Annotated in this window: 698 protein-coding genes, 13 tRNA genes, 1 rRNA gene, 3 other RNA genes, 11 pseudogenes, 1 riboswitch and 1 other annotated feature; of the genes and pseudogenes, 407 read left to right on the top strand and 319 right to left on the bottom strand. The window is 55.5% G+C overall.

All coding sequences use genetic code 11. From position 1 onward, the window contains the following. Nucleotides 1–943, top strand: a 943-nt coding sequence (locus tag AC22LX_RS13180; RefSeq protein ID WP_487334013.1) for a sodium ion-translocating decarboxylase subunit beta, incomplete at its 5' end; no start/stop codon positions are given. Between the two features lie 793 nt (nt 944–1,736). Further along, nucleotides 1,737–2,439, top strand: a pseudogene (locus AC22LX_RS13175) (hypothetical protein). A gap of 29 nt (nt 2,440–2,468) precedes the next feature. Here AC22LX_RS13175 and degS read toward each other — a convergent pair. The 3 genes from degS to zapG all read right to left on the bottom strand — a co-directional run bounded on the left by degS (nt 2,469) and on the right by zapG (nt 5,554). Next, nucleotides 2,469–3,527, bottom strand: coding sequence for an outer membrane-stress sensor serine endopeptidase DegS (gene degS / locus AC22LX_RS13170; protein WP_015703614.1), 1,059 nt, complete (start codon nt 3,525–3,527; stop codon nt 2,469–2,471). Nucleotides 3,528–3,614: 87 nt separating this feature from the next. Beyond that, nucleotides 3,615–4,982, bottom strand: coding sequence for a serine endoprotease DegQ (degQ, locus tag AC22LX_RS13165; RefSeq protein WP_487334012.1), 1,368 nt, complete (start codon nt 4,980–4,982; stop codon nt 3,615–3,617). Nucleotides 4,983–5,155: 173 nt separating this feature from the next. Then, complete coding sequence (gene zapG, locus AC22LX_RS13160; RefSeq protein WP_015369480.1) at nt 5,156–5,554, bottom strand: Z-ring associated protein ZapG; 399 nt, start codon at nt 5,552–5,554, stop codon at nt 5,156–5,158. 190 nt (nt 5,555–5,744) lie between these two features. Here zapG and zapE point away from each other — a divergent pair, with 190 nt between their 5' ends. The 6 genes from zapE (at nt 5,745) to AC22LX_RS13130 (ending at nt 10,223) form a co-directional block, all read left to right on the top strand. Continuing rightward, nucleotides 5,745–6,875 (top strand): cell division protein ZapE, encoded by a 1,131-nt coding sequence (zapE, locus tag AC22LX_RS13155; RefSeq protein ID WP_213293013.1) that lies wholly within the window; start codon nt 5,745–5,747, stop codon nt 6,873–6,875. 247 nt (nt 6,876–7,122) lie between these two features. Next, complete coding sequence (rplM, locus tag AC22LX_RS13150) at nt 7,123–7,551, top strand: 50S ribosomal protein L13 (protein ID WP_002918559.1); 429 nt, start codon at nt 7,123–7,125, stop codon at nt 7,549–7,551. Between the two features lie 15 nt (nt 7,552–7,566). Continuing rightward, nucleotides 7,567–7,959, top strand: a complete 393-nt coding sequence (gene rpsI / locus AC22LX_RS13145; protein WP_000829818.1) for a 30S ribosomal protein S9 — start codon at nt 7,567–7,569, stop codon at nt 7,957–7,959. A 309-nt stretch (nt 7,960–8,268) separates the two neighbouring features. Continuing rightward, entirely contained in the window at nt 8,269–8,907 is a 639-nt protein-coding gene (gene sspA / locus AC22LX_RS13140; protein WP_015369483.1) for a stringent starvation protein SspA, read from the top strand. A gap of 3 nt (nt 8,908–8,910) precedes the next feature. Beyond that, nucleotides 8,911–9,408 carry a ClpXP protease specificity-enhancing factor gene (gene sspB / locus AC22LX_RS13135; RefSeq protein WP_045394985.1) on the top strand — a complete coding sequence of 166 codons (498 nt, stop codon included), beginning with the start codon at nt 8,911–8,913 and terminating at the stop codon, nt 9,406–9,408. Between the two features lie 119 nt (nt 9,409–9,527). Beyond that, nucleotides 9,528–10,223: an N-acetylmannosamine-6-phosphate 2-epimerase gene (locus tag AC22LX_RS13130; protein WP_063447633.1), complete on the top strand. Its 696-nt coding sequence runs from the start codon at nt 9,528–9,530 to the stop codon at nt 10,221–10,223. Nucleotides 10,224–10,285: 62 nt separating this feature from the next. Here AC22LX_RS13130 and gltD read toward each other — a convergent pair whose 3' ends face one another. Together gltD and gltB are read right to left on the bottom strand one after the other, a co-directional pair. Further along, nucleotides 10,286–11,704 carry a glutamate synthase subunit GltD gene (gene gltD / locus AC22LX_RS13125; RefSeq protein WP_015369485.1) on the bottom strand — a complete coding sequence of 473 codons (1,419 nt, stop codon included), beginning with the start codon at nt 11,702–11,704 and terminating at the stop codon, nt 10,286–10,288. A gap of 9 nt (nt 11,705–11,713) precedes the next feature. After that, nucleotides 11,714–16,174, bottom strand: a complete 4,461-nt coding sequence (gene gltB / locus AC22LX_RS13120) for a glutamate synthase large subunit (protein WP_072056438.1) — start codon at nt 16,172–16,174, stop codon at nt 11,714–11,716. Nucleotides 16,175–16,859: 685 nt separating this feature from the next. On the opposite strand from gltB, the gene mnmL reads away from it, so the two are divergent. From mnmL to mtgA, 4 genes are all read left to right on the top strand, one after another. After that, a complete protein-coding gene (gene mnmL / locus AC22LX_RS13115) occupies nt 16,860–17,786 on the top strand; it encodes a tRNA modification radical SAM protein MnmL/YtqA (protein ID WP_063447632.1) in 927 nt (308 codons plus the stop codon). 107 nt (nt 17,787–17,893) lie between these two features. Then, entirely contained in the window at nt 17,894–20,230 is a 2,337-nt protein-coding gene (arcB, locus tag AC22LX_RS13110) for an aerobic respiration two-component sensor histidine kinase ArcB (RefSeq protein WP_045394977.1), read from the top strand. A gap of 234 nt (nt 20,231–20,464) precedes the next feature. Next, entirely contained in the window at nt 20,465–21,118 is a 654-nt protein-coding gene (elbB, locus tag AC22LX_RS13105) for an isoprenoid biosynthesis glyoxalase ElbB (RefSeq protein WP_045394975.1), read from the top strand. Continuing rightward, entirely contained in the window at nt 21,115–21,840 is a 726-nt protein-coding gene (gene mtgA / locus AC22LX_RS13100) for a monofunctional biosynthetic peptidoglycan transglycosylase (RefSeq protein WP_045394973.1), read from the top strand. The genes elbB and mtgA overlap by 4 nt, the downstream gene beginning before the upstream one ends. A gap of 22 nt (nt 21,841–21,862) precedes the next feature. Here mtgA and npr read toward each other — a convergent pair whose 3' ends face one another. From npr to AC22LX_RS13045, 11 genes are read right to left on the bottom strand one after another with little or no spacing between them, the layout of a single operon-like run. Next, nucleotides 21,863–22,135, bottom strand: a complete 273-nt coding sequence (gene npr / locus AC22LX_RS13095; protein ID WP_002918431.1) for a PTS phosphocarrier protein NPr — start codon at nt 22,133–22,135, stop codon at nt 21,863–21,865. Next, on the bottom strand, nt 22,132–22,986 hold the full coding sequence (gene rapZ / locus AC22LX_RS13090) for an RNase adapter RapZ (protein WP_015369491.1): 855 nt from the start codon (nt 22,984–22,986) through the stop codon (nt 22,132–22,134). The genes npr and rapZ overlap by 4 nt, the downstream gene beginning before the upstream one ends. Nucleotides 22,987–23,031: 45 nt before the next feature. Then, on the bottom strand, nt 23,032–23,520 hold the full coding sequence (gene ptsN, locus AC22LX_RS13085; protein WP_015369492.1) for a PTS IIA-like nitrogen regulatory protein PtsN: 489 nt from the start codon (nt 23,518–23,520) through the stop codon (nt 23,032–23,034). 58 nt (nt 23,521–23,578) lie between these two features. Then, complete coding sequence (hpf, locus tag AC22LX_RS13080) at nt 23,579–23,866, bottom strand: ribosome hibernation promoting factor (protein ID WP_004125711.1); 288 nt, start codon at nt 23,864–23,866, stop codon at nt 23,579–23,581. A gap of 22 nt (nt 23,867–23,888) precedes the next feature. After that, nucleotides 23,889–25,322, bottom strand: a complete 1,434-nt coding sequence (gene rpoN / locus AC22LX_RS13075; protein WP_047044697.1) for an RNA polymerase factor sigma-54 — start codon at nt 25,320–25,322, stop codon at nt 23,889–23,891. A gap of 47 nt (nt 25,323–25,369) precedes the next feature. Continuing rightward, entirely contained in the window at nt 25,370–26,095 is a 726-nt protein-coding gene (gene lptB / locus AC22LX_RS13070) for an LPS export ABC transporter ATP-binding protein (protein ID WP_004206203.1), read from the bottom strand. A 6-nt stretch (nt 26,096–26,101) separates the two neighbouring features. Further along, nucleotides 26,102–26,647, bottom strand: a complete 546-nt coding sequence (gene lptA / locus AC22LX_RS13065; protein WP_015369494.1) for a lipopolysaccharide ABC transporter substrate-binding protein LptA — start codon at nt 26,645–26,647, stop codon at nt 26,102–26,104. Continuing rightward, complete coding sequence (gene lptC / locus AC22LX_RS13060; RefSeq protein WP_047044700.1) at nt 26,616–27,191, bottom strand: LPS export ABC transporter periplasmic protein LptC; 576 nt, start codon at nt 27,189–27,191, stop codon at nt 26,616–26,618. Before lptC ends, lptA begins: the two co-directional genes overlap by 32 nt. After that, entirely contained in the window at nt 27,188–27,754 is a 567-nt protein-coding gene (kdsC, locus tag AC22LX_RS13055) for a 3-deoxy-manno-octulosonate-8-phosphatase KdsC (RefSeq protein WP_015369496.1), read from the bottom strand. Before kdsC ends, lptC begins: the two co-directional genes overlap by 4 nt. Nucleotides 27,755–27,768: 14 nt before the next feature. After that, nucleotides 27,769–28,755 (bottom strand): arabinose-5-phosphate isomerase KdsD, encoded by a 987-nt coding sequence (kdsD, locus tag AC22LX_RS13050; RefSeq protein WP_015369497.1) that lies wholly within the window; start codon nt 28,753–28,755, stop codon nt 27,769–27,771. Nucleotides 28,756–28,769: 14 nt separating this feature from the next. Further along, entirely contained in the window at nt 28,770–29,747 is a 978-nt protein-coding gene (locus AC22LX_RS13045) for a calcium/sodium antiporter (protein WP_045394967.1), read from the bottom strand. A 206-nt stretch (nt 29,748–29,953) separates the two neighbouring features. On the opposite strand from AC22LX_RS13045, the gene mlaF reads away from it, so the two are divergent. The 7 genes from mlaF to murA all read left to right on the top strand — a co-directional run bounded on the left by mlaF (nt 29,954) and on the right by murA (nt 34,761). Then, entirely contained in the window at nt 29,954–30,766 is an 813-nt protein-coding gene (mlaF, locus tag AC22LX_RS13040) for a phospholipid ABC transporter ATP-binding protein MlaF (protein ID WP_487334011.1), read from the top strand. 7 nt (nt 30,767–30,773) lie between these two features. Continuing rightward, on the top strand, nt 30,774–31,556 hold the full coding sequence (gene mlaE / locus AC22LX_RS13035) for a lipid asymmetry maintenance ABC transporter permease subunit MlaE (protein ID WP_015369500.1): 783 nt from the start codon (nt 30,774–30,776) through the stop codon (nt 31,554–31,556). Nucleotides 31,557–31,560: 4 nt separating this feature from the next. Then, the gene (mlaD, locus tag AC22LX_RS13030) at nt 31,561–32,112 is read left to right on the top strand and encodes an outer membrane lipid asymmetry maintenance protein MlaD (RefSeq protein ID WP_045394997.1); all 552 of its coding nucleotides are present in this window, start codon (nt 31,561–31,563) and stop codon (nt 32,110–32,112) included. An 18-nt stretch (nt 32,113–32,130) separates the two neighbouring features. Continuing rightward, a complete protein-coding gene (gene mlaC, locus AC22LX_RS13025) occupies nt 32,131–32,766 on the top strand; it encodes a phospholipid-binding protein MlaC (RefSeq protein WP_045394964.1) in 636 nt (211 codons plus the stop codon). After that, nucleotides 32,766–33,056 carry a lipid asymmetry maintenance protein MlaB gene (gene mlaB, locus AC22LX_RS13020; RefSeq protein ID WP_045394962.1) on the top strand — a complete coding sequence of 97 codons (291 nt, stop codon included), beginning with the start codon at nt 32,766–32,768 and terminating at the stop codon, nt 33,054–33,056. The genes mlaC and mlaB overlap by 1 nt, the downstream gene beginning before the upstream one ends. Nucleotides 33,057–33,192: 136 nt before the next feature. Continuing rightward, a complete protein-coding gene (gene ibaG, locus AC22LX_RS13015) occupies nt 33,193–33,447 on the top strand; it encodes a BolA family iron metabolism protein IbaG (protein WP_015369504.1) in 255 nt (84 codons plus the stop codon). 54 nt (nt 33,448–33,501) lie between these two features. Beyond that, complete coding sequence (murA, locus tag AC22LX_RS13010) at nt 33,502–34,761, top strand: UDP-N-acetylglucosamine 1-carboxyvinyltransferase (protein ID WP_045394960.1); 1,260 nt, start codon at nt 33,502–33,504, stop codon at nt 34,759–34,761. Between the two features lie 62 nt (nt 34,762–34,823). Here the strand turns inward: murA and sfsB are convergent, their stop codons facing one another. After that, on the bottom strand, nt 34,824–35,096 hold the full coding sequence (sfsB, locus tag AC22LX_RS13005) for a DNA-binding transcriptional regulator SfsB (protein ID WP_015369506.1): 273 nt from the start codon (nt 35,094–35,096) through the stop codon (nt 34,824–34,826). 194 nt (nt 35,097–35,290) lie between these two features. After that, nucleotides 35,291–36,262: an octaprenyl diphosphate synthase gene (gene ispB, locus AC22LX_RS13000; protein WP_045394958.1), complete on the bottom strand. Its 972-nt coding sequence runs from the start codon at nt 36,260–36,262 to the stop codon at nt 35,291–35,293. Between the two features lie 260 nt (nt 36,263–36,522). Here ispB and rplU point away from each other — a divergent pair, with 260 nt between their 5' ends. The 4 genes from rplU to cgtA all read left to right on the top strand — a co-directional run bounded on the left by rplU (nt 36,523) and on the right by cgtA (nt 39,368). Further along, complete coding sequence (gene rplU / locus AC22LX_RS12995; RefSeq protein WP_015703604.1) at nt 36,523–36,834, top strand: 50S ribosomal protein L21; 312 nt, start codon at nt 36,523–36,525, stop codon at nt 36,832–36,834. 21 nt (nt 36,835–36,855) lie between these two features. Beyond that, the gene (gene rpmA, locus AC22LX_RS12990) at nt 36,856–37,113 is read left to right on the top strand and encodes a 50S ribosomal protein L27 (protein ID WP_002434222.1); all 258 of its coding nucleotides are present in this window, start codon (nt 36,856–36,858) and stop codon (nt 37,111–37,113) included. A 98-nt stretch (nt 37,114–37,211) separates the two neighbouring features. Further along, entirely contained in the window at nt 37,212–38,177 is a 966-nt protein-coding gene (locus AC22LX_RS12985) for a DMT family transporter (protein WP_015369509.1), read from the top strand. Between the two features lie 15 nt (nt 38,178–38,192). Then, on the top strand, nt 38,193–39,368 hold the full coding sequence (gene cgtA, locus AC22LX_RS12980; protein WP_045377966.1) for an Obg family GTPase CgtA: 1,176 nt from the start codon (nt 38,193–38,195) through the stop codon (nt 39,366–39,368). 44 nt (nt 39,369–39,412) lie between these two features. Here cgtA and dacB read toward each other — a convergent pair whose 3' ends face one another. Beyond that, the gene (gene dacB, locus AC22LX_RS12975) at nt 39,413–40,846 is read right to left on the bottom strand and encodes a serine-type D-Ala-D-Ala carboxypeptidase (protein WP_045394954.1); all 1,434 of its coding nucleotides are present in this window, start codon (nt 40,844–40,846) and stop codon (nt 39,413–39,415) included. Nucleotides 40,847–41,081: 235 nt separating this feature from the next. On the opposite strand from dacB, the gene greA reads away from it, so the two are divergent. Continuing rightward, a complete protein-coding gene (gene greA, locus AC22LX_RS12970; protein WP_045394952.1) occupies nt 41,082–41,558 on the top strand; it encodes a transcription elongation factor GreA in 477 nt (158 codons plus the stop codon). Between the two features lie 152 nt (nt 41,559–41,710). Here the strand turns inward: greA and yhbY are convergent, their stop codons facing one another. After that, nucleotides 41,711–42,004: a ribosome assembly RNA-binding protein YhbY gene (gene yhbY, locus AC22LX_RS12965; protein ID WP_002918374.1), complete on the bottom strand. Its 294-nt coding sequence runs from the start codon at nt 42,002–42,004 to the stop codon at nt 41,711–41,713. 123 nt (nt 42,005–42,127) lie between these two features. Here yhbY and rlmE point away from each other — a divergent pair, with 123 nt between their 5' ends. The 7 genes from rlmE (at nt 42,128) to AC22LX_RS12930 (ending at nt 48,510) form a co-directional block, all read left to right on the top strand. Further along, nucleotides 42,128–42,757, top strand: coding sequence for a 23S rRNA (uridine(2552)-2'-O)-methyltransferase RlmE (gene rlmE / locus AC22LX_RS12960; protein WP_008806638.1), 630 nt, complete (start codon nt 42,128–42,130; stop codon nt 42,755–42,757). A gap of 99 nt (nt 42,758–42,856) precedes the next feature. Further along, a complete protein-coding gene (ftsH, locus tag AC22LX_RS12955) occupies nt 42,857–44,791 on the top strand; it encodes an ATP-dependent zinc metalloprotease FtsH (RefSeq protein WP_015369514.1) in 1,935 nt (644 codons plus the stop codon). 341 nt (nt 44,792–45,132) lie between these two features. Further along, nucleotides 45,133–45,981 carry a dihydropteroate synthase gene (gene folP / locus AC22LX_RS12950; protein WP_045394950.1) on the top strand — a complete coding sequence of 283 codons (849 nt, stop codon included), beginning with the start codon at nt 45,133–45,135 and terminating at the stop codon, nt 45,979–45,981. Beyond that, a complete protein-coding gene (gene glmM, locus AC22LX_RS12945) occupies nt 45,974–47,311 on the top strand; it encodes a phosphoglucosamine mutase (protein ID WP_015369516.1) in 1,338 nt (445 codons plus the stop codon). Before folP ends, glmM begins: the two co-directional genes overlap by 8 nt. 227 nt (nt 47,312–47,538) lie before the next feature. Continuing rightward, a complete protein-coding gene (secG, locus tag AC22LX_RS12940) occupies nt 47,539–47,868 on the top strand; it encodes a preprotein translocase subunit SecG (RefSeq protein WP_015369517.1) in 330 nt (109 codons plus the stop codon). A 9-nt stretch (nt 47,869–47,877) separates the two neighbouring features. Beyond that, a tRNA-Leu gene (locus tag AC22LX_RS12935) sits at nt 47,878–47,964 on the top strand. 183 nt (nt 47,965–48,147) lie between these two features. Beyond that, nucleotides 48,148–48,510, top strand: coding sequence for a hypothetical protein (locus AC22LX_RS12930; protein ID WP_380379404.1), 363 nt, complete (start codon nt 48,148–48,150; stop codon nt 48,508–48,510). 38 nt (nt 48,511–48,548) lie between these two features. On the opposite strand, the gene AC22LX_RS12925 is transcribed toward AC22LX_RS12930, so the two are convergent. From AC22LX_RS12925 to argG, 3 genes are all read right to left on the bottom strand, one after another. Then, nucleotides 48,549–49,100 carry a YfaZ family outer membrane protein gene (locus AC22LX_RS12925; protein WP_045394946.1) on the bottom strand — a complete coding sequence of 184 codons (552 nt, stop codon included), beginning with the start codon at nt 49,098–49,100 and terminating at the stop codon, nt 48,549–48,551. 171 nt (nt 49,101–49,271) lie between these two features. Further along, nucleotides 49,272–49,901 (bottom strand): winged helix-turn-helix transcriptional regulator, encoded by a 630-nt coding sequence (locus tag AC22LX_RS12920; protein WP_045394944.1) that lies wholly within the window; start codon nt 49,899–49,901, stop codon nt 49,272–49,274. A gap of 170 nt (nt 49,902–50,071) precedes the next feature. Next, complete coding sequence (argG, locus tag AC22LX_RS12915; RefSeq protein ID WP_015369521.1) at nt 50,072–51,415, bottom strand: argininosuccinate synthase; 1,344 nt, start codon at nt 51,413–51,415, stop codon at nt 50,072–50,074. A 306-nt stretch (nt 51,416–51,721) separates the two neighbouring features. Between argG and AC22LX_RS12910 the strand changes: the two genes are divergently transcribed. The 12 genes from AC22LX_RS12910 to mtr all read left to right on the top strand — a co-directional run bounded on the left by AC22LX_RS12910 (nt 51,722) and on the right by mtr (nt 65,425). Further along, a tRNA-Met gene (locus AC22LX_RS12910) sits at nt 51,722–51,798 on the top strand. Between the two features lie 206 nt (nt 51,799–52,004). After that, nucleotides 52,005–52,457, top strand: a complete 453-nt coding sequence (gene rimP, locus AC22LX_RS12905) for a ribosome maturation factor RimP (RefSeq protein ID WP_015703598.1) — start codon at nt 52,005–52,007, stop codon at nt 52,455–52,457. 27 nt (nt 52,458–52,484) lie between these two features. Further along, entirely contained in the window at nt 52,485–53,972 is a 1,488-nt protein-coding gene (gene nusA / locus AC22LX_RS12900; RefSeq protein WP_015369524.1) for a transcription termination factor NusA, read from the top strand. A gap of 24 nt (nt 53,973–53,996) precedes the next feature. After that, nucleotides 53,997–56,687, top strand: a complete 2,691-nt coding sequence (gene infB / locus AC22LX_RS12895) for a translation initiation factor IF-2 (RefSeq protein ID WP_015703597.1) — start codon at nt 53,997–53,999, stop codon at nt 56,685–56,687. Between the two features lie 105 nt (nt 56,688–56,792). Next, nucleotides 56,793–57,194: a 30S ribosome-binding factor RbfA gene (gene rbfA, locus AC22LX_RS12890; protein ID WP_002918248.1), complete on the top strand. Its 402-nt coding sequence runs from the start codon at nt 56,793–56,795 to the stop codon at nt 57,192–57,194. Then, a complete protein-coding gene (truB, locus tag AC22LX_RS12885; RefSeq protein ID WP_045394942.1) occupies nt 57,194–58,138 on the top strand; it encodes a tRNA pseudouridine(55) synthase TruB in 945 nt (314 codons plus the stop codon). The genes rbfA and truB overlap by 1 nt, the downstream gene beginning before the upstream one ends. A gap of 148 nt (nt 58,139–58,286) precedes the next feature. Then, complete coding sequence (gene rpsO, locus AC22LX_RS12880; protein WP_045394940.1) at nt 58,287–58,556, top strand: 30S ribosomal protein S15; 270 nt, start codon at nt 58,287–58,289, stop codon at nt 58,554–58,556. Between the two features lie 241 nt (nt 58,557–58,797). After that, entirely contained in the window at nt 58,798–60,933 is a 2,136-nt protein-coding gene (gene pnp / locus AC22LX_RS12875; RefSeq protein ID WP_045394938.1) for a polyribonucleotide nucleotidyltransferase, read from the top strand. A gap of 107 nt (nt 60,934–61,040) precedes the next feature. Next, nucleotides 61,041–61,925 carry a lipoprotein NlpI gene (gene nlpI / locus AC22LX_RS12870; protein ID WP_020077841.1) on the top strand — a complete coding sequence of 295 codons (885 nt, stop codon included), beginning with the start codon at nt 61,041–61,043 and terminating at the stop codon, nt 61,923–61,925. 103 nt (nt 61,926–62,028) lie between these two features. Further along, entirely contained in the window at nt 62,029–62,109 is an 81-nt protein-coding gene (gene yrbN, locus AC22LX_RS12865) for a protein YrbN (protein WP_086538083.1), read from the top strand. Next, entirely contained in the window at nt 62,102–64,036 is a 1,935-nt protein-coding gene (locus AC22LX_RS12860; RefSeq protein WP_015369531.1) for a DEAD/DEAH family ATP-dependent RNA helicase, read from the top strand. The genes yrbN and AC22LX_RS12860 overlap by 8 nt, the downstream gene beginning before the upstream one ends. Before the next feature lie 144 nt (nt 64,037–64,180). After that, complete coding sequence (gene mtr / locus AC22LX_RS12855) at nt 64,181–65,425, top strand: tryptophan permease (RefSeq protein ID WP_063447629.1); 1,245 nt, start codon at nt 64,181–64,183, stop codon at nt 65,423–65,425. Nucleotides 65,426–65,469: 44 nt separating this feature from the next. On the opposite strand, the gene AC22LX_RS12850 is transcribed toward mtr, so the two are convergent. From AC22LX_RS12850 to ubiU, 3 genes are all read right to left on the bottom strand, one after another. Beyond that, a complete protein-coding gene (locus tag AC22LX_RS12850; protein WP_045394935.1) occupies nt 65,470–66,477 on the bottom strand; it encodes a luciferase-like monooxygenase in 1,008 nt (335 codons plus the stop codon). Nucleotides 66,478–66,565: 88 nt separating this feature from the next. Then, a complete protein-coding gene (locus AC22LX_RS12845; protein WP_047044826.1) occupies nt 66,566–67,444 on the bottom strand; it encodes a U32 family peptidase in 879 nt (292 codons plus the stop codon). A 5-nt stretch (nt 67,445–67,449) separates the two neighbouring features. Continuing rightward, entirely contained in the window at nt 67,450–68,445 is a 996-nt protein-coding gene (gene ubiU / locus AC22LX_RS12840) for a ubiquinone anaerobic biosynthesis protein UbiU (protein ID WP_045377933.1), read from the bottom strand. 221 nt (nt 68,446–68,666) lie between these two features. On the opposite strand from ubiU, the gene ubiT reads away from it, so the two are divergent. Continuing rightward, complete coding sequence (gene ubiT, locus AC22LX_RS12835) at nt 68,667–69,191, top strand: ubiquinone anaerobic biosynthesis accessory factor UbiT (RefSeq protein ID WP_015369536.1); 525 nt, start codon at nt 68,667–68,669, stop codon at nt 69,189–69,191. Further along, nucleotides 69,185–69,688: a GNAT family N-acetyltransferase gene (locus AC22LX_RS12830; protein ID WP_045394934.1), complete on the top strand. Its 504-nt coding sequence runs from the start codon at nt 69,185–69,187 to the stop codon at nt 69,686–69,688. The genes ubiT and AC22LX_RS12830 overlap by 7 nt, the downstream gene beginning before the upstream one ends. Here AC22LX_RS12830 and AC22LX_RS12825 read toward each other — a convergent pair. Continuing rightward, a complete protein-coding gene (locus AC22LX_RS12825) occupies nt 69,675–69,965 on the bottom strand; it encodes a GIY-YIG nuclease family protein (protein ID WP_162184076.1) in 291 nt (96 codons plus the stop codon). The two genes, AC22LX_RS12830 and AC22LX_RS12825, sit on opposite strands and share 14 nt — an antisense overlap. Nucleotides 69,966–70,014: 49 nt before the next feature. Between AC22LX_RS12825 and AC22LX_RS12820 the strand changes: the two genes are divergently transcribed. Continuing rightward, nucleotides 70,015–70,458 carry a YhbP family protein gene (locus AC22LX_RS12820; RefSeq protein ID WP_045394932.1) on the top strand — a complete coding sequence of 148 codons (444 nt, stop codon included), beginning with the start codon at nt 70,015–70,017 and terminating at the stop codon, nt 70,456–70,458. On the opposite strand, the gene AC22LX_RS12815 is transcribed toward AC22LX_RS12820, so the two are convergent. Then, nucleotides 70,438–70,956, bottom strand: a complete 519-nt coding sequence (locus AC22LX_RS12815; protein ID WP_015703592.1) for a type 1 glutamine amidotransferase domain-containing protein — start codon at nt 70,954–70,956, stop codon at nt 70,438–70,440. The genes AC22LX_RS12820 and AC22LX_RS12815 overlap by 21 nt on opposite strands. A 128-nt stretch (nt 70,957–71,084) precedes the next feature. On the opposite strand from AC22LX_RS12815, the gene AC22LX_RS12810 reads away from it, so the two are divergent. Together AC22LX_RS12810 and AC22LX_RS12805 are read left to right on the top strand one after the other, a co-directional pair. Next, nucleotides 71,085–71,732: an NAD(P)H-binding protein gene (locus AC22LX_RS12810; protein ID WP_063447628.1), complete on the top strand. Its 648-nt coding sequence runs from the start codon at nt 71,085–71,087 to the stop codon at nt 71,730–71,732. 72 nt (nt 71,733–71,804) lie between these two features. Next, on the top strand, nt 71,805–72,848 hold the full coding sequence (locus AC22LX_RS12805) for a permease (RefSeq protein WP_045394930.1): 1,044 nt from the start codon (nt 71,805–71,807) through the stop codon (nt 72,846–72,848). A 166-nt stretch (nt 72,849–73,014) separates the two neighbouring features. Here AC22LX_RS12805 and dolP read toward each other — a convergent pair whose 3' ends face one another. Genes dolP through AC22LX_RS12785 form a run of 4 tightly spaced genes read right to left on the bottom strand, consistent with a single transcriptional unit; the run spans nt 73,015 to nt 76,665 of the window. Then, the gene (gene dolP / locus AC22LX_RS12800; protein ID WP_045394929.1) at nt 73,015–73,590 is read right to left on the bottom strand and encodes a division/outer membrane stress-associated lipid-binding lipoprotein; all 576 of its coding nucleotides are present in this window, start codon (nt 73,588–73,590) and stop codon (nt 73,015–73,017) included. A gap of 9 nt (nt 73,591–73,599) precedes the next feature. Then, nucleotides 73,600–74,190 (bottom strand): DnaA initiator-associating protein DiaA, encoded by a 591-nt coding sequence (diaA, locus tag AC22LX_RS12795; protein WP_015369544.1) that lies wholly within the window; start codon nt 74,188–74,190, stop codon nt 73,600–73,602. A 25-nt stretch (nt 74,191–74,215) separates the two neighbouring features. Beyond that, entirely contained in the window at nt 74,216–74,602 is a 387-nt protein-coding gene (locus AC22LX_RS12790; protein WP_045394928.1) for a YraN family protein, read from the bottom strand. Continuing rightward, nucleotides 74,560–76,665: a penicillin-binding protein activator gene (locus AC22LX_RS12785; protein WP_213293022.1), complete on the bottom strand. Its 2,106-nt coding sequence runs from the start codon at nt 76,663–76,665 to the stop codon at nt 74,560–74,562. The genes AC22LX_RS12790 and AC22LX_RS12785 overlap by 43 nt, the downstream gene beginning before the upstream one ends. Before the next feature lie 63 nt (nt 76,666–76,728). Between AC22LX_RS12785 and rsmI the strand changes: the two genes are divergently transcribed. Next, nucleotides 76,729–77,589, top strand: a complete 861-nt coding sequence (rsmI, locus tag AC22LX_RS12780; protein ID WP_045394926.1) for a 16S rRNA (cytidine(1402)-2'-O)-methyltransferase — start codon at nt 76,729–76,731, stop codon at nt 77,587–77,589. 33 nt (nt 77,590–77,622) lie between these two features. On the opposite strand, the gene AC22LX_RS12775 is transcribed toward rsmI, so the two are convergent. The 9 genes and pseudogenes from AC22LX_RS12775 to kbaZ form a co-directional block, all read right to left on the bottom strand. Then, on the bottom strand, nt 77,623–79,512 hold the full coding sequence (locus AC22LX_RS12775; protein WP_049061400.1) for an alpha-galactosidase: 1,890 nt from the start codon (nt 79,510–79,512) through the stop codon (nt 77,623–77,625). 80 nt (nt 79,513–79,592) lie between these two features. Then, a complete protein-coding gene (kbaY, locus tag AC22LX_RS12770; protein ID WP_045394923.1) occupies nt 79,593–80,465 on the bottom strand; it encodes a tagatose-bisphosphate aldolase subunit KbaY in 873 nt (290 codons plus the stop codon). 12 nt (nt 80,466–80,477) lie between these two features. Next, nucleotides 80,478–81,632 carry an SIS domain-containing protein gene (locus AC22LX_RS12765; protein ID WP_045394922.1) on the bottom strand — a complete coding sequence of 385 codons (1,155 nt, stop codon included), beginning with the start codon at nt 81,630–81,632 and terminating at the stop codon, nt 80,478–80,480. Between the two features lie 282 nt (nt 81,633–81,914). Continuing rightward, nucleotides 81,915–83,048: an N-acetylglucosamine-6-phosphate deacetylase gene (gene nagA, locus AC22LX_RS12760; RefSeq protein WP_045394921.1), complete on the bottom strand. Its 1,134-nt coding sequence runs from the start codon at nt 83,046–83,048 to the stop codon at nt 81,915–81,917. Further along, entirely contained in the window at nt 83,045–83,479 is a 435-nt protein-coding gene (gene agaF / locus AC22LX_RS12755) for a PTS galactosamine/N-acetylgalactosamine transporter subunit IIA (RefSeq protein WP_045394920.1), read from the bottom strand. The genes nagA and agaF overlap by 4 nt, the downstream gene beginning before the upstream one ends. A gap of 16 nt (nt 83,480–83,495) precedes the next feature. Next, nucleotides 83,496–84,374, bottom strand: a complete 879-nt coding sequence (agaE, locus tag AC22LX_RS12750; RefSeq protein WP_045394919.1) for a PTS N-acetylgalactosamine transporter subunit IID — start codon at nt 84,372–84,374, stop codon at nt 83,496–83,498. Continuing rightward, the gene (gene agaW, locus AC22LX_RS12745; protein ID WP_045394918.1) at nt 84,364–85,143 is read right to left on the bottom strand and encodes a PTS N-acetylgalactosamine transporter subunit IIC; all 780 of its coding nucleotides are present in this window, start codon (nt 85,141–85,143) and stop codon (nt 84,364–84,366) included. Before agaW ends, agaE begins: the two co-directional genes overlap by 11 nt. A gap of 10 nt (nt 85,144–85,153) precedes the next feature. Next, nucleotides 85,154–85,627, bottom strand: coding sequence for a PTS N-acetylgalactosamine transporter subunit IIB (gene agaV / locus AC22LX_RS12740; RefSeq protein WP_015369555.1), 474 nt, complete (start codon nt 85,625–85,627; stop codon nt 85,154–85,156). Between the two features lie 19 nt (nt 85,628–85,646). Beyond that, nucleotides 85,647–86,942, bottom strand: a pseudogene (kbaZ, locus tag AC22LX_RS12735) (tagatose-bisphosphate aldolase subunit KbaZ). Nucleotides 86,943–87,192: 250 nt separating this feature from the next. On the opposite strand from kbaZ, the gene AC22LX_RS12730 reads away from it, so the two are divergent. Further along, nucleotides 87,193–88,002: a DeoR family transcriptional regulator gene (locus tag AC22LX_RS12730; protein WP_045394916.1), complete on the top strand. Its 810-nt coding sequence runs from the start codon at nt 87,193–87,195 to the stop codon at nt 88,000–88,002. Between the two features lie 60 nt (nt 88,003–88,062). On the opposite strand, the gene garD is transcribed toward AC22LX_RS12730, so the two are convergent. After that, a complete protein-coding gene (gene garD, locus AC22LX_RS12725) occupies nt 88,063–89,634 on the bottom strand; it encodes a galactarate dehydratase (RefSeq protein ID WP_047044783.1) in 1,572 nt (523 codons plus the stop codon). A 485-nt stretch (nt 89,635–90,119) separates the two neighbouring features. Between garD and garL the strand changes: the two genes are divergently transcribed. The 5 genes from garL to AC22LX_RS12700 all read left to right on the top strand — a co-directional run bounded on the left by garL (nt 90,120) and on the right by AC22LX_RS12700 (nt 94,087). Beyond that, a complete protein-coding gene (garL, locus tag AC22LX_RS12720; RefSeq protein ID WP_063447625.1) occupies nt 90,120–90,890 on the top strand; it encodes a 2-dehydro-3-deoxyglucarate aldolase in 771 nt (256 codons plus the stop codon). Between the two features lie 24 nt (nt 90,891–90,914). Next, nucleotides 90,915–91,805, top strand: a complete 891-nt coding sequence (gene garR / locus AC22LX_RS12715; protein WP_045394913.1) for a 2-hydroxy-3-oxopropionate reductase — start codon at nt 90,915–90,917, stop codon at nt 91,803–91,805. Nucleotides 91,806–92,015: 210 nt separating this feature from the next. Next, an RNA gene (rnpB, locus tag AC22LX_RS12710) (RNase P RNA component class A) lies at nt 92,016–92,396 on the top strand. 270 nt (nt 92,397–92,666) lie between these two features. After that, the gene (locus tag AC22LX_RS12705) at nt 92,667–93,527 is read left to right on the top strand and encodes a mechanosensitive ion channel domain-containing protein (protein WP_045394912.1); all 861 of its coding nucleotides are present in this window, start codon (nt 92,667–92,669) and stop codon (nt 93,525–93,527) included. A 149-nt stretch (nt 93,528–93,676) separates the two neighbouring features. Then, complete coding sequence (locus AC22LX_RS12700) at nt 93,677–94,087, top strand: Spy/CpxP family protein refolding chaperone (protein ID WP_045394911.1); 411 nt, start codon at nt 93,677–93,679, stop codon at nt 94,085–94,087. A 31-nt stretch (nt 94,088–94,118) separates the two neighbouring features. Here AC22LX_RS12700 and AC22LX_RS12695 read toward each other — a convergent pair whose 3' ends face one another. Beyond that, nucleotides 94,119–94,280 carry a hypothetical protein gene (locus AC22LX_RS12695; RefSeq protein WP_072251530.1) on the bottom strand — a complete coding sequence of 54 codons (162 nt, stop codon included), beginning with the start codon at nt 94,278–94,280 and terminating at the stop codon, nt 94,119–94,121. Between the two features lie 22 nt (nt 94,281–94,302). Then, entirely contained in the window at nt 94,303–95,004 is a 702-nt protein-coding gene (locus AC22LX_RS12690) for a pirin family protein (protein ID WP_032715877.1), read from the bottom strand. Nucleotides 95,005–95,108: 104 nt separating this feature from the next. Here AC22LX_RS12690 and AC22LX_RS12685 point away from each other — a divergent pair, with 104 nt between their 5' ends. Further along, nucleotides 95,109–96,005 carry a LysR family transcriptional regulator gene (locus tag AC22LX_RS12685; RefSeq protein ID WP_045377888.1) on the top strand — a complete coding sequence of 299 codons (897 nt, stop codon included), beginning with the start codon at nt 95,109–95,111 and terminating at the stop codon, nt 96,003–96,005. A gap of 37 nt (nt 96,006–96,042) precedes the next feature. On the opposite strand, the gene AC22LX_RS12680 is transcribed toward AC22LX_RS12685, so the two are convergent. The 3 genes from AC22LX_RS12680 to AC22LX_RS12670 form a co-directional block, all read right to left on the bottom strand. Further along, entirely contained in the window at nt 96,043–96,411 is a 369-nt protein-coding gene (locus AC22LX_RS12680; protein ID WP_015369567.1) for a DUF805 domain-containing protein, read from the bottom strand. Between the two features lie 125 nt (nt 96,412–96,536). Beyond that, nucleotides 96,537–97,523, bottom strand: a complete 987-nt coding sequence (locus tag AC22LX_RS12675; RefSeq protein ID WP_045394910.1) for a glutathione S-transferase family protein — start codon at nt 97,521–97,523, stop codon at nt 96,537–96,539. Between the two features lie 74 nt (nt 97,524–97,597). Then, nucleotides 97,598–97,990, bottom strand: a complete 393-nt coding sequence (locus AC22LX_RS12670) for a DoxX family protein (protein WP_015703571.1) — start codon at nt 97,988–97,990, stop codon at nt 97,598–97,600. A 324-nt stretch (nt 97,991–98,314) separates the two neighbouring features. Between AC22LX_RS12670 and AC22LX_RS12665 the strand changes: the two genes are divergently transcribed. Next, complete coding sequence (locus AC22LX_RS12665) at nt 98,315–98,518, top strand: hypothetical protein (RefSeq protein ID WP_045394909.1); 204 nt, start codon at nt 98,315–98,317, stop codon at nt 98,516–98,518. Here AC22LX_RS12665 and AC22LX_RS12660 read toward each other — a convergent pair whose 3' ends face one another. From AC22LX_RS12660 to AC22LX_RS12625, 8 genes are all read right to left on the bottom strand, one after another. After that, nucleotides 98,519–98,815, bottom strand: a complete 297-nt coding sequence (locus AC22LX_RS12660) for a YqjK-like family protein (protein ID WP_015703570.1) — start codon at nt 98,813–98,815, stop codon at nt 98,519–98,521. Then, a complete protein-coding gene (locus AC22LX_RS12655) occupies nt 98,812–99,210 on the bottom strand; it encodes a phage holin family protein (RefSeq protein ID WP_015369572.1) in 399 nt (132 codons plus the stop codon). Before AC22LX_RS12655 ends, AC22LX_RS12660 begins: the two co-directional genes overlap by 4 nt. 2 nt (nt 99,211–99,212) lie before the next feature. Then, on the bottom strand, nt 99,213–99,518 hold the full coding sequence (locus AC22LX_RS12650) for an ElaB/YgaM/YqjD family protein (protein WP_015369573.1): 306 nt from the start codon (nt 99,516–99,518) through the stop codon (nt 99,213–99,215). A 25-nt stretch (nt 99,519–99,543) separates the two neighbouring features. Then, the gene (locus AC22LX_RS12645) at nt 99,544–99,912 is read right to left on the bottom strand and encodes a DUF1090 domain-containing protein (protein ID WP_047044796.1); all 369 of its coding nucleotides are present in this window, start codon (nt 99,910–99,912) and stop codon (nt 99,544–99,546) included. Between the two features lie 148 nt (nt 99,913–100,060). Further along, on the bottom strand, nt 100,061–100,438 hold the full coding sequence (gene mzrA, locus AC22LX_RS12640; RefSeq protein ID WP_161801919.1) for an EnvZ/OmpR regulon moderator MzrA: 378 nt from the start codon (nt 100,436–100,438) through the stop codon (nt 100,061–100,063). An 8-nt stretch (nt 100,439–100,446) separates the two neighbouring features. Continuing rightward, nucleotides 100,447–101,109 (bottom strand): DedA family general envelope maintenance protein YqjA, encoded by a 663-nt coding sequence (yqjA, locus tag AC22LX_RS12635; protein ID WP_015369576.1) that lies wholly within the window; start codon nt 101,107–101,109, stop codon nt 100,447–100,449. 350 nt (nt 101,110–101,459) lie between these two features. After that, a complete protein-coding gene (gene exuR / locus AC22LX_RS12630; protein WP_015369577.1) occupies nt 101,460–102,236 on the bottom strand; it encodes a transcriptional regulator ExuR in 777 nt (258 codons plus the stop codon). 128 nt (nt 102,237–102,364) lie between these two features. After that, the gene (locus AC22LX_RS12625) at nt 102,365–103,666 is read right to left on the bottom strand and encodes an MFS transporter (protein ID WP_045394906.1); all 1,302 of its coding nucleotides are present in this window, start codon (nt 103,664–103,666) and stop codon (nt 102,365–102,367) included. Between the two features lie 467 nt (nt 103,667–104,133). Here AC22LX_RS12625 and uxaC point away from each other — a divergent pair, with 467 nt between their 5' ends. Both uxaC and AC22LX_RS12615 read left to right on the top strand, forming a co-directional pair. Further along, nucleotides 104,134–105,546: a glucuronate isomerase gene (uxaC, locus tag AC22LX_RS12620; RefSeq protein WP_045394905.1), complete on the top strand. Its 1,413-nt coding sequence runs from the start codon at nt 104,134–104,136 to the stop codon at nt 105,544–105,546. An 18-nt stretch (nt 105,547–105,564) separates the two neighbouring features. Beyond that, nucleotides 105,565–107,052, top strand: a complete 1,488-nt coding sequence (locus tag AC22LX_RS12615; RefSeq protein ID WP_063447623.1) for a UxaA family hydrolase — start codon at nt 105,565–105,567, stop codon at nt 107,050–107,052. A 749-nt stretch (nt 107,053–107,801) separates the two neighbouring features. Here the strand turns inward: AC22LX_RS12615 and sstT are convergent. From sstT to AC22LX_RS12595, 4 genes are all read right to left on the bottom strand, one after another. Further along, nucleotides 107,802–109,049 carry a serine/threonine transporter SstT gene (sstT, locus tag AC22LX_RS12610; RefSeq protein WP_063447622.1) on the bottom strand — a complete coding sequence of 416 codons (1,248 nt, stop codon included), beginning with the start codon at nt 109,047–109,049 and terminating at the stop codon, nt 107,802–107,804. 267 nt (nt 109,050–109,316) lie between these two features. Further along, the gene (locus AC22LX_RS12605; RefSeq protein WP_045394902.1) at nt 109,317–110,285 is read right to left on the bottom strand and encodes a TerC family protein; all 969 of its coding nucleotides are present in this window, start codon (nt 110,283–110,285) and stop codon (nt 109,317–109,319) included. Nucleotides 110,286–110,553: 268 nt separating this feature from the next. Continuing rightward, complete coding sequence (locus tag AC22LX_RS12600; protein WP_063447621.1) at nt 110,554–111,543, bottom strand: Gfo/Idh/MocA family protein; 990 nt, start codon at nt 111,541–111,543, stop codon at nt 110,554–110,556. A gap of 73 nt (nt 111,544–111,616) precedes the next feature. Continuing rightward, complete coding sequence (locus AC22LX_RS12595) at nt 111,617–112,117, bottom strand: M48 metallopeptidase family protein (RefSeq protein WP_045394898.1); 501 nt, start codon at nt 112,115–112,117, stop codon at nt 111,617–111,619. Nucleotides 112,118–112,187: 70 nt separating this feature from the next. Here AC22LX_RS12595 and rlmG point away from each other — a divergent pair, with 70 nt between their 5' ends. Beyond that, a complete protein-coding gene (rlmG, locus tag AC22LX_RS12590; protein ID WP_047050306.1) occupies nt 112,188–113,318 on the top strand; it encodes a 23S rRNA (guanine(1835)-N(2))-methyltransferase RlmG in 1,131 nt (376 codons plus the stop codon). A gap of 132 nt (nt 113,319–113,450) precedes the next feature. Here the strand turns inward: rlmG and AC22LX_RS12585 are convergent, their stop codons facing one another. From AC22LX_RS12585 to lsrR, 3 genes are all read right to left on the bottom strand, one after another. Continuing rightward, nucleotides 113,451–115,472, bottom strand: coding sequence for an NADPH-dependent 2,4-dienoyl-CoA reductase (locus AC22LX_RS12585; RefSeq protein ID WP_049061637.1), 2,022 nt, complete (start codon nt 115,470–115,472; stop codon nt 113,451–113,453). Nucleotides 115,473–116,161: 689 nt separating this feature from the next. Next, nucleotides 116,162–117,754, bottom strand: a complete 1,593-nt coding sequence (gene lsrK, locus AC22LX_RS12580; RefSeq protein ID WP_045392284.1) for an autoinducer-2 kinase — start codon at nt 117,752–117,754, stop codon at nt 116,162–116,164. A 37-nt stretch (nt 117,755–117,791) separates the two neighbouring features. After that, the gene (lsrR, locus tag AC22LX_RS12575) at nt 117,792–118,763 is read right to left on the bottom strand and encodes a transcriptional regulator LsrR (RefSeq protein WP_045392282.1); all 972 of its coding nucleotides are present in this window, start codon (nt 118,761–118,763) and stop codon (nt 117,792–117,794) included. A gap of 218 nt (nt 118,764–118,981) precedes the next feature. On the opposite strand from lsrR, the gene lsrA reads away from it, so the two are divergent. Genes lsrA through lsrG form a run of 6 tightly spaced genes read left to right on the top strand, consistent with a single transcriptional unit; the run spans nt 118,982 to nt 124,694 of the window. After that, nucleotides 118,982–120,469, top strand: coding sequence for an autoinducer 2 ABC transporter ATP-binding protein LsrA (gene lsrA, locus AC22LX_RS12570; RefSeq protein ID WP_487334010.1), 1,488 nt, complete (start codon nt 118,982–118,984; stop codon nt 120,467–120,469). Further along, entirely contained in the window at nt 120,466–121,500 is a 1,035-nt protein-coding gene (gene lsrC, locus AC22LX_RS12565; RefSeq protein WP_004174225.1) for an autoinducer 2 ABC transporter permease LsrC, read from the top strand. The genes lsrA and lsrC overlap by 4 nt, the downstream gene beginning before the upstream one ends. After that, nucleotides 121,501–122,499 (top strand): autoinducer 2 ABC transporter permease LsrD, encoded by a 999-nt coding sequence (lsrD, locus tag AC22LX_RS12560; RefSeq protein ID WP_032415568.1) that lies wholly within the window; start codon nt 121,501–121,503, stop codon nt 122,497–122,499. A 1-nt stretch (nt 122,500) separates the two neighbouring features. Further along, on the top strand, nt 122,501–123,502 hold the full coding sequence (lsrB, locus tag AC22LX_RS12555; protein ID WP_025710578.1) for an autoinducer 2 ABC transporter substrate-binding protein LsrB: 1,002 nt from the start codon (nt 122,501–122,503) through the stop codon (nt 123,500–123,502). A gap of 11 nt (nt 123,503–123,513) precedes the next feature. Then, nucleotides 123,514–124,401: a 3-hydroxy-5-phosphonooxypentane-2,4-dione thiolase gene (gene lsrF / locus AC22LX_RS12550; protein ID WP_047066085.1), complete on the top strand. Its 888-nt coding sequence runs from the start codon at nt 123,514–123,516 to the stop codon at nt 124,399–124,401. Then, the gene (lsrG, locus tag AC22LX_RS12545; protein ID WP_045392277.1) at nt 124,398–124,694 is read left to right on the top strand and encodes a (4S)-4-hydroxy-5-phosphonooxypentane-2,3-dione isomerase; all 297 of its coding nucleotides are present in this window, start codon (nt 124,398–124,400) and stop codon (nt 124,692–124,694) included. The genes lsrF and lsrG overlap by 4 nt, the downstream gene beginning before the upstream one ends. A 503-nt stretch (nt 124,695–125,197) precedes the next feature. On the opposite strand, the gene ygjK is transcribed toward lsrG, so the two are convergent. The 7 genes from ygjK to ebgR form a co-directional block, all read right to left on the bottom strand. After that, a complete protein-coding gene (gene ygjK, locus AC22LX_RS12540; RefSeq protein ID WP_487334009.1) occupies nt 125,198–127,546 on the bottom strand; it encodes an alpha-glucosidase in 2,349 nt (782 codons plus the stop codon). Nucleotides 127,547–127,563: 17 nt separating this feature from the next. Further along, nucleotides 127,564–128,622 (bottom strand): protein YgjJ, encoded by a 1,059-nt coding sequence (ygjJ, locus tag AC22LX_RS12535; RefSeq protein WP_045392273.1) that lies wholly within the window; start codon nt 128,620–128,622, stop codon nt 127,564–127,566. A gap of 13 nt (nt 128,623–128,635) precedes the next feature. Next, nucleotides 128,636–130,069, bottom strand: coding sequence for an amino acid permease (locus AC22LX_RS12530; protein WP_045392271.1), 1,434 nt, complete (start codon nt 130,067–130,069; stop codon nt 128,636–128,638). A 228-nt stretch (nt 130,070–130,297) separates the two neighbouring features. After that, the gene (locus AC22LX_RS12525; RefSeq protein ID WP_009485171.1) at nt 130,298–131,731 is read right to left on the bottom strand and encodes an amino acid permease; all 1,434 of its coding nucleotides are present in this window, start codon (nt 131,729–131,731) and stop codon (nt 130,298–130,300) included. Nucleotides 131,732–131,825: 94 nt separating this feature from the next. After that, nucleotides 131,826–132,275, bottom strand: coding sequence for a beta-galactosidase subunit beta (locus tag AC22LX_RS12520; protein WP_045392269.1), 450 nt, complete (start codon nt 132,273–132,275; stop codon nt 131,826–131,828). After that, complete coding sequence (gene ebgA, locus AC22LX_RS12515) at nt 132,272–135,364, bottom strand: beta-galactosidase subunit alpha (RefSeq protein WP_487334008.1); 3,093 nt, start codon at nt 135,362–135,364, stop codon at nt 132,272–132,274. Before ebgA ends, AC22LX_RS12520 begins: the two co-directional genes overlap by 4 nt. A 208-nt stretch (nt 135,365–135,572) precedes the next feature. Continuing rightward, nucleotides 135,573–136,556, bottom strand: coding sequence for a transcriptional regulator EbgR (gene ebgR, locus AC22LX_RS12510; protein ID WP_009485173.1), 984 nt, complete (start codon nt 136,554–136,556; stop codon nt 135,573–135,575). A gap of 207 nt (nt 136,557–136,763) precedes the next feature. Here ebgR and AC22LX_RS12505 point away from each other — a divergent pair, with 207 nt between their 5' ends. Then, nucleotides 136,764–137,096, top strand: a complete 333-nt coding sequence (locus AC22LX_RS12505) for a tRNA-binding protein (RefSeq protein ID WP_015369597.1) — start codon at nt 136,764–136,766, stop codon at nt 137,094–137,096. Between the two features lie 42 nt (nt 137,097–137,138). Here AC22LX_RS12505 and ygjG read toward each other — a convergent pair whose 3' ends face one another. Both ygjG and AC22LX_RS12495 read right to left on the bottom strand, forming a co-directional pair. Further along, nucleotides 137,139–138,518, bottom strand: a complete 1,380-nt coding sequence (gene ygjG, locus AC22LX_RS12500) for a putrescine aminotransferase (protein ID WP_047043175.1) — start codon at nt 138,516–138,518, stop codon at nt 137,139–137,141. A gap of 263 nt (nt 138,519–138,781) precedes the next feature. Then, nucleotides 138,782–139,300 carry a PadR family transcriptional regulator gene (locus AC22LX_RS12495; protein WP_015369599.1) on the bottom strand — a complete coding sequence of 173 codons (519 nt, stop codon included), beginning with the start codon at nt 139,298–139,300 and terminating at the stop codon, nt 138,782–138,784. A gap of 228 nt (nt 139,301–139,528) precedes the next feature. Between AC22LX_RS12495 and AC22LX_RS12490 the strand changes: the two genes are divergently transcribed. Next, nucleotides 139,529–140,302, top strand: a complete 774-nt coding sequence (locus AC22LX_RS12490) for a siderophore-interacting protein (protein ID WP_047050789.1) — start codon at nt 139,529–139,531, stop codon at nt 140,300–140,302. 103 nt (nt 140,303–140,405) lie between these two features. Here AC22LX_RS12490 and AC22LX_RS12485 read toward each other — a convergent pair whose 3' ends face one another. From AC22LX_RS12485 to dhaK, 4 genes are all read right to left on the bottom strand, one after another. Further along, complete coding sequence (locus AC22LX_RS12485; RefSeq protein ID WP_049060940.1) at nt 140,406–142,055, bottom strand: glycerone kinase; 1,650 nt, start codon at nt 142,053–142,055, stop codon at nt 140,406–140,408. 74 nt (nt 142,056–142,129) lie between these two features. Continuing rightward, nucleotides 142,130–143,548: a dihydroxyacetone kinase phosphoryl donor subunit DhaM gene (gene dhaM / locus AC22LX_RS12480; RefSeq protein ID WP_045392255.1), complete on the bottom strand. Its 1,419-nt coding sequence runs from the start codon at nt 143,546–143,548 to the stop codon at nt 142,130–142,132. A gap of 10 nt (nt 143,549–143,558) precedes the next feature. Then, nucleotides 143,559–144,191, bottom strand: coding sequence for a dihydroxyacetone kinase subunit DhaL (dhaL, locus tag AC22LX_RS12475; RefSeq protein ID WP_007372179.1), 633 nt, complete (start codon nt 144,189–144,191; stop codon nt 143,559–143,561). A 10-nt stretch (nt 144,192–144,201) separates the two neighbouring features. Continuing rightward, nucleotides 144,202–145,272, bottom strand: coding sequence for a dihydroxyacetone kinase subunit DhaK (gene dhaK, locus AC22LX_RS12470; protein ID WP_020077889.1), 1,071 nt, complete (start codon nt 145,270–145,272; stop codon nt 144,202–144,204). A 555-nt stretch (nt 145,273–145,827) separates the two neighbouring features. Here dhaK and AC22LX_RS12465 point away from each other — a divergent pair. Together AC22LX_RS12465 and dhaR are read left to right on the top strand one after the other, a co-directional pair. Next, on the top strand, nt 145,828–146,925 hold the full coding sequence (locus AC22LX_RS12465) for a glycerol dehydrogenase (RefSeq protein WP_007372182.1): 1,098 nt from the start codon (nt 145,828–145,830) through the stop codon (nt 146,923–146,925). Between the two features lie 116 nt (nt 146,926–147,041). Then, on the top strand, nt 147,042–148,967 hold the full coding sequence (gene dhaR, locus AC22LX_RS12460; RefSeq protein WP_045392252.1) for a dihydroxyacetone kinase operon transcriptional regulator DhaR: 1,926 nt from the start codon (nt 147,042–147,044) through the stop codon (nt 148,965–148,967). Between the two features lie 293 nt (nt 148,968–149,260). Here the strand turns inward: dhaR and AC22LX_RS12455 are convergent, their stop codons facing one another. Beyond that, the gene (locus AC22LX_RS12455; protein WP_223683740.1) at nt 149,261–149,497 is read right to left on the bottom strand and encodes a hypothetical protein; all 237 of its coding nucleotides are present in this window, start codon (nt 149,495–149,497) and stop codon (nt 149,261–149,263) included. Between the two features lie 51 nt (nt 149,498–149,548). Between AC22LX_RS12455 and AC22LX_RS12450 the strand changes: the two genes are divergently transcribed. Together AC22LX_RS12450 and AC22LX_RS12445 are read left to right on the top strand one after the other, a co-directional pair. Next, entirely contained in the window at nt 149,549–149,704 is a 156-nt protein-coding gene (locus AC22LX_RS12450; RefSeq protein ID WP_223683739.1) for a hypothetical protein, read from the top strand. A gap of 228 nt (nt 149,705–149,932) precedes the next feature. Next, complete coding sequence (locus tag AC22LX_RS12445) at nt 149,933–150,229, top strand: hypothetical protein (protein ID WP_487334007.1); 297 nt, start codon at nt 149,933–149,935, stop codon at nt 150,227–150,229. A gap of 154 nt (nt 150,230–150,383) precedes the next feature. Here the strand turns inward: AC22LX_RS12445 and AC22LX_RS12440 are convergent, their stop codons facing one another. Further along, on the bottom strand, nt 150,384–150,656 hold the full coding sequence (locus AC22LX_RS12440) for a hypothetical protein (RefSeq protein WP_072047975.1): 273 nt from the start codon (nt 150,654–150,656) through the stop codon (nt 150,384–150,386). A gap of 680 nt (nt 150,657–151,336) precedes the next feature. On the opposite strand from AC22LX_RS12440, the gene AC22LX_RS12435 reads away from it, so the two are divergent. Next, complete coding sequence (locus tag AC22LX_RS12435) at nt 151,337–152,377, top strand: LacI family DNA-binding transcriptional regulator (protein WP_045392243.1); 1,041 nt, start codon at nt 151,337–151,339, stop codon at nt 152,375–152,377. Nucleotides 152,378–152,403: 26 nt separating this feature from the next. On the opposite strand, the gene AC22LX_RS12430 is transcribed toward AC22LX_RS12435, so the two are convergent. From AC22LX_RS12430 to bglB, 3 genes are read right to left on the bottom strand one after another with little or no spacing between them, the layout of a single operon-like run. Beyond that, nucleotides 152,404–153,750: an MFS transporter gene (locus tag AC22LX_RS12430; protein ID WP_080941171.1), complete on the bottom strand. Its 1,347-nt coding sequence runs from the start codon at nt 153,748–153,750 to the stop codon at nt 152,404–152,406. 36 nt (nt 153,751–153,786) lie between these two features. After that, entirely contained in the window at nt 153,787–156,270 is a 2,484-nt protein-coding gene (locus AC22LX_RS12425) for a PA14 domain-containing protein (RefSeq protein ID WP_487334006.1), read from the bottom strand. Nucleotides 156,271–156,302: 32 nt separating this feature from the next. After that, nucleotides 156,303–157,385 carry a beta-galactosidase BglB gene (gene bglB / locus AC22LX_RS12420; protein ID WP_047050794.1) on the bottom strand — a complete coding sequence of 361 codons (1,083 nt, stop codon included), beginning with the start codon at nt 157,383–157,385 and terminating at the stop codon, nt 156,303–156,305. A 31-nt stretch (nt 157,386–157,416) separates the two neighbouring features. On the opposite strand from bglB, the gene AC22LX_RS12415 reads away from it, so the two are divergent. Beyond that, nucleotides 157,417–157,623, top strand: coding sequence for a hypothetical protein (locus AC22LX_RS12415; RefSeq protein WP_131675848.1), 207 nt, complete (start codon nt 157,417–157,419; stop codon nt 157,621–157,623). Nucleotides 157,624–157,754: 131 nt separating this feature from the next. On the opposite strand, the gene AC22LX_RS12410 is transcribed toward AC22LX_RS12415, so the two are convergent. Continuing rightward, nucleotides 157,755–159,095, bottom strand: a complete 1,341-nt coding sequence (locus AC22LX_RS12410) for a carbohydrate porin (protein WP_045392236.1) — start codon at nt 159,093–159,095, stop codon at nt 157,755–157,757. Between the two features lie 122 nt (nt 159,096–159,217). Beyond that, on the bottom strand, nt 159,218–160,615 hold the full coding sequence (locus AC22LX_RS12405; protein WP_047050795.1) for an MFS transporter: 1,398 nt from the start codon (nt 160,613–160,615) through the stop codon (nt 159,218–159,220). Nucleotides 160,616–161,052: 437 nt separating this feature from the next. Here AC22LX_RS12405 and AC22LX_RS12400 point away from each other — a divergent pair, with 437 nt between their 5' ends. From AC22LX_RS12400 to AC22LX_RS12385, 4 genes are all read left to right on the top strand, one after another. Further along, complete coding sequence (locus AC22LX_RS12400; RefSeq protein WP_047050829.1) at nt 161,053–162,084, top strand: LacI family DNA-binding transcriptional regulator; 1,032 nt, start codon at nt 161,053–161,055, stop codon at nt 162,082–162,084. A gap of 250 nt (nt 162,085–162,334) precedes the next feature. Continuing rightward, the gene (locus tag AC22LX_RS12395) at nt 162,335–163,264 is read left to right on the top strand and encodes a dihydrodipicolinate synthase family protein (RefSeq protein WP_032709182.1); all 930 of its coding nucleotides are present in this window, start codon (nt 162,335–162,337) and stop codon (nt 163,262–163,264) included. 185 nt (nt 163,265–163,449) lie between these two features. Continuing rightward, on the top strand, nt 163,450–164,739 hold the full coding sequence (locus tag AC22LX_RS12390; protein WP_045392230.1) for an anaerobic C4-dicarboxylate transporter family protein: 1,290 nt from the start codon (nt 163,450–163,452) through the stop codon (nt 164,737–164,739). Between the two features lie 361 nt (nt 164,740–165,100). Further along, the gene (locus AC22LX_RS12385; protein ID WP_015369626.1) at nt 165,101–165,400 is read left to right on the top strand and encodes a DUF1889 family protein; all 300 of its coding nucleotides are present in this window, start codon (nt 165,101–165,103) and stop codon (nt 165,398–165,400) included. Nucleotides 165,401–165,721: 321 nt separating this feature from the next. Here the strand turns inward: AC22LX_RS12385 and AC22LX_RS12380 are convergent, their stop codons facing one another. From AC22LX_RS12380 to AC22LX_RS12365, 4 genes are read right to left on the bottom strand one after another with little or no spacing between them, the layout of a single operon-like run. After that, nucleotides 165,722–166,930 carry a phospholipase D-like domain-containing protein gene (locus AC22LX_RS12380; protein WP_200144662.1) on the bottom strand — a complete coding sequence of 403 codons (1,209 nt, stop codon included), beginning with the start codon at nt 166,928–166,930 and terminating at the stop codon, nt 165,722–165,724. Nucleotides 166,931–166,942: 12 nt separating this feature from the next. After that, on the bottom strand, nt 166,943–167,971 hold the full coding sequence (locus AC22LX_RS12375) for a phage integrase (RefSeq protein WP_094818974.1): 1,029 nt from the start codon (nt 167,969–167,971) through the stop codon (nt 166,943–166,945). Between the two features lie 2 nt (nt 167,972–167,973). Continuing rightward, complete coding sequence (locus AC22LX_RS12370; RefSeq protein ID WP_458646137.1) at nt 167,974–168,144, bottom strand: YdcA family protein; 171 nt, start codon at nt 168,142–168,144, stop codon at nt 167,974–167,976. 53 nt (nt 168,145–168,197) lie between these two features. Beyond that, nucleotides 168,198–168,812 carry a phage repressor protein CI gene (locus AC22LX_RS12365; RefSeq protein ID WP_200144663.1) on the bottom strand — a complete coding sequence of 205 codons (615 nt, stop codon included), beginning with the start codon at nt 168,810–168,812 and terminating at the stop codon, nt 168,198–168,200. Between the two features lie 100 nt (nt 168,813–168,912). On the opposite strand from AC22LX_RS12365, the gene AC22LX_RS12360 reads away from it, so the two are divergent. From AC22LX_RS12360 to AC22LX_RS12315, 10 genes are all read left to right on the top strand, one after another. Further along, nucleotides 168,913–169,149 carry a hypothetical protein gene (locus tag AC22LX_RS12360; RefSeq protein ID WP_062856346.1) on the top strand — a complete coding sequence of 79 codons (237 nt, stop codon included), beginning with the start codon at nt 168,913–168,915 and terminating at the stop codon, nt 169,147–169,149. A 34-nt stretch (nt 169,150–169,183) separates the two neighbouring features. After that, complete coding sequence (locus tag AC22LX_RS12355) at nt 169,184–169,693, top strand: phage regulatory CII family protein (protein ID WP_094818976.1); 510 nt, start codon at nt 169,184–169,186, stop codon at nt 169,691–169,693. Nucleotides 169,694–169,700: 7 nt separating this feature from the next. After that, a complete protein-coding gene (locus AC22LX_RS12350; protein ID WP_094819000.1) occupies nt 169,701–169,901 on the top strand; it encodes a phage filamentation protein Fil family protein in 201 nt (66 codons plus the stop codon). Beyond that, on the top strand, nt 169,865–170,206 hold the full coding sequence (locus AC22LX_RS12345; protein ID WP_013098807.1) for a DUF5347 domain-containing protein: 342 nt from the start codon (nt 169,865–169,867) through the stop codon (nt 170,204–170,206). The genes AC22LX_RS12350 and AC22LX_RS12345 overlap by 37 nt, the downstream gene beginning before the upstream one ends. Before the next feature lie 67 nt (nt 170,207–170,273). After that, nucleotides 170,274–170,507 carry a DUF2732 family protein gene (locus AC22LX_RS12340; RefSeq protein WP_049045152.1) on the top strand — a complete coding sequence of 78 codons (234 nt, stop codon included), beginning with the start codon at nt 170,274–170,276 and terminating at the stop codon, nt 170,505–170,507. After that, complete coding sequence (locus tag AC22LX_RS12335) at nt 170,507–170,734, top strand: TraR/DksA family transcriptional regulator (RefSeq protein WP_000785510.1); 228 nt, start codon at nt 170,507–170,509, stop codon at nt 170,732–170,734. The genes AC22LX_RS12340 and AC22LX_RS12335 overlap by 1 nt, the downstream gene beginning before the upstream one ends. Continuing rightward, nucleotides 170,731–171,588, top strand: coding sequence for a DNA adenine methylase (locus tag AC22LX_RS12330; protein WP_213197707.1), 858 nt, complete (start codon nt 170,731–170,733; stop codon nt 171,586–171,588). The genes AC22LX_RS12335 and AC22LX_RS12330 overlap by 4 nt, the downstream gene beginning before the upstream one ends. Further along, complete coding sequence (locus AC22LX_RS12325; RefSeq protein ID WP_487334005.1) at nt 171,582–173,987, top strand: replication endonuclease; 2,406 nt, start codon at nt 171,582–171,584, stop codon at nt 173,985–173,987. The genes AC22LX_RS12330 and AC22LX_RS12325 overlap by 7 nt, the downstream gene beginning before the upstream one ends. Before the next feature lie 398 nt (nt 173,988–174,385). After that, nucleotides 174,386–174,574 carry a hypothetical protein gene (locus AC22LX_RS12320; RefSeq protein WP_487334004.1) on the top strand — a complete coding sequence of 63 codons (189 nt, stop codon included), beginning with the start codon at nt 174,386–174,388 and terminating at the stop codon, nt 174,572–174,574. 422 nt (nt 174,575–174,996) lie between these two features. Beyond that, complete coding sequence (locus AC22LX_RS12315; RefSeq protein WP_487334003.1) at nt 174,997–175,863, top strand: hypothetical protein; 867 nt, start codon at nt 174,997–174,999, stop codon at nt 175,861–175,863. Between the two features lie 42 nt (nt 175,864–175,905). On the opposite strand, the gene AC22LX_RS12310 is transcribed toward AC22LX_RS12315, so the two are convergent. Further along, nucleotides 175,906–176,934 carry a phage portal protein gene (locus AC22LX_RS12310; protein ID WP_487334002.1) on the bottom strand — a complete coding sequence of 343 codons (1,029 nt, stop codon included), beginning with the start codon at nt 176,932–176,934 and terminating at the stop codon, nt 175,906–175,908. Beyond that, complete coding sequence (locus tag AC22LX_RS12305; protein WP_047079049.1) at nt 176,934–178,700, bottom strand: terminase ATPase subunit family protein; 1,767 nt, start codon at nt 178,698–178,700, stop codon at nt 176,934–176,936. Before AC22LX_RS12305 ends, AC22LX_RS12310 begins: the two co-directional genes overlap by 1 nt. Nucleotides 178,701–178,843: 143 nt before the next feature. On the opposite strand from AC22LX_RS12305, the gene AC22LX_RS12300 reads away from it, so the two are divergent. From AC22LX_RS12300 to AC22LX_RS12160, 29 genes and pseudogenes are all read left to right on the top strand, one after another. Further along, nucleotides 178,844–179,677, top strand: coding sequence for a GPO family capsid scaffolding protein (locus tag AC22LX_RS12300; RefSeq protein ID WP_487334001.1), 834 nt, complete (start codon nt 178,844–178,846; stop codon nt 179,675–179,677). A gap of 16 nt (nt 179,678–179,693) precedes the next feature. Continuing rightward, complete coding sequence (locus AC22LX_RS12295) at nt 179,694–180,758, top strand: phage major capsid protein, P2 family (RefSeq protein WP_129243607.1); 1,065 nt, start codon at nt 179,694–179,696, stop codon at nt 180,756–180,758. A gap of 3 nt (nt 180,759–180,761) precedes the next feature. Further along, nucleotides 180,762–181,412, top strand: coding sequence for a phage terminase small subunit (locus AC22LX_RS12290; RefSeq protein WP_129243610.1), 651 nt, complete (start codon nt 180,762–180,764; stop codon nt 181,410–181,412). 93 nt (nt 181,413–181,505) lie between these two features. After that, the gene (locus AC22LX_RS12285; protein WP_129243613.1) at nt 181,506–181,970 is read left to right on the top strand and encodes a head completion/stabilization protein; all 465 of its coding nucleotides are present in this window, start codon (nt 181,506–181,508) and stop codon (nt 181,968–181,970) included. Continuing rightward, nucleotides 181,970–182,173, top strand: a complete 204-nt coding sequence (locus tag AC22LX_RS12280; RefSeq protein ID WP_000868184.1) for a tail protein X — start codon at nt 181,970–181,972, stop codon at nt 182,171–182,173. Before AC22LX_RS12285 ends, AC22LX_RS12280 begins: the two co-directional genes overlap by 1 nt. A 3-nt stretch (nt 182,174–182,176) precedes the next feature. Then, on the top strand, nt 182,177–182,392 hold the full coding sequence (locus AC22LX_RS12275; RefSeq protein ID WP_000171565.1) for an HP1 family phage holin: 216 nt from the start codon (nt 182,177–182,179) through the stop codon (nt 182,390–182,392). Beyond that, a complete protein-coding gene (locus tag AC22LX_RS12270; protein ID WP_487334000.1) occupies nt 182,373–182,882 on the top strand; it encodes a lysozyme in 510 nt (169 codons plus the stop codon). Before AC22LX_RS12275 ends, AC22LX_RS12270 begins: the two co-directional genes overlap by 20 nt. Before the next feature lie 4 nt (nt 182,883–182,886). Beyond that, the gene (locus AC22LX_RS12265) at nt 182,887–183,264 is read left to right on the top strand and encodes a DNZ54_00345 family protein (RefSeq protein ID WP_154105455.1); all 378 of its coding nucleotides are present in this window, start codon (nt 182,887–182,889) and stop codon (nt 183,262–183,264) included. Next, the gene (gene lysB, locus AC22LX_RS12260) at nt 183,261–183,689 is read left to right on the top strand and encodes an Rz-like lysis system protein LysB (RefSeq protein WP_487334015.1); all 429 of its coding nucleotides are present in this window, start codon (nt 183,261–183,263) and stop codon (nt 183,687–183,689) included. The genes AC22LX_RS12265 and lysB overlap by 4 nt, the downstream gene beginning before the upstream one ends. Beyond that, complete coding sequence (lysC, locus tag AC22LX_RS12255) at nt 183,574–183,822, top strand: Rz1-like lysis system protein LysC (RefSeq protein ID WP_227545147.1); 249 nt, start codon at nt 183,574–183,576, stop codon at nt 183,820–183,822. Before lysB ends, lysC begins: the two co-directional genes overlap by 116 nt. Continuing rightward, complete coding sequence (locus tag AC22LX_RS12250) at nt 183,785–184,216, top strand: phage tail protein (protein ID WP_154105458.1); 432 nt, start codon at nt 183,785–183,787, stop codon at nt 184,214–184,216. Before lysC ends, AC22LX_RS12250 begins: the two co-directional genes overlap by 38 nt. Beyond that, nucleotides 184,209–184,655 (top strand): phage virion morphogenesis protein, encoded by a 447-nt coding sequence (locus AC22LX_RS12245; RefSeq protein ID WP_154105459.1) that lies wholly within the window; start codon nt 184,209–184,211, stop codon nt 184,653–184,655. Before AC22LX_RS12250 ends, AC22LX_RS12245 begins: the two co-directional genes overlap by 8 nt. Before the next feature lie 17 nt (nt 184,656–184,672). Next, nucleotides 184,673–185,764: a GmrSD restriction endonuclease domain-containing protein gene (locus AC22LX_RS12240; protein ID WP_487333999.1), complete on the top strand. Its 1,092-nt coding sequence runs from the start codon at nt 184,673–184,675 to the stop codon at nt 185,762–185,764. A gap of 1 nt (nt 185,765) precedes the next feature. Beyond that, nucleotides 185,766–186,410, top strand: coding sequence for an MAE_28990/MAE_18760 family HEPN-like nuclease (locus AC22LX_RS12235; protein ID WP_154105461.1), 645 nt, complete (start codon nt 185,766–185,768; stop codon nt 186,408–186,410). 73 nt (nt 186,411–186,483) lie between these two features. Continuing rightward, complete coding sequence (locus tag AC22LX_RS12230) at nt 186,484–187,062, top strand: phage baseplate assembly protein V (protein ID WP_487333998.1); 579 nt, start codon at nt 186,484–186,486, stop codon at nt 187,060–187,062. Next, nucleotides 187,059–187,418: a GPW/gp25 family protein gene (locus AC22LX_RS12225; RefSeq protein WP_487333997.1), complete on the top strand. Its 360-nt coding sequence runs from the start codon at nt 187,059–187,061 to the stop codon at nt 187,416–187,418. Before AC22LX_RS12230 ends, AC22LX_RS12225 begins: the two co-directional genes overlap by 4 nt. Then, nucleotides 187,405–188,313 (top strand): baseplate assembly protein, encoded by a 909-nt coding sequence (locus AC22LX_RS12220; protein WP_487333996.1) that lies wholly within the window; start codon nt 187,405–187,407, stop codon nt 188,311–188,313. Before AC22LX_RS12225 ends, AC22LX_RS12220 begins: the two co-directional genes overlap by 14 nt. Then, nucleotides 188,306–188,911, top strand: a complete 606-nt coding sequence (locus tag AC22LX_RS12215) for a phage tail protein I (protein ID WP_487333995.1) — start codon at nt 188,306–188,308, stop codon at nt 188,909–188,911. Before AC22LX_RS12220 ends, AC22LX_RS12215 begins: the two co-directional genes overlap by 8 nt. Beyond that, nucleotides 188,908–189,453 (top strand): annotated as a pseudogene (locus AC22LX_RS12210) (phage tail protein); the annotation flags it as partial. The gene AC22LX_RS12215 and the pseudogene AC22LX_RS12210, both read left to right, overlap by 4 nt. 921 nt (nt 189,454–190,374) lie before the next feature. Continuing rightward, nucleotides 190,375–190,830, top strand: a complete 456-nt coding sequence (locus AC22LX_RS12205) for a phage tail protein (RefSeq protein ID WP_047047262.1) — start codon at nt 190,375–190,377, stop codon at nt 190,828–190,830. Continuing rightward, nucleotides 190,830–191,450, top strand: coding sequence for a tail fiber assembly protein (locus AC22LX_RS12200; protein WP_487333994.1), 621 nt, complete (start codon nt 190,830–190,832; stop codon nt 191,448–191,450). The genes AC22LX_RS12205 and AC22LX_RS12200 overlap by 1 nt, the downstream gene beginning before the upstream one ends. Before the next feature lie 133 nt (nt 191,451–191,583). After that, nucleotides 191,584–192,756, top strand: coding sequence for a phage tail sheath protein (locus AC22LX_RS12195; protein ID WP_487333993.1), 1,173 nt, complete (start codon nt 191,584–191,586; stop codon nt 192,754–192,756). 9 nt (nt 192,757–192,765) lie between these two features. After that, a complete protein-coding gene (locus AC22LX_RS12190) occupies nt 192,766–193,281 on the top strand; it encodes a phage major tail tube protein (protein ID WP_063447388.1) in 516 nt (171 codons plus the stop codon). A gap of 54 nt (nt 193,282–193,335) precedes the next feature. Further along, complete coding sequence (locus tag AC22LX_RS12185) at nt 193,336–193,638, top strand: phage tail assembly protein (protein WP_047079026.1); 303 nt, start codon at nt 193,336–193,338, stop codon at nt 193,636–193,638. A 14-nt stretch (nt 193,639–193,652) separates the two neighbouring features. Then, nucleotides 193,653–193,772, top strand: coding sequence for a GpE family phage tail protein (locus AC22LX_RS12180; protein WP_012440340.1), 120 nt, complete (start codon nt 193,653–193,655; stop codon nt 193,770–193,772). After that, on the top strand, nt 193,765–196,839 hold the full coding sequence (locus tag AC22LX_RS12175; protein WP_487333992.1) for a phage tail tape measure protein: 3,075 nt from the start codon (nt 193,765–193,767) through the stop codon (nt 196,837–196,839). Before AC22LX_RS12180 ends, AC22LX_RS12175 begins: the two co-directional genes overlap by 8 nt. After that, nucleotides 196,836–197,321, top strand: coding sequence for a phage tail protein (locus tag AC22LX_RS12170; protein WP_047049588.1), 486 nt, complete (start codon nt 196,836–196,838; stop codon nt 197,319–197,321). Before AC22LX_RS12175 ends, AC22LX_RS12170 begins: the two co-directional genes overlap by 4 nt. After that, nucleotides 197,318–198,418, top strand: a complete 1,101-nt coding sequence (locus tag AC22LX_RS12165; protein WP_200144676.1) for a contractile injection system protein, VgrG/Pvc8 family — start codon at nt 197,318–197,320, stop codon at nt 198,416–198,418. Before AC22LX_RS12170 ends, AC22LX_RS12165 begins: the two co-directional genes overlap by 4 nt. 69 nt (nt 198,419–198,487) lie before the next feature. Beyond that, nucleotides 198,488–198,706: a DNA-binding transcriptional regulator gene (locus AC22LX_RS12160; RefSeq protein ID WP_071993490.1), complete on the top strand. Its 219-nt coding sequence runs from the start codon at nt 198,488–198,490 to the stop codon at nt 198,704–198,706. Nucleotides 198,707–198,842: 136 nt separating this feature from the next. Here the strand turns inward: AC22LX_RS12160 and AC22LX_RS12155 are convergent. Further along, a tRNA-Ile gene (locus tag AC22LX_RS12155) sits at nt 198,843–198,918 on the bottom strand. A gap of 125 nt (nt 198,919–199,043) precedes the next feature. Between AC22LX_RS12155 and mug the strand changes: the two genes are divergently transcribed. Next, entirely contained in the window at nt 199,044–199,550 is a 507-nt protein-coding gene (mug, locus tag AC22LX_RS12150; protein WP_045392228.1) for a G/U mismatch-specific DNA glycosylase, read from the top strand. 70 nt (nt 199,551–199,620) lie between these two features. Here mug and rpoD read toward each other — a convergent pair whose 3' ends face one another. The 3 genes from rpoD to rpsU all read right to left on the bottom strand — a co-directional run bounded on the left by rpoD (nt 199,621) and on the right by rpsU (nt 203,754). Next, a complete protein-coding gene (rpoD, locus tag AC22LX_RS12145; RefSeq protein WP_015369628.1) occupies nt 199,621–201,465 on the bottom strand; it encodes an RNA polymerase sigma factor RpoD in 1,845 nt (614 codons plus the stop codon). A gap of 150 nt (nt 201,466–201,615) precedes the next feature. Continuing rightward, nucleotides 201,616–203,361: a DNA primase gene (dnaG, locus tag AC22LX_RS12140; protein WP_045392225.1), complete on the bottom strand. Its 1,746-nt coding sequence runs from the start codon at nt 203,359–203,361 to the stop codon at nt 201,616–201,618. Nucleotides 203,362–203,538: 177 nt separating this feature from the next. Then, the gene (gene rpsU / locus AC22LX_RS12135; RefSeq protein WP_001144069.1) at nt 203,539–203,754 is read right to left on the bottom strand and encodes a 30S ribosomal protein S21; all 216 of its coding nucleotides are present in this window, start codon (nt 203,752–203,754) and stop codon (nt 203,539–203,541) included. Between the two features lie 238 nt (nt 203,755–203,992). On the opposite strand from rpsU, the gene tsaD reads away from it, so the two are divergent. Then, entirely contained in the window at nt 203,993–205,006 is a 1,014-nt protein-coding gene (tsaD, locus tag AC22LX_RS12130) for a tRNA (adenosine(37)-N6)-threonylcarbamoyltransferase complex transferase subunit TsaD (RefSeq protein ID WP_487333991.1), read from the top strand. Nucleotides 205,007–205,092: 86 nt separating this feature from the next. Here tsaD and AC22LX_RS12125 read toward each other — a convergent pair whose 3' ends face one another. Continuing rightward, nucleotides 205,093–206,562 carry an MFS transporter gene (locus AC22LX_RS12125; RefSeq protein WP_487333990.1) on the bottom strand — a complete coding sequence of 490 codons (1,470 nt, stop codon included), beginning with the start codon at nt 206,560–206,562 and terminating at the stop codon, nt 205,093–205,095. 213 nt (nt 206,563–206,775) lie between these two features. Then, nucleotides 206,776–207,396 (bottom strand): glycerol-3-phosphate 1-O-acyltransferase PlsY, encoded by a 621-nt coding sequence (gene plsY, locus AC22LX_RS12120; protein ID WP_015703522.1) that lies wholly within the window; start codon nt 207,394–207,396, stop codon nt 206,776–206,778. Between the two features lie 233 nt (nt 207,397–207,629). On the opposite strand from plsY, the gene folB reads away from it, so the two are divergent. Together folB and bacA are read left to right on the top strand one after the other, a co-directional pair. Next, nucleotides 207,630–208,013, top strand: a complete 384-nt coding sequence (folB, locus tag AC22LX_RS12115; protein ID WP_045392216.1) for a bifunctional dihydroneopterin aldolase/7,8-dihydroneopterin epimerase — start codon at nt 207,630–207,632, stop codon at nt 208,011–208,013. A gap of 69 nt (nt 208,014–208,082) precedes the next feature. Continuing rightward, complete coding sequence (gene bacA / locus AC22LX_RS12110; protein ID WP_045392213.1) at nt 208,083–208,904, top strand: undecaprenyl-diphosphate phosphatase; 822 nt, start codon at nt 208,083–208,085, stop codon at nt 208,902–208,904. 11 nt (nt 208,905–208,915) lie between these two features. Here bacA and AC22LX_RS12105 read toward each other — a convergent pair whose 3' ends face one another. Continuing rightward, complete coding sequence (locus AC22LX_RS12105) at nt 208,916–210,157, bottom strand: multifunctional CCA addition/repair protein (RefSeq protein WP_047050801.1); 1,242 nt, start codon at nt 210,155–210,157, stop codon at nt 208,916–208,918. Nucleotides 210,158–210,218: 61 nt separating this feature from the next. After that, nucleotides 210,219–210,839 (bottom strand): TIGR04211 family SH3 domain-containing protein, encoded by a 621-nt coding sequence (locus AC22LX_RS12100; protein ID WP_015369636.1) that lies wholly within the window; start codon nt 210,837–210,839, stop codon nt 210,219–210,221. 212 nt (nt 210,840–211,051) lie between these two features. Between AC22LX_RS12100 and AC22LX_RS12095 the strand changes: the two genes are divergently transcribed. From AC22LX_RS12095 to hldE, 3 genes are read left to right on the top strand one after another with little or no spacing between them, the layout of a single operon-like run. Then, entirely contained in the window at nt 211,052–212,347 is a 1,296-nt protein-coding gene (locus AC22LX_RS12095) for a CYTH domain-containing protein (protein ID WP_045392207.1), read from the top strand. A 21-nt stretch (nt 212,348–212,368) separates the two neighbouring features. Next, nucleotides 212,369–215,206, top strand: coding sequence for a bifunctional [glutamate--ammonia ligase]-adenylyl-L-tyrosine phosphorylase/[glutamate--ammonia-ligase] adenylyltransferase (glnE, locus tag AC22LX_RS12090; protein ID WP_163310997.1), 2,838 nt, complete (start codon nt 212,369–212,371; stop codon nt 215,204–215,206). Nucleotides 215,207–215,264: 58 nt separating this feature from the next. Further along, entirely contained in the window at nt 215,265–216,698 is a 1,434-nt protein-coding gene (hldE, locus tag AC22LX_RS12085; protein WP_015369639.1) for a bifunctional D-glycero-beta-D-manno-heptose-7-phosphate kinase/D-glycero-beta-D-manno-heptose 1-phosphate adenylyltransferase HldE, read from the top strand. Between the two features lie 77 nt (nt 216,699–216,775). Here hldE and AC22LX_RS12080 read toward each other — a convergent pair whose 3' ends face one another. Beyond that, complete coding sequence (locus tag AC22LX_RS12080) at nt 216,776–216,925, bottom strand: hypothetical protein (protein ID WP_163310996.1); 150 nt, start codon at nt 216,923–216,925, stop codon at nt 216,776–216,778. Here AC22LX_RS12080 and glgS point away from each other — a divergent pair. Then, nucleotides 216,917–217,114: a cell surface composition regulator GlgS gene (gene glgS / locus AC22LX_RS12075; protein ID WP_045392198.1), complete on the top strand. Its 198-nt coding sequence runs from the start codon at nt 216,917–216,919 to the stop codon at nt 217,112–217,114. The genes AC22LX_RS12080 and glgS overlap by 9 nt on opposite strands. A gap of 194 nt (nt 217,115–217,308) precedes the next feature. Here glgS and ubiK read toward each other — a convergent pair whose 3' ends face one another. Next, entirely contained in the window at nt 217,309–217,578 is a 270-nt protein-coding gene (gene ubiK / locus AC22LX_RS12070) for a ubiquinone biosynthesis accessory factor UbiK (RefSeq protein WP_045392195.1), read from the bottom strand. A gap of 127 nt (nt 217,579–217,705) precedes the next feature. After that, nucleotides 217,706–217,857, top strand: a riboswitch (FMN riboswitch). 105 nt (nt 217,858–217,962) lie between these two features. Here ubiK and ribB point away from each other — a divergent pair. After that, entirely contained in the window at nt 217,963–218,616 is a 654-nt protein-coding gene (ribB, locus tag AC22LX_RS12065) for a 3,4-dihydroxy-2-butanone-4-phosphate synthase (RefSeq protein ID WP_015703517.1), read from the top strand. Nucleotides 218,617–218,822: 206 nt separating this feature from the next. Next, on the top strand, nt 218,823–219,617 hold the full coding sequence (ygiD, locus tag AC22LX_RS12060) for a 4,5-DOPA-extradiol-dioxygenase (protein WP_045392192.1): 795 nt from the start codon (nt 218,823–218,825) through the stop codon (nt 219,615–219,617). Nucleotides 219,618–219,672: 55 nt separating this feature from the next. On the opposite strand, the gene AC22LX_RS12055 is transcribed toward ygiD, so the two are convergent. The 3 genes from AC22LX_RS12055 to tolC all read right to left on the bottom strand — a co-directional run bounded on the left by AC22LX_RS12055 (nt 219,673) and on the right by tolC (nt 223,157). Then, nucleotides 219,673–220,833: a glutathionylspermidine synthase family protein gene (locus AC22LX_RS12055; RefSeq protein WP_487333989.1), complete on the bottom strand. Its 1,161-nt coding sequence runs from the start codon at nt 220,831–220,833 to the stop codon at nt 219,673–219,675. 5 nt (nt 220,834–220,838) lie between these two features. After that, on the bottom strand, nt 220,839–221,510 hold the full coding sequence (locus tag AC22LX_RS12050; protein WP_045392186.1) for a DUF1190 family protein: 672 nt from the start codon (nt 221,508–221,510) through the stop codon (nt 220,839–220,841). A 165-nt stretch (nt 221,511–221,675) separates the two neighbouring features. Continuing rightward, the gene (tolC, locus tag AC22LX_RS12045) at nt 221,676–223,157 is read right to left on the bottom strand and encodes an outer membrane channel protein TolC (protein ID WP_045392183.1); all 1,482 of its coding nucleotides are present in this window, start codon (nt 223,155–223,157) and stop codon (nt 221,676–221,678) included. Nucleotides 223,158–223,352: 195 nt separating this feature from the next. Here tolC and nudF point away from each other — a divergent pair, with 195 nt between their 5' ends. The 5 genes from nudF to parE are packed head-to-tail and all read left to right on the top strand — an operon-like array spanning nt 223,353 to nt 227,759. Beyond that, a complete protein-coding gene (gene nudF, locus AC22LX_RS12040; protein WP_015369649.1) occupies nt 223,353–223,982 on the top strand; it encodes an ADP-ribose diphosphatase in 630 nt (209 codons plus the stop codon). 1 nt (nt 223,983) lies between these two features. Further along, on the top strand, nt 223,984–224,406 hold the full coding sequence (locus tag AC22LX_RS12035) for a DUF1249 family protein (protein WP_045392180.1): 423 nt from the start codon (nt 223,984–223,986) through the stop codon (nt 224,404–224,406). 24 nt (nt 224,407–224,430) lie between these two features. Next, nucleotides 224,431–225,258 carry a 3',5'-cyclic-AMP phosphodiesterase gene (cpdA, locus tag AC22LX_RS12030; protein ID WP_045392177.1) on the top strand — a complete coding sequence of 276 codons (828 nt, stop codon included), beginning with the start codon at nt 224,431–224,433 and terminating at the stop codon, nt 225,256–225,258. After that, nucleotides 225,258–225,833, top strand: coding sequence for an esterase YqiA (gene yqiA / locus AC22LX_RS12025; protein WP_045392174.1), 576 nt, complete (start codon nt 225,258–225,260; stop codon nt 225,831–225,833). Before cpdA ends, yqiA begins: the two co-directional genes overlap by 1 nt. Nucleotides 225,834–225,863: 30 nt before the next feature. Continuing rightward, the gene (parE, locus tag AC22LX_RS12020; RefSeq protein ID WP_015369653.1) at nt 225,864–227,759 is read left to right on the top strand and encodes a DNA topoisomerase IV subunit B; all 1,896 of its coding nucleotides are present in this window, start codon (nt 225,864–225,866) and stop codon (nt 227,757–227,759) included. Nucleotides 227,760–227,823: 64 nt separating this feature from the next. Here the strand turns inward: parE and AC22LX_RS12015 are convergent, their stop codons facing one another. From AC22LX_RS12015 to qseB, 4 genes are all read right to left on the bottom strand, one after another. Further along, a complete protein-coding gene (locus AC22LX_RS12015; protein WP_015369654.1) occupies nt 227,824–228,138 on the bottom strand; it encodes a putative quinol monooxygenase in 315 nt (104 codons plus the stop codon). An 81-nt stretch (nt 228,139–228,219) separates the two neighbouring features. Further along, nucleotides 228,220–228,801 carry an NAD(P)H-dependent oxidoreductase gene (locus tag AC22LX_RS12010; protein WP_020077910.1) on the bottom strand — a complete coding sequence of 194 codons (582 nt, stop codon included), beginning with the start codon at nt 228,799–228,801 and terminating at the stop codon, nt 228,220–228,222. A gap of 106 nt (nt 228,802–228,907) precedes the next feature. Beyond that, the gene (gene qseC / locus AC22LX_RS12005; protein ID WP_047043041.1) at nt 228,908–230,257 is read right to left on the bottom strand and encodes a quorum sensing histidine kinase QseC; all 1,350 of its coding nucleotides are present in this window, start codon (nt 230,255–230,257) and stop codon (nt 228,908–228,910) included. Then, nucleotides 230,254–230,913 carry a quorum sensing response regulator transcription factor QseB gene (gene qseB, locus AC22LX_RS12000; protein WP_032712534.1) on the bottom strand — a complete coding sequence of 220 codons (660 nt, stop codon included), beginning with the start codon at nt 230,911–230,913 and terminating at the stop codon, nt 230,254–230,256. Before qseB ends, qseC begins: the two co-directional genes overlap by 4 nt. Before the next feature lie 150 nt (nt 230,914–231,063). Between qseB and AC22LX_RS11995 the strand changes: the two genes are divergently transcribed. From AC22LX_RS11995 to AC22LX_RS11965, 7 genes and pseudogenes are all read left to right on the top strand, one after another. Continuing rightward, nucleotides 231,064–231,459: a YgiW/YdeI family stress tolerance OB fold protein gene (locus tag AC22LX_RS11995; protein ID WP_045392168.1), complete on the top strand. Its 396-nt coding sequence runs from the start codon at nt 231,064–231,066 to the stop codon at nt 231,457–231,459. A 77-nt stretch (nt 231,460–231,536) separates the two neighbouring features. Further along, nucleotides 231,537–232,406 carry an AraC family transcriptional regulator gene (locus AC22LX_RS11990; RefSeq protein WP_045392165.1) on the top strand — a complete coding sequence of 290 codons (870 nt, stop codon included), beginning with the start codon at nt 231,537–231,539 and terminating at the stop codon, nt 232,404–232,406. Nucleotides 232,407–232,527: 121 nt separating this feature from the next. Then, a complete protein-coding gene (gene parC / locus AC22LX_RS11985; RefSeq protein ID WP_045392162.1) occupies nt 232,528–234,786 on the top strand; it encodes a DNA topoisomerase IV subunit A in 2,259 nt (752 codons plus the stop codon). A gap of 186 nt (nt 234,787–234,972) precedes the next feature. Beyond that, entirely contained in the window at nt 234,973–235,710 is a 738-nt protein-coding gene (gene plsC / locus AC22LX_RS11980) for a 1-acylglycerol-3-phosphate O-acyltransferase (protein WP_045377717.1), read from the top strand. An 83-nt stretch (nt 235,711–235,793) separates the two neighbouring features. Then, entirely contained in the window at nt 235,794–237,206 is a 1,413-nt protein-coding gene (gene ftsP, locus AC22LX_RS11975; protein ID WP_045392156.1) for a cell division protein FtsP, read from the top strand. Nucleotides 237,207–237,239: 33 nt separating this feature from the next. Next, a pseudogene (locus AC22LX_RS11970) lies at nt 237,240–239,544 on the top strand (YgiQ family radical SAM protein); the annotation flags it as partial. A 31-nt stretch (nt 239,545–239,575) separates the two neighbouring features. Further along, a complete protein-coding gene (locus AC22LX_RS11965) occupies nt 239,576–240,103 on the top strand; it encodes a GNAT family N-acetyltransferase (RefSeq protein WP_049059497.1) in 528 nt (175 codons plus the stop codon). A gap of 34 nt (nt 240,104–240,137) precedes the next feature. Here the strand turns inward: AC22LX_RS11965 and dkgA are convergent, their stop codons facing one another. Beyond that, complete coding sequence (dkgA, locus tag AC22LX_RS11960; protein WP_015369664.1) at nt 240,138–240,965, bottom strand: 2,5-didehydrogluconate reductase DkgA; 828 nt, start codon at nt 240,963–240,965, stop codon at nt 240,138–240,140. A gap of 144 nt (nt 240,966–241,109) precedes the next feature. After that, the gene (gene yqhD, locus AC22LX_RS11955; protein ID WP_047043028.1) at nt 241,110–242,273 is read right to left on the bottom strand and encodes an alcohol dehydrogenase; all 1,164 of its coding nucleotides are present in this window, start codon (nt 242,271–242,273) and stop codon (nt 241,110–241,112) included. A 198-nt stretch (nt 242,274–242,471) separates the two neighbouring features. On the opposite strand from yqhD, the gene AC22LX_RS11950 reads away from it, so the two are divergent. Continuing rightward, nucleotides 242,472–243,371 (top strand): AraC family transcriptional regulator, encoded by a 900-nt coding sequence (locus tag AC22LX_RS11950; protein WP_045392143.1) that lies wholly within the window; start codon nt 242,472–242,474, stop codon nt 243,369–243,371. 74 nt (nt 243,372–243,445) lie between these two features. Here AC22LX_RS11950 and yghB read toward each other — a convergent pair whose 3' ends face one another. Then, nucleotides 243,446–244,105 carry a DedA family general envelope maintenance protein YghB gene (gene yghB / locus AC22LX_RS11945; protein ID WP_045392141.1) on the bottom strand — a complete coding sequence of 220 codons (660 nt, stop codon included), beginning with the start codon at nt 244,103–244,105 and terminating at the stop codon, nt 243,446–243,448. 129 nt (nt 244,106–244,234) lie between these two features. After that, nucleotides 244,235–245,422: a cystathionine beta-lyase gene (metC, locus tag AC22LX_RS11940; RefSeq protein ID WP_045392139.1), complete on the bottom strand. Its 1,188-nt coding sequence runs from the start codon at nt 245,420–245,422 to the stop codon at nt 244,235–244,237. A 251-nt stretch (nt 245,423–245,673) separates the two neighbouring features. Here metC and exbB point away from each other — a divergent pair, with 251 nt between their 5' ends. From exbB to AC22LX_RS11925, 3 genes are all read left to right on the top strand, one after another. Further along, nucleotides 245,674–246,405, top strand: a complete 732-nt coding sequence (gene exbB / locus AC22LX_RS11935; RefSeq protein WP_015369670.1) for a tol-pal system-associated acyl-CoA thioesterase — start codon at nt 245,674–245,676, stop codon at nt 246,403–246,405. Nucleotides 246,406–246,411: 6 nt separating this feature from the next. After that, nucleotides 246,412–246,837: a TonB system transport protein ExbD gene (gene exbD / locus AC22LX_RS11930; protein ID WP_015369671.1), complete on the top strand. Its 426-nt coding sequence runs from the start codon at nt 246,412–246,414 to the stop codon at nt 246,835–246,837. Between the two features lie 131 nt (nt 246,838–246,968). Beyond that, nucleotides 246,969–247,463: a TIGR00645 family protein gene (locus tag AC22LX_RS11925; protein ID WP_032712529.1), complete on the top strand. Its 495-nt coding sequence runs from the start codon at nt 246,969–246,971 to the stop codon at nt 247,461–247,463. A 43-nt stretch (nt 247,464–247,506) separates the two neighbouring features. Here AC22LX_RS11925 and yghU read toward each other — a convergent pair whose 3' ends face one another. Beyond that, nucleotides 247,507–248,373 carry a glutathione-dependent disulfide-bond oxidoreductase gene (yghU, locus tag AC22LX_RS11920; RefSeq protein WP_015703499.1) on the bottom strand — a complete coding sequence of 289 codons (867 nt, stop codon included), beginning with the start codon at nt 248,371–248,373 and terminating at the stop codon, nt 247,507–247,509. A gap of 49 nt (nt 248,374–248,422) precedes the next feature. Then, a complete protein-coding gene (locus tag AC22LX_RS11915; protein ID WP_015703498.1) occupies nt 248,423–248,983 on the bottom strand; it encodes a DsbA family protein in 561 nt (186 codons plus the stop codon). A gap of 219 nt (nt 248,984–249,202) precedes the next feature. Between AC22LX_RS11915 and gss the strand changes: the two genes are divergently transcribed. Together gss and AC22LX_RS11905 are read left to right on the top strand one after the other, a co-directional pair. Further along, nucleotides 249,203–251,068: a bifunctional glutathionylspermidine amidase/synthase gene (gene gss, locus AC22LX_RS11910; RefSeq protein ID WP_032712528.1), complete on the top strand. Its 1,866-nt coding sequence runs from the start codon at nt 249,203–249,205 to the stop codon at nt 251,066–251,068. Nucleotides 251,069–251,164: 96 nt separating this feature from the next. Beyond that, on the top strand, nt 251,165–252,346 hold the full coding sequence (locus AC22LX_RS11905) for an aminotransferase-like domain-containing protein (protein WP_045392134.1): 1,182 nt from the start codon (nt 251,165–251,167) through the stop codon (nt 252,344–252,346). 166 nt (nt 252,347–252,512) lie between these two features. On the opposite strand, the gene AC22LX_RS11900 is transcribed toward AC22LX_RS11905, so the two are convergent. The 3 genes from AC22LX_RS11900 to AC22LX_RS11890 all read right to left on the bottom strand — a co-directional run bounded on the left by AC22LX_RS11900 (nt 252,513) and on the right by AC22LX_RS11890 (nt 255,821). Next, a complete protein-coding gene (locus AC22LX_RS11900) occupies nt 252,513–252,701 on the bottom strand; it encodes a hypothetical protein (RefSeq protein ID WP_045392131.1) in 189 nt (62 codons plus the stop codon). A gap of 195 nt (nt 252,702–252,896) precedes the next feature. After that, nucleotides 252,897–254,279, bottom strand: a complete 1,383-nt coding sequence (locus AC22LX_RS11895) for an aspartate aminotransferase family protein (RefSeq protein WP_015369680.1) — start codon at nt 254,277–254,279, stop codon at nt 252,897–252,899. A 48-nt stretch (nt 254,280–254,327) separates the two neighbouring features. Continuing rightward, nucleotides 254,328–255,821 (bottom strand): aldehyde dehydrogenase, encoded by a 1,494-nt coding sequence (locus tag AC22LX_RS11890; protein ID WP_063447603.1) that lies wholly within the window; start codon nt 255,819–255,821, stop codon nt 254,328–254,330. A gap of 630 nt (nt 255,822–256,451) precedes the next feature. Here AC22LX_RS11890 and AC22LX_RS11885 point away from each other — a divergent pair. From AC22LX_RS11885 to argE, 5 genes are all read left to right on the top strand, one after another. Then, nucleotides 256,452–257,381 (top strand): LysR substrate-binding domain-containing protein, encoded by a 930-nt coding sequence (locus AC22LX_RS11885; protein ID WP_015703484.1) that lies wholly within the window; start codon nt 256,452–256,454, stop codon nt 257,379–257,381. A gap of 310 nt (nt 257,382–257,691) precedes the next feature. Next, entirely contained in the window at nt 257,692–258,957 is a 1,266-nt protein-coding gene (locus tag AC22LX_RS11880) for a flavin-containing monooxygenase (protein ID WP_063447601.1), read from the top strand. A gap of 28 nt (nt 258,958–258,985) precedes the next feature. Further along, a complete protein-coding gene (locus AC22LX_RS11875; protein ID WP_047042999.1) occupies nt 258,986–259,408 on the top strand; it encodes a RidA family protein in 423 nt (140 codons plus the stop codon). Nucleotides 259,409–259,417: 9 nt separating this feature from the next. Further along, nucleotides 259,418–260,092 (top strand): DUF1028 domain-containing protein, encoded by a 675-nt coding sequence (locus AC22LX_RS11870; RefSeq protein WP_047065646.1) that lies wholly within the window; start codon nt 259,418–259,420, stop codon nt 260,090–260,092. After that, nucleotides 260,085–261,233, top strand: coding sequence for an acetylornithine deacetylase (argE, locus tag AC22LX_RS11865; RefSeq protein ID WP_049059604.1), 1,149 nt, complete (start codon nt 260,085–260,087; stop codon nt 261,231–261,233). Before AC22LX_RS11870 ends, argE begins: the two co-directional genes overlap by 8 nt. 41 nt (nt 261,234–261,274) lie before the next feature. On the opposite strand, the gene AC22LX_RS11860 is transcribed toward argE, so the two are convergent. Both AC22LX_RS11860 and AC22LX_RS11855 read right to left on the bottom strand, forming a co-directional pair. Continuing rightward, entirely contained in the window at nt 261,275–262,678 is a 1,404-nt protein-coding gene (locus AC22LX_RS11860; RefSeq protein WP_063447600.1) for a purine-cytosine permease family protein, read from the bottom strand. 549 nt (nt 262,679–263,227) lie between these two features. Further along, entirely contained in the window at nt 263,228–263,830 is a 603-nt protein-coding gene (locus tag AC22LX_RS11855) for a short chain dehydrogenase (RefSeq protein ID WP_049061496.1), read from the bottom strand. A 98-nt stretch (nt 263,831–263,928) separates the two neighbouring features. On the opposite strand from AC22LX_RS11855, the gene AC22LX_RS11850 reads away from it, so the two are divergent. The 4 genes from AC22LX_RS11850 (at nt 263,929) to AC22LX_RS11835 (ending at nt 267,523) form a co-directional block, all read left to right on the top strand. After that, a complete protein-coding gene (locus tag AC22LX_RS11850; protein ID WP_213293052.1) occupies nt 263,929–264,825 on the top strand; it encodes a LysR family transcriptional regulator in 897 nt (298 codons plus the stop codon). 54 nt (nt 264,826–264,879) lie between these two features. Then, nucleotides 264,880–265,329 carry a peptidoglycan-binding protein LysM gene (gene lysM / locus AC22LX_RS11845; protein ID WP_015369692.1) on the top strand — a complete coding sequence of 150 codons (450 nt, stop codon included), beginning with the start codon at nt 264,880–264,882 and terminating at the stop codon, nt 265,327–265,329. Between the two features lie 44 nt (nt 265,330–265,373). Then, a complete protein-coding gene (locus AC22LX_RS11840) occupies nt 265,374–265,769 on the top strand; it encodes a YidB family protein (RefSeq protein WP_049060911.1) in 396 nt (131 codons plus the stop codon). Between the two features lie 344 nt (nt 265,770–266,113). Next, nucleotides 266,114–267,523, top strand: a complete 1,410-nt coding sequence (locus AC22LX_RS11835) for a purine-cytosine permease family protein (protein WP_049060910.1) — start codon at nt 266,114–266,116, stop codon at nt 267,521–267,523. Between the two features lies 1 nt (nt 267,524). Here the strand turns inward: AC22LX_RS11835 and AC22LX_RS11830 are convergent, their stop codons facing one another. Continuing rightward, a complete protein-coding gene (locus AC22LX_RS11830) occupies nt 267,525–268,379 on the bottom strand; it encodes an AraC family transcriptional regulator (protein WP_047065659.1) in 855 nt (284 codons plus the stop codon). A gap of 229 nt (nt 268,380–268,608) precedes the next feature. Here AC22LX_RS11830 and AC22LX_RS11825 point away from each other — a divergent pair, with 229 nt between their 5' ends. Genes AC22LX_RS11825 through AC22LX_RS11810 form a run of 4 tightly spaced genes read left to right on the top strand, consistent with a single transcriptional unit; the run spans nt 268,609 to nt 273,511 of the window. Beyond that, a complete protein-coding gene (locus AC22LX_RS11825; RefSeq protein ID WP_487333988.1) occupies nt 268,609–270,447 on the top strand; it encodes a DUF2264 domain-containing protein in 1,839 nt (612 codons plus the stop codon). After that, on the top strand, nt 270,444–271,724 hold the full coding sequence (locus AC22LX_RS11820) for an oligosaccharide MFS transporter (RefSeq protein ID WP_015369698.1): 1,281 nt from the start codon (nt 270,444–270,446) through the stop codon (nt 271,722–271,724). The genes AC22LX_RS11825 and AC22LX_RS11820 overlap by 4 nt, the downstream gene beginning before the upstream one ends. Before the next feature lie 13 nt (nt 271,725–271,737). Next, nucleotides 271,738–272,928 carry a glycoside hydrolase family 88 protein gene (locus tag AC22LX_RS11815; protein WP_487333987.1) on the top strand — a complete coding sequence of 397 codons (1,191 nt, stop codon included), beginning with the start codon at nt 271,738–271,740 and terminating at the stop codon, nt 272,926–272,928. Nucleotides 272,929–272,950: 22 nt separating this feature from the next. Then, on the top strand, nt 272,951–273,511 hold the full coding sequence (locus AC22LX_RS11810) for a DJ-1/PfpI family protein (RefSeq protein ID WP_049061504.1): 561 nt from the start codon (nt 272,951–272,953) through the stop codon (nt 273,509–273,511). Nucleotides 273,512–273,567: 56 nt separating this feature from the next. On the opposite strand, the gene AC22LX_RS11805 is transcribed toward AC22LX_RS11810, so the two are convergent. After that, entirely contained in the window at nt 273,568–274,500 is a 933-nt protein-coding gene (locus AC22LX_RS11805) for an alpha/beta hydrolase (protein WP_049061503.1), read from the bottom strand. Between the two features lie 1,293 nt (nt 274,501–275,793). Here AC22LX_RS11805 and AC22LX_RS11800 point away from each other — a divergent pair. The 5 genes from AC22LX_RS11800 to AC22LX_RS11780 all read left to right on the top strand — a co-directional run bounded on the left by AC22LX_RS11800 (nt 275,794) and on the right by AC22LX_RS11780 (nt 285,735). Further along, nucleotides 275,794–276,252: a phage tail assembly chaperone gene (locus tag AC22LX_RS11800; RefSeq protein ID WP_047078369.1), complete on the top strand. Its 459-nt coding sequence runs from the start codon at nt 275,794–275,796 to the stop codon at nt 276,250–276,252. 137 nt (nt 276,253–276,389) lie between these two features. Continuing rightward, nucleotides 276,390–280,562, top strand: a complete 4,173-nt coding sequence (locus tag AC22LX_RS11795) for a phage tail protein (RefSeq protein WP_487333986.1) — start codon at nt 276,390–276,392, stop codon at nt 280,560–280,562. A 234-nt stretch (nt 280,563–280,796) separates the two neighbouring features. Further along, nucleotides 280,797–282,242, top strand: coding sequence for a TolC family protein (locus AC22LX_RS11790; RefSeq protein ID WP_196798188.1), 1,446 nt, complete (start codon nt 280,797–280,799; stop codon nt 282,240–282,242). Between the two features lie 13 nt (nt 282,243–282,255). Continuing rightward, nucleotides 282,256–284,391 (top strand): type I secretion system permease/ATPase, encoded by a 2,136-nt coding sequence (locus AC22LX_RS11785; protein WP_063447636.1) that lies wholly within the window; start codon nt 282,256–282,258, stop codon nt 284,389–284,391. 63 nt (nt 284,392–284,454) lie between these two features. After that, nucleotides 284,455–285,735 (top strand): beta-barrel domain-containing protein, encoded by a 1,281-nt coding sequence (locus AC22LX_RS11780; RefSeq protein WP_487333985.1) that lies wholly within the window; start codon nt 284,455–284,457, stop codon nt 285,733–285,735. 249 nt (nt 285,736–285,984) lie between these two features. On the opposite strand, the gene AC22LX_RS11775 is transcribed toward AC22LX_RS11780, so the two are convergent. Together AC22LX_RS11775 and AC22LX_RS11770 are read right to left on the bottom strand one after the other, a co-directional pair. Continuing rightward, on the bottom strand, nt 285,985–286,455 hold the full coding sequence (locus AC22LX_RS11775; protein ID WP_080986135.1) for a hypothetical protein: 471 nt from the start codon (nt 286,453–286,455) through the stop codon (nt 285,985–285,987). Continuing rightward, nucleotides 286,452–287,366: a winged helix-turn-helix domain-containing protein gene (locus tag AC22LX_RS11770; protein ID WP_049061651.1), complete on the bottom strand. Its 915-nt coding sequence runs from the start codon at nt 287,364–287,366 to the stop codon at nt 286,452–286,454. Before AC22LX_RS11770 ends, AC22LX_RS11775 begins: the two co-directional genes overlap by 4 nt. Before the next feature lie 232 nt (nt 287,367–287,598). Here AC22LX_RS11770 and AC22LX_RS11765 point away from each other — a divergent pair, with 232 nt between their 5' ends. After that, nucleotides 287,599–288,162 (top strand): hypothetical protein, encoded by a 564-nt coding sequence (locus AC22LX_RS11765; RefSeq protein WP_063447594.1) that lies wholly within the window; start codon nt 287,599–287,601, stop codon nt 288,160–288,162. A 607-nt stretch (nt 288,163–288,769) separates the two neighbouring features. On the opposite strand, the gene AC22LX_RS11760 is transcribed toward AC22LX_RS11765, so the two are convergent. Both AC22LX_RS11760 and AC22LX_RS11755 read right to left on the bottom strand, forming a co-directional pair. Further along, nucleotides 288,770–288,845: transfer RNA gene (locus AC22LX_RS11760), tRNA-Phe, on the bottom strand. Nucleotides 288,846–288,950: 105 nt separating this feature from the next. Continuing rightward, on the bottom strand, nt 288,951–289,664 hold the full coding sequence (locus AC22LX_RS11755) for a DUF554 domain-containing protein (RefSeq protein WP_047078905.1): 714 nt from the start codon (nt 289,662–289,664) through the stop codon (nt 288,951–288,953). 419 nt (nt 289,665–290,083) lie between these two features. Between AC22LX_RS11755 and AC22LX_RS11750 the strand changes: the two genes are divergently transcribed. Beyond that, nucleotides 290,084–292,222, top strand: coding sequence for an ornithine decarboxylase (locus AC22LX_RS11750; protein WP_045392096.1), 2,139 nt, complete (start codon nt 290,084–290,086; stop codon nt 292,220–292,222). A gap of 309 nt (nt 292,223–292,531) precedes the next feature. Here AC22LX_RS11750 and AC22LX_RS11745 read toward each other — a convergent pair whose 3' ends face one another. The 4 genes from AC22LX_RS11745 to mutY all read right to left on the bottom strand — a co-directional run bounded on the left by AC22LX_RS11745 (nt 292,532) and on the right by mutY (nt 296,468). Beyond that, the gene (locus tag AC22LX_RS11745; protein WP_045392094.1) at nt 292,532–293,785 is read right to left on the bottom strand and encodes a nucleoside permease; all 1,254 of its coding nucleotides are present in this window, start codon (nt 293,783–293,785) and stop codon (nt 292,532–292,534) included. Between the two features lie 189 nt (nt 293,786–293,974). Further along, nucleotides 293,975–295,057: a membrane-bound lytic murein transglycosylase MltC gene (mltC, locus tag AC22LX_RS11740; RefSeq protein ID WP_045392092.1), complete on the bottom strand. Its 1,083-nt coding sequence runs from the start codon at nt 295,055–295,057 to the stop codon at nt 293,975–293,977. A 48-nt stretch (nt 295,058–295,105) separates the two neighbouring features. Continuing rightward, nucleotides 295,106–295,381 carry an oxidative damage protection protein gene (locus AC22LX_RS11735; protein ID WP_045392090.1) on the bottom strand — a complete coding sequence of 92 codons (276 nt, stop codon included), beginning with the start codon at nt 295,379–295,381 and terminating at the stop codon, nt 295,106–295,108. 28 nt (nt 295,382–295,409) lie between these two features. Continuing rightward, nucleotides 295,410–296,468: an A/G-specific adenine glycosylase gene (gene mutY / locus AC22LX_RS11730; protein ID WP_045392088.1), complete on the bottom strand. Its 1,059-nt coding sequence runs from the start codon at nt 296,466–296,468 to the stop codon at nt 295,410–295,412. A 136-nt stretch (nt 296,469–296,604) separates the two neighbouring features. Here mutY and trmB point away from each other — a divergent pair, with 136 nt between their 5' ends. From trmB to AC22LX_RS11715, 3 genes are read left to right on the top strand one after another with little or no spacing between them, the layout of a single operon-like run. Beyond that, entirely contained in the window at nt 296,605–297,324 is a 720-nt protein-coding gene (trmB, locus tag AC22LX_RS11725) for a tRNA (guanosine(46)-N7)-methyltransferase TrmB (RefSeq protein ID WP_045392086.1), read from the top strand. Next, on the top strand, nt 297,324–297,650 hold the full coding sequence (locus tag AC22LX_RS11720; RefSeq protein ID WP_015369722.1) for a YggL family protein: 327 nt from the start codon (nt 297,324–297,326) through the stop codon (nt 297,648–297,650). Before trmB ends, AC22LX_RS11720 begins: the two co-directional genes overlap by 1 nt. 53 nt (nt 297,651–297,703) lie before the next feature. Next, nucleotides 297,704–298,420, top strand: a complete 717-nt coding sequence (locus AC22LX_RS11715; RefSeq protein ID WP_015369723.1) for a YggN family protein — start codon at nt 297,704–297,706, stop codon at nt 298,418–298,420. Nucleotides 298,421–298,466: 46 nt separating this feature from the next. Here AC22LX_RS11715 and AC22LX_RS11710 read toward each other — a convergent pair whose 3' ends face one another. From AC22LX_RS11710 to AC22LX_RS11675, 8 genes are all read right to left on the bottom strand, one after another. Continuing rightward, on the bottom strand, nt 298,467–299,714 hold the full coding sequence (locus AC22LX_RS11710; RefSeq protein WP_045392085.1) for a sugar ABC transporter permease: 1,248 nt from the start codon (nt 299,712–299,714) through the stop codon (nt 298,467–298,469). Nucleotides 299,715–299,718: 4 nt separating this feature from the next. Beyond that, nucleotides 299,719–300,528 carry an ATP-binding cassette domain-containing protein gene (locus tag AC22LX_RS11705; protein ID WP_004181271.1) on the bottom strand — a complete coding sequence of 270 codons (810 nt, stop codon included), beginning with the start codon at nt 300,526–300,528 and terminating at the stop codon, nt 299,719–299,721. Nucleotides 300,529–300,587: 59 nt separating this feature from the next. Next, entirely contained in the window at nt 300,588–301,634 is a 1,047-nt protein-coding gene (locus AC22LX_RS11700) for an ABC transporter substrate-binding protein (RefSeq protein ID WP_047065693.1), read from the bottom strand. A gap of 291 nt (nt 301,635–301,925) precedes the next feature. Further along, nucleotides 301,926–303,065, bottom strand: a complete 1,140-nt coding sequence (gene hemW / locus AC22LX_RS11695; protein ID WP_045392083.1) for a radical SAM family heme chaperone HemW — start codon at nt 303,063–303,065, stop codon at nt 301,926–301,928. After that, nucleotides 303,058–303,651, bottom strand: a complete 594-nt coding sequence (locus AC22LX_RS11690) for an XTP/dITP diphosphatase (RefSeq protein ID WP_045392082.1) — start codon at nt 303,649–303,651, stop codon at nt 303,058–303,060. Before AC22LX_RS11690 ends, hemW begins: the two co-directional genes overlap by 8 nt. A 12-nt stretch (nt 303,652–303,663) precedes the next feature. Further along, the gene (gene yggU / locus AC22LX_RS11685) at nt 303,664–303,954 is read right to left on the bottom strand and encodes a DUF167 family protein YggU (protein WP_045392081.1); all 291 of its coding nucleotides are present in this window, start codon (nt 303,952–303,954) and stop codon (nt 303,664–303,666) included. Continuing rightward, entirely contained in the window at nt 303,951–304,517 is a 567-nt protein-coding gene (locus tag AC22LX_RS11680; protein WP_015369729.1) for a YggT family protein, read from the bottom strand. The genes yggU and AC22LX_RS11680 overlap by 4 nt, the downstream gene beginning before the upstream one ends. A gap of 17 nt (nt 304,518–304,534) precedes the next feature. Beyond that, nucleotides 304,535–305,239 carry a YggS family pyridoxal phosphate-dependent enzyme gene (locus AC22LX_RS11675; protein ID WP_047044088.1) on the bottom strand — a complete coding sequence of 235 codons (705 nt, stop codon included), beginning with the start codon at nt 305,237–305,239 and terminating at the stop codon, nt 304,535–304,537. A gap of 16 nt (nt 305,240–305,255) precedes the next feature. Between AC22LX_RS11675 and AC22LX_RS11670 the strand changes: the two genes are divergently transcribed. Together AC22LX_RS11670 and AC22LX_RS11665 are read left to right on the top strand one after the other, a co-directional pair. Further along, nucleotides 305,256–306,245, top strand: a complete 990-nt coding sequence (locus AC22LX_RS11670) for a type IV pilus twitching motility protein PilT (RefSeq protein WP_045392078.1) — start codon at nt 305,256–305,258, stop codon at nt 306,243–306,245. A gap of 341 nt (nt 306,246–306,586) precedes the next feature. After that, on the top strand, nt 306,587–307,240 hold the full coding sequence (locus AC22LX_RS11665) for a LuxR C-terminal-related transcriptional regulator (RefSeq protein WP_045392077.1): 654 nt from the start codon (nt 306,587–306,589) through the stop codon (nt 307,238–307,240). A gap of 246 nt (nt 307,241–307,486) precedes the next feature. Here AC22LX_RS11665 and ruvX read toward each other — a convergent pair whose 3' ends face one another. The 8 genes from ruvX to metK all read right to left on the bottom strand — a co-directional run bounded on the left by ruvX (nt 307,487) and on the right by metK (nt 314,737). After that, nucleotides 307,487–307,903 (bottom strand): Holliday junction resolvase RuvX, encoded by a 417-nt coding sequence (ruvX, locus tag AC22LX_RS11660; protein WP_015369733.1) that lies wholly within the window; start codon nt 307,901–307,903, stop codon nt 307,487–307,489. Continuing rightward, the gene (locus tag AC22LX_RS11655; RefSeq protein ID WP_045392076.1) at nt 307,903–308,466 is read right to left on the bottom strand and encodes a YqgE/AlgH family protein; all 564 of its coding nucleotides are present in this window, start codon (nt 308,464–308,466) and stop codon (nt 307,903–307,905) included. Before AC22LX_RS11655 ends, ruvX begins: the two co-directional genes overlap by 1 nt. A 130-nt stretch (nt 308,467–308,596) precedes the next feature. Further along, nucleotides 308,597–309,547 carry a glutathione synthase gene (gene gshB / locus AC22LX_RS11650; protein WP_045392071.1) on the bottom strand — a complete coding sequence of 317 codons (951 nt, stop codon included), beginning with the start codon at nt 309,545–309,547 and terminating at the stop codon, nt 308,597–308,599. A gap of 48 nt (nt 309,548–309,595) precedes the next feature. Next, nucleotides 309,596–310,327 (bottom strand): 16S rRNA (uracil(1498)-N(3))-methyltransferase, encoded by a 732-nt coding sequence (gene rsmE / locus AC22LX_RS11645; RefSeq protein ID WP_045392068.1) that lies wholly within the window; start codon nt 310,325–310,327, stop codon nt 309,596–309,598. A gap of 88 nt (nt 310,328–310,415) precedes the next feature. Next, a complete protein-coding gene (gene endA, locus AC22LX_RS11640; protein WP_045392065.1) occupies nt 310,416–311,123 on the bottom strand; it encodes a deoxyribonuclease I in 708 nt (235 codons plus the stop codon). Between the two features lie 94 nt (nt 311,124–311,217). Beyond that, nucleotides 311,218–311,718 carry a SprT family zinc-dependent metalloprotease gene (locus AC22LX_RS11635; RefSeq protein ID WP_020077952.1) on the bottom strand — a complete coding sequence of 167 codons (501 nt, stop codon included), beginning with the start codon at nt 311,716–311,718 and terminating at the stop codon, nt 311,218–311,220. 78 nt (nt 311,719–311,796) lie between these two features. Further along, a complete protein-coding gene (locus tag AC22LX_RS11630) occupies nt 311,797–313,191 on the bottom strand; it encodes a sugar porter family MFS transporter (RefSeq protein WP_045379571.1) in 1,395 nt (464 codons plus the stop codon). 391 nt (nt 313,192–313,582) lie between these two features. After that, nucleotides 313,583–314,737 carry a methionine adenosyltransferase gene (metK, locus tag AC22LX_RS11625; RefSeq protein ID WP_004149807.1) on the bottom strand — a complete coding sequence of 385 codons (1,155 nt, stop codon included), beginning with the start codon at nt 314,735–314,737 and terminating at the stop codon, nt 313,583–313,585. Between the two features lie 136 nt (nt 314,738–314,873). Here metK and AC22LX_RS11620 point away from each other — a divergent pair, with 136 nt between their 5' ends. The 6 genes from AC22LX_RS11620 (at nt 314,874) to speB (ending at nt 319,551) form a co-directional block, all read left to right on the top strand. Then, nucleotides 314,874–315,146, top strand: a complete 273-nt coding sequence (locus AC22LX_RS11620; protein WP_152906363.1) for a hypothetical protein — start codon at nt 314,874–314,876, stop codon at nt 315,144–315,146. Nucleotides 315,147–315,316: 170 nt separating this feature from the next. Continuing rightward, nucleotides 315,317–315,466, top strand: coding sequence for a hypothetical protein (locus tag AC22LX_RS11615; RefSeq protein WP_418269008.1), 150 nt, complete (start codon nt 315,317–315,319; stop codon nt 315,464–315,466). Between the two features lie 84 nt (nt 315,467–315,550). Then, nucleotides 315,551–315,667 (top strand): acid stress response protein YqgB, encoded by a 117-nt coding sequence (yqgB, locus tag AC22LX_RS11610; RefSeq protein WP_015369741.1) that lies wholly within the window; start codon nt 315,551–315,553, stop codon nt 315,665–315,667. 8 nt (nt 315,668–315,675) lie between these two features. Further along, nucleotides 315,676–317,652, top strand: coding sequence for a biosynthetic arginine decarboxylase (speA, locus tag AC22LX_RS11605; protein ID WP_020077953.1), 1,977 nt, complete (start codon nt 315,676–315,678; stop codon nt 317,650–317,652). 150 nt (nt 317,653–317,802) lie between these two features. Continuing rightward, entirely contained in the window at nt 317,803–318,477 is a 675-nt protein-coding gene (locus AC22LX_RS11600; protein WP_045392062.1) for a hypothetical protein, read from the top strand. Nucleotides 318,478–318,630: 153 nt separating this feature from the next. Further along, on the top strand, nt 318,631–319,551 hold the full coding sequence (gene speB / locus AC22LX_RS11595; RefSeq protein ID WP_015369744.1) for an agmatinase: 921 nt from the start codon (nt 318,631–318,633) through the stop codon (nt 319,549–319,551). A 3-nt stretch (nt 319,552–319,554) separates the two neighbouring features. On the opposite strand, the gene AC22LX_RS11590 is transcribed toward speB, so the two are convergent. Further along, nucleotides 319,555–320,769: an MFS transporter gene (locus AC22LX_RS11590; protein ID WP_049061579.1), complete on the bottom strand. Its 1,215-nt coding sequence runs from the start codon at nt 320,767–320,769 to the stop codon at nt 319,555–319,557. A 426-nt stretch (nt 320,770–321,195) separates the two neighbouring features. Between AC22LX_RS11590 and AC22LX_RS11585 the strand changes: the two genes are divergently transcribed. From AC22LX_RS11585 to AC22LX_RS11520, 14 genes are all read left to right on the top strand, one after another. Continuing rightward, the gene (locus AC22LX_RS11585) at nt 321,196–321,519 is read left to right on the top strand and encodes a Rieske (2Fe-2S) protein (protein ID WP_004151769.1); all 324 of its coding nucleotides are present in this window, start codon (nt 321,196–321,198) and stop codon (nt 321,517–321,519) included. After that, entirely contained in the window at nt 321,516–321,824 is a 309-nt protein-coding gene (locus tag AC22LX_RS11580; protein WP_004144765.1) for a recombinase-like helix-turn-helix domain-containing protein, read from the top strand. The genes AC22LX_RS11585 and AC22LX_RS11580 overlap by 4 nt, the downstream gene beginning before the upstream one ends. Before the next feature lie 10 nt (nt 321,825–321,834). Next, a complete protein-coding gene (locus AC22LX_RS11575) occupies nt 321,835–322,857 on the top strand; it encodes an aromatic ring-hydroxylating oxygenase subunit alpha (RefSeq protein ID WP_045392056.1) in 1,023 nt (340 codons plus the stop codon). After that, nucleotides 322,857–323,606, top strand: coding sequence for an SDR family oxidoreductase (locus AC22LX_RS11570; protein ID WP_032456612.1), 750 nt, complete (start codon nt 322,857–322,859; stop codon nt 323,604–323,606). The genes AC22LX_RS11575 and AC22LX_RS11570 overlap by 1 nt, the downstream gene beginning before the upstream one ends. 13 nt (nt 323,607–323,619) lie before the next feature. Beyond that, a complete protein-coding gene (locus tag AC22LX_RS11565) occupies nt 323,620–324,408 on the top strand; it encodes an IclR family transcriptional regulator (RefSeq protein WP_045392053.1) in 789 nt (262 codons plus the stop codon). An 88-nt stretch (nt 324,409–324,496) separates the two neighbouring features. Next, nucleotides 324,497–325,423, top strand: coding sequence for a VOC family protein (locus AC22LX_RS11560; protein WP_045379551.1), 927 nt, complete (start codon nt 324,497–324,499; stop codon nt 325,421–325,423). Continuing rightward, entirely contained in the window at nt 325,420–326,616 is a 1,197-nt protein-coding gene (locus tag AC22LX_RS11555; protein ID WP_045392050.1) for an NAD(P)/FAD-dependent oxidoreductase, read from the top strand. The genes AC22LX_RS11560 and AC22LX_RS11555 overlap by 4 nt, the downstream gene beginning before the upstream one ends. A gap of 26 nt (nt 326,617–326,642) precedes the next feature. Continuing rightward, complete coding sequence (locus tag AC22LX_RS11550; protein WP_045392047.1) at nt 326,643–327,899, top strand: MFS transporter; 1,257 nt, start codon at nt 326,643–326,645, stop codon at nt 327,897–327,899. 10 nt (nt 327,900–327,909) lie between these two features. Beyond that, nucleotides 327,910–328,440 carry a cupin domain-containing protein gene (locus tag AC22LX_RS11545; RefSeq protein ID WP_045392044.1) on the top strand — a complete coding sequence of 177 codons (531 nt, stop codon included), beginning with the start codon at nt 327,910–327,912 and terminating at the stop codon, nt 328,438–328,440. A gap of 9 nt (nt 328,441–328,449) precedes the next feature. Continuing rightward, nucleotides 328,450–329,220 carry an alpha/beta fold hydrolase gene (locus AC22LX_RS11540; protein WP_045392041.1) on the top strand — a complete coding sequence of 257 codons (771 nt, stop codon included), beginning with the start codon at nt 328,450–328,452 and terminating at the stop codon, nt 329,218–329,220. Further along, complete coding sequence (locus AC22LX_RS11535; protein ID WP_045392039.1) at nt 329,204–329,998, top strand: SDR family oxidoreductase; 795 nt, start codon at nt 329,204–329,206, stop codon at nt 329,996–329,998. Before AC22LX_RS11540 ends, AC22LX_RS11535 begins: the two co-directional genes overlap by 17 nt. A gap of 9 nt (nt 329,999–330,007) precedes the next feature. Next, the gene (locus AC22LX_RS11530) at nt 330,008–330,772 is read left to right on the top strand and encodes an aspartate dehydrogenase (RefSeq protein ID WP_045392036.1); all 765 of its coding nucleotides are present in this window, start codon (nt 330,008–330,010) and stop codon (nt 330,770–330,772) included. 15 nt (nt 330,773–330,787) lie between these two features. Beyond that, nucleotides 330,788–332,257, top strand: coding sequence for an aldehyde dehydrogenase (locus tag AC22LX_RS11525; protein WP_487333984.1), 1,470 nt, complete (start codon nt 330,788–330,790; stop codon nt 332,255–332,257). 13 nt (nt 332,258–332,270) lie between these two features. Further along, nucleotides 332,271–333,911 (top strand): thiamine pyrophosphate-binding protein, encoded by a 1,641-nt coding sequence (locus AC22LX_RS11520; protein WP_487333983.1) that lies wholly within the window; start codon nt 332,271–332,273, stop codon nt 333,909–333,911. A gap of 136 nt (nt 333,912–334,047) precedes the next feature. Here AC22LX_RS11520 and AC22LX_RS11515 read toward each other — a convergent pair whose 3' ends face one another. Both AC22LX_RS11515 and loiP read right to left on the bottom strand, forming a co-directional pair. Beyond that, complete coding sequence (locus tag AC22LX_RS11515; RefSeq protein WP_213293065.1) at nt 334,048–335,316, bottom strand: OprD family porin; 1,269 nt, start codon at nt 335,314–335,316, stop codon at nt 334,048–334,050. 377 nt (nt 335,317–335,693) lie between these two features. After that, complete coding sequence (gene loiP / locus AC22LX_RS11510) at nt 335,694–336,452, bottom strand: metalloprotease LoiP (protein WP_487333982.1); 759 nt, start codon at nt 336,450–336,452, stop codon at nt 335,694–335,696. Nucleotides 336,453–336,731: 279 nt separating this feature from the next. Here loiP and tkt point away from each other — a divergent pair, with 279 nt between their 5' ends. The 4 genes from tkt (at nt 336,732) to fbaA (ending at nt 342,532) form a co-directional block, all read left to right on the top strand. Continuing rightward, nucleotides 336,732–338,723, top strand: a complete 1,992-nt coding sequence (tkt, locus tag AC22LX_RS11505; protein WP_045392025.1) for a transketolase — start codon at nt 336,732–336,734, stop codon at nt 338,721–338,723. Nucleotides 338,724–339,107: 384 nt separating this feature from the next. Beyond that, nucleotides 339,108–340,127, top strand: coding sequence for an erythrose-4-phosphate dehydrogenase (gene epd, locus AC22LX_RS11500; RefSeq protein WP_049059975.1), 1,020 nt, complete (start codon nt 339,108–339,110; stop codon nt 340,125–340,127). A gap of 51 nt (nt 340,128–340,178) precedes the next feature. Further along, complete coding sequence (pgk, locus tag AC22LX_RS11495) at nt 340,179–341,342, top strand: phosphoglycerate kinase (protein WP_015369762.1); 1,164 nt, start codon at nt 340,179–340,181, stop codon at nt 341,340–341,342. Nucleotides 341,343–341,452: 110 nt separating this feature from the next. After that, complete coding sequence (fbaA, locus tag AC22LX_RS11490; protein ID WP_004144748.1) at nt 341,453–342,532, top strand: class II fructose-bisphosphate aldolase; 1,080 nt, start codon at nt 341,453–341,455, stop codon at nt 342,530–342,532. A gap of 85 nt (nt 342,533–342,617) precedes the next feature. Here the strand turns inward: fbaA and AC22LX_RS11485 are convergent, their stop codons facing one another. Continuing rightward, the gene (locus tag AC22LX_RS11485) at nt 342,618–343,520 is read right to left on the bottom strand and encodes a carbamate kinase (RefSeq protein WP_047044048.1); all 903 of its coding nucleotides are present in this window, start codon (nt 343,518–343,520) and stop codon (nt 342,618–342,620) included. 327 nt (nt 343,521–343,847) lie between these two features. Between AC22LX_RS11485 and AC22LX_RS11480 the strand changes: the two genes are divergently transcribed. From AC22LX_RS11480 to AC22LX_RS11445, 8 genes are all read left to right on the top strand, one after another. Continuing rightward, a complete protein-coding gene (locus AC22LX_RS11480) occupies nt 343,848–345,071 on the top strand; it encodes an MFS transporter (protein WP_032706367.1) in 1,224 nt (407 codons plus the stop codon). Nucleotides 345,072–345,084: 13 nt separating this feature from the next. After that, nucleotides 345,085–346,746: an acyl-CoA synthetase FdrA gene (locus AC22LX_RS11475; protein ID WP_063447218.1), complete on the top strand. Its 1,662-nt coding sequence runs from the start codon at nt 345,085–345,087 to the stop codon at nt 346,744–346,746. A 16-nt stretch (nt 346,747–346,762) separates the two neighbouring features. Next, nucleotides 346,763–348,025 (top strand): YlbE family protein, encoded by a 1,263-nt coding sequence (locus AC22LX_RS11470; RefSeq protein WP_487333981.1) that lies wholly within the window; start codon nt 346,763–346,765, stop codon nt 348,023–348,025. Between the two features lie 40 nt (nt 348,026–348,065). Beyond that, nucleotides 348,066–348,956 (top strand): oxamate carbamoyltransferase subunit AllH family protein, encoded by an 891-nt coding sequence (locus tag AC22LX_RS11465; RefSeq protein WP_049059653.1) that lies wholly within the window; start codon nt 348,066–348,068, stop codon nt 348,954–348,956. After that, nucleotides 348,856–349,788: an HTH-type transcriptional activator AllS gene (allS, locus tag AC22LX_RS11460; RefSeq protein WP_046883085.1), complete on the top strand. Its 933-nt coding sequence runs from the start codon at nt 348,856–348,858 to the stop codon at nt 349,786–349,788. Before AC22LX_RS11465 ends, allS begins: the two co-directional genes overlap by 101 nt. Nucleotides 349,789–349,917: 129 nt before the next feature. After that, a complete protein-coding gene (locus AC22LX_RS11455; protein WP_015369769.1) occupies nt 349,918–350,775 on the top strand; it encodes a small-conductance mechanosensitive channel MscS in 858 nt (285 codons plus the stop codon). A 154-nt stretch (nt 350,776–350,929) separates the two neighbouring features. Then, nucleotides 350,930–351,571, top strand: a complete 642-nt coding sequence (gene argO, locus AC22LX_RS11450; RefSeq protein WP_015703435.1) for an arginine exporter ArgO — start codon at nt 350,930–350,932, stop codon at nt 351,569–351,571. Nucleotides 351,572–351,656: 85 nt separating this feature from the next. Continuing rightward, a complete protein-coding gene (locus tag AC22LX_RS11445) occupies nt 351,657–352,424 on the top strand; it encodes an oxidative stress defense protein (protein ID WP_015369771.1) in 768 nt (255 codons plus the stop codon). A gap of 54 nt (nt 352,425–352,478) precedes the next feature. Here AC22LX_RS11445 and argP read toward each other — a convergent pair whose 3' ends face one another. Next, nucleotides 352,479–353,372 carry a DNA-binding transcriptional regulator ArgP gene (gene argP / locus AC22LX_RS11440; RefSeq protein WP_008806448.1) on the bottom strand — a complete coding sequence of 298 codons (894 nt, stop codon included), beginning with the start codon at nt 353,370–353,372 and terminating at the stop codon, nt 352,479–352,481. A 167-nt stretch (nt 353,373–353,539) separates the two neighbouring features. Between argP and rpiA the strand changes: the two genes are divergently transcribed. Both rpiA and serA read left to right on the top strand, forming a co-directional pair. Next, nucleotides 353,540–354,202 (top strand): ribose-5-phosphate isomerase RpiA, encoded by a 663-nt coding sequence (gene rpiA / locus AC22LX_RS11435; RefSeq protein ID WP_045392023.1) that lies wholly within the window; start codon nt 353,540–353,542, stop codon nt 354,200–354,202. 268 nt (nt 354,203–354,470) lie between these two features. Further along, entirely contained in the window at nt 354,471–355,703 is a 1,233-nt protein-coding gene (serA, locus tag AC22LX_RS11430) for a phosphoglycerate dehydrogenase (RefSeq protein WP_015369774.1), read from the top strand. Between the two features lie 86 nt (nt 355,704–355,789). Here serA and AC22LX_RS11425 read toward each other — a convergent pair whose 3' ends face one another. From AC22LX_RS11425 to zapA, 3 genes are all read right to left on the bottom strand, one after another. After that, nucleotides 355,790–356,386, bottom strand: a complete 597-nt coding sequence (locus AC22LX_RS11425; RefSeq protein WP_045392020.1) for a 5-formyltetrahydrofolate cyclo-ligase — start codon at nt 356,384–356,386, stop codon at nt 355,790–355,792. A gap of 99 nt (nt 356,387–356,485) precedes the next feature. Continuing rightward, nucleotides 356,486–356,669, bottom strand: a non-coding RNA gene (ssrS, locus tag AC22LX_RS11420) — 6S RNA. Nucleotides 356,670–356,710: 41 nt separating this feature from the next. Next, a complete protein-coding gene (gene zapA / locus AC22LX_RS11415) occupies nt 356,711–357,040 on the bottom strand; it encodes a cell division protein ZapA (protein ID WP_004205298.1) in 330 nt (109 codons plus the stop codon). A 166-nt stretch (nt 357,041–357,206) separates the two neighbouring features. Between zapA and AC22LX_RS11410 the strand changes: the two genes are divergently transcribed. From AC22LX_RS11410 to AC22LX_RS11360, 11 genes are all read left to right on the top strand, one after another. Next, complete coding sequence (locus tag AC22LX_RS11410) at nt 357,207–357,785, top strand: YecA/YgfB family protein (protein ID WP_015703432.1); 579 nt, start codon at nt 357,207–357,209, stop codon at nt 357,783–357,785. 25 nt (nt 357,786–357,810) lie between these two features. After that, complete coding sequence (pepP, locus tag AC22LX_RS11405; protein WP_049059813.1) at nt 357,811–359,127, top strand: Xaa-Pro aminopeptidase; 1,317 nt, start codon at nt 357,811–357,813, stop codon at nt 359,125–359,127. Further along, nucleotides 359,124–360,302 carry a 2-octaprenyl-6-methoxyphenyl hydroxylase gene (gene ubiH / locus AC22LX_RS11400; RefSeq protein ID WP_049059814.1) on the top strand — a complete coding sequence of 393 codons (1,179 nt, stop codon included), beginning with the start codon at nt 359,124–359,126 and terminating at the stop codon, nt 360,300–360,302. Before pepP ends, ubiH begins: the two co-directional genes overlap by 4 nt. 10 nt (nt 360,303–360,312) lie before the next feature. Further along, nucleotides 360,313–361,515: an FAD-dependent 2-octaprenylphenol hydroxylase gene (ubiI, locus tag AC22LX_RS11395; protein ID WP_047044035.1), complete on the top strand. Its 1,203-nt coding sequence runs from the start codon at nt 360,313–360,315 to the stop codon at nt 361,513–361,515. A 422-nt stretch (nt 361,516–361,937) separates the two neighbouring features. Then, nucleotides 361,938–363,032 carry a glycine cleavage system aminomethyltransferase GcvT gene (gene gcvT / locus AC22LX_RS11390; protein WP_002916480.1) on the top strand — a complete coding sequence of 365 codons (1,095 nt, stop codon included), beginning with the start codon at nt 361,938–361,940 and terminating at the stop codon, nt 363,030–363,032. Between the two features lie 24 nt (nt 363,033–363,056). Further along, a complete protein-coding gene (gene gcvH / locus AC22LX_RS11385; RefSeq protein WP_023290979.1) occupies nt 363,057–363,446 on the top strand; it encodes a glycine cleavage system protein GcvH in 390 nt (129 codons plus the stop codon). A gap of 125 nt (nt 363,447–363,571) precedes the next feature. Next, nucleotides 363,572–366,445: an aminomethyl-transferring glycine dehydrogenase gene (gcvP, locus tag AC22LX_RS11380; protein WP_213293069.1), complete on the top strand. Its 2,874-nt coding sequence runs from the start codon at nt 363,572–363,574 to the stop codon at nt 366,443–366,445. 60 nt (nt 366,446–366,505) lie between these two features. Then, nucleotides 366,506–367,249: an SDR family oxidoreductase gene (locus AC22LX_RS11375; protein ID WP_063415671.1), complete on the top strand. Its 744-nt coding sequence runs from the start codon at nt 366,506–366,508 to the stop codon at nt 367,247–367,249. A 54-nt stretch (nt 367,250–367,303) separates the two neighbouring features. Then, nucleotides 367,304–367,522, top strand: a complete 219-nt coding sequence (locus AC22LX_RS11370) for a hypothetical protein (protein ID WP_487333980.1) — start codon at nt 367,304–367,306, stop codon at nt 367,520–367,522. Nucleotides 367,523–367,561: 39 nt separating this feature from the next. Continuing rightward, nucleotides 367,562–367,780 (top strand): hypothetical protein, encoded by a 219-nt coding sequence (locus AC22LX_RS11365; protein ID WP_487333980.1) that lies wholly within the window; start codon nt 367,562–367,564, stop codon nt 367,778–367,780. A gap of 39 nt (nt 367,781–367,819) precedes the next feature. Then, complete coding sequence (locus tag AC22LX_RS11360; RefSeq protein ID WP_487333979.1) at nt 367,820–368,122, top strand: hypothetical protein; 303 nt, start codon at nt 367,820–367,822, stop codon at nt 368,120–368,122. Between the two features lie 181 nt (nt 368,123–368,303). Here AC22LX_RS11360 and AC22LX_RS11355 read toward each other — a convergent pair whose 3' ends face one another. From AC22LX_RS11355 to AC22LX_RS11330, 6 genes are all read right to left on the bottom strand, one after another. Beyond that, entirely contained in the window at nt 368,304–368,807 is a 504-nt protein-coding gene (locus tag AC22LX_RS11355) for a protein disulfide oxidoreductase (protein WP_396279422.1), read from the bottom strand. Continuing rightward, complete coding sequence (locus AC22LX_RS11350; protein WP_045392001.1) at nt 368,797–369,408, bottom strand: DsbA family protein; 612 nt, start codon at nt 369,406–369,408, stop codon at nt 368,797–368,799. The genes AC22LX_RS11355 and AC22LX_RS11350 overlap by 11 nt, the downstream gene beginning before the upstream one ends. Before the next feature lies 1 nt (nt 369,409). Continuing rightward, nucleotides 369,410–371,419 carry a protein-disulfide reductase DsbD family protein gene (locus tag AC22LX_RS11345; protein ID WP_063447221.1) on the bottom strand — a complete coding sequence of 670 codons (2,010 nt, stop codon included), beginning with the start codon at nt 371,417–371,419 and terminating at the stop codon, nt 369,410–369,412. A gap of 49 nt (nt 371,420–371,468) precedes the next feature. Next, nucleotides 371,469–371,828, bottom strand: coding sequence for a copper resistance protein (locus tag AC22LX_RS11340; protein WP_015369786.1), 360 nt, complete (start codon nt 371,826–371,828; stop codon nt 371,469–371,471). Nucleotides 371,829–371,952: 124 nt separating this feature from the next. Beyond that, complete coding sequence (gene bglA / locus AC22LX_RS11335) at nt 371,953–373,386, bottom strand: 6-phospho-beta-glucosidase BglA (RefSeq protein ID WP_032712496.1); 1,434 nt, start codon at nt 373,384–373,386, stop codon at nt 371,953–371,955. A gap of 119 nt (nt 373,387–373,505) precedes the next feature. Then, on the bottom strand, nt 373,506–374,234 hold the full coding sequence (locus AC22LX_RS11330; protein WP_045391997.1) for a MurR/RpiR family transcriptional regulator: 729 nt from the start codon (nt 374,232–374,234) through the stop codon (nt 373,506–373,508). A 50-nt stretch (nt 374,235–374,284) separates the two neighbouring features. Between AC22LX_RS11330 and yqfB the strand changes: the two genes are divergently transcribed. The 3 genes from yqfB (at nt 374,285) to AC22LX_RS11315 (ending at nt 375,781) form a co-directional block, all read left to right on the top strand. Further along, complete coding sequence (gene yqfB / locus AC22LX_RS11325; protein WP_045374015.1) at nt 374,285–374,596, top strand: N(4)-acetylcytidine aminohydrolase; 312 nt, start codon at nt 374,285–374,287, stop codon at nt 374,594–374,596. Nucleotides 374,597–374,760: 164 nt separating this feature from the next. After that, nucleotides 374,761–375,420, top strand: coding sequence for a PAQR family membrane homeostasis protein TrhA (gene trhA, locus AC22LX_RS11320; protein ID WP_008806429.1), 660 nt, complete (start codon nt 374,761–374,763; stop codon nt 375,418–375,420). Between the two features lie 25 nt (nt 375,421–375,445). After that, nucleotides 375,446–375,781 carry a hypothetical protein gene (locus AC22LX_RS11315; protein ID WP_155956313.1) on the top strand — a complete coding sequence of 112 codons (336 nt, stop codon included), beginning with the start codon at nt 375,446–375,448 and terminating at the stop codon, nt 375,779–375,781. Here the strand turns inward: AC22LX_RS11315 and ygfZ are convergent. Then, the gene (gene ygfZ, locus AC22LX_RS11310; protein WP_045391991.1) at nt 375,778–376,761 is read right to left on the bottom strand and encodes a tRNA-modifying protein YgfZ; all 984 of its coding nucleotides are present in this window, start codon (nt 376,759–376,761) and stop codon (nt 375,778–375,780) included. The two genes, AC22LX_RS11315 and ygfZ, sit on opposite strands and share 4 nt — an antisense overlap. A 223-nt stretch (nt 376,762–376,984) precedes the next feature. Between ygfZ and sdhE the strand changes: the two genes are divergently transcribed. Next, entirely contained in the window at nt 376,985–377,251 is a 267-nt protein-coding gene (gene sdhE / locus AC22LX_RS11305; RefSeq protein WP_015369791.1) for an FAD assembly factor SdhE, read from the top strand. Next, nucleotides 377,232–377,642 (top strand): protein YgfX, encoded by a 411-nt coding sequence (locus tag AC22LX_RS11300; RefSeq protein ID WP_015369792.1) that lies wholly within the window; start codon nt 377,232–377,234, stop codon nt 377,640–377,642. The genes sdhE and AC22LX_RS11300 overlap by 20 nt, the downstream gene beginning before the upstream one ends. Nucleotides 377,643–377,649: 7 nt before the next feature. Here AC22LX_RS11300 and fldB read toward each other — a convergent pair whose 3' ends face one another. Next, nucleotides 377,650–378,171 (bottom strand): flavodoxin FldB, encoded by a 522-nt coding sequence (fldB, locus tag AC22LX_RS11295; RefSeq protein WP_015369793.1) that lies wholly within the window; start codon nt 378,169–378,171, stop codon nt 377,650–377,652. 100 nt (nt 378,172–378,271) lie between these two features. On the opposite strand from fldB, the gene xerD reads away from it, so the two are divergent. The 5 genes from xerD to lysS all read left to right on the top strand — a co-directional run bounded on the left by xerD (nt 378,272) and on the right by lysS (nt 384,354). After that, a complete protein-coding gene (xerD, locus tag AC22LX_RS11290) occupies nt 378,272–379,168 on the top strand; it encodes a site-specific tyrosine recombinase XerD (RefSeq protein WP_032715787.1) in 897 nt (298 codons plus the stop codon). Nucleotides 379,169–379,190: 22 nt separating this feature from the next. Next, on the top strand, nt 379,191–379,904 hold the full coding sequence (gene dsbC, locus AC22LX_RS11285) for a bifunctional protein-disulfide isomerase/oxidoreductase DsbC (protein WP_045374003.1): 714 nt from the start codon (nt 379,191–379,193) through the stop codon (nt 379,902–379,904). A gap of 5 nt (nt 379,905–379,909) precedes the next feature. Further along, complete coding sequence (gene recJ / locus AC22LX_RS11280; protein ID WP_045391988.1) at nt 379,910–381,643, top strand: single-stranded-DNA-specific exonuclease RecJ; 1,734 nt, start codon at nt 379,910–379,912, stop codon at nt 381,641–381,643. Nucleotides 381,644–381,728: 85 nt separating this feature from the next. Continuing rightward, a protein-coding gene (gene prfB / locus AC22LX_RS11275; protein ID WP_108418699.1) for a peptide chain release factor 2 occupies nt 381,729–382,827 on the top strand; the annotation gives its coding sequence in 2 pieces (ribosomal slippage) (nt 381,729–381,803 and nt 381,805–382,827; 1,098 coding nt in all). A gap of 9 nt (nt 382,828–382,836) precedes the next feature. Continuing rightward, on the top strand, nt 382,837–384,354 hold the full coding sequence (lysS, locus tag AC22LX_RS11270) for a lysine--tRNA ligase (protein WP_015369798.1): 1,518 nt from the start codon (nt 382,837–382,839) through the stop codon (nt 384,352–384,354). Nucleotides 384,355–384,460: 106 nt separating this feature from the next. On the opposite strand, the gene idi is transcribed toward lysS, so the two are convergent. From idi to AC22LX_RS11250, 4 genes are read right to left on the bottom strand one after another with little or no spacing between them, the layout of a single operon-like run. Beyond that, nucleotides 384,461–385,015 carry an isopentenyl-diphosphate Delta-isomerase gene (gene idi / locus AC22LX_RS11265; protein ID WP_015703418.1) on the bottom strand — a complete coding sequence of 185 codons (555 nt, stop codon included), beginning with the start codon at nt 385,013–385,015 and terminating at the stop codon, nt 384,461–384,463. A gap of 53 nt (nt 385,016–385,068) precedes the next feature. Then, a complete protein-coding gene (locus AC22LX_RS11260) occupies nt 385,069–385,785 on the bottom strand; it encodes a DUF554 domain-containing protein (protein ID WP_004144724.1) in 717 nt (238 codons plus the stop codon). A 12-nt stretch (nt 385,786–385,797) separates the two neighbouring features. Then, the gene (locus AC22LX_RS11255) at nt 385,798–386,376 is read right to left on the bottom strand and encodes a UbiX family flavin prenyltransferase (RefSeq protein ID WP_015369800.1); all 579 of its coding nucleotides are present in this window, start codon (nt 386,374–386,376) and stop codon (nt 385,798–385,800) included. A gap of 11 nt (nt 386,377–386,387) precedes the next feature. Beyond that, entirely contained in the window at nt 386,388–387,881 is a 1,494-nt protein-coding gene (locus tag AC22LX_RS11250) for a UbiD family decarboxylase (RefSeq protein WP_045391985.1), read from the bottom strand. 212 nt (nt 387,882–388,093) lie between these two features. On the opposite strand from AC22LX_RS11250, the gene AC22LX_RS11245 reads away from it, so the two are divergent. From AC22LX_RS11245 to AC22LX_RS11225, 5 genes are all read left to right on the top strand, one after another. Next, nucleotides 388,094–389,014, top strand: a complete 921-nt coding sequence (locus AC22LX_RS11245; RefSeq protein WP_045391982.1) for a LysR family transcriptional regulator — start codon at nt 388,094–388,096, stop codon at nt 389,012–389,014. Nucleotides 389,015–389,095: 81 nt separating this feature from the next. Next, nucleotides 389,096–389,815: an amidase activator ActS gene (actS, locus tag AC22LX_RS11240; RefSeq protein ID WP_045391979.1), complete on the top strand. Its 720-nt coding sequence runs from the start codon at nt 389,096–389,098 to the stop codon at nt 389,813–389,815. Between the two features lie 80 nt (nt 389,816–389,895). Further along, nucleotides 389,896–389,969: transfer RNA gene (locus AC22LX_RS11235), tRNA-Gly, on the top strand. 516 nt (nt 389,970–390,485) lie between these two features. Continuing rightward, entirely contained in the window at nt 390,486–391,028 is a 543-nt protein-coding gene (locus AC22LX_RS11230; RefSeq protein WP_045391976.1) for a type IV secretion protein Rhs, read from the top strand. Nucleotides 391,029–391,030: 2 nt separating this feature from the next. Beyond that, entirely contained in the window at nt 391,031–391,387 is a 357-nt protein-coding gene (locus tag AC22LX_RS11225; protein ID WP_045391973.1) for a putative T6SS immunity periplasmic lipoprotein, read from the top strand. Nucleotides 391,388–391,600: 213 nt separating this feature from the next. Here AC22LX_RS11225 and AC22LX_RS11220 read toward each other — a convergent pair whose 3' ends face one another. Continuing rightward, nucleotides 391,601–392,119 (bottom strand): FidL-like protein, encoded by a 519-nt coding sequence (locus tag AC22LX_RS11220; RefSeq protein ID WP_045391971.1) that lies wholly within the window; start codon nt 392,117–392,119, stop codon nt 391,601–391,603. 1 nt (nt 392,120) lies between these two features. Further along, the gene (locus tag AC22LX_RS11215; protein WP_045391968.1) at nt 392,121–392,909 is read right to left on the bottom strand and encodes a winged helix-turn-helix domain-containing protein; all 789 of its coding nucleotides are present in this window, start codon (nt 392,907–392,909) and stop codon (nt 392,121–392,123) included. Between the two features lie 645 nt (nt 392,910–393,554). On the opposite strand from AC22LX_RS11215, the gene AC22LX_RS11210 reads away from it, so the two are divergent. The 8 genes from AC22LX_RS11210 to AC22LX_RS11175 all read left to right on the top strand — a co-directional run bounded on the left by AC22LX_RS11210 (nt 393,555) and on the right by AC22LX_RS11175 (nt 401,932). Further along, nucleotides 393,555–394,103 (top strand): fimbrial protein, encoded by a 549-nt coding sequence (locus AC22LX_RS11210; protein WP_015369827.1) that lies wholly within the window; start codon nt 393,555–393,557, stop codon nt 394,101–394,103. Between the two features lie 69 nt (nt 394,104–394,172). After that, on the top strand, nt 394,173–394,721 hold the full coding sequence (locus AC22LX_RS11205; RefSeq protein ID WP_045391965.1) for a fimbrial protein: 549 nt from the start codon (nt 394,173–394,175) through the stop codon (nt 394,719–394,721). A gap of 40 nt (nt 394,722–394,761) precedes the next feature. After that, nucleotides 394,762–397,233: a fimbria/pilus outer membrane usher protein gene (locus AC22LX_RS11200; RefSeq protein ID WP_045391963.1), complete on the top strand. Its 2,472-nt coding sequence runs from the start codon at nt 394,762–394,764 to the stop codon at nt 397,231–397,233. Nucleotides 397,234–397,259: 26 nt separating this feature from the next. Next, nucleotides 397,260–398,036 carry a fimbrial biogenesis chaperone gene (locus AC22LX_RS11195; protein ID WP_045391961.1) on the top strand — a complete coding sequence of 259 codons (777 nt, stop codon included), beginning with the start codon at nt 397,260–397,262 and terminating at the stop codon, nt 398,034–398,036. 11 nt (nt 398,037–398,047) lie between these two features. Beyond that, nucleotides 398,048–398,653 (top strand): fimbrial protein, encoded by a 606-nt coding sequence (locus tag AC22LX_RS11190; RefSeq protein WP_045391958.1) that lies wholly within the window; start codon nt 398,048–398,050, stop codon nt 398,651–398,653. Continuing rightward, nucleotides 398,650–399,714, top strand: coding sequence for a fimbrial protein (locus tag AC22LX_RS11185; protein WP_045391956.1), 1,065 nt, complete (start codon nt 398,650–398,652; stop codon nt 399,712–399,714). Before AC22LX_RS11190 ends, AC22LX_RS11185 begins: the two co-directional genes overlap by 4 nt. 9 nt (nt 399,715–399,723) lie before the next feature. After that, complete coding sequence (locus tag AC22LX_RS11180) at nt 399,724–400,263, top strand: fimbrial protein (RefSeq protein ID WP_045391954.1); 540 nt, start codon at nt 399,724–399,726, stop codon at nt 400,261–400,263. 1 nt (nt 400,264) lies between these two features. Then, nucleotides 400,265–401,932, top strand: a complete 1,668-nt coding sequence (locus tag AC22LX_RS11175) for an O-antigen ligase family protein (RefSeq protein WP_045391951.1) — start codon at nt 400,265–400,267, stop codon at nt 401,930–401,932. A gap of 32 nt (nt 401,933–401,964) precedes the next feature. Here the strand turns inward: AC22LX_RS11175 and AC22LX_RS11170 are convergent, their stop codons facing one another. From AC22LX_RS11170 to AC22LX_RS11145, 6 genes are all read right to left on the bottom strand, one after another. Then, on the bottom strand, nt 401,965–403,755 hold the full coding sequence (locus AC22LX_RS11170; protein WP_223683769.1) for an ATP phosphoribosyltransferase regulatory subunit: 1,791 nt from the start codon (nt 403,753–403,755) through the stop codon (nt 401,965–401,967). Nucleotides 403,756–403,900: 145 nt separating this feature from the next. After that, a complete protein-coding gene (hisS, locus tag AC22LX_RS11165) occupies nt 403,901–405,169 on the bottom strand; it encodes a histidine--tRNA ligase (RefSeq protein ID WP_045373961.1) in 1,269 nt (422 codons plus the stop codon). A gap of 116 nt (nt 405,170–405,285) precedes the next feature. After that, complete coding sequence (locus AC22LX_RS11160; RefSeq protein ID WP_015369839.1) at nt 405,286–406,422, bottom strand: histidine decarboxylase; 1,137 nt, start codon at nt 406,420–406,422, stop codon at nt 405,286–405,288. 34 nt (nt 406,423–406,456) lie between these two features. Continuing rightward, the gene (gene hdcC, locus AC22LX_RS11155) at nt 406,457–407,803 is read right to left on the bottom strand and encodes a histidine-histamine antiporter (protein WP_045373958.1); all 1,347 of its coding nucleotides are present in this window, start codon (nt 407,801–407,803) and stop codon (nt 406,457–406,459) included. A gap of 331 nt (nt 407,804–408,134) precedes the next feature. Continuing rightward, nucleotides 408,135–408,719 carry a cytochrome b gene (locus AC22LX_RS11150; RefSeq protein ID WP_045391946.1) on the bottom strand — a complete coding sequence of 195 codons (585 nt, stop codon included), beginning with the start codon at nt 408,717–408,719 and terminating at the stop codon, nt 408,135–408,137. Then, complete coding sequence (locus tag AC22LX_RS11145) at nt 408,716–409,789, bottom strand: catalase family peroxidase (protein WP_045391945.1); 1,074 nt, start codon at nt 409,787–409,789, stop codon at nt 408,716–408,718. The genes AC22LX_RS11150 and AC22LX_RS11145 overlap by 4 nt, the downstream gene beginning before the upstream one ends. 503 nt (nt 409,790–410,292) lie before the next feature. Here AC22LX_RS11145 and AC22LX_RS11140 point away from each other — a divergent pair. From AC22LX_RS11140 to AC22LX_RS11115, 6 genes are all read left to right on the top strand, one after another. Further along, nucleotides 410,293–411,249, top strand: coding sequence for a LacI family DNA-binding transcriptional regulator (locus tag AC22LX_RS11140; RefSeq protein WP_161801926.1), 957 nt, complete (start codon nt 410,293–410,295; stop codon nt 411,247–411,249). A gap of 116 nt (nt 411,250–411,365) precedes the next feature. Continuing rightward, on the top strand, nt 411,366–412,175 hold the full coding sequence (locus AC22LX_RS11135) for an inositol monophosphatase family protein (RefSeq protein ID WP_045391941.1): 810 nt from the start codon (nt 411,366–411,368) through the stop codon (nt 412,173–412,175). 110 nt (nt 412,176–412,285) lie between these two features. Further along, nucleotides 412,286–413,644 carry an MFS transporter gene (locus AC22LX_RS11130; RefSeq protein WP_045391939.1) on the top strand — a complete coding sequence of 453 codons (1,359 nt, stop codon included), beginning with the start codon at nt 412,286–412,288 and terminating at the stop codon, nt 413,642–413,644. A gap of 25 nt (nt 413,645–413,669) precedes the next feature. Continuing rightward, complete coding sequence (locus AC22LX_RS11125) at nt 413,670–414,935, top strand: histidine phosphatase family protein (protein ID WP_047050815.1); 1,266 nt, start codon at nt 413,670–413,672, stop codon at nt 414,933–414,935. A gap of 576 nt (nt 414,936–415,511) precedes the next feature. Continuing rightward, nucleotides 415,512–416,027 (top strand): DUF2778 domain-containing protein, encoded by a 516-nt coding sequence (locus tag AC22LX_RS11120; RefSeq protein ID WP_306667987.1) that lies wholly within the window; start codon nt 415,512–415,514, stop codon nt 416,025–416,027. Nucleotides 416,028–416,296: 269 nt separating this feature from the next. Continuing rightward, nucleotides 416,297–416,722: a hypothetical protein gene (locus AC22LX_RS11115; protein WP_045391933.1), complete on the top strand. Its 426-nt coding sequence runs from the start codon at nt 416,297–416,299 to the stop codon at nt 416,720–416,722. 70 nt (nt 416,723–416,792) lie between these two features. Here the strand turns inward: AC22LX_RS11115 and AC22LX_RS11110 are convergent, their stop codons facing one another. Further along, complete coding sequence (locus tag AC22LX_RS11110) at nt 416,793–417,449, bottom strand: epoxyqueuosine reductase QueH (protein WP_045391931.1); 657 nt, start codon at nt 417,447–417,449, stop codon at nt 416,793–416,795. Nucleotides 417,450–417,565: 116 nt separating this feature from the next. Further along, on the bottom strand, nt 417,566–418,672 hold the full coding sequence (locus tag AC22LX_RS11105) for a nickel/cobalt efflux protein RcnA (RefSeq protein ID WP_049060532.1): 1,107 nt from the start codon (nt 418,670–418,672) through the stop codon (nt 417,566–417,568). A gap of 118 nt (nt 418,673–418,790) precedes the next feature. Between AC22LX_RS11105 and rcnR the strand changes: the two genes are divergently transcribed. After that, nucleotides 418,791–419,063 carry a Ni(II)/Co(II)-binding transcriptional repressor RcnR gene (gene rcnR / locus AC22LX_RS11100; RefSeq protein WP_015369853.1) on the top strand — a complete coding sequence of 91 codons (273 nt, stop codon included), beginning with the start codon at nt 418,791–418,793 and terminating at the stop codon, nt 419,061–419,063. 48 nt (nt 419,064–419,111) lie between these two features. Here rcnR and potE read toward each other — a convergent pair whose 3' ends face one another. The 3 genes from potE to speFL all read right to left on the bottom strand — a co-directional run bounded on the left by potE (nt 419,112) and on the right by speFL (nt 422,991). Beyond that, on the bottom strand, nt 419,112–420,428 hold the full coding sequence (potE, locus tag AC22LX_RS11095; RefSeq protein ID WP_045391927.1) for a putrescine-ornithine antiporter: 1,317 nt from the start codon (nt 420,426–420,428) through the stop codon (nt 419,112–419,114). Beyond that, nucleotides 420,425–422,623: an ornithine decarboxylase SpeF gene (gene speF, locus AC22LX_RS11090; protein WP_015369855.1), complete on the bottom strand. Its 2,199-nt coding sequence runs from the start codon at nt 422,621–422,623 to the stop codon at nt 420,425–420,427. The genes potE and speF overlap by 4 nt, the downstream gene beginning before the upstream one ends. A gap of 263 nt (nt 422,624–422,886) precedes the next feature. Further along, entirely contained in the window at nt 422,887–422,991 is a 105-nt protein-coding gene (gene speFL, locus AC22LX_RS11085) for a leader peptide SpeFL (protein ID WP_006819052.1), read from the bottom strand. Between the two features lie 548 nt (nt 422,992–423,539). Here speFL and AC22LX_RS11080 point away from each other — a divergent pair. Next, nucleotides 423,540–425,090 carry a peptide MFS transporter gene (locus AC22LX_RS11080; RefSeq protein ID WP_487333978.1) on the top strand — a complete coding sequence of 517 codons (1,551 nt, stop codon included), beginning with the start codon at nt 423,540–423,542 and terminating at the stop codon, nt 425,088–425,090. A 457-nt stretch (nt 425,091–425,547) separates the two neighbouring features. On the opposite strand, the gene AC22LX_RS11075 is transcribed toward AC22LX_RS11080, so the two are convergent. From AC22LX_RS11075 to AC22LX_RS11060, 4 genes are read right to left on the bottom strand one after another with little or no spacing between them, the layout of a single operon-like run. Next, entirely contained in the window at nt 425,548–427,011 is a 1,464-nt protein-coding gene (locus tag AC22LX_RS11075; RefSeq protein WP_396280088.1) for an MdtP family multidrug efflux transporter outer membrane subunit, read from the bottom strand. 5 nt (nt 427,012–427,016) lie between these two features. Further along, nucleotides 427,017–428,948 carry an FUSC family protein gene (locus AC22LX_RS11070; RefSeq protein ID WP_047078945.1) on the bottom strand — a complete coding sequence of 644 codons (1,932 nt, stop codon included), beginning with the start codon at nt 428,946–428,948 and terminating at the stop codon, nt 427,017–427,019. A gap of 9 nt (nt 428,949–428,957) precedes the next feature. Then, entirely contained in the window at nt 428,958–429,986 is a 1,029-nt protein-coding gene (mdtN, locus tag AC22LX_RS11065) for a multidrug transporter subunit MdtN (protein WP_049061616.1), read from the bottom strand. A 6-nt stretch (nt 429,987–429,992) separates the two neighbouring features. Continuing rightward, nucleotides 429,993–430,265 (bottom strand): YtcA family lipoprotein, encoded by a 273-nt coding sequence (locus tag AC22LX_RS11060; protein WP_015369860.1) that lies wholly within the window; start codon nt 430,263–430,265, stop codon nt 429,993–429,995. A gap of 275 nt (nt 430,266–430,540) precedes the next feature. Here AC22LX_RS11060 and yjdI point away from each other — a divergent pair, with 275 nt between their 5' ends. Further along, entirely contained in the window at nt 430,541–430,771 is a 231-nt protein-coding gene (gene yjdI / locus AC22LX_RS11055) for a 4Fe-4S mono-cluster protein YjdI (protein WP_015369861.1), read from the top strand. Between the two features lie 11 nt (nt 430,772–430,782). After that, on the top strand, nt 430,783–431,055 hold the full coding sequence (locus tag AC22LX_RS11050; protein WP_015369862.1) for a GNAT family N-acetyltransferase: 273 nt from the start codon (nt 430,783–430,785) through the stop codon (nt 431,053–431,055). 37 nt (nt 431,056–431,092) lie between these two features. On the opposite strand, the gene AC22LX_RS11045 is transcribed toward AC22LX_RS11050, so the two are convergent. The 11 genes from AC22LX_RS11045 to AC22LX_RS10995 form a co-directional block, all read right to left on the bottom strand. Further along, nucleotides 431,093–432,571, bottom strand: a complete 1,479-nt coding sequence (locus AC22LX_RS11045) for an EAL domain-containing protein (RefSeq protein WP_047065316.1) — start codon at nt 432,569–432,571, stop codon at nt 431,093–431,095. Further along, entirely contained in the window at nt 432,558–433,463 is a 906-nt protein-coding gene (locus AC22LX_RS11040; RefSeq protein ID WP_047050819.1) for a fimbrial protein, read from the bottom strand. Before AC22LX_RS11040 ends, AC22LX_RS11045 begins: the two co-directional genes overlap by 14 nt. Nucleotides 433,464–433,480: 17 nt before the next feature. Next, entirely contained in the window at nt 433,481–433,984 is a 504-nt protein-coding gene (gene fimG, locus AC22LX_RS11035; RefSeq protein WP_045396563.1) for a type 1 fimbrial minor subunit FimG, read from the bottom strand. Nucleotides 433,985–433,996: 12 nt separating this feature from the next. Then, nucleotides 433,997–434,527, bottom strand: coding sequence for a type 1 fimbrial adaptor subunit FimF (gene fimF / locus AC22LX_RS11030; protein WP_045396567.1), 531 nt, complete (start codon nt 434,525–434,527; stop codon nt 433,997–433,999). A gap of 10 nt (nt 434,528–434,537) precedes the next feature. Then, nucleotides 434,538–437,171, bottom strand: a complete 2,634-nt coding sequence (locus AC22LX_RS11025; RefSeq protein ID WP_047050822.1) for a fimbrial biogenesis usher protein — start codon at nt 437,169–437,171, stop codon at nt 434,538–434,540. Nucleotides 437,172–437,252: 81 nt separating this feature from the next. Further along, nucleotides 437,253–437,939, bottom strand: coding sequence for a fimbria/pilus periplasmic chaperone (locus tag AC22LX_RS11020; RefSeq protein ID WP_045396572.1), 687 nt, complete (start codon nt 437,937–437,939; stop codon nt 437,253–437,255). 73 nt (nt 437,940–438,012) lie between these two features. Beyond that, complete coding sequence (gene fimI, locus AC22LX_RS11015; RefSeq protein WP_045396575.1) at nt 438,013–438,552, bottom strand: type 1 fimbrial minor subunit FimI; 540 nt, start codon at nt 438,550–438,552, stop codon at nt 438,013–438,015. Nucleotides 438,553–438,624: 72 nt separating this feature from the next. After that, on the bottom strand, nt 438,625–439,173 hold the full coding sequence (gene fimA / locus AC22LX_RS11010; protein WP_045373910.1) for a type 1 fimbrial major subunit FimA: 549 nt from the start codon (nt 439,171–439,173) through the stop codon (nt 438,625–438,627). Nucleotides 439,174–439,667: 494 nt separating this feature from the next. Then, nucleotides 439,668–440,264: a type 1 fimbria switch DNA invertase FimE gene (gene fimE, locus AC22LX_RS11005; protein WP_045373908.1), complete on the bottom strand. Its 597-nt coding sequence runs from the start codon at nt 440,262–440,264 to the stop codon at nt 439,668–439,670. Between the two features lie 582 nt (nt 440,265–440,846). After that, nucleotides 440,847–441,452 (bottom strand): tyrosine-type DNA invertase, encoded by a 606-nt coding sequence (locus AC22LX_RS11000; RefSeq protein WP_045396578.1) that lies wholly within the window; start codon nt 441,450–441,452, stop codon nt 440,847–440,849. A gap of 833 nt (nt 441,453–442,285) precedes the next feature. Continuing rightward, entirely contained in the window at nt 442,286–442,897 is a 612-nt protein-coding gene (locus AC22LX_RS10995) for a LysE family translocator (RefSeq protein WP_045396582.1), read from the bottom strand. Nucleotides 442,898–443,035: 138 nt separating this feature from the next. Here AC22LX_RS10995 and AC22LX_RS10990 point away from each other — a divergent pair, with 138 nt between their 5' ends. After that, a complete protein-coding gene (locus AC22LX_RS10990; RefSeq protein ID WP_032706451.1) occupies nt 443,036–443,509 on the top strand; it encodes an Lrp/AsnC family transcriptional regulator in 474 nt (157 codons plus the stop codon). A 36-nt stretch (nt 443,510–443,545) separates the two neighbouring features. On the opposite strand, the gene AC22LX_RS10985 is transcribed toward AC22LX_RS10990, so the two are convergent. Further along, nucleotides 443,546–443,791 carry a hypothetical protein gene (locus AC22LX_RS10985; protein ID WP_045396584.1) on the bottom strand — a complete coding sequence of 82 codons (246 nt, stop codon included), beginning with the start codon at nt 443,789–443,791 and terminating at the stop codon, nt 443,546–443,548. Nucleotides 443,792–444,141: 350 nt separating this feature from the next. On the opposite strand from AC22LX_RS10985, the gene AC22LX_RS10980 reads away from it, so the two are divergent. Genes AC22LX_RS10980 through AC22LX_RS10965 form a run of 4 tightly spaced genes read left to right on the top strand, consistent with a single transcriptional unit; the run spans nt 444,142 to nt 448,957 of the window. After that, nucleotides 444,142–444,708, top strand: a complete 567-nt coding sequence (locus AC22LX_RS10980) for a fimbrial protein (protein ID WP_045396586.1) — start codon at nt 444,142–444,144, stop codon at nt 444,706–444,708. Nucleotides 444,709–444,759: 51 nt separating this feature from the next. After that, complete coding sequence (locus AC22LX_RS10975; protein ID WP_045396589.1) at nt 444,760–445,443, top strand: fimbria/pilus periplasmic chaperone; 684 nt, start codon at nt 444,760–444,762, stop codon at nt 445,441–445,443. Between the two features lie 18 nt (nt 445,444–445,461). Continuing rightward, a complete protein-coding gene (locus tag AC22LX_RS10970) occupies nt 445,462–447,945 on the top strand; it encodes a fimbrial biogenesis outer membrane usher protein (protein ID WP_049061905.1) in 2,484 nt (827 codons plus the stop codon). Between the two features lie 13 nt (nt 447,946–447,958). Further along, nucleotides 447,959–448,957 (top strand): hypothetical protein, encoded by a 999-nt coding sequence (locus AC22LX_RS10965; RefSeq protein WP_045396594.1) that lies wholly within the window; start codon nt 447,959–447,961, stop codon nt 448,955–448,957. A 43-nt stretch (nt 448,958–449,000) separates the two neighbouring features. Here the strand turns inward: AC22LX_RS10965 and AC22LX_RS10960 are convergent, their stop codons facing one another. The 11 genes from AC22LX_RS10960 to AC22LX_RS10910 all read right to left on the bottom strand — a co-directional run bounded on the left by AC22LX_RS10960 (nt 449,001) and on the right by AC22LX_RS10910 (nt 458,833). Next, nucleotides 449,001–450,281 (bottom strand): MFS transporter, encoded by a 1,281-nt coding sequence (locus AC22LX_RS10960; protein ID WP_045396598.1) that lies wholly within the window; start codon nt 450,279–450,281, stop codon nt 449,001–449,003. 131 nt (nt 450,282–450,412) lie between these two features. Beyond that, a complete protein-coding gene (locus AC22LX_RS10955; protein ID WP_045396603.1) occupies nt 450,413–450,907 on the bottom strand; it encodes a flavin reductase in 495 nt (164 codons plus the stop codon). 11 nt (nt 450,908–450,918) lie between these two features. Beyond that, nucleotides 450,919–451,887, bottom strand: a complete 969-nt coding sequence (locus AC22LX_RS10950; RefSeq protein WP_049061909.1) for a PDR/VanB family oxidoreductase — start codon at nt 451,885–451,887, stop codon at nt 450,919–450,921. Nucleotides 451,888–451,911: 24 nt separating this feature from the next. Further along, nucleotides 451,912–452,652: an SDR family NAD(P)-dependent oxidoreductase gene (locus tag AC22LX_RS10945; RefSeq protein WP_045396610.1), complete on the bottom strand. Its 741-nt coding sequence runs from the start codon at nt 452,650–452,652 to the stop codon at nt 451,912–451,914. Between the two features lie 7 nt (nt 452,653–452,659). After that, nucleotides 452,660–453,139: an aromatic-ring-hydroxylating dioxygenase subunit beta gene (locus tag AC22LX_RS10940; RefSeq protein ID WP_045396614.1), complete on the bottom strand. Its 480-nt coding sequence runs from the start codon at nt 453,137–453,139 to the stop codon at nt 452,660–452,662. Further along, the gene (locus tag AC22LX_RS10935) at nt 453,139–454,443 is read right to left on the bottom strand and encodes an aromatic ring-hydroxylating oxygenase subunit alpha (protein WP_487333977.1); all 1,305 of its coding nucleotides are present in this window, start codon (nt 454,441–454,443) and stop codon (nt 453,139–453,141) included. The genes AC22LX_RS10940 and AC22LX_RS10935 overlap by 1 nt, the downstream gene beginning before the upstream one ends. A gap of 22 nt (nt 454,444–454,465) precedes the next feature. After that, nucleotides 454,466–454,978 (bottom strand): nuclear transport factor 2 family protein, encoded by a 513-nt coding sequence (locus AC22LX_RS10930; protein ID WP_045396619.1) that lies wholly within the window; start codon nt 454,976–454,978, stop codon nt 454,466–454,468. 18 nt (nt 454,979–454,996) lie between these two features. Beyond that, on the bottom strand, nt 454,997–456,163 hold the full coding sequence (locus AC22LX_RS10925; protein WP_045396622.1) for an acyl-CoA dehydrogenase family protein: 1,167 nt from the start codon (nt 456,161–456,163) through the stop codon (nt 454,997–454,999). Between the two features lie 39 nt (nt 456,164–456,202). Next, nucleotides 456,203–457,348 (bottom strand): amidase, encoded by a 1,146-nt coding sequence (locus AC22LX_RS10920; protein WP_487333976.1) that lies wholly within the window; start codon nt 457,346–457,348, stop codon nt 456,203–456,205. A 346-nt stretch (nt 457,349–457,694) separates the two neighbouring features. Beyond that, nucleotides 457,695–458,171 (bottom strand): MarR family winged helix-turn-helix transcriptional regulator, encoded by a 477-nt coding sequence (locus AC22LX_RS10915; RefSeq protein WP_045373865.1) that lies wholly within the window; start codon nt 458,169–458,171, stop codon nt 457,695–457,697. A 152-nt stretch (nt 458,172–458,323) separates the two neighbouring features. Continuing rightward, nucleotides 458,324–458,833 carry a MarR family winged helix-turn-helix transcriptional regulator gene (locus tag AC22LX_RS10910; RefSeq protein ID WP_047044177.1) on the bottom strand — a complete coding sequence of 170 codons (510 nt, stop codon included), beginning with the start codon at nt 458,831–458,833 and terminating at the stop codon, nt 458,324–458,326. Between the two features lie 80 nt (nt 458,834–458,913). On the opposite strand from AC22LX_RS10910, the gene AC22LX_RS10905 reads away from it, so the two are divergent. Continuing rightward, a complete protein-coding gene (locus tag AC22LX_RS10905) occupies nt 458,914–459,780 on the top strand; it encodes an EamA family transporter (protein WP_049060019.1) in 867 nt (288 codons plus the stop codon). 112 nt (nt 459,781–459,892) lie between these two features. Here the strand turns inward: AC22LX_RS10905 and AC22LX_RS10900 are convergent, their stop codons facing one another. After that, entirely contained in the window at nt 459,893–460,105 is a 213-nt protein-coding gene (locus AC22LX_RS10900; RefSeq protein WP_015369896.1) for a YdgH/BhsA/McbA-like domain containing protein, read from the bottom strand. A 369-nt stretch (nt 460,106–460,474) separates the two neighbouring features. Here AC22LX_RS10900 and AC22LX_RS10895 point away from each other — a divergent pair, with 369 nt between their 5' ends. After that, on the top strand, nt 460,475–460,792 hold the full coding sequence (locus tag AC22LX_RS10895) for an antibiotic biosynthesis monooxygenase family protein (protein WP_032709056.1): 318 nt from the start codon (nt 460,475–460,477) through the stop codon (nt 460,790–460,792). A gap of 21 nt (nt 460,793–460,813) precedes the next feature. Continuing rightward, nucleotides 460,814–461,515 carry an ArsR/SmtB family transcription factor gene (locus AC22LX_RS10890; protein ID WP_045396637.1) on the top strand — a complete coding sequence of 234 codons (702 nt, stop codon included), beginning with the start codon at nt 460,814–460,816 and terminating at the stop codon, nt 461,513–461,515. A gap of 21 nt (nt 461,516–461,536) precedes the next feature. On the opposite strand, the gene AC22LX_RS10885 is transcribed toward AC22LX_RS10890, so the two are convergent. From AC22LX_RS10885 to AC22LX_RS10865, 5 genes are all read right to left on the bottom strand, one after another. Then, nucleotides 461,537–462,121 (bottom strand): helix-turn-helix transcriptional regulator, encoded by a 585-nt coding sequence (locus tag AC22LX_RS10885; RefSeq protein WP_045396712.1) that lies wholly within the window; start codon nt 462,119–462,121, stop codon nt 461,537–461,539. A gap of 5 nt (nt 462,122–462,126) precedes the next feature. Further along, nucleotides 462,127–462,831, bottom strand: coding sequence for a flagellar brake protein (locus tag AC22LX_RS10880; RefSeq protein ID WP_045396640.1), 705 nt, complete (start codon nt 462,829–462,831; stop codon nt 462,127–462,129). Nucleotides 462,832–463,231: 400 nt separating this feature from the next. Then, nucleotides 463,232–464,098: an aldo/keto reductase family oxidoreductase gene (locus tag AC22LX_RS10875; RefSeq protein WP_047065288.1), complete on the bottom strand. Its 867-nt coding sequence runs from the start codon at nt 464,096–464,098 to the stop codon at nt 463,232–463,234. A 115-nt stretch (nt 464,099–464,213) separates the two neighbouring features. Next, entirely contained in the window at nt 464,214–465,443 is a 1,230-nt protein-coding gene (locus tag AC22LX_RS10870) for an amino acid permease (RefSeq protein ID WP_015369902.1), read from the bottom strand. A gap of 139 nt (nt 465,444–465,582) precedes the next feature. Continuing rightward, nucleotides 465,583–466,044 (bottom strand): multidrug/biocide efflux PACE transporter, encoded by a 462-nt coding sequence (locus AC22LX_RS10865; protein WP_045396647.1) that lies wholly within the window; start codon nt 466,042–466,044, stop codon nt 465,583–465,585. Nucleotides 466,045–466,146: 102 nt separating this feature from the next. Here AC22LX_RS10865 and AC22LX_RS10860 point away from each other — a divergent pair, with 102 nt between their 5' ends. The 4 genes from AC22LX_RS10860 to araE all read left to right on the top strand — a co-directional run bounded on the left by AC22LX_RS10860 (nt 466,147) and on the right by araE (nt 471,154). Beyond that, a complete protein-coding gene (locus AC22LX_RS10860) occupies nt 466,147–467,022 on the top strand; it encodes a LysR family transcriptional regulator (RefSeq protein ID WP_045396649.1) in 876 nt (291 codons plus the stop codon). A 111-nt stretch (nt 467,023–467,133) separates the two neighbouring features. Further along, on the top strand, nt 467,134–468,312 hold the full coding sequence (locus tag AC22LX_RS10855) for an acetyl-CoA C-acetyltransferase (protein WP_045396653.1): 1,179 nt from the start codon (nt 467,134–467,136) through the stop codon (nt 468,310–468,312). 366 nt (nt 468,313–468,678) lie between these two features. Next, complete coding sequence (gene kduD / locus AC22LX_RS10850; RefSeq protein WP_045396657.1) at nt 468,679–469,440, top strand: 2-dehydro-3-deoxy-D-gluconate 5-dehydrogenase KduD; 762 nt, start codon at nt 468,679–468,681, stop codon at nt 469,438–469,440. A 295-nt stretch (nt 469,441–469,735) separates the two neighbouring features. Continuing rightward, nucleotides 469,736–471,154 (top strand): arabinose-proton symporter AraE, encoded by a 1,419-nt coding sequence (gene araE, locus AC22LX_RS10845; protein WP_487333975.1) that lies wholly within the window; start codon nt 469,736–469,738, stop codon nt 471,152–471,154. On the opposite strand, the gene AC22LX_RS10840 is transcribed toward araE, so the two are convergent. Then, nucleotides 471,155–472,150, bottom strand: a complete 996-nt coding sequence (locus AC22LX_RS10840; RefSeq protein ID WP_045396662.1) for a LacI family DNA-binding transcriptional regulator — start codon at nt 472,148–472,150, stop codon at nt 471,155–471,157. A 223-nt stretch (nt 472,151–472,373) separates the two neighbouring features. Between AC22LX_RS10840 and AC22LX_RS10835 the strand changes: the two genes are divergently transcribed. From AC22LX_RS10835 to AC22LX_RS10820, 4 genes are all read left to right on the top strand, one after another. Further along, nucleotides 472,374–473,615 (top strand): MFS transporter, encoded by a 1,242-nt coding sequence (locus AC22LX_RS10835; RefSeq protein WP_045373827.1) that lies wholly within the window; start codon nt 472,374–472,376, stop codon nt 473,613–473,615. A gap of 18 nt (nt 473,616–473,633) precedes the next feature. Next, nucleotides 473,634–475,064 (top strand): glycoside hydrolase family 32 protein, encoded by a 1,431-nt coding sequence (locus AC22LX_RS10830; RefSeq protein ID WP_163311016.1) that lies wholly within the window; start codon nt 473,634–473,636, stop codon nt 475,062–475,064. A 108-nt stretch (nt 475,065–475,172) separates the two neighbouring features. Further along, nucleotides 475,173–476,528: a carbohydrate porin gene (locus AC22LX_RS10825; protein WP_487333974.1), complete on the top strand. Its 1,356-nt coding sequence runs from the start codon at nt 475,173–475,175 to the stop codon at nt 476,526–476,528. A gap of 79 nt (nt 476,529–476,607) precedes the next feature. After that, on the top strand, nt 476,608–477,300 hold the full coding sequence (locus AC22LX_RS10820) for an aspartate/glutamate racemase (protein WP_045396669.1): 693 nt from the start codon (nt 476,608–476,610) through the stop codon (nt 477,298–477,300). Here the strand turns inward: AC22LX_RS10820 and AC22LX_RS10815 are convergent. Further along, a complete protein-coding gene (locus tag AC22LX_RS10815; protein ID WP_045396671.1) occupies nt 477,287–478,213 on the bottom strand; it encodes a LysR family transcriptional regulator in 927 nt (308 codons plus the stop codon). The two genes, AC22LX_RS10820 and AC22LX_RS10815, sit on opposite strands and share 14 nt — an antisense overlap. Before the next feature lie 135 nt (nt 478,214–478,348). Here AC22LX_RS10815 and lysA point away from each other — a divergent pair, with 135 nt between their 5' ends. Further along, the gene (lysA, locus tag AC22LX_RS10810) at nt 478,349–479,611 is read left to right on the top strand and encodes a diaminopimelate decarboxylase (protein WP_045396674.1); all 1,263 of its coding nucleotides are present in this window, start codon (nt 478,349–478,351) and stop codon (nt 479,609–479,611) included. Here lysA and AC22LX_RS10805 read toward each other — a convergent pair. Then, nucleotides 479,604–480,605, bottom strand: coding sequence for a LacI family DNA-binding transcriptional regulator (locus AC22LX_RS10805; RefSeq protein ID WP_162184084.1), 1,002 nt, complete (start codon nt 480,603–480,605; stop codon nt 479,604–479,606). The two genes, lysA and AC22LX_RS10805, sit on opposite strands and share 8 nt — an antisense overlap. Nucleotides 480,606–480,801: 196 nt before the next feature. Here AC22LX_RS10805 and AC22LX_RS10800 point away from each other — a divergent pair, with 196 nt between their 5' ends. Beyond that, on the top strand, nt 480,802–481,281 hold the full coding sequence (locus tag AC22LX_RS10800; protein ID WP_045396678.1) for a GNAT family N-acetyltransferase: 480 nt from the start codon (nt 480,802–480,804) through the stop codon (nt 481,279–481,281). On the opposite strand, the gene galR is transcribed toward AC22LX_RS10800, so the two are convergent. Further along, nucleotides 481,242–482,258, bottom strand: coding sequence for an HTH-type transcriptional regulator GalR (gene galR / locus AC22LX_RS10795; RefSeq protein WP_045396693.1), 1,017 nt, complete (start codon nt 482,256–482,258; stop codon nt 481,242–481,244). The two genes, AC22LX_RS10800 and galR, sit on opposite strands and share 40 nt — an antisense overlap. Nucleotides 482,259–482,879: 621 nt before the next feature. Between galR and aas the strand changes: the two genes are divergently transcribed. Further along, the gene (aas, locus tag AC22LX_RS10790; protein WP_045396698.1) at nt 482,880–485,039 is read left to right on the top strand and encodes a bifunctional acyl-ACP--phospholipid O-acyltransferase/long-chain-fatty-acid--ACP ligase; all 2,160 of its coding nucleotides are present in this window, start codon (nt 482,880–482,882) and stop codon (nt 485,037–485,039) included. Then, nucleotides 485,032–486,225 (top strand): lysophospholipid transporter LplT, encoded by a 1,194-nt coding sequence (gene lplT / locus AC22LX_RS10785; RefSeq protein ID WP_045396702.1) that lies wholly within the window; start codon nt 485,032–485,034, stop codon nt 486,223–486,225. The genes aas and lplT overlap by 8 nt, the downstream gene beginning before the upstream one ends. A gap of 382 nt (nt 486,226–486,607) precedes the next feature. On the opposite strand, the gene AC22LX_RS10780 is transcribed toward lplT, so the two are convergent. The 5 genes from AC22LX_RS10780 to AC22LX_RS10760 form a co-directional block, all read right to left on the bottom strand. After that, nucleotides 486,608–487,648 carry an NADP(H)-dependent aldo-keto reductase gene (locus tag AC22LX_RS10780; RefSeq protein ID WP_045396704.1) on the bottom strand — a complete coding sequence of 347 codons (1,041 nt, stop codon included), beginning with the start codon at nt 487,646–487,648 and terminating at the stop codon, nt 486,608–486,610. Between the two features lie 253 nt (nt 487,649–487,901). Beyond that, nucleotides 487,902–488,120 (bottom strand): YgdI/YgdR family lipoprotein, encoded by a 219-nt coding sequence (locus AC22LX_RS10775; RefSeq protein WP_004867116.1) that lies wholly within the window; start codon nt 488,118–488,120, stop codon nt 487,902–487,904. A 123-nt stretch (nt 488,121–488,243) separates the two neighbouring features. Further along, nucleotides 488,244–488,957 (bottom strand): TerC family protein, encoded by a 714-nt coding sequence (locus tag AC22LX_RS10770; RefSeq protein ID WP_045396707.1) that lies wholly within the window; start codon nt 488,955–488,957, stop codon nt 488,244–488,246. A gap of 63 nt (nt 488,958–489,020) precedes the next feature. Next, nucleotides 489,021–489,716 carry a DNA mismatch repair endonuclease MutH gene (gene mutH, locus AC22LX_RS10765; RefSeq protein ID WP_045396709.1) on the bottom strand — a complete coding sequence of 232 codons (696 nt, stop codon included), beginning with the start codon at nt 489,714–489,716 and terminating at the stop codon, nt 489,021–489,023. Between the two features lie 64 nt (nt 489,717–489,780). After that, on the bottom strand, nt 489,781–489,945 hold the full coding sequence (locus AC22LX_RS10760) for a hypothetical protein (RefSeq protein ID WP_223683768.1): 165 nt from the start codon (nt 489,943–489,945) through the stop codon (nt 489,781–489,783). A gap of 453 nt (nt 489,946–490,398) precedes the next feature. Here AC22LX_RS10760 and rppH point away from each other — a divergent pair, with 453 nt between their 5' ends. From rppH to recD, 12 genes are all read left to right on the top strand, one after another. Then, the gene (gene rppH, locus AC22LX_RS10755; RefSeq protein WP_015703328.1) at nt 490,399–490,929 is read left to right on the top strand and encodes an RNA pyrophosphohydrolase; all 531 of its coding nucleotides are present in this window, start codon (nt 490,399–490,401) and stop codon (nt 490,927–490,929) included. Between the two features lie 12 nt (nt 490,930–490,941). Then, nucleotides 490,942–493,188 carry a phosphoenolpyruvate--protein phosphotransferase gene (gene ptsP / locus AC22LX_RS10750; RefSeq protein ID WP_015369927.1) on the top strand — a complete coding sequence of 749 codons (2,247 nt, stop codon included), beginning with the start codon at nt 490,942–490,944 and terminating at the stop codon, nt 493,186–493,188. A gap of 629 nt (nt 493,189–493,817) precedes the next feature. Further along, entirely contained in the window at nt 493,818–494,693 is an 876-nt protein-coding gene (lgt, locus tag AC22LX_RS10745; protein WP_015369928.1) for a prolipoprotein diacylglyceryl transferase, read from the top strand. A gap of 6 nt (nt 494,694–494,699) precedes the next feature. Continuing rightward, a complete protein-coding gene (gene thyA, locus AC22LX_RS10740; protein WP_045398131.1) occupies nt 494,700–495,494 on the top strand; it encodes a thymidylate synthase in 795 nt (264 codons plus the stop codon). Nucleotides 495,495–495,679: 185 nt separating this feature from the next. Then, entirely contained in the window at nt 495,680–496,144 is a 465-nt protein-coding gene (locus AC22LX_RS10735; RefSeq protein WP_045398128.1) for a prepilin peptidase-dependent protein, read from the top strand. Next, nucleotides 496,135–496,698 carry a prepilin peptidase-dependent protein gene (locus tag AC22LX_RS10730; RefSeq protein WP_045398125.1) on the top strand — a complete coding sequence of 188 codons (564 nt, stop codon included), beginning with the start codon at nt 496,135–496,137 and terminating at the stop codon, nt 496,696–496,698. The genes AC22LX_RS10735 and AC22LX_RS10730 overlap by 10 nt, the downstream gene beginning before the upstream one ends. After that, a complete protein-coding gene (locus AC22LX_RS10725; RefSeq protein WP_045398121.1) occupies nt 496,695–497,102 on the top strand; it encodes a DUF2509 family protein in 408 nt (135 codons plus the stop codon). The genes AC22LX_RS10730 and AC22LX_RS10725 overlap by 4 nt, the downstream gene beginning before the upstream one ends. Next, nucleotides 497,087–497,410, top strand: coding sequence for a prepilin-type N-terminal cleavage/methylation domain-containing protein (locus AC22LX_RS10720; RefSeq protein ID WP_045398118.1), 324 nt, complete (start codon nt 497,087–497,089; stop codon nt 497,408–497,410). The genes AC22LX_RS10725 and AC22LX_RS10720 overlap by 16 nt, the downstream gene beginning before the upstream one ends. 12 nt (nt 497,411–497,422) lie before the next feature. Beyond that, nucleotides 497,423–500,803 carry an exodeoxyribonuclease V subunit gamma gene (recC, locus tag AC22LX_RS10715; protein ID WP_487333973.1) on the top strand — a complete coding sequence of 1,127 codons (3,381 nt, stop codon included), beginning with the start codon at nt 497,423–497,425 and terminating at the stop codon, nt 500,801–500,803. Between the two features lie 164 nt (nt 500,804–500,967). Further along, entirely contained in the window at nt 500,968–503,853 is a 2,886-nt protein-coding gene (gene ptrA, locus AC22LX_RS10710; protein ID WP_045398112.1) for a pitrilysin, read from the top strand. Further along, a complete protein-coding gene (recB, locus tag AC22LX_RS10705) occupies nt 503,850–507,395 on the top strand; it encodes an exodeoxyribonuclease V subunit beta (RefSeq protein WP_045398109.1) in 3,546 nt (1,181 codons plus the stop codon). Before ptrA ends, recB begins: the two co-directional genes overlap by 4 nt. Beyond that, a complete protein-coding gene (gene recD, locus AC22LX_RS10700; RefSeq protein ID WP_045398106.1) occupies nt 507,392–509,230 on the top strand; it encodes an exodeoxyribonuclease V subunit alpha in 1,839 nt (612 codons plus the stop codon). The genes recB and recD overlap by 4 nt, the downstream gene beginning before the upstream one ends. Before the next feature lie 34 nt (nt 509,231–509,264). On the opposite strand, the gene AC22LX_RS10695 is transcribed toward recD, so the two are convergent. Both AC22LX_RS10695 and AC22LX_RS10690 read right to left on the bottom strand, forming a co-directional pair. Beyond that, the gene (locus AC22LX_RS10695; protein WP_045398104.1) at nt 509,265–509,570 is read right to left on the bottom strand and encodes a hypothetical protein; all 306 of its coding nucleotides are present in this window, start codon (nt 509,568–509,570) and stop codon (nt 509,265–509,267) included. 430 nt (nt 509,571–510,000) lie between these two features. Then, nucleotides 510,001–510,321: a hypothetical protein gene (locus tag AC22LX_RS10690; protein ID WP_072048050.1), complete on the bottom strand. Its 321-nt coding sequence runs from the start codon at nt 510,319–510,321 to the stop codon at nt 510,001–510,003. Nucleotides 510,322–511,013: 692 nt separating this feature from the next. Between AC22LX_RS10690 and AC22LX_RS10685 the strand changes: the two genes are divergently transcribed. Then, complete coding sequence (locus AC22LX_RS10685) at nt 511,014–511,148, top strand: hypothetical protein (protein ID WP_263431820.1); 135 nt, start codon at nt 511,014–511,016, stop codon at nt 511,146–511,148. Between the two features lie 124 nt (nt 511,149–511,272). On the opposite strand, the gene argA is transcribed toward AC22LX_RS10685, so the two are convergent. Beyond that, nucleotides 511,273–512,604 carry an amino-acid N-acetyltransferase gene (gene argA, locus AC22LX_RS10680; RefSeq protein WP_015369939.1) on the bottom strand — a complete coding sequence of 444 codons (1,332 nt, stop codon included), beginning with the start codon at nt 512,602–512,604 and terminating at the stop codon, nt 511,273–511,275. A 226-nt stretch (nt 512,605–512,830) separates the two neighbouring features. Between argA and amiC the strand changes: the two genes are divergently transcribed. Continuing rightward, nucleotides 512,831–514,084 (top strand): N-acetylmuramoyl-L-alanine amidase AmiC, encoded by a 1,254-nt coding sequence (amiC, locus tag AC22LX_RS10675; protein ID WP_015703319.1) that lies wholly within the window; start codon nt 512,831–512,833, stop codon nt 514,082–514,084. 86 nt (nt 514,085–514,170) lie between these two features. Here the strand turns inward: amiC and AC22LX_RS10670 are convergent. The 3 genes from AC22LX_RS10670 to AC22LX_RS10660 form a co-directional block, all read right to left on the bottom strand. Beyond that, nucleotides 514,171–514,247 (bottom strand) — tRNA-Met (locus AC22LX_RS10670). A gap of 45 nt (nt 514,248–514,292) precedes the next feature. Beyond that, a tRNA-Met gene (locus AC22LX_RS10665) sits at nt 514,293–514,369 on the bottom strand. A gap of 45 nt (nt 514,370–514,414) precedes the next feature. After that, nucleotides 514,415–514,491, bottom strand: a tRNA-Met gene (locus AC22LX_RS10660). 212 nt (nt 514,492–514,703) lie between these two features. Here AC22LX_RS10660 and mltA point away from each other — a divergent pair. Both mltA and tcdA read left to right on the top strand, forming a co-directional pair. Then, a complete protein-coding gene (gene mltA / locus AC22LX_RS10655) occupies nt 514,704–515,801 on the top strand; it encodes a murein transglycosylase A (RefSeq protein WP_045377497.1) in 1,098 nt (365 codons plus the stop codon). Between the two features lie 79 nt (nt 515,802–515,880). Continuing rightward, entirely contained in the window at nt 515,881–516,690 is an 810-nt protein-coding gene (gene tcdA / locus AC22LX_RS10650; RefSeq protein ID WP_045397631.1) for a tRNA cyclic N6-threonylcarbamoyladenosine(37) synthase TcdA, read from the top strand. A gap of 77 nt (nt 516,691–516,767) precedes the next feature. On the opposite strand, the gene csdE is transcribed toward tcdA, so the two are convergent. Both csdE and csdA read right to left on the bottom strand, forming a co-directional pair. Beyond that, complete coding sequence (gene csdE / locus AC22LX_RS10645; RefSeq protein ID WP_045397627.1) at nt 516,768–517,199, bottom strand: cysteine desulfurase sulfur acceptor subunit CsdE; 432 nt, start codon at nt 517,197–517,199, stop codon at nt 516,768–516,770. Beyond that, a complete protein-coding gene (gene csdA, locus AC22LX_RS10640; protein WP_045397624.1) occupies nt 517,199–518,404 on the bottom strand; it encodes a cysteine desulfurase CsdA in 1,206 nt (401 codons plus the stop codon). The genes csdE and csdA overlap by 1 nt, the downstream gene beginning before the upstream one ends. A gap of 432 nt (nt 518,405–518,836) precedes the next feature. Between csdA and gcvA the strand changes: the two genes are divergently transcribed. Genes gcvA through rlmM form a run of 3 tightly spaced genes read left to right on the top strand, consistent with a single transcriptional unit; the run spans nt 518,837 to nt 521,286 of the window. Then, nucleotides 518,837–519,754, top strand: coding sequence for a glycine cleavage system transcriptional regulator GcvA (gene gcvA, locus AC22LX_RS10635; protein WP_015369945.1), 918 nt, complete (start codon nt 518,837–518,839; stop codon nt 519,752–519,754). 43 nt (nt 519,755–519,797) lie between these two features. Further along, a complete protein-coding gene (locus tag AC22LX_RS10630) occupies nt 519,798–520,193 on the top strand; it encodes a DUF423 domain-containing protein (protein ID WP_015369946.1) in 396 nt (131 codons plus the stop codon). Continuing rightward, nucleotides 520,186–521,286 (top strand): 23S rRNA (cytidine(2498)-2'-O)-methyltransferase RlmM, encoded by a 1,101-nt coding sequence (gene rlmM, locus AC22LX_RS10625; RefSeq protein ID WP_015369947.1) that lies wholly within the window; start codon nt 520,186–520,188, stop codon nt 521,284–521,286. Before AC22LX_RS10630 ends, rlmM begins: the two co-directional genes overlap by 8 nt. A 43-nt stretch (nt 521,287–521,329) precedes the next feature. Here rlmM and xni read toward each other — a convergent pair whose 3' ends face one another. The 5 genes from xni to queF form a co-directional block, all read right to left on the bottom strand. Continuing rightward, nucleotides 521,330–522,088 (bottom strand): flap endonuclease Xni, encoded by a 759-nt coding sequence (xni, locus tag AC22LX_RS10620; RefSeq protein WP_045397621.1) that lies wholly within the window; start codon nt 522,086–522,088, stop codon nt 521,330–521,332. 152 nt (nt 522,089–522,240) lie between these two features. Next, nucleotides 522,241–523,608, bottom strand: a complete 1,368-nt coding sequence (locus AC22LX_RS10615) for an L-serine ammonia-lyase (protein ID WP_045397617.1) — start codon at nt 523,606–523,608, stop codon at nt 522,241–522,243. A 66-nt stretch (nt 523,609–523,674) separates the two neighbouring features. Continuing rightward, the gene (locus AC22LX_RS10610) at nt 523,675–524,964 is read right to left on the bottom strand and encodes an HAAAP family serine/threonine permease (protein ID WP_045377485.1); all 1,290 of its coding nucleotides are present in this window, start codon (nt 524,962–524,964) and stop codon (nt 523,675–523,677) included. 493 nt (nt 524,965–525,457) lie between these two features. Further along, nucleotides 525,458–526,825, bottom strand: coding sequence for a nucleotide 5'-monophosphate nucleosidase PpnN (gene ppnN / locus AC22LX_RS10605; RefSeq protein WP_045397613.1), 1,368 nt, complete (start codon nt 526,823–526,825; stop codon nt 525,458–525,460). A 112-nt stretch (nt 526,826–526,937) separates the two neighbouring features. Then, nucleotides 526,938–527,783, bottom strand: coding sequence for an NADPH-dependent 7-cyano-7-deazaguanine reductase QueF (gene queF, locus AC22LX_RS10600; protein ID WP_045397610.1), 846 nt, complete (start codon nt 527,781–527,783; stop codon nt 526,938–526,940). Between the two features lie 68 nt (nt 527,784–527,851). Between queF and syd the strand changes: the two genes are divergently transcribed. The 8 genes from syd to AC22LX_RS10560 all read left to right on the top strand — a co-directional run bounded on the left by syd (nt 527,852) and on the right by AC22LX_RS10560 (nt 536,334). Next, nucleotides 527,852–528,397: a SecY-interacting protein gene (syd, locus tag AC22LX_RS10595; protein ID WP_045397607.1), complete on the top strand. Its 546-nt coding sequence runs from the start codon at nt 527,852–527,854 to the stop codon at nt 528,395–528,397. A 631-nt stretch (nt 528,398–529,028) separates the two neighbouring features. Continuing rightward, nucleotides 529,029–529,358 carry a YqcC family protein gene (locus tag AC22LX_RS10590; RefSeq protein ID WP_045397605.1) on the top strand — a complete coding sequence of 110 codons (330 nt, stop codon included), beginning with the start codon at nt 529,029–529,031 and terminating at the stop codon, nt 529,356–529,358. Beyond that, a complete protein-coding gene (truC, locus tag AC22LX_RS10585) occupies nt 529,358–530,152 on the top strand; it encodes a tRNA pseudouridine(65) synthase TruC (protein ID WP_045397602.1) in 795 nt (264 codons plus the stop codon). Before AC22LX_RS10590 ends, truC begins: the two co-directional genes overlap by 1 nt. A 5-nt stretch (nt 530,153–530,157) precedes the next feature. Continuing rightward, the gene (locus AC22LX_RS10580; RefSeq protein WP_015369957.1) at nt 530,158–530,601 is read left to right on the top strand and encodes a flavodoxin; all 444 of its coding nucleotides are present in this window, start codon (nt 530,158–530,160) and stop codon (nt 530,599–530,601) included. A 473-nt stretch (nt 530,602–531,074) separates the two neighbouring features. Beyond that, on the top strand, nt 531,075–532,427 hold the full coding sequence (locus tag AC22LX_RS10575; RefSeq protein WP_045397599.1) for an MFS transporter: 1,353 nt from the start codon (nt 531,075–531,077) through the stop codon (nt 532,425–532,427). 2 nt (nt 532,428–532,429) lie between these two features. Then, the gene (locus AC22LX_RS10570) at nt 532,430–533,770 is read left to right on the top strand and encodes an enolase C-terminal domain-like protein (RefSeq protein WP_045397596.1); all 1,341 of its coding nucleotides are present in this window, start codon (nt 532,430–532,432) and stop codon (nt 533,768–533,770) included. A gap of 17 nt (nt 533,771–533,787) precedes the next feature. After that, nucleotides 533,788–535,128 carry a glucarate dehydratase gene (gene gudD, locus AC22LX_RS10565; protein ID WP_045397593.1) on the top strand — a complete coding sequence of 447 codons (1,341 nt, stop codon included), beginning with the start codon at nt 533,788–533,790 and terminating at the stop codon, nt 535,126–535,128. Between the two features lie 66 nt (nt 535,129–535,194). Continuing rightward, nucleotides 535,195–536,334, top strand: a complete 1,140-nt coding sequence (locus AC22LX_RS10560) for a glycerate kinase (protein ID WP_045397589.1) — start codon at nt 535,195–535,197, stop codon at nt 536,332–536,334. A 442-nt stretch (nt 536,335–536,776) separates the two neighbouring features. On the opposite strand, the gene barA is transcribed toward AC22LX_RS10560, so the two are convergent. Then, on the bottom strand, nt 536,777–539,527 hold the full coding sequence (gene barA, locus AC22LX_RS10555; RefSeq protein WP_063447535.1) for a two-component sensor histidine kinase BarA: 2,751 nt from the start codon (nt 539,525–539,527) through the stop codon (nt 536,777–536,779). 110 nt (nt 539,528–539,637) lie between these two features. Here barA and rlmD point away from each other — a divergent pair, with 110 nt between their 5' ends. From rlmD to eno, 5 genes are all read left to right on the top strand, one after another. After that, nucleotides 539,638–540,942, top strand: a complete 1,305-nt coding sequence (gene rlmD / locus AC22LX_RS10550) for a 23S rRNA (uracil(1939)-C(5))-methyltransferase RlmD (RefSeq protein ID WP_045397583.1) — start codon at nt 539,638–539,640, stop codon at nt 540,940–540,942. Between the two features lie 182 nt (nt 540,943–541,124). Further along, nucleotides 541,125–543,362 (top strand): GTP diphosphokinase, encoded by a 2,238-nt coding sequence (gene relA / locus AC22LX_RS10545; RefSeq protein ID WP_045397579.1) that lies wholly within the window; start codon nt 541,125–541,127, stop codon nt 543,360–543,362. Between the two features lie 507 nt (nt 543,363–543,869). Next, entirely contained in the window at nt 543,870–544,661 is a 792-nt protein-coding gene (gene mazG, locus AC22LX_RS10540; RefSeq protein WP_015703306.1) for a nucleoside triphosphate pyrophosphohydrolase, read from the top strand. Between the two features lie 279 nt (nt 544,662–544,940). Beyond that, a complete protein-coding gene (gene pyrG / locus AC22LX_RS10535; protein ID WP_015703305.1) occupies nt 544,941–546,578 on the top strand; it encodes a glutamine hydrolyzing CTP synthase in 1,638 nt (545 codons plus the stop codon). A gap of 80 nt (nt 546,579–546,658) precedes the next feature. Further along, a complete protein-coding gene (eno, locus tag AC22LX_RS10530) occupies nt 546,659–547,957 on the top strand; it encodes a phosphopyruvate hydratase (protein ID WP_015369968.1) in 1,299 nt (432 codons plus the stop codon). A 67-nt stretch (nt 547,958–548,024) separates the two neighbouring features. Here the strand turns inward: eno and AC22LX_RS10525 are convergent, their stop codons facing one another. Beyond that, a complete protein-coding gene (locus tag AC22LX_RS10525; RefSeq protein WP_045395337.1) occupies nt 548,025–549,134 on the bottom strand; it encodes an SDR family oxidoreductase in 1,110 nt (369 codons plus the stop codon). Nucleotides 549,135–549,646: 512 nt separating this feature from the next. Here AC22LX_RS10525 and queE point away from each other — a divergent pair. Both queE and AC22LX_RS10515 read left to right on the top strand, forming a co-directional pair. Then, nucleotides 549,647–550,318 carry a 7-carboxy-7-deazaguanine synthase QueE gene (gene queE, locus AC22LX_RS10520; protein WP_047044321.1) on the top strand — a complete coding sequence of 224 codons (672 nt, stop codon included), beginning with the start codon at nt 549,647–549,649 and terminating at the stop codon, nt 550,316–550,318. Between the two features lie 191 nt (nt 550,319–550,509). After that, a pseudogene (locus AC22LX_RS10515) lies at nt 550,510–551,289 on the top strand (SDR family oxidoreductase); the annotation flags it as partial. 73 nt (nt 551,290–551,362) lie between these two features. Here AC22LX_RS10515 and queD read toward each other — a convergent pair. Next, the gene (gene queD / locus AC22LX_RS10510; protein ID WP_015369973.1) at nt 551,363–551,728 is read right to left on the bottom strand and encodes a 6-carboxytetrahydropterin synthase QueD; all 366 of its coding nucleotides are present in this window, start codon (nt 551,726–551,728) and stop codon (nt 551,363–551,365) included. A gap of 317 nt (nt 551,729–552,045) precedes the next feature. On the opposite strand from queD, the gene cysJ reads away from it, so the two are divergent. The 3 genes from cysJ (at nt 552,046) to cysH (ending at nt 556,393) form a co-directional block, all read left to right on the top strand. Next, nucleotides 552,046–553,845 (top strand): NADPH-dependent assimilatory sulfite reductase flavoprotein subunit, encoded by a 1,800-nt coding sequence (gene cysJ / locus AC22LX_RS10505; RefSeq protein WP_049060494.1) that lies wholly within the window; start codon nt 552,046–552,048, stop codon nt 553,843–553,845. Further along, nucleotides 553,845–555,557, top strand: coding sequence for an assimilatory sulfite reductase (NADPH) hemoprotein subunit (cysI, locus tag AC22LX_RS10500; RefSeq protein WP_015369975.1), 1,713 nt, complete (start codon nt 553,845–553,847; stop codon nt 555,555–555,557). The genes cysJ and cysI overlap by 1 nt, the downstream gene beginning before the upstream one ends. A gap of 101 nt (nt 555,558–555,658) precedes the next feature. Next, nucleotides 555,659–556,393, top strand: a complete 735-nt coding sequence (gene cysH, locus AC22LX_RS10495; RefSeq protein ID WP_015369976.1) for a phosphoadenosine phosphosulfate reductase — start codon at nt 555,659–555,661, stop codon at nt 556,391–556,393. Nucleotides 556,394–556,466: 73 nt separating this feature from the next. Here the strand turns inward: cysH and AC22LX_RS10490 are convergent, their stop codons facing one another. After that, nucleotides 556,467–557,513: an aminopeptidase gene (locus AC22LX_RS10490; RefSeq protein ID WP_049060795.1), complete on the bottom strand. Its 1,047-nt coding sequence runs from the start codon at nt 557,511–557,513 to the stop codon at nt 556,467–556,469. 246 nt (nt 557,514–557,759) lie between these two features. Here AC22LX_RS10490 and cysG point away from each other — a divergent pair, with 246 nt between their 5' ends. From cysG to rpoS, 13 genes are all read left to right on the top strand, one after another. After that, nucleotides 557,760–559,166: a siroheme synthase CysG gene (cysG, locus tag AC22LX_RS10485; RefSeq protein ID WP_161801932.1), complete on the top strand. Its 1,407-nt coding sequence runs from the start codon at nt 557,760–557,762 to the stop codon at nt 559,164–559,166. A gap of 9 nt (nt 559,167–559,175) precedes the next feature. Next, a complete protein-coding gene (gene cysD / locus AC22LX_RS10480; protein ID WP_015369979.1) occupies nt 559,176–560,084 on the top strand; it encodes a sulfate adenylyltransferase subunit CysD in 909 nt (302 codons plus the stop codon). A gap of 9 nt (nt 560,085–560,093) precedes the next feature. Next, a complete protein-coding gene (gene cysN, locus AC22LX_RS10475) occupies nt 560,094–561,521 on the top strand; it encodes a sulfate adenylyltransferase subunit CysN (RefSeq protein ID WP_047044277.1) in 1,428 nt (475 codons plus the stop codon). Further along, nucleotides 561,521–562,126 carry an adenylyl-sulfate kinase gene (cysC, locus tag AC22LX_RS10470; protein WP_047044279.1) on the top strand — a complete coding sequence of 202 codons (606 nt, stop codon included), beginning with the start codon at nt 561,521–561,523 and terminating at the stop codon, nt 562,124–562,126. The genes cysN and cysC overlap by 1 nt, the downstream gene beginning before the upstream one ends. A 50-nt stretch (nt 562,127–562,176) precedes the next feature. Next, nucleotides 562,177–562,503: a DUF3561 family protein gene (locus AC22LX_RS10465; protein WP_047044281.1), complete on the top strand. Its 327-nt coding sequence runs from the start codon at nt 562,177–562,179 to the stop codon at nt 562,501–562,503. A gap of 138 nt (nt 562,504–562,641) precedes the next feature. Continuing rightward, nucleotides 562,642–562,953 (top strand): cell division protein FtsB, encoded by a 312-nt coding sequence (gene ftsB, locus AC22LX_RS10460; RefSeq protein WP_015369983.1) that lies wholly within the window; start codon nt 562,642–562,644, stop codon nt 562,951–562,953. Between the two features lie 19 nt (nt 562,954–562,972). Further along, nucleotides 562,973–563,683: a 2-C-methyl-D-erythritol 4-phosphate cytidylyltransferase gene (ispD, locus tag AC22LX_RS10455; protein ID WP_063447536.1), complete on the top strand. Its 711-nt coding sequence runs from the start codon at nt 562,973–562,975 to the stop codon at nt 563,681–563,683. Next, complete coding sequence (gene ispF / locus AC22LX_RS10450; RefSeq protein ID WP_047044283.1) at nt 563,683–564,162, top strand: 2-C-methyl-D-erythritol 2,4-cyclodiphosphate synthase; 480 nt, start codon at nt 563,683–563,685, stop codon at nt 564,160–564,162. Before ispD ends, ispF begins: the two co-directional genes overlap by 1 nt. Next, on the top strand, nt 564,159–565,208 hold the full coding sequence (truD, locus tag AC22LX_RS10445; protein ID WP_047044285.1) for a tRNA pseudouridine(13) synthase TruD: 1,050 nt from the start codon (nt 564,159–564,161) through the stop codon (nt 565,206–565,208). The genes ispF and truD overlap by 4 nt, the downstream gene beginning before the upstream one ends. Then, nucleotides 565,189–565,950 (top strand): 5'/3'-nucleotidase SurE, encoded by a 762-nt coding sequence (surE, locus tag AC22LX_RS10440; protein ID WP_015369987.1) that lies wholly within the window; start codon nt 565,189–565,191, stop codon nt 565,948–565,950. Before truD ends, surE begins: the two co-directional genes overlap by 20 nt. Then, nucleotides 565,944–566,570, top strand: a complete 627-nt coding sequence (locus tag AC22LX_RS10435; RefSeq protein ID WP_015369988.1) for a protein-L-isoaspartate(D-aspartate) O-methyltransferase — start codon at nt 565,944–565,946, stop codon at nt 566,568–566,570. Before surE ends, AC22LX_RS10435 begins: the two co-directional genes overlap by 7 nt. Nucleotides 566,571–566,694: 124 nt before the next feature. Next, nucleotides 566,695–567,837 carry a murein hydrolase activator NlpD gene (gene nlpD, locus AC22LX_RS10430; RefSeq protein ID WP_047044288.1) on the top strand — a complete coding sequence of 381 codons (1,143 nt, stop codon included), beginning with the start codon at nt 566,695–566,697 and terminating at the stop codon, nt 567,835–567,837. Between the two features lie 157 nt (nt 567,838–567,994). After that, nucleotides 567,995–568,987: an RNA polymerase sigma factor RpoS gene (gene rpoS, locus AC22LX_RS10425; RefSeq protein ID WP_015369990.1), complete on the top strand. Its 993-nt coding sequence runs from the start codon at nt 567,995–567,997 to the stop codon at nt 568,985–568,987. A gap of 52 nt (nt 568,988–569,039) precedes the next feature. On the opposite strand, the gene AC22LX_RS10420 is transcribed toward rpoS, so the two are convergent. Next, nucleotides 569,040–569,417, bottom strand: coding sequence for a DUF4440 domain-containing protein (locus AC22LX_RS10420; protein WP_047044290.1), 378 nt, complete (start codon nt 569,415–569,417; stop codon nt 569,040–569,042). A 123-nt stretch (nt 569,418–569,540) separates the two neighbouring features. Between AC22LX_RS10420 and AC22LX_RS10415 the strand changes: the two genes are divergently transcribed. Beyond that, complete coding sequence (locus AC22LX_RS10415) at nt 569,541–570,428, top strand: LysR family transcriptional regulator (RefSeq protein ID WP_063447537.1); 888 nt, start codon at nt 569,541–569,543, stop codon at nt 570,426–570,428. Here the strand turns inward: AC22LX_RS10415 and AC22LX_RS10410 are convergent. Next, entirely contained in the window at nt 570,425–570,844 is a 420-nt protein-coding gene (locus AC22LX_RS10410; RefSeq protein ID WP_047044293.1) for a MarR family winged helix-turn-helix transcriptional regulator, read from the bottom strand. The two genes, AC22LX_RS10415 and AC22LX_RS10410, sit on opposite strands and share 4 nt — an antisense overlap. A gap of 173 nt (nt 570,845–571,017) precedes the next feature. Here AC22LX_RS10410 and AC22LX_RS10405 point away from each other — a divergent pair, with 173 nt between their 5' ends. The 3 genes from AC22LX_RS10405 to AC22LX_RS10395 are packed head-to-tail and all read left to right on the top strand — an operon-like array spanning nt 571,018 to nt 573,285. Next, complete coding sequence (locus tag AC22LX_RS10405) at nt 571,018–571,608, top strand: non-oxidative hydroxyarylic acid decarboxylases subunit B (protein ID WP_487333972.1); 591 nt, start codon at nt 571,018–571,020, stop codon at nt 571,606–571,608. Between the two features lie 2 nt (nt 571,609–571,610). Next, entirely contained in the window at nt 571,611–573,038 is a 1,428-nt protein-coding gene (locus AC22LX_RS10400) for a non-oxidative hydroxyarylic acid decarboxylases subunit C (protein WP_045361374.1), read from the top strand. Between the two features lie 10 nt (nt 573,039–573,048). Beyond that, on the top strand, nt 573,049–573,285 hold the full coding sequence (locus AC22LX_RS10395; RefSeq protein WP_047067063.1) for a non-oxidative hydroxyarylic acid decarboxylases subunit D: 237 nt from the start codon (nt 573,049–573,051) through the stop codon (nt 573,283–573,285). Nucleotides 573,286–573,365: 80 nt separating this feature from the next. On the opposite strand, the gene mutS is transcribed toward AC22LX_RS10395, so the two are convergent. The 11 genes and pseudogenes from mutS to AC22LX_RS10340 all read right to left on the bottom strand — a co-directional run bounded on the left by mutS (nt 573,366) and on the right by AC22LX_RS10340 (nt 584,572). Beyond that, complete coding sequence (gene mutS / locus AC22LX_RS10390) at nt 573,366–575,927, bottom strand: DNA mismatch repair protein MutS (protein WP_042895300.1); 2,562 nt, start codon at nt 575,925–575,927, stop codon at nt 573,366–573,368. Between the two features lie 180 nt (nt 575,928–576,107). Next, nucleotides 576,108–576,220: pseudogene (gene hmuV / locus AC22LX_RS10385) on the bottom strand (heme ABC transporter ATP-binding protein); the annotation flags it as partial. Between the two features lie 185 nt (nt 576,221–576,405). Further along, a complete protein-coding gene (locus tag AC22LX_RS10380) occupies nt 576,406–576,789 on the bottom strand; it encodes a DUF943 family protein (RefSeq protein ID WP_487334014.1) in 384 nt (127 codons plus the stop codon). 49 nt (nt 576,790–576,838) lie between these two features. Beyond that, a pseudogene (locus tag AC22LX_RS10375) lies at nt 576,839–577,648 on the bottom strand (DUF3289 family protein). Nucleotides 577,649–577,707: 59 nt separating this feature from the next. Next, a pseudogene (locus AC22LX_RS10370) lies at nt 577,708–577,839 on the bottom strand (IS630 family transposase); the annotation flags it as partial. A 276-nt stretch (nt 577,840–578,115) separates the two neighbouring features. Next, nucleotides 578,116–578,508: a hypothetical protein gene (locus AC22LX_RS10365; RefSeq protein ID WP_487333971.1), complete on the bottom strand. Its 393-nt coding sequence runs from the start codon at nt 578,506–578,508 to the stop codon at nt 578,116–578,118. 25 nt (nt 578,509–578,533) lie between these two features. Beyond that, entirely contained in the window at nt 578,534–579,313 is a 780-nt protein-coding gene (locus AC22LX_RS10360; RefSeq protein ID WP_063447783.1) for a heme ABC transporter ATP-binding protein, read from the bottom strand. Next, entirely contained in the window at nt 579,306–580,301 is a 996-nt protein-coding gene (locus AC22LX_RS10355; RefSeq protein ID WP_045395356.1) for a FecCD family ABC transporter permease, read from the bottom strand. The genes AC22LX_RS10360 and AC22LX_RS10355 overlap by 8 nt, the downstream gene beginning before the upstream one ends. Continuing rightward, nucleotides 580,301–581,119, bottom strand: coding sequence for a heme/hemin ABC transporter substrate-binding protein (locus tag AC22LX_RS10350; RefSeq protein WP_045395358.1), 819 nt, complete (start codon nt 581,117–581,119; stop codon nt 580,301–580,303). Before AC22LX_RS10350 ends, AC22LX_RS10355 begins: the two co-directional genes overlap by 1 nt. Next, the gene (locus AC22LX_RS10345) at nt 581,116–582,147 is read right to left on the bottom strand and encodes a hemin-degrading factor (RefSeq protein WP_045395360.1); all 1,032 of its coding nucleotides are present in this window, start codon (nt 582,145–582,147) and stop codon (nt 581,116–581,118) included. The genes AC22LX_RS10350 and AC22LX_RS10345 overlap by 4 nt, the downstream gene beginning before the upstream one ends. Nucleotides 582,148–582,220: 73 nt before the next feature. Further along, nucleotides 582,221–584,572 (bottom strand): TonB-dependent receptor domain-containing protein, encoded by a 2,352-nt coding sequence (locus AC22LX_RS10340; RefSeq protein WP_045395361.1) that lies wholly within the window; start codon nt 584,570–584,572, stop codon nt 582,221–582,223. A 323-nt stretch (nt 584,573–584,895) separates the two neighbouring features. On the opposite strand from AC22LX_RS10340, the gene AC22LX_RS10335 reads away from it, so the two are divergent. Next, nucleotides 584,896–585,189, top strand: a complete 294-nt coding sequence (locus AC22LX_RS10335; RefSeq protein ID WP_045395362.1) for an Rdx family protein — start codon at nt 584,896–584,898, stop codon at nt 585,187–585,189. Between the two features lie 15 nt (nt 585,190–585,204). On the opposite strand, the gene AC22LX_RS10330 is transcribed toward AC22LX_RS10335, so the two are convergent. Beyond that, nucleotides 585,205–586,914: a thiamine pyrophosphate-requiring protein gene (locus AC22LX_RS10330; RefSeq protein WP_045395363.1), complete on the bottom strand. Its 1,710-nt coding sequence runs from the start codon at nt 586,912–586,914 to the stop codon at nt 585,205–585,207. A 35-nt stretch (nt 586,915–586,949) separates the two neighbouring features. Beyond that, complete coding sequence (locus tag AC22LX_RS10325; RefSeq protein WP_045395364.1) at nt 586,950–587,891, bottom strand: AEC family transporter; 942 nt, start codon at nt 587,889–587,891, stop codon at nt 586,950–586,952. A gap of 182 nt (nt 587,892–588,073) precedes the next feature. On the opposite strand from AC22LX_RS10325, the gene AC22LX_RS10320 reads away from it, so the two are divergent. Next, on the top strand, nt 588,074–588,961 hold the full coding sequence (locus AC22LX_RS10320) for a LysR family transcriptional regulator (protein WP_045395366.1): 888 nt from the start codon (nt 588,074–588,076) through the stop codon (nt 588,959–588,961). A gap of 60 nt (nt 588,962–589,021) precedes the next feature. Further along, nucleotides 589,022–589,363, top strand: coding sequence for a nitrous oxide-stimulated promoter family protein (locus AC22LX_RS10315; RefSeq protein WP_063447787.1), 342 nt, complete (start codon nt 589,022–589,024; stop codon nt 589,361–589,363). A gap of 341 nt (nt 589,364–589,704) precedes the next feature. On the opposite strand, the gene AC22LX_RS10310 is transcribed toward AC22LX_RS10315, so the two are convergent. The 10 genes from AC22LX_RS10310 to hypA all read right to left on the bottom strand — a co-directional run bounded on the left by AC22LX_RS10310 (nt 589,705) and on the right by hypA (nt 599,363). Further along, the gene (locus tag AC22LX_RS10310; RefSeq protein WP_045395370.1) at nt 589,705–590,559 is read right to left on the bottom strand and encodes a metal ABC transporter permease; all 855 of its coding nucleotides are present in this window, start codon (nt 590,557–590,559) and stop codon (nt 589,705–589,707) included. Next, nucleotides 590,553–591,401 (bottom strand): iron/manganese ABC transporter permease subunit SitC, encoded by an 849-nt coding sequence (gene sitC / locus AC22LX_RS10305; protein ID WP_015370015.1) that lies wholly within the window; start codon nt 591,399–591,401, stop codon nt 590,553–590,555. Before sitC ends, AC22LX_RS10310 begins: the two co-directional genes overlap by 7 nt. After that, nucleotides 591,398–592,219, bottom strand: coding sequence for a manganese/iron ABC transporter ATP-binding protein (locus AC22LX_RS10300; protein WP_045395371.1), 822 nt, complete (start codon nt 592,217–592,219; stop codon nt 591,398–591,400). Before AC22LX_RS10300 ends, sitC begins: the two co-directional genes overlap by 4 nt. Continuing rightward, nucleotides 592,216–593,133, bottom strand: coding sequence for a metal ABC transporter substrate-binding protein (locus tag AC22LX_RS10295; RefSeq protein ID WP_045395373.1), 918 nt, complete (start codon nt 593,131–593,133; stop codon nt 592,216–592,218). Before AC22LX_RS10295 ends, AC22LX_RS10300 begins: the two co-directional genes overlap by 4 nt. A gap of 407 nt (nt 593,134–593,540) precedes the next feature. Beyond that, nucleotides 593,541–595,613: a formate hydrogenlyase transcriptional activator FlhA gene (gene flhA, locus AC22LX_RS10290; RefSeq protein ID WP_045395375.1), complete on the bottom strand. Its 2,073-nt coding sequence runs from the start codon at nt 595,611–595,613 to the stop codon at nt 593,541–593,543. A 135-nt stretch (nt 595,614–595,748) separates the two neighbouring features. After that, nucleotides 595,749–596,759 carry a hydrogenase expression/formation protein HypE gene (hypE, locus tag AC22LX_RS10285; RefSeq protein ID WP_063447789.1) on the bottom strand — a complete coding sequence of 337 codons (1,011 nt, stop codon included), beginning with the start codon at nt 596,757–596,759 and terminating at the stop codon, nt 595,749–595,751. Continuing rightward, nucleotides 596,756–597,877, bottom strand: coding sequence for a hydrogenase formation protein HypD (gene hypD / locus AC22LX_RS10280; RefSeq protein WP_047044106.1), 1,122 nt, complete (start codon nt 597,875–597,877; stop codon nt 596,756–596,758). The genes hypE and hypD overlap by 4 nt, the downstream gene beginning before the upstream one ends. Further along, entirely contained in the window at nt 597,877–598,149 is a 273-nt protein-coding gene (locus AC22LX_RS10275) for a HypC/HybG/HupF family hydrogenase formation chaperone (protein ID WP_015703264.1), read from the bottom strand. The genes hypD and AC22LX_RS10275 overlap by 1 nt, the downstream gene beginning before the upstream one ends. After that, nucleotides 598,140–599,012 carry a hydrogenase nickel incorporation protein HypB gene (gene hypB, locus AC22LX_RS10270; RefSeq protein ID WP_047044108.1) on the bottom strand — a complete coding sequence of 291 codons (873 nt, stop codon included), beginning with the start codon at nt 599,010–599,012 and terminating at the stop codon, nt 598,140–598,142. The genes AC22LX_RS10275 and hypB overlap by 10 nt, the downstream gene beginning before the upstream one ends. A gap of 6 nt (nt 599,013–599,018) precedes the next feature. After that, complete coding sequence (hypA, locus tag AC22LX_RS10265) at nt 599,019–599,363, bottom strand: hydrogenase maturation nickel metallochaperone HypA (RefSeq protein WP_015370023.1); 345 nt, start codon at nt 599,361–599,363, stop codon at nt 599,019–599,021. Between the two features lie 212 nt (nt 599,364–599,575). On the opposite strand from hypA, the gene hycA reads away from it, so the two are divergent. From hycA to hycI, 9 genes are all read left to right on the top strand, one after another. Further along, nucleotides 599,576–600,025: a formate hydrogenlyase regulator HycA gene (gene hycA / locus AC22LX_RS10260; protein ID WP_015370024.1), complete on the top strand. Its 450-nt coding sequence runs from the start codon at nt 599,576–599,578 to the stop codon at nt 600,023–600,025. An 82-nt stretch (nt 600,026–600,107) separates the two neighbouring features. Beyond that, complete coding sequence (locus tag AC22LX_RS10255) at nt 600,108–600,716, top strand: 4Fe-4S dicluster domain-containing protein (RefSeq protein ID WP_047044110.1); 609 nt, start codon at nt 600,108–600,110, stop codon at nt 600,714–600,716. Beyond that, nucleotides 600,713–602,539, top strand: coding sequence for a formate hydrogenlyase subunit 3 (hycC, locus tag AC22LX_RS10250; RefSeq protein ID WP_063447791.1), 1,827 nt, complete (start codon nt 600,713–600,715; stop codon nt 602,537–602,539). The genes AC22LX_RS10255 and hycC overlap by 4 nt, the downstream gene beginning before the upstream one ends. A gap of 2 nt (nt 602,540–602,541) precedes the next feature. Beyond that, a complete protein-coding gene (locus tag AC22LX_RS10245; protein ID WP_045395381.1) occupies nt 602,542–603,465 on the top strand; it encodes a respiratory chain complex I subunit 1 family protein in 924 nt (307 codons plus the stop codon). Between the two features lie 16 nt (nt 603,466–603,481). Next, a complete protein-coding gene (gene hycE, locus AC22LX_RS10240; protein ID WP_045395383.1) occupies nt 603,482–605,191 on the top strand; it encodes a formate hydrogenlyase subunit HycE in 1,710 nt (569 codons plus the stop codon). Nucleotides 605,192–605,395: 204 nt separating this feature from the next. Beyond that, nucleotides 605,396–605,938, top strand: coding sequence for a formate hydrogenlyase complex iron-sulfur subunit (locus AC22LX_RS10235; RefSeq protein ID WP_032715695.1), 543 nt, complete (start codon nt 605,396–605,398; stop codon nt 605,936–605,938). Continuing rightward, nucleotides 605,938–606,705: an NADH-quinone oxidoreductase subunit B family protein gene (locus AC22LX_RS10230; RefSeq protein ID WP_045395384.1), complete on the top strand. Its 768-nt coding sequence runs from the start codon at nt 605,938–605,940 to the stop codon at nt 606,703–606,705. The genes AC22LX_RS10235 and AC22LX_RS10230 overlap by 1 nt, the downstream gene beginning before the upstream one ends. Continuing rightward, complete coding sequence (locus tag AC22LX_RS10225) at nt 606,702–607,112, top strand: formate hydrogenlyase maturation HycH family protein (RefSeq protein ID WP_045395386.1); 411 nt, start codon at nt 606,702–606,704, stop codon at nt 607,110–607,112. Before AC22LX_RS10230 ends, AC22LX_RS10225 begins: the two co-directional genes overlap by 4 nt. Next, entirely contained in the window at nt 607,105–607,614 is a 510-nt protein-coding gene (gene hycI, locus AC22LX_RS10220) for a hydrogenase maturation peptidase HycI (protein ID WP_045395388.1), read from the top strand. Before AC22LX_RS10225 ends, hycI begins: the two co-directional genes overlap by 8 nt. A gap of 104 nt (nt 607,615–607,718) precedes the next feature. Here the strand turns inward: hycI and AC22LX_RS10215 are convergent, their stop codons facing one another. Then, nucleotides 607,719–609,143, bottom strand: a complete 1,425-nt coding sequence (locus tag AC22LX_RS10215) for a 6-phospho-beta-glucosidase (RefSeq protein WP_047049969.1) — start codon at nt 609,141–609,143, stop codon at nt 607,719–607,721. Nucleotides 609,144–609,169: 26 nt separating this feature from the next. After that, nucleotides 609,170–610,606, bottom strand: a complete 1,437-nt coding sequence (ascF, locus tag AC22LX_RS10210; RefSeq protein ID WP_045395392.1) for a PTS cellobiose/arbutin/salicin transporter subunit IIBC — start codon at nt 610,604–610,606, stop codon at nt 609,170–609,172. A 266-nt stretch (nt 610,607–610,872) separates the two neighbouring features. On the opposite strand from ascF, the gene AC22LX_RS10205 reads away from it, so the two are divergent. From AC22LX_RS10205 to AC22LX_RS10190, 4 genes are all read left to right on the top strand, one after another. Beyond that, the gene (locus AC22LX_RS10205; RefSeq protein ID WP_045395394.1) at nt 610,873–611,886 is read left to right on the top strand and encodes a LacI family DNA-binding transcriptional regulator; all 1,014 of its coding nucleotides are present in this window, start codon (nt 610,873–610,875) and stop codon (nt 611,884–611,886) included. A 134-nt stretch (nt 611,887–612,020) separates the two neighbouring features. Further along, on the top strand, nt 612,021–612,548 hold the full coding sequence (gene hydN / locus AC22LX_RS10200; RefSeq protein WP_015370036.1) for an electron transport protein HydN: 528 nt from the start codon (nt 612,021–612,023) through the stop codon (nt 612,546–612,548). 8 nt (nt 612,549–612,556) lie between these two features. After that, the gene (gene hypF / locus AC22LX_RS10195; protein ID WP_487333970.1) at nt 612,557–614,785 is read left to right on the top strand and encodes a carbamoyltransferase HypF; all 2,229 of its coding nucleotides are present in this window, start codon (nt 612,557–612,559) and stop codon (nt 614,783–614,785) included. 1 nt (nt 614,786) lies between these two features. Further along, the gene (locus AC22LX_RS10190) at nt 614,787–615,800 is read left to right on the top strand and encodes a HoxN/HupN/NixA family nickel/cobalt transporter (RefSeq protein ID WP_316423542.1); all 1,014 of its coding nucleotides are present in this window, start codon (nt 614,787–614,789) and stop codon (nt 615,798–615,800) included. 545 nt (nt 615,801–616,345) lie between these two features. Here the strand turns inward: AC22LX_RS10190 and norW are convergent. Further along, nucleotides 616,346–617,479, bottom strand: coding sequence for an NADH:flavorubredoxin reductase NorW (gene norW, locus AC22LX_RS10185; RefSeq protein WP_045395398.1), 1,134 nt, complete (start codon nt 617,477–617,479; stop codon nt 616,346–616,348). Next, complete coding sequence (gene norV / locus AC22LX_RS10180) at nt 617,476–618,924, bottom strand: anaerobic nitric oxide reductase flavorubredoxin (RefSeq protein WP_045395400.1); 1,449 nt, start codon at nt 618,922–618,924, stop codon at nt 617,476–617,478. Before norV ends, norW begins: the two co-directional genes overlap by 4 nt. A gap of 187 nt (nt 618,925–619,111) precedes the next feature. Here norV and norR point away from each other — a divergent pair, with 187 nt between their 5' ends. Then, nucleotides 619,112–620,662, top strand: a complete 1,551-nt coding sequence (gene norR / locus AC22LX_RS10175) for a nitric oxide reductase transcriptional regulator NorR (RefSeq protein WP_045395403.1) — start codon at nt 619,112–619,114, stop codon at nt 620,660–620,662. Here norR and gutQ read toward each other — a convergent pair. From gutQ to srlA, 7 genes are all read right to left on the bottom strand, one after another. Continuing rightward, nucleotides 620,625–621,590, bottom strand: coding sequence for an arabinose-5-phosphate isomerase GutQ (gutQ, locus tag AC22LX_RS10170; RefSeq protein WP_045395404.1), 966 nt, complete (start codon nt 621,588–621,590; stop codon nt 620,625–620,627). The genes norR and gutQ overlap by 38 nt on opposite strands. Beyond that, nucleotides 621,583–622,356 (bottom strand): glucitol operon DNA-binding transcriptional repressor SrlR, encoded by a 774-nt coding sequence (srlR, locus tag AC22LX_RS10165; RefSeq protein WP_020078110.1) that lies wholly within the window; start codon nt 622,354–622,356, stop codon nt 621,583–621,585. Before srlR ends, gutQ begins: the two co-directional genes overlap by 8 nt. 67 nt (nt 622,357–622,423) lie before the next feature. Further along, a complete protein-coding gene (gene gutM / locus AC22LX_RS10160; RefSeq protein ID WP_045395406.1) occupies nt 622,424–622,783 on the bottom strand; it encodes a transcriptional regulator GutM in 360 nt (119 codons plus the stop codon). Nucleotides 622,784–623,401: 618 nt separating this feature from the next. Next, on the bottom strand, nt 623,402–624,181 hold the full coding sequence (gene srlD, locus AC22LX_RS10155) for a sorbitol-6-phosphate dehydrogenase (RefSeq protein ID WP_487333969.1): 780 nt from the start codon (nt 624,179–624,181) through the stop codon (nt 623,402–623,404). Between the two features lie 12 nt (nt 624,182–624,193). Next, nucleotides 624,194–624,556, bottom strand: coding sequence for a PTS glucitol/sorbitol transporter subunit IIA (srlB, locus tag AC22LX_RS10150; RefSeq protein WP_045395408.1), 363 nt, complete (start codon nt 624,554–624,556; stop codon nt 624,194–624,196). 13 nt (nt 624,557–624,569) lie between these two features. Next, nucleotides 624,570–625,541, bottom strand: a complete 972-nt coding sequence (gene srlE, locus AC22LX_RS10145) for a PTS glucitol/sorbitol transporter subunit IIB (RefSeq protein ID WP_045395410.1) — start codon at nt 625,539–625,541, stop codon at nt 624,570–624,572. Next, complete coding sequence (gene srlA / locus AC22LX_RS10140) at nt 625,538–626,101, bottom strand: PTS glucitol/sorbitol transporter subunit IIC (RefSeq protein WP_015370048.1); 564 nt, start codon at nt 626,099–626,101, stop codon at nt 625,538–625,540. The genes srlE and srlA overlap by 4 nt, the downstream gene beginning before the upstream one ends. A 276-nt stretch (nt 626,102–626,377) precedes the next feature. Between srlA and mltB the strand changes: the two genes are divergently transcribed. The 20 genes from mltB to AC22LX_RS10040 all read left to right on the top strand — a co-directional run bounded on the left by mltB (nt 626,378) and on the right by AC22LX_RS10040 (nt 642,280). Beyond that, a complete protein-coding gene (mltB, locus tag AC22LX_RS10135) occupies nt 626,378–627,457 on the top strand; it encodes a lytic murein transglycosylase B (protein ID WP_045395411.1) in 1,080 nt (359 codons plus the stop codon). Nucleotides 627,458–627,794: 337 nt separating this feature from the next. Beyond that, entirely contained in the window at nt 627,795–628,505 is a 711-nt protein-coding gene (locus tag AC22LX_RS10130; protein WP_162184079.1) for a metal ABC transporter ATP-binding protein, read from the top strand. Next, nucleotides 628,502–629,365 carry a metal ABC transporter permease gene (locus AC22LX_RS10125; RefSeq protein WP_045395415.1) on the top strand — a complete coding sequence of 288 codons (864 nt, stop codon included), beginning with the start codon at nt 628,502–628,504 and terminating at the stop codon, nt 629,363–629,365. The genes AC22LX_RS10130 and AC22LX_RS10125 overlap by 4 nt, the downstream gene beginning before the upstream one ends. Before the next feature lie 7 nt (nt 629,366–629,372). Next, the gene (locus tag AC22LX_RS10120) at nt 629,373–630,251 is read left to right on the top strand and encodes a metal ABC transporter substrate-binding protein (protein ID WP_049060481.1); all 879 of its coding nucleotides are present in this window, start codon (nt 629,373–629,375) and stop codon (nt 630,249–630,251) included. A 138-nt stretch (nt 630,252–630,389) separates the two neighbouring features. Continuing rightward, entirely contained in the window at nt 630,390–630,887 is a 498-nt protein-coding gene (gene pncC / locus AC22LX_RS10115) for a nicotinamide-nucleotide amidase (protein ID WP_020078118.1), read from the top strand. A gap of 89 nt (nt 630,888–630,976) precedes the next feature. Further along, entirely contained in the window at nt 630,977–632,035 is a 1,059-nt protein-coding gene (recA, locus tag AC22LX_RS10110; protein ID WP_015370055.1) for a recombinase RecA, read from the top strand. 70 nt (nt 632,036–632,105) lie between these two features. Continuing rightward, nucleotides 632,106–632,606, top strand: coding sequence for a recombination regulator RecX (gene recX / locus AC22LX_RS10105; protein ID WP_015370056.1), 501 nt, complete (start codon nt 632,106–632,108; stop codon nt 632,604–632,606). A 251-nt stretch (nt 632,607–632,857) separates the two neighbouring features. After that, nucleotides 632,858–635,485, top strand: coding sequence for an alanine--tRNA ligase (gene alaS / locus AC22LX_RS10100; RefSeq protein ID WP_045395419.1), 2,628 nt, complete (start codon nt 632,858–632,860; stop codon nt 635,483–635,485). Between the two features lie 363 nt (nt 635,486–635,848). Further along, nucleotides 635,849–636,034: a carbon storage regulator CsrA gene (csrA, locus tag AC22LX_RS10095; protein ID WP_000906486.1), complete on the top strand. Its 186-nt coding sequence runs from the start codon at nt 635,849–635,851 to the stop codon at nt 636,032–636,034. Nucleotides 636,035–636,371: 337 nt separating this feature from the next. Next, nucleotides 636,372–636,464 (top strand) — tRNA-Ser (locus AC22LX_RS10090). 4 nt (nt 636,465–636,468) lie between these two features. Then, a tRNA-Arg gene (locus AC22LX_RS10085) sits at nt 636,469–636,545 on the top strand. Nucleotides 636,546–636,827: 282 nt separating this feature from the next. Next, nucleotides 636,828–636,904: transfer RNA gene (locus AC22LX_RS10080), tRNA-Arg, on the top strand. A gap of 189 nt (nt 636,905–637,093) precedes the next feature. Further along, a tRNA-Arg gene (locus tag AC22LX_RS10075) sits at nt 637,094–637,170 on the top strand. A 189-nt stretch (nt 637,171–637,359) separates the two neighbouring features. Further along, nucleotides 637,360–637,436: transfer RNA gene (locus tag AC22LX_RS10070), tRNA-Arg, on the top strand. A gap of 294 nt (nt 637,437–637,730) precedes the next feature. Further along, nucleotides 637,731–638,045, top strand: a complete 315-nt coding sequence (locus AC22LX_RS10065; protein WP_015370060.1) for a BON domain-containing protein — start codon at nt 637,731–637,733, stop codon at nt 638,043–638,045. Nucleotides 638,046–638,170: 125 nt separating this feature from the next. Further along, nucleotides 638,171–638,737 (top strand): fructose-1-phosphate/6-phosphogluconate phosphatase, encoded by a 567-nt coding sequence (gene yqaB / locus AC22LX_RS10060; protein ID WP_045395223.1) that lies wholly within the window; start codon nt 638,171–638,173, stop codon nt 638,735–638,737. Next, entirely contained in the window at nt 638,734–639,162 is a 429-nt protein-coding gene (locus tag AC22LX_RS10055) for a YqaA family protein (RefSeq protein WP_045395221.1), read from the top strand. Before yqaB ends, AC22LX_RS10055 begins: the two co-directional genes overlap by 4 nt. 66 nt (nt 639,163–639,228) lie before the next feature. After that, the gene (gene gshA, locus AC22LX_RS10050; protein WP_045395218.1) at nt 639,229–640,785 is read left to right on the top strand and encodes a glutamate--cysteine ligase; all 1,557 of its coding nucleotides are present in this window, start codon (nt 639,229–639,231) and stop codon (nt 640,783–640,785) included. Between the two features lie 163 nt (nt 640,786–640,948). Beyond that, complete coding sequence (gene luxS / locus AC22LX_RS10045) at nt 640,949–641,464, top strand: S-ribosylhomocysteine lyase (RefSeq protein WP_015370064.1); 516 nt, start codon at nt 640,949–640,951, stop codon at nt 641,462–641,464. Between the two features lie 48 nt (nt 641,465–641,512). Beyond that, entirely contained in the window at nt 641,513–642,280 is a 768-nt protein-coding gene (locus tag AC22LX_RS10040) for an AraC family transcriptional regulator (protein ID WP_045395217.1), read from the top strand. Here AC22LX_RS10040 and leuA read toward each other — a convergent pair. The 13 genes and pseudogenes from leuA to AC22LX_RS09975 form a co-directional block, all read right to left on the bottom strand. After that, nucleotides 642,277–643,935: a 2-isopropylmalate synthase gene (gene leuA, locus AC22LX_RS10035; protein WP_487333968.1), complete on the bottom strand. Its 1,659-nt coding sequence runs from the start codon at nt 643,933–643,935 to the stop codon at nt 642,277–642,279. The genes AC22LX_RS10040 and leuA overlap by 4 nt on opposite strands. A 137-nt stretch (nt 643,936–644,072) precedes the next feature. Continuing rightward, a complete protein-coding gene (gene emrB, locus AC22LX_RS10030; protein WP_045395214.1) occupies nt 644,073–645,611 on the bottom strand; it encodes a multidrug efflux MFS transporter permease subunit EmrB in 1,539 nt (512 codons plus the stop codon). 15 nt (nt 645,612–645,626) lie between these two features. Continuing rightward, complete coding sequence (gene emrA / locus AC22LX_RS10025; RefSeq protein ID WP_015370068.1) at nt 645,627–646,799, bottom strand: multidrug efflux MFS transporter periplasmic adaptor subunit EmrA; 1,173 nt, start codon at nt 646,797–646,799, stop codon at nt 645,627–645,629. 131 nt (nt 646,800–646,930) lie between these two features. Beyond that, nucleotides 646,931–647,461 (bottom strand): transcriptional repressor MprA, encoded by a 531-nt coding sequence (gene mprA, locus AC22LX_RS10020; RefSeq protein ID WP_015370069.1) that lies wholly within the window; start codon nt 647,459–647,461, stop codon nt 646,931–646,933. Nucleotides 647,462–647,524: 63 nt separating this feature from the next. Then, nucleotides 647,525–647,680, bottom strand: a pseudogene (locus AC22LX_RS10015) (hypothetical protein); the annotation flags it as partial. Nucleotides 647,681–647,908: 228 nt separating this feature from the next. Then, entirely contained in the window at nt 647,909–648,904 is a 996-nt protein-coding gene (gene proX / locus AC22LX_RS10010) for a glycine betaine/L-proline ABC transporter substrate-binding protein ProX (RefSeq protein ID WP_045395213.1), read from the bottom strand. 14 nt (nt 648,905–648,918) lie between these two features. After that, on the bottom strand, nt 648,919–649,983 hold the full coding sequence (gene proW, locus AC22LX_RS10005; protein WP_045395210.1) for a glycine betaine/L-proline ABC transporter permease ProW: 1,065 nt from the start codon (nt 649,981–649,983) through the stop codon (nt 648,919–648,921). Continuing rightward, the gene (gene proV / locus AC22LX_RS10000; RefSeq protein WP_045395207.1) at nt 649,976–651,178 is read right to left on the bottom strand and encodes a glycine betaine/L-proline ABC transporter ATP-binding protein ProV; all 1,203 of its coding nucleotides are present in this window, start codon (nt 651,176–651,178) and stop codon (nt 649,976–649,978) included. Before proV ends, proW begins: the two co-directional genes overlap by 8 nt. 345 nt (nt 651,179–651,523) lie before the next feature. After that, complete coding sequence (gene nrdF / locus AC22LX_RS09995) at nt 651,524–652,486, bottom strand: class 1b ribonucleoside-diphosphate reductase subunit beta (RefSeq protein WP_015370074.1); 963 nt, start codon at nt 652,484–652,486, stop codon at nt 651,524–651,526. Nucleotides 652,487–652,496: 10 nt separating this feature from the next. Beyond that, on the bottom strand, nt 652,497–654,641 hold the full coding sequence (nrdE, locus tag AC22LX_RS09990) for a class 1b ribonucleoside-diphosphate reductase subunit alpha (protein WP_049061298.1): 2,145 nt from the start codon (nt 654,639–654,641) through the stop codon (nt 652,497–652,499). Beyond that, a complete protein-coding gene (nrdI, locus tag AC22LX_RS09985) occupies nt 654,614–655,024 on the bottom strand; it encodes a class Ib ribonucleoside-diphosphate reductase assembly flavoprotein NrdI (RefSeq protein ID WP_045395202.1) in 411 nt (136 codons plus the stop codon). Before nrdI ends, nrdE begins: the two co-directional genes overlap by 28 nt. Then, the gene (gene nrdH / locus AC22LX_RS09980; protein ID WP_047044340.1) at nt 655,021–655,266 is read right to left on the bottom strand and encodes a glutaredoxin-like protein NrdH; all 246 of its coding nucleotides are present in this window, start codon (nt 655,264–655,266) and stop codon (nt 655,021–655,023) included. Before nrdH ends, nrdI begins: the two co-directional genes overlap by 4 nt. A 183-nt stretch (nt 655,267–655,449) precedes the next feature. After that, a complete protein-coding gene (locus tag AC22LX_RS09975) occupies nt 655,450–655,881 on the bottom strand; it encodes a carboxymuconolactone decarboxylase family protein (RefSeq protein WP_045395198.1) in 432 nt (143 codons plus the stop codon). A 90-nt stretch (nt 655,882–655,971) separates the two neighbouring features. On the opposite strand from AC22LX_RS09975, the gene pdxR reads away from it, so the two are divergent. Further along, entirely contained in the window at nt 655,972–657,330 is a 1,359-nt protein-coding gene (gene pdxR, locus AC22LX_RS09970) for a MocR-like pyridoxine biosynthesis transcription factor PdxR (protein WP_047050250.1), read from the top strand. A gap of 76 nt (nt 657,331–657,406) precedes the next feature. On the opposite strand, the gene AC22LX_RS09965 is transcribed toward pdxR, so the two are convergent. Then, nucleotides 657,407–657,754: a DUF883 family protein gene (locus AC22LX_RS09965; protein WP_015370080.1), complete on the bottom strand. Its 348-nt coding sequence runs from the start codon at nt 657,752–657,754 to the stop codon at nt 657,407–657,409. Between the two features lie 149 nt (nt 657,755–657,903). Here AC22LX_RS09965 and AC22LX_RS09960 point away from each other — a divergent pair, with 149 nt between their 5' ends. Further along, nucleotides 657,904–658,266, top strand: a complete 363-nt coding sequence (locus AC22LX_RS09960) for a DUF2002 family protein (protein WP_015370081.1) — start codon at nt 657,904–657,906, stop codon at nt 658,264–658,266. A 64-nt stretch (nt 658,267–658,330) separates the two neighbouring features. On the opposite strand, the gene alaE is transcribed toward AC22LX_RS09960, so the two are convergent. Then, nucleotides 658,331–658,780: an L-alanine exporter AlaE gene (gene alaE / locus AC22LX_RS09955; RefSeq protein ID WP_015370082.1), complete on the bottom strand. Its 450-nt coding sequence runs from the start codon at nt 658,778–658,780 to the stop codon at nt 658,331–658,333. A gap of 716 nt (nt 658,781–659,496) precedes the next feature. On the opposite strand from alaE, the gene stpA reads away from it, so the two are divergent. Then, nucleotides 659,497–659,898, top strand: coding sequence for a DNA-binding protein StpA (gene stpA / locus AC22LX_RS09950; protein WP_045395232.1), 402 nt, complete (start codon nt 659,497–659,499; stop codon nt 659,896–659,898). A gap of 40 nt (nt 659,899–659,938) precedes the next feature. Here stpA and AC22LX_RS09945 read toward each other — a convergent pair whose 3' ends face one another. Continuing rightward, on the bottom strand, nt 659,939–660,118 hold the full coding sequence (locus tag AC22LX_RS09945; RefSeq protein WP_045395194.1) for a hypothetical protein: 180 nt from the start codon (nt 660,116–660,118) through the stop codon (nt 659,939–659,941). 208 nt (nt 660,119–660,326) lie between these two features. On the opposite strand from AC22LX_RS09945, the gene lpxO reads away from it, so the two are divergent. Further along, nucleotides 660,327–661,229: a lipid A hydroxylase LpxO gene (gene lpxO, locus AC22LX_RS09940; protein ID WP_045395192.1), complete on the top strand. Its 903-nt coding sequence runs from the start codon at nt 660,327–660,329 to the stop codon at nt 661,227–661,229. On the opposite strand, the gene AC22LX_RS09935 is transcribed toward lpxO, so the two are convergent. From AC22LX_RS09935 to AC22LX_RS09925, 3 genes are all read right to left on the bottom strand, one after another. After that, on the bottom strand, nt 661,226–661,747 hold the full coding sequence (locus AC22LX_RS09935) for a rhodanese family protein (protein ID WP_045395190.1): 522 nt from the start codon (nt 661,745–661,747) through the stop codon (nt 661,226–661,228). The genes lpxO and AC22LX_RS09935 overlap by 4 nt on opposite strands. 9 nt (nt 661,748–661,756) lie before the next feature. Further along, nucleotides 661,757–662,056 (bottom strand): ArsR/SmtB family transcription factor, encoded by a 300-nt coding sequence (locus AC22LX_RS09930; RefSeq protein WP_045395188.1) that lies wholly within the window; start codon nt 662,054–662,056, stop codon nt 661,757–661,759. A gap of 78 nt (nt 662,057–662,134) precedes the next feature. Further along, nucleotides 662,135–662,740 (bottom strand): FMN-dependent NADH-azoreductase, encoded by a 606-nt coding sequence (locus AC22LX_RS09925; RefSeq protein ID WP_045395187.1) that lies wholly within the window; start codon nt 662,738–662,740, stop codon nt 662,135–662,137. Nucleotides 662,741–662,842: 102 nt separating this feature from the next. Here AC22LX_RS09925 and AC22LX_RS09920 point away from each other — a divergent pair, with 102 nt between their 5' ends. Together AC22LX_RS09920 and AC22LX_RS09915 are read left to right on the top strand one after the other, a co-directional pair. Next, a complete protein-coding gene (locus tag AC22LX_RS09920) occupies nt 662,843–663,781 on the top strand; it encodes a LysR family transcriptional regulator (protein ID WP_045395185.1) in 939 nt (312 codons plus the stop codon). Between the two features lie 59 nt (nt 663,782–663,840). Then, on the top strand, nt 663,841–664,437 hold the full coding sequence (locus AC22LX_RS09915; protein WP_045395183.1) for an undecaprenyl-diphosphatase: 597 nt from the start codon (nt 663,841–663,843) through the stop codon (nt 664,435–664,437). On the opposite strand, the gene AC22LX_RS09910 is transcribed toward AC22LX_RS09915, so the two are convergent. Continuing rightward, entirely contained in the window at nt 664,438–666,219 is a 1,782-nt protein-coding gene (locus AC22LX_RS09910) for a sigma-54-dependent Fis family transcriptional regulator (protein WP_045395182.1), read from the bottom strand. It abuts the gene before it with no gap. Between the two features lie 265 nt (nt 666,220–666,484). Here AC22LX_RS09910 and exaC point away from each other — a divergent pair, with 265 nt between their 5' ends. After that, complete coding sequence (gene exaC, locus AC22LX_RS09905; protein ID WP_045395180.1) at nt 666,485–668,005, top strand: acetaldehyde dehydrogenase ExaC; 1,521 nt, start codon at nt 666,485–666,487, stop codon at nt 668,003–668,005. 537 nt (nt 668,006–668,542) lie between these two features. On the opposite strand, the gene AC22LX_RS09900 is transcribed toward exaC, so the two are convergent. From AC22LX_RS09900 to AC22LX_RS09870, 7 genes are read right to left on the bottom strand one after another with little or no spacing between them, the layout of a single operon-like run. Next, nucleotides 668,543–669,487 (bottom strand): oligopeptide/dipeptide ABC transporter ATP-binding protein, encoded by a 945-nt coding sequence (locus AC22LX_RS09900; protein ID WP_015370095.1) that lies wholly within the window; start codon nt 669,485–669,487, stop codon nt 668,543–668,545. After that, nucleotides 669,480–670,469 (bottom strand): ABC transporter ATP-binding protein, encoded by a 990-nt coding sequence (locus AC22LX_RS09895; RefSeq protein WP_047050255.1) that lies wholly within the window; start codon nt 670,467–670,469, stop codon nt 669,480–669,482. Before AC22LX_RS09895 ends, AC22LX_RS09900 begins: the two co-directional genes overlap by 8 nt. Further along, on the bottom strand, nt 670,469–671,362 hold the full coding sequence (gene ddpC / locus AC22LX_RS09890) for a D,D-dipeptide ABC transporter permease (RefSeq protein ID WP_049061664.1): 894 nt from the start codon (nt 671,360–671,362) through the stop codon (nt 670,469–670,471). The genes AC22LX_RS09895 and ddpC overlap by 1 nt, the downstream gene beginning before the upstream one ends. Then, complete coding sequence (locus AC22LX_RS09885; protein ID WP_487333967.1) at nt 671,363–672,382, bottom strand: ABC transporter permease; 1,020 nt, start codon at nt 672,380–672,382, stop codon at nt 671,363–671,365. 60 nt (nt 672,383–672,442) lie between these two features. Continuing rightward, the gene (locus AC22LX_RS09880) at nt 672,443–674,005 is read right to left on the bottom strand and encodes an ABC transporter substrate-binding protein (RefSeq protein ID WP_045395172.1); all 1,563 of its coding nucleotides are present in this window, start codon (nt 674,003–674,005) and stop codon (nt 672,443–672,445) included. Then, entirely contained in the window at nt 674,002–674,583 is a 582-nt protein-coding gene (gene ddpX / locus AC22LX_RS09875) for a D-alanyl-D-alanine dipeptidase (protein ID WP_045395170.1), read from the bottom strand. The genes AC22LX_RS09880 and ddpX overlap by 4 nt, the downstream gene beginning before the upstream one ends. A gap of 11 nt (nt 674,584–674,594) precedes the next feature. Beyond that, on the bottom strand, nt 674,595–675,461 hold the full coding sequence (locus AC22LX_RS09870; protein ID WP_045395168.1) for a MurR/RpiR family transcriptional regulator: 867 nt from the start codon (nt 675,459–675,461) through the stop codon (nt 674,595–674,597). 321 nt (nt 675,462–675,782) lie between these two features. Between AC22LX_RS09870 and AC22LX_RS09865 the strand changes: the two genes are divergently transcribed. Continuing rightward, nucleotides 675,783–676,544, top strand: a complete 762-nt coding sequence (locus tag AC22LX_RS09865; RefSeq protein WP_045395166.1) for a transporter substrate-binding domain-containing protein — start codon at nt 675,783–675,785, stop codon at nt 676,542–676,544. 43 nt (nt 676,545–676,587) lie between these two features. On the opposite strand, the gene AC22LX_RS09860 is transcribed toward AC22LX_RS09865, so the two are convergent. Next, nucleotides 676,588–677,208 carry a hypothetical protein gene (locus AC22LX_RS09860; RefSeq protein ID WP_049061666.1) on the bottom strand — a complete coding sequence of 207 codons (621 nt, stop codon included), beginning with the start codon at nt 677,206–677,208 and terminating at the stop codon, nt 676,588–676,590. Between the two features lie 330 nt (nt 677,209–677,538). After that, nucleotides 677,539–678,333 (bottom strand): SDR family NAD(P)-dependent oxidoreductase, encoded by a 795-nt coding sequence (locus AC22LX_RS09855; protein WP_045395163.1) that lies wholly within the window; start codon nt 678,331–678,333, stop codon nt 677,539–677,541. Between the two features lie 326 nt (nt 678,334–678,659). On the opposite strand from AC22LX_RS09855, the gene AC22LX_RS09850 reads away from it, so the two are divergent. The 5 genes from AC22LX_RS09850 (at nt 678,660) to AC22LX_RS09830 (ending at nt 682,644) form a co-directional block, all read left to right on the top strand. Then, on the top strand, nt 678,660–679,442 hold the full coding sequence (locus AC22LX_RS09850) for an alpha/beta fold hydrolase (protein ID WP_045395161.1): 783 nt from the start codon (nt 678,660–678,662) through the stop codon (nt 679,440–679,442). Nucleotides 679,443–679,536: 94 nt separating this feature from the next. Further along, nucleotides 679,537–680,100: a peptidylprolyl isomerase gene (locus AC22LX_RS09845; protein ID WP_045395159.1), complete on the top strand. Its 564-nt coding sequence runs from the start codon at nt 679,537–679,539 to the stop codon at nt 680,098–680,100. A gap of 41 nt (nt 680,101–680,141) precedes the next feature. Continuing rightward, nucleotides 680,142–680,468: a hypothetical protein gene (locus AC22LX_RS09840; protein WP_045395158.1), complete on the top strand. Its 327-nt coding sequence runs from the start codon at nt 680,142–680,144 to the stop codon at nt 680,466–680,468. A 10-nt stretch (nt 680,469–680,478) separates the two neighbouring features. Continuing rightward, complete coding sequence (locus AC22LX_RS09835) at nt 680,479–681,315, top strand: MBL fold metallo-hydrolase (protein WP_045395157.1); 837 nt, start codon at nt 680,479–680,481, stop codon at nt 681,313–681,315. Between the two features lie 114 nt (nt 681,316–681,429). Further along, a complete protein-coding gene (locus AC22LX_RS09830; RefSeq protein ID WP_045395155.1) occupies nt 681,430–682,644 on the top strand; it encodes an acyltransferase family protein in 1,215 nt (404 codons plus the stop codon). A 218-nt stretch (nt 682,645–682,862) separates the two neighbouring features. Here the strand turns inward: AC22LX_RS09830 and AC22LX_RS09825 are convergent, their stop codons facing one another. Further along, nucleotides 682,863–683,750: a LysR family transcriptional regulator gene (locus AC22LX_RS09825; RefSeq protein ID WP_045395153.1), complete on the bottom strand. Its 888-nt coding sequence runs from the start codon at nt 683,748–683,750 to the stop codon at nt 682,863–682,865. Between the two features lie 411 nt (nt 683,751–684,161). Here AC22LX_RS09825 and AC22LX_RS09820 point away from each other — a divergent pair, with 411 nt between their 5' ends. From AC22LX_RS09820 to torA, 15 genes are all read left to right on the top strand, one after another. Beyond that, complete coding sequence (locus AC22LX_RS09820) at nt 684,162–685,589, top strand: bifunctional 2-methylcitrate dehydratase/aconitate hydratase (protein ID WP_045395151.1); 1,428 nt, start codon at nt 684,162–684,164, stop codon at nt 685,587–685,589. 49 nt (nt 685,590–685,638) lie between these two features. Beyond that, complete coding sequence (locus tag AC22LX_RS09815) at nt 685,639–686,781, top strand: hypothetical protein (RefSeq protein ID WP_045395149.1); 1,143 nt, start codon at nt 685,639–685,641, stop codon at nt 686,779–686,781. Further along, nucleotides 686,778–687,758 (top strand): aminoglycoside phosphotransferase family protein, encoded by a 981-nt coding sequence (locus tag AC22LX_RS09810; protein ID WP_045395146.1) that lies wholly within the window; start codon nt 686,778–686,780, stop codon nt 687,756–687,758. The genes AC22LX_RS09815 and AC22LX_RS09810 overlap by 4 nt, the downstream gene beginning before the upstream one ends. Before the next feature lie 27 nt (nt 687,759–687,785). Next, entirely contained in the window at nt 687,786–689,168 is a 1,383-nt protein-coding gene (locus AC22LX_RS09805) for an MFS transporter (protein WP_047050258.1), read from the top strand. A gap of 184 nt (nt 689,169–689,352) precedes the next feature. Then, nucleotides 689,353–689,976, top strand: coding sequence for a cytochrome c biogenesis heme-transporting ATPase CcmA (gene ccmA / locus AC22LX_RS09800; protein WP_045395142.1), 624 nt, complete (start codon nt 689,353–689,355; stop codon nt 689,974–689,976). Next, nucleotides 689,973–690,632, top strand: coding sequence for a heme exporter protein CcmB (gene ccmB, locus AC22LX_RS09795; RefSeq protein WP_045378271.1), 660 nt, complete (start codon nt 689,973–689,975; stop codon nt 690,630–690,632). The genes ccmA and ccmB overlap by 4 nt, the downstream gene beginning before the upstream one ends. A 33-nt stretch (nt 690,633–690,665) precedes the next feature. Further along, a complete protein-coding gene (locus tag AC22LX_RS09790) occupies nt 690,666–691,412 on the top strand; it encodes a heme ABC transporter permease (RefSeq protein WP_045378274.1) in 747 nt (248 codons plus the stop codon). Next, nucleotides 691,409–691,633 carry a heme exporter protein CcmD gene (ccmD, locus tag AC22LX_RS09785; RefSeq protein ID WP_045395139.1) on the top strand — a complete coding sequence of 75 codons (225 nt, stop codon included), beginning with the start codon at nt 691,409–691,411 and terminating at the stop codon, nt 691,631–691,633. Before AC22LX_RS09790 ends, ccmD begins: the two co-directional genes overlap by 4 nt. Then, nucleotides 691,630–692,106 (top strand): cytochrome c maturation protein CcmE, encoded by a 477-nt coding sequence (gene ccmE, locus AC22LX_RS09780; RefSeq protein WP_015703212.1) that lies wholly within the window; start codon nt 691,630–691,632, stop codon nt 692,104–692,106. The genes ccmD and ccmE overlap by 4 nt, the downstream gene beginning before the upstream one ends. Beyond that, complete coding sequence (locus AC22LX_RS09775) at nt 692,103–694,055, top strand: heme lyase CcmF/NrfE family subunit (protein ID WP_045395136.1); 1,953 nt, start codon at nt 692,103–692,105, stop codon at nt 694,053–694,055. Before ccmE ends, AC22LX_RS09775 begins: the two co-directional genes overlap by 4 nt. Then, nucleotides 694,055–694,612 (top strand): DsbE family thiol:disulfide interchange protein, encoded by a 558-nt coding sequence (locus AC22LX_RS09770; protein WP_045395135.1) that lies wholly within the window; start codon nt 694,055–694,057, stop codon nt 694,610–694,612. The genes AC22LX_RS09775 and AC22LX_RS09770 overlap by 1 nt, the downstream gene beginning before the upstream one ends. Next, nucleotides 694,609–695,076, top strand: a complete 468-nt coding sequence (locus tag AC22LX_RS09765) for a cytochrome c-type biogenesis protein (protein ID WP_045395134.1) — start codon at nt 694,609–694,611, stop codon at nt 695,074–695,076. Before AC22LX_RS09770 ends, AC22LX_RS09765 begins: the two co-directional genes overlap by 4 nt. Next, on the top strand, nt 695,073–695,939 hold the full coding sequence (gene ccmI / locus AC22LX_RS09760) for a c-type cytochrome biogenesis protein CcmI (RefSeq protein ID WP_045395133.1): 867 nt from the start codon (nt 695,073–695,075) through the stop codon (nt 695,937–695,939). Before AC22LX_RS09765 ends, ccmI begins: the two co-directional genes overlap by 4 nt. 225 nt (nt 695,940–696,164) lie before the next feature. Beyond that, complete coding sequence (locus tag AC22LX_RS09755; protein ID WP_487333966.1) at nt 696,165–697,328, top strand: NapC/NirT family cytochrome c; 1,164 nt, start codon at nt 696,165–696,167, stop codon at nt 697,326–697,328. Nucleotides 697,329–697,337: 9 nt separating this feature from the next. Next, complete coding sequence (gene torA / locus AC22LX_RS09750; RefSeq protein ID WP_074165804.1) at nt 697,338–699,857, top strand: trimethylamine-N-oxide reductase TorA; 2,520 nt, start codon at nt 697,338–697,340, stop codon at nt 699,855–699,857. 179 nt (nt 699,858–700,036) lie between these two features. On the opposite strand, the gene AC22LX_RS09745 is transcribed toward torA, so the two are convergent. Both AC22LX_RS09745 and AC22LX_RS09740 read right to left on the bottom strand, forming a co-directional pair. Then, the gene (locus AC22LX_RS09745) at nt 700,037–700,423 is read right to left on the bottom strand and encodes a DUF7079 family protein (RefSeq protein WP_047044410.1); all 387 of its coding nucleotides are present in this window, start codon (nt 700,421–700,423) and stop codon (nt 700,037–700,039) included. Nucleotide 700,424: 1 nt separating this feature from the next. Further along, the gene (locus AC22LX_RS09740) at nt 700,425–701,183 is read right to left on the bottom strand and encodes a hypothetical protein (protein WP_063447414.1); all 759 of its coding nucleotides are present in this window, start codon (nt 701,181–701,183) and stop codon (nt 700,425–700,427) included. Nucleotides 701,184–701,633: 450 nt separating this feature from the next. On the opposite strand from AC22LX_RS09740, the gene AC22LX_RS09735 reads away from it, so the two are divergent. Next, nucleotides 701,634–702,434, top strand: coding sequence for a nucleotidyltransferase domain-containing protein (locus AC22LX_RS09735; RefSeq protein ID WP_045366796.1), 801 nt, complete (start codon nt 701,634–701,636; stop codon nt 702,432–702,434). Between the two features lie 158 nt (nt 702,435–702,592). Here AC22LX_RS09735 and AC22LX_RS09730 read toward each other — a convergent pair. The 3 genes and pseudogenes from AC22LX_RS09730 to smpB form a co-directional block, all read right to left on the bottom strand. Continuing rightward, nucleotides 702,593–702,694: pseudogene (locus AC22LX_RS09730) on the bottom strand (integrase arm-type DNA-binding domain-containing protein); the annotation flags it as partial. 204 nt (nt 702,695–702,898) lie between these two features. Beyond that, nucleotides 702,899–703,261, bottom strand: a transfer-messenger RNA (tmRNA) gene (gene ssrA, locus AC22LX_RS09725). 143 nt (nt 703,262–703,404) lie between these two features. Then, nucleotides 703,405–703,887, bottom strand: coding sequence for an SsrA-binding protein SmpB (gene smpB, locus AC22LX_RS09720; protein WP_020078156.1), 483 nt, complete (start codon nt 703,885–703,887; stop codon nt 703,405–703,407). A gap of 153 nt (nt 703,888–704,040) precedes the next feature. Between smpB and AC22LX_RS09715 the strand changes: the two genes are divergently transcribed. Together AC22LX_RS09715 and AC22LX_RS09710 are read left to right on the top strand one after the other, a co-directional pair. After that, nucleotides 704,041–704,478, top strand: coding sequence for a type II toxin-antitoxin system RatA family toxin (locus tag AC22LX_RS09715; RefSeq protein ID WP_015370248.1), 438 nt, complete (start codon nt 704,041–704,043; stop codon nt 704,476–704,478). After that, entirely contained in the window at nt 704,468–704,758 is a 291-nt protein-coding gene (locus AC22LX_RS09710; protein WP_015370249.1) for an RnfH family protein, read from the top strand. Before AC22LX_RS09715 ends, AC22LX_RS09710 begins: the two co-directional genes overlap by 11 nt. 62 nt (nt 704,759–704,820) lie before the next feature. Here the strand turns inward: AC22LX_RS09710 and bamE are convergent, their stop codons facing one another. The 3 genes from bamE to nadK all read right to left on the bottom strand — a co-directional run bounded on the left by bamE (nt 704,821) and on the right by nadK (nt 707,933). Further along, nucleotides 704,821–705,159: an outer membrane protein assembly factor BamE gene (bamE, locus tag AC22LX_RS09705; RefSeq protein ID WP_047044418.1), complete on the bottom strand. Its 339-nt coding sequence runs from the start codon at nt 705,157–705,159 to the stop codon at nt 704,821–704,823. Between the two features lie 147 nt (nt 705,160–705,306). Next, on the bottom strand, nt 705,307–706,968 hold the full coding sequence (gene recN / locus AC22LX_RS09700; protein ID WP_045366812.1) for a DNA repair protein RecN: 1,662 nt from the start codon (nt 706,966–706,968) through the stop codon (nt 705,307–705,309). Nucleotides 706,969–707,054: 86 nt separating this feature from the next. Further along, a complete protein-coding gene (nadK, locus tag AC22LX_RS09695) occupies nt 707,055–707,933 on the bottom strand; it encodes an NAD(+) kinase (RefSeq protein ID WP_015370252.1) in 879 nt (292 codons plus the stop codon). 123 nt (nt 707,934–708,056) lie between these two features. Here nadK and grpE point away from each other — a divergent pair, with 123 nt between their 5' ends. Further along, a complete protein-coding gene (gene grpE / locus AC22LX_RS09690; RefSeq protein ID WP_015370253.1) occupies nt 708,057–708,647 on the top strand; it encodes a nucleotide exchange factor GrpE in 591 nt (196 codons plus the stop codon). Nucleotides 708,648–708,749: 102 nt separating this feature from the next. Here the strand turns inward: grpE and AC22LX_RS09685 are convergent, their stop codons facing one another. Both AC22LX_RS09685 and AC22LX_RS09680 read right to left on the bottom strand, forming a co-directional pair. Then, the gene (locus AC22LX_RS09685) at nt 708,750–710,036 is read right to left on the bottom strand and encodes an HlyC/CorC family transporter (RefSeq protein WP_026612238.1); all 1,287 of its coding nucleotides are present in this window, start codon (nt 710,034–710,036) and stop codon (nt 708,750–708,752) included. A gap of 17 nt (nt 710,037–710,053) precedes the next feature. Beyond that, nucleotides 710,054–710,845: a cytochrome C assembly family protein gene (locus AC22LX_RS09680; RefSeq protein WP_015703199.1), complete on the bottom strand. Its 792-nt coding sequence runs from the start codon at nt 710,843–710,845 to the stop codon at nt 710,054–710,056. A 166-nt stretch (nt 710,846–711,011) separates the two neighbouring features. On the opposite strand from AC22LX_RS09680, the gene ffh reads away from it, so the two are divergent. The 7 genes and pseudogenes from ffh to AC22LX_RS09645 all read left to right on the top strand — a co-directional run bounded on the left by ffh (nt 711,012) and on the right by AC22LX_RS09645 (nt 715,258). Beyond that, on the top strand, nt 711,012–712,376 hold the full coding sequence (ffh, locus tag AC22LX_RS09675; RefSeq protein ID WP_020078159.1) for a signal recognition particle protein: 1,365 nt from the start codon (nt 711,012–711,014) through the stop codon (nt 712,374–712,376). Nucleotides 712,377–712,614: 238 nt separating this feature from the next. Beyond that, nucleotides 712,615–712,863, top strand: coding sequence for a 30S ribosomal protein S16 (gene rpsP / locus AC22LX_RS09670; RefSeq protein WP_015370257.1), 249 nt, complete (start codon nt 712,615–712,617; stop codon nt 712,861–712,863). 18 nt (nt 712,864–712,881) lie between these two features. After that, nucleotides 712,882–713,430, top strand: a complete 549-nt coding sequence (gene rimM, locus AC22LX_RS09665; protein WP_015703198.1) for a ribosome maturation factor RimM — start codon at nt 712,882–712,884, stop codon at nt 713,428–713,430. 31 nt (nt 713,431–713,461) lie between these two features. After that, nucleotides 713,462–714,229, top strand: coding sequence for a tRNA (guanosine(37)-N1)-methyltransferase TrmD (gene trmD, locus AC22LX_RS09660; protein WP_008806092.1), 768 nt, complete (start codon nt 713,462–713,464; stop codon nt 714,227–714,229). A 39-nt stretch (nt 714,230–714,268) separates the two neighbouring features. Then, nucleotides 714,269–714,616, top strand: coding sequence for a 50S ribosomal protein L19 (gene rplS, locus AC22LX_RS09655; protein ID WP_002914145.1), 348 nt, complete (start codon nt 714,269–714,271; stop codon nt 714,614–714,616). A gap of 179 nt (nt 714,617–714,795) precedes the next feature. Then, nucleotides 714,796–715,007 (top strand): annotated as a pseudogene (locus AC22LX_RS09650) (baseplate assembly protein); the annotation flags it as partial. A 62-nt stretch (nt 715,008–715,069) separates the two neighbouring features. Continuing rightward, nucleotides 715,070–715,258 carry a hypothetical protein gene (locus AC22LX_RS09645; RefSeq protein ID WP_063447780.1) on the top strand — a complete coding sequence of 63 codons (189 nt, stop codon included), beginning with the start codon at nt 715,070–715,072 and terminating at the stop codon, nt 715,256–715,258. Here AC22LX_RS09645 and AC22LX_RS09640 read toward each other — a convergent pair. Together AC22LX_RS09640 and AC22LX_RS09635 are read right to left on the bottom strand one after the other, a co-directional pair. Then, nucleotides 715,239–715,667 (bottom strand): hypothetical protein, encoded by a 429-nt coding sequence (locus AC22LX_RS09640; protein ID WP_227508945.1) that lies wholly within the window; start codon nt 715,665–715,667, stop codon nt 715,239–715,241. The two genes, AC22LX_RS09645 and AC22LX_RS09640, sit on opposite strands and share 20 nt — an antisense overlap. A gap of 10 nt (nt 715,668–715,677) precedes the next feature. Further along, nucleotides 715,678–716,208 (bottom strand): hypothetical protein, encoded by a 531-nt coding sequence (locus tag AC22LX_RS09635; protein WP_227509262.1) that lies wholly within the window; start codon nt 716,206–716,208, stop codon nt 715,678–715,680. A gap of 590 nt (nt 716,209–716,798) precedes the next feature. On the opposite strand from AC22LX_RS09635, the gene AC22LX_RS09630 reads away from it, so the two are divergent. Continuing rightward, nucleotides 716,799–717,248, top strand: coding sequence for a DUF2946 domain-containing protein (locus AC22LX_RS09630; RefSeq protein WP_049059308.1), 450 nt, complete (start codon nt 716,799–716,801; stop codon nt 717,246–717,248). 56 nt (nt 717,249–717,304) lie between these two features. Next, nucleotides 717,305–718,675 carry a PepSY-associated TM helix domain-containing protein gene (locus AC22LX_RS09625; RefSeq protein ID WP_063447778.1) on the top strand — a complete coding sequence of 457 codons (1,371 nt, stop codon included), beginning with the start codon at nt 717,305–717,307 and terminating at the stop codon, nt 718,673–718,675. A 5-nt stretch (nt 718,676–718,680) separates the two neighbouring features. On the opposite strand, the gene AC22LX_RS09620 is transcribed toward AC22LX_RS09625, so the two are convergent. Genes AC22LX_RS09620 through yfiR form a run of 3 tightly spaced genes read right to left on the bottom strand, consistent with a single transcriptional unit; the run spans nt 718,681 to nt 720,898 of the window. Next, nucleotides 718,681–719,160 carry an OmpA family protein gene (locus tag AC22LX_RS09620; RefSeq protein ID WP_045395099.1) on the bottom strand — a complete coding sequence of 160 codons (480 nt, stop codon included), beginning with the start codon at nt 719,158–719,160 and terminating at the stop codon, nt 718,681–718,683. 12 nt (nt 719,161–719,172) lie between these two features. After that, entirely contained in the window at nt 719,173–720,396 is a 1,224-nt protein-coding gene (gene dgcN, locus AC22LX_RS09615; protein ID WP_047044434.1) for a diguanylate cyclase DgcN/YfiN, read from the bottom strand. Next, nucleotides 720,389–720,898 carry a regulatory sequestration protein YfiR gene (gene yfiR, locus AC22LX_RS09610; protein WP_026612240.1) on the bottom strand — a complete coding sequence of 170 codons (510 nt, stop codon included), beginning with the start codon at nt 720,896–720,898 and terminating at the stop codon, nt 720,389–720,391. The genes dgcN and yfiR overlap by 8 nt, the downstream gene beginning before the upstream one ends. Nucleotides 720,899–721,241: 343 nt before the next feature. On the opposite strand from yfiR, the gene aroF reads away from it, so the two are divergent. From aroF to AC22LX_RS09595, 3 genes are all read left to right on the top strand, one after another. Further along, nucleotides 721,242–722,312 (top strand): 3-deoxy-7-phosphoheptulonate synthase AroF, encoded by a 1,071-nt coding sequence (gene aroF, locus AC22LX_RS09605; protein ID WP_045395097.1) that lies wholly within the window; start codon nt 721,242–721,244, stop codon nt 722,310–722,312. A 9-nt stretch (nt 722,313–722,321) separates the two neighbouring features. Then, nucleotides 722,322–723,443, top strand: coding sequence for a bifunctional chorismate mutase/prephenate dehydrogenase (gene tyrA, locus AC22LX_RS09600; protein WP_045395096.1), 1,122 nt, complete (start codon nt 722,322–722,324; stop codon nt 723,441–723,443). A 68-nt stretch (nt 723,444–723,511) separates the two neighbouring features. After that, nucleotides 723,512–724,384 carry an SMP-30/gluconolactonase/LRE family protein gene (locus AC22LX_RS09595; protein WP_063447777.1) on the top strand — a complete coding sequence of 291 codons (873 nt, stop codon included), beginning with the start codon at nt 723,512–723,514 and terminating at the stop codon, nt 724,382–724,384. On the opposite strand, the gene pheA is transcribed toward AC22LX_RS09595, so the two are convergent. The 4 genes from pheA to bamD form a co-directional block, all read right to left on the bottom strand. Next, on the bottom strand, nt 724,381–725,541 hold the full coding sequence (gene pheA, locus AC22LX_RS09590; RefSeq protein ID WP_045395094.1) for a bifunctional chorismate mutase/prephenate dehydratase: 1,161 nt from the start codon (nt 725,539–725,541) through the stop codon (nt 724,381–724,383). The genes AC22LX_RS09595 and pheA overlap by 4 nt on opposite strands. Nucleotides 725,542–725,566: 25 nt before the next feature. After that, nucleotides 725,567–725,691: a sequence feature (Phe leader region), on the bottom strand. Then, a complete protein-coding gene (gene pheL / locus AC22LX_RS09585) occupies nt 725,643–725,690 on the bottom strand; it encodes a pheA operon leader peptide PheL (RefSeq protein WP_100279143.1) in 48 nt (15 codons plus the stop codon). It overlaps the preceding feature by 48 nt. 112 nt (nt 725,692–725,803) lie before the next feature. Continuing rightward, nucleotides 725,804–726,139: a ribosome-associated translation inhibitor RaiA gene (gene raiA / locus AC22LX_RS09580; protein WP_002914111.1), complete on the bottom strand. Its 336-nt coding sequence runs from the start codon at nt 726,137–726,139 to the stop codon at nt 725,804–725,806. 272 nt (nt 726,140–726,411) lie between these two features. Then, entirely contained in the window at nt 726,412–727,149 is a 738-nt protein-coding gene (gene bamD / locus AC22LX_RS09575; protein WP_015370268.1) for an outer membrane protein assembly factor BamD, read from the bottom strand. 131 nt (nt 727,150–727,280) lie between these two features. Here bamD and rluD point away from each other — a divergent pair, with 131 nt between their 5' ends. From rluD to AC22LX_RS09555, 4 genes are all read left to right on the top strand, one after another. Then, on the top strand, nt 727,281–728,261 hold the full coding sequence (gene rluD / locus AC22LX_RS09570) for a 23S rRNA pseudouridine(1911/1915/1917) synthase RluD (RefSeq protein WP_015370269.1): 981 nt from the start codon (nt 727,281–727,283) through the stop codon (nt 728,259–728,261). Beyond that, the gene (gene yfiH, locus AC22LX_RS09565; protein WP_015703192.1) at nt 728,258–728,989 is read left to right on the top strand and encodes a purine nucleoside phosphorylase YfiH; all 732 of its coding nucleotides are present in this window, start codon (nt 728,258–728,260) and stop codon (nt 728,987–728,989) included. Before rluD ends, yfiH begins: the two co-directional genes overlap by 4 nt. 129 nt (nt 728,990–729,118) lie before the next feature. Next, nucleotides 729,119–731,692, top strand: coding sequence for an ATP-dependent chaperone ClpB (gene clpB, locus AC22LX_RS09560; protein ID WP_015703191.1), 2,574 nt, complete (start codon nt 729,119–729,121; stop codon nt 731,690–731,692). A gap of 468 nt (nt 731,693–732,160) precedes the next feature. Then, nucleotides 732,161–732,241 (top strand): 16S ribosomal RNA (locus AC22LX_RS09555); the annotation flags it as partial.

The following is a 732,241-nucleotide window of genomic DNA, read 5'->3' as shown; positions in this document are numbered from 1 at the left end:
CGGAGTGCTGGCCATCTTCTATAAGGTGGCGATTGGCTCGGGTATCGCGCCGCTGGTGATCTTTATGGGCGTCGGGGCGATGACCGATTTCGGCCCGCTGCTGGCCAACCCGCGCACCCTGTTGCTGGGGGCGGCGGCGCAGTTCGGGATCTTCGCCACCGTGCTCGGGGCGCTGACGCTGAACTACTTCGGCTTCATCTCCTTCACCCTGCCGCAGGCGGCGGCCATCGGCATCATCGGCGGCGCCGACGGCCCGACGGCCATCTACCTGTCGAGCAAGCTGGCGCCGGAGCTGCTGGGGGCCATCGCGGTGGCCGCCTACTCCTACATGGCGCTGGTGCCGCTGATCCAGCCGCCGATCATGAAGGCGCTGACCAGCGACAAAGAGCGGAAGATCCGCATGGTGCAGCTGCGTACGGTGAGCAAACGCGAGAAGATCCTCTTCCCGGCGGTGCTGTTGCTGCTGGTGGCGCTGCTGCTGCCGGACGCCGCGCCGCTGCTGGGGATGTTCTGCTTCGGCAACCTGATGCGCGAAAGCGGGGTGGTGGATCGTCTGAGCGATACGGTGCAGAACGCGCTGATCAATATCGTCACCATCTTCCTCGGGCTGTCGGTGGGAGCCAAGCTGGTGGCGGACAAGTTCCTGCAGCCGCAGACGCTGGGGATCCTGCTGCTGGGCGTGATCGCCTTCTGCGTGGGCACCGCCGCCGGGGTGATCATGGCGAAGCTGATGAACGTATTCAGTAAGCACAAGATCAACCCGCTGATTGGTTCCGCCGGGGTATCGGCGGTGCCGATGGCGGCGAGGGTGTCCAACAAGGTGGGTCTGGAAGCGGACGGGCAGAACTTCCTGCTGATGCACGCGATGGGCCCGAACGTGGCCGGGGTGATCGGCTCGGCGATCGCCGCCGGGGTGATGCTCAAGTACGTGCTGGCGATGTAGGCCGGCGTCCATCCCGGATAGCGGCTGGCGCCTTATCCGGGCTACCCGTCCGCTCCGGTTTGTAGCCCCGGTAAGCGCAGCGCCACCGGGAGAGGTTCCCGGATGGCGGCTGGCGCCTTATCCGGGCTACCCGTCCGCTCCGGTTTGTAACACCGGTAAGCGCAGCGCCACCGGGGAGAGGTTCCCGGATGGCGGCTGGCGCCTTATCCGGGCGACCGGTCCGCTCCGGTTTGTAGCCCCGGTAAGCGCAGCGCCATCGGGGAGAGGTTCCCGGATGGCGGCTGGTGCCTTATCCGGGCTACCGGTCCGCTCCTGTTTGTAGCCCCGGTAAGCGCAGCGCCACCGGGGAGAGGTTGCCGGATAGCGGCTTACGCCTTATCCGGGCGACCGGTCCGCTCCGGTTTGTAGCCCCGGTAAGCCAGCGCCACCGGGGAGAGGTTCCCGGATGGCGGCTGGCGCCTTAGCCGGGCGACCGGTCCGCTCCGGTTTGTAGCCCCGGTAAGCGCAGCGCCACCGGGGAGAGGTTCCCGGATGGCGGCTGGCGCCTTATCCGGGCGACCGGTCCGCTCCGGTTTGTAGCCCCGGTAAGCGCAGCGCCACCGGGGAGAGGTTGCCGGATAGCGGCTGGCGCCTTATCCGGGCGACCGGTCCGCTCCGGTTTGTAGCCCCGGTAAGCGCAGCGCCACCGGGGAGAGGTTCCCGGAGGGCGGCTGGCACCTTAGCCGGGCGACCGGTGACCCCGTAGCCCGGCCGGGCGCCGCGCGAGCCGGGAATTTTTCCTGAGGAGGCTTTGATGAATGAAACGCTAGTATTACATCCTGCCAGCCGGTCGTCGGCAAAAGAGGGGGTCGTTGATGACGCCCTGGCGTCGCTGGAGGAGCTTGAACAACTGCATCCGGCGCTGAATCTGCTGGCGCACCCGCCGGTCGGCCGTGGCAGCCATGATTTCTTTGTCAGTTGTTATGACGCCGGTATACAGCATGCGCAGAGCGGGGAGGCTGAAACGGTAGCGGCGTTGCTTGATTCGCTGACGCAGGAGCGGCAAAGGAGCGGCCTGCTTTGCGCCGCTGCCGGGCATCTGGATGCGCTGCGTCAGCCGCTGACGCATAATCGTTTATGCGATCTGGCCGGGCAGATGTGCGCCAGCGTGGCGCAGGCTGATAGTGAATCATGCAGCGGTTTCTACACCGTACGCAGTATCTCGCTGCCGGTGTATCGACGATTGCTGCGGGACAACCATGCGCACAGCGTTTGTTTACAGCAGTCGCTGCTGCATTTGCTGGCCTGGAGGAGTGAATCGCCGTGGGCGCGGCAGCAGGCGCAACGGCTGCTGTGGCAGGGCGGGGTTCTCGGCGAGAGAGGGGAGTTCGCGTTACTGACTGACGCTGGATGATGAACTGCGGGAGCGGCAGATCCGCTGGCCATCGTTGTGGTCGTTACTGGCGGTGACCGGGTTTCTGGCCAGATTCCCGGCCGGACCGCTGTTTGCCGATTAATCGCGCTCCCGATAAAGGAGCGCTAAGCGTTAATTTGTCGCCGGGTATTCCTGTACCGCCACGTGCAGGGTGATTTTCTTATCATCGCGCATGATGACCACCGGGATTTCTGAACCCGGGCGAATTTCCGCAACCTGGTCCATGGTTTCCAGCGCCGAAACTGCTGGTTTATCATTCACCGAGATGATCACGTCATTGGCGCGGATCCCAGCCTGCGCCGCCGGGCCATCCGGGGCGACGTCATTCACGACGATCCCCTGGATCTGATCCATGCCGCCGCTCTGCGCATGCATTGGCGCGATCTCGCGGCCGCTGATCCCGATGTAACCGCGGATCACCCGACCGTCGCGGATCAGTTTATCCATGATCTTGGTCGCCAGCTGGAACGGGATGGCAAAGCCAATCCCTTCCGGCGTTTCGCCGTCATTGCTCTTATCAAACGACAGGGTGTTAATACCCATCAATTCACCCAGCGAGTTGACCAGCGCGCCGCCGGAGTTGCCGTGGTTGATAGAGGCATCGGTTTGCAGGAAGTTCTGCCGCCCGGTAGGGTTCAGGCCGATACGACCGGTCGCGCTGATGATGCCCTGGGTGATGGTTTGTCCGAGGTTATACGGGTTGCCTATCGCCAGTACTACATCGCCGATATGCGGAACGCGTTTCGGGTTAATCGGGATGACCGGCAGGCCGCCGCTGGCGTTTATTTTGAGCACCGCCAGGTCGGTCAGGGTATCGGAACCGACTAACAGGGCTTCGAATACCCGTCCATCCTGCAGCGCAATGATTATCTGGTCAGCATCGTTGATGACATGCTTGTTGGTGAGGATATATCCGCGTTGGTCCATGATAACGCCGGAGCCAAGCGTCAGCTGGTTATGGCTGGTGCTGTTCAGCGCGCGGTTATAGACGTTGACCACCGCCGGCGCGGCGCGTCTTACCGCAGCATTATAGCTGGCGGGCGATTCGTCAGCGGTATCGCTCGGCGTCGCCGATGAGAGCTGCCACTGGCGCAGCGAAGGCATCGCCGCCAGCAGAATGCCGCCGACGATTAAACCGATAAGGACTGAACGTAAAAGCTTTCCTGGCATGATGCGAATATCGTTAATTAATGGGCAGGCGCAGCATAGCATGACTTATCCGGACATCGCACGACGCGCGATGTCCGGAAGCAGCCGTCAGCGTAGCAGCAGATAAATGCTTTCGTTACCGCGCAGCACATTCAGCGCGATGACGGCCGGTTTGGTTTCCAGCACTTTACGTAGCTCGGCGATGGAACGCACGCGCTGGCGGTTGAGGCCGATAATCAGATCGTCTTTATGCAAGCCAACCTGCGCCGCCGCGCTGCCTTTATCGACGTTATCGATAGTCACGCCCTTAGTGCCGTCTTTCAGCTGGCCATCGCTTAGCGCCGCTCCCTGCAGGGCCGGGATAATCAGATCGGCGCTGGCGGTGGAAGAAGTGCTCTTATCCAGCGTGACTTCGACGTCCAACGGTTTGCCGTCGCGCAGTAGCCCCAGTTTTACTTTAGTGCCAGGGGCGGTGGTGGCGATACGCGAACGCAGCTCGGCGAAGCTGCTTAGCGGTTTGCCGTTCATGCTGACGATAACGTCGCCGGATTTAATCCCTGCTTTTGCGGAGCCTGAATTGGCCAGGACTTCGCTTACGAAGGCGCCGCGCTGAGCGTTGATATTCATCGCTTTAGCGATATCCGCGCTCATTTCCATGCCTTTAATGCCCAGCAGGCCGCGTTTAATCTCGCCGTATTGAATAAGCTGATCGGCGAGGGTCTTCGCCATGTTGCTCGGGATGGCGAAGCCGATGCCGATGCTGCCGCCGCCCGGCGCCAGAATGGCGGTATTAATGCCGATAAGCTCGCCGTTGAGATTCAGCAGCGCGCCGCCGGAGTTGCCGCGGTTAATTGAGGCATCGGTTTGAATAAAGTTTTCCAGCCCTTCGAGATTAAGGCCGCTACGGCCCAGCGCGGAGATAATGCCGGAAGTGGCGGTTTGGCCGAGGCCGAAGGGGTTGCCGACGGCAACGGCGAAATCGCCGACGCGCAGTTTGTCGGAATCCGCGATGGCGATTTGCGTTAAATTGCTGGGTTTTAAAACCTGCAGTAGAGCGATATCGCTCTGTTCGTCGCTGCCTACCAGTTTGGCATCGAACTCGCGGCCATCGTTCAACTGAATGCTGATTTTCTGCGCCTGGCTTATTACGTGGTTGTTGGTCAGCACGTAGCCTTTGGCGGCGTCGATAATCACCCCTGAACCGAGGCCTTCAAACGGCTGCGCCTGCTCTTGCGGCGCGTTGTCGCCGAAGTATTTTTTCAGCTCTTCCGGCATATTCTGCACCGGCGAGGCGGTGCCTTCTACCTGCACGCTCACCACCGCAGGCAATACTTTTTCCAGCATCGGCGCGAGGCTCGGCAGCGCGCCCTGGCCTGGAACCTGGGTCGGCAGTGATGCCGTCGCCGGAGGCAGGACCGACAACGATAATCCAATGCTTAACGCTAACGCACTCAACAGCAAAGTCTGTTTCTTCATTAGATGCTGGCTCTCGTAACCTGAGGTGTATGGAAAAAACGTCCGAATGATTTGATGTTATTGAATTTTCGACCGGCTAACAATGCGGTCCGTGCTTAAATTGTAGCTGGGATGCAGGGGGAAGACGGGCGCGGAAGGCGCGCCCGGTAAATATTTTTACGCAGACAGCGGGATCAGTCGCGTTTCGCGCCACCGCGCAGCAGGCCGGAGGCGCCTTCAGAGTAGTCGCGCGGCATCTGTACCGGCGCCTGATCGTTGCTGGCTTCGGACTCCGCCAGGCGATTGCGGAACGGATTGGCGTCCGCCATGGCGTCCGGCAGCAGGCTGCTGGAGCTTTTTGCCATGTGCTGATACAGCTGACGGTAGTCATCCGCCATGTTGTCCAGCAGTTCTGCGCTGCGCGCAAAATGGCTGACCAGCTCTTCGCGATACTCTTCAAGCTCTGCTTTATTCTTTTCCAGTTCGAACTGCAGCGCTTGTTGCTGACGCAATTTGCGGTTACCAAAACGCATGGCGACGGCACCGATGATGATACCGACGACTAATCCAATTAGCGCGTATTCCCAGGTCATGAACATCTCCCGTTGTTTTGTGGTTCCGTAGGGTGGCTGTTAGGCTCTCCGCCTGCGCCCGATAGTGCCACTATAACCGCTAATTCCACAGAAGTGGAATCCTGGCGTATCATCGCGTACTGTAGAACCGCCTTTTTTTCGTCAATCGTGCGCTACGGCGCCACGGTTTTCAAGGAATAACAATAAGATCATGCAAAGCCTGTCCCCAACATCGCGTTACCTTTTAGCTCTCAAAGAGGGCAGCCATCAACCAGACGATGTCCAACGAGAAGCGGTCAGCCGACTCGATACCATCTATCGTGAACTGCAGGATAAACCTGTAGCCGCAGCGCCCGCGGGCGGCGGTCTGCGGGCGAAATTCAGCAAACTACTCGGCAAGCGCGAGCCGGCGGCGGAAGCGACCGCCGTACGCGGCCTGTATATGTGGGGCGGCGTGGGGCGCGGCAAAACCTGGCTGATGGATATGTTCTATCAAAGCCTGCCGGGCGAGCGTAAACAGCGCCTGCATTTCCATCGCTTTATGCTGCGCGTGCACGAAGAGTTAACCACCCTGCAGGGGCATAGCGACCCGCTGGAAATCGTTGCCGATCGCTTTAAAGCGCAAACCGATGTGTTGTGCTTCGACGAGTTTTTTGTCTCCGACATCACCGATGCCATGCTGCTCGGCGGCTTAATGAAAGCGCTGTTCTCGCGGGGGATTACGCTGGTCGCTACCTCGAACATCCCGCCGGACGAACTCTACCGCAATGGTCTGCAACGCGCGCGTTTCCTGCCGGCGATAGACGCCATCAAACAGCATTGCGACATTATGAACGTCGATGCGGGGATTGATTACCGCTTGCGCACTTTAACCCAGGCGCATCTGTGGCTGTCGCCGCTCAATGCCGAGACCAACCAGCAAATGGATAAACTCTGGCTGGCGCTGGCGGGGGCCAAACGCGAGCAGATGCCGACGCTGGAAATTAACCACCGGCCGCTGCCGACGCTGGGCGTGGAAAACCAGACCCTGGCGGCGTCGTTCGACACGCTGTGCGTGGATGCGCGCAGCCAGCACGATTACATCGCGTTGTCACGCCTGTTCCATACCGTGATGTTGTTCGATGTGCCGGTGATGACGACGCAGCTCGAGAGCGAAGCGCGGCGCTTTATCGCGCTGGTGGATGAATTCTACGAACGCCACGTGAAGCTGGTAGTCAGCGCGGCGGTACCGCTGTATGAGATCTATCAGGGCGAACGCCTGAAGTTTGAGTTCCAGCGCTGTTTATCGCGCCTGCAGGAAATGCAAAGCGAAGAGTATCTGAAGCAGCCGCACATGCCCTGAATCCAGCCTTCTTCTCAGGTTGAGAAAAACCTGCTGCAAATCACATAAAGGGGTCGATCTTTGGCCCCTACTTCTCTATAATCTTGCGACCCCACGTTACGAGAAGGTTTTTTTTCCCGAAATCTTCTATGTGCTGGCATAGGCTATTCGAAGGGGTAGGTTTGCCGGACTTTGTCGTGTGAACCTCAACTGACTAAACGTTTGGGTGTTCACCAACGTGTAACTTATTTATTTGGGTAAGCTTTTAATGAAAACTTTTACAGCTAAACCAGAAACCGTAAAACGCGACTGGTATGTTGTTGACGCGACCGGTAAAACTCTGGGCCGTCTGGCTACTGAACTGGCTCGTCGCCTGCGCGGTAAGCACAAAGCGGAATACACTCCGCACGTTGATACTGGTGATTACATCATCGTTCTGAACGCAGAAAAAGTTGCTGTAACCGGCAACAAGCGCGAAGACAAAATGTACTACCACCACACCGGCCACATCGGTGGTATCAAAGAAGCGACCTTTGAAGAGATGATTGCCCGCCGTCCTGAGCGTGTGATTGAAATCGCGGTTAAAGGCATGCTGCCAAAAGGCCCGCTGGGTCGTGCTATGTACCGTAAACTGAAAGTTTACGCTGGTAACGAGCACAACCACGCGGCACAGCAACCGCAAGTTCTTGACATCTAATCGGGATTATAGGCAATGGCTGAAAATCAATACTACGGCACTGGTCGCCGCAAAAGTTCCGCAGCTCGCGTTTTCATCAAACCGGGCAACGGCAAAATCGTAATCAACCAGCGTTCGCTGGAACAGTACTTCGGTCGTGAAACTGCCCGCATGGTAGTTCGTCAGCCGCTGGAACTGGTCGACATGGTTGAGAAACTGGATCTGTACATCACTGTTAAAGGTGGTGGTATCTCTGGTCAGGCTGGTGCGATCCGTCACGGTATCACCCGCGCTCTGATGGAGTACGACGAGTCCCTGCGTTCTGAACTGCGTAAAGCTGGCTTCGTTACTCGTGACGCTCGTCAGGTTGAACGTAAGAAAGTCGGTCTGCGTAAAGCACGTCGTCGTCCGCAGTTCTCCAAACGTTAATTGTTTTCTGCTCACGCAGAACAATTTGCGAAAAAACCCGCTCCGGCGGGTTTTTTTATGGATAAAACGGCTGTTATCCACAAAGAAATGGCCTGTTCTTACCACTTTTTCAGCATTTCCAGAATACCCTCACCACAACGTCCGCAAAATCTGGTAAACTATCATCCAATTTTCTGCCCAAATGCTGGTGGTTGTTCATTTTTTAGTTAATCAATGAACATATCGTCGCCGTGCGAATGGGGTTTATACATCTGGCTGGCCATGCGTGGTCGGCAGCAGTAAAAATTCTGAATATACCTGGAGGTTTTCATGGCTGTCGCTGCCAACAAACGTTCGGTAATGACGCTGTTTTCTGGTCCTACTGACATCTATAGCCATCAGGTCCGCATCGTGCTGGCCGAAAAAGGTGTCAGTTTTGAGATAGAGCACGTGGAGAAGGATAACCCGCCTCAGGATCTGATTGACCTCAACCCGAATCAAAGCGTCCCGACGCTGGTGGATCGTGAGCTCACTCTGTGGGAATCCCGCATCATTATGGAATACCTGGATGAGCGTTTCCCGCATCCGCCGCTAATGCCGGTTTACCCGGTGGCGCGTGGTGAAAGCCGTCTGTACATGCAACGTATCGAGAAAGACTGGTATTCGCTGATGAATACCATCCAGACCGGTACCGCGGCCCAGGCTGATGCCGCTCGTAAGCAGCTGCGTGAAGAACTGCAGGCGATTGCGCCGGTCTTTACTCAGAAGCCTTACTTCCTGAGCGATGAGTTCAGCCTGGTCGATTGCTACCTGGCTCCGCTGCTGTGGCGTTTGCCGGTTCTCGGCGTAGAACTGGTGGGTGCTGGCGCGAAAGAGCTTAAGGGCTATATGACTCGCGTCTTCGAACGTGATTCTTTCCTCGCTTCTTTAACTGAAGCCGAGCGTGAAATGCGCCTCGGCCGGGGCTAAATAATGGATGTATCACAGCTGACGCCGCGTCGCCCGTACCTGCTGCGGGCGTTCTATGAGTGGCTGCTGGATAACCAGCTGACTCCGCACCTGGTCGTCGATGTGACGCTGCCAGGCGTTCTCGTGCCGATGGAGTACGCTCGCGACGGCCAAATCGTTCTGAACATTGCGCCGCGTGCGGTGGGCAATCTGGAACTGGCGAATGACGAAGTGCGCTTTAACGCCCGCTTCGGCGGCGTACCGCGCAACGTTTCCGTGCCGCTGGCTGCGGTACTCGCTATCTATGCCCGTGAGAACGGCGCAGGAACGATGTTTGAACCTGAAGCGGCCTATGACGAAGATGTCAGCAGCCTCAACGATGATGACGTCGCGCCTGAGAGCGAAAACGAAACGGTGATGTCGGTGATTGATGGCGATAAGCCGGATAATCACGATGACGATCCTGACGACACGCCACCGCCGCCGCGCGGTGGTCGTCCGGCGCTGCGCGTTGTGAAGTAATGCCTGACAGGCCCTCCGGGGCCTGTTTTTTTGCCTGCCTGCTTTGTTAACCCCGCCACACATCACGCGTCTCGCCACTGGTACTGTTAACGCTACACGTATCCGTTCGGGGAGCAGGAATGTCTTTATTTGCCCAACTAAATTCGCGCATACGCCAGCATGGCGGATTAATTGTCTCCTGCCAGCCGGTACCCGGCAGCCCGCTTGATAACCCGCAGATTGTCGCCGCGATGGCGCTGGCGGCAGAGCAGGCGGGGGCCGTGGCGCTGCGTATTGAAGGTCTGAACAACCTGCAGGCCGTTCGTCCGCTAGTGACGGTGCCCATTATCGGCCTGATAAAGCGCGATCTGCATGAAAGCCCGGTGCGTATCACCCCGTGGGTGGAGGATATCGTCGCGCTGGCGCAGGGCGGGGCGGATATTATTGCCATTGACGGTACGCCGCGTCAGCGTCCGGTACCGGTATCGGGGCTATTGGCGGAAATTCATCATCAGGGAAAAGTGGCGATGGCGGATTGTTCGTCTCAGGCCGATGCCCTGCAGTGCTGGCAGCTGGGCGCAGAAATCGTCGGCACCACTCTTTCAGGCTATACCGCAGAAGAGACGCCGGATGAGCCCGACCTGGCGCTGGTGAAAAGCCTCAGCGCCGCGGGCTGCAGGGTAATCGCCGAGGGACGGTATAATACGCCAGCGCAGGCGGCTGAGGCGATGCGCCACGGCGCGTGGGCCGTCACCGTCGGGTCAGCGATAACCCGCTTAGAGCATATCTGTGGCTGGTATAATACGGCGTTGAAAAAAGCCGTTTCTAATCGATGAAGCATAAAAAAGCCCGGTGGCGTTAACCATCGGGCTTTTATGGGTTGCGACTCAGAATCTAATCAGACTTCAAGATAGTTGAGGATACCGTCTGCCGCTTTGCGGCCTTCGGCAATCGCCGTTACCACCAGGTCCGAACCGCGAACGATATCGCCGCCGGCAAAGATTTTCGGGTTGCTGGTCTGGAACGCGTTGTCGCTGCCTTCCGGGGCGATGATGCGGCCCTGAGAGTCCAGCTCGACGCTATGCTTCGCCAGCCATTCCATGCTGTGCGGACGGAAACCAAACGCCATCACCACCGCGTCTGCCGGCACCACGTGCTCGGAACCGGCGACGATTTCCGCGCGACGGCGGCCTTTCGCATCCGGCTGGCCCATTTCGGTGCGCGCCATTTTCACGCCGCACACTTTGCCGTTGGCATTCACTTCCACGCCCAGCGGCTGGACGTTGAACTGGAATTCGACACCCTCTTCACGCGCGTTTTTCACTTCGCGTTTGGAGCCCGGCATGTTTTCTTCGTCACGGCGATAGGCGCAAATAACGTGCGCCGCCCCCTGACGAACCGAGGTCCGCACGCAGTCCATCGCGGTGTCGCCGCCGCCGAGAACCACCACGCGTTTGCCTTCCATACTGACGAAAGGTTCGTGTGCCGTTTCGCCAAAGCCCATGATCTGTTTGGTGTTGGCGATAAGGAACGGCAGAGCGTCATACACGCCGTTGGCATCTTCGTTTTCCAGCCCGCCGCGCATGGACTGGTAGGTGCCCACGCCCAGAAATACCGCATCGTACTCTTTCAGCAGATCGTCGAGCTGGACGTCACGACCCACTTCGGTATTGAGCCGGAACTCAATCCCCATGCCGGTGAAGATCTCACGGCGGCGGGTCATCACCTCTTTTTCCAGCTTGAACGCCGGGATGCCGAAGGTCAGCAGGCCGCCGATTTCCGGATGACGATCGAAGACGATCGCCTTCACGCCGTTGCGGGTCAGCACATCGGCGCAGGCCAGCCCTGCCGGACCGGCGCCGATGATGGCGACAGTTTTACCGGTTTGCTTCACGCCGGACAAGTCCGGGCGCCAGCCCATCTCAAACGCTTTATCGTTGATATAGCGTTCAATGTTGCCGATGGTCACCGCGCCGAACTCATCGTTCAGGGTGCAGGAACCTTCGCACAGGCGGTCCTGCGGGCAGACACGTCCGCAGACTTCCGGCAGGGTGTTGGTCTGATGCGACAGCTCCGCCGCTTCAAAAATACGCCCCTCGTTGGCCAGCTTCAGCCAGTTCGGGATGTAGTTGTGCACCGGACATTTCCATTCGCAGTAAGGGTTGCCGCAGGAGAGGCAGCGATCCGCCTGCGCCTTGGCCTGGCCTTCTGAAAACGGCTCGTAAATTTCTACAAACTCAATTTTACGGATCTTCAGCGGTTTCTTTGGCGGATCAACACGCTGCAGGTCGATAAATTGGTATACGTTCTGACTCATCTTAACCCCTTACTGCGCCTGCACCCGCAGCTCAGCTGCGGAACGACTACGGTGACCCAACAGTGCTTTAACATCGCTGGACTTCGGTTTAACCAGCGCAAACTTCGCCGCGAAGGCCGGCCAGTTGGCGAGGATCTCTTCGCCGCGCTGCGAACCGGTAAGCTGGACGTGTTCGGTAATTAAGCCGCGCAGGTGTTCCTCATGGATAGCCAGCGTGTCCACGTCCAGAACTTCCACCAGTTCAGGGTTAACGCGTTTACGGAAGTCGCCATCTTCATCCAGGACGTAAGCAAAGCCGCCGGTCATACCTGCGCCGAAGTTCACGCCGGTTTTACCCAGGATACAGACGATACCGCCGGTCATGTATTCACAGCCGTTGTCGCCGATGCCTTCCACCACGGTGATGGCGCCGGAGTTACGTACCGCAAAGCGTTCGCCCGCGCGTCCTGCCGCGTACAGACGACCGCCGGTCGCGCCATACAGACAGGTGTTGCCAATGATGCTTGCTTCATGGCTGCGGAAGGCGGAGCCGACCGGAGGACGAATCGACAGCAGACCGCCCGCCATCCCTTTACCCACGTAGTCGTTGGCGTCGCCGGTCAGGTGCAGCTCAACGCCGCCGGCGTTCCAGACGCCGAAGCTCTGGCCCGCGGTACCGCTAAAGTGGGCGGTAATCGGGTCGGCGGCCAGCCCCTGGTCGCCATGAGTCTGGGCGATATAGCCGGACAATGACGCCCCAACGGAACGGTCGGTGTTACGAATATCGAACCAGAACGTTTTGCTCTGTTTGTTATCCACATACGGCTTCGCCTGCTGCAGCAGCTGCGCGTTGAGCACGCCGTTATCGAACGGCGGGTTGCTCTCGGTGCAGTACAGCGCCTTGCCCGGCAGCGGCTCAGCGGTTTCCAGCAGTTTGCCGAGCTCCAGTTTCTGCTGTTTCGCCGTAAAGCCTTCCAGTTCTTTCAGCAGGTCGGTACGGCCGATCAGGTCCACCAGACGCTTCACGCCCAGCTGCGCCATCAGCTCGCGGGTTTCGCGGGCAATGAATTCAAAGTAGTTGGTCACTTTGAACGGCAGGCCGTGGTAGTGGTTCTTACGCAGTTTGTCGTCCTGGGTCGCTACGCCGGTGGCGCAGTTGTTCAGGTGACAGATACGCAGGTATTTACAGCCCAGCGCGACCATCGGGCCGGTGCCGAAGCCGAAGCTTTCCGCGCCAAGGATCGCCGCTTTGATGATATCGAGGCCGGTTTTCAGGCCGCCGTCTACCTGCAGGCGAATTTTATGACGCAGGCCGTTGGCGACCAGCGCCTGCTGGGTTTCCACCAGGCCAAGTTCCCACGGACAGCCGGCATATTTCACCGATGAGAGCGGGCTCGCCCCGGTACCGCCATCGTAACCGGCGATAGTGATAAGGTCTGCGTAGGCTTTCGCCACGCCGGTGGCGATGGTGCCGACACCCGGTTCGGAAACCAGTTTGACGGAAATCATCGCCTTCGGATTGACCTGCTTGAGGTCGAAAATCAGCTGCGCCAGATCCTCGATAGAGTAAATATCGTGGTGCGGCGGCGGGGAGATCAGCGTCACGCCCGGTACCGAATAACGCAGTTTGGCGATATAAGGCGTCACTTTGTCACCCGGCAACTGTCCGCCTTCACCGGGTTTCGCGCCCTGGGCGACTTTAATCTGGATCACGTCGGCATTCACCAGGTAGGCTGGAGTAACGCCGAAACGACCGGAAGCCACCTGCTTAATACGCGAGACTTTGTTGGTGCCATAGCGTGCCGGGTCTTCGCCGCCTTCACCGGAGTTGGAGAAGCCGCCGATGCTGTTCATCGCTTCCGCCAGTGATTCGTGCGCTTCCGGGCTCAGTGCGCCGATCGACATGGCCGCGGTATCGAAGCGTTTAAACAGCTCTTTCGCTGATTCCACCTCATTGATGCTTACGGCTTCATCGCCTGGGTTGAGCGCCAGCAGATCGCGCAGCGTGGCCGCCGGGCGTTCATTAACCAGCTTCGCGTATTCCTGATAATCACGGTATTCGCCGCTCTGAACCGCCTGCTGCAGGGTGCGAACGACGTCCGGGTTGTAGGCGTGATATTCGCCGCCGTGGACGTATTTCAGCAAGCCGCCCTGAGCCAGCGGTTTACGCGCCAGCCATGCGCGCTTCGACAGATTCAGCAGGTCCTGCTGGAAGTCGTCGAAACCGGCACCGCCGATGCGGCTCACTACGCCCTGGAAGCAGAGGTCGGCCACGTCGCGATGCAGGCCGACCGCTTCGAACAGCTTCGAGCAGCGGTAGGAGGCGATGGTCGAGATCCCCATCTTCGACATGATTTTGTACAGGCCTTTGTTGATGCCGTTACGGTAGTTCAGCATCACCGCACGGTATTCTTTATCGATAGCTTTGCTATCCACCAGCTTCGCCAGGGTTTCGTAAGCCAGATAAGGATAGATAGCCGTCGCGCCAAAGCCCAGCAGCACCGCGAAGTGGTGCGGATCGCGGGCGCTGGCGGTTTCGACGATGATGTTAGCGTCGCAGCGCAGGCTCTTTTCGACGAGGCGCGTCTGGATAGCGCCAACGGCCATCGGCGCCGGCACCGGCAGACGATCTTTCGCGATGTTGCGGTCAGACAGTACCAGCAATACGGTACCGTTACGCACCATCTGTTCCGCTTTATCGCACAGCGCTTTTACCGTCTCGGCCAGCGTGGTTTCGTTGGCATCAAAGGTAATGTCCAGGGTGTCGGCGCGATAGTGCTCCTCCTCCATGGTGGTCAGCTGTTTAAAGTCGGAGTACAGCAGGATCGGCGATTTAAAGCTCAGGCGGTGCGCCTGGCCTTCCGCTTCGCAGAAGACGTTCATTTCGCGACCAATACTGGTAGCCAGCGACATCACGTGCGCTTCACGCAGCGGATCGATAGGCGGGTTTGTCACCTGGGCGAACTGCTGGCGGAAATAATCGTAAATGATACGCGGCTGGCTGGAGAGCACGGCGAATGGGGTATCATCGCCCATCGAACCGACCGCTTCCTGGCCGTTTTCCCCAAGGACGCGCAGGACGGAGTCCAGCTCTTCGGCGCTGTAGTTAAACTGTTTCTGGTAGCTGGCGAGCGTGTCGTCATCCAACTGACGGCTGCCGACTTCTTCTTCCGGCAGGTCTTCGAACGGCACCAGACGGCGGACGTTTTTCTCCATCCACTCTTTATACGGATGGCGGCTTTTCAGATCGTTATCGGTTTCCGCCGAGTGCAGAATGCGCCCGCTGCGGGTATCGATGACCATCAGCTCGCCAGGCCCAACGCGGCCTTTTTCCATCACCTCATCCGGCTGATAGTCCCAGATGCCGACTTCAGACGCGCAGGTGATGAGTTTATCTTTGGTAATGACGTAGCGCGCCGGACGCAGACCGTTACGGTCGAGGTTACAGGCGGCGTAGCGACCGTCGGACATGACGATGCCCGCCGGGCCGTCCCACGGCTCCATATGCATGGAGTTAAAGTCGAAGAACGCGCGCAGCTCCGGATCCATATCCGGGTTATTCTGCCAGGCCGGCGGTACCAGCAGGCGCATCGCGCGGACGATATCCATCCCGCCTGCCAGCAGCAGTTCCAGCATATTATCCATCGAGCTTGAGTCAGAGCCGGTTTCATTGACGAACGGCGCGGCGTCATGCAGATCGGGGATCAGCGGGGTCTGGAATTTATAGGTACGGGCGCGGGCCCACTGGCGGTTACCGGTGATGGTATTGATTTCACCGTTGTGCGCCAGATAGCGGAACGGCTGCGCCAGCGGCCAGCGTGGCACGGTGTTGGTGGAGAAGCGCTGGTGGAACAGACAGATAGCGGATTCCAGGCGCAGGTCCGCGAGGTCCAGGTAGAAGCGCGGCAAATCCGCCGGCATACACAGACCTTTATAGATATTGACCAGGTTTGACAGGCTACAAACGTAGAAATCTTTGTCGTCCTGCAGGCGCTTTTCAATGCGACGGCGCGCGATGAACAGACGGCGTTCCATATCGCGCGGGCGCCAGCCTGCCGGAGCGTTAACAAAAATTTGTTCAATACGAGGCAGCGAGGAGAGGGCGATTTCACCGAGCACGCCTTCGTTAGTCGGCACATCGCGCCAGCCAACGATAGACAATGTTTCGCGTTGCAGCTCTTCTTCAACGATACGGCGCGCAGCGCTTGCCAGCTCGGGGTCTTTATTCAGGAACAGCATCCCGACGGCGTAGTTTTTGGCTAAGCGCCAGCCGCGCTCTTCCGCCACAATCCGGAAGAAACGATCGGGTTTTTGTAACAGCAGGCCGCAACCGTCGCCGGTTTTACCATCGGCAAGGATCGCGCCGCGGTGCTGCATTCGGGCCAGTGCGTGTATAGCGGTGCGCACTACCTTGTGGCTAGGTTCGCCTTCTATGTGGGCGATCAGGCCGAAACCACAGTTATCCCGCTCAAGGGATTTGTCGTACAACATATCAGTGAACCTCCCCAGGCTCTACGGGATGCCCTCTTAATCGATTGCGCGCAAGGCACAGCAAGAGCATGGCGACGGGGTAAGGGCATCTTTGCCTACCTCGCATTCGCCCTCTTTAAATCCTTTTCGCATCGGTACACAAGTTTGAGGACTTGCTATTAAGAGGGAATCTCAATTACTGCATAAATATGATGAGCAGAGCGCTCATCCAGAAAGCTTCCAGCGGATTCCCAACTTATCGAGAATCCACACTTACGTCAAATGGCAATCTTATTTATACAAAAGTGTGCTAAGAGGTGGTTAATTTTATGATTTTAAAGAGTATTATTGTTTTTTTAAAGGCATGTAAACTCTCAGGGATGCGTAATCTAGTGTGATCTGTCTCACTATATCCGCAGCCTAAGATTACCTTTCTGTGCTGAATTGTATTTTTATAGCAGAGTATTTGACTGCTGCTGTTCTTAATGGCAGGAAATAAAACTATTTTTTGCTGTGACAAAGATAATTGAAACTCAGCATTGAAGTATAAGGAAATGTTATTACTGCAGCTGTGAATGAAACAGCGTTTATTTTGATTGAATATGCAATGAGCTAAGCGGCCGCGCTGACGATTGATCCAGGTCATCGCCGTCGGAGGCTAAAAATGGCAGGCTTGGCCCCTTTCTTGAGGCCGGTCTATCAGATTATGCAGTTACAAAAATTAGTCAACATGTTTGGTGGGGATCTTACGCGCCGCTACGGTGAAAAGGTACATAAACTGACGCTGCATGGTGGATTTAGCTGCCCGAATCGTGATGGCACAATTGGCCGCGGCGGCTGCACATTTTGTAATGTCGCCTCCTTCGCCGACGAGGCCCAGCAGTACCGCTCAATTGCCGATCAGCTGGCGCACCAGGCGCAGCTGGTCAACCGCGCGAAACGCTATCTTGCTTATTTCCAGGCCTACACCAGCACCTTTGCCGAAGTTCAGCTCCTGCGTTCGATGTATCAGCAGGCGGTGAGCCAGGCGAATATCGTGGGGCTGTGCGTCGGCACTCGCCCCGACTGCGTTCCCGATGCGGTGCTGGACCTGCTCAGCGAATATCGGGAGCAGGGCTATGAAATCTGGCTGGAGCTGGGATTGCAGACTGCGCATGATAAAACGCTGCATCGTATCAATCGCGGCCATGACTTTGCCTGCTACCAGCGCACCACCCGACTGGCGCGCGAGCGCGGATTAAAGGTCTGTGCGCATCTTATCGTCGGCCTGCCGGGCGAAACCCAGCAGCAGTGCCTGCACACCCTGCAACGGGTAGTTGACACCGGCGTCGATGGCATCAAGCTGCACCCGCTGCACATCGTGACCGGCAGCATCATGGCGAAAGCCTGGCAGGCGGGGCGCCTGAACGGTATTGCGCTGGATGACTATACGGTCACCGCCGGTGAGATGATTCGCCATACCCCGCCGGAGGTGATTTATCACCGTATCTCGGCCAGCGCCCGTCGCCCAACGCTGCTGGCGCCGCTGTGGTGCGAAAACCGCTGGACCGGCATGGTCGAGCTGGACAAATACCTTAATGCCCATGGCGTTCAGGGGTCGGCATTGGGGACACCGTGGATCCTGCCCGCCTGATGCTCCACTTCCTTAACGGCTGATTACCGCCGCATTTTTTGCACAACTTACAGCGTAATGTTCAGAATTGGGTATTATTGTGCGGAGTTGGCGATAAGGAATCCCTCATGAAGCAAATTCGTATGCTGGCGCAGTACTATGTCGATCTGATGATGAAGTTAGGTCTGGTGCGCTTTTCAATGCTGTTAGCTCTGGCGCTGGTGGTGCTGGCTATCGTGGTGCAGATGGCCGTCACGATGGTGCTGCATGGGCAGGTGGAGAGTATTGATGTCATCCGTTCTATCTTCTTCGGGCTGCTGATTACCCCCTGGGCGGTCTATTTTCTGTCGGTGGTGGTCGAACAGCTGGAAGAGTCGCGGCAGCGGCTCTCGCGGCTGGTGGAAAAGCTGGAAGAGATGCGCGAGCGCGACCTTAAGCTTAACGTGCAGCTCAAGGACAATATCGCCCAGTTGAACCAGGAAATTGGCGAGCGTGAGAAAGCGGAAGCGGAACGCGAAACCACGCTGGAACAGCTGAAAATAGAGATGAAAGAGCGCGAAGAGACGCAAATTCAGCTGGAACAACAATCCTCTTTCCTGCGCTCTTTTCTTGATGCCTCACCGGATCTGGTTTTCTATCGTAACGAGGATAAAGAGTTCTCCGGCTGTAACCGGGCGATGGAGCTGTTGACCGGTAAAAGCGAAAAGCAGCTGATTCACCTCAAGCCGCAGGATGTCTATAGCGAAGAAGCCGCGGTGAAAGTGCTGGAGACCGATGAGAAAGTCTTCCGCCATAATGTCTCGCTGACCTACGAACAATGGCTCGATTATCCCGATGGGCGTAAAGCCTGCTTTGAGATCCGCAAGGTCCCCTACTATGACCGCGTGGGCAAGCGCCGTGGCCTGATGGGCTTTGGCCGCGATATTACCGAGCGTAAGCGCTATCAGGACGCGCTGGAGCGCGCCAGCCGGGACAAGACCACCTTTATCTCAACCATCAGCCACGAGCTGCGTACGCCGCTCAACGGCATCGTTGGGCTCAGCCGCATCCTGCTGGATACTGAATTGACCAACGAGCAGGAAAAATATCTGAAAACTATCCATGTTTCAGCGGTGACGCTGGGGAATATCTTCAACGATATTATCGACATGGATAAAATGGAGCGGCGCAAAGTGCAGCTCGATAATCAGGAGGTGGACTTCACCAGCTTCCTTGCCGATCTGGAGAACCTCTCGGGCCTGCAGGCGCAGCAGAAAGGGTTGCGCTTTGTGATGGAGCCAACCCAGCCGCTGCCGCACAAGGTGGTAACCGATGGTACGCGCCTGCGGCAGATCCTGTGGAACCTGATCAGCAATGCGGTGAAGTTTACCCAGCAGGGCAATGTCACCGTGCGCGTCCGCTATGATGAAGGCGATATGCTGCACTTCGAAGTCGAGGACTCCGGTATCGGTATCCCGCAGGCGGAGCAGGACAAAATTTTCGCCATGTATTATCAGGTGAAAGATAGCCATGGCGGTAAACCGGCAACCGGTACCGGCATTGGTCTGGCGGTGTCGCGCCGTCTGGCGCGCAATATGGGCGGCGATATCAGCGTGACCAGCCAGCCGGGGCAGGGGGCGACGTTTACCCTGACCGTACACGCGCAGGCGGTGGCTGATGAAGTCGAAGATACGCTGGCCGAAGACGATATGCCGTTGCCGGCGCTGAACGTGCTGCTGGTGGAAGATATCGAACTGAACGTGATTGTCGCCCGTTCGGTGCTGGAAAAACTGGGCAACAGCGTGGACGTGGCGATGACCGGTAAAGCCGCGCTGGAGATGTTCGAACCCGGCGAATACGACCTGGTGTTGCTGGATATTCAGCTACCGGACATGACCGGCCTCGATATCTCGCGGCAGCTAAAACAGCGCTATGCCGCCGATGAGCTACCGCCGCTGGTGGCGCTGACCGCTAACGTGCTGAAGGACAAAAAAGAGTACCTTGATGCCGGCATGGATGATGTATTGAGTAAGCCGCTGTCGGTACCGGCGTTAACCGCGATCATCAAGAAATTCTGGGATGCGCCGGAAGACGACGGCCATGAACCGCCTGCGGTGGATGTCGCGAAATCGGCATCGGTACTGGACACCGATATGCTGGAGCAATATATCGAGCTGGTGGGACCGAAGCTGATTACCGACGGGCTGGCGGTGTTTGAGAAGATGATGCCAGGCTACATGTCCGTGCTGGAATCGAATCTCACCGCGCGCGACCAGAAAGGTATCGTCGATGAGGGCCATAAAATTAAGGGCGCGGCGGGTTCGATAGGCCTGCGCCATATCCAGCAGTTGGGACAGCAGATCCAAACGCCAGATTTACCCGCGTGGGAAGACAACGTCGGCGAGTGGGTGGAAGAGATGAAATCCGAGTGGCAAAACGATGTTGCGATACTGAAGGCCTGGATTGCGGCGGCGGATAAAAAATGACCCCGGATAAACCGGGGTGCGCGAATACTGCGCCAACACCAGGGAACTGGTTGTTGAGCCAGGATTGTTCGAGTGATTTTTTTACACGGCGCAACCTGAGGATTTGGCTTGCTCGTTCATTAAGATAGCAAACCATAAATAATTTGTTACGTGAATCGGTAAAATATGTGAAGCATAGCGAGTAAATCAAAATTATTTACTTGTTTCATAGAGTTGCGCTAAGGGGTTAGCAAGATGAAGAAGATTGGCGTGGTACTAAGCGGCTGTGGCGTTTACGACGGCGCAGAAATCCATGAAGCGGTCATTACCCTGTTGGCCATTGCGCGTCGCGGCGCGCAGGCCGTCTGCTTTGCGCCGGATAAGGCGCAAACCGACGTGATCAATCATCTGACCGGCGAAACGATGGCGGAAAGCCGCAACGTGCTGATTGAAGCGGCGCGTCTTGCGCGCGGCGCTATTCAGCCTTTGGCCAGCGCCCGTGTGGACGATCTGGATGCGCTGATTGTGCCAGGCGGCTTTGGCGCGGCGAAAAACCTGAGTAATTTCGCCGCCCAGGGGAGTGACTGCGTCGTTGACCGCGATCTGCAGGCGTTAACGCTGGCGATGCACGAGGCGGGTAAGCCGCTGGGCTTTATGTGTATCGCGCCGGCGCTGTTGCCGAAGATTTTCCCGACACCGCTGCGGATAACCATCGGTACCGATCCGGATACTGCCGAGGTGCTGGAAGAGATGGGCGCGGAGCACGTGCCGTGCCCGGTTGACGACATCGTGGTCGATGAAGACAACAAAGTGGTGACCACGCCTGCTTATATGCTGGCGCAGAATATTGCCGAGGCCGCCAGCGGTATTGAGAAACTGGTCGATCGCGTACTGGTTCTCGCTGAATGAGTAAGCGTGTTGCGCCGCTGGCGATGATCAAGCGCCTGCTGTTACGCCTGGCGCTTATCTGCGTGGTTTTCTGGGGCGGCGGTATCGCCGTATTCAGCGTTCTGCCGGTGCCGTTCTCAGCGGTGATGCTCGAGCGCCAGGTTAGCGCCTGGTTCTCCGGTGATTTTCATTATGTCGCCCATTCTGATTGGGTTGGTATGGACGAGATTTCCCCCTGGATGGGGCTGGCGGTGATTGCCGCTGAAGATCAGAAATTCCCCGACCACTGGGGTTTTGACGTGCCGGCAATCGAAAAAGCGCTGGCGCACAACGAACGGAATGAAAATCGAATTCGCGGCGCGTCGACGCTCTCTCAGCAGACGGCGAAAAACCTGTTTTTATGGGATGGCCGTAGCTGGCTACGCAAGGGGCTGGAAGTGGGCCTGACCGTCGGGATCGAAACGGTCTGGAGCAAGAAACGCATTCTCACCGTGTATCTGAATATCGCCGAGTTTGGCGACGGTATTTTCGGTGTTGAAGCGGCGGCCCAGCGCTATTTTCATAAGCCGGCCAGCCGTTTAACCCCTGCAGAGGCCGCGCTGCTGGCGGCGGTATTACCGAATCCGATTCGGTTTCGCGCCGATGCGCCATCAGGTTATGTTCGCAGCCGACAGGCATGGATCCTGCGCCAGATGCGTCAGTTAGGCGGCGAAGGCTTTATGCAGGCCAATAAGCTGCATTAACCGCAATCCCGCCGGGAGATGCTTAGTCTTCATCAAACCCGGCATTGAACAGCGCGATCACCGCCGCCAGCGCTTCGACTTCCTGCGGGCCGCTGGCCTCCACCTCAATTTGACGACCTTTGGCGGAATCGAGCATCAGCAGGGCGATAACGCTATTGGCTTCCGCCTCCGTGCCTTCGTCGTTGCGTAGCAACACTTCCGCATCGAAATTCTGCATTAGCTCGAAAAGCTTCATCGCCGGGCGTGCGTGCATGCCCAGCTTGTTGGTGATTTCAACGGTTTGCTTGACGGTCATGATTTACGTTTTTCCAGCGTCCGGTGACGAGACTGCACGTTCTTACCGCGCGAGCGGAAGTAGTCAGCCAGCTGTTCGGCAATATAGACCGAGCGATGCTTACCGCCGGTACAACCAATGGCCACCGTCAGATAGCTGCGGTTATTGGTTTCCAGCATTGGCAACCAAAGCTCCAGATAGCTTCGGGTCTGATAAATAAAGTTATGCACTTCCGTATGGCGATCGAGGAAGGCGGCAACCGGTTTATCGAGGCCGGTCATGGGGCGTAGCTTCGGATCCCAGTGCGGATTCGGCAGGAAACGGACGTCAAAAACGTAATCGGCATCGATAGGGATACCGTGTTTGAAGCCGAATGATTCAAAGACCATCGTCAATTCACGTTCGCGTTTACCTAGCAGGCGGGTACGCAGCATCTCGGCCAGTTCATGCACCGACATTTCGGAAGTATCGACGATCAGGTCCGCGCGCGAGCGCAGCGGCTCGAGCAGATCGCTCTCTTCGTCGATCGCGCTTTCGAGCGACAAATTCTTGCTGGAGAGCGGATGCAAGCGACGGGTATCGCTGTAGCGGCGGATCAGGGTGTTGCGGTCGGCATCAAGGAACAGCAGCTGCGGGGAGAAGGATTCCGGCAGGTTCTGCATCGCTTGTTCAAAGATTTCCGGTGATTCCGGCATATTGCGCACGTCGATGCTGACGGCCGCGGAGATATCGCGGTCGGCCAGCGTTCGCGCCAGCTCAGGCAACAGCACTACCGGCAGGTTATCCACACAGTAGAAGCCCATATCTTCCAGCGCTCGCAGGGCGACGGATTTCCCCGAGCCAGAGCGGCCGCTGACGATCATCAGTACCATGTACCGTTTCTCCTCAGTACGATAAAGGTTAAGGCGCGACTCACGTTAAGCGTCATCGCTGCTTCCTGCTTCGGTGATGATCTCATACAACTCTTCATCGCTCACCGCAGCGCGCAGGCGACGGCAGATGGTTTTGTCCGCCAGACGTTTGGCGACCAGCGAGAGCGTATGCAGGTGGGTTTTGGTTTGATCGGCCGGCACCAGTAGCGCAAACAGCAGATCGACCGGCTGATTGTCGATCGCATCGAAGGCGATCGGCGTTTCCAACTGCACAAAGACGCCAACGGCGCGCAGGGTATCCTCTTCAAGCTTGCCGTGAGGGATCGCAATGCCGTTGCCGATCCCGGTACTGCCCATTTTTTCACGGGTCAGGATCGCTTCAAAGACCACCTGCGGCGGTAAACCTAGCTGCTTCGCCGCCAGTTCGCTGATGATTTCCAGCGCGCGTTTCTTGCTCTGGCAGTGAACCTGGCTACGGGTACAATCCTGGTTAAGGACATTGCTCAGTTGTAGAGCGGAATCGTTGTTCATCATAATTTCACCTGAGCTGCCCTTATCCGCGGGCTGCGGATAAGGGCGATCGCCCGGACAATTAGTGTTGTTTCAGTTTATCTTTATGTTTTGTTAACTGTCTTGCCAGCTTATCGATAAGACCATCGATAGCGGCATACATATCCTGCCCTTCCGCACTGGCATGGATTTCGCCACCGTTGACATGCAAATTGGCGTCCGCGATTTGCGTCACCTTCTCTACTTTTAACACAATATAGACCTGGTTGATCCTATCGAAAAACTGCTCCAGTTTGCTGAACTTCGTGGTGACGAAGTCGCGCATAGCAGGAGTGATCTCGACGTTGTGTCCTGTAATGTTGAGCTGCATAGTGTCTTCCTTATCGGTTGTGTCAGACCAGTTGTTTGCGCTGGTTTGACGGCGGAATGGATAAAGACTCTCGGTACTTAGCAACAGTGCGCCGTGCCACCATAATACCCTGATCGGAGAGCATGGTGGTGAGCTTGCTGTCGCTCAACGGCTTCGCGGGGTTTTCCGCGGCGATTAACTTCTTCACCAGCGCGCGAATGGCGGTAGACGAGGCTTCGCCGCCGCCTTCGGTATTGACATGGCTGGAGAAGAAATACTTCAACTCAAAAATACCTCGTGGACTGTGCAGATATTTTTGCGTGGTAACGCGTGAAATTGTTGATTCATGCATCTCGACGGCCTGGGCGATATCCGCCAGCACCATCGGTTTCATAAATTCTTCGCCCTGCTCAAAGAAGGCCTGCTGCTGTTCGACGATGCAGCGGCTGACGCGCAGTAGGGTATCGTTACGGCTCTCAAGGCTCTTAATCAGCCAGCGGGCTTCCTGCAGGTTGCTGCGGATAAATTGGCTGTCGGCGTCGTTGCGCGCATTATTGCCCATCGCCGCGTATTGCTGATTAATCTTCAGCCGCGGAATGCTATCGGAATTGAGCTCGACAACCCAGCGGCCGCTAACCTTGCGCACCAGCACATCCGGGATCACGTACTCCGGCTCGCTGGTTTGTATGGACTGCCCCGGCCGCGGATCCAGCGACTGGATCAGGCAAACCGCCTCTTTCAGAACGTCTTCTTTCAAGCGGGTGACGCGCATCAGGCTGCGGAAATCGTGGTTGGCCAGGAGATCAAGATGCTCGCTGATGATCAACCGCGCCTCTTCCAGCCACGGCGTCTCTTTGGCAAATTGTGAAAGCTGGATCAGCAGGCAGTCACGGAGATCCCTGGCGGCGACGCCGACCGGATCGAAACGCTGCACGCGTTTGAGTACCGCTTCCACTTCCTCAATGCCAATTTCATCATCTTCGATACTATCGACAATGTCCTGAATGGGAATAGTAAGGTAGCCGGTATCGTCAACGGCATCGACGATGGAGGTGGCAATCGCGCGGTCGGTATCGGTGAAAGGCGTGAGCTCAACCTGCCACATCAGATAATCCTGCAGGCTCTGGGTGGTTTCACCCTGATAGATCGGCAGTTCATCGTCCTGGTAGTCGACGCCATTACCCGACGGCGTGCCGGCGGTGTAGATTTCATCCCAACTGGCGTCCAGCGGGAGCTCGTCCGGCATCTCTTTTTGTTCGAGCGCGTCGACGGTATCCAGAGACTCGCGGTCCTCGGCTTCTGTGGTTTCAACCTCTTCGTGAAGATCGGTTTGCTCAAGCAACGGGTTACTCTCCAGCGCCTGCTGGAGTTCTTGCTGGAGTTCTAACGTGGACAGCTGCAACAAGCGGATGGCCTGCTGCAGTTGGGGCGTCATGGCAAGCTGTTGGCTTAGCCTTAATTGCAAACCTTGCTTCATGTTCAGGGTCAATATCTCCGGCTAAAACGTCTATAACCTCTACCCTATCAGAGTCTGAAGTCTTCCCCAAGGTACACGCGTTTAACCTGCTCGTCTTCAAGGATTTGCTGCGGGGTGCCGTGGGCGATGAGATGGCCCTGGCTTACGATATAAGCTCGTTCACAGACCGCCAGCGTCTCCCTGACGTTATGGTCAGTAATGAGTACGCCAAGCCCGCTGTCGCGCAGGTGTTCGATGATGCGTTTAATATCGATAACGGAGATGGGGTCGACCCCGGCGAACGGTTCATCCAGCAGGATGAATTTGGGGTTCGCCGCCAGCGCGCGGGCGATTTCGACGCGGCGGCGTTCACCGCCGGAGAGCGCCTGGCCCAGGCTATCGCGCAGGTGTTCGATGTGGAATTCTTCCATCAGCTCTTTAGCGCGATCTTCACGCTGCTCGCTGCTGAGATCGTCGCGAATCTGCAGCACCGCCATCAGGTTATCGTAGACGCTCAGGCGGCGGAAGATAGAGGCTTCCTGCGGCAGGTAACCAATGCCGCGGCGCGCGCGCGCGTGCAGCGGCAGCAGACTGATATCTTCATCGTCAATGATAATGTTGCCGGCATCGCGCGGCACAATGCCCACCACCATATAAAAGGTGGTGGTCTTACCGGCGCCGTTCGGGCCCAGCAGACCGACGATTTCACCGGAGTTGACGGTCAGGCTGACGTCTTCCACCACGCGGCGGCCTTTGTAGGCTTTGGCGAGGTTTTTTGCAGTTAATGTTGCCATAACGGATTACTTACCTTTCTTTTGCTGATCGCCGCTTTTGTCCTGCAACTGCGAAGGCACCAGTACCGTAGTCACGCGACCGCCTTTGTTGCTGAAGGCCTGCATTTTCTGCTCTTTCACCAGATAGGTGATTTTATCGCCCTGAATATTGCTATCCAGCTGTTCCAGATGCGCGTTACCGGTCAGCACCACGAAATCGTTCTGCAGTTCATAATGCATTTTCGACGCGCGGCCTTTCACCGGTTTGCCGTTGTCCTGCATCTGATAGAAGGTGGCCGGATTGCCGAAACCGTCGATCACCTCTTTGCCTTTTTCACCGCCAGGGCGGGTAACCACGACTTTGTCGGCATTGATCTTAATGGTCCCCTGGGTAACGACCACGTTACCGGTGAAGGTCACGACGTTACCCTGCATATCCAGCGACTGCTGATCGGATTCGATGTGAATCGGCTGATCGGTATCGCCGGTTTTTGCCAGAGCCGGCAGGCTGGCGGCCAGAAGCGCGCTTGCGAGCGCAATGTTAAGGCTGAGTTTGTTTGTTCTGAATTTCATAAGAGGTTCTAACCTTTTCAATCAGCTCGGCATTTTTGCTGCGTAGGTTCCCGCGCATTTTCAGGCCGCTGGAATTAAATGTTGTTCCGTATAACGTCACCATATCGTCAGAGGTTACATCCTGGGTCACCAGGTTCACCTGCGCGTTATCGGTGGTAATTTTGCGCAGTTGAGAGTCGGGGCTCAACGCGTCGACCTCAACGTGGCCGTAAAGATACAGCATACGGTCGTTGGTTAACTTGGCTTTATCCGCTCTGATTGACCAGGCCGGAACCTTGTTGGTATCAAAGGTGGTCATTACCGGGTTGGTGAACCACGATACTTCTTGTTCGGAAAAGTATTCGACATGCTCGGCTATCAGACGATAGCTCAGCGCGCCTTCCGGGCTGTACACCACGGTATCGGTATGCTCGCTTTTATACGTCGGATCGTTAGGATTGACCGCGACGGTCGCGGTGTCGTCCGTACTCGCCAGGTTCAGGCCGATCAGGATCAACGCGACCAGCGATAGTAAGATGATAACCCAACGTCTGGTTTTACTCATATTGATTGCCCTTTGGCCTCATCAAGCTTGCCCTGCGCCAATAGTAACAAATCGCAGACTTCGCGTACCGCACCGCGTCCGCCGTTAATTCGCGTGACATAGTTCGCCCGCGGGAGCAGCAGCGGATGCGCATCGGCGACGGCGACGCTTAAACCGACCTCCGCCATTACCGGCCAGTCGATCAGATCGTCGCCAATGTACGCGACTTCATCGGGGCGAACCGCCAGTTTGCTTAATAATTCGCGAAACGCCAATAGCTTATCGGACTGACCTTGATACAGATGCGTAATGCCCAGCGTCTGGCAGCGGTCTTCTACCAGTTTAGCTTTTCGCCCGGTAATAATCGCGACTTCAATACCGGAAGTCAGCGCGCAGCGGATCCCGTAGCCATCGCGGACGTTAAACGCTTTCAGTTCTTCGCCGTTGTTGCCCATATAGATAAGGCCGTCGGAAAGCACGCCGTCGACGTCGAGGATCAGTAAACGGATCTTCGCCGCCCGGTCGATAAATTCCTGGCTTACCGGCCCGTAGCAGGTGTCGACCTGGGCATCAGCATTATTCATTATTTTATCCTTACTTACACTACGCCAGCGCGCAGCAGATCGTGCATATGTACCACACCTAGCAGTCGGTCGCCATCGGCAACCAGCACGCAGGTGATATGGCGGGACTGCATCAGGTTGAGCGCATCTACCGCCAGCATGCCCGGACGAATGCGGATCCCGCCTGGGGTCATGACTTCAGCGATGCTGGCGTTGCGCATATCGACGCCGGTATCAAAGACGCGGCGCAGGTCGCCATCGGTGAAGATGCCGATGATATTCATCTCGTCATCGCAGATGGCCGTCATGCCTAAATTCTTACGGGTGATTTCCAGCAGCGCATCACGCAGGGTGGCCTGCAGGCCGACGTGAGGGATCTCATCGCCGGTATGCATAATATCATTGACCCGCAGCAGCAGCTTACGACCAAGTGCGCCGCCGGGGTGCGACAAGGCGAAATCTTCGGCGGTAAAGCCGCGGGCTTCGAGCAGCGCTACGGCAAGGGCGTCACCCATCACCAGCGCGGCGGTGGTGCTGGAGGTCGGCGCCAGTCCTAGCGGACAGGCCTCTTTCGGCACTTTCACACATAGATGAATATCGGCGGCGCGCGCCATGCTGCTGTCCGGACGGCTGGTGACGCAGATAAGCGGCACCTGCTGGCGTTTAAGCACCGGAATCAACGCCAGAATTTCATTAGATTCACCGGAATTGGATAGCGCGATGACCACATCCTGCGGCGTGACCATCCCCAGATCGCCGTGAGCCGCTTCACCGGGATGGACAAAAAAAGCCGAAGTACCGGTACTGGCGAAAGTCGCCGCCATTTTGCGCCCGATATGACCGGATTTGCCCATGCCCATCACCACGACTTTACCGCCGCAGCGGAAAATCGTTTCACAGGCGCGGGTGAAATCTTCATTAATATACTGATCGAGCTGGGCCAGACCTTCACGTTCAATTTCCAGAACCTGACGTCCTGCCTGTTGAAAGTCAAAATCCGTTGGCAAATCTATTTGCGACATGATGTTATCCCAATTCATTCAACGAAGAACGGCGCAGAACAGAACAGTAGCGCCAACCAAACCATAAAGCCGCCGACCAGCAAGGCGCCCGCTACGCGCCCCGGCTGCCGTTTGCGCCGCCAGCACAGTAGCGCGAAGATAGCGCTGACCAGCAGCATTACGCTGTAGTCGCGCGTAAAAGCTTCGGCAGGGAAGGCGCCAGGGGCGATTAACGCCGGCAGCCCGAGCACCAACACAAGGTTAAGGATATTCGCGCCAATAATATTCCCGATGGCGATATCGTCTTCCCCTTTTCGTGCGCCGGCGATAGCGGTAGCCAGTTCCGGCAGGCTGGTGCCGATAGCAATAACCGTTAAGCCGACCGTCAGCTCGCTAATGGCGAAATAGTTCGCCAGCACCGTGGCGTTATCCACCACCATGCGGGTGGCCATCGGCATGACGATCATCGCCACCCCGAGCCACAGCAGGGCGACGGGCAGCGAACCGCCGCGTGGCAGCTCCGCCAGCTGTTCCCGGGTCAGGCTATCGCTGCCCTGGCGTTCCGCCAGGCGCGCTATCTTTAGGGTAAACACCAGCCACAGTATGGCCAGCGCCAGTAAAAACAGCCCGTCCAGACGCGACAGTTGACCATCGTAAAGTACAAATCCCGCCAGTAAACTGACCAGCAACATTAACGGCAATTCGCGGCGCAGGATATCAGAATGCACGGTAAATGGATGGAGCAGGGCGGCAAGACCGAGAATTAATAGAATATTAGTAATATTGGATCCCAACGCCGTGCCGATCGCCAAATCGGTTTGTCCGTGCAGGGAGGCGGCGACGGAAACGATGATCTCCGGCAGGCTGGTACCGATGCTCACGACAGTCATGCCGATGATGAGCGGCGGGATCCCCATCATGCGGCACAGTATTGAAGCGGCGTATACCAGACGATCGGCGCTGTAAACCACTAGCAGTAAACCAATTATTAACAGAGCCGTTGCTAAGAGCATCTAAAGTCCTTTCTTCAGGTATAATCGTCGCCTCGCTGGCCGTCCGTACGCAGCGTAACGAATTCTTAATTTTGACTTTATGTGTGGCAAAAGTAAAACAAATGCCAGCTTTCGCTAACCCGGGCAGGTAAGATTCTGTAAAAATGTTGGGTTTGTGGTGAAAGAAAGCGCCATGCTTAGCCCGAAGGTTTAGTAAGGATGATTTTATGAGCCAAACTCTGGCGAATTTAGTCGAGGTTCGCGGTATTCGTTTCTCTCGGGGCGACCGCGTCATCTTCGATGATATCTCGCTATCGGTGCCTCGCGGCAAGATTACCGCCATTATGGGGCCATCGGGGATCGGCAAGACGACCCTGCTGCGTTTGATCGGCGGCCAGATCCCGCCGGACAGCGGCGAGATCCTGTTTGACGGCGAAAACGTGCCGCAAATGACGCGCTCGCGGCTGTATACCGTGCGTAAACGTATGAGCATGCTGTTTCAGTCCGGCGCGCTATTCACCGATATGAACGTGTTTGATAACGTAGCTTACCCGCTGCGCGAACATACCGAGTTGCCGGATGCGCTGCTGCATACCACCGTCATGATGAAGCTGGAGGCGGTTGGGCTACGCGGCGCGGCGAAACTGATGCCTTCTGAACTCTCCGGCGGGATGGCGCGGCGCGCGGCGCTGGCGCGGGCGATTGCCCTTGAGCCGGATCTGATCATGTTTGACGAACCCTTCGTCGGACAAGATCCCATCACCATGGGCGTATTGGTTAAACTTATCTCAGAGCTGAATAGCACCCTGGGAGTGACCTGCATTGTGGTATCGCACGACGTACCGGAAGTGCTGAGCATTGCGGATTACGCCTACATCGTGGCGGATAAGAAAATCGTTGCCCACGGCAGCGCGCAATCGCTGCGTGAAAATAGCGATCCGCGCGTGCGCCAGTTCATTGATGGCATCGCTGACGGCCCGGTGCCGTTCCGCTATCCTGCGGGCGATTACCACCATGATTTATTAGGCAAAGGGAGCTAAACGACTCATGCTATTTAATGCGCTGGCAGCGCTCGGACACCGCGGCATCAAAACCACCGCGACCTTCGGGCGCGCCGGATTAATGCTGTTTAATGCCGTGGTGGGCAAGCCGGAATTTCGCAAGCATGCGCCGCTGCTGGTACGCCAGCTGTATAACGTCGGCGTGCTATCGATGCTGATTATTATCGTTTCGGGGCTGTTCATCGGAATGGTACTGGGGCTGCAGGGTTATCTGGTATTAACGACCTATAGCGCTGAGACCAGTCTGGGCATGCTGGTGGCGCTGTCGCTGCTGCGCGAGCTGGGGCCGGTGGTGGCCGCGCTGCTGTTCGCCGGGCGAGCCGGTTCGGCGTTAACCGCCGAGATTGGCCTGATGCGGGCGACCGAGCAGCTCTCCAGCATGGAGATGATGGCGGTGGATCCGCTGCGCCGGGTGATTTCGCCGCGCTTCTGGGCCGGGGTCATCTCGCTACCGCTGTTGACGATCATTTTCGTCGCCGTGGGGGTCTGGGGCGGTTCGCTGGTTGGCGTAAGCTGGAAAGGCATCGACGCAGGGTTCTTCTGGACCGCGATGCAAAATGCCGTCGACTGGCGAATGGATCTGGTTAACTGCCTGATTAAAAGCCTGGTTTTTGCCGTTACGGTAACCTGGATTGCGTTATTCAATGGTTATGACGCTATCCCCACTTCCGCTGGAATTAGCCGGGCAACGACGCGCACCGTGGTGCATTCGTCGCTGGCGGTTCTGGGGCTGGATTTTGTGCTGACTGCGCTGATGTTTGGGAATTAAGTTCATGCAAACGAAAAAAAATGAGATCTGGGTAGGTGTGTTCTTACTGGCGGCGCTGCTGGCGGCGCTGTTTGTCTGTCTGAAGGCGGCGAACGTGACCTCGTTGCGTACCGAACCGACTTACCGTCTTTATGCGACCTTCGATAACATCGGCGGCCTGAAAGCGCGTTCACCGGTGCGTATCGGCGGTGTGGTGGTCGGTCGCGTTGCCGATATTACCCTCGATCCGAAAACCTATCTGCCGCGTGTTGCCATCGATATCGACGAAAGCTACAACCACATTCCGGATACCAGTTCGCTGGCGATTCGTACTTCCGGCCTGCTCGGGGAGCAGTACCTGGCGCTGAACGTCGGTTTCGAAGATCCGGAACTGGGCACCGCTATTCTTAAAGACGGCGGTACGATTCAGGACACCAAGTCCGCGATGGTACTGGAAGATCTGATAGGCCAGTTCCTCTATAACAGCAAGGGCGGCGATAATCAGAATTCTGACAATGATAAGGCGGCGGCTGAGAGTCATACTGACGCTACGCCGCAGGCCGGCATGACGCATTAATTTCAGGAGAGACAAGATATGTTTAAACGCTTACTCATGGTCGCCATGCTGGTGATTGCTCCACTGACCGCCGCGCATGCCGCGGATCAAACTAACCCGTATAAGCTGATGGACGAGGCGGCGCAGAAGACCTTCGATCGTCTGAAGAACGAACAGCCGAAGATCAAAGCGAACCCAAACTATCTGCGTGATATCGTCGATCAGGAACTGCTGCCTTACGTGCAGGTGAAATACGCCGGCGCGCTGGTGCTGGGCCGTTACTACAAAGAGGCGACGCCTGCACAGCGTGAAGCCTACTTTGCCGCCTTCCGCGAATATCTGAAACAGGCTTATGGTCAGGCGCTGGCCATGTATCACGGGCAGACTTATCAAATTGCGCCTGAGCAGCCGCTGGGCAGCGCAACCATCGTTCCGATTCGCGTCACCATCCTCGACCCGAATGGCCGTCCTCCGGTACGCCTGGACTTCCAATGGCGTAAAAATACCCAGACCGGCAACTGGCAGGCTTATGACATGATCGCCGAAGGCGTCAGCATGATCACTACCAAACAAAACGAGTGGAGCGATCTGCTGCGTACGAAAGGCGTTGACGGTCTGACCGCGCAGCTGAAAGCTATTTCTGCCCAGCCTATCACTCTGGAACAGAAAAAATAATGAGCGAGCAACTGAGCTGGAACCGCGACGGTGAACGCCTGGCGTTGCGCGGCGAACTGGATCAGGAATTTATACTGCCGCTGTGGAATGCCCGCGCGCAGGCCACCGACGGCGTATCCACTATCGACCTCAGCGACGTTTCGCGGGTCGATAGCGCCGGAGTGGCGTTGCTGGTTCATTTTGTCGCGCTGGTACGCCGGCAGGGCAAAACGGCGCAAGTGGTAGGAAAAAGCGAAAACCTGCAAACGCTGATGAGTCTTTACAACCTTCCGGCAGACATGATCCCGTAAATTTTTCAGTAGGTTAATGCTGAAGCTATTCTGAAAGCCCCATCAATCTGTTCGATGGGGCTTTTTGCTTGTTTAAGACAGCGCCACTTTCCTCTAAGATGTTGGGCTGTTTTCACACTCAGAAAAATGTGATCCCATGGAAAATCATGAAATTCAGACCGTGCTGATGAACGCACTCTCCCTTCAGGAAGTCCACGTCTCTGGCGATGGCAGCCACTTTCAGGTTATCGCTGTGGGTGAGATGTTTGACGGCATGAGCCGGGTAAAAAAACAGCAGGCTATCTACGCGCCGCTGATGGAATATATTGCCGACAATCGCATTCATGCGCTGTCGATCAAAGCGTTTACCCCGCAAGAATGGGCGCGCGATCGCAAACTTAATGGCTTTTAAGCTGTAGGGATGTTCCCTACAGCGTTGATGAATTTTTAACCGAGAACAGAATCAATGGATAAATTCCGTGTTCAGGGGCCGACTCGCCTGCAGGGCGAGGTCACCATTTCCGGCGCTAAAAACGCTGCCCTGCCAATCCTCTTTGCCGCGCTGTTAGCCGAAGAGCCGATTGAAATCCAGAATGTACCGAAGCTGAAAGATATCGATACCACCATGAAGCTGCTGAGCCAGCTGGGCGCGAAGGTCGAGCGCAATGGTTCCGTATGGATCGATGCCGGTCCGGTAAATGTTTTCTGTGCTCCGTACGATTTAGTGAAAACCATGCGCGCTTCCATCTGGGCGCTGGGGCCGCTGGTGGCGCGTTTCGGTCAGGGTCAGGTTTCTCTGCCGGGCGGCTGCGCTATCGGCGCGCGTCCGGTCGACCTGCATATTACCGGCCTGGAACAGCTGGGCGCGGAAATCAAACTGGAAGAAGGCTATGTGAAGGCATCAGTCAATGGGCGTCTGAAAGGCGCGCATATTGTGATGGATAAGGTGAGCGTAGGGGCGACCGTGACTATCATGAGCGCGGCGACGCTGGCTGAAGGCACCACGGTTATCGAAAACGCCGCGCGCGAGCCGGAAATCGTCGATACCGCCAACTTCCTCAACGCGCTGGGCGCGAAAATCAAAGGCCAGGGCAGCGACCGTATCACCATCGAAGGCGTCGCGCGTCTCGGCGGCGGCGTTTATCGCGTGCTGCCGGACCGTATCGAAACCGGTACCTTCCTGGTTGCCGCGGCGATCTCCGGCGGTAAAATTATGTGCCGCCATGCGCAGCCGGATACCCTGGATGCGGTGCTGGCGAAGCTGCGCGAAGCTGGCGCGGATATTGAAGTCGGTGAAGACTGGATTAGCCTCGATATGCACGGCAACCGTCCGAAAGCGGTCAACGTGCGTACCGCGCCGCACCCGGGTTTCCCAACCGACATGCAGGCGCAGTTCACCTTGCTGAACCTGGTGGCTGAAGGGACTGGCGTTATCACCGAAACCATCTTCGAAAACCGCTTCATGCACATTCCGGAACTGATCCGTATGGGCGCGCACGCGGAAATCGAGAGCAATACCGCGATTTGCCATGGTGTCGCGAAGCTGTCCGGCGCACAGGTCATGGCGACTGACCTGCGTGCATCCGCAAGCCTGGTACTGGCGGGTTGTATTGCGGAAGGGACGACCATCGTCGACCGTATCTATCACATCGATCGCGGCTATGAGCGCATCGAAGATAAACTGCAGGCTCTGGGCGCGAATATCGAACGCGTCAAGGGCGAGTAGTCCCGCTTCGGTAGCAGCCCTCTGACGTCCGTCCGGGGGCTGTTATCGAGCTCTCCCTCACCTTAGGTCTTATTTCTCTTCTGACGCATCATCTGCGTTCTGTCGATGAACTGATGGGTAATGGGATCGTGATAACGCGATGGCCAAATAACCCACGGATCGGTTCCCAGCGCGTTAGCAATAATCAATTCGCCCTTTGGCCACGGACGGGTTAGTGCGTTGGCAAGCGTAGAAGAGCTTAAACCGTGACGTCGCGACTCAGCTGCGAGCGATGTCCCCTTTTTGCGAAGGCCGGCAATGATATCCGCTGAATGCCAGTCGATGAACTTATCCATAAATTCTCCCGGTGATAACTGTCTGCGCGTCAATACGGACGGCTGAAATACTATACCCTGGTTCTTATATGGTTTTAACAAGTTCCATTATAGTTCCTGTATATTCGGAATATATTAAGGTTTCTGGCGTTATTTGAAGGATATTGGATTTTATTGGAACTCTCCCGCGCAATGCGCGCGGGAGAAAGGGGGGATTAGTGGTCGCGCTGAACGGCGATATGGGCAAGGCCGATGAGCGCCTCGCGCCACGGCGTATCCGGCAGAACCTGCAGCGCGGCGATAGCTTTATCGGCTTCTTCTTCCGCACGTTTCTGCGTCCACTCCAGCGAACCGCAGGCCGCCATGGTTTCAAGTACGGCGTCAAGCAGATGGCGTCCGTTACCCTGCTCGATAGCGCCGCGAATCATCGCCGCCTGATCCGGGGTACCGTGATGCATCGCGTGCAGTAGCGGCAGCGTTGGTTTGCCTTCGTTCAGGTCATCACCGACGTTTTTGCCAAGGCGTTCGCCATCGGAACTGTAATCCAGCAGATCGTCAATCAGCTGGAACGCGGTGCCGAGGTAACGACCATAATCCTGCAGCGCCTGTTCTTCTTCCGCGCTGCAGCCAGCCAGGATGCCAGAACACTGCGAAGCGGCTTCAAACAGACGGGCGGTCTTACTGTAGATGACCCGCATATAGTTTTCTTCTGTGATATCCGGGTCGTTGACGTTCATCAACTGCAGGACTTCACCTTCGGCGATAACGTTTACGGCTTCCGACATCACCTCCAGCACCTTCAGCGAACCGAGGCGAGTCATCATCTGGAAGGCGCGAGTGTAGATAAAGTCGCCCACCAGTACGCTGGCGGCGTTACCGAACGCGGCATTGGCCGTCGCCTTGCCGCGGCGCATATCGGACTCGTCGACGACGTCGTCATGCAGCAGGGTCGCGGTATGAATAAATTCGATCAGTGCGGCAATGTTGACGTGCGCATTCCCCTGATAGCCGACCGCACGCGCTGCAAGCACGGCGATCATCGGACGAATACGTTTACCGCCTCCGCTGACGATGTAGTAGCCTAACTGATTGATAAGCTGTACATCTGAGTTGAGCTGCTCGAGGATTGCCGCATTGACACCCGCCATATCCTGCGCGGTTAACTCATTGATTTTTTCTAAATTCATCGCAAAAGCCGGGCCAAATGTCCTGTTACCGCGAATCCAGGTGGGATCACAGAAGGATTAAGATAGAATTAAAAGAAGATATGATTGTACTGAAAAATCAGCGCAGATAAACGTTAGCGTGAAAGTTGTGTTTTTTTTCTGCGTTGATCGATGATCGCTCTTGTCAAAGGGTCGCGTTTTGCGTAATATTCGCGCCCTATTGTGAATATTTATAGCGCACTCTGAATCACACGAAGAGGTGCGCGGAAGCGGAGTTTTATATGTACGCGGTTTTCCAAAGTGGTGGTAAACAACACCGAGTAAGCGAAGGTCAGACCGTTCGCCTGGAAAAGCTGGACATCGCAACTGGCGAAGCTGTTGAGTTCGCTGAAGTTCTGATGATCGCAAACGGTGAAGAAATCAAGATCGGCGTTCCTTTCGTTGAGGGCGGCGTAATCAAAGCTGAAGTTGTTGCTCACGGTCGTGGCGAGAAAGTTAAAATCGTTAAGTTTCGTCGTCGTAAACACTATCGTAAGCAAGCAGGCCACCGTCAGTGGTTCACTGATGTGAAAATCACTGGCATCAGCGCCTAAGACTTGAGGGAGTAGATTTAAATGGCACATAAAAAGGCTGGCGGCTCGACTCGTAACGGTCGCGATTCAGAAGCTAAACGTCTGGGCGTAAAACGTTTCGGCGGTGAAGCAGTTCTGGCAGGTAGCATCATCGTTCGTCAACGTGGTACCAAATTCCACGCTGGCACCAACGTTGGTTGCGGCCGTGACCACACTCTGTTCGCTTTGACTGACGGTAAAGTCAAGTTCGAAGTTAAAGGCCCGAAAAACCGTAAATTCATCAGCATCGTTGCTGAATAAGTTTTTCGCGTCCTGGTGACGGATGAAAGCCCCGCAACACGTTGCGGGGCTTTTTACATTAGAATCCCGGAAAAATTTCTGCAGGGAAAACGGGCATCATGAAGCAGCAGGCCGGCATAGGCATTCTTTTGGCGCTAACCACCGCGATGTGTTGGGGAGCACTGCCAATTGCAATGAAGCAGGTTCTCGAAGTGATGGAGCCGCCAACGGTGGTCTTTTATCGCTTTTTGATGGCCAGTATTGGTCTTGGCGCGATCCTCGCCATCAAAGGCAAGCTGCCGCCGCTGCGTATTTTTCGCAAGCCGCGTTGGTTGGTTTTATTAGCGATTGCTACCGGCGGTCTGTTCGGTAACTTCATTCTGTTCAGCTCTTCCTTGCAATATCTCAGTCCAACGGCCTCCCAGGTCATCGGCCAGTTATCACCGGTCGGTATGATGGTGGCAAGCGTTGTGATTCTGAAAGAGCGCATGCGCGGTACCCAGGTTGTAGGGGCGCTGATGTTGCTCAGCGGGCTGGTGATGTTCTTCAACACCAGCCTGATTGAAATCTTTACCCGTCTCACGGACTACACGTGGGGGGTAATTTTTGGTGTCGCAGCGGCAACGGTGTGGGTAAGCTACGGGGTCGCGCAAAAGGTGTTATTGCGGCGCCTGGCATCACAGCAGATACTATTTTTGCTGTACACTTTGTGTACGATTGCTTTACTGCCACTCGCTAAACCGGGGGTTATCTCCCAACTGAGCGACTGGCAACTGGCTTGCCTGATTTTTTGCGGGCTGAATACCCTGGTCGGCTACGGGGCGCTGGCGGAAGCCATGGCGCGCTGGCAGGCGGCGCAGGTCAGCGCGTTAATTACCTTAACGCCACTGTTTACGCTACTGTTTTCTGATTTATTATCAATGGCCTGGCCCGATGTTTTCGCCAGACCGATGTTAAACCTGATTGGTTATCTCGGTGCGTTTGTCGTGGTTGCGGGCGCGATGTATTCCGCCATTGGCCATCGTCTTTGGGGACGCTGGCGCAAGCGAGAAGCGGTTGTACCGCTGCCCCGCTCAGGCGAATGATTTACGGAGAGTAAAATGAAGTTTGTAGATGAAGCAACGATCCTGGTCGTAGCAGGTGACGGCGGCAATGGTTGCGTTAGCTTCCGCCGCGAAAAATATATTCCGCGAGGCGGCCCGGACGGCGGCGATGGCGGTGACGGCGGCGACGTTTGGCTGGAAGCGGACGAGAACCTCAACACCCTGATCGACTATCGATTCGAAAAATCTTTCCGCGCAGAACGCGGACAGAACGGTCAGAGCCGCGACTGTACCGGTAAACGCGGTAAAGATGTCACGGTGAAAGTGCCTGTAGGGACCCGCGTCATCGACCAGGGAACCGGCGAGACCATGGGCGATATGACCAAGCACGGTCAGCGTTTAATGGTTGCGAAAGGCGGCTGGCATGGTCTGGGCAACACGCGCTTCAAATCATCCGTTAACCGTACCCCGCGTCAGAAAACCATGGGTACGCCGGGCGATAAGCGCGATCTGCAGCTCGAGCTGATGCTGCTGGCCGACGTGGGGATGCTGGGGATGCCGAATGCCGGTAAATCCACCTTCATTCGCGCGGTCTCCGCGGCGAAGCCGAAAGTGGCCGACTATCCATTTACCACCCTGGTACCGAGCCTGGGCGTGGTGCGTATGGACAACGAGAAGAGCTTTGTGGTCGCCGATATTCCGGGGCTGATTGAGGGCGCAGCGGAAGGCGCTGGCCTTGGTATTCGCTTCCTTAAGCACCTCGAGCGCTGCCGCGTGCTGCTGCACCTTATCGACATCGAGCCTATCGACGGTTCCGATCCGGTAGAAAACGCGCGCATTATCATCGGCGAACTGGAGAAATACAGCGAGAAGCTGGCCTCTAAACCGCGCTGGCTGGTCTTCAACAAGATTGACCTGATGGACAAAGCGGAGGCTGAAGCCAAAGCGAAGGCCATCGCCGAAGCGCTGGGTTGGGAAGATAAGTTCTATCTGATCTCCGCGGCCAGCCAGCAGGGCGTTAAAGACCTGTGCTGGGACGTGATGACCTTTATCATCGAAAATCCAATCGTGCAGGCGGAAGAAGAGCAGAAGCCGGAGAAAGTCGAGTTCATGTGGGACGACTATCACCGTCAGCAGCTTGAAGAAGCCGAACTGGAAGAAGATGACGAAGACTGGGATGACGACTGGGACGAAGACGACGAAGAAGGCGTCGAATTCATCTACAAACGTTAATTCTGAGTAAAAAGGGCCGCATCATCTGATGCGGCCCTTTTGTTTTAGTTGTTCTGGTACAAATCTTTATACAGTCGACTTTCGAAGCGCACCAATGGTATGCGGCGGTTGCGCTGGTCGCTCGGCGGCACCGCATAGCCGGAGAGATACTGCACGAAGGCCATCTTTTGCCCGCTGGCGGTGGTAATGAAACCTGCCAGGTTATATACCCCCTGCAGCGAACCGGTCTTCGCCGAAACCTTACCGTCAACGCCCGCCTGATGAAGACCGGCGCGATACTGCAGCGAACCATCGTGCCCGGCAAGCGGCAACATCGAGATAAAGTTGAGCTCGTTATCGTGCTGAGCGATGTACTGCAATACCTGCATCATCGTCGCCGGCGCGATAAGGTTGTGCCGGGACAGGCCTGAGCCATCGGCGATAATCGTGTTACCGAGGTCAATACCCGCCTGCTGGCGCAGAATTTGCCGCACCGCGTCGGAACCGGCGCGCCAGGTTCCCGGCACGCCCATTCGCGCGTGGCCGATAGTACGAAACACCGTATCGGCAATCATGTTGTCGGATTTCTTCAACATGATGCGTAGAAGATCGTGCAATGGCGCCGATTGGGTCGTCGCCAGCACGGTGCCCGGATCGTTAGCCAGGGTCTGGCGCAAGAGAGTGCCGCTGTAGGTGATACCCGCATCGGTGAGCTCAGCTTTCAGGATCGCGCCTGCATAGCCTGCGCCGTCCTGAATGGCGAACGCCAGCGGCAGCGGCTCGCTGCGCTGCGGCAGGCAGCCGGTGAGGGTGTAGCGGTTGAGATCGCCTGGTACGACGTCCAGCTCGCAATACTGCGCCTCTGCGGAGCCGCGGGCGAGCGTCCGCACCTGGCTGAACATGGTGACCGGATAGTAAGAGGCCACGCGGATAAAGGCCAAATCGCCGGGTTTCTGCGCGCTATAGAGTGAGACGGAGAAACAGTTACGATCAACAATCGCTGCCGCTGGCGGGGCGCTGAAGCACTGCGTCATGTCATTCCATGGCCAGCCGGGGGCCTTATCGTGGCTAGCGAAAACCGAGGTATCGATAAGCACATTGCCTTCAATGCGCTGTACGCCGGCTTTTTTCAGCGACGCCACCATGTTGCGGATATCCTGACGCTTTAGCGTCGGATCGCCGCCGAAGCGGGCAATCAGGTCGCCTTTCAGCACACCGCCGTCAAGCGAGCCTTTGGTTTCCAGCGTCGTGGTGAAGCGGAAGTCCGGCCCCAGCTGCAGCAACGCCGCCAGCGCGGTGATCACCTTCTGGGTACTGGCAGGCAGCGCCATCTGTTGGCTGTGGAAGTCTATCTCCGGCGTCGGGGAGCCAACCTTCTGCGCCATGAAGGCAAGGTTCGCGCCAGCAGGAAGCTGACTGATGTACTCGTCAATATTCGCGGCCTGAGCGCTAAGCGCTATACCGGCAGTCAATCCGATGATAAATCTGGGAAATCGCATAATCTCGCGCTAACAACCTGAAACCAAGCCGTCATACTACGGTGCATCACCCTGTAAAGTAAACGATGACCCATAGTGAACTTCAGGGTAAAATGCGTATCAAATTGAAAATTGCTGCTGACCTGGGGAATGTTTCCCGGGTCGGTTTTCTTTTTGCTTCGGCCATGGCTAAGACGTGACCGATGGCGGAACGACTCCGTCCGTTCCATGAAGGAATGATAAAGAGGTATAACAAATGCAAGCTATTCCGATGACCTTACGTGGCGCAGAGAAGCTGCGCGAAGAACTGGATTTCCTGAAGTCCGTACGTCGTCCAGAGATTATTGCTGCTATCGCCGAGGCGCGTGAGCACGGCGATCTGAAAGAGAACGCGGAATACCACGCTGCCCGTGAACAGCAGGGCTTCTGCGAAGGTCGTATCAAGGATATCGAAGCAAAACTGTCGAATGCGCAGGTTATCGATATCACTAAGATGCCGAATAATGGCCGCGTGATTTTCGGCTCCACGGTCAGTGTGCTGAACCTGGATAACGACGAAGAGCAGACTTACCGTATCGTGGGCGATGACGAAGCGGATTTTAAACAGAATCTCATCTCTGTGAATTCACCGATCGCCCGCGGTCTGATTGGCAAAGAGCAGGACGATGTCGTCACTATCCGTACCCCGGGTGGTGAAGTGGAATACGAAATTACCAAGGTTGAGTACCTGTAAGGCGTATTTCCCGCTACGATGTTTATAGATTGTAAAGAAAGGAAAAAGGCCGCATAGCGGCCTTTTATCAACGTCAGGAGCATGGCATTTTGCTCGCCTGGCCACAGAAATCCCTCGTTTTACACAATGTTGTGTCGGGATTCAGGATATTCTTAGCGTGGCAGCGAGATTTTACGCTCTGGCGTTGGGCGGTACAGAACCAGCGTTTTACCGATGACCTGTACGTTACAGGCGCCGGTTTCACGCACGATGGCTTCCACGATCAAGGCTTTAGTTTCGCGATCTTCTGAGGCGATCTTCACCTTGATGAGCTCATGGTGCCCTAACGCTTGTTCGATCTCGGCCAGTACCCCTTCGGTCAAACCATTATTGCCAAGCATAACTACCGGCTTGAGCGGATGTGCCAGACCTTTCAGGTGCTGTTTTTGTTTAGTACTCAGATTCATCGTATTTTTTTGCTTACGTTGGGATTGAAAACGGGTCATTCTACCGCCATCTCCCATATATCGCCAAACTACCGCGTCGATTTTTACGCAGTAAAGTACGATGAACCCGAATGGGAATGTTAAATGACAGGTAAAAAGCGTTCTGCCAGCTCAAGCCGCTGGCTTCAGGAACACTTTAGCGATAAATATGTTCAACAGGCACAGAAAAAGGGGTTACGTTCCCGTGCCTGGTTTAAACTTGATGAAATACAGCAAAGTGACAAGATTTTTAAGCCGGGGATGACGATAGTCGACCTTGGCGCTGCACCCGGTGGCTGGTCGCAATACGCGGTTACGCAGATCGGAAACAGCGGCCGCATCATCGCTTGCGATCTTTTACCAATGGATCCAATCGTCGGTGTGGACTTCCTTCAGGGCGACTTTCGTGATGAATTAGTCCTGAAAGCGTTACTTGAGCGAGTAGGCGACAGTAAAGTACAAGTTGTCATGTCCGATATGGCGCCGAATATGTGCGGAACACCGGCGGTGGATATTCCCCGGGCTATGTATCTGGTAGAACTGGCGCTTGAAATGTCTCGTGATGTATTAGCGCCAGGTGGTAGTTTTGTTGTGAAGGTGTTCCAGGGCGAAGGCTTCGATGAGTATCTTAGAGAAATTCGCTCCCTGTTTACGAAGGTCAAAGTTCGTAAGCCGGACTCTTCCCGCGCTCGTTCGCGTGAAGTGTATATTGTAGCGACCGGGCGTAAACCATAACCGGTAGATTTCAAACGAAAGTTTGAAAGACGCTGGATATAGAGTATCCTGACGCTGTTTTTAACACAGTTGTAATAAGAGGTTAATCCCTTGAGTGACATGGCGAAAAACCTAATACTCTGGCTGGTCATTGCCGTTGTGCTGATGTCAGTATTCCAGAGCTTTGGGCCCAGCGAGTCGAATGGCCGCAAGGTGGATTATTCTACCTTCCTGCAAGAGGTCAATCAGGACCAGGTTCGCGAAGCGCGTATCAACGGACGTGAGATCAACGTTACCAAGAAAGATAGTAACCGTTACACGACTTACATTCCGGTTAACGATCCGAAGCTGCTCGACAACCTGTTGACTAAAAACGTCAAAGTAGTTGGCGAACCGCCGGAAGAACCAAGCCTGCTGGCTTCCATCTTCATTTCCTGGTTCCCGATGCTGCTGCTGATCGGCGTCTGGATATTCTTTATGCGTCAGATGCAGGGCGGCGGCGGAAAGGGCGCGATGTCCTTCGGCAAGAGCAAGGCCCGAATGCTGACCGAAGACCAGATCAAAACCACCTTTGCTGACGTTGCCGGTTGCGACGAAGCGAAAGAGGAAGTAGGCGAGCTGGTTGAATATCTGCGCGAACCGAGCCGTTTCCAGAAGCTGGGGGGTAAAATCCCGAAAGGCGTCCTGATGGTCGGCCCTCCGGGTACCGGTAAAACGCTGCTGGCGAAAGCTATCGCCGGCGAAGCCAAAGTGCCGTTCTTTACTATTTCCGGTTCTGACTTCGTAGAAATGTTTGTGGGTGTCGGCGCGTCTCGCGTACGCGACATGTTCGAACAAGCTAAGAAAGCAGCGCCTTGCATCATCTTCATCGATGAAATCGACGCCGTCGGTCGCCAGCGTGGCGCCGGTCTTGGCGGTGGTCACGATGAGCGTGAGCAGACCCTGAACCAGATGCTGGTTGAGATGGACGGCTTCGAAGGTAACGAAGGTATCATCGTTATCGCCGCGACTAACCGTCCGGACGTTCTGGACCCGGCACTGCTGCGTCCTGGCCGTTTCGACCGTCAGGTTGTCGTTGGTCTGCCGGATGTTCGTGGTCGTGAGCAGATCCTTAAAGTTCACATGCGTCGCGTACCGCTGGCGCCGGATATCGACGCGGCAATTATTGCTCGTGGTACTCCTGGCTTCTCCGGTGCTGACCTCGCGAACCTGGTGAACGAAGCAGCCCTGTTTGCTGCCCGTGGCAACAAACGCGTCGTCTCGATGGTTGAGTTCGAAAAAGCGAAAGACAAAATCATGATGGGTGCGGAACGTCGCTCCATGGTGATGACGGAAGCGCAGAAAGAATCGACCGCATACCACGAAGCGGGCCACGCGATTATCGGCCGTCTGGTACCAGAACACGATCCGGTACACAAAGTGACGATTATCCCGCGCGGCCGTGCGCTGGGTGTGACCTTCTTCCTGCCGGAAGGCGATGCTATCAGCGCCAGCCGTCAGAAACTGGAAAGTCAGATTTCCACCCTGTACGGCGGTCGTCTGGCGGAAGAGATTATCTACGGTGCGGAACATGTTTCTACCGGCGCGTCCAACGATATTAAAGTTGCGACTAACCTGGCGCGTAACATGGTTACCCAGTGGGGCTTCTCTGACAAACTCGGCCCGCTGCTGTATGCCGAAGAAGAGGGCGAAGTGTTCCTCGGCCGTAGCGTCGCGAAAGCGAAGCATATGTCTGATGAAACCGCGCGTATCATCGACCAGGAAGTGAAATCGCTGATTGAGCGTAACTATGGTCGTGCTCGCCAGCTGCTGAACGACAACATGGATATTCTGCACGCGATGAAAGATGCGCTCATGAAATATGAGACCATCGATGCGCCGCAGATTGACGACCTGATGGCTCGTCGCGATGTTCGTCCGCCGGCGGGTTGGGAAGAACCGGGTTCTTCTAATAACTCTGGCAACAACGGCACCCCGACGGCGCCGCGTCCGGTTGATGAACCGCGTACGCCGAATCCGGGTAATACCATGTCGGAACAGCTGGGCGACAAATAAGTCTCCACGCTTTGCCAAAGCGCTCTGACTAATAAGGGCCGCAGCCTAATCCGCTGCGGCCCTTTTGTTTTATGTGCCGGTCTTCAGCGCTCCTCTTTCGGAACATAACTATAGCGATGGCATGCTATCGTCCATCGCGTAAAATGTTTTCGGGATGGAGGCGGCTGCAACACGCGCGGATGCATCGTCTGTCTGATAATATTCATTTTTTGAATATTTAAACGCCGGCGCTTCATTATTCCTTTTGAGGAATTGAATGATGTCACCGTCAGAATCTCTAAGATGGTACGGGCCGAATCCTGTCCGAACGACAACTGTACAAACCATAGCGGAAAGAAAACATGCAATTACACGCCCAGGGGTCAACGCTCGATCTCTCCCATCCGCATGTGATGGGGATCCTTAACGTTACGCCGGATTCCTTCTCCGATGGCGGCAGCCACAATTCACTGATTGAAGCGGTTAAGCATGCCAACCTGATGATTAACGCCGGGGCGACTATTATTGATATCGGCGGTGAATCAACCCGGCCTGGCGCGGCGGAAGTCAGCGTCGAGGAAGAGCTGGCGCGGGTGATCCCGGTGGTTGAGGCAATTGCACAGCGTTTTGAAGTCTGGATCTCGGTTGATACCTCGAAAGCCGAGGTCATCCGCGAATCCGCGCGCGCTGGCGCGCATATCATTAACGATATCCGTTCATTAACCGAGCCTGGCGCCCTGCAGGCCGCCGCGCAAACCGGGCTACCGGTGTGCCTGATGCATATGCAGGGGCAGCCGAAAACGATGCAGGAAGCGCCGAAGTACGAAGATGTTTTTGCCGATGTTGACCGTTTTTTTGCTGAACACATTGTGCGCTGCGAACAGGCGGGGATCGCAAAAGAAAAATTGTTGCTCGACCCGGGATTCGGATTCGGTAAAAATCTTTCCCATAACTATGAACTGCTTGCCCGACTAGGGGAGTTCCATCATTTTGGCCTCCCGCTGCTGGTGGGGATGTCGCGTAAGTCGATGGTGGGTCAGCTGTTGAACGTAGGGCCGTCGGAACGGCTGAGCGGCAGCTTGTCCTGCGCAGTCATTGCTGCAATGCAGGGCGCGCAGATAATTCGCGTCCATGATGTCAAAGAAACGGTAGAAGCGCTGCGCGTGGTGGAAGCCACCCTGGCCGCTAAGGAAAATAAACGTTATGAGTAACCGCAAATATTTTGGCACCGATGGTATTCGTGGCCGCGTTGGCGACGCACCTATTACGCCTGAGTTCGTGCTGAAACTGGGGTGGGCGGCCGGTAAAGTGCTGGCGCGCCATGGTTCACGTAAAATCATTATCGGCAAAGACACGCGAATTTCTGGCTATATGCTGGAATCCGCGCTGGAAGCTGGCCTGGCGGCTGCGGGTTTGTCCGCCTCGTTTACCGGCCCTATGCCGACGCCGGCAATCGCTTATCTGACCCGCGCCTTCCGCGCTGAAGCGGGAATCGTCATCTCTGCCTCTCATAACCCTTTCTACGACAACGGTATTAAATTCTTCTCCATCGAAGGCACTAAGCTTCCGGATGACGTCGAAGAAGCGATTGAAGCAGAGATGGAAAAAGAGCTGACCTGCGTTGATTCCGCTGAGCTTGGGAAAGCCAGCCGTATTGTCGATGCCGCAGGCCGCTATATTGAGTTCTGCAAAGGCACTTTCCCGAATGAGCTGAGCCTCGGTTCGCTGAAGGTAGTGGTGGATTGCGCCCACGGCGCGACTTACCACATTGCGCCGAATGTATTCCGTGAACTGGGCGCACAGGTTATCGCGATGGGCTGTGAGCCTGATGGGCTAAATATTAACGAAGAGGTCGGCGCAACCGACGTCCGCGCGCTGCAGGCACGCGTGCTGGCGGAAAAAGCCGATCTGGGTATTGCCTACGACGGCGATGGCGATCGCGTCATCATGGTTGATCATGAAGGTAATAAAGTCGATGGCGATCAGATCCTCTATATTATCGCCCGTGAAGGTCTGCGTCAGGGCCAGCTGCGCGGTGGCGCAGTCGGCACGCTGATGAGCAACATGGGTCTTGAGCTGGCGCTGAAGCAACTTGGCATTCCGTTTACCCGTGCGAAAGTGGGTGACCGCTACGTGCTGGAAAAACTGCAGGAAAAAGGCTGGCGTATCGGCGCGGAAAACTCCGGCCACGTGATTCTGCTGGACAAAACCACCACCGGCGATGGCATTGTCGCCAGCCTGCAGGTGGTGGCGGCGATGGTGCGTAATCATATGAGCCTGCACGATCTGTGCAGCGGTATGAAAATGTTCCCGCAGATTCTGGTCAACGTACGCTTTACCGAAGGCAGCGGCAACCCGCTGGAACATGACAGCGTAAAAGCGGTCACTGCCGAAGTAGAGGCTGCGCTGGGGAACCGTGGACGCGTGCTGCTGCGTAAATCTGGCACAGAGCCGCTGATTCGCGTGATGGTTGAAGGCGAGCATGAAGCGCAGGTGAAGGAATTTGCCCACCGTATCGCCGATGCGGTCAAAAGCGTATAACTATCGCGTCTAAGTGATTAAAAAGGCGGCTGTTGCTGCCTTTTTAAGCATATAAAAACGCTTTTTGCTGTTTTTTTCCGCAGTTGATACAATACGCCAAAATTGCCCTTGCGAAGGTTATTCGCTTTGGTTAGTATTCACACCCGCTTCAGTGGGAAATATTAAAACGTCCCGCTTTATTGGTGAAGCACTTGGTATGCGGCGAATCCGCAAGGAACAGGTTGATTATGTACGAAGCTCTTTTAGTAATTTTCCTTATTGTAGCGATTGCCCTTGTTGGCCTGATCATGCTGCAGCAAGGTAAAGGCGCTGACATGGGAGCCTCCTTCGGAGCAGGCGCTTCTGGCACGTTGTTTGGTTCTAGCGGTTCTGGTAACTTCATGACCCGTATGACCGGCATCCTGGCCGCGCTGTTCTTCATCATCAGTCTGGCGCTGGGTAATATCAACAGCAACAAGACCAATAAAGGAAGTGAGTGGGATAATCTGAGTGCGCCGAAATCTGAGCAGACTCAGCCAACCGCACCGGCTCAGCCGGCCAGCGATATCCCGCACTAAGTATTCTGTACCGAGGTGGTGGAATTGGTAGACACGCTACCTTGAGGTGGTAGTGCCCTAACGGGCTTGTGGGTTCGAGTCCCATCCTCGGTACCAATATTCCAGAGAAAAGACGCTGAAAAGCGTCTTTTTTTGTTTTTGTCCCTCTCTATTCGTTGTTTATTTATAAACAACACTCCGCTGGTTTTGATCCCCGTGAAATCGCTAAAGTCGCCCTCATCAATTTTGACGAGGTTCAGTGACGCCATGCGTACTTTAAAAGTAGTTATCATTGCCGGTATGTTGGGCCTGGCCGGATGCAGCAGCAATTCTTCGCCAGAAACAGTAGACACGTTGAATACCCTGCAGGTGCCGGTTATAAATAATTCCGTGCCTGCGCCGGAATCATCAACGGTCGTTAACTGTTTTCAGGATAACAACCTGCTCATCAGCAAGTTAAGCCAGTCGCTTAAAAGCAACTATTTACAGGATGTGGATAAACGGGATGTCTTTGATAAGCATAGCGAGGCGTTTCAGGTCTACGGTGCGTTAACCAAACTTGAGCAAATGGCTTCGATGAACGACGTCTACCGTAAAGAGAACAATATTGCGGGCTTGCAGGAAATTAATAAGCTGCTGAAAACCATACCATCTGTCGCATAAAAAAAGGGATTGCCGACAGGCAATCCCTTTTGCCGCACTTAGAAACGGAAATTGAAACCCGCATAGGCGCCATCCGCCAGGACGTTATCGCGGTGGTCATGTTTACCCGCCATATCGATATAGCGATAGCCCGCTTCGATGCTCATGGATTTGATGATATTCACGCGTAAGCCGGCATTGGCTTCAAGGTATTCATCAACGCCGCTGGACATTGAATCCGGGGAATAATAAGCCTCACCGAACAAGGTAAAGAAATCGCCAAGCGGTAGTTGAGCGCCGCCGCCGAGGGCAATCGCATAGCCTTCATCGCCATCGTTCGGATTCAGGTATACCGCTTTACCACCGGCCGTCAGCAGGAACGGACCGAGGTCAAAGTTATAGCCCATGCCCAATCCCACCGTATCGCCATCGTTATCGCTATGCGCCCAGTTACCGTTAAAGGTCATTCCGGGAGCCTGTGGATTAAAGCTGGCTGATAAGTTGGTGAATTCTGAACCGGCCTCACCGTGAAGACTAACGGAAGCGAAGGCGGCGCTGCTGGCGCTCAGGGCGGCGATAAGCAGGATGGATTTCAATCTGAACATGCTCATTATTCGTATTCCTTCGGGTAAAAAAATGCCCGATACGAGCGCTCGGGCAAAATTAACGGGTTTCTGGTTTAATAGTTATGTGCAGAATAAAAGCATTTATCGCCCACCGTTACCGTTTATATGTTTATTTTTAAATAATGGTCGTGAGGCGATAAGTGGGACTGCAGTGTGTTAAAACTTCTCAGGCAGGGAGGTGATACTCTGTAAATAACCACCGCGGGCAAACTCGATATAGCCACCTTTTTTCAATGCGGAAAGCACATTCAGAATGCTGCTGCGCGACAAATGCGTGCGGTCCTGAATATATTCCAGCATGGATACCCGCGAACGAGTCTCTTCAGGAAGCAACAGCATTTCCATTAAGTGATTGCGAATGACCGAATAAGTCCGCTGCTGTAATACTAAATCGTCGCGATACACCAAATAAGAGGTGTGGTAAGCTAGTAGCCGGGTGACCTCTTCCCACATGTTATGCTCACTGAACAGTTGCATGGCTTTGTCGCTGTCAATCCGCAGGATCTCCGTATCGACTTCCGCGCGAAGGCCGTGGCTACGGCTGGGCTGCAGCATCTCGGCTACGCCAAACAGGTGTGGTTCATAGACGGTGACCATGAGTAATCTGTCCGATGAGCGAAAAATGGATAACTCACCTTTCTTAAACAGATAGAGCTGGATTTTGCCTTTATATTCCCAGCTAAGCCTTTTCCTTGCGACCATATTTATTGGCGTGGCATGCGGTTCCAGCATTGCCATCAGACGGTTGATCGCGTCTTGCGGCCGAACGGGAGGTTTAATATTCATTGCGATCCTCTCGGTATAAGAGTACAGGTATTCGATAAATTATAGATGGTGATTATTAAAAATAGTGATGCCATAAACTATAACGATAAAGTAGGGTTGTGATTTAGGATTTATTGCGGAAATAAAAAAGCCGGCGGGTTAGCGCCGGCTGGAGAGTTTGGCTTCGCGGTTTATTTATCGCGATTTTCCAGGTTTTCAACCTGTGGCAGACCGGTGGCGGAAGACGCGCTGAGTAGCCCGGATTGGGCATAGCCGAATAGCTTCTCACGAGTATCGGTAATGTCCAGGTTACGCATGGTCAGCTGGCCGATACGATCTTCAGCGGTAAACATGGAATCGCCTTTTTCCATGGTCAGACGCTCTGCTTTATAGGTCAGGTTGTCTGACACGGTATTCAGGATCGAGTAGTCGTTGCCGCGACGCAGTTCAAGGGTGACTTCGCCAGTGATCTGGCTTGCTACCCAACGTTGCAGCGAATCGCGCAGCATCAGCGCCTGGGAATCGAACCAGCGTCCCTGATACAGCAGACGACCCAACTGGCGGCCATGAGCATGATATTGCTCGATAGTATCTTCGTTATGGATACCGGTCAGCAGGCGCTCGTAGGCGATATGCAATAGCGCCATCCCCGGGGCTTCATAGATGCCGCGGCTTTTCGCTTCAATGATGCGGTTTTCAATCTGATCGCTCATGCCCAGACCGTGGCGACCACCGATGCGGTTAGCTTCCAGCATCAGTTCGACGTCATCGCTGAACGTTTTACCATTCAGCGCAACCGGGTGGCCCTGTTCAAAACGCACGGTCACTTCTTCAGCGGCGATTTTTACGCTTTCATCCCAGAACTTCACACCCATAATCGGGTTGACGATTTTCACGCTGGAATTGAGAAATTCGAGATCTTTCGCTTCGTGCGTCGCACCCAGCATGTTGGAGTCGGTGGAATAGGCTTTTTCGACAGACATTTTGTAGTCGAAGCCGCAGGCTATCATAAACTCAGACATTTCATGACGACCGCCCAGTTCATCAATGAAGTCGCTATCCAGCCACGGTTTGTAAATCTGCAGTTCCGCATTGGTCAGCAGACCGTAGCGATAAAAGCGCTCGATATCGTTGCCTTTATAGGTGCTACCGTCGCCCCAGATGTTGACGCCATCTTCTTTCATCGCGGCAACCAGCATGGTGCCGGTCACGGCGCGGCCCAGCGGCGTGGTATTGAAATAAGTTAAGCCGCCGGTGGTGTTATGGAATGCGCCGCACTGAATTGCCGCTATACCTTCCGCCACCAGTTGTTTGCGGCAATCAATCAGACGAGCGCCTTCAGCGCCATACTCTTTCGCACGACGCGGAATGGCTTCGTAGTCGTCTTCGTCAGGCTGGCCCAGATTCGCGGTATATGCATAAGGAACCGCGCCTTTTTTACGCATCCACAGCAGGGCGGCGCTGGTATCCAGTCCACCAGAGAAAGCAATACCAATACGTTGACCAACCGGGAGATGCTTAAGAATCGTCGTCATAAAATAAAACCCTGCTAGATAGACTGTGGTGAGTTCGACTCAACAACAAATTTGCATTTTTATGCACTAATTGTGAGTTTTCATTTAATCATCTTTTGCTGGCGACAGGAAGAGCCTGATGGTGATTTTGCTAAAAAAGCCTGAAATGCCAGCATAAACGGCAAGCGGGTGGTGTAAAATGGATGTTGACAAAATATATGATTTATCGATACAATTCACCACGATTTTATGTCCCGTCCTCGGTACCAAATCCCAGCAGTATTTGCGTCTTTTGCTCAGAAAGAGTAAAATATGCCACGTTTCAGGCGCGGGGTGGAGCAGCCTGGTAGCTCGTCGGGCTCATAACCCGAAGGTCGTCGGTTCAAATCCGGCCCCCGCAACCACTTTCCCATTAAGTACTTTTTCAAATATACTGTGAGGACTAGGTCCTTCGTAGCCGGATTTGAAAGAATTCTTCTGGAAGGTGTTCCAGATCGCAATTGCGGTCTCAGGGTTCAGTTATCTAAAGCCCCGATTTATCGGGGTTTTTTGTTATCTGACTTCAGAATAACTGGGCTATACGCCCTTTTTTTATGTCTTGGGGGTGGGTTTGTCCACATTAGAGCAAAAATTAACAGAGATGCTCACTGCGCCAGTTGAAGCGCTTGGCTTTGAGCTGGTCGGCATCGAATTTATTCGCGGTCGCACATCCACACTGCGCATCTATATTGATAGTGAAGATGGCATCAATGTTGATGATTGTGCTGATGTGAGCCACCAGGTCAGTGCTGTCATGGATGTCGAAGATCCGATCACCGTCGCTTACAACCTGGAAGTCTCTTCGCCTGGTCTCGACCGTCCGATGTTTACTGCTGAACACTATCAACGCTTCACCGGTGAAGAAGTTTCGCTGGTGCTGCGCATGGCGGTACAGAACCGTCGTAAATGGCAGGGCATTATCAAAGCGGTAGACGGTGAGATGATCACGGTAACCGTCGAAGGCAAAGATGAAGTGTTCGCGCTGAGTAACATCCAGAAGGCGAACCTGGTTCCCCACTTTTAACAGTCTGGATTGAGGTGAAAGGCCCCGATGAACAAAGAAATTTTGGCTGTTGTTGAAGCCGTTTCCAACGAAAAAGCGCTGCCGCGCGAGAAGATTTTCGAAGCGTTGGAAAGCGCTCTGGCAACGGCGACCAAGAAAAAATACGAACAAGAGATCGACGTTCGCGTAGAAATCGACCGTAAAAGCGGCGATTTCGACACCTTCCGTCGCTGGCTGGTGGTTGAAGAGGTGACTCAACCTACCCGCGAGATCACGCTGGAAGCTGCGCGTTACGAAGATGAAAGCATGAACGTCGGCGACTACGTTGAAGATCAGATTGAATCTGTCACCTTCGACCGTATCACTACGCAGACCGCTAAACAGGTTATCGTACAGAAAGTACGTGAAGCTGAGCGCGCGATGGTTGTCGATCAGTTCCGCGAGCACGAAGGTGAGATCATCACCGGCGTGGTGAAAAAAGTGAACCGCGACAACATCACTCTGGATCTGGGCAGCAATGCTGAAGCCGTGATCCTGCGTGAAGATATGCTGCCGCGTGAAAACTTCCGTCCGGGCGACCGTATTCGCGGCGTGCTGTACGCCGTTCGTCCGGAAGCACGCGGCGCGCAGCTGTTCGTGACTCGCTCCAAACCGGAGATGCTGGTCGAACTGTTCCGCATTGAAGTGCCGGAAATTGGCGAAGAAGTGCTGGAAATCAAAGCCGCAGCCCGCGATCCGGGTTCTCGTGCGAAAATCGCCGTGAAAACCAATGACAAGCGTATCGACCCGGTTGGCGCTTGTGTCGGTATGCGCGGCGCGCGCGTTCAGGCGGTTTCTACCGAGCTTGGCGGCGAGCGCATCGATATCGTCCTGTGGGATGATAACCCGGCGCAGTTCGTGATTAACGCTATGGCGCCGGCTGACGTCGCGTCCATCGTGGTGGATGAAGATAAACACACCATGGACATCGCGGTAGAAGCAGGCAACCTGGCGCAGGCGATCGGCCGTAACGGTCAGAACGTCCGCCTGGCATCGCAGCTCAGCGGCTGGGAACTCAACGTCATGACCGTTGATGACCTGCAGGCTAAGCACCAGGCTGAAGCCCATGCCGCTATCGATACCTTCACCAAATATCTCGATATTGATGAAGATTTCGCAACCGTACTGGTTGAAGAGGGCTTCTCCTCGCTGGAAGAACTGGCCTATGTGCCGATGAAAGAACTGCTGGAAATCGACGGCCTTGACGAAGCGACCGTTGAAGCACTTCGTGAGCGTGCGAAAAACGCACTGACTACACTGGCGCTGGCTCAGGAAGAAAGCCTGGGAGACAACAAACCTGCCGACGATTTACTGAATCTGGAAGGTTTGGACCGTGCTCTGGCGTTTAAGCTGGCTGCCCGTGGTGTTTGTACGCTGGAAGATCTCGCCGAACAGGGCGTTGATGACCTGGCTGATATCGAAGGTATGACCGACGAGAAAGCTGGTGAACTCATCATGGCTGCTCGCAACATTTGTTGGTTCGGCGACGAAGCGTAATAAACTGTAGCAGGAAGGAACAGCATGACAGATGTGACTATTAAAGCGCTGGCCTCAGAAATTCAGACCTCTGTGGATCGCCTGATACAGCAATTTGCTGATGCAGGCATTCGCAAATCGGCTGATGATTCTGTGACCGCGCAAGAAAAGCAAACCTTGTTAACGCACCTGAACCGTGAACACGGCTCGGCGCCTGACAAGCTGACGTTGCAGCGTAAAACGCGCAGCACGTTAAATATTCCAGGTACCGGTGGAAAGAGTAAATCGGTACAAATCGAAGTCCGCAAGAAACGCACCTTTGTGAAACGCGATCCGCAAGAGGCTGAACGCCTGGCCGCGGAAGAGCAGGCGCAGCGTGAAGCGGAAGAGCAGGCCCGTCGTGAAGCTGAAGAAGCAGCTAAACGCGAGGCGCAATTAAAAGCTGAACGTGAGGCCGCAGAACAAGCTAAACGTGAAGTCGCTGATAAAGCGAAACGTGAAGCCGCGGAAAAAGACAAAGTGAGCAATCAACATACCGACGAAATGACCAAGACCGCCCAGGCTGAAAAGATCCGCCGTGAGAACGAAGCAGCGGAGCTGAAGCGCAAATCGGAAGAAGAAGCACGCCGCAAACTTGAAGAAGAAGCGCGCCGTGTAGCGGAAGAAGCACGCCGTATGGCTGAAGAAAATGAAAAAAACTGGAGTGAAACTCCGGAAACCCCAGAAGAAACGACCGACTACCACGTAACCACCTCTCAGCATGCGCGTCAGGCTGAAGATGATAACGATCGTGAAGTTGAAGGCGGTCGCGGCCGTGGCCGTAACAGCAAAGCTGCGCGTCCGGCGAAGAAAGGCAACAAACACGCTGAATCTAAAGCTGACCGTGAAGAAGCCCGTGCGGCCGTTCGCGGCGGTAAAGGCGGCAAACATCGTAAAGGTTCTTCTCTGCAGCAGGGCTTCCAGAAGCCGGCTCAGGCCGTTAACCGTGATGTTGTGATCGGCGAAACCATCACCGTTGGCGAGCTGGCCAACAAGATGGCGGTCAAAGGCTCTCAGGTCATCAAAGCGATGATGAAACTGGGCGCGATGGCGACCATCAACCAGGTCATCGACCAGGAAACCGCACAGCTGGTTGCCGAAGAGATGGGCCACAAAGTTATCCTGCGTCGTGAAAACGAGCTGGAAGAAGCAGTAATGAGCGACCGTGACACCGGCGCTGCGGCTGAACCGCGCGCACCGGTAGTGACCATCATGGGTCACGTTGACCACGGTAAAACCTCTCTGCTGGACTACATTCGTTCTACTAAGGTTGCCTCCGGCGAAGCGGGTGGTATTACCCAGCACATCGGCGCGTACCACGTAGAAACCGACAACGGCATGATCACCTTCCTGGATACCCCGGGCCACGCCGCGTTTACCTCTATGCGTGCTCGTGGCGCGCAGGCGACGGATATCGTGGTTCTGGTGGTGGCGGCAGACGACGGCGTGATGCCGCAGACTGTGGAAGCTATCCAGCACGCCAAAGCGGCGCAGGTGCCGGTAGTGGTTGCAGTGAACAAGATCGATAAGCCGGAAGCGGATATGGATCGCGTGAAGAACGAACTCTCCCAGTACGGCGTGATGCCGGAAGAGTGGGGCGGTGAAGCGCAGTTCATCCCAGTATCAGCGAAAGTCGGTACCGGTATCGACGACCTGCTGAACGCAATCCTGCTGCAGGCTGAAGTTCTCGAACTGAAAGCGGTACGTAACGGTATGGCGAGCGGCGCGGTCATCGAATCCTTCCTGGATAAAGGTCGTGGTCCGGTAGCTACCGTTCTGGTTCGCGAAGGTACTCTGCATAAGGGCGATATCGTACTGTGTGGCTTTGAATATGGCCGCGTACGTGCGATGCGTGACGAACTGGGTCGCGAAGTGCTGGAAGCGGGTCCGTCCATTCCGGTGGAAATCCTCGGTCTGTCCGGCGTTCCGGCGGCGGGTGATGAAGTTACCGTTGTTCGTGACGAGAAAAAAGCGCGTGAAGTTGCGCTGTATCGTCAGGGTAAATTCCGTGAAGTTAAACTGGCTCGCCAGCAGAAATCTAAACTGGAAAACATGTTCGCTAACATGACCGAAGGCGAAGTTCACGAAGTGAACATCGTGCTGAAAGCGGACGTGCAGGGCTCTGTCGAAGCGATTTCCGATTCCTTACTGAAACTGTCTACCGACGAAGTTAAAGTGAAGATCATCGGTTCCGGCGTAGGTGGTATCACCGAAACCGACGCGACCCTGGCTGCCGCTTCCAACGCGATTCTGGTTGGCTTCAACGTTCGTGCCGATGCTTCCGCACGTAAAGTTATCGAGTCAGAAAGCCTGGATCTGCGTTACTACTCCGTCATCTATAACCTGATCGACGAAGTGAAAGCAGCGATGAGCGGCATGCTGTCTCCGGAACTGAAACAGCAGATCATCGGTCTGGCTGAAGTGCGTGATGTCTTCAAATCGCCGAAATTCGGCGCCATCGCGGGCTGTATGGTTACCGAAGGTACGATTAAACGTCACAACCCAATCCGCGTCCTGCGCGACAACGTGGTTATTTATGAAGGCGAGCTGGAATCCCTGCGCCGCTTCAAAGATGACGTTAACGAAGTCCGTAACGGCATGGAATGTGGTATCGGCGTGAAGAACTACAACGACGTTCGCGTTGGCGATATGATCGAAGTGTTCGAAATCATCGAAATCCAGCGTAGCATCGATTAATCGTCAGATAGCTATGCGAAGGCCGGGTAAGCGAAGCGCCACCCGGCAATAATTTTAAAAAGGGGCTTTTGGCCCCTTTTTTGTCTTTATTCTGGAGAATTTATTATGGCGAAAGAATTTGGTCGCCCGCAGCGCGTGGCCCAGGAGATGCAAAAAGAAATTGCCATCATCCTGCAGCGTGAAATCAAAGACCCGCGTCTGGGCATGATGACCACCGTTTCCGGCGTGGAAATGTCCCGTGACCTGGCCTATGCCAAAGTGTATGTCACCTTCCTCAACGACAAAGATGAAGCCGCGGTGAAAGCGGGCATCAAAGCGCTGCAGGAAGCCTCTGGCTTTATCCGCTCTCTGCTGGGCAAAGCGATGCGCCTGCGCATCGTGCCGGAACTGACTTTCTTCTACGACAACTCGCTGGTCGAAGGGATGCGCATGTCCAACCTGGTTACCAGCGTGGTGAAACACGACGATGAGCGTCGTGTTAACCCGGACGACAGCAAGGAGGACTAATGAGTCGTCCTCGTCGTCGCGGCCGCGACGTGCACGGCGTATTGCTGCTGGATAAGCCTCAGGGCGCCTCCAGCAACGATGTGCTGCAGAAAGTAAAACGTATTTATAACGCCAACCGCGCTGGGCATACCGGCGCGCTGGATCCGCTGGCGACCGGTATGCTGCCGGTTTGCCTTGGCGAAGCGACTAAGTTTTCCCAGTATCTGCTGGACTCCGATAAGCGTTATCGCGTGATCGCCAAACTTGGCCAGCGTACGGATACCTCCGACGCCGATGGTCAGGTGGTGGAAGAACGCCCGCTAACCTTTAGCGAAGAACAACTGGCGGCGGCGCTGGATAGCTTCCGCGGCGAGACTCAGCAGGTGCCGTCGATGTACTCGGCGCTGAAGTATCAGGGTAAAAAACTGTACGAATACGCTCGTCAGGGCATTGAGGTTCCGCGTGAAGCCCGGCCGATTACGGTCTATGAGCTGCTGTTTATTCGCCATGAAGGCGATGAACTGGAGCTTGAGATCCACTGCTCGAAAGGCACCTACATCCGTACGATTATCGATGATTTGGGTGAGAAACTTGGCTGCGGCGCGCACGTGATTTTCCTGCGTCGCCTGGCGGTGAGCAAATACCCGGTCGAGCGGATGGTGACCCTGGAGCAGCTGCAGGCGCTGGTCGAACAGGCGGCGGCGCAGGATATTCCTGCCGCGCAACTGCTTGATCCGCTGCTGATGCCGATGGACAGCCCGGCTTCGGATTACCCGCTGGTTCATATTCCAGAAACTTCCGCGGTCTACTTTAAGAACGGTAATCCGGTTCGTCAGTCAGGCGCGCCGCTTAACGGGCTGGTGCGGGTGATGGAAAGCGAGTCCGGCAAGTTCCTCGGCATGGGCGAAATCGACGATGAAGGCCGCGTCGCGCCTCGTCGTCTGGTGGTGGAATACCCGCAGTGAGCGCTTTTGTTGCGATAAAAGCCTGCTACGAGTAGAATATTGCCGCTTAACGTCCGCTAAAGTGTTTTAACATTTTCGGGCGTTGCATCAGGGGTTGCTGAATTAGAGATCGGCACCCTTTCTTTACTTATAATTTTGGAGTTTGAAAATGTCTCTAAGCGTTGAAGCTAAAGCACAAATCGTTTCTGAGTTCGGTCGTGGCGCAAACGACAGCGGTTCTACTGAAGTTCAGGTTGCACTGCTGACTGCACAGATCAACCACCTGCAGGGTCACTTTGCAGAGCACAAAAAAGATCACCACAGCCGTCGTGGTCTGCTGCGCATGGTTTCTCAGCGTCGTAAACTGCTCGACTACCTGAAACGTAAAGATGTTGCACGTTACTCCGCGCTGATCGAGCGTCTGGGTCTGCGTCGCTAATTCTGCGAGTTTCAGAAAAAGGGGCCTCACGGCCCCTTTTTTCGACCGGGCGGCAGCAATTCATTAAAAACTCATGTATTGTTGCTATTAATGATCTTCATGCAGAGGTTCGCGCGGCTAATGAGAGGCTTCATCCGCAGGGGCGGGTAAAGGTTGTCATTAGTCGCGAGGATGCAGAGGATCGGGTCATCAGGCGCGATATCGTGGATATGGCGTCATTTTTAGATAAAAGGATAGAATTTTGCTTAATCCGATCGTTCGTAAATTCCAGTACGGCCAACACACCGTAACCCTGGAGACCGGCATGATGGCGCGCCAGGCAACGGCCGCTGTGATGGTTAGCATGGATGACACCGCGGTATTCGTTACCGTTGTGGGTCAGAAAAAAGCGAAACCGGGCCAGGACTTCTTCCCGCTGACTGTTAACTACCAGGAGCGTACTTACGCTGCCGGTAAAATCCCGGGTGGCTTCTTCCGTCGTGAAGGCCGTCCAAGCGAAGGCGAAACCCTGATCGCGCGTCTGATTGACCGCCCGGTTCGTCCGCTGTTCCCGGAAGGCTTCGTTAACGAAGTTCAGGTTATCGCGACCGTTGTTTCCGTTAACCCGCAGGTTAACCCGGATATCGTCGCGATGATCGGCGCATCCGCAGCGCTGTCTCTGTCCGGTATTCCGTTCAATGGCCCAATCGGCGCCGCTCGCGTGGGTTACATCAACGACCAGTACGTACTGAACCCAACCCAGGAAGAGCTGAAATCCAGCAAACTGGATCTGGTGGTTGCCGGTACCGAAGCGGCCGTACTGATGGTTGAATCCGAAGCTGAACTGCTGAGCGAAGACCAGATGCTGGGCGCGGTGGTCTTTGGCCACGAGCAGCAGCAGGTTGTTATTCAGAACATCAACGATCTGGTGAAAGAAGCCGGTAAACCACGTTGGGACTGGCAGCCGGAAGCCGTCAACGAAGCGCTGAACGCGCGCGTTGCTGCGCTGGCTGAATCCCGCCTGAGCGATGCTTACCGTATCACCGACAAACAAGAGCGTTACGCTCAGGTTGACGTCATCAAATCTGAAACCATCGCTACGCTGGTTGCTGAAGATGAAACCCTGGACGCCAACGAACTGGGTGAAATCCTGCACGCCATCGAGAAAAACGTTGTTCGTAGCCGCGTACTGGCAGGCGAGCCGCGTATCGATGGCCGCGAAAAAGACATGATCCGTGGTCTGGACGTTCGTACCGGCGTACTGCCGCGTACTCACGGTTCCGCACTGTTTACCCGCGGCGAAACTCAGGCGCTGGTTACCGCGACTCTGGGTACCGCACGCGACGCGCAGAACATCGACGAACTGATGGGCGAGCGCACGGACTCCTTCCTGTTCCACTACAACTTCCCTCCGTACTCCGTAGGCGAAACTGGCATGGTGGGTTCTCCGAAGCGTCGTGAAATCGGTCACGGTCGTCTGGCTAAGCGCGGCGTTCTGGCCGTAATGCCGACAATCGACGAATTCCCGTACACCGTTCGCGTGGTATCTGAGATCACCGAATCCAACGGTTCTTCTTCCATGGCTTCCGTCTGTGGCGCATCTCTGGCGCTGATGGACGCTGGCGTGCCGGTGAAAGCCGCCGTTGCGGGTATCGCAATGGGTCTGGTGAAAGAAGGCGACAACTTCGTCGTACTGTCCGACATTCTGGGTGACGAAGACCACCTTGGCGATATGGACTTCAAAGTTGCGGGTTCTCGCGACGGTATCTCTGCGCTGCAGATGGATATCAAAATTGAAGGTATCACCAAAGAAATCATGCAGGTTGCTCTGAACCAGGCTAAAGGTGCGCGTCTGCACATCCTGGGCGTGATGGAACAGGCGATTAACGCGCCGCGCGGCGACATCTCCGAATTCGCGCCGCGTATCCACACCATCAAGATCAACCCGGACAAGATCAAAGACGTTATCGGTAAAGGCGGTTCTGTTATCCGTGCTCTGACCGAAGAAACCGGCACCACCATCGAAATCGAAGATGACGGTACCGTGAAGATCGCAGCGACCGACGGCGACAAAGCGCAGCATGCTATCCGCCGTATCGAAGAGATCACCGCTGAGATCGAAGTTGGCCGTATCTACAATGGTAAAGTGACCCGCATCGTTGACTTTGGCGCATTCGTTGCCATCGGCGGCGGTAAAGAAGGTCTGGTTCACATCTCTCAGATCGCTGACAAGCGCGTTGAGAAAGTGACTGATTACCTGCAGATGGGTCAGGAAGTACCGGTTAAGGTTCTGGAAGTTGACCGTCAGGGCCGCGTACGTCTGAGCATTAAAGAAGCAACTGAGCAGACTCAGCCAGCTACCGCGCCGGAAGCTCCGGCCGCAGAGCAGGGCGAGTAAGGTTGCCGATTGCCCTCCGCTTCGGCGGAGGGTCTATTCCGGGCAGGATGCCTTTTTGCAGCCGGGGAACTGGACGTTCATCCAATCGTTGTCTTCGGGAGTGGGAAATGAAGCCTTTTCTGCGCTGGTGTTTCGTGGCGACAGCTCTCACGCTGGCAGGATGCAGCAACTCTGCCTGGCGTAAGGACGCCGTCCTCGCGGTACCATTGCAACCGACTTTGCAGCAAGAAGTGATTCTGGCGCGCATGGAACAAATTCTTGCCAGTCGGGCTTTAACCGATGACGAACGCGCACAGCTTTTATATGAGCGCGGAGTGTTGTATGATAGTCTCGGTCTGAGGGCATTAGCGCGAAATGATTTTTCACAAGCGCTGGCAATCCGACCTGATATGCCTGAAGTATTCAATTACTTAGGCATTTATTTAACGCAGGCAGGCAATTTTGATGCTGCCTATGAAGCGTTTGATTCTGTACTTGAGCTTGATCCAACTTACAACTACGCGCACTTAAACCGCGGCATCGCTCTGTATTACGGTGGCCGTGCTAAGTTAGCGCAAGATGATCTGCTGGCGTTTTATCAAGACGATCCCAATGATCCTTTCCGCAGTCTGTGGTTATACCTCGCCGAGCGTAAGCTTGATGAGAAGCAGGCGCTTGAAGCACTGAAACAGCGCTTCAACAAGTCGGATAAAGAGCAATGGGGATGGAACATTGTCGAGTTCTACCTTGGCGACATTAGCGAAAAAGAGCTGATGACCCGTCTGAAGGCAGACGCAACGGATAACACCTCGCTCGCTGAGCATCTCAGTGAAACCAACTTCTATTTAGGTAAGTACTACCTAAGTCTGGGGGACAAGGACAGCGCTACGGCACTGTTCAAACTGGCGGTCGCTAACAACGTTCATAACTACGTTGAGCACCGATACGCATTGTTGGAATTATCGCTCTTGGGCCAGGAGCAAGATGACCTGGCAGAATCGGACCAGCAATAGCTGACGAACACACATCAGCCCATTTTTTGATTGCCATCACCTTCGCGGGTGAGGGCGTTGTTGTTCGTTAATACACCTACTTTGAGCCGGTTCACACTTTTCAATGAAAATTACTCTAAATTTTCACGATGAGTTATGTAGACTGGCCGCCATTAATTTTGAGGCACACGTACTACATGGCTGAATTCGAAACCACTTTTGCAGATCTGGGCCTGAAGGCTCCTATCCTTGAAGCGCTTAACGATCTGGGTTACGAAAAACCATCTCCGATCCAGGCTGAGTGCATTCCGCATCTGCTGGACGGCCGCGACGTTCTGGGTATGGCCCAGACCGGTAGCGGTAAGACTGCAGCGTTCTCTTTACCGCTGCTGAACAACATCGATCCTGAGCTGAGAGCACCGCAGATTCTGGTGCTGGCGCCGACCCGCGAACTGGCGGTACAGGTTGCTGAAGCAATGACGGAATTCTCTAAACATATGCGCGGCGTAAACGTGGTTGCCCTGTACGGCGGCCAGCGTTATGACGTGCAGCTGCGCGCCCTGCGTCAGGGGCCGCAGATCGTTGTCGGTACCCCGGGTCGTCTGCTGGACCACCTGAAGCGCGGTACGCTGGATCTCTCTAAACTGAGCGGCTTGGTACTGGACGAAGCAGATGAAATGCTGCGCATGGGCTTTATCGAAGACGTAGAAACCATTATGGCGCAGATCCCGGAAGGTCATCAGACCGCTCTGTTCTCCGCCACTATGCCGGAAGCGATTCGTCGCATTACCCGCCGCTTCATGAAAGAGCCGCAGGAAGTGCGCATTCAGTCCAGCGTCACCACGCGCCCGGACATCAGCCAGAGCTACTGGACTGCTTACGGCATGCGTAAAAACGAAGCGCTGGTGCGTTTCCTGGAAGCGGAAGACTTTGATGCGGCGATTATCTTCGTGCGTACCAAAAACGCGACCCTGGAAGTGGCAGAAGCGCTGGAGCGTAGCGGTTATAACAGCGCCGCGCTTAACGGCGATATGAACCAGGCGCTGCGTGAGCAGACCCTGGAGCGCCTGAAAGACGGTCGTCTGGACATCCTGATCGCCACCGACGTTGCGGCCCGCGGCCTGGACGTTGAGCGCATCAGCCTGGTTGTTAACTATGACATCCCGATGGATTCCGAATCTTACGTTCACCGTATCGGTCGTACCGGTCGTGCGGGTCGTGCGGGTCGCGCGCTGCTGTTCGTTGAGAACCGTGAGCGTCGCCTGCTGCGTAACATCGAACGTACGATGAAGCTGACGATCCCTGAAGTAGAACTGCCGAACGCAGAACTGCTGGGCAAACGTCGCCTGGAGAAATTCGCCGCTAAAGTTCAGCAGCAGCTGGAAAGCAGCGATCTGGACCAGTACCGTGCGCTGCTGGCGAAAATCCAGCCGACCGCGGAAGGCGAAGAGCTGGACGTAGAAACGCTGGCCGCTGCGCTGCTGAAAATGGCCCAGGGCGAACGTTCTCTGATCGTTCCGCCGGATGCGCCGATGCGTCCGCGTCGTGAATTCCGCGATCGTGATGACCGTTTCGAACGCCGTGGCGACCGTAATGACCGCGGCCCGCGTGGCGATCGTGAAGATCGTCCGAAGCGTGAGCGTCGTGACGTGGGTGAGATGGAACTGTACCGCATTGAAGTGGGCCGTGATGACGGCGTTGAAGTTCGTCATATCGTTGGCGCGATCGCTAACGAAGGCGACATCAGCAGCCGTTACATCGGTAACATCAAGCTGTTCGGTTCTCACTCCACCATCGAACTGCCGAAAGGTATGCCGGGCGAAGTGCTGCAGCACTTTACTCGTACCCGCATCCTGAACAAGCCGATGAACATGCAGCTGCTGGGCGATGCGCAGCCGCGCACCGAACGTCGTGGCGGCGGCGAGCGTCGTGAAGGCGGTCGTGGCTTCGGCGGCGAGCGTCGTGAAGGCGGTCGTAGCTTCGGTGGCGAACGTCGTGAAGGCGGTCGTGGTGAAGGTCGTCGTTTCAGCGGCGAACGTCGTGAAGGCGGCCGCGCGCCGCGTCGTGACGATGCTTCCGCGCCGCGCCGTGATGATTCCGCGGGTCGTCGTCGTTTCGGTGGCGATGCGTAATAAGCGCAATCCGCTAGCGTAAAGTAAATAATACAGCCCCGATCGTCATGATTGGGGCTTTTTTTATTTCTTTTGTACTCGTGTACTGGTACAGTGCGTCATGCTCAACGTGAGCGAAGTATTTTCGACTGGAGATTTCGGCAAATGGCGACACTAACCACTACGGCCACCCGACCGTCTTTATTTGGCGGCGTGGTGATTATCGGCGGCACAATTATTGGCGCGGGCATGTTCTCGCTGCCGGTGGTTATGTCCGGCGCGTGGTTCTTCTGGTCGCTGGCGGCGCTGGTTTTTACCTGGTTCTGCATGCTGCACTCCGGTTTGATGATTCTGGAAGCCAACCTTAACTACCGGATTGGCTCCAGCTTCGACACCATTACCAAAGACCTGCTCGGCAAAGGCTGGAACCTGGTAAACGGCGTGTCGATCGCCTTTGTGCTGTATATCCTGACCTACGCCTATATTTCGGCGAGCGGTTCGATCCTGCACCACACCTTCAGTGAAATGTCGCTGAACGTACCCGCGCGCGCTGCGGGCTTCGGCTTCGCGCTGCTGGTGGCCTTTATCGTTTGGATGAGCACGAAAGCGGTAAGCCGCATGACGGCTATCGTACTGGGCGCTAAGGTGATTACCTTCTTTCTGACCTTCGGCAGCCTGCTGGGGCACGTCGAGCCGACGACGCTGTTTAACGTCGTGGAGAAGAATGCCTCCTATGCGCCATACCTGCTGATGACGCTGCCGTTCTGTCTGGCCTCGTTTGGCTATCACGGTAACGTGCCGAGCCTGATGAAATATTATGGTAAGGATCCGCGTACCATTACCCGCTGTCTGATTTACGGTACGCTGCTGGCGCTGGGTCTGTATGTGGTCTGGCTGCTGGTGACGATGGGTAATATCCCTCGTCCGCAGTTTATCGGTATCGCCCAGAAGGGCGGCAACATTGATGTGCTGGTGCAGGCGCTGAGCGGCGTGCTGAATAGCCGCGGTCTGGATCTGCTGCTGATGGTGTTCTCCAACTTTGCCGTCGCCAGTTCCTTCCTCGGCGTGACGCTGGGGCTGTTCGATTATCTCGCGGATCTGTTTGGCTTTGACGATAGCGCGATGGGACGCTTTAAAACCGCGCTGTTGACCTTTATCCCGCCGATGATCGGCGGGCTGGTGAAACCAGATGGCTTCCTTTACGCCATCGGCTATGCCGGTCTGGCGGCGACGGTATGGGCGGCGATTGTGCCGGCGCTGCTGGCCCGCGCTTCGCGTAAACGCTTCGGTAGCCCACAGTTCCGCGTTTGGGGCGGAAAACCGATGATTACGCTGATCCTGCTGTTCGGGCTCGGCAACGCGGTGGTGCATTTCCTGTCGAGCTTTAATCTGTTGCCGGTTTATCAATAACCGCATCGCCCGGTGGCGTGACGCGCACCGGGCTTACCGCGTCACTAACCTAACAACTCCTCTTTCACCTGCATCGCTAAATCAAAGGAATGCAGGCGCGCCTGGTGGTCGAAGATCTGGCCGTTAACCATGATTTCGTCCGCTTCCGTTTCGCGAAGAATCGACGCTAACCCGTGGCGAACTTTGGTTTTATCGCCAACCAGCGACATGCTTAATGCCTGCTGCACACCATACTGCTCGGACGCTGACCAGAGCTGATGCATATTTTCCACCGGCGGCGGCAACTGCCCGGTTTCGCCGCGGCGCAGCTTAACGAACGCCTGCTGCATCGAAGTAAAGAGGAACTCCGCGTCGCGATTGCTATCGGCGGCGATAATATTGATGCATACCATCGCGTACGGTTTTTCGAGCCGCGCCGAAGGTTTGAAATTGCTGCGATACAGATGCAGCGCCTGGAATAACATGTCCGGCGCGAAGTGAGAGGCGAAAGCAAACGGCAGACCAAGCTGCGCCGCCAGCTGCGCGCTGTACAGGCTTGAGCCCAGCAGCCACACCGGAATTCGTTCGCCATAGCCGGGAACCGGGCGCACCTGCGGATGAGCATCGCGGGCGTCAAACCAGTCCACCAGCTCCGCCACATCGCGCGGGAAATTATCGACATCGCCGCTCATATGGCGACGCAGCGCGCGCATGGTCGGCTGATCGCTGCCCGGCGCGCGGCCAAGGCCGAGATCGATACGTCCGGGATACAGCGTATTCAGGGTGCCGAACTGTTCGGCGATCACCAGCGGCGAATGGTTAGGCAACATCACGCCTCCGGAGCCCAGATGCAGGGTGGTGGTATTGGCGGCAAGATAGCCAATCAACACCGAAGTCGCCGCGCTGGCAATGCCCACCATATTATGGTGCTCAGCCAGCCAGTAACGGTGGTAGCCGCGGGATTCCGCCAGCCGGGCGAGAGCGAGAGAGTGGGAGAAGGCTTCTTTAGCCGAAGATCCCTGCGGGATCGGCGCCAGATCGAGCACCGAGAACGGAATGGTTTTATCAGTCATAACAGCTCACTTTGTCGACGGTGAATCTTTTAATAGTGCATTAAAAATTAATAACCGTTGTTAACAAAGTGAGCTTTTACACTTCACCTTACGCCTGCAGCTCCAGCCCGGCCAGCCGTTTCCAGTAGCCGTTGCAATCGCTGTTGGCGGTGAGATCCAGCGGCGCAGCGCCATTTTCGTTGGCGCGGAAGGCGTCGAGCATGGCGAAGGTCTCGCTGCCCATCGGCGACAGGCGCACCATATCCACCAGACCGTGCATCGAGGTTAACTCGTTGCCAAGGTTATAGACGTAGCCGCTCATCGTCTGAATGCCGTTAAGCACAAACACCTGCTGGTTCTCCTGCGACAGCATGCTGCGCCCGGTTGGATACTTGATGCAGCAGGTTTCGCATTCGTCTTTTGGCCGGTCTTCCGAGCGGGCGGTAAAGCAGCGTGCGGAATAAGCCAGCGGCAGATGGCCGTAGCTCAGCACTTCGACTTCAAACTGGTTGCGAATGCCCAGTTCTTCGCACTGGGTCAGCAAATTAGCCAGCCAGTCGCGGGAAAGCTCCACTGGCATGCACCAGCGCGTCATGCCCTGCTTCAGCAGGAGGCGCAAAGTGACGGCGTTGTAGCAGTTCAGCGCATGACCGGCGACGAAGGGCAACTTGCGTTCGGCGCAGAGGTTGACCACGCCGAGGTCACTGGCTTCAATCAGGAATTCGCCATTCTCGACATAGCGCTTCAGCTCGCCCAGTTCGGAGGAGGCCTGCACCAGCGCGAGGGTGGAGAGCACCACCTGCTTGCCGCTACCGGCCAGCGCTTTCGCCATTTCGATCCAATCGCCGACTTTAGTGGCGCGGCGCTTGCTGCACACCGCCTCGCCCAGATAAATGGTGTCAGCGCTACTGTTTGCCGCCTGCTGGTAAAAATCTTCCAGCGTCTCTTTTGGCCAGTAGTACAGCACCGGCCCTAATGAATATTTCATGTTTCTCACTGCCATTTACGGTGATAGGCGCCAAGGGTGGTTTGCGTTCCTTCGGACATCGAACCAAGGGTTTCCATCCATGCGGATTGCGGCACGAAATTCTGCGGATCGGCTTTACAGCGGTCGATCGCCTGACGCCAGACTTTCGCTACCTGGGTGACGTATGCCGGGCTGCGCTGACGGCCTTCGATTTTTACTGAGGCGATATTGGCGGCCATCAGTTCTGGCAACAGCTCCAGGGTATTGAGGCTGGTGGGTTCTTCCAGCGCGTGGTAGCGCTCGCCGTCGACCAGGTAGCGGCCTTTGCACAGCGTCGGATAACCGGCATTCTCGCCATCCTGATAGCGATCGATCAGCACTTCGTTAAGGCGTGACTCCAGACCCTGCGGCGTTTGCTGCCAGCGGACGAAGCGCGCGGGCGAACAGGCGCCGACGGTATTTGGCGATTCGCCGGTGAGATACGACGAGAGATAGCAGCGGCCTTCCGCCATGATGCATAAGCTACCGAAGGCGAAGACTTCCAGCGGCACCGGCGTGGCGCGGGCTAACTGTTTCACCTGGTGAATGGATAACACCCGCGGCAGTACGACGCGGGCAACGTCAAAGTTGCGGTGATAAAAACGCACCGCCTCTTCGTTAGTGGCGGACGCCTGCACTGAAACGTGACGTTCAATGTGCGGATAGCGTTCCGCGGCGTACTCCAGCATGGCGATATCGGCGAGGATAAGCGCGTCGGCGCCCAATTGCGCGGCCATATCCACAGCACGCTGCCAGCGGGCATAACCGTCGGGATGGGCGAAGGTGTTAATCGCGATATGTAGCTTACGGCGATGCTGGTGCACAAAGCTGACGGCTTCCTGCAATTTCTTTTCGGTGAAATTAAGGCCGGCAAAGTGGCGGGCATTGGTGTCATCTTTCAGCCCGATATACACGGCATCGGCGCCGTTTTCGATGGCCGCCTTAAGTGCCGGGAGGTTACCGGCGGGGCAGAGCAGCTCCATAATTTTTCCTGAAAAACGCGGCCGGTCAGGGACGCAAAATGGTTAACGAGCTGGGATTTTAGTTAACCTTCTGGTGACAATTTTTGATTTGAGGCAGTTAAAAGCGTATTGGTGGGCTCAATAGCTGGCGACCATCATCGCGATTTTGTTGATTTACGCCGCTATGTCGTTTATTTGATATGGCACAATAGCGAAACTATTGCATGCATGGAGTGAAGCTTGTGTTGGATGAACTGCGTTCCCGGCTGGTCCGTTTTGGCCCGTCTTTAATGAGCGTGCCGGTTAAGCTGGCGCCTTTTGCCCTCAAGCGCCAGGTGCTGGAACAAGTATTGAGCTGGCAATTTCGCCAGGCGCTGGCGGATGGAGAACTGGAGTTTCTCGAAGGTCGCTGGTTAAGTATTAATGTGCGCGATATTGGCCTGCTGTGGTATACCTCGGTAGTCGATGGTCGCCTGGTGGTCAGCCAGCAGGCTGACGCCGACGTCAGCTTTAGCGCCGATGCCAGCGATCTGCTGATGATTGCCGCGCGTAAACAGGATCCGGATACGCTATTCTTCCAGCGTCGTCTGGTGATTGAAGGTGATACTGAGCTGGGTCTATACGTGAAGAACCTGATGGATGCCATCGAGCTGGAGCAGATGCCGAAAGCACTGCGGGTCATGCTGCTGCAGATGGCGGATTTTGTCGAAGCAGGCCTGAAGAGCCCGCAGAAACCTGAACAGACATCGGTAGGTGAGGCATGCTGATTCGAGTGGAAATTGGGATTGATGCGCCGGGTATCGACGCGCTGCTGCGCCGTACGTTCGGCAGCGACGCGGAAGCGAAGCTGGTGCACGATCTGCGTGAAGATGGTTTGATCACGCTGGGCTTAGTCGCCACTGACGATGAAGGCCAGGTGGTGGGCTACGTCGCCTTTAGCCCGGTCACCGTCGAAGGCGAAGAGCTGCAGTGGGTCGGTCTGGGGCCGTTGGCGGTAGATGAAAGCTATCGCGGCCAGGGTATTGGCCGACAGCTGGTCTACGAAGGGCTGGATTCATTAAATGAATTTGGCTACGCCGCGGTGGTTACGCTGGGCGAACCGGCGCTGTATGGCCGTTTAGGCTTTGAACCCGCCGCCGCGTTCGATTTACGCTGCCGCTGGCCGGACACCGCTGAAGCCTTCCAGGTGCACCGTCTGGCGGATGACGCGCTGCAGGGCGTACACGGTCTGGTCGAGTACAGCGATCATTTCAATCGCTTCTGAGCCCCTCCAGCAGGGTCTCGAACGAACCATCCCCGGCAACGAGGCGCTCTTTCTGGCGCTTCGTTAGCTGCTTGATGCGATACTCCAGCCGCAGAGCGAGTGAGTGGTCACCAACTTTCTGACAAAACGCCAGCGCCAGTTCGCCTTTGCCGCGCAGCGCTTTCGCTCCTTTGCCTTCCTGATGCTGAAGAAAGCGGCGCGGAACATCGGTGGTGATGCCGGTATACAGGCGGTTATCAGCGGTTCGAATAAGATAGAGAAACCAGCACACGGTAATAACGTCAGTCTGTTAGGGTGTGTGCACCATAGCATAATGGAGAATAAAGATGGATACGCTTGCCGCGATTAGCCGCTGGCTGGGTAAACAACACGTCATCACCTGGTGCGTCGCACGTGATGACGAGCTGTGGTGCGCCAATGCGTTTTACGTTTACGACCCGGATAACGTCGTTTTTTATCTGCTGAGCGACGAAAAAACCCGTCACGGCCAGATGACCGGCGAACGCGCGAAGGTCGCCGGGACGGTCAACGGCCAGCCAAAGACCGTTGCCTTAATCCGCGGCGTGCAGTTTAAGGGGGAGATCCGCCGCCTTCACGGTGACGAAGAGGCTGAGATGCGAAAACGCTACGTTAAACGCTTTCCTGTCGCCCGCATGTTGTCGGCGCCGGTGTGGGAGATCCGTCCCGACGAGCTTAAATTTACCGACAACACGCTGGGTTTTGGCAAAAAGCTATATTGGCTGCGCGACTCAAGCCCCGAGCAGGCGTAGCGCCTCGCGATTGAACGCCGGAAGATCGTCCGGGGTTCTGCTGGTGACTAACTGATCGTTATCAAGCACCACTTCCTGATCGTAAAACTCACCGCCGGCGTTTTTCACGTCGACCACGATGGGTTTAACCGCCGTGAGCTTACGCCCGCGAATGACGTCTGCGCTGATGAGTAACTGCGGGCCGTGACAAATGGCAAAGACCGGTTTACCGCTATTCACGAAGTCGCGAGTAAAAGTGACGAAGCGCTCATCACCCCGCAACTGGTCCGGTGAATAGCCGCCAGGCAGCAACAGGGCGTCAAACTGCGCCGGCGTCACGTCATCAATCGCTTTGTCGATCGCCACTTCAGCCTCGCCTTGCTTCCCTTTTACCGTTTTTCCCGCCTGTTTCTCAATTGTCACGACCTGATGCCCGGCAAGTTTAAAAGCCTCGGCAGGTGAGGTGAATTCAGAATCTTCGAAGTCGTCGGTGATTAGTACGGCAATCTTTTTACTCATTCTTCCTCCGATCTTTTGGCAGTGAATGAGGCATTTCCATGATGATGGTGGATACTTACCTCGTAAGCTATTAAGCCTGGAACATGTGGGGCAAAGTGCAAGGCAGACAATTCTGCAAAGGAGATTTGATGAGTCAGGTATTATTAACCGGCGCGACTGGCTTAGTTGGTGGGCACTTACTTCGTCTGCTACAGAGTGAGCCGCGTATTAGCGCGATTGCTGCGCCAACGCGCCGTCCGCTTGCTCCGGCGGAGGGGATATTCAATCCACACGATCCGGAGTTGACCGATGCACTGGCGCAGGTGGTTGATCCTGTCGATATCGTATTCTGCTGCCTGGGCACCACGCGACGGGAAGCGGGGAGTAAAGAAGCGTTTGTGCATGCTGACTATACGCTGGTGGTGGATACGGCGCTGGTCGGGAAGCGCCTCGGGGCGCAACATATGCTGGTGGTCAGCGCGATGGGCGCCAATTCGCATTCGCCCTTCTTCTATAACCGCGTGAAAGGAGAAATGGAAGAGGCGCTGATTGCGCAGGAGTGGCCGCGACTGACCATTGCCCGTCCTTCGATGTTACTGGGCGATCGGGAGCATAAACGCGCCAATGAAACGCTCTTTGCACCGCTATTTCGTTTTCTGCCTGGAGACTGGAAAGCCATTCAGGCCCGCGATGTGGCGACGGCTCTGCTGGCCGAGGCGCTGGCGCCGAGCCATGAAGGCGTCCAGATCCTGACCTCGTCTCAGCTACGGGAACGCGCCGCCCGGCAGGCGGATTAATCATTTTCAAATTTGGACGGCAGGCGTAGTATTCACCTCCTTATTTATTATCTCTTCTCCCTGGGGAATGCTATGGCTGGTCAGTCTTCATCTCAGGCGGCATCACCATTTCAATGGTGGAAACCCGCACTGTTCTTTCTCGTCGTTATCGTTGGCCTGTGGTACGTCAAATGGCAGCCGTATTACGGTAAAGCCTTTACGGCCGCGGAAACCCACAGTATCGGTAAATCTATTCTCGCCCAGGCTGATGTAAACCCGCTGCAGGCGGCATGGGATTACGCGATGGTTTACTTCCTCGCGGTCTGGAAAGCGGCGGCGCTCGGCGTGCTGCTCGGTTCGCTTATTCAGGTGCTGATCCCCCGCGACTGGCTGCTGCGCACGCTTGGGCAATCTCGTTTTCAGGGTACGCTGCTGGGAGCAATTTTTTCGCTACCGGGGATGATGTGTACCTGCTGCGCCGCGCCGGTTGCCGCCGGAATGCGTAAACAGCAGGTGTCGATGGGCGGGGCGCTGGCGTTCTGGATGGGCAACCCGCTGCTGAACCCGGCGACGCTGGTTTTTATGGGTTTCGTGCTTGGCTGGCAGTTTGCTCTGATCCGGCTGGTGGCCGGGCTGGCGACGGTGCTGGTGGTGGCGACGCTGGTGCAAAAATGGGTAAAAGAGGCGGCGACGCAGCCGGTAGCGGCAGAAGACGTTAGCCAACTGAAGAATGATGAGGGCAGTTTTATCAACCGCTGGCTGCGCGCGCTGTGGTCGCTGTTCTGGAGTACGATCCCGGTTTACATCCTCGCGGTGCTGGTACTGGGCGCGGCGCGGGTCTGGCTGTTCCCGCATGCCGAGGGCGCGGTCGATAACACGCTGTTCTGGGTGATCGCAATGGCGATAGCCGGTTGCCTGTTCGTTATCCCGACGGCGGCGGAAATTCCGATTGTGCAGACGATGATGCTGGCTGGAATGGGCACCGCGCCGGCGTTGGCGCTGCTGATTACCTTGCCCGCGGTGAGCGTACCGTCGCTGGTTATGTTGCGTAAGGCGTTCCCGGCTAAAGCGCTGTGGCTAACCGGCGGGCTGGTGGCGTTGTGCGGGGCGATCGTCGGCGCGCTGGCGCTGGTGTAATTTATCCGGAGCGGGGCGCCGGATTTTGTGCCGGGTGGCGGCTGCGCCTTACCCGGCCTACGGTCCGTGCGGCCTGCCTTTAATTTATACTGCCGCTTACCGGGGCTACAGCGCAGCGCTATTTGGTAGCCCGGCTTAGCGAAGCGCCAGCCGGGTTAGATAACGTTTATTTAAGATAGGTAAACGCGGTGGTGACGCGGCTCACGCCGCTTACCCGGCTGGCGATATCCGCCGCCGCGCGGCCTTCACGGTCGGTGACCAGGCCCATCAGAAACACTTCGCTGTTTTCGGTCGTCACTTTCACGTTGGAAGACTTCACCTGATCGCTGCCCAGCAGTTGGGAACGAACTTTGGTGGTGATCCAGGTATCCGACGACGCGGTGCCTAAGCCAATCGGCTGGCCTTGACGCACTTCATTGAAGACTTCGGTAGTCCCTTCAACTCCCATCGCGATTTGTTTGGCGCGAGAGGAGAGATCGGCGGTCGGCGACTGGCCGGTCAGCAGGACCTTACCCTGATAAGCGGTGACGTTAATACGCGCTTCTTTCTTAATCTGTTCATCTTTCCCTAAGGCGCTGTTAACGCGTAGCTCCAGGGTGCTGTCATCAACCTGCGTACCCACCGTACGCGGGTCCGTTGCCGCTTTGGTGCCGACGGCTGCCGTACCGACTACCGCTGCGGCGACGCAGCCCTGTAGCAGTAGCGCAGAAAGCAGGATGGCGAGGGGCGAGAGAGCCTTCATGTGTTCTCCTTATTCGTCCTGGTGTGGAAAAAGCGTGTTATCAATCAAATCGCACAGACAATTGACGGTAAGCATGTGCATTTCCTGGATCCGCGCGCTGCGGTGCGAAGGAATGCGGATTTCAACGTCCTGCTGACCTAACAGGCCAGCCAGCTCGCCGCCGTCGTAACCAGTTAACGCCACGATAGTCATATCGCGGGTGACCGCCGCTTCCACGGCTTTCACGATATCCCGGCTATTGCCGCGCGTAGAAATCGCCAACAGTACGTCGCCGGCGTGACCCAGCGCGCGCACCTGTTTAGCGTAGATTTCATCATGCAGGCGATCGTTGGCGATTGCGGTTAAGACCACATTATCGGTATTTAGTGCAATGGCGGGTAAACCAGGGCGCTCTGTTTCGAAACGATTGATCATGCTGGCAGCAAAATGCTGTGCGTTGGCGGCGGAGGTGCCATTACCACAACAGAGGATTTTGTTGCCGTTAAGCAGCGACTGAACGAGCGTCATAGCCGCTCGCGAGATGGCGTCCGGGAGCGCTTCCGCGGCGGCGATTTGGGTTTGAATGCTTTCGGTAAAGCAGGCTTTAATTCTGTCGAGCACGGGATCCCTTAAATCTGATAATACGCTATTCGCCAAAGGCGTTTTTCAGCCATTGGATGTCGTTGCCGGTGAAGGCTACCACATCGAAACGGCAATCCACAGTATCAAAACTCCCATTCTGCCGGGAGAGCCACAGACGAGCAGCCTTGAGAAGACGTTGTTGCTTTTGCGGCGTGACGCTGGCGGCGGCATCGCCGTAGCTGGCGCTGCGCCGGTAGCGCACTTCGACGAACACGATAACCGCGCCGTCGCGCATAATAAGATCGATCTCGCCGCCGCGCTCGCGGGCGTTGGCGGCGATAAAACGCAGTCCATGCCGTTCTAACCACCGACGCGCCTGGCTTTCCCAGGCGTCGCCGGTCTGTTTGCTTAGTTGGCTGCGACGATTTGTCCCTGTTGGTACTTGAGCCATGATAACTTCCTGTTGATCACGCAGTCCGGCGTGGCCGTCAGATCGCCCGTATTGCCGTTCAGCTCGTAACCTGGGCTCTGGCGCATTTGCGCGAAATGATTCGCCAGCGACCAGGCGTCGGCGCCCATCGCATACAGACGCGCCAGCGAGTAGTCGTTACGCACGGCTGAGAGCGCCTGCTGCATCAGCGCCGGGTTACTGCCAGCCAGCATCGGGATTTCACTATATTGCAGGCCTTCCATCTCCAGACGGAAATCCGGGCCGGAGGTGCCCTGGGCGCTGCGGGAGCTGGCGTACAGGGTGACGTTGCTCTGGCTGCCGTTGCGCATGGCGATCAGCGGCTTGATATAGCCAATTTGTTCCGGGGTAGCGACGATATAGGCGGCATCGATGCTGCCGCCGCTGCTGACCGGAACGTCGCCTGGGCTGCCGAGCGAGCTATCCACAGATGACGGCAGCGTCGATACCGGGCTGCCGGTCAGCGAGATGCCGCCACCGTTGACGCCGGATTTCAGCTCCGCCGTCGATCCCAGACGTTGCTGCAGCACCGTACCGCCGCCCAGTTTCAGCCACTCGTCGGCGAATGCGCTGACCACGCGGTCGCCAAGCGCGCCGCGCGGCACCAGCAGTAACGGCGTTTGCTTGCCCTGATCGTGAATATGACGCGCCGCGTCGCGGGCTTCATCTTCCGGGGAGAGCGCGAAGTAGCACAGGTTCGGGCGGTTCTCGACTTTACCCGGCTGGTTAAGGGCGAGCACGTTCAGCGAGGTGTTGCTTCTCATCACCTCTTCGACGTTTTCTTTCAGCAGCGGGCCGACCACGAGGGTGGCGCCGTCCTGCTGCACCTGCGCCAGCAGCTGGCTCATCGGCTGGCTGGTGGTATCGTAAATTTTCAGTTCAGCGGCAGGATTGGCGGTGGTCGCCACCGCGGGCTGCGGCTGCGCGGCTGGCGCGCTCACCGGTTGTGCTACCGGTTGTGCTGCCGGCGTTGCGGTAACCGGGGCGGATAGCGGAGCGGCTGCTGGTTTCGCGGCAGGCGCGGCCTGCGTCTCCGCTGGCGCCTGCACCGGCGCGGCCTGGCTGCCGGTGGCGGTGAGATCGCCGACTTCCGCCTGCGAAGGGCTCACCACATCGTTATTGCCGGCAACATTCGCCGCCTGGGCGACCTGCGCCGGCACTGCGCTACCCTGGACCGCTGGGGCGCCATTCTTCGCCGCTTCAAAACCCTGCTGGATAGTGCGGCCGAAAATCGCCGCCTGGCCGTTCAGAGGCAGCAGCAGGGCGATTTTATTGGTCGAGGCCGGTTTATAGTTTTGCATATTCACCAGCGCAGTGGGCAGCATCTGCGCCCCCGGGTTCTGCGGATAACGGATTTGCCAGTCTTTGACGCCCGCTTTCAGCATTGCCGGATCGTTGCGGTTGTCGAACCACATCCGCTGCAGATCCAGCCAGCCCTGCAGCACGTTTTCGTCGGCATTGATTACCAGCGCGTTGGCCTGCTGTGGGGTCATCGCCGTTAGCGCTTTCCATGTGGCGTCGATGTTTTGTTGTTTTTGCTTCGTCTGGTTTAGCAGGGGCTGCTGGGCAATCAGCGCACGCAGCAATGCCAGAGACGGCTGTCCCTGGCTGGCGTCAATTTGCGCCTGCCAGTAGCGCGGCTGCTGATTTTTCTCAAAACTGAGAGGATCGAGTTTGCTCAGCAATGCCTTCGCGCCCTGGTAATCGCCTTGCGCCAGTTTGACTTCCACCGCCAGCAGCGACTGTTCACGGGCCTGCGTGCTGTTCAGGTTCGACGGCAGTTGGTTGTACAGGTCGATAGCCTGCTGCTTCTTACCTTCCTGCAGCAGTGCACGAATGGCGAGTAATTGCCAGTTGGTCTTGCTATCATTCGTGCTTTGCTGCATCTGCTGTAGGTAGAAACTGGAGTTGGCCTGCGACGTACCCTGCATAAACGCCGTGCTTTGATCCTGCGTGTGGGTGCCGCAGCCAGCAAAAAGAAGAGTAGCCAGCAATACGGGCAGACAGCGCGCGGGCTTAGAACGAAGAAATGTTGACGGTACCATATGTATCCAGTGATATTTTTTTGGCTCAATGCTCAATATTAAATCGGCAATACGGACGAGACAATGAAACAACACGAATCAGCGGATAATTCTCAGGGGCAACTGTACATTGTGCCCACTCCGATAGGGAATCTGTCTGATATCACGCAGCGCGCACTGGAAGTGTTGCAAGCTGTTGATTTAATTGCTGCGGAGGATACCCGCCATACCGGTTTGCTGCTGCAGCATTTTGCGATTAACGCCCGTTTATTTGCCCTTCACGACCATAACGAGCAGCAAAAGGCCGAAACACTTTTAGCGAAATTAAAAGAGGGGCAGAACATCGCGCTGGTGTCCGATGCCGGCACGCCGCTGATTAACGATCCCGGCTACCATCTGGTGCGTACCTGCCGTGAAGCCAATATTCGCGTCGTGCCGCTACCGGGCCCTTGTGCTGCGATTGCCGCTCTGAGCGCCGCCGGTTTGCCGTCCGATCGTTTCTGCTATGAAGGTTTCCTGCCGGCGAAATCGAAAGGCCGCCGCGATACCCTGAAGGCGCTGGAAGAAGAGCCGCGCACTATTATCTTTTATGAGTCAACGCACCGTCTGGTGGAGAGCCTGGAGGATATCTGCGCGGTTCTGGGCGAATCCCGTTACGTAGTGTTGGCACGCGAGCTGACCAAAACCTGGGAGTCTATCCACGGCGCGCCGATTGGCGAGCTGGTGGCGTGGGTGAAGGAAGACGAAAATCGCCGCAAAGGCGAGATGGTGCTGATCGTCGAAGGTTTTAAGGCCCAGGAAGAGGCGTTGCCGGCGGCCGCGCTGCGGACTCTGGCGCTGTTACAGGCGGAACTGCCGTTGAAGAAAGCCGCCGCGCTGGCCGCGGAAATCCACGGCGTGAAGAAGAACGCGCTGTATAAATACGCGCTGGAGCAGCAGGGATAACCACTGCGCCCGGGGTTAACCGGGCGCGGCTGACTATTTTACCGGCGTCGCTTCGAAAACCAGCGTTTGTAAGGGTTGTAGCGTAACAATAACCGCTTGCTGGTAATCAGCTGGGAAGGTCGCGTTACTACCGTAAACGCTTTTTAACGTAAATCGCGATGTCTCTCCCTGCGGTATCTCGAACGCTTTTGCGAGATCCAGGAAATACTGCTGCGGTTTATCTGATGGGTTACGCAGGCCTAATATCGCCTTATCTTTCTTCCATGAAGCCCAGCCGTAAACTTCCAGCGCGGTAGGATCGCCGCCGACCCAATGGGTATCCACCAGCACATCCGCATTTGCCCTCGACCATTTTGCCGCCTGCGCCAGGGTATCCCACTTCGCTTTGTTAAGCATCGATGGTGTGATGTATAGCTCCTGTAATTGCGTACCCGTCGCGAAATAGCTCCAGACCTGATCGGCGAAATCGCCATCGGTTTGCGGTTTTTCCAGCCCGTAATAGGCATTTTCAGCACTGACAATACCATGATACATCAGTGAGTTAAGCGGGAAGAGCGGCCCTTTACGCACAATTGAGCGATAAGTCTCGGCATCCCGATAGGTCATCCATTGCTGTACTGGCGTTCCAGGGCCATAAAGATTGATATCGTCTCCCTGGCGCCAGATAGCGTCAGCATAAAAGAGCCAGGAAGGACTGGCGTTTGTCCCGGTGGTTAAATTAATAAATTGATTAGGATTGGCGCTGCGCATGTTATGCAATAAAGCGATAGATGCATCAAAATCGGAAGCAAACTGACTACCCGCAATATGCGAATTTGCGTTGCCCATACCATCAAGCTTAAAAGAGGTAATATGCTCGTCTTTAATCAGCTTAATAATTTGTTGATTGAAGTTGTTGAAATAGTGCGGTCCGGATAGCGCGAATTTGCCATCGACCGTTTCAAAGCCATACTCTTTGGCGTGGGAGACGCGAATATCTCTGGGCTTGTTATAACCTCCCCAAGGGGAAAGCCACAGCCCTACAGAACTATGCATGCTGGCCGCTTTTTCTCGTACTTTGCTGAATCCCTGGCTGAAGGCGGGGCCAAAGAGCCATCTGCCGGTACGATCGTCCCAACCGTCATCCAGAAGAAAGGCATCTAATGTGACGCCGCGACCGGAAATAAACTCTTTATTCCATTCATCCATCCGGCTTAGCACATCCTGTTCGCTATAGGTGGTAAAGAAACCAATATCCATCCAGCTGTTATAGTGTAGATAGGGTTTATAGGGGCGTGGACGCACGGCATCAATAAAGATATTCACGCTGCGACGAAGTTGATTGGTTTCCGGAAAAGTGCCGAAGTAGGTCGTATAGCTGAGTGGTGCGGCGGGGTCGATGGCTGTTTTTAATTCTACATTCAGATTCGTGGTCGCCTCATATGCCCAGGTATTTACGATAGGTTTATCGGGCAATATAAAAAAGGTATCAGCCACAATCGGTGAACTATTGATTGCGCCATCGACATACGGTGCTTGCGATTGTTTTTTAGTCGGGAAAAAAGTTATTTTTGCCACGTCTCGCGATTGGCCTACCGCCGCGATGGTGTAATCAATACTCGCGTAGTTTCCCTTTATCAGGTTCATCTTTACCGTGACGTTAAAATCGGGGCGGGTATAATCGATAATAATAGAGTCGCTATTTTTCTCGACATTCTTTACTTTAAAATCAGCGGTGTGGATGATGGTTTCATCTGGTAGCGTGAGAAAAAACAGTTCTTGCGGTGAAAGTTGATGGGCCGATTTTTCATCTTTTACCATTGTTGCTGAGTTCGCATCGTTAAATGAAAGCGCCATCGATGCGTTATTTAATGTGTATTCAGCGGCCGCCGCGCTTTGCGAAACCAGTAGGGCCAGTAACGAAACAGTGAGCACTTTTTTCATTAGAAAGATCCTTGCTGTCGTTATATCAGAGGTTAATAACGTTAGCCCTCTCGGGCTAACGTTTTGTCATTGTATGGTGTTCAAGCTTCTGCGGCCTGTAATAGTCGGTTAGCGGAACCGCACACGCTAATTTTACTTTTTACAACTTCTTTCATCGCATCCATGCCGACACGCATGTAATAACGTGGGTCGTTACCTTGCGGATTGTCAGCAAACCATTTTTTCACCGCGGCGGCGAAGGCGATTTTGAGTTCTGTGGCGACATTGACCTTGCAAATTCCCAACGTGATAGCACGACGGACGTAGTCATCCGGTACATCGCTTGCGCCATGCAGCACCAGAGGGATATCGACCACTTCCCTGATTTCCGCCAGCCGTTGGAAATCAATCTTAGGCGTTTTTTGATATAGCCCATGAGCGGTACCGATCGCCACGGCGAGACTGTCGATACCGGTCAATTCGACAAAGCGTTTAGCCTCTTGCGGGTCGGTGAGAAAGGCGCTTTCCGCGTCAACGTTAAGATCGTCCTCCATTCCGCCAAGCCGTCCCAATTCCGCCTCGACGCTACAATCCAGCGCGTGGCAAAAATCGACGACTGATTTCACCAGCTTCACATTCTCATCAAACGGAAAATGGCTGCCATCAATCATTGCGCTGCGGACCCCGGCATTGACCTTACGACGAATATCCGCCAGCGACTCATGATGGTCGAGATGTAGCGCAATTGGCATCGCGTAGGTGGCGGAGTAGGCGTGGCAGAGCGCGTAAATTTCCTCCAGCGCGATATGCTTAAAGGTTCCCGGCGTGCCGGCAAGGATCACCGGCGATCGCATTTCACTGCATGCTTCCAGGATCGCCTGGATCGTCTCGGCGTTATGAATGTTAAATGCAGGAACCGCATAACCTTTACTCTGGGCATCCTGCAGAAGATATTTGGTGGAAATAATGCTCATGGCGCGCTCCTTTTAAGCCTGCCAGGGATGAATAACGACACCTTGTACGACGCGGTTAACGGTACCGCTGGCGGAAGGCGTATCCGGGGTGTTGCCCACGGCGAGAGATTGGTTAAGCGCGAAAATCTGGGCGTACATCAGGAAGCTGAATGCCAGTTCGACATCGTTGAAGTGTCGTGATGGCGGGAGAATGATATGCGGGCCTGCTTCAATAACAGGATCGGAACCTGCGGCGATGGCTACTATCCGCATAGCCTGGCGATCGCGACGCAACTCAGCGAGAAGATCCAGATCGTACTGGCGGGTATAGTGATGGTTGGAGACAAACATCACCACCAGCGTTTCGTTATTCACCAGTGACTTAGGCCCGTGACGGAAGCCGGTAGGCGAGTCATAAAACGCGGCCAGCTTACCTGCCGTGAGCTCAAGCACTTTCAGGGCGGATTCGCGCGCGGCGCCCTGCAACCCGCCGCTACCGAGGTAAACGATCCGTTTCCACGCTCCGTTGCCGAAAACCCCAGCGTTAATATCGCTCAACGAGTTAAGAATCGTCTGGCAGCAGTCAGCGACATCGCTGAATGTCTGGCTATTAATGAGGTTGGGTGCGAACACTGCAAGGCAACTGGCCATCATCGTGGTAATACTACTGGTCATCGCAAAGCCGCGATCGTGGGTTTCTGGCGGCATCAACAGCGGCAGAGCATTGTCGCTATCCAGCGCGGTTTGATACAGGCTGCCTGCTTCGTTGCAGGTAATGGGTAGGTGATAACACTCTGTAACAAACTGGTTCGCTAGTTCCACTGCGGCCACGCTCTCCGGGCTATTGCCTGAACGGGCAAACGAAACCAGCAGTAGTGGATGTGCGGGATCCAGATAATCCATCGGGTTGGTTACAAGGTCGGTGGTTGGAACGGCGCTAAAGTTTTTACCACTATGGCGGGACAGCCAGGGCGCGATTATCTCGCCGATAAATGCAGAAGTGCCGGCGCCGGTCAGGACGATACGGAGATCGTTTTTTCGTAGCAACGGCGTGAGAAAACCATCAATCTCCGATCGCAAACGATCGATATTCTTTAAAGATTGTATCCAACTGCCTGGTTGCTGGCGGATCTCTTCTTCGGTCCAGGTACCAGTGGTTGATGGCGCGGGGGTATATCTTTCTGACATAACGCAATCCTTATGGTGATGATTTCCGCTTTCGGTGTGGGCTAATGCAGTTCTTTCGTTTCGTTTCACTTTGACTTGCTTTTAATGTATTAAAATTTACATGAAAGAAATCGAAAGCTCAATAATATGATTGACAATAAAACGAAAATAGCCGCGCTCTGGGATTATTTTTTACATAACAAATTGAAATAATATGGTTTTTATTTGAACCGATTGCGAATCCAAAAAGAAAGGAAAAGAAAGGTCTGCAGGCAGGCTGCAGACCTGAGGAGAGAAGTGGGCTTAAAGCGAAAACGTTTCACCGCGGATCCAGATATTTTCCAGTCGCAGTTCGTTATCTACTGCAATGATGTCGGCCATTTTTCCCGGTTGTAACGATCCTAATTGTCGATCCAGCCCTAATAGCCGCGCCGGGTGAAGAGAAGCCATATGAATAGCCTGTTCAGCCGTCATACCGGGTAATGAACTGACGGCACGCACGGCGGAATCGAGTGAAAGGGTACTTCCCGCCAGACTTCCATTTAGCGTACGGACGATACCATCACGCATTTCTACTGTTTCGCCACATAGGGTGTAATTGCCGTCAGGCATACCCGCCGCCTGCATCGCGTCGGTTATCAGTATGATGCGATCTCCGGCACAACGGCAACATAGCTGCATTGCCGCGGGATGTACGTGATGGCCGTCGGCAATGAGTTCAAGCCAGGCGCGGTTATCGGTTAATCCGGCGCCGACCATTCCCGGTTCGCGATGATGCAATCCACTCATACCGTTGTAGCAATGTACCAGGCCATCCGCGCCGGCATCAAAGGCGGCACAGGTTTGTTGCCAGGTTGCCGCGCTATGGCCCAACATGACCCGCACGCCTTGCCGTTTAAGATGACGGATTGCCTGTAGCGCCCCCTCTTTTTCCGGGGCAAGGGCGACGACGCGTAGCGTCTCGCGAGAAACCGCAATCAACCGATCGAATTCGGCAAGATCCAGTTCCCTGAACCACTGTTCCGGATGGGCGCCTTTGTGCGGCGGCGTAAAGTAAGGGCCTTCAAGATAGCTGCCAAGAATTTGCGCCCCTGGACCGCCTGCGTGAACGCGCCGCGCAATACGTTCCAGCGCCGCATGGATTGCCGCTAACGGCGCGGTGACGGTGGTCGGCAACCAGCTGGCGACCCCCTCACGCGCTTTGTGTTTCGCCAGCAGATCTAACGTATCCGGCGCGTCATCCATGACATCTACGCCTGCGCCGCCGTGGACATGAATATCGATATAAGCAGGACACAGCAGCTCGGCATCGCGAGTGAGGACACCCGCGGGAATCGGCTCCAGCGCCACGATAACGTCATTTTCAATCCGTAGCTGATGGTCATCAAGCCATCCTTGCTCTGTGAGTAAGCGCCTGGCGCGCAGTATGCGGCTCATATGCCTTCCTCAACAGCATGATCTTCCCGACAGCGTCCCAGTTCGTCGACCAGACACGTTAACCCGCGGTGACCGCATTCCAGCGCCTGAAGACGAAATGCTTCGCTGGTTAATCCTTCGCGTTCCAGCACCATCTCCAACAATAGCTGCAGGTTAGTGCCGGTAATCACTTCCCGGCCGCGTTTTTGCATCGCCAGCGTGGAGGCGATGCGAAACGGCGTGCCGCCGAGTAAGTCAGTCAGAAAAACAATGTCTTCTTCGCCGTCCAGTTCATTGACCGCCTGTTCCAGCTGTGCGGTTAGCAGGGCGGTGGTGGATGATTCAGGGAAATCTATCGCAATGAATTGCGACTGTTCGCCCAGAATCTGTTTCATTGCCTTTTCCATCCCGCTGGCAAACCCGCCATGGCCGGTCAAAATGATTCCTAACATCGAAAACCTCTTAGCGTTACAGGAAGTGACAGAATTTACCTACGATACCCAGCGCGACCGTGATGCCGATAAGACGGAGAGGGCTCCAGCCGCGGCGTACCAGCCAGTACATCGCCAGGGTATAAACCAGCGGTAAAAAGGCGGGCATCAGCTTATCGATGACATCGGTTTGCAGTTTAACCACGGCGTCGCCGGCAGTGATTTCAAGCGTGGTGCTTAGACGAACATAGGTCGCTACCAGCGCGCCAATCACCGTCATCCCGACGATGGAAGCGGCATGACCGACTTTTTTGGTATTGGCTTTGATGAGCGGGATCGCCGCTACCCCCATCCGGTAAGCGTAATGCGCCAGGCCGAAACGCAGGCCGAGATGGACCACATTAAACAGGACGATAAAAACGACGGCCCCGAGAATCGAACCCTGAAGCGCCAGGCTGGCGCCAATGCCGCCGCAAATCGGCAGTAACGTTAGCCAGAACATGGCATCGCCGATACCGCCGAGCGGCGCGCCAACGGCGATTTTGGTGTTCTGGATGCTGTTAACATCCTGCTTCGAGCGCTCCATCGCCAGGATGATGCCGATGACAAAGGTCACGAGGAAAGGATGAGTGTTAAAAAACCCCATATGTCCTTTCATCGCCCGCGCCAGATCGCGCGGATTGGTGTGGATTTTCTTCAATGCCGGCAGCAGTCCATATAACCAGCCGGAAGCTTGCATACGTTCATAGTTAAATGATGCCTGTAAAAGCATCGAGCGCCAGGCCACCCGGTTAATGTCTTTTCGCGTCAGGTCGGCCCCAATGCTTTGATCTTCATAAACGTTTTCGTTGACGCCTGTGAGTAACGTTGTTTCACTTTCTGCCACATTGGGCAGCGTATGTTGATTAGATGCCATCTTCGAATTCCTCTTTAGGCGCCGCAGATTGAGTCGGTTCGGGAGATTTACGTAGCAGGTCGATAAGCGCCATAGCCAGCGCGGCGGCGGCAATGGCTAGCACGGGGAGCTTGAGCCAGGCCGCAGCAACGAACCCGATGATGAAATAGGGGATGTAGACATTTTTCATCATGATTTTGAGCAGTACGGCAAAACCGATTGCTGGCATGATGCCGCCCGCGACGCCCAAACCATCGATCAAGCGCTCAGGGAGTACATCGATCGCGGTTTTGGCGTGCTCTGCGCCAAAGTAGATGGGCAGAAAGGCACAGAGAAAATAAAAAGCGCCTAACGCCAGCAACGCCAGGTAATTCACGCGCTCAATGCCGCGGGTATCGGCATTTGCCGCCATGCGATCGCAGCGCGACATAACACCGGACATTACCGAGAAAAGGAATGTTATCCCCATCTGAACCGCGACGGCGAAGGGAACCGCAACGCCGACGGCGACATCGGGTTTAACGCCGGTGGTAATGGCAAAGGTGGTACCGACGATGGTCCCAATAATCACGTTTGGAGGTTGCGCGCCGGCCAGCGGCGCCAGCCCCATCCACACCAGCTCCAGCGTGCCGCCGGTTAATATACCGGTATGAAGATCGCCGAGGATCAGACCCACCAGAGGGCCAAGCACCACCGGACGATGCATATGGGTTAATCCGTTGAACATATCCAGGCCGGCGATAAAGGCAAGGATACCCAATGCAATGGCTTGAAAAAGCGAAATTTCCATGGCGAGCCCCTTAGAGCAGTTTATAAAGATCCATTGCCGGTTCTGTCGGAACTCCTTGAATGAAGCACTCAACGCCGGCGGATTTCAGACCGTTAAAGGCAGCAATATCATTGCCGTCGACAGAGACGGTTTTGGCAATTTGTCGTTTCCCGTCGGCGTAGTGCATATTGCCGACGTTGATGCGCGATACCGGCACCCCGCCGGAAACCAGCGTCAGAAAATCGGCGGGCGATTTACATACCAGCAATATTTTTTGCCGATCGGCGGCGCGATGAATGTTGTCGATGACTTTCTGCAGCGACCAGAAGCGCACGGCAATTCCCTCTGCCAATACCATTTCCATTAAATTCTGTTGCACAGGGTCTTCAGCCACCTCGTCATTGGCAACCAGAACCAGATTCGCGCCTGCAAACCCGACCCACTGCACGCCAACCTGGCCGTGGATTAAGCGTTCATCAATACGACTTAAAACAATATTTGGCATCGCCGTTTCCTCTTCGTTGTTATCCGTTATGAGATGTCATGCCCTGACAGGCGTCATGGTATTGCTGCAATATGTCCTGGACGTGGCTAATGATGAGTTCATGCGGCGTAGCGCTGAGCGCCCCCTCGCGAACTTTTACATACTGTAAAGGCAGATACTGGCTAATGAGCGGAAGCGGAATGGCCTCATCGGCCAGATTGCGCACCAGATGCGCTAAAGCGGTGTCTATCTGGCTGTCCGGCCAGTAGTAGCGAACGCGATCGGAATAGCTGTAGCCGCGTGCTAACCGCTGCGCGTGGCCATCGCCGTGGTAGTGGCTTTACCAGTATTCCGGGCGATCGAGCATGACGTTTTCCAGTACCTGGCGTAGCCCTGAACAGGCTTTTGCCGGTACGATTTCTTCTTCAATCGCTGCTAAAGCGAACAGCGCTTCACGTAACGCGAAAGTCAACGCCGGGCCGACTTTCAAAATCGCAAAATGATCGACCACCAGTTGGCGTAGCGCATGCGGCGTCTGATAATCCGTGGAATGCGCCTCGAAGAGCAGCGTGGCGTAATCCTCTACCATTGCGCTAAGAGGTTTTGAATTTTTTGATTTATAATCAATAACTTGTTTGTGATCAAATTCAACGCCAGGCTGTACTACGAGTGCAATAATTCGCGGCCAGAGATCTTCAAGCCCTTGTCTGGCAAAGGCTCTTTTGTGTGCGTCGAGAGTCGCTCGTGCGGCATTGGGGGTCGTGACCTGCAATGTGTTTAACGTTTCATGCGCGCCGCCCGGAACCGGAACCTCAGTGCCTATCACGTAGACAAGATCGGAGTCGCCTCCCCGGGCAATGCAGCTTTCTTCCGCGATTTTCGCCAACCTTGCGGCGCGTTCAGCAACGATGTCATCGGTTAAGGGAATAGGATCGTCTTTACAGGACATGCTGCAATCGAGGTGGATTTTTTTAAATCCGGCGGTGACATAGCTTTTGATCAGGTCGTCGGCATGGGCCATGGCTTGTGCTGCCGGTAGATGTTGCCAGCGGTTTGGCCCCAGGTGATCGCCGCCGAGGATGAGATCGTCGCGGGGGAAACCCAGTGAATCGGCAAGATGATAGATAAAGCCGCAGAAATCGGCGGGGGTCATACCGGTATAACCGCCAAACTGATCAACCTGATTGGAAGTCGCTTCAACGAGCAGCGGCGTGTGGTTTGCCTGAGCAAACCGAATGGCGGATTGCAGCACCAGCGGATGCGCGGAGCACACCGCGTAGATCCCGTTAGCCTCACCCTGTTTGTGTCGCACCACCAATTGTGTAAGATGTTTCACTTTCCTCTCCGGGTCAGATGTTGACGATTTTAATCTTTCGTTTTGTTTCGCTTTATAGTGCTTCAGCGTGCTTTAAAAATAAAACGAAAGATAATAGTTTTCCGATCTGTTTCACAAAAGAAACATAATGAAAGCTTTCAACGCGGGGAGAACCTCTGTTTCCTGACCCGATAGCGCTTGCATTCTGCTAAAAGAAAGGCGTTAATAGTCAAAACGAAATGAAACGAAAGATTCAACCAAGGATATAGTTATGAACAGCAGCGAGTCATCTGCCGAAAAGCGCATTTCCGGGACAAGTGAAAGGCGTGAGCAGATCATCCAGCGGTTGCGACAGCAGGGAAGCGTTCAGGTTAATGACCTGGCGGAGGCGTATGGTGTATCGACGGTCACAATACGCAACGATCTGGCGTTTCTGGAAAAGCAGGGTATTGCGGTGCGAGCTTATGGCGGCGCGCTGATTTGCGATAGCCATACACCTGGCATCGAACCGTCAGTGGAAGACAAAAGCGCGCTGAATACAGCCATCAAACGCCAAATCGCCAGCGCCGCCGTTGAAATGATAAAACCGGGGCACCGTATTATTCTCGACTCGGGCACGACTACCTGTGAAATCGCTCGTCAGCTAAGACAACATCAGGATGTCATCGCGATGACCAATGGAATAAATGTCGCCAACGCGTTGTTAGAAGCAGAAGGGGTGGAGTTACTGATGACGGGAGGGCATCTACGCCGCCAGTCGCAGTCTTTTTATGGCGATCAGGCTGAGCAATCCCTGCAGAATTACCACTTTGATATGCTTTTTCTGGGGGTGGATGCGATGGATCTGGAGCGCGGGATCAGCACCCATAATGAGGACGAAGCCCGCCTGAACCGTAAAATGTGCGAGGTCGCAGAGCGCATTATCGTTGTGACGGATTCCAGTAAATTCAATCGCTCCAGTTTGCATAAGATTATCGATACGCAGCGTATTGATACCATTATTGTCGATGATGCGATCCCGCAAGAGAGTCTCGAGGGGCTACGTAAGGGTGGGATTGAAGTTATCCTGGTCAAATCATAACTCTCTTCCCAGCCGGGATATTCTGTATAACCCGGCTGGTGATACGCGCTCTGTTCGGGATCACGTCACCGGCGCCGGGTTGAACACCGCCAGCTGGTTATGCAGACCCCATTGATCGGAGAAGGTTTTCTTACGCCCGCTGGCGACGTCAAGAATGAACTCAAACAGCTTCTGCCCGACTTCCTCAATCGTCTCCTCGCCAGTCGCGATGGTACCGGCATTGATATCCATTAAGTCGTACCAGCGGTTGGCAAGCTCGGTACGGGTCGCCATTTTAATCACCGGCACCGCCATCAGGCCGTAAGGGGTGCCGCGCCCGGTGGTGAACACCTGAACGGTAATGCCGGAAGCCACCTGTTGAGTGCCGCAGACAAAATCGCTGGCCGGCGTCGCGGCATAGATAAGCCCGCGTTTCGTCGGGCGCTGACCCGGCGAGAGAACTTCGACGATGGCGCTTTTGCCAGATTTGGCAATCGAACCCAGCGCTTTTTCCACCACGTTCGCCAGACCGCCTTTCTTATTACCCGGCGACGGATTGGCGCTGCGGTCGGTTTTTCCCAGCTCCAGATAGTTATCGTACCAGGCCATCTCTTCCAGCAGTCGTTTGCCAACTTCTTCGTTGATAGCGCGCGGGGTTAACAGATGGATAGCATCGCGCACTTCGGTGACTTCCGAGAACATCACCGTCGCGCCGCAGCGCACCAGCAGGTCGGACGCATAACCCACCGCCGGGTTGGCGGTCACGCCGGAGAAGGCGTCACTGCCGCCGCACTGCATACCCACCACTAATTCCGAAGCCGGGCAGGTCTCACGCTGGCGGGCGTTCAGCTTCGCCAGGTGGCGCTCGGCAACCTGCAGGATATCATCGACCATCGATTTAAAACCGACATGCTGTTCATCCTGCAAACGCACCACGCTGGCGCTATCGACGGCAATCGGCTGCACGTCTTCGGTTCCCTGCAGCAGACGTTCCGGCTGCAGCTTTTCACAGCCAAGGCCAATCACCATTACCTCGCCGCCAAAGTTAGGGTTCAGCGCGATATTGTGGATGGTGCGAATCGGCACGATGGCCGCCGGGGCGTTAATCGCCACGCCGCAGCCGTAGAGGTGGTTTAATCCCACTACGCCGTCGACGTTGGGATATTTAGGCAGCAGGTCGCGTTCAATGATCTTGACCACATAATCCACCACGCCGGCGACGCAGTGCACACTGGTGCTGATCCCCAGCAAATTTTTGGTGCCCACGCTGCCGTCGGCATTGCGATAGCCTTCAAAGGTGTATCCTTCCAGCGGCGGCAGCGGCGTGGGGACTTTAGTCGCCAGCGGTAAGGTATTGAGAGGCGGCGCGGTTGGCAGTTCGACCAGCGACTCATCAATCCAGCTTCCCTTTGGTATATCGCGAACGGCGAAGCCAATCACTTCGCCGTAGCGGATGATTTCACCATGGGCAGGGATATCGACAAGGGCGACTTTATGGCCTTGCGGGATATGTTCAACGAGGGTCAGGCCATCCGGAAAACGCGTTCCGGCGGTTAAACCGCGATCGTTAACAATAATCGCCACATTATCTGTAGGGTGTACTTTTATATAAAAAGCCGTCGGTGACTGTTGTCGAATTTCAATGTCAGCCATTGTCCAGTGATCTCCAAACCGGTGCTAATAATAAAATAAATCGTTAATTAAATTACTGCTTAGCAAAATAATGAAATAAAGAATGTCAGGAGTTATAGCGTTAGGTTGTGATCTACGTCACTCCTTGCCGCGACGACCGTTGCACATAGGTGGGTAATCCTGAGAAGTGTGGATTAGCGCCCACGTTCTCTGGCATTTGCATAACGAAAATGATTATTGAGGCGCTTATATTGTGATTGTGCATAGTGTCTGGCAACGGTGGGATGATTATACTGAGCCATGTTTTGCGGTGTTCGATATACGAATAAATAGCTCGCTTAAAAAATAATAAAGGACATTCGGTGTCAGAAAAATATCTAAATGATCCTGGATAAGAGAAAATAGGTAGCGGTTCGCTTTTTAATTCTGCTGTTTATATTTGTGATTGACGATATTAAACGGATTGAATGACAGCAGTAAGCAACGATTAACCCAAGGTAAAAATCATGGATAACGCAATTTTCCCGAACAAATTCAAAGCCGCGTTGGCGGCCCACCAGGTACAAATCGGCTGCTGGTGCGCCCTGGCGAATTCGATTAGCACCGAGGTATTAGGGCTGGCTGGTTTCGATTGGCTGGTGCTCGACGCGGAGCATGCGCCCAATGATGTGACCACGCTTATCCCGCAATTAATGGCGCTAAAGGGCAGCCACAGCGCGCCGGTCGTGCGCGTGCCGACCAACGAACCGATTATCATCAAGCGTATGCTGGACATCGGTTTCTACAACTTCCTGGTGCCGTTTGTCGAAACCGCTGAACAGGCGGCTCAGGCGGTGGCATCAACCCGCTATCCGCCGCAAGGGATCCGCGGGGTCTCCGTTTCTCATCGCGGCAATATGTTCGGCACCGTAGCGGAGTACTTCACTCAGTCTAATAACAACATCGCCATTCTGGTGCAGATTGAGAGCCAGACCGGAGTGGACAACGTCGACGCGATCGCTGCGACCGATGGCGTTGATGGCCTGTTCGTCGGTCCGAGCGATCTTGCCGCGGCGTTGGGCCATCTGGGCAATGCCGCCCATCCTGAGGTTCAGCATGCTATCCAGCATATTTTCTCCAGCGCCAGGAAACACGGTAAGCCGAGCGGCATTCTTGCACCGGTAGAAGCCGATGCGCGTCGCTATCTGGAGTGGGGCGCGACCTTCGTCGCCGTCGGTAGCGATTTAGGCGTCTTCCGTTCAGCAACCCAGAAACTTGCTGATTCTTTTAAAAAATAATCACCAGGATTAAGAGAGAAGATTATGACTATCAAAGTGGGTTTTATTGGTCTTGGCATCATGGGCAAGCCGATGAGCAAAAATTTGCTGAAGGCGGGTTATTCGCTGGTGGTATCCGACCGTAACCCTGAAGCCATTGCTGATGTGATTGCCGCGGGTGCAGAAACCGCGAGCACAGCGAAAGCCATTGCTGAGCAGTGCGATGTAATTATCACCATGCTGCCAAACTCTCCGCACGTAAAAGACGTTGCGTTGGGGGAAAACGGCATTATCGAAGGTGCGAAACCGGGCACTGTGGTGATCGATATGAGCTCTATCGCGCCGCTGGCGAGCCGTGAAATTAGCGAAGCGCTGAAGGCCAAAGGCATCGATATGCTGGATGCGCCGGTAAGCGGCGGCGAACCTAAAGCGATCGACGGTACCCTGTCGGTGATGGTTGGCGGTGACAAGGCGATTTTCGATAAATACTACGACCTGATGAAAGCGATGGCGGGATCCGTGGTTCATACCGGCGATATTGGCGCAGGTAACGTCACCAAATTGGCCAACCAGGTGATTGTGGCGCTGAACATCGCGGCCATGTCGGAGGCGTTAACCCTGGCCACCAAAGCCGGCGTTAACCCGGACCTGGTGTATCAGGCGATTCGCGGCGGCCTGGCGGGCAGCACCGTGCTTGATGCTAAAGCGCCGATGGTGATGGATCGCAACTTCAAGCCGGGTTTCCGCATCGATCTGCATATCAAAGATCTGGCCAATGCGCTGGATACATCTCACGGCGTCGGCGCCCAGCTACCGCTGACGGCGGCGGTAATGGAGATGATGCAGGCGCTGCGCGCGGATGGTCTGGGTACCGCGGACCATAGCGCTCTGGCGTGTTACTACGAAAAACTGGCGAAAGTGGAAGTGACTCGCTAACAAGATGGGCGTGTGCCTGCGCCCTGTTATGTTTACTTTTCGCAGCGCCGTCAGGCTACATCACCATGAACATTTTTTCGTCCCTGGCTCTGATAAACAAAGCCTTTCTGCCGGCGAGGGGAGGGTGAAAGCCATGATTGCCGCGACGCTTGCGAGCGGAATGCGCTGTGCGGGGTGACAAAGGCGCGCGAACCCTCTATACTTCGCGCCGAAGCTGACCAGACAGTCGCCGCTTCGTCGTCGTCCTCTAAGGGGGAGACGGGCGGAGGGGAGGAAAGTCCGGGCTCCATAGGGCAAGGTGCCAGGTAACGCCTGGGGGGTGTCACAGCCCACGACCAGTGCAACAGAGAGCAAACCGCCGATGGCCCGCGCAAGCGGGATCAGGTAAGGGTGAAAGGGTGCGGTAAGAGCGCACCGCGCGGCTGGTAACAGTCCGCGGCACGGTAAACTCCACCCGGAGCAAGGCCAAATAGGGGTTCATAAGGTACGGCCCGTACTGAACCCGGGTAGGCTGCTTGAGCCAGTGAGCGATTGCTGGCCTAGATGAATGACTGTCCACGACAGAACCCGGCTTATCGGTCAGTTTCACCTCTTTACGTAAAAACCCCGCTTCGGCGGGGTTTTTACTATCTGGAACTCAATCCCATTTCGTTTTTTTGATTTCAGCCCATTACAAACCTGTATTGCCGGATATCCACTTTTAAACAGCTTTCTGGCTGCATTGCAGGCCGCGCTCATTGATACTGTCACGCTTTGAAAATGTATCTTCTATCCATTAATCTCAATCCCTCATTTGTAGCGGTCATCATTCAGCTTAATGGATAGCAGGTTTAACGTGTTATCCAGACAGGAGCGGCTGACGTGAAAAATGTGGTTTTATTTCCTCAAATTAAAGCGGCGCTCGCCTGGCTTGTCGGCCATGGCGATACAATTATGCAGTTTGCGTGGAATATCGCGGCGGCGCTGATCATTTTGTTTGTTGGTAAGCTGATTTCGAAACTACTCGGCAAAACTCTCGAGAAAATTCTGCTGCGACGCAACGTAGATGCGACAATCGTCCACTTCTTCGCCGCGTTGGTGCGCTATATCACCATGGCTTTTGCGATTATCGCCGCGTTAGGCCGGGTAGGGATTGAAACCTCATCCATTATCGCCGTCCTTGGCGCGGCAGGTCTGGCCATTGGCCTGGCGCTGCAGGGCTCGCTGTCAAATTTTGCCGCAGGCGTATTGCTGGTGACGTTACGTCCCTTCCGTGCGGGTAACTTTGTGCAGGTGGGGGCGGTAGCCGGGCTGGTACAATCGGTACATGTTTTTTCTACGACGTTGCTGACTGTAGATAATAAAGAAGTCATTATCCCGAACGGTAAAATTATAGCCGATAGCATCGTTAACTATTCCCGCCATCCCTATCGCCGCATCGATCTCACGCTTGGGGTAGCATGTCATAGCCAGATATCGCACGTTAAACAGGTGATCCAGACGCTCATCGATGATGAAAAGCGCATCGATCACTCTCGCGGTACCACGGTTCGCCTGATCGAGTTGGCTCCCGGCTCGCTTAATTTTACCATTCGCGTATGGGTGAAAAATGCGGAGTATTGGGATACCTATTTTGATTTTCTGGAAAATATCAAAAATGCGCTCGATGAAAATAACATTATGCTGGCCGCGCCGCGCATGGATATTAATTTAACATCACCGGACTTAGCGCGCATTCAATAATCAATGTGAATTTTATTTTTTATGAAATTCATTTGGTGAATATATTATCTGAATGCTTACACTGGTGAACATGCTTTTTTACACATCGTCATTATTGTTCAGGGAATAATAGGGCGTCTTATCACTACGTACTTATTCAGGATAACAAAATGAACAAACTTTCTCGGATGGTATTAATGACGGCTGCAGCCGCAGGATTCTCCATGGCGGCACAGGCCGCTGAGGTTGCCGCCGCGCCGGCGCCGGCTCAGGATCCTATCGTTCAGCATTTAAAATTGAGCCAGGATCAGGTCGCTAAAATTAAGAGCCTGCATCAGGAAATGGAAAAGAACGTCCAACAGGTTTCGCAGAAAGATATTAAAGATGGCGTGTTATTTGACGTGATCGATTCCGGGAAATGGAATGAAAAAGCGGTGAAAGATCAGCTTGCGGCTTTCAGCAAGGTTGAGCAACAGGTGCGCTATTATCGTGTGAAGTACTATTTCGGTGTTAATCAGGTACTGACGCCGGAACAGCGTACTCAGGTGAAAAAAGATCTCTCTCAGGCGCTGAGCGAGTAATAAAGTCGGCCCCGTTATGGGGCCGATTTCTTCAGGCGGCGTTATCTTCGTCCTGCAACCGCGTTTGCGCATCTTCCACGATGGCTTCCAGTTCACTCAGCATCTCTTCATAGCCAAAGCCGATTGGGCTCATGGCTTCCGGAGTAACTGGCAGGTCTAACGGTTTCGCTTTTTTGCTCTTCTTCTTGCTCACTCACAAACTCCCGGCTTCCTTGTTACACCGGTAAATCTATCAGCAAAGCGCGCAGCGGCGTATCGGCGACGAGGGTAATGTTAGCTTCGTCACGAATAAAAGCGCCATCGCCGCAGGTTAATGCCTGTTTCTCTTCCTTTTTTGCCACGGCATGTACCGTACCGTGAATCGACTGCAGATAGGCGCGCGGGCCGTGCAGTTGAACGTTGATCTCTTCGCCCTTCGCCAGCTGCAGGTGATGGATCCACACCTGCTGGCGCAGCTGTAAGCTGTCGCCGCTGCCGTCCGGAGAGGCTAATAGCTGAATCGGCGAATCGCCAACCGTCATTTTCTGTACCAGCGGGTTTTCGCGCTCAGGGCAGGCATCCAGCCACAGCTGCATGCGCGTCAATGACTGCTCTTTACTGAGATTATGCTCGCTGTAGCTGACCCCCGGTTGAGTGGAGAGCAGCAGAGCTTCGCCAGCCTTTGCCTGTACGTGGTTGCCGTCGCTATCGCGGTATTCCGCTTCACCTTCCAGAATCAGATTCAGGATATCGACCTTTGGGTAGGTACGCGGCTGAAATGACGCGCCCGGCGCCAGCACTTCTTGATTGAGTACGCGCAGCGAGGCGTAACCCAGCAATTTAGGGTCGAAGTAGTGGCCAAAGGAAAAGGTGTAGCGGGCCTGCAGCCAGCCGAAGTCTGCTTGACCGCATTGTTTGGCTGTTCGGGTTGTAATCATTTTCTTGACCTCTCTTTACACTAAATCAATGGTAAAGGTATGGACGCTGTATTGTTAGCCAGATATTCTGCCCGGTATGTTCAAAATTCCTGAATGAGAGCGAAATGGCGAAAGAGAGAGCATTAACGCTGGAAGCGTTACGCGTAATGGATGCGATAGACCGACGCGGGAGCTTTGCCGCTGCGGCTGACGAGCTGGGTCGCGTGCCTTCGGCCCTAAGCTACACCATGCAAAAACTGGAAGAAGAACTGGATGTGGTGCTGTTTGACCGTTCCGGCCATCGCACAAAATTTACGAACGTTGGCCGCATGCTGCTGGAACGCGGGCGCGTGCTGCTGGAAGCGGCGGACAAGCTGACCACCGACGCCGAAGCGCTGTCGCGCGGCTGGGAAACTCACCTGACCATTGTTACCGAAGCCTTGGTTCCGACCACCGATCTGTTTCCGCTGATTGAGAAGCTGGCGACCAAATCTAATACCCAGCTGTCGATTATTACCGAAGTGCTGGCCGGCGCCTGGGAAAGGCTGGAGCAGGGGCGTGCTGATATTGTCGTCGCGCCGGATATGCATTTTCGTTCATCGTCAGAAATTAACTCGCGTAAGCTCTATTCGGTGTTAAGCGTTTACGTTGCCGCGCCGGATCACCCGATTCATCAGGAGCCAGAACCGCTTTCCGAGGTGACTCGAGTGAAATATCGCGGCGTCGCGGTGGCGGATACCGCGCGCGAGCGTCCGGTACTGACGGTGCAACTGCTGGATAAGCAGCCGCGCCTAACCGTCAGCACTATTGAAGATAAACGCCAGGCGCTGCTGGCAGGGCTTGGCGTGGCGACCATGCCGTATCCGTTGGTTGAGAAAGATATTGCTGAAGGGCGCCTGCGGGTTGTGAGTCCTGAATACACCAACGAAATTGATATTATTATGGCCTGGCGCCGCGACAGCATGGGCGAAGCCAAATCCTGGTGTCTTCGGGAGATCCCGAAACTGTTTGCCGGCAGATAACGGGAAGATGCGCTCCTCGGCCCGAGGAGCGCGTAAATCAGTAGGAGTAGGGTTTTGGATTTGGCCCAAAGCGATTATTGCCGGGCGTGCCGTTCTGGCAATTGAAAATCAAAATCACCAGCCAGCCGATGACCGGGATCAGCAGCAGCAGTAGCCACCACGCCGAGCGATCGGTGTCATGCAGGCGACGAAACTGCACCGCCCACCAGGGTAAAAAAACCAGCACGCCGTAAATGGTCGTCAGGATGCCTTCACCTCCTGCACGCTGCCAGCCGAGCATCTTATCGATGATGCTGAGCACTGCGGTGAGAATGATGTTGACCAGAATAAACATCCAGTACTCTTTGCGCCGGGCGCGACCGCCAAAGCCAATATAGTTTCGTAATACTTTTAGATACCAGTCCATTTTCTCACGCCTTAGTTAACCATTAATCACTTGTTTTCAAAGCGATCAAAATAATCATAGGCATGAATATCAAACTGGTAAATATCCGTAATCTGAATAAAAGGCGCCCTTAGGCGCCTTATCGATCAGCGGGAAAAGCGATCCCGCCCGTGCGGCTCGTTGAGATCTTGCTGCGGACCCACGGAGATGATCCCCGTCGGGTTGATGGTTTTGTGGCTGCGATAATAGTGATTGCGGATATGCGGGAAATTCACCGTTTCCGCAATCCCCGGCATCTGGTAGATATCGCGCAGGAAACCGTACAGGTTGAGATAGTCGCTGATGCGGCGCTTATCGCATTTAAAGTGGGTGACATACACGGGGTCGAAACGAACCAGCGTTGTCCACAGGCGGATATCCGCTTCCGTTAACTGGTTCCCGGTCAGGTAGCGGTGCTGACCGAGGATCTGCTCAAGGCGTTCGAGCGAGGTAAACAGCGCGTCGACGGCTTCATCATAGGCCTGCTGGCTGGTGGCGAAACCGGCTTTATACACCCCGTTGTTAACATTGTCGTAGATCCAGCTATTCAGATCATCGATTTTGTCCCGCAACGCCGGCGGATAATAGTCGCCTGCGCGCGCGCCCAGGCCATCAAACGCGGTATTGAACATGCGGATAATTTCAGCCGACTCATTGCTGACGATGGTCTGTTGTTTTTTATCCCACAGCACCGGAACGGTCACCCGGCCGGTGTAATGCGGATCGGCCTGCAGATAAAGTTGATAGAGGAACTGATGATGGTAGAGCTGGTCGCCGGTCGCATCCGGGAAATCGGCGGCGAAGGTCCAGCCGTTTTCCAGCATCAGCGGATGAACAACCGAGACGGATATAAAGGGCTCTAATCCTTTCAGCTTGCGCAAAATCAGGGTGCGATGCGCCCACGGGCAGGCCAGTGAAACGTACAGGTGATAGCGGTCTTTCTCTGCGGCGAAGCCGCCTTCGCCCGCGGGACCCGGCGCGCCATCGGCGGTGAGCCAGTTGCGGAAGGCTGAAACGGAACGCTTGAACCGTCCTCCGGTGGATTTGGTGTCATACCAGGTATCTTGCCAGACGCCGTCGACTAATTGTCCCATTACTTCCTCCTTCAGATAGCAAAAGCGAGGAGATAGCCCCTCGCTTTTTTAGATTTTTACTCAGTATAGTGCGCTTACCACTTTTTATTCAGCACGCGGTCGATGCTGAATGCGCCCGGACCCGTCACGGCCAGCAGCAGATAACCACCAGCGATGGTCAGGTTTTTCATGAACATCAGCGAGTTCACGCCTTCAGCAAAGTTGCTGTGGAACAGGAACGCGGTCAGCAGGGTGAAGCCTGCGGTGAACAGCGCGGTAGTGCGAGTCAGGAAACCGAACAGAATCGCCAGACCGCCGCCAAACTCAAGCAGAATAGTCAGCGGCAGCAGCGCTCCCGGAACACCCATCGCTTCCATATACTGCTGCGTACCTGCATACCCGGTGATTTTTCCCCAACCAGCGGTAATGAACAGAATCGGCATCAGAATACGCGCTACCAGAACACCAACATCTTCTAATTTTTTCATTTCTTACTCCAGAAAACCCAAAGGGCGGCGATTTCGTTTTTTAGTGCAATCCTGCGTGGTTACGCGGGCTTGCTGTCGATGGAGAGGATATTAGCGAGCTTGAGAGGGGATTGTTAGCAAGGAAAACTGTAGTTCTTTTTCAAACTTTCTGAGCAATTGGTGCGATCGGCGAAAATATTTTCCGAGGCGCCTCGCAGCGTGCGTGGCTATTGATTGTTTTATCACCAGAGGCATCTTATCCTTGCCCGTTCCGGCCATTTGACCAGCCCAGGCAGATTTTTTCGTCAACTGGCGCAGGGAATGCCTGAACATAAGGAGCAACTGATGACATTAGCAGAATGGTTTGAAGAGCGAGGGCGCACAAAGGGAAGTAAACAGGGGAGTGAAGAAGGTAGAGAAGAAGGCGAACGTCAGGCGACGTGTAAAATAGCCCTCGCGATGTTTCATAACGGCGTTGATAGCGCGCTGGTCAGTAAAACCACCGGTATGCGAGCAAGAGCTCAGCGCGCTGGCGCACTGAGCGCGTAATTAACGCGATGCTGACTGGCGCAGGATCCCTTTGACCATCCGCCAGGTGCTCCAGATGCCGAGGCCGCGTTTGCCCCAGCGGATTAAAAAGCGCGGATGGCGCACCGACCAGATAGCCATTACCCCGCTGCCGACCATCGCCCATGAACGCAGGTGTTTCAGCGTTTGCCAGCCGCGATCGATAGGTGAGGTGGCTTCCAGCCAGTGACGATGGCTGGCGGCCAAATCCAGCCGCTGTTGCTGGATTTGGCGCAGCAGCAGCGCTTTTCGCTGGTCGCGTTCCTGTTGGCCGCTCATCGACGATCGTCCTCAAGCAGCGCGCGATCGTTCGCCAGCTCGTCGCGGGTATGGCGTAAAAACGTTGAACGGCGAGCTTTCCTGAGGGTCCAGATTCCCCCTATCAGCGAGGCGAGCAGCAGGACGCTGGTGGTCGCGATCATCACATGCAGGCGGTACTGTGGATCGACGGCCCAGATGATCAGCACCAGCAAGCTCATCAGCCCAAAAGCGGCGAATAACAGCGTTAGCCCGAGCATCAGCAACAGCTGGAAGAGGTTCGCTTTCTCCTCTTCCAGCTCCACGACGACCAGGCGCAAGCGCGTTTCCACCATTTCGACCAGCAGCGTGATAATCCGCTGGCCGATGCCGAATACGCTCTGTCCCGGGCCCTGCGTGTGTTGAGAGTTTGCCATAATTAACGGCGCGACAGCAGTACGCCGACAACCAGCCCGACGGCTGCGCCAATGCCCACTCCGGTCCATGGATTTTCGCGAACGTACTCATCGGCGCGAGCGGCGGTTTCACGCGTCTGCTTGACGATGGCATCGCTGGTGTCGCTGAGACGCACACGGCTGTCTTTCAGTACGCTTTCCGCTTTGCTACGCAGTTTGCCGAGCTCTTCTTTCGATTTGTCGGTGGAGGAGTTCAGAACTTCTTCCAGCGTGTCAGCCAGATTTTTCAGCTCAGCGCGTAGATCTTCTGCAACGTTATCTTTAGCCATCTTGTTCTCCTGTAGCGTTTACCAATTAATAATCGCGTGACTCAAGCGCTTTCAGTTCCTGCTGCGCTTCATCCAGTTTACGTTCCCGTTTGCTAATTTTGTCCGCATCGCCTTTCTGCTTCGCCTCGCTCAGATCGCGCTGACGTTCGGCAACTTCGGCCTTCTGTTTGGCGATTTTCTGCTGATGTTCAGCCCTGACCTTGCTGTCGCTGCAGTTAGCGCGAACTTCCTGCAGCGCTTTGTTCAGGCCGTCAATGCGATGCTGATTATGGTGTTTTTCGGCATAGCTGATCTCCCGTTGGATACTTTGTTCTTTTTCCTGACAAGGAGAGGCTGCGAAGGCGCTGGCGCTAAGTGAGGTCAGAGCCAGTAATAGTGCGATGCGGTAATTCATGGATTCTACCTTCCATTGTGTGAGGGTATATCGACGATACACCCAATCCAGTCAACAATACGAGCCAGGCGGTTCCCGCAGTTTTAATAATAGACACGAAAGCGGGACTTCACCAAACCGTGCGAAAAGATTCGGAATTTTTGACGCGTTATCCAAAACGGCGCGGAGCATCGCGCAGGCGGGATAACCAGGCGGTGGCCGAATTTTCTTCATCCACCAGAGCAATAATATAACCGTGAGGCAGAGCTCGGCCCAATACTTCTTTTGCCGCGGCGCCCTGAGCGTTGGAGTCGAATTTGATCAGCAGGCCGTCTTTTTGCGGCGTGATGCTCTTAAAACGGATGCCGTTGGCGTCAAGATGATGCCAGACGGAAAAACCGTCCGGCATGGCGACGCCCTGGCTGACGGGACGGATGGCCAGAGTGGATTCATGCTGACTGACGGTCAGCCACAGCCAGACGATGGCGCAAAGCAGCAGTGAGCCGCCCAGCATCCACCGCATCTGGCGCCAGGAAGGACGTTTGATGACCATGTTTAGCTCCGACTACTGTGTTTTTTCTTCCACAGTACAACCAGGGAGCCGATCAGACCAAAGACCAGCAGCGCAACCGGTAGCAGCATCAGACATGACATCAGCTGATCTTCATACTTCAGGAACACCGGTGTTTTACCCAGCAGATAGCCGAGAGAGGTAAGAATCAGCACCCACAGCAGGCCGCTCATCCAGTTAAAGAACTGGAAACGCGCGTTATTCAGACCGGAGATACCGGCAATTGTTGGCAGCAGCGTACGTACGAAGGCGATAAAGCGGCCAATCAGCAGCGCTGACAACCCATGCTTGTGGAACAGGTGATGGGCTCGCTGGTGATAATGCGAGGGTAAATGCGAGAGCCAGTTTTGCACGATCCGCGTATTGCCCAGCCATCGGCCCTGGATATAGCTTACCCAGCAACCAAGGCTCGCCGCCGCCGTCAGCAGCAGTAAGGTTTCCGGGAAGCCCATCGCCCCTTTGGCGATCAACACCCCAACCAGCACCAGCAGGCTGTCGCCTGGTAAAAACGCCGCCGGCAGTAAACCGTTCTCAAGGAACAAAATCATAAATAAGACAAAATAGAGCATGCCAATCATGGAGGGATTAGCGAGGGTTTCGTAATCCTGGGCCCATAAGGCATTCAGTAATTGGGTTAGTAGTTCCATTCACGATTCCTGGTACATCGGTTAACGGTACGTCTGAACGCGGTGTATTCATTAGCCATCGGGTATAGCGACTAAATTATTATGAGAGTATGGCCGCTGTTAATACGTTCTGATCGAATCCTTGATTAAACAGTAAGTAAACACTTACCTGCAGAACGGTAAAATGCATCTAATTGTAACAAACTAGCTGACTTCACGTCATAGAAATTGCAGTTTGTTGCTGATTGATTTTGCGGGTTGCAGGGGCGAGTAGCGAGAGGATTTACACAGGCTGACACTATATATGCTTTGCTTACCCTGTCGGGTCTGCGGGCAGAAAAAGAGGTTCTGCCCGTGAAAGGGATAATACGTTATTTTGCCCCGTTCGCCGCGGTATCGAGATGAACCACCGGATTTTCGGCAAACAGATAGCGATCGGCATTGAATTCAAAGTCATCGCTGGTTTCGTTAAACAGCATCAGCTTGGTATTTTCCAGATGCTGCCACATTGCCAGCTTCGCCGCGTGAGGGTCTTTACGAATGAGCGCTTTGAGGATTTGGTCATGATCGTCGCACCAGTTGTCGACGGTGCGCAGGTCGATATGATCGTGTAGTTTTTTCCAGTACGGGTTATGTACACGCTGGGTCCACATCTTCTCTACGATGGCGGCAAGCGCGGTGTTCTGGGTGGCCAGCGCGACCTGGACATGGAACTGCAGGTCCCATTCGGAATCGCGGAAGCACTTCTCGTTGCGGGCTTTCTCCTGAATTTCCATTAGCTTCATGATGTCCTGTTTGGTCACCTGAGTCGCGGCGAATTCAGCGATATTGCTCTCAATTAACTGACGGGCCTGGAGTAATTCAAACGGACCATAGTTGGCGAACTCCAGCGATTCATCCACCACCTGTTGGTATTTCGGGTGGTTGGAAATAACGTGGATGCCGGAGCCTTTGCGGACTTCAACATAGCCTTCGACTTCCAGCATGATGATGGCTTCGCGAACCACGGTGCGGCTGACGCTTTTTTCATCGGCGATAAAGCGCTCTGCAGGCAGCTTATCCCCTACAAGGTAGACGCCTTGTTCGATACGCGTCTTTAGCTCAGCGGCAAGCTGCTGATAGAGACGGCGCGGTTCACTGATTTCCATATTCGCTCCCGGAAGATGGCGACAATATTCGATTTGTTATACCACTTTTACGCGCTTTCCACCACTGGAAGGCATAAAAAAAGCCGCCTCAAAAAGGCGGCTTAGTCGGTGCAAAATCATCTGGCAGTCTAGCTTTGCGTCACCGGTTTCGTGGTATTGAGCGGCGTCGAGTCATCGTCGGCCGATTTGTTTTTCAGTACCGTCCAGATAACCAGCGCGCCGAGTAAGTCGAAGACCGCCAGCACCGCGAACAGCGGGCTGAAACCGATGGTATCCGCCAGCGCGCCGACGACCAGCGCGAACATGGTGCTGGCCAGCCACGCCGCCATCCCGGTCAGGCCGTTGGCGGTGGCCACTTCGTTACGACCAAAGACGTCGGAAGAGAGAGTGATCAGCGCGCCGGACAAGGCCTGGTGAGCAAAACCGCCGACGCACAGCAGCGCAATCGCCACATACGGGCTGGTGAACAGGCCAATCATGCCAGGACCAATCATCAGCAGGGCGCCCATCGTCACGACCATTTTACGTGAGACAATAAGATTCACGCCAAACCAGCGCTGGAACAGCGGCGGCAGGTAGCCGCCGACGATGCAGCCGAGGTCGGCGAACAGCATCGGCATCCAGGCGAACATAGCGATCTCTTTCAGGTTAAAGCCGTAAACTTTAAACATGAACAGCGGGATCCAGGCGTTGAAGGTACCCCAGGCTGGTTCTGCGAGGAAGCGCGGCAGCGCAATACCCCAGAACTGACGGTTACGCAGGATCTGCCACGGCGACATTTTCTTCGCGTTATTGGTCTGATGCTGAGATTCCTGGCCGCCGATGATGTAGTCACGTTCTTCATCGGTGAGTTTTTTCTGATCGCGCGGGTGTTTGTAGAAAATCAGCCAGGCCATCGCCCAGGCGAAGCTCAGAACCCCGGAAATAATAAATGCCATCTGCCAGCTATGCATGACAATCGCCCATACCACCAGCGGCGGAGCAATCATCGCGCCGATAGAAGAGCCGACGTTGAAGTAGCCGACAGCGATGGAACGCTCTTTCGCCGGGAACCATTCGGAGCTGGCTTTCAGACCGGCAGGGATCATCGCCGCTTCCGCTGCGCCGACCGCGCCGCGGGCCAGCGCCAGGCCGCCCCAGCTACCTGCCAGCGCCGTTGAACCGCAGAACACCGCCCAGGCGATAGCAAAGAAGGCGTAGCCAATTTTGGTGCCGAGCACATCAAGCACATAGCCGGCAACCGGCTGCATAACGGTATATGCAGCGGAGTAGGCGGCGATGATATAAGAATATTGTTGGGTTGAAATGTGCAACTCTTCCATCAGCGTCGGCGCAGCCGCCGCTACGGTGTTACGAGTCAGGTAACCCAGCACGGTGCCCAGCGTCACCAGTGCGATCATATACCAACGTAACCCTTTAATTTTACGCATGTAAAACCTCATCGTTGTTGTCTCTCCGCAGCGTCTGCGGCCATCTTTCATCCCGCCAGGGGAGGAGGATGGGGAAACGGAGGGTTCAGGACGTGAACTGAACCTTGCCATCAGTGGTTAAAGTGAAACCGGCATCCCTACCGTTTAATCCGATGTCATTCACATCGGTAATGCATTCCGTCGGTTTATATGTTGCGACGGCAGAAAGATAACTTGTCATACAACTTTAAAAGTTGAGTACTGTCACAAAAGTGGGAAAGTTTGTAGGGACATTAATCGCGTCAATTAAAGCCAGGGCTGGCGCGGCTTGCAGCGATGTTTACTCCTTTGGTGGTGCTTTTTTTGTCGACGTTTATTGATCTAACTCACGAAAAATACTTCGGCCTGTAGAAATTGGTGTGATAACTTTGTCAGCATTAGAGTCAATCATCTGATGGGCTCCTTGATGGGGCGAAGAGGACACGACAATGACACCGTTTATGACCGAAGATTTTCTGCTTGATACCGAGTTTGCCCGCCGTCTGTACCACGATTACGCCAAAGATCAGCCGATTTTCGACTACCACTGCCACCTTCCGCCGCAGCAGGTTGCCGAAAATTACCGTTTTAAAAATCTGTATGACATCTGGCTGAAAGGCGACCATTACAAATGGCGCGCGATGCGCACCAACGGCGTGGCGGAGCGCTTGTGTACCGGCGATGCTTCCGATCGCGAGAAATTTGACGCCTGGGCGGCGACCGTACCTCATACCATCGGTAACCCGCTATATCACTGGACGCATTTAGAGCTGCGCCGTCCTTTTGGTATTACAGGTAAGTTGTTGTCGCCAGCCACGGCGGATGAAATCTGGGACCAGTGTAATGAGTTGCTGGCTCAGGAATCCTTCTCAGCCCGTGGAATTATGAAGCAGATGAATGTGAAGATGGTGGGGACGACCGACGATCCGATAGATTCACTGGAGCATCATGCGACGGTCGCCAAAGACAGTACCTTTGATATCAAAGTGTTGCCGAGCTGGCGTCCGGATAAAGCGTTCAACATCGAGCAGGCCACTTTTAACGATTATATGAACAAGCTTGGCGAAGTCTCCGATACCGAGATTCGCCGCTTCGCCGACCTGCAAAGCGCGCTGACTAAGCGTCTGGATCACTTTGCCGCTCACGGCTGTAAAGTTTCCGACCACGCGCTGGACGTGGTGCTGTTCGCTGAAGCTAGCGATAACGAACTGGATAGCATTCTCGCGCGCCGTCTGGCGGGCGAAACGCTCAGCGAGCATGAAGTCGCGCAGTTCAAAACGGCGGTGCTGGTATTCCTCGGCGCGGAATACGCGCGCCGCGGCTGGGTACAGCAGTACCACATCGGCGCGCTGCGTAATAACAACCTGCGTCAGTTCAAACTGTTAGGGCCGGATGTGGGGTTCGATTCCATCAACGACCGTCCGATGGCCGAAGAACTGTCAAAGCTGCTGAGCAAACAGAACGAAGAAAACCTGCTGCCGAAAACTATTCTGTACTGCCTGAACCCACGCGATAACGAAGTGCTGGGCACCATGATCGGTAACTTCCAGGGCGAAGGCATGCCGGGCAAGATGCAGTTCGGTTCCGGTTGGTGGTTCAACGATCAGAAAGACGGCATGGAACGTCAGATGACCCAGCTGGCGCAGCTTGGCCTGCTGAGCCGCTTTGTCGGTATGCTGACCGACAGCCGCAGCTTCCTCTCCTACACTCGCCACGAGTACTTCCGCCGTATCCTGTGCCAGATGATCGGCCGCTGGGTGGCTGCTGGCGAAGCGCCTGCGGATATCGCTCTGCTGGGCGAGATGGTGAAAAACATCTGCTTTAACAATGCGCGTGATTACTTCGCCATTGAATTGAACTAAGGCCTGAGGTCGGTTGATATGCAATACATTAAAATCCATTCGCAGGATAACGTCGCGGTGGCGCTGGCGGATATGGCGTCAGGCAGCGTGGTGACGATTGATAACGATACCGTCACCCTCAGCCAGGATGTTGTCCGCGGTCATAAGTTCGCGCTGCGGGCCATTGCGAAAGGTGAAAACGTCATTAAGTACGGGTTGCCGATTGGTCATGCGCTGGCGGATATCGCGCCGGGCGAGCATGTTCATGCGCATAATACGCGTACCAATCTGAGCGATCTCGACGCGTATCGCTATCAACCTGACCTGGTTGAACAACCGGCGCAGCCTGCGGATCGCGACGTTGAGATTTATCGTCGCGCCAGCGGTGAAGTCGGCGTGCGTAACGAGTTGTGGATCCTGCCGACCGTGGGCTGCGTCAACGGTATCGCCCGGCAGATCCAGAACCGTTTCCTGAAAGAGACCAACGACGCGGAAGGCACCGACGGCGTCTTCCTTTTCAGCCACACCTACGGCTGCTCGCAGTTGGGAGATGACCACATCAACACCCGTACCATGCTGCAAAACATGGTCCGTCACCCGAATGCCGGGGCGGTGCTGGTGATTGGCCTCGGCTGCGAGAACAACCAGGTGGATGCCTTCCGTGAAACGCTGGGGGATTTTGACCCGGAACGCGTACACTTCATGATTTGCCAGCATCAGGAAGATGAAGTGGAAGCGGGAATTGAGCATCTTCACCAGCTCTATGAAGTGATGCGCCATGATAAACGCGAAGCGGGTAAACTGAGCGAACTGAAGTTTGGCCTTGAGTGCGGCGGCTCGGACGGCCTGTCCGGCATTACCGCTAACCCATTGCTGGGGCGTTTTTCTGACTACCTGATTGCGAACGGCGGCACCACGGTGTTGACCGAAGTGCCGGAAATGTTCGGCGCCGAGCAGCTGCTGATGAGCCACTGTCGCGACGAAGAGACCTTCGGCAAACTGGTCACTATGGTCAATGATTTTAAACAGTATTTTATCGCCCACGACCAGCCTATCTACGAGAACCCGTCGCCGGGTAACAAAGCGGGCGGTATCACGACGCTGGAAGATAAGTCGCTTGGCTGCACGCAGAAAGCGGGTTCCAGCCAGGTGGTGGACGTTCTGCGCTACGGTGAACGGTTGAAAGTCCACGGGTTGAATTTGTTGAGCGCGCCGGGTAACGATGCGGTGGCGACCAGCGCGCTGGCGGGCGCCGGCTGCCATATGGTGCTGTTCAGTACCGGTCGCGGCACCCCTTATGGCGGTTTCGTACCGACGGTAAAAATCGCTACCAACAGCGAGCTGGCGGCGAAGAAAAAGCACTGGATTGATTTCGATGCCGGGCAGTTGATTCACGGGAAAGCGATGCCGCAGGTGCTGGAGGAGTTTGTCGATCTGATCGTCGATATCGCCAACGGCAAGCAGACCTGCAACGAACGCAATGATTTCCGCGAACTGGCAATCTTTAAAAGCGGCGTCACGCTGTAACGACAGTGGCTACCGCTGTGTTTGAAAGGTCGGATAAGCGTAGCGTCATCCGACAAAATAATGGCGCGGCCATTGAACGCTCCCCGGTTGCGCTTACGCTTACCGGGGCTACCAACTGAATACCGGACCGTAGGTCGGATAAGCGTAGCGCCATCCGACAAAATAACGACGCCGTCATTGAACGCTCCCCGGTCGCGCTTACGCTTACCGGGGCTACCAACTGAATAGGTCCGTAGATACTGTTATCGATTTGCAACTGTTTTGGTCCGGGAAAAACAGTTGTTTTTTATTATTTCAGAGCAGATTGCGCTCCCGATATTTCTTCTGCGTTATGTCCCTCATGGCGCAGGGAGCGCACAAAGGGCGGCCAGTCGCCGCCGCCCTCTGTACTCCCGGGCTCTGGCCGCCAAAATCGCCACTTCGTGGTGCCTTCGACTTATCCCGGCAGGCTTCGGGTCGGGCCGAGGCAGCGTCCTTGCAAATCACGGCCCTCAGCCCGCATCCATGCGGGCTGCCCCGGCCTTCCGGCAACGTCTCAGCGATTTTGAGGCCACTAACACCTGCAGTTTCAGCCAGCATGGTGAATAAATTAAAGGCAGGCCGCACGGACCGTAGGTCGGATAAGCGTAGCGTCATCCGACAAAATAACGGCGCCGTCATTGAACTCTCCCCGGTTGCGCTTGCGCTTACCGGGGCTACCAACAGAATAGGTCCGTAGGCCTGATAAGCGTAGCGCCATCAGGCAATATTTAACTACGCAGGGCATTCTTCGCCAGCTGTTCGTCTTCAGCTATACAGGCCGCGGCGGTGAAAAGCGCATCGGTGGACGAGTTGAGCGCCGTTTCGCAGGAATCCTGCAGCACGCCGATAATAAAGCCGACGGCGACAACCTGCATGGCAACATCGTTCGGAATACCGAACATATTACAGGCCAGCGGGATCAGCAGCAGCGAACCACCCGCCACTCCGGAAGCGCCGCAGGCGCACAGCGAGGCCACTACGCTCAGCAGCAGCGCCGTCGGCAGATCCACCGGAATATTCAACGTATGCACCGCCGCCAGCGTCAGCACGGTGATAGTAATCGCCGCGCCTGCCATATTGATGGTCGCCCCCAGCGGAATAGATACCGAATAGGTATCGCGATCCAGATTCAGCTTCTCGCACAGCGCCATATTCACCGGAATGTTGGCGGCGGAGCTGCGGGTAAAGAAGGCGTAGACGCCGCTTTCACGCAGGCAGGTCAGCACCAGCGGATACGGGTTACGGCGGATTTTCCAGAATACCAGCAGCGGGTTAATCACCAGCGCCACCAGCAGCATGCAGCCGACCAGCACCAGCAGCAGCTGGGCGTAGCCCCACAGGGTATCGAAACCGGTCGTCGCCAGCGTCGAGGAGACCAGGCCAAAAATACCCAGCGGCGCAAAGCGGATCACCAGCTTGACGATAAAGGTCACCGCGTGCGAGACGTCGTTAATCAGGTTTTTGGTGCTGTCGTTACCGTGGCGCAGCGCGAAGCCCAGTCCCACCGCCCACACCAGAATCCCGATATAGTTGGCGTTCAGCAGCGCGTCGATAGGGTTCGCCACCATGCTCATCAGCAGTCCGCGCAGCACCTCTACAATCCCCGACGGCGGGGTGATGCTGTCCGCCGCGCTGGTCAGATGCAGCGTAGAAGGGAAAACAAAACTAAACAGCACCGCGGTGAGCGCCGCGCTGAAGGTGCCCAGCAGATAAAGAAACAGAATCGGGCGGATACTGGTTTTTTGTCCGTGCTGATGGTTCGCGATCGACGCCATCACCAGCATTAATACCAGCACCGGCGCGACGGCTTTCAGCGCGCCGACGAACAGCGTTCCCAGCAATCCCACGGCGATGGCCGCCGGTTTTGAGACCAGCGCCAGTACCACGCCAAGTACCAGTCCCAACAGGATTTGTTTCACCAGGCTGCCCTGCGCCAGGCGCTGCAGCAGCCCCGACGGGCGGGTTTGTGTTGTCATAAATCATTCCTTCCAGTGATGTAGCAGTCCATCCCGGCGACGTATTATTTGTTACGTTTATGTCCGGATGTAAATGAATGTTTGCATGGTCGAGTATACGGAAAGAACGCGAGGGAGGAAGCGTATTCTACTGTTTCTTGCACGCCGATCTTGTTTTTTAACTATATATTAACGTTTTTGTGACATGCATAGAGATTATGCGCGGGAAACCTAAAGCCGTGCGGCGTATCCCGGCCAGATACGCGATATCTGGCCGGGGGTAGGGGGTTATTGCAGCTGTTTCTTCTTATCGTTCTGTCTGTTCACCCAGGCGTTAATCAGCAGCGTTGCCGCCAGAATACCGCCCACCACGCCGAGGGAAACGGCGATCGGAATGTGGTAGAAATCGACGATCAGCATCTTGATACCGATAAACACCAGGATCACCGACAGACCATATTTCAGCATCGAGAAGCGTTCCGCCACGCCTGCCAGCAGGAAGTACATCGCACGCAGGCCGAGAATCGCAAACAGGTTAGAGGTCAGCACGATGAACGGGTCGGTGGTCACCGCGAAAATCGCCGGGATGCTATCAACGGCGAAAATCACGTCGCTCAGCTCAACCAGGATCAGCACCAGCAGCAGCGGCGTGGCGAACAGCACGCCATTTTTACGGGTGAAGAAGCGCTCGCTCTCGATTTTATCCGTCATGCGCAGATGGCTGCGGATCCAACGCACCAGCGGCTTATCGCCGATCCCGGAATCATCTTCTTTCGCCAGCGCCATTTTCACCCCGGTAAACAGCAGGAAGGCGCCGAACACGTACAGTAGCCATTCGAACTGCGAAATCAGCCAGCTGCCGGTGAAGATCATAATGGTACGCAGGACAATCGCGCCGAGGACGCCATACACCAGAACCCGGCGCTGTAGCGCAGGCGGCACGGCAAAGTAGCTAAAGAGCATTAACCAGACGAAGACGTTATCGACCGCCAGTGATTTTTCGATCAGATAACCGGTGAGGAAGGCTAAAGCCTGCGGATCGGCGACGGCGCGGCCCTGCGTTTGCACCAAATACCACCAGAAAGCGGCATTAAACAGCAGGGAGAGGGTGACCCACAGGATGGACCAACCGGCGGCCTGCTTCATGGTCATGGTATGCGCACCGCGCCTTCCCTGAAGCAGTAAATCGATCGCCAGCATGATGACCACGACTACAGCGAATCCGCCCCATAATAACGGCGTGCCGACACTATTCATTGCGTTATTCCTTACATAAAAACAAAACGGCTGTCGTCGGAAGACGGCAGCCGCTGCGCTTTTATGCATAGACCTCGCCTTCCGGCAAGGTCTCACTTACAACAAGAGCGGACATGGATCCTTGATCTTGTTGCCCGGCGACCGGATGCGGTTTTGCACGCATCGTAATGACGATCGACCGGCCAGGAAGTTACTCCCCTTTGCACGTAACAAAGTATTACAAGTTATAAAGGGCGTCAATGGAGGTCGAGGGCCCATTTACACTCCTTTACTCCACAGGCTGAGTATCCGCCGGGAAGATCACGCCGGTTTGGCGACGGATTTCGCTAAGCAGTTTTGCCGTAATGCGGCTGACTTCAAGCCCTGGATGAGCGACGTCGTTGGTTTCCACCAGCCGCGCGAACGCTTCCGCTTCATACAGCATAGTATTGATGTGCTGAGGCTGGGTGAGATCCTGCGCTTTGCCGCCGCGTGGAATAAAGGCCACCTTCTGGCATTCGGAGATTTTCTCAATCACCAGCGCGCCTTCTTCGCCCTGGATTTCGCTGGGGATAGTGGAGTCGCTGACCTTCGAGTGGTGCAGGGTGACATCGAAATCGCCGTAGCTCAGCACCACCGTGCCCTGACCATCAACGCCGCTCGCCAGCAGGCTGGCGCTGGCATGGACCGCTTGCGGTTCGCCCCACAGCGCGACCGCCGAGGCGAGGCAGTAAAAACCGATATCCATAATCGAGCCATTGGAAAAGGCCGGGTTGAAAGTATTCGGGTTTTCGCCGTCGAGATAGCGCTGGTAGCGCGATGAGTACTGACAGTAGTTGATGAAGGCTTTGCGCAGTCTGCCCACTTTATCGAGCGCTTCGCGCAGCAGCAGGAAGTTTGGCAGGCTGGCGGTTTTGAAGGCTTCAAACAGCACCACGTTGTTTTCTTTAGCCACGGCAATCGCCGCTTCGACCTCTTGCAGGTTCGATGCCAGCGGCTTTTCGCAAATCACGTGTTTTTTATGGCTCAGGAACAGACGGGTTTGCGGGAAGTGCAGCGAGTTCGGACTGGCAATATAGACCGCGTCAACGTCAGGGCTCTGCGCCAGTTCATCGAGCGAAGTAAACAGATGCTCGACCGGGTAGTCATTAGCGAAAGCTTGCGCCTGTTCAAGGCTGCGGGAATAAATCGCGGTGAGTTTAAATTTACCGGTTTCATGGGCGGCATCGACAAACTGCTTAGTAATCCAGTTTGTGCCAACAACTGCGAAACGTATCATAAACGTTGACGAACTCCGTTAAAGGGGACCTTTCGTCACTCTAGCACGCCATGATGACAAAACGAGTGCGCTATCACGCAGAACGGTTTAACGAAAGGTGCGTCAGCCACAGGCGGGTATCAAACTCTAGCTGGTGATACTGCGGCTCCATATGACAGCACAGCTGATAGAAGGCCTTATTGTGATCCTTCTCTTTTAAGTGCGCCAGTTCATGAACCACGATCATGCGCAGAAACGCTTCCGGCGCGTCGCGAAACACCGTCGCTACGCGAATTTCCGCTTTAGCTTTCAGTTTGCCGCCCTGAACGCGGGAAATAGCGGTATGCAGGCCAAGCGCGTTCTTCAGAACGTGGATTTTACTGTCGTACATCACCTTATTGATTGGCGCCGCCCCGCGCAGATAGCGGGCCTTCAGATCCTGGGTGTATTGATATAACGCCTTATCGCTGTTGACATCATGCCCCTGCGGATAGCGCTTTTGCAGCACCTCGCCGAGGCGACCTTGCTCGATTAAGGTCGTCACCTGCGACAGCAGCGATTCGGGGTAGCCCTGAAGGTAAGGTAGCGTGTTCATGGTGAAAAAAGTTTACTTCTCCGGAGAATTGAGCGATAACACGCGCGAATTTTAGCATTTCGGAGGGGCGATGAGCCAGGTAGAGTTAAACGGTGAGTTATTCACATTAGAGCGGTTCCCACCTAACGCTGAAGAAGAAGCGCTTCAGGCATGGGAAGCGGCGGATGAATATCTGCTGCAACAGGTGAATGACGTCGACGGCCTGACGCTCATCTTCAACGACGGCTTCGGCGCGCTCTCCTGCGCGCTGGCGGAGCGCAACCCGGTCAGCATCAACGACTCCTTTATTTCCGAGCTGGCGACCCGCCACAACCTGCGGATGAACGGTATCGATGAAGAGAGCGTGCGCTTTCAGGATAGCCTGAGCCCGCTGCCGGCCTCGCCGGCGCTGGTGCTGATTAAGGTGCCAAAACAGCTGGCGCTGCTGGAACAGCAGCTGCGCGCGCTGCGCGAAGTGGTGACGCCGGAAACCCGCATTATCGCCGCGGCGAAAGCCCGTGACGTACACAACTCGACGCTGGCGCTGTTTGAAAAAATCCTCGGTACCACCACCACCTCGCTGGCGTGGAAAAAAGCGCGTCTGATCCACTGCGTTTTCACCGCCCCTAAGCTTGCCGATGCGCCGCAAACCTACAGCTGGAAGCTGGACGGCACGCCGTGGACCATCCATAACCACGCCAACGTTTTTGCCCGCAGCGGACTGGATATCGGCGCGCGTTTCTTCCTGCAGCATTTACCGTCTGATTTAGAAGGCGAGATCGCCGATCTTGGCTGCGGCAATGGGGTGATTGGCCTGCAGGCGCTGGCGCAAAACCCAAACGCCAGCGTGATGTTCACCGATGAGTCGCACATGGCGGTGGCTTCCAGCCGTTTGAACGTCGAGCGCAACCTGCCGGACGATATCGCACGCTGTGAATTCATGGTCAACAATTCGCTTTCCGGCATAGAGCCCGACCGCTTTACGGCGATTCTGTGTAATCCGCCGTTCCATCAGCAGCACGCCATTACCGACCATATTGCCTGGCAGATGTTTAACGATGCCCGCCGCAGCCTGAAATACGGCGGCGAGCTATACGTCGTCGGCAACCGCCACCTCGATTACTTCCGTAAACTGAAGCGCGCTTTTGGTAATTGCACGACCATTGCGACGAACAATAAGTTTGTCATTTTGAAAGCAACGAAGGTGCGTAAACAGCGCTGATGCATGTCGCTGTTTCCCCCGGCTTGCGGCTTTCGCCTTAGCCGGGCTACTGACTGTCGCCTTAGCCGGGCTACCTTTCGGGATTATCGTGGTAGCCCGGGGAAGGCGCATCGCGCCGCCCCCGGGACACGGCTAAATCGCCAGCGCCAGTTTTGTGCCCTGGGCAATCGCCCGGCGCGCATCCAGCTCCGCCGCCACGTCGCAACCGCCGATTAAATGCACCGTTTTCCCCGCCGCGCGCAGCGGTTCCGCCAGCTCGCGGCGCGGTTCCTGACCGGCGCAGATAACTACCTGATCGACCGCCAACAGCTGGCGCTCGCCGCCGATAGTGACGTGTAACCCTTCATCATCGATCTTTTCATAGCTGACCGCCGGGATCATTTTCACGCCGCGCGCCAGCAGCGTCGCGCGGTGGATCCAACCGGTAGTTTTGCCGAGCCCTTCGCCCGGTTTGCTGGCTTTGCGCTGCAGCATCACAATCTGTCGCGGGCTTTTACTCAACTGCGGGCCTTCAGGACTCAGCCCTCCCGCCGTTTGCAGGCTGGTATCGATACCCCATTCGCGGCAGAACTCGCCGATATCCTGGCTGGTGGCCGCGCCCGACTGGCTTAAATACATCGCGGTATCGAAGCCGATGCCGCCGCAGCCGATAATCGCCACCTTTGCGCCAACCGGCGCTTTATCGCGCAAGACATCCAGATAGCTCAGCACCTTGGGATGATCGATCCCGGCGATCGCCGGCAGGCGCGGGGCGATACCGGTGGCGAGGATCGTCTCATCGAACGTTAGCAGATCGTCTGCCGTGACGCGGGTATTCAGGCGTAGATCGACACCATGAAGATCGAGCATGGTGCGGTAGTAACGCAGCGTCTCGTGAAACTCCTCTTTGCCGGGGATCTGTTTGGCGATATTAAACTGGCCGCCGATCTCCGGGAGCGCATCGAACAGCGTGACCTGATGGCCGCGGGCGGCGGCGTTAACGGCGAAAGCCAGGCCGGCAGGCCCGGCGCCGACCACCGCCAGCCGTTTAGGCGCGTTGGCAGGCAGGACCGGCATCAGGGTTTCATGGCAGGCGCGCGGGTTGACCAGACAGGAGGTGACTTTGCCGACGAAAATCCGATCGAGACACGCCTGGTTGCAACCGATGCAGGTGTTGATCTGATCGGCACGATCGTTCTGCGCTTTCGACATAAATTCGGCGTCGGCGAGGAACGGGCGGGCCATCGATACCATATCGGCATCGCCGCGGGCGAGAATATCCTCCGCGACCTGCGGATCGTTGATGCGGTTGGTGGTAATCAGCGGGATCGACACCGCGCCTTTCAGCTTGCGGGTGACCCAGCTGAAAGCCCCTCGCGGTACCGGCGTGGCGATGGTCGGAATGCGCGCTTCGTGCCAGCCGATGCCGGTATTAATGATTGTCGCCCCTGCCGCTTCGATGGCTTGGGCCAGTTCGGTGACCTCCGCCAGCGTGCTGCCGTCGTTGACCAGATCGAGCATCGACAGACGGTAGATGATAATGAAATCGTGACCGGCGCGCTGGCGCACCGCCTTAACCACTTCAATGGCGAAACGCATGCGCCTGGCATAATCGCCGCCCCATTGGTCGTCGCGCTGGTTGGTGCGCGCGGCGAGAAATTCGTTAATCAGATAGCCCTCAGAGCCCATCACTTCGACGCCGTCATAGCCCGCTTCGCGCGCCAGCTGGGCGCAGTGGGCAAAATCATCGATAAGCGTAAGGATCTCATCGTGGCTCAGTTCATGGGGCGTAAAACGGTTGATCGGCGCCTGTAGCGCCGAGGGGGCGACCAGCGCGGGCTGATAGCTGTAGCGCCCGGTGTGCAGGATCTGCAGAGCGATTTTGCCGCCTTCCTGGTGTACCGCGTCGGTAATATGGCGATGGTGCGCCAGATGGCTGGCATCATTGAGTACCGCGCCGCCGGCCATGGTGACGCCAGAGGGCGCCGGGGCGATGCCGCCGGTGACGATCAGCGCCACGCCGTGGCGGGCGCGCTCGGCGTAAAAGGCCGCCAGCCGCTGCGCGCCATCCGGTAACTCTTCCAGCCCGGTATGCATTGAGCCCATCAACACGCGGTTTTTGAGCGTTGTGAAGCCCAGCTCAAGCGGGGCGAAAAGCGACGGATAGCGGCTCATAGTGGCTTCCAATGTAAAATTATTGTTATGTGGTCGGATGAGTTACTAATTTAGCCGTCGCGGAGAAAAAGGGAAAAGGGGAGTGCGGTGATTGTGATGGGATTCAAAGAACGGAACACGTTGTCCCTCACCCCGACCCTCTCCCAAAGGGAGAGGGAGAAAGGCGGACCGGCACCGATATTCAACGCTAGTGCCGAACGGTTCCCTCACCCAAAGGGCGAGGGGGAAAGGCGGATCGGCATCGGTATTCAAGGCTAGTGCCGAACGGTTCCCTCACCCAAAGGGCGAGGGGGAAAGGCGGACCGGCACCGGTATTCAAGGCCTGCGCCGAACAGTTCCCGCTCAAAGGGCAAGGGGAAAGGCGGACCGGCACCGGTATTCAAGGCCTGCGCCGAACGGTTCCCTCACCCAAAGAGCGAGGGGGAAAGGCGGAGCGGCATCGGTATTCAAGGCCTGCGCCGAACGGTTCCCTCTCCCAAAGGGCGAGGGGGAAAGGCGGATCGGCATCGGTATTCAAGGCCTGCGCCGAACGGTTCCCTCACCCAAAGGGCAAGGGGAAAGGCGGACCGGCACCGGTATTCAAGGCCTGCGCCGAACGGTTCCCTCACCCAAAGGGCGAGGGGGAAAGGCGGACCGGCACCGATATTCAACGCTAGTGCCGAACGGTTCCCTCTCCCACCGGGAGAGGGTTAGGGTGAGGGGGCTACGCGCTGGCGGCGCTCCAGACCCGGCGCTTGCCACATCGACGTTGTCAGCCCGCTATCCACCAGACCCAACTGATCGGCGTACACCGTTTGCCACTTGCTCATCATCTCCTGATACAGCTCGCGATGCTGCGGATTAGGGGTGAACTCGCGATGCCAGCTCACTAACCGCTCTCCGGTACTGGCCATATCGCCATACAGTCCGGCGCCGGTTCCGGCGGCGATGGCGCAGCCCAGAGCGGTGGCTTCGCGGACCACCGGCACCCGCACCGGCAGGCCGGTGACGTCGCTGAGGATCTGGCTCCACAGCGCGCCTTTAGAGCCGCCGCCGGCAAACACCAGGCTCTCGAATGTCACGCCGGAGAACTGCGAAATCTGCGCCAGGTTGCAGGCGGAGACAATCGCCGCGTTCTCCTCCAGCGCGCGGAACAGGGTCGCTTTGTTGCACTTCTCCGGATCGATGGAGAGGTTAATAAACGACGGCGCGGCGTGGTACCACTGCTTAAAGTGCATAGCGTCGGAAAAAATAGGCATCACGCCGTGGGATCCGGCGGGCACGCGGCTGGCCATCTCCTCCAGCAGCGAATAGGCATCAACGCCGAGCCGCTCGGCAATCAGTTTTTCTTCAGCGCAGAAGGCGTCGCGGAACCAGCGCATGGTCAGCCCGGTAAAGAAGCTGATCGATTCCGCCTGCACCATGCCGGGAATGACATGAGGATTAACGCGAATATTCATCTGCGGATCGGTACGCACCTGCGGCAGGTTGACCACCTGCTGCCAGAAGGTGCCGCCGAGTACTGCGGTTTGCCCGGCACGCACCACCCCAAGGCCCAGGCAGCCGAGCTGGACGTCGCCGCCGCCCATCACCACCGGTGTCCCGGCGCGCAGGCCGCTCTGCTGCGCCGCCGCTTCGGTGACGGCGCCCAGCAGGGTACCGGTCTCTTTGACCGGCGACAGCATATCGGCGCGCAGTCCGGCCATATCCAGCAGCGCCGGGCGCCAGTCGCGGCTGAACAGATCGAGCATGCCGGTGGTGCCGGCGTTTGACGGGTCGACCGCCAGCTCGCCGGAAAGCTTCGCCGCCAGCCAGTCGCTGATCATGGTGATGGTCGCCGCTTTGCGGTAGATATCGGGGCGGTGGTGCGCCAGCCACAGCAGGCGCGGCATGGCGCTTAGCGCCAGGGTTTGTCCCGAGACCTCGTACACCTCGGATTCAAAACGATAGTCGTGGATCTCCTTAAGCTCCGCCACTTCGCGGCTGGCGCGGGCATCGACGTTGGCGCAGGCCCAGATGGCCTCGCCGTCGCGGTCATAGAGGACGATCCCTTCGCGCATCGAACAGCAGGCGACGGACTGAATATCGGCGGCAGAGAGTCGGGCGGCGTCGAGCGCCTGGCGAATGCACTGGCAGGCCAGCTGCCAGTTGGTAGTAAGGTCGAACTCCATCGAGCCGGGGACGTTATCAACGCTCAGGTGTTTCCATTCGGCCTGGCCTACCGCCAGCTGGCGGCCATTAAGATCGAAAATGACCGCCCGAATGCTGCCGGTCCCGGCATCTAACGCTAACAGGTAACTCATGACATGCGCCTCGCTGTTGTCGCGCGGCGCCAGGCCGTCAGGAGGCCAGTGCGAGCACCGCGCGTGCTGTTGTCTCTTCCGTTACCAGGCCATTAATGCGCTTGCCAATCAGAGCGGCATGAATCGCCTGCGCTTTTTGTTCTCCCCCGGCGACGCCGACGATGGTGGGCAGCTGCGCCAGCTCATCAAGGGTTACGCCGAGGAGTTCCCGATGGATCTCCAGTCCTTCTACCGGCCGGCCGTCGGCCTGCAGGAAATAACCTAAAATGTCGCCGACCGCGCCTTTGCGCGCGTACATCAGCTGTTCGCCCTCGCTGATATAGCCGGAGCGTAAAATGGTGGCGTCGCGCCGCTGATCGATGGCGCCAATGCCAACCACCGCCGCGTCCGCCGCCATCGCCGCCAGCATCACGTCGCGCACGCTCGACTCGCGGCGCAGGATCTCGGCGACCTCCGCCGAAGAGACCCGCAGCGGCGCCGGAATAATGCTGACGCTGCAGGCGGCATCAAGCTGGCCGATGCCGGTCATATAAGGGCCGACGCCGCCGGAGAGGGTCACCAGCCGCACCTGCTGCGAGCCAATAAATCCGCTGAGATGCTGCAGGCAGCTCATGGTGGCTTCGCCGAACCCGACCGCCAATAATTGCCCCGGTTGCAGAATGCCCATCAGCGACTGCGCCGCGCCGATCCCCAGCCGGGTATTCATCGGCGGGGTATTGAGCGCCGGCAGCACGCGGGCAAGCTTGAGGCCAAAACGCTGCTGGAGTTCGCTTTCCAGCGCCAGGCAGCCCTCATAGCGCGAGTTGATCTGTACACGGATCACTCCGGACTGGCGGCCTTTCTCCAGCAGGCGGGAAATCTTCAGCCGTGGCAGCCCCAAACGCTCGCCGATGTCATTTTGCGTCAGGCCATCGTGGTAGTAACACCACGCCACCCGCGCCACCAGCTCTTCCTCGGCTAACGCCAGCCCGGCGTAGCGGTTCTCTTCCGTAATGCGTTTTTCGCTCATAAATTGAACTCTTATAAAAATTTAGATCATATGTTCGCTATTGCGCGGTCGGAAAGTGTGAGCCGACTGGCAAAACGGATCTTTCATCGCTGGCGCATTTATTCCTGACGATCTAAAGCACCAAAGTGTGATCTTCGCACGGTTGTAAATATAGTTCACCGTCTACGCTTTTGAACATTATTAAATTTAAAAATCATTTGTTCAATCGAGGCGCGATGATGAAGCCACTGTTTGAAGCTCGTCAGATTTGCAAACAGTTCTCCGGCGTTGCGGTGCTGAAGGGCATCGATTTCACGCTATGCGCGGGCCAGGTGCATGCGCTGATGGGCGGCAACGGCGCGGGTAAATCAACGCTGATGAAGATCATCGCTGGCGTTGAAACGCCGGACAGCGGTGAACTGACGCTCGGTGACCGCGCGTTTGCGCGTCTCAATCCGGCGCTGGCGCACCAGCTGGGCATCTATCTGGTGCCGCAGGAGCCGATGCTGTTTCCCAACCTCAGCGTGCGCGAGAACATTCTCTTCCGCCTGTCGAAGCGGGCGGATACCGCCGCGCGGTTGCAGGACAAACTGCAGCAGTTGAGCTGCCAGATCAACCTCGACGCCAGCGCCAGCACGCTCGAGGTAGCCGATCAACAGATGGTCGAGATCCTGCGCGGACTGATGCGCGAGGCCAGGATCCTGATCCTGGATGAACCCACCGCCTCTTTAACGCCGGGTGAAACCGAGAGGCTTTTTAGCCAGATCCGCGCGTTACAGGCGCTGGACGTTGGGATCGTCTTTATCTCACACAAATTGCCCGAAATACGCCAGCTTGCCAGCCATATTTCGGTGATGCGCGATGGCGCGGTGGTGCTGAGCGGCGAGACCGCGGCTTATCGCGATGAGCAACTGATTAACGCTATGACGCCGGCCAGCCGCGACCATGCGCTGAGCGACACGCAAAAGCTGTGGCTGGCGCTACCGGGCAACCGGCGTACTCAACCGCAGGACTTTCCCGTGCTACGGGTGGAGGATCTCACCGGAGAAGGTTTTATCGATCTCAATCTGGAGATCCGCGCCGGAGAGATCGTCGGTCTGGCCGGGCTGGTGGGATCTGGGCGCACCGAATTTGCTGAAACCCTATACGGCCTGCGTCCACCGCGCGCCGGGCGGATCTGGCTGGAGAATCGCGAGATCGGCCGCGATAGTATCCGCGCCAGGCTAGCCAGCGGGCTGGTCTATCTGCCGGAAGACCGCCAGGTCTCGGGGCTGTTTCTCGATGCGCCGGTGCGCTGGAACACGGTGATGTTCAATCAGCCGTCGTGGTGGCAGCAGGGGAAACGGGAGGCGGCGGTGGTTGAGCGCTATCACCGTGCGCTGGGGATCAAGCTGGCCGATGGCGATCAGCCGGTGCGCACTCTCTCTGGCGGTAACCAGCAGAAGGTACTGCTGGCGCGCTGTCTGGAAGCCAATCCGTTACTGCTGATTGTCGATGAGCCGACGCGCGGCGTGGATGTCTCCGCCCGCGCCGATATCTATCAACTGCTAAAAAGCGTTGCCGCGCAAAACGTGGCGGTGTTGATGATCTCCAGCGATCTGGATGAGTTCGTTGGCCTGGCCGACCGGGTGCTGGTGATGCATCAGGGCCGCTACAGTGGCGAATTGGCGCGGCAGGCGGTGACCGTCGATCGCATGATGACCCTGGCCTTCGGAGGGCAGGCATGAAAACGTTACTGAAGAATCGCGAACTGAGCGCCTTCTTTGCCATCGTGGCGCTCTTTGTTGTGCTGGTGGCGCTCAATCCAGCCTATTTCAGCCTGCAGACCCTGGCGATGATTTTCGCCAGCTCGCAGATCCTCTGCCTGCTGGCATTAGGCGCGACGCTGGTGATGCTGACCCGCAATATTGATGTGTCGGTAGGCTCGACCGTTGGGCTGTGCGCCATCGCCGTCGGCGTGGCGCTGAACAACGGTTACGGGCTGGCGACGGCTATCGCCTTCGCGCTGGCGATTGGCGCGCTGGCCGGGGCTTTTAACGGCCTGCTGGTCGTGGGACTGCGCATTCCGGCGATTGTCGCGACGCTCGGTACGCTGGGGTTGTATCGCGGAGTGATGCTGCTGTGGACCGGCGGGAAATGGATCGAGGGCTTGCCCGACAGCCTGAAATCGCTCTCGGAGCCCGCGTTTATTGGCGTGTCGCCGCTGGGCTGGCTGGTGCTGGCGCTGCTGCTGGCGGGCGGCTGGCTGCTGTCGCGCACCGCCTTTGGTCGTGATTTTTACGCCGTTGGCGATAATCTCGCCGCCGCGCGTCAGCTGGGCGTGGCGGTCAACCGCACGCGGATGCTGGCCTTTACCCTCAACGGCATGCTGGCGGCCTGCGCCGGGATCGTCTTCGCCGCGCAAATTGGTTTTGTGCCTAATCAGACCGGCAGCGGGCTGGAGATGAAAGCCATCGCCGCCTGCGTACTGGGCGGGATCTCGTTGCTCGGCGGTACCGGTACGCTGCTCGGCGCGTTTCTCGGCGCCTTTTTCCTCACCCAAATCGACACCGTGCTGGTGCTGTTCCGCCTTCCCGCCTGGTGGAATGACTTTATCGCCGGCCTGGTGCTGCTCGGCGTGCTAGTGCTCGATGGCCGCCTGCGCCAGGCGCTGGCCCGCCATCAGCGGGCGCTAAAGTACAGCCGTTTCCAGCCCGGTAATAAAGGGGGCAAACAGGTTGCCCGCTTTCCCGAACGCAAAAGCAAAGAGGTGGCTTAAATGAAGCTGAAGCTTAACTGGGAAAGCGCGCTGCTGGCGTTGCTGATCGCGGAAATCCTGCTATTCGGCGCGTTGAATCCGCGCATGCTGGATCTCAATATGCTGCTCTTTAGCACCAGCGACTTTATCTGCATCGGCATCGTCGCGCTGCCGCTGACGCTGGTGATCATCAGCGGCGGGATCGATATTTCGCTGGGCTCGACCATCGGCCTGTGCGCTATCGCCCTCGGCGTAATGACCCAGGCGGGCTGGCCGCTGTGGCTGGCGGTATCGCTGACGTTGCTATTGGGGCTGCTGTGCGGGTTATTTAACGCCGCGCTGATTCACTACACCGGCATCAGCCCGCTGGTGATCACCCTCGGGACGCTGTATCTGTACGGTGGCGGCGCGCTGCTGCTTTCCGGGATGGCCGGCGCGACCGGTTACGAGGGGATTGGCGGTTTTCCCGATAGCTTCACCGCCTTCGCCAATTTAACCCTCGCAGGACTGCCGCTGCCGCTGGTGCTGTTCGCGATTATCACCTTTTTCTTCTGGCTGCTGGCCCATCGCGGGCGCTTTGGCCGCCACCTCTTTTTACTCGGGCAAAACCCGCGCGCCGCGCGCTATGCCGCGCTGTCGGTGAACGGCATCCCGTACGTGCTGTATGGCCTGGTTGGCGTCGCATCGGCGGTCGCAGCGCTGGTGATGGTCTCCTATTTCGGCTCGGCGCGTTCGGATTTAGGTCGCGACCTGCTGATGCCGGCGCTGACCGCGGCGGTGCTTGGCGGGGCCAATATTTACGGCGGCTCGGGATCGATACTGGGTACCGCGCTGGCGGCGTTGCTGGTGGGGTATCTGCAACAGGGTTTACAGATGGTCGGCATCCCCAACCAGGTGTCGAGCGCGCTGTCAGGGGCGCTGTTGGTTGTGGTGGTGATGGGGCGTTCGCTGAGCCTGCACCGTGAATGGGTGCGCGCAACCTGGCGGCGTCTTTTCTCGCATAAAACAATCGGAGCATAAAATGAAATTAAAACTGATCGTGCTGGCGCTGACGATGAGCGTGGTTACCGCGCAGGCGGCGGACCGCATCGCCTTTATTCCTAAGCTGGTTGGCGTCGGCTTCTTTACCAGCGGCGGCAACGGCGCGAAAGAGGCAGGGAAAGCGCTGGGCGTTGATGTCACCTATGACGGCCCGACCGAGCCCAGCGTCTCCGGCCAGGTGCAGCTTATCAACAACTTCGTCAACCAGGGCTACAACGCGATTATCGTCTCCGCCGTCTCGCCGGACGGCCTGTGCCCGGCGCTGAAGCGGGCGATGCAGCGTGGGGTGAAAGTCCTGACCTGGGATTCCGATACCAAGCCGGAGTGCCGCAGCATCTATATCAACCAGGGTACGCCGCAGCAGCTCGGCGGCCTGCTGGTGGAGATGGCGGAAAAGCAGGTCAGCAAACCAGCCGCCAAAGTGGCGTTTTTCTACTCCAGCCCGACGGTGACCGACCAGAACCAGTGGGTGAAGGAAGCCAAAGCCAAAATCGAAAAAGAGCATCCGCAGTGGCAAATCGTCACCACCCAGTTTGGCTATAACGATGCCACCAAATCGCTGCAAACCGCCGAGGGGATCTTAAAAGCCTATCCGGATCTCGACGCCATTATCGCGCCGGATGCCAATGCGCTGCCGGCGGCGGCGCAGGCGGCGGAGAACCTCAAGCGTCAGGGCGTGGCGATCGTCGGCTTTAGTACTCCGAACGTGATGCGCCCGTACGTTGAGCGCGGCACGGTGAAAGCTTTCGGCCTGTGGGATGTGGTTCAGCAGGGCAAAATTGCGGTTAACGTCGCCGATCGATTGCTGAAAAAGGGCGATCTTAACGTAGGCGATAGCGTTGAGGTGAAAGATATCGGCTCGTTGAAGGTCGAACCGAATAGCGTGCAGGGCTACCAGTATGAAGCGAAGGGCAACGGTATCGTGCTGCTGCCGGAGCGCGTGGTGTTCAGCAAAGAGAATATCAACAACTACGACTTCTGACGGAGGATGAGATGGCTGATTTAGACGACATCAAAGAGGGTAAGGACTTCGGTATCGACCGCCCGCAGCAGAACACGCTGTATACCCTGAAAGGCTGCGGCTCGCTGGATTGGGGCATGCAGTCGCGGCTGGCGCGCATCTTTAATCCGCACAGCAACCGCACGGTGATGCTGGCCTTCGATCACGGCTACTTCCAGGGTCCAACGACCGGGCTTGAGCGTATCGACCTGTCGATTGCGCCGCTGTTTGCCGACACCGATGTGCTGATGTGCACCCGCGGCGTACTGCGCAGCCAGGTACCGGTGGCCACCAATAAGCCGGTGGTGCTGCGCGCCTCCGGCGGTAATTCGATTTTGAGCGAACTCTCTAACGAATGCGTGGCGGTGGCGATGGAAGACGCGCTGCGTCTCAACGTTTGCGCGGTGGCGGCGCAGGTCTATATCGGCAGCGAATACGAACATCAGTCGATCAATAACATCATCAAACTGGTGGATGCCGGCAATCGCTACGGTATGCCGGTCCTGGCGGTTACCGGCGTCGGCAAAGAGATGGCCCGCGATGCGCGCTATTTCTCGCTGGCCAGCCGGATTGCCGCCGAAATGGGGGCGCAGTTTGTGAAGACCTATTTCGTTGAGGAAGGCTTTGAAAAAGTGACCGCCAGCTGTCCGGTGCCGATCGTCATCGCCGGCGGTAAAAAACTGCCGGAGCATGAGGCGCTGGAGATGTGCTGGCGGGCAATTGACCAGGGGGCGTCCGGGGTGGATATGGGGCGCAATATTTTCCAGTCCAGCGCCCCGCGTGCGATGCTGAAGGCGGTGAAAAAGGTGGTGCATGAGAATCTGAACGCGCGCGAAGCGTATCAGTTCTGGCAGGAAGAAAAACAGGGAGAGCTGAAATGAACGTCACGCTGGTGGAGATCAATATTAAACCCGAGCGGGTGGATGAGTTTCTCGAGGTGTTTCGCGCCAACCACGAAGGCGCGCTGCGGGAACCGGGCAACCTGCGCTTTGATGTCCTGCAGGATCCAGAGGTGAAAACCCGCTTTTTTATCTACGAAGCCTATAAAGACGATGAGGCGGTGCTGGCGCATAAGAAGACGCCGCACTATTTAGCCTGCGTCGAAAAGCTGGAGGAGATGATGTCGCAGCCGCGGCAGAAACGCAGCTTTATCGGCCTATTACCGGCGGTGTGAGACGAGCCCTCACCCCGACCCTCTCCCGAGGGGAGAGGGAGAAAAGCGGGCCGGAGCAGTGAATAAAACGGCATCGAACGGTTCCCTCTCTCCAGTGGGAGAGGGAGAAAAGCGGGCCGGAGCAGTGAATAAAAACGGCATCGAACGGTTCCCTCTCTCCAGTGGGAGAGGGAGAAAAACGGTATCGGACGGTTCCCTCTCTCCCGTGGGAGAGTGAGAAAAGCGGGCCGGAGCATTGAATAAAAATGGCATCGAACGGTTCCCTCTCTCCAGTGGGAGAGTGAGAAAAGCGGGCCGGAGCATTGAATAAAAACGGCATCGAACGGTTCCCTCTCTCCAGTGGGAGAGTGAGAGAAGCGGACCGGAGCAGTGAATAAAAACGGCATCGGACGGTTCCCTCTCTCCAGTGGGAGAGGGAGAAAAGCGGGCCGGAGCAATGAATAAAAACGGCATCGAACGGTTCCCTCTCCCCTGTGGGGAGAGGGTTAGGGTGAGGGGAATTACTACTTACGGAAAAACTCGTTATACAACATATATAAATGCGCCGCGCTCCACGAGAAGTTGGGCGCCCCCTGCTGGGCGCCGGTCAGCGGATTGTAATTCTCCTGAATAGGGCCATCGGCGGTTAAGCCTTTGGCGTGCTGGAAGAAGGCGTCCGCCAGCTTCAGCGCCTCATCGCGATGACCGTAGCGCTCCATTCCCTTTAGGCCGAACCAGAACTGATCCACCCACACTCGTCCGCGCCAGTAAATATCGGCGCCAAAGGCCGGGTTGGTCAGCGCGGCGGTGCCCAGCGGCACAAAGGTGTTGAACTCTTTCGGGTCGAGCATCACCGAAACCACATCGTCAGCATGTTGCTGCGTCGCCGCGCCGTTAAACAGCGGCGACCAGCCTTCCGGCCCTTTGCCGCGCTCGACGATCGGTTTACCGGCGCAGCCGTTGGCCAGCGGTTGTTCCTCGATACGAATGTCGTAATAGAAGCGGGTCTGCGGGTCGAACATGCAGGTATTGATATAATCCGCCAGCTTCGCCGCCAGCGCCTGATAGCGCTTTGCTTCCTCCGCTTTGCCAAGAATGGTCGCCATCTGCGCCAGATAGTGGTTATCGCTGTACATATAGCTGGCCTGATCGACCGACTCCTGGAGCAGCGAATACCCCAGCAGGTTGCCGTCGCGGTCGCGGTTTTCGGCGAATTTCACCGTCCAGTCGCTGCGTTTGCCGCCGTTGGCGACGTATTTATCCAGCTGTTCTTTATCGATAAAACCAAATACCGCCGCATCGTCGCGCCCGGATTCCCACGATGCCGCTACCTGCGCCGGGATTTCGAGGCTGTCGTAATCGCCTTTGGCCGTCACCTGCTCGTAGGCGCTAAGGCCGGAAAGCGTCTGCTCGGTTTGCCCTTTTTTCACCGTGAACAGCATGGCGCCGTCGGCGGTGTTGTGCGCCTTATCGCGGGTCGCGCCATATTCCGGCACGCCGTTACCGTTATGGTCGCGGTTGCGTAGCCACCAGTCGTGATAGGCCACCAGCTTCGGATACATCTCTTCCAGCCATGCTTTATCTTTGGTGACGTTATACACCTCCATCACCGACCAGGCCGCGAGGCTTGGCTTGGTGTTGCGTTCGTTCCAGTTGCCGCCGTCGCCGCCGCGCTCGGGGCTCAGGTTCCAGGCAATCAGATCGGGCACAAATCCGGCATCCTGCGGGCGCACCTTATCATTGGCTTTAATCTGCCAGGAGAAGACGGCGCGGATATTCTCTTTGGCGATATCCGGGTTGAAGTGGGCCATGGCGTAGGCCTGTTTCCAGGTATCCCACGGCCAGGTCTGGTTGCCGGAGAACCAGCGGCCGGTCACGGATGGGGTGACGGTGTGGTAATGCACCGCGCCGCCCGGCGCGCGCCAGTTGCCGTTGAGCGTCTCAATGGCTTTCACCGCCACGCGGGTCTGTTCGGCGGTAGCGTCTGGATTGCTGAGACCTTTTTGCAGATAGCCGTCCCAGCGCTGTTCGGAGGCGGTGAGATAGTAAGCCGGGCGCGCCAGAATATCGCGGATCTGCGCTTTTTCCCGCCGCGCTTGCTCCGCGGTGAGCAGGTGCGAATAAGTGGTGTAGAGGGTGGTGGAGCCGCGGATCTCCGCGCTGCTGGTGAAGCGGTGACCGTCGATACGGGTCTCGGTTGCCAGCGAACGGTGGATCTGATACTGCGATTCGCCGGAAGTCATCAGGTCAGAGGCGGCGCGAACTTTGCCAAAGCTGACCGTCAGGCCGTCGGGCGTGGCGCTCAGACGGCGCTGATAGTCCGGGAAAGCTTCATCAATGGTTTTGCCCGACAGCGCTTTACCCTCTTTGGCGGCCAGTTTTTCCAGTAATTCGCCATCCCACACCAGCTTCAGTGGAGTGTTGCTGGTGATTTTGGTCTCCACTAGCGAAGTGTGGGCGCTGGCGAAGCGCAGCGTCATCTCCACCTTCACGCCGGGCGCGGTCAGCGTTTGTTTCAGCGCGCCGGGCAGGCTCCAGGCCTGCAGGGTGAAATCGACCTTTTTGCCGTTCTGATACACCGTCAGGCGATCGAAGTTGGTGGCCATAAAGTTGATGTACTCTTCGGTCAGCAGCGCCGGGCCGGGGAAACCGCCCATGGTCGCCGGGCCGTCGGGCAGCAGGTGGCCGTGCCACGCCCCGAGGTCGAAAAAGGGGTTGAAGCGCTGGTGGTCATCGGCGTCGAAATCCTGCATATACTGCGGCGCGCCGCTACGATCGATGACGTTTTTAAACGCCTGCGCGGTGACGGCGTGGGCGGAAAAACTCAGCATCAGCGCGCAGGCCAGCGGCGTCAGCGTAGTGGTGAGGTTCATGGTATCTCGGCTCCTTGTTACCAGTAGAAGTATTGCATCAGGAAAATTTTGTCGCTCGGGTCGCCGCTGGCGTTGCTGGTGTAGAAACGGCTGTCGGCGGCGGTGGCGAAACGCCCGCCGCCGTATTCGTACCAGATGCCAAATTGCATAAACGCGGTGGTTTCATCAGCGGCGTGGTCCGGGCGGTGTTTGGCGTAGCTGTATGCGGTGGAGAAGTAGAGCCCGCTTAAGGCTTCATACATGGCGCTGGCCATAAAGCCGGTTTCGCTGCCGGGAACATCCAGCCCTTTGGCGCGGCCGGTATGGTGCCAGGCGCGGAAGGCCAGATTGGGCGACAGAACGCCGGTCAGGAATAGCTGTCCGGTGCCGTCGGTCACTTCAAGGCCGTTCATCCAGGTGACATCTTTGACGATGTCGTACTGCACGTAGCCGTTGACCATTGCCGGATAGGTGTACTTATCGTCATAGCGATCATATTTGCCGAAGTGCAGCCAGGCCTTGCTTTCATCGTGATGACCGGCCGGCGTGGCGGTGACGCTATAGCGGAAATCGCCGCTGCGGTTTTGTACCTTCAGCGCGTACATGATGTCGCGGGTATTGGGGATCACATAACCCAGATCGGGGGTAAAGTCGCCCCACCACTGCAGGTCGTCCAGCGACGAGTCCTGGCGCAGGCTGAGCATGATCTCGGTGTTGTTATCGGTTTTATAGCCGCCATAGAGGCGGTTAAGGCCGCCTTCCACGCCGCCCCAGCTGTGGCCGGGCGTCCAGGCATTGCCCTGGCTATCGGCCTGTACCGTCCAGGCTTCGCCGTAAATCAGCCCGAACCAGTGGCCGTTTTTGACCTCCAGCCCGCCCTCGATATAGGTGCCATCGCTGTATTTATGTTTGTCCTCGCCTTCTAAATCCATGTATCCGCCAACCCCCAATTCGCCGTAAAAGCGATAGGAGGTGGTGGTTAATTCCGGCGTTTTGGTATCGTCGTGCTCGGCCGGATGGACAGTCTCAGCGGCCGCCGCAGGGGCGCAAAAAGCCAGGGCAACGAGTGCCCCGTATAAGTAAGGGTTAGTTTTCATTTTTTTAAGGTATTTAAGAGGTATGGGAAGCCGGAGCCGCTTCTATTTGTTGTTGTTCCTGGGTTAATCCTTTGACGTATCTGCTGTATTTCCACCACGCGAAGCCAAGGAAAATCACGATCCCGCCAACGTTGTAGAAAATAATGGTCAGGATGTTGCCGCCGGTTGGGAAGGTTGAGGCGATGAAGCCGATGGCGAAAATCACAATCAGCATGGATACCACCACGATGCCGGTGGTACGCGAGCCCATGCGGAAATCGCGCGGCAGATGGTCGAGTTTGCGGCGCAGGTTGAGGTAGGCCAGCATGATGAACAGCGGCGGCAGCATGGAAGCGGCGGCGGTCATGTTGATGATGGTGTTCATCAGATCCTGCACGGTGTTGGATCCCAGCGTCGGGATAATCATCAGCGGAATGACGATCAGATACTGGATCCAGGCCGCGCGCGCCGGGACGCCGTTCTCATTGAGCTCGACGGTTTTTTTACCAAAGATGCCGGAGGGAATTTCCGAGAAGAAAATTTTAACCGGGGTGGCGGTCCACATCAGCAGCGAGCCAAACATCGCGGTAAACGAAACGAGGCCGACGAAGCGGTTCATCAGCATTTCCGGCAGGCCAAAGTAAGCCGCCAGGCCGTGGAACACCTGCACCGATCCGCCGGTAAACTTCAGCTCTTTGCTGCTGACGAAGACGTTGATCAGCACGGAGGAGATCGAGTACAGCACGCCGATGAAGATCCCGGCGAGGATGATCACTTTGACGAAGGATTTCGAGCCGCCTTTCACATCGTTGACGTACACCGCCACCGATTCCGCGCCGCCCGCCGCCATAAAGATCCACGTGGTAATACCGAGGAACGCCCAGTTGAAGTTAGGGATCATCGCCTCGACGGTGATCGGATCCGCTGGCTGCACGCCGCCCACCAGCGCGGTACCGGCCAGCAAAATATAGGAGAGCGTCAGCAGCAGCATCAGCGATGAGGTAACGGAGGTGATAGGCCCCAGCATTTTCGCGCCGTTGGTGGAGATCCAGGTGGAGAAAGCGAACAGCGCCATGCTCAACACGGTGGTGGCGAACGGCGTCAGAATGTATTCGTAGCCGAGGAAGGCGTAAGAGGCATAGGCGATCACGCGCGGCAGCAGCGAGGTGAAGAAAAACAGGTTTACGAACCAGTAAGTATAGGCGGTGATAAACGCCCAACGGCCGCCGAGCGAACTCTTCACCCAGGCGTAAACCCCGGCCTCGGAGTTTTTATTCAGTGACACGAACTCGGCGATAATCAGGCAAAACGGAATGAAGTAGAACAGGGTAGCGAGGAAGAACATCGGCGCCGACGCCAGCCCCAGTTCGATATTGTTGTTGATGACGTTATTGAAACTGTAAACGGCGGCAAAGGTCAGCGATAGCAGGCCGAACTTGCCGATGGTATTACGTTTAGTATCAGACATAACACATCTCCACACATTGTCCTTCAGAGGGTCGCTGAAGGGGTTGTGTTGTTTGTAGGGTAGAGGTAGTTAAGAATTAATGTCGATTTTAGTAAAAGTTTTAGTAAATAGAAGTAAAGAAACCGAATAGCTTTAACTCGATCACGAAAAAGGTTGAGTAATACGTAATCAGGAGAGGGTTAAAAAAATCCCGCCAGCCGACCAGGGGCTGACGGGACGACAGGAACGTTATTTACCGGCGGCGGCAGCGTTAACCGGCGCCGCGGCGCGCAGACGTTGCTGCTTTTTTTCAAAGCGGGTGATCCACCACCACGCCAGGCCGGAGAAGACCGCGGTCATAAAGACGTTGATAAAGAAAGCGTTAACCAGATCGACGCCCGGCGGGAAGGCCGAAGCGGTCATGCTAACCACGAAAATCACAATCAGCATCGATACCACGCTCATGCCCACTTTCCTTGAGCCCATACGGAAATCGCGCGGCGTGTCATCGTGTTTCCAGCGGAAGACGAAGTAGGCGGCCATGATGAACAGCGGCGGCAGCATGGCGGTACCGGCGGTGAGATTAATGGCGGTGTTCATCATCTGCTGCACGCTGGCGGAGCCGAAGCCGTTAACAATCAACATCAGGAAGACGAACAGGAACTGCCACCAGGCGGCGCGTACCGGCACGCCGTGGGCGTTCAGCTCGGTGGTTTTCTGGCCGTAGATACCTTTCGGGATTTCCGAGAAGTGGATTTTGACCGGCGCGGCGGTCCACATCATCATGCTGCCGAAGATAGCGATAAACAGGATGATGCCGACGAAGCGGCCCATCAGCGCTTCAGAAATGTGGAAGTAGGCGCCGAGACCGGTAAAGATTTCCACCATTCCGCCGGCGTAGGTCAGGTTTTCACGGGCGACAAAGACGTTAACCAGCAGCGAACCTAAGGCGTACATACCGCCAATCAGCACTCCGGCGGTGATGATGACTTTAATAAAGGATTTCTGCCCGCCCTTGGTGTCGTTGAGGTAGGCGGCAACGGTTTCCGCGCCGCCCGCGGCCTGGAAAATCCAGCACATGATACCGAGCGTCGCCCAGTTGATGGTCGGCTCCATCGCCGCCAGGGTAATCGGCTGCGCCGGGACGTGACCGGAACCCAGCGCGGTCAGCGCGCCGACGACGTAAATCGCGAACAAAGCGAACACGCCGTAGGCTACGCATTCGGAAATTTTACCCAGCCAGGTCGCCCCTTTGGTGGATATATGGGTAGCCATGGCGAACAGCACGATGGAGATAAGCGAGGTCACCATCGGCGAGAAGGGGATCGCGTAACCGGTGATCGCGTATGAGGCGTAGGCCACCACGTTCGGCAACAGCGAGAGGAAAAAGAACAGGTTCACAAACCAGTAGAGGAAGGAACCAAGATAGGCGGCGCGGGTCCCCAGCGGCTGCTTCAGCCATGCGTACATCCCGGATTCGGAGTGTTTGTTGGCCGAGACGAATTCGGCGATGATAAACACGAATGGGATAAAGTAAACGATAGTGGCGAATAAGAAGATAGGCGCGGAACTGAGCCCTAACTCAATGTTGTTATTGACGATATTTCGCACGTTAAAGACGGCGGTAAAGGCCATCGATAGCAGCGCGAACTTGCCGATTTTGGCACGTACAGATTCGGACATACGTCCTCCAATCATTCATCTACCCGCCGCAGCGGGCTGGAACCGAAAGGCCAACGGGCTTACCCGTTGACCTCCCTTGTCGCTTAACGCGGGTTTACTTATTGAGGAAGTATCCGTCTTCAACCGTGACTCGCAGCACCACTTTTTTTACCGGCGCATCGCAGATAAAGCGGTAGGCTTCGTCGATATCGCAAATCACCATCTGCCCTTCGTGAACCTTCACCGTTTCACCGATCCCTTTCAGGTATTCGCGATCGGTTTCGTCGCGGTAGCAGGCGACGGTTTGCAGATTTTCTTTGGCGGCAAACTCGATTTTCTGCTGCCCCTGCAGGTAATAGTGCACCTCAAAGTAGCGGCGGTTGCCGACAAATAGCGCATCGGTCGTACTATCGGATTCCACCCGATAGGAGAGCGAATCGCCAATGGAATGCGCCACACCCGGGCGGATGTTGTCGATGTTATTGATGGCTTCCACGCAGCGCTGCCATTTGCGGCCGCTATGATAAACCTGCTTAAACTGTTCTAAATTATCGAGAATTCTCATTGTTCAGCCTCGCTGTGTGCAACGGGGGAAAAGAAACCGGCGCCGAAGCTATGGTTCGCCAGTACCTGCGAGGTGCCGCATCCGCCCTCCAGCGGCAGCAGCGTAAAGCCATAGTTGAAGGTGTTGAGCCAGACGCGCCACCTATCCAGCACTTCGCTGCCCCAGGAGTTGGAGCCGAGGCCGAGCAGTTGCGCATCGATATTCAGGGTGATGTCATCGCTGCGCTGCAGTTCGTTGCAGTGCTGGGCGGCGTGCAGGTTTTCTGCCGTATAATGCCAGGCGCTGATGTTGAGCGTATTGCGCGGAACGACCAACAGACCGCTGCCGTGGCGGTCGCTGAACGATGCCCAGCGCACGTGCTGACGATTACCGTTGTTCTGCGGGAACGGATAATTGACGAACATATCGTCGACGGTGGTATGCCAGATATCAATGATGTTGCTTTGCTGGCTGTCGGCGTAGTTCTCGCCCGGCCCGCGGCCATAGTAGTTCACCTGGTCGAACTCACCGTTAATGCCCAGCATAAAGCCGATGCACGGGACGATGTGTGGATAGTCGCCGTAGCGCTCGCCGGCCAGCTCAACGTTGATGTGGCCCTGTGGGGTAATCTGCCAGCGATAGGTACAACGCATACCGAAGTCGAACACCGGCGGCGCAATCACGCTGCGGGTGGTGATCACCACCGTTTCGCCCTCTATTTCAGCGCTGAATTCGCGCAGATGCTCCTGCATTATCTGCAGGTGGGCCGGCTGCCACAGTCCTTCGTATTCCTGTTTATGGTTATCAATCATTGGCTTGAAGAAGTTAATCTTCGGCTCGCGGGTTACCTGGTCGACGCCGTTGACCTGCCATTCGCTCAGTTTGCCGCTGACCTTGCTGAACACCACGCGGAAGTTATGGCCGCAGATGGTGTAGCTGAGGCGTTCATCGACAATCTGCAGCGGCGTGGCGCTGGCGTTTAACAGCGGCGTTCGCGCGGCGGTTCGCGCTTTAAGCGGGAACTGATAGACGGCGATATCGTGATTGGCTTCGCTATACGGGGTGCGCGAATCTTTGGTCACCATGATGTTGACGAAAGCTTCACGTTCGTCGAGCTGCGGGAGGGCGATTTGCAGGTCGCGGCCGCTGTTCGGCGCCAGGTCTTTCACTTTCAGCAACTGACTGGAGAGCGTTTCGCCTTCGGCGCGCACTTCAACGCGCAGGGTGTAGTCATCGAGAGTGGAGAACCACAGTTTGTTTTCCACCCGCAGTTCGCCGCGGCAGATATCCCGCGCCTGCACTTTTACCGGGGCGATGACCTGTTTGTATTCGCGCAGGCCCGGCCCCGGCGTCTGGTCGGAGAAAATCAGGCCATCAAGACAGAAGTTGTAGTTGTTCGGGTAGTCACCATAATCGCCGCCGAATTTGTACCACACCGCGCCGTTTTCGTCGCTGGCCTGAATACCGTGGTCGCACCATTCCCACACGTAGTGGCCCTGGATACAGTCGTGCTGGTAAAAAACGTTCTGATATTCAGTTAGTCCGCCGGGACCGTTGCCCATCGCATGGGCGTATTCGCAAATAATGCGTGGTTTTTCATGTGGGTGCTCGCCGAATTCGTTCATCAGCGGTACGCGGGTATACATCGTGGAGATGATATCCACCACCTCGGCGTCGCGATCCTCTTCGTAGTGCACCAGCCGGGTATCATCCAGCGCTTTGGTGGCGTGGTACATGGCGCGGATGTTGCAGCCATAACCGGATTCGTTACCCAGCGACCAGATGACGATCGACGGATGGTTTTTCTGCGCGTGCACGTGGCGCACGATGCGCTCAACGTAGATGTGTTCCCAGGCCGGGTCGTCGGTGATGGCGCTGAGGTTGCCGACGTTGGCGAAACCGTGGGACTCCACGTCGGTTTCCGCCATCACGAACAGTCCGTAGATATCGCACATTTCATAGAAACGCGGGTCGTTCGGGTAGTGGGCGGTGCGCACCGAGTTGATGTTGTGCTGCTTCATCAGCAGCAGATCTTTTTCCACGCGATCCATGCCGACCGCGCGGCCTTTCAGATGATCGTTATCGTGGCGGTTTACGCCGTGCAGCATCACGTAGCGGTTATTGATATAGAACAGGCCGTCGCGCACTTTGATATCGCGGAAACCGACGCGCTGCGGGATGATTTCCAGCACCTCGCCGGCGGCGTTCTTTAACGTCAGCACCAGATGATAAAGATACGGGTTTTCCGCCGACCACTGCTGCGGCGCGCTCACATCAATCGTGAAGCCGGTGTTCAGCTGCTGGCTGACCTGCAGTTGACCGACGTTGCCCGAATAAAGCGCCTTTTCGCCGTCGAACAGGGTATATTCCAGCGTCGCCGCCGCCGTCTGCGGAGCCAGGTTTTCCAGCGTCAGCTGGCAGGAGAGGGTCGCGTCGATGTAGTCATCGTTAAAATCGGTGCGCACGGTGAAATCCTGCACGTGCAGCGGATTTTTCCCCACCAGATAGACGTCGCGGAAAATGCCCGCCGACCACCACATGTCCTGATCTTCAATATAGGTGGAGTCCGCCCACTGCATCACGCGCACGCACAGCAGGTTGTCGCCGGTTTGCACCGCCGCGCTGATATCGAACTCGGCGGTCAGGCGGCTGCCTTTGCTAAAGCCGATGTACTGGCCGTTAACGTAGACTTCGAAATAGGTTTCGACGCCATCGAATTTGATGATGGTTTGTTTGCCCTGCCAGCCGTCGCCGAGGGTGAACAGGCGCTGGTAGGCGCCGGTCGGGTTATCGGTCGGGACATACGGCACGTCGATGGGGAAGGGGAAACCTTCGTCGGTGTACTGCAGCTGACCGTGGCCTTCCATCTGCCACATACCCGGTACGGTAATTGGCCCCCACTCGTTCTGATAGCATGAGGTAAAGCTCTCCGGTACCAGCAGCGGGTTGGTGAAAAAGCGAAAGTTCCACTGCCCGCTGAGGGACAGGAAGCGGCTGCTGGTTTCGCGGGCGAAGGTCCGCGCCTGGGCCAGTGAGTCGTAAGAGAAGAAATACGCCCGCGGCGGCAGCCTGTTTTCATGAGTGAGTTGAAGGTTTTCCCAGCGATTCATATCGCCTCCCTGAACGGCTTAATAAGATAAAACTCATTTTAGTAAAACTTTTACTAAATAAAATCGTCAGGGATGATTTACTTTAACTCGATCACAAAATGAGCCACTTTGTGCCGGATGGCGGCTTCGCCTTACCCGGCCTACAGAATGGCGTTCCGGTCAGGACCGGTAGCCCGGCTAAGCGAAGCGCCGCCGGGATGGGGTTGGATTAACGGGTGGTGCCGCGCAGCTTCAACACGCTGGGAACAAAAACGTTAAGCGGCAGGGCGCGGCCATCGCGGGCCTTCTCGATCAGCAGGTTCACCCCCTGACTACCCATCATTTCGGAGTGGATCCGCACCGTCGACAGCGGCGGGAAGGTAAAGCGCGCGGTGGGGATATCGTTGACGCTAATCAGCGAAATATCTTCCGGGATCGCCAGCCCGCGTTCGTGAATGGCGCGCAGCACGCCGATGGCGATGGAGTCCGAGGCGACAAACAGCGCCCGCGGAAATTCCGCTTGCGCCAGCATCTGCTTCGCCAGCTCATAACCGGACGAGCTTGAAAAACCGCCGCGCCAGATATCATCGGCTGAAACCACGCCCTTCAACTGGCCGTACTCCACAAACGCCACTTCGCGAATATCGGCCTTGCCGGGCTGGTCCTGGCCGCCGATAAATCCAATACGCGACGCGCCCTGCTGGATAAAGAAGTCGACCACCTCTTTAGCGATACGTACCAGGTCGATATCCACCGCATCGTACGGGCTGCCGGCTTCGTGGAAATCAATAAAGCAGATATTGTCGGTCAGCGCGCTGGCGGTTTCGCGCAGCTCGCGCGTCGGCTGGCCGATAATCAATACGCCGGTGACTTTTTTCAGCTCGGGCAGGGTGTTATTGAGATAGCAGTTGGTGAGCTCGATGGCGAGCTTTTCGCACTGGGTTTCAATACCGTGGCGAATGGCGAGATAGTAAGGGTCGTTAATTTCCAGCTCTTGCTGGTAGCTGTACAGCGCCAGGATATGATGGTGGCCGACGGGTAGGACCTGCGTTTTACGCGCGCTGCTGCTTTTATACTCCAGCTTCTCCGCAATCTCGAGAATGCGATGCTTGGTCTCTTCTTTCACGTTCAGGGTGGGATCGTCGTTTAACACCCGGGAAACCGTCGCCAGCGAAACACCCGCTTCGGTCGCAATGTCTTTTAGCGTTGCCATCTTTTTCCTTTATCGGACGTTGCCCATGTTTGCTCATCCATTGTAAAGCAAGCGTCGCGTCCTGCACCTTATTTCAGTAAAAAACGCCTGCGCGCGAGGGCTGTTTTCCCCGGCGATAGCGTGACAGAAGTAGCATTATTCTCAGCATTATGCAGACGAACGGCAAAAACTTGCTATCTTTTAGTAAAAATTTACTGGAGGTGAGAGATGGATACCGTAGCTTACGCTGATTTTGCCAAACTGGAGATGCGCGTCGGCAAGATTGTCGAGGTGAAGCGCCATGACAATGCTGACAAACTGTACATCGCGCGGATTGATGTCGGCGACCGCACGCTGCAGACGGTCACCAGCCTGGTGCCCTACTACAGCGAAGAAGAGCTGCTGGGGAAAACGGTGGTGGTGCTGTGTAATCTGGCGAAAGCCAAAATGCGTGGTGAAACTTCTGAGTGCATGCTGTTATGCGCGGAAACCGAGGATGAAAGCGAAAGCGTGCTGTTGACGCCGGAGCGCGTCATGCCGGCAGGCGTGCGGGTGGTATAACGCGAAAATACCCTCTCCCAGCGGGAGAGGGTCGGGTGTGAATTATGTCTCTTCGACCGAAACGCGCAGTGCCGCCAGCGCCTTGCGCGCCGCCTTCAGCACCTGTTCGCACTGTTCGAGGGTGAGCGTCAGCGGCGGTTCAACGCGGATCGTCTTGGCGTTGTTTAACGTCCCGGCGACCAGCACCCGCTGCCTGAACATCTCGCTGGCAAAGTTATAGCCAATCTCGTTATCGACAAACTCAATGGCCATCAGCATGCCTTTCCCACGGACTTCATTCACCAGATCCGGATATTCGCGCGCCAGTTGACGGAAGCCGTCCAGCAACAGATCGCCTTTTTGCTCCGCCTGCGCCGGCAGGTTCTGCGAGAGCAAGACGTTGATCGTCGCCAGCGCCGCCGCGCAGGCCAGCGGGTTGCCGCCGAAGGTAGTGGTGTGCAGGAATGGGTTATCGAACAGTACCGAGAAGACCTCTTCCGTCGCTACCGTCGCGCCGATCGGCATTACGCCGCCGCCGAGCGCTTTAGCCAGACATAGAATATCCGGCTGCACGTTTTCATGCTCGCAGGCGAACATCTTGCCGGTGCGGCCCATGCCGGTCTGTACTTCGTCGAGGATCAGCAACGCGCCAAACTCGTCGCACAGTTTACGGACCGCCGGTAAGTAACCCGCCGGCGGCAGGATCACGCCGCCTTCGCCCTGGATAGGCTCAAGGATCACCGCCGCGACGTCATCACCGGTTTTCTTGCATTCGCTCAGAATGGAACGCATGGCGTTAATATCGCCGAACGGCACGTGACGGAAGCCCGGCAGCAGCGGCATAAACGGTTTACGGAAGGTCGATTTCGCGGTGGCCGACAGCGCGCCCAGCGATTTACCGTGGAACGCGCCGCTGGTGGCGACGAAGGTAAATTTGCCGCGCGGAGACTGATAGGCTTTTGCCAGCTTCAGCGCCGCTTCCACCGATTCCGTGCCGCTATTGCAGAAGAAACTGTATTTGAGCTTGCCGGGCGTTAAGGCCGCCAGCGTTTTCGCCAGCATGGCCCGCAGCGGGTCCAGCAGCTCCTGGCTGTGAAGCGGTTGTTTCGCGAGTTGATTTTCGACGGCGGATACCACAACTGGATTACGGTGCCCTACATTGAAGATGCCAAACCCACCAAGGCAGTCGATAAACTCCTGTCCCTGGGTGTCGACAAGCGTATTTAACCCTCCCGCTTGCCACTCTACGGCTCCGTAATCCCCGCCGGCTGTGACCGATTTTCTATACTCCAGAAACCCCGGGTTCACATGTTCTTTAAAGTATTCTCTCACCTCCTGGTTCAGTGCTTTCATTTCGTCATGGGAGAGCGATTGCTTCTCGATGAGATTCAGTGCGTGCGCGCTGCAGGCCAGAGCCGATGCGCTGGAAGGTAACCTGTTCAAAATGTGCTCCTGGGGGGGCGTATCACATGATACTGAATTAAGTATTGCAGGGATTACGCCAGCCTGGCAGCGACGATGAAAATCGGGATAAACGCAAAGTTAAGGCGCAAATGTGCAAAATTTAATCTCATAACTTAATTATTGGCACGTTTTATTCCTGAGGCTGCAAGATAAACTGCCGTTGGGGTGTGAAGCGGTATGAATTGGGGTGGTGCAGGCTGCCGCGTGATGGAGCAGCCTGGGAACTATTGTGGTGCGAGAGGTTAATCGAGCTGGGAGATTTCCATCGCCGCGCGGTCAATCACGCCGATGATCTGTTTCAATTGAGCGTCGCTGATGCTCTGCTGGTTGACCTTCAGGTCCAGCACCGCTTTAAAGTTCTCCAGCGCGCGTTTCATCTGCGGATTTTTGCGCAATTCGCAGCCGACCATGCGTTCCTGCAGGCGCGTCTGAATTTGGCTTAACAGCTCGCCGCTTTCGGCGCGCAGGCGGCGCCCCTCTTCAGTGATAGCGATTTTTTTACGCCCATTCTCCTCTTCTACGCTAATCAATCCCTGATCCTGCAGCAGGTCGAGCGTCGGATAGATGACGCCGGGGCTGGGGCTGTAATTGCCCTGCGTCAGCGCCTCAATCTCTTTAATCAGCTCATAGCCGTGGCTGGCGTTGCGCGAAAGGATATCGAGGATCACCAGGCGCAATTCGCCGTGGCCAAAGAAACGCTGGCGGCGTCCGCCGCCGCGACGGCCCTGTTCGCCGTGGCCCTCTTCGTGATGATGTCGCATCGATGTCTCCTGTATTTTTGATATATCTAATTTATATCTAAAAAATAATAAATGACAACGGTTTATTTTTAATTGACTGATATAATTGAATTTGTTTTTGATTTTGGCTTTATTGTGACTTTCTCTCGCTTTATATCAAAAAAAACTTGCCATTTTCACTAATGGCAATCATTATCATTTGCACTGAGTTTAGATATATCTATTTACCCTTCACCAAGGCGACGACGGATGACCACAATTAAACAAGCAAAATATCCGCAGCGCGTGCGTAACGAACTACGTTTTCGCGAATTAACCGTGCTGCGCGTTGAGCGTATCGGCCAGGCGTTCCAGCGGATTGTGCTGGGCGGCGAGGCGCTGGATGGCTTTGTTTCCCAGGGTTTTGACGACCACACTAAACTGTTTTTCCCGCAGGCGGGCAGCGTATTTACGCCGCCGGAAGTGACCGACGAAGGCATTAACTGGGGCGAGGGCGTGCGCCCGGCGACCCGTGACTACACGCCGCTGTACGATGCCGAACGCCACGAGCTGGCTTACGATTTTTATATCCACGATGGCGGTATTGCCAGCCGCTGGGCGCTGGAAGCCAACGTCGGCGATAAGCTGGTGATCGGCGGGCCGCGCGGTTCGCTGGTGGTGCCGGAAGATTACGCCTGGCAGCTTTATGTCTGTGACGAGTCGGGAATGCCGGCGCTGCGCCGCCGCCTGCTGGGATTGCGCCAGCTGCCGGTGACGCCGCAGGTGACGGCCATCGTCTCTATTGCGGATGCTTCGTATAAAGATTATCTGGCGGATCTCGACGGCTTTAATATCGAATGGGTGGTAGGCCACCACCCGGCGTTCGTCGCCGAGCGTCTGGCACAGGTTAAGGTGCCGTCAGAAGATTATTTCATCTGGCTGACCGGAGAAGGCGGCGTGGTGAAATCGCTGCTGGCGCGCTTTGAGGATCCGAGTATCGATCAGCAGCTGGTGCGTTCGCAGGCGTACTGGCATAGCAAATAATAGATAGAGCGGTAAACCCGGATGGCGGCGCGTTGCGCCTTCTCCGGGCTACCTTTCAATGGTGTTATGTCGCCCCGGTAAGCGCAGCGCCACCGGGGGAGGTTTAGCGTTCCGCCAGCGCCTTAAACACCATCGCTACCGCGTGAGCGCCGGGGTCCATATTGCCGAGCAGGCTCTCGCTGTTGAGATAGGAGGCGCGTCCGGCACCGGCTTTGCTCGACTGGCAGGTGCGATCCGCGCCGGCCTGCGCCGCGACGAAAGCGGCCTGCAGATTATCCGGTTCGGCCAGCAGCGCCGCCAGCGCCGGCTGCAGGGCATCAATCATCGTCCGGTCTCCCTCATCGGCGCCGCCGTAAAATTTCATCTGCCCCAGACCGGCATTTAGCGCTTCCGCCATGCTGGCGCCTTGCTCCAGCTTCTGTCCGGCGGCGGTGAAGAAAATCGACATCAAGACGCCGCTGGAGCCGCCCATTACCACCGTCAGGCGTTCGCCAATCAGTGCGAACAGCGTGGGTAAATCATTGAGCGGCAGTTGCTGGCGTTGCAGCAGAGCGGCAATCTCGCGCGCGCCGGCGGCGAAAGTGGAGCCGGTATCGCCGTCGCCCACTTTGGCGTCCAGCGCGTTGAGATGGGCTTCGAGGCCGGAGAGCGTGCTGGTCACCTGCGCCACGTAATCGCCCACCTGCGGGTTGGTCGATGGCGTAAAGGCGACGCGTGCGCTGGCAAGCGCGGACGGCATGATATTAACAGCCCGCGGCTGCACCGGCTTCTGCCAACTGGCGGTTTCGACATCCGACAGCAGCGCCTTTTCAATGCTCTCTTCCAGCACGATAGTGGTCAGCGAGAAGCCTTTCATATCCAGCGCCGTTACCAGCGAAGCGGGGCCAATCAACCAGTCAACGCGCGCATGGAGTGGGGTGTTGGCCAGCTCGCGGGTCAGAATCGCCATCTCGGCCACCGACACGCCGCCGAGATTATTGAGCATCACCGCCAGGCGGCCGGTTTCAGGTAGGGCGGCGGTTAGCTTCTCTACCATAATCTGCATGATTTCCGCGCTGTTATGGGTCGCGATCGTCGAAGCTCCCGGCTCGCCGTGGATGCCCATCCCCAGCTCGGCGTGGCCAGGCTGATGGCGCGGCGCGCTTTCCGCTTCCTGCGGCAGGTGACAGCTGGCCAGCGCCACCCCGATGCTGGCGGTATGGTTGGCGGCGTATTGCGCTTCGCGCAGGACGGTGGCGAGGTTGAAGCCGCGCTCGGCGAAATAGCCCGCCACTTTATGCACCAGAATGGTCCCGGCGATACCGCGCGGCTGTTTGTTATCCGGCAGCGAAATATCGTCGCCGACGATCAGCATCTCCACGTTGTAGCCAAGACGGCGCGCTTTCTCCGCCGCGAGGCCGAAGTTAAGCCGATCGCCGGTGTAGTTTTTAACGATCAGCAGACAGCCCGCCTCGCCGGTCACCGCCTGAATCGCGGTGAGTACCGCATCGACGCTCGGCGAGGCGAACAGATCGCCGGAGACCGCGGCGGTCAGCATGCCTTTACCAATAAAGCCGACGTGCGCTGGTTCATGGCCGGAGCCGCCGCCGGAAATCACCGCCACGTTGTTTTTATTCAGATCGCGGCGCACCACTACGCGGATCGCCGGGTCGCTCTCCAGCCTGGCGAGGTTGTTCCACGGGCTGGCAATAATGGTTCCCTCGATCACGTCGTTAACGAGGCTGGCGCGCTGGTTAAAAAAGAATTGAGACATAGTGGTTCCTGAAGAGTAAGCGAAAACTCACCCTCCGGAGGCGGGCCTCCGGAGTGGTAACGGTCAAAGTGGATTTAGCGACGAATAAGACGTTGCTGACGCATATCGAGCGTGATGGCTTCGCCAGGCTGAATATCATTCAGCGCGTTGCCCTGCTGGCATAACCAGGCGATCCCCGCCGCGCGGGCGATAATCGCGCCGTGGGCCTGTTCGCTGCCGTCGCGCAGGCACAGGCCGGTGACCTTGCTGGCATCCAGTTGGAGTACGGTCGAGGGATAAATATTGTCGGCGATAATAATCGTCGGCTCACTGGCGAATGGCAGCGTCTCCTTAATACCCTGCAGATGGCGTAGCGTGCGCTGCAGAATATCTTCGATATCGATATAGCGCGCCTGCAGGTAGGCGTCATCCAGCTGGCGATACTGTTGGCTGAGCTCCATCAGCACCTGATGCCACGCCCATTCCGCTGAGCACTGTTCGGTGAGCAGACGATCGTTGGCGGCATCAAACAGATCTTCATCGTCGAGTAAAGTGTGATGACCGGCGAAGATCGCCGCGATATCGGCGTTAAATTTGTTTTCCGCCAGCTCGGTGAGCGCATTGAGATCGGCCAGCGTCTGGTCGATCGCCTGGCGCAGGCGTTGCTGCTCGCGAGCAACGTCGGCGGCGGCGGGGAGCGCCGGTTGGATCGGCGCCAGCGGATAAAGCAGCGCCGCGCCTTCAACACGCACAGGTATGGCGGGTTCCGCAGTCGGCTGCACCTCCGGCGACTCGCCGAAGTTATCGGCGGCTAGCGCCTGAAACGCCGCCAGCGCCGCATCGGCGTCCGGACCGCGAGCCAGCAGGCGCAGCTTATCGTGGCGGCGCACCTGCAGCAGAGCGATTTGATTCAGACTGTCCGGGGTGACGCATTTGCCGTTTTTCTCCAGCACCAGGTCGGCGTTAAAACCCGCCAGCGCGGCGACCAGCTTCGATGCCGGACGCACGTGCAGGCCGTTGTGATTGTTAATAATGACTGAAACCGATTTAGCGTCGCCGTCGTCAGCAAGCGTTGGGGCGGCGGCGTCAGGCGTGTGCGAGGGTAAACCCAGCTGAACCCGCTTGGCTTCCAGGGCGTTCATGGCATCGGCGATAACCTTGTCGATCCCGGCGCCGGAGGCGGCGCTGACGGTGGCCGCCAGCGTCCCTTCGACCAGCGGCGCGGCGCACAGCCGCACCTTTGCCGCAATCGCCGGATCGAGCAGATCGAGGGCGGTTTCGGCGCTGAGCAGGGCGCTGCCGATATCCATCATCACCAGTACATGGTCGGTGTCGGCGACGGATTCGATCGCCTCCATGACTTTAATCGGATCGGTGCCGATCGGGCTGTCGGGATCGTCGATCCCGGCGGCGATCGCCAGCTTACAGCCATCGTTCATTAACATCTGCCGGGCCAGTTCTCCGACACCTTCGCCCAGCCGGGCGCTATGAGAAACAATAACCAGGTTTACCATCGCGATTTCCTTACTCTTTGGCGGCGGCAGCCAGCATCTGAACCATAAACAGCACCGAGGTCGCGCCGGGATCCTGATGCCCGATACTGCGCTCGCCGAGATAGCTGGCGCGGCCTTTACGCGCCTGCATGGTGATGGTGGCGTGGGCGGCGCGCTCGGCCACTTCGCAGGCGGCATCCAGCGCGGCAGGGATAGACAGATGCTGCTCGCTGGAATGACGCAGGGATTCCACTACCGGCAGCCAGACGTCGCACATCGTCTTATCGCCCGGCTCCGCTTTACCGCGGTTGACGACGCCGTCCGCGCCTTCGCGGATCATCTGATAAAGTTCGTCGAGGGTCAGGCTCTGATGCGCCTGGGTGACCTGGGCGGCGCGGATAAAAAAGGTGCCGAACAGCGGGCCGCTGGCGCCGCCGACGTTGGAAAGCAGCGTCATCCCGGTATTCTTGAGAATAAAACCGATGTCTTTATCGGCGATCGACGGCAGCTTTTCGACGACTTTGCTGAAGCCGCGATGCATATTGAGGCCGTGGTCGGCGTCGCCGATCTCTTTATCAAGGCCGGTGAGAAAATCGCTCTGTTTGGTGAAAATGTCGCCGCAGCGGTACAGCCAGTCGACGATTTGCGTTCTGTTCAGTGACATGTCGTGCTCCTTATTTTCCCCAGTTCAGCGCCGGGGTATGGACCGGGGCGTCCCATAACGCCAGCGTGTCATCATCCGCTTTCAGCAGGGTGATGGAGAAACCCGCCATATCCAGCGAGGTGCAGTAGCTGCCGATGAGGTTGCGTTCAATCACAATGCCGGACGCTTCGCAGCGCTGGGCGAGGCGGTTGTAAACGCCATACAGTTCGGAAAGCGGCGTGGCGCCGAGGTTATTGACCAGCGCGATAACCCGATCGCCGTTTTGCAGCGCGGTTTTGCTCTGTTTCACTTCCTGCCACGCCCCCTTGACGTTATCCCACTGGCGCAGCGTGCGGCTGTATGCGCCGTTTTCCAGAAGGGTATCGAACATCTCATCGACGGTTTGGTCGAGCGAGCTGAAGCGGCGGCGGTCGATACCCGGCTCGCCATGGATGCCGACGCCGAACTCCATCTCATCATCTTTCAGGGTAAACGAGGGCTGTCCGGCGGCCGGTACGGTGCAGGCGCCCAGCGCGATGCCAATCGAGTGACCAAGGTTATTTAAACGGCGGCCCAGTTCGGCGCAGGCTTCCAGCGAGTCGCCGCGTTCGGCGGCGGCGCCGACCAGTTTTTCAATCAGTACGGTATTGGCGACGCCGCGGCGTCCGGCGGTGTAGAGGCTATCTTTTACCGCCACGTCGTCATCCACCACGACGGTGGTGACCTTAACGCCGCTTTCGTGCAGCAGCTCGGTGGCGGTCTCAAAATTCAGGATGTCGCCGGTATAGTTTTTGATAATCAGCAGGACGCCTTCGCCGCCGTCAATCTGCATCGCGCATTCGAACATTTTGTCCGGCGTCGGCGAGGTGAAAATTTCCCCCGGGCAGGCGCCGGAGAGCATGCCCTGGCCGATGTAGCCGCAGTGCATCGGTTCGTGTCCGCTGCCGCCGCCGGAGAGCAGCGCCACTTTGCCGGCGACCGGCGCATCGGCGCGGGTCACATAGACCGGGTCCTGGTGCAGCGTCAGTTCAGGATGCGCCTTCGCCAGGCCGATAAGCTGTTCACTCAGTACATCTTCCACACGGTTAATCAGTTTTTTCATTGTTTATGCTCCGTAGGGTAGGGGAGGTCGCCTGTCTATAAGGGTAGCCCGGCGATGTAGTGATTCTGGCTGAGCGGGCGCAAAATAAAACGCCGTCAAAATGAGTTCCATAACGGAACGTAGAAAATGATTTTTGTTCCTTTATGGAACGTTATTCGCCGATAAACAGGAAAATTGCGAGCCAGCGCTAATAATGTGGCCGTGTTTTTCTGCTATCAGAGCGGGGCCGATGATGATTTTTTTCGCTATTGCGCCGCATTGAGGCGATTTTCTGCGTTAAAGAGGAGGGACGATAGCGGCTTTTTTGCCAAAATGAGCCGATCGCGATCGCAATCCCATCGCTTTCTCAGTCATGTCGTTTCAATGTGAAACGCATTATTTTTTTATCTGTTTCAGAACAGAACAAAAAAGGGAAAAATTTTTTTCGCTTTTGCTCGCCCTACAGTGGATGCATCGCTCCGGCAGCGTGGCTGTAGGCGCCATTGATACCAGGCGCCGCGGCATGACGGCCAGGGCTCACGTGTCAACATATGCACTTATTTGAGGGTGAAAGGAATGCTAAAAGTTATTCAATCTCCAGCCAAATATCTCCAGGGACCTGATGCCGCCATGCTGTTTGGCGAATACGCTAAAAACCTGGCCGACAGCTTTTTTGTTATCGCCGATGACTTCGTGATGAAGCTGGCGGGCGACAAAGTATTGAACGGCCTGCATAGCCACAATATTAGCTGCCATGCGGAACGGTTTAACGGCGAGTGCAGCCATGCGGAAATCAACCGCCTGATCGCTATTCTTAAGCAGCACGGCTGCCGCGGCGTGGTGGGTATCGGCGGCGGGAAAACCCTCGATACCGCGAAGGCTATCGGCTATTACCAGAAGCTGCCGGTGGTGGTGATCCCGACAATTGCCTCAACCGATGCGCCGACCAGCGCGCTGTCGGTTATCTACACCGAGGCGGGCGAATTTGAAGAGTATCTGATCTACCCGAAAAACCCGGATATGGTGGTGATGGACACGGCGATTATCGCCAAAGCGCCGGTACGCTTGCTGGTGGCCGGGATGGGCGATGCGCTCTCCACCTGGTTTGAAGCCAAGGCCTGTTTCGATGCGCGAGCTACCAGCATGGCGGGCGGGCAGTCCACGGCGGCGGCCTTGAGCCTGGCGCGCCTGTGCTATGATACGCTGCTGGCGGAAGGCGAAAAAGCACGCCTGGCGGCTCAGGCTGGAGTGGTGACCGATGCGCTGGAGCGCATTGTCGAAGCCAACACCTATCTGAGCGGTATTGGCTTTGAGAGCAGCGGCCTGGCCGGCGCGCACGCGATTCACAACGGTTTCACCATTCTTGAAGAGTGCCACCATCTGTATCACGGCGAAAAAGTCGCTTTCGGCACCCTGGCGCAGCTGGTGCTGCAAAACAGCCCGCTGGAAGAGATCGAAACCGTGATGGGCTTCTGTGAAAAAGTCGGCCTGCCGATCACCCTTGCGCAGATGGGCGTGAAAGAGGGTATTGAAAGCAAAATCCACGCGGTCGCGAAAGCCACCTGCGCAGAAGGCGAAACCATCCACAATATGCCGTTCCCGGTCACCGCGGATAGCGTCTACGCCGCCATCCTTACCGCGGACCTGCTTGGGCAGCAGTGGCTGGCGCGTTAATTCGTTTTCGCCTGACCGAGACGCCGCAGCATAATGCGGCATGAACTTTCCCCTCCGGCAGCCGCTGCCGGAGGGTTTTGTCGTTTTAACTGTGTTAACTACAGCGGAAAAGGGATATGACAGCTCAGACTCAGGGCGCGGAAAATGAAGTTTCAGCCGTTATCAGCCAGTCGTGGCATCGCTGCAGCAAATTTATGCAGCGGGAAACCTGGCAGGCGCCGCATCAGGCGCAGGGGCTGACCTTTGAATCGATCTGCCGTCGCAAAACCGCGCTGCTGACCATCGGTCAGGCGGCGCTGGAAGATGCGTGGGAGTTTATGGCCAACCGCCCCTGCGCGCTGTTCATCCTTGATGAGTCGGCCTGTATTCTGAGCCGCTGTGGTAACCCGCAGACACTGGAACAGCTGGCGGAACTGGGATTTCGCGACGGCAGCTACTGCGCGGAGAGCATTATCGGCACCTGCGCGCTGTCGCTGGCTTCGATGCTCGGACAGCCGGTCAACACCGCGGGCGACGAGCACTTTAAGCAGGCGCTGCGCCGCTGGTCGTTTAGTTCGACGCCGGTGTTCGATAACCATGGCCGCCTGTTTGGATCGATTTCGCTATGCTGTCTGCGCGAAGAGTGGGCCCCGGCGGATCTGTCGCTGACCTTGGCCATTGCCCGCGAAGTGGGTAACTCGCTGCTTACCGACAGCCTGCTGGCGGAATCTAACCGTCACCTTAATCAAATGTACGGCCTGCTGGAAAGTATGGACGACGGGGTGATGGCGTGGAACGAGCAGGGAGTGCTGCAGTTTCTCAACGTGCAGGCGGCCACGCTGCTGCATCTCGATACCCAGGCCAGCCAGGGGCGAAATATCAACGAACTGCTGACCCTGCCGGCGTTGCTGCGCCGCGCGATTAAACAGGCCCGCGGCCTTAATCATGTGGAAGTGACCTTCGAGAGCCAGCATCAGTTTATCGACGCGGTGATCACCCTGAAGCCTATCGTGGAGGAGCAGGGCAATAGCTTCATTTTACTGCTCCACCCGGTGGAGCAGATGCGTCAATTAATGACCAGCCAATTGGGCAAAGTGAGCCATACCTTCGAACAGATGTCGGCGGATGACCCGGAAACCCGTAGGCTGATCCACTTTGGCCGCCAGGCGGCGCGCGGCGCTTTTCCGGTGCTGCTGTGCGGCGAGGAAGGGGTGGGTAAAGAATTACTGAGCCAGGCTATCCATAACGAAAGCGAGCGGGCGCCGGGCCCGTATATTTCAGTTAACTGCCAGCTGTACGCCGACAGCGTACTGGGACAGGATTTTATGGGCAGCGCGCCAACCGACGATGAAAATGGCCGCCTCAGCCGACTCGAACTGGCTAACGGCGGCACGCTGTTCCTGGAAAAAATAGAGTATCTGGCCCCCGAGCTGCAGTCGGCGCTGCTGCAGGTGATAAAACAGGGCGTGCTGACGCGTCTTGATGCCCGGCGGCTGATTCCGGTGGATGTGAAAGTGATCGCCACCACCACCGTCGACCTCGCGAACCTGGTGGAGCAGAACCGCTTTAGCCGCCAGCTGTACTATGCGCTACATTCGTTTGAGATAGTCATTCCGCCGCTGCGGGCGCGGCGCGGCAGCATTCCTTCGCTGGTGCATAGCCGTCTGCGTCGGCTGGAGAAACGCTTTTCATCGCGGCTGAAGGTCGATGACGACGCGCTGGCCCAACTGACCGCCTACCCGTGGCCTGGCAATGATTTTGAGCTTAATAGCATTATTGAGAATATCGCGATGAGCAGCGATAACGGGCATATCCGCTTAAGCAATCTCCCCGAACATCTCTTCTCTACCCGGCCTGGTAGCGAAACGGCCTCATCGCTACTGCCGTCTAGCCTGTCTTTCAGCGCCATCGAGAAAGAGGCGATTATCCAGGCGGCGCGCGTGACCAACGGCCGGGTACAGGAGATGTCGCAGTTGCTGAATATTGGCCGTACCACGCTGTGGCGCAAGATGAAGCAGTACGATATCGACGCCGGGCAGTTTAAGCGCCGGGGGCAAAATTAACCGGCGGTTATTTGAATCAAGCGGCAATCGAGGCCGCCGACTCGCTTGCCGATCATTAGCGATGGAGCCATATCCCCTGACTTCTTGCTCAGGAGCGGCTTTACCTTTCATTACGCTTGCATACTGAACTATCTGCGATGGGTCCTCAAAGCCAGAAACGGCGCGGCATGACGGCCAGTACATTTCTCTTAATCTGGCGCAAATCAGTAGATTCTTGCGCTTGAATACGCCGTGATGCGTTTGATTTTGTTTCGCTTCCAAATTAAAATGCAGTCAATTATTCTGTTATAAATTCATCCTGCTAGTGAAATAAACCATTGTTTTTTCGTTTTAAGGGATACGATTTTGCTGAGAAGGGAGGCTTCTTTGTGTTCAATGGTGCAGCGCACTCTGACGTAAACAATTTCGTTAATATAGAAAAGGGGAGGCGCGGTAGAAAGAGTCAACCGTTTATCTCTTTCTCCAAAAACGGGGGGCATGTCAGGATCGCGGCTTTCATCGCTCGTCACGGTGAACATGTTGATATTCAAATAGATTATTCCACAAGAACCATCCGGGTTAAGAAGGTGGAGCACCACGGCGTGCGTATTAACGTCGGCGGCGTCTTTACCCGTAAGGTGCTGGTGAAACAGTTTCTGTTTGGCGAGAAGAAGACTATCCGCGTTGATCTCACCAAACAGGACGATGGCTGGTTTTATGGCGACTTGCCGGTAGAGTTTACGGCCAATTGCGCATAGTGCGTTATTGCCTGAATTAGCCATTATTCAGCTATGTCGATATGGAGATAGCTGAAGATGGCTTTTTTATATCAATGGGATATAAATACGAGTCATTATAGTTTCGTATTAAAAATTTATTTTTAAGTAAATAAGTGCCATTAAACTCTATTAAATAATAGTTATTTCCAATGATATCTTTGCAATAATTAAGGGAAAATAGAGACGCAAAAAAGGAAACGATAATTAATGGAAAATTTACTCAGACACTGTGAACAGGTTGCTGCTGGCCCCTATAGCCGCGACGCCCGCGCGCTGGCGCATGAAGTGATCGATACCATCTCGGCGGGCGTCCCGCCGGAGCAGCTGATTCTCCCGTGGATGTCCGTTAAAGAGGGGCTGCCCGACGCCAATAGCGGGCGCTACGTGTGCGCATATACGCCAGCACAATCTCAGGACCGCCGCTATCAGCTGGTCTCCGCCGCCATGTTCCGCGCCGTTTGTCGGGACGCCACCCACTGGTTTTATATGTGGGAAGAGCTGTGAGTGGGGAAGATAGGATGCTGTTCTACTGGCTATTTTTTAACAATAATGTTGTCGTAAAAATAAAGAGTATGGAGTCAGTATCGGGGCATGGCAAATGGATGTTTTATGCCGCCTAAGGTGTCCCTGAGCGAACACCTAAGGCGAGTATTATTAATTAACAGCGTCCTGCGGCTTTTGATAATGCATCACATGTTTTACTAGTAGAACTTGCTACACCACCAGCGCAAATAGCATCAGAAACCGTACTGCTTCCCCCTATTGATATCAGTCCATAAAGTTTTGGTTCTGCAGCTTTAGTGACATAACAACGGTGTGCTTTCTTACCTATTGTCGCCACAAAATTGGTTTTAACGCCATTTTGCTGAACATCTGAAATTGTCACGTCAGAAGCATTGACATTTAATGTAAACGCTGCGGCATCTCGCATTTCGTTTTCTGTCGCGATCGGTGGTTTTGATACGCATCCGATTAATAAAATGGCGGGAAGTATGCATGTCGTTAATTTAAAAATTTCCATTTTGTTATCCATTATATAATTATGCGAAATGTATATATAGATTACAGGTTGATACATTTCTTTGATTTTGGACATCATTTTATATGTGCAATGAGAGTTGTGTTAATGCCAATGGGTTAATGATAATTTGGAAAAAGAAATTTGAGGTTAGTATTCATTTTGGTGATGTTGTAGATGTTTGATTGAAGGGCTTTATTTAATTAAATCATTGAGTTTGTGAATGCTTTTGTTTTTAAAAATTAACTCCTTCCATTTTTTCATCAAAATAATCATTTATGTCTGTTATATTTATGGCGTAAGGTAAGATAGTTATTAATACATTTAAATAGCAATCTCCCTTTACGCATTCGCCATTTATTCGGGCTCGCCGAATTTAGTGAGACAGCGATGCCGGTGACCGGATAGTGCGACTGACGATCACAAATCCGCGATTCTTAATCGATGCCGGGTAAAAAATGGCTTATCGTGCCGTGGTGCGCGAAGCCGTTTGGGCAGCGTCAATGGCTACACTGAATACTGCATATTATTCGCCAGTCGCGGCGGTTTTCATTTTTACGCCGAGTGGCGCGCGGTGTCATAAAGGATGAGAGATGAGTAAATCAGATAATCAGACAGAGCGCGATGCAGGATATCGCCGCGTGCGGCTGGAGGATATCGCTACCCGTTGTCGTACCTCGCTCAGTACCGTGTCGCGGGCGCTATCGGGCGAAAAAGGGGTCAGCCACGAACTGCGCACGCGTATTCAGGAAGTGGCGCGGGCCATGCGATATACGCCGGCTCAGGAGCTGGGCGGCGCGCGAATTGTGCTGGCTATTTCACAAGTGGCGATGCTGGATTACAACCGCTATCAGTTTAGCTGGTACGTCCTGCAAGGGTTAAAAGAGCGAGCGAAGGTGCTGGGCGTTGATCTCATTACTCATCAGCTCAGCGATAATGACAATGGCGCTCTACAGGCGCTGCTGGAAGAAGCGGACGTAGGCGGCGTGCTGGCGCTGACGGTGGACGACAGCGGTTTTCTGAATACGGTGGCGAACCTGAAAAAACCGGCGGTGTTGGTGAATACTGACGATCCGTTAATGCGCTTGTCCAGCGTGCTGCCCTGTAACCGTTCGGCCACGCGCATGGCCTGTGAATATTTACTCGAGCGCGGCCACCGCGACATTCTTTTTTTAACCCACCCAGGCAGGCGAACCATTGAACAGCGTGAGGATGGTTGGCGGGAAGCGATGCGCGCTCGCCAGCTGTTGTGCGACGATTCGCGGATCCTGACGGTAACCGACTGGCTGCCGGAGCTGGCGGAGCAGGCGGTGATTGCGCGTTTCCGTGATACTCCGCGCGAGTGTACGGCGATACTGTGCGCCAATGATTCGCTGGCGATCGGCGCGATCAACGGCGTGCGGGCCTTAGGACTGCGCGTGCCGGAAGATATCTCGGTAGTCGGTATGAATAACCTGCCGCAGGCGGAGTTTGCCACACCGCCGTTGACTACCGTTCACCTTCCGGTACACGAAATCGGCACGCTGGCGCTGGAGCTACTGCAGGATATGATTGCGGGTAGTGTCGAAATTCCAAGACGGGTTGAGCTGGCGTGCGCCATCGTCGAACGTCAATCGGTGGCCCGTATCGCCTGATACGCGCCACCGGTAAAGAGAGCGGGTTAGTCGAATTTAGCCCGCTCCATCTTCGGCACTAACAGCAGATACATAATCGCCCATGCCAGCAGATAAGCCACAGAGCTGATGGCGAACAGCGCCCAATAGTTACCAGAGGCTTCAAGCACGGCGCCAATCACCGTAGAGAAGATCACGCTGCCGATCATCCCGAAGGTACTGCCAATCCCCACGACAGAACCGACGGCTGCGCTCGGGAACAGATCGGATACCGAGGTCAGAATGTTGGCAGACCACCCCTGGTGCGCCGCCGCAGCTAACCCGACCAGCGCGACGGCGGCCCACAGATTTTCGACCTGGGTGGCGGCGAAAATCGGCAGGACCAGGCAGGCGCAGATCAGCATCGTGAGTTTACGTGCGCTGGCGGTGCTAAATCCTTTACTCATCAATTTGCCGGGTAACCAGCCTGCGCCGAGGCTGCCGACGATGGCGAAGAGATAAATAACGATCAGCGGCAGTCCCAGACCTTCCATGTTGATACCGCGGGATTCGTTGAGCCATTTTGGCAGCCAGAAGAGGAAGAACCACCAGATTGGGTCGGTCAACATTTTGCCTAATGCCACGGCCCACAGTTGGCGATAGCCCAGCAGATGCGTCCATTTAATGGCCGAAACGCTGACGGCTTCTTCTTTATCCTGAGCAATCCACGCCTGCTCTTCGGCGCTGGCCTTCGCTTTCACCGGACCAAAGGCAATGAACCAGGGAATCAGCCACAGTAAGCCAATGGCGCCGAGAATTAAAAACGCGCCGTGCCAGCCGTAATGCACTGCGATAAGCGGGATCAGCGCAGGCGAGATAACTACGCCGATATTGACCGCGACGCCAAGAATGCCGGTCGCCAGCGTGCGTTCCTTTTTAGGATGCCACTCGGCAATCACCTTCATCGCCGCCGGGAAGTTAGCGGACTCGCCTAGCCCAAGCAGGACGCGAACCAGCGCAAACCCCGCCACCGAACCGACGACCGCATGCGCCATCGCCGCGACGCTCCAGACGACCATCGCCGCCGCATAGCTGATTTTGGTCCCCAGTTTGTCGATAATTCGCCCGCATACCAGCGTGCCGACGCCATACGCGACGGTAAACGCATTGACCAGCCAGCTATATTCCATTTGCGTCCAGCCGATATCTTTTTGCAGCATCGGTGCCAGCAAGCCGAGGATCTGGCGATCCATATAGTTAACCGTTGTGGCAAACACCAGCATGGAGCAGATGACCCAGCGATAGTTGCTTTTCGGTTTAGCCATTTCGCGAGCGGGATTGTGCAGCGTATTCGGATTAACATCATCAGAGGCCTGCCCGGAAGGCACAGCCTGTTTGTCGATTTGCGTATCCATTATTATTTTCCTTGCCCGGTCTCTGCCGGGCGTTGGTTACAGAGGAAGTTCACGGCTGCTGCCCACGACGCTCCACTGCTGTGGGTCCAGCGTGCGGTTCTCGGCGCTCACTCGTCCATCGGCAAGGAAGCGCACCGTTCCGTACTGCGGATCGTTCACTTCAATACTGCCGTCGTCGTGCTGCATCATGGTCAGGTCGCTGAAACATGCGCTGAAGGTCTCGAGGGAGCTATCGACTCGATCGTTGATGCGAACCAGCCAGCGGGTTTGTTGCCCGTTAAGGCGTATTTCACAGCCGCGGGTTGGCCCCGTATTCACCGTTTCAAACGGCTGATTACCCACCAGCAGCGCCATACCGTCACCGCTGCGTACCGCCGCGCGCTGGCCGCTAATAACGACCTCATCAAACTGGCTTTGCGGCAGCCAGGCGTGAGTAAAGTCAGGCTGATCGGCGTGCAGATTGAAAGTCAGCACCGCCAGCCCGCGATATTGCTGCACGCGCGGCAGCGTGCCGCAGCCGCCCCAGTAGGAGGGGCGACCGAACCCGCCGTGCAGGGTCTCGCCTGGATGGTTGATCCAGATCTGCGCTTCGGGTTGGTTGCCAAGACGTAAATGGAACGGCGTCTCCTGATAGCCCCACTCTCCCCAGCGATAGCCGGCGATGGACCCCATCGCCGCATGGCGGTTTTTGTAGTGATAGAGTTTGGCGATCCGGTTAGCGCCCTGGGCAAAACACCACTCGATGGCGCTCTCTTTTTGCCAGGCGGCAACTTCTGCTAGTTCCGCCGGAAGGGTGAGCAGGCCATCACGCAGCAGCAGGGCTAATTGCGGCAGCGCATGGAAACGACAGCCATAGTTACCTTTGCCCCACAGCAGACGCGAAATCGCCGCCAGTTCCAGAGAGCGTCCGGCGCGTAGGGTGTGTTCGTAAGAACGTCCCTGCGAGGCGGTCAGAAAACCCTGGTGGGCGGAGCGGGCAATCTGCGCCAGCAAGCGCGTGATTGCCGCGATGGCGCGCTGGCTTATTTGCGCGTCGCCGGACAGCGCCGCCAGCGCGGTGAGACCTTTTAAATCAATGGGGAAGTAGGGCGCTGAGTTCCATTCGGCCATTTCACACTGCTCGAAATGGTCCAGCCAACTGATGACCCGCGCTTTACCCGCCGCCGCCTGCTCGCGCCCGCTGCGTCCTGAACGGGTGAAAGTCGCGTCCGGGAAGAGATTGCCCGCCAGCAGCGCCGCGGTGTGGAATAACAGGGCGTGGTTCTCAGAGAAATACCACTGTACATCGTTACCGGGTTCGTCCATCCAGTAGCGAAAACGCAGTATGGCGTCATCGATGCGCCCGCGAACCGCAGGATCGATCTTGTCGCCCCATACCGTCCGGCACCACAGCAGCGGCACAAGGGTAAAGTCGGCGCAATCGTGACAGTCGAGCACCGACGCCAGGACCCCATCCAGCATCTGCTGGGTTTGCTCATCGTTCAGGCCGCAGGCCAGGCGCGCCAGCGCTTTGACGCTGCTGTATTCACCTTCATGAGCGACCACCTCCAGCGCTTCCGCAATCCGCGCTTCCAGCGTTGTCGGGATTGCCGTCTGGCGGTCGGCGTGGCAGATTTCGACGCCCAGCGTGCGGCTTATCTTGAACCCTTCACGCTGCAGCGTAATGTGGAAATTGCGGAAGTCCGCCGGGATAGCTTCGCTTTCGGCAATGGCGACCAGCGACTCGCCGGCGGAGAGTCGGCTATCGAGCGTGACCGGTTCATCCAGCGAGATAAAATCCCCCAGCACGTTGACGTGCAGGCAGTAGTCCGTCGACGCGGGTTGAGGAAATACGAGGCGAATGGTGCCGCGGTTATATACCGGATGCTCGAAGGAAACGCCGTCCAGTAACTGCTCCATCTCTTTGACCTGCGCGTCGGTCAGCGGCGTTGCCAGCGCAATACGCAGCGGCTCGCCGTCAAGGTAGTCGAGTTGGAAAAAGAAGCGAATATCGCGTTCGGCTAAGTCATCAAACCACAGCTCCAGCTCGTTTTTCCCCGCCTGTAGCGACAGGCTGAATTCACGCTGGTTTTCGAGGTTACGCTGATAATCAGCCATCCAGAGTACTTCTTCGCCGTTAAGCTTCAGCAGCGCGCCGCCGCAGGTGGCGAGGCGAAAACGATACTCGCCCGCCTGTGGGCAATCGAGCAGCGTTCTGGCCCAGGCGCCGACGCGGGTTGGGCGAAACCAAAATCCGGAGAGGTCGACCCTGTCGGAAGCAAAAGGGAACCACCAGCGAAAGTAGTTTGCGCTGGCGAAAGGCTGCGGTTTTTTTTCAGCAAAGTGCTGGCGAAAATCGTCGCGGCACGGGTAGGTATGAGGAATGAAGTTTTTATGTTTACTTAAAAAGAAAAACGGGTCCATTTCGCCAGCCATCGGCGTGTCCGCCGTGTCATAGCGTAAACTGGTAATATCGGATAGCTGCCAGTAGCGCACGGCATTACCCGCCGTTAAATTAAAATTACTATATTCGATAGCCATTATTATTTTCTCCAAAAGAGAAGGGCGGTATTTTATTTTTTATCAGCGAGGCGCAAACCTTCGCTCAGGCATAATATTGCTAATGCCTGTCCATAGCCGGTAGGTTGTAATGGAATATCTTTATAAAATTGCAGGGTGCGCCCCATTCGGGTGCCATAAGAAACATTGTGTACCGTTCCTGCGGCATCAATATTATCCTGAACAATCTCCAGCGCTTTCATACCCGCCTGTAGCCATCGTTCATCGCCAATGCCAATACGCGCGCCTTTTAATAAGCCATAGCCAAAACCGGCGGTGGCGGAAATTTCGATGTAAGAGTCAGGATGGTCGAGCAGGGTGTGCCAGGCGCCATTAGCGGCCTGCAGGTCGATTAACGTATTAACCTGCTTTTTCAGGCACTCTATCAGGTACTCCCGAACGCCCGCGCCTACGTCGGCTAGTTCCAGTAATTCGAGTATACCGACGGTAATCCACGCATTACCGCGCGCCCAGCGGGCTTTAGCGAAGTTGCTGTTCTCGACAAAGCTCCAGCCGTGGTACCACAGCCCGGTTTGCGGATCGTTGAGATAGCGCGCATGCAGCAGGAACTGCCGAACGGCTTCATCTACCAGCTCCTGGCGCCCGGAAACCGTACCGTAGTGCGCGAGGAACAGTACTACCATGAACAGCGTATCGTCCCAGATCTCCATGTCGTTAATGCCGTCGGAAACCACATGCTGGAAGCCTTGTTCCGGCGTACGCGGCAGTTCCGTCATCACGCGATTTGCCCAGTTATCCAGCACCTGCTGGTAGTGCGGCTGCCGGTTATGGGACCAGAAAAGCGAGAGGGGAAGCATCGGCGCGGTAGTATTGACGTTGAGGCCTGGGAGACCTTTTTCGATATTTCCCTGAAACCACTGGTCAATAATTTGATATAGCTCATCAGACTTCGTGTTTTCCCATAAACGTACCAAACCAAATAGCCCTACGCCCTGCGGCCATTCCCAACTGGAAAATGAAATATAATCCCCGGCGCTACCGTCAAGATTGGGTTCATTAAACCGTCCGTTATCTTTTAATTCAGTAAATCCGCGCAGCAGTAAATCAATATTTTTATTCAGTGAATGCTTTTCCATTTTTTATTCTCATTCTCGCTCTAAGGATGATTTGGCTATAAGAATTAAATCACTACGCATTTCGTATGCGCAATACGAAAAAATTTTGCGTTTATATTTTGTGAGCCTTGCCGATATTTTATTGCCCTGCGCGGGCGTCGTTTTTTGCGAAAAAGGGACAGGAACTGTTGATAAAACAAGAGGTTGTTGGAACGCTGTTTCATTTTTGATTTTGGAAGCGCTAAAATTTTTTGCGTAAACAGCAAAATGGCTGGAGACTATCGAACCATCATTACTGATTCCAGAAAAAAGCCACTCTGTGGAGTGGCTTAATTGCATGATTTTGTTACTTATATTTTCTTATCAGTCCACACGGCGAGGCCTGTTTTATTAAAGTTTGATGGTCACCTGGTTTCCGATAACCCATGCATCTTTAATCTCCTCTATTCCTCCCGGATGGGCGAGTAGCTGGAGATTAGGCCGCAAGGTCAGCCATGGCGTAACGTGAAAGCTATAATGCAGCTCTGCGGCATACTCGCTTCTGCGGACCGGGACATACAAGGGATCATCATAATCATCGATCCCTCGCATCTGGTTCTGGAGCTGCGCTCGACGAGCGACTTTGGCGTTGGCATGCATTTTACTTACGCCGAAGCTGATAAAGTCCTGCGGGCGGCTGGCGAAAGGGCCCTTATAAATGATGCCGGCCTGGATCTGATAGTCCATTGTCGCCGTATTTTTATCATTTATGGCCAGATGCCCGAAAATGTTGAGGCCATTTTGTCGCTGGCTGCCCGAGTGGGTCAGCTGCTGGCTGACATAGAGATAACCTCCGTAACGGCCGCCGTGTCGCCGGGCAGCCTGCCGCGTGAGGACATAGGGATCGCCATTGTCGTCATCCAGTACATCATTGGCGTCCGCTGTGTTGTACCAGCCGCCGATTTTCCAGGTGTCCGGCAGGAATGTGGCGCCTGGAGTGGGCCTATGCCCTAGTTCAACAATGTACATGTACCCCAAATGCCCGGTGCCATCGAGCTCGAAACTGCCGTGGCGGGTAGCGTAGTTGGGGTTATATTGAAATCCGCCAGCCTGGATATAAAGCGCCGAACTAAGAGCGTATTTAATGCGGCCACCCCACTGGCCTATGGGAGTGTTATACCAGACGCCGCTACCGTGCCCGGCTAACGAACCGCACAACGACAGGTTTTGAAAAAAACAGCCGCTATTATCAAAGTCCTCTCCTGGCGGCATGAGACCGACCTTGAGATCCCACTTTTTATCCTGCCAGGTTTTTTTGAACCAGAACTGCGTCGCGTGCCATGTTTGTCCCCGACCGTAGTTACTCTGAACACCCGAGCCGATTACCGGAGCACGTGGATCCTGGAGACGATCCTGAGTCAAATCTCTCCCGTTACGATCGTTTAGCGACGCTTTAAATTCTCCGTCGTGAATGCCGAAAATCTTCTCCAGATCCATATCGATGCCGAGAATATACTGATCGCTGTAGCGCAGGGTTTTATCGCGATCGTAACCGCCGGAAATATTCGTGGCGGTCATCGAACTATATTCCAGCGTAAAGTCATAACCACGATGGCGCAGATCCGTGCGCACGCCGCCCCACTCTCCGGTCATGTTTTTTGCTGTGGGAGAAAAAAACGTATCGTTGGCCAACGCCAGGAAAGGGTGTAGTAAAGCCAGCAGCATCGTGCCGCTTTGAATCAGTTTGTTCATATTTTTCACCGCCTGTTGATGATCCAGGTCTAGGAGTTTTCCCGATAAGACGCAGTTGAATCAGCCTGGTGCGTCGTTTTATTGCCAGAGGCGGCCCCGCATCTCCCGGAGCCACGGAGCGTTTATGGAGACAGCTCTTCTAACGATTTCCCTTTGGTTTCAATGGCAAAGAGCCAGGTAATTAAGCCGCCAATCAGCGCAATGACCGCGAAAGTGATGAACACAAAACGGATCCCGAAGCCTCCGACGATAAAACCCACCATCAGTGGGCCAATGGATGACCCTGCGCGCAGCCATGCGCTGGAATACGCGGTGCCAATGGCGCGTAGTCGGGTGGGATATAGTTCTGCCGCGTATAGATAAAGCGAGAAAGCGATGGTTTGCAGAATGGCGTAGGTCAGGCTTCCCAGAATCAGAATTTCCACGGCGGATTTGGCGCCGAGAATCGAAAGCGTAATCAGCGGAACGATGGCCAGTAAAAAAGCCCATGTGTACCAGCGCTTACGCCCGACACGGTCGATCAGCAGGGCGCAAATCACTGAAGCCACGACGCCGCAGGAAGAGGTGATCCAACCGTAGGCCAGACTGGTATCGAGAGAGAGGTTAAACCAGGTTTTATAAAGGGTTGGAAACCAGGTGATCATGCCGTTGTTGACGCTATAAACCGTCAGCCACAGTCCCCACAGCATAAAGGTTCGGGATTTATAGATCCCGCCAAATAGGGCTTTTACGCCTTCCGGAGCCGCTTTTTGCACCGTAGGGGCTTTCATTTCCGGCTCGGGTAATGTCATACCGCGCCTGATGACCTCTGATTCCAGCGTAGATACGATATTATCCGCTTCCTTTAGTCTACCTTTTGCGGCCAACCAGCGGGGTGATTCCGGCATTAACCAGCGCAGAGGGACGGTCAATGCGGAAGGGACTAAGCCAATTAAAAACATGACTTTCCATCCATAGATGGGCACCAGAAAATACCCCACTAACCCGGCAAACATCATGCCGATGGGGAAAATCACCTCATACAACAAAAAGAACCGCCCCCGCCTTTTTGCCCCGACAAATTCATTGATATAGGCGCTGGCAACGGGAACCTCCGCGCCGATTCCCACTCCCTGTAAAAAGCGAATAATCAGAATTGACCAACCGTTCCATGCAAAAAGACAGGCCGCATCCATCAGTACAAACAGAATGATGGTGATACGTAATACGCCGATACGACCTATTTTTTCCGCCAGCGAGCCAAAAAATAGCGCGCCGCATAGTTGGCCCACATAACTGGCCGCAATAATAAGACCGACAAACGTCGGCGTTAAACCCCACTCCTGGGTAAGCTGCGGGAGCGCAAAAGCGATAGCGATAATGGTATAGGCATCGAAAAAGGTCGATAAGCCGACGATAACGCGGATAGCCTTCAGCCGTCGGGTGATAGGGAGGCGTTCCAGCCTTGCCAGCAGCACGTCTGGTGTTGACGTCGTTCCGCTGGCAACGGCGTAATCTGAAGCAATGGCCTGAGTTGACATAGTATTACCCTGTTAAACGTTGTCTGGGGCATACACGTAAGGTTCTGAATAACCACAGGGCAACGAACCCTTATTCATAGACGTGCTGCATATAATGCTGTCTTGATTAGTTTGTGGTAACGTTACTGCAATCGATTTCACTCTCAGCTAATCCTTTGCTGGATTTGGCGCTAAGTCAATTACGCCCGTTGTATAAATGTCGAGCAGTTCACAATCTGAATAAACTCACGAGCAAAAAAGCGAAGTGACGAATACAGGTTAAAACGAATAAGAAATGTGAATTAACGGCCCGTCGAATGAACCCGGCAAAGTTAAGTACCATTCCTTTTGTCCGGGCGAGGTTTGACGTAAGATCCTTTCACCCCACGGTTTGCACGATGGTATCCCTTGCACGGGCAACACGGATTTTTACCCGCATTGATGAGTTGGAGCAGCAGATGGATCAAGAAAGTGAACTGAACGATTTTCCGGAAAAAAAGCTGGTGACAATGCGGGACGTTGCTCGCGCTGCGGGCGTGAGCGTCTCGACCGTTTCGCGCGTACTCGATGAAAGATTACCCACCTCGCGTAGCGCCTCGGCAGATAAAATTCGCCAGGTGGCCCGAGAGCTGGGCTACCGTCGGGACTATGTTGCTTCCAGCCTGCGCCGTGGCGATACCGGAACGCTTGGCGTCCTGGTTCCGAGGCTGACCGATGCCGTCACGGCGATGCTTTTCGAAGAGATAGCCCGGGCTGCGGCGAGGAGAGGGTATTTCGCGATCGTGGCGACCTGCGGAGATAGCAAGGAGCAGGAGAGGAACGCCGTTGAATCGCTGCTGGATCGTCGTGTGGATGGGTTGATTATGTCAACCTGCCGGCTGGACGATCCTTTGCCGCAAGCCCTGCGTGAACGGGATGTGCCCCATGTTCTGGCGTTGCGCACCGATGGGTTTAGTCCTTCATCGGTCGGGGACGATGAGCTTGGCGGCTATCTGGCAACCCGACACCTGATAGATTTAGGCCACCGTGATATTGGCCTGATCGGCGGTCCCGATTTTGCCTCCAATGCGCTTAACCGGCGTAAGGGCTTTGAGCGGGCAATGCAGGAGGCCGGGCTCAGGATCGAAGCGGAATGGTGCTGCCATTCTGATTTTAATATCGCCTCTGGAGAGCAGCAGGGAATGAAAATTCTCAGCCAGCCTCATCGCCCGAGCGCACTGTTTGCCGTCAATGACGAGTTGGCGATTGGCGTGCTCGCGGCCGCGCATCAGCTAGGACTGGTGATTGGCGAGGATCTGTCTCTGGTGGGATACAATGATATTCCTCTGGTGAGTAGGCTGCCCGTAGCCCTGACTTCGGTTAGAACGCCACTGGAGCATATCGCCAGTAATGCGGTAGATATGTTATTGAATCCAGAAGTAAATAATAATATGCGGATTACCACGCCTTCCCTTATTCCTCGTAAGTCTACCTCGTCCCCACGTCACTAATCCGTCGGCGATCCTCCTGGCTTTCCTGGTGAAAGCGGGGAGGATTGAATTTTGTATAACGGATCTCATCCCGGATGCGGAATGCTGTTTAGTTTGTGATCTGCGTTGCATTTTTAACCAATTCGGCGTTGACGGTTTTATTTTTGCGGTTCAATGTCAATTAAGTGAAAACGATTGCAGAAACGATTTCATATCCGTTTCAAACGATCGCTAACCTGCAAATATACGCTTACTCATCAAGGGGATACTTATGATTAACATCGATCTCAGAGGTTTGACTCCGGCTCCGGTTACACCCTTCACTCGCGAGGGGCGCGTAGATTATGATGCCATCCAGCGCCTCGGTAGCTGGCTGGGCAGCATTGACGGCGTAAAAGGTCTGGTGGTTCTGGGACACGCAGGGGAAGGGACTTTTCTAACTCAGGAAGAGCAGGCGAATGTGATCCGCGCATTTGTGAAGTCGGTAGATGGCAAGCTTCCAATTATTGCCGGTATCACCGGAGAAGGGACGGAAGTCGCTGCGCTGGAGGCCAAGCGTGCTGTTGCCGCCGGCGCATCCGCTGGTTTGCTGTATCCTTCTCACGGCTGGTTGCGTTTTGGCTATCAGGACGGCGCGCCTCAGGATCGTTACCGCGTGGTTTATGAAGAAAGCGGCCTGCCGCTGATTCTTTTCCAGTATCCGGATGTCACTAAAGCCACTTACAATCTGCAAACGTTATTGGATATTTCCGCACAGCCTGGCGTATTCGCCATGAAGAATGGCGTGCGTAATATGCGCCGCTGGGATACTGAAATTCCGGTTATTCGCCGCGAGCGTCCGGATCTGCAAATTTTAAGCTGCCACGATGAATATCTGCTGCACACCGCGTTTGATGTCGATGGCTTCCTGGTTGGCTACGGTAATATCGCGCCTGAACCATTAATTGAAATGATTAAGGCGGGTAAAGCGGGTGATTATGTGAAAGCGCGTGAGCTGCACGATCGACTGCTGCCGGTGACCAAAAGCGTATACCACCGCGGTTCTCATATGGAAGGTACCGTGGCGCTGAAACATGCGTTAGTCGCGCGTGGGATCCTTGAGCATGCCACCGTCCGCTCCCCGCTTTTGCCGCTCGAAAAAGGGGCTGAAAAAGAGATCCACGACGCCATGCGCGCTGCTGAGCTGGGCCTCGTTCGTTAATTTATGCTGAGTCTGTTGTTAATCCGCAATGCAGAAAGATCTCTTGCTGTATTGCGGATATCGGCGCGTTCAGCGCGAGCTCTCCGGGAGATGTCATCCTGATCGACACACCCGGCTACCAGAACTAGCAGGTCATTTCATTATGTAAAGGGTTAATGCCGGACAGGGAGCCGTGGAGGCAAATTATGGTATTAGTTCAGTTTCTGGTCGTGCTGTTGTTTCTTTATATCGGCATGCGGGTTGGCGGTATCGGCGTAGGTTTTGCCGGCGGCGCTGGCGTGATTGTCCTCAGCGCGCTTGGCGCCACGCCGGGGGATATGCCGATGCTGGTTATCGTGTTTATCATGGTGGTGATTGTGGCGATTGCGGCCATGCAGGAGGCCGGCGGTATCGAATATCTGGTTGACCTCACCGAGCGCCTGCTGCGCCGCTATCCGCGATTGTTAGTCATCACCGCTCCGCTTTCCACCTGGCTATTAACCATGATGGCCAGCACCGGACAGGTCTCTTTTGCCTGTATGCCGGTGATTGTCGGCGTGGCGAAAGAGAACAATATAAAACCTACCCGGGCGCTCGCTCTCTCCGTCAGCGCCTCTTTGCTTGGCATTGTGGCATCGCCCATTTCCGCGGCGGTGATTTTCTTCTCGGGGATTCTGGAAAAGAGCCATTCTGGCTGGGGCTATATTGAGCTTATTGCGGTATCCATCCCTTCCACCTTTCTTGCGTTACTGGTCACCTCCGTGTTTTACCTGTGCTGGGACAGAATTCGCCGGCAGGATAGGCTCTATGACAATCCGGTGCAGGTGAAGGCTCGGACTGGGCGGGAGATCCCGCCTTATGCCGCTCGTTCGGTGCTGATCTTTATCGTCGGGCTGGTGGTGGTGCTGTGCTATGCGATTGTCACCAGCCCCAAATTAGGGCTGATTACCGATCCGGTCATGAGCAGCGGGCAGGCGCGGGTAGGGGTGATGTTGGGCGTTGCGCTGCTGATTCTGGTGAGTTGCCGGGTTAACGTACAAAAGGTCCCGTCCGGCTCGGTATTTAAAACCGGGATGACCTCCTGTATCTGTATACTCGGCGTCGCCTGGCTGGGGTCAACCTTTATGGACAGCAATCAGCAGTGGTTGCAAAGTACGCTCTCGTCACACTTCCTGGAGTCACCCATTATGCTGGCCATTATTATTATGGCGGCGTCATGTTTCCTGTATTCTCAGGCGGCTTCAACAAAAATTTTATTTCCCGCCGCGCTGAGTATGGGCGTTGCCCCCGGTATTCTGGTGGCCTGCTTCCCGGCTACCGCTTCGCTTTTTATTTTACCAAACTATCCGACGTTACTGGCGGCGGTGGAACTGGATGTTACCGGCTCAACTAAACTGGGGCGGCATATTATCGATCATCCTTTTCTGCTGCCTGGCCTGGCATCGGTGCTGCTTTCTATTCTTTTCGCAGCCGGGCTGGCTTTTTTGATTCAGTGAATGATACGAGCAGTGGCAAAGTGATACAGGCGGACGACTGAGCAAAAAGGAGTTAGATGATTTAACTCCTTTTTTAATTGTCACCCCATCATCACCTTTTGGGGACATGAAAATGGCTGGCTTTGTCGGGTTTATGGCGCTGGCTTACGTAGTAGCCTCAGAAGGGCATCGCCAGCAATGTATATCCAGAATCACGCTTTGCATAATGTTAACTACCGTGCTGATTGCCCGGCAGAAAAATATAGCCATTTGTACATAGCTCACATTTGAACAATTAAATGGATAAACCTTTTGATATTTAAGCAAAATATAGTCCATATTAAAGCCTTGTACCGAACGTGGATATTTTAAGGATAAGAATATGTCAGCAGTAATTGATAAAGCACTGGATTTTATTAATGGCATGAACACGTCATCTTCAGCACCGCACACCATGGATGAAAGTACGGCTAAAGGCATTTTCAAGTATCTTAATGAGTTAGGCGCTCCGGCCAGCGCGGCTGATGTATATGCCCGGGGCACTCAAGAGGGCTGGGATCCCGAATTTACTAAAACGTTAGCTGGATGGGCGGAACGAATTGAGTCCGGCGAGCGTATAGTTATTAAGAATCCTGAGTACTTTTCTTCATACATGCGCGAGGAGCTGCGGGCTCTGGTATAAGATGAACTCTGCTCAACCGTGAGCGGATTGGTTCGCTATATTGCAAGCTTCTAACCCAGCGCGTTTGTACTCCGCAGTAGTTGCCTGCCGTATTCTGTAGGTATCCTGGAAAAGACTAAGGGCTTACGAGTAATCGTAAGCCCTTGATATTTGGTGGCCCCTGTTGGGTTTGAACCAACGACCAAGCGATTATGAGTCCCAAACTTAAATATTATAAAACAATAAGTTACTTCAATTTCAACGTCTTATGGCGTCGAATACTGGGGAATATGAAAGCATAGTGAATTGGTCTGCTGCCATTTTGCTGCCACTTTTGAAGCTTTAACTTTTGATGAGTGCGATGAGTGATGATTTTTCTAGTTGCGAGTGATGATAACCTTCTGATTGATCGAACAGAACATGGCATTTGTTAGAGTTGTTCTTCTCTACAATGCTAAATACATCATCTGCAACTTTACGAGTATCAAACACTTTCAAAAATCTTTCATAAAAAGTATCGTAACTATCATAGCTTTTAAACGTAAGTTGTTCATGTGTTGGGCCTTTTGCAATATTGGCTGAACCGCTTAGGCATTCAACATAATTGTCATTTACGCCACAATAAATCTTTGCATGGAATCGAGTGTTCCTAATAGCATCATCTATTACCTTTGGTGTGAATTTAAATTTGCTCAAAATATTATAATCATGAATAGCTTCAGATACTGCATTTTTATAAGAATTCAATGTTTGAGTTTTGGTTATAATCTTAAGTTTGTTTGAGTCGGATTGTGATATTATTTCTCCCCACAGTTCCAATAGTTCATCACTCTTTGAACGCGTATGCCCGACGTAAGGGAATATCAGGTAAGTCTTTTCAAATAAAAGCTCCCATCTAATCATTAATTTTTTTATCAACTCAATGAAATCTGATTTTGTAATGGTTCCATCGATTCTTTCCTCAAGAGAAATGCAATTACTTATATGTCCAAGCAGGAAATCGTCATCTGAAAAATCGCGATGATCGAAATTTTTGTAAAATAATGCAGAGTGTTTACATTCACAAGTGCAAGAGAAATCGACTTTTATTATTGATTTTTCTGCATCATATCCATATCCAGAAATGTCTTCTGATATATATTGGCAAATTCGCGGCCCCCACTCTTGATAGTCATTGACCATTTTTTCGTGTGCTAATTTCTCTAAGTTGTCATCACAATGTGGGCACTTATAAAGATTGTAAGATTCGAAATCAAATTTTGGATTATTTCTGAATACATCGCCATTATACTTAAATGATACTTTTAACTTATGAAAGGTTGATGGGGATTCACCTTCATAATCCAAATAATCTATTTTTTCAGCACCGCTTACAATATATGATTCAGCGGGGTTTTTGCATTGAATTCCAAACATTTCTTTGCAGTTTTGACATCTTGCGAGAATCTCCCCATTATCATTTGTGACTGGAAATTTTAATTCATGATAATCGATGATATTCTCGCAGTGTGGACATTCGCCCTTAAATTGTTTTTTTGTTTGATTATACATAGTGGCATCCATTCAAATAATTATATTGTTTATTAATGTCAATGGGTTTAGTTTAATTGCTTCAGTGAGATGATCTGGAGCAAGATGAGCATAGCGCATCGTTACTTTAATGTCAGTGTGGCCAAGGATGCGTTGCAGTACGAGAATGTTGCCACCGCGCATCATAAAATGGCTTGCAAACGTATGGCGTAGTACGTGCGATAACTGCCCGTCAGGTAACTCAATCCCCGTGCGCTTAATCGCCCCTCGAAATGCAGAATAGCACCCCGTAAAGACTGGTTTTGATGTTCTTACTTTTGGGAGTAATTCGTAAAGCTCATCACTTATTGGAACGGCGCGGTTTTTCTTGCCCTTGGTTTTGATATAAGTGATTTTGCCGGGGCTTATTTGCTTGCCTGTTAGTGACTCCGCCTCGCCCCATCGTGCGCCGGTTGCAAGGCATATCTTTACTATAGTTACTAAATCTTCCGCCTTGCTTTTCTCGCACTCAGCCAGAAGCTGCTTAACTTCTTCAACTGTCAGCCAGGCTAGCTCTGCCTCATCGATTTTAAATTCCCGGACGTTTTCGAGAGGATTGGGCGCACTCCAGTCATCCAGTCTTTTTAGTTCGTTGAACATGGCGCGGAAATAAGCCAGCTCAAGATTAACGGTACGGGGAGTCACTGCTTTTACCCGATCAGAACGTGTAATTTTCCCGCTTAAACGTTGTTCACGGTAGGTTGCAAAAAGTTTGGCGTTAAATTCAGTGGCGAGAGGGTTTCCCATAGCAAAGCAGGCAAATTCCATTGCACCTTTACGCTTGAGGCCATCAGAGAGTGTAACGCCATGTGCGTTGAACCAGGTTTCAACAAGATCAGTAACTCGCCGCTTATCTGCTTTTTCTCCTAACCAAGGCTTGTCCTGCGCTTGATCCTTAATGTGACGCTCAAAGGCCATGGCTTCGCCCTTGGTGGCGAATTGGCGACGGATGCGCCGCCCATCCCTACCGTTGGGGAAGACCTGAGCCTGCCACTTACCATTGGCTAACTTTGAGACAGCCATAATCAGTTTTTAGAGCAAATTCGTTTTGATTTACTGATAGTGCCGTCATTGCAAACAAATTTGCCATCAGATGTGCAATGTGAGACGCCACCTTTTTTTCCAGAGCATGGGTAATTGCGTGCATATGATGGCTGTGTCGCCAAAAACACTAAACCTAACGTAACGATTGCCATTAATTTTTTCATGCTAGTAGCCTCAACTTATTTCCGTATAAAGTCGAATTCGCTCATTCTGTAAATGCTGTTTTACTGATCACCCTACCGTTAACCTCAATATCCGATGGGGTGCATTCAAAGGATGCGGGTCCATTCTCTACACGTAAGCGTCCGCCAGGAAGGCGATAAACTTGCCTGATGCTCAGAAAACCATCTAATTTAATCAACCAGATTCCATCGTTGATTTCTCCCCTGAACTCATCCACAAGATAGAAAGCCTTTTCAAACTTCACCAAGAACGGATCTGTTGCATTTGGGGGGATAAGGCAGGAGTCATAACGGACCTGTTCAGAAGATGAGTAAATCCCGTTTGAAATTTCTTTTAATTGCAAAAGCAATCCATTGTCATTGATTATTTTTGTGGTGGGGGTGCCCTGTCCTGTAGTTAACCAAAGCATGGATGCACCTGTATCAAGATGGCAGGCAATGAGCCAGTCATGCGGAAAAGTATCGCGCATCCAACGGTTTGCCATAGTGCTCTGGGATACCCCAAGGTGATCGCACAAAGCCTGTCTGGTACTGAATCCATAGGCCTGGAGGATACGAGTTATGGCTTCTTTTCCACCACTTTGAGATGGAAAGTTGTATTCTGAGATCGCTATTGGGGTCTCTTTTGTGTTTGACATATTTAAAATGCGATCCTATTATCGGTTTTGTGGTGTTCGGAATGAATGCGAATAGTTCCGAATAGTGAAGTTTTAAACACAAACTGAGGAATAGTGCATCATGAAAAGCAATTTTTCAATGCGCCCCAGCATTAACCTTGTGGTATCTGAGCCATTCATCACACTGGATGAGTTCTGTCGCCGTACTGGTTACAAGCCTAGTTATGCCCGTCAAATGATCCGGGAAAACCGCCTGCCCATCAGGAAAAAAGCCGGAGTTAACAGCCTTATCGAAATCAACATGTTCGCGTTGACGATGGAAGCGGCCCAAGGCTGCGAAGTCACAATGCAAGCCTGATAGTTCCATTTTGGGATAGAAAAGGATTTACATCATGTTTGATTATCGTGTTTCCAAACATCCGCACTATGACGAAGCCTGCCGGGCTTTTGCGCTGCGTCACAACATGGCGAAGCTGGCAAAACGAGCGGGAATGAACGTCCAGACGCTGCGTAACAAACTGAACCCGGAGCAACCGCATCAGCTCACGCCGTCGGAAATCTGGATGCTTACCGATCTTACTGAGGACTCCACGCTGGTTGACGGATTTCTGGCTCAGATTCACTGCCTGCCATGCGTACCGATGAACGAAGTAGCAAAAGAGAAGCTGCCGCATTACGTCATGAGCGCTACTGCTGAAATCGGACGTGTTGCTGCCGGTGCCGTCTCGGGTGATGTGAAAACCACCGCAGGCCGCCGCGATGTTATCAGCAGCATTAACTCTGTTACTCGTCTGATGGCACTGGCTGCCGTTTCGATGCAGGCGCGTTTACAGGCTAACCCGGCGATGGCAAGCGCGGTGGATACCGTGACGGGCCTTGGCGCTTCGTTCGGTCTGATCTGAGGTGGTTATGCTGTCTAAAGAACCATCCTTCGCGTCACTTCTGCTAAAGCAAAGCCCGGCAATGCACTACGGTCATGGCTGGATCATGGGGAAGGATGGCAAACGCTGGCACCCGTGCCGCTCTCAGGATGAATTGCTGGCTGACCTGTCCACAACCAAACAGGGGAAATCATGGCTATTGAAGGCGCTACGGCGACTGTTCCATTAAGCCCCGGTAAACGCCTGGATGGACTGAACCATATTGCGGAATTGAGGGCTAAAGTGTTTGGTCTGAATATTGAGCCGGAGCTTGAAAGGTTTATTAAAGATATGCGCGACCCACGCGACGTAAATAATAAACAGAATGAGCGGGCACTGGCAGCCATTTTTTATATGGCAAAAATTCCGGCAGAACGTCACGGCGTCAATATTAGTGATCTGACTACTGACGAAAAGCGGGAACTGGTGAAAGCAATGAATCATTTTCGTGCAGTGGTGAGCTTATTTCCCAAACGGCTAACCATGCCGAATTAACCCACAACAGAAATTAATGGCGTTAACCCGCCGGGCTTCTTATTGCCCAAATTCAGGAGAAACAACGATGCGAAATATTGAAATCCGTAACACTAAAACCGGACCAGATGATGCTGGTCTTAACCTGCTGTTGAGTGAAGCACGCAAAGAAGAACGTCGGGGACGTGCAGATGTGATGGCTGCGCGTCTGGATTCTTTAGCTGCTCGTATCGTGTCACGTCAGCTTAACCACACGGAAGCGGCTGAGCTGCTGCGTCAGGAAGCTTTGAAGATTCAGAACGAAGCGCAGGAGATCCACTGATGGCTGATTCAATGGACCTTGTACAGCAGCGCGTTGAAGAAGAACGCCAGCGCCACATCCACACCGCCCGCAATAAAACGCCGGGCGTTTCCCGTGTTCTCTGCATTGATTGCGATGCACCTATCCCGCCAGCACGCCGCCGCGCCATTCCGGGCGTGCAGTGCTGCGTCACCTGTCAGGAAATCGCAGAGCTGAAAGGCAAACACTACAATGGAGGTGCTGTATGAGCACCATCCTGAAATGGGCGGGAAATAAAACCGCCATCATGCCGGAACTGATTAAGCACCTTCCCGCTGGTCCGCGACTGGTTGAACCTTTCGCGGGTTCCTGCGCTGTGATGATGGCGACAGACTATCCTCATTATCTTGTCGCAGATATTAATCCTGACCTGATCAGCCTTTACAGCGTCATTAAAAACAAGTCTGAATTACTAATTACTATTGCGAAAGGGTTATTTGATAAAAATAACACCGCAGAAGATTATTACGGTATACGTAAGGAGTTTAATTGTGATCGCCACTGGCCCGCAGAATGGCGCGCAGCTATGTTTCTTTATCTTAATCGCCATTGTTATCGTGGATTATGCCGTTATAACCAGAAAGGGCAGTTTAACGCTCCATACGGTAACTATAAAAGTCCTTATTTTCCTGAAAGTGAAATACTCGCTTTTGCAGAAAAGGCTCAACGCGCAACGTTTATTTGTGCCAGTTATGATGAAACACTGGCGCTGCTGCAGGCTGGTGATGTTGTTTATTGTGATCCGCCATACGATGGCACATTTAGCGGTTATCACACTGCCGGTTTTACAGAGGACGATCAGTATCATCTGGCGTCTATTCTTGAGCGCCGGTCATCAGAAGGTCATCCGGTTATCGTGTCCAACAGTGACACGTCCCTGACCCGTTCGCTTTATCGTAATTTTACCCGCCATCGCATCACTGCAAAGCGCAGCATGGGTGTGGCTGCCGGTGAGAGTAAATCTGCAACTGAAATCATCGCCATAAAATCAGCAGACTGGTTTGGTGTCGATTTGGCGTCCGGTCCAGATATCTCGGTGGAAACTGAGGTGCGGGCGTGGTAGTGAGTAAATTCACATTACATAATGAACCAACCACCGGCGGCTCGAATGAGGCCGCCGTGGCCTTTTCATGGAATAACCCTAAAAAAGCGGTTAACCCCTATCTGGACCCGGCGGAGGTTGCGCCGGAGTCTGCGCTTTCAAACCTGATCGCTCTTTACGCTGCGGATAACGAGCTGGAGCAGTTGCGCCGTGAGGCGCTGAGCGATGAGGTCTGGGAACGCTATTTCTTCAATGAATCCCGTGATCCTGTCCAGCGCGAAATGGAGCAGGACCGACTGATTAGTCGTGCCAAAATGGCGCGCGAGCAGCAGCGTTTTAATCCCGATCTGGTCATTCTGGCTGACGTTAACGCCATGCCGTCCCATATCAGCAAGCCTCTGCTGGAGCGGATTAAATATTTCCATAGTCTGGGCAGAGCAAAAGCCTATTCCCGCTACCTGCGTGAAACCATCAGGCCCTGTCTTGAGCGGCTGGAGCGCGTGCGTGACAGTCAGGTGTCTGCGTCTTTCCGGTTCATGGCGAGCCACGACGGGCTGGAAGGGCTGCTGGTACTACCTGAAATGAATCAGGATCAGGTCAAGCGCCTTTCAACACTGGTAGCGGCACATATGAGCATGTGTCTTGATACGGCTTGCGGTGATCTGTTTGTCAGCGACGATGTTAAACCAGAAGAAATCCGCCAGGCATGGGAAAGGGTTGCCGCAGAAGTCATGCGCCTTGAGGTCATCCCGCCTGCCTTTGAGCAGCTGCGCCGCAAGAAGCGCCGCCGCAAGCCGGTGCCTTATGAACTGATCCCACCGTCGCTGGCGCGTATGCTGTGCGCGGACTGGTGGTATCGCAAACTGTGGCAGATGCGCTGCGAGTGGCGGGAGCAGCAACTGCGCGCCGTCTGCCTTGTCAACAAAAAAGCGTCCCCGTATGTCAGCTATGAAGCCGTGATCCATAAACGGGAGCAGCGCCGCAAATCTCTGGAGTTCTTCCGCTCGCATGAGCTGGTCAACGAAGACGGCGACACACTGGACATGGAAGACGTGGTGAACGCCAGCAACAGCAACCCGGCACACCGCCGTAATGAAATGATGGCCTGTGTTAAGGGACTGGAGCTGATAGCGGAAATGCGCGGCGACTGTGCGGTGTTCTATACCATCACCTGCCCGTCACGCTTCCACGCAACCCTCAACAACGGCAGACCTAATCCGAAATGGACCAGCGCCACTGTCCGGCAGAGCAGTGATTATCTGGTTGATACCTTCGCCGCTTTCCGCAAGGCAATGCACAAGGCCGGGCTGCGCTGGTATGGTGTCCGGGTGGCAGAGCCGCACCACGACGGCACCGTGCACTGGCATCTGTTGTGCTTCATGCGCAAAAAAGACCGCCGTTCCATCACCGCACTGCTGCGTAAGTTTGCCATCCGTGAAGACCGCGAGGAGCTGGGCACCAATACCGGGCCGCGCTTCAAGTCCGAGCTTATCAACCCGCGTAAGGGGACGCCGACCAGCTATATCGCCAAATACATCAGCAAGAACATCGACGGGCGCGGACTGGCTAAAGAAATCAGCAAAGAAACCGGCAGATCACTGCGTGACAGCGCCGAGCATGTCAGCGCCTGGGCGTCACTGCATCGTGTCCAGCAGTTCCGTTTCTTTGGTATTCCGGGGCGTCAGGCATACCGCGAGCTGCGCTTGCTGGCTGGTCAGGCGGCAAGAGTGCAGGGTGAACGCAAAGCGGGCGCGCCGGTACTGGATAATCCGCGTCTGGATGCGGTACTGGCGGCGGCTGATGCGGGCTGCTTTGCCACCTACATCATGAAGCAGGGCGGTGTGCTGGTTCCCCGCAAACATCACCTTGTCCGCACGGCCTACGAGCTTAACGAAGAACCGAGCGCCTACGGCGATCACGGTATCCGTATCTATGGCATCTGGTCCCCGATTGTAGAGGGCAAGATTTGCACGCACGCGGTGAAGTGGAAAAAGGTTCGTAAGTCCGTTGACGTTCAGGAGGCGACAGCCGACCAGGGCGCTTGCGCCCCTTGGACTCGTGGCAATAACTGTCCCCTAGTGGAAAAAACGAACGATTCAGAAGCAGGTAATGAACCTGCAGAACATGACATAACCACCATGAATCAGCTGGAGCTACAGTATTACCTGTACGGGATGGGTAAAAAAGAACTGCGGGAACTAAACACGCGATTGCGCTTAGTAAAACCGAAACGCCGGAAAGGTTACAAACAGAAAATAGACGTTCAGCAGCGCCTGCAGCTGGAGTATGAACTGCGGTCCAGGGGCTTTGACGGCGGCGACAGGGAGATCGATTTGCTTCTGCGTGGTGGCAGTATTCCATCTAGCGCTGGCCTGCGCCTTTTCTACCGGAACCAACGACTACAGGAAGATGATAAATAGCGGCAATGGTACTAAGCCGCCATAAATTGAAGGATCACAAACCGGCTAGGCTCCTGCCGCGAATGCGGGCAACTTCATACTTGAGTTCAACTGCCTTGGCTTCGCAAAGCCTTAAAGATTTAAGCCATTGTTCAGTTGTAGGCTTACCGAATATGTCTTCCATTACTACAACCACGTAAAGGCAGCGACCAGTGCCTAGTTCGCCTGAAACCAGGCATGCGGCATTAGTCCCCGCCATAAGCTCAATACATGCTTTGCGCATTATCTTGTCCCTCATTTCGTTGTTTCTTTAGAGCATCTCACTTATGCCATATGCTTGAAAGATAGAAAAAACATTTTACATTAAGCGGTTAATTATATACTGTATTTATATACAGTTGTTTTGAGTGGAGGGGAAAATGCAGGACTATTTTTTGGAGTCGTTAAAGCTCCAGCGCATTGATTTTTTTGTGAAGCTTGTAGCTGCTAGTGAGTGCGATGATGAAGAGAAGCGGCTTGCTATCCAGTGGGTATCAGAGTTGACCGATGAACTAATGGCGAAAATCCGTGCTCATGATTACACCCGTTCAATGGATCTCTCCAGTTAGACACAGGAACGTTGCTGGCGTTAGGACTTGATACTGACGCCTGCAAGGTTGAACAACGAGCATGTGAGGCGTTAGTTCCGTTGTGCATATCTATGCTGCATGAAAACGCATGATCGTTCGGAGATCATATTTGCCGAGGCCAGCCAGAATTGGTGGGCCTTTGCTTATGTCATGCAGATGCATGAAAACCACTACATAAAGCGGGCAGGCGTGGCGGGGATACGAGCGCGCGCCCTAGGTAAGATTATCAATCTTTACCCATGAGTTGGCAGAACTTCCTTTTTAACATGCCATATCTGTAGACTTCTCAGATAAAAATTTAGGAAATTTTAAGAGTTTGAAGTTTGAGGTGTTTACTAAGTCTGAAAAGTAAGGTTAACATTCCTACCATCTAATCCAACTGAATAACTGAAAAACTAACTATGTTAAAAGCAAATCTCTGGGACTGGGTTAAAGCGATTATCAGTATAATTGTGGTTTTTTTCCTGTCTCTAAAATTCTACAATGCAACTTTCACAATGAACTTTGATTTTATAGCCTTATTATCAACTGTGCTGGCATTGTTTTCTGTTGGCTTATCTGCAGTTTTTTATTTTAAAGCTACTGAGACAAGTAATGATTTTTATAACAACACTTTTAAATTTACGAAAGATATTGCTGACTTGTTGATAAGAATAGAAAGCGGGTTTGGTGAGAGATTAAAAAGTTTAGATGAAGGCTATAACTCAATGCGTAGCATAATGACATCCCCAAAAAATTCAGGGGTAAGTCAAATGAAAGAAAAAATTGAAGTTGATGAGAATGAGCTAAGTAAGATAAATGCCGAACGAACTGAATTGATAAATAAATTGTTAGAAAAGGCTAATTTAGAACATGAAGAGAAGGAGAAAATAAAGGAAGAGCTTAAAATCAAGGAGGATGAATCGCAAAAATTACAGTTCGAACTAACAAAGTTGAAAAAACGATTATTTGCAAGTCGTATGTCTAGCCGAGAACAACAAGGCGGGGAAGACTTTTCTTTTCATTCGGATATGAAAAAAGAATTAGTGGAAAACTATATTGCTTCGACAATTGTGCCTGATATTATAGAATCTTATGAGATTAATGCTTCAGACGCATTGCTATCATCTCGCGAGATTCAGCATTACTTTAATAATAAATACTGGAAAAACGGTAATACGCAATTTGCAAAAGATATGGTGCACTTAGGATATTGTGTGCATGGTGAGGGTATAACGTTGAGCGGTGCAAGATATATTCGCAGCCTTTTGAGAATGGCATTGAGATAGCTATGATTTTTTCTTGGGAGGCTATGCCTCCCACTTTAAAAATTAAGCTAAGGAGTAATTTTCAAATTGCAGTATATCATCCTTTAACCAGTCGTTTATTTCTTGCATCCTTTTTTGAAGTGGTAATAATTCATTGCGAACAAAAACATTGGAAGCCTTCTCCACATCCCCAAACCCACCAACATTACTCGGCATGATACCCATCATCTGTGGCGGGACACGGTGCGCTGCCATCATGTCATCCCGGCTAACATTCTTGATGTTCAGAAACTCATCCTTTGCCGCTACCTCTGACAGCGGGATGATCTGAATGCCATCTTTCTTGCCGTTGGGTGAGTACATAAACAAGTTGCGAAAGTTGCCTGGCCCTTTGGCGCTTTTCATGGCCTGGCGGATGTTGTTCACGTCCTCTTGGTTCTGCGCCGCGTCGGTCATGTACATGATGAAACCCGCGTGGCTGCCGTTGATGTAGTACTTGCGGCGGAACAGCGTGGCGGACTCGTTCAGCAGGGCGGAAGGGATGGCGGACAAGTATTCAGGCAGACCGTAAATCTCCTGATTTAAGTCCGGTTCCATCAGGTGGAAGATGCTGCCTTTGGTGAACTCATAGGGCTGAGTGGTTATGCCGTATTGTACAAACCAGTAAGTGTCGAGATCGATCCCGCGGCGGGTATATTTCGCCAGCGATGGCTCCAGCGACAAAATACCGCCCAGCCGGTTCGTCCGTTTCTCCAGATAGGCGTTACCAAACACCAGATAGTCCTGCACAAAGCGGCTGAATGCCTGCTGGCTCAATAGCGGGTGCGGGATAAACGTGCTGGTCAGGATGTTGCGCTTAACGGCAATCGGTGAGCTGTGATGCACGGCGGCGCGGTAAGTGCGGGCCAGGCCCTCAAAGCTCACGGGCGGCTCATACCACTTATCCATCTGCACGCATTCCACATAATCTAGCAGTTCACGGCGGTCCAGTACCGGGATCGGGTCGCCAAAGCTGAATGCCTCTGTCGCTGCGCCACCGCTGGCATTTGTGCTGTGATTAGCCGCGGTGCGGCGGTTCTTGCGTTTTCCCATCAGAAAATCTCCACAATATTGCTGGTATTGGCGGCTTCGCCCTGCAGCGGTTCGTTAAACAGTGCGTGCATCGTTGCCCAGGCCAAATCTGCGTGGCTGGCTTCTTCGCTGCGGCTGGCTTCGTAGGTAGGGCGGTTTCCGCTGGCGGTGGTGGCGCGGCGGATAGCCATAAAGGACTGCGCAATGTCGGTGTGCCCGGCGTCAAACTCCAGACGGCGGTGGCTGATAATATCGTATGCCTTGAGCACCAGGGCGTTTTTGACGTTGGGGTTGTAGACAAACTCCCGCACGGCAGGAAAGAACGCTTTCACGTTTTCGTAGACACCGTGACCGACGCCGGTCGAGTCGATGCCGATATAGGTCACGTTGTACTGTTGTGTCAGCTTTTTGATGGCGTCAGCCTGGGCGCGGAAGTCCATCCCACGCCACTGGTGCCGCTCAAGAATGCGGAACTTGCCGCCCGGTACGGTTGGCGGTGCCACCACCACGCACCCGGCGCTGTCACCGTTCTGCGTGCCTTTCGCCGGGTCGTATCCGATCCAGACTTCGCGCCAGCCAAACGGGCGCAGCGCCAGCGCCTGAAAATCGGTCCACACTTCCCAGCTGTCCACCATGCACGCCTGCAGCTCGCTGAGCGGGAACACTGACGCCAGATCGTCAATGAATTCACACATCAACAGGTTCTGGTATTCGTCCGGGCTGTACTCCATGCGCAGCTGGTCGAGGTCGAACAGATTACAGCCGCCGCGCACCGCATCCTCCACTGTGACGATCTGGCGGTACTGTCCGTCCGGGCAGAGCACGCCGCGTGCAAGGTTGCTGTGGGTCAGGTCAATATCCACCTTGTCCGCTTTGGCGCGGCCCCGGTTGAACAGTGCGCCGGACCAGAACGGATAGGCGCTGTGGGTCAGGCTGGACGGCGTGGAAAAGTAGGTTTGTCGCCATTTCTTGTGAATGGCCATACCGGAGGCAACCTTGCGCAGCTCCTGGAATTTCGGTATCCAGAAATATTCATCAAGGTACAGGTTGCCGTGGTAACTCTGCGCCGTGCGGGCGTTGGTGCCGAGGAAGTACAGGCACGCGCCGTTGCTGAGGGTCATCGGGTCGCCTTTCAGCTCAACATCCACCTCTTTTGCAAAGTCGATGATGTATTGCTTAAAAACGTGCGCCTGTGCCTTACTGGCTGAGAGAAAAATCTGGTTGCGCCCCGTGGTGATGGCGTCAATCAGCGCTTCGCGGGCAAAAAAGTATGTTGCCCCGATCTGGCGTGATTTAAGCAGGTTGCGAATGCGGTGTTTTACGCCAGCCTGCCACCAGTGGCGCTGATATTCGAACATGCCGTTGCGGAAGATTTCCTCCAGCTTTTCGGTCTGTTCATCAGTGAAAACATTCTTTTCGGGCTGGCGGCGTGGCCCTTTGTTACGGTTGGCAACTTTCGGGTTTAAGTCTGCTTCGTTCCCGCCATCGTTAAACTTACCGATCCGGGCGTGGCGCTCTGACTGGCGCGCCAGCAGGTCAATTTCCTTGAAGTCTTTCCCTTCTTTCTGCTCCTTCATGATGAGCTGGCAGTAACGGGCGGCGGTGGTGAGCTGCATCTGATCCAGCGGCCCATACTCGCCCCATTTATCGCGCTTCTTCCAGCTATGAACGGTTGCAACTTTTTCGCCCAGCATTTCAGCAATGCGGGCTACGCGGTATCCCTGAAAGTACAGCAGCATGGCCTGCCGACGGGGATCGAGGTCTGCGGGGGTCAGTGTCGTGTTCATGTCCCCCAACATACGGCCTAGCCTGACGGCTTTCCCCGGCTGCGGTTTGTGTGGCTGACCGTACAAGTGCCGCGCGTTGTTTCACTCCCCCCATCACCGCAAACATAAGGCTCCAGTAAGTTTTTTCTAACGGAGTACGGCTCATGACAGTGAAAGCAAAGCGTTTCCGCATCGGGGTGGAAGGTGCCACCACTGACGGACGCGAGATCCAGCGTGAATGGCTGGTACAGATGGCTGCCAGCTACAACCCGACGGTCTATACCGCGCTGATTAACCTTGAGCACATCAAGTCTTATCTGCCGGACAGTACCTTTAACCGCTACGGCAGGGTAACGGGGCTGGTTGCAGAAGAAATCAAGGACGGGCTGCTGGCGGGCAAGATGGCGCTTTATGCCGATATCGAACCCACGGACGCCCTGGTGGAACTGGTGAAAAAGGGCCAGAAGCTTTTCACCTCCATGGAGGTCAGCACGAAGTTTGCCGACACCGGCAAAGCCTACCTTGTGGGGCTGGGTGCGACGGACGATCCGGCGAGTCTGGGCACCGAAATGCTGGCATTCAGCGCCAGCGCCGCGCATAACCCGCTGGCGAACCGTAAGCAGAACCCTGAAAACCTGTTTTCGGAAGCAGTTGAAACGCTGATCGAACTGGAAGAAGCCCAGGACGAAAAGCCGTCCCTCTTTGCCCGCATCACCGCGCTGTTAACCAAAAAAGAGCAGACCGATGAGGCGAGTTTCTCCGACGTGCATAAAGCCGTGGAACTGGTTGCCACCGAGCAGCAGAACCTGAGTGAGCGCACGGATAAATCCCTGACCGGACAGGACAAGCGCCTTTCTGAGTTGGAGACCTCACTGCAGGAGCAGCAGGTCGCCTTTGCCGAGCTTGAGCAGAAGCTGAGCCGTGAAGACAGCCGTAAAGACTACCGCCAGCGCGCGCCGGGCGGTGACGCACCGGCTGGCACCCTGACCAATTGCTGATGGAGCATAAAACCCGATGAAAAAGAAAACCCGCTTTGCCTTTAACGCTTACCTGCAGCAACTGGCGCGCCTGAACGGTGTGGAGATTGAAGAACTCTCCAGCAAGTTCACCGTGGAGCCGTCCGTGCAGCAGACGCTGGAAGACCAGATCCAGCAGTCCGCCGCTTTCCTGACGGTGATTAACATCACGCCGGTCACTGAGCAGTCCGGGCAGTTGCTGGGGCTGGGCGTTGGCAGCACGATTGCCGGGACCACCGATACCACCACCAAAGAGCGCGAGCCTACCGATCCGACGCTGATGGAAGACGTGGAATACAAATGCGAGCAGACCAACTTTGATACGGTGCTGACCTACGCAAAACTGGACATGTGGGCGAAATTCCAGGACTTCCAGGTGCGTATCCGCAACGCCATTGTTAAGCGTCAGGCACTGGACCGCATCATGATCGGCTTTAACGGCGTGAAGCGTGCCAAAACCTCCAATCGTGCTGAAAACCCGCTGCTGCAGGACGTCAATAAAGGCTGGCTGCAGAAAATCCGCGAAGACGCGCCGGATCACGTCATGGGCAGCAAAACCGCAGAAGACGGCACCACTACTGCAGAACCGGTAAAAGTAGGTCCGGGTGGTAAGTATGTAAATCTTGACGCGGTGGTGATGGATACTGTCAACGAGCTGATCGATGTGGAGTATCAGGATGATGACGAGCTGGTTGTTGTCTGTGGTCGTGAACTACTGTCAGACAAGTATTTCCCGCTGGTCAACAAAGAGCAGGACAACAGCGAGAAAATCTCCGCCGATCTGATCATCAGCCAGAAACGAATGGGCGGCCTGCAGGCTGTACGCGCGCCTTTCTTCCCGGCAAAAGCCCTGCTGATCACCCGTCTGGATAACCTGTCCATCTACTGGCAGGAAGACACCCGCCGACGTTCTGTTATCGACAACCCGAAACGTGACCGGATTGAAAACTTTGAATCCGTCAACGAGGCGTATGTGGTCGAGGACTACCGCTGCGCGGCGTTGGTTGAAAACATCGAAATCGGTGATTTCAGCGCGCCTGCCGCACCGGAAGGTGGGGAATAACGCATGAGCCTGAGTCCCGCACGGCAGCACCGCCTGCGCATTCAGGCCGAACAGGCCGCCCGTGAGGGCGGCAGTGTTCGCCATGCGTCGGGCTATGACCTGATGCTGCTGCAACTTGCAGAAGACCGCCGCCGCCTCAAGGGCGTCCAGTCCACGGTGAAAAAGGCGGAAATCAAGGTGGAGCTGCTGCCGAAATATTCCGCCTGGGCGGAGGGCGTGCTGGCTGCCGGAGGTACGCAGCAGGATGACGTGCTGATGTACGTGATGCTGTGGCGTATCGATGCCGGGGATTATGCCGGTGCGCTGGAAATCGGGCGTCATGCGCTGCGCCATGGCTGGGTGATGCCGCTGGGCAACCGTAACGTGCAGACCGTGCTGGCAGAAGAAATGGCAGACGCGGCGCAAAGCGCCCTGCTAGCCGCAGCCGGTTTTGATGCCGATCTGCTTTTGCAGGCGCTGGACCTGACAACCGATCTGGATATGCCGGACCAGTCGCGGGCACGTCTGCATAAAGCCATCGGCGCTGTACTGAGCGAAAGCAACCCGGCATCTGCCCTGAATCACCTTACCCATGCGCTGCAGCTCGATCCCCGCTGTGGCGTTAAAAAAGAAAAGCAGCAGCTGGAGCGCAGACTGCGCAATGACAGCCGCTAAAGAACGTGCCCCGCGCACGGGCGGCACGGGGTGGCGAAAGGCACTGCCACATCAAAATCCCGTCCACCGCCCACTTATTCAGGAGAAAGCCGCATGAAGTTTGTTGCGCCCGAACAGGCACCGGAACAGGCGGAGGTCATCAAAAACACGCCGTTCTGGCCTGATGTGGACCTGTCGGAATTTCGCAGTGTGATGCGTACTGACGGCACGGTGACGCAGCCGCGTTTAAAGCAGGTTGTGCTGACGGCTATTTCTGAGGTTAACGCTGAGCTGTACGACTTCCGCAAGCGTCAGCAGATGCTGGGCTGGCAGTCACTTGCAGACGTTCCTGCAGAAATGCTGGACGGCAAAAGCGAGCGTATCCAGCACTACCACAACGCTGTTTTTTGCTGGGCGCGCGCTGTGCTCAATGAGCGTTATCAGGACTATGACGCCACGGCGTCAGGCGTGAAACGAGGGGAGGAGCTGGCGGAGGCCAGCGGCGATCTGTGGCGTGATGCCCGCTGGGCTATCAGTCGGGTACAGGATACACCGCACTGTACGGTGGAGCTTATCTGATGAAAGTGCGTGCGCATCAGTATGACACGGTGGACGCGCTTTGCTGGCGTCATTACGGGCGCACGCAGGGTGTCACTGAGCAGGTTCTGCAGGCAAATCCGGGGCTGGCTGAGTACGGCCCATTTTTACCGCACGGGCTGCAGGTGGAGTTGCCGGACATTACGGCGTCAACCACGGCGCAGACCGTCCAGCTATGGGACTGAATTATGACGCTTGAACGAATCAGCGCCTTTATCACTTACTGCATCGCCGTGCTGCTGGCATGGCTGGGCGATCTGTCGCTCAAGGATGCGTCAACGGTTGGCGGCGTACTGATTGGTGTGCTGATGCTGGCTATCAACTGGTACTACAAACACCAGTCTTTCAAATTGTTACGTGGCGGCAAGATTTCGCGGGGGGAATATGAATCCTTCAATCGTTAAGCGCTGCCTTGTCGGGGCGGTGCTGGCTATTGCTGCCACGCTGCCCGGTTTTCAGTCGCTTCATACCTCTGTTGAGGGGCTGAAACTGATTGCCGATTACGAGGGGTGCCGCCTGCAGCCTTATCAGTGCAGCGCGGGCATGTGGACTGACGGGATCGGCAATACGTCCGGTGTGGTGCCGGGTAAAACCATCACGGAACGGCAGGCGGCGCAGGGACTTATCACTAACGTGCTGCGCGTGGAGCGGGCACTGGATAAATGTGTGGTGCAGCCGATGCCGCAAAAAGTCTATGACGCGGTGGTGTCGTTTGCTTTCAACGTGGGCACCGGCAACGCCTGCAGCTCCACGCTGGTTAAGTTGCTGAACCAGCGGCGCTGGACAGATGCCTGCCATCAGCTGCCGCGCTGGGTATATGTCAAAGGTGTGTTTAATCAGGGGCTGGACAATCGCCGCGCGCGGGAAATGGCCTGGTGCTTAAAAGGAGCATAACGGAATGAAAAAGAAAGTCATGAGCGTTTTTTTCCAGCTGGCATGGGCTGCGCTGTTGGTTATCAGTCTGCTGTATCCGCGCAGCGGTGCGCCGGTTCTGGTTGGTGCGTCTGTCTGGGTGTCATGCTTCCTCGCCTGGCTACTTGCTGCGCTGTGCGCTGTCGGGTGGTTCGCCGGAGAGCGGGCGCGCGATGAGGTCAGGTCGGCATTAATCAAATTCAGGGCGCACCCCGTAAAACCCGTGCGTACCTGGGTTATCAGGTTGCTTATTGTTCTGTGCCTGGCGTTTTCGGGATGGGTGATCACCCTGGTGTTTTACCTGCTGACGCTGGTTTTTTATCAGATTGCCCGCGCGCAGCTTCATGAGCCGATGGCAGCCTGATGCGTGCGCTGGCGGTAGTGTTGGCGCTGGCGCTTGCGGCGCTGGGCTGGCAGTCGTGGCGGCTTAACAATGCCAGCCACGCCATCGAGACGCTGGGCGCGGCGCTGAAAAGCAAAAAGCAGGAGCTGACGAAGAAAAACAGCCAGCTGATCGGCTTGTCCATTCTGACCGAAACCAACAGCCGGGAGCAGACGAGGCTTTATGCGGCAGCGGAGCAAACTACCGCACTATTGCGCAACCGTCAGCGCCGGATCGAGGAGCTAAAACGTGAAAACGAGGATTTGCGCCGCTGGGCTGACACTCCTTTGCCTGCTGACATTATCCGGTTGCGGGTCCGCCCGGCCCTCGCCGGAGGTGCAGCTTACCGTGAGTGGTTGTCCCAGAGTGACGCAGTGCCGCCTGGACAGGTCAGCGCCGCGCAGTAACGGCGATCTGAATGCGGCGCTGGATGAAACCGAGGCCGCCTGGGCGGCCTGTGCTGACAAAGTGGACACGATTATTGCGTGTCAGGAGCGAGACAGTGAAAAAACCGCAGTCCTTACGCAGCGCCCTGAATAAATCGGTTGCATATGTCCGCGGCAACCCGGACAAGCTGCACCTTTTCGTTGATAACGGCTCACTGGTGGCAACCGGAGCCAGCTCCATGTCATGGGAATACCGCTACACCCTGAACGTGGTAATCGAAGATTTCAGCGGTGACCAGAATCTGCTGATGGCTCCTGTGCTGCTGTGGCTAAATGACAACCAGCCGGACGCTATCAATAATCCTGAGCTGCGCGAAAAACTGTTCACTTTTGAAGTGGATATTCTGCGCAACGATGTGTGCGATATCAGCATGAACCTGCAACTGACGGAACGTGTGCTGGTCAGCACTGACGGCAGCGTGTCGAGTGTTGAAGCGGTGCCGGAGCCGGACGAACCAGAGGAAATGTGGACGGTGAAATGTGGATGAACTGCAGAGGGTGGATGACTGGCTGACGGCGCTGCTGGCAAATCTGGAACCCGCCGCACGCAGCCGTATGATGCGACAACTGGCGCAACAGCTGCGCCGGACGCAGCAGCAGAACATCAGGCAGCAACGCAATCCTGATGGCAGCGGCTATGAGCCGCGCCGGGTGACAGCCCGCAGCAAGAAGGGGCGCATCAAGCGCCAGATGTTCGCCAAATTGCGCACAACTAAATACCTTAAAACCGCCGCAACTGCGGACTCTGCCTGCGTTGAGTTTGCTGAGTGGGTGCAGCGTATTGCCCGTGTACACCACTACGGCCTGCGCGACAGAATTACAAAATTAGGCCCCTTAAAAAAGTATCCTGAACGGAGACTGCTTGGACATACCAACAATACTGTAGAATTAGTAAAAAACATTATGTTAGATTATATGAAACGTTAAAACATAAGGGGTCCAAAATGGGATTGCAGGATGAATTAAATCTAGCAAAGAAAGAAATATCTAAAGATAGCTTTGATATGTCAGTTGGAGAGCTGAGCCGTATTTATGAAAGAAATGAAGTTATAATTAATCCAAGTTATCAAAGATTGTTCAGATGGGATGAATCACAGAAAACTCGCTTTATTGAGTCATTATTGTTAGGCATTCCTATTCCTCCTATATTTGTATTTACCGATGAGAGTGGGAGATGGGAGGTTATTGATGGCTTGCAACGGCTTTCTACTATATTTGAGTTTTCAGGTGTGTTAAAAAAAGACGATGGGACTTGTCATCCTCAGTTCATTCCTTCTGGAACAAGACTGCTACCTTCCCTTGATGGTATGAAGTGGGAAAAAGAATCAGAAGACGATGAAAAAGTTATTCCTTTATCTATTCGTTTGGATTTTGAACGCTCTCGGTTGCGAGTGGAAATACTTAAAAAGGAAAGTGATGAAAAGACAAAGTATGAATTATTTGAAAGGTTAAATACAGGTGGTTCTAGACTCACAGATCAAGAAGTGCGAAATTGCATCATGGTTATGCTTAATCCGGACTTATTCAAAAAACTTAATGAACTAAGTCAGTATGCTAGCTTCAAGGAGGTAACTCTTCAAACTGAGAAATCTATATCGGAACAGAAGCCATTGGATCTTACTTTGCGTTTTCTTGCCTATAGATACTCTACTTTTGATAAAAGTGTAGATATAAATGAATGGTTAAATTCTATTTCTCGAGATATTGCATCGGATAAAACTTATAACATAGATGCTGAGAGTGATTTATTTAAGAGAACGTTCGATGTTTTAGCTAAAACTACAGGCCAGAACTCGTTTAAAAAATATGATGGCAATAACTTCTCAAGAGGTTTTTTAATTTCTGCTTATGAGGTTATTACACAGGGTATTGCTGCGAATATTGATAAATATGAGAAGCAGTCAGCGGGTTATGTCGAAGAGAAAATCAAAGCAATCTGGAATAATCCTGAGTTTACAAACTATGCTCGGGCTGGAGTTAATGCGCCAAGTCGTTTGATTAATACCCTGCCTAAAGCTCCAGTTTGGTTTGACTAAAATGGAAATAAGAACCGCTGAAATGTTGAGTCGAGAGTTGACGAATGAACTCTCTTGGCGAACTAAAGAGATAATACAGTTGCGCATGGAGGCAAAAGCGAAAGAGGGATCTCTAAAGAAAACAATCATCAGGTCTGGTGTTGCGATATCATATTCCCATTGGGAAGGTTTTGTCAAAAATGCGACCGAGTATTTTTTGAATTTTCTTCATTATCAAAAAATACAGATGGAGTCCTTGAAATTGGTTTATGTGACCCATGCTCTTAAAAAAGAGATTCATGGATTTTCTGAAACTAAGGATGTTGATACATGTATAAGATTTTTAACTGCATTGATAGAGAAAAAGACTAATGTAGCAGTGATAAGGCATGAAAACTATGTTGATACCGAGTCTAATTTAAGTTCTAAAGTTTTCGATAACATCGCTAAGTCTATTGGTGTCGACACTCATCAATACAAGGACTTTTATCCTTATATTGATGAGTCAATAGTGAGTGCGAGGAACAATATTGCACATGGGGAGCGCTTGATTGTTGAGCAGGTTAGTTTTGAACAACTAACTGAAAAAGTACTCGCTCTAATGAATATGTACAAAAATGATATTGAAAATATAGTTGTTACAAAGGAATACTTAATATCCATTTAGTTAATTCCTTGTTCCATCCTTCATACAAATCATCCATCTTTTGCGTTCATGATCTCTATTACAAAATAAAGGCATGAACGCACAACTTACCGAAATCATGCGCCTTATCACCAACCTGATCCGCACCGGCACCGTAACCGAAGTGGACCGGGAAAACTGGCTGTGCCGGGTGAGGGTGGGCGAGCTTGAAACCAACTGGATTAACTGGCTGACGCTGCGTGCCGGTGGTGCCCGTACATGGTGGTGCCCGTCGCCGGATGAGCAGGTGGTGGTGCTGAGTATGGGCGGCAATCTGGAAACCGCTTTTGCGTTGCCTGCCATCTACTCCAATCAGTTTGCGCCGCCGTCGGATTCCGTGGATGGCTGCGTGACGGAGTACCCGGACGGAGGCTGGTTTGAGTATGAACCCGCCACCGGGCGGTGGCATGTCCGGGGCATCAAATCCATGGTGATCGAGGCGGCGGACAATATCACCCTCAAAACTGGTGAGTTTGTGGTGGAGGCAGACACCACGCGCATTAACAGCGAGATGGTGATCAATGGCAGCGTCACCCATGGCGGCGGCGCGATGAGTTCTAACGGGATCGTGGTGGATAAACACGCTCACACCGGCGTGAAGTCCGGCGGCGATACATCAGGAGGCCCGGTATGACGCTGTATATCGGCATGAGCCAGGGCAACGGCAAAGCTATTACTGATATGGACCATCTGCGCCAGTCAGTGCGGGATATTCTGCTGACGCCGCAGGGCAGCCGTATTGCCCGCCGGGAATATGGTTCCCTGCTGTCTGCCCTGATTGACCAGCCGCAGAATCCGGCGCTACGCCTGCAGGTCATGTCTGCAGTCTATGTGGCGCTGAGCCGCTGGGAGCCACGTCTTACGCTGGATTCCATCACCATCAGCAGCAATTTTGACGGCTCCATGGTGGTTGAGCTTACCGGGCAGCGCAATAACGGCGCGCCGGTTTCCCTTTCGGTATCAACAGGAGCAGAAAATGGCAGTAATTGACCTTTCCCAACTGCCCGCGCCGCAGATAGTGGACGTGCCGGATTTTGAGACGCTGCTGGCTGAGCGCAAGGCCGCTTTTGTGGCCCTTTATCCGCTGGATGAGAAGGACGCTGTACGGCGCACGCTGGCGCTGGAATCTGAACCCGTCACCAAGCTACTGCAGGAAAGTACCTACCGCGAAATCCTGTTGCGCCAGCGTATTAATGAGGCCGCGCAGGCGGTCATGGTGGCGTATGCCATCGGCGGCGATCTCGATCAGCTGGCAGCCAACTACAACGTGAAACGCCTGACGGTAACGCCTGCCGATAACGACGCAGTGCCGCCGGTTGCTGCCGTCATGGAAAGCGATGAAGCGCTGCGCCTGCGTGTTCCGGCTGCGTTTGAGGGGTTGTCCGTTGCGGGGCCGACGGCGGCCTATGAGTTTCACGCCAGAAGCGCGGACGGGCGTGTGGCAGATGCCAGCGCAACCAGCCCGGCACCGGCGGAGGTGGTACTTACTGTACTGAGCCGTGAAGGTGATGGTGCGGCAGAGGCTGATCTGTTGGCGGTGGTGGAGCAGGCGCTTAACAGCGAGAACGTGCGCCCGGTGGCAGACCGACTGACGGTGCGCAGCGCTGAAATAATTCCGTACAGCGTGGATGCGACGATCTTTCTTTATCCGGGGCCGGAAGCTGAGCCGGTGATGGCGGCGGCAAAAGCCAGCCTGCAGAAGTATATCGCCAGTCAGACGCGGCTGGGCCGTGATATCCGTCGCAGTGCCATTTATGCCGCGCTGCACGTTGAGGGGGTTCAGCGTGTGGAGCTGGCCTCCCCGCTGGATGATGTGGTGCTGGATAAGACGCAGGCGGCATCCTGTACGGAATGGAGCGTAACCAACGGGGGCACGGATGAATAGTATGCTGCCGCCCGGTTCATCGCCGCTTGAGCGTCGGCTGGCGCAGACCTGCAGCGGGATTTCCGATCTGCAGGTGCCGCTGCGCGATTTATGGAACCCGGCAACGTGTCCGGTCAGCTTCCTGCCGTATCTGGCGTGGGCGTTTTCCGTTGACCGCTGGGACGAAAGCTGGACGGAGAGTGTCAAGCGCCGGGTGGTACAGGACGCTTTCTATATTCATCAGCATAAGGGGACAACCAGCGCCGTGCGGCGCGTGGTGGAGCCGTTCGGCTTCCTGATCCGCATCATTGAGTGGTGGCAGACCGGCGAGCAACCGGGCACGTTTCGCCTGGACATCGGTGTGCAGGAGCAGGGGATCACAGAAGAAACTTATCTGGAACTGGAGCGCCTGATTAGTGACGCCAAACCCTGCAGCCGCCACTTGATCGGTATGTCCATTAACCTGCAGAGCAGTGGTCCCTTTTTTGTGGGGGCAGCCACTTACACGGGCGAAGAAATTACAGTTTACCCGTATATCAACGAAACCATTATTTCCGGCGGCACCGCTTACGATGGCGGGGCGGTCCATGTTATTGACACAATGAGAGTGAATCCATGAGCGCAAAATTCTATACCCTGCTGACGGATATCGGCGCGGCGAAACTGGCAAGCGCCGCCGCGCTCGGTGTTCCGTTGAAAATTACCCATATGGCGGTAGGCGATGGTGGCGGTGTGCTGCCCACGCCCAGCGCACAACAGACAAAGCTGGTTGCTGAAAAGCGCCGGGCTTCCCTCAATATGCTGTATATCGATCCGCAGAACAGTAGCCAGATTATTGCTGAGCAGGTGATCCCAGAAACTGAGGGAGGATGGTGGATACGCGAAATTGGTCTGTTCGATGAAACCGGCGCACTGTTCGCCGTGGGCAACTGCCCGGAGAGTTACAAGCCGCAGCTGGCGGAGGGGAGTGGACGCACGCAGACCGTACGCATGGTGTTGATTACCAGTAGCACCGACAATATCACTCTCAAAATTGATCCGGCAGTCGTGCTGGCTACCCGTCAGTATGTGGACGATACCGCGATTGAGGTCAGGCTCTATACGGATGAGGCGATGAAAGCCCACCTGGCGGAGGCTAACCCGCATGCTCAGTATTTGCAGGCAAAAAATAACCTGTCAGAGCTGACCGACAAATCAAAAGCGCGTGGATCGCTGGAGCTGGGAACGGCAGCGACAAAAGACGTCGGAACCGGCGCGGGTCAGGTGATTGGCGTCGGCGGCTTTGGTCTGGGGGCGGATAAAATCAGCACCACTGCGATTGATTTTAAAACACGTATTTTCCGCGCCGGTGAGTCTTTGCTCCTCAAAATGGAGAGTTGTACCAATATCCCTGTCGGTCTGCCAAACGGTAAAGGAGAGTATGTTTACGCGCATTGTTTAGGTGTCAGGGATAACAGCTACGGGTGCACCGTTATTTTTATTTCTCACAACGCAGGGAATATTTCTTTTATCGGTACCCGATATAACAATACGACTAGCGGATGGACATTGATGCGGGTAGGTAATCAGGACGAACTGTCGAAATACCTCTCTTTAGCCGGTGGTGATATTACCGGGCGTCTCGGTGTCGGTGGTGTTCTTCAGGTCGGTAAAACGGGAACGGAATCCCTTATCACTCTCGGTGCGTCAACTGTGATGAGGGATAACGCGAATAATGCGCTGGTTATCAGCAGCGAGTCGGGGGCGGGAACGAAAGCGGGGGTATTTTTACGCCCTATCGCCAGCACTGACAGCACCATGCAAATGCAGGGTAATGCTGATGGCTGGTTTACTGACAAGTTCACTCCAAAAAGTCTCAAAATAACCGGAACAGACGCCATCAATAAAAGCGGCGCGTATTCCTACACCGATGGAAGTCAGAAATTTAATCAGACTGATGGTTTGTTTATGTTGGGCGTAGGTGAGCAGTACGGAAAAATCAGATTCACCGAAATGGTGGGGTAAAGGGCTTTTCTCGGTTTTGAAATCAAGGGAGGGGATACCACTGCCTGGGTCGAGTTCCGGCAGGACGGGAGCTTTGTCATCAACGGTACCGATGTTTCCCCTGTTGGTATTCCCCAGCCGTGGCCTCTGACGAGCGCTCCGCTTGGCTGGCTTATCTGTAATGGTGCGGCCTTTGACAAGGCGATGTATCCCTATCTGGCTGCGGCTTATCCATCAGGCAAATTACCCGACCTGCGCGGTGAGTTTATTCGTGGCTGGGACGCCGGGCGCGGAGTGGACGCAGGGCGAGCCATTTTGGCTGCGCAGGGCGACGCTATCAGAAATATTACTGGTTCAATTAATGCCGTAGGTGGGGAAGGTGGTGCGCTCTATTTTAAATCGACTCCAGCGAATACCTCATGGGTGCATTGGGGAGGCGATAATACTTTCCACGATGTGATGTCATATGGCTTTGACGCTTCTCGTGTCGTCCCCACCGCATCAGAAAACCGACCACGCAACATCGCATTTAACTACATCGTGAGAGCAGCATAATGAGCAAATACAATACTGAATTACCTGTCGCAAAACTGAATAAAAACGGCATTGCTACCGCTGCCGGCTGGCTCACGGTGTACAGCGTAGAGCCTCAACAACGTGAGTTTCAGTCGGTAACAATGGAATATTTAGCCGCGGGTGTGGGCTTGCCTGCTTTCGGTTATGCCGATAAACCAGATTTACCGGGTGACGGCTTTGCACTGGTGCGCAGCGCGGATGAAAAACAGTGGGAAAACATTGCGGATTATCGCGGTTTAACGGCTTACAGCACTGATACCGGGCAACCGGAAATCATCGCTTTTCTTGGTGAGCTGCCGGATACGCTGACGTTACTGGCACCTGTCACGGCGTATGATAAATGGAATGGTAGCCAGTGGGTGACCGACACGGCGGCGCAACATGCTAATGAGATTGCGGTTGCAGAACAGCAAAAGCAGGCTCTGCTTTCTGAGGCGCAGCAGCAAATCACCGGATGGCAAACCGAGCTGCAGCTCGGCATCATCAGTGATGATGATAAGGCCAGACTGATTAGCTGGATGAACTACATCAAAGCCGTGCAGGCAGTGGACACCTCTAAAGCGCCGGATATTAGCTGGCCTGAGCTTCCGGAAGATTAATCCCGTCCCCGCATTCGCGGGGGTTTTTATTCCCCTTTCATTGTGCCATGACCCACACATAGCCCGCAGCGTGCGCCGCGTGCATATCAACCAGAACATAGGCGTACCCCTTGTAAACCGGAGAGACTGCCTTATGGCTCAGGATTACCACCACGGGGTGCGCGTTGTTGAAGTCAACGAGGGCACCCGATGCATTACCACGGTGAGCACCGCCATCGTGGGCATGGTCTGCACCGGCGATGATGCTGATGCGTCCATGTTTCCCCTTAATAAGCCGGTTCTGCTGACCGATGTGCTGACCGCCAGCGGCAAAGCGGGCGAGTCCGGTACGCTGGCCCGCTCGCTGGATGCCATTGCCGACCAGGCTAAACCCGTGACCGTCGTTGTGCGCGTGGCGCAGGGCGAAACCGAAGCGGAAACCACCTCCAACATTATCGGCGGTGTGACCGCTGACGGTAAAAAAACGGGCATGAAAGCACTGCTTTCGGCGCAGTCGCAGCTCGGCGTTAAGCCGCGCATTCTCGGCGTGCCGGGGCACGACACGCAGGCGGTTGCCACTGAGCTGCTGGGCGTGGCGCAGAGCCTGCGCGGGTTTGCTTACCTGTCAGCTTACGGCTGCAAAACGGTGGAAGAAGTGATTGCCTACCGTGACAATTTCAGCCAGCGCGAGGGGATGCTGATCTGGCCTGACTTTATCAACTTTGACACCGTGCTGAATGCCGATGCGACGGCTTATGCCTCCGCCCGTGCGCTCGGGCTGCGTGCCAAAATTGACGAGCAGACCGGCTGGCACAAAACCCTGTCCAACGTGGGCGTGAATGGTGTCACCGGTATTTCCGCTGATGTGTTCTGGGATCTGCAGGACCCGGCAACCGATGCGGGGCTGCTGAACCAGAACGACGTCACCACGCTTATCCGCAATGATGGCTTCCGCTTCTGGGGTTCCCGCTGCCTCAGCGATGATCCGCTGTTTGCTTTTGAGAACTACACCCGCACGGCGCAGGTGCTGGCTGACACCATTGCAGAGGCGCACATGTGGGCGGTGGATGGCGTGCTTAACCCGTCGCTGGCCCGCGACATTATCGAAGGTATCCGCGCCAAACTGCGCAGCCTGAAAACGCAGGGCTACATCATCGGCGCAGACTGCTGGCTGGATGAGGCGGTGAACGATAAAGACTCTCTGAAAGCCGGGAAGCTCACCATTGACTACGACTACACGCCAGTGCCGCCGCTTGAAAACCTGATGCTGCGCCAGCGCATCACCGATCGATACCTGCTGGATTTCTCCAGCCAGGTCAGCGCGTAAGGGGACACCATGGCTTTACCACGTAAGTTAAAACACCTGAACCTGTTCAACGACGGGAACAACTGGCAGGGGATCGTTGAGTCTCTGACCCTGCCGAAATTCACCCGCAAGTTTGAGAAGTATCGCGGCGGCGGTATGCCGGGCGCGGTGGACGTGGACATGGGGCTGGATGACGGCGCACTGGACACGGAATTTTCAATCGGCGGCACCGAACTGCTGTTATTCAAGCAGATGGGCAAGGCCACGGTTGACGGCATCCAGCTGCGTTTCACCGGCTCCATTCAGCGTGACGATACCGGCGAAGTCCAGGCCGTTGAGCTGGTTGTGCGCGGGCGTCATAAAGAAGTGGATTCCGGCGAGTGGAAAACCGGAGAGAGTAGCGCCACCAAAGTCAGCAGCACCAACAGCTACGCGAAGCTGACCATTAACGGTGAGGTGCTCTATGAGGTTGATGTGGTCAACATGATTGAAATCGTTGACGGCGTGGACCTGATGGAAGAACACCGTAATGCCCTCGGCCTCTGATTAACCATAACGGCGCGGGAAGCCGCGCCAGTATTTCATTAACAGGAAACGAATATGAGCGACAAGCTGACTGAAAAGACCGTACCACTGGATACCCCGATCAAGCGCGGTAAAACGGAAATTACTGAAATTGTGCTGCGTAAGCCGCAGTCCGGTGCACTGCGTGGCACCCGTCTGCAGGCCATTATGGATATGGACGTGGGCGCGATGATGACCGTTATTCCGCGCATCTCCACCCCGACGCTGACCGCGCAGGAAATGGCTGAGCTGGACCCTGCCGATCTCACCGCGTTGTCGGTTGAGGTGGTGACTTTTTTGTTGAAGAAGTCGGTGCTTGCCGGTTTACCGACAGCCTGACGGTTGATGATCTGGTGGCAGATATTGCCACCATCTTTCACTGGTCGCCGTCCGTCACTGACGTTATGCCGCTGACTGATGTGCTGGAGTGGCGGCATAAAGCGATTCAAAGAAGTGGGGCCAGCGATGAGTGACAATAACCTGCGCTTGCAGGTGATTCTTAATGCGGTTGACAAGCTCACCCGCCCATTCCGATCCGCGCAGGCCAGCTCAAAAGAGCTGGCTACAGCCATTCAGCAAAGCCGCGCCCGTTTAAAAGAGTTAGATGCCCTGGCGGGCCGTATTGACGGTTTCCGCAAGGCCAGTGCTCAGTTAGCAGTCACCGGCAACAGCCTTAAAGCCGCACGCGAAGAAGCGGCTAAACTTGCCACGCAATTCTCTGCCACCAACCGCCCGACGGCGGCGCAGGCGCGGCTGCTTGAGCAGGCAAAAAACCGTGTTACAGAGTTGCAGAGTAAATATAACGGCTTGCGTCAGTCGGTACAGCGCCAGCGTCTTGCGCTCAATGAAGCCGGGCTGGACACGAAAAAGCTCAGTAGTGCACAACGGGAACTGCGGCAGAATGCCGACGAAACCCGGCAGGCGCTGGACCGGCAGCAGAAATCCCTGAAACGCCTGGGCGAACAGCAGGCGCGAATGAACGCCGTCCGCGATCAGTATTCGCGCCGTCTTGAGGTGCGGGATCGTATCGCCGGGGCAGGGGCAACCACAACAGCAGCGGGGCTGGCAATGGGCGCGCCGGTCATGGCAGCGGTGAAAAGCTACGCCAGCATGGAAGATGCCATGAAAGGCGTGGCAAAGCAGGTAAACGGGCTGCGGGACGATAATGGCAACCGCACAAAACAGTTTTATGACATGCAGGCTGCCATCAAGGCCGCCAGTGAACAGCTGCCGATGGAGAATGGCGCTATAGATTATGCCGCGCTGGTTGAAGGTGGCGCACGCATGGGTGTCATCAATCAGGACGATCCTTACGAAGACCAGAAGCGTGACCTGCTGGCCTTTGCATCCACGGCGGCAAAAGCGGCAACGGCGTTTGAGCTACCCGCTGACGAACTGGCGGAAGGGCTGGGTAAAATTGCGCAGCTGTATAAAGTCCCCACCCGCAATATTGAACAGCTGGGTGATGCGCTGAATTACCTGGACGATAACGCCATGTCAAAGGGTGGGGATATTATCAACGTGCTGCAGCGCATGGGGGGCGTGGCTGACCGCCTCGACTTCCGAAAGGCCGCCGCGCTGGGTTCAACCTTCCTTTCTCTGGGCGCTGCGCCGGAAATTGCCGCGAGTGCCTCGAATGCCATGGTACGTGAACTTTCCATTGCAACCATGCAAAGCAAGCGCTTTTTTGAAGGTATGGACTTGCTTAAACTCAATCCCGCAGAGATTGAGAAACAGATGACCACCGACGCAATGGGCACTATCCAGCGCGTTCTGGAGAAGGTCAACAAGCTACCCAAAGATAAGCGCCTGTCTGCCATGACCATGGTTTTTGGCAAAGAATTTGGTGACGACGCAGCAAAGCTGGCTAACAATCTGCCGGAATTACAACGTCAGCTAAAACTCACCTCAGGCAATGAAGCGAGCGGCTCCATGCAGAAAGAATCTGATATCAATAAAGACTCTTTATCTGCGCAGTGGTTGCTGGTTAAAACAGGTGCGCAGAACGCTTTCAGTAGTCTGGGCGAAACGCTACGCCAGCCACTGATGGATATTATGGATTCTGTAAAACGCATCACCGGCGCACTACGTCGCTGGGTGGAAACCAACCCGCAGCTGGCAGGCACGCTGATGAAAGTTGCAGCGGCGACTGCCGCGATCACCGTTGCGCTCGGTACGCTGGCCGTGGCGGTAGCTGCTGTACTGGGGCCGCTGGCGGTGATCCGGTTGGGCCTGTCTGTGCTGGGTGTAAAAACTTTACCTTCTGTCACTGCGGCTGTGACCCGCACCGGTAGTGCATTGTCATGGCTGGCAGGCGCGCCGCTTTCCCTGTTACGTCGTGGCATGTCCTCATCCGGCGGTAGTGCCAGTCTGCTGAGTGCTCCCTTTCATTCCCTGCGACGTTCTGCCGGACTGGCTGGCAACGCACTGAAAGCGGTAGCAGGTGCACCGCTTACCATGCTACGCGCGGGAATGTCAGGCATACGTAATGTTATTGGTATGGTGGTGAATCCGCTGGCGGCGCTGCGGGGTGGGTTATCTGCCGCTGGCGGCGTGCTGCGCTTTTTGGTTTCCGGCCCGATGGCATTACTTCGCGTTGCGCTGTACGGGATTTCCGGCCTGCTGGGTGCGCTGCTCAGCCCAATAGGGCTGGTTGTAGCTGCGCTGGCTGGTGTGGCGCTGGTTGTGTGGAAATACTGGCAGCCCATCAGGGCATTTTTAGGTGGTGTGGTGGAGGGGTTTAAAGCCGCAGCTGCACCGATCAGTGCTGCCTTTGAGCCATTGCGGCCTGTTTTTCAGTGGATTGGTGACAGGGTGCAGGCTTTGTGGGGATGGTTTACTGATTTGCTCACGCCGGTTAAATCCACTTCCGAAGAACTGAACAGCGCAGCGGCAATGGGGCGCAGGTTTGGTGAGGCGCTGGCTGAAGGTCTGAATATGGTGATGCACCCGCTTGAGTCGCTTAAATCAGGTGTGTCGTGGTTACTTGAAAAACTCGGCATCGTCAGTAAGGAGGCGGCAAAAGCAAAACTCCCCGAACAGGTTACACGGCAACAGCCTGCCACGGTGAACAGTGACGGTAAGGTAGTGCTGCCGCCAGGTGGATTTCCGTCTATGGGGTTTGCAGGTATGTATGACAGCGGAGGCACGATCCCGCGTGGTCAGTTTGGCATCGTTGGGGAGAACGGCCCTGAAATAGTGAACGGTCCCGCAAATGTGACCAGCAGGCGGCGCACTGCCGCGCTGGCTTCCGTCGTTGCAGGTGTCATGGGCGTAGCTGCAGCGCCTGCAGAGGCCGCACCTCTGCATCCGTACAGCCTACCAGCAATGGCATACAAACAAAGTCAACCTGTGAAATCTGCCAGCGTACCGTCAGTGATCCGTTATGAGATTAACGCGCCCATTCATATCACTGCCCAGCCTGGGCAGAGTGCGCAGGATATTGCCCGCGAAGTCGCGCGGCAGCTTGATGAGCGCGAGCGCAAAGCCAGGGCGAAAGCGCGCAGTAATTTCAGCGATCAAGGGGGATATGATTCATGATGATGGTGCTTGGGTTATATGTCTTTATGTTGCGTACCGTGCCCTATCAGGAGCTGCAGTATCAGCGAAGCTGGCGACACGCCGCAAACAGCCGGGTGAACCGCCGACCATCAACGCAGTTTCTTGGACCGGATAACGATTCGCTGACGTTATCTGGTGTACTGCTGCCGGAAGTCACCGGCGGCAGGCTGTCATTGTTGGCACTAGAGCAAATGGCTGAGCTGGGCAAAGCGTGGCCCCTGATTGAGGGGAGCGGGACCATTTACGGCATGTTTGTGATCGAGGGGCTGAGTCAGACAAAAACGGAGTTTTTTGCAAGCGGAATGCCTCGCCGTATTGAGTTTACGCTGACCCTGAAAAGGGTTGATGAGTCGCTGTCTGATATGTTCGGTAATCTCAGCGATCAGCTCAGTAATCTGCAGAACTCTGCAACGTCTGCAATCGGTAATATTAAAAACACGGTTGGAGGGATGCTTCAGTGAATGTTAGTTCTGAACTTTTTGATCCCAACAGCAAAAGCCCGGCTTTCAGTATCACCATTGAAGGTAAGGACGTAACTACCGTACTGGATGCCCGTCTGCTGAGTCTGACGCTGACCGATAACCGGGGTTTTGAAGCAGACCAGCTTGATCTGGAGCTGGACGACGCTGACGGGCAGATTGTTCTGCCGCGACGTGGTGCCGTTATTCATCTGGCGCTGGGATGGAAGGGGCAGCTGCTTTTCCCAAAAGGTGCATTCACTGTGGATGAGATTGAGCATAGCGGTGCCCCTGATCGTCTTACCATCCGGGCGCGGAGTGCAGATTTCCGGGAAACCCTCAATACCCGGCGTGAAAAGTCATGGCACCAGACAACGGTGGGGGAGGTTGTAAAGGAAATTGCCGCCCGGCATAAGCTCAAAATGGCGCTGGGTAAAGACCTGACAGATAAGGCGCTGGATCATATGGACCAGACCAATGAAAGCGATGCCAGTTTTCTGATGAAACTGGCGCGCCAGTTTGGCGCGATTGCTTCCGTTAAGGATGGAAACCTGCTGTTTATCCGGCAGGGGCAGGGAAGAACGGCGAGCGGTAAGCCATTGCCTGTTATCACCATTGAGCGTAAAGCCGGTGACGGTCATCGTTTTACCCTGGCTGATCGTGGTGCTTATACCGGCGTAATTGCCAGTTGGCTGCATACCCGCGAACCTAAGAAAAAAGAAACAACGAAAGTTAAGCGCCGTCGGAAGAAAACCACCACACCTAAAGAGGCGGAAGTAAAACAGGGTGATTATCTGGTGGGAACGGATGAAAACGTGCTGGTACTAAATCGCACCTATGCAAACCGCAGTAATGCTGAGCGTGCGGCAAAAATGCAGTGGGAGCGTTTGCAGCGTGGTGTTGCGTCATTCTCCCTGCAGCTTGCAGAGGGCCGGGCAGATCTCTATACAGAAATGCCAGTAAAGGTGAGCGGTTTTAAGCAGCCTATCGATGAGGCCGAATGGACCATTACAACTTTGACGCATACGGTCAGCCCGGATAATGGCTTTACTACCAGTCTGGAGCTTGAAGTAAAAATTGATGATTTAGAAATGGAATAATTTTGTTCACAAAATGGATGGTTGGTATATCATTATGTGATTGCGAGAAATCGGTGGGGAGAGACAGATATGATGAATTGTCCGAAATGCGGACATGCTGCACATACTCGTAGTAGCTTTCGGGTGTCTGATAACACTAAAGAACGCTACTGCCAGTGCCAGAACATTAATTGTGGCAGCACATTTGTCACCCATGAAACCGTCGTGCGCTACATTGTTACTCCTGGACTTGTGGATCATGCACCGCCACACCCATTAAATAGTGGTCAGGGACACATGAATTTCTAACAAACTAACCCGCTTCGGCGGGTTTTTTGTTGATAGTAGCTGAAATCCTGCTGCCATTTTGCTGCCAATGGATATTCAAGCAACAAAAAAGCCACTCTTTCGAGTGGCTTAATTATATGATTTTAAAGCTAAAATTTGGTGGCCCCTGTTGGGTTTGAACCAACGACCAAGCGATTATGAGTCGCCTGCTCTAACCACTGAGCTAAGGGGCCGTGGCGAGGGATTATAATGTAACTGCACGCGGCAATCCAGCGTAAAGCGCGCGCCTGCTGTTTTTATAAACAATGCATTTTCAATCCTTTATAATCAGCTTTTTAGTCATTCAGCCGGAGAAATTATGATTAGCGATATCCTGGCGCCGGGGCTGAGGGTGGTCTTTTGCGGTATCAATCCGGGGAAGTCCTCCGCGCATACGGGGTTTCATTTTGCCCATCCCGGCAATCGATTCTGGAAGGTTATTCATCAGGCGGGGTTCACCGAGCGGCAGCTGAAGCCGGAAGAGGAGCAGCATCTGTTGGATACCGGCTGCGGTATCACCATGCTGGTTGAGCGGCCGACGGTACAGGCCAGCGAAGTCGCCCTGCTGGAGCTGCGTAATGGCGCGCAGGAGCTAATAAGCAAAATTCAGGACTATCAGCCGCAGGCGCTGGCGGTGCTCGGCAAGCAGGCCTATGAGCAGGCGTTCAGGGTGCGTGGCGCGAAGTGGGGACGCCAGGAGGCGACCATCGGTGAAACTGAAATCTGGGTGCTGCCCAATCCCAGCGGTTTAAACCGGGCGTCGCTGGACAAGCTGGTTGAAGCCTATCGCGAACTGGATGAGGCGCTGGCGGGGCGAGGGCGGTGATGACGCCCGAATAGCTGGCATAAAAAAAGCTCCCCGCGGGGAGCTTTTTACTCTGTTTGCAGCGCGACGATTAATCGTCGAGGAAGCTACGCAGCACTTCAGAACGGCTTGGGTGGCGCAGTTTACGCAGCGCCTTCGCTTCGATCTGACGAATACGTTCGCGGGTAACGTCGAACTGTTTACCCACTTCTTCCAGCGTGTGGTCGGTGTTCATGTCGATACCGAAACGCATACGCAGCACTTTCGCTTCACGAGCGGTGAGGCCCGCCAGCACGTCGTGCGTTGCCGCACGCAGGCTCTCGGTGGTTGCAGAATCCAGCGGCAGTTCGAGGGTGGTATCCTCGATGAAGTCACCCAGATGCGAATCTTCATCGTCGCCGATCGGCGTTTCCATGGAGATAGGCTCTTTGGCGATTTTCAGCACCTTACGGATTTTGTCTTCCGGCATCAGCATGCGCTCAGCCAGTTCTTCCGGCGTCGGCTCGCGACCCATTTCCTGCAGCATCTGGCGGGAGATACGGTTGAGCTTGTTGATAGTCTCAATCATATGCACCGGAATACGGATGGTGCGCGCCTGATCCGCGATGGAACGGGTGATCGCCTGACGGATCCACCAGGTGGCGTAGGTGGAGAACTTGTAACCACGACGGTATTCAAACTTATCTACCGCTTTCATCAGGCCGATGTTGCCTTCCTGAATCAGGTCGAGGAACTGCAGACCGCGGTTGGTGTATTTCTTGGCGATAGAAATAACCAGACGTAAGTTCGCTTCAACCATCTCTTTCTTCGCACGACGGGCTTTCGCTTCGCCGATGGACATGCGACGGTTGATATCTTTAACCTGCTCGATGGTCAGGCCGGTTTCTTCTTCAATCTGCTGCAGTTTCTGCAGGCCGCGCTGAACGTCTTCTTTAACGTCATGCAGCTTCTCGGACCACGGCTTGTTCATCGCCACGGCGGCGTTGAACCAGGTTTCGCTGGTTTCGTTGCCGGTGAACAGGGTGATGAAGTTTTTCTTCGGCATTTTGCACTGTTCAACGCACAGCTTCATGATGATACGTTCTTGAGTACGAACGCGATCCATCATGCTGCGCATGCTGTTGACCAGGTAATCGAACTGTTTCGGCACCAGGCGGAACTGTTTGAAGACCTCGGACAGCTTGAGGATCTCTTCCTGCGCGGCGGCGTGGCTGCGGCCTTTCGCTTTGATGGTGTCGCGAGTCAGCTCGTACTGGGTGCGCAGCTCGGCGAATTTCTCGCGGGCCAGCTCCGGGTCGATGCTGTTATCGTCATCGCTGTTGTCGTCGTCGTCATCTTCTTCTTCATCTTCGTCGTCGTCCATCTCTTCCTGAGACAGCTCGGAACCGACGTGAGTGGCGGTCGGCGCCATATCTTCTTCAGCGTTCGGATCGACGAAGCCGGTGATCAGGTCAGACAGGCGAGCTTCTTCAGCTTCGACGCGGTCGTACTGCTCCAGCAGATAGGTGATGGCTTCCGGATATTCCGCAACGGAGCACTGGACCTGGTTGATCCCGTCTTCGATGCGTTTAGCGATGTCGATTTCGCCTTCACGGGTCAGCAGTTCAACGGTACCCATTTCGCGCATGTACATGCGCACCGGGTCGGTCGTACGGCCAATTTCAGATTCAACGCTCGACAGCACCTGTGCCGCCGCTTCTTCTGCGTCTTCATCGGTATTATTGGAGGTTTCAGCAAGCAGCAGATCATCGGCATCCGGTGCTTCTTCCATCACCTGAATACCCATGTCGTTGATCATTTGGATGATGTCTTCGATCTGATCGGAGTCGACGATATCTTCCGGCAGATGGTCATTGACCTCGGCATAGGTCAGATAGCCTTGCTCCTTACCACGTTGGACAAGAAGCTTCAGCTGTGACTGCGGGTTTTGCTCCATAAGACGGTATCCACACTTAATTCGTTTGATTGGTGCAGGCAGACGAACTGCCAACATTTAAAGCGAGGGCGTACTTATATTATTGCCGCTGCGCCTCAGCGCGGCTGTCGGGGGCTTCCCGATCGATATTCGGCACTTAAGCCGTTAAATTCATTTTTTGGCCAGTTCCTGGCTGATAGTCCAGAGTTCCCGGCGCTCCTCACTGCTTAAACCATGTGTGCGATCGCGAGCTATCAACTCTTCTTGTCGCAGTTCCAGCAGTGAGTCAAACATATGGTTGAGCGAGTCGGTGAAGGTTTGTTCAGCGATATCCTTATCTGCTATATCGTCCCACATCGACAGTTTTTCAAGGGTTGCCGCTTCATTTGTCCCGCGATACTGCTCTAAAAGTTGCCCGGTGGTCAGACCTGGCTGCGCCAGACACGTATTGACCAGTTCGCTGAATAAACCAAGCCCTGGCATCTTCTGCTGATCCAGACCGGCTAAGGGCGGAACCAGCGGCGCCAGATCGGGGTTCTGCACCAGTAACCCTATAAGTATACGCATGGTCGTGCGTTTTAGCTGCGGCGCCGGGCGCGGAGCGCTATTTTCCGCCTGTTTCGGCATTAAACGTTCAAGCTGGGCGTCATCCAGAATGCCCAGTTTGTTGCCCAGCTCCTGACGCAAATAGATGCGCAGCGTTTCGCCCGGCACCTGGGTAATCAGCGGCAGCGCCAGCGTGCTCAGCTGCGCGCGCCCATCCGGGGTGCTCAGGTCGACCTGCGGCATCAGACTATTGAATAAAAACGTGGAGAGCGGCTGTGCCTGCTCCATCCGCGCTTCAAACGCCTCTTTGCCCTCTTTACGCACCAGCGTATCCGGGTCTTCGCCGTCAGGTAAAAACATAAAACGCAGCTGGCGGCCATCGGTCATATACGGCAGCGCCGTTTCCAGCGCGCGCCATGCCGCGTCGCGGCCTGCCCGGTCGCCGTCGTAACAGCAGATGACCTGATTGGTCGCCCGGAACAACAGCTGAATATGGTCGGCGGTCGTCGAGGTGCCCAGCGAGGCCACGGCATAATTAATGCCGTACTGCGCCAGCGCGACGACGTCCATATAGCCTTCGACCACCAGCAGACGCTGAGGTTCGGCGTTATCCTGCTGCGCTTCATACAGGCCGTACAGCTGGCGGCCTTTATGGAAAATATCGGTCTCCGGGGAGTTCAGGTATTTTGGCAACGCATCGCCCAGCACGCGCCCGCCAAAACCAATCACCCGGCCTCGCTTATCGCGAATCGGGAACATCACCCGTTCGCGGAAGCGGTCGTAACTGCGCCCCTGATCGTTGGTGACCAGCATGCCCGCATCAATAAGCGACTGGCGGTTTTCCTGATTGCCGCCAAAACGTTTTAAAACGTTATCCCAGCCTGGGGGAGCGAAGCCTATTGCGAAGCGGGTAATCACCTCGCTGCTTAAGCCGCGTTTTGCCAGATACTGGCGCGCGGGTTCGGCGGCGGGTTGGTTCAGAGACTGTTGGTAAAACGTGTTCAGACCGTCCAGCAGTTGATAAAGATTCTGCCGCTGATGCCGTTCTATCTGGCTCGGTCCATTACCTGCTTCATAGGGCACTTCAAGGTTGTGCATGGCGGCCAGCTCTTCGACGGTTTCGACGAACTCGAGCTTGTCGTAGTTCATCAGGAAGTCGATGGCGTTGCCGTGCGCACCGCAGCCGAAGCAATGGTAAAACTGCTTTTCACCGTTGACGGTGAAGGAGGGGGTTTTTTCGTTATGGAACGGACAACACGCGTGATAATTCTTGCCCTGCTTTTTCAGCTTCACCCGAGCGTCGATCAGATCGATGATGTCGGTGCGCGCCAGCAGGTCATTGATAAATACGCGTGGGATTCGTCCAGCCATATGCCCCGTAATCTATACACTGCATCCTGCAAACGGCCTCGATATGTCGCCTGAAGACAGTTTGAACGATCTCGTGTATCTGCTAATGCATAAACGAAAATAAGCCGCGCATTCCTTTCGGAAGCACGGCCTTACAACTACAACTCGGTCTGAATTGAGAGCTTCGCTCTCAACAGATTAGTACAGACGAGTGCGGCGTGCGTTTTCGCGAGCCAGTTTCTTCGCGTGACGTTTCACTGCAGAAGCTTTAGCGCGCTTACGTTCGGTAGTCGGTTTTTCATAGAACTCACGACGACGAACTTCCGCCAGAACACCTGCTTTTTCGCAGGAACGCTTGAAGCGACGCAGAGCTACGTCGAACGGCTCGTTTTCACGTACTTTAATTACCGGCATGTGCCTCTCACCTTTGATTAATTCGGTTTGCCGCTGGCCGCAATGCCAGCTTATTTCAAAATGGTGCGGAATTTTACTGCAACTACTGCTGCTTTGTAAAGCACCGGCGCCTTTTTTGAAAGGGGACTTTTATAAGGGTGAGGAGTATACACGAAGAGAACACCAGGGGTGAGCAAAGTTTTACATCGCCGGTCATTGGTCCTACACTGCGCGGTATTGAAACGAGGTAAAACAACTCATGCGTGTACTGGGAATTGAAACATCCTGCGATGAAACCGGCATCGCTATTTACGACGATAAACAAGGCCTGTTAGCCAACCAGCTGTATAGTCAGGTGAAATTGCATGCTGACTACGGCGGCGTGGTGCCTGAACTGGCGTCGCGCGACCACGTGCGTAAAACCGTTCCGCTGATCCAGGCGGCGCTCAAAGAAGTGGGCCTGACGGCGAAAGATATTGATGCCGTCGCTTATACGGCAGGCCCTGGCCTGGTGGGCGCGTTGCTGGTCGGCGCGACCGTTGGCCGCTCGCTGGCGTTCGCCTGGAACGTGCCGGCGATCCCGGTACACCATATGGAAGGACACCTGCTGGCGCCGATGCTGGAAGATAATCCGCCGGCGTTCCCGTTCGTCGCTCTGCTGGTTTCCGGCGGTCACACCCAGCTGATTAGCGTCACCGGCATTGGTCAGTATGAACTGCTGGGCGAGTCAATCGACGATGCCGCTGGCGAAGCCTTTGATAAGACAGCGAAACTGTTGGGGCTGGATTATCCCGGCGGGCCGATGCTATCGAAAATGGCGTCTCAGGGCACCGAAGGCCGCTTCGTTTTCCCGCGGCCAATGACCGATCGTCCGGGGCTTGATTTCAGCTTCTCCGGCCTGAAAACCTTCGCCGCCAATACCATTCGTAACAACGGCGACGATGAGCAAACCCGTGCCGATATCGCCCGCGCATTTGAAGACGCGGTTGTCGATACGCTGATGATTAAATGTCGCCGCGCGCTGGAGCAAACCGGCTTTAAGCGTCTGGTGATGGCGGGGGGCGTAAGCGCTAACCGTACGCTGCGCGCGAAGCTGGCGGAAATGATGAGCAAACGCGGCGGCGAAGTGTTTTATGCCCGTCCTGAGTTCTGTACCGATAACGGCGCGATGATCGCTTACGCCGGGATGGTCCGCCTGCAGGGCGGCGCCAATGCCGGACTCGGCGTTACCGTGCGGCCGCGCTGGCCGTTGGCGGAACTGCCGGCCGCCTGATAACCACAAAGAAGGAAAAACCACGCTTTTTCCTTCTTTGTCAGCAGTCTGAAGCCGCCCATTGAGGCGGCTTTTTTACGCGTGGATTAAGGCTGCTGATAATCCTCGGCGTCGATGTCGTAGCCCGACGGCTCCCAGCGTATCGCCAGCAGCGACAACAGCCCAATCAGCGGCGCCGCGGCGATGATCCAGAAAACGCGGGTATCCAGCGCGGCGACCAGCAGCGGGAAGAGGAATAAAGAAAGCGTCGAGCTGCCGCGCATAAGCGTCTGGTTGAGTCCGACGCCAACGCCGCGCAGCGATGTCGGATAGCTTAACGAGGCGAAGGTCATAGTGTGCGCGCCGGGGCCGAATCCCTGGCCGAAAAGGAACAGCGCCAGCATCGCCACGGCAGCGACGCCTTCGCCTGCGCCATCAGGACGGCCAATCAGCGCCAGGCCGAGCAGCGCCGCCAACTGGCAGCCATAACCCGCCAGCGACATCCGCCAGGCCCCGAAGCGCGGTACCAAGCGTACCGCCAGTATCCCTCCCACGAAAGCGAACTGCAAATTCAGCGCCAGCGAAATCAAAATCGTCGTCAGCATCGACTGTACGAAGAAGCTGGAGATGATCACCGGCAGACCAAACGCGACGGCGTTATAGGCAAACGAGGAAACCACCGATAGCAGGGTAGAGAGCGTCGTGCGGCGCAGGTAGACGCCGCGGAACAGGCGCAGATAGTTACTCCATTGAGCGCTACGAACTTTCGGCGCCGGTTTTTCCAGCGCGTCCTGGGCAACGTGTGCATTGATGTTGTACGCCTGGCGTAGAATGGAGGCCGCTTCACGCAGGTTGCCCTGGTTGGCGGCCCACACCGGCGATTCGCTCATGTAGCGGCTGCGGATAGCGATAATCACCAGCGCCGGGATCGCGCCAAAACCAAGAATAATCCGCCATAGCCAGTCGCTGTGGCTCTCCGGTAAGACGGCATAAAAAAAGAGTACCAGCAGATAGGAAATGCTGATCGCCGCGTACCACGTTGGGCACCACATCGCCACGCTGGCCGCCTTGTTGCCGGGGCCTTTGAGCCTCGCGAATTCGCTAAGGAACGCCATCGCCACCGGCAGGTCGATCCCGACGCCGAGGCCCATCACGAAGCGCGCGCCGGTAAGGACGTATTCATTCGGCGCCAGCGCGCAGGCGATTGCCGCTACCACGAAGAACAGCATATCCGCCATAAACACGCGATAGCGGCCAATTTTGTCCGTCAAGTAACCGCCGAGCAGCGCGCCAACGATAGCGCCGAAGGTGATGGCTGAGGCGACCATCCCGGTACCGGCAGGCGTCAGGTTGAATTCCCGGGTGATATCTTTCAGCCCGAAGGCCAGTGAGCCGAGATCGTAGGCATCAAGGAAAATACCGCCGAGGGCGATACCCATGACGATACGCGCGTTATTGCGCCCGCTGCTGCCTTCATTAATGAGGCGCGAGACGTCCGCCGCGCTGCCGATCCATTTTACTTCCCCGCCGGGCGACGCAGAGCTTGCCGCGGGCGTCGCGTTAATTACATCAGTCATGGTGTTGTGCTTTTTTCTCTTATAAAGAGCTTCAGAGTAAACAGCGACGCGGGGACGAAAAAATCACTTTTGGTTATAACTCATAACTAAGTCATTGTAGTGAAAGGATTATCTTTGGTTTTCTCTTTTGCCGCTATGATTGGCTAAAAAAGTGGGAAATAGAATGTGTTTGTGGGGGCAAAGAAGCCCGGCACAGGCGGCCGGGCGCGGAGATTATTTCTGCTCTGGCGTTTTTTTCTTCTTTTTGAATCGTGACCAGATTTTCGTTTCCTGACGGCGCCACAGGCGCTGGATGTTGTCGTGATGGCGCAGCAGGATCAGGCAGGAGAGCATCGAGACCGGAAAGGTGTACTGCGGCTTGAACCACCAGACGTAGAAAGGGGCTACCAGCGCGCTGACGATAGCGCCCAGCGATGAATACCCGCTGAGCAGAATAGTCAGCAGCCAGGTGCCGGCCATCACGCCGGTGAGATCCCAGCCGATGGGAGCGATAGCGCCAAATGCGGTTGCCACGCCTTTGCCGCCGCGGAAATTAAAGAACACCGGCCAGATATGGCCTACGCAGGCGGCGATCGCCACTAGCCCGAGCCAGAACGGCGTGAGACCGAGAGCCCAGGCGCCCCATACCGGCAGCATCCCTTTCAGGACATCAAAAATTAATACCGTTACGGCTGCTCCCTTGCCGCCAATTCGGAGTACGTTCGTCGCCCCTGGGTTGCCGGAACCGCTATCGCGAGGGTCGGGCAAACCAGCAAGACGGCATACCAGAATGGCGCTGGAAATTGAGCCGCAGAGGTAGGCGAGGATAACCAGTCCAGGCGCGATTGCACTCATCAGCTGTTCCATTTTGAAAACGTCGTTAGGACCCCACCCATTTTCGTGTTAACAGCTTGTTGGCTTTCTTTGCGCGATAGGTTACATAGTGATGCTGCTATGTTCCCGAAATCTTGCTGCGTCGCCGCTGTCAGGGCACGTGAATTCTTTAGGGGATGTCTTTGCATCTGTGGATAATACGCATAATTCGCCGGAAGTGGTATCCGGTTTAGCCAAAAAGCAGGCAGGTCGTGATGGATATTGTATTTATAGAGCAACTTTCGGTAATCACCACTATCGGTGTTTACGACTGGGAACAGACCATCGAACAGAAGTTAGTGTTCGATATCGAAATGGCGTGGGATAACCGCAAAGCGGCAGCCAGCGACGATGTCAGCGATTGTCTGAGCTATGCTGATATCAGCGAACTGGTTATTAACCACGTCGAGGGCGGGCGTTTTGCGCTGGTTGAAAGGGTGGCCGAAGAGGTAGCCGAGCTGCTGCTGCAAAAATTCAATTCTCCGTGGGTGCGGATTAAAGTCAGCAAGCCTGGCGCGGTGGCCCGTGCGGCCAACGTCGGCGTAATCATTGAACGTGGCAGTAATCTGAAACAAAACGTTTCTCGTCATAATGTTTAAACAAATTTGTTTTATACCGGTCTTAGTGCCTGGATTTTAATTTTACTTTTTATTTTAAGGGTTTATTGAATGGGCGATTTACACTCGCTGCTGATAGCGGCAATTTTGGGTGTGGTTGAAGGGTTGACGGAGTTTTTACCGGTTTCCAGTACGGGACATATGATTATCGTTGGCCATCTCCTTGGTTTTGAAGGGGATACCGCCAATACTTTTGAAGTCGTGATTCAACTGGGTTCTATTCTCGCCGTCGTCGTGGTGTTCTGGCGTCGACTGTTTGGCCTGATTGGCATTCATTTTGGCCGTCCTCTGCAGCATGAGGGCGTAAGCCAGGGGCGCTTGTCGCTGATTCATATCCTGTTAGGCATGATCCCGGCGGTGGCGCTGGGGCTGGTGTTTCATGACCTGATTAAATCGCTGTTTAACCCGGTTAACGTGATGTACGCGCTGATTGTCGGCGGCTTCCTGCTGATCGCGGCGGAGCTATTTAAACCGAAAGAGCCGCGCGCGTTGGGTCTTGACGACATGACCTATGGTCAGGCGTTTGCCATCGGCTGCTTCCAGTGTCTGGCGCTGTGGCCCGGCTTCTCACGCTCCGGGGCGACCATTTCCGGCGGCATGCTGATGGGCGTTAGCCGCTATGCGGCATCCGAGTTCTCATTCCTGCTGGCGGTACCGATGATGATGGGCGCCACCGTACTGGACGTTTACAAGAGCATCGGCTTTCTCAACTCCAGCGATATCCCGATGTTTGCCGTCGGTTTTATCATGGCGTTCATCGTGGCGCTGATTGCGATTAAAACCTTCCTGCAGCTGATTAAACGTATTTCGTTTATCCCATTTGCAATCTACCGCTTTATCGTCGCGGCAGCCGTCTACGTGGTCTTCTTCTAAGGCCCAGGCCCTCAGCCTTGCGGCTGGGGGCACCGTTGTTCTTTCCACCGCGTCACGGCAATAATTCTGCGCCGCGTCAGCTCTTCGCGAATCTCCGGCCCTTTGAAACCTTCCGCTACCACTTCTTTAGTGGAAACCGACTGCGCCACTTCCCAGGCTTCAAGCAGCAGGCGCCCCTGCGGATAATCGCAGGATTCAAAACCGGTGCGTCCGCGCACGTCTGCCTCGCTGGTGAGGGCGATTTGCTGCACGCGCTGCGGCTTGCGCCAGGCATCGATGCTATCAAATAGCTTCACGATAGTTTTTGGCTGCAGGATCGGCAGGGTGTGGATCAGATCGTGGAATTCGGCGACCAGTCTGGCCAGATCGCGGATATCGTTCGGTACCCGTAGGCGCTGGCAAATCTGTTCCACCAGCTTCACCCCCGCCGGGCCGTGGCCGTGGTGGCGCGGCCAGAACTCTTTGGGCGTTAAGCCTTTGCCAAGATCGTGGCACAGGGTGGCGAAGCGGACGTCGATGGCCGGCGATAGCATCGCCGCCATGGTGAGCGTCATCAGGGTGTGAACACCGGTATCGATTTCCGGATGCCATTTGGCGGGCGCGGGGACGCCATAGAGGGCGTCGATTTCCGGGAACAGAACCTTCAGCGCGTGGCAGTCGCGCAGGGTCTGGAAAAAGACCTGTGGATTACGTGTGCTAAGCGCGTTTTCCGTCTCTTTCCATACCCGCTCCGCGGTCAGATGCGCCAGTTCGCCGGCGTCGGCCATCGTACGCATCAGCGCCATGGTTTCATCGGCAATGCGAAAACCGAGATGGGCATAGCGCGCGGCAAAACGCGCGACGCGCAGTACGCGTAGCGGATCTTCGCTAAAGGCCGGGGAGACGTGGCGCAGCAGGCGCTGGCGCAAATCGGCCAGGCCGCCGTAGGGGTCGTAAATCTGACCGTCAGAGTCCTGAGCCAGCGCGTTGATGGTGAGATCGCGGCGCAGTAGATCTTGCTCAAGGGTGACGTCAGCGGCGGCATAACAGGTGAAACCGGTATAGCCGGAGCCGGATTTACGTTCGGTACGCGCGAGCGCATACTCTTCACGGCTTTGCGGGTGAAGGAACACGGGAAAATCGCGGCCTACCTGCTGGTAGCCCGCGTCGAGCAACTGCTGGGGCGTGGCGCCAACCACCACCCAGTCTCTGTCTTTGACCGGTAGTCCTAATAACGCATCTCGTACTGCACCACCGACCAAATAAATCTTCACGCCTCTTTCTCCCGCATCGACTTTTCGCAAGATGATACGTAAGTCTGGCAGAGAAGACGAATTAGTTCATCCACCGGTCTTTACGTTTGCGGCTCGGTACCAGATGCGGCAGCACCAGACCAAGGATCAGACCGACGCCAAGCACGCCGCCGCCGTACATAAACCACTGCATGATAATGGTGCGCTGTTTATCATCAAGCTGCAGATTCGCCGCGTTCACCTTCTTCTGAGCGACAACCAGCTCGTTTTTCAACTTTTGGTTCTCTTCTTTCAGGGCGTTGATCGCGCCATCGCTACCGGCGACTTTTTTCTGCATGTCGGCGGTACGCTGATTCCAGGTGGCGTCAATGTTGTTCAGCTTGTCGGTCAGGGTTTTGACCTGATTTTCCAGATCCGGCACGCGAATGCGCAGGCTGGGCTCGTTGCTCAGCTCTTTCAGCGGGATCCAGGCGGTACGCCCGTTGCTATCGCGTACCTGTGCGTAATTCGTGCTGTCGTTGGTTTGCAGAACGTCGACGGCCTCGCCGGCGTTAATGGTGCCGACCAGACGATAGTTATCGCCAGGACCGCTGCGAACCCAGGTGCTCAGCTCATCGGAAACGTAGCGCTTTTCTTCTGCGTGAACCGCCGTAGCGGCGCTAAGCGCTAGCAATGTAAAGGTAATAAGGCGTAATTTTGGCATCAGGTCATCGTTTGGTCATAAAAAGTTGAACGATAGTAGTGGCATCGCCAGAGCGACGCAAAGTTTTCCGCCACAATCGGAATCATCCAAATGCAGCTGGCAAATGCGCATTGCATGGCGATTCGCCGCAAAATACTATTTACTGACAAAAAATATCGTCATTAGTTCGCCGCATTTTCCCGGCGACGCTTATCAGGTGGAAGAATTCAGCCATGGCTCAAGAAATCGAACTGAAGTTTATCGTTGCCCACGACGGCGTTGAGGCGCTGCGCCAGCATCTCAATTCGCTGGATGCGCAGCACACGCCGGCAGGCCAACTGCTGAATATTTACTACGAAACCGCCGATAACTGGCTGCGCCGGCACGACATGGGGCTGCGGATCCGCGGCGATCGGGAGCGCTATGAAATGACGCTGAAAATTGCCGGTCGGGTGGTGGGCGGCCTGCATCAGCGTCCGGAATACAATATCCCGCTGGAAAAAGCAGAGTTGGCGCTGGATAAACTGCCGGCTGAAGTCTGGCCGCAGGGGCAGTTGCCGGCAGAACTGGCGCAAAATGTGCAGCCGCTGTTCAGCACTGATTTCCTCCGTGAAAAATGGGTGGTGAAAGAGGGCGACAGCCAGATTGAGATAGCCCTCGACCTTGGCGACGTCAAAGCCGGTGAGCATCAGGAAGCCATTTGCGAACTGGAGCTTGAGCTGTTGAGCGGCGATACCGCGGACATTCTGGCGCTGGCGCATCGTTTACTGGCAACCGGCGTGCTGCGCCAGGGCAGCCTGAGCAAAGCGGCGCGCGGCTATCAGCTGGCGCAGGGCAACGAAGCGCGCCCGGTTAAACCGTTAACGGTCGTGCGCGTGGCGGCGAAAGCCAGCGTCGAGCAGGGGCTGGAAGCGGCGCTGGAAAGCGCGCTGGCGCACTGGCTCTATCATGATGAAGTCTGGAACCGGGGCAACGCGGCCGCTAAAGGTGAAATCCAGCGGGCGATGGCCCGCGTGCGCCATGCGCTGGTGCTGTTTGGCGGCATTGTGCCGCGAAAAGCCACCGTGCAGTTACGTGAATTGCTCACTGAGGCCGAAGCGGCGCTGGACGGAGCGGAAAAAGCCGAAGCGGCGTTATTCAACCGCGCCACGGTTGGCGCCAAACTGCTGCTGACCGAGTGGCTGGTTACCCGCGGTTGGCGTTCGTTCCTCAACGACGCGGGGCAAAAGAAAATCGCCGGTTCGTTCAAACGCTTTGCCGATATCCAGCTGTCGCGAGCGGCGGCAGAGCTGAAAAGCAACTTCCAGCAGACGCAGGACGACTATAGCGATCGGCTCACGCGTCTGGCGCGCGAGATCGACACCATTCAATTGCTATCCAGCGCCTATGCCGAGGTCGCCGAGAGCTGGCTGGAAAACTGGCAAGAGGTGCGCCGCGCTATCGAGAACAATGACCGCAGCGTCATCGAATATTTCCGTCGTCAGGCGCTGGCCGCGGAACCATTCTGGCTGCATAGTGGAAAACGATAATTTCAGGCCAGGGAGACCCCTATAATGGCGCTTTCTTCGCAGTTACAGCAGCACTGGCAGACGGTTGTAAACCGGCTTCCGGCAGATTTTCCCCTGCAAACGTTAAGTTCGCAGGCGCAGTCGGTGATGACATTCAGCGAGTTCGTTGAACAGAGTCTGGTCGCTCAGCCGCAGTGGCTGGCTGAACTGGAAAGCGCGCCGCCGCAGGCCGACGAATGGCGTCATTACGGCGACTGGCTGGCGGAACAGCTACAAGAGGTGACTGACGAGGCCGCGCTGATGCGCGAGCTACGCCAGTTCCGCCGCCGGATAATGGTGCGTATCGCTTGGGCGCAGGCGCTGCTGCTGGTAAGCGAAGAAAGCAGTTTGCAGCAGCTCAGCGTCCTGGCGGAGACCTTAATCGTCGCCGCCCGCGACTGGCTGTACGCCGCCTGCTGCCGGGAGTGGGGGACGCCGTGCAATGCGCAGGGCGAAGCGCAGCCGCTATTGATTCTGGGCATGGGGAAACTGGGCGGCGGCGAGCTTAACTTCTCTTCCGATATCGATCTCATTTTCGCCTGGCCGGAACACGGCGCCACCCAGGGCGGACGCCGCGAGCTGGATAACGGTCAGTTCTTTACCCGTCTGGGCCAGCGGTTAATCAAAGTACTCGATCAGCCGACGCAGGATGGTTTCGTCTATCGCGTGGATATGCGTCTGCGTCCGTTTGGCGACAGCGGCCCGCTGGTGTTGAGCTTTGCGGCGCTGGAAGACTATTACCAGGAGCAGGGGCGCGACTGGGAGCGCTACGCGATGGTGAAAGCGAGGATCATGGGCGATAACGACGGCGTGTACGCCAACGAACTGCGCGCCATGCTGCGCCCGTTCGTCTTCCGCCGCTACATCGATTTCAGCGTCATTCAGTCCCTGCGTAACATGAAAGGGATGATCGCCCGTGAAGTGCGCCGCCGTGGCCTGACAGACAATATCAAGCTTGGCGCGGGCGGCATTCGCGAAATAGAGTTTATCGTTCAGGTTTTCCAGCTGATCCGTGGCGGTCGCGAACCGGCCTTGCAGCAGCGTGCGCTGTTGCCGACGCTGGCGGCGATTGACGAGCTGCATTTGTTGCCGGAAGGCGATGCCGCCCAGCTGCGTGAAGCCTACCTGTTCCTGCGTCGTCTCGAAAACCTGCTGCAGAGCATTAACGACGAGCAAACCCAAACCCTGCCGCAGGATGAGCTCAACCGCGCGCGTCTGGCGTGGGGGATGCGCGTCGCCGACTGGCAGACGCTCAGCGCACAGCTGGAAGAGCAGATGCGCCGCGTGCGTCGCGTCTTTAACGAACTGATTGGCGACGATGAAGCGCAATCGCCGGATGAACAGCTGGAAGAGTACTGGCGCGAACTGTGGCAGGACGCGCTGGAAGAAGACGACACAACGCCGGCGCTGGCGCACCTCGACGACAACGACCGGCGCAGCGTGCTGGCGCTGATCGCCGATTTTCGCAAAGAGCTCGACCGGCGCACCATCGGCCCGCGCGGGCGGCAGGTGCTCGACCAGTTGATGCCGCATTTGCTTAGCGAGGTTTGCTCGCGAGCGGATGCGCCGCTACCGCTGGCGCGGATCACCCCGCTGCTGACCGGTATCGTCACCCGTACCACCTATCTGGAGCTGCTCAGCGAATTCCCCGGCGCGCTAAAACACCTGATTAGCCTGTGCGCCGCTTCGCCGATGGTCGCCAGCCAGCTGGCGCGCCACCCGCTGCTGCTGGACGAACTGCTGGATCCGAACACGCTTTATCAACCGACGGCGACCGATGCGTACCGCGACGAGCTGCGCCAGTATTTGCTGCGCGTGCCGGAAGAAGACGAAGAACAGCAGCTGGAAGCGCTACGCCAGTTTAAACAGGCGCAATTGCTGCACATCGCCGCCGCCGATATTGCCGGTACGCTACCGGTGATGAAAGTGAGCGATCACTTAACCTGGCTGGCGGAGGCGATGATCGACGCGGTGGTACAGCAGGCGTGGCTACAGATGGTCGCCCGCTACGGCCAGCCGACTCATCTACGCGACCGTCAGGGGCGCGGTTTTGCGGTAGTGGGTTACGGTAAACTTGGCGGTTGGGAGCTGGGTTATAGTTCCGATCTCGATCTGGTCTTCCTCCACGACTGTCCGATGGAGGTGATGACCGACGGCGAACGGGAAATCGATGGCCGCCAGTTCTATCTGCGCCTTGCCCAGCGGATCATGCATCTTTTCAGCACCCGCACCTCGTCGGGCATCTTGTATGAAGTGGACGCTCGCTTACGTCCATCCGGCGCGGCGGGCATGCTGGTGACTACCGCCGACGCCTTCGCCGATTATCAGCGCAATGAAGCCTGGACCTGGGAACATCAGGCGCTGGTTCGCGCCCGGGTGGTGTATGGCGACCCGGCGCTGCAGGCGCGCTTCGATGCGATCCGCCGCGATATCCTGACCACTCCGCGTGAAGGCGCGACGCTGCAAACCGAAGTACGTGAGATGCGGGAAAAGATGCGCGCCCATCTCGGCAATAAGCAGCGCGATCGCTTTGATATCAAAGCCGATGCCGGAGGGATCACTGATATTGAATTTATTACCCAATATCTGGTGCTGCGCTACGCGCATGAAAAACCAAAGCTGACGCGCTGGTCCGATAATGTGCGTATTCTGGAACTGCTGGCGCAGAACGACATCATGGATGAAGAAGAGGCGCGGGCGCTTACCCATGCTTACACCACGCTACGCGATGCGTTGCACCACCTGGCGCTGCAGGAGCAGCCGGGCAACGTTGCGCTGGATGCTTTCGACGGCGAACGTCAGCAGGTGAGCGCCAGCTGGCAGAAGTGGTTGATGGCTTAACTAACAAATCGGGTGTGCTATTATCGCGCGCAAAGTTTGCATCTCGCAGGAGAGAGTAATGAAAGTAACGCTGCCAGAGTTTGAACGTGCAGGAGTGTTGGTGGTAGGCGATGTGATGCTGGACCGCTACTGGTATGGCCCTACCAGCCGTATTTCCCCGGAAGCCCCGGTGCCGGTGGTGAAGGTGGAAAATATCGAAGAACGTCCTGGCGGCGCGGCTAACGTGGCGATGAACATTGCTTCGCTCGGCGCGACTTCTCGGCTGGTCGGCCTGACCGGTATCGACGATGCCGCACGCGCGCTGAGCAAAGCGCTGGCTGACGTAAAAGTGAAATGTGATTTCGTGTCGGTACCGACGCATCCGACCATCACCAAGCTGCGCGTACTGTCGCGCAACCAGCAACTGATCCGCCTCGATTTTGAAGAGGGCTTCTCCGGGGTCGATCCGCAGCCGATGCATGAACGTATTCAGCAGGCGCTGGGTTCGATCGGCGCGCTGGTGCTGTCTGACTACGCGAAAGGCGCACTGGCCAGCGTGCAGACCATGATTAAGCTGGCGCGTGATGCTGGTGTTCCGGTGCTGATTGATCCGAAAGGCACTGAATTTGAACGCTATCGCGGGGCGACGCTGCTGACGCCGAACCTCTCTGAATTCGAAGCCGTCGCCGGAAAGTGTAAGGATGAAGCGGAAATCGTCGAACGCGGGATGAAAATCATCGCTGACTTCGAGCTTTCCGCACTGCTGGTGACGCGCTCCGAGCAGGGGATGACGCTGCTGCAGCCGGGTCGTCCGCCGCTGCATATGCCGACCCAGGCGCAGGAAGTGTATGACGTCACCGGCGCAGGCGATACGGTTATTGGCGTGCTGGCGGCGACGCTGGCGGCGGGCAACACGCTGGAAGAGGCCTGCTATTTCGCTAACGCCGCGGCCGGTGTCGTGGTTGGCAAGCTGGGGACGTCCACCGTTTCGCCAATCGAGCTGGAAAACGCGGTGCGCGGGCGTGCCGATACCGGTTTTGGCGTGATGAGCGAAGAAGAGCTGAAACAGGCGGTTGCCGCGGCGCGTAAGCGCGGCGAAAAAGTGGTGATGACCAACGGCGTCTTCGATATTCTGCACGCGGGTCACGTCTCGTATCTGGCTAATGCGCGCAAGCTGGGCGATCGTCTGATCGTCGCCGTCAACAGCGATGCCTCAACCAAACGTCTGAAAGGCGAAACCCGCCCGGTGAACCCGCTGGAACAGCGGATGATCGTGCTGGGCGCGCTGGAAGCTGTCGACTGGGTGGTGTCGTTTGAAGAAGATACTCCGCAGCGGCTGATTGCCGGGATCCTGCCGGATCTGCTGGTGAAAGGCGGCGATTATAAGCCGGAGCAGATCGCCGGCAGCGAAGAGGTATGGGCCAACGGCGGCGAAGTGCTGGTGCTCAACTTTGAAGATGGCTGCTCGACTACCAATATTATCAAGAAAATTCAGAAAGATAGCGATAAGTAATCAATACGCTTTACCGCTCTGAACGGGGTGGTCTACAACGGCCTGCGGGGATACCTTCGCGGGCCGTTTTTATTTAATCATGCGGAAAATGATTTAGCGCAATAAATAACCCGGTTAAGCGCATTTTTCGTACAAAGTACGTTAAGGTAAGCGTAAATACTGAAGTTAGTAAAAGGCATATGACCAATCAGAACACCAACGGCTGAAGGAGTATGCGGATGAACCATAACGATATGTATTCTATGAAGAACTTCGATTTTCTGGCACGTAGTTTCGCCAGGATGCACGCGCAAGGCCATTCAGTCGATCTTCAGGCTATTGTCGGCAATATGGATGAGGAACATCGTGAATGGTTTTGCCAACGCTATGAGCTTTATTGTCGCCAGGTGAATAGCGCGGTCGAGTTAGAGCACTAAAGCAAAATGAAAACGGGCCATCAGGCCCGTCAGACTGCTGACAAGGAAGGAAAAAGCGTGGTTTTTCCTTCCTTGCGGTTATCAGCCGAAAATCAATAAATTGATTTTCCATGTTTTTTACCTGGTGCAATCTGTAAGCGCAAAGGTTGTATGAGCTTTGCCATCAATCTCAAACGGGCCATCAGGCCCGTTTTTTATTGCTGTTCTTCGCTCTTCGGCGTGGCTGAGCGGCTTTCCAGATCGCTAATACGCTGCTCCAGTAAAGCCAGCTTTTCGCGGGTGCGCAGTAAAACCTGAGTTTGCACGTCGAACTCTTCGCGGCTAACCAGATCCAGGCGAGTTAACTGCGATTGCAGCACCTGGCGGATTTTCTTTTCTACGTCATCTCCAAGATCGCGAAGGCCTTTCGGCATCGATTCATGGACCTGGCGGGCGATTTGTTCAATTTTTTTCGGGTCAATCATGGTGGATTCCTGCACTGATCTAGTTACCGTTCATTGTAGTGCGAACGGGAGCGCCTATAAACCACAAATGTAAGATGTATAGCGAGTAGCCATTGATGAAGATAGTTAATGGCGTTATAGTTATCTCGCTTATTCTCAGGGCGGGGCGAAATTCCCCACCGGCGGTAAATCAACCTGCGCGTTGAAAGCCCGCGAGCGCTTCCTGTGAAAACGGGAAGGTCAGCAGATCCGGTGTAATTCCGGGGCCGACGGTTAAAGTCCGGATGGGAGAGAGTAACGGCTCAGTCGGATTACGTTCCGCTTGCGTTGACTTTTGCCGCTAAACCGGCACTCCTAAGACTGCCCTGATTCTGGTAACCATAATTTTAATGAGGTTTTTTTACCATGAATCAGACGCTCCTTTCTTCTTTTGGTACCGCTTTTGAACGTGTGGAACACGCTTTAGACGCACTGCGCGAAGGCCGCGGTGTGATGGTGCTTGATGATGAAGACCGTGAAAACGAAGGCGATATGATTTTCGCCGCCGAAACCATGACCGTTGAGCAAATGGCGCTGACCATTCGTCACGGCAGCGGTATTGTCTGCCTGTGCCTGACCGAAGATCGCCGCAAGCAGCTTGACCTGCCAATGATGGTTGAGAACAACACCAGCGCCTACGGCACCGGCTTTACCGTCACCATTGAAGCGGCAGAAGGCGTGACCACCGGTGTATCCGCCGCTGACCGCATCACGACCGTGCGCGCCGCCATTGCCGATGGCGCGAAACCCTCCGATCTCAATCGTCCGGGCCACGTCTTCCCGCTGCGTGCGCAGCCAGGCGGCGTAATGACCCGCGGCGGCCACACTGAAGCGACCATCGACCTGGTGACCCTTGCGGGCTTCAAACCGGCAGGCGTTCTCTGTGAACTGACTAACGACGATGGCACCATGGCGCGCGCGCCGGAGTGCATCAAGTTCGCTCAGCAGCACAACATGGCCGTGGTTACCATTGAAGATCTGGTGGCTTACCGCCGCGAGCACGATCGCAAAGCCAGCTAAGTTGCCGCTGTTCTGATGATAAGCCCACTTTACGGTGGGCTTTGTTGTTTCTGGGCCGAGTCAATAGGTTTTCTCCGCAGGTAAAAAGGGAGAGAGTTTTCACATTCAAATTTTCTGATGATGATCATCACGCTTATCTGAGTTTATCTGCGGTTAAAAGCGCGTAATGTGAAGGAATCAAATACTCCCTACTGAAGGATACCATCATGTCCCGTACCCGTATGCCAGCGTTGTTTTTAGGCCATGGTAGCCCGATGAACGTGCTGGAAGATAATATCTATACCCGCGCCTGGCGCCATCTCGGTGAAACACTGCCGCGCCCGAAAGCTATCGTGGTTATCTCCGCGCACTGGTTTACTCGCGGCACGGGCGTGACGGCGATGGAAGCGCCGAAAACCATTCATGACTTCGGCGGTTTTCCGCAAGCTTTGTACGATACGCACTACCCGGCGCCGGGATCGCCGGAGCTGGCGCAGCATCTGGTTGAGCTACTGGCGCCGGTGCCCGTCGCCCTCGATAAAGAGGCGTGGGGGTTTGACCACGGTTCGTGGGGGGTGCTGATCAAAATGTATCCTGATGCCGATATTCCCATGGTTCAGTTAAGTATCGATAGCACAAAGCCCGCGGCGTGGCATCTGGAGATGGGGCGTAAGCTGGCGTCGCTGCGTGATGAAGGTATTATGCTGGTGGCGAGCGGCAACGTGGTGCATAACCTGCGTACCGCGCGCTGGCATGGCGAAAGTACGCCGTATCCGTGGGCCGAGTCGTTCAACGACTATGTGAAAGCGAATTTAACCTGGAAAGGGCCGGTCGACGAGCATCCGCTGGTGAACTACCTGAGCCATGAAGGCGGATCGCTCTCTAACCCGACGGCTGAGCACTTCCTGCCGCTGCTCTATATTCTGGGGGCGTGGGATGGCGAAGAGCCGATAACCATCCCGGTCGAAGGGATGGAGATGGGATCGCTGAGTATGCTGTCGGTGGTAGTGGGCGCCGCGTAACGGCAGCTATCGCACATGAAAAAACCCCGGCCACGCAGGTTGCCGGGGTTTGCCGTTATTCGACGAAAATGTGCGGATAGAAACGCGAAAGATCCTGGGTGATCAGCGCCCGATCTTCACGAATGCCGATCCCGGCAGGCTGGTCGTTAATAAGCCAGCTGCCAATCAGCGTATAGCTATCGCCAAATTTCGGCAGCGAATAAAACTCCTGCACGATGGTGCCTTCTTCCCCATATGGGCCTTCCACTGCTTCCACCACTTTGCCATTTTCAACGATTGACACGTTAGCGCCTTCGCGGGAGAAAATCGGCTTAATGACGTACTTCTCAAGCTGCGGATGGTTATCTTCGCTAAAGTAAGCCGCCAACAGGTTAGGGTGGTTGGGGAACATTTCCCACAGCATCGGCAGCAGCGCCTTGTTGGAGATAATGCTTTTCCACGCCGGCTCCAGCCAGCGTACGCCGGCGTCTTCCAGTTTGGTGGAGAACATCTCGCGCAGCATAAACTCCCACGGATAGAGCTTGAACAGATTGCCGATGACCTGGTCCTGCAAATCGGTGAACTGACCTTTTTCGCCAAGACCGATATCTTCGATATACAGGAACTCGGTGGCGACGCCCGCTTCTGCCGCGCAGTCCTGCAGGTACTGCACGGTGCCGCGGTCTTCAACGGTATCGCGGCAGCAGGCCATATGCAGCAGCTGGAAGCCAAACTGTTCACGCAGCTCGCCGAAGCGTTCAATCAGTTTTTCCTGCAGGCTGTTGAACTGATCGCTGTCGGCAGGCAGATTACCGGCGTTAAGCTGATCTTCCAGCCAGATCCACTGAAAGAACGCTGCTTCATATAGTGAGGTTGGCGTATCCGCGTTGTTCTCCAGCAGCTTCGGCTCGCCCACGCCATCCCAGGCCAGATCCAGACGCGAGTACAGCGACGGCTGGTTGGTTTTCCACGACTGACGCACAAAGCCCCAGGTGTGTTTTGGGATGCGGAATTTGGTCATCAGCTCGTCGCTGGCGATCACTTTCTCAACGACCTGCAGGCACATTTGATGCAGCTCGGCGGTGACCGCTTCGAGCTTTTCAACCTGCGCCAGCGTCAGCTTGTAGTAGGCCTCTTCGCTCCAGTACGGCTCGCCGTACATGGTGTGAAAATTGAAGCCATACTCGGTCGCTTTCTCGCGCCAGTCCGGGCGCCCGGTAATGCTGATTCTTTCCATGCCGCTTAACCGCCCATCGAGCGTGAAGAGGAGCTGGAGCCCGCGGCGCTACGCTGCATCGTCGATTGCTTAGCGACGGATTCGCCAAAACCGCCGCGGGTGACAGTCGTGGTGGTTGCCGGTTTCGGCGCCATCGCGGTTTTCGGTACGTTCATGGTACGGCCCGGTTGCGCCGCGCCATAGCTCTTACCGCTGGCATCGGTGTACTGGCCGTAGGCCGGGCTAGCCGGGTTTTTCGAGCTAAACAGCGGCTGCTGCGCGGCCATGCCGCCGCCCATCAGGCGGCCCATCATGTAACCGGCCATCAGCGGCATCCAGAAGCTGCCGCTGCTTTGCGCCTGCGCCTGGTTTTCCGGGGCGACGCCCGCCTGAGCTGGCGCCTGCTGGCATTGGCCTTCGCCGAACTCGGCGACGCAGTCTTCGCGGGTGGCGTATTTCGGCGCGGTGCGCGCGGCTTCTTTCACCGCGTTGTTGTAGGCGGTGGTGCACTCTGCGGCTTTGCTTGGGTTAGCCGCGGAGCAGTCATCGGCGTTCTGATACAGAGAAACCGTCTCGTCAGTTTTTTCGCAACCGGCGAGCATAAAGACGGCGGTGACGGCAAGGGCGACCGGCGTCAGGTGGCGAGCGCTCCAGCTTTTGCGGAACGACGCATGATTAATATTTTTTGTCCGTTTCATATTTGTCTTCCAGGACCCAGTGGTAGTGCGTTTGTCAACGCTCAGGATAGAGTATGAGTGGTGGAAATTGAAGCGAAAGAGGGGAAAAGCGGGGGTCTTTACGTTGTCTTACGTTTTACGCCCGCCTGACCCGAAGGCCAGACGAGGCGTAATCGCATTCAACGATTAGTGACTAAACGGATTGGAACCGCTGGTCTTCGTCGTACGGGCGGCAGCCGGCTGTGCGGAGGCGGTGTTCGCATAACCGTCAGCGGCGGCGTCCTGCTGCGGGTTTTCCGGCGCGACGCTGTCTGGTGAAGTCGGGATCGCTTTACCCAGCGTGTTGTTCAGCGCAATCAGATCCTGCTCGTTTAGCGTGCCGAGAGCGGACTTGATGTTCAGCTCGTTGATCAGGTAGTTATAACGGGCGTTGGAGAGCTGCTGCTTGGCGTTGTACAGCGTGGTGGTCGCATCCAACACGTCAACGATGGTACGTGTACCCACCGAATAACCCGCTTCCATCGCATCCAGGGAGCTCTGCGCAGAGACCACCGCCTGTTTGTAAGCGTTGATGCTGCTGATGGAGGCATTCACGTTGTTAAACGACGAACGCACGGTCTGCACCACGCTACGGTGCGCGCTTTCCAGCTGCTCGCTGGCGCCGACGAAGTTGTACTGCGCCTGTTTCACCTGCGAGTTAACCATCCCGCCCTGATACAGCGGCAGAGAGAAGTTCAGGCCGATTTGGTTCTGGCCGGCATCGTTATCTTTATACTGTTGAATGCTAGTCTGAGAATTAGCATGAGTTTTTGAACCACTATAACTGGTATTCGATACCGAACTTGAAGCGGATAGACTAAGTGTTGGCAAATGACCATCCTGCGCCTGGCGAATCTGCTCACGCGCCAGATCCTGGTTCAAACGCGCCTGCAGCAGCGACAGGTTGCGGTTTTCCGCTTCCTTCAGCAGCGCGTTCACCGCCTGCGGTTTGTTGGTTTTGAAACCGTTAACGTTCAGCGACGCCAGCTCCGGATAGTAGTTGCCGGTGACCTGACGCAGCTCTTCAACGGCGTTGTCGAGGTCGTTACGCGCGGTCACTTCATTTGCCAGCACGGCGTCGTATTGCGAGCGGGCGTTCTGCACGTCGGTGATGGCAACCAGGCCCACGTTAAAACGCTGGGTGGTTTGATCCAACTGGCGGTAGATGGCCTGTTTCTGGGCTTCGGTATAGGAGAGCGTATCGATAGCGGCCAGAACTTTAAAGTAAGCCGTCGCGGTATTCAGAATCAGCGTTTGCTGGTCAGTCTGATAGGTGACATCCTGAATGCCCGCCGCTTTTTCCTGCAGGGTCAGCGCGCGCCATTTCGACATATCGAACAGGGTTTGCGTTAACTGCAGTGAACCACTGGTGACATTGGAATTAAGACCGTTACTGTCACGGAATCCATTGGTATAGGTATAATCCGCGCCCAGACCGAGTTGCGGCAGTAATGGGCTACGCGCTTCGTTGATTTTTTCGAATGCAGCATCGCGATCGGCTGCCGATTTACGCAGATCAGGGTTGCTAATACGCGCCTGCTGATAAACCTGCAACAGGTTCTCTGCCTGGCTCATGGCGCTGAAGCCAGTCAGGCCCAGGCCGATAAGGATGGGAAAAAGTTTCTTCATTTGCATTCCTTGTTGTGAAGCATTTAGCGCTACTCAAATTCTAAAAATAATCGCTGATTGTATCGACTCTGTCGCCGTAAAAAGTTGGCGTTACGTGCCATAGGGCGGTAATTTGCACCAATCTAACATACAGGCTGTAAAACGGTAGCCAAACGGCCTATAAATCCCTACTTTCGGATGAGCAGGACACTGACAATGAGCAAACCCAATCAGCAGGGAATTACCTTCTCTAAAAACGATGTAGAAATTATTGCACGCGAAACGCTTTATCGCGGTTTTTTTTCGCTCGATTTGTATCGTTTTCGCCATCGCCTGTTTAACGGCGGGATGAGCGGCGAGGTGACCCGCGAAATTTTTGAGCGCGGGCACGCCGCGGTCTTGCTACCCTTTGACCCGGTACGCGATGAAGTTGTGCTGGTCGAGCAGATCCGCATTGCCGCCTATGATACCAGCGAGAGCCCGTGGCTGCTGGAAATGGTCGCCGGGATGATAGAAGAAGGCGAAACGGTAGAGGATGTCGCCCGCCGCGAAGCGCTGGAAGAGGCCGGGCTTGAAGTTGGGCGTACCAAACCAATATTAAGCTATCTGGCAAGCCCAGGCGGCACCAGCGAACGGTTATCGATCCTGGTGGGCGAAGTTGATGCATCGACGGCAAAAGGCATTCACGGCCTGGCCGAAGAAAACGAGGATATTCGGGTGCATGTGGTGAGCCGGGAACAGGCTTACCAGTGGGTAGAAGAGGGGAAAATCGACAACGCGGCTTCTGTCATCGCCCTGCAATGGCTGCAGCTGCATTATCATAGCTTACGAAACGAGTGGAAATAATATGAAGCGTTATACACCTGACTTCCCGGAAATGATGCGCCTGTGCGAAACCAATTTCGCCCAGCTGCGCCGCCTGTTGCCTCGCACTGAGGCGGTCGGCGATATGGCGAACTATCAGGTGGGTGCGGCGCAATACCGATTAACGGTGGTCGAATCGACCCGCTACACTACATTGGTGACAATAGAACAGACCCAGCCTGCGGTAAGCTACTGGAGCCTGCCGTCAATGACGGTGCGCCTGTACCACGATGCGATGGTGGCCGAAGTGTGTTCAAGTCAGCAGATTTTTCGCTTCAAAGCGAGATATGATTATCCTAATAAAAAGTTGCATCAACGCGACGAAAAGCATCAAATTAATCAGTTTCTGGCCGACTGGCTGCGTTACTGTTTAGCACATGGAGCGATGGCGATTCCGGTTTGTTAGCGTCGTGAAACCTAAGGACACCATTTGGAAAGCCTGTTAAACCTACCTCTGGCTGGTGAGGCCAGAGTCAGGATATTACAAATTACTGATACTCACCTGTTTGCTGAAAAACATGAAACGCTGTTGGGTATCAATACCTGGGAAAGTTATCAGGCTGTATTGGATGCGATACATGCCTCACAGCGTGAATGCGACCTGATTGTAGCAACAGGCGATCTGGCGCAAGACCACTCCGCCGCGGCCTATCAGCATTTCGCTGAAGGCATCGCGAGCTTTGCCGCACCCTGCGTCTGGCTGCCGGGAAACCATGATTTCCAACCGGCGATGTACAGCACGCTGCACGATGCCGGCATATCCCCCGCCAAACGCGTCCTGTTGGGCGACCATTGGCAAATCCTGCTGCTCGACAGCCAGGTCTTCGGGGTGCCCCACGGCGAGCTGAGCGATTTCCAACTGGAGTGGCTTGAGCATCAATTGAATGCTGAACCTGAGCGCTACACGCTGCTGTTACTCCATCATCATCCGCTGCCGGCGGGTTGCAGCTGGCTCGATCAGCATAGCCTGCGCAACGCCGGGGCGTTAGACCAAATCCTGAGCAACTATCCGCGGGTTAAGCACCTGCTATGCGGCCATATTCACCAGGAGCTGGATCTCGACTGGAACGGGCGGCGGATGATGGCGACGCCATCGACCTGCGTGCAGTTTAAACCGCACTGCGCTAATTTCACCCTCGATACCGTCTCTCCAGGCTGGCGCTGGCTGGAGCTGCATCCCGATGGCGCGTTGACGACTGAAGTCTGTCGTCTCAGCGGCGCCGAGTTTCACCCGGATATCGCTTCAGAAGGATACTGATGTCTACTCTTCTTTATCTGCACGGATTTAACAGCTCGCCGCGCTCGGCAAAAGCGACGGCGCTGAAAACGTGGCTGGCGCAGCACCACCCGGAAATTAACATGGTGGTGCCGGAACTGCCTGCTTTCCCGGCGCAGGCGGCAGAGATGCTGGAAGCTATCGTGCTGGAGCACGGCGGCGAGCCGTTAGGCGTGGTGGGGTCGTCGCTGGGCGGCTACTACGCCACCTGGCTGTCGCAATGTTTTATGCTGCCGGCGGTGGTGGTTAACCCGGCGGTGCGGCCATTTGAACTGCTGAACAATTTTCTTGGCCCCAATGAGAATCCGTACACCGGGCAGCAATATGTGCTAGAGTCTCGCCATATTTACGATCTTAAAGTCATGCATATCGACCCGCTGGAAGCGCCTGACCTCATCTGGTTATTGCAGCAAACGGGCGATGAAGTGCTTGATTACCGCCAGGCTGTTGACTACTTCGCCTCCTGCCGTCAAACGGTCGAGGAGGGCGGTAATCACGCATTTGTTGGCTTTGAAGATCATTTCACCCAGATTATCGATTTTCTGGGCCTGCGCTAAGCGGTTCAGAACGACCTACGAATACACACCATGACGCAATCTTCATATAACGCTGATGCCATTGAGGTACTCACCGGGCTTGAGCCGGTTCGCCGCCGCCCGGGAATGTACACCGACACAACCCGTCCTAACCATCTTGGTCAGGAAGTTATTGATAACAGTGTGGATGAAGCACTGGCCGGTCACGCCAAACGCGTGGAGGTCATCCTTCATGCCGATCAATCGTTGGAAGTCATTGACGACGGACGCGGGATGCCGGTTGATATCCACCCGGAAGAAGGGGTTCCGGCGGTTGAGCTGATCCTTTGTCGGCTGCACGCGGGCGGTAAGTTTTCTAACAAAAACTACCAGTTCTCCGGCGGCCTCCATGGGGTAGGGATCTCGGTCGTCAACGCCTTGTCTAAACGCGTGGAAGTCAACGTGCGCCGCGATGGCCAGGTCTACAGCATCGCCTTTGAGAACGGGGAAAAAGTTGAAGACCTGCGCGTCACCGGCACCTGCGGTAAACGCAACACCGGGACCAGCGTCCATTTCTGGCCGGATGAAAGCTTCTTCGATAGCCCGCGTTTCTCCGTCTCGCGGCTAACTCACCTGCTAAAAGCGAAAGCGGTGCTGTGCCCGGGCGTGGAAATTGTTTTCCGCGACCAGGTGAACAACAGCGAACAGCGCTGGTGTTATGCGGACGGCCTTAATGATTATCTGTGCGAGGCGGTCAACGGCCTGCCGCTGCTGCCGGAAAAACCGTTTGTCGGTAACTTCTCCGGCGAAACGGAAGCGGTGGATTGGGCGCTGCTGTGGCTGCCGGAAGGCGGCGAACTGCTGACTGAAAGCTACGTCAACCTGATCCCGACCATGCAGGGCGGTACCCACGTTAACGGTCTGCGTCAGGGTCTGCTCGACGCGATGCGCGAGTTCTGCGAATACCGCAATATCCTGCCGCGCGGCGTGAAGCTGTCGGCGGAAGATATCTGGGATCGCTGCGCGTACGTACTGTCGGTGAAGATGCAGGATCCGCAGTTCGCCGGGCAGACGAAAGAACGTCTGTCGTCGCGTCAGTGCGCGGCATTCGTCTCCGGGGTGGTTAAAGACGCCTTCAGCCTGTGGCTGAATCAGAACGTACAGGCGGCGGAGCTGCTGGCGGAAATGGCCATTTCCAGCGCCCAGCGCCGCCTGCGCGCCGCCAAGAAAGTTGTGCGCAAAAAGCTCACCAGCGGCCCGGCGCTGCCGGGTAAGCTGGCGGACTGCACCGCGCAGGACCTGAACCGCACCGAACTGTTCCTCGTCGAAGGGGACTCGGCGGGCGGTTCGGCGAAACAGGCGCGCGACCGTGAATATCAGGCGATCATGCCGCTTAAAGGCAAGATCCTGAATACCTGGGAAGTCTCTTCCGATGAAGTTCTCGCTTCGCAAGAGGTGCACGACATTTCGGTGGCGATTGGTATCGACCCGGATAGCGATGATTTAAGCCAGCTGCGTTACGGTAAAATCTGTATTCTCGCCGATGCCGACTCGGATGGTCTGCACATCGCTACCCTGCTGTGCGCGCTGTTCGTGAAGCATTTCCGTACCCTGGTGAAAGAGGGGCACGTGTACGTCGCGCTGCCGCCGCTGTATCGTATCGACCTGGGTAAAGAGGTTTACTACGCGCTGACGGAAGAAGAAAAAGCCGGCGTGCTGGAGCAGTTGAAGCGTAAGAAAGGCAAGCCGAACGTACAGCGCTTTAAAGGGCTGGGCGAGATGAACCCGATGCAGCTACGTGAAACCACGCTCGACCCGAATACCCGCCGCCTGGTGCAGCTCATCATCACCGATGAAGACGAGCAGCAAACGACCGCGGTGATGGATATGCTGTTGGCCAAGAAGCGTTCGGAAGACCGCCGCAACTGGCTGCAGGAAAAAGGCGATATGGCGGATCTCGAAGCCTGAGCCGACGTCAGCCGCCAGATACGAAAAAGGGAGCCCCAGGCTCCCTTTTTTGCTTTTGCCGGGCTTATACGCCAGCCTGCAAAATGCGGATGCTGGTTTCCAGCACGTCGCCTTTTACCGCTTCGGCGTAAGCCTTCATGTGCGGCGTTTGCAGATGCGCTTCGAGATGCGCGACGCTTTCCCACTGCTCGACCATGACGATCGAATCCGGGGCGGAGGTCTGGAAACTCACGCCGGCGGCGTGGTCAACCAGCGGCGCGTAGCCGTGGCAACCCTCTTCCTGCAGTACCACAGGGACAATTTTAGCGAACTGATCCAGTACCGCCTGACGGTGGTGCTGGCCCGGACGGGTACGAATTTCGGCAATCACTGTTAACATGGTTAACTCAACTCCTTCTGTGTGTTAACTCGCCATACTTCAAGGTTAGTGACTTGAATAACAGCGAGTGTAGACATCTAGTTAACCAAAAATCTCGGCCAGATGCTTGCGATATTCTGCGATGACGTGTGGAACGTCAGGCATTTTAATCACGTCGTTGGCGATAAAGGTCGGCATCGCGCTCATGCCAAGGAACTGATTGGCTTTGTGGAACGGCAGGTAAACGCCATCAACGCCGACGCCGTGGAAGAACTGATCTTTATCGGTGAAAGCTTCCATCGGCGCGTTCCAGGTCAACGACAGCATATACTGTTTGCCCTGAATCAACCCGCCGGAGCCATATTTTTTGCTGTCATCGGAGCGGGTACGGCCATCGCTGGCGTACAGAGAACCATGGCCTTCGGTGAAGACGTCATCCATGTACTTTTTCACGGTCCACGGCGCGCCCATCCACCAGCCCGGCATCTGCCAGATAACCACATCGGCCCACAGGAAATTCTGCACTTCTTCTTTTACATCGTACTCGCTTTCCGCGCGGACGATTTTAACATCATGCCCGACGTCGCGCAGATAACCATCCGCGACCTCGGTCAGGGTGTCGTTTAATTGGCCATTAGAGTGAGCGAATTTTTTCGCCCCGTTGATAATCAGGATGTTGCTCATTTTTTGCCCTCAACCTATTAAATTTGTCGGCAATTTTACCCCGCGAAGCGGGGCAGTAAAATGAGCAAAATGTGCAAAGTCTTTTGCATTTTTGGCAATAATGAGGCTACCAGTAAACGCGTGCCTCGAAGCCGCCGTCCGGCGCGTTAGCAAAATCAACCCGCATACCGTGCAGCGAGGCGATGCGGCGAACGATCGATAAGCCTAATCCGCTGCCGGGGGCGTCCTGGCCCGGCGGGCGATAAAAACGCTCGCCAATGCGCGCCAGGGCTTGCGGACTAATGCCTGGACCATTGTCGCGAACCCGGAACTCGCGGGCGGAAAGCGTGATATCCACCCGGCTACCGCGCGGGCTATAGCGCACGGCATTATCCAGCAGATTGCGTACCAGCAGGCTGAGCAGCAGCGGCTGGCCGGTACGGACGATATTGCTGGCATTCAGATGCAGGCGTAGCTCAATGGCGGACTGCTGGGCGTGGTGATACATCTCCATCACCGCCGACTGCAGCAGGTCGTCGATGGCGACCGGCTGCACGTCATCCAGTTGCGCGAGAGAATCCAGACGCGACAGCGTAAGTAATTGATCGACCAGCCGAGTGGCGCGGTCGATGCCCTGATGTAATTGCGCCAACGCTTTATCCCGGCCTTCGGGATCGTCCATCGAAAGCTGGGCGACTTCGGTTTGCACCTTCAGCGCCGCCAGCGGGCTGCGCAACTCGTGGGCGGCATCAGAGGTAAAACGGCGCTCGCGCAGCATGGTTTCGTGGGTACGGCTGAATAGCTGATTCAGGGCATCGACCAGCGGGCGAACTTCCGAAGGGATTTTGTCGTCCGACAGACGTTCCGCCGAGTCCGGCGCGCGCTGGCGCAGGGTTCGAGCCAGTTTCTTCAACGGCGCCAGCTCGCGGCTTAATAGCACAATGAGTAACAGGAACATCAGCGGCAGCGCGACCAGCCACGGCGTGAGCTGCGAGGTGACGATATCCACCGCCATCTCCCGGCGATAATCCCACTCCTGACCGACGGCGATACGATGTCGGCCATCGGCGGTGGTCAACCACAAGAAGCGCCATTCGTCGTCATCGCCGCGCAGATAGCCGTCACTGAAGCCTTCGCGTTGCGATCCCCATTGAATATCTTCGCCGTTTTCACCATCGTTGAGCACCATTTTCCCGTCGCGGGTGAAGATAGCGAAGGCCAGCGCGTCATCATCAAGATGGCCGTGTTTAACTTTTTTCTTTTCGCGGATTTGCGTCGGTCGCGCCTGTAGCTCCTCGACATTCATCGCGCTCAGGCGGCGGGCGAAGAGCAGTTGTTGGGTATCAAACAGCTTATCCAGCTTTTCGCTGGTCTGCTGCCAGGCGATCACGCAGGCGATCCCCCAGGCGGCGCTGGTCAGCAGGACAAACAGCAGCGTCAGTCGCAGGCGCAGGCTTAAACGGGCGAGTCGTTTCATGCGTCACCCAGGGTATAGCCGATGCCGTGCACGGTGCGGATAAAACCGCTGCCGAGTTTGCGGCGCAGATGATGAACGTGTACTTCCACGGCGTTGCTGGAGACCTCGTCGTCCCAGTTATAGAGCTTTTCCTCGATAAGCTTACGCGGCAATACGCGCCCGGCGTTGCGCATAAGCAGTTCCAGCAGGGCGAACTCCTTCGGCTTCAGCGCCAGGCTTTCGCCGTCGAGGCTGGCGGTTAAGCGGTTTGGATCGAGGCTCACCTTGCCGTGGCGTAGCTCGCTGCTGCTCTGGCCGTGAGCGCGGCGGATCAGCGCTTCGAGACGCGCCGCCACCTCAATCAGGGCGAAGGGTTTACACAGATAGTCATCGGCGCCGAGCTGTAGCCCTTCAACCCGCTGGCTCAGCGCGTCGCGGGCGGTGAGGATCAGCACGGGTTCATTACGGCCTTTATCACGCCATTCGCGCAGAATATCGAGGCCGTCAATGCCGGGGAGGGTAAGGTCAAGTATCGCGGCGTCGTAAGGGGCGCTATATAAGGCATTTTTACCCTCCTGGCCTGCGGTAAACCAGTCGATGCTGAAGCCCATTTTGCTCAGCCCGGCTTTGATGCCGTCGCCGATCAGTTTGTCATCTTCTACCAATAATATGCGCATGTTTCCCTCCGCCGATCCCGTTTCTTTGCGCAGTAAACCGCGTTGAAGCAGGGGATGTACAGCATTAAAATTTCTTTTTTCCGCTTAAGAAGTCGTTAAGTTTTGTCAGGCGTAATAGGAGCCATACCAACACAAAAGGGAGAATATAAGATGAAAAAAATTGCTGCGATGACCGCGATTATTGCTTTGGTTTCCATGCCGGTACTGGCCGCCGGGCAGGGTGGCTTCACCGGGCCGTCGACTACCACTACCACGCAGGCCGGCGGCTTCACCGGGCCGAGCGGCGCGGTGACCACCGTGGCGAACGCCAAGTCGCTGCGTGATGACACCTGGGTGACCCTGCGCGGTAAAATCGTCGAGCGCATCTCTGATGACCTGTATAAATTCCAGGATGCCTCCGGCGTGGTGAACGTCGATATCGACCACAAGCGCTGGAACGGCGTCACCGTCGGCCCGCAGGATACGGTAGAAATTCAGGGTGAAGTCGATAAAGACTGGAACTCGGTCGAGATCGACGTGAAGCAGATCCGTAAAATCACGCCATAATGCCCGCGCCAGAGTGCGCAAGATCGGTCAGGAATCGCTATCCTCGCTCTGGCAGAGTGTGTCGCGTGGAGGAGACGATGAACGATATTAAGGCCAGCCCGGCGTACGTCGGGCGTTTTCAGCGAGTCTGTTTGTACATTGAGAACCATCTTGATGAGCCGCTAACGCTGGAGGCGCTGAGCGCGATTGCGTATAGCTCGCCTTACCATTTTCACCGGCAATTTAGCGCGTATACCGGCGTTCCGCTGTACCGGTATATTCAGTGGTTACGCCTGCGGCGCGCCTGTTGGCGCCTGGCTTTCAACCCGCAGGATAAAATCATCGATATTGCCCTTGATGCCGGATTTCAAAATTCGGAGTCGTTCAGTCGCGCCTTCCGTACCGCGTTTGATCAAAGCCCGACTCAGTTCCGTCAGCGACCGGATTGGGGCGAGTGGCATCGGCGCGTACCGAAACATACGCTACAGGAGCAAACTTCGATGGACGTCAACATTATTCAATTTCCAGCCACAAGGATCGCTGTATTGCAACATCGCGGGAGCCCGGACCTGGTCAACGCCACCGCCGCGCGTTTTATCGCATGGCGCAAAACGAGCGGGCTGTCGCCAGTCGCCACCAGCGAAACCTGGGGCATTGCCTGGGACGATCCGCAAACAACGCCAGGCGACGCGTTTCGTTTTGATATCTGCGGCACCGTTGAGCAACCGATTCGCGAAAACGCGTTTGGCGTGATTAACGGCGAGATCCCGGCAGGCCGTTGCGCAGTGGCCCGCCATCACGGTTCGCTGGACACGCTGGCGCAAAGCGTCTGGTTTCTCTATCGCGACTGGCTGCCCGCCTCCGGGGAGACGCTAAGGGATTTTCCGGTGTACTTCCGCTACCTCAATTTTGTGCATGAAGTTGGCGAGCATGAACTCCGCACCGATATTTATTTACCGTTAGCCTGATTGATATCCTCATCCTCTTTAACCGATCTCACTTCCTGTGACTCAGGGCGTGAGATCGGGTATTATCGCGGGTAGTTTTGCCGCCGCAATGGCCGCGTCCCAGATTGAGGATCCACGATTAATGAGCGATATGGCAGAGCGCCTCGCGCTACATGAATTCACGGAAAATGCCTACCTGAACTACTCCATGTACGTCATCATGGACAGGGCATTGCCGTTTATTGGCGATGGCTTAAAGCCGGTTCAGCGCCGCATTGTCTATGCAATGTCCGAGCTGGGCCTGAACGCCAGCGCCAAGTTCAAAAAATCCGCCCGCACCGTCGGCGACGTACTGGGTAAATATCACCCGCACGGCGACAGCGCCTGCTATGAAGCGATGGTGCTGATGGCGCAACCTTTCTCTTACCGCTATCCGCTGGTGGACGGGCAGGGGAACTGGGGGGCGCCGGACGATCCGAAATCCTTCGCGGCGATGCGTTACACCGAATCCCGTCTGTCGAAATACGCCGAGCTGCTGCTCAGTGAGCTCGGCCAGGGCACCGTCGATTGGGTACCGAACTTTGACGGTACGCTGCAGGAGCCGAAAATGCTGCCTGCGCGTCTGCCGAACATTCTGCTGAACGGCACCACCGGCATCGCCGTTGGTATGGCCACCGATATCCCGCCGCACAACCTGCGTGAAGTGGCGCAGGCGGCGATTACGCTGCTGGAAAAACCGAAAACCACCCTCGATGAGCTGCTGGATATCGTGCAGGGGCCGGACTACCCGACCGAAGCGGAAATCATTACCCCGCGCGCGGAAATTCGCAAAATCTACCAGAACGGCCGCGGTTCGGTGCGCATGCGCGCCGTGTGGGCGAAAGAAGACGGCGCGGTGGTGATTAGCGCGCTGCCGCATCAGGTGTCCGGCGCGCGCGTGCTGGAGCAGATCGCCGCGCAGATGCGTAACAAAAAGCTGCCGATGGTTGATGACCTGCGTGATGAGTCGGATCATGAAAACCCGACCCGTCTGGTGATCGTGCCGCGTTCCAACCGCGTGGATATGGAGCAGGTGATGAACCACCTGTTCGCCACCACCGATCTGGAAAAGAGCTACCGCATCAACCTCAACATGATCGGCCTGGACAACCGTCCGGCGGTGAAAAACCTGCTTGAAATCCTGACGGAGTGGTTGACCTTCCGTCGTGATACCGTGCGTAACCGCCTGAACTACCGTCTGGAAAAAGTCCTCAAGCGCCTGCACATCCTCGAAGGTTTGCTGGTCGCTTTCCTCAACATTGATGAAGTGATTGAGATAATCCGCCACGAAGATGAACCGAAGCCGGCGCTGATTGCCCGCTTCGGCATCAGCGAAACCCAGGCGGAAGCGATTCTGGAATTAAAACTGCGTCATCTCGCCAGGCTGGAAGAGATGAAGATCCGCGGCGAGCAGAGCGAGCTGGAAAAAGAGCGCGATCAGCTGCAGGCGATTCTGGCGTCTGAGCGCAAGATGAATAACCTGCTGAAGAAAGAGCTGCAGGCCGATGCCGATACCTTCGGCGACGATCGCCGTTCGCCGCTGCGCGAGCGCGAAGAAGCGAAGGCGATGAGCGAGCACGATATGCTGCCGTCCGAGCCGGTCACTATCGTTCTGTCGCAGATGGGCTGGGTGCGTAGCGCCAAAGGTCACGATATCGATGCGCAGGGGCTGAGCTACAAAGCCGGCGATGGCTGGAAAGCGTCGGTGAAAGGCAAGAGCAACCAGCCGGTGGTATTCATTGATACCACCGGGCGCAGCTATGCCATTGACCCGATTACGCTGCCTTCCGCCCGCGGCCAGGGCGAACCGGTCACCGGTAAAGTGACGCTGCCGCCGGGCGCGAGCGTAGAACATATGCTGATGGAGGCAGACGATCAGAAGCTGCTGATGGCTTCCGATGCCGGCTACGGTTTCGTCTGTACCTTCAACGACCTGGTGGCGCGCAACCGCGCCGGTAAAGCGCTGATTACGCTGCCGGAGAACGCGCATGTCATGCCGCCGCTGGTCATTGAAGACGATGCCGATATGCTGTTGGCGATCACCAACGCCGGGCGCATGCTGATGTTCCCGGTGAGCGACCTGCCGCAGCTGTCGAAAGGCAAAGGCAACAAGATTATCAACATTCCGTCGGCGGAAGCCGCCTCCGGCCAGGATGGGCTGGCGCATCTGTTTGTCCTGCCGCCGCAGAGCACGCTGACTATCCACGTCGGCAAGCGTAAGATCAAACTGCGTCCGGAAGAGCTGCAAAAAGTCACCGGCGAGCGCGGTCGTCGCGGTTCGCTGATGCGCGGCCTGCAAAAAATCGACCGCGTGGAGATCGACTCCCCGCGCCGCGCCTCGGCTGGCGACAGCGAAGAGTAAGACCCGCATCCTTCACCTGGCTGGAGGATGCGAAAATTTGCCGCAAAATCGTTGTTTATTCAGGCATTGCGATTAACATGTCCTCCAGGGGCGGAGATTTTCCGCCCCGCGTTGAGAGGGCTGCGGTGTCCTGAACCTGTTATTCTACAGGGATAACGCTAAGCGGTTTGGGTTTCAGAGGAAGCTATGTTATTTATTTTTCGACTAATTTTTGTTGTCATTTATTGCATCGTGGTGTGCATATTTGGCAGTCTTTACTGCTTGTTCAGCCCGCGCAACCCTAAGCACGTCGCGACGTTTGGTCATCTGTTTGGCCGACTGTCCCCGGTATTCGGCCTGAAAGTCGAGCTGCGTAAGCCTGCGGACGCGGAAAGCTACGGCAATGCGATCTACATCGCTAACCACCAGAACAACTATGATATGGTGACAGCGTCGAACATCGTGCAGCCGCCGACGGTTACCGTGGGTAAAAAAAGCCTGTTGTGGATCCCGTTCTTTGGCCAGCTTTACTGGCTGACGGGCAACCTGCTGATTGATCGCAATAACCGAACCAAAGCGCACGGCACTATTGCTGAAGTGGTGAATGCGTTTAAAAAGCGTAAAATTTCGTTCTGGATGTTCCCGGAAGGAACCCGCAGCCGCGGCCGTGGTCTGCTGCCCTTTAAAACCGGCGCGTTCCACGCGGCTATCGCCGCTGGCGTGCCGATTATTCCAGTATGCGTGTCGAATACATCGAACAAAATTAAACTCAATCGCTGGAACAACGGTCTGGTGATTGTCGAGATGCTGCCGCCGGTCGATACCAGCCAGTTTGGTAAAGATAACGTGCGCGCGCTGGCGACACACTGCCGCGAGCTGATGTCCGCTAAAATCGCCGAGCTGGATAAAGAAGTGGCCGAGCGCGAAGCGGCTGGAAAGAAATAATACAGGAAACGCCGCGAACGCGAGCGTATTGCTGGCGGGAAACGAATTCCCTTTTTGCATTGTCAGTATTTCATGGAGTTAATATGTCACTCAGTCGGCGTCAGTTTATTAAGGCTTCAGGTGTAGCGCTGTGCGCGGGCGCCGCGCCGCTGAAGGCTCATGCCGCCGGCCAGCAGCCGGCGCTCCCCATACCGCCTCTGCTGGAATCCCGTCGCGGTCAGCCGCTGTTTCTGACCCTGCAACGTTCCCACTGGTCATTCACCCAGGGCACGCGCGCGCCGGTATGGGGCATCAATGGCCGCTACCTGGGGCCGACCATTCGCGTCTGGAATGGCGATGACGTCAAACTTATCTACAGTAACCGCCTGACCGAAAACGTCGCCATGACGATTCGCGGCCTGCAGGTGCCGGGGCCGCTGATTGGCGGCGCGGCGCGCATGATGTCGCCGAATGCGGATTGGGCGCCGGTGCTGCCGATCCGCCAGGGCGCGGCCACGCTGTGGTATCAGGCGAATACCCCGAACCGGATGGCGAAACAGGTTTACAACGGTCTGGCGGGAATGTGGCTGGTGGAAGACGAGGTCAGCAAAAACCTGCCGATCCCAAACCACTACGGCGTTGATGACTTCCCGGTGATTATTCAGGATAAGCGGCTGGATAACTTCGGCACCCCGGAATATAGCGAACCGGGCAGCGGCGGCTTCGTTGGCGATACCCTGTTGGTCAACGGCGCGCAGGGGCCGTATGTCGAAGTCTCTCGCGGCTGGGTACGACTGCGTTTGCTGAATGCGTCTAACTCGCGCCGCTATCAGTTGCAGATGAGCGATGGTCGTCTGCTGCACGTTATCTCAGGCGATCAGGGCTTCCTGCCGGCGCCGGTCTCACTTAAGCAATTGTCGCTGGCCCCCGGCGAGCGGCGAGAAATTCTGGTGGATATGACCAACGGCGATGAAGTGTCGATTACCTGCGGCGAAGCGGCGAGCATCGTCGACCGTATCCGCGGTTTCTTCGAGCCGTCGAGCATTTTGATCTCCACGCTGGTGCTGACGCTGCGTCCGACCGGCCTGCTGCCGCTGGTTACCGATAGCCTGCCGGTGCGGCTGCTGCCGACCGAGCTGCTCTCCGGCACGCCGCTGCGCAGCCGCGATATTACGCTCGGCGACGACCCCGGCATCAATGGCCAACTGTGGGATCCGCAGCGTATTGATATCACCGCCCAGCAGGGTACCTGGGAGCGCTGGACCGTGCGCGCCGACCGCCCGCAGTCGTTCCATATTGAAGGCGTGATGTTCCAGATCCGTAACGTTAATGGAACGATGCCGTTCCCGGAAGATCGAGGCTGGAAAGATACCGTATGGATCGACGGGCAGGTGGAACTGCTGGTTTATTATAACCAGCCTTCCTGGCCGCACTTCCCATTCCAGTACCTGAGCCAGACGCTGGAGCTCGCCGACCGCGGCTCGATTGGCCAGATTCTGGTGAATCCGGCGCCATAATATCCGCAACCCTGGCCGCAACACGGTCAGGGTTTGAGAAAATCCTCCTTCATTTCCACTATCATTCCGGCTTATAATCCACGCCCTTTTGGTTATTTTTTTATCATTTTCCCCGGAAGCAATATGAGCGCAATATCCCTGATCCAGCCGGATCGTGACCTATTTTCCTGGCCGCAATACTGGGCTGCCTGTTTTGGCCCTGCGCCATTTTTACCAATGTCGCGTGAAGAGATGGATCAACTTGGCTGGGATAGCTGCGACATTATTCTGGTGACCGGCGACGCCTACGTCGACCATCCAAGCTTCGGCATGGCTATCTGCGGCCGTATGCTGGAAGCGCAGGGCTTCCGCGTAGGGATCATCTCCCAGCCGGACTGGAACAGCAAAGAAGACTTCATGCGCCTGGGTAAGCCGAATCTGTTCTTCGGCGTGACCGCGGGCAATATGGACTCAATGATCAACCGCTATACCGCCGACCGTAAGCTGCGCCATGACGACGCCTATACCGCCGGCAACGTCGCGGGTAAGCGCCCGGACCGCGCGACGCTGGTTTATACCCAGCGCTGTAAAGAGGCATGGAAAGACGTGCCGGTGATCCTCGGCGGTATTGAGGCCAGCCTGCGCCGGACCGCGCACTACGATTATTGGTCCGATACCGTGCGCCGCTCGGTGCTGGTGGATTCGAAAGCCGATATGCTGATGTTCGGCAACGGCGAGCGCCCGCTGGTTGAAGTGGCGCATCGTCTGGCGATGGGCGAGGACATCGGCGATATTCGCGATGTGCGTAATACCGCGATCATGGTAAAAGAGGCGCTGCCGGGCTGGAGCGGCGTTGACTCCACGCGTCTGGATACGCCGGGCAAAATCGACCCGATTCCGCATCCGTACGGTGAAGACCTGCCGTGCGCAGACAACAAACCGGTGGCGCCGAAAAAAGCCGAGGCCAAAGCCGTTGTCGTGCAGCCGCCGCGGCCAAAACCGTGGGAAAAAACCTACGTGTTGCTGCCTTCCTTTGAGAAGGTCAAAGGCGACAAAGTGCTGTACGCTCACGCGTCGCGCATTCTGCACCATGAAACCAACCCAGGCTGCGCCCGCGCGCTGATGCAAAAGCACGGCGAGCGTTATATCTGGGTTAACCCGCCGGCGATCCCGCTGTCGACTGAAGAGATGGATAGCGTCTTTGCGCTGCCGTACAAGCGTGTGCCGCATCCTTCTTATGGCGATGCGCGTATCCCGGCCTACGAGATGATTCGCTTCTCCATCAACATCATGCGCGGTTGTTTCGGCGGCTGTTCTTTCTGCTCGATCACCGAACACGAAGGGCGCATCATCCAGAGCCGCTCTGAGGATTCGATCATTAATGAAATCGAAGCGATTCGCGACACGGTTCCCGGCTTTACCGGCATTATTTCCGATCTTGGCGGCCCAACCGCCAATATGTATATGCTGCGCTGTAAATCGCCGCGCGCCGAGCAGACCTGCCGTCGTCTCTCGTGCGTCTATCCGGATATCTGCCCGCACATGGACACCAACCATGAGCCGACGATCAATCTGTACCGTCGCGCCCGCGACCTGAAAGGCATCAAGAAAATCCTTATCGCATCGGGTGTGCGTTACGACATCGCCGTAGAGGATCCGCGCTATATCAAAGAACTGGCGACCCACCACGTCGGCGGCTACCTGAAGATCGCCCCGGAGCATACCGAAGAGGGGCCGCTGTCGAAGATGATGAAGCCGGGCATGGGCAGCTATGACCGCTTTAAAGAATTGTTTGATACCTATTCGAAGCAGGCGGGTAAAGAACAGTACCTGATCCCGTACTTTATTTCCGCCCACCCCGGGACGCGCGATGAAGATATGGTGAATCTGGCGCTGTGGCTGAAGCGTCATCGCTTCCGTCTCGACCAGGTACAGAACTTCTATCCGTCGCCGCTGGCGAACTCAACCACCATGTATTACACCGGCAAGAACCCGCTGGGTAAAATCGGCTATAAGAGCGAGGACGTGGTGGTGCCGAAGGGCGATAAACAGCGCCGTCTGCATAAAGCGCTGCTGCGCTATCACGATCCGGCAAACTGGCCGCTGATCCGTCAGGCGCTGGAGGCGATGGGTAAAAAGCATCTGATTGGTTCACGCCGTGACTGCCTGGTACCGGCGCCGACGCTGGACGAGATGCGCGAAGCGCGTCGCCAGAACCGTCATACACGCCCGGCGCTGACGAAGCATACGCCGGTTGCGCATCAGCGCCAGACGCCGGCCGCTCCGGGTGCGAAAAAGCGTATTAAGCCGAAGACAGCGTCCCGCTAAGACGCTTCCCCGGCGGTTGCGATCGCGGGGGAAAGCCTTTCATATAAGGAGAGAGAACGATAATGACGCCGGTAATCCTGTCGCGACAGCAATTGGAAATGTTGTGGGAGATAGATCGCAGTGAAATTATCGACACCCTTTATAAGCTCGATAATGGCCGGCTTCAGGCGTACCCGCAATATTATGATGTGCGAGGTTGGGATCCTCACGATCGCCAGATTTATACGCCTATTCACGAGTCCTGCTACGATCGCGGCGGTATTTTTTTCGCCTTTTTCGAGCAGGATAAAATCATTGCCGCGGCGGCGATTGATACCTTGCCACGGGGTGAAAATGGCGATCTACGCCAACTGTTATTCTTTTATGTGGGCGCGGCGCAGCGCGGTCAGGGATGGGGGCCACGTCTGTTTGATTATGCGCTGCAACAGCTTCCTGCCCTTGACGCGTCCGGCCTGTATATTTCGTCCATTCCCAATAAAAGTACCGTTGATTTTTATCTTTCCCAGGGATGTCGTTTAATTGATGAGCCCGACCCGGAGCTGTTTGCGCTGGAGCCTGAGGATATCCATTTAATTTGCGAAAGCCTTTAGCGCCGCGCGGCGCTAAAGGCAAAAGTGAAGGGGATTACCCGCCGAACTGATCCGGGTCGGGGCCGAGACGTTTCCCCTGGTCCAGCTTAGCGATTTCACTGAGTTCGTCTTTGTCGAGACGGAAGTCCCAGACGTCAAAGTTTTCCGCAATACGCGATGGCGTGACGGATTTCGGGATCACCACCAGTCCGCTGTCGAGATGCCAGCGAATGACGATTTGCGCCGGCGTTTTGCCATATTTATCCGCCAGATGGTGAATAATCTTCTGATCGAAAACTCCCTTGCCGCCCTGCGCTAATGGGCTCCAGGATTCGGTCTGGATTTTGTGGGTGGCGTTCCAGGCGTGCAGCTGGCGCTGCTGCATTAACGGGTGCAGCTCAATCTGGTTGATCACCGGAGCGACGCCGGTTTCATCGATCAGCTTTTGCAGATGCGGCACCTGGAAATTACACACCCCGATGCTTTTTGCCAGCCCCTGCTGCTGCAGTTCGATCAGCGCCTGCCAGGCTTCGACGTAATGGCCTATCGCTGGCACCGGCCAGTGGATTAAATAGAGATCCACATAGTCCAGTTTCAGCTTGCTGAGGCTCTCTTTTAGCGCTTCATGCGGCCGTTTTTGATCGTCATTCCACAGTTTGGTGGTGATGAAGAGCTCATCGCGATTGACGCCCGCGCTGCTTAACGCGTTGCCGACGCCAGCCTCATTTTGGTACGCGGCGGCGGTGTCAAAAGAACGATAACCGACTTCCAGCGCCTTATGAATGGCGGAGACGACTTCCTCGTTGCCTGCTTTCCACACGCCGAGACCCAGCTGCGGCATCAGGTTGCCGTCGTGTAGTTTAATAACGGTTGGATGTGTCATGCCTTCCTCCTGTTAATGAACTCAGCGTGAAAAATCCGCCGAGGGGTAGCATTAAGTCTGGACGAAATAGCTAAAAACGGTAGTAAAAACACCTCTCCCGGACGTTTGTTTAACGTAAGGAGAGGTGAATCAGGCGGGGATAACTTAGCGGGCAGCCTCGTAAATACGGCGGCTGACGTCCAGAGTGATATCCTGATTTTCGCCAAGCTTAGTCATGCCGTGTTCTTCCAGTTTCGCCAGCAGCGCCGGGATGGAGCTACCGTCAAGACCGTAATCGGAAAGGCGAGTCGGCACGCCCATCTGCTCGAAGAAACGACGGGTTGCGGCGATAGCGGCATCGATACGTTGTTCTTCGGAACCTTCGGTAATATTCCACACGCGCTCGGCGTACTGCAGCAGCTTAGCGCGCTTGGTATCGCGTTTCTCATTCCACAGCGCCGGCAGCACGATAGCCAGCGTCTGAGCGTGATCCAGGCCGTGCATCGCCGTCAGTTCGTGGCCGAGCATGTGGGTCGCCCAGTCCTGAGGGACGCCTGCGCCGATGAGACCGTTCAATGCCTGCGTCGCCGCCCACATAATGTTGGCGCGCACGTCGTAGTTCTCCGGCTCCTGCAGCGCTTTCGGGCCATCTTCCACCAGCGTCAGCAGAATGCCTTCGGCGAAACGGTCCTGAATTTTGCCGTTTACCGGATAGGTCACGTACTGCTCAACAGTATGGACGAAAGCGTCAACGACGCCGTTAGCGACCTGGCGCGGCGGCAGGGTGTAGGTGTAAACCGGATCGAGGATTGCGAAGACCGGCTGAACGTGTTCGGACATAAACGCGCGTTTATCGCCGGTGGTTTTACGCGAGATAACCGCGCCTTTGTTTGATTCGGAACCGGTCGCCGGCAGGGTCAATACCGAGCCCATCGGAATGGCGCGAGTAATCTTGCTGCCGTAGGTTTCCAGAATTTCCCACGGATCGATATTCGCGTCATAGTGCGCGGCCGCGGCGATAAACTTGGTGCCATCAAGCACCGAACCGCCGCCAACCGCCAGCAGGAAGGTCACTTTCTCTTCGCGGGCGAGTTTTACCGCGTTCATCAGCGTTTCGTAAGACGGGTTTGGCTCAATCCCGCCGAATTCCAGCACGTCAAAGCCAGCCAGCGCGCTCAGTACCTGATCCAGTACGCCGGTTTTCTTCACGCTACCGCCGCCGTAAGTCACCAGCACGCGAGCGCCGGCTGGAATTTGTTCGCGCAGGTCGGCGATGGCGCCTTTGCCGAACAGAATGCGGGTTGGGGTATGTAAATTGAAGTTATTCATGGCTGGTGCCCTCATAAAGATGAAACTCCCGGCAGAAAGGACGACTCTCTGCCCGATGGCGGCTATTGTGTTCCTGCGCCCGTTTCCTCTCAATGCACATTCCTGCCATTGTCTTGCCCATTTCTCCATTTGGCTGGAGAAAAGGAAGGAAACTACGCACAATAAGGACGTAGAAAAATCGTCGGAGAAGCAGCGAAAATGAACCGTGCCGAGATATGCCAGCTATTAACAGACAAGGTTAACAAACTGAAAGATAAGCAAGAAATGCTAAGTGACCTGCTGCCGGATATCCGTCTGCTGTACGGGACACAGCCGGGCACCCGTACGCCGGTGATGTACCAGCCGGGGATCGTTTTTCTCTTTTCCGGCCATAAAATTGGCTATATCAATGAACGAACCTTCCGTTATGACACCAACGAATACTTACTGTTAACCGTCCCGCTACCGTTCGAATGCGAAACCTTCGCGACTCCGGAAGTGCCGCTGGCGGGAATGCGGTTGAATGTCGATATTTTGCAGTTGCAGGAGCTGCTGATGGATATCGGCGAAGATGAGCTTTTTCAGCCGTCGGTCGCTTCCAGCGGGATCAACTCGGCGGTGCTATCAGAAGAGATCCTCTGTGCGGCGGAACGCCTGTTAGACGTGATGGAGCGACCGCTGGACGCGCGCATTCTCGGCAAACAGATTATCCGCGAGATCCTTTATCACGTCCTGATTGGCCCCTGCGGCGGGGCGCTGCTGGCGCTGGTGAGCCGGCAGACGCACTTTAGCCTGATTAGCCGCGTCCTGAAGCGCATTGAAAGCCAGTACACCGAAAACCTCAGCGTCGACCAGCTGGCGGCGGAAGCGAATATGAGCGTCTCGGCGTTTCACCATAACTTTAAATCGGTTACCAGCACCTCGCCGCTGCAGTATTTGAAGACCTATCGCCTTCATAAGGCCAGAATGCTGATGATTCATGACGGCATGAAAGCCAGCGCGGCGGCGATGCGCGTCGGCTATGAAAGCGCCTCGCAGTTTAGCCGTGAGTTTAAACGCTATTTTGGTATTACACCGGGTGAAGATGCCGCGCGTATTCGCACGATGCAGGGGATTTGATAAGGATGCGGCGCCTGTAGCCCCGGTAAGCGCCAGCGCTACCGGGGATTTTGAGACCATCCGGCGCGAGTGAATCAGGCGCTGCAGTATTTCTTCTTGATAACGACGATAACCGTACCAACGAGGCCGGTTACCAGCAGGGCGATCGGTAAAATCATCAGGCAGGTCATGACCTGGTCTTCGTGGTTTTTCACGAATGGGATCATGCTCAGCGCATAGCCGAGACCGGTGACGACGCCAACCCACAGCAGACCGCTGAGCCAGTTAAAGAACTGGAAACGACGGTTCGGCAGGCCGGAAATACCCGCCATGGTTGGCAGCAGGGTGCGGACAAACGCCAGAAAACGTCCGGCCAGCAGCGCCAGCAGGCCGTGTTTATCAAACATGTTGGTGGCGCGCTGATGATATTTGTGCGGCAGATGCGACAGCCAGCCTTTCACCATAGTGGTATTACCCAGCCAGCGCCCCTGTAAATAGCTCAGCCAGCAGCCGAGGCTGGCGGCGGCGGTCAGAATGGCGAGAGTGGGGACAAAATCCATGACGCCTTTGGCGATTAACGCGCCGGCGAGCAGCAACAGGCTATCGCCCGGTAAAAATGAAGCCGGCAGCAGCCCGTTTTCCAGAAACAGGGTCGCGAACATGACCAGATATACAAAACCCACAACGTGAGGGTTTGCCAATGCGGCAAAATCATGTTGCCACAGCGCGGCGACAATCTCTTGAATGACAACCATGGACTTTCCTAAGTGGTACCGTTTTTCGACTAGTGTACTCCTGAAGCGGCCCGAGCACCTTGATCCCGGGCGCAACAAAAGCGGCCGCTTTTCTGAAAGCGTCCGCTTTTGTTGCCACTTCCTGTCACTTTACACGATACGCGCGAAACCTGCCGCTAAATCCGCCAGCAGATCGTCAACATTTTCTAAACCTATGTGCAGTCGAATAAGAGTGCCGCTGAAATCCACTTCCGCCCCGGGGCGGATGGCCGCGATATGTTCCGGCTGGTTGGCGAGGATCAGTGATTCGAACCCGCCCCACGAGTAGGCCATGCTGAACAGGCTGAAGTTGTCCAGATAGGCTGACAGTTCGGCGTCGGTCAGACGTTTATTAAGGACGAAAGAGAACAGACCGCTGCTGCCGCTAAAATCGCGCTTCCAGAACTCGTGGCCCTTGCTGCCCGGCAGCGCCGGATGATTGACTCGCGCCACCTGAGGGTGCTGCGCCAGCCATTCGGCGACGCGCAGACTGCTTTCATGATGCTGACGCAGGCGGACGCCAAGCGTGCGCAAGCCGCGGCTGGTCATGTAGGCGGTGTCGGCATCGACCATCTGGCCCATCAGATAGGCATTTTCACATAATTGCTCCCAGCAGCGGGCGTTGGCCACCGCGGTGCCGATCATCCCGTCGGAGTGGCCAATTAAATATTTCGTTGCCGCCTGAATAGAGATATCGATACCAAAATCGAGCGCTTTAAACAGTACCCCTGCCGCCCAGGTGTTATCGATCATGATAATGGCTTGCGGCGCGACGCGGCGCACGGCGGCGACGATGGCCGGCACATCATGCACTTCCATGGTGATCGAACCGGGGGATTCAAGAAACACGACTTTAGTATTGGGTTGAATCAGGTTGGCGATATCCGCGCCGATGAGCGGATCGAACCAGCCGGTCGTCACCCCGAGCTTCGCAAGGATCTTAGTGCAGAAGTCCTGGCTGGGTTCATAGGCGGTGTTGGTCATTAACACGTGGTCGCCCTGTTCGACGAAGGCCAGAATCGTGTTGGCGACCGCGGCCGCGCCGCAGGGGAAGAGGGCGCAGCCAGCGCCGCCTTCCAGTTCGCACATGGCTTCCTGCAGCGAAAAGTGGGTTAGCGTGCCGCGGCGGCCATAAAACAGCTCGCCTTTGGCGCGGTTACGGGTGGCGTGTTTTTTAGCCTCGACGGTATCAAACACCAGCGATGAGGCGCGTTGGATAACGCTATTCACCGAACCCTGAGTATATTTTTTGCGGCGCCCGGCGTTGACCAGCGCGGTATCAAGATGTTTATCAGCCATGTTATAGAAACCTGTTTTTATACGTCTGGACGTCTAAACTACCATGAATACCGGTTTGTGTACCGGGCCGGAAACGATACAGGCAAAAATTTTCCCGAAACCGGCGTCAGCCGCTTTTTTACTGCGTAAGCGCAAAGAAAATAAACGTGATTTGCTGCACAGTGTAAATACTAATGAGAACCACTATCAATTCGATGTCGTTTTGATATTATTATGCTCAGTTTTTGTGATTGACGTCCTGGAGAAACAGTGTGGGTAATAATTTGATGCAGGCGGATCTCTCCGTTTGGGGTATGTATCATCACGCCGATATTGTCGTTAAGGTTGTGATGATTGGCTTGATTCTGGCTTCGGTAGTCACCTGGGCTATCTTCTTCGGCAAGGGCGCCGAAATGTTGTCCAGCAAGCGTCGCCTCAAGCGTGAGCAGCAGCAGCTCAGCGAAGCGCGTTCTCTCGATCAGGCTAACACTATCGCGAATGGATTCCATGCTAAAAGCCTGACCACTCAGCTGATTAACGAAGCCAATAATGAGCTGGAACTGTCGGCAGGCGTGGATGACAACGAAGGCATTAAAGAACGTACCGGTTTCCGCCTTGAGCGCCGCGTGGCGCAGGTTGGCCGCTATATGGGCCGCGGCAACGGTTATCTGGCGACTATCGGCGCCATCTCTCCGTTCGTCGGCCTGTTCGGTACCGTCTGGGGCATCATGAACAGCTTTATCGGTATCGCGCAAACGCAGACCACTAACCTCGCGGTTGTCGCGCCGGGTATCGCTGAAGCGCTGCTGGCAACGGCGATTGGTCTGTTTGCCGCGATCCCGGCGGTGGTTATCTACAACGTTTTCGCCCGCATGATTGCCAGCTACAAAGCCTCTCTCGGCGATGTGGCCGCGCAGATTATGCTGCTGCAAAGCCGTGACCTTGACCTGAACGCCAGTGGTTCTCAGCCGCTGCGTCCGGCGCAGAAATTACGGGTAGGTTGATCCGCTATGGCGATGCATTTTAACGAAAACCTCGATGATAACGGCGAAATGCACGACATTAACGTGACGCCGTTTATCGACGTCATGTTGGTGCTGTTGATTATCTTCATGGTGGCGGCGCCGCTGGCCACCGTGGACGTCAAAGTCAATCTGCCTGCCTCATCCAGCCAGCCGCAGCCGCGTCCGGAAAAACCGATTTATCTGTCGGTGAAAGCCGACAAATCGATGTTCCTCGGCAACGATCCGGTGACCGAAGAGAGCGTGATTGCCTCGCTGGACGCGCTGACTCAGGGTAAGAAAGACACCACCGTGTTCTTCCGCGCCGACAAAACCGTCGACTACGAGACGATGATGAAAGTGATGGATACGCTGCATCAGGCCGGTTACCTGAAAATTGGTCTGGTGGGCGAAGAGACCGTCAAAGCGAAGTAATTTCCCCCAGGATATCTCCCGAAAGGCCAACACTGCGTTGGCCTTTTTTATTTCCCCGCCGCCTGCACACCGTTTTGATATGGACCAGCTGCGATATAATGGCCGCCATTTTTACAAACTGACAGGACCTTATGGAACGCTTTCTGGAAAACGCTATTTATGCTTCGCGCTGGCTGCTGGCGCCGGTTTATTTCGGCCTCTCGCTGGGGCTTATCGCGCTATCGATAAAATTTTTTCAGGAGATATTCCACATCCTGCCGCATATCTTCAGCGTCGGCGAGTCGGATCTGATTCTGACGCTGCTTTCGCTGGTCGATATGACGCTGGTGGGCGGGCTGCTGGTGATGGTGATGTTTTCCGGTTATGAAAACTTCGTCTCGACGCTGGATATTAACGAAGGTAAAGAGAAGCTCAACTGGCTTGGCAAAATGGATGCGACATCGCTGAAAAACAAGGTGGCGGCGTCGATTGTGGCTATCTCTTCCATTCATCTGCTGCGGGTGTTTATGGATGCGAAGAACGTGCCGGATAACAAGCTGATGTGGTACGTCATTATCCATCTCACATTTGTGCTGTCAGCCTTTGTGATGGGCTATCTCGATCGCCTGACCAAGGTAAAACACTGATGTGACAACTTACCCGGCAGCTCCGCGCCGCCGGGTAAGGGCATCACGCCTGGCGCTTGTCTTCGGTCTGCGTGTCGAAATCGCGGGCGTCGTGGCGCTCGTGCAACTGCTCGTCGAGCGGGCCATTGGTGCGGTTAACCATCCGTCCGCGCTTCACCGCCGGGCGATTGCCCACATCCTGCGCCCAGCGCAGCACGTTAACGTAACTGCCGGCATCGAGGAATTCCGCGGCGTTATAGACGTTGCCCAGCACCACGTTGCCGTACCACGGCCAGATCGCCATATCGGCGATGGTGTACTCTTCCCCCGCCACAAAGCGGCCGCGCGCCAGCTGCTTATCCAGCACGTCGAGCTGACGTTTCGCTTCCATGGTAAAGCGGTCGATGGCGTACTCGATTTTCACCGGCGCATAGTTATAGAAGTGGCCAAAGCCGCCGCCGAGGAACGGCGCTGCGCCCTGTAGCCAGAACAGCCAGTTCAGCGTTTCGGTGCGCCCGGCCGGGTCTTTCGGCAGGAAGAAACCAAATTTTTCCGCCAGATAGAGCAGGATGCTGCCGGATTCAAATACCCGGGTCGGCGGAGTGGTGGAGTGGTCGCTCAGCGCCGGGATCTTCGAGTTTGGGTTCACTTCGACAAAGCCGCTGGAGAACTGATCGCCTTCGCCGATACGAATCAGCCAGGCGTCATACTCAGCGCCAGCCACGCCCAGCGCCAGCAGCTCTTCCAGCATGATAGTCACTTTCTGCCCGTTCGGCGTGCCCAGCGAATAGAGCTGTAGCGGGTGATTGCCAACGGGCAGCACTTTTTCATGCGTCGCGCCGGAAACCGGACGGTTGATATTGGCGAACGCGCCGCCGTTATTCTGTTTCCATTCCCATACTTTCGGTGGTTGGTATTGATTGTCGGACATACTGACCTGCCTCTTTAGTAAGGTGTACAAAAAAGTCTAGCAGCTAATCTCAGGCCATAATCCGCGCGGCCCACACGCTGACGTCATCGCCGCTGCCGAGATCGGGCTGCACCAGGCCGTTGACCATAAACGTCGGCGACACATGGATGCCGTTCTGGCGGGCGTATTTACTGTGCCATTTGATTTCGTTTTGCAGCTCAGGGCGGGCAAATGCCGCCGCCAGCGACACGTGGCTATAGCGCTCAAGGCGCTCGATAATTTGCTGCGGAGTGGTATTCATATTCGGCCCGCTGCAGTGGTCGGTGAATTCAAACTCTTCACGATGATCGGCGACCGCCTGCAGGACTTTGTGCGCCTGCTCTCTGCCGTGCGGCAGGGTGGAGGCGGCCAGCACGCAGCGCACGATTACCCCGGAAAACAGATGCCACGGCTGGGACTGCAGGCGAATCTTAATCGTGACGTTCTCGGCGCCGACTTCATCCAGCAATTCATCAAGCTTGTTGAAGGCGCGAACGGAAAACGGACAGGTTGGTTCGAGGAATACTTCAAAAGTCCGCGGGCCATGTCCCCAGACCAGCGGCTGGGCATTGAGATGCGAAGGTGCGCTCATTGTCGACTCCTGATGTAGTGATGTTTTTTTGTTATGTGTTGGCTAACAATATCACTTTTGCCAATGGACGCCGGGTTATTTTCTATAAGGGCACGTTTAGCTAATCGAATGAGTGGTATCATCATTTCACCTCTGTCTGGTAAGTGCCTGCGGCAGGATAAGAAGAGGGAGTTTTGTTCCGCCAACTGCCCGGGCTGCATTAATTTGAGGTCAGGCTAAATGAGTAAAGGATCGACCAGTATTGACGCCCCTTTCGGCACGCTTTTAGGCTACGCGCCGGGCGGCGTGGCAATTTATTCTTCGAATTACAGTAGCTTAAATCCACAAGATTATCCGGATGACGCCGCTTTCCGCAGCTATATCGGCAATGAGTATATGGGGCATAAATGGCAGTGCGTGGAGTTCGCGCGGCGCTTTTTATTCCTCACCTACGGCTTTGTCTTTACCGACGTCGGTATGGCTTACGAAATCTTCTCGCTGCGCTTTCTGCGCGAAGTGGTCAATGACAACATTCTTCCCCTGCAGGCCTTCGCCAACGGCTCGCGCCGTCCGCCGATCGCCGGTTCGCTGCTGATCTGGCAGAAGGGCGGCGAGTTTAAACATACCGGACACGTGGCGGTGATTACGCAACTGGTAGGGAATAAGGTCCGTATCGCCGAGCAGAACGTCATCCACGCGCCGCTGCCGCAGGGCCAGCAGTGGACCCGCGAGCTAACGCTGGAAGTGAAAGACGGCGTCTATACCATCAAAGATACTTTTGCCGATACCGAAATTTTAGGCTGGATGATCCAGACCGCCGATACCGAGCACAGCCTGCCGCAGCCGGTGCTGCCGGGCGAGGAGATGAAAATCAGCGGCGCGCGGCTGCCGAATAAAGGCCAGTTCCGCGGTAACTGGCTCAATGAGAAAGACGCGCTGCAAAAGGCCTATGTTGAAGCCAACGGTCATTTCATCAATCAGGATCCCTACCAGTACTTCACCATCAGCGAGAGCGCCGAACAGGAACTGATTAAAGCGACCAATGAACTGCATCTGATGTATCTGCACGCCACTGATAAGGTGATGAAGGATGACAACCTGCTGGCGCTGTTCGATATTCCGAAAATTCTCTGGCCTCGTCTGCGCCTCTCGTGGCAGCGCCGCCGTCATCATATGATTACCGGGCGCATGGATTTCTGCATGGATGAGCGCGGGCTGAAGGTGTACGAATACAACGCCGACTCTGCCTCTTGCCATACGGAAGGCGGATTGATCCTCGAACAGTGGCTGAAACAGGGCTATCGCGGTACCGGCCATAATCCGGCGGAAAATCTGCTTGAGGAGCTGGCGGGGGCGTGGAAGCACAGCCGCGCGCGGCCGTTCGTGCACATCATGCAGGATAAGGATCTTGAAGAGAACTACCATGCCCAGTTTATTCAGCGTTCGCTAACCGAGGCGGGCTTTGAGAGCAAAATTCTCTTTGGCCTTGATGAACTGCGCTGGGATGCCGCCGGGCAGCTTATCGATGGCGATGGCCGCTTGGTTAACTGCGTGTGGAAGACCTGGGCATGGGAAACCGCCATCGAGCAGGTGCGTGAAGTCAGCGCCGATGAGTATGCAGCAGTGCCGATTCGTACCGGTCATCCGCAAAATGAGGTGCGCCTGATTGACGTCCTGCTGCGCCCTGAAGTATTGGTATTCGAACCGCTGTGGACGGTTATCCCCGGCAACAAGGCAATTCTGCCGGTGCTGTGGTCGCTGTTCCCACATCATCGTTATCTGCTGGATACCGATTTTGTGGTCAATGACGAGCTGGCGAAAACCGGTTATGCGGTCAAACCGATCTCCGGGCGCTGCGGTAATAACATCGATCTGATAAGCCCGCACGATGAGGTATTGGATCAGACCAGCGGGCAATTTGTCGATCGCAAAAATATTTACCAGCAGCTGTGGTGTCTGCCGAAGGTTGACGGCAAGTACATTCAGGTGTGCACCTTCACGGTGGGCGGTAACTATGGCGGTACCTGCCTGCGCGGCGATGATTCGCTGGTGGTGAAAAAAGAGAGCGATATTGAGCCATTAGTCGTGCTGAAAGACGACGAGTAACGGCCGCAAACCGGGCAGCGGCTAGTATCGCTGCCCGGCACCTGCAAAGCTACAACGAACAACTAACACAACAACAAGATAGAAAAGGAAAAGCATATGCACGATCGGCGCCTCGCCGCCCGCGCGGGTGAACTTAAGCCCTCCGCCGTCCGCGAACTTCTCAAACACAGTAAACTGCCTGGCGTCATTTCGCTTGGCGGCGGTATTCCGGCTCCGGAACTGTTTGATACCGAAGGTCTCAACCTCGCGGTGCAAAAGGTGATGAGTGAACGTTTTAATGATGCGTTCCAGTACGGCCTTACCGAAGGATATCCGCCGCTGCGCCAGGCGGTGAGCGAAATCTGCCAGTCGCGCGGCGTGGCCTGCTCGGCAAGCCAGGTGTATATCACCTCCGGTTCGCAGCAATCGCTGGATATCATTGCCCGCACGCTGCTCGATCCGGGCGATGCGGTCGTCGTTGAACGTCCGACCTACCTTGCCGCGCTGCAGGTATTCCAGCTGGCGCAGGCGAATATCCTGAGCGTCGATACCGACGATAACGGCATGCTGGTTGAACAACTGGCCGATCTGCTGGAAACCACTAAGGTTAAAGCGGTCTATCTGGTGCCGACATTTGGCAACCCCGGCGGTAAAACCCTCAGCGACGATCGCCGCCAGCGGCTGGTGGCGCTAGCGAAGCAACATGATTTTGTGATCATCGAAGACGATCCCTACGGCGAAATCAGCTTCACCGATAAAGTGCGTCGTCCGCTGTATCAACATGCGATCGAACAAGGCTGTGAAGAACGGGTGGTGTACACCTCCACGTTCTCCAAGATCCTTGCGCCGGGAATGCGTATCGGCTGGATCGTGATGCCGGAATGGCTGGCGCATCAGGCGGTGATCGTGAAGCAGGCGGCGGATCTGCATACTAATATGCTCTCTCAGGTTATCACCGCTGAGTATCTGGAAATGAATCGCCTGAACGATCAGATCGCTCTGATCCGCGAAGACTACCGCAAGAAGTGCGTGGCGCTGGCTGATGCGCTGGAAAGTCGTCTTGGCGAGCATCTTGAGTTTAGCCGCCCGGAAGGGGGAATGTTCCTCTGGGCCCGTTTCCGCTATCCGTTCGATACCATGGCGTGGCTGGAGAAGACGCTGGAAAACGGCGTGGTTTACGTACCTGGTGAAGCGTTCTACAACGATAATCCGGATACCCGCACGCTGCGTCTTTCCTATTCGACGGTTTCTGAAGCCGGTCTGCTGACCGCCGTCGAACGTCTGGCGAAATCGCTGTAATCTTTTGTCTCCGCACCGATGACCGGTGCGGAGAGCTTTAAATCGGGGGAGGGTTTACTCCTGCTCGGCGATGCGATCGTCAAGCCAGATGAGCATCAGGGAAGAGAGAAAAGCGACAGCAATAGTGCCAATAAACAACAACATAAAGATTTCCTCAGGGGTTTTATTATTTTTCTAATGTAACCGGTGAGTGGCTATTTTTGTTTGCAAAGGTGATTTTGGTGTCATGCTGCGCTGTTGCAAGGGTGAAAAAATCATCAGCGTCAACATCGAAATTCAGTACTATTTCCCGGTACTTTCTGGCGTTAACTAATTCTTTAGCTTCTTTCATACTACTGGCGATAATAGTAGGCATCAGTTTCATCTCAGTTTGAAAACTAGCAGCAAAATAAAAGCTTGTTCGTATCAGATCAACATTTTTTTGCCGACGCTCTAAAAGCGCATCTCATGACGGTCTGCTGATACCCGGAATCCTGCTAAGTGGAATGCAGGTAAAAACGGAGGCCGAAGGCCTCCGCTAAAAGATAATCAAAAGCAGTAAGTAAATGACTTATAGCAGGCCAATCTCTTTAGCGGTACGGTCAACGGCACGCTTGGTTTTTTCAACCAGTTCATCGAGTTCGCTATGTCCGGCAATCAGCGCCGGCGCCATGATCATGCGCCCCAGCGTTGAGCGGATGATCACGCCTTCTTCAAAGCCGATGGTGCGACAGCGCCAGGCCAGTTCGTTCTCGTTGGCAAAGCGTTTGCGGGTCGCTTTATCTTCGGCAAACTGCAGGGCGGCCACCAGTCCGGCGCCCTGCACCTCGCCAATGAGCGGATGGTTTTCAAACACTTCGCGCAGCGTTTTTTGCAGATAGGGGCCGCTATCGGTGCGAACCCGGGTGACATGATTCTCATCGCGTAAGGCTTTCAGGTTGGCAATCGCCACCGCGGCCGCCACCGGGTGGCCGGAATAGGTCAGACCGTGTGGGAAAACGCCGCCTTTTTCTACCAGCACGTCGGCCATGCGCTTGCTCAGTACCAGCCCGCCCATTGGTACGTAACCAGAAGTCAGCCCCTTGGCAATCGACAGCGTATCCGGTTCAAAGCCGAAGTACTGATGTGCAAACCACTCGCCGGTACGGCCAAAGCCGCCAATCACCTCATCGGCGCACAGCAGCACGTCATATTGCCGGCAGATACGCTGGATCTCCGGCCAGTAGCTTTCCGGCGGGAAGATCATCCCGCCCGCTCCCTGGAACGGTTCGGCGATAAAGCCGGCGACGTTTTCCGCGCCCAGTTCCAGGATCTTCTCTTCCAGTTGGCGGGCGCAGCGCAGGCCGAACTCCTGCGGCGTCAGGTCGCCGCCGTGCATAAACCAGTAGGGTTCATCGATATGAGCCACGTCCGGGATCACGCCGCCCATTTCATGCATGAACTTCATGCCGCCGAGCCCGCTTGCCGCCAGCGTGGAGCCGTGATAGCCGTTCCAGCGGCCAATCATCACCTTTTTCTCCGGCTTGCCGAGGATCTGCCAGTAGCGGCGAACGGTGCGAATCAGCACTTCATTCGATTCCGAACCGGAGTTGGTGTAGATAGCGTGGCTGTAGTGCGGCGGAAGCAGGCTAAACAGCAGCTCGGAAAGCTCGATAACCGCCGGGTGGGTCGTGTGGAAGAACATGTTGTAATAGGGCAGTTTGGCAAACTGCGCCGCGGCGGCGTCCGCCAGATCCTGGCGGCTGTAGCCCAACTGGGTACACCACAGGCCGGACATCCCATCGAGGTATTTATTCCCGTCATTGTCCCACAGGTATAACCCTTCGCCGCGTACCATCACGCGCGCCCCTTCGGCGTTCAGCGCTTTTTGATCCAGGAAGGCGTGAATATGGTGAGCCGCATCTGAATGTTGATAATCGGACGTCGAACGGTTCTGATTGCTTGGATTAGTCATTTCGTCTCTCCTGTCTGCTGAAACTGAAAAAGTGATGCAGGCTGCGGCCTACTCGCGAAATTGAAACCAGGTGGTTTTGAGGCTGGTGAATTTATCAAAGGCATGTAGAGACAGATCGCGGCCAAAGCCCGACTGCTTGTTGCCGCCAAAGGGAACGGTGACGTCCAGCGCATCGACGGTATTTACCGAGATTGTTCCGGCGGTCAGCTGCGCGGCGACGCGATGGGCGCGGTGCAGATTGTCGGTCCACAGCGAGGCGGCCAGCGCATAGATATGGTTATTCGCCAGATGAACCGCCTCCTTCTCGCTATCGAAGGCGCAAACCGCCAGCACCGGACCAAAAATCTCCTCTTTCCACAGCGCCATCTCTTCGTTTACGTCGGCCAGCAGCGTCGGCTGAACGTAGTTGGCGACGCCGTCTATTTCCACCGTACGGCCGCCGGTAAGCAGCGTTGCGCCCTCGTCTTGCGCGCGGCGGATAGCCGCCATCACTTTTTCGGCATGGGCGGCGCTGACCATGGCCCCCATGCGGGTTTGCGGATCGAGCGGATGCGCCGGAGCCCAGGCCTGCATTTTTTCCTGTAGTTTGGCAATGAAGGCCGCGTAAATCGGGCGCTCAACCAACAGGCGGGAGTTTGCGGAGCAGACTTCGCCCTGGTTAAAACAGATGCCGAAGGCTGCTTTTTCAGCGGCCAGGTCGAGATCCTGGCAGTCGGCGAAGATGATATTGGCGCTCTTGCCGCCGCACTCCAGCCATACCTGTTTCAGATTGGACTGGGCCGAATAGGCCATAAAGGCTTTGCCGACGGCGGTTGAGCCGGTGAAGGCGATGACATCGATATCGTGATGCAGTCCCAGCGCGCTCCCGGTTTCGGTGCCCAGCCCGGTCACCACGTTAAGCACGCCTGGCGGAATACCGGCCTCCAGCGCCAGCTCGCCCAGACGCAGGGCGCTAAACGGCGAGTTTTCCGAGGGCTTGAGGATCACGCTATTGCCGGCGGCCAGCGCCGGACCCAACTTCCAGGAGGCGAGGTCGAGCGGGAAGTTCCACGGTACGATGGCGGCAACCACGCCGATGGGCTGGCGGGTGATGGTCGCCAGCGCGCCGGGCCTGGTGGGAGCCACTTCATCGTAGAGTTTATCTACGCTTTCGGCATACCAGCTGAGGATGTGCGCGGCGCCGGGGACATCAATATTCAGCGCATCGTTGACCGGTTTCCCCATGCTGACGCTCTCCAGCAGCGCCAGCTCTTCTCGATGTTGAAGGATCAGCGCCGACAGGCGCAGCAGCGCGCGTTTACGTTCCTGTGGCGCCAGACCTGACCAAACGCCGGAGGTAAAAGCGCGACGCGCGGAGGCGACGGCGATATCGATATCTTCCGTCTGCAGCGAGGTGACTTCCGCCAGCAGCGTATTGCTGGCTGGGTTAATGGCGGGACAGGTTTTACGGCTTTTCGCGACGTACGGTTGACCATCGATAATGGCGTGGCTGATAAAGCGCTGCTCCTGCAGCCTGCGCTGCCAAAAGTTTCTATCAGACATGAACCTTCTCCTTCGCATGTTGCGTAATTGTTATTTATTTGTTTCTTTGAGTTCATGATGCAGGAGGGCAATGCGGCGAGAAAGGACTAAAAATCTAGGCAACCTCTATAAAAATCGTTGTTAGCCAGGATTGGCGATTTTCTGTGATCCAGGGCGGGAGGTCGTGCGCTGTGATGGCGCTCAAATAACGGGGACGTGCGATTTTTCAATAAGCTGTAATTCAAAGAGTTTTTATTTGCGATCAGTTTTCTGCAACCCCGGATCCTGCGTGCTTTTGGCGATATTAAATATTCTCAAATTAAGGTGTTGAGAATATAAATACTAATTAAGGCAAAATGAATAACGATGATACGTTCGACCTCACCAGCGCGTTTTAATGAGCGTAAGCATAATTAATACGTTGTAATATAAGGTAGTTATATGCCTTGTTTTTTCTCATCCTGTTTATACTGGCCGAAGTATTATCCTCCGGCGCTCGCAATTTTCTCGCCAGGTATCTGTTAATTTTCTGTAAAAATCTGATCGCTGTCGGATTGTTGATCTTTTTCACGGCAGAGGGTTGCAGGCCAGGGTGTTCATCGTTTAAAGCTAACCAGCCTGCCTCCTTGATGATAAAAAATAAGGTATCACATGCCCCATTTCACCCTGAAACAGCTCAAATACTTTGTTGCCGTCGTCGAGGCGGAAAGTATTGCTGAAGCCTCACGCCAGCTGCATATCGCGCAGCCGTCGATTTCCATCGCCGTGAAGACGCTGGAAGATATGTTTGAACAGCAGTTTTTTATTCGCCACCACGCCCAGGGGGTATCAATGACCCCGAGCGGACAGCGTTTTTATGAAAAAGCCAAAGAACTGCTGCGGCTCTCTTATCAATTTGAACAAAACTCGAAGGCCGATAATGAGCTGGTCTCCGGGATTATTTCCATCGGCTGTTTCGAGACCGCCGCGCCGCTGTATATGCCGTCGTTGATGGCCGGATTTAAGAAAATTTATCCGGAAATCACCATTAAAATTTACGACGGCGAGCAGCATGAGATTGCACACGGCCTGCACCGCGGGCGTTTTGACCTGGCTTTTCTCTACGACCTCGAACTGGATACCTCGATTTATACCGAGAGCCTCAATGCGCCGCAGAAGCCCTATGCGCTGTTACCGGCGGATCATCCCCTGGCCCAGCGGCACGCCGTGCGGCTGTCCGAGCTGAGCAATCTGCCAATGATCCTGTTGGATGTGGTACCGAGCAAAAACTACTTCATCAGCATTTTCAAAGATAAGGGCTACAACCCGCAGGTGGCCTACAGTTCGCCGTCGATTGAGATGGTGCGCTGCATGGTCGGCCAGGGGCTGGGCTTCTCGGTGCTGGTGACGCGTCCGGTGAACGACATGACCTATGACGGCCAGCAGGTACGCTGTGTGGAGATTCAGGATGAAATGGCGAATTCCGCGCTGGTGATGGCCCATCTGCGCAGTAGCGAACCGACCAAACCGACCAAACTGTTTATGGAGTATTGCCGCAACGCGGTATTAAGCCCGCCGCAGCAAGAAGTGAAAGTCGCCTGAATGAGCAAATTTACCCGCCATTAGCGCGGGTAAATATATTCATGTGGTATTTTCTGCGTTTTATTGCCTATAAAAAAACGAAGCTCTGACGATATTTTTATGAGCCTCGAAAGTCATGGTTGTTTTTCCTTTCAAAATCTCATGCCTGAAAAATAAATACTGCGTATTAGCGTGGCGGAAATGGCCTGGCGGCGGGGCGAATCCGCTGCATCATTATTTTATTCTCAGGTGCTAAATTTATAATAATTTACCTGTGCATAACGGTTTATTAACCTCGGTCATGAGCAGAACATCACCGAAGGACATATTTATGACCGTAGAAAAAATACAAATCGAGACGCTGGTTGTTGGTGGGGGGCAGGCCGGTATCGCCATGAGCGAGCACCTGAGCAAACAGGGTATTTCGCATCTGGTCGTGGAAAAGAATCGCATTGCCGAAGCCTGGCGTACCGGCCGCTGGGATTCGCTGGTGGCGAACGGCCCGGCGTGGCATGACCGTTTTCCGGGCATGGAGTTTAAAGGCGGCGACCCCGATGCCTTTATTGCCAAGGATGATGTTGCGCAATACTTTGTCGATTATGTGCGCGAGTTTAATCTTCCGGTCCGTACCGGCGTGGAAGTCAAAAGTGCGGTGCGTAACCACGGGCGTCCGGGGTTTACCATTGAAACCACCGACGGCGTGATTGAAGCGCTGAATATTGTCGCGGCGACCGGGCCGTTCCAGAAGCCGGTTATCCCGCCGATCGCTCCGCGCGACAGCGCCATCCATCAAATTCATTCGGCGAAATATTACAACCCGCAGCAACTGCCGGAAGGCGCGGTGCTGGTGGTGGGCGCGGGCTCGTCCGGCGTGCAAATCGCCGATGAACTGCAGCGCGCAGGCCGCAAGGTTTATCTGTCGGTCGGCGCCCATGACCGCCCGCCGCGCGCCTATCGTAACCGGGATTTCTGCTGGTGGCTGGGGGTATTAGGCCTGTGGGATGCCCCGGCCAGCGAACCCGGTAAAGAGCACGTCACCATCGCGGTTAGCGGCGCGCACGGCGGCCACACGGTTGATTTCCGCGAGCTGGCGCATCGTGGTATCACGCTGGTTGGTCTCACCGAATCCTTCGCCGGGGGAACCGTCTCCTTTAAAAATAATCTCGTCGAAAACATTCGCCTCGGCGATGAAAACTATCTGGCGCTGCTGGATGCCGCCGATGCTTACATTGCCGCCAATGGCCTGGATTTACCGGAAGAGCCCGCCGCGCGGCAATTCTTAACGGACCCGGACTGCATGACGTCGCCGATCCTCTCGCTCGATCTGGCGCAGGCGGGGATTAACACCATTATCTGGGCTACCGGCTATGCGGTGGACTACAGCTGGCTCAACGTCAACGCTTTCAACGAACAGGGTCGCCCTCAGCATCAGCGCGGCGTCTCCAGCGAGCCGGGCGTCTACTTCCTCGGCCTGCCGTGGTTATCGCGCCGGGGATCAACCTTTATCTGGGGCGTCTGGCACGACGCGAAGCATATCGCCGACCATATCGCCACCCGCCGTAAATACAGCCAGTACAAAGACGCCAGCCAGCGTTAATCATGACTTACTGAACAGGATAACCCTTATGCCTACCCATACTCGTATTCGGATGTTCAATACCAAAGAGACATACCCTAATCAGACGCTGGACAATGACTTATGTCAGGCGGTACGCGCCGGTAATACCGTCTACGTTCGCGGCCAGGTCGGGACGGATTTTGAAGGCAATCTGGTGGGCCTTGGCGACCCGCGGGCGCAGGCGGAACAGGCGATGAAAAACGTCAAACAGCTGCTGGAAGAGGCGGGGAGCGACCTGTCGCATATCGTGAAAACGACCACCTATATTATCGACCCGCGCTATCGCGAACCGGTCTATCAGGAGGTAGGCAAGTGGTTAAAAGGCGTGTTCCCGATCTCCACCGGGCTGGTGATTTCCGCGCTGGCGCAGCCGCAGTGGCTAATGGAAATCGATGTTATCGCCGTCATCCCTGATGACGCGGCGAAATAAGGAGGCAGAATGACATTTTCGATTGCCGCACGCTGCCCGGAAAGCGGGCAGTTTGGTATCGCGATCAGCTCTTCAAGCATTGCCGTCGGCGCCCGCTGTCCGTGGCTGCAGGCGGGGGTAGGGGCGGTATCGAGCCAGAACATTACCTTACCGGCGCTGGGGCAACTCACTCTGGCGCAGATGGAGCAGGGACTGACGGCGGAGAAAGCGATGCGTCGGGCGCTGGCGGAAGACGATTTTAGCCGCTATCGGCAGATTATCGCCATCGACGCCAGCGGCCAGACCGCGTGGTTCAGCGGCGATAAAACGCTGGGGACCTGGCATGTTGTGCAGGGCGATAACTGTATCGCCGGCGGTAATATGCTGGCGTCGGAAGCGGTGATTGCCGCGATGGCGGCAACGTTTTCGCAAACCGAAGGCGAGCTGGCGACGCGGCTGGTTGCCGCGCTACAGGCTGGCGTCGCTCAGGGCGGCGAGGCCGGTCCGGTCCATTCGGCGGCGGTGAAAGTGGTGGATGATTACTCCTGGCCGCTGGTGGATCTGCGCGTTGACTGGAGTGAAACGGACCCGATTGGCGAGCTGGCGGCGCTGTGGCAGGCCTATGAACCGCAAATGCAGGCCTATGTCACGCGTGCCCTCGACCCGCGGGAGGCTCCCAGTTACGGAGTACCCGGTGATGAATAGTCGATTACAGGATATTCTGGCGCGGCTGCTGGCGTTTGACACCACCAGCCGCGAATCGAACCTGGCGATGATCGACGATATTGCCGATTATCTCCACGGCTTCGCAATCGAAACGCAGCGCTTTTATGATGCGCAAGGGAGAAAAGCTAATCTTTATGCACGACTGGGCCCTGCGGGGCCCGGCGGCGTTATGCTCTCCGGCCATACCGATGTGGTGCCGGTTGACGGCCAGCCATGGACGGTTCCCCCTTTTGCCCTCACGCAACGCGATGGCCGCTGCTACGGCCGCGGTAGTGCCGATATGAAAGGCTTTCTCGCCTGCGTACTGGCCGCCATTCCTGATTTTCTCGCCCAACCGTTACGCATGCCGCTGCACCTGGCTTTTTCCTACGATGAAGAGGTGGGATGTCTTGGCGTACGCAGCCTGGTCGCCCATCTGCAGGCGTCGACAGAGAAACCGGCGATGTGCATTATCGGCGAGCCGACGGAGATGCGCCCGGTCTATGGTCACAAGGGGAAGCTGGCGATGCGCTGCGATGTTCACGGCCACGCTTGCCACTCCGCTTACGCGCCCGATGGCGTGAATGCGATTGCCTGGGCTGCAAAGCTGATTGGCCGCCTGGATGAGCTGGGCGAGCAGCTTGCGCTTCGCCAGGATACGCGTTTCGATCCGCCTTTCAGCACCCTGCAGGTGGGGGTAATTAAGGGCGGCGCGGCGTTGAATATTGTACCGCAGCACTGTCAGTTCGATTTTGAAATTCGCCATTTACCGGATGTGTCGGTCGATGATGCGCTGGCCTCGCTGCAGGCGTATGCCGAAGGTGAGCTGTTGCCAAAAATGCGCGCGACGGCGGCGGAATCGGCTATTACCTTTCAACCGCTTAGCCAGTATCCCGGCCTGCTGAGCGACCCGCAGTCGGCGTTCGCCGGCTGGCTGGCGCAGTGGGCCGAATGCGAGGATTTTTCAACGGTCGCTTTTGGCACCGAAGGCGGATTGTTTGATGAGGCCGGCGTGGCCACGCTTGTTTGTGGCCCGGGGAGCATGGAGCAGGGGCATAAGGCGGATGAGTTTGTTAGCGAGGCGCAGTTGGAAAAGTGCGAGCAGATGTTGAAAAATCTCTGCCGCTGGATGTCAGCTTAAACGCCGGCGCGCCGCGAAGGCGGCGCGCTTTCTTGTAGGCCTTAAACCTTCTCTTTTGCAAAAGCCATGCTTTTAACACTCTTCGCTTTCGAGAAATAATAATAGACCGGCGAGACCACCAATAAACCCACAATCCAGGAGAGATCCGCGCCGCCAAAGGAGAGGGCGATTGGCCCGGTATAAATTGAGGTCGACATAAACGGTACTTCGACCAGAATACCGAGGATATAGCAGGATATCGCCGTTGCATTAAAATAACCGTAAATACCGCCATCGCGTTTAAAGAACGATTCAACGTGATATTCGCCGTGGGCCACTAAATAATAATCGACCAGATTAATCGCCGTCCACGGCACCAGCACATACAGCAGCACGGTAATAAAATTGGTGTAGATTAGCAGGAAATTTTCCTGGCCATAGATAGCGAGGAATATCTCCAGCAGCATGGTCAAAATAGCGGTGATAATGCGTGCCCGCGCCATCGGCGACCAGCCGTCGATAAAAGTCTGGCCGAGGGTCAGGGTACAGAGTACGCCGCAGTACAGCATCATCGAGTTGGTGGCGGCGATCCCCAGCGCCAGTACGATAATCACTATCGCCCCCATGCTGCCGGTCAGATCCATAATCCCTTGAATGATATCGTCATTACCGATACAAATCGCCACCAGCACCCCGAGCACCATCGGCAGATAGGAGCCGAGAATGCAGCCAAAATAGCTGGCGTAAAAGACGCTTTTATCGTTGGTGCTGTAGGGCATATAGCGGGAATAGTCAGAGACATACGGCGCATAGGCCAGCTGCCAGAGCGCGGCGATAGAGACGGCGCCGAGAAAGCCGACGATGTTGAAGCCGCCGCGGTCGACAAAGTCGCCCGGCAGGCCATGGATGAAGACTATCCACACGAAGGTTGCCGCCAGTACAATGCCGGAAATCCACGACATGATCCGCGCGTAGGAGTGGATGATCTTATAGCCAAAGATGGTGGCGAACAGGCTTAGCGCGCCGACCACGATAATCCCGATGTCCGAGTTCATCGGCTGATAAATCGCGTGCATCGACTGCCCGCCGAGCACCAGACTGGAGGCGGTAAAGCCGATATACATCAGTACGACGATGGAGACCACCAGTACCGAACCATAGGAGCCAAATTGCCCCTTGGTCTGGACCATTTGCGGTACCCCGAGTTTTGGCCCCTGCGCCGAATGCAGCGCCATAAAGAGCCCGCCGACCAGGCTGCCGATAAATAGCGCAATCACTGACCATAAAAAGGAAAGGTGGAAAATCGTCACCGACATCGCGCCGGTGATGACCGTTAACAGCATAATGTTGGAGCCAAACCAAATGGTAAAAAGATCGCCTGGTTTGCCGTGGCGCATATTTAAGGGGATAGGTCTGATGGTATTACTTTCAAGATTCTCGACATTAACAGATTGATGTTTTGTCATGGTGCTCTCTCATTATTTTGGTCTTCATCAGCGTAAGAGTGATATTTCAATGAGGAGTACAGCTAATCTACTCATCACAACATTTCATTCACCATTTTTACAACTCTGTATCATTTGCGAAATGACAAAAAATATCGGTGCTGGATATAAAAAAAATGCTTTACCCGGCGCTGGAAAAACGCTGCATTTGTGCGTTGCGCTATTTTTGGAGTTTTATGCTTCGTGCTTAATTTTTTACTGGCAAACCCGCTGATGGTTTTTTATCGGGCAGATAAAACTCTGCCATATTGCGAGGGGATTAGAATGATGAACCGTAGAGAGAAATAACAATTCCCTGCTTTTATTATGGTCTAATGAGATAGATGATTGGCCCGATAAAATAATGGAGAAATAAAATAATTAGCTGATACATCATGACATTAGTATTATCGTGTAGTGTATCCTAAAGGCGCACAAATAACAGGGTGAAGTGCGTTATGCGAGGCGCTTCACAATAACCAACAGATATTCAATATAAGGGCAGGAATACGACATCCTGCCCGAAAATAATTAATAACCGACTTTATAAACCCGTCCGCTTTGGATCCCTTCGACGCTGCGGCGATAGGCCTGCGCCACCGCTGCGGCCGGTACGCTGGCGAAACCGGGGAAGAAACCATCATAGGTCTCGACGGATTCACTGAGCACGGTGGGGCTTATCAGGTTAATGCGGATCCCGCGCGGTAATTCGCAGGCGGCGGCGCGAACGAAACCCGCCAGTCCGGCGTTGACGGTGGTGGCATTCACCCCTTGAGCGATCGGTTCATCGGCGACGATGCCGCTGATAAGGGTAATGGAGCCGCCATCGTTGAGATAATGCTGGCCGGTGAGGGCGAGGCGAATCTGCCCCAACAGTTTATCCTGCAGTCCCTGGTCAAAATCGCGGTCGGTCATCGTGCTTAGCGGGCCAAAGTATAAGCTGCCGGCTGCTGAGACAATGGCATCGACCGGGCCAACTTTCTCGAACAGCGCCTGCACGCTGTGCTGCGAGGTGATATCAACCTGCTCGTCGCCGTGGGTGCGGCCAACGCGGATAACTTCATGCTGGCGGCTCAGTTCTTCCGCAACCGCGCGGCCAACGGTACCGCTGGCGCCAATAACGATAATTTTCATCGCAAACTCCTCAGTGAAGTGAGCCTCTATTCTTTAATTAATCGATTGTCGGATAAACTGGCTAAAAGTTAGATGATTACTAACCAGAGGTTTGTAATATGGACAAGCTGCGTGGAATGGAAACGTTTGTCGCGGTGGTAGAGTGCGGCAGTTTTACCGGCGCGGCGACGCGCCTTGAGATGTCGGCGGTGATGGTCGGCAAATATATCACCTTAATTGAAGGCCAGCTCGGCACCCGCCTGCTGGAGCGAAATACCCGTCGGCAAAGCCTGACCGATGCCGGGCGAGTCTATTTTGATGAGGCGCGGCGGGTACTGGAGCAGGTGGCGAATGCCGAGCGTTCGGTTGAACGGTTACGGCTGGCCCCTGCCGGTACGCTACGGGTGAGCGCGCCGGTTTCTTTCGGCGCCAGCATTATCGCGCCGCTGACCGCCTCCTTTCTGCAGGCCTGGCCGGAGGTACGCGTCGAGCTTGATTTGACGAACCGCATGGTGGACCTGGTGGATGAGGGAATCGATCTGGCGATTCGTATCGGCGACATCCAGCGTACCGATCTGGTGGCGAAGTATCTCGCTCCCTATCGTATGGCGATCTGCGCGGCGCCGGATTATCTGGCGCGCCACGGAACCCCGCAAACCCCCGCTGATTTAGCCGGACATCAGTGTCTTTCGCATACGGTGTGGACCGCGCGCAACGAGTGGCGGCTGCCGGGCGCTGCGGAAGAGGTACGCTGGAAGCGCGATGCGGTGCTGCGCTGCAACGATGGCTACGCGCTGCGTATGGCGGCGGTGGCCGGCGCCGGGCTGTTATTGCAGCCGGAAGTGCTGCTGGCGGAAGATTTAGCCAATGGCCGACTGGTGCGTATTTTGCAAAATTACACGCCGGAACCGAGGCCGATACACCTGCTGTGGCGCCAGGATCTGCGCCCCTTACCGAAACTTACCCGCTTCGTCGAGCATTTGTTAAAGGAAGTGAACGGTATTTATAAGCTATGATTATCGTGTCTGATGAAAGCATTCATCGTGAAACAGTAATGGAGGTATGGATAGATGGGATTATTAAGTTTTGTGAAAGAAGCGGGCGAGAAGATCTGGGATGCCGTGTCCGGCTCCAGCAAGGAAGATCAGGCCGACAAGCTGAAAAAACATATTGATAGTCTTAACCTGCCTGGTGCCGAAAAAGTCAATATTGCCGTAGCGGACGATGGTACCGCGACGGTAACAGGCGATGTCGGTTCACAGGAAGATAAGGAAAAAATTCTGGTGGCGGTAGGTAACGTAACCGGGATTGGCCAGGTCAACGATAGCGTTACTGTGACGCAGAGCGGGGCGGAAAGCCGTTACTATACGGTTAAATCCGGTGATACCCTCAGCGCCATCTCAAAAGCGATGTATGGCTCCGCCAATGACTATCAGCGTATTTTTGAAGCCAATAAACCGATGCTGAAGCATCCCGATAAGATCTATCCGGGGCAGGTGCTGATTATCCCGGCGAAGTAAGCCGTGAATCAGGGATTAATAGCAACGTTTTGATGGAGATTGTAATGGGATTATTAGATCAAATCGGCGGCGTGCTTGGCGGGCAGGCTGGCAAAGCTGAACAACTTCAGGCGATCATGACCTGGATTGAACAGCAGGGCGGTATCCAGGGAATCCTGGAAAAATTCCGCAGCGGCGGCTTAGGTGAAATCGTCGAGTCGTGGCTTAGCCAGCAGAGTAATATGTCGGTGAACAGCGATCAGATTACCTCGGTATTCGGCTCGCCTGCCCTGCAGGAACTCGGCGCCAAACTGGGCGTTGATTCGCAAACCGCCTCATCGCTGATTGCGGAATACCTGCCAAAAATCGTCGATGGCCTGTCGCCGCAGGGCGAAGCGCCGGCCCAGGGCGACCTGGTCTCCGCAGGACTTAATCTACTGAAAGGTAAGTTTTTTAGTTAAGCGCTAGCCGTTTGAGTTTTAACTTATCACATAATACGGGCCTGAATAGCGGCCCGTATTTTATTATCCGCCATAAATTCATCTCATCACGATTATTTATTCTGTATTCCTAATTGACAATTTACCGCTGCGTTGAAAATATCATTATTTTATCTTACCGGAACGGTTATGATAAAATTTTATGATATTTATCGGCGTTCTGCCTGGCTAATTAGTTTTTTTATTTTCTGTAGCCATAAACAAAGTAATTTACCCTTTCGCTAAATAATGCGCATTATCTCCAAAACATAAAAACACCTGCACATCACAACCATTATTAATGGTTCCTGACTTTGGAGAATGCTATGCCGACCAAAGAATCATCGCCGCCGCTTATTGAGAAGCACACCATTGGCTATATTCCGCCAGAAGATCGCCACGGTAAAACCCGCGATCTCTTTACCCTGTGGTTTGGCGGCAACATCGCGCCGCTGCCGATCGTTACAGGCGCCCTGGGAGTACAGATCTTTCACCTGAATCTGCTGTGGGGGATCGCTGCGATTTTAGTCGGCCATCTGGTCGGCGGGGCGCTGATGGCGCTGCACTCGGCGCAAGGGCCGCAGATGGGGATCCCGCAGATGATCCAGAGCCGCGCGCAGTTTGGATCTTTTGGTTCGCTGCTGGTGGTGGCGATCGCCGGGGTGATGTACGTTGGTTTCTTTGCCTCGAACATCGTGCTGGCCGGGCAGTCGCTGCACGGCATCGCTCCCGCGGTTCCGCTACCGGTGGGGATTGCGATCGGCGCGGTGGGATCCTGCGTGATTGGCATCATCGGCTACCGATGTATTCACATTCTCAACCGGATCGGCACCTGGGTGCTGGGCATCGGCATTATGGTCGGCTTTGGCTACATCTTCACGCATCTGCATACCGCCGATTTCTTAACTCGCGGCGGTTTTTCCTTCTCGGGCTGGCTGGCCACCGTGTCGCTGGCGGCGCTGTGGCAGATTGCCTTCGCCCCGTATGTTTCTGATTATTCGCGCTACCTGCCGGCGGATGTTCCCGTCGCCGCGACGTTCTGGACCACATACCTTGGCTCGACGCTCGGTTCCAGCCTGTCGTTTATTTTTGGCGCGGTAGCGGTGCTGGCAACGCCGGTGGGGCTGGAAACCATGGATGCGGTAAAGCTGGCGACCGGCGCGATAGGCCCATTGATGCTGGTGCTGTTCCTGCTGAGCGTCATCAGCCATAACGCGCTTAATCTGTATGGCGCGGTGATGTCGGTGATAACCCTGGTGCAAACCTTCCTGTGGCGCTGGATCCCCGGCAGTCGTAGCCGCGCGCTGCTGTCGGTCATCGTGCTTATTTGTTGCGTGGCGGCGGCGATCTTCGCCTCGGCGGACTTTATCAGCCACTTTATCGATCTGGTTCTGGCCCTGCTGGTGGTGCTGGTGCCGTGGACCGCGATTAACCTGATCGACTTCTACGCCATTCACAAGGGCAGCTACGATATTAACTCGATATTTCAGGTGGATGGCGGTATCTATGGCCGTTATAACCCGCACGCACTGCTGGCCTACGCCATTGGCATCCTGGTGCAGATCCCGTTTATGAATACCCCGCTGTACGTTGGCCCGGTCTCGGCGTGGTTTAACGGCGCCGATCTCTCCTGGCTGGTCGGCCTGCTGGTGACCTCGCCGTTGTACTACTGGCTGGCGAGCCGCGATAGCGCCTGGCGTCGCCGTCAGGTTGGCCTCAAGCAGGCGATGGATTAAGTTATAAAGCGGAGCGCCGCTGGCTGGCCTTACGGTACTGCAGCGGCGTCTGGCGCATCATCTTTTTAAAACAGGTAATGAAGTAGGTCACCTCGCCAAATCCCACCGCCACTGCGATGGCATCAACGCTCTCATCGCTATTACGTAGCAGATCGCAACTGCGTTTTATTCGCCGGGTGAGCAAATATTCATGGATATTGCCGCCGGTCTGCTGACGAAAAACCCGCGAGGTGTAGCTGCGCGAAAGTCCGAGGTCGCAAGCCAGCTGGTCAAGGGAAAACTTGCTGGCATAGTGGGCTTCGATCCAGTTCATAATCCGCGAGGCGACGGTCTGCTGGCGCGGCGGGTAGCGTTGCGGCTGCTCGGGTAGAAACGTCATTAGCTGCATCATCAAAAACGCCACCTCGCAGGCGGTGGTCTGCTCGTTATCCTCCAGACGCTGAAACTGTTCAAGGATCCTTTCGATAAATGCCGCGTGCTCGCTGAGGTCGTAAATTTGCGCCGGCAGATTGCTGGCGGCCAGCGCCGCGAACTGGGCCTGATGGCGCGGGAAAGCGCTGAGCGCGCTCTCGACGACCGACTGCTCAATGTGCATGGTGGTGCGGTGATAAGGATTTTTATCGCTATGATCGACCTGCACTTTGTGCAAACGGAAGGGCGGGAAGATAAATAATCGCCCCGGACGGGCGGTGTAGTGCTGGTTATCCACCACCACGATGCCATAGCCGCTGGAAATATAAAGCAATTCAACGCATTGATGCCAGTGGTAGTAAAGCACGCTGGTGGTGTACATGCGATTAAACGAAATGGCCTGCCGATCGAGCGTAATACGTTCCAGCAGTTGCGCTTCGCCCATTTTGCCTCCAGGACAACAGATTTAAATTTTTACGCCATCATTTGCAATTTATCCTCCGCGCGGTCGACAAAATCCAGCAAAAATGAAATGGCGGTTTAATTTTGTGAGTCTGCTCACTCAGCGCCGGGAATAAAAGCGGTTACTCTTCATCCAGACGTCGCACACGTGGCTTGATAAAAGCTTAATAACAATAACTTACCTCTACCCTCGTGTTATACGGGAGGACCCTGTGCAACCTGAAAATATTCATCTGGATAACCCACTGATAAGCCGGGAAGAGGTGCTACGGCTGGTCAATGAAATGCTGAACGCGGTAGCGCCTTATTTTAAAAACGACGCCAGCCGCATTGATTTAGCGAACTTCACCGCTCACTACGGCCAGCAGGTCGCGAGCATGGAAACCTTTTCCCGTCTGCTGTGGGGCGTAACGCCGCTGTTGGCTGGCGGCAGCGAGCCGCAGCATTTCTCCTTCTATTTACAGGCGATAAAAAACGGCACCAATCCGCAGCATGCCGATTATTGGGGCGAAGTCGCGCCTTACGATCAACGCATTGTCGAGATGGCGGCTTACGGACTATTGCTGGCGCTGGCGGGCGAAACCGTACTGGCGCACTTCACTGCTGCGGAAAAAGAGAACTTATGGCGCTGGTTAAAGCAGTGCGAGACCCAGGATATCCCGGATAATAACTGGCACTTCTTTCCGATTCTGGTACAGGTTGGCTTTCATTATTGTGGAATGCCGACCAATCCGCAGGCGCTGGAAGATCATTTTGCCGCCATGGAACGTTATTACCTCGGCGATGGCTGGTATTCGGATGGTCCGGGCCGCCCGCGCGACTATTACATCTCGATGGGCTTCCATTTCTATGGCCTGATTTACGCGAAGCTGATGGCCGATGTCGATCCGCGGCGCTGTGCGGAACTGCGTCAGCGGGCCGCGCGTTTCTCCTCTGACTTCATCCATTTCTTTGCCGATGACGGCGCGGCGATCCCGTTCGGCCGTAGTCTGACCTATCGCTTTGCCGAAGCGGCGTTCTGGAGCGCGGCGGCCTTCGCCGGGCTGGAGGTATTTTCGCCGGGCGTGATTAAAGGCATCGTATTGCGCCACCTGCGCTGGTGGCTGAAGCAGCCGATGTTCGATCGCGACGGCGTACTGAGCGTCGGCTACAGCTACCCGAACCTGGCGATGGCGGAAGATTACAACGCGCCGGGTTCACCGTACTGGGGGCTGAAAACCATGCTGGTGCTGGCGTTAGGCGAGGGCGACGCCTTCTGGCAGGCGGCTGAACTGCCGCTGCCGCCGCTGCCCGCGCAGCACACAATAGCCCATGCGGATCAGGTGCTGGTACATCAGGCCGATCACCTGTGGATGCTGACTTCCGGCCAGCTGGAGCTGAACAACTTCGTTAATACTGAAGCGAAATACTGCAAATTTGCCTACTCCACCCGCTTTGGTTTCACCATTGAACGGGGGCGCTACGGGTTGAACCATGCCGCCCCCGACTCGATGTTGCTGCTGGCCGAAAAGGATAATTACTGGCGCGGCCGCCGCGAATGCCAGCAGGTGGTCACCGCTAACGGCATCATTTACAGTCGCTGGCTGCCGTGGCGCGACGTGGTGATTGATAGCTGGCTACTGGCGCTGGGCGACTGGCAGCTGCGCGTCCATCGCATTACTACCCAGCGCGCTCTGGATTGCGCGGAAGGCGGCTTTAGCCTGGCGAATCGTCCGCTGCCGCAGACGCAAGAGAGTGACGGCGCCTGCTGCTTACGCAACGCCCGCGATATCTCGGCGATTTTCTGTTTACATCCGCACGCCCGCCGCGGCGAGACGGTGCTGACGCCGCCGAACAGCAATCTGTTGTTCGCCGAACGTGCGGCGGTGCCGGTGCTGCGCGGCGAGCTCGATGCGGGGACGCATTGCCTGGTAAGCGCGGTATGGGCGGGGAATGCCGCTGACTTCGAACCGCAACACTGCCCACAGGCCTTCATTAGCGATGACGCGGTACGCTTCGTGACGGCACGACAAGAAACGACGCTCGTTCTGGCCCCGGAGGCATCGCTATGAGCACATCATCATCCGTACGCGCCGCGCAGTACAAAATGAGTACCTTTATTTTTCTCTACTTCTTCACCTGGTCATCCAGCTTTGGCCTGTACGCGCTGTGGCTGAGCCAGAAGGTAGGCCTCGATAGCATTACCATTGGCAGCGTGTTCGCCATTAATGGCGTTTTCGCGGTGGTCCTAAAGCCGGTGTATGGCTATATCATGGACAAAATCGGCATGAGCAAGTGGCTGCTCTATTTTGTCTGCGCCATTTCCGCGCTGATGGCGCCGTTCTTCGCGCTGGTGTACCAGCCGCTGCTGCAAAGCCACGCGACGCTGGGGATTATCATCGGCGCGCTGTATTTGAGCCTCGGCTGGTACGCCGGGGTGGCGGCTTCCGAATCTTACGCCGACCGCTTTAGCCGCCTGTACGGGTTGGAGTTTGGCCGTATCAGAATGTGGGGTTCGCTGGGCTGGGCGATGGCGGCTTCGGTCTCCGGACTGCTGTTTAACTTCACGCCGCTGGCTAACTTTTTGCTCAGCAGCGGCACCTCGGTACTGATGCTGCTGGTGCTGATTAGCCTCAAAATCGGTGATGAACAGCTGCGCAATAACAACGTCATTTCCGCGAATAAGATCGTCTTTGCCGATGTGCTGATGCTACTGAAAAATCGCAAATTCTGGATGTTCAGCCTCTACGTCGCCGGAGTGGCGTGGATGATGTTCATCGCCGAGCAGCAGTTCCCGCGCTATTTCGTCTCGTTCTTTGCCACCAAAGAGCAGGGCAACGCTTGGTACGGCTATCTGAGTACCGTCCAGTCGGGAATGGAATTCGTGATGATGATGTTTATCCCATGGCTGGTGAACCATTATGGCGCCAAGCGCGGCCTGCTGTTCTGCGGCTGCGTGGTGGGGGCGCGGCTGATTGCCTCCGGCCTGACCAACGACCCGATTGTCATCTCCATCATCAAACCGTTTTACGGCGTCGAGATCGCGCTGCTGCTGATTTCAGTTTTCAAATACATCGCCGAACACTTCCATCGTCGGGTTAACGCCACGATGTACCTGCTGGGTTACCAGGCAATGATTTACGTCGGATCGATTGTGGTCGCGCCGCCGGCGGGTTACCTGTACGACAAAATCGGCTTTGAGCATACCTATCTGCTGATGGGCTGCTGCGCCCTGACGTTTACGCTGATTTCCGCTTTTACGCTATCGCGCTGCCAGTCGAAGCGCGATGCCTCACGACCCTTTACTCCGGCTTTAGATACCGCCTCGGTTGAACCGGCCAAACATTAATTCAGGAGTTGTTATGACCAAATCTGTTATCACCGAAGCGCTACGGCCGATAGAACTGCATCAGGTCGACCGCCTGGCGTTGAGCCAGAAGCTGGAAGACGCGCTGGCCCGCGTGACGCGCAAGCTGGACAAAAATATCGTTGCCTTCGGCGATAAGTTCCCCGGCGAAGCCTGTGAAAACGGCATCTGGCCGCGTACCGAGAACGTAGAGTGGACCACCAGTTTTTGGCCGGGCCAGCTGTGGCTGGCGTGGGAGATGACCGGCAAAGCGCACTACCGCGAAGCCGCCGAGCGCTATTTACCGTCGTTCGCCCGGCGTATTGAGCAGCGTATCGACACCGCGACCCACGACCTTGGCTTCCTTTATTCGCTCTCCTGCATCAGCGCCTGGCGGCTCACCGGCAATGAAGCCGCTCGCCAGTCGGCGCTGCTGGCTGCCGAGCGCCTGATGGAGCGTTTTAACCCGACGGCCAAAATTATCCAGGCGTGGGGCGATTTAAACGATCCGGAGCAGCAGGGGCGAATGATCATCGACTGCAATATGAACCTGCCACTGCTGTACTGGGCCAGCGAGCAGACCGGCGACCCGCGCTACGCGCAGGCGGCAACGGCGCACGCCGGGCAGGCGGCAAACTATATCGTGCGTGAAGACGCTTCGACTTATCACACCTACTATATGGATGTGCAGACCGGCGAGCCGCGCTTTGGTAACACTCATCAGGGCTACAGCGATACTTCATGCTGGTCGCGCGGCCAGGCGTGGGGCATTTACGGTTTCCTGCTGAGCTATCAGCACACCGGCGATAAGCAGATGGTTGAGCTGTCGCGCAGCCTGGCGCACTACTTCCTCAACCGCCTGCCGGAAGATGATGTTTGCCATTGGGATCTGGCGCTGCTCGGCACCGATGCCGTGCGCGACAGTTCGGCGGCGGCGATTGCCGCCTGCGGCCTGCTGGAGCTGGTCAAGGCGCTGCCAACGCTCGACGCCAACCGCGCGTATTACGAAGAGATGGTGCTACGCATTGCGCTATCGCTGACCGACAACTACCTGGCCCACGACGATGACCCTACCGAAGGGCTGCTGCAGCACTCGGTTTATCATATGGGCAGCGGAAAGGGCGTCGATCAGTGCTGTAGCTGGGGTGACTATTTCTATCTTGAGCTGCTGGCGCGGCTGCGACAGATTTGGTACCCGTACTGGTAATCCTCAAGGAATGGAGAACGAGATGAAAAACGTAGCCGTGTTATTAGCCCCCGGGTTTGAAGAGGGGGAAGCGATAGTCACTATCGATATCCTGCGCCGTCTGAATATTGCGGTGCAGACGATTGCCTGCGGCGAGAGTCGCGAAGTGGTGAGCTACCACGCTATCCCGATGCTAGCGGATAGCACCCTGAAGGCCAGCTTCGATCAAACCTTTGATGCCGTGGTGTTGCCGGGCGGCCCGGAAGGCAGTGTTAATCTGGCGAAAAGCGCGGAGGTCATTGCCTTCGTTCGCCGCCACGATGAAGCGGGCAAATATATCTGCCCGATTTGCTCCGCCGCCGCCCGCGTGTTGGGCGGTAACGGGCTGCTGAAGGGGCGTCGCTATGTCTGTTCTGGCGATCTTTGGCAGCAGGTGAGCGATGGCGTGTACGTGGATGCCGACGTCGTGGAAGACGGCAATCTGCTCAGCGGCCGGGGGCTGGGCAAGGTGTTTGATTTCGCTTTTACCCTGGCGGCGCGGCTGCAGGGCGATGAAGCGCCGGCGCGCGAACAGGCGGAACATATTTATTATCCGTGGCCCTAGCCGCACGGCATGCTGTTAAAGGTTTCACTGCCCGTGTCATGCGGGCAGTGGCTGGATTAGTGGCAGTCTGGTACGCGTTCAGCTTTTTCACGGCTGATATCTAGCAGCGCGCTGCGGAAAGAGGCATTAAACATCGGTCCATGGCCCAGGCCCGGGAAATCCCAAACAGCGGCATCTACCTCTTTCTCTTTCAGCGTAGTCATCGCGGTATTCACTTTTGTTAGCACGTGATCAGCGTTCGAATCCCGCTTATCGCCCGGCGTCGCTGACCCTTCCATAATGACCAGACTTTTGCCGCAGTACGACGCAGGTTCGGCCGTCGTGATACGGCTAAGTAGCGCAAAGTTATCCCGGCTAAGCGATGGGCTGGCGCTATAGTAAGCGCGGAAGTACGAGGATGACAGCCAGGAGTCGAGCACAAACAGGCCGCCGAAGGAGTGGCCCCACAGGCCGCGGCGCTGCGGATTGATACTCAATCCTTGCTCCGCCTTAACGGCGATATGCGTTTCCAGCAGTTGACGGAAATCATGACTCCCCCCGCTTTTACGATCGGTTGGTGCCTGGCCGTTTCCTTTGACGGCAGGCGTATAATCATAGGACCGGCCCTTCAGATCGAAAGGCAGGTTGGTCTGATAGCCGACCGCGACGATCACCGGCGGCGATTGCGCCGTGAGCTGTTTGAGCAGCTCGTCAGACAGACGGTCCATTACCGCATTGCCGTCAAGCATATATAACACCGGGTAGCCGGTGGGCGGCGCGGCTTTGTTCGGCACTGCCGTCCACACCCGATAGTGGCGTGCGCCGTCGGCGGAGTCGAACTGATGGACGCTGAAGTGGTAAAAGGCCGAACCCTTTTCGGCGATATTGGGCCCCAGCGGCTGCATATCGGGTTTTGCTAAGACAGGAGCGCTGTAACTGAGCGTAAGGCAAGAGAAAATGGCAAAAAGCGTCCTGCGCGGGGGCGTGGAGCGAGACTCGCGGGCATACATCTGATGATTTTTCCTTTTCCGCCGGTGAATTTTAATTTTAGCCTGTACATACCGTTTGGGGGTACCGTGCCAGACAGGGTGTTAACAAAAACAATAATAAGAATAATTACCAATTTCATTTGAGGATTGCAATGATTAATAGGAATCGAATGAAAGCGGAAAGGCGTATAGGGCAAATCTCAGTTGTAGGGAATGGAGGGAATATCAGATCGGAGCAGTAAGCGCTCGGAAAGTAAGGATAAAAAGGAATGAGCGGGGACACGGTAGGTGATAGATATGGACTGATGTCTGCAATCAGTCACGCCATGCGACGTGTTTTGATGTTTATTATTATTAAAGGTTGGTATGTAAATAGAGAGATGTAAACGTTCGTGGTTAATACTGTGGTGGTAGGAATGTTTATTATGATGGTTTTTTATAAAGATGGATTTCTATTTTATCCAAATGGCGGATTTCTTATTTCACCATAATCTCCCGGTACATTGTTCTTGGTAAAGATAGTTGTATGGAGCATTTTTATAAAGTGTATTAACGCGGCAGGGGCCTTGCAAGCGGGAGAGAATATTATAAGGAGGGAAATATTCTCTCCCTTCACCGGAAAGTGAGGGAATGCCATAGGATAATGTGGCCATGGAACGTCCCGCATTTTTCTGGAAAGATGATAAGAAGTGCTTACGCTTTCCATTGATTTCAATTGTTTTTCTTTTTTGCAATCATGGAATTATACACTCGCCATAATGACACTATCAACATTCCAGACGCCGGACGTCGTTCGTCTGAAGGAACACCTCAGCGGCGTCCAGTCGCATTAGAGAATCGCCGTAACCCTTTCATACTACAGGTATAACCGGAGCCACTTCTGGTTATCGTTTTTCTTGCGGCTCTCTCCGGCCAGCGAGCCTGTTGATGGGCAGAGCATCGTCAAAAAAACGCCGTTTTTTTTATATCTTAAGTGCGTGGTAATTTGTTTTTTATCAATAGGTTATTGTGTTTCGCTAAGGTAAGTAAAGATAACTTTAGGGGTTGGGTAGATGTTGATAAGAATAATGAAGCTAACTTCATTTTAAATTAAGCGCAAAGCTTACTATCTTGGCATTTAATTCAATCTATTACTTTCTTTACCCTCAGCAGGAAAGAGGTTGTAGACGCTGGTGGTTTATTCATTGGCGCTGTGATAGCGCGTTTGAGTTGGCCGTAACCATCCCCGGTAATCGGGGGAAGCACATTGATTTTTCGGGGGGAGAGAGGGCGGTCTTCTCCTGAAACACTATTCATCCCGCCAGAGAAAACATTATGGAAACTAAAGAGTTTGTTCTGAACGACAAAAAATTCATGTTGGTAAAATTACAAGCGTGGAATCGCCTGATGTTTGTTGCGGATTTACAGAAAGATATTCTTACGCCGCTTCTGGATAACCTGGGCGAAAAATCTCTGGAAGGTGTTTTTTCAGCTGTATCCGAGCAGGGCGCTAAGCCAGATGTAATGAAGTTATTAAAATCACTGTCTGGTGTAATCGATAGTCGTAATTTAGAGAAATGGGTAAAAAGAGTACTCTCTGAGGGAATGATTGTTTCTATCAAAGAGGATGAACAAAAAGTAAAACTATCTTTCCACGAGCTTACAAAACTATTCTCGGCTCCGCAAGATATTATCATGCTGATGAAAGAAGCCATTGTATTTAATCTCGATGGCATTCTCGACATTATTAAGGGTATGGGAGGGAAAAAGGCTGATACACCGCAAATAAGCTAAAGAGGAGCTCAGGAGAATAGCTCTTCAAACTATAAGAAAATACATTGAATCAGAAATGGAATAGGGATGTTCCTGGGTGGTTTTGAGCTTATCACCGTGTGTTTTCTTTTTTATTAATAAATATGGACTGAATTTATATGAATGGAACAATAGATTTTTTCTCGCCAACAGGCGAAAAACTCGCAAGCACGGCAGAAATGACAGGGGCTGCCCCGGTCGAAAGCGGAGCGATCCGTTTACCTGTATCTGCGAGGGATGTCACGGGCGTACAAAAGGATAAGAACGCCCTTAATATCTTAATGAAAGATAATCAAAAAATCGTCATCGAAGACTTTTTTGGCGACACAAAAAAGAAGCTGGTTTTTGACGATGGTAAGGAGATTTTTGAGGCTGATTATCTCGACAAAGAACAATTCAATGGTCTGCAATTTAAACCATTACAGAGCTTTGAAGAGGTGTTTACCGCGGCTGAACCAGCCGCGAACGATAGCGATGTTTATGTATGGGTCGTGCCATTAATCGCCGCGGTTGCGATCGGTGGTCTCGCCATTGCCGCCGTTAATGATAACGACGACGGCGGTGATAATAGCCAGGATAAGGCCAAAGCCAAACTCAAGGAAGCGAAAGACGGCGCCAATCAGGCGATCGACACTATGGCGTACCTGAGCAGCGAACAGAAAGAAGCCGCTCACCAGGCCGTTGAAAATGCGACCACCGTAGATGAGGTGCAGAAAGCTCTGTCCGACGCCACGGCGAAAAATCTTGAAGAAGCCAAAGCCGATGCCAATCAGGCGATCGACGGCATGACGCATCTGAGCGATGAGCAGAGAGGGGCGGCTCAACAGGCGGTGAACGTTGCGACCGGCGTTGTGGGCGTAGAGGAAGCGCTTGCTGACGCGGTGGCGAAAAACCTTGAGGAAGGCAAAGCCGACGCCAGTGAGGCAATCAACGCCATGGCGTACCTGAGCGACGAACAGAAGGCTGAAGCTCAGAAAGCCGTTGATAATGCGAGCAGCGTCGACGAGGTGCAGAAAGCGCTGGCCGATGCCGTGGCGATAAACCTTGAGGAAGGTAAAGCCGACGCCAATGAAGCGATCGACAATATGGCGTACCTGAGCAACGAGCAGAAGGCCGAGGCACACCAGGCGATCAATGGCGCGACTGACATTGCGCAGGTGGAAAAAACCGAGGCCGATGCCGCGGCGACAAACCTTGAGGCAGGCAAAGCCGACGCCAACAAGGCGATCGACGATATGGCGTACCTGAGCAACGAGCAGAAAGCCGAGGCGCAGCAAGCGGTGAACGACGCGACCGACATTGCGGGCGTGGAAAAAGCGGTGGCCGATACCGCGGCGAAAAACCTTGAGGAAGGTAAAGCCGACGCCTATCAGGCGATCGACGATATGGCCTATCTGAGCGATGAGCAGAAAGAAGCGGCCCGCCAGGCGGTGAAAGACGCGACGGACCCGGCGGGGGTAGAGAAAGCGCTGACTGATGCCGTGGCGACAAACCTTGAGGAAGGTAAAGCCGACGCCAATAAGGCGATCGACGACATGACCTATCTCAGCGACGAGCAGAAAGAAGCGGCTCACCAGGCAGTGAACGACGCCACCGATATTGCGGGCGTGGAGAAAGCAGAGACTGCTGCCGCGGCGACAAACCTTGAGGAAGGCAAAGCCGACGCCAATAAGGCGATCGACGACATGACCTATCTCAGCGACGAGCAGAAAGAAGCGGCTCACCAGGCAGTGAACGACGCCACCGATATTGCGGGCGTGGAGAAAGCCGAAGCCGCCGCTGCCGCGAAAAACCTTGAGGAAGGCAAGGCCGACGCCAATAAGGCGATCGACGACATGGCCTATCTCAGCGACGAGCAGAAAGAAGCGGCTCACCAGGCAGTGAACGACGCCACCGATATTGCGGGCGTGGAGAAAGCAGAGACTGCTGCCGCGGCGACAAACCTTGAGGAAGGCAAAGCCGACGCCAACAAGGCGATCGACGACATGACCTATCTGAGCGACGAGCAGAAAGAAGCGGCTCACCAGGCAGTGAACGACGCGACAGGCGTGGCGGGCCTTGAGCAAGCGCTGGCCGATGCCACCAGCAATAACCTTGATGGCGCGAAAGATAGCGCCAACAAGGCGATCGACGCTATGGATAACCTGAGCAAGGATGAAAAGGACGCAGCGCATCAGGCGGTAAACGACGCCACCGATATCGCGGGGGTGGAGAAAGCTCAATCCGACGCCGCTACCCTCAATGCTGAAAACGAACCGTCATTCCTGGAAGATATTCTCAGCGGCATCTGGAATGCGATTATTGCCATTCCGAAAGGATTGTTAGAAGCACTTAAATCGGTTATTCCGATGTTAAGTGATTACCACTTTTTGCTCGAATCCGCGCCTGCGGCACTGACCGGCGTCGCCCTGGTCGCCTGGGAGGCATTCGTTGAAGTCATTCACGTGCCATTAAGTTTTATTTCCAACATGGTTCAGTGGGTGACAGGATTTATCACCGGTATTCTGGGAGGGATTTGGGGACCATTAGGAACCATTCCGCAAATCTTTAATGGTTTACTGATTCTCGTAGATGGCCTGGGTAACGGCTTTAAAATTATTGTAGAGAGTATCGGTGTTGGTCTTATTAGCCTGCCTGCGATCGTTACCGGCGCCATAGGTTGGGTGATAACCCTGGTTAAAGGATTTACCGCTTTACTAAACGGTGATTCCTCCGCAATGGAAGATTTCGTCGCTGATTTCTCGCAATCGCTATTGCAAAACCCACTGATTCCATTAGTACTGGGCGACTTGTTCGTCGCTATTATGGCTATTCCTAAGCTAGGTGTTGAGGTTATAAGCGTCATTGCCGAATGGGTTTTGGGGATTATTACCGGATTCCTGCAGTTTATTCCGGGATTAATACCGATTGCCAGTGTGGTTTCAGATTTCACGTTGGCCATTGATGGCGTTCTTATTGCTATTCATTATGGCTTAAGTAATGTTGTTAACCTGGTCACGAAACTGGGTATGGCGTTGATTATGGGTCTCCCGATTGCCATGAGTGCTGGGACATCGGCGGTAACCATAGTTGAAGCCTTTATAAAAGGCATGCTGGGTTTAAACTCGGATTCCGATACTCCAGATACGCCAATTAATAATTTTATTGACTCTATTATTGACTTTATTTCTTCGCCGATCGAAGGCCTCAAGAATATTTTTTCTTCTATTTCCAATAGCATTCAGGATTTCTTTAAAGATCCGGCCGCCTTTATTGGGAATGTGATCCAGAGTGCTATTGATGTTATTCTTGCGCCATGCAAGTTTATTATTGATACAGTAGGTTCTATTATTGATTTTATTGCCGCGCCGTTTGAGGCTATCGGCAAAGTTATTGGTAATCTCATAGAATGCATTGGTAACTTCCTCAGCGATCCGTTTGGCGCTATTGGTAACATATTCCAGGATATCATAGATATTATTCTTGCGCCGTGTAAGTTCTTTATTGACACGGCTAGCTCCATCTTTAATTTTATTACTAATCCGATTGATTCGATATTAAAACTGCTCGGCGATCCTCTAACATTGATGGTCAAATTTATTAGCGACCCAGTCGGAACGGTTACAGATATTATTAACTCGGTCATTGATGCCATCTTGAGTCCATTTAAGGGAATCATTGATTTTGTCTCCGAAGTTATTTATGGCATCACTCATCCGCTGGAAACGATCTCTAATATCATTAACGATATTGTCGCGAAAATTTTTGGCGGCTCCTCCAATGACAATGTGGCCGCCAATGCGCTCAATACTTTAGCTGATTCCGTTGAAACTGCTGCCGAGGCGGCGAAACCAGCGGCTGAAACCCTTGATAAACTGCTCGTTAGCGCAGAAAAAACGGTTGATAATCTTCTGGAAAAATCTGTGGGTGAAGGCAGCGAGAAAAGTTTGTCTACTGATGATTTGGCCACCATGACCAATACGCTTAATGAGTTAGCCACTTACTCTGATAGCAACGTAACTTCGCTTAACGAAATGGTTGATTCGCAGACTTCTCAGGCTTCACAGGCTTCTAAGGAAGCAGTAAACGAAGAGTTGACTGATGAACAGCTCGCTTCGCTGACGGAGGAAAATAATGCCAACGATATCAATTTGGATTCTCTGGTAGGTGAAGAAAACAATTCCGTCGTGGCAGAAAACAAAGTTACTGAACAGCAACAAGGTGCTGAAGATTCTGGAGAATATAACTCACTGAATCAAATCGTCAATCAGCTACAGCTAAATGAAGAAAGTTATCAGTATGCTGCTGCTTAATTCTAAGTAATACCTTTCCCGGCTGCTACATCGGTTAGCCGCCGGGATTGGTCAGCCACATAGCTTTACAGTATGTGGTTCTCAACGGTGTCATGAGATGTACCTTCATGCACGATACCAGATATACATCATCATGGAATGATAACGCGTTGTATTTATAATTCAGGGAGCTATCCAGTGGGACTTACTCATAAAGCACGACTCTATTTATCCGTTGCCATAGGAAATCTGTTAATGATTGCTAGTGCTTCCTGTGAGCTTATCACTTTTCCCGTTTCATTTGTTAATGAGGATAAATCATCAACGTCACCAGAAACTCCACAACCAAATAAGCCACTGTCCAATGATGCCCCAGTTGTATATGCTAAACCGGTTGAAAAAACTCAACTTGCAAAACAACTGCCGCCTGCTGCACCTGCAGATACGGTTATAAAAAATATTATTTCTTCAAAAGAAAAATATAATCTGCACAGCGCAATGCTGATGGCCGTTAGCTGGCACCCGGAAATTAAACGGGCAATAGCTGAATCGGAAAGACTAAAGTCGATGATAGATGAGGTTAAATCTGCATATTATCCTAATGTGCAAATGGGCCTTAATTCCGGTATCGCCAAAGATGATTATAGTGATGATAATAATAAAACCAATCAACTCAACTTATCAGTTGAGCAGATGATTTATGATTTTGGTAGCACCAGTGACCGGGTTGAGCTCTCTCAACTGAATGTCGCCAGCGCCAGCTACGAAATAGAAAAAGAGATTAATGATATTCTTTATCAGACGATTGGCGCCTATTTGCAAATAGTCCGCTATCATCAACTCAGCGCTGCGGCAAAGGAACGTATTGACGGTTTTTCTAAGATCAAAGATTTAACGAAAAAACGCGTTGCTTTGGGGGCCAGCGCTGAATCTGATTACTCTCAGGCAAACCTCAGAGTAGCCGAGGCACTCTCAAATTATAATGATTATATTTCGCAATATAAAAAATGGCTGGCTACGCTGGATCATTTATTAAATAAAAAAATATCAGCCAGTATTATCATGGAGTTCCCGGCTGAAATCGAAGAACTCTATAATAATATCTTACGTGATAATCCAGTTAATATTGACTCACCGGCAATCAGGGTTGCCAGAGCTAAAATTGATATAGCCAAAAAACAAATCGATGTTCAGAAGAATGAATATTATCCGACAATAACGTTGGCGCCTTACTATGAACATGATTTGACTGAACAATCGACTAACAATGGCACCACCAAAAACCGCGACCGTTATGGCGCATTTATTAATGTAAAAGTCCCGCTTTATCAGGGCGGATCTGTATCCTCTAAGGTACAGCAAGCACAAGATGCGCTCAATACTGCGCAATTTAACTTAGATGCTGAAAAGAATAATGCCGATCAGAGAATAATGGAATATTCGAGCCAAATGCGAAACACCAAAATTAGCCTCGAAAACAAACGCGAAAGGGAGCAGAGCGCTATAAGAACGCGTAATCTTTATATGTCACAGTACCTGGAGTTGGGGGCTCGTTCGGTTTCCGATTTAACTAGCGCTGAAGCCGAGATCCATCAGACCAAAGCCGACATCATTAATAGTCATTATACTTTGTCGAACCTTGCCATGGAAAGTCTGTACTACGCTGGCAAATTAATTAATTTAATGAAAAATAAAGGATGATATAGTGCAAGATATGGATTTCTTTTCCTCTATGGAAAGTGACAGTGGCGCCAAAGAGTACTATCTGGAGCAGTGGAAAAGCGCGTTAGTGACTATCGCGCACCATTATCGTCTCAATGTTTCAGAACAGAATATCCTGATAACATCTTTATGGCATGATAAAGATTCAAGCAGTAAAGTTGTAGAGATTATGAGTCGCCGGGCAGGGCTTTCTTTTAAGGAAGACGCTGTTGCGGGTTATCGTTTTAATTCGTGGTTGTTTCCGCAAGTGCTGGAAATGAAAGATGGCCGTCTGGCCATTATCAAGAGTATTGATGAAGATAAAAATTTTGTTGTCTCGTTTATTGAAGATAATGAGCTGATCTCACTATTACAAGAAGATGAGGTCCGCGCTGAAGGTCGTAGAATTATCACGCTGCGCCCGGCCAAAAATGTCTCCGATCCTCGCATTGATGATTACATCAAGCCGGCTGAAAAGTACTGGGTCTGGAAAATTATTTTTGCCGACATGAAACCATACTATCTGGTCATACTGGGGTCTCTGTTTGTCAATGTGCTTGGTCTGGCCGGTATTACTTACTCTATGCAGACCTACGACCGCGTCATTCCAGCACAGTCACATCCTACAATGTGGGTGCTTTTCATTGGTGTGATCCTGGCGCTTATTTTTGATTTCACCTTGCGCTTAATTCGCTATAGCGTAACTGATATCCTCGGCAAGCGTGCAGACTTGATTATTTCAGACAGGGTCTTTGGTCGTGCCTTGAGGATTAAAAACCCTTATCGCCCGAAATCAACAGGGTCGTTTATTTCTCAGCTAAAGGAACTGGAACAGGTTCGTGAAATGATGACTTCGTCAACCGTCGTTGCCATCACGGATTTACCGTTCTTCTTTATGTTCCTGGTAATTATCTATTTTTTGGGGGGAATTGTCTTCCTCGTACCTTTAGCTGGGGCCATTCTTATGGTGCTTCCTGGTCTATTAAGTCAAAAGAAACTGTTCAGGTTAGCCAACACGGCTACGCGAGAATCCAGTCTGCGTAACGCCATGCTGGTCGAAACGGTTCAAGGGCTGGACGACATCAAATTTTTGCAAGCCGAGCATCGCTTTCAACAGCAATGGCTGCACTACATTAAGACGACGGCAGAAAACAGTCTGGAATTAAAGCATCTGACGCATACCTTAACAACCTGGTCATATTTCGTCCAGAGTTCGGTGTTTGTATGCCTGGTACTGGTAGGAACTCCCTTTGTTATGTCCGGCGATCTGTCAACCGGGGCATTAGTGGCCTCATCCATTCTGAGCTCAAGAATGATGGCGCCTATTGCGCAAATAGCGAGCATCATAACTCGTTGGCAACAAACCAAAGTCGCGATGACTGGTCTCGACTCGATAATGCAATTACCCATCGATCAACCGGAACATCAACGGTTGATTCACAAGAAATTTATCGAAGGCCAGTATTCGATTACCAACGCGGCTTTTACGCATCAGGTAGACGGTCAGAAAATCGCGGTGAGTATTGATTCGCTGGAGATCAAAGCGGGTGAGCGTATTGCCATTCTTGGGCGCAATGGTTCGGGTAAGTCATCGCTGTTAAACGCGCTTTCAGGGATGATGCATCAGAAGTCCGGCGAAGTAATTCTGGATGGTATCAATATTAATGATATCGATCCCGCCGATCTGCGTCGTGATGTTGGATACCTGAGCCAAAACTCTCGACTATTTTTCGGTTCGCTTCGTGAAAATATTACACTGGGATCCCCCTTGGCCCAGGATGAAGATATTATTGAAGCCATTAAGATAACCGGTGCCATTAATTTCATCAACCAGCTACCATCGGGTTTAGATTATATTATCCAGGAGGGTGGGCACGGTCTTTCTGGCGGACAGCAGCAGACTATTCTGTTGGCTCGACTGGTATTGCGTAATCCTAATATTGTTATTATGGATGAACCCACTTCCTCACTGGATGATGTGACAGAAGATGAGTTCGTCAAAAAAATGAACAACTGGATTTCCGGTAAAACAGTTATTATTGCTACCCATCGTAAGAAAATATTGGATCTTGTTAATCGAACTATCGTGGTGTCTGGCGGTAGGGTGGTGTTAGATAAACGCAAAGATGAAATTATTGATGATATGTAATTAATATATTGCCACTAATTATATCATTATATTTCGCCCAGCTATTTTAAATGATGGTTTTTAATGAAAAATATACCAGGAAAAGTAAAAAAGAATTTTATACTTACAAAGGACTTTTGTAAGAATGTTTTTTTTACAACGGATAAGGATGCGACTCATAGGGTACGAGAGACTGACGAGTTTACGCTTGCCGACACGCATGGCGGCGTTAAGACTAGCCGGGCATTGTATATATTGCTCAGCGTTATCTTTTTTCTCAGCGTATTTTTGCTGTGGGCTTCTATGTTTAGTATTGATGAAGTCTCGAAAGGCGATGGGAGGGTTATCCCCAGCTCGAAAGAGAAGATCATTCAATCTCTTGATGGTGGGATTCTCGATAGAATCAACGTTACTGAAGGACAGATAGTTCAGGTGGGGGATATTATTGCTAATCTGGATACGATAAGAACCCAGGCTGCAGTGATGGAATCTGAATCCAAATATCGGGCGCTATTGGCCAGCAAAGTTAGACTTTTGGCGGAGATTAGCAATCGTCCTTTAGTTTTTCCTGATGAATTACATGATTTTGCAGAAATCACCGATAGAGAAATGGTGCTTTATACTTCGCGGAAAAATAATTATATCGCGTCGATGAAAGATATTCAGGCGTCAAGAGTATTATTGAATAACGAACTCGCGATTAACACTCGACTTATGGCCCAGGGGGCGTCAAGTAAAGTTGATGTTATCAGACTCAGGAAGCAGCTCGTCGATCTGAATATGAAAGAATCAGAGCTAAACTACAACTATCAGGTAAAATCTGGAGAGGAACTATCGAGAATTTCCGGAGAAGTTGATTCGTTATATCAGAAGATCATCGGTCAGCGCGATCTACTGAAAAAATCGACCATCACTTCTCCAGTCAGGGGCATTGTGAAAAATATTGAAGTTAACACTATTGGTGGCGTCATTCCCCCAAATGGAACTATCATGAACATCGTTCCCCTTGATGACCGATTACTTATCGAGGCTAAAATATTGCCACGTGATATCGCTTTTATTCATCCAGGACAGCGTGCGATCGTCAAAATCACCGCCTATGACTACTCAATCTATGGGGGACTGGATGGTGAGGTGGTAACAATTTCACCTGACACGATTTCCGATCCTCAAAAACCGGAAGTTGTTTTTTATCTTGTTTATATCAGAACCACGAAGGACCATTTGCAAACTAAAGATAATAAACAGCACTTTATTTCTCCTGGGATGGTGGCGAGTGTAGATATCAAGACCGGCAAAAAGACAATCCTTCAGTACCTGATTAAACCATTTAACAAGGTTGGTGAAGCGCTTAGGGAAAGATAGCCAGATGGGGCTTATGCTGGCGAATCACCGTATGTCAAAACTAAAACGGGTTTCTGTCACCAGGGGGGCGTCATACCAGATGCGTCCCCCTGGACCGGGAGAGGAAAAGCAACCGGAGGTAATAGAAGGCGTCCGGTTTATTATCATTAATATCCGCGTGGCGTCTCAACGATCTCACGACGACGTCGCGGAATCGACTCCCACAATTGCTGACTGGTGACCAGTAAAATATATCTTGTTGATAATACATTAACCTGATTGATTACAATAAAAAACAGGCATGCGATGCACGAAAATTATCGGGATATTGAAGCCATCCCGCTTGAGTTGTATGGTAAGGTCTTTTCCTGTCTGATAAAAAAATTCGGGGAGATGAATATTTACATTTCCTTTTTCACTGTTATCTCCGTAAAACTTCTCTACTCTTTTACTGTGAAAAGTATAAATATCATCCATTCTTGTATAGGTAAAACTAATCACTCTCCTGATATTTATCCGAATACCATTGTCTACCGCATAACCATACATTGTTAACTCGCCTTTATTACCGCCAAAAATAAAACCATAACTTGCATCTAATTTAAAATCATTGTTAATGAGAGTATGGCGGCTATGGCATGAAATAGCACTGTCGGTATTAAATGGAGAGGGTAAATAAAAATATACCCCTGCAAAAGCGCCTAAACATGCAAGTGAGCATAAAATGGATTTATATCTCATGGTGTTTCCTCTAATTCTCTCGCTATGGTAACGGAGCGACAGTCTTGTTGTTTTTTATTATATGTAGCGCAGTTGATTATGTTTATTTTTGATTGCATCGGAGATACGGTAAAAAAAACGTTCTCTTTATTAAAGCAGGGTAACCCGACACTTTTCATTATGTTTTTAATTTCATTTTCAGAATATTGATCACCTATAGTGTAGATGAAGCAGTTCGTGGATGAGAGTTGGTTATAAGATTTGAATATATTATCATTAGTGAAGCTTATGTACATGAATCCCAATACGGTTATCAGTATTAATAATATAGCTCCGGTGAATAAAACGTAGCGGGTTTTTATTTGTAATCTATTCTTTTTCGCAACCTGAATCGTTGACGTGAGGACCATATCAGAACCAAATTCGGGAGGAAGCGATACAGGTATCTCCTCGGTGAAGTGTTTTTTGCCGATTTCAACGGACGGCACTGGTTCTATATCCTTTTCCGCTGTGCCTTCTGGTGTTTGATTACTCTCATTGAGTTGAAACGCCGGGGGGGTATCCTGCGTAATTAATACACTGACACTATTGTTAAAAATAATACCATGACGTGGGACGGTTTCAATAACATCACATAATTCCAGCTGTGCCAGTTTTCTACGTAGATGTAGTATGCTCTGATAAAAAGTATTAGAACTCACTGTGGACTCTCGCTTCAAGCCCCAGGCGTACAGGATTAGCTCATCCTGAGATACAAGACGTCCTTGGTTTTTTAATAATCTATCCAGACAAAGGCTTGCTGGAACATGAAGTTTAAGTTTTGTTCCAGTATTCATGTCCTCTATTGTTCTGCGAAATGGAATAAATTTAACACGACCATTAATTATAAAGTAATGATTATTTTTTGAGCCGCTTTCTTTTTCTTCGATCATTAAAAAATCCTTTTATATTAATGGTTTATTTCTTCCGCGCTAAGACGAGTAGGATAACTTAATATGAAATAAAATCTCTAAATTAAGGCATAACTAAAGTGAATAAGAATAAGAAATGACTTTTCAGTGTAAACCAATCAGAAAACTATCTATTCTTCACAATAGAAAGCGAAGCGCTTTATTAGTTTGCTTTGTAATAAAAAAAGAATCAACAACAACAATGAATTTCAGAATGATTAAAATTGATGATGATTTATCTGTTATACATTGTGCTTTGACGATGGAATATCATTTTTATGTCAAGAATCAATATGTAAAATTGGGTCTTGATACGATGTATGATGAGCTTAGACTGGGTGAAAAAAGTAAAATATATATACTTGAGGAGCTTGGTTTCCTTAGTGTCTATACTTTATTATATATGATTCATTTGATTTATGAACGCAGGGATGCCTCAATCATCATACTGAGCGATAGAATCGTTCAGGGAGATGCGTCTTTGTTCTTTGTATCAAAACGTTCATCAATAGATGAGTGGCGTAAAATATTACTGGTTGATAATTCAAAACAAATTAAAGTATTAATTTCGTATTACTATTCAATTTGCAATGGGGAAGGGTTAACCCAACAGGCGCATGCTGTTTTACTGATGACCCGGGGAATTAAAACCATTGGCTCTATATGCAATACGTTGAATCTTAACAGGAAACAAGTTTCATATTATCACTCAAAACTCAAAGAGAAACTTGGTTTGCATGACCCGATGTTATTTTATAACTATCTCAACTGGTTATAACAGCGCGCTGGCCCCGAAGGGGTGAGCCGCGTTGCGGCGAATAATCGAACGCAGTTCGATGAAGAGTCCGGTTGCAGAAAAGCAAAAACCCAGCCATAGGCTGGGTTCTCTGAATAAGTGGTGCCCGGACTCGGACTAACGCCGCAGGCGTTGAACAGCACGCTTGTCGCGCTGGCCCCGAAGGGGTGAGCCGCGTTGCGGCGAATAATCGAACGCAGTTCGATGAAGAGTCCGGCCTCAGAAAAGCAAAAACCCGCCTTTTGGGCGGGTTCTTTAAATAGTGGTGCCCGGACTCGGACTAACGCCGCAGGCGTTGAACAGCGCGCTTGTCGCGCTGGCCCCGAAGGGGTGAGCCGCGTTGCGGCGAATAATCGAACGCAGTTCGATGAAGAGTCCGGCCGCAGAAAAGCAAAAACCCGCCTTTTGGGCGGGTTCTTTAAATAGTGGTGCCCGGACTCGGACTAACGCCGCAGGCGTTGAACAGCGCGCTTGTCGCGCTGGCCCCGAAGGGGTGAGCCGCGTTGCGGCGAATAATCGAACGCAGTTCGATGAAGAGTCCGGCCGCAGAAAAGCAAAAACCCGCCTTTTGGGCGGGTTCTTTAAATAGTGGTGCCCGGACTCGGAATCGAACCAAGGACACGGGGATTTTCAATCCCCTGCTCTACCGACTGAGCTATCCGGGCAACGGGGCGCATTAAACCTGATTCACCGCGCCTCGTCAACGAAATTTATAAATTTCGCAGCAGACTGCACAATCTATCACCACTTTGCCGTAAAAGCACGCGTCGTCAGGCAAAAAAGGCCGTCCACGCGACCGAAATCGGCATTGCCAGCAGCAGGGCGGGGAGCATATTGACCACTGCGAACATCTTAATCCCGCAGATACGCAGGCCGGTCGCCACCAGCAGCATACCGCCGACGGCGCTGAAGTCGGCCATCATCATCGGCGTGGTCAGCGGCATGATAAGCGAGGCGCAGGCCGCCAGACTAAGCTGAATCAGCAGCATCGGCACACAGATTGCCGACACCGCCAGCCCCAGGGTGCAGGCGAAAATCGTGGCGGTGAAAAAGTCGAGAAACGCTTTGGCGATAAGGATGCTGGCGTCGCCGGTCATTCCTTCGCGCATGGCGCCAAAAACGCCGGTACCGCTGGCGCAAAACAACACGATGATCGCCACGTAGCTCTGAATATAAGACTCGTGGGCCGAGGCCTTTTTCCTGCCCTTTGGCGACAATAGTTGCTGGAGTTTGCTCACCAGGGTATTGATGCCTTTCTCCATATTACACACTTCGCCGAGTAGCGCGCCGACCAGCGTCGCCAGCACCATCACCGGCAGGTTGGCGCACTTGATGACCAGTAAAATACCAATCCCTAGTGATGCCAGCCCGAAAATCGAGGTCATCGAGGCGCGGATCCGTTCCGGCAATCGTTGGCTCAGCAGCGCGCCCAATACGCCGCCGGCAAGCACCGCGCTGGCGTTAATAAATGGCCCTATAACCAAAGTAAACTCCTGTTAATTATTCCTGATGTCCGCATTATTATGGCCATGTTTTGCCGCGAAGGCTTGCGGATACGTGGGGAGAATGCATATGGATTTCATCTTGCGCCACTTTCGGAAAGGTGCCATGATTGCGCGGATTTTCACCTCTTTACCCTGAGGCCGCCGGGATGACGACATCGCCATTACATCGCCGTTGCCGCTGCGTACTGCTGCGTGGTTTGCCTCATTCCTTACTCCCCCAGTTCACCATGCGGTGAAGGCCACGTATGCTCACTGTAGGACAACAGTAAGATCGGACGCGTCTGCTTTTACTGATGTCCGGCGGTCGGAGCTGAATTCCGTCAGACCCGGACACATCGTTGGGCAAGTCTCCACCTTTGCCTGAGATTTTTACACTCCCGATACGGGCATTTGCGCTTATGAAATCTATGCACATTGCCGCCAGCTGCGAGCTGGTCTCCCGTCTGTCCACCCATCGTCAGGTTGTGGCGCTGGACAGCACTGATTTTACCGATGCGGCAGCGGTCGTCATCACCGCGGCGGATAGCCGCAGCGGTATCCTGGCCCTGCTCAAGCGCAGCGGATTCAATCTGCCGGTCTATCTGTTTAGCGAAACGCAAACGGATAAGCCGGAAGGAGTCGTCGCGGTGATTAGCGGCAAAGAGCAGGAGTGGCTGGAGCTGGAAGCGGCCGCCTGCGGCTATGAAGAGAAACTACTGCCGCCGTTTTTTAATACGCTTAGCCAGTACGTTGAGATGGACAACAGTACTTTCGCCTGTCCCGGCCATCAGCATGGCGCGTTCTTTAAAAAGCATCCGGCGGGCCGCCAGTTCTACGAGTTTTTCGGCGAGAACGTTTTTCGCGCCGACATGTGCAACGCCGACGTCAAGCTCGGCGATCTGCTGATCCATGAAGGTTCGGCGAAGCACGCGCAGAAATTTGCGGCAAAAGTTTTCAATGCCGATAAAACCTACTTCGTGCTTAATGGCACTTCCGCGGCGAACAAGGTCGTGACCAATGCGCTGCTGACCCGCGGCGATCTGGTACTGTTCGATCGCAACAACCATAAATCAAACCACCATGGCGCGCTGATCCAGGCCGGGGCGACGCCGGTCTATCTGGAAGCCGCGCGCAACCCGTTCGGCTTTATCGGCGGCATCGACGACCACTGCTTTGATGAAACCTACCTGCGCGAGCTGATCCGCGAGGCGGCGCCGGAAAAAGCCGACGCGCCGCGCCCGTTCCGCCTGGCGGTGATCCAGCTGGGCACCTATGACGGCACGGTGTATAACGCGCGCCAGGTGGTGGATAAAATCGGCCATCTCTGCGATTACATCCTGTTTGACTCGGCGTGGGTCGGTTACGAGCAGTTTATCCCGATGATGGCTGACTGCTCGCCGCTGCTGTTGGATCTCAATGAAAACGATCCGGGCATTTTTGTGACGCAATCGGTGCATAAGCAGCAGGCCGGTTTTTCGCAGACCTCGCAAATTCACAAGAAAGATAACCATCTGCGCGGCCAGGCGCGTTTCTGCCCGCATAAGCGGCTGAATAACGCCTTTATGTTGCATGCTTCCACCAGTCCGTTTTATCCGCTGTTCGCCTCGCTCGATGTGAATGCCAAAATCCACGAAGGAGAGAGCGGTCGGCGGCTGTGGGCGGAGTGCGTTGAGCTGGGTATTGAAGCGCGTAAAGCGATACTGGCGCAGTGTAAATTATTGCGGCCGTTTGTGCCGCCGCTGGTCGGCGGGAAACCGTGGCAGGAGCATTCGACGGCGACTATCGCCAGCGAACGGCGCTTCTTTAGCTTCGAACCGGGCGCGAGCTGGCACGGCTTTAGCGGGTATGCTGACAATCAATACTTTGTCGATCCGTGTAAGCTGCTGCTGACCACGCCGGGTATCGATGCCGATAGCGGAGACTATACCGAGTTTGGCATCCCGGCGACCATCCTGGCGCACTACCTGCGCGAAAACGGCATCGTGCCGGAGAAGTGCGATCTCAATTCGATTTTGTTCCTGCTGACGCCGGCCGAAAGCGCGGAGAAACTGGCGCGACTGGTGGCGATGCTGGCCCAGTTCGAACAGCATATCGAAGCGGATTCGCCGCTTGCTGAGGTATTGCCGACGATTTACAACAAATACCCGGTTCGCTACCGCGATTACACCATTCGCCAGCTGTGTCAGGAAATGCACGATCTGTACGTCAGTTTTGATGTTAAAGACCTGCAAAAGGCGATGTTCCGCAAGCAGAGTTTCCCGCCGGTGGTGATGAACCCGCAGGACGCCAACCGCGAATTTATCCGCGGCAACGTTGAGCTGGTGCGCCTGTGCGAGGCCGAAGGCCGCATCGCGGCGGAAGGGGCGCTACCGTATCCGCCGGGCGTGCTGTGCGTGGTGCCGGGCGAGATCTGGGGAGGCGCGGTGCTGCGCTACTTCCTTGCGCTGGAAGAGGGAGTCAATATGCTGCCGGGCTTTTCGCCGGAGCTGCAGGGGGTTTATAGCGAAACGGATGCCGATGGTATTAAGCGGTTGTATGGGTATGTGTTGATAGCCTAAGCCGGGACCAGGCATTGTGCGCGTATTTTGCCGGATGACGGCTGGCGCCTTATCCGGCCTACGGTCCGTGCGGCCTGCCTTTAATTTAATCATCGTGCTGGCTGAAACTGCCGGTACCAATGGCCTCAAAACCCCCGGTGGCGCTGCCGCTTACCGGGGCTACAGCGCTGTGCGGTTTGGTAGCCCGGAGAAGACGCAACGCGCCGCCTCCGGGAAAACTCCTGTGCGACAAAACCGTTGCCAACCGATAACAGTATCTACAAATTCTGTAGGCCCGGTAAGGCGTCAGCCGTCACCGGGCAATGACAATCAGGCGTTCTGGCGCGTGGCGGCAGGCTGTCTGACGTGTTGATACTTGAACAGCGCCACGAAAGCGAAGGCCAGCACCAGCGAGTAGGCGGCGAAAATCAGCCACACGCTTTGCCAGTTAGTGATCCCCTCAACGGTAAAGTGCTCGACAACTTTGCCGCTCACCATCCCACCAAGGATGCAGCCGAAGCCGTTGGTCATCATCAGGAACATACCCTGGGCGCTGGCGCGGATTTCCGGACGCACCTCTTTCTCAACGAACACTGAACCGGAGATGTTGAAAAAGTCGAAGGCACAGCCGTAGACGATCATCGACAGAACCAGCAGGACGGTACCGAACGGCGTCGGGTCGCCGAAGGCGAACAGGCCGAAGCGCAGCATCCACGCCACGATACTAATCAGCATCACGTTCTTAATGCCGTAGCGGCTAAGGAAGAACGGGATAGTCAGAATAAACAGCGTTTCGGAGATCTGCGAAATCGACATCAATACTGATGCGTGCTCGACGATAAAGCTACCGGAGAACAGCGGGTCTTTATCGAAGCTGTGCAGGAAGGTGTTGCCAAACATATTGGTGATCTGCAGTTCGGCGCCGAGCATCATGGAGAAGATAAAGAAGATTGCCATACGCTTGTTTTTAAACAGCGCAAAGGCGTTCAGGCCGAGCATCTCGGTCCAGCTCTGGTTGCGCTGGGCGTTGGCGACCGGAATATGCGGCAGCGTCAGGGTGAACAGCGCCAGCAAGACCGACAGCGTCGCGCCGATATAAAGCTGCATATGGCTAAGCTCGAAGCCCGAGAAGCTAACGCCCCACATGGCGAGGATAAAGCCGATGGTGCCCCAGATACGAATTGGCGGGAAATCGGTCACGATATCCAGCCCCGCCGACTGCAGGCGGTAGTAGGAGATGGTGTTGATCAAGCCAAGCGTCGGCATATAGGCCAGCGAGTTAAGCAAGATCACGAGGAACATCTCGCCTGGCGTAGTGACCTGCGCCGCGAGGTACAGCGTTAACGCGCCGACCAGGTGGCAGATGGCATACACCCATTTGGCGCTGATCCATTTATCGGCGACGATCCCGAGCAGCGTTGGCATCAGAACGGCGGCGATACCGAGCGAGCTATACACCGCGCCGATGGCCGCGCCGTCAAACTTCAGGGTGACGAACATGTACGAGCCGAGCGTGGTTAGCCAACTCCCCCAAAGGCAGAACTGCAGGAACGACAGTATTTTTAACTGCAGCTTAAGATTCATGTATTTATCCTCACGAATGTGGGCTTGTTATGTTTTTTAAATAACATAACCACCGTTATTTTGATGCGATTCTATCATTCAGCGATTGCAAGCTTCTGTTAACTGCCGCAGAAAATCGAAAGATATTACCAAGTATGTCATAAAAAAAGAGAGGCCCGGTGCGATGCCCGGGCCTGTGGGGGAGAAGCGTTACTTACGGCGATAGCTTTTTTGCGCGGTGTTAACTTTATACAGATAACGGCGCGATTCCGCCGACGGATGGCGGGTGGTGAGCGTCTGGTAGACGTCGCCTGGCGCCATACTGTTAATGATGTTCGCCGCCTGGACTTTATCGCTGGAGAAGACGCGCAGTACGCTGCCGGCGCCGCCGTTATAGGCGGTGATCACCGCGTAGCGACGCGAGGTGGGGTTATCGATGCCGGCGAGATAAACGTTGTTCAGCATCGCCAGATAGGCGGTACCGGTATCGATGTTATTCGCCGGGTCAAACAGATAGCTGCGGCTCGGCAGGCCGGATTTGCCCTGCGAGCGGAAGACGTCTTTCCCCGCGCTGTGCTGGACGACCTGCATCAGCCCCATGGCATCCGCGTGGCTCACCGCATAGGGGTTAAACGACGACTCTGTCTGCATTATCGCAAGGATCAGCGACTCATCTACGCCGTATTTACGCGAGGCCTGACGCACCATGCCGAGATATTTATGCGCACGTTTATCGAGGTGGTTAGGCACCAGATTAATGGTGATGCTATAAATCATGCGCAGGCCGTTGTTACGGCTCTTCAGGCGGGTTTGCAGCAGATAATCGGCATAGCGCGCGGCGCGCCACTCCCAGCGAATGGATTCGCCGGTGTTATCGACGACCTGGCCGTAGAGGAACGGTTCTTTGGAAATCTGAATATCATCGACGTCGGAATAGAGGTCGATAGAGTTGGGGTCATCGCCCATCAACAGGGTTTTGATAATCGCCTGGCGTAACCTTCCTTGCGGATCGGTTCCGGCGATGGTCTCGACGGTAATCGTACCGGCATCAAAGTTGATGTGGCTACGGGTTTGATATTGATCGGTATATTTTACGTAGTCCTTCGGCCCGGCGAGCAGAACTTCGTTATAACCCCAAATGTTCTCGATGTTATGGGCAAACTGGCCCATCAGGATATCGAATCCGTTAGTGTCCTTGACCCAGGCCTCGTTATATTCGGCGCCTTTTTTATTGGAACTGGAACAGGACACGAGCAGTGGCGCAATCAGCGCGAGCGCTAAGTATTTTTTCATCATTCCGGGAGTGCGTGTTGTGTTTGTTTGGTAAAGGCCGTGAGGCCCTTACTGTTGTTCCGGCGGCGTGTAGCCTTCGATGTGAACGTCTTTCCCTTCAAACAGGAACTGCACCATCTCCTGTTCCAGCAGCTTGCGGTGCTCCGGGTTCATCATGCTGAGTTTTTTCTCGTTGATCAGCATGGTCTGCTTATGCTGCCACTGCGCCCAGGCCTCTTTGGAAATTTCGTTGTAAATGCGCTTACCGAGCTCGCCCGGATACAGCTGGAAATCCTGGCCGTCCGCTTCACGCTGCAGGAAAGTACAAAAAATCGTTCTGCTCATAATCAATCCTCTTTTATAGCCGAAAAAACTAGACCGGCGTTCCGGCTTTCAACTGTTGCAACAAGCGCTCCACGGGGGCCGCCAGTCCGACCGATGGCGGCTGCGCTAAGTTATACCAGAGTGCGTTACCTTCATCCATGCATGCGCCAGATGAGTGCACTGTAAGCCACATCGGCACAATATCCAGGTGGAAATGGCTGAAAGTGTGGCGGAAGGCGGTTAATTGCGTCAGATTATCGGCCTTTATCTGACGCTGCGCTAGCCACTCGCGTAGCCCGGCTTCATCCTCAAACTGCGGAAAACAGAACAATCCGCCCCATAAACCTACCGGCGGACGTTGGGAGAGGTACACCTCGTCGCCGTGCTGCATCAGCAGGAAGTAGCCGGTGCGCTCCGGGATGGTCTGCTTCGGTTTTTTCCCCGGATATTCCGCCCATGAATGGTTAGCGTAGGCCACGCAGCCGTTACTCAGCGGGCACAGTTCGCATTTCGGCTTCGAGCGGGTGCAAACCATCGCGCCGAGATCCATCATCGCCTGGTTGAAGCGCTCTACGCCCTGCGCCGGCGTCACCTCTTCGCTTATTTCCCACAGCCGTTTTTCCACCTCTTTTTTCCCCGGCCAGCCGCTCACAGCATAGCAGCGGGCGAGTACCCGCTTCACGTTGCCGTCGAGAATCGGATAATGCTGACCGAGCGAAAGGGATAAAATCGCCCCCGCCGTCGAGCGCCCGACGCCGGGAAGCGCGGCCACCTCTTCAAAGGTTTGCGGGAACTCGCCGCCGTGCAGCGTGGCGACCTGCTGCGCGGCTTTATGTAAATTGCGCGCTCGCGCGTAGTAGCCAAGGCCGGTCCACAGATGCAGTACTTCATCGAGCGGCGCGTTGGCTAAATCAACAACCGTTGGGAAACGCGCCATAAAGCGTTCAAAATAGGGAATAACCGTGGTGACCTGGGTTTGTTGCAACATCACTTCGGAGAGCCATACTTTGTAAGGCGTCTTGGCGATTTGCCAGGGCAGGGTTTTACGGCCGTATTTGTCGTACCAGTCCAGGACCTGGGCTGAAAATTGCGCGGCGAGAAAAGTCAAAGCTACGGCTCCGGAATCGCGATTACAGGGTGGCAGATTGCAGCACAAGGGCGAGTGGCTGTAAACCCTTGCATCCGCCGGGTAACTTTGGATAATGCCCGTTTTCCGAACACATTCACAAGCAGACTTAACTTTTATGAAAAACGACGTCATTTCTCCGGAATTCGATGAAAACGGTCGCCCGCTGCGCCGTATTCGTAGCTTCGTCCGTCGCCAGGGCCGCCTGACGAAAGGGCAGCAGCATGCGCTGGATAACATTTGGCCGGTGATGGGCGTTGAATTCAACGATGCGCCGCTCGATTTCGCCGCCCTGTTTGGCCGCGAAGCGCCGGTCACCTTAGAAATTGGTTTCGGCATGGGCGCCTCGCTGGTGGCGATGGCGAAAGCTAAACCGGAGCAAAACTTCCTCGGTATTGAAGTGCATTCGCCGGGCGTCGGCGCATGCCTGGCTTCCGCGGAAGAAGAAGGCGTACAAAATCTGCGCGTAATGTGTCACGATGCGGTTGAAGTGCTGCACACGATGATCCCGGATAACTCGCTGAATATGGTGCAGCTGTTTTTCCCTGACCCGTGGCATAAAGCGCGTCATAATAAACGTCGTATCGTGCAGCCGCCTTTCGCCGAGCTGGTAAAAAGCAAGCTGAAGCTGGGCGGCGTCTTCCATATGGCGACCGACTGGGAAGCCTATGCCGAGCATATGCTGGAAGTGATGTCTTCGCTGGAAGGCTATCGTAACCTGTCGGAAAGTAACGATTACGTACCGCGCCCGGAATCGCGCCCGGTAACCAAATTTGAACAACGTGGCCATCGTCTTGGTCACGGCGTATGGGACTTAATGTTCGAGAGGGTGAAATAATGGCCAAGAATCGTAGCCGTCGTCTGCGTAAGAAAATGCATATCGACGAGTTTCAGGAGTTAGGTTTCTCCGTAGCCTGGCGTTTCCCGGAAGGGACCAGCGAAGAGCAGATCGACCAGACGGTCAACGATCTGATCGAAGAGGTCATTGAGCCGAACAAACTGGCCTTTGACGGCAGCGGCTATCTCTCGTGGGAAGGGCTCATCTGCATGCAGGAAATTGGTAAATGCACCGAAGAGCATCAGGCCATCGTTCGTAAGTGGCTGGAAGATCGTAAATTAGCGGATGTGCGCACCAGCGAACTTTTTGACGTCTGGTGGGACTAAGTTTGACAAGGGTCGGCAATTGCCGGCCCGATTTGTCTTAAGGGAGTAAAAAGATGCGCAAAACGCTGCTGGCGGTGGCGCTTTCCGTCACCGCTTTGTCTGCCCACGCGGACTACCAGTGTAGCGTCACGCCGCGTGACGATGTGATCCTCAGCCCGCAGCAGGTGCAGGTGAAGGGGGAAAACGGCGATCTGGTGATTAAGCCGGACGGCAATCTGACTTTTAACGGTAAAGCCTATGCCCTTAGCGCCGCCCAGCGCGAACAGGCGCAAGATTATCAGGCCGGTCTGCGCAGCAGCCTGCCGTGGATTGACGACGGCGCGCGCTCGCGCGTCGAGAAGGGCCGTAAGGCGCTGGATAAAATCATCACCGAGCAGGTCGGCGCCAGCAGCAGTATGCATAGCCGCCTGACCAAGCTGGACGCGCAGCTGAAAGAACAGATGAACCGCATTATCGAACGTCGCAGCGATGGCCTGACTTTCCACTATAAAGCTATCGACCAGGTTCGCGCCGATGGCCAACAGCTGGTGAATCAGGCGATGGGCGGCATTCTGCAGGACAGCATTAACGAGATGGGCGCCAAAGCGGTGCTCAAAGGCGGCGGCAATCCGCTGCAGGGCATTCTCGGCAGTCTTGGCGGCCTGCAAACCGCAATCCAGGATGAGTGGAAAAACCAGGAAGCGGATTTCCAGCAGTTCGGCAAAGATGTCTGCAGCCGGGTGGTCTCGCTGGAAGAGAGCCGCAAAGCGCTGGTTGGCTCGTTAAAATAATCAAGATTTCGCGGCCCGCATTCCTTTGGGCCGCGCTCTTCTCCACTCAGGCCCGGCCGTGCGACACGCGTGAACGGCGAGCCAGAGAATCAATGATGACCGCAATCGCCAGTACCGCGCCGGTAATGATATAGCGCAGCGATGACGGCAGGTTCAACAGCGTCAGCCCATTTGAAATCGACTGAATCACGATGATCCCCAATAGCGCGGACCAGGCGCTGCCGCGTCCGCCGAACAGGCTGGTGCCGCCGATCACCGCCGCGGCGATGGCGTTGAGGTTGACGTCGCCGGTGCCGGCCTGCTGGCTGGCGGAGGCCAGTCGTGACGCCGCGAGAATGCCGCCGAAGGTCGCAAGCGTGGTACACAGGACGAAAGCGCTCACATAAATCGCCCGTACGTTAATCCCCGAACGGCGCGCCGCTTCACGGTTGCCGCCGACCGCGAACATTGAGCGGCCCCATTTTGTCCGTTTCAGCGCGTAGTTGAGGATCATCACGCAGGCGACGAAGAGACCGAAAATCCACGGAATACCGCGCCCCTGATTGAGGTAAAGCACCGCGGCCTCGAAGATAATCGTCAGCGCGATCGCGCGCGCCAGTAACGAGCTGACCCCCTCGGCGGAAAGATTGGCCGCCAGGCGCCGCGAGCGTTTTTTTAGGCCAAAGACAATAATCGCCAGCCCCGGCAGCAGCGCCATCAGGTGTGAGAACCAGCCTGGCATCACCAGCAGTTGGCCAAAGCGTACCAGCGGCGACGTGTAGGGCAGGTTAATGCTGCCGCTCGGCCCGAGGATATACAGCTGCATGCCCAGCAGCGCCAGCAGGCCGGCGAGGGTGGCGACGAAACTCGGCATCCCGACGCGGTTATACAGCAGCGCGTAGACCAGCCCGACGGCCACGCCGCAGACCAGCGCCACGGCGATGGCTCCCGCCAGCGGCCATCCTGCGTTCACCCACAGCACGCCGACGATAGCCGATGCCAGGCCGCTCATGGAGCCGACCGACAGGTCTATCTCGCCAAGCATCAAAACGCAGACGATGCCGAGCGAGATAAACCCGACCGTCGCGCAATCAAACAGCAGGTTCACCAGGTTATTCGGCGCGATATAGACCGGATTGAGGAAGGTGAAGACCAGGGAAATCACAATCAGCCCGGCGATCACCGGCGCGGTGCCGAGATCGCCGGTTTTGATGCGGGTTATCTGCGCGCGCAGGGCGCCGAACAGGCCCTCGTCGTGACGAACGCGCTCATCGCTGCGGTCCAGCGCGGTGTGGGATGCGGTCTTACTGTTCATAAAATTACATCGCTCCGGAAGTCGTGGGCTGTGATTTACGTTCAACCCGGCGTGAGACGGCGTTTTCCGTCGCGCCGGTGATCGCGGCGACCAGATCCTGATTAGAAGCATCGGGCGTGAAGATCCCTTTGTTGCGCCCGAGACGCAGCACCACGATACGGTCGGCGACGGCGCGAACGTCTTCCATGTTGTGACTGATGATGATGACGCCAAGCCCGCGCTCGCGAACGCGCTCAATCAGGTTGAGCACTTCCGCGGTCTGCGCGACGCCCAGCGCCGCGGTAGGCTCATCGAGCATGATGATTTTAGGATTCAGCAGCAGCGAACGGGCGATAGCGACGGTCTGCCGCTGGCCGCCGGAAAGCGATGCCACCGGTTCGCGTACTGATGGAATTCGTGCCGCCAGCTCCTGCAGCAGCGTCCAGGCTTTCACTTCCATCGCTACTTCATCAAGCTGGAACGGCGAAATTTCATGGCCCAGAAACAGGTTTGCCACCACATCAAGGTTTTCGCACAGCGCCAGATCCTGAAACACCGTGGCAATACCGTATTCCAGCGCTTTGCCGGGGCTATCGAGGGTGACAGGGTTGCCGTCAAACTCAATGGTGCCGGAGGTCGGCTGGTGGACGCCGGCGAGGATCTTCACCAGCGTGGATTTGCCCGCGCCGTTGTCGCCGACCAGCGCGACCACCTCGCCGGCGTGGACTTCTAATTCGATATCCGTCAGCGCCGACACCGCGCCAAAATGTTTAGAGACGTTGCGCAGTTGCAGTATTGGCCGCCCGGCGGCGGAGTTGTGTTGTTGTTGCGGCATACAAAACGACCTCAATAATGGCGAAATCACGCCCGCCGCGGCGGGCGCAGGGTCACAGGTTACTTGCTGATGCCTAACTTCTGGCAGGCGGCGGCGTATTCGCCGCTACACACCTGATCCCAAGTCTGGATTTTTTTATCGAAGATTTCCGCTTTGATGTTTTTGGCGGTCACCACTTCCGGGGTAAATAGCTGGGAAGGGGTGTTGTACAGGGTGGTGCTGGCCTGCGGTTTTTTGCCCTGAATAAAATCAACCGCCACTTTGGCCGCCGCTGCGGCGACGATCTCCGATGGCTTGGAGATGGTGTTGTACTGGTCGCCGGCGATGATCAGCTGCAGCGCGGCGATAGTGGCGTCATTGCCGGTGACCGGCGGCAGCGGCTGGACGCCGGCAGCCTTAAAGGCGGCAATCGCCCCGCCGCCGGTACCGTCGTTCGCCGCGACCACGCCCTTAATTTTGTCGCCAAAGCGGGTAACCTGCCCGGCGGTCCACTCCTGGGCTTTCGGCGGCGCCCACTCCGGGGTGTCGAATTCGGCCAGCGTTTTGTAACCGGACTCTTTCAATCCGCGATGGATACCGTCGCGGATCAGCCCTGCGGCGGCATCGGTTGGCGAACCGTTAATTTGCAGCACCCCGGCATCCTGCGGCACGCCGCTCGCTTTCAGATGGTCGGTGAGGGATTTCGCGATGGCGTAGCCAATGCCCTCGTTATCAAACGAAACATAAAAATCGGCCGGTTTGTTTGGCACCGGGCGGTCATAGGCGATGACCTTAACCCCTTGAGCCTGGGCGTTTTCGACCAGCGCGGCGGCGGCGGAAGAGTCAACCGGATCCAGGACGATCACTTTCGCCCCCTGGGCGATTACCGAGTTGAACTGCTGCTGCTGGAGCGACGCGTTGGCGTTGGCATTCTGATAGATGACCTTACATTCCGCGCAAAGCTTGCTCATTTCCGCCTTAAAACCGGGGAAGTCGTGCTGCTCATAGCGGGTAGAGGCCTGATCGGGCATTAAAAAGGCCACGGTGGCGGACTCTGCAGACCAGGCTGAAGCCGTGACGGTGCCGGTTAGTGCGGCGATTGTGATAAAAATATTACGGTAATTCATTGTGTTACCCTCTTTTTTATAGGCTTAAGCCCGCCGGGTTGCGCCGACGTTACAGAGACTTTTTTAATCAGAGTTACCAATAATTCACATGTAGGATACGTCGGTTTTACATTTGCTCAACCGATGAAGCAGGATTACCACTGCGCAAAAAATGAGTCAAGAAAAGGAAAAAAGTCGATCGGATTTTGTGATTCGCAGCAAATAAGCGAACAAAAAAACGCCAGTCGATTTGACCGTAGCGGGAGAGGATGTAGGGGGAAGATACGGGCGACGATGCGCCGCCCGCAGGGATTATTCTTCGCTGAGGAACAGCTCCAGCAGCGAATTTAAAAACAGCTTACCGTGCTCGGTAATCTGCCAGTTTTGCGCATCTTCCAGCAGATAGCCTTCGGCGATGGCGGCATCGATTTGTGGACGGATAACCTGCTCATCAAGTCCGGTATACAAGCTGAACTCCGCGCGCGGCGCGGCCTCCAGCAGGCGGAAGCGGTTCATAAAGAACTCGAACGGTTTATCCGCCGCCTCCACGTCGTGCTGACGCTCCAGGTAACGGCCTTCCATGTAGCCGCGCGGGTGACGGGTTTTTGCCGTACGCAGAATGCGGCCATCAGCGAAGGTCACTTTGCCGTGTGCGCCGCAGCCGATACCGAGGTAGTCGCCAAAGCGCCAGTAGTTGAGATTGTGCTGGCACTGATAGCCTGGTTTGGCGTAAGCGGAGGTCTCGTACTGCTGATAACCTGCGGCGCTCAGCAATTGATGTCCCTGTTCGAAAATATCCCACAGCGCATCGTCATCCGGTAACACCGGCGGGCGCGAACCAAACAGCGTGTTCGGCTCAATAGTCAACTGATACCACGACAGATGCGGCGGATTCAGCGCGATCGCCTGGCGCAAATCATCCAGCGCCTCATCCAGCGACTGGTCCGGTAGGCCATGCATTAAATCGAGGTTAAAGCTACGCAGCCCGAGGCCGCTCGCCAGCCGCGCCGCGCGTTTTGCCTCTTCCGGGCCGTGAATACGTCCCAGACGCTGCAATTTGGGCTCGCTAAAGCTCTGCACGCCGATGGAGATACGGTTGACGCCGGCACGCTGATAGTCAACGAAGCGATCGGCCTCCACGGTCCCCGGATTGGCTTCCATGGTGATCTCCGCATCCGCCGCCAGCGGCAGGCAGGCGCGCACGCCATCAAGCAGGGTTTGCATCGCCGGGCCGGAAAGCAGGCTCGGCGTACCGCCGCCGATAAAAATAGTCTTAATTTCACGTCCCTGTGCGTATGGCGCATCGTGGCGTAGATCGGCAAGCAGGTGCTGGACGTAGTCGTCGTGCGGCACTTCGCCCTTCAACGCATGCGAATTGAAATCGCAGTACGGGCATTTCTGCACGCACCACGGGATATGAATATAAAGACTCAGAGGCGGCAAATTAGCCATTACGTAATGCTTCCAGTAACAGTTTCAGCGCCTGCCCGCGGTGGGAAATGGCGCTTTTCTCTTTACGGCTCAGCTCCGCCGCGGTTTTACCCTCGGACGGAACAAAGAAAATCGGGTCATAGCCAAAGCCGCCGTTACCCGCCGCCTGACGAGTAATCACGCCCGGCCAGCTGCCGTGGCATACCAGCGGCGTCGGGTCTTCGGCATGGCGCAGGTAGACCAGTACGCAGTGGAACTGGGCCTGGCGTTGCTCATCGGGTACATCCTGCAGGGCATCCAGCAGTTTTTCCAGATTCTGCTGGTCGCTGGCGTTTTCGCCCGAGTAGCGAGCGGAGTAAATTCCCGGCGCGCCGCCCAGCGCATCCACCGCCAGGCCCGAATCGTCGGCGATGGCCGGCAGGCCGGTGACCTGCGCGGCGTGACGCGCTTTGAGGATCGCGTTTTCGATAAAGGTCAGGCCGGTTTCTTCGGCGGAATCGACGCCAAGCTCGGTCTGGGCGACGACGTCGAGACCAAAATCTTCCAGCAGCGAGGCCAGCTCGCGAACTTTACCGGCGTTGCCGGTAGCGAGTACAACTTTTTGCATATTCAATCCTGTTTAGTCAGTCAGCGCCGCGACGGCGGGCGGGATCTGCTGCGGGTGAATGATTTTTACCTGTTTATGACGGCCTAGTTCGCCTTTTTCGATAAGCACCTGGCTTTTCGCGACGCGGAACTGTTTAGCGAGATATTTTACCAGATGGGCATTTGCCTGGCCGTCGACGGGTGGGGCGGTGATGGCGACTTTGAGCTCGTCGCCATGCAGACCAACAAAGCTATCGCGGCTGGCCTTTGGCTGAATATACAGCCTGAGCACCAGCCCGTCAGCACAGACTTCAACGGCACTCATAGCGCCATCCACAGCCCCGGAAGCAGGACATTGCCGGTAGCTTGCAGCAGCTCGGCGATCCCCATATTAATCACGTACAGCAGCAGCACCAGCACCATCGGCGAAAAGTCGATGCCGCCCATGGATGGCAGCAGGTTGCGAATCGGACGCAGCAGCGGGTCAGCCAACTGCATCAGCACGTATTCCACCGGGCTGCGGCCCTGGCTTACCCAGCTCATAATAGCCATCAGCAGCAGCACCCAGAAAATCAGCGAACCGATGGTTTTCAGCAGGATCAGCACCGCGGCAATCCAGATAATTGGCTGGAAGGTGACCACCATAAACAGCACGATCGCCTTGATAACGCAGAGCACGAAGGCGACCAGCAGGGAGGCGCTATCCAGCGGCCCCATTGCCGGGATAATCCGGCGCAGCGGCCCGACGATAGGCTGGGTGGCTTTCACCACGAACTGCGAAAACGGATTGTAAAAGTCGCAGCGCGCCCACTGCATCCAGACGCGTAACAACATGACCATTGTGTAGAGTTCAATGACCGTTGAGAGCAGGAAGGTCAACGTCTTCATGGCGTTCCTCAGATTCCTTATTTTTTGCTGTAGTCGCGCGCGCCGAAGATTGCGGTCCCGATGCGCACCATAGTGCTTCCCGCCGCGATAGCGGCTTCCATGTCATCCGACATGCCCAGAGAGAGCGTATCAACCGAAGGGTAGAGCGTTTTCAGTTGCGCGAATGCTACCGCCATTTGTTGGGCGACGGCAAACTGCCTTTCATACTCTGACTCTGGCGCCGGAATGGCCATTAACCCGCGAAGCTGGAGGTTCGGTAAGGCGGCGACACCGGCGGCTAAAGCGTCAAGCTCCGCCAGCGGGATCCCGGATTTACTCTGTTCATCGCTGATGTTGATTTGAATCAGCACGTTCAGCGGCGCTAGATCCGCCGGACGTTGTTCGCTCAGGCGGGTGGCGATTTTCAACCGGTCGACGGTGTGGCACCAGTCAAAATGTTCGGCCACCAGCCGGCTTTTGTTGGACTGCAACGGGCCGATGAAGTGCCATTGCAGACCGCTGACGCCCGCCTGCTGGAAATAGCGGATTTTATCCACCCCTTCCTGGACGTAGTTTTCGCCGAATGCCCGCTGTCCTGCGGCCATTGCTTCTTCGATAGCGCTCGCAGGTTTGGTTTTACTCACTGCAAGCAACGTAACTTCTTCTGGAGCGCGGCCGCAGCGGGCGGCAGCGCCTGAGATTTTATCCCGGACCTGTGCCAGGTTATGCGCAATATCGTTCATATTCCGAGGATCAGTTATGGAGCTGGAAGAAATCGTGGCCCTTAGTGTAAAGCATAACGTCTCCGATCTACACCTGTGCAGCGCGTATCCGCCGCGCTGGCGTCGTTTGGGAAAGCTTGAGCCTGCGCCCTTTACTTCGCCGGATGTTGAGAAAATCCTCACTCGCTGGCTTAACGACCCACAGCTGGCGCAGTGGCGTGCCGATGGTCAGGTTGACTTCGCTTTGGCCCTCCCGAACGGGCCTCGGCTGCGCGCCAGCGCTTTTGCCCACGCGCGCGGCCTGTCGCTTGCTTTGCGTCTGTTGCCGCAGCAATGCCCGCAGTTGGTTGATTTGGGCGCGCCCGCCGCGCTTAGCGAACTGCTAAATGAAGAGAGTGGTTTGATCCTGATTACCGGCGCTACCGGTAGCGGCAAATCGACCACCCTGGCGGCGATGGTGGACTACCTCAATCAACATCGCCATGGTCATATTTTAACCCTTGAGGATCCCGTGGAGTTTATTCACGCCAGCAGAAACTGCCTGATCCAGCAGCGCGAAATCGGCCGCCATTGCTCCTCTTTCGCGGCGGCGCTACGCGTGGCGCTGCGTCAGGACCCGGACGTCATCTTATTAGGCGAGCTGCGCGATAGCGAAACCATTCGTCTGGCGCTGACCGCAGCCGAAACCGGGCACCTGGTGATGGCGACGCTGCATACCCGCAGCGCGGCGCAGGCCATTGAGCGGCTGGTGGATGTCTTTCCAGCGGAAGAAAAAGAGCCGGTACGTAGCCAGCTGGCAGGGAGTTTATGCGCCGTGGCGGCGCAAAAATTGTTGCCAAATGCTTCTGGCGGCCGGGTTGCGCTATACGAACTTTTAGTGAACACGCCGGCGGTGGCAAATTTGATCCGCGAAGGAAAAACGCATCAACTACCCGGCGTGATGCAAACCAGCCAGCAGGCTGGGATGCAAACCTTTGCGCAGAGTTTTCAACAACGTGCAGCGGCAGGTGAGTTACTGCCCTCGTAGTGATGAAACTAAGATGGTATTCATTAAATTGTTAATTCAGTGTTCAATTAATGTTTTGATAAATGTTTTTATAATACAAATAAGTGGTACGACCTAAGCCTAAATAATGAATGTTATGACAGCGGGCTTACATTTACCCCGCTTAACCAGGAAAAAAGTGGGATTACCTTTTGACACTTTTGCGGGGTTCGATTTATGCTGTTTACGGGAATAGGAAGATTCTCATGAAATGATGTTTCAATAACCAAAATGTATTTGAAAATATAAATACATTATTGAACGTTTAATTTTCAGTTAATTTAACCGCTAAGATGGCGGGGTACTGCTAAGGAGAGTTTCAAGTGATTAATTTATCGGAGAATTTACTGCATTCGCGTCAGGTGACTTTCATTACTCATCCGTCCATTCAGAGTAATGCATTTGCGACGTGGTTGACTGAGAAGCTATCCGTAAACGTAACTCTGCATAATATCAACAAACCGCTAACTCAACGCCTGGCAAAAGATTCCGTAATATTGTTTGATATTGCTGTTTCCAATAAGAAATTGAATAGCGTGTGGCGAGATATTATTCGCGTACAGGCAGATAATCCGCGTTTGTTGATTATCAATAGCGCGCAAAAGTATGAGTTGTACGAAATGGCGCAATGGCCTGCGTTATATGGCGTATTCCGTCATGACGATGACCAATCGCGCTTAATTGAGGGCGTCAAAGCCGTATTAAACGGTGAACAGACGGCTGAATTGAGCGTGATGCACCCGGCGCTGTATTCTGCGGATCAGGTTGCGGCGCCGATGGAGAATTCGCCGTTGACCGAACGTGAATGTGAGATCCTCAACGAGCTGCGCTGTGGCGCAACAAATATGGATATCGCACGCGCGCTGTTCATCAGCGAAAACACCGTTCGTACCCATCTGTACAATGTGTTCCGCAAATTGAGCGTCAAGAACCGTACCCAGGCGGTGAGCTGGGCGAATGAACATCTGCGTCACTGATTGCCCGGCGGCGCTACGCTTGCGCGGGCCTACGGGTGATGCCAGCGAGGGGTTGTAGGCCGGGTAAGGCGAAGCCGCCACCCGGCGCGAAAGCGGCTCCGCGTCCGCTGCCATGATTGCCCGGCGGGGCTACGCTTGCGCGGGCCTATGGGTGATGCCAGCGGAAGTTTTGTAGGCCGGGTAAGGCGAAGCCGCCACCCGGCGCAAAAGCGAATCTATGCTTCGCTTTCATCCCAGAGCTACCGATCAGTATCCTTGTTCGAAATAGCTTTCGAGGATAACCACGGCAGAGGCGGAATCAACGCTGCCTTTATTGAGTGCGCGAAAACCACCGTGTTCGAACAGCCCGGCGCGGGCTTCGACGGTGCTTAAACGCTCGTCGTGGAGAGTGATTTTTACGCCGAAGCGGCCATGAATTTTATTGGCGAAGTTACGTGCGCGCGCGGTTAGCGGTTGTTCAGTGCCGTCCATGTTCAGCGGCAGGCCGACAATCACCGCTTCCGGCTGCCACTCTTTCAGCAGCTTTTCGATGATGTTCCAGTCCGGTTTGCCGTCCTGCGCCTTCAGCGCCGGGAGCGGACGCGCCGTGCCGGTAATGCGCTGCCCAACGGCGACGCCGATGCTTTTGGTGCCAAAATCAAAACTCAGAAAGGTACCGCTCATTATGCATGCCCCGCGTCGGCAGGCATCGTCACGATATCGATACCGATAAGTTTGGCCGCTTCGCGCCAGCGATCGGCAATCGGCGTTTTAAACAAAATATTCTGATCGGCCGGCGCGGTAAGCCAGGCGTTATCGAGAATTTCCTGCTCCAGTTGCCCTTTTTCCCACGACGCGTAGCCCAACGCGACCAGCACGTTGCTGGGTTGTTTATCGGTACCGAGAGTTTCCAGCACGTCGCGTGAGGTGGTAATCACCGTGTTGTCGGAGATACGGATGCTGGAGGAAAAATCAGACGGCGGCGTATGCAGGATAAAACCGCGATCCTCCGCCAGCGGGCCGCCGACCATCACCGGTTTATCCAGGCGAATTTCCGGGTTGCGCGCCACCGGCGCGATTTTCAGTTTTTCCAGGATCCCTTCCACCTGCAAATTTTCCAGCGGCTTATTGATGATAATGCCCATGGCGCCATCGTCGTTGTACTCGCAGATATAGACGACGGAGCGACGGAAAAGAGGGTCCTGTAGCGCAGGCATGGCAATCAGAAAGTGATGCTGTAAATTCATTGTCAGAGGTTCTGTTCCTGGTTTAAAAAAACAACACCCAGTATGCGGGTAAAGTAGAAACGTGTCGATGCACTTTATTTTACCGGCGCCGGAAGACGCCTGGCGGGCGGGCGTTTGCCCGCCCCAGTACTTATTTATTGATACGTTTTTCGATAGCGTCCATTAGCATGCCGGTAATCGACACGTCCGGGAAAGCGGCTTCGATTTCGCGCACGCAGGTCGGGCTGGTAACGTTAATTTCGGTCAGGCGATCGCCGATGATATCCAGGCCGACGAAGATAAGGCCTTTGGCTTTTAGCGTCGGGCCGACGCGGCGGGCAATTTCCCAATCGCTTTCGGTCAGCGGACGCGCTTCGCCACGGCCGCCGGCGGCCAGGTTGCCGCGCGTTTCACCGCCCTGCGGGATACGCGCCAGGCAGTATGGCACTGGTTCGCCGTCCACAACCAGCACACGTTTGTCGCCGTCTTTGATGGCAGGCAGGTAATTCTGCGCCATGCAGTAGCGGCTACCCAGTTCGGTCAGGGTTTCGGAAATGACGCCGAGGTTCGGATCGCCCGCTTTCACGCGGAAGATTGAGGCGCCGCCCATACCGTCCAGCGGTTTGAGAATGATATCGCCGTGTTTCTCCCAGAACGCTTTCAACTGGGCTTTATTACGGGTCACCAGCGTTTCCGGGGTGAGTTCGGAGAACCAGGCGGTAAACAGCTTTTCGTTACAGTCGCGCAGGCTCTGCGGCTTGTTGACGATAAGCGTACCTTTTTCTTCGGCGCGCTCGAGAATGTAGGTAGCGTAGATAAACTCGGTATCGAACGGCGGGTCTTTACGCATCAGGATAACGTCGAGATCCGCCAGCGGAAGATCCTGTTCGCCGGTGAACGCGTACCATTTGTCGTAATTCTGCTCGACGCTCAGCGTGCGCGTACGGGCGCGGGATTCGCCGTTGATGAGGTACAGGTCGTTCATCTCCATATAATGGAGTTCATAGCCGCGACGCTGCGCTTCCAGCAACATCGCGAAGCTGGTGTCTTTTTTAATGTTGATGGATGCGATAGGGTCCATCACGATGCCGAGCTTGATCATTGTTCTCTCCATTAGCGCTGTCGTGTTTGCGGATCGTTGCGCCAGATTTTAGCCCAGATCGCCAAAACGCACCTGCAGCGCGGTGATGGCGGTGAGCGCGGTAGTCTCAGTACGCAGAACGCGCGGTCCCAACAGGATATCAGTAAACTGGTAGCGAGCGGTCATCGCTATCTCTTCCGCCGACAGGCCGCCTTCCGGGCCAATCAGCAGGCGAACACGTTCAACCGGCAGCGGCAGCGTATTGATACTGGCGCTGGCGCGCGGGTGCAGGTTGAGCTTGAGGCCGTTTTCTTCCTCGGCGCACCAGGCTTCCAGCTGCATCGCCGGGCGTATTTCCGGCACGATGTTACGGCCGCTCTGTTCGCAGGCGGCAATAGCGATTTTCTGCCATTGCTGAATCTTCTTCTGCAAGCGTTCGGCATCCAGTTTAACGCCGCAGCGCTCGGAAAACAGTGGCGTTATGAGGCTTACGCCAAGTTCGATCGATTTCTGGATGGTGAATTCCATTTTTTCGCCACGTGACATCACCTGGCCGAGATGGATATACAGCGGAGATTCACGATCGTCGATCTGGCCGCGGATAACCTCGACCATGACGTTTTTCTTGCCCGCTTCGGTGATGACCGCGTCGAAAACCTGATTGCTGCCATCAAATAGCTGTATTTCCTGGCCTTTGCTCATGCGCAGGACGCGGCCAACGTGGTTGGCTGCGTCTTCGCTGAGGGCGATGTGGCTGCCAGGGGTAATGCGTTCCGGGTGGTGGATGCGGGGGATGCGCATGCTTGATATTCCGTTCTTCGCGCAGATTGCGCCTTCCCCTCGGCGGGGAAGGCGGCGGCTGCAAATTAACAATTGCCGCTAGTGTAGGTTAGCTCTTTTGCGCCTGGCAAGCCTGCTGGACGTAAGGATTATGGTTGCCCTGAACTTTGGCGATTCGCTCATCGCGCTCGCATTCCCAGGAGGTCACCGGATACTGCTTATCCCAGGCGGTAAATAGCTGGGTTTGCTGGCGGGAAAGATTTAGCTGATAGCGGTCACGCATATAGAAGTAGGTGCGGGCGATCGAGCCGCGGGCGCGTACCGGCGGTTCGGCGACTTTATCTTTGAAATCGACCTTCATGGCGCATTGACCATACTGTCCATCGCCGCCGTTCCACTGGCTGTACATAAAGTTGCCGCGATCGCCATTGACCTCGCCGACCGCAGGCTGCAGGTTATGCATATCGCTTTCCATTTTGCGGTATTCCGGATCTTTGGCGCAGTTTTTACGCCCGCCATCCTGCCAGCACTGGCGCTGGTGGCCGAACTGCCATGCCGGGACCACATGTTCCCATTCGACCCGGCTGGCGCGGTTCTCATTTTTACGCACTTTGTAGCCGCAAGATTCCAGATCGATAACGCCTTTTTTACCCTGCCAGTCGATTTTACAGCCGCAATAAAAGTCGCCGGGGACGTCGGCATTCACTTTTACGCCAGCGGCTTTCGCTTGGGAAAAACTATTAATACCAGCGGCCGCAAGCTGGCCGCTGGCTGCCACGCTGAATAACGCGACGGCGAAAACATACATACGGGACATCGTAAACTCCGTGTCAAAACGAGCCCGCAACGTAGCGAATGAGGGTGTCAGATGCAATCAGTCAGATCAGAAAGTTTCTAATTAATTCCAGTGGTTACTTTTCGGCCACCAGCAGATCGCCGCAGCGAACGCAGCGGTAAGTGGCTTCACCGCGCACCACGCGGTTATGGCGACGGACGGTGAGCTGATGCTGCTGGCATTGGCAGCGATAGGGGAAGGTGTTCTGGCGGACTGAATCGAGCTCAAAGCGATGGGTGCGGCGGGCGGGGACGCCCAGCACGGCCTCCATCATCCATTTCCACTCTTTGCCGTGCGGCGCGACGCGGCCAAAGTGCTTCCACACCAGTAGATGCGCCAGTTCGTGCGGCACCACTTCATCGATAAACGCTTGCTGATTTTCCAGCAATAGCACTGGATTGAGGCGGATCTCGTTTTTCTCCAGCCACGCGGTGCCGGCGGAGGTGCCGCGCTGCTGATAAACCAGCGTCGGTTCCGCATAGCGGCGTTCCAGCTTGAGATTGGCGGTGGCGAGATGCTCCCGTAGGCTACGCATGACGGCCTGCTGGATAGCGATGGGAATTCGGGGTGTTTTCATAGCGCCAGAGGATAGTGCGCCGCGCGGGGGAGAGCAAGAAGAAGCTTCCTCCCGGATGGGGAGGAAGCACAGAGGGGATTAATCGCGGGCGCCGATTTCGCGCAGCGGACGTCCCTGCATCAGGTTGCGTTCGATATGTTCCAACGAGACGTTTTTGGTTTCCGGAATCAGCCAGATAGTCAGCAGGATAAACAGCACGTTCAGACCGCCGTAGACCCAGAAGGTGTTGGCGCTGCCGAGAGAGTTCAGCATGGTCAGGAAGGTGGCGCCGACGATCATATTGGCAATCCAGTTGGTCGCGGTGGAGCAGGTGATGCCGAAATCACGGCCTTTCAACGGCTGGATTTCAGAACACAGTACCCAAATCAGCGGGCCGGCGCTCATCGCGAAGCCGACGATAAACATCAGCAGCATCAGTACCGCGAAGTACTGCGCGGTAGCAGAATGAATACCGATATGCATCATGCTGCCCAGCACGCCCATACCGGCGGCCATCACGATAAAGCCGAGGATCAGCGTCGGTTTACGGCCCCAGCGATCGACCAGGCCGATGGCGATAAAGGTGGCCAGTACGTTGGTCAGGCCGACGATCACCGTGCCCCACATTTGCTCAGTGGTATTGGCATAGCCCGCCAGTTCAAAAATCTTCGGCGCATAGTACATGATGACGTTCATCCCGGTGAACTGTTGCATGATCTGCAGCAGTACGCCGAGGAACACCGCGCGGCGGAAGTTGCTGTTCTCTTTGAACAGCGCCCAGCCGGACTGTTTGACTTTCAGGCTTTCGCGGATTTCATCGAGCTCGCGTTTGGCTTCCGCGCTGGTATCGCGCAGGCGCAGCAGGACGCGCTCGGCATCGACGAAACGGCGTTTAGCGGCAAACCAGCGCGGGCTATCCGGCAGGAAGATTACGCCGATCAGCAGCAGGATTGCCGGGATGATAATCACGCCGAGCATCCAGCGCCACGCGCCGCTGTAGCTGAAGGCGGTGTCAGAGAGGTAGGCGCCGAGGATGCCGATGGTGATCATCAACTGGTACATCGAAATCATACTGCCGCGGATTTTCTCCGGTGCGATTTCCGACAAGTACAGCGGCGCGGTGTAAGAGGCGACGCCAACCGCCAGCCCCAGCAATACGCGGGAAATCAGCAGAATTTCGACGTTCGGCGCGGCGGCGGAAAAGAGTGAACCGGCCACAAACAGGATCGCGCCGATCATCAGGCTTTTTTTACGCCCAAGTTTGAAAGAGAGCCAGCCGCTGCCCACTGCGCCGACGGCGGCGCCGAACATCATGGAGCTGACCACCCACTCCTGGGTGTGTGCGCTGATCTGGAATTCATTAGCAATGAACGGTAAGGCGCCGGCAATAACGCCGATATCAAGGCCGAACAATAAGCCGGCCAGCGCGGCGAGGAAACAGACAAAGAACGTCATCGTCTTGTTTGAACGCCCTTGTTTTTTGTTGTCAGGCATAACGCCCTCCAGTTGAGTGATTGATTCTGTCGCTGCTAAGAGTAGGGCAGTGCCGGACAAAAAAACGTGATTACAATCACGACTGTGTAATCGGTTACACTAAGGTAAAGATATGTAATCAGTAAAAATATATTCAAATCATAGATATAAAAGCCAAGTCTCGCCAATAAGATTGCGCTGAAACGGCAATATTCGACATGTTATGTAACATTGTGAAAAGAGTTCGTGCCTGCTGGCAGCTAAAACAATCCCGCCCTTGCGGCAGATATGTAATCGCTTTCATCACGTGGGGGAGGGAAATGGATCAACGATGGTCAAACGTCGGGGAGAGAGATTCAGGGCAACAAAAAGGCCAGCGCGGGGCTGGCCTTAAGCAGTCAAGCGGGGTGGCTTATTTCAGGCCAGCTGCTTCGCGCAGCAGGGCTGCTTTGTCGGTTTTTTCCCATGGGAAATGTTCGCGACCAAAGTGACCGTAAGCCGCGGTCTCTTTGTAGATCGGATGCAGCAGATCCAGCATCTGAATCAGGCCGTACGGACGCAGGTCGAAGAACTCGCGTACCAGCAGGGTCAGCTGTTCAGAAGGCACTTTTTCGGTGCCGAAGGTTTCGACCATGATTGAAGTCGGTTCAGCGACGCCGATAGCGTAGGAAACCTGAATCTCACAACGGTCAGCAAGGCCTGCGGCAACGATGTTTTTCGCCACATAGCGCGCCGCGTAGGCTGCGGAACGGTCAACTTTAGATGGATCTTTACCGGAGAACGCGCCGCCGCCGTGACGAGCCATGCCGCCGTAGGTATCAACGATGATCTTACGACCGGTCAGACCGCAGTCGCCCATCGGGCCGCCGATGACGAAACGTCCGGTCGGGTTGATGAAGAACTTGGTGGAAGCGTTCAGCCATTCGGTCGGCAGAATCGGCTTGATGATCTCTTCCATCACTGCTTCCTGCAGGGATTTCTGATCGATATCTTCAGCGTGCTGAGTGGAAAGCACAACTGCATCGATGCCGACGATTTTGCCGTCGTCATACTGGAAAGTGACCTGGCTTTTCGCATCCGGACGCAGCCACGGCAGGGTACCGTTTTTGCGAACTTCAGCCTGGCGCTGTACCAGACGGTGCGCGTAAGTCACCGGCGCCGGCATCAGCACGTCAGTTTCGTTAGTGGCATAGCCAAACATCAGGCCCTGGTCGCCCGCGCCCTGTTCCAGCGGGTCGGCACGGTCAACGCCCTGGTTGATATCCGGGGACTGTTTACCAATAGCGCTCAGGACGGCGCAAGAGTTGGCGTCAAAGCCCATATCGGAATGCACGTAGCCAATTTCACGCACCGTGTTACGGGTGATCTCTTCGATATCAACCCATGCGCTGGTGGTGATTTCACCGCCAACCAGAACCATGCCGGTTTTGACATAGGTTTCGCACGCTACGCGCGCTTTCGGATCCTGCTCGAGGATCGCGTCCAGCACGGCATCGGAGATTTGGTCAGCAATTTTGTCTGGATGCCCTTCTGATACAGACTCGGACGTAAAGAGGTGTTTTGCCATGTTTTATTTTACCTGTGAGTATTCGTGTAGCTCATACTGTTGTGTAGAGAGGCTTTGATAGATGACCCTACCAAAGCTTGCAGGTAGTGACACGAGCAGTCTGAGTGTTAATCAGTATAGATGGATTAACTTCTGGATGGCTATTTTAGGTCAGAACTTCATCGCATTTCCACATTTTTTTGACATCGCCCGCATTAATGGAAAAAGCGTGGTGGAAATTTTTCCTGACAACCCCGGCAAGGCGCGTATTTTTATTTTGCATTTTACCCCGCTTCTCGGTATAAAACGCCGCGCGCGGCTCATTAAAAAAGCGCACGAAGCTCCATCTCGTGACGCCACTTCCAGCCGGGTTAAGCACTCTGTTACACAGCGGCGGTTTCGCCGGCTGTACGATATGTATATACCCTAAATAATTTAAGTTGCAGGAAGGCGGCAAGGGCGCGAATTCCCAGGAGCATAGATAACTATGTGACTGGGATGAACGCACGCAGCCAACGCATCTGCAGCTTGAAGTATGACGGGTATAGCTTTGGCTTGTCGCTGGCCTTTTTCGGGGCAGTGTGGAGGTGATACCAGATAATGAACCAACGTTTTTCGCCTGATTCGTCGCGTCGTTCTGTCGCGCAATTCTATCCCGCAATCTGCATCTCTTTCGTGCAAACCTGCCGATGTTCTACCCATCTCGGCGCTTCTCAGGATTCCAGGGCCTCCAGGCTTTTTGAAAACTGAACAAGGGCGCTCTTGCGTGAGCAAGGGTTTTCTCGTGGTTTCTCCGGGCTGTCATACCAGCTTCGGGTACGTGTTTTACTATATATGAATAAGAAACCGGTCGCGCAGCTGCAGTGCCAGCACTATCTGCTGGGATTAAAGGCTGTTCATGGGTTGTTATCGCGTCTGTCGACTGCGATAGTAGTTAATATTACAAGTTGAGGTTCGCTATGTCTGACGACATGTCTTTGGGTTCGCTTTCGTCAGCAGGCGAACACGGTGTACTACGTTCCATGCAGGAGGTTGCGATGAGCTCCCAGGAAGCCAGCAAAATGCTACGTACCTACAATATTGCCTGGTGGGGTAATAACTATTACGACGTTAACGAACTGGGCCATATCAGCGTTTGCCCGGATCCTGACGTCCCGGAAGCGCGCGTCGATCTGGCCGAGCTGGTCAAAGCGCGCGAAGCCCAGGGACAACGCCTACCGGCGCTGTTCTGCTTCCCGCAGATCCTGCAACACCGTCTGCGCTCGATTAACGCCGCCTTCAAGCGCGCGCGTGAATCCTACGGTTACAACGGCGACTATTTCCTTGTCTACCCGATCAAGGTCAACCAGCACCGTCGCGTGATTGAATCCTTGATCCACTCCGGCGAACCGCTGGGGCTGGAGGCCGGTTCGAAGGCTGAACTGATGGCGGTGCTGGCGCACGCGGGCATGACCCGTAGCGTGATCGTCTGCAACGGTTATAAAGATCGCGAATACATCCGTCTGGCGCTGGTGGGCGAGAAGATGGGCCATAAGGTCTATCTGGTCATCGAGAAGATGTCGGAAATCGCCATCGTGTTGGAAGAGGCCGCCCGTCTGAACGTAGTGCCGCGCCTTGGCGTGCGTGCGCGTCTGGCTTCGCAGGGATCCGGTAAATGGCAGTCCTCCGGCGGCGAGAAATCTAAATTTGGTCTCGCGGCGACGCAGGTGCTGCAACTGGTCGAGATTCTGCGCGAGGCGGGCCATCTTGAGAGCCTGCAACTGCTGCACTTCCACCTCGGCTCGCAGATGGCCAACATTCGCGATATCGCCACCGGCGTGCGTGAATCGGCGCGTTTCTACGTCGAGCTGCATAAGCTGGGCGTCAATATTCAGTGCTTCGACGTCGGCGGCGGTCTGGGTGTCGATTACGAAGGGACCCGCTCGCAGTCCGACTGCTCGGTGAACTACGGCCTGAATGAGTACGCCAACAATATCATCTGGGCTATCGGCGATGCCTGTGAAGAGAATGGCCTGCCGCACCCGACGGTGATTACGGAGTCCGGCCGCGCGGTGACCGCGCACCACACCGTACTGGTTTCCAATATCATCGGCGTTGAACGCAACGAATACACCGAGGCGACCCCGCCGGCGGAAGACGCCGCGCGTCCGCTGCAGAGCATGTGGGAAACCTGGCTGGAGATGCACGAAACCGGCAACCGCCGCTCGCTGCGTGAATGGCTGCATGACAGCCAAATGGATCTGCACGATATCCATATCGGCTACTCCTCCGGCACCTTCAATCTGCAGGAGCGCGCGTGGGCGGAACAGCTGTATCTGAACATGTGCCATGAGGTGCAAAAACAGCTCGATCCGAGCAACCGCGCCCATCGCCCGATCATCGATGAGCTGCAGGAACGTATGGCGGATAAAATCTACGTCAACTTCTCGCTGTTCCAGTCGATGCCGGATGCCTGGGGTATCGATCAGCTGTTCCCGGTAATGCCGCTGGAAGGGCTGAACAAGTCTCCGGAACGCCGCGCGGTGCTGCTGGATATTACCTGTGACTCCGATGGGGCCATCGATCATTACGTTGACGGCGACGGGATCGCCACCACCATGCCGATGCCGGAATACGACCCTGAGAACCCGCCGATGCTAGGCTTCTTCATGGTTGGCGCCTATCAGGAGATCCTCGGCAACATGCACAACCTGTTTGGTGATACCGAAGCGGTAGACGTTTTCGTCTTCCCTGATGGTAGCGTTGAGGTTGAGCTCTCCGATGAGGGCGATACGGTGGCTGATATGCTGCAGTACGTCCAGCTGGATCCGAATACGTTGCTGACCCAGTTCCGCGATCAAGTGAAAAATACCGGTCTCGACGCCGAGCTGCAGCAGCAGTTCCTTGAAGAGTTCGAAGCGGGGCTATACGGATATACTTATCTTGAAGATGAGTAATTAAGAGCCCTCTGCGGAAAGGTCGGTTTAGATTCATAAACCGGCCTTTTTTATAAATGAAATCTGAAACATCATATTGCATGCTTTTTAAAACCGTAAAGGCCCGTACACTGCCGCAAGGAAATTACAGCAGTGGGACAGGGATGGTATATGAAAAGCATGCCGTATTACGGTTTTATTATCGGTGTATTACTATTAAGCGGCTGTTCGCGCCCAATAGCAAACAATAGTTGCGCGGCGCGCCCCTCTGTGGCCGCCCCTCATGAAGAGAACGACCTGCGCTCAACGATTAAACACAGGTCCGCGGAACGCATGGGTCGTTACCCTGACGAAATGGTATCGATTGATTATTCCGGCCCGTATCAAACTGGTTTTGATCAACAGTATAATATTCATCCAGGTGACCTGGAATATACGGTACGTGATGCTAATTATAATTTTCTTCCTATCACTCGTAGTTATAATCATGATACGGGCGAATGGCAATATGCCATTGAGGCGTATAATGGTACGCAGTATCAATTATACGTCCGCAATTATAGCCGCAGCATGGATTATGAAATTGTCGCCACGGTAGATGGTCTTGATGTGCTGAGCGGTAAGGCCGCTTCGCTCAATAATAGCGGCTATATTGTGCCGGCTGGCGGCTCGCTGGCGATCAAAGGTTTTCGTAAAAACAGCCGCGTTGAAACGGCATTTGAGTTTTCAAACGTCTCAGCGTCTTACGCTGTCCAATCTGCCCAGGAGATTGGTCGCAACGTCGGGGCAATCGGTTTTGCCGCTTTTGCCTTACGCGGAAAAGCGCCGGCGCCTTGTCAAAAATAAACGTCCCGCTTGCCGCCGGGCGGTTTTCAGGCGATAATTTGTCCTTATAAGCAGTAACCCAATTCAAACCCTTCCTCGTCGGGCCTAACGACGCGGAGGGGTTTTTTTATACTTATTTTTTACGTTCCACGACTGTGAAAAGAGGTCATATCCATGAGCACTTTAGGTCATCAATACGATAACTCCCTGGTATCCAACGCTTTTGGTTTCCTGCGTCTGCCGATGAACTTTATGCCGTATGAAAGCGATGCGGATTGGGTCATCACCGGCGTGCCGTTTGATATGGCGACCTCCGGGCGCGCGGGTGGCCGCCATGGCCCGGCGGCGATCCGTCAGGTGTCAACCAACCTCGCCTGGGAGCACAACCGTTTCCCATGGAACTTCGACATGCGCGAACGCCTGAACGTCGTGGACTGCGGCGATCTGGTCTACGCCTTCGGCGACGCCCGCGAAATGAGCGAGAAACTGCAGGCGCACGCGGAGAAACTGCTGGCGGCCGGTAAACGCATGCTCTCCTTCGGCGGCGACCATTTCGTCACCCTGCCGCTGCTGCGCGCCCACGCCAAGCATTTCGGTAAAATGGCGCTGGTACACTTCGATGCCCACACCGATACCTACGCCAACGGCTGTGAATTCGACCACGGTACCATGTTCTACACCGCGCCGAACGAAGGGCTTATCGATCCGAACCACTCCGTGCAGATCGGTATTCGTACCGAATTCGATAAAGATAACGGTTTCACCGTGCTGGATGCGGGCCAGGTTAACGACCGCAGCGTCGATGACATCATCGCCCAGGTGAAGCAGATCGTCGGTGATATGCCGGTGTACCTGACCTTCGATATCGACTGCCTGGATCCGGCATTTGCGCCAGGTACCGGTACGCCGGTGATCGGTGGACTCACTTCTGACCGCGCGATCAAACTGGTACGTGGCCTGAAGGATCTGAACATCGTCGGAATGGACGTGGTTGAAGTCGCCCCGGCCTATGACCAGTCCGAAATCACCGCCCTGGCGGCGGCGACTCTGGCGCTGGAGATGCTTTATATTCAGGCGGCGAAGAAAGGCGACTAATTTTTAAGCGTTTACTGCTGCTGCTGCGCGACGCATGCGCAGCAGCAGTACGCCGCCGGCGCACAGCGTGATCAGCTGCGAGGCCACCAGAACGGAAAAACCTGAACTGACCGATCCCACCGATTTCATCACCACTCCCATCAGCAGCGGAATAAACGCCGCGCAAATATTGCCAATGCCGTTAATGATCCCATAGGCGCTGCCCACCGCTTCGCGCGGGGCGTGATGCTGAACCACCGCGGGGATCGCTGCCCCCTGTAATCCCCAGAAAACGTTCGCCGCCAGCATAAACAGCGCCAGCATCGCCGGCTGATGGCTGAGCATCAGCGCCAGCACAGAACCGGCGGTGAGTAGGCCGCCGATAATAAACAGCAGCGGCGCCTGCTCCGGGCGCATTTTGTCGAGGAGCACGCCGCCAAGAAACTTTGAGCCCAGGCTTAACAGAAAGGGGACTGCCGCCAGCAGCCCGGTGGCCTGTAGTGAGAAGTGGTGCTCATCGCGCAGCCAGGCGGGCAACCAGGCGCTGCTCCCCCATAGATAGCTGAGCGTGGCGATTTCCACCAGCAGGATCCAGCCAAGTAGCGGCGTACGCCAGGCGAGGGCAAAAGTTTGGCTGAAGCCCGGCTTCGCGCGCTGTGCGGTCACTTGCGGCGCGGGGAGAAACCGCCAGATTAATCCACCGCCGAGCAGCAAATTCAGCAGCGCCAGCGCGTAGAACGTGCCGATCCAGCCAACGTGCGCCATCAGCCAGGTGACCAGCGGGAAGCCTACCGCCAGCCCCAACGATACGCCGAGGGCGGTCACCGCATTCGGTTTACCTATTTCATCGGCGGCGAAGTTGTCGTTGATAAAGCGCGTTTTCAGTGAGAACAGCGGCCCCTCCGCCACGCCAAGCACAATGCGCGCGATTAACATTCCCATTAGTGAACCGAGTAATGGGGAAATGGCGCACACCAGCGCCCATATCGCAATGCTGCTTAACAGTCCCTGACGATAATGCCATCTACTTTCTATAACTGGTGTTAATAATAATGCCGAAAACCCATAACCCAGAAGAAAGCATGTCATTAGCATTCCTTGTAACATTCTGTTTTCATTTAACTGAAAATGGGCAGCGAATTCCGGGTTAAGGATCATCACCGAGATATTTACCCGATCGACGTAGGAAATAATTATTAACAAAAGTAGTGCTATTACCCCTTGCCATCTTGCCGCCATTCGTTATCTCCACGCTTAATTTAATGATTGCCGGTTATTATTTTTTAACGCCAGAAATAGTCACATAAGTAAAATGATTCACCTGTGAAACTCATTGTTTTTTAACGATTAAATAAAGTGTTGTTTCATGGGTGAAACATCATGTTTTCCGCTCTTGCACATTTTTAATGATCGTCTGGAAAAGAAGTCAATAGCCGCATGTGAAATTTAAATCGGCATTTTTATTTATAATGGATCACCTCTTTAAATATCATTATTTCATCTGAATGCAGTTTTTCGTGATCAATTGCACACTTAGCTAATTTAAAAGCCTTTCATTAACAACTTCGTCACATTAACGCTTGACGAAACATTCACCGCTTTTATATTGACCGTATTAAATAAGAAACAGAGTTTCATATATGAAACAAAGCCTGGAGGATTGCGATGAGCTGGATAGGCGTATGTGACGCGGAGCAAGTACAGGAAGATTTTCCCTATAGCGGCAATATCGACGGTAAGGAAATCGGTATTTATCTGATTGATGGCGAATATTACGCGCTGGAAGACGTTTGCCCTCATGCCTATGCGCTCCTGAGCCAGGGCTTTGTCGAAGATGGCAAGGTGGAATGCCCGCTGCATGAGGCGGTATTCGACGTCAAAACCGGCCAGTGCCTGCATGGCCCCGGCGGCCGCAACCTTAATCGTTACCCGGTGCGGGTATACGACAATCAGATCCAGATTACTTTTATCGAGGAGAACGTGGCATGAGCGAATCCCTGGACTTCAACCCGGCGCTACCGGAAAGCCGCCAGTTTACGCCACCGGCGGAAGGCGGAAACGGCAATATCCATAAGCCTGGCGACTATCACAATCTGATTTGGCAAACCCGCAGCCGGGTGCCGGAAAACTGGGAGCTTCAGCTTATCGCGACCCTGGAAACGCTGTTCGAACAGGGCGCGGAAAGCCTCGGTGAGCTGGTGAACGGTCTCAATGGCGTCAGGATGCATGACCAGCAGGGCGAACCGTGGAGTGAAAGCAGCTTCCAGGCATTTTTACAGGTCAACGGCTACTGAGGACACAGTAATGACGACAACGGTACAAAACTATCTTGATAAAGGGTTGCGCGGCCTGTGGTATCCGGTGCTGGCGAGCTGGGAGGTGCAGTCTGCGCCGGTGGGCATTACCCGTCTCGGTGAGCAGATCGTGGTCTGGCGGAATAAAGACGGTCAGGTGCAGGCGCTGGAAGACCGCTGCCCGCATCGCGGCGCGCGTCTGTCAATGGGCTGGAACTTAGGCGATCGTATCGCTTGCTGGTATCACGGCGTGGAAGTCGCCGGTAACGGCGAAGTCAAAGACGTCCCGGCGGTTGACCGCTGCCCGCTGGTCGGCCAGCAGTGCGTGCGCAGCTACAGCGTGCAGGAAGCGCATGGGGCAATCTTCCTGTGGTTCGGTGTCACCGCCGACCAGCAGCCTGATGAACTGAGCTTCCCGGAGGAACTGGCCGACCACGAAACATACAGTAACTTCCTGTGCACCGCGGCGTGGAAATGCAACTACCAGTACGCGCTGGAAAACGTGATGGACCCGATGCACGGTACCTATCTGCACTCGTCATCGCACTCGATGGCGGAAGGCGATCGCAAAGCCGATATGGTGCTGCAGCCGACGAAAACCGGCTTTATCTTCGAGAAAAAAGGGCAGAGCGGCGTCAACTTTGACTGGGTTGAACTGGGCAACAGCGGCGCCTACTGGATGCGCCTGTCTATTCCGTACAAAAAGCGTTTCGGGCCGGGCGGCCACTTCTGGATCGTCGGCATGGTGGTTCCGGAAGATAACGACAACTGCCGCGTCTTCTTCTGGCGCATCCGCGGCGTACAGGGCTGGCAGCGCGATCTGTGGCGCTTTATGTACCGCAACCGTCTGGAAAAACTGCACTGGGAAGTACTGGAACAGGATCGCGTGGTACTGGAGAGCCTGGCGCCGAACGCCCGCGATCATGAATATCTCTATCAACATGATGTCGGTCTGTCCCGACTGCGCCGTATGATGCAGAAAGCGGCGAAGGAGCAGCTAGCGCTCCGCGAAGCGCAGCAGGGTGCCGCCTGATGAACGGCCTGCTGAACGGTAAACGCATTGTCGTCACCGGCGCGGCGCGTGGCCTGGGTTACCACTTTGCCGAAGCCTGCGCCGCGCAGGGCGCGACGGTGGTGATGTGCGACATCCTGCAGGGGGAGCTGGCGGAAAGCGCTCATCGCCTGCAGCAGAAGGGCTATCAGATCGAATCCCACGCCATCGATCTTGCCAGTCAAGCGTCGATCGAGCAGGTCTTCAGCGCCATCGGCGCGCAGGGGCCTATCGATGGCTTAGTCAATAACGCGGCGATGGCCACCGGCGTCGGCGGTAAAAATATGATCGATTACGATCCGGACCTGTGGGATCGCGTGATGACGGTCAATGTCAAAGGCACCTGGCTGGTGACCCGCGAGGCGGTACCGCTGCTGCGCGAAGGGTCGGCGATCGTCAACGTCGCTTCGGATACCGCGCTGTGGGGCGCGCCGCGGCTGATGGCCTATGTCGCCAGTAAGGGCGCGGTGATTGCGATGACCCGCTCCATGGCCCGCGAGTTGGGTGAAAAGCGGATCCGTATCAACGCCATCGCGCCGGGACTGACCCGCGTTGAGGCCACGGAATACGTTCCCGCCGAGCGTCATCAGCTGTATGAGAACGGCCGCGCGCTCAGCGGCGCGCAGCAGCCGGAAGATGTCACCGGCAGCGTGGTCTGGCTGCTGAGCGATCTTTCGCGCTTTATCACCGGCCAACTGATCCCGGTCAACGGCGGTTTTGTCTTTAACTAACAAGTGAGGCGGTATGGCGAACGATCAGGAAGTGAAGTACCTGGTACCGGGTCTGGAGCGCGGTTTACAACTGCTGCTGGCGTTTGGCGAACAGCATCGCGATCTAACCTTTGCCGAGCTGCATCGGCTGGTGGATATGCCGAAAGCGACCGCCTATCGCGTGGTGCAGACGCTGGAATATATGGGCTTTCTCGAGCGCAATGCCCGCACCAATACCTTTTCGCTGGGCATGAACGTACTGCGTCTGGGCTTTGAATATATCGCCTCACTGGATGTCGCTCAGGTGGGTCAGCCGGTCATCGAGCAACTGCGCGATATCAGCCAGTGCAGCAGCCATCTGGCGATCCGCGACGGCCGCGACATTATCTACATCGCCCGCGTCAGCGCCGCCGGTTCGCGTATCAACCAGGTCAGCGTCGGAACGCGGCTACCGGTGCACTGCACCTCGCTTGGCCGCATGCTGCTGACCGATGTTTCCCGCAGCGAGTTTGAGCAATTGTTCCCGGATGAACGTCTGCCGGGCAATACGCCGGGCCAGCTGTACGACCGCGAAGCGCTGTGGCAGATGGTGCAGCAGGATAAAGCCCGCGGCTATGTGATTGGCGAATCGTTCTATCGCCACGGTATCTCATCGATTGTCTATCCGGTCTTTGACCGCAGCGGCCGGGTGGCGGCGGTCGTTAGCATTCTGGTGCCGTCGGACGAGATCCCGCAAAGCGATCGCGAGCGCTTACAGAACGAGGTCAGTATGGCGGCGGACAAAATTTCCGGTTTCCTCGGATATTTGTCACAGGCAAGTTAAATCAACAACTTAACGGCAGGCGCTTGATTGCGTCGGGCATGTTTTACGCCCAAATTCGGGCGACTGAACGGTAAAGAGGCGACGAAGAATGAGTATTACCGGAATTGAAAAGCTGGAATTTGGCGTAGACGACCTGAACCACAGCGCGAAATTCATGCGCGATTTTGGCCTGACCGGCGACGCCAGCGGCCGCGCGTTTACCACCCTCAGCGGCGCGCGGGTCGAACTTAACCCGACCGATAGCGCCGACCTGCCGCCAGCCTTTGAGGCGGGCAACACCCTGCGTCGCATGACCTGGGGCGTGGCGGATCGGGCGGCGCTGGATGCGCTGCGCCCGAAGCTGGAACGTCAGCCCGCTTTCCGTGAAATCGACGGCGCGCTGGAGTGCCGCGACCCTAACGGTATGACGCTGCGGGTGCAGGTAAGCCAGCAAACGGCGGTGGAACTGAACGTCGAGCCGATCAACCAGTGGGGCGATGTACGTCGCATCGACACCCCGAGCCCGGTGTACGACCGCGCGCAGCCGATTAACGTCGGCCACGTGGTGTTCTTCGTGGAAGAACTGGCGGCGGTAGAAAGTTTCTATCGCGAAGTGCTCGGCTTCCAGGTGTCAGACCGCTATATCAATCGCGCGGTGTTCCTGCGCTGCGGCGTGCGCGGCGGCCACCATAACCTCTTCTTATTGCAGTTGCCCAACCGCAAACGTGGACTTAACCACGTCGCATTTACCGTACGTGATATTCACGAAGTGATCGGCGGCGGCATTGCGATGAATAAAAACGCCTGGAGCACGTTTATCGGCCCCGGCCGCCATCCGGTCTCCTCGGCCTACTTCTGGTATGTCAACAGCCCGACCGGCGGCGCTTTTGAGTACTACACCAACGATGACTATCTGACGGAAAACTGGCAGCCGCGCGAGCTGGAGCATTCACTCGTGTCCTTTACCGAATGGGCGGTGGAAGGCGGTATCGATCACGATACCCGTCGCCAGCAGAAAAAACCGGAGGCGGTATGACGGCGCGGATAGTCATTATCGGCGGCGGCCAGGCTGGCGGCTGGGCGGCGAAAACGCTGCGTGATGAAGGGTTTAGCGGCGAGATTTGCGTGGTTGCCGAAGAGCAATGGGATTTTTACGAGCGCCCGCCGCTGTCGAAAGCGGCATTGCTGGAGGCCGAACCGGCGCTGCCGCGAATATTCAGCGCCGAGGCGCAACAGGCGCTGGATCTGCGCTGGTACCGACCGCTGCGCGCGGAATCGATTGACCGGCAAAATAAAACCCTGGCGCTGAGCAACGGCGAAACGCTGGCGTACGACCAACTGCTGATCGCCACCGGCGGCCGCGCGCGCCTGCCGTCCGAGGCCTGGGCGCAGCATCCGCAGGTCTATACCCTGCGCCACTGGCAGGACGCGCAGCGTCTGAAGCAGCGGCTGGCATCGGCAACGCGGCTGGCGATCGTCGGCGGCGGCTGGATTGGCCTCGAAATCGCCGCCTCGGCGCGCAAAAGCGGCGTAGCCGTAACCCTTTATGAACAGCAGCCAGCGCTGTGCATGCGCTCGGTCAGTATGGAGGTCTCGCTGGCGCTGGATGAGTTGCATCGCCGGCAGGGCGTTGATATTCGCCGCGGCTGCGGCGCGCTGGAGCTGGAAGATGATAACGGCCTGCCGACGCTGCACTGCGACGGCCAGCGGGAAACCTTCGATGCGGTGGTGGTGGGGATCGGCGTCGATCTCAATCTGGAACTGGCGCGCGATGCCGGGCTCGCTGTCGAGCGCGGGATTGTCGTCGATGCCCAGGGACGCAGCAGCGATCCGGCGATTTTCGCCGCCGGCGATGTCGCTCAGCATCATCAGTATGGCCTGTGCATTCAGTCGTGGGCCTTTGCGCAAAATCAGGCCATCGCTACGGCGAAAGCGATGCTCGATCCGCAGGCCAGCGGCTACGACGAGGCGCCGTGGCTGTGGTCGGATCAATACGATCGCAATATCCAGATCCTGGGGATCCCGCAGGCGGGCAGCCGCACCATCGTGCGTGACGAGCCGCAGGGCGCGCTCTATTTCTCGCTCAATGCCGATGGACGTTTAACGCAGCTGGTGGCCTTCAATAATGCACGTACCGTGAAGCTGGCGAAGCGCTGGATGGCGGCGGGGAGGGATCTCTCTGACGTCCCGCTCGCTGACCCGACTTTCTCGCTGATGTCATTGCGATAATTAACGCGAACCCTTAAGGGGGAGAAATGACCACATTAGAGACTAACGCCGCGCCTGCTGAGGCGAGCGGCGAGGGCGTCCGCACGCCTGAAAAAGCGGTGCGTTGGGCCATTCCGCTGTCGCTGTTGGCCTGCGTACTGCTGGCGTTTTTCGACAAAATCAGTATCGCCGCGCTGTTTTCCGATAGCCACTTCCAGCAGGCGATGGGGATCGATTTCGATACCACCCGGCTGGGTATTTTGATGAGCGCCTTTCTGCTGAGCTACGGCTTCTCGTCAGTGCTATTAAGCGGCCTTGGCGACCGGATTGCGCCGCTGCGTCTGCTGACCGGGATGATGGCGGTGTGGTGCATCCTGATGGTGATCATGGGCTTCACCCACAACTACGCGCTGATGGTGACGCTGCGCATCCTGTTGGGCATCGCCGAAGGGCCGCTGTTCCCGCTGGCGTTCGCCGTGGTGCGCCACACCTTCCCACAGCGGCTGCAGGCTCGCGCCACCATGCTGTGGCTGCTCGGCACGCCGGTTGGCGCGGCGCTGGGTTTCCCGCTGTCAATTTGGCTACTTAACACCTTCGGCTGGCAGAGCACCTTTTTCGTGATGGCGATGCTGACGGTACCGGTGCTGATTTTTGTGCGTATTGGGCTGCGCGGCGTGCAGCTGGAGGCGAAAGTCGGCAGCGATAAAACGTCGCAGGAAGCGCGACGCAGCGCGCGGCGCGAGCTCTTCGTTAGCCCGCATTTCTGGATGATCTGCATCTTCAATATCGCCTTTCTCGCCTATCTGTGGGGGATCAACGGCTGGCTGCCGGGCTACCTGATTAAAGGCAAAGGCATTCATCTGGAACACGCCGGCTGGCTGTCGTCGATGCCGTTTATCGCCATGCTGCTGGGCGAAATTATCGGCGCCTGGCTGTCCGACCGCGTCGATAAGCGCGCCGCCGCCTGCTTTATTTCCCTGGCGGGCGCCGGAATCGGTTTGGCGGCGGTGATGCATTTTAGCGCGCCATTACCGGTGATTGCGGCGATGAGCTTTAGCACCTTTATGTGGGGCACCGGCGCGCCAAACATTTTCGCGCTGCTGGCTAAAGCGACCCATCCACGGGTCAGCGCCACGGCGGGCGGGATTTTCAACGGGCTGGGAAACTTTGCCGGGGCCTTATCGCCGGCGGTGATGGGCGCGCTTATCGCCTTCACCCATAGCATGGATTCCGGGCTGATTTTTCTGGCGGTGATGGCGGCGGTGGGCTGCGCCCTGTTACTGCCGCTGCTGAGACGTTACTGAGGATAAAACGATGACTGATTCAACCGTAACTGCAAAACAGAGTCTGAAACCTGAACATTTGACGATGGAAGAGTGGGTGGAGTCGCGTATCGCGCGCTTCGAAGGCCGTAAATACGACTGGAATGCGCTGAAATTCCAGGCCGATTTCGATCCGAAATATCGCCGCGCGCAGATGCGCTACATCGGCACCGGCGCCACCGGCGTCGCCAGCGATACCAACACCGTTCCGGCAGAGCACTTCACCTTCTCCACCATGGTGTTGCCGTCCAAATGTGAAGGCCCGCTGCACCTGCATGATGACGTAGAAGAGGTGTTCTTCATGCTCAAAGGGCAGATCACCCTGATGATTCAGGACGGCGACAACTATACCGAAACCGTACTGCGCGAACGCGATCTGATCTCGGTACCGCCCGGAATCTATCGTGGTTTGTTCAACCACGGCGAAGAAGAGGCGCTGATGTGCGTGATGCTCGGCACCCATAAGCCACATATTCCGACCTACCCGGAAGATCATCCGCTGGCAAAAGTAAAACGTAACTAAGGGGCGATGATGACGGGTTTTCGTGAACAAGGAAGCGGCATTCCGCTGACGCTGCTGCACGGCATCAGTTCCGGCGCGTCCTCCTGGCATAAACAGATGGCGTTGCCCGGCTACCGCGTGCTGGCCTGGGATATGCCCGGTTATGGCGAGAGCCCGATGCTGTCGGCAACGCCGGCGGATGCCGGTGATTACGCCGACGCGCTGGCGCGAATGCTGGACCGCGCTGGAGTAGAGCAAACCATACTGGTCGGCCATTCGCTGGGTGCGCTGGTGGCGGCCGCCTTCGCCGCGAAATACCCGCAGCGGGTGCTTTATCTGGTACTCGCCGACGTCGCGCAGGGCTACGGTCAGGCGGAAGCCGTGCAGCGGGAAAAAGTCTGGCAGGGACGTCAACAGCAGATGGCGCTGGGCGGCGAGGCGATGGCGCAGGGGCGGGCGGCAAAACTGCTGCGCCCCGGCGCGCGCGAAGCCGATGTGGCGACGGTGGCGGCAGGCATGCGCAGGCTGCGTAGCGAAGGCTACCTCGCCGCTGCCTGGATGCTGGCGCATGACGACATCCACCGCTGGCTCGCCGACTATCGCGGCCGTCTCACGGTGTGGTGTGGCGAGCAGGATGCCATTACCCAACCGGAGCTGGTGCAGGGAGTGGCGCTGCGTTACGGCGCCCCTTACATCGCCATCCCGCAGGCTGGACATGCCAGCTATCTCGATAACGAAACCTTTTTTAATCAACAGCTTTTACGCATAGGGGAAGAGGTGCGCGATGAATGCACAAATTGAAGGACGCGTCGCGGTAGTCACCGGCGGCTCGTCAGGGATCGGCTTTGAAACGCTGCGCCTGCTGCTGGGCGAAGGGGCGAAGGTCGCCTTTTGCGGCCGCAACCCGGATCGGCTGGCCAGCGCCCATGCGGCGTTGCAAAACGAATATCCAGAAGGCGAGGTGTTCTCCTGGCGCTGCGACGTACTGAACGAAGCGGAAGTGGAAGCGTTCGCCGCCGCGGTCGCCGCACGCTTCGGCGGCGCCGACATGCTGATTAATAACGCCGGGCAGGGCTATGTCGCCCACTTCGCCGATACCCCGCGCGAGGCCTGGCTGCACGAAGCCGAACTGAAACTGTTCGGCGTGATTAACCCGGTAAAGGCCTTCCAGCCGCAGCTTGAACAGTCGGATATCGCCTCGATTACCTGTGTGAACTCGCTGCTGGCTCTGCAGCCGGAAGAGCACATGATTGCCACCTCTGCTGCCCGTGCCGCGCTGCTCAATATGACGCTGACCCTGTCGAAAGAGCTGGTGGAGAAAGGCATCCGCGTGAATTCCATCCTGCTGGGAATGGTCGAATCCGGGCAGTGGCAGCGTCGTTTCGAAAACCGCAGCGATAAGAGCCAGAGCTGGCCGCAGTGGACCGCCGAAATCGCCCGCAAACGCGGGATCCCGATGGCGCGCCTCGGAAAACCGCAGGAACCGGCACAGGCGTTGCTATTCCTCGCTTCGCCGCTGGCCTCCTTTACCACCGGCGCGGCGCTGGACGTTTCCGGCGGTTTCTGCCGCCATCTGTAAGGAAAGATGATGAAAAAGGTCATGTTAATCGGCTATGGCGCGATGGCGCAGGCGGTGATTGAACGCCTGCCGCCGCAGGTGACGTTGGGTTGGATCGTCGCCCGCGAATCGCATCATGCGGCGATCCGCCAGCAGTTCGGCCACGCGGTGACGCCGCTTACCGATCCGCTGCAGTGCGAAGAGACACCGGATCTGGTGCTGGAATGCGCCAGCCAGCAGGCGGTCGCGCAGTACGGCGAAGCGGTGCTGGCGCGCGGCTGGCATCTGGCGGTGATCTCGACCGGCGCGCTGGCGGACAGCGAACTGGAACAGCGTTTACGCCAGGCGGGCGGAAGGCTGACGCTGCTGGCTGGCGCAGTAGCCGGGATTGACGGCCTGGCGGCGGCCAAAGAGGGGGGGCTTGAACGAGTGACCTATCAGTCGCGTAAAAGCCCGGCCAGCTGGCGCGGCAGCTATGCCGAACAGCTTATCGACCTCAGCGCGGTCAATGAAGCGCAAATTTTCTTCGAAGGCAGCGCCCGCGAGGCGGCGCGGCTATTCCCGGCAAATGCCAACGTGGCGGCAACCATCGCGCTGGGCGGTATCGGCCTTGACGCGACCCGAGTACAGCTGATGGTCGATCCGGCGACGCAACGCAACACCCATACGCTACACGCCGAAGGATTGTTCGGCGAGTTTCACCTGGAGCTGAGCGGTCTGCCGCTCGCCAGCAATCCGAAAACATCGACCCTCGCGGCACTGAGCGCGGTACGCGCCTGCCGTGAACTGGCATAACGCAGAGAGGCTGAGATGGACGAATTAGACATTTTTATCGGCGGCCAGTGGCGTCGCGGCGGCGGCAATTTAATGCACAGCCTGTTTCCGGCGGATGGCGCTATTAACGCGGCGCTGCATGCGGCAAGCCTCGATGATTTGCAGGAGGCGATCGACTGCGCCGACCGCGCCTGGCGGGAGCCAACGTGGCGGGCGATGCTGCCGCATCAGCGGGCGAAGATCCTGCATAAGGTTGCCGATCTGATAGAAGCACAGGTTGATGAGCTCACCCAAAAGCAGAGCCGCGATAACGGTAAACCGCTGGCGGAAGCGCGAGGGCTGGTGATGAGCGCCGCCGGTACCGCACGCTATTTTGCCGCCGCCAGCGAGTTGCTGGAGGGCGAGCTGCCGACGCCGCGGCAGGCGGATCTATTGACCCTGAGCCGCTATGAGCCGTTGGGCGTGGTGGCGGCGATCACGCCGTGGAACTCGCCGATCGCCAGTGAAATGCAGAAGGTGGCCCCGGCGATCGCCGCCGGGAACGCGGTGATCCTCAAACCGGCGGAAGCCACGCCGCTCATGGCGCTGGAGCTGGCGAAGATCTTCGAGCAGGCCGGTTTACCCGCCGGACTGCTGAGCGTGCTGCCGGGTAAAGGATCGATTATCGGCGATGCGCTGGCCCGCCATCCTAAGGTACGCAAAATTTCCTTTACCGGCGGCACCAGCACCGGGCGTCACCTGGCGCACGTAGCGGCGGAAAAGCTGATCCCGGCGTCGCTGGAGCTGGGCGGTAAATCGCCGACCATCGTGCTGGAAGATGCCGATATCGAACAGGCGGCGCGGGGCATCTGCTACGGCATTTTCAGCTCCGGCGGCCAGGCCTGCATTGCCGGCTCGCGGCTGTTTGTCCATGAAAAAGTGTATCCGCAATTAATGGCCCGCCTGCTGGAGTTAACCCAAGGACTGCGGGTTGGTCATCCGTTCAGCTCTGGCACCCACGTCGGGCCGCTGATCAACGATAAACACCGCCAGAGCGTGCTGGAGTACGTCGAGCTGGCGAAACGCGAAGGCGGCAGCGTGCTATGCGGCGGCGAGATCCCGGCGGATCCGGCGCTGGCGGCGGGGAGCTACTTCCTGCCGACCATTATTGAAGGGCTGAACAATCAGGCCCGCGTTTGCCAGGAAGAGATCTTCGGGCCGGTGCTGGTGGCGATGCGTTTTCGCGATGAAGCGGCGCTGATCCGCGAGGCCAATGATTCGGTCTTCGGACTGGCGGCGGGGATCTGGACGCGCGATACCGGCCGCGCGCTGCGTCTGAGCGAACAACTGGAAGCCGGTACGGTGTGGATCAACACCTACAAAGTTTTCTCCATTTCGACCCCGTTCGGGGGCTTTAAAGAGAGCGGTCTGGGCCGCGAAAAAGGGATCCAGGGGCTGAAAGCCTGGATGCAACAAAAGAGCATTTATCTGGCGACGGGTAATAGCGTCAACCACTGGTGCGACTGAGAAAGGGTGAGCAATGAGCGAAATGATAACCGTCGGCGATGCCATCGCCAGAACGCTGGAGCAGTATCACGTTGAAGCCATTTATGGCGTCATTTCTATCCATAACCTGCCGATCGCCGACGCCGTTGGCCAGCGGGAAAAAATCCGCTTTGTTCCGGCGCGCGGCGAAGCGGGCTCGGTGACCATGGCCGATGCCCATGGCCGTTTTTCCGGGCTCGGCGTGGCGCTGACCAGCACCGGCGCGGGCGCGGGTAATGCGGTCGGCGCGCTGGTTGAGGCGATGAACGCCGGTACGCCGCTGCTGCACCTGACCGGACAGGTCGAAAAAGCCTGGCTGGACGCCGATACCGGTTTTATTCATGAAACCCGCGATCAGTTGACCTTCCTGAAAGCCAGTTCGAAGCGCGCTTACCGCATTAGCAACGCCAACCAGGCGGTGGCTATCCTGCATAAGGCGATTCAGGAGGCGCAGACGCCGCCGTGCGGCCCGGTCTCGGTGGAGATCCCAATCGACATTCAGAGCGCCAAAATTCCGCTTTCGCTGCTGACCGCGCCGTTGAAACGCGCTCCGGCGATTGAGCCGGAGGCGTCGATGGTCGATGCGCTGTGGGCGCAGCTTAAGCAGGCGAAGCAGCCGCTGCTGTGGCTTGGCGGCGGCGCGTTAGAGAGCGTTGAGGCGGTGAAGACGCTGGCGGATGCCGGAGTGACGGTGATTTCCAGTACCCACGGCCGCGGCATTCTGGCGGATAGCCATCGCGCCAGCCTGCGCGCGTTTCATAATTCTCCCTCGGTTGAAGCGCTGATTTCACAATGTGATTTCACACTTGTGGCCGGTTCCCGGCTGCGCAGCAACGAAACGCGTTCCTGGACGCTGGAGCTGCCCGCGCCGCGGGTGCAGATTGATATCGACCCGGCGGCGGCCAGCCGTAACTACCTGATGGACAACACGCTGGTGGCGGACTGCCGTGCTTTATTAGACGCGCTGGCGAAGCGAGTACAGGGCCGGATGTGGGGCGATGCGCGTTGGGATAGCCAGCTTAAAGCGGCGGTAGAGGCGGCGGAGCAGGGGCTACGCGACCAGTGCGGCGCTTACGCTAAATTGAATGACGCGATTGCGCAGGCGTTGCCCGATGACGGCATTCTGGTGCGCGATATTACCGTTTCCGGCAGCCTGTGGGGCAGCCGTCTGTTCCGCGCTCACGGTCCGCTGATGAATATCCATTCTCTGGCCGGAGCCATCGGTATGGGGCTGCCGATGGCGGTGGGCACCGCGATTGCCAATCCGCAACGGAAAGTGGTCGGCCTGGTCGGCGACGGCGGCCTGAGCCTCAACCTTGGCGAGCTGGCGACCCTGGCGCAGGAGAAGGCCAACGTGACGCTGTTGATTATGAACGACGGCGGCTACGGCGTGATGCGCGGTATTCAGGATAAGTACTTTGGCGGCCGCCAGTATTACAACGAGCTGCACACGCCGGACTTTGCCCTGCTGGCGCAGGCGATTGGCCTGCAGGCGTGGAGCGTGGAACGCGCTGAGGATTTCCAGGCGGTGATGACCGAAGCGCTGGCGATACCGGGGCCATCGGTGGTGGAAGTGAAAATGGGCCAGATTGGCGCGCTGCGCTTTGCCGGCCCGCCGCAGAAGACGCTGTATTAATGATAACCCAGTGACCCCAACCCTCTCCCTTCCGGGGAGAGGGTACCGCACGGCACAGGGGGTTAATCAAGGCGCCGGACGGTTGCTCCTGCGCGCCGGGAGAGGGCCGGCCCGCAGGAGAGGGTTCATTACACGGTTAAAACACGTTGAACGGATATTCGACGTAGAACCGCACTTCATTACCGCTGACGTTATAGTCGCTGGCGTTGCTGGAAACGCGCAACACCGAATAGCGGAGTCTCAATTTCAAATCTTTCGCCATGCCGTTTTGCACCTGGTACTGCACCTGGTTGAACCATTCGTGTTCTTTACCGTTGCTGGTCTCGGCGGTTTTAATGTTATCGCCGCGAACGTAGGCGGTAGTCCAGCTCAGGCCCGGTACGCCCAGTCCGGCAAAATCCAGGCCATAGGAGGCCTGCCAGGAACGCTCATCCTCGCCGTTAAAATCTGACCAGTAGGAGTTAGCCAGCCAGATGGTGTTGCCGCCATCGCCGACGCCGCCCTGATTCTGATACCCGCCGTAGTGGTAGCCGGTGCTGCCGCTGCTTTGCTGGTAAGCGACTTTAAAGGTATGAATATCCCAGATATAGCTGGCGGCCAGGCTCCAGATGCTGTTGCTGCGCCCGGTGTCATTGGCGTCGGCATATTCTTGATCTAAGCGCGAGTTATAGCCGTTGAAGTCAACAATCAGCTGCTGGTCGGCGGCGAACGGCTGTTTGTAGTTCAGGCCGAGATACTGCTTATTCAGCACGTCCTCGACGCGCGAAGCGTAAAGCGCGCCGCTGAGCTGGTCGTTGAATTGATAGCTGGCGCCGCCAAAGGTCAGACTTTTCAGGCCGCTGTTGTGGCTGTCGTCGCTTTTGCGCTGCTGATCGGTAAGATAACCGGCGTTAATTTCCAGACCGTCGATTTCTCTTGAGGTCAGCATGGTACCGGTATAGCTCTCGTACAGCAGCCGCGAGTCATCGGCGTAGACGATAGGCAGCATCGGGCGCTGGCTGCCGTAGCTGAGTACGGTATTCGAGAAGCGCATTTTGGCGGTAGCGCCGAATTTGGCTAAATCGGATTTCGCGCGGCCATCATCATCCTGGGCGAAAAAGTCGATACCGCCCGCGCCGCTGCGGCCGCGGCCGCCGTCGAGGCGCACGGCGTACTGCGCAATGCCGTCAACGCCGAAGCCGACCGGTCCCTGGGTGAAGCCGGATTCGAAGGTAGCGATAATACCCTGACCCCATTCGGCTTTATCCGGCAATCCATCGCGATAATCGCGTTTGATATAAGCGTTACGTAAAAAGAGATCCAGGTGGCTGTCTTCAATAAAGCCCTGACTGGTAGATTGTTGGCTGGCGAAAGCCGGCGCGGCGGCAATAATGCCAAGTGCGATTAATGGTAATTCTTTTTTCACTGAGGGCACTTCTCTGTCTGTCGATATATTCATGGGAATCACTGCCAGTCAGATATTCTCCTGAAATAATGTCGAAAGCAATCATTGTGTGAGCAGTTATTGCAGCCGGAAACAGGCTGTATGGCGCGTGAGCCGTGCGCCAGGCAGTAAGGGGTGGACTATTTATTATTCGGGTAAAGACGATTCTGAAAGCCAGATAATGTGCGACCTTTTTAATTTACCAAATAATATATTTCTGAATCGCCGGGTATAAAATAATTGGCTGTGATGCGCTGTGATAATAATTAACGGTTTGTGCGCTTAAATTATCAATTGATGCGGCTAAATATTTTTACGGGTATATAAAAAAGGGAGGCGATAATGCCTCCCGCTGTCGTTTATTTAATGCCGTCGGCCTTCATGCGATCGCGAATATGCTGCGCGCGGGCTTCCGACGCCGGGTGATCGTCAAACATGGAGCTCTGACGGCCGGCTTCCAGCTTGGCCAGTTTTTCGAAGCTGGTGGCCAGCCCCGATGGACTGATGCCGCGTTTACGCAGCAGGTCGTAAGAGTAGTCGTCCGCTTCCGACTCCTGGCGCTGGGAGAACTGCGAGTTCACCAGTTTTTCGCCGAGATCGCCCAACTGCGACTGCGACAGGCTGCCGACGATGCCGCCAGCGGAGGCCGCCGCCGCGCGCACGGCGTTAGTGCCCAGCGCGACCTGCATGCCTTTCTTCACGTGACCCAACGCAACGTGGCCCATTTCGTGGCCGATAACCGCTTCTACTTCGTTATCGTTCATCAGGTCCATCAGGCCGCTGTAAACGCGGATACAGCCGTTAGCCATCGCGAAGGCGTTGACGTCTTTCGTTTCATAGACCTTGTAGTTGACCGGCTGGCCGTTAATGTTATCGCCCAGCGCGGCGGCAATCTTGCTCAGGCGTTTGCTGTACTCGCTGCTGGCCGGGGAAATAGTGGCTTTGGCGTCCATCTCTTTACACGCCTGGTCGCTTAAGGTTTTTACCTGTTCGTCGCTAAGAGAGTAGGCCTGGAATGCTTCCGCGCCGGAGCTCAGCAGGGCGTTGGAATCCATGTTCTGACATCCGGTTAATGTTGCTGCGATCCCGAAGGCAAGAAGGGTTGAGCGAATTTTCATTTTTATCTTCCACAATCTTATGGTTTTTTATCTGAATAATGGGCGACGACGGACCCGCCTCGTCCTGTGCAAAGTATAAATAGTATCTCATGATCCGGGCGAGTGGATTCCGCGGCAGCACAACGTGTTCCAGAGATTTCTTAATGGGCAAAAGGATGCTCCATGTACATGCTTTGTCGCTTGGGTTACATTGTTCACACTTTTTTCCGGCGTAGCCCAAAACGCGCTCTCGTCAAGTCGTTAAGGGCATGGCCTTATAACATCCGAACTGGAGTCAAAATGTCCTCACGTAAAGAGCTTGCCAACGCTATTCGTGCGCTGAGCATGGACGCTGTACAGAAAGCCAAATCCGGCCACCCTGGCGCCCCGATGGGCATGGCTGACATTGCCGAAGTCCTGTGGCGTGATTTCCTGAACCATAACCCGCAGAACCCGTCCTGGGCCGATCGCGACCGCTTCGTGCTGTCCAACGGTCACGGTTCCATGCTGATTTACAGCCTGCTGCACCTCACCGGTTATGATCTGCCGATTGAAGAACTGAAAAACTTCCGTCAGCTGCACTCTAAGACTCCGGGCCACCCGGAAGTCGGCTACACCGCAGGCGTGGAAACCACCACCGGCCCGCTGGGTCAGGGTATCGCTAACGCAGTCGGTATGGCTATCGCGGAAAAAACGCTGGCGGCGCAGTTTAACCGTCCAGGGCACGACATCGTCGATCACTTCACCTACGCCTTCATGGGCGACGGCTGCATGATGGAAGGCATTTCTCACGAAGTGTGCTCCCTGGCCGGTACCCTGAAACTGGGTAAACTGGTGGCGTTCTATGATGACAACGGCATCTCCATTGATGGTCACGTTGAAGGCTGGTTCACCGACGATACCGCGAAACGCTTTGAAGCCTACGGCTGGCACGTGGTGCGCGGCGTTGACGGTCACGACGCTGACGCCATCAAACGCGCAGTAGAAGAAGCGCGCGCGGTCACCGACAAACCGTCCCTGCTGATGTGCAAAACCATCATCGGCTTCGGTTCGCCGAACAAAGCAGGCACCCATGATTCCCACGGCGCGCCGCTGGGCGACGCTGAAATCGCGCTGACCCGCGAAGCGCTGGGCTGGAAATACGCTCCGTTTGAAATCCCGTCTGACATCTATGCGCAGTGGGATGCGAAAGAAGCCGGCCAGGCGAAAGAAGCCGCGTGGAACGAGAAGTTTGCCGCCTACGCCAAAGCCTTCCCGCAGGAAGCTGCCGAATTCACCCGCCGTATGAAAGGCGAAATGCCGTCTGACTTCGACGCGAAAGCTAACGAGTTCATCGCTAAGCTGCAGGCGAATCCGGCGAAGATCGCCAGCCGTAAAGCATCGCAGAACGCCATCGAAGCGTTTGGCCCGCTGCTGCCGGAATTCCTCGGCGGTTCTGCCGACCTGGCGCCGTCCAACCTGACCCTGTGGTCCGGTTCTAAGCCGATCAACGAAGACACCGCCGGTAACTACATCCATTACGGCGTACGTGAATTCGGTATGACCGCGATTGCCAACGGTATCGCGCTGCACGGCGGTTTCCTGCCGTACACCTCCACCTTCCTGATGTTCGTCGAGTATGCGCGTAACGCGGTACGTATGGCGGCGCTGATGAAACAGCGTCAGGTGATGGTCTACACCCACGACTCCATCGGTCTGGGCGAAGATGGCCCGACTCACCAGCCGGTAGAGCAGGTCGCTTCCCTGCGCGTCACGCCGAACATGTCCACCTGGCGTCCGTGTGACCAGGTTGAATCCGCAATTGCGTGGAAATATGGCGTAGAGCGTCAGGACGGCCCGACCGCGCTGATCCTCTCCCGTCAGAACCTGGCGCAGCAGGAGCGTACCGCAGAGCAGCTGGCAAACGTGGCCCGCGGCGGTTATGTGCTGAAAGATTGCGCCGGCCAGCCGGAACTGATCTTCATCGCTACCGGTTCAGAAGTGGAACTGGCGGTTGCCGCGTGGGACAAACTGACCGCCGAAGGCGTGAAGGCGCGCGTGGTCTCCATGCCGTCCACCGACGCATTCGACAAGCAGGATGCGGCCTATCGTGAATCCGTACTGCCGAAAGCCGTTTCTGCCCGCGTGGCGGTAGAAGCCGGTATCGCGGACTACTGGTTCAAATACGTGGGCCTGAACGGCGCCATCGTTGGCATGACCACCTTCGGTGAGTCTGCGCCGGCTGAGCAGCTGTTCGAAGAGTTTGGCTTCACCGTTGACAACGTTGTCGCTAAAGCGAAAGCGCTGCTGTAATCGCTGGTACGGTGCGGGCTGATGCCCGCACCTCAACCCTCTCCCACAGGAGAGGGTGCGAACACCAAAAACGGTAACCCCTGGGTTACCGTTTTGCTTTTATCTCGCCACCCGGTTTTTTGTAGGCACTATTCCTCGAACATGTAACTACCCTGTAAATTATTCCAAAGAAAATGTGACGCAAGTCATATAGCTGGTTTATTGCTCTGGACAAACATTCCTTTTATTCCGACTTTGGCTTATTCTAGCTGAAGCGTTTCAGTCGTATAAATGTTCGACAATTAATCAATCAGTCGCAGTTTGCGACAGGTAAGGTTCCCCTAAAGGCGTTGCTGGATTACTCTGTCAGCCACCTCAAATCAGGGATAACCTTGCAGGAGACCTATGACCATACGCATCGCGATTAATGGCTTCGGTCGCATAGGACGCAACGTGGTTCGCGCTTTGTATGAATCCGGGCGTCGTGCGGAAATCACCGTGGTGGCGATCAATGAACTGGCGGATGCCGCAGGCATCGCGCATTTATTGAAGTACGACACCAGCCATGGCCGTTTTTCCTGGGATGTTCGCCAGGAGCGGGAACAGCTGTATGTCGGCGATGACGTCATTCGTCTACTGCATGAGCCTTCTATCGCCGTGCTGCCCTGGCAGGAGCTGGCGGTGGATGTGGTGCTGGACTGTACCGGCGTATACGGTAGCCGTGAACATGGCGAAGCCCATCTTCAGGCTGGCGCGAAGAAAGTGCTCTTTTCACATCCTGGCGGCAACGATCTCGACGCAACGGTAGTCTTCGGCGTCAACCATGATGAACTGCGCGCGGAGCACCGCATTGTCTCCAACGCCTCCTGCACTACCAACTGCATTATTCCGGTCATTAAACTGCTAGATGATGCCTACGGCATTGAGTCAGGAACGGTCACGACAATCCACTCCGCGATGCACGACCAGCAGGTGATCGATGCCTATCATCCGGATCTGCGGCGCACCCGTGCGGCCAGCCAGTCAATTATTCCGGTTGATACTAAACTTGCGGCGGGGATCACCCGTATTTTCCCGCAGTTTAACGACCGTTTTGAGGCGATTGCGGTACGCGTACCGACGATTAACGTCACCGCAATAGACCTGAGCGTGACGGTGAAAAAACCGGTAAAGGCCTGTGAAGTCAACCAGTTGCTGCAAAAAGCAGCACAGGGAGCATTTCATGGTATAGTTGACTATACGGAATTACCGTTGGTCTCGACAGATTTTAACCACGACCCGCACAGCGCCATCGTCGATGGCACGCAAACCCGGGTCAGTGGCGCGCATCTGATCAAAACGTTGGTCTGGTGCGATAACGAATGGGGCTTTGCTAACCGAATGCTCGACACGACGTTAGCGATGGCCGCGCAAGGTTTCAGGTAAGGCGCTGCGGCGCTTGCAAAACTTTATCAAGAATCAACGAGAGGATTCACCATGTCTGTAATTAAGATGACCGATTTGGATCTGGCTGGTAAACGCGTTTTCATCCGTGCTGATCTGAACGTACCGGTTAAAGATGGCAAAGTGACCAGCGACGCGCGTATCCGCGCCTCCCTGCCGACCATCGAACTGGCGCTGAAACAGGGTGCTAAAGTAATGGTTACTTCTCACCTGGGTCGTCCGACCGAAGGCGAGTACAACGAAGAATTCTCTCTGTTGCCGGTTGTTAATTACCTGAAAGACAAACTGTCTAACCCGGTTCGTCTGGTTAAAGATTACCTGGATGGCGTTGACGTTGCTGCCGGTGAACTGGTGGTTCTGGAAAACGTTCGCTTCAACAAAGGCGAGAAAAAAGACGACGAAGAACTGTCTAAGAAATATGCTGCGCTGTGCGACGTATTCGTCATGGACGCTTTCGGTACCGCGCACCGCGCGCAGGCTTCCACCCACGGTATCGGTAAATTCGCCGATGTCGCTTGTGCAGGCCCGCTGCTGGCCGCTGAACTCGACGCGCTGGGTAAAGCGCTGAAAGAGCCGGCTCGTCCGATGGTTGCTATCGTTGGCGGTTCTAAAGTTTCCACCAAACTGACCGTTCTCGACTCTCTGTCCAAAATCGCTGACCAGCTGATCGTTGGCGGCGGTATCGCTAACACCTTCGTTGCCGCTCAAGGCCATAACGTCGGTAAATCCCTGTACGAAGCGGACCTGGTTGACGAAGCTAAGCGCCTGCTGAGCACCTGCGATATCCCGGTTCCGACTGACGTTCGCGTCGCTACCGAGTTCTCTGAAACCGCCACCGCGACCCTGAAATCCGTTAACGACATCAAAGATGACGAGCAGATTCTGGACCTCGGCGACGTTTCCGCACAGAAACTGGCTGAAATCCTGAAAAACGCCAAAACCATCCTGTGGAATGGCCCGGTTGGCGTATTCGAATTCCCGAACTTCCGTAAAGGTACTGAAATCGTCGCTAATGCTATCGCAGACAGCGAAGGTTTCTCTATCGCAGGCGGCGGTGACACCCTGGCGGCGATTGACCTGTTCGGCATCGCTGACAAAATCTCCTACATCTCCACTGGCGGCGGCGCATTCCTCGAATTCGTGGAAGGCAAAGTTCTGCCGGCAGTAGCAATGCTCGAAGAGCGCGCTAAGCAGTAATTTAGTTCAGGCGGGGAAACCCGCCTGTTTTTCAGCGCGCTAACGTACAATTTTGTACAGCTCGCGAACCTTCTTCAACGGTCGAAGATACAGATACAGGACTAAGTAACATGTCTAAAATTTTTGATTTCGTAAAACCGGGCGTCATCACTGGCGACGACGTTCAGAAAGTGTTCCAGGTAGCTAAAGAAAACAACTTTGCTCTGCCAGCGGTAAACTGCGTGGGTACTGACTCCATCAACGCCGTTCTGGAAGCTGCTGCGAAAGTTCGTTCTCCGGTTATCGTTCAGTTCTCTAACGGCGGCGCTGCGTTCATCGCGGGCAAAGGCGTGAAAACTGACGTTCCGCAGGGCGCGGCTATCCTCGGCGCTATCTCTGGCGCGCATCACGTTCACCAGATGGCTGAACACTACGGCGTGCCGGTTATCCTGCACACTGACCACTGCGCGAAGAAACTGCTGCCGTGGATCGACGGCCTGCTGGACGCGGGTGAAAAACACTTCGCTGCCACCGGCAAACCGCTGTTCTCTTCCCACATGATCGACCTGTCTGAAGAGTCCCTGCACGAAAACATCGAGATCTGCTCTAAGTACCTGGCTCGCATGGCCAAAATGGGCATGACTCTGGAAATCGAACTGGGTTGCACCGGCGGTGAAGAAGACGGCGTGGACAACAGCCACATGGACGCTTCCGCACTGTACACCCAGCCGGAAGACGTTGATTACGCGTACACCGAGCTGAGCAAAATCAGCCCGCGCTTCACCATCGCTGCTTCCTTCGGTAACGTACACGGCGTTTACAAGCCGGGTAACGTGGTTCTGACTCCGACTATTCTGCGCGACTCTCAGGAATATGTTTCTAAGAAACACAACCTGCCGCACAACAGCCTGAACTTCGTCTTCCACGGCGGTTCCGGTTCTTCCGCTCAGGAAATCAAAGACTCCGTCAGCTATGGCGTTGTGAAAATGAACATCGATACCGATACCCAATGGGCGACCTGGGACGGTATCCTGCAGTACTACAAAGCGAACGAAGCTTACCTGCAGGGCCAGCTGGGCAACCCGAAAGGCGAAGACCAGCCGAACAAGAAATACTACGATCCGCGCGTATGGCTGCGTGCCGCTCAGACCTCTATGGTGACTCGTCTGGAGCAGGCATTCAAAGAGCTGAACGCGATCGACGTTCTGTAATTTCGCTTGCTGCGAGCGTAACGAAGGGAAACGGCGTTTCCTTTCATTACCGGCATAAAAAAGGCTTCCTGCGGGAAGCCTTTTTTTAGCGACTTACGCAGGTGCCTTTTTCCCCGGCTAATATCTGTGGCGCATCCTTTAACGCGCCGATAAAGGCGTTATTTCCGGTCTGTTTGACAAACTGAATAACCGCTTCCGCCTTCGGCCCCATTGCGCCGTCCGGCGCGGCAAACGGCGCGAGCGTAGCAATGGTGGCCTGACGCAACGGGCGAGCCTGCGGCGTCCCCCAATCAACATAGACCGCATCGGCATCCGTCAGTATCAGCAGGTGGTCGGCATGAATGGCGCCGGCAAGCGCTGCCGCCGTCAAATCTTTATCGATAACCGCTTCGACTCCCCGGTAACCGTGCGTATCGGCAACCACCGGGATCCCGCCGCCGCCGCAGCAAATCACCAGATGACCGGCATCCATCAGCGTCTGAATGGCCGCGCTATCAACAATATTTAGCGGCTTGGGGGAAGGGACCACCCGACGGATATAGTCGCCATCCGCTTTCATCTGCCAACCATAGCGTTTTTCCAGCTCCGCCTGCTGCTGCGGCGGATAGACCGGGCCAATATATTTCCCCGGCGCCGCGAAAGCGTCATCATTTGCCGCCACCTCTACGCGCGTCATCAGGGTACTGACCGGCGCACCGGCGTATTGCATCAGTTCCTGAGCGATAGCGAAGCCTATCATCCCCTGACTTTCCGCGACCAGAATATCCAGCGGCCAGGCGGGAGATTCCTGATAGGCGGCGTTTTGCAGCGCCAGCAATCCGACCTGCGGGCCATTACCGTGCACGATCACCAGCTGATAATCACGGGCTAATTCCGCCGCCATCCGGGCAAAAAGTTGAATGCTGCGCTGCTGATTTTCCGCGCTGAGCACTTCTCCGCGCTGCAGCAGTGCATTACCACCCAGCGCAATAACGATTTTCTTTTTCATGATGACCTCATTGAATTATAGAAGTGCGCTAAAAATATCGTTTTAGCGGCCAGGTAATGTGATGAGATCGCCACTTTATCGAGAGTAAAAAATATCTCGCTAATAAATATTATATTCGCTGGTTTTATTTAAATGTTTTTAAAGATGATTATTAGATTTTTTTTAATAATTTCGGCAGCAGTCTTTAGGAATTTAAAACAATAGATTTTGTGTGACTTTGTTCAAATGAAATACATGTTTACCCCGATATGGTTAGCGGAGTTAAAACATCCATCCTTCACGCATCCTCTGGGATGGCCTGAGGTGAATATTGTCGGGAGATAGCTTATGTCAGGAACGTATGAGGTAACCGAGGTGACCAAAAGAAAAGGAATACCCGCCTGGTGGGTCACGGTATTTCTTTTCTGGTTAGGTTGGGTATTTATGTATGCCGATCGCACGGTATTAAATCCGGTGATGGGTGAGCTGGAAAAAGAGTTTGGTTTAAGCGGAACGCAATTAGGAGTGCTCAACTCCGTATTTTATTTTTCTTATGCATTGCTACAGGTGCCGGCGGGGATCCTCGGGGACAAAATCGGTAAGAAAAAAGTGCTGGTACCTGGGTTTATTCTGTTTGGCGTTTTTACCGCGGTCACCGGCTGGGTAAAAAGCTGGTATATGCTGCTATTTGCCCGCGTGGTCACCGGCGCAGGCGAGGGGACATATTATGGCCCGCAGTACGGCTTGTCTTCCGAGCAGATCCCGAAAAAATTCCGCTCGCTGGGCAGCGCGATTATCAATAGCGGAATGGCCTTTGGCATTGCGCTGGGTCTGATGACCTCCAGCTGGCTGGTCTATGACCAGGGTTACTCGTGGCGGATGCCGTTTTATGCCATGGCGATACCTTCGGTGCTGGTAGGGGTTGCTATCTGGCTCTTTGTGAAAGAGAAAAAGCGCACCGCCGACGCCGAGGGCAAGCCGGTACAAAAAGGCAAATTTAGCGATCTGTTGAAGAATCGTAATTTAATTCTGACCTATATCATGGTGTTTTGCAGCCTGTTTGGTTTCTTCGTTATTCTGACCTGGCTTCCTTATTATCTGCAAAACGAGCGCGGTATTGCCGGTAGCGAAACTGGGTTTATTTCGTCGCTGGTCGCGTGGATCTCTATTCCCGGCGCTCTGTTGTTCTCGGGGCTGTCGGATAAATTAGGCCGCCGCAAGCCGTTAATTTTATTCCTCGTGCCGGTGGCGATTGCCAGCATGCTTTCCATTATTTGGATGCCGAGTATGACCGGCGTCATCGTGGCGCTGTGCGTGTACGGCCTGGTTGGCAAACTGGCGCTGGATCCGGTGCTGGTGGCGCTGGTCGCCGATAGCGTCGATGAAACTAATTACAGTACCGCGTTTGGTTTATTTAATTTTATTGGCATGAGCTCATCGATTCTGGCGCCAATTATTGCAGGGGCGGCGCGTGATATTACCGGCAGTCTGGCTTCGAGTTTTTATGTTTCCGCGGCGCTGCTGGTCATTGGTCTGGTCGCCATGCTGTTTTTAAAAGAAAAACGCACATAAAGAGGTAGCGGTAATGATTTACGCTTTTATTAAAAAGGGAAGCTTTCAGGATTCCGTAAGCCTGATGATTATTTCCCGCAAATTAAGTGAACGCCCGGAAGTGGATCAGGTTTCGGTCATGATGGGCACCCCGGCGAATAAATCGATGCTGGAGTCGACCGGATTCTGGCATCCGGATTTCGCCGAGGCGACGCCCAACGATATTTGTGTCGCAGTCCGCACGCACGAAGCGCAGCCGGAAATTCTCGATTTAATCCGTGAACAGTTAGAGAAAGAACTGAGCGCTATCGCTAATGCATCAGGCAGCTCAACGCAGCTGGTCAAGGCGCGGCGCTGGGAGAGCGCCTGCCAGAAATTACCGGACGCGAATCTGTTGCTGGTTTCGGTGGCAGGGGAGTACGCCGCCGGGGTGGCGAAAGAGGGATTGTTAGCCAATAAGAGCGTGATGCTGTTTTCCGATAACGTCCCGCTGGAGCAAGAAGTTGAACTGAAAACGCTGGCTCGCGAGAAGGGGCTCATTGTGATGGGGCCGGATTGCGGAACGGCAATGATTGCCGGTAGTCCGCTGGCCTTTGCCAACGTTTTACCGCAGGGCGGAATTGGCGTCATCGGCGCATCGGGGACCGGGATCCAGGAAATCACCTCGCAGGTGGCGCTGCATCAACAGGGAATTAGTCACGCCATCGGCCTTGGCGGGCGCGATCTCAGCGCCGAAGTCGGCGGTATCAGCGCCCTGACCGCGCTGGAGATGCTGGCGGCCGATAGCGCGACGCAGGTTATCGCTTTTGTCTCCAAACCGCCTTCGCCACAGGTGCGTGCCCGCATTATTGCCGCGATGCAAAAACAGAATAAACCGGTGGTGGCGCTATTCCTTGGTAGTCGTGCCGAGCAGCGCCGCGAGGGCAACGTCTGGCTGGCGAACTCGCTGGCGGACGCCGCGCAGCTGGCGGTACTGCTGATGCGGGTCGCGCAACAGCGGCAGAGCCAGCCGCAGGTTGCAGGCAAGGGGATTTATGGCCTGTACGCTGGCGGTACCCTTGCCGCCGAGGCCGCGATGCTGCTTTCCGCTCATCTGGGAATACCGGTCAGCGACAGCCACGCCGAGGGCGTGATGCTGGAAGCCAGCGGGCATCGCATTGTCGACCTTGGCGACGATAGTTACACCCTCGGCAGACCGCACCCGATGATCGACCCCACCACCCGCAGCATTGAAATTGAGAAGCTGGCGACCATGCCGGAAGTTGGCGTGCTGTTGCTGGATGTGGTGCTGGGCTATGGCGCCTGCGCCGATCCGGCCGGGGCGGTGGTTGAGGCCATCGAGCAGGTCCGCCGTAAACGTGTCGCGCCGTTGGTGGTTATCGCCACCATGACCGGTACCGATGCCGACCCGCAGGGCCGTAGCGAGCAGATAGCCATCCTGCGCGATGCCGGGGTTGCGGTGGTTGAAACCCTCGAAGAGGCGACGCTACTGGCGGTTAGCCTGACGCAGCATCAGCCGCAGAGCGAATCGGCAGCGCATAACCCGCTGCTCGACGGCGTGCAGGTCATTAATGCCGGGTTGCGCAGCTTCGCGCTGGATCTACAAAGCAGCGGTACGCCAGTGGTGCATTATCAGTGGGCGCCTGTTGCCGGTGGTAACGCTCGTCTCGCCAGTTTACTCAAGCAGTTACATTAAGTTCAGAGGTATGGATATGTACTCATCAATTGCACAGGCTAACGAAGCCATTATCGAACGAATTAAAGCCGCGCGCCCGCATTGGGTTGCCGTCCGTCCTGCGAAAGAGGCGGTGGCTGAACTATCTTCTGGACGTAAATTACTGCACGCCGGGCCGCCAATCGCCTGGCAAGAGATGACCGGGCCGATGCGCGGAGCCTGTATCGGCGCATCGTTGTTTGAAGGCTGGGCGACGAGCGAAGAAGAAGCCGTGCGGATGCTGGAGCAGGGAGAGGTGGAATTCATCCCTTGCCACCACGTGGGCGCGGTGGGGCCGATGGGCGGGATCACCTCGGCGAACATGCCGGTGCTGGTGGTGCGCGATGTGGTTCATGGTAACCAATCCTGCTGTAACCTGAATGAAGGGATCGGCAAAGTGATGCGCTTCGGCGCTTACGGCGAGGATGTGCAAACGCGTCTGCGCTGGATGCGCGACACGCTCGCGCCGGTGCTGCAAGAAGCGCTGTCGCGAATGGAAAACGACGTTGACCTGACGGCGATGATGGCGCAGGCGATTACCATGGGCGATGAGTTCCACCAGCGTAATATCGCCGCCTCGTCGCTGCTGCTGCGCACGCTGTCGCCGGTCATTGCTGGCCTGGATCGGCCAAAGGCGGAAATTGTCGCCGTGCTGCAGTTCCTCAGCGTCACCGATCAATTCTTCCTCAACCTGGCGATGGCTTACAGCAAAGCGGTGATGGATGCGGCGGCGGAAATTAAAGCCGGCTCGGTGGTGACCGCCATGACCCGCAACGGCCGCGAGTTCGGCATTCGCGTTAGCGGTACCGGCGATCGCTGGTTTACCGCGCCGGTGAATACGCCGCAGGGGCTGTTCTTCACCGGCTACAGTCAGGCGGATGCCAACCCGGACATCGGCGATAGCGCGATTACCGAAACGCTGGGCATCGGCGGCGCGGCGATGATTGCCGCACCGGGCGTGACGCGCTTCGTCGGCGCTGGCGGAATGGGCGCGGCGCTGGAAACATCGGAAGAGATGTCTGAAATCTATCTTGCCAACAACCCGCTGTTCCAGATCCCATCATGGGACTTCAAAGGCGCCTGCCTGGGGCTGGATGTTCGGCGGGTCGTGGAAACCGGTATCACGCCGCTTATCAATACCGGTATTGCCCATCGCGAAGCGGGGATAGGTCAGGTGGGAGCGGGAACCGTTCGCGCGCCGCTGCTGTGCTTTGAGAAGGCGCTGGAAGCGTTGGCGGAACTGCACCACATCACTGCCTGAGTCGAGAGAGGGGCGGCGCTGCCGCCCCGGAGAGACGCCGATGAAAACCCTCAATGCGCTGGCCTGTACCGGCCTTGAACAGTTAGCCGACGGCGTGTGGCAGCACCATAGTCAATTTTCACAGGCGGTTAATTTCGTCCACGCCGATGGGACTTTACTGACGCTATTTCGCTACGGCAAAGGTATTGGCCCGACGGGTATTCTGCTTAGCAGCACCCAGTTTGCGCAGTTGGCTAATCTTCCGCGGCTGGTTAAGCAGGGGCGCATATTGTGGGGGGCGGGAGTTGTGATTCGCCCGCGTCGGATGCTCAAACTTCGCATTCCCGTCGGCCACTCGTTTCTTCTCGATCTTACGTCTTATTCATGCCAGAGCGGACTATGCGCCGCGCTCAATCAGCCGTTGGCGGATATGTCGTTTTATTCATCTATCATGGGCGAACTTGAGCGCTGGCGACGCGGCGAGTTCCCGGACTGGGGATGGCTGATTGGCAAGGGACCCGGATTAACCCCCAGCGGCGATGATATGCTCGCCGGGATGTTGGCGATGCTGTACGGCGCCGGTTTTTCTGACCGCCTGCACTCGTTTATCCCCCCGGCGGATCAACTTACCTCGCTGACAACTTCGGTAAGCTGTAGCTATCTGAATAGCGCCAGGCGCGGCGAGTTTTCGCTGCCGGTGGTTAAGGTAATGCGCGGGCTGCGGTCGACAGGCGATCCCAGGCGAGCAATTCAGCGTTTGCTGGCGGTAGGTCATACTTCTGGGGCTGATACGCTGCTGGGGATGGCATTCGCGCAGCATTGGTTACAGAGAGTGGATTCAAGGAGAACGCATGCTCGATCAGGAAACCATCCGTACGTTTATACAGGTCGCCGAGACCGGGAGTTTCTCCCGCGCGGCCAGCCTGCTGCACAAAACGCCGGCGGCGATTAGCTATCGTATCAAAACGCTGGAAGAGCAGGTGGCAACGCAGCTCTTTTTACGCACGACTCGCTCGGTAAGCCTGACGCTGGCCGGGCAACATCTGCTTGAGCACTGTCGGCAGTGGCTGAACTGGCTTGACGTGATGCCCGATGAACTCCAGCAGATTAATGCCGGCGTCGAAAGACAGGTTAATATCGTTATCAATAATCTTCTGTATCAGCCGCAAAGCGCCGCGGATCTCCTGACCTGGCTACATCAGCAGTTTCCTTTTACCCGTTTTCAGCTTTCCCGCCAGGTCTATATGGGGGTCTGGGACTCTTTGCTATACGACGATTTCCAGCTGGCGATTGGCGTAACCGGCTCGGAATCCCTGTCCAACAATATCTCTTTATTGCCGCTCGGCGATATTCGCTGGCAGTTTGTGGTGGCGCAGAATCATCCCCTTGCCAGTCACCCCGCGGCGGTACTCTCCGACGACGCGCTACGCCGCTATCCGGCAATTAACATTGAGGATACGTCGCGGACTCTGACGCGTCGTGTCGCCTGGCTGCTCAACGGGCAAAAAGAAATCAAGGTGCCGGATCTCAGCACCAAGCTGGCCTGCCATCTAAGCGGCCTGGGGGTCGGCTTTTTGCCGGAACGAATGTGCCGCGCTTACCTGGAATCCGGCGCGCTGGTGGCCCGTGCGGTCGCCAACCCCCGCCAGCCTTCGCCGCTCTCCGTTGCCTGGAAGAATGCCGGCAGCGGTAAAGTCGTCAGTGAAATCGCCAGGGCGTTCGAGCGCAAAGAGGCATTAGTCAGCGGTTTTTTGCGGATGGTGGATCGTCCTGCGCAAGCGTAATGCGGCGTTAGTTTCATCTGGATCAGATTGAGAAATGGCATCTTCGGTGGTTTTTGTTTACCTTTAAAAGGTCATTTTCGTGAGAATGATCTCATTTGCTTTTTTTTGATATGACCCAAGGATTACTAAATGGAAGATTTGAACGTTGTCGATAGCATCAACCATGCCGGGACCTGGCTGGCGCGCAACCAGGAGTTGCTGCTGAGCTATGCCGTCAACATCGTTGCCGCTATCGTTATCCTGATCATCGGGATGATCGTGGCGCGCATCGTTTCTAACACCGTCAACCGCCTGATGCTGGCGCGTAAGATCGACGCGACTGTCGCCGATTTTCTCTCCGCGCTGGTGCGCTATGCGATTATCGCCTTTACGCTGATTGCCGCCCTGGGCCGCGTTGGCGTGCAGACCGCCTCAGTGATTGCCGTGCTGGGCGCCGCCGGTTTGGCCGTGGGTCTGGCGCTGCAGGGGTCGTTGTCGAACCTTGCCGCAGGCGTGCTGCTGGTGATGTTCCGCCCGTTCCGCGCCGGTGAATATGTCGATCTCGGCGGCATCGCGGGCACGGTGCAGAACGTGCAGATTTTCTCCACTACTCTGCGTACCGTCGATGGCAAAATCGTGGTGGTGCCGAACGGCAAAATCATCGCTGGCAATATCATTAACTTCTCCCGTGAGCCGGCGCGCCGTAATGAGTTTATTATCGGCGTCTCCTACGATGCCGATATCGATAAGGTGAAACAACTGCTGACCGCGATTATCGAATCCGACGACCGCATTCTGCGCGATCGCGAAATGACCGTTCGTCTTAACGAACTGGGCGCCTCTTCGGTAAACTTCGTGGTTCGCGTATGGAGCAAAAGCAGCGACCTGCAAAACGTCTACTGGGACGTGCTGGAGCGCATTAAGCGTGATTTCGACGCCAATGGCATCAGCTTCCCGTATCCGCAGATGGACGTACATATGGTGAATCAGCAGGAAAAAGCGCAGTAATTTTTTCCAGCAATGACACAAGACCGGCATCGCCGGTCTTTTTTTGCCTGTAGCTATTAGCTTCACTTATTAATGATTAAAATTATCAATTTCCGCTAATGTTGACGGCGCGCTATATTCTCCGGCATTAACGATGAAACCGGAAAATTAAACGATGCTATCTTATTACTTTCAAGGGCTTGCGCTGGGCGCGGCGATGATCCTGCCGCTCGGGCCGCAAAACGCTTTCGTGATGAATCAGGGTATCCGCCGCCAGTATCATTTAATGATTGCGCTGTTGTGCGCGCTTAGCGATCTGGCGTTGATCTGCGCCGGTATTTTCGGCGGTAGCGCGCTGCTGATGCAGTCGCCGTGGCTGCTGGCGCTGGTCACCTGGGGCGGCGTCGCTTTCCTGTTATGGTATGGCTTCGGCGCGCTGAAGACGGCGATGAGCAATAATCTCGAGCTGGCCAGCGCCGAGGTCATGAAGCAGGGACGCTGGAAAATCATTGTCACCATGCTGGCGGTGACCTGGCTTAACCCTCATGTGTATCTCGATACCTTTGTGGTGCTCGGAAGCCTCGGCGGACAGCTGGCGGTCGAGCCCAAACGCTGGTTCGCGCTGGGGACGATTAGCGCGTCATTCTTATGGTTCTTCGGCCTGGCGCTGCTGGCCGCGTGGCTGGCGCCGCGTTTACGCACCGCGCGGGCGCAGCGAATCATCAACGTGCTTGTCGGGCTGGTGATGTGGTTTATCGCCCTGCAGTTAGCAAAAGATGGCCTGCAACATATACAGATGCTCATCAACCAGGCTTAGTCCGATGGACTTTCCGCGCGTAAGCGCTAAGCTAGCTGGCATGCGTCCTTAAAATGGGCGACCTAAGCAAGATGGAGAAACGACAGTGAAGTTAAAAGTCTTAGCCCTGGCGGCAGCACTCGGATTCAGTACTATGGCGGCGCAGGCAAGTGAATTGCCGGATGGCCCGCATATTGTGACTTCAGGCACAGCAAGCGTTGCAGCGGTTCCGGATATCGCCACTCTGGCGATTGAAGTTAACGTCGCGGCAAAAGATGCGGCATCGGCAAAAAAACAGGCTGACGATCGCGTTGCGCAATATCTCTCTTTCCTTGAAAAGAGCGGCATTGCCAAAAAGGATATCAGCTCGGCGAACCTGCGTACCCAACCTGATTACGACTATCAGAACGGGAAAAGCATCCTTAAAGGCTATCGCGCGGTGCGTACCGTCGAAGTTACCCTGCGTCAGCTCGATAAGCTGAATGGCCTGCTGGACGGCGCGCTGAAAGCGGGGCTGAACGAAATTCGTTCCGTATCGCTGGGCGTTGCGCAACCGGATGCCTACAAAGATAAAGCGCGTAAAGCGGCTATCGATGATGCGGTGCATCAGGCGCAGGAGCTGGCTGCTGGCTTCCACAGCAAGCTGGGTCCGGTCTATAGCGTGCGTTACCATGTTTCCAACTATCAGCCGAGCCCGATGGTTCGCATGATGAAGGCGGCTGACGCCGCGCCGGTCTCCGCGCAGGAAACCTACGAGCAGGCGACCATCCAGTTTGATGATCAGGTTGACGTGGTCTTCGAACTGCAGCCAGCACAGGCCGCCGCGCCTGCCGCGCCGGCGAAACCAGCGGAAGCGCCGAAACCGGCTCAGTAAGCCGCAGCGACAAAAAAGCCACTTCAGTGAAGTGGCTTTTTTTATGCCCGCCGTTTAATCCTGGCGCAGCACCTTGTGGCCGTAATCAATAAGCGCATCGGTCACCCGGCGCATCATGCGGCTTTCCGGTGCAAAGCGGTGCCAGTAGAGCATCCGGCGCTGGAACAGCCCCGGCGTCAGGTCGATAAGCTCGCCGCTCTTCAGCTCTTTCTCGATCTGCAGATGCGGGATCATACAGCAGGTGGTGCCCTGGCGCGCCAGCTGCACGAAGGCCTCCGACGAGTTGACGATATGGCAGGGCACGCTGCCCGGCGGCAGGTCGAAGTTTTGCTGCAGGAACGCCTGGTGCATATCGTCGAGATGATCGAAGGCGACCACCGGCGCTTTCAGCAGCGCAGAACGCGTTACCCCGTTAGGGAAGTAGCGTTGCGCAAATTCCTTCGAGGCGACGAACAGGTAATCGAGCGCGCCGAGTTGATCGACCAGGCAGCTTGGCAGCGCCTGCGGCTGAATACTCACCGCGCCGACCACTTCCCCACGGCGCAGGCGCTCCTGGGTGCGGGTTTCATCTTCAACCTGCAGATTGAGGCGAATAGGGGAGTCGGATAGCACGTTGGCCAGCGCCGGCAGCAGCCAGGTCGCCAGACTGTCGGCGTTGACCGCCAACGACAGCAGCAGCGGCGTGGAGCCGGTCTGCTCATCGCCAAGCCACTCTTCTTCCAGCAGCTCAACCTGGCGCAGCAGAGCCAACAGTTTTTGCCCCTGCTCGGTCGGGCGCGGCGGTACGGTACGCACCAGCAGCGGTTGGCCAAACATGTTTTCCAGCTGTTTGATACGCTGTGAGACGGCGGACTGTGTAATGCATAGCTTCTGCGCGGCGCGCTCAAACCCACGTTCCCTAATCACCGCATCCAGCGCTTGTAATGTTCTGTAGTCCGGTCGTTTCATTATTCTGGCGTACCCCCATAACTTTTCGTTAACCCGCACTATGACATAAATTTGTTTTTGATAAAGACGAAAATGGTCTGCTTAGATGTGTGATCGCCATCGCAGGGACATTTCATCCGTCGATGTTCTATAATGCGCGGTAAGTATTCACATCTCGGACGATAATCATGACGCAGGATGAACTGAAAAAAGCAGTCGGCTGGGCAGCGCTGCAATATGTACAACCGGGCACCATTGTGGGTGTCGGCACCGGCTCCACGGCGGCGCATTTTATTGATGCGCTGGGAACCATGAAAGGGCAGATTGAAGGCGCGGTATCCAGCTCCGACGCCTCTACCGAGAAGCTAAAAAGCCTCGGTATCCCGGTATTCGACCTTAACTCCGTCGACCGCCTGGGCATCTACGTTGACGGCGCGGATGAAATTAACGGCCACATGCAGATGATCAAAGGCGGCGGTGCGGCGCTGACCCGCGAAAAGATCATCGCCTCGGTTGCCGATAAGTTTATCTGCATCGCCGACGCCTCCAAGCAGGTTGATATCCTCGGCAACTTCCCGCTGCCGGTGGAAGTGATCCCGATGGCGCGCAGCGCCGTCGCGCGTCAGCTGGTGAAGCTGGGCGGCCGCCCGGAATATCGTCAGGGCGTGGTGACGGATAACGGCAACGTGATCCTCGATGTACACGGCCTGGAAATCCTGGACGCTATCGCGCTGGAAAACGCCATTAACGGTATCCCGGGCGTGGTGACCGTCGGCTTGTTCGCCAACCGCGGCGCCGACGTGGCGCTGATCGGTACCGCCGACGGCGTGAAGACCATCGTCAGTAAATAAGACGATCGGGGGGAAGTTTCGCGCTTCCCCCTAAATTTTTTTCTATGGCCTTAATTTGGTGACTTGTGTCACATTTACGTAACCTTTCTGAGTAACAATCTGCCATCTATTCTCTTTCTGGTGTTTTGTCCTGTCTTTTGCTTCAACGTGATATTTCTTCAGGTCGGCGAGGCAAACGTTCATATTGCCGCGATAGTTTTTTTTGATATGTTGCTGGAAGAGTTTTTGTTCAGCACGACATCAGTACCAATAAAAACAGGACGGGGAAATGGCTAAGGTATCACTGGAAAAAGACAAGATTAAATTTCTGCTAGTTGAAGGCGTGCATCAGAAAGCAATCGATAACCTTCGTGCGGCAGGTTACACCAACATCGAATTTCACAAAGGCGCGCTGGATACTGAAGAGCTGAAAGCGTCGATCCGTGATGCCCATTTTATCGGCCTGCGTTCCCGTACTCATCTGACTGAAGAGATCTTCGCCGCGGCGGAAAAACTGGTGGCGGTGGGCTGCTTCTGTATCGGCACCAACCAGGTCGATCTGGATGCGGCGGCGAAGCGCGGTATCCCGGTATTTAACGCCCCGTTCTCGAACACCCGTTCGGTGGCTGAGCTGGTCATCGGCGAGCTGCTGCTGATGCTGCGCGGCGTGCCGGAAGCTAACGCCAAGGCGCATCGCGGCGTGTGGAATAAGCAGGCGGTAGGCAGCTTTGAAGCGCGCGGCAAAAAACTGGGGATTATCGGTTACGGCCATATCGGCACCCAGCTCGGCATTCTGGCGGAATCGCTGGGGATGCACGTCTATTTTTATGATATCGAAAACAAACTGCCGCTGGGCAACGCCACGCAGGTTCAGCACCTCTCCGACCTGCTGAACATGAGCGATGTCGTTAGTCTGCACGTGCCGGAAAACGCCTCCACCAAAAACATGATGGGCCCGGAAGAGCTGGCGCTGATGAAACCGGGCGCGCTGCTGATCAACGCCTCTCGCGGCACGGTGGTGGATATCCCGGCGCTGTGCGATGCGCTGTCGCGTAAGCACCTGGCCGGTGCGGCCATTGACGTCTTCCCGACGGAGCCGGCGACCAACAGCGATCCGTTTAACTCTCCGCTATGCGAATTCGATAACGTGATCCTGACGCCGCATATCGGTGGCTCAACTCAGGAAGCGCAGGAAAACATTGGTCTGGAAGTGGCTGGCAAGCTGGCGAAGTATTCCGATAACGGTTCTACGCTGTCGGCGGTGAACTTCCCGGAGGTTTCTCTGCCGCTGCACGGCGGGCGCCGTCTGCTGCATATTCATGAAAACCGCCCAGGCATCCTGACGGCGCTTAACCAAATTTTCGCCGCGCAGAACATCAACATCGCCGCCCAGTATCTGCAGACCACCCCGCAGATGGGTTACGTGGTGATTGATATCGAAGCCGACGGCGACGTCGCGCAGCAGGCGCTGCTGGCGATGAAAGCGATCCCGGGCACCATCCGCGCCCGTCTGCTGTACTAATTTGTTGTTGCCTCACGGGCAGGTCGCATACCTGCCCGTATTTTTTTAACGCCTTCCTGGCGTAATTCTCGAACCCGCACAACACTCTACCAGCGCCAGGTTTTGCCTGGCGTAATCACCGCCGGCAGCGGGACATCCCACTGTTCGCTCGGCAGGGTATCCACCTGCTGGCAGTCGTGGGCGTAGCCTACCGGCTGCAGGCGATACTGCCGCCAGTTCTGTAAGGTACGATCGTAGAAGCCGCCGCCCATCCCCAGACGTTGACCGCTGGCATCGAAGGCGACCAGCGGGGTAATCAGCACATCGAGCTCGGCAAGCGGCAGGACGTCGCGCACGTCGAGCTTTGGTTCGTAAATCTTCAGGCGATTGAAAATCAGCTGGCTTTGCGGATGGTAATGCAAAAACAGCAGATTACCGGGGCTAAACGGATGCAGTACCGGCAGATAAACCCGCTTGCCCGCCCGCCACAATTGCTCGATCAGCGGTTGGGTGTCCAGCTCGCCGTCGAAGGAGAGGAACAGCGCCACGGTATGAGCGAGAACGACGGGCGGATACGCCATCATTCGCTCAGCGGCCTGCAGGGCGAAGCGCTGCTGCTGTTCGGCGCTAAGCGCGCGTCTACGCTCGCGGATCTGCTGGCGAATTTGCTGTCTGGAGAGCGGGATATCGGGCTGTATAGTCATGCTGGTCTCATTACGAGCAGGCGAAACGATACGGGAAAGTGTAATACAGGGCGGCACAGGCCGAAAACAACGTTGAGGGGATAATGCGAACTTAAGAAGGGAATCTCCGAGATGCCGCCGCAGGCTGTAACCCTTGAACCCTTGGTTCAAGGTGAATGCGTCGTCACAGTTTTAAGGCTTCTCGGGCGAACCGAGCATGCTCACCAACCGTGGAGCGCCACATTCTTGTGGTATGAAATATCGGCTCAGGGGACTGGCCCGCTTGCAAACATCTCAGAGAAATTTTGTTCTTGCGATTACTCTAACACAGTTAACGACAAAGTGTTATTCAAACTTCGACCCCGGTCTTTCGCTTATGCGACCTTGCTCAAGCAATGCCTGTTCGATGGTCTGCTGAAGCATGCGAATGCGCTGTTCCATACTGGAGGCGTAGTCGCGGGTCTTCGCTTTTTCCTGAGTCAACTCATAGCTGATGTTCAACGCGGCGATGAAGACCAGCTGCTCAGTATTTGTGACTCTAGTGCGTTCTTTTAAATCTTGCAACCGCTGATTAAGGTCTTCAGCTGCCTGATTCAGGGCATCCCTTTGTTCAGGCGGGCAATTCACTCGCAGTGAACGGCCAAAAATTTGGAGATCTACGGGTTGTGCAGACATGCCACCTTCCTGCTGATTGACTGCGCTGCCTTCACATCCGAGCCCGGTTCTGCGAAGGGGCGACACTATAGCTACCCTGGTGCGGGGACACAAGCCCTTTTCTGGTTCACCAGGGTCCAAAGTGGTAGCATATCATGAATATTCCTCCCAACGATGACGAATGCGCATGTCTATACAGAACGAAATGCCTGGTTACAACGATGTAGACCAGTTACTGAACCAACAAGGGGTGGGATTAACCCCGGCCGAAATGCACGGTTTGATAAGCGGCATCCTCTGCGGCGGCAACACCGACAGCAGCTGGCAGCCGCTGGTGCATGACCTGACCAACGAAGGCCTTGCCTTTGGTCATGAACTGGCCCAGGCGCTGCGTAGCATGCATTCCGCCACCAGCGACTCGCTGGAAGATGACGGTTTTCTGTTCCAGCTGTATATGCCGGAAGGCGACAACGTCAGCGTTTTCGACCGCGCCGACGCGCTGGCGGGCTGGGTTAACCATTTCCTGCTCGGCCTTGGCGTGACCCAGCCGAAGCTGGATAAAGTGAAGGATGAGACCGGCGAAGCCATCGATGATCTGCGTAACATTGCGCAACTCGGCTACGACGAAGATGAAGACCAGGAAGAGCTGGAGATGTCTCTCGAAGAGATTATCGAGTACGTACGCGTCGCCGCGTTACTGTGCCACGATACCTTCGCGCGCCAGCAGCCAACCGCACCGGAAGTACGCAAGCCAACGTTACACTAAATAAAAACGACATTCAGGGGGCGTCATGACACAGCAGGAGTTTCTTTCTCGTCGCCAGGCATTATTGGCGCAGATGCAGCCGGGCAGCGCGGCGCTGATTTTTGCCGCGCCGGAAGCGGTACGCAGCGCAGATTCGGAATATCCCTACCGGCAGAACAGCGATTTTTGGTACTTCACCGGCTTCAACGAACCGGAAGCGCTGCTGGTGCTGATCAAAAGCGATGAAACGCACAATCATAGCGTGCTGTTTAACCGCGTTCGTGATCTGACGGCGGAAATCTGGTTTGGCCGCCGTCTGGGGCAGGATGCCGCGCCGGGCAAACTCGGCGTCGATCGCGCGCTGGCGTTTAGCGAAATCAACCAGCAGCTGTATCAACTGCTCAACGGCCTGGACGCTATCTATTTTGCCCAAGGCGAATATGCCTATGCCGATGAAATTGTGTTTAACGCCCTCGAAAAACTGCGTAAAGGTTCACGTCAGAACCTGCAGGCACCGAACTCCGTCATCGACTGGCGGCCTGTGGTGCATGAAATGCGCCTGTTTAAATCCGCGGAAGAGCTGGAAGTAATGCGCCGGGCCGGCGAAATTTCCGCCCTTGCCCATACCCGGGCGATGGAAAAATGCCGCCCGGGGATGTTCGAATATCAGCTGGAAGGCGAAATTCTCCACGAATTCAACCGCCACGGCGCGCGTTTCCCGTCTTATAACACCATCGTTGGCGGCGGCGAAAACGCCTGCATCCTGCACTACACCGAAAACGAATCCGAACTGCGTGATGGCGATTTAGTGCTGATTGACGCCGGCTGTGAATACCGCGGCTATGCGGGCGATATCACCCGCACCTTCCCGGTTAACGGTAAATTCACTAAACCGCAGCGTGAAATCTACGACATCGTGCTGGAATCGTTGGAAACCGCGCTGGAGCTGTATCGTCCGGGTACCTCCATTTATGAGGTTAATCAGGAAGTGGTGCGCATTATGATTACCGGCCTGGTGCGGCTGGGGATCCTGACAGGCGAGATTGACGAGCTTATCGCCAACAACGCCCACCGCCCGTACTTTATGCATGGCCTGAGCCACTGGTTGGGTCTGGATGTGCACGATGTCGGCAATTACGATACCGACCGTTCGCGCGTGCTGGAACCGGGAATGGTGCTGACCGTCGAGCCGGGGCTGTATATCGCCACCGACGCCGACGTACCGGCGCAGTATCGCGGCATCGGCATTCGTATTGAAGATGACATCGTGATTACCGAAGATGGCAACGAAAATCTCACCGCCAGCGTGGTGAAGAAGGCGGATGAGATCGAGGCGCTGATGGCGGCGGCGCGCCAGTCATGAGCGTGCTGATTGTCGGCGGCGGGATGACCGGCGCGACGCTCGCGCTGGCCATCTCCCGTATGACCGGCGGTGCGCTGCCGGTCCATCTGATTGAAGCGCAGGATCCGGCGTCGTCACGGCACCCAGGTTTTGACGATCGGGCGATCGCCCTCGCTGCGGGCACCTGCCAGCAGCTGGCGCGCATCGGTATCTGGCAGAACCTTGCTAAACGAGCGACGCCTATCCAGCGGGTACACGTCAGCGACCGCGGCCATGCCGGTTTTGTAAACCTGGCGGCGGCCGATTACGGTCTGTCGGCGCTGGGGCAGGTGGTTGAACTCCACGATGTCGGCCAGCGGCTGTTTAGCCTGCTGCGCGAGGCGCCGGGCGTCACCCTGCACTGTCCGGCGAAAGTGGAAGCGGTCAACCGCAGCCAGGACAGCGTCAGCCTCACCCTTGATAGCGGCGAAACCATCAACGGTAAGCTGCTGGTGGCGGCAGATGGTTCGCGTTCGTCGCTGGGCGTGCGCTGCGGCATTAGCTGGCAGCAGCAGCCCTATGAGCAACTGGCGGTTATCGCCAACGTTAGTACCGCGTTGCCGCATGAAGGCCGCGCCTTCGAGCGCTTTACCGAGCATGGTCCGCTGGCGATGCTGCCGATGTCGCAAGGGCGCTGTTCGCTGGTGTGGTGCCATCCGCAGTCGCGGCGCGACGAGGTGCTGAGCTGGTCTGACGAACGTTTTTGCCAGCAATTGCAGCAGGCGTTCGGCTGGCGGCTGGGGCGCATTACCCATGCCGGTAAGCGTAGCGTCTATCCGCTGGCGTTAACTACCGCTATCCGTTCGGTGTCGCACCGTCTGGCGCTGGTCGGCAACGCGGCGCAGACATTGCACCCGATCGCCGGGCAGGGCTTTAATCTCGGCCTGCGCGACGTGATGAGCCTGGCTGAACTGCTTGCCGACGCCCACGCGGTCGGCGAGGATGTGGGCAATTATTCTCTGCTGTGCCGCTACCAGGCGCGGCGAGCGGATGATAAAGCCGCCACCATCGGCGTGACCGATGGGCTGGTGCATCTCTTTGCCAACCGTTGGGCGCCGCTGGTGGCGGGGCGCAACGTCGGGCTGATGGCGATGGAATTATTTACCCCGGCGCGCGATGCGCTGGCGCAGCGTACCCTCGGTTGGGTTCCCCGTTAAGGAGTAGAACGTGCAAAGTGTTGATGTTGCCATTGTTGGCGGCGGAATGGTGGGACTGGCGGTGGCCTGTGGTTTACAGGGCAGCGGCCTGCGCGTCGCGGTGCTGGAACAAGCGGCGCCGCAGCCTCTTGACGCCGATGCGCCGCCGGCGCTGCGCGTTTCGGCAATCAATGCCGCCAGCGAAAAGCTGCTGACTAAACTGGATGTCTGGAGTGAGATCATCTCCCAGCGCGCCAGTTGCTATCACGGCATGGAAGTGTGGGACAAAGATAGCTTTGGCCGCATTAGCTTCGATGACCAGAGCATGGGCTTTAGCCATCTGGGCCATATTATTGAAAATGCCGTGGTGCATCACGCGCTGTGGCAAAAAGCGCAGCGCTGCGCTGACGTCACCCTGCTGGCGCCCGCGCAGCTGCAGCAGGTGGCGTGGGGCGAAAACGAAGCCTTCCTGAGCCTGCAGGACGGCAGCATGTTGACCGCGCGGCTGGTGGTCGGCGCCGATGGCGCCAATTCGTGGCTGCGCAATAAAGCCGATATTCCGCTGACCTTCTGGGACTATCGCCATCATGCGCTGGTGGCGACGATACGTACCTCCGAGCCGCATCAGGCGGTGGCGCGTCAGGCGTTCCACGGTGAAGGCATTCTGGCCTTCCTGCCGCTTAGCGATCCGCATCTGTGCTCGATCGTCTGGTCGCTGTCGCCGGAAGAGGCGCAGCGGATGCAGCAGGCCGATGCAGCCGCGTTTAATCAGGCGCTGAACATCGCTTTTGATAATCGCCTTGGCCTTTGCCAGCTTGAAAGCGAACGGCAGGTTTTCCCGCTGACCGGACGCTACGCGCGTCAGTTCGCCGCCCATCGTCTGGCGCTGGTTGGCGATGCCGCCCACACTATTCATCCGCTGGCCGGGCAGGGGGTAAACCTTGGCTTTATGGACGCCGCCGAGCTTATCGACGAGCTGAAGCGCCTGCACGCGCAGGGTAAAGATATCGGTCAGCATTTGTACCTGCGCCGCTATGAGCGCAGCCGCAAGCATAGCGCCGCGCTGATGCTGGCGGGTATGCAGGGATTCCGCGAAATGTTCTCCGGCAGCCATCCGGCGAAGAAATTCCTCCGCGACATGGGGCTCAAACTGGCCGATTCGCTGCCTGGCGTAAAACCGCAGCTGATTCGTCAGGCGATGGGCCTCAACGATCTCCCCGCCTGGTTACGTTAACCCCGTCACACTTCTTTTACCCGGCCTGCGCGCCGGGTTTTCTCCCTCATTTGAAATATTCTAATTTCACCTCTTTTTTCGCATTAGTTTTATTAATGCGCTCTTTTTTTTGTTAAAGAAATTAGGCCCATAAAATCGCATAAAACACCATCATCACCTGACTGGTTTGCTCATTATGTTAATTTTATGTGGCATAAATCGCTTTTTTCCAGTCAATAACTCTGTAGGCTTTTCGGCGCGCTTTGGTCATAAGCTAATGTGATGTCCTGATTTACCTTATGGTTTAGCACCGGGTTCGGTGGTAAGTTCAGGCAAAAGAGAACGTTTGCGTCGGCGTCCGTAAGCGGTGCCGTCGCCGGATTTCGTGGCGCAAAATCGCCGACAATATCGTGGCTGGTTCCGTTTTATTCGATGAGGAAAAGATGGCTCAACAGACTCCGTTGTATGAACAACACACGCTGTGCGGCGCTCGCATGGTGGATTTCCATGGCTGGATGATGCCGCTGCATTACGGGTCCCAGATTGATGAGCACCACGCGGTGCGCGGCGATGCAGGGATGTTCGATGTGTCGCATATGACCATCGTCGATTTCCACGGCAGCCGGATCAGAGAGTTCTTGCGCTATTTGCTGGCAAACGATGTGGCGAAGCTTACCACGCCAGGCAAAGCGCTCTACACCGGCATGCTAACCGCTTCCGCTGGCGTCATCGATGACCTGATTGTTTATTTCCTTTCTGAAGATTATTTCCGCCTCGTTGTTAACTCCGCCACTCGTGAAAAAGACCTCGCCTGGATTTCCGAACAAGCCGAACCTTACGGTCTCGAAATTACCGTTCGCGACGATCTGTCGCTGATCGCGGTGCAGGGTCCGCAGGCGAAAGCGAAGGCGGCGACGCTGTTCACCGACGCTCAGCGCCAGGCCGTGGAAGGCATGAAGCCGTTCTTCGGCGTACAGGCCGGCGACCTGTTTATCGCCACCACCGGTTATACCGGCGAAGCGGGTTATGAAATCGCTATGCCGAACGAGCAGGCGGCGGATTTCTGGCGCGGTCTGCTGGACGCCGGCGTTAAGCCGTGTGGTCTTGGCGCGCGCGACACCCTGCGCCTGGAAGCCGGGATGAACCTGTACGGCCAGGAGATGGACGAAGGCGTCTCGCCGCTGGCGGCTAACATGGGCTGGACTATCGCCTGGGAGCCCGCCGATCGTAACTTCATCGGCCGCGAAGCGCTGGAAATGCAGCGCGAAAAAGGCACCGAGCAGTTGGTTGGCCTGGTGATGACCGAGAAAGGCGTCCTGCGAGGCGGCCTGCCGGTACGTTTTACCGATAGCGACGGTAATCAAAAAGAAGGCATTATCACCAGCGGCACCTTCTCGCCGACGCTGGGCTACAGCATCGCGCTGGCTCGCGTGCCGGCCGGGATTGGCGACACCGCGGTGGTGCAAATTCGTAACCGTGAAATGCCGGTAAAAGTGACTAAACCTGGTTTTGTACGCAATGGCAAAGCCATTGTGTGATTTCCCTTTTTTGGAGATGAATTGATGAGCAACGTACCAGCAGAACTGAAATACAGCAAAGAACACGAGTGGCTGCGTAAAGAAGCGGACGGCACCTATACCGTTGGGATCACCGAGCACGCGCAGGAGCTGCTTGGCGACATGGTTTTCGTTGACCTGCCGGAAGTGGGCGCCACCGTTGAAGCGGGCGCCGATTGCGCCGTTGCCGAATCCGTGAAAGCGGCTTCCGATATCTACGCGCCGATTAGCGGTGAAATCGTTGCCGTCAACGAAGAGCTGAACGACTCTCCGGAACTGGTCAACAGCGACCCGTATACCGACGGCTGGATCTTCAAAATCAAAGCCAGCGACGAAGCGCAGGTTGCCGCGCTGCTGGATGCGACCGCCTATGAAGCTCTGTTAGAAGACGAGTAAGCCTTTACCCTCTCCCCTGTGGGGAGAGGGAAGGGTGAGGGGAACCGATAATACCCTCACCCCAGCCCTCTCCCAAAAGGAGAGGGAGAAAACACATTCACCGCACGTTTCAGGAACCATCGCTCATGACTCAGACTTTAAGTCAGCTTGAAAACCGCGACGCCTTTATTGAACGTCATATTGGCTCGGACGCTCAGCAGCAGCAAGAGATGCTGAAGACCGTCGGCGCGGATTCGCTTAACGCCCTGATTGGCCAGATTGTGCCGCAGGATATCCAGCTGGCGACCCCACCGCAGGTGGGAGACGCGACTACCGAATTCGCCGCGCTGGCGGAGCTGAAGGCGATCGCCGGTCGCAACAAGCGCTTCAAGTCTTACATCGGCATGGGTTACACCGCCGTGCAGCTGCCGCCGGTCATTCAGCGCAACATGCTGGAAAACCCGGGTTGGTATACCGCCTACACCCCTTACCAGCCGGAAGTATCCCAGGGCCGTCTGGAATCGCTGCTCAACTTCCAGCAGGTCACTCTGGATCTGACCGGGTTGGATATCGCTTCCGCTTCGCTGCTTGATGAAGCCACCGCCGCCGCCGAAGCAATGGCGATGGCCAAACGCGTCAGTAAACTGAAGAACGCCAACCGTTTCTTCGTTGCCGCCGACGTCCATCCGCAAACCCTGGACGTGGTTCGCACCCGCGCGGAAACTTTCGGCTTCGACGTGATTGTCGATGACGCCGACAAAGTGCTCGATCACCAGGATGTCTTTGGCGTGCTGCTGCAGCAGGTCGGCACCACCGGTGAAATCCACGATTACAGTAAACTTATCGCCGAGCTGAAAGCGCGCAAAGTGATTGTCAGCGTCGCCGCCGACTTTATGGCGCTGGTGCTGCTGACGGCGCCGGGCAAGCAGGGCGCCGATATTGTCTTCGGTTCCGCCCAACGTTTCGGCGTGCCGATGGGCTATGGCGGCCCGCACGCGGCCTTCTTCGCGGCGAAAGATGAATTCAAACGCTCCATGCCGGGCCGTATTATCGGCGTATCGAAAGATGCGGCGGGTAATACCGCGCTGCGCATGGCGATGCAGACTCGCGAGCAGCACATCCGCCGCGAGAAAGCGAACTCCAACATTTGTACCTCGCAGGTCCTGCTGGCCAACATCGCCAGCCTGTACGCGGTTTTCCACGGCCCGGCGGGCCTGAAACGTATCGCTGGCCGCATTCATCGCCTGACCGACATTCTGGCCGACGGCCTGCAGAAGAAAGGGCTGAAGCTGCGCCATGCGCACTACTTCGACACCCTTTGCGTCGAAGTGGCGGATAAAGCCGCGGTGCTGGCGCGTGCCGAAGCGCTGCAGATTAACCTGCGTAGCGATATTCACGGCGCGGTTGGCATTACGCTCGATGAAGCGACCACCCGCGAAGATGTGCTGAATCTGTTCCGCGCCATCGTTGGCGACGATCACGGTCTGGATATCGATACCCTGGATAAAGACGTGGCGCTGGATAGCCGTTCGATCCCGGCGGCGATGCTGCGCGACGATGCGATCCTCACCCATCCGGTGTTCAACCGCTACCATAGCGAAACCGAGATGATGCGCTACATGCACGCGCTGGAGCGTAAAGATCTGGCGCTGAACCAGGCGATGATTCCTCTGGGATCCTGCACCATGAAACTGAACGCCGCGGCGGAAATGATCCCGATCACCTGGCCGGAATTTGCCGAGCTGCACCCGTTCTGCCCGGTCGAGCAGGCGGAAGGTTATCATCAGATGATCGCCCAGCTTTCTGACTGGCTGGTGAAACTGACCGGCTATGACGCCGTCTGTATGCAGCCGAACTCCGGCGCGCAGGGCGAGTATGCTGGCCTGCTGGCGATTCGCCACTATCACGAGAGCCGCAACGAAGGCCATCGCGATATCTGCCTGATCCCAAGCTCCGCGCACGGCACCAACCCGGCTTCCGCGCAGATGGCGGGTATGCAGGTAGTGGTGGTTGCCTGCGATAAAAACGGCAACATCGATCTTGCCGATCTGCGTGAAAAAGCAGAGCAGGCAGGGGCGAATCTCTCCTGCATCATGGTCACCTATCCGTCGACCCACGGCGTGTATGAAGAGACCATCCGTGAAGTATGCGAGATAGTGCACCAGTTCGGCGGCCAGGTTTACCTCGACGGCGCCAACATGAACGCCCAGGTCGGGATCACTTCTCCGGGCTTTATCGGCGCAGACGTTTCGCACCTCAACCTGCATAAAACCTTCTGCATTCCGCACGGCGGCGGCGGCCCGGGTATGGGCCCTATCGGCGTGAAAGCGCACCTGGCGCCGTTTGTACCGGGCCACAGCGTGGTACAGATTGAAGGCATGCTGACCCGTCAGGGCGCGGTTTCCGCCGCGCCGTTCGGCAGCGCTTCCATTCTGCCGATCAGTTGGATGTATATCCGCATGATGGGCGCGGAAGGGCTGAAGCAGGCGAGCCAGAACGCGATTCTCAACGCCAACTATATCGCTACTTGTCTGAAAGATGCTTATCCGGTGCTGTATACCGGCCGCGACGGTCGCGTGGCGCACGAATGTATTCTCGATATTCGTCCGCTGAAAGAAGAGACCGGCATTAGCGAGCTGGATATTGCTAAGCGCCTGATCGACTTTGGTTTCCATGCGCCGACCATGTCCTTCCCGGTTGCCGGGACGCTGATGGTTGAGCCGACGGAATCGGAAAGCAAGGTAGAGCTGGACCGCTTTATTGACGCCATGCTGGCGATTCGCGCGGAAATCGATCGCGTTAAAGCCGGTGAATGGCCGCTGGAAGATAACCCGCTGGTGAACGCGCCGCACACCCAGGGCGAGCTGGTAAGCGAGTGGAACCATCCGTACAGCCGCGAGCTGGCGGTATTCCCGGCTGGGTTGCACAACAAGTACTGGCCAACGGTGAAACGCCTGGATGACGTGTATGGCGACCGTAACCTGTTCTGCTCCTGCGTCCCGATGAGCGAATACCAGTAAGTGGTGAATTAGCTAAACTTTTAAAGGCGCTGCGGCGCCTTTATTTTTTGGAGGGAAGGTATGGCGATAGCTCTGATTAGCGGCGCGAGCCGCGGCATAGGCCGGGCGACGGCGCTGCTGCTGGCGCAGGAAGGGTATACCGTCGCGGTTAATTATCATCACAACATTAAAGCCGCCACCGAAGTGGTCAATACCATTGTTGAATCTGGCGGCAAAGCCACGGCGCTGCGGGCCGATATCAGCGATGAAGCGCAGGTGATGGCGATGTTTGAGGCGGTTGACCGCATGGGCGAACCGCTGGTGGCGTTGGTCAACAATGCCGGGATCCTGTTTACCCAATGTACGGTAGAGAGCCTGAGCGCCGAGCGTATTAACCGCGTGCTGGCCACCAACGTCACCGGATACTTTCTTTGCTGTCGCGAGGCGGTAAAGCGCATGTCGCATCGGCATGGCGGCAAGGGCGGGGCGATAGTTAACGTTTCGTCGGCGGCGTCGCGCCTTGGCGCGCCGGGCGAGTACGTTGACTATGCCGCGTCGAAAGGGGCGGTAGATACCCTGACCACCGGGCTGGCGCTGGAGGTGGCGGCGCAGGGGATTCGGGTAAACGGCGTGCGTCCGGGGCTGATTTATACCGAGATGCACGCCTCCGGCGGCGAACCGGGACGCGTGGACAGGGTGAAAAGTTCGCTACCGATGCAGCGCGGCGGCCAGCCGGAAGAGGTCGCTCAGGCCATTGCCTGGCTGCTGAGCGACAAAGCGTCGTATGTGACGGGCAGTTTCCTCGAACTGGCGGGCGGTAAATAACCCGTAGATGTCTATTGCCCGGCGGTGCTTCGCTTGCCGGGGAAACCTTCCCGGATGGCGGCTACGCCTTATCCGGGCTACCCAACGATGCGTACCCGTAGCCCGGCTGAGCGCAGCGCGAGCCGGGGAAACCTTCCCGGATGGCGGCTACACCTTATCCGTGTTACCCAACGATGCGCATCCGTAGCCCGGCTGAGCGCTGCGCTTGCCTGGGAAACCTTCCCGGATGGCGGCTACGCCTTATCCGGGCTACCCAACGATGCGTACCCGTAGCCCGGCTGAGCGCAGCGCGAGCCGGGGAAACCTTCCCGGATGGCGGCTACGCCTTATCCGGGCTACCCAACGATGCGTACCCGTAGCCCGGCTGAGCGCAGCGCGAGCCGGGGAAACCTTCCCGGATGGCGGCTACACCTTATCCGGGTTACCCAACGATGCGCATCCGTAGCCCGGCTGAGCGCTGCGCTTGCCTGGGAAACCTTCCCGGATGGCGGCTACGCCTTATCCGGGCTACCCAACGATGCGTACCCGTAGCCCGGCTGAGCGCAGCGCGAGCCGTGGAAACCTTCCCGGATGGCGGCTACGCCTTATCCGGGCTACCCAACGATGCGTACCCGTAGCCCGGCGGCGCAGCGCGAGCTGGGGAAACCTTCCCGGATGGCGGCTACACCTTATCCGGGTTACCCAACGATGCGCATCCGTAGCCCGGCTGAGCGCTGCGCTTGCCTGGGAAACCTTCCCGGATGGCGGCTACACCTTATCAGGGCTACCCAACGATGCGTATCCGTAGTCCGACTGAGCGCAGCGCGAGCCGGGGAAACCTTCCCGGATAGCGGCTACACCTTATCAGGGCTACCCAACGATACGTACCCGTAGCCCGATTGAGCGCAGCGCGAGCCGGGGAAACCTTCCCGGATGGCGGCTACGCCTTATCCGGGCTACCCAACGATGCGTACCCGTAGCCCGGCTGAGCGCAGCGCTTGCCGGGGAAACCTTCCCGGATGGCGGCTACGCCTTATCCGGGCTACCCAACGATGCGAGCCGGGAACCCGACGGTCTACCAGGAGGCCAGCCACAGCCGCAGGCGCATTCCCCAACTGCTGGTCCAGCCGGTGGTGACCGACTTCACCTCGCCTTGAGAAATGAACACCAGCGTTGGCGTCACCTGCACGCCCCACTGCCGCGCCAGCTGGCCGCTCGGATCATTCACCGTCGGCAGCGCCATCTTCTTCCTGGTCAGCCACTTCTCCAGCGTGGCGTTATCGCCGGAACGCAGGGCTACCGTCAGCACATTGCCGCCGTCGGCGGCAAGCGAGGCCACCGACGGCGTGGTATAGCGACAAACTCCGCACCAGGTCGCCCAGACGTACAGCAGCAGCGGCTTTTGCTGGCTCATAGCGTTCAGATCCAGCGTCCTGCCGTCGAGTGTCTGCAGCGATGTGGCGCTGAAGTTTTGCGGTAGCGCGGGCTGGCGAAAATAATCCACCGCCAGGCTCACCGCCGCGCCAATCAGCAGCCACACCGCTAGCTCGCGCAGCCAGCGCCTGATTTTACTGGCCACGGGCTTTCGCCAGCTGTTCTTTCACCAGCCCCTCCAGCTCATCAGCAGGGATTGCGCCGGCCACCATCTGATCGCCGATGATGGTCGCCGGGGTGCCCTGAATATTCAGCACCTGCGACAAAATCAGGTTCATTTTCAGCGAATCCATGGTCTTGTCATCAATATTCACGCTATCGGTGGCGGTTTTCTTCTGCGCGGCGGCGATGCTGGCGTCATCGTGATAGCCTTTTTTCGCCATCAGCCGCTGATGCAGCGCCCAGAACTTATCTGGCTGCTGACGCCAGGTGGAGAGCGCGGCTTTAGCGGCATTAACCGAACTCTGCCCTTTAAACGGCAGCAGCTTAACGATGAGCTGGATGTCCGGATTATCGTGGACGATTTTTTCCAGCATCGGATCAAACTGTTTGCAGTAAGGGCAGTTGTAATCGGTAAACGAGACGATCGTGAGCTTCGGCGCTTTCGCGCCGGTGCGCGGGCTGTTCGGATCGTTAAACAGCAGTTGGGCTAACTGGTCATTACCATTTGATTGCGGTTCTTGCTCCGGGGCGGCGAAGCTGAAGGCCGATACGCACAGCAGTAATAAGGCGGTGATAGCTCTCATGTTATTTTCCTTTAGCGGCGGACAGGGTGGCGAGAAGTTGTTCGCGATCTAACAGCGCAGGCAGAATTTGTCCCTGCGGCAATCCCGGTCCGTAAATCTGGTTAAACGGCACCGCGGCGCTGCCGCGAGCGGTTAAAAACTGACTAATGTCGGCGGAGGGGCGGCTCCAGTCGCCGCGTAAGGCGACCACATCTGGCGCTGATAGCGCCTGCTGGATGTCATCGCGCAGCAGCACGTTGTATTTATTGGCTTTACAGGTCACGCACCAGTCGGCGGTGACATCAATAAACACCCGCTTATGCTCCGCAAGGGCGCTGGCGATAGCCTGCTCGCTGAGCGGCTGCCAGTTAACCCGGTCGCGGCGCGGGCCCTGGCCGTCCTGTTGGGCGACAAAGACGACGGCGCCCGCCGCTACGATGGCCAGAGCACCCGCGCGCAGCGCCGTACGCCAGCGGTAGCGCCAGGCGGTGGCCAGGAGCAGGACGATGGCCAGAATCACCAGCAGGGTAAGCACCGGCGTACGGCCGATGTGGATCGTCAGCAGGCTGACCAGCCATAGCGCTGAGCCAAGCATCATCAACCCCAGCACCACCCGCAGATGATTCATCCAGCGGCCCGGGCGCGGTAGACGTTGCGCCAGACCCGGCCAGGCGACGATAAGCAGCCACGGCAGGCTCATGCCGATCCCCATGGCGAAGAAAATACCCCACAGCAGCGGCAGCGGCGCCACCAGCGCCACTGAAACGGCGGTACCGAGGAACGGCGCGGTACAGGGCGTAGCCAGCAGAGTGGCGAAGGCGCCCTGCCAGAAATGGCCCATTAAGCCGTTGCCGCCCCGGGTGGCGAGGAAGGTACTGGCGCTGGAGGAGAGACGGATTTCGAACAGCCCTAATAAACTGGCGCTGAACAGCACCATCACCAGCGCCATCGCGCCGATAAACCACGGGTTCTGGAACTGGATCCCCCAGCCGAGCGCCTGATTACCTAAGCGTAGCGCGGTCATCATCAGCGCCAGCGCCAGGAAGGAGACGACGATCCCGCATACCGAGGCGAGGAACTGCCGCCGCACCGCGCCGCGTTCGCGACGTTCGGTTTGCATCAGCGAGCCGAGTTTCATCGCCAGCACCGGCAGCACGCACGGCATGACGTTGAGGATTAGCCCGCCGGCCAGCGCCATCAGCAGCACCCAGCCTAACGCCAGCCCCGGCGCGGCGCTGCCGGCGGCGATGGCGATATGGCTTTCCTGCGCCTGGCCGCTATCGGCCAGCACCAGCGACAGCGTTTTGCCGCTCAGGTCCGGCGCCGTTTCGCCCCAGCTATCGGTGACCGGTACGGTGGCGGTCAACGTATCGCCGCGGCTGGTAAAACTCGGCTTGCCGAAATCGACATCCTCCATGCTGTCGATAAACAGCGCTGGCTGCTGCCAGCCGGCATCGCGGCGAGCGGTTACCGTCAGCTTACCGCTGACGTAGCTGGCGCTAAGCGCCGAGGTGAGACCGTCGCGCAGGGGCAGCGTGCCCATCGCGCGGGTGAAATCGTAATTAAAACGCTCCCCCGCCGGAGCCGTCATATCCAGCGAAAAGGGGTAGTCAGTGAGAATGCAGACATTGCTGCAGGTAGAGAGCGTCAGTACGCCGCTAAGCGTCGGCGGTATTTTGCCGCGCAGGGTCATCGGGAAGCTGACGTCGCCGTGATACCCCTGAGTGGAAATACCCGCGACGTCGAAGCGTTGTGGCGTCGGCCAACGCCAGTTAACCTCCAGCGGCGTGTGCCAGGCGATAGCCGGCGCGATGCCGCCTTCGCCCGGCGAACGCCAGTAGGTTTTCCAGCCCTTTTCCAGCGCTACGTCTAAAAGCAGGCGGGTGTCGCCATTGCTTTCGCTTTGCGCCCGCAGGCGCACGCTGGCGTGTTGATTGTCGGCGACGCGCAGCCAGCCGCTATCGGCAGCCTGGCTGACGGGCAGCCATAGCCAAAGCAGGCAGACCAGCAGTCGCCTGAATACCATAAACATAAATTTTCTCCGTAAGTAATAAATTAACCTGAGCTGTCAGGAGAATTAATCACTCACGGAAGACGCATAATCGTAGATGCACCCGCAATCGGGGGGGAGAAATGACGCGGGGAGGCCAGATACGCTCGATACGCGGCGGGATGGCCGCCAGCACCGCCAGCAGCAGGGCGATAGCGAGTAGCGCCCCTTCAAACAGCATCGGCGGAACGGCCATCAGCGACTTGGCGCTGAGTTCGCAGGGGGAGACCGGCGCCTCGGCATTATCCGGGCCAGGTTGGGCGGATTGGCTGGCGGCCGTGACGTTCATCACCAACGCATGCATCCCCGCCATTCTCTGGGCGGTGCAGATCAGCACCACCAGGCAGGCAAGGAGTACAAGAAGAATGGCTTTGCGTTGTCGCTTAATCATGGTCGCCTCAAATATTCACGAGGCCTATCTTATCGGGCGAACGCGTTTTAGCAATGGTAAAGCTGTAAAGAAGTGTCTGGCGGATAAGTGATTTGCCCCCTCCCGGCCGGGAGAGGGCGGTCAATTACAGATTCTCGCCGTTACTGGCGATGACTTCTTTGTACCAGTTAAAGCTCTTCTTGCGCGAGCGGGACATATCGCCGGTGCCGTCATCGTGTTTATTGACGTAGATGAAGCCGTAGCGTTTGCTGTACTGGCCGGTAGTGAAGGAGACGCAGTCGATGCAGCCCCAGGGGGTATAGCCCATCAGATCGACGCCGTCATAAGTCACCGCTTTAATCATCTCTTCGACGTGGGCGCGGAGATAATCGATGCGGTAGTCATCGTTGATGCTGCCGTCGGCTTCTACTTTATCGTAGGCGCCAAAGCCGTTTTCCACGATAAACAACGGCTTCTGGTAGCGCTCATACAGTTCGCACAGGGCGTAACGCAGGCCAACCGGGTCAATCTGCCAGCCCCAGTCGGAGGCTTTCACGTGCGGGTTCGGCACGCTGCCTTCGAAGCCGGAAATGGCATCGCCGGTGCCGCCTTCGGCTTTCACCGCGTTGGTCATGTAGTAGCTGAAGCCGAGATAGGCGCAGGTGCCTTCACGCAGGATCTGCGCGTCGCCGTCTTCCATCTTGATGTTGAAGCCGCGGCGCTCCCATTCATTCAACACATAGCTCGGGTAGTAACCGCGTAGCTGGACATCGGTAAAAACATAGCGTTCGCGCATCGATTCCTGGGCGAACATGACATCTTCCGGTTTGCAGGAGTAAGGGTAGAGGGCGACCATCGCCAGCATGCAGCCGACCTGCATTTCCGGGTTGATACGACGCGCCGCTTTCACCGCCAGCGCGCTGGCGACGAACTGGTGATGCAGCACCTGGTACATGGTCTCTTCCGGGTTTTCATGCTCGGTATAGACCACGCCGGAGCAACAGTAGCCGAACAGCGGCGCGCGCCAGTTACGCTGGTTATTGATCTCGTTAAAGGTCATCCAGTATTTCACTTTGTGCTTATAGCGCTCAAAGACCACTTCGGCGAAGCGCACAAAGAAATCGACCACTTTGCGGTTGGTCCAACCGCCGTACTGCTGGACCAGATGCAGCGGCATTTCAAAGTGGGAAAGGGTGATTACCGGCTCGATGTTGTACTTCAGCAGTTCATCAAACATGTCATCGTAGAATTTCAGCCCTTCTTCATTTGGCTGAGTTTCGTCGCCCTGCGGGAAGATGCGGGTCCAGGCAATAGAGGTGCGGAAGCATTTGAAACCCATCTCGGCGAACAGCTTGATGTCTTCTTTGTAGTGGCCGTAAAAATCAACCGCTTCATGGTTAGGGTAGTATTTACCCGCTTCGACCTGTTGGGTGATTTCGCGCGGCACGCCGTGCGCCCCGCCGGTCAACACATCGCAGATGCTGGGGCCTTTGCCGCCTTTATTCCAGCCGCCTTCAACCTGATGCGCGGCGACCGCGCCGCCCCACAAAAAGTCTTTGGGAAGAGTCAATTTTTTCATCTTTGCTAATCTCTATGAATCACTATTGCGATTGAGTCTAGCAAAGCGAAATTGAATGTCACGATATAACAAATCCCGCTAAAGGTAATATGTTACATCAAAAAAACAGGCTGTTACTTTTAGCCGATTTTGCGCGCTAATTTACGCCCCAGTGATTCGAGTATATATATCACCGGTATCTGCGTTGTAATATCGTAAACGCCGCCGATGCGCGTTTGCGGCACGTGCCAGGAGAGATTGAAATCAGCCAGTTTCGCCAGCCGCGAATGCTCATGGCTGGTAATCGACATCACCTTGCAGTGATGCAGGCTGAACTGGCTGGCAAAGCGAAGAATTTCTTCGGTTTCGCCGGAGACGGAAAGCACAATCGCCAGCGCGTTGCGGGCCATATCATTGGTGACCGGGAAATAAGGATCGTCAATATGGTTGCTGAATTTGCCGACGTTGGAAAAGAAACGTGCGCCATATTTCGCTAGCGCGCCGGAAGTACCGGCGCCGACGAAAATAATACGTTCGGAGGAGAGAATAATATCGACGGCCTGTTCGAGCAATTCATCAAATTCGTCATTATTGACGCTTTTAAAAAAGCTCATTATTTCGCTGGCACCGATATTTGCCTGTTGAGGCTCATTCTGCTCAAGATATAATTTAAAGCGTACGCGAAATTCAGAGTAGCCCTCGCACTGCAGTTTGCGGCAGAAGCGCAACACGGTAGTGGTGGAGACCCCGGCGGCCTCGGCCAGTTCGCGAATAGTCATGTACATCACTTTGTCACGATTCTTAATGACGTAGTGGTAGACCATCATCTCAAGATTATTGAGACTGGCGACAGCGGCGTGGGAGAACATACTCACAGTGGCGAACTCACAATTCATAAAGACCAGGACGGAATTATACCATGCAGGCTAATGACATTACCTTTTTTCAGCGTTTTCAGGACGACATCCTCGCCGGGCGCAAAACGATCACCATTCGCGATGCGGCGGAGTCGCACTTTAAGGCCGGTGACGTGCTGCGCGTCGGACGCTATGAAGATGACGGCTACTTCTGCACTATCGCCGTTACCGCGACCTCGACGGTGACGCTCGACACGCTAACTGAACAGCATGCTCAACAAGAGAATATGACCCTCGAACAGCTGCGGCAGGTCATCAGGGAAATCTATCCTGCGGAAGATCGGTTTTATGTTATTGAATTCAAACGCCTTTAAATAAAACCAGCACAGCTGTTAGTTGAAATATTCTTGTAACATTATGATTTTAATGTATTTACAAATATACATCGTTTTATTTTAGCTAACAGGTGTTCACTGGAATCATTCTCAGTTAACCTAAGTGGGCAATGAAAGCGTTCTTGTTTTCACGGAGTCAAAATATGGTTCGCAAACCATTAATCACTCAGGGATATTCTCTGGCAGAGGAAGTTGCCAATAGCATCAGTCACGGGATCGGGCTGGTGTTCGGTATTGTCGGCCTCGTGTTGCTGCTGGTGCAGGCGGTAGACACGAACGCCAGCGCGACGGCGATCACCAGCTACAGCCTGTACGGCGGCAGCATGATTATGCTGTTCCTCGCTTCCACGCTCTATCACGCTATCCCGCATCAGCGGGCGAAACAGTGGCTGAAGAAATTCGACCACTGCGCCATCTACTTGCTGATTGCCGGAACCTACACGCCATTTTTGCTGGTGGGATTGAATTCGCCGCTGGCAAAGGGGCTGATGATTGTCATCTGGAGCCTGGCGTTACTGGGGATCCTGTTTAAACTGACAATCGCGCACCGTTTTAAAATTTTGTCGCTGGTGACCTATCTGACGATGGGCTGGCTGTCGCTTATCGTGGTCTATCAACTGGCGGTGAAGCTAGCGGTGGGCGGGGTAACGCTGCTGGCGGTTGGCGGGGTGGTGTACTCGCTGGGGGTCATCTTCTACGTCTGCAAACGTATTCCTTATAACCATGCTATCTGGCACGGCTTCGTGCTCGGCGGCAGCGTGTGTCACTTCCTGGCGATTTATCTTTACGTCGGCCAGTCCTGATTTAACTTCCACGGTGGCGCTGCGCTTGCCGTGGCTACGATACTCTACGGTCTGGAAATTCCACGGTGGCGCTGCGCTTACCGTGGCGACGATATTCTGCGGCCTGGAAATTCCACGGTGGCGCTGCGCTTGCCGTGGCTACGATACTCTACGGTCTGGAAATTCCACGGTGGCGCTGCGCTTACCGTGGCTACGATATTCTGCGGCCTGGAAATTCCACGGTGGCGCTGCGCTTGCCGCGGTCACGATATTCTACGGCCTGGAAATTCCACGGTGGCGCTGCGCTTACCGTGGCTACGATATTCTGCAGGCTGGTAGCCCGGCTAAGGCGCAAGCGCCGCAAGCCGGGAACTGTTCTTAATCTTCTTCCAGCGAATACGGCAATGGCTTGATGCTCAGGCTGCCGGCATCATCACGCACGCGGAACACGCTGTCCGGTTCCATATCGTTATTCATCACCACCTGGACCATCAGGCTTCCGTCATCCAACTGTACGGCTGCCAGCACCGTACCGGTGCGGCGCCAGTTGTCGCCCATTTTCAGCTCCAGATCTTCCCTGGCTTCCGGCACCCGGCTGGCGGTACCCGCCAGCGTCCACAGCGCGCGTTTATTGGCGCCGCGGAATTTCGCCCGGGCGACCATTTCCTGGCCGGTGTAGCAGCCTTTCTTGAAGCTGATACCGCCCAGCGCCTGCAGGTTGGTCGCCTGCGGAATGAACTGCGCGCTGTTTACGCTGTCGATAACCGGCAGACCGGCCTCGATGTTCAGCGCCAGCCACTGCTGGCTGTTGTTAAGCTGCGCTTCGCCGCGCAGCGCGTCTGTCACCCGGTTGGCGGTGTCGGCATCGGTCACCAGCAGGAAGCGTTCGGCAGGATGTTCAAACCACAGCAGGCTGGTCACGCCTTCGGTGACCACCGGTTTACCAGCGTCCGGCAGCGCGGCGAACAATGGAGCCAGCGCGGCGCGCGCCTGGAAACCGGCAACGCCCAGCAGGACCAGATCGTCGTTTGCGGCGATGGTGACTTTGGAGAAGACGGCATATTTTTTCAGTTCGGTCAGCTGCGCTTCGCGCAGGCTGCGGCGCTCAATCCACGCGAAACCGCCGTCGCGGTGGAAGACGCGCAGGTTGCTCCACATTTTGCCTTTGGCATCACAGTGCGCGGCAAGCAGATGCTGATCGGCGGTTAAATGGCTGACATCGGCGGTGATCTGCCCCTGCAGATACTTCTCGCCATCCGGACCGGTAATCGTCGCCAGCGCCCAATCATCCAGCGTCATCAGCGTTAACGGCAGACGAGCGGAAGAAGAGGGCTGACGCGGAGGAAAAGGTGTAAAAGCCATAGTCATATCCTGAATAGCTTAACGCAGAGTGAATGACTAATGGTAAAAGAGCTATGGTGCAATGCAAGCGCTTTCGGCAAGCCATTTGTGCCCTCAGGACGCGGTGAATACCCGGCCGGATGTTGGGCTTTTATGGAATGCTGCTCGCACAAGGCGATATTACTGTAAAGTAAGTGCCTAAAAAGGGTTAAACTAAGCTATATCTTGATGCTGGAAGGACAACATGGACATTAACAACAAAGCTCGCATCCACTGGGCATGCCGCCGCGGTATGCGCGAACTCGATATCTCCATCATGCCGTTTTTCGAGTATGAGTACGACACGCTCAGCGATGACGACAAGCGCCTGTTCATCCGTTTGCTGGAGAACGATGATCCGGATCTGTTTAACTGGCTGATGAATCACGGCAAGCCGGCTGATGCGCAACTTCAACGGATGATAAATTTAATCCAGACTCGGAATCGGGAACGTGGTCCTGTGGCAATCTGATTTACGTATTTCCTGGCGTTCGCAGTGGTTCTCGCTGCTGCTGCACGGGGTGGTGGCGGCGATAGTGCTGCTCATGCCCTGGCCGTTAAGCTACACCCCGATTTGGCTCCTGTTGCTATCGCTGGTGGTGTTTGACTGCGTGCGCAGCCAGCGGCGGATCCACGCCTGCCAGGGAGAAATTAAGCTGTTAATCGACTCCCGTTTACGGTGGCAAAAAACGGAATGGGATATCGTCGGGACGCCATGGGTCATCAGCAGCGGGATGCTGCTGCGCCTGAAGCATGCGGAAACCGGCCGTAGCCAGCATTTGTGGGTGGCGGCGGATAGCATGGATGCGGGGGAATGGCGGGATTTGCGCCGGCTGGTGCTGCAAAAGCCGGCGCACGACTAACTCAGGATCAGGCGAAGTGCTCCGCCATTTCGCCGAGGATCTGCTCGCACCAGTTCTGGATGCGCTCATCGCTCAGGTCGTATTGATTGGTTTCATCCAGCGCCAGGCCGACGAACAATTGGCCATCGGCGATAACCGGTTTCGGGCTGGTGAACTCATAGCCCTCGGTTGGCCAGTAGCCGACAAACTTCACGCCTTTGGTCGCCAGCTTATCGTGCAGCATCCCCAGCGCGTCAAGGAACCATTCGCCGTAACCAAGCTGATCGCCCATGCCGTACAGCGCGACGATTTTGCCATTCAGATCTAAGGCGTCGAGCTGTTCCCAGACCGCTTCCCAGTCTTCCTGAATTTCGCCGAAATCCCAGGTCGGGATGCCGAGGATCAGCACGTCGTACTGGCTCATCAGCGCGGGGGAGTCATCTTTCAGATTATGCAGCGTCACCAGCTCGGGGCCGATGATATCGCGGATTTTTTCCGCGGCCATTTCGGTGTAGCAGGTACTGGAGCCGTAAAAAAGACCTATATTCATCGCGTAAACGTCTCAATTCTTGCCGTGAATTGCGCCCAGTGTACCAGAAAGGCGGCCTCTTAAGGCATAATGAGGGCGTATAACGAACAAAGAGGCCGATGTGAAACAGGATCTGGCACAAATTGAACAGTTTCTCGATGCCCTTTGGCTGGAGCGTAATCTGGCGGAGAACACGCTCAGCGCCTATCGTCGCGATTTGACGATGCTAGTGGAGTGGCTGCATCATCGCGGACTGACTCTGGCAAGCGTCGGCAGCGACGATTTACAGGCGCTGCTGGCCGAGCGGCAAACCGGCGGCTACAAAGCGACCAGTACCGCACGGCTGCTTAGCGCCGTGCGCCGCTTCTTCCAGCATTTGTACCGGGAGAAAGTCCGCCCGGACGATCCCAGCGCGCTGCTGGCTTCGCCGAAGCTGCCGCAGCGGCTGCCGAAAGATCTCAGCGAGGCGCAGGTTGAGCGTCTGCTGCAGGCGCCGCTGGTGGAACAGCCGCTGGAGTTGCGCGATAAGGCGATGCTGGAAGTGCTGTATGCCACCGGCCTACGCGTATCCGAACTGGTTGGCCTGACGATGAGCGATATCAGCCTGCGACAGGGCGTACTGCGGGTTATTGGTAAAGGCAACAAAGAGCGGCTGGTGCCGCTGGGCGAAGAGGCGGTGTCATGGGTTGAAAATTACCTTGAATACGGCCGCCCGTGGCTGCTGAACGGCGTGGCTTCGGACGTGCTTTTCCCCAGCCAGCGCGCGCAGCAGATGACGCGACAGACCTTCTGGCACCGCATTAAACACTATGCCGTACTGGCGGGGATCGACAGCGCGAAGCTCTCCCCGCACGTGTTGCGTCATGCGTTCGCCACGCATTTGCTCAATCACGGCGCCGATTTACGCGTGGTACAGATGCTGTTAGGACACAGCGATCTTTCCACCACGCAAATCTACACCCACGTGGCGACCGAACGTTTACGACAACTTCATCAACAGCATCACCCGCGGGCGTGAGTGCTGAATAAAAGGACTGAGTATGAAAAAAGGTTTATTGATGTTCACCCTGCTGGCGGCCTCGCTCTCCGGCGCGGCGCATGCCGATAGCGCGGCGATCAAACAGTCGCTGGCGAAACTGGGTGTGCAGAGCACCGATATCCAACCGTCGCCGGTTTCCGGGATGAGCACGGTGCTTACCGACAGCGGCGTGCTGTACGTCACTGACGATGGTAAACACATTATTCAAGGACCGATGTACGACGTCAGCGGCGCGCAGCCGGTTAACGTCACCAACCAGTTGCTGGTCGGCAAGCTGAACGCCTTATCCAAAGAGATGATTGTCTATAAAGCGCCGAAGGAGCAGCATGTCATTACCGTCTTTACCGACATCACCTGCGGCTACTGCCACAAGCTGCACGAGCAGATGAGCGACTATAACGCGCTGGGGATCACCGTGCGCTATCTGGCCTTCCCGCGTCAGGGGCTGCAAAGCCAGGCCGAGCAGGACATGAAAGCGATCTGGTGTGCGAAAGATCGCAACAAAGCGCTGGATGACGCCATGAACGGTAAGGGCGTACAGCCGGCGAGCTGCAATGTGGATATCGCTAAACATTACACGCTTGGCGTACAGATGGGCGTCAACGGTACCCCGGCGATGGTCCTTAGCAATGGTATGGTGCTGCCAGGCTATCAGGGGCCGAAAGAGCTTAAAGCTTTCCTCGACGAGCATCAAAAACAGACAAGCGGTAACTGATTCGCGTGAAACAACAGATACAACTACGCCGCCGCGAGGCGGTTGACGGCGTCGACCTTCCCGCCGACCTGCCGCCGCTGCTGCAGCGGCTGTATGCCAGCCGCGGCGTGCGCAGCGCGCAGGAGCTGGAGCGCGGCGTCAAAGGCATGTTGCCATGGACGCAACTCACCGGCGTTGAAAAAGCCGTTGAAATGCTGCATGACGCTTTCCAGAAAGGGTTACATATTGTGGTGGTCGGCGATTTTGACGCCGATGGCGCCACCAGTACCGCCCTTAGCGTGCTGGCGCTGCGCGCGCTGGGCTACGGCAACGTCTCTTATCTGGTGCCGAACCGTTTTGAAGACGGCTATGGTTTAAGCCCGGAAGTGGTCGATCAGGCGCACGCGCGCGGCGCGCAGATGATCATGACCGTCGATAACGGTATTTCATCGCATAGCGGCGTCGATCATGCCCATGCGCTGGGCATTCCGGTGCTGGTGACCGATCACCACCTTCCGGGCGAGACGTTGCCAGCGGCGGAGGCCATCGTTAACCCTAACCTGCGCGATTGCGACTTCCCGTCAAAATCGCTGGCCGGGGTTGGGGTGGCGTTTTATCTGATGCTGGCGCTGCGCACTTTCCTGCGAGATAACGGCTGGTTCGAGGCCCGCGGTATCGCCGCGCCAAACCTTGCCGAGCTGCTGGATTTAGTGGCGCTGGGCACCGTTGCGGACGTCGTGCCGCTGGATGCCAACAACCGCATCCTGACCTGGCAGGGGTTAAGCCGCATTCGCGCCGGAAAATGTCGGCCAGGCATTAAAGCGCTGCTGGAAATTTCTAACCGCGATCCGCAAAAGCTTGCCGCCAGCGACCTCGGTTTCGCCCTCGGGCCGCGCCTGAACGCTGCGGGGCGGCTGGATGATATGTCCGTCGGCGTCGCGCTGCTGCTGTGCGATAACATCGGCGAAGCGCGGGTGCTGGCCAGTGAGCTCGATGCGCTTAACCAGACGCGCAAAGAGATCGAACAGGGGATGCAGGCCGAAGCGCTGACCCTGTGTCAGCAACTGGAACGCAGTAGCGAAACCCTGCCCGGCGGGCTGGCGATGTACCATCCGCAATGGCATCAGGGGGTGGTCGGCATTCTGGCATCCCGGATTAAAGAGCGCTTCCATCGCCCGGTTATCGCTTTTGCGCCTACCGGCGACGGCACGCTCAAAGGTTCTGGCCGCTCTATTCAGGGGCTGCATATGCGCGATGCGCTGGAGCGCCTTGATACGCTTTATCCTGGGCTAATCCTGAAGTTCGGCGGCCACGCGATGGCGGCGGGCTTATCGCTGGAAGAGGCGCGTTTTGAGGAGTTTCAACAGCGCTTCGGCGAGCTGGTGACCGAGTGGCTGGATCCCGCATTATTGCAGGGCGAGGTGGTTTCCGACGGCCCGCTGGCGGCGGCGGAGATGAGCATGGAAGTGGCGCAGATGCTGCGCGATGCCGGGCCATGGGGGCAGATGTTCCCGGAACCGCTGTTTGATGGCCGTTTCCGCCTGCTGCAGCAGCGGCTGGTGGGCGAGCGTCACCTGAAGGTGATGGTCGAACCGGTTGACGGCGGGCCGCTGCTGGACGGTATTGCCTTCAACATCGATACTTCCATTTGGCCGGATAACGGCGTGCGTGAAGTACAGTTAGCCTACAAGCTCGACATCAATGAGTTCCGCGGCAACCGTAGCCTGCAGCTGATCATCGATCACCTCTGGCCAAATTGACAACAGTGTATTAATAAGGGCGCGAATCCGGTAGAATTCCGCTCTTATCACCGCATTTTGACAAATCCATTAAAAGAAACCGACCATGTTTGAAATAAATCCGGTAAAAAACCGCATTCAGGACCTCACGGAGCGCTCCGACGTTCTTAGGGGGTATCTTTGACTACGATGCGAAGAAAGAGCGTCTCGAAGAAGTAAACGCCGAGCTGGAACAGCCGGACGTCTGGAACGAACCTGAGCGCGCACAGGCGCTGGGTAAAGAACGTTCTTCTCTGGAAGCTATCGTCGAAACGCTGGATCAGATGACCCAGGGTCTGGAAGATGTCGCCGGACTGCTGGAGCTGGCGGTAGAAGCCGAAGACGAAGAGACCTTCAACGAAGCGGTTGCCGAGCTGGACGGGCTGGAAGAGAAGCTGGCGCAGCTTGAGTTCCGCCGCATGTTCTCCGGCGAGTATGACAGCGCCGATTGCTATCTTGATATTCAGGCCGGTTCCGGCGGCACCGAAGCCCAGGACTGGGCCAGCATGCTGATGCGCATGTACCTGCGTTGGGCGGAAGCGCGCGGCTTTAAGACCGAAATCATCGAAGAATCCGAAGGTGAAGTCGCGGGCATTAAATCCGTGACCATCAAAATCATGGGCGATTACGCCTACGGCTGGCTGCGTACTGAAACCGGCGTTCACCGTCTGGTACGTAAGAGCCCGTTCGACTCCGGCGGCCGCCGTCATACCTCCTTTAGCTCGGCGTTCGTTTACCCGGAAGTTGATGACGATATCGATATCGAAATTAACCCAGCCGACCTGCGTATCGACGTATACCGCGCGTCCGGCGCCGGTGGTCAGCACGTTAACCGTACGGAATCCGCGGTGCGTATTACCCACATCCCGACCGGGTTGGTGACGCAGTGTCAGAACGACCGTTCGCAGCACAAGAACAAAGACCAGGCCATGAAGCAGATGAAAGCGAAGCTTTATGAGCTGGAAATGCAGAAGAAAAATGCCGAGAAGCAGGTGATGGAAGATAACAAATCCGACATCGGCTGGGGCAGCCAGATCCGCTCTTACGTGCTGGACGACTCGCGTATTAAAGATCTGCGCACCGGGGTGGAAACCCGCAACACTCAGGCGGTGCTCGATGGCAGCCTGGACCAATTTATCGAAGCAAGTTTGAAAGCAGGGTTATGAGGAACCAACATGTCTGAACAACAAGCACAGGGCGCTGACGCGGCAATTGACCTTAATAATGAACTGAAAACCCGTCGTGAGAAGCTGGCTGCGCTGCGTGAGCAGGGCGTCGCATTCCCGAACGATTTCCGTCGTGACCATACCTCTGACCAACTGCACGCTGACTTCGATGCCAAAGAAAACGAAGAGCTGGAAGCGCTGAATGTCGAAGTGGCCGTTGCTGGCCGCATGATGACCCGTCGTATCATGGGTAAAGCGTCTTTCGTTACCCTGCAGGATGTCGGCGGCCGCATTCAGCTGTACGTCGCGCGCGATGACCTGGCGGAAGGCGTCTACAACGATCAGTTCAAAAAATGGGATCTCGGCGACATCATCGCCGCCCGCGGTAAGCTGTTCAAAACCAAAACCGGCGAGCTGTCCATCCACTGCACCGAGCTGCGTCTGCTGACTAAAGCCCTGCGCCCGCTGCCGGACAAATTCCACGGCCTGCAGGATCAGGAAGCGCGTTACCGTCAGCGTTACCTCGATCTGATCTCCAACGACGAATCCCGTAACACCTTCAAAGTACGTTCGCAGATCCTGGCTGGCATCCGTCAGTTCATGGTTGGCCGCGGCTTTATGGAAGTGGAAACCCCGATGATGCAGGTGATCCCAGGCGGCGCTTCCGCGCGTCCGTTCATCACCCATCATAACGCGCTGGATCTGGACATGTACCTGCGTATCGCGCCGGAACTGTACCTCAAGCGTCTGGTGGTTGGCGGCTTCGAACGCGTCTTCGAAATCAACCGTAACTTCCGTAACGAAGGGATCTCCGTTCGCCACAACCCAGAGTTCACCATGATGGAACTCTATATGGCGTATGCGGATTATAAAGATCTGATTGAGCTGACCGAATCCCTGTTCCGCACCCTGGCGCAGGACATCCTCGGTAATACCGCGGTGCCTTATGGCGATCAGACTTTCGATTTCGGCAAGCCGTTCGAAAAACTGACCATGCGTGAAGCGATTAAGAAATACCGTCCGGAAACCGAGATGGCGGATCTGGATAACTTCGATTCCGCGAAAGCGATCGCTGAGTCTATCGGCATCAAAGTTGAGAAGAGCTGGGGTCTGGGCCGTATCGTGACCGAGATCTTCGAAGAAGTGGCGGAAGCGCATCTGATCCAGCCGACCTTCATCACCGAATACCCGGCAGAAGTTTCTCCGCTGGCCCGTCGTAACGACGTGAACCCGGAAATCACCGACCGCTTTGAATTCTTCATCGGCGGCCGCGAAATCGGTAACGGCTTTAGCGAGCTGAACGACGCCGAAGACCAGGCGCAGCGTTTCCAGGATCAGGTTGACGCGAAGGCCGCCGGCGACGACGAAGCGATGTTCTATGACGAAGACTACGTCACCGCGCTGGAACACGGCCTGCCGCCGACCGCCGGTCTGGGTATCGGTATCGACCGTATGGTGATGCTGTTCACTAACAGCCACACCATCCGCGACGTTATTCTGTTCCCGGCGATGCGTCCGCAAAAATAATCGCTTTTCGCGAAAAGCAAAAAACCCGGCTTGCCGGGTTTTTTTATGTCTGATGTCAAGCTTCGTCTCTGGCGTAGCCTGGGTCTTTAATGCTCGTCACTCGCGGTTACGCGCGTAAACGCGCGACAAAGTCTATCAACGCCTGACGCGCGTTTTTGTTTTTGGCTTCCAGCACCATCCACGGGCTAAAGGCCCACGGGGTAGCAGCCAGCGCGCTTAACATTTCCGGCAGCTCAACCCACTGATAATCCATGACTTCATCATCATTCGGTTGTAGTTCGCTGACCACGCGTGCGGCAAAAACCGGGCACACTTCGTTTTCGACGATGCCATTCGGGGCGACGGCGCGGTAGCGGAAAGCCGGGTGGACGGGGGCAATATCAGCGATCTCGACGCCCAGTTCGAAGCGGCAGCGCCGGGTGACGGCCTGTTCGAAGGTCTCGCCCTGTTGCGGATGTCCGCACACCGAGTTAGTCCACACGCCGGGCCAGGCTTTTTTGCTAAGCGAACGGCGCGTGACCAGGAACTGGCCTTGCTCATTGAACAACCAGCAGGAAAACGCGAGATGCAAAGGGGTATCGAGCGTGTGGGCGGCATACTTCTCCAGCATACCTGTGGGTTTATCTTGCTCATCCAGCAAAATGACGTGTTCCCCGGCCATGACGACTCCTGAAAAAAATAAATGACCCGGCACAAACCCGCCGGGTCATGTACTCAGGCCACTAGGGTAGCCCATAAATGGGAGAAAGGCATTACCAAAACAAGCCCTGGTAGCATGTTGGCGACCGGGAAAAGCTTGATGTTACAGATGCGCAACCCGGTCGCTACCATCAGCAATCCACCGGCGCAGGAGAAATCCGCCATCATTGACGGGGTGATCATCGGCAGAATAAATACCGCCAGCATCGCCAGCGCCACCTGAATAACGATCTGCGGGATAGCGATGGTCATCACCGCGTAGCCCAGCAGGGTTGCGAATATCCCGGCAGTGAACAGATCGAGGATCGTTTTAATGTACAGGATTGACGGATCGCCGCTCATACCTTCGGTCATGGCGCCGAAAATACCGGTACCGCTGGCGCAAAACAGCACCAGGATAGCGACGAATTTTTCGGTGAACTCTTCATGGCCTAACCCCTGAACGGGCGGCAAAACTTTATTAATCAAGCCGCGCGTTGAACCCGCCGCGCTGCCGATGCGTTTTTCCAGATGCAGCAGTTCGCCGAGGAAAGCGCCGAGTACCATCGCCAGCACTACCGCCGGCATATATTTCACCTTCAGCACCAGGGTGATGCCCAGGCCGACGGAACAGAGACCAAAGGTCATCGGTAGCGCGGTTTTGACGCGTTCCGGAAGTTTGCCTCCGGCCATTGCGCCGATCAATCCGCCGATAATCACGGCGGAACCATTTACATATGGACCAATTAACATTGCGAGTTCCTGTTACGCGTAATGCAGCGCGCCTTCACCCCAACGCGGGATGTTATTGACCTCAAGATCAAAGAGGTCGAGCGCGCGGTTCACGCTATGGGTAATAATGTCATCTGCGCTTTGCGGGCGTTGATAGAGCGCCGGAACCGGTGGAAAGATGATGCCGCCCATCTCGGTAACCGCCGCCATATTGCGTATATGGCCGAGATTGAGCGGGGTCTCGCGTGCTAACAACACCAGCCGGCGGCGCTCCTTCAGCACCACGTCCGCCGCGCGGGTGAGCAGATTATCGGTGAGACAGTGGGCGATAGCGCCCAATGACCGCATCGAGCAGGGGGCGACTAACATCCCCAGCGTTTTAAACGATCCGCTGGAGATAGATGCGCCCAGGTGGTTAATCGGGTGTACCACGTCAGCCAGCGCCATCACTTCGTCTAAGCGGTAGTCCGTTTCCAGCTCGCAGGTCTTTTCCGCACCTTTGGAGACCACAAGGTGCACTTCTACCGCCAGCGGCTGCAGAAGCTCCAGCGCTTTGACGCCGTACTGGAATCCGGACGCGCCGCTAATGCCAATGATGATGCGTGGTGTCATGGTCTTTGCCCTTATTCGAAATCCGGCAGGAAACGTTTTACATCAACCGCTTTGAACTTAGAGCGCTCAAAGTTGTGCTTCAGATGGAACGGTACGGTGCAGTCGAAAATGGTTTTACACGACATTCCCTGCTGCAGAATGCTGGGGCTGTATTCCGGCACCTGCGACGGGTCGAGCGGATGGCAGCGTACGCCAGGGATCACCACGGTATCGACATCGCCCTGGTAACGGGTTTGCATCGCCCATAGCACGTCGTCGCTATCGAAAATATCAACATCTTCATCTACCAGAATAACGTGTTTGAGTTCCGGGAAGGCGGAGAATGCCAGTAGCGCAGCCTGGCGCTGGCGGCCTTCATCGGCTGGAGACGATTTTTTGAATTGCAGCACCGCGAGCAGCTTGCCGCCGCCTGCCGAGTGGGCGAAGACGTTGAGCAATTTGCCCGGCATGGCGCGTTCTACCATATCGAGAATACTGGCTTCGGTCGGGATCCCGGCCATGTTGACATGTTCTTCGCCTGGCCCGACGGTGGTGCGCCAGATGGGGTTGATACGATGGGTAACCGCTTTAACTTTAATGACCGGAATCGCCGCTTTGGCTTCGCCGGTATAGCCAGGGAACTCCGGCATGGCGCGGCCGGTATTGGTGTTTTGATCTTCACGCACGCGTACGTTCGGCAGCAGTTCGCCTTCGATAACGATTTCGGCGTGGGCGATGGCTTTTTCATTAATGGTTTTACACTGCGCCATCTCCACCGGATGGCCGCGCAGCGCGCCGGCGATACTTAGCTCATCAAAGCCCAGCGGAGTGGTCGGCGGTTCAAAGCAGGCGGCGATTTCGATAGCCGGGTCCACGCCGATACTAATCGAGATCGGCAACGGCTGTCCCGCCGCTTCCGCCTTCATGCGGAAGGCATCGATATGGCGGCCCGGCGTCAGCCACATTGAGAGCTCATCGCGGCTCTGTACGCACAGACGATGAATGGTGATATCGGATTCACCGGTTTGCGGGTCGGAGGCATAGCACAGGCCCATGGTGATATACGGGCCAGCGTCTTCTTCGGTGTTGGTTGGCGCAGGCAGCAGCTTGCGCAGATCGAAATCATCATCGCTGGCGAGGTGCACCACTTCCTGGCATACCGCCGCGCCCTGCACCATGGTCGGGGCAATGGCATTTTCAACGGAGTCCTTTAACAGGTGGCCCAGTTTCGCCGGTTCACACTGCAGGAACTGGCTGACGCGCTGGCGTGAACCGTTCAGACCGATGGCTACGCTGATGTCGTTGAAGCCCTTGATGTTGTTGAATACCATCACCGGGCCGTTCTTACGCGTCGGACGCTGGCAGGTACCACCGGCGCCCACGTAGCGATAAACGCCGGAGAGTTCGGCGTGGGGATCGACTTCGGTATCGGTTTCAACATATTCGCCCGGTAGCGTTTTTAATAGCGCCAGGGCAGAGCGTAAATCATGCACCGATGACGGCGCTTTTTTATCTGAGTGTGCCATGAGTGTTCCTTTGGGAAAGCAATTTCGCTAACCGCACAATATTTTTGTTCGACTAATTAAACAAATACCGTTTACCGGATGCTCAGTAGATCAAAAAGGTTTAATTTAAAAAGCTGTTAAGAAATGATTAATTAAAATAGAGGAATTTTCCGCGGCTTTTTCTTTGATACCATTAGTGCAATACTGACCTGCAGATAAAGAGGGGTTAGATAATGGATCTGAAACGCTTACGCTATTTTTGCCGGGTGGTCGAACATGGCTCGGTTAGCCAGGCGGCGAAATCGCTCAACATGGCGCAGCCGCCGCTCAGTAAGCGGATACAAGAGCTGGAAGAAGAGCTGCAGGTGTCGCTTTTTGAACGCCGCGGCAACCGTATTGAACCAACGGAAGCAGGCTATTTTCTTTATCGTAAGGGGTGTGAAATATTACGCCAGGTGGAAGATACCGCCAGGGAAACGGCCGATATTGCGCAAAAGACCCGTGCGGAAGTGCGCGTTGGCTTAACGCATCTTTATCAAAACTATTTTCAGCCTTTATTAATGGAGCTCTATCGGCGAAATCCAGAGACGGCAATAAATATCTCGGTGACCGATTCAAGTCATCTGGAAACGTTATTAAATGAAGGCGCTATCGACCTGGCCTTAATACAGCGTCCCTACCGTAGTGAGGGTTTCGATTATGTCTCCTTCGACCCGATAAAATTGGTAGCCGTCATTAATAAAAAATGTTTGCCGCAGTCGCCGTCTAACCCCTTCGATTATAACGCGCTGGCGACGATGCCGTTGGTGCTGCTTCACCGGGCGAAAGATTCCGGCACCTATGAGATGCTGATGGACCTGTTTCGTAAATCCGGCGTCAGCGCGAAAGTGATTATGCATATTACCCAACCAGGGGTGATCCTCGACTGGCTGGAGGGCGGGTTGGAAGCGGCGACATTGTTGCCATCCTCGGAAGTGAATGCTGAAAAACTGCCTCATTGCTATGTGGTTGATGTCTTCCCCTCGCCGCAGATATTTTATCCGGCGCTGGTGAAATTACCGTCGATGTCGTATCTCCCGGCGCTGATGGATATTATTGCCGGAGGCTATCCATTTAGCGCGCCGAAGGGAGTAGAGGTCGTAGAAAAACCGTAGGACATTGGGGATCGTCCCTCGGGCTGGTATGATATTCGTCCATGACGCCGAGATGAGAAACCGTTGAGTGCAGGACGCCTGATGAAAACACGCTTTTATATCGCGATGATGCTGCTTGGTAGCCTGGTGTTAGCCGGCTGTTCCAGCACATCGGATTCTGGTTCCACCTATACCGTGAAGCGCGGCGATACGCTGTATGCGATCTCCCGTAGCACCGGCACCAGCGTACGCGATCTGGCGCGCCTGAATAACATCTCTCCGCCATACACTATTGAAGTCGGGCAGAAACTGAAACTTAATGGCGGTTCGAAAGCAAAAAGCAGCACCGCCGGGAAAAAATCCTCCAGCACCCGCACAGCCGCCGTAACGCCATCATCGGCGGTGCCGCAGTCCTCATGGCCGCCGGTGGGGCAGCGCTGCTGGCGCTGGCCGACCAGCGGTAAGGTGGTGATGCCGTACTCCACCCGCGATGGCGGCAATAAAGGTATTGATATCGCCGGTACCCGCGGCCAGCCGGTTTACGCCGCTGGCGCCGGTAAGGTGGTTTACGTCGGCAACCAGCTGCGCGGCTACGGCAACCTGATCATGATTAAGCATAACGAGGATTACATCACCGCGTATGCGCATAACGATAAGATGATGGTTAACAACGGCCAGAGCGTGAAGATTGGCCAGCAGATTGCGACCATGGGCAGTACGGACGCCGATTCCGTACGGCTGCATTTCCAGATTCGCTATCGCGCCACGGCCATCGACCCGCTGCGTTATCTGCCGCCGCAAGGCAGTAAGCCTAAGTGCTAAAAGGTTATTTTATCAGCAGTTAGCCCAATCCGGGCTTGCCACAGGGTACGTAAGGTCTATAATGCTTTTCGCACCTCTTCGCGGGCGTAGTTCAATGGTAGAACGAGAGCTTCCCAAGCTCTATACGAGGGTTCGATTCCCTTCGCCCGCTCCAGAATTTCTCTTGTAGTCACGCATGTTTTGTAACTTGCTGTTTTTGAAACAGGTTACTGACCCCGTATATATAAGCAATCTCTCGTAGTACCACTCAAAAATACACTGTTAGTTGTCACGTGAAGTTAACGGTTAGATGAAAGTTAAACTTAACGTTGGCGGCAGTTCCAGAGTCATACCGCGATAGTACAACGTGAACAAAAACCTAACTGGGCATTGTCATTTCATCGACAGATTGGTCACACGCATTTAAGCCCAATGTAAAGGCTGCACAGCCTCATAAACAGGTGGATAGATAGCTACAGATTCAACTCTGCCAGCGCTTCGCTCACGCTCCGAAAGGTACACGAGCACCCTGATAAGGTGTGATCTATCAGACAATCTAATGAAGTTGTTACGCTCCGCTTGTTGCTGTATCACCAACGGGGCTTTATGGTTTCTATTGCACAAAATCTGTTAGTTGCGCATTTTATGCCCCCTGGATACCCTGATATAAAACATACAAGGAGGACTGTTTATGAGCGCCCAGGCAGAGGAAGGAACATTACGCCGGATGACGTTAGGCGAGATAGCAATGGCTCGTAGGGTATTCGGTGATTCGATAGTTTATAGCCGTGTCTGGATTCATTGCGACAGCTATTTACCATTTGGACTACAGAAACAAAATTATGCGATGACTCCCAACGGGGAGTTGTGGTACAGAAAGTCGATGTACAGGGAAGACTTTTCTGCAAACTCAGTTTTCATCGAAGATAAATATGTTTTCATCCATGAGCTGGGGCATGTCTGGCAACACCAGCACGGACAATGGGTGAGAATGCGGGGAGCTTTTAGCTGGGCTGCTGAATATACCTACAAGCTGGATAAAGAAAAACTCACCGATTACTCTCTTGAACAGCAAGCCTCTATTTTAGCTGATTACTGGTTACTGCTGGTTTATGGGATAAGTAAGTGGTCCTACTATCAGAGATCGGGGCGCATGGGGATGTACAGGGGCGTAGATATGTTGCAGGATGTCCCTTCGCTTTACCAGAAAATCGTAACAGGGAAGGGGCGTTAAACATGAAGAACAAAATGTTGCTGGGTGTTGTATTTCTCTTAACGGGATGTCCGGGGCCTGGCGATCGAATGGTAGATCGTGAATCTACAACGGCATTAATCAAAGATAATCAAGTTTGTGTGGTGTCACCACTGGAGCCACAGGAACGGATCACTGCTATTCAAATCAATAGCGATAATAGCGACTCTCTTCACAAGATTTTGGATGACAAGCCTGTTTATATACCGAAGGGTGACTGTCTTCCTGTATTCGGATTTAAGTTTACATCTGGAAAGAGGTATAACTTCGCGTATGACGTCCAATCTGATAAATCAGAGTCACATCTAGTCACTGCTGAATTTTCTTATCCCAACGAATAAGGGGGCATTCTGCCCCAGAATAACCCCACGCTGCGCCACTACACGCTCCTTCGGGTACATGGACATCTGATAAACTTCACTGTCTGCTATATCCTGATGAAGTCGCCTGACGGCTTCACATGTTGTCTTACTGTAAGTATCTCGCATAATCGTGCCATTCATATTTAGAGATACATCAGGTCATCCTTAACCCGACGCATATCCAGAAGGTGATTAATCCGCGAAGTGATTCATTACGCAGGCAAAGCGGGGTGAAAAGTTATCGCCAATAAGAACCGTTTCCTCATTCAGCCGCTTTAACATATACAGCTTGTCGGCACGTTCGTAAGCGTCGAAGAAGAGATAATCGACAGCGTCCGTTGCTTCATCATCGGGGGATTTTTCGCGTCCCTCGGGAGTGAGCATGAAAACGCCGGCAGTATGTCCAAGCGGACGAGCATACCGAAAGAACAATTTTCGGTTTACAGCAAACTCGCCGTCATCGCTTTTGAGCTTTCCTTGCACTGATAATGAAAGGTGCCCGGAGTTGTAGCTGGTAATCAGCATGATTCCGTGGAGTTCCTTTTTGGTATTCTGGATGTCGAGTATCGACGTGAATTCCGAGGAGCAGGAAAAACTGATTTCTTGTTTTTTAGCATTCCCAGTGATAATCAAATAAGCGATAGCGGCCAGCCCAATAATGACAATTACGACTGACCAGAGTAAAAAAGAGTGATCGCTTTCCTGCTTCATATCATTCCTCATGATGGCGATACTGGCTGATGCAATGGTAATAGCCGAGGTTGAGGCCGCATTCAGCGGCAAACGACCAATCAACCAGGTTATGGTTGCTCGCCCAGGTATTAAGATACAGGTCTTTAGGGTGCGAGCAGTTGGGGCTAATCCCCACGGACTTGAAAATATCCAGCGCCTTCTTTTCGGTTATCGTGTCTGTGAGGGCATTTCCTAATATATGTACACGGCATTGCTCGTAGTCGATGGTTCGCAAGATAGCCGCGTCCGTCATGGCTATATGATTGGGTATCCATGTTAACCACGCTGTTGCCAGCACGGCGATGCTGGTAATTAACGCTGTGATAGCGACAGGCCACCGGTTTGGTTTCTTTCTCCTCGGCGTCGATGCAACATAGGCAACTCTGGCGGCCGTTTGCGCTTCTTCCATTTGCTGAATATTGATATTGACGTCGCCCATCCGAAATCCAATACGAGGAATGGTAACGATGAGTTCTGCAGGATGACCTGTTGACGTAATGGCTTTGCGCAAAAATGAAATGTGCTGGTTAAGATTCGCATCCGTCGCTCTGGCGCCATTCTGCTGAAAAACATTCAGCAGAATTTCATCGCGCGAAGATATCTCTTTACCATTTTGCAACAAATAGAGCAGTAATTGTGTGGCCACATTATTCAATGTGGCTATTTCACCAGATGCCACGTCTTTTAGGGTATTTTTAAGTGGTCTGAAAACTAAACCATCACCAATAATTACGGATTTAATTTTGTTTATTGGTATATGAGAAATCACTGATGTCTCCTTTAAAGCAGGATATCTCGCATTCGAGTGGGGGAAGCAACAGCATAACATAATTCATTTATAAAAAGAGGTTGTGCCATAGATCGCTTTATTATCATTTACATAACAATATTTTAATATTCTTTATGTAATCATTCATTCTCCTTCCTTTCTTTCACTATCTTATTGTCAGCACTCACTTTTGGTATCCCTTTCAATTTTTAAAAATATTTTATAAATATATTTTGCCAGTTATCTGTTCTAAATTAAAAAATAGTTGATAGTTAAAAGCTCTATAAAAACCATAAATAATAGATATTAAAACTGTTGGGTGCGTGTTTTTTGGCTGATTTTTAGGTAAAAGATCGATCTGCAGACGGGAAAGCAACACGATTTCCTGAGTTTGATTGATTCCGTATTTTGGCATTGTGTCAATTTTTCGTCGACTTAATATAAGCCCCGAAACAGCGTAAACGACTGTGGACGGTATTTCTGATGGAATACCAATGAACTTCAAAATACGGTGCGGTTTAAGATGGATTGTTTGCAAGGATATGCACTGCCGCTACCGCGAGATCGGGTTTTCCCGGGCAGGAATTGTCTGCGGAAATAGATCGTCGGAATAACCAAAAAACAGATATAAGGTTAAGTAGTAATATGAAAATGAAAAACGTGGCTGTGGCCTGTGCGCTGATGGCGGGAATGACTTTTACTGCATCTTCTGCTTTCGCTGCAAAAAATGTTGAACCGACTAACGGTAAAATCCACTTCACCGGCTCTCTCGTTAATTCCGCATGTGGTCTGGCGCCAGAATCCAGCCCGGTGCAGGTGAATTTTGGCGAGATCCCAACTTCTCAGTTAAAAGACAACCAACGTGCTGGCGTTAAACATGCCAAAATTGTTCTGCAGGGTTGCGATACGACTGTCGCAAAAACCGCTACTGTGACTTATACCCCGGCAACGATTGATGCCGACAACAACGCGCTAGCCGCCTTCACCTCTGGTACCGCCAAGGGCGCAGGCATCGGTATGGTTGACAGCGGCAACCAGGATGTTGAGTGGGGTAAAGCTGCCTCTCAGGTCAACATTACCGATGGCGAAACCGACATTGATTTCGTCGCTTACCTGCAGGCAAACAACGCATCTGCAGCGGTAACTCCGGGTGATTTTGAATCTACCGTTAATTTCCAGATCGATTATCAGTAACGATCTGCAGCGGGCGCATTAACGCGCCTGCTTAACCCTTCCTGCGAATAACTGAAAGGAAATGCGGTTATGCCTGGATGGCGTATTTTACTGCTTTTTATCTTTATATCGCCTGCATGGGTTTTGGCTGACACCAACCGTCTTGTCAGTACGCCCGGAAAAATGCGTATGCGGGGAAATATTATTGAAGCTGCTTGTTATGTCGATCCGCGCGACCGGTCGCTACTGGTTGAATTTGATGACCTCTCAGCCAGAGATATTTCCGGAAAACCTGAAAAAGTATCTGCGCATGATTTCAGCATTCATTTGCTGGGATGCTCACTAGGGGATTCTCAACATCCCGGTAATGTGTTTCAACGCGCCAATATTACCTTTTCCGGCGCAGCCGATAGCGACAATCCAGATTATTTGAGCGTGCAATCGGAAACTGAAAATTTAGCGATAGAAATATACGACAGCAAAGGACAGCAAATTCACCTGGGCGAACCATCACCGGACTATGTACTTAACCCAGGAAAAAATACGCTCAAATTTACGGCTTATTTGATCTCCCGCGATGGAAGAATGACATCTGGCGAATTTACTGCGGTCACGCATTTTGTTGTGAATTATCTCTGAGCTGCACTGCAATTCGGGTATCTGAAGGTTGCGAACGAAAATGATCACGCTGAAAACAGATAAAAAACGTCTGGCGCTTTTTGTTGCTCTGGTCTGCGCCGCTTCATGGGCTGAAGCGGATGAGGCCATTGAATTTAATACCGACGTACTGGATGCCAGCGACAGGCACAATGTCGATTTACAGCGTTTTTCCGAAGGCAACTTTGTGGCTCCCGGAGAATATCTGCTGGATGTTCGTATTAACAGCCAGGAGATTCCTCAACAGTCAATCCGTTATATCGCAGATCCGGCCAATTCACATAAATCTATGGCGTGTCTGACGGCGCAACAACTCGAATTACTGGCGCTCAAAGAAGAGGCGCTGACCCATATTCATCCGCTTAACGCAAACTGCTATGACATTTCCCGCCTGCCGGGTGTGGCGCTGAATAATAGCGCAGGCGTACTGGACATTACCGTGCCTCAGGCATGGATGAAATATACCGACCCAGACTGGACGCCGCCGGAGCGCTGGGATAACGGCGTCGCCGGGCTGATTTTTGACTACAGCATCTCAGGGCAGGCCACGCATTACGAACAGGGCGGCGATCATTATCGCTCGCTGTCCGGCTATGGGCAGACAGGTTTTAACCTCGGCGCATGGCGTTTTCGTGGCCAGTATCAGGCCAATTACGCTTCAGATGGTAATCATGGGCGTATCGACTGGGATCAGATCTATGCTTATCGCCCGTTACCGATGCAGGCTGCAAAACTGACGGTCGGCGAAATCTATCTGAATTCTCAGGTTTTTGATTCGGTGCGCTTCACCGGGGTCAACCTTGCCAGCGACGAGCGTATGCTGCCGCCAAATTTACAGGGCTACGCGCCTGAAGTGCACGGCATCGCCCGTAGTAATGCGAAGGTTACCGTCAGTCAGCAGGGCCGTGTTATCTATCAAACCACCGTTCCTGCGGGGCCGTTTAATATTCAGGATCTGCACGGCTCGGTACGCGGTACGTTGGATGTGCGGGTCGAAGAGCAGGATGGCAGCGTACAAACTTTTCAGGTCAATACGGCTGATATTCCTTACCTGACGCGCCCGGGCTATGTTCGCTACAACGCCGCGGTCGGCAAGCCATCGCGTTATAACCACGACGTTCAGGGCCCTGCGTTTTATAGCGGCGATTTTTCCTGGGGGGTGAGCAATGCATGGTCACTGTACGGCGGCGCGTTGCTCACCGGCGAGCGCTACAACGCCTGGTCGATGGGGATTGGACGGGATTTAAGCTGGCTGGGAGCGCTGTCGGCAGATGCGACGCAATCCGTGAGTCGGGTGAAGCATCAGGCTGAACAAAAAGGCATGTCCTTTAAGCTCAGCTATGCCAAAACCTTTGATGAGTACAACAGCGCGATTACCTTTGCCGGGTACCGCTTTTCACAGCGTAACTTCCGCACCTTCTCGCAGTTTCTCGACGAGCAGTATGAAAGTAACAACAGCGCCGGCAACGAAAAAGAGATGTACACCGTTACCGGCAACAAAACATTTTTTGCTGACGATCCGCATTTAGCGACCACGCTCTACCTCACCTATACCCACCAGAACTATTGGGATCGCGGTTCCCAGGATCGTTACGGGTTATCGATGGGACACAGTTTTTCCTTCGCGGGTATCCAGGGGATCAGCGCCAACCTTGCGGCTTATCGCTCTGAGTATCAGGGCAAACGCGACGACAGTCTCTCGCTTTCAATTTCAGTGCCATGGGGCGATGGCCGCTCTATGGATTATGAATTACAGAACAGCGGTAACCAGACCAGCCAAATGGTTTCGTATTCCGATAACCGCGATCGTAACAATCCGTGGCGCTTGCGCGCAGGGGTTTCCGGGGAAGGTCATACGGCATTTGATGGCTATTACCAGCACCGCAGCATGATGGCGGAACTGGAATCCAACGTCAGCTGGCAGCAATCACGCTATTTCTCCGTTGGCGGCACGGTACGCGGCGGCTTTACGGCGACGCGTCACGGCGCGGCGCTACATAACAGCCAGGCGTCAATGAATACCGCCAGAGTGATGGTTGATACCGATGGCGTTGCCAATGTGCCGCTTAACGGCGAACAGGCGCACTCAAATCGCTTCGGTATTGCCGTCGTACCGGATGTCGTCAGCTATCACAGCTTTGATACGCGTATCGATGTGGACGCCATGGACGAGGACATTTCCGCGACCAAAGCGATCGTGACTAACACCCTGACGGAAGGCGCCATTGGCTACCAGCGCTTTGCCGTCGCGCAAGGGCAAAAAATGATGGCGCTGCTGCGCCTGAAGGATGGCTCGATGCCGCCGTTTGGCGCCGAAGTGTTTAACGCCAACGGCGTCAGCGTCGCCATGGTGATGGAAAACGGCATGGCCTGGATTGCTGGGGTGAATCCTTCCGAGCGTCTTTCCGTTGCCTGGGCTGGCCGCGCGCAGTGTCATCTGCAGGTGCCGCAACAAATCAACCCGGAAGGCAACGTACTGTTGCCTTGTGAATAATTTCAATAACCTGAATGAATTTTGTCATGAATAATCAAGCTTTTAATTTCGCCCAGCGTTGGCTTAAACCCGTGGCCTGTGGCCTGTTTTTTATTGCCCAGATCAATGCTTCATGGGCGGGTATTGCGCTCGACCGTACCCGCATGATCATCACCGGCGATGCGCGCTCGGTAAGTGCGAACTTAACCAACACCAGCCCGAGCATTCCCTTTCTGGCTCAGTCGTGGGTAGAAGATGCCCACGGCACAAAAATTACCTCGCCATTAATGGTCTTACCGCCGCTGCAACGGATTAACGGTGGGCAGAAGGGAATCGCCCGCGTGACGAAAACCAGCGGAATTAACGCGTTGCCGCAGGATCGCGAGAGTCTCTTCTATCTGAACGTGCGTGAAATTCCGCCAAAACCGGATAAGCCGAACGTGCTGCAGCTGGCGATGCAGTCGCGAATCAAATTGTTCTATCGGCCGACAGCTATCGTGCCGGAAACGCCGGGAGCGGTGTGGCAAAACCAACTGATCTTTCACAAGCAGGGTCAGCGCTGGACCGTGGATAACCCAACGCCATACTTCGTCACCTTAATCGGCTTAAGCCGCAAACCTGAAGCCCAGGGCGGCGGCAGACTGACTGATTTCCCGGGGATTATGATCTCGCCGAAATCCTCTCTCGATTTCAAGGTATCGGACGCCAGCGTCAGCCAGTTCAGCATGATGTACGTGAACGATTTTGGCGGTCACCCTGAATTGAAATTCAGCTGCACAGGCAATGTGTGTAAAGCATTGCCGATGGAGCAACAGCCCCGGTAAAGGACTCGTAAATGAAAAAGATGCTTTGCGCTCTGCTGATGGCAGGCATGGCCTGCACGGTTCAGGCCACAAGCGGCCGCCATGATATGAGCAACGTTTCCGGCGAGTATGGCAACGTCCGCTTTCATGGCCGGGTTTTCGTTTCGCCGTGCGTGCTGGATATGGCTTCACGCGATCAGACCATCGATCTCGGCGATATTTCCGCCAGCCGCTTTCGCCAGAGCGGCGATCGCAGCGATCCGGTATTGGTGACGCTGCACCTGAATGGCTGCTTAAAAGGCTCCGGGCACACGTTAAAGGACTTCCCTGGGCAGACCAGCGAGCTCCCTGAGCTGTCGCACAGTACGGTGGAGCGTGGCGTTTCAATGACGCTGATGGCCGAAGGCGCGCCGGAAAACAGCGATCTTGGGCGGATTCGCGGCGATGTGCGCGGCGCGGGCATTCGGCTACTGACCGAACGCAACCAGTTGATCCACCTGAATCAACCGCAACGCATGTGGATCCTCAAACCGGGCGATAACGCGATTCACTTTCTTGCCGCGCTGGAATCTTTTGGGCAGGAGGTGACCGCTGGCGAATTTAACGGTCTGGTCAGACTTAAGCTGGAGTATCTATGAGCGTATTGCACAAAGCACTGCTGTGGGTCGCCCTGGCGGGCTGTCCGCTAGCCGGGCAGGCATTTACCCTCGGTGAGGGAGAACCACAGGGCGGTTCGCCGCATCAGTACGATATTGAACTGAGCTCGCTGGATGTCAGCAAAAACCACGAGGGCGGCAGAACGGATCCGTTCACCTGGAATTTGGGCAGTTGGTATGTCGTGGATTTTCATTGTGAGCAGGCCGACATCTCGCGACAGCCGATTTACTACACCACCACGACCACCATGCCGCCTTCTAATCAGGGAGCGAACCGTTTTCGTCTGAATGAGTACCTGGATGTGGAAGTCCAGGTATGGGTCGCCGGGCGGTATAACAACTATGTTCAGGCGCCGTTCACCAACTTTTCGAATCGCTACAACGACCACAGCTGCAAAAAGCGCAAGGGCTACGAGCGAGCCACTAACATTGAAAGTGGCTCTAAAGGAAAAGTGACGTTTATTGTCACTAAACCCATTATTAACGGCATCAATATCACCTCTCAGTCGCTGGTGGAGGTTGCTGGACGTCTGGGTAGCGCTGGCCCTACGCCGACAACGCCAATTTCCCGTGTGGTCATTAAATCCGGGCTCATTACCGTGCCGGATAAATGCACCTTCAATCGCGGGGACAAAATCAGCATTGAATTTGGCGATTTGCCAGGCTCCGCCGCCCGGCTCAACGGCACCAACTACAGCAAGTCGATCCCCATTCATGTGGTCTGCGAGGGGGGAAGCTTCGATCAGGGCGCGTTGAACATTAATCTTGGCGTACAAACTACCACGGCGTCAGGCACGGCGGGGTTTAACGATCATCTCCTCGGCACGCTGAGCGGCGGACAAAAGCGCGACGACCTTGGCATCGTGATTAAAGACGCGAGCGGCGGCACCGTCGTGCCCAATCAATTCTACAACGTGAAGGGGTTTTACCAGAACCAGGGCGACTGGAATCTTACCGCCGCGCCGGTGGCAAAACCGGGTGTGGGTAGTGTGAAAGAAGGTGAGTTTGAAGCCTCTGCCACCGTAGTCGCGCAGTTTCAGTAGGGGGATGCCATGAGATTTACGGCGTTAATCGCGACCAGCGCGCTACTGCTTGGCGGCATGGCGCAGGCCGATACTAAGCTGGTCGGCGGCGATATGTATTTTCACGGCACCGTTCGAGCGCTGGCCTGCAGTCTTGCGCCAGGAGGCGATAAAATCGAGGTCGATTTCGGGCAAATCGCGACGCAGGATCTCTATCTCTCGGGGCGCAGTAAGCCAAAAAAATTCAGCATTGAGTTACGCGACTGCAACCCGGAGGTTTTTCGCGGGATCTCGGTCACTTTCAGCGGCAGTGAAGATGCGGAGCTGGCGGATCATCTGGCGCTGGATAGCAGTGAACAAGGCGCCTCCGGAATCGGCATTGGAATGAGCGAAGAGGATGGTACGGCAATCCGCCTTGATGAAAGCACATCAGTCAAAGAGATTACTGAAGGCTCGATGACGCTGAACTTTTTGGCATGGGTCGCGGCGGAACCGTCGGCGATAAAAAATCAGACTCTCGAATACGGCCCCTTCAGCGCCAGCGGGACCTGGACGCTGAACTACCAGTAGCATGATGAACGCATTGCATCGTATTGCGCCGCTGCCGGCGCAGAAAGTATTGCTCGTTGTCAGTCTGCTGTTCTGGGGCGGGGCAATGCATCTCTACTGGCCGAATAACGGAGGCAGCGGTTTGTCGTTGCCGCTAAATATTACGGCCTGGATTTATGCCGTTGTGCTGGCAGCTAGCGCATCGATGCTGGTACCCCGTCAACGCTGGCGGATAACTATACCCGCCGCGGGGTTTACGATGGGCGCGCTCATTCTGACGCTACTTTGTCTATTGACGCCTGAGGTTTGGCGGTCCGAGGCGCTGCTGGTGGCGGGGGCGTTGTCAGGAGGCGTGCTCGTCTATTTGGCGACGTTGCAAATTCCGCTTACGACAAACACGCTGACACTACTGTTGGCTCTGCTCTGGGGCGCGTGCGTCCTCGAATGTCTGGCGTTTACCTATCAATACTGGCATTGGCCGGGAGTGAATTACTGGGAGTTTGCCTGGCGGCGCGGTACGCGCCCCTACGGTATTTTTCAGCAGGTTAATCTGATGGCCAGCTTCACGGCGTGTGGCGTGCTGCTGTCAGCATTGCTCTATTTACGGCTACGTGGCGGATATCGAATTATCATCGCGATTGCTCTGGTGATAATGGGATTTGTTCTGCATGAGTCTCAGTCGCAAACCGGTTACCTGTCTGTGGCGGTAGGCGAGGCCTTGCTGCTGGCTGTTTTTCCTGCGCAGCGCCGTACGCTGCTGTTACTCCTGCTGCCGCTGGCGATAGGCATGATTGCTGGCGCGCTTGCCCGCCATTTCTTGTCGGTGGTGACGGTTAATCACCTGACGACCTCCCAGGTGCGCTGGACGGTGTTGAAAGCATCGCTGGCATTATTTGCCGAACGTCCGTGGACAGGATGGGGCGTGGGCAGTTTCGCCGCCGTGTTTCTTGAACGCGCGGGGCCGTTGGGGCTGAGCAGCATCTCGCATCCGCATAACGAACTGGCGCTGTGGCTGGTGGAGGGAGGGCTGGTTGGGCTGGTAGGAGCGCTTTGTTTTATGGCAAGTGGTTTATGGCTCTGGCTATACGGCAATCGCTGGCATCGCGCCTGCCTGGTGGCGGCGCTACCCGTGGTTATCCATATGTTGACGGAATACCCCGTCAGGCAGTCAACGCCACACTGGTTACTGCTGATTTTGTTGCTTCGTTGCGCAGACTGCCGGCGAAAAGGGGCCCGGCTGCCGTTCACCCTGGCGTCGCTGTTGCGTGCCGTGGCATCGATCGCGGTTGCTGTCATCACTCCATTGTTGTTTCTCACGCTGCAGACACAACAGCAACTGACGCTGGCGGAGCGACAATCGACGCAGTGGCGTCTGGCCGAACCTCTTCCTGTAGGAGGCTGGCTGCTTGCCACCCGCTACCGGTTTGATGTCCAGATGGGGTATCTACAACGATATCAACATACCCGCGATGAGCGTTGGCTGGCAGCCGTTCGCCGCTGGGCGCCTGACTATGTGCGTGTTCAACCGGACCCGAATGTCTCCTTCACGCAGATCTTGCTGGCGTTGCAGCAGAGGGACCTGGCCGAGGCGCATCGTCTGGCGACGCGCTTTTGTCTGTTATACCCGAACGATAGGCGTATTCCATGGCTGCAGGATGCACGACGTCCTTTTAATCAAATAATGGAGTGAGATAAGCAAATCCTCTTATCGACCTGCGCCCATCACTGAGACAGAACGACCTGCGCGAGCCGATCGGTGATGTTATCAAGCGTGCAAATCTTAAAACGATGGTCCCGTGAATCAGAGAGGATGATCGTTTCTCCGTCGCCTTCGATTTCAAGGATAAATCTTGCCCCCAGACGTCTGGAATTTTTATAGCGAGTGCTGATTCGTTGGGGGGAGCAGTCGTTGATGATGCTTAAATAGGGAAATTGCTGACGCAGGCTACGTCCGAGCAGCATTGCCTTAGCAGCCACACGGGGCTGGCCTGCAATAATCACAATGTCGGTCGGCGGATGTGCTCTGGCGGGTTGGGGACGATAACCGAGCAGAGTGACAATCGGCTCCATCATGAATGCAAAACCGCAGGCGGAAACCGGTTTTTCAGCAATACGGCTGGCGCAGGCGTCGTATCGGCCGCCGCGGCTGATGATTAACTCGCGCTCCATGGCGATGCTGCGCCATTCAAAGACCAGCTGACAATAGTCATTGGCGGGAAACAGCGCAGGATCGTACTGCCAGGCAATACCGGCTTGGGTCAGGGCATGCTGAAGGCGCTGGAACCGATGACGGGAGTCGACGGTAATAAAATCCGCCAGACAGGGCGCCGCAGGAGCAAGACGCTGAAGAAGGATATCCTCATGATGGATCAACCACTCCGGATGTTTCTCCAGCCACTGCTGCTGCTCCGGGTTCAGCAAACGCGCGATGGGCTGATAGTAATCGCGCAATGCCCGGCGGAAAGCCGCCAGCGAGGCCTCGTCACCCAGCATATTAATATGCAGTTCCGCCATTTCACCGAGGCCAATACGCCTGAAGAAAACCGCCTGCATGACCAGATGCTCAAGTTCGATATCAACGCCGGGCATGCCGAATGCTTCGACGCCAATTTGATGATTTTGCCGGATATCTCCATCCAGGGAGCGTTGACGGAACATGGCGCCTGAATACCAAATCCGGCTCATTACCGTGGTATGAGGATTGTCTGCCATCAGGCGTAGACATCCGGTTGTTCCATCACCACGTAATTTTCCCTTGTCGGCCATCACCGGGCCGCCTGGGGCGAATAGCGATGTATGTTCAAGTAAGGGTAATCTGATCTGTTGATAGCCATGCTGGCGCAGAAACTGTTCAGCCTGAAGCTCCAGCCAGGTCCACTGTTCTGACGGGGAGGATTCATATTTGCGCGGGCGGCCGCAATGTCGTGCCCGTAGCGGCCTTTCCATCTGGGCTTCAAGTTGCTGGCTCAACGCTTGCGAGGCGAGCAGGCAATTTTGCGTCAGTGCATGGCGGATCCTGGTCACCAGCGCCCGATTTACCGGTTGCCGGCAGAACTCCTGGAAGTGGGCCTGTCGCTGTGGCTCATTCTCACCGAGCTTGAGCCAGGCAGGATGGGGGACTATCAAACCTGAAGGCAGATTACCGTGACTATGGCATCCCGGGCTCCCGTCCTCGTCACATTCAATAAAGCGTTTCACGGCCAGGAAATAGGTTTCTGGTTCCAGGGGGCTGCATAAGTAGCGGCTGTCCCACAATGCGCCATGCCGTTGGTAACGACGATTGTAATAAGGCACATAGCTGCGTCCGATATGCTGAATAAAACGGCTTAGCGCCTGTTTATCCGGAGCGCTGACCAGCAGCAGGATACGTGGGACGGCAAGTGACCAACTATGAATAGACACGGCGTAACGTTGCGCCGCGTCTTGCATACACCGTTCGAAGGCAGAGTAATCCTCCTCGTGGCGGAATAACGCTTCGCCATTATGCCCGCGAAGCTGCGCCAGATGCGGCATCCCCGGAATAAATAATCTGTTTTTTCTCGGCATGTCCACGATTCTCTGGTTAAGGCTCTATTTGTTTGTCAGGGTGAAATGCTGAAGGCGGGATAAGCGCCGCGACGAGTACCGTCCTGCCGCACGGTACCCAATCTGGACGTGTTTACTGGCAGTGCTGTTGCAGCCAGTCAATGAGCGCTTTCTCTTCGAGCGACATTTGACGGGAGCTGGCGAGGTCCCACAGCCGTATCTCATTGTCGGTATTCAGCGTGATAATCGCGCGACACTGACTTTGCAGGGCGGTCTGATGCTGGCGTTTAAGTTTGTTGCCGCTGCAATCCACCATCACGCTTAACTTTTCAATACGTTGGCGCAGAAGCTCCGCCAGCATCTGGGCCCGCAGGCCATCATCCTGACATTCACTGGTAATGACCACGTCAGGGTGAAAATGCCACAACGGATTATCTTTCTGGCTGACGGTCTGAATCAGTAACAGCAGGCGTTCGATACCGATGGCAAAACCGCAGGCTGGCAACGCCTTCGGATTGAATAACTCCGCCAGGCCGTCGTAGCGGCCGCCGCCGCAGACGGTGCCCTGCGAGCCCAGTTCATCAGTCACCCACTCAAACACGGTGCGGGTGTAGTAATCCAGCCCACGCACCAGACGCGGATTGATGGTATAGGGGATGTCGGCCTTATCGAGCAGTTCGCAGAGCAGCGAAAAATGGTGACGGGAGTCTTCGAACAGGTAATCCAGCAATCGCGGCGCCTGTTCCAGCATGGGCTGCATGGTCGGGTTTTTGCTGTCGAGAATACGTAATGGATTGGTTTCCAGCCGTTTCAGGCTATCTTCATCCAGTTGCTCACGATGAGCATTAAACCAGTCAACAAGGGCGGCCTTATGGGCCCGCCGCTCATCCGGCGTGCCCAGGGAGTTAATTTCCAGCCTGACATGCGGGGTCAGGCCCAGCTCCTGGAACAAATCCCGGACCATAAAAATCATTTCAGCATCGACGTCCGGCCCGGCCATGCCGAAGGCTTCAGCACCAAACTGCGTGAACTGACGCAGCCGTCCCTTCTGCGGGCGTTCATAGCGAAACATCGGGCCCTGATACCACAGGCGCTGGGTTTTGTTGTAACACAGATTATTTTCCAGCACCGCACGCATACAGCCGCTGGTCCCCTCGGGACGCAGCGTAATCTGTTCACCGCTTTTATCCGTAAAGTTGTACATTTCTTTGGCAACGATATCTGTGGCTTCGCCAACAGCACGTTCGAATAAGGCGACCGGTTCCAGCAGGGGTAAGCGGATCTCCTGGTAGCCATAACGGTAGGTCAGACGGCGGAATTTATTTTCAAGCCATTGCCAGATTGGCGTTTCGGCGGGCAGTACGTCGCGCATACCACGTATGGCTTTTAACTTTGCACTCATCGTTTATGACTCCTGATGCGAAATTCCCATATACTGTGCAGGTCTGGCGGGTTCCGGTTGGCGCTGCAACCCACCAGATTGTCCAGCGGGCAGCGGCAGTATGCCGCTGCTCACTCTTATGCCGCCCGTTGCGCCAGGTCGGCGATTACGTCATCGATCAGCGCATCAATCCGGGAACTGTCCAGGTGGTGAGCGGTGGTGATCAGATGGGCCACGTTGCCGGACGTTGCCAGGCAGTGTTTCTTCCATACCCATTCAGAAGGCTTCGGAAAGACCACCGTGATGGAATTTTTGTGGCACAGCGCGTCAATACCTGCTGCTTTAAAGCGATCCACGGCGTATTTCGCCATGTTGAGGCTGTGACCAATGCGGCGATGCCATTCGGCATCGGTATGGCTGCGAACGGCGGCCCACATCATCAAAGGGGTGTGACCGTTGCGTGACCCTGAAATCGTTTTATCGTGGGCGGAGATGTAGTCGATCTCTACGCTGATACGGTCGACGTTGGCTTTCTTGGCTACCACAATGCCGCATGGAATCGGGGAGCCGATCATTTTGTGTCCGGAAACGCCAATCGAATCGATACCATCCGCGAAGGTAAAGGGTTGTGGGTCCTCCACGAAAGGCAAGATCATGCCGCTTAGCGCGGCATCCGCATGCAGATAATAATCTTCACGTGGGATCCCCAGCGCAGCGATACGCTTCTGTATCTCAGCGATATTATCAACAGCGCCGCGTACCGTTGTGCCAATATTGGCGAAAATGATAGGATGGCGTTCGCCTGAGGTCCTGATTTTATTGATTAAATCGTCATAATCCATTTCTCCGTCTGGTTGAGATTCCACCAGTTGCGATTTGATACGCAGCAGTTTGACGATTTTGGCGACGGAATAGTGAGTATCTTTTGAATAGTAGAGCGTGCCTTCCGGGAACAGCTCTCTTCCCAGATAGCAACCAAACATATTACTTTCTGTGCCGCCGTTGGTGACATAACCCCAGCTTTCCGCAAAGGGGATTTTGAATATGCCGGAGAAATACTCCATGACTTCTTTTTCAAAGTCGAAAGAGTTGAGTAAATAGTTACAGTACTCCCCCCAGTCACCACAGTTATTAATTGAGAAACGCAGAAAACGCTCCAGCATGGTGTAATCAAAATCAGCAGATTCAGGGTAGCCAATATTAAAGTAGCGATTTTTTACACAGTATGACCAAAATGCATCAAGTTTATTTTGATCGGCAATAGATAAAGACATATGAATCTCCATATTTATGTTGGTGAATAAAATATTATTTTTGAAGGTAAAGAATATCCTGGCCTTTTTTATTACGTCCGGCCGCGACAAAAGAAAACAGAGGAATAGTTACCATCATCATAATTGTGCCCCAGAAAATGGAATCAGTACCCGAACCGAGTAGGGCAAATATACTGTAAATCATACCGATGACAGTCAGGACGCAATAAAACATAAAGCCACGTCCACGGTTGAGCTTTTTAGAAACCATGATGATAGGTAGCGCGATAATGGCATACATATAAGGCAGCAGGGAGGCAAATACCGACATCAGAATCACCACCTGGAACTGTTTGGCGAGATCGGGGGAAGCCGTCAGTAACAGCACCAGGCTCATCAGCACGCCAGAAATAATCAGACCTTTCATCGGGACATCATTTTTATTGGTCTCGGCGAAAATCTGCGGAAATAACCCCTGTTTCGCCCCTGCGCGCGGGCCTTCTGACTGCAGGATCAACCAGCCGGAAATGGAGCCAAAACAGGCGATAATACTTAGCGCGGAGGCGATGTTGCCGGCCATATCGCCAAACATATAGCGTGCCGCATCGGCGAATGGGGCGGCAGATTTGACCAGTTCAGCGTGGGGAACCAGGCCCATGATAACGGTACAGCTACCGACGTAACATACGGAGGCAATCAGCAGACCATATACGGTTGCGCGAGGCACCGTGCGTTCAGGATTTTCCACCTGTCCGCTGGAGACCACGGCGGATTCCACCCCTAAGAAACCCCACAGCGCAATGGAGGCCGCGGAGACGATGGCTGAGCTGTCGCTGTTGCCCGTCCCGTTGTAGACTTCAGAGAACATTTTCGGGTCAAACCAGAACCAGCCGACAATGCCCACACCCAGCACGACGACCAGCATGCAGCTGGCGGTGAAGGACTGCGCGCGCCCGGCCGTTTTAGCCCCCAGGCTGCCTAAGGCAATAAATGCCCACAGAATAGCGATAGCGGTGATACAACCGTAAACCGGATTATGCAGCGCCGGGAAGAAGTAACTCAGATAGCCGACCCCGGCGACGAGGAGCGCGACGTTGCCAATCCAGGCGCTGATCCAGTAGCAAACCGTCGTCTGAAAACCGATGAAAGGGCCAAACGCATCGCTGGCATAGGCCACGATCCCTCCCGCGCGAGGGGTAATAAGACTGGTTTTAGCGAAAACCAACGCCAGCGCAATTACGCCAATAATAGTAAACAACCATCCCCATAGTGAAATATATCCCACTCCGGCGAGATTGGTCGGCAACATAAAAACACCGGAACCCATCATATTTGATGCGGTCACAAGGGTTAGTGCCGTTAACCCCATTTTTTGCGCAGTACCCGCGCTGACGCTTCCCATATATATCCCCTCTGTATTAAGTAAATGCTTACTTGGTTATTAAGCGCATTTTTTCACAGGGCAGGTGCGGGAATATGATCTACATCATTTTTTGAAAATGATATGCGCGAATATATATTAATTTCTGTATATTTTTTAGGCAGTGATTGGGTAATTCACTCCGTCCCCTTTTTTATTTAATCATCAACGCTATTGGTGATTGTGCAATAAATAACGGACGGGCTAATTTTTATAGGTGAGCGCTATAGTGAGTGGCTGCAGTGTTTTCGAATGCAAAAAATAAGGGGCAGAAGCCCCTTATTTTTACTTCAACGAACCTTGTTATTAAATTTCACCGCTTTACAGGTGGTTCACTGGACCGGCTAGCGCTTTTTGCCATGCTGGCAAACACGCCGTCGCGGAATATCCATGCGTGCACTAATGCCGCCGAGAGATGTAGCAACACCACCGCAAAGAGCAGTTTAGCTAACAGGCGATGGGCGTCGTGAAACCAGGCAAAAAGCGCCGGGCTGGTCGGGGTAATGGCCGGAAGGTTAAGTCCTTCAAACATAACAATCGGAACGCCCGCAGCCGACAGTTGCGCCCAGCCAAGCAAAGGCATTGCCAGCATCAGCGCGTACAGCGCCCAGTGTGACGCTTTTGCCGCCAGTACCTGCCAGCGTGAGAGCTCCGCAGGAAGAGGTGGCTGCCGGCTATAAAACCGGTTGGCCAGGCGGATGAGCGCCAGCAGCAAAATAGCGATCCCCAATGGCCGATGTACATCCACCAACCAAATGCGGTGGTGTAGTGAAGTCATCATGGCGGCGCCGATGAACAGCATGGCCAGGATCATGATTGCCATCAGCCAATGTAGATATCTCGCCAGAGGGTTGAAATGCTGCGGCGCGCGCTCTTGGTCAGGTTTATTCGAAATCATTTAACCTCCTGTTTTTGCACGGCTTCTGTTGCTTTGCCGTAGCCAATTTCCCGTTCGCGACGGCTCCAGGAATGCGAATAGGCGCCAGAGCGCGCATTTAAGACGGGGTCGTTAGAGACCTCTACTCCAGCAGGCACGATGGAGGGATCAAAGTTAACGTCACGGCAGGCCCCTTCGGCTTGGGCGACGAGTTGGGTGACTTTGAGCGTACCGGCGACGACCTGCTGACGATCGTTTGGCCATGGCTGAGAAGGGTCATCCACCGCGTCGCCAGGTTGGGCGAGTTGCAATACCAAATCCCAGTAAATGGGATGCTGAGAAAGCCGCTGCTGTAATTGTTCGAACAGGAAGTTATGGTCGGCTCTCTGTCGTTGTTCATCAGGGATAGAGACAAATGGATCGTGCGGCCGCATCATCCAGCGTACGGGCTGGCGCTGGCGGTCGGCGTTCACGAGATAGAAAGCGTTAATACTATAAAATGTCGCCCCGGCAAAGCCGCCTGGCGCTGGCTTTTGCGCCGCCCACTGCAAATATTTACCGGCTTCCGGGTAGTCCTGTAAAAATGCGGCGAGGCGCTGCGGATCGGGCTTACCGGTGGTCGGGTCGACGGCGGTGGCCTTTTTCATGGCAAGAAAGCCCTCCGGGTTTCGCGTGGCGAAGTAGGGCTCGTTGTTCATTGCCATGCGCCATTGCTGTTTATCGTCCGTTTTCAGTAGCAGCGCCATGCTCAGGGTTTTCGTTGAATTATCAGCCGCGTGCGGATTACCTGCGCCAATGGAGAATCGCCCTACAACGGGGGTCTCCGACTGTGAAAAGAGCCGCGCGGTGGAATAAGCAACGGCTGGAGCGGCTGGCTCGAACGTCCCGGTAAAACAGATCCCTTTACCGTGCGCCCGGCGGAACCCGGCAGGAAACGGCTTGTCTGGATCGGGGACTAATGACTGGCTGGTGGTTCGCGAGCCCAGCCAGCCTGAGGTCCAGGCGAATGCCGCCGCCGTTGCCCCGACGATGACCGCGATGGACGCCAGCGCGCGCCAGGTATTTTTGGAGCGGAAATCCAGTTTTGACATAGACGTTTCCATCGTTAAGTTTTATTTCACGTCACGCGCAATATATCGCGCGGAACACGTTTAATATCGTGAAGATATAGGGTTGTTATTAATATCTAACCGTTAACGTTATTATATTTAAGTTCTTATAACATAATGTTTATGAAATAAATTTCATAATAAAATTATTATAATTTAGTTGGTTACGTTTTTTCTTTAACCGCGCTTTTATTTCTTTATGAAGAATCATGATAATTATTATAATTGGTGCGCGAACGAAAGAAACAATATCACGAAAAGTTTATACTTCTGTTCAGTTAACGTGATAATAAAAAATGTCATTATCTGCGCCGGTTGACCGACATCACCGACCCGATTCAGGGTATAGTGAAAGCCAAAGTGTTCTCGGGACACATAGCCTTCAGCGTGACGAGGGTAATGTGTTGAGCGATACATCTATGCCTGATGGATTTCACTGAAAAATCAAAGTGATGAACGATAAAAAATGGATTAAAGCAGAAGACGTGGCGAAGCTTGCCGGCGTTTCCCGTTCAGCCGTCTCCCGCGCTTTCACGCCCGGGGCCTCGGTGTCGCCGAAAACCCGCGCCAAAGTGCAGGCCGCCGCGGAAGCTCTGGGCTACCAGGTCAATATCATCGCCCGTACAATGAACACCGGCAGCAGCAACTTTATCGGCATCATCACTTCAGGGTTCGATAACCCTTTTCGCAGTAAGCTGCTGGCGCCGCTCATCCACCAGCTGGCGCTGCATGGATTTATGCCATTGTTGATGAACGCCGATGATCCGCAGCAGTTAGCTCCTTCGCTAAAACATCTTCTCAGCTATCACGTCGCTGGCGTCATTATCACCTCCGGCGCGCCGCCGCTGGAGCTGGCTGAGGAGTATCTTGCGCGAAAAATCCCCGTTACGCTTATCAACCGTCACGCTGAACTTCCCGGCTGCGATCGCGTCAGCAGCGATAACGCGCTCGGCGGGAAACTGGCCGCTGAGCTGTTGCACGCAGGCCAGTGCCGGGACGTCGGTTTTATTGGCGAAAATCGTGACAATTTCAGCACCCGGCAGCGCTACGAGGGATTTATCCGCCATGCCAGCGGGCTGGCTGTTACGCCGCATTTCTGCGAAACGGGCGGTTATCAGTCCGGTTTTGCGGCCGCTCGCCGGCTCGCCGCGGAAAGGCCAGGATTGCAGGCGCTGTTTTGCGCCACGGATATGCTGGCGATTGGGGCGATGGATGGGCTACGAGCGGATAATCCAGCAGCCGTCCTGCCGGCAATTATTGGCTTCGACGATATTCCCCAGGCGGAGTGGCAGCCTTATCAACTTACCACTATCCAGCAGGATACCACGCAGTTGGCTTATCACGCGGTGGAGATGCTGGTCAGCCGGATCGCCAAATTCAATCAACCTTCACGTCACCGTGAAGTTGCTGTGAAATTAATAATTCGTAATAGCGCTAAATGAAAAATTCATTTTATGATGAATCGATCACAGAATTATCGCTAAAATCCATCCACACTCACTGCGCTCTTCGGGGCTTTTTTAAATAAAATTGCACACGTGTGCAAAAGGAGTAAATAATGACATCACTGGATTCCTCTGCGCTACAGGCCCGCTATCGCCTGGCCTGTGAGCTGGCGAAAGCGGGTGCCGAGCTGGCTTTCGAATACTATCAGCAGCGCGAGGCGCTGGCAGTAGAGCATAAGGGCAATGATCTACAGGACGTGGTGAGCGTGGCCGATAAACGCGTAGAAGCCTTTGTTAAACAGCGCATTACTGACGCGTTTGCGGAGGATGGTTTTCTCGGCGAAGAGAGCGGTACGCAGATGCCGGACGCCAGGGTTCTGTGGGTGGTTGATCCCATTGATGGCACCAGCTGTTTTTTAAATGGGCTGCATACCTGGTGCTTGTCGCTGGCGATCGTCGTTGACGGCGAGCCGGTGGTTGGCGTCGTCTACGATCCCAACCATCGTGAACTGTTCCACGCGCTACGGGGTCATGGCGCCTGGCTCAATGAGACGCCAATCCGCCCACATTCCGCAGCAACGGTCAAAGAAGGGGTGATGGGCGTCGGAACGTCGCATCGGGTGACGCCGGCGGAATTCCTGCCTTTTCTTGACGCGCTGCTCAGCGATGGCGGCATGTTCATCCGCAATGGCTCCGGCGCGTTGATGAGCGCATGGGCGGCCGCCGGGCGACTGATTGGCTACTATGAACCGCACATGAATCCGTGGGATGCCTTACCCGGTCTGGTTTTGATGCGCGAAGCCGGGGGAGTCGCCAACGACTTTCTGGCGCAAGAGGGGATTCGTCACGGCAACCCTCTGCTGCTGGCCAGCCAAACGCTGTATCCCCAACTACAAAAGATGATCCTTCAACCATTACATTAACCCTTACAGGTTCGGGCTGTTTCTGATTATGTACCCTACACAGTAACGATAACGACCCTCACGGACGAAACACATCAATCAGTCAAGCCTCCGACCGTCGGAGAAACTATATGTCTGGAATTATTCATTTTTTCCGGGCGTCGCCGCCGCAAGCGGGCGCCGCGTTTGATGAAAAACGTTTTCGCCGGGTACGTTGGCAAACGTTTATTGCCATGACCCTGGCCTACGTGACGTTCTACGTCTGCCGCTTATCGTTCACCGTGGCGAAAAGCGCACTGGTGGAATTAGGCATTACCCCAACGGAGTTGGGGATGATTGGCTCGACGCTATTCTTTAGCTACGCCATCGGCAAACTGGTCAACGGTTTTATCGCCGATCATGCCAACGTGGTGCGCTACATGAGCCTTGGGCTATTGCTCAGCGCCGGGATGAACCTGCTGATGGGCATGACCACCAACGCCATGCTGCTGGCTATCTTTTGGGGGATCAACGGCTGGGCGCAGTCGATGGGCGTTGGCCCTTGTGCGGTTTCGCTGGCGCGCTGGTACGGCTTTAAAGAGCGGGGAACGTTTTACGCCATCTGGTCGACGGCGCATAACATCGGCGAGGCCATGACCTACATGGTGATCGCCGCGGTGATCGCGGGTTTTGGCTGGCAAATGGGCTACCTCTCCACGGCTGCGCTCGGCGCCGCTGGCGTGGTGCTGTTGCTGCTGTTTATGCGCGATTCGCCACAGAGCAGCGGCTTTCCCTCCATTAACGTGATTCGTGATGAACCGCAGGAAGAGACTGAAGCGCGGGGATCGGTGTTCAAAAACCAACTGCTGGCGTTGCGTAACCCGGCGCTGTGGACGCTGGCGCTGGCATCGGCATTTATGTATATCGACCGTTATGCGGTGAACTCTTGGGGGATCTTCTTTCTGGAGCAGGATAAAGCTTATTCCACCCTTGAGGCCTCAGGCATCATCGGCGTTAACGCGATCGCCGGTATCGCCGGGACCATCATCGCCGGCATGCTCTCTGACCGCTTTTTCCCGCGCAATCGCAGCGTCATGGCCGGATTTATCAGCCTGCTCAACACCGCGGGTTTCGCCTTAATGCTCTGGTCGCCGCATAATTACTACACCGACATCCTGGCGATGATCGTCTTCGGCGCGACCATCGGCGCGTTAACCTGTTTCCTCGGAGGGTTGATCGCCGTCGATATCTCTTCACGCAAAGCGGCGGGGGCGGCGCTGGGAACCATTGGCATCGCCAGCTATGCCGGGGCGGGGTTGGGTGAATTTCTGACCGGGATGATTATCGATAAAACCGCGATCCTCGAAAACGGGAAAACGATTTATGATTTCAGCACGCTGGCGTTGTTCTGGATAGGCACCGGATTGGGTTCCGCGTTACTCTGTTTTACCACCGCCGCCATCGTCGCCCGACGCCATGCCGTCGAACGGCAGACTTCATTCTCCTCATAACCTATTAATCGATAAGGAAGATTTTATGATGCCTGCAAGACATCAGGGCTTTTTACGCCTGTTTATCGCCTGTGCGCTACCGCTGCTGGCGATGCAATCCGCCGTCGCGGCGAACTGGCAACTGGAAAAAGTGGTGGAGTTAAGCCGCCACGGCATTCGTCCGCCAACGCCCGGCAATCGTGAAGCTATTGAAGCCGCGACCCAGCGTCCATGGACCGAATGGACCACCCACGATGGGGAACTGACCGGACATGGCTATGCGGCGGTCGCCAATAAAGGGCGCGCGGAAGGGCAGCATTATCGCCAGCTTGGCCTGCTGCAAGGGCAGTGTCCGAGCGCGGAGGATATTTATGTTCGCGCCAGCCCGCTACAGCGTACCCGGGCAACCGCTCAGGCGCTGGTGGATGGAGCATTTCCCGGCTGCGGCGTGGCGATTCATTATGTCAGCGGTGATGCCGACCCACTGTTCCAGACCGATAAATTTACGGCTACGCAAACCGATCCCGCCCGCCAGCTGGCGGAAGTGAAGGCGAAAGCCGGCGATCTGGCGAAGCGTCGGCAGGCGCTGGCGCCGACGATCCAGTTATTAAAAGCCGCGGTTTGCCAACAGGATAAACCGTGCCCCATTTTTGATAAGCCCTGGCAGGTGGAGCAAAACCAAAGCGGTAAAACCACCATTAGCGGACTGAGCGTGATGGCCAATATGGTTGAAACGCTGCGTCTGGGCTGGAGTGAAAACCTGCCCTTAAGCCAGTTGGCATGGGGGAAGATTACCCGCGCCAGCCAGATCACAGCCATTCTGCCGCTGTTAACGGAAAACTACGATCTCAGTAATGATGTGCTGTACACCGCGCAAAAGCGCGGCTCGGTGCTGCTCAACGCGATGCTGGACGCAGTGAAAGCGGACGCCACGCCTAACGTACGCTGGCTGCTGCTGGTGGCCCATGACACCAATATCGCGATGGTGCGCACGCTGATGAATTTTAGCTGGCAGCTGCCCGGTTACAGCCGGGGCAATATTCCGCCGGGTAGCAGTCTGGTGATAGAGCGCTGGCGCAACAGCAAAAACGGCGAACGTTATCTGCGCGTCTATTTCCAGGCGCAAAGCCTGGACGACCTGCGACGCCTGCAGATGCCGGATCGTCAGCACCCGATGCTGCAACAGGAGTGGCGTCAGCCTGATTGCCAGCAAACCAGCGTGGGCACGTTATGCCCATATCAATCCGCGCTGGAGGCCTTAGGAAAACAGAACGATAAAAGCGCGGTACCGCCGGTGAATATGGTTCTTTAATCAGCGCAAACGCCATAATCCTTAGCGGAAATAGAAGGAGTATGGCGTATTGCTTAAAAGCGTTAGTGATTCGAGTAATAATTCCAGAGATATTGGTTTAATGGACGCATGGCACTAATTTACTGAGAGGAAAAATAAGCAAGCCTTCTCTGAGTTTTGTTACGTCTTTATGTAATATGCCTTTGTTTTTTGGAATTTTTAGGAAAACATTTAGGTGAGCTAAGATTGTTCACAACTCAGGAGTTGGTTACCATTTAACTTCTCAAGGTAGTGCTCTGTAATAGTATAGATATTTACTTTAAAGAGTGGGGGTTAACACTTCAATTAATAACTTATTGAAGATGTTGATAATAGTTATGTCTATCTGGATAGTAATATTTTATTCAGGAAAGAGGCGTAACTCCATTCAGACTACTTAAAGTACGGGGGGAGTGCACTCAGTAAAATCAGGGGATGCCTTTTAATTTATGTGAAGGTGGTTTTTTTATAATTATCGACAGGGAATGATATTTATGTCGATACACATAAAGAAATTTTTAACGAATTACTAAAGGGAATTTTATGCAAATATGTAGAATGGATTATAATGAAGTATCTTCTGATGGAAGACGGCTCAAACTACATGTATATGGTGTTGGTGTATTTCCAGTCTTTTCTGGTGTAGAACCAGTAACCAACATTGCAGAGTGTGCTTTTAAAAGGAACGCGGCTTTACCGGTTGGTACATATTGGATTGTTGATGCACCTCTGGGGAGCTTTGCTAATCGAGTTGAAAGAGCAATAAAGGACTTTAAAAACGGCACCAATCATGATGAATGGTTTGGTTTGTTTAGCTCAACAACGATGAGTGATCAACTTTTTGTTAATGGGATCGATAGAGGCTCTTTCCGGTTGCACCCACTTCGCCCAAATGGTAGAGGTGAATCTTGGGGGTGTATTACCTTCTATAATATTCCTGATTTTCAGTTAGTAAGAAGAGCATTGCTCAGATATAGAAAAGTCAGGGTTCCCGGAGGGAAAGGTTTAATGGCATATGGACGTATCGATGTAACAGGGCGGACAGACTATGCGTCATGTAAAATTAATCCCTAACGTATTCATTGGGATCCTTTGTTTTATAGTATCTTTCTTCATCGTTCTCTTCCCGTTGGGTGGGCTGTTAGATTATTTATCCCGGACTAGCAACGATTTCTTGAACAGCACCGGTTTGGGGTTTGCCGATGGGGATGCCGACCCCTCTTTCTTGTGGGTTTTGCTGACGTTGATGATGATTGTGACCGTGGCGTTGATGTTGGCCATTCAGAAGATAAGAAGCAGAAAAGCGGAGAGTCGCCGGTAACGGTAATCGGCAGGCATTAAATATGCGATTGAGAACGGCTATTAAATGGTTACATGGTCTGCTCACGACCATACTCCTGATGATGGTTATCGGTTTCATGACATCAACTCCCGGAAGCGAACAGCGTTCTGAGGATAAAGTTATTACATCACAACAATTGGATAGCCATACCTGGCTTTATGTCACCGGTTTTAGCGGTGGTGGGGCAACAGTAGCAGATACTTATCGCTACTACCTTACCGGTAAGATTGAAGGTAATGCTGCGACCGATCTGGCAAAACGGATTCCGTTCCTTATTGCTGCGGGTAGTGGCGCAAACGTCAGCGTAGAGGGAGAGGTAATAAATATCAGCTATAGCGGACGCGTTTTTTCATTCAGTAATTCGATTGTTTATGAATATAAGGGAAAAACATTCAGGCCGCAGGTGAGTTTTCAGGCCCGAAATTAGGAAGGCAACGATCTCATTAAAAGGAGCTCTCCTGGCCCGTTATTTATCCACATCATTCCCTTTCCTTCAGCTACTCACCTTCATCGCCATAATAGAGCTTGCCGATCTTAATTAGCGGACGGCCCTGGGATTTTCGGTGCAGATTACTGTCGCGCAGCGAGTAGACGCAGCCGCAGTACTCCTGCTGGTAAAAGCGCTCGCGCTTGCTGATATCGATCATCCGCGAGGATCCGCCCTGTTTGCGCCAGTTGTAATCCCAGTAGACCATGTCTGGATAATGTCCGGCGGCGCGCTCGCCGCAGTCGTTGATTTGCTGCATGTTCTTCCAGCGTGAAATTCCCAGCGAACTGCTGATAACGCTGAAGCCGTGCTCGTAGGCATAAAGCGCGGTGCGTTCGAAGCGCATATCAAAGCACATCGTGCAGCGCACGCCGCGCTCGGGTTCCCATTCCATCCCCCTGGCCCGCGCGAACCAGTTATCGGTGTCATAATCGGCATCGATAAACGGCACACCGTGTTTGTGCGCAAAACGAATATTCTCTTCCTTGCGGATTTCATACTCTTTCTGCGGGTGAATGTTGGGGTTATAGAAGAAAATGGTGTAGTCGATACCGGAAGCCTGAATCGCCTCCATCACTTCCCCGGAGCAGGGGGCGCAGCAGGAGTGGAGCAGCAGTTTATCGGCTCCGTTGGGCAACGTCAGCTGTGGGCGCTGGAACTCGGACATCAAGTCATTCCTGAAGTAAATACATCCAGCGGCAACTGTAGCACGTTGAATGGCTGCTATCCTTCCCCAGAAATGTCAGGCCGCGCAACCTCACGCGGCGCTGAATTCATCTCAAATTAACCTCTCACGCCGAGATAGCCGTGGATCGCCATATAGATCCCCACCGCGCCGATTAGCACGCTGGAAAAGTAAGGGGCCCGGCGGGCGAGCGTGTTAAAACCACTCCAGCGTTTAGCCACCTGGCGAACGCTTACCGCCGCGCCAACGCCGACGGTGACCAGCGTCAGCGCCAGGCCGATGCTGAAAGAGAGGACCAGCGTCGCACCTAAGGTCAGGGCTTTGAGCTGGATGCAGATAAGCAGTACGGTGATCGCCGCCGGGCAGGGGATCAATCCGCCGGTCAGGCCGAACAGTAAGATCTGCCAGTTAGTGACCTCCCGTCCGTCGAAACGACGTTGAATATCGTTCGCATGGGCCCGCTCGTGGGCGTCCTGATAGGCCTGACTTCCTTCCTCAAGGCCGTCCAGTTCATGATGATGATGTTCATGAAACGCCAGATCATAATCGTGGGTATGGCGCTGGTGGCCGAGCGTCAGGCGGACGTTAAAGTCATGCGGTTCCGGGATGGTCTGCGCGGATTCTAAATAATCGCCTCTATCAACAAAGGAGAACATCTGCGCGAAGCTGCTCCCGCTGCGCCGTGTCGCCAGTGAGACATCGCCAGCCGCCCATCGGTTGCCACTTAGCGTGCGTATGCGCCAGCGCGGCGGTTGTTCTTCTTCGAAGATAGAAAGCGCGATTTGACCGTGGCCGGTGTCGACGATCTGCGTTTCATCATCATGATGATGCGTATCCCGATCCTGCATGGCCTGCAGCCAGTTACGTTCACCGCGCCAGGTGCGCCAGAACATCCATATTGCGGTACCGAGAATGATGAACGCGGAAACCAGCTGCAGCCAGGGTTCAGCCGCTTCGGCGGTGAATTTCTGGCTAAAATACATGCCGCCAAAGGCGATCAGCCAGACGATGGCGGTATGCGAAAGGGTCGCGGCGAGGCCCAGCATTACCGCCTGACGTACCGTGCCTTTAATGGCGATGATGAATGCCGCCATCATGGTCTTTGAATGGCCTGGCTCCAGGCCGTGTAGCGCGCCTAACAGAATGGCGCTGGGAATGAAAAACCAGGCATTGCCCTGCTGAAGTAAAGGTAAGAATTCGTCCATAAGAAAAGAGTAGGTTGTCGTTGGTGAACGGGATTCTACTCCCCCCCAGTATAAGATACTACCCCCCAGTAGATTACAAACCTATAATTGAGGCATTGAGTTCGCTAGTGAGGTTAACGTGTCGCATACGATTCGGGATAAAAAGAAGCTGCAGGCCAGAGCCAGCAAGATTGAAGGGCAGGTGAGCGCGCTGAAAAAGATGCTGGATGAGCCGCACGAATGCGCCGCCGTGCTGCAGCAAATTGCCGCTATTCGGGGAGCGGTAAACGGACTAATGCGTGAAGTGATCAAGGGCCATCTGACGGAACATATCGTTCATGAAGGCGATGAAGTGAAACGTGAAGAAGATTTGGACGTGGTGCTGAAGGTGCTGGATTCCTATATCAAATAGCGGCCACGAAGAGTACCGGCGGCGACAGACGCGCCGCCGGCTTCAGCATTAGCTGTGTTTGTTTTTCATCTCAAAACGCGGTGATACCAGGCCGTACAGCGTCCAGCCCATAAAGGTCACGATCGCGCCGTAGAGCATCGCCTCTTCGCCGGAGGAGTACAGGGCATAGAAGCTGTACACCGCGCCGATAAAGGCTATCACGTTGGTGGAACGCGCTTTGCCGGGATCGACCTTGGCCATTTTCTGGATAATCGCCAGCGCGGCCATCGACAGAATGTACGGGATGATGTTAGTCACCACCGCCAGGTTAACCAGCACGTTGAACTGATTGCTCAACGACGGGCTAATGGTCATCAGCGACAAGCCGGTTTGCAGGATAACGATGGTTAACATCCCCTGAATCGGCGCGCCGGAAGCCGAGACGCGGGAGAAGATTTTCGGGAAGTAGCCTTCGTCAGACGATGATTTAAAGACCTGCGCGATGGTGAACTGCCAGCCGAGCAGCGAACCGCAGCAGGACATCACCATCAGCCCCATAATCACTTTCCCTACGCCAGGCGTGAACATCTGAGCAAACGCCAGGCCAAACGGCGCCGTGGAGTTAGCCAGATCCATGTTCGGCACGATCCCGGCGATGACGTTGGTCGAAACGATATAGATAACCGCCGCGCCGAGGGTACCGCCGAGTACGGCGATCGGCACGTTACGTTCCGGGTTTTCGACCACATCGGTGTTGGCGCAAGCGGATTCCAGACCGAGGAAGGCCCACAGCGTCATGGCGATTGACGAACCAACGGCGCCGAAGAACGGTACGTGGTGCGGGTTCCAGGACTCGACGTACATCGTCGGGCTAAACCAGAACCAGCCGATAACGCACAGGCCGACAACCGGAATGATGACCCCCCATACGGTGATGCTACTGATCTGGCCGGTAATGCGTGCGCCGCCGAAGTTGGCTACGGTACAGATCCACAGCACCCCGATAGTCGCCAGGCCAATCTGCACCGGCGACAGGGTGGCGCCGAACAGCTCGGTGCCGTAACCCACCGCGGAGATAGCGATGGCGACGTTGGCGATCAGCAGCGAGACGCCATAGGTATAGTTGGCCATAAAGTTGCCAGACTTGCCGAACGCGTACTCGGCGTAACCGCCCATCCCGCCTGATTTACGGCTAAACATCCCGCATTTGGCGAAGGCCCACGCCAGCGCCATCGATCCTACCGCCGTCACCAGCCAGGAGATGATGGAGATAGTCCCCACCTCCGCCAGCTTGGTGGGCAGCATGATGATACCGGAGCCCATCATGTTGACCATGGTTAAGATGGTGAGCTGTACCACTCCCATCTTGTTACTGGATTTGCTCATACAGTTTCCCCTTTCAGCAGCGCGCTTTGTTTCTCGCTTTCCGCGATGACATAGCACCAGACCTGTTTACGGCCATCGTGCTCCTGGATATAAACCCCCTGCAGTTCCGGCGCGAAGCCCGGCAGCAGGTTGATCCCTTCTTCCAGAGCGGTGAAGTACTGCAGCACCGCGCCGCCCCAGACTTCGCCCGGGACTACGCACAGCACTCCCGGCGGGTAAGGCAGGGCGCCTTCCGCGGCCACGCGGCCTTCGGCTTGCGGCAACGGCACCAGATCGACCTGGCCGCGCAGATAGGCGTAGTTAGCCTCTTGCGGGTTCATCACCACGCGCGGGAAGTGATCTTTACGGAACATCTCTTTTTGCAGCTGTTTGACGTTGTGGCGGGCATACAGGTCATGCATTTCCTGGCACAGCTGGCGCAGGGTATAACCGGCATAACGCTCTTTGTGCTGGCTGTAGATAGACGGCAGAACCTCCTGTAGCGGCGCATCGGCGTCGAGCAGCTTATCGAAGCGCGCCAGCAGGGCGACCAGCTGCTGCAGTTTGGCCATATCTTCCGCCGGGGTCAGCAGGAACAGAATGGAGTTAAGGTCGCATTTTTCCGGTACCACGCCGTTTTCACGCAGGAAGTTGGCGAGAATGGTGGCCGGTACGCCGAAGGCGTCATATTCGCCGCTGGCGGTATTGATACCCGGCGTGGTCAGCAGGAGTTTGCACGGATCGACGAAGTACTGATGCTCGGCATAACCGTCAAAGGCATGCCAGCGTTCGCCTGGACCAAACTCGAAGAAGCGCAGGTCAACGGCGATTTGCGCGGTTTCATATGACTGCCACGGTTTGCCATCGACCATTTTGGGTACGAACGGACGGATGTGCTTGCAGCTTTCAAGGATCAGCTTACGCGCCTTGATACCGTTCATGACGCAGTCCATCCACATGTTGCGGCCGCTCTCGCCTTCATGCATTTTGGCGTTGATATCCAGCGCGGCAAACAGCGGATAGAACGGGCTGGTGGAGGCGTGCATCATAAAGGCGTTATTCAGACGCTTGTGCGGAACATAGCGTTGTTGACCTTTGATATGGCTGTCTTTTTTATGGATTTGCGAGGTCTGGGAGAAACCGGCCTGCTGTTTGTGCACCGACTGGGTCACCAGAATGCCCGGATCGTTTTCATTCAGCTCCAGCAGCAGCGGCGAACAATCAGCCATCATCGGAATGAACTGTTCATAGCCGACCCACGCGGAGTCAAACAGGATGTAATCGCACAGATGACCAATTTTATCGACTACCTGACGAGCGTTATAAATGGTGCCGTCGTAGGTACCTAACTGGATCACCGCCAGGCGGAACGGACGGGCATCCTGTTTCCGATTCGGCGCCACTTCCCCAACCAGCTCGCGCAGATAGCGTTCTTCGAAACAGTGGGCGTCGATACCGCCGATAAAACCGTACGGGTTACGCGCGGTTTCCAGATAGACCGGTGTCGCCCCGGCCTGCAGCAGCGCGCCGTGGTGGTTGGATTTATGGTTGTTACGGTCGAACAGTACCAGGTCGCCCGGGGTCAGCAGCGCGTTGAGCACCACTTTATTAGAAGAGGAGGTGCCGTTGAGCACGAAATAGGTCTTATCGGCATTAAAGACTTTTGCCGCATGCTGCTGGGCAATGCATGGCGCCCCTTCGTGGATCAGCAGGTCGCCCATGGCGACGTCGGCGTTGCACAGGTCGGAGCGGAACAGCGTCTCGCCGAAATACTCGACGAACTGATTACCGGCCGGGTGACGACGGAAGAATTCGCCGCCCTGATGCCCCGGGCAGTCAAAAGCGCTGTTGCCCTGTTTGACGTAATCGACCAGCGCGCTAAAAAATGGCGGACGCAGCTCGGTTTCATATTTATGCGCAGCGGCTTCCAGCTGGCGGCCGTAGAAGTCGTTGCGGGTTTCGTCGTGTTCAAATACCCCCTGCACCGAAGCCATATATTCGGCCGGGACAACCTCTTCTTTATTAATAGCGATAAATACCGGGATGTTATAGCCAGTGGCCTTTAACTCATCGAGTTTACCGCATTCGATATCTTCCAGAGTTAATACTACCGCGGCCACATCAATAAAGTTGGTTTCGCTAGTATTGACAATATTACGCTGGGTAGAAAAACAGTTTGGACATGTACGGCTAACGGCAATTTTTAAATCAGTCATTGTTATCTCTTTATTTTCAGATAATAGCAGGCCCTCAATTTCTCAAATGAGAAATTGATTACGCCGGACAAAAGGTAATAGTCTGCCGCTGATATAATAAATATCAGTAGAGTACCTTTTGAGATGCAATAAACCCTACCAGTCCGGTGGCTGGTAAATAGCAGGATTTATTAGGGCGAGCGCGGTTAGCTACAGGCGAGTGCCTGTATTAACAACAAAAGATGCAGGAAGACCTGTATGCTGAAGCGCCCGTAGTCGGAAGACTACCGGGCATTAAAGAAATGAAAATCGAAGCTGTTACGGTGAGCAAACATCATAATATGCGTTGTCCGCCTTATGTGTGGCATCATCCTGTTATTGTTTTCCATGATATACACCTTTCAAATGATTGACTGAAGGTATGGCATATTCTATATCCGGCTTAGACTTAATCTGTGACGCCGATCACTAATAGCCTCTCATTATGATATCAATGGCTGGTATTTTGATCTTATCCAACATTATTCACTGGTTTGTTGCCTTTGTGTAAATATATTGTGTTGCAATGTGGTTAAAAAGAATAATGACCGGTTAATCATTGCGTTATTTCAGCCATATGACGGAATTATGTCGTATACTCGGGACTTTCTGACTTCTACCCTCTTAACATTATGTTTATTAAGGATTAAGAGGTTCCTGTAGTACGAAAAAATGCTGTCAATCATTATCCCTTTGTTGCCAACATAAAATCTGGGAAAAGAGAGCCTGGTCGAGTTTTCATCTAAAAGATATCGCCCAGGGGCTAGACAAAACCACCATCTGGTTATCAAATGGTTAAATAAAATTAACGCCTGTGTGAACTATAGGCAGGTAGAAAAAATGGTCAATACGCTTTTCGGCATGACTAAGCGCTAAGATCGCCTTATTGGGAGAAGTTATGCATTCCTCTGTTAACAAAAATGAAAGCCGGACCTTCTTTGGTCACCCTTACCCTCTGGGTTCATTGTTCTTCACCGAAATGTGGGAGCGATTCTCGTTTTATGGCATTCGTCCGTTACTGATCCTGTTCATGGCGGCCACCGTCTATGACGGCGGTATGGGCTTAGCCCGTGAGAACGCGTCGGCCATCGTCGGCATCTTCGCGGGCGCCATGTATCTGGCGGCGCTGCCGGGCGGCTGGTTGGCGGACAACTGGCTCGGCCAGCAGAAAGCGGTGTGGTACGGCTCGATTCTGATCGCGCTGGGCCATCTGTCGATTGCGCTGTCAGCGTTTATGGGCAACAACCTGTTCTTTATTGGGCTGATGTTTATCGTGCTCGGTTCCGGCCTGTTTAAAACCTGTATCTCGGTGATGGTCGGTACGCTGTATAAGAAAGGCGATAGCCGTCGCGATGGCGGTTTCTCGCTGTTCTATATGGGTATCAATATGGGATCGTTTATCGCGCCGCTGATTTCCGGCTGGCTGATTAAATCCCACGGCTGGCACTGGGGCTTCGGCATCGGTGGTATCGGTATGCTGGTGGCGCTGGTGATTTTCCGCCTTTTCGCGGTCCCGGCGATGAAACGCTACGACAGCGAAGTGGGTCTCGACTCTACCTGGAATAGTCCTGTCGCGAAGAAAAACGGCGTTGGCGCCTGGCTGCTGGCGCTGGCGGTCGGCGTGGCGGTGGTGATTACGCTGATTGCTCAAGGGGGGATAGTCATTAACCCGGTGGCGGTCGCTAGCATGCTGGTGTACGTGATTGCCGCGTCGGTGGTGCTCTATTTCATCTACCTGTTTGTTTTTGCGGGTCTCAACCGTAAAGAGCGCGCGCGTCTGCTGGTCTGCTTTATTCTGCTGGTTTCCGCCGCCTTCTTCTGGTCAGCCTTCGAGCAGAAACCGACTTCGTTTAACCTGTTTGCTAACGACTACACTAACCGCATGATCGGCGATTTCGAAATCCCGGCGGTGTGGTTCCAGTCGATTAACGCCCTGTTTATCATCCTGCTGGCGCCGGTATTTAGCTGGGCGTGGCCGGCAATGGCGCGTAAAAACGTGCGTCCGAGCAGCATTACCAAGTTTGTTATCGGGATTCTGTGCGCGGCGGCGGGCTTCGGCCTGATGATGCTGGCGGCGCAGAACGTGCTGAGCAACGGCGGCGCCGGCGTATCGCCGCTGTGGCTGGTGGGTAGCATTCTGATGTTGACGCTGGGCGAACTGTGTCTGAGCCCAATCGGCCTGGCGACCATGACTCTGCTGGCGCCGGAAAGAATGCGCGGCCAGATGATGGGGCTGTGGTTCTGCGCCAGCGCGCTGGGTAACCTGGCGGCGGGCCTGATTGGCGGTCACGTGAAGGCCGACCAGCTGGATATGCTGCCGGATCTGTTTGCCCGCTGCTCGACGGCGCTGCTGATCTGCGCCGCGGTATTGTGCGTGCTGATTGTGCCGGTGCGCCGTATGCTGGAGAACAGCAAATCCGCAGAGCAAAAACCGGCGACCAATGCCTGATTGCGCAAGCGGTCAATGAAAAGCCGGCGCTGAGCGCCGGCTTTTTTATTGTAAGCAAAGTATGGAAACGGTAGCCCGGATAAGGCGTAAGCCGCTATCCGGGGATTTCCCTGCTCGCGCTGCGCTTAGCAGGGCTACGGTTCTGCGAAACCCACCGCCGCTGGCCTTCATCAGAAAGGTAGCCCGGATAAGGCGTAAGCCGCTATCCGGGGATTTCCCTGCTTGCGCTGCGCTTAGCAGGGCTACGGTTCTGCGCAACCCACACCTGGGGGCCTTCATCAGAACGGTAGCCCGGATAAGGCGTAAGCCGCATCCGGGGATTTCCCTGCTTGCGCTGTGCTTAGCAGGGCTACGGTTCTGCGCAACCCTCCGCCGCTGGCCTTCATCAGAACGGTAGCCCGGATAAGGCGTAAGCCGCTATCCGGGGATTTCCCTGCTTGCGCTGCGCTTAGCAGGGCTACGGTTCTACGGAATCCACCGCCGGGCCGCGGTAATCGCCGCCGAGGGCTTTAATCAACGTGATATCGGTGCTAAGACGCTGGGCCTGGATATCCAGCAATAACAGCTGCTGGGCGATGGCCGGTCGCCGCGCTTCTTGTGCGGCATAGCGGCTTAACAGGCCGCGCTGGTGATGGGCGCTGGCGCTGCGGGTGGTGGCCATCGCCGCCGTCACCTTCAGCTCCTGCAGCGCCACCTGCTGGTTGAGATCGTTAAGCTGACTGGAGCTTATCGCCACATCCCGCACCGCATCCAGCACCGCCTGGTTGTACTGCTTAATCAGGATATTGCTCGCCGTACGTACCGACTTCAGATTGGCGTTCAGGCGTCCGCCATCGAATATCGGCAGATACAGCCCCGGCAGCAGGTTAATCTGCTGGAAGGACGACTTAAACAGATCGCCGACGCTCAGCGCGTTATATCCCCAGAAGGCTTTAATATCAAAATGCGGATAAAAGGCCGCTTTCGCCGCATCTACCTGGCTCATTGAGGCGGTTACATAACCGCGCAGGGCCTGCAGATCCGGGCGACGCGCCAGCAATTCGAAGGAGAGTGAATCCGGCAGCGTTTCCTGCAACGCCGGCAGGGCGACCGGGTGGATCTCCGGCATACTCTGCGCGTCGGCGCCAATCAGCGCCCGCAACGTTTCGCGGTACTGGGTTAGCGTGCCGCGGGCGGTAATCACCTGCTGCTGCGCGCCCAGCAGTTCCGCCTGCGCATTGGCGATATCGACGCTATCCTCCACGCCGCGCTGGGTGCGGTGTTCATGCGCCTGCACCGACAACCGGGCAATTTCTTCTAGCTGCTGCAGCAGAACTATCTTCTGGAAGGTGGCCTGCATGGCGAAGTACAGCTGCGCCACGCTGCTGGCAAGGTCCAGTTCGATACCGGCGGTTTCCGCCTGGCGAGCGTTCTTTTCGCCAATAGCTGCCGCGACGCGAGCCCGGTCGGCGCCCCATAAATCGATATTCAGCGTCGCGCCAACGCCCACGGTATTGAGCGTGTACCACGGGCCGTTTTTATCCACCGGCAGAGAATAGGAGTAGGGCCAGCTAAAGGATTTATCGGTTATACGCATCCGGTTCTGCGCCGCCACGGCGGTCGCCTGCACGCCCATTGCCGACTGCGCCAGCTCGACGGTGGATTGTGACTGTGAGATGCGCAGCCGCGCCGCCTGCATGGTCGGCGAATTTTGCAGCGCGCGGTTTACCAGCATGTTGAGCTGGGGATCGTGATACCCCTCCCACCAGCGGGCCGCCGGCCAGCCGCTATTCGCCAGGTGGATCACCTGTGCCAGCTGCGCCTGTTGCGGATTAACGATCGGCACTTCGCCAGGATCGTCCTGAATCAGCGCGCATCCCGTTAACAGGCTGATGGCGAAGGCCAGCGGTGAGTAGCGCAGAAAACGTGCTGCGGCGTCCATTTTTATCATGACGGTTCTGCCTGTCGCGTAAATTCAGAAGGTTTGTCTGACCAGTCCGGCAGGGTGGTCAGTAAAGCCGCCAGCGGTTCGCCGAACGGATTAGCCGGATCGACAACCAGCGGCGCAACGGGTGTCGTCGGCTGTTGACGTTCAATATCATCGGCATACGTCTGTAACTGTTCGGCGCAGCGGCTTAAGAAGGGGTCTCCCGGCGCGGCATACAGCCGGTAGCCCTCGCTCAGGCGTACTATCTCCTGCGCCTGCTGCCAGGTGGCTTTGCTCGGCCAGGATTTCGCCTGCGGCCACGGATGCGCAAAAGTGCCCAGCGGCTCGGCGGCGACCCGATGCATCAGCGTTTCGCTGGTGGTCAGCGCCTGGAACAGCGGCACCATCTGCGGCTTATCATCTTTCGCGCGCAGGAAGTCGGCTATCTGGCGATAAAGTTGCGCCAGCCGCGATTTCAGCTGCGGCGCTTCGCTATCCGGCCACAGGTAAAGATGGACGATCGATGAGACCAGTACGCCGAGCAAAATACCGATGACCCGGTCGCGCAGTTCGGTCAGGTTGGTCAGTGGCCCAAACCAGCTGAGGAAGGCCAGCGAGAAGGTAAAGCCGATTTGGATCCCGGCGTAGGCAATACGCTCTGACCCGGCGGCAATCCACGCCGAGAGCGCCATTACCGGCAGAACCATCGCCAGCAGGCCGACGATAGACTCGGTCCACGGTTGTACAAAGACGATCAACAATAGCGCCAGCAGCGTAGCGAGCAGCGCGCCGCCGATACGCAGCCAGGTTTTTTGCATCGTCGCTCCCAGCCCCGGCTGGGCGACAATCACGCAGCTCAGCATAATGGTGTGGATGCCCTGCCAGTCGGCGGCGGTATAGAAGACGTAGCACAACAGCGTCGCCAGCAGGGTTTTCAGGGCGAAATGCAGATAAGCGGGATTGCGCCAGGCATCCGGCAGCAGCAGCGGCGACTTCTCGGCTTCGCCCTGCGGCAGGTCGATGCTTTCACCGCGCGCCAGCTTCGCCAGCACATCGGCCATCTCTTGTAAAATCAGCGTATTGGCGCCGCGATCATCAATGACCGGCGCGGAGAATGAAAACGGCGTACCCTCGTTCATCGACGGCGCCAGCGCCTGTAGGGCGGCGGCGATCTGCTGGCGCGCCGCGGCGTGGTCATCGCCCGGTTGCAGCAGCGCCGCGAGGTGATAGCAGCGCAGGGTGGCCGCCATCAGCGCCTGCCAGCGCGGCGGATCGGCGGCAATTTCCGGCGCCGCAAAGCGCGCCTGCTTAAACAATCCTTGCAACTGATTAAAACGCCCGGCGATCTCTTTGAAGGTCGGCGGCGCGGCGTTCTGCGTCAGTACGTCGGCGACCTGCCGCTGCATCACCACCAGCTGAGCGCGGAATTGATAGCCGGGAAAGGCCTGGCGAAAGCAGGCGTTGACCAGGAGCGTGACCAGCGTTGCGGTATTGATCGCCACCCAAAGCCACAGCAGCAGGCGCACCAGAACTTCACTTTGGCTGGTCATCGACGGGAAGGTCTGGGCATAAATCACCGCCAGCGCCACCACGAAAAACGCCAGTCCGAGTTTGCCCAGCACGCGCATCAGATACATCGCGCCAAAGAACAGGCATACCGAAGCGACCAGGCGAATCAGCGGGAAATCATAGGTCCACTTGATGATCAGCAGCACCAGCCCCAGCGCCACGCTGATGGTGACAAAAAACAGGACGCTGCCCAGCTTAATCATCAGGATGTTCGGCTGACTGACGTAAAACACCACGATCAGCGCCACGGCGAGAAACGGGATCTGCAGGGTCATAAACAGGGTGATCAGCACCGCGCAGCTCAGCGTCAGGCGCAGGGTATAGTTGGCCCGCCCCGGCGCGTCGGCGAGCTCCCGTTGCAGAAACAACCAGAAATTATGCATGCCGGACCCTTATTTCGCCTGCAGCACGGCGCTGGCGGAGGCGCCCATACGGAACAGTTCCGGGTCGGGATTTTTCACCGCGATTTTGACCGGGAAGCGCTGCGACACATGTACCCAGTTGATGCTCTTCTGAATTACCGGCAGCCCGCCAATGACGCTACCGCCCTCCGGCAGTACGCCTGAACCAACGGAATCGACGACGCCGTCAAAGGGGCGGCTGTGGTTAGTCATCACCGTCACGGTTGCCGGCACGCCCGGCCGAACGTTTTGCAGATCGGTTTCGCGGAAGTTCGCAATCACATACCAGTGGTCGTTATCCAGCAGCGTGAAGACCGGTTTCAGAGCGGAAGCATATTGTCCGACGGTGGTTTTCAGGGCGATGACTACGCCGTTAAACGGCGCACGGACTTCGGTGAACTCCAGGTGCAGTTCCGCCAGGGCGATTTGCGCGACGATCCCGGCGCGCTGCGCGACCATCGCATCGACGCCGGTGATCGCGGCATCAGCCTGTTTGGCCTGCAGCAGCGTGGCTTCCAGTTCGGCGCGGGCGGCTTTTTCCGCTGTGCGCGCCTGATCGAGATCCTCCTGCGCGGCGAATCCCTGCGGCACCAGCGGTTCCAGGCGGATACGGGTCGAGGTGGTCTGTTTCACCAGCGCCTTCGCCCGCTCTACCGCGGCGCTCACCGACTGAGCGTTATACTGCTGGGCTTTAATGGTGCGCTGGGTCAGCATAATCTGCGCATCAAGCGCCGCCAGCCGTGATTTGGCATCCTCCAGCATCGCCTGATAGGGGCGCGGATCGATGCGGAACAGCAGATCGCCTTTCTGCACCCGCTGATTATCACGGATCGGCATCTCAACGATTCGCCCGCTGACTTCCGGCACTACGTCGATGGTGTCGGCGTAGACGTAGGCGTCGTTGGTTTCCGGCGAAGTCTGTAACTGCCAGATAACTACGATCAGCGCCACAATGGCGGCGAGGACGAGAGCCAACAAGGGCCATTTTTTCCGTAAAACGCTTGGGCTGGATTGAGTCATAGGTATTTAATGTGCGAAAAGAAGAAACCACAGAATAGTGGCAAATAGAAACATTAACGCCAGGTAACTTAATACCAGCGGGGAAAAGCGCGCCTGCCAGCCTTTACGGGCAATCAGGATATGGCAAGGGATCAGCAGTAATGCGCCGCCTAAAAAGCAGAAGAACCAGCCGGGAAATGCTGCGCCTAATACCGGTATGGCGGGGGATAAAGAGCAACCGGAGACCGCCAAAAGAAGTAATAACAATGCCGGGCGCGCCCGTTTTACAATTTGCTTCAAAGGAAGATACCTGAATGTTCATGCCATTGAACAATTGAGTTTATTCGTTGCAAATCAAATAAACCCTCAATACACCGCCTAAATTATAGCGCTGATGGTTTGCTTAGCCGAGTTATGGTTATCCTCTGATAATAGTTTAATTTCGCGTAGGTATTAAAAAGTCGCTTTATCATTAGCGAAATAATTGAAATAGGGCGTTTCTCATTTCTCCATAGTCAGCGGCTATGCCGCGAGCTATTCTTAGGTAAGTACAATAAAAATACTGAGGCAATGTCATGGATAAGGAACTACTGGAAGCGGGCTACCGGGCCTATACCGGCGAGAAGATAGATGTCTATTTCAATACCGATATCTGTCAGCACTCGGGTAACTGCGTGCGCGGCAGCGCGAAGCTGTTCAATCTGAAACGTAAACCGTGGATCATCCCCGATCAGGTGGATGTGGCGACGGTGGTCAAAGTGATCGATACCTGTCCCAGCGGCGCATTGAAGTATCGCCACAAATAAGCGAGGAAATGATGGAAATTCTGGAAGGTCACAACAAGTTCTACGTGAATGACGCCGAGGGAAACCAGGTGGCGGAAATTGTCTTTGTTCCAACCGGTGAACATCTGAGCATTATTGAGCATACCGATGTCGATCCCAGCCTGAAAGGCCAGGGCGTCGGTAAACAGCTGGTCGCGAAAGTGGTCGAGAAAATGCGCCAGGAACAGCGCAAAATCATTCCGCTGTGCCCGTTTGCCAAACACGAATTCGATAACACCCGCGAGTACGACGATATTCGCGCCTGAAATACGGCGCCAGCTGTGGCTGGCGCTGCTCCGCGATTTACCCGGCTAACCGGCAGGTGGCATGATCCGGTAAAAATCGCTGAATGATCTCTCCCAGATGTTCGCGAGTGACCGGCGGTGAGAACAGATACCCCTGGAAACGATCGACCCCCAGCGCTTTTAGCTGATTAAATTTCTCCAGACTATCCACTCCCTCGGCGATGCAGCGGCTCTGCGTCAGCTGGCAGTAGTAGACCAGGCTTTTAATCAGCACCAGCGCGTGCGGGTCGCGCTGAAAATCATTGACGATACTCATATCCAGCTTGTAGCCGCTAAAACGCGCCGTGCGCACAGGGAACATGACGCTGCTGTGCGAGAAGCAGTCGTCGAGAAAGATGCGAAAGCCCTGCTGCTGAATATTGCTCATATTCGCCACCGCTTTTCCTTGCTGCTGTAAATCAACGGTTTCAGCAAATTCCAGCACCAGTCGGTCGGCCCACAGTGGGTTCTGTAGCTGTTGCCAGGCGGTTTCCATCATGCGGGCAAGATTATCGTGATGGGCAATGCAGGGAGGGATATTGACCGAAAAATAGAACTCGCCCTGATAGCGATTGATATTCTGCACCGCTTCCTGCAGGACAAAGGCGGTCAGTAATAGCCAGGCGTATTCGGAGCGGATATGCGGGAGAAACTCGCCCGGCGGCAATACCACGCCATCTTTGCGCCAGCGCGATAATATCTCGATGCCCTGCAGGCGTAAGCGGTCATCAACAATCGGCTGAAAGACCGGAAAGATCTGCCGGCTGTGAATGGCGTGGATAAACTCACGTTCGAAGGGGGTCAGCGCGGTCATGCCCTGACCAGCTACGCGTTTGCTTCGGCTGCCCGGAAACCGGCTCGCCAGATGCGGATGATACTCCACCATCTTGTTTAGTCCTGAGGTTCTTTGGTTGTAGAGCGTTTTCTGACTGACGCCGCGGATCTGCGCCTGACTGGTGATGCTGTGGCCATACAGCAGGGCGAGGGTGGCGTTAAGTTCGATTTTGCTTAAGCCCGACGGCGGTTTGCCGCGCGCCAGCGCCTCGATGGCCGAAAGCTGTTGCAGGCCGGGGTAGCCGACCAGGCCGCCTTTCAACAATGCCGCCAGACGGCGGCACGGTAGATCGGAGGAGATTGCCTGCACGGCGGCCAGCAGGCGGCGGTCGCCAACCTGGTGCAGTAAGGTTTGCCACAGCCACGGCGCCGGACTGCGGCTTAAGATCACCATGGGCAAAGGTCGTTTGGCCTGGGTGAGTAACCAGGCGGCTTCGCGCAGGACGAACAGTAGCCACCAGGGATCGTCGGGCAGAAAAACCACAATTTGCCGGACGTCGGCTGGCGCAGATATCGACAGCATGCTCTGCACCCGCGGCTGTAGCCACACCGGATGGCGGCAACCGTCGTCGACCATTCGGGCTAATCCCGCCGCCGCCATGGCGCAGGGCGACAGGATGTAATCCGTTGTCGCCTGCGGGGTATCGGCTTTACTGGTAGACAAACGTCACCCCAATAATCGACTGGACGTTACCCGCCGTCACCTGACCGCTGGTGCGCGCATAGGTAGCGGTCAGACCGAGATTAACCGGTGAAGTGCCGACCGTTCCCAATGAAACATTGCTGTTGGCCGGAACGACGCTACCGTTGCGCGTCATCTGGACGCCAATACCCTGCGCCGGCGAAGCGGAAGCGGTATTGGTGAAAATGGAGTTGGCGCTATCGGCGGTGGTGCCGGAAAGGTAATAGCCAAGATTCTGGTTCTGCGCGCAGTGGACGGTGACCGGCACCGCCATCGAGCCCGGATAATCGGGTAACGTCACGGTCACATCGCGGGCGGAGACATCGCAACCGCCGGTCGGCACAACGACGTCGTTATTGGCGTAAATATTCCACACGAACTGGAAGGAGTCGCTGTTGTAGTTGTTGGTTTGATGCAGGATCAACACGGCAATCAGCGATCCGGCGGTAATCGCCACCCCGCCCGCAGTGCTGACCGGAGTCAGATAGAGTACGGTCGGCCAGGGTTTATCGGTAGTCGAATCGTAGATCACCCGCGAAGTTTCCGTGGTGGTCGGGAACGGATAAGAGGTACCGTTATATTTTACGGTACCGGAAAAGCTCGACAGCACGCCGCCGTAGGCGGATCCGCGCTGTAGCGTCACATAGTCGGTAATCCTTTGCGGATAGTCATTATGACAAAAAATCTGCGTCGACAGGTCAACCACCAGGTTTTGTCCAACGTTCACTGCTGGCGTCAGGTTGACATATACGTTGGCCGAGCCGCCGCCTATAGGAATAGTTGCGCCGGCTGCGGTTTTGCAGGCGAAGGACCAGGCGTTAATCGACCAGCCCATCAGCAGCAGGGTGGTAAACAGAGCGATAACTTTTCTCATAAACAAACTCTCCTGACTCAGGCGTAGGTATAGGTGACGCTAATCACCGCCTGAATGGTTCCCTGGGTGGCGCCGCCGTTAACCGACAGGGCCCGGACCTGCAGCGGAAAACGCGCCGACTGCGAGCTATCGTCGACCTGAACCGACTTTTGCGCCCCGTTATTGAGCGTGGTGCCGCTGTCGTCCTGTAGTTCGAGCTGGATGTTGCCCGCGGTACCCTGATTCTTGTAATAACCGGTGCTGTCCGCGGTGCCGCTAAAGGTGGCGACGACGCGCGATGTACCGACCGGACAATTGCTTAAATCCAGCGCGGTGCTGTGCCACGCTGAAGCGGAACCTGCCGACACCAGGCTGAAGGTATATAGATCGCCGAGGTCAACATTGGCGTTGGTGGTGGAGACCGTACACGGCTTGGCCACCACTTTGCCGTTCACCGTGATGGTGATGTCGGCGGCCTGTAGCGGGGTAATGTTTAACGCCAGCGCGCCTGCCAGAAGCCATCCTGCGTAGTGTGCTTTCATCTCAGCCTCCGGTTACTGGAATTCAAGGGTAAAGGTGGCGGTGGCATAGACGTGACCGGCGGTCACCGGTACGCGGGTTGCCATCAGCCTGGCGTAAAAACCGAGGGTGTTGGTCTGCCCCGGCGTTAAGGTGGTCCAGGCGAGCGACGAAGAGGGCGCGTTGACCGGCAGCATCGTCTGCTGGCCGTTGAGGATCTGCACCGCCATGCCCGCCGCCGCGGAGGCGCCGCCGTCGATTTTTAACAGGTCGTTATTGTCGCTATCCGGAGTGCCGTTAAAGCCGACTTTTACCGCCGTCACCGAGCTGCCGCAGGGCGACAGCACGATGCGAAACGGCACCAGCGGCGTGGTTGCGCCGACGGCGTTAAACTGCTTCGCGGCGTTATCCATCAGATCGACGGTAAACTCTTTCGATTCGGTGGCGACCGCGCAGGCGTTGTCGCGCACGTAGCCGCTGATGGTGATGGTGCTATCGGCCGCAAAGGCGTTGGCGCAGACCAGCGTCAGGACGGCACCGAACAGGTTAAGTGGTTTTTTCATCATCATGCGTTCCTTAACGGCACTCTGCCGATAGCAGGCTCAGCGCCTGTCGCTGACTCTCTTCCGGCAGGCGATAGCTGGCCACGCAGCTGGCGTTCGCGCCTTCGCCCCATTTCACCTGCACGCTGCCGGCGAGCGGCATCCCGCTCAGGTAGACCTGGCCGTTATCGGCCACGATACTGCCGCTCTGATTGCTGCCCGAGGTGACCATCGCGCCAAACGGCACCGGTTTGCCGTTATGGGTCAGCGTCATCAGTAACTTGACCCCGACGTGGGCTTTGAAGTCCGCCCGCACGATAGCGCCGTGAGTAGGGACGACGCTGACCACCGCGTCATCGAGATCGACGTTATCGGCAAGCGTATTGGTATCCAGCGCGACACGATTTTCGCGATATTCGGTGGCGTAAGGCAGTACCGCATAGCCGCGCCAGTCGGTACGCACCCCGGTCTGGTTTTCCACTTTTACGTTGTCGGCGCCCGGCGCTTTCACCAGCACCACCGTGTCATTCAGCGGCTGGCTCAGGGTCACGCCGTTGGCATGGGCCAATACGCCGCCGCTGACGCCGTAGTACAGCTGTTTAAAGCCGTCGCTGCGGCTGTAGCCGACGTTGGCGTTGCCGTAGCCGCCGCGGTAGTTCAGCGCCGCGTAGCCGGTGCCGCTGCTATCGCCTTCGCCGCCGCTGGCATAGCCGGTCTGCACGCTATAGCTCAGGTTATTGTCTTCCAGCAGGGTGCCGTAAAGTCCCGCCAGATTGGTCATCCGGCCATTAAGATCGTGCGACATGCTGTAGCTGGCGCTGGCGTGCCGCCATACCGATTTGCTGTCGGAACGCAGCCAGTGGCTGAACGGAATATTGACGTTGACCGCCAGCATCTGGTCGCGGCCCTGCTGCCAGGCGTTTTTGGTCAGGCTGTAGCTCAGCGTCCAGTTGATATCGTCCACCGCCGCGTTGAGCCCGGCCTGCAGCTGCTGGTCCGCCTTGCCGGTCGACCAGTAGGTCTGATGACTGCCGCTCAGATAGAGCGTGGCGGTACGCCCCAACTGTTGGGTCACGCTCAGTTGCACTTTGCCGCGCTTGTTATAGGCGAGGTTGTAGTAATCGGTGAATTTCGGCTTCACCTGGATCACGCCATCCTGGGTCTGTACGTCGTAACCGCTCATCCGGCGGTAGGTAGTATCGGCAAAGCTGTAATAACCTTTAGTGGAGTAGCGATAGCCCACCAGTTGGATATTGGTGCCGACATCGCTCAGCGACTTGTTATAGAGGAAGCGAATCGACTGCCCCTGGTGATCGCTGTCGTCGGGCAGGGTGGCGTTAGCCTGGGTGACATCCAGCGAGACGGCGCCGAAATCGCCCATGTTTTTCCCCACGCCGAGATTAAAGGCGCGGTAGCGGTCGGCGAGCTGAGTGCCGCCATATAGGGTCCAGCCCGCAGGCAGGCCGTGTAACACGGTACTCTGAAAGAACTTCGGCTCTTCCTGCTGATCGTTGCCGCTGCGGTATTCTCCGGCGGTCAGCGCGTACCGGGTATGCCCTTCGCGCTGTAGTACCGGCACCGTTGACCACGGCACGCTAAAGACCTGGCTGGTGCCGTCGTTTTCTTTAATCGTCACCTGCAGATCGCCGCCGTTGCCTGCGGCATACAGATCGTTAATGGTGAACGGGCCAGGCGGAACCGTGCTCTGGTAAATCTCATAACCGTTTTGTTTGATCGACACCTGCGCGGTGCCGCGGGCGATACCGTGGATCACCGGCGCAAAGCCCTTCTGGCTATCCGGCAGCATGTTGTCATCGCTCGCCAGCTGGGCGCCGCGGAAGTTAATGCCGTCGAAAACATCGCCGTTGGTGTAGCTGTCGCCGAGGGTCAGGCGCGAGCGCAGCGGCGTGATGTCGCGCTCAAGCCAGGTATTAACATGCTGCCATTTATTCTCATTGCTGGAACTGCTGCCGCCGCTGCTGTAGCTCCACGTGGTGTTATCACGTAGTCGCCAGGCGCCGAGATTAAGGCCGCTTTGTAGGTTTAAATAGGCGTAATTGCTGCTGCCGCCGGTATCGTTATGGACGTTGTTGCCGGTGAAGTTATAGTTCAGCAGCCCGGCGTTGATGCCGTCATCCCACATTTCAGGCGGAATGTAGCCGCGCGCGCGGTTGCCCATAAAGGCCTGCGGCACGGTGAGGTACAGGCGCTGCTGGCCGACATCGAAGCGCGTCGTGGCATCGGTGATAAGTTCGGTCAGCGGCACGCAGGCGTCGGCGGCGAGGGCGTTCATCCCGGTCACCGCCGCGGTGTTGACCCCCATGCCCGCCAGCTGGCCGCGGGTCAGGCACGGGCTTAACCCATGGCCTTTTTCACCGCGGTTAAATGTGACATCGCGAGTGGTCATAAAGCCGTCATTAAGGTAAATATCGACGCGGTAGGTGCCGGGCGGCACCTCTTGCCCGTTTTCAAAACCGGAAAGATCGGCCACCGCCGCAGGATCGTCAGCCAAAAAACGCGGGTTAAAATAGAGTTCAGCCTGCGCGTGACCCGCCTGCAGGACAAAACAGAGCGCCACGGGAAATTTCGCCATGGTCAAAATAGCGCGCGGGCGGAGCCAGGCGCTGCGGGAACCAAAACGGTCCTGTCCATATTTGAGATGTGACATAGTCCCTCCGGTCTGAATTCGCCCGGCTGTCAGTTCTTATTGTTATGCGCGGCATGGCCCGCCTGGCGGGCCAAACCTGTATTAGCGCAGCACGCCGTTCATTTTTGGGGTCAGCGCGCCGTAATCATTAATCGTGCGATAAGTAATGTTGCTACCGGCATCCGGCGGCAGCTTGACGGAGGTTTTGCCCATTGGCGGCACCAGCGCGTTTTCCAGCACCCGGGTGCCGGCGTTAAGTTCGGTGACGGTCAGGTAATAAGGAGTGGGGTTAGTCAGTGTTAACGACGAACCGCTGCGGCTAAAGCTCAGCTTTTCCGCCGCCTGATCCGGCGGCAGCGCCAGTTTCGCCGGGCGATAGTAGAGCTTGATGCGGCTGATAATCGCCAGCTGCAGGGTATTTTCGCTCAGTTTGGATTTATCCATCGACGGGATGGCTTTCACGTTAATCCAGAACAGACTTTCGCGATCCTGCGGCAGTTGTTTATTAGTGGCGTCAATGATGCGCAGGGTATTCTCTTTTTTACCCTGCATGGCGAACAGCGGCGGCGTAATCACAAAGCGGCTATCTTTGCCGCCGTCAGCGTTTTCCACCCACGACTGAATCAGATAGGTGCTGCTGTCGTCATTATTGGTCACCCCTAACTGCACCTGTTTTTGCCCGGCCGGATAGATAACCCGCGTGGCGCCGAGCGCAACGCCGGCCTGAGCCCAGGCGGAGTAACCGCTTGCGGCTATCATCAATAATCCCGCCAGTAGTCCGCGCGTCATCCCCAGTCTCTTTTTCACGTTTACCCCTTTTGTACTCACCGTTGTTTCCTGTTTCCGGATGTCTGCTGGTTAATTACTGATAGGTCAGAGAGAACCAAACTTGCGCGTTTGCCGCTCCCCCGGTGACCTGATTGCCGGTCGCCCGATATTTGGCTACGAAATGTAGCGTGGTGGGGCCGGTATACAGCCGCCGCCAGGCGCCCGGCGGGCTATTCAGCGGAATCAATTGATCTTCTTTATCAAATAACGCGATGCCTACGCCGGTGGCGATACCCGGTCCTTCGCCAACCGAGAGCACATCTGGATTTTTGCCATCAGCCACGCCGCGAAACGACACGCCGACATGCTGGCTGACCGCGGTGCTGCAATCCTGAAGGTGAATATCGAATGGCACGGGGTTGGCATCTTCCCCGGCTGAATGAAAGCGATTACTGCTGATCTGCCCCATATTGACGGTCATCTGCTGGTCGCCGGCTTCAACGCGGCAGGACTCGGCGATGATGACGCCCTGAAAACGCATGTTTCCCCCGGCGACCGTGACGTTCCAGTGGTTGCCGGCCAGCGCCAGCGGCGAAAGCAGAAACATCAGCAGACCTGTCTTCACTCCTTGCATCGTTATCACCCCAATCCCGTAGTGGATAACGGGCCATCCTGGCCCGGAATGCTTCCCTGTCTGATGTTTGAATTACTCGTATTGCACTTTGAAGGTGGCGTCTGCGTTAGCAGTACCGGCAGTAGCCGCGCCAGTGGCGTAGTAACGCGCCTGGAAAGGAATGATGTTGGTGCCGTCGTTCAGCGTGGTGGCCGCGCTGAAGGTTGCGCCATCCAGGCCCAGCGGAGTGCCGGTTTTGTCGAGGATCTGTACGCCGACGTTGGTCGCGCCGCCAGCAGCGGAGCTCTGCAGAGCCAGAACGCTGGTGTTGGTGCTATCAACCGCGGTACCAGAGAAAGCCACAGAGGCTTTAGTGGCAACAGTGGTATCACAGTCGTCTAACTGAATGTTGAAGCCTACAGCGGAGCTGGTGCTGCCCGCGGTAGCCAGTTTTGCTGAACGAACCTGGCCTAACTGAACGGTCTGATCGATAGAACCGGCATCGACTGCACAGGCTGCGTTGACGATTTCTCCTTTAAAATGCACTGTACCGCCATTTACCGTGGTGGTATCGGCCAAGGCCGCCGCGGAGCTCAGGGACAGAGCTGACAGAACAACGATTGCCAGTGTTTTGATTTTCATGCTGTTTTCCTTTAAACAAAATCGATATTACGAACCAAAATTGGCAGCCGTTTTGCCTTCCAGGCATTCCATAAATCAGCCGAATGGTGCGACTGCCGGTTCTGCACAGTTTTCGCCCCACTGATGAGTCAATTGGGGCCATTTTGACTCATCGGGATTTATGGCTTTTATTTTGTTAATGCTGATATATTTTTGGATTTATATACTGATAACTATTTATTTTGTGGATTTAATAACTGCTCACTTGCCGGGCATGGAAAAACGGCTTGTTTGAGTTCAATGTTGAGAAGCGGGCGTATGGGAGAGAGTCTGACGAGGATAAGTAAAGAAAGGTCGTTGGAGAATTTAATGAAAATCAATTAGATAAAAATTTTTTTGATGAAATATGCACTTGTCAGTTGCAAAAGATTACAAAACATTTTTATGATATAGACAGTTTGGCCCCAATTGACTTGTTCAATATTAAAAATTTTCCTTTTTATCAATTGGTTATCTTATTTCTTCCGCGCTTGTAAATTTTCCTCCAAAAGGTTGTTTCTTTCCCAAATCCCGGCAAAACGTGCTGCATTACTTGCGGTGTAACGGACAGTGTGGCGAATATTACGATGTCCGAGATAATCTTGTATCAAACGGGTATCAGCCCCTCTTTCAGCTAGCTCATAGCCGCAGGCGTGACGCAGCATATGCGGATGCGTATGAGTGACGGTACCGGCTTCTTCTCCGGCAGCGCGGATAATGCGATAGGCCTGTTGCCGAGAAAGCGGCGTACCGCGGCGCGAGATAAATAGCGCGTCGCTTTTGCCTGCGGCCTTCCAACTGGCCCGTTGTTGCGTCCAGCGCTCTATCGCTTCGCGCTCATCAAAACGCAGCGGGTGCACGGTAGAGAAACCGTTCTTTAAACGCCGTACATTGATGCGCCCTTCGTTGAGATCGAGATCGCGATAGTGCAGATCGAGTAGTTCACTGATACGCATCCCGTGGCGAAACGCCAACAGGATCAGACAGTAATCCCGTTCACCGGTTGGGCCGTGCTGGGCCGCCTGCATCATTGCCTGTACTTCTTTGGCGGTGAGAAAACGACGTCGGTTCACAATTTTGAGCTCCTGAATTTACGTTTACTTATAAGGGATATCCTGAGAAAAAGATCCCAGGATGGATAAAAAATAATCTGAATGCAAAGGCCGTATTATTTGAAGGGGCTAATGACAAAACAGGTATCACATTACATTTACACATGCATAAATTATCGCCACGCGATAATTCTTATTTTTATCTATTTTATTGTTTACCACAATAGAGCCACGCCAGGTCGCTGGCAGGTGCATAAAATAGCAAGGAAAAAAGTTAATGCCAGCTATTTATTGAACGGAAAACATGTGCTGAAAGGATTAATTTAACAATAAATAACGAACTTATATCCTGATAAATTACAGGTGCATAGAAACGTTTTTTTTCATGTTCTAAATAAGAACTTTTAAGAACAATAAACATATTTAACGTATGGTTAATTTTTATTAATGTTTTGCAAGAAAAAATCTATATATGAGGTAAGCTGCTTTTTATCGCAGCCTAAACAGAGCAAATTTGCAACAGTCTTGCCGGGGATAGCGGGCAGGGGCTGGCAGTAGTAGGGGGAACCGATAACGAAACGCCATCCGTGGCGTAAGGTTACCTTACTGGAAAAGCGACGTTCTCTGCTTCTCACGGGATTTATCCCAAATCCCGTAAAAGCGTCCGGCGTTGCTGGCCGTGTACCAGACGGTATGGCGAATGTTACGGTGACCGAGGTAATCCTGGATAAGACGCGTATCGATACCCATATTGGCCAGCGCAAAGCCGCAGGAGTGACGCAACATGTGCGGATGAATTTCCAGCGGTAATCCTGCCTGATCGCCGGAGGCGGAAATAATCTGGTAAAACTGTTGGCGTGAAAGTGGATTACCTTTGCGTGATAAAAATAACCACTCGCTGGTGGATTGCGGATATTCATCACGAATATCCAGCCAGCGCTTTAGCGCCTGGATCTCTTTATTAAGCAACGGATGAGTGGTTGAGAACCCTTTTTTTAAACGGTGGATATAAATACATTTTGAGCGTAAATCAATATCTGAAATTCGCAGTCGGCAAATTTCACTGGCACGAAACCCATGAATAAAACAAAGCAATGTCAGGCAATAATTACGAGCAGCATGTGGTCCACTATTGGCAGCGTTAAGTAGTGACTCGATTTCATTCTGAGTCAGGAAGTTCCTTTTTTTTATTTCGCTATTATTCTTCATTATGTTCCCTTTCTATTGCAGGCGTACATTACTATCCCATAGGCTCTGGTTGGCCTATTACAGGATCCGAAGATAGGTTTCGCATTTTATGAGTAAGCATGATGCGGATCGTTTTTAATATCCCTCAAGTTACAAGGACTGTATCGCGGCAACGCTGCGCGAAATCCAGTGGGTATAATGAAGTCTCCCCGCCGCCGGGGTGAAGTGCGCTGGCGAATTTTTGATGCGATGCGCTCAGGCATTTGATGTATATCGCTTTTCCTGGGGGTTTACACGTCCTGTTCATCCTTTCTCCTCTTGAGTATGCGCGCTTACAGCAAGGTCATTGACTACCAGCTGATAAACTGAGTCCTGGCTGGATAACGTTGTGACCGTTATCCATGAGGATAATTGCCTCAATAAACAGGTTGGTATTGCGTAAATGTTTTACCGTAGGCAAACAGCGTCAGGCACTTGCTAGCATTCACTGCAACACGACAACAGCGATTAAACCATACTGCAAAAATCGTAGAGAGAATAGCGTTAATAAATGTGCAGACGTTTCAAAGAGAGATTTTACTTTTTATCGAGCAGTCGGAATTTTCCGCTCGAGTAATCAGTTAATGGATGACTAAATCGGAGTTTTTCAGCAGTTTTAGGAAGTTATCGATGTTGGCCATTCAGCCGTAACCACTTATGATACATAGATAATTCATCTTCAGGAGCTCAGGGAAATAGATGAGCCAGCTTCCGTGGTTTAGCAACTTAATAACTACCTGTGACCCACGATTATATTTGTTGGTAAGGCCATGCGGCGCTAAAGAAGTTACCCTATGAGCGCCGCTGCTTACGAATTATCTTAACTGCTGGTAGAACAGGATAATAGCGATGGCAATCATAATCACCCCAGAAACCATGCTTACTCCCTTAGCCGCCTGCGGGCGGGCTGCCAGTACCGCGCGCGAACCGTAGCCGACCAACAGATAAATTAGCGTACAGGTCATCAGGTGCATCGCGCCCAGCGCCGACATCTGCAGCGCCAGCGGCCAACTGCCGTGCGGATCGGTAAACTGCGGTAGCAGGGCGAGGAACAACAGAAAGACTTTTGGATTAAGGCCGCTAATACATAATCCTTTCATCGCCCACGCATTCCAGCTGCCAGCCGATTGTTGCGCCGCGCCTGGCGCCGCCGGATGGCGTAATATCGTAACCCCGAGCCACAGTAAATAGGCCGCGCCCGCCAGCGTGATCGCCGATAGCGCTAGCGGATGACCGGCGATTAACACCCCGACGCCAGCGACGACGATAATGGTCGCCAGTAAATGGCCTGACATCAGTCCCATCACCGCCGGAACGACGCGACGACCGTTGATACCAGCGCTAATGGCATAGGCCCAGTCGGCGCCAGGGGTAATAATCAATAGAAACGAAACTATCCAGAAGCTGGCGATCAGGCTCATTTCCATCAGCAACGCTCCGCAACGATATTAGACATCACACACTCGCAAAATTAGGTTATCGTGTGAGAAAGAATATCGACATAGAAGCGAAATGAGCTTTCAATGTTATGTTGAAAACCGGCGATTAAAGAGAAAATCTTCCAAATGGATAGCATAGATCGAAAAATTCTTGCTGAGCTGCAGGCGGATGGGCGTCTGTCGATAACCGAACTGGCGGAGCGGGTGAATTTGAGTCTTTCTCCTTGCCACCGACGTCTACGCGCGCTGGAGCAAGAGGGGGTAATCACCGGCTATCGCGCCAATCTCGATCCGGGAAAAATGGGGTTCAATTTTCTGGCTATCGTGTTCGCCACGTTAAAAGAGGGCGATAAGAAAGCGGTCAGCGCTTTTGAGGAGGCGGTGGCGGAGATCCCGCAGGTTGTGCTGGCGCAACGCTTGTTTGGCGATCCGGACTACCTGATGCACGTCGTCACCCGGGATCTTCCTGCCTTTCAGAAACTCTATGATGACAAACTATCGGCGATGCCGGGCGTGCAGCATTTACGCTCAACGTTGGTGATGAAGACGGTGGTGCAGGATCGTCCTTTCCCACTGGAGACGTTAAACGCTTCCCGCTAATGCCCTGTGGCAGGGCATTAGCGCTCGTATGGCGAATCACCATTTCTCATCACGCGCGTTCTGGCGACCCTCACGGCGGTTGTCGCGTTTATCTACGCGACAGCTCATGTTGCTCTGTTGATCGTTTCTCACACAGTCGTGTTTTTCTTCGCGTCCACTCTGGCGCGCATCCTGACGGATATCACGGGCATCCTGGCGTTTTTCCGCGCGGTAGGTGGCGTGCGCGGTGAGCGTCGGCAGCAGCAGGGCGGCGGTAAGCAGAGGCAGGATCATTTTTTTCATTGTCGGAACCTTAAATATAAAAATAAATCACGGAAGGTTATAATTGTGGTTCGTAATCTTATGTAAATCGACACAAAATGTGCTGAACTCTCCTTTTTTTAGTTTATTATTAAACAAGCTTGGTAAATTCTCATTTTATTATTCTCGTTGCTACGTATTTTGGCTTATTACGCTAAAGAGATTACGAATATGGCATCAGGGCTCATTCGCTTTAAGTATTTGCATTGATTTTTATCAACGATCCTTATTCATCCTATTGTGGCGGATATTTAGCCATGCGATGCTCGCGGCATGAGATTTTTCTCAGTCCCCGCAAAGTTAAATGGAATTGTTAATAAAAGGAATATTATATGAAACGTTCAGTTATTGCTGCTGCAGTATTTTCAACCGTGCTGATGAGTGTTAATGCTTTTGCCGCGGCGCCAAATGAAGAGCAGGGTGAGTTAGTTATTATTGGTAATGTTATTAATTCTTCTTGTCGTTTTGAAACCGATTATAGCAGTACAATTCAATTGGCTGATGTTGATGCCACCCGTTTTGCCGGCATGTCGGCCGGTCAAGTCTTATCCGGTAATTTCGCCACCAGTAGCGATCCATTAACTATTGTTTGCCCGGAAGGCACGGTATTGAAATCGATTGATATTAGCGGCGGGACCTATACTGCCGGCGGCGTACTTAATCCTATCGCGACTACAACTTCTGCTAACGGGGTCGGTTTTAAATTAAAACTGGGTGAATCGGAGATTAATGAAAATACCATGTATGACGTCAATAATTTGCCGGGGGCGGTGACTTCTATGGGCAATGGCGTCTATCAAATGAACTTCTCTGCGCAATACGCCCGAATTAATGCCGCCACTCCGGTGACCGCCGGTGAAGTCCGCTCGGTGTTAACGATTGCCGTCTCTGCGGAGTAAGGACCTGTGCCGGCGCTTCGCCGGCAATTATTGTGCTAAGGGTGTGGTGCTATGAAACGGATTTTATTAGCAGGTTTATTTATCGCTATGCAGCCCGCGCATGCCGGAGTGGTGATTTTCGGTACCCGGGTGGTTTATCCGGCTGAGAAACAAGAAGTGGTCGTACAGTTGATGAATCATGGCGCCCGCTCTTCACTGGTGCAGTCGTGGATTGACGATGGCAATACCTCGTTGCCGCCGGAAAAAATCAACGTGCCGTTCCTGCTGTCGCCGCCGGTGGTGCGCATAGCGGGTAACTCCGGCCAGCAGCTGCGAATAAAAAAATTAGCCAACAAACTTCCGCCAAACAAGGAGTCGCTGTTTTATCTCAACGTACTCGATATTCCTCCGAATACGCCAGGAAGTGAGGGGGCGAATACGCTGCGGTTTGCCATGCAAAACCGTATTAAGCTTTTTTATCGTCCTAAAGGCATTGCGGCGGTAAATAAAGATACGTTTAAAAATATTTCGCTGTCTTCCAGAAAAAACGCTCTGCATATCGCCAATGGTACCGCAAATTGGCTGACGATTACTGAAGTTAAAGTCAGTAATGTTAAAGTTAATGAGCGCAGCGTGATGATTGCGCCGTTATCCAGTCAGGATGTCATTTTAAAAAATAATCTCGCCCGCCAGTATTCGCTAACGATGATTGATGATAATGGAAACTTTATTAGCGACAGGCTCAATGTAAAATAATAAATAATGGAGTTGGCCATGTTAAGGATGACGCCGCTTTCCTCAATGATATTGTTGGTTTTATTATCCGGTCAGCTGCAGGCCGCTGAAGAGACTTTTGATACCAATTTCATGATCGGCGGAATGAAAGGTGAAAAATCATCAAGCTTTCACTTTGCGGATAATCAACCACTGCCCGGTGAATATGAATTAGATATTTACGTCAATAAACAATGGCGTGGTAAATATCCAATCGTAGTCGCCAGTAATCCGGATGATACCTGCCTGTCATCGACATTATTAAATCAGCTGGGAATCAAAGCGGATAGCGCGCAGATGGCAAAGGATAACCAGTGCATGACGCTAAAATCCGCGGTGCGCAGCGGTAGTTATACCTTTAATATCAATATTTTTCAGCTTGATTTAGAAATTCCGCAGGCCTACGTGGAGGATCTTGAGCGCGGCTACGTCGCGCCGGAAAGCTGGGACCGCGGCGTTAACGCGCTGTATACCTCTTATTATCTGAGCCAGTATTACAGTGACTATAAAAATAACGGCAATAACAAAAGCACCTACGCCCGCTTCAATAGTGGGCTGAACCTGTTGAGCTGGCAGTTGCACTCTGATGCCACTTACAGCAAAGCCGATAGCGGCAGCGGCGACTGGAAAAGCAATACCCTGTATCTGGAACGCGGCTTTGCGCCGATTTTAGGCACCTTGCGCGCGGGCGACATGTATACCTCAGCGGATATTTTCGATGCGGTACGCTTTCGTGGGGTTCGTCTGTTCCGCGACATGCAAATGTTGCCAAACTCAAAACAGAACTTCACGCCGATCGTGCAGGGGATTGCCCAGAGCAACGCGCTGGTAACCATTGAGCAGAACGGCTTCACCGTCTATCAGAAAGAGGTGCCGCCGGGGCCTTTTGCGATTGCCGATTTACAACTCGCCGGCGGCGGGGCGGATCTCGATGTCACTATCCGGGAAGCCGACGGCTCGGTAACCACCTACCTGGTGCCTTATTCCTCGGTACCCAATATGTTGCAGCCGGGGGTATCTAAATATGACATTGCCGCCGGGCGCAGCCATATCGAAGGTGCCAGCAATCAGGAAGACTTTATGCAGGCCAGCTATCAATATGGCCTGAACAACCTGCTGACCCTGTATGGCGGTACCATGCTAGGCACCGATTATCAGGCTTTCACTATGGGAACCGGATGGAATACCCATCTCGGCGCGATATCCGTTGACGGCACCTGGGCGCGTAGCGATCAGGATAACGGTACTTTTGAAGGGCAAAGCTATCAGATTGCCTACAACAAATACCTCACCCAGACTAAAACGCGTTTCGGAATGGCGGCTTATCGCTATTCAACCAGCGACTATCGTACTTTTAACGATCATGTTTGGGCGAAGAACCGTAATAGTTATCACCATGATGATAATGATGTTTACAACATTGATGACTATTATCGCTATGATTTTGGACGTAAAAATAGTTTCTCCGCCAACATCAGCCAGTCGTTGCCGGAAGGGTTGGGGTCTTTTTCACTGAGTGCCTTGTGGCGTGACTACTGGGGAAAAAGCGGCAGCAATAAAGATTATCAGCTGAGCTACTCTAATAACTGGCAGCGGGTTTCCTGGACCATTTCGGCCAGCCAGACCTATGATGAAGATCATCATGAAGATAAGCGCTTTAACCTCTTCATTTCGATTCCGCTTATCTGGGGAGAGAGCGACAGCGTACTGGCGCGTCGTTTGACGCTGTCGAATTCGACGACCTTCGATAATGACGGTTTTGCCTCCAATAACACCGGCATCAGCGGCACAGGCGGCCAGCGCGACCAGTTTGACTATGGCGTGAACTTTAGCCGTCAGCAGCAAAACCATGAAACCACCGCCGGCGGCAACCTTACCTGGAACGCGCCGCTGGCGACGCTGAGCGGCAGCTACAGTCAGTCGTCGAAATATACCCAGGCCAGCGGCAGCCTGTCAGGCGGGGTGGTGGCCTGGTCCGGCGGCGTCAATTTCGCTAGCCAGCTTTCGGAAACCTTCGCCATTATTCAGGCGCCGGGCCTGGAAAATGCTTACGTCAATGGTCAGAAATATCGCACCACCAACGGTCAGGGAACGGTCATTTTCGATCACGTATTGCCTTACCGTGAAAGTTCGCTGCTGCTGAATACCGCCAATACGCAGAGCAAAACCGAGTTGATTGGCAACCGTAAAGCGGTCGCTCCGTACCGCGGGGCGGTGGTGCTGGCGCGTTTCGATACCGACCAGCGTCAACCCTGGCTTATTCACGCCGAACGCCCGGACGGTACGCCGCTGAAATTTGGCTATGAAATTGAAGATAACGACGGACAGAATGTCGGCGTCGTCGGCCAGGGCAGCATGCTGTATATCCGCACCGATAACGTACCGCCGTCGATAACCATCGCGGTCGATAAGCAGCAGGGCCATTACTGCACCATTACATTTAAACATACCATTGATGAAGGTAAGACCTATGTCTGCCGCTAAAAGGACGATTTTCATGAAATGGATAATTTTGCTGGTATTAAGCTTATGCTCTTTTTTAGCGCGAGCGGGGAATTGCGATGTCACGCCAAATGTTAATTCTTTGACGATTGACGCCAGCGGTAATTATACCTTTAAGCCACTGGCGGCCAGCGGTGATTTGAATGTCAGAAACAGCGATATTCAGTCTGAGGGATTTCACTTTATCTGCAACAGTACGCAAAATGTCAGCGTCTCGGTGGCGTCGTCGCCCCCTGAGGATAAAGACTTCTATGTAGTAGTCGGCAGTAAAACCTACGTGATGGAGTTTTCTCTCGATCCTGCGAAACTCAACGCTCTTGCGGATGGTAACATCCGCAAAAATCAGAGTTATAACTTAGCGGATATTTTTAACAGCGTAATCGGCATTCGTTATGTGATTAAAGAAGGCGCCGCAGTCGGGAGGCAGGTTCAGCCTGGCGAATCATTCCCGTTGGTTTACTCGATGCGCTTTGAGTACTGTAAAGGCAATAAAGATTGCCATGTGATAAACATCAATTACACCTTTAACGTGACCCTGCAGATTAATATCATGACCTGTGGTTTTAACGTCCCGAACCGCCTCATTAATATGGGCGATTACAGCTACTTTGATATTAAAGAAGACAAAGCGCAATATCGCATGGAAAGCGTCAATATCGATTGTAGCCAGGACGAGTCGGCGGTATTCGAATTGACGCCGGGTAAAATTGATTATTACTTTGTCGCCGCCTCCGGCTTTGCCGGCACCAGCAAAATATTGAAGAATGACGATCAGGAGGCCGCCACCGGCGCCGGCGAAGTCGGTTTTCATCTGCGCGATAGCCAGGGCGGGGAACTCCAGTACGGCAGCGGTTTCCTTTATCACTCCGACGAGGAGGCCCGGCATGGCAGCAACAACCCGATCTATCTGCAAATCAAACCGATGAAATATGGCGAGAATATCCGCGGCGGTACGATTAAAAGCCGTGTCATTATCGTGGTGAACAATAACTAGCCCTCTGTACCGCGCGCCTTCCTTTGCGCGCGGTGTACGTGGTTTACGTGGTTGCGACCGGTTCAGGTCGCAACTGCTGCTGGCGAATACTCACCAGCGCTACCAGCGCCAATAGCGCAAAGGCCAGCAGCATCAGCGCAATGGGGATATAGCTATCCCACATCATTAAAAAAGCTACCGCCAGCATCGGGCTAATACCACCGGAAATCACCGCCCCAATCTCATGCCCCAGCGCCAGCCCGGTGTAGCGTACCTCCACCGGAAACAGATCCACCATCAGACACGGCTGCGCGGCAATCATCGCGCCATGGCACAATGGCAATGCCAACAGCATGGCGAGCAGCATCGCCGGGAAGGTGTGCATATTCAGTAGCCAGAAGAAGGGGAAGGCCACCAGCGCCATACCTATCACGCCGATGTAGTAAAGCCGCTTACGGCCAATGCGATCGGAAAGCCATCCCCAGCCGAGAATCGTGGCGATCTCCACCGTCATAGCGATGGTGACCGCCGCGATCAGGTCGCGGGTGTCGATGCCGATATGTTTGCAATAGACCACTGAAAATGTGAAGAAGATATACACCGCGCCGTTTTCCGCCAGCCGCAGGCCGATTGCCTGCAATATCGCTCGTGGATGATTTTTAAAGGCGCTGAGTACCGGTAAATGATGGGCCTCATGTTTGCTGTCGTTTTCTGCTTTGCGCGCCACGAATTCCGCGTTTTCCTGGATGTTACGGCGAATATAGACGCCCACCAGAAAGATAAACAGGCTGAGCAAAAACGGAATACGCCACGCCCACGACATCACCTCTTCCTGCGGCAGAAGCTGCACCAGATAGAATGCCAGCGAAGAAAGAACAAACCCGCCGCAGACCCCCACCTGGCTCCAGGCGGTGTAGTACCCTTTTTGGCTTTCCGGCGCGTTTTCGCTCAGCATTAATACGCCGCCGCCCCATTCACCGCCGGAAGCCACGCCCTGTACAAAGCGCAGCGTAATCAAGGCGATTGGCGCCAGCACGCCGATGTGAGCGTAGGTTGGCAGCAGGCCAATTAAGAACGTACTGGCGCCCATCAGCGTCAGGGTGATGATCAGCGTCATTTTACGGCTGTAGCGATCGCCGAGATGGCCGAATATCACGCCGCCGAGCGGACGGGCGATAAAGCCGATGGCGAAACCGGAAAAGGCTAAAAATGATCCGAGCAGCGGGTCATTACTGGCGGGGAAAAACAGCGGCCCGAAGACCAGCGCCGCCGCGGTGCCATACAGGAAAAAATCGTACCATTCCAGCGAGTTGCCGAGAAAAGACCCGATGATTAATTTGCGCATAGGTTGCGCCGGGGGGACCGTTGTACCGCTCACAGCTCCAGACATAAGGTTAACTCCAGTGCAGGTGAATCAGGCGGCGCCTGCTGGCGCCGGGCGATGGGTCGGCAGGGTTTTTATGGTTATGATGAAACTTAACGGCACGACGCCATGCTAAGGGTGTGGAACTGGCGATTAAACCAGACCAGCCCGTCGCTGGGGTTGCCGAAGCGGATCTGTTTGACCTCGCAGTAAAATACGCTGTGGCTGCCCACTTCGTGGCTGTCGGCAATGACGCAGTCGCAGTTCGCCACGGCGGAAGCCAGCGCCGGTGAACCGGTCTCCAGCGTCAGCCATTCGTCGTGCAGGAAGCGTTCTTCAGAGCGGATTTGGCCATTGGCGAAAATCCCGGACAATTGTTGATGCTGACCGGAGAGCACGTTAACGCACAGCACGCCGTTGTGCTGGAATTTGCCGTGCGCGAAGGACGAGCGGTTCATACATACCAGCAGCGTCGGCGGCGAATCCGTCACGCTACACACCGCCGAAGCGGTAAAGCCGAAGCGGCCCGCCGGGCCATCGGTGGTAATGATGGTGATCGCGCTGCCCAGCTGCGCCATGGCATTACGAAAATCAGATGTCAGGTTCATAGTAATACCCGTTATTTCAGTTTGACGTATTCGAAGCCTGCAATAACCAGCCGCGGGGTTTTAGCCCGCGAACAGCACAGCAGGATCTGGTCGTTATCTTCGCGTTCTTCTTCGGTTAAATACTCGTCGCGGTGGTCAGGTACGCCGCTACAAACGTTGGCGAGGCAGGTGCCGCAGACGCCCTGTTGGCAGGAGACTTTCACTTTGATGCCGGCTTTTTGCAGCGCGGCGACGATGGTCTCGTTTTCGCCGACGGTAACGCTAAGGTTGAGTTCCGGAACCTCAACCTCAAAACTGCCGCCGCTGGTTTCTACCTCGCGGTTGAAATACTCCTGATGCAGCCGCTCCGCGCTGAAACCGCACCCCTGAGCCGTTTCATTAATCCACGCCATAAAACCCTCCGGACCGCAAACGTACAGGTGACCGGCGGCGGCGTGAGGCGTCAGGAGTTCCTGAGGGCGGATCCTGCCGTTTTCATCGCTGATATGTAGCTGAACCTGGGCGCTAAAGTGGCAATCCGCCAGCTCGGCCAGAAACGCCATTCCCTCACGGCTGTGGCCGCAGTAATGCACTTCGAAGGATTTCCCGGCGCGAAATAGCGTATCGGCCATCGCCAGCATCGGCGTGATGCCAATGCCGCCGCCGATCAGAATGGTATGAGGCGCCGACATCTCCAGCGCGAACAGGTTGCGCGGGGGGCTAATTTGCACCTCGTCGCCGGGCTGTAAAGCGTGCGCCGCCAGCGAACCGCCGCGCGAGGCGCGATCTTTGAGGATCCCCAACCGATAGCGCTGCGGGTGATGGGCGCTGCCGCACAGCGAATACTGGCGCACGATGCCATCGCCAAGATGCAGATCGATATGCGCCCCGGCGCTAAACGAGGGCAGGGGAGCGCCGTCCGGCGAGGCCAGCGTCAGGACTACCACCTCGGCTCCCTGAATTTCGCGTTCTGTGACGCGTACCGTCAATGTTTCAGCCATAGTTTTTCTCCACCCGCGAAGGGCTTAACGCATATAAATGCCGCCGTTGATGTCCCAGGTCGCGCCGGTGATAAAGGTGGCGGAGGGCGCCGCCAGCAGTTCTACCGCGCGGGCGACCAGCAGCGGATCGCCAAGCCGCTTCATCGGGATCATCTCCAGCAGCGCCGGCATTTTCTCTTCCGGCACCGCGGCGCGAACGGAAGGAAGATCCAGCGGCCCCGGCGCAATCGCGTTGACGCTCACCCCGGAGTTGCTCAGGGCGCGGGCGAAGACTTTGGTCAGCGTAATAATGCCGCCCTTGGAGGCTGCATAGTGGGCGCCGGAGGCGGTGCCGCCGTTTTGCCCGGCCAGCGACGCGAGGTTAATAATGCTGCCCCGCTGGCGCTGGCTGAAATAGCGGCCGATGGTCTGGCAGCCGACGAAGGTACCACGCAGATTGGTGCTGGTGACGCGATCGAACTCCTCCACGTCGATCTCCATGATCGGTGTGGTCAGGGTTAAGGCGGCGTTGTTGACCAGCACGTCGAGTTCGCCGAAGCGCGCGCGGATCTGCGCCAGCGCGTCGCTGAACTGTTGCGGCTGGCGAATATCCAGCGCCAGCGGCAGCAGCCGCTGCTGGCTGGGATCGATCTCCTGGGCGCTACGGGTGACCGTATCGAGGTTGAGATCCGCCATCGCCACCTGATAGCCCTGTTGCCAGAGATGGCGGCTAATAACCAGCCCGAGGCCGTTGGCCGCGCCGGTAATAAGTACGCTACGTGTCATAAAGTCCTCACAGGATGTAGCCAATGCTATGCAGGTAATCGTCGCCGTTAATCAGGCGCACGACCTTTTGCAGGATGCGGAAACTGTCGCCCTCCGGCGCCAGCGTCCAGGTGACGTCAGCGGCGTAGTGCTGTTCATTGCCCTTGCGGTACTCGTAAAGGAATTGGGCGCAGCGTACTTCGACGACCTCATCGCTGGCGCTGAGCAGGCGATAACGGCCGCTCATGCGGATAGTGCGCGCGCGCGGGGTGGTGGAGATCGACTCGCCGCTGTATAAACGCTGCACGCGTTTTTCCCGCATCTCGTGGTTGTCGTAGGCGTAGTTGAGCACGTTGGCGAAATCGGTGGTCTGCTGGTCGATGGGGATGATGTACATCCCCTCGGTGCGCCACAGCGCCAGCCATTCGCGAAATTCGCCTTGATCGAGCAGGTCCGCTTCCAGGTTAATAAACTGAATGGCGGCGTTGAGGATAGGTGATGTATTCATTATTGCCCCCGGTGGTCAGCGGTCATGTACTTTTTCCATTGTTGATAGGCGGCGCGCATGCCGGTTTCGGCGCTGACGTCGCTGCGCAGGCCGTCGGCGGTGCGGACTTCGCCGGGCAGGCCGCGGTTGAGCATGATCCACAGATCGTCGCCCGCGCCGCCGCCGCGCTGCACCCGCTCCCAGGCCTCTGAATCATCGGGGGTGCCGAAGCCCATCGGCCCCTGGAAGTGTTCGTGCAGCCGCAGGCGCGCCTGGTTGGCGATCGCCGAGCCATCTTTCATGGTCAGCACCATGTGATGAATTTCCGTCTCTTTTACCGATATCGGCTGCAGCACGCGGAAGAAGGCCATTGAACAGGCGACATTGGGGAACAGGTTAAGGTTAAAACCGCTGCCGCCGACCGCGCGTACGATGCGCCGCACCTGCTGCTCGTCGTGGCCTTCCTCGCGCAGGGCCTGGGCCAGTTCGCTAAAGCGCTCCGGGATTGGCGCATCGAGATTGGCTTCCAGATCGATAAGCTCGGGGATCATCACCATCACGCTGTGGCCGTTGCCGAGATCTTCCACGAAGCCTTTGCCGTCGACGAAGTTGAGCATCTCTTCGGTCTGTTTATCGACCGAGCTTAAAAACGACTTATGGACGATCGGGAAGTGATAGCCGTCGGTGGTATTTTCCAACTGGATTTTCCAGTTACCGGGAAAGCGAAAACGGTGCGCGGCCGTGGCCTGCAGCGCGAAGCCAGCCCCCTGTTTCATGAACAGATCCATCCATTTCATCGCCGGGCCGAGGAAGTCGGTCAGCGGTTCAATGTCGTGGTTGAAGCTGGCGAAAATCATTCCGGCGTAGCTTTCAACGCGCAGGCGCACCATGCCGAGCTCAGATTTGTTCAGCGTATCGCCGTAGCTCTCCGGATGCGGCACGCCGCGCAGCGCGCCGTCGAGGCCATAGCCCCAGCCGTGATACGGGCAGGTAAAACCGTTCGTTTTCCCGCTGCGATGTTCGCAAACGGTGGCGGCACGGTGGCGGCAGCGGTTGAGCAGCACGTTGATATTGCCTTTGCGATCGCGCACGACGATCACCGGCTGGGTACCCACCATCGAGGATTTATAGCTGCCGGCGTCAGGGATTTCGCTCTCGTGGGCGACCCATACCCAGGTACGGTTAAAAATGTTGTCGATTTCGAGGTCGAAAATTTCCTCGGAAGTATAGAGACAGGTATGGACCCGGTCGCTTTGCACCAGTGCCGCCAGCGTTTCGGCGGTATGGCTGGTATCGATATTTTTTACCGGAATACATTCAGACATTGTCACTCTCCACATATCTCTTTTAATGACCATCAGGCACCGGTAAATCGGCGAGCGAATGCCAGTTATCTACCGGGCGGCTAAATAAATTACGGGTGGTAAAATGATGAATTAACCACTGTTGATCTTGTTTAATAAATTCAATGACGAGCTCCGCGCTATTTAAATGCGAGCCGCCGCGGCGAAACGTTGAAGCCTGCAGCATTTTCCAGCGGCCGACCGCGCGGTTATTTTCGTCGACGCGAATATGCTCGGCCGTTAAATAATGTACGTTGATGGCGAAGTGTGACGGCTCGCTAATATAAGCGTTCATCATCCCGACGATCGCCGCTCTGCCGCAATGGCGCCCGAGCTTGTGTTGATATAATTCGCCGATGCCTTCCCAAATAGCCGTTTCGCTAAATAGCGCGCCAATTTGCCGGGCGGTATCCGGATGCGTCAGGTCATCACAAAGATGCATATACTGGCTGATGGCGTTACGGATCTGCACTACGGCTTCCAGCTTTTCCAGGCGTTGCAGCATTTCTTCATTCATTACCGGCTCCGTGTTGACTCATAAATAGCCGGGCTGCGGCGAGTGGCCGAAGAACATATTGCCGGCGTTGATGTACGTCAGCTCGCCCATAAAGGCGTGCTGGGTGATGACCATGGAGTCGCGGGCATAGCGCTGAAGCGGGCTGCGCATCGATATGCCCGGCATCCCGGCCAGTTTCAGCGCGCGGGTGGTAACCGAAGCAGAAACTCGGGTAATGTGGGTGGAAGAGAGGCGCATGGCGTTAATCCGCTCTTCTCCCGGTTCATCGCCGCGCAGAATCGCCTGCCAGACGTCGTCGATGGCGTCATAGAACCAGCAGCGCGCCGAACGCAGTTCCGCTTCACAGTGGGCGATTTCCATCTGCGCGAATTGACGATCCGCCAGGCACGGTGCGCCGGTGACCGAGCTCTGGCGTTCGGCAATGGCGTAAATTTCCGATAACGCCGCGCGGGCGATACCCAGCGCTACCACCGACAGTACCTGAGTGGCCAGCGACAGTACCGGGTAGCGATACAGAGGGCCTTCGAGGTTAAGTTCGCCGCCGCGAATAAAGGTCCACTCCTGCGGCACGAAGGCATTATTCAGCACTACGTCATGGCTGCCGGTACCGGAGAGGCCGACCGTATTCCAGACCGGATCGATGGTGAACTCCCCGGCGGGTAGCACCGCGATGCGCGGCAGCGGACGATCGCTGCCGTCATCGGTCAGAATGCCCACGCCGATAAGTTCGGCGCCGCTGCAGCCGCTGGCGAAGCTCCAGCGCCCACTGACGCGGTAGCCGCCATCCTGAGTCGTCGCTTTTTGCGGCGGGAAGATCCCGCCGGCAAAGACAATATCCGGCCCGTGGCGGTAAAGCTCATCGAGACTGCTCGGCGGCAGGCCGCCAAGATAAAACGGATTCATGCCGAAACTCGCCACCCAGCCGGCGGATCCGTCAGCCGTTGAGAGCGTTTCAATTAACTGGCAAAATTCCGCCGGCGAGATTTCATCGCCGCCGTAGCGTTTTGGCACCAGCGCGCGATAAACACCAATCTTTTTAAAGCGGGAAATGATATCCGCCGGGATATATTTCTGCTGCTCGAATTCCTCGCTGCGCTTTTTAATATCCGCGAGTAATTCGGCAAACTCTATTGTCGTGGCGTGCAGGGTCTTTTCCGCACGCGAAGTTGCAGAGGGGTTTAACATGCGATTTAGCCTCTTCCAGTTAATGAAAGTACGGTTTTATTATTTTAATTTTTCCAGCAAATACTCAGCGTAATTAAGTAAATCGAACTCTTTATTTTTATTGGCGACTAATTGCAGCGCCACCGGGCGATGATTAATTTCGCCAAGCGGCAGGCTCAGGGCCGGATGGCCGCTTAAATTAAATGGGCGCACCAGACGAGTCAGGTTGACTACCTTGAGCGGATCCGCCGCTTCTTCCAGCGTTGGCGGACATTCCGGCAGGGTCGGCAGCAGAATCAGCGGTGTTTTCGCCAACTGGGCGTCCACCGCGGCGCTAAATTGTTGACGCACGCTTTCCGCAGCCTGCCGCTGCTGAGGGCCAATTTCCGCGCCGGCGCGGATCCGCTGGGCGACGTCCGGCGCCAGATTCGGCGCGCTGATGATGCTGTGAAACGCCAGCCAGTTTTCCTGGCTTATCACCGTAAGCCCGGCCTGATGCGCTTCGTTGAATCCCGGCAGTTCAGCGCGAGTCCATGCCAGGCCCGCTTGCTGCAGACGTGAGACGATCAGTTGCTCAATTTCCGGCGTTGCCGTGCCCGCCAGATAGCTTATCGCGGGTGCTTCCCGGCGCGCAGAAGGAGCCGGTTCCCTCAGCGCTTTTGCCAGCGCCTGGCGCAATGTGGCGATATCGCGGGCGAACAGGCCGACGCAGTCTAGCGAACTTTCCGTCGGCATGACGCCAGCGCGACTCAGACGGCCAAAGCTCGGCTTCAGGCCAGCCACGCCGCAGCAGGCCGCGGGCATCCGCACCGAGCCGCCGGTATCGGTGCCGACGGCGAAGTCGACTTCACCGGCCGCGACCACGGCGGCAGAGCCGCTGGACGAGCCGCCGGGAATTAACTGCGGATAATGCGGATTGCGCGGCGTACCGCTATGCGGGTTGATGCCGGTGACGCCAAAGGCCAGCTCGTGCAGGGTGGTTTTTCCGCGCAGCTGACAGCCGTTATCCAGCAGCGCCTCGACTACGGCGGCATGGCGGACGGCGGGCGGCGCATCCTGCAATACCGGGCTGCCGGCGCGGGTCGGAAAACCGGCAATATCGAGACTGTCTTTAATTGCGAACGTCAGCTCGCCGTCGCCAAGGGTAAAGCGCGAGATAAACCCGGATTGTGCGTTTTCTGTCTCTGTACGATGTTCAGTAACCATGTTTCACATCTCCGTGAGGGTGATAATTACCGCGCGAAATGACTAAAAAACGACCCGCTGGCGTTTGAGGTAATCTTGTCAGTAAAACTTGAAATTTCAAGTAAATTGTTACCCGTTTTTTACATCGTAATTGAGGATAAGATGATGCTATGAAGGAGGGGGTGTTTTTTAACTGATTGATTTAAATCATTAAAATGTGATGTATAAATTTTAATCTCTTGAAGGGCGTCACAAAAATAAATGAAAAATATAAGTTAAAAAAATGATAAAAAAGTGTGCGAAAAACGCAGGGAGGGCAAAATAAAAGCAATAACCATTTATGGAAAATGGTTATTGGTGCAGGGGATTAGTCATCAAGGTTGTGCAGAATGAGCGCCAGCACCTGGTTCATCTTTTTTTCTTGCGCCGGGGTGATGCCCTTGAAGGCTTTAGTAAACACGGTTTCCGCTAACGCCCGGGCTTCGGCTACCTTGGCTTCACCGGCGGCGGTGAGTTCCGCTTCGGTGACCCGGCCATCGCTGACGCTAACGTGGGTCGTCAGCAGGCCGTCATCGCGCAGGCGGCCAACAATTTTGGTCACCGTCGGCATCTTGCTAACGGCATATTCGGTGATCCGCGAAATACTGGCGCGGTGGTATTGGTGCACCAGCATCAGTACGCGGAAACGGGAAAGGTCGATGTCGATTTTTTTGAGCTCGATTTCCATTAATTGGGTATAACGGGCGTAAACGTTAACCACCCAAAAAAAGGGGAACTCTTCTTTATGAAAGCGGCTTTCGTGGCTCTCTGGCGGGGTCGAAGAGTGAGTCTTATCCACAAGCATCTCCTTGCCTGACGACGATAGAATGTGCAGATGGTATGCGTATTTGCCGGTTATTGCAAAACGCAATACGCCAGCAACATAGCCTTGCGATTCAGTGGCGACGACTCTCAGCGAGTCGCAGGTAAGTCATCGTAATAAGACCTAATCGTCGGCTAGTGCTCATCCTCAAGCAGGCGCATAAACACCCGCAGCGCTTCGTCTAACTGCTGAAGTTGGGTCTCTGAAAGCCCTGCCAGCAGTTGTCGCTCATTCGCCACGTGGGTGGCAACCGCCTCATCGATCAGCGCTCGTCCCGCTGGCGTCAACGCCACCAGCATGCTGCGGGCATCCTGAGGATTCGCTAAACGAGCGATCAACCCCCGTTTTTCCAGCGCCTTAAGGCGATGGGTCATCGTGCCGGAAGTAATCATCAGCGTCGAAAAGAGCTGGGTCGGCGACAGCACGAATGGCTCGCCGGCGCGGCGCAGCGTCGCCAGCATGTCGAACTCCCAACGTACCAGCCCATGTTTAACAAACGCCGCCTCCACCTGCGGCTCCAGCAGCATGGCGCAGCGCTTGAGGCGGCCAATTGGCCCCATTGGGCTGCAATCCAGATCCGGGCGCTCGCGCTGCCATTGGGCGAGAATGCGGTCAACGGCATCCGTTGGCGGTAATTTGTCCATGCGTGCTCACTTATCTTGATATCAAGATATTTATCGATACATACTTGCTACACAATTTAACTTGATATGAAGATAAAATCATGGCCTTTTTTACTCGTCATCTGGCGGTCGATCTGCTGCTGACCGCGCTGGCTCCCGCTATCTGGGGGACCACCTATATCGTTACTTCGCAGTTCCTACCGCCGGACCGTCCTTTTATCGCCGCGCTGCTGCGGGTGTTGCCCGCCGGGATTGCGTTGTTACTGTGGAGCCGTCAGTTTCCGCAGCGCGGTGAGTGGTGGAAGCTGGTCATTACCGGAATATTAAATATCGGCGCCTTTCAGGCGTTACTGTTTATCGCCGCCTACCGGCTGCCCGGCGGGCTGGCGGCGGTGATCGGCGCGATTCAGCCGCTGCTGGTGATGCTGCTGGCCTGGTGCGTGGATCGTCAGCGTTCGCCGTGGCTGGCGGTGGTATCCGCCTGCGCCGGGATCATCGGTATGGCGATGTTGCTGCTTTCTCCGCGCACGGTGCTGGATTCGTTAGGTATTGGCGCCGCTTTTCTTGGCGCCGTCAGTATGGCGCTGGGCACCTGGCTGTCGCGGCGCTGGGCGCTATCGCTGCCGGTCGTGGCGATGACCGGCTGGCAATTGCTGATCGGCGGGATCGTGTTACTGCCCATCGCGCTGCTGGTGGATCCGCCGTTGCACAACATCACTCTATTACAGGCGGCAGGTTATGTCTGGCTGTGTGTGGCCGGGGCGATGCTGGCGTATGGTTTATGGTTTCGCGGTATCAGCCGATTGTCGCCGGTGGCGGTATCGGCAATGAGCCTGCTTAGCCCGGTGACGGCGGTACTGCTGGGATGGATTTTTCTCGGTCAGAGAATTGAGGGAATGGCGCTGGCAGGGCTGATTGTGGTGCTGGCGAGTGTGCTCTCTATTCAGCGCGCGCTGGCGAAACGTTGACGTAAAAAAGCCCCATAAAGGGGCTCGACATTGCCGTGTTTTGTTACGTGGCGGGAGCCAGACCAGCCGTCCTGAGACGACCTGTCCGGCAGCTCCCTCTGCGACCATTCGGTTATTTAGACAGTTCCGCCGTCATGTGTACCTGATTACCGGTATAGGCTTCGGTAATGTGGTAAGAGGCGCCCTGATCTTTAGCGATAGCAGCGATTTTTGCTTCTGCGTTGTCCAGGGTATCAGAGGTCACGCTCACCGGGTGAGCCGCGAAGCTTGCGAAAGAAACCAGAGACAGCATACCAGCAGCAGCAAGTAATTTTACGTTTTTCATGGTGTTTATCCTTTTAACTTTTATGGTGGAAAGCGTTGTGCTTTCGATGGGTTTATAATAAGCCTGCTAACTATAACGTACGTTGCAAAAAGTGCGATTTAGATCACATTTTTATGACGGCTGGATGACCAATGATTGACGTTTTATTAAAAATATAATTAAAAACAATTAGTTATAATTCATCGCTGATACTAATGGTTTCCTTCGCTTCGCGTTTTATCCTCGCCAAATTTGGGTTTGATATTGATTGCGTGAATGGTTTGGTCGTTTTCTGGCTTGTCACGCCGGCGATACTTCGCCCGCTGGCGAAGCATTGATTGCGAACGACGCGCTACAGTGCGGCTTTATTCGTTACTGGAGGAAAAAACCATGATTGCGGTACTCTTTGAAGCACAGGTCACGCCAGCGCAGCAGGAACGATATCTCGCGCTGGCGGCGCAATTGAAACCGCTGCTGGAGACCATCGACGGCTTTATCGCCATCGAGCGTTTTCAAAGCCTCAGTGCGCCGGGAAAGATATTGTCGCTGTCGTGGTGGCGGGACGAACAGGCGGTGACGGCCTGGAAGCGCAATATTTGTCATCAGGCGGCGCAGCGGGAAGGGCGGGAGTCTATCTTTGCTGATTATCAGATTCGCGTGGCGCAGGTACTGCGTGAATACCAGATGCAGAGTTCACGTTCTGCGTAACCAATATTAAGCGGAGGCACTATGTTGCACCCTGCGGTTGTCATTGATGATGACGAAGCGCTGGCCGTCGCGATGGCGGCGGTTGCCTCGGCGATGGCTGATCCTTCACGAGTGAAAATACTCTGCGCGCTAATGGATGGCCGGGCATGGACGGCGACTGAGCTCTCCGTCGCGGCGGATATTTCGCCATCGACTGCCAGCGCGCATCTTAGCCGGTTAGTCAGCAGTCGCTTACTGCTCTGCCTGGCGCAAGGGCGGCATCGCTACTATCGCCTGGCGGGCGGCGATGTCGCCGGATTGCTGGAAAATATGATGACCATGGCCGGAAAAAGCGCTGTGCCGTTGACTACGCGTACGCCGGGAACGCTGCGTATGGCGCGTACCTGCTACGATCATCTGGCGGGCGAGGTAGCCGTCGCCATCTATGATTTTCTGCAACAGCAAGCCTGGCTTACGGCAAATGGCGCAGCGCTTACTGCGGCGGGGAAGGCGAATTTCGCCCGCTTAGGCATAGCGTGTGATAACGGATCCCGCCGCAAAGCCTGCTGCGCCTGCCTCGACTGGAGCGAGCGCCGTTTTCATCTGGGTGGTGCCGCGGGCGCTGCCTTGTTGCAGTGGGGCGTGCAAAAAGGTTGGTTCACGCTGGTGCCCGGCTACCGCGAAGTGACAATTAGCGAACCCGGTAAGCGAGCGCTGCGTCAACATTTTGCTCTGGCGTTGTAGGCCCGGCGACGGTATGCCCGTTCAGCAGTGATTCATATTGACGATTTGCTTATGCATCACCTGCGAGCTATTCATTCCCAACTTTTTCATGATGTGAATGCGATGGCTGTGCACCGTCTTATGGTCGATATTGAGCAGCGAGGCAATTCGCTTATTGTTATTGCAGGCGATAATAAGTTCCAGTACCTGCAGCTCTCTGGCCGTCAGCTTTCGCTGCGTGCGCAAATACCGGGACTGCGGGTTTTCATCCTGCGTTCTGGTAATTGCCGAAAATGCGTCTAAGGAAGATTTTTCCGTCAGGATTAACAGGTTTTCCAGATCTATTAATTCCCGGCACAGATTGGCGATATCGCTTTTTACCATCAATACCAACAATGTACAGCGCGAGAAATGAAAGCGCAGTTTGTTGAGTAATACGACCGTATCGGCAGCGGATATATCCTTGTGGATCATATTGAGGATCACCGTCTCAGCCAGGGGCGCGACGCCCCCTTGTACGATGTCCTGATAACTGGCCTGGGTGATATCCTGGTGAATATCGCTCAGATAATCGTGAATAGATTGGCCAATGATATTGTCGTCGGTGTACAGCAAGATATTGTTCAAGGGCATTAAACTCTCTTCTTCCGCTTGGCTTCCAGAATCAAATCGATCAGCGTTTTTTCTATTTTCTTCCTGTCGTCGCTGCGGCGGAACTTAAACTGACAGGAAATCTGATAGTAGTTTTCCTGATTCTTCTCTTCGCTATCCAGCGTGACCATCGCCACGTTCTTGATAACCAGATCAACGGTGATTTCGCCATATTCCGCCAGAGACAGAATGGCGTTTTTCAACGTTGAGTTGTTGGCCAGGAATTTCAGGTTTGGACTTTGCGCAATCAGCGCGCAGCCGCCATCAGAAATATCTTTGATATCAAAAGCATAGTTTTCGCCATTTTTATGGCGGCCATGACAAAAGAAATCATTCTCATCGCGCAAACGAAATCTGGGATCTCGTCGTCTTTGTACAACCTGGATGCATTCTGGTAACGCAAATGCCACCTTATTGCTATTCTCCGCGCCGCCAGCGGAATTCTTCTGCCGCTGGGAGGTGAACTCGATCTTTCCTGAATCGCTATGCAGAATAAATTTGAATTTATTCCCCGCCGGGATTTTGCTCTCGCTGCGGATATGGAATTCAGCAAAATCGACACGCGCAATCTGAGTACTGATGCTTTTGTTATTAAAGAAAATTTCTATCTCTGTTTGCTTTCTCTGTTCCTCTCTGAAAATAGCAATGATTTCATACTTACTGGTTTTTATCGTTCCCTCTATCATGGGTAATCCTTGTTGAATCGTTACTGTGCATAGTTAATTTTTTTTACAGCAATAGCGACATACTGATTATGTTAACCAGATGTTTTTGTGAACGTTCGATGATATTGACTATCTTTGTGGCCAAATTGATTTGTATAAACGTCGAAGCCGATATTGTTTTTTCCTGTAATCAAGAGTGTTAACAAAAACCATAGAACAATACAAACGACAACAGCCTCCCAATTAGGAGGCCTAAGAAATAACGTAACTCAATGCAATTTATAAGGTTATTGCCCGGATAAGGAATCAGCAAAACCCGATTTGTAGGATATATAGTGCCAGCAGAGATGGCCTAATTCCAGCTTAATATTAAGGGGATAACCCTTTACGACAAACGCCGTAAAGGGGGGAGTTGACGCCATCAGCCGGTGATGTTATCCAGCGTCGCCAGCGCCTCGGCGGGCAGAGAAAGCGTCGCGGCGGCGAGATTTTCCCGTAAATGCGCCACCGATGAGGTGCCCGGAATCAGCAAAATATTCGGCGAGCGCTGCAGTAACCACGCCAGCGCCACCTGCATCGGTGTGGCGTTGAGCCCGGCGGCAACCTCGTTAAGTTCCCGCGCCTGTAGCGGCGTAAAACCACCCAGCGGGAAGAACGGCACGTAGGCGATGTTTTGCTGCGCCAGCGCGTCGATTAACGCGTCGTCACCGCGGTTAGCGATGTTGTATTGGTTTTGCACGCAGACGATGGGGGTCAGCTTCTGCGCATCGGCGACCTGTCTGGCGGTGACGTTACTCAGACCGATGTGGCGAATCAGACCGCGGGCTTTTAGTTCCAGTAAGGTCGTTAGCGGTTCTTCCAGCGAGCCTTCCACCGGGCCGTGGGTGCCGAGCATACTGCGCAAATTCACTACCTCCAGCCTCTCCAGGCCGAGGTTACGCAGGTTATCTTCGACGGCCTGGGTGAGTTCCGCCGGCGACATCGCAGGTAGCCAGTTGCCTTTCTCATCGCGGCGGGCGCTGACTTTGGTAACGATACACAAATCATCGCCATAGGGATGCAGCGCCTGACGAATCAGCTGATTGGTGATGTGCGGGCCGTAGAAATCGGAGGTATCGATATGATTCACCCCGGCGGCGACGGCTTCTTGCAGAACGCGAATGGCGGCGTCAGGATCTTTTGGCGGGCCAAATACGCCGGGGCCGGCGAGCTGCATGGCGCCGTATCCAAGCCGGTAAACCTGACGGTCGCCTAAGGTCGCGACCCCGGATAATGTTACGTTGGACATAATGACTCCCTCCGATGATAGGCAAGGAGTAAGTGTAATCCCGTCAGGGAGAGGTAATGGGCGAGAATGTTGGCAGAACGTGCGGCGACGCTGAGGGCGTCGCCGCAGGAGAGATTTAACTGAAGAACATCACCGAGACGCAGAGCAGGCCGACGATCAAGGTAATGAGATTACCCAGTGAACGATAGGGCTTGAGCGCCGGGATAATGTAGGTCGACAGCGTCGGCATGATGAACAGAATCATGGCGATAAGCGGGCCGCTGATGGCGTAAATCATCGAGATGGCGTTCGGATTGATAAAGCAGACGATGAAAGTCAGCGCCGAGACCAGCATAATCGACATGGCACGGTTAAAGGCGCGGCTCTTGCGAATACCGAGCTGGCCGAGAGACGTTTTAACGATCTCGCTGGCGCCTTCGATCACCCCAAAATAGGTGCCGAGGAACGATTTCGACATCGCGACCACCGCGACGATAATGCCGGTCACCGCCAGCCAGCCCGGCGCGCCCGGCGCCATGGAGAGCGCAGAGAGAATCGTCACCCCTTCATTACGCGCGGCTTCGATGTACGGCAGCGGAATGGACAGCAGGCAACTGAAGACAAAAAACAGCACGCTGGCGCAGATGATGGTGTAGGCCACCTTCATGATTTTTTTGCATTTACCCATGGCCAGCTCACCATATTTCTCCTGCTGATCGATAGCGAAGGTCGAAATAATCGGCGTATGGCTAAAAGCGAAAACCATCACGGGAATTGAGATCCAGATTTGGTGCCAGGTCTTTGCGTTCAGCTGCATCTGGCTGGTGAGATGTTCCGGTTGCCAACTGCCAATCAGGTAGATGGAGAGGAACAGGAAACAGCCAATCAGCGGGAAGACGAGGAATCCCATCACTTTGATGGTCATATGGCGCCCCATCAGGAAGATCAGATTCAGTACCAGCACCACGGCAAGGCTCAGCAGGGCGCGTACCCCAGGGGTCATCGCCACGTGTCTCGCCAGTTGTTCCGCCAGCGAATTAGTGATCGCCACGGCGTAGATCAGGATCACCACGAAGAAGGCGAGAAAGTACAGGCTGGTGATCAGATTGCCGACTTTTTTGCCGTAGTAATGATTGACCGCGCCGGTGATCCCTTCACCGGCCGCCACTTTGGCCGACAGGATGAATTGACACAGTGCTTTGTGCGGCCAGTAGGTTAACGGCCAGGCAACCAGAGCGGTGAGGAACAGCACGATGGCGCCGGCCGAACCGAGTTGAATCGGCAGGAATAGGGTGCCGGCGCCTACGGCAGTGCCATATAGAGCAAAACTCCATAGAGTTTCTTCTTTAGACCAAATTTTAGACATTATGCGAATTTATCAACCGTATAACCCAAAAAAAGGAGTGCAATTTACCACATTTATGAATCGTTTGCGGTGATAGTTTTCGGTGATAAATAAACCCGCGGATCGCCAAAGGGTTAGACGATCCGCGCGATCGAGAACGTTAATTATTCGGCAGACTCTGCGGCTGGCGATACTTCAGGACGCGCACGCGCAGCGTATCCCACGCCCAGTTAAAGAACATGGTGTAGGGCAGGAAGAACAGCATAAAGCCGATTTCCAGCATAAATGCCTGCACCAGCGACACGCCGAGTACCAGCGCGACAACGGTGACGCCGATGATGATAAAGCCGCACTCAAAGCCGATGGCGTGCAGCGCGCGCACCCGCAGCGTACGCGCCAGGCGTGAAACCGGCCACAGACGGTCGAAGGCGGCGTTATAGATCAGGTTCCAGACCATCGCCATGGTGGCGAGCAAAATGGCCAAGCCGCCCATTTCGACCACCGATCGCTGCATTAACCAGGCCGCGGTCGGGGCCAGAATTAACGTGGCGAGGCCTTCAAAGCTCACCGCGTGGAGTACGCGTTCCAGTAGCGTCTTATGTTGCAGGTTATTGGTTTTCATTTTGGGATACCTCTTGTTAGTTCTGTCATCCAGATTTACCCGGCATTTTATGGAAAAATGTGATAAAAAAAAGATAGATTCCATCGATAAAGTAGATAGGTTATGCACTATTCTCCCGAAGCTCTTACCGCCTTTGTAGAAGCCGCCGCCAGCGGTTCGTTCTCCGCCGCCGCCCGGCGGATGCGTAAAAGCCAATCCACCGTCAGTACCGCGATTTCGAATCTTGAAACCGACCTGGGGTTAACTCTGTTCGATCGTTCCACTCGCCAGCCGACGCTAACCGCGCAGGGCGAGCAGGTGCTGGGCTATGTGAAAGCAATACTGGCCGCCAGTTCGCGGCTGGATGAGCTCGCCAGTTCGTTATCGGGTAATACCGAACCGCGGTTGACCTTCGTCTTGTCGGATACCCTGCACCCGGATGTACTGGAGGATTTGCTGGAACAGTTCGATCGGCGTTTTCCGCATACCGAGTTTGAATGCCTGATTGGCGAAGACGAAGATGTGGTGGATCTACTGCAAAAGGAGCGTGCGCAGGTGGGGCTTATCGAAGCCAGGGACAGTTATCCGATGGAGATCGGCAGCATGCGCTTACCGTTGCAAACGGCGATGGGGATTTATGTTGCGCCGGGGCATCCGCTGGCCGGTCAGGGGCGGGTTTTCTGGGATGATCTGCACGGCTGGCGTGAACTGCGGCTTAGCACTTATCTTGAGAGCGCGCCGGATCCCTCGCGCGGCCAGGTATGGTCGGCGCCCAACTATTTGCTGCTGCTGAGTATGGCGGTGCAGGGCTTTGGCTGGTGTATTTTGCCCTGCGCGCTGGTGGAAGAGTTCGCCGGTAGCGGCAAGCTTAAAGCGTTGAATATCGCCGGCTGGCCGCGGTCGATCTCGGTGGATCTGTTATGGAACAAGCGTACGCCGCTGGGGGAAGCGGGCAGCTGGCTGCGCCAACATCTTGAAGGGCAAGGCCGCGAGTCGTGACGGCGAACTTTGTGAACCGCCTCACTTTTTTTAAACAATTGCGAAATTTTTTGATAACAATTCTCTACTATAACGGCATCTATTGATGGTTCTTTGCGCAGAAGGTAAAGGATGAAAGATGTCGTGATCGTCGGCGCGTTGCGTACGCCCATCGGCTGTTTTCAGGGAACGCTGGCGCGTCACTCGGCGGTGGAATTGGGCAGCGTGGTGGTGAAGGCGTTAGTCGAGCGGAGCGGAATCGATCCGCAGTGCATTGATGAAGTGATCCTCGGTCAGGTGCTGACCGCGGGTACCGGGCAGAATCCGGCGCGCCAGTCGGCGATCCGCGGCGGGCTGCCGAATACCGTCTCGGCGATCACCATCAACGACGTTTGCGGTTCCGGGCTGAAAGCGCTGCACCTGGCGACCCAGGCCATCCAGTGCGGCGAAGCGGATGTAGTGATTGCCGGCGGCCAGGAAAACATGAGCCGCGCGCCGCATGTGCTTACCGACAGCCGAACCGGCGCGCAGCTGGGCAATAGCCAGCTTATCGACAGCCTGGTGCATGATGGTCTGTGGGACGCTTTCAATGATTACCATATGGGCGTAACGGCGGAAAATCTGGCGCGGGAGTATGGGATCAGCCGTGAACTACAGGACGCCTGGGCGCTTAGCTCGCAGCAAAAAGCGCGGCGGGCAATAGACTCCGGGCGGTTCCGCGATGAGATCGTGCCGGTCGCCACCGAGCATAACGGCAGTAAACGGCTGGTGGATACCGACGAGCAGCCGCGGATGGACGCCAGCGCTGAGGGATTAGCCAGCCTGATGCCCACCTTCGACCAGTTAGGGTCGGTGACCGCGGGTAATGCATCGAGTATTAACGATGGCGCGGCGGCGGTGATGATGATGAGCGAGTCAAAGGCCCAGGAGCTGGGGCTGCCGATTCTGGCGCGCATTCGCGCCTTCGCCAGCGTCGGCGTCGATCCGGCGCTAATGGGTATCGCGCCGGTACATGCCACCCGGCGCTGCCTTGAGCGCGCGGGCTGGAGGCTGGATGAGGTTGACTTAATCGAAGCCAATGAAGCTTTTGCCGCCCAGGCGATTTCCGTTGGCAGAGTGCTGGAATGGGATGAACGCCGGGTTAACGTCAACGGCGGGGCCATCGCCCTTGGCCATCCGATTGGCGCGTCCGGCTGCCGGATTCTGGTTTCGCTGGTACATGAAATGATTAAGCGCGATGCGCGTAAAGGGCTCGCGACGCTGTGTATCGGCGGCGGGCAGGGCGTTGCGCTGGCGGTGGAGCGCGCATAATACCATCTCGCGCCGTCTTTGGCGCGAGGTCTATCATCCTCGTCGATCTTCCATTCTTCATTTTTTTACCTGATTTTCTTTCTTCGCGGTTATTTTTTAAAGATAACCTAACTCACTGTATTTATAGCTTTTGTATAGGTCACCAGCTTCTGGCTATGTGATCCGTTTTGCGTTTTTATCATTTTTAATCACAAAAAATGAAACGTTGTTTTAATTGTCGTTGAAAATGATTTTTCAGCGGTCTACTATGTGACCATTAGCAAAACGGAACTCTGTTTTATTTTTATGATGGGGACGCCCCAGGAGTTCTTCTTAGCCTCAGAACCTTGCCTGTGGTGAGCAGGCCGTGAAAGAAAGGAACCAGATATGATTCTTGATGCATTCTCTCTTCAGGGGAAAGTCGCGGTAGTGACCGGCTGCGACACCGGTTTAGGCCAGGGCATGGCGGTTGGGCTGGCGGAAGCGGGCTGCGATATCGTCGGTATTAACATCGTTGAACCGACGGAAACCATTGAGCGCGTTACCGCGCTGGGGCGTCGTTTTTTGAGCCTCACCGCCGACCTGCGGCTGATAGATGGTATTCCGCAGTTGCTTGAGCGCGCGGTGGCGGAATTTGGCCACATCGATATTCTGGTCAATAACGCGGGGCTTATCCGCCGTCAGGATGCTATCGAATTCAGCGAGAAAGACTGGGATGACGTCATGAATCTGAACATCAAAAGCGTCTTTTTCATGTCCCAGGCCGCGGCGAAGCACTTCATCGCCCAGGGTAACGGCGGCAAGATCATCAATATCGCCTCCATGCTGTCGTTCCAGGGCGGGATCCGCGTGCCGTCCTATACCGCCTCGAAAAGCGGCGTTATGGGCGTGACGCGCCTGCTGGCCAACGAATGGGCGAAGCATAATATCAATGTTAACGCCATTGCCCCCGGCTACATGGCAACCAACAATACCCAGCAGCTGCGCGCCGATGAACAGCGCAGCGCGGAAATTCTCGACCGTATCCCGGCCGGCCGCTGGGGCTTGCCGAGCGATTTAATGGGGCCGGTGGTGTTTCTCGCCTCCCGCGCATCCGATTACATTAACGGTTACACCGTGGCGGTAGATGGCGGTTGGCTGGCGCGCTAACAGACATAAGTCGAACAACCCGCCAACCGGCGGGTTGTTTTCTGAACAATAATCGTCCATATCATGAGGTTTAAATAATCCATACTCGTTAGTAATGGAAAATAAAATACTCGCCATACATCAGGGTTGTTTTGACGATCGGACAGCATTTTTTGCATAAGATAAAGTTTAATGTCCATCACAAAAACAATGCTACCAGCCGTTTTATCCATATCTTCGCCATCTCCCGCCTGACACCTTAGCCCTGCGATCCCGTACTTTCACTGCACGCATATTCTGTTGAGGCAGGAAAAAAATGACTTCATTGACCACCGATCCGGGTTTACTCCCCAATGCGCAGCGCAACACCCGGCGCATGAACCAGTTTGTCTCCATTGCCGCCGCGGTGGCGGGTTTGTTATTCGGCCTTGATATTGGCGTGATTGCCGGGGCGCTCCCCTTCATTACCGATCATTTCGTGTTATCCAGCCGTCTGCAGGAGTGGGTAGTCAGCAGTATGATGCTGGGCGCGGCGATTGGCGCGCTGTTCAACGGCTGGCTCTCATTCCGTCTTGGCCGTAAATACAGCCTGATGGCCGGCGCAGTGCTATTTGTTGCGGGTTCTATCGGCTCGGCATTCGCCACCAGCGTCGAGATGCTGCTGGCGGCGCGCATTGTCCTTGGCGTCGCCGTCGGTATCGCCTCCTATACCGCGCCGCTCTATCTTTCTGAAATGGCGAGTGAAAACGTTCGCGGCAAGATGATCAGCATGTATCAGTTGATGGTCACGCTTGGCATCGTGCTGGCGTTCTTATCCGATACCGCTTTCAGCTACAGCGGTAACTGGCGAGCGATGCTTGGCGTGCTGGCGCTGCCGGCGGTATTGCTGATTATCCTGGTGGTGTTCCTGCCTAACAGCCCGCGCTGGCTGGCGGAAAAAGGCCGCCATATTGAGGCCGAAGAAGTGCTGCGCATGCTGCGCGATACCTCGGAAAAGGCGCGCGATGAGCTGAATGAAATCCGCGAAAGCCTGAAGTTGAAGCAGGGCGGTTGGGCGCTGTTCAAAGTGAACCGCAACGTGCGTCGGGCGGTGTTCCTCGGCATGTTATTGCAGGCGATGCAGCAGTTTACCGGCATGAATATCATCATGTATTACGCGCCGCGGATCTTCAAAATGGCCGGTTTTACCACCACCGAGCAGCAGATGATCGCCACTCTGGTGGTCGGCCTGACCTTTATGTTCGCGACCTTTATCGCGGTGTTTACCGTCGATAAGGCCGGACGTAAACCGGCGTTGAAAATCGGCTTTAGCGTGATGGCGTTGGGCACCCTGGTGCTGGGCTATTGTCTGATGCAGTTTGATAATGGTACCGCCGGTAGCGGCCTCTCCTGGCTGTCGGTGGGGATGACCATGATGTGCATAGCCGGGTACGCAATGAGCGCCGCGCCGGTGGTGTGGATCCTCTGCTCCGAGATCCAGCCGCTGAAATGCCGCGACTTCGGGATCACCTGTTCGACCACCACCAACTGGGTATCGAACATGATTATTGGCGCGACCTTCCTGACGCTGCTGGACGCGATTGGCGCGGCAGGCACGTTCTGGCTCTATACCGCGCTGAACGTGGCCTTTATCGGCGTGACCTTCTGGCTGATCCCGGAAACTAAAAACGTGACGCTGGAGCACATCGAACGCAAGCTGATGTCCGGCGAAAAGCTGCGTAACATCGGCAACTGATCACATTGATTCGCGCGGCAGCCACGGGCTGGGAACCTTAACGGTATCCCGATGGCTGTCGCCGTTAATGATATGCAGGGCGCTCAGGCGGCCAATTTCATAATGCGGTAACTGCACCGTCGACAGCGGCGGCAGGAACAGATCGCCAATCCCCACCATGTTGTCATAACCCACCACCGCCACATCTTCAGGAATTCGCAGGCCCTGCGCCAGCAGCGTCTGGTAGACCATAAAAGCGATGCGATCGTTGCCGCACACCACGGAATCAAACCGCGGTTTACCTTGCTCAATATGGGCCAGCAGCTGGCCGGGAATATCGCGATAGTGTTCGTCACCGTAGGTCATATAGCCGTGATCGAGCGTATTCGGATCAACCTGCGCCTCACGGCAGGCGCGCTCCAGCCCCTGTCGGCGGCGTATCGTCGCCAGATGCCTTGCCGGAAGATGCAAACAGAGCGGGCGGCGATAGCCGGCGGCCAGTAGCGCTTTCACCGCGTCGTACTGGCCCTGCTCATCATCCGGAATATAGCTGGCGACGTTCTCGTTCAGGCTTTCGCAGTTGGCCAGCACGCAGGGCAGCGTCAACAATTTGGCCGGCAGCGGGACCTGGCGCAGCCCCATGGTGGTGTAGATAATGCCGTCCGGGCGATGGGAAAGCAGCAGGTCGAGTATGGCATCAGGGTTGTCGTCCGAGAACATGTTGACCACAAAGCTGTTCCAGCCGTGGGCCCGCGCCGTCTCTTCGATAGAGAGCGTTATCTCTACCGAGAATGGGGTGGTCACCGTGTCCAGCGCCAGCACGCCGATGGTGCTTGGGGTTGCCCGGGCGCCGCGAATTTTCTTTGCCGACAGATCGGGCACGTAATTGGTCTGTTCAATCGCCGCCTGTACGCGGGCGAGCGTATCCGCCTTCAGGCGCTCCGGGCTGTTCAGCGCGCGGGATACCGTCATCAGTGAGACATTGGCTAGCTTCGCTACATCTTTCAGGGATGCCATGGTGATTACTCCGGTATACAACTAAGTCGCTGATGTAAAAGGATCATACGATAGTCTATCCCAGCCCGATGGTGAAGCATGGCGAGGAATAGTTGATCGCGATCGCATCTCCATTATGTTAACGTTAACTTTTGTGATTAACATCATGAATCGTCACAAAACCAGATGAGAGTTGTTTTTTGTTAACGTTACCATTCGCGCATTACTCCAACACGAGAATGTCATGATGAAGACGCATCACTCTCACAGCTACCCCTTACTCAGTGCCTTACTGTTTTTCTTTTTTGTTACCTGGTCTTCTTCCGGCTCGCTGCTTTCCATCTGGCTACATCAGGAAGTGGGGCTGAAAGCCGGGGATACCGGCATTATCTACGCGGTGCTGTCGGTCTCGGCGCTATTCGCCCAGATTTGCTACGGTTTTATCCAGGATAAACTGGGGCTGCGCAAAAATTTACTCTGGTATATCACGGTCTTACTGATCCTTTCCGGGCCGGCCTATCTGCTGTTTGGCTATCTGCTCAAAATCAACGTGCTACTCGGCAGTATTTTTGGCGGCATCTACATCGGCCTGACCTTTAACGGCGGCATTGGCGTGCTGGAGTCCTATACCGAGCGCGTGGCGCGGCAAAGCCAGTTTGAATTCGGCAAAGCGCGGATGTGGGGATCGCTGGGCTGGGCGGTGGCGACCTTTTTCGCCGGGCTGCTGTTTAACATAAACCCACAGCTGAACTTCGCCGTCGCCAGCTGTTCCGGTCTGGTTTTCTTCATGCTGCTGGCGCGGCTTAAGGTCTCTTCAGCGCCGCATGCCATGCAGGAGGCGGTCAGTGGCGGTAAAGTCACGCTGGAAGACGCGCTGCGCCTGCTGACGCTGCCGCGTTTCTGGGCGCTGGTATTTTTCGTCGTCGGCACCTGTATTTACGGCGTTTACGACCAGCAGTTCCCGGTCTACTTCTCTTCGCAGTTCGCCACGCTGCATGAAGGGAACGCCATGTATGGCTATCTCAACTCCTTCCAGGTGTTCCTCGAAGCGGCGGGGATGTTCTGCGCCCCGTGGCTGGTCAACCGCATCGGCGCGAAAAACGGCCTGATCTTCGCCGGCATGGTGATGGCGATGCGCATGGTGGCCTCCGGGCTGGTGGAAGGTCCGGTTCTGATCTCGATTACGAAACTGCTGCACGCCGTGGAATTGCCGGTGCTGCTGGTTTCTATCTTCAAATACAACAGCCTGAACTTTGATAAACGCCTTTCATCCACCCTGTATCTGGTGGGTTTCGCCTGCACCAGTTCGGTTATCGCCACCGTCCTGTCGCCGCTGGCGGGCTATAGCTATGAAAAATACGGCTTCGCCGACTCCTATCTGATCATGGGACTGCTGGTGTTCTGCACCACCTTCATCTCCATCTTCCTGCTGCGATCCAATAAGGCCTCTTCGGATTCGCTCATGTCGCAGCCATCCACTATCTGACTGAAAAGAGAAATGAATATGATGTATTCCATTAGTAACGCGGAGCGGGAACTGCAGGCGAAAAGCGTGGATCTCAACCCGCGCTGGTATCCGCGTTATCACCTGGCTGCCCGTGCCGGCTGGATCAACGACCCCAACGGGCTGGTATGGTTCGACGGCTGGTACCACGCGTTTTATCAGCACCACCCGTATTCAAACCAGTGGGGGCCGATGCACTGGGGCCACGCGCGCAGCAAGGACCTTGTGCATTGGGAACACCTGCCGGTGGCGCTGGCGCCGGAAGGGCCGGAAGATAAAGACGGCTGTTTCTCCGGCTCGGCGGTGGTTGATGGCGATACGCTGGCGCTCATCTACACCGGCCATAAATTTCATGGCGATCCCGCTGATGAAAATAACCTGTACCAGGTGCAGTGTCTGGCGACCAGCCGCGACGGCATCCATTTTGAGCGCCAGGGGATGGTCATTGATACACCGCCGGGGATGCACCATTTTCGCGACCCGAAAGTATGGCGTGAAGGTGAAAGCTGGTACATGGTGGTCGGCGCGCGGGTAGACGACGTCGGTCAGGTGCGGTTGTACCGTTCTGACGACCTGCGCCACTGGCAGGATGCCGGTATTCTTGCCCAGGCCGAAACGGGGATGGGCTACATGTGGGAGTGCCCGGATTTCTTTGAACTCGATGGCAAGCGGGTGCTGATGTTCTCTCCGCAGGGGATGGCCGCGGACGGCTTTGCCCGGCGCAATTTATTCCAGAGCGGCTATCTGCTGGGGGACTGGCAGCCGGGGCAACCTTTTGTCCGCGAAGAGGCGTTTGTCGAACTCGACAGCGGTCACGATTTCTATGCGCCGCAAAGCTTCCTCACCCCTGATGGCCGACGGATTGTTATCGGCTGGCTGGACATGTGGGAGTCGCCGCTGCCGGAGCAGCAGGACGGTTGGGCCGGTATGCTGTCGCTGCCGCGCGAGTTAAGCCTCGGCGCGAATAATCGGTTACTGATGCGTCCGGCAAAAGAGGTGGAAGGCCTGCGCCGCGACTGGTTCCCGTGGCCGGTCAGTTCGTTGAAGAATCAGCAGCTGACGATGGTAGAGCGCTGCGAAACCATGGAGGTCAACCTGCATTGGGATACGGCCAATAGCGGCGCCGAGCAGTACGGTTTGAGCTTTGGCGAAGGGTTGAAGGTATATGTCGACAATCAGATGCAGCGGCTGGTACTGGAGCGTCGCTATCCGCAATATGGTTTGTGCGGTACCCGCAGCGTTCCGTTACCCACCGGTTCGGCGCTGAAGCTGCGGTTATTTTTCGATAGCTCATCCGTTGAGGTTTTCGTCAATGACGGCGAAGCCTGCCTCAGCAGCCGTATTTATCCTGACGCGCAGCACAGAGAATTAGTTTTATTTTCCTGGAGCGGTAGCGCGGCATTAATTGATGGCGGAGCATGGGAGCTCTAATTAAATAGTAATTAACCCGAATAACCCGTTAGCAATCGCCGGCGGGTTTTCAATATTTACCGAAAAAATAAAACAATACCTTTAATATATAATAAGCAGGGTCTAACGATGAATAAAATCTGGGTTGGATGTCTTATCTCGTCTTTATTTATTCCCGCCGCTGGCGCACAGCCAACGCTTTCGCTTGAGGAGCGCCTGGCGCAGATGGAGCAGCGCTTAAAAGCCACCGAGCAGCGGGCGCAAAACGCCGAGGCGGAAATCCGCGAATTGAAGCAGCAGGAGCGCACGACGGCTAAAAGCAGCGCGCCAGCGCCCGCGACGGTTGCCGCGCCCGCGCTGGTGGTGAATAAAGATGTCGATTTAAAATTTTACGGTGATGTTGAATTTAATATGGATGGCGCCAGCCGAACCGGCAGCCTGACCTCGGTAAAAACCAGCGCGAATAAGAACTGGGCGCCGGGGGATAAAGAACGCTGGGATATCAATGGGCGTATTTTGTTAGGGTTCGATGGCTTACGTAAAGGCGCGAGTGGTAAATATTCCGGCTTTAGCGTACAGCCGCTGGCGGATATGACAGGGAAAATGAATCTTGATGATGCCGTATTTTTCTTTGGTCAGGAAAATGACTGGAAAATAAAAGTGGGGCGCTTTGAAGCCTACGATATGTTCCCGCTGAATCAGGATACGTTTATTGAATATTCTGGTAATACCGCCAACGATCTCTATAGCGACGGTTACGGTTATATCTACATGATGAAAGAGGGGCGCGGGCGTAGCAGCAGCGGCGGTAATTTCCTGCTGAGCAAATATCTCGATAACTGGTACTTTGAGCTCAACACGCTGGTGGAAGACGGCAGCTCGTTATTCGTCGATCAAAACTATCACGGCAACGCGCTCGAAAATCATAAAAACGTGGTCTATGTGCGGCCGGTGGCGGCCTGGCAATCCGGCCCGTGGTCAGTGGCGGCGGCGGTTGAGAGCAACCTGGTGAACAATGCCTATGGCTATCAAAACCAGCATGGACGCTGGGTCGATCAGTCCAACCGTACCGGCTACGGACTGACCATGAGCTGGAATACGCTGAAAACCGATGCCGAGGATGGCATGGTGGTGAACCTCAGCACCGCTTATCTGGATGCGGCGGATGAAGAGGATTTCAGCGCCGGTATCAACGCGCTGTGGCATCGCGTCGAGCTGGGATATATCTACGCGCACAACAAAATCGACCAGTTTAATATGGCGGGCGTCAGCGGCGAGTGCGATGGCGACTGCGCGATTCTGACGCCGGGCCGCTATGACATCCACACGATCCATGCCTCCTGGCAACTGCCGAATATCATGGATATGCCGAACTTTAATATTTATCTCGGCGCCTATGCCTCATGGCTGGATTCGTCGGCCCAGCAGAGCGGGAACGACGACGAACGCTACGGCGCGCGCGTGCGCTTTAAATATTTCTTCTGATGTGGGCGCCGCCCAACAGCAACAGTGGAAAGTTATCGGCAGGTTTGCTTCACTGGAGCAAACCATAAAGGAGCAGATAATGAAAACCATCGGCCTGCTGGGCGGCATGAGCTGGGAATCCACCATTCCTTATTACCGGTTAATTAATGAAGGCATTAAAGCGCGGCTCGGCGGCCTGCATTCCGCCAGCCTGTTGCTTCATAGCGTTGATTTTCATGAGATTGAAGCCTGCCAGTCGGCAGGGGAGTGGGAGCGCGCCGGCGAGATCCTCGCCGCGGCGGCGCTGGGGCTACAGCAGGCCGGCGCCGAGGGCATCGTGCTGTGCACCAACACCATGCATAAAGTGGCTGAGGCGATTGAAGCCCGCTGCGAAGTGCCGTTCCTGCATATCGCCGACGCCACCGGGCGGGCGATCAGCGCTAAAGGCCAGCGTCGGGTCGCGTTATTGGGCACCCGCTACACCATGGAGCAGGATTTTTATCGTGGCCGTCTGCAGCAGCAGTTTGCCATTGAGACGCTGATCCCGCAGGCCGACGATCGGGCGCGCATCAATCAAATTATTTTTGATGAGCTGTGCCTCGGCACCTTTAGCGACGCCTCGCGCGACTATTATCTGCAGGTCATCGAGGCGCTGGCGGCGCAGGGGGCGGAAGGCGTTATCTTCGGCTGCACCGAAATCGGCCTGTTGGTACCGGAAACGAGTAGCCCGCTGCCGGTATTTGATACCGCGGCGATCCATGCCGCCGACGCGGTGGAATTTATGCTCTCTTAAGTACCGCTGCCAGCGGCTGTTCGATACGCGGCAGGCTGGTTTGCAGATGCTGAACAAAGGCGTCGACCAGCGCGGAACCGGGGCGATGTAGCGGGCGGATTAGGCTGACGGTAAAGGGCACGTCGACGCTGAAGCGCCGCACCACCACGCCGCTCTCAGCGTAGTCGAGGGCGGTGAGCGGGTTGACCACCGAAATGCCCGCTCCGGCGCGCACCAGCGCGCAGATCGACGCCGCGCTGTGGGTTTCAACCACCATCCGTCGTTTGACCTGGTGCTCCATAAACAGCGCATCAAGCAGCTGACGATAGCTGTCGGTGCGCGACAGGCTGATATAGTTTTCGCCGTGGAAATCGGCGGGGGTGAGTTCGGTTTTCGCGGCCAGCGGGTGATCCAGCGGCAGGACGCAGACCTCATTTAAGGTCAGCAGCGGCGTGCGCTCGGTGCCGGCCGGCGTATGCAGCGTTTCCGTTAACCCTAAATCGTGGCGCTGGGCGGATAGCCACTCCTCCAGCAGCGGCGACTCCTGCGGCACGATCTGCAGGCTGACGTCCGGATAGCGCGCGAGGAACGGCTGCAGCAGCAGCGGCAGAAATGACTGCGAAAAGACCGGCAGACAGGCTACCGACAGCTCCCCCTGGCGGAATTCGCGCAGGCTTTCCGCGGCGCTAACGATGCGATCCAGCCCGTACCATGAACGCTGTACTTCTTCAAACAGTCGCAGCCCTTGCACCGTCGGCTGCAGACGGCCGCGGGCACGCTCAAACAGCTTTAAGCCGAGTACTTTCTCAAAACGCGCCAGTTCACGGCTGACCGTCGGCTGCGAGGTGTGCAGCATCCGCGCCGCTTCGGTCAGGTTGCCGGTGGTCATCACCGCGTGGAAAATCTCGATATGGCGTAAGTTGACGGCTGGCATGGGCGGCTCCAGGTTAGCATCAGATAGCCATATCATTTTTGCATAGACTCGCGACAAAACGATATTTTTTATTCTCTTCACGCTGTGGCGTAATCGAAAAAACATCGACAAACACATGCACGCACCGGAGTCCTTATGCCACGCTCGCTGAACGCCACCGATACCGATCTGACCGCCGACAATCTACTGCGCCTGCCCGCTGAGTTTGGCTGCCCGGTATGGGTCTATGATGCGCAGATTATCCGCCGCCAGATTGCCCAACTTAGCCAGTTTGACGTGGTGCGTTTTGCGCAGAAGGCCTGCTCCAATATTCATATTCTGCGTCTGATGCGCGAGCAGGGCGTGAAGGTGGATTCGGTGTCGCTTGGCGAGATCGAACGCGCGCTGGCGGCAGGTTACGATCCCGTGCGGCATCCGGACGATATCGTCTTTACCGCCGATCTGATCGATCGCGCGACCCTTGAGCGGGTGAAAGCATTACAGATCCCAGTGAATGCCGGATCCGTGGATATGCTTAGCCAGCTGGGTGAAGTCTCGCCGGGCCACCGCGTCTGGCTACGGGTCAACCCAGGATTTGGTCATGGCCACAGCCAGAAGACCAATACCGGCGGCGAAAACAGCAAACACGGTATCTGGTACAGCCAACTGCCGCAGGCGCTGGAGGTGATTCGCCGCCATTCGCTGCAGCTGGTCGGCATCCATATGCATATTGGCTCCGGCGTCGATTACGGCCATCTTGAGCAAGTATGCGGCGCGATGGTGCGCCAGGTGGTGGAGTTTGGCCAGGATCTACAGGCGATCTCCGCCGGCGGCGGTTTATCGATCCCCTATCACGAAGGCGAAGAGGCGATCGATACCGATCACTACTTTGGCCTGTGGAATGCCGCGCGCGAGCAGATCGCCAAACATCTGGGACATCCGGTAAAGCTGGAGATCGAACCGGGGCGTTTCCTGGTGGCGGAGTCCGGCGTGCTGGTATCGCAGGTGCGTAGCGTGAAAGAGATGGGTAGCCGCCACTTCGTGCTGATCGATGCCGGCTTTAACGATCTGATGCGCCCGGCCATGTACGGCAGCTATCATCATATTACCGCGCTGGCGGCGGACGGGCGCGACCTGAGTGGCGAACCACAGCTGGAAACCGTCGTCGCTGGGCCGCTGTGCGAATCCGGCGACGTCTTTACCCAGCAGGAGGGCGGTAAAGTGGAAACTCGCCTGCTGCCGGCGGTCGCGCCAGGGGATTACCTGGTACTGCACGACACCGGCGCCTACGGCGCATCGATGTCTTCAAACTACAACAGCCGCCCGTTGCTGCCGGAAGTGCTGTTTGATAACGGCAGCGCGCGCCTGATTCGCCGCCGCCAGACCATTGAAGAACTGCTGGCGCTGGAGCTTATTTAAAGAACGGCCCCGTCGTCACCGATTCACGCAGCACCAGCGTGCCGGTGAACGGCGGGATGGTTTCGATCGGCTGTTCGTTGGCAAGCTTAATCGCCTGGTCGATGGCGGTGGTGATCATATTGTCGATCGGCAGGTAGACCGTCGATAATCCCGGCTCCAGCCATTTTGCGCTGGGTGCGTCGTCAAAGCCGAAGAGCGACACGTCCTGCGGAATGCGTAGCCCCGCCTGATGCAGCGCTTTCGAGGCCCCCAACGCCATATCATCGTTACAGGAGAACAGCGCGCTAAACGGCGTTTTCTCTTCTAATAATTCCCGACATAGCTCATAACCGCGGGTCATCGTCGAATCGCCGTACTTTACCCACGCCGGTTCCCACGCAATTCCGTGCTTTTCCAGCGCGCTGCGGTAGCCCGCCAGGCGCGCTTTACCCGTTGGGGTGTGCATTGGCACGGTCAGGCAGGCGATATCGCGGTGCCCCTGGGAGATCAGATAGTCGACGGCCTGAAACGCCGCTTCTTGCTGTTCGAAGAACACGCAGCGTTCCCGCGCCTGGCTGACATCGCGGTTAATCACCACCAGCGGCGTTTCGATGGACTCGATAAGCGACATGATTTTCTGTTCGCTCATATGGCGGGTGTAGAGCACGATGGCGTCGCACTGGCGGTCGGCCAACATTTGCACCGCTTCTTCTTCCCGCTCGGGCGCATCGTGGCCATCGGTGACAATAAGCTGCTTGCCCCAGGCTTCCGTTTGACGCGAGGCCTGCTGCAGCAAGCGGCCAAAATAGAAACCGTCGAATGTCGATACCACCAGACCAATGCTATTGCTGGTGCGATTCGCCAGCGAGCGGGCGAGAAAATTGGGCCGGTAGCCCAACTCTTCCATCGCTTTGAAGACCTGTTGGCGGGTACTCTCTTTTACCTGACCTGTGCCGTTCAACACGCGGGAAACCGTCGCTTTCGAGACGCCTGCGCGTATTGAGACATCCAGCATTGTTGCCATTCGTCGATTCCTGATAACCCGTGATAGGGCGCAGTTTACCACAGTCATTCAGAGGGATATGAGCCTGACGACGGCAAAGACTATCGCGATCACGCTTTTTGCGGAAATCCTGGTGAAGGCATTTTCCGCCCCATGATGCGCGGGCGGGCGCGGCGCGCTAGAATTCATCGATTCACAGGGGGTAAAAATGCAGATTCAACCGTTGTACGCCGCGCCGCAGCATGCGCCACAGGTGGCGGAGTGGCTATGGCAGGCTTTTGCCGACGATGCCTTACCGCAGGCGTTTTTTAGCAGTATTGTTGAACATAGCCAAACGCCGGGGGCGCTGCCGCTGACCTTTATTGCCACCGATGGCGAGGCGCTATTGGGGACCGTAGGGCTGTGGCGTTGCGATTTGATAAGCCGTCAGGATCTGTTCCCCTGGATGGCGGCGCTGTTTGTCGCCAAAACGGCGCGCGGGCAGGGGGTGGCCGGTAAGCTGCAGCAGCACGTTATCGACTATGCCCGCCAGTGCGGTTATCCGCAGCTTTATCTCTATTCCGCCTGCCGCGACTTTTACGAACGCTTTGGCTGGCGCTATATCGGCGAGGGGCTGGATTACCCGGCCACCGCCGTGAACCTCTACCGCTACGATTTATCGCCTTCCGCGGGCGTTATCACCGAGTGACGGCGCACCAGCGTCGGGCTGAAGAGGTGGGTGATTTCCGGCGCCGGGCGCTGTTCCGCCAATGCCAGGGCCAGCTCCGCCGCCTGGGTCGCCATGGTGACGATCGGATAACGCACGGTGGTCAGGCGGGGGCGCACGTAGCGCGAGATCAGTACGTCATCGAAGCCAATCAGCGAAATTTCCTGCGGCACCTCGATACCATTGTCGTTGAGCACCCCCATCGCGCCTGCGGCCATTGAATCGTTGTAACAGGCGACGGCGGTAAAGTTTCTGCCGCGGCCTAATAGCTCGGTCATCGCCAGCTCGCCGCCGCTTTCGTCAGGCTCGGCGAAGGTGACCAGCCGGTCATTGACGGGCAGGCCGCTCTCTTTCAGGGCATCGTAGTAACCTTGCAGCCGGTCTTCGGCATCGGAAATCGCGTGGTTGGAGCAAATATAGCCAATGCGACTGTGGCCCTGCTGAATCAGATGGCGGGTCGCCAGCCAGGCGCCGTAGCGGTCGTCAAGCGCCACGCTGCGCTGCTCGAAACCGGGAACGATGCGGTTGATCAACACCATGCCGGGGATCTGTTTCATCAGCCCTGCCAGCTCGTCGTCGGGGATCATTTTAGCGTGTACCACCAGCGCCGCACAGCGGTGGCGAATGAGTTGTTCAATCGCCTGACGTTCCTTTTGCACGTTGTGGTAGCCGTTGCCGATAAGCAGAAAATTACCGGTGCCGTAGGCCACCTGTTCGACGGCTTTGACCATCGCGCCGAAGAAGGGATCGGAAACGTCGCCCACCACCAGGCCGATGGTTTCCGTCGACTGCTGCGCCAGCGCGCGGGCGTTGGCGTTGGGGTGGTAGTTCAGCGTTTCCATCGCCGCCGTTACCGACTGACGAGAGGCTTCACTCGCTTTTGGCGAGTTGTTGATAACGCGTGAGACGGTAGCGACGGACACTCCAGCGAGTCGGGCTACATCCTTAATTGTCGCCATACCGGACCTTTTTTAGGGTAAGCGTTTACATAATAGTTATGTTACGGGAAAGCGCAGCAGATTCAAGGCTACAGCTATTCTGGTTGATACAAATGTGACGCAGACAGAGATTAGCGGTGACAAAGTTACACAGCACAATGCGTGGGATGCAACGGTGAAAAGAGAATTCTCATCTTTGCTTACACTTTGCGATTAGCTGTTGCGAATGTTCGCTGGTTTCGTTGAGTGATGCATTGATACTCTGGCTATCCCAGAGGTATTGATAGGTGGAGTCAACGTCACGTTGACCACTTAATTACACCAACCTGCGCAGATGCGCAGGTTTTTTTTTGCCTGTCATTCAGCCTGTTACAGACAGCGAAAATCGCAATACCTGGTTGCACTTAGGCTCATTCCCTTGCGTTTTCGCGCTGGCGCGGTCGTGGGTAAAAACGCGACAATCAGGGTCCCAGAGGTATTGATTGGTGAGTTTCTTAAGTACGCACTTCGTACTGATTATCTTGCACCGACCTGCGCGGATGCGCAGGTTTTTTTTATTCTGAATTTTCTTCCCCCACACTGCTTTTCCCCGCCTTCTCATGTAACCTGCTCGGAATACTAAATCAGCCACGCGGAGTCGTTATGCTGTTGGGATTTTTTCGATTACTGTTCAAAGGATTGTACCGGGTACGATTGACCGGAGACACTCAGGCGCTTTATCAGGAAAAAGTATTAATTACGCCAAATCATGTCTCATTTCTCGACGGTATTTTACTGGCGCTCTTTCTGCCCGTTCGGCCGGTGTTTGCGGTCTATACCTCGATTAGCCAGCGCTGGTTTATGCGGGCGCTGACGCCGCTTATCGACTTTGTGCCGCTGGACCCCACCAAACCGATGTCAATTAAGCATCTGGTGCGCCTGATTGAGCAGGGGCGTCCGGTCGTTATCTTCCCGGAAGGGCGTATTTCGGTGAGCGGTTCGCTGATGAAAATCTATGACGGCGCGGCGTTTGTGGCGGCGAAGTCGAAAGCGACTATTGTGCCGCTGCGAATTGAAGGCGCCGAACTTACGCCGTTCAGCCGCCTGAAGGGGCTGGTAAAACGCCGCTTGTTCCCGCGTATTCAGCTCCATTTACTGCCGCCGACGCATCTGCCGATGCCGGAAGCGCCGCGCGCCCGCGATCGGCGAAAAATCGCCGGCGAAATGCTGCACCAGATTATGATGGAAGCGCGTATGGCCGTGCGTCCGCGTGAAACGTTGTATGAGTCGCTACTGGCGGCGCAGGACCGCTTTGGCGCGCGCAAAAACTGCGTGGAAGATATTAATTTCCAGCCGGATACCTACCGTAAACTGTTGACCAAAACGCTGTTCGTCGCGCGTATTCTGGAAAAATACAGCGCGCAGGGCGAGAAAATCGGCCTGATGCTGCCTAACGCCGGTATTAGCGCGGCGGTGATTTTCGGCGCGATTGCCCGCGGGCGTATCCCGGCAATGATGAACTATACCGCCGGCGTCAAAGGGCTCACTAGCGCGATTACCGCCGCGGAAATCAAAACCATTTTTACTTCCCGTACCTTCCTCGATAAGGGCAAGCTCTGGCACCTGCCGGAGCAGCTGACTCAGGTGCGCTGGGTGTTTCTGGAAGATCTGAAAGGCGATGTCACTACCGCCGACAAGCTGTGGATTTTTAGCCATCTGCTGGCGCCGCGTCTGGCGCAGGTCAAGCAGCAGCCGGAAGATGCGGCGATGATCCTCTTTACCTCCGGCTCGGAGGGGAATCCAAAAGGGGTGGTGCATAGCCATAAAAGCCTGCTGGCTAACGTGGAGCAGATTAAAACCATCGCCGACTTTACCGCCAACGATCGCTTTATGTCGGCACTGCCGCTGTTCCACTCCTTCGGCCTGACGGTCGGCCTGCTGACGCCGCTGTTTACCGGCGCGGAAGTGTTTCTCTATCCAAGCCCGCTGCACTATCGGGTGGTGCCGGAGTTGGTCTACGATCGTAACTGTACCGTGTTGTTCGGCACCTCAACCTTCCTCGCCAACTATGCCCGCTTTGCCAACCCGTATGATTTTTATCGTCTGCGCTATGTGGTGGCAGGGGCGGAAAAACTGCAGGACAGTACCAAACAGCTGTGGCAGGACAAATTCGGCCTGCGCATCCTTGAAGGCTACGGCGTGACCGAATGCGCGCCGGTGGTCTCCATCAACGTTCCGATGGCGGCGAAAGTCGGCACCGTCGGACGCATTCTTCCGGGGATGGATGCCCGATTGCTGGCGATGCCCGGCATCGAACAGGGAGGCCGACTGCAGTTAAAAGGGCCTAACATCATGAAAGGCTATTTGCGGGTAGAAAACCCCGGCGTGCTGGAAGCGCCGACGGCGGAAAACCAGTACGGTGAAGTGGAGAGCGGCTGGTACGATACCGGCGATATCGTCGTCTTTGACGAGCAGGGATACGTGCGTATCCAGGGCCGCGCCAAACGCTTCGCCAAAATCGCCGGCGAAATGGTCTCGCTGGAGATGGTCGAGCAGGTCGCTTTGGCGGTCTCGCCGGACAAAATGCACGCCACGGCCATTAAGCAGGACGCCAGCAAAGGCGAGGCGCTGGTGCTGTTTACCACCGATAATGAACTCAATCGCGAAAAGCTGCTGCGCTACGCACGTGAACATGGCGTACCGGAACTGGCGGTGCCGCGCGATATTCGTTGGCTGAAACAGCTGCCGGTACTGGGCAGCGGCAAGCCAGACTTTGTCACCCTGAAAGGTATGGTAGAAGAGGCGGAACATTCAAATGAGTGAGTCAGTGCACACTAACGCTTCACTGTACTCGAAAGGGATGATGGCGGTGATCTGCGCCCAGTTCCTGTCGGCCTTCGGCGATAACGCGCTGCTGTTCGCCACCCTGGCGCTAATGAAGCAGCTCTACTATCCGGAGTGGAGCCAGCCGGTATTGCAGATGCTGTTTGTGGGCGCTTACATTCTCTTTGCGCCGTTTGTCGGGCAGTTTGCCGACAGCTTCGCCAAAGGCCGGGTAATGATGGTCGCTAACGGACTGAAGCTGCTCGGCGCCGGGTGCATTTGCTTTGGCGTCAATCCGTTTATCGGCTATACGCTGGTGGGGATCGGCGCGGCGGCCTATTCGCCGGCGAAATACGGTATTCTCGGCGAACTGACCACCGGCGATAAGTTAGTGAAGGCTAACGGGCTGATGGAGTCGTCGACCATTGCGGCGATCCTGCTGGGGTCGATGGCGGGCGGCATTCTTGCGGACTGGCACGTGCTGGCGGCGCTTATCGTTTGTGCGCTGGTTTATGGCGGCGCAGTGGTCGCTAACCTGTGGATCCCGAAGCTACCGGCCGCCCGTCCTGGACAGTCGTGGCGTTTCCGGCCGATGACCCAAAGCTTTTTCAGCGCCTGTAAAACGCTGTGGCGTAATAGCGAAACGCGTTTTTCATTGATGGGCACCAGCTTGTTCTGGGGGGCGGGGGTGACGCTGCGCTTCCTGCTGGTGATTTGGGTGCCGGTGGCGCTTGGGATCACCAGCAACGCAATGCCGACCTACCTCAATGCGATGGTCGCCGTCGGGATTGTAGTTGGCGCAGGCGCAGCGGCGAAGCTGGTAACGCTGGAAACCGTCTCGCGCTGTATGCCGGCCGGGATATTGATTGGCGTCGCGGTGATAGTCTTCGCGGTGCAGCAGTCGCTACTGCCAGCATTTGGCCTACTGCTGCTGCTCGGTGTATGCGGCGGCTTCTTTATCGTGCCGCTGAACGCGCTGCTGCAGGAGCGAGGGAAACATACCGTTGGCGCAGGCAACGCCATTGCGGTGCAGAACCTCGGTGAAAACGTGGCGATGCTGCTAATGCTGGGGCTGTACTCGCTAGCGGTCAGCGTTGGGATCCCGCCGGTTGGCGTGGGGATAGGGTTTGGCGCGGTCTTTGCGCTAGCCATTGCCGCGTTGTGGTGGTGGGGACGGCGTAAATAATCCCCGGCTTGCGCTACGCTTAGCCGGGCTACCGAACTACCGAGGGTCGCGGGTGGTGTAGCCCGGATAAGGCGCCAGCCGCTATCCGGGACTCCCCCCGGCTTGCGCTACGCTTAGCCGGGCTACCGAACTACCGAATATCGCGGGTTGTGTAGCCCGGATAAGGCGCCAGCCGCTATCCGGGACACCCCGCGCTTGCGCTACGCTTAGCCGGGCTGCCGAACTACCGAATGTCGCGGGTGGTGTAGCCCGGATAAGGTGCCAGCCGCTATCCGGGACACCCCGCGGCTTGCGCTACGCTTAGCCGGGCTGCCGAACTACCGAATGTCGCTGGTGGTGTAGCCCGGATAAGGCGCCAGCCGCTATCCGGGGCTTTACTCCCTTACGGCGCCGGGTAGGTATACACCTTATGCGCCGCTTCAATCTCCGCTAACACCTCTTCGCTCAGCTCAAGATGCAAACTCTCGACGTTGGTCTTGAGCTGCTCCATGGTCGTGGCTCCGAGCAGAGTGCTGGCGACAAACGGCTGACGACGCACAAAGGCCAGCGCCATTTGCGCCGGATCGAGATTGTGGCGTTTGGCAATGTTCACATAAGCGGCCACCGCTTTCTGCGCCTGCTCGCCGCTGTAGCGGGTAAAGCGGCTGAATAGCGTATTGCGTGCGCCGGCCGGCTGCGCGCCGTTGAGGTACTTACCGGTGAGCGTACCGAACGCCAGGCATGAATACGCCAGCAGCTCAACGCCCTCATACTGGCTCACTTCCGCCAGCCCCACTTCGTAGCTGCGGTTAAGCAGGCTGTACGGGTTTTGAATCGTGACGATGCGCGGCAGGTCGTGCTTATCGGCCAGATGCAGATAGCGCATGACGCCAAAGGCGGTTTCGTTAGAGACGCCGATATAGCGAATTTTACCGGCGCGCTGGAATTCGGTGAGCGCTTCCAGCGTATCGAGAAGGGTGACCACCGGCGCGGAGTCGCTCCAGGTATAGCCCAGCTTGCCGAAACAGTTGGTCTGGCGCTGCGGCCAGTGGACCTGATAGAGGTCGAGATAATCGGTTTGCAGACGCTTCAGGCTGTCGTGCAGCGCGTCGCGAATATTTTTGCGATCCAGCGCGTGGTTCGGGCGAATGCTGCTGTCGTTATTGCGCGCCGGGCCGCTGACTTTAGAGGCGATAACCAGCTTTTCGCGGTTGCCGCGTTTCGCCAGCCAGTTGCCGACGTAGGTTTCGGTCAGCCCCTGGGTTTCCGGGCGCGGCGGGACAGGATACATTTCGGCGACATCAATCAGGTTGATTCCCTGACTTACGGCGTAGTCGAGCTGTTCATGAGCGTCGGCCTCGCTATTTTGCTCACCAAAGGTCATTGTGCCCAGCCCCAGCGTGCTGATTTCAAGAGAACTGTGTGGGATACGGTGATACTGCATAGCCGGCTTCCTTATTTTTATCAACAAGGTCAGGAGTTTCCCGACAAAACTATCTCCCCACAAACTTCAAAGCGCTTGCAGGCTGATGGGAATAACAACATGGCAGAGGGAGAGAAAAAGAGAAAGGGAAAATATCAAAAAAGCCGGGTCTGGAGATCCTGAAGGGGGCTGCCCTGGGGATATAGCAGGGGGATCCCGACTCTTTTCTGTAGCTGTGATTGTCGGTAATTATGCTGTTAACCGACGAAAAAGCTTAACGCTTAATAATTTGTGACACGTCGTCGCGGTTGATCTGCATTTTATTGCCTTGCTGATCTTCGTAGCTTATCAAACCGGTGTCATCGTCAACCGCCGGTTTACCGTCGGTAAGAATCATACGTCCGTCTTTTGTCGCCATGACATAATCGCTGCTGCAACCGGAAACCGAGAACGCCAGTCCTACGGCGGAAATCAATACTGCCCATTTTTTCATCGTCATTACCTCTCTTATGGCCGCACCTCGTACCAGTATATTATTAGCCTGATTTGTGAGACATAAAAAGCAGTAAAGTCTTAAAAAGGATTGCAGCCCGCTTCCGGACTGCAATTTTGTGGCTTACAGCGGGTTTTTCTTATTGCGCATCAGGTTGAGGGTTTCGACTGCAATAGAGAAGAACATCGCGAAGTAGATGTAGCCTTTCGGGACATGCACATCGAAGCTCTCCAGCATCAGCGTGAAGCCGACGAGGATCAGAAACGACAACGCCAACATTTTGACCGACGGATGACGGTCAACGAAGTCGCCGATCGGACGTGCGGCAAACATCATCACTCCAACCGCAATCACCACCGCGGCCATCATAATAAACAGATGATCGGAGAGGCCGACGGCGGTAATGACTGAATCAAGGCTGAAGATGATATCCAACAGCATGATCTGCACGATGGCGCCAAAGAAGGAGTGGACGTTGGTTTTAAGACCTTCTTCCTCGCCTTCAATCGATTCGTGGATCTCTTTACTCGCTTTCCAGATCAGGAACAGGCCGCCGAGTAACAGAATCAGGTCGCGAAACGAGATCTCCTGACCAAATACGGTGAAGAGCGGGTTGGTGAGCTTAACGACCCAGGCGATAGACGCCAGCAGGCCGAGACGCATCAGCATGGCTCCCATTAACCCGATGCGCCGCGCATGGGCGCGTTGGGCGGTGGGAAGCTTAGCAACAACCAGAGAGAGAAAAATAATATTATCGATCCCGAGAACGATCTCCAGCAGCGTCAGCGTGCCGAGCGCCAGCCAGGCGTTAGGATCGGTTATCCATGCAAATAACATTGTTCAAAGTCCTGCAAAAAATAAAGTGGTAATTATATGCAGGCGTTATGGCAGAACAAAAAATTATTCATGACCTAATAGAAAATGACGCGCCAGCAGCGCGGCGGTGAAGTTCTTTTTCAGATAAAAGCCGCGCGGCAGGGTGAGGATCGGCTCGCCGTGGGCGCCGATCGCTTCCGTTAGCGCCTTGCTGTTGGCCGCCTTTGGGCGTAGTTGCAGCACCTCGCCGTGGCGGGCGGTGATTCGTTCAACCTGGCCAAGCACGATAAGATCCATTAATTCTTCCCAATCCATGCGTAGCTGGCGATCTTCTTCCTCGTCTGGCGTCCACAATAGCGGCGCGCCGACGCGGCGTTCCGCGAGCGGGATCTCGCGTTCGCCTTCTACCGGGATCCACAGCACGCGCTGTAGCTTATGCCGCACGTGGCTGCTTTCCCAGGTCACGCCGCTATTGCCGGTTAGCGGCGCCACGCAAACAAACGTGGTCTCCAGCGGACGCCCCTGGCGGTCGATGGGGATAGTTTTCAGCTCCACGCCTAAGGCGGCGAAATCCTGCTCGGGTTTGCTTCCGGCGCTGGCGCCCAGCCAAATCTCCAGCAGAATGCCAATCCAGCCTTTGTCGCGTTTCAAATCGCGGGGAATGGGGACCCCCGCCAGCGCCGCCAGTTCACCCAGCGAATAACCCGCCAGCCGCTGGGCCTGAGCAAGAAGTTGCTCCTGACTTTGCGGCGGAGCGGTAAGCGGAGCGATGGCTGGCATGATGGAAAACCTCTGGTTAAAAAGTGAGCGCTATTTTCGTGCGTTGTGGATAGAGTTTACCTTTTTATGGGTAACTATACCAATGTGATGATTTATATATGTTTTTTGTTCCGTTTTTCCGCTTGTGAAAACAGTGAAAACGGGTTTTCCAGAACTGGTCACTGACAATGAACAGGATCTTACACCATGTTATCCACAGAAAAATGGGATAACTGGGGAAAAGCCTCACTACTGGTTCGATTTACAGCCTTGACGTGCGACGAAAATCGAATTTTTAGACAAAATGTGCCCGACGAGTGTGCTTTATCTGTGGATAAAAGCGGCATTGTTCGATCTTTCATCAGTTACCGGATCGCATATGTGATGATCATCACGTTATGCTGTAATTTGTTGGCGTGAACTATGATAACTGAATGAATAATATGTCATTATTAAAAAGCCCTATCTCTACGTCGTTCGGACTACTCTGGGTTTTCCCTGGTTAATTCCGTACTTCTTCACAACTCTATCCACAGAAAAAGTGAATAAAATGGCCCGGGGATGGTGTTCACTGTTTATAACTCTGGTGATTACTGTGAGTTATTCAAATGTTATTCGTTATCACGCCACACAGAGAGTGGTTTACCGTTTCCAACGAGTGTGAAACAATCATTCACATTGAAGCTTATTTTGAGGTAGTCCGGTGATTGATGACGATGGCTACCGCCCAAATGTCGGCATTGTAATCTGTAACCGCCAGGGCCAGGTGATGTGGGCCCGGCGCTATGGTCAGCACTCGTGGCAGTTCCCGCAAGGGGGCATTAATCCAGGCGAGTCCGCCGAGCAGGCAATGTATCGGGAATTGTTCGAAGAGGTTGGGTTAAGCCGCAAAGATGTGCGGATCCTGGCCTCAACCCGTAACTGGCTGCGTTACAAGCTGCCTAAACGTTTGGTGCGTTGGGACACAAAGCCGGTTTGTATCGGTCAGAAGCAGAAGTGGTTTCTTCTACAACTGGTCGGCAGCGATACGGCTATTAATATGCAAACCAGCAGTACACCTGAGTTTGATGGCTGGCGATGGGTAAGTTACTGGTACCCGGTTCGTCAGGTGGTGTCGTTTAAGCGCGACGTTTACCGCCGGGTGATGAAAGAGTTCGCGGGCGTCACCATGTCGCTTGCTGAAACCACACCAAAGCCGCAAAGCGCGCCTGCTTATCGACGTAAAAGAGGTTAAGCCACGCACATTATGCTCACTCGGTTGCGAGAAATAGTCGAGAAGGTCGCCAGCGCGCCGCGTTTAAATGAGGCGCTGGATATCCTGGTGACGGATGTCTGTAAAGCGATGGAAACGGAAGTTTGTTCGGTTTATCTGGCTGACAACGATCGACGCTGCTATTACCTGATGGCCACGCGCGGGCTGAAAAAACCTCGCGGACGTACGGTCGCACTCGCATTTGATGAAGGTCTCGTGGGCCTGGTGGGGCGACTGGCCGAGCCGATCAACCTGGCCGATGCGCAAAAGCATCCCAGCTTTAAATACATCCCGGCTGTTAAGGAGGAGCGTTTCCGCGCCTTCCTTGGCGTGCCGATCATCCAGCGGCGTCAGCTGCTGGGTGTGCTGGTAGTCCAGCAGCGTGAGCTGCGCCAGTTCGATGAAAGCGAAGAGTCCTTCCTTGTCACCCTCGCCACCCAGATGGCGGCGATTCTCTCCCAATCGCAGCTGAATGCGCTGTTTGGGCAGTATCGACAGACCCGCATCCGCGCGCTGCCGGCATCATCCGGGGTAGCGATTGCCGAAGGCTGGATGGATGCCAGCCTGCCATTGATGGAGCAGGTCTACGAGGCCTCGACGCTGGATACCGCTTCCGAGCGCGAACGTCTCACCGGCGCGCTGGAAGAAGCGGCGAATGAGTTTCGTCGCTACAGCAAACGCTACGCCGCCGGGGCGCAAAAAGAGACGGCGGCTATTTTTGACCTCTATTCGCACCTGCTATCCGATGCGCGCCTGCGCCGTGAGCTATTCGATGAAGTCGACAAAGGCTCCGTCGCCGAATGGGCGGTGAAAAAGGTTATTGAAAAATTTGCCGAGCAGTTTGCCGCGCTCAGCGATGGCTATCTGAAAGAGCGGGCGGGGGATTTACGTACTCTCGGGCAGCGGCTGTTGTTCCATCTCGACGACACCACCCAGGGGCCGAATACCTGGCCTGAGCGCATTATCCTGGTGGCTGACGAACTGTCGGCTACCACGCTTGCGGAAGTGCCGCAGGACCGCTTAGTCGGGGTGGTGGTGCGCGACGGCGCGGCCAACTCCCACGCGGCGATCATGGTTCGCGCGCTGGGCATCCCGACGGTGATGGGCGCCGATATTCAGCCGTCGCTGCTGCATGGCCATATGCTGATCGTTGATGGTTACCGCGGCGATCTATTGGTCGATCCCGAACCGGTGCTGCTACAGGAGTATCAGCGGTTAATCAGCGAAGAGAACGAGCTGAGCCGGCTGGCGGAAGACGATCTCGAACGCGCTTCCGAGCTGAAAAGCGGCGAGCGGGTAAAAGTGATGCTCAACGCCGGTCTGAGCCCGGAGCATGAAGAGAAGCTCGGCAGCTTTATCGATGGTATCGGGCTTTACCGCACCGAAATTCCGTTTATGTTACAGAGCGGCTTCCCCTCCGAAGAGGAGCAGGTCGCCCAGTATCAGGGCATGCTGCAGATGTTTAACAGCAAGCCCGTGACCCTGCGTACGCTGGATATCGGTGCCGATAAGCAACTGCCGTATATGCCGATTAGCGAAGAGAACCCGTGCCTTGGCTGGCGTGGGATCCGTATTACGCTCGATCAGCCGGAGATCTTCTTGATCCAGGTGCGCGCCATGCTGCGTGCCAATGCCGCCACCGGCAACCTCAGCATACTGCTGCCGATGGTCACCAGCCTCGAAGAAGTTGACGAAGCCCGCCGCCTGATTGAGCGCGCCAGCCGTGAAGTCGAAGAGATGATTGGCTATGCGATTCCCCGCCCGCGCCTCGGGGTGATGCTGGAAGTGCCGTCAATGGTCTTTATGCTGCCGCAGTTGGCAAATCGCATCGACTTTATCTCGGTCGGCACCAATGATTTGACGCAATACATCCTCGCGGTCGACCGCAACAATACCCGCGTCGCCAATATGTACGACTGCCTGCATCCTGCTGTATTGCGGGCGCTGGCGATGATCGCCCATGATGCCGAGCGTTTTGGCATCGATCTGCGCCTGTGCGGTGAAATGGCCGGCGACCCGATGTGCGTCACCATCCTGGTGGGCCTCGGTTATCGCCATTTGTCGATGAACGGCCGTTCGGTCGCGCGCGTGAAATATCTGCTACGCCGTATCGATATCGAAGAAGCGCAGGAGCTGTCGCGGCGCAGTCTGGAAGCGCAGATGACCACCGAAGTGCGCCACCAGGTGGCGGCGTTTATGGAGCGCCGCGGTCTCGGCGGCCTGATCCGCGGCGGACGGTAACGTAGATACTGTTATCGGTTTGCAACTTTTTAATGGTTTTTCCCGGACGCGGCGCGTTGCGCCTTCTCCGGGCTACCAAATCGCATCGTGCTGTAGCCCCGGTAAGCGGCAGCGCCACCGGGGGATTTTGAGATCGCCATCACCAGTAGTGTCAGCCATCGTGGTGAATAAATTAAAGGCAGGCCGCACGGACCGTAGATACTGTTATCGGTTTGCAACTTTTTAAGTGTATTTCCCGGACGCGGCGCGTTGCGCCTTCTCCGGGCTACCAAATCGCATCGTGCTGTAGCCCCGGTAAGCGGCAGCGCCACCGGGGGATTTTGAGGCCACCAACACCGGCAGTTTCAGTAGCCATGGGGACAAGGTAGAGATCTTAAGCTCGCAATGGCACGGACCGTAGGTCGGGTAAGGCGTAAGCCGCCACCCGACAAAAAAACGGCACCGCGAGTAGTGAGCCCGGGAAAAACCGCACTCTGTTAGCATCCGTATACATATCTTTTACACGTTCGGCGCGGATCGGACTACATGCTTATGCTATCATTCGCCTCCTTCGGAGTGCCCGTTTTATGCGGGCACGGATCATCACCGCTGTCCACTTTCGGCGGAATAACAAGTCTTTATGGTGACAGATGAATAGTGGCTACCTGCATTTTCCGGAGTTCGATCCGGTAATATTTTCCATTGGACCGGTCTCTCTCCACTGGTACGGCTTAATGTACCTGGTTGGTTTCGTCTTTGCGATGTGGCTGGCCACCCGTCGGGCTAATCGTCCGGGCAGCGGCTGGACGAAAAATGAAGTGGAAAACCTGCTCTACGCGGGCTTCCTCGGCGTATTCCTCGGCGGCCGTATCGGCTATGTGATGTTCTACAACCTGCCGGTCTTCCTTAGCGACCCGCTATATCTGTTCCGCGTCTGGGATGGCGGCATGTCGTTCCACGGCGGCCTGATCGGCGTGATTCTGGTGATGATTATCTTCGCCAAACGCACCAAGCGCACCTTCTTCCAGGTTTCCGATTTCATCGCGCCGCTGATCCCGTTTGGCCTCGGCGCCGGGCGTCTGGGCAACTTTATCAACGGCGAGCTGTGGGGCCGCGTTGACCCGAACTTCCACTACGCGATGATTTTCCCGGGCTCGCGCGCTGAGGACCTGGCGCTGCTGCCGTCGCATCCGGAATGGCAATCATTATTCGATACCTACGGCGCGCTGCCGCGTCACGCCTCGCAGCTTTATGAGCTGGCGCTGGAAGGCGTGGTGCTGTTCCTGATCCTGAACCTGTTTATCCGTAAACCGCGCCCGACCGGTTCCGTTTCCGGCCTGTTCCTGATTGGCTACGGCCTGTTCCGCATTATCGTGGAATTCTTCCGCCAGCCGGACGCGCAGTTTACCGGCGGCTGGGTGCAGTACATCAGCATGGGGCAGATTCTTTCGATCCCGATGGTGCTTGCGGGTATCATTATGATGGTTTGGGCTTATCGTCACCGTCCGCAGCAACAAAACTCTTGAGGAACCATGAAACAGTATCTTGATTTGATGCAGAAAGTGCTCGCCGAGGGCACGCCAAAAAATGACCGCACCGGTACTGGCACGATCTCTATCTTCGGCCATCAGATGCGTTTTAACCTGCAGGAAGGCTTCCCGCTGGTGACCACCAAGCGCTGTCATTTACGCTCCATCATCCATGAACTGCTGTGGTTCCTGCAGGGCGACACCAACATTGCCTATCTGCACGAAAATAACGTCACCATTTGGGACGAGTGGGCGGATGAGAATGGCGATCTGGGGCCGGTTTACGGCAAACAGTGGCGTTCCTGGCCTGCGCCGGACGGCCGCCATATCGACCAGATCGGCACGGTCATGGAACAGCTGAAAAATGACCCGGATTCCCGCCGCATCATCGTGTCGGCGTGGAACGTCGGCGAGCTGGATAAAATGGCGCTGGCGCCGTGCCATGCGTTCTTCCAGTTCTACGTCGCCGACGGCAAGCTCTCCTGCCAGCTGTATCAGCGCTCCTGCGACGTGTTCCTCGGCCTGCCGTTCAACATCGCCAGCTATGCGCTGCTGGTGCATATGGTGGCGCAGCAGTGCGATCTGCAAGTGGGCGACTTTGTCTGGACCGGCGGCGACACTCACCTGTACAGCAATCACCTGGAGCAGACTAACCTGCAGTTGAGCCGCGAACCGCGTCCGCTGCCGAAGCTGGTCATAAAACGCAAACCGGCGTCGATTTTCGACTACCGTTTTGAAGACTTCGAAATCGAAGGCTATGACCCGCATCCGGGAATTAAAGCGCCTGTGGCGATTTAACCTCTCTGTAGTGATGACAAACCGGCGCCACCAGCGCCGGTTTTTTTTGCCCTCCGCAAAATTTTGCGAGCCTGATTCCTGCCGTCGTTCAACATCCTGCAACCGCCAAATATTTTCCCGAGCCGCGACGCGAACCGTAGATTTACCATTCGAATTGATAATCAGAGCAACGCATACTCGGCGCCATGAACAGACAGCATGGCTACACCCTAATTGAAATGCTGGTCACCATGATGCTGGTGGTCATCCTCAGCGCCAGCGGTATGTACGGCTGGCAGCGCTGGCAACAGCAGCAGCGCCTGTGGCAGGTCGCCTGCCAGGTGCGCGATTATCTCGTGCTGCTACGCGATGACGCTAACTGGCATAACCGCGATCGCGTCATCAACGTCGGACATTCGCCCGCAGGCTGGTGTCTGGGCGTAAGCGGCGTGGAAGCGGACTGTCACGCGAAAACGCCTTTTACCCTGCAGCCGCTGTGGCCGGGGATTACCTTACGGCACCTGACGGCAGGCATCGGTTTTTACGGCCTGCGCAACAGCGCCTGGGCCGGGCATATCCTGCTGCAAAGCGAGGTCGGGTCGTGGCGGATCGTTGTCTCTAACTGGGGGCGCATACGCCTGTGCCGGGAAGGAGAGGAATTATGCCAGTAGCAGCGCGCGGCTTTTCGCTCATTGAAACGCTAATCGCTATGGCGATAGGATCTGTGTTACTGCTGGGGGCCGCTCGTTTCCTTCCGGCGCTACAGCGCCAGATTCTTCGCCAAACGCAGCAGCAGGCGCTGGAAAACGAACTATGGCAGCGGGTCTATGCGTTAGCCAAACACCTGCAGCGAGCCGGATATTGCGCGGGTCACTGTAATGGTCAGGCGCTGGCGATAGCCGACGGCGGACAGTGCGTCATCGTTCGCTGGGATGGTAACAGTAACGGCACTTGGGATTTGGCGCCGGAGGCCGATGCCGATTCTACCGGTTTTCGCCTGCGCGACGGAGCGCTGGAAACGCGGCGCGGCGTTACTGACTGCGGCGGAAAAAATTGGGAGAAAATGACTAATCCCGCCGCTATCACGGTCACGCGCTTTCAGGTTGAGCGGCAGGCGGTAAGCGGGTTTTCTCCTGAACTTATCGTTACCCTGGGGGCGCAGGCGCAATCGGACTCGCGTATTTCCGCCGAGGCGCAATATCAGGTAACGGGGTTCAACCTGTGAAACGCCAGCGCGGAGTATCATCACTGCTGATGGTGCTGCTGCTACTGGCGCTGGGCAGCCTGTTATTGCAGGGGATGAATCAGCAGCAGCGATCGCTGCTGGCGCAGGTGAGCGCCGAAACCCAGGCAATTCGCGATACGGCCGCCGCGCAGTCGGCGCTGCAATGGGGCAAAGGGGTGAACTGGCCGCTGCAGAGCGCAGTTGCGTGTCAACAGGAAAACAGCCAACGCTGGCGCGTGTGCCTGCGGCTTTTTAATGATGGCCGCGCGCTGCTTATCGCCGGCAGCGGCACGATACAGCTGTGGCAGTCAGCGTCGATTGAACAGGGCAGGCTGCGGTATTTAGCGCATGGCTGGAGCGACTTTTGCCCGTTGAAGGAGAGTGCGTTATGCCTGATGCCGTAGCGCGTCAGCGCGGTTTTAGTCTGGCGGAGACATTATTAGCGATGGCGCTGTTAATCATGACCATCACGGCGCTTGGCGGCTATCATCGCGGGCTGGCCAGCGGCGCCGCTCAATTGAACGCCTATCGCCAGCAGTGGCGCGACGCGTGGCGCTTGAGCCTGCTTGTTCCTTCGGCGCAGCCCTATAAAGGACAAATAAGCCGCGTGCAGACATCGAGGCAAAGTTGTGTCAGCATCACGGTAACGATCACCATGCCCGCCGCTAAGCGGGTGCAGATGACCCGGCTACATTGCCCGGTAAATCAGTAGTCAGGAGCGAATATGTTAAGGGTGTACCACTCAAACCGTCTGGATGTGCTTGAAGCGCTGATGGAGTTTATCGTCGAGCGCCAGCGGCTGGATGACCCTTTCATGCCGGAAATGGTGCTGGTGCAAAGTACCGGTATGGCGCAATGGTTGCAGATGACGCTGGCGAAGCGCTTCGGCATTGCGGCGAATATCGAGTTTCCGCTGCCTGCCAGCTTTATCTGGGACATGTTCGTTCGCGTGCTTGACGATATTCCCGGCGAGAGCGCCTTCAGTAAACAGAGCATGAGCTGGAAGCTGATGACCCTGCTGCCGCAGTATCTCGACGATGAAGCCTTCGCGCTGTTGCGCCACTATCTGAGCGATGATAGCGACAAACGTAAGCTGTTCCAGCTGGCCGCGCGGGTAGCCGATCTGTATGACCAGTATCTGGTCTATCGCCCGGAGTGGCTGATGCGCTGGGAGGCCGATGAACGGGTTGAGGGGCTGGGCGACGCCCAGCAGTGGCAGGCGCCGCTGTGGAAAGCGTTAGTCGAATACACCGCGGAGCTGGGGCAACCGCTGTGGCACCGCGCCAATCTGTACCAGCGCTTTATCAGCGCGCTGGAAAACGCTGACCAACCGCCAGCCGGGCTGCCGTCGCGGGTCTTTATCTGCGGCATTTCGGCGCTGCCGCCGGTGTATTTGCAGGCCCTGCAGGCGCTGGGCAAGCATGTCGATGTCTATGTACTCTTCACTAACCCTTGTCGCTACTACTGGGGCGATATTAAAGATCCGGCGTTTCTTGCCAAACTGATGTCGCGCCAGCGCCGCCAGCGCCGCCACCACCGCGAGGCGCGCGAGCTGCCGCTGTTCCGCGACACCGAACAGGCGCCGGGATTGTTTAATGATGATGGCGAGCAGGATGTCGGCAATCCGCTGCTGGCCTCGTGGGGCAAGCTCGGGCGCGATTATATCTATCTGCTAGCCGGGCTGGAGCGTTATGAAGAGCTGGACGCCTTTGTCGATATCGCCCCCGATAACCTGCTGCATAACCTCCAGGCCGATATTCTTGAGCTGCGCAACGCCGCGGTGGCGGGGCGTACCGCGCAAGAGTTCGCCAGCAGTAAGAGCAAGCGCCCGCTGGCGATTGAAGACCGCAGCCTGGCTATCCACGTCTGCCATAGCCCGCAACGTGAAGTGGAAGTGCTGCACGACCGACTGCTGGCGATGCTGGAAGAAGACCCGGCGCTGACGCCGCGCGATATTATCGTGATGGTCGCCGATATCGACAGCTACAGTCCCTATATTCAGGCGGTCTTCGGCGCAGCGCGCGGCGAACGCTGGCTGCCGTGGGCGATTTCCGACCGTCGGGCGCGGGAATCGCACCCAGCGCTACAGGCGTTTATCACGTTGCTTTCTCTGCCGGACAGCCGCTTCGCCAGCGAAGATGTGCTGGCGCTGCTGGATGTGCCGGTGCTGGCGGCGCGCTTCAATATTAATGAAGAGGGGTTGCGCTACCTGCGCCAGTGGGTCAATGAATCCGGCGTACGTTGGGGTATGGATGACGACAACGTGCGCGAAATGGATCTCCCGGCGACCGGCCAGCACACCTGGCGTTTCGGTTTAACGCGTATGCTGTTGGGATATGCGATGGACAGCAGTCAGGGCGAGTGGCAGTCGGTGCTGCCCTATGATGAATCCAGCGGGCTGATTGCCGAACTGGTAGGGAATCTCGCGTCGTTACTGATGCAGCTTAATCTGTGGCGCCGCGGTCTGGCGCAGGATCGCCCGCTGGCAGAGTGGCTGCCGGTGTACCGCGATCTGCTCACGGATTTCTTCCTGCCGGATAGCGACACCGAAGCGGCGCTGGCGCTGATTGAACAGCAATGGCAAGCCATCATCGATGGCGGTCTGGATGCGCAGTACGGGGCTGCCGTGCCGCTATCGCTGCTGCGCGATGAGCTGGCGCAGCGCCTCGATCAGCAGCGGATCAGCCAGCGTTTCCTGGCCGGGCCGGTGAATATCTGCACCCTGATGCCGATGCGCTCTATCCCTTTCAAGGTCGTCTGCCTGCTGGGGATGAACGATGGCGTCTACCCGCGTACACTCGCGCCGCTGGGCTTCGATTTAATGAGCCAAAAACCGCAGCGCGGCGACCGTAGCCGTCGCGATGATGACCGTTATCTGTTCCTGGAAGCGCTGATGTCGGCCGAACAGAAGCTATACATCAGCTACATCGGGCGCTCAATCCAGGATAACAGCGAGCGCTATCCTTCGGTGCTGGTACAGGAACTGGCGGACTATATCGGTCAGAGCCACTGCCTTGAAGGCGATGAAGCGCTGGACTGCGATGCCAGCGAACGCCGCGTTAAGGAGCACATTACCCATCTGCATACGCGTATGCCATTCGATGCCGCCAATTATCTGCCGGATGAAGATCAGAGCTATGCAAAAGAGTGGCTGGCCGCCGCCAGCCAGCAGGGAGAGGCGCATAGTGAATTTATCCAGCCGCTTGCGCCGCTCGATATCGACACGCTGCCGTTCGAACAGCTGTTACGCTTTTGGCAGCATCCGGTGCGCGCTTTCTTCCAGCAGCGTCTGCGGGTGAATTTCCGCTCTGAAGAGAGCGAGATCCCCGAAGATGAGCCTTTCGTGCTTGAAGGGCTAAGCCGTTACCAGTTGAACCAACAGTTGCTGAATACGCTGATCGAACAACAGGATGCGTCAGCGATGTATCGTCGTTTCCGTGCGGCGGGTGAGCTGCCCTTTGGCGCGTTTGGCGAACTGGCGTGGGAGGCGCAGCGTCAGGAAATGCAGAACCTGGCTGAGCGGGTTATCGCCAGTCGTCAACCCGCGCAAAGTATGGAGATCGACCTACAGTGCAACGGTATCAATCTCACTGGCTGGCTACAGCAGGTACAGCCGGATGGGCTATTACGCTGGCGACCGTCGCTGCTGAGCGTCTCTCAGGGCGTGCAACTTTGGCTGGAACATCTTGTCTACTGTGCTAGCGGCGGTCTCGGCGAAAGTCGGTTGTTCGTGCGCAAGGAAGGCGAATGGCGTTTCCCGCCGCTGGCGGCGGAGCAGGCGCAGACGTATCTGAATGAGCTGGTAGAAGGCTACCTGCAGGGGATGTCAAAACCGCTACTGCTGTTGCCGGAAAGCGGCGGCGCGTGGCTAAAAGCCTGTTACGACGCGGAAAAGGATATCATGTTAATGGATGACGATACGCAACAAAAAGCGCGTAGCAAGTTCCTTCAGGCCTACGAAGGTAATATGGTGGTGAGCGGCGAAGGTGCCGATATCTGGTACCAGCGCCTTTGGCGCACTCTGGAGCCTGCGTACTATGAAGAGATTATCGCGCAGGCGCAGCGTTATCTGTTGCCGATATTTCGTTTCCATCAGTCCGAATAAAATTGTAATAGTATAAAAATTGCGCAGAAGAAGGTTGTTCATTTATTATGCGCATCGAATCACGGACTGATGTTGTAAATACCTTGAAGATGGCGTTTTGCCTGATGATGGGTATCCACGCTGATGCTATGCAGCGCGAAGTTTGTTAATGATGAGGTCCGTGAATGCCCCGCAGTTTATGGTTCAAAGTTCTTGTTGTAGTGGTCGCCCTTTGGGCGCCGTTAAGTCAGGCAGACACCGGATGGCAACCGATTCAGGAAACCATTCGTAAAAGCGAAAAAGATCCCCGTCAATATCAGGCCATTCGCCTGCAAAACGGCATGGTCGTGCTGCTGGTATCCGATCCGCAGGCGGTGAAATCGCTGTCGGCGCTGGTGGTGCCGGTGGGTTCATTACAGGATCCGGCCGATCATCAAGGGCTGGCGCACTATCTCGAGCATATGACCTTAATGGGCTCGCAGAAGTACCCGCAGCCTGACAGCCTTGCTGAATTTCTCAAAATGCACGGCGGCAGCCATAATGCCAGCACCGCGCCGTATCGCACCGCGTTCTATCTTGAAGTGGAAAATGACGCGCTCAACGGCGCCGTCGATCGGCTGGCTGATGCCATTGCCGCGCCGCTGCTGGATAAAAAATATGCCGAACGCGAACGTAACGCGGTCAACGCCGAATTGACCATGGCGCGCACCCGGGACGGGATGCGCATGGCGCAGGTGAGCGCTGAAACCATCAACCCTGCGCACCCGGCTTCACAATTTTCCGGCGGTAACCTCGATACGCTAAGCGATAAGCCTGGTAGCCCGGTGCTTGATGCGCTGCACGCTTTCCGCGACCGCTGGTACTCGGCAAACCTGATGAAGGCGGTCATCTACAGTAATAAGCCACTGCCTGAGTTGGCAAGCATTGCCGCCGCGACCTACGGGCGGGTGCCAAACCACGACATCAGCAAGCCGGAAATTACCGTACCGGTTGTGACCGATGCGCAGAAGGGCATTGTGATTCACTACGTGCCGGCGATGCCGCGCAAAGTTCTGCGCGTTGAGTTCCGCATTGATAACAACAGCGCTCAGTTCCGCAGCAAGACCGACGAGCTGGTGACCTATATGATCGGCAACCGCAGCCCCGGCACCTTATCCGACTGGCTGCAGAAGCAGGGGCTAGCGGAAGGGATTCGCGCGGATTCCGATCCGGCCGTCAACGGCAATAGCGGCGTGCTGGCCATCTCCGCTACTCTCACCGATAAAGGCCTGGCGCACCGCGATGAAGTTGCCGCAGCAATCTTCAGCTACCTGAATTTGTTGCGTACTCAGGGTATTGATAAGCGCTACTTTGATGAGTTAGCCCACGTGCTGGAGCTCGATTTCCGCTATCCGTCGATTAACCGCGATATGGATTATGTGGAGTGGCTGGCCGATACCATGATTCGCGTGCCGGTAGAGCACGTACTGGACGTGGTTAATATCGCCGACCGATATGATGCCCAGGCGATTAAAGACCGTCTGGCGATGATGACCCCGCAAAATGCGCGTATCTGGTACATCAGCCCGAATGAGCCGCACAACAAAACCGCTTATTTCGTCAATGCGCCTTTCCAGGTTGATAAAATTAGCCCCCAGACCTTCGCCGACTGGCAGCAAAAATCTGCGGCCATCAAGCTGCAGCTGCCGGCGCTGAACCCGTATATTCCGGATGATTTCACGCTGATTAAGAGCGATAAGGCGTACCCGCATCCGGAGCTTATCGTCGATGAGCCGACGCTGCGCGTGGTGTATGCCCCAAGCCAGTACTTTGCCAGCGAACCGAAGGCCGACGTCTCTCTGGTGCTGCGTAACCCGCAGGCGATGGACAGCGCGCGCCGGCAGGTGATGTTCGCGCTGAATGATTATCTGGCCGGCATTGCGCTTGACCAGCTCAGCAACCAGGCCGCGGTAGGTGGAATCAGCTTCTCGACCGGCGCCAACAACGGTCTGATGGTTAACGCCAACGGCTATACCCAGCGTCTGCCGCAGCTCTTTACCGCGCTGCTGGACGGCTACTTTAGCTATACGCCGACCGAAGAGCAGCTTGAGCAGGCGAAGTCCTGGTATGCCCAGATGATGGATTCGGCGGACAAAGGCAAAGCCTATGACCAGGCGATTATGCCGATTCAGATGCTGTCGCAGGTACCCTATTTTGAGCGCAAAACGCGCCGCGCGCTGCTGCCGTCAATCACTCTGAAAGAGGTGATTAACTATCGCGATAACCTGAAAGCCAGGGGGCGGCCGGAGCTGCTGGTCATCGGTAACATGAGCGCCCGGCAGTCAACCGATCTGGCCCGCCAGATCCAAAAACAGCTTGGCGCCGATGGTAACGAGTGGTGTCGCAACAAAGACGTGCTGATCGACAGCAAGCAGCTGGCGATATTTGAAAAAGCAGGCAGTAGCACCGACTCCGCGCTGGCGGCGGTTTTCGCGCCGCCAAACGTCGATGAATACAGCAGCATGGCCGCCAGTTCACTGTTGGGGCAGATTATTCAGCCCTGGTTCTACAACCAGTTACGTACTGAAGAACAACTCGGCTATGCGGTATTTGCCTTCTCAATGAATGTTGGTCGCCAGTGGGGGATGGGCTTCCTGCTACAGAGTAGCGATAAACAGCCTGCTTTCCTCTGGCAGCGCTTCCAGGCTTTCTTCCCGACGGCGGAAGCCAAACTGCGGGCGATGAAGCCGGAAGAGTTTGCCCAGATCCAGCAGGCGGCGATTAGCCAGATGCTGCAGGCGCCGCAAACGTTGAGCGAAGAAGCATCAAAGCTGAGCAAAGATTTCGATCGCGGTAATATGCGCTTCGATTCACGTGATAAAGTAGTGGCTCAGATTAAACTGCTGACGCCGCAAAAACTTGCCGACTTCTTCCATCAGACGGTGGTGGATCCGCAAGGCATGGCACTGTTATCCCAGGTTTCCGGCAGCCAGAACGGCAAGGCGGAATACGCCGCCCCTGAAGGCGGCAAGGTATGGGAAAGCGTCAGCGCATTGCAGAAATCCTTACCCCTGATGCGAGAGAATGAATGACCGAAACCGCTGAGTCTCTTGACCCACTCCGCTTGCCCCTGACGGGCGAGCGGCTGATAGAAGCCTCCGCGGGCACCGGAAAAACTTTTACCATCGCCGCGCTATATCTCCGGCTGCTGCTGGGGCTGGGGGGCGAATCCGCTTTCCCCCGGCCGGTCAGCGTGGAAGAGCTGCTGGTGGTGACCTTTACCGAAGCGGCGACGGAAGAGCTGCGCGGGCGTATCCGTAGTAATATCCACGAGCTGCGGATTGCCTGCCTGCGCGAAAGCGCCAGCGATCCGCTCTACGTTTCTCTGCTTGCGGAAATTGCCGATAAAAACCAGGCGGCGCAAACGTTGTTGCTGGCGGAACGGCAAATGGACGAGGCCGCGGTCTTTACCATCCATGGTTTCTGTCAGCGAATGCTGAGCCTCAACGCCTTCGAGTCCGGCATGCTGTTTGAACAGCAACTGATCGAAGACGAATCCCGCCTGCGTTATCAGGCCTGCGCCGACTTCTGGCGTCGCCACTGCTATCCGCTGCCGCGCGATATCGCCGCCGTGATCCATGAACAATGGAAAGGGCCGCGCGATCTGCTCAAGGCTATAGACCGCTGGCTGCAGGGCGAAGCGCCGCAGCTAAAATCGCCGCCGCCCGCGGAAGAGACGCTGGCAAGCCGCCATCAGCAAATCCTGGAACGTATCAATGCGCTGAAGCAGCAGTGGCGGGAGCAGGTGGGTGAAATTGAAAACGTGCTGGAAAGCTCAGGGCTCGATCGCCGCAAGTTCAACCGCGGTAACCAGGGCAAGTGGATCGAAAAGGTAAGCGCCTGGGCGCAGGAAGAAACGCTAAGTTATCAGCTGCCTGATGCGCTGGAAAAATTCTCGCAACCGTTCCTCATTGAGCGCACCAAAGACGGCGGCGAACCGCCTCTGCATCCGCTATTCAGCGCGGTAGAGGCGCTGCTTGCCTCACCGCTGACCTTAAACGATCTGGTTATCGCCAGGGCGATGGTCGAGATCCGCGAAGCGGTCGCCCGCGAAAAGCGGCGTCGAGGCGAACTGGGCTTTGACGACATGCTAAGCCGTCTTGACGACGCGCTACGCGGCGACAGCGGCGAAGCGTTGGCCAGCGCCATCCGCCAGCGTTTCCCGGTGGCGATGATCGATGAGTTCCAGGATACCGATCCGCAGCAGTATCGTATCTTCCGCCGCATCTGGCGTCGCCAGCCGGATACGGCTTTGCTGTTAATTGGCGACCCGAAACAGGCGATTTACGCCTTCCGCGGCGCCGATATTTTTACCTATATGAAAGCGCGCGGCGACGTTGCCGCCCACTATACGCTGGATACCAACTGGCGTTCGGCGCCGGGCATGGTACAGAGCGTTAATCGTCTGTTCGGCCTGAGTGATAATCCATTCATGTTCCGCGAGATCCCATTCTTGCCGGTGAAGCCAGCCGCTAAAAATCAGACGTTGCGCTTTACCATTGATGAGAAGCCGATCCCGGCGATGAACATGTGGTTAATGCCTGGCGAAGCCGTCGGTTCTGGCGATTATCAGTCCTTTATGGCGCAATTATGCGCGACGCAGATCCGCGACTGGCTCAGCGCCGGCCAGCAGGGACGCGCGCTGCTGTGGCGTGGCGAAAACGCTGAGCCGGTGCGCGCCTCCGATATCACCGTGCTGGTGCGTAACCGTCTCGAAGCGGCGCTTATTCGCGATGCGCTGCAGCTCTTGTCGATCCCGTCGGTCTATCTCTCAAACCGCGACAGCGTTTTTGAAACCCCGGAAGCGCAGGAATTACTGTGGGTTCTACAGGCGGTACTGGCGCCAGAGCGTGAAAACACGCTACGCAGCGCGCTGGCAACGTCGATGTTTGGCCTTAACGCGCAGGATATCGAAAACCTCAATCAGGATGAACGTGCCTGGGATGCGCTGGTAGAGGAGTTCAGTGAATACCGGCAGATCTGGCGCCAGCGCGGCGTAATGCCGATGCTGCGCGCGCTGATGGGGGCGCGTCATATTGCCGAAAACCTGCTGGCGACCCACGGCGGCGAACGCCGTTTGACCGATATTTTGCATATCAGCGAATTATTGCAAGAAGCAGCGAATCAGCTCGAAAGCGAGCACGCGCTGGTGCGCTGGCTGACGCAACATATCGCCGAACCGGACAGCAATGCTTCCAGCCAGCAGATGCGTCTGGAGAGCGATAAGCATCTGGTGCAAATCGTCACTATCCACAAATCAAAAGGACTGGAATATTCGCTGGTCTGGCTGCCATTTATCGCGCGCTTTCGTAAACAGGATCAGGCGTTTTATCACGACCGCGATTCCTTTGCCGCGGTCCTCGACCTTGGAGAAGGGGAGAATAGCCTTGAGCTGGCGGAAGCCGAGCGCCTGGCGGAGGATTTACGCCTGTTGTACGTCGCCCTGACCCGCGCGGTGTGGCACTGCAGTCTCGGGGTTGCGCCGTTAAGTACCCGCCGTAGCGATAAACCTGGCAACAGCGATTTTCATCACAGCGCCCTAGGTCGTCTGCTGCAGGATGGCGAGCCGATGGACGCGGCGGGATTAACCGCGCGGTTACAGGCATTGTGCAGCGATGATATTGCGCTATGTCTTCCCGATAGCATGGACCAGACGCCGTGGCAGGCGCCGGAAAACGCGCTGCCGCCGCTTTCGGCGCGGACCCTTGAACGCCAGGTTATGGACGACTGGCGGGTGACCAGTTATTCCGGTCTGCAGCAGCATGGTTCCAGCGCAGGTCAGGACCTGCTGCCGCGTCTTGATATCGATGCCGCGGGCGTGGGCGAGGTGGCGGAAGAGCCGCTGCTCACGCCTCATCAGTTCCCGCGCGGCGCGTCGCCGGGGACATTTCTGCATAGCCTGTTTGAGGATCTCGATTTTAGCCAGCCGGTACCGGTTGACTGGATGGCGCAAAAACTACAGTTGCACGGTTTTGGCGAAGAGTGGGCGCCGGTGTTGAGCGAATGGCTGGACGGCGTGCTGCGAACACGCCTGCCGGGGGCAGAAATCGCCCTGAATCAGCTGGGCGCCCGGGATAAACAGGTGGAAATGGCCTTCTATCTACCGATTGAACAACCGCTGGATCCGCTGCAGTTGGACGCGCTGATCCGCCGCTATGATCCGCTCTCGGCTGATACCCCGGCGCTCGATTTCCGCCAGGTCCGCGGCATGTTGAAAGGGTTTATCGATCTGGTATTTCGTCACGATGGCCGCTATTACCTGCTGGATTACAAATCTAACTGGCTGGGAGAAGACCGCGAAGCTTACACCCAACAGGCGATGACCCAGGCGATGCGCCTGCATCGTTATGACCTGCAGTACCAGCTGTATAGCCTGGCGCTGCATCGCTATCTGCGTCACCGTATTGCCGATTATCACTACGAACGGCACTTTGGCGGCGTCATTTATCTCTTTTTACGCGGCATGGACGGGCAGGAAGGCGGGCAGGGGATCTTCACCACCCGCCCGGCGCAGCCGCTGATTGACGGCCTCGATGCGTTATTTGCCGGTGTTACTCAGGAGGTGGGCTCATGACCATGGATGAACTGCTGCTGGCCGCCGCCGAGCAGCGTCTGCTGCGGCCGCTGGACGTACAGTTTGCGCTGATGGTGGCGCAGGATGCCCCTCCGGCAGTGAAGCTGGCCGCCGCGCTGCTGAGCCGGGATGCCGGCGAGGGGCATGTCTGTCTGCCGCTGTCGCGCCTCAACGCTGAAGAAGCGCTAAGCGGCAAGGCCGGCGAGATCCGCGACCAGTTGCTGGCGATGGCCGGCGCGCCCCAGGACTGGCCTCAATTGTTGCTTTCTTCGTCAGCGGTGAGCCGCGGCGACGAACCGACGCCGATGATTTTATGCGGCGACAGGTTGTACCTGAACCGCATGTGGCGTAATGAACTCACCGTCGCCCGCTTCTTTAATGAGACGAACCGGGTGCTGGAGGTCGATGAAGGGCGGCTAACGGCAACCCTGAATGAACTCTTTCCGGCAACCGACGATATCGACTGGCAAAAAGTTGCCGCGGCGGTGGCGCTGACCCGGCGCATTTCGGTGATTTCCGGCGGCCCCGGCACCGGCAAGACCACCACCGTCGCGAAGCTGCTGGCGGCGCTGATTCAGATTAACGACACGCCGCGCTGTCGAATTCGGTTGGCGGCACCGACCGGTAAAGCGGCAGCGCGCCTGACAGAATCTCTGGGATCGGCGTTAAGAAAACTTCCGCTTAGCGAGGAGCAAAAAGCGCTGATTCCCGCCGATGCCAGTACCCTGCATCGCCTGCTGGGGGCGCAGCCCGGTAGTCAGCGCATGCGCTACCACGCTGGTAATCCGCTGCATCTGGATGTGCTGGTGGTCGATGAAGCGTCCATGATCGACCTACCGATGATGTCGCGCCTGATTGATGCTTTGCCGGAGCACGGGCGAGTGATCTTTCTTGGCGATCGCGATCAGCTTGCCTCCGTGGAAGCCGGGGCGGTGCTTGGCGATATCTGTGCCTGGGCGACATCCGGCTATACCGCGGCGCGAGCGCAAGAGCTGTCGCGGCTGACTGGCGCAACGGTGCCGGCGGGCGAGGGGCAGATGGCCGGAGCGCTGCGCGATAGTCTATGTCTGCTGCAAAAAAGCTACCGCTTTGGCAGTCACTCCGGCATTGGCAGCCTGGCGCGGGCGGTCAACGCCGGTGCGCGTGCGGACGTGAAAGCGACGTTACGCCAGCCGTTTGACGATATCGTTCTGCGGCCGCTCAGCACTACCGAGGAGTATGAAGCGATGCTGATGGCGGCACAGGAGGGCTACGGCCGTTATCTGCAACTGCGCCGCGAGCAGGCCGCGCCGGAACAGATGATTGCCGCCTTCGGCGAGTTTCAGCTGCTGTGCGCGCTGCGTGAAGGGCCTTACGGGGTAAGCGGCGTGAATGAACAGCTGGAGCAGATGCTCCACCGTAAGCGGGCGATAACGCTACCGCGCCATTCACGCTGGTACGATGGCCGTCCGGTGATGATTTCCCGTAACGATAGCGCGCTGGGGCTGTTTAACGGCGATATCGGCATTGCGCTGGAAAGAGAAGGCGAGCTGCGCGTGTGGTTCCCGATGCCCGATGGCACCATTAAATCGGTGCAGCCAAGCCGCCTGCCGGAACACGATACCGCCTGGGCAATGACGGTGCATAAGTCGCAAGGGTCGGAGTTCGATCATGCGGCGCTGATCTTACCTTCTCGCAGCGTACCGCTAGTAACCCGCGAGCTGGTTTACACCGCGATAACTCGCGCGAAACGGCGCCTGTCGCTTTATGCCGACGAGCAGGTACTGGCGCAAGCCATCGTGACGCGGACTGAACGGCGCAGCGGCCTGGCGGAAATTTTCGCCGGACACGGGTAGGGGGGGAGGGCGTGAATACGCTCTTCACCTCTGATTAGTAAGCAAATAAAAGTAACAGCCAGAGAAAAGAGACTGAGTTCATGGCAAAAAAATAGGCGACATAACTTATGGGCGTCTGTGATGTTGATCTGTCAGCAATAACAATAACTACCACTGAAATAATAAGGTTGACGATAGATAAAATAACAAATAAAAAGACCGTCATAAGGCCTGCGGCAAAGGCAGCATAGGCTGGTCCACTGCTCATCATGGTTAAGAGCAGTAAGACCCAAGGGTAAATCGAGATTACGGCAGTAATTTTCTTGATGTTTTTAGTAATGGCGTTAGTTTTCTTTTTCATTATTAAACCTTATCTTTTGGAGTGGCTTGTTAATATAAATAATTAACGGGTTTATTCTGTTTGGATTTTTTAAGATATAATTAACATTAATATCATCCAGACTGGAGCTATTGAATTCATGTAAAAGAAATATGATATTGCACTACTTCTTATCTGTTGTTTGGAGTGTTTTGCACTAATAATGATGATTGTTGAAATGATTAAGTTGGCTATGGATGATAAAAAGCTAACCTTCAAATAGCCGAAAAATGCTGCAAGGCCATTATTCGTTAAGTGCACCAGTAGTAAGCCAAACCAGGGATACAATGCAATAGATATTGAAATGAATCTTATGTTTCTGACAAGCCAATTAGGTTTCTTATCCATAATAAGTATATATCTTTATGTCTTTTTATACTTTAAAGAATTAATGTTATAGCCATTATGATTCTTATCGCCATAAAAGCATGAGAATTATCCATGATGCTGAAATCGAATTCATAGCGAGGAAATAAGTTGTTGAACCTTTGGCGATCGGAGGTTTTGATGTATTGGTATAGATGGTGACGATTATTGATATAAGAAAGTTAAAGGAAGATAATATCTTGGCTAATAGTAATATAGCTTCGGCTACGGCTATCGCTGCATAACCGCTTATGGGATGTTGATAGCAATCCCAAAATAATGCAATGATAATAACCCAAGGATAAATTGATACTGCGAAGGTTATTTTCTTAATATGTCTGACTAGCCAATTAGGTTTCTTATCCATGATACCTGTCCTTGATGGTTTTTGTTTTGAAATTCTCTTGCCAAAATATATCGTAATTTACTGTTAAATATAAAGGTATAGCCAGAGTGGCGACATGGTATTCATTGCGCAGAAATAGATTTTTAGCTTTCTCGGTTTTAGCAATGTGAAAACGCTCATGCATCCAATAGTGATAAGCGAAAGCGCCAGGTTAATAATAGATAATACGGTGATGGGAACCAGTAGATGTAATCCATCTTCCGTAAAATTGTAGGGCGCGAGGCTGTATTTAATATGTGTAATCAATATTATTAACCATGGGTATATAGCAATGATGGAAACAACCGTCTGAGATCTATTAATAATCCAACTATCAGAGTTATGCATCATTCATCATGTTTATCAATAATGTGTTATTTTTTATTCTTTAGGAAGGAGCATAGCGTTGATGCAGTGATAAAGATATACCCCGGCATTAAACCAGGAATAAAGCCCGGATGCTGAAGATTTGTCACTGATGCGGCGGTGATAGAACAAAATTACTATCCTGAAGGCGTGGGATATGCCTATTTGCAATCGGATAGCCCGGATAAGGCGCAAGCCGCTATCCGGGAATCCTCCCCCGGTGGCGCTTACGCTTACCGGAGCTACCAACCGACTACCGAACCGTAGCCCGGATAAGGCGCAAGCCGCTATCCGGGAATCCTCCCCCGGTGGCGCTTACGCTTACCGGGGCTACCAACCGACTACCGAACCGTAGCCCGGATAAGGTGCAAGCCGCTATCCGGGAATCCTCCCCCGGTGGCGCTTACGCTTACCGGGGCTACCAACCGACTACCGAACCGTAGCCCGGATAAGGTGCAAGCCGCTATCCGGGGATCCTCCCCCGGTGGCGCTTACGCTTACCGGGGCTACCAACCGACTACCGAACCGTAGCCCGGATAAGGCGCAAGCCGCTATCCGGGGGATCCGTCAGCCCAGGTCTGCCATCAATACCTTCGAACGGCGCTGATAGTTGTACATCTGTTTTTTACTCTCCGGCAGCAAATCAATATCCACCGGGGTAAAGCCGCGTTCCTGGAACCAGTGAATACTACGGGTGGTCAATACAAATAGCTTGCTGAGCCCCATCTGCTTCGCCTGGGCGGCGATCCGGCTCAGCAGTACCTCGCCGCGTGACGAACTACGGTAATCCGGATGCACCGCTACGCAGGCCATTTCGCCAATTTTCTCTTCCGGGAATGGATAGAGCGCGGCGCAGGCGATGGTGGTGTTATCGCGCTGGATGATGGTGAATTTATCTATCTCCATTTCCAGTTGTTCGCGCGAGCGGCGCACCAGAATGCCTTGCTGCTCCAGCGGGCTGATAAGATCGAGGATGCCGCCGATATCGTTAATGGTTGCCCGGCGGATCTGCTCGGCGCTTTCCATGACGATCTGCGTACCGATACCGTCACGTGAGAACAGTTCCTGCAGCAGCGCGCCATCTTCCTGATAGCTAATTAAATGGCAGCGACGCACGCCGCTGCGGCAGGCTTTCACCGCGCCTCGCAGGAAGCGTACGGTGCCGGAATTATAGTCTTCTTCCGCTTCCAGCTCCTCTACCCGCGCCTGCGCCTCGTTAGGGAACAGTTCGGAAACGATCTCGCCATGCTGGTCGTAGACCCCCTGCGACGAGCAGAAGCCGATCATCTTTTCAGCTTTCAGCTTTACCGCCAGCTGGGTGGCTATCTCTTCAGAAGTGAGGTTGAAGCTCTCGCCGGTGACGGATACCGCGACCGGGCCCATGAGCACGATTGCGCCGCTGTCCAGTTGGCGATGAATGGCTTCTTCGTCGATGCGGCGAATACGGCCGCTGTGGCAGTAATCCACGCCATCATCGACGCCAAGAGGCTGAGCGATAATAAAATTGCCGCTCACTACGTTGATATGCGCCCCCTGCAGGGGCGTATTGCCGAGGCTCATCGACAGGCGGGCGGTAATTTCTAACTGCAGCATGCCGGCGGCCTGCTTCACCAGCTCAAGGGTTTTGGCGTCGGTGACGCGGGTCTGCTTGTGATAAACCGGTTCGTGGTGATGTTCCGCGAGGTTGGCGTCAATCTGCGGGCGCGCGCCATAAACCACTACCAGGCGAATACCGAGGCTATGCAATAAGCCAATGTCATTGACTATGCTGGAAAAGTTATCATGCTCGATGGCTTCTCCGCCCAGCATGATGACAAACGTTTTTCCCCGGTGCGCGTTTATATAGGGAACAGAATGGCGGAATCCCTCGACCAGTTCAGTGCGACGCTCCTTCACCATGACAAACCCTCAATGCATGATTATTCGTAATAAGTGTATTTTTATTCTGTTTTGCTTCGTGGTGCAACCCCTAATTTGTCACTAATTTGCGAAAACATTGTGACAAAACCTTAGGTGTCAAAGTTTGTTTACCCTTTTATAGATGACAGGTTATGCGGCTTTGGTTAAAGTTTCCGGTCAATCTGTTCATTTTGGCTTCAAACGCGTTTTTTTGCTTGGGAGTGGCATGTCGGGATACAAGTCGGGATTAAGCCGCCGTCGTTTTTTACAAGGGGCGGGCGCCATGTGGTTAATGAGTGTGAGTCCGGTCGGTTTGGCCGCCGCCGCGCAGGTTGTCGCGGTGCGTATCTGGCCGTCGTCGACCTACACCCGCGTCACGGTGGAATCCAATCATGTACTGAAATATCGGCAGTTTGCGTTAAGCAATCCTGAGCGAGTGGTGGTTGATATTGAAGGCGTTAACCTGAACTCGGTCCTGAAAGGGATGGGCGGGCAGATTCGCGACGACGACCCGTATATTAAATCCGCGCGCGTGGGCCAGTTCGACCCGCAAACCGTGCGGATGGTGTTTGAACTGAAACAAAACGTCAAGCCGCAGCTGTTTGCGCTGGCGCCGGTCGCCGGTTTTAAAGAGCGTCTGGTGATGGATCTTTATCCCTCTACGGCCACCGATGTGCAGGATCCGCTGCTGGCGCTGCTGGAAGATTACAACAAAGGCGATCTGGAACGTCAGGTACCGCCGGCAGAGAGCGGGCCGCAGCCGGGGAAAGCCGGGCGCGATCGTCCTATCGTTATCATGCTCGATCCCGGCCATGGCGGTGAAGACTCCGGCGCGATTGGTAAATACCGTACTCGTGAGAAAGACGTGGTGCTGCAGATTGCCCGTCGATTGCGCGCGCTCATTGAGCGTGAAGGCAATATGAAGGTCTTTATGACCCGTAACGAAGACGTGTTTATTCCCTTGAAGGTGCGCGTCGCCAAGGCGCAGAAGCAGCGTGCCGACCTGTTCGTTTCGATTCACGCCGACGCCTTTACCAGCCGTCAGCCGAGCGGCTCTTCGGTGTTCGCGCTCTCGACCAAGGGCGCTACCAGTACCGCCGCAAAATACCTCGCGCAAACGCAGAACGCCTCGGACTTAATCGGCGGGGTCAGCAAGAGCGGCGATCGTTACGTTGACCACACCATGTTCGATATGGTGCAGTCCCTGACCATCGCCGACAGCCTGAAATTTGGTAAAGCGGTGCTGCAAAAAATGGGCAATATTAATAAGCTGCATAAAAATCAGGTGGAGCAGGCGGGCTTTGCGGTACTGAAAGCGCCGGATATTCCTTCGATTCTGGTCGAAACGGCCTTTATCAGTAACGTTGAAGAAGAGCGTAAACTGAAGACCGCGAAATTCCAGCAGGAAGTGGCGGAGTCGATTCTGGCGGGGATCAAAGCCTACTTTGCCGATGGGGCGACGTTGGCCAGACGCGGATAAAAAAATAGCGCCTTCGGGCGCTTTTTTTGTAGCGGTATCTACGGACGACAGAAACAAAAAAACACCCTTGAGGGTGTTCATTGTGTTGGTTGCGGGGGCCGGATTTGAACCGACGACCTTCGGGTTATGAGCCCGACGAGCTACCAGGCTGCTCCACCCCGCGTCCGTATTTACTCTTCCATCGAGTAAATTTGCTTCTGATTGTAATTGGTTGCGGGGGCCGGATTTGAACCGACGACCTTCGGGTTATGAGCCCGACGAGCTACCAGGCTGCTCCACCCCGCGTCCGCGTCTACTCTTCCATCAAGTAGATTTACTTCAGATTTTAATTGGTTGCGGGGGCCGGATTTGAACCGACGACCTTCGGGTTATGAGCCCGACGAGCTACCAGGCTGCTCCACCCCGCGTCCGTGGAAGCGCACTATACTCCGCTAGCGTTCTGATGCAACCTTTTTTCGTAGAAATCGTCAATTTTGTAAAAAATGGCGACTAAGTAGACAGCGATGGGCGGATTTTTACACAATTTGGGCTGCAGCTCGCTTTCGCGCATTTCATTAGCCGCATGGGTTTGTTATCTTCATCACGCACTAAGGCTTAGCAGCAATAAAGAAGAGATACCATGAAAGGACGTTGGGCAAAATATGTAGCGACAGGGGCGATGTTGGCGATGCTCGCCGCCTGTTCCTCGAAACCGACCGATCGCGGTCAGCAATATAGTGATGGCAAGTTTACCCAGCCGTTTTCATTGGTAAACCAACCTGATGCGGTAGGCGCGCCGATTAACGCCGGCGACTTCTCCCAGCAGGTTGGTCAGATTCGTAGCGCCTCTCCGCGTCTCTATAACAGCCAGAGCAGCGTTTATAACGCGATTCAGGAGTGGCTGCGTTCCGGCGGCGATACCCGCACGTTACGCCAGTTTGGTATTGATGCCTGGCAGATGCAGGGTGCCGATAACTACGGCAACGTGCAGTTTACCGGCTACTACACCCCGGTCGTGCAGGCCCGCCACACTCGCCAGGGCGAGTTCCAGTATCCTATTTACCGTATGCCGCCGAAAAACGGCAAGCTGCCTTCCCGCGCCAGCATCTATGCCGGAGCGCTCAGCGATAACTACGTTCTGGCGTACAGCAACTCGCTGATGGATAACTTCATCATGGACGTGCAGGGCAGCGGCTATATCGATTTCGGCGACGGTTCGCCGCTTAACTTCTTCAGCTACGCCGGGAAAAACGGCTGGCCCTACCGTAGTATCGGTAAAGTGCTTATCGACCGCGGCGAAGTGAAGCGGGAAGATATGTCGATGCAGGCGATCCGTGAATGGGGCGAAAAGCATAGCGAAGCGGAAGTTCGCGAGCTGCTGGAACAGAACCCATCTTTCGTCTTCTTTAAACCGCAGTCCTACGCGCCGGTGAAAGGGGCCAGCGCGGTACCGTTGATTGGCCGCGCGTCGGTCGCCTCTGACCGTTCGATTATTCCGCCGGGAACCACCTTGCTGGCCGAGGTGCCTCTGCTGGATAATAACGGTAAGTTTAACGGTCAGTACGAGCTACGCCTGATGGTGGCGCTGGATGTCGGCGGGGCGATTAAAGGCCAGCACTTCGATATCTACCAGGGCATTGGCCCGGATGCCGGTCATCGCGCCGGTTGGTATAACCACTATGGCCGCGTGTGGGTGCTGAAAAACGCGCCAGGCGCCGGTAGCGTCTTTAGCGGTTAACGTTTAAACGTCCGTATGTTTCTAACCCGGATCCGCGTAACGCGCCGGATCCGGGGTCTCTACTTTATTCTGAGGTTTTATGTCTGTAGTAATCAGCGATGCCTGGCGCCAGCGGTTTGGCGGCACGGCGCGTTTATATGGCGAAAAGGCGCTGCAGTGTTTTGCCGATGCGCATGTCTGCGTGGTCGGCATCGGCGGCGTCGGTTCATGGGCGGCGGAAGCGCTGGCGCGAACCGGGATTGGCGCGATTACGCTGATTGATATGGATGATGTTTGCGTCACCAATACCAATCGCCAAATCCACGCCCTTGGCGGTAACGTTGGGCTGGCGAAAGCGGAAGTGATGGCCGAGCGTATACGTCTGATTAACCCGGAGTGCCGGGTTACGGTGATCGATGATTTCATCACGCCGGAGAACGTGGCGGAATACCTGGGAGCGGGCTTTAGCTATGTTATCGACGCTATCGATAGCGTCAGGCCAAAAGCGGCGCTGATCGCCTGGTGCCGTCGTTATAAAGTGCCGTTGGTGACGACCGGCGGAGCCGGCGGTCAAATCGATCCGACGCAGATCCAGGTGGCTGATTTGGCGAAAACTATTCAGGATCCGCTGGCGGCGAAACTGCGTGAACGGCTGAAAAGCCAGTTCGGCGTAGTGAAGAATAGTAAAGGAAAGCTGGGCATCGATTGCGTCTTCTCGACCGAAGCGTTGGTCTACCCGCAGGCGGATGGCAGCGTCTGCGCAATGAAAAGCACGGCGGAAGGGCCGAAGCGGATGGATTGCGCCTCCGGTTTTGGCGCGGCGACCATGGTGACGGCGACTTTTGGTTTTGTCGCCGTATCCCATGCGTTGAAGAAGATGTTGGCGAAAGCGCAGCGTCAAGGGGGATAGCCTGAGGGACTTTTTCCGGACGGCGCAGAAACGTAGCCCGGCTCAGCGTAGCGCAAGCCGGGAAGACGGCGTTTGAATTAGCCCTCGCGGGCGGCGGCGAGCACCGCGTCGCTTAGCGCCTGCAGCCCCTGGCTGCGCGAAGCGCTAAGCTGCCCGCGCAAACCCAGCTCATCGAATAGCGCCAACGGATCTTTCGCTAAAATCTCAGCGGCGCTTTTTCCTTCGCAGGCGGCTAACAGCACCGCCAGCAGGCCGCGCACAATACGCCCTTCGCTATCGCCAAAGAAGTGCATCTTGCCCTCGGCATCAACCTGATACCCGAGCCAGACGCGGTTTTCGCAGCCGGCGATCTCTTTCGCCTGTGTCCGCTGGGCGTCCGTTAATGGCGGCAGTTTCTTACCCACTAAAATCAACTGGCGGTATTTATCTTCCCACTGGGTCAGCGGGGCGAAGGTCTGGCGCAGCGTCGCTTCGTTGAGCGCGGCGCTTAAAGGTTGCGAGGTCATCATTAATCCACCAGTATTTCCAGCGCGCGGTCGATAGCGTGCATCAGCGCATAAACATCATCTTGCGTATTGTACGGCGCGAATGAGGCGCGCAGCGTACCGCTGACGCCTAATGCCGCCAGCAGCGGTTGCGCGCAATGCTGCCCGGCGCGCAGCGCAATGCCGGACTCTGCCAGCAGCGTAACCATATCGCTATGGTGTACGCCCTTGAAATCAAAGGCCAGCAGGCTCGAATCTTGACAGCGGAACGAACGAAAACCGGGCCGCTTTGCCAGCTCGTCTTCCGCAAGCGTCGCCAGGCTACGGCTCCAGTTTTCCGCCTGTGCAAGATCGATTTCCTGCAGCCATTCCAGCGCGGCGCTGAGGCCGATAACGCCGGCGACGTTGGGCGTCCCGGCTTCAAGCCGCCAGGGGGCGGGCTGGGTTTTAAAACCATCGAATGAGACTTCAGTAATCATTTTGCCGCCGCCGAGCCATGGCGACATTTCCGCCAGCAGGTCGCTTTTGCCGTATAGCGCGCCAATACCCGTTGGTCCATACAGCTTGTGGGCGGAGAAGGCATAAAAATCGATATCCAGCGCCTGCACGTCGGCCGGGAAGTGCACCGCGCCCTGCGCGCCGTCAACCATCACTATCATTCCCGCCTGATGGGCGAGAGCAATGGCACGCTGCAGGTCGGGGCAGCCGCCGGTGACGTTAGACATCTGGCCAATCGCCAGCACCCGGCTGCGTGAAGAGATAAGCGAAGGGAGTTGCGCGATATCCGGCAGACGATCGGCGCCCAGCGGCAGCTTGACCACCCGCGCGCCGGTTTGTTCGGCAACCATCAGCCACGGTACCAGGTTGGCGTGGTGTTCGGCTTCGCTGACGATTATTTCATCACCAGGATGCAGGCGCGGGCGCACGTAGCTCTGCGCGACCATATTGATAGCTTCGGTGGTGCCGCGGGTCCAGACGATATCTTTGCCGGAAGGGGCGTTAAGCCAGCCTGCGACGCGTTCGCGCGCCGCCTCGTAGCGCTCGGTAAGACGCTGGGCGGCGGCAAACTGGCTGCGGTGGACGTTGCCGGCGCTCAGGCGATAAAACTGGTCGCTGGCATCGATTACGGCCAGCGGTTTTAGCGCCGTCGCCGCGCTATCCAGATAGACGCCGGCATCCGCCAGGGCTGGAAACTGGGCGCGGAAGTGGGCGGGATTGAATGCGTTCATGGAATTCCTCATATCGATATCACGATCGTCGCGCAAATTCCCCATTAGGGCAAGGCTGGTGATAGCGAGGAGGCGGGGAGAACGGTGATTTTTCGGCAAAAAAAAGCACCGCGCATTGCGGTGCTACATTAAATCACTATGGACAGACAGGGTAAATGTACAGGAAGTGAAAAGGTAGCCTTGCTACCATGGTCTGCAAACCCAGACCAATTGCAAACACAACAACACAACATCACAACCGTAAGCCAAAAGCTTGTTGGAACACGCATTCCAAAAAAAGCTTTTCGTTCCGGCTCAGGAAGTGCCGCCACTATAGGTATTTGCTGGTAGAACCTCAACGGACAATTTATAATGGCTCAGATAAAAAAAACTAATAGGTTAACTGTTGTTTCCTATTTGTTAAAACTCGTTAACATCTCAGTCAGAATAACCATGTCGAAGCGATTACCACCTCTGAATGCATTACGTGTTTTTGATGCAGCCGCACGTCATCTGAGCTTCACTCGCGCAGCCGATGAGCTTTTTGTGACGCAGGCCGCAGTAAGTCACCAAATCAAGTCACTAGAGGACTTTCTGGGCCTGAAGCTGTTTCGTCGACGCAATCGCTCGCTGCTGTTAACGGAAGAGGGGCAAAGCTATTTTCAGGATATTAAAGAGATTTTTTCGCAGCTCACCGAAGCGACGCGTAAACTGCAGGCGCGCAGCGCGAAAGGGGCGCTAACTGTTAGTTTATTGCCCAGTTTCGCCATTCAGTGGCTGGTGCCGCGACTCTCAAGCTTTAACTCAGCTTATCCGGGGATCGACGTGCGGATCCAGGCGGTGGACCGTCAGGAAGATAAACTGGCCGACGACGTCGACGTGGCGATTTTCTATGGCCGCGGCAATTGGCCGGGGTTGCGTGTTGAAAAACTGTACGCCGAATATTTACTGCCGGTTTGTTCGCCATTGCTGTTAACCGGCGACAAAGCGTTGAAAACGCCTGCCGATCTGGCGCAACATACGCTGTTACATGATGCCTCTCGCCGCGACTGGCAAACTTATACCCGGCAACTGGGTCTAAATCATATCAATGTGCAACAGGGACCGATATTCAGCCACAGCGCGATGGTGCTGCAGGCGGCAATCCATGGACAAGGCGTCGCACTGGCCAATAACGTTATGGCCCAGTCCGAAATTGAAGCAGGCCGTTTGGTCTGCCCGTTTAATGATGTTCTGGTCAGTAAGAACGCGTTTTACCTTGTTTGTCATGACAGTCAGGCTGAACTGGGTAAAATAGCCGCTTTCCGCCAGTGGATTTTAGCGAAGGCGGCGAGCGAACAAGAAAAATTCCGCTTTCGTTACGAACAATAACGGCCTGATGACCAGGCGTTAACTGACTTTGTAGGGTATCAACATGACCAGCCGTTTTATGCTGATTTTTGCCGCCATCAGCGGCTTTATCTTTGTGGCTCTGGGCGCCTTTGGCGCACACGTATTAAGTAAATCGCTGGGTGCGGCCGAAATGGCCTGGATCCACACCGGCCTTGAGTATCAGGCGTTTCATACGCTGGCGATTTTAGGCCTGTCTGTCGCCATGCAGCGGCGGATAAGCATCTGGTTTTACTGGAGCAGCGTGTTTTTGGCGCTGGGAACCGTGTTGTTCAGCGGCAGCTTATATTGCCTGGCGCTGTCGCATTTACGCCTGTGGGCGTTCGTTACCCCGGTAGGCGGCGTCTGCTTCCTTGCCGGTTGGGTATTAATGTTAATTGGTGCAATTCGTCTGAAACGTAAGGGCGTTGTTCATGAATAAGGTTGTCCTCTATTGTCGCCCCGGGTTTGAGAAAGAGTGCGCAGCAGAAATTACCGATAAGGCAGCCCGCCTTGAGGTATTCGGTTTTGCCCGGGTCAAAGACGACTCCGGCTATGTGATTTTTGAGTGCTATCAACAGGGCGACGGCGAGAAGCTGGTGCGCGATCTGCCGTTTAGCTCGCTGATTTTCGCGCGCCAGATGTTCGTCGTTGGCGAACTGCTGCGCGACCTGCCGCCGGAAGACCGCATCACGCCGATCGTCGGCATGCTGCAGGGCGTGGTGGAAAAGGGCGGCGATCTGCGCGTTGAGGTCGCGGATACCAACGAAAGCAAAGAGCTGATGAAGTTCTGCCGCAAGTTCACGGTGCCGCTGCGCGCGGCGCTGCGTGAAGCTGGCGTGCTGACTAACTATGAAACGCCTAAGCGTCCGGTGGTGCACGTGTTCTTTATCGCACCCGGCTGTTGCTATACCGGCTACTCCTTTAGCAATAACAACTCGCCGTTTTATATGGGGATCCCGCGCCTGAAGTTCCCTTCCGATGCGCCGAGCCGTTCGACGCTTAAGCTGGAAGAGGCATTTCACGTCTTCATTCCGGCGGATGAGTGGGACGAGCGTCTGGCGAATGGCATGTACGCGGTGGATCTCGGCGCCTGCCCGGGCGGCTGGACCTATCAGCTGGTGAAGCGCAACATGTGGGTCTCTTCGGTCGATAACGGCCCGATGGCGCAGAGCCTGATGGATACCGGACAGGTGACCTGGCTGCGTGAAGATGGCTTCCGCTATCGTCCGAACCGCAACAACATCTCGTGGATGGTGTGCGACATGGTTGAGAAACCGGCGAAAGTGGCGGCGTTAATGGCCCAGTGGCTGGTGAACGGCTGGTGCCGCGAGACCATTTTTAACCTCAAGCTGCCGATGAAAAAGCGCTATGAAGAGGTGTCGCAAAACCTGGCCTATATCCAGGCGCAGCTTGATGAGCACGGTATTAACGCGCAGATTCAGGCCCGTCAGCTGTATCACGATCGTGAAGAAGTGACCGTGCACGTGCGTCGCCTGTGGGCGGCGGTCGGCGGCCGCCGCGACGAGCGCTAATCAGCGCTCAGCAGCCCCGGTCACGCATCAGCACGGCCGGGGATCACGCGGATGGCAACCGCAGCTGCTGCAGGTTGCCATCGAGCTGTAAGTCCGTTTGCAGGCGGGCGATTTCCCGGCAGGTAAACGCCATCTCTTTATGCTCTTCAAGCTTCTTACGCCACTTCTCCGGCACATCCGCAAGCCGCGCGTAGATGCCTTCTAAATCCTGATAATCCGTTAACAGCTGCGCCGCGCTTTTCGGCCCAATCCCGGCAACGCCCGGTACTTTCGAACTGCTAATCCCCGCCAGACCCCAGTAGTCCGGGAGCTGTTCCGGCGTCACGCCGAATTCATTGGCGATAAACGGCGCATCCAGCCAGCGTTTCTGGAAATAATCGCGGATGCGAATGGTCGGCGACAGCAGCTGACAGTAGCCTTTATCGGTCGAGACAATGGTAGCCTGATGCCCGGCCTGGGCAACTTTAACGGCGAGCGTGGCCGCCAGATCGTCCGCTTCGCTGCCGGGCAGCGCCCAGCAGCGTATTCCGCGCTGTTCAAAAGCCGCCCGCAGCGCCGGCATTTCCGCTTCCAGCGTTTCCGGCATCGGCGCGCGCCCGGCTTTATATTCCGGCAGCCGCTGGTGGCGCCAGCCGTGAGCGCGGTCTTCATCGTCGAACACCGCCACGGCATGCGTCGGCTGGCTGTGGACGATAAGCTGTTCGAGGGCGTGCAGGCAGGTATCCGCGCAGGGGGAACCCTGCACCGCATGAATACGGCGGATCAGGTTGAGCGCGTCGACAATTAACAGATGAACAGCCACAAGATATCTCCCTTTGTTCTCAGGCTATAAGGGTAACATCGGTGGCAATACGAGGCTATTGGTAGAGCGAAGTTCGGGAAGCAGGCTCGCAGAATGAGCCAGGGCTGGAGGAGAGTTGGCCCGACATGCCGAAGCGTGCCGGGCCAGAGGCGTTAATCGCAGGCGACGATTTTCATCGCCAGGCCGCCGCGAGAGGTTTCGCGGTACTTGGCGTTCATATCTTTGCCCGTTTCATACATGGTCTCGATAACCTTATCGAGGCACACGCGCGGTTCGCTGGTACGGCGCAGGGCCATACGCGCGGCGTTAACCGCTTTGACCGCCGCGATAGCGTTACGCTCGATGCACGGTACCTGCACCTGGCCGGCAACCGGGTCGCAGGTCAGGCCGAGGTTATGTTCCATACCGATTTCCGCGGCGATGCACACCTGGGCCGGGCTAGCGCCCAGCAGCTCCGCCAGACCGGCCGCCGCCATCGAGCAGGCCACGCCGACTTCGCCCTGGCAGCCAACTTCGGCGCCGGAGATAGAGGCGTTCATCTTATACAGCGAACCAATGGCGCTGGCGACCAGCATATAGCGGGCCAGAGAGTTAGCGTTCACCTTGCGGATAAACTTGTCGTAGTAGGCCAGTACCGCCGGAACGATACCGCAGGCGCCGTTAGTTGGCGCGGTGACGACACGCCCGCCGGCGGCGTTCTCTTCGTTTACCGCCAGCGCGAACATGTTGATCCAGTCCACTACCGCCATTGGGTCGCTGTTGGTATTGTCCTGGCTCACCAGCATACGGCGCAGGGCGGCGGCGCGGCGCGGAACGCGCAGTTTGCCCGGGAGCACGCCTTCAGTGGTGATACCGCGCTCAATACCGGCGCTCATCACTTCCCACACCGCGGCGAAGTGCTGTTCCAGCTCTTCTTTGCTGTGCAGCGCCAGCTCGTTCTGCATCATCAGCCCGGAGAGCGACAGGCCGGTTTCATTGCAGTGTTTCTGCAGATCGGCGGCGTTTTTGTACGGATAAGGTACGGCAACTGGCGCTTCGGTGGTCAGGCCGAAGTGCTCTTCATCGACGATAAAGCCGCCGCCGATGGAGTAGTAGGTCTGGCTGTAGAGCACCTTGTCGTCGCCCAGCGCGGTAATGCGCATGCCGTTCTCATGCAGAGACAGGTTGTCGGCATGGAAATTCATGCACTGGTCGACAGGGAACTCGACTTCGTGCTGGCCGTTCGCCAGCAGCAGGCGGCCGTGGGTATTAACGTCCTGGATAAAGCCCGGGATCGCGTCGATGTCGACGGTATCCGGCAGATTGCCGGCCAGCCCCATGATAATGGCGATATCGGTATGGTGGCCTTTACCGGTCAGGGAGAGAGAGCCGTATACGTCAACGACGACTTTGCTGACGTCAGCCAGCAGGCCGCGCGCAATCAGGTCGTCGGTGAATTGTTTGCCCGCTTTCATCGGTCCAACGGTATGGGAGCTGGATGGGCCAATGCCGATTTTGAAAATATCGAATACGCTGATCATGATGTATTCCAGTACTGTCGGAAAGCGCGCCGCCGTTAAGCGGCGCGAGGGGAGGTCTTAAAAGAATTAGCTGAACAGAGAGTAGAAAATCGCGGAGATGGCAATCAGGCCCATAATCACAACGAAGACGTTGCTGATGTGGCCGCTGTATTTGCGCATGGCCGGAACTTTCTGGATTGCGTACATCGGCATCAGGAACAGGATCATCGCGATAATTGGACCGCCCAGGGTCTCAATCATGCCGAGGATGCTCGGGTTCAGCGTTGCCACAATCCAGGTGGTGACCAGCATAAACAGCGCGGTCAGCTTGTTCAGTTTGTTGATTTCGATGGTTTTGCCTTTGCCGCGCAGAGACTTAATCACCATGCCATTGAAACCTTCACGAGCGCCCAGGTAGTGGCCGAGGAAGGATTTGGTGATAGCGATCATCGCGATGATCGGCGCCATCCAGGCGATAACCGGTGCGTTAAAGTGGTTCGCCAGGTAAGACAGAATCGAGATGTTCTGCTCTTTCGCCGCCGCCAGGTCTGCCGGAGACAGGCTCAGTACGCAGCTGAAGACGAAGAACATAACGGTCAGCACCATCATGATGTGAGCGCGCGCCAGGATGCTGGAGCATTTCTTCTCTGCGCCTTCGCCGTATTCTTCACGCTTCGCTACCGCGAAGGAGGAGATGATCGGCGAGTGGTTAAAGGAGAAGACCATCACCGGGATCGCCAGCCACAGGGTCATCAGCAGACCGTTACCGGTTGTTGACGCGCTGCTCAGCGACAGGGTTTCCAGCGCCGCGCCGTTCCATTGCGGGATCAGGTACAGAGCCAGGATCATCAGCGCGATAACGAACGGGAATACCAGGATGCTCATTGCCTTAACGATCATCTGCTCGCCGAAACGAACGATGGTCATCATGCCGACAATCAGGATCAGCGACAGAATGGCGCGCGGCGGCGGCGTCATGTGCAGCTGGTGCGCCATGAAGCTTTCGACGGTGTTGGTGATCGCCACGCTATAAACCAGCAGGATCGGGTAGATTGCGAAGAAGTAGAGCAGAGTAATCAGTTTACCTGCGCCCACGCCAAAGTGTTCTTCAACGACTTCAGTGATGTCTTCGCCCGGGTTTTTACCGGAAAGCACGAAGCGGGTCATACCGCGGTGTGCGAAGAAGGTCATCGGGAAGGCCAGAATCGCCATGATAATCAGTGGGATCATACCGCCGACGCCGGCGTTGATTGGCAGGAACAAAACGCCCGCGCCGATCGCCGTGCCGTACAGGCCCAGCATCCACATGGTATCCGTTTTGCGCCATCCGCTGCGGGTTTCACCCGAAACGATAGTGCTGGTTTGTGTGGTTTCCATCTGTATCTCCTGGAGGAATCAACAAAATCTAGTAAATAAAAACGATTAAATAATATGAAATTCGCTGCTTTACGGTTTTTTAGAAATTTTCTCCGTAACAATTGGGCGGCAAGATACATTTATATGGAAAATACATCAGTGATCGGGATCCCAAATGCAATAATCCACTTTAAACCTGAACGTTTTTAGCCCAACAGTCTGTTTATGGTGATCAGCCAGATAAATGTGGCGCGAAGGCTATCATTTGCAGCACATGAGATAAAAGCTCTGTTACCAAATAACGAGGTTTTTGCTGCAAAAAAGTGATGTAAACGACGTTTTTTCGCCATAATGTTATTTTTATGGTGAATTTTATTGCTCTTTTTGGAAACGCAAACGATTGGCTATGTGGAAACTCTACGAATCATTAATTAGAAAAATTAATTAACTGGAAATAACGGGCGGGAGTGCCCGGGCAGGGGATCGACCGCCGCCCGGGAGAGGTATTACATTATCAGGAGCAGATTTCGTAGCACGGAATGTAGGCGCTGCCGCCCGGAAGCTTCATGCGGTGCTGGGCAACGAAGCCCTGCAGCAGATCGTCCATGCGGCGCATCATTTCCGGATCGCCATGCAGCTTGTAAGGGCCATATTTCTCGATAGCCTGAATACCGACTTCTTTCACGTTGCCGGCGACAATACCGGAGAAGGCGCGGCGCAGGTCGGCGGCCAGTACTTCCACCGGTTGGTCCGGATAAAGTTTGAGATTGGCCATATTGTCGTGCGTTGGCTCAAACGGCATCTGCAGGTCCGGCGAGATACGAATCGACCAGTTGAAGCTATAGGCGTCGTCGGTTTCGCGGCGGCTCTCTTTGACCAATGGCATCGCTTTTTTCATCTGGCGCGCCACTTCAGCGGCATCGTCGATAATAATGCGGTAGTGGCGGCGAGCCGATTCGCCGAGGGTATGAACGATGAACTCATCCAGCACGCGGAAGTAGTCGGCGCTCTCTTTCGGCCCGGTGAGGATAAGCGGCAGCACCTGCGACTTGTTATCCGGATGCATCAGGATGCCCAGCAGATAAAGCAGCTCTTCCGCAGTACCCACGCCGCCCGGGAAGATGATAATACCGTGGGCGATGCGTACGAACGCTTCGAGACGCTTTTCGATATCCGGCATGATGATCAGTTCGTTGACCAGCGGGTTTGGCGGCTCAGCGGCGATAATGGAAGGTTCGGTCATGCCGATAAAGCGGCTGTCTTTATAGCGCTGCTGGGCGTGGCCGACGGCGGCGCCTTTCATTGGCGCTTCCATGGCGCCTGGCCCGCAGCCGGTGCAGATATTCAGTTCGCGCAGGCCAAGCTGGGTTCCGACGCGGCGCGCGTACAGGTACTCATTTTCATTAATAGAGTGGCCGCCCCAGCAGACAATCATATTCGGCGCTTCGCCGACGTGTAGCGCGCGGGCGTTACGCAGAATCGAGAACACCAGGTTGGTGATGTGAATTGAGCTTTCGAGATCGAGATTCGGAAAGCGGACGGTGTTGTGGATCTGCCCGTAGACGAACAGGATATCGCGCAGCACGGCAAACAGGTTGGCCTGCAGGGAACGGATAATACGGCCATCGACGAAAGCGTCTTCCGGCGGGTTGATCAGTTCCAGCTTCACGCCGCGTTCGCGGCGCAGCACGTTAATATCGAAGTTTTCAAAACGAGACAGTAGCTCCTTGCTGTTATCGGTCAGGCTCCCCGAGTTGAGCACAGCAAGCGAGCAGTTGCGAAAGAGTTGATACAGGTCACTACTGGCGGTGCGTTTAAGCATATCCACTTCCAGCTGTGACAGCATATCCATTGAACCAAGCGGGCTAACGTGTGTAATCAAGTGAACTCCTTACAGGACGATTATCGTCTTCCTGTGATTACAATAGCCCTGGCCGTAGTCTTTCCACAACCTTGCGTACGCGTTAACGCACGCAAAATGTGAAAAATTTCGCTTATTGCCGCGCCAGACGGCCGGTTGCCGGCACGAATTCACCGTTGCTGCGCCACGGATTAATATCCAGGCCGCCGCGGCGGGTGTAGCGAGCGTACACGGAAAGCGATTCCGGACGGCAGAAACGCAGCACATCATTAAAGATGCGTTCGACGCACTGTTCGTGGAACTCATTGTGATGGCGGAACGACACCAGATAGCGCAGCAGTTTTTCGCGATCGATTTTCGGCCCGCGATACTGAATCTGTACCGAGCCCCAGTCTGGCTGGTGGGTGATCAGACAATTTGATTTCAGCAGATGGCTGACCAGCGTCTCTTCGACGACTTTGCCGCTGGCCGCGTCCTGCAGGTAGTCGGCGCTGAACTGATAGTTATCAATCTCGATATCCTGATCGTCGATGCAGGCGCCGTGCAGATGAGCGATCGGTTGCCCTTCCAGCTCATCGAGGCGGTACAGCGAAACCTTGACCTCGCCCTGGGCGCAGGCGCTGAGATCGCGGGTCAGCGTGGCCTGGACTTCCTGCCAGTCGGCGAAGCGGGTCTGGTTGAAGCTGTTCAGGTACAGTTTGAAGCTTTTCGATTCCACCAGATTGACGGTGGTATCGCTCAGCTCCACGTAGCCGACGGCGACCTGCGGCAGGCCTTTGCCATTCAGCCACGACAGCTCGTACAGCGTCCAGATATCGGCGCCGTGGAATGGCAGATTATCGGCGTGCAGGCCAAGCGGGTCGCGGTTCAGGCTACGCGGCACGCCCTGCAGCAACGAAGCGTCATAGGTATCACGGTAATCCGTTGATTTACCGAGCGTCAGGCCGGTCAGCGCCTGATGATTATCGTAAGAAGACATGTTTCACCATAGTAAAGCGGGTACACTATATGCCAAGTGTATCCTGTCTAACGTGAAGAGAGAAACCGGTGGATCATCAGACCATAGAAGCGCTGCAATCATTTACCCAACGTTACTGCGATGCGTGGCAGCAGCGTTATGCCAGCCTGCCGCGTAGCGAAGACCTTTATGGCATCCCATCTCCCTGTATCAGCGCTAGTGAAGACGATGCCGTTTTCTGGCAGCCGCAGCCGTTTACGTTAGCACGCCATCTCGATGGAGTTGAACGAGCGCTGGAGATTGTGGTACAACAGCCAATTCATAGTTATTATACCACTCAGTTCGCTGGCGATATGCACGCCCGCTTTGCGGCGCAGGACCTTACTTTATTGCAGGCCTGGAGCCCGGATGACTTCCAGCGAGTGCAGGAAAACCTTATTGGTCACCTGGTGGTGCAAAAACGCCTCAAGCTATCGCCGACGCTGTTTATCGCCACGCTGGATAGCGAACTGGAGGTTATTTCGGTCTGCAATCTGAGCGGCGAAGTCATTAAAGAGACGCTCGGAACCCGAAAAAGAGAGACCCTTTCTCACTCACTTGCGAGTTTCCTGAATCAGCTTGAGCCCCTTCTGTAATCCATTTACCCTGGTTGTTTGTGAGAGATCTCTTACAAGACCTGTAAGAGATCGTCATCATTTTCAGCAATTTTAAACGTAAGGATTACATCTAACTTATTGTTATAAAATGATTTGATAATTATATGGTCTTTTAGTCTGGCCACTAATCTTAAGAGATTGTCGTAGTAAGTCTTGTAAGAAGAGGCGGAATCAGTGATCCTATGTACGTCGACAGGGAGTCGCGAAATGAAGAGAACATCAGGATGATGGCTCTTCTGCAGGACCCGCCGGGATGGCGTTGCAAGGACAGGCTTCAGGATGAAGCAAGGATAACGCAGGATTGCGTAATGGACACCTCCAGGATGGAGAACGAGAGCCGCTCAGGATGAACGGTGGATCAGGAAGATCTGGACACACTTAGGGATAAGTTATTTCACATCGGGGTGGTGTGAAAGCAGGATGCGCTAGTTTAAGGATGAACTTGGTCAGGAGACCTCAGGAAAAGTTTTCAAGGACGAGCAGGGAGCACCAATGTAGCTGGAATGCTGCAAAACGAACCGGGAGCACTGTTTATACAGTGCTCCCTTTTTTTATTTCTCTCGCGGATTTGCTATCCTGCGCCCGGTTTACAATTCATCGAGGTTTCCCCATGACCCTTCACGCTAGCGTGCGCGATCGCCTGCACGCCATTGAAGCGCTGCTGCGCGAAACAAACCACTGGCAGGAACAGGCGCCGGATAGCAGCGCTTTCGCCAGCGAACAGCCGTTTTGCCTGGACACGCTCGAACCGCTGGAATGGCTGCAGTGGGTGCTGATCCCGCGTCTGCATCAACTGATCGCCAGCGGTATGCCGCTGCCGCAGAACTTTGCCGTCGCGCCTTATTACGAGATGGCGCTGGATAAAGCTCATCCGGCGCGCGAAGCTATCGTGGCTGAACTACTGCTGCTGGATGCATTATTCGCGGACGACGACGCCTGATGCTGGAGATCATTTATCAGGACGAGTGGCTGGTGGCGGTGAATAAGCCTTCCGGCTGGCTGGTGCACCGCAGCTGGCTGGACCGCGATGAGAAAGTGGTGGTGATGCAGACCGTGCGCGATCAAATCGGCCAGCACGTCTTCACCGCTCATCGTCTGGACCGGCCGACTTCCGGCGTGCTGCTGATGGGATTATCGAGCGAGGCGGGCAGGCTGCTGGCGCAGCAGTTTGAGCAACACCAGATGCAAAAACGTTATCACGCGATCGTTCGCGGCTGGCTGACTGAAGAGGATGTGCTGGATTACCCGCTGGTGGAAGAGCTGGACAAAATCGCCGATAAGTTCGCTCGTGAGGATAAAGGCCCGCAGCCGGCGGTGACCCACTATCGCGGCCTGGCAACGGTAGAAATGCCGGTCGCCACCGGCCGTTATCCGACCACCCGCTACGGGCTGGTGGAGCTGGAGCCGAAAACCGGACGTAAACATCAGCTGCGTCGTCATTTGGCCCATCTGCGCCATCCGATCCTCGGCGACAGCAAACATGGCGATCTACGGCAAAACCGCAGCGCCGCTGAACATTTCGGCTGCAATCGTCTGATGCTGCACGCCAGCCAGCTGTCATTAACACACCCCTTTACCGGCGAGCCGCTAACGATTCGCGCGGGTCTGGATGACGTCTGGATGCGCGCGCTGTCGCAGTTTGGCTGGCGCGGGCTTCTCCCGTTAAATGAAAGGGTTGAGTTTGCCGACGACAGCGGTCAGGATGAGAGTATCGCGGATAATCCAGGGAGATAATCACTATGGCAGAAGTCGGAATTTTTGTCGGCACAATGTACGGAAACTCGCTGTTGGTCGCCGAGGAGGCGGAAGCCATTCTGAGCGGGCTGGGGCATAAAGCGACGGTATTTGAGGACCCGGAAGTGAAAGACTGGGAATCCTATACCGGCAAGTACGTGCTGGTCGTGACGTCGACCACCGGGCAGGGCGATCTGCCGGACAGTATCGTTCCGCTGTATGAAGGCATTAAAGATATGTATCAGCCGCATCTGCGCTACGGCATTATCGCGCTTGGCGATAGCACCTACGCTAATTTCTGCGGCGGCGGTAAAACCTTTGATGCGCTGCTGCAGGAACAGGGCGCGCGACGTATCGGCGAGATGCTCACCATCGACGCCAGCGAAGACCCGGAACCGGAAAGCGTTTCCAATCCTTGGGTAGAAGCGTGGGCGAAACTGCTCGACTAATCCTATTAAGAACGCCCTCTCCCTACGTAGAGGGCGCGCTTAAGCTGCCAGTGGCCGGATAAACGGTCAGGCTTATCTTAACGTTCTCCATTCCTCCCGGCTTCGGGCATGTGCCTGATAACCATGCCATCGCTATGGCTTTTTTCTTTGCGTTTCCCCGGCGTCAAGAGAGGCGATTCACACTCTGAAGGTTATATTGCCCATCTTCCTCTAAGCAGGCGAGGGTTTTCCATTTCCGTGAACTACTCCCCACAACCTTAGGCATGCGCCACAAACTAACGCAGTTCCGCCCGCTAAAGCTGTGTATATGCACGGTGAGCCCGTCGAGGCCTCTTTTTATACTTTTCCTGCCAGTGACAAAAGCAGTACGCCAGATATAACGAAAAAAAACACTAACACGTCATTCTGATTACCCTACAGGTTGTGCTGTTCAGAATGAACGTAGCTAAACGCTATGATTCAGGAGTACAACAATGAGTTCATTAAGTCAGGCTGCGAGCGCCGCTGAAAAGCGCACCAATGCTCGCTATTGGATAGTGGTGATGCTGTTTATCGTCACATCCTTTAACTATGGCGACCGTGCGACGCTGTCGATCGCCGGTTCTGAAATGGCCAGGGATATCGGCCTCGATCCTGTTGGCATGGGTTACGTTTTCTCCGCGTTTTCATGGGCCTATGTGATCGGACAGATCCCCGGTGGCTGGCTGCTTGACCGCTTTGGTTCTAAACGCGTCTATTTCTGGTCCATCTTTATCTGGTCCGTGTTTACCCTGCTGCAGGGCTTCGTGGATATCTTTAGCGGTTTTGGCATTATCATCGCGCTGTTTACCCTGCGCTTCCTCGTCGGCCTTGCCGAATCGCCCTCGTTCCCGGGCAATAGCCGTATTGTGGCCGCCTGGTTCCCGGCGCAGGAGAGAGGGACGGCGGTATCGATTTTTAACTCCGCGCAGTATTTTGCTACCGTTATTTTCGCGCCGATTATGGGGTGGTTGACCCATGAAGTGGGCTGGTCGCACGTATTCTTCTTTATGGGCGGACTGGGTATTGTCATCAGCTTCGTGTGGCTGAAAGTGATCCACGATCCGAATAACCATCCAGGCGTGAACCAGAAAGAACTGGACTACATCGCCGAAGGCGGCGCGTTGATCAACATGGATCAAAAGAGCAGTGCGCAGAAGGTGCCTTTTAGCGTAAAAATGGGCCAAATCAAGCAGCTGATTGGCTCGCGAATGATGGTCGGGATCTATATCGGTCAGTACTGCATCAACGCCTTAACCTACTTCTTTATCACCTGGTTCCCGGTTTATCTGGTGCAGGCGCGCGGCATGTCGATCCTTAAAGCGGGCTTTGTCGCCTCTATTCCGGCGGTGTGCGGCTTTGTCGGCGGGGTGTTGGGCGGGATTATTTCCGACTGGTTGATGCGCCGTACCGGCTCGCTGAATATTGCGCGCAAAACGCCGATCGTGCTGGGCATGCTGTTGTCCATGACCATGCTGATGTGTAATTACGTGAATGTGGAATGGATGATCATCGGCTTTATGGCGATGGCCTTCTTTGGTAAAGGCATCGGCGCGCTGGGCTGGGCGGTAATGGCGGACACCGCGCCGAAAGAGATTAGCGGACTGTCCGGCGGTCTGTTCAACATGTTCGGCAATATTTCCGGCATCGTAACCCCTATCGCTATCGGCTATATCGTCGGCACCACCGGCTCTTTCAACGGCGCGCTGATTTACGTCGGTATCCATGCGCTGGTGGCGGTTCTCAGCTACCTGGTGCTGGTGGGCGATATCAAACGTATCGAACTTAAACCGGTTGCGGGGCGTTAATCATGAATACCCAATCCAGCCCAATTGTTACCGAAATGAAGGTGATTCCGGTCGCCGGGCGCGACAGCATGCTGATGAATATCGGCGGCGCGCATAACGCCTGGTTTACCCGCAACATCGTGGTGTTAACCGATAACGCCGGGCATACCGGCGTCGGCGAAGCGCCCGGCGGCGAAGTCATCTATCAGACGCTGGTGGAGGCGATTCCGCAGGTAGTTGGGCAGGAAGTCGCTCGCCTCAACCGCGTGGTGCAGCAGGTACATAAAGGCAACCAGGCGGCGGATTTTGACACCTTCGGCAAAGGCGCATGGACCTTCGAATTGAAAGTCAATGCGGTGGCGGCGCTGGAAGCCGCGCTGCTCGACCTGCTTGGCAAGGTGTTGAATGTCCCGGTCTGCGAACTGCTTGGGCCCGGCAAACAGCGTGATGCGGTGACCGTGCTGGGCTACCTGTTCTATATCGGCGACCGCGAAAAAACCGATCTCGGATACCTTGCGCAGACGCCAGGCAACCACGAATGGTATCGCCTGCGTCATCAGCAGGCGTTGAATAGCGACGCGGTGGTGCGACTGGCGGAGGCGGCTCAGGATCGCTACGGCTTTAAAGACTTTAAGTTAAAAGGCGGCGTATTACCTGGCGAGCAGGAGATCGACACCGCTCGCGCGCTGAAAAAACGCTTCCCTGACGCGCGCATTACCGTCGATCCGAACGGCGCCTGGCTGTTGGATGAAGCTATTATGCTGTGCAAAGGGCTGCAGGATGTCCTGACCTATGCCGAAGATCCGTGCGGCGCGGAACAGGGCTTTTCCGGCCGGGAAGTGATGGCCGAGTTCCGTCGCGCAACCGGGTTACCGGTGGCGACCAACATGATAGCCACTAACTGGCGCGAGATGGGGCATGCGGTGATGCTCAACGCCGTCGATATTCCGCTGGCTGACCCGCACTTCTGGACGCTCTCTGGCGCGGTGCGGGTGGCGCAGCTGTGCGATGACTGGGGGCTGACCTGGGGCTGCCACTCGAACAACCATTTTGATATCTCGCTGGCGATGTTTACCCACGTCGGCGCCGCGGCGCCGGGCAAGCCGACCGCTATCGATACCCATTGGATTTGGCAGGAGGGCGATTCGCGCCTGACGCAAAATCCGCTGCAAATTATCAACGGCAAAATCGCCGTGCCAGACGCGCCGGGACTCGGCGTGGAGCTGGACTGGGAACAGGTGCATAAAGCTCATGAGGCCTATAAGGCGCTGCCTGGCGGCGCGCGTAATGATGCGGGCCCGATGCAGTACCTGATTCCCGGTTGGACATTCGACCGTAAACGCCCCGTTTTCGGCCGTCATTAATTAAAAAGGATTACGTCATGACTACATCATCTTCAACGCCAATTGTGACCGCTATGCAGGTTATCCCGGTCGCCGGGCATGACAGCATGCTGATGAACCTGAGCGGCGCGCACGCGCCGTACTTCACCCGTAATATCGTTATCATCAAAGATAACTCCGGGCATACCGGCGTCGGCGAAATTCCCGGCGGCGAAAAGATCCGCCAGACGCTGGAAGACGCCGCGCCGCTGGTAGTGGGGAAAACGCTGGGCGAGTACAAAAATGTGCTGAATGCCGTGCGTAACCAGTTTGCCGACCGCGATGCCGGCGGCCGCGGCCTGCAAACCTTCGATCTGCGCACCACTATTCACGTGGTGACCGGGATTGAAGCGGCGCTGCTGGATCTGCTGGGCCAGCATCTGGGCGTGAACGTTGCTTCTCTGCTTGGCGACGGCCAACAGCGGAGCGAAGTCGAAATGCTGGGATATCTGTTCTTCGTCGGCAACCGCCACGCGACGCCGCTGGCTTATCAAAGCCAACCGGATGAGCAGTGCGACTGGTACCGTATTCGTCATGAAGAGGCGATGACGCCAGAGGCGGTAGTTCGCCTGGCGGAGGCCGCTTACGAAAAATATGGCTTCAATGACTTTAAACTGAAGGGCGGGGTACTGGCCGGTTTTGAAGAAGCCGAAGCTATTAGCGCGCTGGCGAAGCGTTTCCCTGGCGCGCGCGTGACCCTCGACCCGAACGGCGCCTGGCTGCTGGATGAAGCCATCCAGATAGGCAAGCAACTGAAAGGCGTACTGGCCTATGCGGAAGACCCATGCGGCGCTGAGCAAGGTTTCTCCGGCCGCGAAGTGATGGCCGAATTCCGTCGGGCGACCGGGCTGCCGACCGCAACCAACATGATTGCCACCGACTGGCGGCAGATGGGCCATACGCTGTCGTTACAATCGGTGGATATTCCGCTGGCTGACCCGCACTTCTGGACCATGCAGGGATCGGTGCGCGTGGCGCAAATGTGTCATGAATTTGGCCTGACCTGGGGTTCGCACTCTAATAACCACTTCGATGTGTCGTTGGCGATGTTTACCCATGTGGCCGCGGCGGCGCCGGGTAAAATTACCGCTATCGATACCCACTGGATCTGGCAGGAGGGCAACCAGCGTTTGACCAAACAGCCGTTTGAAATCAAAGGCGGTATGGTGCAGGTGCCGACGACGCCAGGTTTGGGGGTTGAGCTGGATATGGACCGCGTGATGCAGGCTAATGAGCTATATAAGAAACATGGCCTGGGCGCTCGTGATGACGCCATGGCGATGCAATATTTAATCCCGAACTGGACCTTTGATAACAAACGTCCTTGCATGGTTCGCTAAGATAACGCCGACCCTGTTGGGGTCGGCAACTGCCGGTCGCCGGGGTTATTCATATTAAGGACACTTATGAAGATAGTGATCGCGCCGGATTCTTACAAAGAGAGCCTGAGTGCGCTGGATGTCGCTACCGCGATAGAAACGGGGTTCCGCGAGATTTATCCCCATGCGGAGTACGTTAAAGTCCCGGTTGCCGACGGCGGAGAGGGTACCGTTGAGGCGATGGTGGCCGCGACGCAGGGACATATCGTACAGGTCAGCGTTACCGGGCCGTTAGGCGAACCGGTCGAAGCCTTTTACGGTCTGTCCGGCGATATGCGCTGCGCCTATATTGAAATGGCGGCAGCCAGCGGACTGGAAAGCGTGCCGCCGACGCGACGTAATCCGCTACTGACCACCTCCTGGGGAACCGGCGAGCTGATTCGTTACGCGTTAGATGCGGGAGTCTCGCAGATTATTATTGGGATCGGCGGCAGCGCGACCAATGACGGCGGCGCCGGCATGGCGCAGGCGTTGGGGGCGAAATTGTTGACCGCGGAGCAACAGCAAATTGCGCCGGGCGGCGGCGCGCTGGAGACGCTGGCGCGAATCGATCTCAGCGAGCTGGATCCAAGATTGGCGGATTGCCGGATTGATGTCGCCTGCGACGTCACCAACCCGTTAACCGGCCCGCAGGGGGCAAGCGCGGTGTTCGGCCCGCAAAAAGGGGCGACGACGGCGATGATTGAACGTCTTGATCGCGGCCTGCAACACTTTGCGCAGATTATCGACCGCGATTTGGATATCGACGTGCTGAGCCTGGAAGGGGGCGGCGCGGCGGGCGGTATGGGGGCGGCGTTGTATGCGTTTTGCGGCGCCAAATTGCGACCGGGGATCGAGATAGTGACCGATGCGCTGCGGCTGGCGGATTTAGTGGCTGATGCTGATTTGGTGATTACCGGTGAAGGGCGCATCGACAGCCAGACCATTCACGGTAAGGTACCGGTGGGGGTGGCGAAAGTCGCGAAACGCTTCAACGTGCCGGTGATTGGGATTGCCGGCAGCCTGACCGCCGATGTTGGCGTCGTGCATCAGCATGGTTTGGATGCGGTCTTTAGCGTGCTGTATACCGTCTGTACCCTGGACGAAGCGCTGGCGAACGCCGCCGCCAACGTGAGGATGACGGCGCGTAACGTGGCCGCGGTATTGCAGATGGGCGGTAAGCGGTAACCCGGGCAGCGCAGTGGGATTTGTAGCCCGGACAAGGCGCGTAACACCGCGATCCGGGAACCGTCCCCGGTGGCGCTTACGCTTACCGGGGCTACCAACCGAGTACCGGATCGTAACACCGCGATCCGGGAACCGTCCCCGGTGGCGCTTACGCTTACCGGGGCTACCACCGAATACCGGACCGTAACACCGCGATCCGGGAACCGTCCCCGGTGGCGCTTACGCTTACCGGGGCTACCACCGAATACCGGACCGTAACACCGCGATCCGGGAACCGCCCCCGGTGGCGCTTATGCTTACCGGGGTTACCACCGAATACCGGATCGTAACACCGCGATCCGGGAACCGTCCCCGGTGGCGCTTACGCTTACCGGGGCTACCAACCGAGTACCGGATCGTAGGGCGTAGCCCGGATAAGGCGCGTAGCGCCGCTATCCGGGGTTTACACTCCCATCTTGCACGCTTCGCGGGCGACGTTATCCATCTCGTCTAGCAGTTCCAGCAGTTCCGGCTCCAGTTCTTCCGGCGCGGTACCGGCGCGCAACTGGCTTTCAAGGGTATGGCACAGTTTTTTCAGCCGCGGTACGCCGCTATAGCTGCAGCTACCGTGCAGCTTGTGGATTAAATCCAGCAATCCTTCCGGCGTCTCGCCAACCAGCTGCTCTTCAACTTTATTGCGCACCTCCGGCATAAAGGCGAGCAACATTTGCAGCATCTCCCGCGCGAGGTCTGGCTTCATGGCTGCCTGACGCAGCGCCAGCTGCCAGTTGAGCGTGACGTTATGGTCGATAACCGGCTCAACCGGTTCGGCGATTTGCGGCGTGACGACGTGCATGCCGGGCTGATAACGCAACAGCAGGGTGTTGAGTTTATCTTCTTCAATTGGCTTCGCCAGATAATCGTTCATCCCGGCAGCCAGCAGTTTCTCGCGCTGACCCTCAAGGGCGTGAGCGGTCACGGCGATCACCGGTGTCTGCTGCTGATGAGGGAGTTGGCGGATCAATTCACAGGCGCGAATACCGTCCATATCCGGCATCTGAATATCCATCAGAATGAGATCCAACTGCGATTGTTTTGCCTGCTCTACGGCATCCTGGCCGCTATCGCACAGAATGACATGCTGCACCAGATCGTCCAGCAATGCGCCGATAAGCTTGAGGTTGGCCGGGTTATCGTCTACCGCCATCACCGTCATCGCCAGTTTATCGCTATCGATATAGGGCTGCGGCACCGGCGGCTGCGCGCGGCAAGAGGCCATCAGCACCGGGAAAAGCCGCGTGGAGGTCAACGGTTTGAGCAGGCAGGCGGCGACGCCGTTTCTTTTCAGCTCTTCGGCGCTGACCTGCGCGTGACAAGGCAACCCCAGTACCAGGGTATCGGATAGCGAGCAGGCGCGGACCAGCTTCTCCCGCTGATTGCTGAGATCGCGCATCGACACCGGAATACCGGCCAGTAAAATATCGTAGTGGGCATCCGGCAGCGCTGACAGCGTCGGGCTGTAGACCACCTCCAATGGCGTGGTTGCCAGCAGTTCCATCGTGCTTTGCGCAGCGGTGGCATTGGCTTCAATGTAGGCCAGCTTCTTGCCCGCCAGGCAATGGGTATCGAAACCGTCCGTAACGGCGTTCGGGTTCAGGTCAAGGCTGATATGGAACCAGAAGGTGGAGCCACGGTTCGGTTGACTATGGAATGAGATATCACCGCCCATCTCTTTGACCAGGCGCTGGGTGATGACCAGACCCAGGCCGGTGCCGCCGTGGCGGCGCGAGATACTGGCGTCGGCCTGGCGGAATGCCTGGAACAGCCGTGACTGATCGCGCTCCGGAATACCGATGCCGGTATCGTGGATCTGTACTTCAATTTGCACGCGGGAATTGCTCATCGCCCGCTGTTCCACCAGCACATCAATGTTGCCGTGCTCGGTGAATTTAATGGCGTTACCCACCAGGTTGGTGATGACCTGCTGCAGACGTAGCGGATCGCCAATCACATTATCCGGGACATCGCTTTTAATGTTGAGGGTGAGTTCGAGCCCTTTATCGTGCGCCGAATGGGCCAGCAGGGTCACCACTTCATCCAGGGTATTGCGCAGCAGGAAAGGAATGCTTTCCAGTATCAGCTTGCCCGCTTCCAGCTTGGAGAAATCCAGCACGTCATTAATGATGGCCAACAGATTGTTGGCAGAACGCTCAATGGTGGTGAGGTGGTCGCGCTGAGTGGCGTTCAGATCGGTTTTTAGCGTCAGGCGGGTAAAGCCAATCACGCCGTTAAGCGGGGTTCGTAGCTCATGCGACATATTGGCCAGGAACTCGGATTTGATGCGCGCGGCCTCCTGGGCGCGCTTTTTCGCCAGATCCAGCTCGACGTTCTGAATCTCCATCTGCTCCAGCGTTTCGCGCAGATCCGAGGTGGCCTGATCGACATTGTGCTGCATCTCCTCGTGGTATGCCGCAAGCGACATCGCCATCGAGTTAATGCCGTTTTTCAGCATATCCAGCTCGCCGAGCATAAAACCTTCAACGCGGCTATCCAACTGGCCGCGACGGATGCGGTCAACGGTGTTGACCATATTGCGAATCGGCCCGGTCACGTCGCGCATTAATCGCCAGCCGAAAATCAGCGCAATGCCGATACAAAACAGCATCATGACGCTTGAGATAAATATCTCTTTGTACTGCTGTAAGCGAACGGATTTGAGGTCGAGCTCCAGCGCCACATAGCCAAGCATGTTGCCCGGCATTTTAGCATCGCTTTCCGGCGACTCATCGGGCAGATAGCTTTCTGACACAATAGGCGTGCGCAGCACCATAATATCGCCGTGGCGGGTGACGCTTAGACGGCGAGGGAAGGGGGCGCCGCGCGGGAGCTGTATTTCTCGCGGATCGAGCTGGAAGTTAGAGGTAACGAAAAGCCGGTTTTTTGCATCATAGATTGAAATGGCGCGCACGATATCGGAATGGCGGCGGTGAAGCACGCTGATAAGTTGGCCGATCGCCTCGCGATTTTGCAAATTCATGCCGTATTCACTGGATACCGCCAGCGGTTCGATAATACTGGCGCCGGCATCCTCCAACTGCCTCTGCAGATCGTTATAGCGGTGGGCGACGAAGAAAATACTGAGCAGCAAACCAATCAAAACGGTCGGCGCCAGAATAAGAATCATCATGCGAGCACGTAGGCTGTAGTTGGTCATGCGGTTCCATTATGGGAGAATATACATATCAACCTTCAGACGGCTTCTGAATCGATAGCCCGAATGATTTCATGTATAGAGTCAGTATATTTTTGAGATAATCCTCTACAATGGCGCAATTCTACTCTGCAAAACGGCGTGTGACGACGCGCCAGATCATAACCGTGACGGTAAATGACCTTGATCCCTTTGGCCAGGGCGTAGCCCGTCATCAGGGTAAGGCGCTGTTTGTCCCCGGCCTGTTGCCGCAAGAGCAGGCGGAAGTCGTGCTGGTAGAGGATAAAAAACAGTATGCCCGCGCTCAGGTTAAACGCCGCCTCAACGACAGCCCACAGCGCGTTGCGCCGCGCTGTGCGCATTTCGGCGTCTGCGGCGGATGCCAGCAGCAGCATGCTAGCATTGAACTACAGCAGCAAAGCAAGCGCGCCGCGCTCTCCCGCCTGATGAAACGTGACGTTGACGACATTATAGCCGCTGAACCTTGGGGCTATCGTCGTCGGGCGCGTTTGAGCTTGAATTATCAGCCGAAGACCCAACAACTGCAGATGGGTTTTCGTAAGGCCAACTCCAGCGAAATCATCGATGTGGTGCAGTGCCCTGTTTTGGCGCCCCAACTTGAGGCGTTGTTGCCCGCGGTGCGCGAGTGTTTAACCAGCCTGCAGTCACAGCGTCATCTTGGTCACGTTGAATTGGTGCAGGCGGACAACGGCCCGCTGATGGTTTTACGCCATACCGCCGCGCTGACGGCGGCGGATAAAGAAAAACTGGAACGTTTTTCGCAAACTCACGGTCTATCCCTGTACCTCGCGCCGCAAAGCGAGATACTTGAACATATTCGCGGCGATGAGCCATGGTACACGTCAGACGGACTACGCTTAGTGTTCAGTCCGCGCGATTTTATCCAGGTCAACGATGGCGTAAACCAGAAGATGGTAGGTACGGCGCTGGCCTGGTTAGATATTCAGCCGCAGGACCGCGTTCTGGATCTGTTTTGCGGTATGGGTAATTTCACCCTGCCGCTGGCCAAAGCGGCGGCGAGCGTGGTGGGCGTCGAAGGCGTGCCCGCGCTGGTGGCAAAGGGGCGGGAAAATGCCGCTCTCAATGGGTTGCAAAACGTGACTTTCTTTCATGAAAACCTGGAGGAAGATGTCACCCGGCAAGTCTGGGCGAAGCACGGCTTTGATAAAATTCTACTCGATCCGGCTAGGGCCGGGGCGCCGGGCGTGATGGCGCATATTATCAAGCTGGCTCCGCGGCGAGTGGTCTATGTTTCATGTAACCCGGCGACGCTGGCGCGCGATAGCGAGGCGTTGCTTCAGGCGGGATATCGCATTCAACGTCTGGCGATGCTGGACATGTTCCCGCACACCGGGCACCTGGAATCGATAGTATTGTTTGAGCGCGAGCTTACATAAAATTGTTCAGCCCGCATCGAGGCGACAGTGAAGATGCCTGGTGGCGGTGTGGACTGAAGGATGAAGTAGATACCCTCAATAACTCGAGTTGCAGGAAAGCTAACGCACCTGCAACTTGAAGAATGACGGGTATAAATATGGCTTGCTGACTTCGGTAGGCTGAGTCCCTTAAGGAGAGGACAATGGTTGCGGTAAGAAGTGCACATCTAAATAAAGCTGGTGAGTTTGACCCGAAGAAATGGATCGCGAGTCTGGGGATTTCCAGCCAGCAGTCGTGTGAGCGCTTAGCCGAGACCTGGGATTATTGTCGCGCAACAACGCAGGGGCACCCGCAGGCAGATCTCCTGTTATGGCGCGGCGTGGAGATGGTTGAAATTCTCTCCATGCTGAATATGGATATCGATACCTTGCGGGCCGCTTTGCTGTTTCCGCTGGCGGACGGCAACGTCGTCAGCGAAGAAGTCCTGCAAGAGAGCGTCGGCAAATCCGTCGTTACCCTGATTCACGGCGTGCGTGATATGGCGGCGATTCGCCAGCTCAAAGCCACGCACACCGATACCGTCTCCTCAGAACAGGTCGACAATATTCGCCGCATGCTGTTGGCGATGGTCGATGATTTCCGCTGCGTGGTTATCAAGCTTGCGGAACGTATCGCTCACCTGCGCGAGGTAAAAGATGAACCCGAAGATGAGCGCGTACTGGCCGCAAAAGAATGTACCAATATCTATGCGCCGCTGGCGAACCGCTTAGGGATCGGTCAACTGAAGTGGGAGCTGGAAGACTACTGCTTCCGTTATCTGCATCCAGCCGAATACAAGCGTATTGCCAAACTGCTGCACGAACGCCGTATCGATCGCGAGCATTACATCGATGAGTTCGTCGGCCATCTGCGCTCAGAAATGAAAACCGAAGGCGTGAAGGCTGAGGTGTACGGGCGTCCGAAGCATATCTATAGCATCTGGCGCAAAATGCAGAAGAAGCATCTCGCTTTTGATGAGCTGTTTGACGTGCGCGCGGTTCGTATCGTCGCCGAACGTTTACAGGATTGCTACGCGGCGCTGGGGATCGTGCATACCCACTATCGTCATCTGCCTGACGAATTTGATGATTACGTCGCTAACCCGAAACCGAACGGCTACCAGTCTATTCATACCGTAGTGCTTGGGCCGGGCGGGAAAACGGTCGAGATCCAAATTCGCACCAAACAGATGCATGAAGACGCCGAGCTCGGCGTGGCGGCGCACTGGAAGTATAAAGAGGGCGCCAGCGCCGGGGCGAGCGGCGGCCGCGGCCATGAAGACCGTATCGCCTGGCTGCGTAAGCTGATCGCCTGGCAGGAAGAGATGGCCGACTCCGGCGAAATGCTCGATGAAGTGCGCAGCCAGGTCTTCGACGACCGGGTCTACGTGTTTACGCCGAAGGGCGACGTGGTTGACCTGCCGGCGGGCTCCACTCCGCTCGACTTTGCCTACCATATCCATAGCGATGTCGGGCACCGCTGCATCGGCGCGAAAATTGGCGGGCGCATTGTGCCGTTCACCTATCAGCTGCAGATGGGCGATCAGATTGAGATAATTACTCAGAAGCAGCCCAACCCAAGCCGCGACTGGCTGAACCCGAACCTCGGCTACGTGACCACCAGCCGCGGGCGCTCCAAAATTCACGCCTGGTTCCGTAAACAGGATCGCGACAAGAACATTCTCGCCGGGCGGCAGATCCTTGACGATGAGCTTGAGCATCTGGGGATCAGCCTGAAGGATGCCGAGAAACATCTGCTGCCGCGCTACAACTTTAATGAACTGGATGAACTGCTGGCGGCCATCGGCGGCGGCGATATTCGCCTTAACCAGATGGTCAACTTCCTACAGGCTCAGTTCAACAAACCGAGCGCTGCGGAACAGGATGCCGCCGCGCTGAAGCAGCTGCAGCAGAAAACCTATACCCCGCAGAACCGCAGTAAAGACAATGGCCGGGTGGTGGTTGAGGGCGTCGGCAACCTGATGCATCACATCGCCCGCTGCTGCCAGCCGATTCCCGGTGACGAAATCGTCGGCTTCATCACCCAGGGGCGCGGGATCTCGGTGCACCGCGCCGACTGCGATCAGCTGGCTGAGCTGCAGTCTCACGCGCCGGAACGCATCGTTGATGCGGTATGGGGCGAGAGCTATTCGGCGGGATATTCGCTGGTGGTGCGCGTGGTTGCCAACGACCGCAGCGGCCTGCTGCGCGACATTACCACTATTCTTGCCAACGAGAAGGTGAACGTGTTGGGCGTGGCCAGCCGCAGCGATACTAAACAGCAGCTGGCGACCATCGATATGACCATTGAAATCTACAACCTGCAGGTGTTGGGCCGGGTGCTCGGCAAGCTGAACCAGGTGCCGGATGTGATCGACGCGCGTCGTCTGCACGGCGGTTAATTTCGCCGCGCCGGATGGCGGCATAAATGCCTTATCCGGCCTACGGTCCGCGGCTTTGTCTTAAAAGCGCCCGGGCGACAGCCGCTGCACGGCGCTTAATTTCGCCGCGCCGGATGGCGGCATAAATGCCTTATCCGGCCTACGGTCCGCGGCTTTGTCTTAAAAGCGCCCGAGTGACAACCGCCGCACGGCGGTTAATTTCGCCGCGCCGGATGGCGGCATAAATGCCTTATTCGGCCTACGGTCCGCGGCTTTGTCTTAAAAGTGCCCGGACGACAACCGCTGCACGGCGCTTAATTTCGTCGCGCCGGATGGCGGCATAAATGCCTTATCCGGCCTACGGTCCGCGGCTTTGTCTTAAAAGCGCCCGCGCGACAATCGCTACACGGCGGTTAATTCGTCTGTAGGCCGGATAAGGCGAAGCCGCCATCCGGCAATTTCGTAACGTCGGATAAGGTATCAATGCCTTATCCGGCCGACTATTTTTTAAATTTCCAGGATTGTCACATGACTCAAATTGACCGCCTGCTCGGCATCATGCGCCGCCTGCGCGACCCGGAAAACGGCTGCCCGTGGGATAAAGAACAGACCTTTGCCACTATCGCCCCTTACACCCTTGAAGAGACCTATGAAGTGCTGGACGCCATTGCGCGCGAAGATTTTGACGATCTGCGCGGCGAGCTTGGCGACCTGCTATTCCAGGTGGTGTTCTATGCGCAGATGGCGCAAGAAGAGGGGCGTTTTGATTTCAACGATATCTGCGCCGCCATCAGCGACAAACTGGAACGTCGCCATCCGCATATTTTTGGCGATGCTTCAGCCGGGAACAGTGCGGAAGTGCTGGCGCGCTGGGAGCAGATCAAGAGCGCGGAGCGAGCGGAAAAGGCGCAACACTCGGCGCTGGATGATATTCCGCATAGCCTGCCGGCGCTGATGCGCGCGCATAAAATTCAGCGTCGCTGCTCGGCGGTGGGCTTCGACTGGACCTCGCTTGGGCCGGTGCTCGATAAGGTGCATGAAGAGATAGATGAAGTCATGCATGAAGCGCAGCAGGCGGTGGTTGATGAAGCTAAACTGGAAGAGGAAGTGGGCGATCTGCTGTTCGCCACGGTGAATTTATCCCGCCATTTAGGAGTCAAAGCCGAGGTCGCGTTGCAGAAAGCGAACCTCAAATTTGAGCGCCGCTTCCGCGAAGTTGAGCGTATTGTTGCCGCCAGAGGTCTGGAAATGACCGGCGTTGACCTCGAAACCATGGAAGAAGTGTGGCAGGAAGTAAAACGCCAGGAAACTGATCTCTAACGAGTTTTCGTGATCAAGCGCTATTTGTGTGATTTTATAAATAACAAGCGCTTGATTTACGTCAAAAACATTTCGCCAAAAGCGGCTATTTTCTCATTCCGTTATGTTGTTGAAACACCATGTAGCCTGCCTCTTCGAGTTGTTCGAGTCGCAACGCAGGTGCGGCTGGTAGAAAGAAGAGGAGGGGAGAATGAAAGTTTGTGGCGTCACGCATGTTCGGGTATACTACTTTCCCGTCCTGGTTATTCCATCGTTTTACCCTAACTTCTCAGGTTCAGCATGACAACGAACTATATTTTTGTGACCGGCGGGGTCGTATCCTCTCTGGGTAAAGGCATTGCCGCAGCTTCCCTGGCAGCCATTCTTGAAGCCCGTGGGCTCAATGTAACTATCATGAAACTGGATCCGTACATCAACGTCGATCCGGGCACCATGAGCCCAATCCAGCACGGGGAAGTGTTCGTTACTGAAGACGGCGCTGAAACCGATCTGGACCTGGGCCACTACGAGCGTTTCATCCGCACCAAGATGACTCGCCGCAACAACTTCACCACTGGTCGTATCTACTCCGACGTTCTGCGTAAAGAGCGCCGTGGCGACTATCTGGGCGCAACCGTACAGGTTATCCCGCACATCACCAACGCCATCAAAGAGCGTGTATTGGCTGGCGGCGAAGGCCATGACGTGGTGCTGGTTGAAATCGGCGGTACCGTAGGCGATATCGAATCCCTGCCGTTCCTCGAAGCTATTCGCCAGATGGCGGTAGAAATCGGCCGTGAGCATACCCTGTTCATGCACTTGACCCTGGTGCCATACATGGCGGCGGCGGGTGAAGTCAAAACTAAACCGACTCAGCACTCTGTGAAAGAGTTGCTCTCCATCGGTATCCAGCCTGATATTCTGATTTGCCGCTCCGATCGCGCGGTTCCGGCCAACGAGCGTGCAAAAATTGCATTGTTCTGTAACGTCCCGGAAAAGGCTGTGATTTCTCTGAAAGACGTCGATTCCATTTATAAAATTCCAGGCCTGTTGAAATCTCAGGGGCTGGACGATTATATTTGTAAACGATTCAGCTTAACTTGTCCGGAAGCAAACCTGGCCGAATGGGAACAGGTAATCTATGAAGAAGCTAATCCGGCAGGCGAAGTCACCATTGGTATGGTCGGTAAGTACATTGAACTGCCGGATGCCTACAAATCGGTGATTGAAGCGCTGAAACACGGTGGTCTGAAAAACCGCGTGACCGTCAACATCAAGCTTATCGATTCGCAGGATGTTGAAACGCGCGGCGTCGAAATCCTCAAAGATTTGGACGCGATCCTCATCCCGGGCGGCTTCGGCTACCGCGGCGTTGAAGGCAAGATCGCCACCGCGCGCTATGCGCGTGAGAACAATATTCCATATCTGGGCATCTGCCTGGGTATGCAGGTTGCGCTGATTGAGTTCGCGCGCAACGTAGCGGGCATGGAAAACGCCAACTCTACGGAATTTGTGCCAGACTGTAAGTACCCGGTGGTGGCGCTGATTACCGAATGGCGTGACGAAGAAGGCAACGTTGAGGTTCGTTCCGAGAAGAGCGACCTCGGCGGCACCATGCGCCTTGGCGCGCAGCAGTGCCAGCTGGGTGATGATTCTCTGGTTCGTCAGCTATACGGCGAGCCGACAATCACCGAGCGCCATCGTCACCGCTACGAAGTCAACAACATGTTGTTGAAACCGATTGAAGCTGCCGGCCTGCGCGTTGCGGGCCGTTCCGGGGATGATCAGTTGGTCGAGATCATCGAAGTGCCGAACCATCCGTGGTTTGTGGCCTGCCAGTTCCACCCGGAGTTTACTTCGACGCCGCGTGACGGCCACCCGCTGTTTGCCGGCTTTGTGAAAGCCGCGAGCGAGTACCAGAAACGTCAGGCGAAGTAAAAGAGTTAGAACGGCAATGCACCCAATTGGGTGCATTGTTTGTCTGGAGTTTTAGTTTAACTTGTACTGAGGAAAACCTAATGTCCAAAATCGTTAAAGTCATCGGTCGTGAAATCATCGACTCCCGTGGTAACCCGACTGTTGAAGCCGAAGTACACCTGGAAGGTGGTTTCGTCGGTATGGCAGCTGCTCCGTCAGGTGCTTCTACTGGTTCCCGCGAAGCGCTGGAACTGCGCGATGGCGACAAATCCCGTTTCCTGGGTAAAGGCGTAACCAAAGCTGTTGCTGCGGTAAACGGCCCGATCGCTCAGGCAGTCCTGGGTAAAGATGCTAAAGATCAAGCTGGCATCGATAAGATCATGATCGACCTGGACGGTACTGAAAACAAATCCAACTTCGGTGCGAACGCAATCCTGGCGGTATCCCTGGCGAACGCCAAAGCAGCAGCTGCTTCTAAAGGCCAGCCGCTGTTCGAACACATTGCTGAACTGAACGGCACTCCGGGCAAATACTCTATGCCGGTTCCGATGATGAACATCATCAACGGCGGTGAGCACGCTGACAACAACGTCGACATCCAGGAATTCATGATTCAGCCGGTTGGCGCGCCGACTCTGAAAGAAGCCGTACGTATGGGTTCTGAAGTGTTCCATCACCTGGCGAAAGTTCTGAAATCCAAAGGCATGAACACTGCAGTTGGTGACGAAGGCGGCTACGCGCCGAACCTGGGTTCCAACGCTGAAGCGCTGGCTGTTATCGCTGAAGCGGTTAAAGCAGCAGGCTACGAACTGGGCAAAGACATCACTCTGGCGATGGACTGCGCAGCTTCTGAATTCTACAAAGACGGTAAATACGTTCTGGCTGGCGAAGGCAACAAAGCGTTCACCTCTGAAGAATTCACCCACTTCCTGGAAGAACTGACCAAACAGTACCCGATCGTGTCCATCGAAGATGGCCTGGACGAGTCTGACTGGGACGGTTTCGCATACCAGACCAAAGTACTGGGCGACAAAATCCAGCTGGTTGGTGACGATCTGTTCGTAACCAACACCAAGATCCTGAAAGAAGGCATCGAGAAAGGCATCGCTAACTCCATCCTGATCAAATTCAACCAGATCGGTTCTCTGACCGAAACTCTGGCTGCAATCAAGATGGCGAAAGACGCTGGCTACACCGCTGTCATCTCTCACCGTTCTGGCGAAACTGAAGACGCTACCATCGCTGACCTGGCTGTTGGTACCGCTGCAGGCCAGATCAAAACTGGTTCTATGAGCCGTTCTGACCGCGTTGCTAAATACAACCAGCTGATTCGTATCGAAGAAGCGCTGGGTGAAAAAGCGCCGTACAACGGTCGTAAAGAGATCAAAGGCCAGGCGTAATCCTGACTTTTTGTGAAATAAAAATGCCAGTCTGCGGACTGGCATTTTTTTTATCCGCTATTTGCACTTACTTGAAATCGACGGCCATTTGCTGGGGGATAGAAAGCCCGCGGGTGGTTTGTACGCAGCGGTCGATATAATCGGTGAAACGCGGCGGTTTGGGCATGCCCATGCTCAGCAGCTTATCATTGCTGAAGCGGACGTTCAGCGTCGCGAAGGCGCCATACAGGCGCATCGCTTTGAGCATCAGGCGCTCGTTGCACGGGCCAAAAATATCCTTCAACTCACGGCGCATTTTAACCAGCGTCTCATAGCTGACCTGCGCGTATCGATCGCCTACCGGAGCCTGCTCCAGCGCTGAGGCCATCGCGCGGTCGATTTCCGCAAATTTCACGCTGTTTTCTTCTCCGGCGGAGATATGCACCACTTCGCCGCGCGCCAGCGGGCGCTGTAATAACATCAGCAGTGCGTCGGCGCAGTAGTCGACCGGGATAACATCAACGCGGTCTTCCAGGGAGCAGAGGAATTTTTGCAACATAAGCCCCATGCTGAACACCCAAAAAATGCTGCTGGAGGGCTGGCAACCGTGATGAGTATGACCAACGACGATAGAAGGGCGGGCGATGGCTAACGGTAACGTCGGGCACTGCTCCTGCATCAGGCGCTCAATCGTCGATTTGGAATGGGTATACTCCACCAGATGCTCGGCGTGCTCGCGGAATTCAGCGCTTTCAGCGACCAGCGAATCGGGCTCCGGGGTACAGGACATCGCGGTCCCGACGTGGAGAAAACGTTGTAGTCCAGCTACGCGGGACATCCGTTGGGCAAATTTGAACGTCCCTTCGACGTTCACTTTCCAGATGAGCGGGTTATTGCCAAATGAGGCGACGGCGGCGCTGTTGATAACGTGAGTGACCTGCTCCAGACGCGGGTCGCTCAGGAACGCCTCCGGGGATGACAAATCGCCGAGCAGGATCTGCCGGGTAGTTAATGCGGCCAGCTTCTCCTCTGCAATATTGAATTTACGCAGGTTTTCCTTCACCCGGGCCAGAGCCGCTTCATCGTTATTGGCTCGCACCAGGAGCAATAGATTAATCCCATTTTCGTTATTAAGGATATTTTCTAATACCGCTCCACCCAGAAATCCGGTAACGCCTGTAATTAATAATGTATTCATGAATGCAGTCTCTCATGGTTGGTCGACTGGATTCTAGGCGCGGAAAATTAAACGGAGATTAAATAAAAAATGCTGTAACCGTCGGTTTCTTAAGCTTATTTTAAGCTATGGAAATTAAGTGAATTGAATTGGACAGTATGCATAGATAAAAGATTCATTGTTTCATGTATCGGTTTGTACATCTTTGATTAATTGTGATTTTTTATCGATTTAGACAATCATAAATAATGCTATTACGATCATGAAAAACATTATTTGTTACATCTTTATCCGCACGCAGATACTTCTGAAGAGAGTAATCAATGAACGGGTTAATGAGTGAGTGTGGCACATGCTAAAATAATACTTAATATATCGTAAATACATTCTGTGCTTATTTCATAGTTCGCTAACTAATATAAAAAGAGGGTTTACGCCCCGCTGACCATGGGCTCAGGTAAGCGCAGCTGAGGACAAGACCTGAGCGCCTGAATCTGCGATAATACCTTTTTACCACCTGAACAGAGATGACTATGCAGTACCCGATTAACGAGATGTTCCAGACCTTGCAAGGCGAGGGTTACTTTACCGGCGTGCCTGCCATTTTTATTCGTTTGCAGGGATGCCCGGTTGGTTGCGCCTGGTGCGATACCAAACATACCTGGGATAAGCTGGCCGATCGGGAAGTGTCTCTATTTAGTATCCTCGCTAAAACCAAAGAGAGCGATAAGTGGGGCCCGGCGACCAGCGACGATCTGCTGGCAATCATTGGCCGTCAGGGGTGGACCGCCCGTCACGTAGTGATTACCGGCGGCGAACCTTGCATTCACGATCTTACGCCGTTGACCGACCTGCTTGAGCAAAACGGTTTCAGTTGCCAGATTGAAACCAGCGGCACCCATGAAGTGCGCTGCAGCCACAATACCTGGGTTACGGTCTCGCCGAAGGTGAACATGCGCGGCGGCTACGATGTGCTCTCTCAGGCGTTGCAACGTGCAGATGAAATCAAGCATCCGGTTGGCCGCGTGCGCGATATCGAAGCGCTGGATGAACTGCTGGAAACGCTGGCAGATGAAAAGCCGCGGATTATTGCATTACAGCCGATTAGCCAAAAAGAAGACGCGACGCGTCTGTGCATTGAGACCTGTATCGCCCGGAACTGGCGGTTATCCATGCAGACGCATAAATACCTTAACATCGCCTGATCCCCACTCTATTTGCCGGGTAGGTGGCTCACCGCCCGGCAGCTCTCTTCTTCATATATGAATTCATCTTCGCATTTGGCTCCAGCGCTGGGGTTGAGATACGCCGTCATGACAGCAATGCTATCATTGGCGCGTTAATTCAGCCGCCTCAGGCGGGCTATTGATACGTTGACTTAAGGAATGAGTTAACCATGCAGCCAATTGATCCACCCACTGCCTTCTCTATGGACTTCTTCTCGCTCAAGGGGAAAACCGCTATCGTTACCGGCGGCAATAGCGGCCTTGGTCAGGCTTTTGCCGTCGCCCTGGCGACAGCCGGCGCGAATCTGTTTATTCCCGCTCTGCGCGAAGAACATACTCTAACCCGCGAACTTATCGAACAGCAGGGCGTTGAGATGGAATTCATGCTGGCGGATATCACCGATGTCGGCATGCCGCAGCGGATTATCGCCACCTGCTGCGAGCGTTTTGGTACCGTTGATATTCTGGTGAACAATGCTGGTATTTGTCAGTTGAATAAGGTGCTGCGCTTTGGTCGCACAGACTGGGATCCGATGATCGAAACTAACCTGACGGCGGCATTTGAGCTCAGCCACGAAGCCGCTAAAATTATGGTCCCGCGGCGAAGCGGTAAGATTATTAACATCTGCTCGGTGTTTTCTTATCTCGGCGGCAGCTGGTCGCCGGCCTATGCCGCCACCAAACATGCGCTGGCTGGATTAACCAAAGCCTACTGCGATGAGCTGGGCCCATATAATATCCAGGTCAACGGCATCGCGCCCGGCTATTACGAAACCGAAATGACCGCTATTACCCGCAGCATCCCAAAAGAGAACCGACGCGTGCTGGCGCATATACCCGCTGGCCGTTGGGGAGAAGCAGAGGATTTAATGGGCGCCGTTGTTTTCCTCGCCAGCCGGGCCTCGGACTACGTCAACGGTCATATTCTGGCGGTGGATGGCGGCTATCTGGCGCTGATTCACACGGCGTTGGATGAAATAGAAAACCGCCAGGGCAGCAGCCCGATGGCGGATAAGCAGGGAATTACTCGCCGCGATAGACGCAGCCTGCGGTGCAAGTCTCTTTCACCATTACCGCGCTCAGCAGAGGAACCAGCGGTTTCATTTGATCCCAAATCCATTTGGCCAACACTTCGCTGGTGGGGTTCTCCAGTCCTGGAATATCGTTCAGGTAATAGTGGTCTAAACGATCGTAAGTCGGTTTAAACGCGGCTTTCAGCTCGGCGAAATCCATGATCCACCCGGTATGGGGATCGACTTCACCGGTAATCTCCAGACGCACCATAAAAGAGTGACCATGCAGGCGACCGCATTTGTGGCCTTTCGGTACGTGCGGCAGGTGGTGGGCGGCTTCGAAGGTGAAATCTTTAAACAGCGTGGTGGACATCATTAACTCTCAACAGGACGAAAAAAACCGCCGTAGGGTACCGGAAAGTACATTTTTTAGCATTAACTAAAACGGCCCTGAACGCAAAATCACCGTTTTTGCGCTTTTTTGTTGATTCAATTTCTTTCTTTTCAATGGATTAACTAATCGGTTTTGTTGTTAATAACTATAACTAAAACAGGTTAGTCCATTTGGTTATTTGTTATTTCCATCCCTTCTTTAATTGTTAGTATGCCCGCCGTTAACCTTACAATCTCTTCTGTTTTTGTCGCGCTGACAGGGCGTGAATAACAGCTTTGCTTACTGGAACATAACGACGCATGACGACACAGGCCCCACCTTCCAATCTGCTGCCGCTTAACCCGGAGCAACTGGCGCGCCTACAGGCGGCCACGACCGACTTTACGCCAACCCAACTGGCTTGGGTATCCGGCTACTTCTGGGGCATGCTGAACCAGCAGCCCGGCGCCGCGGTAAGCGCGCCCGCTAAGGCGGTAGAAGCGCCGGCCATCACCCTGATTTCCGCTTCGCAAACCGGCAACGCGCGTCGGGTTGCTGAAGCGCTGCGCGACGATCTGCAGGCCGCGCAGCTGAATGTGAAACTGGTGAACGCTGGCGACTATAAATTCAAACAAATCGCCGGTGAAAAACTGTTGGTCGTGGTGACGTCGACCCAGGGCGAAGGTGAGCCGCCGGAAGAAGCCGTCGCATTGCATAAATTCCTGTTTTCAAAGAAAGCGCCGAAGCTTGATGGCACCGCCTTCGCGGTGTTTGGTCTCGGCGATACCTCCTATGAGTTTTTCTGCCAGTCCGGCAAAGATTTCGACAGCAAACTGGCCGAGCTGGGCGGCGAACGCCTGCTCGATCGCGTTGATGCCGACGTTGAATATCAAGCCGCGGCGGCGGAATGGCGCGCTCGCGTAGTGGATGTGCTGAAGGCGCGCGCGCCGACGGCTGCGCCGGCCCAGCTTGCTACCAGCGGCGCGGTCAATGAAATTCACACCAGCCCATATACTAAAGAAGCGCCGTTGACGGCGACGCTTGCAGTGAATCAGAAAATAACCGGTCGCGACTCGGAAAAAGATGTCCGTCATATCGAGATCGATCTGGGTGATTCCGGCCTGCGTTATCAGCCGGGAGACGCTCTTGGCGTCTGGTACCAGAACGATCCGGCGCTGGTCAAAGAGCTGGTGGAGCTGCTGTGGCTGAAAGGTGATGAACCGGTTACGGTAGAAGGCAAAACGCTGCCGCTGGCGCAAGCGCTGGAGTGGCATTTTGAGCTGACGGTCAATACCGCCAATATTGTTGAGAACTATGCCACCCTGACCCGCAGTGAAACGCTGCTGCCGCTGGTCGGCGATAAAGCGCAGCTGCAGCACTACGCCGCCACGACGCCTATCGTCGATATGGTGCGCTTCTCGCCGGCACAGCTGGACGCAGAAGCCTTAATCGGCCTGCTTCGTCCGTTGACGCCGCGCCTCTACTCTATTGCTTCCTCGCAGGCGGAAGCGGAAAACGAAGTTCACGTTACCGTTGGCGTCGTGCGTTATGACATCGAAGGCCGCGCCCGCGCCGGCGGCGCGTCCAGCTTCCTCGCCGACCGCGTGGAAGAAGATGGTGAAGTGCGCATCTTTATCGAACACAATGACAATTTCCGTCTGCCTGCTAACCCGCAAACCCCGGTTATCATGATTGGCCCTGGAACCGGGATCGCGCCGTTCCGCGCCTTTATGCAGCAGCGCGCGGCGGAAGGGGCGGAAGGGAAGAACTGGTTGTTCTTCGGCAATCCGCACTTCACGGAAGATTTCCTCTATCAGGTGGAATGGCAGAGCTACGTCAAAGAGGGCGTGCTGAGCCGTATCGACCTGGCCTGGTCCCGCGATCAACAACAAAAAGTCTATGTACAGGACAAACTGCGCGAGCAGGGGGCTGAAGTGTGGCGTTGGATTAACGACGGCGCCCATATTTATGTCTGCGGCGATGCCAATCGTATGGCGAAAGACGTCGAGCAGGCGTTACTGGAAGTGATTGCCGAATACGGCGCGATGGACGCCGAAGCGGCGGACGAATTTTTAAGTGAGCTGCGCGTTGAGCGCCGTTATCAGCGAGATGTCTACTAATGAGCGAAAAACATCCTGGCCCGCTGGTGGTCGAAGGTAAACTCTCCGACGCCGAGCGTATGAAGATCGAGAGCAACTACCTGCGCGGCACCATTGCGGAAGATTTAAATGACGGCCTGACCGGCGGTTTTAAAGGCGACAACTTCCTGCTCATCCGCTTCCACGGCATGTACCAGCAGGACGACCGCGATATTCGCGCGGAACGCGCGGCGCAGAAACTGGAGCCGCGCCACGCGATGCTGCTGCGCTGCCGTCTGCCGGGCGGCGTTATCACCACCAAACAGTGGCAGGCGATCGATAAGTTCGCCGCGGATAACACCATCTACGGCAGTATTCGCCTGACTAACCGTCAGACTTTCCAGTTTCACGGTATTCTGAAGAAGAACGTGAAGCCGGTGCATCAGATGCTGCACTCCGTTGGGCTGGACGCGCTGGCGACCGCCAACGACATGAACCGTAACGTGCTGTGCACCTCGAACCCGTTTGAGTCGCAGCTGCATGCCGAAGCCTACGAGTGGGCGAAGAAGATCTCCGAGCATCTGTTACCGCGTACTCGCGCCTATGCTGAGATCTGGCTGGATCAGGAAAAGGTCGCCACCACCGATGAGGAACCGATCCTCGGCCAGACCTATCTGCCGCGTAAATTCAAAACGACGGTGGTGATCCCGCCGCAGAACGATATCGATCTGCACGCCAATGATATGAACTTCGTGGCGATTGCGGAAAACGGCAAGCTGGTTGGTTTTAACCTGCTGGTGGGCGGCGGTTTGTCTATCGAGCATGGGAATAAGAAAACCTATGCGCGAACCGCTAGCGAATTTGGCTATCTGCCGCTGGAGCACACTCTGGCGGTGGCGGAAGCGGTCGTGACCACCCAGCGTGACTGGGGTAATCGTACCGATCGTAAAAACGCGAAAACCAAATATACCCTCGAGCGCGTCGGCGTGGAGACCTTCAAGGCGGAAGTTGAGCGCCGTGCCGGGATCAAATTCGAACCGATTCGCCCTTACGAGTTTACCGGCCGCGGCGATCGCATCGGCTGGGTTAAAGGCATCGATAATAACTGGCACCTGACGCTGTTTATTGAGAATGGCCGTATTCTGGATTATCCGGGCCGCCCGCTGAAAACTGGCCTGCTGGAGATCGCGAAGATTCACAAAGGTGAATTCCGCATCACCGCCAACCAGAACCTGATCATCGCCAGCGTACCGGAAGATCAGAAAGCGCGGATCGAGAAACTGGCGCGCGATCATGGCCTGATGAATGCCGTCACGGCGCAGCGTGAGAACTCGATGGCCTGCGTGTCGTTCCCGACCTGTCCGTTAGCGATGGCTGAAGCCGAGCGTTTCCTGCCATCGTTTATCGACAAAGTGGAAGAGGTGATGAGCAAGCACGGCGTCGGTGATGAGCATATCGTAACCCGCGTCACGGGTTGCCCGAACGGCTGCGGCCGCGCGATGCTGGCGGAAGTTGGCCTGGTAGGGAAAGCGCCTGGCCGCTATAACCTGCATATCGGCGGCAACCGTAGCGGGACGCGCATCCCACGGATGTATCGTGAAAATATCACCGAGCCGGAGATCCTTGCTTCGCTCGACGAGCTGGTAGGGCGCTGGGCGAAAGAGCGCGAAGCGGGTGAAGGCTTCGGCGACTTTACGGTGCGTGCGGGCATCATTCGCCCGGTGCTCGATCCAGCGCGTGATTTCTGGGAATAACCTGAATTGCCGGATAGCGGCATGAATGCCTTATCCGGCCTACCATTCGCGTAGGCCTGATAAGCGAAGCGCCATCAGGCAAGGCACACAGTGAGGAATCTATGTCCAAACTCGATCTAAACGCGCTGAACGATCTGCCTAAAGTAGAACGCGTAATGGCGCTGGCGGAAGTTAACACTCAGCTGGAAAAACTCAGTGCCGAAGAACGCGTGGCATGGGCGCTGGAAAACCTGCCCGGCGACTATGCGCTCTCTTCAAGCTTTGGTATTCAGGCAGCGGTCAGCCTGCATCTGGTGAATCAGCTGCGCCCGGACATTCCGGTGATCCTGACCGATACCGGCTATCTGTTCCCGGAAACCTATCAGTTCATTGATGAATTAACCGAGAAGCTCAACCTGAACCTTAAAGTCTACCGGGCGACGGAAAGCGCCGCCTGGCAGGAAGCGCGTTATGGCAAACTGTGGGAGCAGGGCGTTGAAGGCATTGAGAAGTACAATGAAATCAACAAAGTTGAGCCGATGAACCGAGCGCTGAAGGAGCTTAATACCCGCACCTGGTTCGCTGGCCTGCGCCGCGAGCAGTCCGGCAGCCGGGCGCATTTGCCGGTGCTGGCTATCCAGCGCGGCGTCTTTAAGCTGCTGCCGATTATCGACTGGGATAACCGGACGGTTTATCAGTATCTGCAAAAGCACGGCCTGAAATACCACCCGCTATGGGAGCAGGGGTATTTGTCCGTCGGCGACACTCACACCACCCGTAAATGGGAACCCGGTATGGCGGAAGAAGAGACCCGCTTCTTTGGCCTCAAGCGCGAGTGCGGATTGCACGAAGGCTAAGCGATGCGCTATGCCGGAGAGTGTTATTCCAAAGCGGACACGCGGGCTATACCGCGGGTTCGCTTTGCGCAAATCAGTTTTTCTTCTCAACTTTCGCCAGCTCTTTCACCAGCGGCAGCATCACTTTGACTACATCGCGCCCGCGATGCTCGATCCTTCCCGGCAGCGCTTTGTCGATATACTGTTGGTTATCCAGTTGCACGTCATGCCAGCTGGTACCCTGCGGGAAGCTGCGGGTTTTACTGCGCTGCTGATATCCATCCTTTTTACCCAATGACCAGTTAGTCGCTTCCACGGAGAGTACCGGGATCCCGGCGCTGTCAAAAACGCTGGCGTCGTTACAGCAGCCAGTACCTTTCGGGAACTCCGGATTCAGCCCTGGATTGATGAACGCGGCAATGCCGTGGCTCCGGGCAATAGCCAACGCGCGATCGCGGGTCAGCTTACGTACCGATGCCGGCGTGCTGCGCCCGCTGTTGAAATAGAGCTTATCGCCGACCACCAGGTTATCGAGATTAATCACCAGCAGCGTGTTTTTCTTTTCCGCCTCGCTCATGCGTTTCAGCAAATTTTGCGCGCCCAGGCGGCCTTCTTCCTCGCCGCTGGTGGCGATAAAGCGAATGCCGTAACGGGTGGGGACGTTCTTTAAATGTTCCGCCAGCTCCAGTAATACGCCGAGCCCCATCGCATTGTCGTCGATCCCCTGCAGGGTCAGGCCGCCGAGGTTGTTCTCTACGTCTTTATCGCTCTGCGGGGCATAGGTATCGAGGTGCGCCATAATGATGATTTGCTGGCGAGACTGGCCCTCATGCGCGGCGATTACCGTACTGCCGGTGGCGTTGTGCCAGTTCTTACGTTGGTTGCTGTCGGTATAGATGTAGCGGGTATTGAAACTGCGCACGTCGCTCTGATAACCCATCTGGGCAAATTGTTGACGAAGATAATCGGCTGACAGCATCTCGGCCGGCGTACCGGTCATTCTTCCAGGGAAGACGGTAGCAATATGGCGGGCCTGCGTATTTGCGGTGTCGCCCAGGGCGCTGAATGCCGGAGCGGCGGAGAAGACAAAACCTGTGCCAAGCGCCAGCGGAAGCAGACGGCGGCACATCGCGGAAAACATAGTGGGTCCTTACACGAGCAAAACATTTCGACGGCGTTAGTATGAAACTGTGACGCCGCTTAAACAATTTCATTTGCTCTTAAATAGCGGAAAATGCGCGCGTTAAGCACTTTTTGATATTTAGATTTCCAGCTCGTTATTCTTTTGCGTCACAACTCATTCCATTTCGTAATTTCATTTGCTCAAAGCAGCCCCCTATAGTCCCTCTATTGCTGAATGTAAGAGAGTTGTTGCGCCGTGGATTACTTGCCCCTGTTTGCCGAGTTGAAAGAGAGACCCGTGCTGGTTATCGGCGGCGGTGAAATTGCCGTCCGCAAGATTAAATTCTTGCTGCGGGCGCAGGCGAAGGTACAGGTGGTCGCCGCCGTTCTGTCGCCGGAGCTCGCTGAACAGGTGGAACGTCAGCAAATTAGCTGGCGGGCGACCGCCTTTGATGAACAACAAGTGGACGATGTATTTCTGGTGATTGCCGCAACCGACGATCGTGAACTCAACCAGCGGGTGTTTGCCGCGGCTAACGCCCGCTACCGCCTGGTGAACGTGGTGGATGACCAGCCGCTGTGCTCATTCGTCTTTCCTTCTATTGTCGACAGGTCGCCATTGCTGGTGGCGATCTCCTCCAGCGGCAAGGCGCCGGTGCTGTCGCGCATTCTGCGAGAAAAAATCGAAGCGCTACTGCCCACCAATCTGGGGCGGCTGGCCGAAACGGCGAGCTACTGGCGCCATCATCTCAAAACCCGTCTGACCACCACCGAAGCGCGGCGTCGCTTCTGGGAGCGCGTTTTCACCGGGCGTTTTGCCAGCCTGATGGTGGCCGGTAACCACGCGGCGGCGGAGCGGGCGCTGCAGGATGAACTCGACAGACCGGAACGCAGCGTGGGCGAAATTATTCTGGTTGGCGCTGGGCCGGGAGATGCCGGGCTGCTGACGCTACGCGGACTGCAGGCGATTCAACAGGCGGACGTGGTGTTTTATGACCACCTGGTGACCGAGAGCGTGCGCGAGCTGGTGCGCCGTGATGCCGAAATGATCTGCGTTGGTAAGCGCGCGGGCGAGCACTCCGTACCGCAGCACGAAACGAATCAAATGCTGGTGGATGCCGCCAAAGCCGGGAAAACGGTGGTGCGCCTGAAGGGCGGCGACCCGTTTATTTTCGGGCGCGGCGCGGAAGAGCTGCAGGCGGCGGCCGCCGCCGGGATCCCCTTCCAGGTGGTGCCAGGCGTTACCGCCGCGGCGGGCGCGACGGCCTATGCCGGCATCCCGCTGACCCATCGCGATTATGCGCAAAGCGCAGTTTTCGTCACCGGTCACTATAAATCTGACAGCGCGCCGTTTGACTGGGCGCTGCTGGCGAAGAGCCAACAAACGCTGGCGATTTACATGGGCACCATGAAAGCGGCGGACATCAGCGCTCAGCTGATCGCCCATGGCCGCGACGCGAATACCCCGGTGGCGGTGATTTCCCGCGGCACCCGCGAGGATCAGCAGACGCTGACCGGCACGTTACAACAGCTCGAACATCTGGCGAAAGATGCCCCAATGCCCGCGCTACTGGTGGTGGGCGAAGTGGTACAGCTGCATCAGCAGCTCGCCTGGTTTCAACACACAACATCTAGCGAGGGGTTTAACTCTTCGGTGGTAAATCTGGCTTAAGGAACGGTTATGGACCAAAAACGACTCACTCACCTGCGGCAACTGGAGGCGGAAAGCATCCATATCATTCGTGAGGTGGCCGCCGAATTCTCTAACCCGGTGATGATGTATTCCATCGGTAAAGATTCCAGCGTAATGCTGCATCTGGCGCGCAAAGCGTTTTATCCGGGAACCCTGCCGTTCCCGCTGCTGCACGTCGATACCGGCTGGAAATTCCGTGAGATGTACGAGTTCCGTGACCGTACCGCCAAAGCCTACGGCTGTGAACTGCTCGTGCATAAAAACCCGGAAGGGGTGGCGATGGGCATCAACCCGTTCGTTCACGGCAGCGCCAAGCACACCGATATCATGAAAACCGAAGGCCTGAAGCAGGCGCTGAACAAATATGGCTTTGATGCCGCATTCGGCGGCGCGCGTCGCGATGAAGAGAAATCCCGCGCTAAAGAGCGAATTTACTCCTTCCGCGATCGTTTCCACCGCTGGGACCCGAAAAATCAGCGTCCGGAGCTGTGGCACAACTACAACGGTCAGATTAACAAAGGCGAAAGCATTCGCGTCTTCCCGCTCTCTAACTGGACCGAGCTGGATATCTGGCAGTACATCTACCTGGAAAATATTGAAATCGTCCCGCTGTACCTGGCGGCAGAACGCCCGGTACTGGAGCGCGACGGCATGCTGATGATGATCGATGACGACCGTATCGATCTGCAGCCGGGCGAGATGATCAAAAAGCAGATGGTACGCTTCCGTACCCTCGGCTGCTGGCCGCTGACCGGCGCGGTAGAGTCCAACGCGCAAACGCTGCCGGAAATTATTGAAGAGATGCTGGTATCCACCACCAGCGAACGTCAGGGGCGCGTCATTGACCGCGACCAGGCAGGCTCCATGGAGCTGAAAAAACGTCAGGGTTATTTCTAAGGAGCCGCCATGAACACTACGATTGCACAACAAATTGCTAATGAAGGCGGCGTAGAAGCTTACCTGCACGCGCAACAGCACAAAAGCCTGCTGCGTTTTCTGACCTGCGGCAGCGTCGATGACGGCAAAAGCACCTTGATTGGCCGTCTGCTGCACGATACGCGCCAGATTTATGAAGATCAGCTCTCTTCCTTGCACAATGACAGCAAGCGCCACGGTACTCAGGGCGAGAAACTGGATCTGGCGCTGCTGGTTGATGGCCTGCAGGCCGAGCGCGAGCAGGGCATCACCATTGATGTCGCCTATCGCTACTTCTCGACCGAAAAACGCAAATTTATCATTGCCGACACCCCGGGCCACGAGCAGTACACCCGTAATATGGCGACCGGCGCGTCCACCTGCGATCTGGCGATCCTGCTGATTGACGCCCGCAAAGGCGTGCTCGACCAGACTCGCCGCCACAGCTTTATCTCCACGTTATTAGGGATTAAGCACCTGGTGGTCGCGGTGAACAAAATGGATCTCGTCGAGTTCAGCGAAGCGCGCTTCAATGAAATTCGTGAAGATTATCTGACCTTCGCCGAACAACTGCCGGGCAAGCTTGATATCCGTTTCGTGCCGCTGTCGGCGCTGGAAGGAGATAACGTCGCCACACAGAGCGACAAAATGCCGTGGTACAGCGGCCCGACGCTGCTGGAAGTGCTGGAAACCGTTGACATCCAGCGCGATGTCGAAAGCCAGCCGCTGCGCTTCCCGGTGCAGTATGTGAACCGTCCGAACCTGGATTTCCGCGGCTTCTCCGGCACTGTCGCTTCCGGTACGGTCACCGTTGGCCAGCGTCTGAAGGTGCTGCCGTCGGGCGTGGAGTCGAACGTGGCGCGTATTGTCACCTTTGACGGCGACCTGCCGCAGGCCGGGGCGGGGGAAGCGATCACTATCGTCCTGAAAGATGAAATCGACATCAGCCGCGGCGATTTGCTGGTTGACGCCGAAGCCTCGCTGCCTGCGGTACAAAGCGCCAGCATCGACGTCGTGTGGATGGCGGAACAGGCGCTGTCGCCGGGTCAGAGCTATGACATTAAAGTGGCTGGCAAGAAAACCCGCGCCCGCGTTGACGCTATCCGCTATCAGGTCGACATCAATAATCTGACCCAGCGTGAAGTCGAAGCGCTGCCGCTGAACGGCATCGGGCTGGTGGAGCTGACCTTTGACGAGCCGCTGGTGCTCGATCCGTATCAGGACAACCCGGTGACCGGCGGGCTTATCTTTATCGATCGCCTGAGCAATGTGACGGTTGGCGCGGGAATGGTCAACGAACCGCACCTGCAGGCGCAGGCTCCGACGTCGCAGTACAGCGCGTTTGAGCTGGAGCTGAATCAGCTGATTCGTAAACACTTCCCGCACTGGGACGCACGCGATCTGCTGGGAGGCAAGTAATGGCCCGGCATGACGAAAACGTCGTCTGGCATGCGCATCCGGTGACCCGCGAGCAGCGCGAGCAGCATCACGGCCATCGCGGCGTGGTGCTGTGGTTTACCGGCCTCTCGGGGTCGGGTAAATCCACCGTCGCCGGGGCGTTGGAGGAGGCGCTGCACGAGCTTGGCGTTAGCACCTACTTGCTTGACGGCGATAATGTGCGTCACGGGCTGTGTAGCGATCTGGGATTCAGTGACGACGATCGCAAAGAGAACATTCGCCGCGTTGGTGAAGTAGCTAAGCTGATGGTCGATGCCGGGCTGGTTGTATTGACCGCGTTTATATCTCCGCATCGTGCGGAACGGCAGATGGTGCGCGAGCGTTTGGGGGAAGGACGCTTTATCGAAGTGTTTGTCGATACCCCTCTGGCCACTTGTGAGACGCGGGATCCGAAAGGATTGTACAAGAAGGCGCGGGCAGGGGAGTTGCGTAATTTTACCGGTATCGATTCGGTCTATGAATCCCCGGAGAATGCTGAAATTCATCTGGATGGTGAACAATTGGTAACAAATTTGGTGCACCAACTATTAGACCTGCTTCGACAGAGCGATATTATCAGATCCTGAAAAGGCAACGGCATCGAGGGGTGCCGGTCGCCCGGTCAACAGGATTCAATATGCGCAATACCCAGAACCTCAGTATTATTCGTTCAGAACCGCCTCCGGCGGCCGGCGACGAGACCACCTGGTCTTTGTCAGGCGCCGCCGTGGGCTTTATTTCATGGCTGCTGGCGCTGGGTATTCCCTTCCTCATGTATGGCGGTAATACGCTCTTTTTCTTCCTCTATACCTGGCCTTTCTTCCTTGCCATTATGCCGGTCGCCGTGGTGGTCGGTATTGCGCTACATTCATTACTGGACGGCAAACTGATCTACAGCGTTTGCGCGACGATTTTAACTGTCGGGCTAATGTTTGGTCTGCTGTTCCTCTGGCTGTTGGGATAGCCTTTTTGGGATGAATCAAGCCTGGGTATCCATCGCAAAAATGTGGTACAGTCCCCGCGTTACGCGGCATCGTCCGCGCGCCAGGGTAGAGTACTCCGGCGAGTTATGGGATGATGATGCCGTTTTTCAGGGGGCAGGATGGGTAAATTAACGCTGCTATTATTAGCTTTGCTGGTCTGGCTACAGTACTCGCTGTGGTTTGGCAAAAATGGTTTGCACGACTATAGCCGGGTTAATGACGATGTCTCCGCTCAGCAGGCCACTAACGCCAAATTAAAAGCGCGCAACGATCAGCTTTTCGCCGAAATTGACGATCTCAACGGCGGTCAGGAAGCGATCGAAGAACGCGCGCGCAATGAACTCAGCATGACCCGCCCGGGCGAAACGTTCTATCGTCTGGTGCCGGATGCCTCAAAACGCAATCAGGGTTCTGCGCAGAATAATCGATAAACAAGCCCAGGATGACAATATGGCAGCCACTTTTCCGGGCGTTTGCGCCGTGGTGCCGGCAGCCGGTTTTGGCCGCCGTATGCAAACGGAGTGCCCGAAACAATATCTCTCAATCGGTAACAAAACGATTCTCGAACATTCGGTCGCCGCGCTGCTGGCGAACGAACGCGTTCAGCGGGTGGTGATCGCCGTCAGCCCTGGCGACATCCGCTTTAGTCAACTTCCCTTAGCCCTCCATCCGCAGGTCACCGTCGTTGACGGCGGCGCTGAGCGCGCCGATTCGGTTCTGGCGGGGCTGAAAGCCTTAGCGGATGCGCAATGGGTGCTGGTTCATGATGCCGCGCGTCCGTGCTTGCATCAGGATGATCTCTCGCGGCTGCTGGCGCTAAGCGCGACCAGCCGCGTCGGCGGCATACTGGCGGCGCCGGTGCGCGATACCATGAAGCGTGCCGAACCGGGCAAAACCGCGATCGCCCATACCGTCGAACGCAATGATTTATGGCATGCGCTGACGCCGCAATTTTTCCCTCGAGAACTGCTATTTGACTGCCTGACGCGCGCGCTGGATGAAGGCGCGACCATCACCGATGAAGCGTCGGCGCTGGAGTACTGTGGCTTCCATCCCGAATTGGTCGCCGGACGAGCTGATAATATTAAAGTAACGCGCCCGGAAGATCTGGCGCTGGCCGAATTTTACCTTACCCGTTCCCGACACCAGGAGAAGGCTTAATGCGAATTGGACACGGTTTTGACGTACACGCTTTTGGCGGTGAAGGGCCAATTATTATTGGCGGGGTACGTATTCCTTATGAGAAAGGGCTGCTCGCCCATTCCGATGGCGACGTCGCGCTGCATGCGCTGACCGACGCGCTGCTGGGCGCCGCGGCGCTGGGCGATATCGGCAAACTGTTCCCGGATACCGATCCGGCCTTTAAAGGCGCGGATAGCCGCGAGCTGCTGCGTGAAGCGTGGCGGCGGATTCAGGCGAAGGGATATACCCTTGGCAACGTTGACGTCACCATCATTGCCCAGGCGCCAAAAATGCTGCCGCATATCCCGCAGATGCGCGTATTTATCGCCGAAGATCTCGGTTGCCATATGGACGACGTCAATGTGAAAGCGACCACCACCGAGAAGCTTGGCTTCACCGGCCGTGGCGAAGGCATCGCCTGTGAAGCGGTGGCGCTGCTGCGTAAGGTTACGCAATGATCGCCTTTGATGACTTAACATACCTGCACGGCAAGCCGCTCAGCCAGGGGCGGCTGAAGGCCAATCCGGAAGACTTTCTGGTGGTCGAAGACCTCGGTTTCGCCCCCGATGGCGAAGGCGAACATGTGCTGGTGCGGATTCTGAAAAATGGCTGCAACACCCGTTTCGTTGCCGACGCGCTGGCGAAATTCCTTAAAATCCATGCGCGCGAAGTGAGCTTTGCCGGGCAAAAGGATAAGCACGCGGTCACCGAACAGTGGCTGTGCGCCCGCGTGCCGGGCAAAGAGATGCCGGATCTGAGCAAATTTCAGCTCGAAGGCTGCCAGGTGCTGGAGTATGCCCGCCATAAGCGTAAGCTGCGTTTAGGCGCGCTGAAGGGCAACCAGTTCACGCTGATCCTGCGGGAAATCAGCGATCGCGACGATGTCGAAAAGCGTTTGCAGGCGATTGCCGCCGGCGGCGTGCCGAACTACTTCGGCGCGCAGCGCTTTGGTATCGGCGGTAGCAACCTGCAGGGCGCATTGCGCTGGGCCGAGAGCGGCGAGCCGGTGCGCGATCGCAATAAACGCAGTTTTTGGTTGTCGGCGGCACGCAGCGCGTTGTTTAATCAGCAAGTTGCAATTAGATTAAAAAAAACGGAATTTAATCAGGTTGTTGATGGCGATGCGCTACAATTAGCGGGGCGCGGAAGCTGGTTTGTGGCAACCACCGAAGAGTTGGCGGAATTACAGGCGCGGGTCGATAACCGCGAGCTGATGATTACCGCTGCGCTGCCGGGCAGCGGCGACTGGGGCAGCCAACGCGACGCGCTGGCCGCCGAGCAAGCCGCGATAGCCGAAGAAACGTCGCTACAGGCGCTGCTGGCGCGCGAAAAAGTTGAAGCCGCGCGCCGGGCGATGCTGCTGTATCCGCAGCAATTGTGCTGGAACTGGTGGGATGATGTCACTGTTGAACTGCGCTTCTGGCTGCCAGCGGGAAGTTTTGCCACCAGCGTGGTAAGGGAACTTATCAATACAACGGGTGACTATGCGAATATTGCTGAGTAACGATGACGGTATCCACGCGCCGGGGATCCAAACCCTGGCGAAGGCCTTACGCGAATTTGCCGAGGTCCAGGTTGTTGCACCCGATCGTAATCGCAGCGGCGCCTCAAACTCGCTCACGCTGGAATCTTCGCTACGCACGTTCACCTTTGAAAATGGCGATATCGCCGTCCAGATGGGCACGCCGACCGACTGCGTGTATCTCGGCGTTAACGCGCTGATGCGTCCGCGTCCGGATATCGTGGTCTCAGGAATCAACGCGGGCCCCAATCTTGGCGATGATGTCATTTATTCCGGCACCGTCGCGGCCGCGATGGAAGGCCGCCATCTTGGTTTTCCCGCCCTTGCCGTTTCGCTGAACGGCTATCAACATTACGACACCGCGGCGGCAGTGACGTGCACCATTCTGCGCGCGTTAAGCCGCGAGCCGCTGCGTACCGGGCGGATCCTCAACATCAACGTGCCGGATCTTCCCCTCGAGCAAATCAAAGGTATTCGCGTTACCCGTTGCGGCAACCGTCATCCGGCCGACCAGGTCATTCCGCAAAAAGATCCGCGCGGTAATACGCTGTACTGGATCGGCCCGCCGGGTGATAAGCGCGATGCCGGGCCGGGGACCGATTTTGCGGCGGTGGATGAAGGCTATGTTTCCGTAACGCCATTGCATGTCGATTTAACCGCTCATCAGGCACATGAGGTGGTGACCGATTGGTTAGAACGCGTCGGGGTTGATACGCAATGGTAAGTAAACGTGTTGAAAGTTTGTTGAATCAGCTACGCACTCAGGGCATCGTCGATGAGCGAGTCCTCGAGGCAATCGCGCAGGTTCCGCGCGAAAAATTCGTTGATGAAGCCTTTGAACATAAGGCGTGGGAAAACACCGCGCTGCCGATTGGCCAGGGGCAAACTATCTCGCAGCCCTATATGGTGGCGCGGATGACGGAGCTTCTGGAATTGACGCCGGACTCAAGGGTGCTGGAAATCGGCACCGGCTCCGGCTATCAGACGGCGATCCTGGCGCACCTCGTGCACCACGTCTGCTCGGTCGAGCGGATTAAGAGCCTGCAGTGGCAGGCGCGTCGGCGTCTTAAACAACTTGATTTACATAATGTTTCAACCCGTCATGGCGATGGATGGCAGGGTTGGCAGGCTCGCGCGCCTTTTGACGCGATTATCGTCACCGCCGCGCCGCCGGAAATTCCGGCCGCGCTGATGGCGCAGCTTGATGAAGGCGGCGTGCTGGTTTTGCCGGTCGGTGAAGAACATCAGTATCTGAAGCGGATCCGTCGCCGCGGCGGCGAGTTTTTCATCGATACCGTCGAAGCCGTTCGCTTTGTTCCGCTCGTCAGAGGGGAGCTGGCCTGAACCCGGATTATTCCAGGTTTTTTTTGCCTAAGTTTAGGCGTAGGGTGGACACATTTTTCAGTGTCCTGGCCGGGCGCTGCCCGGTAAGCAAGATATTGGCAGTTAACATATTCCTGGGGGATAAATGAGCGCGGGAAGCCCAAAATTTACCGTAAGCCGTATTGCGGCGTTGTCACTGGTTTCACTCTGGCTGGCCGGGTGTACAAATACCAATAATCCGCCTGCGCCGGTGAATTCGGCAAGCGGCGCTGCGTCCTCCAGCACCAATTCCGGGATGCTGATTACACCGCCATCTTCCGGCGGGCAGCAAGTTCCTCCGGCTCAGCCGATTCAACCGATGCAGACCCAGCCAATTCAGACTCAGCCGACCCAGGTTCAGCCGATGGCACAGCAGCCGGTGCAGACGGTGAACGGTAAGATTGTTTACAACCGTAAATATGGCGATATTCCGAAAGGTAGCTATACCGGCGGCAGTACCTATACCGTTAAGCGCGGCGATACCCTGTTCTATATCGCGTGGGTCACCGGCAACGATTTCCGCGACCTTGCGGAACGCAACAACGTCCCGGCGCCGTACGCGCTGAACGTGGGTCAGGTGCTGCAGGTCGGCAACTCCGCAGGCCAGCCGATCACCGGCGAAAATCCGGTATCTCAGGCTAGCGCGCAGGCAAGCGGCGGTGCGACGGCCACCACAACTTCTGCACAAAAATCCACCGCAGTGGTTGCGTCACAACCGACTATTACGTATTCTGAATCTTCAGGTGAACAGAGTGCTACTAAGATGTTGCCGAATAATAAACCAGCAACGACCACGACGACGGTCGCTCCGGTTACGGCGCCATCAACCGTTAGCACAACCCAACCGACTGCAAGCAGTACGTCTACCAGTTCGCCGATCTCATCATGGCGCTGGCCGACTGATGGCAAGGTTATCGAGAACTTTAGCGGCGCGGAAGGCGGCAATAAAGGTATCGACATTGCAGGCAGTAAAGGACAGGCTATTGTCGCGACCGCCGATGGGCGCGTCGTCTATGCCGGTAACGCACTGCGCGGTTACGGTAATCTTATTATCATCAAACACAACGATGATTACCTGAGTGCCTACGCTCATAACGATACCATGCTGGTTCGGGAGCAACAGGAAGTCAAAGCGGGGCAGAAAATCGCTACCATGGGTAGCACCGGAACCAGCTCAACAAGATTACATTTTGAAATTCGTTACAAGGGGAAATCCGTCAACCCGCTGCAGTACTTACCGCAGCGATAATTTGGCAAAGTACGGATAAGCGTAACACCATGAAAGGCGCCAGGGCGGTCGTGATATGCCTCCTTCAGTGGAGGCATAAAGAGGATAACTCCGGCGTCGTTTAGTGATGGGTCGCGGAAGGTGCTTTGCTCAGGGATCACGGGTAGGAGCCACCTTTATGAGTCAGAATACGCTGAAAGTTCATGATTTAAATGAAGACGCGGAATTTGATGAGAACGGAATGGAGGTTTTCGACGAGAAAGCCTTAGTAGAAGAGGAACCCAGTGATAGCGATCTGGCTGAGGAAGAGCTGCTGTCGCAAGGCGCCACCCAGCGCGTTCTCGATGCGACACAGCTGTATCTTGGTGAGATTGGTTATTCCCCGCTGCTGACGGCCGAAGAAGAAGTCTATTTCGCCCGTCGCGCACTACGTGGAGATGTTGCTTCACGCCGTCGCATGATTGAAAGTAACCTGCGTCTGGTGGTGAAGATCGCTCGTCGTTACAGCAATCGTGGTCTGGCGCTGCTGGATCTGATTGAAGAAGGTAACCTCGGCCTGATCCGCGCAGTTGAGAAGTTTGACCCGGAACGTGGGTTCCGTTTTTCAACCTACGCTACCTGGTGGATCCGTCAAACGATTGAACGGGCGATTATGAACCAAACCCGTACCATTCGTTTGCCTATCCATATTGTGAAAGAGCTGAACGTTTATCTGCGTACCGCGCGCGAGTTGTCGCATAAGCTGGACCACGAGCCAAGCGCTGAAGAGATAGCCGAACAGCTGGATAAACCGGTTGATGACGTTAGTCGTATGCTGCGTCTGAACGAGCGCATTACCTCAGTGGATACCCCGCTGGGCGGTGACTCAGAAAAAGCGCTGCTGGATATTCTGGCCGATGAAAAAGACAACGGCCCGGAAGACACCACGCAGGACGATGATATGAAACAAAGCATCGTCAAATGGTTGTTCGAACTGAACGCCAAACAGCGCGAAGTACTGGCTCGTCGTTTTGGGCTGCTGGGTTATGAATCCGCAACGCTTGAAGATGTGGGTCGTGAAATCGGCCTGACCCGCGAACGCGTGCGTCAGATTCAGGTTGAAGGCCTGCGCCGCCTGCGGGAGATCCTGCAGGGACAGGGGCTAAACATCGAAGCGCTATTCCGCGAATAAATCGTTTTCTCTCAAAAAGGCCCAATCCTGCGATTGGGCCTTTTCCTTTGTATTAACCGATGCGGGTTTCCTGCAGGTGACGCCAGAAGATTTTCCCCTCAATGCGCTGAAATATCGCCGTCGACCAGCGCACGATCTCGCCTTGTTCCGGCAGGGTCTGGCTTTCGCGGTACAGCACCGCGCCGCCGTCTTGCCATTCGCTCAATACCTGCGCATTATCAACCACGATGCTTAATCCCGGGCGGCTGCCGCCCGCGCTATGGAAAAAACCGCTTACCGTCGGGTAATCCATCTTAGCGCCGCTGATAGGAACCATTGTAAATTCTTGCGCAAAGCGGCTCATCAGCGCTTGCGCGCTACCTTCTTTCCGGCCCAGCCATTGTTCAATGATTACGTGGGCGTCGATAACTTCTTGGATCCATGGGTTCATGTTTTCTCCGGGTTAAGCTGCAGGCGATTGCAGATGAGTACTGTAAACCGCGCGTCAGGGGCGGATAAATGCGCTTTTCAGGGATATACTGTCTAAAATTTTTTGACAATAAGCGTCATTCAAATGCTAAACCTGCAGCGCGTTACCATGTTTGTCGCCGTTGTTGATGCCGGGAGCTTTACCGCGGCGGCGGCGGCGCTTGGGCAAACCAAAGCGGTGGTTAGTTTTAACGTTCGTCAGCTAGAGAGTGAACTGGGAGTGACGTTGCTTCTACGTTCGACGCGCCGGTTAACGCTCACCGAAGCCGGGGCGGTGTTTTACCAGCGCGGCGTCGGGCTGCTGAAAGCCGCGGAGAATTTACAGGACGAGGTGCGCGCCAGCCACGCCGGGTTAAGCGGCGAACTGCGGATCACCACCACCCCGGAATATGGCGCGCAGGTGATCATCCCGGCGCTGGCGGAATTCGCTCGTCGACATCCGGCGTTGCGGGTGCGCCACGTCTCATCGTCGTATCATGCGGATTTGATCTCGGAACGGTTTGATGTCGCGATACGCCTCGGTACCCTGGCCGATTCGCGCTATCACGCGGCTCGGATTTCGCGTTTCGCCATCGTGCCCGTGGCCTCACCGGGATGGCTGGATAAACATCCGCTGCGCACGCTTGCCGACCTGGCGCAGGCGGCGTGGATTGTTAACGAGCGCCTGGCGACGCCGCTACGCTGGCAGCTCCTGACCGCCGAAGGGCAATCGATCGCTTTTGAAATTACGCAACCGCCGCGGATCTCAGCCGATAGCGCACAAGCGTTAATGGGCTTTGCGCTGGCGGGAAGCGGGGTGGCGCTACTCCCGGAGTGGCTGGTGGCCGAAGCCATCGCGCGGCAGGAGCTGGTGCGGGTATTGCCGGAGTATATTTTTCCCTCCCAGGGGGTATACGCCGTCTACCCGGACGCGCAGCATGTGCCAACCAAGGTCCGGGCATTTATCGATTTTCTGCGTGAACGAACCGCTTAATCCGCGTTTTTATTTTCCATCATTTTTAGGACCAGCCTGGAAAACTGCGCGCGCTCCTCTTCGTTAAGGCGGCTCAAAAACTCTTCATCGACACGGTTGCCCTGCGGCATGGAATTTGCGAGCAGCGCCTGCCCCTCATCCGTCAGATAGACAAAACGGCGACGTTTATCGGTCGGATCGTGTTCGCGGCGCACCAGCCCGCGTTTTTCCATCCGGCTTAGCATCTCCGCCAGCGTCGCTTTCGTGCTGACGGCCGCTTCGATAAGCGTCACCTGCTCGATTCCAGGATGTTCGGCTACCGAGCGCATCACTGCATATTGCGGCTTGGTCAGTTCCGGTAATTCATGTTGCCAGCGCGCGGTATGCTGTTGAAAAAGCTGGCGCAGAAGGTGGAACGCTTCGTTACGTAACTCCATGAACACTCCGTCACAAAAATATCACCTTTATGATAGCCGCATTTACGGCTTCTTTTCACATCTCATTTTTTTGATTATTGATGCGGATCGTATGCGAACGATATTGAGATCCCGTAAAAATGAGCGTAGTTTTAATACAAAGGTTCGTATACGAACAATGTGTGAGGTAGTGAATGAAACTGATTATTGGGATGACCGGGGCGACCGGCGCGCCGTTGGGCGTCACGCTGTTGCAAGCGCTGAACGAAATGCCGGATGTGGAAACGCACCTGGTGATGTCGAAATGGGCAAAAACCACCATTGAGCTGGAAACGCCCTATAGCGCTCGTGAAGTCGCCGGGCTGGCGGATTTCTGCCATAGCCCGGCGGATCAGGCCGCGACCATCTCATCAGGATCGTTTCGTACCGATGGCATGATTGTTATCCCCTGCAGCATGAAAACGCTGGCGGGTATCCGCGCTGGCTATGCGGAAGGGTTAGTCGGCCGCGCGGCGGACGTCGTGCTGAAAGAGGGGCGCAAGCTGGTTCTGGTGCCGCGAGAAATGCCGCTGAGCACCATTCATCTGGAGAACATGCTGGCGCTGTCGCGCATGGGCGTGGCGATGGTGCCGCCGATGCCTGCCTACTACAACCATCCGGAAACGGTCGAGGATATCACCAACCATATCGTGACCCGGGTGCTGGATCAGTTTGGTCTCGAATATCACAAAGCGCGCCGCTGGAACGGCCTGCGCGCGGTCGAGAATTTATCACAGGAGAATTAATCATGGCTTTTGATGATTTACGCAGCTTTTTGCAGGCGCTTGATGAGCAGGGGCAACTGCTAAAAATTAGCGAAGAGGTGAATGCCGAGCCGGATCTCGCCGCTGCCGCTAACGCCACAGGGCGCATCGGTGACGGCGCGCCAGCGCTATGGTTCGATAACATTCGCGGCTTTACCGATGCCCGTGTCGCCATGAACACCATCGGTTCCTGGCAAAACCACGCGATTTCGCTGGGGCTGCCGCCAAACACGCCGGTGAAAAAACAGATTGATGAATTTATTCGCCGCTGGGATAAATTCCCGGTAACGCCGGAGCGTCGCGCTAATCCAGCGTGGGCGGAAAACACCGTTGATGGCGACGATATCAACCTGTTCGATATTCTGCCGCTGTTCCGCCTGAACGATGGCGACGGTGGTTTCTATCTCGACAAAGCCTGTGTGGTTTCTCGCGATCCGCTTGACCCGGACAACTTCGGTAAACAGAACGTCGGTATTTACCGGATGGAAGTGAAAGGCAAGCGCAAGCTGGGCCTGCAGCCGGTACCGATGCACGATATTGCGCTGCATCTGCATAAAGCGGAAGAGCGCGGTGAGGATCTGCCTATTGCCATCACCCTGGGTAACGACCCGATTATCACCCTGATGGGCGCGACGCCGCTGAAGTATGACCAGTCAGAATATGAGATGGCGGGCGCGCTGCGAGAAAGCCCGTATCCCATCGCCACCGCGCCGTTGACCGGCTTTGACGTACCGTGGGGCTCGGAAGTGATCCTTGAAGGGGTGATTGAAGGGCGCAAGCGTGAAATCGAAGGGCCGTTCGGCGAGTTCACCGGCCACTACTCAGGCGGCCGCAATATGACGGTGGTGCGTATCGATAAAGTCTCTTATCGCACAAAACCGATTTTTGAATCGTTGTATCTCGGTATGCCGTGGACTGAAATCGACTATCTGATGGGCCCGGCGACCTGCGTGCCGCTGTACCAGCAGCTGAAAGCCGAGTTCCCGGAGGTGCAGGCGGTCAACGCCATGTACACCCATGGCCTGCTGGCGATTATCTCCACCAAAAAACGCTACGGCGGTTTTGCCCGCGCGGTGGGATTACGGGCGATGACTACCCCGCACGGACTCGGCTACGTGAAAATGGTCATTATGGTCGATGAAGATGTCGATCCGTTCAACCTGCCGCAGGTGATGTGGGCGCTCTCCTCGAAGGTCAACCCGGCGGGCGACCTGGTGCAGTTGCCGAACATGTCGGTACTGGAGCTCGATCCTGGTTCAAGCCCGGCGGGGATCACCGACAAATTGATTATCGACGCCACCACTCCGGTTGCGCCGGACCTTCGCGGTCACTACAGCCAGCCGGTGCAGGATTTACCGGAAACCAAAGCCTGGGCTGAAAAACTGACCGCCATGTTGGCCAACCGTAAATAAGGAGAAAAAGATGATTTGTCCACGTTGCGCTGATGAACAGATTGAAGTGATGGCGACGTCGCCGGTAAAAGGGGTATGGATTGTTTATCAGTGCCAGCACTGCCTCTATACCTGGCGTAATACCGAACCGCTGCGTCGTACCAGCCGCGAACATTATCCGGAAGCGTTCCGCATGACGCAGAAAGATATTGATGACGCGCCGCAGGTACCGCACGTACCGCCGCTCTTACCGGAAGATAAGCGTTAATAAAACGGGCCCGCTAAAACGGGCCTTTTTTTATTTAGCACAATTATGGAAGCTTAAATCAAGAATTCACATTAATGGAGCTACACCAGGCTTTTCAGGCGGTAAATCCACTCCAGCGCCTGACGCGGGCTCAGTGAATCCGGGTCAAGATTCTCCAGCGCTTCCAGCGCCGGTGAGGTCTCTTCCGGCGCGGAGAGCAGCGACATCTGCGTACCATCAACCTGCGTGGCGGCGGCATTTGGCGAAATGCTCTCCAGCTCGCGCAGTTTCTGCCGCGCGCGCTTGATCACCTCTTTCGGCACTCCCGCCAGCGCGGCGACCGCCAGGCCATAGCTCTTGCTGGCCGCGCCGTCCTGCACGCTGTGCATAAAGGCGATGGTATCGCCGTGCTCCAGGGCATCGAGGTGCACGTTAGCCACGCCTTCCATTTTCTCCGGCAACTGGGTGAGCTCGAAGTAGTGGGTGGCGAACAGGGTCAACGCTTTGATCTTATTCGCCAGATTCTCCGCGCAGGCCCACGCCAGCGACAGACCATCGTAGGTGGATGTGCCGCGACCAATCTCGTCCATCAGCACCAGGCTGTGTTCGGTGGCGTTGTGCAGAATATTGGCGGTTTCGGTCATCTCCACCATGAAGGTGGAACGGCCGCTCGCCAGGTCATCCGCCGCGCCGACGCGGGTAAAGATGCGGTCGATAGGGCCAATTTCTACCTTCTGCGCCGGTACGTAGCTGCCGATATAGGCCAGCAGCGCAATCAGCGCGGTCTGGCGCATATAGGTACTTTTACCGCCCATGTTGGGCCCGGTGATGATCAGCATGCGGCGCTGCGGCGCCAGCTGCAGCGGGTTGGCGATAAATGGCTCTTTCAGTACCTGCTCCACCACCGGGTGACGGCCTTCGGTAATGCGAATACCGGGTTTATCGATAAAGGTCGGGCAGCAGTAGTTCAGGGTTTCCGCGCGTTCCGCGAGGTTCACCAGTACGTCCAGCTCGGCCAGCGCGCTGGCGCTGGTTTGTAAGTCGGCCAGATGCGGCAGCAGTTTTTCGAACAGGTCGTCATAGAGCTGTTTTTCCAGCGCCAGCGCCTTGCCTTTAGACGTCAGTACTTTATCTTCGTATTCCTTCAGTTCCGGAATAATGTAGCGCTCGGCGTTTTTCAGCGTCTGGCGGCGCACGTAGTGGATCGGCGCATGCTGGCTCTGGCCGCGGCTGATCTGGATGTAGTAACCGTGAACGGCATTGTAGCCGACCTTCAGGGTATCAAGGCCCAGCCGCTCGCGTTCGCGGATTTCCAGTTTGTCGAGATAATCGGTCGCGCCATCGGCCAGCGCCCGCCACTCATCCAGCTCTTCATTATAACCCGGAGCAATAACGCCGCCGTCACGTACCAGCACCGGCGGCGCATCGATGATCGCGCGTTCCAGCAGTTCACGCAGTTCGGCGAACTCGCCCATTTTCTCGCGCAGCTGTTGCACCGGCTGACAGTCAACGTCGGCCAGCAGCTCGCGCAGCAGCGGCAGCTGCTGGAAGGCATGGCGCATGCGGGCTAAATCGCGCGGGCGGGCGGTACGCAGCGCCAGACGCGCCAGAATACGTTCGAGATCGCCGACCTGACGCAGCACCGGCTGCAGCTCGGTATAGCGTTCCTGTAAGGCGCCAATCGTTTGTTGGCGTTCAACCAGCACCGCGGTATCGCGTACCGGCATATGCAGCCAGCGTTTGAGCATGCGGCTGCCCATCGGCGTGACCGTGCAGTCGAGTACCGAGGCAAGGGTGTTATCAACGCCGCCGGCGAGATTCTGGGTGATCTCCAGATTGCGACGGGTGGCGGCATCCATAATGATGCTGTCCTGCTGGCGTTCCATAGTGATGGAGCGGATATGCGGCAGCGAGGTGCGCTGGGTATCTTTGACGTACTGCAACAGGCAACCGGCGGCGCACAGCCCGCGCGGGGCGTTTTCGACGCCGAAGCCCACCAGATCGCGGGTGCCGAACTGCAGGTTGAGCTGCTGGCGCGCGGTATCGATTTCGAACTCCCATAGCGGGCGACGGCGCAGGCCGCGGCGGCCTTCAATCAGTGACGATTCGGCAAAATCTTCCGCATACAGCAGTTCCGCCGGATTGGTACGTTGTAGTTCCGCCGCCATGGTCTCGCGGTCGGCCGGTTCGCTCAGGCGAAAGCGCCCGGAGCTGATATCCAGCGTCGCGTAGCCGAAGCCCTTGCTGTCCTGCCAGATGGCGGCCAGCAGGTTGTCCTGGCGCTCCTGCAGCAGCGCTTCATCGCTGATGGTGCCCGGCGTGACGATGCGTACCACTTTGCGTTCAACCGGCCCTTTGGTGGTGGCCGGATCGCCAATCTGTTCGCAAATCGCGACCGACTCGCCCTGGTTTACCAACTTTGCGAGATAGTTTTCCACCGCGTGGTGGGGAATGCCGGCCATGGGAATCGGTTCGCCCGCGGAAGCGCCGCGTTTGGTCAGCGAGATATCGAGCAGCTGCGAGGCGCGTTTGGCGTCGTCATAAAACAGCTCGTAAAAGTCGCCCATCCGGTAAAACAGCAGGATCTCCGGATGCTGAGCCTTCAGCTTCAGATACTGCTGCATCATTGGGGTATGGGCGTCTAAATTGTCGATTGTGCTCATAGGGTGTTATCCAGGTCCCTGATTTTTAATAGAGTGCGATTTTATTATTGTCGTCGTTATCGCATGAGGAAGACATGATAACGGAGATAGGCATTTGAGGGAAAGTGACGAAGTAGATGCAGCGATCCTGATTCCACTTCGCGAACGCGCGGCCATCGCTAAGCTGGCCGCGCGTGACGTTCAGGGCGCCAGATAAACCTGCGGAATCGCTTTTTCCGGGTGCTGGCCGAGGCGCACATCCGCGCCGTACCGCGGCTAATGATTTCTCGCTGGATAACCTGACGCAGCGTGCCCTGCGACCTTCGTATCAGTGCCTAATTAATCTTTTATGAGTATATAGATTGTTTTTTTCAATTTATATACTTAAACACAACCGCTCCACAATGCACGATTAAACAATTTTTGGGCGATGCTTCGAAATACAGTAGACTCTCATTGTTTCATTTTAATATATATGGTTAGGTGTGGAAAGCAATATTCATTGTAATTCAATTTTCCCATCATCTTTCTGGATATATGTTTTACCGTCAATGTTTATGAACTGTTTTCCTTTAAGTTGACCTCTGACAATTATAGCTATATTGTTATAAACACATTTTTCATGCTTTCCATTAGTATCATCAAAGCAGGTATAATCATCGATAGAACCGTCCATTGTTCCTTTAGGTAATTCGTCATAACCATCAAAGCTCATGATGGTAACCGTGAAGTTATACGGTTTATTAATGATGTGATATTTTTCCTGCAATAGCTCTTTGTTTTTCAACCACCATTTTAGTTTTCCTTCTGTTGTCATTGGTAAGTGTTCTACAAAAACAGCACTATTATCGACTCTGACAATTTTTGTTGGTCTGACAGCCAGTCATATGCAATATGCAACGATTAAAACAATTACAGTCGTTACGGTTTTTTTATATTTGAACATTGGTTTCTCCTGTCAGTGTTATTGTGGCTTCAAAATTAGTGAAGAATGGTTTTTGAGCCAAATGCTTTGCACGCTGCAGAACAAACCATATCCTAAAAAAGGCAATCGAATTGAATTTAGCTTTCATTATATCTTCTCTGTCTAATCCAAAATGATCCTGTGCCCTGTATTTAACAACCGCAGTGTATTTTTTTCCTTCGAGAGTGAGGCTCTCAATGGAAATCTCTGTACTGTTTACATCATGAACGGTAATACCCATTCCATTAACCCAGTCTTTCCATCTTGTGTATTTGGGTAAATGACTTTTATATAGATCATTGGTGAAATTTTCTTTGGTCAGTTTCTATTTGCTAAAATCAAACTGTTCGATGCCTCTTTTTATTATGGCTCTGGCGCTGTTCGGGAAGTTATCAGCCAGGATTAAATTTCTGTACGCAGTATTCATTGCTGGATTTTGATAATCTCTTCCATTATTTCGTTGCATATGATTGAAAAGATCTTTGATTAAACCCTGGTATGGTCCCTGAAAAGAAAATACATACGACTGCGATCTTAACTCATCATATAGCATTGCAATGGCTTTTTCTCTGCTTACGGGCTGTATTGAATTCAGATAGGGGTGTTTATAGGAAGGACCAAAAGTTGTCCAGTCGATGAAATTTGATACTTGCCCAAGATGATAATGCTTTTTTAGTGTGTCAACATCAATATCGCCGCTTTGCATATCATCGGCATTTCTGTCATTGAATTTTTTTTGGGTTGAGAAGATTATCAGTCTACTGTCGATTACGTTCATTTGAAATAAATCCCTTACAGTCAAATGCGCAACCACTATACAACTATACTCAATAAACCTCAAGGCGCAGATTTAAGCACCTGAAAGTGATCGTTAATTCGATATGTAAGAGATCCTGCTATATCCGGTAGCATCTGTTTGAAGAATACCGATATCGCATCTCTGAACTCCCGTGAATTATTGAAATAACGGTATAGCAAAAGCGCTCCCGGTAATCCTCCCAACAAACGTCCGCCTGCAGATGCTGATGTTTCTATTTGAATACAATGGGATCTTGATGCTGGGCCAACATTAATTCACCAGATAGGGTATGGATAGAACTCTTGTTTCATAAAAGCTGGTTAAAAGTGGAGTACTATTTCACACAGCTATTTAGCCAGAACTCTAGTCTGTTTTCTCTTGTGTTCAATACCAGCCCCCTCTACCCATTTTGGAAGATTGGTTCGTTTGCCGGGATACTTACAATATTAGCGGCTGCCATCGAAGCGTGCAGGTGCAGGGTGAGCGCAGATTTTAATATAATGTTTTAACATCAGAGGACGTGAAACGCCGCGCGGGTCGCCGGTGAATGGGAGCTGAATGAAGGGCCTTGAGGGTATTTCAACCCGCCATGTCGTATCGCCAATAAAGCTGAACTCGACTGAATTTGAATGTATTTTCAGGTCAGTGAACGAATCTGTCAGGTACGCGCCACCCAGCGTCAATATTTCTTTCACGCCATCATTTACATCGAGTAGTATGATTTTGAGTGCTTCTTCATAGGGAACGTCATCAGTAAGAAATAAAAGCATAACTTCCAGCGAGTAACTTAACAATATTGTTAATATCAGTTGGTTAATCAAATGCAAACGCGCGGCCATCAGCTAAGCTGACCGCGCGTGGCGTTCAGGGCGCCAGATAAACCTGCGGAATCGCTTTTTCCGGGTGCTGGCCGAGGCGCACGTCCGCCCCGTACCAACGGCTAATGATTTCTTGCTGAATAACCTGACGCGGCGTGCCCTGCGCGACCACCTGTCCCTGGTGTAGCAGCAGAATCTGGTCGGCCCACAGGGCTGCGAGGTTGAGATCGTGCAGCACCACGCAGACATGCAGCTGGCCGCTCGCGGTCAGTCGTTTGAGCAGGCGCAGCAGATGCTGTTGATAGTAGAGATCCAGCGCCGAGGTGGGTTCATCCAGAAACAGCCAGCCCTGCGGCGCGCCGTTTTGCCACAGTTGGGCGAGGCAACGGGCCAGCTGTACCCGCTGCTGCTCGCCGCCGGAAAGCGACGGATAGCGCCTGCCGCGCAAATGATCGCAGCCGGTTTCCACCATAATATCGCGCAGAGTCTGCGGACTGGCGGTCGCTTCCCACGGCGAGCGCCCCATGGCGATAACCGTTTCCACCGTCCAGTCGGCCTGGAGTGGAGTGCGCTGCAACATCACCGCCCGGCGGCGCGATAGCGCCTGCGGCGACCAGCGCTCCAGCGCTTTGCCGTCCATCATGCGTTCGCCACTGTCCGGGGTAAGGAAGCCGGTTAGCAGCCGCAGCAGGGTGGATTTTCCCGCGCCGTTCGGGCCGATCAGCGCGGTCATCTCGCCGCCGCGAAGCGTCAGCGAAACCTGGTCAATCACCTGTCGTTGGCCGAGCCGCAGCGACAGACCTTGCGCCAGATAGTCTTTATCCATGGATTGGTTTCTCCCGACGAAATATCAGCCACAGGAACCACGGCGCGCCGAGCAGGCTGGTCAGCAGCCCCACCGGCATCTCCGCCGGCGCGGCGACGGTGCGCGCCAGGGTATCGGCAATCAGCAGCAGAATCGCGCCCGCCAGCAGCGAGCCGGGGATGAGACCCCGGTGGTCCGCCCCCAGCCACAGTCGCATCAGATGCGGCACCACCAGGCCGATAAAGCCGATGACGCCGCTTATCGCTACCGCCGCGGCGACCAGTACCGCGCTGCATAGCAACAGCAGCCGCTGCAGCGCCCGCACGTTAACGCCGAGATAGTGCGCCTCTTCATCGCCGAGTTGCAGCAGATTAAGTCGTGTTGCCATCCGCCACACCGCTATTGACGCCGGAATAATCAAGCTGGCCGCCACCAGCAGCGTCGGCCATTCGGCCTGGCCGAGGCTTCCCATTCCCCACAGCGACAGCTGGCGTAGCTGAGCATCGTTGCTTAGCCACGCCAGCACGCCGACCAGCGCGCCGCATAAGGCGTTGATGGCGATCCCCACCAGCAGCAGCCGCGACAGCGAACCGTCGCCTGCCCGGCTGAGGATAAAAATCACCACCATCACCGCCAGGCTGCCGATAAACGCCGCCAGCATCGGCATATACAGGGCTAACAGCGCCGGCACGCTGAGCGGCAGCACCAGCCAGCAGGCCACCGCCAGCGCCGCGCCGCTGCTGATACCCAGCAGACCTGGATCGGCGAGCGGGTTGCGAAACAGCCCCTGCATCACGCAGCCGGACAGGGCCAGCGCGGCGCCGACCAGCAGCGCCAGCAGCACTCGCGGCAGACGGATCGTCAGCCAGATATGGCGCAGGATTTCATCGCCGGAGGGTAGCAGGTTGATCAATGGCAATCGCATTGCGCCGAGGGTGGTCGCGTAGAGCGTCAATACGACCAGCAGCAGCGCCATTAACAGCAAATGGCGAACGAGGGCAGGGCGCATCAGGGTGACTGCTCCGCTTTTTGCCGCAGTTCGAGGATCGCCTGCGGCGTACGCGGGCCGAAGCCGAGCAGGGCCATATCGTCGATCGCCAGTAGCTGTTTATGGCGGCCTGCCGGCGTTTGCGCCAGACCGGGCAGTTTCCATAGCCCGCTTTCGCCGCCCATCCCTTTGAGGCCATCGGCGGAAATCACCACCAGATCCGCCTGGCTTGCGGCCACCCCTTCCTGCGACATCGCGCGATAATGGTCGAAACCCTGCATCGCATTTTGCAGCCCGGCGGCGCGAATCGCGCCATCGGCGGCGGTGTGCTGCCCGGCCACCATGGTGTTCATTCCGCCGTGGCTGAGGATAAACAGTACCCGTTTGGCGATAGGGCGTGTGGGAAGGGCGGCTATCTGCTGCCGGACCTGCTGGCGCAGCACGTCGCCTGCCGGAGTTTTATCTAATGCTTCGGCGATAACGGCGATTTTGTTATCGATAGCGGCAAGGTTATCGCCGCCCGGCACGTTGACGACCTTAACCTGGTTTTCCTGCACTTTCTGCAGCACCAGCGACGGCTGCGCCTGCGCGCTGGCCAGTACCAGCTGCGGGCGTAAGGAGAGGATCCCCTCGGCGCTTAATTGCCGTAGATAGCCGACGTCCGGTAGCTTTTGCGCGGCGGCAGGCCAGGTGCTGGTGCTGTCCTTCGCCACCAGTTGCTGCCCGGCGTTCAGCGCGTAGACGATTTCGGTAACGTCGCCGCCGAGGGAAATCACCCGTTCGGCGGCCGCGCTGGCGAACAGCGGCAGTGCGGCAAGCAGTATTCCCCAACGTTTCATGCCGGCTGCCCTTCCGCACACAGACGCGCCACCTGCGCGCGCCACTGTTCTTGCTCCGGGTGGCCTTCGCTGCGCTGGCCGTACAGTTGAGCGATTTGCGTACCGTCTTTGGCAAACAGTTCGACGCTGGTCACGTGGCCATCGGAGGTCGGTTTACGGGTGACCCAGATTTCATCCACGCTGTCTTCGCGCAGATGTAGGGTGAAGGCGCTGTTGAAGATGTTGATCCAGCCGCGCATCGGCGCCAGCTTTTCCAGCGCGCCGGTGAAGATCTGCACGCAGCCGCGGTTGCCGACGAAGATCATGATTTCATTGCCGTCCTGGCGCACCGTTTCCAGCAGTCCCGGCAGCGCATTATTGTCGATGCGGCAGGCCAGATCGTCGCTCACCAGGCGGAAGGCCTGCTGACGGGAAAGATTGTGTTTACGCAGCAGACCGAAGAACTGGTGCACATCGGTCATCGCGCGCCACTCGTTTTCCAGCGCCGCGGCGTCGGCGGCGTCGGCGTACTTCACGCGATCGGCCGGGCGAATCGTCAGCGCGCCGGGCGCCGTCTCGCTGAATTTGTCTACCAGCGTTTGCCATGCCGCCATATCGGTTTGCCCGGTGGCATAGACCTTAAGCAGGGCGTCGCCGTGCGGGTCGAAGAACTGGATGCTCTGGCGGCCGTTATCGTTGAGGTGGAACACGCTCGACCACTGGCTGAGGAACAGGCGCAGGTCGAGCGCCCGCGGGTTGAGCACCAGCCCGGCGTGGCCGCTCAGGTGTTGATGGGTAAATTCGCCGACCTGCTCGTGCACCGCGTATTCGTTGCGGCAGATGCATTTGGTTTCGCCGACGCTCTCCAGGGCGGCGATAATCGCCCGTACGTCGTCGTGTAGACGCACGGCATCGTGACCAACGCGCGCGGCGGTTAATTCGGCTTCGCTAATTCCCATCTCTGCGGCGATGTCGCGGGCATATTTGGCGGTGGAGCGGGCTTTGGTGGCCTGGTAGCGCTGCCACAGATCGTCGTGTGCGTTTTGCATAATCCACATCCTTCTCTACGATGAATATCCCCGGCCCGCGGGCCGGGGTGCAGGTTTGTTATTATTCGGGCGATCAGAAATCGATATTCACGCCCAGTTGCCAGGTCCTTCCGGGCATCACAGCCAGCGCTTTATCGTTGGCATCCTGATTAGTACTGGTCTCGATGTTGCGGCTGCTCAGGTAATCCCAGTATTTACGGTCGGTAATGTTGTAAACCCCGCCGTTGAGACGAACGTTCTTCGCCACCTGCCAGTAAGCGGTCCAGTCCAGCATGCCGTAGCCCGGCACGCGCATATATTCGGTGCTGGAGTCGGCGATGGCGGAGCCGGTGTTGTTGTAGCTCTCGCGGCTGGTGGCGGTGGCCTGTTTGCCCTTAACAAAGGTGGCGGTCAGCGCCGTACCGTAGCGCTTAGCCGGATCGTCCCACGCCACGCCGACGATCGCTTTCATCGGCGCGACGCTGTCGAGGTCGACGTATTTATCGCCGTAGTAGCTGGATTTCGATTTCCCTTCGCTATAGCCCCAGGCGAGGGTGGCGCTCAGGCCATCGACCTGCTCAAACCAGGTGCCGAAGTTAAACTTAGTGCTGATCTCGCCGCCGTAGATATAGGCTTTATCGCGGTTTTCCGCTTGATAAATGGTGTAAATATTCGACGGGACGTTAGTGAATTTGCCCGGATTGTTGGCGCGCGAATAACGCGTATAGGCGATAAAGTTCTTATAGCTGTTGTAGAACAGCGCGGTACGCACGGTGATGCCTTCGGTGACTTCGCCCTTGATACCCCATTCGATATTGTCGCTGGTCTCGGTTTTCAGATCGTTGTTGCCGATTAGCGCGTACTGCTGGCTGCCGGCATAGCTGGAGCCCAGGTTCCACGAACCATACAGCTGGCTGGCATTCGGGAACTGCGCGCCGCGCTGGTACTGCAGATAGGTCATCAGCCGCGGCGTAATGTCGTACTGGAACGCCAGTGACGGCAGCACTTGGGTATCGCTGTTTTTACCATACAGATTCGCCACCGACGATTCGGTGAGCACGCTGCTGTTGGCGCTAAGATCGGACAGATCTTCCGGTTTAGTCGACTGATGCGTCACGCGTACGCCGGGAATAATCGCGAAATTGTGGCTATCGAGATCGAAGTTGATCTTATCCTGCACGTAGCCGCCGAGGGTGTAGCTGCGGCTGTCTGCTTCCGGCTGCATAATTTCGCTGTAGACGCTGGGGATCGGCGACTGGCTAAACGGCCGCTGGGTTTTGGTCGTGCTGGCATTAAAACCGGCGCTCAGGTCGTGACGGCCGATGCTTTTCGCGAGCGCGGTCTGCAGGCCCCAGGTATCGGTATCGTAGTCGGAATTGACCGTCTGCATTTTGCGGGTGACGCTATCCGGCATCCAGGTCCAGTCGTGAGCCTCGGTATGCTGGTAGTAAACCTTGGTCGAGACGCTGTCGATGTAATCGTTCATCGGCGTCCAGTCGTCCTTCAGGCTCAACCCCCAGCGCCGCGTCTGGTTGGTCTGGTTGGCGGTACCGATCACGCTGTTACCGCTGGAGTCCCACGAATCGAAGTGGCTGTGGTTGGTCTTGTGATAGTAGTCGAAGGTGCTGGTGAACTTATGTTCATCGTTCGGCTGCCAGATGCCGGAGGCCATAAACGCGTCAGAGTGCCAGTTTGCCGGGTAAGCGTCGACGGTACCGCTGTTGTTCTCGGTTTCCTGGCCATCGCGGCGGCTGTAGACGAAAATGCCGCGCAGCGTTTCATCGCCGCCGGCGACGGTGACGCCGTTATGCCAACTGCGGTCGGAAGAGTCGTAGCCGCTCTGGTAGCCAAAGGCGCTGGTTTTGTCCGGGCGCAGATAGTCATCCGCCGATTTCGGGCGGAAGGAGACGTTGCCGCCGATTGAGCTGTTAGCGGTCTCGGTTGAGGTGGCGCCCGACTGAATATCCACGCTGCCGTACATATAGGGGTCGATATAATCGCGGCCAATGCCAAAGGTGTTGAGGCCGGAACGGCCGACGTAGCCGCGGCCGGTGGCGTTCGGCTGGGCAATGCCGTCAACATCGATGCCGACGCGGTTACTTTCAAGACCGCGGATGTTGTAGCCGGTATAGCCGCCGCGATCGAAACCGCTTTTACCGTTGCCGGAACCGCCGCTGGCGCCGGTGGCGCTGATGAGGGGTTCATAGCGCATGATTGAGCCGAAGTCGTTGGCGCCTTTGTCCTGCAGTTCCTGCGCGCTCACCGAGTGCTCGCTGCCGGCTTTCAGCTGTGGGGCCGGGGCGGTCACCACCATCTGTTCCGCGCTATCCGTCGTGTTATCCTGGGTCACGGCCGCGATAGCGGCATTCTGCGCGATTGCTGCGAGCAGAGAAGTCGCCAGCAGGCTTTTCTTACGCCATGCTGCTGATTGAGTCGATTTGTACATTAGTAGCCACGCCTTGATAATTATTAGTATCGGCTCACGCGTTACTTCCAGAGTGCAGGTTGGTCCGTGTTTTCCCTGGCGGACAGTGGTATTCCTGATTTAGTAATTGCGAATGGTAATGATAGGTATTATCGTTTGCAACAAAATATTTACCTATACCCTAAATAATTCGAGTTGCAGGCAGGCGGCGACGCAGAGAATCCCCTGGAGCTTACTCAAATAAGTGACTGGGGTGAGCGAGGAAGCCAACGCACATGCAACTTGCAGTCTGACGGGTATATTCTGCATTTTGTTTACATTCCTTCGGACGGGAGCAACACAACATGACTCATAAAGCGGCGGTTACCATAACCTACTGTTCCCAATGCAACTGGATGCTGCGCGCCAGCTGGATGGCCCAGGAGCTGCTGCATACCTTTAGTACCGATATCGCTTCGGTCACGCTGGTGCCCGGTACCGGCGGCATTTTTACGGTGAGCGTCGATGAGGCGCTCATCTGGGAGCGCAAGCAGGACGGCGGTTTTCCGGATGCGGCCGAGCTGAAACGGCGGGTGAGAGACGTCTGCTTCCCGGAAAAAGCGCTGGGGCATGTGGATAATGCCGGGAAGCAGGTCTAAAACGGCTGGCTGTGATTAACGTCCTAGCTCAACGTTGACCAGCACGCTTTGTCGGCGGGTGCGGATAATGGATACCGCCTCTTCCAGTACGCCGGGGAGATCTTCCGCCAACGAAACTGTCAGCGCAGCCGCGCGGCTGGAGGCGGCGAGGGCGGCGAAATCTGGCGACGACGAGAACGCGGTGGCCGGGATAGCGTTCATTTTAGCGGCATAGCCGTCGGGATAGAGCGCCCGGGTGCCGCCCGCCACCGCTCCCCAGCCGCCATTGTTGCCGACCACCACCAGCACGGGGAGCTTCATCACTTCCGCGATGTGGTGGCACACCGCCGGATTGGCAAAGAGATAGGAGCCGTCGCCCACGGCGGCGATGATAAGCTCACCCCGCCGGGCGAGCTGCAGCCCCAAGGCGATGGGCAACGCTTCACCCAGACCGCCCGCCAGCGCTTCCTGGTAATAACTGTCCGCCTGAGTCAGGCCGGCAAACTGCGGCATTGTTGTCAGTTCGGAGACGATCTTCCCCTGGTGTTGGTTGGCAAGCTGACCCAGGCAATAGCTCAGCCAGGGTTTGCCAATCGCTCCTTTTTGGCCGGCGTGGAGGAGGGCTTCACGTTGGTCCTTCGCGTGTTGTATCAGGCTAAGCACATGCTTTTCACGTTCAGCCACCTGCTGTTGCTTCGCCGCCACAAGCGGCTGGAGCGCCTCTTGTAAAAGTTCGAATACCTCGTCGGTTTCTCCGGCCAGATTGATATCGGCGCGATAGCCGCGGACGGGGTAGCGGGAAAAAAGCGGATCGGGGCCGATCTGGATCACCTTACAGCTTTCGTTGCAGCGGCTTTCTTCGATGATCCACGGGGCCTGTGAGTCGATAATGATGATGACGTCGGCAGCGGAAAGCCAGCCTTTGGGATCGCTGCCGGCCAGCATAGGATTGTCGCTGCTAAGGGTGACTTCAGTACCCCAGTATTCCACCACCGGAATAGCCCACTCCTTAACCAGGGTATTGAGCCGCGCAAAGCCACCAGACGTTCTTGCGCCGCGCTGGGCGAAGATGACCGGCTGTCTGGCATTGGCTATCGCATCGGCGGCGCTGGCAATATCCGCCCGCGTTGGCGCATAGCGGACCGGCTGCTGGGTGGGGGAGGCATAAAGCGCTTGTTCATCGATGGTGAACGTTTCGCATAGCGGCTCGCGGGGCAGGCTCAAATACACCGGCCCCTTTGGCAATGAACGGGCTATCGCCCATGCTCTGTCAACATGCTCGCCGACCTGATCGGCAATGCGTAATTCGAAGTCCCATTTCACCGACTCACGAATGAGCGCCGCCTGATCGCGCATCTCCTGGCCGTAGCCAATCGGCGTGTTGCGACAACCAAAGTGTGAATGCTCGCTAATCGGCGTGCGTCCGCCAAAAATCAGCACCGGAATATTGCTGTTGGCCAGATTGATAACGCCGCAGGCGGCATTGGCCAGGCCTACGTTGGTGTGGACCATGACGGCCTGCACTTTCCCGCTCCCGAGATAATAGCCGTGGGCCATGCCGATGGCGGCGTTCTCGTGGGGACATATCACCAGCTCCGGTACCTGTTGTCCCGTGGCGCGCATTTTGGCCCACGCTTCAATAACCGGGGGATAATCGGTACCCGAATTAATAAAAATATAGGCCACGTCGAGGGCCTGAAGCCGGTGCAGTAATAATTCAGCGGCCGATACAGTGATAGAAGTCATATTCTCTCCGGATTAACGCGATGTTATCGCCGTGATTAAAAGGTCAGGAAAATAAATGCGCCCATCGTAATGATGGAAGTAATAATACTTAGCGCCATGGTCGAGGCCATTTCTTGCTCGCCGGACTTATATTGCATGGCGATAATAATGGCGATCGAACCCACAGGAATCGCCATCGTTAATACCACTTGTTTTATTTGCTCCATGCTGAAACCCATTTTTAACAAAATGAGGTAGCAGGCGCCGGGCACCAGAATATTACGAGCGATGACGGTAATAATGGTGGCTGAGGTGATGACAATGCTGCGAGTATAAAGCACGATGCCTGCGGCAAACAGCGCCAGTCCGCCGGAGGCCTTACCCAGCAGCCCTAGCGACATTGATACAGTTTCAGGAATATGAATATCCATTAATACTAATATCAGCGCGACAACCGGCGACCATACCACCGGCTGCTTGATGGCGTTGATCACCCGCGTGGTAAAAGAGATATTCTGGCTTTTATCCCCCGTTGCAACGGACATCAGAATCATCACCAGCGGAAGCTGGAAGACATTTTGCGTAATACTGGAAACAGTAATTAATGAGGCGCTGACGGTGCCGAATAAAAAAGCCAGTACCGAGGTGCCAATGAAGGGAACGGCCGGCGAGCCGATGGCCAGAGCCTGTAAAGTACTGAGCGCCAGGGAGCGTTTGCAGATATAACGGGCAATAACTAAAGGAATAACAAAACTCAGAATTAGCGCAAGGATAATGGCGATGGCGACAGGGCCCATGCTCATCACGATATGCCGCGGCGTCATGACCATATTACTGAAAATACTCAGTGGTAAAGCATACAGCATTACAATTTTATTAATATCACCAGCCTGTTGCCAATTGAAGTCTTTACGTTTACCGCTGATATAGCCAATGAGAACGGTAATGATAACGGGTAATATAGCGCCAAGAATTAATAGAATGTTGTTCTGTGTCATAGTGATGTATTCTCATTATAAATTATTGTTAGAGACAGAGTGTTGAACTATAAATATTGAGAATGATTCCCCCCTGGAAATTCGCCGCTGTTGCAATATTGATTTTCCTTGACTACTGCATTTTTGACGCAAAAAGAAGCGAGGGGGAAATGTAAAAACAATCCGTTCAATGAGTAATTGTCATGGCTATGAAAATTAAACAGATACAAGCCTTTCTGACCGTCGCCAGCGAAGGGAATATGACCCTGGCAGCGGAGAAAATGGGGATTACGCAATCCGGACTCAGCCGATTGTTGCTGTCCCTGGAAGAGGATCTGAATGCCACCTTATTTGAACGGCACAAGCATGGAATGGCGTTAAGCGAGTATGGCAGCGCGTTTTTACCCTATGCCATGACAATGTTGAACACGGAGAACAAGGCCAGAGAGGAGATGGCGCTGATCCGCGGAGCGGGCAAGGGGATTTTGAGAATCGGCTGCGTATCCAGCCTGTTAACCAGCCACTTTATTGATAAATTAGCCGCCTTTCATAAAAGCCATCCCCGGATACATATCAAAATCTTCGACCGCATTGACTCAGAGTTATTTAAACTGCTGCTGATGCATGAAATAGATATCGCCCTTTGCGGGCCCTTGCCCCACGACGATAAAATCGTGGTTCGCGGAAAAATTAACTGGCAGGACCGTATTTGTATCATTTCAAGGCCAGACCATCCGCTGCAAAAAGACAAGCGCCTGTCGCTTGCGGCGATGCTGGATTATCCGTGGATCATGCCGCCGCCGTTAAGCACGCCGATGCTTATCCTCGAAGATATTTTTCGCTCGCATCAGCTGCCCTGTCCGGTTCCGATTATCGAGTGCGCTTCATCCGCGGCGATAAAATCCTTTATCGCTGAGAGCGACCTTTTAACGTCAATGCCCGCCCCCGTCTATCGACTGGAAGAGAAGCTTGGATTGTTGCGCCCGCTGGAAGCGGAAGGCAGCGTGTTTGTCAGAGATTTCTATGCCTGGAGCCATTTTGGCGTGTTATCCGGAGCCGCGCTGCAGCTAATTCAGCATCTGAAGCAGTGAGATGCCCTGATAGATACAAAGGTATATAATGAATGCATCTTATTGGCTTGAGGCTGTGGCATGGGTAAGCGCATCGACCGTGAAAAAAAGACTATCAGTTGTATGATTCGGCTGTATCAACGCCGCTGCCCGGACGCTCGTGACGAGGGTGAACATTACCAGGCGCTCAATACCTACGCCGACAAGCGCCTGGATAAGTGCGTATTTGGCGAAGAGAAGCCGGCCTGTAAACAGTGTCCGGTACACTGCTATCAACCGGCGAAGCGGGAAGAGATGAAGCAGATCATGCGCTGGGCCGGGCCGCGGATGCTCTGGCGGCATCCGATTCTGACCATTCGTCACCTGATTGACGACAGGCGGCCGGTGCCGGAGCTGTCGGAAAAATACCGGCCGAAAAAATAGCGGCCTTTCCCCGGCTTGCGCTGCGCTTCGCCGCCACCGGGGATCGCGGTTGAAGGAGCGTAGATACTGTTATCGGTTGGCAACTTTTTTAAGGGGTTCTCCCGGACGCGGCGCGTTGCGCCTTCTCCGGGCTACCAAATCGCACAGCGCTGTAGCCCCGGTAAGCGGCAGCGCCACCGGGGGTTTTGAGATCGCCAACACCGACAGTTTCAGCCAGCATGGTGAATAAATTAAAGGCAGGCCGCACGGACTGTAGGTCGGATAAGCGTAGCGCCATCCGACAATTCTCCCTGCTCGCGCTGCGTTTAGCAGGGCTACAGCTCCTGGCATTCATGCTGGCGTTAGCCGCTACCGGAGAGCGTTGCTGACGCCTTCTGTTTCTGGCCGTCACGGATCGTGCTGGCGACAAAGGCCAGCACGAACAGCGCGGTAAACAGCACCACGATGGTTGGCGCCGGCGCGCTATCGAGATAAAACGACAGCCAGACGCCCGCCAGCGAACAGCCCACGGCGATTACCGTTGCCAGCAATAATGCGCTGACAAAGCGCCGCGTCAGCAGCAGAGCGATAGCGCCGGGCGCTATCAGCAGCGAAATCGACAGAATAATCCCCACCGACTTTAACGTCGCGACGATAGTCAGCGCGATCATGCAAAGCAGGCCATAATGCAGCAGCCCGCAGCGCAGGCCGCTGGCTTTGGCCTGATTCGGATCAAAAGCGTGCAGTAAAAAATCGCGCCACTTTAGCCCGATAATCAGCGCAATCGCCAGCGCAATCACCGCCGTTTGCCCGATATCGCTGGCGGATATTCCCAGCATATCGCCAAACAGAATATGGTCGAGATGGACCTCGGATTGAATCGCCACGTACAGCACCAGCCCGGCGCCGAACATCCCCGAGAAGACGATCCCCATAATGGTATCGCGTTTGATGCGGCTATTATCGTCGAGAAAACCGGTGGCGACGGCGCAAAATAAGCCGGCAATAAACGCGCCGATGGCGAAGGGGATGCCGATAATGTAGGCCACCACCACGCCGGGAAACACCGCGTGGCTCATGGCATCACCCATCAGCGCCCAGCCTTTTAACACCAGAAATACCGACAGCAGCGCGCAGGGGACGGCGACGATCGTCGCCACCAGCATCGCGTTGACCATAAACGGAAACTGTAATGGTTCAAGGAGCATCGTTAGCATGAGGCCTCCCTGGCGCGGCGGCGGTTGGCCAGCAGGCCGTGCTTCGGCGCGAAGACAAAGGTGGCTAAGAACAGCAGCGTCTGCGCCACCACGATGATGCCGCCGGTGGCACCATCAAGATAGTAGCTCAGCCACGCGCCGAAGAAGCTGGTCAGGCTGCCGATAGCGACGGCAATGGCCAGCAGACGCGGGAAGCGGTCGGTTAACAGCCAGGCGGTGGCGCCGGGCGTCACGACCAGACAGATGACCAGAAACGCGCCGACGGTTTGCAGCGCCGCCACGGTGCAGGCAGCCAACAGAGTGAAGAACAGCAGCTTCAGGCCGCTGGTGTTAAGGCCAATTGAGCGGGCATGGTTCTCATCGAAGAAGGTGACCATCAGGTCTTTCCACTTCAGCAACAGGATCGCCATCGAAATAAAGCCAATCGCCGCCAACTGGATAATATCCTCCGGAGCGATGGCGAGAATGTTGCCGAGAATAATGGTTTGAATGTTCACCGAGGTCGGATTCAGCGACACCATAAACAGGCCGATGCCGAAAAACGATGAGAAAATCAGCCCGATGATGGCGTCCTCTTTAAGCCGCGAACGCTGGTTAAGAAACAGCATGCTGCCTGCCGCCAGGCCGCCGGAGAGAAACGCGCCGAGCGCAAAGGGCAGGCCGAGCATATAAGCGCCGGCGACGCCGGGAACGATCGAGTGGGAGAGGGCGTCGCCAATCAGCGACCAGCCTTTGAGCATCAGGTAGCAGGAGAGAAAGGCGCAGACGCCGCCGACTAATGCCGAGACCCACATCGCGTTGAGCATGTATTGATAGCCAAACGGCTCCAGCAGCCAGCTCATCGTTGGCCCCCCGCCGCGCGATGGCTGATAAACGGCCGCTCATCGTCGGTAATAATGCGTTCTTCCGCACCGGTGAGTGTGACGTGACGCAACACGCCGCTGAAGGCCAGTTCCAGGTTCTCGGCGGTGAAGGTGGTCTCCGTCGGGCCGCTGGCCAGCACGGTGCCTTTCACCATCACCGTGTAATCGCAAAATTCGCTGACTGAACCGAGGTTATGGGTAGAGACCAGCATGGTACAGCCTTCGTCGCGCAGTTCTCGCAGCAGGGTGATGATCCGCGCTTCGGTCTGCACATCGACGCCGGTAAACGGCTCATCGAGCAGGATCACTTTGCCTTCCTGAGCAATGGCGCGGGCGAGGAACACGCGCTTTTTCTGCCCGCCGGAGAGCTCGCCAATTTGCCTTTCGCGGTATTCGCTCATCCCTACGCGGGCCAGCGCGGCATCGACAATCTGCCGGTCGCGGGGCTTCGCCCGCCGCAGCCAGCCCATATGGCCATAGCGGCCCATCATCACCACATCTTCCACCAGCACCGGAAAGGACCAGTCCACCTCTTCCGATTGCGGTACGTAGGCGACAAGGTTTTGCCGGAGCGCGCGGTTGACCGGCTGGCCGAGAATGGCGATATCGCCGTGGCCGACGCGCACGAAGCCCATCAGCGCTTTGAACAACGTCGATTTACCGGAACCGTTGACCCCCACCAGCGCGGCAATCGATCCGCGCGGTACGCTGAACGTTGCATCGCGAAGGGCGGTGTGGCCGTTGCGATAGGTCACCGTGACCTGGTCGACGATAAGTCCCGCTTGTGGCGCAATCATGACTGTTTCCTCAGGCCATCGTTGATCCCTTTGACGATGGTTTCGGTGGTGACGCGCAGCAGGTCAAGATAGGTCGGCACCGGGCCGTCGGCGGCGCTCAGTGAGTCGACATACAGTACGCCGCCATAGTGGGCGCCGGCTTCACGGGCGACCTGTCGCGCCGGTTTGTCGGAGATGGTGCTTTCACTGAAGATGGTCGGGATATGCTCCTTCTTCATGGTGTCGATGGTTTTGCGCACCTGCTGCGGCGTGCCCTGCTGGTCGGCGTTAATCGGCCATAGATAACGCTCCTGCAGGCCGTTATCGCGCGCCAGATAGGAGAATGCGCCTTCGCTGGTGACCAGCCAGCGTTTGTCTGCCGGCAGTTTCGCCAGTTCGGCCTTCAGCGGCGCCATGGTCTGGCGGATTTTATCTTTGTAGGCCTCGGCGTTACGGCGATAGGTGTCGGCATTGACGGGATCGTATTTCACCAGCGCATCGCGAATATTATCGACGTAGATCAGCGCATTATCCGCCGACATCCAGGCGTGCGGGTTGGGCTTGCCGTTGTACGGGCCATCGCTGATGCCCATCGGCTGAATACCGTTGCTGACCACCACTTCCGGTACGCCGTTCAGGTGCTGATAAAAACGGGCGAACCACAGTTCGAGGTTGAGACCGTTGGCGAGAATGAGCTTCGCCCCCTGCGCGCGTTTGATGTCGCCCGGCGTCGGCTGATATTCGTGAATTTCCGCGCCCGGTTTGGTGATTGAGCTGACGTCAGCGGCGTCGCCGGCGACGTTCTGCGCCATATCGGCGATCACGGTGAAGGTGGTAATGACTTTGAATTTTTCTTGCGCCTGAGCGGGGGCGATGGCAAGCAGCGCTAATGCGGCGGAGAACAACAGGTGCTTGAACGGCGGCAGATGCGGCATAGGATCCCTCACAGTATTGCGATTAATTAATCATCGTTTATAGCCTTTGCTATGTTATATAGCACAAGCTATTTATAAATGAAAATAATTCTTATTTAGATGTTGGGGTAATGATTAGGTTGAGAAGGATTGTGAGGGGGTTTAACCCAAGGCGGTCAGGTATTCGATTGGTCGCGCCGTTATTTTGTCGGATGGCGCTACGCTTATCCGACCTACGGTCCATGCGCGATTTGGTAGCCCCGGTAAGCGTAAGCGCCACCGGGGAGAGCGCAAGCGGTTGTGCCGTTATTTTGTCGGATGGCGCGATGCTTATCCGACCTACGGTCCTGTGCGATTTGGTAGCCCGGAGAAGGCGCAATGCGCCGCCTCCGGGAAAATCCCTACGCCATGAGAGACATATCGCCGGGCTAGACTAACCGATCCTTATTAATGCCTAAACGCTTCATGCGCGACAGCAGCGTCGTGCGCTTGAGCCCCAGGCGCTGGGCGGCGCCTTTTGGCCCGGCCACCACGCCGTTGCTCTCTTTCAATACCCGGACGATCAGCTGATATTCATCTTCGCCTTCCTCCGGCAGCACTTCCGGCGCCAGCGTCTCCTGTTCAATATGCATTTCCGGCAGCGACAGTTGCAGTACGTTGCCGCGGGTTAACAACACCGCGCGCTCGACGACGTTTTCCAGCTCGCGCACGTTGCCCGGCCACTCCATGCGCGAAAGCGTACGCAGGGTCTCCGCCGGAATACTGTCGATGTTGCGCCCCAGACGGCGGGCGATTTTGAAGGTGAACGCTTTCACCAGCAGCGGAATATCGTCCGGCCGTTCGCGCAGCGGCGGCAGGTGGATCGGGAACACATTGAGCCGATAGTAAAGATCGCTGCGGAATTCACGATCGATAACCATCTGTTTGAGATCGCGGTTGGTGGCGGCGATCAGCCGTACATCGGTCTGAATCAGTTTATTGCTGCCCAGACGTTCGAATTCCTGCTCCTGGAGAACGCGCAGCAGCTTCGGCTGCAGTTCCAGCGGCATATCACCGACCTCATCGAGGAACAGCGAGCTTTTGTCCGCTAGTTCGAAACGGCCGATGCGCTGGGCGCTGGCGCCGGTAAAAGCGCCGCGCTCGTGGCCGAACAGATCGCTTTCCAGCAGGCCCGCGGGCATCGCCGCGCAGTTCATTTTCACCATCCGTCGGCCGTTGCGCCCGCTCAGGTTATGAATAGCGCGGGCAATCAGTTCCTTACCGGTGCCGGTTTCACCGAGAATCAGCACCGTACTGTCGCTCTGCGCCACCATCTCCACCTGCTTGAGCACGCTGTGCATCGCTTCGCTGCGACCGATGATTTCGCCAAACTCGCTTTCGACGTTGTTGAGCTGTTCGGTGAGCGCCAGGTTTTCATCCACCAGCCGTTCTTTCAGCCGCTGGATTTCGCGATAGGCGAGGGCATTATCGATAGCTATCGATACGCGCTCGGCGATTTGCCGCAGCAGTTTAAGGTTAGTAGTGGTAAACACCTGCTCATCGCACTGCGCCAGCTTCAGCACCCCGAGCAGCGTATTACCGGACATGAGCGGCAACAGGCACAGAGTCTGGATCTGGTTATCCCACATCTCGAAGAGCATTTTCTCATACGGCGCCAGCGAGTCGTGCTCATGCAGATTGAGCAACAGCATCTCTTTGCTCTTAAACACCCGCTCGGTTAGCGTGCCGGCTTCATCGACTTCGCTTTGGTCGTGGACCGGATGGCTGGCGTCGAGATAGTGGGTGGAGTAGATATTGAGCTTGCCTTTGCGGTTGCTGCGCAGCACCACGCTGATCGCGTCGATGCGGAAATAGCGGTGGATCTCTTTCGCCACCTCGCTGACCAGCTCGTCAATATCGAGGCGCGACAGGACGGCGTTGGTGATGGCCACCAGGATGCGGAAGTTATCGCGCTCGTGGCACAGGAGGTCGTAATCGACATTGTTGCTGACCCGGTTTTGGATCTGCTCGGTGACGACGGCGACAATCTGCGCGAAAGTATGCAGGCGCTGGTACTCTTTTTCGCTCCATGGCCGGTTGTCGTCGCGGATGAACTCACAACCGCCGAAGATGCGGCCTTCTGCCGCCAGCGGCAGCAGGCAGTAGTAGCCGAATTCCGGGTAAATGCCGCTGGCGGCCAGCTGCGGCCAGGTTTCGGCGAAGGTCGCGTTGTCGCAATGTAGCGCGTCGGGGCGCGACAGCAGGCGGCGTACCGGGCCGTGAGCCAGTACGGTTTCATCTTCGTAGCTTGCCGGCTGCCCGGCGTCGTCGCAGGCGTACCTGGCGGCGCGATGGTTGCCGTGGTTCCACAAGATAATCGCCGCCCGGTCGGCAAGCGCGGATTGCTGCACCAGACGGGTTAGCGTTTCGCTCAGCGCGGCCAGATCGGGCTGCTGTAATAAAATACGGGTGATATCAAACAGACCCTGCTGCCCGAGATCGCCCATTGATGTATACGACATTGCTTAAGTCCAAAAAGCGCCGCAGCGCGGCGCAGAATAAAGAGATGAATCAAATAATAGTCTGTTAATAAAACAATTGTTGCCGCTTTGACGTCGCCAGGATAAGGCGGCTGCCGCCCTCCGGCCGGTCAGTGGTTAGCAAATTCTCGGCAGCGGCTCGGCGTGGGGAAGATCGAGCGTGCGTTTAACGCCATATAACCCAACGGAGCGCACGCCGGCGCGCTCGACAACGTCGCCAATTATCGCGGCATACTGCCCGAGCGGGTGAGACCGTAAATGCTCAAGTACGCGCGGCGCGGCTTCTCTGGCGACGGCAATCACCAGTTTACCTTCGTTGGCGAAATTCAGGGCGTCGAGCCCCAGCAGTTCGCAAACGCCGCGCACCGTATCGTTGACCGGCAGCTTCGCTTCATGCAGCTCGATACCGCAGCCGCTGGCGGCGGTAAACTCGTGCGCCACCGCGTTGACGCCGCCGCGGGTGGCGTCGCGCAGCGCTTTGATGCCCGGAATCTCGCGCAGGGTCTGGATAAGCGGCGTCAGCACCGCGCAGTCGCTGGATAATGCGCCGTCCAGCCCCAGCTGTTCGCGCAGGTTAAGAATGGTGGCGCCGTGATCGCCGAGCGTGCCGCTGACCAGCAGCACATCGCCGGCGCTAATCTGCTGCGCTCCCCAGTGAATATCGCCGGGGATGGCGCCAATACCGGCGGTATTGATGAATATTTTATCTGCCGCGCCGCGCGGCACCACTTTGGTATCGCCGGTCACAATGGCAATTCCAGCTTGCTGAGCGGTAGTTGCCATGCTGCGCACCACCGCTTCCAGCGTCGCCATCTCCAGCCCCTCTTCGAGAATAAACCCGCAGGAGAGATAGCGTGGCACGGCGCCGCTGACCGCGACGTCGTTGGCGGTGCCGCAAATTGCCAGTTTGCCGATATCGCCGCCGGGGAAAAATAACGGATCAATGACGTAGCTGTCCGTTGAGAAGGCCAGCCGATCGCCCTGGGCGGCAAGCCCGGCGAGATCTAAACGCGCCTGATCTTCCTGTTCGGCCAGCCAGGGGTTGGCGAAGGCCTGCATAAACAGCTCGCCAATGAGTTGCTGCATCGCCTGACCGCCGCTACCGTGAGCTAACTGAATGCTTTTCATGCTTTATTTTCCTGACTGCGATATTGATACCAGGCGGCGCAGGCGCCCTCTGAGGAGACCATCAGCGCGCCAAAGGCGCTCTGCGGGTTGCAGACGCGACCAAACAGCGGGCACTGGTGTGGTTTACAACGCCCGGTCAGCACTTCACCGCAGCGGGCGCGCGGGTCGTCGCAAACGCGCTGCGGCGCCGGGCGGAAATGGGCCTCGGCGTCAAAGCGTTGATAATCTGGCGTCAGGCAAACGCCGGAATCGTTGATCGTCCCCAGGCCGCGCCATTCGCTATCGCCGCTCAGGCAAAAGACCTCTGCGATTGCCGCCTGCGCCAGCGCGTTACCGGCATCCGGCACCACGCGACGGTACTGATTCTCTACCTGACTGCGCTGCGCTATTTTCTGCTCAACCAGCATGATCACGCCTTGCAGTAGATCAAGTGGTTCAAATCCAGCAACGACTAATGGCCGATGATAGTCGCTGGCGATGAAACCGTAGGCGTCGGTGCCAATCACCATACTGACATGGCCGGGGGCGAGAAACGCATCGATACCGTTGTCCGGCTGGTCCAGCAGGCTGCGCAGCGTCGGCAGCAAGGTGATGTGCTGACAGAAAAAGTAGAAGTTGTCGACGTTGCGCTCGCGGGCCTGACGCAGCGTCAGCGCGGTGGCGGGCATGGTGGTTTCGAAACCGAGACCAAAAAAAACCACCTCGCGCTGCGGATTCTGCTGCGCCAGCCGCAGGGCGTCCATCGGCGAGTAAACGATTCGCACATCGGCGCCGCGACTCTTCGCCTGCAGCAGCGACCCGTTTTTTCCCGGCACGCGCATCGCATCGCCAAAGGTGCAGAAAATCACCTCCGGGCGGCTGGCTATCTCGATACACGCGTCAATGCGGCCCATCGGCAGGACGCACACCGGGCAGCCGGGGCCGTGAATAAATTCAATATTCTTCGGTAATAGCTGGTCGAGGCCGAATTTAAAGATGGCGTGGGTATGGCCGCCGCAGACCTCCATCATCCGCAGCGGGCGGGCTTCACTGTAGTCCAGCAGCCGGGCGCGCTGCTGCAGATGTTCGACCAGCTGCAGCACCTGCTCCGGCGCGCGGTATTCATCAACAAAACGCATTATCGCTCCTCGCCGTACAGCAGCGCGCCGACGTCCGGTTCCACCTCGAACATGTTTTGCAGCGCCTCGAGGGTATCGCGCGCTTCGGCTTCGTTAATCACGCTCATGGCGAACCCGACGTGTACCAGCACCCACTGGCCGATGCGCGGCTGGCCCTGTTCATCGACGGCGCCGACCAGCGTTAGATCGACTTCGCGCTGAATGCCGCACACTTCAACCTTTGCCATCACGCCGTCAATCGTGCGAATTTGCCCCGGAATGCCTATGCACATCGCTGCGTCTCCAGCCAGTTAAGCCACTGGTCCATGCCTTCGCCGCTGGTGGCGGAGAGCAAAATAATCTCGATATGCGGATTCACTTCCCGCGCGCAGGCGAGGCATTTCTCAACGTCAAAGTTAAGGTACGGCAGCAGGTCGACTTTGTTGAGCAGCATCAGGCTGGCGGCGGCAAACATATGCGGATACTTCAGCGGTTTATCTTCCCCTTCGGTGACCGACAGCACCGCCACTTTATGACGTTCGCCAAGGTCGAAGCTGGCCGGGCAGACCAGGTTGCCGACGTTTTCGATAAACAGAATGCCGTTATCGCCAGCCGGCAGACGCGCAGAGGCGTCGGCAATCATTTGCGCATCGAGATGGCAGCCCTTGCCGGTATTGACCTGAATCGCCGGCGTGCCGGTGGCGCGGATACGCGCGGCATCGTTGACCGTCTGCTGATCGCCTTCAATGACCGCGCAGTCGACGATGCCTTTCAGGCGGGTCAGGGTTTCGGTGAGCAGGGTGGTTTTACCGGAGCCGGGGCTGGAGACCAGATTCAGCACCAGTTGATTGTTCGCCGCGAAGCGCGCGCGGTTGCGTGCCGCCAGGCGATTGTTTTTATCCAGCACGTCGATTTCGACTTCCAGCATCCGCCGCTGGCTTTGCCCCGGCGCGTGGGTACCCGCTTCGCCGTGGCCGTAATGCAGATCGCCTTGCGCGCTGCGGGTCGGGGCAAAGTTATCGGTTTTCACGCCGGTGATGGTCATGGTCTGGCGCGGGGCGGGGGCGAAGGGGGCGCTGCGAAACGCCGAGTGCGGGTTATGTTCATCGCCTTCGATATAAAGGTTGCCTTCTCCGCAGCCGCATGTCGTACACATAATCTTTTACTCCAATTCTAAACGCTGAATCTGTAAGCCATCATCCGCCACGATCTGCAACTGGTCGTTATCGCAGTGCGGGCAGCGGCGGACGTGCTGAGAGACAAGATGCACATACTGCTGACAGCGTTCACACCAGCATTCGGCCTGTTGTTCGGCAATGTGCAGCGCGCAGCCTTCCGCCAGCGTGCCGCGGCACACCAGTTCAAAACAGAAGGTGAGGGCGCTGGCCTCCACGCAGGAAAACGCGCCGACCTTCAGCCACACGCCGGTGACCCGGCGCGCGCCGTTTTGCCGCGCCTGTTGCTCAATAATTTCCAGCGCCCGCTGGCTTAGCGTGATTTCGTGCATGTTGGCCTCCGTTAATACTATGGCGGCTATATGCAATAACGATGCCAGGAGACCATAAACGGTGGGGGAACTGTCGATGACGACGACGTGCGGCTGTCATCGACATGTCGTGATGGCGCGCGAGTTTTTAATAATTCATTTAAATTCAAATAAATAAATATTGGCATGGAAAATGCTTAACCGGTGCATCTCATGTAACGGGAGGATCCGGGATGACAATTTGGGAATTAAGTGAAAAGGCGGACTACATCGCCGATCGTCACCGCCAGCATCAGGAGCAGTGGCACACCTACTGCAACTCGCTGGTTCAGGGCATCACCCTGTCGAAAGCGCGTCTGCATCACGCGATGAGCTGCGCGCCGGACAAAGAGCTGTGCTTCGTGCTGTTCGGCCACTTTCAGGTATATGTCGCGCTGGCGGAAGGCTTTAACAGCCACACCATCGAATACTACGTAGAAAGCAAAAATGGCGATGACAAACGGCTGATCGCCCAGGCGACGCTGGATGCGGAAGGCGTAATTGACGGTCGCATCAGTAACCGTTCCCGCGAAGCGGTGCTGGAACACTACCTGGCGATCATCGCCACCGTCTATGACCGTCTGTATGAGGCCATGGAGCGCGACCAGCCGGTGGATTTAAGCCATCTGGCGCAGGTCCATTAATTGTGAAGTGTCGACAAGTGTCGAAACCGACACCTGTGCGGCCTGATTTCGTCAAAAGTGACTTTCACCCGAGGATGACCCGGTGAACCGTTTTGTAATTGCTGATTCCAGCGTCTGTATTGGCTGCCGCACCTGCGAAGCCGCCTGTTCCGAGACGCATCGCCAGTATGGCCTGCAAAGTATGCCGCGCCTGCAGGTCATGCGTAATGAAAAAGAGTCTGCGCCGCAGATGTGCCACCACTGCGAAGACGCGCCCTGCGCCGCGGTGTGCCCGGTCAACGCCATTACTCGCGTTGACGGCGCGGTACAGCTCAATGAAAGCCTGTGCGTGAGCTGCAAACTGTGCGGCATCGCCTGCCCGTTCGGCGCGATTGAATTCTCCGGCAGCCGCCCGTTGGATATTCCCGCCAACGCTAACACGCCGATGGCGCCCGCCGCGCCGCCGGCTCCGGCCCGCGTCAGCTCGCTGCTCGACTGGGTGCCTGGCGTTCGCGCTATCGCCGTGAAATGCGACCTCTGCCACTTTGATGAGCAGGGCCCGGCCTGCGTGCGGACCTGCCCGACCAAAGCCTTACTGCTGGTGGATATTCGCGATATTGCTAAGTCCAGCAAGCGTAAGCGCGAACTGACCTTTAATACCGACCTCGGCGATTTGTCGCTGTTTCAGGCGCAACAAGGGGGCGTGAAATGAGCGTGGTTGCATTAGTGAATCAGGCGGTTGCCTGGTATGCCGCCAGCGCGGTGCTGGCGTTTTTGTTTAGTCTGCGTAAACCGCTGAGCGGCGCGATTGCCGGGATCGGCGGCGCGGTCGCCAGCGCGATGTTAATCGTCGCCGGCTTCTCGGCGCTGATCGCGCCGGAGCGGATCAACGGCGGCATGCTGCAGTATCTGCATCTGGCGATGCGGGTAGGCGGGATTAACGCTCTGTGGCTGCTGGCCATCGGTCTGTCGGCGCTGCCGATTTCGCTGTTTAACATTTCCTGGCATCGTCATCCGCAGGTCAAATCCAATGGCCTGCTGGTTAACCTGCTGCTGGCCGCCGCCACCTGCGCGGTGGTGGTGACTAACTTCGGCAGCCTGGTGGTGATGGCGGAAATCATGGCGCTGTGCGCCGCGTTTCTCACCGGCTGCGCGCAGTCCGGCAAACTGTGGTTTGCGCTGGGGCGTCTCGGCACCCTGCTGCTGGCGTGGACCTGCTGGCTGGTGTGGTCGTTCTACGGCACTCTCGACCTGGCGGCGATTAGCCAGCTGGCCGCCGGCGCGCCGCAGAACATGGCGCTGTGGCTGCCGGGTCTGCTCGGTTTTGCCCTGCTCGCCGGGGTGATCCCGCTGCATGGCTGGGCGCCGCAGGCGCATGCGGGCGCCAGCGCCCCGGCCGCCGCGCTGTTTTCAACGGTGGTGATGAAGGTCGGTCTGTACGGCATCCTGACCGTGTCGCTGGCCGGTAGCGTACCGCCGCTGTGGTGGGGCGTGCTGCTGCTGGTGCTGGGGATGATTACCGCCTTTATCGGCGGGCTGTACGCGCTGATGGAACATAACATCCAGCGCCTGCTGGCTTACCACACTCTGGAAAACATCGGCATTATTCTGCTTGGCCTCGGCGCCTTCGTCACCGGTATTGCCACCGGCAACAATGCGCTGATGGTGCTGGGCTTTATCGGCGGCATGTACCACCTGATCAACCACAGCCTGTTCAAAACCACGCTGTTCCTTGGCGCGGGGGCGGTGTGGTTCCGTACCGGGCATCGCGATATTGAGAAGCTGGGCGGCATCGGTAAAAAAATGCCGCTGATTTCACTCGCCATGCTGGTGGGGCTGATGGCGATGGCCGCGCTGCCACCGCTGAACGGCTTTGCCGGCGAATGGGTTATCTATCAATCCTTCTTCAAGCTGAGCACCGGCGAGGTGTTTATCGGCCGTCTGCTGGGGCCGCTGCTGGCGGTTGGCCTGGCGATTACCGGGGCGCTGGCGGTGATGTGTATGGCCAAAGTCTACGGTGTCACCTTCCTTGGTGCGCCGCGCAGTCAAGAGGCGGAAAACGCCACCTGCGCGCCCTGGCTGATGACCTTAAGCGTGGTGCTGGCCGCCGCGTGCTGCGTCATCGGCGGTGTGGCGGCGCCGTGGCTGTTGCCGCTGGTCGGCCACGTCATTCCGGTTCCGGCGCAGGCCACTAGCGTCGTATCGCAGCCGCTGATCGCCATTCTGCTGATTGCCTGTCCGCTGCTGCCGTTCCTGCTGATGATCTTCTTCAAAGGCGACCGCCTGCCGGCGCGCTCGCGCGGCGCGGCGTGGGTCTGCGGCTACGATCATGAACAAGCGATGGTGGTCACCGCCCACGGCTTCGCCATGCCGGTGAAAGAAGCCTTTGCGCCGCTGCTGAAGCTGCGTCACTGGTTGAATCCGGTACGGCTGGTGCCCGGCTGGCAGAACGCCTCCGCGCCCGCGTTGCTGCGCGGCGTGGCGCTGATCGAGCTGGCGGTACTGGTGGTGATTGTGATTTCGCGAGGAGCCTGAGAGTGAACCTATTCGTTGCATTAATACAGGCGCTGGTACTGTTTGCCGTCGCGCCGCTGCTGTCCGGCCTGACCCGCGTTGCCCGCGCGCGCCTGCATAACCGCCGCGGGCCGGGCGTACTGCAGGAGTATCGGGATATCCTGAAACTGCTGGGTCGCCAGAGCGTGGGCCCGGACGCTTCCGGCTGGGTATTCCGCCTGACGCCGTTTGTGATGGTCGGCGTGATGCTGACCATCGCCGCCGCGCTGCCGGTGGTGACCGTAGATTCACCGCTGCCGGGGCTGGGCGACCTGATTACGCTTATCTACCTGTTCGCCATCGCCCGTTTCTTTTTCGCCATTTCCGGCCTGGATACCGGTAGTCCGTTCACCGCTATCGGCAGCAGCCGTGAAGCGATGCTCGGCGTGCTGGTCGAACCGATCCTGCTGCTTGGGTTGTGGGTCGCGGCGCAGGTAGCCGGCTCCACCCATATTAGCGCGATTACCGACACCATTTACCACTGGCCCGCCGCGCGCAGCATCCCGCTGATCCTGGCGCTGTGCGCCTGCGCTTTCGCCACCTTTATCGAAATGGGCAAACTGCCGTTCGATTTAGCCGAGGCCGAACAGGAGCTGCAGGAAGGGCCGCTTTCCGAGTACAGCGGCAGCGGTTTTGCGGTGCTGAAGTGGGGCATCAGCCTGAAACAGCTGGTGGTGCTGCAGATGTTCGTCGGCGTATTTATCCCGTGGGGACAGATGACCAGCTTTAGCGCGCCAGGCCTGCTGCTGGCGCTGGTGGTCGCCATCGTCAAGCTGGTAGCGGGAGTGCTGATTATCGCGCTCTTCGAAAACAGCATGGCGCGTCTACGCTTCTGCGCCACTTCCCGCGTCACCTGGGCCGGGTTTGGTTTCGCCTTTTTAGCTTTCGTCTCCTTGCTGGTGGCGTGATTAAGAGAATTTGAGCATGTCTGAAGAAAAAATCGGTCAACACTATCTTGCGGCGCTGCACCAGGCCTTTCCTGGCGTGGTGCTGGACGAAGTCTGGCAGACCAAAGATCAGCTAACCGTCACCGTGAAGGTTAACTACCTGCCGGAAGTGGTCGAGTTCCTGTACTACAAACAGGGCGGCTGGCTGTCGGTACTGTTCGGCAACGACGAACGTAAGTTGAACGGCCACTATGCGGTTTACTACGTGCTGTCGATGGAGCAGGGCACTAAATGCTGGATCACCGTGCGCGTGGAAGTCGATGCCAACAAACCGGAATATCCGTCGGTGACCCCGCGCGTGCCGGCGGCGGTATGGGGCGAGCGCGAAGTGCGCGATATGTACGGTCTGGTGCCGGTGGGCCTGCCGGACGAGCGCCGCCTGGTGCTGCCGGACGACTGGCCGGATGAACTCTATCCGCTGCGTAAAGACAGCATGGACTACCGCCAGCGCCCGGCGCCGACCACCGACGCGGAGACCTACGAGTTCATTAACGAGCTCGGCAGTAAGAAAAACAACGTGGTGCCGATTGGCCCGCTGCACGTCACCTCCGATGAGCCTGGACACTTCCGTCTGTTTGTCGACGGCGAGAACATTATCGACGCCGATTACCGCCTGTTCTATGTCCATCGCGGCATGGAAAAGCTGGCGGAAACCCGCATGGGTTACAACGAAGTAACGTTCCTGTCGGACCGGGTATGCGGCATCTGCGGCTTTGCCCACAGCACCGCCTATACCACCTCGGTGGAAAACGCGATGGGCATCGTGGTGCCGGAGCGCGCGCAGATGATCCGCGCCATTCTGCTGGAAGTGGAACGCCTGCACTCGCACCTGCTGAACCTTGGCCTGGCCTGCCACTTCACCGGCTTTGACTCCGGTTTTATGCAGTTCTTCCGCGTGCGCGAAACCTCAATGAAGATGGCGGAGATCCTCACCGGCGCGCGTAAAACCTACGGCATGAACCTGATCGGCGGGATTCGCCGCGATCTGCTGAAAGAGGACATGATCCAGACCCGCCAGCTGGCGCAGCAGATGCGTCGCGATGTGCAGGAACTGGTGGATATGCTGCTCAGCACGCCGAACATGGAACAGCGCACCGTCGGTATTGGCCGTCTGGATCCAGAAATCGCCCGCGACTTCAGTAACGTCGGCCCGATGGTCCGCGCCAGCGGCCACGCCCGCGATACCCGCGCCGATCACCCGTTCGTCGGTTACGGTCTGCTGCCGATGGAAGTCCATAGTGAGCAGGGCTGCGACGTGATTTCTCGCCTCAAGGTGCGTATCAACGAAGTTTATACCGCGCTGAATATGATTGATTTCGGTCTCGACAATCTGCCCGGCGGCCCGCTGATGGTGGATGGCTTCACCTATATTCCGCACCGCTTCGCGCTGGGCTTCTCGGAAGCGCCGCGCGGCGACGATATCCACTGGAGCATGACCGGCGACAACCAAAAACTGTACCGCTGGCGCTGCCGTGCGGCGACCTACGCCAACTGGCCGACCCTGCGCTATATGCTGCGCGGCAACACCGTCTCCGACGCGCCGCTGATTATCGGCAGCCTCGATCCCTGCTACTCCTGTACCGACCGCATGACGGTGGTCGATGTGCGTAAGAAGAAAAGCAAAGTGGTGCCGTACAAAGAGCTGGAGCGCTACAGCATCGAGCGTAAAAACTCGCCGCTGAAATAATTGAGCCATTGCGTGGGGCCCCTCACCCCGACCCTCTCCCCACAGGGGAGAGGGGGAAGGGCAGAGCTGTCCCCTCTCACCACAAGGGAGAGAAGGAAGGGCAGAACGAGTGCGAATTCACTGACCGTGCACAACTGTCCCCTCTCCCTTTCAGGGAGAGGGCTAGGGTGAGGGAAAAAGGCCGCACACAACCTGGGAGCAACAATGTTTACCTTTATTAAAAAAGTCATCAAGACCGGCACCGCGACCCACTCCTATCCGCTGGAGCCGATGCCGGTGGATAAAAACTTCCGCGGCAAACCGGAGCACAATCCGCAGCAGTGCATCGGCTGCGCGGCCTGCGTGAATGCCTGTCCGTCTAACGCCCTGACGGTAGAGACCGATCTGGCGACTAACCAGCTGGCGTGGCAGTTCAACCTCGGGCGCTGTATTTTCTGCGGCCGCTGTGAAGAGGTCTGCCCGACGGCGGCGATTAAGCTGTCGCAGGAGTATGAACTGGCGGTGTGGAAAAAAGAGGATTTCCTCCAGCAATCGCGCTTTGCCATCTGCCACTGTCGGGTCTGCGCGCGGCCTTTCGCGGTACAAAAAGAGATCGACTACGCCATTGCGCTGCTTAAGCACAACGGCGATACCCGCGCCGAATTGCACCGCGAAAGTTTTGAGACCTGCCCGGAATGTAAACGCCAGAAATGCCTGGTGCCGTCCGATCGTATTGAACTGACTCGCCACATGAGGGAGGCCAGCTGATGAGCAATTTATTAGGCCCGCGCGATGAAAACGGCATTCCGCTGCCGATGACGGTGGATGAATCCATCGCCAGCATGAAGGCCTCGCTGCTGAAAAAAATCAAACGTTCCGCCTACGTTTACCGCGTCGACTGCGGCGGCTGTAACGGCTGTGAAATCGAGATTTTCGCCACCCTTTCGCCGCTATTCGACGCCGAACGCTTCGGGATTAAAGTTGTGCCATCGCCACGCCATGCCGATATTTTGCTGTTTACCGGCGCGGTGACCCGCGCGATGCGTTCGCCGGCGCTGCGCGCCTGGCAATCGGCGCCGGATCCGAAAATCTGCATCTCTTACGGCGCCTGCGGCAACAGCGGTGGTATCTTCCACGATTTGTACTGCGTATGGGGCGGCACCGACAAAATTGTGCCGGTCGATGTCTATATTCCGGGCTGTCCGCCGACGCCTGCCGCCACGCTGTACGGTTTTGCGATGGCGCTCGGTCTGCTGGAGCAAAAAATCCACGCCCGCCAGCCGGGCGAGCTTGATGAACAACCAACCGAATTGCTGCATCCCAACATGGTTCAGCCGCTGCGGGTACGTATCGATCGCGAAGCGCGCCGTCTGGCCGGCTATCGCTATGGCCGCCAGATCGCCGACGACTATATGCGTCTGCTGGGGCAGGGAGATAATCAGGTACTGCGCTGGCTGGAGGCGGAGAAAGATCCGCGTCTGACCGAAATCGTCACGCACCTGAATCAGGTGGTCGAGGGGGCGCGTATCCGATGAGCGAGACGGTGGTGTTCAGTCAGCTGAGCCGTAAATTTATTGATGAGAACGACGCGACGCCGGATCAGGCGCAGCAGGTGGTCTATTACAGCCTGGCGATTGGCCACCACCTCGGCGTCATCGACTGCCTGGAAGCGGCGTTAAGCTGCCCGTGGGAGGACTATCTGGCGTGGATTGGCACGCTGGAGGCGGGCAGCGCCGCGCGGCGCAAAATGGAAGGCGTACCGAAGTATGGCGAGATCGTTATCGACAGCAATCACGTGGCGATGCTGGCTAACGCCTTTGATAAAGCGCAGTCCGCGCAGACCCCGGAGCAGCAGGCGTGGAGTAAAACCCTGCTCAGCATGCTGCACGATATTCACCAGGAAAGCGCCATCTATCTGATGGTGAGGAGACTACGTGACTGACGTTTTACTGTGTGTCGGCAACAGCATGATGGGCGATGACGGCGCAGGCCCGCTGCTGGCGGAAATGTGCGCGGCCAATCCGGTCGGCGGCTGGGTGGTGATTGACGGCGGCAGCGCGCCGGAAAACGATATCGTCGCCATCCGCGAGCTGCGCCCGACCCGGCTACTGATCGTCGACGCGACCGATATGGGGCTTAATCCCGGCGAAATCCGTATTGTCGACCCGGACGATATCGCCGACATGTTTATGATGACCACCCACAATATGCCGCTTAACTATCTTATCGATCAGTTAAAAGAGGATATTGGCGAGGTGATTTTTGTGGGCATTCAACCTGATATTGTCGGTTTCTATTACCCGATGACTCAGCCTGTTAAGGATGCCGTCGCGACGGTATACGCGCGGCTTGACGGCTGGCAGGAGCAGGGCGGTTTTGCCGCGCTGGAAGCGGCCGAGGAAGAGGCGTTCCCCGGCCTGCCGGGAACGTCTCAGCGATTTTGAGGCCACCAACACCGGCAGTTTCAGCCAGCGTGGTGAATAAAATAACGGCAGGCCGTACGGACCGTAGGCCGGGTAAGGCGTAAGCCGCCACCCGGCAATACCGACTACTCCAGATCCGCCCCGTTGCTGGCGATGACCTTCTTATACCACCAGAACGATCTCTTGCGCTTGCGCGCAAGCGTGCCGTTTCCGGCATCGTCGCGATCGACATACACGAAACCGTAGCGCTTGCTCATCTCGCCGGTGGAGGCGGAGACCAAATCGATACAGCCCCAGCTGGTATAGCCGATGACCGGAATGCCATCATCGATGGCGTCGCGCATCGCCTTGATGTGTTCACGCAGATAGCTAATGCGGTAGTCGTCGTTGATTTCGCCGTTGGCGTCGATCTCATCGCGCGCGCCGAGCCCGTTTTCCACGAGGAATAGCGGTTTCTGATAGCGGTCATACATCATGTTCATGGTGATGCGCAGGCCGAGCGGATCGATGCCCCAGCCCCATTCGCTGGCGGCAATGTACGGATTCTTCAGCGACTTGACGATATTGGCGGCGTTGGTGTTGCTGGCGTTCATCTCCGCTGACGCGCAGCGCGAGGCGTAATAGCTAAAGGAGACGAAATCGACGGTGTTTTTGAGGATTTCGTCGTCGCCCGGCTGTTTGGCAATAGTGACGCCTTTCTCGCGGAATACCCGCGCGGCCCACACCGGATAGGCGCCGCGTGCCTGCACATCGATAAAGAACAGGTTTTCACGATCTTTTTCCAGCGCCATCCAGACATCTTCCGGCTTACAGGAATACGGGTAGAAGTTACCGCCCGCCAGCATGCAGCCGACCTGGTTTTGCGGGTTGACCTGATGGGCGATTTTTGTCGCCAGCGCGCTAGCCACCAGCTCGTGATGCGCGGCCTGGTATTTCACCTGCTCCTGATTTTCTCCCTCCTCAAACACCAGACCGGCGCCAGAGTAGGGACTATGCAGCATGATGTTGATTTCGTTGAAGGTGAGCCAGTATTTCACCAGTCCGTCAAACGCTTCAAAACAGGTGCGCGCATAGTGGCTGAAGAAATCGACCATCTTCCGATTACGCCAGGAGCCATATTCCGTCACCAGATGCATCGGTACATCAAAGTGGCATAGGGTGACCAGCGGTTCGATCCCGTACTTTCTGCACTCTTCGAACATCGCACGGTAGAAAGCGATACCTTCCGGGTTTGGCTGTTGTTCATCACCGCGCGGGAACAGGCGGCTCCAGGCGATAGAGGTACGAAAGACGCTAAATCCCATCTCCGCCATCAGGGCGATATCCTCTTTATAGCGATGGTAAAAATCGATCGCCACATGGCTTGGATAAAATTCGTCTTCGCGAAGCGTAAAGCGCTTCTCCTGACCCAGCTTTACCGCCAGGCGATGGGCGCCGTGCGGAATAGTATCAACGGTCGTCAGCCCTTTGCCGCCCTCAAGATAAGCGCCTTCAGACTGGTTAGCGGCCAGAGCGCCGCCCCATAAAAATCCGTGTGGAAAACTCGACATGCGTTACCTCGCGTTCAAAAAAGTGTTCAGGCGTGAGTGGCCGCGCCCTGGCGCTGTCTGGCGTCGGCGGCGGCATTTTCTACCGGGATATCTTCAAAACCGAGCAGTAGCGTCAGCACAAAGGAGAGCACCACCGACAGCGCCATCACGCCAAAGACCCAAACGATAGTCATCGGATTGGCCGGATCGAAAAACTGGACGCTGGTGAACAGCCCCGGCGCCGCCATCGAATGGCTGGCCAGCCCGGCAATCCCCGCCACCGCGCCGCAAATAAAGCCGCTGATTAAGCTGGCGACCAGCGGGCGTTTCAGACGTACCGCCACGCCGTACAGCGCCGGTTCGGAAATCCCGGCCAGAATCGCCGATGCCGCTGCCGCTAATGCGGTCTGGCGCAGCTCCGGGTTTTTGGTTTTCCACGCCACCGCCAGCGACGATCCGCCCAGCGACAGGTTGGCGCCGATTTCCGATGGCATCACCATGCCTTCTTTGCCGGTTTCGGCGATGGTCTGAATGATGGTTGGCGTAAAGACGCGGTGCATCCCGGTCATCACCAGCAGCGGCCAGAGTCCGCCCATGATCGCCACCGACAGCCAACCGAGATAGCTATGAATCGTGTACACCAGCGCGGAGATCGCGCTGCCGATCCAGATGCCGAGCGGGCCAATCAGCAGGATCGCCAGCGGCGCGGCAATCAGCACGATCAGCATCGGTTTAAGGAAGTTTTTCGTCACCGCCGGGGTGATGCGATCGACCCAGCGCTCGATATAAGAGAGACACCAGGTCATCACCAGCGCCGGGATCACCGTGTAGGTGTATTTCACCGCGGTAACCGGAATGAAGGCGAACTCAATGTGCTCACCCTGCGCGGCTTTAGCCATTAATTCGATGAACCCCGGATGCACCAGCACCCCGGCGATGGCGATAGCCAGCGACATATTGGTTTTGAATTTTACCGCCGCGGAAGCGGCAACCATCAGCGGCAGGAAGAAGAACGCGCCGTCGCCGATAAGCGTCAGAATGGTCAGCGTCGGCGAGCCCTTTGGCAACGCGCCGCTCATCTCCAGGATCATCGCCAGCAGTTTGACCATCGATCCGCCGATAATCGCCGGGATCAGCGGCGACATGGTGCCGATCAGCGCATCAAGGATCCCGGCGCCGATGCGTTTTAAGGTCAGCGGCGGTTTCCCCTGCGGCTCCGCCGGGCGCAACTCGCCGGGCAGCAGATTCAGCACCTCGCGATACGCCTGCGAGACGGTATTGCCGATGATCACCTGACACTGGTTATCGCTACGCACGACGCCAAGTACCCCTTGCAGCGCTTTCAGCGCCGGGGCGTCCACGCGTTGGTTATCTTTCACCACGAAGCGCAGGCGGGTCATGCAGTGGGTCACGGCAACAACGTTGTCTGCGCCGCCGATCGCCGTCAGGATCTGGTTCGCCAGGGCTGCATAATTTTTAGACATCGGATTTTATCCTGTTTTATCAATAGGGTACTGATTACACGCCAGCGCCTGACGGCGGCTATGCGCGGTATATGCATAGGAAACCGGTTCCACAAAATCATGATTAGTTTCATTGAGTCATACAAGAACTAAAAAAATCACTTTGCAAATTTGTGATTTTGATCGCTTTGTAGGCAGAGGCAGAGCAACATCATGGAGATGCCGACTGCTGAAAAACGGCCAGACGTGCAGTACACTGCAGGCAACTTAAGTTACAGGAAGAACCCATGGCAACGATGCTGGAGGTTGCGAAGCGCGCGGGAGTATCAAAGGCGACCGTTTCGCGGGTGCTGTCGGGCAACGGCTATGTCAGCCAGGAAACCAAAGACCGGGTGTTTCAGGCAATTGCCGAAAGCGGCTATCGGCCGAATCTGCTGGCGCGCAATCTGGCGACCAAAAAAAGCCAGACCATCGGGCTGGTGGTAACCAACACCCTTTATCACGGCGTTTATTTCAGCGAGCTGCTGTTTCACGTGGCGCGGCTGACGGAAGATCAGGGGCGGCAGCTGATCCTGGCCGACGGCAAACACAGCGCGCAAGAAGAGCGCGAGGCGATTCAGTATCTGCTCGACCTGCGCTGTGACGCGATCATCATCTATCCGCGCTTTCTAAGCGTCGATGAAATGGATGAGATCATCGACAATCATGAGCAGCCGATCGTGGTGCTGAACCGTCGCCTGCGCCGCCACGCCAGCCACTGCGTATGGTCCGATCACAAAGCCTCGGCGCGGATGGCGGTTGAAAAGTTAATTACCAGCGGTCATCGCGACATTGCGTTTATCACCGGTTCGCTGGATTCGCCTACCGGGGTTGAGCGTCTCTCTGGTTATAAAGACGCGCTGGCAGGCCAGGGGCTTCCCGTGCGGCAAGAACTGATCGTTGAAGGGCGCTGGACGCCGCACACCGGCGCCGCCGCTGTCGAAGCGCTCAGCCAACGCGGCGTCAGTTTCAGCGCGCTGGTCGCCAGTAATGACGACATGGCGATCGGCGCGATTAAGCAACTGCACCAGCAGGGGATCGCGGTGCCGCAGCAGGTATCGGTGATCGGTTTCGATGACATCGCGCTGGCGCCGTATGTGATCCCCTCGCTCTCCAGCGTTAAAATTCCGGTCACCGAAATGATGAAAGAGAGCATCAACAGGCTGATCTTTATGCTCGACGGCGGCGAATTTAAATATCAGCAAACTTTCCCCGGCGAGCTGATTGAACGCGAGTCGTTGGCGCGCGGCCCGCATGCCTGATGTCGTCATCTGTCATCGTCAGTTGTGACGATGACAGCGGCTGTTAATTTAATTCCCTTAAATTTCAATTAAATAAAAGTTGGAACGTATTATGCATAATCCGGCGCGTTAACTTCTTTCCGCTGGAGAAATGGATGAACCGTTTCATTATCGCCGATGCGAGCAAATGCATCGGCTGCCGCACCTGTGAAGTGGCCTGCGTGGTCTCTCATCAGGAAAATCAGGATTGCGCCGCGCTGACGCCGCAGTCGTTCCTGCCGCGTATTCACGTGATCAAAGGCGTCAATGTGTCGACGGCGACGGCCTGTCGTCAATGTGAAGACGCGCCATGCGCCAACGTCTGCCCGAACGGCGCTATCAGCCGCGATAAAGGCTTTGTCCACGTGATGCAGGAGCGCTGCATCGGCTGTAAAACCTGCGTTGTCGCCTGCCCGTATGGGGCGATGGAAGTGGTGGTGCGCCCGGTCGTTCGCCACAGCGGCGCCGGGTTGAACGTCATGGCGGAAAAAGCCGAAGCCAACAAGTGCGACCTGTGCCACCAGCGCGATAGCGGTCCGGCCTGCATTGAAGCCTGCCCGACGCACGCGCTGGTTTGCGTCGACCGCAACAAGCTTGAGCAGATGAACCTCGAAAAACGTCGCCGTACAGCGCTGGCCTGGTAATACACCGTATGAACGGGGTGCAAATCCGCATTCGCGGTAAAGTGCAGGGGGTGGGTTTCCGCCCCTTCGTCTGGCAACTGGCGCGACAAATGGCGCGCGGCGGCGATGTCTGTAACGACGGCGACGGCGTGCTGGTCAGGCTGATCGGCGACGACGGTGGTTTTACCGCCGCGTTGGCCCGTCACTGTCCGCCGCTGGCGCGTATTGACAGCACCGACTGCACCCCGTTTCACTGGCATAAGCTTCCTCAGGATTTCACCATACGCCACAGCGGCGGCGGCAGTATGCGCACGCAGATTGTTCCCGATGCCGCAACCTGCCCGGCGTGCCTGGCGGAGATGAACGATCCGCAAGAACGCCGTTACCGTTACCCCTTTATCAACTGTACCCATTGCGGGCCGCGCTTCACCATTATTCGCGCCATGCCATACGATCGCCCCTTTACCGCGATGGCGCCGTTCCCGCTGTGTCCGCGCTGCGCTGCCGAGTATCGGGAGCCTGCCGATCGCCGTTTTCACGCCCAGCCGGTGGCCTGTGCCGATTGCGGCCCGCAGCTGGAGTGGCGGGCGGGAACGCTAACGCTAGCCGCTGAAGCGGCGCTGCAGGCGGCCATCGCGCGGCTGGCGGCGGGCGGTATTGTGGCGATAAAAGGGATTGGCGGTTTTCATCTGGCCTGCGATGCCGGCAATAGCGTGGCGGTGGCAGCGCTGCGCGCGCGAAAACGGCGCCCGGCAAAACCGCTGGCGGTAATGCTGCCGACGGCAGCGGAGTTACCCGCGGCGGCGGCGGCGCTGCTGCGCTCGCCCGCCGCGCCGATTGTATTGCTGGCTAAAGCGCAGGTTCCCGGCCTGTGTGACGAGATTGCGCCAGGGCTTGCGGAAGTCGGGGTGATGCTGCCGTCTAATCCGCTGCAGCATTTACTTCTGCAGGCGCTGGCGCGCCCGATAGTGATGACCTCCGGTAACCTCAGCGGCCGCCCTCCGGCGTTGAGTAATCAAGAAGCGCTCATCGACTTAGCCGATATAGCCGACGGTTTTCTGCTACATAATCGCGATATCGTGCAGCGTATGGACGATTCGCTGGTGCGCTCAAGCGGTGAGATGCTGCGCCGCGCCCGTGGCTACGTGCCGGATGCGCTGCCGCTGCCGCCGGGCCTGGATAATATTCCGCCGCTGTTGGCGCTGGGGGCGGATATGAAAAATACCTTCTGCCTGGCGCGCGGCGGCGAAGCGGTGCTGAGCCAGCATTTTGGCGATCTCGGCGAGGAGGGCGTCGAGCAACAGTGGCGCAGTGCGCTGCGGTTAATGCAGAGCATTTATGCGTTTGCGCCGCAGCGGGTGGCGGTTGACGCCCATCCCGGCTATCGCTCGACGCAGTGGGCGGCGTCAATGTCGTTACCGGTCGAGCCGGTACTGCATCACCATGCCCACGCGGCGGCTTGCCTGGCGGAACACCGCTGGCCGCTCGACGGCGGCGATGCGATCGCTCTGACCCTTGATGGCATCGGGATGGGGGAAAACGGTGCGCTGTGGGGCGGCGAATGCCTGCGGGTGAACTACCGCGAATGCGAACATCTTGGCGGCCTCCCGGCCGTTGCGCTGCCGGGCGGTGATCTGGCGGCACGCCAGCCGTGGCGAAATTTGTTGGCCCAGTGCCTGGCATTTATTCCCGACTGGCAGTCATACCCGCCAACCGCCGCGCTGGGGCAGCGAAACTGGCCGCTGTTGGCGCAGGCCATCGAACGCGGCATTAATTCGCCGCGCGCCTCTTCCTGCGGACGGCTGTTTGATGCCGTTGCCTGCGCGCTGGATTGCGCGCCGGAGAGCCTGAGCTACGAAGGCGAGGCGGCCTGTCGGCTGGAGGCGCTGGCCGCCAGCTGTCCGGGCGTCAGCCATCCGGTCAGGCTGCCCTGGCGCGGCGGCGAGCTGGACTTATCCACCTTCTGGCGACAGTGGTTGCGCTGGCAGGCGACGCCCGCGCAGAAAGCCTGGGCCTTTCATGATGCGCTGGCCTGGGGGCTGGCGGCGATGGCGCGTGACTGCGCCGCTTCCCGCGGGATCGCGACAATCGTTTGTAGCGGCGGCGTACTGCATAATCAGCTGCTCGCCGCCCGCCTCAGCGATTACCTTTCTGATTTTACTTTGCTTTTGCCGCAGCAGCTTCCCGCTGGCGATGGCGCGATCGCCTACGGTCAGGCGGTGGTGGCCGCCGCCCGCTGGCAGTCTCAAAGGATTTAAGATGATAACGATGATTTTACGCCAACAGCCGCGTGCGGCGGCGCTGGTTCTGGGACTTATCGCCGCGAACGCCCTGGCCTGGCTATGGGCGTTTCAGGCGTTTGGCGATAGCGGGGCATTGATGGCCGCCAGTCTGCTGGCCTGGGGTTACGGTCTGCGCCATGCGGTCGACGCCGACCATATTGCGGCGATTGATAGCGTCACCCGCAAGATGATGCAGCAGGGGCGGCGGCCGTTTGGCGTCGGGGCGTGGTTTTCGCTAGGGCATTCGTCGATCGTAGTGCTGGCGTCGGCGGCGATTGCCGCGACGGCCACCGCCTTCAGCCAGCAGATGAGCTGGCTACACGATACCGGCAGCGTGATTGGCACCGCGGTATCGGCGCTGTTCCTGCTGGCGATGGCGCTGGTCAATCTGGTGATTTTGCGCAGCGTGTGGCGCAGCTTCCAGGCGTGGAAGCGCGGTGAAAAGGTCAGCGATGAGATAGTTAGCGGCGGCGGCATGATGAGCTGGTTGTTTGGCAAAACCTTCCGGCTGATAAGCCGCAGCTGGCAGATGTATCTGGTGGGCTTTTTGTTTGGTCTCGGCTTTGATACCGCCACCGAAATCGGCGTGCTGGGTATTTCCGCCGCCGGCGCGTCGAGCGGCATTTCGATTTGGTCGATAATGGTCTTCCCGGCGCTGTTCGCCAGCGGTATGGCGCTGGTGGATACGCTTGATAATGTGCTGATGGTCGGCGCCTACGGCTGGGCGTTCAGTAAGCCGCAGCGCAAGCTCTATTATAATATGACCATCACCGGTACCTCGGTGGTGGTGGCGCTGTTTATCGGCGGCCTGGAGGCGCTGGGGCTGTTAATGGATAAGTTCGCCCTAAGCGGCGGGGTGTGGCGCTGGATAGGGGCGTTAAACGATAACCTCGGCGATGCCGGGTTTGTGGTGGTGGGGCTGTTCGTCGTTTGTTGGGCGCTGTCGGTGCTAAATTATCGCTGGCGCGGCTACGATAATCTGGCGCGCTAGCCGGGATATTTTCCCGGCTTGCGCTGCGCTTAGCCGGGCTACCAGGACAATACTGTAGCCCGGCTAAGGCGTTTACGCCGCGAGCCGGGAAAACCATCACCTCACCAGAACTGTAGATACTGTTATCGGTTTGCAACTTTTTCGCTTTAGAAAAACGTTTATCGCGTGTCGTTTCAGAGGATATTGCGCTCCCGGTTAATTTTTCTGCAATATGTTTTCCGTGGCGCAGGGAGCGCACAGGGGGCGGCCAGTCGCCGCCGCCCCCTGTACCCCCGGGCTCTGGCCGCCAAAATCGCCACTTCGTGGTGCCTTCGACTTATCCCGGCAGGCTTCGGGTCGGGCCGAGGCAGCCTCCGTGCAAAACACGGCCCTCAGCCCGCATCCATGCGGGCTGCCCCGGCCTTCCGGGAACGTCTCAGCGATTTTGAGGCCGCCAACACCGGCAGTTGCAGCCAGCATGGGGAATAAATTAAAGGCAGGCTGCACGGACCGTAGGCCGGGTAAGCGTAGCGCCACCCGGCAAAACAGGGGCGCCTGGACGGTAATCACCTCACCAGTTGCTTGAGCAGCGCAAAGGCTTCCTTCATTTTATCTTCGCTCACCACAAAGGCCCGCAGCTGGTTTTCGGCATCCAGACCTTTCGCCACCAGCCCCTCTTTGGCGGCCACGATATTCCACGTCAGATCGTCGCGGCGGGTGTCGCCGGCCAGATGCAGCGGCAGATCCGGCGTTTTCACTTTCACCAGCATTGGCGGCAAGGTGAGCTCGCCCGCTTGCGCCAGCAAATTTTTACTCAGGCACATGGCGCTGAGTAAAATCGGCTGCAGGAACGGCAGTACCGTACCGTTGATTTCCGCACAGTCGCCGAGCGCATAGATCGCCGGATCGCTGGTTTGCAGTTGGCTATTGACTACCACGCCGCGGTTAATCTGCAATCCGGCATGGCGCGCCAGCGACGTTTCCGGGCGTAGGCCGGCGGCGGCCACCACCGCATCGACGGTTATCGCGCGCTGGCGGTCGAGGCTGACGCGAATGCCGTCGGCGGTTTGCTCCAGCCCCTCAAGCTGCGTTTTGAGCATCAGATGTACGCCCATCTCGGTAAGCCGATGCTGCAGGCGGCTGCTGGCCTCCGGCGGCATCAGCGCCGCCAGCACGCTGGCTGAGTTATCGACTACCGTTACCGCTTTACCGGCGCGGCAGAAATCCATCGCCAGTTCGCAGCCAATCAGGCCGCCGCCGACGATCAGCACCCGTTTGGCATCGCGGAGCTGGCTCTGCGCCGCGCCATATTCGCGCTGGCTGTTCAGCGTCAGCATCAGCTCGCGCCCCGGCACCGGCGGGATAAACGGCGTCGCGCCGGTGGCCAGCACCAGTTTGTCGTAGCGCCACTGGTTATCCTGGCTCTTCACTAACCGGTTTTCGGCGTCGATATCGCTTACCCAGGTATGGGGAAACAAACGCAGATTGTACTGCTCGGCGAACTCACCTGCGCTTTGCAGGGTCAGATCGTCGGCCTTCTGCCCGCGGCTGATGACATGGCTGAGATCCGGTTTGTTGTACTCATCCATGCTATCGGCGGCGATTAACGTCAGCGGAATTTGCGTATCCTGCTTACGAATATTTTTCACCAGCTGGCGGGCCGCGAAGCCCGAGCCGATGATGACGATGCCATCACTCATTTTGCCTCCATCGCCAGTACGTCAAAGACATCTTTGCCAAGAGAACACTCAGGGCAGAGGAAATTGTCCGGCACTTCACTCCACGGCGTACCCGGCTGTACATCCTGGTTAGGTTCGCCTTTCGCCGGGTCATAGACCCACTGGCACACGCTGCACTGCATCATGGGACCGAGATCGGCGGCCGCGGCGGCGGCACAGGCGCAGTCCCGTTGTTCCGGCGTTGTCGCTGCTTCAGCAACCGGCAGCGGCGAGAGGGCCCACTGGCGGGCGATGTCGCGACCGTGTTGGCGGCACAGTTCTAGCGCGTCAATATCCGGGCGCCATTTGGCTTTCAGGCTCAGCGACATCTCAAAACCGGCATCCTGCAGGCGGGTGGACAGGCGGTCTACCGCGCCGCCGCTCCAGCCGTGCGAGCCAAAGGCGCTGGCGCGTTTATTGCGAAAACGCAGCCCGGTCATCTCTTCCACCAGCCCGGCGATTTTCGGCATCATCACGTTGTTCATGGTGGAGGTGCCCACCAGTACGCCTTTCGAGCGGAAAACGTTGGTCAGAATGTCGTTTTTGTCGCTGCGGGCGACGTTAAAGATTTTCACCGCCACCCGTGGATCAACCTCGGTGATCCCCTGAGCGATGGCGTCCGCCATCATACGAGTGTTATTGGACATGGTGTCGTAGAAGAGGGTGATGCGATCTTCCTGATAATCCGCTGCCCACTCGAGGTATTTCTCGACGATTTGCGTCGGGTTATCGCGCCAGACCACGCCATGGGAGGTGGCAATCATATCCACCGGCAGGTTGAAACCGAGGATTTCGGTAATTTTCGGCGTCACCAGGCGGCTGAACGGCGTCAGGATGTTGGCGTAGTAGCGCTGGCACTGTTCGTACAGTTCAATCTGGTCCACTTCATCGTTGAACAGGTGTTCGTCGCAGTAGTGCTGGCCGAAGGCGTCGTTGCTGAACAGCACCGCGTCGCCGGTCAGGTAGGTCATCATGCTGTCAGGCCAGTGCAGCATCGGCGTTTCCACGAAGATCAGCTGTTTACCATTACCGATATCGAGAGTATCGCCGGTTTTCACCACGTGGAAGTTCCACTCTGGATGATGATGGTGGCCGTTGATCGAGTCGATGGCGTTGGCGGTGCAGTAAATCGGCGTATCCGGGATCTGCATCATCAGTTCGGTCAGCGCGCCGGCATGGTCCTCTTCGGCATGGTTAATGACGATGTAGTCGAGGTCAGCCAGATCGATTTCGCTGCGCAGGTTCTGTACGAACTCGCGGCTGAATTTATGATCGACGGTATCGATCAGCACGTTTTTCTCTTCACGGATGAGATAGCTGTTATAGCTGCTGCCGCGCAGCGTTTTATATTCGGTACCGTGGAAATCACGCACTTCCCAATCGCGTTGGCCAACCCAAAGAATGTTATTTTTAACCGCAATAGACATAGCAACCTCAATCAATACAGTGTGTTTAAACTCAGTTGATTGGCTTATATCAAGTTGCGTGCCAACTTTTTAATTCATTGATAATTAGCTATTTTTAATTTTTGCTGATTTTGGTTGCTGTCAAAATGACTATTGTTAAAATAGTCGATATGACAATGTGTATTGTCAAAATGACAATGGAGCGGCAATGAGTTTTTCCGTCGACGCGCTGGCGAGAATCGCCATTGATTTACAAAGCGATATCGGTCACAGCGACCGTTTTTCGCGCCTGATTACTACCCTGCGGCAGATTCTCGGCTGCGATGCCTCGGCGCTGCTGCGCTATGAGGCGCATCAGTTTGTGCCGCTGGCGATCGATGGCCTGGCGCAGGATGTGCTCGGTCGGCGCTTTGCCCTGGAAGGGCACCCGCGGCTTGAGGCGATTGCGCGTGCCGGGGATGTGGTGCGCTTCCCGGCGGATAGCGACTTGCCCGACCCCTACGACGGGCTGATCCCCGGCCATGAGAGCCTGAAGGTTCACGCCTGCGTTGGCCTGCCGCTGTTTGCCGGGCAGACGCTGATTGGCGCGCTGACCCTGGACGGGATGGATGCCGACCGTTTCGATAGCTTCAGCGATGAAGAGCTGCGGCTGATTGCCGCGCTGGTGGCTGGCGCCTTGAATAACGCGCTGCTCATCGCCCGCCTTGAGGCGCAAAACGTGTTGCCGGCGCAGCCGGTGAATTACGCGCAGCCTGAGCGTCAGGAGATTATCGGCCTGTCGGCCCCTATGTTGCAGCTGAAAAAAGAGATCGATATCGTCGCCGCCTCGGATTTAAACGTGCTGATTAGCGGCGAAACCGGCACCGGTAAAGAGCTGGTGGCGAAGGCGGTGCATCAGGGGTCGCCGCGAGCCGCTAACCCGCTGGTCTATCTCAACTGCGCGGCGCTGCCGGAAAGCGTGGCGGAGAGCGAGCTGTTCGGTCATGTGAAAGGGGCGTTTACCGGGGCTATCAGCAACCGCAGCGGTAAATTTGAGATGGCTGATAACGGCACCCTGTTCCTTGACGAAATCGGCGAACTGTCGCTGGCGCTGCAGGCGAAACTGCTGCGCGTGCTGCAGTATGGCGATATTCAGCGCGTCGGCGATGACCGCAGCCTGCGGGTCGATGTGCGGGTGCTGGCGGCGACTAACCGCGATCTGCGCCAGGAGGTGGTGGAAGGGCGCTTTCGCGCCGATCTGTACCATCGGCTGAGCGTCTTCCCGCTATCGGTTCCGGCGCTACGCGAGCGAGAAAACGATGTGGTGCTGCTGGCGGGCTATTTCTGTGAGCAGTGTCGCCTGCGGATGGGGCTGGCGCGGGTCATTTTGGCTGAGGCGGCGCGAAACAGGCTGCAGCAGTGGTCCTGGCCGGGCAACGTGCGCGAACTGGAGCATGCTATTCACCGGGCGGTGGTGCTGGCGCGGGCCACCCAGGCCGGCGATGAAGTGGTGCTGGAGCCGCAGCATTTCCAGTTTGCGGTGGCGGCGCCGATGTTGCCGACTGAGACGGCGGCAGCGGCGCCCGCGACGGGAAACGTCAATCTGCGCGAGGCGACCGAAGCTTTTCAGCGAGAAGCGATTAGCCGCGCGCTGGAGGCGAACCAGCGCAACTGGGCGGCGACCGCCCGTGCGCTGGAACTGGACGTCGCCAACCTGCATCGGCTGGCGAAACGTCTGGGGCTTAAAGGATCCCTGCCTGGTAAAAGTTCTGCAGGTTGATGGCGCCGACCAGTTGGCCGTTTTCATCCACTACCGGCGCGGCGCTGATTTTGTGTTTCATCAACCGCTCTTTGGCTTCCACCGCGCGGCTTTCCGCCTGCAGCGTCACGCCGTTGCGGGTCATCGCCTGAGTGACGCTATCGTTGAGCGTACCGCCAGCAACCAGCCAGCGGCGCAGGTCGCCGTCGGTGAACACGCCCTGCACGCGGTTGGCTTCATCGCAGACCGCCACCAGGCCAAGTCCGGTTCGGCTTAGTTCAAGCATGGCGTCCATGACGTTAGCCTCGGTATTGACCCGCGGCACTTCTTCGTCGCGGCGCATCAGGTGATGCACTTTGTTCAGCAGACGCGCGCCGAGGGCGCCCGCCGGGTGGGAACGTGCGAAATCTTCTTCATTGAAACCGCGCGCCTGCATCACCGCCATCGCCAGCGCGTCGCCCAGCATCAGCGTGTTGACGGTGCTGGAGGTCGGGGCCAGATGCATCGGACAGGCTTCACGCTCCACGGCGATATCCAGCACCGCTTTCGCCGCCAGCGCCAGCGGCGAGGTGGATTTGCCGGTCATCGCCAGCAGCGGAATGGATTTCTCTTCCAGCCGCGGCACGATGAGATCCAGCTCTTTCGCGCTACCGGAGTAGGAGATAAACAGCATCACGTCGCGGCTATCGAGCATGCCGAGATCGCCGTGCAGGGCTTCCGCCGGATGGACGAAAAACGCCGGGGTGCCGGTGCTGGCGAAGGTTGCCGCCAGCTTTTTACCGATGTGGCCGGATTTACCGATACCGGAGACAATCAGTTTGCCCTCGCAGTGGATGATGGTTTCCGCCGCGCGGATGAAGTCGTCGCCCAGGCGCTCCGGCAGGCGGCTCGCCTCCTGTAGTTCAAGCATCAGGGTCTGGCGTCCGGCCTCTAACAAAAAGTTACTCATGATGTTCTCCAGTAATAATGACTTCAATACCTTTTGCTTCCAGCGCCCGCTGGAATTCAGGGTCAATATCGGCATCGGTAATCAATTTATCCACGCGCTCAAGGCCGCAGACAATATTGGGACTTTTACGGCCAAACTTTGATGAGTCGGCCATCAGGATCACTTCGCGGGCGGCGTTACACATCGCCTTACTTACGGTATAGACCTCGTTAAAGGTGGTGACGCCCGCCACCAGATCAATACCATCGGTGCCCATAAACAGCTTGTCGAAGCTGAATTGTTCGAAGGCATTTTCCGCCAGTTGGCCGTGAAAGGAGGCCGATTTTTTACGGAAGGTGCCGCCCGGCATCAGGATAGTCTGCTCGTTATCGAGCTCGGAAAGTGCGTTGACGATATGCAGGCTGTTGGTCATCACCGTAATGTTATTGAAGCGGCTCAGCAACGGCACCATCTGCAGCACGGTGCTGCCGGCGTCGAGGATAATTGAATCGCCATCGTGGATGTATCGCACGGCGGCCTCGGCAATCTGCGCTTTTTTATGAGTGTTGATCAGCGTCTTGTGGTCGATAGGCGGGTCGGCCTCGTCTTTATTTAACACTACGCCGCCGTAGGTACGGATGACGGTCCCGGCATTCTCCAGAATCACCAGATCCTTGCGGATAGTGGTGCCGGTGGTGTCGAAGTGTTGCGCCAGCTCTTCGACCGAGCATTTGCCCTGCGATTGCAGGTGCTCGAGAATGGCTGCCTGGCGCTGACGTGGTTTCATAGGCGTTGTATCCTGCGTTTAAGTTTCGAAGTGATAATTTCGCAAGATATTAACTTTCACAACGAAATTATGCATGTTTCGGATTAAGCGCTAATGATAGTGCATTCTGACAGAGCGGATCATTGGGAAAGATCACATCAGGCTGCAATTCCTCGAGATGTTTACCGGTAAGCGTGGGAATTTTTTGCGGGCTGGCGAAGACGGTTAGGCCCTTCATCAACAGCGTATCGCAAATACGATCGTTTTCATCGACGGCGATAGCGACAATCGCGCGCGGTTTAAAGCGCCCGGAGGAACGGCCAACGCCAACGCGGCCCTGCTGGCAAAGGCTATCAAAGGCGCGATTGAAGCGGCGGATCTGCCAGCCGCCGAAAGCCAGTTGGCAAAGCCAGGCAATAGCGGCGACGGTAATGAGTGCGGTAACCATAATGTCTCCTGAAGGTGTGATGCCGGGTACAACCCGGGTACCGTTTTTTGTCGGGTGGCGGCTAACGCCTTACCCGACCTACGCCGGCATATGGTCTGTAGGCCCGCGCAAGCGTAGCTCCGCTGGGCAATAACCGCGGGTAAAGAGCTACTTTCGCGCCGGATGGCGGCTGCGCCTTATCCGGCCTACGGTCCGTGCCATTGTGAGCTTAAGAGCTCTATCTTGTAACCATGGCTACTGAAACTGCGGTGTTGGTGGCCTCAAAATCGCTGAGACGTTCCCGGAAGGCCGGGGCAGCCCGCATGGATGCGGGCTGAGGGCCGTGATTTGCAAGGACGCTGCCTCGGCCCGACCCGAAGCCTGCAGGGATACGTCGAAGGCACCACGAAGTGGCGATTTTGGTGGCCAGAGCCCGGGAGTACAGAGGGCGGCGGCGACTGGCCGCCCTCTGTGCGCTCCCTGCGCCATGAGAGCCATAACGCAGAAGAAATATCGGGAGCGCAATCTGCTCTGAAATAATAAAAAACAACTGTTTTTCCCCAACCAAAACCGTTGCAAACCGATAACAGTATCTATGGTTTTTTTGCCCGGATAAGCGCAGCGCCATCCGGGAACCTTTTAAAACATCACCTGGCCGCCGGTGACGTTAATCGACTGCCCGGTGCAGTACGACGCCTGCGGGCTGGCGTAAAACATCAATACGTTCAGCACATCCTGGTAATCGCAGCCGCGTTTCAACGGCACCTTATCGATGTAGTACTGCTCGACTTCGCTCTCATCAATGCCGAGCTTGGTGGCGTACTGCGGCAGCAGCGACTGGAACATCGGTGATTTCAACAGATTGCCGAGCATCAGCGAATGCACGGTAATACCGTATTCCGCCAGATCCAGCGCCAGCGACTGGGTCAGCCCGACGCCGCCGAACTTCGCCGCGCTATAGCCTGAGTTATGCTTACTGCCGACTTTGCCGGATTTCGAGTTAATCTGAATGATGCGACCTTTAATGCCATCGCGGATCATCAGCCGTGAGAACTCGCGGGCGCAGAGGAAATAGCCCACCAGGTTGACCTGCAGCGAGCGGTCAAAATCGCCCAGCGCGAAGTCGCTAATAAACGCGGCCTTAGCGATACCGGCACTGTAGACCAGGAGATCGACGCGCGTGAAAATCTCATCTACGCCGTGGGCCAGCGCCGTGACGCTGGCTTCGTTGGTGGCGTCGGCGCCGAAGCCGTATGCCGTACCTTCGCCATATTCAGCGTTGATCTCCTGGGCGACGCGGCTGGCTTTTTCACTTTGAATATCAACCACCGCCACGCGGTAGCCCTCGGCGGCCAGACCGCGGCACAGAAACTCTCCTAAGGTTTGTCCGCCACCAATGACAACAGCAACCTGATTCATCTTTCTCTCCTTCTAAGCAACAAATTTCAGTACGCAACCGGTCGCGATGGCGTCCGGCACCGGGCCCGCGACGTGAACGGTTCCGGGAAACTCCGCCTGACGATGGCCGTCGAAGCGCAGGGTGATGTGGCCCAGCTCGCGCAGGTTTTGCTCGGCGACCTCGCCGACGGCGGTCACCGGGTAACGCCGATCACCGAGTTGCAGTTCCGCGCCCGGGCGCAGCTCGCCGCACAGCTCGCCGTGGTTGTGAATAAAGCAGTACTCTTCGATATCCGCCGGGGCGCCTTCGCGGAAGGTAATGAGCATCTGTTCTTCCAGCGCCGTCGCCGCGCTGGCGCCGATACGGGTAATGGTGGTGTGGTAAATGACGGTCATCTTCAGGAACCTCTTACTGGTAAATAAATCCGGAAACGAACCACGCGATCAGCACGGTTGGCGCGCCGGTGAGGAAGCGGCTGACCAGAACTGACGGCACGCCGACGCGCACGGTATCCTGACGGGCTTCGGCCAGCGACAGACCTACCGGGATAAAATCGCAGGCGGCCTGGGCATTAATGGCAAACAGCGCGGGCAGGGCGAGATGCGGTGGAATGTTGCCCAGACCGATCTGGACGCCGATCAGCACACCGATCACCTGGGCTATCACCGCGCCGGGGCCGAGAAACGGCGATAACAGTGGGAAGGAGCAGATCAGTGCCAGCGTCACCAGCCCCAGCGGATGACTGGCGAGCGGCGCCAGGCCGTGGGCAATCCAGTCGCCGATACCGGAGGCCATGATGATGCCGATCAGCGCCGAGACGAAGGCCATAAACGGCAGAATGGTTTTCAGCACCGTATCAATGGTGTCGCGCCCGGCCTGGAACAGTACCGCGACCACCGAACCCATCCCTATTCCGACCTTAGCCAGCAGGCCGTCGCTCTGTTCGGTAATCTTCTTGCTGGCATCGTAATCGCGGCCCGCGGCGGGGAGTGGTTGCGCTGCCGTCTCGCCGCTATCTTCCAGCAGTTTGATGTTCTCTTCTTTTACTCCGGAGACGTAAATATCTTCGACGATGTACTGCGCCAGCGGCCCGGATTTACCGGTGGCGTGGATGTTGATGGTCGGAATACGGCGCTTCGGGTAGAGGCCGCATCGCAGGGTGCCGCCGCAGTCAATAATGGCGATGCCGATTTCGCTTTCCGCCGGTTCACCCTCTTTAAATCCATCAACCGCCTGCCAGCCGGTCAGGCAGGCGAGCGTATCGACGATCGCCGGGCGGGTGCCTGCGGTGATATAGACAATCTTTTTGCCCTCAACGACGTCGAGCTCAAGCGGGCCGCCCCAACCGCCGGTCCCTTTTTCAATACGAATACGGGTCATGATGTCGCTCCTGACAGACGCACTTTCTGGTCAAGTTGAATCGCCATTTTTCTCTCGAAAATAGAGGTGGTCAGGTCGGTGACCCAGCCGCGGAAGAAGTTGGTTACCAGGCCAACCAGCAGGTAGCTCACCGCCAGCGGGCCAAGCGGCAGGCCTAGCGTGGTGAGGCCGTTGGCGATGCCGAGATAAACAAACAGCTCGCCGGGGTTGATGTGCGGAAACAGCCCGTTCATCGAATGACAGCTATAGGAGGCCGCCGCGTAGTAGCTCGGTTTGTATTTCTCCGGCATAAAGCGGCCAAGGCTTAAGGTCATGGGATTGCAGAAGACAAAGGTGCCGATGCAGGGCAGCAGCAGGTAACGGGTAAGCGGGTTGCCGGCGCAGCGCTGCGCCAGCTTTTCGATCCGCTGCTGGCCGATAAAGTTGATCAGCGCGTTCATGATCACCAGCAGGCTTATCAGCAGCGGCAGGATCCCGGTCACCATACCGGTAAACACCTCGCCGCCTTTCTGAAACAGGCCGATGAACCACTCAGCGCCGTGGGTAACGATTTCAATCATTGTTCTCTCCTTCAGCGTGTTATTTTTCTTGCTAACTGGAGGCTGATTTTAATCACTTTGAAAGGTTTAAAAGTGTTAAATTGATCGCAAAATGAAAGACAAATATTTTATTTTGAAAGTTTGTGCGCGATGAGTGAAAAAATTAACGTGCGGATCGAATGCGGAGAACGTGCAAAAAAAGAACTATTTTGTCTGCAAATGTATTGCCGCTTCCTTGTTGGCGGGCGCATGCTTTACCATAATTACCCTTTGCCGATTTTGTTAAATGGAATTCCCATGTTGAAGCGTCGCTATCTGGCTTTACTCCCTTTATGTGCACTTCTCGCTGCCTGCAGCAGCAAACCTAAGACCCCCGCGGAAGCGGAGATGGCGAGCGGAACCGGCGGCTTTTTGCTGGAACCGCAGCATAACGTGATGCAGATGGGCGGCGATTTCGCCAATAACCCAGCGGCGGCGCAGTTCATCGATAAGATGGTGGCGAAGCACGGCTTCGATAGACAGCAGCTCCAGGAGATCCTGTCGCAGGCCAAGCGCCTGGACTACGTGTTGCGACTGATGGATCGCCAGGCGCCAAGCGGGCTGCCGCCGACCGGGCCAAACGGCGCCTGGTTACGCTATAAGAAACAGTTTATTACGCCGGATAACGTGCAGAACGGCGTGGTGTTCTGGAACCAGTATCAGGACGCGCTGAACCGCGCGTATCAGGTCTACGGCGTACCGCCGGAAATCATCGTCGGCATTATCGGCGTGGAAACCCGCTGGGGCCGGGTGATGGGCAAAACGCGCATCCTCGATGCGCTGGCGACGCTGTCGTTCAACTATCCGCGCCGCGCGGAATACTTCTCCTCTGAGCTGGAAACCTTCCTGCTGATGGCGCGCAGCGAAAGCGATGACCCGCTGGATCTGAAAGGCTCCTTTGCCGGCGCGATGGGCTACGGCCAGTTTATGCCGTCGTCCTATAAGCAATACGCGGTGGACTTCAACGGCGATGGACATATCAACCTGTGGGATCCGGTTGATGCCATCGGCAGCGTGGCGAACTACTTTAAACAGCACGGCTGGGTGAGCGGCGATACCGTTGCGGTGCAGGCGCTGGGCCAGGCGCCGGGTCTGGATAACGGCTTTAAAACCAAATACAGCATTTCACAGCTGTCTGCGGCGGGGTTAACCCCAACGCAGCCGCTGGGCAACCATCAGCAGGCCAGCCTGCTGCGGCTGGATATCGGCACCGGGTACCAGTACTGGTATGGTCTGCCGAACTTCTACACTATCACCCGTTATAACCACAGCACCCACTACGCGATGGCTGTCTGGCAGCTGGGGCTGGCGGTTTCGCAGGCCCGCGGCGGGTATTGATCCTTTCATCCAGCCGATATATTTCGAGTTCCCCGGATGGCGGCGCGTAGCGCCTTATCCGGGCTACGGTCTGGTATCCGTTTGGTAGCCCCGGTAAGCGCAGCGCGACCGGGGACATCTTCCCCGTGACGCCGCGCTTATCCTCCGTTTTTTCCCGTCTGCATGCCTTTTGTTGACCTTTGTTACATTTCCTCTCGCTGACGCAGATTTACATTCTTTTCTGAATCTCATATTGTTATGTTATAACATTTTAATGAGGCAGGAATATGTTCACATCGGTTTTTATGGCATCCGGCGCGGTGCGCGTGGCAATTGCCTGCGGACTGCTGGCGGCGCTATGGCTGGCCACATGGTGGGCGGTGGCGCTGCCATGATTGAGCTGGATCATCTGGTTGCCGGGTATGAGGGCATGGCAATCACTCCGGCGATGAGCGGCGTGATTGCGGCCGGAAGCCTGACGGCGATAGTCGGCCTTAATGGCTGCGGTAAATCGACGCTGCTGAAAACGCTGGCTGGATTTATTCCGCCGGTTAGCGGCCGGCTGAACTGGTGCAAAGGGCGGCCCGTGGTCGGCTGGCTTGCGCAGCGCCATGCCCTGGAATCACAGTTTCCGCTGCTGGTTCGCGATGTCGTCAGCCAGGGGGCCTGGCCGCGGGTCTCGCTGCTGCGCGGTCTGGGCGGCGGCGAGCGTCGGCGCATCGCGGCGGCGCTGGAGCGGGTTGGGCTCAGCGCGATGGCCAATACGCCGATTGAAGAACTCTCGGGCGGCCAGTTCCAGCGCATGCTCTTTGCCAGGGTGATGGTGCAACAGGCGCCGCTGGTGATGTTGGACGAGCCGTTTACCGGCATCGATGAGGCCACCAGCCGCGAGCTGATGGCGCTTATCGTCGATATGCATCGCCAGGGGCAAACGATTCTGGCGGTGCTGCACGACAACCAGTGCGTGGCCGATTTCTTCCCAGAGACGCTGCTACTTGAACCCCAGCACGCGCGCTGGGGCGAGACGTCAAGCGTGCTTCCCGCCTTCAACACCGCGAGGCAGGCATGATCTGGCATACCTTTTTTCAACCTTTTATTGAATTTGGCTTTATGCGCCGGGCGCTCGTGGTGTGCTTCGCGCTGTCGCTGAGCACCACCATGCTGGGCGTGCTATTGCTGCTGCGGCGGATGAGCCTGATGGGCGATGCGCTGTCGCACGCCATTCTGCCGGGGGTGGCGGCGGGTTATCTCCTTAACGGTATGTCGCTGCTGGCGATGAGCGTCGGCGGATTTATCGCCGGGATCGCGGTGGCGCTGGTGGCAGGCTGGGTCAGCCGGCGAACGCCGCTCAAAGAGGACGCCAGTTTTGCCGGGTTTTACCTCGGCTCGCTGGCCCTTGGCGTCACGCTGGTCTCGCTGCGCGGCTCCAGCGTCGATCTGCTGCATCTGCTGTTTGGTTCGATTCTGGCGGTGGATAGCGACGCGGCGTTCTTTGTCACCGGCGTGGCGAGCCTGACGCTGCTGTGCATTGCGCTGTTTTATCGCGGGCTGGTCAGCGAGGCGTTCGATAGCGCCTGGCTACAGGTCAACGCGCGGCGGCTACCGGCGCTGCTGCACGGCCTGTTTCTTGCGCTCTTGGTACTGAACCTGGTGGCGGGGTTTCAGGTGCTCGGCACGCTAATGGCGGTAGGGCTGATGATGTTGCCCGCGGTAGCGGCGCGCTGCTGGGCGCGGACGCTGCCGGGCATTTTGTTGCTGGCGGCGGCGATCGGCGCGTGTTGCGCCTGGATGGGATTGAGCCTTTCGTGGGCAGTGAATTTACCCGCCGGGCCCGCCATCGTGCTGACCGCCAGCGTACTGTTTTTTATTTCAGTGTTTTTTGGCACGCGCAGCCGGCTGGTCGTTGGCTGGCGCAAATTAATGGGGTAAGGAAATGATGAAACGAAGTGCAGTGGTGATGGTGTTAGCCGTGGGGCTGATGGCGCAGGGGGCGATGGCAAAAACGCTGAACGTGGTAAGCAGCTTTTCGGTGCTGGGCGATATGGCGCAGCAGATAGGCGGCGAGCATGTTCATGTCGATACGCTGGTAGGGCCGGATGGCGATCCGCACACCTTTGAACCCTCACCGAAGGATAGCGCGCTGCTCAGCAAAGCCGACGTGGTGGTGGTCAACGGGCTTGGTCTGGAAGGGTGGCTGGATCGGCTGGTGAAAGCATCCGGTTTTAAGGGCGAATTAGTGGTGGCGTCAAAAGGGGTTAAGACGCATACCCTCGATGAAGACGGGAAAACGGTGACCGATCCCCACGCCTGGAATAGCGCCGCCAATGGCGCGCTGTACGCGCAGAATATCCTTGATGGCCTGGTGAAAGCCGACCCGCAGGATAAAGCGGCGCTCCAGAGCAGCGGTAAGCGTTATATCGAGCAGCTGACGGCAATTGACGGCTGGGCGAAGGCGCAGTTTAGCGCCATCCCGCAGGCGAAGCGTAAAGTGCTGACCAGCCATGACGCTTTCGGCTATTTTGGCCGCGCTTACCACGTGACGTTCCTCGCGCCGCAGGGGCTCTCATCCGAGAGCGAAGCCAGCGCGGCGCAGGTGGCGGCGTTGATTAAGCAAATCAAAGCCGATGGCGTGCATACCTGGTTTATGGAAAACCAGCTGGACCCGCGTCTGGTGCAGCAAATCGCTGGCGCGACGGGGGCGCAACCGGGCGGCGAACTCTATCCTGAAGCGCTGTCTAAGCCGGGGGGCGTGGCCGATAGCTACGTTAAAATGCTGCGCCATAACGTCGAACTCATCGCCAACAGTATGAAGTAACAGGTTGTCTGGTCGTCCCGGTTGCAGCGGGACGGCCCATTTTTGGATCCCCCCTCGTAAAATCACCACCTCGTCCCCATATCTCTGCCGAAAGTGCTATCTTTGATGGCCTCTTTATCTGGCTTAAGCGGGGCAAAAATGACCGATTCAGAATTAATGCAGCTAAGCGAACAGGTTGGGCTGGCGCTGAAAGCGCAGGGCGCGACGGTGACCACCGCGGAGTCCTGCACCGGCGGCTGGATAGCCAAAGCGCTGACCGATATTGCTGGTAGCTCAGCGTGGTTTGAGCGCGGTTTCGTAACCTATAGCAACGAAGCCAAATCGCAGATGATTGGCGTGAGTGAAGTGACGTTACTGGATAACGGCGCGGTGAGCGAACCGGTGGTTGTCGAGATGGCGATTGGCGCGCTACGCGCGGCTCGCGCCACCTATGCGGTCTCGGTCAGCGGTATCGCCGGCCCGGACGGCGGCAGCGCGGAGAAGCCCGTCGGCACCGTGTGGTTCGGCGTCGCCTGTGCGAACGGGCAGGGCGTGACCCGCCGCGAATGCTTTGCCGGAGACCGCGAAGCGGTGCGTCGTCAGGCGACGGCCTATGCGTTAAATCTGCTCTGGCAACAATTTCTACAAAACACTTGATACTGTATGACCATACAGTATAATTGCTTCAACTGAACAAATATTAACGGCGAAGCGAACGCGCTTCACCTCGCATGACAGGAGTAACAATGGCGATCGACGAAAACAAACAGAAAGCGTTGGCGGCAGCACTGGGCCAGATCGAAAAGCAATTCGGTAAAGGCTCCATCATGCGCCTGGGTGAAGACCGTTCCATGGACGTGGAAACCATCTCCACCGGTTCGCTTTCTCTGGATATCGCGCTCGGCGCAGGCGGTCTGCCAATGGGCCGTATCGTTGAGATTTACGGGCCGGAATCATCGGGTAAAACTACCCTGACGCTGCAGGTTATCGCCGCAGCGCAGCGTGAAGGCAAAACCTGTGCGTTCATCGATGCCGAACACGCGCTGGATCCGGTATATGCCCGCAAGCTGGGCGTTGATATCGACAACCTGCTGTGCTCCCAGCCGGATACCGGCGAGCAGGCTCTGGAAATCTGTGACGCGCTGGCGCGTTCCGGCGCGGTAGACGTTATCGTCGTCGACTCCGTGGCGGCGCTGACGCCGAAGGCGGAAATCGAAGGCGAAATCGGCGACTCTCACATGGGCCTCGCGGCGCGTATGATGAGCCAGGCGATGCGTAAACTGGCTGGTAACCTGAAGCAGTCCAACACGCTGCTGATCTTCATCAACCAGATCCGTATGAAAATCGGCGTGATGTTCGGTAACCCGGAAACCACCACCGGCGGTAACGCGCTGAAGTTCTATGCCTCCGTGCGTCTGGACATTCGCCGCATCGGCGCGGTGAAAGAGGGCGACAACGTCGTCGGCAGCGAAACCCGCGTGAAAGTGGTGAAAAACAAAATCGCCGCGCCGTTCAAACAGGCTGAATTCCAGATCCTCTACGGTGAAGGTATCAACTTCTTCGGCGAGCTGGTTGACCTCGGCGTGAAAGAGAAGCTGATTGAAAAAGCGGGCGCCTGGTATAGCTACAACGGCGACAAAATCGGCCAGGGTAAAGCGAACGCTATCTCCTGGCTGAAAGATAACCCGGCGGCGGCGAAAGAAATTGAGAAGAAAGTTCGCGAACTGCTGCTCAACAACCAGGATTCCACGCCGGACTTCGCGGTTGACGGCAACGACGCAGAAGAAACCGAACAAGATTTCTGATATCGTCTAAAAGAGTGACAAAGGGCTGCTGATGCGGCCCTTTTGCTTTTCTAAGATTATCGAGGTGCCTGTGACTGAGACTTCACCACGCCGCTCCGGCTACGCGCGTCTGTTGGATCGCGCAATTCGTATTCTGGCGATGCGCGATCATAGCGAACAGGAACTGCGGCGTAAGCTGGCGGCGCCGGTAATGAGTAAAAACGGCCCTGAAAAGCTGGACATCACGCCGGAAGAGCTCGAGCAGGTGGTCGGCTGGTGCCTGGAAAACCGCTATCTTGATGACCAACGTTTTGTACGCCAGTTTATCGCCAGCCGGAGCCGCAAGGGCTACGGCCCGGCGCGTATCCGCCAGGAGTTGAATCAAAAGGGCATTGGCCGCAGCGACATCGAAAGCGCGATGCGCGAGTGTGAAATCGACTGGGCGGCGCTGGCCAAAGAGCAGGCGCAGCGTAAATACGGCGAACCGTTACCTTCCGCCTTTACTGAAAAAGTTAAAATCCAGCGCTTTTTGCTCTACCGCGGCTATCTGATGGAAGATATCCAGGAAATCTGGCGAAATTTTGCAGATTGACCCATCGGGGATTTTACTTCCCTCTAAAGAAAACTTATCTTATTCCCACTTTATTCCGTCGGGCCGCTGCTTGTGATTGCATAATCAGCGTCCAGGGCGATTATTCCTTATACACAAAATCATTCAAGCTGCATCACGGCGGCAAGAGAGAACAGCTTCTGGGGCGTACGTGAGTTCACTACCGGGAGAGGACGTTCCGCCAGGTCAGAGGCGACTTGAAGGATGAAGTGTAGCTTGATTTCAGGATAATTATGAGCAAGAGCACCGCTGAGATCCGTCAGGCGTTTCTCGACTTTTTCCATAGTAAGGGACATCAGGTAGTTGCCAGCAGCTCCCTGGTGCCGCACAACGATCCGACCCTGCTGTTTACCAACGCCGGGATGAACCAGTTCAAGGATGTCTTCCTTGGCCTCGACAAACGTAATTATTCGCGCGCGACCACCGCGCAGCGTTGCGTGCGTGCGGGCGGTAAACACAACGATCTGGAAAACGTCGGTTACACTGCGCGCCACCACACCTTCTTCGAAATGCTGGGCAACTTCAGCTTCGGCGATTACTTCAAGCAGGATGCCATCAAATATGCATGGGAACTGCTGACCGGTGAGAACTGGTTCGCCCTGCCGAAAGAAAAACTGTGGGTTACCGTTTACGAGACCGATGACGAAGCTTTCGACATCTGGGCCAATGAAGTGGGCGTTCCGCGCGAGCGTATTATCCGCATCGGCGACAACAAAGGCGCGCCGTTTGCTTCTGATAACTTCTGGCAGATGGGCGATACCGGTCCGTGCGGCCCGTGCACCGAAATCTTCTTTGACCATGGCGATCACATCTGGGGCGGCCCTCCGGGAAGCCCGGAAGAAGATGGCGACCGTTACATTGAGATCTGGAACATCGTCTTCATGCAGTTCAACCGTCAGGCTGACGGTACCATGGAGCCGCTGCCGAAGCCGTCCGTTGATACCGGTATGGGGCTGGAGCGTATTGCCGCTGTTCTGCAGCACGTTAACTCCAACTATGACATCGACCTGTTCCGCAATCTGATTGCGAGCGTGGCGAAAGTCACCGGCGCGACCGATCTGACTAACAAGTCGCTGCGCGTTATCGCCGACCACATTCGTTCCTGCGCATTCCTGATTGCTGATGGCGTGATCCCGTCGAATGAAAACCGCGGCTACGTGCTGCGTCGTATCATTCGCCGCGCGATTCGTCACGGCAACATGCTGGGCGCGAAGGACACCTTCTTCTGGAAACTGGTTGCTCCGCTTATCGACGTGATGGGCGCCGCCGGTGAAGAGCTGAAACAGCAGCAGGCTCTGGTAGAGCAGGTGCTGAAAACCGAAGAAGAGCAGTTTGCGCGCACACTGGAGCGCGGACTGGCGCTGCTGGACGAGGAACTGTCGAAGCTTAAAGGCGACACGCTGGACGGCGAAACCGCCTTCCGTCTGTATGACACCTATGGCTTCCCGGTTGATCTGACGGCGGACGTCTGCCGCGAGCGCAACATCAAGGTTGACGAAGCAGGCTTTGAAGCCGCGATGGAAGAGCAGCGCCGCCGCGCGCGCGAGTCCAGCGGTTTCGGCGCTGACTATAACGCGATGATTCGCGTTGACGGCGCATCGGAATTTAAAGGCTACGATCATCTGGAACTGAACGGCAAAGTGACTGCGCTGTTCATCGACGGCAAAGCGGTTGATAGCGTCAGCGCGGGTCAGGATGCGGTTGTAGTCCTCGACCAGACGCCATTCTATGCGGAATCCGGCGGTCAGGTAGGCGATAAAGGCGAACTGAAAGGCGCTGGCTTCTCCTTCACGGTCAGCGATACGCAGAAGTACGGCCAGGCTATTGGTCATATCGGTAAAGTCGCCAGCGGTTCCCTGAAAGTGGGTGACGCGGTGCAGGCCGATGTCGATCAGGCTCGCCGTCAGCGTATTCGTCTCAACCATTCCGCGACGCACCTGATGCACGCGGCGCTGCGCCAGGTTCTCGGTACCCACGTGGCGCAGAAAGGCTCGCTGGTTAACGATAAAGCGCTGCGTTTTGACTTCTCGCATTTTGAAGCGATGAAGCCGGAAGAAATTAGAGCGGTGGAAGATCTGGTGAACGCCCAGATCCGCCGTAACCTGGCTATCGAAACCAATATCATGGATATCGATGCCGCGCGTGAATCCGGCGCCATGGCGCTGTTCGGCGAGAAATACGACGATCGCGTTCGCGTACTGCGGATGGGCGATTTCTCCACCGAGCTGTGCGGCGGTACTCACGCAGCGCGTACCGGTGATATCGGCCTGTTCCGTATTACCTCTGAATCCGGTACCGCCGCAGGCGTGCGCCGTATTGAAGCGGTGACCGGCGAAGGGGCGATTGCCAGCCTGCATGCGCAGAGCGATCAGCTCAGCGATATCGCCCAGCTGCTGAAGGGCGATAGCCACAGCATCGGCGATAAAGTTCGCGCGGCGCTTGAGCGTACCCGTCAGTTGGAAAAAGAGCTGCAGCAGCTGAAAGAGCAGGCTGCGGCGCAGGAGAGCGCTAATCTCTCCAGTAAAGCGGAAGAAATTAACGGTGTTAAGCTGCTGGTTAGCGAGCTGGCCGGCGTTGAGCCGAAAATGCTGCGTACCATGGTTGATGATCTGAAAAACCAGCTCGGTTCGACGGTCGTTGTATTAGCTACGGTAGCGGATGGTAAGGTTTCTCTGATTGCAGGTGTGTCTAAGGATGTGACAGACCGCGTGAAAGCAGGGGAGCTGGTTGGTATGGTCGCCCAGCAGGTGGGCGGTAAAGGGGGCGGTCGTCCGGATATGGCGCAAGCCGGCGGTACCGATGCGTCTGCTCTCCCTGCTGCGTTAGCCAGTGTGAAAGGCTGGGTCAGCGCAAAACTGTAATAACTATAAACGCATTTACCCTAAATAATTCGAGTTGCAGGAAGGCGGCGACGCAGCGAATCCCCAGGAGCTTACTCAAGTAAGTGACTGGGGTGAGTGAGGAAAGCCAACATACATGCAACTTGAAGTATGACGGGTATAGGTGCCGTAACCTGATGGGAGCGGCATCTTGCGTCATAAGTACTGATAACGATAAAGTCGGGTTGAAGTTGTGTAGATCGGCTAAACTTAGGTTTAACAGAATGTGATGCCGTGACTGCTTACACCGCGAGGTGTTTGTCATCGCTTACTTTTTGGCGTTATATGATGGATAATGCCGGGATGCGAGAGACCCGACTCTTTTAATCTTTCAAGGAGCAAAGAATGCTGATTCTGACTCGTCGAGTTGGTGAGACCCTCATGATTGGAGATGAGGTCACTGTGACAGTTTTAGGGGTTAAGGGTAACCAGGTACGTATTGGTGTCAACGCCCCTAAAGAAGTCTCTGTACATCGTGAAGAAATCTACCAGCGTATCCAGGCTGAAAAATCCCAGCAGTCCAGTTACTAAGCTTTCCGCGCCTCGCTTTATTGTGAGGCGCATCCCTCCGGCGGTCGTTTTTCTCTTTTCTTCTCCTTTTTCTTCTCTCGCGACATCCTCTCTTTTGTTTTTATTCGCCGTGCGTCATTTTTCGTTGTCGCTTTTGAGTGGCCGTAAAGGGCTATTTCCTGTTGATAAAATACTCTTTTTGCCGTTTTTGCAGGCTAATTGCGCGTGAAGTGTGCAAACGGAAAAAGCTCTCGAAAAATTGTTTGACTTATAAGTCTCAGAAAGTAATATGTGCGCCATCGCAGCGACGAAGAGCAGAAACAAGTTCTTCGAAGCACTCGCAAGAGGCGTGTTGTGTGGTGAGGTGGCCGAGAGGCTGAAGGCGCTCCCCTGCTAAGGGAGTATGCGGTCAAAAGCTGCATCCGGGGTTCGAATCCCCGCCTCACCGCCATTTTGCATCCGTAGCTCAGCTGGATAGAGTACTCGGCTACGAACCGAGCGGTCGGAGGTTCGAATCCTCCCGGATGCACCATCTTCTCTTGGGTAACAGCGATATCGTTGTTGCAAAGTTTGCGAAATTATCGCCAACACCAGGGAGGATAACGTTGAGTAAACAACGGCCCGTAGGGCGAGGCGCAGCCGAGTAATCCTCCCGGATGCACCATCTTCTCTCTGTAAACAGAAAGAAGAACGCTGTGAAAGCAGCGGCCCGCAGTGCGAGGCGTAATCGAGTCACTCTACCGATTACTCCATCATACTCAGTGTGGCATGTGTTAGTTGTGACACTGACGCGTAGTAAAGCAAGTTTCCCGATGCATCCGTAGCTCAGCTGGATAGAGTACTCGGCTACGAACCGAGCGGTCGGAGGTTCGAATCCTCCCGGATGCACCATATTCTCCTTAGTAACAGCAATATCGTTGTTACATGGTCTGCGAAATTTTCGTCAGCACCAGGGAGGATAACGTTGCGTAAGCAACGGCCCGTAGGGCGAGGCGTAGACGAGTCATCCTCCCGGATGCACCATTCTTGCCTGATTCTGAATTATTCAGATGAATTCTGTAGTAAACTAGTTATTCCGATGCATCCGTAGCTCAGCTGGATAGAGTACTCGGCTACGAACCGAGCGGTCGGAGGTTCGAATCCTCCCGGATGCACCATATTCTCCTTAGTAACAGCAATATCGTTATTACATGGTCTGCGAAATTTTCGTCAGCACCAGGGAGGATAACGTTGCGTAAGCAACGGCCCGAAGGGCGAGGCGCAGCCGAGTAATCCTCCCGGATGCACCATCTTCTCGCCATGAGATTTGCAACAGAATAACCTCGCAGTTAAATAGCTTTCCCGATGCATCCGTAGCTCAGCTGGATAGAGTACTCGGCTACGAACCGAGCGGTCGGAGGTTCGAATCCTCCCGGATGCACCATATTCTCCTTAGTAATAGCAATCTCAATGTTGCATGGTATGCGAAATTATCGCGAGTACCAGGGAGGATAACGTTGCGTTAGCAACGGCCCGTAGGGCGAGGCGCAGCCGAGTCATCCTCCAGGATGCACCATCTTCTCTTCAATAAAACTCTCCAATTTTCATCTCCTCAGTACGACGCATTTTATCTCCTCGATAATCAACACATTTCTTATTGGCAAGTCGCTCTTTCCACTATAATTTATCCCTGTAGATCTACCTGAACCGGGTGTGATGAATGCAAGGAGAGAAATCAATGAAATGGTTCAAAGCAATACCTGCCTTTTGCGCAACGCTTCTGGTCGCCGTATCTCTGGCAGGCTGTGCCGGATCGTCCACCAAAGAAAGCACCGGCGGTTATATTGACGATACCGTGGTAACCACCAAGGTTAAAAGCGCGCTGTTTAACGAAAAAGATATCAAATCCTCAGAAATTAGCGTGCAGACCTTTAAAGGCCGCGTACAGCTGAGCGGTTTTGTATCGTCGGCTGAGAGCGCTAAACGTGCGGTAGAGGTCACCCGTCGCGTACAGGGCGTGCGCGTGGTTGAGAACGACCTGCGAATCAAATAAAGCGATTTTTGCACTCCCTAATTACTTAAGGCGCCTGCGGGCGCCTTTGCGGTCTCTGGCCCCCCGCGACAAAACCCGCCTTTTGCGATACAGTAACGTTTCCTTATCCTGTTTGTGAGAACACGATGTACCAACGTTACGCAGGACTGATTTTCGATATGGATGGCACCATCCTCGATACCGAGCCGACGCATCGTAAGGCATGGCGTGAAGTATTGGGCCGTTACGGTATGCGTTTCGATGAACAGGCCGTGGTCGCGCTCAACGGTTCTCCAACCTGGCGTATTGCCCAGGCGATCATTGAGCTGAATCAGGCTGATTTAGATCCGCATCGTCTGGCGCAGGAAAAAACTGTGGCCGTTAAAGCGATGCTGCTGGATAGCGTGCGCCCGTTACCGCTCATTGACGTGGTAAAGGAGTGGCATGGCCGTCGCCCGATGTCGGTCGGCACCGGTAGCGAAAGCGCCGTCGCCGAAGCGCTACTGGCGCATCTCGGCCTGCGCCACTACTTCTCCGCGGTGGTGGCTGCCGATCACGTGACGCAACATAAACCTGCGCCAGATACCTTCCTGCTATGCGCGGAGCGCATGGGCGTCGCGCCGGAAACCTGCGTGGTCTTTGAAGATGCCGACTTCGGTCTGGAAGCGGCGAAGCGCGCGGGTATGGATGCTGTGGATGTGCGTCTGTTGTGAGCGACGCGCTGTCGCTCCTGTCGCTTTTTGCCAGCAGCTTTTTAAGCGCCACTTTACTGCCCGGCAACTCGGAAGTGTTGCTGGTTGCTATGCTTCTTACGGGGGCAAGTCAACCGTGGCTGCTGGTATTAATAGCAACAATCGGCAATAGCCTTGGAGGGGTAACTAACGTTATTCTGGGGCGCCTGTTTCCGCTGCGCAAGCAGTCGCGCTGGCAGGAGAGGGCAACCGGCTGGCTTAAACGCTATGGCGCGGTGACATTATTATTGAGCTGGGCGCCTGTTATAGGCGATTTGCTGTGTTTACTGGCGGGATGGATGCGCATTTCCTGGGGACCAGTGCTCTTTTTTTTATGCCTTGGTAAGGCGTTGCGTTATATCGTCATTGCGGCGGCAACCCTTCAGGGCATGACGTGGTGGCACTAATTGGACTGATTGTTCAACCATTACAATTATGCTAATTCAAACGATTTCGACAGGCGGGAGGTCAAATTGATCCCGGATGTATCACAGGCGCTGGCCTGGCTGGAAAAAAATCCGCAGGCGCTGCAAGGCATTAAACGTGGGCTTGAGCGCGAAACGCTGCGCGTTAACGCCGACGGCACGCTGGCCACTACCGGCCATCCTTTAGCTTTAGGTTCGGCGCTGACCCATAAATGGATTACCACTGATTTTGCCGAAGCCCTGCTGGAGTTTATTACCCCAGTGGATGGCGATGTCGATCATATGCTGACTTTCCTGCGCGATGTGCATCGCTTCACCGCCCGCCAGCTCGGCGACGAGCGGATGTGGCCGCTGAGCATGCCGTGCTATATCGCGCCGGGTCAGGAAATTGAACTGGCGCAGTACGGTACCTCTAACGTTGGCCGTCTGAAGACGTTGTATCGCGAAGGGCTGAAAAACCGCTACGGCGCGCTGATGCAAACCATTTCTGGCGTGCACTATAACTTCTCGCTGCCGATGGCGTTCTGGCAGGCCAAGTGCGGCGTGGAAGACGCGGAAAGCGGCAAAGAGGCGATCTCGGCCGGTTATTTCCGCTCGATTCGTAACTACTACCGTTTCGGTTGGGTAATTCCGTACCTGTTCGGCGCGTCGCCGGCGATTTGCTCCTCGTTCCTGCAAGGCAAACCGACGACTCTGCCGTTTGAGAAGGCCGGAAACGGCATGTACTACCTGCCATACGCCACTTCTCTGCGTCTTAGCGACCTCGGTTATACCAATAAGTCGCAAAGCAATCTCGGAATTACGTTTAACGATCTGCACGAGTATGTGGCAGGATTGAAGCGGGCGATTAAAACGCCATCGGAAGAGTACGCTAAAATCGGGCTTGAGAAAGACGGTAAGCATCTGCAGATCAACAGCAATATTCTGCAGATTGAAAACGAGCTGTACGCGCCGATTCGCCCGAAACGGGTGACCCGTAGCGGTGAAACGCCGTCCGATGCGCTGCTGCGCGGCGGCATTGAGTATATCGAAGTGCGTTCGCTGGATATCAACCCATTCTCGCCGATTGGCGTGGATGAGCAGCAGGTGCGCTTCCTCGATCTGTTTATGGTCTGGTGCGTACTGGCCGATGCGCCGGAGATGAGCAGCAGCGAACTGCTGTGTACCCGTACTAACTGGAACCGGGTGATTCTTGAAGGCCGCAAACCGGGCCTGACGCTGGGGATTGGCTGCGAAAGCGCGCAGTTCCCGCTGGCGCAGGTGGGTAAAGATCTGTTCCGTGATTTACGTCGCGTGGCGCAAACGCTGGACAGCATCCACGGCGGCGAGGCCTATCAACAAGTGTGCGATGAGCTGCTGGCGTGCTTCGACGATCCGGAATTAACGTTCTCAGCGCGCATTCTGCGTTCTATGATTGAAGAAGGGATTGGCGGTACCGGGCGTAAGCTGGCTGATGAGTATCGTACGATGCTGCGCGATGAACCGCTGGAAATTTTAAGCGAAGATGATTTTATCGCCGAACGTGATGCGTCGGTCGCGCGACAGAAGAAAGTGGAAGCGGAAGATAGCGAGCCGTTCGAGGCACTTTTAGCACGACACGCGTAGTAAAAAGCGCTACAAAAGAAAAAGGCCACATCACTGTGGCCAAACTTTCATCTCTGATTCAGGGATGATGATGATAATAAATGCGCGTCTTTCATATACTCAGACTCGCTGTTGAACGAAGAGTTCATTTTATTTTAAAAAAAATCACTATCGGAGGTGAAGAATGCCGTTGTTAGATAGTTTCACAGTCGACCATACCCGAATGGAAGCGCCTGCGGTGCGCGTCGCGAAGAAAATGAACACGCCGCACGGCGATCAAATCACCGTTTTCGATCTGCGATTCTGCGTACCGAACCAGGAAGTGATGCCGGAGCGCGGCATTCATACTCTGGAGCACCTGTTTGCTGGTTTCATGCGCGATCACCTGAACGGTAATGGCGTGGAAATTATCGACATCTCTCCGATGGGCTGCCGTACCGGTTTCTACATGAGCCTGATTGGCACGCCGGAAGAGCAACGCGTGGCAGATGCCTGGAAAGCGGCGATGGCTGACGTGCTGAAAGTCAAAGATCAGAATCAGATCCCTGAGCTGAACGTCTACCAGTGCGGAACCTACACCATGCACTCGCTGGAAGAAGCGCAGGATATCGCCCGCCACATCATTGAGCGCGATGTTCGCATCAACAGCAACGATGAGCTGGCGCTGCCGAAAGAAAAACTGCAAGAACTGCACATCTAGTGCGCCTGCGTCGGCCCGGCTATCGCGTCGGGCCGCTCTTCGCCTATCATGTCGACAACGCTCTCCTTTTCCTTCCAGCACCGCGCGCTGGTGCCATTTGCCCATGATTACGCTCACGGCGATAGCGAACCGATGCATTGCCACGACTGCGCTCAGTTATTGCATATTCTCAGCGGCGTGGTTCGGGTGGAAACGCCGGTCGGGTTCTGGGTCGTACCGCCGGGGCGCGGCGTCTGGCTACCGGCACATACGCCGCACGCGTTACGTATAACCGGCAATGTGGCCGCGCGGACGCTATTTATCGATCCGCTGGCCCGTGCCGATCTGCCCTCTACCTGCCAGATCGTACAGATCTCACCGCTGCTGCGTGAGCTTATCGTCGCGTCGCTGTCGCTGGAAGAGCGCTATTTCCCCGGGACTCGCGACGAACGTATCTATGAGCTGATGCTGGATGAAATTCGTGGAATGTCGGTATTACCGTTCGGTTTGCCGGAACCGCATAGCGATAGCCTGCGTCGGTTGTGCCAGCGAGTGCGCGAAGCGCCCGGTGAGCCGTGGAGCAGCCGTGAGGCGGCGCAAGCTGGCGGAATGAGCGAGCGTACGCTGAACCGCCATTTTCAACAGCAGACCAGCCTGACCTGGAGCGAATGGGTGCGCCGGGCGAAGCTGATGGAGGCGCTGGTTCGCCTGGCGCAGGGGCAGTCGGTGCTAAGGGTGGCGCTGGATCTGGGTTACGGCAGCCACAGCGCTTTTAGCGCCATGTTCCGCCGGGTCATGGGGACCGCGCCCAGCGACTATTTTCGCCCGTTGGATTAATCCCTGGCGTGAACGGCATTACACAACGCCTGTAACGAGGCGCGGGCAACGTCATTATCAATGCCTACGCCCCATCGACTTTCGCCATTGGCAAAGACGCAGCGAATATAGGCAACGGAGCGGCTGTCGCTGCGCGCCCCAAGGGTATGCTCGTGGTAATCCTTGATAACGAAATGACGTTTTAACAGCGCGCTCAGGCCGTTGGCGGCGGCGGATAACAAACCGTTCCCGCGTCCGTTCAAGCGGCGGGTTTCGCCATTCATCCACAGCGCAGCCTGTAACGTCAGTTCGCCATCCTGCTGGCCGTCGCTCTGATAGTCGAGTAACGCCAGCGTCGGCTGCGCCAGCAGGCCGTAACGGCTGCGAAACAGCTGCCATAACGCGTTATGGGTCATTTCTTTACCATGGCTATCCGTTTCTTGCTGAGCGTACTGGCTGAAGTCCTGCTGCAACGCTCGCGGCAGCTTAAGACCGTGGTTCTGCTCAATCAGCCATGCGCTGCCGCTTTTACCTGACTGGCTGTTAACGCGGATCACTGCTTCATAGCTGCAGCCGATATCCTGTGGATCGATAGGTAAATACGGCATTTGCCAGCGATCTCCCGGCTTACGGGCATCAAACCCTTTTTTAATGGCATCCTGATGCGAACCGGAAAAGGCGGTGTAGGCCAGACTGCCTGCCCAGGGATGCCGTGGATGTACCGGGAGCTGGTTGCAGTTCTCGACGATCTCCACTACCCGATTCATCTGCGTAAAGCGCAACTGCGGATCCACGCCCTGGCTATAGAGATTCATCGCCAGCGTGACCAGACAGACGTTGCCGGTGCGCTCGCCATTGCCGAACAGACAGCCTTCCACGCGATCGGCGCCGGCCATCACCGCCAGTTCGGCGCTGGCGACGCCGGTACCGCGATCGTTATGCGGATGCACGCTGATACACACATCCTGGCGGCGCGAGAAGTGGCGGCAAAAATATTCAATCCGATCGGCGTAGACGTTCGGCGTGTTGACTTCGACCGTTGCCGGAAGATTAATAATCATTGGCCGTTCGCCGCAGGGCTGCCAGATTTCCGCCACCGCTTCGCAGATTTCAAGGGCGAATTCCGGCTCGGTAAAACAGAAGGTTTCCGGTGAATATTCATATTGCCAACGGGTGTCCGGCTGCTGTTCGCAATGCTGACGAATAAGCCGGGTGGCGCGAGTGGCGAGCTCGATCACTTCGGCCTTTTCCATGCCGAAAACCAGCTCGCGAAACAGCGGCGCGGTGGCATTGTAGAGATGGATAGTTGCCTGTCGGGCGCCGCGCAGCGCTTCAAAGGTTCGCGCTATGAGTTCTTCCCGCGCCTGAGTCAGTACCTGAATGGTGACATCTTCAGGGATGCGCTGCTCGTCAATCAGCTGGCGCACAAAGTTGAAGTCGGTTTGCGAGGCGGAGGGGAAGGCGACCTCTATTTCTTTAAAACCGCACTCAAGCAACAGATCCCAGAACTGCAGCTTGCGTGCGGCATCCATCGGTTCGGCCAGCGCCTGGTTGCCGTCGCGCAAATCGGTGGAAAGCCAGCGCGGCGCGGTAGTGATTTGCCGCTCGGGCCAGCGGCGATCGGGCAGGGTGATAGGTGGATAAGGGCTGTATTTTTCGCAAGGATTGGTCAGCATGATGTTCTCCTGTAGTCGGAGCTTTATCCTGCATGACATAACCCATCGGCGGCTTTAGCGAAATGGACAGAAGCTAGCGCGAAATGGACAAGGTCGCGGCAATAAAAAAGGGACCCGTAGGTCCCTTTTGTTGATACTTAGTGCGCGCCTCCGCCACCGCCGCCGGCGCTGAACGGCGGCCTGGCGAACCACACCAGGCTTAGCAGAAGGATAAAGATCCCCGCTGAGACCCAGAAGATTTCGTTGGCGGAGATAATCAACCCCTGGTTGGTTATCTGCTGGGCAATCCAGCCGGAAGCCTGTTGCTGGGTCATTCCCATACCCTGTAGTTGATCGTACATCTGCTGGGCGTTGGGGTTGAACGGCGTCACCGACTCGGTGAGCTGCGCATGGTGCAGCGCCTCGCGGTTGGTCCACATGGTGGTGGTAATTGAGGTACCGATGGAACCGGCAAGGGTTCGGGTAAAGTTCGACAAGCTCGATGCCGCCGCCAGCCGCTCCGGCGGGAGGCCAGAGAGAGTGATGGTGGTCAGCGGCATGAAGAAACAGGCCACCGCAAAGCCCTGGATAAACTGCGGCCAGGCCGATGCGCCAAAGTCCATTCCCGGTTCGAAGGTCCACGCGCGCCAGTAGAAGCACACCGCATACATAATAAAGCTGAAGGTCACCAGCCGCCGCATATCGAGCTTATGGGCAAAGCGGCCGATAATCGGCGACAGAATGACCGGGATCACCCCGACCGGCGCCGAAGCCAAACCGGCCCAGGTGGCGGTGTAGCCGTATACCTCCTGTAGAAGCTGCGGCAGCAATACAATGGCGCCGAAGTAGAGCATATAGGCCAGACTGATACACAAGCAGCCGATGGTAAAGTTACGCGACTTAAACAGCGACAGGTCGACTATCGGGTTATCGTCGGTCAACTCCCAGACGATGAGGAAACTAATCGCCACCACCGCCACGATGGTCAGGATGATAATCTCGTTGGAAGCGAACCAGTCGAGCTCTTTACCGCGGTCGAGCATAACCTGCAGGCTGCCGATCCCGATAATCAGCAGCGCCAACCCGACGCCGTCGATACGCCGCTGTTCGGTGCGGGTTTCGCGGCCGCGCAGGGTTTGCAGCGTCATGAGAACCACCGCCACGCCAATCGGCACGTTGATGAAGAAGATCCAGCCCCAGTGGTAGTTATCGCTGATATAGCCGCCGAGAATCGGGCCGCAAATCGGCGCGACGATGACCGTCATCGACCACAGCGCCAGCGCGATTGAGCGCTTCGCTGGCGGGTAGTTGCTGAGCAGCAGACTCTGCGATAGCGGGATCAGCGGACCGGCGACGATCCCCTGAATCACGCGGAAGAAAATCAGCATCGTCAGGCTATTTGACACCCCGCAGGCCCAGGAGGCGATGGCGAATGCCACCGTCGACCAGACGAAGAGTTTCACTTCGCCGACGCGCTTAGCCAGCCAGCCGGTAATTGGGATGGAGATAGCGTTCGCCACCCCAAACGAGGTGATGACCCAGGTCCCCTGACTTAGCGACGAGCCAAGGTTACCGGCAATGGTCGGAATAGCCACGTTGGCGATAGTGGAGTCCAGCACCTGCATGAAAGTCGCCAGCGACAGCGCAATGGTCATGATGACCAGTTGCGCGCCTTCGAGCGGTTTTTGCTGTTGCATTACGCTCACCCCGAATTATCCGGCGTTGGCCTGGATGATACCGTCGATCAGTTTATTTACCGGCTCAAGGCCGATTTCACGGGCATTACTTTCATAGACCGGCGAGCTACGTACCTGGCTTGCCAGCATCTCGCCTTCGCGATTGCTGGTGTCTACTTCAACCAGCGTCGACAGGCCGATGCGCAGCGGATGTTGCGCCAGCTGTTTAGCATCTATTTCGATACGAACCGGCAGACGCTGGACGACTTTGATCCAGTTACCGGTGGCGTTTTGCGCCGGCAGCAGGGAGAAGGCGCTGCCGGTACCCATATCCAGGCCGACCACTTTACCGGTGTACTTCACGTCATCGCCGTAGATATCGCTGACGATGGTCGCCGGCTGGCCGATACGCATATGGGCAAGCTGGGTCTCTTTAAAGTTGGCGTCAACCCACAGGTTGGTAGCCGGAACCACCGCCATCAGCGGGGTAGTGGTGCCAATCTGCGCGCCAGGCTGCACCGAGCGGCGGGAAACGTAGCCGCTAATCGGGCTGACGATTTGCGTACGCTGCAGCGCCAGCCAGGCGTTGCGGACTTCGGTCGCCGCCTGCAGCACCGCAGGCTGCTGTTCCAGTTTGGTGCCCAGTACGATCGCCTGGTTGGCGTTGTACTGTTGAATAGCGACGTCGAGTTCGGCCTGGGCGCTGGCGACGGTGTCACGAGCGTGCTGCAGCTCTTCGCGGCCAATCAGGTTCGCGGCGCCCAGCGGGATACGGCGATTAAGGTCTGCCTGCGCCTGGGCGAGGGCGGTTTTTTTGACGTCAATATTCGCCTGCAGTTGCTTGCTGTTGATCATCTGCTGGCGAGTCTGGCGCACGCTTGCCGCCAGCTGGGTTTTGGCTTTTTCAAACGCCTGCTGGGCGTCGGTCTGGTCGAGGGTGACCAGCGGATCGCCTTGTTGCACAAAGTCGGTGTTGTCGGCCCAGACCTTGGTGACGCTACCGGAAACCTGCGCCATGATCTGTACCTGGTTCCCTGCCACATAAGCGTCATCGGTCTCTTCATAATGACGCAGGACTAAAAACCAATAAATGCCGTAGGCTACGGCCACAATAACAAAGAGCAAGGTCAGGAGCAGAAGGGCGCCTTTGCGTTTCCCTTTCTTGCTGCCTGATTGCTGCGGAGTTTGGCTCGCCGCATTTTCGCTCATCTGATTCTCCACAATTTTACATTCTTATTATTTCACATCGGCTGAGCCGACCTGTTTACCAGAAAGGCCAGCAGAAAATCTGCTGGCCTGACCGTGTTCCTTGCAACTCAAAATGTTGTGCGGCTCCGTGCTTAGCGCAGGGATCCCGCCAGCGCGCCGTCTTCTTCCATTTGGTCGAGGCGGCCAAGCAGTTTGCGGGTGATGTGCTCCAGCTGGTCTTTTTCCGCAGTGCTCAAAGAAGACCACAACTGGTGCAGGCAGTTGTGCTGTGGAGGTAATACCTCGCGCAAGAATTGATGACCTTTGTCGGTTAGCTGTAGATGCAGGCAGCGACGATCGTTGTCGCTTTCACGACGCTCGATCCAGCCGCGTTTTTCCAGTTCGTCGGCGATACGGGTGGCATTAGTGCGTGACGAACCCAGCGCGCAGCTCAGCTCGGAAGGTTGAATGCTGTGATTTTCCTGAGACTCAAGCGTTATCAGCGCCATAAATAATGTCTCGTTAATCCCTTGCGCTTTCAGCATTTTGTTACGGTTTTCCAGCAGCTTACCCTGCATGTGCATACAGAGACGGGTGAGGAGAATCTCCTGGAAAGGGAAATCTTCATGGCGGCTGGCGCGGAATTTGAGCATCTGCTCAATGGGAGTAAACGAACTATCCATTTGGGTATAACCTCATTAATTACAGCCGATATAATAACTATTGTGACAAATAAAGCAAATGAATTATCGGTCACTATTAATACTTAAAATCTCCGGCGAGACGCCGATTTTCCATGCCAAACCATAGGCTAAAGCGCTGAGTTGCGTAGGGATAATAATGCTGTTCGTCGCCTGTAAGCTCAACCTGAACGCGGCGCAACCTACCCGTGTTGGTAGCCAATGGCGCTGACGTCGGGGAGCAGGCGTTTCCATATCGGTGACTTATTGATAACGCTGGTGAAAATTACGCCTGGAAAGATTTGCTCACCTTAGCAGACGGCGTGATGGCTTCACAATCGCGAAAATGGGAAATCAGAATATCCGCTTTTTTAGGAATATTCGTTTCATGCTGCTATGGGGGAAAGGGCATCCCCACGACGGCAAACCGCCGTGGGGAGAGGGGAGAAATTACTTCTGCGCCGCCAGCGCTTCTTTCACCCAGCCGTCGAACAACTGCTGGTGGGCTTTAATCCAACCATCAACGTGGCCGTTGATGTCGGCTTCTGAAGCATGACCGGCATGCATCATCGCGTTTTCGGCGTTGATATCGGCAATCGGCAGCTTCATCAGGCTAAACAGCTTCGCCGCCGCCGGGTTCTTCTCGGTCCAGGCTTTGTTGGCGACGATGTGCATGGTGTTCACCGGGAAGCCATAGTTGACGCCGTTCGGCAGCTTGGTGTCGATATCTTTCTGTTCTCCCGGCAGGGAGGAGAACGGCACCTGCAGCCAGACCACATCTTTACCCGGTTTCAGCACGTCGCTGACCCAGTACGGCGTCCAGGTGTAATAAAGAATCGGTTTGCCTTCTTTATAACGGGCGATGGTATCGGCCATCATCGCCGCGTAGTTGCCCTGGTTATGGACCACTTTATTGTTCAGCCCGTAGGCATCAATCTGATGGTTGATGACCGCCTCGCAGCCCCAGCCTGGAGTACAACCGGTGAGGTCGGCTTTGCCATCGCCGTTGGTATCGAACAGTTTGGCGATCTTCGGATCTTTTAACTGGTCGATGGACTTAATATGGTACTGCTCGGCGGTTTTCTTATCGATCAGGTAGCCCTGTGCCGCGCCGGTAACGAAGGTTCCTTCACGGTAGAATTTTTTATCGCCGCCCGCCGCCGCGTACATATCATCGTGCAGCGGTTGCCAGTTGGTGGCGATAAAGGTGGCATCGCCAGAGGCGATGGAGGTGTAGGCGACGTTATAGTCGACTTCGCTCGGCTTTTCGACGGTATAGCCCAGTTTTTCCAGCGCGCGGCTGACCAGCAGCGTCTGGAAGGTTTCTTCCGAAATGGTGCTCTGCGCCGGTTTCACGGTGATGCCTTTACCCGGCAGCTCGGCAGCAAACGCGCTGGTCGTGACGAGGGCGGTAAACGCTGTGGCAAGGAGTGTAGTATGTCGCATCGTTATTCCTTCTCTTATTTACAGAAAGGGCGGGTAATCAGCCCCAGAGGTCCGGTGGCGTACCAGCGGCGATTACCGCGGCTGCGGGAATCACGGCCGACGGCTTGGGTCAGGCGGTCGAGGATAATCGCGAGGATAACGATCCCGACCCCGCCGACGCTCGCCAGCCCCATATCCAGGCGGCCAATACCGCGCAGCACCATTTGACCGAGGCCGCCGACGGCGATCATCGAGGCAATAACGACCATCGACAGGGCCAGCATCAGCGTCTGGTTGACGCCGGCCATGATGGTCGGCATCGCCAGCGGCAGCTGGACTTTAAACAGCAGCTGGCGCGGGCTGGCGCCGAAGGAGCGTGAAGCTTCAATGAGGTCTGCCGGTACCTGGTTAATCCCGAGGATGGTCAGGCGGACAATTGGCGGCAGGGCGAAGATAATGGTCACCACCACGCCCGGAACGTTGCCGATACCGAACAGCATGACGATCGGTACCAGGTAGACGAACGCCGGTGTGGTCTGCATGGCATCGAGTAACGGGCGGATGATTTTCGCCGCTCGCGGGCTACGCGCCAGCCAGATCCCCAGCGGCAGGCCGATTATCATGCAGAACAGCAGCGCGGTAAGCACCAGCGCCAGAGTGACCATCGCCTGCGACCATGCGCCAATAGCGCCGATGGCTACCAGCGAGACCAGAGTGGCGATACCCATGCCGACGCTGGAGATCTGCCAGGCGATCAACGCGAAGAGAATAATCGCCACCGGCGCCGGCATCCCCAGCAACAGCTGCTGGAAAGCGCTGAGAATATAATCCACCGGCACGCGGATCCCCTGGAACAGCGGACGGAAGTGCAGCACGATCCAGTCGATGGCGTGGGTGACCCAACTATCGAGCGGGATCAGCGTTTTATGGAACGGATCCATAATATTGAAATGTTCTGGCTGCGGCGCAGGCGCGCTATTAAGCCAGTCGGCGCCGCCGCCGTCAGCGGGCGCGGGTGTTGGGTTGCCCCAGGCGTCGGCGGACTGCGCCGCGTTATCCGCTGGCGCAGCGGTATCCCATGGATTCGATTGATCAGCCATTGTTTGCCCCCTCGCGATCTAAAGCCTGTAGCAGCATGCGTTTTGAAATAATGCCGAGATACTGGTGCCCTTCATCCACCACCGGGACGGCGCAGGGCGCCTGGCCGACGTGGGAGAGCAGGTCGCTGAGCGGCGTTTGTGCTTCCACCGGCTGCGGGGAGTCAATTAACGCCGCATCAAGCCCCTGATTTTCGCTCAGCGCGCTTTTCAGAGAGTCGATGGAGACAATGCCGACAAACTTATTACCGCGTTCAATGACGTAACCATATTCGCGGTCTTCATCCTGCAATAATTTCAGCGCCGAACGCGGGCCGAAACCGGGGGTTTTACGAATCAGGCCAACCGGGCTACGGCGGGCAATATCTTTAGCGCTAAATACCTGGCTAATATCGACGCCGCGGAAGAAAGTACGAACGTAATCATTCGCCGGGTTATTCAGAATTTCGTCAGGGGTACCAATTTGCACCACTTCGCCATTTTGCATAATGGCAATACGATCGCCAATACGCATAGCTTCATCAAGGTCGTGGGAAATAAAGACGATGGTGCGTTGATGCTTCGCCTGTAATTTGGTGAGCTCATCCTGCATTTCGGTACGAATTAATGGATCAAGCGCTGAGAAAGCCTCATCCATGAGCAGAATATCGGGGTTGATCGCTAATGCGCGCGCTAAGCCGACGCGCTGGCGCATCCCGCCGGAAAGCTCGTCGGGATAGGCGTGAGCGTAATTTTCCAGCCCCACCTGACGTAGCGCATCCAGCGCTTTCTGCTGGCGCTCTTCGGCGGAAACGCCGGCCAGCTCCATACCGAAGGCGGTGTTATCCAACACGTTCATATGCGGCATCAGGGCGAATGACTGGAAAACCATCGCAATCTTTTTCCTGCGCACCTCGCGAAGCTCGGCATCTGAGATTTTGGCGATATCCACGCCGTCAATCAGCACCTGTCCGCGGGTGGGTTCAATCAGGCGATTGAGAAGGCGAACCATGGTGGATTTTCCTGAGCCGGAAAGTCCCATGATGACGAATATCTCGCCTTCTTCAATGGCCAGACTGGCGTCTTTAACGCCAAGCGATAGCCCCGTTTTTTCCAGTATTTGCTCTTTGCTAAGTCCTTTTTCAATGTATTTGAACGCGCGTTGCGGGTGCTCGCCAAATATCTTATAGAGATTCTTAATTTCTAATTTAATTGCCATGCAATAAATGATTTCCTGTCTTTAATTATATCGATATCGTACCTGGTGAAGTTTATTACCTGTTTACACCCTAACATACTGAGATTCTGTGACAACCCTCGATGTGAATAGCTAGCCAAAATCTGAAAGGAGAACTCTGGCTGAATTGCCCATGATATAAGGGCTGAGCCATCATATACGGCTGATGATATTTTTTGATTATGCATGAATAATGAATGGGAAAATTGGCTTAAATGAAGGAAATATGACGAGGGAATGGTCAGTAGATTATTTGTGTGATAATAAAGAATAATGTGAAATAGATCACTGGAGAATATGTTGATATATTCCCCAGCGATCGCGCGGTTAAAAGTCCCAATCGTCGTCGGCGGTTGCTTCGGTTTTACCCATGACATAAGAAGAACCGGAGCCGGAGAAAAAGTCGTGATTTTCATCGGCGTTTGGCGACAGCGCCGCAAGAATTGCCGGGTTTACGGCGGCCATTTCCGCCGGGAATAACGCCTCATAGCCAAGGTTCATCAATGCTTTATTGGCGTTGTAACAGAGGAACGCGTTGACGTCGTCGAGCCACGGGCTGTCGGCATACAATTCGCGGGTATAGGCCAGTTCGTTATCGTACAGATCCATCAGCAGATCAAAGGCGAAATTTTTCAACTCTTCGCGCTTAGCGGCGCTGACGATTTCCAACCCTTTTTGATATTTATAGCCAATATAGTAACCATGCACCGCTTCGTCGCGAATAATCAGACGGATTAAATCGGCGGTATTGGTCAGCTTGCCGCGGCTGGAAAAATGCATCGGCAGCCAGAACCCTGAATAGAAAAGAAACGATTCGAGGAACACGCTGGCGATTTTTTTCTTCAGCGGCTCATCGGCCTGGTAGTAATTGAGCATCAACTGCGCTTTGCGCTGTAGGGGAGCGTTCTCCTCGCTCCAGGCGTAGGCGGCATCGACATCCTTGCTCTGACACAGGGTCGAGAATATCGAACTATAGGAGCGAGCATGCACCGCTTCCATAAAGCTGATGTTCGACAGCACCGCCTCTTCATGTGGGGTGAGGGCGTCGGTCATCAACGCCGGGGCGCCGACGGTATTCTGGATGGTGTCGAGCAGCGTCAGTCCGGTAAAGACGCGGATGGTCAACTGCTGCTCCTGAGCCGTCAGAGTCTGCCAGTGTGGAATGTCGTTGGACAGCGGCACCTTCTCCGGCAACCAGAAGTTGCTGGTCAGGCGGTTCCACACCTCGAGGTCTTTGTCATCCTCGATTTTGTTCCAGTTGATGGCGCTGATGCGCGATAAGTGGGTCATCCTGTTCTCCTTACAGCGCGCAGGACACGCAGCCTTCGATTTCGGTACCTTCCAGCGCCAGCTGGCGCAGGCGAATGTAATACAGCGTCTTGATACCTTTCTTCCACGCGTAGATTTGCGCTTTGTTGATATCGCGGGTGGTGGCGGTATCCGGGAAGAACAGCGTCAGCGACAGCCCCTGATCGACATGTCGCGTGGCTTCGGCATAGGTATCGATAATTTTTTGCGGGCCGATTTCCCAGGCATCCTGATACAGCGCCAGATTGTCGTTAGTCATAAACGGCGCCGGATAGTACACGCGGCCGGTTTTACCTTCTTTACGGATCTCGATTTTCGCCACAATCGGATGAATGCTGGAGGTGGCATGGTTGATATAAGAGATCGAACCGGTCGGCGGGATCGCCTGCAAATTGCGGTTATAAATGCCGTAGCGCATCACGTCGTCGCGTAGCTGTCGCCACATCTCACGATCGGGCAGGGTAATGCCCGCGCGGGCGAACAGTTCGCGTACCCTGGCGGTTTTCGGCTGCCATTCACCCTGCAAATACTGCTGGAAATAGTCGCCGCTGGCGTAACGCGACTGCTCAAACCCGGCAAAACGTACTCCGCGCTCGCGCGCCATCGCCATAGAGGTGCGCAGGGCGTGCCAGGTGACGGTGTAGAAATAGAGATTAGTGAAGTCCAGCCCCTCCGGGCTGCCGTAGGCGATCCCTTCGCGGGCCAGATAGCCGTGCAGGTTCATCTGCCCAAGGCCAATGGCGTGCGATGCGGCATTACCCGCCGCCACCGATGGCACCGAGCGGATATCGCTCATATCGGAGACCGCCGTCAGGCCGCGGACCGCCACTTCGACGGTGCGGGCGAAGTCCGGCGAATCCATGGCGTGGGCGATATTCAGCGAGCCGAGATTGCAGGAAATGTCCTCGCCAACGATGGCGTAATCGAGATTTTCGTCAAAGGTGGAGGCGCTGTTGACCTGCAGGATCTCCGAACACAGATTGCTCATATTAATGCGCCCGGCAATCGGGTTGGCGCGGTTCACCGTATCCTCGAACATGATGTACGGATAGCCGGATTCAAACTGAATTTCCGCCAGCCGCTGGAACAGTTCGCGGGCGCGGATCCAGCGTTTGCGAACGCGGTCATCGGCCACCAGTTGTGCATACATCTCGCTGACCGCGATATCGCCAAAGGCTTTGCCATACAGCCGCTCAACGTCATAGGGCGAGAACAGCGCCATCTGCGCGTCTTCTTTCGCCAGCTGGAAGGTGATATCCGGAATGACTACTCCCAGCGACAGGGTTTTGATGCGGATCTTCTCATCCGCGTTTTCCCGCTTGGTATCGAGGAAACGTAAAATATCGGGGTGATGAGCATGTAGGTAAACCGCGCCGGCCCCCTGACGCGCTCCCAACTGATTGGCGTAAGAGAAGGCGTCTTCCAGCATTTTCATCACCGGCACCACCCCGGAGGATTGGTTTTCGATACGTTTAATCGGCGCGCCCGCTTCGCGCAGGTTGGAGAGCAGGAACGCCACGCCGCCGCCGCGTTTTGACAGCTGCAGGGCGGAGTTCACCGCCCGGCCAATCGACTCCATATTATCTTCGATACGCAGCAGGAAGCAGGAGACCAGCTCGCCGCGCTGCTGTTTACCGGCGTTGAGGAAGGTCGGCGTCGCTGGCTGAAAGCGCCCGGAGAGAATCTCATCGGCCAGCTGTCGCGCCAGGATTTCATCACCCTGGGCCAGGGTTAGCGCCACCATGCAGGCGCGGTCGGCGAAATGCTCCAGGTAGCGTTTGCCGTCGAAAGTGCGTAAGGCATAGCTGGTGTAGAACTTCCACGCGCCGAGGAAAGTACGGAAGCGAAAACCGTGTTGATGCGCGTGGGCGAAGAGGGCCAGCACGAAACGACGTTCATAGCGGGCCAGCACTGCCGGATCGTAATAACCTTCGTCGCTCAGCCATTGCAGCTTCTCCTCCAGCCCGGCGAACGGTACGCTGTTGGGGCGCACGTGGCTATGGATAAATGCTTCGACCGCCTGTTGGTCCTTTTCCAGGGGAATGCGGCCATTGCTGTCGTATAAGTTCAGCATCGCATTGAGGGCGTGGAAATCAGACGCCCCGGCGGTTACGCGTTCTGCGGTTGTCGTTGCCAAAATTCGCTTACTCCTTTACGCACGTTGTCGACATCTTGCTGGGTACCCATCAGCTCAAAACGATACAGATACGGCACGCCGCATTTCTGCGCGATGACCTCTCCCGCCCGGCCATAGGCCTCGCCGAAGTTACGGTTACCGGCGGCGATGACGCCGCGAATCAGCCGGCGATTATGCGGGTCGTTTAAAAAGCGGATCGCCTGGCGCGGCACGGCGCCTGCCGTTCCGCCGCCGCCGTAGCTGGGGACGATGAGAATATAGGGTTCGTCTACCTGAATTCGCTCGCGCTCGTTGAGCGGGATGCGCACGGCAGGCAGCGCCAGACGCTGCACAAAGCGATGCGTATTTTCAGAGCTGCTGGAGAAGTAGACGATGAGGCTCATAGGCTGGCCGTAGCCGCGGCGGGACGCAGGCGATTAATCATATCGGGGCGGAAGCCCGACCAGCGGGTTTCCCCGGCTATTACCACCGGTAATTGCTGGAATCCCTGCTCGCGCAGCATGTCGATGGCTTCCGGGTGTTGGTCGATGTTGACCATATCGAAGGCGAAACCGCGGCTCTCCATCGCGCGTTTGGTGGCATGGCATTGCACGCAGTCATTTCGAGTGTAAATAATAATGCGCATGATTCGTATTTCCATTTAAGATAACAAGACGGCGTAAAACATCGCGCCGAACGTTATGGGCTTACCGTTCAGGAAATACTAGATGTAGTTATTTAAAACTTCAACCACGCAATATATAGAGTTTTTCGATAAGTTATCCCCCACCAACTAGCCCGGCGGGGGAGGGAAGTCGATACGCGAAAATTACATCCGCATCGCGACCGCCAGACGGTTGAAGGCGTTCATCAGGCTGATGGCGAAGGTTAAATCGCTAATCTGGCGGGGCGTAAAATGCTCTTCTAAAGGCAGGTACACCTCATCTTCGGCGTGGCTGGCTGCGATATCGGTTACCGATTCCGCCCATGCCAGGGCCGCGCGTTCCGCGGCGCTGAAGTGGGCGCTTACGCGCCAGCCTGCCAGCGCATCCAGTTTGCTCTGGTCAACGCCGGCTTTGCGTAGCGCTTTGCTGTGCATCTCAAGGCAAAAAGCGCAGCCGTTAATTTGCGACACCCGCAAATAGACCAGCTCCACCATCATGCTGCCCAATTCGCTTTTTTCCAGCGCTATGCTGGCCTGAACCAACCCCTTATAGATTTCCGGGCTCAGTTCGCTATACGGCTGACGTAATGTGGTCATCTTGCAGTTCTCCTCTCTAAGACCCGGGCAAAATAGCACTATAATGGACTGCATTAGATAGCCATATTGTGATGAAAAAAGCAGACCATAATGGAAGCCAAAAAAGTGCCGTACTACCAGCGTATCGCCCGCCAGCTGAAATCAGCGATTGAGAATGGCGAGCTGGCGCCGGGAAGCCGTCTGCCCGCGAGCAGAGTTTATGCGCAGGAGCTTGGCGTATCGCGGGCGACGATTGAAAATGCCTGGGGCGAGTTGGTGGCCCAGGGCTGGCTGGAGCGCCGCGGCCAGGCGGGCACCTTTGTCAGCGAGCGGCTGAGCCCGCGGCAGGTCACGGCTCAGCGACCGGCGACGGGCCGGGGATCCTCCGCGCAGCTGCCTTTTCAAATGGGGTTGCCGGCACTGGATCTTTTTCCGCGCGGGCTGTGGGCGCGGGTGATGGGGCGGCGGCTACGGACGCAATCGCGCTTCGACCTCGCGCCCGGCGATCCCTGCGGCGAACCGGTTCTCCGTCAGGCGATTGTCGACTATTTGCGCCTGTCGCGCAGCATCGAGTGCCAGCCGGAGCAAGTTGTGATTAGCGGCAACTATGCGGCCTCGATGGCGTTGATTTTGCGTACCCTTGCGCAGCCGGGGCAGCATATGTGGATGGAGGATCCGGGATATCCGTTCATTCGCCCGGTGGTTAGCGCGGCGGGGGTCAATATCGATCCGGTACCGGTTGACCAACAGGGAATGAATATCGACTGGGCGCAGACACACTATCCTCAGGCGCGCTTTGCGCTGTTAACTCCAGCGCATCAAAGCCCGATCGGCGTGGCCCTATCGCTGGAGAGACGTCGACAGATATTACAGTGGGCGGCGCAGCGCGATAGCTGGATTATTGAAGATGACTACGACAGTGAATTTCGCTATCAGGGGAAGCCGCTACCGCCGCTGAAAAGCCTTGATGCGCCACAGCGGGTACTGTACGCCGGGTCATTTAGTAAATCGATGTTTCCCGCGCTGCGCGTCGCGTGGCTGGTGGTACCGCAGCCGTTGGCGGCGCGGTTTCGTTGTCAGGCCGAATTGAGCCACTGTAATGTGCCGACCTTATGGCAGCAGACGTTAGCGGACTTCATCAATGACGGGCATTTCTGGCGTCATCTAAAAAAAATGCGCGCCAGCTACGCGTTGCGCAGGCAGTGGCTGGAGTCGGCGCTGCAGGCGCAGGGTTTTCAGGTGGTACCGCAGTCCGGCGGGATCCAATTGGTGATGGCGGTGAAGGGGGACGATCGCGAGCAGGCCCGTCGCTGCCAACGTGCCGGGCTGGCGGTGCAGGCGTTGAGCGACTGGCGCATGCTTAGCCGTGGTGAGGGCGGGCTATTGATGAGTTTTACCAATATCACGTCGGCGGTGATGGCACGTGAAGTGGTAGGCGAACTTAAGCAAGCGCTGGCCAGCGTGGAATAATAAAAAACCCTGCGCACCATTGGGACGCAGGGTCAGACGCGTATTTGTTATCTTCACATGTAGTCTATCGATACTATTATCGACGCAAATTAAGCAAAACGCCAATAAACACCCCAACGGCGGCGGCGGCGCCAACGCTCTGCCAGGGTTTATCACGCACGTAGCTGTCGGCGCAGCCGGCGGCATCGCGGGCGCGTTCAACGGTATCATAGGCCGCCTGGCGCAGGCGGGTATTGCCGTTCAGGCGGGCGCGCGTCTCTTTCAGCAGCGACTGCGCTTTTTTACGCGCGTTCTCCGCTTCATCTTTCGCATCGCTACCCCATGATTTCAGCACTTCTTCCAGCGTATCCGCTAATTGGCTGACTTCGTTATGAATATCCTCGGCGCTTTCATCAATGTCGTTGCGGTTCACACGGTTAGCCATTGGTTTCTCCCTCTTTTCCATTCGAGTTATTAAGTGTAGGACATGATTTTGCATTATGCTTTTGCGGGAGTTTATGGAATTTTCTGAAAGCGCTGCTATTCGTGAATAAGGTAAGGTAAATGTGCGGTAAAAGATAACGAGGAATCAGTATGTATTTAAGACCCGATGAGGTGGCGCGTGTTCTTGAAAAAGCCGGCTTCACCATGGATGTTGTGACGCAAAAAGCGTATGGATATCGCCGTGGCGATAATTATGTTTATGTGAACCGCGAAGCGCGCATGGGGCGTACCGCTTTAGTTATTCATCCGGCGCTTAAAGAGCGCAGTAATTCACTGGCGGAACCCGCCAGCGAGATTAAAACTTGCGACCATTATGAACAGTTCCCGCTCTATTTGGCGGGTGATGCGCAGCAGCATTACGGTATTCCACATGGTTTTAGTTCGCGGATGGCGCTTGAGCGTTTTCTGAACGGTCTGTTTGGCGAGGCGCAGCCGCAGATGTCTCACGGCTGAATAATCTAATGCGGGCTGCTTTGAAGCAGGCGACTGGCAGCGGCCAGTCGCCGAAAGATGAGGATCAGGCTTTAGCTTGCTGATAAGGGCTGACGCGGAACAGGCGGCGGCAGAAGTCGAGAAAGTAGCCGTATACTGCACCCATCATCATTGATACCAGAATGTTTGAACTGACCGCGGCGGCAATTTGATGCCAGTCTGCTCCTACCGACAGCAGAATTAATACATACACCGGCGACTGGAAAGTCACATACGCGACGACATCAGCAATGTTCTTCATCCATCCCGAGGTGCTGATTCGGCGCGCCTGGCGCATAGCGAAGTCGCGATAGAAGCCATAAGGCACCGCAATAATAATGTTGACCGGGATCGCGACCAGTCGTGAAGATAACGACTGCTCAAAAGTCATTCCGGAGAGGAAAATTTCGATCATCATATTGACAACGGTGCAGTAGACCACCATTGCAAAGGTGTCTGCTACCGCATGACGCAAGCGGGATTGAGCAGAGAACATCGGTATGCTCCTCGAAAAATGAAGTCAATAACGCCGAAAAGTGCGCATGGTGTAGCGGTTTTGGGCTGCCTGTTTTGATGTGTGTAGAGTATATCTCTGCATAGTAAGTGACAACTAGCTATAAATTTTTATTTATCGCCTTTTTGTCGATAAAACACTCTGTGAACTGGCGTTTTGCTCAGCTTGCGCTACTTTTGTTCCTTTTTTTGATTATGTTGTTTAATATCAAATAGATATGATTTTGTTTTGTAAGGTGACGAGTAAGCATGACAGGGGAAGGGAGGTTGATAAGGCGGGCGCCTGATTACGTAATGTGATACTGGTCACTATTGGCGTTATTTACTGGATGAATGCCTTTTTATCAGCATTTGATGCTGTATGTAAATAATGGGTTTTATTCTGATTATGTGAATTTAAATTCATTGTCGTAAAGCTATTGGCATTCCCCACGGCGGGCGATGATTTTATAACTCACTGAAGTGGCTATAAATATAACATTATGAATATTATCATGTCGCACTATGCATTATTCATCTGCGCTAGGCTGTATTTATGTTCTATTTCGCTATTACCCACCAATAAATTTCAGCGCGTTCATAGGCGTAATCCTGTACATATTTATTTGAATAAGCTAAGGCTGGAAATAAATATACATATCTATTAAACTGACCAGGTAATTCTTGTTTTATTTTTTCGATTTGGGATTTTTGATCTTTATGTCTTTTATGTTACAAAAACTGAATAATATTCGCTCACTGCGTGCTATGGCGCGTGAATTCTCCACTGACGTGCTTGAAGAGATGCTGGAAAAACTCAGGATCGTCACTGAAGAAAAACGTGAAGAGCAGCAGAAGACGCAACAGCAGCAGGCGGAATATCAGGAAAAAATTAATACCTGGCTGGAATTAATGGTTGCTGACGGTATTTCACCTGATGAATTAGCGCTGCATGAAATGGCCCCGGCGAAAAGCAGTAAAAAACGTCAGCCGCGCCCGGCGAAATATCGTTATACCGATCATACCGGCGCAGAAAAAACCTGGACTGGCCAGGGCCGTATGCCCAAGCCGATCGCTTTGGCCGTCGCGCAGGGGCAATCACTTGAGAGCTTCCTGATCTAAACAGAGATTGTTTAAACGGTGGGGAAACCCACCGTTTTGCTTAGCAAACGCCGAAATCGCCTTCTTCGGTATAAGGCGTAACATCAACCGCTTTCAGAGTAAATTTCTCACCCTGCTCGTTACTCGCCTGAACAACGATCAGGCTATCGCCATTCACTTCCACTACCTTCAATTTTGGCCCGCCGACGCGCGGTTGTACCAGATCGCCTGTTGTAAACATGGTGTCTCTCCTGAGCATTGGTAACAACTAAGAACCTAAACGATAGCTCAACGACGCTGACGGATTCAACGATCGTGCTGCTTTTTGTTAAAACAATTTATGGGTAGATGTATTATCTTTGTTAATGGTTTTTGTGGCGCTGCGGTGAGTGAAACTGAGACTGCTGGCGCAGAATGATTCAAAACAGAACATGGTCAGATAAGCGAATATGAAGTATATCATTTTACTTATTATTATAATTGCTGTGCTCTACGTCCATTATCGCGGAAAAGTTCGCTATCGTTTCTGGCGTCAGCTTTCCGACCATTCAACTTTTACCGCTCCTCTTAACGGGTTTATGTACCTCTTTTCGCGTGTGCCGAATACCCCGTTTCTGCGTCCGGAGACGTTTCCGGAACTTGCGATATTACAAAAGAACTGGCTGGTTATTCGTGAAGAGGGGATTAATCTGCAGCGTCTGGAGCAAATAAAAGCGGCGGAAAAATATAATGATGCCGGATTTAACTCATTTTTTAAAACCGGTTGGAAACGGTTTTACCTGAAATGGTATGAAGACGCGCATCCCTCCGCAAGCCAGCTATGTCCAAAAACGACCGAACTGCTGCGCGGCATTCCTTCGGTTAAAGCGGCAATGTTCGCCACGTTACCTGATGGTAGCCGTTTGCCTCGCCACCGTGACCCTTATGCCGGGTCGCTGCGTTTTCATCTTGGGCTGGCGACGCCGAATGACGATCGCTGTTTTATTGAAGTGGACGGCGAACGCTATAGCTGGCGCGATGGCGAAGGCGTGCTATTTGACGAAACCTATATTCACTATGCGGAAAATACCAGCGGTGAGAACCGGCTGATTCTGTTTTGCGATATCGAACGGCCCATGCGTTACCGCTGGGCGCAGAAGGTGAACCACTGGCTGGGGCGAAATTTAATGAGCGCCGCCGCCGCGCCGAACGATATCGGCGACCGTACCGGCGGGATTAACCGCAGCTTCCGCTACATTTATCAAATCCGCATTGTCGGCAAGCGTTTGAAAAAATGGAATAAAACGGTTTACTACATCGTCAAATGGCTACTTTTCGGCGGCATTGCGCTACTCATCTGGCAGGCGTTTTAACGTCGGTTCCACGGCATGACCGCCAGCAGGCGCGCCATGCCGCAGAAACCGGTGAGGCCAGCGAAAGTGAGCCCCGCGCCAACGAAACCGCTCAGCAAGAAAAAGCCGCTGTTGACGGCGTATCCCAGCACTACTCCCAGCAAAATCAGCGCGCCGGCGGCGATTTGCACCTGGCGCATTAGCGGCAGCGGCTGGGATTTATCTTCGACTATCGGCAAACCCGCCGCTCGCCATGCCTGAATACCGCCAGCCAGTAGCTTAACCTGCGCGGGCGCGGCGGCGGTGGCCAGAAGGCTGGCGTTATTTTGCGTGCGCGAGCCGGCCTGGCAGTGAAAAATGATTGTTTCTCCCGGCTGCGCATTGAGCGCCGCGCCGTGAGTCAGTTGCTCTAATGGCAGCAGCGTCGCCGCCGGAATATGCTCACGAGCGTATTCGTCGGCAGCGCGGATATCAATCAGCCGTGCGCCCTGGGCGATAAGCGCCTGGGCTTCGTTGGCTGTAACGGTGGCGATAGTCATAAGGACTCCTTACGGGCAGTAAATGGTTTTCAGCGTGGCGATGACCTGCTGAACGGCGGGATGGGTAATGAAATAGCGCAGGCGCTGGGCATCACGTTCGCTGTCGATAAGCCCCTCATCGCGCATCCGCGCGAGATGTTGAGAGGTAGCGGAAGGGCTCAGGCCAGTGATTTGCGCCAGTTCTCCTGCGGTTGTACGCGGGGCTTCGCAAAGCATGCACAGAATCAGTAGCCGGTGGGGATTACTCATCGCTTTCAGCAGGACAGCGGCTTCCCCGGCGCTGGCCTGCAGTTGTTGTGCTGTGGTCATTTTATTTTAGTCTTTTCTAAATTTAGATTATTCTAAAATAAAAGCTGACCCTTTACCAGCCCACAGAAGCAGCGGATCTCACGCCAGCTGAGCGGCCCTGGCAATATGCTGGCGGGCGTGGGCGATACCTGCATCACGGCCGTGCGGGCGAATATCCATCCCTTCGGCATAGATAAATTCAACGTCGCTAATCCCCATCAATCCCAGCACCGCGCGCAGGTAAGGGGTGACCGCATCGCTGGGTTGCCCGTCATGGACGCCGCCGCGCGAACTAATGACTACTGCACGCACGCCTTCAACCAACCCCTGCGGCCAGGTCTCGGTATAGCGGAAGGTTTCCCGCGCTCGCGCCACCAGATCGAACCAGTTTTTGAGATCGGTTGGCACGTTGAGGTTATACATCGGCGCGCCGATCACCAGCAGATCGCTGGCCTTTAACTCGCCGATGAGTGAATCAGAGAGGGCAACCCCTTGCTGAATCGCCGGACGCGAGTCTTGCGCGCCGCGCAGCGCGGCAAACAGCGCGCCGTCGAGTTTCGGCAAGGCGAGGGTGGTCAGATCGTGTTCGACGACCGAATCCTGATGACCGGCCTCGCGGCGGGTCTGCATATATTCATCTATTAGCTGGTTGGTTAGCGACGCCGGGCCGTTGATGCTGGATTTTAAAATCAATACGTTACTCATGACGGACTCCTCATAAAGTTGATGGTCCGCAGGGTAACACTGTCTATTTTTCTCCAGTAGTGACATTATTTTTTATCATTGTATCCACTCAGGAACCAATCAATGCGCAGTGATTTAAATGCGATCCCGGTATTTGTCGCCGTCGTCGAGTGCGGCAACTTTGCGCAAGCCGCCGAGAAGCTGAGCGTGACGCGCTCCGCCGTCGGCAAGACCATTTCCCGGCTGGAGCAGCGGCTTGGCGTCGCGCTGTTTCAGCGCACCACGCGTCGGCAGGCGTTGACCGAAGAAGGCGAGGTCTTTTATCTGCAATCCCGCCGGGCGCTGGATAACCTGCGGGATGCGGAAAATGAAATTCAGCGCGGGAAAACCCAGGTGCAAGGGCGGCTGCGAATCAGCCTGCCGGTGCTGTTTGGCCAGCGCTGCGTGGCGCCGATATTGTTTCCTCTTAGCCAACGTTATCCTGAGCTTAAGCTCGAGCTGTCGTTTAGCGACCGCCAGGTCAATCTGTTTGAAGAAGGGTTCGATATGGCGATACGTATCGGCGCGTTGAGCGACTCCAGCTTTCTTAAGGCCCGGCGTTTAGGCCAGCACGGCATGATTCTTTGCGCATCGCCGTTATATCTACGACATCGGCCAGCGCCGCAGACGCCGGAAGAACTGCACGAGCATCTTACTATTGGCTATCTCTACGCCGGGCAGATGCAGAAATGGCATTTGCGCGATGCGCAGGGAGCGGCGCTCGCGTTTCGCCCTCAGCCCGGACTGGCAATGGATGATTTCGCCGCCATCGCCGCGGCGGCAAAAAGCGGGCTGGGAATCGCCTGGCTGCCGGATTGGCTGGTGGCCGACGAACTAGCGCGGGGAGAACTCCAGCAAATATTGCCGTCGTCGGTCAGCGGCAGCTTTGCGATCAGCGCCGTCTGGCCGGAAGCGGCATGGGTGCCGCAGAAAATTCGCGTAGTGGTAGATGAACTGCTGGCGCGGCTGCCGCAGCAGTTAGCCGGTGGTAAAAACCAGGAGGATTCTTCAGCGTCAGGTTAATCCGGGCTTAAGGTATTCTGGCGATAATGACAGCATGATGACTGTGACGAGAACTCGCCATGAACCTGTTAGAAACGTTTAACCAGAGCGCCTTCCTCGCGCTGAATGCCGGGCCTGGTACGCCGGACAGCCTATTGCTGCTGGCGCGATTCTCCGCCAGCTGGATTATCCTTTTAGTCCCGGCGATATTGCTGGGATTATGGTTCCTTGGCGGTCGGCAGGGGCATCGACAGGCGCTGTTTTGCGCCATGACGATTTTGATAGCGTTAGGGTTGGGGTTTGCCTGTGGAACGCTGTGGTTCCATCCGCGGCCGTTTATGATGCCGTTGGGCCATACCTGGATAAGCCACCCGGCGGATAACTCTTTCCCAAGCGATCACGGCACCGTAATGTTCAGCGCCGCTTTCGCGCTGCTGTCATTACGCCTGCGCGGCATGGGGCTGCTGGTGCTGGCGGCGGCGCTACCGGTAGCGTGGGCGCGTATTTTTCTCGGCGTCCATTTCCCGCTGGATATGCTGGGCGCGGCGCTGATTTCAGCACTGGGCCTCTGCGTGGCAAAAGTGGTGTGGCAACGGCTGGGGCAGACGCTGGTGGCGCTGTGCGAAGCGCTGAGTCGCCGTCTCTTCTCCTGGCTGCCGGCGCGCTTTACGCCGTAGTCACTTCCTTTGTACACGCGCGGCCCGTCGATACAGCGTGCTGCGCGCGACGCCTAACGCCTGCGCCGCTTTACTCACATTGCCGTTAAAGCGGGCCAGCGTATCGGCAATCAGCTTTGCGTCATGTTGTTGAAGCCCGCCTGGAGCGCTGGTTTGCTGCGCGCTTTGATACTCCTCGGGCAGCGCCGCGACGCCCAGGCATTCGCCATCGTCCGCCAGCGCCAACAGGACTTTGAGCAGGCTTTGCAACTGACGCACGTTCCCCGGCCAACGACATAATGTCAGTTGCTGAATCAGCGCATCGGAGAGCGTGATATGGCGTTCTGCCGCGCCAAGCGAGCGCCACAGCGCTGGAATAAACTGCTTGAGTTCAGGCCATTGGCATAGCGGCGGAATGGTAAAAGCATACTCGCGCAGGCGGTAGAGCAGGTCCTCGCGAAACGCGCCTTCGGCGACGCGCTGCGCGAGATGACGGTGGGTGGCGCAAATCAAGGCGAAGTTCACCGGCGCGCTGCGATTCCCGCCCAGCGGCATGACCTCTTTTTCCTGCAATACCCGCAGCAGACGGGTTTGCAGAGCCAGCGGCATATCGCCGATTTCATCGAGGAACAGCACTCCGCCATCGGCTTCGCGAATTTTGCCGATATAGCCGTTTTTATTTGCGCCGGTAAAGGCCCCCGCCTGATAACCGAAAAGCTCCGATTCAATCAGCGATTCGGGGATGGCCGCGCAGTTGATGGCGACGAATTTACCGCTGCGCCAGCGGCTATGCGCATGCAACTCACGGCTGAGGAACTCTTTACCGCAGCCGGTTTCCCCTTCGATACACAATGCGATACCGGCGTTGAGTAAGCGGACCATTTTCTCGCCTTCGCCGGATGCGCAAAACGGCAGGTTGAGCGCTGGTTGCGCGGGGACGGCGACGCTGGCGCGGGTTGGCGCGCGCAGACGGTAGTAGTAGCCACGTTGCTGGAAGGTCATCGGCAGCGGCACGCTAACCGCCGTTTGCGTCAGGCGAGGGAACAACTGCTGGAAGGTCATTTTCCCTATCTGTCCGGCCTGCAGGCCCAGTTCGCGGATGGCCAGCCGATTGGCCGCGGTCAGCAGGTTATCGGAGAAGACCAGCAGCAGCTCTTCGGCGCTATCGAGCTTCTGCACCCGCGAGTGCAGGCTCATTAACCACTGCTGCGGATGCAGGCTCTGTTTCACCCACAGATATTCAATCTGTTTGGCGGCCTCTTTAATCCACGCCAGAGAGTGGGGATGCGGGATATGCGCCGGGCCGGAAATATCCAGCGCCCCGGCAATCTGGCCATCGGGGCTTTGTAGGGGTACCGCCGCGCAGTACAAATCCTGATTACGGGTTAAATAGTGTTGACGGCCTTCGACTTCGCAGCTGTCGTCAATCGCCAGCGCGGTACCGATAGCGTTGGTGCCGCGACCGCTTTCGCTCCAGATATTGCCAGGCTCCAGCGCGAAGCTTTGCGCTTTTTTCATTGCCGCGCTATTGCCGAAGGTTTGGAGCACCAGCCCGCTGGCATCGGAAAGAATAACTACCGATTGCAGCCCGGCGGCACGTTGCGCCAGCGGCGTCGCCACCGGTTGCGCCAGCCGCTGTAGGCTGCGGTTGCTTTCCAGCACATCGGCCAGTTCGCCGCCGCGCAGGCGCGGAAACTCGTCGCTCGTTGGCTGCAGGCCGTAGCGCTGGCTGCGTTGCCAGGAGTCGCTCAGCAGCGCGCTGGACTGCGCCTCGGGGGTGATAGTGAACGGATTTCCTTGCACGGCGCACCTCGTGGTCGGCTGGGTTGTGTTGCAATATTGTAGCTATTTGGTTTTATTGGTGTTGCGATTCGCAACACAGAAGCGGGATCCTGTGCGACAAAAAGGATGCGAATTGGCAAGGGGATATATTTAATTATATGAAACTTATTAAGTTTATTAGGAGTGCGTAAAATTGGCATAACCCCTGCTACAGGAGAAAGCGTGCAGCGGACAATAGCAAAAAACACCACGCCGCTGCGCCTTAACCCTACAGAAGGAGATTGCTATGCGTTATGTTCATCCTGGCAAACCGGGCGCTTTGGTTTCATTCAAATCGGCCTACGGCAACTTCATAGACGGTAAATTCGTCGAGCCGTTAAGCGGCGAATATTTCATGAATACTTCTCCCGTCGATGGGAGCAACATTGCGCAGTTTCCCCGCTCCGACGCCAAAGATATTGATTTTGCCCTTGATGCGGCACACCGGGCGGCGGACGCCTGGGGGCGAACCTCGGTACAGCAGCGTTCCCATCTTCTGCTGCAGGTTGCCGACCGCATTCAGGAGAATCTGGAGTATCTGGCGGTTGCGGAGAGCTGGGATAACGGTAAACCGATCCGCGAAACCCTGAACGCCGACCTGCCGCTGGCGGTCGATCATTTCCGTTATTTCGCCGGTTGTCTGCGCGCGCAGGAAGGTAGTACCGCCGAAATTGATGACACCACCGTGGCTTATCATTTCCACGAACCGTTGGGCGTGGTCGGGCAAATTATTCCGTGGAACTTCCCGCTGCTGATGGCGGCATGGAAACTGGCGCCCGCGCTGGCGGCAGGCAACTGCGTGGTCTTAAAACCGGCGGAGCAGACGCCGCTAAGTATTACTTTGCTGATGGAAATCATCGGCGATCTGTTCCCGGCTGGGGTGTTGAACGTGGTACAGGGCTTTGGCAAAGAGGCCGGCGAAGCGCTAGCCACCAGCAAGCGGATCGCCAAAATCGCCTTTACCGGTTCGACGCCGGTGGGCCGTCATATTATGGCCTGCGCGGCGGAGAATATTATTCCCTGTACCGTTGAGCTGGGCGGCAAATCGCCGAATATCTATTTCGCCGACGTAATGGATGGTGAGGAGGAGTTTATCGAGAAGGCGGTGGAAGGGCTGGTACTGGGCTTCTTCAATCAGGGGGAAGTTTGTACCTGTCCATCGCGCGCGTTGATCCACGAATCGATCTACGAGCCGTTTATGGAGCGGGTAATGGCGAAAGTGATGCAGATCCGTCGCGGCGATCCGTTTGATACCGAAACGATGATCGGCGCTCAGGCATCACGCCAGCAGTTCGATAAGATCCTGTCGTATATCAAGATCGCTCGTGATGAAGGCGGGCAGATCCTCACCGGCGGCGATCGCGCGAGCATTACCGCCGAGCTGGATAGCGGCTTCTATATTCAGCCGACGCTGATTAAAGGGCACAACGAGATGCGCAGCTTCCAGGAGGAGATCTTTGGCCCGGTCATCGGCGTGACCACCTTTAAGGACGAGGCTGAGGCGCTGGCGATTGCTAACCAGACGCAGTTTGGTTTAGGGGCCGGGGTATGGACGCGGGATACCAACCTGGCGTACCGCATGGGGCGCGGCATCAAGGCCGGACGAGTGTGGACTAACTGCTATCACGTTTACCCGGCGCATGCCGCGTTTGGCGGCTATAAGCAGTCCGGCGTCGGGCGGGAAACCCACAAGATGGCGCTGGAAGCCTATCAACAGACCAAAAACCTGCTGGTGAGCTACGGCACCGCGCCGTTGGGGCTATTCTGATTCATTTATAACGGCTGACCCGGGGGCGGCGTAAGCGCCTTCCCCGGGCTACCTATGGCACTGGGTCACCCATTGCACTGGATCTGTAGGCCCGCGCAAGCGTAGCGCCGCCGGGCAATATCCGCGGATAAGGCGCCGCTTTTGCGCCGGATGGCGGCTTCGCCTTATCCGGCCTACGGTCTGTGCGGCCAGCCTTTAATTTATTCACCATGCTGGCTGAAACTGCCGGTGTTGGTGGCCTCAAAATCGCTGAGACGTTCCCGGAAGGCCGGGGCAGCCCGCATGGATGCGGGCTGAGGGCCGTGACTTGCAGGGACGCAGCCTCGGCCCGACCCGGAGCCTGCAGGGATAAGTCGAAGGTACCACGAAGTGGCGATTTTGGCGGCCAGAGCCCTCTGTGCGCTCCCTGCACCATGAGAGCCATAACGCAGAAGAAATATCGGGAGCGCAATGTGCTCTGAATTAACACAAAGCACATGTTTTCCGTACACAAAACCGTTGCAAACCGATAACAGTAGCACCGGGCGGCGCCCGGTCCTATCTTATTGTTTGCGCTTTCCAGCAGCGGACCTGCGCGCCATTCGCTTGCGCCTCCAGCGGCTGAGGCCGTTCGCAGCCCTGGCTGGCGTAAGGACAGCGTTCCCGAAAGTAGCAGCCCGTCGGCAGCCGGCGGTTGCCCGGTAGTTCGGTATTGCGCACGCCTTCGCCTAACGGTGAGCCGATGCGCGGTACCGACTCCATCAATAGCCGGGTATAAGGATGCGCAGGATTATCCAGCACCTGCCGCGCCTCGCCCATTTCAACGATTTGCCCGAGATACATCACCGCCACCCGATCGCTCATATGACGTATCACCGAGACGTTGTGCGAAATCAGCACGTAGGTGAGATTCTGCCGCTGCTGCAGTTCGACCAGCAGATTAAGGATCTGCGCCTGCACCGAGATGTCCAGCGCCGAAGTCGGCTCATCGAGCACGATAATCTCCGGCTGCGACGAGAGCGCGCGGGCGATGGCGATACGCTGGCGCTGGCCGCCGGAAAAAGCGTGCGGCAGCCGATCGAGATATTCGCTACGGATCCCCACCTGTAGCGCCAGCTGCTCGGCGAGATCGCGACGCGCCTTTTCAGGCATGCGCGACTGGATCCACACCGGTTCGGTGATGGTGCGCCAGACCGGTAGCCGCGGATCCAGCGACGAGAGCGGATCCTGAAACACCATCTGCATGCGTCCACTCTGGTTTTCGCCGCGCGCCGGCGCGCGGGTGAAGTGGCCGGAAGAGGGCTTTAGCATGCCCATCAGCAGCTTCGCCAGGGTGCTTTTCCCACAGCCGGATTCGCCCACGATCCCTAAGGTTTCGCCGCGTCTGGCCGTCATATCCAGCCCATTTAGCGCATAGACGCGTTCGATGACTTTCCCGCGCCAGTTTTTCTGCGCGGCGAACGTCAGGTGCACATCATTGAGGGTTAATAGCGTCTCAGACATGGGCATTCTCCCGTTGCGGATACCAGCAGGCAGCCTGTCTGTCGGCGGCGTTATCATGAGCCTGCAGCGTAGGGGTAATACCGCAGGCTTCACCCGCGGCGAAGCAGCGTTCGCGGAAGGCGCAGCCGGCGGGAAGACGCGCCAGATTCGGCACGGTGCCGGGGATAGAACGTAGCGGCGCGCGCGGTTCGCCATTATCGGGGGCGCTGTTTAACAGACCGATAGAGTAGGGATGCTGGGGATGTTGCAGCACCTCTGCGGTTTTGCCGCTTTCAATGACCGCGCCGGCGTACATGACGTACAGCCGATCGCACACCTGAGAAACCACCGCCATATCGTGACTGATAAACAGCACAGCCGTGCCGGTCGCCTGGGCCTTTTGCTTCAGCAGGCGCAACACCTGACGCTGCACGGTGACGTCCAGCGCGGTGGTCGGTTCGTCGGCAATCAGCAGGTCGGGCTCGCAAGAAAAGGCGATAGCGATCATCACCCGCTGGCGCATGCCGCCGGAGAGTTCGAAAGGATAGCGCTTGAGCACGCTTTGCGGGTCGGCGATTTGCATATCCGCCAGCAGCCCGACGGCGCGGGCGCGCGCCTCACGCAGCGACATGGGACGGTGCTGGCGGATGACGTCTACCATCTGCTTACCGATACGTCGGGTGGGGTTAAGCGCGGTCATCGGCTCCTGAAAAATCATCGCGACCTTGCTGCCGCGAATATCGCGTAGCGTTTTTTCCGTCAGGGTGAGCATATCGTGGCCCATCAGGGTGATAGCGCCGCTATGAATATGATAGCTGCCGGCGGAGAGCAGACGCATCGCCAGCATCGCGGTCACCGATTTACCGGAACCCGACTCGCCCACCACGCCGACGATTTCGCCGCGATCGATGTGCAGCGAGATATTATTCAGCACGTTGACCTGGCCCTGATAGACCGGGAAACTCAGGCGAACGTTATCGATAGTTAAGACCCTATTTTCCATTAGTTGCGCCCTCCGGCCTTGGGATCCAGCAGATCCTGGATGCCATCGCCAAACAGGTTAAAGCCGACGGCGGTGATCAGGATCGCCGCCCCGGGGAAGGCGCAGTACCACCACTGATCGAGCACGTAGTTGCGACCGTTAGCGACCATCGCGCCCCATTCCGCGGTAGGCTGCTGGGCGCCGAGGCCAATAAAACCGAGCGTGGCGGCCATCAGGATCGCGCTGCCGATATCCAGCGAGGCCTGCACCACCAGCGGCGGCAGGGCGTTACGCAGAATATGCCAGCTGATCAGATGCCAGCGCGAGGCGCCAAACGTCACCGAGGCCTCGACGAAAGTATGCTGACGCACGACCAGCGTCTGGCCGCGGGCCAGTCGCACGTAAAATGGAATACGCACGATGGCGATCGCCAGCATCGCGTTGAACAGGCTCGGGCCTAACGCCGCCGCCAGCGCCATGGTCAGCACCAGCGACGGAATCGACAGCATAATGTCCATCAAGCGCATAATTAGCGCGTCGCTGCGCCCGCCCAATACCCCGGATAGGCAGCCCAGCAGCGAACCGCTGATCCCGGCGATCAATACCACCGCCAGCCCGGCGGCCACCGACTGCTGGCTGCCGATCAGCACGCGGCTGAACAGATCGCGGCCAACCTCGTCGGTACCAAACCAGTGAGCGAACGACGGCGCCTGCAGACGCGCGGCAAGATTAATGGCGTTAGGATCGTGCGGCGTCAGCCACGGCGAGAAGATCATTAAAAACAGCATAACCAGCATGACAGCCGCGCCAATCAGCGTTAGCGGGCTCTGGCGGATCAACCACCAACGACGCTTCCAGTGGCCGCTTTTTTCAGCCTTTGGCCGTGGAAGCGGTTGTTCCTGAGTCATCATCACTTAGCTTTCTCCCCGACCCATGCGCGGGTCGATCCATAAATAGAGCAGGTCGACTACCAGGTTGACCAGTACGTAAGCAAAGGAGACCAAGATGGCGAAGCCCATCACGGCGGGGAAATCGAGCGCCTGAATCGAAGACACCACGTAGGCGCCCATCCCCGGCCAGGCGAACACCGTCTCCGTGAGCACTGCGCCGTACAGCAGATCGCCCAGCGCCAGCCCGAGCACGGTGATGGAGGGGATCAGCGCGTTGGGTAGCGCATAGCGCACCACAATGGTGAATTTCGGCAGGCCGCTGGCTAGCGCGGTACGAATGTAGTCCTCATTGAGCTGCTCGAGCATCGCCGAGCGGATCTGCCGGGCGACGATGCCAAGATGAACGAAGGCAAGGGTGGCCGCCGGTAAAATGAGGTGCTGCAGGGCATTGAAGAAGACCTCGACATTGCCTTCCAGCAGTGAATCCAGCAGATAAAAACCGCTGACGCGGGTGGGCGGATCGAACCAGTCATCGAGCCTGCCGCTGCCGGGCAGCCAGTCGAGCTTGCCGTAAAACAAGACGATTACTCCGAGACCGAGCCAGAATGCCGGAGTCGAGATGCCGGTCAGCGCCATCAGGCGCACCAGGTGATCGGTCCAGCGATTGCGGTATACCGCCGACAGCACGCCGAGCGGGATGCCGACCAGCAGGGCAATCAGCAGCGCGCAAAAGGCCAGCTCCAGCGTCGCCGGGAAGAAGGTTTTTAAATCTTCCAGTACCGGGCGGCCGGTGCGAATCGAGGTGCCGAGATCGCCGTGGAGCAGGGCGTCAACGTAGCGGGCAAATTGCTGCCAGAGCGGTAAATCCAGCCCCAACTGCTGGCGAATATGGCGGACGATTTCCTCGCTGGCGCGATCGCCCGCCAGCAGCCGCGCCGGGTCGCCGGGAATCAGGTGCGAAATAATAAACGTAATCACGCAGACGCCGGCGACGACTAATATCAGCCCCCAACAGCGCTGTCGTATTAAACCCCAGAAACTCATGATGACGCTCCTCGGCCGGGCCTGTGACGGCCCGACCAGACAAGATGGAGAGACGGCCCGCTACTTGTGCATGTCGGCGATATTGTAAATCTGCTCAAGCATCGGGTTGAAAACGAAGCCTTTCACCTCTTTGTTCATGGCGACCTGATAGTTTTTCTGGAACAGATAGACGTAGGCGGCGTCATCAATGACGGTCTTTTGCGCCTGCTGATAATCTTTGGTTCGCGCCGCCTGATCGGTGGTGGCGACCGCCTGTTTCAACAACGCATCAACCTGCGGGTTGTCGTAGAACGCACGGTTTCCCGGCAGCCCTTTTTTGTCCGACTCGAACCAGTAGTTCATAAACATATAGGGGTCGGCGAAGTCCGGGCTCCAGTTACCGATAGCGATGTCGTAATCACCTTTACCCACGCGCTCGCGCATGGTGGCGTTGGCCAGTTTCTCCAGCTTGACCTGGATACCCAGCGCCTGCAGATTGGCCTGGGTGGAGAGCGCAATCGGCTCCCAGTTCGGATCGTTATCGGAGTAGAGGAACGTCAGCGTTTTCGGCTTATCCGCCACCTTATCCAGCGCCGCTTTGGCTTTGTCGAGATCTAATGAATACTGCATGGCGCTGGCGTCGTAGCCCCACATCCCATCGGGGATCGGCCCGCGCATCTGCTTACCGTTACCGCCGAGAATGCCGTCGACCATGCCTTTATAGTCCGTTGCCCACGACACCGCGCGACGCAGATCCGCCTGGTTCATCGGCGCTTTGCTGTTGTTGAGATACAGATAGGTGACGCGCAGCGCCGGGTAGTCGTAGACCGCCACCTTGTCCTCTTTCTTCAACGCCGCAAACTGATCGACCGGCAGGGCGTCGGCGATATCCAAATCGCCCTTGGTCAACTGCAGACGACGGGCGGCGCTTTCGCCGATGATTTTCACCGTGACGCGCTTAAAGGCCGGTTTGTTGCCGCTGAAGTGCGGGTTGGGCACCAGCACCAACTGTTGCCCTTTCTGCCAGCGCTGCAGGCTATACGCGCCGGAGCCCGCGGTGTGCTCGGCCAGATAGGCGCGGGCGTCATCGGCGGCGTTGGCTTTCAGCACCGCCGGGTTAATGATGGAGGCGCCGTCATTGGCGAGGGTATGCAGGAATGGCGCGAAAGATTCCGGCAGCGTGAAACGAACGGTGGCCGGATCGACGACATCTACCTTCAGCCCGCTGGGAAACGCCTCCGATGGCCCCTGTTTAATACGCATCAGGCGTTCAAAAGAGAGTTTGACCGCCTCTGCCGTCACCGGCGAGCCGTCGTCAAACTGCGCGCCTTTGCGCAGGGTGAAGGTCCAGGTTTTGCCGTCGTCGGAGGCCTGCCAGTTTTCGGCGAGATCCCCTTCGACATCGGTGGAACCTTTACCATTATCGGTTTTGTATTTGACCAGCCGCTGATAGGCCGGGTAGGTCACCGTCCAGTCATTGTTATCGATGGTGACGGCCGGGTCGAGCGTTTGCGGGTCAGCGGCTTTGCCGATCACCAGCATATCTTTCGGCACCGCGGCAAAGGCGGAAGGGATGGCGGCGCAGAGCGCGGCGGCTAACAGTAACGGGCGAAAACCTAAGGATGCTGGGCGAGTCATGTTCATGGTGAAACTCCGTCAATCTGAGCGGGGGAGAAACAGGCGAAAACATCGTCGAGTAGCGGATAACCGGCCGCGCCCGGTAGTTCGAAGTGCCACCATTCCGTGGTAATGCCTTTAAAGCCGCCGCCGAACATAATGGCGTTCAGCAACAGGCGATTACGCTGCGCCTCCTGCGCCACCGCCGGGTGGTAGGGATGCGAGCGATCGTCCATTTCGTCAAAGGCGGTGCCCATGTCGAGTAGGTTGTTGTGGTCATCGAGTAGCGTTACGTCGATGGCGGTGCCGCGGCTGTGGTTGGAACCGATATCGGCCGGCACGACGTAATCCTGGTTCGGGCAGGCATTCCACAGCAGCTGCTGGGCGCTCTGTGGACGATAGGCGTCAAGCACCAGCAGGCGATAGCCCGCAAGCGCAGCAATGGCGATGGATTTCTCCAGCGCGACGGCCGCATCGGGGTGCAGCAGGCAGCGGGCTTCGCGATAAATCGGTTGGCCGGTAATGTTATCGGCGGTGGCGTATTTCAGGTCGACAGGCAGCGTGGGAAAACGCGCGGCGATATCCACCAGGGAAAGATGGCTCATCGAAAATTTCCTTAACGTTCAAACTGACCAAATTCCTGCTGCAGCGCGCGGTTCGCGGCAAGGCGGCTGGAGAGGCTCGGCCCCAGCCGTTCCACCACCGCGGAGAGCAGCAGATTAAAAAGACAACCGATCGGCGCCAGCGAATCCCAGAAGTGGCCGGTATCGGTTTTCACCTGTAGTAAATCAACCGGATAGTCGCGCGCCCACGGGCACCAGATATCGGTGACCAGCGCGGTGGCAACTCCGCGTTCGCAGGCGACCCGGCAAAACTGGCGCGCGGCGACGGAGTAAGCGCGGGTATCGGTCAGCACCACATAGGGGTGCTGGTATTCAGAATTCAATGATTCCAGCCAGCTACCAGAGCTGCCGTCGGCGTAGGTCACGCGCGGGCGCAGGTATTCCAGATGGCTGAAGAACGTGTTGGCGATGCCGCGAGTCGACTGAATGCCAATGATGATAACCGCGTCGGCCTCGGCGATGCGTTGACTGACGCGGGCGAAGGTCGGTTCCTGCGCCAGTTGGTAGACATAGCGAATGGCATCCAGCTCCATCTGCAACGACAGGCTGGCGCGATCCGGCTGCGCCTGCTGCTGTGACCAGGAGTCAAGCCGGTCAATCACTCCCCACTGGCGATAGGGCGTTGATGCGGGCTCTTTCAGGCTGTGCTTCACGTCATCGAGATTGCGATAGCCCAGCTTGCGCAGATAGCGGCCTACGGTTATCCCGCTGGTGCCGGTGGCCTGCGCAATGCTGTCGGCGGTCTCAAACGGGATATGCTCCCGATGGCTTAACAGCCAACTGCCAATACGCTTTTCGCTCGGCGTGAGCTGGCTGAAAGTGGATTCAATAATGTGAAACAAGCCGTTGCTATCGTTCATCTCTGCCCTTAATGATAGTTCGCTCTCATTTAACAGAATTCTGATACTCAATTAACAAAGCACGATGTGTGCCAGCTATTGCGGGAAATAGTATTTCCAGCAATATCGCTAATCTATTGGGAGGTGAGCGGATCCTGAGCGTAGGATTTGGTTATTCATTGCACAAATCAGGTGCAATGAATCCTGGTTGTGCATCACAAAAATAAAACATATCGTTAACAATGTGGTTGTGGGCCGGAGCGGTAGAGAGATAATTTTGCTTGCCGTCAGCGACAGACAGAGTGATAACCAAAAAACTGATGATTAAAAAAGGATCATAAAATGAAAGTGAAGGCGGTGCTTGCCCTGACGCTATCCCTGGCCGCACTGGCGGGCCATGCGCGCGATATGCAGTCGATTCAACAAAGCGGCGAGTTAAAAGTCGGCGTACCGGGGGACTACGCGCCGTTGGCGTTTCATAACGGCGCTGGCGAACTTATCGGCTACGACGTCGATATGGCGCACGATCTGGGTAAAACGCTGGGAGTGAAGGTGACGTTTATTATCACCAGCTGGCCAACGTTATCCACGGATTTAAAAGCCGATAAGTTTGATATCGCTATGGGAGGCGTAACGGAGACGACGGCACGCGCGAAAGATTTCTCCCTGAGCCATCCGGTGGTGGCCAATGGTAAAATCGCCCTGGCGAACTGCAGCGCCGCGCCAGCGCTCGGCAGCCTTGAAAAAATCGACCAGCCGAATGTGAAGGTGATTGTGAACCCCGGCGGCACCAACCAAAGTTTCGTTGATGAACATATCAAGCATGCGCAGATCATCCGCGTGCAGAACAATGTTGATAATCTGCAGGCGCTGCGGCAAAAAACTGCCGATATGATGGTGACCGACCTGATTGAAGGGGACTATTATCAGAGCAAGGAGCCCGGCGTGTTCTGCGTAGCGAATGAGACGCCGTTTCCCGGCACCGCCAGCTATAAGGTTTATATGATGAATAAGGATAATCCGGCGCTACTTGAGAAAGTGAACCACTGGCTGGATGGTCAGGACAAAAATGTGCTCAAGAGAAAGTGGAAAATTCAGGGATAATTCACGCTGCCGCCAGCGCACGAGATTCTGGCGGACAACTCAACTAGCTTTGCGACGGCGCTTTCTGTCGCGCCTGATAGCGGAAATAGCAGTAGTAACCGATTGAGGCGGTCAGACAAAGCATGTAGCCGAACGACTCGCTACCCTCTTCAACGGTGTTTTTCACCACCCGCGCGTAGTTCTCATCAAGTACGGCGTACCATAAGCCATGCATGCCGAACAATCGTGAGAAGACCAGAATCGCCAGCAGGCCGCTTATCATCATGCCGTAGTAAGGCGTGCGGGTGTATTGCGCCAGTTGCGACAGCGTTTGACGAGAATGGCGCAGTGGAACGATTAGCGCGGCTATCGTCGTTGCCAGCGCGAACCATACCCAGCTACCGTGAGAAATAAGGTCAAAAAGCGCGTCCAGTTCGCGGATCAGCATCGCCAGGAAGAAGCCGCCAACGAGGATATTACAGTAGCGCAGGAGCTCATATTTTTTCGCCAGCAGGAAGTGAATCAGCACGATTATCGCCAGCACGCCCTCCTGCACCACCTCGGTAAGCGAAATCTCCGGAATATCGTTGCCAAACACCCGGATATCCACCCACAAACAAAGTACTGCGATGGCGGAAGCCACCGCCGCGCCGAGAAAGAAAAGTAAGCTTCTGATGACAGACATTAACACCACTATTTATGTTCAAAACAGCAATGATAAGTATCATGAATGTTACTTCCTGTTCACTTTGTGCGACATCGCGGCGTGTTTTAAACCTTTTGAGCTATTTAGCGCTAAATAGCGCAACTACAGGTGAGAAAGGGGAGCTTTGCTCCCCCCAGACTGCTGACAAAGAAGGAAAAAGCGTGGTTTTTCCTTCTTTGTGGTTATCAGCCGAAAACCAATAAATTGATTTTCCTTGTTATTTGTCTCTTGCAATCTGTAAGTCCAACGGTTGCATGAGGTTTGTCATCAATCTCAGGGGGGCTTTGCTCACCCTGCTTAGCGGGTAATTCAGACAATATCATCGACCACGCCGCCATCGACCCGCAGCGCGGCGCCGGAGGTGGCAGAAGCCTGCGGCGAACAGACGTAGACCACCATATTGGCCACCTCATCCACCGAGGCCGCACGCTGAATAACGGAAGCGGGGCGCTGCGCCATAACAAACTCTTTCGCCAGTTGTTCCAGCGGCTTACCGGTGCGGGCGACTTCCTCTTTCATCATTTCGGCAAAACCGTCTGAGAGGGTCGGGCCGGGCAGCACGCTGTTTACGGTGACGCCGCTGCCGGCGACGTATTTCGCCAGCCCGCGGGCCAGCGACAGCTGCGCGGTTTTGGTCACGCCGTAGTGGATCATATCGGCGGGAATATTGCGTGCCGATTCGGAGGAGATAAAGACCACCCGTCCCCAGCCTTTACGCACCATGGCGGGCAACAGCGCGCGTGACAGGCGAACGCCGGACATCACGTTGGTTTGCCAGTAGTTTTCCCAGGTGGCGTCATCGGTGGCGTAAAAATCCTGCGGGCCGTAAATACCGGCGTTATTCACCAGGATATCGACTTCATTCACCGCCTGCAGCAGTTGACTCACCCCGGCGGCGTCACTGAGATCGGCCACTGCGGGATAGGGCCTGAATCCCGGCACCTCCTGTTGCAGCCGCGCCATCGCCGCATTAACGCTATGTTCGCTGCGGCCGTTGATAATCACTTCCGCGCCGCTGGCCGCCAGCCCCTTCGCAATGGCGTAACCAATACCGGCCGTGGACGCCGTCACCAGCGCGACTTTCCCCGATAAATCAATATTCATGGTTGAGCCTTTTTTATGGAATGGAGTAGTAAGCGTAGCAGGTGGGAATTGGGGGGGCTTTACCACATCAACAAATTCGATAGCGATATCGAAATTATCCGTTAGAGCACAGGATTAAATTACTCTAATAATACTAGCAGTACTAACAAGATAAGAACATTTATCCGATGTTAATGCGGGAAATAACCTCACGTTTTTCCTGATGAGTGCGCTTGCGGGATAGCTTAAACAGATAAACATTCCTTTGGTATAACCGTGCGTCTGAGCCTGTGTACCGGCATCCGGAGTCAATGATAAAAGTAAAAATAAGCATACGGAGATTTTAAATGTTTATCCGACCACTGAAATTAACTCAGCACGTCGATGTACAGGGCCCAGAAAATGCGACGACAGTGATTCTTCTTCACTCGTTAGGAACGGATATGCATCTTTGGGATCTGCAAATGCCGCGATTAACCGAGCGTTATCGAGTAGTCCGCCTGGATATTCGCGGACATGGACTCAGTGCCGTCGACGCGTTGCCTTTTTCAATGGAAGATCTTGCCGATGATGTTATTGCTGTTGTCGATCATCTGAACATCAATCAGTTCTATGTCGTCGGTGTTTCAATTGGCGGCACGATAGCACAATGGATTGGCTTCAAATTACCGCAACGCGTACAGGGGATGGTGATTATTGATACTTCGCTGGTGAATGCCGCTCCGCCCTCGCTATGGCGCGCAAGGGCGGAGGATGTTTTCCAGCATGGTCTTGAGCACCTTGAGAGAGGAATTATCAGTAATTGGGTCACGCCGCAATTTATCGACTCGCCTGAGGCTGACGGTCTGAGGAAAATGCTGCGCAATACAACGGTCGAAGCTTTCTCCGGGTGTTCTTTAGCTATTGCCGATACTGATTTGACTAATATGAATATCCATGGAGTTAGTGCGGTTATAGTCAGGGGAGCGGAAGATAAGCTGACTCCGCAAGACTACGCGCAACGTCTGGCGAAAAAGCGTAATGCCGAATTACATGTTATCCCCGGCGCTTCACATTTACCTAATTTAGAAAAACCGGATGCGCTTACCGATGAGATCATTACATTTATTGAGAAAGCGCAAACACATTAATAGATCAATGCCGCGATAAGGGGCCAATCAGCGCGGCTAATGAGAAAATGCAGCGACAGGCGGTAATTTCTGTCGCCAGAATGGAGTAAATGATATGAATCGTCGGTTATTTATTGGCGGCTGCCTGGGATTATGTGCGGGCGCCGTCGCGTTGCCTGCCGCGTTAAAATGGCTAGGTTCTGCAGATGATACTATTGAGATGGAGTTGGATAGTGGCATCGTCACGATAAAGTTATTTTCTGATATTGCCCCTAATCATGTGGCGCGGATTAAGACACTCGTACAGTCTAAATTTTATGATGGTATGCCTTTTTCCAGGGTTATTGATGGGTTTATGGCGCAAACTGGTGAGCCGCTACAAAATACACGGTTTGATCCCCGCGTAATGCCAAAACTGGCTGCGGAGATTAATCATTTACCGTTTGAACGCGGCACTATTGGCATGGCCAGATCGCGAAATCCGCACAGTGCTTGCCATCAATTTTTTATCACCTCAACCCGCGCTCGATATTTAGATCAAAATTATACCGTCGTTGGTCAGGTTACCAAAGGAATGGAATGGGTGGATAAACTCCGCCGTGGTGATGCCGAGTTGGGCACGGTGGTTAATCCGGATGTGATTAAACGCATGCGTCTGGTGACTACCCATACCGTGTAGTTCCACGTTGCTAAAATATCTGTTGCAGGAGTAGTTTCTAAATGCCCAGTATTACTGTATCTACATCAGCAAGATATCGGTTGGATTCCGCCGCCTTTGCTGAATTTTCGATTGCCCTGGCAAATTTAGCCAAAGAGATACTGCAAGCTAAAGACAATAATATCCACATTACTTATCTCACTGCTGAAATCGGCTATGGTACGCCAGTTTATGTCGAGGCAAAACTCAGACAAGAAATATTTCGTAGCGAGCCGGTGATGAATGAATTTTTACATCAGGTAGATTTGTTAATTAAAGAGAGGATCGGCGTTGTGGCGAGAATTCGCTGTTTCCTTTATCAAGCCAATAATATTTTCGCTAAAAATTAAAGGATAAAATATGAATGAAAAATTGCCAATGAAGGACCTTGGGGATGTCTTAGTGACTGCGGTTAGCGATGGCTACTTGCAGGTTGACTTCGGGCTACTGGCAAATGTAGATGAAACGGAGTGCAGGGCCATTCAGCAAAAATCCTGTCCTGAGGAACCAAATTCAGTTCATATCAATACCTTTTTAGTGCAACAGCAGGGGAAGAATATCCTCATTGATAGCGGTGCTGGTGGCATTAAAGGTTGGGGGGGCGGTTTAGTTAAGAATTTAGCTAAACTGGGCTTACAACCAGATGATATTGATGCCGTTCTACTCACTCATGCTCATCCCGATCATATTGGTGGCCTGGTCAATGCTCAGGGAGAAGCTATATTTCCTCGCGCGGAGCTATTCATCAGTCGTGATGAATATGATTATCTGCAAGACGATAACCAGTTTGCGACGGTCAGCGATCGCGTTAAAGGTAATTTCCTGTTGGCGCGCAGCGTTTTTAAACAGTATCAAGATCGGCTTCAGTTAATTGATGATGGTGAAGTGCTTGCCGGCATACGTGCTATTCCCTTGAAAGGCCATACACCTGGACATACCGGCTATAGCATTGTCGGGAGTCATAACAGCCTATTGATTTGGGGGGATATTGTGCATTTCCCACATATTCAGCTATTAAAGCCGGATGTCACTATCGCCTTTGATTATGATCCACAGTTGGCAGCGGAGACGCGTGCGCGCATCCTTGAGATGGCCAGCTCCGATCAAGTTCTTGTTGGCGGTATGCATTTTGGTCAGCAGGGTTTTGGTTATATTAAAAAGCTTAACACAGGATATTGCATTATTACCGATGAGTAATAGACATTAATCTGAGTCGATACTGCTTTGCCGTTATTAATTTTTATACCAGTAATCATCTTTCTATTTCAGAATAACTTGGTGATATAAAAATACCATCTGTGGAGGAGTGTAATGAGTTCTGTAATAACAAAAGAAATGAGTAGTGATGAGCTTTACGGTGAAGCACATATCACGCCAGGGATGCAACCAATAGCGGCAGGAGCATTTTCAGTGCGGCCTAAGCTTCCTTCCATCACCGGAAGCAGGTTTTGGGCTGCTTTTTTAGTTTTTTTATTTCATGCATCATTGCCCAGCGATCTCGCCCCATTCGCTAATCCGACGATTCAACATATCTATACCGTTATTGTCGGTAAAGCTGGTTGGCTGGGAGTGTCATATTTCTTTATTTTGAGCGGGTTTATCATGGTATGGTCCGCGAAAGATACGGATACCGTTGGTGATTTTTATCTGCGGCGTTTTGCTAAAATTTATCCAACACATTTCCTGACATGGTTGGTTGCATTTTTAATTGGTGCAGTCAGTATTTATCAATATAAATTATGGTCGACCAATCTGCTGTTGGTGAATACCTGGTTTAACGATGTACATTACTTTTTCGTTGGTAACCGGCCGAGTTGGTCTTTATGCATCGAAGCGATGTTTTATCTCTCTTTTCCATTCCTTTACCGGATTATGAAGACGATCCCGACAAAGCATGATTTATTTGCTCTGTTGTTGGTCACAATGGCATCGTTAGCAGTCCAGGTTGCGATCTATCTGTGGGCTGAACCGAATAAAATGATGGGAGCATTCCCTATTTCTCAACATCATTTCTGGATTTCGTATATTTTCCCTCCGGCACGTATTTTTGAGTTTCTGGCCGGTATGTTTGCTGCACGACTACTCATCAATGGCCGGGCAATTATGTTGTCGAAAACGGTATCACTTGCCTTACTGGTGGCAACGTATATTGCTTCTATGTATATTCCATACCAATTTAGTATGAGTGTCGTATTTATCATTCCTGTTTGCTTGTTAATTACCTCTTTTGCCGGCGATGACTTGAAAACCAGGAAAACTGCATTGAATTCGCCAACCTCGGTTTGGTTAGGAGAGATCTCTTATGCATTCTATATGGTTCATTTCTTAGTACTGTTTTATTTTTTGAATTTAACGGCAGGAAGAAAGTTTGATTTAGCTGAAGGGATTGGGCTTATCGCTGTTGCTCTGGTTCTGTCAATTGCTTTCGCCGCTTTTTTATACAAATACTTCGAAGTACCAATGATGAAAACGATCCTGGCAAAGTTTCGGGAAAGAAGGTTGGTCAGCCTGCGCGAACCCTCGTGATGACAGATTGAATATTCAGCATTTCTGGTGGGAGGCATGCGTCAATGAGATGCACTCCCACGCTTTACTGCTTAATCAGTATGAAAGCCGCAGCTTTCTACAAGATTTTCCTTGAATGACAACATATCCCCGCTAATCACCTTTACCGATCGTCTTCGATAGGTTGGTGTATTTTATAATATGGTGCGAGCATAATTCTTGCAGTTCATATGAGTTAGTTAATAACCGATATCGCGCAGCCGAGGATCCTGGAACACAGAGGTCATCATACCGGTGAATTTGGCGATATCCAGATAGGCACAGTCTGTTCGGTACACCAACTCTATTTTGAAGTCATTGAACTGCCCGGAGAGCTGATGAATCTTAATCTTGCTCTTAACTTCACTACTAATAGAACAGCGCAACACCAACGATACCCCTTTACCCGCGGCAATGCTTGAGAACAGCACTGGATAAGATCCGCATTCAACGACACGTTTTGGCGTGATATTGCCTTCATTGAACAGCACATTGAAGTTGCGCGTAGACGTTGCACATTTTTTACTACTGAGCAAAAAGACTTCGCCATCCAGACTGGAGATATCAGTAATAGGAGGTTGATTTTTGTCGGTGATAATTACCAGCTCGCTTGAGAGCAATATGGAACGTGCATGTTGTGTATTGGAAAATCCGGCGCCAATAATTACCGCATCAAATTCGTTTTTATCAAAGGCGCTGAGCAAACTAATTGTGTTGCCGATTGATATGTCGATGTTCCAGCCCAGCTCCTGGCCTAAATCAATCAAGGAACTAATAATATAGGGGGGTAAACATTCAATTATTCCAACTCTTATCGTCAACTGACTGCTTTTAGAGTAGGAAATGTTGTTTTTGCAATCGTCCGCCAGGTTCAGAATTTTGAGTGCATACTCATAAAGTATCTGGCCTTGCGCTGTGGGAGTGCATCCTTCGGTTTTCCTGTCTAACAGGGTGACATCCAGGTTGTCCTCGAGACTTCGTATTCGGTGGGAAATGCTTGATTGCACTCGATTCAGGCGCTCTGCGGCTTGGGTTATATTCCCTGTCTCCACCACCGTCACGAACGCAAGAAGTTCACTTAGCTTCATTTGAGACCTCATGCTAAAAGTTAGTTTAATGTTGCAATTGTATTTATAATTTGTGACGTTTGTTTTGTCATCATGTTTCTAATTGCCAGTGTTGGTAGTGCTGGCCAGAGAGCGTCACAGCGAAGACGTTCGACATCAATAAGCTTATTCGTATATCAATTCGTATGCCCTGAATCTCCATTGCAATGAGCCATGCTCTGTTGAATATCATTAAGGTATCAATCTTTTCGATGAATACCTCGATTTTATTCGCTGGTTTTTTATTGCTGCGCCAATTACGATTTAATCAGTAAGGCCAATTATTCATTTTATAATCAAGTGGTTACGCATCCTCTTGTATTCAGTCATCTCGCTTTTCTGGCCTTTATTACTCGTATTGATGAAACCTTCATTTCGTTTATGGGATAAAACATGGCGCACGCTGAGTTTGATAAAATAATGATCGATCTGGTTGATTATGCCTACGAGCAAACAGCCTTTAATAATGAGACGCTCCGGATGGCGCGTTTTTGTCTGCTGGATTCAATAGGCTGCGCGATAGCCGCCTCTACAGATGCCGACTGTTCCAGACTCATGCGCAGCGCGCAATTCAGTCGCAACCCTCAGGGGGTCCCGGTCATGGGGACGCCATTGCGGTTAGGGCCAATCGAAGCGGCTTTTCAAATTGGTTCGATGATCCGCTGGCTTGAGTTTAACGATACCTGGCTGGCGCAAGAGTGGGGACATCCGTCCGATAACCTTGGGGCAATCCTGGCCGCTGCCGCGTGGCGGAGCCTCTCCGATAGCGCCCAGCCAGAGGTGAGTATGGCGGCGGTTCTGAACACCATGGTCAGGGCGTATGAAATTCATGGCGTACTGTGCCTGTCGAACTGTTTTAATGCGCTAGGTATTGATCATGTCGTGCTGGTCAAGGTGGCTTCGGCGATTGCAGCCGCACAGATCATGGGATTATCGAAGGATCAGGCGCTGAGTGCGCTTTCCAACGTGATAATTGATGGCCATGCGCTCAGAACTTACCGACATGCACCTAATGCAGGCACCCGTAAATCATGGGCCGCCGGCGATGCCACAGCTCGCGGACTGCAATTGGCGCTGTTTGCCCAGGCAGATGAGATGGGGTATCCGACGGCGTTAACGGCTAAACGCTGGGGATTTGATGATGCGGTGCTACGCGGTCAGTCGTTCAACCTGACGCGAGATCTCTCAGACTTCGTCATCAATAACATATTGTTTAAAGTTCCCAATCCTGCTGAATATCATGCTCAGACCGCGGTCGAGGCGGCAATTAACCTGCGTGAAAAAATACTTGCCGCCGGTTATTCACCTGAATCAATCGAATATGTTCGCGTTGAAACGACGCGTCCGGCGATTCAAATTATTGATAAATCAGGTGTGCTGAATAACTCAGCCGATCGCGACCACTGCCTGCAATATATGGTAGCGGTAGGGCTACAAACTGGAAATCTGACGATTAGGGATTTCCATGAGCCATTGGCCTGCGATCCGCAACTGGAAGCCTTACGCCACAAAATTACCTGTACTGAACGTCCTTCTTTTACCGAAAGCTACTACGACCCAGAAAAACGCGCGATCCCGAATGCGCTGTACATTAAATGTCGTGGAATGACGGAGGAGATTGCCGAGCTTATTGAATATCCGCTTGGTCACGTCCGCCGTCGTGAGGAGTGTTTTGACGCACTGCTAACCAAATTCCATCTGAATCTTTCAGACAGCCCGCTACGCGATCGGGCGGACAGACTGGCCGATATCCTGACCACTGGCCCGGCGCTTGAGACTATGTCTGTTAATGAGTTCCTGAAACTTTTTTCCTGGCATTAATCCATTTCTGAATCATTGACATAAATTTATAACGCTAAAGGTGAATGAAGTGAAAAAGGCAATACTGGTTGGCTGTGGTGCAGAGATTGGCGCAAATCTGTTGATTCAAAACGATCCGCAGAATGATGGTTTCGTGGTGCAGACCGTAGTAACGAATCCGCCTGCTACTGATAAACACTATCCGGAGTTACGTCCGATTGATGGCATTGTGGCGCGTCTGGCGATGGCGCAACCTGGCATTCAATCCCGGGTCGAGATAATCAATGACGATACGCTGCAAATTGACGGTCGTGAAATTCATTTCTTCTTTGGCGATTTAGCCAAAGTGTGCCCACCCGTTAACGGGCGCTTTGATATCGGTTTTATTGCCACCAGCAAACAGGATATGGATCAGCACAGTCCTGTGGCTCGCAACATGCAGGAGCTGGCCAATGTAGTGCTGGGTGTCGCTGAGGCTGATAGCCTAAAAAGTATTTATGGCTGCCTTGGCGATCTGACGAGTGACGATATCAGTACGATTCAGCGTAAGGTAGTAAGTTCTGGTATGTACTGTCTGGGTTCCTGCCAGACCAATGGGATGCATGCTTCATTACGTGTTGTGGTTGAGGCACTAAATGCTATCCATGGCAACGCTTCGCAAATTGTGTCGGTTGAAACCGATATTGTGCATCCAGATACGCCGAATGGCGTACTTGGCACTCGCTCCTTTGAAGGCCGTATGCAGGATGCTCGCGACAATCTGCGTCCCAGCTTCTCGCAAATTGCCATGAGCCAGAAAAAAGTTATGCCGTGGGCGCCGTTGGTGAATACGGTGTCGCTTCGCGCGCCAGTTCATGCCCCTGGCTATCAGATTAACCGCTTTATCGTCGAAGATAACGGTGCTTTAACGACTGGTTTAATTGAAGCCGCTATTGAGCGCGTGAACAAGCTGCATCCTCATGTAGTGATGGCCTCGCGGTCGCCTCTTGGGGGACGCGCTTATGCTTATGAGCGCCGCTGTTCGACAATTCTCTCTGACGCTAACCATTTACTCATTCTTCGACCCGCATATCTGGCGAAGCAGAATCTGAGCGAAGTGATTATCCAGTCCTTTGTTAACAATTCGGTAGGGTATACCGCAGTTGTTCGCGCCGTTGCGCGCAATATTGCCCAAGGTCTACCGGTGGCGACCTTTCAGGAGATTGAAAAATGACACGTTCCCATACCGTTGATTTTTTAAATTCTGGTTTTGTGGTGAAAACCGCCATGTCTCCTGATTTCAATAGCAAGCTAAAGGCTGAGGTTGAGCAAATCCGCGCGTTACATACTCTTTATCCGGAACTGATGGTGCCGGTGTTACATGAGGGGGTTGCCGCCGGACGTCAGTTTTATGTTCTGGAAAAGAAAGCCTCACTTCCGCTATCGGCTATCGTGCTTGATGAACAAAGGACGCTCGCGGCGCGGCGCAAAATAGTTCTGAATGCCCTGGAGAACATCCAAACCGCGATTGGACTGGAGATAGAAAACCAACCTGCACGGGTCAGCGATATGCCAGCCAGGTTGCAGGAGGAGTGGGAAGCTACGCGATTTGCGCACGATCTGTTTGATAAACCGGTTTTACTGAATGGCGTCCGTTTTAGCATTACCGCCAGAGAGGTTATCGAAAAAGCGATCGAGATGGCGCGTAGTGAAGAATTCCGATCGGTAGAAAAGGCTCATTTCAATTTTCACTTTGGCAACGTGCTTTATGACGAAGAACGTTCATTGACTCATTTCATCGATCCTGATTTTTCCGTCAGTGGCCTCGATCCCCTTTTCGGCTTTTCGCGCTTTGCTTTTTCGTTCTGGCATGAGCTGGCAGCCGAGGTTGAAGACGCAGTGAAAATGGTACCGATGTCTGACGCACTCATGTTTGTTCTGGCGAAACAGGATTACGGCAATATTCTCAGCGAAATTCCGGAAATTGGCGGTATTTCCGGGCTGCTGCCGATAATGGGCGAGAATATGCGTCATCGCTTTTATGTCCTCACCGCTTACTGCTTCCTCAGGAGCATCCGTATTAATGGCAGCAAGCAGCCGTGGAAAACGCCGCGCTCTCCGGTTATCGCCCGGCCTGAGGAGGTACTTATGCTTGGGATGCTGACCTATCTCGAAGGGGCGAGCGTCGCGAGCGAAAGTCTGTGCGCGTAATTTCATTCTAATAAAGGACCTGCGGATATGTCGTTGGTAAGTAGTAGTACTCTTGATCAAGGTTTTGAGGCGCCGAGGCGCTATTTAGCCGCCGCGGCCATATTAATTGGCGTGCTGATGGCGGCGCTGGATAGCTCTATTGTCAATATCGCATTGCCCACCATTGCCAGTGCGTTACAGGTCGATTCGGCGTCCAGTATCTGGATCACCAACGGCTATCAGGTAGCCAGCGCGGCGACGATGCTGATTTGCGCGTCCCTGGGCAGCAGAATCGGTGAGAAGCGTTTTTACACGGCGGGAATGGTGTTATTTACGCTCTCTTCGCTGGGCTGTAGCCTTGCGCCGACCTTTGGCGTACTGGTTACCATGCGGATACTACAAGGGGTAAGTTATGCGGTCATGATAAGCGTGGGGCTGGGATTGTACCGGGTTATTTTTCCACCTCGCGCGCTAGGAACGATATTCGGGCTGAATGCGCTGGCCTTTGCGGTTGGCACGGCAATCGGTCCGGCGTTGGGCGGACTTATCATTTCGTATCTTTCCTGGCCGTGGCTTTTCTATATCAATATCCCGCTTGGCGGCGCTGCGATTATTTTCTCCCTGATTTCATTAGGGGCGGATAACGAAAAGGAGAAGGGCTTTGATTGGGCAGGGGCTCTGAGTTCGGCAGCGGCATTGGGCTTGATGGTGGTGGCAGTCGATCAAATTGGCCGCTGGGAGAGCCTGACGCTTATCTATTGCGCGGCGGCGTCAGTGGCGTTATTTGCTTTCTTTATTATCGTCCAGACACGAGCAAAGCACCCCTTATTGCCGCTTGATATATTTCGTTCACGGCAATATAGCTTTGCGGTGCTTTCATCCGTCTCTATGTTCGTGGCTCAGGGAATGGCGCTGGTCGGCTTACCGTTTGTGTTGCAACATAGCTATCACTATTCAGTGCTTGAATCGGCGTTTATCTTTACGCCGTGGCCGGTGGCTGTCGCCTTCTGCGCCCCGGTAGCGGGAAGACTGTCAAACCGTTTTAATCCGACGCAAATTTCTACCGTCGGGGTGGTTATCTTTTGTCTTGGCTTAGGGTCGTTGGCGCTATTGCCGCACGCCGCGACGGTGAATGATTTCTTGTGGCGCGTTGCCGTTTGCGGGGTGGGGTATGGCTTATTCCTGCCGCCAAACAACAAGGAGATGTTTGCCAATGTTTCAGCAAATCGCACGGTAACGGCCTCCGGCGTGCTATCAACGGCCAGGACGACAGGGCAGTCCATCGGTGCGGCGCTGGTGGCGATGGTCATTGCGCTGTTGAACGGCTTAACCGGCCCGGGCGGCGCACAGTTTGCCGTTTATGTGTTTGGCTTCGCCTGCGCTATTGCGGCAATATCCTCTATTGCCAGCACCTTACGCTTGCATCGCTAAAGAAGGGAATGCCGGTAGTGGTGAAAATGCAACCGCTACTGGCATGTTCGATTATGTGTTTTTAGCATTTTTACCCGCTTAGCTCCGGTATAAAATTTTTAATACATTCAGCAAAACAGATTGTTTTCTTTCGTTATAATAAGGCACTTGAATGCGCTGACGCCCGGACTGGACCTGCTTTCTGATGCTGGACATACAAAATATCGCCTGCCTGCGGGATGAACGAACCCTTTTTACCCACTTATCGTTTTCGGTACAGCCAGGCGAGATTATTCAAATTTCAGGCCCCAACGGCGCGGGAAAAACCTCGTTATTACATCTCTTAACCGGGTTATCGACGCCAGAAGAAGGGGAAATTCTCTGGCAGGGAAAACCGCTGCGGCGTACTCGCGATAGCTGGCACGCGCAGCTCTTATGGCTCGGTCATCAGGTTGGTGTGAAAGGGGCGCTCACGGCGGACGAAAATCTGCGCTTTTACCATCCCGAGGCGACCATTGAGGCGCGCTGGCAGGCGCTGGCGCAGGTTGAGCTGGTGGGCTTTGAAGATGTTCAGGTAGCGCAACTCTCCGCCGGGCAACAGCGGCGCGTCGCGCTGGCGAGACTATGGCTCAGCCGGGCGACGTTCTGGATTTTAGATGAACCCTTCACCGCGCTCGATGCGGCTGGCGTACAAACGCTGACCACCCGGCTGGAGCAGCACGTCGGCCAGGGCGGTGCGGTCATCCTGACCACCCATCAACCCCTGCGCCCGCTCTGCGTTCCCTTACGCACGATTATGCTGAATGACGATGAGGCGGCTGCGGCATGATCAAGCAGATATTCTGGCGCGACCTGCGCCTTGCCTTTCGCAATTACGCCGAAATTATCAACCCGCTGTGGTTTTTCCTGATTATTATCACCCTGTTCCCCCTCAGTATCGGCCCTGAACCGCAGCTGCTCCGGCAGATTGCGCCGGGCATTGTGTGGGTGGCGGCGCTGCTCTCTTCGCTGCTGGCAATGGACCGGCTGTTTCGCGATGACTGGCTGGATGGCTCGCTGCAGCAAATGATGCTGATGCCGGTACCGCTGTCGCTGGTGGTGCTGGCAAAGATTGCGGCGCATTGGGTGGTCTCCGGGCTGCCGCTGCTGATAATCTCTCCGCTGATCGCCATGTTATTCGGACTTTCGACGGCGGAGTGGCAGGTGCTGGCCCTGACGCTATTGATGGGCACGCCAACGCTGAGCTTTATTGGCGCCATCGGCGTGGGGCTGACCGTCGGCCTTCGGCGCGGCGGCGTATTGCTTAGCCTGCTGGTGCTGCCGCTGATGATTCCGTTACTGATTTTCGCCACCGCCGCCGTGGGCGCGGCGCAGATGCAGTTACCGGTTGACGGCTATATGGCCATCCTTGGCGCCTTTCTGGCAGGAAGCGCCACTTTAAGTCCGTTTGCTACCGCGGCGGCACTCAGAATTAGCGTGCAATAATTCCCGTTCCCTCGGGGCAATGAGGCAAAAAAAATGTGGAAAGTGTTACATCAACTCGCCATTCCAGAGCGCCTGTATAGCGTATGCGGACGATGCATTCCGCTGATGGCTATCCTCAGCGCGCTGTTTCTGGTGGTGGGCTGCGTCTGGGGATTTGTCTACGCCCCGGCAGATTATCAACAGGGTGAAAGCTATCGCATCATGTATCTGCACGTCCCGGCGGCGATGTGGTCGATGGGGATTTACGGCTCAATGGCCGTGACCGCTTTTGTCGGCCTGGTCTGGCAGATGAAAATGGCGGATAAAGCGGTGATGGCGATGGCGCTGCCAGGCGCGGTTTATACCTTTATTGCGCTGGTGACCGGTTCCGCGTGGGGAAAACCGATGTGGGGAACCTGGTGGGTGTGGGATGCGCGTCTGACATCCGAACTGGTCCTGCTGTTTTTATACGTCGGGGTGATTGGCCTGTATCACGCTTTTGACGATCGCCGGCTGGCCGGGCGCGCCGCCGGGATACTGGTGCTGGTCGGGGTGGTCAACCTGCCGATTATTCATTATTCCGTGGAGTGGTGGAACACCCTCCATCAGGGCTCGACCAATATGCAGAAAACCATCGACCCGTCGATGCGCATGCCGTTGCGTTTAACCATTTTCGGTTTCTTATTCCTCTTTATTACTCTGACATTAATGCGTATGCGTAATTTAATTCTGTTGCAGGAGCGCCGCCGCCCGTGGGTCGTGGCGCTGGCTGGCGCAAGTAAGCGTGAGGAGAACTCATGACCAGCGCTTTTCACTCCTGGAGCGATTTCTGGCAGATGGGCGGCTACGCCTTTTATGTCTGGCTGGCGGTTGCAGTGACGGTCATCGCGTTGCTGATTTTGTTCATCCACACCCGCTGGCAGCGCCGGGCGCTACTGGCGGATATACGCCGGCAGATGGCGCGCGAGCGCCGGGTATCGGCGGCGCGTAAGCAAAGGTCAATGAAGGGAGATGCGTTGTGAATCCTCGGCGTAAAGTACGTCTCTGGCTCGCCTGCGGAGTGATTGGGGGGCTGGCGCTGACCGTTGGTCTGGTGATGTATGCATTAAGCTCCAATATCGATCTCTTCTATACACCGGGCGAAGTGATATACGGCAAACGGGAAAATGGCCAGAAGCCAGAGCCGGGGCAGCGTCTACGTATCGGCGGCATGGTGATGCCCGGCAGCGTGAAGCGTGACGATAAAACCCTCGATGTGACCTTCAAACTCTATGATGCCCGCGGCGTCGTCGAGGTGAGCTATACCGGGATCCTGCCGGCGTTGTTCCGCGAAGGGCAGGGGGTCGTAGCCCAGGGGACGCTGCAGGACGGGACGCATATCCGCGCGAAAGAAGTGCTGGCGAAACACGATGAAAATTACACCCCTCCGGAAGTGAAAGAAGCGATGGAAGAGAATCATCATCCGGCTGAGAAGCCGCAGGGAGCCGCGCAATGATCCCTGAAATCGGCCTCTTCCTGCTGTGCCTGGCGTTGGGCATTTCCTGCCTGCTGGCGCTATTTCCCAGCTGGGGCGCGATGCGGCAGGATGCGCGGATGATGGCGCTGGCGAAGCCGCTGTCGGTAGCGATGTTTGCCGCCATCCTCGGGGCGTTTCTCATTCTGGTGTACGCCTTTGTGGTGAATGACTTCACCGTTCTGTATGTCGTCAGTAACTCGAATACGCTGCTGCCGGTGTGGTATCGCGTCGCGGCGACCTGGGGGGCGCACGAGGGATCGTTGTTGCTGTGGGTATTGCTGATGAGCGGCTGGACCTGCGCGGTCGCGGCCCTGAGCCGTAATATTCCGCTGGAAGCCTCTTCGCGCGTGCTGGCGGTGATGGGGATGATCTCCTTCTGCTTCCTGGCGTTTATCCTGCTGACCTCAAATCCGTTCGTGCGCACGCTACCTGATTTCCCCATCGAAGGGCGCGATCTGAACCCGATGCTGCAGGATATCGGGCTGATCTTCCACCCGCCTATGCTGTACATGGGCTACGTGGGCTTCTCCGTGGCTTTCGCTTTCGCCATTGCGTCGCTGATGACCGGGCGTCTTGATAGCGCGTGGGCGCGTTGGTCACGCCCGTGGACGCTGGCGGCGTGGAGCTTTCTGACGGTCGGTATCGTGCTGGGGTCGGCGTGGGCCTATTATGAGCTCGGCTGGGGCGGCTGGTGGTTCTGGGATCCGGTAGAAAACGCCTCCCTGATGCCGTGGCTAGCGGGAACCGCGCTGATCCACTCGCTATCGGTCACCGAAAAGCGCGGCAGCTTTAAATCCTGGACCGTGCTGCTGGCGATTCTGGCGTTCTCGCTGTGCCTGCTGGGCACTTTCCTGGTGCGTTCCGGGGTACTGATTTCCGTACACTCCTTCGCTTCCGATCCTACGCGCGGCATGTTTATTCTGGCGCTGCTGGTGATCACTATCGGCGGTTCGCTGCTGTTATTCGCCATCAAAGGCGGCAAGGTACGCTCCCGGGTGCGTCACGAACTGTGGTCGCGCGAGTCGCTGCTGCTGGGCAACAATGTGCTGCTGATTGCCGCCATGCTGGTGGTACTGCTGGGAACGCTGCTGCCGCTGATACATAAGTTATTGGGATTAGGCAGCATTTCTATCGGCGAGCCGTTCTTTAATTCCCTCTTTATTGCGCTGATGATCCCGTTCTCGCTGCTGCTTGGCATCGGGCCGCTGGTGCGCTGGCGTCGTGATGAATTCCACAAGCTGCGTAAGCGGCTGCTGATTGCCGCGGTGGTTGCCATCGTACTGGCCATCGCACTGCCGTGGCTGATGCAGGATCGTATTAAAGCCATGACCGTGGTTGGCCTGCTGATGTCGCTATGGGCATTCGTGCTTACCGTGATGGAAGTGGTGGAGCGCGCCACCGACCGCCACCCCTTCTGGCGCGGGTTGACCCGCCTCGGACGCAGTCACTGGGGAATGGTCGCCGGCCACGTAGGGCTGATGGTCACCGTCATTGGCATCGCCTTCAGTCAGAATTACAGCATCGAACGCGACGTGCGAATGAAGCCGGGCGATAGCGTCGATATCCACCAGTATCACTTTGTGTTCCGGGACGTACGGGATATCACCGGGCCGAACTACTTTGGCGGTGAAGGGGTGATCGAAGTTTCGCAGAATGGCCATCACGTGAGTACGCTGCGGGCGGAGAAACGCATTTACAGCAGCAGCCGGATGGAGATGACCGAAGCCGCCATCGACGGCGGGCTGGTACGCGACCTGTACGCTGCGCTGGGTGAAGAGCTGGCCGACGGTAGCTGGGCGGTGCGCTTGTACTATAAACCTTTTGTTCGCTGGATCTGGTTCGGCGGGATGTTAATGGCGTTTGGCGGCGTGCTGTGCATTCTGGACCCACGTTACCGCTTACGTAAATCACTGCCGGAGAACGCGTGATGAACCGCAAAGTCTTATATTTACCGCTGGCTATCTTTCTGATTCTGGCGGCGGCGCTGATGTGGCAACTAATGCGCAACAGCGACGGCGACGATCCTACCGTGCTTGAATCGGCGCTGGTGGGTAAGCCTCTGCCGGATTTCCGCCTGGCGTCACTGGAAAAACCGGATGTCATGCTGGATCCCTCTAGCATTATCAATGGTAAACCGGTGCTGATTAACGTCTGGGCCACCTGGTGCCCTACCTGTCGGGCGGAGCATCAGTATTTACGCTCCCTGGCGGCGCAGGGTATTCGCATCGTTGGCATCAACTATAAAGACGATCGCCAGAAAGCGGTGAACTGGCTGCACGAATTGGGCAACCCGTATGCGCTGGGGGTGTTTGACGGCGACGGCATGCTGGGGCTGGATCTTGGCGTGTATGGCGCGCCGGAAACTTTCCTCATCGACGGCAAAGGCATTATCCGCTACCGCCATGCCGGCGATGTGAACGAGCGGGTCTGGCAGCAGGAGATTCTGCCGCTGTGGAATAAATACAGCCAGCAGGGGGGCGCGTGAAATATCTGCTCATCACTTTACTGACGGCGCTGCTCTCGTTTCAGGCGCTGGCGGCGATTGATACCTATCCATTTAAAGATGAAGCCCAGGAGCAGCAGTTCCGCCAGTTGACCGAACAGCTACGCTGCCCGAAATGCCAGAACAACAGTATTGCCGATTCGAACTCGATGATTGCCGCCGACATGCGCAAAAAGGTCTGGCAATTGATGGAGCAGGGACAAAGCAATCAGCAAATCACCGATTATATGGTGGCGCGCTACGGCAACTTCGTGACCTACGAACCGCCGGTGACCCCCGCGACGATTATCCTCTGGCTGCTGCCGGCTTGTTTTGTACTGGGCGGCGCGCTGGTGATTTTTCGTTTAAGCCGTCGCTCGCGGGCTGAACGCGTCAGCGAACTGAGCGCGCAGGAACAGGAACGCCTAAAGGCGCTGCTTGATGACAATAAAAGGACCCTGAAATGATTGTCGCTTTGCTCATCATGTTGGTTTTACTGCTGGGAACCGCGGCGCTGCTGTTTATTCCGTGGAGCGGCAGGCAGCGCGTTGACCGCAATACCATGAACCATATGATTTATCGGGCGCGCCTGCAGGAGCTTGATGAGGATCTTTCAGCGGTGAACGCGGCGCAGCAACAGCAGCTGGTTGACGATTTACGCTTGAATTTATTGGAAGATTTGCCTGAATCTGCCGAAACGAATCACAAAAATAGTAGTTATTGGGTGTATATTCTTGGGGTTATTATACTAACCTCTTTATGCGTAGGGGTTTTTATCCGAACGAGTTACATGACCCGCGTGGTTGAGTGGCAGCAAGTTGTCCAGCAAACGCCGCAGCTGATGCAGCGGGTGATGGATCCGCAGGGCAAACCGTTGTCGGAAGAAGAGCTGTTTCGACTGGCGCTGGGGTTACGTACCCGCCTGCAGCAATACCCGGCCGACCAGCTGAGCTGGACGATGCTCGGCAGGCTGCAACTGGTGCTCAATAATCCAGGCGCCGCGTTACAGGCGTTTGATAAGGCACGACAGCTGGCGCCAGGCAACGCCGATGCGCAGCTGGGATATACCGAAGCGTTACTTCACTCTACGGATCCCAACGATAGCCGTGAAGCCCAGCAATTGCTCGATACGTTGCTGAAGAATAATCATAACGATGTGCGGGTGCTTAGCCTCGCGGCGTTTAACGCCTTTGAACATCAGCAGTATGACAAAGCGATCGCGGCGTGGCAGCTGATGCTGCAACTGTTACCGGCGGATGATACTCAACGTGAAATTATCATTCGTAGTATTGACCGGGCGAAAAAAGAACAAGCCGCTACACTGAAATAATTAAAATAACGTGAGTATTGCTCGAAGGCATATTGGATTTGCAATGGGTTATCGCTCTGAAATCACAGGATAATCATCCCCGGCTGATTATCCTGGCTCCGAAAATCTCCAAAAAAACAGTTGGATTAGAAGGTGAGTGCAATCGTTATAGATTTATTTATATAACGATTGCCATCTGGCAGGGACTTTTGCGTCTTTCATTTAGGAAAAGGGTTAAATAATAAGATGAGTAAACTTTCACTGGAACGCTCTGGTAGGCGAAAAATTATATTTATCGCCTTGCTGGTTGGGATCATTATTGGCGTGGTGTTGCTGGCCGGCACTGCGACTATTATGCATAAAACCAGCGATACCGAATTTTGTGTGTCGTGTCATACCATGCAGCAGCCTCTGGCGGAATATCAGGGCAGCGTGCATTTCCAGAACGATAAAGGTATTCGCGCCGAGTGTGCCGATTGCCACGTTCCTCATCAGCCGATCGATTATATGCTGACCAAAATTGGCGCCCTGAAAGATGTCTGGGGTGAAATGACCGGCAAAATTGACACCCCGGAAAAATACGAGGCGCATAAACTGGCGATGGCCCAGAGCGTCTGGGATGGGTTGAAGAAGAGCGATTCGGCGACCTGCCGTTCCTGCCACGACTATAAAGCGATGGATATTCTGGCACAGACTCCTGAAGCCCGTAAGCAGCATCCGGTCGCGATCAAAGAGGGCGAAACCTGCATCGACTGCCATAAAGGCGTGGCGCATATTCTGCCGAACATGAGCGGCCTGGCGGCGGCAGGGGCCAGCGAGCTCGCTAACGCGGCGGCGAAAACCCCGGCGACCGCGACCACCCTTTACACCATTCAGACCCAGCCGTTCTGGCTGAGCGAGAAAGCGGACGACCATAACGACGGTAACCTGATGGCCTCCACTGAAGTGAAAGTGGTGAAACGTGAAGGCGACATGGTGCTGGCGGATGTTCATGGCTGGCAACAGGATGGCGTTACCGAAGCCTTCTACGCCGCGCGCGGTAAACGCATCATGAGCGCGCTGCTGGGCGAAGAAGCTCGCAAAGCGTTAAAAGTGTCTGGCTCCGTTACCGATGAAGAGACTAAACAGGTCTGGCATGAAGTCGATCTGCAGGTCTGGCTGCCTGCGAAAAATCTGATTGGCGATCAGCAAAAAATCTGGAGTTACGCTTCTGAATTAATGGCTAACAACTGTACCGGCTGTCATGGCCTGACCGAGTTGAATCGCTTTAACGCCAACCAGTGGATTGGGGTGGTTAAAGGTATGTCCGGCCGTACTTCACTGACTCAGGAACAGGTTCGTCTCCTGACCCAGTACGTACAAAAACATGCGAGCGACATGCCAGCAGCGGCCAATCAGGACAAACAATAAGGAGCCATGATGAAAAAGAATAACGATTATGACATGGCGGATCAGAGCCAGGAATCCGGTATGAATCTGACGCGTCGCCGTTTTCTGGCTGGCGCCAGCGCCCTGATGGCGGCGCCGCTGCTGGCGGGGCTGTGGCCGCGTTCGGCGCTGGCGGAGGCCATCAGCCAGGCGATGCCGCAGTTTATTGCATTGCGCCAGGCGGAAAGTGGGATTCTCACCGGCGCTCACTGGGGCGCGTTTGAAGCCATCGTCCGCGACGGCAAAATGGTTGACGTTCGCCCGATCAAAGACGATCCGTATCCCAACGAACTGATTACCATGGCGCCGTATCAGGTTCACGCCGAAAACCGGATTAAATATCCGATGGTGCGTAAAAGCTGGTTAGAAGGCGGAGCGAAAAACAGTAAGCCAGAGCTGCGCGGCCGCGATGAGTGGGTCCGCGTCAGCTGGGATAAAGCCCTGCATCTGGTGGCGGGAGAAATCAGCCGTCTGCAAAAAGAGCATGGCCCATCATCTATTTATGCCGGTTCTTACGGCTGGAAAAGCGTCGGGATGTTCCACAACCCGAGAACGCTGCTGCAGCGCATGATGAACCTGGCGGGCGGCTTTGTCGGCTATTCCGGTGACTACTCCACCGGCGCGGCGCAGGTGATTATGCCGCACGTGGTCGGCTCTGTTGAAGTTTACGAACAGCAGACCGCGTGGCCAAACGTAATTGATAACAGCGAGCTGGTGGTGATGATCGGTTGTAACCCCATGATCACGCTGAAAAACAGCTGGAACCTGCCGGATCACGTCGGCCAGACGGGCTTTGAAGCGCTGAAGAAAAAGGGCACCCGGATGATCTGTATCGACCCGGTGCGCAGCGACAGCGCGCGTGAATTAGGCGCCGAGTGGATCGCCCCGCGCAGCTATACCGACTGCGCGCTGATGGCGGGGGTAGCCCATACGCTGCTGGCAGAAAATCTACATAACCCAGATTTCCTGAAAACCTACACCGTAGGGTTCGATAAATTTGAAGCCTACCTGAACGGTAAAGAAGATGGCGTCGTCAAAGATGCCAACTGGGCTGCGGATATCAGCGGCGTTGATGCTGAGACCATCAAGCAGCTGGCGCGAGATATGGCGAAGCATCGCACCATGATCATGGGCGGCTGGGGCATTCAGCGTCAGCATCATGGCGAACAGGCCCACTGGATGATGGTGACGCTGGCGGCGATGCTGGGGCAGATTGGCCTGCCCGGCGGCGGTTTCGGCTTTAGTTATCACTACTCTTCAGGCGGTAGCCCAACCGCGCGCGGCGGCATTCTGGCGGGGATCTCCGCCGGTAGCCCAACGTCGCCGGCGGCGAAAGATATTACGCCGTTCCCGGTGGCGCGCATCGCCGATGCGCTGGCGAACCCAGGCAAGACCATCGACTATAACGGCACGAAAGTCACCTATCCGGATATTAAAATGGTGTACGTGGCGGGCGGTAATACCTTCCACCAGCATCAGGATACCAACAACCTGGTGAAAGCCTGGCAGCATCCTGAAACCGTGGTGGTGAACGAACCGTACTGGACGGCGACGGCGAAACACGCCGACATCGTACTGCCGGTGACCACCACCTACGAGCGTAACGATATGGACATGGGCGGCGACTATTCACAGCTTTATGTCTTCCCGCTGCGCCAGTGCGTACCGCCGCAGAACGAAGCGAAAAACGACTTTGATGTTTTTGCGGGGATTTCCGAGATCCTTGGGGTGCATGAGGCCTTTACCGAAGGCAAAGATGAGATGCTGTGGTTGAAGGGCATGTATGACGAGATGAAAGCCCAGGCGCGCAACGCCCGCGTGGCGCTGCCGCCGTTTGATATGTTCTGGGCTTCCAACAACTACATTCGCTTCCCGATCCCGCAAGAGAACACTCAATGGGTGCGTTTCGCCGATTTCCGCGAGAACCCGCTGCTCAACCCGCTGGGAACGCCGTCAGGGAAAATCGAGATCTACTCTGACGCCATCGCCAAAATGGGCTACGAGGACTGTAAAGCGATTCCAACCTGGATGCCGCCGCACGAGTGGTATCGCGGGCCGGAAGCCGAGAAATATCCGCTGTCGCTCAATACCGGTCACCCGATTAACCGTCTGCACTCTCAGCTCGATAATACGCCGCTGCGCAAGAAATATGCGGTGGCCGATCGTGAAGCTATCTGGATCCATCCGAAAGATGCGAGCGCGCGCGGCATCAGCGAAGGCGATCTGGTTCGCGCCTTTAACGATCGCGGGCAGATCCTGGTCGGAGCGGTGATTACCGATAACGTTCGCGAAGGCGTGGTGCGTATCAGCGAAGGGGCATGGTTTGATCCGGCCGATCCGTCACAGCCGGGATCGCTGTGTAAAAATGGTAACGTCAACTGTCTGACCTTTGACGTCGGCTCCTCCAGCCTGGCGCAGGGGAACTGTGGCCAGATGTCGCAGCTGCAGATCGAGAAGTACACCGGACCGGCGCTGAAAAACACCGCGCACGATGTGCCGGTAGGCGCGTAACCCGCAGCTGACGTTTGAAAGACAAAACGGACACTTCCGTGAGGGGTGTCCGTTTATCTGATGAAAGTGAATATATTCACGGCATCGCTAATTTTACAACGTCTTATTCCCTGTACTGCATGAGCCTGGCTTTTGGATATATACCTAAATGTATGCCAATCGCCTCGTTTAAAACCCTTTCAGAAGCATTTATCCAGTTCGTGGGAAAGCTTATTGAGTTCGTTCTGAATGTATTTACGGCGCTGTTTTAACAGTACGCGGGCTGGAATGACGCGCTCGATAATTGTCGGTTTCTTATATACATACTCTGTCACGAGCTGTTTAATATCTTTCTCTGACCAACCGTCCATCACCGGCGTTGGGTTGTAGAGAAGATTTGACTGGAGGGCAGGGGCAACTTCCTCATCCAGAATCACAAAGATCTCTTCCCGACTTAAACCAGACTCCTTTAACTTCTGCGCCATCCATCGGTAGTCGTAGTCCTGGAGTTCGCGTCCGGTAAACAGCTCCGATAATGCGTGCCAGACAGGAACGCGGGTCATCAGTTGAGCTTCTGTTAGTTGCATATTAGTTTCTCCCCTGTGGTGAAACATATAAGGTTCCAAACAGAAGGTCTGTTCCGACCGATGCGAGAATTCCGCCCACTAATGCAGCAACACCAATACAAACAGGCGCAGTTGCCGCACAAACACCTGTTGCGACCACTGCAGCTCCGACTCCCCATCCTCCGGCAACACCAGCAGCGGCTATAGCACCTTGATGCATCGTTTCGGTGGTTTTATCTTCCGCTTGATAGATTTCGTAAGCGGCGACAGCTAAAGAGACAAAGAGGACACGCTTACCGGCCATACCCAAGGTTTTAGCGATGCCCGATACTGCGCCCCTGTCACGTCCAGCCGAGTGGATCATTTCTTTAAAGATTGTGGCCTGCTGTCTTTCCGATAGAGACTCGAAAGGTTGCTGAAACATCTTCGTAGCATAATGTTCAGTTAGGTCAGCCATCGTACGCCCCGATGGTTTTAACTTTTTCGCGTAGGCTCTACCGACAGGGCTGTTTCTTAGCCGTGAAAGATCCAGAATTTCGTTGCGCATCTGAGAGGCTAATGTGGCGGCTTCTCTGGGAGACATTTTCCCACTTCCAACTGATTGAACAAATTCGGCGGACATGTTTTGAATATCACGTAGATATTGCACTCTAACACGGGAGTCCTGAATACAATGCGCAGCAAAGTTTGATGCCGTTCCTTGCAGCGAGGCCAGAGCAGCAGAAAAGGCTCTCTGATCATTCTGCAGTGCTCCAGCGACAGCAGGGTATGTGAATCCCATTCAGCACCTCATCATTACTAATAGATAGGTTCCTAATGATACTTATGGTCTGTTTTTTTGCTAAGTGAACTCTATATGATTTCTGAAACGAAACCGGCAATTCGGAGTTCCCTTAGTTACTGGAACTAAGCTCCAGCTGTGTTTTGAATAGAGCTTAAAATTCTTTTTTGTCTTACGGGTCATACTGTTCAATAAGTTATTTTTATTAAAATATTAAGTACATAGCAAGTGAAGTGCGAAGAGTTATCACTTCACAATGCGTATTTGACACTACAGTGTATGTCAGATACCGGAATAAACGATTGCCAGAAGTAGCGCCAGACGCATAGGACAATATTTCTCGTCGGGATAACCTGCTGCGGACATCACTGTTCCTGCAAAATATCTGGCCTGAATATAAACAACTCGATATTCTGAAATGCTTTGTATTTTTTGTGAACAGGAAAAAGTATGCTGAGTACATTACCCGATTTACACAGAAGTTTTGCAGAGCAACTCAAACTTAAATTTCAGTCTGATTCGCGAATTCACTCCCTTCTCGCTGGTGGCTCAATTGTTCATGGTGGGTTTGATAAATACTCCGATCTCGATTTTGTCGTTGTCGTAGACACTCTCCACTATGACGAAATCATGACGCAGCGCAGGGAGCTTGCCGGAACATTAGGCCATCTGCTCCATGCTTTTACCGGGGAACATGTCGGAGAGCCTCGCCTGCTAATATGCTTGTATGGCCCAGAACTTCTTCATGTCGATTTGAAATTCGTCACTCTGGAAATGCTCACTCAACGCGTTGAGGAGCCCGCAGTGCTATTTACCCGTGATAACACTGCTCTGCAGCGACAACTGGCAAAATTTAGTGCTCACTGGCCTGATATGACGCCGGAGTGGTTTGAGTCCCGAGCCTGGATCTGGCTGCATTATGCAGTGGTTAAGTTGGGAAGGGGCGAACTCTTCGAAGCGATGGGTATGCTGTCATTCTTCCGCGAGCAGGTGCTGGGGCCAATGTTGTACCGTCGTGCCAATCTTCCGCAACGTGGGGTTCGCCGCATTGAATTCCACGGCATTGACCCTGATGGCCTGCTGACTTCCACGCTGGCAACGCACGATCGTGACTCGGTCAGCATGGCCATCAGAATGGCTGTTGACGCTTATATCAATCTGCGAGCTGATGCTCTGCCTGAGAATATCGCAGATGATGCGGCTCGTTGGGCGGTTCTTGCGATGCTGAAAGCATATTCTGACAGGGTTTAAATCTGTACTCCGGTCGCTTACATGGCCGGAGTAAAAGTACCAGCGATCTAAATCCCAGGATTGGCCGTCTCAGTTTAGTTAGTACAATCCATGCTAAAGCTAGGTTCAGGTGTCAAGAGTAAGGTCCGCTATCAAAAAAACGAGACCTGCCTGGATGGGATACTTACGCCATCACCACCATCATAGAGAACGTAGTCCGCTTCTTTGGGTTTGGCTGATTCGATTTCTTTAACTGAGAGAGGTTTGGTTTGTCTTGCCATTGGCGGGTTTCCATAGTTTTAGGCACCTCAAAAACAATAAAGCTTTATGAGGTGCCTAACAAGGTGCCTAAAAGGTTCGGATTTAATTAGTTCTCTTCGGACTTCGCGGGACAAATTGAGGACACAAAAAAGCCCGCAGGGCTTGCGCTGTGCGGGCTTTCAGGACTTCATCGGATGACTCTGGTAATCACCGATGGAGAATTTTGGTGGAGCTGGCGGGAGTTGAACCCGCGTCCGAAATTCCTACATCCTCGGTACTACATGCTTAGTTTGTCTTTACATTCGCACGCCAGCTGCGGACAGACACGCCACTAACGAACTAGCCTGATTAGTTTTAGCACTTCAACCCCAGGCAGGGCATCCGCGCGATCTCTTTTGGGTTTGACCTCTCTTGATCCCCGTCCTAAGAGCGGAGGCTAGGGAGAGAGGGCTCTAAGCAGGTTATTAAGCTGCTAAAGCGTAGTTTTCGTCGTTTGCGACTATTTTTTTGCGGCTTTTTACGAGGCCAACCGCCCCTCGGCATGCACCTTGGGTTTCGCGAATCCCGTCGAATCCAGAATCAGCCCCAATGTGTACTTAAAGTATAACAGATTTGTGAAGGAGGTTACCAGCCCCCGAAGCGAGGATTCTGGCGGCATATCGAATGAAAAAGCAGCGACAACAGCAATATAGCGTAGGGCCAGAGGGAGCTGGCCCGCAGAGAGGGGGGATTACCGCCCGGCATTCTTCATGATGCGCGCCTTATCGACCGCCCATTCACGATCTTTCACGTCGGTGCGCTTATCGTGCTGTTTCTTACCTTTCGCCACGCCGATTTTCACTTTGCACCAGGCGTTCTTCCAGTACAACGACAGGGCGACGACGGTATAACCTTCGCGGTTGATGCGGCCGTATAGCGCATCGAGCTCGCGCTGATTGAGCAGCAGCTTGCGGGTACGGGTCGGATCGCAAACGTAATGCGTGGAGGCGACCGCCATTGGCGTAAAGTTGGCGCCGAATAGATAGGCTTCGCCATCTTTCAGAATGACATAGCTATCGCCGATGTTGGCTTTGCCGGCTCGCAGAGATTTCACTTCCCAACCCTGCAGCGCGAGGCCTGCCTCGTATTCATCTTCGATAAAGTATTCGTGACGGGCGCGTTTATTCAGCGCAATGGTGGCTGATCCAGGTTTGTGGGCTTTTTTCTTAGTCATAATGTCCTGAAGTCATCGCTAGTTCTAAACATTGTTACCTCAATCCTTCCTGCGAGGCGTAATGGGCTATCTTAGCACGAGTTACGGTACAGCGTTTTTTTTAGCAGCAGATAAATGATATTATTTGTCCTGTGTTTAAATGTGGAACCTGCTATGCCTCAGATTAGCCGTACTGCGCTGGTGCCTTTCAGCGTGGAACAGATGTATCAACTCGTAAATGATGTGAAGTCCTATCCCGATTTCCTGCCTGGCTGCACCGGTAGCCGAGTGCTGGAGGCCGGGCCGACGCAAATGACGGCGGCGGTTGATGTGTCCAAGGCCGGCATCAGCAAGACTTTCACGACGCGTAATACACTGACCGATAACCAGAGTATCCTGATGAGCCTGGTCGATGGGCCGTTCAAAAAGCTGATTGGCGGCTGGAAGTTTATTCCGCTCAGCCCGGATGCGTGCAAAATTGAGTTTCATCTCGATTTTGAGTTCACCAACAAGCTGATTGAAATGGCTTTTGGTCGCATCTTTAAAGAGCTGGCCGCCAATATGGTGCAGGCGTTCACAACGCGCGCCAAAGAGGTGTATCGTGTCGGCTAATATTGTGGTTGAAGTCGCCTATGCGTTGCCGGAAAAACAGTACCTGCAACGCGTGAAGCTGCAGGCTGGGGCAACGGTCGAGCAGGCGATTATCTCGAGCGGTATTCTGGCGCTGCGCGAAGACATCGATCTGGCGAAGAATAAAGTCGGTATCTACAGCCGTCCGGTCAAGCTGCATGACGAAGTCCATGATGGCGACCGCGTAGAGATTTATCGCCCGCTGATTGCTGACCCGAAAGAGCTGCGCCGGCAGCGGGCTGAAAAGCACGCCGAGAAATAAGCGGGAATGCACAATAAAAAAAGCGCTCATTGAGCGCTTTTTGCATTTCAACTGGCCTGAGATTACTTGGTCAGCGCCGGTTTGTTATCAATGTTGGTTAACACACCGCTGCTGTCGAAGGTCAGCGTCAGGGTCTGCTGGGTCACTTTCTCATGGCCCGGCTGCTGGCGGAAAACGTAGAACCAGGTGTTGCTACCAAATGGATCTGACATCATCGGCGTACCCAGCGCATAAGCAACCTGCTGTTGTGTCATGCCGACACGAATTTTTGCGACATCGGTTGGTGCCAGATAGTTACCCTGGTTGATATCAGGACGGTAAACCACTCGTTCCAGAGTGGAACAGCCTGCGGTCAACATAAGGAGAACCGCTGCGGCAGCAGTCAGCGTTTTACAGCGCATAGTGATTTGATTCCTTTTTGGGCCCGAGCAATACGTGGCTCATCTGTAATATGCCGATAATAATAGACCTTTGCCCGGTTGGGAACCTTCGACTGCAGGTCTATTGGCAATTTGCTGTTCACTATGACTCTGTGAAAATCAAAAAGTTTACGCCGCAAGCAACTCTTTCGCGTTCGCCAGGGTGTTGCGGGTCACCTCGCTACCGCCCAGCAGACGGGCCAGTTCCTGCAGTCTGGCGCGTTTATCCAGCGCATGCATGTGCGTCTCGGTCATCTCGCCATCGGTCTCTTTGCAGACAAAGAAATGATGGTGACCACAGCCAGCAACCTGCGGCAGGTGAGTCACGCACATGACCTGCGTGGATTCTCCCAACTGGCGGAGCAGTTTGCCGACCACCGCTGCCGTCGGGCCGCTGATGCCGACATCGACCTCATCGAAAATCAGCGCCGGGGTTTCCATTTTACGGGCGGTAATAACCTGAATAGCCAGTGCGATACGCGACAGCTCGCCGCCGGAGGCCACTTTAGCGATCGGCTGCAGCGGTTGCCCCGGGTTGGTGGTGACGCGGAACTCAATATGGTCGGCGCCTTCGGCGGTCAGATGGCGTTCATCAAAGGCGACATCAATGGCAAACACGCCGTGAGGCATAGAAAGTGAGTGCATACTTTCAGTAATCAACTGGGTGAGTTCGTCGGCGCTGCGCTGACGCAGGGCGTGCAGTTCCTGCGCCGTTTCCAGCGCCAGGCGGTGATGCTCAACGACCAACTGGCTCAGCGACTCCAGCGAACCGGCGCTGTCGTCCAGCAGGCGCTGCTCATCCAGCATGGCCTGATAGAACGCCGGCAGCTCTTCCGGAGCAATCTGATGCTTACGCGCCAGCGCAATCTGCCGGGAAATGCGCTGTTCCAGCTCGAACAGACGGTTAGGGTCGAGATCGAGACGGTCATTGTAGTGGCGCAGCTCATCGGTCGCCTCGCTGAGCTGAATAGAGGCTTCTTCCAGCATATCGAGCACGCTGGAGAGTTTGCTATCCATACCGACCAGCTCGCTAACCAGCTGTTTAGCGGTATAAAGCTGGCTTTGCAAATTGGCCTCTTCGCCGTCGGCCAGTACCGTTAACGCATGCTGACAGGTACTGAGCAGTTGGCCGCTGTTGGCCAAACGTTTGTACTCTTCGTCTATTTGTTCGAACTCGCCCGGCAGAGGATTAAATTCGTTCAGTTCTTTGAGCTGGTATTGCAGCAGGTCTGCGCGGGCGGCGCGCTCCTGGCTCTGCTGCTGATGCTGCGCCAGCTCCCGGCAGCTCTGGTGCCACTGGCGGTAGCGTTCCGCCATGCGCTGAGTAAGCGCATACTCACCGGTATAACCATCGAGCAGCGTTTTCTGATGTTCGGCTTTGGTGAGTAACTGATGGGCATGCTGGCCGTGGATCTGGATAAGTAACTGGCCCAGCTCGCGAAGCTGAGAAAGAGGCACGGCGGTGCCGTTGATAAAACCGCGGGAGCGGCCGTCAGCGCTGATCACGCGGCGAAGTAAACACTCACGCCCGCTCTCCAGTTGGTTCTCTTCCAGCCAGCGCTGGGCGGCAGGGGTATCTTTCAGCGCGAAGCGCGCGCACAGGTCGGCACGGCTGGCGCCGCGGCGCACCATGTCAGCTTCGGCTCGGCCGCCGAGGCACAGCCCCAGCGCGTCGATGGCAATGGATTTCCCGGCGCCGGTTTCCCCGGTGATGGCGGTCATGCCGCTGTGAAAATCAATTTCCAGTTCACGAACGATAGCGAAATTGCTGATGGTGAGTTGCGCCAACATAGCTGCCTTCCTGTATGAAAAACCATTACTGTGTTTTCGTACAGTATAGACTGGTTTTTTATCCAGTAAAGAGGCAGCTTGTAAAATCAGAACAATTTTTTCGACCAGCCCAACTTAGTGCTTAATGTATTGAAATAGCTGTAGTCTTTTGGGTGAATCAGATTGAGGTGATAATCACAGCGGCGGATGAGCACATCTTCGCCGTCCTGGATGGGTAGCGCAATCTGGCTGTCGCAGCTGATTTCCAGATCGTTGCAGCGCTGCGAGAAGCGCAGGCGAATGGTACTATCGCCGTTAATCACCAGCGGCCGCGCTGATAGCGTATGCGGGAACATCGGTACCAGGGTGATGGCGTCCAGAGAAGGCGTGAGAATAGGGCCGCCGGCAGAGAGCGAATAGGCCGTCGAACCGGTAGGCGTGGAGATAATCAGGCCGTCGGAGCGCTGGGAGAAGGCGAACACTTCATCGATATAGACCTCGAACTCAATCATGTGCGCGACTTTACCCGGGTGCAGCACCACTTCATTGATAGCCGTGCTGATGCGCTTCTGGCAGTCATGCTGGCACACCTGGGCTTCCAGCAGAAAACGTTTTTCGGCGATATAGTGGCCTTCAAGTACGTCGGCCAACTGCTGGAGCGCGTTATCCGGGTCAAGGTCGGTAAGAAAACCAAGATTGCCGCGGTTAATGCCGATGACGTTGATGTCATAGCGCGCCAGGGTACGCGCCGCGCCGAGCATATTGCCGTCACCGCCGACCACCACCGCCAGATCCGCCTGCTGGCCGATTTCCGCCAGCGTGCCGGTTTTAACATTGCTAAGCTGGAGTTCATGGGCGATTTGCTGCTCGACCAGCACCTCATAGCCTTTGCCGCATAGCCAGCGCCAGAGCATTTCATGTGTGGTCAGGGCGGTTGGGTGACGAGGGTGTCCCACAATGCCGATACACTTGAAATGGTTCTTCATGATCTGGATGTCCTTGGGTTAAATGAATGATGACAATCTGTCTGCTTCCCTTGAATCCCGGAAACTGATCCCCATAATAAGCGAAGTTAGCGAGATGAATGCGAAAAAAACGCGGAGAAATTCATGAGTAGTAAAGAACAGAAAACGCCTGAGGGGCAAGCCCCGGAAGAAATTATCACGGAGCAGCACGACAACGTAGAGGCGGTAGAGCCTGAGGTTTCTGCTGAGCAGGTGGATCCGCGCGATGAAAAAATTGCGAATCTGGAAGCACAGCTGGCCGAAGCGCAAAAGCGTGAACGTGATGTGATGCTGCGCGCAAAAGCGGAAGAAGACAACCTGCGTCGTCGCACCGAACAGGATATCGAGAAAGCGCATAAATTCGCCCTGGAGAAGTTCGTTAACGAACTGCTGCCGGTTATCGATAGCTTGGATCGCGCGCTGGAAGTGGCTGATAAAGCTAACCCGGATATGGCGCCGATGGTTGAAGGGATCGAACTGACTCTGAAATCGATGCTGGACGTCGTGCGTAAGTTTGGCGTGGAAGTGGTTGCCGATACCAACGTACCGCTGGATCCTAACGTGCACCAGGCCATCGCGATGGTCGAGTCTGACGATGTGGCTGCCGGCAACGTGCTGGGCGTGATGCAGAAGGGTTATACCCTGAACGGTCGTACTATTCGCGCCGCGATGGTAACCGTCGCGAAAGCGAAGTAATTCGTTAGTTTGCCAGTAACGGCTGCCTGCGGGTGGCCGTTTTTATTGGCTTTAAATAAAAAACGGCGAACCGAAGTTCACCGTTGTTCTTTGCTGGCTGCGCTATTCCGCCACGCTTTCGCGTAATGATTTCACCGGCATCACCTTCACCTGCTTAATCATATTGTCCTGTACGTCGAGAATATCGATATCATACTGTTCGATACGTACGCGGGTTCCAGGGACCGGGATCTCCTCCAGCGCTTCCAGAATAATGCCGTTTACGGTACGCGCGTCGTCTTCCGGCAGATGCCAGTTGAACGCTTTGTTGATTTCCCGCACGTTGGCGCCGCCGTCAATAATTACCGAGCCGTCATTAAGCGGCGTCACTTCTTCGGCAAGGGTTGGCGACATTGAGGTAGTGAAGTCTCCCACGATCTCTTCAAGAATATCTTCAACGGTGACCAGTCCTTGAATATCACCATATTCATCGACCACCAGACCGACTTTCTTTTTATTACGTTGGAATTTCACCAATTGCGTGCTGAGCGGCGTACCTTCTGGCACAAAGTAAATCTCATCTGCCGCTCGTAACATGATCTCTTTTGTGAACTCTTTCTTTTCCGTCATCAGACGATAGGCTTCACGGACGCGCAGCATGCTGATGGCATCGTCCAGCGAATCACGATAAAGCACGATACGGCCATGCGGCGAGTGGGTTAGCTGGCGGACTATAGATTTCCAGTCATCGTTGATATCGATACCGACGATCTCATTGCGCGGCACCATGATGTCATTAACGCTGACCTTTTCCAGATCCAGGACCGACAGCAGCATGTCCTGATTCCGCCGTGAGATTTGTGAACGGGATTCATTCACAATCGTTCGCAGTTCATCTTTGCTTAATGCGCCGCTAATGACGTGATCGGTCTTAATACCCATCATGCGCATCAGTACGCGGGTAATGGTGTTCAACAGCCACACCAGCGGCATCATCAGTACCTGTAGCGGCGCCAACAGGAAACTGCTGGGGTAGGCGACCTTTTCCGGGTACAGGGCGGCAATGGTTTTAGGTAAGACTTCGGCAAACACCAGCACGACAAAGGTGAGCACGCCGGTGGCGATAGCCACGCCGGCGTCGCCGTACAGACGCATGCCGACGATGGTTCCCAGCGCCGAGGCCAGGATATTGACGAGGTTGTTGCCGATGAGCACCAGGCTAATGAGGCGATCCGGTTTACGCAGCAGCTTTTCCACCCGCTTAGCCGGGCGGTTGCCTTGTTTCGCCATATGGCGCAGCCGATAGCGGTTCAGCGTCATCATGCCGGTTTCGGAACCGGAGAAATAGGCGGAGATAATCACCATGATGATCAGCGTGACGATCAGCGTGGTGGTAGAAATGTGTTCCAGGAGAGACTCCTTAGTCTTTAACTAACAAACTGCTGAAGGACGCGGCTGCCAAAATAAGCCAGGGTCAGCAACCCGGCTCCGGCGACGTTAAACCAGACCACCCGGCGGCCGCGCCAGCCTTCGTGGTAGTGCCCCCACAGCAGTACGATATAGACAAACCAGGCCACGATAGATAGCACCGCTTTATCAATATTTTCGGTATTGAACAGGTTGTGCATATAGAACAACCCGGTGCATAGCGTCAGGGTCAGCAGCACTACGCCAACCTGGGTGATATGAAACATTTTACGCTCAATACTCATCAGCGGCGGCATTTCGCTGCTGAAAGCCAGCTTTTTATTTTTCAGCTGGTAGTCAATCCACGCCAGCTGCAGCGCGTACAGCGCGGCGATGATAAGCGTGGCGTAGGCAAAGAGCGACAGGCCGATATGCACCAACATCCCAGGAGTGGTTTCGAGGTGGGTGATGTACTCGTTAGGCACGAAGGTGGCGAAGGCGAGGTTGATCAGCGCGAAGGCGTATACGATAGGTAGCAATAGCCAGCCGCGATTACGCGAGGCGACGATGGTCATCACCGTACAGATCATCAGGCTGACCAGCGAGCCGACGTTAAGTAAGCTGAGATTTTGCCCACCTTCGCCGCCGGGGAAAATACGTGACTCCAGCGCGAAGGCATGGCAAATCAGCGCTATCGTCGCGGAGAGAATCGCCATCCGCCGCCAGCTGCTGTTTTTTTGCAGCAAGCCAGGGATGATCAGCGCAAGGCTGATGGAGTAGGCGACAAGGGCAAGTAGAGCAAACACAGGCATAGGAGCGTCGACTGTTGACTAAATAAGAAAGAGAAGCAGTATAGCGTCACGCGACGTCTGCTCCAACCGTTGCAGCACATTCAGGTTTATGTCGTGTTATACTGCGCCAAATTCGTATTTTTGTGTCGCTGCGGCGACCGACCGTTTCCACCTCAGGCGAGAGACAATGTTTGATAATTTAACCGATCGTTTGTCGCGTACGCTGCGCAACATTAGCGGCCGCGGACGCCTTACCGAAGACAACATTAAAGACACCCTGCGCGAAGTGCGCATGGCGCTGCTGGAGGCCGACGTCGCGCTTCCGGTGGTGCGTGATTTCATCAGCCGCGTCAAAGAGAGCGCGGTAGGCCATGAAGTCAATAAAAGCCTGACGCCAGGTCAGGAGTTCGTCAAAATTGTTCGCAACGAGCTGGTTGCTGCGATGGGCGAAGAAAACCAGACGCTGGATTTAGCCGCGCAGCCGCCGGCCGTCGTCCTGATGGCGGGCCTGCAGGGTGCGGGTAAAACGACCAGCGTCGGTAAGCTGGGTAAATTCCTGCGCGAGAAGCACAAGAAAAAAGTGCTGGTCGTTTCCGCGGACGTATACCGCCCGGCGGCGATTAAACAGCTGGAAACGCTGGCAGAGCAGGTCGGCGTGGATTTCTTCCCGTCCGACGTGGGCCAGAAGCCGGTTGATATCGTCAACGCGGCGCTGAAAGAAGCGAAGCTTAAATTCTACGACGTGCTGCTGGTGGATACCGCCGGTCGTCTGCACGTCGATGAAGCGATGATGGACGAAATCAAACAGGTCCACGCCGCGATTAATCCGGTTGAGACGCTGTTCGTCGTCGATGCGATGACCGGTCAGGATGCGGCGAATACCGCGAAGGCCTTTAACGAAGCGCTGCCTTTGACCGGCGTGGTGCTGACCAAAGTAGACGGCGACGCCCGCGGCGGTGCGGCGCTGTCGATTCGTCATATCACCGGCAAGCCGATTAAATTCCTCGGCGTCGGCGAGAAAACCGAAGCGCTGGAGCCGTTCCACCCGGACCGTATCGCTTCTCGTATTCTCGGCATGGGCGACGTGCTGTCGCTTATCGAAGATATCGAGAGCAAAGTTGACCGCGCGCAGGCCGAGAAGCTGGCATCCAAGCTGAAGAAAGGCGACGGTTTCGACCTGACCGACTTCCTTGAGCAACTGCGCCAGATGAAAAACATGGGCGGCATGGCCAGCCTGATGGGCAAACTGCCGGGCATGGGGCAAATTCCCGATAACGTGAAAGCGCAGATGGACGACAAAGTGCTGGTGCGTATGGAAGCGATCATCAACTCGATGACGATGAAAGAGCGCGCCAAGCCGGAAATCATTAAAGGTTCGCGTAAACGCCGTATCGCCGCCGGCTGCGGGATGCAGGTGCAGGACGTGAACCGTCTGCTGAAGCAGTTCGACGACATGCAGCGCATGATGAAGAAGATGAAGTCGAAAGGCGGCATGATGAAGATGATGCGTGGGATGAAAGGGATGATGCCGCCAGGATTCCCTGGCCGCTAATACGCGTCATAATTCAAGCCGCAGATGCGTTGGCTGCGTTCGTTCACCCCGGTCACGTACTTGTGTACGCTCCCGGGGATTTACTCACTTGCCGCCTTCCTGCAACTCGAATTATTTAGCGTATGTAGTTTTGAATTGATTTTTGCACAGAAATCAGTAAAATTTTCGGGCTTTTAATATGACACCGGGCTCCGTTCCTCGATGGGGCCCGGTTGTTTTATTCACACAAGAGGATGTTATGGTAACTATTCGTTTAGCACGTCACGGCGCTAAAAAGCGTCCGTTCTACCAGGTTGTTGTCACCGACAGCCGTAATGCACGCAACGGTCGCTTCATCGAGCGCGTTGGCTTCTTCAACCCGATCGCTACCGAGAAAGAAGAAGGCACCCGCCTGGATCTGGATCGTATCGCTCACTGGGTTGGCCAGGGCGCTACTGTTTCCGATCGCGTTGCCGCGCTGATCAAAGCCGCTAACAAAGCAGCTTAATCTGTCACGGTGGTCATGATGAGCAAGCAACACACCGCACAAGCACCTGTTGATCCGATTGTATTGGGGAAAATGGGTTCTTCCTACGGTATCCGTGGTTGGCTCAGAGTGTTTTCCTCCACCGAAGACGCTGAAAGCATTTTTGACTATCAGCCCTGGTTAATCCAGAAGGCGGGTCAGTGGCAGGTTGTTGAGCTGGAAAGCTGGCGCCACCACAATCAGGACATCATCATCAAGCTGAAAGGCATTGACGATCGTGATGCGGCGAATCTCCTGACTAATTGCGAAATTATCGTGGATTCATCGCAGCTGCCGGCGCTGGAAGAGGGCGACTATTACTGGAAAGACCTGATGGGTTGCCAGGTAGTTACCACCGAAGGCTATAGCCTGGGTAAAGTCATTGATATGATGGAAACCGGGTCGAATGACGTTCTCGTCATCAAGGCAAACCTGAAAGATGCATTTGGCATCAAGGAGCGGTTGGTTCCGTTCCTCGATGGGCAGGTTATCAAGAAAGTCGATCTCGCTACTCGTACTATCGAAGTAGATTGGGATCCTGGTTTTTAAATTCTCCGGATAAACGGTAAAAGACGGCGCTATGTGGATTGGCATAATTAGCCTGTTTCCTGAAATGTTCCGCGCAATTACCGATTACGGGGTAACTGGCCGGGCAGTAAAAAATGGCCTGCTGAGCATCGAAAGCTGGAGTCCTCGCGACTTCGCTCATGACCGGCACCGTACCGTGGACGATCGTCCTTACGGCGGCGGACCGGGGATGCTAATGATGGTTCAACCTTTACGGGATGCCATTCATGCAGCAAAAGCCGCGGCAGGTGAAGGCGCAAAGGTGATTTATCTGTCACCTCAGGGACGCAAGCTTGATCAAGCGGGCGTCAGCGAACTGGCAACGAATCAGAAACTGATTCTGGTGTGTGGTCGCTACGAAGGGATAGACGAGCGCGTAATCCAAACCGAAATTGACGAAGAATGGTCAATCGGCGATTACGTTCTCAGCGGTGGTGAGTTACCGGCAATGACGCTGATTGACTCCGTTTCCCGGTTCATTCCGGGAGTTCTGGGACATGAAGCATCGGCAACGGAAGATTCCTTTGCTGATGGGTTGCTGGATTGCCCGCACTATACCCGTCCTGAAGTGTTAGAAGAGATGGAAGTACCGCCAGTATTGCTGTCGGGAAACCATGCTGAGATACGTCGCTGGCGTCTGAAGCAGTCGCTGGGCCGCACCTGGCTTAGAAGACCTGAACTTCTGGAAAACCTGGCTCTGACTGAAGAGCAAGCAAAGTTGCTGGCGCAGTTCAAAAGCGAACACGCGCAACAGCAGCATAAACATGATGGGCAGGCGTGAGCCCCCAATATCAGTTTACCCAGGATAAGAGATTAAATTATGAGCAACATTATTAAGCAACTTGAACAAGAACAGATGAAGCAGGACGTACCTTCCTTCCGTCCGGGTGATACCGTGGAAGTGAAAGTATGGGTTGTTGAAGGTTCCAAAAAACGTCTGCAGGCATTCGAGGGCGTGGTTATCGCTATTCGTAACCGCGGTCTGCACTCTGCATTCACTGTTCGTAAAATTTCCAACGGCGAAGGCGTTGAGCGTGTCTTCCAGACTCACTCTCCGGTAGTTGACAGCATTGCTGTTAAACGTCGTGGTGCTGTACGTAAAGCTAAACTGTACTACCTGCGTGAGCGTACCGGTAAGTCTGCTCGTATCAAAGAGCGTCTTAACTAATAAGCGCATCACGCTACATCCAAAGCGTGTTATAAAACAAGGGGTTAGCGTAATGCTAACCCCTTTTTTATTGCCGATGGCGGCAAAATGGCGACAGAGATAAAAAACCTGCCGAAGCAGGTCAAAGCCAGAGCTGATGTTGTTGCACTCGCGTCAGATGTGGCGGCGCGGGATCCACTTCAACCGGTAACGACCTCGACGTCGTGCCCGGAAACAATACTACCGAGCGCCTCACCATCACACCGGCAGATGACACCACTTCCAGCCAACGCCTGCCGTTATGGAATCCGACACTGACCTGCGTCTGCGTCTGCGTACACGACAGGCATTTGAAGGCTTGAGCGTAGCGGGGCCGGTCGGTGCATATGAATATCACGACCGCAGCGCCGACGATTATCGCAGGCTGTTTGGCTGCGACTGGTCTTTTGCTGTTGCAGCGGGTGAGGTGGAAGCATGGGCAAGCGCAAGCCACGTAAAGCAGTCGCCATGACCGCCAGCGCCCCGCAAAAAATGGAGGAGTTCACCATCAGCGAGCCGGTGCCGTTAACAACGGGAAAATCGCGACTCAATGGCATAAAAAAACCGACATTCTTAGTGTCGGTCTTATGGCTGAATGCATGTATCAGTTTTGCCATGAAATGATGTCATCGAGACCTGAGAACAGGTCGGGAAAATAACTTTCATCAATATCGAGGGAGCCCTCAAGCGTAATACTTTCAGCATGGTTTTCAGGCTTTAGTTCCATGCTGACGCCAACAGCCCCGGCAAAATGCGCCTGGTGAAACTTAAGTACAACCTGCTCGAATGCCGAGGTTAAGTTAATATCCTTAGATTCCCCCCCATTCTTTAAGGCCTGATGGAAATTTTGTGTATCATTCCTGAATTGCTCTAACTGACCGACAAAAAACTCTGCTGCAAACTCGGTTTTTAAGGCAGGAATTGAAAACTCAACCCATACCATAATACGGCTATAGGATGGTATCTCGGGTTCAGTCACTCTTTCATAAGGCGTTAATTTCAGATGCCTGTCACCGCTGATGATATCTATCATTATTCCCCCTTCACGGCATGTACTGAAAATGCATGATAGTCCAGTCAGCTTCCCTGACTAAAACCTCAAGACGGTATGGCTTATAAATATATGAGCCTTTATTTTGCTTGTTCTCAACAAGTTTATACATACGCGCTTCATACCGGAAAAGGCCTGGTTTTTTCAGTGGATCCGGCGTTCTCGCGCCATAGCGAATGGCCTTTTCCTGGATCTGTAAAGGCACATAGCGGCCGGGGTTTAGCATATGTTTTGCCGATGACTCACTCATTCTGAGCGCGTGAGCTGATAGGCCCATTTTCAACCGGCCACGCAAGAGACTGATTGTAGCCTCACTAAGTCTCACAGTTACGGCGGTTTTAACACCACTCTCCAGTAATGCTTTACCCGCACGAAATAGACGAAATACGCCAAAAGCAATTAAAGCGAGGTCTGTGGGATCAATCAGGGGGGCTTCTAATGGCGCCTCTTCCAGCCTGACAAACATACCGTCGGCATCATAAATCTGCCATAACCCGGGAGCCTGAGCGACGGAGTAACCCATACACATCCCGCTTTCGTCATCAACGATGGGTTTTGAGTTCAGTGCTGGGTTGCGTGGGCGAAATTCAAAGTATTCACCGGCTGGCAATGTTGATTGGAAGGTGGAAAAAACGTCCTGGCTCGTCTGTAATTAATCCAACACTCATCGTCATGATTTTCTTTTGGTTAACCCTCAGATCATCATAATGGACGTTTTTGCTTCAATCTACTTTTCCTGACTTGTTTTAAACACCTCAGCAGCTAACGCCTCGCTGGGCTTGTTGTTCAACCCCGCCAGCACCGAAAGCGAGTTGCAGCACCGACGGCGTTTGTTAATGCAACCAGCAATCGTCCCCCATAGCAATTGGCGATAAAGTGGCGACAGAGGTTTCATAATACTGCAATTCATTGCATTAAAAATAAAATTAACTAATTGTTTTTTATGGTAATTACTGGATTTGTATTGAGTGTCAGTAGGAATGTCTTAACTAAGATTCGCTTTCGCGACATCCTGATAGAAAGGGCTGGCCAGATGGCTGGCCCTTTTTTTATCTAAATTTTAACTATTTTGATGTAAATCAATTACAATATCGCCCGGATTTCGGAGGGGCGGTGAACGGCACTATTTTCTCACAATCAGCATTGCAACGGCGGGCCGCCTGGCTGGCGCTGTTTGCGATCCTGCTGATTGTGGTGGCGCCGCTGATCTCCATTTCGCTACAGAAAGATCCCATGAGCGCGATGCCGGGCATGCATCATGCTATGCCGATGGGCGAGTCTCATGATGGGATGTCCGGGCATGAGATGGTAATGATGCACGGCGCTGACAGCGCGTCACAGCCGGCGCATAGCATGCCGGTTGATCACGCCGAAGCCTGCGGCTATTGCGTGCTATTAGCGCACGTACCGGGGCTGCTGTTCGCGCTGGCGCTGTTCTTCGCCATGATCCTGCGGCGCATTCGCCTGCCGGTTTCTCGCCCGGTATTAAAACACTGGCACTACTTCCCCTGGCTCTACCCTGAAACCCGCGCGCCGCCGCGGCTGTCTGCTTTTTCCCTTTAATAAAAATGAATCTGCGTACTGCGCAACGACCTCTTTTGCTTTAAAAAAGGAAGAGTATGACAACCTGCACCTCGCGCGCGGCATGGTTAAACCTGCTGCGGCGCCTCCATTTCTATATTGGTTTGTTTATTGGACCATTTATCTTTGTCGCGGCCTTGACCGGCACGCTGTATGTCGCCACGCCGCAGCTGGAAAACTGGCTGTACCATGACGCCTTACAGGGCTCGCTCAACGGCGAAAAACAGCCGCTTAGCGCGCAAATTGCCGTCGCCAAAGAGGCCACGCAAAACAATCTCCGCCTGCAGGCCGTGCGCCCGGGGATTACCGCTGGCGAAACGACGCGGGTGATGTTTGCCGACCCGCGGCTGGGGGAATCAGAAAACCGGGCTATTTTTGTTGACCCGGTGACGCTACGGGTCAAAGGCGATCTGACGGTTTACGGTACCAGCGGTATTTTACCGCTGCGCCAGTGGATTGATTACGCGCATAAATCATTGCTGTTGGGTGACGGCGGCAGGCTGTACAGCGAACTGGCGGCCTCCTGGATGTGGGTTGCGGCGTTGGGCGGTATTGCGCTATGGGCGATGACCCGTCCGAAGCGGCGGATAAACAATCGGCTGCAAAATACCCGCCGTCTGCATGTGACGCTGGGCTGGGTGTTACTGGTTGGCATGTTGCTGTTTTCCGCCACAGGCTTAACCTGGTCGCAGTGGGCGGGCGGTAACGTCGATAAGATGCGCGCCGCGTTTGGCTGGCTAACACCGCAGGTCAATACGCAACTTCATGGCGGGGAGGCGATGCCGCCCGATCCGCATGCCGGGCACCACATGGCGCATATGGCAATGGATGAGCCACAGGTGAAAGTGACTGCGGAACGGTTCGATAGCGTATTGCAGGTGGCGCAGGCCGCAGGGCTGACGGCCAGCAAGCTGGAGATCCGGCCGCCCAAAAGCGCGGGGATGGCGTGGACGGTGAATGAAATTGACCGTAGCTGGCCGACACGGGTCGATGCGGTGGCCATTGATGGCGAGACGTTACAAGTCGTGGATCGTACCCGCTTTAGCGATTTCCCGCTGATGGCTAAGCTGACCCGTTGGGGCGTCGATTTTCATATGGGTTTACTGTTCGGGTTGGCGAACCAGTTGCTGTTGGTGGCGTTCGGGGCGGCTCTGTGCGTCATGATCGTCGTCGGCTACCGCCTGTGGTGGATCCGCCGTCCGACGCAGAGTGCGTTTAATCCTGCACAGACGTTGGTACAAGCGTGGCTGGGGCTAAGTGTTGCCGCCCGGGCGCTTGCGCTGCTAATTGCGCTCCTGCTCGGGCTGGCGGTGCCGCTGATGGGCGTCAGCCTCGCGGCGTGCCTCGTGGTTGATTACCTGCGCTGGCGCGCGGCTTCAGCGATGAGGCTGGTTAAGTCGGTAGACTAACCTGCTTAAGGCGTGCTGATCACCACGGTAACGCGGCGGTTTTCAGCACGGCCTGCAGCGGTATCGTTGCTGGCGATGGGGTACTTTTTACCTAATCCGCGGGTGGTTAGATTACTGCGCGGGATTTTCGCGCCTTCAGCCCAGGCATCCGCCACGCTGTTGGCGCGCTTTAATGACAGCGCTTCATTGTAGCTGTCTTCGCCGTAGTTATCGGTATGACCTTCAAGACGGCTATGGGTAATACCGGTCTCAGCTAACCGTGCGGCCATACTGTGGATTTGCTGCTGGCTTTCGGGACGCAGGCGATAGTCGTTTTTGTCAAACAGAATGCTGTCAGACAAACCTAAAGACCAATCACCAGCGGCTTCGGTAAAGCCGTAAGACTTCATTGCTGCGACCTGTTCTTTAGAGAACTTACCTGGCGCCTGGCACCCGGTGAGGAGAAATGCAGCCAGAAGAGTGGGTGCAATAAATTGCCTGAGCATAGTAATTCCTTCTTATTTTTGTGTGTGATGAAAACGCTGGTTTTTCATCCGATACATATTCTGATCGGCCAGTTCCTGCAGCTCCTCCACCGAGGTGTGCTCCCAGGTCAAAGCATAGCCAATACTCAGAGAGAGCGTTGCCGTGTGGCCATTGTGAAGGTTGAATGGCTGGAGAAACTGTTCGGACAGCGTTGCGCAAAGCGCCTGGACTTCGGTTTCTGTATGCACATCGTGCAATAAAATGGCGAATTCATCGCCGCCCAGACGCCATGCCTGGTGTTGGTCGCCAACGAATGCCATCAGGCGGCTGGCGACCTCAATAAGGACTTTATCGCCGGCGGCGTGTCCCCAGTTATCGTTAATGAGTTTGAAATTATCGCCGTCAAGAAACAGCAGCGCCGAGCTATGGCGTGCCGCGTCATCGTCCATCAGTTTACCGATGACGTTGCGAAACGCCGCGCGATTCGCCAATCCCGTTAGTGGATCATGTAACGAGCTGCGCAGCAGTTGCGCATTTTTTGCCTGCAGCTGACGCTGCCAATCCTCCATTTCTCCGAGCAGGCTATTGAAGTCCTGGGCGAAGAGATGGAATTCCTCAATACGTTCTTCCGGTACACGGCGCGAGAAATGGCGGTTTTCGCGGATATCATGTACCACTTCGGTAATACTTTGCAGCGCGGTGACAATACCGCGGTGCAGAGAATGGGTGAGCATCAGGGCGATAACGGACGCCAGCAGAATACTGCCGGTCAATACGATCAGCGAAACACCGAGAAAATGACTGATTAACCGATCGAGCGCCTTCAGACGAAGCTCACCGATTATTTTTCCCTGATGCCAGATTGGCTGGACAGTCGGTTCAGGAAACAGCCATTTGCTAATATAACCACTGAATTTTTCGTTTTTAACTAAGGCGTCATTACGCCAGTCGGCGAAATGACGCTGACGGCTGTCCAGAAGCGTGGCTTCGGAAAATTGCCCCTGTCTTCCAAGCGTCGCCAGCGTATCTTCTGCGGCGGTGGCATCGCCAAAAACCAGTGCCGCTTCGAGGCTGCGGCCCATGGTTGCCGCGGTGAGCTCAAGATTTTTTTGCGCGTACTGTTTTAACGTGATGACAGAGGCGGCGCTGAGCAAAAGCCAGACCAGCGTCATCGAAATCACTACGCTTATCATGCTGATTCGGCGTAACGCGTTTTTGAAAGTGGGGCGCGGGGCCTGAGAAAAATCCTTATTCATGTGATTTCTTCCGGGCAAGCATCAGTACGTCCGGATTGACCCGTACACCGCTATGCGTCAGGACATCCAGATTAACGGAAAACCTCACCCTATCGTCATTTATGAGCAAGCAAAAAGCGCTGCCAAAAGAGCAATCGGTATTTTGTTCCGCTATGAGTAATAGGGGACGGGAGCCATATTTTTTTGTTAATGCAGACTGCTGATCCGGGGTTTCACTGCCGAAATACAAACCGTCGCAGCTGGCCTTTAGGGCTTCCTGTGAATTTCGAACTATCACCGGTTGATAAGGTAAATTTTCCGGCGCTTCCTGAGCCAAACTGCGGATATATCGGGAGGTGGAAAAAACGCATAACTTCGGCGGGCCGGATAAATTTGGCCAGCGCGTATAAGTCACAATCCCCGAAACTATGGCGCGAACGTTCTCAGATGTCTCAGCGGCAAAAGCGGGAACTCCCGCGATGAGCAAAAAGAAAAGCAAAAATAGACGGTAAAACTCTTTCATTAACGGGTCCGTCAAATCGTTATTGCACGGGAAACGCAGTTCGCAGTTGCCTGAGCGGAGAATAGCATTATTGGCAAAAAGCGTCATTAGCTGCCCCGGCCGCTTTGAGATAATCCTTACCAGGAATTTTAGTAAAGGAATGAGTAAAGCGCGGCGGCAAAAAGAGTCTTTCGTCATGTGTATATTTATATGAACAGTTTGCGGGCAATCCAATGCCAATTATTTTGCTGGTGTAAATTAAAGTTTACGTAATATGGATTGATATCTTTACTTTATATGGTATGGTTACGTCATGCCCGCTGAGGCAACAACTATCGCAAACGAGCTATACAGGATCGCCATCATGCAAAAAGACGCGCTGAATAACGTACATATTACCGATGAACAAGTTCTGATTACCCCGGATCAGCTGAAAGCCGAATTCCCGTTAACCGTGGAGCAGGAAGCGCAGATCGCGCATTCCCGCCAGACTATTTCCAACATTATTGCCGGCCGCGATCCGCGTCTGCTGGTAGTCTGCGGTCCTTGCTCAATTCACGATCCGGAAGCTGCTATCGAATATGCTCGTCGATTTAAAGCCCTTGCCGCAGAGGTCAGCGATAGCCTCTACCTGGTGATGCGCGTCTATTTTGAAAAGCCCCGTACCACCGTTGGCTGGAAAGGGCTGATTAACGATCCGCACATGGATGGCTCGTTTGATGTTGAAGGCGGTCTCAAGATCGCGCGTCGCCTGCTGGTTGATTTGGTCAATATGGGCCTGCCGCTGGCGACAGAAGCGCTCGATCCTAATAGCCCGCAGTACCTTGGCGATCTGTTCAGCTGGTCCGCCATCGGCGCGCGTACCACCGAATCGCAGACCCACCGTGAAATGGCATCCGGTCTGTCGATGCCGGTTGGTTTTAAAAACGGCACCGATGGCAGCCTGGCGACGGCGATCAACGCCATGCGCGCCGCCGCCATGCCGCACCGTTTTGTCGGCATCAACCAGGCCGGCCAGGTTTGCCTGCTGCAGACCCAGGGGAATCCGGATGGTCACGTCATTCTGCGCGGCGGCAAAGCGCCTAACTACGGCCCGGAAGATGTTGAGAAGTGCGAAAAAGAGATGGCGCAGGCGGGACTGAAACCGTCGCTGATGATAGATTGCAGTCATGGTAATTCCAATAAAGACTTCCGTCGTCAGCCGGCGGTTGCGGAATCCGTCGTCGCGCAGATCAAAGATGGCAACCGTTCCATCATTGGCCTGATGATTGAGAGCAATATCTACGAAGGCAATCAGTCTTCTGAGCAGCCCCGTTGCGATATGAAGTATGGCGTATCCGTCACCGATGCCTGCATCAGCTGGGAAACTACCGATGCACTGCTGCGCGAGCTCGATAGCGATCTGCGCGGACATCTGGCGGCACGTCTGGGTTAAGAGGATTGTATGGTTGCTGAACTGACCGCATTGCGCGATCAAATTGATGAAGTTGATAAGGCGCTGCTTGATTTGCTGGCAAAGCGCCTGGAGCTGGTGGCGGAGGTTGGCGAGGTTAAGAGTAAATATGGCCTGCCGATTTACGTACCGGAACGGGAAGCCGCGATGCTGGCTTCCCGCCGGAAAGAGGCGGCGGCGCTCGGCGTGCCGCCGGATCTTATCGAGGATGTTCTGCGTCGGGTGATGCGCGAATCGTATTCAAGTGAAAACGACAAAGGCTTCAAAACGCTGCATCCGAATCTGCGCCCGGTGGTCATTGTTGGCGGCGGCGGGCAGATGGGACGTCTGTTTGAGAAGATGCTGACGCTGTCTGGCTATCAGGTGCGGGTACTGGAAAAAGAAGATTGGCCGCGGGCGACAGAGATTGTCGCCGATGCCGGGATGGTTATCGTCAGCGTTCCGATCCATACCACAGCCGAGACGATTTCGCGTCTGCCGCCGCTGCCGGCGGACTGCATTCTGGTCGATCTGGCTTCCATCAAAGCCGAGCCGCTGCAGGCGATGCTGGCGGCACATAACGGCCCGGTATTGGGATTGCACCCGATGTTTGGCCCAGACAGCGGCAGCCTGGCGAAACAGGTAGTGGTTTACTGCGATGGGCGTCAGCCGGAAGCGTACCAGTGGTTCCTTGAACAGATTCAGGTCTGGGGGGCGCGACTGCACCGGATCAGCGCCGTTGAGCACGATCAGAACATGGCGTTTATTCAGGCGTTGCGTCACTTTGCCACTTTCGCCTATGGCCTGCATCTGGCCGAAGAGAACGTTCGTCTTGAGCAACTATTGGCGCTTTCTTCGCCGATTTATCGACTGGAGCTGGCGATGGTGGGGCGTCTGTTTGCCCAGGATCCGCAGCTGTATGCCGACATCATTATGTCGTCAGAAAATAATCTGGCGTTGATTAAGCGCTACTACCAGCGTTTCGGCGAAGCGATTGGCCTGCTGGAGCAGGGCGATAAACAGGCGTTTATCGACAGCTTCCGTAAAGTCGAACACTGGTTTGGCGATTACGCCCAGCGCTTCCAGAGCGAAAGCCGCACGCTGCTGCGTCAGGCGAATGATAATCGACAGTAAGTCCGCTAAACGTGTATACAATAAAGCCAGAGGGGTAACCCGCTGGCTTTTTTTATAGGGATGCAAAGATGGCTCAACCGCAACCGCTGTTTGATTACGTCGGGCACCTGCCGGAATGCCCAACCTGGAGCGATGCCGAACAGGTACTGTACTGGGCGGATATTCTGGAGTGCGAAATTCACCGCTACGATACACGCAGTAAAGAACACCAGGTTCTGCAATTTCCCGAAGAAGTGGGATGCTTTGCTCTGCGCGAGAAGGGCGGTTTTATCGTCGCCTTACGTAGCGGTATCTGGCTTTGTGATGCCCGCGGTCTGCTGCAACGCAAAATTTGTGATAACCCAAGTAACCCGGATCTGGCGCGTTTTAACGACGGCGGCACCGACCGGGATGGCCGTTTTTACGCAGGGACCTTCTGGGGGCCGGGGGATTACAATGGCGCGCTGCTGGTACGGATTGATAATGACCTGACGCCAAAGGTGGTGCAGTGCGATATTCATGGTGCTAATGGTCTGGCATTTAGCGCCGATAAGCGCTGGATGTATACCTCCGATACGCCGAACGCGGTGATTTACCGCACGCCGCTGGATGAGCAGGGCGAGCCGGGCAAACGGGAAGTACTTCGTCGTTTCCATCCTGGAGAGGGGATCCCTGACGGTGCGGCGGTTGATGAAGAAGGCTGTTACTGGAGCGCGATGTTTGACGGCTGGCGGATTGCCCGTTTTTCGCCGAATGGAGAACAACTGGAAGAGTATCGCTTACCGGTGCGTTGTCCCACGATGGTGTGTTTCGGCGGCGCGGATATGAAAACGCTCTACATCACTACCACCCGGGAAAATATGGACGCCGACGAAGTGGCGCAATATCCGCTTTCCGGCGCCATCTTCACCCTGCCGGTTGCGGTGGCAGGGATGAAGAAACGGCAATTTATTGAACGTTAAGCCGGGTCGACCGGCACGACGTTTTCGCTCGGGTAACAGCCCAGTACTTTCATCGAACGGGTAATTTCGGCCAGCTCTTTTAAAGCTTTACGTAAGGGAAGGGATTCCAGGTTGGCCTGAATATCCAGATAAAACATCTCTTCCCACGGGTTACCGTGGATTGGGCGCGATTCCAGCTTGCTCATGATCAGGTTGTGGTTACGCAGCACCAGTAGCGCTTCAACCAGCGCGCCCGCCTGTTGGCCGGTGGCGATTAACAACGTCGTTTTCGCCGGCACCTGATCGGATACGTTCACCGCTTTACGCGCCAGCACCAGGAAACGAGTGATGTTTTGCGTCTGGTTAGCCTGGCAGTGCTCCAGCACCTGCAGCCCGTACAGCGCGCCGCCGGCTTCGCTACCCAGCGCGGCAACGGTGGGAGATTTTGCCTGCGCGACTTTTTCCATCGCCGCCGAGGTGCTCTCGGTGTACTCGATTTTCCAGTGCGGATAGCGGCTTAAATACTGGCTGCACTGCTGGAACGGCTGCGGATGACTATAGACGGTCTCGATCTTATCGGCGTCCGTTGAGGACGAAACGAGCACACAGTGATCGATTGGCAGCGTCAGTTCGCCAACGATCGACAGACTGGTGTGCTGCAGCAGATCGTACACATCGTTGATCCCGCCGGAGCTGGTGTTTTCGATCGGCACGACGGCGTAATCGGCCTGACCGGTTTCGACCTGCTCAAAGATATCGGCGAATTTCGCGCAGCCGCTTTCGATAAATTGCTCAAAATGACGCGCGGCGTACTGGCGCGCGGCAAGATGTGAGTACGAACCTTTAGGCCCCAGGAAGGCGATACGCGCGGAGTGGGGGTTAATCTTATTGAGATGCTGCTGCAGTAGCGCCTGTTGGGTAAGAACGGAGTCTTCAATAATCAGCTGGAACAGGCGGGTAATGTAGTGGGCGTCCAGATGATGCTTTTTGCCAAGCGTCATTAAACGCTCCAGCAGGTCGCGTTCGCGGTCGATATCGCGTACCGGACGGTGCGATTCCAGCTTCGCTTTCCCGACTTCCACCGCCAGGCCACGGCGTTCGGCCAGCAGCGCGAGCAGTTTTTCATCCAGGGCGCTTATTTTGTCGCGCAGGGCCAGTAATGGGTTTTCCTCGGTCATAATTGTGTTGCCTTTCTTGTTATCAATAAAAAAGGCCTCCCGCGTGGGAGGCCTTGTTATTCGTCTTCGCATTCTTTCTTATACGACGAACCGCCTCCCAGTCAGGGGAAGGTAAAAAAGAATGCGAAGAAGAACGGGAGTCGTTTCACGATGAATTCCTTAGGTTAGTGTGGATTACAGTACCTGTACTGTTTTCATCCTGTCAATAAAAAACGAAAAACGCGCCCGAAGGCGCGTGGCATGACACAACTTAAGTTAAGGATTACTCTTCTTCTTCCACAAAGCCTGCCTCTTTCACCGATGTGGCGGCGCGGCGGGCTTCCCCTTTGTGTTGCACTTTATTCAGCTGCCGTTCCAGCTTGTTGATCAATTCGTTAATGGCGGCGTACATGTCTTCATGACGCGCGCTGGCAACCAGATGACCGTTCGGCGTATTGATGGTTGCGTCAGCAATAAAACCCTGCGGCTCCTTAGAGAGAATGATGTGCGGGTTGATTAAATGAGTTTGCCACTTATCCAGTTTGGCGAGACGGTCTGCGACATGCTGGCGGATTGCCGGAGTAATTTCCATTTGTTTACTGGTAATGTTCATTGTCATAAATTTTACCTCTTGTCTTTCCCGTCTTGGTGAACCCAGCATACCTCGCCCAATGTCAAAATGTGTGATCTAAATCACATTTAAATGTCACTTTTTGTCAACGAATTCATTTTGTGAGACAGGACAGGAACGGATGAGATTTTACTTGTCGAAATGAAGAAAGGGGGCCATATTTGATGAGTTAACTCGGCGCTAAACCGCTTCAGCGCTGATGTTCATTGAATAAAAAAACGGCAGCCGCGTGGCTGCCGTTTTGCTTTCTGCTATCACCCTCAGGTGTTTTTGCCGTTGGCGGCGATGATTTTGGCGACTTTGTCAGCCTGCGCATTCATTTGCATCTGACGATAGGCGTTTTCCATCTTCGGCAGCGCATCGCGAGTGGCCTGTGTATCCGGGTAGTTACGCAGCATACCGTCAACGCGGTTCACAACGGCAACCCAGGCGCCGCGGTCGGTGTAATAATCCACCACCGATAGCTCATACTTCGCCAGACGATCTTTCAGGAACACCAGACGCTTGTAGGCGTCAGTGGCGTACTGGCTGTTCGGATAACCGCGAACCAGCTTCGAGAAATCATTGAATGCGTCGCGAGCGTGCTGCGGGTCGCGGTCGGAACGATCGACGCCGAAGAAGCCCTGCAGAGCGCTGTCATCGAGGGCCATGTTAGTCAGGCCGCGCATATAGATGACGTAGTCAATGTTTGGATGCGTAGGATTCAGACGAGCGAAACGATCGATTGCGGCCTGAGCCAGCGGCAAATCGGCATTTTTGTAATACGCATAAATCAGGTCCAGCTGTACCTGTTGGGAGTAAGGACCAAATGGATAGCGATTATCCAACGCTTCCAGTTGCGTTATTGCCTGTTTCCAGTTACCGTCCTGCAACTTTTGCTGGGCGGTCGCGTAAATTTCATTCGGCGGATTATCAGGCACCTCCTCCTTTGAGCCAGAGCAACCCACCAAAGCCAGGCTCAGTGTGGCTGCTGCCACCAGGTATTTCATGCGCGTCATGACGTTTTGACTTCCTCAAAATGTTTATGCGGGAGAATCTCTGTTCCTGCTCCCGATTAAGACCAGCTACAATAGCACACTATATTAAACGGCAAAGCCGTAAAACCCAACGTTAAACGAAGAAGCTGTATATGGCACAACGAGTACAACTCACCGCAACGGTGTCCGAAAATCAACTCGGTCAACGCTTAGATCAGGCTTTGGCCGAATTGTTCCCGGATTATTCACGTTCGCGGATAAAAGAATGGATCCTTGACCAGCGCGTGCTGGTAAATGGCAATGTCATCGACAAGCCGAAAGAAAAAGTTTTTGGCGGCGAGGCCGTCTCTATCGATGTTGAGATCGAGGAAGACGTGCGTTTTGAACCGCAGGATATTCCGCTCAATATCGTCTATGAAGATGACGACATCCTGGTCATCAACAAACCACGTGATTTGGTTGTGCACCCCGGTGCGGGCAACCCTGACGGTACTGTGCTGAATGCGCTGCTGCATTACTATCCGCCCATTGCCGATGTACCGCGCGCGGGAATTGTCCACCGTCTGGATAAAGACACCACCGGTCTGATGGTCGTGGCGAAGACTATTCCGGCGCAAACGCGTCTGGTCGAGTCGCTGCAGCTGCGCGAAATTACCCGCGAGTATGAAGCGGTGGCCATCGGCCACATGACCGCTGGCGGTACGGTTGAAGAACCGATCAGCCGTCACCCAACCAAGCGCACGCATATGGCGGTTCACCCGATGGGGAAACCGGCGGTGACCCATTACCGCATTATGGAACATTTCCGAATCCACACCCGTTTGCGCCTGCGTTTGGAAACCGGCCGTACCCACCAGATTCGCGTGCATATGGCGCATATCACCCATCCGCTGGTGGGCGATCAGGTTTACGGCGGCCGCCCGCGTCCGCCGAAAGGGGCATCGGACGAGTTCATCAGCGCGCTGCGCAAATTCGATCGCCAGGCATTGCACGCGACCATGCTGCGTCTGTATCACCCAATTACCGGTATTGAGATGGAATGGCACGCGCCGATCCCGCAGGATATGGTGGAACTGATCGACGCCATGCGCGCCGATTTTGAAGCCCATAAGGACGATATTGACTGGTTATGACAAAGCTGATTGTTCCGCAGTGGCCAATGCCGAAAGGCGTGGCGGCCTGTAGTTCTACTCGTGTGGGCGGCGTGAGCCTGCCTCCGTATGACTCGTTGAACCTTGGCGCCCATTGCGGCGACGATCTCCTGCATGTCGAAGAAAACCGCCGGCGGATGTTTGCCGCTGGCGGATTACCCTCTTATCCGGTGTGGCTGGAGCAGGTGCATGGCACCACGGTACTAAAATTGGATGGCGGGCCGTACGTGTCAAAACGCGCCGATGCGTCATACTGTAATACGCCGGGTACCGTTTGTGCGGTGATGACCGCGGACTGCCTGCCGGTGCTGTTCTGTAACCGCGCCGGAACCGAGGTGGCGGCAGCGCACGCCGGATGGCGCGGCTTATGTGAAGGCGTACTGGAAGAAACGGTCGCCTGCTTTAATGATAAACCGGAAAATATCCTGGCCTGGCTTGGTCCGGCAATAGGCCCTGAGGCGTTTGAAGTCGGTGCGGAAGTGCGCGAGGCTTTCATCGCCAAAGATGCCCAGGCGGAGAGCGCCTTCCGTCCTGCCGGTGAAAAATATTTTGCTAATATCTATCAATTGGCTCGTCAGCGCCTGGCAAACGTCGGCGTGGAGCAGATTTTCGGCGGCGATCGTTGCACTCTAAGTGAAAAGGATGATTTTTTCTCTTATCGTCGCGACAAGACCACAGGTCGTATGGCAAGTTTCATTTGGCTGATATAACCTAGAGAATCAAGACGATCCAGAAGGCAAACTTATTTTTCACATAGTTCAGGTCTTTAACCTTGAATAATTGAGGGATGACCTCATTTAATCTCCAGTAGCAAATTTGACCTGTTTATGGGAGGAGTTATGCGTCTGGATCGTCTTACTAATAAATTCCAGCTTGCTCTTGCCGATGCCCAGTCGCTAGCACTCGGGCACGACAACCAATTCATCGAACCACTTCATCTAATGAGCGCCTTGCTGAATCAGGAAGGGGGATCGGTACATCCTTTATTAACCTCGGCGGGTGTTAACGCCGTGGCGTTACGCAGCCAAATCGAACAGGCGCTGAGCCGTTTACCGCAGGTAGAAGGTACCGGCGGCGACGTGCAGCCGTCTCAGGATCTGGTGCGTATTCTCAATCTTTGCGACAAGCTGGCGCAAAAGAGAAAGGATAACTTTATTTCGTCAGAACTGTTCGTTCTGGCGGCGCTTGAATCACGCGGTACGCTGACCGACCTGCTGAAATCTGCCGGAGCAACAACCGCCAATGTGACTCAGGCGATTGAACAAATGCGCGGAGGTGAAAGCGTGAACGATCAGGGTGCCGAAGACCAACGTCAGGCATTGAAAAAATTTACCGTCGATCTGACCGAACGGGCCGAACAAGGCAAACTGGACCCGGTGATCGGTCGTGATGAAGAGATTCGTCGTACCATCCAGGTACTTCAGCGCCGTACTAAAAACAACCCGGTACTGATTGGTGAGCCCGGGGTGGGTAAAACGGCAATCGTCGAAGGACTGGCGCAGCGTATCGTCAACGGCGAAGTACCAGAAGGGCTGAAAGGCCGTCGGGTATTAGCGCTGGATATGGGCGCGCTGGTGGCCGGGGCGAAATATCGCGGCGAGTTCGAAGAACGTCTGAAAGGCGTGCTGAACGATCTGGCGAAACAGGAAGGCAACGTTATCCTGTTTATCGATGAGCTGCACACCATGGTCGGCGCGGGTAAAGCCGACGGCGCGATGGATGCCGGCAACATGCTGAAACCGGCCCTGGCGCGCGGTGAACTGCACTGCGTTGGCGCCACCACCCTTGATGAATACCGCCAGTACATTGAAAAAGACGCCGCGCTGGAACGTCGTTTCCAGAAAGTGTTCGTTGCCGAGCCGACGGTAGAAGATACCATCGCGATTCTGCGCGGTCTGAAAGAACGTTATGAACTGCACCACCACGTGCAGATCACTGACCCGGCCATCGTGGCGGCGGCGACCCTGTCGCATCGCTATATTGCCGACCGTCAGTTGCCGGATAAAGCCATCGACCTTATCGATGAAGCGGCCTCCAGCATCCGTATGCAGATCGACTCGAAGCCGGAAGAGCTGGACCGTCTCGATCGCCGTATCATCCAGTTGAAGCTGGAACAGCAGGCGCTGAAGAAAGAGGCGGATGAAGCGAGCCTGAAACGTCTCGATATGCTTAATGAAGAGCTGGCGGACAAAGAAAGCCAGTATTCGGTGCTGGAAGAAGAGTGGAAAGCGGAAAAAGCATCACTCTCCGGTACGCAGACTATTAAAGCCGAGCTGGAACAAGCCAAAATTGCCATCGAACAAGCACGACGTCTTGGCGACCTCGCGCGGATGTCCGAACTGCAATACGGTAAAATTCCGGAGCTGGAAAAACAGCTGGCGGCAGCCACTCAGTCTGAAGGCAAAACGATGCGCCTGTTACGTAACAAAGTAACAGATGCCGAGATCGCCGAAGTGCTGGCGCGCTGGACCGGTATTCCGGTGGCGCGCATGATGGAAAGCGAGCGCGAAAAACTGCTGCGTATGGAGCAGGATCTGCATCACCGCGTCATTGGCCAGGATGAAGCGGTTGAAGCGGTATCCAACGCCATTCGCCGTAGCCGCGCCGGATTGTCTGACCCGAACCGGCCTATTGGTTCGTTCCTGTTCCTCGGCCCGACCGGGGTGGGTAAAACCGAGCTTTGCAAAACGCTGGCTAACTTCATGTTCGACAGCGACGACGCGATGGTGCGTATCGATATGTCCGAATTTATGGAGAAACACTCCGTCTCGCGTCTGGTCGGTGCGCCTCCGGGATATGTGGGTTACGAAGAGGGCGGGTATCTGACCGAAGCGGTTCGTCGTCGTCCTTATTCCGTCATCCTGCTGGATGAAGTGGAAAAAGCGCATCCGGATGTATTTAACATTCTGCTGCAGGTGCTTGACGATGGTCGCCTGACCGACGGGCAGGGGAGAACGGTCGACTTCCGTAATACGGTTGTCATCATGACCTCTAACCTCGGTTCCGATCTGATTCAGGAACGTTTCGGCGAGCTGGACTACGGTCATATGAAGGATCTGGTGCTTGGCGTGGTTAGTCAGCGCTTCCGTCCGGAGTTTATCAACCGTATTGATGAAGTGGTGGTCTTCCATCCGTTGGGTGAAAAACACATTGCTTCTATTGCGCAGATCCAACTGCAGCGTTTGTATAAACGTCTGGAAGAGCGCGGCTATGAAGTGCATATGTCCGATGAGGCGCTGAAGCTGCTGAGCGAAAATGGCTACGACCCGGTATACGGTGCGCGTCCATTGAAACGTGCCATCCAGCAACAGATAGAGAACCCGTTAGCCCAGCAAATCTTGTCTGGCGAGCTGGTTCCGGGTAAAACCGTCGAGCTGGTGGTGAAAGACGACCGTATCGTGGCAGTGCAGTAAGTCACAAAACGACAAAAACGGGCCCTCTGGGCTCGTTTTTGTTTAAAAACCAGGCAAGAATTAAAGTCCAAACGATGATTTGGTTGAAAAGTGAGCGCTTGAATTGTTTTTTTGAATTTATGCTTGTCACTTCAGAATTACTCCCTATAATGCGCCTCCACTGACACGGAACAACGGCAAACAAGCCGCCGGGTTAGCAAGGTTTCAGCAGTGAAATACGACGCTGAAAGCCGACAGAGAAAAGCGAAATAAGCGCTTGACTCTGAATGAGGAAAACGTAATATACGGGACCTCGCAACGGTGAGCTGAAAGCCGCGTTGCAACTGCTCTTTAACAATTTATCAGACAATCTGTGTGGGCACTCAAAGTGACATGGATTCTTAACGTCCTCGGACGAAAAATGAATACCAAGTCTCTGAGTGAACATACGTAATTCATTACGAAGTTTAATTCACGAGCATCAAACTTAAATTGAAGAGTTTGATCATGGCTCAGATTGAACGCTGGCGGCAGGCCTAACACATGCAAGTCGAGCGGTAGCACAGAGAG

It is taken from the genome of Klebsiella sp. PK01, assembly GCF_057624675.1.
Note: the sequence above shows the minus strand (reverse complement) of the source record. Positions and strands in the feature narration are given on the sequence as shown.

Bases quoted from the DNA above. Each gene is read 5' to 3' on its own strand.
- csrA (WP_000906486.1), top strand. From the start codon at position 635,849: ATGCTGATTCTGACTCGTCGAGTTGGTGAGACCCTCATGATTGGAGAT.
- AC22LX_RS10325 (WP_045395364.1), bottom strand. From the start codon at position 587,891: ATGACACAGAACAACATTCTATTAATTCTTGGCGCTATATTACCCGTT.
- nudF (WP_015369649.1), top strand. From the start codon at position 223,353: ATGAGCAAACCCAATCAGCAGGGAATTACCTTCTCTAAAAACGATGTA.
- AC22LX_RS11250 (WP_045391985.1), bottom strand. From the start codon at position 387,881: ATGGCACACTCAGATAAAAAAGCGCCGTCATCGGTGCATGATTTACGC.
- AC22LX_RS09855 (WP_045395163.1), bottom strand. From the start codon at position 678,333: ATGAATATTGATTTATCGGGGAAAGTCGCGCTGGTGACGGCGTCCACG.
- AC22LX_RS12650 (WP_015369573.1), bottom strand. From the start codon at position 99,518: ATGGCTAAAGATAACGTTGCAGAAGATCTACGCGCTGAGCTGAAAAAT.
- AC22LX_RS12175 (WP_487333992.1), top strand. From the start codon at position 193,765: ATGAGTGACAATAACCTGCGCTTGCAGGTGATTCTTAATGCGGTTGAC.
- gss (WP_032712528.1), top strand. From the start codon at position 249,203: ATGAGTAAAGGATCGACCAGTATTGACGCCCCTTTCGGCACGCTTTTA.
- AC22LX_RS12265 (WP_154105455.1), top strand. From the start codon at position 182,887: ATGAAAAAGAAAGTCATGAGCGTTTTTTTCCAGCTGGCATGGGCTGCG.
- AC22LX_RS09845 (WP_045395159.1), top strand. From the start codon at position 679,537: ATGAATCGTCGGTTATTTATTGGCGGCTGCCTGGGATTATGTGCGGGC.
- ebgR (WP_009485173.1), bottom strand. From the start codon at position 136,556: ATGGCAACGCTAAAAGACATTGCGACCGAAGCGGGTGTTTCGCTGGCG.
- AC22LX_RS12775 (WP_049061400.1), bottom strand. From the start codon at position 79,512: ATGAAAAAAGTGCTCACTGTTTCGTTACTGGCCCTACTGGTTTCGCAA.
- dgcN (WP_047044434.1), bottom strand. From the start codon at position 720,396: ATGAATAAGGATTTTTCTCAGGCCCCGCGCCCCACTTTCAAAAACGCG.
- garR (WP_045394913.1), top strand. From the start codon at position 90,915: ATGACTATCAAAGTGGGTTTTATTGGTCTTGGCATCATGGGCAAGCCG.
- AC22LX_RS12440 (WP_072047975.1), bottom strand. From the start codon at position 150,656: ATGCGAGATGCCGCAGCGTTTACATTAAATGTCAATGCTTCTGACGTG.
- mug (WP_045392228.1), top strand. From the start codon at position 199,044: ATGATTAGCGATATCCTGGCGCCGGGGCTGAGGGTGGTCTTTTGCGGT.
- mutS (WP_042895300.1), bottom strand. From the start codon at position 575,927: ATGAGCACAATCGACAATTTAGACGCCCATACCCCAATGATGCAGCAG.
- AC22LX_RS11480 (WP_032706367.1), top strand. From the start codon at position 343,848: ATGTCAGGAACGTATGAGGTAACCGAGGTGACCAAAAGAAAAGGAATA.
- AC22LX_RS09755 (WP_487333966.1), top strand. From the start codon at position 696,165: ATGAGTAAACTTTCACTGGAACGCTCTGGTAGGCGAAAAATTATATTT.
- nusA (WP_015369524.1), top strand. From the start codon at position 52,485: ATGAACAAAGAAATTTTGGCTGTTGTTGAAGCCGTTTCCAACGAAAAA.
- rpsU (WP_001144069.1), bottom strand. From the start codon at position 203,754: ATGCCGGTAATTAAAGTACGTGAAAACGAGCCGTTCGACGTAGCTCTG.
- AC22LX_RS11425 (WP_045392020.1), bottom strand. From the start codon at position 356,386: ATGACTATACAGCCCGATATCCCGCTCTCCAGACAGCAAATTCGCCAG.
- emrA (WP_015370068.1), bottom strand. From the start codon at position 646,799: ATGAGCGAAAATGCGGCGAGCCAAACTCCGCAGCAATCAGGCAGCAAG.
- exaC (WP_045395180.1), top strand. From the start codon at position 666,485: ATGCGTTATGTTCATCCTGGCAAACCGGGCGCTTTGGTTTCATTCAAA.
- AC22LX_RS11880 (WP_063447601.1), top strand. From the start codon at position 257,692: ATGACCGTAGAAAAAATACAAATCGAGACGCTGGTTGTTGGTGGGGGG.
- yfiH (WP_015703192.1), top strand. From the start codon at position 728,258: ATGACAAAGCTGATTGTTCCGCAGTGGCCAATGCCGAAAGGCGTGGCG.
- truD (WP_047044285.1), top strand. From the start codon at position 564,159: ATGATCGCCTTTGATGACTTAACATACCTGCACGGCAAGCCGCTCAGC.
- kduD (WP_045396657.1), top strand. From the start codon at position 468,679: ATGATTCTTGATGCATTCTCTCTTCAGGGGAAAGTCGCGGTAGTGACC.
- AC22LX_RS11185 (WP_045391956.1), top strand. From the start codon at position 398,650: ATGAGCGTATTGCACAAAGCACTGCTGTGGGTCGCCCTGGCGGGCTGT.
- rpmA (WP_002434222.1), top strand. From the start codon at position 36,856: ATGGCACATAAAAAGGCTGGCGGCTCGACTCGTAACGGTCGCGATTCA.
- AC22LX_RS10940 (WP_045396614.1), bottom strand. From the start codon at position 453,139: ATGAATACATCACCTATCCTCAACGCCGCCATTCAGTTTATTAACCTG.
- AC22LX_RS10190 (WP_316423542.1), top strand. From the start codon at position 614,787: ATGATAACGATGATTTTACGCCAACAGCCGCGTGCGGCGGCGCTGGTT.
- AC22LX_RS12330 (WP_213197707.1), top strand. From the start codon at position 170,731: ATGAGCACCATCCTGAAATGGGCGGGAAATAAAACCGCCATCATGCCG.
- ispD (WP_063447536.1), top strand. From the start codon at position 562,973: ATGGCAGCCACTTTTCCGGGCGTTTGCGCCGTGGTGCCGGCAGCCGGT.
- AC22LX_RS11070 (WP_047078945.1), bottom strand. From the start codon at position 428,948: ATGCATAATTTCTGGTTGTTTCTGCAACGGGAGCTCGCCGACGCGCCG.
- zapG (WP_015369480.1), bottom strand. From the start codon at position 5,554: ATGACCTGGGAATACGCGCTAATTGGATTAGTCGTCGGTATCATCATC.
- epd (WP_049059975.1), top strand. From the start codon at position 339,108: ATGACCATACGCATCGCGATTAATGGCTTCGGTCGCATAGGACGCAAC.
- AC22LX_RS12235 (WP_154105461.1), top strand. From the start codon at position 185,766: ATGGAAATAAGAACCGCTGAAATGTTGAGTCGAGAGTTGACGAATGAA.
- AC22LX_RS11790 (WP_196798188.1), top strand. From the start codon at position 280,797: ATGATTGCTAGTGCTTCCTGTGAGCTTATCACTTTTCCCGTTTCATTT.
- argG (WP_015369521.1), bottom strand. From the start codon at position 51,415: ATGACGACGATTCTTAAGCATCTCCCGGTTGGTCAACGTATTGGTATT.
- sstT (WP_063447622.1), bottom strand. From the start codon at position 109,049: ATGACAACACAAACCCGCCCGTCGGGGCTGCTGCAGCGCCTGGCGCAG.
- mtr (WP_063447629.1), top strand. From the start codon at position 64,181: ATGGCGACACTAACCACTACGGCCACCCGACCGTCTTTATTTGGCGGC.
- AC22LX_RS12220 (WP_487333996.1), top strand. From the start codon at position 187,405: ATGGCAGTAATTGACCTTTCCCAACTGCCCGCGCCGCAGATAGTGGAC.
- pncC (WP_020078118.1), top strand. From the start codon at position 630,390: ATGACCGATTCAGAATTAATGCAGCTAAGCGAACAGGTTGGGCTGGCG.
- AC22LX_RS12645 (WP_047044796.1), bottom strand. From the start codon at position 99,912: ATGAATTACCGCATCGCACTATTACTGGCTCTGACCTCACTTAGCGCC.
- AC22LX_RS12240 (WP_487333999.1), top strand. From the start codon at position 184,673: ATGGGATTGCAGGATGAATTAAATCTAGCAAAGAAAGAAATATCTAAA.
- zapE (WP_213293013.1), top strand. From the start codon at position 5,745: ATGCAAAGCCTGTCCCCAACATCGCGTTACCTTTTAGCTCTCAAAGAG.
- AC22LX_RS11875 (WP_047042999.1), top strand. From the start codon at position 258,986: ATGCCTACCCATACTCGTATTCGGATGTTCAATACCAAAGAGACATAC.
- AC22LX_RS10955 (WP_045396603.1), bottom strand. From the start codon at position 450,907: ATGAACCTGACATCTGATTTTCGTAATGCCATGGCGCAGCTGGGCAGC.
- mutH (WP_045396709.1), bottom strand. From the start codon at position 489,716: ATGCCAGCCATCGCTCCGCTTACCGCTCCGCCGCAAAGTCAGGAGCAA.
- AC22LX_RS10830 (WP_163311016.1), top strand. From the start codon at position 473,634: ATGATGTATTCCATTAGTAACGCGGAGCGGGAACTGCAGGCGAAAAGC.
- AC22LX_RS11590 (WP_049061579.1), bottom strand. From the start codon at position 320,769: ATGGCGGCAAGATGGCAAGGGGTAATAGCACTACTTTTGTTAATAATT.
- AC22LX_RS10065 (WP_015370060.1), top strand. From the start codon at position 637,731: ATGAAATGGTTCAAAGCAATACCTGCCTTTTGCGCAACGCTTCTGGTC.
- AC22LX_RS11690 (WP_045392082.1), bottom strand. From the start codon at position 303,651: ATGCAAAAAGTTGTACTCGCTACCGGCAACGCCGGTAAAGTTCGCGAG.
- nlpD (WP_047044288.1), top strand. From the start codon at position 566,695: ATGAGCGCGGGAAGCCCAAAATTTACCGTAAGCCGTATTGCGGCGTTG.
- AC22LX_RS12730 (WP_045394916.1), top strand. From the start codon at position 87,193: ATGAACAGCAGCGAGTCATCTGCCGAAAAGCGCATTTCCGGGACAAGT.
- AC22LX_RS10610 (WP_045377485.1), bottom strand. From the start codon at position 524,964: ATGGAAACCACACAAACCAGCACTATCGTTTCGGGTGAAACCCGCAGC.
- rpoD (WP_015369628.1), bottom strand. From the start codon at position 201,465: ATGGAGCAAAACCCGCAGTCACAGCTGAAGCTTCTTGTCCAACGTGGT.
- AC22LX_RS09830 (WP_045395155.1), top strand. From the start codon at position 681,430: ATGAGTTCTGTAATAACAAAAGAAATGAGTAGTGATGAGCTTTACGGT.
- sdhE (WP_015369791.1), top strand. From the start codon at position 376,985: ATGGACATTAACAACAAAGCTCGCATCCACTGGGCATGCCGCCGCGGT.
- hypE (WP_063447789.1), bottom strand. From the start codon at position 596,759: ATGAAAAGCATTCAGTTAGCTCACGGTAGCGGCGGTCAGGCGATGCAG.
- nrdF (WP_015370074.1), bottom strand. From the start codon at position 652,486: ATGACCCACTTATCGCGCATCAGCGCCATCAACTGGAACAAAATCGAG.
- AC22LX_RS09850 (WP_045395161.1), top strand. From the start codon at position 678,660: ATGTTTATCCGACCACTGAAATTAACTCAGCACGTCGATGTACAGGGC.
- yghB (WP_045392141.1), bottom strand. From the start codon at position 244,105: ATGGTTGTCATTCAAGAGATTGTCGCCGCGCTGTGGCAACATGATTTT.
- agaF (WP_045394920.1), bottom strand. From the start codon at position 83,479: ATGTTAGGAATCATTTTGACCGGCCATGGCGGGTTTGCCAGCGGGATG.
- ccmB (WP_045378271.1), top strand. From the start codon at position 689,973: ATGATCAAGCAGATATTCTGGCGCGACCTGCGCCTTGCCTTTCGCAAT.
- hypD (WP_047044106.1), bottom strand. From the start codon at position 597,877: ATGCGTTTTGTTGATGAATACCGCGCGCCGGAGCAGGTGCTGCAGCTG.
- srlE (WP_045395410.1), bottom strand. From the start codon at position 625,541: ATGACCCGTATTCGTATTGAAAAAGGGACCGGCGGTTGGGGCGGCCCG.
- AC22LX_RS11600 (WP_045392062.1), top strand. From the start codon at position 317,803: ATGAAAAGCATGCCGTATTACGGTTTTATTATCGGTGTATTACTATTA.
- ruvX (WP_015369733.1), bottom strand. From the start codon at position 307,903: ATGAGCGGTACCTTTCTGAGTTTTGATTTTGGCACCAAAAGCATCGGC.
- lsrF (WP_047066085.1), top strand. From the start codon at position 123,514: ATGGCTGATTTAGACGACATCAAAGAGGGTAAGGACTTCGGTATCGAC.
- recD (WP_045398106.1), top strand. From the start codon at position 507,392: ATGACCATGGATGAACTGCTGCTGGCCGCCGCCGAGCAGCGTCTGCTG.
- AC22LX_RS09745 (WP_047044410.1), bottom strand. From the start codon at position 700,423: ATGCAACTAACAGAAGCTCAACTGATGACCCGCGTTCCTGTCTGGCAC.
- cysN (WP_047044277.1), top strand. From the start codon at position 560,094: ATGAACACTACGATTGCACAACAAATTGCTAATGAAGGCGGCGTAGAA.
- AC22LX_RS10295 (WP_045395373.1), bottom strand. From the start codon at position 593,133: ATGCCGCATCTGCCGCCGTTCAAGCACCTGTTGTTCTCCGCCGCATTA.
- rplS (WP_002914145.1), top strand. From the start codon at position 714,269: ATGAGCAACATTATTAAGCAACTTGAACAAGAACAGATGAAGCAGGAC.
- hypA (WP_015370023.1), bottom strand. From the start codon at position 599,363: ATGCACGAAATCACGCTAAGCCAGCGGGCGCTGGAAATTATTGAGCAA.
- AC22LX_RS09640 (WP_227508945.1), bottom strand. From the start codon at position 715,667: ATGATAGATATCATCAGCGGTGACAGGCATCTGAAATTAACGCCTTAT.
- proX (WP_045395213.1), bottom strand. From the start codon at position 648,904: ATGCGACATACTACACTCCTTGCCACAGCGTTTACCGCCCTCGTCACG.
- AC22LX_RS10130 (WP_162184079.1), top strand. From the start codon at position 627,795: ATGGCTGGCCACATGGTGGGCGGTGGCGCTGCCATGATTGAGCTGGAT.
- qseC (WP_047043041.1), bottom strand. From the start codon at position 230,257: ATGAAACGACTCGCCCGTTTAAGCCTGCGCCTGCGACTGACGCTGCTG.
- AC22LX_RS10560 (WP_045397589.1), top strand. From the start codon at position 535,195: ATGAAGATAGTGATCGCGCCGGATTCTTACAAAGAGAGCCTGAGTGCG.
- sfsB (WP_015369506.1), bottom strand. From the start codon at position 35,096: ATGGATAAGTTCATCGACTGGCATTCAGCGGATATCATTGCCGGCCTT.
- AC22LX_RS11105 (WP_049060532.1), bottom strand. From the start codon at position 418,672: ATGGACGAATTCTTACCTTTACTTCAGCAGGGCAATGCCTGGTTTTTC.
- surE (WP_015369987.1), top strand. From the start codon at position 565,189: ATGCGAATATTGCTGAGTAACGATGACGGTATCCACGCGCCGGGGATC.
- AC22LX_RS10775 (WP_004867116.1), bottom strand. From the start codon at position 488,120: ATGAAAAAATGGGCAGTATTGATTTCCGCCGTAGGACTGGCGTTCTCG.
- nlpI (WP_020077841.1), top strand. From the start codon at position 61,041: ATGAAGCCTTTTCTGCGCTGGTGTTTCGTGGCGACAGCTCTCACGCTG.
- ibaG (WP_015369504.1), top strand. From the start codon at position 33,193: ATGGAAAATCATGAAATTCAGACCGTGCTGATGAACGCACTCTCCCTT.
- AC22LX_RS10465 (WP_047044281.1), top strand. From the start codon at position 562,177: ATGCGCAATACCCAGAACCTCAGTATTATTCGTTCAGAACCGCCTCCG.
- AC22LX_RS10690 (WP_072048050.1), bottom strand. From the start codon at position 510,321: ATGGATAAGAAACCTAATTGGCTAGTCAGACATATTAAGAAAATAACC.
- AC22LX_RS11580 (WP_004144765.1), top strand. From the start codon at position 321,516: ATGAGCGAATCCCTGGACTTCAACCCGGCGCTACCGGAAAGCCGCCAG.
- ptsN (WP_015369492.1), bottom strand. From the start codon at position 23,520: ATGATGAACAACGATTCCGCTCTACAACTGAGCAATGTCCTTAACCAG.
- AC22LX_RS10275 (WP_015703264.1), bottom strand. From the start codon at position 598,149: ATGTGCATAGGCATTCCGGGGCAAATTCGCACGATTGACGGCGTGATG.
- idi (WP_015703418.1), bottom strand. From the start codon at position 385,015: ATGGCCGGGGAACACGTCATTTTGCTGGATGAGCAAGATAAACCCACA.
- AC22LX_RS11340 (WP_015369786.1), bottom strand. From the start codon at position 371,828: ATGATTAAGCGACAACGCAAAGCCATTCTTCTTGTACTCCTTGCCTGC.
- nadK (WP_015370252.1), bottom strand. From the start codon at position 707,933: ATGAAGAACCATTTCAAGTGTATCGGCATTGTGGGACACCCTCGTCAC.
- mtgA (WP_045394973.1), top strand. From the start codon at position 21,115: ATGAGTAAGCGTGTTGCGCCGCTGGCGATGATCAAGCGCCTGCTGTTA.
- AC22LX_RS11545 (WP_045392044.1), top strand. From the start codon at position 327,910: ATGACTGATTCAACCGTAACTGCAAAACAGAGTCTGAAACCTGAACAT.
- hdcC (WP_045373958.1), bottom strand. From the start codon at position 407,803: ATGGGAAGCGTCAGCGCGGGTACTGCGCAAAAAATGGGGTTAACGGCA.
- fbaA (WP_004144748.1), top strand. From the start codon at position 341,453: ATGTCTAAAATTTTTGATTTCGTAAAACCGGGCGTCATCACTGGCGAC.
- lplT (WP_045396702.1), top strand. From the start codon at position 485,032: ATGAGTGAGTCAGTGCACACTAACGCTTCACTGTACTCGAAAGGGATG.
- AC22LX_RS10865 (WP_045396647.1), bottom strand. From the start codon at position 466,044: ATGAAAACCAATAACCTGCAACATAAGACGCTACTGGAACGCGTACTC.
- AC22LX_RS12430 (WP_080941171.1), bottom strand. From the start codon at position 153,750: ATGGATACGCAAATCGACAAACAGGCTGTGCCTTCCGGGCAGGCCTCT.
- AC22LX_RS09620 (WP_045395099.1), bottom strand. From the start codon at position 719,160: ATGCTCAGGCAATTTATTGCACCCACTCTTCTGGCTGCATTTCTCCTC.
- ftsB (WP_015369983.1), top strand. From the start codon at position 562,642: ATGGGTAAATTAACGCTGCTATTATTAGCTTTGCTGGTCTGGCTACAG.
- AC22LX_RS10310 (WP_045395370.1), bottom strand. From the start codon at position 590,559: ATGCTAACGATGCTCCTTGAACCATTACAGTTTCCGTTTATGGTCAAC.
- ascF (WP_045395392.1), bottom strand. From the start codon at position 610,606: ATGTCTAAAAATTATGCAGCCCTGGCGAACCAGATCCTGACGGCGATC.
- AC22LX_RS10490 (WP_049060795.1), bottom strand. From the start codon at position 557,513: ATGTTTTCCGCGATGTGCCGCCGTCTGCTTCCGCTGGCGCTTGGCACA.
- lsrG (WP_045392277.1), top strand. From the start codon at position 124,398: ATGAACGTCACGCTGGTGGAGATCAATATTAAACCCGAGCGGGTGGAT.
- AC22LX_RS11225 (WP_045391973.1), top strand. From the start codon at position 391,031: ATGAAGAACAAAATGTTGCTGGGTGTTGTATTTCTCTTAACGGGATGT.
- ptrA (WP_045398112.1), top strand. From the start codon at position 500,968: ATGCCCCGCAGTTTATGGTTCAAAGTTCTTGTTGTAGTGGTCGCCCTT.
- dnaG (WP_045392225.1), bottom strand. From the start codon at position 203,361: ATGGCTGGACGAATCCCACGCGTATTTATCAATGACCTGCTGGCGCGC.
- AC22LX_RS11485 (WP_047044048.1), bottom strand. From the start codon at position 343,520: ATGAAAAAGAAAATCGTTATTGCGCTGGGTGGTAATGCACTGCTGCAG.
- ribB (WP_015703517.1), top strand. From the start codon at position 217,963: ATGAATCAGACGCTCCTTTCTTCTTTTGGTACCGCTTTTGAACGTGTG.
- ubiH (WP_049059814.1), top strand. From the start codon at position 359,124: ATGAGCGTGCTGATTGTCGGCGGCGGGATGACCGGCGCGACGCTCGCG.
- AC22LX_RS11735 (WP_045392090.1), bottom strand. From the start codon at position 295,381: ATGAGCAGAACGATTTTTTGTACTTTCCTGCAGCGTGAAGCGGACGGC.
- AC22LX_RS11110 (WP_045391931.1), bottom strand. From the start codon at position 417,449: ATGTCCGAGTTCCAGCGCCCACAGCTGACGTTGCCCAACGGAGCCGAT.
- gutM (WP_045395406.1), bottom strand. From the start codon at position 622,783: ATGGTTACCGCACTCATTACCGTCGCCGCTATTGCCTGGCTTTGCCAA.
- AC22LX_RS09880 (WP_045395172.1), bottom strand. From the start codon at position 674,005: ATGAACATGACTCGCCCAGCATCCTTAGGTTTTCGCCCGTTACTGTTA.
- parE (WP_015369653.1), top strand. From the start codon at position 225,864: ATGACGCAATCTTCATATAACGCTGATGCCATTGAGGTACTCACCGGG.
- AC22LX_RS11120 (WP_306667987.1), top strand. From the start codon at position 415,512: ATGGATTATAATGAAGTATCTTCTGATGGAAGACGGCTCAAACTACAT.
- AC22LX_RS11710 (WP_045392085.1), bottom strand. From the start codon at position 299,714: ATGAACAGTAAGACCGCATCCCACACCGCGCTGGACCGCAGCGATGAG.
- ffh (WP_020078159.1), top strand. From the start codon at position 711,012: ATGTTTGATAATTTAACCGATCGTTTGTCGCGTACGCTGCGCAACATT.
- AC22LX_RS11785 (WP_063447636.1), top strand. From the start codon at position 282,256: ATGGATTTCTTTTCCTCTATGGAAAGTGACAGTGGCGCCAAAGAGTAC.
- ygiD (WP_045392192.1), top strand. From the start codon at position 218,823: ATGTCCCGTACCCGTATGCCAGCGTTGTTTTTAGGCCATGGTAGCCCG.
- cysJ (WP_049060494.1), top strand. From the start codon at position 552,046: ATGACGACACAGGCCCCACCTTCCAATCTGCTGCCGCTTAACCCGGAG.
- gutQ (WP_045395404.1), bottom strand. From the start codon at position 621,590: ATGAGTAACTTTTTGTTAGAGGCCGGACGCCAGACCCTGATGCTTGAA.
- ddpX (WP_045395170.1), bottom strand. From the start codon at position 674,583: ATGAGCCATCTTTCCCTGGTGGATATCGCCGCGCGTTTTCCCACGCTG.
- hydN (WP_015370036.1), top strand. From the start codon at position 612,021: ATGAACCGTTTCATTATCGCCGATGCGAGCAAATGCATCGGCTGCCGC.
- AC22LX_RS10420 (WP_047044290.1), bottom strand. From the start codon at position 569,417: ATGAACCCATGGATCCAAGAAGTTATCGACGCCCACGTAATCATTGAA.
- garD (WP_047044783.1), bottom strand. From the start codon at position 89,634: ATGGCTGACATTGAAATTCGACAACAGTCACCGACGGCTTTTTATATA.
- AC22LX_RS12860 (WP_015369531.1), top strand. From the start codon at position 62,102: ATGGCTGAATTCGAAACCACTTTTGCAGATCTGGGCCTGAAGGCTCCT.
- pyrG (WP_015703305.1), top strand. From the start codon at position 544,941: ATGACAACGAACTATATTTTTGTGACCGGCGGGGTCGTATCCTCTCTG.
- AC22LX_RS12225 (WP_487333997.1), top strand. From the start codon at position 187,059: ATGACGCTGTATATCGGCATGAGCCAGGGCAACGGCAAAGCTATTACT.
- AC22LX_RS10335 (WP_045395362.1), top strand. From the start codon at position 584,896: ATGACTCATAAAGCGGCGGTTACCATAACCTACTGTTCCCAATGCAAC.
- emrB (WP_045395214.1), bottom strand. From the start codon at position 645,611: ATGCAACAGCAAAAACCGCTCGAAGGCGCGCAACTGGTCATCATGACC.
- AC22LX_RS12670 (WP_015703571.1), bottom strand. From the start codon at position 97,990: ATGAAAAAATTAGAAGATGTTGGTGTTCTGGTAGCGCGTATTCTGATG.
- infB (WP_015703597.1), top strand. From the start codon at position 53,997: ATGACAGATGTGACTATTAAAGCGCTGGCCTCAGAAATTCAGACCTCT.
- zapA (WP_004205298.1), bottom strand. From the start codon at position 357,040: ATGTCTGCACAACCCGTAGATCTCCAAATTTTTGGCCGTTCACTGCGA.
- AC22LX_RS12285 (WP_129243613.1), top strand. From the start codon at position 181,506: ATGAAGTTTGTTGCGCCCGAACAGGCACCGGAACAGGCGGAGGTCATC.
- AC22LX_RS12435 (WP_045392243.1), top strand. From the start codon at position 151,337: ATGAGTAAATCAGATAATCAGACAGAGCGCGATGCAGGATATCGCCGC.
- AC22LX_RS10780 (WP_045396704.1), bottom strand. From the start codon at position 487,648: ATGCAGTATCACCGTATCCCACACAGTTCTCTTGAAATCAGCACGCTG.
- yhbY (WP_002918374.1), bottom strand. From the start codon at position 42,004: ATGAATCTGAGTACTAAACAAAAACAGCACCTGAAAGGTCTGGCACAT.
- AC22LX_RS10840 (WP_045396662.1), bottom strand. From the start codon at position 472,150: ATGGCATCCCTGAAAGATGTAGCGAAGCTAGCCAATGTCTCACTGATG.
- cysD (WP_015369979.1), top strand. From the start codon at position 559,176: ATGGACCAAAAACGACTCACTCACCTGCGGCAACTGGAGGCGGAAAGC.
- mlaB (WP_045394962.1), top strand. From the start codon at position 32,766: ATGAGCGAGCAACTGAGCTGGAACCGCGACGGTGAACGCCTGGCGTTG.
- AC22LX_RS11620 (WP_152906363.1), top strand. From the start codon at position 314,874: ATGGCTATTTTAGGTCAGAACTTCATCGCATTTCCACATTTTTTTGAC.
- queE (WP_047044321.1), top strand. From the start codon at position 549,647: ATGCAGTACCCGATTAACGAGATGTTCCAGACCTTGCAAGGCGAGGGT.
- AC22LX_RS09645 (WP_063447780.1), top strand. From the start codon at position 715,070: ATGGGCAAGCGCAAGCCACGTAAAGCAGTCGCCATGACCGCCAGCGCC.
- AC22LX_RS10975 (WP_045396589.1), top strand. From the start codon at position 444,760: ATGAAACGGATTTTATTAGCAGGTTTATTTATCGCTATGCAGCCCGCG.
- AC22LX_RS11680 (WP_015369729.1), bottom strand. From the start codon at position 304,517: ATGAAGACGTTGACCTTCCTGCTCTCAACGGTCATTGAACTCTACACA.
- parC (WP_045392162.1), top strand. From the start codon at position 232,528: ATGAGCGATATGGCAGAGCGCCTCGCGCTACATGAATTCACGGAAAAT.
- grpE (WP_015370253.1), top strand. From the start codon at position 708,057: ATGAGTAGTAAAGAACAGAAAACGCCTGAGGGGCAAGCCCCGGAAGAA.
- AC22LX_RS11175 (WP_045391951.1), top strand. From the start codon at position 400,265: ATGATGAACGCATTGCATCGTATTGCGCCGCTGCCGGCGCAGAAAGTA.
- AC22LX_RS12520 (WP_045392269.1), bottom strand. From the start codon at position 132,275: ATGAGAATTCTCGATAATTTAGAACAGTTTAAGCAGGTTTATCATAGC.
- ccmD (WP_045395139.1), top strand. From the start codon at position 691,409: ATGACCAGCGCTTTTCACTCCTGGAGCGATTTCTGGCAGATGGGCGGC.
- ygfZ (WP_045391991.1), bottom strand. From the start codon at position 376,761: ATGGCTTTTACACCTTTTCCTCCGCGTCAGCCCTCTTCTTCCGCTCGT.
- srlR (WP_020078110.1), bottom strand. From the start codon at position 622,356: ATGAAACCACGTCAGCGCCAGGCAGCCATTCTCGAGCACCTGCAATCG.
- stpA (WP_045395232.1), top strand. From the start codon at position 659,497: ATGTCTTTTATGTTACAAAAACTGAATAATATTCGCTCACTGCGTGCT.
- gcvT (WP_002916480.1), top strand. From the start codon at position 361,938: ATGGCTCAACAGACTCCGTTGTATGAACAACACACGCTGTGCGGCGCT.
- rbfA (WP_002918248.1), top strand. From the start codon at position 56,793: ATGGCGAAAGAATTTGGTCGCCCGCAGCGCGTGGCCCAGGAGATGCAA.
- AC22LX_RS11560 (WP_045379551.1), top strand. From the start codon at position 324,497: ATGAGTATTACCGGAATTGAAAAGCTGGAATTTGGCGTAGACGACCTG.
- AC22LX_RS11050 (WP_015369862.1), top strand. From the start codon at position 430,783: ATGGAAATTCTGGAAGGTCACAACAAGTTCTACGTGAATGACGCCGAG.
- dolP (WP_045394929.1), bottom strand. From the start codon at position 73,590: ATGAAGGCTCTCTCGCCCCTCGCCATCCTGCTTTCTGCGCTACTGCTA.
- AC22LX_RS11835 (WP_049060910.1), top strand. From the start codon at position 266,114: ATGCCGACCAAAGAATCATCGCCGCCGCTTATTGAGAAGCACACCATT.
- lpxO (WP_045395192.1), top strand. From the start codon at position 660,327: ATGAAGTATATCATTTTACTTATTATTATAATTGCTGTGCTCTACGTC.
- AC22LX_RS12600 (WP_063447621.1), bottom strand. From the start codon at position 111,543: ATGATACGTTTCGCAGTTGTTGGCACAAACTGGATTACTAAGCAGTTT.
- tkt (WP_045392025.1), top strand. From the start codon at position 336,732: ATGTCCTCACGTAAAGAGCTTGCCAACGCTATTCGTGCGCTGAGCATG.
- metC (WP_045392139.1), bottom strand. From the start codon at position 245,422: ATGGCTGATAAACATCTTGATACCGCGCTGGTCAACGCCGGGCGCCGC.
- rlmM (WP_015369947.1), top strand. From the start codon at position 520,186: ATGAATAAGGTTGTCCTCTATTGTCGCCCCGGGTTTGAGAAAGAGTGC.
- AC22LX_RS10900 (WP_015369896.1), bottom strand. From the start codon at position 460,105: ATGAAAAACGTAAAATTACTTGCTGCTGCTGGTATGCTGTCTCTGGTT.
- exuR (WP_015369577.1), bottom strand. From the start codon at position 102,236: ATGGAAATCAGTGAACCGCGCCGTCTCTATCAGCAGCTTGCCGCTGAG.
- clpB (WP_015703191.1), top strand. From the start codon at position 729,119: ATGCGTCTGGATCGTCTTACTAATAAATTCCAGCTTGCTCTTGCCGAT.
- AC22LX_RS10890 (WP_045396637.1), top strand. From the start codon at position 460,814: ATGTTGCACCCTGCGGTTGTCATTGATGATGACGAAGCGCTGGCCGTC.
- AC22LX_RS12305 (WP_047079049.1), bottom strand. From the start codon at position 178,700: ATGAACACGACACTGACCCCCGCAGACCTCGATCCCCGTCGGCAGGCC.
- recB (WP_045398109.1), top strand. From the start codon at position 503,850: ATGACCGAAACCGCTGAGTCTCTTGACCCACTCCGCTTGCCCCTGACG.
- AC22LX_RS11550 (WP_045392047.1), top strand. From the start codon at position 326,643: ATGACCACATTAGAGACTAACGCCGCGCCTGCTGAGGCGAGCGGCGAG.
- AC22LX_RS12425 (WP_487334006.1), bottom strand. From the start codon at position 156,270: ATGGCTATCGAATATAGTAATTTTAATTTAACGGCGGGTAATGCCGTG.
- truB (WP_045394942.1), top strand. From the start codon at position 57,194: ATGAGTCGTCCTCGTCGTCGCGGCCGCGACGTGCACGGCGTATTGCTG.
- AC22LX_RS10730 (WP_045398125.1), top strand. From the start codon at position 496,135: ATGCCAGTAGCAGCGCGCGGCTTTTCGCTCATTGAAACGCTAATCGCT.
- AC22LX_RS10770 (WP_045396707.1), bottom strand. From the start codon at position 488,957: ATGTTATTTGCATGGATAACCGATCCTAACGCCTGGCTGGCGCTCGGC.
- mdtN (WP_049061616.1), bottom strand. From the start codon at position 429,986: ATGACTCAATCCAGCCCAAGCGTTTTACGGAAAAAATGGCCCTTGTTG.
- cysH (WP_015369976.1), top strand. From the start codon at position 555,659: ATGTCCAAACTCGATCTAAACGCGCTGAACGATCTGCCTAAAGTAGAA.
- AC22LX_RS11995 (WP_045392168.1), top strand. From the start codon at position 231,064: ATGAAAAAAATTGCTGCGATGACCGCGATTATTGCTTTGGTTTCCATG.
- AC22LX_RS12830 (WP_045394934.1), top strand. From the start codon at position 69,185: ATGCTGATTCGAGTGGAAATTGGGATTGATGCGCCGGGTATCGACGCG.
- AC22LX_RS11255 (WP_015369800.1), bottom strand. From the start codon at position 386,376: ATGACACCACGCATCATCATTGGCATTAGCGGCGCGTCCGGATTCCAG.
- AC22LX_RS10365 (WP_487333971.1), bottom strand. From the start codon at position 578,508: ATGGCCGCGCGTTTGCATTTGATTAACCAACTGATATTAACAATATTG.
- yqiA (WP_045392174.1), top strand. From the start codon at position 225,258: ATGTCTACTCTTCTTTATCTGCACGGATTTAACAGCTCGCCGCGCTCG.
- recN (WP_045366812.1), bottom strand. From the start codon at position 706,968: ATGTTGGCGCAACTCACCATCAGCAATTTCGCTATCGTTCGTGAACTG.
- AC22LX_RS12930 (WP_380379404.1), top strand. From the start codon at position 48,148: ATGTTGGGCCTGGCCGGATGCAGCAGCAATTCTTCGCCAGAAACAGTA.
- AC22LX_RS10970 (WP_049061905.1), top strand. From the start codon at position 445,462: ATGTTAAGGATGACGCCGCTTTCCTCAATGATATTGTTGGTTTTATTA.
- lgt (WP_015369928.1), top strand. From the start codon at position 493,818: ATGAATAGTGGCTACCTGCATTTTCCGGAGTTCGATCCGGTAATATTT.
- glgS (WP_045392198.1), top strand. From the start codon at position 216,917: ATGAACCATAACGATATGTATTCTATGAAGAACTTCGATTTTCTGGCA.
- mprA (WP_015370069.1), bottom strand. From the start codon at position 647,461: ATGGATAGTTCGTTTACTCCCATTGAGCAGATGCTCAAATTCCGCGCC.
- AC22LX_RS10980 (WP_045396586.1), top strand. From the start codon at position 444,142: ATGAAACGTTCAGTTATTGCTGCTGCAGTATTTTCAACCGTGCTGATG.
- AC22LX_RS12095 (WP_045392207.1), top strand. From the start codon at position 211,052: ATGGCTCAAGAAATCGAACTGAAGTTTATCGTTGCCCACGACGGCGTT.
- AC22LX_RS10330 (WP_045395363.1), bottom strand. From the start codon at position 586,914: ATGACTTCTATCACTGTATCGGCCGCTGAATTATTACTGCACCGGCTT.
- AC22LX_RS10870 (WP_015369902.1), bottom strand. From the start codon at position 465,443: ATGTCTAAAATTTGGTCTAAAGAAGAAACTCTATGGAGTTTTGCTCTA.
- AC22LX_RS11475 (WP_063447218.1), top strand. From the start codon at position 345,085: ATGATTTACGCTTTTATTAAAAAGGGAAGCTTTCAGGATTCCGTAAGC.
- AC22LX_RS12395 (WP_032709182.1), top strand. From the start codon at position 162,335: ATGATTAACATCGATCTCAGAGGTTTGACTCCGGCTCCGGTTACACCC.
- AC22LX_RS11950 (WP_045392143.1), top strand. From the start codon at position 242,472: ATGAACCGTGCCGAGATATGCCAGCTATTAACAGACAAGGTTAACAAA.
- AC22LX_RS09895 (WP_047050255.1), bottom strand. From the start codon at position 670,469: ATGGAAAATAGGGTCTTAACTATCGATAACGTTCGCCTGAGTTTCCCG.
- exbD (WP_015369671.1), top strand. From the start codon at position 246,412: ATGGCGATGCATTTTAACGAAAACCTCGATGATAACGGCGAAATGCAC.
- AC22LX_RS11670 (WP_045392078.1), top strand. From the start codon at position 305,256: ATGGAGCTGGAAGAAATCGTGGCCCTTAGTGTAAAGCATAACGTCTCC.
- AC22LX_RS12505 (WP_015369597.1), top strand. From the start codon at position 136,764: ATGGATACCGTAGCTTACGCTGATTTTGCCAAACTGGAGATGCGCGTC.
- secG (WP_015369517.1), top strand. From the start codon at position 47,539: ATGTACGAAGCTCTTTTAGTAATTTTCCTTATTGTAGCGATTGCCCTT.
- AC22LX_RS10630 (WP_015369946.1), top strand. From the start codon at position 519,798: ATGACCAGCCGTTTTATGCTGATTTTTGCCGCCATCAGCGGCTTTATC.
- AC22LX_RS12300 (WP_487334001.1), top strand. From the start codon at position 178,844: ATGACAGTGAAAGCAAAGCGTTTCCGCATCGGGGTGGAAGGTGCCACC.
- AC22LX_RS11410 (WP_015703432.1), top strand. From the start codon at position 357,207: ATGTCTATACAGAACGAAATGCCTGGTTACAACGATGTAGACCAGTTA.
- AC22LX_RS12385 (WP_015369626.1), top strand. From the start codon at position 165,101: ATGTCAGCAGTAATTGATAAAGCACTGGATTTTATTAATGGCATGAAC.
- lptC (WP_047044700.1), bottom strand. From the start codon at position 27,191: ATGAGTAAAACCAGACGTTGGGTTATCATCTTACTATCGCTGGTCGCG.
- AC22LX_RS10945 (WP_045396610.1), bottom strand. From the start codon at position 452,652: ATGACACGTAGCGTACTTATTACCGGCGCGGCCAACGGCCTCGGGCTG.
- AC22LX_RS12525 (WP_009485171.1), bottom strand. From the start codon at position 131,731: ATGTCCGAATCTGTACGTGCCAAAATCGGCAAGTTCGCGCTGCTATCG.
- AC22LX_RS13130 (WP_063447633.1), top strand. From the start codon at position 9,528: ATGTCTTTATTTGCCCAACTAAATTCGCGCATACGCCAGCATGGCGGA.
- AC22LX_RS11925 (WP_032712529.1), top strand. From the start codon at position 246,969: ATGGAACGCTTTCTGGAAAACGCTATTTATGCTTCGCGCTGGCTGCTG.
- AC22LX_RS12595 (WP_045394898.1), bottom strand. From the start codon at position 112,117: ATGAACACGCTACCTTACCTTCAGGGCTACCCCGAATCGCTGCTGTCG.
- speB (WP_015369744.1), top strand. From the start codon at position 318,631: ATGAGCACTTTAGGTCATCAATACGATAACTCCCTGGTATCCAACGCT.
- greA (WP_045394952.1), top strand. From the start codon at position 41,082: ATGCAAGCTATTCCGATGACCTTACGTGGCGCAGAGAAGCTGCGCGAA.
- ispF (WP_047044283.1), top strand. From the start codon at position 563,683: ATGCGAATTGGACACGGTTTTGACGTACACGCTTTTGGCGGTGAAGGG.
- tolC (WP_045392183.1), bottom strand. From the start codon at position 223,157: ATGAAGAAACTTTTTCCCATCCTTATCGGCCTGGGCCTGACTGGCTTC.
- AC22LX_RS12820 (WP_045394932.1), top strand. From the start codon at position 70,015: ATGGATACGCTTGCCGCGATTAGCCGCTGGCTGGGTAAACAACACGTC.
- AC22LX_RS11465 (WP_049059653.1), top strand. From the start codon at position 348,066: ATGAAAACCCTCAATGCGCTGGCCTGTACCGGCCTTGAACAGTTAGCC.
- AC22LX_RS09865 (WP_045395166.1), top strand. From the start codon at position 675,783: ATGAAAGTGAAGGCGGTGCTTGCCCTGACGCTATCCCTGGCCGCACTG.
- AC22LX_RS11170 (WP_223683769.1), bottom strand. From the start codon at position 403,755: ATGCCGCATCTGGCGCAGCTTCGCGGGCATAATGGCGAAGCGTTATTC.
- rlmE (WP_008806638.1), top strand. From the start codon at position 42,128: ATGACAGGTAAAAAGCGTTCTGCCAGCTCAAGCCGCTGGCTTCAGGAA.
- AC22LX_RS10350 (WP_045395358.1), bottom strand. From the start codon at position 581,119: ATGAAACGTTGGGGAATACTGCTTGCCGCACTGCCGCTGTTCGCCAGC.
- srlB (WP_045395408.1), bottom strand. From the start codon at position 624,556: ATGACCGTCATTTACCACACCACCATTACCCGTATCGGCGCCAGCGCG.
- dhaM (WP_045392255.1), bottom strand. From the start codon at position 143,548: ATGGTAAACCTGGTTATTGTTTCTCATAGCGCCCGGCTGGGCGAAGGT.
- AC22LX_RS12785 (WP_213293022.1), bottom strand. From the start codon at position 76,665: ATGGTACCGTCAACATTTCTTCGTTCTAAGCCCGCGCGCTGTCTGCCC.
- norV (WP_045395400.1), bottom strand. From the start codon at position 618,924: ATGTCTATTGCGGTTAAAAATAACATTCTTTGGGTTGGCCAACGCGAT.
- rlmD (WP_045397583.1), top strand. From the start codon at position 539,638: ATGGCGCAATTCTACTCTGCAAAACGGCGTGTGACGACGCGCCAGATC.
- AC22LX_RS10590 (WP_045397605.1), top strand. From the start codon at position 529,029: ATGACCCTTCACGCTAGCGTGCGCGATCGCCTGCACGCCATTGAAGCG.
- dhaR (WP_045392252.1), top strand. From the start codon at position 147,042: ATGACAGCTCAGACTCAGGGCGCGGAAAATGAAGTTTCAGCCGTTATC.
- srlA (WP_015370048.1), bottom strand. From the start codon at position 626,101: ATGATTGAAATCGTTACCCACGGCGCTGAGTGGTTCATCGGCCTGTTT.
- AC22LX_RS10300 (WP_045395371.1), bottom strand. From the start codon at position 592,219: ATGATTGCGCCACAAGCGGGACTTATCGTCGACCAGGTCACGGTGACC.
- ftsP (WP_045392156.1), top strand. From the start codon at position 235,794: ATGTCACTCAGTCGGCGTCAGTTTATTAAGGCTTCAGGTGTAGCGCTG.
- AC22LX_RS10575 (WP_045397599.1), top strand. From the start codon at position 531,075: ATGAGTTCATTAAGTCAGGCTGCGAGCGCCGCTGAAAAGCGCACCAAT.
- trmB (WP_045392086.1), top strand. From the start codon at position 296,605: ATGAAAAACGACGTCATTTCTCCGGAATTCGATGAAAACGGTCGCCCG.
- lsrB (WP_025710578.1), top strand. From the start codon at position 122,501: ATGAAATTAAAACTGATCGTGCTGGCGCTGACGATGAGCGTGGTTACC.
- AC22LX_RS11615 (WP_418269008.1), top strand. From the start codon at position 315,317: ATGAACCAACGTTTTTCGCCTGATTCGTCGCGTCGTTCTGTCGCGCAA.
- AC22LX_RS10205 (WP_045395394.1), top strand. From the start codon at position 610,873: ATGGCAACGATGCTGGAGGTTGCGAAGCGCGCGGGAGTATCAAAGGCG.
- alaE (WP_015370082.1), bottom strand. From the start codon at position 658,780: ATGTTCTCTGCTCAATCCCGCTTGCGTCATGCGGTAGCAGACACCTTT.
- arcB (WP_045394977.1), top strand. From the start codon at position 17,894: ATGAAGCAAATTCGTATGCTGGCGCAGTACTATGTCGATCTGATGATG.
- AC22LX_RS10995 (WP_045396582.1), bottom strand. From the start codon at position 442,897: ATGGAAATGAGCCTGATCGCCAGCTTCTGGATAGTTTCGTTTCTATTG.
- AC22LX_RS12280 (WP_000868184.1), top strand. From the start codon at position 181,970: ATGAAAGTGCGTGCGCATCAGTATGACACGGTGGACGCGCTTTGCTGG.
- eno (WP_015369968.1), top strand. From the start codon at position 546,659: ATGTCCAAAATCGTTAAAGTCATCGGTCGTGAAATCATCGACTCCCGT.
- AC22LX_RS12215 (WP_487333995.1), top strand. From the start codon at position 188,306: ATGAATAGTATGCTGCCGCCCGGTTCATCGCCGCTTGAGCGTCGGCTG.
- hisS (WP_045373961.1), bottom strand. From the start codon at position 405,169: ATGAGTGCAAAGTTAAAAGCCATACGTGGTATGCGCGACGTACTGCCC.
- hycC (WP_063447791.1), top strand. From the start codon at position 600,713: ATGAGCGTGGTTGCATTAGTGAATCAGGCGGTTGCCTGGTATGCCGCC.
- fimI (WP_045396575.1), bottom strand. From the start codon at position 438,552: ATGCAAGGAGTGAAGACAGGTCTGCTGATGTTTCTGCTTTCGCCGCTG.
- AC22LX_RS12805 (WP_045394930.1), top strand. From the start codon at position 71,805: ATGGCTGGTCAGTCTTCATCTCAGGCGGCATCACCATTTCAATGGTGG.
- gltB (WP_072056438.1), bottom strand. From the start codon at position 16,174: ATGTTGTACGACAAATCCCTTGAGCGGGATAACTGTGGTTTCGGCCTG.
- rapZ (WP_015369491.1), bottom strand. From the start codon at position 22,986: ATGGTACTGATGATCGTCAGCGGCCGCTCTGGCTCGGGGAAATCCGTC.
- AC22LX_RS11750 (WP_045392096.1), top strand. From the start codon at position 290,084: ATGAAATCTATGCACATTGCCGCCAGCTGCGAGCTGGTCTCCCGTCTG.
- AC22LX_RS12335 (WP_000785510.1), top strand. From the start codon at position 170,507: ATGGCTGATTCAATGGACCTTGTACAGCAGCGCGTTGAAGAAGAACGC.
- dhaL (WP_007372179.1), bottom strand. From the start codon at position 144,191: ATGTCACTGAACAGAACGCAAATCGTCGACTGGCTGTACCGCTGCGGC.
- AC22LX_RS12055 (WP_487333989.1), bottom strand. From the start codon at position 220,833: ATGGAAAGAATCAGCATTACCGGGCGCCCGGACTGGCGCGAGAAAGCG.
- AC22LX_RS12010 (WP_020077910.1), bottom strand. From the start codon at position 228,801: ATGAGCAACATCCTGATTATCAACGGGGCGAAAAAATTCGCTCACTCT.
- AC22LX_RS11805 (WP_049061503.1), bottom strand. From the start codon at position 274,500: ATGTATGCCCGCGAGTCTCGCTCCACGCCCCCGCGCAGGACGCTTTTT.
- AC22LX_RS12655 (WP_015369572.1), bottom strand. From the start codon at position 99,210: ATGGCAAACTCTCAACACACGCAGGGCCCGGGACAGAGCGTATTCGGC.
- AC22LX_RS12160 (WP_071993490.1), top strand. From the start codon at position 198,488: ATGATGAATTGTCCGAAATGCGGACATGCTGCACATACTCGTAGTAGC.
- AC22LX_RS11365 (WP_487333980.1), top strand. From the start codon at position 367,562: ATGGCGGCTACGCCTTATCCGGGCTACCCAACGATGCGTACCCGTAGC.
- AC22LX_RS09975 (WP_045395198.1), bottom strand. From the start codon at position 655,881: ATGACCACATTACGTCAGCCGTATAGCGAACTGAGCCCGGAAATCTAT.
- AC22LX_RS10960 (WP_045396598.1), bottom strand. From the start codon at position 450,281: ATGCGCAAATTAATCATCGGGTCTTTTCTCGGCAACTCGCTGGAATGG.
- hycE (WP_045395383.1), top strand. From the start codon at position 603,482: ATGTCTGAAGAAAAAATCGGTCAACACTATCTTGCGGCGCTGCACCAG.
- AC22LX_RS12465 (WP_007372182.1), top strand. From the start codon at position 145,828: ATGCTAAAAGTTATTCAATCTCCAGCCAAATATCTCCAGGGACCTGAT.
- AC22LX_RS12295 (WP_129243607.1), top strand. From the start codon at position 179,694: ATGAAAAAGAAAACCCGCTTTGCCTTTAACGCTTACCTGCAGCAACTG.
- gudD (WP_045397593.1), top strand. From the start codon at position 533,788: ATGACTACATCATCTTCAACGCCAATTGTGACCGCTATGCAGGTTATC.
- hpf (WP_004125711.1), bottom strand. From the start codon at position 23,866: ATGCAGCTCAACATTACAGGACACAACGTCGAGATCACTCCTGCTATG.
- AC22LX_RS12100 (WP_015369636.1), bottom strand. From the start codon at position 210,839: ATGCCAAAATTACGCCTTATTACCTTTACATTGCTAGCGCTTAGCGCC.
- AC22LX_RS12485 (WP_049060940.1), bottom strand. From the start codon at position 142,055: ATGTCTCAATTCTTTTTTAACCAGCGCGCCAGCCTCGTTAACGACGTG.
- AC22LX_RS10580 (WP_015369957.1), top strand. From the start codon at position 530,158: ATGGCAGAAGTCGGAATTTTTGTCGGCACAATGTACGGAAACTCGCTG.
- AC22LX_RS12035 (WP_045392180.1), top strand. From the start codon at position 223,984: ATGAAGCGTTATACACCTGACTTCCCGGAAATGATGCGCCTGTGCGAA.
- rimM (WP_015703198.1), top strand. From the start codon at position 712,882: ATGAGCAAGCAACACACCGCACAAGCACCTGTTGATCCGATTGTATTG.
- elbB (WP_045394975.1), top strand. From the start codon at position 20,465: ATGAAGAAGATTGGCGTGGTACTAAGCGGCTGTGGCGTTTACGACGGC.
- pdxR (WP_047050250.1), top strand. From the start codon at position 655,972: ATGGAAGCCAAAAAAGTGCCGTACTACCAGCGTATCGCCCGCCAGCTG.
- AC22LX_RS11205 (WP_045391965.1), top strand. From the start codon at position 394,173: ATGCCTGGATGGCGTATTTTACTGCTTTTTATCTTTATATCGCCTGCA.
- hypF (WP_487333970.1), top strand. From the start codon at position 612,557: ATGAACGGGGTGCAAATCCGCATTCGCGGTAAAGTGCAGGGGGTGGGT.
- AC22LX_RS11870 (WP_047065646.1), top strand. From the start codon at position 259,418: ATGACATTTTCGATTGCCGCACGCTGCCCGGAAAGCGGGCAGTTTGGT.
- AC22LX_RS12765 (WP_045394922.1), bottom strand. From the start codon at position 81,632: ATGTCAGAAAGATATACCCCCGCGCCATCAACCACTGGTACCTGGACC.
- pgk (WP_015369762.1), top strand. From the start codon at position 340,179: ATGTCTGTAATTAAGATGACCGATTTGGATCTGGCTGGTAAACGCGTT.
- AC22LX_RS10965 (WP_045396594.1), top strand. From the start codon at position 447,959: ATGAAATGGATAATTTTGCTGGTATTAAGCTTATGCTCTTTTTTAGCG.
- AC22LX_RS10405 (WP_487333972.1), top strand. From the start codon at position 571,018: ATGAAACTGATTATTGGGATGACCGGGGCGACCGGCGCGCCGTTGGGC.
- yqaB (WP_045395223.1), top strand. From the start codon at position 638,171: ATGTACCAACGTTACGCAGGACTGATTTTCGATATGGATGGCACCATC.
- AC22LX_RS11820 (WP_015369698.1), top strand. From the start codon at position 270,444: ATGAGCACATCATCATCCGTACGCGCCGCGCAGTACAAAATGAGTACC.
- csdA (WP_045397624.1), bottom strand. From the start codon at position 518,404: ATGAACGCATTCAATCCCGCCCACTTCCGCGCCCAGTTTCCAGCCCTG.
- AC22LX_RS11830 (WP_047065659.1), bottom strand. From the start codon at position 268,379: ATGGGCGAAGCGCAACTGCTGGAACGTATTACGCTCGATCGGCAGGCC.
- AC22LX_RS11895 (WP_015369680.1), bottom strand. From the start codon at position 254,279: ATGACTAATCCAAGCAATCAGAACCGTTCGACGTCCGATTATCAACAT.
- endA (WP_045392065.1), bottom strand. From the start codon at position 311,123: ATGTCCCGTATGTATGTTTTCGCCGTCGCGTTATTCAGCGTGGCAGCC.
- argE (WP_049059604.1), top strand. From the start codon at position 260,085: ATGAATAGTCGATTACAGGATATTCTGGCGCGGCTGCTGGCGTTTGAC.
- AC22LX_RS12615 (WP_063447623.1), top strand. From the start codon at position 105,565: ATGCAATACATTAAAATCCATTCGCAGGATAACGTCGCGGTGGCGCTG.
- glmM (WP_015369516.1), top strand. From the start codon at position 45,974: ATGAGTAACCGCAAATATTTTGGCACCGATGGTATTCGTGGCCGCGTT.
- AC22LX_RS09680 (WP_015703199.1), bottom strand. From the start codon at position 710,845: ATGCCTGTGTTTGCTCTACTTGCCCTTGTCGCCTACTCCATCAGCCTT.
- ebgA (WP_487334008.1), bottom strand. From the start codon at position 135,364: ATGAATCGCTGGGAAAACCTTCAACTCACTCATGAAAACAGGCTGCCG.
- AC22LX_RS09945 (WP_045395194.1), bottom strand. From the start codon at position 660,118: ATGTTTACAACAGGCGATCTGGTACAACCGCGCGTCGGCGGGCCAAAA.
- pepP (WP_049059813.1), top strand. From the start codon at position 357,811: ATGACACAGCAGGAGTTTCTTTCTCGTCGCCAGGCATTATTGGCGCAG.
- plsY (WP_015703522.1), bottom strand. From the start codon at position 207,396: ATGAGTGCAATCGCGCCTGGACTGGTTATCCTCGCCTACCTCTGCGGC.
- truC (WP_045397602.1), top strand. From the start codon at position 529,358: ATGCTGGAGATCATTTATCAGGACGAGTGGCTGGTGGCGGTGAATAAG.
- AC22LX_RS09820 (WP_045395151.1), top strand. From the start codon at position 684,162: ATGGCGCACGCTGAGTTTGATAAAATAATGATCGATCTGGTTGATTAT.
- AC22LX_RS12685 (WP_045377888.1), top strand. From the start codon at position 95,109: ATGGCGAAAGAGAGAGCATTAACGCTGGAAGCGTTACGCGTAATGGAT.
- bglB (WP_047050794.1), bottom strand. From the start codon at position 157,385: ATGGAAAAGCATTCACTGAATAAAAATATTGATTTACTGCTGCGCGGA.
- rpsI (WP_000829818.1), top strand. From the start codon at position 7,567: ATGGCTGAAAATCAATACTACGGCACTGGTCGCCGCAAAAGTTCCGCA.
- kdsC (WP_015369496.1), bottom strand. From the start codon at position 27,754: ATGAATAATGCTGATGCCCAGGTCGACACCTGCTACGGGCCGGTAAGC.
- AC22LX_RS11525 (WP_487333984.1), top strand. From the start codon at position 330,788: ATGGACGAATTAGACATTTTTATCGGCGGCCAGTGGCGTCGCGGCGGC.
- nrdH (WP_047044340.1), bottom strand. From the start codon at position 655,266: ATGCGCATTATTATTTACACTCGAAATGACTGCGTGCAATGCCATGCC.
- AC22LX_RS10355 (WP_045395356.1), bottom strand. From the start codon at position 580,301: ATGCGCCCTGCCCTCGTTCGCCATTTGCTGTTAATGGCGCTGCTGCTG.
- ygjK (WP_487334009.1), bottom strand. From the start codon at position 127,546: ATGAACCTCACCACTACGCTGACGCCGCTGGCCTGCGCGCTGATGCTG.
- AC22LX_RS11230 (WP_045391976.1), top strand. From the start codon at position 390,486: ATGAGCGCCCAGGCAGAGGAAGGAACATTACGCCGGATGACGTTAGGC.
- AC22LX_RS12660 (WP_015703570.1), bottom strand. From the start codon at position 98,815: ATGAGCGGCCAACAGGAACGCGACCAGCGAAAAGCGCTGCTGCTGCGC.
- AC22LX_RS09635 (WP_227509262.1), bottom strand. From the start codon at position 716,208: ATGGGTTACTCCGTCGCTCAGGCTCCCGGGTTATGGCAGATTTATGAT.
- aroF (WP_045395097.1), top strand. From the start codon at position 721,242: ATGCAAAAAGACGCGCTGAATAACGTACATATTACCGATGAACAAGTT.
- lptA (WP_015369494.1), bottom strand. From the start codon at position 26,647: ATGAAATTCAGAACAAACAAACTCAGCCTTAACATTGCGCTCGCAAGC.
- AC22LX_RS11575 (WP_045392056.1), top strand. From the start codon at position 321,835: ATGACGACAACGGTACAAAACTATCTTGATAAAGGGTTGCGCGGCCTG.
- AC22LX_RS10800 (WP_045396678.1), top strand. From the start codon at position 480,802: ATGCAGATTCAACCGTTGTACGCCGCGCCGCAGCATGCGCCACAGGTG.
- rpsO (WP_045394940.1), top strand. From the start codon at position 58,287: ATGTCTCTAAGCGTTGAAGCTAAAGCACAAATCGTTTCTGAGTTCGGT.
- AC22LX_RS12230 (WP_487333998.1), top strand. From the start codon at position 186,484: ATGAACGCACAACTTACCGAAATCATGCGCCTTATCACCAACCTGATC.
- AC22LX_RS11965 (WP_049059497.1), top strand. From the start codon at position 239,576: ATGACGCCGGTAATCCTGTCGCGACAGCAATTGGAAATGTTGTGGGAG.
- lsrD (WP_032415568.1), top strand. From the start codon at position 121,501: ATGAAGCTGAAGCTTAACTGGGAAAGCGCGCTGCTGGCGTTGCTGATC.
- AC22LX_RS12400 (WP_047050829.1), top strand. From the start codon at position 161,053: ATGGATCAAGAAAGTGAACTGAACGATTTTCCGGAAAAAAAGCTGGTG.
- AC22LX_RS10360 (WP_063447783.1), bottom strand. From the start codon at position 579,313: ATGGATAAAGACTATCTGGCGCAAGGTCTGTCGCTGCGGCTCGGCCAA.
- AC22LX_RS11145 (WP_045391945.1), bottom strand. From the start codon at position 409,789: ATGTCAAAACTGGATTTCCGCTCCAAAAATACCTGGCGCGCGCTGGCG.
- aas (WP_045396698.1), top strand. From the start codon at position 482,880: ATGCTGTTGGGATTTTTTCGATTACTGTTCAAAGGATTGTACCGGGTA.
- raiA (WP_002914111.1), bottom strand. From the start codon at position 726,139: ATGACAATGAACATTACCAGTAAACAAATGGAAATTACTCCGGCAATC.
- AC22LX_RS13045 (WP_045394967.1), bottom strand. From the start codon at position 29,747: ATGCTCTTAGCAACGGCTCTGTTAATAATTGGTTTACTGCTAGTGGTT.
- trhA (WP_008806429.1), top strand. From the start codon at position 374,761: ATGGTTCGCAAACCATTAATCACTCAGGGATATTCTCTGGCAGAGGAA.
- AC22LX_RS11675 (WP_047044088.1), bottom strand. From the start codon at position 305,239: ATGAACGATATTGCGCATAACCTGGCACAGGTCCGGGATAAAATCTCA.
- AC22LX_RS09715 (WP_015370248.1), top strand. From the start codon at position 704,041: ATGCCTCAGATTAGCCGTACTGCGCTGGTGCCTTTCAGCGTGGAACAG.
- lptB (WP_004206203.1), bottom strand. From the start codon at position 26,095: ATGGCAACATTAACTGCAAAAAACCTCGCCAAAGCCTACAAAGGCCGC.
- lsrR (WP_045392282.1), bottom strand. From the start codon at position 118,763: ATGAGCGAAAAACGCATTACGGAAGAGAACCGCTACGCCGGGCTGGCG.
- tsaD (WP_487333991.1), top strand. From the start codon at position 203,993: ATGCGTGTACTGGGAATTGAAACATCCTGCGATGAAACCGGCATCGCT.
- AC22LX_RS09930 (WP_045395188.1), bottom strand. From the start codon at position 662,056: ATGACCACAGCACAACAACTGCAGGCCAGCGCCGGGGAAGCCGCTGTC.
- ubiK (WP_045392195.1), bottom strand. From the start codon at position 217,578: ATGATTGACCCGAAAAAAATTGAACAAATCGCCCGCCAGGTCCATGAA.
- garL (WP_063447625.1), top strand. From the start codon at position 90,120: ATGGATAACGCAATTTTCCCGAACAAATTCAAAGCCGCGTTGGCGGCC.
- norW (WP_045395398.1), bottom strand. From the start codon at position 617,479: ATGAGTGATGGCATCGTCATCATCGGCTCGGGCTTCGCGGCCCGCCAG.
- mltC (WP_045392092.1), bottom strand. From the start codon at position 295,057: ATGAAAAAATACTTAGCGCTCGCGCTGATTGCGCCACTGCTCGTGTCC.
- AC22LX_RS11535 (WP_045392039.1), top strand. From the start codon at position 329,204: ATGAATGCACAAATTGAAGGACGCGTCGCGGTAGTCACCGGCGGCTCG.
- AC22LX_RS10860 (WP_045396649.1), top strand. From the start codon at position 466,147: ATGCACTATTCTCCCGAAGCTCTTACCGCCTTTGTAGAAGCCGCCGCC.
- AC22LX_RS12370 (WP_458646137.1), bottom strand. From the start codon at position 168,144: ATGGCAATCGTTACGTTAGGTTTAGTGTTTTTGGCGACACAGCCATCA.
- kbaY (WP_045394923.1), bottom strand. From the start codon at position 80,465: ATGAGCATTATTTCCACCAAATATCTTCTGCAGGATGCCCAGAGTAAA.
- AC22LX_RS10735 (WP_045398128.1), top strand. From the start codon at position 495,680: ATGAACAGACAGCATGGCTACACCCTAATTGAAATGCTGGTCACCATG.
- AC22LX_RS10875 (WP_047065288.1), bottom strand. From the start codon at position 464,098: ATGTCCAACGTAACATTATCCGGGGTCGCGACCTTAGGCGACCGTCAG.
- gcvP (WP_213293069.1), top strand. From the start codon at position 363,572: ATGACTCAGACTTTAAGTCAGCTTGAAAACCGCGACGCCTTTATTGAA.
- AC22LX_RS11470 (WP_487333981.1), top strand. From the start codon at position 346,763: ATGTACTCATCAATTGCACAGGCTAACGAAGCCATTATCGAACGAATT.
- AC22LX_RS09595 (WP_063447777.1), top strand. From the start codon at position 723,512: ATGGCTCAACCGCAACCGCTGTTTGATTACGTCGGGCACCTGCCGGAA.
- nrdI (WP_045395202.1), bottom strand. From the start codon at position 655,024: ATGAGCCTCATCGTCTACTTCTCCAGCAGCTCTGAAAATACGCATCGC.
- AC22LX_RS12445 (WP_487334007.1), top strand. From the start codon at position 149,933: ATGGAAAATTTACTCAGACACTGTGAACAGGTTGCTGCTGGCCCCTAT.
- degQ (WP_487334012.1), bottom strand. From the start codon at position 4,982: ATGAAGAAACAGACTTTGCTGTTGAGTGCGTTAGCGTTAAGCATTGGA.
- fldB (WP_015369793.1), bottom strand. From the start codon at position 378,171: ATGAATATAGGTCTTTTTTACGGCTCCAGTACCTGCTACACCGAAATG.
- metK (WP_004149807.1), bottom strand. From the start codon at position 314,737: ATGGCAAAACACCTCTTTACGTCCGAGTCTGTATCAGAAGGGCATCCA.
- recC (WP_487333973.1), top strand. From the start codon at position 497,423: ATGTTAAGGGTGTACCACTCAAACCGTCTGGATGTGCTTGAAGCGCTG.
- AC22LX_RS10415 (WP_063447537.1), top strand. From the start codon at position 569,541: ATGCTAAACCTGCAGCGCGTTACCATGTTTGTCGCCGTTGTTGATGCC.
- AC22LX_RS12200 (WP_487333994.1), top strand. From the start codon at position 190,830: ATGAGCAAATACAATACTGAATTACCTGTCGCAAAACTGAATAAAAAC.
- tyrA (WP_045395096.1), top strand. From the start codon at position 722,322: ATGGTTGCTGAACTGACCGCATTGCGCGATCAAATTGATGAAGTTGAT.
- AC22LX_RS11125 (WP_047050815.1), top strand. From the start codon at position 413,670: ATGATGCCTGCAAGACATCAGGGCTTTTTACGCCTGTTTATCGCCTGT.
- lsrA (WP_487334010.1), top strand. From the start codon at position 118,982: ATGAAGCCACTGTTTGAAGCTCGTCAGATTTGCAAACAGTTCTCCGGC.
- AC22LX_RS12405 (WP_047050795.1), bottom strand. From the start codon at position 160,615: ATGTCAACTCAGGCCATTGCTTCAGATTACGCCGTTGCCAGCGGAACG.
- AC22LX_RS11190 (WP_045391958.1), top strand. From the start codon at position 398,048: ATGAAAAAGATGCTTTGCGCTCTGCTGATGGCAGGCATGGCCTGCACG.
- yqjA (WP_015369576.1), bottom strand. From the start codon at position 101,109: ATGGAACTACTAACCCAATTACTGAATGCCTTATGGGCCCAGGATTAC.
- lsrK (WP_045392284.1), bottom strand. From the start codon at position 117,754: ATGAGTTACCTGTTAGCGTTAGATGCCGGGACCGGCAGCATTCGGGCG.
- AC22LX_RS11260 (WP_004144724.1), bottom strand. From the start codon at position 385,785: ATGTTAATTGGTCCATATGTAAATGGTTCCGCCGTGATTATCGGCGGA.
- gcvH (WP_023290979.1), top strand. From the start codon at position 363,057: ATGAGCAACGTACCAGCAGAACTGAAATACAGCAAAGAACACGAGTGG.
- AC22LX_RS11530 (WP_045392036.1), top strand. From the start codon at position 330,008: ATGAAAAAGGTCATGTTAATCGGCTATGGCGCGATGGCGCAGGCGGTG.
- AC22LX_RS10435 (WP_015369988.1), top strand. From the start codon at position 565,944: ATGGTAAGTAAACGTGTTGAAAGTTTGTTGAATCAGCTACGCACTCAG.
- AC22LX_RS10125 (WP_045395415.1), top strand. From the start codon at position 628,502: ATGATCTGGCATACCTTTTTTCAACCTTTTATTGAATTTGGCTTTATG.
- yghU (WP_015703499.1), bottom strand. From the start codon at position 248,373: ATGTCCGACAATCAATACCAACCACCGAAAGTATGGGAATGGAAACAG.
- AC22LX_RS12360 (WP_062856346.1), top strand. From the start codon at position 168,913: ATGAAAAGCAATTTTTCAATGCGCCCCAGCATTAACCTTGTGGTATCT.
- yrbN (WP_086538083.1), top strand. From the start codon at position 62,029: ATGAAAATTACTCTAAATTTTCACGATGAGTTATGTAGACTGGCCGCC.
- AC22LX_RS11770 (WP_049061651.1), bottom strand. From the start codon at position 287,366: ATGATCGAAGAAAAAGAAAGCGGCTCAAAAAATAATCATTACTTTATA.
- AC22LX_RS10345 (WP_045395360.1), bottom strand. From the start codon at position 582,147: ATGCAAAACGCACACGACGATCTGTGGCAGCGCTACCAGGCCACCAAA.
- mlaC (WP_045394964.1), top strand. From the start codon at position 32,131: ATGTTTAAACGCTTACTCATGGTCGCCATGCTGGTGATTGCTCCACTG.
- AC22LX_RS11840 (WP_049060911.1), top strand. From the start codon at position 265,374: ATGGGATTATTAGATCAAATCGGCGGCGTGCTTGGCGGGCAGGCTGGC.
- AC22LX_RS11375 (WP_063415671.1), top strand. From the start codon at position 366,506: ATGGCGATAGCTCTGATTAGCGGCGCGAGCCGCGGCATAGGCCGGGCG.
- AC22LX_RS12290 (WP_129243610.1), top strand. From the start codon at position 180,762: ATGAGCCTGAGTCCCGCACGGCAGCACCGCCTGCGCATTCAGGCCGAA.
- AC22LX_RS10395 (WP_047067063.1), top strand. From the start codon at position 573,049: ATGATTTGTCCACGTTGCGCTGATGAACAGATTGAAGTGATGGCGACG.
- AC22LX_RS11150 (WP_045391946.1), bottom strand. From the start codon at position 408,719: ATGATTTCGAATAAACCTGACCAAGAGCGCGCGCCGCAGCATTTCAAC.
- AC22LX_RS12050 (WP_045392186.1), bottom strand. From the start codon at position 221,510: ATGAAACGGACAAAAAATATTAATCATGCGTCGTTCCGCAAAAGCTGG.
- AC22LX_RS12275 (WP_000171565.1), top strand. From the start codon at position 182,177: ATGACGCTTGAACGAATCAGCGCCTTTATCACTTACTGCATCGCCGTG.
- cysI (WP_015369975.1), top strand. From the start codon at position 553,845: ATGAGCGAAAAACATCCTGGCCCGCTGGTGGTCGAAGGTAAACTCTCC.
- AC22LX_RS12690 (WP_032715877.1), bottom strand. From the start codon at position 95,004: ATGATTACAACCCGAACAGCCAAACAATGCGGTCAAGCAGACTTCGGC.
- AC22LX_RS11160 (WP_015369839.1), bottom strand. From the start codon at position 406,422: ATGTCTTTATCTATTGCCGATCAAAATAAACTTGATGCATTTTGGTCA.
- AC22LX_RS09835 (WP_045395157.1), top strand. From the start codon at position 680,479: ATGAATGAAAAATTGCCAATGAAGGACCTTGGGGATGTCTTAGTGACT.
- degS (WP_015703614.1), bottom strand. From the start codon at position 3,527: ATGCCAGGAAAGCTTTTACGTTCAGTCCTTATCGGTTTAATCGTCGGC.
- AC22LX_RS12810 (WP_063447628.1), top strand. From the start codon at position 71,085: ATGAGTCAGGTATTATTAACCGGCGCGACTGGCTTAGTTGGTGGGCAC.
- AC22LX_RS11360 (WP_487333979.1), top strand. From the start codon at position 367,820: ATGGCGGCTACGCCTTATCCGGGCTACCCAACGATGCGTACCCGTAGC.
- agaW (WP_045394918.1), bottom strand. From the start codon at position 85,143: ATGGAAATTTCGCTTTTTCAAGCCATTGCATTGGGTATCCTTGCCTTT.
- AC22LX_RS10930 (WP_045396619.1), bottom strand. From the start codon at position 454,978: ATGAATGAAGAAATGCTGCAACGCCTGGAAAAGCTGGAAGCCGTAGTG.
- serA (WP_015369774.1), top strand. From the start codon at position 354,471: ATGGCTAAGGTATCACTGGAAAAAGACAAGATTAAATTTCTGCTAGTT.
- rplM (WP_002918559.1), top strand. From the start codon at position 7,123: ATGAAAACTTTTACAGCTAAACCAGAAACCGTAAAACGCGACTGGTAT.
- proW (WP_045395210.1), bottom strand. From the start codon at position 649,983: ATGGCTGATCAATCGAATCCATGGGATACCGCTGCGCCAGCGGATAAC.
- AC22LX_RS11220 (WP_045391971.1), bottom strand. From the start codon at position 392,119: ATGAAGCAGGAAAGCGATCACTCTTTTTTACTCTGGTCAGTCGTAATT.
- rlmG (WP_047050306.1), top strand. From the start codon at position 112,188: ATGAGCCAGGTAGAGTTAAACGGTGAGTTATTCACATTAGAGCGGTTC.
- AC22LX_RS11780 (WP_487333985.1), top strand. From the start codon at position 284,455: ATGAAAAATATACCAGGAAAAGTAAAAAAGAATTTTATACTTACAAAG.
- AC22LX_RS12185 (WP_047079026.1), top strand. From the start codon at position 193,336: ATGAGCGACAAGCTGACTGAAAAGACCGTACCACTGGATACCCCGATC.
- AC22LX_RS10910 (WP_047044177.1), bottom strand. From the start codon at position 458,833: ATGGACAAATTACCGCCAACGGATGCCGTTGACCGCATTCTCGCCCAA.
- AC22LX_RS10880 (WP_045396640.1), bottom strand. From the start codon at position 462,831: ATGATAGAGGGAACGATAAAAACCAGTAAGTATGAAATCATTGCTATT.
- AC22LX_RS12410 (WP_045392236.1), bottom strand. From the start codon at position 159,095: ATGAACAAACTGATTCAAAGCGGCACGATGCTGCTGGCTTTACTACAC.
- hycA (WP_015370024.1), top strand. From the start codon at position 599,576: ATGACAATTTGGGAATTAAGTGAAAAGGCGGACTACATCGCCGATCGT.
- AC22LX_RS12270 (WP_487334000.1), top strand. From the start codon at position 182,373: ATGAATCCTTCAATCGTTAAGCGCTGCCTTGTCGGGGCGGTGCTGGCT.
- sspB (WP_045394985.1), top strand. From the start codon at position 8,911: ATGGATGTATCACAGCTGACGCCGCGTCGCCCGTACCTGCTGCGGGCG.
- AC22LX_RS11705 (WP_004181271.1), bottom strand. From the start codon at position 300,528: ATGCCGCAACAACAACACAACTCCGCCGCCGGGCGGCCAATACTGCAA.
- AC22LX_RS10805 (WP_162184084.1), bottom strand. From the start codon at position 480,605: ATGCTGGATGTCTCAATACGCGCAGGCGTCTCGAAAGCGACGGTTTCC.
- AC22LX_RS11800 (WP_047078369.1), top strand. From the start codon at position 275,794: ATGGAAACTAAAGAGTTTGTTCTGAACGACAAAAAATTCATGTTGGTA.
- mazG (WP_015703306.1), top strand. From the start codon at position 543,870: ATGACTCAAATTGACCGCCTGCTCGGCATCATGCGCCGCCTGCGCGAC.
- AC22LX_RS12495 (WP_015369599.1), bottom strand. From the start codon at position 139,300: ATGCGACATCATCACGAAGAGGGCCACGGCGAACAGGGCCGTCGCGGC.
- rplU (WP_015703604.1), top strand. From the start codon at position 36,523: ATGTACGCGGTTTTCCAAAGTGGTGGTAAACAACACCGAGTAAGCGAA.
- agaV (WP_015369555.1), bottom strand. From the start codon at position 85,627: ATGCCAAATATTGTTTTAAGTCGTATTGATGAACGCTTAATCCACGGC.
- AC22LX_RS10120 (WP_049060481.1), top strand. From the start codon at position 629,373: ATGAAACGAAGTGCAGTGGTGATGGTGTTAGCCGTGGGGCTGATGGCG.
- amiC (WP_015703319.1), top strand. From the start codon at position 512,831: ATGTCGGGATACAAGTCGGGATTAAGCCGCCGTCGTTTTTTACAAGGG.
- AC22LX_RS11245 (WP_045391982.1), top strand. From the start codon at position 388,094: ATGGATCTGAAACGCTTACGCTATTTTTGCCGGGTGGTCGAACATGGC.
- AC22LX_RS09775 (WP_045395136.1), top strand. From the start codon at position 692,103: ATGATCCCTGAAATCGGCCTCTTCCTGCTGTGCCTGGCGTTGGGCATT.
- AC22LX_RS11585 (WP_004151769.1), top strand. From the start codon at position 321,196: ATGAGCTGGATAGGCGTATGTGACGCGGAGCAAGTACAGGAAGATTTT.
- norR (WP_045395403.1), top strand. From the start codon at position 619,112: ATGAGTTTTTCCGTCGACGCGCTGGCGAGAATCGCCATTGATTTACAA.
- AC22LX_RS10040 (WP_045395217.1), top strand. From the start codon at position 641,513: ATGTCGACAACGCTCTCCTTTTCCTTCCAGCACCGCGCGCTGGTGCCA.
- barA (WP_063447535.1), bottom strand. From the start codon at position 539,527: ATGACCAACTACAGCCTACGTGCTCGCATGATGATTCTTATTCTGGCG.
- mltA (WP_045377497.1), top strand. From the start codon at position 514,704: ATGAAAGGACGTTGGGCAAAATATGTAGCGACAGGGGCGATGTTGGCG.
- mlaE (WP_015369500.1), top strand. From the start codon at position 30,774: ATGCTATTTAATGCGCTGGCAGCGCTCGGACACCGCGGCATCAAAACC.
- AC22LX_RS12605 (WP_045394902.1), bottom strand. From the start codon at position 110,285: ATGAATAGTGTCGGCACGCCGTTATTATGGGGCGGATTCGCTGTAGTC.
- AC22LX_RS10835 (WP_045373827.1), top strand. From the start codon at position 472,374: ATGATGAAGACGCATCACTCTCACAGCTACCCCTTACTCAGTGCCTTA.
- hypB (WP_047044108.1), bottom strand. From the start codon at position 599,012: ATGTGTACGACATGCGGCTGCGGAGAAGGCAACCTTTATATCGAAGGC.
- AC22LX_RS09625 (WP_063447778.1), top strand. From the start codon at position 717,305: ATGACAACCTGCACCTCGCGCGCGGCATGGTTAAACCTGCTGCGGCGC.
- srlD (WP_487333969.1), bottom strand. From the start codon at position 624,181: ATGAATCAGGTTGCTGTTGTCATTGGTGGCGGACAAACCTTAGGAGAG.
- AC22LX_RS11180 (WP_045391954.1), top strand. From the start codon at position 399,724: ATGAGATTTACGGCGTTAATCGCGACCAGCGCGCTACTGCTTGGCGGC.
- AC22LX_RS12355 (WP_094818976.1), top strand. From the start codon at position 169,184: ATGTTTGATTATCGTGTTTCCAAACATCCGCACTATGACGAAGCCTGC.
- dsbC (WP_045374003.1), top strand. From the start codon at position 379,191: ATGAAAAAAGGTTTATTGATGTTCACCCTGCTGGCGGCCTCGCTCTCC.
- AC22LX_RS12815 (WP_015703592.1), bottom strand. From the start codon at position 70,956: ATGAGTAAAAAGATTGCCGTACTAATCACCGACGACTTCGAAGATTCT.
- sspA (WP_015369483.1), top strand. From the start codon at position 8,269: ATGGCTGTCGCTGCCAACAAACGTTCGGTAATGACGCTGTTTTCTGGT.
- AC22LX_RS12665 (WP_045394909.1), top strand. From the start codon at position 98,315: ATGACATTAGCAGAATGGTTTGAAGAGCGAGGGCGCACAAAGGGAAGT.
- AC22LX_RS12845 (WP_047044826.1), bottom strand. From the start codon at position 67,444: ATGAAATATTCATTAGGGCCGGTGCTGTACTACTGGCCAAAAGAGACG.
- lsrC (WP_004174225.1), top strand. From the start codon at position 120,466: ATGAAAACGTTACTGAAGAATCGCGAACTGAGCGCCTTCTTTGCCATC.
- AC22LX_RS12080 (WP_163310996.1), bottom strand. From the start codon at position 216,925: ATGGTTCATCCGCATACTCCTTCAGCCGTTGGTGTTCTGATTGGTCAT.
- AC22LX_RS11130 (WP_045391939.1), top strand. From the start codon at position 412,286: ATGTCTGGAATTATTCATTTTTTCCGGGCGTCGCCGCCGCAAGCGGGC.
- thyA (WP_045398131.1), top strand. From the start codon at position 494,700: ATGAAACAGTATCTTGATTTGATGCAGAAAGTGCTCGCCGAGGGCACG.
- yggU (WP_045392081.1), bottom strand. From the start codon at position 303,954: ATGAGTGCCGTTGAAGTCTGTGCTGACGGGCTGGTGCTCAGGCTGTAT.
- AC22LX_RS12015 (WP_015369654.1), bottom strand. From the start codon at position 228,138: ATGTTAACAGTGATTGCCGAAATTCGTACCCGTCCGGGCCAGCACCAC.
- AC22LX_RS10615 (WP_045397617.1), bottom strand. From the start codon at position 523,608: ATGATCAGCGTATTCGATATTTTCAAAATCGGCATTGGCCCATCCAGC.
- AC22LX_RS09900 (WP_015370095.1), bottom strand. From the start codon at position 669,487: ATGTCTGAGACGCTATTAACCCTCAATGATGTGCACCTGACGTTCGCC.
- AC22LX_RS10525 (WP_045395337.1), bottom strand. From the start codon at position 549,134: ATGAATACATTATTAATTACAGGCGTTACCGGATTTCTGGGTGGAGCG.
- AC22LX_RS11720 (WP_015369722.1), top strand. From the start codon at position 297,324: ATGGCCAAGAATCGTAGCCGTCGTCTGCGTAAGAAAATGCATATCGAC.
- rsmE (WP_045392068.1), bottom strand. From the start codon at position 310,327: ATGCGCATCCCCCGCATCCACCACCCGGAACGCATTACCCCTGGCAGC.
- AC22LX_RS12675 (WP_045394910.1), bottom strand. From the start codon at position 97,523: ATGGGACAATTAGTCGACGGCGTCTGGCAAGATACCTGGTATGACACC.
- AC22LX_RS11850 (WP_213293052.1), top strand. From the start codon at position 263,929: ATGGACAAGCTGCGTGGAATGGAAACGTTTGTCGCGGTGGTAGAGTGC.
- cgtA (WP_045377966.1), top strand. From the start codon at position 38,193: ATGAAGTTTGTAGATGAAGCAACGATCCTGGTCGTAGCAGGTGACGGC.
- speF (WP_015369855.1), bottom strand. From the start codon at position 422,623: ATGACTGATTTAAAAATTGCCGTTAGCCGTACATGTCCAAACTGTTTT.
- yqgB (WP_015369741.1), top strand. From the start codon at position 315,551: ATGAATAAGAAACCGGTCGCGCAGCTGCAGTGCCAGCACTATCTGCTG.
- nagA (WP_045394921.1), bottom strand. From the start codon at position 83,048: ATGAGCCGCATACTGCGCGCCAGGCGCTTACTCACAGAGCAAGGATGG.
- AC22LX_RS09960 (WP_015370081.1), top strand. From the start codon at position 657,904: ATGTATTTAAGACCCGATGAGGTGGCGCGTGTTCTTGAAAAAGCCGGC.
- AC22LX_RS12125 (WP_487333990.1), bottom strand. From the start codon at position 206,562: ATGACTGATGTAATTAACGCGACGCCCGCGGCAAGCTCTGCGTCGCCC.
- hldE (WP_015369639.1), top strand. From the start codon at position 215,265: ATGAAAGTAACGCTGCCAGAGTTTGAACGTGCAGGAGTGTTGGTGGTA.
- AC22LX_RS09805 (WP_047050258.1), top strand. From the start codon at position 687,786: ATGTCGTTGGTAAGTAGTAGTACTCTTGATCAAGGTTTTGAGGCGCCG.
- agaE (WP_045394919.1), bottom strand. From the start codon at position 84,374: ATGGCATCTAATCAACATACGCTGCCCAATGTGGCAGAAAGTGAAACA.
- AC22LX_RS10215 (WP_047049969.1), bottom strand. From the start codon at position 609,143: ATGTCGAGTTTTCCACACGGATTTTTATGGGGCGGCGCTCTGGCCGCT.
- kdsD (WP_015369497.1), bottom strand. From the start codon at position 28,755: ATGTCGCAAATAGATTTGCCAACGGATTTTGACTTTCAACAGGCAGGA.
- mlaF (WP_487334011.1), top strand. From the start codon at position 29,954: ATGAGCCAAACTCTGGCGAATTTAGTCGAGGTTCGCGGTATTCGTTTC.
- recA (WP_015370055.1), top strand. From the start codon at position 630,977: ATGGCGATCGACGAAAACAAACAGAAAGCGTTGGCGGCAGCACTGGGC.
- AC22LX_RS11885 (WP_015703484.1), top strand. From the start codon at position 256,452: ATGCCCCATTTCACCCTGAAACAGCTCAAATACTTTGTTGCCGTCGTC.
- AC22LX_RS11860 (WP_063447600.1), bottom strand. From the start codon at position 262,678: ATGACAAAACATCAATCTGTTAATGTCGAGAATCTTGAAAGTAATACC.
- AC22LX_RS11715 (WP_015369723.1), top strand. From the start codon at position 297,704: ATGCGCAAAACGCTGCTGGCGGTGGCGCTTTCCGTCACCGCTTTGTCT.
- actS (WP_045391979.1), top strand. From the start codon at position 389,096: ATGAAAACACGCTTTTATATCGCGATGATGCTGCTTGGTAGCCTGGTG.
- ptsP (WP_015369927.1), top strand. From the start codon at position 490,942: ATGCTCACTCGGTTGCGAGAAATAGTCGAGAAGGTCGCCAGCGCGCCG.
- AC22LX_RS11905 (WP_045392134.1), top strand. From the start codon at position 251,165: ATGCACGATCGGCGCCTCGCCGCCCGCGCGGGTGAACTTAAGCCCTCC.
- AC22LX_RS10855 (WP_045396653.1), top strand. From the start codon at position 467,134: ATGAAAGATGTCGTGATCGTCGGCGCGTTGCGTACGCCCATCGGCTGT.
- gcvA (WP_015369945.1), top strand. From the start codon at position 518,837: ATGTCGAAGCGATTACCACCTCTGAATGCATTACGTGTTTTTGATGCA.
- murA (WP_045394960.1), top strand. From the start codon at position 33,502: ATGGATAAATTCCGTGTTCAGGGGCCGACTCGCCTGCAGGGCGAGGTC.
- AC22LX_RS10400 (WP_045361374.1), top strand. From the start codon at position 571,611: ATGGCTTTTGATGATTTACGCAGCTTTTTGCAGGCGCTTGATGAGCAG.
- AC22LX_RS11630 (WP_045379571.1), bottom strand. From the start codon at position 313,191: ATGCCTGACAACAAAAAACAAGGGCGTTCAAACAAGACGATGACGTTC.
- AC22LX_RS11810 (WP_049061504.1), top strand. From the start codon at position 272,951: ATGAAAAACGTAGCCGTGTTATTAGCCCCCGGGTTTGAAGAGGGGGAA.
- uxaC (WP_045394905.1), top strand. From the start codon at position 104,134: ATGACACCGTTTATGACCGAAGATTTTCTGCTTGATACCGAGTTTGCC.
- fimG (WP_045396563.1), bottom strand. From the start codon at position 433,984: ATGAAAGCACACTACGCAGGATGGCTTCTGGCAGGCGCGCTGGCGTTA.
- AC22LX_RS09825 (WP_045395153.1), bottom strand. From the start codon at position 683,750: ATGAAGCTAAGTGAACTTCTTGCGTTCGTGACGGTGGTGGAGACAGGG.
- AC22LX_RS09935 (WP_045395190.1), bottom strand. From the start codon at position 661,747: ATGACTATCGCCACCGTTACAGCCAACGAAGCCCAGGCGCTTATCGCC.
- ftsH (WP_015369514.1), top strand. From the start codon at position 42,857: ATGGCGAAAAACCTAATACTCTGGCTGGTCATTGCCGTTGTGCTGATG.
- folB (WP_045392216.1), top strand. From the start codon at position 207,630: ATGGATATTGTATTTATAGAGCAACTTTCGGTAATCACCACTATCGGT.
- AC22LX_RS11890 (WP_063447603.1), bottom strand. From the start codon at position 255,821: ATGTCTGATAGAAACTTTTGGCAGCGCAGGCTGCAGGAGCAGCGCTTT.
- AC22LX_RS11000 (WP_045396578.1), bottom strand. From the start codon at position 441,452: ATGAAGAATAATAGCGAAATAAAAAAAAGGAACTTCCTGACTCAGAAT.
- AC22LX_RS11115 (WP_045391933.1), top strand. From the start codon at position 416,297: ATGCGATTGAGAACGGCTATTAAATGGTTACATGGTCTGCTCACGACC.
- AC22LX_RS10720 (WP_045398118.1), top strand. From the start codon at position 497,087: ATGCCTGATGCCGTAGCGCGTCAGCGCGGTTTTAGTCTGGCGGAGACA.
- AC22LX_RS10820 (WP_045396669.1), top strand. From the start codon at position 476,608: ATGAAAACCATCGGCCTGCTGGGCGGCATGAGCTGGGAATCCACCATT.
- qseB (WP_032712534.1), bottom strand. From the start codon at position 230,913: ATGCGCATATTATTGGTAGAAGATGACAAACTGATCGGCGACGGCATC.
- araE (WP_487333975.1), top strand. From the start codon at position 469,736: ATGACTTCATTGACCACCGATCCGGGTTTACTCCCCAATGCGCAGCGC.
- bacA (WP_045392213.1), top strand. From the start codon at position 208,083: ATGGGCGATTTACACTCGCTGCTGATAGCGGCAATTTTGGGTGTGGTT.
- rpoS (WP_015369990.1), top strand. From the start codon at position 567,995: ATGAGTCAGAATACGCTGAAAGTTCATGATTTAAATGAAGACGCGGAA.
- AC22LX_RS12380 (WP_200144662.1), bottom strand. From the start codon at position 166,930: ATGTATAATCAAACAAAAAAACAATTTAAGGGCGAATGTCCACACTGC.
- AC22LX_RS12700 (WP_045394911.1), top strand. From the start codon at position 93,677: ATGAACAAACTTTCTCGGATGGTATTAATGACGGCTGCAGCCGCAGGA.
- AC22LX_RS10920 (WP_487333976.1), bottom strand. From the start codon at position 457,348: ATGGTTACTGAACATCGTACAGAGACAGAAAACGCACAATCCGGGTTT.
- AC22LX_RS12340 (WP_049045152.1), top strand. From the start codon at position 170,274: ATGCGAAATATTGAAATCCGTAACACTAAAACCGGACCAGATGATGCT.
- ispB (WP_045394958.1), bottom strand. From the start codon at position 36,262: ATGAATTTAGAAAAAATCAATGAGTTAACCGCGCAGGATATGGCGGGT.
- rpiA (WP_045392023.1), top strand. From the start codon at position 353,540: ATGACGCAGGATGAACTGAAAAAAGCAGTCGGCTGGGCAGCGCTGCAA.
- proV (WP_045395207.1), bottom strand. From the start codon at position 651,178: ATGGCAATTAAATTAGAAATTAAGAATCTCTATAAGATATTTGGCGAG.
- AC22LX_RS10905 (WP_049060019.1), top strand. From the start codon at position 458,914: ATGGCCTTTTTTACTCGTCATCTGGCGGTCGATCTGCTGCTGACCGCG.
- AC22LX_RS11655 (WP_045392076.1), bottom strand. From the start codon at position 308,466: ATGAATTTACAGCATCACTTTCTGATTGCCATGCCTGCGCTACAGGAC.
- AC22LX_RS11350 (WP_045392001.1), bottom strand. From the start codon at position 369,408: ATGAGAGCTATCACCGCCTTATTACTGCTGTGCGTATCGGCCTTCAGC.
- AC22LX_RS12195 (WP_487333993.1), top strand. From the start codon at position 191,584: ATGGCTCAGGATTACCACCACGGGGTGCGCGTTGTTGAAGTCAACGAG.
- cysC (WP_047044279.1), top strand. From the start codon at position 561,521: ATGGCCCGGCATGACGAAAACGTCGTCTGGCATGCGCATCCGGTGACC.
- folP (WP_045394950.1), top strand. From the start codon at position 45,133: ATGCAATTACACGCCCAGGGGTCAACGCTCGATCTCTCCCATCCGCAT.
- dacB (WP_045394954.1), bottom strand. From the start codon at position 40,846: ATGCGATTTCCCAGATTTATCATCGGATTGACTGCCGGTATAGCGCTT.
- AC22LX_RS09870 (WP_045395168.1), bottom strand. From the start codon at position 675,461: ATGAACGATAGCAACGGCTTGTTTCACATTATTGAATCCACTTTCAGC.
- AC22LX_RS11200 (WP_045391963.1), top strand. From the start codon at position 394,762: ATGATCACGCTGAAAACAGATAAAAAACGTCTGGCGCTTTTTGTTGCT.
- AC22LX_RS09840 (WP_045395158.1), top strand. From the start codon at position 680,142: ATGCCCAGTATTACTGTATCTACATCAGCAAGATATCGGTTGGATTCC.
- AC22LX_RS11075 (WP_396280088.1), bottom strand. From the start codon at position 427,011: ATGGACGCCGCAGCACGTTTTCTGCGCTACTCACCGCTGGCCTTCGCC.
- AC22LX_RS12985 (WP_015369509.1), top strand. From the start codon at position 37,212: ATGAAGCAGCAGGCCGGCATAGGCATTCTTTTGGCGCTAACCACCGCG.
- mnmL (WP_063447632.1), top strand. From the start codon at position 16,860: ATGCAGTTACAAAAATTAGTCAACATGTTTGGTGGGGATCTTACGCGC.
- AC22LX_RS10815 (WP_045396671.1), bottom strand. From the start codon at position 478,213: ATGCCAGCCGTCAACTTACGCCATATCGAGATTTTCCACGCGGTGATG.
- AC22LX_RS09740 (WP_063447414.1), bottom strand. From the start codon at position 701,183: ATGGGATTCACATACCCTGCTGTCGCTGGAGCACTGCAGAATGATCAG.
- bglA (WP_032712496.1), bottom strand. From the start codon at position 373,386: ATGAAAAAATTGACTCTTCCCAAAGACTTTTTGTGGGGCGGCGCGGTC.
- gshB (WP_045392071.1), bottom strand. From the start codon at position 309,547: ATGATCAAGCTCGGCATCGTGATGGACCCTATCGCATCCATCAACATT.
- AC22LX_RS11855 (WP_049061496.1), bottom strand. From the start codon at position 263,830: ATGAAAATTATCGTTATTGGCGCCAGCGGTACCGTTGGCCGCGCGGTT.
- luxS (WP_015370064.1), top strand. From the start codon at position 640,949: ATGCCGTTGTTAGATAGTTTCACAGTCGACCATACCCGAATGGAAGCG.
- AC22LX_RS11025 (WP_047050822.1), bottom strand. From the start codon at position 437,171: ATGTCACATCTCAAATATGGACAGGACCGTTTTGGTTCCCGCAGCGCC.
- leuA (WP_487333968.1), bottom strand. From the start codon at position 643,935: ATGCTGACCAATCCTTGCGAAAAATACAGCCCTTATCCACCTATCACC.
- AC22LX_RS12490 (WP_047050789.1), top strand. From the start codon at position 139,529: ATGACCACAATTAAACAAGCAAAATATCCGCAGCGCGTGCGTAACGAA.
- AC22LX_RS10315 (WP_063447787.1), top strand. From the start codon at position 589,022: ATGGGTAAGCGCATCGACCGTGAAAAAAAGACTATCAGTTGTATGATT.
- rpoN (WP_047044697.1), bottom strand. From the start codon at position 25,322: ATGAAGCAAGGTTTGCAATTAAGGCTAAGCCAACAGCTTGCCATGACG.
- AC22LX_RS12920 (WP_045394944.1), bottom strand. From the start codon at position 49,901: ATGAATATTAAACCTCCCGTTCGGCCGCAAGACGCGATCAACCGTCTG.
- AC22LX_RS11815 (WP_487333987.1), top strand. From the start codon at position 271,738: ATGACCAAATCTGTTATCACCGAAGCGCTACGGCCGATAGAACTGCAT.
- AC22LX_RS12350 (WP_094819000.1), top strand. From the start codon at position 169,701: ATGCTGTCTAAAGAACCATCCTTCGCGTCACTTCTGCTAAAGCAAAGC.
- torA (WP_074165804.1), top strand. From the start codon at position 697,338: ATGAAAAAGAATAACGATTATGACATGGCGGATCAGAGCCAGGAATCC.
- flhA (WP_045395375.1), bottom strand. From the start codon at position 595,613: ATGTCGTATACATCAATGGGCGATCTCGGGCAGCAGGGTCTGTTTGAT.
- AC22LX_RS12585 (WP_049061637.1), bottom strand. From the start codon at position 115,472: ATGAGCCGCTATCCGTCGCTTTTCGCCCCGCTTGAGCTGGGCTTCACA.
- rsmI (WP_045394926.1), top strand. From the start codon at position 76,729: ATGAAACAACACGAATCAGCGGATAATTCTCAGGGGCAACTGTACATT.
- queF (WP_045397610.1), bottom strand. From the start codon at position 527,783: ATGTCTTCTTACGATAATCATCAGGCGCTGACCGGCCTGACGCTCGGT.
- AC22LX_RS12925 (WP_045394946.1), bottom strand. From the start codon at position 49,100: ATGAGCATGTTCAGATTGAAATCCATCCTGCTTATCGCCGCCCTGAGC.
- AC22LX_RS09885 (WP_487333967.1), bottom strand. From the start codon at position 672,382: ATGAGTTTCTGGGGTTTAATACGACAGCGCTGTTGGGGGCTGATATTA.
- AC22LX_RS11080 (WP_487333978.1), top strand. From the start codon at position 423,540: ATGCATTCCTCTGTTAACAAAAATGAAAGCCGGACCTTCTTTGGTCAC.
- bamD (WP_015370268.1), bottom strand. From the start codon at position 727,149: ATGACGCGCATGAAATACCTGGTGGCAGCAGCCACACTGAGCCTGGCT.
- smpB (WP_020078156.1), bottom strand. From the start codon at position 703,887: ATGACTAAGAAAAAAGCCCACAAACCTGGATCAGCCACCATTGCGCTG.
- AC22LX_RS09790 (WP_045378274.1), top strand. From the start codon at position 690,666: ATGTGGAAAGTGTTACATCAACTCGCCATTCCAGAGCGCCTGTATAGC.
- fimF (WP_045396567.1), bottom strand. From the start codon at position 434,527: ATGATGAAAAAACCACTTAACCTGTTCGGTGCCGTCCTGACGCTGGTC.
- AC22LX_RS12320 (WP_487334004.1), top strand. From the start codon at position 174,386: ATGCAGGACTATTTTTTGGAGTCGTTAAAGCTCCAGCGCATTGATTTT.
- AC22LX_RS10235 (WP_032715695.1), top strand. From the start codon at position 605,396: ATGTTTACCTTTATTAAAAAAGTCATCAAGACCGGCACCGCGACCCAC.
- speA (WP_020077953.1), top strand. From the start codon at position 315,676: ATGTCTGACGACATGTCTTTGGGTTCGCTTTCGTCAGCAGGCGAACAC.
- queD (WP_015369973.1), bottom strand. From the start codon at position 551,728: ATGATGTCCACCACGCTGTTTAAAGATTTCACCTTCGAAGCCGCCCAC.
- trmD (WP_008806092.1), top strand. From the start codon at position 713,462: ATGTGGATTGGCATAATTAGCCTGTTTCCTGAAATGTTCCGCGCAATT.
- AC22LX_RS09810 (WP_045395146.1), top strand. From the start codon at position 686,778: ATGACACGTTCCCATACCGTTGATTTTTTAAATTCTGGTTTTGTGGTG.
- AC22LX_RS11020 (WP_045396572.1), bottom strand. From the start codon at position 437,939: ATGACGCGCGGACTACTGGCGGGATTATTGATGATAGCCGCAAGCGGT.
- argA (WP_015369939.1), bottom strand. From the start codon at position 512,604: ATGGTGAAGGAGCGTCGCACTGAACTGGTCGAGGGATTCCGCCATTCT.
- plsC (WP_045377717.1), top strand. From the start codon at position 234,973: ATGTTATTTATTTTTCGACTAATTTTTGTTGTCATTTATTGCATCGTG.
- AC22LX_RS10985 (WP_045396584.1), bottom strand. From the start codon at position 443,791: ATGAAAAAAATGATCCTGCCTCTGCTTACCGCCGCCCTGCTGCTGCCG.
- dkgA (WP_015369664.1), bottom strand. From the start codon at position 240,965: ATGACACATCCAACCGTTATTAAACTACACGACGGCAACCTGATGCCG.
- tcdA (WP_045397631.1), top strand. From the start codon at position 515,881: ATGTCTGTAGTAATCAGCGATGCCTGGCGCCAGCGGTTTGGCGGCACG.
- bamE (WP_047044418.1), bottom strand. From the start codon at position 705,159: ATGCGCTGTAAAACGCTGACTGCTGCCGCAGCGGTTCTCCTTATGTTG.
- AC22LX_RS09735 (WP_045366796.1), top strand. From the start codon at position 701,634: ATGCTGAGTACATTACCCGATTTACACAGAAGTTTTGCAGAGCAACTC.
- AC22LX_RS10695 (WP_045398104.1), bottom strand. From the start codon at position 509,570: ATGAAAAAGAAAACTAACGCCATTACTAAAAACATCAAGAAAATTACT.
- mlaD (WP_045394997.1), top strand. From the start codon at position 31,561: ATGCAAACGAAAAAAAATGAGATCTGGGTAGGTGTGTTCTTACTGGCG.
- AC22LX_RS11765 (WP_063447594.1), top strand. From the start codon at position 287,599: ATGATTAAAATTGATGATGATTTATCTGTTATACATTGTGCTTTGACG.
- AC22LX_RS11635 (WP_020077952.1), bottom strand. From the start codon at position 311,718: ATGAAAACACCCCGAATTCCCATCGCTATCCAGCAGGCCGTCATGCGT.
- AC22LX_RS09965 (WP_015370080.1), bottom strand. From the start codon at position 657,754: ATGGCTAACCGTGTGAACCGCAACGACATTGATGAAAGCGCCGAGGAT.
- pheA (WP_045395094.1), bottom strand. From the start codon at position 725,541: ATGACCGAGGAAAACCCATTACTGGCCCTGCGCGACAAAATAAGCGCC.
- gltD (WP_015369485.1), bottom strand. From the start codon at position 11,704: ATGAGTCAGAACGTATACCAATTTATCGACCTGCAGCGTGTTGATCCG.
- AC22LX_RS10935 (WP_487333977.1), bottom strand. From the start codon at position 454,443: ATGTCTGAATGTATTCCGGTAAAAAATATCGATACCAGCCATACCGCC.
- AC22LX_RS09770 (WP_045395135.1), top strand. From the start codon at position 694,055: ATGAACCGCAAAGTCTTATATTTACCGCTGGCTATCTTTCTGATTCTG.
- AC22LX_RS10825 (WP_487333974.1), top strand. From the start codon at position 475,173: ATGAATAAAATCTGGGTTGGATGTCTTATCTCGTCTTTATTTATTCCC.
- AC22LX_RS11330 (WP_045391997.1), bottom strand. From the start codon at position 374,234: ATGTTCTCCCACGCCGCTGTCGCCAGTCTCAATAATCTTGAGATGATG.
- AC22LX_RS11775 (WP_080986135.1), bottom strand. From the start codon at position 286,455: ATGAGATATAAATCCATTTTATGCTCACTTGCATGTTTAGGCGCTTTT.
- AC22LX_RS12625 (WP_045394906.1), bottom strand. From the start codon at position 103,666: ATGCGTAAAATTAAAGGGTTACGTTGGTATATGATCGCACTGGTGACG.
- AC22LX_RS10570 (WP_045397596.1), top strand. From the start codon at position 532,430: ATGAATACCCAATCCAGCCCAATTGTTACCGAAATGAAGGTGATTCCG.
- AC22LX_RS12365 (WP_200144663.1), bottom strand. From the start codon at position 168,812: ATGTCAAACACAAAAGAGACCCCAATAGCGATCTCAGAATACAACTTT.
- AC22LX_RS11135 (WP_045391941.1), top strand. From the start codon at position 411,366: ATGACATCACTGGATTCCTCTGCGCTACAGGCCCGCTATCGCCTGGCC.
- AC22LX_RS11570 (WP_032456612.1), top strand. From the start codon at position 322,857: ATGAACGGCCTGCTGAACGGTAAACGCATTGTCGTCACCGGCGCGGCG.
- AC22LX_RS10950 (WP_049061909.1), bottom strand. From the start codon at position 451,887: ATGGCTGAAACATTGACGGTACGCGTCACAGAACGCGAAATTCAGGGA.
- speFL (WP_006819052.1), bottom strand. From the start codon at position 422,991: ATGGAAAACAATAACAGGATGATGCCACACATAAGGCGGACAACGCAT.
- AC22LX_RS12190 (WP_063447388.1), top strand. From the start codon at position 192,766: ATGGCTTTACCACGTAAGTTAAAACACCTGAACCTGTTCAACGACGGG.
- ccmA (WP_045395142.1), top strand. From the start codon at position 689,353: ATGCTGGACATACAAAATATCGCCTGCCTGCGGGATGAACGAACCCTT.
- AC22LX_RS12850 (WP_045394935.1), bottom strand. From the start codon at position 66,477: ATGACTGATAAAACCATTCCGTTCTCGGTGCTCGATCTGGCGCCGATC.
- AC22LX_RS10895 (WP_032709056.1), top strand. From the start codon at position 460,475: ATGATTGCGGTACTCTTTGAAGCACAGGTCACGCCAGCGCAGCAGGAA.
- AC22LX_RS11795 (WP_487333986.1), top strand. From the start codon at position 276,390: ATGAATGGAACAATAGATTTTTTCTCGCCAACAGGCGAAAAACTCGCA.
- AC22LX_RS12375 (WP_094818974.1), bottom strand. From the start codon at position 167,971: ATGGCTGTCTCAAAGTTAGCCAATGGTAAGTGGCAGGCTCAGGTCTTC.
- AC22LX_RS10225 (WP_045395386.1), top strand. From the start codon at position 606,702: ATGAGCGAGACGGTGGTGTTCAGTCAGCTGAGCCGTAAATTTATTGAT.
- AC22LX_RS11455 (WP_015369769.1), top strand. From the start codon at position 349,918: ATGGAAGATTTGAACGTTGTCGATAGCATCAACCATGCCGGGACCTGG.
- ubiU (WP_045377933.1), bottom strand. From the start codon at position 68,445: ATGGAGCTGCTCTGCCCCGCCGGTAACCTCCCGGCACTTAAGGCGGCC.
- argP (WP_008806448.1), bottom strand. From the start codon at position 353,372: ATGAAACGACCGGACTACAGAACATTACAAGCGCTGGATGCGGTGATT.
- ygjJ (WP_045392273.1), bottom strand. From the start codon at position 128,622: ATGAAAACTAACCCTTACTTATACGGGGCACTCGTTGCCCTGGCTTTT.
- lysS (WP_015369798.1), top strand. From the start codon at position 382,837: ATGTCTGAACAACAAGCACAGGGCGCTGACGCGGCAATTGACCTTAAT.
- AC22LX_RS09860 (WP_049061666.1), bottom strand. From the start codon at position 677,208: ATGTCTGTCATCAGAAGCTTACTTTTCTTTCTCGGCGCGGCGGTGGCT.
- dhaK (WP_020077889.1), bottom strand. From the start codon at position 145,272: ATGAAAAAACTGATTAACCGTGTGGAAGATGTACTGAGTGAACAGCTT.
- AC22LX_RS12790 (WP_045394928.1), bottom strand. From the start codon at position 74,602: ATGGCTCAAGTACCAACAGGGACAAATCGTCGCAGCCAACTAAGCAAA.
- AC22LX_RS11210 (WP_015369827.1), top strand. From the start codon at position 393,555: ATGAAAATGAAAAACGTGGCTGTGGCCTGTGCGCTGATGGCGGGAATG.
- yqhD (WP_047043028.1), bottom strand. From the start codon at position 242,273: ATGAATAACTTCAATTTACATACCCCAACCCGCATTCTGTTCGGCAAA.
- AC22LX_RS10990 (WP_032706451.1), top strand. From the start codon at position 443,036: ATGGATAGCATAGATCGAAAAATTCTTGCTGAGCTGCAGGCGGATGGG.
- AC22LX_RS09920 (WP_045395185.1), top strand. From the start codon at position 662,843: ATGCGCAGTGATTTAAATGCGATCCCGGTATTTGTCGCCGTCGTCGAG.
- AC22LX_RS09915 (WP_045395183.1), top strand. From the start codon at position 663,841: ATGAACCTGTTAGAAACGTTTAACCAGAGCGCCTTCCTCGCGCTGAAT.
- fimA (WP_045373910.1), bottom strand. From the start codon at position 439,173: ATGAAAATCAAAACACTGGCAATCGTTGTTCTGTCAGCTCTGTCCCTG.
- argO (WP_015703435.1), top strand. From the start codon at position 350,930: ATGCTATCTTATTACTTTCAAGGGCTTGCGCTGGGCGCGGCGATGATC.
- hemW (WP_045392083.1), bottom strand. From the start codon at position 303,065: ATGGCTAATTTGCCGCCTCTGAGTCTTTATATTCATATCCCGTGGTGC.
- relA (WP_045397579.1), top strand. From the start codon at position 541,125: ATGGTTGCGGTAAGAAGTGCACATCTAAATAAAGCTGGTGAGTTTGAC.
- lysM (WP_015369692.1), top strand. From the start codon at position 264,880: ATGGGATTATTAAGTTTTGTGAAAGAAGCGGGCGAGAAGATCTGGGAT.
- csdE (WP_045397627.1), bottom strand. From the start codon at position 517,199: ATGATGACCTCGCAACCTTTAAGCGCCGCGCTCAACGAAGCGACGCTG.
- AC22LX_RS12170 (WP_047049588.1), top strand. From the start codon at position 196,836: ATGATGATGGTGCTTGGGTTATATGTCTTTATGTTGCGTACCGTGCCC.
- yfiR (WP_026612240.1), bottom strand. From the start codon at position 720,898: ATGAAAGAGTTTTACCGTCTATTTTTGCTTTTCTTTTTGCTCATCGCG.
- alaS (WP_045395419.1), top strand. From the start codon at position 632,858: ATGAGCAAGAGCACCGCTGAGATCCGTCAGGCGTTTCTCGACTTTTTC.
- AC22LX_RS09925 (WP_045395187.1), bottom strand. From the start codon at position 662,740: ATGAGTAACGTATTGATTTTAAAATCCAGCATCAACGGCCCGGCGTCG.
- AC22LX_RS12390 (WP_045392230.1), top strand. From the start codon at position 163,450: ATGGTATTAGTTCAGTTTCTGGTCGTGCTGTTGTTTCTTTATATCGGC.
- loiP (WP_487333982.1), bottom strand. From the start codon at position 336,452: ATGAAAATTCGCTCAACCCTTCTTGCCTTCGGGATCGCAGCAACATTA.
- yqfB (WP_045374015.1), top strand. From the start codon at position 374,285: ATGCAGGCTAATGACATTACCTTTTTTCAGCGTTTTCAGGACGACATC.
- mltB (WP_045395411.1), top strand. From the start codon at position 626,378: ATGTTGAAGCGTCGCTATCTGGCTTTACTCCCTTTATGTGCACTTCTC.
- AC22LX_RS10340 (WP_045395361.1), bottom strand. From the start codon at position 584,572: ATGTACAAATCGACTCAATCAGCAGCATGGCGTAAGAAAAGCCTGCTG.
- AC22LX_RS12680 (WP_015369567.1), bottom strand. From the start codon at position 96,411: ATGGACTGGTATCTAAAAGTATTACGAAACTATATTGGCTTTGGCGGT.
- AC22LX_RS10230 (WP_045395384.1), top strand. From the start codon at position 605,938: ATGAGCAATTTATTAGGCCCGCGCGATGAAAACGGCATTCCGCTGCCG.
- AC22LX_RS10320 (WP_045395366.1), top strand. From the start codon at position 588,074: ATGGCTATGAAAATTAAACAGATACAAGCCTTTCTGACCGTCGCCAGC.
- AC22LX_RS12530 (WP_045392271.1), bottom strand. From the start codon at position 130,069: ATGTCTGATACTAAACGTAATACCATCGGCAAGTTCGGCCTGCTATCG.
- AC22LX_RS11540 (WP_045392041.1), top strand. From the start codon at position 328,450: ATGACGGGTTTTCGTGAACAAGGAAGCGGCATTCCGCTGACGCTGCTG.
- rpsP (WP_015370257.1), top strand. From the start codon at position 712,615: ATGGTAACTATTCGTTTAGCACGTCACGGCGCTAAAAAGCGTCCGTTC.
- lysA (WP_045396674.1), top strand. From the start codon at position 478,349: ATGCCACGCTCGCTGAACGCCACCGATACCGATCTGACCGCCGACAAT.
- AC22LX_RS11565 (WP_045392053.1), top strand. From the start codon at position 323,620: ATGGCGAACGATCAGGAAGTGAAGTACCTGGTACCGGGTCTGGAGCGC.
- rluD (WP_015370269.1), top strand. From the start codon at position 727,281: ATGGCACAACGAGTACAACTCACCGCAACGGTGTCCGAAAATCAACTC.
- AC22LX_RS11900 (WP_045392131.1), bottom strand. From the start codon at position 252,701: ATGCCTACTATTATCGCCAGTAGTATGAAAGAAGCTAAAGAATTAGTT.
- AC22LX_RS12345 (WP_013098807.1), top strand. From the start codon at position 169,865: ATGGCTATTGAAGGCGCTACGGCGACTGTTCCATTAAGCCCCGGTAAA.
- AC22LX_RS11040 (WP_047050819.1), bottom strand. From the start codon at position 433,463: ATGAGAAAAGTTATCGCTCTGTTTACCACCCTGCTGCTGATGGGCTGG.
- ccmI (WP_045395133.1), top strand. From the start codon at position 695,073: ATGATTGTCGCTTTGCTCATCATGTTGGTTTTACTGCTGGGAACCGCG.
- AC22LX_RS11915 (WP_015703498.1), bottom strand. From the start codon at position 248,983: ATGAGCGCACCTTCGCATCTCAATGCCCAGCCGCTGGTCTGGGGACAT.
- AC22LX_RS11990 (WP_045392165.1), top strand. From the start codon at position 231,537: ATGAACGATATTAAGGCCAGCCCGGCGTACGTCGGGCGTTTTCAGCGA.
- AC22LX_RS11745 (WP_045392094.1), bottom strand. From the start codon at position 293,785: ATGAATCTTAAGCTGCAGTTAAAAATACTGTCGTTCCTGCAGTTCTGC.
- AC22LX_RS12310 (WP_487334002.1), bottom strand. From the start codon at position 176,934: ATGGGAAAACGCAAGAACCGCCGCACCGCGGCTAATCACAGCACAAAT.
- AC22LX_RS10925 (WP_045396622.1), bottom strand. From the start codon at position 456,163: ATGTTAAACCCCTCTGCAACTTCGCGTGCGGAAAAGACCCTGCACGCC.
- AC22LX_RS12315 (WP_487334003.1), top strand. From the start codon at position 174,997: ATGTTAAAAGCAAATCTCTGGGACTGGGTTAAAGCGATTATCAGTATA.
- AC22LX_RS10410 (WP_047044293.1), bottom strand. From the start codon at position 570,844: ATGGAGTTACGTAACGAAGCGTTCCACCTTCTGCGCCAGCTTTTTCAA.
- AC22LX_RS11195 (WP_045391961.1), top strand. From the start codon at position 397,260: ATGAATAATCAAGCTTTTAATTTCGCCCAGCGTTGGCTTAAACCCGTG.
- galR (WP_045396693.1), bottom strand. From the start codon at position 482,258: ATGGCGACAATTAAGGATGTAGCCCGACTCGCTGGAGTGTCCGTCGCT.
- AC22LX_RS11520 (WP_487333983.1), top strand. From the start codon at position 332,271: ATGAGCGAAATGATAACCGTCGGCGATGCCATCGCCAGAACGCTGGAG.
- AC22LX_RS11555 (WP_045392050.1), top strand. From the start codon at position 325,420: ATGACGGCGCGGATAGTCATTATCGGCGGCGGCCAGGCTGGCGGCTGG.
- AC22LX_RS11345 (WP_063447221.1), bottom strand. From the start codon at position 371,419: ATGTTTATGGTATTCAGGCGACTGCTGGTCTGCCTGCTTTGGCTATGG.
- npr (WP_002918431.1), bottom strand. From the start codon at position 22,135: ATGACCGTCAAGCAAACCGTTGAAATCACCAACAAGCTGGGCATGCAC.
- sitC (WP_015370015.1), bottom strand. From the start codon at position 591,401: ATGAGCTGGCTGCTGGAGCCGTTTGGCTATCAATACATGCTCAACGCG.
- yjdI (WP_015369861.1), top strand. From the start codon at position 430,541: ATGGATAAGGAACTACTGGAAGCGGGCTACCGGGCCTATACCGGCGAG.
- allS (WP_046883085.1), top strand. From the start codon at position 348,856: ATGCTCGATCAGGAAACCATCCGTACGTTTATACAGGTCGCCGAGACC.
- AC22LX_RS11370 (WP_487333980.1), top strand. From the start codon at position 367,304: ATGGCGGCTACGCCTTATCCGGGCTACCCAACGATGCGTACCCGTAGC.
- AC22LX_RS10915 (WP_045373865.1), bottom strand. From the start codon at position 458,171: ATGCTTGTGGATAAGACTCACTCTTCGACCCCGCCAGAGAGCCACGAA.
- potE (WP_045391927.1), bottom strand. From the start codon at position 420,428: ATGAGCAAATCCAGTAACAAGATGGGAGTGGTACAGCTCACCATCTTA.
- AC22LX_RS11700 (WP_047065693.1), bottom strand. From the start codon at position 301,634: ATGAATTACCGTAATATTTTTATCACAATCGCCGCACTAACCGGCACC.